This window comes from Bradyrhizobium sp. SZCCHNS2022 (assembly GCF_032377575.1).
In the GTDB taxonomy this organism is placed as follows: domain Bacteria; phylum Pseudomonadota; class Alphaproteobacteria; order Rhizobiales; family Xanthobacteraceae; genus Bradyrhizobium; species Bradyrhizobium aeschynomenes.
Genome location: NZ_JAUHHZ010000001.1, coordinates 5,422,098 through 6,330,067 on the forward strand (window position 1 = coordinate 5,422,098; position 907,970 = coordinate 6,330,067).

Below are 907,970 nucleotides of genomic sequence, written 5' to 3' on the forward strand. Positions count from 1 at the left end.
CGACATCAACGACTACAAGGCCAAGACCGAGCTCACCGCCGACAAGCTGTTCACCTCGCTGACCGCGGCGCTGCGCAGCTATCAGCAGCTCGAGCGCATGGTGCAGACCCGGCGCGGCCTCGAGATCATCATCGACGCGGCCTCGACGCTGTATGACTTCAAGTCGATGCAGCGGCTCGCCGAGGGCGTGCTGACCCAGATCGCCTCCCTGCTCAACGTCGATTGCGCAGGGATCCTGGTGCTGCGCGACGACGGCAGCCAGACCGAGGATTTCTCGGTGCTGGCCGGCTCCGGCTGCTACAGCCGCTTCTCCGGCGCCGTCACCTCGCGATCGCTCGATCCGGATCTGCGCGACATGGTCGAGGCCGCCTTCCGGCAGCGCACGAACGAATTCGCCGACCACAAGACGGTGCTGTATCTGCGGACCGGCTCCGGCCGCGAGGTCGTGGTGCTGCTGCAGGCCGAGCGGCCGCTGTCCGAGACCGACCGCTCGCTGGTGGAGATCTTCTCGAGCCGGCTGTCGATCGCCTTCGACAATGTGATCCTCTATCAGCAGCTGCACGAGGCCAACACCCAGCTCGAGGACCGCGTCGCCCAGCGCACCCGCGCGCTGATGCAGGCCAACAGGCGGCTGTCGGCGCAATGGCTGCGGCTGCAGCGCGCGAACGGCTTCAAGAACGAGATTCTGGGCACCGTCGCCCACGATCTCAAGAACCCGCTCGGGGTGATCCTCGGCCGCACCGAAATGCTGACCGAGCTGATCGCGACCGGGGCTTCCGCTGAGGGCATCACCAGCCAGATCGGCCACATCCGCGACGCCGCCAAGCGGCTGACCTCGATGGTCGACCATCTGATCTCCGATGCGATGGCCGACGCCTTCGACATCACCATCCGCCGAGAGCCGGTCGACGTCGCCGCGCTGATCCATGAGGTCGTGGAGGCCAACCAGCCGCTGGCGCTGAACAAGCAGCAGGTCATCGCCGTGTCGGCGCCGCCGCAGCTCTCCACCATGTGCGACATCGACCGCATCCGCGAGGCGATCGACAATCTCCTGAGCAACGCCATCAAATACAGTCCGATCGGCGGCCGCATCAGCGTGAAGGTCGCCGGCGACGGTGACAACACGATCATCGGCATCACCGACCAGGGCGCCGGGCTGTCCCCGGAGGACCTCGGCCGGCTGTTCGGCCGGTTCCAGCGGCTGTCGGCCAAGCCGACCGCCGGCGAGAGCTCGACCGGGCTCGGCCTGTCGATTGTCAAACGCATCGTCGACATGCATGGTGGCGAGGTGACGGCCAAGAGCGATGGGCCGGGATCGGGGTCAACCTTCACCATCACACTGCCTGCGGCCGAGTTGTCATGAGTCAGAGCCAGCACATCATCATCGTCGACGATGAGGCCCCCGCCCGCGAAATGGTGGGGGATTACCTCAAGATGCACGGCTTCACGGTGACCTTGTGTGACGGCGGCAAGAGCCTGCGCAGCGCCATCGAGACCGGCCCTGCCGATCTCGTCGTGCTCGACCTCAACATGCCCGAAGAGGATGGCCTGTCGATCATCCGTGACCTCAAGGGCCGCACCAACATCCCCGTCATCATGCTCACCGCCACCGCCAGTCCCATCGACCGGGTGGTCGGGCTGGAGCTCGGTGCCGACGATTATGTCGCCAAGCCCTGCGAGCTGCGCGAATTGATGGCCCGGATCCGCTCCGTGCTGCGCCGCAGCGTGCCGGCCAAGGCTGCCGTTGCGGCCGCCCCGGAGCCAGCTCCCGCCAAGGCTCCGGACCCCCAGCTGGTCCGGTTCGGCACGAAATGGCTCGACCTCGATGCCCAGGCGCTGCGGGACGATGAAGGCAACGAGCACCCGCTGACGGCCTCCGAATTCGGCCTTCTGAAAGTCTTCGCCGCCAACCCGAAGCGGGTGCTGTCGCGCGAGCGGCTGCTGGAGCTCGCCAATGCCAGGGATGCCGAAGCGTTCGACCGCGCCGTGGACCTGCGCATCATGCGCATCCGCCGCAAGATCGAGCCTGACCCGACGAAACCGGCCGTGATCCGCACCATTCGCGGCGGCGGCTACCTGTTTTCGCCGTCCGGCGAGAAGGCCTGAATCAGCTTTTCGGCGTGTTTCGCACGAGCGCAGCAGCGGCTTTCGTGCCTGATTCAGTTCCGCATTTTGGAATACGGCACAATTCCGCCATGACTGTTTCGCGATGTGCGGCGCGATGAAACAATTCTGCAGTCGCACGAAACCATTTTCCTGTTTTCGTGCAGACGTCCCGAAACGGGCGCTCATTAACAATCCATCCCGTCGAAACGCCGCAAGGGGGCGGTGGAACGGGAGAGTGTCATGCAGAACGTCGTTGCCATCAATTCCGCAGCCAGCCAGGGCATCATCGCGGCCCAGGCGACCACGGACGACATGCTCCTGGAGAGCATTTCCGATGGCGATCGCACCGCGATGCACACGCTGTATGCGCGTCACAATGTGCGGGTCTATCGCTTCATCCTGCGCATCGTCCGCGACACCACCGTCGCCGAGGACCTCGTCAGCCAGGTGTTCCTGGACGTCTGGCGCACCGCCAAGCAGTTCGAGGGCCGTTCGCAGGTCTCGACCTGGCTGCTGTCGATCGCCCGCTTCAAGGCCCTCACCGCACTGCGCCAGCGCCGCTTCGAGGACATCGACCAGGACGAGGTGCGCGAGATCGCCGATGACTCCGACACGCCGGAGACGTCGCTCGAGCGCTCCACCACCAGCGCCATCCTGCGCGCCTGCGTCGCCAAGCTGTCGCCGGCCCATCGCGAGATCATCACCCTGATCTACTACCACGAGAAGTCGGTGGAGGAGGTCGGCCAGATCATCGGCATCCCGCAGTCGACGGTGAAGACCCGCATGTTCTACGCCCGCAAGCACCTCGCGGAACTGCTGCGCGGCGCCGGCGTTCACAGCCTGGCGGCCTGATCGCCATTCTTCCTCGTCGGGGCCGGCGTCCCGGCGGGTTCCCGTGACACAGAGAAAATCGCCGAATGAAACAATTGAAACATTCGGCGAAATCACCTGGAAAATTTCGGCCACTAGAACGTTATCCATCGACAGAGCGTCAGTCCCCCAGCTGATCTCGGTCTCGAGCGAGCAAATTCCACCTCCAAGGTTGCTCCGAAGGCCCGGCGGATGCCCCCGCCGGGCCTTCGTCGTCTGTGGACCCGCAATGCAGTCCATAGGGCGATTTGACCATTTGATATCGCCTCATCCCGGTGCAATGGTCCGCGCGAGAGGGGCCCAAGCCCCGCAATGACGGACGGTGCGAATGTTCGGTTTGGATGCGGTGGAGCTGGCGCGCGCGCAATTCGCCTTCACGGTCACATTCCACATCATCTTCCCTGCCTTCTCGATCGGGCTCGCTTCCTACCTCGCCGTGCTCGAAGCGCTGTGGCTGTGGACCGGGCGCGACGTCTATCTCAACGTCTTCAATTACTGGCTCAAGATCTTTGCCATCGCGTTTGCGATGGGCGTCGTCTCCGGCATCGTGATGTCCTATCAGTTCGGCACCAACTGGTCGGTCTATTCCGACAAGGTCGGACCGGTGATCGGCCCCCTGATGGCCTATGAGGTGCTGACCGCGTTCTTCCTCGAGGCCGGCTTCCTCGGCGTCATGCTGTTCGGCCTCAAGCGCGTCGGACCGAAGCTGCATTTCCTCGCCACACTGATGGTCGCGATCGGCACCTTGATTTCCGCGTTCTGGATCCTCTCCGCCAACTCCTGGATGCAGACGCCCGCCGGCTATGCCGTGAATGCCGAGGGCCAGTTCGTCTCGGTCGACTGGCTCGCCGTGATCTTCAACCCGTCCTTCCCCTACCGCCTCGTGCACATGGTGCTGGCGGCCTATCTCACCACCTCGCTCGTGGTCGGCGCGGTCGGCGCCTGGCATCTGCTGCGCAATCCGCATCTGCCGGGACCACGCGTGATGTTCTCGATGGCGATGTGGATGGCCGCGCTGGTGGCGCCGCTGCAGATCCTCGTCGGCGATCAGCATGGCCTCAATACCCTCGAACACCAGCCGGTGAAGATCATGGCCATGGAGGGCCATTTCGAGAGCCACAAGGATGGCGCGCCGCTGTATCTGTTCGGCTGGCCCGACCAGGAGAAGGGCGAACTGAAATGGGCGCTCGGCATTCCCAAATTCGGCTCGCTGATCCTCAAGCACCAGATCGACGCGCCGATGGCCGGGCTCGACACCGTGCCCCGCAAGGACTGGCCGCCGGTGCCGATCACCTTCTGGTCGTTCCGCATCATGGTCGGCCTCGGCCTCCTGATGCTCGCGCTCGGCCTGTTCAGCCTCTGGGAGCGCTGGCGCGGCCGGCTGTACATCAATCGCGGCCTGCATCGCTTCGCGATTGCGATGGGTCCCGCCGGCTTCATCGCCGTGATCGCCGGCTGGGTCACCACCGAGACCGGCCGCCAGCCGTTCACCGTGTACGGGCTGCTGCGCACCGCCGATTCCGTGTCGCCGCTGGCGGCGCCGGCGGTCGGTGCGTCGCTGCTCGCCTTCATCATCGTGTATTTCATCATCTTCGCCGCCGGTGTGCTGTACATCCTGCGCCTGATGGCCGAGCCGCCGCATCCCGGAGAGTCCGGCCCGAGCAGTGAGCCGCCGATCCGCACCGCGGGCGTCACGCCGGCCGCCGGCGTCGTGCAGGGAGCCGGATCATGACCGTCGCCGTCGATCTCGCCACGCTCTGGGCGTTCATCATCGCGCTCGCCGTGTTCATCTACGTCGTGATGGACGGCTTCGATCTCGGGCTCGGCATTCTCTTCCCGCTGTTTCCGGGCAAGCAGGACCGCGACGTCATCACCAACACCGTCGCGCCGGTGTGGGACGGCAACGAGACCTGGCTGGTGCTCGGCGGCGGCGGGCTGATGGCGGCGTTTCCGCTCGCTTATTCCATCCTGCTGCCGGCACTGTATGCGCCGCTGATCGCGATGCTGGTCGGGCTGATCTTTCGCGGCGTCGCCTTCGAATTCCGCTGGCGCACCCGTGCCACACGCAATCTCTGGGACATCGCCTTTGCCGGCGGCTCCTGGGTCGCAGCATTGGCGCAGGGCATCGCGCTCGGCGCCATCCTGCAGGGCGTGCACGTCGAAGGCCGGCACTATGCCGGCGGCTGGTGGGACTGGCTGACGCCGTTTTCCATCCTCACCGGCATCTCGCTGGTGGTCGGCTACGCGCTGCTCGGCGCGACCTGGCTGATCCTGAAGACCGAGGGCGACCTGCGCGACAAGGCCTACCGCATCAGCTGGGTTCTGCTGGTCCTGATGCTGCTTGCCATCGCCGCCGTGAGCCTGGCAACGCCGCTGCTCACCATCCAATATGCGCAGCGCTGGTTCAGCTGGCCCGCGATCGTCCTCACCGCGCCGGTGCCGCTCGCGGTGGTCGGCGTCACCGTGCTGCTGATGAAGAACCTCGCGCAGAAGCACGATGGCTGGCCGTTCTTCCTCGCGCTGGCGCTGTTCTTCCTGTCCTATGCCGGCCTCGGCATCAGCATGTATCCCTACATCGTGCCGCAGAGCGTCACGATCTGGCAGGCGGCGGCACCCGAGCGCAGCCAGTTGATCATGCTGCCCGGCGTGCTGGTGCTTGTGCCGCTGATTCTCGGCTACACCGGCTGGGCGTATTGGGTGTTTCGCGGCAAGGTCGGCCACGACGCCGGCTATCATTGATGCCGTCTGAACCGCCCGCGCCGCTCGCGAAGCGCCTCGCCTGGTTCGTCGCGCTATGGTTGGCCGGCGTCGCGGCGGTCGCGACCGTCGCCTTCCTGCTGCGGCTCTGGATGAAGCTCGGATGACGGCGGACGACCCGCGCTCAGCTTGACTTTGCTGCGAATATGCCCCTGAAATTTGGCGGGTGGTTTTGATCGGGCAAGCTTCGCAGGGGTCCGTCGAGGAGAGCTTTGAATGCCGAGTTTCCGTCGCCTGCTGTGTGCCGGCAGCGCCATCATCGCGCTGGCGCTGTCCACATCGCATAGCTTTGCCCAATCCGAGGACCCCGGCGATCAGCCCGGTCTCGTCGCCGATGACGGCTACGAGCTCGATCCGGAATGGCGCAAGCAGGTCGTCTATTTCCGTACCAACGAGCCGCCGGGCACCATCATCGTCTCCACCGCCGAGCGTCACCTCTATCTGGTGCAGCCGGGCGGCCGCGCCATCCGCTACGGCATCGGCGTCGGCCGCGACGGCTTCCAGTGGCAGGGCCTGCTGTCGATCACCAAGAAGGCCGAATGGCCGGACTGGACGCCGCCGCCGGAGATGATCCAGCGCCAGCCCTATCTGCCGCGCTTCATGGCCGGCGGTCCCGGCAATCCGCTCGGCGCGCGCGCGATGTATCTGGGCACCACCGTGTACCGGATCCACGGCACCAACCAGCCCTGGACCATCGGCAGCAAGATTTCCTCCGGCTGCTTCCGCCTGGTGAATGCCGATGTCGCCGATCTCTACGACCGCGTGCCTGTCGGCACCAAGGTCGTGGTGCGGCAGAAGCCGGAACTGTGACGGCGGCCTCTGCCGCCGGACATTCAGCCATCGCTTTGTACTGACATTTTCCGAAAGAGATTGACCATGCGCACTTTCCGAGGCGGCCTGCTGATCGGGCTCGCCGTCGCCGTCCTCGTCGCGGCGCTCGCCGTCACCTATGAGATGTACGACACCCGCACACTGAAGCGCACCGTCCGCCGCGGCGAGGTGCTGTGCGGCGTCAATGCCGGCCTGCCCGGCTTTTCGATTCCCGACGACAAGGGCAACTGGACCGGCTTCGACGTCGACTTCTGCCGCGCGGTAGCGGCGGCGATCTTCGACGATCCGAAGAAGGCGAAGTTCATGCCGCTCGACGCCAATGAGCGCTTCAAGGAGCTGCAGAGCCGCAAGGTCGACATCCTCTCGCGCAACACCACCTGGTCGATGGCGCGCGAGCAGAACTACGACCTGTATTTCCCGGCGGTCGCCTATTACGACGGCCAGGGCTTCATGGTGCCGCGCTCGCGCAAGCTCGAGACCGCGCTCGACCTCACCGGCAGCAAGGTCTGCGTGCAGGATTCGACGACCAACGCGCTCAATCTCGGCGACTATTTCCGCGCCAACAACATGAAGTATGAAGAGGTGAAGTTTCCGAAGCTCGACGACGTCATCAAGGCCTATGACAGCGGCAAGTGCGACACCTTCACCGCCGACGTCTCGCAGCTCTATGCGCTGCGGCTGATCCTGTCGAAGCCTGCCGATCACGACATTCTGCCCGACCTGATTTCGAAGGAGCCGCTCGCGCCCGTGGTGCGCCAGCGCGACGACGACTGGATGATGATCGTGAAGTGGACGCTGTATGCGATGATCAATGCCGAGGAGCTCGGCGTCACCTCCAAGAACATCGACGAGGCGCTGAAGTCGAAGAAGCCGGACGTGATGCGGCTGGTCGGCAACGAGGGCACCTACGGCCAGGATCTCGGCCTGTCGAAGGACTGGGCGGCGCGCATCATCCGCCACGTCGGCAATTACGGCGAGGTCTATGAGCGCAACGTCGGCAGCGAGTCCAAGCTGAAGATCCCGCGCGGCATGAACCAGCTGTGGAACGCGGGTGGGATTCAGTACGCACCGCCGATCAGGTAGGCCTGGGATTTCGATCGCCGACTTCTCCGCCTCGGCAACTCTCGCAACACGCTCGGTGCACCCTCTCCCCTTGCGGGAGAGGGTGGTTTCGATGCGCAGCATCGAAAACGGGTGAGGGTTGCCACGAACCCGGAATTGAATGTGAGGCACCAACCCCTCACCCAGGCGAGTTTGTAGTTGGCTTTTGTGTAGCCCTCTCCCACAAGGGGAGAGGGCGCATTCATGAGCACTGCGCCTGCTGCACCTGCAATATTTCAAGCACACAGCCATCAACCTTCTCGCGACGCCCTCCGCGTCCGAGCTTTGCCAATTGTCCGCCCTTCGGAAGAACGAGGGCGCAGGGAAGGCCAGGTGCCGACTGGCACCTGCGGTCCGCCTGCGTAAAAAATGCAGGCGGCAGAACCACAGGCTCAGCCGGAGCAACCCGGCCTTCCCTGCGCGATGGATTGACGTTTATGGCGCGCTCTCCTCGGTGTCCGGCTTGTTAGCCACCGTCACCGGCAGGATCATCATCACCCGCCGATTTGGCATCAGCATCGCGATGCCGGGACCACACGCTTTCACGTCCGCATCGGCATCGTCCGTCGGCGCGATCACGCGCTGCGATCCGATACGGCCATCGCATCACCGGCCCACGTTTCGTGACGATCGCGAAGCGCCCCTCGTGCAGGCCGTGACGGCAGCGAATGTGCGGCTGATTTGCCCGACGACACAACGCCCGTCGGATTGCGACAAAATGGCACGACGGGCAAAAATACCTGCACGTCCGCGCAATTAGTCCCGCTGAATCAGCTGTCTTCCGCACGTCGTCCTGACCGCGACACTCTGCTCACGAGTTCGTGAACGCGCGCTCAAATCCATCCGAACACAGCGGTCGTAACGACCTCGACCAATCCGGTCGGGGTGATGCGACCCTGCACCACAGGGAGAACGAGGGGCGCAATTGCTTTCTGCGCATCAGCCAACTCATCAGTTCAGTTCACAAGGAAACATTCGAATGACGCTGGGAATCCGTTCGTTCGTCGCCGGCGCGTTGATGCTGGGCGCGCTCTCCATGTCAGCAACCGCGGCACGCGCCGCTGATATCGTCGACACCGCCGTCGGCGCCGGCCAGTTCAAGACGCTGGTCGCCGCCGCCAAGGCTGCGGGCGTCGTCCCGGTGCTGAAGAGCAAGGGCCCCTTCACAGTGTTCGCGCCGACCGATGCGGCCTTCGCTGCGCTGCCGCCGGGCACGGTCGAGGACCTGCTCAAGCCGAAGAACAAGCGCAAGCTCGCCGCGATCCTCAAGTATCACGTCATTCCGGGTGCGGTGAAGGCGGGCGACGTCGCCGGCAAGAAGCTCAGCGTGAAGACGGCGCAGGGCCAGCCGGTGGCCGTCGACGGCACCTTCTTCGGCGTGCAGGTCAACGACGCGCATGTCGTGCAGGCGGACATCATGGCCTCCAACGGCGTCATCCACGTCGTCGACAAGGTGCTGCTGCCGCCGGCCAAGACAGCGATGCATCATTGATCAAGCGAGAGCATTGAAGGACGAGAGCGCGCCGTCGGTGACGGCGCGCTCTTTGTCTTCAGCTATCAAGTTGGACTTCCGAGGGCTCATTGCCGTGTTGGCGGCAAGTCGTGGCCCGGCTCGAGCCACACCCGCCGCCGTCGTCCCGGCGAACGCCGGGACCCATAACCACAGGAGGACGTGGTGACCCGCGGTGACAGCTCCGGCCTTCGCCAAATTCCGGACGGTGGCTATGGGTCCCGGCTCAAGGCCGGGACGACACCATTTTTGTAGGCCTAGATCGGCCCTCAGCCGTAGGGTTAGGCGACCGCATCTTGCAGGCGACCGTCCGGCTCAATTCGGCAATTCAAATCAATATCCCCTCATCTGCGCCAGCTGCGCCGCGTGATAGTTCGTATCCCCGAGCAGTTCCTCGCACACCCGTGCGCGCTTCATGAAGAAGCCGATATCGAATTGGTCGGTCATGCCCATGCCGCCATGCATCTGCACGCCCTCCTGCACCGCGCGCGTCGCGGTGGCACCCGCGCGGGCTTTGGCCACGGCAACGGCGGCCGCCGCACCCGAAGGATCAGCTTCGAGCGCCTGCAAGGCCTTCAGCACGGCGGCGCGGGTGATCTCGATCTCGATATAGAGATGCGCGGCGCGATGCTGCAGCGCCTGGAATTCGCCGATCGCCTTGCCGAACTGCTTGCGCTCCTTGAGGTACGCCACCGTGCGGCCGAACACCTCCTCGCTCAGGCCCACCATCTCGGAGGCGACGGCGCCGCGGCCGAGATCGAGCATGCCGCCCAGCACGGCCATGCCCCCGTCGACCTCGCCCAGCACGTGATCCGCGTTGACCTCGACCTCCTCGAAAGTGATCCGCGCGGCGTTGTGCGCATCGACCATGATGGTGCGCTCGACCGCAACGCCCTTGGCCTTGGGATCGACGAGAAACACCGTCAGGCCGTCACGCTCGCCGGGCGCGCCGGCGCTGCGGGCGACGACCAGCAGGAGGTCGGCGACGTGGCCGTCGACCACCATCGCCTTGGCGCCGTTCAGCTTGAAGCCGTTGCCGGAGCGCACGGCCTGCATGGCGGTGTGCGAGGGACGGTGCTTGGCGCCTTCGTCGAGCGCCAGCGCCGCGAGCAGCGCGCCGCTGGCGATCTTCGGCAGATACTCTGATTTCTGTGCCGCCGAGCCCGCGCGGGTCAGCGCCGACGCCGACAGCACGGCGGTCGCGAGGAACGGCGACGGCATCAAGGTGCGGCCGATCTCTTCCATCACGACGCCGGCCTCGACCGCGCCGAGGCCGGAGCCGCCGTGCTCCTCGGGCACCAGCAGTCCGGCAAAGCCCATCTCGGCGAAGGTGGCCCACAGCTCGCGCGAGAAGCCGGTTGGGTCGCGCGTATCACGCAGCTTGCGCAGATGGGCGACCGGCGCGTGATCGGAGATCAGGCCGCGCGCGCTGTCGCGCAGCATGGATTGTTCTTCGGTGAGGAGGAGAGGCATGGCGGCTGTCCAGTGTCGGTGTTCGTTTGGAAGCGAAGCTTTTTCAGTTCGTCATGGCCGGGCTTGTCCCGGCCATCCACGTCGTCCTTCATGCACGGATGGACGTGGATGCCCGGGTCAAGCCCGGGCATGACGGAGTGTGGGGGCGAACTACGCCCCCGGCAGATCGAGGATGCGCTTGGCGACGATGCCGAGCATGACCTCGGAGGTGCCGCCTTCGATGGAGTTCGCTTTCGTACGCAGCCAGGCGCGCGGACGGGCGCCTTCGTGCGAGCGCTCGCTCTCCCATTCCAGCGCGTCGATGCCGCCTGATGACATCAGCAACTCGTGGCGGCGCTTGTTGAGCTCGGTGCCGTAATACTTCATCGCCGAGGAGAACGCCGGGTGGCCCTGCCCGGCCTTGGCGAGATCGACCATCCGCTCCGCAGCGGCCGCAAGCGCGGCCTCGTCGACGTCGAAGGTGGCGATGTCAGCGCGCAGCAGCGCGTCGTCGAGCCTGCCTTGCGCGTCGCTGCCGACGGAGTCGGCCGCGACCTGGCCGAGCGGCCGGCTGCCGCCACGCTCGCCCATGCCGGAGATCATCGCGCGCTCGTGCTGCAAGAGATATTTTGCGACGTCCCAGCCGCGATTGACGGTGCCGAGCACATTCGCCTTGGGCACGCGGACATTGTCGAAGAAGGTCTCGCAGAACGGCGAGCGGCCGGAGATCAAGAGGATCGGCTTGGTCGTGACGCCCTTCGACGTCATGTCGAACAGGATGAAGCTGATGCCGTCATGCTTCTTCGCCGTGGGATCGGTGCGCACCAGGCAGAAGATCCAGTCGGCGTAGTTGGCGTAGGAGGTCCAGATCTTCTGGCCGTTGATGATGTAGTCGTCGCCGTCGCTCTCGGCGCGCGTCTGCAGCGAGGCGAGATCGGAGCCGGCATTCGGCTCGGAATAGCCCTGGCACCAGCGGATCAAGCCGGCCGTGATCTTCGGCAGATGCTCGCGCTTCTGCGCGTCGGTGCCGTATTTCAGCAGCGCCGGTCCGAGCATCGAGATGCCGAACGAGGTGATCGGCGCGCGCGCCCCGATCGCGGCCATCTCCTGGCGCACGATCTTCGCCTCCTCGCCATCGAGGCCGCCGCCGCCATATTCCCTCGGCCAATGCGGCACCGTCCAGCCCTTGTCGCGCATGCGCTCGAACCAGATGCGCTGCGGCTCGGAGGAGAATTTGGCGTTGCGGCCGCCCCAGAACGTGTCCTCGTCGGAGGTCATCGGCCGGCGCATCTCCGGCGGACAATTCGCCTCGAGCCAGGCGCGCGTTTCGCGGCGGAATGTGTCGAGATCGGCCATGTCTGATCCTCGCGCGTTTCCATGTTTGCTGTCGTTGGAACGACCTAACCTCAGCGCGTCAGGGAATTCAACATCGATGTCGCCGCGACCGCCCTCGCCTTGTCCGGCGATCTATGGTCATGATGCCGTCGCGTGAAAATACGAGGAAACGACCATGCGCCTGAAACTTCTTTCGCCTGGCGAAATGAGCGCCGACCAGCGCCAGACCTATGACGAGTCGATCGCCAGCAAGCGCGGCTCGCCGCCGCCGCCGATGATGGCCTGGCTCAACAGCCCGGAGATGGCGCGGCACGCGACCCGCCTCGGCGCCTTCCTGCGCTACGACACGGTGTTTCCGGCCGCGCTCTCCGAGATTGCAATCCTGGTGACGGCGCGGCACTGGACGGCGCATTACGAATGGTACGCGCATAAGCGCCTGGCGCTGGCGGGCGGGCTCGACCTGGAGATCATCGAGGACATCCGCGACCGCCGCACGCCGACGTTCTCCGATCCCAAGGCGCAGATGATCTACGATGTCGCCAAGTCGCTACACGAGGGGCATGGTCTAACGGAAGCGCTATATGCCGAAGCAATCGCAACGCTCGGCGAGCGCGGCCTGGTCGAGATCATCGGCCTGTGCGGCTACTACACGATGGTGTCGATGACGCTGAATGCGTTCGAGTTCGATTTGCCGGAGGGTGAGGTGTCGGAGTTGAAGTAGTCGGCTCGTGATCTTCAACGCACCGCTGTTGCCACGATACCGGTGCACTCCCCTCCCCCTTGCGGGCAGGGGAATCGCATATGGTCAATCTGAGTGTGTCGCGAAACCGTCTCCACATCGTCATGCCCGGGCTCCGTCCCGGCCATGACGACGCGGAGGGAGATGGGCGCAAAACATCGATCGCCATATGCGATAGCCCTCCCCTTGCGGGGAGGGGAGCGCACCGACGCTGCGGCTTTTACCCCTGCTCCGCCACATCCGCCGCCGCAACCCGCCGCTTCGACGACCAGACCAGCGCCAGCACGCACAGGCCGAGCAGCACCGGCGGGAACACCACCATGTTCACCGCCGACCAGCCGAAATGCGCCAGCAATTGCCCGGATGAGAACGAGCCCAGCGCCATCAGGCCGAAGATCAGGAAATCGTTGAACGCCTGCACCTTGTTGCGCTCGGCCGAGGTGTGCGTCTCCAGCACCAGCGCGGAGGCGCCGACGAAGCCGAAATTCCAGCCGACGCCGAGCGCGACCAGCGTGGCCCAGAAGTGCATCGCGGTCAGGCCGGAGAGCCCGATGATCGCGGCAACCGCTTCCAGCGCCAGCCCGAGCGCGACGATGACGGGAGCGCCGAACCGGGCGATCAGAGAGCCCGTGAAGAAGCTCGGGCCGTACATCGCGACGATGTGCCATTGCAGGCCGAAATTGGAATCCGACACGGTGAGGCCACACATCTGCATCGCCAGCGGGGCCGAGGTCATCACCAGGTTCATCACCGGATAGGCGATGGTGCCGCATAGTGCAGCGGCGATGAAGCGCGGCTGGCGCACGATCTCGAGCAGCGGCCGGCCGCCATGCAGGTCGGCGGCTTCAGGCCTTGGCAGATCGACGCCCGCGACGATGCCCATCGCGATCAGTGCCACCGCGGCCTGGATCAGATAGCTGAAGGCGAACAGATAAGGCTGCCAGACGTCCATGGTCCATTGCACGAGCTGCGGACCGAGCAGGCCGGCGAAGATGCCGCCTGCCATGACCCACGACACCGCCTTGGGCCGGAACGCGGCGCTGGCGCCATCCGCGGCGGCGAAGCGATAGGACTGGGCGACGGCACCGTAGAGGCCGCCGAGGAACGTCGCCAGGCAGAACAGCACGAACGAGCCACGGAGAATGGCAAGGCAGCCGAGCACGCCCGTGACCGCGCCACAGCCGGTGCCGATCAGAAATGCGACACGGCGGCCATAGCGGCGCGAGATCGCGCCGGTCGGCAGGGTGCCGGCGGCAAGCCCGACGACGTACATCGAGATCGGCACGGTCGCGAGCCCGATGCTCGGCGCGATGGTCACGCCGACGATCGCGCCGGTGGCGAAGATCACCGCCGAGTTGGCGCCCGTCAGCGCCTGCGCAGCGGCGAGGCGGGCGACGTTGCGGCGCGCGCGGGCATCGTCGGAGGTATCTTCGGTCACGGTCAGGTCGATCATCTCAATGTGTCCGGATGCGCGAAAATGCGCCCCTGCTGCTCTCTCGGTGCGGCTGCACTATTGCGGGATGGGCGGGCCGGAGGCAACGGGCGCGATCGGGAACAAGCCATGCATCGCAGCTGATTCGACAGCTCCAGCCCACCCGGCTAATCAGGCCCGCGGTATTCTCGCGTCGACGACGCAGCGGAGCTTGAGCCATGTCAATCGATGACCGTCCGACTCTCGCGGCGCCAGACGATGATCCATATTTGTGGCTCGAGGACATCGAAAGCGAGCGTGCGCTGGCCTTCGTCGCGGCGCAGAACCGGCGCACGCTCGCCGCCTACGGCGATGCCGGCTTCGAACGAGATCGCGACATGCTGGCCGCGATCTTCGATCGCCCCGACAACATCCCGATGGTCAGCCGGCGCGGCGGGTTGCTCTACAATCAATGGAAGGACGCGGTGCATCCGCGCGGGCTGTGGCGACGAACCACCCTGGCCGAGTTTCGCAAGGCGGAGCCGCAATGGGAGATCCTGCTCGACCTCGACCGTCTGGCCGCCGACGAAGGTGAGGACTGGGCGCTGAGCTGGGTGCAAACGCTGCCGCCCCGGCACGCGCGTGCGATTCTGGCGCTGTCACGGGGCGGCAGCGACGCGGTGGTGCTGCGCGAGTTCGACCTCGCGGCGAAGAGATTCGTCGACGGCGGCTTTGCGCTGGCCGAGGCCAAGGGCAGCGCGGATTGGCTCGACGGCGATACGCTGCTTCTGGCGAGCGCGCATGGCGAGGGCATGGCGACACCGTCGGGCTATGCCCGCACGGTGCGGCGCTGGCGGCGCGGCCAGCCGGTCGGCGAGGCCGAGGTGATCTTCGCCGCCGAGAGCAGCCAGTCGACATGGGTGCATGTCGGCGTGGACCGCAGTGTGACGCCGGCGCGCGTGTGGTTCACCGAGGGGCTCGACTTCTTCAACCATCATCTGTGGCTCGGCGACGCGGCTGCTGCGCGCACCCGGCTCGATTTGCCGACCGACTGCTGGATGACGGCGGAGGGCGACTGGATGGCGGTCAAGCTGCGCCAGCCATGGACGGTCGGCGAGGTCACGCATCCTGCCGATGTCGTGCTCGGCATCGGGCTGTCGGCCTTCGTCGCAGGGAGCCGGGATGTCGTTCGCCTGTTCGAGCCCGGCCCGCGCCGCGCGCTGCAAGGCCTGTATTGGGCCGGCGGCCGGCTGGTGCTGTCGATCCTTGACGAGCTCCGGCCGCAGTTCGAGCTGTGGACGCCATCGACGAACGGCTGGAGTCATCAGCGGCTGCCGGGATTGCCGGAGATCGCAACGGTGGACGTCTGGCGGCTCGACGTCGAGGACACCGAAAGCCATGGCGACCTGCTCGCCAACATCCAGGATCCGCTGACACCGCCGACGCTGCAGCTGATCGAGGCCTTCGGCGCGCCGGCCATGCTGAAACAGGCGCCGCGCACCTTCACCGCCGAAGGATACGTGGTCACACGCCATGAGGCGATCTCGGTGGACGGCGCGCGCATTCCCTACACCCAGACCGGGCCGGCCGAGCCGACCGGCGACGCACCGGTGTACATGAGCGCCTATGGCGGCTTCGGCCACACCATTCGTCCGGCCTACAATGCGGCGCTCGGCAAGCTGTGGCTGGAGCGTGGCGGCACCATCGTCGAGGCCAATATCCGCGGCGGCGGCGAGTTCGGCACCGCCTGGCACGATGCCGGCCGCTACGCGGGCAAGCGGCTCGCGCATGACGATTTCGCTGCGGTCGCCGCAGACCTGGTCCGCCGCGGCGTCACCGTGCCGAAGCGCATCGCCGCGCAAGGCGGCTCGAATGGCGGCATCCTGATCACCAACATGCTGGTGCGCTATCCCGAGCGGTTCGGCGCGCTGTTCTGCACCATCCCGCTGATCGACATGCGCCGCTACACCCGGCTGCTCGCCGGCGCCAGCTGGATCGCCGAATATGGCGATCCGGACAAGGACGAGGATTGGGGCTGGCTGCAGACCTACTCGGCCTATCACACCGCGAAGCCAGGCCTGCCCTATCCGCCGATCCTGATCGCCACGACGCGGCGCGACGACCGCGTGCATCCGGGACACGCGCGCAAGATGACGGCCAAGCTTCAGGCGATGGGCTACGACAGCTATTTCTACGAGCCCGCCGCCGGCGGCCATGGCTACGGCACCGACAACCGCGAGCGCGCCAGCTTCATCACGCTCGGCACGCGGTTTCTGGCACGGCATGTCGGGCTGGAGATGGAGTAAGCGGCGACGCTTCGTTGCAGACCGCGCTGCCGGCTCCACCCACCGCTGTCGTCCCGGCGAACGCCGGGATCCATGCTCCGCAGCAGGAGTTTGGGGCGATGACAGTTGTCACGCCGATCTCGCATCACAACCCGACCCTGTGGTTATGGGTCCGGGCGTTCGCCGGGACGACAGCGAAATTCGGAGCGGCGCCATCGACAACGCACGCCGGGTCGTCGCGCTTCACGCAGCCCGCGCGAACACCAGGATCATGTTGTTGGCCGGCATCTCCACCGTCTCGCGCAAGGCAAGGCCGTTTCGCGCCCCCAGCGCTTCGAGATCGGTGATGTCGCGCACGCCCCATTCCGGATTGCCCTCGCGCAGCGAGGTGTCGAACACGGCGTTGCTGACCGCGGTGTGCCTGCCGTCGCGCTTGAACGGGCCGTAGAGCATCAGCAAGCCATCCGGCGAGAGCACCTTCCCGGCCCCCGCGAACAATCCTTCCGCCACCGACCAGGGCGCGATGTGAACGACGTTGGCGCAGAAGATCGCCGTCAGCCGCTCGGGCCCGCCGGCGGCACGGAACGCGGCGGCCCAGCCGGCCTGCGACAGGTCGATGCGCTGGGCTTCGCGGATGTTGGGCAGGCCCGTATGCCTGCGCCACGCAGCGATGCTCGCGAGGTGGGTGTCGTTGAGGTCGCTCGGCCACCACGTCAGATCGGGATGCTGGGACGCGAAATGCACGACATGCTGGCCGGTGCCGCTGCCGGCCTCCAGCACGTCGCCCGTCCGCCCCTCCAGCAGCCGCGCCAGCACCGCCGAGATCGGCTGATGGTTGCGGTGGAAGGCGGCGGCATCCAGCCGTCCGTCCGGTTCCACCGGCCGGCCGTCCCGGCCGAACTCCACGACGTATTCCGCCATTGCCATACTCCCGGCCGCAAGCTGAGCAGCCACCGTTAACCGCGTTGCGACGGCCACCATAGCCGCATTGTCAGCCGATGGTCTTTATGCTTTGCAGCGCCTATATTGCCGAGATCACCGAGACGTCGGAACTTCATCTTGATCACACCCGTCATGCGTACCGCCCTGGCGCTGGGGCTCCTGCTCGCCGTGTCGTCCCTTGCCATGTCCTCAGCCGCCCACGCCCAGTCCGGCGCCGCCGAGGGCCAGAAGCTCGCATTCGACCGCGGCAAGGGCAACTGCCTGACCTGCCATGAGATCAAGGGCGGCGACCTGCCGGGCTCGATCGGGCCGAAGCTGGAAAATCTCAAGGGCAAATACGACCGTACCGAGCTGATCGCGATTCTCAACGACGAGACCAAGCGCAATCCGCTGACGGTGATGCCGCCGTTCGGCCGCAACCGCATCCTGACCGAGCAGGAAATCAGCGCCATCGTCGATTTCCTGCAAACGCTGTGATTTTCGTTTGGAGACACCCATGACTGCCTCGTTCGGCCCGTTGGCCCACCGCCGCCTGTTCCTGAAGGGCGCCGGCCTCGTCGCGCTGATCGGCCTCGGCAATGCCGTGCTGCACGCCACGCCGGTGTTTGCCGCGACCAACGACAACAAATATCCGGAGGACGCGTTCAAGCAGAAGAACGCGAGCGAGGCGATCAAGGCGCTGTATGGCCGCGACCACGAGGCCTCCGACAAGATCAAGCTCGATGCCCCGGAGATCGCCGAGAATGGCGGCGTGGTGCCGATCGCGGTGACGACGTCGCTGCCGAACGTCACCTCGATCTCGTTCATCGTCAGCGAGAACCCGTTCGCACTGGCGGCGTCCTATCACATCCCCGAGGGCACGGTGCCCGCGGTGGCGAACCGGCTGAAGATGGCCAAGACCTCCAGCGTGATCGCGCTCGTCGAATCCGGCGGCAAGCTCTACAGCGCGACGAAGGAAGTGAAGGTCACCGTCGGCGGCTGCGGCGGCTAGGGGAGGAGAGCGATCATGGCAGCAAGCATTCGCGTCCGCGCGGTCCTGAACGGCGAGGTCGCCGAGGTCCAGACCCTGATCCAGCATCCGATGGACACGGGGCTGGTCAAGGACGCCAAGGGCGAGGTGATCCCGGCGCACTACATCCAGCAGCTCACCTTCACGCACAAGGAGAGAATTGTGTTCCTGGCCGATTGGGGCACCGCGGTCTCCAAGGATCCCTACGTCAAGTTCGCCTTCAAGGGCGCGGCCAAGGGCGACGAGCTCAAGGTGAGCTGGGTCGACAACAAGGGCGCGACCGACAGCCTGACGGCGACGATCCAATGAGCGCGCTGCGCCTGCTGCTCGCTCTCGCGACGACGCTCGGTCTGAGCGCATCGGCCATGGCGGCGGACAAGCCCGACCCGGCGGCCGACGCCAAGGCGTTCCAGGACTATTTCGTCAAGAAGTTCCCGAAAGTGGCGTTCGACGATTTCGTCAACGGTCCGTATTCGATGAACGCCGACATGCGCAAGCAGTGGGAGGAGAAGGAGCAGTTTCCGCCCTACGAGTTCGCGCTCGACTCCGGCAAGGAGATGTTCGCCAAGCCGTTCAAGAACGGCAAGACCTATGCCGACTGCTTTGCAAACGGCGGCATCGGCATCCGCCAGAACTATCCTTATTTCGACGACAAGGAAGGCAAGGTCATCACCCTCGAGCTGGCGCTGAACCGCTGCCGCGAGGCCAATGGCGAGCAACCCTATTCCTACGTCAAGGACGAGATGGCCTCGCTCACCGCCTACATGGCCTACACCTCGCGCGGCAAGCGCTTCGACATCAAGATCCCGGACGATCCGCGCGCGCTTGAAGCGTTCGAGAAGGGCAAGGAATATTTCTACACCCGCCGCGGCCAGCTGAACTTCTCCTGCGCGAGCTGCCACGTGCAGAGTCCGGGCGAGCGCATCCGCGCCGAGATCCTGGCGCCGGCGCTGGGCATCCTGAACGCAATGCCGATCTACCGCTCGGAATGGAGCGGCATGGGCACGATCAGCCGCCGCATCGTGACGTGCAACAGCCAGACCCGCGCCGTGCCGCTGGAGCCGCAGTCGGACGAGTATCGCAACCTCGAATATTATCTCTCCTACGTGTCGAACGGCCTGCCGGTTTCAGGTCCTGGAGCGCGGCCATGAGATATATCTCGACACCAAGCGTCATGAAAAAGATCGTGTTCGCCATGATGGTGTCGGCGGTCGGCGCCGGCTCCGCGCGGGCCGCGTCGGAAGCCGACTATCTCGCGGCGGTCGCGGCGGCCGAGAGCGCCAACAAGGAAGCCGGACGTCTGCGCAACCAATGGACCGTGACCCAGGCCGCAATCAATGCTGCGAAGAAGGCGGCGGAGTCGGGCAATCTCGACCAGGCGCTGAAATCGGCGCAGGAGGCCGAGGCGCTCGCCAAGGCCTCGATCGTCCAGGCCACCAGCGAGAAGCAACTCTGGAAGGACATGGAGATCCGCTAGCGCGTGATCCGCAAAGTGGAGACCGGTTTTCCAACGGGTCATGGTCGAAGAAGGAGATAGGATCATGATGCGATTCCGTGGAATCTCATCATGATCTAGGACGCGAACGATGATTCGGCGCCGGGATTTTCTCAAAGCATCAGGTGCCGCCGCGCTCGCCGCGCCGGCGCTGCTGCGCAGCGCGTCCGCTGCCGACACGGTGAGCCTGTACGACGTCGAGAAATTCGGCAATGCGCGCATCCTGCACATCACGGATACGCATGCGCAGCTGCGGCCGGTGTTCTTCCGCGAGCCGAGCGTCAATCTCGGCATCGGCGAGATGTGGGGAAAGCCGCCGCATCTGGTCGAGCGCGCCTTTCTGGACCGCTACGGCATCCGTCCCGACAGCGCCGAGGCCTATGCCTTCACCTCGTTCGACTTCGAGAAATATGCCGTGCGCTTCGGCAGGATGGGCGGCTTCGCGCATCTGAAGACCCTGGTCGACAAGCTGCGCGCCGACGCCGGCGATCATCGCTCGCTGCTGCTCGACGGCGGCGATCTCTGGCAGGGCACCGGGCTCGCCAACGCCATGCGTGGCGCCGACATGGTGGGCGCGGCCAATCTGCTCGGCATCGACGCGATGACCGGGCATTGGGAATTCACCTATGGCGAGGAGGCGCTGCGTGCCAACCTCGCGCGTTTCAAGGGCGAGTTCCTGGCGCAGAACGTGTTCCTGACCGAGGAGGCCGCGTTCAACGATGCCAAGGCGTTCGATCGCGGCTCGGGCCGCGTGTTCAAGCCAGCTACGATCAAGGAGATCGGCGGCGCGCGCATCGCCGTGATCGGGCAGGCGTTTCCCTATGTGCCGATCGCCCATCCGCGCCGCTTCACGCCGGACTGGAGCTTCGGCATCCGCGAGGAGGAGTTGCAGAAGCTCGTCAACGCCCTGCGCGGCGCCGACAAGGTCGATGCCGTGATCCTGCTGTCGCACAACGGCATGGATGTCGACCTCAAGCTCGCGAGCCGCGTCACTGGGATCGACGTCATCCTCGGCGGCCACACCCATGACGCCGTGCCGCAACCGGTGGCCGTCAAGAATGCCAAGGGCGCGACCTTGGTGACCAATGCCGGCTCGAACGGGAAATTCCTGGCCGTGCTCGATCTCGACATCGCCAAGGGCCATGTCGCCGACGCGCGCTATCGCCTGCTGCCGATCTATTCGGAGCTGCTCAAGCCGGACCCTGCGATGCAGGCGCTGATCGACCAGACGCAGCAGCCGCAGGTCGCGGCCTGGAGCGAGAAGCTCGCGACGTCGGACCGGCTGCTGTATCGGCGCGGCAATTTCGAAGGCGCGACCGACGATCTGATCTGTGCGGCGCTGCGCCGCGAGCTCGATGCCGAGATCGCGCTGTCGCCGGGGTTCCGCTGGGGCCCGACCGTGCTCGCGGGCCAGTCCATCATGCTGGAGGACGTCCTGGCACAGACCGCGATCAGCTATCCCGAAACCTACGTGCAGCGGATGACCGGTGCTCAGATCAAGGACGTGCTCGAGGACGTCTGCGACAATCTCTTCAACGCCGATCCCTATCTGCAACAGGGCGGCGACATGGTGCGGACCGGCGGTTTCTCCTACCGCTGCACGCCGTCGGAGTCGATCGGCCGCCGCATCTCTGATCTCGCGCTCGACAACGGCCATCCGCTGCACGCCGGCAAGAGCTACAAGGTCGCGGGCTGGGCGTCGATGAACGCCCAGGACGGCAGGCCGGTGTGGGACGTGGTCGCCAGCCATCTGCGCAATGGCCAGCTGGTGCTGACGGGGACCAACAAGGTCACGCTATCAGGCGTCGACGGCAATCCGGGGTTTGCGTCGCAGTCGTGAGCGGGGGGCACCCGGCCGGCGTGACACAGACGGCACGTCCTACTCCGCCATGGTCCCGGGTCGGCACTGATGGGTGAGGCGCCACCGTGCCTGCCCCTGCACAACGGCCGAATGCCTGACCAAAGCGTCGCCGCGCCCTATCCCGCCGGCCAGCGCGCGCAGGTGCCATGCGCCCGCGTTCATGGACAATGAACCGCAATCCGATAGTGTGGCGTTGTGTCGCGCGCCCTCATTGCGGGAGTCTCGGCGGTTTGCCGGCAACGCGCCCTCCAGTTTCATCACTGACGCCGGGAGCCCAACGGATCGAGCATGGCTGACGTTCTCGCCGCATCGCAACACACCACGGCACCGGTCCGGACCGCCTCCTCGCTGCGCACGCTGGCGCTGATCTCCCTGGCGCATTGGGTCAGCCACCTGCACATGCTGGTGCTGCCGATGCTGTTTCCCTACCTGAAGGAGAAGCTCGGCGTCGGCTATGTCGAGCTCGGCTTTCCACTCACGGTGTTCGCCGTGGTCTCGGCGCTGACCCAGGCGCCCGTCGGCTACCTCGTGGACCGTGCCGGCGCCCGCCGCATTCTGCTGCTGGGCCTGACGCTCGGCGGTCTGTCGCTGGCAATCCTCGGCTTCTATCTGACCTATGCCAGCCTCGTGGTCTCCGCGGTGCTGCTCGGCCTCGCCAACGCCGTGTATCACCCCTCCGACTACGCGCTGCTGTCGGCGCATATGGAAGAGAGCCGGATGGGCCGCGCCTTCGGTGTGCACACCTTCGCCGGCTATCTCGGCGGCGCGGTGGCGCCGGCGGTCATGGCGGCGCTGGTCACCACGGTCGGCGGCTCCGGCGCGCTGATCGCCGCCGGCCTGGTCGGTCCGCTGGCCGCGCTGCTGCTGCTCGCCGGCAACGTGCCCGAGGTGCCGCCGCATCCGCATCACACCAAGGCGGACGGCACCAAGATCAAGCAGCCCAGCCTGCTGACGCCGATGCTGATGCTGCTGACCGTGTTCTTCATGCTGCTCAGCCTGTCCAACGCCGGCATCTCCAGCTTCGGCGTGGTCGCTTTCATGAACGGCTACGGGATCTCGTTCTCGACGGCCAACATCGCACTGACCGCCTTCCTCGGCGCCAGCGCGGTCGGCGTGCTCGCCGGCGGCCAACTCGCCGACCGCATCCGCCATCACAACCTGGTCGCCGCCGTTGCCTACGCGATCAATGCGGTGCTGGTGCTGATCATCACCTTCGTCAGCCTGCCCACTGTGCTGCTGGTCGCGATCATGCTGACCGCGGGCTTCATGAGCGGCGTGATAGCGCCCTCGCGCGACATGCTGGTGCGCAACGCCGCCCCTCCCGGCGCCGCCGGCCGCGCCTTCGGCATCGTCTCCACCGGCTTCAACTTCGCCGGCGTCGTCAGCCCACTGCTGTTCGGCTGGATCATGGACATGAACGCGCCGCGCTGGGTGTTCGGCACCTCCGTCGTGTTCATGCTGCTGACCATCGTGCTGGCGTTCTTCACGGAGCCGAAGAAGGCGAAGGCTTAGCTGGCATCGTCAGCAACCCGTCAGCCCATCAACGCAAGATTGACATGAGGAGATGAGCGCAGTGCCCGTGACTGCGCCCTCGCCCCTTGTGGGAGAGGGCATGTAGGACAGAGCGGCAAGCTTGGTCGGGTGAGGGGTCTCTCTCCGCGAGTTGCACGCGTGGAGAGAGACCCCTCACCCAACCGAGCGAGTGGATGGGCCGGCGATGCCCTCTCCCACAAGGGGCGAGGGCGCTGTATTGGGCACCGCGATGGCGGCAGCTTTTTCGCGCAACGCTGTCCTCACCTCCCGCATGTTGACATCATCGTCCACCGGCCGATGATACGGGCAAACAACAACATCCGGGGAAGACACGCCATGACGCAGCCTGATCTCGTGATCCGCGGCGGAACGATTGCCGATGGCTCGGGCGGCGAGCTGTACGAGGCGGATGTCGCGATTGCGGATGGCCGCATCGTCGCCGTCGGCAAGGTCGCGGCGTCCGGCCGCGAGGAGATCGACGCCAGGGGCAGACTGGTCACGCCCGGCTTCGTCGACGTCCACACCCACTATGACGGCCAGGTGACCTGGAGCCATGACATCTCGCCGTCGTCGCAGAACGGCGTCACCACGGCGATCATGGGCAATTGCGGCGTCGGCTTCGCGCCGTGCCGGCCGGCCGATCATCAGCGGCTGATCCAGTTGATGGAAGGCGTCGAGGATATTCCCGAGCCGGTGCTCGAAGCCGGCATTCCCTGGGAATGGGAAAGCTTTCCCGACTACATGGAGTGGCTGGCCAAGCGCAATTTCGATCTCGACATCGGCGCCCAGCTGCCGCACGCGGCGCTGCGCGTCTATGTGATGGGCGAGCGTGGCGCGCGCCGCGATCCCGCCACCGCGGACGACAACCGCGCCATGGCGGCGCTGGCGCGCGATGCAGTCAAGGCCGGCGCGCTTGGCTTCTCGACCTCGCGCACGCTCAACCACCGCACCTCGACCGGCGACTACACGCCGACGCTCAAGGCCGGCGAGGACGAGCTGACGACCATCGCGAGCGCCATGCACGGCGCCGGCCGCAGCGTGCTGCAATTCGTGCTCGACATTTCCACCATCCACGAAGATCTGCCGATGATGCTGCGCATCGCCGAGCAGACCAGCTGCCCGATCTCGTTCTCGGTGACGCAGAACGACCGGGCGCCGCAGCGCTGGCGGCAGACGCTGGCCGAGATCAATGCGGCGGCGGCGCGTGGCCTGTCGGTCACGGCGCAGATCGCAGCACGGCCGGTCGGGCTGCTGCTCGGGCTGGAATTGTCGCGTAACCCGCTGCAGACGCATCCGAGCTATCAGGCGATCGCGCATCTGCCGCTCGCCGAGCGCGTCGCGCGGATGCGCGACCCGCAGCTGCGCGCGGCGATCCTGAGCGAGCAGGCCAGCGCGACCGACGATCCGCTGTTCTTCAAGCCGAACTACGACAAGATGTATCTGCTCGGCGATCCGCCCGATTACGAGCAGCCGCCGGAGCAGTCGCTCGGCGCGCAGGCGCGCGCGCGAGGTTGCCGGCCCGAAGAGCTGGCCTATGACGCGATGCTGACGGACGGCGGGCGCGGCATGCTCTACGTCCCGTTCCTCAATTATTCCGACGGCAATCTCGACGCCACCTACGAGATGCTGCGCGATCCGCGCAGCGTGCCCGGCCTCAGCGACGGCGGCGCGCATTGCGGCATCATCTGCGACGCCAGCTTCCCGACCTATCTGCTGACGCACTGGACGCGCGACCGCAAGCGCGGGGACAAGCTCTCCATTCCGTTCGTCGTCGCCGCGCAGTCGCGCAAGACCGCGCTCTCCGTCGGCCTCGACGATCGCGGCCTGATTGCGCCGGGCTACAAGGCGGACGTGAACGTGATCGACTACGATCGCCTCCATCTGCATCCGCCCAAGGTGCATTACGATCTTCCGGTCGGCGGTCGCCGCCTGATGCAGGAGGTCGACGGCTACGAGGCGACGATCGTGTCGGGTGTGGTGACGCGCCGGCACGGCGAGGCCACCGGCGCGCGGCCGGGGCGGCTGGTCAGGGGGGCGCGCGTCGTCTGAGCTGAGCGATCAGCCGGCCACAGCAGCGGCCGTGTCGACAATTCGCGTAAGCTCGGCTTGCGCAGCCGAATACTCGTTGAACCATGGCGGCATCGAGCGCAGGGCAATCTCGAGCGCCCTGCGGCCTTCGTCCTTGCGGCCGTTCAGCAGGTGCCATTCCCCGACATAGAAATAGGCTTCGGCCTGTTCGGGAGCCGTCGTGGTCGCATGCAGGACCTCCTGCTCCGTCGAACGCGCCATCAGCAAACCGAACACCGGTCCGGGCCACCCCGCCGCCGTCCCGCGCGACGCGAGCGCGGCGAGATCTGGCTTGGCGCGACCGGGCAGCCGGGCGATCGACAGGTAAAGAAACAAGGCCGCATAGGGGTCGAACTGGAGCGCGAGCGACCTTTCCATGTCTGCTGCCGCGGCTTCGAACCTACCGCGACAGAATTGAATATAGCCACGGCCCCGATGCATGACGGGGTCCTTCGGCGCGAGGTCGATCGCTGTCGTGCTTTGGACGATCGCGCGATCCAGATCGCCTTTGATATGATGAAGGAACGCAAGCTCGCCATGAGCCGCGGCGAGCCTGGGATCGAGAGCAAGAGCTCGCGTCTGGTCGTCGACGGCACCGTCAAAGTCGCCAAGGAATTTCCGCGACACGCCGCGGGCGCCGAATGTCTGCGCGTTGGGCTTCAGCTTGAGGACCAGGCCGAAATCATCGATCGAACTTGCGTAGCTTCCCATGCCCTGAAGCGCAACGCCGCGATTGTGGTAAGCGTAATAGTTGCGCGGGTTGAGCTGGATCACCTTGCTGAAGTGGAGGATGGCGCCTGGGAAATCGTCGATCTTCAGGCATCGCGCGCCGCGCCAGAACTGCAGCATATGGGAGAACAGGCGAATCATGCGGGACCTCACGACGAATGCACGCGAGGCCGCCTCCTGATGACCCCGTGCCGCGGTTGTATCACGCAAATTCGGGCGCGACAGCCTGGTGCACCTGCAGGCGGGCGCGTTCGCTGTTCGGCCAGAGTAGCGCCAGACCCAACAGACCGGAGATCCCCATGATCACGGCGTTGATGGTGAACCCGGACATGTAGCCGTCGAGCAGACTGCCCGAGGCCTGGATCATCTTGCCCATCACGACGGGCGCAACGATGCCGGCGAGCGTATACAGCGCACCGTAGATCGCCATGGCCGCGCCGCGCTGGGCGACCGGCGTGAATTCGCCGATCATCGGCGGGCAGACGACGTAGATCGAGCCGCACAATCCCGATCCGACCACGAGCAGCGCGATCTTAGCCGAAGCGCTGTCGACATGCGCCATGCACGCCATCAGGACGCCGCCGATCACCAGCGGCGTTGCGCCGAGCACGCCGCGCGCCATGCGGGTGGACACCCCGCGCGCCATCAGCATTTGCGAGGCAAAGCCGGTGGTCAGCACGACGCACGCGCCGAACACCCAGGGCAGGATCGAGATGAATCCGGCCTGCGCTTGCGAGAAGCCGAGGCCCTTCACCAGGAACGGCGTGAACCAGGTCAGCCCGAGCGACAGCGCCCAATAGGCGCCGAAGGTGGCGGCCACGCAGCCGACGAAGGTGCGGGACGTCAGCAATTGCAGATAGGGCACCCGCTGCTCGCGCAAGTCGGCCGCCTCGAGTTCGGCGAGCGGACCTTCCCGGCCCAGCCACAGCCACGCCGCGCTCCACATCAGACCGACGACGCCGAGCGCGCCGAACGCATAGTGCCAGCCGTGATTCACGATGATCCAGTTCAGTGCCGGCACGGCGAGGATCACACCGAAGGCGGAGCCCTGGGACAGGATCGCCGTCGGCAGCGCCCGCTTCTCGTCGGGGAACCATTTGTAGACGGCGTGAATGGCGACGGACGCGGCCGGCCCTTCGCCCGCACCGAGAATGATGCGGCAGATCAGCAAGGTGGTGAAGCCGACGGTGCCGACCATCGGGAATTGCGCCACCGCCCAGATCAGCGCCAGCACCAGCAGCACCCAGCGCGTCGGCACCTTGTTGACGACGAAGCCGACCACGATCGCCGCGATCGAGAACAGGAAGAAGAAGGAGGAGCCGAGCAGACCGAACTGCTCGGCGCTCAGATTGAGCTCGGTCATGATCGGCACGCCGGCGAGCCCGACCACGATCTTGTCGGCGAAGTTCACCAGCATAAACAGGAACAGCAGGAAGGTGATCTTCCAGGCGCCCTTCGGCGTGGGTGTCGAGCTTGCGCGGGATGTGCCCGTGAGCGTCGTTGGCGCGGCCATCTTCCTTCCCCTCTTTGTTATGATCCGCCCCTGTCGTCCGGGCGTTTCGACGATGCTACCCACGAAGCGGCTCCGCAGGCAACCAGATCGCGAGCTAAGTTGTTGCTGCAACGCGGGAATTCGCCCTTCGAGGCTGCGCAAGGGCGGATCCGCAACCTGCTGACGAGCACGCGGCCGATCACATCACGGCCGCGACGGCGAACGAGCACGTGATGTTCGCGTTGGCCCTTGTTATGTTGTGATGCAACAACCTCGATCATGCTCGTGCTCAACGTCCGTCATCTCACCAAGTCCTATCGATCCGGCGGCGAGCCGATCAACGTCCTGCGTGGCGTGGACCTCGCTGTCGCCTCCGGCGAGCGTGTCGCGCTGACCGGTGAATCCGGCTCGGGCAAGAGCACGCTGCTGCATCTCATCGCCGGGCTCGATGCGGCCGACGGCGGCGAGATCGTGCTCGAGGGAGCATCGGTCGGCGCGCTCGACGATGCCGGCCGCGCGGCAATCCGGCGCGAGCGGCTCGGCCTGGTGTTTCAGCAGTTCAACCTGGTGCCGAGCCTGTCGGTGGCCGACAATCTCAGCTTTCAGGCGCGGCTGGCCGGACGGCATGACCCGGCGTGGCACACCGAGCTGGTCGAGCGACTCGGACTGAAGACATTGCTCAAGCGCTATCCGGAGCAGCTGTCGGGCGGCCAGCAGCAACGCGTCGCGATCGGCCGCGCGCTGGCGATCAAGCCGGCCCTGCTGCTCGCGGACGAGCCGACCGGAAATCTCGACGAGGACACCGCCGACGAGGTGATGGCGCTGACGCGCGACCTCGTCACGCGCACCGGCTGCGGCTTCCTGATGGTAACGCACAGCGCGCGGCTCGCGGCGATGCTCGACCGCCACGTCCATCTGCATGCCGGGCGCGTCGCATGACGCGTGCGCTGTGGATTCTCGCCGTGCTGCTCAGTCACTGGCGGCGGCATCCGATGCAGTTCGCGACCTTGCTGATCGGACTGATCTCGGCCACCGCATTGTGGAGCGGCGTGCAGGCGCTGAACCAGCAGGCGCGCAGCTCCTATGATCGCGCCGCCGCGATCTTCGGCGGCGCGCGCACGCCGATGCTGGTCGCGACCGACGGCAAGATGCTGGCGCAAGGCGTGTTCGCCGAACTGCGCCGCGCCGGCTGGCCGGTGTCGCCGGTGCTGGAAGGCCGCGCACAGATCGATGGCCGCTCGATCCGGCTGCTCGGCATCGAGCCGTTCAGCATCCCCCGCGAGGTCGGCGACGCGCCGATGGTCGGGCGCAGCGAGCTCGAGGCGTTCCTGACGCCGCCGCATCGGACGCTGATCTCGCCGGAGACGCTGGCCGATCTCGGCCTGAAAGAGGGCGCAGCGCCGCGGCTGAGCAACGACGCGCTGTTGCCGCCGCTGATGGCGCAGCAGCAGCTCGCGCCTGGCGTGCTGGTGGTCGACATCGGCGACGCGCAGAGGCTGCTCGGCAGGCCCGGCCAGATCTCGCGCCTGCTGGTCGGCAAGGCGGCGGGGAGACGAGCGCCGTTGCACGAGATCGCAGGCGGCCGGCTGCAACTGGTGCAGCCCGAGGCCGAGACGGATCTGGAGCGGCTGACCGACAGCTTCCATCTCAACCTCACCGCGTTCGGCCTGCTGTCCTTCGTCGTCGGCCTGTTCATCGTCAACTCCGCCATCGGGCTTGCCTTCGAGCAGCGCCTGCCGGTGTTGCGCACCCTGCGCGCCTGCGGCGTGTCAGCGCGGCAACTCAATGCCGTGCTGATCGGCGAGCTCATCGCCTTTGCATTGGTGGCAGGCCTCGTCGGGCTGGTGTGCGGCTATGTCATCGCGGCCGCGCTGCTGCCGAACGTGGCCGCGTCACTGCGCGGCCTGTATGGCGCGCAGGTGCCGGGCGAATTGAGCCTGCAGCCGGAATGGTGGCTCGCCGGCCTCGTGATCAGCATCGCGGGCGCCCTCGCCGCGGCGACGACGAGCCTGATCAAGTCGATGCGGCTGCCGATCCTCGCCACGGCGCAGCCCTACGCCTGGCAGGAGGCGCAGCGGCGCTGGCTGCGGCTGCAGAGCGCCGTCGCGCTTGCCTTCTTCGTTGCGGCGGGACTGCTGCTGTGGCTCGGGCAATCGCTGCTCGCCGGTTTCGGCGTCCTCGCAGCGATGATGCTGGGCGCCGCGCTGCTGCTGCCGGCCATCCTGGAGCTGGTGCTGCGGCTGGGCGAGCGCGGCGCGCGCGCGGCGCTGGCGCAATGGTTCTGGGCGGACAGCCGGCAGCAGATCTCGGGATTGTCGCTGGCGCTCATGGCGCTGCTGCTGGCGCTCGCCGTCAATGTCGGCGTCGCGACCATGGTGGAGACCTTCAACCGCACCTTCCTGGTCTGGCTCGACGGACGACTCGCCGCCGACATCTACATCAGCGCGGCCGACGAGGCGCAGACACGCGACATCCAGGCGTGGCTGCGGACGCGGCCCGACGCGCAGGCGGTCCTGCCCGGCGGCCGCGCCGAGGCGCAGCTGGCCGGCGCGCCGATCGACGTGCTCGGCCTTCCCGATCACGAGACCTATCGCGACCACTGGCCGCTGCTGCAGGCCGGCGGCGCCGCGTGGACGCAGCTGGTGCGCGGCGATGCCGGCTTCGTCAGCGAGCAGCTGGCGCGGCGGCTCGATCTCGCGGTCGGCGATAGCCTGGATATTGCCGCGCCCACCGGCGACTGGCGCATCACCGTCGCCGGCATCTATGCCGACTACGGCAATCCCAAGGGACAGGTCACCGTCAACGTGGCAGCGCTGACGCGCCGCTTCCCGGCCACGCCCATCACCCGGATGGCGGTGCGCGCGGCGCCCGCCGACGTGGCGGGGCTGATCGCGGCGCTCAGCGACAAGTTCGGGCTCGACGGCCGCAACGTCGTCGACCAGGCGACGGTGAAGCAGGAGTCGAAGCAGATCTTCAACCGCACCTTCGCGGTGACCGGGGCGCTCAACACCTTCACGCTCGGCGTCGCCGCGATCGCGCTGCTGACGAGCCTGCTGACGCTGGCCAATTCACGGCTGCCGCAGCTCGCGCCGCTCTGGGCGATCGGACTGACGCGGCGGCGGCTGGCGCAAGTGGAGCTGTTGAAGACGCTGTCGCTGGCCGGGCTCACCGCGCTGCTGGCGCTGCCGCTCGGGCTCGTCGTGGCGTGGTGTCTGATCGCGATCGTCAACGTGAAGGCGTTCGGCTGGCGGCTGCCGTTCGACGTGTTTCCGCTGCAGCTGATCCGGCTGCTCGCCGTCACGCTCGTCGCGGCGCTGATCGCCTCGCTGCTGCCGGTGCTGCGGCTGGCGCGGATGCAGCCGGCACAATTGGTGAGGACCTTCACCATTGAGCGCTAGAACGACCATCACGCGCCGCGGCCTGATCGGCGGCCTTGGCCTGCTGGCGCTGCCGCGGCTTGCCTATGCGCAGGGCTTTGCGGGCCTCAGCGACAGCGCCGACGGCTTTGCGCCGGTGACCCCGGGCCGGGCGTTTTCCTTCCCGGCCGATCACGGTCCGCATGACGATTTCCGCATCGAATGGTGGTACGTGACCGCCAATCTCAGCGACGCCAGCGGCAAGGCTTACGGCCTGCAATGGACGCTGTTCCGCTCGGCGGCGCGGCCGGGGCCGCAAGGCGAAGGCTTCGACAATCAGCAGCTATGGATGGCGCATGTCGCGGTCACCCGCGCCGACAGCCATCGCTCGACGGAAAAATTTGCGCGCGGCGGCGTCGGGCAGGCCGGCGTCGAGGCCAAACCATTCCAGGCCTGGATCGATGACTGGCAACTGCGCGGCACTGCTGCGACCGACGATCAATCGCTGGCACCGCTCGACATGACCGCGAGCGCGAGCGACTTTTCCTATGCGCTGCATCTGGAGGCGGATCGTCCGGTGGTGCTGCAGGGCATCGGCGGCTACAGCCGCAAATCGGAGCGCGGCCAGGCGTCCTATTACTACAGCCAGCCGTTCTATCGCGTCCGCGGCCGCATCAGCTTCGACGGCAGTCCGGTCGAGGTCACAGGCCAGGCCTGGCTCGACCGCGAATGGAGCAGCCAGCCGCTGGCCTCCGACCAGAGCGGCTGGGACTGGTTCGCGCTGCATTTTTCCGGCGGCGAGAAGCTGATGCTGTACCGGATGCGGCAGGGCAACGGCGACTACACGTCCGGCACCTGGATCACGGCGGACGGCGCTTCGTGCCCGCTTGGGCCCGGCGACATCGCGATGAGACCCACGGACATTGTCGGCATCGGTGAGCGCAAGCTGCCGGTCGGCTGGCGCGTGGAGATCGCCTCGCTCGGCATCGCGATCGACAGCACGCCGCTCAATCCCAACGCCTGGATGGGCACGCGCGTGCCCTATTGGGAGGGACCGATCAGCTTCAAGGGCAGCCACACGGGGGTGGGCTATCTCGAGCTGACGGGATATTGAGACGCAGTCATCAGGGGGAATTGCGCATGTATCACTTCACCGCACTGGTCACCGTGCTCGCGCTCATGCTGTATTTCTACATCGCGGTCCGCGTCGCGCAGGCGCGCGCCAGGTACGGCGTCAAGGCGCCGGCCGTCACCGGCAACCTCGATTTCGAGCGCACCTATCGGGTGCAGGTGAACACGCTGGAATGGCTGCCGATCTTCCTGCCGGCGCTGTGGCTGTTCGCGGTCTATGTCAGCGACGCGATTGCCGCGCTGATCGGGCTGGTCTGGATCGCCGGCCGCGCGATGTACATGGTGTCCTATGCCAAGGCCGCGGAGAAGCGCGGCCCCGGCTTCGGCGTGCAGGCGCTCGCCGCGTCCACCCTGCTGGTGGGCGCACTGATCGCGATCCTGTGGCGACTCTTGCACGGCTGACCGCTCCGCGCTCCGCCGTCGTCCCGGCCTCCGAGCCGGGACCCATAGCCACCGGCAGGTGTTGGGTGCACAATTGACGCTACGCAGCGTGCCACAAGATGGATCACGCGGTATGGGTCCCGGCGCGAGGCCGGGACGACACCTGTTGTATGGCGCCGTATCGCGCGATCACTTCGTCAGCGGACAGCCGCTCTCCTTGGGCGTGAAGAACGCCTTGTCGCCCGGCACCGTAGCGAGCTGCTTGTAGTAGTCCCACGGCTTCTTCGATTCCGAGGGCTTCTTGACCTCGAACAGATACATGTCGTGGACCATGCGGCCGTTGGCGAGCACCTTGCCTTGCGCGAAAGCGTCGTCGACCGGCAGCTCCTTCAGCTTGGCCGCGACGGCATCGGAGTCCTTGGTGCCGGCAGCCTTGACCGCCTTCAGATAGGACAGCGTCGCCGAATAGGTGCCGGCGTGGATCATGCTGGGCATGCGCCCGGTGCGCTTCATGAAGCGCTCGCTGAAGGCGCGGGTCTTGTCGTCGTGATCCCAGTAGAACCCCTCGGTCAGCACCAGGCCCTGGGCCGCCTCGAGCCCGAGGCCGTGCACCTCCGACAGGGTCATGAGCAGACCGGCGAGCTTCTGTCCGCCCTTGACGATGCCGAACTCCGCCGCCTGCTTGATCGAGTTGGTGGTGTCGAGGCCGGCATTGGCGAGCCCGATGATCTTGGCCTTCGAGCTCTGCGCCTGCAGCAGGAAGGAGGAGAAATCGGACGAGTTGAGCGGAATGCGCACCGAGCCCAGCACCTTGCCGCCCTTCGATGTCACGATGTCGCTGGTGTCCTTTTCCAGCGCGTAGCCGAAGGCGTAGTCGGCGGTCATGAAGAACCAGGTGTCGCCGCCGGCTTCCACCAGCGCGCCGCCGGTGCCGACCGCCAGCGCGCGGGTGTCGTAGGCCCAGTGGAAGCCATAGGGCGTGCAGGCATCGCCGGTGATGCGCGAGGTCGCCGCGCCGACGACGATGTCGATCTTCTTCTTTTCCTTCGACAGCTCCTGGATCGCGAGCGCGACCGACGAGGTCGTCAGCTCCGTGATCATGTCGACACCCTCGGTGTCGTACCAGCGCCGCGCGATCGTGGAGGCGAGGTCCGGCTTGTTCTGGTGGTCGGCCGTGACCAGCTCGACCTTCTGTCCCAGCACCTCGCCGCCGAAATCCTCCACCGCCATCTTGGCGGCCTCGACCGAATATTTGCCGCCATAATCGGCATAGACGCCGGACTGGTCGTTGAGGATGCCGATCTTGACCTGTGCCGACGCCGGCGCCGCCGTGAGCAGCGCACCAGCAGCAGCAACAGCCAGCAAGCCCGATTTCATGTGGTCTCTCCCAGAGTTTCTTCGTTGTGACGCGTCATTCGGTTGGAATGCCGGGGTCATGTTATGCCAGAACCCCGGCCGCGCCCATCCCTTCCCGCCTCGGCCAATGGGCTGAGAGGCGTGTTGAGAGCACCGGGTTCCTCCGCTACATTCGCGGTCAAGCAACAAAGAGCCGTCCCGCGGGGACGGCGTGCGTGGCAGGAAGCAGCCTGAGGGCGTGACGCGGCAGCATCCGCGGCGCGTCGTCGTGTCGAGGCGCCATCGTCGGCGCCGCTCCGCCATCGCGCGCCCTGCGGCCGGCGCTCGACGGGGAGGACACATGTACACCGGCAAGCACGCAAGGCTGCGCCCATTGCAGCCCGCCTTCATCATGGCCTCCACCGGCGAGGCCGTGACCTATCGCGAGTTGGAGGCGCGCTCGAACCGGCTGGCGCATCTGTTCCGCCGGCACGGCCTGAAGCGGCTCGACCACTATTCGATCTTCATGGAGAACAACAGCCGCTATCTCGAAGCCTGCGGCGCCGGCGAGCGCTCCGGGCTCTATTTCACCTGCGTGAACTCCTATCTGACGCCGGGCGAGCTCGCCTATATCCTCAACAACAGCCAATCCCGGCTGCTGATCACCTCGGTCGCCAAGCTCGACGTCGCGCGCGAGGCGCTGAAGCAGGCGCCCGGCATCGAGCTCTGCATCGTCGCCGATGGTCCGGGCGAGAACGATCATATCGTCGGCCTCGCCGAGCTGACGGCGGGTCTGCCAGTGACCCCGATCGCCGACGAGAGCGTCGGCACGGCGATGCTGTACTCCTCCGGCACCACGGGCCGGCCGAAGGGCATCCTGCGGCCACTGCCCGAGCAGCCGCCGGTGCAGCAACTGCCGATCTTCGACTTCCTCGAGAAGCTGTGGCGCTATCGCGAGGGCATGATCTATCTGTCGCCGGCGCCGCTCTATCACTCGGCACCGCAGGCCGCCGTCAACCTCACCATCCGGACAGGCGGCACGGCGATCATCATGGAGACGTTCGATCCCGAGCGCTATCTCCAGCTCGTCGAGCAATGGGGTATCACTCACACCCAGCTGGTGCCGACGATGTTCTCGCGCATGCTGAAGCTGCCGGAGGACGTTCGCTCCCGCTACGACCTCTCCTCGCTGGAGGTCGCGATCCATGCCGCCGCGCCTTGCCCGGCACAGGTCAAGGAGGACATGATCAAATGGTGGGGGCCGATCATCCACGAATATTACGGCGCCACCGAAGGGCTCGGCTTCACCGCCTGCGACAGTGAGCAGTGGCTCGCGCATCGCGGCACCGTCGGCAAGGTGCTGTTCGGCGACCTGCACATCCTCGATGAGACCATGCAGCCTTGTCCGACCGGCACCGCCGGCACGGTGTGGTTCAAGACCGGTTCGCCATTCGAGTACTTCAACGATCCCGAGCGCACCAGGGAGGCGCGCTCCGCCGACGGCAGCATGAGCACTGTCGGCGACGTCGGCTACGTCGATGCCGACGGCTATCTCTACCTCACCGACCGCGCCACCTTCATGATCATCTCCGGCGGCGTGAACATCTACCCGCAGGAATGCGAGAACCTGCTGATCACCCATCCCAAGGTCGCCGATGCCGCCGTGTTCGGCGTGCCCAATCCGGATCTCGGCGAGGAGGTGAAGGCCGTGATCCAGCCGATGTCGGGCATCATGCCGGGCCCCGAGCTGGAGGAGGAGCTGATCGCATTCTGCCGCCAGTCGTTGTCACGGCAGAAGGTGCCGCGCTCGATCGACTTCGAGAAGGAGCTGCCGCGGCTGCCGACCGGCAAGCTCTACAAGCGGCTGCTGCGCGATCGCTACTGGGGCAACAAGACCTCGCGCATCGTGTAGGCGCCGGGCGCAGGCGCAAAGCGTTGATCCTGGTCAAGCCCGGGGCGAGCGGCAGAGCTATCCTCTGTCGATTGCGACCGCAGCGATTTCGCGAGACCACGCCATGCGCGCTCATCAAATCATGACACGATCGGTGATCACCGTGACGCCCGGAACTCCAGTGGCCGAGGCGGCGCGGATCATGCTGCGCAACCACATCGGCGGGCTGCCGGTGGTCGACGCCTCCGGTCGGCTCGTCGGCATGGTCACCGACGGCGATTTCCTGCGCCGGGCCGAGCTCGGCACCGAGCGCCGGCAAGGCCGCTGGCTCGACCTCCTGGTGGGCCGCGGCCGCATCGCCGCCGACTTCGTCCATTCCCACGGCCGGACTGTCGGCGACATCATGAGCCGGCCACCAATAACTGTTGGCGCCGATGCCAGCCTGACCGAGATCGCCGGGATCATGGAGAAGCACAACATCAAGCGCCTGCCGGTCGTGAGCGGCGATCGGCTGGCCGGCATGGTGACGCACACGGATTTCGTTCAGACGGTGGCCGATCTGGCGACCGCCGTGCCCGGCCCCACCCCCGACGATGACGGGCTGCGTAGCGCCATCCTCGATTCGCTCGATCAGGCTGCCTGCAAGCATTGCCGCTTCAACGTCGTCGTCCGCAACGGTATCGCGCACCTGACCGGCGCGGTGCGCAACGAGAAGGAGCGGGCCACGGCGATCCTGGCCGCCAAGAGCGTGCAGGGCGTCAGGGACGTCCGCGACCACATGTGGGTCTACCCGCCGCCTGAGGAGGAGTTCGGCGGCGGCGACATCGTCTCGCTGCAGGACCAGCCGTCGACCGACGACGACCAGCCGCTGTGAGGAGTGCAGCATTTGCGCCGTGCCATCGCATTTTCGATGTTGCTGCCGCTGCTGATCGCCGCGCCGGCGGCGGCGGAGGATCTCGCCCACGGGCGCCGGCTCGCTGAGCGCTGGTGCGCCGCCTGCCACATAGTGGCCGCCGAGCCGAGCAAGTTCCGCCGCGCCCGTCCGTTCGTTGCCATTGCAGCCAGGGAGAGCGTGACGAAGGACATGCTGGTCCAGTTCCTCCAGCTTCCCCACGCGACGATGGCGAACAACCCGCTGAGCGCAACCGATGCGGCGGACATTGCTTCCTATATCCTCAGCCTGAGGAAGTAGGTGCGCGGAGCATCGAGCGTCGGATCGGGCCGGGACCTCACCGCCAATTCAGCCGGATCCGTTGGAACAAAACTGTCAGGTTCGCGTTGTGTGTACTCGCCGCCGTGGGCTGGAGCACGTCGCGTGACCACGCATGGTCCGCTGATGGCAGGGCCCCCTGTCCTCGTTGCCGGAAAAACCAACAACAAGCAGCGATCGAGATAGCCCTTGCATTCGTACACAAACAAGTTGGTAATCGGGTGCGCGGCGTCTTCTCTGCCGCCCCGTTAGCAAGGAGCCTGCGACGTGCACGGAATGCCCGGCGCCTCCCCCGCCCTACGCCCGGCCGATGACGACACGGCCTATCTGGCCGCGATCGTCGCGTCCGCGGCCGACGCGATCCTGAGCACGACCCCCGACGGCGTGATCCGCAGCTGGAATGCGGCCTGCGAGCGGATGCTGGGTTTCACCGCAGCCGAAATGATCGGCCGGACGGTCTACGACATCATTCCCCCCGAGCTGGCGGAGGATGCACGCACCATTCGCGCCCGAGTCAGCCAGGGAGAATCGCTCGAAAGCTTCGAAACGGTCCGGCTGACCAAGCAGGGCCGGCCGATCGAGGTCTCCATCACCTTCTCGCCGATTCGCGGTGCCCAGGATGCGATCATCGGAATCTCGGCCGTCATCCGCGACGTCACCGTCACCAAGCAGGCCGAGCGTGGCGCCGCAATGCTCGCCGCCATCGTCGCCTCCTCGTCCGACGGCGTTGTCAGCAAGACGCTGGACGGCACGATCACCAGCTGGAACAAGAGCGCCCAGCGCATCTTCGGCTTTTCTGAAGACGAGATGATCAACCGGTCGATCCGCACCATCATTCCGCCGGAGCGTCAGGTCGAGGAGGACCGGATCCTCGCGACCGTGGTCTCCGGCGAGATCATCGACAATTTCGAGACCGTTCGCCTGCGCAAGGATGGCGCGCTGATCGACGTGTCGGTGACGGTCTCGCCGGTCCGCGATTCCACCGGCCGCATCATCGGCGCCTCCAAGATCGTGCGTGACATCACCGACAAGCGCCAGACGAGGGAGCAGTTGCGCACCCTGCTGGCCGAGGTTAACCACCGCAGCAAGAACCTGCTGTCGCTGGTGCAGGCGATCGCGCGGCAGATGACCCGGCATGGCCGGCAGCTCGACCTCGGCCGCTTCCTGGAGCGCCTGCAGGCGATCGCGAGCAATCAGGATCTGCTGATCCAGAACGACTGGCGCTTCATTCCGCTCGATGGCCTCGTCCGCTCGCAGCTCGGCGCGTTCAGCGACCTGATCGGCGACCGCATCACGGTCGATGGTCCACCGATCGAGCTGACGCCCGAGGCGGCGCAATCCATCGGCATGGCGGTGCACGAGCTCGCCACCAACGCTGCCAAATATGGCGCGCTGTCGAACGACGACGGACGGATCGCCATCCGCTGGACACGCATCGACGACAGCTTCGACATGACCTGGAGCGAACGCGGCGGACCGGAGGTCTCGCCCCCCGAGCACATCGGATTCGGCAGCCGCGTCATCTCCGACATGGTGCGTGCCGGCCTGGATGGAACGGTCGAGGTCCAGTTCCTGCCGACCGGACTTTGCTGGCACCTCAGGTGCCCCCTGCAACGTCTCAGCCGCGATCGTACCCATGCACGGCGGTGAACAGACTCACGTCCTGATCGTCGAGGACGATCCGATGATCGGCTTCGATCTCGCGGTCGAGCTGGAGGCCGCAGGCTTCGTCGTCATCGGTGTGGCGCCGACGGTCGACAAGGCGCTGTATCTGTTGGAACGGCACCATTGCGACCTGGCCGTCCTGGACGTCAATCTCGGCCAGGAGACATCGGCGCCGATCGCCCGCGCCCTCATCGCCGCCGACGTGCCCTTCGTCGCCGTCACCGGCTATTCCGTCGATCAGTGCCCGGAAGAATTCGCCGCCGCACCGCTGCTGTCGAAGCCGTTTCAGACCTCGCGGCTGGTGGCGGCGTTGAAGCGGCAATTGCCGCGGTGAGACACGCGATGCCTGAGCGTCGCTGAGAGCATCGGGGCGAGGTGCAGGCCGCAGGATGTGGCGCTCACAGGCGTCGCGAAGGGCCAGATCAATTTTGCTGCAGATCCCGCTGCAACACTCAGCTCGCAATCACCCCCGCGATTTCCACCACGATCCGTCCCGTTGTCACCTGGTCGCCCTCGGCGACCTCGATCGCGGCGACCGTCCCGGCAATCCCGGACGTATGAACGTGCTCCATCTTCATCGCTTCGAGCGTCAGCACCGGCTGTCCCGCCGCGACCTCATCGCCCGGCTTGACCAGCACCGCGACCACGCGACCGTTCAACGCCGCGCGTACCTTGCCGTCGCCTCCGGCCGCCGCCGTGGACTGCGGCCGGGCCAGCGTCAGGTCATGGATTTGCAGCGTCTGGCCGCGGTGCTGCACGAACAGCCGATCGCCGTCGCGAGCGAAGCGCGCGCTCTCCAGGATGCCGGCCAGACGAACGCGAACGGTGTCCGCCGCGAGCGAAACGATCTCGCAGCGATGCTCCGCGCCGTCCTGCGTCACGCGAAAGGTTCCGTCGCGCTCACGCAGGAGCTCGCACTCCCGGATCTCGCCGCCGATCTCGAAACGGAGCGGCGTTGCAAAGGCCGCCGCCAGCGAGCGGCCGCTGCGGACCGGGTGAGCGAGCGGATGGCTCACGGAAAGCAGCAGAGCGGCGAGCGCCACGGTCGACGATTCGACGCCCGGCGCGCGCAACTCGTCGCGATGCGCGGCGATGAAGGCGGTGGTCGCCTTGCCGGCAGCGAAAGCCGGATGGCGCAGACAGGACGTGAGGAAAGACCGGTTGGTCGTCACACCCAGCGCGATGGCCTGCTCCAGTCCCGCGATCAGCCTTGCGCGGGACTCCTCGCGGGTCCTGCCATGGCTGATGAGCTTGGCGATCATCGAATCGTAGTCAGGCGGAATCTCTGCGCCGGATTCCAGCGCATGCTCGACACGGAGCGCTTCCGGCATCTGCCACAGCGCCATTCGTCCCGATTGCGGCATGAAATCGTGGTCGGCATCCTCGGAGCACAGTCGGACTTCGATGGCATGCCCGACGAAGCCGATCTCCTCCTGGCGCAGCGGCAGCGGCTCGCCGGCAGCGACGCGCAATTGCCACTCGACGAGGTCGAGACCGGTGAGCGCCTCGGTCACGGGATGCTCGACCTGCAGCCTGGTGTTCATCTCCATGAAGTAGAACTGGCCGTCGCCGTCGAGCAGGAACTCCAGCGTGCCGGCACCTTCGTAGCCGAGCGCCTTGATCGCCTGAACCGCCACCGCGCCCATGCGCGCGCGCAGCTCCGGACCAACCGCTGGTGACGGCGCCTCCTCGATAAGCTTCTGATGTCGCCGCTGCACCGAGCAGTCGCGCTCGCCGAGATGAACGGCGTTGCCATGGCTGTCGCCGAACACCTGAATCTCGATGTGACGCGGGTTGGCAATCGCCTTCTCCAGGATGACGGTGCCGTCGCCGAACGCCGCAGCAGCCTCCGAGCGCGCACTGCGCAGCAGATCCGGAAACGCCTCCGCATCGCGCACGAGCCGCATGCCGCGGCCACCGCCACCGGCGACCGCCTTGATCATCACGGGAAAGCCGATGCGCCGGGCCTCGCGCAGCATCGCCTCGTCACCCTGGTCCTCGCCCTGATAGCCGGGCACGCAGGGCACGCCGGCACATTGCATGATCGTCTTGGCGCCCGCCTTGTTGCCCATCGCCTGGATCGCCTCGGGCGATGGTCCGATGAAGACGAGACCGGCGTCCGTGCAGGCCCGCGCGAAATCCTCGTTCTCGGCGAGAAAGCCGTAACCGGGATGCACGGCATCCGCGCCCGTGGCCTTGGCTGCGGCAATGATTGCCAGGATGTTCAGATAGGACTGGGCTGGCGGCGGCGCGCCGATGCGGACGGCCTGATCGGCGAGTCGGACATGCGGCGCGTCAGCGTCGGCGTCGGAATAGACCGCCACCACGCCATGACCCAGCCGGCGCGCCGTGCGCATGACGCGCAACGCGATCTCGCCGCGGTTGGCGATCAGCACCTTGTGGAACGGCCTGCGCGACATCGTCTGCTCCCCGCTCATGGCCGGGCCACCGAGAATTGCATGCGCTGCGGCTCGCGCGCTTCCGCCTCGCGGCAGACCGCCAGCACCTCCGAGAGCACGGCCCGGGTGTCGCGCGGATCGATCACGCCGTCGTCGAGCACGCGCGCCGACGTCGCGAACACGTCCATCTGGCTGTCGAACACGCCGATGATCTGCGCCTTCATGGCCTCCAGCTTCTCCCGCTCCACCGGCTTGCCGCGGCGCGCGGCGGCAGCTTCCGTCACGATCGCCATCGTCTCGGCCGCCTGCTCGCCGCCCATCACGGCCGTCTTGGCATTGGGCCATGAGAAGCAGAAGCGCGGATGGAAGCCGCGGCCGCACATGCCGTAATTGCCGGCGCCGAACGATGCTCCGCAGTAGATCGTGATCTGCGGCACGGTCGCCGAGGTCACGGCCTGGATCATCTTGGAGCCGTGCTTGATCATGCCGGCCTCTTCGTAAGCGCGGCCGACCATGTAGCCGGTGGTGTTGTTGAGATACAGGATCGGCGTGCGGCTCTGGCAGCAGGCCTGGATGAAGTGCGTCGCCTTGTTGGCCCCGGCCGGATCGAGCGGGCCGTTGTTGGTGACGATGCCGATCGCCTGGCCTTCGATGCGGGCATGGCCGCACACCGTCGCGGGGCCGTAGTTCGGCGACATCTCGACGAAGTCGCTGTCGTCGACGATGCGGGCGATGATCTGGCGCATGTCGACGGGGCGCTTGTGGTCGAGCGGCATGATGCCGAGCAGCTCCTCCTGGCCGTAGCGCGGCGGCTTTGCCGTTGACGCGTCGTGCGACGGCCGGTCCCAATTCAGCTTGCCCATGATCTCGCGCGCAATGCGCAAGCCATCGCGATCGTCCTCGGCGAGGTAGTCGCCAAGTCCGGAGATCGAAGTGTGCATCTCGGCGCCACCGAGCTCCTCCTCGGTCGCGATCTCGCCGGTCGCGGCCTTGAGCAGCGGCGGTCCGGCCAGGAACGCGCGGGTCCGGCCGCGCACCATGACGATGTAGTCGGACAGGCCGGTCTGATAGGCGCCGCCTGCGGTCGAGGAGCCGTGCGTCACGGTGACGACCGGGAGGCCCGCCGCGGACAACCGCGCCAGATTGCGGAAGATGTTGCCGCCGCGGACGAAATCCTCGACGCGATAGCGCAGGAGATTGGCACCGGCGCTCTCGACCAGCTGTACGTAAGGCAGCCTGTTCTCCAACGCCAGTTCCTGCACGCGCAGGGTCTTGTCCAGGCCATAGGGCTGCAGCGCGCCGGCATCGATGGCCGCATCGTTCGCCGAGACCATGCAGCGCACGCCAGCGACGAAGCCGATGCCGGCGATGACGCCGCCGCCCGGCACGCTCTTGGCCGCATCGGGCGTGTCGAACATGTAGCCTGCGAGCGTCGACAGCTCCAGGAACGGCGCGCCGGGATCGAGCACCAGCGCCACGCGCTCGCGCGGCAGCAGCTGGCCGCGCTGGTGGAAGCGATCCTTGGCGGCCGCCGAGGCATTGCGCGTCCGCGCCTCGAGATCGCGCATCCGCGCGATCAGACCCAGCATGCCGTCACGGTTGGCCTGGAAGGCGGCCCCGGTCGGAGAGATGGTGTTGTCGATGATGGCCACGAAGCGAGTTCTCTCTTTTGCCCGTCATTCCGGGGCGCGCGGCTTGTCCGCCGTAGCTCGAAGAGCGAAGATGGAAGCGCGAGCCCGGAATCCATACTCCCGATGGTGGTTATGGATTCCGGGCCTAGCCCTTCTGGCCATCCCGGAATGACGGCGGAAGTCGTTGATACAGCTCACGCACTCTTCGCGAAGTGCTCGCCATAGGCCTGGCGCAGCTCGACCTTGCGCAGCTTGCCGGTGGCGGTCATCGGCATCTCCTCGAGCACCCGCACCAGCTTCGGCACCTGGAAGCCGCCGAGCGACTTGCGGCAATGCTCCAACAGCTCGCTCTCGCTCGCTTGCGCGCCGGGCTTGAGCTTGACGAAGGCCGACACCGCCTCGCCCCATTGCGGGTGCGGCAGGCCGACGACGGCGGCATTCTGCACCGCCGGATGTGCCAGCAAAGTTTCTTCGATCTTGACCGAGGCGACGTTCTCGCCGCCGGACTTGATCATGTCCTTCTTGCGGTCGAGGAACAGCACCTCGCCCTGGTCGATCATGGCGAGATCGCCGGTGTGGTGCCAGCCGAACTTGCGCGCATCCTCGGTCGATTTCGAGTCCTTGTAGTAGCCCATCATCACGTTGGGCCCGCGATGCACCAGCTCGCCGATCTCGCCCGGCGGCAGCAGGTTGCCGGAATCGTCCATGATGGCGGTCTCGTTGACGAACAGCGACTCGCCCCAGTAATTGCCGAACCGGTTGAGCTGCACCTCGGGCCGCGACATCGTCGTCGCCGGATACATCTCGGTCTGGCCGCTGGTCAGCACGAAGTTCGGGCACAGCTCCCTGATGGCGCGCTCCAGCAGCGGACGGCTCATCGGCGCCATCGTGTAGAGACAGGTGCGCAAGTGGGAGAGATCGAACTCCTTGCGCCGGGGATGATCGAGGATCGCCTGGTACATCAGCGGCAGGCCGACGAACACGGTGAGACGATCGCGCACGATCGCCTCCATGCAGGCGACGGGATCGAAGCCCCGCATCAGCGCCATGCGGCCGCCGACCGAGAGATAGCTCAGGAGCAGCACATGCCCGGCGCAGTGAAACAGCGGGAACTGCCCGGTGATGCCGTCGTCACGCGACAACTGCATCTCGATGCAGTTGCTCATCACGGCCATGACCACGGCGAGATGGCAATGCATCGCGCCTTTCGGCCGCGACGTCGTGCCGGAGGTGTAGATGATCATCGCGAGATCGCGATCGTTGATCTCGATCTCCGGTTCGATGTCTGACTGATTCTGGATCAGATCGTTGAAGCTCGCGAGCCCGGCAGCTTTCGCGTTACCGGTGAGATCGACCGCGATCAGCTCGACGCCACGCTGCTCCAGCGCCGCGCGCCGCTCCGGCTGGGCGTGGAGATTATCGTCGATGAGCGCGAAGCGGACCTCGGCATGACCGAGGATGTAGTCCATATCGGCCGGGCCGAGCATGGTATTGATCGGCACCCAGACGAGGCCGGCGCGGTGGATGCCGAACAGCGCTTTGACGAACTCGATCGAGTTGTTGCAGACCGTGGAGATTGTCTCGCCGGGCTTGAGTCCCTTGGCGACGAGATAATTCGCGAACCGGTTGGCATCGCGCTCCAGCTCGGTGAAGGTCACCTGCCGGCCGCCATCGGTGATCGCGACGCGATCCGGAAAGCGCCGCGCCGCGCGCTTCAAGAGATCGCCGATCGCGACCCGGCCGATCCGTCCTGGCCCGGCTACGCCGCCGGTGGCGTTGAGGTTGGTCATCTTCATCCTCTTGCTCGTCATTCCGGGGCGCGACGCAGTCGCGAACCCGGAATCCAGAGATTGTCTCGCGAGATTCCGGGTTCGCGCGGACGCGCGCCCCGGAATGACGAAGGCTGAACGTTCAGTTCACTGTCCCAAACATCTGCCGCGCCTCGGCCGGGCTCGCGATCTCGCGGCCCGCACGTCTTGCGCACGCTGCGATGGCTTCGATCAACTGGCCGTTCGAGGTCACCTTGGCGCCGTCGCCGAGATAGAACGTGTCCTCGAGACCCGTGCGCAGATGACCGCCGAGCTCGGCGCAGCGCTGGTGCAGCGGCCAGATCTCGGCGCGGCCGATTCCCGTGACCTGCCAATGCGCCTCGGGCAGCTTCAGCTTCAGCAGGATCGGCAGCAGCTCGGGATCGGCCGGCATGCCGGATGCCACGCCCATTACGAAATTGTATTCGAGCGGACCGGAATACATCCCGGTCTGCCGGTACATGCCGACGCAGCGCACGATGCCGACGTCGAAGCACTCGAACTCCGGGATCGTGTTCACGTCCTTCATGACGGCGAGATAATCCCCGATCTTCTCGACCGAGTTGTCGAACATCATCGGCGGCCAGGCCCAGCTGTTGTCGGCCTTGACCTTCAGGTAGTTCAGCGAGCCGGCATTGCAGGCGGCGATCTCCGGTCGCGTCTCCCGGATGCAATCCAGCGCCCCCTGATAGTTCGGCCCTGAGACGCCCGACGTATGATTGATGATCACACCAGGACACGCCTCGCGGATCGCCTGCTGGATCTCGCGCGAGACGTTCACGTCCCAGGACGGCAGGTGCCCCTTGCCCGGCGCCTGCTGGCGCAGATGGATGTGCATGATCGCAGCGCCGGCGTCGTAGGCGCGGCGCGCCTCGCGCGCCATCTCCTCCGGCGTGACCGGCACGTGGTGCTGCCTGGGATCGGTGAGCACGCCGTTCAGCGCGCAGGTGATGACGGCTTTGTCGCTCATGGCACTCGTTCGGTAGGGCTCGCGCGCAGGCGGCGCTGTGCAGATCTGCGTCACTATGATGACGTCACGGCACAATCTGCTTGCGTTGACTCGCTGGTCGAACCGGCGCACTTCCCTTATTGCTTTGCGTCAAGCCCGCAATCGGCGATCGACGCTAAGCGGTTCCTGTCCGCCCTCCTCACCGAGCGTGCAATGCCAATCGACACACAACCCGCGCCGTTCATTGCAGACGGGCTGAACGCAGCAGAAGCGGCCCGGCGTCTCCAGGCCGAGGGTTTCAACGAGCTGCCACAGACCGGCACACGGTCGATCCTGCGACTGATCGCCGACGTGCTGAAGGAGCCGATGCTGCTTCTGCTGCTGACCGGCGCGGGCATCTATCTCGCGCTCGGCGACACGGCCGAGGCGGTTCTGCTCGGGGTCTTCGCTTCCGCCTCGGTGCTCATCACCATCGTGCAGGAGGCGCGCACCGAGCGCGTGCTGGAATCGCTGCGCGATCTGTCCAGCCCGCGCGCGCTCGTGATCCGCGACGGCGAGCGCGTCCGCATCGCCGGCCGCGAGGTGGTGCGCGGCGACCTGATCGTGCTGGCCGAGGGCGACCGCGTCGCCGCCGACGCAATGCTGCGGCAATGCGACGATCTGCTGACGGATGAATCCTTGCTGACGGGAGAATCCGTGCCTGTGCGCAAGCGGCCGGCCGCGGGCGAAGCCATGGACGCGACGGCCGCGGCCGGCGGCGACGACCTGCCCTTCGTGTTCTCCGGCAGCCTGGTGGTGCGCGGCGGCGGCGTCGCCGAGGTGATGGCGACGGGGCCGCGCACAGCGATCGGCAGGATCGGCCAGTCGGTGAGCACGCTGGAGACGGAGACGCCCCGCCTCCGACAGCAGACGCGGCGTCTCGTCATGGCGTCTGCGATTGGCGGCGCCATCGTGGTGGCGATCACGGTTGTGCTCTACGCGCTGTATCGCGGCGGCTGGCTGGAAGGGTTGCTGGCCGGCATTGCGCTGGGCATGTCGATGCTCCCCGAGGAATTCCCGGTCGTGCTGACAGTGTTTCTCGCGATGGGCGCCTGGCGCATCTCGCAGGCGCGCGTGCTGACGCGGCGGGCGGCCGCGATCGAATCGCTCGGCGCCGCCACCGTGCTGTGCACCGACAAGACCGGCACCCTGACGCAGAACCGCATGATGGTGGCGCGGCTGGTGCATCCCGATGGCGCGGTGCTGCGACCTGGGACGGACTCGTCCGATGCGGTGACGGCCGAGTTCCGCGATCTCGTCGCGACCGCCGTGCGGGCCTGCGACCCGCAGTCGCACGACCCGATGGAGAAGGCGCTGCAAGCCCTCGACACGGACGCAACCGCCGGCGCCGCCTTGCAGCGGCGCTACGGGCTGCGGCCCGATCTGCTCGTGATGACCAATGTCTGGTCGCGCGACGGCGTCCCCATGGTCGCGGCCAAGGGCGCGCCGGAAGCGATTGCAGCGCTGTGCGGCCTCGGCGGCACCGAGCTGATCGAGCTGCAGGCGCGCATCGAAACGCTCGCCGCCGAGGGCCTGCGCGTGCTCGGCGTCGCCGAGGCGCGCTGGAGCGGCGGCGCGCTTCCTGAGACTCAGCAGGGCTTCGCCTTCACCTTCTGCGGTCTCGTCGGCTTCGCCGATCCGCTCCGCGCGGAGGTGCCGAGTGCCGTTGCGGAATGCCGCTCGGCCGGCATCCGCGTGCTCATGATCACCGGCGACTATCCGGCGACGGCGGCTGCGATCGCACGGCAGGCGGGGCTTGATCCCGAGCAAATCATCACCGGCGCCGAGCTACTCGATCTCGACGACGACGCGCTGGCGCGGGCGGCCCGCACGCCGACGGCGTTCGCCCGGATCATGCCGGAGCAGAAGCTCCGCATCGTCTCGGCGCTGAAGGCCGATGGCGAGATCGTCGCGATGACCGGCGACGGCGTCAACGATGCGCCGTCGCTGAAGGCGGCGCATATCGGCATCGCGATGGGCGGCCGCGGCACCGACGTCGCGCGCGAGGCGGCCGCAATCGTGCTGCTCGACGATGATTTCGGCTCGATCGTGAAGGCGATCCGGCTGGGCCGGCGCATCTACGACAATCTGCGCAAGGCGATGAGCTTCATCCTCGCGGTCCACTTCCCGATCGCCGGCCTCGCTTTGCTGCCGCTCGTCACCGGCCTGCCGCTGCTGCTGGGCCCGGTGCACATCGCCTTCCTGGAGATGATCATCGATCCCGTCTGCTCGCTGGTGTTCGAGGCGGAGACCGAGGAGGACGACGTGATGCGGCGGCGACCGCGCGATCCCTTGGAGCCGCTGCTGCCGCGCCCGCTGGTGCTGTGGGGCGCGCTGCAGGGTCTTCTCGCGATCATCACCACCGGCGGCGTGCTGCTGCTGGCGCATGGCAACGGCATGCCCGATGACGAATTGCGCGCGCTGGTGTTCTTCACCCTGGTGTCGGTGATCGTCAGCCTGATCTTCGTCAACCGCTCGTTCTCGAGCTCGCTGCGCGACGCGCTGCTGCGGCCGAACCGCGTGCTGCTATCGGTGATCGCGATCGTCGTCGCGGTGCTCGCGACCAGCCTGACCGTGCCGCCGGTCGCGGCGCTGTTCAAGTTCGGGCCGCTGCACGCCGACGATCTCGCGCTGACCGCAGGTGCTGCGATCAGCACGCTGATCGTGCTGGAGCTGTCCAAATTCCCGCTGCGCGCCGCGCTGACACGGCGCCCAGCCGGAGGGACTCAGGTCAACGCCGCCTCGCCGGCGCGATAGATCGCCAGATCGCGCGAACCGGAAAAGATCGCGCGCGGCTTCAGGCCGTAGAAGCGGCGGATCGAATGGCTGAAATGCGTGGAATCGGGATAGCCGATGTCCTGCGCGAGATGCGCCAGGTTGAGATCCTGGTTGGCGTAGTTCAAGAGATGCCGGGCGCGCTTCCAGGCGCGGAACGAGCGGAAGGAGATGTCGGTCTCCTCCTTGAACAGATGCAGGAAGCGCGAGGTCGACAGCCCGACGGCAGCGGCGCAGCTCTCGGCGGTGGCGGGCTCGCCGGAGAAGCGGCTGATCAGGCCGATCGCCTTGACCACCCGCGGATCGAGCGTCCGCTGCGGCAGCACTTCGCCGAAGCAGAGCCGGTCGAACACGGCGCTGGTGACGTCGCCGCTGAGCGGCCGCTGCACCAGTTCCTCATAGGCGGCGCGGATGCGGCAGGCGAAGGCCTCGGCCTCGCGCGTGACCTTGGCCGCGAAGCGATCCAGCGTGCCGATCGGCACGCTCTCCGGCTCCATCGTGACGACGATGACGGTGCGGTAGTCGCTCTCGATCGTGTGCTGCTTGTTCGGCGGCACCACCAGCAGCTCGCCGCACCGCGCCTCGCCGCCCTCGGGCAGCAGCCGCAGGCTCCCGGTCAGCGCGACGTAAATGTGCAGCGCGCCCGAGCAGCGCTGGCGCGGTCGGCCGAGCAGCCCGGCGTAGAACACACGCTCGGGCGTGATCAGCATGAGATGGCCGGAATCCCGGCGGGAAACATCCATGGTCTTCCTCCTGAGGCGCGACTCTGCCGGCCGCTTCTTTGGAGGAGAACCATAGCGCAATTCGCGCCGCTGTCATCGGCGACGACTGCCGATTTTTGTCGCGGTTAATCACGACAGCATAAATGAGTTGTCATTCCGGGATGGTCCGAAGGACCAGACCCGGAATCTCGAGATTCCGGGTTCGATGCTGCGCATCGCCCCGGAATGACGTGCGCAACTCACGGCCTGACGCGCGGCTTGATGCCCTGCTCTTCACCAGCACGCTGCTCGGCCGCGCGTGCCCGCTTGTAGCCGTCGCGCTGCTGCAGACGCGCCCAATAGGCCGCCACATTGGGCCCAAAATCCTTGGCGAGGTGGAGCGTGTCCGCCAGGCGCAACGCGTAGCCGATCACGATGTCCGCCGCGGTGAAACGGCCGCACAGAAACTCGGCATTCCCAGTCGCTGCCTCCACGGCGCGCAGCCGGCCCAGAAACCATTTGGCATAGTCCGTCGCGACCTGGGGTGAGCGCCGTTCCTCAGGCTCGAGCTGCGTGTATCGCAATACCAGCGTCTGCGGGAACGTCAGCGTGGCATCGGAGAAATACATCCAGTTCAGGAACGCGCCGTAATCTTTCTCCTCGGGTCCGACCATCAGCGGCGTCGGGCCGTGCTTGATGCCGAGATAGTGACAGATGCCCGAGGACTCCGTCATCTTGGTCTCGCCATCGACCATGAACGGGATCGTCCCGAGCGGATTGATCGCCAGATATTCCTTCGCCAGCACCCGAGGCGGGAACGGCAGCATCTTCAATTCGTAGTTGGCTTCGAGCTCCTCCAGCATCCACAGCGGGCGGAATGAGCGGGCGCCGTCGCAATGATACAGCGTGATCATCAGGCGTTCCCCGCCTTGGTCATGCCCGGCAAGGTGCCCATCATCTTGCACAGGATGGTCAGCATCACCTCGTCGGCGCCGCCGCCGATCGAGCTCAGCCGCGAGTCACGATAGGCGCGGCTGACCGGCGTCTCGTTCATGAAGCCCATGCCGCCCCAATATTGCAGGCAGGCGTCTGTGAGCTCGCGCCCCAACCGGCCGGTCTTCAGCTTCACCATGGTCGCGAGCCGCGTGACGTCCTCGCCGGCGACCAGCGCCTCGGCGGCCTGATAGGTCAGCGCGCGCAGCAGCTCGACCTCGGTCTGCAGCTCGGCGAGGCGGAAGTGGACGACCTGGTTGTCGAGGATCGAGCGGCCGAACGCCTTGCGATTTCGCGTGTACTCGATGGTCGCGTTGATGATCGCCTCGTGCGCCTTCAGGCAGGCGGCGCCGGCCCACAGCCGCTCCTCCTGGAACTGCATCATCTGATAGGTGAAGCCCATCCCCTCCTCGCCGACGCGGTTGCGCTTGGGCACCCGGACATTGTCGAAGAAGATCTGCGCGGTATCCGACGAGCGCATGCCCATCTTGTCGAGCTTGCGCGCGACCTGCACGCCCTTGCTCTTCATCGGCACGCAGATCAGCGACTTGTTGCGATGAACCGGGCCGTCGCTGGTGTTGGCGAGCAGGCAGATGAAATCCGCCTGCGTGCCGTTGGTGATCCACATCTTGCCGCCATTGATGACGTAGTCGTCGCCATCGGAGCGCGCCTGGGTCTTGATCGAGGCGACGTCGGAGCCGGCGCCGGGCTCGGAGACGCCGATGCAGGCGACGTAGTCGCCGGCAATCGCCGGCGCCAGAAATTCCTTACGCACCTCGTCGGAGCCGAAGCGCGCCAGCGCCGGCGTCGCCATGTCGGTCTGCACGCCGATCGCCATCGGAATGGCGCCGCAATTGATGGCGCCGAGCTCCTCCGCCATCATCAGCGCATAGGAATAGTCCAGCCCCTGGCCGCCGAACTCGACCGGCTTGTTGAGGCCGAGAAAGCCGAGGTCGCCGAGCTTCTTGAACAGCTCATGCGCCGGAAAGATGCCGGCCTCCTCCCACTCGTCGACATGGGGATTGATCTCGGCGGCGATGAACTTCTGCAGGATGCGGCGCGGTTCGTCATGATCGGCGGTGAAGAGCATGTTTCATTCCCTGTCATTCCGGAGCGGTCGCTTGAGCATCCGACCCGGACGTTCGCTGATGCTTGTTGATTGCGGCACGATCGTCATTCCGGGGCAAGGCCGCAGGCCTTGAACCCGGAATCCCGAGCTTGTCTGGCGCTCGTATCCCACAACCTCGAGATTCCGGGTTCAGCCCTGCGGGCTGCCCCGGAATGACGTGCGCTTGAGAGCGCCCATCACAATCCCATCTGTCGGCTGGCCAGATCCTTCATGATCTCCTCGGTGCCGCCGCCGATGGCATTGACCTTGACCTCGCGATAGATGCGTTCCACGCGCACGCCGCGCATGAAGCCTGCACCGCCAAAGATCTGCACCGCCTCGGAGGCACAATACGCCATGGTCTGCGTCGCCTGGTTCTTCATCATGCAGATCTCGGCCACGGGATTATCGCCCTGTTCGAGCCGCCACGCCAGCATCTCCAGCATCGCCTGGGAGGCCGCGACGCGCTGCGCCATATCGACCAGCTTGTGCCGGATGACCTGGTGCTGCGCCAAGGGCTTGCCGAAGGTCTGGCGCTCCCGGGCATAGGCAATGGCATCGTCGAGGCAGACGCGCGCGAACGCCGTGCAGCTCGCCGCCATGCCCATCCGCTCGCTGTTGAAATTATGCATGATCAGCTTGAAGCCCTGCCCCTCCTCGCCGATCAGGTTCTCGACCGGCACACGGCAGTTGTCGAAATGCAGGGTCGCAGTATCCGATGCCCACCAGCCCATCTTGTTGAGCTTGGTGCGCGTCAGCCCCGGCGTGTCGCCGGGAATGAGTAGCAGGCTGACACCCGCCGGCCCTGGTCCGCCGGTCCGCACGGCGACGGTGATGTAATCCGCGCGCATGCCGGAGGTGATGAAGGTCTTCTGGCCGCTGACGACGTAGTGATCGCCGTCGCGGACGGCCTTGGTGCGGAGATTGGCGACATCCGAGCCGCCGCTCGGCTCGGTGATGGCGAGCGCCGAGATCTTTCGCCCGGAGAGAATCTCGGGCAGCACCCGCGCCTTCACCTCCGGCCGTGCCGCGCGGGCGATCGGCGGCGCACCGATGCTGTGGCTCATCAGGCTGGCGCTGACGCCGCCGGCACCGGCCCGCGCCAGCTCCTGCGACGATACGATCTTCATGAACTGATCGGCCGCCACACCACCGAACTCTTCGGGAAAACCCAGCCCGAGCAGGCCGATGTCGGCCGCCTTCGCATACAGCGCGCGGGGAAACTCGCCGGCCTCGTCCCACGCGCTCGCAAACGGCGCGATCTCCTTGTCGACGAAGCGCCTCACGACGTCGCGGAAGGCCTCGTGCTCGGCCGTGTAGAACGGGCTTTTCGTCATGGCGTACCGCGAGAATCCTGCTTCTTGCGCCGACGAAGATGCGCCCGAAACGATGGTATCAACTTGCGTCGAGTGGCTGGCCGGCGAAATCACATGCAGGCGCCGCGGACGGCGTCCGTTGCTTCCCGGACCAGCGTCTGGACGCAAGACAGTGCATTGCACACATCTGCCCACTCGCACCCAATGCGCGGTCATCCAAGTCCGCCGCTGTCACAGCGCCGAGCAAACGGTCGAGGACAGTTCAAGACAAAACGGCAATCACAAGAATCAAACCAGAGGAAGCCCAGGGAATGTTGCCGATGACGACCAGGACTCTGCTGTCTTTCGCGGCCGCCGCCGCATTCTCCGTTTTGGCGAGCCAGAGCGCGCTTGCCCAGAAGAAATACGACACGGGCGCCAGCGATACCGAGATTAGAATCGGCAATGTCGAGGCCTATAGCGGCCCCGCCTCGGCCTACGGCATCATCGGCAAGACCGAGGAGGCCTATTTCAAGATGATCAACGACCAGGGCGGCGTGAACGGCCGCAAGATCAACTTCATCTCCTATGACGACGGCTACAGCCCGCCCAAGACGGTCGAGCAGGTGCGCAAGCTGATCGAGAGCGACGAGGTGTTCCTGGTGTTCAACGCGCTGGGCACGCCGACCCAGACCGCCGTGCAGAAATATCACAATTCCAAGAAGGTGCCGCAGCTGTTCCTCGCCACCGGCGCCAGCAAGTGGAACGACCCGAAGGAATTCCCGTGGACGATGGGCTTCCAGCCCAGCTACCGCGTCGAGGCGCGGATCTTCGCCAAGTACATTCTGAAGGAGAAGCCGAACGCCAAGATCGCGATCTTCTATGCCAATGACGATTTCGGCAAGGACTACGTCATCGGCATCAAGGACGTGCTTGGCGACAAGGCCAAGACCATGATTGTCGCCGAGGAGAGCTACGAGACCACCGAGCCGTCGATCGACTCGCATATCGTCAAGCTCAAGGGCACCGGCGCCGACGTGTTCGTCAACATTTCGACGCCGAAATTCGCGGCCCAGGCGATCAAGAAGATCGCCGAGCTGGAATGGAAGCCGATGCATCTGATGACGGACGTCTCGATCTCGATCGGCGCCGTGATGAAGCCGGCCGGGCTCGAGGCGTCCGAGGGCGTGCTGTCGGCCGGCTATCTCAAGGATCCGTCGGACCCGCAGTGGAAGGACGACGAGGGCATGAAGAAGTTCATGGCCTTCATCGACAAGTACATGCCGGGCGCCAACATCTCCGACGCCAACCTCGCCTATGGCTATGCCGCGGCGCAGACCATGGTGCAGACCCTGAAGCAGTGCGGCGACACTCTCACCCGCGAAAACGTCATGAAGCAGGCCGCCAGCCTGAAGGATTTCGCGCCGGATACCCTGATCCCCGGCATCAAGGTCAACACCGGCCCGAACGACTTCGCCCCGATCGAGCAGCTCAAGATGATGCAGTTCAAGGGCGGCAAGTGGGATCTGTTCGGGGACATCATCAGCGCGGATGTCGGGGGGTAGGCGGGAGGCGGCGCAGCGCCGCCTCTCCCGCATCAAGAGGTGGCCTCGCCAGATCATTCCGCGGCGAGGTCATAAGCTCCAGAGACGGTACGCTCCCTCTCCCCGTTCTTCACGGGGAGAGGGTCGGGGTGAGGGGCAGCCACACGGGAAGTCTTCGTTGTGAGAAGCGAGGATAGATCTGGCTTGCATCCGCAAGATGCCATTCATTTCGAGATGAGACTTTGCATGCACCGCCCGTGCGGCTGCCCCTCACCCCAGCCCTCTCCCCGTGAAGAACGGGGAGAGGGAGCAGACCGCCGGCGCGGCGCAGGCTCGGGCGACACCAGCGATTCTGAAAAACAAAATTTTCTATTGCTATTTTACAGAATTCATGATCATCTCCCCCGCATCCCGCCTCACCGCAGAGGGGCGTTGCGCGCGATCGTCACGACACGCGAGGTGGGGAGGCGATGGCCGCGGTCTGCCGCAGCGTGTCTTCGGACGCGCCGACGAACGGCAGCCTGCGGACGTGAAGTCGCAGCGTCCTGACACCCCGATGCTGGTGTCACCCGCGCAATGCGCAAGCATTGTCGCGGCATGGTGGCCAACAAGCCCGGCGCACCAGGGAGACTGCGTATAAGCGTGAAGACCGTCGCGCAGGGAATGCCGGAATGTCGGCTGCACCTGTGGTACCTGCCGCCTGCATTTTTTTACGCAGGCGGGCCATGGGTGAGGCCTTCACCCGGCATTCCCTGCGCCCTCTGCACTTGAAGAGGGACGGACTGATGAAAACCTCGGGCGAGTTTCGCCGCGAGAATGCGATGACATGTCCTTCATCGATAGTCTGCTGATCGATCCGATCTGCTGTTGAGACGTTCGGCTGTTTGACCGTCGTGCTGTTTGATCCTGTGAATCCGCTCCACCCACCGCCGTCGTCCCGGACAAGCTGCGACGCGCGAAGCGCGGCACGACGCCGGTCCGGGACCACTCTGCGGCGGTGACGTGGCGCGAAAAAGCCAATGACCAGCCGGACTCAAACTGCTCCCTGGGGGTATGGGTCCCGGCGTTCGCCGGGACGACACTGCAAGTGTAGAAGCACGGCGCCAGCTGCAAACTCCGTCATTGCGAGCGAAGCGAAGCAATCCAGGAGCCGCGTGCGCGGCTCTGGATTGCTTCATCGCGGAGCCTGTCATCGGGCCGCGCTTCGCGCGGTCCCGTTGGCTCCTCGCAATGACGGTGGCTATCGCCAAGAATTCAAGGCACGCCCTGCACGAACAGCGCGAACGGCTCGTCCACCGTCTTGCGCAGATGCTCGCGATAAAGCGCATAGTTCGCATCATCCGCCCCGAGCCGGCCAAAGCTCGGCTCCGCCACGTTCCGCAACGGCAGCAACGCGATCGGCGCCGCGATGGGCGTCAGCAGCGAGCCGCGGCCCGCCAGCAAGGTCGTGATGATGCCGTACATCTCGCCGGTGATGGTCGGGCGCGACACCGTGATCAGGCGGTGCTGGCCGTGCCGGTTGGTGACGAGGTAGACGAAGCCGGACTGGTTGGGCACGGCGACCTCGCCGAATTGCGAGAAGGCCGCGTCGAGCCGCGCGCCCTCGCGAAACACCAGCGACGAGGCCGCATCGTCCCAGACGATGTCGGTGCGATAGGCGTAGATCGCCTCGCGATCGCCGAACGACGGCCTCAGGGTGACGTAGGTGCCCTCGATCCACTCCACCGCGCGCCGCGAATAGGAGCCGAGGCTATCCGGCGCGATGCCGCCGCTCGTAGCCGGAGCAGCGACCGGCGCGCTCGGCGCCTTGCGCAGGGTGATGCCGAGCGCCTGCTCCAGCCGGACGATCGTCGCGAGCGTGAACGGGCGGCGGCCGCCGAGCGCCTTCTCCAACGTCGACAGGCTCAGCTTGGCCTGCTCCGCCAGCGTCTGCCGCGACATCCGGCGCCGCGCGATCTCCTCGCGGATGGTCTCGGCCACTTGCCGGCTCTGCTCGTCGGAAAGCTCGTTGTCCGGGTTCGACATCCTGGCCCCATGCTGCGTGCGGATGCTCCTTGTAGCAGACGGACAAATCCGCACAAACCCGGACAGATCAGCCGCCGCCTCGCGCACCACCGGACAAAGCCCGGCGGGCGACGGCCGAACAAGACCGACCATTCCGCTCGCGATGACAGCGCCGCCCGCTCAATCTCGGCCTGCCCCATTCTGTTCGTTGCGGAGCCTCTGATGAGCGACACGATCGACTATGATATCCGCAGCAGCACCCATCCGATCCGATCCTGGATCGTGACCATGCTGCTGTTCCTGTTGCTGCAAGCCGGCGCCGTGGCGCTGGTCGCCTTCACCGCATTATTTCTCAGCGTGACGCCCGGTTGGTCGGCCGAGGGTCCGCTGGCGCCGCTGACCAGGCCGGGCGATGCCCGCTCCGGCGCGCTGCTGTTCAAGTCGGATGGCGGCTACGCCGAGGCGCCGCGGCTCGGCATCGACGTCGACATCGTCGTGTCGGGCCCGACCGCGCGGGCGCGCGTGACGCAGCTGTTCAAGAACACCAGTTCGCAGTGGATGGAGGCCGTCTACGTCTATCCGCTGCCGCCGGACAGCGCGGTCGACAGCTTGAAGATGATCGTCGGCGATCGCGTCGTGGTCGGCGACATCAAGCCGCGCCAGGAAGCCAAGGTGATCTATGAGCAGGCCAAGCGCGAGGGCAAGACCGCGGCCCTGACCGAGCAGGAGCGGCCGAACATCTTCACCAACTCGCTCGCCAATATCGGTCCGGGCGAGACCGTGCTGGTGCAGATCGAATATCAGCAGCCGGTGGCGCAGGCGGCCGGCGAATTCTCGCTGCGGGTGCCGCTGGTGGTCGCGCCGCGCTACAATCCCAAGCCGATCGTGCAGAGCGTCGAGCTTCGCCCGGACAGCAATGGTTGGGGCGCGGCGGCCAACGACCCGGTGCCGGACCGCGATCGCATCTCGCCCGAGGTGCTCGATCCTGCGAAGGATGCTCCGGTCAATCCGACCCGGATCACCGTGCGGCTGCAGGCGGGTTTCGCGCTCGGCGAGGTCAAGAGCCACCATCACCCCGTGACGGTCGAGAGCCCCGATGCGAAGACGCGCATCGTCACATTGGCCGAGGGCGTGGTGCCCGCCGATCGCGACTTCGAGCTGACCTGGAAGCCTGCCTCCGCGGCGGTGCCGTCGGTCGGGCTGTTTCACGAGCAGGTCGGCGATGCCGACTACCTGCTCGCCTTCGTGACGCCTCCCGCGGTGGCCGCGACCACGCAACGCCCGCAGCCGCGCGACGTCATCTTCGTGATCGACAATTCCGGCTCGATGGGCGGCACCTCGATCCGCCAGGCCAAGGCCAGCCTGCTCTATGCGCTCGGACGGCTGCAACCCAATGACCGCTTCAACGTCATCCGCTTCGACGACACGATGACGGTGCTGTTTCCGTCCTCGGTGCCGGCCGATGCCGAGCATGTCGGCAGCGCTACCAGCTTCGTGAGCGCGCTGGAGGCGCGCGGCGGCACCGAGATGGTGCCGGCGATGCGCGCGGCGTTGACCGACGACGGCAGCGATAGCGACCGCGTGCGCCAGGTGGTGTTCTTGACCGACGGCGCCATCGGCAACGAGCAGCAGCTGTTCGAGACCATCACCGCGATGCGCGGCCGCTCGCGCATCTTCATGGTCGGCATCGGCTCGGCGCCGAACACCTACCTGATGAGCCGCGCCGCCGAGCTCGGCCGCGGCGCCTTCACCCATATCGGCTCGGTCGAGCAGGTCGAGGAGCGCATGCGCGATCTGTTCGCCAAGCTGGAGAATCCGGTGGTGACGGGATTGAGTGCCAGCTTCTCGGAGGCCTCCGCCGATCTCACCCCCGCCGTGCTGCCGGACGTCTACCGCAACGAGCCGCTGGTGCTCGCCGCCAGGATCGATCGCCTCGCCGGATCGCTGCAGCTCAAGGGCCGCATCGGCGACCAGCCCTGGACCATCACGCTGCCGCTCTCCGGCGCCGCCGAAGGCAAAGGCCTGTCGAAGCTCTGGGCGCGGCGCAAGATCGGCGACGCCGAGGTCGCCAAGACGATGCGGCAGATGACGCCGGAACAGGCCGACGGTGCCATTCTCAAGCTGGCGCTGGAGCATCAGCTGGTGACCCGCCTGACCAGCCTGGTCGCCGTCGACAAGACCCCGCGCCGCCCCGACGGCGAGCCGCTGCGACTTGCCGAGCTGCCAATCAACCTGCCGGCCGGCTGGGATTTCGAAAAGGTGTTCGGCGAGCGTGGACGTCTGCCTGCGATGCAGAAGGACCGCCGTGCCGAGGGCGATGGTGAGGTGCAACTCGCTGCCCTGAAGCGGCCCGTGGTGCCGGCTGGCCCCGCGACGGTCACGCTGCCGAAGACGGCCACCGATGCCGAGCTCAGCATGCTGCTCGGCCTGGGTCTGCTGATGCTCGAACTGATCTGGCTCGTCGCGATCCGGCGACGAGCTGCCAACTAAGGAGCACCGTCATTGCGAGCGAAGCGAAGCAATCCAGGAGCCGAGGACGCGACTCTAGATTGCTTCGTCGCGGAGCCTGTCATCGGGCCGCGCTTCGCGCGGACCCGTTGGCTCATCGCAATGACGAGAGGAGAGAGAATGGCTCGCTTCGTCATCCCGCTCGCGGTAGCCCTTGTCGGCGTTGCTCTGTTCGGCCACGGCGCCCTCATCCACGCCAAGGCTGTTGTCGCGCAGATGCTGCTCGACCGCGCGTTCAGCCAGACCATCGCCACCGGGCAGCCTATCAAGCCATGGTCCTGGGCCGACACCGTCCCAGTCGCCCGCATCGAGGTGAAGCGGCTCGGCGTCTCCACCATCGCGTTGGCCGGCTCCAGCGGCCAGGCGCTGGCCTTCGGCGCGGGGCATGTCGAGGGCACGGCCGAGCCGGGCGAGCCCGGCATCGCCGTCTATTCCGCGCATCGCGACACGCATTTCCGCTTCCTGCGCGACGTCAAGGTTGGCGACGAGATCGACATCGTCAGGCGCGATGGACGAAGCTTTCGCTACCGCGCCGATGCCTCCCGCGTCGTTCGCTTCGACGAATCCGGCATCGATCCGCAGGCCGACGAGGCCGAGCTGGTGCTTTCGACCTGCTGGCCGTTCGACGCGCTGACGCAGGGGCCCGAGCGCTACCTGCTGTATGCCACGCTGATCGGCGATCGATGAGTGGAGCAAGCGTGGCCGACCTTGGGAACCAAGCGCCGAATGCCCATTTGTCACGGTGCCGCCCTGATGGGATGATCCCGCCCGGACGACACGGCTCAACTGCGCAGCGCTCCCGACATGCATTCCCAAGTTCAGTACCTGCCGATCACGCCCGCCTTCTTCGCCATCCTGGTTCTGGCGTTCGGCGTCGTGATCATCCTGATCCAGCTCGGCATCCTGCGCTATGCCTACATGAAGCTCGGCGTCAGTTCGGGCACGGCGATGCTGCTGCTGTTCGGCTCGCTGGTCGGCAGCTATTTCAACATCCCGATCACGATGCTGCCGGGACAGGTGGCGCGCTCCGGCGAGATCATCGACTTCTTCGGCATGCAATATGTCGTGCCGCTGGTGCATCAATGGCCGGGCACGCTGCTGGCGGTAAATGTCGGCGGCGCTGTGATCCCGACGATCATGTCGACCTATCTCGTGCTGCGCTACCAGCTGTGGCTGCGCGCCACGATTGCGGTGCTGGTGATCGCGGTCATCATCCACGCCATGGCAACGCCGGTGCAGGGTGTCGGCATCGCCGTGCCGGTATTCGCGCCCGTGGTCGTCACTGCCATCCTCGCCTTCCTGCTGTCGCGCGAATATGCCGCGCCGCTGGCCTATATCGGCGGCTCGATGGGGACCTTGGTCGGCGCCGACCTGATGAACCTCGACAAGATCGGCAGCCTCGGCGCCCCCGTCGCCTCGATCGGCGGCGCGGGTACTTTCGATGGCGTGTTTCTCACCGGTATCCTGGCGGTGCTGCTGGCCGGCCTTGCCGCCCCCTCCCGTCCTGGCCTGGCGCGCTGAGCTTTCAACCGGCGGCATTAGCAGCTAAAATCGGGTCAAGGCAGCAGCGGACACCGAATGCGCGCGATCAATCTCATTGTCGGAACCCTGACGATCGCCATCGTCGCGGCCGGGATCAGCGGCGTGCTGATCAAGCAGAAACGCCGCATCACCGAGCAGCGCAGCACCATGCGCGTGGTGTTCGACGGCGGTTCGGCGGCGGGCCTGCGCAAGGGCGGCCCGGTGAATTTCGACGGCGTGCAGGCCGGGCAGATCCTCTCGATCCATCTCGAGAGCCCGCGCAAGATCGTCGCCATGATCACGCTCGACAAATCAGCGCCCATCCGCAAGGACACCACCGCCGGAATCGAGTTCCAGGGCCTGACCGGCATTGCCGCGATCTCGCTGGTCGGCGGCGCGCCGACGGCCCCGCCGGTGCCGCTGGATCACGACGGCGTGCCGGTGCTGACGGCCGATCTCAAGGACCAGGAGACGATGGTCGAGACGGTGCACAACATCGACAAGTACATCGTCAGCAATGCGCCTGCTATCCAGGACGCGCTGCAGACCTTCGAGACCGAGACCGCCTCGCTCCAGGCCAAGACCGCGGCATTCGACTCTGCCGTCGACAAAGCCGAGGACGTCTTCAAGGGCTTCGATACGCTCGTCACCAAGATCGACGGCGCCATTCCCGGCTTTGCGGACGGCAATCCCGGGCAGTTGTTCGATCAGATCAAATCGATGCGCGAGCTCGTCGACGGCTTCAAGCGCAAGTCCGCCAAGGTGATCGACGAGAGCCGCAAGACGCTGGTCGACATCAGCGACAGTGCCAACGCGATGACCGTCAAATTCGGCGGCCAGCCGGGTCCGGGACCGCGCCGCGTGCCTGCGTCACGCTGAGGGGCGGGCGCGCCGCCCCTCGCGTTGGTTCAGTGGCTGATCATCCAGGGGCGCGCGGTCGGAAAGCCCTTGGCGCCGCTCTTGGTCTTGGTCATCAGCCGCGGCGACTTCTTCGGCGAGCAGCAGCCGCAGCCCGGCCCATGCTTCGCCTTGTACTCTGCGAGCGTCTGCGGCGCGTGGCGGCTGCGCTCGTTGGTGGCATGCGCCGTGCGCCGCTCCGCCGGCATGCAGGCGAAGGCGGGCGCGGTGAGGATCACGCGCGGCGCCATGTCCCGGCATTGCGGACAGACCTGCGGATCATCACATTCCGCCATCGGGCGCATGTCCGTGAACGGCCCGCATTCATCACAGAGATATTCATAGACCGGCATTGTCTCGTCTCCTGCGCAACATCGTCTCCAAGGTCCGCGCGGCGGGTGCGGGGCGGCGAAAGACGCTGCCGTCCCGCACCCATCGCGCAGGGAGGAGAATTACTTGTCCGGCGAGATCGGCATCTGGATATCGCCCGTGATGTGCTTGATCGGTCCCGCCGCCGACGGCATCACGTCGAAGTCGAAGATCTCGGTCGGCAGCCACAGGGTGGCGCAGGCATTGGGCACGTCGACGACGCCGGAGATGTGGCCCTGCACCGGCGCGGTGCCGAGGATCGAATAGGCCTGGGCGCCGGAGTAGCCGAACTTCTTCAGGTACTCGATCGCGTTGAGGCAAGCCTGCCGATAGGCGATGTGGACGTCGAGATAGTGCTGCTTGCCGGCCTCGTCGACCGAGATGCCCTCGAAGATCAGGTAGTCGCGATAGTTCGGCGTGATCGGCGACGGCTTGAAGATCGGGTTCTTGATGCCGTACTTGGCGACGCCGTCCTTGATGACGTCGACCTTGATGTGCAGCCAGCCCGCCATCTCGATGGCGCCGCAGAAGGTGATTTCGCCGTCGCCCTGGCTGAAGTGCAAATCGCCCATCGAGAGGCCGCCGCCGGGCACATAGACCGGGAAGTAGATCTTCGAGCCGCGCGACAGGTCCTTGATGTCGCAATTGCCGCCATGCTCGCGCGGCGGCACGGTGCGGGCCCCCTCGGCGCCGATCTTGTCCTTGACGTCGCCCTTGGCCTGGCCGGCATGCGCGGTCGGCGCGAACGGCGGGTTGGCGAGGCCCGGCACGCGGGTCGGATTGGTCGCGATCAGCGCCGTCTCGCGCTCGTTCCAGGTCGCGAGCAGCTTCGGATCGGGCAGACAGCCGATCAGGCCGGGATGAATGAGACCGGCGAAGTTGACGCCGGGCACGTGGCGCGACGAGGTATAGAGGCCCTTGATGTCCCAGATCGACTTCTGCGCCAGCGGGAAATGGTCGGTCAGGAAGCCGCCGCCATTCTGCTTGGAGAAGAAGCCGTTGAAGCCCCACAGGCTCTCCTTCAGGGGACCGACGTCGAGCAGGTCGACGACCAGCAGGTCGCCGGGCTCGGCGCCCTTGACGCCGATCGGGCCGGACAGGAAGTGCACGATCGACAGGTCGATGTCGCGCACGTCGTCGGCCGAGTCGTTGTTCTTGATGAAGCCGCCGGTCCAGTCATAGGTCTCGATGATGAAGTCGTCACCGGGATTGACCCACTCCACCATCGGAATGTCCGGGTGCCAGCGATTGTGCACCTTGTCGTTCTCGTAGGCCGACTTGGTCAGATCGACCTTGATCAGTGTGTCAGGCATCAAGAGCTCCCCTTTACCTTTGCTTGGACGGAGTGGTTAGACGGACAGATATTTCGAAACCTGCGCGGCATCGACTTGGTCGCGCGGATCGTCGCGGACGATCTCGCCGTTCTCGATCACCAGCACGCGGTCGGCGATGTCGAGCGCGAAGCTCAGCACCTGCTCGGAGACGACGATCGAGAGCCCCTTCTCGTCGCGGATGCGCTTCAGGGTACGCGCCATCTCCTTGATGATCGACGGCTGAATGCCCTCGGTCGGCTCATCGAGCAGCAGCACCTTCGGCTTGGTGGCGAGCGCGCGCGCGATCGCGAGCTGCTGCTGCTGGCCGCCGGAGAGATTGCCGCCGCGGCGGCCCTTCATCTCCAGCAGAACCGGAAACAGCTCGTAGATATCGCCGGGCACCTCGGACTCGCCGGAGACGACGAGGCCGGTCTCGATGTTCTCCTTGACCGTCATGGTCGAGAAGATCATGCGGCCCTGCGGGACATAAGCGAGGCCCTTGGCGACGCGCTCGTAGCTCTTCATACCGGCGAGCTCGGCGCCGTCCATCGCGATCGAGCCGCTCTTGGCGGACAGGATGCCCATCAGCGACTTCATCAAGGTGGTCTTGCCCATGCCGTTGCGCCCCATGATCGCAACGATCTCGTTGGGCGCGACCTTGACGTTCAGGCCATGCAGCACCTCGCTCTGGCCATAGGCGACATGGAGATCGGAGATTGCCAACATCGATTCTGCTCCTGCTCAATGTCCGAGATAGACTTCGACGACCTTGGGATCGTTCTTGACCTTGTCCATCGTGCCTTCGGACAGGATCTGCCCCTGGTGCAGCACGGTGACCTTGTGCGCGATGTCCTCGACGAACTTCATGTCGTGCTCGATCACCAGCACCGAGCGATCCTTGATGATGCGGTTGAGCAGCTCGGCGGTCTTGGCACGCTCGCTGACGCTCATGCCGGCGACGGGCTCGTCGAGCATCAGGAGGTCCGGATTCTGGATCAGCAGCATTCCGATCTCGAGCCACTGCTTCTGGCCGTGGCTGAGCTCGGCCGCCGAGGTCTTGAGACGATCCTTCAGGAAGATCATCTCGGCGACCTCCTCGACGCGGTCCTTGACCACCGCGTCGCGCTTGAAGGCCAGCGAGCCGAACACGGTGCGACCGCGCGGGAACGAAATCTCGAGGTTCTCGAACACGCTGAGATCCTCGAACACCGACGGCGTCTGGAATTTGCGCCCCACACCCGCCTTGACGATCTCGTTCTCGCGCAGCTTGGTCAGCTCCTTGCCGCGGAACTGGATCGAGCCGGAGGTCGCTTTGGTCTTGCCGCAGATCAGGTCGAGCACCGTGGTCTTGCCGGCGCCATTCGGGCCGATGATGACGCGGATCTCGTTCTCCTCGACATAGAAGGAGAGGTCGTTGACCGCCTTGAAGCCGTCGAAGGAGACGGTGAGCGCTTCGACCGCGAGCAGGAATTCCTTGGGCTGATGACCGATGAGCATCGCTGTCTCCTCACTCTGCAGGGGCGCCATCGGCGACCAGGCCGCCATTGCCGGATTTCTTGGTGCGGGAGGCCAGCAGTCGGTCGATGCGCGGCTGCACGTAGTCGCCCCAGATGCCGGCAAGACCATTCGGGAAGGCGAGGACGACGGCGATGAACAGCGCACCCAGGCCGAACAGCCAGAGCTGCGGGAAAGTCTCCGACAGGCTGGTCTTGGCGAAGTTCACGAGGAGCGAGCCATAGACCGCGCCGAAGATCGACAGCCGTCCACCGACCGCGGTGTAGATCACCATCTCGATCGACGGCACGATGCCGACGAAGGACGGCGACATGAAGCCGACCTCGAGCGTGAACAGCGCGCCACCGACCGCTGCGAAGACAGCAGCCGCGCAGAAGGCAAAGATCTTGAAGTTGGCGACGCTGTAGCCGGAGAAGCGGACGCGGTCCTCCTGCTCGCGCATCGCCACCAGGATGCGGCCGAGCTTGGTCAGGCGGATGAACTGCGCGACCAGGATCGCGGCGAACAGGAAGAACACCTCGACGAAATAGAGGATGTACTTGGCATGATCGGTGCGGATGTCCCAGCCGTGCAGGGTGCGCAGGTCGGTGATGCCGTTGATGCCGCCGGTGTAGCCCTGCTGACCCACGATCAGGATGGTCATGATCGCCGCGATGGCCTGGGTGATGATCGCGAAGTAGACGCCGCCGACACGGCGCTTGAACATCGCGGCGCCGATGATGAAGGCGAAGATCGCCGGCACCAGGATGATCGCAGCCAGTGCGAACGGGAAACTCTGGAACGGCTTCCAGAAGAACGGCAGCGCGGTCAGCTGATTCCAGTCCATGAAATCGGGAATGCCCGGCGTCGACTGGATCTTGGTGTTCGCGACGCTGGACGCTTCCAGCTTCAGGAACATCGCCATGCAGTAGCCGCCGAGGCCGAAGAACACGCCCTGCCCCAGGCTGAGAATGCCGCCATAGCCCCAGCACAACACCAGGCCGATCGCGACGAAAGAGTACGTCAGATACTTCGCGACCAGGTTGAGGCGGAAGATGTCGAGCGCCAGCGGCAGGATGACGACGAGCAGCAGCAGCAAAGAGACGAAGCCGATGAGCTCCGAGCGATTGAAAAAGCGCGAGTTGATCATGGCCGTGCTTTCTTGTTGGACTGACGAAGCTGGCTCATTTGCGGACCTTGAGGGCGAACAGGCCCTGCGGCCGCAGCATCAGAATGGCAACGATCGCCAGCAGCGTGAGCACCTTGGCCATCGAGCCGGACATGAAGAACTCCATCGTCGACTGCGCCTGGGAGATGGTAAAGGCCGAGGCGATGGTGCCGATCAGGCTGGCGGCGCCGCCGAACACGACGACCAGGAAGGTGTCGACGATGTAGAGCTGGCCGGCGGTCGGACCGGTCGAGCCGATCATCGTGAAGGCCGAGCCGGCGACGCCGGCGATGCCGCAGCCGAGGCCGAACGTGTAGCGGTCGACCTTCTCGGTGTTGATACCGACGGCGCCGGCCATCACGCGGTTCTGCACGACGGCACGAACCTGCTTGCCCCAGCGCGACAGGAACAGCACGTAGGCGACGATGATCGTGATCAGGATGGTCAGGCACATCACGAACATGCCGTTGATCGGGATCTGGATCGCGTCAGTCGCCTGCCACGAGCCCATCATCCATTCGGGCAATTCGACACCGACCTCACGCGCGCCGAACACCGAGCGATACGCCTGCTGCAGGATCAAGCTGAGGCCCCAGGTCGCCAGCAGCGTATCGAGCGGGCGCTTGTAGAGCCGACTGATCATCGCCCATTCGACCAGCATGCCTAGCGAGCCGGACGCAATGAAGGCGAGCGCCATCGCGACGAAGAAGTAGCCGGGAAACAGCGCCGGCAGGAAACTCTGGAAGGCGTTCGACGTCATCCAGGTGACGTAGGCGCCAAGGATCATGAACTCGCCATGGGCCATGTTGATGACCCCCATCTGGCCGAAGATGATGGCAAGCCCGAGCGCCATCAGCACGTAGACCGAAAACAGGATGAGGCCCGCAAACCCCTGCATCGCAAAGATGGCCCCGAGGTCGCCGATGGAGTAGTCGCCGAACATGATCCGTCCTCTTGTGATGCCCTGCTGGAAAATGGATCAGCTCGCGGGCAACGAGCGCCCGCGGCCAAGATCGTCCGCCCAGTTCGGCGGTAGCGGTCGTGAGGACTCAACCCTGCTGGAGTATGCGGACCCCCACCCCCAACCCCTCCCCGCAAGGGGGAGGGGAGTCGCATCGCGATCGCGGCCGCAGCGTCGGTTTCGACGCTGCGATCCGGCCGCTTACTGATAGCCCTTCGGGAACGGATCGGGCTCGACCAGGTCGGCGGTCTCGTAGATCAGCTCGTACTGGCCGTCCGCCTTGGCGCGGCCGACGCGGGTCTTCGACCAGAGATGGTGGTTCTCGTGGATCCGGACATAGCCCTCCGGCGCGCCCTTGAACTCGATGCCGGGCGAGGCGGCTGCGATCTTGTCGATGTCGAAGCTGCCGGCCTTCTCGACGGTCAACTTCCACAGCCACGGGCCGAGATACGCAGCCTGGGTGACGTCGCCGATCACGGTCTTCTCGCCCCACATCTTCTTGAAGGCGGAGACGAAGGCCTTGTTGTTGGCGTTGTCGAGCGACTGGAAGTACTTCATGCAGGCATAAGCGCCCGCGATGTTCTCACCACCGATGCCGTCGATCTCGTCCTCGGTCACGGAGATGGTCAGCAAGGTCTGCTTCGACATGTCGATGCCGGCCGCCTTGAGCTGCTTGTAGAAGGCGACGTTGGAGCCGCCGACGATGATCGCGTAGATCACGTCCGGCTTGGTCAGCTTGATCTTGTTGATGACCGAGTTGAACTGGGTGTGGCCGAGCGGGAAGTACTCCTCGCCGACGACCTTGCAGCCCTGCAGATGGCCTTCGATATGCTTGCGGGCGATCTTGTTCGAGGTGCGCGGCCAGATGTAGTCGGAGCCGAGCAGGTAGAACGTCTTCGCGCCCTTGGTCTTGTTGACCCAGTCGAGGCCGGCAATGATCTGCTGCGTGGCCTCCTGGCCGGTATAGATGACGTTCTTCGACTGCTCGAGGCCTTCGTAGAAGGTCGGATAATACAGCATGCCGTTGTACTGCTCGAACACCGGCAGCACCGCCTTGCGCGAGGCCGAGGTCCAGCAGCCCATCACGGCGGCGCACTTGTCGTTGACCAGCAGCTTCTTGGCCTTCTCGGCGAAAGTCGGCCAATCCGAGGCACCGTCCTCCTGGATGTACTTGATCTTGCGGCCGAGCACGCCGCCGGCGGCGTTGATCTGCTCGATCGCGAGCTTCTCGGCCTGCACCGAGCCGGTCTCGGAGATCGCCATCGTACCGGTGACCGAGTGCAGGATGCCGACGGTCACTTCGCTATCGGTGACTGCAAGGCCGGTGGTATTGACAGCGGAGGTTGCGGGACCGGCGCCGAAGGACGGCCGCGGCATCATGGCGAGTGCCGGGATTGCGGCCATTCCCATCAGCAATTGGCGCCGAAGTGGCGACTTCAGGCCTTTTTCAGTTTCGTCTGACATGAGCACCCCATTCATTTGGTTCGAGGACACGCGTTGGGTCAGGCGAAGGATGGCGCGCTTTGTGCAACGCACGGATACGCAAGATTGCGTATACTGCACCGCAAAAGCGCGACGTAGGCTCTACGCAGGTCTTGCGAGGGGCAGGGAAAGGCGTGCGGACGAACCGCTGCGCGTAAGGAGTTGAAGAGTGGCAGGGCGGCAGCGGATCGACCGCGTCAGGCGCCAGTACAACCAGTGGGTCGCCAACCAGACGTTGGAGGACTATGCGCTCCGCTTCACGGCCAAGAGCGCCCGGCGCTGGTCTGCCGCCCGTGTCGCCAACACCGCGCTGGGCGCGATCTCGTTCCTGGCGCTGGAGGCGATCGGCGGCACCATCACGCTGAACTATGGCGTCACCAACGCCACCGCAGCGATCCTGGTCGCCAGTGTCATCATCTTCTGCTGCGGCCTGCCGATTGCCTATCACGCCGCCAAATGCGGCATCGACATCGACTTGCTGACGCGCGGCGCGGGCTTCGGCTATATCGGCTCGACCGTCACCTCGCTGATCTACGCTTCGTTCACCTTCATCTTCTTCGCGATCGAGGCCGTCATCCTGGCATCCGCGCTGGAGATGTGCTTCGGCATTCCGCGACCGATCGGCTATCTGATCAGCGCCGTCGTCATCATTCCGCTCGTCACCTATGGCATCACGCTGATCAGCCGGTTCCAATTGTGGACGCAACCGCTGTGGGTGGTGCTGCACATCCTGCCCTTCGCAGCGATCGCCTATGCGAGCCCGCATTCCTTCGCGGACTGGCAGCAGTTTCCGGGCGAGCACGGCGATCCCCTGGGGCATCTCGACCTGGCATTGTTCGGCACGGCCGCAGCGGTCGTGTTCTCGCTGGTGGCCCAGATCGGCGAGCAGGTCGACTTCCTGCGCTTCCTGCCGCGCGACCGCCGGACGTCGAAGCTCTCCTGGTGGATCGCGCTGTTGTCCGCGGGGCCCGGCTGGATCGTGCTCGGCGCGCTCAAGCTGCTGGCGGGATCATTCCTCGCCTTCTTCGCCCTCAGCCATGGTGTCTCGGCCGACCACGCGGCCGAGCCCGCGCACATGTATCTGGAGGCGTTCCGCTATGTGCTGGCACGGCCTGACCTGGCGCTTGCGCTGACCGGCACCTTCGTGATCGTCTCTCAGATCAAGATCAACGTCACCAATGCCTATGCCGGGTCGATCGCCTGGTCGAACTTCTTCTCCCGTTTGACGCACAGCCATCCGGGACGGGTCGTATGGCTGGTGTTCAACGTCGTGGTCGCGCTGCTCTTGATGGAGATCGGGGTCTACAAGGCGCTGGAGCAGACGCTGGCGCTGTACTCGAACATCGCGATCTCATGGGTCGGCGCACTGGTTGCGGACCTCGTAATCAACCGCCCGCTCGGTCTGCGGCCGCAGCAGATGGAGTTCAAGCGCGCCCATCTCTACGACATCAATCCGGTCGGCGTCGGCGCGATGACGATCGCGACGATCGTCTCGATCAGCGCGTTCTACGGCCTGTTCGGCCCGACAGGCAAGGCGCTGTCGACCTTCGTCGCACTCGGCGTTGCGCTCGTTACCGCGCCGGCCATCGCCTATCTCACCGATGGAAAATACTATCTGGCACGCAAGCCCAAGCGGAGCTGGCAGAACATCGAGCAGATCCAATGCTGCATCTGTGAGCATCATTTCGAGCCGGAAGATACCGCCTCCTGCCCGGCCTATGCGGGCCCGATCTGCTCGCTGTGCTGCTCGCTCGACGCACGCTGTCACGATCTGTGCAAGCCGCATGCGCGGGCGCAGGCCCAGGTCTCGGCGGCCCTCAGCGGCATGCTGCCGCAATCCGTGCTGGCGAAGATCAACTCGCAGCTCGGGCATTATGTCGGCGTGTTCCTGACTTCGGCCGGATTGGTCGCGCTGACGCTCGGCATGATCTATCTGGAAACGTCGGCGGCCCTGCCGGGCTTCAAGGGCATCATCTCGGACGTGCTGTGGAAGGTGTTCTTCGCGCTGTCCATCATCATCGGCGTGGTGACGTGGCTGTTCGTTCTCGCGCAGCAGAGCCGCCGTGCCGCGGAGGCCGAGACACGGCGGCAGACCCAATTGCTGATCCAGGAGATCGAGGCGCACAAGCGCACGGATGCCGAGCTGCAGCGCGCCAAGGAGGTGGCGGAGTCGGCCAATCTCGCCAAGAGCCGCTACGTGGTCGGCCTCAGCCACGAGCTGCGCTCGCCGCTGAACGCGATCTCCGGCTATGCCCAGTTGCTCGAGCAGGATACCAGCCTGACACCCAAGCCGCGTGATCAGGTGCGCGTCGTCCGCCGCAGCGCCGATCATCTGTCCGGTTTGATCGACGGCATTCTCGACATCTCCAAGATCGAGGCGGGACGGCTGTATCTGTCGCGCGACGAGGTGCGGCTGAGCGAGTTCCTCGATCAACTCGTCGGAATGTTCCGGTTGCAGGCGGCAGCGAAGGGCGTCGACTTCGTGTTCAAGCGGCCGGCTGTGCTGCCGCTGGTCGTCTATGCCGACGAGAAGCGGCTGCGCCAGATCCTGATCAACCTGCTCTCGAACGCGATCAAGTTCACCCAGGTCGGCAGCGTGCAGTTCGTCGTGCACTACCGCAGCCCGGTGGCGGAGTTCGAGGTGATCGACACCGGTCCGGGGATTCAGCCCGATGATCTCGAGCGGATTTTTGCCCCGTTCGAGCGCGGCGCGCTCGGCGTCGCGCAGCCGCAGACCGGCACGGGGCTCGGCCTGACGATCAGCCGTCTGCTCGCCGGCGTCATGGGCGGGGATATCAAGGTGGCGAGCAAGGTCGGCGCGGGCAGCACGTTCAAGGTCAAGATCCTGCTGTCGGAGGTCACCAACCCGACGCGGCATCCACCGGTGAAGGCTCCGGTCGCGGGCTATCTCGGCCCGCGCAAGACGATCCTGATCACCGATGACGATCCGGTGCACCGCGACCTGCTGCGCGAGGTGCTGACGCCGCTCGGTTTCATCCTTCTGAGCGCGCCGGATGGGCCGGCCTGCCTCGGCCTGGCGCAGCACTGCCAGCCGGATCTCTTCATTCTGGACATCTCGATGCCGGGCATGGACGGCTGGACCGTCGCCGAGACCCTGCGCAGCACCGGCCATCATCAGGCGCGCATCCTGATGACGTCGGCAAGCGCGCTCGAAGCGCATGGACGGCCACTGGCCCAGCCCTTCCACGACAGCTATCTGATGAAGCCGATCGACATTCCGCGGCTGCTGGAGGCGATCCGCCAATTGCTGAAGCTCGAATGGAGCTACCAGACCGACATGCCCGTGGCTCAGCCGCACTGGCGGCCGGATACCGGATCGCGGCCGCCGCTCAAATATGTCGAGGAGCTGATGGGCCTCGGCCAGATCGGCTATATCCGGGCTATCCAGCTCAAGCTCGACGAGATCGGCAGCGCGCATCCCGAGCATGCCGAGTTCGTCGCCCAGATGCGCACGCTGATCGACCGCTTCGATCTCGATCAGTACATGGCCACTCTGAAGACCCTGCACGCCTATGAGCATTGACAGCAAGAAGCGCGATGTCGCGCTGGTCGTGGACGACTCTCCCGAGACACTTCGGCTGCTCACCGACGCGCTGGATGGCGCCGGGATGACCGTGATGGTCGCGCTCGACGGCGCAGCTGCGATGCGCATCGTCGACCAGATCACGCCGGATATCATCCTGCTCGACGCGGTCATGCCAGGCATGGACGGCTTCGAGACCTGCCGCAAGCTGAAGCGCGAGGCTGGTCTTTCCAACGTGCCGGTGATCTTCATGACCGGTCTGGCCGACACCGAGCACATCGTACAGGGGCTGGAGGCCGGCGGCGTCGACTACGTCACCAAGCCCATCGCCGTCTCGGAGATGCTGGCGCGCATCCGCGTGCATCTCGCCAATGCCAGGATGACGCAGAGCGCGCGCGCCGCGCTCGACGTCTCCGGACGCTTCCTGCTCGCCGTCAACCGCGAGGGCCGGCTGATGTGGGCTACGCCGCAGGCGCAGAGACTCTTGTCCGACAGTTTCGGCAATGCCGAGGAGCTCGTGCTACCGGACGCGCTGCGGCAATGGCTGGATCAGGCGCAGAAGGGCAAGGCTGCGGCCAAATCCGCAGCTTCGATTCCGGATCATCCCGAGCTACGCCTGTATTACCTAGGCGGCGCGGGACCGAATGAGGTGCTGCTGCGGCTGGCCAAGGAGACGTCGGGCGAACTGCCCAAGCAGTTCTCCAGCGAGTTCGGCCTCACCACGCGCGAAGGCGAGGTGCTGTCCTGGCTCTCCAAGGGCAAGACCAACCGCGACATCGCGCAGATCCTTGGCCTGAGCCCGCGCACCGTCGACAAGCACCTGGAGCAGATCTACGCCAAGCTCGGCGTCGAGAACCGGACGGCAGCCGCGGCGATTGCCACCGGAGTGACGCGGAGAGAGAGTTGAGGCGGGCCAACGCGCGCGCCTGGACCGAGCTGTCGTCCCGGGCAAGCCCACTGACGCAAAGCGGCAGTGGGCGCCGACCCGGGACCCATACCGCGTGATCCCTCTCGAGGCGGGCCGCACGTTGAGCCTTGTGCCCAACACGTCCGCCTGTGGTCATGGATCCCCGCCTTCGCGGGGATGACACCGTCTTTGGAGCAGCGGCTCGGCCGGCCGCCGTCAGCACTCACCCATAAACAAACGCCGGATCATCGAGATCGATCGCAGGAATCTCGTCCTTCTCGCTCCAGTAATCCTGGCTGTGTTGCCATTCCGGCTTGTCGCCGCGCTTCGGCAGGAGATGCATGTTGCGCATCATGTAGCCGGGATTGAAATTCTCCGGATCGATCCAGGGCAGCAACGGCATGTTGTGATCTTCCGGACGCAGCGCCGGCATCACCTTCTGCACGCCCTTCGCCTTCATGTGCGCGAGCAGCCGGCAGACGAACTCCGCGACCAGATCCGTGCGCAATGTCCAGCTGGCGCGGAAATAGCCGAACACCCAGGCGAGATTCGGCACGCCCGAGAACATCATGCCCCGATAGGTCACGGTCTCGGCGAAGTCGAGCGCCTTGCCGTCGATCGAGAACGCGATGTCGCCGAGCACGCAGAGGTCGAATCCGGTGGCGGTGATGATGATGTCGGCCTTGAGCTCATCGCCCGACTTCAGCTTGATGCCGGCTTCCGTGAAGCGCTCGATCTCGTCGGTGACGACGGAGGCCTTGCCGCTCTTGATGCCCTCGAACAGATCGGCATCAGGCACGAAGGCAATGCGCTGCCGCCACGGGCGATAGCTCGGGGTGAAATGCCTGGCCGCCTGTTCGGGGCCGATGATGGCGCTGATCTGACCGATCAACTCCTTCTTGACCTGCTCCGGCTCCGTCAAGCAACGCTTGGTGAACCAGTCCTGCTCGAACAGGATCTTGCGCCGGACGATCTCGTGAATCCATTCTTCCTTGACCTGCAGCCGGCGCAGCTCCTCGGCGAGTTCGATGGCGTTGCGGCCGATCCGGAAGTAGGTCGGCGAGCGCTGCAGCATCGTGACATGCGCGCATTTGCCGGCGATCGACGGCAGGATCGTGGCCGCGGTCGCACCGGAGCCGATGACGACGACCTGCTTGCCAGTGAGATCGAGATCCTCAGGCCACACTTGCGGGTGCACGATACGGCCCTTGAAGGTCGCCATGTCCCGCCACTCGGGCGTGTAGCCTTTCGAGTGGCGATAATAGCCCTGGCACATCCAGAGAAAGTTCGCCGTGATCGTCACCGGCTCCTCCGCCCTGCCCTTGACGGCATGAACGGTCCAGAGATTGGTCACGCTCGACCAACTCGCAGAGAGGATGCGATGGCCATAACGGATGTGACGGCCGAGATCGTTCTCCTCGATCACGTCGCCCATGTATTTGAGAATCTCGTCGGCGGTCGCGATCGGCGGCCCGACCCACGGCTTGAAGCTGTAGCCGAAGGTGTGCAGGTCGCTGTCCGAGCGGATGCCGGGATAGCGATGCGTGCGCCATGTGCCGCCGAAGCTCTCCTGGCTCTCCAGGATGACGAAGCGCGTGTCCGGCAACTGCTTCGTCAACTGATAGGCGCTGCCGATGCCGGAGATGCCGGCACCAACGATGAGCACGTCGAAATGTTCGGTCGCGTGAGAGGACGCGGCCTCCCGGATGGGCGCGATGACGTTCATGGGAGTCCTTGGGCTTTTGATTTGTCGTTTCCTCGCCCGACAGGCTGAACCCGAACACGAGGATGGTCAACCCGCGACGCGCGGCCACAACCCGGCCCTGAACGATCTCAATTTCCGCCGAGCGGCATGCCCCATTGCCGTGCGGTCTGCACGACCCAGCCGCGGTACAGGGTGAGCGGCGTAACTCCGGTCATTCCGCCGCAGCCGTCCGCCAGATTGGGCCCGGTCGACCATGAGATGACACCGATCAACACCTGCACTTGGGCTTGCGCTTGCGCCTGCGTCTCGAAGGCGGGCCCGCCGGAATCGCCGGTGCAGCCGCCGAGTCCCGGCTTGGCACCTTGCGTCATGGGATCGACCAGCCGGATCTGCAAAGTTCCTGGCTTGCCCGTCGCGACCAGCGACGCGGCGCGCACCACGCCGCCGCTCTTGCCGTCACCCGGCAGCGCGACACCGATGCCGGCGACGGTGAAGGCGTTGCCGGCCGCCAATGGCGGCTGCGGCACCCCGAGCGGAGCAGGAACGCGCTCCGTCGCCGGCGCCTCCAACTCCAACAGCGCGACATCGGCCGTGGCGCGATGGGCCTGGATCGATTGGACGCTGAAACCCGGATGCACGGCCACGCGCCGGACCGTCTTCAGCACGGGCTTTCGTCCGCGATCGTATTCCACGATGCGGTAATCGACGCCCGGCTGCACGCAGTGTCCGGCGGTCAGCACCAGCCTCGGGGCGATCAACGCACCGCTGCAGAAATTGCCGCGCGAGCCGACGATGGTGACCACCGAGCGCCCGATGCCGTCATTCAGCGCGGGCGCGTTGCCGACGATGGCAAGGGCCGGCGACGAAAGCAGCAACAGGGCGGCGGTGATCGCGGGAAGCTTCATTGCCGCAGCAATAGCGGTTGCCGGCGATATCGCCAAGTGCGGCGTCCCGTGTTAGCGATCATCGAGGGTATCGAGCGAAGGACGGGGCAGTGATGGTCGAGGCGGTGATCTTTGACTTCGGGGGCGTGATGACCACTTCGCCGTTCGAGGCGTTCGCGCGGTTCGAGCGGGAGCGCGGCTACCCCGTCGACATCATCCGCAACACCAATGCCGCCAACCATCTCGAGAACGCCTGGGCGAAGTTCGAGCGCGCCGAGATCGACCTCGATACGTTCGACCGTCTGTTCGCGCAGGAGTCGCTGGCGCTCGCCGGCGCCGCGGTCAGCGGCCGCGAAGTGCTGCCGCTGCTCGCCGGCGATCTCCGCCCCGACATGGTGGAGGCGCTGCGCCGCATCAAGTCGGAGTGCAAGACCGGCTGCATCACCAACAACCTGCCGGCCAACGCGATCGGCAGCCAGGGCGGACGCTCGTTCTACGTCGCAGAGGTGATGGCCCTGTTCGATCACGTGATCGAATCGGCCAAGATCGGCCTGCGCAAGCCCGATCCGCGGATCTATCGGATGATGACGGACGCGCTCGGCGTCAGCCCCGCGGACTGCGTCTATCTCGACGATCTCGGCGTCAACCTGAAGCCCGCTCGCGAGCTGGGCATGACCACGATCAAGGTGGTCAGCGCATCGCAGGCGATTGCCGAGTTGGAAGCAGCGACCGGGCTTGCCTTGCGCTGACTGTCGTGACGCGGGCTTCGCGATAACGGCTAATAGTTGGTCTGTTTCGCCCGCTCGGGAAACGCGGCCAACAATGCCGCACCATCGGCCTGTAGCACGCCGCGTTCGGTAATCAGTCCGCTCACCAGCCGCGCCGGCGTGACGTCGAATCCATAGTTCGCCACGGGCGATCCCGGCGGCACGACGCGCACGGTCTCGATGCGGCCATCGGCGGTGCGGCCCGTCATCTCCGTGACCTCCTGCGCGCTACGCTGCTCGATCGGAATCTGCCGCCCGTCGGCGACGGCGAAGTCGATGGTCGGCGACGGCAGCGCGACGTAGAACGGCACGCCGTTGTCGTGCGCCGCCAGCGCCTTCAGATAGGTCCCGATCTTGTTGCAGACGTCGCCATTGGCGGCGACGCGATCCGTGCCGACGATGGCGAGATCGACCATGCCGTGCTGCATCAGATGACCGCCGGTGTTGTCCGGAATGACGGTGTGCGACACGCCGTGATGCCCGAGCTCCCAGGCGGTGAGCGAGGCACCCTGGTTGCGCGGCCGAGTTTCGTCGACCCAGACATGGATCGGAATGCCGCGATCATGCGCCAGATAAATCGGCGCCGTCGCGGTCCCCCAGTCGACGGTCGCAAGCCAGCCCGCGTTGCAATGCGTGAGCACGTTGACCGCCTCGCCCGGCTTCTTATGCGCCGCCGCCGCTTCGATCAACGCGAGGCCATGCGCGGCAATGCCCTGATTGATGGTGACGTCCTCGCCGGCGATGTCCACGGCGCGCGCATAGGCCGCATCGCGCCGCTCCGACGGCGCCAGACGACGCAGCATCGCGCTCATCGTATCGAGCGCCCATTTCAGGTTGATCGCGGTCGGCCGCGTCGCGATCAGCATTGCATAGGCGCGGTCGATGCCGGAATCGGAGCGGTCGTCGCGCATCGCCAGCGCCATGCCGAACGCAGCCGTGGCGCCGATGAGGGGCGCGCCGCGGACCAGCATGTTGCGGATCGCATCCGCTGCCTCCTCGCAGGTGGTGATCTTGGCCAGGACGAACTCGTGCGGCAGACGCCGCTGATCGATCGCACAGACCGACCAGCCGTCCGCATCGAGCCAGATGCTGCGATAGTGCTTACCGTCGACCTTCATGTCCGCCCTTCCCTCAGCCGCGCAGGATGCGTCCGGCGACCGCGTCGAGCTTTTTCAGGAGCTCGGGATCGCGCGCCTCGGGCGCGGTGATCAAGGCGGTATCGAGCGCACGGTCGGAGCCGATCGGACACGGCTCGTGCTCGCGCGGAAATTCGCGGGCGAGACGCGCCACGAGCGCCTTCGCCTTGTCGGCATTGGTGGTGAGCACGCGAATGATGTCCTGCACCGTGACCGCGTCATGGTCCGGATGCCAGCAATCGAAGTCGGTCACCATGGCGACGGTCGCGTAGCAGATCTCGGCCTCGCGGGCGAGCTTGGCCTCGGGCATGTTGGTCATGCCGATCACCGAATAGCCTGCGCTCTTGTAGGTCATGCTCTCCGCGTAGGTGGAGAATTGCGGTCCCTCCATGCAGACATAGGTGCCGCCGCGGGCGATCGCGATGTCCTCTGCCTCGGCCGCCGCAGCCAGATGGATGCGCAGCCGCGGCGATACCGGATGGGCCATCGACACATGCGCGACGCATCCCTTGCCGAAGAACGAGCTCTCGCGCTTGTAGGTGCGATCGACGAACTGGTCCACAAGCACGAACGTGCCCGGCGGCAGCTCCTCCTTGAACGAGCCGCAGGCCGACAGCGACACCAGATCGGTGACCCCGGCGCGCTTCAGCACATCGATGTTGGCGCGGTAGTTGATGTCCGACGGCGACAGCCGGTGTCCCTTGTCGTGGCGCGGCAGGAACACGATCGGCAGGCCGGCAATGGTTCCGCGGCGCAGCGGCGCCGACGGCTCACCCCAGGGGCTCGCGATCGCCTCTTCGCGGGCATCCTCCAATCCTGGCAGATCATAGATGCCCGAGCCGCCGATAATGCCAAGCACAGCCTTCGTCATGACGTCCCCATCTCCAAGGGAGACGAGAATGCCAGCTTTGCGCCGGATTGAAAACAGCCGGCCGAAAGACTGCCCCGCGTTGCCTTCGGATCAGGCCGCCTTGGCCGCCGCCAGATGACCGCTCACCAGACGCACCAGTGTCGCGACCGACTGGAAATTTTCCGGCGTGATCAGCTCCTGCGGAATGGTGAAGTCGAACTCCGCTTCGATCCCCAGCATCAGGTTGACCATGTCCATCGAGGTCAACCCGACATCCACCAGCTTCGCATCGGCCGCCACGTCGGCGGATATCGCATTCTGCGCGAGGATGTCGCGCACCAGCGTGACGATCCGGCTGCTCACATCGGCTTCGAAGCTTGGCATGCTCACTCTCTGTTTTTTACAACGCGCGAGGACCTGCGACCTCGCCGCAGATCGTCGGCCTGACATAACGCACGTCTGCCCCCGAAAGCGTTACGTCCAGACCCTGCTGCCAGAATGAATCTGCTTTAACGCTAACGCGGTGGTGAGGATTCTCGCACTCAAAAAAACCAGGAATTAACCCCCAGCCGTCGATTGCACAGCGTTTACCCTGAATTTCGTCGACGTATTTGAATCAAATCCATACCCTGCGTTGTAGCCCAGGGAAGGCGCAGGGCATCGCTGCAACGTGACGGGATGCGCGTTGCCGATCTCTCAACAAGGCAAAATCCGGAGCATTGATCGGTCATGACTCTCCAGGGAACCGCGCTTCGCAACCCGACCGCTGACGACAGCGATAGCCTCCTGCTCGATCGCAGCTCGCTCTTTGTCCAGCGCACCAGCGCCGTTGCCGCGCTGGCTGCCGCGGAGGCCGAGGAGGTCGACCGGGACGGCCGCTTCCCCAAGGCGGCGATCGATGCGGCCCGCGAGCACAAGCTGCTCGGCATGCAGATTCCGGTCGAGTTCGACGGCTTCGGCGCGTCGATCCACGACATTGCCGATGTCTGCTATGCACTCGGCAGCGCCTGCGCGTCCAGCGCCATGATCTTTGCCATGCATCAGACCAAGGTCGCCTGCCTCGTGCGCCACGGACGCGGCAGCCCCTACATGGAATCCCTGATGCGCCGGATCGCGTCCGAGCAGCTGCTGATGGCCTCGTCCACCACCGAGGGCCAGAACGGCGGCAACATCCGCGCCAGCGCTGCGGCGGTCGGCCAAGACGGCAACGGCATCACGCTGCTGCGCGACGCCACCGTGATCTCCTACGGCGCCGAAGCCGATGGTCTCGTCACGATCGCGCGGCGCGCCGACGGCGCAGCGGCGTCGGATCAAGTGCTGCTGGCGCTGACGAAGCACGACTACACGATCAAGCGCACCCAGGGCTGGGAAACGCTCGGCATGCGCGGCACCTGCTCGACGGGCTTCGAGCTCAAGGTCGCTTGTCCGTCGGACCGTATGTTCGCCGAGTCGTATGACCGCATTCACGGCCAGACCATGACGCCGTTCGCCCATCTCTGCTGGTCGTCAGCCTGGGCCGGGATCGCCGCCGCGGCGGTGCAACGGGCGCAGCGCTTCCTGCGCAAGGCGGCACGCGGCGCCGGCGGACAGATGCCGCCGGCTGCTGCCCACTACACCGCGGCGAAGATGGCGCTGGCCCGGCTGCGCGCGATGATCGTCACGAACATGGACGCCTTCGCCGCCCACGAGTTCGACGAGCGCGCGCTGTCATCGCTCGACTTCCAGTCTTCGATCACGCTGCTGAAGGTGCAGGCGTCCGAGCTCGCGGTCGAGACCGTGATGCATGCGATGCGCGCCTGCGGCCTGTCGGGCTACCGCAATGACGGCGACTTCTCGATCGGCCGTCACCTCCGCGACGTGCTGTCGGCGCCCATCATGATCAACAATGATCGCATTCTCACCAACATCGCCACGGCGAACCTCATGAGCGCGGTGCCCTCCTCACTCTACGAATGATCGTATCTCAGCCATTGCCTCCACCCAGGATTTTGCAGAATGACGATTCCCGTTCTCCCGCAGTCGCCCGAGATTGCCCCCCACGCGGCCGACGCTCTGGATCACCTCACCGACGCCCTGTTCCATCGCATGGGCGCCGATGGCGTCTATGCCCGCACCGCGCTGTATGAAGGCGTGGTCGATCGGCTGGCTGCGCTGATCAGCCGGCATCGCGAGCCGGGCACCGAGGTGATGCGCTTCCCGCCGGTGATGAGCCGTGCACAGCTGGAGAAATCCGGCTACCTCAAGAGCTTTCCCAACCTGCTCGGCTGCGTCTGCGGCCTGCATGGCACCGAGCGCGACATTCACGACGCTGTTGCGCGCTTCGACAGAGGCGGCGACTGGACCACGTCGCTGTCGCCCGCCGATCTCGTGCTGTCGCCGGCCGCCTGCTATCCGGTCTATCCGATCGCGGCGAGCCGCGGCGCCCTGCCCGTCGGCGGCCTGCGCTTCGACGTCGCGGCCGACTGCTTCCGCCGTGAGCCGTCGCGTCATCTCGACCGGCTGCAGTCCTTCCGGATGCGGGAATATGTCTGCATCGGCACGCCCGACGACGTCTCGGAATTCCGCGACCGCTGGATGGTGAAGGCGCAGGCGATCGCGCGGGATCTCGGCCTCTCATTCCGCGTCGATCACGCCAGCGATCCGTTCTTTGGCCGCGTCGGCCAGATCAAGGCCGTCAGCCAGAAGCAGCAGTCGCTGAAGTTCGAGCTGCTGGTGCCGCTGCGCTCGGAGGAGCAGCCGACCGCCTGCATGAGCTTCAACTATCACCGCGAGCATTTCGGCACCACCTGGGGCATTTCCGATACCGACGGCGCACCGGCCCACACCGGTTGCGTGGCCTTCGGCATGGACCGCCTCGCCGTCGCCCTGTTCCACACCCACGGCATCGACCTCGGGCGCTGGCCGTCGCGCGTGCGCGAGGCGCTGCAGCTGGAGCGTCAGCCGGACGTCGTCGGCTGACACCGCGCCCGCCTCGACGGGAGATCGGCACAACCATGGCCGCGCTCAAGCCGCTGATCCGATGCCGCGAGATCGGGGACTCCGATATAGATGCGGTCACCGATCTGCTGACGCGCGGCTTCCCACGGCGATCGCGCGACTACTGGGCGCGCGGCCTGCAGCGCCAGGCGGCGCGGACGGTCCCTGAAGGTTACCCCCGCTACGGCTACCTGCTCGAGCATGACGGCGCGGCGGTCGGCGTGCTGCTCCTGGTCTATCACGATCGCGGCACGGCCTCGCAGCCTCGAATCTGGTGCAACCTGTCGAGCTGGTATGTCGAGCCGCCGTTTCGCAACTATGCGACGATGCTGACCAGGATCGCCCAGCGGCGCTCCGAGGTCACCTACGTCAACATCAGCGCCGCGCCCCAGACCTGGCCGATCATCGAGGCACAGGGCTTCCGCTCCTATTGCCGCGGCCTGTACTTTTCGGTTCCGGTGCTTTCGATGGCCGGCCAAGGCACGCGAGTCGATCTGGTCGCGGCGGACGCGCACACCGTGGAGGGCATTTCATCCGACGAAGCGGACCTGCTGATCCGCCACGCGAACTATGGCTGCCTCAGCGTCGTCGTGAGATCGAAGCAGGTCGATATTCCCCTGGTCTTTCAGCAGGTGCGCGCCCGACAGGGGCGTTTCGCATTGCCGGCGATGCAGCTGGTATACTGCCGCGAGATCTCCGACTACGTTGCCTGCGCCGGAGCGATCGGCCGCTTCCTGATGCGGCGCGGGCGGGTGTCGGTGATGATCGATGCCAATGGACCGGTCGCTGGGTTGGTCGGGGTCTACACGGAACGCCGCGGCCGCAAGTATATCAAGGGACCGCAGCCGGCGCGGCTCGGTGATCTCAGCGACACCGAGCTTGCCATTTTTGGCGCCTGACCTAGGCCGCCGCTCTGACCGCATGGGCATAGTCCCAGTACAACCGTCGCGCCCGGCTGAAGACGGGGCCGATCGGCAATGTCCGGTCTTCGATACGAATGACCGGCGCGACCTTGGCGAAATTGCCGGATGAGAAGATCTCATCGGCAGACAGGAAGTCCTCGTAGCGCAGCGTGGTCTCGACCACGCTGACGCCGTCGCTCCGCAGCAGCTCGATGACGCGCTGGCGGGTGATGCCGTTGAGGAAGGTGCCGTTCGGCACCGGGGTGAAGACGACGCCGTCCCTGACCATGAACACATTGGCATTGCCGAACTCGGCGACGTTGCCCAGCAGATCCAGCATCAGGCAGTTGTTGAAGCCGCGCGAGGCCGCCTCGATCAGCGCGCGCGAATTGTTCGGATAGAGACAGGCAGCCTTGGCGTCGACCGGTGCGCATTCTGCGGTCGGCCTGCGGTAGGGCGACAGCGTGATGGCATTACCTGTGGGCTGCGGCATCGGCGCCTCGTAGATGCACAGGCACCAATTGGTGGTTTCGGGATCGAACAAGACCCCGCCGCCGGCGCCGTGCTGCGCCCAGTACATCGGGCGGATGTAGAGCTCGGCCCTCGCGCCGAACCGGGCGATACCCTCCCGCGCCAGCCCCAACCAGGTCTCCACGTCGATCACCGGCTTGAGCCGGAAATTGCTCGCCGACCGGTTGACGCGCTCGCAGTGACGGTCGAGATCGGGCGTCACGCCTTCGAAGGCGCGCGCACCGTCGAACACGGTCGATGCGAGCCACGTCGCGTGCGTCCGCACGCCCATGATCGGCGCATTGCCCTCCCGCCATTCACCCTCGAAGAAGGTCCAGGTCTGCGAGTAGCTGACAGGCTTGACGATGTGGGTCATGGCGACACTCCCGTTCGGCATCGATGATGTCTGCACTTCTGGCGTGAATATTTTAAGGATTTCCCCGTGGCGTCCTGCCGCTCATGATCGATTCATGCCTGTCGGGCACAATGGCGGACGCTTGGTTAACTGGAACCCGTCATGCCGCTCGACCCGCGCGCCCAGCGTCTGCTTTCGATGGTCGCCGCGGTCGCGCCGAGCCGAGCACGCCCCGGTGCCGAGCAGCGCCGGCAATCGCTCGCGAAGCTGATGCAGTTTTCGCGCAACGATCTCGGGGCGGTCATCACGCAGGACGGTCACCTTCCAGGCGCCGCGGGCCCAGTGCGCTACCGCTCGTACGCACCCGCGTCGGACACCAGCGCCTCGCCCCTCCGCCTCCCCGGCTTCATCTACTTCCATGGCGGCGGCCTCGCGGCCGGCAGCATCGATACGCACGACAAGGTCGCCGCGGCGCTGGCTGCGGCCAGCGGATGCCGGCTGCTCTCGGTCGACTATCGCCTCGCGCCGGAGAATAAATTCCCGGCAGCGGTCGAGGACGCCATCGCGGCAACTGATTTCATCACCCGCCACGCTGCGGCCCTCGGCATCGATGCGAGCCAGATCGTTGTCGGCGGCGATTCCGCCGGCGCGACGCTGGCCGCCGCCGTCTGCCAACAGGCCAAGAGCACGACGGCTCCCGCAATCGTGCTTCAATGCCTGATCTGTCCTGTGCTCGATTTCTCCCGGCCGTGGCCGTCGCGCGAGCAATTCGGAGCCGGATTTCTGATCGACAGGACGACGTGGGAGGCCGACCTCGCCGACTACGTGCCCGAAGGGATCGATGTCAGGACCCCACTCATTTCGCCGTTGTGCAGCTCCGATCTCGCGGGATTGCCACCCGCCGTCATCCACACGGCGGAGTTCGATCCGATGCGCGACGAAGGCAACGCCTATGCCGCGCGGCTCGCGGACGCCGGCGTCACGGTCAGCCATGTCTGTCACGACGGCATGGTTCATAATTTCCATGCGCTCGGCGCGCTCCTGCCGCAGGCCAAGTCCGCTCTCGAAATGATCGGACAGCAAATTCGATCGCTCCTCGCGGCTGCGGCTCCAGGTTAATTCGAGGTTTATCCAGCATACATCGTTAGGGTTATTTCGTCGTTCTTGTCGCGAATTATGGACCGCTTTACGCCTGCGCTCCTACAAAGGCACCACTCGCGGAATACGTGCAGCCTGCATCGTCCAACGATGCAGGCGTGGAGATCGCCGATGCGCAACGAGACGATTGCAATCCACGCCGGCTACGAGCCGGAGGCGACCACCAAGGCCGTTGCGGTTCCGATCTATCAGACCGCCGCCTATGCATTCGACAGCGCCGATCACGGCGCCGCGCTGTTCAATCTCGAGGCCGAGGGCTACCGCTACAGCCGCATCTCGAACCCGACGACGGCCGTGCTCGAGAAGCGCGTTGCCGAACTCGAAGGCGGGGTCGGCGGACTTGCGGTCGGCACCGGCCAGGCCGCGCTGCATTTCGCATTCGTCAATCTCGCCGATGGCGGCGGCAACATCGTCTCGGTGCCGCAGCTCTACGGCACCACGCACACGCTGCTCGGTCACATCCTGCCGCGCCAGGGCATCACCGGCCGCTTCGCCGAGAGCGACCAGCCCGATGCGATAGAGCGTCTCATCGACGAGAACACCAAGGCCGTGTTCGCCGAGACCATCGGCAATCCGGCCGGCAATGTCTGCGACATCGAGGCACTGGCAAAGGTCGCGCATCGCAACGGCGTGCCGCTGATCGTCGACAACACCGTCGCAACGCCGATCCTGTTGCGGCCGTTCGACTACGGCGCCGACATCGCCGTCCATTCGCTGACCAAATTCCTCGGCGGCCACGGCACCACGCTCGGCGGCATGCTGGTCGACAGCGGCAACTTCCCCTGGAAGGATCACGCCGACCGCTTCCCCGCCTTCACCCAGCCCGACGCATCCTATCACGGGATGATCTACACCGAGCATTTCGGCCGCAGCGCCTACATCCAGCGCGCCCGCAGCGTCTACCAGCGCACGATGGGCGCCGTGCTGTCGCCGTTCAATGCGTTCCTGCTGCTGCAGGGCATCGAGACGGTGGCGCTGCGCATGGAGCGTCACGTCGAGAATGCCCGCAATGTCGCCGAATTCCTCCGCAACGATCCGCGCGTCGCGTGGGTCAACTACGCCGGCTTCGCCGACAGCCCCTATTATCCGCTCGTTCAGAAATATCTCGACGGCCGTGCCTCGTCGCTGTTCACGTTCGGCATCAACGGCGGCATGGAGGCCGGCAAGGCGTTCTACGATGCCCTGAAGCTCGTCACGCGGCTGGTCAATATCGGCGACGCCAAGTCGCTGGCCTGCCACCCGGCCTCGACGACGCATCGGCAGATGCCGCCCGACGACCAGCGCAAGGCCGGCGTGCTGCCGGAGACGATCCGCCTGTCGATCGGCATCGAGCACATCAGCGACATCATCGCGGATCTCGATCAGGCGCTCGCGCAGGCCTGCCCTCAGCCCCGCCGGCTGGACGCAGCGGAGTAGCGACGTCCGCCCATGACCCTGCTGTTCGACAGACATCGCAGGATCACGAGTCCTGCACTGGCGCCGGCCGATTTCGACGGTCGCGCGCGGCGTCCGATCGAGCTCACGATCGGGCTCGTCAACAACATGCCGGACGGCGCGCTGAAGGCGACGGATGTCCAGATCGCCCGCCTGCTGCAGCAATCGGCGCCACGGCACGTTCGCCTCCGCCTGCACTGCTTCTCGCTGCCATCGATCCCGCGCTCCCACGCGGCCAGGAGCCACCTCGCCCAGGCCTACACCGACATCGACCGCATCGATGGACTTGGCATTGATGGACTGATCGTCACAGGCGCGGAGCCGATCGCGGCGCGACTGCGCGAGGAGCCATACTGGTCGGATCTCAGCTCCATCGTCGACTGGGCCAGGACGAACACACGCAGCACGATCTGGTCCTGCCTCGCCGCCCACGCCGCGGTGCTGCATATCGACGACATCGAGCGCCAGCGTCTCGCCGGCAAATGCTCTGGCGTCTACGAGTGCATCAAGGTGCGGGACGACTGGCTTACCGACGGCATCGAGACGCCGCTCAAGGTGCCGCACTCCCGGCTCAATGCCGTCAACGAGCCGCTGCTGGCGGCGCGCGGCTACGACATCCTGACCCGGTCCGACGAGGTCGGTGTCGACATCTTCGCGCGCTCGATGCCGAGCCGCTTCGTGTTCTTCCAGGGCCATCCGGAGTATGACGCGCTGTCCCTGCAACGCGAATACATGCGCGACATTGCGCGCTTCCTCGCCGGTCAGCGCGACGATTATCCGCACCTGCCGAAGTCCTATTTCAGCCTCGAGACCGAAGCGGTCCTGAACGCGTTCGAGGCGCGCGCCAAAGTCAGGCGTGACCCGACGCTGGCGGCCGAGCTTCCCGGCCTGACGCTTCGCACCGATCTCGCCTCCGGCAGCGCAGCGCAGGCGCTGTTCCGGAACTGGATCGGCTATCTCGGACAGGCCGAATAAGGTCACGACCGCCATTCTCCGCCGGATGGTTCGCGCATCGGCCCGCCATCTGTTAGATTGGCGCGAGATATCTTTTGCTTCAGGTTCCGATGGCCCGACGCACCGGCAGCGCCGATCTTCCGCTCCATTCCGGGCGCGTCCCGGCTTGGCTCGGCACACGCATGGCCTCGCTCGGCGCCATCATCACCCAGGCGATCGTGCATCATTACGGCCGCGACGAATTCCTCGCGCGCATGTCGCATCCGTTCTGGTTCCAGTCGTTCGGCGCCGTGATGGGGATGGACTGGCACTCGTCGGGAATCACCACCAGCGTGATCGGAGCGCTGAAGCGCGGGCTGAAGCCGCTGTCGGGCGAGCTCGGAATCTACGTCTGCGGCGGCCGCGGCGAGCATTCGCGCAAGACGCCCGACGAGCTGCGCCTGCTCAGCGACCGGCTTGGTCTCGACGGCGAGGATCTGGTACGCACCAGCAAGCTGGTGGCCAAGGTCGACAGCGCCGCCGTGCAGGATGGCTTCGACCTCTATCTGCACGGCTTCTTCGTCACCGCCGATGGCAAGTGGACCGTCGTGCAGCAGGGCATGAACGGCGAGGCGCGGCAGGCGCGGCGCTACCACTGGCACTCGCGGGATGTCGCCAGCTTCGTCGACGCCCCGCACAGCGCGATCGATGGTCCGACTCAGGGCGAGATCGTCAACCTCACCGACCGGCGGGCCGCGCCGTCGCGCAACGCCCAGCTCGAGCTCTTGACCGAGCTCGGCCCCGACGGCGTCATCACCGAGTTCGAGCGGCTGAGCACGCCGGAGCCGGCGCAGGGTCTGCTGCCGCATCTGGTCATGCCGGATCATCACAACGTCCGCCCGAAGGACGTATTCGCGCGCCGGCTGCACGGCACCCTGGCGGCTGCGGCCGAGCGCGGCCCGGTCGACTTCCCCGAGCTGCTGCTGACGCCGGGCGTCGGCGCCCGCACCGTGCGCTCGCTGGCGATGGTCGCCGAGGTCGTCCACGGCGCGCCGTTTCGCTTCACCGATCCGGCGCGGTTCTCGCTGGCGCATGGCGGCAAGGATCGTCATCCCTATCCGGTGCCGATCAAGGTCTATGACGAGACCATCCGCGTGCTCAAATCGGCCGTCGGCAACGCGAAGCTCGGTCGTGACGAGACGCTGTCGGCGCTGAAGCGGCTCGACGATCAGGCGCGGCGCCTGGAGCGCAGCGCGACCGGTCCGACGCTCGACGCCTTCATCGCCACCGAGCGCGCCGCCTCGCCCGAGCTCGACGGCCGGTCGGTGTTCGGCTGGGAGCGCGATCTCATCCAGCGCACCGGCGAGGCGTAGCCGCATGCCGGCGCGCAGCGCGGGCGTGCTCGCCTTTCGCCGCACCGCGCGTGGACTCGAGGTGCTCCTGGTGCATCCGGGCGGGCCGTTCTGGCGCAACAGGGATCTCGGCGCCTGGTCGATTCCGAAGGGCGAGTTCGGTCCAGGCGAGCAGGCCGAGGCGGTGGCGCGGCGCGAATTCGCCGAGGAACTCGGCACCGTGCTGACCGTGCCGCTGCGATCACTCGGCGAGATCAGGCAGCGCGGCGGCAAGATCGTCGAAGCCTTCGCCGCCGAGACGGAGCTCGACGCCGATGCCATCGCCAGCAACGAATTCAAGCTCGAATGGCCGCCGCGCAGCGGCCGCATGCAACGCTTTCCGGAAGTGGTCCGCGCCGCGTGGTTCGAGCTTGCCGAGGCGCGCACGCGGATCAATTCCGCACAGGTCCCGCTGCTCGACCGGCTCGCGGAGATCGGCGGAGGGTGAGCCATCACCATCCGCCCGATGGCCTCACGCCGCGCGGACGTTGCCGAGGAAGCGCCCGGTCTGGGTCTTGAGCTGATCCGACTGGCTGCCGAGCTGAGACGCCGCGCTCAGCACCTGCGCCGCCGCGGCCCCGACCTGCCCGGAGGCTTCGCGGACGCCGACGATGTGCTGCATGACGCCCTGAGTGCCCTGCGCCGCCTGCTGGACGCTGCGCGCGATTTCCTTGGTCGCGGCGCCCTGCTCCTCGACCGCGGCTGCGATCGCATCGGTGATCTCGTTCATCTGGCCGATGGTCGCCCCGATCTCGCGGATCGCATTGACCGTCGAGCCGGTGGCGTCGCGGATGGCTTCGATCTGGCTGGTGATCTCCTCGGTCGCCTTGGCGGTCTGGGCCGACAGCGCCTTGACCTCGTTGGCGACGACCGCAAAGCCCTTGCCGGCCTCGCCGGCTCGCGCCGACTCGATCGTGGCGTTCAACGCCAGCAGATTGGTCTGGCCCGCGATGGTCTGGATCAGCGCCATGACCTCGCCGATCTTCTGCGACGCGTGGACCAGCCTGTCGACCATCGCCTCCGTCCGCGTCGCCTGCCCGACCGCGTTCTGCGCGATCGAGGACGACTGCGTCACCTGCTTGGCGATCTCCTGGATCGACGACGACAGCTGCTCGGCCGAGGCCGACACCGTCTGCACGTTCTTGGCGGTCTGCTCCGCGGCCGCGGCCACCTTCGCGCTCTGGTCGCTGGTGCCGGAGACGATGCTCGACATCGACTGCGCCGAGGTCTGCAACTCGCCGGCCGCGCTCGCAGTGGTCTGGATGACGCCGCCGATCGAGCGTTCGAACTCATCGGCGATCCGCGCCAGCACCGTGCGCCGCTCGTCGGCCGCCTGCTGCTTGGACTCCTCCTGCTCGGCTCTGATGCGCTCGCTCTCGGCGAGATGGTCCTTGAAGATCTGCAGGCTGCGCGCCATGCGGCCGATCTCGTTGCGGCGGTCGGTGAACGGCACCTCGAAGTCCAGATTGCCCTTGGTCAGCTCGTCCATCACGGCACAGGTCTGGTCCAGCGGAACCACGACGCTGCGTCCGAGCATGAAGGCGGCGATCGCGGCCACGAGCAGCCCTGCGAGGGCGCCGACGCCGGCCCACAGCGCGCGCTGATAGACGACTGCATCGATGTCGTCGACATAGGCGCCAGCCTGGATCGCCAGCATCTTGTCGCCGCTGCCATAGGCGCCGACATAGGACATCTTCGGCAGCTCGGTGCTTCCGCCGGCCCGCGGCACCTTATATTCGACGAAGCCGCCGCCGGCGCGCGCGGCACGGACGATATCCTGGATCAGCAGCTTGCCGCTGGAATCCTTGAAGTCCCAACGGTTGACGTTGATGTATTTCGGGTTGGCGTGGACATAGGTGACGCCTGCATCCGAGGATCCGGTTCCGTACACGCCGAGATAGTCGTTGTAGGGCCCCCAGCGCATTGCGCCGATCGCGGCGAAGGCCTGCTGACGCGCCTGATCCGCCGGGAGCTTTCCAGCGGCCGCGGCGGCGTCATAGGAGCTGAGCACCTTGACGGCTGCTTCCACGAGGTTGCGGACCATGGTCTGCCGCTCCTCGATGACGGTTCCACGCAGCATCAGGATCTGCATGGCGGAGACGGCGAACAGTGCGATCGACATCACGGCGATGATCGCCGCCAGACGCTGATAGACAGTCAGGTGTCGCATTTTCTGGATTCTCTTGCATGGACTGTATGCACGATACCAAGCGCACATTAATTGTTTGCTATCCCTGCTCGCAGCCGCGCCGCGAACTAATTAGTCTTTGGAATGAGCACCGGGCCTTTTGCGCGAGCTTTGGCCAGACAACAACCAGTGCGACTCCTCGACGGTCCTGCAAATTAACATGTGACATTTCCGCGACGGTCGGATCCCGGCGATCCGCAGGTTGGGATCAGCACGGCGGCCGCGCCTCCACGTCATCGCGACGCGCCAGCGCCCGAGCTTTGTGCAGCAATGTCCCTCATCGGATCGAGGGCGCAGGGAAGACCAGGCATCGGCTGATTCCTGCGGCCCCCGTGCGAAAGAAATGCACGGGGCAGGAACCACAGGTTCAGCCGAGATGACCCGGCCTTCCCTGCGCAACGGTGTTAAGGCTTATACGCGCTCTCCTCGGTGCACCGGGCTTGTTGGCCACCGTGTCGCGACAATGCGCTTGCGCCCATCTCGCTCGATACCAGCGTCGGGGTATCAGGACCACGCGACTTCGCCGTCCATGCCGGTGCCACTCGTCAGTCGGCATCAGCACGTCCATCGCATCCCGCCACAACGCTCCTGACGATGCGCAGCGCCCCTCGTCGATGAGGCGGGACAGCGAGAGAGAACCACGACTTCCGATAAAACGAAAGCCCAAAATTTATGCAGCGGGGCGTGACCGCGCCGATGGGCTTGAACTCGCGAATGAACTTCGTTGCTTGGCGCATGGCCGATACAGCCTGTTGCGGCCTCCCGACGCCGCGCGGTGCGTAGGTCCTGCTCCCGCGGAGCCCGACGGGCGGCTGCTATGAGGACGCCGTCGCGCCGGACGGCCGGCGCTGCCGCAGCAGCAACAGCATGGCCACGGCAGCACAGGAGCACACCAGGCTCAGCGCGAGCGGCGCGTTGCTGCCGTAGCGGGTTAGGAGCTCGACCAGGATCGGGGCCGAGACGGCCGACAGCACGTTCATCGGCAGACCGATCTGCGCCGAGGCGCGGGCGAATGCCGCCTTGTCGTAGAACACCAGCGGCATGGTCGCGCGCGCCACGGCGAGTGCGCCGGTGCCGAGACCATAGATCAGCATGAACATGGCGATCGCGGCGTGCGAGCCGTGGCTCAGCATCAGCAGCAGCATGGCCACCGGGAGCGCCAGCCCGGCCACGATGGCGGTGGTGATGCCGTCCCAGCGGCCGCCGCCCATGAAGTCGATCGCGCGGGCGCTGATCTGGATCACGCCCAGCAGCGAGCCGAAGCCGATCGCCTCCGCCGCCGACAGGCCCTCGGATTTGAGCAGCTCGATCAGCACGGCGCCCATGCCGAAGGCGACAAAGGCGTTGAGGCCGGAGGCGCCGACCAGCAGATAGAACGTGCTGCGCGCGGGCTTTGCCGCCGGCGGCGAAGCCGTCACGTCAGATGCGGGCGGCAGATGATCATGGACGCGCCGCGGCAGCAGGAACACGAACAGCGGCAGCGACACCAGCAGCAGCAGGCCGGCATAGACGAGACACGTGCTGCGCCAGCCGATCAGCCCCGACAGCGCCGAGGTCACCGGCCAGAAGATGCTGCTCGACAGCCCCGTCACCAGCATCAGCGCCCCGATGGCGCTGCGCGCGCGCAGGCCCGCGACCTCGTTGAGCACGATGTAGGAGGCGGTCGACAGCGTCGCGCTGCCGGCGATGCCGAGCAGCAGCCACGCCGCATAATAAGACAGCGGCCCTTGCGCGGCCGACAGCAGCGCATAACCAGGCGCCGCCAGCAAGGTGCCGGCGATCATGACGCGGCGGCCGCCCTGCTTGACGAACGGCCGCGCCAGCAGCGGCGAGCACAGCCCCATCGACATGTACAGCACGGTGGTGCTGGCGAAGATCGCCGTCAGGTCCATCTCCAGATCCGCCGCCATCGCCCGCCCGATCACCGCCGGCAGGCTGAGCGTGCCCCAGGCGATCAGCTGGGTGACGGCGAGCACGATCAGGACGCGCAGAATGGAGGGGTCGGCGATGACGGGGGGCATCTTCGGAGGAGCGAGGGACTTCCAGGGAGGGCGGCACCAGGACGCATCCGCGCGGCACAACGATGCTTGTAAAGCATTCCGGTCCGGGCAGCCCCGCTGTTTCGGAATGCCGCCCCGACGTGAAGGGGGTGCTGCGGAACGCCGAAGCCTTCGCCGCCCTCAACGACAGCTGCTGCGGAATGACCGCGCGCCAGGCACGAGCGGCTCGGTCCGCGGCTGCACTGCCGGAGCATGGCGACCGCCCGCGGCCCTCGCATCACCAGAATTTCGGATCCCAGACCTACAGCCGTATGGATTTCTGGATGTGATGGGCACGCGTCAGCCCACCGCCACGTCGCGCGCAGGCTCCGCCAGCCAGCTCACCTCCGGCAGCGCCATCAGCGCGGGCCTGGCGAAGTAATAGCCTTGGAACAGGTTGATGCCGGCGGAGCGCAGCACCGCGAACTCCGCCTCGTTCTCCACGCCCTCGGCGAGCACCGCAATGTCAAGCTGCCGCGCGATCGCGGCGACGCCCGACACGATCACCTGCTTGGCGGGATGGCGATGGATGTCGCGCAGCAGCTCCATGTCGATCTTGATCAGGTTCGGCTGCAACCGCGCCAAGAGATTGAGACCGGCATAGCCGGCGCCGAAATCGTCCAGTGCGGTCCAGAAGCCGAGCTCCTTGTAGCTCTTGACGATGCGCTCGACATGATCGGGGCTCGCCATGCGCTCGTTCTCGGTGAACTCGAACATCAGGTTCTGCGCCGGGAAGCTGGCCCGCTTCGCCGCGGCCAGCGACTTCTGGATGCAGGCGCGCGGCTCGTAGACCGCGTTGGGCATGAAGTTGATCGACAGCCGGGCGCAAGGGTCGGTGAACAGCCGCCCGGCGGTCTCGATCGCCAGCACCCGCGCCGACTGATCGAAGCGATAGAGCTGCGCCTCGGTGAGTTGCGACAGCACGCTGTGCGCGCCCTCGCCATTGGGCCCGCGCACCAGCGCCTCGTAGCCCCAGACCCGGTGCGCCCCGACATCGACGATCGGCTGAAACGCCATCTTGAAGGCAAAGGGCGGCTCGATCCCGTCCGCGCAGCCTGCGCAAGCTCCGGCCATGATTCCCTCCCCGGTTGTCTCCGGGAGAGTACGGATGCGGCCTTAACAAAGGCGGAAGCATTGTGGCCATACCGACATCAGAAGGTATGGACCGGCCGGCGGAGAGAGCGCCCGCAGAGCCAAGCCAGATTCACGTCCAATTATAGGTGGTTGGTCTTTCCAGACGCTTGTGCTCCCAGGGCGTCACCCTTGCCCTTTTGGCGGATTGGAGCAAACCGCTCCGGACAATTGCGCCGAACGACTGTCGCGGGCAGCCCTTCGGTCGCGTGACATTGCAGGGTGACCGAGCGATCGGGCCCCAGCGCGTCCGGCGGCAGTCGGCTACCGGGCGGGTGAAGAGGACGGATCATCCGCTTGAGCTTTTTGCTGGAGGGCCGGCCTGCTCGTCAGGCTGCCGGACGGCTCATGGGAGCTCGGCCCCGAAACGCCACGTCTCGGATCGACCCATCAGCAATCGCGCGATCTCGAGCAGCACGTAGTGCCGATACTCGAACATCTTGCCGAAGCGACCGAAGAAGGCGCGCCCCTCTATGTTCGCCGCGGCAACGGACGGCTTTGCCCTTAAAGCGCCGACAGTCCGCATCGTCTCGGGCTTCATGTCGTTGCCGGTGAGACAAGGCCCACGGACAAGGGCACGATCGCCGGGTCGCTCCGCAATTGTCAGACGTGGCCGCCACGCCCCGGCTCGGAACCGATCGACCCGCCGGTCTGTACTGTGGGCGCAACGGATCCGCATGTCGGCGATGCCGATGTTCGGCGCGGATTCCAGGACGATTGCGGCTGTTCTCCCCACCCGATTCAGGCTCGAAGCGCATTCCTGATCAGCTCCACCGCTGATCCATCGTGGGAGAAACCCAGCGCCAATTCGGCTCTGACGTCCAACATCGGATAACGACCGAACATGGCCTCGATACCTTCGTCGGGCTCGAATGTCACGAGCCCGGACCGCTCTGCACCGTAGAGCCGCGCCAAGCCGGCGACGACTTCGGCGATCGAAAGACGAAGCGCCGGAAGCTGCAACGTCCCGCAGCAATCGATCCGACCGGCCAGCATCAGATTGTCGACGGCGGCCTGCGCCGACAGCCACCACGCGGTTGCGGCCGGCGAGACCGGACAGACATAGCGCTCGCCCGACGCGAGCGCGTGCAGCAGCTCGCTCATGAAGGCGGAGCCGAAGCCGCTCACGGGTCGCGGTCGCGCAACGATCCCGGGCAGCCGCAGCGCGATTCCCGACAGGTCTCCGCGCCGCGTGTGATCGGCAAGCGCGATCTCCACCATCCGCTTGTGCGCGCCATAGGTGATCGCGGGCCGCGCCTCCGTCCGCGCACCGACTGGCGTCTCGGAGAGCGCACCGTAGACGGCGACGCTGCTGGCGTAGACCACGCGCGGCCGATTTCGGCTCTGCGCCAGCAACTGGAACAGATCGAGCGATGCATCGAGATTGACGCGCCGGCCGAGCGCAGGCTCGGCCTCGGCGCGGCCGCCGGGAACGCTGGCGAGATGAAACACGAGGTCGAACGGCGCGGCGCCGAGCTGCTCGAGCACCGCCCGGTCGTCGAGGCCGCCTCTGATCCAGGACAGGCGACGACCGGACGCCGCGGGCGGCGCATCGCCGAGATCGAGCCCGGTGACGTCGCCACTGTCCACATCACTCAGCAACCGACACAGCAAGGCGCTGCCGATAAAGCCTGCGGCACCGGTCACCAGAATACGCATCGTTCAATCCGGGCGGCCGGGGTGATGCGCGCGAACCACGCGCTGGTCGATGCGTCCAAACGGACCCGGCCGGCCGTCGGCGAAGCTGGCCTGCATCGCCACCTCGTCACCGAAGCGCAGGAACGGCGTCCGTGGCTCGCCGTGAGCGATCATCTCGATCGCTCTGACCTCCGCGAGGCAGCTCGATCCGGCGGCGCGATCGGCATTCGAGACCGTGCCCGAGCCGATGATCGTGCCGGCCGTCAACCGGCGCGTCCGCGCGGCATGGGCGATCAGTTGCGGAAACGAGAATGCCATCTCGCGGCCTGAGGCTGCGCCGATCCGTTCGCCATTGCGCTGGATGTGCAGGGCCATGTCGAAACGGCCGTCGCGCCAGGCGTCTCCAAGCTCGTCGGGCGTCACCGCGATCGGCGCGAAGCTTGTCGACGGCTTTGCCTGCAGGAAGCCGAAGCCGGTGCGAACCTCGCGCGCGCCGACCGCGCGCAGGCTCCAGTCGTTGATCTGCACCAGCAGCCGGATATGCCGTGCGGCGTCCTCGGCGGAGACGGCCATCGGCACGTCGTCGACGATCACGCCAAATTCGCCCTCGAAGTCGATGCCATCCGCCTCCGTCACGAACGGGACGTCGGCGTGCGGCCCGAGGAAATCATCGCTGGCGCCCTGGTACATCACCGGGATGGTGTCGAAATCGGGGATCGGCGGCTTGTTGAAGGCAACGTCCATCAGCCGTCCGTGATTGAGGAAGGCCGAGCCGTCCAACCATTGCGGCGCGCGCGGCAGCGGTGCGAGGCATCGCGCCGGATCGAATGCGACGGCGCTGGCGGCGGATCCGTCGTCGAGGCTCTCGGCGAGCCGTCGCAGCGCCGGCTCGGCCTGCGGCCAGTTCCGCAGTGCCGTCAGAAGATCAGGCGCGACGGCGCTCGCGTCGACCGCACGCGCCTGATCCCGGGAGACGATGACGAGGCCGCCATCGGGGCTGCCGTTCTGATAGGTTGCGAGCTTCATCAGCTGTCCCTGGTCGGATTGGCTTCGGGACCGAATTTTCCGTCGATCAGGATGAACAACATCCGGCACGGTCTGTCGCTGCGATTGGCCCAGGCGTGATTGGTGCCGCGCTGGATCACGACATCGCCGGCCTTGAGATCCGCGGTGCCCTTGTCGAGCACCAGCGTGACCTCGCCGGAGATCACGATGCCGTAGTCGATCGTCTCGGTGCGGTGCATCAGCGGATGCGGCGATTCCGTCGTCACCGTCGAGGCGTGCGGGTCGCCGATCTCGCTGAACGCAGCTTTCATTCGCGTCGCGCCGTTGCGGAGAAAATCCTCGGTGTCCGGCGGGATGTCGACGAACCGGATACGGCTGCCATTCGGCGGTGGCGGCAGCCGCAGCGGTCCGATCGTCGGATCGGAACCATTGTCGATGAGCGCCGGCGTCGCCTGCGTGCTCCAGATCTCATGAAAGAAGGTGCCTGGAATCGCCGCCAGCTCGGAGACGGTCGGCAAGGGCCCGTCGGACGAGATGATGGCGGCGCCCTGCTGATCATGTCCGGTGACGACGCGGCGGATCTGCGGAAGGGTCATATGGGAGGTCTCCTGGTCAGGCGATTTCGAGCGAGGCGGCCGGCGCTGCGCCGCGCGCGACGAACACGCGCGAGAACAACAGGACGGCGATCGAGGAGATGATGACGGCACCGAGCCCGAGCGCGGGATAGCCGGACAGCTGCACCAAGGTGCCGCCGAGAATGGGGCCGATCGCGGCGCCGATCATCAGCATCGCCGGCGTGCCGGCCAGCGCCCGCGCGGTGGGGTCGAGGCGCGACAGCAGACCGAACGCAAAGGTGTGGGTGAAGATCATCACCGCGGCAAACATCGCAGTCGGAATGGCGTAGGTGAGGAAGCCGGAGCCGAAGGTGATCGTCACGGCGATCAGCGCCTGGCAGATCGGGCCCGCCAGCAGCACGTGGCGCGCCGGCAGCCGCTGCTCCAGAAAGGCGGCGAGCGGCGCCGGCAGCAGGTTGACGAAGCCGAGCGCGATCAGCACGCCCGTGACCGCCTCCGCGCCGAAGCCGCGGTCAGCGCCGATGCGCTCGATGAAGCTGAACAGCATCGCCTGGGTCAGCGCCATGCAGCTGATGCCGGCGATGCCGAACCAGACGGCGCGCGGCAGATGGCCGACCTCGGCAATGAGGTCCTCGTCACTGCGTACCACGCCGCTCGGAAACGACAGCGCCGCCACCAGCGCCGCGACTGCCATCACGCCGGCGAACACGACGAACAAGGCATGGCCGCCGAATCCTGCCACGAGATTGGGCGTCAGGCCGAGAAAGAGGATGGCAAACACCCCGAGCGCCATTCCGACGATCGCGAACAGCCGATGCGGGTTGGCACTCCGGGCAATGGTGCCGTGAGTAAAGCTCAGCCCGCAGGCCGCCGTGGCGCCGCCCAGCGCGTGCAGCATCGCAAGCAGCGAGAACTCCGACGTCCGGCTCGCGGCCAGGAACACCAGCGCGGCGGCGGCGTAGCCCGCAGCCGCCGCCAGCCGGGCGTTCATCCGGTTGAAGCGCGGTGCAAAGAACAGGCTGCTGAGCACCGCGCCCAGCAGGAACAACGTGGCCAGCAGCCCCGCCTGCTGCGGGCTGAATTTGTAGCGCTCGATCAGCGCGCCCACCCAGACCGGCAGCGCGACGAGATCGACCATCCCGGCGCAATGCGCGACCATCAGCGCGATGCGTCCGCGCCACGTCTCCGTCGTCACCGTCATTGCTTCCTCCCCGTTGATGATGTTGTTCGTTGATGTCGTCGGCTCAGATCGGCTGCGTCAGCCCGACGATCGACTCGCGCATGATCCTGGCGTGCTCGGCCTTGTCGCCATTCTCCATCTCGATGCGGCAGAGCTGGGCGGAGTTCTCGATCACCATGCGGCAGCGCTCCCAGCGGCGCGCATGAAAGCGGTCGAACGCGTCCTGCAGGGTCGCCGCCCGTTCCAGCTCCTCGGCCAGCACGATGCCGCTCTCGATGCCGATGCCCGCCCCGGAAGCGAGATGCGGCGTCGTCGCGGCCACGGTGTCGCCGATCAGGATGACGCGGCCGCGGTTCCAGGGCGCCGGTACCAGCAGGTTGGCGAGCGGCCGATAGTCGATCGCGGCGTTCGGGGCGTGCAGATACGGCCGCAGCGCCACGAGGACGGGATCGCTGAATGGTGCCAGCATGTCCGCGACCAGTTGCGGCCATGACGCGCGCTCGGCCTGCAGCTTCTCCGGCCGCGCCTCGGTCACGAACATGTACATGTGGCTCGGCGACACCGGGTTGACGCCGGCCTTGACCGCACCGCCCAGCCACATCCGCGGGCGCACGATGTCGGCTGGCCGCGGCAGCACGGCGCGCCAGACCACTTGGCCGATATATTGCGGCGGCTTGACCTCGGGAAACAGCAACGCTCGCGTCTTCGAGTACACGCCATCGGCGACCACCACGAGATCATAGTGGCCGGTCGTGCCATCGGTGAAGGCGACCTCGACATCGCCGTCCTGCTGCGTGATCTGCGTGTAGGTGCAGCCGACACGCACGCCGACGCCCGAGGCGCGCGTCGCCTCGGCGAGGATGCGGCCGAGTTCGGGCCGCATGATGCCGCCGCCGCCGGGCACTTCCGATCCTGCAGCCTTCGGTGTCGGGATCTCGCCGATCCGATGCCCCGATGGGGTGAACAGATCGACACCGTCAGCGGTGTAGCCGCGCTCCGTGAACGCCGCGAACACGCCGATCGTTTCGAGCGCGCGCAAGGTCGGCCCGCTCACCGTGATGCCGGCGCCCTCCGGCCGCCAGTTGGGATCGACCTCGACGAGATCGACGTCGATGCCCGCCTTGCGCATCTGGATCGACGCCGCCATGCCGGAAAACCCGCCGCCGATCGTCAGCACCCTGCTCACCACAGCCATGGTGCCCTCCTCCTTGTTTCGAACCGCCCTTGCCGGCGTGTTATTTCTTCGCGAACAGCTCGCCGTCGGCGTCGACGACGAGCTCGATATCGATCAGCCGCTCGCCGCGGCACGGCCCCTGTACGCACAGCCCGGTGTCGGGCATGAACTCGGCGCCGTGCGCGTGACAGACGATACGCGTGCGCTCGGCGTTGAGATACGCATCCCTGCGCCAGGCCATCGGCGCGCCGCCGATATGCGGACAGGCGTTGCGCCAGCCATGCAGCCGTCCCTGCCATCGCACGACGAACAGGCTGTCCTGCCCCTCATCGTCGGGATCGAAACCGCGCGACTGCGCCTCGCCGATCTCGTCGGCGCGGCACAGCCGGAGCCAGCGCGACGACCGGGCCTCACGCGTAGTCGCCATTCTCGGGGATTCCAGGGCCGGGGTACCATTTCCTACGCATCTTCATCAGGAAGGTCTGCGAATTATCGGCAGAGGCCGTCGCTTCGCGCGGCTGCCAGCTTGCATCGTGCTGGTCCATGTCGGCATCCATCTCGATGTGGCAGCCGAACGGGCTGTTGAAGTACCAGAACCAATTCGAGCCCAGGATGTGACGGCCGGGTCCCCAGAACGCCTGATAGCCCTTCTCGACGAAGCGATAGCCGTTGGTGATCATTTCGGAAGGACCACCGAAATGGAACGTGAAGTGCTCCACGCCGTGCATGTGCGGCGGCGCGCCGATCAGGAAATGGGTGTGATGGTCGAGCGAGCCGCCCGGCTGCAGGAACGGCCCCGTCCCGGTGAAGCGGTCGGTGCAGCGGAAGCCGAGGCGATTGACGTAGAACGCCTCGGCCTTCGCCACGTCGGGCACGAAATAGACCACATGCGACAGTGATCGCGGACGGATGACGCTGCCCGGCGGCGGCACGCCGAGACTGTTGATCGGCCTGAACACCACGCCGCCCGGCGCATTCGAGATCTCGCCAGGCAGCACGAAAGGCCGGCGTGCCGTCAGCTGAAAGCCGATCACGAATCCGGAATCATCGATCGATTCGATCGAGCCGTCGGGTAGCCGCCGCACCTCGCGGTCGCGCCGCAGCTCGGCGGCGATCGCCCCCAGCGTCGCCTCGTCGGCGACGCCCATTACCGTCTTGCGCAGACGGCAGCCGGGTACGGGCCCCGGCGGCAGCGCCGGATCGTCCTGTCGCGCGATCACCACGGCGGTGCCGTCGATCGCCTCGAAGCGGCCGCTGCGATCGGAGACGTCGACGGGCGTCAGCCCGTAATCGACGAGGAAGCGCGCGGCGCCTCTGACGTCGTCGACACCGAATATCAGGCTCTCCAGACCGACAATTTTCATGGCTCTCCTCTCCACCTGCTGCTTCAGGCGACGTGTCCGTTCAACGTCTCTGCGACCCAGTCCGCGATGTAGTGGCCGGCATTGATGCTGTTGTCGAAGCTCGCATGCTGGGCACCGCCTTCACGCGCGGTGAAGATCTTCAGCTCGCGCTTGGGTGAATTGACCAGTTGCTCATAGGTGCGCTCCGCCCAATGCAGCGGGATTTGCGAGTCCTTCTCGCCATGGGTCACCAGGAACGGCACCTTGATGCGATCGAGGATGCCGTCGAGATGAACCTGCTCGGCGATGCGCATGAAGTCGTCCTGGTCGCGTGCGCCCCACACCCAGCGCACATGGGCCCAATAATGCGGGACCGGGAAATCGCCCTCCTTCTGCAGCCGCTTCTTCTGCACGTCGCGCCAGTCGTGATTGGCGCCCCAGGCGACGCCGCAGGCGAAGCGCGGCTCGAAGGCCACGGCGCGCGGGCAGTAGTAGCCACCGAGCGAGACGCCTTCGAGACCGATGCGATTCGGATCGACGTCGCTGCGGGTCTCCAGCCAGTCGACCACACGGGAGGCCCAGTGCTCACTGTCATATCGTGCGGTGAGACCCTGCAGGCGCAGCGCCTCGCCCGATCCCGGTTGGTCGATCACCAGCGACGACACGCCTCGCCTGGCGAGCCACGCGGGCAGGCCGACGCGGTATTTCATCTCCTTGGTCGAATCCAGGCCGTTGACCTGCACCAGCAGCGGTGCCGGCCCGTCACGTCCTTCGGCGCGGACCAGGAGGCCTGCGATGTGAGCGCCTTCATAGGGAATCTCGACGCGCTCGCAGTTCTCCCGCGCCAGCGCGATTCCCTTGGCGAACACGTCGAGGCATTTGCGGTACAGCGCCAGCCGTCCCGGCGCCTCGTGCGCCTGCAGGCGTTCGCAGGTGATCAGATAGCTCGCTGCGCGGCCATATTTCTCGCCCGCCGATAGCAACCGTCCCTTCGCCTCGTCCTCGGCAGCGAGGTCACAGAGCTTGTCCGCCATCCGCGCCCAGGTCTCGCGAAAAGCCTGGGTGCCGCTGGCATCGGGTTGCCGCGCCGCCTCCTGCAGCGGCGCGCACATCTCCTCGATCTCGCCGATCCGCGCTCCCATCTCGATCGCGAGATCGACCGAGAGATTCCAGACATAGTTGCTCGGAAAGTACTTGAACATGATTGCACTCGCGACGCGCGGCCCCGCCACGCGTCTTCCTCGACGTTTCTTCCCTGGGTCTGGCATAGCCCCGTTTGACCATTTCGAAAAATTGATTATCAAGATCGATCGCATTGATCTCCTGAATACCTCGAGCGAGGCCGCCGATGCGCTTCAACAACAAGTTCGACCTCAATCTGCTGGTCGCGCTCGACCATCTGCTGCATCTGCGCAGCGTCAGCGGCGCGGCGGCGCGCATGAACATGACGCAGTCGGCGATGAGCAACGCCTTGCTGCGGCTGCGAACGTATTTCGATGACGAGCTGCTGGTGAAGATCGGCCGCAAGATGGAGCTGACGCCGCGCGCGGAGACGCTGAAGGACTCGATCAGGGACCTGCTGGTGCGGGTCGACTGGACCATCGCCTCGTCTGCCGAGTTCGATCCGGCGCAGTCCGATCGCTGCTTCAAGATCCTGGTATCGGACTACACGCTGGTGACGCTGATCCCGCGGCTGCTGGCGCGCAGCGAGGCCCTTGCGCCCGGGATCCGCTTCGACTTCCTGCAGCAGGTGCAGCGGCCGGAGCGCGCGCTGGAGCGCGGCGACGTCGACCTGCTGATCATCCCGGAGGAATTCAGCTCCAAGCTGCACCCCTCCGAGGTGATCTTCGAGGACGATTTCTGCGTCATCGCGTGGAGCAAGGGAAAGTATGGCAAGGGCAAGCTGTCACGGCAGGATTTCGCGAAGGCGTCCCACGTGGTGATGCGGCCGGCGATCGCAGCGCAATCGCTCGAAACCTATTATCTGGAGCAGCGTAACACCAGCCGCAGGGAGGATGTGTCGGTGTACGCGTTCACCGCCATTCCCCATCTCGTCGCCGGAACGAACCGGCTTGCGACCGTGCACCGGCGTCTCGCCATCGCCGCCCAGCGCAGCCTCCCCATCCGCATCATCGAACTGCCTGTCGCGCTGCCGGTGCTGCGGCAGCGCGTACAATGGCATCGCTATCGCTCGACTGATGCGGGTCTGCTGTGGCTACGCAATCTGATGCGCGAGGTCGTTGCCGAGGTGCCCTGACCGCTGTCGACCAGCACGGGCTGATGGCGAGGGGCCGGCGCGAACGCCAGCCCTTTTTCGCGCGTGTCAGCGCTTGATCTGTCCGGCTCCGGGCGGCGGTGCGGGCACCCAGAGAGGGAACGCCAGGTTGGCCCACACCGTATCGCCGCGGCTGCCGTTCTCGACGTAGAATGTATGCTGGTAGTTCACGTTGATCTGGAAGCGTCCCGCGTTGTAAGTCAGCGACGGGCCTGCATTGATCGAGCGCAACCGGTTGCCGTCCTGCACCCCGGCGAAATTGAAGGCCTTGACGCCGTTGATCTTGTCGTCCTGATACTGATGCGTATAGCCGCCGACGACGCCGAGCTTCCAGTCGCCGATATTGTAGCCCGCGTTGAAGTCGACCACCAGCGCATCGCCACTGCGGTACTGCTGTGTCAGCTGCGTGAAGGCGTTGACCGAGTCGGCATTGGCGTTGTTGAGCAGCAGACGCGGCGAGACGGCGAATTCAAAGCCCTTTGGATCGGCATAACGATAGGCGAGAACGGGCGAGATCGTCGTGTAGTTCGTGCCGACATTGAGCGGCTGCCGCGCCGAATAGGTGCCGGTGTTCGGCATGATGTCGAGACCGACCGTGAAGGTCTGCACGGGCGACAGCGCCCAGCTCAGGATGATCGGCGAGAAGGTGATGTTGGCAAGACCGTTGGCCTGGAACGATCCGCCGGGATTGGTGCTTTCGAGGTGAACGAAGGGCACCACGAGTTGCGAATAGACGTGAGCTCCGAAGAAGTCGCCCGGATAGCTCGCGAGAAACCGCATCGTCTCCGACACGGCGGAGAGCTTGAAGTTGATCGGCAGCTTGTTGCCCCGCCCGTCATACAGGCCGTTGGCGCTGGTGTAGCTGGTCTGGCTGATCGCGAACAGGCCGGGGATCGGCGGGAACGACGCAATGAACACGCCGGGCGAGCCCGCCGGATAATTTGTCGCTCCGTTCTCGGCAGCCCACGCGCCCTGGATCATCCCGGCTAGAATCAACGCTACGGAAGCGGACCGCTTCAGTCCTCTTGTCATAAATCCCCCCTTGGCGGCGCGTTTTCTCCGAAACGAGCTTGCCCCCGACCGACCTTCATGGCGACGCGCCCGCACCCGGCCGATCACGTCATTGATGGGCGATCCCCGAGTATTCGTAAAATTGATCGTTTTGATCTCAGATATTTACACGGTCGATATATCTGTCTGTCAGGACGTTTGACGGCGCGCTTTTTCATCCACTCAAAGAGCCCGCTGGATCGTGCAGGTGAAGCGGGATCATCAACTCGACTGATCCCGACGAATGCGATCTCTGCGGATGTCGGCTCCTCCTGCTGCGCATGCGTTCAAGCTCGCCGATGGCGAGTTTCATCGCAACGCCGCAGACGAAATATGCGGGCCGGCGTTGGCCCAGCGCATCGAACTGCTAACACTCGAGATCTGCCCTGCGAGCAGTCTTCTCGGGAGCCCGTCGTGTACTAGAATGTGCCGCCAAGCGAGCGAGCGGGGCGTTCAGGCGCGAATCGAAGTGATCTTTATTGCCGAGCGGCCTGCCACGCTTGCCACCCGATGCAGCCGCGAGGCCGTTTCCGGCTTCTTCGACCCCCAACGGCTCGATGATTTTCATGACCAGCGCGGTGTCGATGCCGTGAACCGAGAGCGAACCGATCACCGGGTCGGCAGACGTCTTGACCGTCGCGCTCCATTGCGCCGCGTGCTTGGCGTTGCGCCAGCCGGCGCTGTGAGCCGCGATACTGCTTGGTGCACCCCCTGAAGGTCAGGGGAAACTCGCGCGCACGCCTGAGGAGCATCAAACGCTAAAATCGCGGCGGCTTTTTCAAGGGGGCGGCGGACGGCAGCGAGAGCGGGGCTGGCGGAGAGAGTGTCCGCGATTCCACGCAAAATATCTCTTTGTCTTCAAGTGGCTGGATGATTTACGGGCGAGCGCTTCCACAGAATTACCCCCCAGCCCTTGGCGGATTAGAACGGAAAATGACGGACAACCGCGGCCGAGTCTCCCAACCCGCGAAGTGTTACCAAATTTCATACCTCAGGGTTCCGTGGGGTTCATGTCGCGCAGTGCTTGGAGCGAGCTCACGAGCACTCACCGCCGACGTGGTAATGAGATGCCCTGTCCCAATTAACTCGTAAAGCTTGGTGCCCCAAACCCATCTGGCCCGATGGATGCATGGGGCCTTGAAATCGGAGGTTTCTTGAGCGCTCCACAGCGTGCGTCAGATTTATAAGCTAAGACAATTGGTTATGCGGTGACACCGTAGACCTACGGTACCGGGGTTGCACGAATGTTCTACCCCTTCCTGCGAAGGTAGGATGTGGATCCGAGCTGGAGATCAGCCAGCCGGTGGCCAAGGCGGGAAGCCTCCCATGCCCGAGGTCTGGTGATGATGGGGGACGGGGAGACATGTCCCATGGACATGTTTCAGATGACGATCGCCACCCTGGGGGTAGCCGGCACCGGAGTTTTCGAGACCAGCTACGCCCTGGTGGCGACCGTGATAGTCATCATCCTGGTGGTCAAGGGTGGTGTCTTGACGCAGAAATGGATGTGACGGCACGCTGACAACGTCCCGACGCCGAGTGACCTTTGGAACCGCTCAGCGCCGGCAGTTCTATTTGAGCGCTATTTCCCCCGGTAGATCAACCGATCATCTTACGGCTTGCTACCGGAAACGGGCGCGGGCGTTTCGCGCTGACGTTTGGAGATCTAGGGCCGGCGAGCGATATTAGAACACGACCTGCCGCAAGGAATGCCCATGACCGACCTGACTTTGACTCTCGCCGCCGGCTACGCAATCACTGTAGAGGGGACCGTCGACGATCCCGAAGATCGCACCGTTAAGGTCCGCGGCACCAACCCCGAGGAGTGCCTCGGCCTTGTTCTCAAGCACTGGCCGGGCCGCCACGCCTACATCAACTTCAACCTCCCTGACTCGTACCTCACCGGGGTCAAGCCAGGCGACATCGTGGATTTCGATCCGACCGAGCCGCCCGGCTATTTGATCAAGGTCCGAGACCGCGACAGTGACACGCTTACGCGTGTCTTCGTGGTCCGCATTCGCAACCACGTTGAGGCGATGTATGAAATCGCCAGGAGGACACCGGAAGCGAGTGCAGTCCTCGTGCGGCCTGCCACCGATCATGAAGTCGCCGGCATCGCCGTCGGTGACATGCGCCCAGTTTCTATGTGACCGGCGAGCGCTCCGCGCTTCCCTGATCTCAAAGGCCGGCGCGATCTCGGTGATGCCGGCGAGTTGCTCGACCGCAGTGGACGCTGCATCGCCAAGCGCGACGTGGGGCGTCTCGGCGAAAACCCGGTACGCCGTTTGGGCCGCGGTGCGGAGCGCGACCTCCAGGGCCGCCTCTAGTTGCTGGTCGAGCATGTCGTCCTGCTGGGCTAACCAGCCCCCACCCCGGGCGCCGATCGCGCCTAAGCTCTGAATTGCTAAACATGCACGCAGGTGAGAACAATTGACGAAGCAACATGATCAGAGATTGTCATGGCTGATGTGATCAAGCACTGGAATGGCACCGATGTCCGGCTCCGATCGGGATCTTATTGGCATGCCTTTCTGCCGGGTGGCCTACTGAAACACAACGCAAGGGCTGGTAATGGCGTCGTCTCTAGCATCAGCTTCCTCGTCAGTAATGGTTTGGAGAAGGCGGTATCCCCTTTTTACGCGGGTCGATGGAACGACAAGAAGGAGGTATTTTGGGAGGATGTCCGCCTTCGCGCGTTCAATACGTTGCCCGAGCGATTGAGGGCCTTTTATTGCTTCGAAAGCCGTGAGCTTGCGGAACGCGCGATCCGTGAGTGGTTTGCTGGCAAGGAGCTCTTCGCACGCGAGATCCTTGAGCTTCGCATAGCTGAAACGGCTAGGTTGCACAGATGTGACGCGCAGTGGCTGGAGGTGCCGGACGAGCAGTGGCAATCCAGTGCGGAGGCGTATTGGGAAGGCAAAATGACCGCCAATCCCTTCCCAGAGGTGCTCGTGGACGGAGAAGTCTATTTTCCGAGTTGGCAGACTTTTTCTTTCGGTTTTTGATGGGGTCCTTAGAGTAGGACCATTTCTTCTTCGCCGATTTTGGAGACAACCCATGCTGAGCGGAACATTCTGGGAATATGTGAAGAATAGAGAGGTTACGGACGACGCGGCCGGGGATTTTGTGGGAGATGCCAAGAACGACCATCGCATGGCGGATATGAGAACGTGGGATCAGCTGGAGACGTACCTGATCACGCAATCCGCAATTCCCGAGGCCATTTCAGCCGCCAAAGTCGTTTGGCGCGAATACTCTGATCGGTAAGAGCGATCGCGTTTTCCGATCAGCACCGGAGAATCCGCCCAATAAAGCGTGACCTTCATCCCATACTATCTGACGAGCTGCAGCGCTTCCTCCCTGTGATTCTCGGAACTCGAATGATCTCCTAGGACCCACGACGACGATCGTCAGCGCGCCGGTGGGCAACGGTGGCTGCAGTGCCTTTGCTCCGACCTAAGCGCGCGCAGCTAGGCGTTTGTGCCCTCGGCCTCGCGACGATAATGTTGTTCCCGGTCTCCGCCTGCGATGTATCAGTGCCCGATGCGCTTGCCTGCAGAGGCTCGCTGTTGGCATTGTTGCCAGTCACGTCGTCCCGACATTGCCTTGGGCGACCAATATGTGCGAATCCGTGACCTTGCTTGCCAAGTTATAGGTACCTGCTGAGGCAAATGTCAGACATTCACCACCCGCGATACTTGTAAAGCTATTGAACTGAGCCAGCGTCATGCCACGGCTCTCGCAAATGCGCTTCAACCAACGGCAAAAGCAGCGACGCCGAATTCGGCGGCAAGGACTGAAACGAAAAAGCAGGAGCCTGATTAAGTCTCGTGCCGAGATTTGGTGAGATCGAATAGCCGATATGAACTCATAAAGCAGGGCCTTCTGTCGTCACCACTCGAACCAAGGGCGCCATCTGTCATGAGTGTCTACAACATATCCTGCGGCAGGCATGATCCCGATAGCCTAGCTCGCCGGTGTCATATCGGCACGGGTGGCTGCGAGTGCGTCCAAATGTTCAATCTCCGCCTTAAAGTTAGCGATTGAAGCATTCATATCGACATTCATCGGCAAGAAGGCATCGCAACGACCCAGCATCCGATCCTTGTCGCTTTCCCAGATCTCAAGAATTCCATTTTTGAAGTGATCGAACCGAAACCGCGCGACCGTGGCGGCGGCCTTGATCGCTGCCTCGGTTCCGTCATCGAATGAAAGAAGATCGTTCACCGTATCGAATTGCAATCGCTCTTGCGCGAAGTTGAGTCTGAGCAACAAGCGAGTTTGCTCATCTTCAGAGCAGCATTCCACGTAAGCGACGCCTTTGTTGATCTTGACCAGCCGTGCATTCATTTGCTCAAGCGGAGCATAGGGATCGTGAAAAGCAAGACGGACAGTCAGGCGCGGAAGGACCGGCCAATCACCTGGACCGATCGATGCCAGCGTCTTGATTCGTTCGACGCGGGGCGCTCGAATAAGTTGATGAAATCCTTCCAATTCATACAGGTGCTCTCGATATACGGTGGCACGCGACTTGATGCCGAACACAGTTTCAATCGCGAGCTCGGCTAAGGCCTGAATGACGGGCAAGTCTTCTCTCAGTCGACGCAAATCCACCGGGTCTTCAGGGTCGACAGTCGGTGTATCGCCAGCGTGCGCAATGGCGCAACGCCCCGAGGAATAGAGGTACTCACCAACGTCTTGGTGCTGCGCACGGATGTCGGATATTCTCATGGCCGCTTGATGGTCCGCTACAACTCCGGCGTTGGCATTCATCCACTGTTTCTGTCGCCCTCCCGTTGGCAGAAAGATATTCATTACCTTGAAGAAGCTAAGGCACTGGTATGCTACGTTGTTTAGGCTAAGACCCTCTCGATAGAAGGCCAACGCCCATCGGGCCTTTTGGTCCTGCGTGTCCGGCAAATAAGGGCAATAGAATTGCTCGCTGTACATCGGATGTCTGGACCTGCCTCCCATCGGCCGCGGTAAATTGCCTCCGCTCCAGTATTCGACCGTACTGCCCCGCCGCTCCACCCAGCTCAAAGAACTCAGAAAGTGAGAGATGATCTGGACACCTTGGTCCAAATGCTCGCCCGGGTTTAACCGCGCGGCGACGCAGGGATAGGTCTCGTTCGATGATGCGAAGCTGCCCGGAGGCATAGGGGTGCTCGTAGGCGGCAGGAGAAAGAGCGCCCGGCTACGAAAGCGGACCTTGGTGACCTTCGTCGGCCAGGGAATCTGAGTGTCGAGATTCGCGACGGCCCAATTGCCGTTCACGGCAAGCTCACCAGATATCAGTCCATGTATTGTCGGCAATGTGAGGGGCATGGAGTGAATCACTCGTCGATCTGCGCAATGCAAGCAAAACGGCAGCCCTAGAGGGTCCTAGCAAGCCTGATGAAGCCAAGCCGAACGTCGAAACCCATTGCTTCAATGTTGCGGGCCTCTTCCTTCAACGTCAGCTTGCTGAAAAAAGGAATATTATTCGTCCCATCGGGACGAGGGAAGTCCGCAATCTGAAACTCGATTGTCCACCGGTTTGCAAGCGCTTTCGCTAGCTCTCGCGCTCTGGCCTGCCCAAAATGCTTGCTGACGACCTCGATCAAGCCCGCCTTAAAAGGCTCATACTGCCGGAGCATGCGCGCGGAATTCGATCCTTGCTTGAAGAAGTGGCTGAGCACGCTCGATTGACGGGAGCTCTTCTTCACATGGATAAACCGGCATCCCTTGATGTCGAGAAGATCGCAAACCTCAATGCCCGGTCCGGGTACCTCGTCGATCTGAACCAGCTTTTGATCCAGGAGCAGATAGTCTGTTTCCGAGGCGATTTCGGCATTGTAGGACTCTTCGGATTGATAGGCGACTTTTTGCTTTCCAGATTTGCCACCCGACGGATAAAACTTCTTGAGCGTTCGCAGTTTCTTGTCAGGCTTGGCGCAAAGATCGGAAAATTTTCGGTCGGCGGAGTCCTTCAACGTCTTTCCGACGCCGTACCACAGTCCTTCATTAAGTGCGTAGCGCTCGCCACGATGTAGCAGAGATCCGACCAGCGCGTCGTACACGGACCAATGCTGAAACGGCGTGTTCTCGTTTTCTCCATAGGCTGCGACGGTATGCTTCTTCAGATCGCTAAGGGTAAGCCGTGCGAGTCGGTCACCAAGTTCCGTCGAATAGAGTTCGACCGAGAGATCGGGATGGAAACGGCTGAAGCCGGCATGCTCGAAGCGGAACGAACCTATGCCGGTCGGTAGGATCTCCGGTATCGCTATTTCAAATTCGTCGCTTCCGCTTCGAACCGCATTGACCAGCGCATCATCGAGTTCGGCCTCGATCACCGGGTCGAGAACCGGCGAGAGAAAGTCAATGATCCTGAAGGTGGTTTTCCGGTAAGCTTTCGACTTGAACAGCGCGACCGCTTCCACGGCGGCATCAGGCACGTCGCCGAGTGGAATTCTCTTCGAAAAGCGCAGCGATCGCGCTCCAGTCACCAAGTTGGCGAAATCGTTATCCGTCGCGCGGCCGCTCACCTTGCGGATCAGATCGAGAGCATCGTCAAAGCCAAATGAACGAAGATCGCGGAGCCCGGCCGATTGCGCGAAATCGCGTATAGCATCGCCGATGTTCGAGCGCTCGACGCTACGAAGCTTGTTGTCGCTTACGGCATTGACGGCCGCCTTGAGTCCAAAGCTTGCTTCGGTCTTTGCATCGTCGAGATAGACATGCGCGTAGGAAAATGTCAGCGCAAAAATGTTGCCATCTTTCTTGAAGACGACCATGGCGCACGGTGACTGTGAGAACAGTCGATCCGGCACCGCAAACGAAGCCTGAAGGAGCGGCACCCACTTGGGGATCTGGGGAAAGCCCGGAAAAGTATAGAGCGTGGCAGCATCGGCGAATGAGGATGACGACGTCGCTTTGGCTACACCACCTTCCAAAAGGCCATGGGCATTGGCTGTCAAAAGGTCGTCAAAGCTGCCTACGTTGGGCTTGGCCAGATAAAGGCAGAAAGTATTGAGCTTGGGCACCAGATAAGCTCCGGCGAGGCGGGTTGCAAATGCCCAACAATACAGCCGTGGCGCCGGATAAACAAATAGAGTCGGCATGGCGGATATTCTTACCGCTGATGCCGTTCGCTGGTCAGCGCCTCGCCTCCTCCACTCCCACCATATCACCTCGTCCCTTGCACCGTGATCGCCTGCGTGGCTGCAAGCGTTAGCGCGCTCGTTCTCTCCATTTCCGCCCCCAAGAGGGGTGCATCTGCCTCCTCCGTCGCAAGTGGCCTCGACCAGATGGCCGCGATTGGCGCGGTCGAAAAAAACGGAGGAAACGATGAAAGTGCTGACCATCAACGAACTGCAGCGCACGACTCGCGCCGAGCTCTGCAAGCTTTTAAGCCAGATCAATCCTGAGCTTTGGAGTTTGCCCGAAGGCTCGCCCGAGCGGGCGCGACTCTCACCAATCTAGCCAATATCCGTTGGGTCCTCGCGCGGCGCGAGTTCTCGCCTTGATGGCAGGAGTGGCTCCGCTGGAAGCGGGGCCGCTTGGCTCTCTTAGCAGCCGGGTCGACCACTAATGTGTAGGGCGATAGCCCCGAAAATACTATCCGTTCCGCATGAGACAGCGCGCTTCAGTCATTCTCGAACGCCTGCCTCCCCTTCGCGATCCAGAGGGTCCGCGCCCAGTCGCCCTGATCGCTTTGTAGCTTGTCGGCCATCCAGAGTAGCGCGCCGAAGATGGTGGCGCGATCATCGCCAGTCAGATCTACGATACCGGCTTTGACGATAAGCCCACCGAGTTCGATAAGATGCCGCGCGCGCTTGCGGCGCTCGACCTGCCAAGTGCGCATGTCATGCCGCGCCCTTGCGGCTTGACATCGGTTGCGCGCCGCCCGGTTGCGCAGGAGGGCCGTCGGGCTTGCGGTCAGTTGTCGGAGCATTTCGCCGCGCCCGGCTTTGAAAGAAAGCGGCCCCGCGCCTGGCCCAAGCCTCCCTCTTTCCGGCCTCTCTTGTCTCGGCCAGGACAAGCAGCGCGCCGGCCAGTTCTTCAGCGGTGAGAGCGTCGGCTCCAGTCGCGACAACAAGTTCGCCGAGCTGGCGCACCTTGCGAGTTTTCAGCCCGCGCGCTTTGTCTTCGAGTGCCTTCAGGTCCGCATCAAAGTCCCTTGGTTTGCGCATCATCATCTCCATCAGTGTCGATGGAGAAATGATAGCCGGGCACCCTGTACTATGCTGTAGGGTCCTCAGGACGGGCTGAGACGGTGTAATCCCTCCCGAGATTTTTTGAGGGAGGGCGCGCTTATACGTCGTTCCGACGTGCGCTTCGCTGTGCCAGTGATTGGCTCGCGATGGCGATCTATCATCTTCACGTCAAGGTCATTGGCCGGAAGGCCGGGAGCAGCGCGGTGGCTGCGGCGGCCTACCGCTCCGGCTCGCGGCTGCGCGACGAGCGGCACGGCCGCGACCAGGATTTTTCTGGAAAGCGCGGCGTCGTCCATTCCGAGGTGATGCTCCCGGAGAACGCGCCGGAGGTCTGGAGCGATCGCGCACGGCTTTGGAACGATGTCGAGGCGTTCGAAATCCGGAAAGATGCGCAGCTGGCCCGTGAGGTGGAATTCGCTCTTCCGCGCGAAATGAATGAGGCGCAGGGCATCGAGTTGGCCCGCGACTTCGTTCGGGGCGAGTTCGTGGGTCTCGGCATGATTGCCGACCTCAACGTGCATTGGGACAGGGCCGAGGACGGCATGCCGAAACCGCATGCCCATGTCATGCTGACGATGCGCGCGGTGGATGAGAACGGCTTTGGCAAGAAAGTCCGGGACCGGAATCGCACCGAGATGGTCGAGCGCTGGCGCAACCGCTGGGCCGAGCTTGCCAATGAACGGCTGGCCGAACTCGACATCGACGCGCGGATCGACCATCGTAGTCTGGAAGCTCAGGGCATCGCGCTGGAGCCACAAAGCCAGATCGGCGCGCCAGCGAAACGGATTGAGGTTAGGGGCATCGCAGGCGAAGGGTCTGAGGCCGACCGCGCCGAGATGCACCGCGAGATCGCGCGGAACAATGGCGCGCGGATCATCGCCGATTCCTCCCTTGGACTGGACGCCATCACGCAGCAGCAATCGACCTTCACACGGCGCGACCTGGCCAAGTTCGCCCACCGGCACAGTGACGGGCTCGACCAGTTCAACCAGGTGGTGGGCGCGATGCAGGGAGCGCCCGATCTGCTCGAACTCGGCAAGGACGCTCGCGGCGAGGATCGGTTCACCACCCGGGAGATGATCGAGACGGAACGGCGCCTGCACGTCGCCGCTGAACGGATGGCTGAACGGGAGCGCCATGAGGTCCGGGATGCGGACCGCGAAGACGCTTTGGCGCGTGCCGAAGCGCGCGGCCTGGTGCTGTCATCCGAACAGGCCGAGGCGCTGGCGCATGTCACGGATGGACGCGATCTCAGCGTCGTGGTCGGCCATGCCGGGACGGGAAAGAGCGCGATGCTGGGCGTGGCACGCGAGGCCTGGGAAGCCGCAGGCTACGAGGTCCGGGGCGCGGCGCTGTCCGGCATTGCGGCGGAAAGCCTCGAAGGCGGATCGGGCATTGCGTCACGCACGATTGCCAGCCTGGAGCATGGCTGGAAACAGGGCCGTGACGGGCTCACTCCCCGCGATGTGCTTGTCATCGACGAGGCCGGCATGGTCGGCACGCGGCAGCTCGAGCGCGTTCTGTCGCATGCCGCAGATGCCGGTGCCAAGGTTGTGCTGGTCGGCGATCCGCAGCAGCTGCAGGCGATCGAAGCGGGCGCGGCATTCCGGTCGATTTATGAGCGTCACAGCGGTGCCAAGATCGGTGAGGTGAGGCGTCAGCGGGAGGGCTGGCAGCGCGACGCCACGCGCGATCTGGCGACCGGCAAGGTGGGCCATGCGCTCGGAGCTTACCGCACTCACGGCATGGTGCATGAGGCCCAGACCCGCGAGCAGGCGCGGGGCGATCTGATCGAGCGCTGGGACCGCGACCGGCAGGCTTCGCCGGACCGGAGCCGGATCATCCTCACCCACACCAATGACGAGGTCCGCATCCTGAACGAGGCGGCGCGCGAGCGCATGCAGGCCGCCGGCAATCTAGGCGTCGAGGTGTGTGTGACGGTCGAGCGCGGCGCGAGAGCTTTTGCCAGCGGGGATCGCGTCATGTTCCTGCAGAACGAGCGCGGCCTCGGCGTGAAGAACGGCACGCTCGGGACCATTGAGCTGGTCGGTCCGCAAAGCATGACCGTGCAGACCGACGATGGCCGATCCGTGCGCTTCGATCTCAAGGATTACAACCGGATCGACCACGGCTATGCCGCAACGATCCACAAGGCGCAGGGCATGACGGTCGACCGCGTCCATGTGCTGGCGACGCCCGGGATGGATGCACACAGCAGCTATGTCGCCCTGTCGCGCCACCGGGATGGGGTGGAACTGCATTATGGCCGCGACGATTTTGCCAACGACGACCGACTTGTCCGCACCCTGTCGCGCGATCGCGCCAAGGACATGGCCTCGGACTACGACCGTGCCGATCCGGTCCAGAGCTACGCCGAGCGCCGTGGGATCACTTTCCGGGAGCGAGTCGCCGAGATCGTCCGTAAGGTCGTGCCGGAAAAGTTGCGGGACATGTTCGGCGGTGTTCGCTCTCCTGGAGATGCGCCCGGCCCAGATCGCGGACGGGGGCCGGAGCGCGAAACGCCCGAAAGGGAAAGGAGCGATCCACAGGCCGGGCTGCGCGACACCGAGGCGCCGGAACGGCAGGTCGCGGAAGATCCGGAAAGGGAACTGCGTCGCGCGCGGACCCGAGCGCTTGTGCGCCATGCCCGCGCCGTCGACGCGATCTTTGAGGCGCATGAGATGGGGGTACAGGCAAATCCTGAGCAGGTGAAAGAGCTACGGAAGGCCCGGCAGGCCTTCGAGGAGGTGCGGCCCTATGGCTCGCGTGATGCCGAAGCCGCCTACAAGAAGGATTCGGAACTGGCCCGCGAGGCCGCTAGTGGCCAGGTCAATCGCGCCATCCGCGCGCTCCAGCTCGAAACCGAACTGCGCGTTAATCCGAGCCGCTGCGCCGACCGCTTCGTGGAGCGCTGGCAGAAGCTCGACCAAGCCAGCCTGCTCCAGTATCAGGCTGGCGACATCTCCGGCTACAGGGCCACCCGCTCGGCGATGGGTGACTTGGCAAGAAGCCTCGAGCGCGATCCGCAACTGGAATCTCTCCTTGAGAATCGCAAGCACGAGCTTGGCATCGCGTTCGAATCAGGCCGTCGACTCGGCCTCGAACTGGCCTTCAGCCACGGCATCGATCTTGGAAGAGGCCGGGGCCTTGAACGTTAACTCCGCCCACCTTGAACTCCGCCTATCTTGCGTCGCCTGTACGCCCCGCTACTACGACACCAAAAACCTGCTTGCGCGCCTGAACGGACCGTTCTGTCTGGATCAGCAGCCGTCAGAGGCAGCCAGCAGGAGGCAGCGCGACCATGCGCGAACCAGACCGTATCATTCGCTTGAAAACCGTCCTCGCCAGGACCGGGCTGTCGCGGTCCACCATCTACCGCAAGATCACCGAGGGTACGTTCCCGGCTCAGCTCAAGATCAGCAACAACGGGACTGGCTGGCACGAATCGGACGTTAACCGCTGGATTGCAGATCCAGCGGGATGGTGTCCGAAAGACGAGCTAGAAGCGTAACTGCTCGATGATCGAATACTCCTAGCTGACGCCGAAAACGGCGCATTTTTGGGTTATCTTTGCACCTAACTGGAAATCGGAGAGGCGTCTTTCGGCACAGACTGAGAGGCTTCCGCGCCTTCGCAGGCGGCACAACCGGTCCTAGGCCAGGGTCGATCCACGATCTTGCCCCCGGAATCGCCGTCACCGTAATCTGATCGCCAGAGCTCGCTAAAATGCCCGCCAAGCTTGGCGATGCGTTCCCGCGGCGCCACCGATACTCTGCTGAACGAATCCACCGGCGGCTCAAGTAAGCAGTCTAAAGATAGCTCCGCGATCATCGCCGTAACGTAGCCGAGCTCGATCGGACCGTACGGCTGATAGTGGGCGCCGCACGCAGGCTCTTCTTGATTGGCGTCTGCTGCATCAGGCCAATCTACCACCTTAAACGATGGTGCACCTGTTTGGCCTATATGGCATTGTAGGCAACCGCTTCGCTGGGCGATCGCAACACCGTGCCCTGCGCAGGCATGCGCCTCCGTCCAGCCATATACGATCGGTCGATCTCTCCTTTGGCTTACATGCCAGCGATTGAGCGCTGAATCGGCTGCCCAACTACCTGTTGCAGAAACGATTAAGTCAGCCGAGGTCGCGAGATCATGATCGACGACAAGCAGGTGATGCAGGTTACAGGCGCGGTACTCGATTTGAAGATGGGGGAAATCGGCTTGCAGCCGGTCAGCCAGGGCCTCTGCCTTATTGCGGCCCACCGCCGGTGCGCCCAAGGGATGCCGGCCGACATTCGGCCAGCTAAGCGTATCGTAGTCGACCAGAACAATCCGTCCAACGCCAGCTTGCGCCAGGGCGAGTGCGACCGGCGCGCCGACTGACCCACACCCAACCAAGATCACCGTAGCCGCAAGCAACCGCGCAGTCCGAGGGTCGCGATCTCGGCCATGAATCCAATTCGCGTCCGCGCGCTGCACCGAAGTCCTGATGAGCGGACTACCTCCGAAGAAGCGACTAAGAAGGACCTCCTTGGGAGTTTGGCCGCGACGGAAACCTTTGGATAGAGGCTCTGCAGCAGATCTGACATGACCTTTGAGACGCTTCGGGTTCGGAGCTTTGACGCCGATCAAAGCGGACCCGCCCCTGCCTATGGCTCCCAGCACCGCGACGACGTGTTCAGGTTCGTGAACGGCGACGTCCTCGATCACCATGCGCGCGTCATCTCCAGCCGCTGTCGCCAAAGCCAGCAGATCTGAGGATGTCTCGGGATAGTCGGCGGGGAGCGGCGGATCTTCCAGCCAAATGAAGGCGGCGTCTTCAGTCTTGACGCTCACAGTATGGCCGAATCGACGACGTACCCAACGTTCGATCGACGCTCCATCTTCGCCGACCACTTCCAACCCCTTTCCTCGCCACATCCGCACGAGTCTCGACGGTGGCGCAGGCGACACCAGGCTGTAGAAGTGCGAGCCTGTCACGTGCGCCTTGTAGGCCCAATATGTCAGAAATTCCTCGCGGAAATCGCGCTCGATGATCGAACCTTCGAGCAGCTCTTCGACAAGTCGAATCGAGCGATGAAGCAGGTTCGCAGCGACGGCAGAAGGATCATCGGGATCGCACTCGGCCAGATTTGGCAGCAGGCAGAGAACGCCGTCACTTTCGACGTGAGGCCAAGTCATGAAAACCGGATGATCGACGAGCGCGGTTCTGACCGGGACTGCCGGAAACGCCGCCGTTGCGACCACGTCGATGCGGCGTGTCACGCCGTCAGAAAAGACCACGCTGACCCGCCACGCTGCGATCCAGCGACGCGAGGGATAGCAACTTCCGATCGTCGCCCGGTCAAGGCGCTCAGGCGCCTGCCCCGTCAATTCCCGCAGCATCGCTTCGAGGTGAAGCGCTGCCTGCCGCCAACGGAGCGGGAGCGCCGTCTCAGGCATGCCGGCCTCCGCCTGCGCTGCTGACGGCGGCGGCCGCGGCGGCGGTCTGCGAAAGCAGAGCCCCCGACGTGATGATCGCCGGGGCAGCGACGGCGGCGCGCTTTTCTTCTTCCAGCCGCTCGCTGAAGAAGGTCGTGGCAAAGACCTTGTCCCAACACTTGAGCGCACGCTCGCGCGTGCAGTCGGCGTCGAAGAGAGGCTGCAAGTTGTCTATCGCCTCGGTGAGCTTGTCGCGAAAGCAGCGCGCGCGTGCGTCATCGGAACCGCTCGTGATGTAGTCACCGGGCGTGACAGGGTGTTTGACTTGCAGATCCCAGTTAAGCCGGCCCTTGATCTCGACCATCGTATCGTAGAGCGCCCGGTCCTCCCGCTCGTTGCGCCGGAAGCGCTCTACTGTCAGTACCGAGATGCCAAATCCGCTGAGGATGCCACTCCGCCAGCTATCGCGGCTGCGAGCATATTTCTTCAGATCGCGATTGATCCGGCGGAGCTGAACGCCATCGGCCGACTTCGCCCGCTCGTCTTCGTACCAGTCCGAGACGTCCCGCGCATCGGAGCGCTTCCAGCCGCTGCTCGCCGCCAGCTCGTAGTGGACTGCGTCACCGAAAACGGTCGATGTCGTAACACGCCGATAGGCGGGGAGATCGACATGATACCCCTTCTCATAATACACGCGCACGCAATTCGACCGAACCTCGGGCGGCTTCTTGAACTTGCCGTCATCGACAGCGTCGCGGACCATCTGCCGCGCCTGAAGAGAGGTCATCTCCGCCCCACGATCTCCGACCAGGTCTTCCTTCCGAAAGTAGACACCGTCGTCGATATCGTAGTCACTGTCGGGATCACGTGTCATCGTCTTCATGGCGTAGCTGCCCTGCTTGACGAACTCGAGTGGCGCCGGCTTGCCTGCATCGGCGAGCCCTTTGCGCAAGCGGTTGCGGTTTGCGTTGCGTCGGTCGCGCATCGCATCCTGCTCGTTCTTCGGCAGGGTCACTTCCTGATCGTGATATGCACGAACATCTTTGGAGCAATCGAACATCACCTATCCTTTCTGGTAGGAGGTTGCAGCGCGGTTCCAGACCGCCCCGGTTTCCGGCATCGCCGGCAGTTCGCTCATGAGCCGTCGGATCATCCGGCCATCGTCGCTGTTCGGATCGTCACAAGTACTCTTGGTCAGATCGGCATCGTTGTGCGCCTGACCGATCAAGCGATCCATCGCCTCCGGCCGCGTGTCGTCGAGCGCCAGGAAAGGCATCATGCTCGCTGGCACCGGCTTATTCGGAAACCGCACTCTTCGGATGGGACGCCCACAATTGCTGATGGCGTTCGCCAACAGCCGAGCCATGTGGTCGAACGCGAATTCCTGGGCCGATATGCTGAGCGGCGCCACATCGGCGCCAAGCGTCCAGTCCAGCATCGATCGATGGGCGCTCTCCGCGTCGAGATGATCTCCTTCTGGCCGCGGACAGGTTCCCAGCGAGAAGATCTCGATCGCGCGGTCGGGTGCGGCGATCGTAAGCGCATCGACGAGTCCGACCATGATCGGGTTATTGGCCCACAGCCCACCGTCCGCGAACACTTGTTGCGGTCCACCCGGTGTGTTTGGATCGTCAATGGTGGCGAGCGAGCGATAGATCGGCGCTGCGGAGCTCGCCATGCACACATCGACCAGAGGGTAAGAGTCGTCGCGGGGGCCGCTCTTCGGCGTCTTCTTGAACACCCAGGCGCGGTGGTCGCTCATCAACACGGCGGGAATGGATAGGGAGATGCCACGGCGGTCGAAAATTTCGTGCATGGTCGCGTCGCCGAGCACAGCTTGCAGCGCGCCACGAAGCGCCTTGTCGCCCTCGCGGACGAACCGGTTACCTTGCGTGGCCCGATAGATCGCGCTGGCCTTCCCTGCGATTCGATGCGGGAAGATCTTCGGTCCATGGTCACGATAGAGCTGCACCACCTCGGCCATCGGCCGGCCGACCGCAAGAGCGCAACCGACAATCGCTCCGGTGCTGGTGCCGGTGATCAGGTCAAACCCACGACCGAGATCGAGGGCGGCCACTCCCCTGATGCGAGCAAACTGGCCGGTGAGGCGCGCCAAAAAAGCGCCGGTATAAATGCCCCGCATTCCGCCGCCATCGAGACTTAGAACCCGATATGGCCGCGCAACTTGTTGATGTTCTTCAGGTGTTCCCACCTACTCGACCCCGTCCATGGTGGACGCGGTTGCTATATGCCCCGGGTCCGTCCATAAGATATGGTGACAGGATCTTTATCAGTCAAGTAACTAGACGCGTTTTGGCGGCGTGAATCGGCTTTTTGGAGGATAATATGGTGGACAACGGCGATGAATTGCGCTGGGGCGTCCGCCGGCGGCTCGAATTCATCGATTTCCGCCTCTTCTGGGACGGCCGCTTCAATCGGAGCGACCTCGCGAACACATTCGGCATTTCGGCACAGCAGGCATCGGCCGACATCGCCCAGTACGAGAAGTTCGCGCCCAAAAACTTGGGCTATGACCGGGCGGAGAAGGCATACACCCGCTCGGACGCGTTCTCGCCCGTCTTCATCGGCGACACCATTGAGCGCTACCTGCTGCAACTGGTCGCAATCGAGAATCATTGGATGCGGCCAGAGGACACCTGGTTCGACACCATCCCACCTGTGGAAGTACTTACGCTGGGCCGACGATCGACCGATCCGACCGTGCTGCTTCGTGTCCTGGACGCCATCCGCAAAAAATTGGAAATCGATATCGACTACGCGTCGCTGACGGGCTCGATACAACCGGCGCGAACGATCACCCCTCACGCGCTTTCACATAGCGCCGGTCGTTGGTACGTCCGCGCCTGGTCGCGGGATCACAATGATTTTCGCGACTACAACCTCAACAGAATTCTGTCCGTGTCCGCTCGTCGGCCGACTTCGATCGACGCGGCTTTGGATTTCGAGTGGGTTCATATCATCAATCTGATCATAGTTCCGAACCCTGAGCTGCCAGCGGAGCTCCAAGCCCGCGTTGCCGCGGAACATGACATGACAGACGGCCGCCTCGTTCGGCCTTGTCGCCTAAGTCTCAGCTTCTACCTCATGAGCGAATATAATCTGGACGTCGCGCCCGGCGTCTTGATCCCGCAGAAACAACAGATAATTCTGCAAAACAAAGACGAGGTGACGCAAGCTCGGGCACTGGCACGAAAGATGTCGATCGAAGCGCTCGCTAGAAATTCAGCATCGCGGCCTTCGGCATGATCCAAAATAGATCTTGGCACCTCCAATCTTTCGCGCATTGTCGGCCATGGCGGTAGTAGCAACATTGCTTTTCGGAAGCCTCGCACGCGCGGATCACTCTGAAGGATCCGACACCGATCTTCTCATGGTGAGCCTCGATAAGGACACTCGTCACGTTTCTGTGGGCCACCTTTCGCTGTTTTTGTATCCATGGTCTCAACTGCAGCAAGACGCGCGCGAGGGTGACCTGTTTGTCTGCCACCTAGTGCGGGAAGCAAAACCGCTTATCGATCCTGACAAGTATCTCGTCAAGCTTCAGTCGGCCTTCCAATTCCGATCAAGCTATCAGAGTGACATCAATCGAGCCGTTGATCTTGGGATGTATCTCGCCCGATTCGGAGACGAACTGAATCCAACGCTTCTGACCAAGCGAGCACTGTGGTGTATCCGAACGATCCTCATCGCTCGAAGCGCCGAACGTCGCGATCCTGTTTTTGCACCCCAACGCCTTGCCGAGGAAACCGGATCTGCCGCGGCGCGAGAACTTCTTACAAGCCGGCACATCCATCACGAACGCGCGGCGGTCCAACGACGCCTTCGTAGCTTTCTCAAAGAAGAAGCGCACCCTAGCCATTTTCTTGAGACCGCCGATCGCGAAAATTTCAGGGAGAGGTTTGACGCGACCGCGAACAGGGTAGCGTTGCAGACGCTTCAGCAAGACGAAAACAGCCGCTACTGATTTCCGACGGATCGTCGGAGAAGGCAGATATCTCGAGCGGGCCGGCGTGCCGGCAAAATTCAGCGCGACAACTCGAAATGCCCCAAGGTCTGCCGGCTCGTGAAGTAGTTTCCGCTCCACCCGTGACCGCGACTGTTCGAAAGCCTCAGTATCGCGGATCCTTCGTACGAACCGCCGCCGCCCTGTCCAATGTTCTTGGGAATCACTCGATACACGTAATACAGGATGGGCCTTCCCGACTCCGGATCCCGCTTCGGCTGCACGATCAGAGTTTCGGAATCCGAATCGCGGGAGAAGACCTCCATGCTAATTCGCAGCAGATCCTGCTTGATGTAAGCTCTGGCGGGCACGGTCCCGCTCTTTCCTGTGCCTTGCCAATGGATCGTCATCTTCCATTCGCCGTTTAGGTCGGGAAAGACCCATCGATCGAGTACGGGAAACACCGACCATATCCGCTTCCAGCCGACGGTTACCAGGAAGAGAAGCAGGAGGTTCACCCCGGTAGCGCCCGACAGTGCTATTCCAATGCTCGATCGAAGAGTCGTTGTGGCGCCGAATTGCCAATCGAGAGCGACGATGGCGGCCACGCATATCCCGTAGCACACGGCGATCACAGCTATCACCCGAGTTAGAGGGAGAATGCTAATCACTCCAAACCCTCAAAAATCACCTCTCTGGCCGAGCGAAAAACTGCAATCCCGAATCCTTCGCTGGCTATTCCCGACGCAATCACTCCTGGAATCGCCGACCCAAAGAGAGCTGCCAAATAGCGCCCTCCAAACCGTTTGGACCTGTCGATCTGCGCATGTGCAACGATCGGGGGAGAGAAATATTGGGCCACTCTCGTCAATTCCCAGTTCGACGACAGAATATGAAACCCATCGTGATGCACGCTTCTGCGCGATGCAACAGCAATCAATCGTCGCACCAAATCGTTCGCGCCGCGTTGCTCGGGCGTATTCGACAAAGGCATGAGCGGTAATTGCTCCGGCGAGTCGCAGAGAACGAGACCTATACCCGAAAAGTCGGCCGTCCTTTGTCGGACCACCGCCCGGAGTATCTCAAGCAATCCTTCGGCCGAGAGGCGGGGGTCGGGCAGCACCTTCTTATCCGGGCATGATCGCATTGGAATTGCTCCTACCAAAGCAGATTCCTCGGCAGGAGTTAAGTGTAATCCCGACGATCGGCGCTGGCCGATCCGTTCCGCTTGCCGCGAAGGCTACGCGGTCGTCCCTCGCTTAGAGCCCCAAACGGGGTGGCACCCCGACCGAGGCCGAGAATTTCAAGGTCGGCTTCCTGCGGGATTCTTAGGCGTCGTCACGGGCTAGTGGCGTTGCTGCGGCCATATTGCATCGGCAGGAGTGGGGCTAACGGGCGGCTTGAACGACGCATTTTCTCGCACGATGTTGTCCGACAATATCAAGTCCCGGCGCGCGACTGCGACCGCCAAGCCTACTTGCGGCTCAATTTCCTAACCACGTCGACCGGGTCGAACCCCAGGATCTTCCCCAGCTCAATCAGCTCGACGACATCTATCCGGCGTTGACCAGATTCCATGTGGGTCACCCAGGACTGGTAGACACCCATCTTTTCAGCCAGGTCGACCTGTCTCAACCCCGCAGCCTTCCTGTGCTCGACCAGCATGGCGGCAAGCTTCTTCTGCAGCGGTGATGTGACCGTTTTCGGCATCCCGGCCTCCCGAGGGGGCCAGAGACATAAAACGACTTTTCAGATACCGATAAATTCGGTATTCTACGGGATCACCCTATTCGCTTCGCGGGGACTCAATGGGAATGCCGCTCCGTCTCACGCAGCGTGGCTGCAGGCGCGTGCTGGCGCACACCATGACCAATACCTGCAATTTCCCCTGGAATGAATGTCGAGGGGGGGCGAATGGACAACGTACCGTAAGGGGGAGGCGATGAATCCCACTACCTTTCTGAGAGAGGAAGAATCGAATGCTCGGAATGAGCTTTCGCTGGATCGGACGGCCGCAGCTGAGCAGCTTGATCCCGATTTTGCGCTTGTCCAGTTAGACACGACCTTTATCACGCTGTTGTCGGAGATTTCTGCGTTAGAGTCCCATCGCGTTGATGAGCGAGAGCCCCCAGACGCGGAGAACGTCCGCTCGGACGACGCCAGCCGAACGCAGAAAATCGAAACGGTGCTGGCTCGCCTGGCCCCCGTTGAGCGAGCAATTATGGCGATACCAGCGCGGACGATCGTAGGTCTTGGCATTAAGGCTCGCCACGCAGCCTACGTGGTGTCCGAGCATTGGGACGTGCCTATTGAGCAAATGGAATGGGATGTCCGAGCGGTTCGGCTCCTGATTGAAGCGATTTGCAAAATAGCCGACGTGCGGTTGCCGTTTCCGAACGACGCGTACGGCGCCTCTCCTAAATGTCAGCGAACTCCAAACTTGTGACGTCAGTCGCGCGAAAGCGATCCGTCGCCCGTAATCTACGCGCTTCGGCAACGATCGAGACCGCAAGCATCAACCAAACTGATCCCGGTAAATGCGATCTCGGCGGATGTAGGCTCCTAATGCTGAGCACTTGTTCGGGCTCCCGATGGCGAGCTTCATCGCGTCGCTATGCGCAAAATGTGCCGGCCGGCGTTGGCCTAGCGTATTGGACTGCTAAAACTAGAAATCTGCCCTGCGAGCATCCTTCTCGGGAGGCCGTCGAGGGCGAATGCGCAGCCAAGTAAGCGAGCGGGCAGTTCAGGCGCGCATCGAAATGATCTTTTGATCCGCGCCTCCGTCCGACGCGCAGAATGTTGCCCAATCGGACATCAACAATTTCCGCTTCTCGAACAGGTCGCCTCGGCGGTAAGCGGCCTCGACCTTGCTACCGATCGTGTGGGCGAGTGCCATTTCGACCACTTCATTCGGATAATTCGTGCACTCGGCGGCCCAGTCCCGGAAGGTCGAGCGGAAGCCGTGCGCGGTCAGGTCCGAGCGTCCCATCCGGTCCAGCAGCGCCAGCATGGCCATATTGCTGAGCGGTTTGTCACGCTTGCCACCCGGAAACAGATGCGCGCCACCCTGCTCCTTACGTAGCGTCTCGATAATGGCGAGCGCCGAGGCCGACAACGGAACGCGGTGCTCCTTAGAGGCCTTCATGCGTCCGGCCGGCACCGTCCAGACGTTGTCTTTGATTTCTTCGGGTCGCGCGCCGATCACCTCACCCGTGCGCGCGGCCGTGAGGATCAGAAACTCGAGCGCGCGGGCCGCGACGCCTTCCTGCGCCAGCAGGGCAGTCACGAATGCGGGCATCTCGTCGTAGGGCAAGGCAGCATGATGCTTGACCTTGCGTACCTTGCTGCGGGCCGGCAACAGCTTGTCGAGATGGCCACGCCATCGAGCCGGGTTCTCACCTTGGCGAAAGCCGCGCACGGTCGCCCAATCGAGCACCGCTTCAATCCGGCCGCGCAGGCGCGAGGCCGTTTCCGGCTTCTTCGACCACAATGGCTCGATGATTTTCATCACCAGCGCGGTGTCGATGCTGTGAACCGAGAGCGAACCGATCACCGGCTCGGCATAGGCTTTCAGCGTCGAGCTCCATTGCGCCGCGTGCTTGGCGTTGCGCCAACCGGCGCCGTGAGCCGCCAGATAAAGCTTGGTGCACTCCTTGAAGGTGAGCGCGGCGGCTGCCTCGAGGGCAGCCTGAGCGCGGTGTGCTCGGCGCGCCTCGATCGGATCGATGCCTTCGTACACCTGCCGTCGATACTCGGCTGCCTTTGCCCGCGCTTCGGCGAGCCCAAAGATCGAGAAGGAACCAAGGCCCATTTCGCGGGAGCGGCCGCGAAGGGTGAAGCGAAAGATCCAGGATTTCGCAGGCGTAGTTTCGCCGTCGCCTGTAACCTGCAGATAGAGGCCAGCGCCGTCGGCGTACATGCCGGGCTTCTTGACCTTCGCCACCTTCAGTGCCGTCAGGCGGCCCACCAGATGCGCCATCTCTGCCTCGCAGCCATACCCACGATGCTACCCACGTCCTGCACGCGTTTACCCACGTTCTGGGGCGAACCCGCGCGGGCGCCAGAAGGCATCAAAAGCTAAAATTGCGGCTATTTTTCAGGGGGTTGGCGGACGGCAGCGAACAGATGCGAACGCTGGGATGGCGGAGAGAGTGGGATTCGAACCCACGGTACGGTTTCCCGCACACACGCTTTCCAAGCGTGCGCCTTAAGCCACTCGGCCATCTCTCCGGAGGCCCTCTCTTGGCGGGGTCGGCGGCGTTTTGCAAGCCGGGAGGGACCTTTCGGGCCAAATTTCCTCCAAATCGCTGATGAAAATCACCAATCTGCTGCGGCGGGGGACCGATTCGGGGGCGTTTGGGGGCCGGTGAACCGACCCGCGCGATGCCACGACCACTGATTTGCCGCCCGCAGCGCTGCACCGCCAAAATGGATCCGCCGCCATGCCGTCATCCTCCCCTGCCCGCCTCGCCGTCCTGCTGACCGCGGTGCTCAGTGTTGCCGCAGCCGCGCCCGCACGCGCGGACCAATGCACCAAGCAGGGTGTCGACGTGACCTGCGACGACGGCCGCAAGGGGATCTGGCAGGGCGATGCGATCCTGTGGCCGGACGGGACCAAGTCCAGCCTGAAGCCGCATCCGTCGGTGATCGTGGGCAACAAGGCCTCGGTGGTGGTCGGGCCGGGCGTGTTCGTCGGCCAGGGCAGCGGCATGGTGCCGATGGACAATCCGAGCTCGCCGAACAAGCTGCGCTGCGCCGTGCTGGAGGGCGTCTCGTATTGCCATTGACGGCAGGGGGCGCACGAGGCGCCCGCATGGCTGCGACCCGCGTCAGTGGTAACGGGCGCTCGATGAGGCGAGGCGGCTGGTGAGAAAGCCCGCCGGCGCCGCCGGCAGAGGTCCGATCTCGACCGACTCCGCGGCCTCGCTGTCCTGCAAGGAGTCGAGAAAGTCCGCGAACCATTGCTGAATCGAATGGCGGCGCAGCTTGGTCATCAGGATCTCGTAGCGCATCCGGCGCTCGTTGAGCGGCATCGCGAGCGCCATCGCAATGGTGCGGGCCATGCCGTCGATGTCGTGCGGATTGACCAGCAGCGCGGCATCGAGCTCGTTGGCAGCGCCGGCGAACTTCGACAGCACGAGCACGCCGGGATCGACCGGACTCTGGGCGGCGACATATTCCTTGGCGACGAGATTCATGCCGTCATGCAGCGGCGTGACGACACCGACCTGCGCGCTGCGATAGAGGCCGGCCAGCACGCCCTGGCCATAACCCTTGTTGAGATAGCGGATCGGCGTCCAGTCGACCTCGCCATGGCGGCCATTGACCTCGCTGACGAGGCGCGCGACCTCGCTCTGCAGATGGCCATAGGCCTCGATCGATTCGCGCGACGGCGTCGCGATCTGCAGCAGCGACGCGGCGCGCAGCAGGGTCGGATGCATCGTCCACATCCGATCGAACGCGTTGATGCGGTTGACGAGCCCCTTCGAATAATCGAGCCGGTCGACGCCGATCGCGAGCTTCTCGCCATGCAGGCTGCGGCGCAGCCGCGACACGTCGGGATGCGACGCCGCCTTGGCGGCGGATGCAGCGAACTTGTCGGCATCGATGCCGATCGGGAACACCGCCAGTCGCGTATGGCCGTGCCGCGACCTGACCACCCCATCGCGCACTTGCACGCCGAGATCGGCGCGGAGGCAGGCGGTGAAATTGTCGCGATCGTCCTCGGTCTGAAAACCGATGAGGTCATAGGCGAGCATCGCGGTGACGAGCTCGCGGTGATTCGGCACGCTGTCGATGACGCTGCGTGCCGGCCAAGGCGTGTGCAGGAAGAAGCCGATCCGGCTCTTCACCCCGAGCGCGCGCAGCTCCGCACCGAGCGACAGGAAGTGATAGTCCTGAATCCAGAACAACGTGTCGGGCTTCTGGAACCGCAGTAGCGCCCGCGCGACGAACGCATTGACCTCACGATAGGAATGGTAGTCCTCCTGCGAGACGCGGATCAGATCGGTGCGGGAGTGGAGCGCCGGCCATAGCGCCGAATTGGCGAAACCTTCGTAATAGCCGGCATAATGCGCCGCCGGCAGATCCAGCAGTGCCAGCGCGCCTTGGCCGAGCTGCTCGACCTGCGCAATGGGTTCCATCTGCGCACCATCGCGCACACGACCCGAGGAACCGACCCACACTGCCCCAGAATTTTCAACAACGGGCAGCAGAGCTGCCGCAAGTCCGCCGGTCATTGGCTCGTTGGCTTTGCCACGGGCCACCCGATTCGAAACCACGACGAGGTTCACAGCTCCCCTCCTGTTGGTCATGTCGGTTAACAACCGTTCATCAATATGGTTCCGGGCCACCCTTTCAACCAATTGAAACCAAATTCAGGCAAGCCCGCGGTGTAATCACAGCGGGAAGCAAGTCAGAACATTTCTAATCAATGACGATGCATGGAGACGCGAACGCCATGCATGTGGAACTACTCAAGGAACTAACTACGCGACTGACAGTCATCGCGAAGCGAGCGAATTAGTTCCACTCCCTGCGAGCCGGGCGAGGAAGGCGCGCACGTCGTCCGGTGCATCGAAATGTCCGTCGACGCCGAGCGCGCGGCGGCCGACCGAGAACGACAGGCCGGCGAAATCGGGCATGATTGCAAACACGGTTTCATCGGTGACATCGTCACCGATGAAGAACGGCTTGCGGCCCGCGAAGGGCGCGTGCCGCATCAATTCGCGCACGCCGCTCGCCTTGGTGAAGCCGGCGTGCTTGATCTCGCAGACGCATTTGCCGGGCAACACCTCGATCGGCGCACCGGGCAGCTCGGCACGAATGCGCGACACCTCCTCGTAGATCGCCTTCTCCGCCTGCGGCGCGAGACGATAATGCAGCGCCAGCGAATAGCCCTTGTCCTCGAGCAGAATGCCGGGGCTGAGCCGTGCGATTGCTGCCAGCCGGCGCTTGAGCTCCTTGTCGAGCGGCGGCGCCCTGACGGCATCGGCCTCGCTGCCGCCGGCGAGCCGCATCTCCGCGCCATGACCGCCGACGGCGGGATACACCTCGGGCGCAAAGATCAGGTCGATGTCGTTGAGCGAGCGGCCGGAGACCAGCGCCAGTGCTCCAGAGGTTCGCTGCAGCAGGAGGTTCAACGTCTCGGCCAGCCCCGGCGGCACCCACACCTCGCGCGGCGTCGGCGCGAGATCGAGCAGGGTGCCGTCGATGTCGAGCAGGATCGCGACCTCGCGCAGATGCGGCACCAGGCTCGCGGGCGCCGGAACGATCTCCGGGGGCTCGGACGTGACAGGCACGGTGAGGTCGGAATTCTCGGACATCATCAACTACTCCATCACGGCGAGCGGGCGCGCGACCTGCTCGAGCGATTTGCGCTCCGCCGCGACCGCATATCGCCAGGCGACCAGCGCCGCCACCCCCATCAGCGCTGCGCCGAACAGATAGCCGGCAAACACGGCGCCGCGCGCGCCCGAATCAAGCAGCGCGCCGAACAAGGCGGGGCCGGCGACGCCGCCAATCCCGGTGCCGATCGCGTAGAACAGCGCAATCGCGAGCGCCCGCACCTCGAGGGGAAAATTCTCCGACACCGTGAGATAGGCGGCGCTTGCCGCGGGCGAGGCGAAGAAGAAGATCACCATCCAGGCGGCGGTCTGCGTCTGCGCGCTCAACACGCCGATCGAGAACAGATAGCCGGTGAGCGCCAGCAGCAGGCCGGAGATGCCATAGGTGAAGGTGATCATGGCACGCCGGCCGAGCGTGTCGAACAGACGGCCGAGCAGCAGCGGGCCGAGCACGTTGCCAGCCGCAAAGGGGAGGATATACCAGCCGACGTGATCGGACTTGATGCCGTAGAAGTCGGTCAGCACCAGCGCGAAGGTGAAGAAGATCGCGTTGTAGAAGAAGGCCTGGGCGATCATCAGCGTCAGCCCGACGAGCGAGCGCTGGCGGTAGACCGAGAACAGCGTATGCGCGACCTCGCGCAGCGGCGTGTGATCACGCATTCGCAAACGGATCTTCGGCAGGGACTTGGCGCGCTCCTCGCGGTCGTGGCCCGTGACGTCGCGCTCGATCGCGGCGACGATGTCATGCGCCTGCTCGGGATGGCCATGGATCATCAGCCAGCGCGGGCTTTCCGGGATCCACATCCGCATGATCAGCACGAGCAGGCCGAGGCAGGCGCCGATGCCGTAAGCCAGCCGCCAGCCGACATCAGGGCCGGCGAACGCCGGATCGAGCAGCACGATGGCGCCGACCGCGCCGAGCGCGGCACCCAGCCAGAAGCTGCCGTTGATCATGAGGTCGGTCCAGCCGCGGTAGCGGGCCGGCACCAACTCCTGGATCGTCGAGTTGATCGCGGTGTACTCGCCGCCGATGCCGGCGCCGGTCAGGAAGCGAAACAGCGCGTAGGTCGCGACATTCCACGACAGGGCAGTCGCAGCGGTGGCCGACAGATAGAGCGCCAGCGTCATGAAGAACAGTTTGCGGCGACCGATGCGATCGGTCAGCCAGCCGAAGCCGAGCGCGCCGATGACGGCGCCGGCGAGATAGGCGCTGTTGGCGAGACCGATGTCGAGATTGGAGAAGTGCAGCGCCGGGCTCTGCTTGAGCGCCCCCGACAGCGCGCCGGCGAGCGTGACCTCAAGCCCGTCGAGCACCCAGGTGATGCCGAGCGCCAGCACGACCCGGGTGTGAAACGGGCTCCAGCGCAGGTCGTCGAGCCGCGAGGGAATATTGGTCTCGATGATTCGATCGCGGACCGGCGCGGCGCCGCCGGATTGCGGCGCGGGGGTGACGAGGCGGAGATCGGCTGCGGAGGCCTGTCGGGGTGCCATGGAATCCCACTGCGACGGCGCGGGTCGCACCGCATGCTTGACCGGAGAGGGTGGAGCAAATGCGGCAGCGATCTCCTGCCGCTGCGACCCAACGTCTCGGTGAGCGGGGGGTTCCCGACCGCAGGCGAGGGAACTCGGCCAAGGCAGCGATCGGTCTAAGGTGGGCGCGCGATGTCAGCTGTCGTCCCGGGCAAGCGAGCGCGACCCGGGATCCATACCGCGTGATGTGAGATTGGGCCGCGCGACTAATACCACCCGCCCGACGCCCGGCACGGCGCATGGATCCCGGCGTTCGCCGGGATGACAGCGGAGGGTTTGGCCGCGAGCCCGCAAACGCATGTGCCAGCCGCGTGGAGGACAGCGGCCGAGCCGAGGCGCGGCCTCAAGCCGCCCGGATGTTGGCCATGAAGCGGTTGAGCTCCTCGCGCAGGCGGGCGCTTTCCGAGGACAGCGACTGGGCCGAGCGCAGCACCTCCTCCGAGGCCTCGCCGGTCTGGGTCGCGCCGCGATTGACCTGAGTGATGTCGGTGGCTGCGGCCTGCGTGCCGGCCGCGACGCTCTGCACGTTCCTGGCAATCTCCTGGGTCGCTCCGCCCTGCTGCTCGACGGCGGTGGCGATCGAGGAGGCGATGGTGGAGATCTGGCGGATGGTGCCGCCGATCTGCTTGATCGCGGCAACCGATTCCTGGGTCGCAGCCTGCATGCCGGAGATGTGGTTGGAGATGTCGTCGGTCGCCTTGGCGGTCTGCTCGGCCAGCGACTTCACCTCGGAGGCCACGACGGCGAAGCCGCGGCCGGCGTCGCCGGCGCGCGCCGCCTCAATGGTGGCATTGAGCGCGAGCAGGTTGGTCTGCTCGGCGATCGCGGTAATCAGCTTGACGACGTCGCCGATCTCCTGGGCCGCGCGCGACAGCTTGCCGATGCGGCCGTCGGTCTCCTCGGCCTGCATCACCGCGGATTCGGCAATGCGGCTGGACTCGCGCACCTGCCGGCCGATCTCGTTGACCGAGGCGGACAGCTCGTCGGTGGCGCTGGCCACCGAGTGAATCCGGCCGGTCGCCTGATCGGAGGTGCCGCTGACGCGGCTCGCCAGCGACTGCGTCGTCTCGGCGGTGCGGGTCAGGGTCGAGGCGGCGTGCTCCAACTGCTCGGCCGAGGTCGAGACGTTGGAGACGATCGAGCCGACCGCCGTCTCGAATTCGTTGGCGAAGCGGATCAGCTCCGCCCGGCGGGCGGCGCCGGCGGCCTTGTTCTGGGCGTCCTGCGTTGCCGCGTCGCGCTCGGCCTTGGCCACGGCCTGGAGCTTGAACTCCTCGACCGCGGACGCCATCTCGCCGATCTCGTCGGCACGCCCGAGGCCGGGCAGCCTGACGTCGAAATTGCCGGAGGCGAGCTCGCGCATCGCCTTGCACATCGTGATCATCGGCTTGGAGATGCCGTTGCCGAGCATCAGGGCCAGCGCCGCACCGAGCGCCAGGCCGCCGACCGCCAGGATCGCGATCAGCCGTTCGATCTCCGTGATGGTGGTATTGGTTGACGCCTCGATGCGCTGCTGGTCGGCCGCCAGTCCGGACCTCAGCCCGCTGGAGAGCGCGAGGATCTCGGTGGCCGCGCCGCCCATGTCCTGCACCAGCTTCGCCAGTGCCTTGGAATTGTCCGAGAACTTGATGAAGGCGGCGCGGTATTGCTTGATGAGCTCGCCGAGCTCGGTGACGCGCTGCGTGATCTTCTCGTCATTGGCATAGATCGTGACCAGCGACGTTTCCAGGAAGCGCGTCCTGGCAATGGCGCCATCAGCGGTCTTCTGATCCGGCTTGGCCAGGAAGGTGCCGACCAGGGCGGAGGCGGTCAGATATTGCCCGGTCAGGTCCTTGGCCGTGGTCTGCACGGAAGGCAGGCCCGCCAGCGCGGCCGTGTCGGCGAGATCATCGAATTTGAAGCGGATCTTGTTGCCGACGATTCCGATCTGATCGGTCGCCAGCTTGGCGTTGTCGCGGGTCAGGCCGACGATGTCGGAGAAGATCTTGGCAAAGGTCTGAAACTGCGTCTGCAGCTTGCCGAGCTGCGCCCGGCGCTCCGCCGTGCTGGTCGCTGCCATCGACTTGTCGATCGCAGCCTGCAACGATTGTTGGGCTGCCGTGGCCGCCGCCTCGTCCTCGGGCTTTCCGGTCAGCGCAAAATAGCGCGCGAGGGCCTGATAGGAGATGAGCTCGCGGTCGATCGTCCTGGCCACATCCGCCTCGGCGACGCTTCCCCGATAGGATGCGACGGCCGCCGCGACCTGCTCGAACCCGACATAGGCGAAGCCGATGCTGGCGGCGGAGATCGCCAGCACGACCGCAAAGCCGAGGAAGATCTTGGCGCGAAAGCGCAGGGTCAGAAAATTGCCACGCCGCGACCGCGGCGCCAGATGCGCAGACATTCCCACCCCCGAGAGTCCATTCTTAATATGGCCGGAGCCATCCCGCGTGGATGCAGAGCACCCCAGCGTGATCAAAACTACGTCACAATGGCTAAGGGTCAGTAAATGAGCAGCATCGGCATACTGCGCTGGCATCCGGCCTGCCGGGCAGCCGCCACACAGATGCGACCGAATCGCCGATGCCTCGCGCAAGACGTCGCAATGACACCGCGGACGAAAATTCGAGTTGCAAAGTCCTGAGGGCGCTGTTTCTAATCAGAATAAGAATAATTCATCGGGAGGTTACTCGTGTCGACAGTCAAATTGACGGTGAACGGCAAGGCGGTCTCGGCTGAGGTCGAGGATCGCACCCTGCTGGTGCATCTGTTGCGGGATCATCTCAATCTCACCGGCACCCATGTCGGCTGCGACACCAGCCAATGCGGCGCCTGCGTCGTCCATATCGACGGCCGGGCCGTGAAGTCCTGCACCGTGCTGGCCGGCCAGGCTGCCGGCGCCAACGTCACCACCATCGAAGGCATCGCCAAGGGCGACGAGCTGCATCCGATGCAGGCGGCGTTCCGCGACAATCACGGCCTGCAATGCGGCTATTGCACGCCGGGCATGATCATGTCGGCGATCGATATTGTGCACCGCCACGGAGGCCATCTCGACGAGGCCACGGTGCGTGAGGAGCTGGAAGGCAACATCTGCCGCTGCACCGGCTATCACAACATCGTCAAGGCCGTTCTCGACGCCGCGGGCCGGATGAAGGTCGCCCAGGCCGCCGAATAACAAAGGCAGCCGTCGGCTTTCGACGTCTTTCAATCAATACCGAGACCACGACCGCTGCGCGCGCTGGCCGCGGCGGGACAACAAACTCCGGTAGGGGAGAGATTCGCATGGGTATGGAAGGCATTGGCGCAAGCGTCGTCCGCAAGGAGGACAAGCGTTTCATCACCGGCAAGGGCCGGTATGTCGACGACATCAAGCTTCTGGGCATGACCTATGCCCATTTCATCCGCAGCCCGCACGCGCACGCCAAGGTCAAGAGCATCGACTCCTCGGCCGCCGAGGCGATGCCGGGCGTGGTCGCGGTGCTGACCGGCAAGCAGATCGTCGACGACAAGGTCGGCAATCTGATCTGCGGCTGGGCCATCACCTCCAAGGACGGCTCGCCGATGAAGATGGGTGCATGGCCGGCGATGGCGCCGGAGACCGTGCGCTTCGTCGGCCAGGCTGTGGCGGTCGTGATCGCCGACAGCAAGAATCTCGCGCGCGACGCGGCCGAGGCCGTGGTCGTCGAGTATGAGGAGCTGCCGGCCGTCGCCGACATGCCCTCGGCGCTGAAGCCCGGCGCACCGCAGCTGCACCCCGAGGCGCCCGGCAACGTCGTCTATGACTGGCATATCGGCGACGAGGCCGCGGTCGGCGCCGCCTTCTCAAAGGCCGCGCACGTGGTCAGCCTGGAGCTGACCAACAACCGGCTGGCGCCGAACGCGATGGAGCCGCGCGCGGCGATCGCCGACTATGATGCCGCCGAGGAGCACTTCACGCTCTACACGACGTCGCAGAACCCGCACGTCGCCCGCCTCGTGCTGTCGGCGTTCTACAACATCGCCCCGGAGCACAAGCTGCGCGTGATCGCGCCCGACGTCGGCGGCGGCTTCGGCTCCAAGATCTTCATCTATCCGGAAGAGATGGTGGCGCTGTGGGCCTCCAAGAAGGTCGGCCGTCCGGTGAAGTGGACCGGCGATCGCACCGAGGCGTTCCTCACCGACGCGCACGGCCGCGACCACATCTCCAAGGCCGAGATGGCGTTCGACGCCGACCACAAGATGCTCGGCTTGCGGGTCAAGACCCACGCCAATTTCGGCGCCTACATGTCGCTGTTCTCGTCGTCGGTGCCGACCTATCTGTACGCGACCCTGCTGTCGGGCCAGTACAACATCCCGGCGATCTACGCCGAGGTGATGGGCGTCTATACCAACACGACGCCGGTCGATGCCTACAGAGGCGCCGGACGTCCCGAGGCGAGCTATCTGCTGGAGCGGCTGGTCGAAACCGCGGCGCGGCAGTTCAAGATGGACCCGGCCGAGCTGCGGCGGAAGAACTTCATCACCCAGTTCCCGCACCAGACCCCGGTGATCATGGCTTACGACACCGGTGACTTCAACGCCTCGCTCGACGCGGCGATGAAGGCGATCGACTATGCCGGCTTCCCGGCGCGCAAGGCGGCCGCCAAGGCGCAGGGCAAGCTGCGCGGCATCGGCCTGTCCTGCTACATCGAGGCCTGCGGCATCGCACCGTCGAAGGCGGTCGGCAGCCTCGGCGCCGGCGTCGGCCTGTGGGAATCGGCCGAGATCCGCGTCAACCCGGTCGGGACCATCGAGGTCCTCACCGGCTCGCACAGCCACGGCCAGGGCCACGAGACCACCTTCTGCCAGCTGATCGCCGATCGCCTGGGCGTGCCGATCAGCCAGGTCTCGATCGTCCATGGCGACACCGACAAGGTGCAGTTCGGCATGGGCACCTACGGCTCGCGCTCGGCGGCCGTCGGCCTCACCGCGATCCTCAAGGCGATGGAGAAGGTCGAGGCGAAGGCCAAGAAGATCGCGGCGCATGCGCTCGAAGCGTCGGAAGGTGACATCGTGATCGAGAACGGCGAGTTCAAGGTGACCGGCACCGACAAGTCGATCGCGCTGCCGATGGTCGCGCTCGCCGCCTACACCGCGCACAATCTGCCTGACGGGATGGAGCCCGGATTGAAGGAGAGCGCCTTCTACGATCCGACCAACTTCACCTTCCCGGCCGGCACCTATATCTGCGAGCTCGAGGTCGACCAGGCCACCGGCAAGACGTCGTTCGTCAACTTCGTCGCGGCCGACGATTTCGGCCGGCTGATCAACCCGATGATCGTCGAAGGCCAGGTCCATGGCGGTCTCGTCCAGGGCATCGGCCAGGCGCTGCTGGAGCATGCCGTCTATGACGGCAACGGCCAGCCGGTCACCGCGTCCTTCATGGACTACGCGATGCCGCGCGCCGACGACGTGCCGTCGTTCAAGCTGAGCCACACCACGACTCTCTGTCCGGGCAACCCGCTCGGCGTGAAGGGCTGCGGCGAGGCCGGCGCGATCGGCGCCTCGGCGGCCGTGATCAACGCGATCACGGATGCGATCGGCAACAACAAGCTGGAAATGCCGGCGACCCCGGACCGCGTCTGGCACGCGATCCACGGCAACGCCTGATCGAACCGGAGGAGCAACCATGTACGAGACGACCTATCATCGCGCCTCCTCGGTCGACGAGGCCGCGGCGCTGTTCTCCAAGGGCAGCGAGGCCAAGTTCCTCGCCGGCGGTCACACCCTGATCCCGGTCATGAAGCAGCGCCTCGCCTCGCCGTCCGATGTCATCGACATCGGCAAGATCAAGGACCTGATCGGCGTGCAGCTCTCGGGCGACACGCTCGTGATCAAGGCGGCGACGACCTACTACGACATCATGACCAATGCCGATGTGAAGAAGGCCATCCCCGCGATCGCCCATCTCACCTCGGTGCTCGGCGATCCCGCGGTGCGCGCCCGCGGCACGATCGGCGGCTCGATCGCCAACAACGATCCGGCAGCCGATTTCCCCGCAGCGCTCGTCTCGCTCGGCGCCACCGTGAAGACCAACAAGCGGTCGATCTCGGCCGATGATTTCTTCAAGGGCCTGTTCACGACGGCGCTGGAAGACGGCGAGATCATCACCGAGGTGTCGTTCCCGGTGCCGGAGAAGGCGGGCTACGCCAAGATGCGCCACCCGGCGTCGCGCTTCGCGCTGACCGGCGTGTTCGTCACCAAGACCAAGGGCGGCGATGTCCGCGTGGCCGCCACCGGCGCCTCGCAGAGCGGCGTGATGCGGGTCTCCGCGATCGAGGCGGCGCTGAAGTCCAACTGGTCGGCCTCCGCGCTCGACGGCGTGAGCGTCTCCGCGAGCGGCCTGCTCAGCGACATCCACGGCTCGGCCGACTACCGCGCCAATCTGGTGAAGGTGATGGCGCAGCGCGCGGTGCAAGCCGCGGGCTAGCGTGCGCGACGCGGATCATTCCGCATCGCGGCACGACAAATTCCACACGGCGCGCAGTGATGCGCGCCGTTTGCTTTGCGGCATACAGCGCGCTTGCGTTGGTGAGAGGCACGCGGGACAATTGCGGATCAGGAAACGCAAGCGACAAGACGCGCGAAGCCAAGGACACAACGACGTGCTCGACAAGACCGCCCCTCACAACCAGACCCGCGCCACCGGCCCGCTCGCAGGATTCCGCATCGTCGAATTCGCCGGCATCGGACCTGGACCGTTCGCTTGCATGCTGCTGGCCGACATGGGCGCGGAGGTGGTGACGCTGGATCGCGTCGGCGCGCGCAAGAATATGAAGTCGGTTGCCGGCCGCGGCCGCAAGGTGATCGAACTCGATCTCAAGGACAAGGCGGTCATTGCCGACGTGCTCGACCTGCTCGCCGGCGCTGACGCGCTCATCGAAGGTTTCCGTCCCGGCGTGATGGAGCGTCTCGGGCTCGGCCCCGACGTCGTGCTCGCGCGCAACCCCAAGCTGGTCTACGGCCGCATGACCGGCTGGGGCCAGGAGGGCCCGCTCGCGCAGGCCGCCGGCCACGACATCAACTACATCTCGATCACCGGCGCGCTCGCCGCGATCGGACCCAGGGAGCGCCCGGTGCCGCCGCTCAATCTGGTCGGCGATTTCGGCGGCGGTGCGCTCTACCTCGTCGTCGGAGTGCTTGCTGCGCTGTTAGAGGCCTCGAAGTCCAGCAAGGGCCAGGTGGTGGATACCGCGATGTGCGACGGCGCCGCGTCGCTGCTCGCGATGTTCTTCGACCTCACCGCGATGGGCCGCTGGATGGAGGGGCGCGAGCGCAACTTCCTCGATGGCGGCGCGCATTTCTACGGCGTCTACGAATGCGCCTGCGGCAACTTCATCTCGATCGGCTCGATCGAGCCGCAATTCTACGCGCTGCTGCGCCAGCACGCCGACCTCAGCGATCCCGCGTTCGAGGCCCAGATGGATCCGCGCGCCTGGCCGGCGCTGAAGGAGAAGCTGGTCAGCGTGTTCAAGAGCAAGACGCGCGAGGAGTGGTGCGCGATCATGGAAGGCACCGACATCTGCTTCGCCCCGGTGCTGACGATGTCGGAGGCGCCCAAGCACGCCCACATGGCCGCGCGCGGCGTGTTCGTCGAGCGGCACGGCGTCACCCAGCCAGCGCCCGCGCCGCGCTTCTCGCGGACGCCGTCGACCATCCGCGAGCCGGAGGTCGCGGAGATCGGCGCCGTGGTAAATGCGTGGAAGGCGGGGCGGTAAAGCGCAGCGTCGCGGACATGCCGACCATGGCCGTCGCAACCATCCCATCGGAATGAGTTGAGCGCGCTCGCGCCCCAATCTCGTGTCATCCCGGCGCACGCCGGGATCCATAACCACCGTCGGTGGTGAGGCAAAGATCGTCTGCCACCATGCCCTACTGAGACATCACGCGGTATGGGTCCCGGCGTGCGCCGGGACGACACTGCTTGTAGAGCGGCAGTGCGCCTCTTGCGCCCACCCTCATTGCGAGCGAAGCGACTTGTCCGCCGAAGCTCGAAGAGCGAAGGCGGAAGCAATCCAGAGCTGCGCGCGCGTCTCTGGATTGCTTCATCGCTTTACTTCTCGCAATGACGGGCAAACCGACTCGCCCTACTCCGCCGCCTCCACCTTCAGCACGCCGCGGCGGATCTGGTCCTCCTCGATCGATTCGAACAGCGCCTTGAAGTTGCCTTCGCCGAAACCGTCGTCCCCCTTGCGCTGGATGAATTCGAAGAAGATCGGGCCGATCGCGTTGGCGGAGAAGATCTGAAGCAGCACCTTGGTGTGGCCGCCCGCAACGACGCCCTCGCCGTCGATCAGGATGCCGTTGCGCTTGAGCCGCGCGACGTCCTCGCCGTGCTTGGGCAGGCGCGCCTCGATGCGCTCGAAATAGGTCTCTGGCGGCGACGGCATGAACGGCAGACCTGACGCGCGCAGGCCCTCGACGGTGGCGTAGATGTCGCGAGCGCCGCAGGCGATGTGCTGGATGCCCTCGCCGCGGTAGGTCTTCAGATATTCCTCGATCTGCCCGGAATCGCCGGCATCCTCATTGATCGGAATCCGGATCTTGCCGTCCGGGCTGGTCAGCGCGCGCGAGAACAGGCCGGAGGCGCGGCCCTCGATATCGAAGAAGCGGATCTGGCGGAAGTTGAACAGTTTTTCGTAGAAGCCCGCCCACACATTCATGCGGCCGCGGTGCACATTGTGGGTCAGGTGGTCGATATAGTAGAGGCCCGAGCCCGCAGGGCGCGGATCGCGCGCACCTATCCAGTCGAATTCCAAATCATAGGCCGAGCCCTTGGCGCCGTAGCGATCGACCAGATACAGCAGGCTGCCGCCGATGCCCTTGAGCGCGGGGACGTCGAGCGTCTTCCGGGCCGACGGCAGATCGGCGGGCTCCGCGCCGAGGGCGATTGCCCGGGCATAGGCCTTCTTCGCATCGACCACACGGAACGCCATCGACGGCGCGCACGGGCCATGCGCGGCGACGAAGTCGTGGCCGTGGCTGCCGGGCTCTTCATTCACAAGGTAGTTAATGTCGCCCTGGCGATACAGCGTGATCGCCTTGGTCTTGTGCCGTGCGACCGCGGCAAACCCCATCAGCTTGAACAGCGCATGCAGCTCGCCCGCGTCGGGATGGGCATATTCGACGAACTCGAAGCCATCCGTGCCCATCGGGTTGTCGGTGGAGATGGTGGCAGGCGGTGCATCGTGCGGAAACGGACCCATGGGCGGCAGCTCCTTGAGCTTGATCCGGAGATCATCGCCCGGATTCCGCGCATGGAGCGTGCAAACCATTGTCATTTTCGCCTGGATATGCACGATCCGTGCATAATCAGAGGACATGGCGCATGATTTCGATCGACAGCTTCGATATCAAGATCCTGGCCGCGCTGCAGGACGATGGCCGGCTGACAAACCAGGAGCTCGCCGATCTCGCCGGGCTGTCCGCCTCGCAATGCTCACGGCGGCGGATGCGGCTGGAGGAAGACGGCGTCATCGCCGGCTATCGCGCCCAGCTCGCCAGCCAGGCGCTGGGTTTCGAGCTGATCGCCTTCATCCAGATCACCTTGGCGACGCATTCGCCTGACAACGCCGAGAGGTTTCGCGCGCTGGTCAACCGCGTCGACGACATCCAGGAGGCCTATGCGCTGACCGGCGATTCCGACTATCTGCTGAAGGTGGTGCTGCGCGACCTCAAAAGTCTGTCCGACATCGTCAACAACGTGCTGATGCCGCACCAGAGCGTCGCGCATGTGCGCTCCTCGATCGTGCTCGACCGGCTGAAGGAGAGCGCGAAGCTGCCGCTGGGATCGCTGTCGTCAGGCTGACAGCATGGCGCAAATCGAGGGAACTTCGGCATTCACCTCCGTCACGGCTTTTGCGACAGTCGCAATATTCCCGGCATTGCGAGACGATCATGGCGCTACAGCTTCGTCCTAACTGCGAGTATTGCGACAAGGACCTCCCGCCCTCCGCGATGGACGCGCGGATCTGCTCGTACGAGTGCACCTTCTGCGCCGATTGTGCGGAAACGAAACTGTTCAACGTCTGCCCAAACTGCGGCGGCGGCTTTGCGCCGCGGCCGATCCGGCCGACGCGGGAATGGCGCCCTGGCGTCTGCACGGTGAAACAGGTGCCGTCGGACAAGCGCGTGCATCTGAAGTACGCGACCGAAGACGTCGCAGCGTTTGTGGCCGGTGTGAAGGACGTCGTACCGGAGAAGCGCTGACCTCTCTCCTCGTCGTTCCGGGGCGGCCCGCAGGGCCGAGCCCGGAATCCATAATCACGACCCGACGTGTGGATCGAAAGCATAGCCACGAGCAGCTCGCACGACAGGTCCGCCTGTGAGTATGGATTCCGGGCTCGCGCTGCGCGCGCCCCGGAATGACGGCGGTGGGTGGGGTGGCTATTCGGCCGCGACAATCGTGCCTTCAACTTCGCCGAAGCCGACACGATAGCCCTGGCCCTGACACCAGCCGCGCATGATGAGCGAGTCGCCGTCTTCCAAAAACGTGCGCTTCACGCCGCCGGCGAGCTCGACCGGCTCGGTGCCGTTCCAGCTGATCTCGAGCAGGCTGCCGCGCTGGTGCTTGTCGGGGCCGGAAATGGTGCCGCTGCCGAGGAGATCGCCGACGCTCATGGCGCAGCCGCTCGAGGCATGGTGCATCAGTTGCTGGACGCTCGACCAGTACATGTATTTGAAGTTGGTCTGCGAGATATTCTGAGCGGCATTGCCACCTGACGCACGCAAGGCGACGTCGAGCGCGAGATCGTAGTTCTGCGCGCCCTTCTGCTGCAGGTACGGCAGCGGTGTCGGATCCTGGACTGGCCCGGCGACGCGGAACGGCTCCAGCGCCTCCCGCGTGACGACCCACGGGCTGATCGAGGTCGCGAACGCCTTGGCCTGGAACGGGCCGAGCGGGACGTATTCCCATTGCTGGATGTCGCGCGCGCTCCAATCGTTGAGCAGCACGAAGCCGAAGATCATCGCCTCCGCCTGCGCCTCGCTCAGCATCTCCCCGAGCTGCGAGGACTGGCCGATGACGACGCCCATCTCGAGCTCGAAGTCGAGCCGCTTGCACGGGCCGAAGCTCGGCACCTCGGCGCTCGGCGGCTTGAGCTGGCCGCGGGGCCGGCGCACCTTGGTGCCGGAGACGACGACCGTCGAGGCCCGGCCGTTGTAGCCGATCGGCATGTGCAGCCAGTTCGGCTGCAAGGCGTTGTCCTTCCCGCGGAACATCACGCCGACATTGGTCGCGTGCTCCTTCGACGAATAGAAATCGGTGTAGCCGGCGACGTGGAACGGCAGGTGCAGCGTGACGTCCCGGCGCGGCAGCAACGCCCGGCTGCGCAGCGGCTTGTCGTCGCGCAAGCGCGGATTGTCATCGCGCAGCAGCGCGCTGATCGCGGCGCGGGTCTTCGACCACACGGCAGGGCCAAGCGCCATGAAGGCGTTGAGCGAGGGCTGCGCGAACACCTCGTAGGCCGGCGAGAGGTCGAGCAGGCCTTCGTCCTCGAGCACGGCGAGGTCGAGCACGAACTCGCCGATCGCGACGCCGACGCGGGGCTTCGGTGAGTCGACGGCGGAGAATACGCCGTACGGCAAGTTCTGGATCGGGAAGTCGGACGATGGATCGACCGGGATGAAGGAGCGGAGCGAGGGGTCGTTGGGGTGCTTCACGTTGTGTTCCTGAATTCGTGCCACGCCTCCCGCTGTCATTCCGGGGCGGCCCGCAGGGCCGAGCCCGGAATCCATAGCCACAGGACGATGTGTGAGGCGAGTTGGTTGTGGCTCAGCTTTCCATCTACACGACCGATCGTGGTTATGGATTCCGGGCTCGCCGCTTCGCGGCGCCCCGGAATGACGGCGGAGATTGCGACTACCGACGGTTCGGATCGAAGCGCTTCTCCAATCCATTCCAGCAATCGGCATAGTCCGGCTGCAATGTCCCGGACTCCGCGGCATGCTTCGTGATCCGCTGCGGGAAGCGGGTCTCGAACATGAAGGCCATCGTGCCCGTGAGCTTGACCGGCTTCAATTCGCCATTGCTGGCGTGGTCGAAGGCTTCCCGATCCGGGCCATGCGGCAGCATGCAGTTGTGCAGCGACATACCGCCCGGCACGAAGCCTTGCGGCTTGGCGTCGTAGACGCCGTAGATCAGGCCCATGAACTCCGACATGATGTTCATGTGATACCATGGCGGGCGGAAGGTGTTGTCGGCGACCATCCAACGCTCCGGGAAGATCACGAAGTCGATGTTGGCGGTGCCGGCGGTTTCCGACGGCGAGGTCAGCACGGTGAAGATCGACGGGTCGGGATGATCGAAGCCGATGGCGCCGACCGGCGAGAAGGTGCGCAAATCGTATTTGTACGGCGCGTAGTTGCCGTGCCAGGCGACGACGTCGATCGGCGAGTGCTTCAGCTCGGTCTTGAACAGCGCGCCGCCCCACTTCACGTAGAGCTCGGTCGGGGTGTCCTTGTCCTCGTAGGACGCCACCGGGGTCAGGAAGTCGCGGGCGTTGGCGAGGCAATTGGCGCCGATCGGACCGCGCTCCGGCAAGGTGAAGGCGCCGCCATAATTCTCGCAGAGATAGCCGCGCGCCGGCCCCGCCGGAATCTCGACCCGGAATTTCACGCCGCGCGGGATCACGACGATCTCGCCCGGCTCGGCGTCGATGCGGCCGAACTCGGTGACGAACAGCAGGCGACCCTGCTGCAGCACGAACATCAGCTCGCCGTCAGCATCGTAGAAGTGCTGGTCGACCATCGACTTGGTGATCAGATAGACATGCGTCGCCATGCCAGCCTGCGTCGCGGCATCGCCCGCCGTGGTCATGGTCTGCACGCCCTGCAGGAACGTGACCTCACCAGAGGGCATCGGGGTCGGATCCCAGCGCAGTTGCTGCACCGTGATCTCCTGCTCATGGCAGGGCGCCGTGCGCCACAGCCCCGCATCGACCTTCGCGAAACGCCCCGAGTGTTTCACCGAGGGACGGATGCGATACAGCCAGGAGCGCTCGTTGGAGCCGCGCGGCGCGGTGAACGGCGATCCGGACAATTGCTCGGCGTAGAGCCCGTAAGCGCAGCGCTGCGGCGAGTTGCGCCCGACCGGCAGCGCGCCGGGCAGCGCCTCCGTCTCGAACGAATTGCCGAAGCCGGACATGTAGCCCGGCGTGACCTGCCCCGTGGCGCGGTGAAGCCGGTCAGGCGATGTGTTGACGTTCATCATCCTTCTCCTTGCAGGCGGGCCCACATCTCGCGGTCGCGCTCGGCGGTCCAGATCACGGGATCGTCGATGCCGCTGGCTTCGTCATAGGCGCGCGACACGTTGAACGGCAGGCAATGCTCGTAGATGGCGAAGCTTGAGAATTTCGGATCCATGACCTCGCGCGTTGCCGCCATCGATTCCTTGAGGCTGCGCCCCTTGGCGACCGACATCTCGGCGGCGCCATACAGCGAGCTGACGAAGTCGCGGGTCATCGCGATCGCCTCGCGCACGGTCGCCTCGCCCTTCAGCGCATCGCCGCGGCCGGGTGCGATCGCCTTGGGATTGAAGTCGCGGATCTCGTTCAAGGTCGAGGGCCATTCGCGCAAGTAGGCGTCGCCGCAATAGCAGGCTGAGTGGTACTCGATGAGATCGCCGGAGAACATCACCTCGGCGTCCGGCACCCAGGCGACGATGTCGCCCGAGGTGTGGCCGGCGCCGAGCTGGATCAGCTGCACCTCGCGCTTGCCGAGATGGATCGTCATCTCGCCCTCGAAGGTCAGCGTCGGCCAGGTCAGGCCGGGAATGCTCTGCGCGTCCTGGAACAGCCGCGGGAAGCGGCCATATTCCGAATCCCAGTCCTGCTGGCCGCGCTCGACGATCAGCCGGTGCGTCTCCTGGGAGGCGACGATGCCTTGCGCGTGATAGGCCGAGGCGCCGAGCACGCGCACGGCGTGGTAATGCGACAGCACGACATATTTGATCGGCTTGTCGGTGACCGTCTTGACGCGCTCGATCACCTTGCCCGCCATCGCCGGCGTCGCCTGCGCGTCGAACACGATGCAGCCGTCGTCGCCGACGATCACGGCCGAGTTCGGATCGCCCTCCGCCGTGAACGCATAGAGATCGGGGCCGATCTCGGAGAAGGTGACCTTCTTCTCGGCCATATCGGTGGTGGATGCGAAACCCTTCGCCATCAGTTCATTCCTCGTGTCGGCAGCTATTGCTGCTGTTGCTGCTGTTGCTGGCTGGTGTCGATCGTGCGCCGCTTGGCTAGCGTGATCGCCTCGCGCAACACGGTGATGTCGCCGATATGATTGGCGAGGATCAGCACCAGCGCAGCATCGAGATCGGCGCTCTCCTTGTCCGAGAGGCCCCGATGTGCCTCGACGACCGCGCGAAAGGCGTCGTCCGGCCTGACGAAATTGGAAGCGGTCGAGAGTGCCATGATCAGCTCCTCAGCCCAGGCCGGAGGCACGCGCGACGGCGAGCTCGATCGCGGCACGCGTCGGATGCTGGAACCGCGCCGCGACATAACCGTCGGGACGCAGCAGATAGGATGTGCCCGGCTCCGCACCATAGCGCTTGCCGGCAAGCCCTTCGCAATCAACCAACCCGTCGGCATCGCCGATCCTGATGACGCCGAGATCGTCCGGGACGTCGGCTGCTTCGCCATTGGCGAACGACAGCAAGGTGAAGCGGCGGCCCTGTGCATTGAACGCGTCAGTCAGATAAAGGTGCCGACCGTCCGCGGCTCGAAGCGGCGCGTCGAGCATCGAGGTCCCCGGACGTGGCCCGGCTGACCAGGGTTCTGCATCGGCCGTCGACAGCGGGGTCTCATAGATGGACGGCACCGACAGCCGGCCGCCATTGACCATGCGCTTGCCGAACTCGGTCTCCTTGGCGAGCGACAACACCGCCTTGCGCAGCCGCGCCTCCTGCGCGCTGACCGGCGCCATGAAATCGGTGGAGCGCGTCGACTCCCGGATGTTCTCGTCGGCCGCGGCGCTGCGCTCGATGTGATAGGTCTCGAGCAGGTCGGACGGCGACGTGCCGCGCAGCACGCGGTCGAGCTTCCACGACAGGTTCTCAGCGTCCTCCAATCCGGAGTTGGCGCCGCGCGCGCCGAACGGCGACACCTGATGCGCGGAATCGCCGGCGAAGATCACGCGGCCATGGATGAAGCGCTCCATGCGGCGGCACTGGAACTTGTACAGCGAAATCCATTCGAATTCGAACTCATCGTGGCCGAGCATGCGTGCGATGCGCGGGCGCACGTTCTCCGGCTTCTTCTCGACCTGCGGATCGCAGTCCGGCGTCAGCTGCAGGTCGATGCGCCAGACGTCGTCGGGCTGGCGATGCAGCAGCGCCGAGCGTCCGGCATGGAATGGCGGATCGAACCAGAACCAGCGCTCGGTCGGAAACTCCGCCGTCATCTTGACGTCGGCGATCAGGAACTGATCCTCGAACACCTTGCCGGAAAAGCCGGCGCCGACCATCTGCCGCAGCGACGAGCGCGCGCCGTCGCAGGCAATCACATATTGCGCCGACAGGAGATAGGGACCATCAGGCGTCTCAATGGTCAGAACAGCCCGGTCATTGCGCTGTTCAAGCGCGATCACCTTGTTGCGCCAGCGCAGCGATATGTCCGGCAATTGGGTGACGCGATCGACGAGATAGGCTTCTGCGTAGAACTGCTGCAGGTTGATGAAGGCCGGTCGCTTGTGCCCCGGCTCGGGCAGCAGATTGAACTGATACAGCTCGGAAGGCCCGTGAAAGATGCGGCCGACATTCCACACCACGCCCTTGTCGACCATGCGGTCGCCGACGCCGAGCCTGTCCCAATAATCCAGCGAGCGCTTGGAGAAGCAGATTGCCCGCGAGCCCTCGCCGATCCGGTCGGCGTCATCGAGCACCACGACCGCATGGCCGCGCTGCGCGAGATCGATGGCAAACGACAGGCCCACAGGACCGGCGCCCACGACGACGACCGGATGCTCGGCCGGCGCGACCTGGTTCTGGTCGCCGTGCCGATGATAGCCGAACTGAACCTTCGCCTGGCTCGCGCCCTGCCCCGGATTGGCCTGCACCATGGCTTGCTCGCCTTGTGGTTTTCTTGAATTGTCGAAGCGACCGACATTTCCTCGGGTCAGACCTCCAGCCGACTTGCCAGATAGTCTCACCTGCAACTATTCTAAAGCTGACGGCCTCGGCCGCGTCAACTCAAAAATCGGAGCGCGATCGTGGCCGATCCATCAGCAGCGACGTCCCGGCGACAGGCAAAGACCGTCGCTGGCCGGAATGCCGCAGCGCGACATGACGACGAGCGGCTCGACCTGTTCAAGTTTGCGCCGTTTCGGCTGAATCGCCTCGCCGCCGAGGTCAGCGCGGCGCTCGCCAGCGAATACCGCGAGCGTTACGGGCTCGACATTCCGGAATGGCGTGTGCTGGCGACGCTGGGCTTCCGCCGCGAGGCGTGCAGCGCGCAATATGTCGCAGCGTGCACACGTACGCACAAATCGACGATCAGCCGCGCCGTGACGTCGCTGCTGGAGCGGCGACTGATCGAGCGGGTCGAGAACGCCGACGACCGCCGCGAATTCCGGCTGCGCCTCACGCGAAAGGGCAAGACGCTCTACGAGGAGCTGATCCCCCGCCTGCAGCAGCGCGAGCGCGAGATCATGGCCTGTTTGTCCGCCGACGAGCGCAAGACCTTCGACCGGCTGATCGGCAAGATCGAGGCGAGCCTCGATCTGATCCAGACCAGCGAGGAAGCCGACGCCAAGCAGGCCTATTAGTTGCGAAGGTGCAGGGCGGGCAAAGCGCCGCCACAGGCGGGCGCGTGCCCGCCGTTCTTCGTCGAGTCGACAAAGGACACAGTGCAGTCGCCATTGCCTATCCTTCGGATCAGGTCGCAGACGAACGCCGCCGCTCTTCCGGGACGTCGAGCCCTTCACTGCCCTCGCCGCGCCAGCGCAGGATCTCCATCGCCAGCACCGGATGGTTGAAGCCCTTGAGATGCAGATCGTCGATCGGCCGGGCATCGACCGACGCCTCGACCACGCCATACACCCGGCGTGACACGATCACCTGCCCCGCCTTGGCCGCGTCGCACAGCCGCGAGGCGAGATTGGTGACGCTGCCGATCGCGGCGTACTCCAGCCGGTTCTCGAAGCCGACCTGCCCGAGCGTGGCGTAGCCGACCGCGATGCCGACGCCGAAGCCCAGGCTGTGGCCGCGGTTCTTCCAGCGCTCCGTCAAATGGCCGATCTCGTCACGCATCTCCAGCGCCATCTTCACCGCGCGCGTGGTGTGATCGTCGAACGGGATCGGCGCATTGAACAGGATCATCACGCCGTCGCCGGCATAGCGGTCGAGCGTGCCCTCATATTTGAAGATCAGCTTGCCCAACGCGGCGTGATATTCGCGCAGCACGTTCATCGCCTCTTCGGGCTCGGTCGTCTCGGTGAACGAGGTGAAGCCGCGCAGATCGCAGAACACGACGGTGACCTCACGGCGGTGGCTCTCCAGCAGCGCGTCGTGCCCGTCCGACGACGCGATGATCTGCGCCACTTGCGGAGCAAGGAAGCGCTCGAGCCGGCGGATGCGCTCGATCTCCCCGAGCTGCTTCTCGACGCGATCCTCCAGCGATCTGTTCCATTCGCGCAGTTGCTCGGTCTGCTCGGTGAGCTTGGCCGCCTGCTGCTGGACGGTGTCATGCGCCAGCGCCAGCTCGCGGCCCTTCTGATCGACCTCGGTGAACAGTCGCGCATTACGCATCGCCAGCACCGCCTGGTGGGCAAAGGTGCGCATCAGACCGATCAGGCTCGCCGGAAACGCGCCCGCCGCGCGCCGAAGCACCACGAGCGCGCCGAGCACGCCCTGCTGATCGACCAGCGGCGTGAACAGCACGGCGTGGAAGCCGGCCGCCACGGCGACGTCGCGCAGCGGGTGATCCGGCGCGGCTGCGAGTTCGGCGATCGCGATCGGCTCGCCGCTGCGAACGGAATCGGCCAGCAGGCTCGTTTCCTCGTCGAGCATGTTGTATGCGGCGTCCGGCGCGCGCTCCACACCCTTGGCTTCGACGAGCCTGAAGCGGCGGGTCGGAGCCTCGTAGGAATAGATCAGGACAGCGTCCGCATGGGTGATCTCGAGCGCCCGCGCCGCCACCGTCGGCAGCACGGCATTGAGATCGAGCGAGGACGAGACCGCACGCCCAACCTCCTCCAGCACCTTCAGCTCGTTGATCGACTGCGCGAGATCGCGCGTACGCTCCTCGACCTTGGCTTCGAGCACCGCATAGGATTGCGCGAGCTGGCCGGCCATACTGTTGAACTGATCGGCCAGCTCCTCAAGCTCGTCGTGCGTCTTGACCTCGATACGCTGGGCGAAGTCACCGGCGCCAAGCTTGCGCGCGCCGGCGCGCAACGCGGTGATCGGAACGAGCATGCGGCGCGCCAGCAACGAGCCGGCGAGAATCGCAACCGCAAGGCCGAGCGCGATCAGGAGCGCGCCGCGCAACAGCTGATCGCGGATCGGGGCAAGCGCATGCGCGGTCGACTGCTCGAAGAAGACGACCCAGCCGAGCTTGGGCAGCGTCGCGACCGCCGACAGCACGGCATGCCCCTCGCTGTCGGTCCCGGCGGCCAGCGCCTGGCCGTCGGGCGCCAGCATCGCCGCCACCTGGGGCAGCTTGGCGAGGTCCTGGCCGACCGCCGGCCCCTTCGCCGAGCTCGCCAGCACCTGGCCCTTGGGGTCGACGACATAGGCGATCCCGACCTTGCCGACCTGCGCCTCGGTCATGAAGTCGTCGAGAAAGTCGAGATCGATGTCGGCCACGGTCACGCCGGCATTGAAGCCGGAATGCGCGACCGAGATCGACATCGTCGGCTGCGCGCCCTTGAAGGTCACGGCCGAGAAATGGCTGCCATGGGTGACGGTGTCGGTGAAACGCAGGTCGCGCGACAGATCATTGCCCGAGGAGAACGAGATCGAGGTGCGCGAGACCCGGAGCTGCTCGCGGCCCTGGCCGTCGAGCTGATAGAGCTGCCGCACCGCCGGCGCCTGGCTCAGCAGCTGCACGTAATCGGCGCGGCGCAGCTCGAGCGTATTGGCGCTCGCCCGCGTCACCCAGCTGATCTGGCGTTGCAGATCCGAAACCGCCTGGTCGATGCGCCGGGCGCTCACATCGGCCTTCTCGGCCATCGCGGCGGTCAGGCTTGCCTTGGTCGACTGATAGCTGATCCAGGTTTCGGTCGCGCCGTTCACGGCCAGCACGAACACGACGAGTCCGACCAGCGACACGACATATTTGGCGAACAGGCCCTGCCGCAGCGACCAGCCTCTGTTCTCGACCCCGTTCATCCGGACCCCTCACGCGCGGCATGGCCGAGGTTGAAACCCCGGATCGGCGCGTCCGCTGCCATCCTCGCGACAGCGACACATCACAGACGGAACCGCCCGTGGGCCGAGCTGGTCCGTTCACCGGGATGCGTTTAGCACAGAATGAGAGGCAGGACGGCTTCCGATGCAGCCCCTATGGTAGCGATGATTGTCGCCGTCGCATCCTCCATGCAGAGGAGCGGGCCGCTCGTCGCGCGACGGTTCAGTATTACCTATTGAAGATGCGCTTCAAGACGTCGTTCATCGGCTGGCTGTCCTGCGTGCCATCCGGTGTATCGGACGAGCTTCCGGCAGCCGCGGCACCCGAGCCGGAGTCGGTCGGCGGCGGGCTGACTGGCGCCTGCAGCAGCGGCGCCGCGCCTTCGGTCGGATTGAGCGTCCGGCCGCGGCTTCTGACGGGCGGCTGAGTGCCCTGCTGCAATCCCTGCTGGATCAGATTGCCGATGGCGGCGCCAAGCTCGCCTCCGAGCAGACCGGACTGCCCATTTGCCGGCGCCTGCGCATTCGGGGCCGATGGCGCCGCATTGGGGACCGTGCCGCTGCCGGACGTGGAGTTGCCGATCAGGCCGCCGATGCCGTTGATCAGATTGTCCAGCCCGGCGCCGTCCTTGCCGAACAGCCCCTGCCCCATCTGCTTCAGCTTGGCATAGGCGGCGTCGGGATTGTCGAGGATGCCGGCCATGTCGGGATAGAAGCGCGGCTGGCTCCAGGGGCCGTCGATCACGACGGGAATGCCGAGGCCGACCGGATCCGAGGCGCGGCCCTGCCCTTCCGTCGTCATCACGAGCTTGGGCTCGACGCGCATCGCCAGCGCGCGATTGCCGAGATCGATCGTGCCTGCGCCGGTGACCTTCACCAGCGGTCCGACCAGGTTGAGATCGCTCGTCGCCGCCTGGCCGCGTTCGATCTGGAACGAGGCCGAAAGCTGCGTGAGATCGGTGGTGAGCTCCTTGGCATCCTGCCAGCCCGACAGCGGATTGGTCGTCAGCGAGCGGATCATCTGCGCGACGTTGATGCCGCGGATCGCGCCGTCCTGGAACAGCAGGAACGCCGAGCCGCTCAGATTGCTCATGATTGCCTGCTGGCTGGCGCCGTTCGAGCGCAGCGCCAGCTTGCCCTGCATCCGCGCGTCCAGCTTGTCGAAATCAGCGACGTTTTGCAGCAGCGGGAGGGCCCGGACGCCGACGAGATCGCAATGCATCGCGTAGGCCGGATTGCCCGTTGACGCGTCGATCACGACCTCGCCGCTGGCCTGGCCGGTGTAGAGGCCGAGATTGGTGACGGTTGCCTTCAGCACCCCGCCGGCCAGCGACGCTTCCGCGTCCAACGGGCCGAGCCGCGCGCCGGCGATGCTGATGTCCGTCGCGGACAGCTTCACGCGGGCATCGACGTAGTTCAGCCCCCGCAGGTCGATCGCTGCGGTGCTCCACCCAGCCGTGCCGCGAGATGCTGCCGGGCCCGCAACGTCGAGGCGGCGCACGTCGAGGTCGACCTTCACCAGCGGCTTGCTCGCGAGGTCGACCGAGGCCCAGCCGTTGAAATCGCCGTCGCCAAGCGCGCCGCTCAGGCCGTTGATCATGACCAATGAACCATTCAGGCGGACATCGGCGCGGCCGGCGAGAACACCGCGAAACGCGCTCTCCATTCCGATCTTGAAGTCGACCGGCAGGGTCTGCCGATCGATCGGCATAGAAGGCGCCGCCGACGTGACCTCGAACGTCACCGGACGGTCGCCGGCCCGCGCCGCTCCCGCAATCCTGATCTTGCCGTCATCGCTCAGCGAGGCGGTGGCACCAATGCCCTCGATACGGTTCTCGACGCGATCCCGGGCGTTGGAGAGGATGACGGCACCGTCCCTGACCGTAACGCGCTCGACCCGGACCGAAGCTGCGGCGTCCGGCTTCGCCGCCGTACGGTTCCGCGGCGCGTTGTCGCGCAACCGTTCGCGCAGCAACGGCAGGTACAGCGTGGGTTTGTCGATGACGACCTCGCCGATATCGGCCCGGCCGGACCACAGGCTCGACAGCGCCATGTCGGCCTGCAGCCTGCCGATCGTCAGCCGATTGTTGCCGTCCCGCTCCTTCGGATCCTGCAGGGTGATGTCGGTCAGCGTGGCATGCAACGACGGCCACAGGCTGACGCGGGCGGAGCCGGCAATGCTCAAGCGGTAGCCGGTATCGCGTTCGACGCGGTCCTGGATGGCGACCGTGAGGAAGCTCGCCGGAAGTCCAAAGGCAAGCGCCAGGGCGAGCACGACGATGACGACGCCAACCAAACCGCCTGCGATCTTGAATGCTTTCATGTCGATGTCCCAAGCGCGACGCGCGAGCGGTCTCCACCGGTTAGCATGCGGCAACGCCGACCGGGTTCAATTCGAATTTTTCTCAGAACGAGAACCGCCCCGTGAGCGACCAAACTAGGCGCAAGCCCCTGCGCCCTTATGTGACTTATGACACACTTCCGCCCGGGCGGATTCTGTAACTGAGGCGATAAACCCAATGCCGAAGGTATAGTGATGAGCAAGCAGGCCGAATTTGCGGTCATTCTCAAGATGAATCCGATGTTCGCGGACCTTGGTGCCGACGAGCTGCAGCGGATCTCGAACCTCTGCCATACCCAGCATCTCTCCTCCGGCGAGGTCTTGTTCCAGAAGGGCGATCCCGGCAATGCCCTGTTCGGGGTGCGGCGCGGCCAGATCCGAATCGAGACCGGCGCCACCGACGGCAGCCGGCTGACCCTCAACTTCATGGGGGCCGGCGATCTGTTCGGCGAGGTCGCGGTGCTCGACGGACAGGAGCGCACGGCCGACGCCACGGCCGGTGAAGCGACCGAATTGTTCGTGCTCCGGCGCGAGGATTTCCTCAGCTTCCTGGAGCGCGAGCCCAAGGTGGCGATCAGGATCATTCAACTGCTGTGCCAGCGCATCCGATGGCAGAGCGAGCGCATGGAGGAGTCCGTCCTGCAGCCGCTGCCGGTGCGGCTGGCGCGCCGGCTGTGCGCCCTGGCGGAGGATTTCGGTTCGGAGGTGCATATCTCCCAGGAGCAGCTCGGCGTCTTTGTCGGCGCGGCGCGCGAGAGCGTCAACCGTCAGTTGCAGGCCTGGCGCAAGGACAGCATCCTGGACCTGCAACGCGGCCGCATCCTGCTGCACGACCTGACCAAACTCAACACGATCGCCCGCAACGAATGAGGATGGAGCACATCGCGCTCCATCTACAAGGACGATGGTGATAGCGACGTGACGATCTGCCGGGTCATGATCAGCTGATCCTCGTCGCCCCCGCGACGCGCAGCGGACGTCGGGGGCACGCGCCAATTCTGTCCGTTCCAGGCCGAGGCGATGGCGGGAACCGTCCACCGTGCATCGTTTCGTATCGGCCCCGGCCAAACATGATCGCAATTGGGCCATCGCACCTCACAATTTGCGACATGAACCCTTTTTAACAATTCTAACAAGGGGTCGATCCGCCGGCGGCGAGCTCCGTTGGGCTGCGCGCATCGGCGTGTCGGCGAGCGTTGTCGCGTCGGACCAGGTGAGTTGGAAGTGCGGTCATGAGTCTTGCGTTGCCGGCGATTGCGGTCGAGGCGAACGGTTCGGTTGCCCGCTGGCGCAGAGCGCTCAATGTCTGGATCGACGCCGTCGAGGACGGCTGGGCGGTGCCCGCGCTGATCGTGGGGTTCGTCGCGGCCTGGATGGTCTATTTCTCGATCGCCTATGTCGGCGGCGATCTCCACCAGGACGTGATCGAGACCTGGTCGCTCGGGCGCAGCTTCGCGTGGGGCTCGACCAAGCATCCGCCGCTGATGGGCTGGGCCGCGCGGGCCTGGACGCTGGTGTTTCCGCTGACGAACTGGTCCTTCAACCTGCTGGCGCTGACGAACGCGGCGGTCGGATTGTGGGCCGTCGATCTGATTACCCGGCGCTTCGCGCGTGGCGACAAGCGCCTCGTCGTGCTGCTGCTGCTGATGCTGCTGCCGATCTATCAATTCCATGCGCAGCGCTTCAACGCCAATGCCGTGCTGCTGTCGAGCTGGCCGTTGGCGACCTGGTGCTTCCTGCGCTCGTTCGAGACGCGCAAGGCAGGCTGGGCCATCGCGGCCGGGCTGGCCGCCGCGCTCGCCATGCTCGGCAAATACTACTCGATCTTCCTGATCGCCGGCTTTGCCGTGGCCGCGCTGTGCCACCACGACCGGCGCGCCTATTTCAGCTCGGCGGCGCCCTGGGTCGCCGCGCTCTCCGGCCTCGCCGCGCTGGCGCCGCATCTGGTCTGGCTCGCCGCCACCGGTGCGCAGCCGTTCTCGCATGCGATCGCGCATCACGTCGGCAAGACCGGCGCCGCCGCGCTGCTCGAGGGCAGCGGCTTCCTGCTGGCGATGGCCGGCATCGCCGGCATCCCCGGCCTGATCTGGCTCGCGATGACACGGCCGCGCTTGGGCCGGGTGCTGAACGATGCGCTCAGCCTCGGCTCCGGGCTCCGCCTGCTGGCGATGATCGGTCTCGGCAGCGTGGTCTTCCCTGCCCTGATCTCGGTGATCTTCCGCACCGACATGCCGCCGCTGTGGGGCTTGCAAGGCGTCTTCCTGCTCGTGATCGTCATCGTCTGCGGCGCCAGCTATCAGGCTCCCCGCGATTTGACGGCCAACCTTGCCGCAATCGCCATCAGCATCACCGCCATCGCCGCCACCATCGTTGCGCCGCTGCACGCGCTGTATCGGAACTACGCTCCGCTGAGCGAGGGCCGCAACTTCTATGTGCCCGCGGTCGCCGAGCTCGATCGCCTCTGGCGGACCGCAGCGAGCACCGGGCTGCCCGCGGTGGGTGGCGATGACGGGCTGGCCTTCGCCGCGGCCTTCTACGGCACTGATCATCCACGCTATGAGTTGAGCCTCGTGCATCCGCGTGAGCTGCAGCTCCCGAGCGAAGCGCTGACCGCACAGGGCTGGGCCGCGCTGTGCTACGACACCGACATCTCCTGCATCTCCGGAATGAGCGCCGTGGCGGCGCGAGCCAAGCATTCGGTGCAGGCGGGCTTCACGCTTCGCACCAACCTGTTCGGCTGGCAGGGCGCCAGCCAGGGCTTCGTCGCACTGGTCGTACCGCCGGAGACGCCGCCGTCGTCGGCGCCTTCGCAAGGTCCCTACGATCTCAGCGCACGCCGGCGTCTGCCGAGGACGACGAACTGACGCCGGCTCCCTTAACTCATTCCGCCGCCGGAGTGATCGCCGGCGGCGGCTTGTGCTGATGCCCGGCGTCCGGCGCGTGTTCGGACGGCGCCTCCTCAGTGCCGTCCGACACGATGAGCTTGCGGCCGAGACGCGCGAACAATGCGCCGACGTCGTCCATCACCAGGAACATCGCCGGCACGAACAGCAGCGATAGCACGGTCGAGAACACCAGGCCGCCGATCACCGCGAGCGCCATCGGCGAGCGGAATTCGCCGCCCGCGCCGACCGCGAGCGCGCTCGGCATCATGCCGGCGACCATCGCGATCGTGGTCATCACGATCGGGCGCGCCCGCTTCATGCCGGCATCGATGATCGCCTCATCGCGCTTGGTGCCGGCATGGATCGCCTCGACCGCGAACTCGACCAGCATGATCGCGTTCTTGGTGACGATGCCCATCAGCATCATCATGCCGATATAGACGGGGATCGTGAGCTGCTTGCCGGTCAGCATCAGCGCGCCGATGGCGCCGCCGATCGACAGCGGCAGCGAGAACAGGATGGTGATCGGCTGCAGGAAGGTGCCGAACAAGAGCACCAGCACCGCATAGACGATCATCAGGCCCGCCGTGATCGCCGTGATGAAGCCGGAGGCCAGCTCGTTCAGGCTCTCGGCATCGTCAGACGGAATCAGCTTAACGCTCGCCGGCATCGTCTTTCTGACCGGCAGCTCGTCGATCAGCTTGGTCGCATCGCCGAGCGCCGCCAGTCCGACGAGATCGGCCGAGACCGTCGCCTGCCGGCCGCGATCGTAACGGCTGATGCTGGTCGGCCCCTGGTCGAGCTTGATGTCGGCGACGACCGCCAGCGGCACGCCACCCTTCTCGCCATATTGGCCGAGCGGCACGCGGAGCTGCTCGAGGATCTTCACGTCGCTGCGCGCCGCATCCTCCAGCTGCACCCGGATCGGAACGAGGCGGCCGCCCACGTCATATTTCGCCAGCGCGGGCCCGACGTCGCCGATGGTGGCGACGCGGATCGTTTGCGACAGGCTTTCGGTCGACACGCCGAGGCGCGCGGCGAGATCGGCGCGCGGCTGCACGCGCAATTCCGGCCGGTCGAGCGAGGTGTCGGACACCACGTTCGAAATGATCGAGATCCGCTTCATCTGCGAGGCGAGCTCGCTCGCGACATTGTCGACCAGCTTGGGATCGGAGCCGGTCAGCACCAGCTTGATCGGGCGCAGGCCGTTCTCGTCGGTGAACCAGAAGCGAATGTCGGGGATGGTCTCGAGATCCTTGGTGATCTCGAGCTCGAGCTCCTTCTGGGTGATCTTGCGCTCGGTCTTCGGCGTGTAGTTGACGATCATGCCGGCGCGGCGCACCTCCATGGCGCCCTGCAGCCGGCCACCGTCCACGAACACGCTGCGTACCTCGGGCCGCTTGCGCAGGCGCGCCACGATGTCCTCGGTCACCTTCTCGGTATAGGCGAGCTGCGCGCCGGGCGGCAGCTCGATCGCGAGCAGCGATCGCGCCGCGTCCTGCGCGGGCAGGAACCCTTGCGACAGCAGCGTCGTGCTCCAGATCGAGGCTGCGAAGATGCCGATGCCCAGGAGGACCGTGACGAAATAGTGCTTCACCGACCACGTCACGATGCGCTGATAGGCACGCAGGATGAAGCCCGGCGGCGGATCGTCATGGTCGTGGTGCTTGAGGAAATAGGCCGCCAGCATCGGCGTGACGAAACGCGCCGCCAGCAGCGAGAAGAACACCTGGACCGAGACGGTGATGCCGAACTGCTTGAAGAACTGCCCGGCGATGCCGGACATGAAGCTGGCCGGCGCGAAGATCGCGATGATCGTCAAACTGATCGCGATCACCGCGAGCCCGATCTCGTCGGCGGCGTCGAGCGCCGCGCGATAGGGCGACTTGCCCATCCGCATGTGGCGCACGATGTTCTCGATCTCGACGATGGCGTCGTCGACGAGGATGCCGGTCGACAGCGTGATCGCCAGGAACGAGACCATGTTCAGCGAGAAGCCGAGGATGTCCATCGCCCAGAACGCCGGGAAGATCGACAGCGGCAGCGAGATCGCCGCAATGACGGTGGCCCGGAAGTCGCGCAGGAACAGCAGCACGATGATGACGGCGAGGATCGCGCCCTCGAACAGGGTCGAGATCGCGGCATCGTAGTTTCCCTTGGTGAACTCGACGGAGGTATCGATCAGTCGGAGATCGACATCGGGATGTGCCGCCTTGACCTGGTCGATGCGCTTCTGCACCGCCGCGGCAACGACCACGTCGCTGGCGCCCTTGGCACGCTTGATGCCCAGTGCCACCACCGGCTCGCCGTTGAAGCGGGCGAAGGTGCGACGGTCGGCGATGGTGTCGGTGACCGTGCCGAGATCCGCCAAGCGGACCTCGCCGCCGCCGAACAGCGGGATCATCGTGTTCGACAGCTCGTTCAACGTCTTGGCGCCGGCGAGCGTGCGGATCGCCTGGTCGTTCTTGCCGATCTCGGCGCGGCCGCCGGCGACGTCGACATTGGTGCCGCGCAGGCTCTGGCTGACATTGACGGCCGTCAGGCCCATGGCCTGCAGCCGATCGGGATCAAGCGACACCAGGATCTCGCGCTCGACACCGCCGATGCGCTCGACCTGGCTGACGCCGCGGACGCCCTGCAGCTCGCGCTTGACGACGTCGTCGACGAAGAAGGACAGCTGCTCCGGCGTCTTGCCCGGCGAGATCGCGGCGTAGGTCACGATCGGCAGGCCGATCTTGTCGACGCGCGAAATCAGCGGCTCGGTGACGTTCTGCGGGAGATCCGACCGCACCCGCGTCACGGCGTCCTTGACATCGTTGATGGCGCGGTCGGTGTTGGTCTCGAGCGCGAACGTAATCGTCGTCACCGACAGGCCGTCGGTGATCAGCGACTGGATGTGGCGGGCACCCTCGACGCCGGAAACACCGTCCTCGATGATCTTGGTGACCTGGGATTCGAGCTCCGACGGCGCCGCGCCGAACTGCGCCACCGCCACCGAGATCACCGGGATGTCGGCATTCGGCAGCCGGGTGACCGCGAGCTTGGTGAAGCTCATCCATCCCAGCACCAGCAGGATGATGGAGAAGAGGATCGAGGGCAGCGGGTTCCGGATCGACCATGCCGAGATATTCAGTGCCATCAGCGTACCCGCGTGCGATCGATGTCTTCGGCAAACATGGTCTTGATCTGGTCGCCGTCATGCAGCGAGCTGCCGGCATCGGCCACCACGATCTCTCCCTCGGCCAGACCTTCGAGAATTTCGGTCGAGGTGTCGGATACGAGGCCGACCCGGACCCTCCGGGTCTCGATCGTATCGCCCTTCACGACCTGGATGGTGAGATGATCGATCGCCGTATTGGGAACGGCGACACCGCAGCTCCGCCGCGCGTCGATGTTGGCGCGCGCGAACATGCCGGGCTTGAGCGAGGGATTGCTGGTCAGCGCAATGCGGACATGGCCGAGCTGGGTGGTCCGGTCGACCTGCGGCGCCACCACGCGCAGGCGACCGATGATGTCAGGAAGATTGTCGCGGGTGATGCGCACCGGCGCGCCGGCGCTGAGCTTCAGGAGATGAATGCTCGGCACTTCCGCGTCGAGCTCCAGCTCGTTGTTGACGGCGATGCGGAACATCGGGCCGGCCTGGGGCGAAGCCGGCGCCCCGGCAATCGTGCGCACCTCGGTGACGAGCCCCGCGGCCGGCGCGCGCAGCGACACGGGCCGGCCGGCCGCAGCGGCCGGCGCCCCCGGTTGCGGCGGAGGCGGCGTGAGGCGCCCGAGCTCCTGGTTCTCAGTAACCGTGTCGCCTTCCTTCACCAGAACGTCCGTGACGCGCGATCCCTCCTGGTCGGCGCCGACCACCGCCTCGCGGCGTGGCACGACGAAGCCGGTGACGCGCACGAGATCGGAGAAGCAGGCCTTGCCGGCCTTGGTGACGAGCACCTGGGCCTGCATCCGCGGCTCCTCGGCGGCGGGATGCGGACGATGCTCGTACCAATAATAGCCCGCGACCAGGGCCACGAAGACGACCACGCTGGCCGCGGTCTTGAGGGATTTGGGCAGCTTCATCGCAGAGCAGATCCGGTCGGCACGAGATGCGGTTTCACGGTGGGGCGGCTGTTCCGGCCGGCGTGGAGCAGACCGGCCCGACGAGACGATGCGCCCCGCAACGCTGCGAGACGCATCCGGTCACCTCGATGTGCTGCCACGCGGCCCCCGACGGCGTTATGCAGACGTGCTACTTGGCCGCCGTCTTGCTCTGCATGTTGACGACCTGGACGCGGCGGTTCACCTCGGCCAGCGGCCGGCTCGGATCCTTCAGCTTGCTCTTGCCGTAGCCGACGGTGACGAGGTCGGCGCCGGCGATGCCGAACTTCTCGACCAGATAGCGCTTGATCGCATCGGCGCGACGCTCCGACAGATCCTGATTGTAGCCGTCGGCGCCGGCGGCGTCGGTGTGACCGGCGACCACGAAAGTCGATCCCTTCAGGTCGGGGCTGGTCAGCGCCCGGCCGAGCGCCTGCACCGAGGGCATCGACTTCTGGCTGATGTTGGCGGAATTGTAGTCGAAGGTGATCTCGAGATCGATGTTCGGCTTGGTCTTGGCGACGGCCGCGATCTCCTCGCGCTCGGCGATCGACAGCGAGCGGGTCGAGCGGCCGCGGATGCTCTGCAGGAACTTGTCCTGCTCCGGCGCGACGGCCGGCGCGGCCTCCGACGGCGGCGACATCGACAGCCCGCGGGTCAACGGCTTCTTCGGCCCGGCCAGCGCGCGGACGATCTGATCTTCCGTCACGTCCTCGGCGGCGAAGGCCGGCGTGACGCTCAACGCGGCAGCCGCGCTCACCATCGTGGCGACCAGAAGACCGGCCAGGCTGGCGGCTTTGCTCAGGTTCGTTTTCGGTGCGGTCATTGCCAATCCCTCCTCGCGCGCGACTCACGCGAACTCATGTCCCACCTCATCGCGAACGGCCCCGCTCACGATGTCGGCTGTTCGCTCGATATGTCGGTCCGGCGCGCCGCATGGTTCGAGACGGCCGGACGGCGCGCGCAAAAAATCAGCGCACGCCGTAGCCTTCGAACTCGCGGGCGATGTTGGGGTCCATCGCCTTGGCGTTGGCGATGTCGAGCGCGCCCTCCTGCGCGGCGCCGTTGCGCTGCTTGGCCAGACCCCGTCCGTACAAGGACGAGGTCAGCCGCGGATTGATCTTCAGCGCCGCATCGAAATCGGCGATCGCGTTCTTGGCCGCGCCGCTCTTGAGATTGACGAGGCCGCGGCTGTCGAGCGCGTCGACGAAATTCGGCCGCAGCCGCAGCGCCTCGTTGCAGTCGCGCAGCGCGGCCTGCAGCTCGCCGACGACGGTGCGGGCCCAGCAGCGGTTGTTGAGCGCCTCGACGTCCTTCGGATTGATCCGGATCGTATCGTCGAAATCGCGGATCGCCTGCGCATAGGCGCCCTTGCTGGCATAGACCTGACCGCGACGGTACAGCGCGCTGGCGTCCTCGGGATTGGCGGCGATCTTGGCGGTCAGGCTCTTGATGGTCGGGTCCTCGGCGAACGGATCTTGCGCCGGAGCAGCCGGGGCTGCGGGTGCGACCGGAGCCGCGGGTGCGACGTTCGCGACCGGCGGCAGGGGCGCCGGCGTCGGCGCAGGCGGAAGCGGCGCGACCGGGGCAGGCGGCGGCGTATCCACCTTCTGGACCGGTGCGGGCTGAGGCGCTGGCGGAGCCGGCGGCAGCGGGGCCGGCACCGGCGGCGCCACGACCACCTGGGTCGGCGTCGGCGCAGGCGTCGGAACCGGCGCGGGCGCCGCGGTGCTCTCGACCGGCGGGGCCGGGCGGGCGCCGCCCGCGCCCGGCACGAAGGAGAAGTCCTCCGCCAGCGACGACGAGATCCACGGCACCTGCTCGCTGCGCGAGGCCCGCGTCACGCCGACGCGGGTCCGGTTCAGCGTCTCCTCGGCGGTGAGGTCGGGAACGCGGATCTCCTTCAGCAGCTCCTGCACGAACAGGCTGCGGTCGCGGCCGGTATCCGACACCACGGACGACAGAGCGGCCGAGTACATCACCAAGGTACCGCTCGGCGCGATCACCGGCGCGAGGCCGGCCGACGCCGTGCGGAACCGGCGCTCATAGGGATTGCGCCGGGAGGCATCGAGCAGCGCGATCTTCACGCCGGCGCCGCGGCTGTTGATCTCCTGCAGCACCTGCTCGAGGCTGATGCCGTCGCGCCGCACATCGGCCTCCTGCCAGATCTGCGCGTCGATCGGGATCATGTAGCTGGTGCGGCTCGACTGGATGCCGAAGCCGGAGAAGAACACCAGCGCCACCGAGCCCGGCTTGATCTTGCCATAGAGCCGTTCGAGCCCGCGGCGCATCGCATCGCCCGTGGCGTTCTCGAGCGTCTCGACGGCGAAGCCGTCGCGCTTCAGCTCGTCGGTGAGATCGCGCGCATCGTTGAGCGGTTCCTTCAACGGCGCTTCGGCATCCGGATATTTCGCGTTGCCGATCACGAGAGCGAAGCGGTCGCCGGCCGCATCAGCGGGGCCGGACCACATGATCGAGAACATCAAACCGAGCAGCAACAGCAGGCGAAGCGTCATCACGATGGCGGTCCAGCAAACAGGCGCCGTCCAGCTTGCGCCGCGGCGACCTTATCCCACGCGTCAGGCATTATCAAATCGCCGTGACGACACGTCAACCGCTTGCAGCGATTGAGGAATCGTCGAGTGCGACAGCCGCCGATGCTGTGGCTCTTGCGAGCCTGCGCTTCCACGACACCGCCCGACCATGCCGCGATACCGGCGTCATGCAATGTGAGATGCCTCACGCTTTGTCTCGGCCGACCGCGGTCCGGTTCGACGTCCACGGCAATTGACCTTCGGCGCCGGCGGTGGCTCGATGCCGGCAGGCGCGATCACCGACGCGCCCAACAACGAGAACGAGAAGGCCTGATGGGGAACGCCACCGAGATCTACGCGCTGCGCTATGCGACGATGTCGCCGCGCACCTTGCACATGAACTTCCTGCAGCCCGATCCGCACGACACCACGGCGCAGGACCTCGACTATTTCGTCTGGCTGATTCGCACCGGCGGCCGCGACATCCTGGTCGACACCGGCTTCAACGCCGCGGAGGCCGAGGTCCGCCACCGCACCCTGACCCGCGACCCGGTCGATGCGCTCGCTTCCTTCGGCGTCGATGCCGCCGGCATCCGCGACATCATCGTCACACATCTGCATTACGACCACGCCGGCAATCTCGACCGCTTTCCCAATGCGCGCTTCCATCTGCAGGAGCGCGAGATGGCCTATGCCACGGGCCGCTGCATGTGCCTGGGCATGCTGCGCTACCCGTTCACGGTCGAGCACGTCACCACCATGGTGCGGCACGTCTATGGCGAGCGCGTCACCTTCCACAATGGCGACGGCGAGGTCGCGCCCGGCGTGACCGTGCACCGCGTCGGCGGCCATTCCGACGGGCTGCAGGTGGTGCGCGTCGACACCGCGCGCGGTCCCGTCGTGCTCGCCTCCGACGCCGCGCATTACTACGCCAATCTGCAGCGCCGCAGCCCGTTTCCGATCGTCTACAATGTCGGCGACATGGCGCAGGGCTGGGAGACCGTCGAGCGGCTCGCCGGCCATCCGGATCGCTTCATCCCCGGGCATGACCCGCTGGTGACCGAGCTGTATCCGCGCGTCAACGAAGCGGCCGATGCCTATGCGCTGCACGTGGCGCCGTCGCGGTCGTTCGCGACATAGGGGCGAAGAACCTGTTCGTCTGATGTGATTGTCAAACAGCCCACGCGGCTGCAGGTCCGCGCTCTCGCGGCGCGTTTCGCGTCCGAGCTGTGATCGTCGTGAGACCCTCTTCGAGACAGAGGGCGCAGGGAAGGCCAGGCCTCGGCTGAGGCCTGCGGTCCGCGTGCAGCAAACAAGCACGCGGCAGAACCACAGGTCAGCCGGACGACCCGGCCCTCCCTGCACGACGGCTTTACGGATTATACGCAGTCTCCCCGGTGACCGGCTGGTTTGCCACCGTAGCGACAACGCGCGCATCACGCCCGTTGCGCGGACCTCAGCGTCGGGAGGCCAGGACCCTGCGACTTCACCGTCCACGGCATGGCGTACGTCGGCATGCTCTGAGCACGCTGCGCCACGCCGTGGCCATCGCATCCCACCCCAACGCGTCGTGACGTTCGCGAGGCGCCCCTCTTCAATGAGGCGGGACGGGCGGAAATGTCCGCCTGATTTGCCCGACGACACAAGAGATTTCTTTTTTGCCGAAGATCTGGACAAGCCAAATCAGCTTGAATTCACTAGACAAATTCGCCGGACGCGACCAAGGATTGCGGATGCTTTTCTGACGAGTTCATTGAGCCGCGATGGGGGCGTCCAGCAATTTCGACTTTCTCGCCGGCCAGGACGAGCGCCGGCGCGGCTGGGCGCGCTCGCCGAGCGGCTGGAAGCGGCGATCCTGACCAAGGCGTTCAAGGGCGGGCTCGTGCCGCAGGCACCCGAACGCGCCAACGGCGAAAAGCAAGTGTGCTAATAGGCCCATTGCTGCTGCGAGCCCTCCCTCACGCTAAGTCGACCCGTCAACCTTGCGGCTGGCAGCGCTCAAGTGACGAGCCAGCGGAGGATGGATCAGCTTTAGCGCATATAAGAATGACAAACACAACCGGTGCGGGCATGATGCTTATTCCCGCATACGGAGAGTCGATATGACGAGGAAACTGCTCCTAGCAAATGTTGGCCTGGTGAGCCTCTCGCTAGCTTTACTGATAGTTGCAGCGGCCGTTTACCCGAAGTTCGGGGACTTCCTAAAGAACTTCTCAAACCTAATCTTGGCGGTCGCTGCGGCATATTTGACGTATTGCTTCCAGCGGCGACAAGCGTTCTTGGTTTCGCTCCGGGAGATTTGGCACCAATGCATCGAAGCGAAGGCCGAACTAGTTGATTACACCCATGATCCGCAGCCCGATCAAGCGAAATTCGGCAAGGCACATCGCGCGATTTCAACAGCGATCGATATGATGAGAGCCGCGTACCGCAACGTAGAGGAAACAGAGGCGTCCATCGGTTTCTTCCCATTCGAACCCCTACATGACATGAGGAGATCGCTTGAAAAAATTGGATTCGTGAATGTGAGCCATCAATCCCAGCAGTTAGCTCGCAAGGAAATGCTATCAGCTTGGAACGCATTCCGCTGGTCATTCCTCAGGGAGTTTTCCGCAGCTGGACCTACTCATTACATCGTAGAACGGAACAAGAGAGACCCAAGGAGACCTCCTGAGCAGGCGCCGAAAGGAGCGTAGAGGACGCAATCCGCCAGTGGCGTCGCTCAATTGTTTCGAGGTTTCCGGCTTGGTCCGCTGGTCCGCGACCGCCTCGATCGGCCCTGCCTGTCCAGCTCGACCGCGTCGGAATGAGCGCGTGGGCGCGCTCTCGCTCACCAGATCAATGCAGCTCCACCGACACCTTCTTCGCGAGGTGCTCACCGAGGAAGCGTACGTCCCAGTTGGTCAGGCGGACGCAGCCGTGGGATTCCGACTTGCCGACCTTGGAGGGCTCGGCGGTGCCATGGATGCCGTAGCCGTTGCCGACCGAGAGGCCGATCCAATAGGCGCCGACCGGACTGTTCGGGCCGGGCTTGATGGTGAACGGCTTGCGCGCCTTGACGCCCTCGAACGCGTAGTCGGGATTGTAGCGGTAGTTGGGATCGGCATCGCGCGAGGTGACCTTGAAGGTGCCCTCCGGCGTCGGCTTCTCCTCGCTGCCGACGGTGGCGGGAAACACTGCGACCAGCTTGCCGTCCTTGGCGAAGGCCTGCACGTGACCGGCATCCTTGTCGATGTCGAGCCTGGTGATCTCCGGCAGCTTCTCGTCCGGCCTGATCACGTTGGCGACGACGATCTCGCTGCCTTCCTTGTCGAAGGTGCCCTTCGGATTCAACGCCGCGAGCAGCGTCTCGCTCATGTGAAATTTCTCGGCCAGGGCCTCGCGCGGCGAGGTGTAGCCGATTGCCGGCAGGTCCTTCATGTCCTCCATCTTCTGCGGCAGCTTCTTCAGGAACGGCCCTTTCACATCGTCGCGGGTGATGGTGTAGCTGACGATGGCGGGCGCCGGATCGCCGCGCAGCAGCGCATCCCACAGCTCGGGCGTCAGCTTCGCATCGCCGGCGCGGCCCTTGTCGCCCGCAACACCCTTATCGCCGGCGAGCCCCTTGGCCTTGGCGAACGCCGCCAGCGCCTTGCGCGCATTGTCGCCGAACCGGCCGTCGATCTCGCCCGGCGACACATGGGCACGGTCGAGCAGCACCTGGGCGCGGATCGCCACCGGGTCCATCTTCTCCTCGGCCGGCGGCCGCTTGCGCAGCTCGGCGCCGTTGACGGCGTCGGCGGTGAGCTCGGCGGAGATCGCGGGCGTGACGAGGGCGGCGCAGAGCAGAAACGGTATCCAGAGCCGAAGCATGATCGTGATCCCAGGTGACGGACGGCTGACGTTCGGCAGCGTCAACGTGGCGATGACCGGGAAGTTCGGCGCGAACGGGGCGCCGGCTGAACGTCGCGGCCTCCTGGCGCGACTATTGGGGACGCGGGTCGGCTGGCCCGGCGGCGGCGCGTCTGCTATCCCCGGCGACAGCCGTTCGATGATGTGGGTTCGCGAGGATCGGTTTCGCATGGGACATGCCGCAATTGCCGCCACGATGCGCCGGACGCCGCTGCTCGCAGCTCTCGGCCTGCTGGCCCTGATTCAGGCGGCTGCGGCGGCCGAGGATGGCGCGCCGAAGGGCGCCGCGATCAGCGTGCTCAAGGCCACCAAGGCCTGCTTCGACAACACGGTCGAAGTGTCGGGCATGGTGCTGGCCCGCGACGAGACCGCGGTGAGACCCGATCGTCCGGGGCTGAAGGTGGCCGAGGTGATGGTCGATGCCGGCAACACCGTCACCGCCGGGCAGGCCCTGGCGCGACTGACGCCGCCCGAGGGCGGCACGATCACGATCCAGGCGCCGGTTGCCGGCACCGTCCTGTCGTCCAGCGCCACCATCGGCGCCTTCGCCTCGGGCCGCGGCGAGGCGCTCTTCTCGATCCTGGCGCGCAACGAATATGATCTGGTCGGCCTGGTGCCATCGACACAGCTCGCCAAGCTCGCGGTCAACCAGACGGCCAGGATCCGCATCGTCGGCGCCGGCGAGGTCGACGGCAAGATCCGCCGCGTCGCGCCGACCGTCGAGCCGAACAGCCAGCTCGGCCAGGCCTTCATCGGCATCACCGGCAATGCGAAGCTGCTGGTGAACGCGTTCGGCCGCGCGGTGATCAAGATCGGCCAGAGCTGCGGCGTCGCGGTGCCGCTGACGGCGATCCTCTACGATTCCGACGGCACCGTCGTGCAGGTGGTCCGCGCCCAGCGCATCGAGACCAAGCGGGTCGAGATCGGCCTGATGGCCGGCGGCCAGGTCGAGATCAAGGACGGCCTCGCCGAGGGCGAAATCGTCGTCACCCGCGCCGGCGCCCTGCTGCGCGAAGGCGACCCGGTGCGGCCGGTGATGGCGAGCAATTGAGGGCACATCGCAGCGGCAAACGCGCTGCTCACCCTCCCCTGGAGGGCAGGGCAGTCGCATATGGCGACACTGGTCTCTCGCGACGACCAATCCCGGCAGTTGGTTACTCCGTCATGCCCGGGCTTGTCCCGGCCATGACGACGTGGAGAGAGACGAACGCATCATTGCGATCTTCGAATGCGATAGCCCTGCCCCTCCAGGGGAGGGTGAAGACCCGATATGGCGAAGCATCTCGGAGGGAGCGGCCTCAGCTGCCGGCGTTGGCGACGTCCGTGCTGAGGCGGATGTCCTCGACCAGCGAGGACGACACCGACGGCACCTGCTCGCCGTCGGAGCTGCGCGCGATGGCGTTGCGGGTCTTGTTGAAGACGGCCTCGGCGCTCGGGCTCTTGCCGAGCTGGTTGAGCAGCTCCGACACCAGCACGCTGTTGGCCTGATCCTTGGGATCGTCCAGCACCTGGCCCGGCGTCGCCGACGACAGGATCAGCGCGTTGGCGGGCGCCGTGATCGGCGCGAGGCCGTGCGAATAGGAACGGAAGCGGCGCTCATAGGGATTGCGGCGCGAGGCGTCGATCACGACCAGCTTGGCGCGCGCGCCCCGCTCGCGCACGGCATCGAGCACGCGCTCGACGCTGGTGCCCTCGCGGCGCACGTCGGATTCCCGCCAGATCTTGGCATCGACCGGGATCATGTAGCTCTCGCGGCCCGACTGGATGGCAAAGCCGCCGAAGAACAGCATCACCACCGAATCCGGCTTGATCCTGGACTTGAGGCGCTCGATCGCGCGGCTGATGTCGTCCTTGCGCGCATCCTCGACGATGTCGACGTCGAAACCGTCGCGGCGCAGCGCGCCGGTGAGCGCGCGGGCGTCGTTGATCGGCTGGGCGAGCGGGGCGTTGGCGTCGGGGTAGTGACCATTGCCGATGACCAGCGCGAGGCGCGCGCCGGTTCCGGCCGACATGGCGCCCTGCTCGACGGCGTCCGCCTTGCCGCCGTCGATCGACCGCTTGTTCAGGGCAGCATGCGCGCCGAGCGCGAGCGACACCGTGCACAGCAGCGCCGCGGCGATCACGGCCGACCGGCGAGAGAGAGAAGGCTGCCTTGCGGTCATCACGTCAATCCTGGTCCGAGCCGATCCAGTCGTTCCAAAGGGTCGCACCCTTTGGTCGCGCTGGCGCCTCTGAGGTTTGAGGGGTTGCGAGACGATGTGTCGTCACTTTGCGCGCAAATTGCGGCACCGCAACGAAGAAAGGCTTAACCCGAACCCGCCGATCAGGCAACATCGGAACACCATTGACTTTTCAAGCACTTGGAAATTAAGGCGAATTTAACCATGACGCCGATCTCCAAACGGCCGCGGCCGGACCGCCGGAGGGCCACATTGCGGTCAAATCCACAGCCGCCGCAGTGACCCCGCTCACGTTGTCTTTGACCGTCCAGCGTGTCAGTTTGAACCATGTATGCGCGTGACGAGCCGTTGGCCGGGCGCCGTTGCCGTGCATGCCGACCGTCCCGCCCCCGACAACCCGCGAGTCCCGCCGTTGAGTTTGCAATATTTCGCCGGAGCCGCCTGTCGCGCGCTTACGGCCCGGAAGGATGGCCCCTCGCTGTACGAGGTCTGCGATCCCATCCTGCGCCAGCCCGGCAGCGGCGACCCGCATCTGTCGAAATTCTACCGGACCGCGCTCGGCAATCCCGCGCTGCGCACGCTGCTGCGCCGCGCCGGCCTGCCCGAGCTGAACGATTCCGCGCGGCTCAATGCGCTGCGCCAGGCGCTGGTTCTCGCCCGCGACAATCCGACGCCGGACTGGGCGATCGTGGGCGGCCCGATCGCCGAGCTGGTCGACGGCATCAGCTTGCAGCACCCGGCCCCGCCGCGCCGGACCGCGTCGGCGGCGATGCCGCCTGCCGCCGAGATCGACCGCGTGATCCGCGCCTGTGGCGCCGATCTGCTCGGCTCCTACGGCCGTAACGGCTTCATCCCGACCTACGCCGCCTTCAACCTGATCGGCGATCCCGACATCAGGGGGCGCGAGGTCCTGATGGCGCTGCAGGGTCTCGACGCCCGCGGCTACAAGAACTCGACCTTGATGTTCAACCTCGCCCGCGTGTTCATCGCCCGCTCGCCCGCGGCGGCCGTGATCAATCCGCCGTGGCGCGGCATCGCCGAGCCGATGTGGGAGCCGGTGCAGATTCGCCACCGCTCGGCCTATTATGACGCGTTCTTTACCGAGGCGCTGCTGAGCTATCTGGAAACAGGCCTTGCCTCGTCCGCGCAGACCGGCGCGGCGCGCGCCGCCATCGCCGCCATGGTCGAGTTCTGCCTCGAGACCAGCCGGGAGGAGGTGCGCGGCGCCGACGGCAAGAGCTATCATGTCGTCACCGCGCTGGCGCCGCCGCCGCATCCGCGGTTCTCGCGCTTCTTCACCCAGATCAAGCAGGACCTCGGCTTCGGCGTCTACGTGCCGGATTGCGACACCACGGCGTGCTCGTTCTCGGCGGCGACCCAGGCCGGCTCCAACGATCCGATCCTCCACCAGCCGCTGGTCGATTTCTATGCCGGCTATCAGGTCCGCGCCGGCGGCAACGAGCCGCGGGTGACGGTGCCGATCAACGACAACATCGACTACGAGGGCGGCGTCGCCACCTGGATCGACAGCATGGCCGGCGAGCGGCCCTATGGCAACGACCTCGATCCGACCTTGAATCTCGACGTGCTCGAAGTGTCGTTCCGGAATCTGACGCGCTGGCAGATCCTGGAGACCGAGGCGCGACTCGCCTTCATCAGGCGGATCGTGGGCTTCCAGCAGCGGCTGGTCCTGAGCGGCGCCTTCGCCGATCCGCGCGCGCACATCTATTATCTGCCGGAGCTGTACTGCGCCTATTTCGGCCGCTGCTATCACGCCTTCATGGCGCTGCCGCCGGCGGCGCGGCAGGCGATCGATCCCGACGGCGCGTTCGAGCTGATCCGGCTGCGTGTTCTCGCCTATGTCGAGGACGAGCTGGTCGGCCGCGAGATGAACCCGTTCGACGCCGCGCTGGCGCTGATCGCGCTCGGCCATCTCGGCGGCAATGCAGCAAGCTTCGCGCCGGCGGTGCATTGCATCGTGACGTCATTCGGCGAAGGCGGCCGGCGGCACCCGTACCGCGCCTATGAGTGGAACAAGATGAAGACCCCGACGCGGATTCTCGTCGGCGGACCGGAGGTGACCTCGGCCTTCGTGCTGATGGGGCTGGCGCTGGCGCGGCGAGTGACGATGCGGTGAGCCGAGCCATCAGCGGGGGTCGGCTCCCCTCCCCCGTGCGGGGAGGGGAGCGCACCGCTGTCGTGGTTAACGGGCTCGCTTTCTCAACTTATCAACCCTCACCATCGCGCGAAGTTGAGCAAATCAGCCAATCACCGTGCTGGAACGGCCGGGCGATCCGCCGCACAATCGTGGACATTGCCCATCTCAAGGACGACCCGCGCCCGTTCATGCCGATGAAACCCGCTTTGCTCGCGCTGCTCCTGCTGCTGCCCACCGTCGCATCCGCCGCCGACATCACCGGCACGGCCAAGGTCCGCGAGGCCGACAGCGTGATGGTCGGCAACACCCGCATCCGGCTCGGCGGCATCGACGCGCCGTCGGTCGACCAATTGTGCCTCAACAAGGATGGCGAGCGCTGGACCTGTGGCGTGGCGGCGCGCGACGAGCTGATCAAGCATGCCGACGGCAGGAGCTGGACTTGTCATCCGCGTTCGATCGACCGCCGCGGCCGCCAGGTGGCGCGCTGCAACGTCGACGGCGAGGACATCCAGAAATGGCTGGTGCGCAGCGGCTGGGCGCTGGCCTATCGTACCCTGTCGCGCGACTACGAGCCCGACGAAGCCGAGGCGCGTGCCGCCAAGGCCGGCATGTGGCAGGGCGCGTTCATCGCCCCGTGGGACTGGCGGGTGCGCAACAAGAAGACCACCATTCTCGGCGCCACCAAGCCGCCCGAGGGTGCGCGCGCCATCCTGCTCGCCTCGGCCTCGGGCCCGGTGGCGCCGTCCCCGGACTGCACCATCAAGGGCAATGTGAACGGCGCCGGCGAGTGCATCTATCACACGCCGCAGAGCCGCTGGTACGCCCAGATCAAGATGCGGGTCGCCAAGGGCACACGCTGGTTCTGCTCGGTCGAGGACGCCGAGGCCGCCGGCTGCCGCGAGACCCGGCGCTAGGACGGAACACGCCGGCCGGGGCATGCCAGCCCCCCGGCTTCTCCGGCTTTTCTTATGCGGCAGCGCCGCGTAAAAAGGCCCCGGCCCGATCGCGTGCGAGGGCCCCGCCATCACCCCAACGCCAATCGCAAGACCACATCGCCAAGGACAATTGCAATGACCGTTCGCGCGGGCCGGGAGTTTCTGGCCATCCCGGGGCCCACCACGATGCCCGACGAGGTGCTGCAGGCGATGCACCGCCCGGCGCTCGACATCTACTCGAAGCAGATGGTGGAGCTGACCGACGGCATCATGGCCGATCTCGGCCGCCTGTTCGCCACCAAGGGCAAGACCTACATCTACATCGCCAACGGCCACGGCGCCTGGGAGGCCGTGCTGTCGAACGTGCTGGCGCGCGGCGACAAGGTGCTGGTGCTGGAGAGCGGCCGCTTCGCGATCGGCTGGGGCCATGCGGCGCGCGCGATGGGCGCAGAGGTCGAGGTGCTCAAGGGCGACTGGCGCCGCGCGGTGCGGCCGGCCGAGGTCGAGGCCCGGCTGCGCGCCGACAAGGAGCACACGATCAAGGCGATCGTGGTGGCGCAGATCGATACGGCGTCGGGCGTGGTCAACGACATCGAGGCGATCGGCCGCGCGATCAAGGCGTCGGGCCATCCGGCGCTCTACATGGTCGACACGGTCGCTTCGCTCGGCTGCATGCCGTTCGAAATGGACGCCTGGGGCATCGACGTCGCGATGTCCGGCTCGCAGAAGGGTCTGATGACGCCGCCCGGCCTCGGCTTCGTCGCCGCCAATGCGCGCGCCTTGAAGGCGCATGAGCGCGCCGACATGCGCACGCCCTATTGGGACTGGAGCGAGCGCGAGGGTGCCGAGCACTATCGCAAATATGGCGGCACCGCGCCGGTGCATCTGCTGTTCGCGCTGCGCCAGGCGATGGACATGCTGTTCGCCGAAGGCCTGCCGCACGCGTTCCGCCGCCACCAGCTGCTCGGCGAGGCGGTGCGCCGCGCGGTGACGAAATGGAGCGAGGGCCAGGTGATCGGCCTCAACATCGAAGAGCCCGCCGAGCGCTCCAACACGGTGACCACCGTGCTGATCGGCGGCGGCTATGATCCGGCCGTGCTGCAGAATTACTGCAAGGAGCAGTGCGGCGTCGTGCTCGGCACCGGGATCGGCGATCTCAGCGGCAAGGCGTTCCGCATCGCCCATATGGGCCATGTCAACGCCCCGATGGTGCTGGGCACGCTCGGCGTGATCGAAATGGCGCTGGTGGCGTTGAAGATTCCGCACGGCCGCGGCGGCCTCGATGCCGCGATCCAATGGCTCGGCGAGAGCGTGACCCCGTAAAGGACGACATGACCGACTTGAGCACCAAGGCGCCGGCGGCGCCGCGCCGACCCTATACCTTCATCCGTCACGGCATTACCGTGCAGGACGACTATGCCTGGCTGAAGGATGCGCGCTGGCAGGAGGTGCTGCACGATCCGTCGCTGCTGGATGCGGATATCCGCGCCTATCTGGAGGCGGAGAACGGCTATGCCGAGGACGTGCTCGGCCATACAGCGCCGCTGCAGAAAAAGATCGTCGCGGAGATGCGCGGCCGCATCAAGGAGGATGATTCCTCGGTGCCGTCGCCGGACGGCCCCTATGCCTACTTCCGCAAATACCGCGAGGGTGGCCAGCACGAGCTGTTCTGCCGGACGCCGCGCCACGGCGGCGCGGAGACGATCGGGCTCGACGGCGATGCGCTGGCGCGCGGCCACGACTACTTCAAGTTCGGCGGCAGCCGGCATTCGCACGACCACAAGCTCGTGGCGTGGAGCGCCGACACCAAGGGCTCGGAATATTTCACCATCCGCGTCCGCGACTGGGATGGCGGCGATGACCTCGCCGACCTCGTCGAGGAGACCGACGGCGGCGTGGTGTGGTCGCGCGACTGCAAGAGCTTCTTCTACGTCAAGCTCGACGACAATCACCGCCCGATGCAGGTGTGGCGCCACAGGCTTGGCACCAAGCAGGCCGATGACGTGCTGGTGTATGAGGAAAAGGACACCGGCTGGTTCACGCATGTGCACGAATCGACCTCCGGCCGGTTCTGCGTCATCGCCGGCGGCGATCACGAGACCTCCGAGCAGCGGCTGATCGATCTCGATGCGCCCGAGGCACCGCCGCGCCTGGTCGCGGCGCGCGAGACCGGCGTGCAATATTCGATCGCCGATCGCGGCGACGAGCTCTACATCCTCACCAATGCCGATGGCGCCATCGACTTCAAGATCGTCACGGCACCCCTCGCCTCGCCCGAGCGCGCCAACTGGCGCGATCTCATCCCGCATCGCGCCGGCATCTATGTGCTCGACCACGACCTCTATGCCGGCCATCTGGTGCGGCTGGAGCGCGCCAACGCACTGCCGTCGATCGTGATCCGCGATCTCACATCGGGCGAGGAGCATGCGATTGCCTTCGACGAAGGCGCCTATTCGCTCGATGCGATGGGGTCATATGAATTCGACACGACCAATCTGCGCTTCGCCTATTCGTCGATGACGACGCCGTCGGAGGTCTATGACTACGACATGGTGACGCGCGCGAAAACCTTGCGCAAGCGCCAGGAGATTCCGTCGGGTCACAATCCGGCCGACTACGTCACCACGCGCATCATGGCGAAAGCGGATGACGGCGCCGAGGTGCCGGTGTCGCTGCTGCACCGGCGCGACTTCAAGGCCGACGGCTCCGCGCCGCTGCTGCTCTACGGCTACGGCTCCTACGGCCATGCGATGCCGGCATCGTTCAGCGCCAACCGGCTGTCGCTGGTCGATCGCGGCTTCGTCTATGCCATCGCGCATATCCGCGGCGGCACCGACAAGGGCTGGGGCTGGTACCTCCAAGGCAAGCGCGAGAAGAAGACCAACAGCTTCGACGATTTCGCAGCCTGTGCACGCGCGCTGATCGCGGCGAACTACACCAGTGCCAAACGCATCGTCGGCCATGGCGGCAGCGCCGGGGGCATGCTGATGGGCGCGGTCGCCAACCGCTCGGGCGAGCTGTTTGCCGGCATCGTCGCCGAAGTGCCGTTCGTCGACGTGCTCAACACGATGCTCGACGATACGCTGCCGCTGACGCCGCCGGAATGGCCCGAATGGGGCAACCCGATCGAGAGCGAGACAGACTTCCGCACCATCCTGTCCTACTCGCCCTACGACAACGTCGCCGCCAAGCCCTATCCCGCGATCCTCGCGATGGCCGGCCTCACCGACCCGCGCGTCACCTATTGGGAGCCGGCGAAATGGATCGCGCGGCTGCGCGCGACGATGACGTCGGGCGGTCCGGTGATGCTGCGCACCAACATGGGCGCGGGTCACGGCGGCGCCTCCGGGCGCTTCAACCGGCTCGACGAAGTCGCGATCGTCTACGCCTTTGCGCTGTGGGCGGTGGGCCTGGCCGGCGAGGCGACAGGCTGAGGCGCGGCTCCGCGCTATTTCAGTCCGGCGGCCTGCAGCGCGCGGTCGATCACGGCGGCAACGTCGATGACCCGCCGACGCTTCGGCTGGGGTGGCGGGACGACAGCGTCCGGCTTCGGATCGGACGGAGGCCGAGCATCCGCCGGCGTCATGTCGACGGCCTTCCCCACGACCGGCTTCGCCACGAATGGCTTCACCTCGACCGGCGCCTCGGCCGGCGTCGCGGCCTTGACCACCGGGACCATCGGCGCCGCGGCCTGCGGCTCGGATTTCGGCCTTGCAGCTCCGGCGACAGCTGGCCGCGTCCGCTTGGCTCGCACCGGGGCGCGAGACGGCGATGCCTTGGCCGCTGGGACCTTGGCCTCGGCTGGCTCGACGACGGCCGGCGACACCTCCGGACGGCGCAGCATCTTCGTCAAGGTCGGCAGCGCCGAGATCGGCGACACCTCTGGAATGAGCTTCGTGCTCGGCGAGGTCACCGCCGGCTTCGGCTGACGAATCCAGTCGGTGACGCCGAAGAACTTTGCGATCAGATAGGACGAGGAGATGCCGGCCTCGAGCAGGAACGGCCCCGCTTTGCCATAGCGCTTGTCGTTGGCGGCGACGCCGATCGGTGTGCCATGCGCCATGTTGGTGATGGTGAAGGATTCGACGACGGTCTCGCCGTCGGCATTCCACCATTGCTCATGCGGATAGCCGTTGACCTCTCCCGCGGCCATCGGCGCCAGCGGCAGATGATGCAGGTCGAGCCATTGCTTGACGATCTCGCCGGCATTGTCCGGATGCACGGTGTAGTCGGCGGTGCCGTGCCACACCGAGAGCTTCGGCCATCTTCCGCGATGCTGAGAGGCACGGCGGACGAGATCGCCGAGCTCGCCGGCGGGCCGCGCCGGCGGCATCCGCATCTGCAGGATCGCATCCCGCATGTTGCGCGCGGTGCCGAACGGCAGCCCGGCGATGACGGCGCCGGCGGCGAACAGCTCCGGATGCGCCGACAGCATCGCCATGGTCATCGCGCCGCCCGCCGACAGGCCCGTGACGAAGATGCGCCGCTCGTCGATGGCGCAATCGGCGACCATGCGCGCGATCATCTCGCGAATCGAGGCGACCTCGCCCTGGCCACGCGTGATATCCTCGGATTGAAACCAGTTGAAGCAGCGCTGCGGATTGTTGATGCGCTGCTGCTCCGGAAACAACAGCGCAAAGCCGAAATGCTTGGCAAGCGTCGACCAGCCGGCACCGAGATCATACTCGGCCGCCCCCTGCCCGCAGCCATGCAGCACGACGACGAGCGGCAACAGCGGCTGCCGCTGCGCCGGCACATAAGCGAACATCTTCAGCTTGCCGGGATTGCTGCCGAAGCTCTCGACCTCGACCAGCGGGCATTCCGGGGCGGGCCGCAGCTGGCGGTGAAAATCGCCGAATCCGGTGATGCCATTCAGCTCGCGCAGCCGTCGCAAATACTCAACATTTTCAGCGAGGGACAACGGCAGCTCCTTGGCAGTCACATCTTCATGTCGGCGCGGATCAAACCCACCATCACCCAGATGGTTGCTGCAGCGCAAAAGAAAAAGCCCGCGCGAACGCGGACGTCAGCAATTTGATTGCGAATTTCGGTCTTGCTGCGATCAAAATGCCACGCCGCCGCGGCGCTTCACGCTGCAATCACCGAAACGCGAACCAGGCACGGCCGAAATCGCGGGCAGGATGAACGCGGACGATCCCGCAACTGCTTTCAGGCGGTGGCCACAAGTAAGCGCCATCACTTGTCGGTCCGTCGCGAATCGCGATCTCGCGTCGGAGTGTGCGGAGAGATCGCCGATCAGTAAACAACAAATGGCAGGCATGCACGGCTCTCGTATGAGCAGCAAGATGATTGCCTGCCAACGACGCGCCGACTAGCCTGCCCCATAAGCAACAACGACATTCCATTCGGGAGAAAAACACATGGCGCGGCTCAAATTCGGCGCGTTCCTCGCTCCGCATCATCCGATCGGCGAGCATCCGATGCTGCAATTCCGCCGCGACCTCGATCTCGTGTCGCAGCTCGACGAGCTCGGCTATGACGAGTTCTGGTGCGGCGAGCATCATTCGAGCGGATGGGAGACGATCGCCTCGCCCGAGATGTTTCTCGCCGCCGCCGGCGAGCGCACCAAGCGCATCCGGCTCGGCACCGGCGTGATCTCGCTGCCCTATCATCATCCCTACAACGTCGCGCAGCGGATGGTGCAGCTCGATCACATGACCGGCGGCCGCGCGATCTTCGGTTCGGGCCCTGGCGCGCTCGCCTCCGATGCCCACACGCTCGGCATCGATCCGATGACGCAGCGCGATCGCCAGGACGAGGCGATCGCCATCATCCGGCGGCTGTTCAACGGCGAGCGCGTGACCGCGAAGAGCGACTGGTTCACGATGAACGACGCGGCCCTGCAGATCCTGCCGTTGCAGGAGGAGATGCCGTTCGTCGTGGCGTCGCAGATCTCGCCGTCGGGCATGACGCTCGCAGGCAAATACGGCATCGGCATCATCTCGCTCGGCTCGATGTCGACGCAGGGCCTGATGGCGCTGCCGCAGCAATGGGAGTTCGCCGAAGACGCGGCGAAGACACACGGCACCACGGTGAGCCGCGCCAACTGGCGCGTGCTGCTGTCGTGGCACATCGCCGAGACGCGCGAGCAGGCGCGCCGCGAGGCCGGCCCTGGGCTGATGCGCTGGCACAACGAGTACACCGTGGGCACGCTGATGCGGCCCGGACTGAAGCCGTTCGCGTCGCCCGATGAGGCCGTCGACAAGACCGCCTTCGTCGAGGGCGCAGCATCGACGATCGGCACGCCCGACGATCTCGTCAAGACGATCAAGAACCTGATGCAGGTGTCCGGCGGCGTCGGCCACATCATCGGCTTCGTGCACGACTGGGCCAATCCGGAGAACACGCGGCGCAGCTGGGACATGGTCGCGCGCTACGTCGTGCCGGAGATCAACGGCTACATCGACGGCCTGCGCCGCTCGCAGACATTCGTCATCGAGAATCGCGCCATCTTCGAGCGCGCAGGGCAAGCCGTGATGGCCAAGATCATGGACAACGACAAGGCCGCGGCCGCGCTGTCGCAGACCGGCCCGGGCCGCGTGGCGATTCCGGCCGTCAACGCGCCGGACCTGCAGCAGGCGGCAGCGAAGCAGCGGGGGTGAATCAACATCGGTGCGCAGGGCGGATTAGTACTACTGCGTCGGAAACACTGCCCGCTGTCCGTCGTCATTCCGGGGCGCCCGAATGGCGAGCCCGGAATCCATAGCCACAAACAGATGGTTGGCGGCAAAGTGCCTACAACCAGCCTGCCTTACACTATGGCCTGTGGGTATGGGTTCCGGGCTCGCCCTTCGGGCGCACCGGAACGACACCGTCGGTATCACGATCGAGCACGGTATATGCTAAGCGGGCAGGTCACTACGCCGTACCCTGACGGCGGATTACGCTGCGCTAATTCGCCCTACGACCGCCTCACCTCACCGCGGCGACCAGCCTCTCGCAGTCAGCGAGCGTCGCGATCTGCTTCAGCGTCTCACGCAGCGCCGGCAGGTCGACGGGCTTCTGGAATTGCGGATAGACGACCAGCCCGAGCACGGTGGCGAGCCGGACGTGCTCCTCGCGGGTGCCGTCCTCGGCGCCGCTGATGAAGATCACCGGCGTGCGCGATTTCAGCTCGTTGAGCAGCAGCAGGACGTCCGCGCCGCAGCGGTCGCCGAGCGACAGGTCCAGCGTGATGCAGTCGAACGTCCTCTCGCGCAACACCTCGGCGGCGGCCTCGACCGAGCTCACGCAGGTCGCCTCATAGCCGCACTGCGCGGCGATCTTGCGCAGAATCGACAGATGCACCTCGGCATCCTCGATCACCAGCAACTGATTGCTCATGGTGGTGCCCCGTTGCCTGTTGCCCGAGCGAAAGTCTCGCCGTTCGTAGACCCCGCGGATGGCTGCCAAGTAAAGATTCCGGCCCGTAGATCTACGGAACTCCCATCGCGCGCGAGCGAAAGACCCGGAGGCTCCGGGGACCATCGCCACGGCCTCATCGTGTCCCGCCGGCAACACCGCGAGGTTTTCGACCTCCGATGAGACGATGTCATTGTCGCGATGAACGTGAGCAGCGATGGTTGCGCGATTGCGTCGAAACGACGTCGCGCACTGAGGCAAAGCATGGCGAGATCCGGGGTGACAGGCATGGCGGCGGCGCTGGTGGGCGTTGCGCTCACGGCATCCGCCACTGCAGCCGACCTGCCGGTCAAGGCGCCGGCCCCGGTGGCCGCACCGACCTGGAGCGGTGTCTATGCCGGCGTGTCGGCCGGCGCCCGCTGGGCCGACAATGCCTGGCGTACCAGCGACGTCGCCCCGAACTTCGTCGGCGTGTTCGTGCCGACAGCGGGCACCGGCGGGAGCCTCGACAGCGTCGCGGCCAGGATCGGCGGCTATGCCGGCCTCAATTGGCAGTTCGCCCCGACCTGGGTCGCAGGCCTCGAGGGCGATTTCGGATGGGCCGACAACAACAAGACGGCGAATCCCCTGCCGGGAATCGCCGGGCTGTTCTTCGGCGCGCCGCTGGTCGGCCTGCCCGCCGGCTCGGTGAAGGCCACCTGGGACGGCAGCCTACGCGCCCGGCTCGGCTATCTGGTCACGCCATCGACGCTGCTCTATGGCAGCGGCGGCGTCGCGTGGCAGCGCGTTGAGCTCAACGCCAGCTGCGCCGTCGTTCCCGGCAATAGCTTCTGCTTCGGCAATCCGCACAACGAGACCTTCGCCTCGACCCGGGTCGGCTGGACCGTCGGCGGCGGCGTCGAGCACATGATCGGCGGCCATTGGCTGCTGCGCGCCGACTACCGCTATGCGGATTTCGGCACCTGGACCCAGCCGTTCTTCGTCGCCGGCGGCGTGGGCGTCGGCTTCGACGATCGCTTCACTGCGCATGTCACGACGCGAACGCACACGGCAACGGTCGGCCTCGCCTACAAGTTCTGAGACGCAGCTGGTCCTGAGGCGAGTTGTCATAGGCATGGCGACTGGCGGCCGCGCGGCAGGCATCGACGTTCGGGCATCTCCCCGATTTTTCTTAACTCTGGGCTGCTAGGCTGACCTCAGATCGAGCAAGCCTGCAAGGGACGCTCGCTGTGTGGTGCGTCAAGCAGCCCGCCGTCTCGACCCGGCGGGCTTTTCCGTGGAAAGGTCGTCCATGTCACTCTCCTCCGCCAAGAACTACGCGCTGCGCGCCGAGCGGTCGCAGGATCCCAAGGAGGCCGCCGACCTTCTGGCCAAAGCGATCCTGGAGCTCGCGGCCTCGATCGAAGCCACCGACGCCAAGGTGAAGAAGATCAACAAGTCGGCCGGCTGACGGTCCTGATGTCCGCGTCGGAAGGCATGGCGCCGTCGGGCGCCGCGATTGGCAGGACTGCACGCCGCAATTTCGCGTTTTTGCAAGGGCGCCCTCTGCGTGGAGGAGGGCGGAATATTCCATCCCTCGGACGCAGGACCGCGTCGCGAGATTGCCGACGCGTGCGATGCAGCACAACTACACCGAGACGAAATAACGCAGCGTATTGCATGACGGCCGCAACCGCCCTTGAATGATGCGCCGGCGCGTCGCCGCGCCCCGCTGCCGATCAGCTTCCGGAGCCCCCTCATGTCGATGCAAAGTGTGGCCACGCCCTCGTTCCGCCTGACATCGCCGCGACGAAACTCGCTGACGCATATTCCGGGCGACGAAGGCTGGCCGATCATCGGCAAGACGTTCGAGACCCTCGCCGACCCCAAGGGTCACGTCGAGCGCAACGCCAGGAAGTATGGCCCCGTCTACCGCACCCACATGTTCGGCCACGTCAACGTCGTGCTGCTCGGCCCCGAAGCCAATGAGCTGGTGCTGTTCGACCAGGCCAAGCTGTTCTCATCAGCGCATGGCTGGGGCCACATCCTCAACCTGCTGTTCCCGCGCGGCCTGATGCTGCTCGATTTCGACGAGCACCGCATGCACCGCAAGGCGCTGTCGGTGGCCTTCAAGGCCGGGCCGATGAAGTCCTATCTCGCCGGCCTCGACCGCGGCATCGCCGCGCGCATCGCGCAGTGGAAGCAGTCCCCCGGCGAGATGCTGTTCTATCCCGCGATCAAGCAGCTCACGCTCGACCTCGCCGCGACGTCCTTCCTCGGCACGGAGATCGGGCCGGAGGTCGATGCCATCAACCGCGCCTTCGTCGACATGGTCGCTGCCTCCGTGGCGCCGATCCGGAAGCCGCTGCCGGGCACGCAGATGGCGCGGGGCGTCAAGGGCCGCCAGCGCATCGTCGCCTACTTCTCGGAGCAGATTCCGCTGCGCCGCGCCAGGGGCGACGGCGATGATCTGTTCTCACATCTGTGCCGCGCCACCGACGACCAGGGCGCGCTGCTGTCGACGCAGGACATCGTCGATCACATGAGCTTCCTGATGATGGCGGCGCACGACACGCTGACCTCGTCGCTGACCTCCTTCATCGCCCAGCTCGCCGCGCATCCGCAGTGGCAGCAGAAGCTGCGCGAGGAGATCGCGAGCCTCGGCCTCGCTTATGGCGATCCGATGAGCTCGGAGCACCTGGAGAAGATGAAGCTGACCGAGATGGCGTTTCAGGAGACGTTGCGGCTGATGCCGCCGGTGCCGTCGCTGCCGCGCCGTCCGGTCCGGGATTTCACCTTCAAGGGATTTGCCATCCCCGCCGGCACCGGCGTCGGCATCAACCCGATGTACACCCACCACATGCCGGAGATCTGGCCGGAGCCGGAGCGGTTCGACCCGATGCGCTTCACCGACGAGGCGCAGCGCGGCCGTCACCGCTTTGCCTGGGTGCCGTTCGGCGGCGGCGCCCATATGTGCCTCGGCCTGCACTTCGCCTACATGCAGGTGAAGTGCTTCGCGCGGCATTTCCTGTCGAACATCGAGGTCTCGTTTGCGCCGGGCTATCAGCCGAACTGGCAGGTCTGGCCGATCCCGAAGCCGCGCGACGGGCTGAAGGTGCAGTTGAAGGCGGTGTGACCCGGAAGTCGCGCGGTCGGCGAGGCCACGTGAGGCGGCTGACAGATCATCGCCACGCCGACGACCGTCAATTAGTTACTCGTCATGCCCGGGCTTGGCCCGGGCATCCACGTCTTTCTCAGGATGCCGAACGACGTGGATGGCCGGGACAGGCCCGGCCATGACGGTGTGGAGAGAGCGACGTTACAGTCAACAAGCAGACGATGCTCGAAGCGGCAGCGCCCTACTCCACCGCATCCCCCAGCAGCTTGCGCATGGCGGCGTAGCCTTGCTGCTGCTGGCTCCAGTTTCGGCCGCCGGTGATGGCGCCGTCGATGACGAGGTCGTGGCCGTTGATGAAGCTGGACTCGTCGCTGGCGAGAAACACCGCGGCATGAGCGATGTCGTCGGGCAGGCCGGCGCGCGGGATCGGCTGGGCGGTCGCATAGGCGTTGCGGATCGTCTCGGGCGTCTTCTCGGCGGCCTCGGTCGACAGGCCCAGCGCCTTGCCGAAGATCCCGGTGGCGATCAGGCCCGGCGAGATCGAGTTGACGCGCACCCCGGATTCGCCGAGCTCCATCGCCACGCATTTGGTGAGATGGATCACCGCGGCCTTCGCCGTGCTGTAGACCAGCGAGGTGGAGAAGCCGGCGAGCCGGCCGGCGATCGAGCCGTTGTTGATGATGCTGCCGGCGCCCTGCTTCTTCATGTGGGGCGCGGCGTATTTCATGCCCAACATCACGCTGCGCACCAGCACCGCCATGGCCTGGTCGAAGCGTTCCGCATCGAGGCCTTCGATGCCGCCGGTCTGTGCCGGACCACCGGCATTGTTGAACAGGCAGTCGAGCCGGCCGAAGCGCTCGACGGCGACATCGATCAGCGCGCGCATCTGCGCGTCGACGGTGACGTCCGTCTGGCGGAAAATGCAGTTGGCACCAAGCCGGCTTGCCAGCGCCTCACCCTCGGCGCTGCGGCGTCCCGCGGCGATCACCTTCGCGCCTTCGGCGACGAAGATCTCCGCGGTGCGCAAGCCGATGCCACTGGTCGCGCCAGTGATCACCGCCACCTTGCCATCCAGTCGTCCCATCCCGTGATCCTCTTGTTGATTGCTTGCAGATGTTGATTGCTTGCGGATCCATCCCGCAACCGGGAACAGCCCGTTCCCGTCACGGAACCATCATCTTGCCTCCGGAATTACAACACAAGCAAAGCTCCCTCCATCGCCTGGACAAATTACCGCCACGTCGGCCTTAATTTGGTTGCGCGTTTGAGGCTCATGAAAGTCCATGACGCGACTCATCGACGACATCAAGCGGGTCTGGCGGGGCGAGCAGCAGCCGTCGCTGACATGGAGCTGCCTGTTTGCAGCGGTGTGCCTGATCGCGGCCACCGCGGTCCGCTATGGCATGGCGCATTTGCGGCCGGACGTGTTCTTCACGCCCTACATGCCCGCGGTGTTCTTTGCGACCGCCATGGGCGGATCGGGCGTCGGCCTCGCCACCGCGATCATCGGCGCGGCGCTTGGCCTCATGCTCGACTTTGGCGGCGGCCCGGCCGATGGGGCACGGCTGGCCCTGATGGCGATGTACCTGACCGTTGCTGCGCTGGTGATCTGGGGCGTCAACCACTATCGCAGCCTCGCCGCCAAGCAGCGCGAGATTGCACGGCGCCTGACCGAGGAGGAGCAGTATCGCAAGCTGCTGGTCGACGAGCTGCATCACCGGCTCAAGAACAAGACCTCGACCATTCACGCCGTGCTGCATCAGGTGCTGCACGACCAGCCGCAGGTCTGGGGCCGGATCGACCAGCGCATCCGCGCGCTGGCGACCGCCGACGACCTGATCGCGCGGGCGGATGCTCAGGGCTGCGACCTGAAGGACCTCCTGATGTCGGAGCTCGGGCCGTATGGCCATGTCCGCTTCGAGCTCAACGGCGATCCGTTGTTCTTGCCCGCCAAGCTCGCGGTCAGCCTTGCGCTGATCTTTCACGAGCTCGCCACCAATGCCGGCAAATACGGCGCCTTCGCCTCGCCGCGCGGCTTCCTGCAGGTGTCGTGGACGATGCAGGACGACCGGCTCAAGCTGACCTGGGACGAGGCCGAGGGCCCGCCGATCAACCAGGTCGGCAAGCCCGGCTTCGGCACCAAGCTGCTCAAGGCCGCCCTGTCGTCGTTCGACGGCAAGACCGAGACCACCTTCCTGGCAACGGGTATTCACTGCACCATGCAGTGTCGCGTTCCGCCCAGCTAAGGGGCCCGCGGGCGGCCAATCCTGCCTACGACTTTCGCAGCATGCGCGCAGCCGGTCCTCGGGGCGAAATTGAGGATCCATTAATGACGCTGCGGCACAAAACGCCGATCTTTCCAGGACTTGGCTCAGGCGTTCCGTGTTTCTACGTAGCGCTTAACTAAAATGAAGCGGGAACTTCGCACAATCGGCGCATGTATAGCAGCGACCGTTTCAACTTTTCCCCCGATGCACCCAACGGGCAGGACGCGACCGAGGCCGAGCTGCGCTTCCTGCGCAGCATCCTCAGCCAGCTGCCGTCGGGCGTCACGGTTCAGGACGAGCACGGCCGCTTTCTCCTCGTTAACGATACCGCCGCCGTCCAGCTCGGCGCCGCCGCCAACAGCGCCGACGGCGTCTCGGCGCCGCATCTCAACGGCAGGCGTTCGGCCTGCCGCGAGATCATCGGCCGGGGTCGCACCGTGATCGCCGAGGAAAAGATCGCCGGCGAGCGCGGCGCGCAGACGCTGCTCACGGCGCATCGGCCGCTCCGCATCGGCGACCAGAACGTGCTGATCTCGAGCTCGGCCGACATCACCGAGCAGAAGGAGTTCGAGGATCAGCTGTTTCGCGCCGCTTATTATGATGAGCTGACCGGCCTGCCGATGCGGCGCGTGGTCGAGCACCGCGCCGACCATCTGGTCCGCCGCGGCCGCGTCGACGGCCGCTTCGCCCTCGCCTTTCTCGACCTCGACAATTTCAAATACATCAACGACTATTACGGTCACGCCACCGGCGACGCGCTGCTGGTCGAATTCGCCAAGCGCATCAGCCGCGATCTGCGCGAGTCGGACCTGCTGTCGCGCATCAGCGGCGACGAGTTCCTGCTGCTGCTCAATCCGATCGAGCGCGCCGAGGAGGTCGCCGAATTCCTCCAGGCTCTGCTGGACCGCCTGAGCGCGCCGTTCTTCATCGACGGTGCGGAGGTGTTCGCCTCCGCGTCGGTCGGCGTCAGCCTGTTTCCCGAGCACGGCGCCAGCTACGACGTGCTGCGTCAGAACGCCGACCTGGCGATGTATCGCGTCAAGAACAGCGACAAGGGCACGCTGGCCTTCTTCTCGAGCGCGATGGAGCACGAGGCGCTCGCCCGCATGAAGGTCGAGCAGTCGCTGCGGCTCGCCATCCTCGAGAAGCGCTTCTGCTGCGCCTTCCAGGCCAAGGTCGACATCCGCACCGAGGAGATCAAGGGCATCGAGGCGCTGGTGCGCCTGCGGGACAATGAAGGCGTGATCCAGGCCCCCGGCTCCTTCATCAACCTCGCCGTCGAGCTCGGCCTCATCGACGAGCTCGCCCATCTCGTGCTGGACGAGATCGTCAAGTCGATCGACCTGATCAACGACACGTTCGGACCCGAGGCGACGATCAGCATCAACGTCGCGGCCAAGCAGGCATCGAACCCGGACTTCATGCAGCCCTTCGCGCGAGCCATCGCGGCGACCGGCTTTCCCAAGCGGTTCATGATCGAGGTCACCGAGGATGCGTTCGTGACCCGCAGCCATTTTCAGGACGAGATCGTGCCGCTGCTGCGCGAGATCGGCGTCGGCATCTCCATCGACGATTTCGGCATCGGCTATTCGTCGCTGTCGGCGCTCGCCGACATCACCGCCGACGAGATCAAGATCGACCGCTCCTTCATCACCGACATCCATAAGCGGCCGCGCAGCCAGGGCATTCTGCGCGCGATCGAATCCCTGAGCGAAGCCCTCGGCATGACCGTGATCGCTGAAGGCATCGAGTCGTTCGAGGAGCTCGCTTATCTGCAGGCTGCGACCAAGATCCGCTATGCGCAGGGCTACTACTTCTCGCGTCCGATCTTTCTCGAGGAATTGAAGCCTGCCACCCCCCTTGCAAGCGAAGCGCGCATGAGCCTCGCCAGTCGCCCTGTGCAGGAAAATCGCCAGGCTTACGCGCGCAGCAGCCGCTATCGGCGCTGATTGCTGACAGAGCAAGGAGAGGCACCTGGATCAGCACAAAGTATGAGCGATTCCGCGCTGCCTTCGAAAGCGCCTTGACCCAGGCTCAGGCTGCACACTATCAGTTGCAGACAACAGCCGCCGTAGCTGGGAGGAAGGCTCGTGAGAACGTCACATATTTGCAAAGCCATTGTTTCATCACTGACTGCAGCCCTGCTGGCCACCGCCGCCCAGGCCGACGATCTGAAAATCGCTCTCATCTATGGCAAGACCGGCCCGCTCGAGGCCTACGCCAAGCAGACCGAAGCCGGCCTGCGCCTCGGCTTCGAATATGCCACCAAGGGCACCAACATGATCGACGGTCGCAAGATCGTCATCATCACCAAGGACGACCAGGGCAAGCCCGACCTGTCGAAGGCCGCGCTGTCGGAGGCGTATCAGGATGACGGCGCCGACATTGCGATCGGCACCACGTCCTCGGCCGCGGCACTCGCCGACCTGCCGGTCGCCGAGGAGAACAAGAAGATCCTGATCGTCGAGCCGGCGGTGGCCGACCAGATCACCGGCGAGAAGTGGAATCGCTACATCTTCCGCACCGGCCGCAATTCCTCGCAGGACGCGATCTCCAACGCGGTCGCGATCGGCAAGCCGGGTGTCACGGTCGCCACGCTGGCGCAGGACTACGCCTTCGGCCGCGACGGCGTCGCCGCGTTCAAGGAAGCACTGGCCAAGACCGGCGCCACGCTCGGCGCCGAGGAATATGTGCCCACCAACACCACCGACTTCACCGCCGTCGGTCAGCGCCTGTTCGACGCGCTGAAGGACAAGCCGGGCAAGAAGATCATCTGGGTGATCTGGGCCGGCGCCGGCGATCCGCTCACCAAGCTGCAGGACATGGACCCGAAGCGCTACGGCATCGAGCTGTCGACCGGCGGCAACATCCTGCCGGCGCTGGCCGCCTACAAGCGGTTGCCGGGCATGGAAGGCGCCACCTACTACTATTACGACATTCCCAAGAACCCCGTGAACGACTGGCTGGTGGCCGAGCACCAGAAGCGCTTCAATGCGCCGCCGGACTTCTTCACCGCCGGCGGCTTCTCGGCCGCGATGGCCGTCGTCACCGCCGTCACCAAGGCGAAGTCGACCGACACCGAGAAGCTGATCGCGGCGATGGAGGGCATGGAGTTCGATACGCCGAAGGGCAAGATGATCTTCCGGAAAGAGGATCATCAGGCGCTGCAAAGCATGTATCACTTCCGCGTCAAGGTCGATCCGAACCTCGCCTGGGCCGTCAACGAGCCGGTGCGCGAGATCAAGATCGACGAGATGAGCGTCCCGATTCGCAACAAGCGCTGACGATGAAATCCGTGCCCGGCCTTCGCGCCGGGCACGTCCACTTTGGAAGCCACGCTGGCGACAATGACCCTCACTCTCGAAACCCGCGACCTCACCATCCGCTTCGGCGGCCATGTCGCAGTCAACAGCGTCAGCTGCAGCTTCCGCACCGGTGAGCTGACCGCAATCGTCGGCCCCAACGGCGCCGGCAAGACCACCTACTTCAACCTGATCTCCGGCCAGCTCTCCGCCTCCTCCGGCACCATTTGGTTCGATGGCCGTGACATCACCAACCTCTCGGCGCCGCTGCGCACGCGCGCAGGATTGGGCCGCGCGTTCCAGCTCACCAACCTGTTTCCCAACTTGAGCGTCGAGGAGAATGTACGCCTCGCTGTCCAGGCGCGCAGCGGCGTACATTACGATCTGCTCCGCCCGTGGATGGCGCGACGCGATCTGATCGCGCGCGCGGATGCGATCCTCGATCAGGTTGCGCTCGGCAGTCGCCGCGAGATCAGCGCGACGACGCTGTCCCATGGCGACCAGCGCAAGCTCGAGGTCGCGCTGATGATGGCGCTCGAGCCGAAGGTGTTCATGTTCGATGAGCCGACTGCCGGCATGAGCATCGACGAGGTGCCGGTCGTGCTCGACCTGATCGGTCGGCTCAAGCAGGACAAGACCAAGATCATCCTGCTGGTCGAGCACAAGATGGACGTGGTCCGCTCGCTCGCCGACCGCATCATCGTCCTGCATAACGGGCAACTCGTCGCGGACGGCAAGCCTGCCGAGGTGATCGCCTCGCCGATCGTGCAGGAAGCCTATCTCGGCGTCACGCCGCGGAGCGCGGCATGAGCGCATTGCTGAAGCTCACGGGCGTCGAAACCTATATCGGGCGCTATCACATCCTGCAGGGCGTCGACTTCGAGGTTCCGGAAGGCCAGACCACGATGCTGCTCGGGCGCAACGGCGCCGGCAAGACCACGACCTTGCGCACCATCATGGGGCTGTGGCAGGCGAAGAACGGCAGCATCACGCTCGCCGGCGAGCCGATCGAGACGCTCGCGACGCCCGACATTGCCCAGCGCGGCGTCGGCTACGTGCCCGAAAGCATGGCGGTGTTCTCCGACCTCACGGTCAAGGAGAATCTGGTGCTGGCGGCACGTAACGGCCCGCTGGACGATGCCCAGCTCGCCTGGATCTTCGGCTTCTTCCCGGCGCTGAAGAAGTTCTGGCTGTCGCGAGCCGGCAGCCTGTCCGGCGGGCAGAAGCAGATGCTGTCGATCGCCCGCGCCATCGTCGAGCCGCGCAAGCTGCTCCTGATCGACGAGCCGACCAAGGGGCTTGCGCCGGCGATCGTGATGTCGCTGATCGAGTGCCTGAAGGAGATCAAGCGCCGTGGCGCCACGATCCTGCTGGTCGAGCAGAACTTCCACGCCGCGCGCGAGCTCGGCGACCACGTGCTCGTGATGGACAACGGCACCATCGTCCATCGCGGCGAGATGGCCGCACTCGCGGCCGACGTGCCGCTGCAGGAGCGCCTGCTCGGCCTCAGCCTGGAGGCGCATCAATGAGCGAGATCGCGGCAACCGACGCGCTGCCGAAGCCGAAGCGCGACATCGCGCCGCTGCTGCTGCCGGTCGTGCTGGCCATCGTGATGATCCCGCTGGTGGGATCGGCGAGCTCCTGGGTGACGCTGACGGTGGCGAGCCTTGCGATGGGCATGATGATCTTCATCATGGCGTCCGGCCTGACCTTGGTATTCGGCCTGATGGACGTGCTCAATTTCGGCCACGGCGCCTTCATCGCGGTGGGCGCCTACGTCGCAACACTGGTGCTGCTGCCGCTCGCGAGCTGGGCCCAGGCCGATTCGCTGCTGGCCAATCTCGCGGTGCTCGTCCCGGCGGCGCTGCTGTCGATGGGCGTGACCGGGGCGCTCGGCCTCGTCGTCGAGCGCGTGCTGGTGCTGCCGGTCTATGGCCAGCACCTCAAGCAGATCCTCATGACCACCGGCGGCCTCATCGTCGCCGAGCAGACGCTGTATGCGCTGTTCGGACCACAGATCATTCCGATGCCGCTGCCGACGGCGTTGCGCGGCTCATTCATCCTCGGCGACGTCGTGATCTCGAAATACCGGCTGCTGGCGATGCTGCTCGGCTTCGCGATCTTCGTCGCCATCGAGCTGGTGCTGAACCGGACCAAGATCGGGCTGCTGATCCGGGCCGGCGTCGAAAATCGCGAGATGGTGGAGGCGCTCGGCTATCGCATCCGCCGCCTGTTCCTCGGCGTGTTCATGACCGGATCGGCGCTGGCCGGCCTCGGCGGCGTGATGTGGGGTCTCTATCGCGAGCAGGTGCACGCCTCGATCGGCGACGAGCTTACGGTTCTGGTCTTCATCGTCGTCATCATCGGCGGCCTCGGCTCGATCACCGGCTGCTTCATCGGCGCGATCCTGGTCGCCATGGTCGCCAATTACGGCGGCTTCCTGGTGCCGAAGCTCGCCCTCGTTTCCAACATCCTGCTGATGGTCGCCGTGCTGATGTGGCGGCCGCGCGGCCTCTATGCGGTGACCAGCCGATGATGATCCTGTCCGGCGATCCGCCCCGCAGCCGCGCGCTGTCGATCCTGCTCGTCGTCATCATCCTGGCGCTGCTGGCGACGCCCTTCGTCTTCCCAGGCGCCAAGGCGCTCAACGTCGCCGCCAAGATCTGCATCTTCGCGGCGCTGGTCGCGTCCTACGATCTGCTGCTCGGCTACACCGGCTCGGTGTCGTTCGCGCACACGATGTTCTACGGCATCGGCTCCTATGCGATCGCGATCGCGCTCTATGGCCTTGGCCCGAATTGGACCTCAGTGGCGGTCGCCGTCGCCGCGGGACTGCCGCTCGCGCTGCTGCTCGCGCTCGCCATCGGCCTGTTCTCGCTGCGCGTCGAGGCCATCTTCTTTGCCATGATCACGCTCGCGGTCGCCTCCGCCTTCCTGGTGCTGGCCTCGCAATTGTCGTGGCTCACGGGCGGCGAGGACGGCCGCAGCTTCCAGCTGCCCGAACTCTTGCGCCCCGGCACGGTCTTTGTCGGCAAGGAGTGGTTCGGCTTCCCGATCAACGGCCGCATTCTGACCTACTATTTGGTGCTGACGGCCTGCGCGGCAATGATCCTGGCGCTGCTGCGCGTCGTCAACTCGCCGTTCGGTCGCGTGCTGCAGGCGATCCGCGAGAACCGCTTCCGCGCGGAGGCGCTCGGCTACCGCACCGTCTTTCATCTCACTTACGCCAACTGCATCGCAGCTGCCGTCGCGGCCTGCGCGGGCATGCTGAATGCGCTATGGCTGCGCTACGCCGGACCCGACACGTCGCTTGCGTTCTCGATCATGCTCGACATCCTGCTGATGGTCGTGATCGGCGGCATGGGCACGATCTATGGCGCGATCATCGGCGCTGCGATCTTCATCCTGGCGCAGAACTATCTGCAGGCCCTGATGGGCATCGCCTCGACGGCTGCGACCGATGCCGGCCTGCCGCTATTGCCGGGCCTCCTGCACCCCGACCGCTGGCTGCTGTGGCTGGGCCTGCTATTCATCGCCAGCGTCTATTTCTTCCCGACCGGCGTGGTCGGCCGGCTCCGCAACAAGCCTCCCGCCGCTCGTTGAGCTGCGGATACGCTTAAATTTCTACGCAGCTGCGCCGCGAGAGCTGCGGCGGCGCGGTACCCCCATGCTGAAATGATTGTTTTCCACGAAGTTTCGCCGTTGGCTTAAGCCGCGGATAACCGCGTTTCCTAACCGCTCCGGTACCAGTGCCTTGCTATCAATCCTGATTGCAACACGTCGTTTCCTCCCGGGTCGATCAGGGCATGCAAGGCGCAGCAGACACGTCAGAGGCCGGCCGCACCGGGCCGGAGCGGATCGGCACGTCCCGTTGGCGCGGTCCGGTGCCGTGGCTGATCGCATGCGGCGCGCTGCTGATCGCCGCCATCGTCGTCGGCACGATCGTCATGGCCAGCGACTTCCGATCCCGCACGATCGACAACAACGAGCGTGAGCTCGAGAATACCGTGCTGCTGCTGAGCCGGCATTTCGCGCAGCAATTCGAGGACGCCGAGACTGCGGTCTCGCACGCCATCCGCCGCATGTCGCTGGGATCGATCTCTTCGCCGGACGACTTTCGGGCGCGGATGTCGCAGCCCGATATCCGCGAGATGCTGCAGTCGCAAGTCAGCGGCCTGTCCTACATGGGCGACCTCACGGTCGTTGGAGCCGACGGCAGCTTCGTCAACTGGTCCTCGAACGACCCGCTGCCGGCGATCAACGTCGCCGACCGCGCCTACTTCAAGGATCTTCGATCGGCATCGCAGCCGAATGCCTTTGTCATCACGCCGGTCGTCAGCCGCGTGACCAGCGGATGGGCGACGATCGTCGCCCATCGCCTGAGCGCAGCGAATGGTGAATTCCTCGGCCTGCTGACCCGCCGGGTCGATCCGCACACCTATGAGAAATTCCTGGAGTCGATGGCGCTCGGCAAGGGCTCGTCGATCACGCTGTTCCATACCGACGGCGCCATGCTGGCGCGCTACCCTCATGTCGAAGCCCTGATGGGCGCCAGGCTCGGCAATGCCGACTTGCTGAAGGAGATCCCCGGCGATGGCGTGGGGACGAGCCGGATCACCAGCCCCATCGACGATTCGGAGAAGATCGCGGCCGGCGCCAGGGTGGGACGCTTTCCGCTGATCATCGCGGCGAACAGGACGGTCGATGATGCGCTGGCCGATTGGCGATCGCAGATGGTGCTGCTGGTCGCCGCCGCCACGCTCGCCGTCCTCGTCATTGCGGTCACGTTCAGCCTGATGATCCGGCAGATCGTGAGGCAGAACCGGATTGCGAGGCACCAGCTCGAGGACGAGAAGCAGCGCGTCGAGACGGCGCTCGACAACATGACTCAGGGCCTGATCTCGTTCGACGCGGACGCCTGCGTCGTGATGTTCAATCACCGCTTCATCGATCTGCTCGGCCTGTCCCCCGACGTGATCAAGCCTGGCGTGCACCTCGCCGACGTCGTCGCCCATTGCAAGGCGCGAGGCGCCTTCAGCGGCGACGTGGCGGAGTTCTGCGCCGACGTCATCGACAGGGCCGCGTTGGGCGGCACGTCGCAGATGGTCGCGGAGGGAGGCTCTGGCCGCTTCTTCAACGTCATCGACAAGCCGCTGGCGTCCGGCGGGTGGGTAACCACGATCGAGGACATCAGCGCGCAGCGCAGGCTGGAGCAGGAGCGCGACCGCAACCATGCGTTCCTGCGCGAGATCATCGATCACATCCCCTCGCACATCATGGTGAAGGACGTCCGCGACCGCCGCTACGTGCTGGTCAACCGGTCCACCGAGCAGGGCTTCGGGCTGCCGCGCGAGAGCATCGTCGGAAAGACGGCGTTCGACCTGCTGCCGAGATCCACGGCCGAAAAGGTCACCGCCGACGACGACCGCGCCCTGGAGCACGCCGACGGGCTTTTCCTCGGCGAGCATCCCTGGCAGACACCGGCGCTCGGCCTGCGCTACATCACCTCGCGCCGCATCACCGTCGAGGACGAATCGCACCGGCCGCGCTACCTGATCAACGTGATCGAGGACATCACCGAGCGGCGGCTGGCCGACGAGAAGATCGCTCATCTCGCCCATTTCGACGCGCTGACCGAGCTGCCGAACCGCGTGCTGTTCCGCGAGCGCATCGACGAGGAGCTGGAGCGCGCGCGTCACGGCACGTTCTTCGCCCTGCTCTACATCGACGTCGACGAATTCAAGGGCATCAACGATTCCCTCGGCCACCATGTCGGCGACGAGCTGCTGAAAACCATCGCGCGCCGGATCGAAAGCTGTCTCGGGCCCGAGGACATGGTCGCCCGCCTCGGCGGCGACGAGTTTGCGGTGCTGCTGACCACCGTCGCGGACAGAGACGAGGTGATCGTCGCGGCGCGTGAGATCCTCGAGACCATCCGCAAGCCCTATCGGTGCCTCGGCCACCAGCTGTCGACCGATGCCAGCATCGGCATCGCGCTGGCGCCGCAGGACGGCATCGAGCGCGATCTGCTGACCAAGAATGCAGACCTTGCGATGTACGCCGCCAAGGCCAGCGGGCGCCGCACCTTCCGCTTCTTCGAGCCGTCGATGGACGAGACTGCGCGCGCGAGGCTGCAGCTGCAGCAGGATCTGCGTCGCGCGGTCACCGAGGGACAGTTCGAGCTGCACTATCAGCCGCTGCTCGGCTTCACCGAGAACGTCATGACCGGATGCGAGGCGCTGCTGCGCTGGCGCCATCCGGAGCGCGGCATGGTGCCGCCGCTCGACTTCATTCCGCTCGCCGAGGACACCGGACTGATCAACGAGATCGGCGACTGGGTGATGCGCACCGCCTGCCTCGAGGCCGCGAGCTGGCCGGCCGACATCCGCATCGCCGTGAACGTGTCACCGGTGCAGCTGAAATCCGCCACGCTGGCGCTGCGGATCGCCAACGCGCTGTCGGCGTCGGGCCTCGCCCCCGAGCGGCTGGAGATCGAGATCACCGAGGCGGTGCTGATCAGCGACGACGACGTCGCGCTCGGCATCCTGCATCAGCTGCACGACATGGGCGTGCGCATCGCGCTCGACGATTTCGGCACCGGCTATTCCTCGCTCAGCTATCTGAAGCGCTTCCCGTTCGACAAGATCAAGATCGACCGCTGCTTCGTCAACGACCTCGGCGCGAGCGGCTCGTCGGCAATCATCCAGGCGGTGGTGAGCATCGCGGCGGCCAGCAACATGACGACCACGGCCGAGGGCGTCGAGACCGGCGCGCAGCAATCGGCGCTGCGCCAGCTCGGCTGCACCGAGATGCAGGGCTATCTGTTCAGCGCCCCGAAGCCGGCCGCCGAGCTGCGCAAGCTGTTCGCGCCGGACGCCGCCGCGGAGGACCTGCAGGCCGCCGGCTGACGTCGGTCGGCCGCCGCTGGCTGCGTGACCATCCGCCGCGCGGTGCGGCCTGCGCGAAGCGGGCGGTAACGGCCGTGCGCCGTTCGCGACCACGACGATCTCACCGGCGGCCTTGCAGCAATCGTCCCCCCGGCAACGCCCTGCGACGTTGTGGTGCGCCGCCTTTGGCCCCGGCCGATGACCACCTATATGAGCGTCGTCGGAACCAGGAAGGTGGCCCATGCAACCCGTCTCATTGCTCCTCAACGTTCTCTGGATCGTGCTTGGCGGCGCCTATATGGCGTTCGGCTGGCTGGTAGCGGCTGTCGTCATGGCGATCACCATCGTCGGCCTGCCCTGGGCCCGCGCCGCCTTCAACATCGCCGCCTATACGCTGCTGCCGTTCGGCTCGCGCGCCGTTCGCCGCGACGAGGTGACGGGCATGGAGGACATCGGCACCGGCCCGCTCGGCCTGCTCGGCAACATCATCTGGTTCGTGCTGGCCGGCTGGTGGCTCGCGCTCGGCCACCTCGTCACCGCGATCGCCCTGGCCGTGACCATCATCGGCCTGCCCTTCGCCTGGGCCCACCTCAAGCTCGCCGGCCTGGCGCTGTGGCCGATCGGCAAGACCATCGTGCCCGCGTAAGGGCCGCCCGGCCGCCCCCCGAGCAGCCCGACCCGCGTCGGCAACCGGTCAAGGCCGTTGCCGACCACGAGCCAATCGGTTAAACGGTTGGCCGTACGCACCCGTAGCTCAGCTGGATAGAGCGTTGCCCTCCGAAGGCAAAGGTCACACGTTCGAATCGTGTCGGGTGCGCCAGTTGCGCTGGGCTGCTTTTGCCATTGATCGTCAAATGAGCGTGTGCTCGCGTGAAGCCTCCGGCTCGGACCACGTGATGCGCGGGTTGGGGCAGTTCAGCGCGGGTAGGCGACGATAATTCCGTGTCGCGTCGAGAAGCACAGATAGGCTCTCGCAGAACGCCGCGTTCATGGACCCTTCGTCGCACTGCACGGGTTGCGCCGGTCCAAGGGCCTGCCCGCGAGGCGCATTTTGGCAAGACGCCACAAGCGTCGCGCTAACGGCCAGATCGAGTCGGACCTCTCATCTTGAACGGCGAATACCTCCACGATTGCGCGCTATCCGGCAATTTTTGATTGATTTTCGACGTCCTACAACTAATGTGGAGGCTTTGTTAAATCTATTTCGGAGACCTCCGATGAGGGGCGCTCTCTTGCTATCGTTCGCCGTCGCGATTTCGGCACTCTTCAATGCTCCGGCCTTCGCCGCGGACGATGCCGGCGTCCCGCCGCCAAAACCGGCCGCTCCTGCAGAGACAACGGCACCCGACCAGAAGCAAGTTGACGCCAAGCCCGCAAAGCCGAAGACCGCAACATGGTCGCCAGGAGACGATTGCATCGGCGATAACAGATTCATTTACGGTGCTGGCCAGCAACTGATAGCGGCTACGGCTATTGTTCCGGCAGGCACTACGACAGAATTCATCCTGAAGGCAAAGATTCTCGAAGGAGCGACCTATTACGGCAAGGTCGCTACGGCGGACAATATCTTCGGTGGACGTGACTACGTCTCCGCGACAAAGATTCCTGATAAAAGCCGATACATTGCCAGCGGGCTTGCCAGCAGCACCGACACGCTGGTGACGCTGGATGTGCCTACCGATGCTGGTGGACTCTGGAAATCCGCCACGGTCTACATCTATGCGTGTAACACAAACGCGGACAAGCCGCCTGTGCTCATGTCCAAGCTCTCGATTCCGGTGAGCTCTTCATTCTGGAGCACGGCGTCGGTTTTGATCGTCATCGTTCTTATTTATTGGTTTGCCTCTCGGGCGTTCGCAAAGGACGGCCAGTTGGGAATTCGCAATTTTGATCCCGTTTTCCTGACGGCTGGCTCCGACGGAAAAGGCAGCCTTGCGAAGCTGCAGATCCTGTTTTTCTCGATTATCGTATTCGCGCTCTTGCTATACATTCTTCTGCGCACCGGCGCATTGTCCGAGCTTTCCGAGACGATCTTGTTGCTGCTGGGAATCGCCGCGGTCGGCTCGACGGCAGCCAAAGGGACCGACGTCCAACGCAACCGCCTCGACTATGAGAATTGGGCTTGGCTGTCGCGCAGGAATTGGATCGGCCCCGCCGGTCTTTCTGAGGGCAAGACTGCGCGTTGGCGAGATATCGTCACCAGTGATGGCGAATTCGACGTCTATCGGTACCAGAATTGTATTTTCAGCCTTGTCGTAGGCGGAGCGCTTCTCGTCGCCGGAGTCAATCAGCTCGCATCCTTTGCGATTCCTGCGACGCTGCTCGGGGTTCTTGGCCTCAGCCAGGTGGTATATGTGGCCGGAAAGCTCGTTTCTCCGCCTGCATTGGCCGAGCTGAACAAGGCCATAGGCGACTTAAGAGCTCTTGAAGAAAAGCTGCGCGTGGCTGCAAGCAATGCAAACCCGCCCGTGACGACCGTCGCCGACGCAAAGGTGCTGACAAAGGCGGAGTACGATAAATACAAGGCTGCAGCCGACTCGGCACTCTCTCTTTTTAAATCGGCCACTGATCTCTCCGGCCCGGCGAACGTCGAACCGTCGCTTGTTCCATGAATGCAGGAGGGTGCAATGCGTCGGTGGCTCACGGACATGTTAGAAAGGTGGAAGCGCCGAAACGATCCATTGGACTGTCCCGCGTGCCATGAGAGAGCCTCTCCTCAGACCTTTGCAAGGGGCCGCTATCGGACGGCATCGGAGCCGATCGCATGCGACCGTGAATCTTGCAAGCAGATCAACTCAGCGGTGCTTTGGCGCGCCGCGGCGTTCGCCAGAATGCAAGTGGACATCCTCAAGAAGGAGGTCGATAGGCTTTCGCAATAACCAAGTTAGGAGCCCGAGCAGACACGTTCTGCGTTGAGACCAACACGTTAGTTTCCGTCATACGGCAAAGACGAGAATGGCGATCTCCTCGGAAATCGATCGCACTATATTTCACGCACGCACCACCCCCGCTCGCGACTTCAGAAACTCGCGGGCGACGATCAGCTTCTGCACCTCCGTCGCGCCCTCGTAGATGCGCAGGGCGCGGATCTCGCGGTAGAGGCTCTCGACGATCTCGCCCTTGCGGACGCCGCGGCCGCCGAACATCTGCAGGGCGCGGTCGATGACGCGCTGCGCGGTCTCGGTCGCGGTTAGCTTGGCCATGGCGGCCTCGCGTGTGGTCGGCAGCTTCTGGACGTCACGGCGCCAGGCGGCGCGGTAGGTCAGCAGCGCGGCGGCATCGGTGTCGGTCGCCATCTCGCCGAACGCGGCCTGGGTCATCTGCAGGTCGGCCAGCGCGCCGCCGAACATCTGGCGGCTCTGCGCATGCGCCTGCGCCTCGTCGAGGGCGCGGCGGCCGAAGCCGAGGGCGGCGGCCGCGACCGAGGCACGGAAGATGTCCAGCGTCTGCATGGCCAGCTTGAAGCCGCCGCCGGGCGCGCCGAGCCGCCGGCTCGCCGGGATGCGGCAGTGCTGCAGCCGCAAGGTCGCCAGCGGATGCGGCGCGATCACCTCGATGCGCTCGGCGACCGAGAATCCGGGATCGTCGGGGAACACGACGAAGGCGGAGATGCCGCGGGCGCCGGGCGCCTCGCCGGTGCGGGCGAACAGCGTGTAGACGTCGGCGATGCCGCCGTTGGAGATCCAGGTCTTCTCGCCGTCGAGCACGTAGGCATCGCCGTCCAGCCGCGCCGCGCAGGCCATCGCGGCGACGTCGGAGCCCGCCTCCTTCTCGGACAACGCGAAAGCGGCGAGCCATTCGCCGGCGCGTACCTTGGGCAGCACGCTGGCGCGCAGCTCGGGCGAGCCGCCGAGCGCGATGGCGCCGGAGCCAAGGCCCTGCATGGCGAAGGCGAAGTCGGCGAGGCCGTCGGCATAAGCGAGCGTTTCACGCGACAGGCAGATCGCGCGCGAGTCGATCGCGGCGGCATCGGCGTCGGGCGCCACGACGGCGCTGTCGAGCAAGCCCGCCGAACCGAGCGCACGCACGATCTTGCGGCAGGCCTTGTCGACATCGCCATGATCGACGTCGTCGAGAACGCCCGAGCCGACGAAACGGTCGAGCCGTTCGCACAGCGCGCGATGCTTCGGCTCGAAGAACGGCCAGTCCAGCCAGTCGCGCGGGATCACCTTCGCCGTTGCACTCATGATGGACCTGCCCGCCAATTATTTTAAGCATAAAATAATTGGCGGACGATCGCCGTGTCAAGCTGCAGGTCGTCCCACAAGAGCAGGGTCATTGCATCGCGCAAGGGGCCCTCCGCACAGCTGGTGCGTGCGGCGGCCCCTCACCCCAACCCTCTCCCCGTGAAGAACGGGGAGAGGGAGCACACCGACATCGCCGCGCCGACGTTCGTCCAGATCTGCACCAGCAACATGCTCTTGCTATGTGCAGCGTCGACCTGCGCCGCTCACTCCGCCGCCTTGGCGATCTTCCCGAACACGCGGGTCGGCGCCGGGAAGCCGCAGGAGGTGCCGTCGGTGACCTTGACCTGATCCTCCCACGGCAGCCGGTAGGTGCCGGCGACCATGTCGTGCATGAAGGTGTACGGACAATCCATCGCGCCGCCCTTCACCGCGACGTAGCCGCGATGCCAGAGCTGATAGATGTTGTTCTCGACGCCCCAATTGATGCGCGCCTCGCGCACGAGGTCGGGACGCACCTCGGCGGTGATGATCTCGTCGGGGCGGCCGGTGGTGCCGTGCGCGAGAATGCTGCCGTCGAAATTGACGATCATGCCCTCGCCCATGGAATCGAACGAGCCGTCCGAGCCGCACATGCAGACATTGGCCGTCACCATCAGGTTCTGGAATGCATTGGCCTGGTTGGTGAAGCGCCAGCTGTCGCGGATCGGCGCAGTATAGCCCGCGGTGCGGATCATGATCTCGGCACCCTTGTAGGCGCATTCCCGCGCCATCTCCGGGAACATGCCGTCATGGCAGATGATGAGCGCGATCTTGGCGCCGCGCGGTCCCTCGATGACGGGAATGCCGAGGTCGCCCGGCTCCCACGGCTCGACCGGAATCCACGGATGCAGCTTGCGATAATACAGCTTGATATCGCCGTTGTTGTCGATGATCAGGCCGGAATTGTAGGGGTTGCCGTCCGGATTGAACTCCATGATGGAGAAGCAGCCCCAGATCCTGTTGTCGATGCAGGCCTGCTTGAAGGCGGCGACCTCCGGCCCGTCGAGCCGGCACATGATCTCGGGATTGGTGTCCATCGACAGCCCGTGCAGCGAATATTCCGGGAACACCACGAGATCCATGGTGCCGAGATTGCGCCGGGCCTTGCCGACCATCCAGACGATCTTCTCGGTCTGCCGCGCGAGGTCGTCCTTGGTGACGACGACGGGAAGCTGGAGCTGCACCAACCCGATGACCACGCCGTGGTCGGACTTGTTGAGACCGCCTAACCCATTCATGCCGGACCTCCCTGGGAGTCGCCGCTGCTTTTGGCCAAGACAATCATGATTTCACACGGGCCGCGCGCCGATATTTCAGCCCGCCCGCTGCCGCGTGCGCAGGCAACCGGGACGACCGGCTTCGTCAGATCGCAGGCGGCTGCTGCAGGCGCCGCCGGAACCGGGCCAGCGCGCGGCCGAACACGGCCTCGTCCTGGGTCGCGCGCGCCAGCACCAACGCCCCCTGGATGCCGAGCACCACCTCCTCGGCCGCGTCCCCGGCCGCACCGGCATCCCAACCGTCGCGCTGCAGCGCTTCACGCAGAGCCACGATCCAGCGGATGAAGTAGTCGGCGATGGCGGCGGCGAAACGATCGCGCGTCCCGTCGAGCGCGAAGGCGCCGACGAGGCAGACGCGGCGGCCGGAGCGGAAGTAGTCGTCGACGCCATGCCACATCCGCGCAATCGAGGGCTCCGGCGCGCCATCGCGCAGCGGCGCATAGATCTCGCGCTCGAACCAGGCATCGACATGCGCGAGCACGGCGCGCGCCATCTCCTCCTTCCCGCCAGGGAAGAAGTGATACAGGCTGCCCTTGCCGAGCCCGGTCTTCTCGGTGATGCGGCTGAGCGATGTCCCCTCGAAGCCGAACTCGCGGAACACCTCGGCGATCAGCGGGATGACATCGGCGCGCTCGTTGAGCGTCCGCATGGCGCGCCCTGCTTCACAGTCCCAGATCGCTCAGCCCCGGATGATCGTCCGGGCGCCGGCCCAGCGGCCAGTGAAACTTGCGCTCGCTCTCCTTGATCGGCAGGTCGTTGATGCAGGCATAGCGACGCTGCATCAGGCCCTGCGAATCGAACTCCCAGTTCTCGTTGCCGTAGGACCGGAACCAGTTGCCGCTGTCGTCATGCCACTCATAGGCGAAACGCACCGCAATCCGCTCGTCGGTGAACGCCCAGATCTCCTTGATCAGGCGATAGTCGAGCTCCTTGGCCCATTTGCGGGTGAGGAAGGCGACGATCTCGGCGCGGCCGGTGACGAACTCCGCCCGGTTCCGCCAGCGGCTGTCGGGCGTGTAGACCAGCGATACCCGCTCCGGGTTACGGCTGTTCCAGCCATCTTCCGCAAGGCGCACCTTCTGAATGGCGGTCTGCAGGGTGAAGGGCGGGGCGAGAACGGACATCGCAAAGTCTCCTTATGTACCACTTTGACTACTCTGTACCTATCGGTACACTAATCGATACATGGAGTCAAGTTGCGCAGCTTGGAATGCGGTTCCGGTACGCGGCCCGGGCGCCTGGCCATGATGATCCAGCCGGACTATGCAGCACGGTGCAGCACTACCAATCTGCAGCTCGCGAGGGTCAGCACCCTTGTGTGCTCAACGGAAATTCGATGATCTGCTAAGGGAACCAACCGGGGCCGCGGGGGCGACACGGTCCGTGGTCGGCGATACGTTTTGGGGATTTTCGGACATGTCGATGCTCACGCCGCATGGCGAGTGCCTGCTGTGGACGCCTGAACTGATCTGGGTGAACGCGGTCTCCGACGTCCTCATCTCCTTCGCGTTCTTCGCCATCGCCTTCGTGCTCGCCTACATCGTCTATCGCCGCCGCGACTTTCAGTTCAGCTACATTTTCTGGGCGTTCGCACTGTGGGTCTCGGTCTGCGGGTTGACGCGGCTGATCGAGGTTCTCACGATCTGGGTGCCCGCCTACAGCCTCGAGGCCGCCACCAAGGGCTTGCTCGCCTTCATGTCGGTCGGCATCGCGTCGGCGCTGCTGCTGATGCTGCCGCGGGTGCTGACCATGCCGTCCCGCGCCGAGCTCCGGAACGCCTATGCGCAGCTCGAGGAGGAGACGCGGCAGCGCCGCACCGCGGAAGCCATGGTCAGGCGCTTCCAGGAGATCGAGGCCACCGAGGCGCAGGTGCGGCAGGCGCAGAAGATGGAGGCGATCGGCCAGCTCACCGGCGGCGTGGCGCATGACTTCAACAACATCCTGACCGTGATCACCGGCACGATCGAGATCCTGGCCGAGGCGGTGAAGGACCGTCCGCAGCTGGTGCAGATCACCAGCCTGATCAACTCGGCTGCGGCGCGCGGCGCCGACCTGACGAAGCACCTCCTCGCCTTCGCCCGGCGCCAGCCGCTGCAGCCGCGCAGCGTCGACATCAACGGCATGGTGGTCGACACCGCCCGCCTGCTGCGGCGAACGCTGGGCGAGCAGATCGAGATCGAATCCATGCTGGCCCACGATTCCGCGCCGGCGATGATCGACCCCAGCCAGCTGTCGACCGCGATCCTCAATCTCGCCTTGAACGCGCGCGATGCGATGCCCGAGGGCGGCAAGCTGACGCTGGAAACCAAGAACGTGCTGCTCGACGAGGCCTACGCGCGCATGAATCCGGAGGTGATCCCGGGCAACTACGTCATGATCGCGGTCAGCGACACCGGCGAGGGCATTCCCGCCAACCTGCTCGACAAGGTGTTCGAGCCGTTCTTCACCACCAAGGACGTCGGCAAGGGCGTCGGCCTCGGGCTGAGCATGGTCTACGGCTTCGTCAAGCAATCCAACGGGCATATCAAGATCTACAGCGAGCCGGGGCACGGCACCTCGGTCAAGCTGTATCTGCCGCAGGCCAATGCCGATGCCGACGCCGCGCTCTCGGCCATGAGCACGGCCGGGATGGAGCGCGGCGACGAATCGATCCTGATCGTGGAGGACGATTCCCTGGTGCGCGAATACGTCATCGCCCAGATCAAGCGGCTCGGCTACACCACCCTGGCCGCCAGCAAGGCCGACGAGGCGCTGGCGCTGATCGACAGCCCCGCGCGGATCGATCTGCTGTTCACCGACATCATCATGCCCGGCGGCATGAACGGCCGCCAGCTTGCGATCGAGGCCCTGAAGCGGCGCCCGAACCTGAAGGTGCTGTACACGTCCGGCTATACGGAGAACGCCATCGTCCATCACGGCCGGCTCGACGCCGGCGTGCTGCTGCTGACCAAGCCGTACCAGAGCGCCGATCTCGCCCGCATGATCCGGACCGCGCTGAACGCGTGACCCGCAATGCGCAGCGCATGATCCGGTCTGCAGGTGCGCACGTTTCAGACCGGAGACGACGCGGTGGAATGAGTGAGGCAGTGAATGCAGAGGACGCTCGGATGCTGGATGGCCGCCGTCCAGGCCTATGCCTCGGCCGATGATCCGCAGTCCGACATCGCCGCCAAGGTGGCGGTGGTCATCGTCTCCAACCAGCCGTTCTACCCGCTCTACCTCCATGCCATCGCCGGCGCAGCGGCGTGGCCGGCGTGGCTGACCCTGCTCACCACGCCTTTCTTCGCCGCCGTTCCGGTTCTGGCGCGGCGCAATCCGTTCGCCGGCCGTGCCCTGATGGTGCTGACGGGGACGGCCAACACGGTGTTCTCAGTCAAGCTGTTCGGCATGCAGAGCGGCGTCGAGCTGTTCCTGCTGCCCTGCACGCTGCTCGCGGCGCTGTTGTTTCGTCCCGACGAGCGCATCCGGTCTTTGCCGCTGCTGGCGCTGCCGTTCGTGTCTTATCTGCTGATCGATTCCCGGCTTGGTGCGCCGGTGATGAGAGTCGCAGACTCCCAATATGCTTCGCTGGTCGCGATCAATGCGACCAGTGTCGGCGCGCTGACAGCCTTGATCGGCATTCTCGCAGCACGCATGACGGCGCGTTGAGCGCAGCGCACCGCCTCCGCTGCGTCAGCCCCTCCGGTCTCGCTCACGACCTGGACGCCCAGATCGGACCTGCCGCAACGCCGCTGCGGCAGCGCTGCCACATCTGATCGTAGAGGTCCTGCAGCGATCGGGCATAGCCGGCGGCGTCGAACAACGGAGCGACCAGCCGGTTGCGCTGAAGCTTGGCTTTGGCCGCCCGCAGCAGGTCGGGCTCGGCCGCCAGCGTCAGCGCGACCGCGAGATAATCGGCTTCGTCGGCGGCAATCAGTTCGGGCAGTCCCACCGCGTGCAACAGGCTGCCGGCGACCCGGGAGGCAAATGTCTCCCCGGCGCAGCTGACGACCGGCACGCCGGCCCAGAGCGCATCGCTGGCCGTGGTGTGAGCGCCATAGGGAGCCGTGTCCAGCACGAGATCGGCGAGCTGGAGCCGCCGGAGATGCTCGCTCTGAGTCATTTCGGGCGCGAACACCAGGCGGCCCGGCGTCACGCCCCGGCGCAAGGCCTCGCCACGCAGATTGCCCTCAGCCTGGTCGGATGCCAGCAGCCACAACACGCTGTCCGGTATCGCATCGAGCAGACGGCACCACAGATCGAACACCGCCGGCGTCAGCTTGTAGGCCTGATTGAAGCAGCAGAACGCGAAGGCGCCGTCCGGCAGGCCGGCCTCGGCGCGGCTGGGCGGCGGACCGAGCGTCGCCCGGCCATGCGGCTGGTAGGAGTGCGGCATGTAGGCGAAGCTTTCCGAATAATCGGCTGCCGCCGCCGGCGGCGTCATGAACGGATCGGTGATGATGTAGTCGCAGATGCCGCCGCCCAGCGTTCCCGGATAACCGAGAAAGTTCACCTGAACGGGCGCCGGACGCAGCATCAGAATGCCGGTCCGGGCACCGCGCGTGTAACCCTTGAGGTCGACGAGAATGTCGATCTGCGCAGCATGAACCGCAGACGCGGCGGCGCTGTCGCTGAGCGCTGTGACGTCGTGGAAGCCGTCGAAAGCGTCATTGAGCCGGCCCCGCATGAGCCCGTGGTCGTCGGCACCGAACGAGAAGGCATGCAGCTCGCACCGCGCACGGTCATTCGCCTCGAGCGTTTCGATGAGCAGATGCGCGGTGGCGTGGTCGTGGAAGTCGTTTGAAAGGTATCCGACACGAAGCTTGTCGCGGATTGTCAGGTCGAAGCGAAAATCCAGCCGCGTCCTTTCCGCGCGGCTCGCAGCGACGCGATCGCGGGTCCAAAGCTCCGAACAGACGCGATGCTCGCCCGCGCTCAGTCCGGGGACGGACAGCAGCAGAAATGGCGGAATCTGACCTGATCGGGCCTGCTCCAGCGACAGTCGGGCGTCGATCGACGCCTGGGCGAAATCATCCCAGGCGCACATGCTGCGGTCACGGCCGAGCGCTCTCATTCACGTCCATCCATGCCGGAGGCTGCCATCAGGCACAGCAAGTCCCGCGCCAGACTGCGAACGACAGCCGATGTGGAGCGGCGCTGGCGCCCCCCTCGCTGGCCAGCACGACCGTCGCGGAGTGAGTCGCCCGTCGGGCGGGCGCGGGCATCGTCCCAGCCGCAGCGATGGCCGTAACGTGCACGGAATCGCATGCGCCGGAATGCCGATTTCGGACGCCGGTTCAAGCCTATGACCTCTGTCCAGATGGCGACGCGGAAATAATTCGCTTTCGCTTTTACAGAATTTGATGTCTCCTGCGCCCATACCGCCTCGGGCAGAGGGCGTATCGCGGTCGTCACGACACGCGAGGCGGGGAGCGATGGCCGCGACGGGTCGCAGCATGTCCCTTGGACGTGCCGACGAACGGCTCGTTGCGGACGGTGAAGTCGTGTGGTCCTGACACCCCGAAGCTGGTGTCCCGCGCAATGCGCGAAAGCGCGTCGTCGCGATACGGTGGCCAGAAAGCCCGGTGCACCGAGGAGAGCACGTATAAGCCGTAGCCCATCGCGCGGGGAAGGCCGGGATTGCCGGCCGAACCTGTGGTTCCTGCCCCGTGCATTCTTCACGCACGGGGGCCACGGGCACCGGTCGGTGCCTGGTCTTCCCTGCCCCTCTCGCTCGCAGAGGGTCCAGTGTGAACACAACTCGGACGCAGATCGCGCCGCGGGACCGAATGGCCGTTGTGCGGCTAACTACGCGGCGGCCATCTGCCAGGATGACGGCGTATAGGAGGGAACGTGATAGTTCATGTTGGCCGGCGACTGCGAAGGGGCCTGGCGCGCGACGAAATAGGCTTCCAGCTCGGCGACGGCGCGGCTCTCCCACTCCGCCGCCTGCGCCAGCAGCGACTCGCGCTGGTGCGGACGAAATGCCGCAGTCTGCCGGTACAAGGAGGCGACGGTACGATAGCGCCGCACGTTCTCGAGAACCGCTTCCCCATTCATCGTCATGATTGCTCTCCCCTCTCCGTCCCCCTCAGGACACGCTGAAAGTGCACGCGCGCGCTTTGCCAAATCGTTAGCGCGCGAGGCGGCGCATCGGGATGGTTGGCGAATGGTTGACTAATGAGGTGCGTCGAATTGTCCAGATCTCGTGCGCAGGACGGTATCAGTCGACCACACCCTTGCGGGTCCCTGCGAATTTACAAGCACTTAAGGTTAAGCGCACAACCGCTGGAAAGTGACGTGGTCACAGACACTTACGATCGCGAGTGTTGTAGTTGAACTACAGCCGGGCGGCCCAAGATGTGAGAAGAGTATGTCCGAACGTTGCTGATTTTCATTGAGGATTGTGACCATGAAGACGCTTGCCTCCGCCGCCGCTCTGCTCGTCGCGAGCTCGCTCAGTGCCTTCGCCGCCGACATGCCCGCCCGCTACACCAAGGCGCCGCCTCCGGCCGCTATCTACAATTGGACCGGCGGCTATTTCGGCGGCAATATCGGTTACGGCTGGGGCCGCTCGAACCTCGGCACGACGCTGGACCAGACCAGCAGCTGGGCCGTCGAAGGTGCGGCTTTCCAGAATCAGTTCGTGAGCATCAGCAACAACCGTCTCAATCCGGCTGGCGTGATCGGCGGCCTGCAGGCCGGCTATAACTGGCAGACCGGCCCCAGCGTGTTCGGCATCGAGGCCGATTTCAACGGCTCGGGCATGAGCAAGCGGACGATCTATACGGCCGCCAATCCGCCGACGACGCGCACGTTCAACGAGAGCATCCGCAACGACTGGTTCATGACCCTGCGCGGCCGCGCCGGCTACGCGATCGATACCACCCTGCTCTACGTCACCGGCGGTCTCGCCGTCGGCAACGTCAAGGGCAGCTGGGACCTGACCTCGGGGAACGGCTACGCCAAGACCGCCTCGGTCGACCAGACCCGCGTCGGCTGGACGATCGGCGCCGGCGTCGAGCATGCCTTCGCTCCGAACTGGACGGTCAAGTTCGAGTATCTCTACACCGATCTCGGCAGCGTCAACTACACCTCCGCCTATGTCCCGGGCAGCACCTTCGCTCCCCCCGGCTCCAACTACGTCGAGCGCCTGTCGCAGGACTTCACGTTCCACACCGCCCGCGTCGGCGTGAACTACAAGTTCGGCAGCCCGGTCGCCGCCCGCTACTGATCGCGATCGAGATCCATCGCAAAAGCCTCAGCTTCGCTGAGGCTTTTTTGCTTTCGGCGCATGGAGGCCGCGTCCTACGCCCCGGTGGCGCCAACCGCGGCGCGGAAGCGCCACAAGGTCAGCGCCAGGAACAGGGCGCCGATGCCGGCAACGGCGGCGAATTGCGGCCACACTACGTCGATGCCGGCGCCGCGATACAGAATGGCCTGCGCGAACGAGACGAAATGCGTCGACGGCGAGGCCTTCATGATCGTCGAGAGCCACACCGGCTGGCTCTCCACCGGCGTCGCGCCGCCGGAGAGCAGGTTCATCGGCACGGCCACCAGGATGTAGAGGAGGCCGAGCTGCGGCATCGATCGCGCGATCGTACCGAGGAAGAGGCCGACCGCGGTGGCGAAGAACAAATAGAGCACGACCCCTCCCATGAACAGCGGAATCGAGCCCGTGATCGGAACGCGGAGAAATCCCTGCACGACCGCGTAGAGCGCCACCGCGACGGTGACGGCGATGACGAGCGCATTGGCCCAGATCTTCGACATCGCGATCTCGAACGGCGACAGCGGCATCACCAGCAGATGATCCATGGTGCCATGCTCGCGCTCGCGGACCAGCGCTGCGCCGGCCAGGATGATGGCCAGCATCGTCACGTTGTTGATGATGCCCATCACGCTCTCGAACCACGCCGTCGTGATGTTCGGATTGAACGCGATGCGCGTGACCAGCTCGACCGGGGAGGTCTCCGAGGGGTTGGACCGCGCCAGATAGCCCACCACCTCGGCATTGATGATCTGCAGCGCATAGCCGGCCCCGAGGCCGGCCTGGATCATCGCCGTGGCATCGACGTTGACCTGCAGCGCCGGCCGGTGCCCCGCCAGCACGTCGCGCTGGAAGTTCGGCGGAATGTCGAGCACGAACGTGAAGCGGCCGCTGTTCATCAAAGTCTCGATCTGGCTTTCCTTGATGTACACGGGGGTCTGAAAATACGGCAGCATGAACGCGCTGATGATCCGGCGCGACAGCTCGGAATGGTCCTCGTCGACCACGCCGAGCGAGGCGTGATGGAGCTCCTGCGAATTGCTCTGGGCCTCGCTGACCACGGCCACCGTGAACGAATAGATGACGAGGCCGATCAGCACGACGTCGCCGAACAGGCTGCGCAGCTCCTTGGTGCCGAGCCAGAAGATATTGGAGAGCGAATGCCGCATGGCTCAGCTGTCCTGCTTCGGCAGCAGCACGAGGCTGAGCCCGATCAAAACCGGAATGAAGACGACCAGCGTCAGGATGTCGGCGCCGAGATCGGCAAAGCCGAGGCCCTTGGTGAAGGTGCCAACGCTGATCGGACGGAAGTAGGTCATGGGAAATCCCATCCCGATGATCCGGCCGACGCCGGACAGCGACGAGACCGGCACCAGCATCCCGGAGAACTGCGTCGCCGGCAGCACGGTGAGGATCGCGGTGCCGAACAGAGCGGCGATCTGGGTCCGGCAGAAGGTCGAGATCAACATGCCGTAAGCCGTCGTCGTAAAGACGTAGATGATCGTGCCCGTCAGCAGCGGCAGAATCGCTCCCCTGAGCGGAACGTTGAACAGCAGGGTGGCCATGCCGAACATCACGGCGAAATTCACCAGCGCCACGCCGACATAAGGCAGCTGCTTGCCGAGTAGAAACTCCAGGCGCGTCACTGGCGTCACGTAGAGATTGGTGATCGAGCCGAGCTCCTTCTCGCGGACGACCGCGAGCGCCATCAGGATCGCCGGAAACAGCGCCAGTAGCAGCGCGATCGTGGTCGGGACCATCGCATAGATGCTGTTGAAGGCCTGGTTGTACTTGAAGCGAATCTCGGTGTTGACCGGCGACGCGGCGGCGGGCCGGGTGGTCTTGACCGCGGGATCGCCCAGATAGAGCTGATGGGTGCCCTCGAGATAGCCGCGGATGGTCTCGGCGCGGAACGGCATCGAGCCGTCGATCCAGGCCGACACGAAGGCAGTCCGGCCGCGCTTGATGTCGAGGCCGAAATTCGGCGGGATCTCGATCGAGGCCATGATGTCGCCGGCCTTCATCCGGCGCTCGAGATCGGCATAGTCGATGAGCGGCGGCTTCTCGACGAAATAGGCCGAGCCCCTGAGCTCGGCGAGATAGGCGCGGCTCTCCGGCGTCTGGTCGCGATCGAGCGCTGCAAAGGTGAGGTCGTTGACATCGGTGGAAATGCCGACGCCGAACACGATCATCAGGAAGGCGGTGCCGAACAGCGCGAACATCAGCCGGATCGGATCACGCACCAGCTCGAGGCCCTCGCGGATCGTGTAGGCGAACAGCCGGCGCAGGCTGAACCGCGCGGGCTTGCCGCTGATCCTGCGCTCGGGCGCGGGCGGAGAGCTCGTATCGATCAGCATCGTCGGCGGCGCGTCGAGGCCGGCGTCCTGCTCGAGGAACGCGACGAAGGCCTCCTCCAGCGTCTGCGCGCCCTTCGCCCGGATCAGCCCGTCCGGCGTGTCGGTCGCCAGCACGCGCCCGTCATGCATCAGCGACAGCCGGTCGCAGCGCGCCGCCTCGTTCATGAAATGCGTGGAGACGAAGATCGTCATGTCGTCGTTGCGCGACAGCTCGATGAGCAGCCGCCAGAACTGGTTGCGCGCCACGGGATCGACGCCCGAGGTCGGCTCGTCGAGGATCAGCAGATCCGGCGCGTGGACGATCGCCACCGCGAGCGACAGCCGCTGGCGGATGCCGAGCGGCAGCTCGGCGGCGAGACCATCGACATGCTCCGTCAGGTCGCAGCGATCGATCAGTTCGGCGATCCGTTTCTCGGCAAAATCGTGCGGCAGATGGAACAGCCGCGCATGCAGCACCAGGTTCTGCCGCACGGTGAGCTCGCCATAGAGCGAGAACGCCTGCGACATGTAGCCGACACGGCGGCGCGATTCGTGATTGCCGGCCTCCATGGAGCGGCCGAAGATCAGCGCCTCGCCGGCGGTCGGCGGCAGCAACCCGGTCAGCATCTTCATGGTGGTGGTCTTGCCGCAACCATTGGAGCCGACGAAGCCGAAGATCTCGCCCTTGCGGATCTGGAAGTTCACGCGATCGACGGCCGTGAAGTCGCCGAAACGGCAGGTCAGGTCGCGCGCAGCGATGACCGTCTCGTGATCGGGGTCGAGCTCGGCCTTGACCGGCATCTCCGCCTGATGCCGCAACCCGTCCGGCGGCAGCAGCGCAATGAACGCATCCTCGATCGTCTGCGCCGCGGTCTGCGCCTTGAGCTCCGCTGGCGTTCCGGTCGCGAGAATGCGGCCGTCATTCATCGCGATCAGCCAATCGAAACGCTCGGCCTCCTCCATGTAGGCGGTCGCCACCACCACGCTCATGGCCGTGGCGCTACGCGCCCGCAGGCGGTCGATCAGATCCCAGAACTGGCGGCGCGACAGCGGATCGACGCCCGTCGTCGGCTCGTCGAGGATGAGGAGGTCGGGATCGTGGATCAGCGAGCAGCACAGGCCGAGCTTCTGCTTCATGCCGCCGGACAGCTTTTTCGCCGGCCGGTCGGCAAAGTCGGACAGCGCCGTCGCCTCCATCAGCTCGGCGATGCGCCAATCGCGCTCGGCGCGAGACTGGCCGAACAGGCGCGCGAAGAATGCGATGTTTTCGCGCACGCTGAGATCGGGATAGAGATTCTTGCCAAGGCCTTGCGGCATGTAGGCGATGCGGGGGCAGGCTCGCTCGCGCGCACGCCGGTCGGCCATGTCGGCGCCGAGCACGACGGCCTCTCCACGCTGGATCGCGCGTGCGCCGGCCAGGATCGACAGCAGCGAGGATTTTCCGACGCCGTCGGGCCCGATCAGTCCGATCACGCATCCCGACGGAAGCGCGATCGAGACGTCGTCGAGCGCGGCGACGTCACGATAGTGCTGCGACAGATGCCTCACCACCGCGACCGGAGGCGCGGCGATGCTCATGGCGCGGCTTGCAGGCGCGCGGGCCAGGCGACGTCCGGATTCCACCGCACATAAGCGACGCCCGGCAGCCCGCTTCTGACCGCGTCGGCATGCGCCGCCAACCTGTCCGGATCGACGCGCACGCGGATGCGGAACATCAGCTTGTCGCGCTCGCTGCGGGTCTCCACCGTCTTCGGCGTAAACTGCGCCTGGCTCGCGACAAACGCCACCTTCGCAGGAATGGGACGATCAGGATAGGCGTCGAGCACGATGCGGGCGTCGCTCCCGACCTTGATCTTGCCGACCTCCTCGGTCGGCAGGAACACGTCGATATAGACATAGCCGATGTCGAGCATCGTGAAGACCTTGCCGCCGGCGCCCAGGACCTCGCCGACATTGGCGAGCCGGTATTGAATGCGGCCGGCCTTCGGCGCGATCAGCGAGTTGTCGGCAATCTGGACGGTGTAGAGCGCAACGTCGTGACGCGCCGCTTCCAGGCCGCGCTCGGCCTCCGAGATTCGCGCCTGTGCGCCGGCGACGCCCGCGATGGCGGCGTCGAGCGCCTGCTGCCGCTGGTCGGCCAGCTCGCGCGTCGTCCAGCCGTTCTGCAGCAGGCTGCGCGTGCGCTCCATCTCCTGTTCGGCCAGCGTCTTCTGCGCCTGCAATTGCGCGAGATTGGCGCGCGCCTGATCGATGACATGCTGAGCCTGCTCGGCCTGAGCCGTGGCCTTGGACAGTGACTGCTGCAGCTCCTTGCTGTCCATGCGCGCCACGATCTGCCCGGCCTCGACGAGATCGCCGATATCGGCGCGGAGCTCGGCGACGCGGCCGGCATATTTGGTCGCGATATCGATCTCGTCGGCCTCGATCCTGCCATTGCTGACGCTGATGCCGAGCGGCAGCGGGGGATGCAGGCGCTGCCACCAGACGTAGCCACCGCCTCCCGCAGCCCCGGCGAGAAGGACGAGCAGCACAAGAAATGGCCACATGCGTCGCTTCGGCGGCAGCTCATGCGCCACGGCCATCGGCAGCGCCGGCGCGGGAACGAGAGCGACGGCTTCCGCACGCACGTGCTGAACGGGCCGTTCGTCATCCGCGAGCCGAGTGTCCTGTGGATCCATTCCGAGAGGCCTTCTTCGCTGAAGCAGGCGCTTCGTTTGCCACAGGCCCTCGGGAATCCGTTGACACAGCTCAATTGGCGCCGCGTGCGCTACCGACGTTGGAGATCACGTTTGGTTTACGGCGCGGAATCGGATGTCGCGATCGCATGGATCAGCAGCAGGCTGCTGAAGATGATGAACAAGGCGAATGCCTGGAATTCGCGCAGCGACATGTCGAGCAGGGCAAGCATCCACTCGATCGGCAGACCGGCGATGACCAGCAGGAGAAAGCCGGTGGCCGCGATGAAGATGCCATCGAGAATGCTCAGCGCGATCATCTTGGATGTCATGGCCGCCTCCCGTTCAGGACATGCGTCCGATCGGCAACGCACGGCTGCCGCCGCAATCGCCCCGGACCTCCCGCGGTGTCAGTCCATACTGGCGGCGGAACGAGCGGTTGAAGTGCGAGAGATCGCCGAAGCCGACGTCATAGGCGATGCTGGCGATCGCCAGCGGGCCATGGGCGGGATCACACAGCATGCGATGCGCATGCGCCAGTCGCACACCCGAGAGGAACGCGGAGAAGGTGGTGCCGTCGATCTCGAACAGGCGCTGCACGTAACGCGGCGTGACGTTCAGCTTGGCCGCGACCATCGCCACCGACAGGTCGCGGCGCCGGCTGTTGGCGACGAGGAACGATTTGGCGAGCCTCAACCGTGCTGCACGCAATCCTCGCGCGCGCATCGTCTCGGCCAGATCGGCTGCCGGCCCGATCGAGAGCGCGAGCAGATCCATGACGTGACGCACCGACAGATTGAGCAGCTGTGCATCGATCGCGGCGCCGCTCGCCATCAGCCAGCTCGCATAGTGGTCGAGCAATCGCAGCGCGCCCCGATCGACCGGCATCTGCCGCATCACTGCGTCCTCGACGCTGACGTCGGCTGCCTCGATCATGACTCGCGGCATGAGCAGGGTGAACGACCGACCGTTGCTCGCACGATGAAACGCGCATGCATCGGCGCCGCTGAGGATGGCCGCCTCCCCCTCAGGCAGCTCGCGCGTCTGCCCTGCAGCCTCGACGAAGGCGGTGCCCTGGCGGTTGATCGCGAGGATGACGTTGTCGGCGCCGTCGGCGAGATAGCGGCCGGACCGGGAGATCCGCGCCGGAGTAGCCCAGGCATCGAGTAGCTGCAGGCCCGGCAAGGTCAGCGCCCGATTTCGCGCGTTGAATGCGACATCCGGCGCGGGCTCGAAATCGACGCGGAGCATGACCTGACCGTAGTGCTCGCGCCAGAACGCAGCGCGCTCCCCTTCGGGGATGTGGTCGGTCGAGAATTCAACGATGCGAGGGTTGAAGTCTGACATGCGATCACTCGGAACCTTTGAAACTGAGACCTGGGATGACGCTTCGATGCCGAGTCGATAGCGCCATCACCGCGAAGGCGGCGTCCTCTCATCAGGGGATGTGGCGCAGCGCAGGATTGCCGAATGTGAACTGGATCACGCGTGGTCGTGTCAGCCTTGGCGATCGTCGCGGACGGCCAAGACGCCAAGGTCGAGGAGTGATGCCGTCCGCTGGGACCTACAACCAACGAGGACGATGATGACACTTGCTGGACGATGTTTTTGCGGAGCGGTTGAAGTCGAGGTATCTGGAGCACCGGCAGCGATGGGCTATTGTCACTGCCGCTCCTGCCGGTCGTGGTCGGGCGGGCCCGTGAATGCTTTCAGCTTGTGGAAGCCGGACGCGGTCAGGATCACATCAGGCAGCGAGCACGTGGCGATGTTTGCGAAGACGCCGCTGAGCCAGCGGCAGTACTGCGCGAAATGCGGCGGTCATCTGATGACCAATCATCCGCCGCTCGGGCTCGTCGACGTATTCGCAGCGACGCTTCCGGATCTCGACTTCAAGCCGGCCGTGCACGTGAACTATGCCGAAACCGTGCTGCCGATGCGCGACGGCCTGCCGAAGCTGAAGGACTTTCCGCGCGAGTTCGGCGGCTCGGGCGAAGCCGTCGCGGAGTAGCTCGACGCTGCCGAGCCCTGTAGCTCCCGGGCTTCAGGGCCTCGGCGCGCCACCCGTCGCATGGTCGAGTGTCATCGACAGCCGTCACAGCACGACGGGCCCCGGCCCCTCATCACTCGTCTGCAGCGATACGAAGCCTCCCCTGTGCAGCATCTCGCGTCTGATAGTCCTGGCGCGCCCGCCAAACGCGCGGTTTCGCGCCGAAGCTGCGCGATGAACCTCGCGCGCTGGGCGGCGACCCATGAACGGGAATATCGTCCGCGCGTCAGGGTTGACAAGTCAGGCCGGCGCACCTTCTCCCGGTCATGGCAGCGAGGTCATCGTGCAGAGCGAGTTCTATTCACGGGCGCTGGACGCCATCTATCAAGGCTTCGCGGAACCCGACGGCATCGGCGGTGCGCTGAATTGCGTCCGGGAGCTGACAGGCGCCGAAAGCGCCACCTTCGAGGTCATAGACCCTATCGTCCGGCAGCCGGTGACGTTCCGCAGCAGTGGCGTCGCTCCGGCCGAGGGCGACGACTACCTCGCCCATTTCGCGCCACGCAATCCGCGCCTCCCCACGGCGTTGAAGCAGCAACAAGGCGAGCTGTCCTGGGACTATCAGGTCATGGACGAGAGCGCCATGGACCGGGATCCGTTCTATGCAGAGTTTCTGCCGCGTGCCGGCTTGCGCTACTTTCTCTCGGCGGTGCTGGAGCGGTCGCCGCAGCCTATGGTCGCCTTGACCCTGCAACGAACGCCGCGGCACGGACATGTCACCAAGGCAGACATTGCGCTGATGCAGCGCCTCACGCCGCATTTGCAGCGCGCGCATAGAATGCGAGGCAGCCTCGTCACGGCGTATGGTCACGACATCGGCACGCGTGCGCTCGATGTATTGAAGGACGGCGTCGCGCTGCTCGATCCGAAGGGCGAGATCGTCTACCTCAATCCGAGCCTGCAAGCGATCTCGGCGGGCAGCGGGCTGTTCCGGGTCGACAGTCGCGGCATTCTCTTCGGCTCGGCGGACCTGCGCAATCGCTTCGCCCGCGCATTCAGCGCGGCGGTGGGCGCCGACGGCCTGACCGACGCAGATGCCGCGCGCGACTTCCTGGCTCCTCGTCCGGACGGCCTGCCGCCGTGCACGATATCGCTGCGCGCCTTGCGCCATTCCGGGCGCCGGACGGATCGTCCGGCTGCCGCAGTGATGATGCTGGTACGTGATCCGATGCGGGACGGCCCGGCGACGCACCTGCTTCAGGATCTCCATGGTCTGACCAAGGCGGAAGCGCAGCTGGCCTGGGCACTCAGCGCCGGCATGACGGCGGTCGAATATGCCGCGCATCGCGGCATCAAGGTCACGACGGTGTATACGCATCTGAAGCGCACACGGGAAAAGACGGGATGGCGCAGCGTCGCCGAGCTGACGCGGCGCATCCATGAGATATCGGTCGGGCTACTGAATGCCGATCCCTAGCTAGATCGCCGAGAAGGCCGCGACCTGTTGCGCCAACGCGTCGTGGACGCGCGCGACCACCGTCTCGTAGTCGCGGCGCTCATCCTGACGAAACAGCCGCACGCTCGGATACCAGGGACTGTCGGCGCGACCGAGCAGCCAGCGATAGTCCGGCGTGTAGGGGAGCATGACCCAGGTCGGCTTGCCGAGCGCGCCGGCGAGATGCGCGACGCTGGTGTCGACCGTCACGACCAGGTCCAATCTGTCGATCAGCGCCGCTGTATCGACGAAGTCGCGGATGTCAGCGGTGAGATCGAGAATGTCGCGTCGGTCGGCGAGCATGGCCTTGTCCGCCGGCCGCGGGTCCTTCTGCAGGCTGACGAACTGCGCATCCAGGGCGAACAGCGGCGCGAGCCTCGCCAACGCCATCGAGCGGTTGTGGTCGTTGAGATGCATCGGGTTGCCGGACCAGACCAGCCCGACGCGCATCCGATCGTGCGGCCCGAGCCGCTGCTCCCACAGCGCGCAGCGCTCCGCCGGCGGGCGCGGCAGGTAGGACGGCGCATCAGGGATCGTGTCGAGGCGGGTCGCGAAGGCGAGCGGCAGGCTCGACAGCGGACAGTGATAGTCGATGACCGGCAGCGCATCGATGCCGCGGGCCAGACATTGCGCGACACCCCTGATGCCGGACATCAGGGGCTGCAGCACGCCGTCGACCTCGAGCACCACGCGCGCGCCCTCGGCCGCGACCATCGTGGCGTAGCGGGCGAACTGAATCGTGTCGCCCAGTCCCTCGTCGCTGTGGAGCAGAATCGTCTTGCCCGCGAGCGGCGCGTCGGCGAGCCACATCGGCACGTCGAAGCTGCGCTCCACGAAGCCGACGGCGCGACATTTGCGCCCCCATTCACGAGCCGCCCAGCCCCGCGCAAAGTCGCCGGTCAGCAACCGGAATAGCGCCGCGTTCCAATGCGCGTCGGCAAGGTCCGGCTTCAGCGCGACGGCGCGCTCGAAGCTGGCGAAGGCCTCGTCGAAGCGGTGCAATTCAGCCAGCGACGTGCCGCGATGATTGTGAAAGTCCGCGACCTGCGGCCGGATCGCGATCGCCTTGTCGAAGGCGGCGACGGCCTGGTCGTGACGGCCGAGATTCTGCAGGATGCAGCCATAGCTGTTGGCAATGTCGGGATCGGCCGGCAACAATGCGTGCGCGCGCTGGCCGCTCGCATGCGCTTCGTCATAGCGGCGCAGCCGTCGCAGCGAGATGCCCTTGAGGCAGAGAGCGCCAGGCTGATCGGGCCGCGCGGCAAGCGACTGATCGAAACGCGCGATCGCCTCGCCGTAGCGTCCTGCATCGAAATGGACGGCGCCGGCTCTGTTCGCCGCATCGACATGATCGGGTGTCAGCTCGAGCACCTGCTCGAACGCCAGGGCCGCCTCGTCGCGGCGGCCCTGAGCTTCCAGCACTTCGCCGAGGCGGAACCACGTCGCGACGCGATCAGGCGCGAGCTGCAGCAGGCGATCACAGGCCAGCGCCGCTTCGGCATGGCGGCCCGTCAGCTGCAGCAGCTCGCCGAGGGCGTCCCAGCTCTCGATTGCATCTGGCTGCAGCTGCAGGGCGCGATCATAGGCCTTGATGGCTTCGTCGAGGCGGCCGCCGAGCCGCAGCGCCTGCGCGAGGCCAACGAACGAAGGCGACGCGGAGATGTTCTGCCGGATCGCACGGGCGAACCACGCGATGGCGTCATCGGCACGCTTGAGCGCGAGGCAGACCTGCCCCATCGCGTGAAGCGCATCGATCGAAGCTGCATCCAATGTCAGCGCGCGGCGGCAGGCGTCCTCGGCCTGCGTCAGCTGGCCTGCCCGCAGCAGCCGCAACGCCGCGGCACACAGCGCATCGGCGGTATCGCCATGGCGCGACGATCCGGTTTTGCCCGGAGATGTGCCGGCGGGCCGGCGCGGCTTGTGCTTCATCGCGGGATCTCTGCGCTCGTGCTGCCAGCGGTAGATGATTCCCCGATGCGCGGAAAGATTGTGCGGGCCTCAGGAAACCGGTGCGGGCGCCAGCGGCACCGCGTCAAGGCCGCCGAAGCGGCGCTCCCGGCCGCGGAACGAGGCCAGCGCCTGCGCGAGGTCGCCGGCATCGAAGTCGGGCCACATGCGCTGCGTGAAATGCAGCTCGGCATAGGCGCCCTCCCAGAGCAGGAAGTCGGACAGCCGCTGCTCGCCGGAGGTGCGGATGATCAGGTCGACGTCGCGCAGGCCCGCCTCTCCCGTCACGAGGTCGGAGAACGCTTCGCGCGTGAGCCCGCCGGCGTCGCGCGCCTTGGCCGCGGCATTGAGGATCGCATCACGGGCGGAGTAGTCGACGGCGATGCGCAGATGCAGAGTCCGACCGCTCTGCGTTGCCGCTTCGGCGCGGCCGATCGCATCGGCGATGCCGCCCGGGAGACGGTCGCGGCGGCCGATCACGGTGAGACGGACGCCATTGCGAGCGAGTGAGTCCACCTCGCTGGCGAGATAGACCCGCAGCAGCGCCATCAAGGCGGCGACCTCGGCGCGGGGACGCCGCCAGTTGTCGCTGGAAAAGGCATACAGCGTCAGCGTGCCGACCCCCTGGTCGGGGGCGGCCTCGACCACGCGGCGGATCGCCTCGACGCCCGCCTCATGGCCGCGCAGCCGCGACAGGCCCTGGCGTGTCGCCCAGCGGCCGTTGCCATCCATGATGATGCCGACATGCAGACCGTCCACCGGAGCAGGCGATGTAGGTTGCAGACTACTTTGCATTGCAAAGCTCCAGGTCAAAAAAAGCAGTGAGATGTTCAGGCGCGGCCCGGCATGAAGCCGACCGAGGATGGCGCGTGCTCCTTGCCGGCCGCCGCGGCTGCGTCGCGGACCAGACGTTCGAGCACGGCGAGATAGTCCAGGAACCGGCGGCGTCCGGCCTTGGTCAGCCGGCAGGTGGTGTGCGGCCGATTGCCCTCGTAGCCCTTGCTGACCTCCACCAGGCCGGCCTCCTGCAGCACCTGCAGATGACGCGAGAGATTGCCGTCGGTCAGGCCGCAGAGTTGTTTGAGGTCGGCAAAGGCGAGGCCCTTCGGATGCGCCATCAGCGAGGTGAGCAGGCCGAGTCGCGCCTTCTCGTGGATGACACGGTCGAGCCCGTCATAGGAAAACGGCGCACTGCCGTCAGTCTTCGACATCGGAGTCTCCGGTGGCAAAATACAGAATGCCTGCCATCAGCGCCTGACCGACCGCGAAGGGCAGGCCCATGGTCCAAGGCGACAACGAATGAGTGACGCTGCCGAGCAGCAGCACCGCGAACCCGGCCAGGAAGTAGAACGCACCAGCCAGCGCGACCGTCCGGGGCAGCGAGCGCACCGAGGCGAACACGCCGAGCGACGTCAGGATCTGCCACAGGCCGGGCAGCATCCACAGCGCCTCCGGCGCGAACTTCCACAGCAGCACCGCCAGCAGTACGCCGGCGATTCCCGCGGGGAGAAACTGCTCGACCGCTTGATGGATCATGGCGTCGGCGAGACCGGAATGATGCCGGCGCGAGCGCGCCCGCATCTCGATCCAGATCATCGTCAGCGACACGCAGGCCGCGGCCGCCCAGCCGAGCAGGAAGGCCAGCGGCTCCGCCGTGGGGTCGCGCAGCACGATCTGCTGGATCGAGGCGGTCGCAAGCGCGACCGCGGCGGTCGCGGCCATCGTCGCCGGACCATAGCCGCGAAAAGCCGTGCCAGCCGCGAGCTGGCTGCGGATCGCGATGATGTCGGCGAGCGCCTTGTCGAGGTCGCGCATGTCTCACCCGGCGCCGCATGAGGCGCGTTAACTTTGCAATACAAAGTATACACGCTCGCAAAGTCAGCGCAAGCCTCACGCGGCCGCGGGATGCCTCGCGGCCGCAGACGAGGGAGTTTCAGCCACGCTCAGTAGGGATTGTAGCGGTGCACCCGCCGCGGCGGCGGCATGTCGACATAGACGGAGGGCCCGCGACGATCCGAATTGAACGCCACGCGGGGGTTGATGCCGCAACCGGCGTTGCGGCCGGAGGCGCTGGCCCGGCATTGCTCGAAGGTCTGATAGGAGCAGTCGCCGGGGTAGCCGACGCCCCTGCCCTGCACACACCAGGGATAGTCGTAGCCCCCGGCCGCGGCGGGCGTGACGTCGCCGCCGCTGACGAATGCGACGCCGACGAGGCCGGCCGCCATCATCATCTTGCGCATGATCTGTTCCTCTTCTGGCGGGAAGATTGCATCACACTGACATGGTTAAATAACGACGAACTGGCGGAGTGGATCACCAAGCTTGGCGATGACGTGTCGCAGCCAAGGCACGCCATCACCGTTGGGAACAGCCGCAGCCGCGGGTCAATCCAGCTTCAGGCCGGCGAACTCGACGACCTTCTTCCACTTGTCGGTCTCGGCAGCCACCTGGGCGCCGAACTGCTCCGGCGTCTGGATCAACGGATCGCCGCCGAGATCGACCAGGCGCTTCTTGATGTCGGGCTCGGCAAGGATCACGTTGATCTGCTTGTTCAGCTTCTCGACGATCTCCTTCGGCGTGTTCTTCGGCGCTCCGACGCCGAACAGCGCGCTCGCCTCATAGCCCGGCACGGTGTCGGCGATGGCCTGCACGTCGGGCAAGAGCGCCGAGCGCTCCTGGGTGGTGACGCCGAGCGCGCGCAGCGAGCCCGAGCGGATGTGCTGAATGATCGAGGGCATATTGTCGAAGATGACCTGGACCTGGCCGCCCAGCATGTCGGTGATGGCGGGGGCAGCGCCGCGATACGGCACATGCTGCATCTTGGTGCCGGTCATGGCCATGAACATCTCGCCCGATAGATGCACCGAGGTGCCGTTGCCGGACGAGGCCATGTTCACCTTGCCCGGATTTTCCTTCAGATAGGCGATGAACTCGGCCACGTTCTTGGCCTTGATGTCGCTGTTGACGGTCATCACGTTCGGAACGCGATTGAACGAGGCGACCGGCGCGATGTCGCGCACGAAGGTGAACTTGAGGTTGGTATAGAGGCTGGCATTGATGTAGTTCGCCGGATTGACCAGCAGCAGCGTGTAGCCGTCGGCGGTTGCATTCACGACCGATTCGGTTGCGATGTTGTTGCCGGCGCCCGGCTTGTTCTCGACCACGAACTGCTGGCCGAGCGTCTCGGACAGACGCTGGCCGATCAGCCGCGCCAGGATGTCGGTTGCACCGCCCGGAGGATAGCCCACCACGAAACGAACCGGGCGGGCCGGGTAGTCCGCCGCGGATGCAGAACGAATGGCGGCGATGGACGGAACGGTAGAGGCGAGAAGACCAAGCGCGGCACGGCGTGAAATCATACGTTTCCTCGGATATTGTCGTTGAGCGTTCGTTAACGAACCGCCGACCCGCATCATAGCAGAATGCCGCGGTTGCGGCGAGTTCGACGTTTCATCGGACACTCTACCAGGAAAGGAAGAGCCCATGCCGGTCAAGATCGATGCGCTCGATCATCTCGTCATCAATGTCGCCGACGTGGAGCGCACGACCGCTTGGTACCAGAAAGTCCTGGGCATGACGTTGCAGGTGTCGGACCCCGGCATGGGACGAACGAAGCGAACGTCTCTGCTGTTCGGGAACCAGAAGATCAACGTGCGACCGAAGGACGCGGACAAGGTCGACTGGTTCACGGCCGACCATGTGATGGCGGGAAGCGACGACCTCTGCTTCCTGACCACGAGCAGCCCGGACGAGGTCGTGGCGCATCTGCAGGCGCTCGGCGTCGCGATCGAGGAAGGCCCGGTCGCCAAGCAGGGAGCCCGCGGCACCCTGCGCTCGGTGTATTGTCGCGACCCCGACGGCAGCCTGATCGAGATCTCGTCGTACCAGGACTGAGGCCCCGCGAACGACGGCGGTTACTTCGCGAGCGTCTCGCCGCTGCGTGCCATCTTCTCGACGATGTCGCCGCGCGACCAGCCGGTGAGGGACGCGACATTGTCGGCCTCCTTGGCGAAGCGCGCGGTGAGCCCGTCCCGGTAGGCGTTGGCCGCCTCGCACGTCGCCTCGCCGCGCCAGGGATGGTGTTGCACATAGCGGCCCTGGAAATTGGCGCGGTCCTTGGTCTCGACGAAGACGATATCCTCGGGGAAGGACTTGGCGTCATAGCGCACGTGCAGCCGGGTGACGTAAGCGTCAGAGCCGCCGCCGCGCCGGTTCGCACGGAACGCAACGTCGCCGTCGCCGCCGATCCAGCGCGCGCCGAGCTCGACCAGCTCCTTGTTGCTCATCGGATCGGCGGCGCAGGGATCGCACCAGGCCATGTCCCAGGCATATTCGACGAACACCGCCTGCATGTTCTCGCGCGCCACGGCGCGCTCGAACAGCGCCTTGTAGAACGTGCCGAACTCGTTCTTCACATAAAGCGGCACGTCGATGTCGGAGGGGATCTTCACGGTGCGATAGTTGGCAGCCTCGATGCGGCCGCTCCTGGTCAGCGCGAAGATGATCAGGTCCTGTGGTCCCCGGGCGTTGACCGTGCCGAGCCGCAGCGGGACCATGAACTTGGCGCTCTGGTAGCGCACCTGCAGCGGCCGCAGCTGTCCGTTGCCCAGCCCCTTCATGCGCTCGACATTGACCTTGGCGACGAAGAACCGCATGCCCTGCTTGATGTAGCTGCCGAGCACGGCCTCCGCACCTTGCGGAAGGCGATAGTCGTTGTCGGTCAGCCAGCGCGTCAGGCCGTCGCTCTCCTGCGCCGACAGGATCAGCACGTCGTATTCGGCGACGTCATAGCTGGCCTCGATGGTGACGCCGTAATCCCGCCGGGCCATCTCTTGGACCGCTCCCGCCATCATCGGCGCCGTCGGCATCGCCCGCGCCGCAACCATGACCGGCGCGCACGGATCCGCATCGTGATACTCCACCAGCCGCGGCGCGGTGTATCTATCGAGATGGTCGATCGTCTTCGGCTCGACCACGCCGATCTGCTTGCGCTCGATGAAGGTCGGCACGGGAACGACGACCGCGAACTCCTTCACGTCGCCCTCGAAATCGCTGGCCATGGTGATCGCGGTCTGCTGGCCGTCACGCGCCAGCACCACCTTCGAGGACTGGTTGAACAGCTTGGCGTCGGCCTGCGCGACATAGAAGCCGCAGAACGCATGGGCCGGTGCGGTCGCCGCATGGGCGAGGATCGCAGCAGCTGCCACGCCGGTGCGGAAGAGTTTGCTGGTACGCAGGGTCATGTCGACACTCCCTTGGGAACAGACGGACGCCAGGAAAAGCGGGCAGCGGGAATCAGCCGGTCGAGCACCAGCGTCAGCGGCGACAGCGCGATCAAGGCGACATAGAGCGCGGGCCGCATCTGCAGGACGAAGGCGAGGTAATGCGCGGTTACCGCGACCGCCGCCGCGAACAGCAGCCGTCCGGCGTGGGAATCAGGCGTCGTGCGCGGGTCGGAGATCATGAAGAACGTGAAGATGAGCAGCGAGCCGCTCTGCAGCTGATGCAACGGAATGACCAGGGGATCGCCGAGCCAAGTCGCTCGCAGCAACAGCAGCGCGGCATGCGACGCCAGAAAGTAGATCGCGATATCCACCCGGTGGGAAGCACTGAGAACGAGAACGGCAAACAGGCTGGCGAGGCTCGCGAACCAGATCTCGGTGCCCCATTGGCCGGGCGAGATCCACACGCCGCTGGAGCTGAACAGCAGCACCACGATCGCAAGGCCCGCCGGATTGAAGACGTGCTTGCCGTCGATGCGCAGTACGAATTTCGAGCCGATGGCGATGACGGCCGCGGCCGCATGCAGCCACAGCGCATCCGCACGCAACAGCAGGCTGAGCGACAGGCCGGTGATCAAAGGCGACTTCAGGTCGAGCGGCAGACCGGAGAGACGACAGCCGATCAGCTGCGTCAGCAGCGCAGTCGCGATCGCGATGACGCTGGCCGCAGGTCGCGCGCCGAAATCGATCAATGCGAAATTGATCACCAGCAGCGTGGTCAATGCCGCGATCTGGAAATAGCGGGCATCGGGCAGCCGCCGTGGTCGTGCCAGGGCCTGCATGCGAACCTCCGGACAAGTTTTGCCGCGCCATTGGTCGCGCCCGGACGGAGAGCGGTTCAATCCGGATTTGATCGCGACGCCGCCGGATGGCAAAAGGTGGAGCAACATCGGGAGAAAGCGGCCGGGACGGGCCGCGGACAAGAACAGCGGAGCCAAGATGAACGCAACGACGATCGCACCCGGCACTGTAATGCCATTCGACGGCATGGACGTGCCCTGGCTCCTGAAGCTCCGCAGCGAGACGCGGCGCGATCATCCCTTCCTGATCTGGGCTCCGTTCGATGCTCCCGCGCGTCGCTGGACCTATGGCGAATTCCACGACCGGGTCGGCGCGCTCGCCGCGGGCCTCGTCAGGCGCGGCATCAAGCCGGGCGACGCAGTGCTGATCCATCTCGACAATTGCGTCGAGGCCATGCTGGCTTGGTTCGCCTGCGTCGAGCTCGGCGCGCTGGCGGTCACCACCAACACGCGCTCGGCTGCGGCCGAGATGAACTACTTCGCCGGGCACTGCCGCGCGGTGGCCGCGATCACCCAGCCGTCTTATGCCGAGATGATCGCAGCGCATTGCCGTGACATCCGCTGGCTTGCGGTGATCTCGCATGATCCGGGACAGACTGAGGCGACGACGGTCGGCGTGAGCGAGCGCTTCGAGACGCTGTTTGCCGACAGCGCCGAGCGGCCACGGCGTGCGATCGATCCGCTCGCGCCGTGCAGCGTGCAATACACGTCGGGCACGACGTCGCGGCCGAAGGCGGTGCTATGGACGCACGCCAATGCGCTGTGGGGCGCCAAGGTCAATGCGGTTCACGAGGACCTGCATCAGAGCGACGTCCATCAGACCTATCTGCCGCTGTTCCACACCAACGCGCTGGCTTATTCGATGCTCGCGAGCCTGTGGGTCGGCGCCACCTGTGTGATCCAGCCGCGCTTCTCGGCCAGCCGCTTCTGGCCGGTGGCGCTGGAGCATGGCTGCACCTGGACCTCGACCATTCCGTTTTGCATGAAGGCGCTGCTCGAGCAGGAGGTACCGAAGGATCACAAGTTCCGGCTGTGGGGCACCGCCGCATCGGAGCCACCCGCCTTCGCCAAATTCGGCATCAAGATCATCGGCTGGTGGGGCATGACGGAAACCATCACCCACGGCATCGTCGGCGAGATCGATCAGCCGAACACGCCGATGTCGATCGGCCGCGCCGCGCCGGAATACACCATCCGCATCACCGACGACGACGGCCGGCCGACCGGAGTCGGCGACACCGGCAATCTCGCCATCAAGGGCGTGCCCGGCCTGTCGCTGTTCGCCGAATATCTCTACAACGAGGAGGCAACGCGGACGAGCTTCGATGCCGATGGCTTCTTCCTCACCGGCGACCGCGTCACGCGCCTTGCCAACGGCTTCATCAAGTTCGGCGACCGCACCAAGGACATGCTCAAGGTCGGCGGCGAGAACGTCGCGGCGTCCGAGATCGAGCAGGTGATCATCACCGTGCCCGGCGTGCGCGAGACCGCCGTCGTCGCCAAGAAGCACCCGATGCTCGACGAGGTCCCGGTGGCGTTCGTGATCCCGCAGGCTGGCGCCCCGCGCGAGCAATTGCCTGAGAAGGTGCTGGCGGCCTGCCGCGCTGGACTGGCCGACTTCAAGGTGCCGCGCGAGGTGAAGCTGGTCGACGAGATGCCGCGCTCGACCTTGGAAAAGGTCGCGAAGGCCGAGCTGCGCAAGCTGCTGGATTGAGCCGAGGTTGCGGCGCGCGTCCTAATGCGCGCCCATGGCGACCGGGCGGAACGCCTGCAACAGCTGCTGGTCGAGCTTCGGCCCCATGTTCTCCATGATCTGGAACGCGCGCGCATGGGTGAAGGCCGGCCGGTAGGCGCGGTTCTCGATCAGAGCGGCATAGATGTCGACGATCGTGGTGAGCCGCACGATGTCGCTGATCTGCTCGTTATGCAGCGCATCGGGATAGCCGGAGCCGTCGAGGAACTCGTGGTGGTGCAGGATCACGTCGAGCATCTCCGGCGGGAAGCCGCCCTGCCGCCACAGCGCCTCATAGCCGCGGCGCGGGTGCTGGCGCAGCAGCGCGATCTCCTCGGCGGTCAGCTTGCCCTGCTTGTCGAGGATCGCGACCGGAATGAACGCCTTGCCGACATCGTGCAGCAGCGCAGCACGGACCAGCCGGCGCTGGTCGTCGTCGCGCATGCCGAGATGGATCGAGAAGCCGACGGCGAGGCCGGTCACGAACAGGCAATGCCGATAGGTGTCGTTGTGATGGCAGCCGACCACCGTCATCCACTCGCGCAGCGAAGAGTGCTTGATCGCCTTCAGGATCTTGTTCTCGGCCGCGACGATGTCCTCCATCGTCAGATGGGCACCCGTGGGCAGCTTCTCGAAGATCTTGACCATGACGGCCTGGGCCGCCTCGATGCCGCGATTGAGCAGCTTGCCGCGATCGGTCTCGTCATAGCCGTCGTCGGCGGGAAGCGCCGAGCGGATGCGCTGAAGCACGTCCGCCGGGCTGAACGGACGCGCGATCGTGTCGGTGGCGCCGAGCGCCCACGCCTGCATGGTGGCGTGGTGCAGCGCCTCGGCGAGCACGAACAGGCGAGGCACCTCGCTATAGGCGCGCGATGACAGCTTCTTGCGCACCCGCTGCACGCTCTCCGGCGAGCGCAGGTTGATGTCGACGATGACGCCGGAGAAGCGGTTGCCGGGGTTCTCGGGAATTTCGGTGGTCGGCATCAGGTCGACGTCGCCGACCGAGCGCAGGATGCGCGCCAGCTCGCTGCTCTGATCGCCGCGATCGGACGCGAGCAGGAGATGGCGCCTGGTCGCGGTCTGGGTCACGGTCTGCTTGGCTGTCGCGCTCATACGTGCTCGCCCCTGCGGTTTGCTGCCCTTGCAAGTTACCGGGATACGGGTTCGTCGCGGCTTAAGCCGATCATTCAAGCTGTATCGTTTCAGGTGTGCGAAGCGTTAAGAGGAACGCTCAAATTGTGCCGCGCCGCGCCCGATCGCATCGCCAAAAAAGAACCGCCGGAGACGTGCCCCGGCGGTTTCCAGATACTGCGACCGGTCCGGCGACGACGCTACGCCTTCATCGCCGCCTTGACCGCTGCGGCGGTGATCGGCAGCGCGCGCAGCCGCGCGCCGCAGGCGTTGTAGATGGCGTTGCCGAGCGCCGGCGCGACCACCGTCACCGCGGGCTCGCCGACGCCGGTCGCCTTCTCGCCATTGGCGATGACTGCGATCGCGACCTCCGGCACCTGGCTCATCCGCAGCGGCGTGTAGCTGTCGAAGTTGGTCTGCTCGATGCCGCCATCCTTCAACGTCGCCTTCTCATACATCGCCAGCGACAATCCCCACAGCGCCGCGCCCTCGACCTGGGCACGGATGTTGTCGGGATGCACCTGGGTGCCGACGTCGGTCGCCACGGTGAGCTTCTTCACCGTGACCTCGCCGGTGTCGGCAACCGCCACATGGGCCACGCACGCCGTCCAGCTCGCGGTCGCCCGCTCCTGCGACGACACGCAGGACACGCCCATGCCCTCGCCCTTCGGCAGCTTCTTCGCGCCGTAGCCGGACAGGCCCATCGCTGCCAGCAGCGTGTTGCGCAACCGCTGCGCGCCGCCGTCGTTCTTGCCCTTGCCGTCGAGCAGCGCGATGCGGAACTGCGCCGGGTCCTGCCCCGAGGCCACCGCGATCTCGTCGATCATGCTCTCGACCGCCCAGAACGTCCAACCCGGCGCCACCGAGCGGAGCTGCCCGGACGGCGTCGCATTGTGCGCGAGCTCGTTCTTGATCGCGCGCACATGGTGGTTGGGCACGGTGTAGAAGAAGTCGGCGCCGTTGACCGTGAAGGAGTCGAGCGGGCCCTTCTTGTCGACCGAGGGCGACAGGAAGTCGGGAATGCCCCAGCGCGCCGTCGGCCAGGCCGAGACGACGTCATGGCTCAGCGCGATGAGCTTGCCATTGCTGTCGAGTCCCGCCTTGACCTTCTGGTAGGTGAGCGGCCGCGAGTAGTCCATCGTCATGTCGTTCTCGCGGGAGTAGATCACCTTGACCGGCTTGCCGACCGCCTTCGCCGCCTGCACTGCCGGCACCATCATGTCGGCGTCGAGCCTGCGGCCGAAGCCGCCGCCGAGCCAGGCCTGATGCATCACGACGTATTTCGGATCGATCCCGGCGGCACCCGCCGCGATCGCACCGGAGCGGGTCGCGAACTGATTGCCGGAGTAGATGTGCAGGATGTCGCCCTTGAACTCGGCGGTCGCGTTCATTGGCTCCATCGGCGCGTGGATGTTGATGCTGGTAGTGTACTCCGCCTCCAGCACTTTCGCTGCACCCGACAGCGCCGCGACGGGATCGCCGTCCTTGACGAAGAACTGCCCGGAATCGTCCTGCGCCTGCAGCCGCATCGCCTCGGTGAGGATGGTGTCGGTGCTAACATTGGCGTAGGGGCCCTTGTCATAGCTGACCTTGAGCGCATCCGCCGCCTTCTTGGCGTTGGCGAAGGTCGAGGCGACCGCGACCACCCAGCCCGAGGTCGAGCCGGTCTTGTCGTCGAGCACGACCGCCTTGATGAAGCCCGGGACCTTCTTGGCTTCGGAGTCGTCGACCGACTTGACGGTGGCGCCGAAGCGCACCGGCGGGGTCACCACCTTGCCGTACACCATGCCCGGCAGCATCGTGTCGATGCCGTATTTCGCCGTGCCGTTGGTCTTGGAGGGGATGTCGAGCTGCGGCACCGACACACCGATCATGGTGTACTGATCGGGCGTCTTCAGCGTGATCGCCTTCAACTCGTCCGGCGTGAAGCTCTTGGTGATCTTGCCGCTCTTGACGATCTCGGCATAGCTCATCTGCTTCTTCGACTTCGAATGCATCACGACGCCGTCGCGCACGACGAGCTCCTTCGCCGGCACGCCCATCACTGACGCAGCGGCCTCGGTAAGCGCGATGCGCCCCGCCGCGCCGGCGCGGCTCATGGCGTCGAAGTTCATCATCGTGCTCCAGCTGCCGCCGGTGATCTGCGCGCCGAGCACGGGATCGTTGAACTTCGGATCGTTGGAGGCGAGCTGGACGCGCATGTCCTTCCAGGCCGCACCGAGCTCCTCGCACACGATCTGCGCCATCGTGGACGCAATGTGCTGCCCCATGTCGGCCTTGCCGCAGGTCACGGTGACCACACCGTCCGGCGCGACGGAGTACCACACGCTCGGCTCGAAGCTCGCCGGCGCCGTCGCGGCGAGCGCGGCATCGGGAAGGCCCGCATAGCCGAGCACGAGGCCGGTGGCGGCGGTGCCGACCAGGAAGGAGCGGCGGCTGAGATCGGGAGCCATCTCGGGGGCCATGGCGGGCGCTGCTTTCACGTGCTGGTTCATGTCGCCCTCCGGTCGCTGCCGTTCGACGCGGTGCGCATCTCGGATGCGGCGCGCTGGATCGCCTTCTGGATTCGCGAATAGGTCATGCAGCGGCAGAGATTGCCGTCCATATGCGCCGTGATCTCCTCCTTGGTCGGGCTCGTCGTCTTGGCGAGCAGCGAGGCTGCCTGCATGATCTGGCCGGACTGGCAGTAGCCGCATTGCGGCACCTGCTCGGCGATCCATGCCTTCTGCAACGGATGATCGCCCTTCTGCGACAGGCCCTCGATGGTGGTGATCTTTTTCCCCGCGACGTCGCCGACCATGGTCTGGCACGAGCGCACCGCCTCGCCGTTGACGTGCACGGTGCAGGCGCCGCACAGCCCCGCGCCGCAGCCGAACTTGGTGCCGGTCATCTGCAACTGCTCGCGGATGACCCATAGCAGCGGCGTGTCGTTCGCCGCGTCGACGGACATGGTCCGCCCGTTGATGGTGAGATTGGGCATTGGTTTCTTCCCCGCCCGGCGTGTCGACTTCGCTTACGGCGAAGTTCGGATTTATCGATTCGCTGGGACCCACCGGTGAGATGCCAGCCATCATAAGAATGATCGCGTTGCCACGGTGACGCAACGGGATTTGAACATCGGCTTGCGAAATGAAACGGCAATTTGCATTGTGCAGCGCGAACGATGCTGGGCTCGCGACGCCGGGCAAGCTAAGACGGAGACGCCGCCGACGCGGTCTGGCGACAAGCGGTTGGCGACGAGGAGAGTTCAGGCCATGAGAGCATCCGCACGAATGACGTTGTGCGTGGCCGCCGCTGTGCTGGCGAGTGTGGCGCCCGTGGACCGGGCCGCCGCCGGGCAGACGCCCGATGTCGTCCGCCGGCCTTTCACAGCGACGTTATCCAACGTGTCGCCGCTTGCCTTCGGCATGGATGTCGGTGAGACATCGCGCGTGCTGGAGCAGCCGCTGATCTATCTGAACGGCTCGCCCGGCAACGAGACCTATCTCGCCTTCCGCAATCTCGGCGGCAGCGGACTGGTCCCGCATCATCATCGCCTGTTCCTCAAGTTCCGCAAAGGACGATTGACGGGATGGAAGGAAGACTACGGCACCAACTGGATGTGGCGGTAGCTCCGCGCATCGCGACATCATGAAGGACAGAACGTGGGACAGGACATCAAGCTGACGGCATCGGACGGTTTTCAGCTCGGCGCCTACCGAGCCGATCCGGCGGCAGCGGCCAAGGGCGCGCTGGTCGTGATCCAGGAGATTTTCGGCGTCAACCATCACATCCGCAACGTCTGCGACCGACTCGCTGCGGAAGGCTACGTCGCGATCGCTCCCGCGATCTTCGACCGCGTCGAGCCCAATTTCACCTCCGGCTACTCGCCCGATGAAATCGCCGTGGCGCGCAAATTCGTTGCCAATCCGGATTGGCAGGGTTTCCTGCGCGACACCCAGGCTGCGATCGACGCGGTGAAGGATGCGGGGCCGGTCGGCATCATCGGCTTCTGCCTCGGCGGCAGCATCGCCTATGCAGCCGCAACCAAGCTCACCGGACTGAAGGCGGCGGTCGGCTATTACGGCGGCGCCATCGTGCGCTTCGCCGACGACAAGCCGACCGTGCCGACCCAGCTGCATTTCGGCGAGAAGGATGCCGGCATCCCCCTTGCCGATGTCGAGACCATCGAGGCCAAGCGCCCCGACGTCGAGATCTTCGTCTATCCCGGCGCGCAGCACGGCTTCGGCTGCGACGAGCGCGCCAGCTACGACAAGCCGAGTTCCGACCTCGCTTGGACGCGCAGCCTGGATTTCTTCAGGCAGCATCTGAGCTAAGAAAGGCCGTCATTGCGAGGAGCGCAGCGACGAAGCAATCCAAGGCGTCACGCGCGACCCTGGATTGCCCCGCTGCGCTCGCAATGACGGAGGATGGAGCGTTGCCTTGTTGCGCAGCGGTCTCTCTGAGCAGCCGGAAGATCAGAACCAGCGCTCGCCGACCTGGATGGTGTCACCGGGTTTCAGCGACGTGCCGAGCGGCACCTCGTAGCGGGCAGCACCCGAGGGATCGGTGTGCGTCAAGGTGACGATGTCGCGTCTCGCGCGCGGCGAGAAGCCGCCGGCGATGGCGATGGCGCTCTCCACCGTCATGTTGGGCACGTAGGGATATTGGCCGGGCGCCTGCACCTCGCCGAGGATGAAGAACGGACGATAGGCCTCGATCTCGACCGCCACCGACGGCTCGCGGATATAGCCGTTGCGCAGCTTGGCGGTGATCTCCGCGGCAAGACCGGCGGTGGTGCGGCCACGCGCCGGCACGCTGCCGATCAGCGGCATCGTGATCGATCCGGCCGCATCGATCGCGTAGGTGTTGGTGAGCCCCTCCTGGCCGTAAACGACGACGCGCAGCTTGTCGCCGGCGTCGAGATGATAGGCCATGTCGGTCCGCGCCGGCGCGTAGCCGGCGGGCACCACATGAGCGCCGACGCGCGGAGCGGCAGCGAACGCGTTGCGCAGCGCCGGGATCGCTCCGCCCTGCCCGGTGGCGGCAACCGGGCCGGTCGAAGGTGTCCCATAGGCCATGGCATCGAGATCGCTCTGCGGCTGGCCGACGGCGACGGGGGACGCCGTGTGCATGCAGCCCGACAGCAGGACCGTGGAGAAGATGGCAATGACCGGAAGGAAAAACGCGCGCACTCGAACAATCCCTGAAAGAGGATGCACCCTAGTCATGCGCGGTTAAGGTTAACAAACCGTTGGCGCGTGTGGCGCGCGCGGTACGCAAGTGCGCCGCCTGCAGCGCCCACGGCGCAGAAAAAAACCCTCCCCCACCAAGTGGGAGAGGGAGCCGAGCTCGTCGCCGCCGCGCCGGCGGCAAACGCCAGCGTTGCGCCTATGCGTTGACGCCGACACCGATCGGACAGGCGACGCCGGTGCCGCCGAGACCGCAATAGCCGGCCGGGTTCTTGGCCAGATACTGCTGGTGATAGTCCTCCGCGAAGTAGAACGGTCCCGCCGCACCGATCTCGGTGGTGATGGCACCGAGCCCCTTGGCGCGCAGCGCCGCCTCATAGGCCGCCTTCGACGCCTCCGCCGTCTCGCGCTGCGCATCGCTGAACGTGTAGATCGCCGAGCGATATTGCGTGCCGACGTCGTTGCCCTGGCGCATGCCCTGGGTCGGGTCGTGGCTCTCCCAGAACGTCTTCAGCAGACGCTCGTAAGACATGGCCTTTGGATCGAACACGACCAGCACGACCTCGGTATGCGCGGTCAACCCCGAGCACACCTCCTCATAGGTCGGGTTCGGCGTATGACCGCCGGCATAGCCGACGGCGGTGACGTGGATGCCGTCGCCGAGCTGCCAGAACTTGCGCTCCGCCCCCCAGAAGCAGCCGAGGCCGAACACGGCCTGCTCGAGACCTGCGGGATAGGGCGGCAGCAAAGCACGGCCATTGACGAAGTGCTTGGTGGCGGTGGGGATCGGCTGGGCGCGGCCGGGCAGCGCCTCGGCGGCGCTCGGCACGGCAGTCGGTTTGCGCATGAAGAACATCGGGTGTCTCCGGGCATGGCATTCGCCCGCCGGAACGGTCCGGCGGCGCGATGACCTTCGGTCTGTGGGTTATATAGGCTCTACGCCGGAGATCGCAGCGATGTTACGCCGCGCCGGGGCCGGCGCTCAGTCGCGCCCGTAGCCGATCAGCGGTCGGCGCGGCCGGAACAGCAGCATCAGGAGAATTCCGAGCACGCCGAGCACGGCAAACACCGGCTGGTCCAGGAACACCCTGACGATCCACTCCCACAGGAACGGCGCCTTGGCCTCGACCCAGGCCTTGAAGGCCGCCTGGCTCGCCTGGTGGACATCGTTCCAGAGCTGGCCGAACCGGGTGAATTGCAGGGTCTGATCGGCCACCCAGCGCGCGCCGTCATAGACCAGGAAGATGAAGCTTCCGGCCAGCAGCAACAGTCCCACCAGGCGGAAAAAACCGCGGATCATGCCTCACCTGCTCTCTCTCGCTCGCCCCGACCGGCAGCAAGGCCATAGCGGGGCCCCCTTAGAAATTCAACCTCGTCAGGGGCTTAGAAGCGGCTTTTGGCCGGTTCCGGCGATCCCTGCGGCTTCCGAGACCGTTGACGCTCGAACCGCCTGCCCCTATAAGGTCGCCATTGGCGGTGGGCGCAATCCCGCCGCCGCTGTTCTTTGAGCGGCGCCGATCCACCGAGCCCACACGCTCCGGTCATGGCATTCTCAGAGAGGCGTCCGAACAACCCATCGCGTCGATCGGGCCGCAATCGAGCGGACCGCGCGCGTACCCGCTGATTGCGGCGAACGCTCGCCGCCGAAGGATAGTTGAGAGCATGGCCAACACGACCTCCGCGAAGAAGGCGACGCGCAAGATTGCCCGCCGCACCATCGTCAACAAGTCGCGCCGCACCCAGATGCGCGGCGCCGTTCGCTCCGTCGAGGACGCGATCAAGAAGGGCGACCGCGACGCCGCCTTGAAGGCGATGGCCAATGCCGAGCCGCAGCTGATGCGTGCCGCGCAGCGCAACATCATTCACAAGAACAACGCCAGCCGCAAAGTGTCGCGCCTCACGCATCAGATCGCCAAGCTCGCGAAGTGACGCGATCGCGCGACTGACGAACTATCAAGATGCAACAGCCCGGCTCGCGCCGGGCTTTTCTTTTGCGCTTGGCCCGCCGACTGCGCTTGGCCGGCCGTCGCGACTCGTCCCTGCCGCCTCTTCTCTGCCGTTGCGCCGATTTCTCGGCGCATTTTCGCTCTGCGCATTGCACGCGTGACGCGCTCACACTTCTATTTCATGGCGACATCGAAGCAGCGCTGCGATCTTCGCGCGTGTTGGAACAGTTGCGATGTCGTGCCAACCTGACACGCTCCGTACTCCTACGTGGCGTTCCGTAATTTTACGCGGTGACAATTTTGTCTCACCGGAAACAGCAGCGAATCTGCGCGACGCGCTTGCGCATCGATGTCAAGACCGCTCGATGCGCCGCTCACTTCACGCACTGCGCATCGCGGGAGTTACCCGCTTGAAGTAATCGCGAAAAACATCGGCTCGAAAATGACTTAAGCGCATAGCGCAGCCAAGTGTTTGGAAAAGCGGTCACGCTCGGCCGGAACGTAAAAAAATTATGAAGAAATTTTGGGCAGACGATGTTGTTTGTCACATCCGAGATTCCTCGCGATGATTCAAAACCTTGCTTTCTTAACGCGCAACATGGCGTGGCAAGCGGTGCGATGACTCGCGATGCGTGCTCCGATCAAATGGATTGCGAGTCCCAACGCATCGTGTATTTCTTAAATCCACTCGCGGCGCCCACGATCTTGAGACCAGCGCGGTTTTAGAAACGGGGCGGACGTGCAAATCGGCGGCGGTGTGCGCGTTGGCGACGCTTTCAAAAGCGATGGCCGGAACGGTCTCCATAGCAGTATGGGGAACGACCGAACTTTGTCGAAATTTCTCGGGCACAACATCATCGTTGCGCCGTTTTGAACAAGAGAAATACGACAACGCTCGAACCGGCTGGAGCTTGCGACTGCTTCGCTCAGTGAGTGGACAATGGACGGGATATGGCGTTGCGGCTGAATCTTGGGGTTCGGACGCGGATGCCTATGGGACATGTGCGAGATGACAACTTGCCGTGAGCAATCGCGGTGAGGCGGGGAGGTTGCATGCTTTACGGACACATCGCTGCGAGACATCAAGAGCTGGTTCCGGATCACGCACCCTTAGCGGTCAACACCATCAGCACGGCCATCGGACCTCCCCTCCTCGCGCATCCGAGTACGCGCTGACCTCGCGGAGAACTCCCCTCGACCAGCATTGATCTGCCCAACGGCGTGCGCGCCGGACGGCGAAGCCATGGCTGGCGTTGGTCCTCCGCTCGAGGTCTCGCCCGGCAGACCAGTCCCTCGACGGGACATCTGCCCCAGCGATCACTCGACACCACCACTCAATTCGAAAAGTTGCGACTGACATGACAAATTCGGAACAGGAACGCTGGTCTCGCGTGAAGGGTCGGCTGCGCTCGACCGTCGGCGAGGACGTCTATACGAGCTGGTTCGCGCGCATGGACCTCGAGGCCGTCCAGGACGAGAGCGTCCATCTGTCGGTGCCGACGCGTTTCCTGAAGAGCTGGATCCAGGCCCATTATGCCGAGCGCGTGCTGTCGTGCTGGCAGGCCGAGATGCCCGAGGTTCACCGGATCGATCTTTCCGTTCGCACCGCGATGCGTTGTGCGACGCCGGCCAAGGAGGCGCCCGTTGCCGTGGAAGCCCGCCGCGCCGAGCGCAGCGATGCCAAGCCCGTCAGCAACGAGGTGCGCACGTCCGCCGCGGCGTCGCTGGCCACGAGCCATGACGCGCTCGGCGGCTCGCCGCTCGACCCCAGGCTGACCTTCGCCAGCTTCGTCGTCGGCCGGGCCAACACGCTCGCTCATGCGGCGGCGCGCCAGGTCGCCGACGGCCGCCGCGGCGATCCCGTGATGTTCAATCCGCTCTACATCCATGCCGGCGTCGGCCTCGGCAAGACGCATCTGCTGCAGGCCGTGACCTGGGCCGGCAATGCCGGCGGCGAGCGCAAGGTGCTGTATCTGACCGCCGAGAAGTTCATGTACGGCTTCGTCGCGGCGCTGAAATCGCAGACCGCGCTGGCCTTCAAGGAGGCGCTGCGCGGCATCGACGTGCTGGTGATCGACGACCTGCAGTTCCTGCAGGGCAAGTCGACCCAGGCGGAGTTCTGCCACACGTTGAACGCCCTGATCGATGCCGGAAGGCAGGTGGTGATCGCCGCCGACCGGCCGCCGTCCGATCTCGAAAGCCTGGATGATCGCGTCCGCTCGCGGCTCGCCGGCGGGCTCGTCGTCGAGATGGCAACGCTCGGCGAGGACCTGCGTCTCGGCATTCTCAAGTCGCGCGTCGCGGCAGCCCGTGCCCATCATGCGAGCTTCGACGTGCCGGAGCCGGTGCTCGATTATCTCGCCCGCTCGATCACCCATAACGGTCGCGATCTCGAAGGCGCCATCAACCGCCTGCTGGCGCATTCCAAGCTCAACAACCAGCCGGTCACGCTCGACATGGCCGAGCGCGAGGTCCGCGACCTGGTCCGGCCGCAGGAGCCGAAGCGGATCAAGATCGAGGACATCCAGCGCGTGGTGGCCCGGCAGTACAACGTCAGCCGCTCCGACCTGCTCTCCTCCCGCCGCACCGCAAACGTGGTGCGTCCGCGTCAGGTGGCGATGTATCTTGCCAAGACGCTGACCCTGCGCTCCCTGCCCGAGATCGGCCGCCGCTTCGGCGGACGTGACCACACCACCGTGTTGCACGCCGTGCGCAAGATCGAGGCGCTGGTCGGCAAGGACATCACGCTGAACGACGAGGTCGAGTCCCTGAAGCGCCAGCTGCAGGACTAGGCGGCTCGCACGGCCACGGGGGTTTGGACAGAACGTCCGGCCCCAGCCGGCCATCCTCCGCGCCCCTCCAAGCCAGCTTGGGACATCGTGCTCGGGACCGCGCCTCCGGGTCACGGAAGAGCCTGCCGAAACATGGGAAATCGGCGCCGCATCCCTTGCGCTTGAGCCTCATCCGCGCCACTTTACGCCTCCCCCTCACGCTCCTGGACGCTGGCAAAGCGCCGTTCGGGCGCGAGGTGCCATCGGCCGCGGCGCTGCCATAGCCCGCCGGCATTCCAGGACGAGATCAGTTGGGAACGGGCGGGTAAGTGCAATGAAGGTGACCGTCGAACGCGCGCAGTTGCTGAAGTCGCTGGGCCACGTCCATCGCGTGGTCGAGCGCCGCAACACCATCCCGATCCTGGGCAACGTGCTGGTGCGCGCCGAGAATGCCCGGCTGTCGCTGCGCGCGACCGACCTCGATCTCGAGGTCACGGAAACCCTGGCCGCCGAGACCGCCACCGCGGGCTCCACCACGGTTCCCGCGCATATGTTCTACGACATCGTGCGCAAGCTGCCGGACGGCTCGCAGATCGTGCTGGAGAGCGACGGCGAGCGCGCCGTGCTCGCGATCCGCGCCGGGCGCTCCAAGTTCACCCTGCAGACGCTGCCGGAGAGCGACTTCCCGGATCTCGCGGCGGGCGAAATGACGCATGCCTTCGGCGTTCCCGCCAAGGACATCAAGAGCCTGATCGACCGCACCCAGTTCGCGATCTCCACCGAGGAGACGCGGTATTATCTCAACGGCATCTATCTGCACGCCGGCGGCAATGCCAAGCAGCCGACCTTGCGCGCGGTCGCCACCGACGGCCACCGCCTCGCCCAGGTCGATCTGCCGCAGCCGGCCGGGGCTGCCGAGATGCCCGGCGTCATCGTGCCGCGCAAGACCGTGGGCGAGGTGCAGCGGCTGATCGAGGACAATGACAGCGAGATCAGGATCGAGCTGTCGCAGGGCAAGATCCGCTTCACCTTGGGACAGGTGGTGCTGACCTCGAAGCTGATCGACGGCACCTTCCCGGACTATGGTCGCGTCATTCCGCAGAACAACGACAAGGAGCTGGTCGTCGACAAGGCCGATTTCGCCGCCGCCGTCGACCGCGTCTCCACCATCTCCTCGGAGCGCGGCCGCGCCGTGAAGCTGGCGCTGGCGCCGGGCAAGCTGGTGCTGTCGGTGACCAATCCGGATTCCGGCAGCGCGACCGAAGAGCTCGAGGTCGAATACGCCGCCGACGCACTCGATATCGGCTTCAACTCGCGCTATCTGCTCGACATCGCCGCCCAGATCGAGGGTGAGGTCGCGGTGCTGCGATTGGCCGATCCCGGCTCGCCGACGCTGATCCAGGACCGCGACAACAGGAACGCGCTGTACGTGCTGATGCCGATGCGGGTGTGACCCAACGCCCGTTGCGAGCTTTGAAGTTCACTCGTCATGGCCGGGCTTGACCCGGCCATCCATCTCAACAAATGGCCTAGTGGGTGTACATCCTCGCCAGCAAGCCCGGCGGCACGCTCTATATCGGCGTGACCAACGATCTCATTCGGCGCGTGTATGAGCATCGCGAAGGCCTCGCAGAGAGCTTCACCAGACGCTACGGCATCAAGCGGCTCGTCTATTTCGAGGCGCATGAAACGATCGCGGCAGCATTGCAGCGTGAGAAGAACGTCAAACACTGGTCACGCGAATGGAAGATCGACCTGATCGTGGCGAGCAATCCGGATTGGCGCGATCTCTACGATGAAATAGTCCGCTGACGCGGACGATGGATTGCCGGGTCAAGCCCGGCAATGACAGAGCTAGGGCTTCCAGCTACATCCCGATGACCCCCTCCCGCATCAACCGCCTGTCGCTGACGCACTTCCGCAGCTATCGCGCTGCGAGCGTGAGCGTGCAGGCGGACATGGTGGCGCTGGTCGGGGCCAATGGCGCCGGCAAGACCAATTGCCTGGAGGCGATCTCGTTCTTCGCGCCGGGACGCGGCCTGCGCCGCGCCACGCTCGAGGACGTCGCCGATAACCAGGGCGACGGCTCCTGGGCGGTCTCGGCGGAGGTCGAGGGCGCGCTGGGCCTGACGACCTTCGGCACCGGCATCGAGCCGCCGCGCAGCGATGCGAGCACCACCCGCCGCTGCCGCATCGATCGCGAGCCGGTCGGCTCGGCCGCGGCGTTCGGCGATCACATCCGCATGGTGTGGCTGACGCCTGCGATGGACGGCCTGTTCATGGGCTCGGCGTCCGAGCGTCGGCGCTTCTTCGACCGTCTGGTGCTCGCGATCGACAGCGAGCATTCGAGCCGCGTCTCGGCGCTCGAGCGCAGCTTGCGCTCGCGCAACCGGCTGCTCGAGGTGCGCAATTTCGACGATCATTGGTGCGACGCGATCGAGCGCGAGACCGCGGAGCTCGCGGTCGCCGTGGCTGCGAGCCGCGGCCAGACCGCCGTGAAGCTCGCCGCGATGCTGCGCCAGCGCGGCGCCGCCTCCGCCTTTCCCTCGGCCGAGATTGCGCTCGACGGCTGGATGGAGAACGCGCTGCTCACCGAGCCCGCGCTGGCGGTGGAGGACCGCTACCGCGCGATGCTGCGCGACAATCGGGCGCGCGATGCCGCCGCCGGCCGCACGCTCGATGGCCCCCACCTCACCGATCTGCACGTCATCTACGCGCCGAAGAACATGCCGGCGCGCGATGCCTCGACCGGTGAGCAGAAGGCGCTCTTGATCGGCCTCATCCTCGCGCATGCGACGCTCGTCGCCGAGACGACAGGCATCGTGCCGATGTTGCTGCTCGACGAGATCGTCGCGCATCTCGATCCCGGCCGGCGCACCGCACTGTTTGCCGAGCTCGGCACGCTCGGTGCCCAGGTATGGCTGACCGGCGCCGATCCCGCCGCGTTTGCCGAACTACGCGAACTCGGTGAGATCTTCGATGTCGAGGGTGGCCGGATCACCGCGCGGCGGTAACGCATTCCGCCGTTGAACCTATCAGTTCCCAGATTCGACTAGCTGTCGTTGGATCGACGACGAGGTCCTCCGACATCCCGCAGGCCCACGCGCCGCAATCGAAATCCTGGAGATCTGTGATGTCAGAGCTTTGGCCGCAGGCCATCGCCGCGCCGCGGCTGCGGCTGTTTGCCTGCTGCGTTTTGCTGCTCGCGAGCTGCGCCGTCCCTGCGCGCGCCGACGACGCCATCGTCGACGTGCATGCGCTACCGCGCGTCGAGGGTGCTGTCGAAGACACCTCCCGCCCCGATCGCTATCGCGTCGTCTACCGTCTGCCGATGCCGGTCGCCGCGACCAATGCCGCGACGCAGCAGGCGCTGAGCGCCGACGGCTGGGTGCGCTACATCCGGCCGCTGGAAGAGCGCAATCCCACGCTCAACTACAAGAAGGGCAAGCAGGGACTGACCGTGTACTTCACGGGCAGCGGCGGCCGTGCCGACCAGTCGGACGTGACCTATTCGCCGCAGCGGATCTACGCGAACCTGCCGTTCCCCGAGGGTACGACCGACATCGTGTTCGACGAGACGCGCCCCTATCTGTCCTGCGTCGCGCCGATGCCGGTGGATGCGGCACGGGCCTACTTCGCCAAGGAGATGACGTCCCTCGGCTGGCAGCCGTTGACCGCCGAGACCGCCGCGCGCTGGCCCAATGCCGATCTCAGCGAGACCGCGCCGAATGGCGTGCGCGCCTTCTTCGGCCACGACGACAGCGACAATTATCGCCGGCAGAGTCCGGTCATGCTGAGTCTGACTCGCCGCGATGACGGCAAGACGAATGTCGAGATCCGGATCGCGCCTTTCGCGCTGCCGGCTCAGATCGAGGCCGGCGACGACCGCGCCGGCCTGCCGATGCCGAAGCCGACCAAGTGGTCGCAGAGCCTGGGCAGCGCGACCTCGCCGAGCCGCCAGGCCAAAGGCGCCGTGATCGCCGAGCTGCCCGCGGTGCTCGCCTTCTACACCGGCGAGCTGCCGGCGCGCGGCTGGCGGATCGAGGCGGCCGGGGCGGGCACGCCGGACGAGGCCACGTTCAAGGTCGCCTCCGCGGAAGAGACCGGGACCCTGAAGCTGTCCCGCAAATACGATCTCACCATGGTCGAGCTGTCGGTGCGCGCCACGGAAGCTGCGCTGGCCGCACGCGCCAAGGCGAAGAAGGACGCCGACGACAGGTTCATGGCCGACGCCGCGGCGATGGCCAAGCAGGTGATCGCCGCCGACGAGGTCCGCCGCGCAGCCCAAGCCGCAACGCTGTCGGATGCGCCGCTCAAGACGCTTGCCGACAATCCGGCGCCGATCCCGCTGCCCGAGACCGCCGAGGCGGTGCAATTCGACGGCAGCCAGGGCCGGCTGGAGTTCAAATCCGCCTCGACGGTGAAGGCGCTCACCGGCTTCTATCGCGCGGCCTTGAAGCCTGCCGGCTGGCAGGAGGCACCCACCGTGATCGACAATCCGACCATGGCGCGCCTGCAATTCTCCGCCAGGGGCAAGTCGGTCGCGTTCACGATCATGCAGATGGGGCCCAAGGTGAACGTGACGGCGGACGGCACCGGCCTGCTCGCCGCGGCCAAGCCCGCGGCCGGCGCAAAGGCCGTGGCTCAGCCGGCGGCGGACGCGGCGCCGCTCGAGGCCGATCCGAACTCCGCGCTGCCGGTGCCGAAGCAGCGCAGCGCAAGCTCGACGTCGAAATCCAAGGCGCCCGGCATCGACACGCCGCTGCGGCTCGAGCTGGAGGCCAGCGTGCCGGCCGAGCTGAGTGCCGTGATGGCGTTCTACCGCACCGAGCTCACCAAGCTCGGCTGGCGGGAGACATCCGACGGCGCGCAGCAGGGACCCGAGCGGGCCCGGCTCGCCTTCGCGTCTCCGCAAGGACCTGCCGTGCTGACGCTCGGCCGCGCCAAGGGCGAGACCTCGGTCCATCTGGTGCAGAAGAACGCGGACGCCGCGGCCAAGGCGGACATCCTGCCGAAGCCCGGCCAGGCCAAGCTCATGCTCGGCAATGTCGGCGAGACCGACGCCGTGCTGACGATCAACAGGCAGTCGATCAGGATCGCGGCCGGCACCGGCAGTCCCAAGACGCCCAAGGGCCCGCTGCTCGATCTGCCGCCCGGCAAGTACCGCTACGAGGTCAAGATCGCCAGCCGCGCGCCGGTCACCGAAACCATCGAGCTCGGCGCCGGCGACGTCTGGGGCCTGATGCTGGGCCCGACCGGCCAGGCCCTGCCGCTGCCGCTGTATTGACCGCCGCAAGCGCCGCTGCACGCCGTTCGCGGATCTCCAACGCGACAATCTCAGGCGGCCCCAAGGGGCGGCTTGATGCCGTTGGAACGCCGCCTTGACCACGCTTTTCAGGCGCCGTCCGAACCGCCGCCGAAGAGCCCCCGAATCGCGCCTTCGCAGGCCCCGAAAGAGGCGCTCATACGGCTTGAAAAACGGTTAAAAAAACCCATTTCTTCAACATCTTAAGAGCCGCCACTTTGCGCTATGCGCGCACCGTCTTTCATGGCACAAATGGCGCTCTCAGCACCCTAGCGCGACATCGCCCTTCGGGACCCCTTCAAAGGCCTCACATGACCGAACCCGCCCGGCAAACCATCGCCGAAAACGAGCCTGCAACCGCGAACGAGTACGGCGCAGAATCGATCCGGGTGTTGAAGGGCCTGGATGCCGTGCGCAAGCGCCCGGGCATGTATATCGGCGACACCGATGACGGCTCCGGCCTGCACCACATGGTCTACGAAGTCGTCGACAACGCCATCGACGAGGCGCTCGCCGGTCACGCCACCGCGGTCGAGGTCGTTCTCAACCCCGACAACTCGGTCACCGTGCGCGACGACGGCCGCGGCATTCCCGTCGACATCCACAAGGGCGAAGGCGTGTCGGCAGCCGAGGTCATCATGACCCAGCTGCATGCCGGCGGAAAGTTCGACCAGAACTCCTACAAGGTGTCGGGCGGCCTGCACGGCGTCGGCGTCTCCGTGGTCAACGCGCTGTCGAGCAAGCTGCTGCTGCGGGTCTGGCGCGACGACAAGGAGCATCTCATCGAGTTCGCCCATGGCGACGCGGTTGCGCCGCTGAAGGTGGTCGGCGAGGCCAAGGGCAAGCGCGGCACCGAGGTGACGTTCCTGGCCTCGACGGAAACCTTCAAGAACGTCGAATATGACTATGCGACGCTCGAGCATCGTCTGCGCGAGCTTGCCTTCCTCAACTCCGGCGTCAACATCGTGCTCTCCGACATGCGCCATGCGGTCGAGAAGCGCGAGGAGATGCATTACGACGGCGGCGTCGAGGAGTTCGTCAAATATCTCGATCGCAACAAGAAGGCGATCGTCCCCGCCCCGATCATGGTGCGCTCGGAGGCCAACGGCATCACGGTGGAAGCTGCGCTGTGGTGGAATGACAGCTATCATGAGAACGTGCTGTGCTTCACCAACAACATCCCGCAGCGTGACGGCGGCACCCATCTCGCCGGCTTCCGCGGCGCGCTGACGCGCCAGGTCAACGGCTATGCCGAGGCCAATGCGAAGAAGGAAAAGATCGCGCTGACCGGCGACGACTGCCGCGAGGGCCTTACCGCGGTGCTCTCGGTGAAGGTGCCGGATCCGAAGTTCTCGTCGCAGACCAAGGACAAGCTGGTGTCCTCGGAAGTGCGCCCCGTGGTCGAGAACGTGCTCAACGAGGCGCTCGCCGCCTGGTTCGAGGAGCATCCGGGCGAAGCCAAGGTGATCGTCGGCAAGGTGATCCAGGCGGCCGCCGCCCGCGAGGCGGCGCGCAAGGCGCGCGAATTGACGCGCAAGAATCCGCTCAGCGTCTCGTCGCTGCCGGGCAAGCTCGCCGACTGCCAGGAGAAGGATCCGGCCAAGTCCGAGCTGTTCATCGTCGAGGGTGACTCGGCCGGCGGCAGCGCCAAGCAGGGCCGCAACCGCGAGTTCCAGGCAGTGCTGCCGCTGCGCGGCAAGATCCTCAACGTCGAGCGCGTGCGCCCCGACAAGATGCTGTCGAGCGAGCAGATCGGCACCCTGATCACGGCGCTCGGCACCGGCATCAGCGACGACTTCTCGATCGACAAGCTGCGCTACCACAAGATCATCGTGATGACCGACGCCGACGTCGACGGCGCCCACATCCGCACCCTGCTGCTGACCTTCTTCTACCGGCAGATGCGCGAGATCATCGATCGCGGCCACCTCTACATCGCCCAGCCGCCGCTCTACAAAGTCACGCGCGGCAAGTCCGAGCAGTATCTCAAGGACGAACGGGCGCTGGAGGATTATCTGATCGGCACCGGGCTCGACGACTGCGTGTTCAAGACCGCCGAGGGCGAGGAGCGCAAGGGCCGCGACCTGCTGGCGCTGGTCGAGGAGGCACGCCTGGTCCGCAACATCCTGCGCAACCTGCACAGCCGCTACGACCGCAAGGTCGTCGAGCAGGCCGCGATCGCCGGCGTGCTGCGGCCGGACATCACCCGTGACCTGGCCACCGCGGACGCCGCGGCCGAGTACATCGCCAAACGGCTCGACGTGCTCGCCGACGAGGTCGAGCGCGGCTGGATCGGCCATTTCGTCGAGGGCCAGGGTTTCACGTTCGAGCGCACCGTGCGCGGCGTCAAGGATGTCGCCGTGATCGACGACGCGCTGCTCGCCTCCGTCGATGCCCGCAAGCTTGACGACTACGCAGCCCGCTTGCAGGAGGCCTATGCCAAGCCCGGCGTCCTGCGCCGCGGCGACACCCAGACGGTGATTCACGGCCCGATCGATCTGTTCGAATCCGTCGTCGACGCCGGCCGCAAGGGCGTCACCCAGCAGCGCTACAAGGGTCTCGGCGAGATGAACCCGGAGCAGCTGTGGGAAACCACGCTCGACACCGAGGCGCGCACGCTGCTGCAGGTCAGGGTCAAGGAGGTCGACGAGGCCGACGACATCTTCACCAAGCTGATGGGCGACGTCGTCGAGCCGCGCCGCGAGTTCATCCAGGACAACTCGCTGTCGGCGAATGTCGACGTGTAAGGACGGGCGGGTGCTGGTCTAGACCGGCCCGCTGGGCTCGGCTTTGCCGGCAGGGTCCACGGCATTCTTGAATTGCGCGACCGCGTCGCGGATCCTACCGAGAACGTGGCTCGCAGCTTCGACCGAGGGGCCGGCCTTCGACGCATCGAAGTCGCCGTAAACGGCGTTTCTCGCCCGGTGACGCATCCTCATCAGTTCGAGCAGATCGAGGCGAAGCGCAGCGTCGAACATCGCCGGCCGTCCTCTGTCGCCTTGCATCGGTCTTGAGACGCGATCGATGAGATCCTTGTGCCACGCATCTCCGGATGGACTGGTCTCGCCGAGGATATCGAGAACGCGTGTGATCGCCTTCTCCAGCAGGGTGTATCCCGTCTCCATCCCGTGCAGGAACGCATTGGACCGCTCCCATGCGAGATCCGGATCATTGGAATCGAAGCCGCCCCGCTCGAAAGTTCGCAGCGCCATCCCGAGTTGGGTCACGGCAGCGTCCAGATCAGCCTCGACGTCGCTCCAGCGGTCATCGCTCATGAAAGGATCACCGCATGATCAGCGATCCGCGCGAGAAGCCTTTCACTGGCCAGCGATTTGAGATGGATGTCGGCTGGCAATTCATGGTGACGACAGAGGTCCTCGACCAGTTCGACGGCCTCGACCTGGTGCGCGGACGGAACATCGACGATGACGTCGAAATCGCTGTCGAACGACAGCCGCTGCTGCGCAACCGACCCGAACACAATGAAGCGGCCGCCGCACCGTTGCGCGAAGGTTTTCAGCTCGGCCATGACAGCGGCCGCCGCCAGCCGCCGCCGTGCGGTCTCGCGCGCCTTGCGTTCCGATATTGTGACGACACCGGTCATGGCAGCTCCTGAGCCGCAATATCAGCATTCCTGCGGCCCAACACAATGCCTCATCGGACCGGAGCCGCACCGGACAACACCCGGGATCCGTGACTTGACCGCGCCTTCCATGTTATTGGCATTTGCGATCCGGGCCCCACTGTGGCGGGTCGCCCCCTGGCAAACGGTCATCTGAGGACGGGTTTTCGCGCATGGCGCCCATTCAATACATCGTCGAGGGCGGTCACCGGCTCAAGGGCGCGATCGAGCCGTCCGGCAACAAGAACGCCGCGCTGCCGATCATTGCCGCGGCTCTGCTCACCGACCATCCGGTGACGCTCGACAACGTGCCGCGCATCCGCGACACCGAGACGCTGGTCGAGCTGGTGCGCTCGGTCGGTGCCTCCGCCGAATGGCGCGGCCGGAACCGGCTCGCGATCCATGCCAAGGACATTCGCGCCGCCGACCTCGATCCGGATCTATGCGCGCGCATCCGCGCCTCGATCCTGCTCGCCGGCCCCCTGCTCGCCCGCTGCGGCGAAGTGGCGCTGCCGCCGCCGGGCGGCGACGTCATCGGCCGCCGCCGCCTCGATACGCATTTTCTCGCCTTCGAGCAGCTCGGCGCCACCGTCACCGCGACCGACAAGATCGAGCTGCGCGCCAGCGGCCTGAAGGGTGCCGACGTCTTCCTCGACGAGCCCAGCGTCACCGCCACCGAGAACGCGCTGGTGGCGGCGGTGGCCGCGCACGGCACGACGTATTTGCGCAACGCCGCCTCCGAGCCGCATGTCCAGGATCTCGCGCATTTCCTGGTGGCGCTCGGCGCCAACATCGAAGGCATCGGCACCAACACCATGGTGATCCACGGCGCCAGCACGCTCGGCCAGGCCTCCTACGCGATCCAGCCCGACCATATCGAGGTCGGCTCGCTGATCGGGCTCGGCGCGGTGACGCGCTCTCCCTTGCGCATCGTGCGCGCCGGCACCGAGCATCTGCGCTCGATCCGGATGGGCTTCGAGCGACTCGGCATCGTCTGCGAGGTCGCCGGCGACGACCTCATCGTGCCCTCCGACCAGACCATGAAGATCAAGGACGATTTCGGCGGCCACGTGCCGAAGCTGGAGGACCAGCCCTGGCCGGCCTTCCCCGCCGATCTGATGTCGATCGCGATCGTCACCGCCACGCAATGCGAGGGCGTGATCCTGATGTTCGAGAAGATGTTCGAGTCGCGGATGTTCTTCGTCGACAAGCTGATCTCGATGGGCGCCCGCATCGTGCTGTGCGACCCGCACCGCGCCATCGTCGCCGGCCCCAGCCAGCTGCGCGGCGCCCGCGTCGTCTCCCCCGACATCCGCGCCGGCATGGCCATGCTGCTCGCCGCGCTCTGCGCCGAGGGCACGTCTTATATCGACAACGCCGACCAGATCGAACGCGGCTACGAACGCATCGACGAGCGCCTGAACGCGCTGGGCGCGAAGATCACGCGGGTGCCGGAGCGGGGACGGTAGGCCGCTTTCGCTGATCTCTCCTCCGTCATTGCGAGCGGAGCGAAACAATCCAGAGTCCTTGCTCAGCCCTGGATTGCTTCGCTCCGCTCGCAATGACGCGCTGATGGACCGAGGACCAAAGAACGACACGTGAGGCTCAGTTCACATGACGATCAGCGAGATCACTCCCGATGTCGACCGTGACAGATGGCTCGCCGGTGCTGATTTCGCCGATGCCTTCCGCATCACGGTCGACGGCGCGGTCCTCGATGCCCGCACCGCGGCTGAGCGCATGCTCGGTCACGCGCCCTGGTGGATGGCCGCGCTCCTGAAGCTCCGCAATGGACTGGTCCGGCCGTTCGGTCTCAAGACCTCGGGCGCAGACGCTCGCCGTCCGGGTCCCATGATCGGGATGTTTCCGGTGATCGACGAAACGCCAGCGCAACTGGTGCTCGGCTTCGACGACAAGCATCTGGATTTCCGCGTTCTGGTCGACGTTGTCCCGTTGAACTCGACCTCGCAGGTGACGGCGACCACCCTGGTCCAGACCCACAACGCGCTCGGCCGCGTCTATCTCGCCGTCATCACGCCGTTTCATCGCCTCGTGGTGAAGGCCATGCTCCGGCAGATTGCCGCACCCGCTTGACTGGCCTCCGCCAATTTTCACTTTCCCGAATTTTTCGCTTGCGCAAATTCCGCAAATCAGAAACAATGCCGCCATCCCGTCCTCGCTGAGAGGGACGCTTCGCGATCGTCACGAACGTTGGGGGTGGGATGCGATGGATGCGGCGGCTTTCAGCGCGCGCTCGGGGCAACTCGAGTCGGCGCGTGGACGAAGGAGCGGTCGCATACGGCGAAATCGTATGGTCCTGGCCTCCCGACGCTGAGGTCAAGCCGGCGAACGATCTGTCGGTGACGGTGGCCAACAAGCCCGGCGCACCGGGGAGAGTACGTATAAGCCGTTCCAACCATTGCGCAGGGAAGGCCGGTTGTGCGGCCCACCTGTGGTGACTGCCGCCTGCTAATTCTTTTGCAGGCGGGCCATGGGTGTGGTCAAGCACCCGGCCTTCCCTGCGCCCTCTCACTTCCGAGGGCCACTGGTCGAGCAAAGCTCGGGCGCGAAACGTGTCGCGAGATTGCGGAGTCACGCATGCGGCGACAAAGACAAATCAGTGCCGAAGCGCGCCATGCCGCGCCATGACATCGATGGGGGTCGTCCCGACGATCCGAGCGCCCGCACCGCACCGTCCCGCCGCCGAACATGCCGCTGTGATGTGCATGACGCCACGGGGCCTGCTATAGCGCCGTTCATGACCTCGACAACAGGAACCGACCACGCGCCATCAGCGCTGACGCCGCCTCTCGCGCTCGAACTGTGGGACACCATCCGTCTTGCCGCGCCGATGGCGCTGACGCAGCTCTCCCAGATCGCGATGATGTCGACCGACCTCGCCTTCATCGGCCGGCTCGGCGGCGACCCGGTCGCAGCCGCTGCGCTGGCCGGCACGGTCTATTTCGTCGGGTCCACGTTCGGAATGGGCCTGATGTCGGCCGTCGCGCCGCTCGCCGCGCAGGCGTTCGGCGCTGCAGATGCAGGCCTCGTCCGGCGCGCGCTGCGCGTCGGCCTGTGGGCCGGCCTGCTCGTCGCGCTGCCGATCATGCTGATCGCGCTGAACGGCGAGACCATCCTGCTCGCGCTCGGGCAGGCGCCCGGCGTTGCGCGCCTTGCCCAACACTATCTCGCGGGCCTCGCCTGGGGCATCGCGCCGATGCTGTGGTTCATGGCGCTGCGCAGCTTCATGGGCGCGGTCAACCGCCCGGAGCCGGTGCTCTGGATCACGCTGACCGCGATCCCGCTCAATGCCCTGCTGGTCTATCCGCTGCTGTACGGCCATTGGGGTTTTCCGCAGCTCGGCCTGACCGGCGTCGGCCTTGCGACCTCGCTGGTCAATACGGGCACCTTCCTCGCAGGGCTGTGGTTCGCGACGTTCCGTCCGCCGTTTCGCGACTATCGCGTGCTCGCGCATCTGGGGCGGATCGACTGGCGGCTGATGCGGCAGCTCCTCGTCATCGGCGCGCCGATCTCGCTGTCGTTCCTGCTCGAATACGGCCTGTTCTCCGCTGCGGCCATCCTGATGGGATTGATCAGCACGCCGGCGCTCGCCGCACACCAGATCGCGCTGCAGATCACGGCGATCCTGTTCATGGTGCCGTTCGGCATCAGCATGGCCGCGACGGTGCGGGTTGGCCATGCGGCCGGACGCAATGACGAGCGGGGCGTGCGGCGCGCCGGCCTGATGGCGATGCTGCTCGGCCTCGTCCTGGCCGTGCTGTTCACGCTCGGCATCGTCGTCGCACGGTTCGAGATCGTGCAGCTGTTCCTGGGCGCGGGCATCGTCGACGCCGATGCCACCGTGGCGCTGGCGGCGACCCTGCTGCTCGTCGGCACCACCTTCTTCATCACCGACGCGCTGCAGAGCATCGCGGTGGGCGCGCTGCGCGGCATCAAGGATACGCGCGTGCCGCTGCTGCTCGCCGTGCTGGGCTATTGGCTGGTCGGCTTTCCCGCGTCGTATGCGCTGGGATTCCACACCCCGCTCGGCGCCGTCGGGATCTGGATCGGGCTGTCGGCCGGCACCACGCTCTATGCGGCGCTTCTGGTGCTGCGCTTCCTGCGGCTGTCGCGATGAGCAAGCTATGCACCGGCCGTGTCGGACGTCTCCTCCGGCTCCGCCCGGTGCGGCCTTCCGCTCGATGCCCCCGCCCATTCGGCGACGACGCGCTCGAGGTCGATCAGGTTCTGGCGCATCTGGTCGAGCGAGAAGCCGAGCGCGAAAAAGCGTTCGGCGGCATCGCCCGGCAGGCCGCGGGTAAGACCATCGCTGCGGACGGCGGCGACCGCGTCGGCATAGGCCTTGAGCGCGACATGAACCGGCCAGATCGCCGGCGGGCCGGAGCCGTTGCGAATGGCGGCGGCGCAGCCGCGCAGATAGCCGGCGATGGCGTCGCTGACGCGGGTGACCGGGCCCGACAAGCGCGCCTGCAGCTCCGACGGCAGCGGCACCACGCTGGCGCGGCCGATCATCACGACGTCGTGCCGCAGCCGCAGGATGGTCCGCAACAGCGGGCCGGTATCGGCGCCGGAGGACAGCCGCGCCGAGCGCTCGCGCTCGGCCTCGGCGCCGGTGGCGTTCAATTCGCTCAACGCCGTGCCGATGCCGTCCTGGATCCGGTGCAGCGCGTCGTTGTCGCGGCCGCGCGACAGGCCGGCGAGCAATTCGGTCATCGCCGCGGCGATCAGCTCGAGCAGCCGCCCCGCTGCGCTGCGCATCTGCACATGGGCGCGCGAGGGCAGCACGATGAACGAGACGACGAGTCCCGTCAGCGCGCCGACGGCGACCTCGAACACGCGGTCGACGGCCGAGCCGAGCCCATCGAGCTTGCCCATGGTCGGCACCAGCAGCACGATCACGGACGTCACCGTCGCAGCGTTCAGGCTCGGATTGATCGCAGCGATGAAGGCGAGCGGCGTCACCGCCAGGATCAGCATGCCCAACAATTGCAGCTCGCCGGAATGCGGAATGAACACGGTGATGGCGCCGCCATAGATCGCGCCGCCGATGGTGCCGAACATGTAGTCCCGCGTCGCCTTCAGCGAGCGCCCGACGCTGCCTTGCGTGACGATCAGCGACGTCAGAACCGCCCACAGCGGCAGCTTGAGCTGGAAGGCGGTGGCGATGGCGAAGGCGAGCGTCGCCGCCACCGTGCCGCGGACGGCCAGCGCCATATGTGGCTTGCGGGCGCGCACCCGGCCGAGCAGCTCCTTGAACGACGCCATCAGTCAATCACCTCGAAAAGCACCGGCGCGATCCGGACATGGCAGCTTCCCACCGGGCCCGACCCGCTTGAAAGGCGGAATCAGTCTGCCTACGCTGGCCGGCAATAAGAGCGAGGAAACACGATGGCCCAGGAAACTGCAACGCTCGCCGCCTATGTCGCCGAGCTGAAATATGACGATATTCCGCCCGAGGTGCTCGATCGCGCCAAGGTGCTGACGCTCGATTTTCTCGGCAGCGCCATCCGCGCCCGGCGCGAGGCGGAATCGACGCCGTCGGTGGTCAACATGCTGGCGGCCTTGAAGCTGGATGCGGCGGGCGAGGCCACCGTCTTCGGAGATGGCCGGACCTGGACTCCCGCGGTGGCGGCGCTGCTCAACGGTACGATGGGCCATTCGCTCGACTTCGACGACACCCACGCCGATTCGTCGCTGCATCCGAGCGCGCCGGTCGTTCCCGCGGCCTTCGCGGTCGGCGAAATGGTCGGTGCGTCCGGCCGCGAGGTGCTGACCGCCATCGTCGCCGGCTACGAGGTGTGCTGCCGGCTCGGCAACGCGCTCGACCCGACCTCGCATTATGCACGCGGCTTCCATCCGACCGCGACCGCGGGCACCTATGGCGCCGCCGCTGCCGCCGGCAAGCTGTTCGGCCTGTCCGAGCAACAGCTGGTCTACGCCTTCGGCGTCTCCGGCAGCCAGGCGGCGGGCTCACTGCAGTTCCTGGTCAACGGCGCCTGGAACAAGCGCTATCAGGTCGGGGCATCGGCGATGAACGGCGTGATCGCGGCGACCTTGGCCAAGAACGATTTCGTCGGCGCAGTCGAATCCGTCGAGGGCAAGCATGGCCTGCTGGTCGGCTACACCGACGCGCCGCATCACGAAAAGGCGGTGGCAGGGCTCGGCACCACCTATGAGACGATGAAGATCGGCGTGAAGCCGTATCCGAGCTGCCGCTATACTCATGCGGCGATCGACGCCATCGTCGCGCTGCGCCGCGAGCACAATCTGACGCCGGACCAGGTCAAGCGCGTCGAGATCGGCCTGCATCGCAACGGCATCACCTTGACCGGCGATGCCACGACCAAGCGGCACCCGACCTCGATCGTCGGCGGCCAGTTCTCGATGTTCTTCACCGGCGCGCTAGCGCTCGACCAGGGCCGCTTCGGCTGGGACGACTACACCAGGCTCGGCGACACGGCGATCAATGCGCTCGCCGACAAGTTCAATGTCGTTCAGGACGACAGGCTCGAGGTTGGCCGCAGCCATCCGTTCGGCGCGCGTGTCACCATCACCACCGAGGACGGCGTGCACGAGCGGCTGCACGACGATCCCTCGGGCGAGCCGACCTCGTTCCCCTCGGCGCAGGCGATGAGCGACAAGTTCATCACGCTGGCGCGGCCGGTGCTGAGCAGCCGCGCGCAGGACTTTGCCGACGCGATCCTGTCGCTGGAGCGTTTCGACCGCGTCGCGCAGGCGACGGCGCTGGGGAGGGCCTGATCCACGCGTCACTCCCCCCGCGTCGCCGCGATCACGTCGCTCACGAGCTGCGCCACGCCGTCGACTTCCGGCGGCCAGTTCACGGTGCGGCCGAAGCGCGCGATGACGAGGCGCTCGGAGGGGATGACGATGACGTACTGGCCGAGCGTGCCCTTGGCGAAGAAGGCATCGCGCGGCCAGCCATGAGAGATGCGATAGTTGGCGCCGAAGCTGTCACCGCGGTTGGTCCAGAAGCCGGCGCCGATGCCGACGAAGGCGTTGGGCGTTGGCGTGCTGACATGGTCGACCCAGCCCTTCGGCAGGATGCGGCGGCCGCCGACCACGCCGTCGTCGAGATACAGCTGGCCAAGCCGCGTCCAGTCGCGCGCCGAAGCCAGCATCTGGCTCGATCCGTCGGGGGTGCCGGCCGAATCGAATTCGAGCGTGACGCTGGTCATGCCGAGCGGACCGGTCAGCTCGCGATGGGCAAAACGCAACACGTCCGCAGCGCTGCCGCCCGCGGCGTCGCGGATGAGATGAGAGAGGATGACGGTGTTGCCGTCGTGATAGTTGAACGTTGCGCCAGGGGGCGTTTCGAGTGGCATGGATTCGGCGAACGCCGCCCGGTCCGGCTCGACGAACTTCATGCGGTTCACGGGCTCCAGCGCCGACAACAAGGAAGCCTGCAACGAGCTGCCGAGCGCGAGCCCGGCGGTGTGGCGCAGCAGATGATCGACGGTGATGGCATGGCGCGGATCGCTCTCATTCGTCCACGCCGCGACCGGCGCGGGCTGATGCAGCGCGAGCTTGCCCTGGCGGACGAGGATGCCGATCAGGGTTGCGGTCATGGATTTGGTCGCGGAGAAGCCGAGCAGCGGCGTATCCAGCGAGACGCCCGGCGCGTAGCGCTCGGCAATGACCTTGCCGTCCTTCAACACCACGACCGCATGCGTGCGCCGGAACGGCGGCGCCTCCGGCTCGGCAAAGGCGCGATCGAGCGCGGCAGCGAGGGCCGGGTTGGCCGGCGTCACGACACGCGGCGGGGCGATGTCGGACAGCAGCGCGGGCTGCTGCGGGGAGGGCGGCGCGGATGGCCACTCCCGCGCGTCCCCATGATCCATATGGCAGCCGTACCCGTCGCGATACACGGCATGGCTGCGGCCGAGCCCGAGCAGCGTGACGGTGACATCCTTGGCCTTGCGATCGACGCGGATGTCCATCGCCCAGCTCAGCAGGCCGGCGCCGGGCATGGCGGCCTGGGTCTCGTTCAGCACACCGTCCGGATCGAGGCCGGAGACGAACGTCTCCGTGCACAGCACGCCGGCGATGAATCCGGTCGCGACCTGGGGCACGTCGCGGGCCCGGGCAACGCCGATGGCCAGGGTGGTCAGGGTGACGGTCGAAACGAACACGAGCAGCAGGCGGCGGCGGGTCATGGGGAGCTCCGGCAGATGGACCTGCCGGACCCCACCGCAGCGGCGGCCTGGGCGCTCGCCGATTTCGAAACAGGCGCCAGCCGGAACTGCCAGGGACCTCACCGATTTCGAAATTCATTCGTGATTTCAACGCCGCAATCGTCACGCCGCGGACAGCCTCATACGCCGGTACTCCGTGGGCGTCACGCCTGTCTCGGCCTTGAAGGCGCGGTTGAACGGCCCGAGCGACTGGAACCCGGCGTCCATCGCGATGGTGATGACGGGCACCTCGGCCTGGGCCGGGTCGGCGAGCGCGGCCTTTGCCTCCTCGATACGGTGGTTGTTCAGGAAGGTGTTGAAGTTGCGATAGCCGAGCTCGCCATTGATCAGGCGCCGCAGCCGGTATTCGGGGATCGACAGCCGGCGTGCCAACATGCCGATGGTGACGTTCTCCTGGCGGTAGATCCGCTCGTCCGCCATCAGCCGCATCAGCCGGTCGACCAGTCTGCGGCTGATCGCCGCCTCGGCCGCGCTGGCAACGGCGGGCCCCGCTGCCACCCCCGACATCTCGACAGGGGTCGCCTCCGGGGCGAACACGTCGCCCGCACCGACCTTGAGCAGCATCAGCGTGACGGCCGTGACCACGGCCGCGAGCATCGCCGCGTTGATCACATTGCCCAGCTCGGACGGACCGCCACCGGCGGACGCGATCTGCAGCAGCGCGTTGACGCCGCCATAGGCCATCGCCGCGATGACGACGAAGGCCCGGACGCGCCGCCGTCCCTCGACGAGATCCGCAGACCACGAGCGGACAGTCTGCGCCAGGGTCAGCCCGAGGAAGCCGATGGCCAGCGCATTGTTGGCGATGACGACGAGCCGGCCGTGACCCGCAGGCCCCAGCATGAGGCAACTCGCCAGGCTGAAGCCGAACACCGCGAGCCAGATGAGGCCGTGGCGCCAGCGCAATGCGAAACCGTCATCGAACAGCGCGCGGCAGAACAGCCAGAGCACGACGATGTCGGCCGTCGCGAGCGCGATCAGCGGCGCGAGGGCGAGCGACGGCGCCGCCGTGCCGCCAATGTTGAACGTCGTCGCATGCGCGGCCGAGCCGAGCGCCAGCGCGATCGCCAGCCGCCCAGTCAACCGCTGGCCGAGGTCGCGCCACATCGACACCGCCAGCACGGCGAGCAGCGCGATGGCGGCAGCGCGGAGCGCGAGGTCGAGACTTTCGAGCGGCATCAGGGCGGATCCATCATCGGCTGCGGAACTCTAGGCCCGTTCAAATCTCCCCGCAAACGCCGCGACCTCATGCCCTGCCCTCGCCTTCGCGAAACTGCTAAGCTTGCTCCTCCACATCGCAGGAGCGTCCCATGAGCTGGCAGCCATCGATCGATCCCGAATTCGGTGATCCCACCTCCTGCGATGCGCTGGAGCATGTCATCGTGCCGCGCACCCGCGACCTCGGCGACGGCTTTGCCGTGCGCCGCGCACTGCCGCATGGCCGGCGCCAGATGGTCGGCCCGTTCATCTTCTTCGATCATTTCGGCCCGGTGCAGTTCGTCTCCGGCAAGGGCATGGACGTGCGGCCGCATCCGCATATCGGCCTCGCCACCGTCACCTATCTGTTCGACGGCGCCATCATGCATCGCGACAGCGAAGGCAACGTGCAGGAGATCCAGCCCGGCGCGATGAACCTGATGACGGCCGGGCGCGGCATCGCGCATTCCGAGCGCACGCCGGATTTGCAGCGGCAGAACGGGCAGCAGATGCTGGGACTGCAGAGCTGGATCGCACTGCCGGTGGAATCGGAAGAGATCGCCCCGAGCTTCCAGCATTATGCCGCGAACGCGCTGCCGACCGTCAGCGACACCGGCTTCTCCGCGCGCGTGATTGCCGGCAAGGCGTTCGGAAAGTCCTCTCCGGTGACGATGGTCTCGCCGTGGTTCTATGTCGAGGTGACGGCGCAGGCCGGCACGGTCGTGCCGCTCGATCCCGACCACGAGGAGCGCGCGATCTACATCGTCGACGGCGAGATCGAGATTGCGCGCGAGCGCCACGAGGGGCCGCGGCTGCTGATCTTCCGACCCGGCGACGCCATCAGCGTGCGCACCGTCAAGCCGACCCGGATGATGTTCCTCGGCGGCGACGCGCTGGAGGGGCCACGCCATGTCTGGTGGAATTTCGTCTCCTCCAGCAAGGAGCGCATCGAGCAGGCCAAGCAGGACTGGAAAACCGGCCGCTTCGCCGCCGTTCCCCAGGAGCACGAGTTCATTCCGCTGCCGGAATAGGCTATTGGGGACACAACGCTCCCGTTTCGAAAGCCCTATACGATGACCACGCTTCTCGCCAGCAATCTGCCGCTTCCGAAGATCGGCCGCGGCAAGGTCCGCGACATCTATGCCGTCGGCGACGACCGCGTGCTGCTGCTGACCACCGACCGCATCTCCGCCTTCGACGTCGTGATGAACGAGACCATCCCGATGAAAGGCGCGGTTCTGACGCAGATCTCGGCCTACTGGTTCAACGCGCTCGAAGGCGTCGTGCACCATCACATGATCTCGGCCGACACCGACGAGATCATCAGCGCCGTGCCCGAGTTGAAGCCGCATCGCCAGGAGATCCTGGGTCGCGCGATGCTGTGCAAGCGGACCACCGTGTTTCCGATCGAATGCGTGATCCGTGGCTACCTCTCCGGCTCGGCCTGGAAGGAATATGCCGCCAGCGGCACACTGGCTGGCGAGCAACTGCCCGCCGGCCTGGTCGAGAGCCAGAAGCTCGAGCCCGCGATCTTCAGCCCGGCGACCAAGGCCGAGAGCGGCCATGACGAGAACATCACCATCGCCAGGATGCGCGAGGTGGTCGGTGATGAGACGGCGTACACGCTGGAGAGCATGACGCGTGCCGTCTATACGCTCGGCGAGACGCTGGCGCGCGAGCAGGGCATCATCATCGCCGACACCAAGTTCGAGTTCGGCCGCGACAAGGACGGTCACATCATCCTGATCGACGAGGTGATGACGCCTGATAGTTCGCGCTTCTGGGCCGTCGATGCCTATCAGCCGGGGAAGCCGCAGCCGAGCTTCGACAAGCAGCCGCTGCGCGACTATCTCGACGCCGAGCGCCGTGCCGGCCGCTGGAACGGCGACGCCCCGCCGCCGCCTTTGCCGCAGAGCGTGGTGGATGCCACCAGCCAGCGCTATCTCGAGGCGTTCCGCCGTGTGACGGGGAGCGAGCTGAAGGTCTGAGGAACACGGGCTCATACGTTGACGTTTGGGTTGGGATTTGTAGTCGCGCATCATCGGCAGTGTTCATCGGGGACCCCCACCCCCGACCCCTCCCCACAAGGGGGAGGGGCCAATCCTGGGCCGCTTTCTTGGTCCAACCCAAGTCTCTTGGTCCAATCCAAGCTCCCTTGGCTCTTTGCGCGCCATCGCGGCAAGAGGCTCGCTCTCTCTTCTCCCCTCCCCCTTGCGGGGAGGGGTCGGGGGTGGGGGTCCGTTCGGTAAGATCATCATGACGCGCGCACACACACCCACGCCCCCGCAGCGCCATCGCGCCCGAGTTGATCTCGTCAAGCCCTCCGAAAATGCCGAGGGCGCAGGGAAGGCCGGGAGCTGGCTGCTCCCATGGCCCGCGTGCGAAAAAGAATGCACGCGGCGGTCACCACAGGTTCAGCCGAGACATCCGGCCCTCCCTGCGCGATGGGTTTAACGTCTGCTCCGTGCTCTCCCCGGGGACCGGGCTTTGTTGCCCCCGTCACCAGCGCGACACGTCCTGTCAAGGATCACGTCACACCGACTTGGCGCCAGCATCGGGGCGCCAGGACCACACGGCTTGAACGTCCGCGAGCTGTCCATCGTCCAGCGCATCAGCACCTGACAGACCCGCGGCCACCGCTCCCCGCCTCTACGTATCGTGACGACGCGTACGTCCCTCTGCATGAGGACGGGATGCCGCGGAGTAGAGCATGATTTCTGAAAAATAGCAATAGCAATGCTCCAAAAATCCGGCGATACCTCGCCTGTTTCGAAAGTGACTGCTCCAAAGCTGATCGTTGCACCTCGTGGCGGGTTCGGTGATTGCAGGCCAAACCGCGTCCGATCAGGGAGATAGGCCCGCGGACGTCGAAAGCCGATCACCTTCACTCGCAGTGCGATCGATTGGACCGTGCTACATGGAAGCGATGAGCCGAGCTACGAACACCGCCATCATCCTGCTGCCCGGCATGGACGGAACGGGAGAGCTGCTCAAGCCCCTCGCGGAACGTCTGTCGGCGCGTCGCCCGACGCACATCATCGCCTACCCTGGCGATCGGCACCTCGACTACGACCAGCTGGCACAATTCGTCGGCGAGCGCGTGCCTCGGCATCGCTTCGTCATTCTGGGCGAGTCATTCTCCGGACCGATCGCGATCGAGATCGCAGCGACGAACCCGTGGGTCGCCGGGCTCATTCTTGCGTCGAGCTTTGCATGCCATCCGCTGCCACGGTGGATGTCGCCGCTCACCTGCCTCCTCGATGCGTGATGGGTGCCGTCGAAGCTCATGGCGGCGGCCATCATGGGATCGGCGGCAACGCCAGAGCTCGAGCGACGGCTGCGAGACGTCCTGCGTTCGCTGCCGCCGGCGGTGCTTCGCGCGCGTGCCAAAGACGCGCTCCGCGTCGACAGGCGCGATCGATTGCGTGAGACCACCTGCCCGATGCTGTGCCTGCACGGCAGCGCGGACCTGCTCATCGGTCGGAGAGACATCTCGGACATCCTTGCGGCTCGGCCCGATTGCGAGTTGCGCGAGCTCGATGCGCCCCACATGCTGCTGGCGACCCATGCCGACGCAGCGGCCATCGTCATCGATGCATTCTGCGAGCGCGTTGCGCCCGGCTCTTGATAGAACCCGTAGGGTGGGCAAAGGCGGGAGCGAGCTCTATCCCGAGACGAGATAGCGGTGGCGCCGTGCGCACCGTCTCGCGGCGCATGCGCTGAATGACGGTGGGCACGCTGCCGCCTTCGGCGGCTGCTTTGCCCACCCTACGCGGCCGCCCGCACTACTCCTCGAATCCCACGAACACCGTCGCGTCCTTCACCGACTTGCGCTCGGAAACCACGGCATTGGCCGGGAAATCATGATCGGGCCAGCCGAGCGCGATGCTCTTCATGATGACCTGGTCGGCGGCGATGCCGGCGTGCTCGCGGACCACAGGGGATTGCATGATGCCCTGGCTGTTGATGACGGCGCCGAGGCCGCGCGACCAGGCGGCATTGACCAGCGCGGTCGTGACGGCGCCGCAATCGAACGGCGTGTCGTCGCTGCCGGCGAGCACGCGGTCATAGGTGACGATGATGCAGACCGGGGCGTCGAACTGGCGGAAGCCGCGCAGCACCCAGTCCTGGCGCTTGTCCTTGTCGTCGCGCGCGATGCCCATCGCGGAGAACAATTGCTTGGCGACGCCGATCTGACGCTCGCGGTGCGCGCCGTCGAACGGCTGGCCGATGCGAAACTCGCGCGACTGCGGCACGCCGGCGAGCATGCGCTCGGTGTTGCCGGCGCGGATGCGGTCGAGCGGCTCGCCGGTGATGACGTAGAAATTCCACGGCTGGGTGTTCATCGACGATGGCGCGCGCATCGCCAGCGTGAGGATTTCCTCGATCAGCGCCCGCGGCACCGGATCCGGCTTGTAGCCACGGATGCTGCGGCGGCCGAGGATGACGTCGTCGAATTGCATGCGGTATTCCTGCCCTGAGATTACTTATCCGCGATTGTCGCGGCTTTTGGGTTCCCGCGCAAGATTGACGACCGCCGACCGCACCTCGCCGCGGGCTATCGCGTCACCACCGACGCAATCGTGCGCGCCAGATCAAAGGGACTTTCCACGAGGCGGTCTGCACCGGCGGTTTCGAGTTCATCGCGGCTGCCATAGCCCCAGAGCACACCGAGGCTGCGCATTCCCACCGCATGCGCGCCGGCAATGTCGTGGCGGCGATCACCGATCATGATGCCGTCGCGCGCGGAGATATTCCGCATCGAGAGAATATGCGCGAGCAGCTCGGGCTTGTGATCCAATGCACCTGACGGCACCGAGCCATGGATGGCGGTGAACAATGATGCCAGCTCGAGATGCTCCAGGATGCGGCGCGCGAACACCTCACGCTTCGATGTCGCCAGATAGAGCCGCAGGCCGGCGCCGTGCATCTCCAGCAACGCCTCGCGGATGCCCGGATAGAGCGCGCAGTCGAACAGGCCGATCTCACCATAATGCTGGCGATAGACCAGAACGGCTTCGTCGACACGGTCGTCGCCATGGGCCTGCAGCAGCGCATGCAGCATGTCCTGCAAGGGCGGCCCGATGAAGGCGGCGATGTCGAGCGTGTCGTCGGGCGTATGTCCGAGCGATCGTAAAGCGGCCCGCGTGCTGGCAGCGATGCCGGGGCGTGAATCGATCAGAGTGCCGTCGAGATCAAGCAGAACCGAATGAATGGAAGACTGAAGCGAAGACATGGCCGAGCATAGCGCCGAGCGGCCAAAGCGCCAACGTCGATATCGCCCCGTCGCGGGGACGGCTCGTCACGCAGTCCTTTGCGTCAAATCTCTTCTGACGCAGGATGCGCCGGCTGGCCTTCAACGCCCGGCATGACTGGAGGATCACACGAATGGACTTCTCCATCGAATGGCCGGACGACTTCGCCAACTACGAATGGGAAGTGACGGCGAAGGGGTGGTTTACGCTGACAGTTATCGTTTCAGACCGACGATATTGTCTGAACGTCTATGATCCCGCTCGCCTCGGCCAGGAGATTCAATCCGACCTCAAGCGCGGGAAGCCGTTCTTCGAACCGAATCTGGTTGTCGTCGAATCCGTGACGCGCGCCGCAATCGAACAGGCCGTCCAAGAGCTCGTGCGATCGGACCGCGCCGCCGACTTGATCGAAGAATCGACGGAGTCGAAAGCACGGTAGATCAGGGTCAAGTCTTCAATCCGCGCCCCTGCCGAACACCCATTCGAGCGCGGCATTCTGGGCATGCAACAGAAATGCCTTCGCTTGCGTCACGCGACAGGCATGGTGCCGCATCGCATCGTCGGAGACCTCCTGCCCCCGCGTCACCGGCGGACAAGGCAGGAACTCCAGATCCGGCCGCAGACCGTCGAGGAGCGCTGCGGTGATCTGATAGTCCTGCAAGAGGCCGGGTTCCTCATCCCTCGGCCAGCAATCCGTGACGATCACGTCGGCGTCCTGCAAGGCGGCAAGATCAGTCGTCACGTGGAAGCGCGGAGACTCGCCCGGCGCATGCCACCGCGCCGGATAGACCTGAACGACGTCGATGGGAAGCACCTGCGCGGCCTCGATCCAGGAGCCAAGGATGTTGGCGGCCGGCGCCACCACGGCGATCTTCAGTCCGTCGATGGTGCCGCGGCGATGCCACAGGAAGGCGAGGTCGCCGAGCGTCTCGCACGGATGGTTCTGCCGCGTGCGCGCGTTGACCACCGGCGCCTGCGCCCAATGCGACAATGCATAGAGCATCTCGAGCTCCGGCGTGCGGCAGACCACGGCATCGAACCAGTTGTCGAGATAGGCGGCGAGATCCTCGACCGCCTCCGTCGCGTTGAGACGGATCGGCGCGTGCACGCAGAGACCGCCCATCGCCTGCACGCCGAGATCGAAGGCCGTGGTGTTGCGCCAGCCGCCATCATCGACCACGAGCGCGATGCGGCGGCCTGCGAGCGCTTGCGGCATCGCGCGCGCCCGCCAGCAGGCGGCGAGTTCCTGAGCGCGCGTCAGCATGCCGAGGATATCGGAGCCGTCGAGGTCACCCAGGGCCAGGATGTCGCGCTCACCCACCATGCACTCTCATCACATCCTCAAGTGCGGGCCGATCGGTCTGAAGGCCGGTGTCGGTCATGCGCCGTTCGCGATTGCCCTGCCCCCACCACGAGCATAACCTTCCTGAAAAATCCAGGGAAGGAACCGCGCCATGGCACAGATCGCCGCGATCGAGACCGGCCTCTACCGCATCCCGCTCGGCGTCACGCTGACCGACAGCACGCATGGCGAGATGACGGCGTTCGAGCTGATCACCTGCCGCGTGCGCGATGCCGATGGCGCCGAGGGCACAGGCTACACCTACACGGTGGGCCGCAACGGCTATGCCGTTGCCGACATCTGCAGGCGCGAGATCCCTGATCTCGTCGTTGGTCACGAGGCCGACGCCACCGAGGCGATCTGGCACCGCGTGTGGTGGGGCCTGCATTATGGCGGGCGCGGCGGCCCTGTCGTGCTGGCGCTGTCGGCGCTCGACATCGCGCTGTGGGACCTGAAGGCGCGGCGGGCCGGCCTGCCGCTGTTCCGCCTGCTCGGCGGCTTCGACAGCCGCGTGCCCTGTTATGCCGGCGGTATCGACCTCGATCTCACCGTGGACGCGCTGCTGAAGCAGACCGACGACAATCTCACACGCGGCTTTCGCGCCATCAAGATGAAGGTCGGGCGGCCCGATCTCGGCGCCGACGTCGCACGCGTCAAGGCGATGCGTGAGCATCTCGGCAACGGCTTTCCGCTGATGGCGGATGCCAACATGAAGTGGACGGTCGAGGAGGCGATCCGCGCCGCCCGCGCGCTTGTGACGTACGATCTCACCTGGCTGGAGGAGCCGACCATTCCGGACGACGTCGCCGGCCACGCCCGCATTCTCAGCGCGGGTGGCGTGCCGATCGCGGCCGGCGAGAATCTGCGCTCGCTGTGGGATTTCAAGAACTACATCACGGCCGGCGCGGTGTCCTACCCCGAGCCTGACGTGACCAATTGCGGCGGCGTCAGCGCGTTCATGAAGATCGCGCGGCTGGCGGAAGCGTTCAACCTGCCGGTGACCAGCCACGGCGCGCACGACATCACCGTGCACCTGCTCGCGGCGTGTCCTAACCGCTCCTTCCTCGAAGCGCACGGCTTTGGGCTCGACCGCTACATCGAGCATCCGCTGGTGCTCAGGGATGGCTTGGCGCAGGCGCCGGCGCGCCCAGGTCACGGAATCACGTTCGATTGGGAGGGGCTGGCCAAGCTCGCGGCGTGAGGTGAGCCATCAGCGATCGCCGCCCTGCCAGCTCACGCCCTTGCGCTCGGGCGGCTCGACACCTCACCGTACCATCGCTTCAGATGACGGAGGTGATCCGGCGGATCGAGCTTTGCGCGAGACGCGAAGTCGACCGTCACCATGGCGCTGATGTCGGCGATGGTGAAGCCGGCTCCGGCGACGTAGGCATGATCCGCCAGTCGCGCGTCGAGCCATGCGAAGAAATGCGTGGCGCGCAGGCGGCCCCGCTCGGCGAGTGCCGGAATCTGGTCGAGCGGCAGCGGTCCGGGCAGCGCGCGATGCTCCAGCCCCGGCGCGCTGTTGCGAAACGCTTCCTGGATCGCAACGATGCCATCCCACTCGATCCGCCGCACCCAGCATTCGATCAACGCCCGCTCTTCCGCGTCTCGACCCATCAGGGACGGCGCGGGATGCAGCTCCTCGATGTAGCGGCAGATGGCGATGACGTCGGTGATCCCTGCGCCGCTGTCGAGCTGCAGAACCGGGACGGTGCATTGCGGATTGAGCGCGCGAAATTCCGGTTGAAACTGCTCGCCGGCACGCAGGTCGAGCTGAACGGTAGGAATTTTGACGCCCTTCTCGCTGAGGAAGATGCGCACGCGGCGCGGGCTTGGCGCAGTCGCGGAATCGTACAGCTTCATCGGCAATCTCTTTGCATGATCTGGCTGGGAGGTGCGCAACAGGGGCGGGACGGCGCGACTACTCCGCGCCGAAAATGTCGTCCTGATCCATCCGCACCGCGCGCAGAGCGCGCGTCCGGCGCCACTCCTCCTGCTGGACCGAGGTGGCGTAGGTGATCAGCAGCGAGCGGCGGCGCGCGCCGCTGCCGTTGCGGGTCGCACCGTGCAGCACGTTGACGTCGAACAGCAGGATGTCGCCGGCCTCGCCTGTCGTGACGAACGGGGCAGCCTGCGCATCATCCGTGTCTTGGCGATGCGTGCCCGGCGCCACCTGCGTCGCGCCATTGTCGGGGCCGAACGGATCGAGAAAGGCCAGCGCCGAGACCGCGTCGGTGCGCGTGCGCTCGATGCTGTCGCGATGCAGCGGCTGCTGGCCGCCATCGTGCAGCGGCTCGCGGCCTTCGACCTGGCCGAGAAAGAACGGCGCCTTCAGGATGTGATGCACGGCCGCGAGCATCACCGGCAGGCGGCAGACGCGCTGCACGGTCGCATCGAGATCGACCATGGCGTGGCGCCAGTCGCGACCGCGCGGCACCGGCCATTGCTGGGATGGCAGCGTGCCGGCCTCGAACGCATTGCGTAGCGGCGCAAGCCAGTCCGCCGGGATGGCACCGCGCAACAGCAGATAACCGTCCGCATCAAGGCGGCGTGCCTCCGCATCCGGAAGCTGGCCGACGCCGACACGCGTGAGGGCTGCAGACATGGTGAGCTCGCACATTGAGGGGTCGTGGTTCGCCGCGTCATGGTCGACGATCCGGCGCGCCTCGGCAAGCTCGCTTGCGCCCGTGCAGCCGGTGGCGCTTCGCGCCGTCGCATTCATCCGGCCGTGACGTCCATCGCTGCAGACGACGCTGAGGCGATGGGCCGCACTGCGGAACGGCCGGATCGCCGACGCCGGTTCACCGTTCGTTAACCCTCTCGACCTACCTCTCGTTAGCAACACTCTGCAACGATCCGATAAACGGGGTAAACGAGCGATCCGAGCTCCTTGGAAGCACACATGGTAGCCATCCAAAGCACCAACCAAATCTCGCCCGCCAATGAGCGCGTCTATCGCCAGAGCAACCTGCTGGGCGAGTGGAAGGGCAGTTGGACCGCCAACGGCCAGGCCGTGAGCTTCAAGGTCGTCAACATCAGAGGCGCCGCCGCCACGGTGGAATACACCCATAACGGCCGCACCGAGCGCGGCATCGGCGAGGTCAACGGCTCGACCATCGACTTCGGCGCGGTCACGCTCGGCACCAAGAACGGCAAGAACGCGGTGCTGCTGTTCTCGGCCGGCGGCGGCAAGGCCACGGCGATGCTCGAAAAGCAGGCCCCGCCCGCCAATGAGAGCAATCTCGTCGGCAGCTGGGCCGGCTACAACGGCGAAAACGGCCAGAGCGCGAGCTTTCGCGTGCTGTCCGTCAACGGCAAGGAGGCCCAGGTCAGCGTGACGACCAACGGCGTCACGCGCCAGGGCACCGGGATCGTCTACAACAACGTCATCATGTTCGGTCAGTCGCAGATCTCGACGACCGACGGCAAGAGCGGCAAGGTCATCTTCCAGGTCGGCAACAAGTCCTACCTGGTCCCGGTCGACAAGCTGCCCAAGACGGCCTGAGCTCGGCCTGAGCTCAGACGCTCGAAGTCCAGACTCCCGAAGTCTCGACGTTCAGACGCCTGCCATCATCACGTATTTGATCTCGAGATATTCCTCGATGCCATGATGTGAGCCCTCGCGCCCGAGACCGCTTTCCTTGACGCCGCCGAACGGTGCGACCTCGGTGGTGATCAAGCCGGTGTTGACGCCGACCATGCCGGATTCCAGCGCCTCCGCGACGCGCCAGACGCGGCCGAGGTCGCGGGCGTAGAAGTAGGATGCCAGACCGAACGGCGAGGCGTTGCACATCGCGATGATGTCGGCCTCGTCCTTGAAACGAATGACGGGCGCGAGCGGACCGAACGTCTCCTCATGCGCCACCAGCGCGTCGGCCCTCACGTCCCGCAGCACGGTCGGCTCGAAGAAGGTGCGGCCGAGCGCATGACGCTTGCCGCCGGTGACGATCGTCGCACCGCCCTTGACCGCATCAGCGATGTGGCGCTCGACCTTCTCGACCGCCTCCGCATTGATCAGCGGGCCCTGGGTGACGCCGGCTTCCGTGCCCTCGCCGATCTTCATGGCCGCGACCTTGGCGGCGAGCTTCGCGACGAAGGCGTCGTAGATGCCGTCCTGCGCATAGAGGCGATTGGCGCAGACGCAGGTCTGGCCCATGTTGCGATATTTGGAGACGATCGCGCCCTCGACGGCGGCATCGACGTCGGCATCGTCGAACACCACGAAGGGCGCGTTGCCGCCGAGCTCGAGGCCGAGCTTCTTCACCGTGCCGGCGGATTGGCGATACAGGATCTTGCCGACCTCGGTCGAGCCGGTGAAGCCCACGAAGCGCACCGCCGGATGCTCGCACAGCACTTTTCCAATCGGCGGCGCATCGCCGGTGACGATGTTGAGCGCGCCCTTCGGGATGCCGGCGCGCTCGGCCAGCACGGCGAGCGCCAGCGCCGACAACGGCGTCTCGTTGGCCGGCTTCAGCACCACGGTGCAGCCGGCGGCAAGCGCCGGCGATACCTTGCGAGTGATCATCGAGTTCGGGAAATTCCACGGCGTGATCGCGCCGCAGACGCCGATCGGCTGCTTCAGCGCCAGCAGGCGCGCATCGGGCTTCTGCGTCGGAATGGTCTCGCCATAGACGCGGCGCGCTTCCTCGGCGAAGAACTCGATATAGGCGGCGCCGATGTCGACCTCGCCCAGCGCTTCCGCCAGTGGCTTGCCCTGCTCGGAGGTCAGGATCAGCGCGAGATCCTCGCGGTTCGCAATGATCAGCTCGAACCATTTGCGCAGGATGTTCGAGCGCTGCTTGGCGGTCAGCTTGGCCCACAGCGGAAAGGCGCGTGCGGCGGCCTCGACGGCGTGCGTGGTCTCGGCAGCGCCGAGCTGCGCAACCTTCGCAATCTCCACGCCAGTGGCGGGATTGACGACGGGAAGCACCGGCACGCCGACCCAGCCGCCATCGATATAGCTCTGCTCGCGCAGCAGCGACGGATCCTTCAGGCGGTCGCGCAGGCTGAGGGTGGCGTCGGACGCGCGGGCGGCGGCGGGCGGTGTCATTGGGCATCTCCTCGAAGCGGTCGGTATCTCGCTCCGAATATAGCCCCCGCACGGCGCAGGCGCACGGTGTGTGCGCCTCACGAACGGTACATTCGACCGGGCCAACCGTGCCCTGACAGCACCAAATGCGGTGCCGGCAACCGTGTCCGGTCAGCGCGGTCTCAGGCCGCGCCGCTCATATAGGTCTCGCGACGGCCGATCATCCGTTCGGCCGCGGCCTTGGCGTCGGCCTTGGTCGAGGTCGCGCACGTCCTGTATTCGAGGTCCGGCAAGGTGGCGGGATCGCGGCGCCCGAACCAGGATTTCTGCCCGACCGGCAGCAGCGCCAGCGCCTGCGCCACATTGTCGACCGCACCGAACGCATACAGCGCCCCCGTGGCGGCGACGCGCACTTCATAGATCCCCGGGGTGATCGGTGCCTCGATATTGTCACCACGACCCGGGCGGGGATACCGCTTCCACTCGCTCCACTTCGAAATCATATCGCCCCCACTGGCGGAATATGCCGCCATAGCCATACCGTCGGCTCGAAAAAGCCGGTTGTTGAACCCTTTAATGCAAAAATGGTTGCAACTCACAACAGTCCGAGGCCCGTGGTGGGAACATGGCGCCCATGTGACGGACTCGCGGCTCGATGGAACTAATCATGATTCTCTGAGGATTTTGAAGGGCTGTGGCGCCGCCGCCCCGGTTCTCCCGCCTTGTCTTCGTTCGCGCCGCATCATCACGAGATCGCGACCAGCTGCGTCGGCGAGGGTTCTTGCCGCCCCGATCGGGGCAGGGAACAATCCCGTACCGTCAACAAGAACGGAACGGAGGAGACCATGCAGAACAAGACCGACATCGACGGCGTGCTACGACAGAAGGCGGACGCCAAGGAGATTCCGGGCGTCGTCGCCATCGCAGCTGACAGCAACGGCCTCATCTACGAAGGCGCCTTCGGCAAGCGCGATCTCGGCCGCGACGATCCGATGACCACCGACAGCGTGTTCTGGATCGCCTCGATGACCAAGGCGATCACCTGCGCCGCCGGCATGCAGCTGGTCGAGCAGGGCCGGCTGTCGCTGGATGCGCCGATCGGGCAGGTGCTGCCGGACCTCGCGGCGCCCAAGGTGCTCGACGGCTTCGACGCCAATGGCGAGCCGATCCTGCGACCGGCGAAGGCCGCGATCACGCTCCGCCATCTCATGACCCACACCGCGGGCTTCTGCTACGACATGTGGAACGGCGACATGGCGACCTACGTGCAGAAGGCCGGCACGCCGGGCATCATCACCTGCAAGAACGACGCGCTGAAATTGCCGCTCGCGTCCGATCCCGGCACGCGCTGGGAATATGGCATCAACATCGATTTCGTCGGCAAGGCGGTGGAGGCCGCGAGCGGCCAGACGCTCGATGCATATTTGCGCGACCATCTGTTCGCACCGCTCGGCATGGACGATACCGGCTTCAGGCTCGGGCCGTCGCAGCGCGAACGCCTGGTCGGCATGCATGCGCGCGGCGACGACGGCTCGCTGGCGCCGATCCCGTTCGAGATCGAGCAGGAGCCGGAATTCCACATGGGTGGCGGCGGCCTCTACGGAACCGCGGGCGACTACATCCGCTTCACCCGGATGATCCTCAACAACGGCCGGGGCAACGGCAACCAGGTGCTCAAGCCCGAGACCGTCGCCGCGATGCGCGACAATCACATCGGCGAGCTGGAGATGACGAAGATGGCCGCGGCCGTGCCCGGCGTGACCAACGATGTCGATCTCTATCCCGACATCGTCAAGAAATGGGGCCTCAGCTTCATGATCACGACGGCGCAGACAGCGGAGGGCCGCAGCGCCGGCAGCCTCGCCTGGGCGGGCCTTGCCAACACCTACTACTGGATCGATCCGGCGCGCGACGTCACCGGCGTGATCCTGATGCAGCTGCTGCCGTTCGCAGACCGGCTGTGCCTGGAGACGTTCGCGGGCTTCGAGCGCGGGGTGTATGCCGGGCTGGATGCTGCCGGCGGCAAGAAGGCGGCGTGATGGAGTGAGGGCATGCGGAGGCGGGGTGACCGACAGATCAATCCGCCCCCGAAGTGGCCAACTAATAAGTGAGCTGCGTCGGATCAGAGCGCACGATCCTCAGATGTTGGATCTGACCCGTTGCGGCACGAACAGTGCGCTCCCTCTCCCCGTTGTTACGGGGAGAGGGGCAGCCGCGCGGGAAGTTTTCGTGGAGGGACCTGTGCCCCCTCACCCGGATTGCATCTTCGATGCAATCCGACCTCTCCCCGCAAGCGGGGCGAGGTCAAGTGGCACCGAATAAGCCGCCTCAGCGACCCGTTCTAGCAGCTAGACCTTCAGCCCGGTCTGCGCCGCCAGCTCCTTCAGCGACACCTGCGGCCGGGCGCCGATGTGCTGGATCACCTCGGCGGCGGCGAGGCCGCCGAGCTTGCCGGCCATCTCGTAGCCCGACTTGCGCACCAGCCCGAACAGGAAGCCGGCGGCAAACAGGTCGCCGGCGCCGGTCGTATCCACCAGCGTCTCGATCGGGTGCGCCGGCACCGCGATCACGCCGTCGTTCGACACCACGACGCAGCCCTTGTCGCTGCGGGTGACGATGCCGAGCGTGGCATCCTCGCGGAGCTGCTTCAGCGCGCCATCGAAATCTGAGGTCTGGTACAACGAATGCAACTCAGCCTCGTTGGCGAACACCAGATCGACGGTGCCGCCGCGCATCAGCTCGAGGAATTCGTCGCGATAGCGGTCGACGCAGAACGAGTCCGACAGGGTCAGCGCGACCTCGCGGCCGGCATCATGCGCGATCGTCGCCGCCTTCACGAACGCGTCCTTGGCGTCCTTCGGGTCCCACAGATAGCCTTCGAGATAGACGATGCGGGCGGCCGCAATCTGGGCGGGATCGATGTCGGCCGCCGTGAGGTTCTGCGCGGCACCGAGATAGGTGTTCATGGTGCGCTCGCCGTCCGGCGTCACCAGGATGTAGGAGCAGCCGGTGGCCGGCCCGTCGGCCGCGGCCGACGTGTCGAAGGCGACGCCGGCGGCGCGGATGTCGTGCGAATACATCCGGCCGATCTGGTCGTCCTTGATCTTGCCCACATAAGCCGCGCGCGCGCCGAGGCTGGCCAGACCGACGATGGTGTTGGCGGCCGAGCCGCCCGACATCTCGGTCGCCGGTCCCATGTCACGGTAAATCGCCGCCGCGCGGGCCTCGTCGATCAAGGCCATGCCGCCCTTGGTCATGCCGTGCCTGGCGAGAAAGGCTTCATCGGCCTGCACCAACACGTCGAAAATCGCGTTGCCGATGCCGAGAACATCGTATTTCGCGTCAGTCATCCACTGGCCCCGTTTACGGCGTTTGCAAACGCTGCGGCCTATCACAAGCGGCGCTGCTATAGAAGCCTCATGATCCGATCATTCGTGACCGTGTTGTCAGGAACACTCACCTCACGCCTGCTCGGCTTCAGCAGGGACGCGCTGATGGCCGCGCTGCTGGGGGCCGGACCGGTTGCGGACGCGTTTCTCGCGGCGTTTCAGCTCGTCAACGTCGCCAGGCGATTGCTCACGGAAGGCGCACTCAACGCCGCGCTGGTGCCGGCGTGGTTGCGAATATACCAGCAGGCGGGATCGACGCAGGCGGCAGCTTTTGCCGGCCGCGTGCTCGGCACCGTCAGCGCCTGCCTGCTCGCGGCCACGATCGCGCTGGCGCTGCTGATGCCGATCGCGATGATGGTGCTCGCGCCAGGCTTTGCCGGTGACGAGACGCTCACCCTTGCGGTGAACGACGCCCGGCTGATGCTGCCCTATCTCGCCTTCGCCGGCCCCTCAACGGTGCTGCTCGCGCTTTCCAGTGCACGCGGCCGCTTCGCGCTGGCCGCGTTTGCGCCGCTGCTGTTCAACGTTGCGCTGATCACCGTGACGATCGTGCTGCTGACGCAACACGCGGATCCCTCCCGGGCCGCGCTGCTGCTCGCCGCCACGATCGGCATCGCCGGTCTGCTGCAGCTCGCGATGCTGGCGCAGCGCGGCGACAGGAGCAACGTCGCCTCGCCCGTGCGCGTCTCGCTCGATGCGGAGATGCGCGGCTTCTTCGCCAAGGCGCTGCCCGGCATGGTAGCGAGCGCAGCGCCGCAGCTGCTGGTGATCGGCGGCGCGATCATCGCGTCGACCACGCCCTCGGCCGTGTCATGGCTCTATTTCGCCAACCGCCTGATCGAGCTGCCGCTCGGCCTGGTCGGCGTGGCGATGGGCACGGTGCTGGTGCCGGAGCTGACGCGCGCGCTGCACGCCGGCAACAAGGAGGCGCTGTCGCGCGTGCAGTCGCGCGGCGTGGAGCTGACGATGGGCCTCGCGCTGCCCGCGACGCTCGGACTGATGATCCTGAACGAGCCGATCGTTCGTTTGCTGTTCGAACACGGCGCGTTCGGCTCGCAGGATGCCGCCGCGACCGCGCGGGTCTTGACCTGGCTCGCGGCGGCGCTGCCGGCGCAGGTGCTGACCAAGGCGCTGCAGCCGGCCTTCTTCGCACGCGAGGACACACAGACGCCGCTGCGCGCGACGCTGATCGGATGCGGCACGGCGATCGCGCTGGCGTTCCTGCTCGGCCAGATCTTTGCGGTCAGCGGCATCGCCGCCGGACTCGCGCTCGGCGCCTGGGCCAACGCCGCCGTGCTGCTCCGGCGCGGCAGCACGCGCTTCGGCTTCGATCTCCAGCCGGCATCACGGCGCCGGCTGCCGCGGATCGCACTCGCCGCGGCCATCATGGCCGCCATGCTCTGGATCGCGGCGACCCGTGCCGGCGAGGCAGACGGCGGCCATCATCTTGGAGCCGCGCTCCTGCTCACCGCCCTGATCGGCGGCGCGGTCATCCTGTACACGGCGCTCCTGGCCGGGCTCGGCGTCGTCAGCTTGCGTGAGACGATGCTCGCGATCCGGCAGCGGCCCGCCCGCGACCTGCCCGCTGGCGACTTGCACCTTTGAGGCGCCCGTGCCAAACGACGCAGCAAATCCATCATCTGGAACAGCGACCATGGCCTTCGTGGAACGGGTTTTCTCGGGCGTCCAGCCGACCGGCAACCTGCATCTCGGCAACTATCTCGGCGCGATCGTCAACTTCGTGAAGATGCAGGAGACGCACAACTGCATCTATTGCGTGGTCGACATGCACGCCATCACGATGCCGATCGACGTCTGGGGCGGTCCGGCGGAGCTCGCGCGCAACACCCGCGAGGTCACCGCAGCCTTCATCGCAGCCGGCATCGATCCGAAGAAGCATATCGTGTTCAACCAGAGCCAGGTCTCGGGCCATGCCGAGCTCGCCTGGATCTTCAACTGCGTTGCGCGCATCGGCTGGCTGAACCGCATGACGCAGTTCAAGGAGAAAGCCGGCAAGGATCGTGAGAATGCGTCGGTCGGTCTGTACGACTATCCGGTGCTGATGGCTGCCGACATCCTGCTCTATCGCGCCACCCATGTTCCGGTCGGCGAGGACCAGAAGCAGCATCTCGAGCTCTCGCGCGACATCGCGCAGAAGTTCAACAATGATTTCGGCGACGCGATCCGGGCCCAGGGTTTTGGCGACGGCCTGTTCTTCCCGCTGCCGGAACCGTTCATCACCGGGCCTGCGACGCGCGTGATGTCTTTGCGCGACGGCACGAAGAAGATGTCGAAATCCGATGCCTCGGACTACTCGCGCATCAACCTGACCGACGATGCCGATACGATCGCGCAGAAGGTCCGCAAGGCCAAGACCGATCCGGAGCCGCTGCCCAGCGAGGAGAAGGGACTGGACACCCGCCCCGAGGCCGACAACCTCGTCGGCATCTACGCGGCGCTGTCGGACCGCAGCAAGGCCGACGTGCTCAGGGATTTCGGCGGCGGCCAGTTCTCCAGCTTCAAGAACGCGCTGGTCGAGCTGTGCGTCACCAAGCTCGGCCCGATCGCGGCCGAAATGAAGCGGCTGACGGCGGACCCGGGCTATGTGGATTCCGTGCTCGTCGATGGCGGCGAGAGGGCTCAGACCATCGCGGCCGAGACGATGAAGACCGCCAAGGACATCGTTGGATTCATCCGCAAGCCCTGAACGGAGCTGCACGCCGCAAATCCCGCCGCTACGGAACCGACGCCCCTCTCCCCAACGGAGACGGGCTGTGGCAGCATCGCGGCCGGATCGACTCGCAGCAGCAGGCGGGAACGAGGATGGCGGCGCAGCGGCAGAGCTACCAGACCGGCCATGCGCCGAAATGCCTGGTCGTCGTCGACGACAGCGCGGAATGGGACCGCGCCATCCGCTATGCGGGGCGTTGGGCCATGCGCGCCGGCGGCCGGATCGTGACCCTGCACATCATCGAGACCGAGGACCAGAACCAGCAATGGCTGGGGGTCGCCGACCTGATGCGGGCCGAAGCGCAGGACGAGGCCAATGCCGCGCTCGACCAGGCGGCCGCGCTGCTGTCCGCCATCGGCGCGGCCGCGCCGGAACGGGTGATCCGCGAGGGCGAGCCGACGGCCCAGATCCTGGCCACCATCGAGCACGACAGCGACATCGCGCTGCTGGTGCTGGCAGCCAACTCCGGCGTCGATGGCCCTGGACCGCTGGTCACCCATGTCACCAAGACCATCGGCGCCTTCCCGATCCCCCTGGTGATCGTGCCGGGCGACCTCAAGGACGCCGATATCGACGCGCTTTCATAGGCTTAAGGACGAAATCCACGGACCGTCCCCTTGATCGTGCGCGTCTCCTTGCCATCTGCTATGACAACGTCACAGGCCGGCCTTGAACCGGCGCTGCCGGAGAAAACCATGTTCATCCAGACTGAAGCCACTCCCAATCCCGCCACCTTGAAGTTCATCCCGGGCCGCGTCGTGCTGCCGGCCGGAACGATGGAGTTTTCGAGCCGGGACGCCGCCGCCCGCTCTCCGCTCGCCGAGCGCCTGTTCGGCGTCGACGGTGTCACCGGCGTGTTCTACGGCGCCGATTTCATCACGGTGACCAAGAGCGACGGCGAATGGCAGCATTTGAAGCCGGCCATTCTCGGCGCGATCATGGAGCACTACATGTCCGGCGCGCCGCTGCTCGCCGACGGCAGCGCCGCCAATGACGAATCCGCCGACGAGGACGACGAGTTCTATGACGAGGCCGACACCGAGACCGTCGGCATGATCAAGGACCTGATCGAGAGCCGCGTCCGCCCCGCCGTCGCCAATGATGGCGGCGACATCACCTTCCGCGGCTTCAAGGACGGCATCGTCTATCTCAACATGAAGGGTGCCTGCTCCGGCTGCCCGTCATCCACGGCGACTTTGCAGCACGGCATCCAGAACCTCTTGAAGCACTTCGTGCCCGAGGTCGTCGAAGTCCGTCCGATGTAAGACGAGGCGAGAGGCGAGTGGCGAGCAGATTCAATCGCTGCTCCCCATTCGCCATCCTACCTGCCCTGCTCCTACCTGCCCTGCCAATGGAAGCGGACGCTTGTGGCGCATGCGCTCCGACATCTCGACGCTCTGCTCGCCGACCGCATGCGCCGTCGATGACACATCCTCATTCTCATTGACTCATTCTCATCGACGCTCTGTATCGCCTCGTTGATCGTATCGACCTGAGCCATCGCATCCCGCGATGCCGCGCCGGCTCGCCAGAACGACATCGGGACGCCCTCTGCTCCTGACGGTGGGATCAGCGCGGGCGCCTGGGCCCCGGCGCAACGGCCGCGAAATGCGGGGGACAATTCCCACAGGCCCGGAAAGATTTGCTCAAATAGCTGCTAGTTCAGTAGTTTAGCTTTTCGCTGGTTGAGCCTTGATGCGTTTTTTCTTGTCAGGATGTAAGAAGGCGTCAACCGACTTTATCAAAGTACCACAATCGGTATTGGGCGCCCCTTTCAAACGCGAATCTGACGGATGCTGATCCTCGCCATCGATACCGCCCTCGACCATTGCGCCGCCGCCGTCCTGGACACTGATTCGGCCGCGATGCGCGCCCAGGAGACGCTGCCCATGAAGCGCGGCCACGCGGAGGCGCTGATGCCGCTGCTGGCGCGCGTCATGCAGCAATCGGGGGTCGGCTTTTCCGACCTCGACCGGATTGCCGTGACGACCGGCCCCGGGAGTTTCACGGGACTGCGCGTCGGACTCTCCGCTGCGCGCGGGATTGCTCTGGCAGCCCACAAGCCGGTGGTCGGCGTCACCACGCTCTCTGCCTACGCAGCGCCCGTTGTCAGCGAGGACCGCGCAAGCCCGGTGATCTCCGCGATCGATGCCCGGCACGACCATGTCTACTATCAAGTCGTGAGCGGCAGCGGCGAAGAGCTGGTCGCGCCGCAAGTGGCGGCGATCGACGACGTACTGGCCGCTGCACGCTTCGGTGCCCCTCATCTCGTCGGCAACGCCGCGGCGATCCTGGCCGGACGGTGGCCCGGCAATGAGGCGGCGCCCGTCGCGGTCGACACCGAGGCCGGCCCCGACATCACGTGGGTCGCCTGGCTCGGGGCGGCGGCGGACCCCGCTTACGCACCGGCGCGGCCGTTCTACCTGCGCGCGCCCGACGTCAAGCCGCCCGCAAGCGCGCCGCTCGAACCGGTGCGGACGGCCGCTTCGCAATGAACATGTTCTTCCGGTGGCTTGGCCGCACCAAACCCTCCATCGACACCGCCTCGCTGCGCGACGCCCCCCGTCTGGCCCAGATTCACGCCGCCTCGTTTCATCGCGGCTGGGGCGAAGGCGAATTCGAGACGATGCTGGCCGAGCGCAACACAATGATCCATCGTCTGCGGCTCGGGCGGAAGCTGATCGGCTTCATCGTCTCGCGGATCGGCGCAGACGAGGCAGAAATTTTATCGGTCGCCCTTGACCCAAATCAGCGCGGACGAGGGCTTTCTCGTGATCTGCTGCTGCAGCATCTCGGGCATCTTGCAGGCCGCGGGGTCCGGACGGTGTTTCTCGAGGTCGAGGAAAACAACCAGCCGGCCCGCCGACTCTACGAACGTGCCGGATTTGCGACCGTCGGTCGACGGGAACGTTATTACCTTCAGCCCGGCGGGGAACAGCTGAATGCGCTTCTGATGCGCCGGGACTTGTCGTAACCTGCGCTTGGTGGCAGAAAGCGCATCCTTGAGGCGAGACACGATGACCTCCTTGAAACCAACGCCAGCGCTCAACTCCACCGGCATCGAGGCCCGTTGCGCCGCCACCGGCATGCGGATGACCGAGCAACGCCGGGTCATTGCCCGTGTGCTCGCCGAAGCCTGCGACCATCCCGACGTCGAAGAGCTCTACCGGCGCTGCGTCGCCGTCGACGACAAGATCTCGATCTCGACGGTCTACCGCACCGTGAAGCTGTTCGAGGACGCCGGCATCATCGAGCGTCATGACTTCCGTGAGGGCCGCGCCCGCTACGAGCAGATGCGCGACAGCCATCACGATCATCTGATCAACCTGCGGGACGGCAAGGTGATCGAGTTCACCTCCGAGGAAATCGAGAAGCTCCAGGCGGAGATCGCGCGGCGGCTCGGCTACAAGCTCGTCGATCATCGGCTCGAGCTCTATTGCGTACCGCTCGACGAAGAGACGAATGGCTGACGTCACGCCGGCTTCCAACCTCGATCTGGTCATTTTCGATTGCGATGGCGTGCTGGTCGACAGTGAGGTGATCTCCTGTCAGGCCCACGCCGACGTTCTCACGTCGTGTGGCTATCCGATCACGGCCGATCAGGTGTTCGATCGCTTCCTGGGACGCTCTTCCAAGCAGGCGACATTCGAAGTCGAGGCCGAGCTCGGCCGCAGCCTTCCCGACGATTTCAACGCCAGGCTGCAGGACCAGCTGTTCCGCGCCTTCGAGCAGGATCTGCGCGCCGTGGACGGCATCGGCCAGGCGCTCGACGGCATCGACGTGCCGGTCTGCGTCGCCTCCTCCGGCTCCCACCAGCGCATGCGCGTGAGCCTCGGCGCGACCAGGCTGTACGATCGCCTTGCTCCGCACATCTTCTCGTCCTCCCAGGTCGAGCATGGCAAGCCCGCCCCGGACCTATTCCTGTTCGCCGCGGCCCAGATGAAGGCGCGGCCCGCGGCCTGCGTGGTGGTCGAGGACAGCCTCGCCGGAATCCGGGGCGCGCTGGCCGCCGGCATGACCGTGCTCGGGTTTCACGGCGGCAGCCATTGCCGTCCCGGCTATGCCGACAGTCTGCGGGCGGCCGGTGCAACGCTGGTTTTCGACGACATGCGGCAATTGCCACTCATTCTCAGCAGGCTCGGCGAGAAAACCGTCCCCCTCGCTGGATTTTCGGCCGTCTAGCCTATATCTGAGCCCCGCGCCGAAATTGGCGTGCCCCCGACCGCATGCAAGGGTTCATGACGCCGCCGCGCAAGCTGCACATCAAGTCCTATGGCTGCCAGATGAACGTCTACGATGCCCAGCGCATGGTGGACACGCTGGGGGCCGAGGGCTTCGTCGAGACCGCCGATGCCGGCGACGCCGACCTCGTGATCCTCAACACCTGCCATATCCGCGAGAAGGCCTCTGAAAAGGTCTATTCGGAGCTCGGGCGTCTCAGGGTGGCCAAGGAGGAGGCTGCAAAGTCGGGGCGCGCGATGCAGATCGCCGTGGCCGGTTGCGTGGCCCAGGCCGAGGGCGCCGAAATCATCGCGCGCGCCCCGACGGTCGACGTCGTGGTCGGGCCGCAAAGCTACCACCATCTGCCGGAGCTGCTGGCACGTGCTGGCCGGGGCGAACCGGCGATCGAGACTGAATTCCCGGCGGAGGACAAGTTCGGCCTGCTGCCCCGGCCGAGCCGCGAGGCCATCCGCGCCCGCGGCATCTCGGCCTTCGTGACCGTGCAGGAAGGCTGCGACAAGTTCTGCACCTTCTGCGTGGTGCCATATACCCGCGGCAGCGAGATGTCGCGCCCGGTGGCGCGGATCGTCGATGACGTCATTCAACTGACCGAGAACGGCGTCCGCGAGATCACGCTGATCGGCCAGAACGTCAACGCCTATCACGGTGAAGGTCCCGACGGCCGCGCCTGGACGCTCGGGCGGTTGCTCTATCGCATCGCTGAGATTCCCGGCGTGGCGCGGATCCGCTACTCGACGAGCCATCCCAACGATGTCGACGACGACCTGATTGCGGCGCATCGCGACCTCCGATCGGTGATGCCGTTCGTGCACCTGCCGGTGCAGTCCGGTTCCGACCGGATCCTCGGCCTCATGAATCGGAAACATAACGCGTCCGACTATCGCAAAGTCGTCGACCGTTTTCGCGCGGCCCGCCAGGACATTGCATTCTCTTCGGACTTCATCGTCGGGTTCCCCGGCGAGACCGAGGAAGATTTTCGTGCCACCCTCGCGCTGATCGACCAAATCGGCTACGCTGCAGCCTATTCATTCAAGTATTCGCCGCGTCCGGGAACCCCGGCCGCGGACATGCAGGAGATGGTGTCAGCGACCGAGATGGACGAGCGATTGGAGCGCCTCCAGAGCTTGATCGACAGCCAGCAGGCGGCCTTCAACAGGGCTGCAATTGGCGCGGTTGTCGACGTGCTGTTCGAACGCGCGGCCCGCAAGCCCGGTCAATTGGTCGGACGGACCGCCTATCTGCAGCCGGCCCATGTGATGGCGTCCGACGACATCATCGGTCAGGTCCTCCCCGTGCGGATCGACAGCCTCGAGCGCTACAGCCTGCTCGGCGAACTCGTCACGACGACAACGGCTCCGATTCCGGACGCCGCCCTGCCCCTTGTGTCCATCGGAGGCTGAGCACTTGCCCAAGAGCGCATCGGATTCCTCTTCGCTCGCTCCCAGCCGCAAGTTCGACCGCGACATGTCCATGCCCCCCGAGACTCAGGTCGTCATCGATTTCGACGACAACCGCGCCGCTTCAGCCCTCGTCGGGCCCTACGGCCAAAACCTCGCTTTGCTCGAGCGCAGGCTCGGCGTCGTCGTCGACTCGCGCGGCAACCACATCACGATCGGCGGCTCGCGTGACGGCTGCGATGCCGCGCGCCGGGTGCTGGAGTCGCTCTATGCCCAGGCCGTCAAGGGACAGGATCTGGCGCAGGGCGATGTCGAAGGCGCAATTCGCGCCGTGGTCGCGCAGGGATCGCTGTTCGAGTTCGACGCCAAGGGCGCCAAGAGCGGGTTCGAGAGCATCAACCTGCGCAAGCGGCCCGTGCGCGCCCGCACGGCCGCGCAGGATTCCTACATCCGCGCGCTGAAGCGCCATGAGCTGGTGTTCGGGATCGGTCCGGCCGGCACCGGCAAGACCTGGCTCGCGGTCGCGCATGCCGCGCAGCTGTTCGAGCGCAAGGAAGTCGATCGCATCATCCTGTCGCGGCCTGCCGTCGAAGCCGGTGAGCGGCTCGGCTTCCTGCCCGGCGACCTGCGCGAGAAGGTCGATCCATATTTGCGCCCGATCTACGACGCGCTCTACGATCTGATGGATGCGCGCGTGGTCGAGCGCGCGCTGCAGGCCGGCGAGATCGAGATCGCGCCGCTCGCCTTCATGCGCGGACGCACCTTGACCAATGCCGCAATCATCCTCGACGAGGCGCAGAACACGACATCGATGCAGATGAAGATGTTCCTCACGCGTCTCGGCGAAAACAGTCGCATGATCATCACCGGCGATCCCTCGCAGGTCGACCTGCCCAACGGCCAGACGTCGGGCCTCGCGGAAGCTGCGCGGCTACTCGACGGCGTCGAAGGGATCGCGCAGGTGAGGTTCACCGGCGAGGACGTCATTCGCCACGAGCTGGTCGCGCGCATCGTTGCAGCCTATGAAGGCCCGAAGGCCCGCTGACCTCAGAGCAAGCACGCCGATCGGCGCGTGATATCAGCGCCATCCGCACAGAACTCGATCAGGATGCCACAAAGTCCCATTCCAACCACCGAGGTGATCGTCGCAGCCGAGTGCTGGCAGGACCAGCCTGACGCCGAGGACGTCATACATCGCGCCATCATCGCCGCAGCGGAGACGGTGGACGCCGACGTCGGCGAAGCCGAGGTCGCAGTGATGCTGACGGACGATGCCGGCATCCGCACCCTGAACAACAATTGGCGCGGCATCGACAAGCCGACCAACGTATTGTCGTTTCCGGCGCTGCAGCCGACCGGACCGCGGAGCGATGACGATGCGCCGCGGATGCTCGGCGACATCGCGATCGCCTATGAGACGATGCGACGCGAGGCCGAGGAGGAGCAGAAGCCGTTCGACCAGCATCTCAGCCATCTCACGGTGCACGGCTTCCTGCACCTGATCGGCTATGATCACGAGACCGACGAAGAGGCCGAGGAGATGGAGGCGCTGGAGCGCGAGATCCTGGCCCATCTCGGCATCCCCGATCCCTACGCCGACCGGGAACGGACGAATTGACCATGGCCGATTCCGAGCCCATCCACGACAACCCGCGCAACACGCGCAATCTTCCGGCCGTGGTGCCGCCCTCCGAGCTCGGCCGCTCGCCGAGCGAAAACTGGCTACTGCGCGCGCTGCGCAATTTGTTCGGCTGGAAGGGCGGCGGCTCGGTCCGCGACGACCTGCAGGTCGTGCTCGATGCCTCGACACCCGACGACATCGGCTTCTCCGCAGTCGAGCGCACGCTGCTGCGCAACATCCTCGATCTGCATGAGCGTCGCATCGCCGACGTGATGGTGCATCGTGCCGACATCGTCGCGGTCCGGCGCGACATCACGCTCGGCGAACTGATGAGCCTGTTCGAGAGCGCGTCGCATTCGCGCCTCGTCGTGTACAACGACACGCTCGACGACCCCGAAGGCATGGTGCACATCCGCGATCTGCTCGCCTACACCACCGCGCAGGCGCGCGTTCCGGATGACGTGAAGGCGCGGCGCAAAAAGCCGCTGCCGGCCGGTCTCGATCTCAAGGCCGTCGACCTGTCGATGCCGCTGTTCGAGGCCAACATCATCCGCAAGCTGCTCTACGTGCCGCCGTCGATGCGCGCGATCGATCTGCTGGCGCAGATGCAGGCCTCGCGCATCCACCTGGCGCTGGTGGTCGACGAATACGGCGGCACCGACGGGCTGGTTTCGATCGAGGACATCGTCGAGCAGATCGTCGGCGAGATCGACGACGAGCACGACAGCGACGAGCCGCCGGCGATCATGCGCCAGGCCGACAACGCCTTCATCGCCGATGCCCGCGCGAGCCTCGACGACGTCCGCCGCGTCATCGGCGAGGAGTTCGTCACCGGTGAAGCCGGCGAGGGCGTGGAGACGCTGGGCGGCTATCTCGTCAACCATGTCGGCCGGCTGCCCGTACGCGGCGAGTTGATCTCCGGCCCCGGAAATTTCGAGGTCGAGGTGCTCGACGCCGATCCGCGCCGCGTCAAGCGCCTGCGGATCGCGCCGCGCAAGGAGCGGCCCGTGCCAAGGCCGCCACGCGAGAGCCGCCGCCGCGAGGCCGCGCCGGACGTGACTGCACCGGACACGGGCGCACCGGCTGAGCCGCCGCGGCCGGCAGAGGCCGGCCCGGTGCCGCATGGTGACGGCAGCAGCCCAGCCCAAGGCGGCGACGGAGCGAACTCACAGTGATCCGTCCCTCGATGATCCGCGGCCTCGCCCTTGGCGTCGTGCTGGCCTGGGGCTGGAAGCGCGCCGGCATCGCGATCGCCGCCGGCGCCCTCTCCGCACTAGCGATGGCGCCATTCAACGCCTGGCCCGTGCTTGCACTCACCTTCCCGGTGCTGGTCTGGCTGATCGACGGCGCGGCAGCGGGGCGGCGCCGCGGCATCCCGGCTGCAGCCCTCACCGGATTCTGCTTCGGCATGGGCTATTTCGTGCCGGGCCTGTACTGGATCGGCAACGCGTTCCTGGTCGATGCGCAGACCTTCGCCTGGCTGATGCCGTTCGCCGTCCTCGGCCTGCCGGCCTATCTGGCGCTATTCCCGGCATTGGGCTTTGCCCTGGCGCGGCTGATCTGGACGCGCGACTCCAGCCGCATCCTCGCGCTGGCGGCCTGCCTGACCGCGAGCGAGTGGCTGCGCGGCCACGCGCTGACCGGCTTTCCCTGGAACGCGTTCGGCTATGCGCTGTCGCAGCCGCTGGCCCTGGCGCAATCCACCTCACTGATCGGCCTCTGGGGCATGACGTTCCTGACGGTCGCGATCTTCGCCAGCCCGGCCGTGCTGATCGACGGCAAGACCTGGCGCGCCCGCTTGCGGGTGCCGGCCGCTGCCGCCGCCCTCCTCGTCCTGATGGGCGTGTTCGGCGCCGTCCGGCTCGGCCTGAACCCGACCGCCTTCGTTCCCGACTTCAGGCTGCGGATCATGCAGCCCAACCTGCAGCAGGACGTCAAATTCAACTACGGCGCCAAGGCCGAGGTGATGCGGCGCTATCTGGCGCTGTCGGACCGCGCCGCGGGGCCGAAGGCGACCGGCGTGCGCGACACCAACGTCCTGATCTGGCCGGAATCTGCGTTTCCCTTCTTCCTGACCCGTGAGGCGGACGCGATGGGGCAGATCGCCGATCTGCTGTCGCCGGGCACGGTGCTGATCACCGGTTCGGTCCGCGCCCCGGACGGGCCCCGCAACACGCCGATCACCCGGGCCTACAATTCGATCTATGTGATCGATCACGACGGCACCGTGCTCTCGGTCTACGACAAGCTCCATCTGGTGCCGTTCGGCGAGTTCCTGCCGTTCCAGAACCTGCTGGAGCGGATCGGCCTGGAGCAGCTGACGCGGGTGCAGGGTGGCTTCATTGCAGGCACCGTGCGGCGCAACCTGGACGTGCCACACGCACCGCGTGTTCTTCCTTTGATCTGCTACGAGGCGATCTTTCCGAGCGACGGCGTGCCCCACGAGGAACGTCCGGGTTGGATCGTCAACCTGACCAATGATGGCTGGTTCGGTATCTCGACCGGTCCTCATCAGCATCTGCAGCAGGCGCAGTGGCGCGCCATCGAACAGGGCCTTCCATTAGTTCGATCAGCGAACACGGGTATCTCAGCGGTGATCGATCCTGTCGGCCGCATCACGTCGCAACTATCTCTCGGCGCCGAAGGCGTGCTCGATTCCGCGCTGCCTCTTGCGCTGCAGCCCACAGTTTACGCGCGATTAGGCGACATTCCGGCCGCAATCCTGTTAGTGCTCGCCCTGGGCACTGTCGTTCGCAGACGTGTTGCTCAAAAGCTTCCCTGACGACAGCAAGATCTGAATTCTTTCCGGCTGCGTAAGATTTTTTTTGACAAGCAAAACCCCAAGTGTTGACAGATAGCTGCTGCAATTCGCATTCTCGCGCGGCAGCATGAGCCGTCCAGTCCGTTGCTCAGCCCGTCTTCGTTAGTACGATCTGCGCGCAGAAATTGACGGTGTGAGCGCCTGAGGCATACTGCGACCGCCTCGTTCCGAGGCCTGATTCTAAGGAGTTGAGAGATGTCGACGAAAGCGCCCAACCCTGTTGACAAGCATGTCGGCAGCCGGGTGCGGATGCGCCGTATCATGTTGGGCATGAGCCAGGAAAAACTTGGTGAGGCTCTCGGACTCACGTTCCAGCAGATACAGAAGTACGAAAAAGGCACCAATCGAGTCGGCGCCAGCCGGATCCAGCAGATCTCAGAAGTCCTGCAGGTCCCTGTCTCGTTCCTGTTCGAAGGCGTCCCCAGTGGCGGGACCAACGGTGAGGCTTTCGGCGAGGGCGCTTCTCCCGCCTATGTATCTGATTTTCTGGCAACCTCCGAAGGACTGGCGTTGACCCGCGCATTCACGCGGATCCACGATTCCAAGCTTCGGCGCAGCATCGTCGACCTGGTCGAGCAGATTGCTGATCGCGAGGCTCCGGAGGAAGGCTAGCTGATGCGCCGGCGCTGACATTCCTATTGCGGACACTCTCATATGAATGTCAGCGCCTCGGGGGGCCATTAGCAGACCACGTTTGGCGAACGACGCACTGGGCACGCGCCGTTCCGCCGGACGAATGAGCCGATAGACAGACCAGATCACGACCAATAGAGCGCGATGGCTATCCCTCGGGAAATGCTGTCGCGCTCTAAATCATTTTGTGCGCATGTGGCGCGGGAGCTGGCGGCACGCCGGCTCGCCCGGGCGAAAACCGGCACTCAGCGCCATCCTCCCCGACTACCATTTGCTAACCATAGAGAACTGCTCGCAAAACTCATGATCGCCAACAGCAATCCGTTCGATAGTCGCACAATTCTTGAAGGCATCCGCCGCTGGGTGGAGATCGAGACCCCAACCGAGGCGCCCGATCGCGTCAACGAGCTGGCTTCGCTGGTCGCCGAGGGCTATCGCGGGCTCGACGCCTCGGTCGAACGGATCGCCGGCCGCGATGGCTGCGGCGACCATCTGCTGGTGCGCTCGGCGTGGGGACAGAACGAGCCGGGCATCCTCGTGCTCAGCCATCTCGACACGGTGCATCCGCTCGGCTTCATCGAGCGCCTGCCGTTCGCGATCGACGGCGACGTCGCGTTCGGCCCCGGCATCTACGACATGAAGGGCGGCGCCTATCTCGCTTATCATGCCTTCCGTCAGCTCTGCGCCAACGGAGAGCGACCGCCGCTCGGCATTACTCATTTGCTCGTGTCGGATGAAGAGATCGGCAGCCCCACCTCCCGCGCGCTGATCGAGGAGGAAGGCCGCAGGGCCAAATACGTGCTGGTGACCGAGCCGGCGCGCGACGGCGGCAAGATCGTCACCGGACGCAAGGGCGTCGCGCGCTTCGACGTCGCGATCCGCGGCGTCCCCGCCCACGCCGGCGCGCGTCCACAGGATGGACGCAGTGCGATCCGCGAACTCGCCAACGTGATCCATGCGCTCGAAGCACTGAACGATCCCGCGCGCGGCGTGACGGTGAATGTCGGCGTGGTCCGGGGCGGTACGCGCCCGAACGTGATCGCAGAGGAAGCCTATGCGGAGGTCGACGCGCGGCTGCCGACGCCTGCGGATGCCGACGAGATCGTGCCCAAGATTCTTGGTCTCACATCCCGCAGCGAGGGCGTCACCGTCCAAGTGAAGGGCGAGGTCAACCGGCCTCCCTATGTCAAAGGCAACGCGGGCGCAGCCTTGTTCGAGCACGCCAGATCGCTGGCGGAAGAGATCGGCTTCGAGCTCGCCGACACCTACACGGGCGGCGGCTCCGACGGCAATTTCACCGCGCCCTTCACCGCAACGCTCGATGGGCTCGGCGTCGACGGCAAAGGCGCGCATACGCATTACGAGCAGATGTACATCTCCTCGATCGAGCCGCGGACGCGGCTTCTCCATCGTCTCTTCCAGACCCTGCGATGAGCGCCGCAACCACCATGCCCGTCGATGACGATGACACTGGCAATGAGGCTCTGCATGGCCAGGGCTCGTTCTTCGGCCGGCGCAAGGGCCACAAGCTCCGCGCGCACCAGGCCGACCTGGTCGAGAACCTGCTGCCGCACCTCGCGCTCGATCTTTCCGCCTCTGCCGAATTCGTGCTGCCGGCGCTATATGATCCCCCCGTCGAAGCGCTGCGGCTCGAGATCGGCTTCGGCGGCGGCGAGCATCTGGCTGCAGAAGCCAAGGCGCATCCGACCACCGGCTTCATCGGCTGCGAGCCCTATGTCAACGGCATGGCCAAGATCCTGTCCGCGATCGAGGCCGACAACATCGGCAATGTCAGGCTGCTGGCGGGCGACGCCGCCGACCTGCTCGCCTGGCTGCCGCCGCAGTCGCTGCAGCGGATCGACCTGATCCACCCCGATCCCTGGCCGAAGCGACGGCACTGGAAACGGCGCTTCGTGCAGGACGCAACCATCGCCGCGATGGCGCGCGCGCTGAAGCCTGGCGGCGAATTCCGCTTCGTCAGCGACATCGCCGACTATTGCGCCTGGACCTTGTGGCACCTGCTGCGCTCGCCCGACTTCGTCTGGACGGCGGAGCGAGCCGATGATTGGCGACTGCCCTGGGCGGGCTACACGATGACGCGCTACGGCCGGAAAGCGACGCGCGAAGGCCGCGTCGCCAACTACCTGATCTTCCGGCGGCGCTAGTTCCAGCGCGTCAGTGCCGCGTTCTCCAGAATGCAACGACGCGCTCGGCGGTCGATGACAGCAGACGCGCGTAGTTGAGCTTGATCGCATCGATGTCGCGCTGTGCCGGCACGCGCTTGCGCCCGAGCCGGAGCACGATCAGCGCCTGCACGGTGCCCCAGTCGAGCCCGATCTTGCGCCCGAGAATGAGCAGCGGGTCATGGCGGTCGCCGGAGACGAGACGATCGAGCGTTGCGAGCTTGAGCCCGGTCATCGCAGCTAGCGCAGCGATGACCTCCTCATATTTGTGCGCGCGCGCAAATCCGAGCAGTGCGGCCTCGTCGAGCGCGTTCGCTTCGTAGAGCGCCAGAATGATCCGCTGCGCGGGAACGAAATTGCGCTTGCCGTCGCTCCGGCCGGCCGCATCGCCGGGCTTCGCCACGGCCAGCCTGATCTTCGCCTGCCGCTCCGGTCCGACCACATCGAACAACCGCCGCTTGACGACGTCGAGCGCGCCATCGAGCAGTCTCTTAAGATGATCGTCGGAGAGATCCTCGCGCTTGCCGACCGTGAGCGTCAGCACGCCGTCGAAGCTCGCGCGATTGATCAGCTCGGTATAGCCGGGCGCGGAGAACGCCGCACCGGCATTGGCTGCGGTCCGCCGCACCACATCCCTGTCACCACGCCGCACCAGCACGTCGGTCATGTCGGCCGACAGACGTGGACGCTCGGCTATGGCCAGCAGATGGCCTTGGCCCTTGTCGCGCGCCACGTCGATGAGCACGTCGTCGTCGAGCACGGGAGAACGACGCAGCAGCGGACCGGCCACCGCAACCTCGTCGTCACGGGCGAGCTGGCCGACGACGGCACGCGGCGCCCGGGCAAGCCGCGACAGCCGCTCGGCCAGATCGATCCGCGTTTGCTGATCCGCGAGCGGGACCAGATCGATCAGCAACCCATCGAACAGATTGATGTGCTCGGGACGCAGCCTGCCGGCATCTTCGAAAAACAGGTCGGCGATGCGGCGTGTCGCCTCGAGGCCGCGCTCGGCGTCACGATGCCTCACGATCCCGTCGAGTCCGGGGATCAATGCGGTGGCGGGGGTCATGATGTCTACCCGATACGCAACACAACAGACGTCCGCGCGCTCCGCCCCCCTCATGCTCCAGAGCAAAAGCGCCCGAATTCATTCTGTTTTTACCGGATCTTGGTGAATGAAGGGTTAGACACCTGATGTCGAGCCGTTGCGTGCGTCCCCGGCCGGATCGCCGACGCGACGGGCTTTCTGCAGTTCCGGGCCTGTTTGGCGGAGACGACCCTTTTGGCCGAGACAACCCTTGCCGTCAGGCGCCAAAGCGGCTATATGAGCGCCATCAAACATCATCTCATATACGATCGCGTAGTGAGGGTGGGCCCTTCCGGACCCGCTCTTTTTTGTTACCTGGATCGCCCCGCCATCGGCGCGATCGATCCGGTGAGCGCGATCGGCCAGGCCTGACGGCCGCAAGCAGCAAGACACGCGATCGACGCCTCGATGACGGAACCGACCCTCGCAACCGCTGAGACCGACCTTCTGACCGAGCCCCGGCTCGTCGTCGAGCCGGGCGTGGCGGCGCGCGTGGCTGCCGTGGCCGACCCGGTGTTGCAGGCAATGGGCTACCGGCTGGTGCGGATCCGCATCTCCGGCGAGTCCGGTTGCACGGTGCAGGTGATGGCCGAACGCCCCGACGGCTCGATGCAGATCGAGGATTGCGAGGCGGTATCTCGGGCGCTATCGCCCGTGCTCGACATCGCCGATCCGATCGATCGCGCCTACCGGCTCGAGATCTCCTCGCCGGGCATCGACCGGCCGCTGGTCCGCCGCTCCGATTTCGAGCGTCACATCGGTCATCTCGTCAAGATCGAGATGGCCGTGGCCTACCAGAACCGCAAGCGCTTCCGCGGCATCATCAAAGGCGTCGAAGGCGATGGCGTGCGCATCACCCGCGACGACGTGGCGAAGGACCAGGACCCGGACGTCGTGCTACCGATGGCGGACATTGGCGACGCCAAGATGGTGCTGACCGACGAGCTGATCGCCGAGTCCATGCGCCGCGGCAAGGCCGCCGAGCGCGAGAAGAAGCGCGACCTCGGATTGGCGCCACCGCTGGCGCCCCACGCCAAGCCGGCGGCCCAGGCCAAGCCGAAACCGAAGTTGAAGGACAAGCAGCCGGTCAAGAAGCCGCTGCCGACCAACACCAAGAAACATCGCCTCGCCGCCGACCGCGCGCGCAGAGGCGAGATCGATCCTGATTAGAGGAGACTAGACCCATGGCCGTCAGCGCCAACCGGTTGGAACTGCTGCAGATCGCCGACGCCGTCGCGCGCGAGAAGTCGATCGACCGCGGCATCGTGATCGCCGCCATGGAAGACGCGATCGCCAAGGCCGCCCGCGCCCGCTATGGCAGCGAGACCGACGTGCATGCCGAGATCGATCCGCGCAAGGGTGAGCTGCGGCTGTCGCGCCACATGCTGGTGGTCGAGAAGGTCGAGAACCCCTCCAACCAGATCTCGCTCGATGATGCCCGCCGCGCCAATCCGGGCGCGCAGATCGGCGACACCATCGCCGACACCTTGCCGCCGCTCGAGTATGGCCGCATCGCCGCGCAGTCGGCCAAGCAGGTCATCGTGCAGAAGGTGCGCGAGGCCGAGCGCGACCGGCAGTACCAGGAGTTCAAGGACCGCATCGGCGACATCGTCAACGGCGTCGTCAAGCGCGTCGAATATGGCAGCGTGATCCTCGACCTCGGCCGTGGCGAGGCGATCATCCGCCGCGACGAGATGCTGCCGCGCGAAGTGTTCCGCAACGGCGACCGCGTCCGCGCCTATGTGTTCGACGTGCGCCGCGAGACCCGCGGCCCGCAGATTTTCCTGTCGCGCACCCATCCGCAGTTCATGGCCAAGCTGTTCGCGCAGGAGGTGCCGGAAATCTATGACGGCATCGTCGAGATCAAGGCGGTCGCCCGCGACCCCGGCTCGCGCGCCAAGATCGGCGTCGTGTCGCGCGACTCCTCGGTTGATCCCGTCGGCGCCTGCGTCGGCATGCGCGGCTCGCGCGTGCAGGCCGTGGTGAACGAGCTGCAGGGCGAGAAGATCGACATCATCCCGTGGTCTCCGGACATCGCGACCTTCGTGGTCAACGCGTTGGCGCCGGCCGAAGTCGCCAAGGTCGTCATCGACGAGGACCGCGAGCGCATCGAGGTCGTGGTGCCCGACACCAACAACCAGCTGTCGCTGGCGATCGGCCGCCGCGGCCAGAACGTCCGCCTGGCCTCGCAGCTGACCGGCTGGGACATCGACATCCTGACCGAGCAGGAGGAGTCCGAGCGCCGCCAGGCCGACTTCGAGAACTCCACCCGCGTGTTCATGGAATCGCTGAACGTCGACGAGGTCGTCGGCCAGCTGCTGGCGTCCGAAGGCTTCACCTCGGTCGAGGAGCTCGCTTTGGTCGATCTCAAGGATCTCGCCGGCATCGAGGGCTTCGACGAGGAGACCGCGACCGAGCTGCAGACCCGCGCCCGCGAATTCCTGGAGCAGCAGGAGGCCGAGCTCGAGGCCAAGCGCAAGGAGCTCGGCGTCGAGGACGCCGTGAAGGCGGTGCCCGGCGTGACCACCAAGATGCTGGTCAAGTTCGGCGAGAACGACATCAAGACGGTCGACGATCTCGCCGGCTGCGCCACCGACGATCTGGTCGGCTGGACCGAGCGCAAGGACGGCGGGGAAGCCACCAAATTCCCCGGCATTCTCGACGGCCTCGACGTATCCCGCGACGACGCCGAAGCCATGGTGATGCAGGCCCGCGTCAAGGCGGGCTGGATCAGCGAGGCCGATCTCGCCAAGGCCGAGGCCGATGCCGAGGATGAATCCGAAGAACAGACCGCCTGAGCCATGGACGCCGTGATGACAGCCGCCATGACCATGATCGCTTGAGATGAGGAGCCGCATCACCGCATGCTCGCTTTGGCCGACCCCGAGCTCGACAATGGACCGCGGACCGACAAGTCCGCGACCATGCGCATGTGCGCGGTCAGCCGCGAGGTGCGGCCGATCGGCGAGCTGATCCGCTTCGTCGTCGGCCCGTCGGGCGAGGTCGTGCCCGACATCAAGCGCAAGCTGCCCGGGCGGGGGTTGTGGATCACCGCATCACGACAGGCGGTTGCGGAAGCGGTGCGGCGTCACCATTTCAGCCGCGGGTTCAAGGCGAACGTCCGCGTCCATCCGACACTTGCCGAGGATCTCGAGGCCTTGCTGGCCCGCAGCGCGATCGAGGCGCTGGGCATCGCCGCCAAGGCGGGCCAGGTCGTCTCGGGTTTCTCCAAGGTGGAAGCGGCGCTGTCGCAGCGCCAGTCCCGGACCACATTGGCGGCCCTGATCCACGCAGCGGACGGCGCAGCCGACGGGATCCGCAAGCTCGACGCCCTGGTCCGGACGCATGACGGGGACCAAGGCCAAGCCCTGCCATTTCCGATCATCTGCTGCCTCACTTCGGCAGAATTGGATTTGGCACTTGGGCGCTCAAATGTGATACATGCTGCCGTGCTCGCAGGCCCGGCGAGCAGGACATTCCTGTCGCGCAGCCAGACACTGGTCCGATACCGGTCGGCCGACGCTGACAAGATTGCCGGAACCGCGGCCACGAAATCTGCTTCGACTTCGACGACATAGCTACGAATACGCGACGATTGCACGAATGGGACGGTGCGGCAGACCCGCACGCTGGTAAACGAGATTAGGACGACTGAATGGCCGATCAAAACACTCCGGGCGACAAGAAACTCGGTGTCCCGAGCAAGACCTTGACGCTCAAGCCGCGCGTCGAGACTGGCACGGTGCGTCAGAGCTTCCCACACGGCCGGAGCAAGCAGGTGGTGGTCGAGAAGCGCGGCACCAAGCGCCGCGTCGGCGATGGGGCGCCCGATGCGCCGCATGCGCCGGAGCCGACCGTCGCCAAGGCGCCACCGCCGCCGCCTCCGAGCAACCGCCCGTCCGGGCCGCGTTCGTCCGGACCTCAACGCAGCGGATCCGGCGTCGTGCTGCGGACCCTGACCGAGGATGAGCGCTCGGCCCGCGCCAGCGCGCTGGCCGATGCCCGCGTCCGCGACATCGAGGAACGCCGTCAGGCCGAGGAGGAAGCCCGCCGCCGCGCCGAGCGCGAAGCCGCCGAACGCGCCGAGCGCGAGGCTGCCGAGGCGCGCCGCAAGGCCGAGGAAGAACGTCATCGCCATGAAGAGGAAGCCAAGCGCAAGGCCGAGCTCGAGGCCAAGAAGCGCTTCGGCGAAGGCGAGGCGCCCCGCCCGACGACATCGTCAGCGCCGCAGACCACGGTGACCGCGCCGGCCCGGCCCGCGCAGGCTCCGGGTCGCCCGCAAGGCGCGCCGGGCAGCCGGCCGCAGCAGATCGGCACCAGCTCGCGCCCCGGTGGCGCGCAGCCCGCCGGCGCACGTCCTGCCGGAGCCCGCCCGGCCGGCGGTGGCCCGCTCGGCCGCGCACCGGGTGTCGCCGCAGGTCCCGACGAGGATGAGGGTCCGCGGCAGATCCGCCGGGGTCCCGGCGGCGCCGCGCGTCCGGCCCCGCCGCCGAAGACCACGCACAAGCCAGGCCCGCAGAAGCAGCGCGGCCGCTTGACCGTTGTCACGGCGCTCACGGCCGATGACGTGCGCGAGCGCTCGATCGCCTCGTTCCGCCGCCGCACCCAGCGCCTGAAGGGCCATGCCGCCAATGAGCAGAAGGAAAAGCTGATCCGCGAGGTCACGATTCCGGAAGCGATCACGATCCAGGAGCTCGCGAACCGCATGTCGGAGCGCGCGGTCGACGTGATCCGTCTGCTGATGCGCCAGGGGGCGATGCACAAGATCACCGACGTGATCGATGCCGACACCGCGCAGCTGATCGCCGAAGAGCTCGGCCACACCGTCAAGCGCGTCGCCGCATCGGACGTGGAAGAGGGCCTGTTCGACGTCGTCGACGATTCGACCGACACCGAGCCGCGTTCGCCGGTCGTGACCGTCATGGGCCACGTCGACCACGGCAAGACCTCGCTGCTCGACGCGCTGCGCCACGCGAACGTGGTCTCGGGCGAGGCCGGCGGCATCACCCAGCACATCGGCGCCTATCAGGTGACGGCGCCGGACAGCGGCAAGAAGATCACCTTCATCGACACGCCCGGCCACGCCGCGTTCACCGCGATGCGCGCCCGCGGCGCCAAGGTCACCGACATCGTCGTGCTGGTGGTCGCGGCCGACGACGGCGTCATGCCGCAGACGATCGAGGCCATCAACCACGCCAAGGCGGCGAAGGTGCCGATGATCGTGGCGATCAACAAGATCGACAAGCCCGATGCCCGCCCCGAGCGCGTCCGCACCGAGCTGCTGCAGCACGAGGTGCAGGTCGAATCGCTGGGCGGCGAGGTCGTCGACGTCGAGGTGTCCGCCAAGAACAAGACCAATCTCGATCGTCTGCTCGAGATGATCGCGCTGCAGGCCGACATCCTCGACCTGAAGACCAATTCGGATCGTCCGGCCGAGGGCACCGTGATCGAAGCCAAGCTCGATCGCGGCCGTGGTCCGGTCGCCACCGTGCTGGTCCAGCGCGGCACCCTTCGTGTCGGCGACATCATCGTCGCCGGCGCCGAGATGGGCCGCGTCCGCGCGCTGATCTCCGATCAGGGCGAGACCCTGCAGGAGGCGGGTCCGTCAGTGCCGGTCGAGGTGCTCGGCTTCAACGGTCCGCCGGAAGCCGGCGATCGTCTCGCCGTGGTCGAGAACGAAGCCCGCGCCCGCCAGGTCACCAGCTATCGTGCGCACCAGAAGCGCGAGAACGCCGCTGCCTCGATCTCCGGCATGCGCGGCTCGCTCGAGCAGATGATGTCGCAATTGAAGACCGCGGGCCGCAAGGAATTCCCGCTGGTCATCAAGGCCGACGTGCAGGGCTCGCTGGAAGCCATTCTCGGCTCACTGGAGAAGCTCGGCACTGAAGAGGTCGCCGCCCGGATCCTGCATGCCGGCGTCGGCGGCATCAGCGAGTCGGACGTGACGCTGGCCGAAGGCTTCAACGCCGCGATCATCGGCTTCTCGGTGCGAGCCAACAAGGAAGCCGCCGCGCTCGCCAAGCGCAACGGCATCGAGATCCGCTACTACAACATCATCTACGACCTCGTGGACGACGTGAAGAAGGCGATGAGCGGTCTGCTTGCGCCGACGCTCCGCGAGACCATGCTCGGCAATGCGCAGATCCTCGAGGTGTTCAACATCTCCAAGGTCGGCAAGGTCGCCGGCTGCCGCGTCACCGACGGCACCGTCGAGCGCGGCGCCAATGTCCGCCTGATCCGCGACAACGTCGTGGTTCACGAGGGCAAGCTGTCGACCCTGAAGCGCTTCAAGGACGAAGTGAAGGAAGTGCAGGCCGGCCAGGAATGCGGCATGGCTTTCGAGAGCTACGGCGACATGCGTGTCGGCGACGTCATCGAGTGTTATCGCGTGGAGACCATTCAGCGCTCGCTGTAAGTCCGAATCCTACAGAGCGCGCTGCGATCAAGTGAGCAGCGATTCCGCGCATCTGCGGAATCGCTGCGCATCTTGAACTTAACCAAGCGTCGTTGAACTCAATCAGAATGATCCTCTCGCCCGCGCTCACGCCGGGCGATGATCCGTTGGATTTTTGAAAAATGCCTCGCCATCACCAGAGAGGGAGCGCAGCTTCCGGCGGCTCGCAGCGTCAGCTGCGCGTGGCCGAGACCGTGCGTCACGCTGTCGCCGACATTCTCAGCCAGGGTCACGCGCATGATCCGGACCTGGAGGGACACATCATTACGGTGCCCGAAGTCCGCATGTCCCCAGACCTGAAGCTCGCCACGATCTACATCATGCCGCTCGGCGGACGCGACACCGACGTCGTGCTCGCCGCGCTCGAGCGCAACAAGAAGTTCCTGCGCGGCGAAGTCGCGCGCCGCGTTAACCTGAAATTTGCACCTGACATCCGCTTCCGCGTCGACGAGCGATTCGACGAAGCAGAACGGATCGAGAAATTACTGCGAACACCTGCGGTGCAGAGAGACCTCCATTCGGATTCGGAAGAGAGCTGATGACCATTCCCCCCGAAACCGGCACTGTCGATGCGCTGAGCGCCGAGCCGACCGTTGTCAAAACCAGCAATTTTTCCGACGGGCGCACGCCGCGCGACAACAACGACCCGCGCAGCAGACAGAAGCAGGGTAACCAGCCTCGCCGCGACCGCCGCGACGTCCACGGCTGGGTCGTGCTCGACAAGCCGATCGGCATGACGTCGACGCAGGCGGTGGCCATCCTGAAGCGCCTGTTCCAGGCCAAGCGCGCCGGCCACGCCGGAACGCTGGATCCGCTCGCCTCCGGAGGTCTGCCGATCGCGCTGGGCGAAGCCACCAAGACCGTTCCGTTCGTGATGGACGGCCGCAAGCGCTACCGCTTCACGGTGTGCTGGGGCGAGGAGCGCGATACCGACGACACCGAGGGCCGCGTGGTCCACACCAGCGAGCAGAGGCCGGACGCGGAGGCCATTCGCGCGCTGCTGCCGCAATTTACCGGCCGGATCGAGCAGACGCCGCCGCGCTATTCCGCCATCAAGATCCAGGGCGAGCGCGCCTATGACCTCGCCCGGGATGGCGAGGTCGTCGAGTTGCAGCCGCGCCCGGTCGAGATCCACGAATTGACCCTCGTCGACCAGCCCGACCCCGATCACGCGGTGTTCGAGGCGGAATGCGGCAAGGGAACCTATGTCCGGGCGCTGGCCCGCGACATGGGCCGAATCCTCGGCTGCTACGGCCATATCAGCGCGCTCCGGCGGACCCTGGTCGGGCCGTTTACCGAGAACGACATGATTCCGCTGGAACAGTTGGAGGCTTTGTGCAATAGAGCCGCGTCCGGTGAGGGAAGCCTCGCCGACGCACTGCTGCCCGTTGAGACCGCGCTGGACGACATCCCGGCACTGGCCGTCACTCGGGCTGATGCGGCAAGGCTCCATCGGGGCCAGGCCGTCTTGTTGCGCGGACGGGATGCGCCCCAAAGTAGCGGCACAGTCTATGTCACGGTCGCAGGCCGCCTTCTGGCGCTTGCCGAAATTGGCAATGGCGAACTCATCCCCAAGCGCGTGTTCAACCTGACCGGACTGACTGCCAGCTCCGGTCGCAACGAAAGAGACTGACGATGTCGGTGACCGCAGAGCGCAAGGCGGAAATCATCAAGGCGAATGCCACCAAGGCCGGTGACACCGGTTCTCCCGAGGTGCAGGTTGCGATCCTGTCTGAACGCATCAACAACCTGACCAGCCATTTCAAGACCCACGGCAAGGACAACCACTCCCGCCGCGGCCTCCTGAAGCTGGTGTCGACCCGCCGTTCGCTGCTGGACTATCTGAAGAAGAACGACGAGGCGCGCTACAAGGCGCTGCTCGAGAAGCACAACATCCGTCGTTGAGCTTCGCTATGGAATGAGCGCGCGCGAGTTCGCGCGCGTGATGGCATGGTCCCGAGAACCCCGCAGATCGCGGCGTTCGCTAAGTCCGGGATCATGCGGTCTGGCCGGAATCCGGAAAGAAGCGATACGCTGACCCGCCGATTCCGCCCAGGCCGTGCAGTACGCCTCAGCAGCAATCCGGCCGCTGGGCGTGACGGGCAAGGTGCCCGTTATTTACGAGAAGGATGGACGCCATCCGAAATAAGAAAACCATGGCAGGATCGCAGGGCGCTGACCGTATTCCAGCGTCCTGCAATCTTGCGCATGGTTTTTTTGTTTCCGGGGGGGCCGCCTTCGATCATCTCATGAAAGAAGATACCCATGTTTACCAAGCATTCCGTCGAGATCGACTGGGGTGGGCGTCCGCTCAAGCTGGAAACCGGCAAGATCGCCCGCCAGGCTGACGGCGCCGTCGTCGCCACCTATGGCGAGACCGTCGTGCTCGCGACCGTCGTCGCCGCCAAGGCGCCGCGCGAAGGCGTCGACTTCCTGCCGCTGACCGTCGACTATCAGGAAAAGACCTACGCTGCCGGCCGCATTCCCGGCGGCTATTTCAAGCGCGAGGGCCGTCCGACCGAGAAGGAGACGCTGGTCTCCCGCCTGATCGATCGTCCGATACGCCCGCTGTTCGTCGACTCCTGGCGCAACGAGACGCAGGTCATCGTGACCGTGCTGTCGCACGACATGGAGAACGATCCGGACATCGTTGCGCTGGTCGCCGCATCCGCTGCGCTGACCCTCTCGGGCGTGCCGTTCAAGGGCCCGATCGGCGCCGCCCGCGTCGGCTTCGCCAATGACGAATACATCCTCAATCCGACGCTCGACGAGATGGCCGACACCCAGCTCGACCTGGTCGTCGCCGGCACCTCCGACGCGGTGCTCATGGTGGAATCGGAGGCCAAGGAGCTCAACGAGGACATCATGCTCGGCGCGGTGATGTTCGGTCACCGTCACTTCCAGCCGGTGATCAACGCGATCATCGAACTCGCCGAGAAGGCCGCCAAGGATCCGCGCGACGTCGCAATCATCGACAACAGCGCGATCGAGAAGGAGATGCTCGGCATCGCCGAGCAGGACCTGCGCACCGCCTACGCGATTCCGATCAAGCAGCAGCGCTATGCTGCCGTCGGCGCCGTCAAGGAAAAGGTGATGGCCTACTTCTTCCCCGAGGGGCAGGAGCCGAAATACGACAAGCTCCGGGTCGCCGCCGTGTTCAAGGAGCTCGAGGCCAAGATCGTCCGCTGGAACATCCTGGACACCGGCAAGCGCATCGACGGTCGCGACGCCAAGACGGTCCGCAACATCGTCTGCGAGGTCGGCGTGCTGCCGCGTGCGCACGGCTCGGCGCTGTTCACCCGCGGCGAGACCCAGGCGCTGGTCGTGACCACGCTCGGCACCGGCGAGGACGAGCAGTACATCGACGCGCTGTCGGGAACGTACAAAGAGACGTTCCTGCTGCACTACAACTTCCCTCCCTACTCGGTCGGTGAGACCGGCCGCCTCGGCGGTACCAAGCGCCGCGAGATCGGCCACGGCAAGCTCGCCTGGCGCGCCATCCACCCGGTGCTGCCGCCGCACCACGAGTTCCCCTACACGACGCGCGTGGTGTCCGAGGTGACCGAGTCCAACGGCTCGTCGTCGATGGCCACCGTCTGCGGCTCCTCGCTGGCGCTGATGGATGCCGGCGTGCCGCTGAAGCGGCCGACCGCAGGCATCGCGATGGGCCTGATCCTGGAGGGCAGCCGCTTCGCCGTGCTGTCCGACATTCTCGGCGACGAGGATCATCTCGGCGACATGGACTTCAAGGTCGCGGGCACCGAGAGCGGCATCACCTCGCTGCAGATGGACATCAAGATCGAGGGCATCACCGAGGAGATCATGCGCGTGGCCCTCGGCCAGGCGCGTGATGGCCGCATCCACATCCTGGGCGAGATGTCCAAGGCGCTGACCGCAGCCCGCGCCGAGCTCGGCGAATACGCGCCGCGCATCGAGACCTTCAAGATCCCGACCGACAAGATCCGCGAAGTGATCGGCACCGGCGGCAAGGTGATCCGCGAGATCGTCGAGAAGACCGGCGCCAAGGTCAACATCGAGGACGACGGCACCGTGAAGGTCGCCTCCAGCGACGGCGAGGCGATGAAGGCCGCCATCAAGTGGATCAAGTCGATCGCCTCCGATCCGGAGGTCGGCCAGATCTACGACGGCACCGTCGTCAAGGTGATGGAGTTCGGCGCCTTCGTGAACTTCTTCGGCACCCGCGACGGCCTCGTGCACATCTCGCAGCTGGCCGACAAGCGCGTGCAGAAGACCTCCGACGTCGTCAAGGAAGGCGACAAGGTCAAGGTCAAGCTGCTCGGCTTCGACGACCGCGGCAAGACCCGGCTGTCGATGAAGGCGGTCGACCAGACCACCGGCGAGGACCTCGAAGCCAAGCAGAAGGACGCGCCCGCCGAGGCGCGCGAAGCCGCCGGCGAGTAGAGCCGCGCGGGCTTGGATGAGACACATTGGATGAGACACAAAGGGCGGCTTTCGAGCCGCCCTTTTTGTTTGCCGGTCGATCCGCGTCATTTCGAGCGCAAGCGAAGCAATCCAGGGACGCGCCCGAACCAGGGATGCGCCCGGGAGGACTCTGGCGTGCTTCGTCGCCGAGCCCGGCATCGGGCCGCGCGTTGCGATCCGCTGGCTCCTCGCAATGACGATGAAGAGGGCTTACCTTCCCTCGACGCCCCGCTGGAGGCCTACGTCCGATGTCCGAGCCGATCATCCGTCCCGCGAGGCCGGACGAATATGACGCCATCGCAAGTCTCTGGATGGAGAGCTGGTGCTCGACCGGACTGGAGCGCCCGAGCGATACGCTGCTGGGCCTGCTGAAAATGCGCGTGCCGCGCGAGGTGGCCGGCGGCTGGAGTCTCTATGTCGTCGATGACGGCGGCGCGCTCGCGGCGATGCTCGCGATCGACATGCCCAAGCTCTATCTCGACCAGCTGATGATCGCTCCCTCTCATCAGGGCCGCTCGCTCGGCCGCCGTCTGCTCGGCTTCACCCGCGAGCTGCTGCCCGACGAGGTATGGTTGCGCTGCGCCGAGGGCAACGAGAAGGCGTGGCGCTGGTACGAACGCGAAGGCTTCGTGCTGGAGAAGGCCGAAGCCGATCCGGTGCATGGCCGGATGATGAAGTACTATCGCTGGAAGCGTTGAAGCCGGCCAACGTCCGATCGCGTCGCGTGCATTTGCGACACGGCGGGGCCTGTGCTGCCATGATGCGGCTGCACCTCGCCGGTCACAATCTGAGCTTCAGCACGGCATGGCCGGATTGCTGCACGAGACCGGATGAGGTCGCACTGACGCCATAGCGCATGCTCAACTCCAGGCGATCGGTGCCTGCGGTCGCGACTCCGAGGCCTGCCGAGTAGGTCCAGGGCGACAGGCCGAGGCCGCTGGTGACGAAGCCGTCGCCACCGCCCGAGAAGGCGGCACCGATCTGCAGCCGCTGGTTCAGAGCATTGTAGCCGGCACCGACATCGGCCGTCAGCCGGACCTGGCGTGCGACCTGATAGACGGCCTTCAGGCCGGCGGTGGCCGTCAGCTCCTGATAGGTCTGGGGATCGACATTCAGGCTGAAGCCGCCGGCGCCGCTCTCGCGATAGGCGTTGCTGCGGACCATGCCATAGTCGAGGCGCAGCGACGGAATGAGCGCGAAACTGTCTGCCAGCGAGATGCGCGTCTTGAGGCCGGCGCCTCCATGGCCCGAAGAGGAGCGATAGCTTCCGCCGGCCGACATGTTCGCGAAGCTGAGCGAACGGCTTTCGCCATTGTCGCTCCATCCGCCGTCGAGCTGATAGTCCAGCATCAGGTCGGGCCGGATCGCGTAAGCTCCGTACAGTCCGAGCTGATAGGATGACAGGCCGAGACGGTTCGGCACGGCATCATCGCTTCCGGTGATCGTCTGCCGTGAATAGCCGAACACACCGCCGACCATCGCCCGCGGCGAAAGCGCGGCATCGGCGCCAAAAGCCAGGCCGCCACCAGAGGCACCGTAGCCCGCAATGCCATCGCGGTCCGCCTGCCGCGCGGTGCCGCCGAGCGGCTGCATCCAGACATGCCGGCCGGTACGGCCGATATCGTCGAGCCGGTTGATCATCGTCTGCCGAAACGCCTGCTGCGTTACGTAGGTCGCCTGCGACGCCGCGCCGGTGAGCACAGGCAACGTCTGCTTGACGGCATTGCTGAGCGAAGGGCCGCTGAGATTGTCGAGCGCGGCAAATCCCGACGCCATCGATCCGCTCCAGCCCGCCGCCGTCGTCGACAGCCGGTACAGCACATCCGCAGCTTCCAGGCCGACGCGGCCGCCGGCCGACCGAAGCGCCGTGCCATAGGGCTGGATCAGCGCCATCGTCGCCAGATCGCCGGTCATGCTTCCCGTGAGATCATAGGTCGAGGTGACCATCTGCGCATTCGACGCGTTGCCGCTCATCGCACCGTAGAGGCTGGTCAGGCTGCCACGGGACAGCGTATTGAACAGGACGCTTCCCTCCGGGGTGACCGAGCCGAGCAAGGTGAAGCCACCCGCCATACTGCCGGCCGGCGCAATCCCGGCACCCCAGAAATAGCCGTTCTGATAGCTGGTGATGACGAACCGGCCGGGCGCCTGGGTGCCGAACAAGGCCGGGCTGACGATCCGCCACGGCGTTCCCTCCGTCCAGGCCCATTGCGGCGCCGAATTGGCCGGCACCGGGGCTGATGGCGGTGGCGTGAAAGTCGCGGGATCGTAGGGCAGCATGTAGGCCCAATGCGTCACCAGCAGGCTGTCGCCGGTGATCATCTGCATCTCCATGCTGGTCACACCGTTGACCGCGCGCATATATCCCAGCCCGACCGTCGCCGTGCCGCCTCCGGTCGGCGTGAACAGCATCGTGATCTGGCCGCTGGTGGTGACGAAGCCCTGGATGGTCGAGGTATCGGTCAGCAGCGCCGGACCGATCCTGAGCTGGGCGACGCTGGTCCCGGTGAAGGCGCCATTTGTTGCGGTGCCCAGAGTCCACAGCGTCTGATCACCGATGGGAACAGGGTTCGTGAAGCCGGTCTTCGGCGAGATGTAAGCCAGCAGCTGCGCCGTCGGCACGTACCAGTTCGTATTGGAGATCGTGGAGTCCCATACGGTCGATTGCGCCTGCGCCGGGAGGGCGCAGCCTGCGACACCTGTAGCGCCCATCATCGCGGACATCACGATGACGGAGGTTCTCCAACGCAGCATCGCATCGCCCCCACGACTTGTCTTGCTGCCGGCGCAACCGGCTTTCTGACAGCCGAGGCTGACGCATCGAAGATGCTGCAGTCTCGCATCGAGCGAAAACGTCGCTGCCGGAGTAGCGCCAAATAACGCCTGATTATCCGCGCGGACGGATCGTCTTCAACTGGGAAAAATCGAGCGGATCATCCAAGGCTGCCTTCGGGCAGCAGCCGGGAGCGGCGAAGGCAGGGGCTATTCGCCCTTGAGGTCCTCCGGCCGCGGCATCGAGATGACGTTGTAGCCGGAATCGACGTAGTGGATTTCGCCCGTCACGCCGCCGGACAGCTCCGACAGCAGATACAGCGCGGAGCCACCGAGTTCCTCCAGGGTGACGCCGCGACCGAGCGGCGAGTGCTTCTGCTGGAACGCGAACATGAAACGCGCATCGCCGATGCCGGAGCCGGCGAGCGTACGTACGGGCCCGGCCGAGATCGCGTTGACGCGGATGCCGCGGCGGCCGTAGTCGGCGGCGAGATAGCGCACCGACGCCTCCAGCGCCGCCTTGGCGACGCCCATCACGTTGTAGTTCGGCATCACCCGGTTCGAGCCGTCGAAGGTCAGCGTGATCATGCTGCCGCCGCTCTCCGGCATCAGCTCCGCGGCGCGCTTGGCGATCTCGGTGAACGAGAAGCAGGAGATCAGCATCGTGCGCGAGAAGTTTTCGCGCGAGGTGTCGGCGTAGCGGCCCTTCAGCTCGTTCTTGTCGGAGAAGGCCACGGCATGGACGACGAAGTCGAGCCCGCCCCAGGCCTCGCGCAGCGCAGAGAAAACGCCGTCGACACTGGCGATGTCCTCGACGTCGCAGGGCAGCACGTGCTTGACGCCGAGTTCGTCGGCAAGCGGACGCACGCGCTTGCCGAGCGCGTCGCCCTGATAGGTGAAGGCCATCTCGGCGCCGTGCGCAGCCAGCGTCTTGGCGATGCCCCAGGCGATCGAATGGTCGTTGGCGATGCCCATGACCAGACCGCGCTTGCCTGCCATCAGACCCTGCATGCTCACTCTCCTTCGTCATGCCGGGGCCGACCCAGCCAGGATGATCGTCAGGCTCCGAAGACGCCGATAGCCGGACAGCGGTGCGAAAGAGCTTCGCGCTGTTGTCCGGCCGGTGCCGAGGACCCAGTACCGTTCAAGATTCTAAGCGTCGAGGTGCTTGAAGACCAGCGTCGCGTTGGTGCCGCCGAAGCCGAACGAGTTCGACAGCACGGTGCCGAGCTTGGCGTTGTCGATGCGCTTGCGAACGATCGGCATGTCGGCGAACACCGGATCGAGCTCGGTGATGTTGGCGCTCTCGCAGATGAAGCCGTTCTTCATCATCAACAGCGAGTAGATCGCCTCCTGGACGCCGGTGGCGCCGAGCGAATGACCGGTCAGCGCCTTGGTCGCGGCTATCGGGGGGCATTTCTCACCGACGCCGAATACCTTCCGGATCGCCTCCATCTCAGGCGGATCGCCGGCCGGTGTCGAGGTCGCGTGCGGATTGATGTAGTCGATCCTGGTCCTCACCGTCGACAGCGCCATCTGCATGCAGCGCTCGGCGCCCTCGCCCGACGGCGCGACCATGTCGTAGCCGTCCGAGGTCGCGCCATAGCCGACGATCTCGCCATAGATCTTGGCGCCGCGTGCCTTGGCGCGCTCGAGCTCTTCCAGCACGAGGACGCCGGCGCCGCCGGCGATCACGAAGCCATCGCGGCTCACATCATACGGACGCGACGCGGTCGCGGGCGTGTCGTTGTGCTTGGACGACATCGCGCCCATGGCGTCGAACAGCACCGACAGCGTCCAGTCGAGCTCCTCGCAGCCGCCGGCGAACATCACGTCCTGCTTGCCGTACTGGATCATCTCATAGGCATTGCCGATGCAATGGTTCGAGGTCGCGCAGGCCGACGAGATCGAGTAGTTGACGCCCTTGATCTTGAACCAGGTCGCGAGCGTCGCCGACGCTGTCGAGGACATCGCTTTCGGCACTGCGAAGGGGCCGACCCGCTTCGGACCCTTGGTGCGGGTGATGTCGGCGGCTTCGACCAGCGTGCGCGTCGACGGCCCGCCGGATCCCATGATGATGCCGGTGCGGATGTTGGACACGTCGGAGGATTCGAGTCCGGAATCCTGAATTGCCTGCTCCATCGCGACGTGATTCCACGCCGCGCCTTCACCGAGGAAACGCATCGCGCGACGGTCGACCACCTCGGCCGGATTCAGCGTCGGCGCACCTTGCACCTGCGAACGAAAACCAAGCTCGGCATATTTCTCAGCACGGGAGATGCCGGACTTCGCCTCGTAAAGGCTCGCCAACACCTCCTGGGTGTTGTTGCCGATCGACGAGACGATGCCCATGCCCGTGATGACGACCCGCCTCATGATGTCCGCCTCGCCTTGCTCGTGTGTTCTGTTGCAGTCACGCCTGCTGCACTGTCTGTCGTCGCAGCCCGTCGGTTCAAGACGGCGCGGCGCCCTGCTTGAACAGGCCGACCTTCAGGTCCTTGGCGCGATAGATAATCTCGCCATCCATCGAAAGCCACCCGTCGGCAATGCCGAGCACCAGCTTTGAGCGCATCACCCGCTTGATGTCGACGTTGTACACAACCTTGCTGGCGGTCGGCAGAACCTGGCCGGAGAATTTGAGATCCCCGAGGCCGAGCGCGCGGCCGCGTCCTGCGCCGCCGGTCCAGCCGAGGAAGAAGCCGACCATCTGCCACATCGCGTCGAGGCCGAGACAGCCCGGCATGACGGGATCGTTCTTGAAATGGCAGCCGAAGAACCAGAGATCCGGCTTCACGTCGAGCTCGGCGCGGACCAGGCCCTTGCCGTACTCGCCGCCGGTCTCGGTGATCTCGACGATCCGATCGAACATCAGCATCGGCGGCAGCGGCAGCTGCGCATTTCCGGGGCCGAACAGCTCCCCGCGGCCGCAGGCCAGCAGGTCTTCGTATTCATAACTGCCGCGCCGATCCAGCATGCTTGATGCGCCTTTCTCAACGATCCCCGTCGAACGATCCCAGGTGGAAAATGTGCCGCGCGAGATGCTCCTTCGCGCGCCGACCCGTCCATGCCCCCCGCCTGCCTTGCGGCCATTCCCCCGGCGCGAACGTTCCACGATCGCGCCGGACGACGATGACCTCTGCCGGCTGGCGGCCCCGCGCCGGATGATCGAAATGGCAATGGCTGCCATGTCGTCCGGCCGCGCCCGCCAAGGCAGGTCAAATCGGGTCCGCGCGCTCTCTAACATAGGGGATTACGGCGTCAATGCGCGTGTCCGGGTAATTTGACGGCGGACCGGGACACGCAACCGGGCCGCGTACGAATTGCAGTTTAGGGGCGTTCTAGATAGGTTAGTTGCGATAAGCTTGCATCTGACAGGGTTTCTTCCTATATCGGGATGGGTCAGTGTGAATTTTTTGGTGCTTGAAGTGGACGCCAGCAACAACGCTTCGATGAGTGGTCACGACCGGGCCAGTCCGGAAGGGCTGGGGACTGGGCGGCAGCCTGCGCTCAATGGCTGCCCGTGGCATGACGTCAACGAAATGCTGCAGACTGCGGGGCTGCGTCCGACGCGCCAGCGCATGGCTTTGGGCTGGCTGCTGTTCGGCAAGGGTGCGCGGCATCTGACCGCCGAAATGCTGTACGAGGAAGCGACGCTGGCCAAGGTTCCGGTGTCGCTGGCCACCGTCTACAACACGTTGAACCAGCTGACGGATGCTGGATTGTTGCGTCAGGTCAGTGTCGACGGCACCAAGACCTACTTCGATACCAACGTCACGGCGCACCACCACTTCTATCTCGAGAACAACCACGAGCTGGTCGACATTCCTGACCAGCATCTGGCGCTGTCGAAGCTGCCGGAGGCTCCGGAGGGTTACGAGATCGCGCGCATCGACATGGTGGTCCGGCTGCGCAAGAAGCGCTGAGGCGCGGCAACGATCTCAGACAATCATCTCAGTCGAACCGATGCCCGCGCCCGGCGCGGGCATTTTGATGTCGAGAGTGCATCGGCATCGTGGCCAACGGCGCCCGTGGGCGACGCGTCAGTTCACCTGCTCGTCGGCATAGACGCCCCACAGCCGCTGCTGCTGGATCCAGCCCTCGAAGCCGTTGCCGAGCACGCGGCACCAGCCATTGCCGCACTTCTTCACCTGCGCCACGACCCCTGCCTGCAGCCGCGCCGTGACCGCGCTGGTCGCGTCGGCGCTCTCATAGATCGGCGCGAGCTCGTCCTTGTTCTTCATCGTGACCACAGCGGTGCGGCGTCCGGACAGCAGCGAGTGGTAGACCCAGCCTTCCGAGCCCTCGGAATCGCGCACACGGCGCCAGTTCTCATATTCCGCGGTGATCTCCACCGGCAGTCCGGAGCGGGTGTAGACCCAGGCCACGTCGTTGTCCTTGGTCGGACCGGCGCGGACGTTCACATGGTCGGATTTCAGGCTGACATAGCGCGGCACCGGAAGTCCGCTGGCGCTGAGAGCCGAATCCTTGGCCAACGCACCGCCGACCCCATCGAGCAGACAGACAACGAGAACTGCGACCGCACCGAAACGCCACAACGCCATTGAACTCAACTCGCTCTCCCTCGCAAGGAACGCGCACTCGTCGCGTGCGATCCTTCGCCCGATCCCCATTGAACCGCCCGGCTGCCCCCCTTCGTGCACAGAGAGGGCTTGCCGAAAGCGCCAGTCCCGACCCGCCGTTGGCTTCTTGTCTTGGCCCGGCCTTCTGCTAGACAGGACCGAACACAAGCGGCCAGGAAGCGCCTGAGAATCGCTCGCGAAACCCTGTCAGGGACGGATCGGCCCACCCGCGAGATCCGACACGACCAGTCCAGGGAAGCGCTCTTCTCAAGCGACGACGGTAGTTTCGGCGAACCCGGTTAATGAGGTCTGAAGGATCTCATGAGAGCAGCACATGTCAGGTAGGAAAAAGCCCCTCGTCGTGGTGACACGCAAGCTGCCGGACTCCGTCGAGACCCGCATGCGCGAGCTGTTCGACGCGCGGCTCAATCTCGACGACGAGCCGATGAGCCAGGAGCAGCTCGCGGACGCTGTGCGGACCGCCGAGGTGCTGGTTCCGACCGTGACCGATCACATCACCGCGGACATTCTCAATCAGCCCGAATGCAAGCTGCGCATGATCGCCAATTTCGGCAATGGCGTCGACAATATCGATGTCGCGGCGGCGGTGGCGCGCGGCATCACCGTGACCAATACGCCGAAGGTCCTCACCGAGGACACCGCCGACATGACCATGGCGCTGATCCTGGCGGTGCCACGGCGGCTGATCGAGGGTGCCTCGATCCTGACCGAGGGCAAGAATTGGGCGGGCTGGTCGCCGACCTGGATGCTCGGCCACCGCATCGGCGGCAAGCGCCTGGGCATCATCGGCATGGGCCGCATCGGCCAGGCGGTGGCGCGACGCGCCCGCGCCTTCGGCCTGCAGATCCATTATCACAACCGCCGCCCGGTCGCCCCCGTGATCGCCGACGAGCTCGGCGCCACCTATTGGGAAAGCCTCGACCAGATGCTGGCGCGGATGGACATCATCTCGGTGAACTGTCCGCACACCCCGGCGACGTTCCATCTGCTGTCGGCGCGAAGGCTGAAGCTGATCCGCAAGGATGCCTACATCGTCAACACCGCGCGCGGCGAGGTGATCGACGAGGAGACGATGACGCGGCTGATCGAAGCCGGCGACATCGCCGGGGCCGGCCTCGACGTGTTCGAGCACGAGCCCGCCGTCAATCCTCGCCTGGTGCGGCTGGCGAAAGCCGGCAAGGTGACCCTGCTGCCGCATATGGGCTCGGCGACCATCGAAGGCCGCGTCGAGATGGGCGAGAAGGTGATCATCAACATCAAGACCTTCCTCGACAACCACCGCCCGCCGGATCGCGTGCTGCCGAGCATGCTGTAGGCCCGCCAGCCGGCCTCACACACGGTGTCGTCCCGGCCTTGAGCCGGGACCCATACCGCGTGATGTCTGTAACGGGCATGCCGCCCGTCCCCGCGCCTCATGGCCTTCACGGATTATGGGTCCCGGATCGGCGCTCACCGACGCGTTGCGTCGATGAGCTTGTCCGGGACGACGGCGGATGTACGGCGAGCCACTCGGCCCGCGCCACGCATCACTTCCGATGCGCGCTCAAATCCGCAATCACCAGCCCATCGCCATTGAGCGGATTGGCCGGATCACGCCCATAACGCAGCGTCTCGAAGCGCATGGTGCGCGCGTCCAGCATCAAGAGCCGGCCCACCAGGCCCTCGCCGAAGCCGACGATCTCGCGAATCGCCTCCAGCGCCATCATCGATCCGAGCATGCCGGCAAGCGCGCCCATCACGCCGGCTTCGGCGCAGGCCGGCACGGTGCCGGGCGGCGGCGGCTCCGGGAACAGGCAGCGATAGGTCGGATTGAATGCGCCCTTGTCATTGCGCTCATGCGCGCGGATCGTCGTCAGCGACGCATCGAAGGTCCCGAGCGCGCCTGTGATCAATGGCTTCTTCGCCAGGAAACAGGCGTCGGATGCGAGATAGCGGGTGTCGAAATTGTCCGAGCCGTCGAGCACGAGATCGTAGCCGCCGATCAGCTCGAGCGCGTTGTCGGCGTTGAGCCATCCACGATGCGCCACGACATCGACATGGGGATTGAGCGCGTTGATGCGCTCCGCGGCGCTGTCGACCTTCGGCCTGCCGATGTCAGGCGTCGCGTGGATGACCTGGCGCTGCAGATTCGACAGCGACACCACGTCGTCATCGACCACGCCGATCGTGCCGACACCGGCGGCGGCGAGATACATCAGTGCCGGCGCGCCGAGCCCGCCGGCGCCGATCACCAGCACCGACGCACGCTTCAGCGCCGCCTGACCGGGACCGCCGACATCGCGCAGCACGATGTGACGGGCATAGCGCTCCAATTCCTCGTCGCTCAGCATCGTACAGGTGTCCTTCCGCTGTCGCATCGCGATCAGCCGACCATGGAGACGGGAGATCTCCCCACTGAACCCCCGCCGGATTGTGACCGACCAAGCAGATGTGCTTATTTACGTCAGCGGCAAGAGCAGCGGGATTTGTCATGAGACGGCTGGCCACGGCAACCTTCATCTGCGCGATCGCCGCGTGCGCGTCAGCGCAAGCGCAGACCACGCCCGCACCCGCACAAGGCCAGCAGCCCGGCATCAAGCCCAAGCCCGTCGCGGCCCAGGCGATCCGGCCGGGCGTGCAGGCCCCCGCCGACACCGCCAGTGCGATGGGTCAGGCCGAGCGCCTTGCGCTGCAATCCGATCTCGCCTGGGTCGGCCAGTACAATGGCGCCATCACCGGCGACGTCAGCGAGCGCATGGTCAATGCGATCAAGGAGTACCAGAAGCTCAAGGGCGGCAAGCCGACGGGCGTGCTCAACCCGCAGGAGCGCGCCGTGCTCGCCGATACCGCCCGCCGCAAGCAGGAGGGCGTGGGCTGGAAGCTGGTGACCGAGCCGACCAGTGGCGCGCGCCTGGGCATTCCGACCAAGCTGGTGCCACAGCAGACCAGCGACGGCAACGGTTCGAGATGGACCTCGCCCACCGGCACCGTGCAGGTGGTGCTGTCGCGCCGCAAGGAGGCCAACCCGACCACGGCGGCACTGGCCGACCGCGAGAAGAAGGAGCCGGGCCGCACCGTCGACTACAGCGTCGTGAAGCCGGACTTCTTCGTGCTCTCCGGACTGCAGAACCTGAAGAAGTTCTACATCCGCGGCACCTTCAGGGGCGATGAGGTGCGCATCCTGACCATCCTCTACGACCAGGCCACCGAGAACACGGTCGAGCCGGTCGTGATCGCGATGTCGAGCGCCTTCAACGCCTTCCCGCCGGCGGCGCTGGCCGCTCAGCCGGCGCCGCGACGCAAGGTCGATTACGGCACCGGCCTCGTCGCCAGCCAGGACGGTGCCATCATCGCGGACCGCGAGGTCACCGATGGCTGCGTCGCGATCACCATTCCCGGCTTTGGACATGCCGAGCGCGTCGCAGAGGACAAGGAGCGCGGGCTGGCGCTGCTGCGCATCTATGGCGCGCGCGGTCTCAAGCCCTTGATGCTGTCCGGCGGCAACGCGAAATCGACCCTCGACATCGTCGGCATCGCCGATCCGCAGAGCCAGGGCGGTGGTGCCGGAATCAGCAACGTGAAGGCGCAGCTCACCGGCAATGGTTCGGGCGACACCTCGCTGGCGCCGGCGCCAGGCCTTGGCTTCTCGGGCGCGGCTGCGCTCGACGGCGACGGCAAGTTCGCGGGCGTCGTGCTGCTCAAACCCGCCATGGTGGCGGGAGCTGCCGCGGTGCCGGCAGCTCAGGCCGCGCTGGTCAGCGTCGATGCGACCCGCGCCTTTTTGGCGTCGCATGGCGTCAAGCCCGATGGCAGCTCACTCGACGCGAAGGCTGCAACGGTCCGGGTGATCTGCGTTCGCAAATAGCGCACGCCCCCGAGAGTCTGCCGCCTCCCCGGCGAAGCGCGCATCGCAGCGCGAGCAGGCGTTTACGCAAAATTAAGCATGTCATTTTACAAAAAATTAAGGGCCCAACGGCGGCCGGCGGGGATCTGACGTGCAGCATCGCGACTGCATCGGATGATGCTCGTCGATGCCGAGCGCTCCTGCGCGGCGCGATCGCTCAACTTCCTAGCACCTTGCTATCAACTCGGAACGGCTCCCGCCGTAATCAACCGGTCTGTCCAATCGCAGGCCGAGCGTGAGATAGTTCGAACAGTTTCTGTCGGCGTGCTGATTCGGACCACCGCGATCCTCTCATGTTGGATCGGGCCGGGACTGTCCTGAGCGAGAATAGCTCCGCATAGCGCAATCGCGATGCAACTCAGCTTTGGCGTTCTCATTAGTTCCGTCAACATCCGAAGGACTGTCTCCCGATGTACACGATCGTTTTGGCCACGCAGAAGGGCGGCAGCGGCAAGAGCACGCTGGCCATCGGTCTCGCCGTGGCGGCCCAGCAGGCCGGCCACAAGGTGCGCGTGATCGAGACCGACCGCCAGGGCACGCTCACCAAATGGCAGGCGCGCCGCAACGCCGGCGAGCCGATCGTCGAGGCCGTGTACGATGCGAAGATGATCGAGCCCCGCCTGGAGGCATTGGCCCGCGACGGCGTGACCGTGTGCGTGATCGACACAGGCGCCGGCATCACCGCCTCGACGACAGCGGCGATCCGCTATTGCGATCTCTGCCTGATCCCGGCCCGTCCCAGCGTCGCGGACATCGAAGCCACGGCGCCGACGCTCAGCGTCGTCCGCGCGTGGCGCAAGCCGTTCGCCTTCGTGCTCAACCAGGCGCCCATCCGCGGTGGCCACCGCATCAGCGACGCGACGTCAGCGCTCGATGCCGATGCGCCGCGCGACATCGCCGAGGTGCTGGCCCAACCTTTCATCATGATGCGCAACGACCATCAGGATGCGCTTGCCGCCGGCCTGGGCGTCAGCGAGTTCGACACCGAGGGCAAGTCGGCGCAAGAGATCAGGAGCCTGTGGCGCTGGACCGCCGGCAAGCTCGCCGGCGACCACGTCATGCACGAGGCGGGCGAGCTGAAGGACGCCAGCGAGCACGCCGAGCTCGAATTTCCGATCATGCTGACGCCGCAGCCGGAAGAACCGAAGCTGCCGGTGGCTCGCGTGTACCCGACCTGGGCCGACAACGGCATCAACTGGAAGGCGGGCCTTTAATTAGATCGAAGCCTTCGCCGCAAACTCGGTATGCTCCCTCGCCCCGCTCTTGCGGGGAGAGGTTGGGGTGAGGGGGCAGCACGGGCGGTGCCAATCGTTAGACCTGTACAACCTCACCCGGATTGCACGATGCCAGTCTCATTGGCGGTGCGTCTCTTACCTGCAGGCGAAGTGTCGCTCTACCTTGCCCCGCCCTCCCGCATCTCCAGCATCTTGATGCGCGCGTCCGCGCGACGCAGGCGGCGGCACAGCTCGCGATTGATGTTCTGCATCACGATGACATAGGCCTGGATATCGGCCTTGTAGAACGCATAGAGCTCGCGTGCCGTCAGCTCGTACAGCACCGTCGGCGTCTCCGCCACGACCGTGGCCGACCTGTTCTGCATCTCCAGCAAGGTCATCTCGCCGAAGAAGTCGCCAGGCTCCAGATTCGACATGTGAATCACACCGCCTGTCGGCAGACGCTCGCTGACCTCCAGTGTGCCGCCGTGGACCACGAACATCGAGCGTCCCGGCTCGCCCTCGGCGACGACGGTGGCGCCTGCCTCAAAGCGACGTTCGACCAGCATGGACATGAGCCGCTCGAGACTCGCGTCCGACAGTCCGCCGAAGAACGGCGTGGCGAGCAGGAATGCCTTCAGGTCGGGCGAGCTGACAGCCATGGCGCGAGTATACGCCCGCACCGGGCCCCTACAAGCGCACCGCGGGGGAAGCGCCGCACCTCAGCGCTGGCACTTCGGGCACCAGAAGGTCGAGCGGCCGTTCTGCACGAACCGCTTGACCACGCCGCCGCAGCCGTCCGTCCGGCACGGCTCGCCCTCGCGGTCATAGACCTGGAACGAATGCTGGAAATAGCCGAGCTCGCCGGTGGTCTGGCGATGGTCGCGCAGCGACGAGCCGCCGGCACGGATCGCCTCGTTGAGCACGGTGTGGATGGCCTCGACCAGCCGCCTGGCGTGATCCGTCGGCTCGCCCTTTTTTGTGGCCAACGTCGCGGCCAGCCGCCGCGGCGAGAGGTGCGAACGGAACAGCGCCTCGCAGACATAGATGTTGCCGAGCCCGGCGACGACGCGCTGGTCGAGCAGCGCCGCCTTGAGGCTGGTCTTCTTGCCGGCGCAGGCGCGCGCCAGCATCGCGGCGTCGAACGCATTGCCGAGCGGCTCCGGCCCCAGATCCTTCAGATGCGGCTCGGTCTCGATCTCGCCGCGGCCGATGATCTTCATGAAGCCGAAGCGGCGCGGGTCGTTGAAGACGATGTCGGCGCCGGAGGACATGTGAAACACGACGTGGTCGTGCACGCTGTCCTTGCCGCGCGGAGTGTGAAACTCGCCCGGCGTCTCCTCGTCATCCTGCTTGATCACCCGGAACGAGCCGGACATGCCCAGATGCATCAGCAGCACGTCGCCGGAGCCGAGATCCGCGAGGAGATACTTCGCGCGACGGCCGAGTCCCCTGACGGTCTGGCCCTGCAGGCGCTTCGCAAAATCGGGCTGAAACGGAAACCTCAAATCGCCGCGCCGGGCCTCGGCGGTGACGATGACGGCCCCTTCCATGACCGGCTGCAGCCCGCGCCGGACGGTCTCGACTTCGGGCAGCTCGGGCATCCCTGTTCATTTCACCTTTTGCAACGGCGACCATTCACCTTGTCCGGCTGACGTGATAGCGCCTTGGCCGCACCGGCGCTATGGTGCCGTATCGGAGTAAGGGTGATGGATCAGACGGACCAGACCACTCATTTCGGCTTCAGGGACGTGCCGCTGGGCGAGAAGCAGACGCTGGTGAACGACGTGTTTCACAGCGTGGCCTCCCGCTATGACCTGATGAACGACCTGATGTCCGGCGGGCTGCACCGCGTCTGGAAGGACATCATGATCAACACGCTGAACCCGCCGAAGAGCGACGCGCCGTTCGCGCTGCTCGACGTCGCCGGCGGCACCGGCGACATCTCCTTCCGCGCCGCCAAGAAGGCCGGCGCAGGATTCCATGCGACCGTGTGCGACATCAATGGCGACATGCTCGAGGTCGGCCGCCAGCGCGCACTCAAGCAGTATCTCGAGGACAAGGTGTCGTTCGTCGAGGGCAATGCCGAGAAGCTCGCCTTCCCCGACCGCTCCTTCGACGCCTATACGATCGCCTTCGGCATCCGCAACGTGCCGCAGATCGAGTTGGCGCTCGCCGAGGCGTATCGCGTGCTCAAGCATGGCGGCCGCTTCCTGTGCCTGGAATTCTCCACCGTCGAGGTGCCCGGGCTCGACAAGCTCTACGACCTGTTCTCCTTCAACGTGATCCCGCAGCTCGGCCGCGCCGTCACCGGCGATGCCGAATCCTACCGCTACCTCGTCGAATCGATCCGCCAGTTTCCGCGCCCCAACGCGTTCGCCGAGATGATCTCGGCCGCGGGATTCTCGCGCGTGTCCTGGCAGACCCTCTCCGGCGGCATCGTCGCGCTTCATTCCGGCTGGCGTTTGTGATCTCTGCACTCACTCATATTACGCGGCTCGCCCGGGCCGCCCTGGTGTTCGCGCGCGAGGGCGTGTTCGGCGCCGTCGATCCCAGCCTGGCGCCACCGCCCGGCCAGCTCGCACTGAAGCTGGCGCGCCTGGTCGAGCGACCCGGCGCCAAGTCCGGGCCAAGATTGTCGCGGGCGCTGGAGCGGATGGGGCCGGCCTATCTCAAGCTTGGCCAGTTCCTGGCGACGCGGCCCGACGTCGTCGGCGTCATCATGGCGCGCGATCTCGAATCGCTGCAGGACCGGCTACCGCCATTCCCGCAGGCCGAGGCCGAGGCGGTCATCGCCACCGCGCTCGAACGTCCCATCAGCCAGCTGTTCACCTCGCTCGGCCCTCCGGTCGCGGCCGCGTCGATCGCGCAGGTGCATCGTGGAGAGGTCGAGCGCGACGGCATCCGCCACGCGGTCGCAGTCAAGGTGCTCAGGCCGAACGTCGCAGCGCGGTTCCGCCGCGACCTCGCGGACTTCTTCTTCGTCGCCGAGAAGGCCGAGGCGCATTCGTCGGAAGCGCGCCGTTTGCGCCTGGTCGAGGTCATCAACACGATGTCGCGCTCGGTCGCGATGGAGATGGACCTTCGCTTGGAGGCGGCCGCGCTGTCCGAGATGGCGGAGAACATCAAGGACGATCCGGACTTCCGCGTGCCCGCGGTCGACTGGGACCGCACCGCCAACACCGTGCTGACCATGGAGTGGATCGACGGCATCGCGCTGAACGACCACGTCCGGCTCGCCCAGGCCAATGTCGATCTGCCCGATGTCGGCCGCAAGGTGATCCAGAGCTTTCTGCGCCACGCGCTGCGCGACGGCTTCTTCCACGCCGACATGCATCCGGGCAACCTGTTCCTGGACAAGCAGGGCCGCCTGGTCGCGGTCGATTTCGGCATCATGGGCCGGCTCGGCATGAAGGAGCGGCGCTTCCTGGCCGAAATCCTGCTCGGCTTCATCACCCGCGACTATCGCCGCGTCGCCGAGGTGCATTTCGAGGCGGGCTACGTGCCGCCGCATCATTCGGTGGAGAATTTCGCGCAAGCCATCCGCGCCATCGGCGAACCGATCCACAACCGCACGGCCGAAGAGATCTCGATGGCCAAGCTGCTCACGCTGCTGCTCGAGGTCACCGGCCTGTTCGACATGCGTACCCGCCCCGAGCTGATCCTGCTGCAGAAGACCATGGTGGTGGTCGAGGGCGTGGCGCGCGGCTTCGATCCCAAGCTCGACATCTGGAAGGTCGCCGACCCCGTGGTCCGCGAGTGGATCGAGCGCAATCTCGGGCCCATCGGCCGCATCGAGGGCGCCGTCACCGGCATCGGCGAGTTGGCGCGACTGACCGCCACCGTGCCGGTGCTCGCCGCCCGCGCCGCCGCCGTGCTCGAGAACCTGGAGACGATGACCCGCGACGGCCTCCGTTTGTCACCGGAAACCATCGCCGCGATGGGCCGCACCGAAGGCAAGAAGAGCCGCTGGCGCGCCATCGCGCTGTGGGTCATCGCGCTGACGTTCATCGGCATCCTGTTCGCGGTGCTCAGGCTTTGATGCGACGAGAGCGCCGCCCTCTCCACGGGGTCATGCCGGGGCGCCCGCAAGGGCGAGCCCGGAATCCATATCCCCGAGCCGTCGTTTGACGAAGACGGGCGCCACTGCGATCTCGCGACCCACAGCCTTTCGTGGTTATGGATTCCGGGCTCACGCTGCGCGCGCCCCGGAATGACGGCAGCTGAGAGCTGGGCTCCATGGGCCGCCTTCTGATTGCACTGCAATCAATTTATGCTAGCATTGCTTTCACAACGACAATGCTGGGAGGCGGTCATGGCGAGCCTGACCATCCGCAAGCTCGACGATTCGCTGAAAACCTACCTGCGCCTGCGCTCCGCGCAGAACGGCCGCTCCGTCGAAGAGGAAGTCCGCGTCATCCTGCGCGCCCTGATCGAGCCGGTCGATCCCTCCGAGCCGCCTTCGGCTCCCGCTCCGGCCGAGCCGCTCGTGCCGCAGCCCGGCCTCGCGCGCGAGGCCCGCGTCACCCTGATCATCGGCGGCGGCATCGCCGCGTACAAGTCGCTCGACCTGATCCGGCGCCTCCGGGAGCGCCACATCCAGGTCCGCTGCGTCATGACGAAAGCGGCCACGCAGTTCGTCACCGAGCTCGCGGCGTCGGCGCTGTCCGGCGACCGCGTCTTCACCGACCTGTTCGACGCGCGCAGCGAGTTCGACGTCGGCCACATCCGGCTGGCGCGCGACTGCGATCTGATCGTGGTGGCGCCCGCGACCGCCGACCTCATGTCGAAGATGGCGCAGGGCGCGGCCGATGATCTCGCCAGCGCCATCCTGCTCGCCGCGAGCCGGCCGATCCTGCTGGCGCCGGCGATGAACCCGATGATGTGGAGCAATCCCGCAACGCGGCGCAACGCCGCGACGCTGCAGCGCGACGGCATCCACATGATCGGGCCGAACGCCGGCGAGATGGCCGAGAAGGGCGAGGCCGGTGTCGGCCGCATGGCCGAGCCGACCGAGATCGCCGACGCGGTGGTCGCGATGCTGAAGCCGCCTGTGCCGCGCCCGCTCGCCGGCCGTCGCGTGCTGATCACGGCGGGACCAACCCATGAGCCGATCGACCCGGTGCGCTATATCGCCAACCGCTCCTCCGGCAAGCAGGGCTTTGCCATCGCCGCCGCCGCGCAGGCCGCGGGCGCCGACGTGCGGCTGATTTCGGGACCCGTCGAACTCACCGATCCCAAGGGCGTCAGGGTCACGCATGTCGAATCGGCGCGGCAGATGCTCGACGCGGTCGAGGCGGAATTGCCGGCGGATGTCGCGATCTTCGCCGCGGCAGTGGCCGACTGGCGCGTGGCCAATGAAGGTGGGCAGAAGCTGAAGAAGACCGAGAAGGCGATCCCGCCGCTGCAGCTGGTCGAGAACCCCGACATCCTCGCCACCATCTCGAAGCTCAAGGAGAAGCGTCCCGGCCTGGTCATCGGCTTCGCGGCCGAGACGGAACATCTGATCGACAACGCCAAGGCCAAGTTCGCGCGCAAGGGCTGCGACTGGATCGTCGCCAACGACGTTTCGCCGGCAACCGGCGTGATGGGCGGCGACCGCAACACCGTGCATCTCTTGACGAAGGACGCCGACGGCGTCCATGTCGCGTCGTGGCCGATCATGACCAAGGACGAGGTTGCGACCGCCTTGGTCGCCGAGATCGCCAGAACCGTGGGGCCTTCTGCGTGAGCCAGACCATCGCGATCGACGTACAGATCCTGCCGCATGGCCAGGGGCTGCCGCTGCCGGCCTACCAGACCGCGCATGCCGCCGGCATGGATCTGCTCGCGGCCGTTCCGGCCGATGCGCCTGTCGTGCTCGGCCCCGGCAGCCACGTCATGGTGCCGACGGGACTCTCGCTTGCACTGCCCGACGGTTACGAGGCGCAGGTGCGGCCGCGCTCGGGGCTCGCGGCAAGGCACGGCGTCACCGTGCTGAACTCACCCGGTACGGTCGACGCGGACTATCGCGGCGAGGTCTGCGTGCTGCTGATCAATCACGGCCAGGACGCGTTTACGATCAAGCGCGGCGAGCGCATCGCGCAGATGGTGATCGCGTCGGTCGTGCGCGCCGAGCTCACGATCACTACGACGTTGTCGGAGACGGCGCGTGGCAGCGGCGGCTTCGGCTCGACGGGCCGTTGAACTACGGGGACTTCGCCACAGTTCCGACTCGGCTATGCCCATCGATGAACGCATTTTCATCCCGTGCAACCACCGTTCACGGTCTGGACTCTTACCGCTGGAGTCCCGAAGCGGTTATTGTTGATTGATTCGTGAAACGGCGCGGTCGACGCGATATCGGCGCCGCGCGGAACTTCGTGCGGTTTGGGGCAAATATGTCGGGCGTGATCGTGGTGATGCGTCAGACGCTGCTGTCGTGCACGTCACTCGCGCGCAAAGGCCTGATGGGTCTCGCTGCGACTGCGCTTGCGCCGGCAACACCGGTCCTCGCAGGCGATGGCGTGCCGGCGGATACCATCTCTACGCTGTTCGAGCTGAGCCGGTCTGATGTCGCCGAGGTCACGGCGATGCTGGCGCTGCTCGGCTTCTCCGTGGTCGCGGCCATCGCGCTGGTGCGCACGCGCCTGGCTGCTGCGCGAAAGGAGGCGCGGCTGCGCGCGGATGTCGCCGAGCTGCAGTTGCAGGCCGACCGCTACCGCGCGCTGCTGTTCGCCGAGCCGCAGATCCTGATCGCCTGGCCGGCCGGCGGCCATCGTCCGCAGATCTCCGGCGACACCTCGATGCTGGTGCCATCCGATCAGCCGCAGCGCATTCTCGCCTTCGGAACCTGGCTGCCGCCGGAGCCCGCATTGCAGCTCGACCGCGCGGTCGAGGCGCTGCGCGAGGCGGGTGAAGGGTTCATGCTCAATCTCACCACCTCGCACGGCCATGCGATCGAGGTGATGGGACGTGCCATCGGCGGCCAAGCCATCGTACGGATGCGCGAGCTCTCGGGCCTGCGCCGCGAGCTGGCCGAGACCCAGCTCAGATTGAAGGCGCTCGGCGAGGAGACGGAATCTCTGCGCGCGCTGGCCTCCGCCCTGCCCTGGCCGATCTGGGCACGGCAGGCCAACGGCGCGCTGTCTTACGTCAACGCCGCCTATGCCCGCGCCGCCGACGCGCGCGACATCCCCGATGCGATCAGCCGCAATCTCGAGCTGCTCGATTCCGCCGACCGGACCGACCTGCAGCGTGCGCTCGGCGCCGGCGGACATTTCGAAGGCCGGCTGCCGATCGTCATGGGCGGCGAGCGCCGCATCCACGACGTGCGCGCCTTCACGCTCGGCGGCGGCAGTGCCGGGGTCGCCATCGACGCCAGCGAGGTCGCGGCGCTGACCGACGCGCTGGTGCGCATGCACGAGGCGCACCGCCGGACGCTCGACCAGTTGTCGTCAGGCGTTGCCGTATTCGACGGCCAGCGTCGCCTCGCCTTCTATAACGACTCCTATCGCCGGCTCTGGGATCTCGATCCGACGTTCCTCGACGGCCAGCCGGATGATTCCTCGGTGCTCGACCGCCTGCGCGCCGCGCGCAAGCTGCCCGAGCAGGCCGACTTCCGCGCCTGGAAGGCCAAGCTGCACGAGGCCTATCGCGCGGTTGAGGCCGCCAAGGACACCTGGTTCCTGCCGGACGGACGCGCGCTGTCGGTCGTCACCACGCCCAACCCGGAAGGCGGGGTCACCTACCTGTTCGACGACGTCACCGAGAGCTTTGCGCTGGCCCGCCGCTATGACGGCCTGATCCGGGTCCAGCGCGAGACGCTGGACAGCCTCGCCGAGGGCGTTGCGGTGTTCGGCAGCAACGGCCGGGTCGAGCTGTTCAATCCGGCCTTCGCCAAGATGTGGCGGCTGTCGCCGGACTCCCTGCGCGAGCATCCGCACATCGACACCGTCGAATCCTGGTGCCGCTCGCTCTATGACGACAGCGTCGCCTGGCGCACCATCCGCGAGGCCATCACCTCGATCGAGAACCGCCTCGACGTCGCGCTCAAGCTCGAGCGCAAGGATGGCAGCGTGCTCGACTGCATGAGCCGGCCGCTGCCGGACGGCGCGACCATGCTGACGTTCCAGGACATCACCGACACCGAGAACGTCGAGCGTGCGCTGCGCGAGAGCAACGAGGCGCTCGAAGCCGCCGGCCAGATGAAGATCGACTTCGTCCACCACGTCTCCTACGAGCTGCGCGCGCCGCTGACCACGATCATCGGCTTCGCGCATTTCCTGTCGGATCCGTCGACCGGCCCGCTGACGCCGAAGCAGGCGGAGTATCTCGACTACGTCACCAAATCGACCAATGCGCTGCTGGCGCTGACCAACAACATTCTCGACCTCGCCACCATCGATGCCGGCGCGATGAAGCTCGAGCTCGGGCCGGTCGACGCCGCCAAGGCGATCGAGGCTGCCGCCGAGGGCGTGCAGGACCGTCTCGCGACCGACCGCATCCGCCTCGAGGTCGCGGTCGCCGCCGACGTCGGCAGCTTCGTTGGCGACGAGCGCCGCGTCGTGCAGGTGCTGTACAATCTGCTCGCCAATGCCGTCGGCTTCTCGCCGCAGGATTCGACCGTGATCGTGTCGGCCCGCCGCACCGACCACAGCGTCGCCTTTGCGGTCACGGATTCCGGGCCGGGCATTCCGGCCGATATCAAGGACCAGATGTTCGACTGGTTCGTCAGCCGCTCGCAGGGCTCGCGCCATCGCGGCGCCGGGCTCGGCCTGTCGCTGGTGCGCTCCTTCGTCGAGCTGCACGGCGGCAAGGTGCGGATGGATTCGGTGGTCGGCAAGGGCACCACGGTCACCTGTGACTTCCCGACCGACCACATCGCGCAACGCAACGCTGCGGAATGACCGACCGACAGACATTCACGACCGCGCTGGCGGACGAGACCGCAACCGCCGCCCTGATGGCCGACCTCGCTTTGCTGATCGGCCCGGGCGTGCTGATCACGCTCACGGGCGATCTCGGCGCCGGCAAGACCGCTGCGGCGCGGGCGATGATCCGCTATCTCGCCTCCGACGACGAATTGGAGGTGCCCAGCCCGACCTTCACCCTGGCGCAGAGCTACGACCTGCCGAGCTTCCCTCTGGTCCATGCCGATCTCTATCGGATCAGCGACGCCTCCGAGCTGGAGGAGATCGGACTGTCGCCATTGCCCGAAGCGACGGTGGTGCTGATCGAGTGGCCCGAGCGCGCCGGCGATGCACTGCCGCAGGATCGCATCGACATCGCGCTGCGCCACGATCCGTCCCAGGGTGACAGCGCGCGCAGCGTCGAGATCGCCGGCACCGGCAAGGCAGCTGCGATCGTTGCGCGGCTGAAGGCGCTGCGCGACTTCCTCACCGAGGCCGGTCACGCCAAGTCGCGCCGCGAGCGCATGGCCGGCGATGCCTCGACCCGCTCCTATGCAAGGCTCTACAAGGGCGAGCGCGTCTTCATTTTGATGAACTCGCCTAAGCGCCCCGACGGCCCGGCGATCTACAACGGCAAGCCTTATAGCGGCGCCGTGCATCTCGCCGAGGACGTCCGTCCCTTCGTGGCGATCGCAGGCGCGCTGCGCAGCCGCGGCATCTCAGCGCCGAAGATCAACGACGCCGATCTTGACCACGGCTTCCTGATCACCGAGGACCTCGGCCGCGAGGGCGTCATCGAAGGCGAACCGCCACGGCCGATCGTCGACCGCTATGAGGCCGCGACCGATCTCCTGGCCGCGCTACACGCGCAGGACGTGCCCTCGGTGCTGCCGCTGGCGCCGCAGGTGACCTACGAGGTCCCAACCTTCGACGTCGACGCGATGCTGATCGAGATCAGTCTGATGCTCGAATGGTACCTGCCGGATCGCGGGGTGGAGCCGTCGCAGGTGCTGCGCGCCGAATTCCTGGAGATGTGGCGCGACCTGCTGGAAGCACCGCTCGCCGGCAAACAGACCTGGGTGATCCGCGACTATCACTCGCCCAACCTGCTGTGGCTCCCGGCTCGCGAGGGCATCGCGCGGGTCGGCGTGATCGACTTCCAGGACGCGGTGATGGGTCCGCCGGCCTACGACGTGGTCTCGCTGACGCAGGACGCCCGCATCGATGTGTCGGTCGATATCGAGCAGGCCCTGCTCGCCCGCTACGTCGCCGCCCGGGCCGCCGCATCCACCGACTTCGACGCCGACGCCTTCCATGCCGACTACGCCATCCTCTCCGCCCAGCGCAACACCCGCCTGCTCGGCACCTTCGCCCGCCTCAACCGCCGCGACGGCAAGCCGCACTACCTCAAGCACCAGCCCCGCATCTGGGACTATCTGCACCGCTCGCTGGCGCACACCGCGCTCGACCCGGTGCGGGCGTGGTACGCCGCAAACGTGCCGCCGCCGGCGGGCGTGAGCTGAGGCACGATCGCGCCTACAGAAAGGCCGTCGTCCCGGCGAACGCCGGGACCCCATACCGCGGACGCTATCGAGGGACGGGACTGGCAGTTGACCGCCTCACCACGGCCGGTGGCTATGGGTCCCGGCTCGAGGCCGGGACGACGGGGGTGTGGGCGGCGGCTCCGCGTCAAACCACACCCCCCGTAGCTTTACCGGTTCTTAGCCATCCCCCTTTACCTTGCCCCTCGCGGCGCTTGGCGCCGTGCGGAATGGAGGTTGCGATGGCAGAGCGGATGAAGGGCGAGCGCGTCGTCTTCGAGCGCGGCATTCCGGCTTTCATGATGGGCATCGACGGCACCTGGCGGCGCAACTGCACCATCGAGGACGTCTCCGAGACCGGCGCCAAGCTGACGGTCGAGGGCTCCGTCGAGGGCCTGCATCTGAAGGAATTCTTCCTGCTGCTGTCGTCGACCGGCCTCGCCTATCGGCGCTGCGAGCTGGCCTGGGTCAATGGCGACCAGATCGGCGTCACCTTCCTGAAGCAGGGCAAGAAGAAGAGCAACAAGCGGGCCACCGCCGAGGCCTGATCAGACCGCCGCCTGCGTCATCTTGCGTCGGGGACGGCCAGCGCCGCCGTCGCATATTCGTCATCGGGCCGGGCTATCGCAGCCGATCGAGACGTTGCACTTTTTCACGTGCTATGATTCGCTCGCGCCACTTCTGATCGAGATTGTCCGAAAATGCCCGTCAAGCCGCACAAAGCCATGGTCCTCGCCGCCGGTCTCGGATTGCGCATGCGACCGCTGACGGAGACGATGCCCAAGCCGCTGGTGCGCGTCGCCGGCCGTCCGCTGCTCGACCACGTGCTCGACCGCCTGGCCGATGCCGGCGTCACCGAGGCCGTCGTCAATGTGCATTACCTTGCCGACCAGATCATCGAACACACGGCGACGCGCAGCTCACCGCGCGTGACCATCTCCGACGAGCGCGACCAGGTGCTCGGCACCGGCGGCGGCGTCGTCAAGGCGCTGCCGCTGCTCGGCCGCGCGCCGTTCTTCCACGTCAACTCCGACACGATGTGGATCGAGGGCGTGCGCCAGAACCTGGCGCGCCTCGCCGATGCGTTCGACCCCGAGCGCATGGATATCATGCTGCTGATGGCGCCGACTGCGACCTCGATCGGCTATTCCGGCCTCGGCGACTACGCCATGCTCGCCGACGGCAGCCTGCGCAAACGCAGGGAGCACCAGGTGGTGCCGTTCGTCTACGCCGGTGCGGCGATCATCTCCCCCGCGATCTTCGACGGCGCGCCGAAGGGCGAGTTCTCGCTGACGAAGATGTTCGACAAGGCCAATGAGCAGGACCGCCTGTATGGCCTGCGCCTCGAAGGCGTCTGGATGCATGTCGGCACGCCGGCTGCGGTGATCGAGGCGGAAGAGGCGCTGCTGGAGAGCGCGGCTTAGGACTTAAGCGAAGCATCCTCCTTACATTCGATGTCGTCCCGGCTCTGCGCGCTGACGTCGCGCAGCGAGGCCAGCGCGCAGAGCCGGGATGCATAGCCACCGGCCGGCGTGTTGCGACGACCCGTCGTGACCATCCCGCAACAAACCCAAGCCTGTGGTTATGGATCCCGGGTCGACGCCTCCGACCGCGCTGCGCGCCGTCGAAGGCTTGCCCGGGACGACACCGAATGTAAGGACGCCGCCTGATCAACTCACTGACGCCGGTGGGGGACACGCTGACCGGAAGGTACGCCTCGCGCCAGGAAGAACTGCCGCGCCTGACCGGGCAATCACGGCGACCGTGCACCGTTACGCGCCGCCCGCCCCCTATCAACACCCATCCACACCCCCGATATGACCTTGCGCGCCGCGCTCCCTATATAGACGCCCAGAGACAACCCGCGAATCGCAGGCCATGCGCGTCTTCACCGTTCCCATCTCGGCGCCGTTCCTGCGCAGCGTGATCGCGGCGCTGGTGGACGGCCGGCTGGTCGACGGGTTCGAGGCGCGCAGTGATCCGGCGCGGCTGGCGACCGCGACGCTGTATCTGCCGACACGCCGCTCGCTCCGCGTCGCGCGCGAAATGTTCCTGGATGAGCTGAAGACCGATGCCGCGGTGCTGCCGCGTCTGGTCGCACTCGGCGACATCGACGAAGACGAGCTCGCCTTCGCGGAGGATCGCGACGCGTTCCTCGGGCCAGCACCGCTGGAGATCCCGGAGCGGCTCGACGATCTGCAGCGGCGGCTCACGCTCGCGCGGCTGGTCGCGGCCTGGGCCAAGACGCCGGTTTCAGCGCCTTTGGTGATCGGCGGTCCCGCCTCGACGCTCGCGTTGGCCGGAGACCTCGCGCGTCTGATCGACGACATGGTGACGCGCGGCGTGTCGTGGGACGCGCTCGACGCGCTGGTGCCCGATCAGCTCGACAAATACTGGCAATATTCGCTGGAGTTCCTGCGCATCGCGCGCACGGCGTGGCCGGCTTATCTTCAGGAGATCGAGCGGATCGAGCCGGCCGCGCGGCGCGATCTCCTGATCGCCGCCGAGGCCGCGCGGCTCTCGGCGCATCCGGACGGCCCGGTGATTGCTGCGGGCTCCACCGGCTCGATGCCGGCGACTGCAAAATTCCTGCTCGCGGTGGCCAAGCTGCCACATGGCGCCGTGGTGCTGCCCGGGCTCGACACTGATCTCGACGACGCCGCGTGGAATTCGATCGGTGGCGCCCGGGATCGCGCGGGCCGCGTGTTGACGCCGCCCGCGGTCAACCATCCGCAATATGCAATGCACCTGCTGCTCAAGCGCTTCGGCCTGGAGCGGCGCGATGTCATTCGACTCGTGCCTCCCGGTCGCGGCGGCCGCGAGGTGCTGATTTCGGAAGCGATGCGGCCGTCGGAGGCGACCGCGGTGTGGCACGAGCGGCTGCGCCAGTTCGACATCGCCGCCAACATCGCCGAAGCGATGGACAATCTGTCCGTGGTCGCTGCACCCAATCCGGAAATGGAGGCGCTGGCGATCGCCACCGCCATGCGCGAGGCGCGCCATCTCGGCAGATCCGCCGCGCTGGTGACGCCGGACCGCGCGCTGGCGCGCCGCGTGATGGCGGCGCTGACGCGCTGGCACCTGACCTTCGACGATTCCGGCGGTGACGCGCTGCTGGAAACGCCGGCCGGCATCTTCGCGCGCCTTGCCGCCGAAGCCGCCGCGCGCGGCCTCGAGCCGCCGACGCTGCTCGCGCTGCTCAAGCATCCGCTGTGCCGGCTCGGCCGCGCCGCGACTGGCTGGAAGACTGCGATCGAGAACTTGGAGCTCGCTCTGCTCCGCGGGACACGACCTCAAGCGGGGTCCAGCGGTCTGGCGCGCGACTTCGCGCGTTTCCGTGACGACCACACCAAGCTGCACCAGGGCGAAGCATCGTCGCTGCACCGGGCCGAGCCGCGCGCGCGGCTCCGGCCAGAGCAGCTCGACCAGGCCGGTGCGCTGATCGCGCAATTGCAGGCAGCGCTCGCACCACTGGAAAATCTCGCTTCTCCGCGCCCGCAGGACTTCGCCGAGCTCGCTGCCCGCCATCGCGAGGTGCTGATCGCGCTGTCGACCGATGATGTCGGTCTCACCACCGCCTTCACCGACCGCGACGGCGCGGCGCTGGCGCGCTGCTTCGACGATCTCCTCGCCTCCGGCGAGCGCTGCGGCCTGATGGCGCCGCTGTCGGATTATCCGGACCTGTTCCACACCGCCTTCTCCGATCGCGCGGTACGCCGCCCCGAGCGCCACGGCGCGCAGCTTCAGATCTACGGCCCGCTCGAAGCGCGGCTGATGCAGGCCGATCGCATGATCATCGGAGGCCTCGTCGAGGGCATCTGGCCGCCGGCGCCGCGCATCGATCCCTGGCTCAGCCGCCCGATGCGGCATCAGCTCGGCCTCGATCTGCCCGAGCGCCGCATCGGCCTCTCCGCGCACGATTTCGCGCAGCTGCTGGGTGCACCCGAGGTGATCCTGACGCATGCGGCAAAATCCGGCGGCGCGCCGGCGGTGGCCTCGCGCTTCCTGCATCGCCTCGAAGCCGTCGCCGGCGCCGAGCGCTGGAAGGCGGCGGAGGCGCGCGGCGAGACCTATGTCCGCTATGCCGAGGTGCTGGACCAGCCGCGCGAGGTGAAGCCGGTCGAACAGCCGGCGCCGAAGCCGCCGCTGGAGGCCCGGCCGCTGCGCATGTCGGTGACCGCGATCGAAGACTGGCTGCGCGATCCCTACACGATCTTCGCGCGCTACATTCTCAGGCTCGATCCGCTCGATCCCGTCGACATGCCGCTGTCGGCCGCCGATCGCGGCTCGGCGATCCACGAAGCGATCGGCGAGTTCACGCAGACCTATGCGAAGGAGCTGCCGCTACACCCGGCGCATGCGCTGCGCGTGATCGGCGAGAAGCACTTTGCGCCGCTGATGGAGCGGCCCGAGGCGCGCGCGCTATGGTGGCCGCGCTTCCAGCGCATCGCCGGCTGGTTCGCGGCCTGGGAGACCGCACGCCGCGAGCAGATCGGCGCGATCACCGCGGAGATCCGCGGCGAGATCGGCATTCCCTTGAGCAAGGACCGCACCTTCATGCTGTCCGCGCGCGCCGACCGTATCGAACAGCGCGCCGAGGGTACCTACGCCATCCTCGACTACAAGACGGGACAGCCGCCGACGGCGAAGCAGGTGCGCATGGGCCTGTCGCCTCAGCTGACACTGGAAGCCGCAATCCTTCGCGAGGGCGGCTTCGACGGCATTCCGGCCGGCAGCCTGATCAGTCAGTTGGTCTATGTGAGATTGTCCGGCAACAATCCGCCCGGCGAGGAGCGCATTCTCGAACTCAAGATCAACAAGAGCGACACGCCGCAGCATCCGGACCAGGCCGCGCAGGAGGCGCGCAACAAGCTGGAAGAGCTGATCCGCAGCTTCGAGGATCCCAACCAGGGCTACACCTCGCTGAACCTGTCGATGTGGGCGAACCGCTACGGCAGCTATGACGACCTCGCCCGGATCAAGGAATGGTCGGCCGCCGGCGGCCTGGGAGTGGAGGAATGGTGAAGGCGCCCCGCCCCATTCCGCAGGCCGTACGTGACGCGCAGACCCGCGCCTCGAACCCGGCGGCGTCGGCCTTCGTGTCGGCCAATGCCGGCTCGGGCAAGACCCATGTGCTGGTGCAGCGCGTGATCCGGCTGCTGCTCGACGGCGTGCCGCCGGAGAAGATCCTCTGCATCACCTTCACCAAGGCCGCCGCCGCCAACATGGCCGAGCGCGTGTTCTCGACGCTCGGCCATTGGGTGACGCTCGACGACGACGCGCTCGACAGCGCGATCAAATCGACCGGCATTGTTGCATCCGACAAGAAGCTCCGCGCAGCAGCGCGAAAGCTGTTCGCCAGCGCGCTGGAGACGCCGGGCGGATTGAAGGTGCAGACCATCCACGCGCTGTGCACGCGGCTGCTGCAGCAGTTTCCTTTCGAGGCCAACGTGCCGGCGCGGTTCTCGGTGCTCGACGACCGCGACCAGACCGAGATGATGGAGCGCGCCAATCTCAAGGTACTGCTCGATGCCTCCAGGGCGCCGGACAGCGCGGTCGGCCGGGCGCTGCAGGTCGCGATGGCCAATGCCGCCGACTCGACTTTCAAGGAAGTCGTGCGCGAGGCCTGCCTGAGCCGCGATCATTTCATGGCCTGGACCGACGGTGCCGGCCGTGTCGAGGTCGCCGCGCAACATCTCGGCGAGGTCCTCGGCATCGGCGCTGATGAGACGCTGGAGGCGATCGAGTACGACATTCTCGACGGACCCAATCTGCCACGCGCGGATTGGACCGAGATTGCCGCGCGTCTCGATGGCGGGGCCAAGACCGATCAGAAGCAGGCCGATCAACTGCGTGCGGCGCTGGCGTTCTCGGGCAGCGATCAGGTCGACGAATATCTCCGCGTGTTCCTCACCGATGACAAGGAACCGCGCAAATCGGTGCTGACCAAGAAGTTCGCCGAGAGCAATCCCGGCCTTGCCGGGCTGTTCGAGTCGGAAGCGCGCCGGCTCGATCGCCTGATCGAGAAGCGCCGCGCCGCCGTCGTGCGTGACCGCACCGAGGCGCTGCTGCAGATCGCGACCGCCGCCGCGGCGAACTATCGCCGCGAGAAGGAAGAGCGCGGGCTGCTCGACTATGACGACCTGATCGACAAGACGCTCGCGATGCTCAACCGCGTCTCCGCTGGCTGGGTGCACTACAAGCTCGACCGCGGCGTCGATCACGTGCTGATCGACGAGGCGCAGGATACGAGCCCCAGGCAATGGGACATCGTCGCCCACATCATCGAAGAGTTCACGTCGGGCGCAGGCGCACGCGACGGGCTGACGCGGACGATCTTCGCGGTCGGCGACGAGAAGCAGTCGATCTTCTCGTTCCAGGGCGCCGATCCGCACGAGTTCGATGCGCGACGGCGGCAGTTGCAGAAGCGATTCACCGACGCAGGGCTGCTGTTCGATCCGGTGTCCTTCACCTATTCGTTCCGCTCCGGGCCGACCGTGCTGCACGCGGTCGACCACGTGTTCAGGGAGCGCGAGGTCTACAGCAGCATCCATTCGCCCGATATCGGCTACCCCATCCACAATGCGCTCACCGATGCCGGGCCGAGCCTCGTCGAGTTGTGGTCGTTGTGCGAGCGCGACGACCGCAAGGAGATCGAGGGCTGGCGCGCGCCGTTCGACGGCGTCTCGGTGACGAGCCCGGAAGTGAAGCTGTCGCGGCGCATCCAGGCCGAGATCAAGCGGCTGATCCGCGTCGGCACCATGACCGGCCATGACGGCGCGCGGCGGCGGCTGAGCTATGGCGACATGCTGATCCTGGTGCGCCGGCGCGGCAATGCGTTCGATGCCGTGATCCAGGCGCTGAAGCACGCCGGCATTCCCGTCGCGGGTGCCGACCGCCTCAAGCTCACCGAGCACATTGCGATCATCGACCTGATGAACCTCGCCGACGCGCTGCTGCTGCCGCAGGATGATCTGGCGCTGGCGACGGCGCTGAAGAGCCCGCTGTTCGGCCTCGATGATGACGATCTCTTCAAGCTGGCCTGGCAGCGCCGCGGCAGCTTGCGCGAGGCGCTGAGTGCGCAGGCCGCTGACGACCCGCGGCTGCAAGCGGTCGTGCGACGCTTGCAGCAATGCGAGCGCCGAGCGGCCGAGGACACGCCGTTCGCCTTCTATGCCTGGCTGCTCGGCGGCGATGGCGGGCGGCTTCGCATCCTGGCGCGGCTCGGCCATGAGGCCAATGACGCGCTCGACGAATTCCTCGAGCTCGCGCTGTCCTACGAGCGCAAGGCGCCGGCTTCGCTGCAGGGTTTTGTCGCCTGGCTGCGCGCCGCCGATACCGAGGTGAAGCGCGACATGGAGATCTCGCGCGACGAGGTGCGCGTCATGACCGTGCATGGTGCCAAGGGCCTCGAAGCCTCCGTGGTGTTCCTGGTCGATACGACCTCGTCGCCGGCGGATTCGCAGCGGCTGCGGCTGATTCATGTCCCGCATGGCGAGCAGAAGATCGTGGTCTGGGCCGGCCGCAAGGCGGACGATCCGCAAGCCGTCGCGGCGGCGCGCGTGGCGATGCTCAAGGAGACCGAGGACGAGTATCGCCGGCTGCTCTATGTCGCGATGACCCGCGCCGCGGACCGCCTCGTCATCGGCGGGTGCATGCCGGGCAACATGAACAACGTCCGCGGCGGCAGCTGGTACGACCTGATGGCGCGCGGCCTCGACGCGGCGGGCCTGCAGGTCGAGGTGATCGAGACCGAGGACGGACCGGTGAAGCGCTACGCGCGGGCCGAGGACATCGTCGAGACCGCCAGGGACGAGGCGCGGCAGATCGTCGAGACAGCCGTCGAGTTGCCGGCCTGGTTGCGCACGGCCGCGATCGAGACGCCCGGCGAGGTGGCCGTGCTCCGGCCGTCCGATCCCTCGGCCGACGAGCGGCCGGTCCGCTCGGGCGAATCGCTGGCTGCTCGCAGTCTTGCGATGCAGCGCGGCACGCTGGTGCATCGCTTGCTGCAGTCACTGCCCGACGTGGCGCCAGAGCGGCGGCGCGATGCCGCGTTGCGTTATCTGTTGCGCAATGCACCGGACTGGCCGGAGGACGAGCGCGAAAAGCTGACCGAGCGCGTGCTGACGGTGATCGCCGAACCGCGCTTTGCCGCGGTGTTCGCGCCCGGCAGCCGGGCCGAGGTGTCGATCGTCGGCCGTCTGGCGCTCCCCGGTCAGCCGCGCGCGCTGGTGTCCGGCCAGATCGACCGTCTGGTGGTGGCCGAGGCTGAGGTGCTGATCGTCGACTTCAAGACCAACCAGCAGCCGCCCTCGGACCTCGCAGAGGTGCCGCAAGCCTATGTCCGCCAGCTCGCGCTGTACCGCGCCGTGCTCGGCCAATTGTACCCGGGACGGGCCGTACGGGCCGCCCTGCTCTGGACCGAAGCCCCTGAATTCATGGAGCTTCCAGCCTCCGCGCTGGACGCCATGCTGCCATCCCAGCACGACTGAGTGAGCGTGCTTGACCCGGCATCAGGCCATTCATACTTTGACACCCACGCAGAGGCGGCGCATCCGTGCCGCTCCCTCCAACCCAATGAGGTAAATTCCATGGCCGCCGTAGCCAAGGTTTCCGACGCCGATTTCGAAAGCGAAGTGCTCAAGGCCGACGGTCCGGTCGTGGTCGATTTCTGGGCCGAGTGGTGCGGTCCGTGCCGCATGATCGCGCCGGCCCTCGACGAGATCGCGAGCGCGATGGGCGACAAGGTCAAGATCGTCAAGCTGAACGTCGACGAGAGCCCGAAGACGGCCTCGAAGTATGGCGTGATGTCGATCCCGACCCTGATGGTGTTCAAGGGCGGCGAGATGGCCTCCCGCCAGGTCGGCGCTGCGCCGAAGGCCAAGCTGCAGCAGTGGATCTCGTCGTCGATGTGACGACTAGGAACCAGGATTTTTCTCGAACGGCCGGCGGATTCGCCGGCCGTTTGCGTTGAGGGGTATGTTTTCGCGTTTTCGGATGTCGCCATGCCCGCCCGTGCTCATCGCTCGCCCTCCCGCAAGTCAGGCCTTCTGGCCATGGAGGCGCGCTCGGTGGATGCGATCCCGCGCGGCGAGGAATGGCAGTACGAGCCGAAATGGGACGGCTTCCGCTGCCTGCTGTCGCGCGACGGCGCTCATGTGACGATGCAGTCCAAGGCCGGCGAGGACCTCGCGCGCTACTTCCCGGAGATCGTCGCCGCCGCGCGCGAGCTCAACGCGATCAGCTTCACGCTCGATGGCGAGCTGGTGGTGCCGCAGGCGACATCGTTCTCGTTCGACGCGCTGCTGCAGCGAATCCATCCCGCCGCCAGCCGGGTGAAGAAACTATCCGTGGAGACGCCGGCGCTGTTCCTCGCCTTCGACCTGCTGGCGACGGCGAAGGACAAAGAGCTGGTCGCGCAGACGCTGCACGAGCGGCGCCCGGCGCTGGAAGCGTTCGCCAAGGCGAATTTCACTGCTCATCCGACCTTCCGGCTCTCGCCCGCGACCACACGCTTCGCGACGGCGCAGGACTGGCTGGCGCAGTCCGGCGGCGGGTCCGACGGCGTGATCGCCAAGCGGATCGACCTTCCCTACCAGGCGGGAAATCGCGACGGCATGCAGAAGATCAAGCGGTATCGCTCCGCCGATTGCGTGATCGGCGGCTTCCGCTACGCAACCAACAAGGGCGCGAACGGCCGCAAGCTGGTCGGCTCGCTTTTGCTAGGCCTCTACGACGACAGCGGCCTGCTGCACCATGTCGGCTTCACCTCGGCGCTGAAGGCAGCGGACAAGCCCGCGCTGACCGACAGGCTCGAGCCGCTGATCGCGCCGCCCGGCTTCACCGGCAACGCGCCGGGCGGACCGAGCCGCTGGTCCACCGAGCGCTCAGCAGAATGGTGCCCGCTCAAGCCGAAGCTGGTGATCGAGGTCTGCTACGACCATTTCTCCGGCGAGCGTTTCCGCCACGGCACCTCGATCCTGCGCTGGCGTCCGGACAAGCCGCCGAAGCAATGCACCTTCGATCAGCTCGCGCAGAAGGTCGCGGATCCCCTGAAGCTGCTCGCCTGATCAGCGGATCCAGCCGGTCGCCAGCGCCGAGGCGAACTCTGCGTCGCCGTTGGAGCGCGCCAGCTCGGCCATCGCGCGATGGTCGTAAGGGACATGGCGGAAGCTGACGCTCCAACCGGCCGGCGTCAGCTCCAGGATCGCGTAGCGCGCGTCGGGGCTGCCGGCCTGCACCACATGCGGATGCGGCACGTTGTAGGAATAGCCGGGGCTACCGACGCTGCCCGGATTGACGATCAGTCGGCCGTCACGCAGGCGGACGGCGCGTGCCGTGTGGGTATGGCCGCACAGGATCAGCGACTGCGAAATGCCGACGGCCCGTTTCTCGATCTCATCGAGCGTCGCACACGTGATCGCGCCGTCCGGCGCCACGCTCTCCAGCCAGTAGACATTGTCGTCCTCAGGCGTCGCATGGCACAGAAACACCTGATCGCGATAGACCGCCGTCGCCGGGATCGTGCGCAGCCAGTCGAGATGCCCAGCGTCGAGCTGCGGATAGGCCGGGCGCTCCCACGCGCCCATTGTCTCGAACGGGCGGTCGATCAGCCAGCGATCATGATTGCCGCGCACATGCACGGCATCGAGCGCCATCAGCCTGTCGAGCGACTTTCGCGCATCGAGCGGGCCGCTCGCCATGTCGCCGAGATCGACAATCTCGGTCACGCCCTGCGCACGGATATCGGCGAGCACGGCTTCGAGTGCGAGATGATTGCCGTGGACGTCGGCGATCGCGGCGAAGCGCATATGGTGTTGTCCTCAGGTCGGCGGCGTGCCGTTGAGGTCGAGCACGTGGCCTGCGAGATAAAGCGACCCCGTGATCAGAATACGCGGCGGCACCTCATAGGCAAGCCGCGCGATGCCGGCGAGCGCGGACGCCACGCCGTCCGCGATCTCGACGCGCATGCCGAGCGTGCGCGCAGCCGCCGCGAGATCAGTGGGCGCCATCGCCTTGCTCTCGTTCGGGATCGGCACGACGATGATGTGGCGCGTCAGCCCGGCGAAATTGGCGAGGAAGGCCGCGGCATCCTTGTTGCCCATCATGCCGACGATGACGACGAGCTGCCGCGAGATACGCTCTTCGAGGTCGCCGATCGCGGCCGCGACGACGCGGCCGCCTTCGGCATTGTGGCCGCCGTCGAGCCAGATCTCCGCACCCTGCGGCGCGATCGCGGTGAGCGCACCGTTCGACAACCGCTGCATCCGCGCCGGCCACTCGGCATTGACGATACCTTCCTCGAACGCCTTCGTCGTCAGCTTGAACTGATCGAGCGCGCGCAGGGTCGCGATCGCGAGCCCCGCATTGTCGAACTGATGCCGGCCGAACAGTTTGGGCGCCGGAAGATCAAGGAGACCGCGATCGTCCTGATAGACGAGACGGTTGCGCTCGACGCTGACGTGCCAGCTCTCGCCGGCGGCAAACAGCGGCGCGCGCTGGCGCCTGGCCTCCCGCTCGATCACCGCCATCGCATCCGGCTCCTGCGCCGCCGAGATCACCGGGCAGCCGCGCTTGATGATGGCCGCCTTCTCGGCTGCGATCAGCGCGCGGGTGTCGCCGAGGAATTCCATGTGGTCCATGCTGATCGGCGTCAGCACGGACGCCGCGACCTGATCGACAACGTTGGTCGAATCGAGCCGGCCGCCGAGTCCGACTTCCAGGAGCACGACATCTGCCGGATGTCTCGCGAACAATACGAACGCCGCGACGGTCTTCACCTCGAAGAAGGTGATTGGCTCCCCCGCGTTGACACGCTCGCACTCCAAGAACGCGTCGATCAGCTCATCATCCTCGACGAGGACGCCGCCGCCGACCTTGCCCAGCCGATAGCTCTCATTGATTCGCACCAGCCACGGAGAGGTGAAGACGTGGACGCGCAGCCCCGCCGCTTCGAGGATCGCGCGGAGATAGGCGACCGTGGAGCCCTTGCCGTTGGTTCCGGCGACATGGATCACCGCCGGCAGCTTGCGCTCGGGATGATCCAGCTGCGCGAGCAGCCGTTGCATGCGTTCCAGCCCGAGCGAGATCTTGCTCGGATGCAGCGCGGAGAGGCGCGTGATCAGCTCGTCGAGCGAAGGCTTTGCGGCGGAAGCGTTCACGCGCTCGTTGCGACCGCCGGCGCTTCCGCCGCTTCGGCGGGCTTGGCCGGCGGCGGCAGCTGCGGCGCGGGTTTTGGCTGTTCGACGGCCGGCGCCTTGGTCAGCAGCCGGCACAGCCGCGCCAGGGTCGGGCGCAGGTCATGACGGTGCACGACCATGTCGACCATGCCGTGGTCGAGCAGATATTCGGCACGCTGGAAGCCTTCGGGCAGCTTCTCGCGAATGGTCTGCTCGATGACGCGGGCGCCGGCGAAGCCGATCAGCGCGCCGGGCTCGGCGATGTGGACGTCGCCCAGCATCGCATAGGACGCGGTGACGCCGCCGGTGGTCGGATTGGTCTGCACGACGATGTAGGGCAGTTTGGCTTCGCGCAGCATCTGCACGGCGACCGTGGTGCGCGGCATCTGCATCAGCGACAGGATGCCTTCCTGCATGCGGGCGCCGCCGGAGGCCGCGAACACGATGAACGGCGACTTCTTCTCGAGCGCGAGCTCCAGCCCGCGCACGATGGCTTCGCCCGCGGCCATGCCGAGCGAGCCGCCCATGAAGTCGAAATCCTGCACCGCGATGACGACGCCCATGCCTTCGAGCTTGCCGAAACCGACCTTCACGGCATCGTTCATGCCGGTGCGCGCCCGCGCATCCTTGATGCGATCGGCATAGCGGCGCTCGTCACGGAATTTCAGCGGGTCGGGCGTCACCTCGGGCAACGCGACGTCGAACCAGGTCTCGTTGTCGAACATCGACTTCAGCCGCGCGCCCGCGCCCATGCGCATGTGGTAGTTGGAGCCGGGAATGACGAACTGGTTCGCCTCGACGTCCTTGTAGAACACAAGCTGTCCGGAATCCGGGCACTTGATCCAGAGGTTCTCCGGCGTCTCGCGGCGCAGGATGTTGCGGATCTTCGGCCGGACCACGTTGGTAAGCCAGTTCATGAAAAGCTCCGTTTGGCGGTCGCCCGGATATATGGCGGGACGGCAGCGCCACGGCAAGCCATGCCGCGGCGCTCCCTACACGAGTGGTTGATGGCTATTCCGCGGCCTGCTGGGCGCCCCGGACGCCCCGGGCCAGGGCGGCTGCGAGGTCGGCGACCGCGCTGACGGTCTTGGGCGTGGCGCGGCCTTCGGCGTCCAGGCTCGCCTTCAGCGCGTCGACCAGGGCGGTGCCGACCACGGCGCCGTCGGCATTGGCAGCGATGGCGCGGGCGGTCTCCGGTGTCCGGATGCCGAAACCGACGCAGACGGGCAGCGCCGTGTGACGCTTGATTCGCGCCACGGCGGCGCCCACGGCGGAGGAATCCGCGGCAGCCGCGCCGGTGATACCGGTGATCGAGACGTAGTAGACGAAGCCGGAGGTGTTCGCGAGCACGGCCGGCAGCCGCTTGTCATCGGTGGTCGGTGTCGCCAGGCGGATGAAGTTGAGCCCGGCCTTGAGAGCCGGAATGCACAGCTCGGTGTCCTCCTCCGGCGGCAGGTCGACAATGATCAGGCCGTCGACGCCGGCGCTCTTGGCGTCATCGAGGAACTTGTCGACGCCGTAGATGTAAATCGGATTGTAGTAGCCCATCAGCACGATTGGCGTGTCAGCGTCGCTCTCGCGGAAGCTGCGCACGAGACCAAGCGTCTTCTTCAACGTCATGCCTGCCTTCAGCGCGCGCAGGCCAGCCGCCTGGATCGACGGTCCATCAGCCATCGGATCGGTGAACGGCATGCCGATCTCGATGATATCAGCGCCCGCCTGCGGCAGCGCCTTCACGATCGCGAGCGAGGTCTCCGGATCGGGGTCGCCCCCCATCACGAAGGTGACGAACGCCGAGCGGCCTTCCTTCTTCAACTGCGCGAAGCGCGCATCCATTCTTGTTGTCATTGGGCGGCCCGGAGGGTGCTATACCTCTCCCCTGTGGGGAGAGGTCGGCTGCGCAGCAGCCGGGTGAGGGGGATGGAAGACAGATTCAAGAAGCGATCCCGCGCCCTTCGGGCGTCACAAACCAGCGCGGAAGACAAGCTCTGGCAGGCGCTGCGTAACCGCAGGTTGGCGCGATGGAAGTTCCGGCGCCAGCACGCGATCGACCGGTATGTCGTCGATTTCGTCACGCTGGCCGGCAAGCTCGTTATTGAGGTGGACGGAGCAACGCATTCGACCGCTTCGGAAGTAGCAAGGGACGACGCAAGAACGGCAGTTCTCGAGGCCTGTGGCTTTTTCGTCCTTCGAGTCACGAACGTCGACATATACGAGAATCTTGACGGCGTGCTTGAGGCCATCGCGAGTACACTTCGATCTGACTGAGCGGAGCCAAGCCCCCTCACCCGGCTGCTACGCAGCCGACCTCTCCCCGATGGGGAGAGGTGAAGAGGCACCGAGCGATCGGCCATCACTGTGCTCTGGCCCTTCCTCGCAGGATGTCGCCGACCTGCGGCACGTCCTTGTCGCCGCGGCCGGACATGTTCACCACCATCAGGTGGTCCTTCGGCTTCTTCGGCGCGAGCTCCATCACCTTGGCGATGGCATGCGCCGGCTCGAGCGCCGGGATGATGCCCTCGAGCCGCGACAGCAGCTGGAACGCGGCCAGCGCTTCCTCGTCCGTCGCCGAGAGATAGTTCACGCGGCCGACGTCGTGCAGCCAGGAGTGCTCCGGTCCGATGCCGGGATAGTCGAGGCCGGCCGAGATCGAATGCGCCTCATCGATCTGGCCGTCCTCGTTCATCAGCAGATAGGTGCGGTTGCCGTGCAGGACGCCGGGACGGCCGCCGGCGATCGAGGCGGCATGCAGCTGCGTCAGGCCATGGCCCGCGGCTTCGACGCCGTAGATCTCCACCGAGGGATCGTCGAGGAACGGGTGAAACAGGCCCATTGCGTTGGAGCCGCCGCCGATACAGGCAATCAGCGAGTCCGGCAGGCGGCCTTCGGCCTCCTGCATCTGCGTGCGGGTCTCGGCGCCGATCACCGACTGGAAGTCGCGCACCATCATCGGATAGGGGTGCGGGCCGGCGACCGTGCCGATGCAGTAGAACGTGTTGTGGACGTTGGTGACCCAGTCACGCAGCGCCTCGTTCATCGCGTCCTTCAGCGTCTTGGCGCCGGACTGCACCGGCACCACCTTGGCGCCCAGCATCTCCATGCGGATCACGTTGGGCTGCTGCCGCTCGACGTCGACGGCGCCCATGTAGACCACGCAGTCGAGCCCGAAGCGCGCGCACAGCGTCGCCGTCGCCACGCCATGCTGGCCGGCGCCGGTCTCGGCGATGATTCGCTTCTTGCCCATGCGGCGCGCGACCATGATCTGGCCGAGCACGTTGTTGACCTTGTGCGAGCCCGTGTGATTGAGCTCCTCGCGCTTGAAGTAGATCTTGGCGCCACCGAGATGCTCGGTCAGGCGCTCCGCGAAATACAGCGGCGAGGGACGGCCGACATAGTGCTTGAGATAGCCGGTCATCTCGGCATGGAACGCCGGGTCGGCCTTGGCCTCGGCATAGGCCTTTTCCAGATCGAGGATCAGCGGCATCAGGGTTTCGGCGACGAAGCGGCCGCCGAAAATGCCGAAATGACCGCGGTCATCCGGACCGCTGCGGTAGGAATTGGGAATGGCTGTCGTCATTGAACGCTCAACTCTTCAGCGGCCCGCGCCGCGCGAATGAAATCCCGGATCAAGTCGCAATCCTTCACGCCCGGCGTCCGCTCGACGCCGGACGACACGTCGACGCCGCCAGCGCGCGTGGTCCGCACAGCCTCGGCGACGTTATCGGCGCTCAGGCCACCCGAGACCATGAAGGGTCGATCGAGCGTCAGCCCTTGAAGCACATGCCAGTCGAACGTGGCCCCCAGTCCGCCCGGGCGCGTCGCATCCTTCGGCGCCCGCGCGTCGAACAGGATGCGGTCGCAGACGTCGGCATAGCCGGCCAGCGGCGCGAGGTCGGCGGCCGTCTCGACGGGAATGGCCTTCATGACCGGCAGGCCGAAGCGCTGCTTGAGGTCGCGAATCCGCGCGATGCTCTCGCGGCCATGCAGCTGAAGGAGATCCGGGCGCAGGGTCTCGACGATGTTCTCGAACGTCGCATCATCGGCATCCACCGTGAGCGCAACCTTGAGCGCGCGTCCCCTGGCCTGCTGGCCGAGCTCGCGCGCGGCGGTCAAACCGACATGGCGAGGCGACGGCGGAAAGAACACGAACCCCACCATGTCGGCACCGGCGTCGAGCGCCGCGCCGAGCGTGTCGGGCGTGGTCAGGCCGCAGATTTTGACGAGCAGGGACATCACTGAACAACGCACGTCCGGGCGGAAAGGATCACCAGCGCCCGACAGCTTCCGAAGGCCGGCCGGGCATTGCGCGCCTTCTACAACGCGGCGCCCTGCTTGTCTCGCCCATAAGGGGCGAACAGCCGGGCCGGAGCAACCGGAACCAGGGATTGTGCCGAGCCTTGGTTGGCACGTGCCGCTGCGCTCAGTTGCGCGATCTGGGCCCGGGCCGCATCAGCCTCGGCCTGATGGCGGCGTGCGGCCCGTCGCCAGCGGCGCTGGCCGATCCAGGTCGCGCAGCCGCCGGCGATCACGCCCAGGATCGCAACCGCGAGGATCAAGGCGAACAGCGGGACCGAGGCCGCAAGCGCCGGATCCGTCGCGTTGAACGGATCGAACGATACGGTAACGAAATGCCGATTGGCGACGGCAAAGACGACGAACAACACCAGAAGCGGAAGGACGATCACAACCGTGAGGAATTTTCGCATGCGCTCGCTCGTATCAGTCTGGCCGGACTCGCCTCGAAATCAGCCGCGAACGACCGGCACGTTCGGCGCGAAACGCGTCACTCGTCGGTATCGTCGGACTCGGCGCCAGCGCCACCGGGATGGTCCCGATTCAGCCGCTCGCGCATTTCCTTGCCCGTCTTGAAGAACGGGACGCTCTTCTGGTCGACCGGAACATGGGCGCCCGTCCGTGGATTGCGCCCGGCGCGGGCCGGCCGGTGCTTGACCGAGAACGCACCGAAGCCACGCAGCTCGACACGATCACCGCGGGCGAGCGCCGCGACGATCTCATCGAGGATCGCATTGACGATGTTCTCGACATCCCGCTGGTAGAGGTGCGGGTTGTGCTCGGCGATACGCTGAACAAGCTCGGATTTGATCATCGAGAAAATGTACCCGGGGAGACAGTCCCATTTCCGTGAAAATATGCAGGACTGTCAAGACGCTAAATCATTCATCGGGCCCGTGAATCGGCTTTCGTGGCCCAATCTCGGGCACGCCGCGGCACACGCTCCACGTGTCAATCGTCATGACCATGGTCTTGGCGGGTTTCAATTCCCCGGCGCGGGCGTCCACAGCGCCAGCATGCCGTCGAGGCCGATCCGATCGACGGCCTGGACGACGCCGGTGCGCTCGATCTGCCGCGCGATGCCGGACAGACCGACGGCGTCGAGCGCCACCGAGGTCGCGGTCCGCAGGAAGGTGAGGTCGCCGAAGCGCGGCACCAGCTTGTAGTCGCGGACCGGCAGATCTTTCTTCACGTTCTTGTTGGCCACCAGCCAGGCGACCGCGGTCTTCTCGTCGCCGAGTTCGTCGATCAACTTGAGCTCGATCGCCTGCCGTCCGGTGAAGACGCGGCCATCGGCCACCTTCTCCAACTGCTCATCGTTCATGGCGCGGCGATCCTTCACCAGCCCACGGAACCAGGCATAGGAATCCTTGACCAGGGCGTCGAGCGCGGCGCGCGCTTCCGGGCTGGTCGGCTCATAGCCGTTCGGCGCGGCCTTCAGCGGCGAGGATTTCACCTCCTCGATCTTCACACCGACCGTCTTCAGCAGCTCGCTGACATTGGGATACTGGAACAACACGCCGATCGATCCGACCAGCGAACTCTGCTGCGCGACGATGTGATCGGCGGCGATCGCGCCGATGTAACCGCCGGAGGCGGCGAGCCCCTCGACCACGACGACGAGCGGCTTCTTCGCCTTCAGTCGCACCAGCGAATCGTAGAGCTGCTCGGAGCCCGCGGTGGTGCCCCCCGGCGAGTTGATGTGAACGACGACGGCCTCGGCCGACGAGTTCTCGAGCCGCTCGAGCGCCTCGACGCGCTCATGGTCGCTGCGGATCAGGCCCTCGATGTTGACGCGGGCAATCGAGCCGGAGGTGGACAGCGCGGTGCGCCCGCGCGGCGACATCGCGAGGCCGACGGCGGAAAGAGCAGCAACCGCAATCAGCACCGCGACCACGCGCCAGAACGTCAGCTTGCGGCGCAGCCTGCGGCGATCGACGATCACATCGGAATCTAGCGACATGGACAGCTCCTGGAAGTCTCGGCGCGTTTTGCATCCGCAGCCTGAATATCTCGTTATCCGATTACATCAATCGCGGCGCAATTTGAAGAAAGGAAGGCTCGCCCCGGGGCCACCGAAGGGTCGGGGGGCTCGGCGCAGGCTTGCCGTTTTCGACCATCGAATTTTGCGCTCATCTTTCTCCACGTCGTCATGGCCGGGCTTGTCCCGGCCATCCACGTCGTTCGGCTTCTTGGGAGCCACGTGGATGCCCGGGACAAGCCCGGGCATGACGGAGTAACTAAGCTCCAGGTTCGTTCGCCGCGACATATGAGCATAGGCGATAGGTGGGACGCGGTCTGGACGACATGTCTCGGCGCCACAAAAAAAGCCCCGGCGCGAGCCGGGGCTTTGATCTGATCACGCGGTCCGAAGCCTTACTTCGAATCGCGGTTCTTGAGGGCGGTGCCGAGAATGTCGCCCAGCGTCGCGCCCGAATCGGACGAGCCGTACTGCGCGATCGCTTCCTTCTCTTCCGCGACTTCCAGCGCCTTGATCGACACCTGGACCTTGCGGGCCTTCTTGTCGAACTGGATCACGCGGGCATCGACCTTCTCACCGACGGCGAACCGCTCGGTGCGCTGATCGTTGCGATCGCGCGCAAGCTCGGAACGCTTGATGAAGGTGGTGAAGTCGGTGCCGGTGATCTTGACGTCGATGCCGCCATCCTTGACGTCCAGCACTTCGCAAGTCACGACCGCACCCTTCTTGACATCGCCCGGCTCGGCGAAGGGGTCGCCTTCGAGCTGCTTGATGCCGAGCGAGATGCGCTCCTTCTCCACGTCGACGTCGAGCACCACGGCCTTGACCATGTCGCCCTTCTTGTAGTTGTCGATGACCTGCTCGCCCGGCAGCTTCCAGTCGAGGTCCGACAGATGGACCATGCCGTCGACGTCGCCTTCGAGACCCAGGAACAGGCCGAACTCGGTCTTGTTCTTGACCTCGCCCTCGACGACCGAACCCGTCGGATGCTTCTCGACGAAGACCTCCCACGGATTGCGCATGGTCTGCTTGAGACCGAGCGAGATGCGGCGCTTGACGCTGTCGACCTCGAGCACCTGCACTTCGACCTCCTGCGAGGTCGACACGATCTTGCCGGGGTGCATGTTCTTCTTGGTCCACGACATCTCGGAGACGTGGATCAGGCCTTCGATGCCCGGCTCGAGCTCGACGAACGCGCCGTAGTCGGTGATGTTGGTGACGCGGCCGTGGAAGCGGGCCTGCAGCGGGTACTTGGCCTCGATGCCCTGCCACGGATCGTCCAGCAGCTGCTTCATGCCGAGCGAGATGCGGTGCGTCTCGTGGTTGATCTTGATGATCTTGACCTTGACCGTCTGACCGATGGAGAGCACCTCGGTCGGATGGTTGACGCGGCGCCACGCGATGTCGGTGACGTGCAGCAGGCCGTCGATGCCGCCGAGGTCGACGAACGCACCGTAATCGGTGATGTTCTTGACGACGCCGTCGATGACCTGACCCTCTTCGAGGTTCTGCACCAGCTCCTGGCGCTGCTCGGCGCGGGTCTCTTCCAGCACGGTGCGGCGCGACACGACGATGTTGCCGCGGCGACGATCCATCTTGAGGATCTGGAACGGCTGCGAATTGTTCATCAGCGGCGCAACGTCGCGGATCGGACGGATGTCGACCTGCGAGCGCGGCAGGAAGGCGACGGCGCCATCCAGATCGACGGTGAAGCCGCCCTTGACCTGGTTGAAGATGACGCCGTTGACCTTTTCGTTGTTCTGGAACGCCTTCTCGAGCTTGCCCCAGCTCTCCTCGCGGCGCGCCTTGTCGCGCGACAGCACGGCTTCGCCGAGCGCGTTCTCGATGCGGTCGAGGAACACTTCGACCTCGTCACCGACCTTCAGCTCGCTGTCGCGGCCGGGACCGGAAAATTCACGCAGCGCCACGCGGCCTTCGGTCTTCAGGCCGACGTCGATGACGGCCATGTCCTTCTCGATCGCGACGACCTTGCCCTTGACGACGGAGCTTTCCTGAAGGTTGCCCTTCGTGAAGGACTCGTCCAGCATCGCGGCAAAATCATCGCGGCTGGGATTGTAGGAATTAGCAGAGATACTCGAAGCCATTGGTTCTCCAGATGCGGACATTCTCGCCAGCTTGGGGTTGATCGGCGCATCGGATGGGCAGTGCCTGGAGGTCCACAAATCCCCAGACGTCCGCGGGTGCGCAAGAAGCGCAACGACGCGGGCCGGCAATGCCTGCACATGCGATACGTATGAAGTTCGTCCGGCTGATCGGACCCGATTGAACCGCAATCGAGCTATCGACGGTCAAGGGCGGGAGCGGGCAGTTCCTCCAATGACATCAGCGGAAATCAAACCCGCTGACGGCCCGCTCGAACGGCCTCGACGATGTCGATGGCGGCCCGGACGCCGCCCTCTATATCCAAATGGGAGTTATCAAGCAAGTAAGCATCCGGGGCTTGTTTCAAAGGGGCCACGGGGCGGTTCTGGTCGCGTTCGTCGCGCGCCAGGATGTCGGCCAGGATGGCCGTCTCGTCGGCCGGCTCGCCCCGGGAGCGCGCCTCGAGGGTGCGGCGATGTGCCCGGATCTTGGGGTCGGCCACGACGTAGATCTTCACCTCAGCGTCCGGACAGATCACGGTTCCGATGTCGCGGCCGTCGAGCACGGCCCCCGGCGGCTGGCTGGCGAACTGGCGCTGGAACGCCAGCAGCGCCTCGCGCACTTTGGGGAGTGCCGAGACCACCGAGGCCGCCGAGCCGACCTCATGCGAGCGGAACGCCGGATTGTCGAAGGTCGAGGGATCCAGGGTCATGGCGACCTCAGCCGCCCGCGCTTCGTCCTTGAGGTCGATGCCGGCCGTCAGCAGCGCATGCGCGACCGCCCGGTAGATCACGCCCGTATCCAGATGCCTGAGGCCATAATGCGCCGCGAGGCGCTTGGCCATGGTGCCCTTGCCCGAGGCAGCCGGTCCGTCGATGGCGATGATCATGCGAAATCCGCGCCCGCCTTGCGCATCAGCGGGATGAAATCGGGGAAGCTGGTGGCGATGAAGGCGGTGTCGTCGACCGTGACCGGCTTGTCGGAGGCGAGGCCCATCACCAGCGCGGACATCGCGATGCGGTGATCCATGTGGGTGGCGACGAGGCCGCCGCCAGGGACGTGGCCGCGGCCCTCGACGATCAGATCGTCGCCGGTGATCTCGACCTTGACGCCGTTGACGCGCAGCATCGCCGCGGTGGCTTCCAGCCGGTCGGATTCCTTGACCCGCAGCTCGTGCAGGCCGCGCATCACGGTCGTGCCCTCCGCATAGGCCGCGGCGACGGCAAGGACGAGGTATTCGTCGATCATCGACGGCGCGCGCTCCGGCGGCACCACGACGCCCTTGAGCTTCGAGGCGCGCACACGCAGCCGGGCCATCGGCTCGCCGGCATCGCCGCGGACGTCGTCCTCCTCGATCGAGGCACCCATCTCGCGCAAGGTCGTGAACAGGCCGGTGCGCAGCGGGTTGGTCATGACGTCCGACAGCACGAGATCCGAGCCGTCGACGATCAGGGCGGCGACCAGCGGGAACGCGGCCGAGGACGGGTCGGCCGGCACGATGACCGGCGCGCCGCGCAGCTCAGGCTGGCCGGTCAGCGCGATCCGCCGGCCATGCGATCCTTCCGGCGTGGTGACGATCTCGGCGCCGAAATGCTTCAGCATCAGCTCGGTATGGTCGCGGCTCGCCTCCTGCTCGATCACCGTGGTGACGCCGGGGGCGGAAAGGCCGGCCAGCAGCACGGCCGACTTGATCTGCGCCGAGGCGACCGGCGTGCGGTACTCGATCGGAATGGGATTGCTGGCGCCCTGCAGGGTTAACGGAAGCTTGCCGCCCTCGGCGCTGGCGGTCACCTTGGCGCCCATCAGCGCCAGCGGATCGAGGATGCGGCGCATCGGCCGGCTGCGCAGCGAGGCGTCGCCGTCGAACACCGCCGTGATCGGGCAGCCGGCGACCGCGCCCATGACCAGCCGGCAGCCCGTGCCGGAGTTGCCGAAATCGAGCGTCGCGGCGGGCTGGGCGAAGCCGCCGACGCCGACGCCATGCACGGTCCAGGCGAATTCGCCCGTGCGTTCGACCTTGGCGCCGAGCGCCCGCATCGATTTTGCGGTGTTGAGGACGTCCTCGCCCTCCAACAGGCCGGAAATCCGGGTTTCACCGACCGACAGGGCGCCCAGGATCAGCGCCCGGTGCGAGATCGACTTGTCGCCGGGCACGCGAATCGTGCCCGCAAGAGGGCCGGACGCGCGGGATTCGAGTGGGGTCGGGGCGGCTGACGTGCTCACGGCGGGATCCTCGTGTTTCCGAGCGGCAGGTATCACAGGGTCCCGCGCCCGTCACGGGCCGTGATTTCCGGTTGAAAGCGCTATTGACAGCGGCGCGGCAACTAGCCAAGTGAGACACCGCTTTTCAGACATTGCCAGGACGCCTGCACGTGGCCAAATCCGAGCTCGGAACCAAACGCATTTGCCCGACCACGGGCAAAAAGTTCTATGACCTCAACAAGAATCCGGTGATTTCGCCCTACACCGGCGAGGTGGTGCCGATCGCGCCCGTGGCTCCGACCCGCGCCATGCGCGGCGAGGCGGCTCGGGCCGCGGCGACGGCAGACGTGGCGCCGGAGGCCGCGGAGGCCGAAGAGCTGGTGTCGCTCGAGGAGGCCGATGCCGAGGAGAACACCGGCAAGGTCAAGGCGGTCGTTCCCGAGTCGGAAGACGACATCGAGATCGACGAGACGCTCGACGACGACGAGGATGACGACTCGACCTTCATCGCCGACGAGGAAGAAGGCGACGAGGATGTCACGGACATCATCGGCGATGTCGGCGGCGACGAAGAATAATCGTCGAAGGTACTTGAGATCAGCCGCGAACTGTGGTTCACGGTGCTCCCCGGCGGTCACCCAGACCGCCGGTTCGGTTCAGGGGCCATAGCTCAGCTGGGAGAGCGCTTGCATGGCATGCAAGAGGTCGGCGGTTCGATCCCGCCTGGCTCCACCACGCTTCGCCCTTCGGGCTACGCGTGGCGCAGCCACGACGGAGCCCGAAGGGCGAAGCGTGGTGCCCGGCGAAGCCACTTGGCGAAGCCGGGCTTAGAATGGCTGACAAACTCCTTTTTTCACCACAGACTGCGCGCCAGCGGCCCATTGCAGCGAGCGCCTCTCCATGTGGTACGTCTACATCATCCGGAGCCTCGCCTTTCCCGAGCAGGAATACATTGGCGCGAGCGCGGACATCAAACAGCGCCTGAAGGATCACAACGCTGGGCGCTCGGCCCATACCTCCAAATTCGCGCCTTGGATGCTCGTCTGGTATTGCGCCTTTCCTGACAAGCACCGCGCGTTGGCGTTTGAAGCCTATTTGAAGTCGCATTCAGGCCGCGCCTTTTCGAGGAAGCGCCTGCTCGGTCCGGCTTGAGCCCTCACTCCACCGCCGCCTCCAGCCGCTCCCTTAGCTTCACCAACTTGCCGTGCAGGTCGGCCAGCTCCGCGATCGAGCAGCCTGTCGCGTCCAGGATCGCCGGGGGCACGATGGCCCGCGCCTTCTCCCGCAACGCCGACCCCTGCCCTGTCAGCGTCACCAGCACCTGGCGCTCGTCCTCGGCCGATCGCGTCCGTGTCAGCAGATGCAGCGCCTCCATGCGCTTGAGCAGCGGGGTCAGCGTGCCGGAATCCAGGAACAGCCGCGCGCCGATCTCCTTCACGGTAAGACCATCGCCCTCCCACAGCACCAGCATCACCAGATACTGCGGATAGGTCAGGCCAAGGCGGTCGAGCAGCGGCTTGTAGACGCGGTTGAACGCGTGGGCCGTCGAATAGACCGCGAAGCAGAGCTGGCTGCCGAGCTGGAGGGGCACGTCGGCTGTCGTCTTCTTGGGCATGGTCACACCAGGGATGGATCGTCGGGCACATCTTGGGCGTTGCGCGAGGGCGGCGGCAACGACCGGGACGCACCGATCACGAATTTTCTACCGAACAATTATATTGTTCGCAATCTAATTGTGTGCAATACACGCCTCACTGAATTTCACTCCATCCAACCCCGGAGACCCCCCATGTCCGTGAACGTGCTCTACAAGACCAGCGCCAAGGCCACCGGCGGCCGCGACGGCGAGGCCGCAACCCTCGACGGCTCGCTGAGCGTCAAGCTCTCCACCCCGAAGGAGCTCGGCGGTGGCGGCGGCCCCGGCAACAATCCGGAGCAGCTGTTCGCTGCCGGCTACGCCGCCTGCTTCATCGGCGCGATGAAGTTCGTCGCGTCCCAGGGCGGCCCGAAGGTTCCGTCCGATGCGTCGGTGACGTCCACGGTCGGCATCGGCCCGCGCTCCGAGGGCGGCTTCGGCATCACCGTCGAGCTCGCGGTCTCGCTGCCCGGCCTTGCCAAGGCGGATGCCGAGGCGCTGGTCGAGAAGGCCCATCAGGTGTGCCCTTACTCGAACGCCACCCGCAACAACGTCGACGTCAAGCTGTCCGTCGTCTGAGGTTGAATTCCGCCCTGCGGCAGGGGTTGCGTCGCGCTCCTGCCGCAGGCCGGCCCTCCGTTTTCGCCAGGGCGGCATTCGCGCAAGCTCGTTTGCGCGAGCGCTGCGGCAATGCTTAATGACCGCGAGTTGAAACCAACCTCGCGATCGTCCTGATGACCCCTCAATTTGCTCCCGGCGCCATGGCCGGCCTGCGCGTGATCGATCTCACGCGCGTGCTCGGCGGCCCCTATTGCACGCAGATCCTGGCCGACCACGGCGCCGACGTGATCAAGGTCGAGCCGCCGGCCGGCGACGAGGTGCGCGACTGGGGCCCTCCGTTCCACGACGAGGACGCGGCCTACTTCGTCGGCATCAACCGCAACAAGCGCTCGATCGGCCTCGACCTCGCTTCCGAGGGCGGACGCGTCGTGCTGATGCGGATGCTCGAGACGGCCGACGTGCTGATCGAGAACTTCAAGCCCGGCACGCTCGAGAAATGGGGCATCGGCAGCGACGTGCTGCGCGAGAAATTTCCCAAGCTCGTGCACTGCCGCATCTGCGGCTTCGGCGCCGACGGGCCGCGCGGCGGCAATCCCGGCTATGACGCGATCATCCAGGCGATGACCGGCATGATCGCGGCGACCGGCTCGCCCGAGAGCGGCCCGATGCGAATCGGCGTGCCCTTGGTCGACATCACCACGGGCCTCTATGCCGCGATCGGCATCCTGATGGCGCTGTCGGAACGGCAGCGTTCGGGACAAGGCCAGTTCCTCGAAGTCACGCTATACGAAACTGGCCTGGCGATCATGCATCCGCACACCGCCAACTACTTCATGCACGGCAAGCCACCGTCGCTGACCGGCAACGAGCATCCGAACCTCGTTCCCTACGCGATCTTCCCGACCAAGACCGACGACATCTTCATCGGCGTCGGCAATGACGGCACGTTCCGCAAGCTCGCCAAGGAGATCGGCCGCCCCGAGTTCGGCACCGATCCGCGCTTCGCGCGCAACCGCGACCGGGTCGCCAATCGCGAGGCGCTGCGCGCCGAGCTCGCCGCCGTGTTCCGCCAGTTCGAGGCCGAGCCGCTGTGCGACCGCCTGCTCGCCGCTGGCCTGCCCGCCGGCCCGGTGCAGAAGATCGACCAGGCACTGACCAATCCGCACACGCTGTACCGCGGCGATGTCATCGAGAAGGACTGGTACAAGGGGGTGGCCTCGCCGATCCGGCTCGAACGCACCAAGCCGAGCCTGCGCTCCACGCCGCCGAAATACAGCGAGCACGCCGAGGAGGTGCTGAGCGAATTCGGCTACTCGCCGAGCGAGATCGAATCGCTGCGTGCCGCTGGAACCGTCTGCACGGAACGCAAACGCTGACCGCATCGCACGCGCTCCCGTCGCCGCGTCGCACCACGGCGCGATAACGGAGAGATGCGATTTACCGCTTTTCGCGGACGCACTGCGCGTGGCTTTCCCGCGTCAGGTCATACGTCTATACATTCACATAACTGTCATCTGGCGCTGTTAACGGCCGCCACGACCGATGACGTTCATGGGAGGATCTTTTTGATGTCATTTCGACAATTCGCTGCTGCGACTGCCGTTGCAGCCACCTTTGGTTTTGCGGCGTCACCCGCACTCGCGGTGACTGAAATCCAGTGGTGGCACGCCATGACCGGCGGCAACAACGACATCGTCAACAAGCTCGCCGAGGAATTCAACGCCTCGCAGAGCGACTACAAGGTCGTGCCGACCTTCAAGGGCGCCTATCCCGACACGATGAATGCCGGCATCGCCGCGTTCCGCGCCGGCAATGCGCCTCACATCATGCAGGTGTTCGAGGTCGGCACCGCGACGATGATGAGCGCCAAGGGCGCGATCAAGCCGGTCTACGAGCTGATGAAGGAGGCCGGCGAGCCGTTCGACCCGAAGGCCTATCTGCCGGCGATTACCGGCTACTATTCGACCTCCAAGGGCGACATGCTGTCGTTCCCGTTCAACTCGTCCTCGATGGTGATGTGGATCAACAAGGACGAGCTGAAGAAGGCCGGCGTTGCCGAGATCCCGAAGACCTGGCCGGAAGTGTTCGACGCCGCCAAGAAGCTGAAGGCGGCCGGTCACGAGACCTGCGGCTTCTCCAATGCCTGGGCGTCCTGGGCCCATATCGAGCAGTTCTCGGCCTGGCACAACGTGCCGATCGGCACCAAGGCCAACGGCCTCGACGGCTTCGACACCGTGCTCGAGTTCAACAGCCCGCTGCACGTCAAGCACCTGCAGAACCTCGTCGAGCTGCAGAAGGACAAGACCTACGACTATTCCGGCCGCGGCTCGGCCTCCGAGAGCCGGTTCGGCTCCGGCGAATGCGCGATCTTCATGACCTCGTCGGGCTACTACGCCACCGCCAAGAGCACCGCGAAGTTCGACTTCACCTCGGCGCCGATGCCATATTATCCGGACGTGCAGGGCGCACCGCAGAACTCGATCATCGGCGGCGCCTCGCTGTGGGTGATGGGCGGCAAGACGGCGAACGAGTACAAGGGCGTCGCCAAGTTCTTCACCTTCCTGTCGGACACCAACCGCCAGGCCAAGCTGCATCAGGAGTCCGGCTATCTGCCGATCACCACCGCGGCCTATGAGAAGACCAAGACGGACGGCTTCTACGACAAGAACCCCGTGCCGCAGACGCCGCTGAAGGAGCTCACCAACAAGCCGCCGACCGAGAATTCGCGCGGCCTGCGCTTCGGCAACATGGTGCAGATGCGTGACGTCTGGGCCGAGGAGATCGAGGCCGCACTCGCCGGCAAGAAGACCGCCAAGGAGGCGCTCGATTCCGCCGTTGCCCGCGGCAATGCGATGTTGCGCACCTTCGAGAAAACGGCCAAGTAAGGAAACGGCAAAGTCAGGCCGTCCCAGAGGCTTCCTCTCCCACCGGAGGGGAAGCCTCACTTCTATCCCTCACGCGGCGCGCTCAATGGAAAAGTCGGTCGTCTTCAACGGCAAGCTCCTGCCCTACCTGCTGCTGGCGCCGCAGCTCGCGATCACGCTGATCTTCTTCTACTGGCCGGCCAGCCAGGCGATCTGGCAGTCGTTCCTGCGCGAGGACGCCTTCGGCCTCAATTCCGAATTCGTCGGGCTCGAGAACTACGAGGCGCTGTTCGCCCAGCCGGAGTATTACACCGCCATCGGCACGACCGTGGTGTTCTCCTCGCTGGTGACCGTGTTGTCGCTGGGCGTCGCGCTCTTGTTCGCCACCCAGGCCGACAAGAATCTCAAGGGCGCCTCGGTGTACAAGACGCTGATGATCTGGCCCTATGCGGTGGCGCCTGCGATCGCCGGCGTGCTGTGGTTCTTCATCTTCCATCCGACCTTGGGCACCCTTGCCCGGCCGCTGCGCGTCATGGGCTTCGACTGGAATCCGATGCTCAACGGCACGCACGCGATGATGCTCGTCGTGATGGCGGCGGTCTGGAAGCAGGTCGCCTATAATTTCCTGTTCTTCCTGGCCGGCCTGCAGGCGATCCCCAAGAGCGTGATCGAGGCGGGTGCGATCGACGGCGCCGGTCCGCTGCGCCGGTTCTGGACCATCATCTTCCCGCTGCTGTCGCCGACCACCTTCTTCCTGCTCGTCGTCAACATCGTCTACGTGTTCTTCGAGACGTTCGGCATCATCGATGCGGTGACCTCCGGCGGACCGGCCGGCTCGACCACCACGATGGTCTACAAGGTGTTCGCCGACGGACGGCTCGGCGGCGACCTCGGTGGCTCGGCGGCGCAGTCCGTGGTGCTGATGGTGATCGTGATCGCGCTGACCGCGATCCAGTTCCGCTATGTCGAGCGCAAGGTGCAGTACTGATGGTCGAGCATCGCCCGCTCCGGGACCTCGTCGCCTACATCGTGCTCTCGCTGGGCGTGCTGATCTTCGCCTTCCCGGTCTACGTCGCCTTCATCGCCTCGACCTATGACGCTGCGACCGTCGTCAGCGGCAATTTGCCGCTCACGCCGGGCGGCCGGATGCTCGAGAACTACTATCGCGCGGTCTTCGTCGGCGGCTCGCGCTTCATGAACCAGCCGGTCGGCGTGCTGCTCCTGAACTCGTTCATCACCGCGATCGGCATCGCGGTCGGCAAGATCCTGATTTCGATCCTGTCGGCGTTCGCGATCGTCTACTTCCGCTTCCCGTTCCGCAAGACGGCGTTCTGGATCATCTTCATCACCCTGATGCTGCCGGTCGAGGTCCGCATCTACCCGACCTACAAGGTCGTCGCCGACCTGCGCATGCTCGACACCTATGCCGGGCTGATCCTGCCGCTGATCGCGTCCGCGACCGGCACGCTGCTGTTTCGGCAGTTCTTCATGACCATTCCGGACGAGCTGCTGGAGGCCTCGCGCATCGACGGCGCCGGACCGCTGCGGTTCTTCTGGGACACGCTGCTGCCGCTGTCGATGACGACGGTGGCGGCGCTGTTCGTGATCCAGTTCATCTACGGCTGGAACCAGTATCTCTGGCCGTTGCTGATCACCACCAAGGACTCGATGCAGACCATCGTGATCGGCATCAAGAAGATGCTGACCACGACCGACGAGCTCGCCGAATGGCAGCTCGCGATGGCGACCGCCGTGCTGGCGATGCTGCCGCCGGTCGCCGTCGTCGTCTTCATGCAGCGTCTGTTCGTGAAGGGTCTGGTGGAGACGGAAAAATGAGAGAGGCGAAGTGCGAATGGCGAGGAGCGAATGGCGGCATTCGAACATGAAGATCCGTTCGCCTTATCTATTCGCGACTCCCTATTCGCCATTCGCCAGCAATCGCTCGCCGTTCAGGAATCACCGGTAATTACCAATGGCCAACGTCACGCTCCGCAACGTCCGCAAGATCTATCCCGGCGGCTTCGAGGCCATCAAAGGCATCGATTTCGAGGTCGGTGACGGCCAGTTCTGCGTGCTCGTCGGCCCCTCCGGCTGCGGCAAATCCACGCTGCTGCGGATGGTCGCCGGACTGGAGACGGTCTCGTCGGGCGAGATCGACATCGGCGGCCGCGTCGTCAATGCGATCGAGCCGGCCGAGCGCGACATCGCGATGGTGTTCCAGAACTACGCGCTCTACCCGCATATGACCGTCTACAACAACATGGCGTATGGGCTGCGCAATCGCGGCATGGCGGAGACCGAGATCAAGACACGCGTCGACGACGCCGCACGGATCCTCGAACTCGGCACCATGCTGGAACGGAAGCCGCGACAGCTGTCCGGAGGCCAGCGCCAGCGTGTCGCGATGGGCCGCGCGATCGTGCGCCAGCCGAAAGTGTTCCTGTTCGACGAGCCGCTGTCGAACCTCGACGCCAAGCTGCGCATCGCGATGCGGGTCGAGATTCGCAAGCTGCAGCGCCGGCTCGCGACGACGGCCATCTACGTCACCCACGATCAGCTCGAAGCGATGACGCTGGCCGACATCCTGGTCGTGATGAATGGCGGCAAGGTCGAGCAGATCGGGAATCCGCTCGAGATCTACCAGAAGCCGGCGACGACCTTCGTGGCGTCCTTCATCGGCGCGCCGCCGATGAACCTGATGCCTGTCGATGGCGTCCGCGCCCAGCTGCTCGGCGCCGACGCGGTTCCCGCAGACGCCGGACAGCTTGGAATCCGGCCCGAGGATTTCGAGCTGGGAGACGCCGTACCGGCGGGCGGGATCGGCCTCGACCTTCGGGTCGACGCCATCGAGCATGTCGGGGCGGAGACCTATCTCTACGGCGCGCGCCAGGACTCCGGCGGTGATGACAGGCTCGTCGCCACCGCAAACGACGTCATCGTGCGGCTGCCGGGCACCGCGGCTCCCGATGTCGGCACCCGGATTCGGGCGGTTGCGCCCCGGGCCAAGCTGCATCTGTTCTCGGCCGACGGCCGGCAAAGGCTGTCAGTCTAGCTCTTCCACAGCCACGTGGTTCCGGCCCTCGGGGGTGCTTGAACGCCCCGGGGATCGTGACCATATTGCTGCTCAAGGGATGCCATCAGGGTCCCGAAACGTCAAAGTCGCTTCGAGAGGACTTTGTAAACCATGTCTCGTGTTCCTTCGCTCTCCAGCCCGTTCCTTCTGGGCTTCGACGAGATCGAGCGTGTGCTCGACCGCGTCGTCAAAGGTGCCGACGGCTATCCGCCCTACAATATCGAGCGGTTCGAACGCACCAATGGCCAGCCCGAGCGTCTGCGGATCACGCTGGCGGTGGCGGGTTTCACCCGCGACCAACTCGATGTCACCATTGAGGAAAACCAGCTCGTCATCCGCGGCCGGCAGCAGGACGACAAGACCCGGCAATACATTCATCGCGGCATCGCCGCGCGCCACTTCCAGCGCACCTTCGTGCTGGCGGAGGGAATGCATGTGCTCGGTGCGGACCTGAAGAACGGGTTGTTGTCGGTCGATCTGGCCAGGCCGGAGCCTGAGCGGATCGTTAAGACAATAGCGATCAATGAACACGAATAATGGTTCGATGGAACGAGTAGCGGACTCGACCGCTTGAGTCTCAGAAGGAGTCGAGACCATGACTGAAGGTTATGTTGCGTCTGAATCCCCCGTCTCCCTGGAGTCACTGGCCACCTTGGGCGAGGGTCACATTGCCTATGTGAAGCAGATCCGCTCCGAAGACGTGCCGGGACTGTTTCCGCAGGCTCCGCATATCGCGCCGGGACTGAAGCTGTTCGCCTTGCATGCCGCTGACGGCACGCCGATCATGCTCACCGACAGCCGCGAAGCCGCGATTGCCAACGCTTGGAGCCACGAGCTGCAGGCCGTAAGCGTGCACTAGGCCAGACCGGGAGGTCATGCGCGACGGCGTCTTGCGAGACGCCGTTGTTGTGAGACTCAAGCGGCTCATGCACCCTCGACGAGGGCGGTCCCCAGCCAGGGGACGGCCCTTTTTTCTTGCCAGTTTTTCTTGCCAGTTTCTTGCCATGACGATCGTCGAGATGAGTCCGTTGATCACATCGGTGAGCGCGGCCGAGCTACGAAGCGACGCTGCGCTATCGACGGGTCTGCTCGCGCTCAACAATGCGCATGCATCCGAGCTGTCCTGGCTGACGCCCGAGGCGCTCGCACGTCTGATCGGGCAGGCGTGGCGCGCTTGGCGGATCGGCGACGCCGATGCACTGATCATCGCGCTGGACCAGAACGTCGACTACGACAGTCCGAACTATCGCTGGTTCCACGCCCGCTATGATCGCTTCATCTATGTCGATCGGATCGTGGTGGCGCAGAGTGCGCGCGGCCAGGGACTCGCGCGCCTGCTCTACGACAGCTTGATTCGCGACGCGCAAACAGCGGCGCACCAGCGCATCGTCTGCGAGGTCAATCTCGACCCGCCCAATCCGCAGTCCGATGCCTTCCACGCCGCGCTCGGCTTCGAGCCGCTGGCGACAGCCGGCATCCACGGCGGCACCAAGACGGTGCGCTATCTGATCAAGCCGTTGACCTAGCGCGCAATGCGTTTGGACGGACTCGCATGATGCTCCGGACTCCCGCAATCACCGCTCTCCCCGTTCCCTCCCCCCTTGTGGGGGAGGGTCAGGGAGGGGGGTAGCCGCGGGCGCAATCGACGACGCATTGGCGGATGGCTTCAACAACGCGTCCGGCGTTCGGCCTCGGATGCGCATCGGTGACGCGAAGAGCTGAGATCCTTATTTGAGGAACGACTCGCTCGGCATTTTCCCTTGCCGCTGGCGCGATCCGTTGTGCTGGCGGTCGCTCACCAACTGCGTGCGGCATCCTGGGCCACCCCCCTCCCTGACCCTCCCCCACAAGGGGGGAGGGAACGGAGAGACTGGTGATTGTCGAAGTCTCAGCACGAGGCTATTGCGCGGGAACGCAACACGCGCTGGAAGCAGGCAGAAGCGGGCAACCAGGCGCGGAAGCAGTCGTCAGGCCGCCGAGGCCGGCGGCAGGGCCAGTACCGAATAGATCGCCTGGGCATCGCGCGAGGCGCGGAGCTTCTTGGCGACGTCCTGGTCGCGCAGCAGGCGCGCGATGCGCGCCAGGGCCTTCAGATGGTCGGCGCCGGCACCTTCCGGCGCCAGCAGCAGGAACACCAGATCGACCGGCTGGCCGTCCATGGCCTCGAAGTCGATCGGCCGCTCGAGGCGGGCGAACAGGCCGAACAGCTTTTCCAGCTTCGGCAGCTTGCCGTGGGGGATCGCGACGCCATAGCCGACGGCGGTGGTGCCGAGCTTCTCCCGCTGCAGCAGCACCTCGAACACGTTGCGTTCGTTCTGCCCGGTCAGCGCAGCGGCACGCGCCGCAAGCTCCTGCAGCGCCTGCTTCTTACTGATGACCTTCAAAGCCGGCAGGATCGCCTCGGGTGCGACCAGATCGGTAATCGGCATAGGGCGTTCCGAGGTGATTGAACCGTCAGTGTGCGAAATAGGTCGGGACAGACCGGCGTCAAGAAGCTGAGGCGGCAGGCGGGCTTAACCCGTGTCCGATGCGAGGGGCTTCTACCCCAACGCAACGGCCGTGCCAACACCCGCAAGCATGTTCCCGCTGCCTATCCTTAAAGATCGCCGGAGCGTGGCAGCCTGAAGGCACCAACGTTCCGACCGCCTCATTGCACCCGTTCACGACCGTGGCGTGACGTCGCAATCGGCCCGCCAACCACCTGATCAGGAACCGATTTTCCCCTTGCCGCGCGGCCTTCGGACCGCGTCCGTACGTCTACGGCTTCACGGCGGGAGGATCGACCCAGCCGATGTTGCCGTCGGCGCGGCGGTAGATGATGTTCACCCGGCCGCTGGAGCCATGCTGAAAAACCATGCAGGGCGCGCCCGAAAGATCGAGCTCCATGACCGCTTCCGACACCGACAGCCGTTTCAGCGCGGTGGTGTTCTCGGCGATGATCACGGGACTGTAGCCGGTGATCTCCTCGTCGCCCTCGGCCGGCGCCTCGATCACGTAGCTCGGCGCATCGAGCACCGCGCCATCCAGACTGGCCAGAGCCGCGCTGGCTGCATGGGATTTGCGTGCCGAGCGGTCCTTCAGCCGGCTCTTGTAGCGGCGCAGCCGCTTCTCGATCATCAAGAGCGCCTGGTCGGCGCTAGCATAGGCGTCCGGCGCGTTGGATTCGGCCTCGAGCGTGATGCCCGAATCAAGGTGCAGTGCGCAATCGGTCCTGAACCCGAAACCATCCTTGGAGAGCGTGACGTGACCGGAATAGTTGCCGTCGAAATATTTGCGCAGCACCTCGTCGGTGCGCTCGCTGACGCGCCCACGCAGCGCTTCGCTGACGCTGATGCTCTTTCCGGAAATCCGCAGGGTCATGTGTCGCCTCGATTCATGTGAACCGAGTATGACACTAAGCCTATTTGGTTAAGGCGCAATCTTGAGCTGCGGTCAAACTGACGCGGTATCCCGGGTGCGATCGGCGCTGGCCGGCGACGACAGGGCATGGGCCAGCATGCTCTGCTTGTCGCGGCGGCGCTGCACCGAGGACGGGATTCGCATCGCCTCCCGGTATTTCGCGACCGTGCGGCGCGCAATATCGATGCCCGCGGCGCGCAGCTTCTCGACGATCGTGTCATCCGAGAGAATTGCGGAGGGATCTTCCGCATCGATCAGCTGCTTGATGTGGTGGCGCACCGCTTCCGCCGAATGCGCTTCGCCGCCATCGGCCGACGCAATCGAGGCCGTGAAGAAATACTTCAGCTCGAAAGTGCCGCGATTGGTCGCCATGTATTTGTTGGCGGTGACACGCGACACCGTCGATTCGTGCATCTGGATCGCATCCGCGACGGCCTTGAGGTTCAAGGGCCGCAGATGCGCGACGCCGTGCGTGAAGAAGCCGTCCTGCTGGCGTACGATCTCGGTCGCCACTTTCAGGATCGTGCGCGCGCGCTGATCGAGTGCACGCACCAGCCACGTCGCATTCTGCAGGCAATCGGTGAAGTAGGACTTGTCGCCGTCCTTGCGGATCGTCTTCGACAGCTCGGAGTAATACACCTGATTCACCAGGACGCGCGGCAGCGTGTCGCTGTTGAGCTCGACCAGCCAGCCACCATCGGGACCGGGGCGCACATAGACGTCGGGCACCATGGTCTGCGTGCGCGTCGTGCCGAATTTGAGACCCGGCTTCGGGTCGAGCCGTCGGATCTCGCCGATCATGTCGACGAGGTCCTCGTCATCGACGCCGCACAGCTTGCGCAAGGCGGCAAAGTCGCGCTTCGCCAGCAGGTCGAGATGCTCGACCAGCGCCTGCATCGCCGGATCGTAGCGATCGAGCTCGCGCAGCTGGATCGCGAGGCATTCGCTTAAGTTGCGTGCGCAGATGCCGGGCGGATCGAAGGTCTGCAACACGCCAAGCACGGCATCGACATCGGCCTGCTCGGCACCGAGACGATCGGCGGCCTGGCCGAGATCGGCCGGCAGATAGCCCGCCTCATCGACGAGATCGATCAGATACTGGCCGATCATGCGGTCGGCCGGCGAGACGAACGCCACCGCGGCCTGCTCGGCGAGATGATCGGACAGCGTCGTTTCCGCCGCCACGAAGGCTTCGAGATTGTAGTCCTCGTCACCGGAAGCGCCGCCGCCCCATTCGGTATAGGTCGTGGGCGCGGCGTCCTGCGCGGTGCGTGCCGCCGCTTCCGCAGGCTCCTCGGAAAACACGTTTTCGAGCCCGGAATCGAGCGTTTGTTCGATCTCCGTACGGGTGCCGAGATCGCGGCTCATCCAGTCCTCGGGCGCGCTCTCGTAACTTTCGCCGCCGCTGCCGCCACCCTCGGCGAAATCTTCGCCGCCGCCTTCGCCGCCCTCGGAGAACTCGCCGCGCTCGGACATCTGCTGCTCGCCGGCGACCGGCGCCTCGGGACCGTCGCTCGCGCGCTCCAGCAGCGGGTTACGCTCCAGCTCCTCTTCGACGAACGTGGAGAGGTCGAGATTGGACAGCTGCAGCAGCTTGATCGCCTGCATCAGCTGGGGCGTCATCACCAGCGACTGCGACTGGCGGAATTCTAGTCTCTGCGTCAACGCCATGGGAGCAAGAACATTCCCTTACTGGTCCAATTCTTGCTTATCCTAATCTGCGCGCGATGTACACGGCTTGACGAATAAGAAAAACGGAGTATGGCGCGGCGAGAGGACGAGGTTACCGGTCCTCGCAAATCCCTTCGAAACAGCGTTAAGCGCAGTATTTTCCTCGCCTGTCGCAGGGGCGACAAAGCCGACAAACAGCGCGTCCGGTATCCTACAGCCTGAACTCCTCGCCCAGGTAGAGCCTGCGCACGTCGGGATCGGCGACGATCTCCTCGGGGCTGCCTTCGGTGAGAATCTGCCCGGCATAGACGATGTAGGCGCGGTCGGTGAGCCCCAGCGTCTCGCGGACATTGTGGTCGGTGATCAAGACGCCGATGCCGCGATTGGTGAGATGGCGCACCAGCTGCTGAATGTCGCCGACCGCGATCGGATCGATGCCGGCGAAAGGCTCGTCGAGCAGCATGTAGTTCGGGCGCGTCGCCAGCGCGCGCGCGATCTCGACACGGCGGCGCTCGCCGCCGGACAAAGCGATCGACGGTGATTTGCGCAAGCGCGTGATGGTGAATTCTTCCAGCAGCGCATCGAGCTCGCGCTCGCGCTTCTTGCGTGACGGCTCCACCACCTCGAGGACGGCGCGGATGTTCTGCTCCACGGTGAGGCCGCGGAAGATCGAGGCTTCCTGCGGCAGATAGCCGATGCCGAGTCGCGCACGCTGGTACATCGGCAGCCGCGTGACGTCGTGACCGTCGAGCTCGATGGCGCCGCGATCGGCCTTGATCAGCCCGGTGATCATGTAGAACACGGTGGTCTTGCCGGCGCCGTTCGGGCCGAGCAGGCCGACGGCCTCGCCGCGCCGGACATAGATCGAGACGCCGCGCACGACCTGACGGCTGCCAAAACTCTTCTCGATCGAATGCACCGCGAGGAAGCCGGGACGGCGCAACAGCTGCACACCGCCGCCCGCACCGTTGCTGCGCGGCTTGGCGGGCATCGGCTGCGAGGCCGGACGCTTGCGCTGGATCTGCTCGGTATTCTGCGGCGAGCGCGGATTGATGCGCATCGCGGGCTGCGGCTCGCCGCGAGCGGACTCATTGCGGACGGAGTCGGCGAGCACAGCCAGGGGATCGTCGACCTGCGACGGATTGAACGGATCATCCATGGCCGTGATGTCGTCGCGCCGCCGCGCCGAGCCACGCTGGCCGCGCTTGGCGGGACGCCCACGAAACATGCCCAGTAGATCCACCATCCCTGCTTCGCTTACGCCCTTCGAGGCTGCCCGTCACCGGCCGCAGCGCTGGCTCGCCCGCTCACCGCGAGCGAACGCATGTCACCTCACTCGCGGATCACAGGAGCCGCGAGGCCGGCCAAAGCGCGAGCAACGCCCGCGCTCCGGAGTTCATCGTTTGACGGCGAAGTCGCGGTCGCGAGAGCAGGCGACCGCTCGCAAGATCGCAATCGTGTCCGGCATCACCCGCCGCGGTCCAGGCAGCGGCGTTGAGATACGCCAACTGTACCGTCCTGCAACAGAATCCGCCGACCGCTAAATAGAGGCGCTTGCGGCAGGGTTCAACTGCAGCCGCGAGCGTTCCGTTAAATAATTGAGATCACTCAGTTTGTGATCACTTGGCTTTAAGATCACTTGGGTTTGCCTGGACCGAGCTGGAGCGGCGGGGCAGACCCGGCGCCCGAGGCTGTCGACGGACCGCATCCGCCGCCGGTGCCCGAGCCTGAGCCCGCATTCGGCAGCAGCACCTGCACGCCCCTGCCGCTGTCGGATTCGACCCGCGACACGCCGGTCGTCATGTCGACCGTGAGACGGTCGCCGCGCATCACGTTCTTGCATTGGGTCAGCACCACGCCGCCCTGCATCGTGATCATGTTGGTCTTGGTGTCGTAGACTGCGGTCTCGCCGGTCACGACCTGGTCCTTCTGCGTCACCTTGACGTCGCCGCGCGCCTCCAGCCGGCGGATCGCCGAGCTGCCGTCCGGACCCGGCGTCGCAGCCGGCGTGGCCTTCGTCGACTTGGCGCCGCCCGCCTGGGCACCGCCGTCATAGAACACCACCAGCGACTTCGAGGTCATGGTGGTGTCGCCCTGCACGACCTTGACGTTGCCGGTGAAGGTCGCCTCCTTCTTCTTGTCGCGCATCTCCAGCGAAGCCGCCTCGATCTGGATCGGCTGGTCGCGGTTCTGCGAGAACCCCTGCAGCGCGTTCGGCACGCCGGTGGTGGCGCTCTGCGCCTGCAGCGAATCGGCGAGCGCGATCAGCACCAGCGCGGCGACGCCGGCACCGCGCAACGCTGCGGGAATCAAACGGCACGTCGTCATGGGATCACTTCACGTTGCGGGCCGTACGGCCAGGATCGGCGCTCGCCGTCGTGGCCGGCGGCGGAGTCATGTTCTCGAGGTTCATCACCACATTGCCTTCGAAGCGGATCACCTCGCCATTCTCGGTGATGCGCAGCCGGTCCGCCGACAGCGTGCCATTGGTGAGCTTGACGTCGACGCGCTCGTCCGAGCTCACGGTGCCCTTGGCCATGTCGACCGAGGCGCGGCTCAGCCGCGCCTCATAGCCGGTCGACGTCGTCAGCAGGATGTCCTTCTTCAGCTCGAGCTGTTGCTGCTTGGTATCGAACACGCCGGTGTTGGCCTTCAAGGTCACCGTCGACTGGTCCTCCATGAGCACCTTGGCGCGGAGGATGTTGAGCTCGACGTGATCGGGGTCGGTGAGGTCCTGCACCGCGCTCTTGGCGACGAGGTCGTAGGGCCGCTGGTCCGGCGTGAAGCCGGTCAGATGCGGCGTCTCCATCGTGATCTTGCGGCCGGAGATCACCACGTTGCCGGAGAGATTGCCGGTATCGACGGTGACGCGGAAATCGTTGAACAAGGCGACGTAGAGAATGACGGTCATCGCCACGCCCACCGCCGCCGGCACCGCGATTCGCATCGCGCGCACGAGGCGGCTGTGGCGCGCCGCGACGGCGAAGCGCGCCTGCAGAGTGGGGTCATAGGCGGGGTTATGGACCGAGTTCACCAGGGCTCCGACGGGCACAAGACGCGCGCAACAGCGAGCATTCTACCATGGCCATGCCCGCCATTGCAGCCTGGAACTGGCGCGAAATCGCGACGCAGGGCCCCTCTCGATCATTAAGAGAGATTAATGATCGTGAACGGGGCAAGGGCCTCAGGAATGCGCGAAGATGTCCTCGGCCTCGAAACCGCCGAGATCGAGCGTCGCCCGGTGCGGCAGGAACGCGAAACAGGCCTGGGCCAGCGCCAGCCGCCCTTCCCGCGCCAGCATCACGTCCAGCTTCTCGCGCAGCGCATGCAGATGCAGCACGTCGGAGGCGGCGTAGGCGAGCTGCGGCTCGCTCAATGTATCGGCGCCCCAGTCGCTCGACTGCTGCTGCTTCGACAGATCGACATTGAGCAGCTCGCGCACCAGATCCTTGAGGCCGTGGCGGTCGGTATAGGTGCGCGCCAGCCGCGAGGCGATCTTGGTGCAATACACCGGCTGCGGCATCACGCCGAAGGTATGATACAGCGTCGCCACGTCGAAGCGCGCGAAGTGGAAGAGTTTCGTGATGTCGGGATTGCCGAGCAGCGCCTTCAGGTTCGGCGCGTCGGTGTGCCCCTTGGGGATCTGCACCACGTCGGCCGAGCCGTCGCCGGGCGACAGCTGCACCACGCAGAGCCGGTCGCGGTGCGGATTGAGCCCCATCGTCTCGGTGTCGATCGCGACCGAGGTCGTATAGCGGGACAGATCGGGCAGGTCGCCACGGTGCAGGCGGACGGTCATGGATGTCAAAACCTCGGTCGAATCGTGTCGGACGCGGCGGGCCGAAGCGACGCCGCAGGAAGCGCTCAGGAGCCGGCTGTAGCCCGGCGCCGGTAACCAACCTGCAAACGCGCGGGCGCCGGCCCGGGATCTGCCGAGGGAATGCCAGCCCGGCCGCCCCGACGCAAGGGCCGGAGCAGAGGTCGAAGACCGCCGTCGGAGACCAGCCGGCCGCGTCTCGGCGGTTGTGCTGCGGGACGATCACCTCCCGCAAGAGCGGGCTCATCCGCCCGTTTGCATCGCAGCAAGAACGCCGCCCGTCGATCGATGCAAGTCTTGCATTGATCGATGCTGCCTTTGGCTTGGACAGAAAATGCCGGCCCCCCTAGGCACGACGATGGCGCTTGACTTCGGATCTGGAGTGGAGCGACCCAAGGCGGCCGACAGCACCTGCCCAACGACGGCACAATCACATGAGGAGGAAACCGAGATGAAGACACTGACAGGGATCATTGCGGCCGCCGTGCTGGCGGTCTCATCGCCCTTGGCGAGCGCCCGCGATTTCCGCTCCGCCGACGTGCATCCCGCCGACTATCCGACCGTCGAAGCCGTCAAGTTCATGGGCAAGCAGCTCGCGGCGGCGAGCGGCGGCAAGCTCGGCGTCAAGGTGTTTCCGAACGGGGCGCTGGGCTCCGAGAAGGACACGATCGAGCAGCTCAAGATCGGCGCGCTCGACATGATGCGCATCAACTCCTCGCCGCTCAACAATTTCGTGCCCGAGACCGTGGCGCTGTGCCTGCCCTTCGTGTTCCGCGATACGCAGCACATGCGCAACGTGCTGGACGGCCCGATCGGCGACGAGATCCTCGCCGCCATGGAGCCCGCCGGCCTGATCGGCCTCGCCTATTACGACAGCGGCGCGCGCTCGATCTACACGGTCAAGGCGCCGGTCAAGTCGCTCGCCGACCTCAAGGGCCTGAAGATCCGCGTCCAGCAGTCCGACCTCTGGGTCGGCATGATCCAGAGCCTCGGCGCCAACCCGACCCCGATGCCATATGGCGAGGTCTACACCGCGCTCAAGACTGGCCTCGTCGACGCCGCCGAGAACAACTGGCCGTCCTACGAATCCTCGCGCCATTTCGAGGCCGCCAAGTACTACAACATCACCGAGCACTCGCTGGCGCCCGAAGTCCTCGTGATGTCGAAGAAGGTCTGGGACACGCTGAGCAAGGAAGACCAGGCGATGGTCCGCAAGGCCGCGAAGGAATCCGTGCCGGTCATGCGCAAGCTGTGGGACGAGCGCGAGCAGGCTTCCCGCAAGATCGTCGAAGCCGCCGGCGTCCAGGTCGTGACGGTCGCCAACAAGCAGGAATTCGTCGACGCGATGAAGCCGGTCTACCAGAAGTTCGCCGGCGACGAGAAGCTCTCGAGCCTCGTCAAGCGCATCCAGGACACGAAGTAAGCGACCTCGACGTCTCGACGTCAAAGTCGCGACGTTAACGACATCGACCAAGAACAACAAACAGACGTCCGGCGTCGCCATCAGGCGGCGCCGGAGCAAAGCCAGGGGAGGGACGGGGAATGACGGACCCACATGTCGGAGACCACGAGCACGGGGAAGGACGGCCGTCGCGCGGTCCGCTGTCGCGGATCAACGCGATCATCGCGCGGCTCGGCATGTATCTGTCCGTCGCGGGCCTGCTGGTCATCGTCACCATCGTCTTCTACCAGGTGTTCGGCCGCTACGTTCTGAACTCCAGCCCGACCTGGACCGAGAATCTGGCACTCGTCCTGATCCTCTATGTCACCCTGATCGGCGCCGCCGTCGGCGTCCGCGACGCCGGCCATATCGGCATGGACAGCCTTCTCGTGATGCTGCCGGACTCGACGCGCGAGAAGATCGAGCTGGTGATCCACGTGCTGGTCGCCCTGTTCGGCATCGCCATGGCCTATAATGGCTGGATCCTCGGCGCCTCCGTCGGCACCGTGAAGATCGCCAATCTCGGCCTGCCCGAGCTCGTCCGCTACATCCCGCTGGTCGTGTCCGGACTGCTGATCGTCTCCTTCTCCATCGAGCACATCATCGCCCTGCTGCGCGGTGAAGAGGTCGTCCCGTCATGGAACTGATCATTCTCGGCGCCACCTTCTTCGGCTTCCTGATCCTCGGCGTCCCCGTGGCGTTCGCGATCGGCCTCTCCGCCATCTGCACCATTCTCTACGAAGGCCTGCCGGTCGCCGTCATCTTCCAGCAGATGATGTCGGGGATGAACATCTTCTCGTTCCTCGCCATCCCGTTCTTCGTGTTCAGCGGCGAGCTGATGCTGCATGGCGGCGTCGCCGACAAGATCGTGCAGCTCGCCAAGAACCTCGTGGGGCACATCCGCGGCGGGCTCGGCATGTCCAACGTCGTCGCCTGCACCTTGTTCGGCGGCGTCTCCGGCTCGCCGGTCGCCGACGTCTCGGCGATGGGTGCGGTGATGATCCCGATGATGAAGAAGGAAGGGTTCGACACCGACTACGCCGTCAATGTCACCACCCACGCCTCCCTCGTTGGCGCGCTGATGCCGACCAGCCACAACATGATCATCTATGCGCTCGCCGCCGGCGGCAAGGTCTCGATCGGCGCGCTGATCGCGGCGGGCCTCCTGCCCGCGCTGGTGCTGATGGTCTGCATGCTGGTCGCGGCCTACGCCGTCGCCGTGAAGCGCGGCTATCCCGCCGGCAAGTTTCCCGGCTGGTCGGAGGTGGCCCGCTCGTTGGCCGCGGCGCTGCCCGGCCTGCTGATCGTCGGCATCATCCTGGCGGGCATCCTGTCCGGGGTGTTCACAGCGACCGAGTCCGCCGCCGTCGCGGTCATCTACACGATCCTGCTGACCTTCTTCATCTACCGCACCATGACCCTGCAGAACTTCCTCCGGGCCGCCGCCAAGGCGGTGAAGACCACCGGCGTGGTGCTGCTGCTGATCGGCGTCTCCACCATGTTCCAGTACCTGATGGGACTTTACGAAGTCGCCGATTTCGCCGGCGACCTGATGAACAAGGTCTCGTCGCAGCCCTGGGTCATCTTCCTGCTGATCAACGTCATCCTGTTCCTGCTCGGCACCTTCATGGACATGGCGGCGACGATCCTGATCTGCACCCCCATCTTCCTGCCGATCGCGATGAAGGCGGGCATGGACCCCGTGCAGTTCGGCATGCTGATGCTGATCAACTGCGCGCTCGGCCTCAACACCCCGCCGGTCGGCACCACCCAGTTCGTCGGCTGCGCCATCGGCGGCATCTCGGTCGGCGCCGTCATGCGCACCATCCTGCCGTTCTACGGCGCGCTGATCGCAGCACTGATGTTCGTGACCTACGTTCCCGGCTTCTCGCTGTGGCTGCCGCGGCTGCTGATGGGGTATAAGGGGTAGCTGTGCCGAGGTTCGCCGGCTTCGGCCGGCGAACCTCGGGCGCATCCCCTGCTGCGTTCGTTCTCGACTTGCCGCCACTGCCTGCCAAGCACTCGACATCTGTCGTCGGTAGCAATACGGGTGAACGAGCATGGCCGCACTGTCACACTTCTTGAATCTCGATCTCGTGCTGACGTCGCGCGCCGACCTCACACCGCTGATCACGCATCTGGACCAGAGCATCTACGTTCTGCATCATCAGGAACACGAGCAACAATTTTTGCTGGTGCTGGAGATCAACGATGCAGGATCCCGGCATCCGACCGCATGCACGGAGCAGTTCCTGACCGTGATCGAAGCGCTGCCCGAGCCCGCAAAGGCGCTGTGGGACAGCTGCACGTCGCGCACGTTCTCCTATGGCTTCGAAGGCGGCCGCGACTTCCCCGCGCTCGACGTGACGATCCCCGCCGATCTCCTGCTCCGGATCGCCGGGCTGGGTGCGGACGTCGGCATCACCGTGTATCCCTGTCAGATCGGCGACGAAGATGGCCCCGAACGGAAGAACGCCCGAGATGCACTACCCTGACGGTCAGATCGCGAGACTCGGCGACGAGGTGAGCGTCGCCGGCATGAGCGGCAGGGTCGTCTGCTCGATCGACACCAGCGAGTACTCCGACGACTATCCGGAACAGGCCTGGGCCTATCTGCAACGGGGTGTCATGATCGTTTGGGACCGGCAGGGCCTGACACATTATGACGAACCGGAGGCCGGCATGATCCTGGTCCGGCGTCACCGAGAGGTTTAGTTGGGACGAGCGCCATGAAATTTTTGCCACGCGCCGAGACGCGTGCGCTAGAGCAGAGGCTCGGGCGAGAGGTCGCCTCCCACGGCGAGCCCAAATCCATTCTCTACTACAAGAGCGGCAGGCGCGACTATTCCGCAGCTGCAAATGCGATCGCGCACGCGGCCGGAGCCATGTCCGAGGCGACGCTGCTGTTCCTGTTCAGTCTGAGCGGCGACGGCTACGGCGAGCACGACGCCCATGACGAGCGATGGCGCGATTACCGGCGATGGCGGACCGCGCATGGCGAGACCCGCCGGCTGTACGACGCGCCGGGTCACCGGTTCGAGGCAGGCGAAGCGGCGCTGCTGTCCGAACTGATCGGCTTCGCGCTCGATCTCGGCTGGGATGCGGTGTTGACCGCGACGCCTGGACGCCAGCTACTCGTCCTCTCTCATGACGACCGGCTGGAGATCTATCGCGGCTTCGGCGGCGGCGCGCTCGTCAGACAGCTGATCGCGATCGACGGCTGGCAACGCGCCGAACGATCATGAAGACAGGGGTGACCATGGCTGGCCGGCGACCTCTGTGCATCGTGATCCGCATCCCCAGCACCACGCTGTCGCGCGACGAGTTGGAGGCGGCGTTGAGAGGCCGGCTCAGCCGCTACGAGCCATCCGGGGATGGCACCTCGGCCTACGCCCAGATCGACATCGCGGATGAACCCGATGCATGGGCCGCGGCACTCGATTGCCTGCAATCGGCGGGAGACGCCTTGCGACGCCTGAACGCCGACGGCCGCATTAAATCGCCGGTCCTCGACATCGCCGTGCCCTTTCCGTCGTCGCTGGCGGCGACCTCCTTGAAGGTCCCTGCCGCCTGGCAGCGGTCGCCGGTCAGGCCGGCATAGGCATCGAGATTTCGATCTATTGCACATGTGACAATTGACGTTCGGCACCATCGATGGGCCGCCCGTCGGGACGGCATGCCGCGCCAGCAGTGGATGGCGCCATGGGTCCGCTGCGTCGAACCGCCTTGCAACGACGGACACAAATGAAGAAGGCAGGCCGGAGCGGGCGAGGTGTCCGGGACGCCGGCGACGAGGAGCCCGTCATGAAGCCGTTGCTGGAACAGGTCGACCGCGAGCTGATGCAGGACGACCTGCTCATCCGTGTCGCCTCCGGCCTGTGCGGCGGCGTGGTGACGCTGGTCGGTGTGCTGCTGCTGGTTGGCTTCACGGCCCGCGGCGTCGACCGGTTTCCCGGCGGCTGGCCGCTGGCGATGACGGTCGTCATCCTGGCCTTTGTCTTTGGCGTCCCGCTGGTGCTGCGCAGCGTGACCTCGCGCCGCACCGCCCTCGGACGCTTCCTCGCCCGTCACGCCACGCTGGGCGCGCTGCGCCAGCCGGATGATGTCACGCTGTGGATCATGCTGCCGGCGATCGCGCTGACGGTGATGCTGCGCCGGCTGGGCGTCAGCGGCGAGGCGGAGACCGAGTAGTCGGCCGTTGCCCTGATCGCGGCAGATTCATGGGTTTGCCACCCGCGTCGGTTCGGGTCACGGTCCGGCGCGCGGCGCCCTGCTCTCGATCCATCCGCATCGCCGACATCACCGGCAGGTCGTTTGCGCGATCGACACCGGCGAATATTCAGACGACTATTCCGAGCGTGCCTCCGCCAACCGGCAGCGCTGGCGACCATCGTCGAGATGGTCAGGGCCCAATGAAGAGGAACTTGCAATGGGCGCAATCGGATTCATCGGTTTGGGCGTCATGGGCGAGCCGATGTGCCGCAATCTCGCTCTCAAGTCCGGCGCCACGGTGCTCGGCTTTGATCGCGCGGATGCACCGCTGCAGCGACTCGCCGCGGTCGGCGTCGTCAGGGCCACATCGCTCGCGGAGCTGGCGCGCGAGGCGGAATTGATCTTCATGGCGTTGCCGAGCGGCAAGCATGTCCAGGCCGTGTGCGACGGCGACGACGGCCTGCTCCGTCACGCCGAGGCGCGTCACACCATTGTGGACCTCGGCACCTCGCCGGTGCAGGCCACCCGCGAGCTCGCGGCGCGTTTCGCGGCCAAGGGCGCCGCCTACGCCGATGCACCGATCGCCCGCACCCGGCAGGCGGCCGAGGACGGCACCTTGAGCGTGATGGTGGGGGCCGATTCGGCGACGTTTGAAAGAGTGCGACCGCTGATCGCGATGTTCGCCACCGACATCACCCATTGCGGCGGCGTCGGCGCCGGCCAGGTCGTGAAGATCCTCAACAACATGGTGCTGATGCAGACCGTGGTGGCGCTCGGCGAAGCGCTGGAGACCGCCAAGCGCGCCGGCCTCGATCCCACGCTGCTGTTCGAGACCCTGGCCAAAGGCTCGGCCGACAGCTTCGCGCTACGCAACCACGGCATGAAGGCGATGCTGCCCGACACATTTCCCGAGCGCGCGTTCTCGACCGAATATGCGCGCAAGGACATCGGCTACGCCCTCGATCTCGCCAAGTCCGTGCAGATCGATCTGCCGGGCGCGGAGCTCGCCGAGCGACGGCTCGGAGAGGCGATCGCGGCGGGGTATGGCGATCTGTATTGGCCGGTGCTGGCGCGCGTGATCGCGGCGTCGCGCAAGGAGTGACTCATCGAGCCTTCGTTGGCCGCTCTCGACCGCGGAGAGCGTCTGTGACGGCGAGCTGATAGGGGCATCCTCTTGCGTCTATAAGCCCGAAGCCTCGCCGCATCGCTGGAGCCGATCCAGGGCTCCCTTTTGCCGGCTTCGATGAGACAAGCGGAACGGGCGGCCTGCCCCTTGCGGATATGACACGGTATGGGTCCCCCGCCTCGCGCTAGGGTTTCTACACGATTTGGAGGGCTTTGCCGGCAACGAGGATTTGGAAGCGGGTCATTCCGTTGTGAAAGGTGATTGGCCCGGGAGGCCGGTGCGAGGCGTAGCCGGTCCATCCCCCAAGCTTTGCGATAATCCATGCCGCCCACTCGAGGGTGTTGGGTCGATGCGGGTTCTCCTGAAGCTTGGTCCTGCCTTTCATGGTTTTGTTGATGGCGGCCAGCACTTCGATTTCTTCGGGTGTGAAGGCGCATTTGATCGGCAGTTGTTGACCACCGTTGCGGGCCTGAACGAGCTGAATGACGATACACGCCGCTTTGGTAGCGATCGCCACCAGCTTGATCAGGGCCTGGGCGCTTTCGAGCTGGCTGTCCTCGATACCCAGACCCTGGCTCTTCAGCGAGCGAAAGAGCTGTTCGATGATCCAGCGCAGCTTGTACCAGGAGACGATCTGCCAGGCATCGGCCGCCTTGGCGATCGAATGAGTGGTCAAGAGCAGCCAATGAACGGGCTCGGCGCCCTTCGGAGGATGCAGCTCGACGACTTCCGCGAAGCCGATCTTCACGGACTCAGGCAGCCCCTTCATGCCGGGTCGCGCGGGCCGTTTGAGCTCGACGGTTCCGAAGCGCAGCGAGAGATGGGCTTGGCGAGCGCGGCGATCCATGCGCTGCGGAAGGTCGATCACCGCCTTGTCGCAGAAGCGCGCTCGCTCTACGGCTTGATAGAGCGTGCTGCCGTCAGCCAGCGCATGATCGTGCATGGCTCGCGTCAGCAGGTGGACGTTGTCGCCAGGCGTCAACGCCCAATGCGCAAAGAACTCCCCTTCGCGATCATTGACAACGGTGATCATGCGCGCTGCAGCAAGAACCTCGCAGCCCTGCTCGGCCGTCGTTACCCAGCGCGCCGATTCCTTGTTGGCCAACTCCCGCTGGTCGTGAGGGACCTTAACCTTGCCCCGGCGCGTCCACACCTCGCCACCGGTGAGACCGAGGCAAGCTCCGCTGTCGGCATCAACCGCCATCATGGCATGCAGCAGCACACCGCGGGCATTGCCTTTGCCGACCTTGCCCAGTCCGCGCCGGCGTCCCCGCTGCGTTTGGAACTTGACCTCGCTGGTGTCCTGGATCGCCAGCACATGCCGTCCACCGACGACGGCCGCCGTCTGCCTGCTCCAGCCCTCAATCAGCCGATCGATCGTGACTTGCGGATTGTTCACGAACCGCCAGTACGCCATGTACGCGGCCCAGTCACCCCGCGCCATCTGGCGCAGGCAGACGCTGCGCGCACAAAGCATAGCCTGGACGAACGCCGCCCCCTTTTATCGAGGCGCACGTCGCCAAACTCGCCCAATGACAAATCCGGCTCTCGCTGCATCTCCAACGCTCCTTCAAATCAAAGCGTCGGATACAGAATCATACAACAGGCATAGACGGCGCAACATCATGACAACCCGAGTCAATCTGTCGCGCAAGACGTGTAGAAACCCTAGCCGCCTCGCGGGGAGGACACAGGCGGTTGATCCTCGCGGGACATCTTCTTCGACAATCCCGTACACAACCAGCGCCCGCCTTACATGAAAGACCTAAAGTGTTGTAATAACACAGATAATTTACACAATGATCCCCGAGACATTTCCGCAAGCTCGATCTCTCAGACCTGGGTGCGTTGCGGCTCGGAGGCAACTCGCCATCGTGCGTCGCATCGCCGGCAGAGACAGGAGGTCGAGTTGTCGGAAAACAATGCGAAGTATTCAGCCCTGGTCGAGATCGCTAAGTGCAGCGGCGATCTTAAGCGTAACTATGGCGCCAATCGGGGCGCGCTGCTGACGTTGCTGCTTGCATATATGATCACACGGCCCGTCCGCGTGATGGGATTGGCATCAGCCATCGTTCTAAGCAGCCCCCTTTGGGCCGCTAAACTCAGCTGGTTCGGTTGGGCCGCCCGCTTGCTGCACAACTGATTCCATAGAAAGACAAGCTACTGACAACTTAGATGGTAGAAAAACTAGAACGGCCCATGCGAGATGCGCGCCCAATTCCCACCTGAGATGATCAAGGATCTTGTCCGGCTTCTGGCATCAGCAACTGCTGAGACCAAGGCCTACGATGTACCCGCACTATGCCGCCGAACGAGTCTTCGTGATGGAAGCGAAGACGAAGCATACTCTAGCAGATTCCGGTATGCGCAAAGCCGCCTCCGTCACCTCCCCTGGTTGGCGGCCGTCGTTACTGATGATCCGGGAGCTGCGGCGTTGCGCAACGCATCGATAGGAGCTGGGTGCGCGCGCATGGCCGCCGGCGGGCGGCTGCCGAGAAGCAACAACCCGGCATTAACCGCGGCGTCAATTTGAAGGATGACGCGCTCCGCATGCCGTATGATCAGTCCCAGCCGGAGCCGGGTCGCAGTGCCGCGCTGAACTTCACGCAAGGGGGCTAAAGGCTGCACGACGCGGGAGGCTCATGCGCGGCGCGCGAGGATCACAAGGAAGCGCAAGATATGCTCGATGACGTGTTGAGCGGCTTGATCGGTGGCCTTCTCGCGAAGAGCATGTCGAAGGTGTTTCCACCGCAGGAGGAACACGAGTTGGCTCACGTTCCCTTTGATGCCATCCGGCAGCGGAACAAATGGCTTTATCGCGGTGCAGGAGGCGCCTTCTTGCTTGGTTTTCTCCTGCCGCTGCTGGCTCTCGCGACGGGGAGCGCGAACGCGCCCTGGCGCAACGAATGGCTGTGTGGCGTCATCTTCGGTCTTCCATTCCTGACCTTCTACGTCCTCTTGGGGGCGATCTGGGCGTTTCGTGGAAGACCACGGCTGCGAGAATTCGTGTTCTATGCCGAGAGACAGATGGAGACGAACATATTTGTATGCCACACGATGGGCGTACCTATTGCGGTGCTGGGCGTAGCGTCGCTTGTGTTGACGCTCAGCTAGCCGAGAGCAGAACTCCTGCTAATCGGCCAACCTGCGCTTTCCATAGACGTCACATAGCACGACAGCCATCGACCGATGCCCCGGTCTGGCATCGACAAACATCTCGTCCGCGAGTTGCAGCCGGTTCATGAACTTGACCTGAAAGTCGCTCCAGCCGCCATCGCACCAGGCGCGAAGCAGCAAGGGCCCATTGGTCTGCTCGTCTCTCAGCTCGTAACCGAGGGAGTGAGGTTCTACGAGATGGCGTCTGCCTTGATAGACGAAGGCCAATAGTGCTCGCGTCGCGATCGCATCACAGATGATCCTGGTGCTCATGGGCCCTCACGACGAACTAAACGCTCCCTCATCCTGGCATTGCTTTTAGTCCGCATAGCAGCCATCTCCAAACTGCCCGTCGTGCCAGTCTGTCGCAACATCTGGGCTTGCACCGTCGGGCAAATCAGCTGCACATTTCCGCGCGTCCCTGCTGCCGCATGAGGGGCGTGTCGCGACCGTCACGAGACGTTGGCAGTGGGATGCGATGGGCGTGTGTCGTTGCAGCGTGAGCTAATCGCGCGGACGAACGGCGATGCACGCACGGTCAAGTCGCGTGGTCCTGATATCCCGATGCTGATATCAACTCATGTCGAGGCCTTCGCTTCGCGTGAGGATGGTGGCCAACAAGCCCGGCGCACCAGGGAGAACGCGAAGCAGCCGTTAAAACCGTTGCGCAGGGAGGGCCGGATGATCCGGCGCGTACCTGTGGTTCCTGCCGCCAGCATTTTTTCTCGCTGGCGGGCCATGGGTGCAGTCGGCACCCGGCTCTCCCTGCGCCCTCAGAATTTCGAGGGCGAGACCATCAGCACAGCTCGGGCGCGGATGCGTCGCGAGGCTGACAGATCTTGCCTGAACGAGAAAGACCACGGCGGTCATGGTGATCATTCAACACGAAGGCGGTGCCCACCCTCCCCTGGAGGGGGAGGGTCGCCTCACGGAGAGCGAAGCGAAACGTGAGGCGGGGTGGGGTGATCTCTCCTCTGGCGCTGGCGTGCGTGGAGAGATCACCCCACCCCGCTCGCCCGCTTCGCGGGCGATCGACCCTCCCCCTCCAGGGGAGGGTGGGAGCTCGCGGCCGCCCCGACATCCCAAAATCGAAACCGAGCTCAAAGCGTCAGCCGCAATGCGCGACAATGCCTGCTCGCATGAGCGACATATCATGCGCCGTCAGCATCTTCGGGATGTCAGGGGAAATTCTAGAAGCCGAGCCTCAGCTCGGCGGCGCCACGCGGAGCTCGAAGAGCGAAGCGTGGTGCCCAGGAAAGGACTCGAACCTTCACGGCCGTTAAGCCACTGGCACCTGAAGCCAGCGCGTCTACCAATTCCGCCACCTGGGCATGTGGAGGCGGTGTGTACGGATCGAACGGCGGCTTGTCAAACCGCTCGGAGCCCAAGATGACAATTTTTCTCACGCCAGGCGCAAAAACACGGCTCCCTTTTCCGCGGTGCGGGCGATGGGCTATACAACGGCGCAAGATGGCGGGCCGCGGGGTGCGAATCGCCGCTGACAGGCTTCTCGTCCGGGGCGGATCGACCGCCCGGCTATCCCAGGAATGATCCCAATGGCATCGAATCTGGACACCCTCGTCACCGTGTTCGGCGGCTCCGGCTTCGTCGGCCGCAACGTCGTCCGGGCGCTGGCCAAGCGCGACTACCGCATCCGCGTCGCGGTGCGCCGGCCGGAGCTCGCCGGCCATCTGCAGCCGCTCGGCCGCGTCGGCCAGATCCACACCGTGCAGGCCAATCTGCGCTATCCCGACTCGGTCGCGGCGGCGCTGCGCGACAGCCATGTCGCGATCAACCTCGTCGGCATCCTGACCGAAAGCGGCGCGCAGACCTTCGACGCCGTGCAGGCCGAGGGCGCCGCCACCGTCGCCAAGGCCGCGGCCGCCGCGGGCGCCCGGCTGGTGCACGTCTCGGCGATCGGCGCGGACGCTGAATCGACTTCCTCTTACGCGCGCGCCAAGGCGGCCGGCGAAGCCGCCGCGCTGGCCGCGGTGCCGGAGGCCGTGATCATGCGCCCCTCGGTCGTGTTCGGCCCCGAGGACCAGTTCACCAACCGCTTCGCGGGCCTCGCCCGCATCGCGCCGTTCCTGCCGCTGGTCGGCGGCGGCGAGACCAGGATGCAGCCGGTCTATGTCGGCGATGTCGCGAATGCCGTGGCCGACGCCGTGGACGGCAAGGCGCAGCCAGGGGCGACCTATGAGCTGGGCGGGCCGGAGGTGCTGAGCTTCCGCGAGATCATCAAGATCATCCTGGAGATCACCGACCGCGACCGCATGCTGCTGCCGCTGCCGTTCGGTCTGGCGAAGCTGCAGGCCGCGTTCCTGCAGTTCGCGCCGGGCCCGCTGAAGCTGACGCCGGACCAGGTCGAGCTGCTGCGCCATGACAACGTCGTGTCGGAGGCTGCGAAGGCGGCGGGGCTCACGTTGCAGGGCCTCGGCATCACGCCGGATTCGCTGGAGGCCGTCGGCCCGCAATATCTCTGGCGCTTCCGCCCGGCGGGGCAGTTTCAGCGCAAGAATGCGTGAGGGGCACAGCTGTTAACCGCCGTCATTGCGAGGAGCCAACGGGTCCGCGCAAAGCGCGGCCCGATGACAGGCTCCGCGACGAAGCAATCCAGAGCCGCGCGGCGTAGCCCTGGATTGCTTCGCTTCGCTCGCAATGACGAGCGGATAGAGCGGCGAGACTACTTCCCCAGCGCCAGCGCGATCAGGCCCAGCGTGCCGACGATGACGCGCCACCAGGCGAACAGCACGAAGCCGTGGCGGGTGACATAGCCGAGGAAGGCCTTCACCACGATCATCGCGGTGATGAAGGAGACGACGAAGCCGATCGCGATGAGGCCGAGGTGATCCGACGTCATCTCGGCGCGGCTCTTGTAGAAGTCGTAGACGAAGGCGCCGACCATGGTCGGGATCGCCAGGAAGAAGGAGAACTCCGCGGCCGAGCGCTTGTCGCCGCCGAGCAGCATCGCCGCCACGATGGTGGCGCCGGAGCGCGACACGCCGGGGATCATCGCCATGCACTGCGCGACGCCGATCCACAGATACATCATCAGCGGATAGCGCGTGGCGTCGTGCTCCCGCGGCTTGAGATCGATCTGATCGACCCACAGCAGGATGGCGCCGCCAACGATCAGCGAGAAGCACACGACCCAGGGATCGAACAGCAGCGCCTTGATGTATTTGCCGGCGATCAGGCCGACGATGACGGCGGGCAGGAACGCGATCAGCACGCCGATGATGAAGCGGCGGTCGTCAGGGTTCGTCAGCGCGCCGATGGCGACGCGGGACAGCTTGAAGAAGTACAGCGCGACGATGGCAAGGATGGCGCCGAGCTGGATCAGGATCGCAAAGCTCTTCCAGAAGCCTTCATCGCCGAGCCCGAAGAAGCGTTCCGCGAGCAGGAGATGGCCGGTCGAGGACACGGGAAGAAACTCGGTGACGCCCTCGATGATGCCGAGAAGCACCGCCCGCAGCGTATCTGACATCATTGATCCGATCCATGATTGCCGGCAAAACGCCGCCCTTCTCGCCTATTCGGCTGCCGCCCGCAATTGCAAAAAGCGCTGCGAGCGGCCACATCGGATGAATGAACCGGCGCGCCGTCGGCGTTACGAATCAGCAAGAGGTGACGCCGGAACGCGGATCCGGCGGGGTGATTCGCGGTCCCGGACACGCCGTTTCCCGCATGCCGGCCCGTCGCCCTACTGCTTACACTTTCGCCGACCATGCGCTAATGGTCCGATTCGCAAAGCCGCCGTGCGCCGGTATCGGGACCAGGACTCGGTGCGAACCGATGCTTGATTGTTCGTTAAGCGCCAGTCACCGCGGAATCGTCGAAAGGCTCCATGTACACGCTCTACCACCATCCCTTCTGTCCGCATTCGCGTTTCGTCCGGCTGGTGCTCGGCGAGTACGGGCTCGACCTGCGCCTGGTGGAGGAACGCGCCTGGGAGCGCCGCGAGGCGTTTCTCGTGCTCAATCCGGCCGGCACGACGCCGGTGCTCTCGGTCGACGGCATGCCGGCGGTGCCCGGCGTTGGCGTGATCGCCGAGTTCATGGATGAGACCTGCGGGCCGGATGCGGGCGACCGCCGGCTGATGCCGACCTCGCCGGCCGAGCGCATCGAGGTGCGCCGGCTGATGGACTGGTTCAACACCAAGTTCTTCGAGGAGGCTTCGAACCTGCTCGTCACCGAGCGCATCTACAAGCGTTTCATGAACGAGGAGGACGGCGGCGGACCGCCGTCGACCGACGTGATTCGCGCCGCCAAGACCAATGTGCGCTATCACCTCGCCTATATCGGCTGGCTGGCGCAACGGCGCAATTTCCTGGCCGGCGACCGCCTGACCTATGCCGACCTCGCCGCCGCCGCGCATCTCTCCGCGATCGATTATCTCGGCGACGTGCCATGGATCGAGGACGACGCCGCGAAGGCATGGTACGCGCGGGTGAAGTCGCGGCCCTCGTTCCGGCCGCTGCTGTCCGACTGGCTGGCCGGCGTGCCGGCGTCGCGGACCTACGTGGATCTCGACTTCTGAGCGGCGCCGCGCCAGACGCCCTGAGGGCGGCGCTGGCGGCCGAGGCGCTTAAGCTCGGCTTCGATTGCGTCGGCATCACCGCGCCGGTCGTGAGCCCCGAGCGCACCGCCGCCTTCGAGCGCTTCCTCGCATCGGGCCAGCACGGCGACATGGACTGGCTGGCGCGAGAGCCCGCGCGCCGCACCGATCCGAGGACGCTGTGGCGCGAGGTTCGCTCGGTGATCATGCTGGGCGTCAATTACGGTCCGGACGAGGACCCGCGTGCGATCCTCGCCCAGCGCAGCCGCGCCGCGATCTCGGTCTATGCCCGCGGCGACGACTATCACGACGTCATCAAGAAGAACCTCAAGACCTTGGCGCGCTGGCTGGTCGCGCAGGCCGGCTGCGACGTGAAGGTGTTCGTCGACACCGCCGCCGTGATGGAGAAGCCGCTGGCGGAAGCAGCGGGGCTCGGCTGGCAGGGCAAGCACACCAACCTGGTGTCATCAGGCTTCGGCTCGTGGCTGTTCCTGGGCGCGATCTACACCACGCTGGAGTTGCCGGCCGACGCGGCGGAGAAGGATCATTGCGGCTCATGCCGGGCCTGCCTCGACAGCTGCCCGACGGCGGCGTTCCCGGCGCCCTACAGCCTCGATGCGCGGCGCTGCATCTCGTATCTGACCATCGAGAACAGGGGGCCGATCCCGCGCGAGTTCCGCCGAGCGCTGGGCAACCGCATCTATGGCTGCGACGACTGCCTCGCCGCCTGCCCGTGGAACAAGTTCGCCCAGGCAGGACGTGAGGCGAAGCTGGCCGCGCGCGAACAGCTGCGGGCGCCTGATCTGGCCGAGCTGGCGTCGCTCGACGACGCCGCGTTTCGCGCGCTGTTCACGAAGTCACCGGTTAAGCGCATCGGCCGCGACCGCTTCCTGCGCAACGTCCTGATCGCGATCGGCAACTCCGGTGACGTGGCGCTGCTGCCGGCCGCCGAGCGGCTGACCGCCGATCCGAATCCGCTGGTTCGCGGCGCCGCTGTCTGGGCGCTCGGTCAGCTGCTCGACCCGACCTCATTTGCCCAACGTGCGACCGGCGCACTGGCAACGGAGGCCGACGACAGTGTCCGTGCGGAGTGGCAAGTGCGATGCTGACGACGGTTGCCTCAGCCCATCTCGCCGACGGCCGCCAGCATGCGCGCAATGTCCTGCGGCCGCGACAGCCGGTGGTCGCCATCCTGGATCATGGTCAGCACCACATCCTCTGCCGGCAGGCGGTGGGTCAGCGCAAAGGCATGCTGCCAGGGCACGTCCGGGTCCTGCGCACCCTGCAGGATGCGCACCGGGCAGCCGACATTGATGGCGCTGCCGAGCAACAGGTGGTTGCGGCCGTCCTCGATCAGCGCCCGCGTGATCGGATAGGGCTCGCCATACTCGGACGGGCGCATCCAGACGCCATGGGTCTCGATCTCGGTCCGGATCTCCTGAGAGAAGCCCTTCCACATCAGCTCCTCGGTGAAGTCGGGCGCCGGGGCGATCAGGACCAGGCCGGCCAGCGTCGCGTCGCCCGGGGCCTTCAGCAACTCGCGGGCGAGCAGCAGCGCCATCCAGCCCCCCATCGACGAGCCGATCACCACCTGCGGCCCGCGACAGAACTGCCGGAACACGGCTACGCTCTCCTCCAGCCAGCGGCCGATGGTGCCGTCGACGAAGCGCCCGCCGGATTCGCCATGGCCGGAATAGTCGAATCGGACGCAGGCGCGGCCGCGCTCGGCCGCCCAGGCGTCGAGCGCGAGCGCCTTGGTGCCCTTCATGTCGGAATTGAAGCCGCCAAGCCAGAACAGCCCCGGTGGCGTCCCCGGGCGCGCCCGCACCGCGATCTGGCGCGACTGCTCACCGGCGCCGACAGCGATGAAGGTAGGGAGATCGGTCGATTCGATAGCTTGGTTCATGGATCGTTACCCCCTGGCGGACGTTGTGTGGGCGAACCGGCCGTTTCCGTCAATCGGGTCGCGGGGATACCGTGCGGCTTGCGAAAGCGATGCGCGCACTCTATGTCCCCGGGCGGAACCACAAGGCTCGGCCCGCGCAGTGAGCGCCCGTCCTGGCCGGCTGGTCCCTTTTGGGGGAATAAGCCGTCACGCTGACTGCGCGTGCGACGCAAGTGCCGCGAGGACGGGGCGGAATTTCGACGCACCGAGCACGCGCGACCTTGCCCGCAAAGGCATCTTCCTTCAAACTAGCCGCCTTCTTCCACAACCTTGGAGAACTACCCATTCGCCGCCCCAATCGAGCCCCGCCCGCTGCCGTCAAAGACGGGCCGCGCACCAATGATGAGATTCGCAATGCGCAGATCCAGCTGATCGACGCCGAAGGCACCAACCGTGGTGTCGTCGAGACCGTTGTCGCGATCAAGATGGCGGCCGAGGCCGGCATGGACCTGGTCGAGATTTCGCCGAACAATTCGCCTCCCGTCTGCAAGATCATGGACTACGGGAAGTACAAATATTCGGCGCAGAAGAAGGCCGCCGAGGCCCGCAAGAAGCAGAAGGTCGTCGAGATCAAGGAGATCAAGCTCCGTCCGATGATCGATGACCACGACTACGACGTGAAGATGCGGGCGATGCAGCGCTTCTTCGAAGAGGGCGACAAGGTCAAGATCACCCTGCGCTACCGCGGCCGCGAAATGGCGCACCAGGAGATCGGCACCAAGCTGCTCGACAAGGTGAAGTCCGACGTGGCGGCGTTCGCCAAGGTCGAGCAGGACGCCAGGTTCGAGGGCCGTCAGGTCGTCATGGTACTGGCCCCGCGCTAGCCCCACGGGATACCGACGCGCCAAACCGGGCCCGCCACGCGATTGGCGGGCTTTTCTCTTGGAGCGGCCCGGTCAGGACCGCGTCGCCTGCCACCGCCCGCTGCAGGTCCCGGCCGAGCCTTTTCCGCTCCAGCGGCCGAAGCCCGAGGTCGCGCCCAGCCGCCCGTTACCGCTGGCCGAGGAGCCGCCCTGCGAGACCCGCACCGTGACGGCGCCGCCGCGGCCGACCGTGCCGGTGATGTTGGCGGAGCCCGCCGAGGTCACCCGCCCGCCGCTGATCTGTACCGGGAAGCTGTAGCCCTGGTCGCAACTGCCGGCCTCGGTGATGATCAGGACGGTCCAGGGACCGTCGAAGCCGGCGGCGCGAGCCGGAGCGGACGACACGATTGCGGCCGCGGCCAGGACGGCGGCGGCAGTGGAGGGGACGATGCGGACCATGAGCGGACCTCGGCTTGGTTAATGGAAGCTGATCATGGGTCGGAATAGCTGATTCCGTGGTTCGACGTTGCCAAGCGCCATTGTCTCTGGCATAAGCGCGGCCTTCGTCGCCCGGCTGATCAAGGGCTGCCGTGGCGATGACCTGTGCGGGTGGATCCTGGTTTGGATCCGAAACCTGAGCACAACCAACGCTCTAACGAGCAATTTCGCCGGACGGCGCCGCTCTCGCGGGCGGCTTGCCGTTGGCATGAAGGAGAGCCAAATGCCCAAGCTGAAGACCAAATCCGGCGCCAAAAAGCGCTTCAAGGTGACTGCCACCGGCAAAGTGATGCACGCCCAGCGCGGCAAGCGCCACGGCATGATCAAGCGGACGAAGAAGCAGATCCGGCAGCTGCGCGGCACCCGCGTGCTGTTCAAGACCGACGGCGACAACGTCAAGAAGTACTTCTTGCCGAACGCCTGACCGGCCTCTCGCTTCCGAAACCCTGGCCGCCTCAAAGCCGCGGCTGATCGTCATCTCTGAATCCAAGGATTTCCGTCATGTCTCGCGTCAAACGCGGTGTGACCGCTCACGCCAAGCACAAGAAAGTCTTCAAGGCCGCCAAAGGCTATTACGGCCGCCGCAAGAATACGATCCGCACCGCCAAGCAGGCCGTCGAGAAGGCCGGCCAGTATGCGTTCCGCGATCGCAAGCGCAAGAAGCGCACCTTCCGCGCGCTCTGGATCCAGCGCCTGAACGCAGCCGTGCGTCCGTTCGAGCTGACCTACAGCCGATTTATCGACGGCCTGTCCAAGTCCGGCATCACCGTCGACCGCAAGGTGCTGTCGGATCTCGCGATCAACGAGCCCGCCGCGTTCGAGGCGATCGTTGTGAAGGCCAAGGCGGCGCTCGCCGCCTGATCGCCTTCCGCATCGTGAGGACTTCAAAAGCGGCCGACGCTCTCGGCCGCTTTTTGCTGTCCGGTGCCATCACTGCTTTCGCTTGACCCCTGTCGCCGTCGCGGCGACAACCCAGCCGCCTTTGTCCCGCGGAGATTTTGACCGTGTCCGACCTCGCCTCGCTCGAAACCTCGATCCTCGACCAGATCGCCGCCGCCGGCGATGAAGCCGCGCTGGAGGCGGTGCGCGTCGCAGCCCTCGGCAAGAAGGGCTCGATCTCGGCGCTGCTCGCCACGCTCGGCAAGATGTCGCCGGACGAGCGCAAGACGCAGGGCGCGGCCATCAACCTCGCCAAGGACAAGGTCACGCAGGCGCTGACCGCGCGCCGCGACGTGCTCAAGGCCGCCGCGCTCGACGCGAGGCTCGCGGCCGAGACCATCGACGTCACTCTGCCGCTGCAGGACACGCCGGCCGATACGGGGCGCATCCATCCGCTCAGCCAGGTGATGGACGAGCTGACCACGATCTTCGCCGACATGGGCTTCTCGATCGCGGAAGGTCCTGATGTCGAGACCGACGACTACAACTTCACCAAGCTGAACTTCCCGGAAGGCCACCCCGCACGCGAGATGCACGACACGTTCTTCTTCAATCCGAAGGAGGACGGCTCGCGCATGCTGCTGCGGACCCACACCTCGCCGGTGCAGGTGCGGACGATGCTGAGCCAGAAGCCGCCGATCCGCGTGATCTGCCCGGGCCGCACCTATCGCATCGATTCGGACGCGACCCACACGCCGCAATTCCACCAGGTCGAGGGCCTGGTCATCGACAAGGGCTCGCATCTCGGCCACCTCAAATGGATCCTGCACGAGTTCTGCAAGGCCTTCTTCGAGGTCGACCACATCAACATGAAATTCCGGCCGTCGTTCTTCCCGTTCACCGAGCCGTCGCTCGAGGTCGACATCCAGTGCCGCCGCGACAAGGGCGAGATCCGCTTCGGCGAGGGCGAGGACTGGCTGGAGATTCTCGGCTGCGGCATGGTGCACCCGAACGTCTTGCGCGCCTGCGGCATCGATCCAGACGAATATCAAGGCTTCGCCTGGGGCATGGGCATCGACCGCATCGCGATGCTGAAATACGGCATGAGCGACCTGCGTCAGCTGTTCGAAGGCGACGTCCGCTGGCTGTCGCATTACGGCTTCAAGCCGCTGGAGGTGCCGACCCTGGCGGGGGGATTGAGCACGTGAGCGAACGGGTGCCCATAAATCCATGGAACGCAGAGAAGCTCTCTGCTCTCGATCTCGCCAGGGTGAAGATCATCCGAGATAACGCCCAACGCAAAGGAGCTATAGAGCTAGTTGCGATGTGCGACGCTCAAATAGCGGAGCGCCAACCGGTTAGACCCCCTCGCGCGCGAAATGCGGCAGAAGCCGAAACTGGCGATTTGGTGATCGAATATCATTTCGTTTGTCGAAACGATCGCGGCGTGACTTTCAACCCGGACGGCACTTTCTGGAGCACGTCGTGGGTTGTTGGGGAAGATGTCCTCAGAAAGAGCTTGCGTTATGGGCCGAAGCTCGCACTTCACACTTCGAAGACCGAGCCATCTTACCGGCAAGGCAAGATTACCGACTATCGGCGCGTCGATGATTTTGCTGACGGCAAAGTTGAGTCGAGAATCGACTTTCTTGTGGTCCCCGACAATACACCGCTCGACTGGGCCGGAGCCGGAACTGGCGAGAAGGGCTACAAGCGCGTCAAATCATCTGGAAATGCGATAACAACTAACTTGATCGATGGCGAGTAATCATGAAATTCACGCTGTCCTGGCTGAAGGACCATCTCGACACCGATGAGACGGTGGAGAAGCTCGCCGACAAGCTCACGATGATCGGCCTCGAGGTCGAGCATCTCGAGGATAAGGCGAAGCTGCTCGCGCCATATAGGATTGCGCGTGTCGTCTCCGCCGAGCAGCACCCGAACGCCGATCGCCTGCGCGTCTGCATGGTCGACACCGGTGATGGCGGCGCGCCGGTGCAAGTCGTCTGCGGCGCGCCGAATGCGCGCGCGGGGCTGGTGTCGGTGTTCTCGCCGCCGGGCACCTACATTCCGGGCAAAAACATCACGCTGTCGGTCGGCACCATCCGCGGCGTCGAGAGCCGCGGCATGCTGTGCTCGGCGGCCGAGCTGCAGATCTCGGACGATCACGACGGGATCATGGAGCTGCCGGCGGATGCACCGATCGGCAAACCTTATGCGGAGTGGGCTGGCCTCGGCGATCCGCAAATCGAGATCAATTTGACGCCCAACCGCCAGGACTGCACCGGCGTGCACGGCATCGCGCGTGATCTCGCCGCGGCCGACATGGGCAAGCTCAAGGACCCCGGCATCAAGCCGATCAAGGGCGAATTCCCCTGCCCCGTGACCGTCGCGGTCGAGGACGAGAAGCTGTGTCCGGGCTTCGCGCTGCGGCTGGTGCGCGGCGTCAAGAACGGCCCGTCTCCGACATGGCTGCAGCAGCGCCTGACCTCGATCGGCCTGCGCCCGATCAACGCGCTGGTCGACATCACCAACTACATGACCTTCGACCGCGCGCGTCCGCTGCACGTGTTCGACGCCAAGAAGGTCAAGGGCAATCTGGTCGTCCGCCGCGCCCGCGACGGCGAGACCCTGCTCGCGCTCGACGGCCGCACCTACACGCTCGACAAGTCGATGTGCGTGATCGCCGACGATGCCGGCGTCGAATCGCTGGCCGGTATCATGGGCGGCGAGGCCTCGGGCTGCGACGCTGATACCACCGACGTGCTGATCGAATCGGCGCTGTGGAACGAGATCAGCATCGCCCAGACCGGCCGCAAGCTCGGCATCAATTCGGACGCGCGCTATCGCTTCGAGCGCGGCGTCGACCCGGCCTTCATGGTGCCGGGCCTGGAGATGGCGACCAAGCTCGTGCTCGATCTGTGCGGCGGCACGCCGTCCGAGACCGTCGTCGTCGGCAACGCCTATGGCGATGACCGCATCATCGACTTCCCCGTCACCGAAGTGAAGCGTCTCGCCGGCATCGAGGTGCCCTTCCCGGAGATGCGGCGGATCCTGACCCATCTCGGCTTCACGCTGGCCGGCACCGGCCCGGTCGTGAAGGTCGCGGTGCCCTCGTGGCGCAGCGATGTGCACGGCAAGGCCGATATCGTCGAGGAAATCGTCCGCATCGTCGGCGTCGACAAGGTGCCGATGACGCCGTTCGAGCGCGGCGACGCGCCACGCAAGCCGGTGCTGACGCCGCTGCAGCTGCGCACCCGCCGCGCCAAGCGCGCGCTCGCCGCGCGCGGCATGGTCGAGGCGGTGACGTGGTCGTTCATCTCCAAGCCTGCGGCCGAACTGTTCGGCGGAGGGAAGGCCGAGCTCGCGCTCGCCAATCCGATCGCGTCCGATCTTTCCGACATGCGCCCGAGCCTGCTGCCGGGCCTGATCGCCACCGTGCAGGCCAATGCCGACCGCGGCTTCGGTGACGTCGCGATCTTCGAGGTCGGGCAGATCTTCAAGGGCGATCGCCCGGAGGATCAGTTCGTGGCCGCCAGCGGCATTCGCCGCGGCATCGCATCGTCCAAGGGACTCGGCCGCCACTGGAGCGGCTCCCAGGCGGCGAATGCCTATGACGCCAAGGCCGATGCGCTCGCGGTCCTCGCCGCGGCCGGCGCACCGATGGCCTCGCTCCAGATCGTTGCCGGCGGCCCGGCCTGGATGCATCCGGGACGGTCCGGCACCATCCAGATGGGACCGCAAAACGTGCTCGGGCATTTCGGCGAGCTGCATCCGCGCACGCTGGAAGCGCTGAAGGCCGACGGTCCGCTGGTCGCCTTCGAGGTCATCCTGGATCGCATCCCCGCGGCCAAGGCGAAGCCGACGCGCGCAAAGCCGGTGCTGGAGCTCTCGGCGTTCCAGCCGGTGTCGCGCGACTTCGCCTTCATCGTCGATCGCAAGGTCAAGGCCGGCGACATCGTGCGTGCGGCGCAGGGCGTCGACAAGAAGCTGATCACGGACGTCACCGTGTTCGACGTCTACGAGGGCAAGGGCATCGACGACGGCAAGAAGTCCGTCGCGATCGCCGTGACCTTGCAGCCGCGCGACAAGACGATGACGGACGAGGAGATCGACGCCGTCGCGGCGAAGATCACCGCCGACGTGGCCAAGAAGACCGGCGGCACGTTGCGCGGATGAGCCTGTCCGGGCTCATTCCGTCCGACCTCAGCCCGTTTGCGACGGTCGCATTGGCGATCACGGCCTTGATCGCAGCGACCGCGCGCGGCTTCTCCGGATTCGGCTCGGCGCTGATCTTCATGCCGCTCGCGAGCAGCTTTGCTGCGCCCCGGCTCGTCGCGCCGTTGCTGCTGGTGATCGACTTCGTCTCGATGGCACCGACCGTGCCGGCCGCATGGCGCGAGGCCGATCGCAAGGCGACCGCCGTGATCGTCGCCGGCGCCCTGGTCGGCGTGCCACTCGGCACCTGGTTCCTCACCCGGCTCGATCCGGTGACGGTGCGCTGGATCATCACGGGCTTCGTGATCGCGCTTCTCGCGCTGCTGCTCTCCGGCTGGCGCTATCGCGGCAAGGAGTACACGGCGCTGTCGGTCGCCGTGGGCGCCGTCTCCGGCTTCTGCAGCGGCGTGGCGCAGACCGGCGGCCCGCCGATCGTCGGCTATTGGCTGGGACGGCCGGTCCCCTCCAAGATCGCGCGGGCGAACATCGTCCTGTTCTTCGGCGCCTCGGATCTCTTCGCCATGATCAGCTATGCGAGCAGCGGCCTGATCACCTGGGACTCGCTCAAGCTCTCGCTCCTGATCGGCCCGGTCTATGCGCTCGGCGTCGCGTTCGGCGCCTCGCTGTTCGGTCGCGCCAGCGAGCACGTGTTCCGCGCCATCTGCTATGCGCTGATTGCGATTGCCGTGATCGCGGGCCTGCCCGCTCTCGACGGCGTGCTCGGTCGGGGCTAGCTTCCCCCACAACGAGACCGACCGGGAGGACGCCATGATCGATCGCCGCACAATGCTCTCGCTTGCGTTGGGCACGGCCGGAGCCGTGGCAGCACGATCCGTGTTTGCGCAAGGCACGAAGACCGGCACACGCATCGTATTCCTCGGCACCAAAGGCGGACCTCGGGTCGGTGAGGGCGCATCCAATCCGGCCAGCCTGGTCGTCGTCAACGGCACGCCCTTCGTGATCGATTGCGGCATGGGCGTCAGCCGCCAGCTCGTCAGAGCCGGCGTGCCGATCCCGTCGGTGAAATACATTCTGATCAGTCACCATCATTCGGATCACAATCTCGAATACGGCAACCTGGTCTACAATGCCTGGGCCGCGGGATTGTCGACACCCATCCAGTCGTTCGGGCCGAAGGGGCTGGAAGCAATGACCAGGAGTTTTTGGACAACCAACAAGTTCGATGTCGATACCCGCATCGAGGACGAGGGCCGCCCCGATCCGCGACCGCTGCTGATTGCGAAGGACATCGATGACGATGGCGTCGTCCTGAAAACGGCGGACGTCACGGTGACCGCGTTCCGCACGCCGCATCCGCCGATCACCGACAATTTCGCCTACAAATTCGAGACGGCAGACGGCACGATCGTGTTCTCGAGCGACACCGCCTACAATCCGAAGCTCGCAGACTTCGCAAAGGGCGCCGACGTGCTCGTGCACGAATGCCTGTACGTGCCGGCCGTCGACCGGCTGGTGCTGAAGACGAAGAACGGATCGACGCTGAAGAAGCATCTGCTCGAAAGCCACACCACCACCGAGGATGTCGGCCGCATCGCTGCGGCGGCCGGTGTGAAGGTGCTGGTGATGAGCCACTTCGTTCCGGGTGACGATCCCGAGGTGACCGACGAGGATTGGACGCGCGACGTCAAGAAGAACTACGCAGGCCGCATCATCGTAGCGAAGGACCTGATGGAGCTGAAGCTGCCGGTGTAGGGTAGGCAAAGCAGCTGCCGTCAGGCGGCAGCGTGCCCACCGTCGAACCGCAAACTCATCAGCAGGATGGTGGGCCCGGCGCCACAACGATCTCGAACGCGGACACAGCACGGCTGCGCCTTTGCCCATCCTACAGTCGTCAAGATAAAATCGTGCGGCTCAATCCTCCGGGGAAGCCGCCCGCCCCTTGCGGCGGCGGTTGCGCGGCCGCTCGTTCTGTTCCGCCTCGGGATCCTTCAACGCTCCGATCCGGCGCAGCGCAGCTTCGGCGGCGCGCTCGCCGGAATCCCAGGCGCCGTCGACGGTGCCCCACAATGTTTCATGCGTGGCTTCGCCGGCGAGAAACAGTGGCCCCAGGGGCTCGCTGAGGATCTTGCGGGCGCCCTGACTGCCGGGCGCCGCCGCCGACATCGCACCGAGCACGCCCGGCACCTGGCTCCAACGCGTTGCCGCGGAGGACTTCACGGCAGCGGCAGCTTCACTGCCGAACAGCTTGCCGATCCACTCTTTGGCGAAAGCGGTCATGGCCGCCTCGCCCTGGGCCGAGAGGTCGCGACCGAACGAACCGGCGACATCGACGGTGCACAGCGACGAGCCGCCGATATTGGCGAGCAACAAGCCCGTCCGGTTCGAGTTGCTCTGCTCGACGATCACCTCGTCGCGCGACAGGCCGAGCGGATTGCCCGACAGCATCAATGCGATGTGATCATAGCTGCCCAGGCTGAGCTTCGCCGCGGCCTCGAGCTGACGCTTCGGCAACTCCGGCGTGAACTTGATCGCGCCCGACGCCAGCACGTTCGTCGATACCGTGAGAATGACGGCGCGCGCTGCGATCCGTCCCGCTGGCGTCTCCACGGCGACCTCGCGGTTGCTCCACACGATGCGCGTTGCCGGCGTCGACAGCGAGACCGGCAACGACTCGCCGAGCTTGCCGACCAGCGTGCCCAAACCCTGGCGGCAGGCGAGCGGGGCGCTGCGGTCCTGGGCACGCGCCTTGTCCATGGCCGAAAGATCAGCGAGATCCTTGCCGGTCGCGCCGGCGCCGAGCACGAAGGCTGTGGTGTTCCCCCAGTCGCCGAGGTCCTTGGGCAGCGCCGCCGCGCAGGACGTATCGAGCTTGCCGCGCGCGGCCTCGTCGATGGCGCGGTTGGCGCGCACCAGGCCGGCGAGGAACTGCTCGGTCTCTCCGGGCCGCGCGTTGCGGCGGCCGACGCGGATCTTCTGGCCGATGGGCGCTGCCACCACGTCGACGCCAACACCGCGGGCGAGCTTGCCGATCGGATTGCTGTCGGCATTGAACAGCCAGCGTGCACCGCGATCGAACGGCAGGCCGAACGTCGCGACATCCGTGCTGCAGCGGCCGCCGATCTGCGGCGATGCTTCGATCAGGATCACCTTGCGGTTGGCGGCGACAACACGGCGGGCCGCAGCGATGCCCGCAGCTCCCGCCCCGATCACGACGATGTCAGCTTCGCGTGGAACGGCCGCCTGCGCGCTGCGGAGGACGGGCATGGCGGCGAGCCCCGCGGACGCAGAGAGAAAGCCGCGGCGCGTGAAGTTCATGTCATGGTTTCCGAAAGCTTTTGAAGGCAACGAATTCGTCGAATTTGCCGCATCTATCGCGCTGCGGCAACCGGGATGGTAAACGTGATACCGTCTGCGACGCTTCGACTATGAACCAAATTGCAACCGCAATCGACCATCATGGAAGAAGGGAAAAGCAGGCGGCCGGCAAGGACCGCCCGGGGAGCGTTATGGGTATCGTGCTCGATCAGATCGGCAGGCTGATTGCCGCCTATCTCCAGAAGGAGATCCCGGGCTATGAGCCGTTCACGCCCAGCGATCCCGACTATCTGCGCAAGGACGTTCAGCCCGGCGACGTGCTGCTGGTCGAAGGCAACAGCCGCATTTCCGGCATCATCAAATACCTGACACAGTCGACCTGGTCGCATGCCGCGCTCTATGTCGGCCCGATCGACGGCGCTGTCGAGCCTGACGGCGAGCCACATGTGCTGGTCGAGGCCTATGTCGGCGACGGCGTGATCTCGGCGCCGTTGTCTAAATACTTCGCCTATCATACACGCGTCTGCCGGCCCGTCGGCCTCACCTACGAGGATCGCCACACGGTCTGCCGCTACGCCATCAACCGCATCGGCTTCGGCTACGACACCAAGAACATCGTCGACCTGATGCGCTATCTGATTCCCATGCCGATCCCGCAACGCTGGCGTCGGCGCATGATTGCGCTGGGCTCGGGCGATCCGACCAAGATGATCTGCTCGGCCCTGATCGCGCAGGCATTCGACGCCGTCCGCTATCCGATCCTGCCGAAGATTACGCGCGCGCCGTCGCGGCGGGCCAAGCGCGAGATCCTGCACATCCGCGATTCATCGCTATACATGCCGCGCGACTTCGACATCTCGCCGTATTTCGAGATCGTCAAACCGACCATCGTCAACGGCTTCGACTACACCACGCTCCACTGGGCCGACAAGCAGAAGCCGCTCGCGGAGGTAGCGGGCGAGTTCGCCGTGTTTCCAGGGGCCGTCACATCGCCGCCGCTCGTTCCTGAAGCGGCTGACGAAGAAGCGGCGCAGCCGGTTGAGGTTGAGGAAGTGATGATCGAGAAGGTGAGCGAGCGGCTGGTTGTCAGCGAGCATTTCCTCGTCGCCGAGCCCGTGCGGAAGGTCGCGCCGCGCCGAGTTGCACCGCGGCGCGAGTACAGTCCGAGGACTGACACAAGGGTCTCACATCGAGCGTAGCGCGTTGCGTCTCCCCGTTCTCCAGGGGGAGAGGATTGCATCGCGATCGCGGCTAACAGCCCGCTTCCGAACGACGGACCTTACCGGTCCGACCGGCTGATCACATCCATCAGTTCCGCGATCTTCTGGCGCTGGTCGGCCTTGTCACCGGAGGCGATCGCGTGCTCGACGCAATGCCCGACATGGTCGCGCAGGATCTCCTCCTCGACACGACGCAGGGCGGCGCGCACTGCCGAGATCTGTGTCACGATGTCGATGCAGTAGCGGTTGTCCTCGACCATCTTGGAGAGGCCCCTGACCTGCCCTTCGATCCGGCTCAAACGTTTCTGACAGGAAGTCTTGATGTCGTCGCGCATGGGCTCTATATACCCCTACAGGGTATAGGTTTCAAGAGGCGAGGCTGGCAATGTCGGAAACCGAACGCGGGCATGGTGTCGCATCGAAGCAATCCGGCGAATGCGGCTGTGGATCCGGGACAGACACGGCTGAAACCAGACAACGCCCGACGGCTGCAGAGGCGTGTTGCAGTGATCGTGCCGAACCCGCCTCGACGGACGCCGGTGGTTGCTGTGGCGGACACGACGATGCGCCGCCTGCTCCGGTGAAGGCCAAAGACCCGGTCTGCGGCATGTCCGTCGACCCGCTGACGTCCAAGCACCGCTTCGAGCACGCTGGGCAAACGTTCCATTTCTGCTCTGCGGGCTGCCGCACCAAGTTCGCCGCCGACCCCGCAAAGTATCTCGCGCCCGCTGCGGCTCCAGCGTCCTGCTGTGGCAGCCACGATCACCATGCGCATCCGCAAGATGACACGAAGGTCATCGACCCCGTCTGCGGCATGAGCGTCGATCCCGCCACGTCGAAGCATCGCTTCGACCACGACGGCCACACCTTCCATTTCTGCTCTGCGGGCTGCCGCACCAAGTTCGCCGCCGAGCCTGCAAAATATCTCGGCGAGCGCGAGCCACCGCCGGAGATGCCGGCGGGGACCATCTACACCTGCCCGATGCATCCGGAGATCCGGCAGGAAGGCCCGGGCACCTGCCCGATCTGCGGCATGGCGCTGGAGCCGGATGTGATCAGCCTGGACGACGCGCCCAATCCCGAGCTCGCCGACATGACCCGACGGTTCTGGATCGGCGCGGTGCTGGCAGCACCTGTGGTCGTGCTGGAGATGGGCGGGCACCTCGTGGGCGGTCATGGCCTGATCGATCCCATGTTGTCGAACTGGATCCAGTTCGCGCTGGCGACGCCGGTGGTGCTGTGGGCCGGATGGCCGTTCTTCGTGCGCGGCTGGCAATCGGTCCAGACCCGCAATCTCAACATGTTCACGTTGATCGCGATGGGCACAGGGGTGGCCTATGTCTACAGCGTGATCGCGACCTTGATGCCGCAGGCGTTTCCACCGGCATTCCGCGGCCATGGCGGCACTGTCGCGGTGTATTTCGAGGCGGCTTCCGTCATCACCATCCTGGTGCTGCTCGGCCAGGTGCTGGAGCTGCGCGCGCGCGAGGCGACCTCTGGCGCGATCAAGGCGCTACTGCAGCTCGCGCCGAAGACGGCGCGGCGGCTCGACGCCGACGGCAACGACCACGAGGTCGAGATCGCCGAGCTCGCGGTCGGCGATCGCCTGCGTGTGCGGCCCGGCGAGAAGGTGCCAGTCGACGGCGTCATTCTCGAAGGCCGTTCCTCGCTCGACGAGTCGCTGGTGACGGGCGAGTCGATGCCGGTGACCAAGGATGAAGGCGAGCGCGTCATCGCCGGCACCCTGAACCAGACCGGCAGCTTCGTGATGCGCGCCGACAAGGTCGGCCGCGAAACCCTGCTGTCGCAGATCGTGCAGATGGTCGCCGACGCGCAGCGCTCGCGCGCGCCGATCCAGCGGCTCGCCGATCAGGTCGCGGGCTGGTTCGTGCCGACGGTGATTGCCGCGGCCATCACCGCCTTCGTCGCGTGGTACGCATTCGGCCCCGAGCCGCGCTTCGCCTTCGGGCTGGTCGCGGCCGTCAGCGTGCTGATCATCGCCTGCCCCTGCGCGCTCGGCTTGGCCACACCGATGTCGATCATGGTCGGCGTCGGCCGCGGCGCGCAGGCGGGCGTGCTGATCAAGAGCGCCGAGGCGCTGGAGCGGCTGGAGAAGGTCGACACGCTGGTCGTCGACAAGACCGGCACGCTCACCGAAGGCAAGCCGAAAGTCACCGCGATCGTCACCGCTGATGGCATCGACGAGGCCGACGCGCTGCGGCTCGCCGCCAGCGTCGAGCGCGCGAGCGAGCATCCGCTCGCCGAGGCGATCGTCCGTCACGCCAGCGAGCGCAAGCTCAAGCTGGCCGAGGTCAAGAACTTCGACGCCCCGACCGGCAAGGGCGCGCGTGGCGAGGTCGATGGCAAGGCGGTGGTGCTCGGCAACCCGACCTATCTCGCCTCGCTCGGCATCATGACCGATGCGCTCGGCGTCGAGAGCAAGCGTCTGCGCGAGGACGGCGCCACCGTGATCACGATGGCCGTCGACGGCAAGCCGGCGGCACTGTTCGCGATCGCCGATCCGGTCAAGGCGTCGACGCCCGAGGCGCTGAAGGCGCTGGCGGCCGACGGCATCAAGGTGATCATGCTGACCGGCGACAACCGCACCACGGCGACCGCGGTCGCGCGAAGAATCGGGATCACCGAGGTCGAGGCCGAGGTGCTGCCGGAGCAGAAGAGCGCAGTGGTCGCGCGTCTCCGCGCCAGCGGCAAGGTGGTGGCGATGGCCGGCGACGGCGTCAACGACGCGCCGGCGCTGGCGGCGGCCGATGTGGGCATCGCCATGGGCACCGGCACCGACGTCGCGATGGAGAGCGCCGGCGTCACCTTGCTGCAGGGCGATCTCGGCGGCATCGCGCGGGCGCGCAAGCTGTCGGCGGCTGTCATGAGCAACATCCGCCAGAACCTGTTCTTCGCGTTCATCTACAACGCCGCCGGCATCCCGATCGCGGCGGGCATCCTCTATCCCGTGTTCGGCATCCTGCTGTCGCCGATCATCGCGGCCGCCGCGATGTCGCTGTCGTCGGTGAGCGTCGTCGGCAACGCGCTGCGGCTGCGAGCGACGCGGCTGTGAGGAGGCGTACAGCCTATCCTTCGTCATTGCGAGGAGCCAACGGGTCCGCGCGAAGCGCGGCCCGATGACAGGCTCCGCGACGAAGCAATCCAGAGTCCCGCCCACCACCCTGGATTGCTTCGCTGCGCTCGCAATGACGGACGAAGCAGTCTGGGCGCATCGTCTTGCGGTGGGGAGGATGGACTTGCCGAAGCCCTCGGCCATGTCTACCTCCTGACGCGGGGTTCGCAGAGAGGGTCCACGACCATGATCGATGCCGCCATCAAGGCGCTTTCGCAGATTCTGTCGCCGCCGATGCGCTCGATCCTGTGGCGCTCGATCGGGCTGGCATTGGTGCTGGTCACGGTGCTGGCCATCGGCCTGCAGCGGCTGCTGACCTGGCTCGCCACCGCTGGCGAGGGCTGGGCCGAGACGATGCTCGGGCCGAATTCGCACGGCACGCTGGAGGTGCTGACCTGGATCATCTCGATCGCGGCCGGCTTCGGCGTCGTGTTCGGCGGCATCATGCTGATGCCGGCGATCACCTCGGTGATCGCGAGCCTGTTCGTCGATGACGTCGCCGACCTGGTCGAGCGCGAGCACTACCCGGCCGAGCGGCCCGGCGTCGCGCTGCCGTTCGGCATCGCCATGATGGAAGGCCTGAAGGCCGCCGGCCTCACCATCCTGATCTATCTGGTCGCCCTGCCCTTCGTGTTCCTGGCCGGCGCCGGCTTCGTGATCTTCTTCGTCGCCACCGCCTGGCTGCTCGGCCGGGAATATTTCGAACTGGCCGCGATGCGATTCCGGCCGCCGGCGGAAGCCAAGGCCATGCGGCGCGACAATGCGGTGACCGTGTTCACGGCCGGACTGGTCATCGCCGCGTTCGTCACCATTCCGATCGTGAACCTGGCGACGCCGCTGTTCGGCATGGCCTTCATGGTCCATCTGCACAAGCGGCTATCGGGGCCGCGGCCCGAGCTGATCGAGCCGTCGCCGGAGCGCCGGCTGCGCAGCCTCTAGCGCCATCATCCGCGGCGACAGGCTGGCGGGCTTGTTGCGGGCGAAGGGAATGAGAACGAAGCCGAGCAGCGCCACGCCGGCGAGCATCGCCCAGGCCTCGTTGACGCAGAGCGCCAGCGAGGCCTTCTCCACCAGCGGCCGCACATAGGCGATCGCCTGCTCCTCCGTGACGCCACGCGGCCGGTTGCGCAAAAGCTCCGGCGCGAGCCCGATCGCCTTGGCGGTCGCGGTGTCGCCGGCCATCAGGCGATCACGGAACGCCTGCGCATGCTGGGTGACGCGGCCATAGATGACGGTGTCGATCAGCGCAATGCCGATCGCGCCGCCGAGATTGCGCATCAGGTTGAACAGGCCGCTGGCATCGGCGACCTCGGCCGGCGGCAGATCGCCGAGCGCGATCCGCGTCGGCGGCAGCAGGCAGAACATGATGCCGACACCGCGCACCACCTGCGGCCAGAACATCTCTTGATAGTCGGCGGTCGGCGGCTGGAAGGCGCTGGCGGCGAGACCGATGCTGAACAGTGCGAAGCCGAACGCGGTCAGGACCCGCGCGTCGACCTTGCCGTCGAGCGCCGTCACCAGCGGGGCCGCGACCAGTTGCGCGACACCGGTCACCAGCATGATCTTGCCGATCTCGAACGCGTCATGGCCGCGCGTGAAGGCGAGGAACACCGGCATCAGATACACCGAGCCGAACAGGCCGATGCCGAGGCAGAAGCTCGACAGGCAGCCGAGCGTGAACGAGCGGCGCTGGAAGCTGCCGATGCGCAGGATCGGATCGCCTGACGCCAGCAGGCGCTGGATCAGCAAGGTGAGACAGGACGCGCTGAGCACCAGCAGCGCAATGCAGTTCGACGACAGCCAGCCGCCCTTCGGCGCCTCCTTCAGCCCGAGCTCGAGACTCCCCAGGGAGACCGCGAGCAGCATCAGCGCGAACAGATCGAGCTTCTCCAGCTCGCCCAGATCCATCCGCTGCTTCGGCAGCAGGCTCGGCGTCATCAGCGCGGCGATGATGCCGGGCACGATGTTGATCAGGAACAGCCAGGGCCACGACCAGGTGTTGGTGATGAAGCCGCCGACCACCGGGCCGATGGTCGGCGCGAGCACCGCGACCACGCCGCCGATCGTCGTCGCCACCGCATGCAGCCGCGACGGAAACAGCAGGAACACCGCGGAGAACACCACGGGGATCAGCAGGCCGCCGAAGAAGCCTTGCAGCACGCGGAACGCCAGCAGCATGTGAAAGCTGCCGCTGAACGCGCAGCCGAGCGACGCCAGTGTGAACACGCTGACGGCGCCCGTGAACAGCCAGCGCAGGGTGAACACGCGCGTCAGCAGGCCGGTCAGCGGAATCGCGATGATCTCGGCGATCAGATACGCCGTCTGGATCCAGCTCATCGCGTCCGGCGTGATGCCGAGCGCCTCCTGGATGGTCGGCAGCGACGTCGCCACCACCTGGATGTCCAGGATCGCCATGAACATGCCGACGCACATCAGGACGAAGCCGAGCCAGGTGGCGAGGCTCGGCGTCTCCTCCGGCGCGGCCGCAGCACTCATGCGGTCTGGCCGCCACCGATGCCGCCGCCGGAAACGCCGGAGAGCGCCTCGGATTCGGCGCGGATGCGGATGAACAGCACGGCGGCGTTGAGGCCGGAGAAGATCAGCGCGATCAGCGGCAGATGCAGCGCCAGCGGCAGCAGCGCGATCTCCGCCGTCACGACCATGTAGTTCGGATGCGAGATGTAGCGGTACGGTCCGTCGCTGACCAGCGGCGCGCCGGGCAGGATGATGATCCGCGTGGTCCAGCGCGGGCCCAGGGTCGCCAGCACCCACCAGCGCAGGCCCTGCAGCAGCACGAAGGCTGTAAGCAGCCAGGAATCGACCTCCTGGTCGACGCCGAGCAGCCACAGCGACACCAGCCAGGCGGCGTGCATCGAGATCATCAGCGGATAATGATCCGCACCGACCTCGACCGCGCCCATGGCGCGGAGGCGGCGGGTGTTGTGGCGGGCGAGCACGAGCTCGCCGAGCCGTTGCATGGTGACGAGGGCGAGAACGAAGGCGGCGAAGGTCATGCGGCGTGCCTCAGTGAAACGCAGCTTGCGGTGAATCCGGGACCGAGTGCCGTCAGCACCGAGCGCGGCGGCAAACCTTTCGCACGCGCGCGCTCCAGCACGAACAGCACCGTCGGTGCTGACATGTTGCCGTAGTCGGCGATGATCTCGCGCTCATGATCGAGCGTGCCCTGCCCGATCGACAGCGCACGCTCCAGCGCGGTGATCACCTTGGCGCCGCCGGGATGGCAGACGAAGCGATCGACGTCGGCGGCGGACAGCTTCATGTTGCCGAGGATCTCGTTGACGGCCGGACCCATGTTCTCGGTGACGAAGTCCGGAATGGTGCGCTGGAAGATCACGCCGAAGCCTTCGGGATCGACGCTCCAGCCCATGATGTCCAGCGTATCCGGCCACAGCTTCTCGCCGGTCGCCTCGACACGCGTCGCGCCACCGTCGCCGGCGCGCAGGATCGCGGCCGCGGCGCCATCGCCGAACAGGCTGAGCGCAACGATGTTGGCCTTGCTCAGCTCGTCGTGACGCACGGCCAGCGTGCACAGCTCGAACGTCACGAACAGCACGTTGGTGCCGGGCCGCGCCTGCGCCAGCCGCGCGGCGATCGACAGGCCGGAGACGCCGCCGGCGCAGCCGAGCCCGAACACCGGCACGCGCGAGACGTCGGAGCGAAAGCCCATGCGGCCGGCGACGCGCGCTTCCAGGGTCGGCGTCGCGATGCCGGTCGAACTCACGCTGACGATGGTGTCGATCTCATCAGCTTTGAGATCGGCTTGCGCCAGCGCCTTGTTGGTGGCCTCGACAAACAGCGCCTCGGCGCCGTCGAGATAGGCCTCGGTGCGCTCCGGCCAGCCGCGCCGCTCCATGTACCACTCGATCGGCTTGACGCCGTAGCGGGCGCGGATGCCGGTGTTGGCGAACAGGCTGGCCATCGTGTCGAACTGCGGAAAGCGCGGCGACAGCACCACGCGCGCGGCTTCCATCACCTCGTTCTGACGGAACTGATGCGGAGGCACAGCGGTCGCGAGCGACACGAGGGCGGCAGTGTGGTCCATGCAAATAATCCTTCCCCGTCCCGGCGCAGAAAGTCCGAGAACGCGGAAGTTGTCACGCGCCGCTCACATCGCCCGGATTACGCCTGTCATCTTATGACCAATGCGGGCGGCGATGTGGCCCGGCCATGGTGAGAGCGCGTCAGCGCGTGACGCTAAAGTGACTGTCAAATGCGATTTGGAGCTGCAACCTGAAAGGGAGATTCACGTAGGCCCCGCTGTCATCGTCCGCGAAAGCGGACGATCCAGTACGCCGCGGCCCCTCGGTTCAATCACGACTGCCGCGGCGTACTGGATGCCCCGCCTTCGCGGGGCATGACAGTTGTGGATACGGCAAGAACGCACCCCGGAGAAAACAGCTGCGGACGCAGCGAGACCTTCGTCTTCCTCAGGCGGTCTTCTCCGGCCAGCGGCAGAGGTCCTTGATCAGACACAGCTCGCAGCGCGGCTTGCGGGCGAGGCAGGTGTAGCGGCCGTGCAGGATCAGCCAGTGGTGAGCGTGCAGCATGAACTCAGCCGGGATCACCTTCTCCAGCCCGAGCTCGACCTCCAGCGGCGTCTTGCCGGGCGCCAGGCCCGTGCGGTTGCCGACGCGGAACACATGGGTGTCGACCGCCATCGTGTGCTCGCCGAACGCCATGTTGAGCACGACATTCGCGGTCTTGCGTCCCGCCCCCGGCAGCGATTCCAGCTCCGCGCGCGTGCGCGGCACCTCGCCGCCGAACTCGGCGATCAGCTTCTGCGACAGCGCGATCACGTTCTTGGCCTTGGTGCGGAACAGGCCAACGGTCTTGATGTAGTCGCGGACGGTGTCCTCGCCGAGCGCGAGCATCTTCTGCGGCGTGTCGGCAATGGCGAACAGCGGCCGCGTGGCCTTGTTGACGCCGGCGTCGGTCGCCTGCGCCGACAGCACCACGGCCACCAGCAGCGTGTAGGGGTTGAGATGCTCGAGCTCGCCCTTCGGCTCCGGATTGGCCTGCGCGAACCGGCTGAAGGCCTCGCGGATCTCGGCGGGCGTCCAGGGTTTCGCCGCCTTCAACGCTTTCTTAACCGCGCGCGCAGGCGCTTTCTTCGCGCCCGTGCTCGCTGACTTGCTCGGGCTCTTGGCAGCCGGTTTCACGGCCGTCTTGGCCGCCTTTTTGGCGGGCGTGCGAACCGGCGCCGGCTTGGCGCGTTGGGGGCGGGTGATTTTGGCCATGATCCGGGTATACTGAGGCCCCATGACGCCAGGCAATGCTTTTGCGTATCAGGAGACCGGCACCGACGCCGCTGATCCCGAGCTGTTCTCGGCCCGGCTGACGCCGCATCGCTCGCTCGGCCGCACCGGCTTCCTGGTGCTGATGGCCGTGGTCTGCGCCATCAGCTTCATCGGCGGCATCGCCTCGGTGATGATGGGCGCCTGGCCTGTGCTCGGCTTCTTCGGCCTCGACGCGCTGGCGATCTACTGGGCCTTCCGCGTCAACTTCCGCCGCGCCAACGCCTACGAGGACGTGACCATCACCCTGACCGAGCTGCGCCTGCGCCGCGTCAGCCACAAGGGCCACGTCATGGAATGGCGCTTCAACCCGCTCTGGGTCCGCCTCGACCAGGAAACCCACGAGGAGTTCGGCATCGAGCGGCTGTATATCGTCGCCCGCGGCCAGCGCGTGTCGATCGCGAGCTTCCTGGGGCCGGAGGAAAAGGCGAGCTTTGCGAAGGCGCTGACGGCCGGCTTGCAGGCCGCGAAGCGCGGCCCGGTGCTGAATCCGCTGTAGCCCGAACCGCCACACCCACCGTCATTCCGGGGCAAGGCCGCAGGCCTTGAACCCGGAATCCCGAGCTTGCCTTGCGTTCTTTTCCATCAACCTCGGGATTCCGGGTTCAATCGGCAATGCGCGTCGCGCATTGCCGATTGCCCCGGAATGACGACGAGGATGTTGGCCCTAGCGCTCGCTCAGGCGGCGCTGCGCTCCCTCTCCCCGTCCTTCACGGGGAGAGGGTCGGGGTGAGGGGCGCCACAACCACCGACCGCGCCGAAAGCCCCTCACCTCGCCGCCCGGCGGCAGCACCGCCGTCATCTCCGCTGTCGTTCCGGGGCGCGCGCAGCGCGAGCCCGGAACCCATACCCACAGGACGTGGTGTGGGGCACGCCGGTCATGGGCATCTCGCCTCACACATTATCCTGTGGTTATGGATTCCGGGCTCATTCGCGCTTGCGCGCGAATGCCCCGGAATGACGGAGCAAACCAAGAAAGGACACGGGCCCAGGCCACTCACATCCCCCCTAGCTCCCCAATCAGAAATCGGGTGGAGTGCCCTCCCCGGCCGCCCTACATCCGGACTCATGATGACCCTCGCCATTCACGATTCCGCCCTGGCCAAGCCGGGCCCGCAACAATCCGCCGCGCTGCGTGACTACGACGCGGTGCGCCGCGCGATCGCGTTCATCTCCGAGCACTGGCGCCGACAGCCGACCATCGAGGACATGGCCGACGCCGCCAGCCTGACGCCGGACGAGCTGCACCATCTGTTCCGGCGCTGGGCCGGGCTGACGCCGAAGGCGTTCATGCAGGCGCTGACGCTCGACCACGCCAAGGGCCTGCTGAAGGGCTCGGCCTCCGTGCTCGACGCCGCGCTCGACTCCGGCCTGTCAGGCCCCGGCCGCCTGCACGACCTGTTCGTCACCCACGAGGCGATGTCGCCCGGCGAATGGAAGACCGGCGGCGCCGGCACGACCCTGCGCTACGGCTTCCACCCCTGCCCGTTCGGCATGGCGCTGGTGATGGCCACCTCGCGCGGCCTCGCCGGCCTCGCCTTCGCTGACCCCGGCGAGGAGGCGTCAGCGCTCGCCGACATGAAGAGCCGCTGGCCCCGCGCCGACTATATCGAGGACGTCCCCGGCACCGCCGGCCTCGCGCAGCGCATCTTCGACAAGGCCCTGTGGCGCCCCGAGCAACCGCTGCGCGTCGTCCTGATCGGCACCGACTTCGAGGTCCGCGTCTGGGAAGCCCTGCTCAAGATCCCCATGGGCCGCGCCGTCTGCTACTCGGACATTGCGACAAGGCTGGAGTCGCCGAAGGCCTCGCGCGCGGTCGGCGCGGCCGTCGGCAAGAACCCGATCTCGTTCGTGGTGCCGTGCCATCGCGCGCTCGGGAAGACCGGCGCCCTGACGGGCTATCATTGGGGGCTGACGCGCAAGCAGGCGATGATTGGGTGGGAGGCTGGGCAGGTGGGGATGGGGTAGGACGGCGAGTATACCGTACCTCCTTATTCCCCCATGGCTGCCCGAGTGCCCGGCCCGGCGGATGTTCGCCAGCTATACTATTACCCGGTCGGCCGCGATCGGAGCCAACTGACGGGACCAGCGACCGCGATGCTTGCAAATCGCAGGCCTAAGCCAGCCGTTTAGTCAGCCGCCAGAATAGAGTCTAGAATCAACAACTTAGTAAGGTATTGATTTTTAATAAGGATTTGCTACATATTGTTTGCCCGCAGCGCCTTGAACGCCCTGTGCGTCTCGGAGTGCGTGGGACTTTAAAGAAGCCGCCCTTGGGAGACTGGGGGCGGCTTTTTTTACGTCGGAACGATTGCGTCACGCCGTTTCATAGTCGCTGCCGTATTGAGCTGAGTACGTGGAATTGAGTCGTAGACTAGATGATGGCCCCTTCCCACTCGCTTAGCTGCGAGAGCTTTTCGCTCCTCCTCTAACTTCAATCTAACAGCATAACTCACCAAATCGGCGATCTGTATGAAGTAAGAAAGGCTCGATATCTTTAGATTTGCATCCTTTGGAAACATGCTCAGAGGCAAGTTCTTAGTTTTCTGACTTCCCCAACCGCCTAGCATTGATCCTGTCGGCAGATACTTCTGGGCCATACGATACAGACGTATGTACGACGGATGACCGTCATCAAAGAAAATCATGCCATTCACCGATCTATAATGGCAATCATTTCTTATGCGCTGGAACAAACCGAATAGGCAAGCATCGATGCCTTTGTGACCCATCAGAGAAGACTTGTCGGTTGAGAAAGTTGACATAATCGAACCCGGAGGCAACCAAGTTAATGTCGCAAGTGCTCCCTGGTATAGTGCGACAGCTTCAGTGGGATTTAGATTGCGCCACTGCTTATGGTAGAGCCCCTGGTGCTTGAGAATTTTGTATCCATGGAGCTCTTCGCGGAAGCGAATGGAATGCTGAGCCGATAGCGCTCGACGCCAAGACTCAGCACTTCCGTTATACTGATCGAAGACAAACTCCCACGCTCCTTCCTTTGTCGGCCTGAGGAAGGGAATGCGAACCGAACTAGCAACCGACAGAGGCAATCTTTCCGACTCGTCAATATAGAAGATGTCCATTCCGCCAGGGCTCAAAATCATGATCTGCGAACCTGCTAGGGCTTTCTAAATGGAGGTCTTGCAACAAGTCAGTTAGTCAACCGACGGTCTAGAGCGATTCGATTAGGTACTTGACTAACAATAGAGCGAGACCAAGACAGCCTTCCCAGAGAACAGCTAAGTCCGCCACGACCAGATATTGATTTCCTTATTACAAGGTCGATAACTGGCTTTATGCCGCGGACGATATTTCTCCTCGACTCGAAGCAAATAGAGACTAGCCGGTCTTGAGTTTATCGAGAAGTGCAACCGATGCGCCTACTTGCGACCCTTTTGCAAAATAGCAATAATTTAATTACCGAAACTCCTTGCTAACTTTCCGAACTCATGTTTACATACCGTCATCCCGCCTCAACGAGAGGGGCGTTGCGCGCGATCGTCACGACACGCGAGGTGGGGAGGCGATGGCCGCGGTCTGCCGCAGCGTGTCTTCGGGCGCGCCGACGAACGGTGGGACCGTGGACGTGAAGTCGCAGCGTCCTGACACCCCGATGCTGGTGTCCCGCGCAATGCGCAAGCATTGTCGCGCATGGTGGCCAACAAGCCCGGCGCACCAGGGAGACTGCGTATAAGCGTGAAGACCATCGCGCAGGGAATGCCGGTTGTTCTCGGCTGAACCTGTGGTGACTGCCGCCTGCTATTTTTTCTGCAGGCGGGCCATGGGTGCGGCCAGCATCCGGCATTCCCTGCGCCCTCTCGATTGTCGGAGGGACATGGTTGCAGCACGGCTCGGGCGGATGCGCCGCGAGGCCGTGGAGCCATGGACGGGGCTGTTTGAGATGTGAATCGGGGAGATGATCGGCGTGGCCGGGAAACGATGCGGGCCGATCCGGGGCGGCGCTGTCGCGGGCCTCATGGTTCGAGACGGCGCGCGGATGTTCGTCCGTCGCTCTCATGAGCAGAAGGGCGCGCGCCTCCTCACCATGAGGGTTGGCAGAAGAGTATGGCGCAGCCAATAACGAGCAGCATGCTCCATGAAGAGGATAGCTCCGGAACGACTTTCGCCCCTCACCCTGAGGAGCCCACCGGAGGTGGGCGTCTCGAAGGGCGAGGCCTCTGCCTAGGCCGCGCAGACGGGACCGGCCCGGCACGACGAGCAACTCATGAGTTGTGTCATTGGGGGGGCTTTTGAGAGGCACTGCCCGTGGGGCGGCCCCTCATCCCAACCCTCTCCCCGTAAGAACGGGGCGAGGGGGCGCAGCGGCGGCGGAGCCGGGAGTGGGGCTTCAACTCACAAGGGGCGCCATGACCGACGAAGGCGCCCGTCAACGGCCGCGACTGGTCGCGCGCGCTCGGCTAGCCCGCCAGGTCCAGCTTCGACTCCACCGTCGAATCCGCTTTCAGGCGGTAGATGATCGGCACGCCGGTGGCGAGTTCGCGCTTCAGAATGCCTTCCGGAGTCAGCTTCTCCAGCACCATGATCAGCGCGCGGAGCGAGTTGCCGTGCGCGGCGACCAGGGTGCGCTGGCCGCGGAGGACGCCGGGGAGAATCTCCTGGACGTAGTAGGGCAGCGCGCGGGCGAGGGTGTCCTTGAGGCTTTCGCCGCCGGGCGGGGGGACGTCGTAGGAGCGGCGCCAGACGTGGACCTGCTCCTCGCCCCATTTGGCGCGGGCGTCGTCCTTGTTGAGGCCGGAGAGGTCGCCATAGTCGCGCTCGTTGAGCGCGAGGTTCTTGGATGTCGGCAGGCCGGGCTGGCCGAGCTCGTCGAGGATCAGCTTCAGGGTGTGCTGGGCGCGGGTCAGCTCGGAGGTGAAGGCGACATCGAAGGAGAGGCCATGCGCCTTCAGCTTGCGGCCGGCGTCCTTGGCTTCGCTGACGCCCTGCGCGGTCAGGTCAGGATCCTTCCAGCCGGTGAACAGGTTCTTCAGATTCCACTCGCTCTGGCCGTGGCGCACCAGCACCAGGAGACGTTCGCTCATCAGTTCGCTTCCATCGACGTTGAACTAGAAAAGATCCTTGAGGCCGAGCACGTCGTCCATCGTGTAGTAGCCCGGCGGCTTGCCATGCGCCCACAGCGCCGCCTTCAGCGCGCCATGGGCGAAGATCATGCGGTCCTCGGCCTGGTGCGACAGCACGAGGCGCTCGGACGGACCGGCGAAGATGACGCTGTGATCGCCGGCCGCGGTGCCGCCGCGCAGCGAGGCGAAGCCGATATCGCCGCTGCGGCGCTCGCCGGTGATGCCGTCGCGGCCGCGGGCGGAGTGATCCTCCAGCGCGATGCCGCGGCCGTCGGCGGCGGCGCGTCCGAGCATCAAGGCGGTGCCCGAGGGCGCGTCGACCTTGTGCTTGTGGTGCATCTCGAGGATCTCGATGTCGAAATTCGCGTCGAGCGACTTCGCCACCTGCTTGACCAGCGCCGACAGCAGGTTGACGCCGAGGCTCATATTGCCGGACTGCACCACGATGGCGCGCTTGGTGACGCTCTTGATCACGGCGTCGTCCGACGCCGACAGGCCGGTGGTGCCGATGATGTGCGCGATGCCGCGCTCGGCGGCGATGGCGACATTGGCGATGGTCGCGGCCGGCACGGTGAAATCGAGGATGCCGTCGGCCTCGGCCGACATCGCCCAGAGATCGGCCGACAGCTTGATGTTGTTGGCGGGGAGACCTGCGAGCAGGCCGGAATCCTTGCCGATCAGCTCGGAGCCGGGAGCTTCGAGGGCGCCAGCAAGCTCGGCGCCGTCGCTGTCGGCAATGGCGCGCACCAGCGCCCGGCCCATGCGGCCGCCGGCTCCTGCAACGATCAAGCGCATCTTGGACATCTCTGCTCCTCCGCCCCGTCAGGGGCTATAGCCGGGGGCGCTGGTGGCGGCAACCGAGGCTGCAGCGGGGCCGGCCTGCGCGTCACGGCTGCGGGCCGTCATAGCCCTCGATGATGACCAGGTCGCCTTCCGAATGCGGCGACCGCATCGCGACCAGGCGCTGGTATTCCGCGGAATTGTAGCATGCGAGCGCGGTGGCGTAGTCCTTGAACTCGATCACGACGTTGCGCGAGCGCGAGGTGCCTTCGCGGGTCTCGTACTGGCCGCCGCGGACCAGGAACTTGGCACCGTACTGATGGAACACCGCGCCGTTCTGCGCGACGTATTCCTTGTAGCCGTCCATGTTGTGCACGTCGATGCGGGCGATCCAATAGGCCTTGGGCATCCCTGGGGTCTCCTTGTTGTCGGGCGTTTCTGCTTACGAGCGATTGGTTTTGCCGACCAGCGCGACGGCGGTGGCGATGTCGGCGACGATGGCCTCCGCAGCGGCGGCGGGATCGGCGGCGCCGGTGACGGGACGGCCGACGACGAGGCGGTCGGCACCGCCGGCGATCGCCAGCGCCGGCGTCATGATGCGCTTCTGGTCGCCGACGTCCGAGCCCGCGGGGCGGATCCCCGGCGTCACCAGCTGCATGTCAGGGCCGACCAGCGGACGGACCAGCTGGGTCTCCTCCGGCGACAGGATCAGGCCGTGGATGCCGATGTCGCGGGCCTGCACGGCGCGGTGGGCCACGAGCTCCTTGACGGTCATCGCGTAGCCGGCGGCGGCGAGGTCGGTGTCGTCGTAGGAGGTCATCACGGTGACGGCGAGCAGCTCGAGGCTCGAGCCAGCAGCGCCGGCGAGCGCGGCTGTCATGCTCTGCGAGAAGCCGTGCACGGTGAGGAAGCGGGCGCCGAGCCTGGCGATCTGGCGCGTGGCGCGCTCGACAGTGTTCGGGATGTCGTGCAGCTTGAGGTCCATGAAGACGTGCTTGCCGGAGGCCGCGAGGCGCTCGGCGAGGCCAAGGCCGCCGGCATAGGTCAGCTCCATGCCGATCTTGTAGAACGTCACGCTGTCGCCGAGCGTAGCGATCATCGCCTCGGCCTCGGCCACGCCGGGCAAGTCGAGGGCGACGATCAGGCGGTCGCGTGGAGCAATCTCGGTCGGCATGTCACCTCACGGGGTCTGTTGCGCTGTCTCGATCAGCTGCCGCACCAGCGCATCGAGCGCGTTGACGTCGGCCGGCAGCCTGAGCCGATCCATGTCGTTGAACGCCTTGTCGGCGAAGGCAAGCGCGAGCTGGCTCGGGATGACCAGGGCGTTGCAGGCCGTCAGCATCAGGCGCAGCGCCGCGAGCGCACGCTCTCCGCCGAAACGGTTTTCGGAGGCGGCCGCGATCGCGAACGGCCGGCCGCGGAACACGGCGCCGCGGCCCTCCGGCGGCTCGTCGACGCGCGACAGCCAGGCGATGGCGTTGCTGAGCAGCGGCGGCACCGAGCCGTTGTATTCGGGCGTCACCAGCAGCACGCCATCATGCGCGTCGATCATCCGTTTCAGATCGATGGCCGCGCGCGGCACGCCGGAGCCAGCCTCGAGATCGGCCTCGTAGATCGGCAGCGGAAAATCGGCCAGTGAGATGCGGGTGACGTCGGCGTCGGCCTGCACGAACCGATAGGCGGCAGCTGCGGCCAGCCTCGCATTGTGCGAGCCGGCGCGGGTCGAGCCGGGAATGACGAGGATTTTCAGCGCGGACATCGTGCGGCCGGGAAGCGACCCGCCGCGCAAAACCGCGGCTGCCGGTCAGGGCTTGCGATACACCCAGACGCGCGCCGGCGGAAGGTTCATCCAGATGCGCTCGGACGCCTGGGTGGTGACGCCGGGCAGCGACTTCGGAATCGGCGGCACGACGGAATAGGTGAACTGCACGAACGGCGCGTTCGGCGACATCGCTGCGAACGCATCGCGGACCAGCTTCATGCGCGTCAGCATCGGCTTGGTCACCAGCGGCAGGCCGGAGACGACGGCCGAGGCCGGCGCGCCCAGCACGTTCCACAGCGTGTCACGGAGGCGATAGGCGTCGCCCTGCACCACCTTGGCCTGCGGGTAGCGGTCGCGCAGCAGCGCGCAGAAACTCGGATTGTATTCGACCAGGACGAGCCGCTTCTGATCGATGCCGTGCTCGACCAGCGCGGCCGTAATCGCGCCCGTGCCGGGCCCGAGCTCGATCACCGGACCGGTGCCATGAGGATCGACATACTGCGCCATGGTCCGGGCCAGCAGCCGTCCCGACGGCATGACGGCGCCCATGTGCAGCGGCTTCTCGATCCATGAGCGGAGGAAGCGCACTTCGTCGTCCAGACGGAGAGGCTTTTTCGACGCACGCACGGACGTTTGCAGGGGCATCTCAGTACCAGACGGGACCGTTTTCACGGCGATGTCAGAAAAGAGTCACAAAGACGTATAGGTCGCAGGCGGGGCGGTCAAGCCGAACCGTAACTCACGATTAAGGCTGCTGGGTCCGCAGTCTTGCGGATGCATCTGGTCTTTTTTTGCTGTGCAGAGCAGCAGACGCCGTGAAATCCCGCGACTGAGATCATTCGGCAACATCCCGGCCGACCGCCGCGCTCAGGCTCAGCTCGCCGCCTTGCCGAAGAAATCCTTGACCTTGGTAAAGAAGCCGGCGGCTTCCGGCTGGGTGGCACCGGACGACAGCTTCTCGAACTCGGCCAGCAGCTCCTGCTGCTTCTTCGTCAGGTTCTGCGGCGTCTCGACGACGACCTGGACATACATGTCGCCGGTCTGGCGCGAGCGCAGCACCGGCATGCCCTTGGCGGCGATCCGGAAGCGGCGGCCGGACTGGGCGCCAGCGGGAATCTTCACCTTGGTCTTGCCGTTGTCGATGGTCGGCACCTCGAACTCGCCGCCCAGCGCGGCCGTCACCATCGAGATCGGCACGCGGCAATGCAGGTCGGCGCCGTCGCGCTGGAAGAACTCGTGCTGAGACAGCGACAGGAAGATGTAGAGGTCGCCGGGCGGCCCGCCGCGCAGGCCCGCCTCGCCCTCGCCGGCAAGACGGATGCGGGTGCCGTCCTCGACGCCCTGGGGAATGTTGACCGACAGCGTACGGTCGCGCGTGACGCGGCCGGAGCCGGAGCATGACGGGCAGGGATCCTCGATCATCTGGCCGCGGCCGTGGCAGCCCGGACAGGTGCGCTCCAGGGTGAAGAAGCCCTGCGCCTGGCGGACGCGGCCGGCGCCGCCGCACATCGCGCAGGTCTTCGGCTTGGTGCCGGCCTTGGCGCCGGTGCCCGAGCAGGAGTCGCAGGTGACCGAGACCGGAATCTCGATCTGCGCGGTCTTGCCGAGGAACGCCTCCTCCAGCGTGATCTCCATGTTGTAGCGCAGGTCCGCGCCGCGCTCGCGGCCGGTGCCGCCGCGCCGCTGTCCGGCCATGCCGAACAGGTCCTCGAAGATGTCGGAGAACGACGACGCGAAGCCGGCGCCGAAGCCATGCGGACCGCCGCCCGCGCCCTGCTCGAACGCGGCGTGGCCATAGCGGTCATAGGCGGCGCGCTTGTCGGCGTCGCGCAGCACCTCATAGGCCTCGTTGATCTCCTTGAACTTCACCTCACTGGAGGCATCGCCCGGATTCTTGTCCGGGTGCCATTTCATGGCGAGCTTGCGGAACGCCGTCTTCAGCTTGCCCTCGTCGGCATCGCGTTCGACTTCCAGGGTCTCGTAATAGCAGCGCTTGGTGGACATCAATCAAACCCGCCCGAACATCGTCAGACCTGAACGGCTCGCGCGCATCCGCGCGCCGGTTCAATGAAAATGACCCCCATCCAACGAGACGCTGGCTGCGCTCTTTGGCATGGGGGTCATGGCTATCAGCCTCTACCGTCGTTTAAGCAGATTTCTTCTTGTCGTCGTCGACCTCGGTGAACTCCGCGTCGACGACGTCATCCTTGGCAGCATCGCGGGCCGCGTCGCTCTCGGCCTGCTGCTTGTACATGGCCTCGCCGAGCTTCATCGACGCCTGGGCCAGGGTGTTGGTCTTGGCCTTGATCGCCTCGGCGTCGTCGCCCTTCAGCGCTTCCTTCAGATCGCTGACGGCGTCTTCGATGGCGCGGCGCTCGCTCTCGGCGACCTTCGAGCCATGCTCGGCCAGCGCCTTCTCGGTGGAATGCACCAGCGCGTCGGCATGGTTCTTGGCGTCGACCGCCTCGCGGCGCTTCTTGTCCGCGGCGGCATTGGCCTCGGCGTCCTTGACCATCTTGTCGATGTCGGCTTCCGACAGGCCACCCGAGGCCTGGATGCGGATCTGCTGCTCCTTGCCGGTCGCCTTGTCCTTGGCCGAGACGTTGACGATGCCGTTGGCGTCGATGTCGAACGTCACCTCGATCTGCGGCATGCCGCGCGGCGACGGCGGAATGCCCATCAGGTCGAACTGGCCGAGCATCTTGTTGTCGGCCGCCATTTCGCGCTCACCCTGGAAGACCCGGATGGTGACCGCGTTCTGATTGTCCTCGGCGGTCGAGAACACCTGGCTCTTCTTGGTCGGGATCGTGGTGTTGCGGTCGATGATGCGGGTGAACACGCCGCCCAGCGTCTCGATGCCCAGCGAGAGCGGGGTCACGTCGAGCAGCAGCACGTCCTTGACGTCGCCCTGCAGCACGCCGGCCTGAATCGCAGCACCGATCGCCACCACCTCGTCGGGGTTGACGCCCTTGTGCGGCTCCTTGCCGAAGAACTGCTTCACCATCTCCTGGATCTTCGGCATGCGGGTCATGCCGCCGACCAGCACCACTTCGCCGATCTCGCCGGCGGTCAGGCCGGCATCCTTCAGCGCCTTGCGGCACGGCTCGATGGTCTTCTCGACGAGGTCGGCCACCAGCGCCTCGAACTTGGCGCGGGTCAGCTTCATCGTCAGATGCTTCGGACCGGACTGGTCCGCGGTGATGAAGGGCAGGTTGATCTCGGTCTGCGTGGTCGACGACAGCTCGATCTTGGCCTTCTCGGCAGCTTCCTTGAGGCGCTGCAGAGCGAGCTTGTCGTTGCGCAGGTTGATGCCCTGCTCCTTCTGGAATTCGTCGGCGAGGTAGCTGACCAGACGCATGTCGAAGTCTTCGCCGCCGAGGAAGGTGTCGCCGTTGGTCGACTTCACCTCGAACACGCCGTCGCCGATCTCCAGGATCGAGACGTCGAAGGTGCCGCCGCCGAGGTCGTACACGGCGATGGTGCCGGCCTTGGTCTTGTCGAGGCCGTAGGCGAGCGCAGCCGCAGTCGGCTCATTGATGATGCGCAGCACCTCGAGACCGGCGATCTTGCCGGCGTCCTTGGTGGCCTGACGCTGGGCGTCGTTGAAATAAGCGGGGACGGTGATGACGGCCTGGTCGACCTTCTGGCCGAGATGGGCCTCCGCGGTCTCCTTCATCTTCTGCAGGATGAAGGCGGAGACCTGCGAGGGCGAATAGGTCTTGCCGTCGGCCTCGACCCAGGCGTCGCCGTTGCCGGCCTTGACGATCTTGTAGGGGACGAGCTTCTTGTCCTTCTCGACCATCGGGTCGTCGTAGCGGCGGCCGATCAGGCGCTTCACTGCGAAGAAGGTCCGCTCGGGGTTGGTCACCGCCTGGCGCTTGGCCGGCTGACCGACCAGACGCTCGCCATCGTCACTGAAGGCGACGATCGACGGCGTGGTCCGCATGCCCTCGGCGTTCTCGATGACTTTCGACGATTTGCCGTCCATGACGGCCACGCACGAATTCGTGGTGCCGAGATCGATCCCGATGACCTTTCCCATGGTCTCATATCCTTCTTTTTGCGGCAGGTTGGGTGGGGCCCTGACGGCGCCCCCATCCAAAACCCCCTCAGATCAAATGCTCGCGATATTGCGACGATGAGCGTCATATAGGAGGGGGGGAGGCACCCGCAAGGACCGGAGGAGACCCGCGAGCGCGGAAAAGCCGCGGATTTTTCGGCGCTCCGTGAAAGCCCCGACGGGGAGGCGGAGTGCCCGCCCGGCGTCGCGGGCGTTGCGGACAGATGCCCGGCTCCGTGACTGCGCCCGACCCGCCATCAGTGCTTCCTCAGGCCGCAAAGTCGCCCTCATTCGGGCACGGCCGGCAACCTCGATCATGCTTAGCGAAACCATAAAGCTCCGTGGCCAAGAACCTGAACGCGTCCCTGCCGGCGGAACTTCTGGTCGCACCCATCGACCTGTTGCGGCCGCGGTAAACCCGCTACAAGGCACCCATCCGAGGACGGCCACCGCGGGGACGATCACGGCCGTCGAACTGGTTTGTGAAACGAGGCAGCTTCCTCATGATGTTCTCCCGACTTCTCGCCGCGGCGCTGGTCTCGATCTCCCTGCTGCGACCGGCGCTGGCGGCGGATGCCATTTTCCCGCCCGGCGTCCGCATCGGGCTCGCACCGCTGGTCGGGCTCAGCAAAGCCAAGACCTTCTCCGGCTTCGAGACCGAGGATCAGAGCGTCAAGGTCCTGCTGACCGAATTGCCGGCCGGGGCCTATGGCGAGGTCAAGAATGCGTTCACCGCCAATCCGGCCGGCACCGGCGGCATCAAGCCGGAAAGCATCGAGACATCAGCGGGCACTGCCTACTACACCGTGGAGAACGGCCGTGACGGCGCCACCCCCGTGCGGCGCTACTCGATGATCCTGCCCGGCACCGGCTTCTCCGGCTATGTGGCCGTGCAGATTCCGGAGACCGCTAGCAAGATCTACACCGACGACGCCGTGCGCCAGATGTTCGCCTCCGCGGTGGTCCGCAAGGACGTGCCGATCGACGAGCAGTTGTCGATCATGCCCTTCAAGGTCACCGAGCTCTCCAATTTCAAGACCGTCCGCACCCTGGGACCGGGCGCGCTGATCCTGGCGGACGGCGACGAGGACAAGGGCTTCGAGGCGGCCCCGTTCGTGGTGATCGGGCTGATCGCCGGCGTGGCGCCCGAGGCGGGCGACCGGGCGCGCGTGGCGCAGCAGGCGGTCACGACCATTCCCGGCGTACGCGACGCCCGCATCACGATGTCCGAGCCGATCCGCATCGACGGCCTGCCGGCCTATGAAACGCGGATCGACGCCACCAGCGGCAAGGACAATACGCCGGTCACCGTCGTGCAGTGGTTGCGCTTCGGCGGCCCGAACACGCTGCGGATCATCGGCAGCGCGCCGCGCGACCAGTGGTCGGCGGCCTTCCCGCGCTTCCGCGCGGTCCGGGACGGGATCCAGCCAAGGGGCTAGCCCACGGCCGAGGTTCACTCAGGCTCGCGGACATAGACGTCGATGTCCTGCACCGTCTCGGTGCGGCGATAGCTCTGCATCAGGCGATCGAGCTCGGGGCTGGCGTGAAGCCATTGGCCCCAGTCGCCGGTCAGATTGTCGACCAGGACGATCGACGGCCGCGAGCGCCTGATGTCTTCGGCGAGCCAGTGGCGTTCCCGTTCCGTGTACGGATCGAGCCGCGCCAGGACTTGCGCGTCGGCTCCGCTGTCCCGGGCGAATTCCTCATAGCTCGACGCCAGCAGGCACTGCTCGCGCGAGGCCCACACGCCGCCGACGGCGCGCGTCAGCGGATGGGGAATGCCGGGATCGCCGGACACCACCATGATGGTCGGATGCGCGATGCCGAGACGGGCGATCGCCGGCTGCAGAAAGCGCGCGTCGAGGGCGCGGTTGAACCAGACCAGCGCCGGCACCAGCAGCGCTGCGCCGACCACCCATGTCGCCAGGCGCCGCTGCGCCGGGGCGCCAGCTTGGACCGAAGGGGCGGCGGTGACGGCGTAGAAGAAGCCGAGCAAGGCAAAGGCCAGCATCGGATAGGAATGGTAGGGCCAGCCCTTGCGCTGCAGAAGATAGACCATGAGGAACGCGGCCGAGGCGCTCAGCAGCAACATCAAGGTCGGCGTCACGCCGCTGCTCCGCTTCAGCAGCAGCGTCGCGACCAGGGTGAGCGCAGAGAGCGGGATCGCCGGCTTCGTGAGCATCGTCGGCAGCGGCATGCCGATCGAATAGACGTCGCGGAGCACCGGCCACATGTCGCTGAAGAATTCCGAAAACAGCAGCACGGTGCAGAGGCTGTAGACGGACACCAGCAGCGCCGCGATGAGGTTCTCCGGGGCGAGCAGCAGGCGCGCCGACCTCAGATGCACCGCCACGACGCCGAGCACGCACAACATGGCCAGCGCGAAATGCGGCTTGAAGCAGAGCGCCAGTCCCAGCCCGATGCCGGCAACCGCGCTCGCCCAGAGCGGCGGCGTCTCGCGGTTGATCCGCAGCGCCAGCACCGCAAGCGCCGGCACGAGCTCGATCACCGCGATGTGCTCGCGCTGCCCGAAGCACTGGGCGGGCAGCACGGCAAGAACGGCGAGCGTGATCAGCGCCAGCGGCCACCGCTGGCGGGGCGCCAACGCCGCGGAGTCGCGCAGGATGAGCATGCTCACGGCGAGCGACGACGCGATGGCCACGAACAGCAGGACGTCGAGCACCAGCTCCGCGGGCACGCCAATGCCACGCGCGATCAGGATCGCCGGGACATAGACCAGCACCGCCATCGGCGGATTGGTCTCCATGATCTCCGAATACAGCCGCTGGCCGTCGAGCCAGCGCTCGCCTGCGATCAGCAGCCAGCTCACATCCGTGTTCGCGGCCACCAGATGCCGCATTAGGATGCCGGCAGCGAACAGCAGCAGCAGGGGGACCCAGACCGGCAACGCCGGCCATCGCAGCGTGGCGTTGCGCAGCGGCTGCAGTTGACCGCCGTCCGCATCGAGATTCGTGGTCATGGTACCGGTCCCCACCCGTAGATTTACGGACCGTACCCATGCACCTTTAACGAATTGCTGCTTTCACTCGTGACAATCTTGGGTTTAAGATTGGTAACGCAGTGCGGTTGCCTGCGGCGGCGGAAGAGATCCGGCAGGCCAGATCGACACGTCCGTTCGAGCTGCCTCGACCCCGGGAGGATGAGAATGAACCGACGGCAGATTCTCCGGCTGCTCGGCAGCTCGGCCTTTGCGGCGTCGATCGCCGGGCAGGCTGGCGCAGCCGCGTCGATCAAGCCCGACGACACCTCAGCGCTGCTCGTGATCGACGTGCAGAACTGCTTCCTTCCGGGCGGCAGCCTCGCGGTGAAAGACGGCGAGCAGGTCGTGCCCGTCGTCAACAGGATCGCGAAGGCGTTCAGCCATGTGGTGCTGACGCAGGACTGGCACACGCCGGCGCATGTCTCATTCGCCTCCAGCCACCCCGGCAAGAAGCCGTTCGAGCTGATCGACCTGGCCTATGGCAAGCAGGTGCTGTGGCCGGATCATTGCGTGCAGGGCACCGACGGCGCGGCGCTGTCCAAGGATCTCGCGATCCCGCAGGCCGAGCTGATTCTGCGCAAGGGCTTCCACAAGGACGTCGACAGCTACTCGGCGTTCACCGAGGCGGACGGGAAGACCAGCACGGGGCTCGCGGCCTATCTCAAGGCGCGCGGCATCAGCAAAGTGTTCGTGGCCGGACTGGCGACCGATTTCTGCGTCGCCTGGACCGCGCTCGACGCGCGCAAGGCGGGGCTCGACACCTACGTGATCGAGGACGCCTGCCGCGGCATCGACACCCAGGGCTCGCTGGCCAAGGCCTGGACCGACATGGCGGCGGCCGGCGTGAAGCGGATCACCTCCGGGGACATTGCCGCATGAACGGCAGCAGCGCTGGAGATCAGGATTTGCGCGCCAGCGCGGCGTATTGAGCCCCGAGCGGCAGCCAGCCGAGCATGTCCTCGAGCGGCCGCAGCCGCGCCAGCGCCCGCGGGAAGAACAGGCTGTACTGGATCTGCGGCGAGCTCCAGCCCGCGGCCTGCAACGATCTCGACAGCTGGCGCGCGAAGATCAGCTTGGCGTTCTCGTCGAACGGGCAGGTGTTGACGGCGTGGACCGTCAGCGGATTGAGCGGGTTATGCTCGAACACGGCGATCAGGCCGCCCGGACGCGTGATCCGGTGCAGCTCGCGCAGCCAGGCCACGTGCTCCTCGTGAGGGATGTGGTGGAACACGCAGGCCGAGAACACCACGTCGAAACGATCGGACTTGCAGGGGATGCGGTTGTTCTCGATCAGCAGGGTTTCGCCGCTGCCGGGATGACGCTGCCGCGCGAGCGCGAGGCTTCGCTCCGAAACGTCCGACGAAGTCAGCGTCGCCTCCGGAAAGTACCGCCGGAAGAACGGAATCGAATTGCCGATGCCCGCGCCGAAATCGTAGATCTGCGACACGTCGATCCGGCTGCGGCCAACGATCGTCCGCAGCCGCCTGATCTTGTATTCGGCGAAATATTCCGGGCCTTCTCCGGTGACCGCGATGTTCGCGCGGTGCTGCGCGTCATAGGCGTCGGCGAAGCGGTCGAACTCGGCCTTGTCCATCGTCCTCGGTTCCGTCTTGAAACGACGCCCGGCGCAGGGGCCGGCGTCAGCCGCCGGCCGTCATGCTCTCAATAGCCGGCAATGCTTAACCGGAGGTCTGCACGGCGGGGACGGAGCGGTCGGCGTTGGCAAGGAGCCCGCGAATTACGCCCGGGCGGCGTTGATATTGGTGAACAATTAACTGGCCGTGACCGACACTCGGCGCACTCGGCCGCCCCCCGTCGCGGCCGCACGAGGCCTTCAGATTTGACAGACCCGCAGGACGAGATGCCGCGCCCCGGCAAGATGTTCGTCTCGATCGTTGTGCCCTGCTACAACGAGGAGGAGGGCCTGCGCGAGTTTCACCGCCAGATGACCGCGGCCGCGCGGGCGCTGTGCGGCAACCGGTTCGAACTGATCCTGGTCGACGACGGCTCCACCGACAAGACCTGGCAGGTGATCAACGCGCTGCTCGCCGAGGATCGCAACGTCGTCGCCGTCAAGCTGGCGCGCAACCACGGCCACCAATTGGCGCTGACCGCAGGGCTCTCCACCGTGCGCGGCGACCTGGTGCTGGTGATCGACGCCGACCTGCAGGATCCGCCCGAGCTGCTGACTCCGATGTACGAGATGATGGCGCGCGAAGGCGCCGACGTCGTCTATGGCCAGCGCCGCAGCCGCGCCGGCGAGACCCGTTTCAAGAAATGGTCGGCCGAGGCCTTCTACCGCCTGCTCGCGAAGATCACCCGCGTCCACATTCCCGTCGACACCGGCGATTTCCGGCTGATGAGCCGGCGCATCTCGGACCAGCTCGTGCAGATGCCGGAGCACGATCGCTTCATCCGCGGCATGGTGGCCTGGCTCGGCTACAAGCAGGTGGCCTACGAATATGACCGCAAGCCGCGCTTCGCCGGCAGCACCAAATATCCACTGCTGAAGATGATCAGCTTCGCCGCCGATGCGCTGGTCAGCTTCTCGATGGTGCCGTTGCGGATCGCCACCTATGTCGGCGCGCTGCTGACGACCGGGCTGACCTTCGTCGGCATTGCCGCAATCATCAGCTGGATCTTCTCAGGCACCGTGCCCGGTTGGACCAGCTTGACTCTGCTCGTCGTCATGATCTCCTCGGTGCAGCTACTGGTACTCGGCCTCATCGGCGAATATGTCGGGCGGATCTACATCCAGTCCAAGAACAGGCCGCTGTTCCTGATCTCGCAGATTCATCGGCGCGGCCGCGTGCCACAGCTGTCGACCGATGCGCTGGAGACGATCGAGAGCCCGCCGCTCAACACCTTGCTGGCGCATTCCGGGCCGGAGCTGCGCCGCTCGGTCTATGACGAGGCCTCCTCGTGAAGGAGCTATTGAAGCATCCGGCGCTGTACCAGGCCTATCAGAACGCCGGCGGCTTCTTCGGCGCGCGGCTGAAGGCGATCCGGGATTATCTGACCCTGCGTCCGGGCATGCGTGTCATCGATATCGGCTGCGGCCCCGGCTATATCCTGCGCCATCTTCCCGACGGAATCGACTATACGGGCTTCGACGTCGACGAGGCCTATATCGCGCATGCGCGGCGGTCGTTCGGCCATCTCGGCACGTTCCATTGCCGGCATTTCGATGCGGCCGCGGCCCAGGAGTTTGCCGGCGCCGATGTCGTGATGATGAACGGCGTGCTGCATCACATCGCCGATGACGAGCTCAAGACAACGCTCGCCAACATCCGCGACGTCCTCGCCGCCGATGGCGTGCTGTTCACGCTCGACGGCTGCTATCGCGACGGGCAATCGCGGATCGCGAAATGGCTGCTCGACAACGATCGCGGCCACTTCGTCCGCGATCGTGACGGCTATTACGACCTGCTGCGCAGCGCCTTCGCCCGCGTGAAACTCGAGATCAGGGACAACTACTCGCGCGTGCCCTACACCTTCGCGATCGGCGTCGCGCAGAAATAGTCACTCCGCCCGTTCGAGGATGTCGACACCCTCGACCGTTCCGACCAGCCGATACGACTTGAGCAGCTCGGGCAGTTCGGCATCGGCGCGCGCCCAATCACCCCAGCCGCCCCTGAGATTGTCGACCAGCACCAGGTCGGGATTGCCGTTCCTGAAGTCCTCGACCAGCCAGTTTCGCTCCAGCGCCAGATACGCGTTGAGCCGGGCGTCGGTCGCCGCGTCCACCGACGTCCGCTCGCGCGTCAGCCGGACGAACTCGCGAATCCACAGATTCTCCTGACGCGACACCCAGACGCCGCCGATGTCCCGCACCAGCGGATGACCGATCGCCGCCTCGCCGCTCAGCACCAGCAGGCGCGGATGCGGCTTGAGCTTGGCCAAAGCCTCCGGCAGTGGACCGACGCCAATTCTCGTGTTGAACCATTGCAGGCCGAGGGCAAAGGCCGCGATCAGAATCAAGGCCGTCGCTACGCCGAAGCGGCGCGGCTGCGAGGTGGCGTCAGTGTCCGTCAGCACGGCGTAGCCCATCGTGAGCATGGCGACCGCGACCATCGGATAGGAATGATACGGCCAGCCGCGGCGCTGCAGAAAGAACGAGATCGCAAATCCGAGGGAGGCAAGAATCAAGGCGAGCAACGGCCCATCGAGCCTGCGGCTCCGCCGCGTCAACGCGACGGTCGCGAGCGCGACGACGAGGAGAAGCGTCGCCAGGTTCAGGAAGATGACGGACGGCGACATCGACCAAGACAGATAGGTGTCGCGCACCAGCGGATAGGTGACGGTGAAGTACTCGGGATAAAGCAGGTAGGTGCCGAGACTGACGGCCGACACGATCATGCCGGCGATGATGTTCTCGGGGGCAAACGTCTGAAGCCATGCGCGGGAACGGACGACACCCGCCAGAATGCAGAACAGGGCGGGGAACGTGAAGAATGGTTTGAAGGCGAGCGTGATACCGACCCCGATTCCGGCAACGATGACCGCCCAGGCCGGCACGGGCTCGCGCTCGCTGCGCAACGCATACACCGCGAGCCCCGGCAGGAAGGTAAGCGTGGCGATATGCTCACGCTGGCCGAACACGTGCATCGGCAGGATCGTCACGACGGCCGCAGCCCAGATCGCAAACGGCCCCCAGCTCAGGGCGGCCGATGATTGCGACAGCCGGATGATGCGTGAGGTGACGTAGAGCGAGCCGGCCGCCAGCAACAGCAGCTGCGCGTCGATGACATGACGCGGATCGACATGCAGCAGGCGCCCCAGCGCGACGCCCGGCAGATAGGCGAACGCCGCCATCGGCGGATTGATCTCGATGATGTCGCGATAAAGCTTCTGGCCGTCCAGCATGCGCTCGCCGACCACCAGCAGCCAGCTGACGTCGGTATTCAACGGAACGACCTGGCGCAGCAGGATGGCGATGATGAACACGGCGCCGATCATCAGCCACGGCGTCATGGCCAGCCGCTCACGCGCCGGCGGAGCCAGCGACTGGCGCGTCACAGCTTCGAACTGGGAGCTCATGGAACGGTCCTCTGCGAGAGTCGGCCTGACGCTAGCGGAGGTTGGTTAAGGCGCAATTTGCCGGTGCCGGGGATCTGTCTGGTGGCGGCGGCAACGCCGACACATGCCAAGTCAGACGGCATTGAGGCGCCGCATCCGATTCCGGATCGGCGCCTCTCGTCTTCAAATGAAGCTTGGCGTCAAAACCGCAGCAGCGGCCGCGTCAGGCCGCGCTGTTCGACTGGTCGTTGCCGGCCGCCGGCGCCGCCTTGGCGCCGCCCTTGGAGACGCCGACCAGCGCCGGGCGCAGGATACGCTCGCCGATCATGAAGCCGGCCTGGACGACTTGCACCACGGTGCCCGACGGCACCGACGCATCCGGGACCTCGTACATCGCCTGCTGGAAGTTGGGATCGAACTTCTGCCCTGTCGGATCGAACTTCTTGACGCCGTTCTTCTCCAGCGTGTTGAGCAGCGAGCGCTCGGTGAGCTCGACGCCCTCGATCAACGACTTCAGGCCGGGATCGGCATTGTCCCGCGTTTCCGCCGGCACGGCATCGAGCGCGCGCTGCAGATTGTCGGCGATGTCGAGCACGTCGCGCGCGAAACCGGTGATGCCGTACATCCGCGCGTCCGCGACCTCGCGGGCGGTCCGCTTGCGCAGGTTCTCCATCTCGGCCAGCGTGCGCAGCATCCTGTCGCGTGCTTCGGCGGCCTCCTTGGCGAGAGCCTCCGCTGAGCCGGTCTCGGGGTCGTCAGGCATGATGTAAGGTTTGGAGACCACGGGTTCGCTGGCCTGCGCCGGGTTTTCCGGATCGTTCTTGTGCAGGTCGGGATCGGTCATTGACAGACTCGCAAGTTCGGCTGACGGGTTTGTGATATGGGCGGGATATCGTGCTTTGGGCGCGGAAAATCAAGCACGGCCTGACGGCGGCGCCCTTTGCGGGTTAACCATGTCGAATGTCAGCCGCCCAACAGACGGCTGACCAGACGTGCCGCGTAATCGACGGTCGGAATCACGCGGGCATAGTTCAGGCGGGTCGGGCCGATGACGCCGAGCACGCCGACGATGCGTCCGGTGGCGTCCGAATAAGGCGAGACGATCGTCGACGAGCCGGACAGCGAGAACAGCTTGTTCTCCGAGCCGATGAAGATGCGAACACCTTCCGCGCTCTCCGCACGCCCGAGCAGATCGACGACGCCGCGCTTGGTCTCGAGATCGTCGAACAACCGGCGGACGCGTTCGAGATCTTCGAGTGCATGCAGATCCTCGAGCAGATTGGCGTGACCACGCACGATGAGCTGACGGTCGTCGCTGTCACCGCCCGACCAGCTGGCGACTCCTGCGGCGATCACCTTTTGCGTCAGCTGATCGAGCTCGGCCCGGTCGCGCGCCAGCGCCGTCTCGAGCTCGAGCCGGGCTTCCGCCAGGGTCCGTCCGCGAATCCGCGAATTGAGGAAATTGGCGGCCTCGGTGAGCGCCGAGGACGGCACGCCGGGCGGCAGCGTCAGCACGCGGTTTTCGACCTGACCGTCCTCGCCGACCAGCACGACCAGCGCGCGCTCCGGCTCCAGGCGGACGAATTCGATGTGCTTCAGCCGCGTGTTGGACTTGGCGGTGAGAACCACGGCGGCGGCACGGGTGAGGCCGGACAGCCGCGTCAGCGCCTCGTCGAGCGCTGCTTCCACCGACTGGGCGCGGCCGACGGAGGCAAGCTGGCTCTGGATCGCCTGCCGCTCGGCCTCGGTCATGTCGCCGACCTGCATCAGGGCGTCGACGAAGAAGCGCAAGCCCGCTTCGGTCGGCAGCCGGCCGGCCGAGGTATGCGGCGCATAGATCAGGCCGAGCTGCTCCAGATCGGCCATCACGTTGCGCACGGAGGCCGGCGACAAGGGAACCGCGATCAGCCGCGAAATGTTGCGCGAGCCGACGGGCTCGCCGGTCGCGAGGTAGCTCTCGACGATCTGGCGAAAGATCTCGCGCGACCGCTCATTGAGCTGCGCGAGCCCCGCGGGCGGTGTCATCAGGTTGATCGGATCGTGGTGGGCCACCAGATATCCTCCTCACCCATCTGCATGTAATTTGGCCATGCGGCGGCTCGGTGGCAAGCCGATCTTGAGCGGGTGCTCCGGCGCTGATTCGCGCCCGATTATGCCCTTGCCGCTGCGGGTCCCGGCTCCTACAAGGCCGATCAGATGGGCCTTCTGCCTTTTTACGGAGAGAATCATGCGGCCGAGCCGCCGTGCACCGGATGAATTGCGGGCCGTGAGCCTGGAACGCGGCGTCGTCAAATATGCCGAGGGCTCCTGCCTGGTGAAGTTCGGCGACACCCATGTCCTGGTCACCGCCACGCTCGAGGACAGGCTGCCGCCCTGGCTCAAGGGCCAGGGGCGCGGCTGGATTACCGCCGAATACGGCATGTTGCCGCGCGCCACGCTGGAGCGGACCCGGCGCGAGGCCTCGGCCGGCAAGCAGACCGGGCGCACCGTCGAGATCCAGCGCCTGATCGGCCGCTCGCTGCGCACCGCGATCGACCTGGAAGCGCTCGGCGAGCGCCAGATCACGGTCGATTGCGACGTGCTGCAGGCCGATGGCGGCACCCGCACCGCCTCGATCACCGGCGCCTGGGTCGCGCTGGCCGACTGCATCCGCTGGATGAAGTCGCGCAACATGATCAAGACCGAGGTGCTGCGCGCCAACGTCGCCGCGATCTCCTGCGGCATCTACAACGGCACGCCGGTGCTCGATCTCGACTATGCCGAGGATTCCGAGGCCGAGACGGACGCCAATTTCGTCATGACCGGCGACGGCCGCATCATCGAGGTGCAGGGCACGGCGGAGAAGACCCCGTTCACCGAGGCCGAGTTCCTGGCGCTGATGGCGCTGGCACGCAAGGGCGTCGCCCGGCTGGTCGATTTGCAGAAGATGGCGGTCGCGTGAGCAGCAGCCACCGCAAGCTCACCGGCCGCATCGTCATTGCGACCCATAATCCCGGCAAGCTCGCCGAGATGCGCGAGCTGCTGGCGCCCTACGGCATCGAGGCGGTTTCGGCCGGCGAGCTCGGGCTCGGCGAGCCCGACGAGACCGGCGAGACGTTCGAAGCCAATGCCCGCATCAAGGCGGTGGCCGCGGCAGAGGCTGCGCAACTGCCGGCCTTCGCCGACGATTCGGGCATCGTGGTGCATGGGCTCGACGGCGCGCCGGGCATCTACTCGGCGCGCTGGGCCGGCCCGGGCAAGGACTTCACTGCGGCGATGACGCGGATCGAGCGGCTGCTGCAGGAGCGTGGCGCTGTCAGCGCCGACCGGCGCGGCGCCCACTTCGTGTCCGCGCTGTGCGTCGCCTGGCCTGACGGCCACATCGAGGAGGTCGAGGCGCGGGTCGACGGCACCCTGGTCTGGCCGCCGCGCGGCACGGCCGGGTTCGGCTACGACCCGATGTTCCTGCCCGACGGGCACGATCGCACCTTCGGCGAGATGACCAGCATCGAGAAGCACGGATTGCCGCCGCTTGGCCTCGGCCTGTCGCACCGGGCCCGCGCCTTCGTGAAGCTCGCGGAGATCTGCCTTGACCAGCGCTGACAGCGAAGCGTTCGGCGTCTATGTGCACTGGCCGTTCTGCCTGTCGAAATGTCCGTATTGCGACTTCAACAGTCACGTCCGCCACGCCGCCATCGACCAGGAGCGTTTCGCCCGCGCCTTCGCGCAGGAGATCGCGACCACCGCCGCCCGCATTGGACCGCGCACCGTCACCTCGATCTTCCTCGGCGGCGGCACGCCGTCGCTGATGCAGCCGCAGACCGTCGGCGCGATTCTGGATGCGATCGGCAAGCACTGGCGCGTCGCCGGTGACGTCGAGGTGTCGCTGGAAGCCAATCCGACCAGCGTCGAGGCGACGCGCTTTGCCGGCTATCGCGCCGCCGGCGTCAACCGCGTCTCGCTCGGCGTCCAGGCGATGGACGATGCCTCGCTGAAGATGCTGGGACGTCTGCACACGGCGGAGGAAGCGATGCAGGCGGTGGCGATCGCGCGCGGCGCGTTCGACCGCTATTCCTTCGACCTGATCTATGCCCGGCCCGACCAGACGCCGGCGATGTGGACCGAGGAGCTGGAGCGCGCGATCGGCGAGGCGGCCGAGCATCTGTCGCTGTATCAGCTCACGATCGAGGAGGGCACGCCGTTCTTCGGGCTGCATGCCGCCGGCAAGCTGAAGACGCCCGACGAGGGCCTGGCGCGCACGCTGTACGATGTGACGCAGGAGATCTGCGCCCGTCACGGCCTGCCGGCTTATGAGATCTCCAACCATGCCCGTCCCGGCGCGGAGTGCCGGCACAATCTCGTCTATTGGCGCGGCCAGGAATATGCCGGCATCGGTCCCGGCGCCCATGGCCGACTCGACATTGACGGCATCCGGCACGCCACCGCGACCGACAAGCGGCCCGAGGCCTGGGTGATGCGGGTCGAATCCACTGGACACGGCGTCATGACGGACGACCTGCTCAATCGCGAGGAGCGCGCCGACGAGTTTCTGCTGATGGGGCTCCGGCTCGCCGAAGGCATCGACCCACGGCGTTATGCCGCGATCTCGGGGCGAGCACTCGATCCGCGCCGCATCGCGCTGCTGCGCGAGGAGGGCGCGATCGCGGTCGACGCCGACGGACGGCTGCGCGTCACGCAGGAGGGTTTTCCGGTGCTGGACGCCGTCGTCGCCGATCTCGCCGCCTGAGGCGGTCGGCGCACTCGTCTTCGTTTGCGTCGCGCTGAAGCTAGGTCGCGCTGAAGCTCTTGGGCGCACCGGCCACGGCCTGTGCGCCGCCGCTGCCGACGCGCATGACCGCGAGCCCGCGCTCATTGGTGCCGTCACTGCGGAACCGAAACAGCCCGTCGATCCCGGCAAAGCCGGATGAGTTGGTCAGCACGTCCGGCGCGAAGCGTTGTGCGCCTTGCGTGCGCGCCAGCGCGGCAACCAGCGCCACGGCATCATAGGCCAGCGTTGCCGTGCGCACGGGATCGCCGCCAAAACGCGTGCGGTAGCGGCCGGCGAAAGCACGGAAGCCCGAAGGATCGGGCGCGGCATAGACACCGCCTTGCATGCTGGCGCTGTTGTAGACGCGCGGATGGTCCCACAACCCGGTGCCCAGCAGCTGGATGTTGCGCAGGTTCGCACCGGCCGCCGTGAGCGCATCGGCGGTTGCCACGACCGAATCGCCGTCGTCGGCCAGCAGCAGCGCATCGGCGCCGCCGAGCGCCTGCGCCACGGCCCGTGCGGGCATCGTGCGGTCGCCGGAATATTTCTCGAATGCCACGATTCGTCCGCCGCGGCGGGTGACGGCCGTCTTGAAGGCGCCCTCGACGACGGTGCCATAGGCATTGTCCGGGAGCAGCGCGGCAAAGGAACGTTTTCCCACGCTCGCGGAATAGTCGACGATGCGGGTGGCATCGGACTCCGGCAGGAAGCTCAGCAGATAGACGCCCCGTCCGGCGACGCTCGAATCGGTCGAGAAGGCGATCACCGAGACGTTGCGCGTCCGCGCCACCTGCGCGGTCGCCGGCACCGAGCCGGCGAACAACGGCCCGAGGATGATCTCCGCGCCTTCGTCGCACGCCTGTTGCGCGCTTTGCTGCGCGCCTTGCGGACTACCGGCGTCGTCCTTGATCAGGAGCTGGATGTTGGGGTTCTGAAACTCGGCCAACGCCATCTCGGCCGCGCTCTTCATCGATTGCGCGGCGACGCCGGCATTGCCCGATGCCGACAGCGGCAGGATCAGCCCGACCTTGACCTGGCCGTTACCGGCCACCGCCGGCTGCTGCGGCGGTCCGGCGGGCGCCGTGGGCTGCTCGAATGGATTCGAAAGCTGGCCGAAGCCCTGCTGGACGTTGGAACATGCCGACAGCAGCGGCGCGCCAAGGATCAGGCCAAGCGCCGTTCGCCGGGCAACCCCCTGGGGTCCCGGACCGTGAGAACTGGGATGACGCGGGCCCACCATGGCATCTCTTCGCTCGGCCGAGACCGGCCACAAGTTCCCCAACCGCACGTCCCCCAGGCCGTGCTGATTCACTCATATTGTCGACGAATAGTTAAGCAAAACAAAAGGCTGTCAGAGCCACACAGAATATCAAATCGACGTTTTGCACGGCCTATCCCCTGCTCGAAGCAATGCCCTTTGAAGTGCATTTTCGAACTTGAAGCTCTGATGAACGGCGCGGCCGGTCATGCTGGTTGGACCTTCACATTCATAGAACCACTGTTCCACGGTGGCATTCCCAGCCCCGGCCCTTTAAATTACCCCGATGGGCGCCAAGGCAATCCCGAACATCTCGCCGGACGACGGCAAATCTTCCACCTCATGGACATATCTGGTGGCGGGGCAGCGCGTGATGGCGCAACGGGCGCGGCCGGGCCTGTACCTCGTGGCAACACCGATCGGCAATCTCGGCGACATCACGCTGCGCGCACTGGAGACGCTGGCCGGCGCTGACATCATCTTCTGCGAGGACACGCGAATCACGCGGCGGCTGGCCGAGCGCTACGGCCTAGGCGCCGAGCTTGCCGCCTACCACGAGCACAATGCCGAAGCGGTCAGGCCGAAGATTCTGCAGCGCCTGTCCGAGGGCGCGGCCATTGCGCTGGTGTCGGACGCCGGCACGCCGCTGATCTCAGACCCCGGCTACAAGCTGGTTCGCGCCGCCTGCGAGGCTGGACACGGCGTCACGGCCCTGCCGGGCCCCTCCGCGGTGCTCGCCGCGCTGAGTGTCGCGGCGCTGCCGACCGACCGGTTCTTCTTCGAAGGCTTCCTTCCCGCCAAGCAGCAGGCGCGGCGCACGCGGCTGGCGGAGCTGGCGCGCGTCGAGGCCACGCTCGTGATGTTCGAGGCGGGAAGCCGCGTGCAGGAGACGCTCGCCGATCTCGCCGACGTCATGGCGGGGCGGCAGGCCGCGATCTGTCGCGAGCTCACCAAGCTGCATGAGGAAGTTCTGCGCGGCCCCGTGCGCGCGCTCGCCGCCCAGGCCGACGAGCTCGAAACGCGCGGCGAGTTCGTGCTGGTGATCGGGCCGCCGCCGCGCGATGCCGCGGTGCTGACGCAGGATGCGCTGGACGCGCTGCTCAAGGATCTCCTGCCGCGGTCGAGCGTCAAGGACGCGGTCATGCATGCCGTCGAGTTGTCGGGCCGGCCGCGCCGCGAGGTCTATGCGCGCGCGCTCGAGCTTGCCAGGGACGCGCGGTCGGGAGAGGCCGATGGCGAAGACTGAGCGTGCGTCCCCCGACAAGCCCGTCAAGACCGCTGCGCCGGAGCGCGTCGCCGCCTTCCGCACCGGCCTCTCGGCCGAAGCCCGCGCCGCCGCACTGCTGATGGCCAAGGGCTATCGCATTCTCGCCAAGCGCTTCCGCACGCCACATGGCGAGATCGACATCATCGCGCGCAAACGCAACCTCGTCGCCTTCGTCGAGGTCAAGGCGCGCGCCTCGCTCGACGACGCCGCCTATGCGGTGACGCCGCGCCAGCAGCAGCGCATCATCAATGCCGCGCAGGCCTGGCTGATGGCGCATTCCGATCATGCCGAATTGGAGCTGCGCTTCGACGCGATTCTGGTTGCGCCGCGCAGCCTGCCGCGCCATCTGGTGGCGGCCTTCGACGCCAGCACCTGACATGAACTGATCGCAGAGAGCAGGGACCTGCCCATGAAACTGAACGTCGCCGTCCAGATGGACCCCATCGCGCGCATCAACATCCGCGGCGACTCGACATTTGCCATGCTGCTCGAAGCACAGCGGCGCGGCCATGGCCTGTGCTACTACACGCCGGACAAGCTGTCGCTGCGGGGCGAGGAGCTGTACGCACCGGTGCAGGCGCTGACGGTGCGCGACCAGGTCGGCGATCACTTCACGCTCGGCGAGCCGAAGCCGACGGCGCTGACATCGTTCGACGTCGTGCTGCTGCGGCAGGATCCGCCGTTCGATCTCGCCTACATCACCTCGACGCATTTCCTCGAGCGCATCCATCCGAAGACGCTGGTGGTGAATGACCCCGCCAGTGTGCGCAATGCGCCGGAAAAGCTGTTCGTGATGAACTTTCCGCAGCTGATGCCGCCGACCTTGATCTCGCGCGATCTCGACGAGATCAACGCCTTCCGCGATCAGCACGGCGCCGTGGTGATGAAGCCGCTGCACGGCCATGGCGGTGCGGCGGTGTTCCGCGTGATGCCGCAGGACATGAATTTCGGCTCGCTGTTCGACATGTTCTCGGTGACGTTCAGGGAGCCCTGGGTGATCCAGCGCTTCCTCCCCGAGGTGAAGCATGGCGACAAGCGCATCATCCTGGTCGACGGCGAGTTCGCCGGCGCCGTCAACCGCGTGCCCGCCGCTGACGATCTGCGCTCCAACATGGTGCGCGGCGGCGCCGCGCAGGCGACCGATCTCAGCGCGCGCGAGCGCGAGATCTGCGACACGCTGGGTCCGGAGCTGCGCGCGCGCGGCCTGCTGCTGGTCGGCATCGACGTCATCGACGGCAATCTCACCGAGATCAACGTGACCTCGCCGACCGGCATCCGCGCGATCTCGCGGCTTGGCGGCCCGGACATCGCCGCGCGCGTGTGGGACGTGATCGAGGCCAAACGGCGCTGATGTCCTCACGCATCATGGCTGGGGATAAGCTCGCGGATATCACGGCCTGCGCTGTCTCCGGCCCGTTTCGTCGTCAGCCCGAGCGCTGACGACGGCTCAATTCATGCTATCGCAGATCCCATGCGTCTCGTCCTGACCACCTGGAACATCAACTCGGTGCGCCTGCGCATCGACCTCGTCGCCAAGCTCATCAAGCAGGTCAGGCCCGATGTGCTGTGCCTGCAGGAGACCAAGTGCATCGACGATGCCTTCCCGCTGAAACGGTTCAAGCGGCTCGGCTATGAGCACATCGCGCTGAACGGGCAGAAGGGCTATCACGGCGTCGCCGTGATCTCGAAATGGCCGTTCGAGGATACGAACGTCCGCACGTTCTGCGACAAGGTAGACTCACGCCACATTACGGTGGCGTTCGGCGAGAAGGCGCGGCTGGCGCAGCCGCTGGTGTTGCATAATTTCTACGTGCCCGCCGGCGGCGACATTCCCGATCCCGCGCTCAATCCGAAGTTCGAGCACAAGCTGCAATTCCTCGACGAGATGAAGTCGTGCGAGCCGCTGCATCCACGCGGCGACGACCGCCACATCCTGGTCGGCGATCTCAACGTCGCGCCGCATGAGCACGACGTCTGGTCGCACAAGCAGCTGTTGAAGGTGGTCTCGCACACGCCGATCGAATGCGAGAAGCTCTTGGCGGCTCAGACCCAGGGCGAATGGGTCGACGTCGCGCGCGAGCGCATCGCGATGTCGGAGAAGGTCTATACATGGTGGAGCTATCGCGCCGCCGACTGGACCATCGGCAATCGCGGCCGCCGGCTCGACCACATCTGGGTGTCGCGCGCGCTGAAGGACCGTGTCAGCGATTTCAGCATCCTGCGCGACGCCCGCAGCTGGGAGCGTCCGTCGGACCACGTGCCGGTGACGGTGACCTTGGACGTTTAACAGCGTCCGAATTCTTGCACGGGCTCGCTGCGATCTCCGTTCACCTCTCCCCGCCGGGGAGAGGTCGGCGCGCAGCGCCGGGTGAGGGGGCTTGCGTGCGCGATCGACCTGAATCCCTCACCCGGATTGCATCAGACGATGCAATCCGACCTCTCCCGTCGGGAGAGGTGAAGATCTCACGACGTCAGCTTGGCGCCGGCCATCAGGATGTCGTTGGCGATTCGGCTGGCGCGGTGGGCGAATTCGTCGCGCAGGCGGCGCGCGGCCACGGCGTCGCTCTCCAGCACGCGCTGAAACAGGCTGCGAGAGATGCGCACCACGGTGGAATATTCCAGAGCGGTGGCCGTCGCCGGGCGGCGCATCTCGACCAGCAGCGCCAGCTCGCCGATCAGCATGCTGGGCCTGGCGACGATCTCGGCGCCGCCTTCGTCGCTGACACTCAGCGCGCCGCGCTGGACGACATAGCCGCAATCGGCCGTGTCGCCCTCGCGAAACAGGGTCTCGCCGCTCTGGATGTTACGCTGCTCGGAGCCGATCGCGATCATGCGCAGTGAATCGCTTCCCAACAGACGCAGGGTCGGGACGCGCTCCAGCAGCGCAATATCGTCTTCGATCGACATCGAGGGCCCGGGGAAGGCGAAATGGAACCAATATCATAGACGGCAAACCGCCAATCCCCGAACGTATCACGGCACCAGCTTGTAGCCACCGGCCTCCGTCACCAGAATCTCTGGATTCGCGGCATCTTTCTCGATTTTCTGCCGCAGACGGTAAATGTGGGTCTCCAGCGTATGGGTGGTGACGCCGGAATTGTAGCCCCAGACCTCCTGGAGCAGGGTCTCGCGCGACACCGGCTGCTGGCCGGCGCGGTAGAGGAAACGCAGGATCGCCGTCTCCTTCTCGGTGAGGCGGACCTTGCGGGCATTGGCGCCGGTCAGCATCTTCGAGCCCGGCCGGAAACTGTAGGGGCCGACCGAGAACACCGCGTCCTCGCTCGCCTCGTGCTGGCGCAGCTGGGCGCGGATGCGCGCCAACAGGACGGCGAAGCGGAAGGGCTTGGCGACGTAGTCGTTGGCGCCGGATTCGAGGCCGAGGATCGTGTCCGAATCGGTGTCATGTCCGGTCAGCATGATGATCGGCGCCTTGAAGCCGCCCTTGCGCAGCGACCGCACCACCTCGCGGCCATCGGTATCGGGCAGGCCGACATCCATCAGCACCAGATCGGGGGAATTGGCCTTTGCCGCGCTGGCGCCTTTGGCGCCGGTGTCCACCGCCTGGGCCTCGAACTCGTCATGCAGCGAGAGCTGCTCCATCAGGGTGTCGCGCAGATCGGTGTCGTCGTCCACGATCAGGATCTTGCGGGCATTGGCCATTGGTACAATCCTCTTGGTGGCGCCGGCGGGAATCCGGGAGGTGGCGCCGTCAACGGTGGGCAAACAGGCTCATCAGCCCTGTTTCGTCTTGAAGTAGGGGGCTGTTACCGATTCACAAGCGCCGGCTACTCTACTCCAGAATTGGGCAGGGAATGCGATGAATGTCCTGGTCGACCCTCGCGGCGGACCATTCGCCGACATTAAGGCAATTGCCGGGCAATGCATGGCAATGAAAAGGCACGTTGTTTCATATCTTTATCGACGCGAGTTGGTGGCATGCCAGCATCGCTGATCGCGATCAGCACCAAGGCCGGGTGCCGACAGCGCGGCTGGCTCAAGGTCTGGGGCCACGTCATCCCGGTCGCTCTCGGCCGCGGCGGCATCCTGGCCAACAAGCGGGAGGGCGACGGCGGCACTCCGCGCGGCACCTTCTACCCGCGCCGGCTGTGGTGGCGCGCCGACCGGCACCCGCGCCCGCGCACCTCGCTGCCGGTCCGGCTGATCGGCCCCGAGGACGCCTGGTGCGAGGATCCCGCCGACCGGCACTACAACCAGCCGATCCGGCTGCGCGGCGACCAGCCCGGCGACCGGCTGGCTCGCCCGGACCATCTCTACGACTTCATTATCGAGATCGACCACAACACGCGGCCGCGGATCGCGGGCCGCGGCAGTGCCGTGTTCCTGCATCTGGCGCGGCCGCATTTCGGTCCGACGGCCGGCTGCGTGGCGATGACCCGCCCGGCGATGCTGCGGCTGTTGCAAAGGATCGGGCCGCGCACCAGGATCGTCATCGCATAAAAAGAGACGGGGAGGACACCATGCGCGCGACCGATCAGCCTGCCGGCGCCTCGGCCATCCTGCGCTCGCATTGGCAGCAGGGGAGCAAGCTCGCCGAACTGCCGCCGGAGCTGCGTCCCCATGGCCGCGCCGCAGGCTATGCGATCCAGGCTGCGCTCGAGAACCACTCGGACAAGCCGTTGTTCGGCTGGAAGATCGCGGCCACCAGCGAGGCGGGGCAACGCCATATCAATGTCGCCGGCCCGATGGCCGGGCGGATCCTCGCCGAGACCGTGCTGCCGGTGGGCGGCCGCGCTTCCATGGCCGGCAACGCCATGCGCGTGGCCGAGCCGGAATTCGCCTTCCGCCTCGGTGTCGACCTGCTGCCGCGGCCCACACCTTATGATGTCGCCGAGGTGCTCGCCGCCGTCGCCACGCTGCACCCCGCAATCGAAATCCCGGATTCGCGCTTCGCCGATTTCGTCAGCGCCGGCGAGGCGCAGCTGATCGCCGACAATGCCTGCGCGCATCTGTTCGTGCTGGGCGAGCCGACCACGGCGGATTGGCGCAGCCGCGACCTGGTCGAGGAGCGCCCGCGAATCAGCCTGCGCGGCGAGACCTTCATCGGCCATGGCCGCAACGTGCTCGGCGATCCCCGCGTGGCTCTGGCCTGGTTGGTCAACGAGCTGCGGCAGCTCGGCATCCCGGTTCGAGCGGGGCAGGTGGTCACCACCGGCACCTGCCATCCGCCGCTGCCGATCGACAGCGGCGACGTGATGGAGGCCGACTTCGGCGATCTCGGACGGGTGTCGGTCCAATTCGAATGAGAGGCAGGAAGGTGAGGCAAGCGCCTCAGCGATGCCCGAAGATCGCCGAGCCGACCCGCACATGGGTCGCACCAAACTGGATCGCGGTGGCGAAGTCCGCGCTCATGCCCATCGAGAGATTCGCAAGACCATTGCGCGCCGCGATCTTGGCCGTCAGGGCGAAATGCGGGCCCGGCGCCTCATCGACCGGTGGAATGCACATCAGGCCTGAAATCTGAAGGCCGTAATCCTTGCGGCAGGCCGCAAGGAAGGCGTCGGCGTCGCCGGGCGCGATGCCCGCCTTCTGCGGTTCCTCGCCGGTGTTGATCTGGACGAACAGCTGCGGATGCCGACCCTGGGCCGCAATCTCCTTGGCGAGCGCCGCGCACAGGCTCGGGCGGTCGACCGAGTGGATCGCGTCGAACAGCGCGACCGCCTCCTTCGCCTTGTTGGACTGCAGCGGTCCGATCAGGTGCAGCACCAGACCCGGATGCGCCGCCATCAGCGCCGGCCACTTGCCCTTGGCCTCCTGGACGCGGTTTTCACCGAAATCCCGTTGTCCGGCCACGATCACCGGCTCGATCGCATCGGCTGCGAAGGTCTTGGAGACGGCAATCAATGTCACCGAGGCGCGTTCACGCTTCGCATCGCGGCAGGCGCGCAGGATCTCCTGCTCGACGGCGGCGAGGGCGGGAGGGGCAGACGAGGTTGAGGCATTCGAGGCATCGGGCACGATGGAGGTCCGTGGATCGGTAGATTTACGGGTTTGGGTGCAATTTTACAGAGTTCGAGAAAGGGTTCTTGAACCCTTCTCCTTACCCTTCACGGCCGGGGTAGGGGAAAGAAATGCCAAGCATCCGCTTCAATCGCAATAGAGTGAAGCTGAACCGGCTGATGGGGATCCGCGCACGCCTGGCGTTGCTCGCCCTGATCCTGGTGGCGCCGCTGATGTTGGAGCGCGCCCGGTCGCTGGAAAGCGCCAGGACCCGGCAGATCGCGCTCGCATCCGAGGAATTCTTTGCTCTCGCGCGGCAGAGTGCCGACATGCAGCGCGAGGTCATCATGTCGGTCGAGACGGTGCTGAAGTCGACCGCCTACGTTCGGGCGTCGGCCACCGGCGTCAGCCGCAGCTGCGACATGATGCGGGCCAGCCTGCCGGCGACGCTGCCCTGGATCCGCACCCTGATGATCGCCGGCCGCGACGGCCGCATTCAGTGCTCCACCAACAATCAATATGTCGGGCTCGACTTCAGCGACCGGCCGTATTTCCGCGGCGCGCAGGAATCGCGCGACTTCGTCTTCAGCGATTATCTGCTGTCGAAGCCGACGCACATGCCGATCGTGATGGCCGCCTATCCGGTCGGTGCGATCACCGGTGAGCCGGATGCGGTGATGCTCGCCAGCGTGAACCTGGAATGGATGTCCAAGATCATGAGCAATCTTGGCAATCGCCCGGGCATCACGGCGGTGCTGATCGACAGCGAGGGAACCGTGCTGGCGGCGCCGGCCGACCGGACCGAGCTGATCGGCCGGCCGCTCGACAGCGTGCCGCTGCTGTCGGCCGTCGCCGAGACGGCGATGAGCTCGAGCAAGCCGACGGAGACGATGAGCTTCACCGCCGCTGACGGCTCCAAGCGCGCTATCACCTTCACCCGCATCGCCGACACCGGCTCGCGCCTGATCGTCAGCATCGACGAGACCCGCGTGACCGCTGCGATCGACCGCGAGATCCGCAACGCCTACCTGCAGGCGGGCCTGGTCTGCCTGATCGTGCTATTGGGTGCGCTGATCGCCGCCGAGAAGCTGATCGTTCGTCCCGTCAGCATGCTCGCCGCCACCGCCAAGCGCTTCGGCCATGGCCACTGGTCGGCGCGGGTCGCGACCAAGCATCTGCCCTCCGAGTTCGTGCCGCTGGCGAAATCCTTCAATGCGATGGCCGCCAAGCTGGGCCAGCGTGAGCGCGAGCTGATCGCGGCCAACGACCGGCTGACGGTGATGGCGTCGATCGACATGCTCTCGGGCCTCGCCAACCGCCGCGGCTTCCAGAACCGCATCGACATCGAGTGGGCGCGCGCCGAGCAGAACGGCAGCGAGCTGTCGCTGCTGATGATCGATGTCGATCATTTCAAGCTCTACAACGACACCTATGGGCATCCCGAGGGCGACGCCTGCCTGTCACGCCTCGGCGAGACGCTGTCGCAGATCGCAGGCTCCACGACCGCCTTTGCAGGCCGCTATGGCGGCGAGGAATTCTGCCTGCTGCTGCCGGGCATGAATGCGAGGCAGGCGCTCGAGATCGGCGAGCAGGTCCGCGCCGCCGTGCTGGACCTGGAGCTGCCGCATGCGACCTCGGCGCATCGGTGCGTCACCGTCAGCGTCGGAGTCGCCTCGACGCGCGCGCACGCATCGCTGACGTCCGCCGATCTGATCGAAGCCGCCGATGCCGCGCTCTATGCCGCCAAGCATCGTGGCCGCAACACGGTGGCTGCGCATGGCTTCGGCGATGTCGACGACGACGACAGCAGAGACGTCGCGCGCGCCGGCTGATCCGGCGGGACGCCCCTGCGAGGATCAGCCGACCGCCAGCTTGCGGTCGAGCTCGAGCTCGGTGACGACGCGATTGCGGCCGAGCTTCTTGGCCAGGTAGAGCGCACGGTCACAGCGATCGATCAGATCGGCCATCGACTCGCCGAACTGGAACTGGCCGACGCCGATCGACACCGTGATCTGCGGCAATACCTCGCCGGTCGAGCGCCGGGTGAACTGGCAATCGGCGATGGTGCGGCGGATACGCTCGGCGATCGCCGTGCAGCCTTCGAGGTCGGTCTGCGGCAGCACCGCAATCAGCTCCTCGCCGCCGTAGCGGGCCGGCAGATCCTTCTCACGCACGCGCTCACGCAGTGCCTTGGCCACCAGACGCAGCACCTGGTCGCCGACGCCGTGGCCGTAATTGTCGTTGAACTTCTTGAAGTGGTCGACGTCGATCAGGAGAATGCTGAGCGGCTCGTCGCGCTCCATGGCCTCGATCTGGACGAGACGGAAGAATTCTTCGAGCGCGCGCCGGTTCGGCAGGCCCGTCAGCGTATCGGTGCGCGCGCGCTGCTCCGATTTGTTGAGCGAGTCCCTGATGGTGTCGAGCTCGCGCGACTTCTCGGCGAAGCTCGCCTCGAGCTTCGCGGCGCGCGCGGTCGCCTGGGCGAGCTCGCTGACGAGGCTCTCGATCAGGATCTTCGGATCGACGCCCTGCTCGCTGCGTTCGGCGACGCCGTCGATCGCCTCCATATGCGTGCGGTTGTCGGCGATCGCGGCGGTCAGATAACTTTTGGCGGAGTCCATCACGCCATGCAACTGCTGCGAGACTTTATGGACGACGGCCGCTTCCGTGCCCTGCTGGCCGATATAGGTGTCGAACAGCGCCTGATTGGTGGTCTTGTCGAACTTGCGCTTGTTGCTGACGAGGATGTCGACCGCGCGCTTGAGGTCGGACGCCGAGCCCAGAGAGTATTTGAACCACAGATGGAAGTTGTTAGGCGTCGGTGGCACGCGCTGTTGAGCCATGGATTTCATGGCCTTTTCCGCGACAGTCGTCGCGTACTCGAAGTCAAGCTCGTCGAACGTAGCGCCGGACACGATGAGGAGTGATCCCAGATGCGGGCTTGAAGCCTGGATGTATGCACTCAGTCTCCCATTCAAGTCTTAACCGCGCCTCAACCCGACCTCCGACACCCCCGGCGAGGCCCGCAAAAAACGCGCGATTACCGTCGCTTAGCAGCTGCACGAAATGGTATCATCATCTGCCGCCCCATTGACCGAGGTGCCGCTTTTGTGGCCTAGTCCGCCGTCGAAAAACTGACGCGAATCCTCGAAAATTATAAGCGATTCCATGACATCCGAACGCTACAACGCCCGTGAAGCCGAGCCGCGCTGGCAGCGCGAGTGGGACGACAAGGCGATCTTCGCCACCAAGAACGACGATCCGCGTCCGAAATACTACGTACTCGAGATGTTTCCCTATCCGTCGGGTCGCATCCATATCGGCCATGTCCGTAATTATACGCTCGGTGACGTACTGGCGCGGTTCATGCGCGCCAAGGGCTTCAACGTGCTGCATCCGATGGGCTGGGACGCGTTCGGCCTGCCGGCGGAGAACGCCGCGATCGAGCGCAAGGTGGCGCCGAAGGCGTGGACCTACGACAACATCGCGGCGATGAAGAAGCAGCTGCGCTCGATCGGCCTGTCGCTCGACTGGGCCCGCGAGTTCGCGACCTGCGACCCGTCCTACTACAAGCACCAGCAGAAGATGTTCCTCGACTTCATGCAGGCGGGGCTGGTGGAGCGCGAGAAGCGCAAGGTGAACTGGGATCCGGTCGACATGACCGTGCTCGCCAACGAGCAGGTCATCGACGGCCGCGGCTGGCGCTCCGGTGCGGTGGTCGAACAGCGTGAGATGAACCAGTGGGTGTTCAAGATCACGAAGTACTCGCAGGAGCTGCTGGACGCGCTGGACGGCCTGGACCGCTGGCCGGATAAGGTGCGCCTGATGCAGCGGAACTGGATCGGCCGCTCCGAGGGTCTGCTGATCCGCTTCGCACTTGATCAGGCGACGACGCCGGCCGGCGAGACCGAGCTGAAGATTTTCACCACCCGTCCCGACACGCTGTTCGGCGCCAAGTTCATGGCGATCTCGGCGGACCATCCGCTGGCGCAGGCAGCGGCCGCCAAGAACCCCGAGCTCGCCGCGTTCATCGCCGAGATCAAGCGCATCGGCACCGCGCAGGAGGCGATCGACACCGCCGAGAAGCAGGGCTTCGACACCGGCATCCGCGCCGTGCATCCGTTCGACCCGAGCTGGACCTTGCCGGTCTATGTCGCGAACTTCGTGCTGATGGAGTACGGCACCGGCGCCATCTTCGGCTGCCCGGCACATGACCAACGCGACCTCGACTTCGTCAACAAATACAGCCTCGGCAACACGCCGGTGGTCTGCCCGGAAGGACAGGACCCCGCGAGCTTCGTCATCACCGACACCGCCTTCGACGGTGACGGGCGGCTGATCAATTCGCGCTTCCTCGACGGCATGACCATCGCGCAGGCCAAGGACGAAGTCGCCAAGCGGCTGGAGAGTGAGCAGCGCGGCGGCGCTGCCGTCGGCGAGCGCCAAGTCAATTTCCGCCTGCGCGACTGGGGCATCTCGCGGCAGCGCTATTGGGGCTGTCCGATCCCGGTGATCCACTGCGCCAAATGCGATGTCGTCCCTGTGCCGGCCAAGGACCTGCCCGTGGTGCTGCCGGATGACGTCACCTTCGACAAGCCGGGCAACGCGCTGGATCATCATCCGACCTGGAAGCACGTCACCTGTCCGACATGCGGCGGCAAGGCCACGCGCGAAACCGACACCATGGACACCTTCGTGGATTCGTCCTGGTACTTCGCGCGCTTCACCGATCCGTGGAACGAGAGCGCGCCGACGACGCCTGAGGTCGCCAACCGGATGATGCCGGTCGACCAGTATATCGGCGGCGTCGAGCATGCGATCCTGCATCTGCTGTACAGCCGCTTCTTCACCCGCGCGATGAAGGCGACCGGGCATGTCGCGATGGACGAGCCGTTCGCCGGCATGTTCACGCAGGGCATGGTGGTGCACGAGACCTACCAGAAGGCCGACGGCACCTTCGTCAATCCGGCCGAGGTCAAGATCGAGATCGGCGGCAATGGCCGCCGCGCGGTGCTGACCGCGACCGGCGAAGACATCACGATCGGCCCGATCGAGAAGATGTCGAAGTCGAAGAAGAACACCGTCGACCCCGACGACATCATCGAGAGCTACGGCGCCGACGTTGCGCGCTGGTTCATGCTGTCGGACTCGCCGCCGGATCGCGACGTGATCTGGAGCGACGAGCGGGTGCAGGGCGCGGCGCGCTTCGTCCAGCGTCTCTGGCGGCTGGTCAACGAATCGGTCGCGGCAACGGCGGAGGCCCCCTCCTCCCGTCCCGCCACGTTCAGCCCGGACGCGCTGGCGCTGCGCAAGGCCGCCCATGGGGCGCTGGACAAGGTGACCGGCGGCATCGAGCGGCTGCACTTCAACGTCTGCCTGGCGCATATCCGCGAATTCGCCAATGCGCTGGCCGACGTGCTCGCCCGTCCGGCCAAGCCGGCGCCGGACCTGGCGTTCGCGATCCGCGAGGCGGCGGGCATCCTGGTGCAGCTGTTCTCGCCGATGATGCCGCATCTGGCCGAGGAATGCTGGCAGGTGCTGGGTCACTCCGGCCTGATCTCGGAGGCCTCCTGGCCGCAAATCGAACGAGATTTGCTGGTTGAGGACAGCATGACCCTGGTCGTGCAGGTCAACGGCAAGAAGCGCGGAGAAGTCACAGTCGCCAGCAACGCGCAGAATCCGGAAATTGAGTCTGCCGTTTTGGCCCTCGATGCAGTAAAACTGACGCTGGACGGCAAGCCCGTCCGCAAGGTGATCATTGTTCCCAAGAGGATCGTGAATGTCGTCGGCTAGGTTTCGGATCGCTGCACGCCTGGTTGCCGTGGCCGCATTGGCCGGGCTGACGGCCGGCTGCTTCCAGCCGATGTATGCCGAGCATGCCGACGGCACGCCGGGCCTGCGCGAAAAGCTGATGGGTATCGAGCTGCCGCCGGTCGACAAGCCGAACGCCTCGCCGGAGGCGCGCATCGGCGTCGACATCCGCAACGCGCTTGCGTTCAAGCTCTATGGCACCGCGACCGGCACCGCTCCGACCCACAAGCTGGTGCTGAGGTTCCAGACCAGCCGGTCCTCCCTGATCGTCTCGCAGACGACCGGCCTGCCGACCACCGAAAACGTCGGCCTCGACGTGCAGTACAATCTGGTCGATCTGGCCACGAACAAGTCGGTGATGACCGGAACGACGTTCGCTCGGACGTCCTACGACATCCCCGGCTCGTACCAGCGCTTCGCCCGTCAGCGCGCGTTCCGCGATGCCGAGGATCGCGCCTCCGAGGAGGTGGCCGAGAAGATCAAGACGCGGCTCGCGGCCTATTTCACCGCGGGCACCTGATCCACGGCTGACAACGCCGTGGTCGCGCTGCGCGGACGAGACATCGATGCCTTCCTGGCCAGACCGGACGCTGCGCGTCCGCTGATCCTGCTGTATGGCCCGGATGCCGGTCTGGTCCGTGAACGGGCCGAAGCGCTGATCGCCTCCGCGGTCGATCATCCCGACGATCCGTTTTCCGTGGTCAGGCTCGATGGGGACGAGCTCGCCGCCGAGCCGTCGCGGCTCGTCGACGAAGCCATGACGGTCCCGCTGTTCGGCGGCCGCCGCGCCATTCGCGTCCGTGCCGGATCGCGCAATTTTGCCAGCGGCGTCGAGACGCTCAGCCAGATGAATGTGCGCGACTGTCGCATCGTGATCGAGGCCGGCGACGTCAGGCCCGATTCGCCGCTGCGCAAGATTTGCGAGAAGGCAGCGTCCGCGGTCGCGATCGCCTGCTACCCGGACACCGAGCGCGATCTCGCCAAGCTGATCGACGACGAATTGCGCATCGCCAGCCTGCGCATCTCGCAAGATGCGCGCGCCTATCTGATGGCCCTGCTCGGCGGCGACCGGCAGGCGTCACGCAACGAAGTGCGCAAGCTGACGCTGTTCGCGCATGGCGAGGGAGAGGTGACGCTCGACCATGTGATGGCCGTGGTCGCGGACGCCTCGGAGATGAAGCTCGACCCGATCGTCGACGGCGCCTTCGGCGGCAAGCCTGACGTGGTCGAGACCGAGTTCGGCAAGGCGATGATCGCCGGCACCTATCCTGGCGTGATCATTTCTGCTGCGCAGCGACATGCAGCATGGCTGCACAAATCGGCGCTCGCCGTCGCCTCGGGCACGCCGGTCTCATCCATCCTCGAAGGCGGCTTTCCGCGCTTGCACTTCTCGCGCAAGCCCAGCGCCGAGACCGCGCTACGCAACCTCTCCCCTGCCCGGCTGCTGCCGATCATCGACCAGCTCGCGACCGCTGCGCTCGACATGCGCAAGCAGCCCGGGCTCGCGGCGGCGATCGCGCAGCGGACGCTGCTGTCGATCGCCGTGAACGCGCGGCGCAAGGGATGACGGGGTTCGGGACGCTGACTCACTGAAGCGGCGCCGACAATGGCAGTCCCAGTGGACACCAGAGATCGCCCTACAATCTCCGCCGTCATTCCGGGGCGCCCGAAGGGCGAGCCCGGAATCCATCGGGCCACTGCATCCGCCGAGAGATGGATTCCGGGTTCGCGCTGCGCGCGCCCCGGAATGACGGCGGGAAGCGGGAGCCGCGTTGGGCAATCGCGATCAGGACAGAAGGTCGTATGCGATGGCGTCGGCCGAACAGCTCTTCCCAGTCAGTAGCTCGTCATGGCCGGGCTTGACCCGGCCATCCATCCTCTTCGCGTCGGTCGCGTCAAAAGATGGATGGCCGGGTCAAGCCCGGCCATGACGAAGGTGAGGGCTGAGCAACAAACTAACAGGAAGCGGCGCAGTCCTGGGACGCCGTCGCGGCGACGCGAGCGACGTCAAAGAGCTCACATCTAACCCTGCTCCAGCCGGCGCATCACCTCGTCGAGCTGCTCCAGGCTGCGGTAGGTGATCTGCACGGTGCCGCCAGGATCGCGGTGGCTGATCGAGAGGGTGAGGCCGAGCGCGTCGCCGACCCGCTTCTCCAGCGCGAGGGTGTCGGCATCCTTCTTTTCCGGCGTAGCGCTGCCAGTGCTGCGCGGCTTTTGCGGCTTGCGCTCGGGGACGCCCTCCTCATGGGCGAGCGCCTCGGTCTGCCGCACGTTCAGCCCTTCGGCGATGATCTTCTTCGCCGCCGACATCGGATCCGGCAGGTTGATCAGCGCACGCGCATGACCGGCCGAAATCTGCCCCGTCGCGATGAAGCCCTGCACCTCGGCCGGCAGCTTGGTCAGCCGCATCATGTTGGCGACGTGACTGCGGCTCTTGCCGACGATCTTGGCGATGTCTTCCTGGTTGCGTTTGAACTCGTTGGCGAGGGCGTGATAGCCCTGCGCCTCCTCCATCGGATTGAGATCCTCGCGCTGCACGTTCTCGATGATTGCGAGCTCGAGCGCGTCGCTGTCGCTGACGTCGACTGGAACGATCGGCACCTCGTGCAGGCCCGCCGCCTGCGACGCCCGCCAGCGCCGCTCGCCGGCGATGATCTCGAAGCGATCCTGCTGGCCCTTGATCGGACGCACCACGATCGGCTGGATCACGCCGTGCTGCTTGATCGAGGCGGAGAGCTCCGCAAGCTCACCGTCGGAAAACGTCTTGCGCGGATTGCGCGGATTCGGCTTGAGAAACTCGATCGGCACCTTGCGCTGATTGCGCGGCCGCTCCGGCGGCGCGCCGGCTTCACGGTTCACGTCACCAATCAGACTTGCAAGACCCCGGCCCAATCGCGATCGCGACTCGTCCGCCATCGCCTTCTCCTTTGGATTCACGTCACGCTCCGCTTGCGTCTGCTGCCGAACCGCAGCGTCGGCGCAATGAAAAGGGATCGCGAATCCCGCAGCCGGGATCCGCCGTCATCCTGCAATGAGACCCGAGTGACGCGGGGCCACCCGGAGCAAAGGCATTGATCAGTTGGTGCGCAGGTCGCGCTCGCGCTGGATCACCTCGGTCGCGAGCTTGAGATAGGCCTCGCTGCCGACGCACTTCAGGTCATAGACCAGCACCGGCTTGCCGTAGGACGGCGCCTCCGAGATGCGCACGTTGCGCGGGATCATCGTGTTGTAGACTTTCGACCCCATGAACTGGCGTACGTCGGCGACCACCTGGTTGGACAGGTTGTTGCGCGAGTCGAACATCGTCAGCACGATGCCGTGGATCGACAGGTTCGGGTTCAAGGTCGAGCGCACCTGCTCCACGGTCTGCAGCAGCTGTGACAGACCTTCCAGCGCGAAGAACTCACACTGCAGCGGCACCAGGATCGCATCCGATGCGGCCATGGCGTTGACGGTCAGCAGGTTCAGCGACGGCGGGCAATCGACCAGCACGTATGTGTAGTCGTTCTCCGGCGAGACGTTGTTGTTGAGTCCGGCGATCGCATCGCGCAGACGGAAGGCGCGGTTGGCGCTGGTGCCGAGCTCGAGCTCGAGACCCGACAAATCCATGGTCGACGACGCGATGTGCAGCCGCGGCACCGCGGTCGCGACGACGGCGTCGCGCAGCGAGGCCTCGCCGATCAGGACGTCATAGGTCGAGCAGTTGCGGCTACCGCGGTCGATGCCAAGCCCGGTCGAGGCGTTGCCCTGAGGATCCAGGTCGACGATCAGCACACGCTCGCCGATGGCAGCCAGCGCCGTGCCGAGGTTGATCGCAGTCGTGGTCTTACCGACCCCGCCCTTTTGATTGGCGAGCGCCAGGATGCGCGGATGCCCGTCCGGATGAGGGGCTCTATCTTCTTGATAAATCTGATCAATTACGGCCATGCGCGATCGCCATTGGTTGTCTTCGCGGAATTCAGCTCTGTCGCTCGATGCAATCGATTGCGACGATCCAGCCCTGCCCGCCCGTCCGGCTGGAATGAAGTTTCGGCTCAATTTTCCAATACTTAGTAGATTCGGTCAATTCCGCTTCTACATCTTGACCCTTGAGAAACAGCGCTTTGGCGCCTTTTTTCACCAAGGGCTCCGCAAAGCCGATGAGTTGATGTAGCGGAGCCAGCGCGCGTGCGGTCACGCAATCGACTCGCCCGCTCCACTTCTCCACGATATCCCCGATCTCAGACAAATGCACCACTCCTGGGGAGCCGGTGACGCGAATTGCTTCGCGCAGGAAGGCCGCCTTCTTCGCGATGCGCTCGACGAGATGGACCTGTGCGCCGGGCCGCCCGGCCAGGGCGCACGCCAGGACGACGCCGGGAAAGCCACCGCCGCTGCCGAGGTCGACCCAGATCTTGGCGTCGGGCGCGAGATCGAGCAGTTGCAGCGAATCCGAAATGTGCCGCGTCCAGAGGTGCGACAAGGTTGAGGGTGCGACAAGGTTGGTCTTGGCCTGCCACTCGAGCAGCAGCGCGACATAGCGGTCCAAGCGCTGCTCCGTTTCACGTGAAACAGGAGTCAGCGCGAGCGCCGCGGCCTTGTCCGCCTCGTGCACCTTGTTGGCCATCGCTGAGCCGGAGTGTTTCACGTGAAACGTGCCTCAGCCGCGGATTTGCCGCGCGCTTCACGCCGCAGATACGCCGCGAGGATTCCCAGTGCCGCCGGCGTCATACCGTCGATCCGGCCCGCCTGCCCGATCGTCCAGGGTTTGGCCGCTGTCAGCTTCGCCCTCGCCTCGTTCGAAAGCCCGGGCACGAGGGCGTAGTCGATGTCGCCAAGCACCAAGCCTTCGTCGCGGCGAAAGGCGCACACATCCTCGCTCTGTCGGCGGACATAGACATCATATTTGGCGTCGATCTCGAGATGGGTCGCGATAACAGGGTCGATCGTTCCGAGCTCTGGCCAGACGGCTTGAACCTGGGCGAAGCCGACCTCGGGATAGGCCATCAGCTCGAAGGCCGATCGTCGCTGTCCATCGCGGTTCAAAGTCAGCCCATGCCTGGCCGCTTCGTTCGGCGTGATCGTCAACGACCTCGCATGCGCGCGGGCCGCTTCGAGCGCATCCATCTTGGCGCGATGGAGGCGCGCCCGATCGCTGCCGACGCAGCCGAGCGCGATGCCCTTGTCGGTGAGGCGCTGATCGGCGTTGTCGGCACGCAGGGTCAGACGATACTCGGCGCGTGAGGTGAACATCCGATAGGGCTCGCTGACTCCCCGCGTCACGAGGTCATCGATCATGACGCCGAGATAGCCGTCAGCGCGATCGAACACGATCGGCTCCCCGGCTGCCGCCTCGAGCGCGGCGTTGAGACCGGCCACGAGGCCCTGGGCTGCCGCCTCTTCATAGCCCGTCGTGCCATTGATCTGACCGGCGAGGAACAATCCCTTCATCCGCTTGGTCTGCAACGTCGGCTCCAGCTCACGCGGATCGACGTGGTCGTACTCGATCGCGTAGCCTGGCCGGATCATCCGAACGCGCTCCAGCCCTGGAATGGTCGGCAGCAGCGCCAGCTGCACCTCCTCGGGAAGCGACGTCGAAATGCCGTTGGGATAGACCGTCGTATCGTCGAGTCCCTCTGGCTCCAGGAAGATCTGGTGGCCGTCGCGGTCTCCAAAGCGGACGATCTTGTCTTCGACCGACGGGCAATAGCGTGGTCCCGTCGACTTGATCTGTCCCGAGTACATCGGCGAGCGATGGACATTGGCCCGGATGACATCGTGGGTCGATGGTGTGGTCCGGGTGATGCCGCATTGGATCTGAGGAGTCGTGATCTTGGCGGTCAGCACGGAGAACGGCTCCGGCGGATCGTCGCCCGGCTGCATCTCCACCGCAGACCAATCGATCGTGGTCCCATCCAGCCGTGGTGGCGTCCCTGTTTTCAGACGGCCGAGACGAAAGCCAAACGCCTCGAGCGACCGCGACAGACCCAGCGCCGGCGCCTCGCCGACACGACCGGCCGGCCAGGTCTTGTCACCGAGATGGATGAGGCCGCGGAGGAAGGTGCCCGTGGTGATCACCACGGCACCGCAGGCAAAGGCGCGGCCATCCGCCAGACGAAGTCCAACCACGCGTCCGTCGGTGACGACCAGTTCGTCCGCTTCGCCTTCGATCACGACGAGGTTCGCCGTCGCCCGGATCGCCTCCTGCATCGCCATGGCGTAGAGCTTCCGGTCGGCCTGAGCCCGCGGACCACGGACGGCGGGGCCCTTCCGGCGATTGAGAACGCGAAACTGAATGCCTCCGGCATCGGCGACCCGCCCCATCAGACCATCCAGCGCATCGACTTCCCGAACCAGATGGCCCTTGCCCAATCCACCGATGGCGGGATTGCAGGACATGGCGCCGATGGTCGCAAACTGGTGGGTGACCAGCGCGGTGCGGGCGCCCATGCGTGCGGAAGCCGCGGCGGCCTCAGAGCCGGCGTGGCCGCCGCCGATGACGACGACGTCGTAGGATGTTTGATGCTCGCTCATGACCGGATATCTAGCGCTTGCCGGCAACGCCCGGAAGACGTTTCACGTGAAACACAGGAGAGCGAGGGCCACGTGGTGTTTCACGTGAAACAACCTCATGCCCCGGCAACCCTGCTTTGTTTCACGTGAAACAACAGCTGAGGTTCCACGGCCCTGTTTCACGTGAAACAATTGACGGTCCGTTAACCAAACAACGCTTCGTTAAGTATATCTCTCCCGACCGCGTACGAGCTGCCTACTTCCCGACGCAGAACTCGCGGAAGATGACGTCGAGCAGATCCTCGACATCGACCCGGCCCAAAAGGCGTCCGAGCGCGAGCGCCGCGATCCTCAATTCCTCCGCAACAAGCTCCTCGCCGAGGTTGACGGCGGCGATGCTGCGGCGAAGAGCTGCGGCTGTCTCGCTGAGCAACGTACGCTGCCGCTCTCGCGTGATCAGCCCACTCTCGGTCGATCCAAAATAGTCGCGAGCAAAGCCGACCAACGCCTTGAGCAATGCCGGCAGTCCCTCTCCGCTTCGCGCTGAGATCGCAAACAACGGACTTCCACTCCGAGCCGAGACCGTGCCGACGCTTTCAAACGTCGGCAGATCGATCTTATTCCGGACAAGCCAGACCGGAACGTCCTCCTGGGGCTCGGCCACCTGATCATCTTCAGCCAGCCAAAGCACCAGATCGGCCTGGGCGGCACGATCCCGGGCGCGCCTGACACCCTCCCGCTCGACCGGATCGTCCGTGTCCCGGATTCCAGCCGTGTCGATCACCGTCACCGGATATCCCTCGAGGTCGAGCTGCACCTCGATGAGATCCCGCGTCGTGCCGGCATGCGGCGAGACGATCGCCACCTCGCGCTGGGCGAGCTGATTCATCAAAGTCGACTTGCCGGCATTCGGTGGTCCCGCGATCACCACGGTCAGACCGTCGCGCAGCCGCTCGGCCCGGCCCTGCGCCGACAACACGGATTCGATCTCCGTCAGCAGCTGCTCGATCCGCGACAGCGCCGGCGCCATCAGCTCGGTCGGCACGTCACCTTCGTCGGCGAAGTCGATTCCCGCCTCGATCAGCGCCGCGGCCTCGATGATCTGCTCGCGCCAGCTCCGCGCTCTGTCACCGAGCAGACCCTTCAGCTGCCGCAGCGCCTGGCGGCGCTGGCGATCAGTATCGGCATGTATGAGGTCGTCGAGACCTTCCGCCTCGGTCAGGTCGATCTTGCCGTTCTCGAATGCGCGCCGCGTAAACTCGCCAGGTTCTGCAGCGCGCAGCTGCGGCATCACAGCGAACACCGAGAACAGTGTCGCGATGACCGCGCGACTGCCATGGACATGCAGCTCGGCGACATCTTCACCGGTCGCACTCGCCGGACCCGGAAACCACAGCACGACGGCATCATCGATCGGCTCGCCCTGGACCTCCCGAAGCATGACTCGCGTCGCCATCCGCGCCGTCGGGATCTTTCCGGCAAGCGTCTGAAGAGCTGCGCCGGCATGCGGGCCGGACAGTCTGACAATCGCAATCGCGCTGGGCAGGCGTCCGGAGGACAGTGCGAAGATGGTCTGGTCGCGAGGATGCATGATCCTCAGTTGGGCTCAGCTGCGCAGAAAGACAATCGGTTTACCGCGGCATGCTTTACGCCGACTGCCGATGCGGGGGCGACCTCAATCCGCTCATCTCTGGCGACTTCTGCAGCTGTGTCCGGAAGGATAGGACCAGCACGCCGGCCTCAGCGTCGCGACTGATCTCAGCGGCATGAGCGGAGAGCGATGATTTCGGACGCCGGCATAGACGTAGATGTCTTTGCTGATCGACCCTCACCGCTGGTGACATTCTCGCTCTCTCATTCCCCCGAGCGCCAGCGGGGGTACCGGAGCAGGACGAGCAGTGCCGGCGGCCGCTTGGTCTACAAACAGATGAGTCCAGAAACAGAAAGGGCGCCCCGAGGAGCGCCCTTTCCAAAGTCTCGAGGTCCGGTCCCGATCAGGTGTTCATCGACTCGAAGAACTCGGCATTGCTCTTGGTGCTGCGGAGCTTGTCGAGCAGGAAGTCGATCGCGTCCATGGTGCCCATCGGATTGAGGATGCGGCGGAGGACGTACATCTTCTTGAGGTTCTGCGGCTCGGTGATGAGCTCTTCCTTGCGGGTGCCGGAGCGGGCGATGTCGATCGCCGGGAAGGTCCGCTTGTCCGCGACCTTGCGGTCGAGAATGAGCTCGGAGTTGCCGGTGCCCTTGAACTCTTCGAAGATGACCTCGTCCATGCGGCTGCCGGTATCGACCAGCGCGGTCGCGATGATCGTCAGCGAGCCGCCTTCCTCGATGTTGCGGGCGGCACCGAAGAAGCGCTTCGGGCGCTGCAGCGCGTTGGCGTCGACACCGCCGGTCAGCACCTTGCCGGAGGACGGCACGACGGTGTTGTAGGCGCGGCCGAGACGGGTGATCGAGTCCAGGAGAATGACGACGTCGCGGCCGTGCTCGACCAGGCGCTTGGCCTTCTCGATCACCATCTCCGCGACCTGGACGTGACGGGCTGCCGGCTCGTCGAAGGTCGACGACACGACCTCGCCCTTCACCGAGCGTTGCATGTCGGTGACTTCCTCGGGGCGCTCGTCGATCAGCAGCACGATCAGATAGCACTCCGGATGATTGGCCGTGATCGAGTGCGCGATGTTCTGCATCAGCACGGTCTTGCCGGTGCGCGGCGGCGCCACGATCAGCGCGCGCTGGCCCTTGCCGATCGGAGCGACGATGTCGATGACGCGCGGCGACAGGTCCTTGCGGGTCGGATCTTCCAGCTCGAGGCGGAAGCGCTCATCCGGAAACAGCGGCGTGAGGTTGTCGAAATTGACCTTGTGCTTGGACTTCTCGGGATCCTCGAAGTTCAGCGTGTTGACCTTCAGCAGCGCGAAATAGCGTTCGCCCTCTTTCGGGCTGCGGATGTGACCCTCGATGGTGTCGCCGGTGCGCAGGCCGAAGCGGCGGATTTGCGAGGGCGAGACATAGATGTCGTCGGGGCCGGGCAGGTAGTTGGCATCCGGCGAACGCAGGAAGCCGAAGCCGTCGGAGAGAACCTCGACGACGCCCTCACCGATGATGTCGGTTTCCTGGATCGCGAGCTGTTTGAGGATGGCGAACATCAGCTCCTGCTTGCGCATCGTGCTGGCGTTCTCGACCCCGTTTTCCTCCGCAAAGGAGACGAGCTCGGCCGGCGTCTTTGACTTGAGGTCCTGTAGTTTGATTTCCCGCATTGGGGTGGTCCTGTGGAAGCGACTTGGGAGGGATGCGAGGTGGCTGTGGGAAGGCGGACGAAATGAGGTCCGCAGGTCTGAGCAAGGTTGGCGCCGATGAGGCACCAGACCTGATGCGGCGGCCGGTCAAGCCGGGACGCAACCACATCCGCCTGCGTGGGGTGGGATATTCTTAATATAGAAAATTGCGCCGCTGTCCGCAAGGCATCTCGGGCGCAGCGGTATTCCGAGAGATCCGATCAGAATGGCTTGACGATCACGAGAATCACGATTCCGATCATCAGTACCGTCGGTACCTCATTGACATAGCGATAGAATTTCTGGCTGCGGGTATTCTTGTCGGCGCCGAATTCCCGCACCCAGCGGGTGAACAATCCATGCACGCCGGACATGATCAGGACCAGCAGGAATTTCGCATGGAACCAACCGCTGGTATACCAGTGACCCGCCCAGGCCAGATACAGTCCGGCCAACCATGTCACGGTGATCGCCGGATTGATGATGGCCTTGAGCAGCCGCCGCTCCATGACCTTGAACGTCTCGGACTGCTTCGAGCCGATCTCGGCGTCGCAATGATAGACGAACAGCCGAGGCAGATAGAGCATGCCGGCCATCCAGGCGATGACGGCAATGACGTGCAGGGCCTTGATCCACTCATACATCGGAAACGGGTGACCCTCTCGGCTCGTGATCAGCTTGCGTGCCGAGACATATCCGCTCGCTCAGTCCCCTCCAAACCAAATAATTTTAGAATCTTAAGGTTTGAGTCTAGGTAGCGGTGGATTGGACTCATGCAATGTCATCCGCGAGCTGCCCGCAGCTTGTTCACATCCTTCAACAGGCCGGGCTCGAGCCCCGACGCCTTGGTGAGTCCAATGTGATTCAAATGCTTGCCGAAAACGTTCGACAGCTTATCCCAAGACAAATACAGCCTGTCCCGATATCATCGGCTCGTCGCCTCGCGTTTTCCCGGACGGCGTCCATGTGCAGAAGATTCGGGGTTATCCAGAGGGGCCGGCCGCCGGCTGCTTTTTGGCCCCATCCTTCACAGGGATTCACAGATCGTTAAGGATTTGATGCCCACCACCGGAAATTACTTTCACCTGCATTTGGTTTCCGACTCGACGGGCGAAACCCTGATCACGGTCGCGCGAGCGGTTGCCGCGCAATACGCCAATGTGACGCCGGTGGAGCATGTCTATCCGCTGGTGCGCAGCCAGAAGCAGCTCGACCGCGTGCTCGACGAGATCGAGGAAGCGCCGGGCATCGTGCTGTTCACGCTGCTGGAGAAAGACTTGGTCAGCCGGCTCGAAGCCAAGTGCCAGCAGATCAATATTCCGAGCCTGTCGATCATCGGTCCGGTGATGCAGCTGTTCGAGGCCTATCTCGGCGCATCCACCGCCGGGCGTGTCGGCGCGCAGCACGTGCTCAACGCCGAATATTTCGCGCGTATCGATGCGCTCAACTACACGATGCTCCACGACGACGGCCAGATGGTCGACGGTCTCGAGGAGGCCGACGTGGTCCTGGTCGGCGTCAGCCGCACCTCCAAGACGCCGACCTCGATCTATCTCGCCAACCGCGGCGTCCGCACCGCCAACGTGCCGCTGGTGCCGGGCATTCCGATTCCGCACCAGCTGGAGACGCTGAAGAAGCCGCTGGTGGTCAGCCTGCACGCGACGCCCGAGCGTCTGATCCAGGTGCGACAAAATCGGCTGCTCAGCATGGGTGCCGAGACCGGCAATGAGAACTATGTCGACAAGCAGTCGGTGACCGATGAGGTCGCCTACGCGCGCAAGCTCAGCGCAAAGTTCAACTGGGTGATGCTCGACGTGACGCGCCGCTCGATCGAAGAGACGGCGGCTGCGATCCTGAAACTCTATACCGACCGGCAGCGGCAGCGCCTGCCGGAATGAGTTGACGACGATGACCCTATGGTGTGGTGACGAGCCGCTCGTTCTGGCCTCGCAGAGTCGCGCGCGGCGCCTGTTGCTCGAGAATGCCGGCCTCGCTTGCGAGGCCGTGCCGGCGGATGTGGACGAGCGGGCCATTCAGACCGAGGCCGGGCTGGTCGCGCCCTATGAGGTTGCGCTCCACCTGGCGACCGCCAAGGCTCGCGCCGTCGCGGCGACCAGGCCTGGCTCCTATGTCCTCGGCGCTGATCAGACCCTGGCTCTCGGCGAGCGCATGTTCAACAAGCCCGCCGGCCGGCAGCAGGCGATGCACCAGCTGCTGGCGCTGGCCGGACGCACCCATGCGCTGCATTCGGCGATCGCGGTCGTGCGCAATGGCGAGGTGCTGTTCTCCCATGTCGCCGTCGCCTGGATGACGATGCGGACCCTGAGCGAGAGCGACGTCGCCGCCTATCTCGACACCGCCGGCCAGGCGGTGATGTCGAGCGTCGGCGCCTATCAGCTCGAAGGTCTCGGCGTGCATCTGTTCGATCGCATCGACGGTGATCACTTCACCATTCTCGGCCTGCCGCTGCTGCCGTTGTTGGCGTATTTCCGCGACGCTAGGCTGCTCAGGTTCTGACGACGGCGCCGACACGGCCACGGGAGCGAATGGGGATGAGAGTGCTCGGGCTGACCGGCTCGATGGGGATGGGCAAGTCGACGACGGCGAAGCTGTTCGCGGAAGCCGGTGTTCCCGTCTACGACGCCGACGCCACCGTCCATAAGGTCTATGAGAGCGAGGCGGCTCCCGCGGTCGAAGCCGCGTTTCCCGGGACGACCGTCGACGGCAAGGTCGACCGGCCGAAATTGTCGGCGAAGGTGGTCGGCGACCCCGAAGCCATCCGCCGTCTCGAAGCCATCGTTCACCCGATGCTGCGGTCCTATCACCAGCGGTTCTTGGATGACGCCGAGCGATCCGGTGTACCGGTCGCGGTCGTCGATGTGCCGCTGCTGTTCGAGACCGGCGGCGACAAGCGCGTCGATGCCGTGGTCGTGGTCTCGACGTCGCCGGAGATCCAGCGCCAGCGTATCCTGGCGCGCGGTACGATGACAGAAGAGGCGCTCGATGCGCTGTTGGCGCGGCAGATGCCGGATGCCGAGAAGCGCGCGCGCGCCGATTTCGTCGTGGATACGTCCAATGGAATAGAGCCGGTGCGGGCGCAGATCCGCGACATCCTGGCCGAGGTCGTTAAGATGCCGCAGCGGCGCGCCTGATTCGCCAGCGCTGCTGGATCGATGGACTGACCGATGCGTGAGATCGTGCTCGACACCGAAACCACCGGCCTCGACGCCTTGCGCGGCGACCGCCTGGTCGAGATCGGTTGCGTCGAGATCATCAACCGGATGCCGACCGGCCAGGTCTTTCACCGCTACATCAATCCCGAGCGGGACATGCCGGCGGAGGCCTTCGCCGTCCATGGTCTGTCGAGCGAGTTCCTGGCCGACAAGCCGCTGTTCCACGAGGTGGTCGAGGACTTCCTGGCGTTCATCGGCGATGCGCCGCTGGTGATCCACAACGCGTCCTTCGACATCGGCTTCATCAATGCCGAGCTCGACCGGGTGAAGCGGGCGGCCATTCCGCGTGACCGACTGGTCGATACGCTGCTGCTGGCCCGGCGCAAGCATCCGGGCGTGTCGAACCGGCTCGACGATCTCTGCTCGCGCTATGCGATCGACAATTCACGGCGCACCAAGCACGGCGCGTTGCTCGATGCGGAGTTGCTGGCCGAGGTCTATGTCGATCTGGTCGGAGCGCGGCAGTCGCAGCTGATCCTGACCCAGGATACGCAGGAGATCCGCGTGGGCACGGCCGGCGATACGCCGCGTCGTCAGCGTGACGTTCCGCTGGCTCCCCGGGTCACAGACGCCGAGCGGGAGGCGCATCGCGCCTTCATCGCAACCCTCGGCGACAAGCCGATCTGGATGGAATTTTGGCCGGCGTCGTGATCCCCGGCCATCTGCCGCGGATCACGCCCGTCAATCATCTTTCAATCAAGTTTCGACGGATCAGCTGGGCCGGCCCTGCGCGGCCTCAGCCGCGGCCTGGCGCTCCATGTTTTGACGGTACAGGCCTACGAAATCGACCGGGTCGAGCATCAAGGGCGGGAAGCCGCCGTCGCGCACCGAGTTGGCGACGATCTCGCGGGCGAACGGGAACAGCAGCCGCGGGCATTCGATCAGCAGCATCGGCGACAGGTTCTCGCGGGGAATGTTCACCAGCCGGAACACACCGCCATAGACCAGCTCGAAGCTGAACATGACCTGGCTGCCGCTCTCGGCCTTGCCCTCGATCGTCAGCGTCACCTCGTATTCGGTCTCATTCAGGGCGTTGGCGCCGACATTGATCTGGATGTTGATCTGCGGCGCCTGGCCCTGCGGCGCCAGCGATTGCGGCGCGTTGGGGTTCTCGAACGAGAGGTCCTTGATGTATTGCGCCAGCACGTTGAGTTGAGGAGGAGGGGCCGCCTCGGACGTGGCGCCGTTACCGTTGGTCATCGAAGTGTTCTCCTGGCACAAAAAGGCGGTTCGTTGCGGCGCGTGGCTACCATAGGGCCGGCTTGTTCCACAAGGACGAGCCTTCCGAAGCTGCCGCAACGGTCAATTATGGTTGTTCCGGAACGGTCTGCCTCCATTTGTCGCACGTTACGGCTGCAGCCGCGTCGCCAGCGTTGACCCGGGCCTGGGACGCGGTGATCCGATTTCCCCTTGGCCGTGAAACGGGTTAGGATCGCCGTGCCACAATGTGCCATTGGCCCGGCCCAATTCGATGACTACATCCTCCGGAGACGGACCGTTTCATGGGTCTTTACCCGGTTCTTGGTAAACGGGCTCCAGTGGCCAGACCCCGCGTCCGGCCCGACAAGTCAGTCAGAAAGCGAACACGACGTGGACATTTATACCATCATCTTCCTGGCGTTGGCGGTCTTCATCTTCGTGCGCCTGCGCGCCGTGCTCGGCCAGCGCACCGGCAACGAGCGAACCCCATTCGATCGCGCGGCCCGGAACGCCGTGCAGGGCGCGCCCGACAATCATGTGATGCCGGTTCCCGGCGCGCCGATCGATCCGGCAGGCCCCGCCACGGGCGCTGATTTCGGTGCGCCGAGCGATCGCTGGCGCGGGGTGGCCGAGCCGGGCACGCCGCTCGCGCGCGGCCTCGATGCGATCGTCGCCAGCGACTCTTCGTTCGATCCCCGCCATTTCCTCACCGGTGCGCGCAGCGCCTATGAGATGATCGTGCTGGCCTTCGCCAATGGCGACCGCCGCGCGTTGCGCGACCTGCTGTCGTCCGAGGTCTATGACAGCTTCGACTCCGTCATCAAGGAGCGCGAGAGGCAGGAGCAGAAGACCGAGACCCGCTTCGTCTCGATTGACACCGCCGAGCTCGTCGGCGCCGAGGCGCGCGACCGCACCGCTCAGCTGACGGTGCGGTTCGTGTCGCAGATGATCTCCGTGACCCGCGACAAGATGGGCAACATCGTCGACGGCAATCCGGAGAAGGTCGCCGACATCACCGACATCTGGACCTTCGCCCGCGACACCGGTTCGCGTGATCCGAACTGGAAGCTGGTCGGCACCGGCAGTCATTGACGAGGACCGTGTGGCCCGGGCCTTGTGCGGTCCGGTTTCGGAAAGTTCGCACCTGCAGTCGACACCGGCCACGGCCGCGAATGGAGCAAGACGACGGGCGGCGCTGATTTCTTGATCCTGTTTTTCAGAATTTCGCGTTGAGTGGTACTTTGACGGTGCAAGCATGGTTCGCGAAATTTGGAAGCGGGGCTTTTCCGCCCGTAGCCTCAGATATTGGACGCCGGCGCTCGCCTTGAGCGTCGCCGCTCTGGCGCTCGCGCCTTATGCGGCCGAGGCCGTGCGCGCCCGCCACCGGTCGGCCGCGCCTGTTGCGCCGGTACGCCACCTGCCCTACCCCACGCTCGACTGGCCGCTCGAGATTACCAACAGCCAGTATCTGCCGCTGGGATGGAGCGAGGTGCCCGGCTGGAACGATGACGATCAGCTCGCGGCCTACCGGACCTTCCGCGCCAGCTGCAAGCCGATTGCGGCGAGGCCCAACGGCGCAGCGACGGAAGACAAGGCACTCGGCGATTCCCTGCGTGATCCCTGTCGTGAGGCGCGTTCGTCCGACCTCGCCGACAACGCCGCGGCGAAAGCCTTCTTCGAACGCCACTTCGAGCCGCTGAAGATCTCCAAGCTCGGCGACGCCGACGGGTTCGTCACCGGCTACTACGAGCCGGTCATCGAGGGCTCGCGGACACAGAACGAGGTCTACAACGTTCCGGTCTATCGCCGTCCGTCGAACCTGTTCGTCCGCGGCTTCAAGCAGGATGCGACGAGCCTGCCCAACAAGGGTCCGGTCTATCGCAAGATCGGGCGGCGCAAGCTGGTCCCCTATTATGACCGGGCGGAGATCGAGGACGGCGCCATCGAGGGCCGCGGCCTGGAGATCGCCTGGCTCAGGAACCAGACGGACTTGTTGTTTGCACAGATCCAGGGATCTGCGCGCATCAGCCTCGACGACGGCTCGACCGTGCGCATCAACTACGACGCCTATAATGGCCATCCCTATACGCCGGTCGGACGCGTCCTGATCGAGCGCGGCATCATCCCGCGCGAGCAGATGTCGATGCAGCGCATCCGCGACTGGATGGAGCAGAATCCGGAAGGCGCCAACGAGCTGCGCCGGACCAACCGCTCCTACATCTTCTTCCGCGAGGTGCAACTGTCGGACAAGGATGAGGCCGTCGGCGCGCAGGGCATTCCGCTGACGCCGGGCCGCTCGATCGCGGTCGACAAGTCGCTGCACGTCTATGGCACGCCGTTCTTCATCACCGGCGAGCTGCCGATCGAGTCCGAGAAATCCAAGACCGCCTTTCATCGGCTGATGATCGCGCAGGATACGGGATCGGCGATCATAGGCCCTGCCCGCGCCGATCTCTATTTCGGCGCCGGACAGGAGGCCGGCAAGGTCTCGGGCCGGCTCAAGCACAACATGCAGTTCGTGATGCTGGTGCCGCGCAGCCTCGATCCGGTCGCGCGCGGCCGCAAGATGCCGCTGCCGGATGCGCGGCCGTCGGAGAAGATCGCAAAACTGTTTCCGCAGGTGCTGCCGAAGGAGCCGGCCAAAGATATGGCCAAGGATACGGGACAGGATCAAGCGAAGGGTCGGGACCAGGCCAGCGCGACCGCCTCTCCTTCCAAGGATGCCAAGGCCCCTGCCCCGGCCGCCAACGCAAGCGCGGCGACCACCGTCGCGCAGAACGTGGCGGCCCCGCAGCCCGTGCCACTGCCTGAGGCCCGGCCGCGACTGGAAAGTGATCGCAATATCCGCCGATTGCGTTATGGCAGGCGCCACCGCAACCATCGATGAACCGCCGTTGCCATGTCACATGATCCCGAGCCGCCGCGCGGCCGTCGCAAGCGCGGCCTCTCCGAGGACGAGCGGGCGCTGTGGGAGACGGTCGCCCGCCAGGTCAAGCCGCTGCGCAAGACGCCGCGTCCGCTGCGGCTCCACCCGCCAATGGCAACGGCCGAGCCGCAGGCCGACAAAGCGATGACGACGCCGCGACCGGTCGCGCCCGTTGTCATCCCCAAGCCGGTCAGGCCGGCGATCCCGCCGCTGGTGTCGCTCGGGCGGAAGGAGCGCTCGAAACTGTCGCGCGGGCGCAGCGAGATCGATGCGCGGCTCGACCTGCACGGCATGACCCAAAGCCGAGCGCACCAGGCGCTGCATCACTTCCTGCATCGTGCCCAGCATGACGGTCTCACCTTCGTGCTCGTCATCACCGGCAAGGGCACCATCGGCGCCGATCCCGAGCGTGGCGTGCTCCGGCGCCAAGTGCCGCATTGGCTCAGCCTGCCCGAATTCCGCACGCTGATCGTTGGTTTCGAGGAAGCCCATGTCGGCCACGGCGGCGCCGGTGCGCTCTATGTGCGCATTCGCCGTCCGCGCGGTTGAGGCTCAGAACGGCCGGATGATGCCGACGCGCGGGATAGCGGTGACGATCCAGCCGAGGATCGTGGTCTTGCGATCGTCACCATCAATCAGGGCCACCGGCTTCGCGGCCGGCAGCGTCTTCACCGCATGCAGCACCAGGATCATGCAGACCACCCAGCTCGAGATCCAGCGCGAATAGTCGAACACCATCGCGAACATCACGAGATAGGCGAGGCTGATGACGATCAGCGCGGCGACGACGATCCGGCGATGGTGCCGCTCTTCGAGCGCGCCGATGAGATCTCTGAAAGTGCGCCACAGCGGCAGATGCAGCCAGAGCAGCAGCGCATAGACGGGCATGCCGAGCAGGTTCGACGGCATCCGGGCCCAGGTGTCCTGCACCTCCTTGGCGAGCGGCTGGTACCAGACATAAGCGAACTGCAGCAGCTCGGTGCGCGACGAATCGACCATGCGCGTCTGCAGGTAGCGTACGAAGTCGGCCTCGGCCATCGGCATGGTACCGGCGAACTGCGCTGCCAGGAACAACGCGCCCAGACCTATCAGTGCGGCCGTACCGACCGCGAGGTCGAGCCGCGTGACGGTGCGCGGCAAGTAGTAGCGCAACACGACGATGGCGGCGATGGTCGGTACATACATCAAAAGATGGATGTGGTGGATCAGCACCAGCACCGCGGAGATGATTGCCGCAAGCAGAACGTAACTCAGTGAGCTCGCCGGCACCAGCAGCAGGATGATCGCGCCAAGGCAGCCATAGATGTCGAAATGACCGAGCGCGAACAGGAAATTCTTGAACACGAACGGCGAGCCGGCGGTGAGCACGAACAATGGCAGCTGCGCGTGGTCGAAGCCGAAGGCGCGTCGGAACAGCTGCACGAACAGAGCGAACGTGATCAACCAGACGAGGCCGGCCAGCGCGAACACCAGCCAGACCGGCACCTTCGCGGTGAACAGGCCGACGACGGCGCCGATCAGCGCGCGCTTGATGAAGCCGTGGTGATAGTCGACCAGCAGGTGGATGTAGGGGATGTAGGGCGGCAGCGTGAGCTTGTGCAGGAGCACGCCGAGCATCACGGCGGCGTTGACGGCGAGCATCAGCCGCCAGTGTCTCGCATATGCGCCGATCATGCCGCGGCCGATCGAATGACGATGTTGCCACGGCTGCTGCCACACCCACCAGTGTCGTCCCGGCCTTGAGCCGGGACCGATAGCCACCGCTGTCTGTGGTGAGGCAGGGCTGGAGCCGCCATCTTCAGCTACTATCAGCTTCGGTGTTTCTGGGTCCCGGCTCAAGGCCGGGACGACGGCGGAGTCTGAGGCGAGGTCGAGGCTAACACTGACGACCGCTTACAAGATGAACCGGCTCAGATCCGCATTCTTGGCGAGGTCGCCGATATGCTGCTGCACATAGGCGGCGTCGACGCGCATGGTTTCGCCGGTGCGGTCGGAGGCGGTGAAGGAGATGTCGTCGAGCACGCGCTCCATCACGGTCTGCAGGCGGCGGGCGCCGATGTTCTCGACCGTCGAGTTCACCGCCACCGCGATGTCGGCGAGCGCATCGATCGCATCGTCGGTGATGTCGAGCGTCACGCCTTCGGTCTTCATCAGCGCGACATATTGCTTGATCAGCGACGCCTCCGGCTCGGTCAGGATGCGGCGCATGTCGTCGCGCGTCAGCGCCTGCAGCTCGACACGGATCGGCAGGCGACCCTGCAATTCCGGCAAGAGGTCCGACGGCTTGGCAATGTGGAAGGCGCCGGATGCAATGAACAGGATGTGGTCGGTCTTCACCGCGCCGTGCTTGGTCGAGACGGTGGTGCCTTCGATCAGCGGCAGCAGGTCGCGCTGCACGCCCTCGCGGGAGACGTCGCCGCCATGGCGGTTCTCGCGCACGCAGATCTTGTCGATCTCGTCGAGGAACACGATGCCGTTGTTCTCGACCACGCTGATCGCCTCCTGCACCAGCTGGTCGCTGTCGAGCAGCTTGTCCGATTCCTCCGCGATCAGGAGGTCGTGCGAAGCCTCGACCGTGACCCGCCGCGTCTTGGTGCGGCCGCCGAGCTTGCCGAAAATGTCGCCGATCGAGATCGCGCCCATCTGCGCGCCCGGCATGCCCGGGATTTCGAACATCGGCATGCCGCCGCCGGACGACTGCGTCTCGATCTCGATTTCCTTGTCGTTCAGCTCGCCGGCGCGCAGCTTGCGGCGGAACGAGTCGCGGGTCGCAGCGCTCGAATTGGCGCCGACGAGCGCATCGAGCACGCGCTCCTCGGCGGCCAACTGTGCGCGGGCGGCGACGTCCTTGCGCTTGCGCTCGCGCACCTGGTGGATCGCGACCTCGACGAGATCGCGGATGATCTGCTCGACGTCGCGGCCGACATAGCCGACCTCGGTGAATTTCGTGGCTTCCACCTTGAGGAACGGCGCGCCCGCGAGCTTGGCCAGCCGCCGCGCGATCTCCGTCTTGCCGACGCCGGTCGGGCCGATCATCAGGATGTTCTTCGGCAGCACCTCCTCGCGCAGGCCCGTATCGAGCTGCAGCCGCCGCCAGCGGTTGCGAAGGGCGATGGAGACCGCGCGCTTGGCGTCGGCCTGGCCGACGATGAAGCGGTCGAGTTCGGAGACGATTTCGCGAGGGGAAAAGTCGGTCATGGGGCTCTAGCTAGGCTCGGATGGGCGGCGAGGCAAGTCGGCGGGATCGCAGGACATCAGCAGCGCGGGACCATCGGGCGTGTCGACCAGACGCTCGCGCCGGAATCCCGCCTTTTCATAGGCGCGAATGGCGCGCGCATGGGTCGGCGACGGGTCGGTCACCACGCGCGGGACGCCGCGCTGAAACATCAGGCCACAAAAGGTCCTGAGGGCGAGCGGACCATGACCGCGCCCGATGCGCTCGTGGCCGGCGATGAACAGATCGATGCCACGGGTGCCGTCCGGCTGGGGCCCGAAGCCGTCGTTCCACGCGGTGAGGGCGTAGCACTGCAGGTAGCCGGCCGCTTCCCCTTCCATCAGTATGATGTACTGACCCATGGCCGGCTCGGCGCGGTCGCCATCGATCAAAGCATACTGCTCGTCCGGATCGCCCCACCATTCCCGGATATGAGGCTGCTGCAGCCAGTCGCGGATGGCGGGCAGGTCGCCTTCGGTCATCGGACGAAAGCCAAGGTTCATGACGCCCTGCCCTCACAGCAGCGGCGGTCCGGCCTGCCATTGCCGGATCGCCTCGGTCGGATAGACCAGCATCAGGATGTTGAGCGTCAGGTTGTCGCGAATGTGCAACCCGACGCCGATCTCGAACACGATCGCGATCAGCACGGTCAGCCAGACCGGCAGCACCCGCGCCAGCAAAAAGCCGGTCATCATGGCCAGCGTGTCGCCGACGGAGTTCACGATGCTGTCGCCGAAATAGTCCAGCGAGATCGTGGCGGCGCGATAGCGCTCGATGATGAGACTGGAGTTCTCGACCAGCTCCCAGGCGCCCTCGATCAGCATAGAAATGATCAGCCGGCCCTGCCACGGCAGCCGCGGCACGAGCAGCGCCGTCAGCGCGTAGAACAGGAAGCCATGGATGACGTGCGAGAACGTGTACCAGTCGGCGAGATGCTGGGAGTTCTCTGAGCTCTGCACCACGCCATGCCACAGCTTGACGGTGCCGCAGGCGCAGATCGGCAGCCGCCCCATCGCGAACAGGATCGCGGCCTGTAAAGCCAGCAACGTAAGCACCAGCCCGAGCCACAGCCCGGGCGACCGGCGGGACGCGATGCTGATCCCGTCCGCGGTCATCGTCTACTCGGCCGACAGCGCTTCGATGGTGATGTTGCGGTTGGTGTAGACGCAGATGTCGGCGGCGATGTCGAGCGACTTGCGCACGATGCTCTCGGCGTCCTTGTCGGTGTCGATCAGCGCCCGCGCCGCCGCCAGCGCATAATTGCCGCCTGAGCCGATCGCCATCACGCCCGCCTCCGGCTCCAGCACGTCGCCGGTCCCTGTCAGAACCAGCGAGACCTCCTTGTCGGCGACGATCATCATCGCCTCCAGCCGGCGCAGATAGCGGTCGGTCCGCCAGTCCTTGGCGAGCTCGACGGCCGCCCGGGTCAGCTGCCCCGGATATTGCTCCAGCTTGCTCTCCAGCCGCTCGAACAGGGTAAACGCATCCGCCGTGGCACCGGCAAAGCCGCCGATCACGTCGCCCTTGCCGAGCTTGCGCACCTTGCGGGCGTTGGACTTGATCACGGTCTGGCCGATCGAGACCTGGCCGTCGCCACCCACGACCACCCTGCCCCCCTTGCGGACGGTCAGGATCGTAGTGCCGTGCCAGACGGTGGGCTCATGGGAAGATGCGTGCATGGAAAGTCCCTGGGGTTGATGGCCTGATTTAGGCGCTCAGGGCCCGGGATACAATTACCGCGTCCCTGCCCTGCCCGCGCCGGGCCTTGAAATCCGCTCACCATGGTCCGAGATCAGGCTCAGGGAGCGCCATCCCGCAGTAGCTAAGGTGTCATCCGCCTGATAAAAGGGCCGCGTTTTCAAGGGAAAGCTGACCCCATGCGTAGCGCGACCATCAAGCGCAAGACCAAAGAGACCAACATCGAGGTGTCCGTGAACCTCGACGGCACCGGCGCCGTGAACATTGCGACCGGTATCGGCTTCTTCGATCACATGCTGGATCTGCTCGCCCGCCATTCCCGCATCGACATGACCGTCAAGGCGGTCGGCGACCTGCATATCGATTTCCACCACACCACCGAGGATGTCGGCATCGCCCTCGGCCAGGCCGTGCGCCAGGCGCTCGGCGACATGGCCGGCATCACCCGCTACGCCTCGATCCACATGCCGATGGACGAGACGCTGACCCGTGTCGTCATCGACGTCTCGGGCCGGCCGATGCTGGTGTTCCGCACGACCTTCGCCCGCGACAAGATCGGCGAGTTCGACACCGAGCTGGTGCGCGAATGGTTCAATGCGTTCGCGATGAACGCCGGCATCACCCTGCATGTCGAGACGCTGTACGGCGAGAACGCCCATCATATCGCCGAATCCTGCTTCAAGGGTCTGGCGCGGGCGTTGCGCGCAGCGCTCGCGATCGACCCGCGCAACAAGGGCGAAGTGCCATCCACCAAGGGTCAGCTCGGCGGCTGACCGCCTCCCCCAAGGGATTATCGACATGCCCGTCTATACGATCCACGCTCCCCTCGCCGCCGGGGCCGATCTGCGTTCGACGGATCGCTTCGTGTTCATCCGCGACGGCTTCCATTTCTGGGCCGCCGTGCTCGGCGCCGTCTGGCTGGCTTGGCACCGTCTGTGGCTCGCGATGCTCGGCTGGATCGCGCTGATGATCGTCGTCGACGTTCTGCTGGTCCGGATCGGGATCGGCGGCGGCACGATTACGCTGGTCGATCTGCTGCTCGCGGTCCTGCTCGGGCTCGAAGCCTCCAGCCTCAAGCGCTGGAGCTACTCGCGCGGCAAATGGCGCCAGCTCGATGTCGTCGTGGCCGACGATCTCGACGCCGCCGAGCGCCGCTTCTTCGAGCGCTGGGCCGCAAGGCGCAGCGATCTCGGTTACGACAACTACACCGTTGATCGCGGCGCCGCACCGCCGACGCGTGACAATGGCAATGGACAGCATCCGCCGCCGCTGCCCCATGCTAGCATCATTGGCTTGTTCCCCGAACCCGGAGGTGGACGATGAGCGTCGCAATCATCGATTACGGCTCCGGCAATCTGCATTCCGCCGCGAAAGCGTTCGAGCGCGCCGCGCGCAGCATGGAAGATCCGCAGAAGGTCGTGGTGACCCGTGATCCCGACACGGTGTATCGCGCCGACCGCATCGTGCTGCCCGGCGTCGGCGCCTTCGCCGATTGTCGCCGCGGCCTCGACGCCGTCGACGGCATGCTGGAGGCGATGACTGAGGCCGTGCGCCACAAGGCGCGGCCGTTCTTCGGTATCTGCGTCGGCATGCAGCTGATGGCGACGCGCGGCAAGGAGCACGTCACCACCGACGGCTTCGATTGGGTCTCCGGCGACGTCGAGAAGATCACGCCGCGCGACGAGAGCCTGAAGATCCCGCACATGGGCTGGAACACGCTCGACGTGTTGCAGGAACATCCGGTGCTGGAGAAGCTGCCGCTCGGGCCGAACGGGCTGCACGCTTATTTCGTGCACTCCTATCACCTCAATGCCGTCAACGAGAACGAGGTGTTGGCGCGCGCCGATTACGGTGGGCCGATCACCGCCATCGTGGGCAAGGACACTGCCATCGGTACGCAATTCCATCCCGAGAAGAGCCAGCGGTTCGGTCTCGCCTTGATTTCCAACTTCCTGAAATGGAAGCCGTGAGCGCCGTCTCCTGTTCGCCTGAAGAGGCGGGCAGGGCGCACTCTTGAGAGACACCAGATATGATTCTGTTTCCTGCCATCGATCTGAAGAACGGCCAGTGCGTGCGCCTGGAGCAAGGCGACATGGCGCGCGCCACCGTGTTCAACCTCGATCCCGCCGCCCAGGCCAAGAGCTTCGCCGCCCAGGGCTTTGAATATCTCCACGTCGTCGATCTCGACGGCGCCTTCGCCGGCAAGCCGATGAATGCGCAGGCGGTCGAGGCGATGCTGAAAGTCGTGAAGATGCCGGTGCAGCTCGGCGGCGGCATCCGCGATTTCAAGACGGTCGAGGCCTGGCTCGGCAAGGGCATCACCCGTGTCATCATCGGCACTGCCGCGGTGCGCGACCCCGAGCTGGTGAAGACGGCCGCGAAGGCTTTTCCCGGTCGCGTCGCCGTCGGCCTCGATGCGCGCGACGGCAAGGTCGCGGTGGAAGGCTGGGCCGAGACGTCCGAAGTTACTGCACTCGATATCGCCAAGCGGTTCGAGGACGCCGGCGTCGCGGCGATCATCTTCACCGACATCGCGCGCGATGGTTTGCTGAAGGGTTTGAATCTCGACGCCACGATCGCGCTCGGCGACGCCATCTCGATCCCCGTGATCGCCTCCGGCGGCCTCGCCTCGATCGACGACGTCAAGGCGATGCTCACATCACGCGCCAAGAAGCTCGAAGGCGCCATCGCCGGCCGCGCGCTGTATGACGGGCGGCTCGATCCGGCTGAGGCGCTGGCGCTGATCCGCGCGGCGCGCGGGTAGGGGAGAACAGCATGTTCAAGGTCCGCGTCATTCCCTGCCTCGACGTCAAGGACGGACGGGTCGTCAAGGGCGTCAACTTCGTCAATCTGCGCGACGCCGGTGATCCGGTGGAGGCGGCGATCGCCTACGACGCCGCCGGCGCCGACGAGCTCTGCTTCCTCGACATCACCGCGACCCATGAGAACCGCGGCATCATGCTCGACGTCGTCCGGCGGACCGCGGAAGCCTGCTTCATGCCGGTCACGGTCGGCGGCGGCGTGCGCACCATCGACGATATCAAGACATTGCTGCGCTCCGGCGCCGACAAGGTCTCGATCAACTCGGCCGCGGTGGCGCGGCGCGAGTTCGTCAAGGAGGCGGCCGAGAAGTTCGGCGAGCAGTGCATCGTGGTGGCGATCGACGCCAAGTCGGTGCCACGGGCGGGGGGCGGGTCGCGCTGGGAGATCTTCACCCATGGCGGCCGCAAGACGACCGGCATCGATGCGATCGAATATGCCCAGGAAGTGGTTTCTCTCGGCGCCGGCGAAATCCTGCTGACCTCGATGGACCGCGACGGCACAAGGCAGGGGTTCGACCTGCCGCTGACGCGGGCGGTGGCCGACAGCGTGCCCGTCCCGGTGATTGCCTCCGGCGGCGTCGGCAATCTCGATCATCTGGTCGACGGCATCCGGCAGGGCAGGGCGACCGCGGTGCTCGCCGCCTCGATCTTCCATTTCGGGGAATTTACCATCCGGCAGGCCAAGGAGCACATGGTGCGCCAGGGCCTGCCGATGCGGCTCGATCCCTGACGACATTGCGCCGCAAAAATGTTAGATGAACGCGGATCCGGCCGCATTGGGCGGATCCTGCGTTCCGAGTCCTGGCTGATGTCCCGCTTCACGCTTCACGATCTGGCTGCCATCATCGACGCGCGCGCCGCGGCCGATGGTGAGACGTCCTATACGCGCAAGCTGCTCGACAAGGGTCCGGCGCAATGCGCCAAGAAGATGGGCGAGGAGGCGGTCGAGACGGTCATCGCCGCCGTCGGCACCGACCGCGAGCATCTGATCTCCGAAAGCGCCGATCTGCTGTTTCATTTGTTGGTGCTTTTGAAGTCGCGCGACGTCCGGCTCGAGGAGGTCGAGGCGGCGCTCGGCAAGCGGACCGGTCAATCGGGGCTGGAAGAAAAGGCGTCGCGCAAGACGGAGTAGGGCGCGACGGCGGGGGAAACGAAGGGCAGCGTCATGGATATGCGCACCACCGAACAACAATATAATCCGTACCGCGTCTTCACCCGCCAGCAATGGGCCGAGTTGCGCAACGATACGCCGATGACCTTGGAGCCCGGCGAGTTCTCGAAACTGCGCTCGATGCACGACCGCCTCGATCTGCAGGAGGTCGAGGACATCTACCTGCCGCTGTCGCGCTTGCTGTCGATGTATGTCGATGCGGCGCAGCGGCTGTACTACGCGCAACGCCAGTTCCTCGGCATCCGCGACCGCAAGATGCCCTACATCATCGGCGTCGCCGGCTCGGTGTCGGTCGGCAAGTCCACCACCGCGCGCGTGCTGCAGGCGCTGCTGACGCGCTGGTCGCCGCGGCCCAAGGTCGACCTCATCACCACCGACGGTTTTCTGTTTCCGAACGCAGTGCTCGAACGGCAGGGCCTGATGCAGAAGAAGGGCTTTCCGGAGAGCTACGACAAGGCACGGCTGCTCGCCTTCCTCTCCGACATCAAGGCCGGCCGCCATCCCGTGCGTGCGCCGGTCTATTCGCATCTCAGCTACGACATCGTGCCCAATCAGTGGACCGAGATCGATCAGCCGGACATCCTGATCGTCGAGGGCGTCAACGTGCTGCAGACCGGGCCGCTGCCGCGTGACGGCAAGGCGGTGCCCGTGGTGTCGGACTTCTTCGATTTCTCGGTCTACATCGACGCCGACGAGGCGGTGCTGCGCAAATGGTACGTGAAGCGCTTCCTGTCCTTGCGCGACACCGCATTCCACGATCCGCGTTCCTACTTCAACCGCTACGCGCTGTTGTCGGACGAAGAGGCCATCGCGACGGCGATCGCGATCTGGGAGCGCACCAACCTCGCCAATCTCGAAGACAACATCCTGCCGACACGCCCCCGCGCGACCTTGATCCTGAAGAAGGGCGCGGACCACGAGATCGAGACGGTGGCGCTGCGGCGGTTGTGAGTTCGCCGTGTAGCTGCACAAATTTCGCGACTTGTCGCGGGCCGAATAGTCTCTCCGTCATTCCGGGGCGCGCGAAGCGCTAGCCCGGAATCCATAACCACAATCGGTCATGTGAACCGAGCTGCTCGTGGCCAAGGTCTTCAACAAAGAGCGGCCTGTGGCTATGGATTCCGAGCTCATTCGCGCTGCTTCAAAATGGCTGCGCCATTTTGCGCGCGAATGCCCCGGAATGACCCGGGGAGAGAGCTTGCCTTGCGTATGCCCACTTACTGCCCGGCTTATTAGGCTTGCGCGGTGCAACCTCTCCCCGCCCTTTTGCGGGGAGAGGTCGGATTGCGCAGCAATCCGGGTGAGGGGCATGGCACATACGCTGCCTAGTTCGCGGTCTCTCGGACGAGCAGGGCGGCTCTGAGCGGCAGATAATTGGCACCACCCGTGTGGTTGCCCCTCACCCCGACCCTCTCCCCGTGAAGGACGGGGAGAGGGAGCCCAGGCACCGCCCGTGCTACAAACTCATCACTACGCCGCCACCTGCCGCGCCGCGGCCAGATTGGCCAGTGCCTCGTCCAGCTTGTCGCGGTCGATCGGCTTGACCAGGAAGCCGTCCATGCCCGCCTCGAAGCAGGCATAGCGATCCTCGACCAGCGTGTTCGCCGTGAGCGCCAGGATCGGCGTGCGGCGGCCGGGCTCACTGGCCTCGAGCGCCCGAATGCGCTTGGCGGCAGCGATACCGTCGAGCTTGGGCATCTGCACATCCATCAGGATCAGGTCGTAAGGCGTGCCGGCCGAACGTGCCGCGAGCCAGGAATCGAGCGCGGCCTCGCCATGCACGGCGATGTCGGCATGATGCCCGAGCTTGGTCAGCAGCGAGCGCATCAGCAGCGCATTGATGTCGTTGTCCTCGGCCACGAGAATCGACAGGCCCGCGCCGGCGCGCGCCGCAATCGGCGGCGCGATCATCGGAACGGGATCGTCGATCAGCGCCGAGGCGGCGCCATCGGCGTCAAATCCGACACGCGCCGCAAGCGATGCGGCGCGCAGCGGTTTCACCAGATAGAAGTTGAACGGCGCAGTCGGCGCCAGCTCGTGGCGGCTCACCGGCGTCACCAGGACGATCAGTCGCGTCGTATGACGCTGCGCCGTCATGCCGAGGCCGCGCGCCGTCTCGCTGCCGATGGCATCATCCACCAGCACGGCGTGCCAGGCCCGCTCGGGCAGCAGCGCCTCGGCGACCTCGGTCTCGGCGACGAGACAGGTCTGCGCGCCCCAGTTCTGCAGGCGCCGCTCGATCAGCTCGGCCTGCAGGCCGGGCGGCGCGATCAGCATGATCGACTGTCCGGTCAGGTCGGGCCCGCGAAAACTGTTCTGCTCGCCGCGCTCCAGCGCCGCCGGCAGCGGCACGGAAACCTCGAAGGTCGAGCCGGCGCCGAGCTCGCTCTGCAGGCTGATCCGGCCCCCCATCCGCTTGACGATGCGGTCGGAGATCGCCAGCCCAAGGCCAGTGCCGCCGAAGCTGCGCGCGACGCTGTCGTCGGCCTGCTCGAACTCGCGGAAGATGCGCTCCTGTGCCTCGGCGGCGATGCCGATGCCGGTGTCGCGCACCTGGAAGCTGATCTCGTTCGGCCAGATGCCGGGCTCGGCGATGACAGCGACGCCGCCATTGCTCGTGAACTTGATCGCATTGCCGGCCAGATTGAGCAGCACCTGGCGCAGCCGCGCGGCATCGCCGGTCACCCAGGTCGGCAGCCGCTCATCCATGTAGGCCGCGATTTCCAGCTGCTTGGCCTGCGCGCGCGGCGCCAACAGCTCGGTGATCTCCTCGATCAGCGCGGCAAGCGAGAACGGCTGCGCCTCCAGCGCCAGCTTGCCGGCCTCGATCTTGGAATAGTCGAGCAGCTCGTCGATCAGCGACATCAGCGCTTCGCCTGATGTGCGCACCGCCTTGGCGTAGGTCGTCTGCTCCGGCGTCAGCTGCGTCTCCAGCAGCAGCCCGCTCATGCCGAGGATGCCGTTGAGAGGCGTGCGGATCTCGTGGCTCGCCATCGCCAGGAAACGCGACTTGGCGCGGTTGGCCGCATTGGCCTGATCGCGGGCGTCGGCGAGCGCGCGCTCGGTCTCCGTGCGGTCGGTGACGTCACGGCCGACACATTGCAGCACGGCGGGGTGTCCGGCGTCGGAGCGCACCAGCGCCTCGCGCCAGGCGATCCAGCGCGGCCCGATCGCGCTCTCGATGCGCTGGTCGTGCACGCGCGTTCCGCTGGGCTCCAGCGCGCTGTCGCCCTGCTCGATCAGCGCGAAGGCGAAGCGGCTGCCGACCAGGTTCTCGCGATCGAGACCGGCCATCTGGCAATAGGCGTCGTTGACGAAGATGATGCTGCCGTCCTGCTCGCGCATCACGATGAGGTCACCCTGCTGCTCGAACAGATTGCGCGCGCGCTGCTCGGCCTCCTGCAGCTCCCAGTTCCGGTCGGCCAGCACCTCGTTGTGGAGCGCGATCTTCTGAAGCTTCTTCGCGACGAAGCGCAGCCGCATGCTCAGCGTGGCCAGGCCGACGCAGGCAAGCGCGAACAGGAAGCTGGCGCCGATCGCAAAGGTGTGCGGATTGTAGCCGGAATTCTCGGAGATGCTGGCCTTGATGAAGCCGTAGGCGCCGCCGAAGCCGGCGGAGAAGATCATCAGGGAGCGCAGGATCGCGACGATGGTGCGATGACGGCGCATGAACCGGCGCAGGCGCAGCCTGATGCGAAAAAACGGTCCCATGTCCATCTCCCCCGGTGCCGTCGATCCCATGTCGTGGCCGACCCGCACCATGCGGCGTCGGTATTGCCGAGACTTTGAAAGGTCATGCAGGCCCGACCTGGCGCTGCAGAGATGGTGAACCGGGCGTTAGCCCGGCTCACAGAACCGGGTTGGCCGGCGACGATGCGTGGCCACGGGCCGCGACGATCAGCGCGGCGGCCTCTCTTGCCGTGGTGCGGCTGGAGCGGACGTAGATGCGATAGTCGAAATCGCCGTCGGCCGCGGCGTCGACGCTGAGATAGATGCGCGGCGCACCCGCAAGCGGATCGGCGGCGATCGCCACGAGCTGCGTTGCGGCGCTGATGCGGCAGCCCCGATCCTCCCGCGCGGGAGCATCGTCGACCACGACGAAATCCGCCGTCTCCGGACGCTCTGCCAGCGCCACGCGGACGGTCGCCAGCGCGGGATCGTCGGTGAAGTCGACATGGAGATCGGCGGGATAGGGCGCGGAGCCGAGCGAGACGGTGTCGGCACCGACGGCAATGCAGGGCTGCGGGGAGGGCGCCAATTCGAGCTTGGCAACAACCGCTGCCGCGATCAGCGGCACGGCCGACACGAAGACATTGAAACGCAACATGACACGCACCGACGCGGAAGGCCTGATGACGAAACGCGGGCCTTATGGTTGTCGGAGCGTAAAGAGAAGTCGTTACCAGAGTGTTGAAAAAGACGAGGCGTTCACGCCGCATGGCGATTGTCTTCCGCCAGCGCGCGATACGACAGCGCCTCCGCCAGATGCAGCCGGCCGATGGTGTCGACATGGTCCAGATCGGCCAAGGTGCGGGCGACACGCAGCACGCGGTGATATCCGCGCGCCGACAGGCGCATCGTCTCGGCGGCCTCGCGCAGCAGCTTCTGGCCCGGCGCATCGAGCTTGGCGATCTCGTCGAGCACGGCGGCGGGCGCCTCGGCGTTGGTCCTGATCTGCGGCAGGCCCGCTTTGACATAGCGGGCGCGCTGCAGGTCGCGCGCGGCGGCGACGCGGGCGGCGACCTCGGCGGAGCCTTCCTTCGACGGCGGCAGGATCAGGTCCGCGGCCGTGACGGCCGGCACCTCGATGCGCAGATCGATGCGGTCCATCAGCGGGCCGGAGATGCGCATCTGATAGTCCGACGTGCAGCGGTCGATGCGGCCGCGCTTGCAGGCATAGCCGGGCTCGAACGCCTTGCCGCAGCGGCACGGATTCATCGCGGCGACCAGCATGAAGCGGGCCGGGTAGGTGACGCGGTGGTTGGCGCGCGAGATCGAGACCTCGCCATTCTCCAGCGGCTGGCGCAGCGAATCCAATACGCGCGGATCGAACTCCGGCAGCTCGTCGAGAAACAGCACGCCCTGATGCGCCAGCGAGATCTCGCCGGGACGGGCGCGCAGGCCGCCGCCGGTCAGCGCCGCCATGCTGGCGGAATGATGCGGGCTGCGGAACGGCCGCCGGTTGGTCAGCGCGCCGCCTTCGATCTCGCCGGCGACCGAGGCGATCATCGACACTTCCAGCAGCTCGGCCGGCGACAGCGGCGGCAGGATCGACGGCAGCCGCGCCGCCAGCATCGACTTGCCGGCGCCGGGCGAGCCGATCATCAGCAGATGATGCCCGCCGGCGGCGGCGATCTCGAGCGCGCGCTTGCCGCTCTCCTGGCCCTTGATGTCGCGCAGGTCGAGCAGGCTGGCGGGTGCCTCCTGGATTTTCGGCTGCGGCCGCGACAGCACCTGCGTGCCCTTGAAGTGATTGGCGATCTGGATCAGTGACGTCGCCGCGATGATCTGCAGGTCGGGACTCGCCCACGCTGCCTCGGCGCCGCAGGCCGCCGGGCAGATCAGGCCTTCCTCGCGCGCATTGGCGCCGATGGCCGCCGGCAGCACGCCTGCCACCGGCGCGATCGAGCCGTCGAGCCCGAGCTCGCCGAGCACGGTGAAGCCACTGAGCGCATCCGGCGGAATCGCCCCGATCGCAGCCATCAGCCCGAGCGCGATCGGCAAATCGTAATGGCTGCCTTCCTTGGGCACGTCGGCCGGCGCCAGATTGACGGTGATCCGCCGCGCCGGCAGCGCGAGCCCCGAGGCGATCAGCGCCGAGCGCACCCGCTCGCGCGCCTCCGACACCGCCTTGTCCGGCAGCCCGACGATCGCGAATGCCGGCAGGCCGGGTGCAACCTGGACCTGCACGTCGACCGCGCGGGCCTCGATCCCCTCGAAGGCAACGGTGGAAACGCGCTGGACCATGATGCCCCTCCCGGCCGAGAGGCTAGCGGAAGCGGGCGATATCCGCAAGAACAATACGGGAACATAGGGGCCGCCTGGCGAGGCAATCCATTAACGACGGCCCCGTGCAGCCTCCTGCGGCCGCACTGAGCTTAACGCCCCTTTAGTCCGGCCTTCGCATTCTTTCGCAAAATGCTGATCGACCTGCGCCCGATCACAGCGACGGGTGCCGACAAGAAGAGATGTGTGATGCCCCCAGCGCCTTCGGCCGCTCCGGCCGCCAAGTCGCCCGCCGCCAAGTCGCCCGCCGTCGAGGCGCGGACGGTGTCCGAGCTCGCCACCGACATTCTGCGACGCACGACGAGCCTGTTCCTGGCCGGGCCGCGGCCGGCGCCCGCCGAGCAGCTCGATCTCTACGACCAGATGTTCGCCCGCCTGATGCCCCAGGTGGCGACCGACGTGCTGGCCGAGCTGAGCATGGCGCTGGCCGGCGTCGAGCGCGCGCCTTACGGCACCGCGCGGCTGCTGGCGGTTCATCCGGAGCTGCGTGTCGCCGGGCCGATGCTGGCGAAGGCCCAGGTGCTGACCGAGCGCGACCTTGCCGAGTTCATCAGGAGCTCGAGCCCGGCGCATCTCGTTGCGATCGCCGCCCGCCGGGGCATCGGCGACAGCCTCACGACGCAGCTGATCGCGCGCGGCTTTCCGCCGGTGCGCATGGCGCTGGCGCAAAACCTGACCGCGAAACTGTCCGAGGACGGCTATCGCAGCCTGTTCAAGATCGCCGAGCGCGACGAGGATCTCGCCGAGAAGCTGGCGCTGCGCAACGATCTGCCGGCCAAGCTGTCGCGCGCCTTTGTCGCCGCCGCGAGCGAGGGCGCCCGCACCCGCTTCATCAAGGCGGCGCCGCCCGCCACCCGCGCCACGCTGCAGGCTGCTCCGACACGCTCGGCCGGCGCGGCGATGCGCGCGATCTGGGATTACGAGCAGGTGAAGGCCGAGGTCGCCACGCTCAACCGCAGCGGCAAGCTCGGCGACTCCGCCGTCAACCGCTTCTGCGTGACCGGCGATTTCCCCGCGGTGATCGCGGCGCTGGCGCTGCTCTGCGTGGTCTCGATCGAGACGATCGAATCGCTGTTGCAGGAGGATCGCCTCACCGATCTGCTGCTCGCCTGCAAGGCGGCGCGGCTCAGCTGGGCGACCACGGCCATGATCCTGCGCGCCCGACCGAGCTGCGACGCGATCGCGGCCGACGATCTCGACGAGGCGCGCAAGCGCTTCGAGAAGCTCGCGCTGTCGGAAGCGCAGTGGAAGGTGCGCGGGCTCGAAGCCGGCTGAGCACGAAGCGGCTGCGTCAGCCCGGCGGCGTCGACGGGTAGGTCGTGAAGTCGATCTTGAACATCGCCGGATCGAGCTTCTTGGTGGTGTCGAGATTGTAGACGGCGACCGTCGTGTCGTAGCCCTGCGGATCGGTCACGGTCCACTGCTTGAGCTGGCCGTCCTTGGCGCCGAGCATCAGCATCAGCCGGCTGGTGCCGATCAGCGCCTGCTTCTCCTCGATCGTGATCGTGACGTAGAGATCGTCGGCGGCGACGGCGATCACGTTGGTGTCCTTCAGCAGGTCGATGCGGTCCGACAGCAGATAGCGCAACGGTGTCTGCGAGAGCGGATAGACGTCCTGGGTCGCCAGCTTGCGGTCGCGGACGACCAGCGACGAGCCGTCGGCCACGATGTCGATCGGCGTCGGCGGATCATATTCGAAGCGCACCTTGCCCGGCTTCTGGATGTAGAAATCGCCCTTGGTCTTGCTGCCGTCGGGGCCGACCTGGACGAAGTTCCCGACCAGCGTCTGCAGCGACGACAGATAGGCACTGACCTTGGCGGCCTGCGCCTTCTGGTTGGCGTCGAACGAGGTGAAGATGCTGGCCGGCACGTTGCGCCGCGGATCGGGAATGACCGGGTTGGGCGGCACGGTCTGGGTGGTCGTCTGACCGCCGCGCTGCTGCTCGGAGGCGCTGAGCTGGGAGCCGCTCTTCGCCGCGGATTTCGGGGCCGGCGTGGTCTGGGCGGTCGCGTGGCCGGCGACGCCGGTCAGGGCGCTGGCCGCAACGGCGCAGGCCATCAGCCGGGCGGACAGGCGGCGTCCGGGCGGAAGCGAAAAGGGGTTGTTCAACAAGGGGCTTTTCAAAACGACGTCCTGATTCTTACGCGTTTCTATCGTGGTTCGGTCGGTCAGCGTGATCGTAATTGCGTGAAGTTACGACCTGGAAACGGCAGATCTGGGACCAAAGGGCGCCGTCAGAACCCGCCTTCCTCCTCGGGCACCAGGATCTCGCGCTTGCCGGCGTGGTTGGCCTGGCCGACGATGCCTTCCTGTTCCATGCGCTCCATCAGCGAAGCGGCCTTGTTATAGCCGATCTGCAGCCGGCGCTGAATGTAGCTGGTGGAGGCCTTGCGGTCGCGTTTGACCACGGCGACCGCCTGGGAGAACAGGTCGTCGCCCCCGCCGCCGCCGCCCATGCCGGTGGCGTCGAACACCGCGCCGTCCTCCTCGCTCGGTTCCTCGGCGGTGACCGCCTCGAGATATTCCGGCGAGCCCTGCGCCTTGAGATGGCGCACCACCTTCTCGACCTCCTCGTCGGAGCAGAACGGGCCGTGCACGCGGCTGATGCGGCCGCCGCCGGCCATGTAGAGCATGTCGCCCTGGCCGAGCAGCTGCTCGGCGCCCATCTCGCCGAGAATGGTGCGGCTGTCGATCTTCGACGTCACCTGGAAGGAGATGCGGGTCGGGAAGTTCGCCTTGATGGTGCCGGTGATGACGTCGACCGACGGACGCTGCGTCGCCAGGATGACGTGCAGGCCGGCGGCGCGCGCCATCTGCGCGAGGCGCTGCACCGTGCCCTCGATGTCCTTGCCGGCGACCATCATCAGGTCGGCCATCTCGTCGACGATGATGACGATGTAGGGCAGGGGATCGAGGTCGAGCTTCTCCTCCTCGTAGATCGCCTTGCCGGTCTCCTTGTCGAAGCCGGTATGGACGGTGCGCGTCAGCTCCTCGCCCTTGTTGCGGGCTTCCGCGAGGCGCGCATTGTAGCCGTCGATGTTGCGCACGCCGAGCTTGGCCATCTTCTTGTAGCGCTCCTCCATCTCGCGCACCGCCCATTTCAGCGCGACGACGGCCTTCTTCGGGTCGGTCACGACGGGCGTCAGCAGATGGGGAATGCCGTCATAGACGGAGAGTTCGAGCATCTTCGGGTCGACCATGATCAGCCGGCACTGGTCGGGCCGCAGGCGATAGACCAGGCTGAGGATCATGGTGTTGATGGCGACCGACTTGCCCGAGCCGGTGGTGCCGGCGATCAGCATGTGCGGGGTGCGGGCGAGGTCGATGATGATGGATTCGCCGCCGATGTTCTTGCCGAGGCACAGCGGCAGCTTGGCGACGCTCTCGGTCGCCTCCTTGGCCACCAAGAGCTCGCGCAGATAGACCTTCTCGCGATGGACGTTGGGCAGCTCGATGCCGATGGCGTTGCGGCCGGGCACGACGGCGACGCGCGCCGACAGCGCGCTCATCGAGCGCGCGATGTCGTCGGCGAGGCCGATCACGCGCGACGACTTGATGCCGGGCGCCGGCTCCAGCTCGTACAGCGTGACGACCGGACCGGGATGCGCCTTGACGATCTCGCCGCGCACGCCGAAATCCTGCAGCACGCCTTCCAGCGCGCGCGAATTGGCCTCCAGCTCGCTCTTCGACAGCGGCTGGCGATCGGAGGATTTCGGCGCCGCCAGCATCGAGACCGACGGCAGGTCGTATTTGTCGTTGGACTTTTTGGCAGGAGTCTTCGGCGCCGGCTTCTTGCGCGACTTCGGAGCAGGCTCCTCCTCCTCTTCCTCCTCGTCTTCGCCGGCCTCTTCTTCCTCGCCCTCGTCTCCGTCCATCTCGGGCGCGAGCGTCGGCTTCTTCTGGCCGCGCGCCAGGCTCGGCTCCTGCCGGCCGGCCGCGGCCGTGCGCGGCTGCGGGCCGGAGGAGACCAGCGCGCGATAGGCCGTCGAGAGGAACCAGCCGATCTGCGCCTTGGCGCTCATGATGGCGTGGAACACCCAGCCCAGCCGGATGGCCTTGCGATCGTCGTCATCCTCGGGGTCGGACAGCGGCGTATCATCCTCCTCGTCGGCAAGCAGGCTCGGATCGGCGTCCTTCGCGCCCATGCCGCCCGCCACCAGCAGGCAGCCGATCATCGCGACGAGCAGGAGCGTGCCGAGCACCAGGCGGTAGATCAGGCCGGGCGGTCCGAACACCACGGCCGGCGCGCGTACCAGGGCATCGCCGACGACGCCGCCCAAACCGGTCGGCAGCGGCCAGGCATGCGAGCGCGGCCAGCAGCTGGCGAGGCCCGCGGCGATGACCGCGCCGAGCACCCAGGCGCCGAAGCGCAGCGCCTCGCGGTCGAACGGCCGGTGCGTCATCATCCGCCAGCCGCGGATCGCCAGCGGCAGGATCGCCATGATCGAGCCGAGGCCCAGGATCTGCATCAGCAGGTCGGCACTGATCGCGCCGGGATAGCCGACGATGTTGCGGATCGCGCGCGAGGTGGCGTGGGACAGGCTCGGGTCCTGCACCGACCAGGTCATCAGTGCCGCGGCGGCAACGCCGCACAGCGCGATCAGACAGAGGCCGGCGAGCTCGCGCAGCCGCCGCACCAGCGCCTCGCGCAGCGAGGTCGGCAGATGGTTGACCAGGGGAATGACTCGTTCGATCGCCGGCATCCGCATCAGCCCCGCGATTACCCCAACGTCTCGACCAGCCGGTGCAGCGCCTCGCCGGTCGAGGCGGCGTCAGCGACCAGCGCCAGCCGGATATAGCCGACGCCCGGATTGAAGCCGTTGGGTTGCAACCGCGCCAGATAGCTGCCGGGCACCACGCGCACGCCAGCGTCGCGATACAGCCTGACCGTCACCTCCGCGTCACCGCCGCGATCGGCGACGTCGAGCCAGACGCAGAAGCCGCCATCGGGTCTCCTGTAGCCGTAGCGGTTGCCGATGATCTGGTCGGCGAGATCGAACTTGGCGCGGTACAGCCGCCGGTTCTCCTCGACGTGATCCTCGTCCGCATAGGCGGCAACCGCGACGTGCTGCAGCGGCACCGGCACCTGCGGCGCGGCGACGTTGCGCAGCTCATGGAAGGCGGCGAGAAACTTGCGGTCGCCGGCGGCGAAGCCGATCCGCATGCCCGGCACGTTGGAGCGCTTCGACAGCGACTGGAACGCGACGACGTTGCTGTAGTCGGGCCCGGCATGCTCGAGCATGCTGCCGGGCGCCGCCTTCGTGTAGATCTCCGAATAGCATTCGTCGCTGAAGATCAGGAAGCCAAAGCGGTTGGCGAGCCGGACCAGCTTGCGCATGTAGTCCGCTGATGCCACGGATCCCTGCGGGTTCGCCGGCGTGGCGATGTAGAACGCGACCGTGCGCGCCAAGGTCGCCTCGTCGATCGCGTCGAGGTCCGGCAGGAAGCCGTTGTCGCGCGTCGTCGGCAGATAGACGGAGTCGCAGCCGGCGGTGCGGGCGCCGACGCCATACACCGGATAGAACGGGTTCGGCATCAGGATCGCGGGCTTGCCGCGGCGCGGGCCGACATGACGAAGCGCGGCATGCGCGGCGAAGAACAGGCCCTCGCGGCTGCCGTTCAGCACCAGGATTTCATGCTCGGGATCGACCGCGCGCGGCAGCGCGAAGCGGCGCGCCAGCCAGCCGGCCGCCGCCTTGCGAAACGGCTCGATGCCCTTGGCCGCCGGATAGCGGCCGAAGTCGGCGATGTGCTGCGCCAGCACCGGGCCGACGAAATCCGGCACCGGATGCTGCGGCTCGCCGACGGCGAGCGTGATCATCGGCTTGCCCGGCTGGTAGGGGGCGAGCAGCTCGTTCAGCCGCGCAAACGGCGAGCGTTCGCTCTCCGAATGGCTGGCGCCAGCGGGCGCGGGGGATGAAGCGGTCATTGCCATACGTAAAACGCGCGCCAAACCAGTGGAAGCCGCCGATCGCCCATGAACCGGTGCCGTTGCGGTCACCATAGGTGGGGCGAGGTTAAGACGCGATTAACCATCGGCGCTGCCGCCCGTTTTGATCGCTTTTCCTCGCCCGATCCAGAGGCAATTTCGCAACAGCGGCGGACATTGTGGTGATTCGGGCGCCGGCGGAGGGAACCGGTCGGGCGTCGGATAGGCCGGCAGCCGCGAGCGCGCTCTCCGATACAGCGCCCTCTCCCCTTGTGGGAGAGGGCATCAACGGCTTTTCCGCGCACGCGCTTGGGTGAGGGGTCTCTCTCCGCGCGCGCCACTCGTGGAGAGAAACCCCTCACCTAACCGAGCCTGCCGCACCCTCGTACATGCCCTCTCCCACACGGGGAGAGGGCGCATCTGCTGGCATCGCGTCAACTCGAAAAACGGGCGGCCCGGTGCGCCGGAATAAGCATGGGAATCTGCGCGCACCGGGCCTTGGCCGAACTACTTGGGGGCTTAGTTCGGATGCTCACCAGTTAGCACGATCGTTTTTCCGGCGTATTGCCGGTGTTCGTCATTTTGTAGAATTTGATGTCGGAAGACGTCCCGTGCTGCGCGGCCCGGCCGATTTCTTAACGGAGATGTCCACGCCGGCTGTGGCTTCCCGGTGCCAGTGAGAATGCCGCACTTCAGTATGGGCGGATAGCTGCGGGCCCCTCGCTGCGCTGTTAGTTTGTCTGACCGGAAATACTTCGTCACACCCGGCATCAATCGACATTTCGCGAAACGAGATTGGCGCATCTCGACCATCTTTGACGGGCATCACCGATTCCCGTGGGCGTGCCGACAGGTGCGGCGCGCCGGAGACTTCCATTTCGAAAGAGCGTCGATGATGCGTCTGAGACTGCCGGGCGTGCTTGCCCTGATGTTGCTGGCCATGCCCGTTTCGTCGCTGCCCGATAGGGCGGTGGCGGCGCCCGCCGTGGCTGCGAGCTCGATCACCGTCGAGGGCAACAGGCGCATCGAGGCCGACACCATCCGCTCCTACTTCAAGCCGGGAGCTGCCGGCACGCTCGACGCCGGCCAGGTCGATGACGGGCTCAAGGCGCTGGTCGGGACCGGGCTGTTCGCAGACGTGAAGATCGAGCAGCAGGGCGGCCGGCTGATCGTCCGCGTGGTCGAGAACCCCGTGATCGGCCGCGTCGCCTTCGAGGGCAACAAGAAGGTCAAGGACGAGCAGCTCACGGCCGAAGTGCAGTCGAAGCCGCGCGGCACGCTGTCGCGCCCGATGGTGCAGTCCGATGCGCAGCGCATCGCCGAGATCTACCGCCGCTCCGGCCGCTACGACGTGCGCGTCACGCCCGAGATCATCGAGCAGCCCAACAACCGTGTCGACCTCGTCTTCACCGTGGAAGAGGGCGCCAAGACCGGCGTCAAGTCGATCACCTTCGTCGGCAACAACGCCTATTCGGCGGCGCGGCTGCGCGACGTGATCAAGACGCACGAATCGAACTGGCTGAGCTTCCTCGGCAACAACGACATCTATGATCCCGATCGCGTCGAGGCCGATCGCGACCTGATCCGCCGCTTCTACCTGAAGAACGGCTATGCCGACGTCCAGGTCGTGGCCGCGCTGACCGAGTACGATCCGGAGAAGAAGGGTTTCCTGGTCACGTTCCAGATCGAGGAAGGCCAGCAATATCGCGTCGGCTCGGTGCAGTTCCAGTCCAGCGTCGCGGCCCTCGACGGCAACACGCTGCGGGGCTATTCGCGCGTCAGTGTCGGTGCGCTGTACAACGTCGAGCAGCTCGAGAAATCGGTCGAGGAGATGCAGATCGAGGCCTCGCGCCGCGGCTTCGCCTTCGCGGTCGTGCGTCCGCGCGGCGATCGCAACATGGACGCGCACACCGTGGCGATCGTGTTCTCCGTCGACGAGGGGCCGCGCAGCTATATCGAGCGCATCGTGATCCGCGGCAACACCCGTACCCGCGACTACGTCATCCGCCGCGAGTTCGATCTCTCCGAGGGCGATGCCTATAATCGGGCGCTGGTCGACCGCGCCGAGCGGCGGCTGAAGAACCTCGACTTCTTCAAGGACGTGAAGATCTCGGCGGAGCCGGGCTCGTCCAGCGACCGCGTCATCCTGGTGGTCAACCTCGAGGAAAAATCCACCGGCGACTTCTCGATCTCCGGCGGCTATTCGACCACCGACGGTGCACTCGCCGAGGTGTCGATCTCCGAGCGCAATTTCCTCGGCCGCGGTCTCTATGCCAAGGCGGCCGTCACCTACGGGCAATATACCCGCGGCGTGTCGCTGTCCTTCGTCGAACCCTATCTGCTCGATTACCGCATCGCGCTCGGTCTCGACGTCTCCTATCGCCAGCAACTCGCCAACAGCTACACCAGCTACGGCACGCGCACCGTCGGCTTCAGCCCGCGGCTCGGCTTCCAGCTGCGCGAGGACCTGTCGTTGCAGCTGCGCTACTCGCTGTACCGGCAGGAGATCACGCTGCCGTCCTACCTCGCGAACTGCAACAACAACTCGGCCAACGGGCTGCTCGCCTTCAACCCGACGCCGGCCTATATCCAGAGCGTGCTCGGCGGCGTGGATCCGACCAATTCGACCAGCTCCGGTGTCTACGGCTATGGCTGCTACGGCGACGGCGAGTCGAGCCTGGCGGTCCGCAAGGAGCTGAACGACGGCGCGGCGCTCACCTCGGCGCTCGGCTACACCTTGACCTACAACACGCTCGACAACACCAAGAACCCGACCGACGGTCTCTTGATCGACTGGCGCCAGGACTTTGCCGGCGTCGGCGGCAATGTCAGCTATCTGAAGTCGGCGGTGGACGCGAAGTACTTCACGCCGCTGGTGGCCGATATCGTCAGCGTCATCCATCTCCAGGGTGGCGTGCTGAACAAGATCGGCGACAAGGACCTGCGCATGCTCGACCACTACCAGATGGGTCCGACCTTGGTGCGCGGCTTCGCCTCCAACGGCATCGGCCCGCGCGACATCACCTATCGCAGCTTCGGCGTCACCGGCGACGCGCTCGGCGGCACCAAATATTGGGGCGCCTCGGCCGAGCTGCAGATGCCGTTCTGGTTCCTGCCCAAGGAAGTCGGCCTGAAGGGCTCGGTCTACGCCGATGCCGGCTCGCTGTGGGGCTACCAGGGCCCGACCTCCTGGGCCGCGACTGGCGAGGTCAATACGTCGACCTGCAAATGCGCGATGCAGTATGACGACAGCAAGGTCGTCCGCTCCTCCGTCGGCGTCGGCCTGATCTGGGCCTCCCCGTTCGGCCCGCTCCGCTTCGACTACGCGGTGCCGCTGTCCAAGGGCAAATACGACGTCGTGCAGGAGTTCCGGTTCGGCGGCGGCACGTCGTTCTGAGGCGAGGTGCACGCGGGATCGTCGAGTTCGCTCCAGCCAGGCTCTCTGCCGTCATCCCCGGGCGCGCGCAGCGCGAGCCCGGGATCCATGACCACAGGCCGTGGTGAGACGGCAGGTGGTCGACATCGTGCGACCGACAGCGGACACGGCGTATGGATTCCGGGCTCGTGCTGCGCACGCCCCGGAATGACAGCGGTGAACGTCGTTTTCAGCATCCCCCTCACGCGCAAACTGCCCGTCGTGTTAGTTTGTCGCAGCATCGAGCCTTGTGCCGTCGGGCAAATCACCTGCACATTTCCGCGCGTCCCTGCTGCCGCATGAGGGGCGTGTCGCGACCGTCACGAGACGTTGGCAGTGGGATGCGATGGGCGTGTGTCGACGCAGCGTGACTTGGTTGCGCGGACGAACGGCGAGGCACGCACGGTCAAGTCGCGCGGTCCTGACATCCCGACGCTGATGTCAAGCGGGTGCCGGCACCTCTGCGTGTCGCGCTCGTGATGGTGGCCAGCAAGCCGGCGCACCAGGGAGAACGCGAAGCAGCCGTTAAAACCGTTGCGCGGGGAGGGCCGGGCGTTTTCGGCCAGACCTGTGGTACCTGCCGCCTGCATTTTTTTCCGCAGGCGGGCCACGGGCGCGGCCAGCGCCCGGCCTTCCCCGCGCCCTCTGTTTTGAAGAGGGCGGTGACTTTCAGCACAACTCGGGCGCATCGTGTCGCGAGGACTTTTCCGCATATCCCACCGTCATGCCCCGCGAAGGCGGGGCATCCAGTACGCCGCGGCCTCTCAATTCAGTCACAGGCGTCTCGGAGTACTGGATCGCCCGGTCAAGCCGGGCGATGACGCCGAGGGTGGCGATCGATCCATCTCACTCCCTGTTCGCCGGCGTCTGGATGAAACCCCGATTCCACGTCGGGCTGATCAGGATCTCGTTGACGCACACCCGCGGCGGCATGTTCGCGACGAACGCAATCGTCCGGCCGAGGTCCTCCGGCTGCAGCATGCGCGCCTGCTCCTCGGCGCTCGGCACCACCGGGCGCTGCTCCAGGATCGGGGTCGCGACCTCGCCCGGCATCAGGCAACAGGCGCGCAGGCCGTTCGCACATTCCTCCATGTTGAAGGAGTGCGTCAGCGCCAGCACCGCGTGCTTGGTCGCGGTGTAGGCCGGGCCCGGCATCTTCGAGACATGGCGGCCGGCCCAGGACGAGACGTTGATGATGGTGCCGTCCTGCTGCTTGCGCATCGCCGGCAGCACCGCCTTCATGCCATACAGCACGCCGTTGAGATTGATCTCGACCAGCTGGTTCCAGCCCTCGAGCGTCATGTCGTCCCAGCGCCGCCGCGGCACGTTCACGCCGGCCGAGTTGACCAGCAGATCGATGCGGCCGTGACGCATCAGGATCGCGTCGGCTGCGGCCTGCACGTCGGCCGCCCTGGCGACATCGAGCACGACGGCCTCGGCCGTGCCGCCATCGCCTGCGATCCGCGCCACCACGGCATCGAGCGCCGCCTTGCGCCGGCCCGACACCACGACGGTCCAGCCATCCGCGGCCAGCGCCAGCGCGCCGGCCTCACCGATCCCGGTGCCGCCACCGGTGATCCACGCGACCCGTTTCCCCTTGGTCATTTCCTTGCGTCTCCCGTTGCCTTCGAAAGGGCGTTTTTGCTAAGGCAGCCTCGATCAGAGACGGCAATCCAGGCGACGCCGCCGCTGCCATCCGCCGTCCCGGCCCTTTTCGTCTTCGTCGAGCGCGTTGTTCCGCCGGCTGATACAGCCGGCCCAGCCGCGCTCTTGAGGGGAATGTTTGCATGAACCACGCCGCCAACGCCAATCTGTTTGCCCGCCTGTTCGACGGCCTCGACGATCCGAGCCGCCTGGCGATCGAGACCCATGACGGCCAGCGCATCTCCTATGGCGACCTGGTCGCGCGCGCCGGGCAGATGGCGAACGTGCTGGTGGCGCGTGGCGTCAAGCCGGGTGACCGGGTCGCGGCGCAGACCGAGAAGTCGGTCTCCGGTCTGGTGCTTTATCTGGCCACGGTCAGGGCCGGCGGCGTCTATCTGCCGCTCAACACGGCCTATACGCTCAACGAACTCGACTATTTCATCGGCGACGCCGAGCCGACGGTCGTGGTGTGCGATCCGGCCAAGGCCGAGGGCATCGGCGCGCTCGCGGCCAAGGTCGGCGCCAAGGTGGAAACGCTGGATGCGTCGGGCAAGGGCTCGCTGACCGAGGCGGCCGACAAGGCCGACAGCGCGTTCACCACCGTGCCGCGCACATCGGACGATCTCGCCGCGATCCTCTACACGTCCGGCACCACCGGCCGCTCCAAGGGCGCGATGCTGTCTCACGACAACCTCGCCTCGAACTCGCTGACCCTGATCGACTACTGGCGCTTCACCAGGGACGACGTGCTGATCCACGCGCTGCCGATCTATCATACCCACGGCCTGTTCGTGGCCAGCAACGTCACGCTGTTCGCGCGGGCGTCGATGATCTTCCTGCCGAAGCTCGACCCAGACCTGATCATCAATTTGATGGCGCGCGCGACCGTGCTGATGGGTGTGCCCACCTTCTACACGCGGCTGTTGCAGAACCCGCGGCTGTCGAAGGAGACGACCAGCCACATGCGGCTCTTCATCTCCGGCTCGGCGCCGTTGCTCGCCGACACCCATCGCGAGTGGTTCGCGCGCACCGGCCACGCCGTGCTCGAGCGCTACGGCATGACCGAGACCAACATGAACACGTCGAATCCCTATGAAGGCGAGCGCGTCCCCGGCGCGGTCGGCTTCCCGCTGCCCGGCGTGTCCGTGCGTGTCACCGATCCCGAGACCGCCAAGGAGCTCGCGCGCGATGACATCGGCATGATCGAGGTGAAGGGCCCGAACGTGTTCAAGGGCTACTGGCGGATGCCGGAGAAGACCAAGTCGGAATTCCGCGACGACGGCTTCTTCATCACCGGCGACCTCGGCAAGATCGACAGCCAGGGCTACGTCCACATCGTCGGACGCGGCAAGGATCTCGTCATCTCCGGCGGCTTCAACGTCTATCCGAAGGAGATCGAGAGCGAGATCGACGCCATGCCGGGCGTGGTGGAATCCGCCGTCATCGGCGTGCCGCATGCCGATTTCGGCGAGGGCGTCACCGCCGTCGTCGTGAAGCATCCCGGCGCCGATGTCAGCGAGGCCGGCGTGCTCAAGGGTCTCGACGGCCGACTCGCCAAGTTCAAGATGCCCAAGCGCGTGTTCGTGGTCGACGAGCTGCCGCGCAACACCATGGGCAAGGTGCAGAAGAACGTGCTGCGTGACCAGTACAAGGACATCTATACGAAGTGACGACGGCTTAGCGCCGTCGCGCGATCGCGAGACCTGCGAGTGCGGCCAGCGGCGGCGCGGCGCAGATCAGCACGAGTTCGAGCACGGCGAGCGATGCGATCTCGTGCTGGATGGCGAGCGCGGCACAGGCCGCGAACAGGCCGGCGGCGGTGAAGCCGAGCACGCAGGTCAGCGGCTCCTCGGCGGGCTCATGCGAGGACGCCTTGCGCGCCGGCAGCGCAGCCGGGCGTTCGGTCGTCGTGGGCCGTACCGTGGGAACGGGCATCGGACCTCCCTCGCATGCGCCGTTTTCCCGGCGTTCCCGCGCAGCCTAGGCCGCTTCGTCGAACGCCGACATGCGACAAAATGGACCGGCCGAGAGGCCTGTGCGGGACGGAGGAACGCCCGCGGGCGGGTGGCGATTGGCCTCGGCGGCGCGTGGTCGGGAGGTCGGAGGCCTCGCTCGGGTCCCGCGAATCCATCCGATCAGGTTTGCAGATTCAGCGGCCCCGACGGCCGCGCCTCGGCGAAACCGGGGAGGCCACGACCGTAGTTAAGCGGTGAATCAACGCTCTACGATCTACGTTATTTTATCGTCCGGGAATGCAGAGCACAGCGGAAGCGAGGGAATAGAGATGAATCTTTGTTCGCTTTATCGGGAGGCGCTCCCTTCTGGTATGCCACGGTGGCGATTGATCCTTTCTTCACGTGTCCCGTAGTATTGAATCGCCGTTCGGTTTTGAGGCATTTGTCCGTTGCAACACCTGTTCCTTCTCCGTAAATAAAGGCCGCCTTGCCGATCCACACGGCCGCAAGCCCCTTCCGTTCACGGCCCACAAGAAATCATCAAAGCAACCAATGACAGCCAGGATCGAACGACCGCTTTCGCCGCATCTGCAAACCTACCGCTGGACGCTGACGATGATCCTGTCGATCGTCCATCGCGCCACCGGGGTTGCACTATATTTCGGGACGCTGCTGCTGGCCTGGTGGCTGATCGCCGCCGCGTCTGGCCCCAGCGCCTATTCCTACGTCCAGGGCTTCATGGGCAGCTTCCTCGGCCGTCTGATCGTGTTCGGCTACACCTGGGCGCTGCTGCACCACCTGTTGTCCGGCATCCGCCACTTCGTCTGGGACCTCGGCTACGGCTTCAAGGCCAACGAGCGCGAGGCGCTCACCTGGGGCGCCCTGATCGGCGGCATCTTCCTGACCGTTCTGGTGTGGATCGTGGCCTACGCAGTGGGAGGCGGCCGATGAGCAACGCACGCGCGAAATCGATGCGGACCCCGCTCGGCCGCGTCCGCAATCTGGGGGCAGCCCATTCCGGCACCGGTGATTTCTGGCGCCAGCGCATCACAGCGGTGGCGATGACCCTGCTGATCGTGCCGGTCGTGGTGGTTGTGATCATGCTGCTCGGCCGCAACCAGGCCGGTGCGGCGCAGATCCTCGGCTCGATTCCGATCGCCGTGATCATGCTGCTGTTCGTGATCGCGAGCTGCTGGCACATGAAGATCGGCATGCAGGTGGTGATCGAGGACTACGTCCACAACGAGCCGCTCAAGCTCGTTGCGATCATGGCCAACAACTTCTTTGCGGTGACCGTGGCGCTCGCCTCGATCTACGCCCTCATCAAACTGTCCACTGGAGTCTAGCCCATGGCCGGCGGAGCAAATGGCAGCGCGAACAGCGCGCCCGCGACGAACGGAAAAGCCTATCCGATCGAGGACCACACCTACGACGTCGTCGTGGTCGGCGCCGGTGGCGCGGGCCTGCGCGCCGTGGTCGGCTGCAGCGAGGCGGGCCTGCGCACGGCCTGCATCACCAAGGTGTTTCCGACCCGCTCGCACACCGTGGCAGCGCAAGGCGGCATCTCGGCCTCGCTCGGCAACATGCATCAGGACGACTGGCGCTGGCACATGTACGACACCGTCAAGGGGTCGGACTGGCTCGGCGACCAGGACGCGATCGAATACATGGTGCGCAACGCGCCGGACGCCGTCTACGAGCTCGAACATTGGGGCGTGCCGTTCTCGCGCACCGAGGATGGCAAGATCTACCAGCGCCCGTTCGGCGGCATGACAATGGACTACGGCAAGGGCCAGGCGCAGCGCACCTGCGCCGCCGCCGACCGCACCGGTCACGCGATGCTGCACACGATGTATGGCCAGTCGCTGCGCCATGCCGCGGAGTTCTTCATCGAGTTCTTCGCCATCGACCTGATCATGGACGACCAGGGCGTCTGCCGCGGCGTGATCGCGCTGAAGCTCGATGATGGCACGCTGCATCGCTTCCGCGCCCAGACCACCATTCTCGCCACCGGCGGCTATGGCCGCGCCTACGCCTCCTGCACCTCGGCGCACACCTGCACCGGGGACGGCGGCGGCATGGCGCTGCGCGCCGGCCTGCCGTTGCAGGACATGGAGTTCGTGCAGTTCCACCCGACCGGCATCTACGGCTCGGGCTGTCTCGTGACCGAGGGCGCGCGCGGCGAGGGCGGCTATCTCGTCAACTCCGAGGGCGAGCGCTTCATGGAGCGCTATGCGCCGTCCGCGAAGGACCTCGCCTCGCGCGACGTCGTCTCGCGCGCGATGACCATTGAGATCCGCGAAGGCCGCGGCGTCGGCAAGAAGAAGGACCACATCTTCCTGCATCTCGACCATCTCGATCCGAAGGTGCTGGCCGAGCGTCTGCCGGGCATCTCCGAGTCGGCCAAGATCTTCGCCAATGTCGACGTCACCCGCGAGCCGATCCCGATCGTGCCGACGGTGCACTACAACATGGGCGGCATCCCGACCAACTATCACGCCGAGGTGCTGACCAAGAAGGACGGCGACGACAATGCGATCGTCCCCGGCCTGATGGCGGTGGGCGAGGCGGCCTGCGTCTCCGTGCACGGCGCCAACCGTCTCGGCTCCAACTCGCTGATCGACCTCGTGGTGTTCGGCCGCGCCGCGGCGCTCCGGTTGGCCGAGAAGCTGACGCCGAACGGCAAGCAGCCCGATCTGCCGAAGGATTCCGCGGACCTCGCGCTCGGCCGTCTCGATCACTACCGCCATTCGTCCGGCGGTACGCCGACGGCGAAGCTGCGCGAGAGCATGCAGCACGTGATGCAGACCAATTGCGCCGTGTTCCGCACCGGCGAGGTGCTGCAGGAAGGTCACAACCTCATTCACAAGGTGTATGGCGGCATCGGCGACATCGCCGTGTCCGACCGCTCGCTGGTGTGGAATTCCGACCTGATCGAGACGCTCGAGTTCGACAATCTCATCGCGCAGGCGGTGGTGACGATGGACTCCGCGGTCAATCGCACCGAGAGCCGCGGCGCGCATGCGCGCGAGGACTTCCCGGATCGCGACGACAAGAGCTGGATGAAGCATACGCTGGCGTGGATCGACAACAAGGACGGCAAGACCACGATCGATTACCGCCCGGTGCACAACTACACCATGACCAACGACGTCCAGTACATTCCGCCCAAGGCGCGGGTGTACTGAGCCCGTCCGTCATAACCTGAGAAGGCCTATCGAAATGGCTGAGTTCGCACTTCCGAAGAATTCGCAGATCACCGGCGGCAAGACGTGGCCGAAGCCGGCGGGCGCCACCGAGGTCCGCGAGTTCAAGGTCTATCGCTGGAATCCGGACGACGGCAAGAATCCGAGCGTCGACACCTACTACGTCGACGTCAACGATTGCGGCCCGATGGTGCTCGACGGCCTGATCTGGATCAAGAACCACATCGACCCGTCGCTGACCTTCCGCCGCTCCTGCCGCGAAGGTGTGTGCGGTTCCTGCGCGATGAACATCGACGGCCAGAACACGCTCGCCTGCACCCGCTCGATGCACGACGTGAAGGACGGAGCGGTCAAGATCAATCCGCTGCCGCACCAGCCGGTGGTCAAGGATCTGGTGCCGGACCTCACCAACTTCTACGCCCAGTACGCCTCGATCGAGCCGTGGCTGAAGACGACCTCGCCGACGCCGCAGAAGGAATGGCGGCAGAGCCACGAGGATCGCGAGAAGCTCGACGGCCTCTACGAGTGTATCCTGTGCGCCTGCTGCTCGACCTCGTGCCCGAGCTACTGGTGGAACAGCGAGCGCTATCTCGGTCCGGCCGCGCTGCTGCAGGCGACGCGCTGGGTCAAGGACAGCCGCGACGAGGCGACCGGCGAGCGGCTCGACAATCTCGAGGATCCGTTCCGGCTGTACCGCTGCCACACCATTATGAACTGCGCCAAGGCCTGCCCGAAGGGGTTGAACCCGGCCGAGGCGATCGCCGAGCTCAAGCTCAAGCTGGTCGAGCGGCAGATCTAGCCGCCCGGCAGGGTTCGCCCTTGTACCTTCGCGCCCGGGAACGTCATAAGTTCCGGGCGTAGCTGGTTTGTCGCCAGCAACGATTGCGTTAAGCTCGTGGCCTTCTGGGGCCGGAGCGACCGTGCAGACCGCACAACGCAAATCGCTGACGATGCTGCGCTGGATGATGGTCGCATCGCTGGCGTTGCCAGTCGCGCTGTTCCTCATCGCGGGCTATGTATCCTACGGCACGACCTACGAGGAGGCCGACCGCGAGATCCGCCGTTCGCGGGACGTCGTCCACGAGCACGCGCTGAAGGTGTTCGAGACCATCGACCGCAGCCTGTCGGAGATCGACGAGATCGTCCGCGACCTCACCGATGCGGATATCAAGGCGCGCGAGCAGGTGCTGCATGCGCGGCTGCGTCAACTGTCGGACGCGCTGCCGCAGCTGAAGTCGGCCTGGGTGTTCGACGCCCACGGCCGGCCGCTGGTCAACAGCATGCTCTACCCGGCCCCGGACACGTCGTTCCTGGACCGCGACTACTTCGATGCCCATGTCAAGGAGAGCGTCGGCACCTTCATCGGCGCGACCTTGACGCCGCGCTCGCCCTACCAGGGCGCAGCCTTCTTCAGCATCAGCCGCCGCCGCCAGTCCGACGACGGCAGCTTCATCGGAATCATCCAGATCTCCGTGCTGCCCGATTATTTCGAGCACTTCTATGCCCGCATCGGACGTGCCCCCGGCAGCTACTTCGCGCTGCGGCGGTTTGACGGTCTCGTCCACGCCCGCTTTCCGGTGACGGAGCGAAGCGCGGGCCCGGCGCCGCACGACATCCCGGCCATGGCGGCCGACACCGGCCAGCTGGTGACGGAGACCTCGCCGCTCGATGGGGTCGAGCGCCGCGTCGGCTACCAGCGTCTGGCCGGCTATCCTGTCTACGTCTCCGCCGGATTGGACACGGCGACGATCCGCAACCGCTGGCTTGGCACCATGAGCCGGCACCTGATCTTCGGCATTCCTGCGACGGTCCTGCTGATCATCTTCCTCACCCTCGCACGGCGGCGGACAGAGCACTTCTATGTCGAGGCCGCCCGGCGCCTGGAGGCCGAGGATGCACTCAGGCATGGCCAGCGCATGGAGGCGCTGGGTCAGCTCACCGGCGGCGTCGCGCACGACTTCAACAACCTGCTCACGGTGATACGCGCCTCGGCCGACCTGCTGCGCCGCCCCAACCTGCCGGACGAGCGGCGGCAGCGCTATATCGACGCGATCTCGGACACCGTCGCGCGGGCGTCCAAGCTGACCTCGCAGCTGCTGGCCTTTGCCCGCCGCCAGACCCTGAAACCCGAGGTGTTCGACATCGGCCGCAGCGTCGTCACCCTGCGCGACATGACCAAGACCCTGGTCGGCTCGCGCATCGAGGTCGTGACCTCGGTGCCGCCCGAGCCCTGCTACGTCAATGCCGATGCCGGCCAGTTCGAGACGGCCCTGATCAACATGGCCGTCAATGCCCGCGACGCCATGGCCGGCCAGGGAGTTCTGAGCATCGCCGTTGCCCCCGCGTCTGATCTGCCAACTCCCGTCGCGCCGCACGACCGCCCGCCGCTCGGCTATGTCGCCATTGCGGTGCAGGACACCGGCATCGGGATCCCGCAGGACCAGTTCAGCCGCATCTTCGAGCCGTTCTTCACCACCAAGACCATCGGCCACGGCACCGGTCTTGGTCTGTCGCAGGTGTTCGGCTTCGCCAAGCAGTCCGGCGGTGAAATCGGGGTGACCAGCGAGGTCGGCCGCGGCGCCACCTTCACGCTCTATCTGCCGCGGGTGGCGCCTTCGCATGAGCCGCGGAGCGAAGCGGCAGGCCACGCGGTGCCGATCGGCGGGCGGGGCATGTCGGTGCTGGTGGTCGAGGACAACATCGATGTCGGGAGATCGGCGACCGAGGCGCTGGCCGAGCTCGGCTATCTCACCACGCTGGTCGACAATGCCAGGGACGCCCTGGAAGAGCTGGTCGGCGGCGCCAGCCGGTTCGACGTGGTGTTCACGGATGTCGTCATGCCGGGAATGACGGGACTCGAGCTCGCGGAGGAGATTCGCCGGCTCGATCTGAACATTCCCGTCGTGCTCGCGAGCGGCTACAGCCACGTCCTGGCCCAACAGGGCACCAATGGCTTCGAGCTGCTGCGCAAGCCCTACTCCATCGAGGAATTGTCGCGCGTGCTTCACAAGGTCGTCCCGGTGCCGCACCATCGCGCGCCGCCGGTGGCGCCGAATTCGGAGGTGGGTTGACCGGTTGCAAACTGGGAACCCCGACAGGGAACCTTCTACTCAGGCTGCTGTTATTGCGCCATGGGACAGGTCCAGGACACTGAGCGGCCCGCTGTTTCGGAGCCTGCGCCGGCGCCGATCATCGAGATCGCCGCCGAGAATGGCGATCACGTCGAGCCGCCGCCACCGGAGGTCGTCGAGCCCGATCCGGAGCTGACGCCGGAAGCGGCCGAGCAGGTTCGCAAACGCTATCTGCTCACTCGGTTCTGGATCAGCGCACGCGGCTATTGGGGAAAAGCGGGCGATCGCCTGGCTTGGCCGTTCACGATCGGTCTCCTCGTCCTGATCGTCGGCACGGTCGCGTTCCAATACGGCATTAATGTCTGGAACAGGTCGATCTTCGACGCGATCGAGAAGCGCGATTCCGCGACCGTCTTTCATCTGACCGCAATCTTCTTCCCGCTGGCGATCGGCAGCGTCATCCTCGGCGTCGCGCAGGTCTATGCGCGCATGGCGATCCAGCGGCGCTGGCGCGCCTGGCTGACCAATAGCGTGGTGACGCGCTGGCTGACCAACGGACGCTACTATCAGCTCAACCTCGTCAGCGGCGATCATAAGAACCCGGAATACCGGATCGCCGAGGATCTGCGGATCGCGACGGACTCGCCCGTCGACTTCGTGGCGGGCGTGAGCTCGGCGCTGCTATCGGCCGTGACGTTCATCGTCGTGCTCTGGACCATCGGCGGCGCGCTGACGCTGCACCTCGGCGGCACCGAGCTGACCATCCCGGGCTTTCTGGTGATCGCGGCGATCGTTTACGCTGCCATCGCCTCCGGCTCGATCATGACGATCGGCCGCCGCTTCGTGCAGACATCCGAGGACAAGAACCAGGCCGAGGCCGACTTTCGCTACACCCTGACGCGCGTGCGCGAGAATGGCGAAAGCATCGCGCTGCTCGGCGGCGAGACCGAGGAGCGCGCCGGCATCGACAGGACCTTCGGCAACGTGCTGCAGCAATGGGCGCGGCTCGCCGGCCAGCATATGCGCACCACCCTGGTCTCGCAGGGGTCGAGCCTCATCGCGCCCGTGGTGCCGCTGCTGCTGTGCGCGCCGAAATTCCTCGACGGCAGCATGACGCTCGGGCAGGTGATGCAGGCGGCGAGCGCGTTCACGATCGTGCAGACGGCCTTCGGCTGGCTCGTCGACAACTATCCGCGGCTCGCCGATTGGAACGCATGCGCTCGCCGTATCGCCTCGCTGATGATGTCGCTGGACGCGCTGGAGCGCGCCGAGCGCGGCGATGGTCTCGGCCGCATCAAGCGTGGCGAGACCACGGGCGAGGCGATGCTGACCCTGAATGATCTTTCGGTGACGCTCGACGACGGCACCGCGGTCGTCGGCGAGACCGAGGTCGTGGTCGATCCCGGCGAGCGACTGCTCGTCGCCGGTGAATCGGGGACGGGCAAGAGCACGCTGGTGCGTGCGATCGCCGGCCTCTGGCCGTGGGGCGGCGGCAGCATCAACTTCCACCCCGACCGCCAGCTGTTCATGCTGCCGCAGCGGCCTTACGTCCCCTCGGGCAGTCTCCGCCGTGCCGTCGCCTATCCGGGCGCCGCCGAGGACTGGAGCGTGGACCAGGTTGGAGAAGCGCTCCACAAGGTCGGCCTCGATCATCTCAGGGATCGGATCGAGGAGGAGGCGCCATGGGACCAGACTCTGTCCGGCGGCGAGAAGCAGCGTCTTGCCTTCGCACGCCTGCTGCTGCACATGCCCGACATCGTCGTTCTCGACGAGGCGACGTCCGCGCTCGACGAAAAGAGTCAGGACCAGATGATGCAGATGGTGACGGGCGAGTTGCCCAAGGCGACGATCGTCAGCGTCGCGCATCGCGCCGAGCTCGAGGCTTTCCACAGCCGCAAGATCGTGCTGGAGCGGCGCAAGGGCGGCGCCAAGCTCGTGAGCGACATCGATCTCATTCCCCGCAAGGGCAAGCGCCGCCTCATCGGACGCTTCCTGCGCCAGCGCAAGGCGGTCTGACCGGCACGGAGACGTCGGCGGGCCCGGCGCGAGCCGGAGCGCCGTCGCGGTGACACCACAATGCGGCCATCTCGGCTGCATTGGAGTCGGCGGCAAAACCGGCTATCACTCGGCGCCCTCATTCCAGGACCCGACCTTGACGCCCGACAACGATCCTTCTCCGGCCCCTTTCGGAGCCTTCGCACCCAATGCCGCGCAGGCCCTGGTGATCCGGCTGGCGCATGGTTCGGGGCTGAAGCGCGGTGCATTCCGACCGATGCTGACGCGGCTCGTCAACCTGCTGCGGGCCGGACCGCTCGACGTCGACTATCAGGGCGCCAATTTCCGCTTCCACCATCAGGTCAGCGCGACCGAGCGCGGTGCGCTGTTCAATCCCGACTACAACCGCGAGGAGCTCGACTTTCTGCGCAGCCACCTTCCGGAGGGAGGCGTCGCCGTGGACGTCGGCGCCAATGTCGGGACATTCGCCTTGCCGCTTGCGCGTCACGTCGGGCCGCGCGGTCGCGTGATCGCGATCGAGCCGCATCCGGTGACCCATGCGCGGCTCAGCTTCAACCGCGATGCATCCGCGCTGGCCCAAGTCACGCTCGTTGCCGCTGCGGCGGGTGACAGCGACGGCGAGGTCATGATCGAAACCGACGGTGACAATCTCGGCGCCAGCCACGTCGTGACCGGCACCGCCGGCGGCGAGGCCTTCAGGGTCCCGTCGCTGCGGCTGCAGGCCATCCTCGAACGAGCCGGTGCAACACAGCTTGACGCGCTGAAGATCGATGTCGAGGGCTTCGAGGACCGCGTGCTGACCTGCTTCTTCCGCGACGCGCCCTCCGCGCTGTGGCCGCGGGCCATCGTGATCGAGCACTTGTCGCGCGACGAGTGGCAGAACGATTGTCTCGCCGACATGATCAGCCGCGGCTATCGCGAGGTCGGCCGCACACGCAGCAACACTCTCCTCCTCCGCGACTGAGTCAGAGGGGATTCACGTCAGTTCCGCGGCACATGCCGGAACATCGCGGGGCTGCGCGGCGTTGACGTTCCTGATCATTCAGGAGCGAATCATGAGCACCGACGACATGCGCGATCAGGATCGCGCCTGGGACCTGATGAAGAAGATCGGCTTTGCCATGCTGGTCACCCGCGACGGTGACAGGCTGCGGTCGCGACCGATGAGCGCCTATCTCGCCCGCGACGAAGGCATGATCTACTTCCTCACCGATGCGCGGCATCACAAGGATGAGGAGATCGCGCGTTCGCCACAGGTGAATCTGGCCTTCGCCGATGCCGGCAGCCAGAAATACGTCTCGCTGACCGGCACCGCGGCCATTTCCAACGATCGGGCCAAGATCCGCGAGCTGTTCACGACGACGGCCAAGGCGTGGTGGGACAGCGCCGAGGATCCGAACATTCGCCTGCTGCGAATCACGCCTGATGACGCCGAGTTCTGGGATTCGCCCGGCACGGTCGTGAGCTACGTCAAGATGGCCGCCGCTGCCGTGACCGGCACGCGGCCCGATGTCGGCGACAATCGCAAGGTCGCGATGTGATGCCGATCGAGCCGCCAGAAATCCCGCCTGCAACGCCCGGGCACCCCGTCGAGCCGCCGCCCGAGGACCCGGTCGGCAACCCCAGCCCGGAAGTGCCGCCGCCGGTGCATGAGCCGGATACGCCGGCGCCGCCGCGTGAGCTGCCGGGACAGGCACCCGACGAAATACCCGGCCGTGGCCCGCTCAGTCCGACCACGCCCAATCCGGTCACGGATTGACCGCGATTGAACCGTGATCATGATGGACAAGGGGGAAGGCCGGCAGCGCGCCGGCTTTCTTCGCGTGGTGTTCCGCCAAGCCTTTGAAAATCAAGACTGAATGAAACATGAATGGCAGCGGTCCGGCGACCGGTTCGCGTCGAAATAAATCCCCTCGCGGGTTTGAACTGCGCCACAATCCAGCCTAACGCATAAACGTTGATCACTCCGTGCTTCAAAAAGAACGTTTCGGGAAACCAGGACACATGAGCAAACTTCGCGTTCTGCTGCTTGCGACGACCGCGCTGTCGGCGATGCAACTGACGAACTCCGCATCCTACGCGCAGAGCGCGCCCATGATCATGGCCCAAGGTCCGGGCGGGCCTGGCGGCGAGGTCGGTCCCGACGGTCGACCGAAGCAGCCGCAGCAGGGCCAGCCGCAACGTCAGGGGCCTGGCGCTGCGCCGCCGGCTGCACCTCCGCATCAGGCGCCTCCGCCGCCCGCTGCCGCGCCGCGCCCGGCGCCGCCTCCGCCGCCCCCACCGCCCGCTGCTGCACCGCGCCCAGCCCCGCCTCCGCCGCCCCCGCCGCCGGCGGCCGCTCCGCGTCCGGCTCCTGCGCCGCCCCCGCCGCCTCCACCGCGCGCTGAACCGCCGCGTCCGGCTCCTCCGCCTCCGCCGCGTGCGGAGCCGCCGTCACGTCCCACACCGCCGCCGCCTCCGGCCGCCGCTCCGCCGGCACATTCGCCGGCACCGCCGCCCGTGGTGCCGCGTGAGCCTGCGCGTCCGACGCCACCACCGCCTGCCGCCGCGCCGGTCACGCCGCCTGCTCCCGCACGGCCGACCCCACCGGTGCCGCCGGCTGCGACTCCGGCGCCGCCGCCTGCCCCCAACGCGGCTCCAGGTCCGCGGCCGGGTTCGCCTCCGCCGCCCCCTCCGGCCGCGACCGCGCCGCCGCATTCGCCGCCTCCGGGCGCCGCACCCTCGCCGCAGCCGTCCCCGGGCCAGACTCCGCCGCCCCCCGGCGCCGAGCCGCGTCCGGGCCGGCCGGGTGCCGGCGGACCGCCTCCGGGCGCCCAGCCGGGTGGCCCACCGCCGCGCGGCGCGCCGACGCCGCCGGCTGGAACGGTGGCGCCTGCACCGGGAACGCCGCCGTCACCATCCCCGGCAACGCCTCCGGCAGCCCAGACGCCTGCGCCGGGCACGCCTCCGGTCGCCGGCAATCCGCCACCGGGCGGACGTCCCGGCACGCCTCCGGGCGGTCCTGGCGCACCCCCGCCGGTGGCAGGACCTGGCGCGGCCGGCCCCGGTGGACCGGGCGCTGGACCCGGTGCGGGCCCTGGCGCGCCGCAGGCCGGGCCAGGCGCTGTTCCTCCGGCCGGACCGCCGGCGATGTCGAATCGCCCGCCACCGCAAGTGGCTGCGCCGATCCCGGCACCGCCACCGCCGACACCGCAGCAGCTGACCCCCATCGCGCCGGGCGCGCCCATGCAGGGTCCGCAGCGGCTCGAGGACTTCCGTGGCCAGCGCCGCGAGGTTCAGGAGGGCGGTCGTACGCTGATCTACGAGCCGGGCCGCGTCATCGTGCGCGATCCGAGCGGCCAGGCCTTCGTGCGTCACGACGAGCTCGAGCGCTTCCGCTACGGCGCGCGTGACATCCGCGTCCAGCAGGAGCGGGGCGAGACGCGCACCGTCGTGATCCGTCCCGACGGCAGCCAGATCGTCACGATCACCGCTCCGGACGGCCGGCTCTTGCGCCGTATCCGCCGTGACATCGGCGGTCGCGAGATCATCATCATCGACAACACCTACCGCGATCCGCAAGCGGTCGGCGGCTTCTACGTCGATCTGCCGCCGCCGGAGATCCGCATCCCCTATAACCGCTACATCGTCGACGCCGAGGAGGCGCCGCCGGATGTCATCTACGACACGCTGGTCGCGCCGCCGGTGGAGCGCGTGCAGCGCCGCTACTCGCTCGACGAAGTCCGCTACTCGCCCTCGGTGCGTCAGCTGATGCCGTCGATCGATCTCAATACGATCACCTTCGAGACGGGATCGTGGGAGATCGGCCCCGACCAGGTGGCGAAGCTGCAGGTCATCGCCGACGGCCTCAACCAGGCGATCCAGCGCAACCCGCGCGAGGTCTTCCTGATCGAGGGCCACACCGACGCGGTCGGCAACGAGACCGACAATCTCTCGCTGTCGGACCGCCGTGCCGAATCGGTCGCCACGCTGATGACGCAGCAGTTCGGCGTGCCCGCCGAGAACCTGACCTCTCAGGGCTATGGCGAGCAGTACCTGAAGGAGCAGACCCAGGGCCCGAGCCGCATCAACCGCCGCGTCACGGTCCGCCGCATCACCCCGCTGCTGAATGGCGGCCAAGCCGCGCTACCGCCGCCGCCCCCGGGCACCGCGCCGCCGCGCTGAGGCGATGGAGAAAAGAAAATGGCCGGGAGCGATCCCGGCCATTTTTTATTAGTGGCAACCCGTCGCGTCTAACTCGGTGTCGTCCCGGCCTCGAGCCGGGACCCATAGCCACCGAGTCAAGTTTTGCGATGGCTGGAGCTACAGCCAGCTTTCACCAATCCAAGCGGTGGTTATAGGTCCCGGCGTTCGCCGGGACGACGTCGGTAGTTGTTGTGCGAGTCTCGCTCCGAGGCAATCCGCTCAGCTCTTGTCGCCCTTGTCGTGGCCGAGCTGGAAGATCTGCGCGCCTTCCGCGCCCGACAGCAGGCCGGTGTCCGAATAGAGCTTCAGCTTGGTGCGGGTGTCGGTGATGTCGAGGTTGCGCATGGTCAGCTGGCCGATGCGGTCGGCCGGGGTGAAGGCGGCGTCCTCGACCTTCTCCATGCTCAGCCGCTCCGGCTGATAGGTCAGGTTCGGGCTCTCGGTGTTGAGGATCGAATAGTCGTTGCCGCGGCGCAGCTCCAGCGTCACTTCGCCGGTGATGGCGCGTGCGACCCAGCGCTGGGCGGTTTCGCGCAGCATCAAAGCCTGCGAGTCGAACCAGCGGCCTTGATAGAGCAGGCGGCCAAGACGCATGCCGCTGATGCGGTACTGCTCGATCGTATCCTCGTTGTGGATGCCGGTCAGCAGCCGCTCATAGGCGATGTGCAGCAGCGCCATGCCCGGCGCTTCGTAGATGCCGCGGCTCTTCGCCTCGATGATGCGGTTCTCGATCTGGTCGCACATCCCAAGGCCATGGCGGCCGCCGACCGTATTGGCCTCCAGGAACAGCGCGACGGGATCGGTGAAGGTCTGGCCATTGAGCGCGACCGGCTGTCCCTCCTCGAACCGTACCACGACGGTCTCCGGCTTGACTGCGCAGTCCTCGCGCCAGAACGGCACGCCCATGATCGGGTTGACGATGCGGATGCCGCTGTTGAGGTTCTCGAGATCCTTGGCCTCATGGGTGGCGCCGAGCAGGTTGCTGTCGGTCGAATACGCCTTCTCGGCGCTCATCTTGTAGTCGTAGCCGTTGGCGGTCAGGAATGCCGACATCTCGGCGCGGCCACCGAGCTCGTCGATGAACTGTTGGTCGAGCCAGGGCTTGTAGATCTTCAGGTTGGGATTGGTGAGCAGGCCATAGCGATAGAATCGCTCGATGTCGTTGCCCTTGTAGGTCGAGCCGTCGCCCCAGATGTTGACGCCGTCCTCCTTCATCGCGGCGACCAGCATGGTGCCGGTCACGGCGCGGCCGAGCGGCGTGGTGTTGAAGTAGGTCGCGCCGCCGGTCGAGATGTGGAAGGCACCGGACTGGATCGCGGCGATGCCCTCATGCACCAGCTGGGTGCGGCAGTCGACCAGGCGCGCCTTCTCGGCGCCGAAGCTCATCGCCTTGCGCGGGATCTCGTCATAGTCGGACTCGTCCGGCTGGCCGAGATTGGCGGTATAGGCGAAGCAGCGCGCGCCCTTCTGCTTCATCCAGAGCAGCGCCGCGCTGGTGTCGAGGCCGCCGGAAAAGGCAATGCCGACTTTCTCGCCCTTGGGAAGGCCTTTGAGGATCGTGGTCATGGGGAGTCCAACCGGTGTTGAGGGCTGCGCCGTTCAGAAATTCGGGCGCGGATAGCAGATTTCGACCCGCTGGGCACGCGATTAATGTCGCAGGAGCCGCGCTCAGGCCGCGGGGCTGGCGTCCGGCTGGCGGCGGCCGAACAGGCGGCGCATCAGGCGGAAGCCCGGCATGGCAAAACGAGTCAGCGCGGCATCGACGCCGGCATCGGTCAGGCGCGTGGACGGCCAGCGGTAGATATAGCCGTGCAGCAACCAGATCACGAGGAAGGTGACGAGCCCGGCGGCGGCAATGTCGGTGAAGAAGTGGCCGCCGAACGCCATCCGCAGCACCGAGGTGGCGAGGCCGAACAGCACGGCGGCGCCGTAGGCGACCGGCCGGATGGCAGGCGGGGTGAGCGCGGCCGGCGCCAGCGTCCAGAATGCGGTGGCGCCTTCGCCGGAGAAGAACGAGCAGTTGCGGCCGCAGCCGCCGCGCGGATCCCAATATGGCACGAACTGCATGTCGCCGCCGAACTCGGTCACGACCACCGGGCGCGGCCGGCCCCAATAGGATTTGAAGGTGAAGTTGGTGAGCACGCCGGCCGATAGCGACAGGGTCAGCAGCAGGAAGGCGATGGTGCGGCCCTTCACCAGCAGCGGCCGGTCGGGACGGATCAGCTTCACGGCCAGCGCGACGATGGAAGGCAGGGCAATGCCCCAGGCAATCCACATCGCGGCGTCGCGCGCGAACGAGGCGGTGCCGTCGAGCTTCACGGGAAAGCTGCGGGTATGGGGATCGTAGAACAGCGCGGCAAGCTTGAGGTCGAGCTCGGGATAGACGCCGAACAGCACGCCGATGACGAGCGCGAGCGACAATGCGATGAAGAGGCCGTTGCGGTTCATGACGCGCGGTTTAGCGAAAGCGGGTGGCGATGGGAAGGCTCAGCGCGGCGATCCCGACGGGAGGGGGGGCGGCGGAAGCGGCGACGAATCGCGCCAGCGGCCGGCATTGCGGCCGGCGATCAGCCAATAGATCAGGCCACCGAGGATGCCCGCGCCGGTCAGGATCTCGAGCTGGCGGCGGACGATGCCGTCGAAGTGGAACGTCTCGGGATCGAACGGGATCAGGCCGAGATAGCAGGCGGCGCCGACCAGGCCGCCGCCGATGGCGTAAGCGAGCACGCTGCGGATGGAGAACGCCTCGGTGATCAGGGCGATCAGCAGCGCCGGGATCAGCGCGAAGCCGGATACGAAAATGAAGCCGAAGCCGATGATGACCTGGAGCGCGCTCTGGTCGATCGGACCGATGCCGATGTCGGAGAATTCCGGAATCAGGATCGCGGTCACCACGACAAGGCCCGCGACGAAGCTCGCGAGCAGAAAGGCAAACGCGATCACGATGAGCCGGCCGATCAGCGCCATGGCGTCAATCTCATGTCAGACATGAAAGGTGCTGCTCCCGCATTCGTCATGGCCGGGCTTGACCCGGCCATCCATCTCCGACGACTTTTGCAGAGGGAGATGGATGCCCGGGTCAAGCCCGGGCATGACGAGGTGTGGCGTGGCGATGAAGGCGAACGACAACTAATCCGTCATCGCCATCGCGCGCAGCGCCTGGCGCTCCCGGGCCGACAGCTTCTCGGTCTCCGACTTCAATTGGCCGCAGGCGGCGAGGATGTCGCGGCCGCGCGGGGTGCGCACCGGCGAGGAGTAGCCGGCGTTGAAGACGTATTCGGAGAATTTTTCGATCTGCTCCCAGTCCGAGCATTCATAGGCCGAGCCCGGCCACGGATTGAACGGGATCAGATTGATCTTGGCCGGAATGCCCTTGAGCAGCTTGACCAGCAGCCGGGCATCGTCGAGCGAATCATTGACGCCCTTGAGCATCACATATTCGAAGGTGATGCGGCGTGCATTCGACGCGCCGGGATAGTCCCGGCAGGCCTGCAGCAGCTCGGCGATCGGATATTTGCGGTTGAGGGGCACCAGCTCGTTGCGCAACTCGTCGCGGACGGCATGCAGCGAGATGGCCAGCATCACGCCGATCTCCTCGCCGGCGCGCTTGATGTTCGGCACTACGCCGGAGGTCGACAGCGTGACGCGGCGGCGGGAGATGCCGATGCCTTCATTGTCGGAAACGATCAGCAGCGCGTCGCGCACCGCGTCGAAATTGTAGAGCGGCTCGCCCATGCCCATCATCACGATGTTGGTGACGAGGCGGTTGCCGAGCGGCGTCTCGCGGTCGGCCCAGTCGTTGAGCCGGTCGCGCGCCACCATGATCTGGCCGACGATCTCGCCGGCCGTCAGATTGCGCACCAGCCGCTGCGTGCCGGTATGACAGAACGAGCAGTTGAGGGTGCAGCCGACCTGGGAGGAGACGCACAAGGTGCCGCGGTCGGTCTCGGGAATGTAGACGCATTCGACCTCGTGCGCCTTCTGCAGGTCGTCGCCGCTCGGCAGCCGCAGCAGCCATTTGCGGGTGCCGTCGTTGGAAATCTGCTCAGCCACCACCTCGGGACGGTCGACCGTGAAGCGCGCGGCCAGCGCGGTGCGCGTGTTCTTGGAGACCGAACTCATCTCGTCGAACGATTGGGCGCCGCGGAAATAGATCCAGTGCCACAGCTGCTGCACGCGCATCTTCTGCTGCCGTTCCGGCACCCCGAGTTCACCGAGTCTCGCGGCCAGCTCCGCGCGCGACAATCCGATCAGCGACGGCTTGGCCGGCGGCACGTAGGTTTCGAGCGGAATCTTCTCGAGGGGCGCGGCGGCGTCGCGCAGCCCGGCAGTCGTTGCCATGTCGATGGGCCCAAAATGCTGCCCGGCCGCTGCGGCCGAAGGCGTTCACCGGGGTTATATAACGATCCGGCCGGCAAATGCGACCCGTACGACCGGCGGTATCAGCGGCGGCAGTCCTGGGCGATGCGGTCGAGCGCCTGAGCGAGGCCCTTCAGCGAAAAGACGTCGGTGGTCTCGGTGCCCTTGGCGGAGACGCCCTTCACCACGGCCTCGGATCCTTTGCGCATGGCTTCGACCATGCGCTCCTCCTCGGCGGCGTTCTTGATCCAGAGCCCGTCGCCCTGGGTGTACATCGCATAGGAGGCGCCGCCGACGTCGAGCGAGGCGTCGGAGCCCGGCTTCAACGCATAGCCGATCATGATCGACACCTCGTTGAACACCTTCTCGGACGGCCGGGTCGAGACGAAGGCATAGGCCGGATCACGCGGGCGATTGGCCGGATTGGTCTTGGAGGAGGAGGGCTTGGCCAGTGCGAAGCACACCTTCTTGCCGGCCGGCATCGCCGTGTAGGCGCCCCAGCCCCCGAACTGCCCGATCAGCGTCGGTTCCGCGCCGCCGATGCTGGGCACCGCCGGCTTGGTGTCGGCCTTGGGTGCGGCCTTCGGCTGCGGGGCGGGCGCGGCCTTGGGCTGCGCCTTCGGTGCAGCCGTCTGGGCTGCAGCCAGGCCTGGAACTCCGAGCACGAGCGCGCTGGCCGCCAGCGCTATCGACAATCGCAAAAACAACATGATTAAGCTAAGTCCCCCGCGATCTCGTTCCACCAACATTGTGACTGGAAAATGGCCCGGATTCGCAGACGGCCTGTGGCGAGGGATAGCGGCTTCGGGCGTTGCTTGCAAAGCCGGATCGATCGGGCGGCCCGGCGCAGCTTCGAGCATGTTGTCGACATCGCGCGCGACCGCGGCTGGGAGTGCATCGTCTTGAGCGCCATGTCGTTCCGAGAGACGGTATTTGGTCGGCGGACGAAGCGGCTGCCTCGCCTTGCCGATTGTCGCGCGATCGCAAATCCGGCATGACGTTCCAAAAGCCGGACACGATCCGGACAACAGCTGAAGGAGCGCCCATGAAAGCCATTCTCTGCTCGCAATTCTGCCAGCCCGACGATCTCGTGCTTGCCGACGTTCCTGATCCGGTGGCCGGCCCAGGCGAGGCGGTGATTGCGATCAAGGCTGCGGCGCTGAACTTCTTCGACATCCTGATGATCCAGGGCAAGTACCAGATCAAGCCGCCGTTCCCGTTCTCGCCTGGCGCCGAGGTCGCAGGCGTCATCGAGAGCGTCGGCGACGGCATCACGGACCTCAAGGTCGGTGATCGCGTGGTCGCCTCCTGCGGGCACAACGGCGCAAGGCAGAAGATCGCGCTGCCGGCCGCGTCCATCGTCAAGATTCCCGACAATCTGGATTTCGACCGCGCGGCCGGCATCATCATCATCTACGGCACGGCGCTGCATGCGCTCGAGGACCGCGCCAGCCCGAAGCCGGGCGAGACGCTGGCGGTGCTCGGTGCTGCCGGCGGAACGGGACTTGCCGCCTGCGAGCTCGGCAAGCTGATGGGCCTCAAGGTCATTGCCTGCGCGTCGTCCGACGAGAAGCTCGAATTCGCCAGGCAGCATGGCGCGACGCTGACCTTGAACTACGCCAAGGAGGATCTGAAGGAAGGCCTGCGCCGGCTGACCGACGGCAAGGGCGCCGACATCATCTTCGACCCCGTGGGGGGCACCTACGCCGAAGCGGCGCTGCGCTCGATCGCCTGGGAGGGCCGCTTCCTGGTGATCGGCTTTGCCGCCGGCGACATACCGAAAATGCCGCTCAATCTCGCGCTGCTGAAGGGCTGCGATATCCGCGGCGTGTTCTGGGGCGCCTGGACCCGGCTCAATCCGGCCAAGAACCGCGCCAATCTCGAGAAGCTGGTGCAGTGGACCGCGGAGGGCAAGCTGTCGTCTCATGTCGACCGCACCTTCCCGCTGGCGCAGACCGCCGACGCGCTCAAGGTGCTTGCCGGCCGCCAAGCCATGGGCAAGGTGATCCTGCATCCCTGAGCCTATGGGATCGAATAAGGGGGCGGCGCGACGCCGTCGCCCGGTTCGAGAGCTCGTGCAAGGGATCGAACCGAATGCGGGCCCGCAGTCGGGCGGGATGCTCCGCGTGCCTGCCGGGATGATCGCGGCCGATTGAGGCGCGCACAGCCCGGCAGTTGTGCGCAGGCCGCCCGTCCGTTCTCCCGAATCTGCAACCTGAAGCCGAAAATCCGAAAACGAGCGTTTCTTGGTTAACGCAACCCGGATCGATTGTGGCAGGGTTAATTCACCATGTTATCCCTTGTTATCTCGCCATTTCTCGATTTGTTGCCGTGCGACGTCGCACGTGCGTCGTCACAATCAGATCAAAATGTTTCCAGAATCATGCCGGGTCTCGTCCACTTTTAGTCGGATTCAATTAGTCAATTAGTTGTCGGCAGTGGGGTGCCTCTAGCAATCGTGACGTGTCTCGAGCTTCTGACGGGCTTGGGACCAAAAGTATGTTGCGTGAAGTTGAGATGGGGAAGAAGGCCATGGCTGAGCGGATGACGCGCGGGCGGTTCAACGACAGATCTTCAACCAGTCCTGATTTCAGGCCGTTCCCAGAAGATCCTCCTCAGGAGCGCCCGCCGAATTATCGGTTTGGCCGGTCCGTTCAGGATCATTATCCGGCCGACGAATCGATGCCGATGTTCCTCTCCGAATATGACGGCGGCAACCAGATCGAGAGCACCGAGTTCGAAGATCAATGGCCGACGCGGGCGCGTCGCACCTCGATCTCCTCGCGCATTCTTCTCGCCGTGGTCGCCGCCGCGGGCGTCGCCGTGCTGTTTGCACTGGTCACCTCCGACGCAACGCGCGACCTGATCGCCAGCGCCAAGGCATCGATCGTCGGCTCCGCGCCGGATCCGACCGCGCCGCCCCAGGCGAGCGGCACGGAGCTGACCGCCCGCGACATGCAGCTCAACGAGCCCGCGCGGCTGGCGCCCGAGCCTCCGGCCGCGGCAGTAGCGCCGACGCAGATGGCCGCGGTTGCGCCGACCCGCGATGACATCGCCAACGCCTACCAGACCGCCCTGCAGAACCGGGTTCCGACGCCGCCCGCGCCAGCCCCGGCGCCAAGCGCCGCCGCTGTGCCTCCGGCCATGGCGCCGTCGTCCATCACCTCACCCGGTGCCGGAGCTGCGATCGTGGCGCCGGGTCTCGGCGCGGTGACGGCCGCGCCGCCGCCGTCCCAGGCTCGGCGGCTGGAGCCCGATGAGCTGTCGGGCATCATGAAGCGCGCCAAGGGGTTGCTCGCCGCCGGCGATATCCCGTCGGCCCGCCTGTTGCTCGAGCGTGCGGCCGAGGCCCAGGAACCTGCCGCCGCGCTGATGCTGGCGCAGACCTACGATCCTCACGTTCTCGGAACCAAGGACATCCGCAACATCAATGCTGATCCCGCCGCGGCGCGCAATTGGTACCGCCGTGCCGCCCAGCTCGGCTCGTCCGAAGCCCAGCGCCGGCTCGATCAGCTGCAGAATTGAAGCCACGTGACGGCAGCGCTGCCGCCGCGTTTCATTTTTTTCGTTTCACGCATGATCGTCGCGTCGTTCATGGGCAAGTCCGGGCGTGTCCCGGCGCTGCACGCGTTCCGGCCCGCAATCATGTACCAGCTTTGATCGAGGGGACACATGCGACGTCTTGTTGGAGCGGCGGTGGCCGCAATGATGATAGCGTGCGGCTTTTCCGCTCACGCCGAGGAGGGCGAGTTCGATCCCGCCAAGGTCAGCGACAGCCTGAAGGCGATCTTCCAGTTCGGGTCGGTCCAGACCAAGCAGGCGCTCAACGCCAATACGGTGACGCTGATCACCGGCACGATCGGCGGCACCTATGTGCAGTTCGGCGCCGACCTGGCTTCGCTGCTCGATGACGGCAACAACCTGCGGGTCCTGCCGATCGTCGGACGCGGCTCGGTGCAGAGCGTCGCCGACATCCTGTTCCTGCAGGGCGTCGATCTCGGCGTGGTCCGCGCCGATACGCTGGACTATCTGGAGCGCAAGGGCTTCGCCAAGGACATCAAGCGTCAGTTCACCTACGTCACCAAGCTCTACAATGAGGAGATGCAGGTCATCGCGCCGCGTGCCGTGCGCAATCTCCGCGACCTCGAAGGCCGCCGCGTCAGCGTCGACCTGCCGAATGGTGGCACCTTCGTCACGGCCCTGACCGTGTTCGAGCGGCTCGGCCTGCGCGCCAACTTCGCCTATATCGAGCAGCGCATCGCCATGGAGAAGCTGAAGCGGGGCGAGCTCGACGCGGTCATCGTCGTCGGCGGCAAGCCCTACAAGTCGGTCAGCACCTTCGTGAATGATGGCCGCTTCCATCTCGTCAATGTCGACTACGACCGGCCGCTGCAGACCGATTATCTGCCGGCGACGCTGACGGCGAAGGACTACCCGAACCTGATCGCAGAAGGCGAGAAGGTCGATACGATCGCGGTTCCGGCCGTGCTTGCCGCCTATAACTGGGCGCCCAACACCGATCGCTATCGCAAGCTGGCGACCTTCGTCGACGCGTTCTTCACCAAGTTCCCGGCGTTCCAGAACCCGCCCTTCCATCCGAAGTGGAAAGAGGTCTCGCTCTCGGCGCCGCTCGCCGGCTGGCAGCGCCTGCCCTCCGCCAGCAAATGGCTGGAGAGCCACGCGATGGAAGGCGCGCAGCGCGATCGCTTCGATGACTTCCTGAAGCAGAGCAGCACCGGCAGGGCGCTGCCCAGCGAAGCCGACCGGGAAGCGCTGTTCAAGCAGTACCAGGCGTGGGAGGCCGAGAAGACCGGCAACGCCCGCGCGCAGGCGCGGCCGCAGCGCTGAGCCGCTGCCTCGCGCCTGTTCCCGGTCTATATTGAAGCAAGAGAAAAGCCCTGCTCGCGCAGGGCTTTTTGTTGTCCGAGCATCGTCCGGCGCCTACGGACGCGCTGACGCAATCGGCGACGGTCGCTTCAGCCGCCCGTCGCGCCTTCCTGTTCCAGATCGACGTCCTTGTCCGCCTCGAGCCGTGCGAGCGCCGCACGGGCTGCCGCGCGATGGTCGGGCGTGATGTGCGAGGCCACCATGCGGATGGCCGTGGCGAGCACTGCGGCATCGTCGGTGAAGCCGAGCACCGGCATGACATCGGGCAGAAAGTCGAACGGCAGGATGAAATAAGCGAGCGCGCCGAGCAGCGCGACCTGCACATGCCGCGGCGTCTCCTTGTCGAAGGCGCAGTAATAGGCGGCGAGCAGATCCGCAGCGAACGGGATCTTGGCCACGACCTGCTTGAACTTGATCCAGAACCGCCGGCGCACACTGTCGCGATCCCGCGCCAGCCGGTCGGCCGGCTCGAAGCCAACGCTGTAATCGGTCGAATCCGACGCCATTTGCGCAATCTCCCGAGGCCTCCACGACACGCCATTGGCGCGGGCCCTACCCGTCATGTGGGGACCAGGTGCGGTGCTGCAAGATGATCCGGCAGCGGTGCCGCCGCAAATGGGACAGGCAGGGCACATTGACGGCGAGCGCAACCCGGCAGGCGCTGCGCTCGCCGCCATGTCATTTCGGCACGGCCTTGTAGGCCAGATAGGCCGCGTGGCTCAGGCCAAGCAGCGAGACGAAGCCGCCGTCGACCGGCGGAAACGTCGAGACCGGCGTCATGGTCTTGAGCACATTGAAGATCGAGCTGCCATAGACGATCAGCAGCAAGGCCGTGAAGGTGAGCTGCTGGACCTTGCTGATGTCGACATAGTCGGCATCGTTGGTATCCCCCCGGATGATATCGAGCCAGCGGGCGTCCCCAGGCGTCGCCTTCGTCACGACCTGGCCGCGCGAATCCGGCGGGGCCGTGAGCGTGTCGGACTTCTGGAGGTTGGCGCTGATCGTCTGCAGCCGACTCGGATCCGCCCCCTTCTGCTTCTCGCCGAGGATCGACGACGATGCGACGAAGCTGAAGCTGCCGATCCCGAGCAGCGCCCACACGCTGGCAGGAATCTGGATCTCGAGCGGGTTGGCCACGCCGATGCTGACATTCGAAAGCCCCGCCGTGAACAGTGCGCTGACCAGGAGGACGGTCCAGAGCACGATCTGGACGCGCGACAGGCTGACCTTGTTGCGTTCGTCGATCAGGACGCCGTCCCAGCGCCGCTTCTGCGCCACGCCAATGATGACGAACACCACGATCAACATGAGCAGCGTCAGCAGCCAGGTGACTGGACGTCCAAGTCCGACCAGGCTCGCGATGCCTCCGGTGTCGCCGCGCACCAGATTGGCCGCGACGAGAAAGATCAAAACGACGATCGTTGCAGACATGATGAATCTCCCCTCGTTCGATTGCCTCGTTGTCCCAGGCCGGCCGACGAGCCGGCCTGGGACAAGCTCATTGCTCCGATGCCTCGAACACCCAGCCGTTCGGCTTGCCGGAATTGCTGTCGGTGCCGGCAGCGTAGAGTCGCAGGCGGTCTCCGATGCGGGATACGACCGCGCGGCCCTGGGCCTTGAAGAAGGTCGCGTCCTTCACACCTTCCGGAAGCTCGGCGAGGATCTTGAACTCGGTGCTGTAGCCTCGCCGTCCGATCTTCCTGGCGTAGATCGTGTGCGGCGCCGGGCCCTGGTCCGCGATCGTCAGCACGTCGCCATTCAGCCTGACCGTGAGCGTCTCGAAACCCTTGTCCTGGCTCGGAATGGTGGGCGTAGCTGGATTGGAGAAGCTCAGATGATTGCTCATCTGCACCGAGAACGCGTCGAGATCGGGCGCGGTGCTGCCGGCCAGGATCCCGTAGACGCCCTGAGCGATCGTCCGGCCCAGCGGGACGCCGCCGACGGCGTCCGACTGCGTCAGCAAGCCGTCCGCGTCCGTCGCCGTCGTGCCGTCGAACCGCCAATGTACGCCGAGATAGACGCGGCTGACCGCGTTCTCGTACATCGCGTCGATGAGACGCTTGTAACGCCGGGCGTGTCGCGTTCGCCGCGTTCCGTCGGCATCGTGGCTCAGTCCGTTCAACTCGTCGGACACGAAGCTGAAGCCGATCGTGTCGGCCTGGTGGCACGGCACCTTCAGGAACAGCCGCACCATCTCGAACACGGCGCCGCCGAAGGTCGCATGCCCCGACGGATAGGCCGGGAAGTTCGGCGTGAAATTGCGCTTCTGAGTGTTGGTGCTCGGCGCGCCGACCGGCTCCCAGAACGGATCGGCGTCGGCGTCGATCGATACGACCGGCCCGGCATCGGGGCCGAGACCATCGCCCCTCTCACGGATGCCGATCACCGGACGCCACAGGTCGTAGACGTATTTGTAGTGCCACGCATCGATCGCCGCCTCGGCCATCGCGACGTTGACGAGCATGAGCAGCCGAAGATTGTTGACCAGCGCGGCATCCGCGGTCTGCTCCTTGTTGATGTCGGCAAGAATGGCGGTCACGATCTGGTTGTAGAGCCGTGGCGGCGTACCGATCTGGGCAGCACCGTCATAGGCCCAGAACGTCCCGATCGCGCTCTCGTCGGCGGTCCGCGCGGAGCCGTTGCGGGGGCCCTTGCTCATCACTTCCTTGTAGTGCCGGAGGTACAGCGGATCCTGCTCGTTGAGCGCGTTGCCGTTGTAGCCGGGCGGGGGCGAAAGCGGCTGATGTGCCGGCATCACGAAATGCCGCGTCTCGCCGTAGCTTTGACCGAGCAGGCCCTGCTCCTCGTTGAACGGGTCCGGACGATGGTGCCCGCGCTTCCACGAGAACATCGCCGCCTTCGAGACCTCGGAGCCGTCTTTGAAGCGGTCGGCGATCACGTTGCGTCCGACGCGATGCCGAATTCGCCGGCTGCCTCGACATTGCTGCTGATGGCGGCAAGCGCGCCGGGCAGCGCGACGTCGAGGCGATCGCGTTGCGACGGATAGAGCTCGGTGAGCACGACGAAGGCGGCTTGCGAGATCGCCGCGACGACGTCGTCGCGGGAAGCCGGGCTCGGCAGAATGATCTGGTTGGAGGGAAGGATCGGATCGCAGTTCTCCGGATTCAACGGCGCCCCGCGGGGCACCAGGCCGAAATAGGCGTCGTGCATCGCGACATGAACCATCGCAAGAGCGCGCGAGCTCAAGGTCGGGCCGCGCTGGTTGCGCGCCGCCATGGCGCCGGTGTGATCGATACGGTTTGCCTCGAGGGCTATCGTGTTCCAATAAAGGGCAGGATCGCTCATCTGTTTCTCCGTTCGTAGACGTTTGACGATTCCCACCGTGGCCCAGCACAGGACGTGCCTCGGAATCGATCCGCGGCGGGCAGCTGTCTCCGATGAAAGGTGCCGTCCCTGTCGAGGCACGGCAGTTTCAGGGAGGATTGCGACGATGAGCCTATGGTCGATGGTCAGGCGCAGCAGCGCCGGCAAACGTCTCGTGTCCTCATGCAGAGCAAGTCGAGATGTGCCATGGACGAAGTGGTCGCCATTCCGTCTGACAGCGTCGGCGATCGGCTCGTCTTCAACTAATCACGTCGATCGAGCGCGTCGTGAGTGAATTAAGCGTGAGAAAATCCGACTCGCGGCAACGCCGTCGGTCCTACTACGAGTAGCAGGTCGTATGTCATGACGGCGTGCCGTCCGATGCCGGTGGTTTCCGATCGAGCGGTCCGAGATCGTTCTCTCCGACGCGATCGGCGAGCAGGATCAGCCAATTCAAGGTCGTTTTCTGAAGAGGCGAGAGGTCGGCCCGTCCTGCCAATCCCGTGGCTACGTCGCGGAAATCCGACCAGCGTCGATAGAAATCGATCAGGTCGCGCGGCGGATTCCTGCGGCGGCGACGTGGGCCGCCTTCGCGGCCTGGGCGTTTGTTCGGCGCACTCATTGCGAGCGCAGGCTAGCGCGTCGCGCGCTCTGGAGCCGCGTGAAAAAAGCGTGAAACGGCTTGGAAGCGCAAAATCACAATGTTAAGTTGCGAGCAGTTCATTGGCGGGGCAATGCAGATGGACGGCAAGCGGATCGAGATCAGCCTGTTCGGAGCCTGCGTCGTGCGCGCAGCGGGCCGCTCAGGCTTCGAGATCAGCGGCGCCAAGCACAAGGCTCTGTTTGCTCTTCTCGCGACAGCCCCGTTGGGGCGCCGGACGCGCAGTTTCCTGCAGACCATGTTGTGGGGAACGGCGTGCTACGACACGGGTCGCCAGAGCCTTCGGCGTGCCTTGTCGGATATTCGGCACGTCATGGGTGACACCTTCGACGACGTTCTTCTCTGCACCAATTCGGACGTCACTCTCAATCTCGGGCGGGTCCGCTTCATCGGCCGTCCCGGAGCCGGCGAGGTTCTCGAGGGCCTTGCCATCCGCGAGGACGGCTTCAGCCGCTGGCTGAGCGCTCAGCGTCAGAGTCCGGAGCAGCTCTACGCGCTCTACAGTCTGTCCGCACAGCCTCCGCCGGCCCCGATGCTGCCGGCCGTGACGGTGCTGCCGTTCCGAACCATCGCCGGCGGCGCCGATCACGCGATCCTCGGCGACTGGCTGGCTGAGGAAGCCTGCCGCTCGCTGTCGCGCTCGAACCTCCTCTCGGTCATATCCCACCTGTCGGCGCGCGCACTCGATCGGACCATCGTCGACGTGGCGATGATCAGGACGCAACTGGCCGTCGATTATTGCGTCGCCGGGACGCTGCGCGTCAGTGGCGGCGAGATTGCGCTCGATGCGGATCTTCTCGACGCCGAGTCGGGACGCATTCTCTGGACGCGGCACTTTTCGGGCTCGCATGACGATTTCCTCGGCCGGTCAGCCGACGGGGTGTCGGAGATCGTGACGTCGGTGGGCCGCGCCATTGCCGACGATGCGATCACTCACGTCAGCGGCCGTCACCTCGCCAACATCGAGGACCATCGGCTTCTGCTTGCCGGCGTCGACCTCATGCATCGGCCGTCGTTGCGCGAATTTGCCCGGTCACGCGAGTTGATCGAGGAGGCGCTCCGGCGCGCGCCGCATTCTGCCGAGACCCATGCCTGGTTCGGCAAGTGGCACGTGCTGTGCGTCTTCAACGGCTGGAGCACCGACCCGCCCAAGGACACGCAGCGCGCGATCGATTGCACGGCGCGTGCCCTCGACATCAGTCCCGACAGCTCTTTCGCGCTCAGCATCGACGGCTTCGCCCAGAACAACCTGTTGCGCCGCATCGACACGGCCAGGAGCCGTTACGATGCCGCGCTTCGGCTCAATCCCAACGAGTCGATCGCGTGGCTGCTCAGCGGCGCGCTTCATGCCTTCACCGACGAGCCTGATGCCGCGGTGTTTGCTGCGACGAAAGCGCGTCGCCTCTCGCCCATCGACCCCTTCCGATACTTCTACGACTCGCTCAGCGCGAGCGCGCTGTTCGCAGCCGGCCGCTATGAAGAGTCGCTGGCGCTCTCAGACAATTCGTTACGGCTTCACGATCGGCATATTTCCACGCTGCGAACGAAGATCGCGGCACTTCATTATCTCGACCGCGACGACGAGGCCCGCATCGTCGCCGCGGAGATCATCAGGCGGCATCCCGATTTCACGGTCGCTGGCTATCTGCGCGGCCACCCCGCGGGAGAGCACGAAAGCGGACGTCGCGTCGCCGCGGCATTGCAAGCAGCCGGCATTCCATGAAGTCGTTTGAAGGGAAGCTCATATGTCACAAGCGGGCGGGTTTGGTGGTTTCGGAGGATTTGGCGGGTTCGGCGGTTTTGGTGGCTTCGGAGGATTCGGTGGTTTCGGCGGCTTTGGCAGCGCCAATTTCAGCGGGCTCGGCCCGTTCCTCGGTGCCGGAGCGGACCCCGTCTACGATCCGGCTCTCGTGCAGGGCCTCCAGATTGCGGAGCAGGCCATCGCGCACGTTACCCACGGCCGCCCCGATCCGAAGGGGCGGCAGGCGCCGTTCTCCGAGGCCGCCAACATGCGGTTCTGGGCCGATTGGGTCCGTTCTTCGGTCTATCTCACCGATTTCCTGAAAGATCTCGACTGGCACATCGACAGGCAATCCGAAGCGGTCACTCTGCACTATGGGAGTCCAAGTTTCCTGAAGCTGGTGCGCCCGGCCGTTGAGACCTTCAAGCAGCAGCTCGGGATCATGCGGCAATATCTCGATCAGCGGCCTGATCGCTCATCCGAGGTGATGACGCAGCTGAGCTTCCCGACGCCGTATTTCGCGATGGTTCTCGGGCTGCAGACCAATCACCGCCACGTCTCGGAGCTGATTGCCGTCGTGCAGTTGTTGGCATCTCACGTGGCGATGGTCGCCAAGCATCATCTCGCATGCCGCCGGCCGGTGCATCTTGGTGCAACCGTGATGCCGATGATCCCCACGCCCGCACATGGCAGCTTTCCGAGCGCTCACGCGGCGGAAGCCTATGCCGTCGCTGAGATCATGGGGCACTTTGCCGCCGCCCACCCGAAGCACTTTGCCGATGTCGAGCGGCGTCGGGCGCTGCTCGCCAAACTGGCTGAACGTATCGCGGTGACGCGAACCGTTGCAGGCATGCATTTCCCGATCGACAGCTGGGCAGGCGCTCTGCTGGGCAAGGCCGTCGGCCAGATCGTTGCCGGCAAATGCGGATTGGAAGTCCAGGTCGGGTCGTTCGCATACGATGCGATCGGAAGCAGCGACTTCTTCAACAGCGATTTCGAGAAGCACGACCGTAAGCCCTTCGGCATCGAGCGGCAGAACAACAATTTCAAGGTGCGATCGAGTCCGGTGTTCGAATGGTTGTGGGAGCAGGCGGGCGAGGAGCTGGCGCGATGAAGCGGCCCGCAAAGAAGCACGCGCGCTTCGTGACGCCTATCCCAGAAGGTCTCGGGCCGTACGAAACCTGGCTGTTCGGCGCCGGCATGGACTACGGGCCTGCAAGTGTCGGCATGTACTCGCGTCGCTATTTGACCGCGATTTCAGAGGTCGAGCCGTCGATTGAATTCAGCTTCATCCATCAGCTGGCGGCTCGTCATTCCCGACGGTTCCGGATCCCGACCCTGTGGAAACGCAACGAAGGCGACAACGACCAATACGGGTTGCGGCATATCCCGTTCGTGATCGGCAGACCGAAATACAAGGCCAACATCGCGGAGCGGGCCGAAGCGCTCGATAGGCGCCTGCGCGAAGGAGTGAGTCCCGCGAAAGCCAAGCGACATCTCAAATCCGGCGGGGCGTTCTGTGGGCGGTTTCGGGTCGGTCTTCCCGTCGGCACCGAGGCGATGAAGGACACCCTGGAGAAGCCGACTGCGCCGTCCTGGCGTCCCGATGGCGAACTCCGAGCGCGTATCGGGCAAGAGAAGCGGATCACGGTCGTGGCCGTGATCGACGATGGCCTGCCGTTCGCGCATCGGAACTTCCGCGATGCGACCGGCAGCCGGACCCGCGTGGAATTCTGCTGGCTGCAATCGGCCAAGGCGGCTTGCGATCAGACCAGTGTCCTGTTTGGCCGCGAATTCACCCGCCGCGATATCGACGCTTGCATCTCGAAGTCCGGCGGCGACGAGGACGAGCTCTACCGTCACGCCGGTGCCACTGACGATACGGAGGGGCTGGCGAGTCTACTGTCGCGGCATGCGACGCATGGCGCCCATGTGATGGATCTTGCCACGGGCTACGCGCCGGAGCGGCAAGAGACGGCCGCGGAAGGGATTCGCATCATCGGAGTGCAGCTGCCGAACCTGCTCACGATCGACACGTCCGGCATCGGCAAGGACATGTACGTTCTGTCGGCACTGCACTACATTTTCGATCGGGCAGACCTGATCGCCGAGGGTTACGGGCAGGACCGGCTCCGCCTCGTGATCAATTTCAGCTATGGCTATTTCGGCGGCCCCCACGACGGAATGTTTGATATCGAGGGCGCGATCACCGATCTCGTTCGCGCTCGTCGCAGCCAGGGCAAGCCGACGGCGGTGGTGCTGCCGACGGGAAACAGTTTCCTCGACCGCCTGCATGTCAGCGTGCCGGACGACAGGTTCGTTCGGAGGAGTGTCGTGATTCCCTGGCGTCTGCAACCCAATGATCGCACCCCGAACTATCTCGAAATCTGGTTTCCCAAACAGTTCAAGCCACTCGGCTACACCGTGAGCGTGACGGATCCTTCGGGCGTCGAATTCCGGGCACTCCGCGTCGGTCTCGCGCGAGGCGACGAGAACAGGGTCGTTGCACTTTACGACCAGCACCGCCGCCAGGTCGGCCAGATGAGCGTTGATGAACGGAACGGCCGCTGGCGCGTGCTCATCGTGACCGCGCCCTCGGAGCCGCACCCTGGCAAACTTCCGGCGGCCCGGGCCGGGCTGTGGCAGATCACGATCAGTCGCGAGCCGCGCGCCGCGCGGCTTGAATGGCCCATCCACTGCTGGATCCAACGCGATACGGATCCGATCAGCGTCCGGTCTGGTGCGCGCCAGAGCTATTTCGATGATCCCGGCAATGTTCAATTCGACGAGCGGGGAGCTCTCATGGAGCGTGATACGCCGACGGCGCTCGTGAGACGCTTTGGCTCGCTCAACGGGCTGGCAACCTCAGAGATCGCACTGGCGGTCGCCGGATTCCGTCGCAGCTCGGCTGCTGAGGAGAAGGGGATGGTACCCTCCCGCTACAGCTGCGCAGGAACGCAAGACCTGGGACGCGTATCCTGCTCCTCTCTGTCCGACCGAACGGCAGCGCTCCCCGGCACTGTGGCCGCCGGGGTGCGGAGCGGGTCGCGCTCAATCCTGCAGGGAACGAGCGTCGCCGCGCCACTCGTCGCGCGGCGTCTGGCAGAGGCCTTCCTGACGGCCAGCAACAAGCGGGTCGATCGGGCTGAAGCCGACAATTACGTCAGTCTGCTGCCTGGGCCGCGGCTGACCGAGAACGATGACCAGCTCGTCCGGCTCGGCAAGGTTGCTATGCCGCCGCATGGACAGGTCGCCACGTCATGATTCGCCCACGCGGTGCTTTCAATCACCGGCCAGGACATGCGCAGCCGCAATCGCGTTCATCGCCTTTGCCAGCTCGATGTCGCGCGCGGTGACGCCGCCGGCATCGTGGGTGGCGAGCACGACCTCGACGGTGCGGTAGACGTTGCGCCACTCGGGATGATGGTCGCGCTTCTCGGCGAGCAGGGCGACGCGGGTCATGAAGCCGAAGGCTTCGTTGAAGTCGCGAAAGGTGAAGGTGCGGGCAATGGCCTCGCGGCCATCGACCTCGGACCAGCCGGGAAGGTCCCGCAAGGCGCTCGCGCGCGCCTCGGCTGACATTCTCTCCACCATGTCGAACCTCCCGTTCATCTCGTCGGTGCATCGGGGCGGCGCGGCAGATCCGGAGCTCTACGGGCATCGGCCTGCGCCGCGTCACCCGGACCGGCGCGCCAGAGTAGCAGAAACGGCATCCGGATCAGAGCCTTGCGACAAAACCGACGCGGACCCGTCATGCAACCGCCGGGATCGTCGCGCACTCGGGCTCCGGTAACCATGACGCAGATGTCACCCCGGACGGAAAAGAAATTTGCTACAGTTTCGGCCTAGCGAGGACGAGGCCCTGCGGAGCTGCGCATCGCGCGGCCCCCAAGCGATCGGATCACCGGAGGACTGGACCTGGCAGACCCCCAGACCACGCCAGCGCAGCGCTCGCAGATGCGCCCTGCCGTGTTCGTCGTCATCGCCGGCATCCTCGCGGTCGTCGGCGCGCTGGCGGGCGCCTATTATTTTGCCATGCGTCCGGTGGTGCTGAAGATCGCCGTGGGTCCGCCCAACAGCGACGATCTCAAGGTCGTCCAGGCCTTGACCCAGGCGTTCTCGCAGTCCCATGCCTCCGTCCGGCTGCGGCCGGTCCCGACCGAGGGCGCCGGCGAGAGCGCGCAGGCGCTGGCCGCGGGCAAGGTCGATCTCGCCATCGTGCGCGGCGACCTCGAGGTGCCGAAGAACGCGCAGGCGGTGGCGACCCTGCGCAAGAACGTGGCCGTGCTGTGGGTGCCGCCCGCAGGCAAGGGAAAGGGCCGCAAGGGCGCGGCCAAGATCACCAAGATCTCGCAGCTTCCCGGCCACAAGGTCGGCATCATCGGCCGCACGCCGGCCAATGCCAATCTGCTGAAGGTGATCCTGCACCAATACGGCGTCGACGCCGGCAAGGTCGAGATCATCCAGTTTCCGATCACCGAGGCGGCCGAGGCCGTCCGCAACCAGCGGGCCGACGTCTATCTCGCCGCCGGCCCGATCAACAGCAAGATCACGGCCGATGCGATTGCGGCTGCCACCAAGGATGGTGGCGTGCCGACATTCCTGGCGATCGATTTGGCCGGAGCCATCGCGCAGAACCATCCCGAATATGAGGCGGCAGAAATTCCGGCCGGCGCCTTCGGCGGCTCGCCCGACCGGCCGGAGGATGAGGTCAAGACGATCAGCTTCAGCCACCATATCGTCGCGCGTAGAGGGCTCGCCGAGTCGACCGTCTCCACCTTCACCCACCAGCTGTTCTCGGTGCGCCAGCAACTGCTGTCGGAATTCCCGCTCGCCGCCAAGATCGAGACGCCGGACACCGACAAGGATGCCGCGATCCCGGCCCATCCCGGTGCTGCGGCCTTCGTCGATGGCGAGGAGAAGACCTTCCTCGATCGCTACAGCGACTACATCTGGTGGGGCTTGATGGCGCTGTCGGCGATGGGCTCGGCCGGCGCCTGGTTCGCCGGATACCTCAAGCGCGACGAGCGGACGATCAACACCACGCTGCGCGACCGGCTGCTGGAGATGATCACCATCGCACGCAAGAGCGACTCGACCGAGGAGCTCGACCAGCTCCAGGCGGAAGCCGACGAGATCCTGCGCAACACGCTGACCTGCTTCGAGGACGGCGCCATCGAGCATGCGGCCCTGACCGCCTTCAACATCGCGCTCGAGCAGTTCCACAACGCGGTCGCCGATCGCAAGCTGATCCTGATGAGCATGCCCGCCAACCTGCAACGCACCGGCGCGCAGTTGCGCGCCGCCGGCACCTGAGCCGGTCTCGGTCATCTTCGTGCTGCATCTGGCATTGGCCCGTGTGCTGGGGCGAGCGGCCTTGTAATTTCAACGTCATCAATCTTTTCTAGGTCTGCGGCGTCCTGGCAGCGCGGTTCCGCGCGCCATCCGACGAGGAGATCGTATGACCATTCACATTCCCCGCCCGCAGCTCCACAAGCTCTCCCGCCGCCGCTTCCTGTCGACGGCTGCCGCCGGCGTCGCGACGCTCGCGATGCCCGGTCTGAGCCGCGCCGCCGACCGGCCGCAGATCACGCATGGGGTGCAATCCGGCGACGTCGGCATGGATGGCGGCGTCGTCTGGGCCCGCGCCGACCGGCCGTCGCAGATGATGGTCGAGGTCGCGACCACCGAATCGTTCAAGAACGCGCGCCGCCTGCCGCCCATTGCGGCGCTTCCCGAAAGCGATTTCACCGCCAAGATGCTGGTCGATGGCCTGCCGAGCGGTCAGGACATCTTCTATCGCGTCAAATTCCGTGATCTCTCGCACCCCGCGGTCGAGAGCGAGGCGGTCGTCGGCCGCTTCCGCACGGCGCCAGGCAACACGCGTGACGTGTCGTTCGTCTGGGGCGGCGACGTCGCTGGCCAGGGCTGGGGCATCAATCCCGACGATGGCGGCATGTTCACCTTTGCCACGATGAAGAAGCATCGCCCCGACTTCTTCCTGCACTCCGGCGACACCATCTACGCCGACGGCCCCATCAAGCCGGAGGTGAAGCTGCCGGACAACAAGGTCTGGAAGAACCTCACGATCGAGGACAAGGCCAAGGTCGCCGAAACGCTCGACGAATTCCGCGCCGCTCACAAATACAATTTCCTCGACGAGAATGTCCGCGCCTTCAATGCCGAGGTGCCGATCTTCGTGCAGTGGGACGACCACGAGGTCACCAACAACTGGTCGGCCTCCAAGGAATTGCCGGCCGCCTACAAGGAGCGCAACATCCAGCTGCTCGCCGCACGGGCGGCGCGCGCCTTCCACGAGATGTATCCGATGCGCGAGAGCATCAACGAGCCCGGCCGAATCTACCGGACCATCAACTACGGCCCGCATCTCGACGTCTTCGTGCTGGATGAGCGCAGCTATCGCGGCGCCAACGGCGCCAATCTCGAGGACAAGTATGGTCCGGCGTCCTACTTCATCGGGCCGGAGCAGCTGCGCTGGCTGAAGCAGGCGCTGCTGAACTCGCGGGCGACCTGGAAGGTGATCGCCTCCGACATGCCGCTCAGCATCATCGTCTATGACGATGCGGCCAACAAGAAGGGCTCCGAAGCGATCGCGCAGGGCGATGGTCCTGCGCGTGGACGAGAGCTGGAGATTGCCGAGATCCTGCGCTTCATCAAGACCGCGCCGATCCAGAACACCGTCTGGCTCACCGCCGACGTCCATTACGCGGCGGCGCACTATTACGATCCCAACAAGGCGCAATTCCAGGACTTCGAGCCGTTCTGGGAGTTCGTCTCGGGTCCGCTGCATGCCGGCACGTTCGGTCCGAACGAGCTCGACAACACGTTCGGCCCCGAGGTTCGCTTCATCAAGGCCCCCGGCCTCGATAAGCAGAACCTGCCGCCGTCCGCAGGCATGCAGTTCTTCGGTCACGTCAAGATCGACGGCGAGTCCGGTCAGATGACGGTAACGCTGCGCGATCGCGCCGACGTCGCATTGTGGTCGACGACGCTCGACCCGAAACTGGGCTGACGGCGTCTCGCTGCGGCGACGACTAGTCGCGCCGCCGCAGCACGGCCTCCAGGGCATCGGTCGGGCAGGGCTTCGGCAGGCGCGGCCGGTCGGAAAACGCCGCCGGCACGCCGTCGGCGCCATAGCCGGTCGAGAATGCGAAGGGGATGCCAAGCGTGCTCAGCCGCTCGGCGATCGCAAAGCTCTTTTCGCGGACCAGGCCGACATCGAGCAGAGCGAACTGCGGCGCGCGCTCCTCGATCATGGCGAGCGCCGTGGCGACATTGGCGGCGATCCTGACCTCGGCAACACCGAGGTCATTGATGGTGTCTTCCAAGCCAAGCGCAATGATCGGGTCGTCCTCGACGACCAGCACATGCTGATAGAGCTCGGGCACGCTGGGTTGCGAGCTGGTCATGTGATCTGCGGGTTCCAAGGTGAGGTTGGCTCCCGCAGCCGGCGCCTCATCACAAGCACGCTGGCGGGTTCCTGGAACCGAAGCCATCATATCGGAGTTCCTGTGTCTGTGCACTTGTGAACACAAGAAGCACAGATCACGCACATGCGTAGCGCGGGGGATTTCGATGCCGACCCAGACTGTGACGACACTTGCGCGTGAGCGACCCTATAACAATCTGCTGCGCCGGTTGAGTCCACCGGATTATGCTCTGATCGCGCCCTATCTGGTCGAGGACCAGGCGATGCCGAGCGAACTGCTGTATCGCCCCGGCGACGACGTGCAGATCGTGCATTTTCCCTGCGGCCCGGCGCTGACATCCTACCTGGTTCCCAACGAGGACGGTCGCGACGTTGAGACCATTCTGGTCGGTCGGGAGGGCGCGGTCGGCGGCATCGTCAGCGAGGGTTTCCTGCCGGCCTATACGCGGATCGTCGTCAAGTTCGGCGGCCCGTTCGTCCGCTTGCCCCTATCACGCCTCGCCGCGGCCAAGCTGCAATCGAAGACGCTGCGCAACGTATTCGCGCGCTATGCCGATTGCATGCTGGCGCAGATGTTCCAGTCGACCGCCTGCAACGCCATCCACTCGATCGAGCAGCGCACGGCGAAATGGATCGTGGCGGCGATGGACCGCACCGATGGCGAGCCGATCGTGCCGCTGACGCATGAGCAACTCGCGACCCTGCTCGGCGTCGGCCGCTCCTATGTCAGCCGTGTCGTCCAGACCTTCCGCGCTGAGGGCATTCTCGAAACCAGGCGCGGCGCCTTCATGGTGCGGGATTTCGATGCTTTGAAGCAGCGCTCCTGCCTGTGCAACGAGGCGGTGAAGACCCATTTCGAGGAAGTTCTGCGCGGCGTCTATCCGACGGAGCAGGCGGCCACGGCCTGACGAACACGTCATTGCCTTTGATCCCGGGAACTTGCCATAGTCCGGATGCAACCGGACGATGGGAGTCATGGACGGCGCCGTTCTTCATGCGATCTTCGACGTCGCCGCCTGGCTCAGCGCGGCCGCTGCCGGCTGGTGGCTCACGCGCGGGGCGCGCGTCAGCTTCCCGAAGCAGTCGACCGAATGGCCCTATGTCGCCGCGCTCGTGTTCGGCGCCGGGCTGGGCGCCTATCTGTTCGGGACCTTGAACCTGTGGCTGTCCGGCATGACCGGGCTGGCGCGCTCGGTCGAAGGCGCGCTCGCCGGCGGCATCGTGGCGGTCGAGCTCTACAAATGGCGGCACGGCATCGCCCTCCGCACCGGCGCACGCTTCGCGCTGCCGCTGGCGGTCGGCATCGCGGTCGGCCGTATCGGCTGCTACGTGGCAGGGCTCGATGATTTCACCTATGGCACGCCGACGTCCCTGCCGTGGGGCCACGATTTTGGCGACGGCGTTCTGCGTCATCCGGTGCAGCTCTATGAGAGTCTGGCGATGGTGGTCTTCGCGGTGCTCTACATCATCGCGGTCTTGAGGCGGAGCGACTCCATCATCGCCAATGGCTTCTATCTCGCGCTGCTGGTCTATGGCCTGCAGCGGTTCGCCTGGGAATTCCTCAAGCCCTACGGGCCGGTGATCGGCCCGCTCACCCTGTTTCATCTGCTGTCGCTCGCGATCGCCGCCTACGCCGCGGTCATGCTGGCGACCGCGCCGCAACCGAAGGCCCTGCATGAACGCGCCGCTGCGTAAGTCCCGCCCCTATGTGTTCTGGGGGCAGACGCAATCCCTGTGCGAGACCTGCCTCGAACTGGTGCCGACCAAGATCCAGATCCTCGACAACGAGGTCTGGTACGAGAAGCGCTGCAAGCAGCACGGCGTGCAGTCGACCCTGGTTTCCGACGATGCCGCCTATTGGCGGCGCTGCAAGTCCTTCATCAAGCCGGGTGACACGCCGCTCAGCTTCCAGCGCCGCACCGAATATGGCTGCCCCTATGATTGCGGCCTGTGTCCCGATCACGAGCAGCATTCCTGCCTGGCGCTGATCGAGATCACCGATCACTGCAACCTGACCTGCCCGGTGTGCTTCGCCGAGTCCTCGCCGCAGCGCGCGCATTTCACCCCGCTCGCGACCGTCGAGCGCATGCTGGATGCGCTGGTGAAAAGCGAGGGCGAGCCGGACCTGGTGCAGATCTCCGGTGGCGAGCCGACCTTGCATCCTGAGTTCTTCGACATCCTCGCCGCGGTGCGCGCGCGCCCGATCCGCCACGTCATGATCAATACCAACGGGCTGCGCATCGCGCGCGAGCCGGAGTTCGTGGCGAAGCTTGCGGAGACCAAGCGCGGGCTCGAGATCTATCTGCAGTTCGATTCGCTGTCGCGCGCCGGCCTCACCAACATCCGCGGCGCCGATCTGCGCCGCATCCGCCAGCAGGCGCTGGACAATCTGGAGCGTGCGGGCATTTCGACGACATTGGTCGCGACCATCAAGCGCGGCGTCAACGACGATGAGATCGGCGACATCGTCCGCCACGCGCTGCAATGGTCCTGCGTCCGTGGCGTGACGTTGCAGCCGGTACAGGACGCAGGGCGCAACGCCGATTTCAACAAGGACACCGACCGCATCATGCTATCGGAGATCCGCCGCCGCGTGATCGAGACCGGCGTGTTCGGTGAGAACGACATGATCCCGCTGCCCTGCAATCCCGAGAGCATCTCGATCGGCTACGGCCTGCGCAACGGCACGACCGTGCTGCCGCTGACCTCGATGGTGCCGCAGGAGGAGCTGTTGTCGGTGATGCCGAACACGATCAGCCCCGAGAAATACCCGGTGCTGCGTGAAAAATTCGTCGAGCTGTTCTCGCTGTCGTCGGGACCGCTCAACACCGGCGAACGCGTTGCCGAATTCCTCTGCTGCCTGCCGTCCGTGCAGGTGCCCGATAATCTCGGCTATGAGCACGTGTTTCGGGTGACCATCGTGCAGTTTCTCGACCGCTTCAATTTCTGCGTCGGCAACGTCAAGCGCTCCTGCATCCATTTCGTCACCGAGCGCGGCGAGATCATCCCGTTCGACACCTACAACCTGTTCTACCGCAGCGGGGCCATCGATGGCATCCGCGCACGAATCGGGGAGGGGCGGATATGAGCAAAGCACTCATCCGTGTTGTTCGACCGATTCAAGGGTGATGACCATGACTGAACGCCCGATTCTTCCCCCCGAGCTCCCGCCACGACAGCAACGCTCCGGCTGTCTGACCGCGCTCGGCGTCGTGGCCGGCCTGATCCTGCTGTTTCCCATGGCCTGCGTCCTCGTCGTCTTCCCCAATCAGATCACGCGAAATGATCTGGTCGATCCGATCGGACTGCTGTTCATCGGCGCTGCGCTCGCCGGCGTCGTGCTGATCGTGCTCGCCGTCAGGCGCGGGCGGGGGCCGGCATGACATCGCCTGCGCAGCCGTCGGCTGCGCGTGGCTGCCTCACGGCGGTGGCGTCGATCCTGATGCTGCTGATCGGGCTGGTGCTGCTCGCGCCGGGCTTGCTATGCTTGATCACTGAGCGGAATCTCCCGGGCCTGTTCGCCGCGCTTGCGCTCGGTGCCGTGGTGCTCGGCTTGTTTCTGGTCCTTGCCGCGATTCGCCTGATGATGCCGCGCCGCCATGGATGATGACCCGTTCCACCGCCGTCCGCCGCTGTCGCCCTTCCTGGAGGAGGTGCGTCGGGTACGCGAGCCGGCAAGCCTTGTGGCGACGGTGGGTGCGATTCTCGGCGGCCTTGCGCTGGCGTTTCCGTTCGGCTGTGTGATGGCGTTCATGCGGCGCGAATGGAACGAGTTCGGCGGCCTGTTCGGTCCGGGAGCGATCCTGGCCGGCATGGCCGTCGCGGGCCTCGTAGTGATCGTGCTGGCCGCTCACCGCCGCTGGGGCTGAGCGAGCGCTCCACGCAGGGGCTTAATCAAGTGCCCGGATCCGCTCCTCATTCCTGAAAGCAGTCATTGTTTTTTGGCATTTTCCGCCTATATTGCGCCGCAACGCGCGAGGTCTGCCCGGTCGATTGGCCGGGTTTCCTATTTGGGGCTGCCGGCCCCTTCCGCCGAACGAGTTTCGCGAGCGCGCGTCGCAAAGCTAACAGCTTGATTCGACTATCATAAAGCGCGCGCCCCGCCGGGGACAGAGCACGGGCTCTTGAGAAAGCTTAGAAGACACCGACCATGAACCTCCGTAACATCGCCATCATCGCCCACGTCGACCACGGCAAGACCACCCTGGTGGACAAGCTCCTGCAGCAGTCCGGTACCTATCGCGAGAACCAGCGCACGGTTGAGCGCGCGATGGATTCCAACGACCTGGAGCGCGAGCGCGGCATCACCATTCTGGCCAAGTGCACCTCGGTGCAGTGGCAGGACACCCAGATCAACATCGTCGACACCCCCGGCCACGCCGATTTCGGCGGTGAGGTCGAGCGCATCCTGTCGATGGTCGACGGCGTGATCGTGCTGGTCGACGCCGCCGAAGGCCCGATGCCGCAGACCAAATTCGTGGTCGGCAAGGCGCTCAAGCTCGGCCTGAAGCCGATCGTCGCCATCAACAAGGTCGACCGCCCGGACGCCCGCATCACCGAGGTTGTCAACGAGGTGTTCGACCTGTTCGCGGCGCTCGACGCCACCGACGAGCAGCTCGATTTCCCGATCCTGTACGGGTCGGGCAAGAACGGCTGGATGGCGACGTCGCCCGACGGCTCGCATGAGGACGGCATGAAGCCGCTGTTCGACCTCGTGCTCAAGCATGTGGCGCCGCCGGTGGTCGAGGAAGGCCCGTTCCGGCTGCTCGGCACCATCATCGAGGCCAACAACTATCTCGGCCGCATCATCACCGGCCGCATCGCGTCGGGCTCGGTGAAGCCGAACCAGGCCGTGAAGGTGCTGTCGCGCGACGGCAAGCTGATCGAGACCGGCCGCATCACCAAGATCCTGGCGTTCCGCGGCCTCGAGCGCCAGCCGCTCGACTACGCCGAAGCCGGCGACATCGTCGCCATCGCGGGCCTCACCAAGGGCACCGTGGCCGACACCTTCTGCGATCCCTCGGTCGAGACCCCGCTGCAGGCGCAGCCGATCGATCCGCCGACCGTGTCGATGTCGTTCATCGTCAACAACTCGCCGCTGGCCGGCACCGAGGGCGACAAGGTCACCAGCCGCCTGATCCGCGACCGCCTGATGCGCGAGGCCGAGGGCAACGTCGCGCTGCGCGTGGTCGAGTCCCAGGACAAGGACGCGATGGAAGTCTCCGGCCGCGGCGAATTGCAGCTCGCGATCCTGATCGAGACCATGCGCCGCGAGGGCTTCGAGCTTTCGGTGTCGCGTCCGCGCGTCGTGTTCGAGAAGGACCCGGCCACCGGCCAGACGCTGGAGCCGATCGAGGAGGTCGTGATCGACGTCGACGAGGAGCATTCCGGCGTCGTCGTGCAGAAGATGAGCGAGCGCAAGGCCGAGCTGATCGAGATGCGCCCCTCCGGCGGCAACCGCCTGCGCCTGGTGTTCTACGCGCCGACCCGCGGCCTGATCGGCTATCAGGGCGAGCTGATGACCGACACCAAGGGCACGGCGATCATGAACCGCCTGTTCCATAACTACATGCCCTACAAGGGCGCGATCCAGGGTCGCCGTAACGGCGTCCTGATCTCCAACGACCAGGGCGAGGCCGTGGCCTACGCCATGTTCAAGCTGGAGGACCGCGGCCCGATGATGATCGAGCCCGGCTGGAAGGTCTACAAGGGCATGATCGTCGGCGAGCACACCCGCGACAACGATCTCGAGATCAACGTGTTGAAGGGCAAGCAGCTCACCAACATCCGCACCACGTCGAAGGACGAGGCCGTCCGCCTCACCCCGCCGATCCGGATGACCCTGGAAAAGGCGCTGGCCTATATCGAGGACGACGAGCTGGTGGAGATCACGCCGAAGTCGATCCGGCTGCGCAAGAAGCACCTCGACCCGAACGAGCGCAAGCGCGCCGAGAAGCAGAAGGAAGCGGTGGCGTAAGCCGCTCGACCGCTTCAGTGGGGCAGGGCGAGCTGGCGCAACATCCACTCTCGTCATGCCTCGCTTGTCGAGCGCAGTGTCTCGACACCCTCCGCCGTCATGCCCCGCGCAGGCGGGGCATCCAGTACGCCGCGGCCCCTCGGGGTCACATGCCCGTCTCGGCGTACTGGATCACCCGCTTTCGCGGGTGATGACAGTCGTGGTGAGGCGATAGCCGGGCCTCCATCATAGGAGCCGCAGCCGCCTCATGAGCAGTTTCCCATCCTCCATCGACATCGCCATCATCGGCGCCGGCGCGGCCGGCCTAGGCGCCACGCATGCGCTGAAGAGTGCGGGTGTCTCCTTCGTCGTGCTCGAAGCGCGCGATCGCATCGGGGGCCGGGCGCACACGATCATGGCGTCGCCCGACGTCGCCTTTGATCTCGGCTGCGGCTGGCTGCATTCGGCCGACCGCAACTCCTTCGTCGCCATCGCCGAGCGGCTCGCTTTCACCATCGACAAATCCCGTCCGCCCTGGCGCGACCAGGCCTATGAGGCGGCGTTCCCGCGTGCCGAGCGCGACGATTTCCTCGGCGCGCTGGAGTCGTTCTTCACCCGCACGGCAGAGGCCGCCGCGCGTGGCCCTGACGCGCCGGCCAGCATCTGCCTCGAGCCCGGCAACCGCTGGAACGGCATGATCGATGCGATCTGCACCTATCTCAACGGCTGCGAGCTCGACCAGATGTCGCTGATCGACTTCGAGGCCTATGAGGACACCGAGCTGAACTGGCGCGTCCGCCGCGGCTATGGCGCACTGGTCGCCGCCTATGGCGCGGGGCTGCCGATCGCGTTGAGCTGCAATGTGAGCCTGATCGATCACGGCGACAAGCGCATCCGCCTGACGACTTCGCGGGGCACGCTGACCGCCGACAAGGTGATCGTCACCGTACCGACCAATCTCATTGCCGGCGAAGCGCTCCGTTTCACGCCGGCACTTCCCGCCAAGGTCGACGCTGCTGGCGGCCTGCCGCTCGGCCTCGACAACAAGGTGACGCTGGCGCTCGACGGCTGGGAGCACCTGCCGAAAGATTCCGGGATGCGCGGGCGCAGCAGCAGCGCGCGCGTCGGCAGCTTCCAGCTGCGTCCGTTCGGCCAGCCCTGCATCGAGGGTTTCTACGGCGGCAGTTTCGCCCGCGAGATCGAGGCGGCGGGCGAGGGGGCGCTTGCGGCACAGGCGATCGACGACGTCGTCGCATTGCTCGGCAACGACATCCGCAGCAGCCTGCGCCCGCTCGCCGAGTCCCGCTGGGGCGCCGATCCCTTCGCGCGCGGCGCCTATTCGCACGCGCTGCCGGGTCATGCCGACAAGCGTGCTGTGCTGGCCGCGCCGGTCGACGATCGCCTGTTCTTCGCCGGCGAGGCCACGCCGCCGGATTTCTTCTCCACCGCCCACGGCGCGCGCGACTCGGGCGAGCGGGCGGCCAAGCAAGTGCTTGCGTCGTTAGGCAGGCACTGACCTCTCTGCCGTCATTGCGAGCGCAGCGAAGCAATCCAGGACCGCACGGGTGGTGAGAGTCTGGATCGCGTCGCTACGCTCGCGATGACGTTGCCTCAAACAGCGACCACCTCTCCCACGATCCGCAGGAACTCCCGCGCCGCCTGGGTCTGGTGATGCTCCCGATGCCGCAAGCTGTAGAAGTGCCGCTTCGGCAGTTCGAGATTGGCGACCGCCAGCAGCCCCGCCTTCACCGCCCGCATCACCACCAGCCGCGACAGCACCGTGACGCCGGCGCCGGCTTCGACCGCGCCGCGCACGGCCTCGTTGGACGGCAGGTCGAACACCACATCGAGCTCGGCTGGCGCAATGCCAATCCGGCCGACCGCCGCTTCGAGCACGGCGCGCGTGCCGGAGCCCTGCTCGCGCAACACCCAGCGCGCCGCCTTGAGATCCTGGACCGCGACCGGCGTTCCCCGGCACAGCGGATGATCGATCGGCCCGACCAGCACCATCTCGTCCTCCGCCACGGGCTGGGCTGCGAGAATGGGATCGTCGACGTCGCCCTCGACGAAGCCGAGATCGGCAGAGCCCTCCCGCACCCGCTCCGCAACCTGCTCGGTATTGCCGATCGACAGTTGCAGGGTGATGGCCGGATGCGCGGCGTTGAAGCGGTGGATGAAGGCCGGCAGCCAGTAGCCGGCAATGGTCTGGCTGGCCGCGAGCGCGAGCTGCCCGCGTTTTAGCCCGGCGAGGTCGTCCAGCACGGTCTCGGCTGCGGCGGCCCGCGCGAGCACCGCCCTGGCCTCGACCAGAAACGCCTTGCCGGCCGCCGTGAGCACGATGCGGCGGCCGACGCGATCGAACAGCTTGGTCTGGTAGCGCGCCTCGAGCGCAGCGACGGCCGCTGACGTCGCCGACTGGGTCAGATTGAGCTCGCGTGCCGCCTGGGTGACGTGCTCGCGCGTGGCGACGGCAACGAAGATCCGGAGCTGCTCGAGCGTCACATGGTCTCCTCAAGCATGATCCGGAAAAGTGCGCAGCGGTTTTCCGAAAAGATCATGCGCAAACGACAACCGAAACCGCGATGAGGATTCATCCTGATCTCATCGCGCTTTAGGTCGTCAGCTTCACCAACGCCAGGCTGAAGCCGGCGATGAACAGAAAGGCTGCAAAGCCCAGCGCCAGCGGCCGCAAGCCCTTCGCCTTCAGCTTGGCGAAATCGGTCTCCAATCCCATGGCCGCGAGCGCCATCGAGAGCAGGAAGGTCGTCGCGGTCACGATCACCGTCTTCGCCTCGGCCGGCACCGTGACGATGCTGTTGAGGCCGACCAGCACGATGAAGCCGAACACGAACCACGGCAGCGGCGGCTGCGCGCCGGTCTGGCCGTGCCCACCCTGGCGCGCCCGGCGCGTCGCCAGCAGGCCGAGCGTCAGCACAACCGGCGCCAGCAGCATCACCCGCGCCAGCTTGGCGATGGTGCCGAACTCTCCTGCCTGCTGTCCTTCTTGGAACGCGGCCGCGACCACCTGCGCGATCTCGTGGATCGAGGCCCCGCTCCACAGTCCGAAGGCGTGGGCGTCGAGATGCAGGAGGCCGGGCAGCAGCGGGTAGGCGACCATCGCGACCGAGCCGAACACGGTCACGCAGGCCACCGCATAGGCGACGTCCTCGTCATGCGCGCGCGTCACCGTGTTGGTGGCGATCACCGCCGAGGCGCCGCAGATCGAGGTTCCCGCGGCGATCAGCTCGGCGAGCTTGCGGTCGACGCCGAGCAGCCGTCCCATCCACACCGTGAACAGGAAGGTGCCGGTCAGGCTCAGCGCGATCACGAACAGCCCGCGCGCGCCGACCTCGACGATCTGTGCCGCCGTCAGCTGCATGCCGAGCAGGATGATGGCGAACCTCAGGACCCGGCGCATCGCGAATGCGACACCCGGCTTGGCGCGCGTCGGCGTGCCGACGACGTTATGCAGCGCCATGCCCGCCACGATCGCCAGGATCATCGGGCTGAACATCCCGAGGCCGGGCAGCAGGCGGAGCCCGAAGGCGCCGGCCGCGATCGCGGCCGAGAGTGCCAGTCCCGGAAGCAACCCGGGCCGACCCGGCGTCGCCGACGCGCGGGCATGTCCAGAATGAGCGGCAATTGGTGCATCGGCAGTCAGATCGTGCGAAGGGGCAGTCATGAAAAACTCTCCCAAACCAGAGGTTTGAAAGAGAATTTCATGCTCCTAATGATCGATCCAACGAATTATATCGGATATATCGTTCGATTCAATCGATTATTCGGCGTTTCATTGCTCCAGCACCCGCCGGCGGAGCTCGGCATCCGGCACGAAGCACGAATCATATTTGCCGAAGATGCGGTAGCGATTGCGGGCGACAACGCCATAGAGGGCGTCGCGCAACGGCTTCGGCACGGTGAACAGCGCGCGCGTCCAGCCCCAGCCCTCCAGGTTCGAGAGCACGGTCAGGGCCGCATCTGATTTCAGATGAGCGCGGCCGCCATGCACGACCGCGTTGGTATCGGGCTCCTCGGGATCGATGCCGAAAGCCTGCGCCAGCCTGACGCCGTAGGGCGACTGGATCGGCGTGAAGCGGAAGCGCTTCGCCGTGTCGCGCGCGATCACGAACCGGACCCAGCGCGAGCAGAACACGCAGACGCCGTCATAGAGGATCACATCATCGTCGGGCCAGTCCGTCGCCGTGTTCGTCATCATCGATTGTCCATCGTCAGCAGCGCGACCAGCATCAGCACGATCGCGGGAGCCGTCTTCACCAGCGCGCCGAGCGGCTCGAGCCAGAGGTCAGGGGTGAACAGCGCACACCCGATCATGTAGCCGAGTGAGACGAAGATGCCCGCAACGAGCCCGAGCATCGCGGTTCGCCGAAACGCGATCAGCAGCCCCACCGAGATGTCCATCATGCTGGTGATCGCCGCGAACGGAACGGCGAACCAGTCAGGCCAGCCGCGTGTGGTCAGGATCGCGGTCGTCGCCGGGAATGACACGAACAATGCAATGCTGCCCGACGCGACCCAGAACAGCACGAGGCTCACGAGGATCAGCGCCTTGACCAGGAACAGCCGTGCGAACCACTTGTCCTGGATGGTGGCGCCATGCGCGCCGACGGTCCCGGCCAGCGTTGCCGGCGCGATGCCGGTCGCTGCGGTCCAGGGCGCGGGATCGCCGCGGACGCCGCGCCGGAGCTCGGTGATGGCGGTGGTGCGCATCGGCGGCATCCAGCCGAGCCGGCTCGAGATGTCACCGGCGAAAGCGCCGAGATCGATCAGCAGCGCGGGCACCGCGATGCGTGGCCAATCCGTTGTGCCGTAGCTGCGCCGAAACGCGCCGATGACGTCGCCAAGCGTCACCGCTTCGGGCTGCATCAGATCCCAGCTCACCGCACGCACGGCCTCGTCGTCGATCGGCCGCGCGGCGAGCCAGGCGATGGTCGCGGCGATGTCGGCGACCGCCACCGGCTGGAACGGCGTCGCCGCATCCTTGGCCGGCAGATCGACCGGGAGCGCCGCGAGCGCCCGCACCATTGCGCTGCCGCCATAGGCCGACGGCGCGATCACGAAGCCAGGGCGCAGGATCGCATGCGGAATTCCGGACTCTGCGATCAGCCGCTCCGCCGCGCGCTTGGTGGTCGCGAACGACGTGTGGTCCTCGTCGGCGATGCCCGGAATCGAGATGTGAACGAGACGGGCACTGCGACCGCATGTCGAGATCGCCTGCAGCAGCCGGGCGACGAAATCGCGATGCACGGCATTGGTGTCGCTGCCCGGGCCGTCCTGCAGCACGCCGAGGCAATTAACGACGACGTCGATCTGGTGCGCGCGAATGAGCCCCGCCAATGCCGTCGCATCCAGCGCCATGATCGGCAGCTCGATGTCGAGCGGCGATGCCTGCTGCGAAGCGGAAAACGTGCGCGCGATACCGAGCGCCGTGAAGCCGCGCCGGCGCAGATCGTCGGTGACGAAGCGGCCGATCAGGCCGGAGGCGCCGAGCACGAGCACGCGCTGAGTGGCGATGGATGTCATGCGTGCCTCGTCAGAACGGCTTTGCGACCATCAGCCAGAGAATGGCCATGACCGAGCCGAAGCCGGGAATGCCGCACAGGAACCAGCGGCGGAAGACGATGAAATAGCGTGCGGGCAGCGGCTGCGCGGACATCTCCGCAGCACGCGCGAGATCGCGCAATTCGATCTGCATGAAGATGACGGGCACCCAGAACAGGCCGGCCATCGCATAGAGCGCGAGCGAGGTGAGCAGCCAGCGTTCCGACAGCGAGGTCGACGACAGCCACATCAGCACGCCGCCGGTCACCGGCTGCAGCAGCACCGCCGACAGCGTGAACAGCATGTCCGCGATCACGACGACGCCGGCGGTGCGCGCGATGAACGCGGCCTCGCCGCTCAGATGCGCCATCAGCATGAAGAATGCGATCCCCGTGCCGGTGCCGAGGATCACGATGGCGCCGAGCACGTGGAGATATTTGACGAGGAAATACAGCGTCATCGTGTCCTTGTTAGTGGCGCCTCATCGGACGCGGTGGCAGCCGCGCGAGCGCTTCCGACACAGCCGTGATACCGCCTTGCTGCTCGGCAAGCCAATGACCCTCCTGAGAGAACGGCGGCAACAGCCTGAACTCCGCGGTTCCGCCGGCGGACGTGAATGCGTCGGCCAATTGCCGCGACAATGACGGTGGGAAGTAGCTGTCATTGGCCGCAACGAGCCAGGTGACATGTATGCCCGCCTCGCGCCCGAACATGCGCACTGCTTCGCGGAGTCGCTGCTCCGCGCACACGCGCCCCTCGACGTCATCGGCGTGCCCACCGCGTCCGGGCGCGAACACGATGATTCCCGAAACGAGATCCCGCGACTGTGTCGCCAATGCCAGCGCGCCCCAGCCGCCGGCGGAGTGCCCGACGACGAGCGCGCCGCCTGTCGCGACGAATGGCTGCTCGCGCATGTAGCCGAGCGCCCGGAGGATCTGCGCGGCGGTGGCGCGTCCCGCCTTTTCGTAGTTCGCTTCCTCGCAGCCGCCTTGATCTTCGACATAGGGGCCGCCGGTGCGGCCATGACCGAGACGCTCCGGCACCAGCACCGCATAGCCGCGCGCGACCAGTTGAGTAGCAAGTGCCGTGTAGCTCGGCTGCGGCATCTGCGCCCGCCGCAGCGCGTTCTGCGTCGAGGCGTGCGCGATCAAGGCCAGCGGAAACGGTCCCTCACCGGCGGGCCGATACAGCAATGCATGCGCCGGAATCCCCGGCTCGGTTGACGGCACCAGCCATTGCTGCTGCCGCGCCGGTCCGCCCTCTGAAGAGACCGGGCCGAAAGCCTGCGCCCAGGCGTTCGGTCCTGTCACGACCATGAAGGCGAGCAACCATGAGACGCAGCGAAGCAGTGCCATTCAGCCGGACGGGAGGATGTTGAAGCTGGGCCACACTAGCCGACCCCCGGGCGGACCAGATGCAGTTTTTAGTTCGCCTTATGAACATGCGGTGACAGGACACCGCCGCCACCCGACAATGTTGCGAAATTGTCCCTTTTCGGCACAGGTTTCCGCCACGGTGATGCCGAAAGTCCACAGGTTAACCGATCTTTAACGTGGCACCTTGAAGGCGGACCGCCGACTTGCTTTGATCTCGTCATGAGCACAACCCTGATCGAAGTCCGTCCGGCCAAGGCTGCAGATGCGGCTGCGGTGGCGTCAGCCCATGATGAAGCTTGGCGTTCTGCCTACCAGGGGATCATCCCCGGCGCAGAGCTGGAGAAGCTGATCAACCGTCGCGGCCCGCAATGGTGGGACAGCGCGATCCGCAAAGGCAGCCGCGTCAGCGTGCTGGTGTTCAACGACAAGGTCGCAGGCTATGCGAATTACGGCCGCAACCGCGCCCGCAGCCTGCACTTCGACGGCGAAGTCTACGAGCTTTATCTGCGACCGGAATTTCAGGGGCTGGGGTTCGGTCGCCGGCTCTTTCAGTCCGCCAAGCGCGATCTCGCGCAGAGCGGCCTGAAGAGCATGGTGGTGTGGGCGTTGTCCGACAACGATCCCGCCACCGAGTTTTACCGCGCGTTGGGCGGCCGCATGGTCGCGCGCTCGTCGGAGCGCTTCGGGCCGAAGTCGCTCGACAAGGTCGCCTTCGCCTGGACCAACTGAGTCCGGCGGAGTTGAGCTCTCGCCGCGTTAAGCGTTAACGCGGCGGTGAATTGAACTGAAGGTCAGGGATTGAGGTAGCTGTTGCGCAGCCGCGATTTTTTTGCGACTGCGAATGCGAGCGCTCGTCTTGCGGGCGTCCGACCCCTCAAACGTTCAAGTCCTCAAACGTTCAAGTTCTACGGAGCATCCATGCGCATCGACGCCATCCCGATCGGGAAAGATCCGCCGCGCGAGGTCAACGTCGTCATCGAAGTGCCTGTCGGCGGTGAGCCGATCAAGTACGAGCTCGACAAGGAAGCCGGCACGCTGATCGTCGACCGGTTCCTCTATACGGCGATGCGCTATCCCGGCAATTACGGCTTCATCCCGCATACGCTGTCGAACGATGGCGACCCGTGCGACGTGCTGGTCGCCAACACCCGCGCCATCGTTCCCGGTGCGGTGATGAGCATTCGACCCGTCGGCGTGCTGCTGATGGAGGACGAGGCCGGTGGCGACGAGAAGATCATCGCGGTGCCGTCCTCGAAGCTCACCCAGCGCTACGACAAGGTCCGCAGCTATTCGGACCTTCCGGACATCACGCTGCAGCAGATCCAGCATTTCTTCGAGCACTACAAGGATCTCGAGCCCGGCAAATGGGTCAAGGTGCTGCGCTGGGGCAATGCCGACGATGCCCATCAGCTGATCAGCGAGGGCATCGCCCGCGCCAAGGCGGCGAAGAAGTGACCTTGAGAGCGTTGGCAACAACGCTCGACAGGTCATTCCGGGATGCGCGAAGCGCAAGCCCGGACTCTCGAAATTCCGGGTTCAGCCGCTGCGCGGCTGCCCCGGAATGACTCTGCCTCCTACACCGCGGGCTTGGGCAGCCCGGCGATTGCGCAGGCGGCGCGCAGGGTGTTCACCAGCAGGCAGGCCACCGTCATCTGCCCGACGCCGCCCGGCACCGGCGTGATCGCCCCGGCAACGTCCGCGACCTCCGCATAGGCGACATCGCCGACCAGCTTCGTCTTGCCCTCGGCGGTCGGGATGCGGTTGATGCCGACATCGATCACGGTCGCGCCCGGCTTGATCCAGTCGCGCTTCACCATTTCCGGACGACCCACCGCCGCATAGACCAGATCGGCGCGCGCCGTGAGTGCCGGCAGGTCCCGCGAGCGCGAATGCGCGATCGTGACCGTGGCGTTCTCGTTCAGCAGCAGCTGCACCAGCGGGCGTCCGACCAGGTTGGAGCGGCCGATCACGATCGCATTCATGCCTTCCAGCGAGCCGTGCACGGTCTTGCTGAGGATGATGCAGCCGAGCGGGGTGCACGGCGCCAGCGCGGGCTGGCCGCCGGCGAGCCGGCCGGCATTGTGCGGATGCAGGCCGTCGACGTCCTTGGCCGGATCGATCGCGTTGATCACGACCTCGGTCTCCAGCCCCTTCGGCAGCGGCAGTTGCACCAGGATGCCATGCACCGACGGATCCTGGTTGAGCTTGCCGATCAGCGCCAGCAGCTCCGCCTGCGAAACGTCAGCGGGCAGCTTGTGCTCGAACGAGGCCATGCCGGCGGCCTGGGTCTGCGTGTGCTTGCTGCGGACATAGACCTCGGAAGCGGGATCGTTGCCGACCAGCACGACGGCAAGGCCCGGCGTCAGGCCGTGGTCGCACTTGACCCGCTCCACCTCGCTGGCGACCTGCGCCCGCAGATCGGCTGCGATGACTTTTCCGTCGATGATGCGTGCGGTCATTGCTCTACCTCGTCGTTCAACACAGTCTCTTGAGCGCACGACGCCAGCCGCAAGCACCCACCCTCCCCTGGAGGGGGAGGGTCGCTCGCACGCGAAGCGGGCGAGCGGGGTGGGGTGATCTCTCCACTCGCGCCGGTGCCATCGGAGAGATCACCCCACCCCGCCTCACACGCGCTTCGCGCCTGTGAGACGACCCTCCCCCTCCAGGGGAGGGTGAAGACCGCCGCTTGCAGCCGGAAGCGTCGATACGCTCGTCTTGCGTCTGCTCTGACTATTTGCCGGTGGGCTTATGGGCTACGATGGCATCGCGCAAGGCCTGATCGAGCGTCGACGGATCGCCGTCGATCGCCGCCTGCTTCAGCCGCGATGTCGTGCCCGAGGTGATTCGCACCGACTTCTTGGTGACGCCGATCGCCTTGGCCAGGAGCTCGGTCACGGCGCGATTCGCCTCGCCGCCGTCGGCGATCGCGCGCACCCGCACCTTGAGCACGCTGCGGCCGTCGGACAGGGTCTCGACGCCGTCAATCGCGTCGCGGCCGCCGCGCGGCGTCACCCGCAGCGCGACCGTCAGGCCGCCGGCCGCTGCGCGCCAGGGGTCCATCGCGGCGCGCGCGATCAGAAGACGTTGGGATAGATGTAGTAGGTGATGACCCGCTGGATCAGCATGATGATCAGGATCAGCACGATCGGCGAGATGTCGAGGCCGCCGAGATTGGGCAGCATGCGGCGGATCGGCGCCAGCACCGGCTCGGTGATTCGGTACAGGAATTCGGCGACGTTGGACACGAACTGATTGCGCGTGTTGACGACGTTGAAGGCGATCAGCCACGACAGAATCGCCGAGGCGATGAGCAGCCAGACATAGAGGTCGAGAACGATCAGAACGATGTCGAGAACGGCACGCATGCGGGTCCACTCGTGGGCGAGGTCGCGAATTCGACCTGCGACGCCCGGTAGATATCGGTTCCCCCCCGCCCAAACAAGGGACGCCGCCCGTCAAGGCTAACGGGCGATGTGAGCGTTCTTGACTTGACCGCTGCGCCCACTGTAAATGGCGCCCGATCTGCCGGCCGCCTTTTCCCACCATCGAAGCGGTCGTGTCACGGGGCCATAGCTCAGCTGGGAGAGCGCGTCGTTCGCAATGACGAGGTCGGCGGTTCGATCCCGCCTGGCTCCACCACGCTTCGCCCTTCGGGCTACGCGTGGCGCAGCCACGCAACAGCCCGAGGGGCGAAGCGTGGTGCCCGGCGAAGCCCCTTGGCGAAGCCGGGCTGACTCAGCCCTCAAAAGCCAATCGTCCGGAAAGCGCGCCCGCTACTCTGCAGCCTCCGCCATCACCGCAACCGGTTCGCGCGCCAGCCATCCGTCCAGGAAGTGCTTCAGCCACACCCGCTCGGCGGCATCGTGCACCGCGCGACCTTCGAAATGGTGATGGCGCGGACGGGCACCGGGCGTGTCCAGCCGGGCATGGCCGCGCGTCGTCCAGCGGCACATCATCGCGTAGGTGACGTCGGGGTGGAATTGCAGCCCGGTGGCGTTGTCGTATTGATAGGCCTGGACGGGAAAGTCGCCGCCCTCGGCCAGCAGGTCGGCGCCGGCGGGCAGGTCGAAGCCCTCGCGATGCCAGTGATAGACGTTGTCGGGCCAATGCGGGCACAGCTTCTGCCCGGCCCGCGTCGGGCGGATCGGATAATAGCCGATCTCGGCGCGGCCCTGGGGATGCGGGGCGACCTGCGCGCCGAGCTGGACGGCCAGCATCTGCGCGCCCAGGCAGATCCCCAGGAACGGCCGCTGCTCGCGCAACGGCACCTCGATCCAGTCGATCTCGCGACGGACGAAATCATCCGGATCATTCGCGCTCATCGGACCGCCGAAAATAACGGCACCTGCGTGCTCATCGAGCGTTTCGGGCAACGGGTCGCCGAAACGCGGCCGGCGGATATCGAGCGGATAGCCACGGGCGCGCAGCGCGTTGCCGATGCGTCCCGGGCTCGACGTCTCCTGGTGCAGGATGATGAGGACGGGCCGGCGCGGCGCAGCCGCCGGGGCTGGCTTCGGGTGGAGATGCCGAACGTCCGCCTTGGCGGTCCCGTTCGGTTGCAGCGAAGGGTATGGCCTGAGCATCACCTGGCGATCATAGCTAAGCGAAGGTTAACGGTGCGTGAGCAAGTCGACATCGCCGAAGCAAGCGCCGGGCCAGCGTCCGTCAACTCCGTTTCAGCTGCAGCCGACCGACCGCGTCGAGGATGAAGCCGCGCGGGAACCAGCGCAGCAGGAACGGCACGATCTTGATGCCGATCCCAGGCAGCACCACCCGCTTGTCGGCCATCAGGCCGCGATAGCCGGCTTCGGCCACAGCCTTCGGGGGCACGTTGAGAATCACCGAGTCGACTCCCGGCTTGAAGCCGGCGCGGTCCTGGAATTCCGACGGCACCGGACCGGGGCACAACACGGTGACCCGCACGCCATGCGGCGCCAGCTCCTTGCGCAGCGCCTCGGTGAACGAGATCACATAGGCCTTGGAGGCGTAATACACCGCCATGCCCGGTCCGGGCAGGAAGCCGGCGACCGAGCCCAGGTTGAGGATGCCGCCCTTGTTGCGGATCAGCTGGTCGGAAAAGCGCAGCGACAGTTCGGTCAGAGCCCGGACGTTGACCGCGATCATGTCGAGCTGCTCGGTGCGGTCGAGCTGCACGGCCTTGCCGAACAGGCCGAAGCCGGCATTGTTGACGAGATAGTCCAGTTCGACTCCGGCCGCCGACAGGGCGGCCTCGATCGTCGCGCCGGCGTCGGGCGAGGTGAGATCGCAGGGAATGACGAGCGGCGCCGGGCCGCCCTTGGCGGCGATCTCCTGCGCCAGCGCCGCAAGACGGTCCTCGCGCCGCGCCGTGAGCGCCAGACGGTGTCCATTGGCGGCAAACACACGGGCCAACTCGGTCCCGATCCCCGCCGATGCCCCCGTTACGAGCGTGACACGTTCACCCACAATCCCTGCTCTTCGATCACATTCCAAACATCATCCGATTGCGGCGGACGAGAGCATAGGCAGGCGGGAACATGCAAGCCGCCGCAAAATGCGGGCGAGCGTCCAATCGCCGCAATAGTTACGGATTCACATAGGTTTACATGAACAAGGAATGCCCGGAACAAAATTAAAGTTTGTTCATCTGGAGTTCCGGGAGCCCGACGGCATCAGCCCGGATCGGTGGCGCGGCGCGCCGCCACCCGGTGCTTCAGGTCGACGCGGTCGCGTGCGGAGATGCCGAGCAGCTCCGAGGCGCGCCAGACCACGTTGTCCTCGAACTCGGTCACCTTGCCGTCGGCATAGACCAGCTGCCACATCATCTCGACGATGCGCAGGCGGCCGGCCTCGTCGACCTCACGCATGATGACGCTGGTGAAACGATAGAGATCGACCGCGTCGCCCTCCGCCAGCATGGCCTGGGCGATCAGCCGGTCGGCGCTGCCGGGATCGAGCCCGAAGCGCAGCTCGATCAGGCTGTGCAGCTTGCGCCGCTCGGCCGCGCTCGGCTCGCCGTCCAGCGAGATCACGTGGATCAGCAGCGCGGTCGCCGCCAGCTGATAGCCGTTGTCGTCGAACGCCGGCGTCTGCTGCGGCGAAACGACGTCGGCGATGAATTGGCGCAATCCCTCGAGCATGGCGTCCTTCGGCTATCGCATTCGCGGGCGGGCGGTTCGGCCGTCCTGCTGACGACTATCATATGCGACCGCGAGCGGCGCTCGGCAATGCGTCGCGGCTCGGCCGGCGCATGACATTTCGGTAAGCGTTACGGTATTTCGTAGACCATCATCCGGTCGGCGATGCCGCGCAGCGCGGCCTGCTTCTGGATCGGTGCGATCCTTGCCGCGCTCAGGATGTCCGCCACCCCCGGGCTCTGGATCACCGGTGCGGTGAGATGAATCTCCTGCGCGGTCGACAGGCTTTGCACGCGGGCGGCGATGTTCACGGTCTGGCCGAAATAATCCTGGCGGTCGTTGAGCATCACCGCAAGGCACGGCCCTTCATGAATCCCGATCTTGACCACGAGGTCCTCGGTGCCGCGCTCGGCGTTGAGCCGCTGCATCGCCGCGCGCATGCGCAGGCCTGCTGACAGCGCATGCTCGGGCTTGATGAACGTCGCCATCACGGCATCGCCGATCGTCTTCACGACCGCGCCTTTCTCGGCATTGATGATCTCGAGCAGCACGCGGAAATGCGCGCGCACCAGATCGAACGCCGCGAGATCGCCGACGCGCTCGTACAGTGCGGTCGAGCTCTTGAGATCGGTGAACAGGAAGGTCAGCGAGGTGATCTTCAGCCGCTGGTCGATGTTGAGATTGTCGGCCTTGAACACGTCGCGGAAGGTCTGGTTGGACAGCATCCGCTTGGCGGTCAGGAACGGCTTGCGCCGGCCGATCAGGTGATGCAGCGCATCCGCCGCCACCATCACGGTCGGCAGCGTGCGCACGCGCGCCTTGTTGTCGAGCGCGAGCTGCAACGGTCCGGGACGGAGCACCGTGGTCTCGACCGCGGCGCGCCCGCCGTCATATTTGAGGACGAGCTGCTGCACCTCGTCGGTCGGCGCGCCCTGCACGTCGATGAAATGCGCGGCATGGGTGACCGGCTCGAACACGATGATGAACTGCGGCGGCAAGGTCAGCGATATCGTCGTATGATCGCCGGCGGCAAGTTCGCGGGTGTCGATCACGACCTCGTTCGACAGCGCAGCCATCGACGTTTCGTCGAACTCGACGCCGGAGCTCCAGAACACCTGCTTGAAATAGTCCCACACCGGAAGCGAATGCGGGTCGTGGGCGGCGATGCGCCGGACCCGCGGGCTTACCGTGAATGCCGCCTCGACCTGCTGGTCGACGGTCGCCTCGTAGCCGCAGGCGCACAGCCCGCATTGATACTCGTCAGACCGCAGCGATTTTAGCGTGCCATGCGCGTCGAGCACGCCGCCGCAACCGGGGCACAGCACGTTCCAGGTCAGGTCGAACAGGCCGGCGCGCGAGGCATGGATGAAGCCGGAGATCACGCGCTCCTCGTCGAGGCCGGTGCGACCCGCGAAATCCAGCACGTTGATGCGGTTCAGCTCGTGATCGGCGCCTTCGGCGATTAGCCGCGCGATGGCGTCCGACACGGCCGGATCGGCCGCGTCGCCGGAAGCAGAAAACTTCACGGCCGCCGCGCTCAAGGACATCCGGATCAAATAAGGCGCGACCGGTCGGAATGCCAGACGCAACCGCTCAACGGGGCGTGATCCTGAACGGCGGCGAGCGGTTCGGCTGCGTCGTCACCACCCCCACAGGCATGACCGGCTCGCGATCGACGAGCTCGATCCTGAACGCGCCGACCAGCCGCGCCAGCGCGAGCACCGCCTCGACCAATGCGAAATGCGCGCCGATGCAGACGCGCGCGCCGGCGCCGAACGGCAGGTAGGCGAAGCGCTCCGGCGGCGGCGCGCCGGGCAAGAAGCGCTCGGGCATGAAGGCGTTGGGCGCCTGCCACAGCCGCTCGTGCCGGTGCAGCAGCCATGGCGAGATCAGCACCACGTCGCCACGCTTGACCTGGAACTCGGCGATCTGGTCCGGACCGCTCGCGGCGCGCGCAATCAGGAAAGCCGGCGGATAGAGCCGCAATGTCTCGTCGATCACCGCGCGCGTGAACGGCAGCTGATCGGGATTGCCGAGATCCGCAGCGCCGCGAGCCTCCTGCGCCAGCCGCTCCTGATTGGCCGGATCGAGCGCGATCAGATACAGCGCCCAGAACAGCGCCGTCGCGGTGGTCTCGTGTCCGGCGAGGATCATGGTCGCGACCTCGTCGGCGAGCTGCGCATCGGTGAATGCAGCCCCGGTCTCGGGATCGCGCGCTGCCCCCATCAGGTCGAACAGGTCGCGCGGCGGAGCATCCTCCAGCTTGCCGGCGGCACGGCGCTCGGCCATCAGCGTGGCAATGAAATCGGTCCAGCGCTTGCGGAACCGCCGGCGCGCGAAGTCGCGCGGCGTCGGCCAGGACAGCGGCAGCACGATATCGAGCAGGTGCGGAGCCGCCAGCCGCTCGCCATATTCGTAGACGAAGTCGCGCAAGGTCGCGCCGTGGCGGCCCATCTCGAACGAGAACATCGTCCGTCCCGCGATGTCGAGCGTCATCCGCTGCATGATCTCGCGCAGATCGAGCGGCTGGCCGCATTGCTGCTGCAGCCGGGCGACCGTCTCGTCGGTCACCGCGATCATGTGCGGAACGAGGCCCGAGACGGCGCGCGGCGTGAACGCCGGCGCCAGCGTGCGGCGCTGGTGCTTCCAGGCCCGGCCCTCGGCGATCAGCAGGCCCTCGCCGAGCACGGGACGCAGCACGCGGATGGCGCCGACGGTGCGGGCGTAGTTCTCCCAATTGTCGACCAGCACGTGCTTGATGGTCTCGGGCGTATTGAGGATGTAGCTGGAGTTGCCCAGGAAGCGGCCGCGGATGATCTCATCCTCATAGGCGCGCTGGCTCCAGGTCGCGATCGCGTTGTCGCCCATCATCAGCACGCGACGCAAGGCGCCCATGCTGTCGGGCGCGCGTGGCGGCGCCGGAGGAATCAGTGGTGACCGGGCCTGCGACAGATAGTGGATCTCGGCGGCGCTCATCGGCGGCCTCGCGCGGCTGTGATGCGCCGTGAGCAGCCGAACGGCGCCGTGACGTCGGGGCTCGCGAGCGCGCCGACGCGAGGCGAGCCGCAGCGCGGTGGACCGGCAAGGCCGGCCCTAAGCGTCCCGGAGGCAATCGCGTCGCCAGCGTTGCGGTTCGAAAGGGGAAGCGCGATGTCGCGCTTCCCGATGCCGTGATGTATCATCCTACTCCGGTAACTAATTAGTCAGCTCGATCATCGCAATCCTACTTTCCGATGCTGGCCAAAGACGGGCGGCGATGCGTTCCTCATTGAACAGTCCGATGACGGTTCGTCCGATGTCGCCCGCCGGCAGCCGCAATGTCGTTGCCGCATCCGTAGGTACTCCCTTCTGTACGTCGGCAGGTTCCTTGCCGTCGAGCAGCACGATGTCGCGCGGCAGGCCAAAATAGCCGCGCGGCCTGACCATGATGACGATGGCGCCCGCGCCGGCGTCGGCCTGGCCCAGCGGTCGCGCCGCGCGCAGATGCACGACATCGGACGAGCGCGGGAACGGCGAGCGGTAAAAATGCGTGATCGGCGCGCCGGGCGAGGTCAGCACGATCTCGATATGGGAGGTGGGATCGATCTCCGCAGGACCCCAGCGTCCGTCGGCGCCGGTCTGGCCGCGGTACACCGCCTCGCCATTGCGCGCGCCGGTCTCGCCCGAGACGCGATAGACCTCCACGGTGGCGCCGGTCACGGGACGGTTGGTCGGCGCACCGCCCGGCGTGCCCGTGACGAGGCCGCTGATGCGCACCTCGCGCTCGGGCTGCACCGCGATGAACGCCGGCTCACGGCCGGCGATGAATTTGTAGATCTCGCGGAACGCGCGCGGATGGAATGCGACCTCGCGATGATCGAGCGCACCGATCACGAGGTTGGTCGCGCCCTTCAGGGCCGGGCCCTCGGCGGTGATGCCGGTGGGCACGCCGGGCTTGCCGACCAGCCGGCCATCGGCCTGCGCATATTTGTCGAGCCCGTCGCTGCGCAGGGTCAGGAAGGCGGTGCCCGCCGTCACCTCGCTGTCGCCGGAATTCAGAGAGCGCAAGAACGGGCCGCGGCCGTTGAACTCGCTGCCGGGGCTGTCGTCCCAATCGAACACGCCGTGATTGGGCGTGCCGCACAGCACGGCATGGCTGACGTCGGCGCCGCCGCCATTCTTCACGACGTTGCGGATTGCGTTGCCGCCGCGCGAGCTGCCGACCAGCGCCACGCGCGCAGCTCCCGTGCGCTCCTTGAGCGCCTTGATGGCTTCAGCCAGCTCGCGGCGCTGGTCGTCGGTCGAGGAGCGGTTCGGCTGCGCCACGGCGTCGTCGTTGCGCGCCAGCGGATCGGTGAAGTTGAGCGCGGCGAGCCGCGTGCGCGGCACGCCGTTGGATTCCATCCGCCACAGCGCCGTCAGCCACAGCGCGGCATGATCGCCATTGCCATGCACGAACAGAACGGGGGGAATATCGCCCGATGCCGCGGCCGCGGTCTGCGCGGCGGCTGGTAAGGCCAGACCGCTCGTGAGCAAGGGCAGGGTTCCAATGCTCTGCAGCATGGTGCGGCGCGTCAACGTCATCGGCGGTCTCCCTCGGGTCGTTTTTTGGGTCGCGTTGATTTGTGTTCGTTGTCCGCCGTCGGGATGCAAAGCCGGGGGTGAGCACTGGACAGCGGCGGACATTCGCAGGCATCACATACGTCCGGCCGGAATCAAGCGATAGTTCAATGCGACAGAGTCCGATGCGACGTTCAAGCCGAGCTGCCGACGTGGAGCGACCTGCATGAATGCACCGCAGAAACGGGAGCTGTTCGCGCCCGAGAGCATTGCCGCGCCGCTGCGACACGCCGTGTTCCGCCGCATCTGGCTGGCGAGCCTGCTGTCGAATCTGGGCCTCTTGATCCAGGCGGTCGGCGCCGCCTGGGCGATGACGCAGATGACGTCGTCGGCCGACAAGGTCGCCCTGGTGCAGACCGCCTTGATGCTGCCGATCATGTTGATCTCCATGCCCGCCGGCGCCATCGCCGACATGTATGACCGGCGCATCGTCGCGCTGGCGGCGCTGGCCCTGGCGCTCGCGGGCGCCGTGACGCTGACGGTGCTGGCCTGGCTCGGTCTCGTGACGCCTGAGCGCCTGCTGGCGCTCTGCTTCGTGGTCGGCAGCGGCATGGCGTTGATGGGCCCGGCCTGGCAGTCCTCCGTCAGCGAGCAGGTGCCGCCGGAGACGCTGCCCGCCGCCGTCGCCCTCAACGGCATCAGCTACAACATCGCGCGCAGCTTCGGCCCGGCCATCGGCGGTGTCGTCGTCGCTGCCGCGGGGGCGGTCGCAGCCTTTGCCGCCAATGCGCTGCTGTATCTGCCGCTGCTGGCGGCGCTGTTCCTGTGGCGGCGCGTGGTCGAGCCGAGCCGACTGCCGCGCGAGCCGCTCAACCGCGCCATGGTGTCCGGCGTCCGCTACATCCTCCATTCGCCGTCGATCCGCATCGTGCTGATCCGCACGCTCGTCACCGGCCTCATCGGCGGCTCGATCTCGGCGCTGATGCCGCTGGTCGCCCGCGACCTGCTGCATGGCGGCGCGCAGACCTACGGCATCATGCTCGGCGCCTTCGGCATGGGCGCCGTGATCGGCGCACTCAACATCGGGGAGATCAGGAAGCGGCTGTCCGGCGAGGCGGCGATCCGCAGCTGTGCACTCACGCTCGGCGCCGCGACGGCCGCCGTGGCGCTGAGCACCGAGCCGGTGCTGACGGCGGCGGCGCTCGTGATTGCCGGCGCGGTGTGGATGCTCGCCGTCGCGCTGTTCAACATCGGCGTGCAGCTGTCGGCGCCGCGCTGGGTCGCCGGCCGCGCGCTGGCCGCGTTCCAGGCGGCGATCTCCGGCGGCATCGCCATCGGCAGCTGGGGCTGGGGCCGTCTCACCGACGCGGCCGGCGTCGAGGTCGCCCTGCTGGTGTCCGGCGCGCTGATGATGGTGTCGCCGCTGCTCGGCCTGTGGCTGCGGATGCCGCCGGTGGGCGCCCGCAACGAGGACGGCGAGACCCTGGCCGATCCGGAGGTGCAGCTCGAGCTGACGCCGCGCTCGGGGCCGCTGGTGGTGGAGATCGAGTACCGCGTCGCCGAGGACAACGCCCGCGCCTTCCACGATCTGATGCAGGAGGTGCAGCTCAGCCGCCAGCGCAACGGCGCCTATGGCTGGTCGATCGCGCGCGACATCGCCGATCCGGAATTGTGGACCGAGCGCTATCACTGCCCGACCTGGATCGACTATCTGCGCCAGCGCAACCGCTCGACCCGCGCCGAACGCGAGCTGCACAAGCGCGCGATCGATTTCCACATCGGCGCCGATCCGGTGCGCATCCGCCGCATGCTGGAACGCCCGTTCGGATCGGTGCGCAGCCGCGACGACATCGACCGCACCGCCGAGCAGGCGCCGGCGGTGGCTGCCCGCAGCGGGCCGTAGCCGACGCATCGGCGGAACGGACGTTACTGCCCGTGATCGGTGAGCACCTTCTCGCACGCCTTGGACAGCTTGGCGCGGTGCTCCTTCAAGCAGGCCAGGACGGCCTGGTCGCCGTTGTTCATCACCGCCCGGCAATGTCGCGAGACGTCGCGCGCGCAGGCATCCTGGCCGGGCTGCTGCTGGGCCGATGCCGCCGACGCCAGCAGGACGAGGGGCAGCACAAGGGGAATGACCACCGCAAATTTGCTCATGACTGACGCCTCGCTCCCGGCATTTGAAGGTTCGCGGCGCTTTTAGTGGTCACAACCGGGCCTCGCAAGCGCCTCGGTCGCAGCCGGGGCGCGCAAGGGGGAGAGCAAGGAAGCCCTGCACGCCGGCCTCAGTCGGCGGCGCCGGCCTCGGCGACCTTGCCGCCCCGCCGGGACACCTCCTTGTCGAGCACCGTGCGGCAGCCGCTGCTGAGCGAGGAGCGGTTCTTGATCATGCAGGCGGTGATCGCCGGAATGTTCGGGATCTCGCTGCTGCAGAGACGGAAGGCGTCGCCGGTGCACATCTGCTGCGCCTCGGCGCTGAAGGCGAAGCTGGCGCTCGACGCGAAGGTCGAGAGGGCGGCGGCGCCGACGACCGTCAGAACGGCGTTGCGCAGAAGATTGGCGGACTTCGTCATGGCTGGCTCCCATCGGCTCCGCATCAGCGCGGGCCCCGTGTTCAATGCGTCCATCATGGCCTGAGCGCTCTCTAGCAACAGTGACGCGGGTCACGCCAGATCGGGCCATTCAACCCCGGCCGTCGCGTGGCGCAGGCCGATGGCCGCGGCGACATGTCGCTCCGGTGAACCCCCGATGTCAGCCCCGCATGATCCTGGAAATCTTGGCCGATCCTGGCCGTGTTGGCACCGCGTTAAGGATTCGTTGGCACTAATGGAAGCTAATCGAAGGTACCGGACGGCGTCGAAGTCCGGCATCCGTATCTCGCGTTCGGGAAGAGTAACCATGCGTAATGCGTTAGGCTTGCTGCTGGCCACCGTCGTCGGGGCGCTGGCGATCACCGGTGTCTGGTATTGGGTTTCGAAGCCGAACGCCGCCAAGGCCACAGCGCAAAGCGCGGCCGCAAAACCCTCCGAGCTCGCACCGCCGCCCGCCGCGAAGGTCGCCGCCAAGGGCGCCAAGGACGATGTCGAATACACCGGCACCGTGCCGACGCGCATGGCCGCAGCCGCCCAGGCGCCGGTGCAGCCGAAATCGACCTGCGCCAACCCGGACGCGCTCGGCGTCTCGCGCACCGTCGTTGTCGACACCACCGGCGGTCCCGGTTTCGGCCTCGATCACTTCAAGCAGTTCGACTTCCTCGCCGACCGCGAGGTGGTGCTGACCTTCGATGACGGCCCGTGGCCGGTCAACACGCCCGCGGTGCTCAAGGCGCTGGCCGACGAGTGCACCACCGGCATCTTCTTCACCATCGGCAAGCACGCGACCTATCATCCGGAGATTCTGCGCCAGGTCGCGGCCGCCGGTCATGTCGTCGGCGTGCACACCTGGTCGCACGTCAATCTCAACGGCAAGAAGATGACCGACCAGACCGCGAAGGACGAGCTGGAGAAGGGGATCAGCGCGGTCAAGTTCGCGCTTGGCGGCACCAGCCCCGCGCCGTTCTTCCGCTTCCCGCAGCTGCAGCACCGTCCCTCGGCCGTGGCCTATCTCGGCAGCCGCAACGTGGCGATGTTCTCCTGCGACGTCGACAGCTTCGACTTCCGCTCCAAGGATGCCGACCAGGTCGTCAACACGGTGATGACCGGGCTCGACAAGAAGGGCAAGGGCATCATCCTGATGCACGACTTCCAGAAGAACACGGCGCTGGCGCTGCCGGCGCTGCTGCGGCGGCTGAAGGCCGGCGGCTACAAGGTCGTCGCGATGAAGCCGAAGGGCACGCTCGACACCTTGCCTGAATACGACGCGATGGTCGGGCAGGATCCGAAGCTGCCGACCACGATGACCAATGCGCGGCCGATCTCGAGCGTGATCCAGACCGTCTCGCAGTGATGCCCCGCTGCACGGTGGCGACGCGCGAAGGCCGGGCATTGCCCGGCCTTTCTCGTTTCGTGGCGAGAGCATGATCCGGAAAAGTGGTAACCGGTTTTCCGAAAAGATCATGCTCGGACAAAGTGATCGACGGCTCACCAATAGATGCCGTGGCGATGCAGCTCGCGGACGATGCGGGCTTCGGTCCAGCTCTTGCGAGGCTTGCTCGCGCGCGCCGATTTCGACCGCCGCGAGGATGTCTGCACCGCACGGGCCGGCTCGGCTGCCGCCGCCGCAGCGACGGCGGGCTGCGGAGCGGTTGGCGCCGCTGCCGCCGCCGGCGCCGCCGGCGCAGCCGGTTGCACGGCGGGCTGGACCGGCGCTGGCGCAGCCGGCACCGGCGCCGGGGTGACGGAGATATCGCCGGCCTGCTGCACATAGACCGGGCGCGGCGCGGGTGCGGCGGTGTCGCTCGATGACAGCGACAGGCTGCGCGTCCCGTCGGCCTGCGCGACGGTGGCGGATGCGAGCACCAGGGCTCCGACCAGGATGATCTGACGCATTGTGAAAGCTCCCCTCGTTGACTGCGGAGAGGTTTAGACGCCGGCGCGCGGCATGAATGTGATTCCGGTCACGCTCCGCGCTGCAAGCCTGAATTGAACCTCAGCCGCCGGCACGTCATCGCGGCACCGGGCACCACTTTTTTCAGAACCTTTTTTCAGCTGCTGCGACTTCCGATGAGGACGAGCAGGAGCGCAGGGACGCGTTCGTCGACATCCGGACCACCGATCATCACGGCACGGGCGCGCGGGGCGCACGGCATGCGGTCACCCAGGCTGGCTACTAAAATACCGTCACGGCGAGATGTTCCATGGTCACGGAACTATCCCGAGCCAGGGGTATCTTGTCTGCATACGTCCTGTTCGTTGGTGCTGTTCAGCACGTTCGCCGAATCCGATATGTCAGTCCTGTTGCGGGAAGGGATAGGCGCATGCGCCGGATCATGATTGCAGTTCTGTGGTCGGCCGTCGGCCTGTTGGCCAGCCATGGCCAGGGGGCGGCGCAAGGCGGCGAGAACGAGGTCGAGGAGATCTACATCGCTCGCACCGTGCGCCACGGCCGCGTGGTGCCGTCCGATTTCTGCGCGCCGACCAAGACCGGCTTTGCCCCGGCGCTGGAGGACCAGCTCTCGGTCCATGCCGTCAACGTGCAGCCGGGCGACGGCCGGATGACCGGCAGCCCCGACAAGAGCATCGGCGAGATGCGGGTGTGCATCGGCCAGGCGATGGACCCGACCTTGCTCGGCACCTACACCGAAGGCCAGTTCAACGGCATCGCCTTCACCGGAATCGGCGATTGCCGGCTGGTGCGCGGCAACCAGCCGGAGGAGGGCCTGCTCACCCACCGCTGTTTCATGTCGCTGTCGGGATTGCCGGCGCCCTATGTCGGCGGCTTCCTGATCTCGAGCTCGCTGTACTCGAAGACGCCGTTCGGAACCGAGAGCTCGCCGCCGGGCTATGCCCAGGCCGGCATCCTGGTCATCAGGCTCTGGAAGAAGCGGCTGCCCTGAGGCAGCCGTTCGAACCTCTGGCTCAGGCCGGCGAGAACGTCTGCACGAACGCGCGCACCGTGGCCGACACCTTGTCCTCGGAGACGTGCCAGGCGGCGCCGTCATCGGCGGCGAAGAAGCTGGAGGCGTTGGAGCCGCCCCAGCGGAACACCTCGAACGACGGCCAGTACCAGATGTCCTCGAGGTTGGAATTGTTGACGATCTCGTGGGCGACCAGCCGCATCGTGCTCTTCGACAGGCAGTCGGCCTGCACCACGGACTCGTATTCGAACGACGTCAGCAGCGGCACCGGCGACACCGTGACGATCACCTTGATGCCCGGCCGGATGCTGCGGACGAAGTCGATCAGGTAGCGCACGTTGTCGACGTTCTCCTGCACGCTGGCGGTGCGGAACTTGTACTTCTCGGCCAGCGCCCGCGAGTTCAGCGCGGTCGGCCTGGGGAGCACGAAGGCGCCGGTCTCGCGGTCGAAGAACGCCGCGGCGACGCCGAGCGTCAGGATGAAGACGTCGGCCTGCTTGATGACGGCCAGCGTGTTCTCCTGGCTCGATCCCGGCGGCAGCAGCTCGACGATGCGCTCGCGAATCTCCGGATCGATCTTGGCGCCGCGCAGCCAGTCGACGAACACGCGGTTGGCGAAGGTCGTGTTGATGTATTCCGAGATCTCCATGTGGTGGCTGTTGTAGCCGCTGTCATTGAGGCTCTTGGAGAGGTTGCGCGCGAAGCACGAGCCCATGGTGAAGAAGCGCGTGCTCTTGTCGAGGAATTTGGGCGCGGCGGCGAGGTTGACCGCGATGTGCTTGGTGATCAGCGTCTGCAGGTCGCCGAGGAAGTCCTTGGTCTCCGGATAGCGGCCGACCTTGGCGCGGCCGGCCTTGGCGTCCTTCGCCGTATTGCCCTTCTTGGCGTTGGTGCGCGCCAGCTCCAGCGTCTCGCGGTTGAGCGGGTTGTCGTAGGCCGGGTTGAGCTTGATGGCCTTCTCGAGCGCGCCGACCGCCTCCTCGAACTCGTTGTTCTGGGTCAGGATCTCGCTGAGCGAGAAATAGTCGGCGGCGTCGTTGGAGGCGGCCGCGAGCTTGCGGAACAGCTCCATCGACCGCGTGAACGGGCCGACATGGCTGCAGCGCACCGCCGCGCTGCGGATCAAATGCAGATTGCCTTCCGTGGCCTGCTCGAAGATTTCGGGGTTCTCGTCGAGGATCGCCAGCATCATGTCGCGCGCCTCGGCGCGCTTCTTGTGCGAGCCGTCGTCGATCAGCTGCGCATAGATGAAGCGCGCGTTGATGTCCTTGGGCTCGAGCTCGAGCAGCTTCTGGAAGGCGAGCTGCGCGCTGACGAAGTCCTTGTCCTCGATATATTTGTAGGCGAGCGTCCGGATCTGGCCGACGATCGCTTGAAACTGGGTGTGGCTGTCGAGGGCAGTGGTGCTCATGTCGAGGCTCGCCTTTGTGTCTCGCTCGTCGCGCGTTGCGTTCCGGCCGTCGATCCGGCGTGCGGCGGCCAACAGAGCCGCCATCGCCAGGCGTCGGGTCGAATCGTCACGCGCGCAAGCGTTGCGGCGCCGCGAGTGGGACGTCCCGACCATGGCCTTTCGGATACTGATCGCCACCGGCAGGGCCGCTGGCGTACGCCCGAGCGCGACCGGCACCTGGGGGATTCGAACGTGACGGATGGTTTCGTCCGGATCGCCGCCTGCTGCCAGTGCGGGTATCTGCCCCGCGGCTCGCGCCGAACGATGGGGCGATTTGGGTTAAGCAATTCTTAACCGGTGAACGAAGCGGGGGGGAGCGCGGAGGAGGCAGACGAAACCGGCTGGTGCGCAAGAGGGCGCCCCGCTGTGGGCACATCGTTCTGACGTGCCTCGCGAATCTCTGCGCGATTTTGGAGAAGTCCGATCGCAGTGGAGCTACTGCGCGCGACCATGAAAGTCGTACAGTGCCGTTTCGCCATAGGTGTCGCGGAGCCAGACACCACGGTCTTTCTGCAGGAAGCCGATGGCGTTGAGAGGTCCAGGCCACGGCAGACGGGTGCGTTGCACGATCGTCCCGTCGCTCATGGAAACCAGGGCCACGCGCGCGTGCGGATCAGACGCGTCGTCGGGAAGTCCGACGAGTGCATGGCGGCCGTCCTCGCTGATGGCGGGATTGGGAAAATGCTGGGGGTAGGAGCTGGGAGCCGCGCGAAGCGCCCAGAGCTGCCGCCCCGTGGCGAGATCATACAGCGCCGCGATCTCTCTTTCGGCCGGCTTGCAGGTCCAACTGTACGGCACTCTTCGCAGACTGCCGTCGGATTCGGCCCTGACGATGGGGTCACAGGGGTTCCGGACGATCAGCAGGCGCGAGCCGTCGCGCGAGATGATCATCTTGTTGTGGCGCTCCTGTGGGTCGGAATAGGGATTGGGCAGCGTCCGTGGCGACTCGCCCTGCGTCCACACGACCCATTTGTCGAGCGCGCTCACCACCGCGCGGAGCTTGCCGCTCGGCAGCCGCGTGGCCGCCGCGTTATGGACGTTGGCGATATCGTAGGCGTCCTTGAGGCCGGCGACGACGTTGAACGGCATCGTATCCAGAACGACGCCCCGCTTGGCATCGATGATGGCGAAGGTCGGACGTTTGTCGTGGCGCTGCGGTTGATAGGACGCGCCTCTTGCTCCGAAATAGGCCAGCGCCAGGCCGTCACCATCCGCCCAGAGTAGACCGTCCAACGGGCCCGCCTCATGCCGCGGGACCTCGAACAGGCGAATGCTGCGATCTGCGAGGGAAATGAACATCGGTTGCAGCCCGGTGCCGGCGATGCCGTTCTCGCCGATTTTTTCCCGCGTCGCAGTCCAGATGCCCGCCGAGTCCGACGACCATCCATAGGCCGGAATCGAGCCGAGAGCCTGGCCAAATTGCCACAACGGACCCATGGCCAGGGTGTGGCTGCTCCAGCCATCATGCGCATCGAGCCGCGCGACGTGCAGCACCTTGCGCTCTGCCGCATAGTGAGTGCCGCCCTGAAGGTACATGACCGCGCTGCCATCCGGCGACACCATGGCCATCTCTTGAGAGTTGCACTCGATGCGCTGGCAAAAGACCTTTGCCAGCTCGAGCGGACCTTGGCCGTCCGTCGTTGGGTCCAGCGCGCGGACCCAACGATCGTCGCAGTTGATCCACTCGACAGCTTGGGCCGGCTCCGGCCGGTTGCAGCAGGCGACCGCGATCAGCAGAACCGAAACGACAACCAGGAGCTTCTTCATGGTCCTCGCAAAGCCAGGCGGCAGTCACGTCACGCTAGCCAGCCCGGCAAGCGGAAACCAGATCGAAGATGAAGCCGATCGCCCCCGGCGGCGTGCGATGCGCCCTCCGCCACAAACAGCGCGGTTGCTCGACTTTGCGCCCTTTCTGCGACGATCAATTTACCTGAAGTTGCAACAATGGCGCGGGAATCGTCAGCGGGACTCGTGATACCAATGAGCATCGTTTTTCTGCGCAAGCCTGCCGCCGGCAGGACGAGAGTTCAGTCGTCGGTCATCCTGCGACGGCAGGTACCGATCCGGTTCGACGAGCCCGCACGGTCGTGGCTCGGCGGGCTGCCGCAGATGCCGGACAACATTGCCTGGCCGCGAACCCGCAGCGGACCAATGCATTTTCTCGCCCAGATCGCCTGCGCCGATTTGCCAGCGCAGATCTGGCATGGACGAGGGCCGCGTGACGGCTGGCTGCTGCTGTTCGTCGATGTCCTGCAGATGGAGGACGAGGACGACGAGGAGAACCGTCTCTCCCGCGTGCTGCATATCGATCAGCTCGGGCCCGAACGGCAGCCGCCGGCCGACATGCCGACCGTGCGCCACGCCCTCGCCGACCATATCGGTCAGTTCGCGCCAGAGATGCGCGCCGGCGTACCGAAGCTCTGGCGGCGCTGGCCCATCGACCTCGTCGTCCAGCCCGTTCCTGCGCCGCCCGCGGAAGACGACGAATCTGACTGGGAGCCGGTGCAGGTCACCGGCGCCGAGCTCTATGGCGCGCCGGAGGACGAGGAGAGGATCGACCGGATCGCACAGGACGAGCCGAGGCCGCTGACCCGGCGCGGCGCGCTCTATCTTGTCGAACGAGTGATGCACCGCCTGTCCGCAGAGAACGATCGCAGGCGTCCGGCCAAGGTCTTGCAGCCAGGCTGGCTGGCCCAGTCCATCGCCGCGCTGCAAGCATCCGTCGAGACGCATGAAGCCGGCGTAGCGCAAGCCGCCGCACAGCTGCAGGAGTGCCCGCCGCACGAGCTGAGCAGCCGCCAGCAATATCTCGACTATCAGCGTGATCTGCATGCGGCAGCCAAGCGGAAGCTTGCGGATCTCGTTGCGCTGACGCAGCCGATGACGGAAGACGCGCTGGCCGCGGAGATCGCCCGGGCCGGCCAGGCGCATGTGTGCTGGTTGGAGCGGCAGCTGGCCGAGCTGGAGGATCTCAAGCGGCAGATCCTGACGCAGGATCTCGATGCCATGCTCGATGACGACGGCTGGGCCGCCATGAAGGCCGCAATGACCGCTGCACGGTCCGAGTACTGGATGTGGTGGTCGGATCCTCCGACCGACCTGCGCAAGGTCTGCAACAGCCTGCTCGATTATGCGCAGGACGGCCTGCAATTCGCGCTGCGCGAGGATCTCCTGGATCTCTACACGCGCAGCGCAGCCGCACGGGACGCGATCCCTGAGGTCCTGCGCGCCCGGCTGGAGCCGAAGCTGCGGAGCATCTCGCGGTCGACCACGCCGCACCGGATGGGCGGCCCGCGCGACGTGCTGCAGAACTCAGCCGATGCGGCCGACGACGATCTGCTGTTCCAGCTCGGCTCGGACGATGCGATGGGATGGATGTGGGGCGACGTGGGCGTACTGCTGATCTATCTGCATCCATCGTCTCTGAAGATGGGGCGGCTCAAGCGAGCCTATGCCGAGATCGACAGCCATTGATCTCGGCGCGAGGGGGCGGGCGCCTTCCGCTTTCCGTGACAGGCAAAACGCCTTCGCCTCGCTCGTTTGTAAGCCGTCGGAAACCGACGGGTCTTCCCTCTTGCTGCCACAGGTCATCCTTGGAATGCCTGTCACTGAGATTGTCGTGTCTCACTTGAGGGGTGCGGTCCAGTGCTGTCACCGTAATCCTCCATCTGCCTATGTCGACTTCATATTCATCGACAACGAAACAGTCTGGATACGCATAGGACCACGCCGTGAATTGAATTTAAAGAACAGCACAGCCCGCCTTGCGGGCTGTGCTGCGTTGATGGTGCTCTCTTGTGTTGCGGGTCGTCACTTTGAATGCGATCCTCTCAGCTAGAGCAGACGGGACTTGGGCCATGAAGGTTAGAGAAAGAAATCGGAGCCTCGCTGGCCGCTGTTTGCTGGCCCTTGTCGTAGCATCTTCTCTGGTTGAGAGCTTGGCGCGAACGGCCAATGGAGGGGTGTTGACATCCAGCAGCGGACCTGACTCGAAACGTCTTGCCGGATGGGCCAAGATGCCAGTTCCTGCAAGCGCAGAGCTCGTGATGAACATTGCTGAGACTGAGACGGCAGTTACGTACTTTCCCGATCGTGTTCCGGACAATATCGCCGTACTTCGGCTTCCGCAAGACGCAAAGGACATCATCGTCGCGCGTGTGCGTCTCATACAACAGCCCGTCTACATGGTTGGAAGAGACGACTCCGGTGGACCATCAGCGACACCGCTTCCGAAAGACAACTACTTCGCGCAGCTGAAAATCCTTGCGGTAGAAAGCGGAGTTAGCCCAGCAAGTGGATCAATTGATGTACGCTTCGGCTCGCGAGCCGAAGTCCGGCCCATCATGGTTCCGTACACGCCCGATCAACTTCGGCGCGATTACATTGTAGTCATTTACGTTGATCCAGAAGACGGTGAACGGCGCTTGGCACCAGTCCCGGTTAGTCAAGATCAATACGCGCAGTGGTTGGCCGAGCAGTCGGCTTACGATGTTCTGCGTTTCAACCCGAAATCCAAGACTAAAAAATAGAGTTGCGGTGACGCTGATCCATCGACGGCCGCCGACAGAATTCCGAAGATCAGAAATTTTGTTGACAGGATCCCCAAATCAGTGATCTTATCCGGCCATCCCGCCCGCACTGAGAGGGGCGCATCGCGATCGTCACGGGACGTTGCGGCGGGGAGCGGTGGCCGCGGGGCGACGCAGCATCTCGATGGAGGTGCGGACGAACGTCGTTTCGCGGACGGTCAAGCCGTGTGGTCCCGACACCCCGACGCTGGTGTCTTGGTCGGCGACGATGTCGATGACGGGGGCAAGCAAGCCGGTCCCCTGGGAGAGCACGGAGCAGCCGTAAACCCATTGCGCAGGGAAGGCCGGGTTGTTTCCGGCTGAGCCTGTGGTTCCTGCCCCGTGCATTTCTTTCGCACGGGGGCTGTTTGACAGAGTTGATCGGATATCGGAGAGCGCGGCTCAAGCGAGACTTGGGGGGGCTCAAACGCCCGGCTTCGCCAAGAGGCTTCGCCGAGCACGCTTCGCCCTACGGGCTACGGCCTGGCTGCGCCACGCGTAGCCCGAAGGGCGAAGCGTGGTGCCGCAAGAGGGCGCCTCGCTATAGGCGCATCCTACTGACTTAGCTTATGTATTTTTGTGCGATTTCAACGAAAGCCAACGAAAAGGCCAACATTTTTCGCGGCCACGGCCGAACGATCCCGACCGCCGCGCAGATTTGTCGCTGCGCGTGCGTGTGGCGGATTGAACACCGATGCCGGGTGCGCTCCGAAGGCGAAGGCCAGACGTTCGAATCGTGTCGCGTGCGCCACTTCGGTACCAAACTGGGCCGTCTTTGCGCCCGAGGCACCGACCAGCGTGCGCAGGAGCGCGCTTTCGATCCCATGATGCGAAGCTCTTTCGCGTCCACTTCCACGCGTTGGGCGAGCGCGCGGAGGTAGTCGCGCCGGTAGCTCTTCGAGTCAGTCCTCATGCGTTTGCGGGCCTGGCTGGCGAGGTTTTGATTGCCTGGGGTGTGATGCTCGGCCCAGCCCGATCCAGCGCACCCTCAGCCTGCTCTGCGCCAGCGCGGGCTCTTGTTGCGCTGCGCCTTCAGCGCCGCCCGCACATGCTGGGTCTCCAGGCAGATCGCCGGCAGGCGAAGCTTGAGCAACTCGGGATGCAGCCACGGCAACAGCGCCCCGGCCTCGTGGCCGACCCGCCTTAAGCGGCCGAGATATGGCGCCAGTGCTCCCCTGACCGCATTCGGGTCGGTCATCACCGCGACCTCCAGCAGCACTTCGCCCTTGTCGTCGACCACGCAAATCGTGGTTCGATCCATGCCGACATCCAGCCCGCAGAAGAACTCCATTGCGCGCCTCCTGTGTGGTCGAGAGCGCTCATTCTGCATGGCCGCCGCTGTCGCGTCAGCTGACGGACGGTCAGGCCGATAACGGACGGCAGTCCTAATCGGTCGAGATCCACACCTACTCGGTCGGTAAGGTTGGGTATTGTCGATAGCGGACCAGGAGGCGGACATGGCAATGCCGACGCGAATGACCCTAAGCTGACCTCGCCGGCGGGACCACGGCCTTACGCCCAAGGAGCACAACCATCGCAGCCAAAAGCTGGATGCAAGCGACAATCCCGAACGCCGTTCCATAACCCGAAGTCGCATCGCGGAGAGCACCAACAATGGCTGGCGCGAACGCAAATACTGCCTGATTGATGGCAACGATCAGCGCAACCACCGCCACCACATCCTTACGATCGAACTCCTTCTGCGCGATCAATGGCGGCAAAGTCGTAAGATTCCCGATGCCAAATCCGAAGATGACGCAGCCAAATGTCAGTACGATCCATCCGTTGCCGAAGATGAGCAGCAGAACTCCTACGGTCTGAACCGCGAAGTTAATGGCTGCGGCGATCCGCCGGTCGTGATCTCCGATCCACCATCCCGTCAGAGTCCGTCCGATTACTGCACATGCCGTCGCTAGGCTGAGAAGCAGGCCCGCAGTTGTCGCACCAACATCGGGAGTGAGGCGGGAGACCAAGTGTGACAGAAGGCCGATCTGCGCAAACAAGCCAAGCGCAAACGCCGCCGAAAGCGTAAGGAATCCCGGCATACGAATAATGCTAGAGCGAGATAGTCTCGTTGTCGGTTTCGCGACAACCGTAGGCACTCCGTTGCCATCGGGAGAGAGACCAAGGCTGGTGGGGGACAGCCTGAAGTATCGAATAGAAATCCAACCCATAACGCCGAGGGCAACAATGGACACGGCCAGCGCCGCGGTTTGAAAGCCGAGCCAATCGATCAAGAAGAGCCACAAAGGCACGAACAGAACCCCCCCGACACTTGCGCCATTGAACGCCAGACTCATCGCCTTCGGGCGATCGCGCTCGAACCATCTGGCGACAATGGCGTTTAGGGCAGCACCACTTGTAGCGGCCCAACCTCCCGCACTCGGAATGGCCGCTAAGAAGAGTTGCCACGGCTCCCACGATCTGGACCATCCGATCAACCCGATGGCCATCAGAAGAGCACCGCCCAGTGTCGTCCCGGCAATCCCAATTCTGCGATGAATGTCGGGCAAATACGCGACCAGGAGCGCACTCAGCACGAAATGAAAGGTAATGGCAGCCGAGATTTCCGAGATGGACCATCCGCGCGAGGAGTGCAGAGTCGGAAGAAAGACCGAAGGACCATAGAAGCCGATGCCCCAGGCGAGCACCGCCAAGGTAAAGGCAGCCCATGCCACCGACCAACCAACGAAATGCTGCTCGTCACCCATTGTCTCGCTCACTCATGCTGATAGGTTGATGGCGTCGTAGCAATTGGAGCGTGTTGTGGCTCGCCGGAATCGGACTCCGTCGTCGGCTTTAACGGACATCGGGAGGCTTGATCCCGTTGTATGCGAACGTGCCCGAGTGAGTCGCGACAAGAGCTATGACGGCCTGTTCTTCTCAGGCGTCCGAACCACGAGGATCTATTGCAGGCCGGTGTGCCCGGTGCGCCCCGCCAAGGCCGAAAACGTGACGTTTTATCTTTCGGCAGCTGCAGCTGAGCAGGAGGGATTTCGACCATGCCTCAGATGCCGCCCCGAAACGGCACCGTTCTCTCCAGCTTGGAAGGGCTCACGGACGACAGTTGAGCGCGCCCTACGTCTGATTAGCAGTGGTGCACTAGACGATGCGAACATCGAAACACTCGCAGAACGTCTCGGCATCGGACCGCGGCATCTATCACGCCTATTCAAAAAATATGTCGGCGCAAGTCCCGCCCAAGTCGCGCGAACGGGGCGTGTTCAACGAGCAAAGCGTCTCTTGGACGAGACGAAGCTTCCGATGACCGAGGTCGCACTTAGATCAGGATTCTGCAGCCTACGGCGTTTCAACAGTGTGTTTGCTGAGGTATACAAGCGTCCACCGACTTCGATCCGGCGGGCGAAGGCTTGATCCGCTAATACGAACCCGCCCGACGTCTGATGTTGTCCCATCTGGGACCTTCGGGCCGGCGCCTGGAACGCCTACTGCTGGATACAACCGGACGTAAGTTACTGGCCGACCGGAAGGTGGCTTTTGACCGATTCCGTTGAAAAAGTCGGCAGTAGTTTCGTCGTGAACGCCATCTGTTTCGAGGACGAATTGGCGCGTTGTGGTTCACGCGGGCGTCAGCGCGGGCATCGGGATCAGCTTGGCCATCTTACGAAGGTTCTGAGCGGCTGCAGCGAGGGTGAACTCGTCGCGTGCGCCGTTCGGCCCTCTTAGTCGCAGCCGATCTAGCTTGAGGATGCGCTTGAGATGCGCGAACAACATCTCAATCTTCTTGCGGAGCCGGCGTGAAGTGCGGCCTTCCCATGAGCTTGCGATCTCGCGTGCCATGTCGCGAGCGCCCTCGTAGATCGAGCGCGGCACTTTTCGGGCCGGGGTGTTGGGGCAACACCTGCTTCTTAGAGAGCATGCTTGACAATCGCGCTTGCTCGCACGGTAGAGGACCGTCGTGTCGTTGTTCACCAGCGTCCCTGTAGTGGTGAGGGGGTTGCCAGCGGGGCAGCGATAGACGTCCCTGGTATGGTCGTAGGTGAAGGCCTCACGCGAGAAGGTCCCGTCGGTGCGGGCCGACTTGTCGAAGACGGTCACGTGCGGCTCGATCCCGTGCTCGTAGACCAGCCACCCGAGCATCTCAGCGGAGCCATAGGCGCTGTCGCCGAGAAGCCGGCTTGGATAAAGATCGAACCTTTCGATTGAACGCTCAATCATGCGCTTGGCGGCCAATACTTCTGCCTGGCGGATCGCCGTGGTCGCTTCGACATCGACGATGATCGCATTCTCGACGTCGACCAGATAGTTCGTCGAGTAGGCGAAGAAGGCTTGGCCGCCGTGCGCTCCCGTCCAGCGCGCCGCCGGGTCGGAGGGCGATACAAACTTGGGCGTGACCTCCGTCGCGGCACCGAACGCGGCATCATCAAGAACGGCAAGATACTCGTCGATCGCTCGACCCGCAGCCTCCGGCGGAAGCCTCTTATCGCCTTCGATTCCCTTCTGCCGATTGGCATCCGCCTTGATCAGGCTCGCGTCGACTGCGAACCCTTCGCCGCCGATCAGGCGCTCCCGGATGCAGCGGCGCAAGACGGTCTCGAACACGCGACGGAAGAGATCGCTCTCACGGAAGCGGCCGTGCCTGTTCTTCGAGAACGTCGAGTGATCGGGGACAGCTCCATCCAGACCCAGCCGGCAAAACCAGCGGTATGCCAGATTGAGATAGACTTCATCGCAGAGGCGCCGTTCCGATCGGATGCCGAAGCAATAGCCGATCAAGAGCATCCTGATCATCAGCTCCGGATCGATCGAGGGCCGCCCGATGTTGCTGTAGAACGGCGCCAGCTCCCGCCGTAAGTCCTCAAGGTCGACGAACCTATCGATCGACCGCACGAGGTGGTCGGCTGGGATGTGCCTTTCCAGCGAGAACTCATAGAACAACGCAGCCTGTTCGACTTGCCGATGCCCCATCATGACCTTCAGTCCTGCCCACTAGACAGACTGAATCACCGATATCTCTGCGTCGCAACTGCTGACTTTTTCAACAGAATCGACCCTGAGCAGACATCCCGGTCAGATGCGGACTGATAGCACTCAATGGACCTTTGCATCAGCCTCAATATGCTCGACGGATCGCATCGTATTTTTGAGGTGTTCGGCGCGTTCGCGGACCAGCCAATAGATCAAGCCTCCGATCGCGCCAGAAATCAGAACTGGGAGTCCGTTTGCCTCTAGGGCCAGCGCGAAGCCTTCCGTGAAGCTTGGATGGCCGCGCGCGGGGAATAGGCCTCCCAAGCAACCCCAAGCGAGGATCGCTGCGAGAGCCGAACCGCTGGCGCTGTAGACTGGTCCTCCAAAAGGCAACCATCGCGACATCCCCGTGATCAAGCACCAAGGCAAGAACATCAGCAAAAGCGCCAACGCAAAGACATAGGGCCAAACCTGCAAGGTCTCGCTCCCAACTTCAATGAGGTTCAGCCCTTTTCCTGCCGGATCGCGGGAGTCGCGACAGGCCATCCAAACGGTGAAGACCGCTGATGACGTTGCGCTCGCGGCAAAATAGGCCGCCAAGCGGGCCACTATCCTCATGCCATCGTTCCCCTCTGATGCCCGGATCATCTGGATGATTGCACGGCTCCCTTTGAAGGCCCAGGTCGGCTTGTGGCCCGTTCCGGACCTTCCCGAGGGCGCCGATGATGTCCCCTCTCGGGGTAGGGCCGGAAATCTGCATCCGAGGACCGATAGGCTGCTTGTGACCCTGGCTGTGTGAAAACGCTGCGCGGCTGTTATGATTCTCCAGTGATTCTTTTGGGGGAATCGATGAGGCGCTTCGTTGAAGAGGCGGATCGTGGGCAATGGACGCTGTTGCCTGAATGCCTCGATGATTTCATTGACGAGAGCAACCCCGTTCGCGTGATCGACGCATTTGTCGAAGCGCTCGATTTGTCTGAGATGGGTTTTGAAGGGGTGGAGCCGGCAGCCACCGGTCGGCCGTCGTACCACCCCTCGGTTCTCCTGAAGCTTTACATCTACGGCTATCTGAACCGGGTGCAGTCGAGCCGGCGGCTCGAACGGGAGGCCGGCCGCAATCTCGAGGTGATGTGGCTGCTGGGTCGGCTCGCGCCTGATCACAAGACCATCGCCGACTTCCGTAAAGACAACGGCCTGGCGCTTCGCATGGTCTGTGCGCGCTTTGTCGAACTCTGCCGTGGGATGGGCCTTCTGGCGACGGCGAGCGTCGCCATCGATGGCAGCAAGTTCAAAGCCGTGAACAACCGAGACAAGAACTTCACACGGGCAAAGGTCCAACGGCGGCGTGCTCAGCTGGAGGAGAGCGTCGCGCGTTATCTGAGCCAACTTGACACGGCCGACCGCCAGGAGCCGACAGAGGCGCTGGCTGCGAAGGTGACGAGACTTGCCGAGAAGCTCACGAAGCTGAAGGAGGAAATGGGCAAGCTTGCCGCGTATGAGAAGCAGATGCTTGCGTCGTCCGATCAGCAAATCTCTCTGACCGATCCCGACAGCCGCTCGATGGCAACGAGCGGCCGCGGCTCCGGCGTTGTCGGCTACAATGTACAGGTCGCCGTGGACACCGAGCACCATCTGATTGTGACGCACGAGGTCACGAACAGCGGTTCAGATCGCGCCCAACTTGCTAACATGGCCAAACAGGCAAAGGCCGTTCTCAAGAGCGAGACGCTCGACGCTGTAGCCGATCGCGGCTACTTCAATAGCCCAGAGATCCTCGCGTGCCACGAGGCCGGAATCACGGTGACGCTGCCCAAGCCGCAGACGTCAAATGCTAAGTCGGAGGGACGCTTCGGTAAGCAGGACTTTGTCTATTTGCCAGAACAGGATGCCTATCGCTGCCCAGCTGGAGAGCGATTACCGTATCGCTATACAAACGAAGAAGACGGCAAGGTGTTGCGGCGCTACTGGACCACAGCCTGTCAAACCTGTTCGCTCAAATCCCAGTGCACGCCGGGGCCGGAGCGGCGGATTACACGGTGGGAGCACGAGCATCTGCTTGAGGCAGTGCAGCAGCGCCTTGACGCAAACCCGGAAGCGATGCGCCAGCGGCGCGAGACGGTCGAACATCCGTTCGGCACGATGAAGGCCCGTATGGGAGCGACGCACTTCCTCACTAAATCGCTCCCAAAAGTAGCCGCCGAGATGGCCCTATCGGTTCTGGCGTACAACCTCACACGGGTCATGAACATCGTCGGGGTCAAGCCGTTGATCGCGGCAATCACAGCCTGAGAAACGCCCGCGTCCTCGTGGTCAGGACGGACGTCCGCAAGGCCGTTTTTACACGACCAAGACCCGAAGCCGACTTAATCAGAATTGAGCCGAACGCTTAATCGGGCAGCAACTTTAGCACACTAATCAGTGTCCGTATGACCCTGGTAACCGCACATGCCTCATGAATTGCTGAGCGGCATTCTCGGAAGCCTCGCAGCAGAGGTCGCTTCTAAGATTGCTCCTGCGCGACAGGGTGGCGAATTTGCCGAAGTTCCGGCTGAAACACTCCAGCGGCAGAACCGCCGGCTTTATCGTTACCTGTTGGCTAGTGGCTGCTTGGGGTTTGCCACTCCCTTGTTGGCTCTTGCCATAGGGAGTGAGGACGCGCCGTGGCGCAACGCCTGGTTAACCGGGGTTATTTTCGGCCTGCCATTTCTGATCATGTTGATCTTCTTGGCGCTCGTCTGGGCGACACGAGGCAGCAAAAGGGCAACGGAGCTTTTGTTCTACTTCGAGAGACAACAGCGGACTCACATCTACGTTTTCTACCTGTACGCCGTGCCGCTAGCGGTGCTGGGACTCACATCCTCGGTGCTGGTGTGGCTCTAAGCACCGCTAACGAGATTACATTGAAGCAGAAGCATCTCGTTGCTGAAGTACTTTGCTGGCGTAGAATGTGACCACTTTCCCGGGTCAAATGTCCGTCTAGCCAAAAAGGTCGGCAATCGGCATGTCGCCTATTGGCCCCTCGCGGACCTTTCCAGTCGGGACGGTGACGTCTGCTCCCGGAGGTCGACCGGAAGCAAGCCGTCCAGGGGGCAAAAGGACCGGCTTTGACCTAAACCGGACCTTCGTTCGCACCGCTGTCATTTTGGGGTTGCAAAGCTTCAGTCAACGTATGCTGGTACGTTGAGGGAGAGTACCGAGGCATCGTGGCCTCCTGGAGTACAAGCAATTTGGCACTTTGCGGCGACCAGTGAGTCAAACGACGGCCGATCTGCCCGACATCTCGTATCCCGTGCTTTGTTGGCGAGAGGGCTACATCTATCTGGCTGCGACGCCACTCGAACTCTGTGCACATCCCCGCTCGATGTTTGAGGAGACGGCCCAACGCGCCCGCGCTGGCGAATGGCACTTAGTAGACGCCGACGGCCGGTCGTTCGATGTTCTAGACTTTATTCGTGTTCGCCCGTTCGGCGGCATCAGAGCCATCGGACCATGGTTGCTGCGTTCGATTTTTGCGATTCCGGTGCTGGCCAATGAAGCGAGGCTGCCGCTGTCCGAGTTTAAGAAAACGCTGATCGGCGCGATCAGGATTCGCTATCAATATGACTCCGATAAGGCACCGGCGGCACGGGCCATCAGGCTTCTGCAATCTGCTGATTCGTATGCAGCGGCTATCGACGCGCTGCCAAAGAGGTGACGGCGACAAGTAGCCCTTCGCTTTTGTCGCGTTTACTTCCGCTGCTGGCCCGTCCCGGACCTTCGGTCCCGCCGGTGATGTCGGCTTCCGGGCCTCGACCGGAATAAGGGAGCCGGGCACCGACCGCCGGCTTTTTGACCCGAAGCGGAAGTGGGCTGTTGGACGGGCAGACGCCGCTCAGGTTATGTTCCCTAACCGCCAAAAGGGGGCAAACGATGGAGCAGCGTTTCACATTCGATCAGGTCGCGAACGTATACAGGGCCTCACGACCCGATTACCCTGAGGCTCTGATTGACGATGTCATGTCATTTGCAAACCTAGAGCCAACCGATGCCGTTCTTGAAATTGGCTGTGGAACGGGTCAAGCAACAAAAAGCTTTGCGAAGCGGGGTTTGCAGATCGTCGCCATTGATCCCGGATCGGAAATGATCCGCTACGCGCGCGAGACTTTGGCGAGTTTTGCCAACGTGAAACTAGCCGAGGCTACTTTCGAGGCGTGGCCAGTTGGAAATTCAGTGTTCGCTCTAATCTTTGCGGCACAGGCGTGGCACTGGGTATCCCCGGAAGTGCGGTTCGTAAAAGCCGCCCAACTGCTTTCGACTAACGGAACACTGGCCGTCTTCGGGCACGTGCCTGTCGGACTACCCTCACATTTACTGGAACGGTTTAAGCAAATTTGGCTACGTCACACGGGCTCGTGGGGGGCGCCGCCCGAAGCTTGGTACCTACCGAACGGCCCGTTTAAGGACTGGTTTGACCAGTCGCAGTTGTTCGGGCCCGTTGAACACAAGTGCTATCTGTGGAAATGGCAGCACACGGCGTCCAGCTACACCGAGTTTCTGAGCACGCGGTCGGACGTTCGGTTACTCGCGGCAGAGACGCGTGAAGACCTGCTCGATGAAATTGCAAAAGCAATCGACGATCAAGGAGGCGGCCTCGACATCGATTATGAAACGCATCTTTACATTGCTCACCGTATTGATGGCGACAAATAGCCCTTCGCGTTAGCCCATTTGTCGCGTTCACTTCCGGTTCTGGCCCCCTACGGACGATCCAGAGCGGCATTGAGAATGTCCGCTTTCGCGGTTTAACCGGAAGCGAGCCGTCAGACGATCAGAAGGCAGCTTTTCGAATCGGACATCGTTAGTTTTTAGTAACGGCCGCACAAAAGATGCTCTCCTTCGATTTCCGCTTCCTTGTCCAAGAGCGGTATTGAGTGCGGCGTGGGCAATGTCGGCAAGCGACCAGGAAGATGAGAACAAAGCTCGCAATTGCAATGCTTCTGAGCTTCGGTGTGATCGTTCTAGGCCACGCGTACCTTCGCGGCTACGCACCCTTCACCGCTCAATTTGTGCAGACATGTGATAGAGCAATCAAGGAGCGGTTGGTTGCTCCGTCCACCTATGAGCGGATCAGCGTAGACGAGTCTCGGAAGACAATCACGTTCGACGAGTTCTTCAAAGACCCGATACGGCGAGTGTCCGAGGCAGCCAAGAAAGCCATTGCCCAAGTCGAGCGAGCTTCGCCGGTTCAGTATATCGCGCTCATCGATTACCAAGCTCAGGATCGTATCGGTGCCATCATTCGCGAAAGCGCAACATGCACTTTCAACTCACTTGATGGGAGTGACATGCCTGAACGTACAGGTTTTGTGCAGGTCGACGGCGAACATAATATTACGTGGGCTGCGAGGCAGCCGAACGCGGCCGCGCTCCTATCGCGCCTGGGACGGTGACTGGTGGTCGGCTATTGGCCCATCACGTCGATCCTGCGATTGATCGAAATGGCCGCTATCGAGGGGTAACCGGACCACCAGCGGAATCGGGAAGACAGTCGCCCATGAGGCGTAGCGGAAGATCGTAGTCCGTCGCTGGTTATCCGGCCGGATCGCTTTGGCGGCCGCTGCATCATAGAGGTATAGCGAAGCAGTAGTGCCCATCTTCATCGGCCGTGGTGCGCCATTTCGATTGGGTACACCGTAGTTGCGGAGCAATTCAGAGGTCTGCGTTCTGCGCATCGTGTTCAAGCCGAGGGGCAGTTTGCCGTAACCAATGTTTCTCGAGAAAGCCAATTGACTAAAGTCCGGATAGCTCGATCACCGGTGAGTTCTGGACGCCAACGTGCCACATGGACTTTGCTCGAAGACACGTGAGGCGTCGCCAACAACGCCGGTACGAGGCGGCCATCGGCGACTGCGTCGGCGATCAGAAGCGAGCGTCCAAGCGCGACCCCGCCGCCTTCGACGGCAGAGGTGAGGCAAAGCCCGATATCACGCAGAACCGGCCCGCGGGAGACGGCCTGGTTCACGCCAAGTGTCTTGAACCAGAATTCCCAACTCCACTCACCGGCGGGATCGCTCCCCTTGCGAATCAGCGGAAGCTCAATCAGACCGGCCGGATTCGCCAGCGGCTTGCCTTCAGGCAGCACACGTGGCGCGCACACCGGAACCACCCGTTCCTGAAACAATGGCGCTTGAGTCGAACTGGGCCGTGCTTCGGCAAGCGACGTCCAGACGATACGAAGATCGACTGAACTCGTCGCGTCCTGCTCCGCTTGGATTGGCTCGAACTCGACATCGATGTCGGGATGCTCCGACTGAAACGATGGAAGTCGCCTGACGAGCCACCACGCGGCGAACGCCGGGCCTGAACCCAATCTGACGGTTTGGCGGCTGGCGCGGCGGCGCAGACGAGGCTCCAGTCCGGCCATGGTGTCGAGCAACATCGCAAGTTCGGCTCGCAGCAAACTTCCTTCGGCGCTCAGCTCGACCCCGGGATTGAGTCTGCGGAGCAGAGTCGTCCCGTAAAATGTCTCGAGCTGCCGAATTCGATGACTGACCGCGCTCTGGGTCACACCAAGTTCTTCAGCCGCGCGAGTGAATGAGCGGTGGCGCGCGACGGCGTCGAACGCGACCAATGGAGCAAAAGGTGGAAGGCGACGGACCATCGGAGCAAGAAGTGATCAATGAGAACCACATGATACAGTTTCATGAGATTTTGAGAATGCTTCATTCGCTGCCAAGCCGTTTTTCCGCCAGCCTAAGGCGATGGCAGAACATCTCGAAATTGCGCTGGTTGAGGATCCGACAATCGCGGATAACGGTTCTTCTTCACGATTGCCGCGGTTTGCGCTTCTTGCGGCGAGTGTCAGCGGATTCCTGTTCCAGGTCGATCTCACGGGCCTGGCCGCAGCGCTACCGGACATCGCCAGCAGCTTAGGGGTCCCGGTGCAAGACCAGGCCTGGATTATCGACATCTACAGCCTCGCTCTCATCTTCGCGCTTCCGGTTGCCGGTCCGTTTGCAGACCGACACGGGCGGCGAAGAGTGTTCATTGGCGGCGGCGTCTTGTTTGCTCTCTCCTCGGCACTGTCTGCGGCGTCGACCACGTTCGAGAGCCTGCTGGCGTGGCGCGTGCTGCAAGGCGTCGCAGGCGCTGCGATCACGTCGGCGGCTGCGGCGCTACTCGCGGCCGCTTATCCGGGTAAGCGACGCGCCTGGGCCTTCGGCATCTGGGGTACGGTCATCGGTGGCTCAATGGTCGTCGGACCACCGCTCGGAGCAATCATTGCCTCCTATGCTGGCTGGCCGTGGATCTTCTGGATCAATCTTCCGCTCTGTATGGCGCTCGTGGTCTTCGCCTCGCCGCTGGCGGAATCGGAACGTGTCGGCTCTCAACCGCCAATGGATTGGCTCGGGCCGAACCTGCTAGCGCTAGTCGTCGGTTCCTCAGCGTACGCGCTCCTCTCATCAGGCGGATTTCGTGGGATAGCATTGGCTACAACCGTGCTCGCTTCTTGTGCGTTCTGGGTCGTAGAGCGCAGGCACCCGCGGCCGGCCTTTGATTTCGGACTGTTTGCGTCGGTTCCGTTCCTTGCCCTTTGTATCACCGCTATTGCAAGTTCGATCGGTTACTGGTCCTTGCTCGTCCATCTGCCGCAGATGATGCGCGGGCCGATGGGGCTCGATGCAAGTCGCTCCGGATTGCTGCTAACCGCGCTCACCATACCAATGCTCCTGCTGCCTAGTCTGGGCGCGCGCTTGTCGCAGTGTATGCCGGCACGGTTCTACTTCGGCGGAGGACTGACGGTGGTTGGCGTCGCGGCATTGTTCCTGGGAGCCATTTCAAGGGATCTATCCAGCTCGGCAGCGACGTGGGCCGTGGGCGCGATGCTGCTCCTGGGCGGAGCGGGGTGCGCACTGTTCAACGCTCAGATCACGGCCTTCTCGGTTTCCTCGGTTCCAGCCGATCGAGCGGCGACGGCTGCCGCCATGTGTGTCACAATGCGTCAGGTGGGCTTTGCTTTCGGCATCGCGCTGATAGGAGCCGTCCTGAATCTGGGCGGTAGCGGCCTGTATCCACCCGCTTTTCTTCTCGTCGGTGCGATCACGCTTGTGCTTGGTGCAATTGTGTTTGCCTTGCTCTCAATTCCTGTCGCAAGGGAGCTGCAGTAAAGCGGCAAACCAACTTTGCAGTTGATATTAGGATCGTGCAATTCACCAAGCGGGCTGCTGCGGAAGCGTTAGTCGGCCAACGTGCGATTGTCGCGCATTCTACGAACTGTGCGCGTTTCCATTGCAGGGTCCGTTTCGAACGCTTGTTTTCCCTTCGCGGCCCAAAGCTCACGTGCCCGTTCGCCCTCACCGCTTTTAAGCTTGTCAGCCATCCAAAGCAGCGCGCCCAAGATCGTGGAACGGTCGTCACCGGTCAGGTCCACGATGCCGGCTTTGACCACGAGGCCGCCGAGTTCGATGAGGTGCCGGGTGCGCTTGCGGCGTTCGACCTGCCACGCGCGCATGTCATGTCGCGCTTTTGCGGCTTGATGCCGGTTGCGCGCCGTCCGGTTGCCCAGGAGCGCCGTCCGTGTTGCGGTCAGTTGCTGGCGCATTTCAGCGCGTCCGTCCTTGAAAAAACGCGGCGCCGCGCTTGGCCCATGCCTCCCTCTTCCCGGCCTCCTTCGTCTCGGCCAGCACGATCAGCGCGCCTGCCAGTTCTTCAGCCGTCAGTGTGTCAGCTCCGGTCGCGATGACCAATTCGCCGAGCTGGCGCACCTTTCGAGTTTTCAGCCCGCGCGCTTTGTCTTCGAGTGCCTTCAGATCCGCATCAAAGTCTCGTGGCTTGCGCATCATCGTCTCCATGAGCTCGATGGAGAAATAATAGGCGAGCACACCGCAGAATGCTGTAAGGTCATCAGGACGAGCTGAGACGGGGTAGTCCCTCCCGAGATTTTTTCGAGGAGGGCGCGCTTATACGTCGTTCCGACGTGCGCTTCGCTGTGCCAGTGATCTGGTCGCGATGGCGATCTATCATCTTCACGTCAAGGTCATTGGCCGAAAGGCCGGGAGCAGCGCGGTAGCATCGGCGGCCTACCGCTCCGGCTCGCGGCTGCGTGACGAGCGGCTCGGCCGCGATCAGGATTTCTCCGCCAAGCGCGGCGTCGTTCATTCCGAGGTCATGCTGCCGGAGAACGTGCCGGAAGCATGGAGCGACCGCGAGCGGCTTTGGAATGACGTCGAAGCGCACGAAATCCGGAAAGATGCCCAGCTGGCCCGCGAGGTGGAGTTTGCGCTTCCGCGCGAGATGAGTGAGGCGCAGGGCATCGAGCTAGCCCGCGATTTCGTTCGGAGCGAGTTCGTGGGTCTCGGTATGATCGCCGATCTCAATGTGCATTGGGACAGGGCGGAGGACGGACTGCCGAAACCTCATGCCCATGTCATGGTGACCATGCGCTCGGTCGACGAGAGCGGCTTTGGCAATAAGGTACGGGACTGGAACCGTACGGAGATGGTCGAGCGCTGGCGCAGACGCTGGGCCGAGCTTGTCAACGAGCGGCTGGCCCAGCTCGACATCGACGCGCGGATCGACCATCGCAGCCTGGAAGCCCAGGGCATTGCGCTGGAGCCGCAAAGCCAGATCGGCGCGCCCGCCAAACGGATTGAGATCCGAGGCATTGCGGGCGACGAGTCTGAGGCCGACCGGGCCGAGATGCACCGCGAGATCGCGCGCAACAATGGCGCGCGGATCATCGCTGATCCCTCCCTTGGACTGGACGCGATCACCCAGCAGCAATCGACCTTCACGCGCCGCGACCTGGCAAAATTCGCGCACCGGCACAGTGACGGGCTCGACCAGTTCGATGCGGTCATGGGCGCGATACAGGGAACGCCCGATCTGATCGAACTCGGTAAGGACGCCCGCGGCGAGGATCGGTTCACAACCCGCGGAATGATCGAGACGGAACAGCGCCTGCACCGTGCCGCTGAATTGTTGGCGGGAGGGGAGCGCCTCGAGGTGCGAGATGCGGAGCGCAGGGCGGCTTTGGCGCGTGCGGAAGCGCGCGGCCTGGTGCTGTCATCCGAGCAGGTTGACGCCTTGGCGCACGTCACGGGTGGACGCGATCTCAGCGTCGTGGTCGGCCATGCCGGGACGGGAAAGAGCGCGATGCTGGGGGTGGCACGGGAGGCGTGGGAAGCGGCTGGCTTCGAGGTCCGGGGCGTGGCGCTGTCCGGCATTGCCGCGGAAAACCTTCAAAGCGGATCGGGCATTGCGTCGCGCACGATTGCCAGCCTGGAGCACGGCTGGGGACAGAGCCGTGATCTGCTCAAATCGAGCAATGTGCTTGTCATCGACGAGGCGGGGATGGTCGGCACGCGGCAGCTCGAGCGCGTGCTGTCCCATGCCGCCGAGGCTGGCGCAAAGGTGGTGCTCGTCGGCGATCCGCAACAGCTGCAGGCGATCGAAGCGGGAGCGGCCTTCCGGTCGATTTATGAGCGTCACGGCGGCGCCGAGATCGGCGAAGTGCGCCGTCAGCGGGAGGACTGGCAGCGCGGTGCCACGCGCGATCTAGCGACCGGCAAGGTGGATCATGCGCTCGGAGCTTACCGCGCCCATGGCTTGGTGCACGAGGCCCAGACCCGCGAGCAGGCTCGAGGGGATCTGATCGAGCGTTGGGACCGCGACCGGCTGGCCTCGCCGGATCGGAGCCGGATCATCCTCACCCATACCAACGAAGAGGTCCATGCGCTGAACGAGACGGCGCGCGAGCGGATGCGGGCAGCGGGCAATCTCGGCGACGAGGTGGAGGTGACGGTCGAGCGCGGCACGAGAGACTTTGCGGGCGGCGATCGGGTCATGTTCCTGCAGAACGAGCGCGGGCTCGGCGTCAAGAACGGCACGCTCGGAACCATCGAGCAGGTCAGCGCAAAATCCATGACCGTGCAGACCGACGATGGCCGATCCGTGCGCTTCGACCTCAAAGATTACAATCGGCTCGACCATGGCTATGCGGCGACGATCCACAAGGCGCAGGGCATGACGGTGGACCGCGTCCATGTGCTGGCGACGCCCGGCATGGACGCCCACAGCAGCTATGTCTCCCTGTCGCGGCATCGCGACAGCGTCGACCTGCATTATGGCCGTGACGACTTTGCCAATGAGGTTCGGCTGGTCCGCGCCCTGTCGCGCGATCGCGCCAAGGACATGGCTTCCGACTACGACCGTGCCGATCCGATCCAAAGCTACGCCGAGCGGCGTGGGATCACGTTTCGCGAGCGCGTGGCCGAGATCGTACGCAAGGTCATGCCGGAGAAGCTGCGCGACATGTTCGACGGCCTTCGCGTTCCTGGGGAGGTGTCCGACCGATATGGCGGACAACGGCCCGAGCCCGGGTCGCCGGAAAGGGAAAGGAGTGGTACGGCAACCGACCGGCGTGAACCCGAAGTGCCGGCAAGGAACGTGGCGCAAGATCCCGAGGTGGAAGCACGTCGCGTCCGGACCCGGGCGCTCGTGCGCCATGCCCGCGCCGTGGATGCGATCTTCGCGGAGCGGAAGATAGGCAGGCAGGCAAGTCCGGAGCAGGTGAAAGAACTACAGACGGCCCGCCATGCCTTCGAGGCGGTGCGGCCTTATGGCTCGCATGACGCCGAAGCCGCCTACCGAAACAACCCGGAGCTCGCCCGTAAGGCGGCGGCCGGTCAGGTCAGCCCCGCCATCCGTGCGCTCCAGATCGAGACCGAACTTCGCACCGATCCAAGCCGGCGCGCCGATCGCTTTGTGGAGCGCTGGCACAAGCTTGGCCACACCAGTCAGCGCCTATACCAAGCTGGCGACATGTCCGGCTACAAGGCTGCGCGCTCGGCAATGGGCGACATGGCCAAAAGCCTCGAACGCGATCCGCAATTGGAATCCATCCTCGCCGGCCGCAAGAACGACCTCGGCATCGCGTTCGAATCCGGCCGCCGGCTCGGCCAGGAGCTAGCCCTTGCCCACGGTATCGGCCTTGGAAAAGACCGAGGCCTCGAACGCTGACTAGGCCTATCTGCCGCCGCTTGGGCGCCACGCCCCGACAAGTCGAAAACCCAATTGCACGCCCGCCAGGCGGTGGCCTCTCTTCTCTCAGCAGCCGTCAGAACCAGCCAGCAGGAGGCAGCCCGGCCATGCGCGAAGCGGACCGCATCATCCGTTTGAAAACCGTTCTCGCGAGGACCGGGCTGTCGCGGTCCACGATCTACCGCAAGATCGCCGAGGGCACATTCCCGGTTCAGATCAAGATCAGCACCAATGGCAGCGGTTGGCATGAATCCGAAATCAACCGGTGGATCGCAGATCCTGTCTCGTGGCGACCGAGGGGCGCGCTCGGTGAAGTCCGGTGACGAGAAGATGAACGTCAATCGTCGTTGTCCTCGAAACGCATGATCAACAACGCGCGCGTCCGCCGTGGCGGCAGCTTGCCCTATTCCTTAGAGAGGCGCGTCTTCGGCCCGTTGCTGATTGGACCGTCAATCGGTCCTAGTTCTGCGCTGATAGCAACAGGCTTGTCCTGCGCTGACAGAGGGGCTTCTCCACGCAGCCAACTCCGCGTTTTCTGATCCGTTCTTGGTGAAATGCCGGCGTCCCATTGTTCACCAAAAGGGCCGCCGCCATAAGCTCACTCGTGTCGTACCCCAATCGATGTGTACCCGGAGGTGCTGACCGGATTATCGGATAGCCTTCCTATCCCCGCACACGATCTTAACGTACTAGGCCCACCACTGCTCACGCTGACGCTTCCTTGAATTGCAATATGCGCGCACCCTGGCGCAGCGCATCGAGATAGTCGGCCCACCACGTCATCAGTTTCACACGCTCATCCCAATAGTCGCCGCGGGCGTAGGCCCGGCGCACAGCATTCGGCTCAACATGCGCCAGCGCAGCCTCGATGGCGTTGATGCTCCACTTTCCGCTTTCGTTGGCCAGGGTCGAAAAGGTCGAGCGGAAACCGTGAGCGACCATCTCGTCGTTCGAATAGCCGAGACGGCGCAGCGCCGCACACAGCGTGTTTTCGCTGATCGGCCGCGTCACCGAACGCAGGCCCGGGAAGACAAGCCCGGCCACGCCTCGCCCTGTGATCGGATGCAGATCCCGCAAAATGGCGGTAGCCTGCGCTGGAAGCGGGACGCGGTGAGGTCTGCGCATCTTCGTCCGCTCGGCGGGGATGTTCCACACGGCAGCGTCCAGATCAAACTCAGCCCATGTCGCGTGGCGCAGCTCGCCCGGCCGCGGCGCTAGCAGGGCGATCAGTTGCAGCGCGGCCTTCGTCGTTGGCTGGCCCTGAAAGCCGTCAATCGCCCGCAGCAAGCCGCCGAACGCGACAGGCTCGATAATCGCCGCCCGGTGCTTCGGTTTTGGAGCTGCGATTGCGCCGCGCAGCGCTTGGGTCGGGTCCGCATTGGCACGGGCGGTCGTGACAGCATATCGAAATACGGCACCAATGACCGCCCGCAGGCGCTTTGCCGTTTCGAGCTTGCCGGCCGCTTCCAGTGGTTGCAGCACCCGCAAGACTTCGCCAGCGGAGACGTCGCCGATCGGCAGCGGTCCCAGATCGGCCTTGGCCAGGCCGAGCAGCCATTCCAGCTTGCCAGCGGTCGCAGTCGCAACGCCCTCCCGCTTCTTCTTGGCAAGCAGCTCATCGGCCAGAACACTGAACGTGTTGGCCTGAGCCTCGGCGCGCGCCGCCTTCACCTGGCGCTTCCGGATGGCGGGATCGATGCCGTCCCGCAAGAGGCCCGCAGCTTCGTCCCTTAGCCTTCTGGCAGCTTCCAGTGGCACACCGGCCGGGGCCTTGCCGTATTCGCCAAGGGCGAGCTTCTTCTGCTTGCTGCCGAACCGATACGCGAAATTCCAGAGTTTGCCACCGCTTGGCGTAAGCCACAGTTGCAGGCCGCCCCCGTCCGAGAGCTTCACTAGCCGCCCACTAGCCTTGGCGTTCCTAACGGCAGCGTCCGTAAGTTTTCCACTCGCCATGCCACGCACCAACTGTTGGCCTTTTCAAAGCTACATCGCCCGAAAGGCCAACAAGGAGGCCAACAATTTCATCGGCTGTCAACGAACGAGAACAAACCGTGACGGCCACGAATGACCGAAAATGTTTTGTTTTCAGTACCTTGTCGGCGAGAAACGAACGAGGGAGGACGGCTGCGGAAGGGGGGTGGTGCCGCAAGAGGGACTCGAACCCCCGACCCCGTCATTACGAATGACGTGCTCTACCAGCTGAGCTATTGCGGCGAACCATAGCGGCGGTCGTCCGGCACGAGGCAGGACGGCGCGAACGCGCTCCTGATATCGGGCGAACGGGCGGTTGGCAAGGACCACGCGCGCCACCCGGGCCTGGAATCGAGCCGGTGTGACCGGAAAGGGCGGTCGGGAGTGCTCCCCGCCGGTGTCAGCTGCCGAACCGCGACCAGAACCCACGCCAGCCGCCGGCCTGGGCCTTGGGCGCGATCTGCTCGGCGAACTCGTCGCGCGGCTGGTCCTCGTCGTCGACGCCGGGATCGTCCGGCGGGCGCATGATCGGGACGATCGCCTGGATCGGCGTCTCCGGCGGCTTGGCCAGATCGCTGCGGTTGCGGAACAAGGGCGTCGGCGCGACGGCCGCGGTTTCCACCGGCTTGACCGGCTCGGCCGGCGTCTCGGCCTCCTCGGCGGGCTCTGCCTCAGCCTCGCTTTCGCTGGGCGCGGCGGCCTGCAGCGGCGGCGCCGGCTCGGCGCTCACGGGGGCGGGGGCCTGGGGGGCGGGGACCTGGGGGGCCTGGGCGGTCACCGCCTCCACAGGGCTGTCCTCAGCCTTTTCAACAGGGATATCCACCGGCTTGTCGACAGGCTTGTCCGCTGTCTCCTCGACCGCGTCCTCGGTGCTGGGCTCCGGTGCTGCGGCTTCGGCGGGGCGCGGCGGCTCGTTGTCCTGCAGCGTGGTCGGGACGATCACCACCGGCGCGGCGGCGGCGCCGCGCGGCGGCTCGACCAGGCCTTCCGGAATCGCCGGCCGGCTCGGCGGCGCCAGCACCGCCTCGGCGAATTCCGAGCTCTCGATGACGCTGTTGCGCTCCGACGGCAGGCTCGCCACCGGGGTCTGCCACTGGAACGCGTCGAGGCGGCCGGTGACCGGCGAGATCGGCCGCCACTGGTCGCTGACATAGCCGTCGGCGGTCCAGGCCGGGTCGTGGCGGGCGCGCACGGCGCGCAGGGTCCATTCGCGCGCCTTGCCGGCGTCGCCATGCTCGGTGCGCTCCAGCTCGGCCATCAGCATCGCCACGCGCTGGGTCGGATCGTCGGTGAACGGCGCCAGCGCGGTACGGGCGCGGCCGAACTCGGCGGCGTCGATCGCGGCGCGGGCCACCGCCAGCGCGCCCTCGACATGGTCCCGCGTGCGCGCGGCGAGGTTCTCGATCCGCGTCAGTCGCTGCACGGCCGAATCGCCGAGCCGGACATGGGCATAGGCGTCGGCGAGGTCGGGATGCGGGCAGGCGGCCCAGGCCGCCTCGATGATCTTCATCGCGCGCCGCACCTGATGCGCCTCGCTCTCGAACTTCGCGGCCAGCACCGCGGCCGGCACCAGGGTCGGCGCGAGCTTCACCGCCTCCATCGCGCTGGCGCGCGCGAGGTCGCGATTCTCGGTCTCGAGTGCCATGGCGCGCGCCGTCAGCAGCACGCCGCGCTGGCGGCGATAGGTCGGCTTGTCGATCATGCCGGCGGTGTAGTTGCCGTCGAGGATCGCCAGCGCGCCGTTCCAGTCGGCCTGGGCGCAGCGGAAGCCGAGCACGGCGTGCGAGGCCCAGCTGGCATTCGGCGCCAGCTTCAGCGCCTCGTCGGCGATCACCACCGCAGCCATCGCGTCGTCGGCGCGCTGCGCCTCGATGAACAGGCCGCGCAGGCCGAGCAGGCGGGTGTCGGGGCGCTCGGCCATGGCGCGGAACGCGCGCCTTGCGCCGTCGCGGTCGCCCTCGAGCTGCGCCGCCTGGGCGTGCAGCAGAAGCGTCAGCGGATCGTCGCCGGCGAGCCGCTTGGCGGTGTCGGCGTGCTGGCGCGCCGCGGTCGAATCGCCGTGGCCGATGGCCAGCAGTCCGTGGGTGATGGCGTGCCGGCCGCGCTGGTGGCGGCGGGCACGGTGGGCCTTGCGGATCCGGCTCGGCGCCCGCAGCAGCGCGCTGATCAGGTTCCACAGCAGCACGCAGGCGGCGATGGTGAGGCCGAGCGCCAGCACGAACACCGGCAGGGTCATCGCGATCCGCCAGGGACCCCAGTTCAAGACGACGTCGCCGGTCTGCTCGGCGACCCAGGCGGAGCCGGCAGCGGCGAGCCCGACCAGGAGAAGGAAAACAACGATCCGGAGCATGGGCGTCCTATTGCGCAGGTTTGGCGAGCGCGGTCATGGATTCGTCGGCGAATTTGCGGGCGGCTGAAAGGGCCGCGTCGCGGGCATCGGCGCGTGCGAGCCAGTCGTTGGCGGGAGCGCGCTGCTCCGCCGGAAGGCCCTTCAGCTCGCGCCGCGCCTCGGCGAAATCGTTGCGCAGCGCGGCCGCGGTGATCCGCGCCACCACGGCGCCACGGTCGGTGCCGGCGCCGTCGGTGCGCTCGACCTTGACCAGGCCCTGCGCGCCGGCCGACAGCTTGCTGAGGATCGAGGTCCCGGTGGTGCCTTCGGGCGCGGGCGGCGTCAACTTCGGCACGATGGTCAGGAGGTCGCGGCTGAGCGCGGCCGGGCTCGGCACGCCGCTCGCGGCAAACACCTCCAGCGGCTTCAGCGCCGCGGCGTCGGGCGCCAGCGATTTCGCCGTCGACAGCGCCGCCGCATAGGGATCGCCGTGGCGCACGGCGACGTCGAGCAGCGTGGCGGCGACGACGCGGCGCAGCGGCGCATCGTCGGCCGGCTTGGCGGCCTCGGCCGCGGCCGCCGCCTCGGTGAGCTTGCGGCTCTCCTGCGCCAGCGCCGCGCTCTGGCTCTTACTGGCGCGCTCCAGCGCGTCGATGCGGGCGGTCAGACCGGACAGATCGACCGGGGCCGGCGCGGGCGCCGCGCCGTCGCGCGGCTGGGCTCGGACATCGTTGAGCGCCGCCACCGTCTTGTCGGTCTGGCTGCGCAACGCGGCGACATCGCCGCGCACCGCCGCAATCGCCTTGTCGACCGCGTCGAGGCGTCCGGTGACGGCGGCATCCGGCTTGCCGATGCGCTGCTCCAACGTCGCGACGCGGGTGGTCAAATCGGTGACCGCAGCGTCCTGGCGAGACGCCTCCGATGGCGGCGCGACCTGCGGCCAGCCCAGCATCCAGCCGACGCCGATCACCAGCGCCGCGGCGGCGGCGCCGGAGAACGGCGCGATGATCCAGGGTGACACGGGGCGGGGCGGGGGCGGAGTCGTGCGCGGCGGCTCGGTCGCGGCCGCTGTCGCCTCCGGCGTCGCGTCGGCGGCCGACACCGGCTCCGAGTTCGGCTCTGGGTCCGACGCCGCATGCGGGTGCGTCTCGCTGGCGGCGTCGGACGAGCCTTCCGCGACCGCCTCGGCCGGAGCGGACCATGGCGATGCGGTCGGCCGCTCCGCTGCGCTCTCGGACGCGGCGGGACGCTCCTCGCGCGAGGTCGGCTCCAGGTCGATGGTCGGCGGCGGCCGTTTCGGCCGCCCGGTATCGGAGCCCGGTGCAGCGGTGTCGGTATCATCGACCATGGTGGAGGTTCCCTGGCTGAGGCAAGATTGGGCAGGCCGTCTTACGCCATTCACGATCGCAACGCACGAGCCAGCCCGTCCAGCATGTCGTTTTCATCCGGATGCGCCGCGATTGTGACCTGGGTCGCGCCGGCGTCGCGCAGCACGTCGGCGACATTGGCCGACATGCAGCAATGCGGCACCGCCAGCGCCGAGATTTCGACGCCATCGGCCCGGACCGCCGCGACGAACGCCGCGGCGCTGCGCCGCGAATAGTGCAGCACCGCGTCGATCGCATTCGCCGCGAACGCCTCGCAGACGCCGCGCGGCAGCGCCGTCACCGGCGCCATCCGATAGACCGTCTGCGTGGTGACGTCGAAGCCGCGCCCGGCGAGTTCGGCGGCAAGGTCGCGCGAAACGTCGGCACCGGCCAGATAGAGGAGCGTCGCCTTGGCCTCGATCGCAGCGCTGCTCGCGATGGTGTCGCGCAGCGCCGTCGCATCGCCCGAGGCCGAGATCACCCGGGTGAAGCCGGCATCGCGCGCGGCCGCTGCGGTCTGGTCGCCGACCGCGAACAGCGGCAGGTCGAGCAAGGCGGAACCGGAGAGCTGCGGCGCGGCCGCGCGCAGCGCATTCGACGAGGTGACGACGACGGCGGCGACGTCGTGGCCGACGTCCGCCGGCAGCGCCACGGGCTCGAAGCGCAGCATCGGCGCCAGCAGCACGTCGAAGCCGCGCGCGCGAAGCGCGGCAGCGGTCCGTTCATTGTCGGGGGCGGGACGGGTCACCAGCACGGCCATGTGCTATGCTCCCGTCGAATCCGGATAGGCCGGGCTGCAACGGACTGGTGATTGCACCTGGCGACCTCGTGGTGTTAGGCGGTTCTGCGCACTCATAATGACCAAAAGGGTTGAGATTGGGTAACGATACGACAACGCTCGTGCTCGGCATCGAAACCACCTGCGACGAGACCGCCGCGGCCGTGGTTGCGCGTGATTCGGACGGCAAGGGGACAATCCTCTCCAACGTCGTGCGTTCGCAGACCGATGAACACGCCCTCTATGGCGGCGTGGTTCCCGAGATCGCGGCGCGCGCCCATGTCGACATGCTCGATCACCTCATCGACGCGGCGATGCGCGAAGCCGGCATCGACTATGCCGCGCTCGGCGGCGTCGCCGCAGCCGCCGGTCCCGGCCTGATCGGCGGCGTCATCGTCGGGCTCACCACCGCAAAAGCCATTGCGCTGGTGCACGACACGCCGCTGATCGCGGTCAACCATCTCGAGGCGCACGCGCTGACGCCGCGTCTCACCGATGCAATCGACTTCCCCTATTGCCTGTTCCTGGCGTCGGGCGGTCATACCCAGATCGTTGCCGTCGCCGGCGTCGGCGATTACATCCGGCTCGGCACCACCGTCGACGACGCCATGGGCGAGGCGTTCGACAAGGTCGCCAAGATGCTGGGTCTGCCCTATCCCGGCGGACCCCAGGTCGAGCAGGCCGCGCGCAACGGCGACGCCGCGCGCTTCGCGTTTCCGCGCCCGATGCAGCGCCGCAGCGATGCCAATTTCTCGCTGTCCGGCCTGAAGACCGCCGTGCGCAACGAAATCGGCCGGATGGAGTCCGTCGGCGAGCAGGACACCGCCGATCTCTGCGCCAGCTTCCAGGCCGCGGTGCTGGAGTCGACCGCCGACCGTCTGCGCGTCGGCCTCGATCTGTTCAAGCAGCGCTTCGGCGCCCCGACCGCCCTGGTCGCCGCCGGCGGCGTCGCCGCCAACCAGGCGATTCGTGGCGCGCTCGACGACGTCGCGCAAGCTGCCGGCACCCGCCTGATCATGCCGCCGCCGGCCCTGTGCACCGACAACGGCGCGATGATCGCCTGGGCCGGACTGGAGCGCCTCGCGCTCGGCCTCGTCGACGGCATGGATGCCGCGCCCCGCGCGCGCTGGCTGCTGGATGCCAATGCCAGCGTGCCCGGCAAGTTCGCCAACACCCGCGCGGGGTTTTGAGACGTGCGCACATCGCCTCTCCACGCCTCGCCCGCAAGCGGGGCACGCGTCAACCTCGCCCCGCCTGCGGGGAGAGGTCGGATCGCATCGGGAGATGCGATCCGGGTGAGGGGATGAGCGTGGGGCGATGACTCGCTTCCAAACCCTCTCCATCATCGGTGCTGGCGCGTGGGGCACCGCGCTTGCCGCCGTTGCCGCGCGCGCGGGCCGTGACGTCACGCTCTACGCCCGCGATGCCGACCACGCCGCGCGCATCGCCGCTGCGCGTGAGAATCCGCGCCTGCCCGGCATTCCGCTGGCCGCGGGCATCGCCATCACCGCCGACCTCGCGCGCGCCGCGCGCGCCGATGCCGTCCTCATCGTCGTCCCTGCGCAGCACCTGCGCGGCGCCGTCATGCATCTCGCGCCACTGCTCCGTCCGCGCACGCCGCTGATCGCCTGCGCCAAGGGCATCGAGCACGGCACCCACAAGTTCATGACCGAAATTATCGCGGAGGCCGCGCCGAGCGCGATCCCCGCCATCCTGTCAGGCCCGAGCTTCGCCGACGACGTCGCGCGCGGCCTGCCGACCGCGGTGACGCTCGCCGCGCCTGACGAGGTGCAGGCGGCCGATCTCGTGCAGGCGCTGGGCTCGCCGACCTTCCGGCCCTATCACTCGACCGATGTGCGCGGCGTCGAGATCGGCGGCGCCGCCAAGAACGTGCTGGCGATCGCCGCCGGCATCGTCTCGGGGCGCAATCTCGGCGCCTCCGCGCTGGCGGCGCTGACCACGCGCGGCTTTGCCGAGCTGGTCCGGCTCGGCCGCGCCTATGGCGCGCGCAGCGAGACGCTGACCGGCCTGTCCGGCCTCGGCGATCTCATCCTCACCTGCGCCGGCCCGCAATCGCGCAATTTCGCCGCCGGTCTCGCGCTCGGCCGCGGCGCGCCGCTGCCCGCCGGCAAGCTGGCGGAGGGTCAGTACACCGCACCGGTGCTGGTCGAGCTCGCGGCCTCGCGCGGGGTGGAGATGCCGGTCGCGCAGGCCGTCGCCGCGATCCTGTCGGGCGCGGTCACGATCGACGCTGCGATCGAAGGACTGATGATGCGGCCGTTCAAGGCCGAGCAGTGAGCCGGATCGCTGGGCAAAAGCGCGATCCCCTTGCTCTAAACTGTTGACCCGGCGATGGCCGTCTTCTTTGATCCGCCCGCCGATCCATGCTGCAATCCGCGTGAGACCGGCGCTGCCGTGATCTGAGGACGATGAGCATATGAGCTACTGGCTGGTGAAATCCGAACCCTCGGTGTGGTCCTGGGACCAGCAGGTGGAGAAGGGCGCGAAGGGCGAGGCCTGGACCGGCGTGCGCAACTACACGGCGCGGCAGAATTTGGTGGCGATGAAGAAGGGCGAGCTCGCCTTCTACTACCATTCCAACGAGGGCAAGGAAATCGTCGGCATCGCCGAGATCATCAAGGAAGCCTATCCCGATCCGACCGACAAGACCGGCAAATTCGTCTGCGTCGACATCAAGGCGCACAAGGCCTTCAAGACTCCGGTCACGCTGGCCGCGATCAAGGCAGATCCGAAGCTGTCGGAGATGGCGCTCGTCAAACAGTCACGTTTGTCAGTGCAGCCGGTGACGTCGGAGGAATGGAAGCACATCTGCAAGCTGGGCGGAGTGTAGGGGACGACTGCGCTGTCCTAGCGTCAGTGACTCCCAATGCGAGCCTGGCGCGCGACACCGATTGTTGCGCGCCAGTGCGGCTCCCAGCGACCTCCAAAAAAAGAAAGGGGCCCCAGCTTGCGCTGGAGCCCCTCAACGGTCAGGGCATTGCCGGGTATTTGCCCGAACCGAAGTTGCGGACTTGGCCCGGTGGGGCCAAGTCCCGGGAGAACTCAGTAGTTGTAGGCGCGCTCGCCGTGGTCGGTGATGTCCAGGCCCTCGCGCTCCTGCTCGACGGTCGGGCGCAGGCCGATGATCACGTCGACGACCTTGTAGAGGATCGCCGAACCGATACCCGACCACAGCAGCGTGGCGACGACAGCCTTGATCTGCGCCAGCATCTGCGTGGCGAAGTCGTAGGTGCCGGCGTTGTTGCCGGTGATGTTGGTGTAGTCGGTGATGCCGACGCCACCCAGAGCCGGGTTGACCAGGATGCCGGTGGCCAGAGCGCCGATGATGCCGCCGATGCAGTGCACGCCGAACACGTCGAGTGCGTCGTCATAGCCGAGCGCGTTCTTCACGGTCGAGACGAAGAACAGGCAGACCGGAGAGACGATCAGGCCGAGCACCAGCGCACCGATCGGACCGGCATAACCGGAGGCCGGGGTGACGGCGACGAGACCGGCGACGGCGCCCGAGCAGATGCCGAGCAGCGACGGCTTGCCCTTGACCGCCCATTCGCACAGAAGCCAGGACAGCGCCGCACCGGCGGTCGCAACCATGGTGTTGACGAAGGCCAGCGCGGTGACGCCGTTCGATTCCAGGTTGGAGCCGGCATTGAAGCCGAACCAGCCGACCCACAGCAGGGCGGCGCCGATCATGGTCATGGTCAGCGAGTGCGGAGCCATCAGCTCCTTGCCGTAGCCGGTGCGCTTGCCGATCAGGACGGCGCCGACGAGGCCCGCGATGCCAGCGTTGATGTGCACCACGGTGCCGCCAGCGAAGTCGAGAGCGCCCGCCTGGAACAGCCAGCCGGCGTTGCTGGTGACTTCGTCGAGCTTGGCCTGGGCGGCAGTCTTGGCAGCTGCGTCGGTGGCGGCAGCGAGAGCCTTGGCCGCGGCAGCAACGTCATCCGGCGCGGGCACGTACCAGACCCAATGCGCGATCGGGAAGTAGATGAAGGTCACCCACAGCAGCACGAACAGCATCACTGCCGAGAACTTGATGCGCTCGGCGAAGGCGCCGACGATCAGGGCCGGGGTGATCATCGCGAACGTCATCTGGAACACGAAGTAGGCGAGCTCCGGAATCACCACGCCGTTCGAGAAGGTCGCGGCGGTGGAGTTGGCATCGACCCCGTGCAGGAAGGCCTTGGCGAAGCCGCCGACATATTTGGTCATGCTGCCGCCGTCGGTGAAGGCGAGCGAGTAGCCGTAGAGCGTCCAGACCACGCCGACCATGGCGACGATCGCGAACACCTGGGTCAGGACGGAGGCCATGTTCTTGGTGCGGACGAGGCCGCCGTAGAACAGCGCGAGGCCGGGGACGGACATCATCAGGACGAGGGCGCTGGAGATCAGCATCCAGGCGACGTCGCCCTTGTTGGGAACGGGGGCGGCTGCGGCAGCGGCGGCCGGCGCGTCTTCAGCGAACGCCACATCGGCGAGGCCTGCGACGCAGAGCCCTGCGACTGCGAGCGTAACCCATCCCGCGCTGGTTGGACGTTTGAACGTCATTTTCTTCTACTCCGTAAGTGTTCTGGTTTGAGCGCGAAATCAGAGAGCCGCAGCGTCCGCTTCGCCGGTGCGGATGCGCACGGCGTGGTCGAGGCTGATGACGAAGATCTTGCCGTCGCCGATCTGGCCGGTCTTGGCGGCCGAAGAGATCGCATCGATGGTCTTGTCGACCTGGTCCGACGGAATCGCGACCTCGATCTTGATCTTGGGCAGGAAGCTCACCGCATATTCGGCCCCGCGGTAGATTTCCGTATGGCCCTTCTGGCGGCCGTATCCCTTCACTTCGGTCACCGTGAGACCATGAACGCCGATGGCGGTCAGGGCGTCCCGGACTTCTTCGAGCTTGAATGGCTTAATGATCGCCATAACAATTTTCATGGGTCCTATCCCCGCTTGGGCCCGGCACGGACGTCACCGAGCGCTTCTTGTCGACTGAGGTTCACCACGCGAGCTTCACGACGCGGGCACAGCCGGGGGGCTAGAATCAAATGCCGTGCCAGACGGCTGGTCAGGGCTAACGAGCCGTGAATCCTGACCTTTTCAGCGTTGAGGGGGGTGGGATGGACCTGTGCCATTCCGTCGCGCCCAATCAATGGGCAGACATGCGCAATAAATGCGCATGTCAGGCTCAGGACACAAAGCTGCTCACTGAGCGGGCAGAATCCACAGACTCAGGACTGATCAATTGGCGCCGAATCCTGCAATTATTGCAGCGCCTCGCCATGCTGGGAGATGTCGAGCCCCTCCAGCTCGTGCTCGCGCGACACCCGCAACGGCACGAAGGCGCTGACCAGCTTCAGCAGTCCCCAGGTCACCCCGCCGGACCACACCAGGGTCACGGCGACACCATAGAGCTGGGCCGCGAGCTGCTTCGGGTTGCCCTCGATCAGCCCGGCGGTGCCGCCGATCGCCGCGGTGGCGAACACGCCGGCCAGCACGGTCCCGGTCAGGCCGCCGATGCCGTGGACGCCGAACACGTCGAGCGAATCGTCATAGTTGAAGCGGTGCTTCAGCGAAGTGCAGGCCCAGTAGCAGATGATGCCGGCCAGCGCGCCGATCACCAGGCCATGCCAGGGCGCGACGAAGCCGGAGGCCGGGGTGATGGTGCCGAGGCCGGCGACCGCGCCGGAGATCATGCCGAGCACCGACGGCTTGCGGCGGGTCGACCATTCCAGCGCGCCCCAGGTCACCGCGCCGGCACAGGCCGCCAGGTGCGTGGTGAGGATGGCCATCACGGCATGCGCGTTGGCACCCAGCGCCGAGCCGCCATTGAAGCCGAACCAGCCGACCCAGAGCAGGCCGGTGCCGACCACGGCGAGCGACAGGTCGAATGGCGACAGGTTCTCGCTGCCGTAGCCCTGCCGCCGTCCCATCACCAGCGCGGCGACCAGGCCGGCAGTGCCGGCGGAGAGATGCACCACGAGGCCGCCGGCGAAGTCGACGGTGCCGGCCTGGGCGAGGAAGCCGCCGCCCCAGATCCAATGCGCCAGCGGGACGTAGACGAAGACGAACCAGGCGACGCTGAACAGCAGGTAGGCCGAGAAGCGCATGCGGTCGGCCACCGAGCCCGCCACCAGCGCCACCGTGATGATCGCGAATGTCATCTGGTAGAGCATGAACAGCGCTTCCGGGATGGTCTTGGCGCCGGGATGAACGCTGTCCATGCCCATGCCGGCCAGGAAGGCGCGGTCGAGCGTGCCGATCCAGTTGCCGTCGCCGACGAAGGCCAGCGAATAGCCGAACGCGACCCACAGGATCGAGATCAGCATCACGGCCGCGAGGCTCTGCGCCATCGTCGCGAGCACGTTCTTCTTGCGGACCATGCCCGAGTAGAACAACGCCAGCCCCGGGATCGTCATCATCAGCACCAGCGCGGTGGCGACGATCATCCAGGCGGTATCGGCCGGCTCGATCGTGGACGGCGCTGCCGCCCGGACGGGTGTGGTGAAGATCGCAACGCCTGCTGCAGCCAAAGCTGCAGTCGCGCGCAGGCAACGAGACGCGCAGGCCCCCATGACAGTCCCCCCCCGGCATGTCAGATCAGATTGAAAGTTTCTCGTTCCGCCGCGCCGTTGCGGCGGGCGTGCAGCCGTTGCGGCTGCCTACAGCGCGTCGGTGTCGGTCTCGCCGGTGCGGATGCGGCGGGCGTGGTCGATCGGCGTGACGAAGATCTTGCCGTCGCCGATCTGTCCGGTGCGCGCATGCGTGGTGATGACTTCGACCGCCTTCTCGGCGATATCCGAGTTGACCGCGATCTCGATGCGCAGCTTGGGCAGGAAGTTCACGATGTATTCGGCGCCCCGGTAGATCTCGGTGTGGCCCTTCTGGCGGCCGTAACCCTTGACCTCGGTCACGGTCATGCCGTGGACGCCGATCGCTGTGAGGGCCTGACGCACCTCGTCGAGCTTGAAGGGTTTGATGATCGCGACGACGAGCTTCATGGTCGGGCCTTGGTTTCCTCGGGTCTTGGATAGCCTGTTTTTGGAGCAGGCTTCTTTTGGAGCAGGCTTCGGACGGCCAATGTGGCCTGTTCCTAGGCAAATGGCACAAATTCAGCGCAGCGTTAAGTGAAAACGTCAGGAGTGACCGATATCACTGAACGAAAGTCGACATCGCCCGACAGATTGAAGACGTTTTCCTGCGGCCTCCATTCAAGGACCACCCATGTCGAATCGTTCCTGGTATTACGCAGAGCAAGGTCAGCAACAGGGTCCCATTTCGGAAGACGAGTTGCGCGACCTGATTGCCCGGAGCGTCGTGACTGCGGAAACGTTGCTGTGGAGCGACGGCATGGCCGGCTGGGAGAAGGCCGGACGCATTCCCGGGCTGATGTCGGGTGGGCCGAGCATCGCGCCCGGTGGTCCGCCGGCCTTCGACCGCGGCGCCCCCGCCCCGGCGGGCGCGGTCTCGATCAAGCTCGGCACGTGGTCCTATCTGGGCTGGACGCTGCTGTACGTGATCGGCCAGTTCCTGATCGTGATCACGCCCTGGACCGCGGTCTATCTCTACCGCTATGTGGTGGAGCGGATCAGCGTGCCCGGCCGGCCGAACCTGTCCTTCATCGGGCAGCCGCTGGAAATCTGGTACGTTTTCGTCGGCATGGGCGTGCTGACCTATGTCGGCATGAGCGATCAGCCGATCATCAAGCTCGCCGCCGTCATTGCCCAGGCGTTCCTCGGCTGGATGGTGATGCGCTGGGTGCTGAGCCGGATCGCATCCAATGGCGAGCCGCTGCCGATCCATTTCGAAGGCAGCCCCGTCGTCTATTTCGCCTGGTATCTGGCGCTGATCGTGTCGGTCGTGACCATCGTCGGCTGGGCCTGGGTTGCGGCTGCCTGGATGCGCTGGATCTGCCGCAACATCCAGGGCACGCGGCGCGAGGTGGTGTTCAACGGCACCGGCCTGCAGGTGCTGTGGCGCACCCTGGTGTTCGTGCTCGGCTCGTCGGTGATCATCCCGATCCCGTGGCTGCTGCGCTGGTACAGCGCCTGGTACATCTCCCAGTTCGCGCTGGTGCCGCGGACCACGCAGCCGATGTAGGTCGGCTACGCCCGCCGCTCGCGAATCGATCCCTCCTGCGCGACGGAGGCGACCAGCGTGCCGTCGGGCTTGAAGATCGAGCCGCGGGTCAGCCCGCGGCCGCCCTGCGCGCTCGGCGAATCCTGCGCATAAAGCAGCCATTCGTCGGCGCGGAACGGCCGGTGAAACCACATCGCGTGATCCAGCGAGGCCGGCATCATGCGCTTGTCGAACAGAGTGCGGCCATAGCGTGCCATGACCGCGTCGAGCAGCGAAAAGTCCGAGGCATAGGCCAGCGCGCACATGTGCAGCGCCGGATCGTCGGGCAGCGTGGCCGCCGTCTTGATCCAGACGTGAATGCGACCGTCGTCGATCTTCTGGCCGAAATAGCGGCTGAGCTCGACCGGGCGCAATTCGATGGGCCGGTCGGATTCGTAATAGCGCCGGATGAAGTCCGGCATCCGCTGGAAGACCTCCTGGAACATCGGCTGCTTGGAGATCTCCTCCGCCGTCAGCTTCTCCGGCGGCGGCACGTCCGGCATCTTGTCCTGGTGGTTGAACGCGCTCTCTTCGTCGCTGTGGAACGACACCATGATCGAGAAGATCGCGTTGCCGTGCTGGATCGCGGTGACGCGGCGCGTCGCATAGCTCTTGCCGTCCCGCAGCCGCTCGACCTGGTAGATGATCGGTACCTGCGGGTCGCCGGGCAGGATGAAGTAGCAATGCAGCGAATGCGGCAGCCGGCCCTCGACGGTGCGGCACGCCGCCATCATCGCCTGGCCGATCACCTGGCCGCCGAACACGCGCTGCCAGCTGGTCTTCGGGCTGTTGCCGCGGAACAGGTTCACCTCGATCGGCTCGAGGTCGAGGATCGAGATCAGGTCGATCAGTCCCTTGGACATGGCGTCGTGCTTTCGCTGGCTCGGGCGGCCGCACCTGCCCCATCGAGGCTGGATCAGGCATCCGGAATTGACGGCCTCGGGTGGCAGCCCTTGGTTCACGCCCCTGTTTCGCCTAGCTATACTCCACCCGCAAGAGTAACCGTGAGCAGGGCGGCATGACGACACAGCGAAGCATTGTCATTTGTGGCGGGGCCTTTGCGGGCCTGGCGCTGGCCCTCGCGCTGCGACAGGGGCTCGGGCCCGAGGTGCCGGTCATCGTCGCCGATCCGGCGCTCGCCAACCGGCCGAGCCGCGATCCGCGCGCCAGCGCCATCGTCGCGGCCTGCCGGAAGCTGTTCGACGCGATCGGGGTGTGGGTCGACGTGGCGCCGGAAGCGCAGCCGATCCTCGACATGGTGATCACCGATTCCAGGCTGGAGGATGCGACCCGTCCGGCCTTTCTGACGTTCGCAGGCCAGGTCGAGGCCGGCGAGCCGTTCGCGCACATGGTCGAGAACCGGCTGCTGATCGATGCATTGGTGAAGCATGCCGAGGCCGCGGGCGTCGAGCTCAAGGCAATGCCGGTGACCGGCTTTGCGACCCGCTCCAACGGTGTTGCGGTGACGCTGGGGGACGGTAGCCAGCTCGAGGCCAGCCTGCTGGTGGCGGCCGACGGCGCGCGCTCCAAGCTGCGCGAGCGTGCCGGGATTCAGACTCATGGCTGGGATTACGACCAGTCCGGCATCGTCGTGACCGTCGGTCACGAGCGCGACCATGGCGGCCGCGCCGAGGAGCATTTCCTGCCGCCGGGGCCGTTCGCGATCCTGCCGCTGACTGGCAAACGCTCGTCGCTGGTGTGGACCGAGCGGCGCAGGGAGGCGCAGCGCCTGGTCGGGCTGAGCGCAGACGAATTCCACGCCGAGCTGGAGAAGCGCGCCGGCCTGCATCTCGGCGAGCTCAAGGTGCTCGACCAGCCCAAGGCGTTTCCGCTGTCCTATTTCGTCGCCCGCTCGTTCATCGCGCCGCGGCTGGCGCTGGTCGGCGACGCCGCGCATGTGATCCATCCGATCGCGGGCCAGGGGCTCAACATGGGGCTGAAGGATGTCGCGGCGCTGGCCGAGGTGGTGGTCGATGCGGCGCGGATGGGGATCGATCCCGGGCAGGTCGACGTGCTCGAAAGCTACCAGCGCTGGCGACGATTCGACACGATGGCGATGGGCCTCGCCACCAACTCGCTGAACTTCCTGTTCTCCAACAAATCGACCTTGCTGCGCACGGTGCGCGACATCGGGCTCGGCATCGTCGATCGCGCGCCGCCGCTGAAGGAGTTGTTCATCAAGCAGGCCGCAGGCCTCACCGGCGAGATGCCGCGGCTGTTGAAGGGCGAGGCGTTGTAAGACCTAGCGCGGGCCGGCGGCCGCGATGAAGCCGGCGACGGCTTCGACCAGGTCGGGATCGAGCGGGCGGTCCGGGTCGTTGTAGGAGGCGAGGTTCTCGTCCTCATTGGCGACGTCGACCAGCACGTGGTTCATCTCTGGCAGCCATAGCGTCTTGGCGGCCGGGGCCGCAGCGGCGAGCGCGACCATGTCGAGGCGGGCGACTTGGTGGTCGCGGGCGCCGCCGACGATCAGGATCGGGATCGTGATCTGCTTCAGCGGATCGATCGGGTCCTCGGCAAACGCAGAGCCGATGCCGGGCTGCATGCTGGGCGCGATCGGCAGCTCGGGCGGGGTGGGATCGACGATCTGCCCGGCCATGATGGCCTCGATCGCCTTGGCGACCGGCTCCATCTTGGCTGCCGGCAACTTCCGCTCGAGCTGCGCCTTGAGCAGGTCGCCCTGCCGCCGCGCCGCCGCCGCCAGCAGGACGAGGCGGTCGACCGGGGTGCGGCGGGCGGTGAGGATGGCGACCAGGCCGCCCTCGCTGTGGCCGACCAGCACGATGCGGGCGAACTTGCCGCGCAGGAAGTCGACGAGGGCGGCGGCGTCGCCGACATAGTCCTTGAAGCGGAAGTCCTCCGGCCGGCCGAACTCCGCCTTCCAGCCGCGCGCGCCCCGTTTGTCATAGCGCAGGCTGGCAATGCCGCGGGCAGCCAGCTGCTCGGCGAGCTTCTTCAAGGTCGCGGGCTTCAACTGCGGCCCATTGCCATCCCGGTCCGTCGACCCGGACCCGGCGATCAGCAGCGCCGCCGGCGGCCGTTCGACCCCTGCCGGGGTCGTCAGCACCGCGTCGAGCGCGCCGACGCGGATCGCGCTCTCCTCCGCCCGGGCCAGCGAGGGAAGCAGAGCCAAGGCCAGCATAAGCGCACAGCGGATCGCGGCGGAACGCATCGTCAGTCGATCTTCCGCGCTTCCTCGGGCAGCATGATCGGAATGCCGTCGCGGATCGGATAAGCGAGCTTCGCCGACCGCGAGACCAGCTCCTGCTTCGCCGAATCATACTCCAGCGGCCCCTTGGTCATCGGGCACACCAGGATTTCGAGCAGCTTGGGATCGACCGAATTGGCGGGGCGTTCGAGCGGGGCGTTCATGGCAAGGATCTCCGGCGGGCGTCTCTCTAGCACATCAGCGGCGCCGTCGTCACTCAAGGCGCGTGCAGGGCGATCCGGATCAACTCGGCGATCACGGCCTGCTGCTGCGCCGACGGCAACTGACGGTCCGACAGCGCGTTGCCGAGAAAGGCCCAGTACAGCACTTGCGACCGCGCCTGCGCGACGGGTTGGGGCAGGCCGTTGGCGGTGAGGAGGCTCTCGACATAGTTGAGCCGCCGCCTGTCGATCGCCTGCACGGCGTGGCGCGCAATCGGATCGGCGGCGGCCCAGCTGCGCACCGCCCGCTCCAACGTCAGCCTGATCGAGAAGGTGCGACGAAGCAGAACGGCGATGGCCGGTTCATCACCCGCGCTCGCCTCGATGCCGGTGATGATCTGCTCGGCGGCGATCTCACGCCAATGCTTGAGCAACGCGGCATGAAACGCCGAGACGTCGGCGAAGTGCCAATAGAAGCTCCCGCGCGACACGCCCATGGCCTTGGCCATCGGCTCGGCCTTGAGCGCGGTGAAGCCGCGGCTGGCCAGCACCTTGAGACCCTGGTCCAGCCAGTCCTTCGTCGAGAGCTGCTCGTTCATGTCGCCACCATTTTCGGCACCATACACAAGTGTATTGACGATCGCCAGCGCAAGGCGCATGCTCCATACACAACTGTATGGAGTCGATCATGCGTGACATGCTGCTGCAATGCGCCGGAGCCGGCGCGATCATCGTGGCCGTGATCCACGGCATCCTCGGCGAGACCGTCGTGTTCGCGCGCGCCACCATCTCGCCGGGGCGGCTGCGCATTCTGCTGCGACTGGTCTGGCAGGCCGGCACGGTGGCGTGGATCGGCTGCGGCGGGCTCCTGATCGCGGCGCCCTGGATGGGCTCCGAACCGGCCCGGCATTGGACCGTCGCCACGGCTGTCGTGGTGTTCGGCTTTGCAGCAGGCGCGAATGCGCTGGCAACGCGTGCGCGCCATGTCGGCTGGGTCATGCTCGCCGGCGTCGTCGTTCTCGCCGCCGCAGGCTATTGAGGCGCGCCTCATCTTTGCTGCAGGCCTGCTGCGCGACGGCAATCATTTCGCCGCGTTTTGCCCACGGACAGCGATGCGCGGCGACGATATGGCATGCAGGGGAAGTTCGTAACCAAACGATGCCGCTCGGCCTCCGGCGGCCCGGTGCTCGCCACTGCCGCGACACATTCGCAAAGAATGGTTCCAGCTTAGAAGGAGTCTCTTTGCAGACCTGGCGGCGGGCCGATTAGCTGTTCGTCGTCGCGAACGGGTACCGCGCCATCGATGCGGCCGCGGGCCAGTTCTCCGATTTGCTTGTCTTGATACGAGAGGACTGATCGATGTTGGTCGACGTGGTGCGGAAGTTGATCGTTGTGGGCGGAAGCGTCGGGATGCTGCTGCTGTCGACGGAGGCGCAGGCTGGCGGACCGAACGAGATCTGCCTGACCTATGCGAACGGGCAGTTCGAGCCGAACGAGCCGACGGTGCCGGCCGATGCGCCGCTCACCATTCGCGTCAAGAACATGGACGCCAAGGCGATGGAGTTCGAGAGCGAGACGCTCAAGATCGAGAAGGTGGTCGCCGCCAACAGCGAGGCGGTGCTCAACGTCCGCGCGGTGAAGTCGGGACGCTACGAGTTCCACAACGACTTCAACGAAAAGGCGCGCGGCTTCATCAACGTTCAATAGGACGGTCGTGCCATGCTCGCCGCACTGATCATCGTCTTTCGTGAAGTCTTCGAGGCCGGCCTGATCGTCGGCATCGTGCTCGCGGTCACCAACGGTGTGTCGCATCGGCTGCGCTGGATTGGCGGCGGCCTGCTTGCGGGGCTCGCCGGCGCCTGCGTCGTTGCGGCGTTCGCGGGCGCGTTGACGCAATTGTTCGAGGGCATGGGGCAGGAGATCTTCAACGCGGCCATCCTCGCAACCGCCGTGATCATGCTGACCTGGCACAATGTCTGGATGGCCCGGCACGGCCGTGAATTGGCGAGCGAGCTGCGGAGCATGGGGCGGGCTGTATCCGACGGCTCCAAACCGCTGATCGCGCTGGCGATCGTGATTGCGATCGCAGTGCTGCGCGAGGGCAGCGAGGTCGCGCTGTTCCTCTACGGTGTTGCTGCCTCGGGCGACGGCTCGGCTGGTGCATTGCTGGGCGGAGGACTCCTCGGCCTGCTGCTCGGTATCACCGTCGGCCTTGCAACCTATTTCGGGCTGATGCGGATTCCACCGCGCGCCCTGTTTAAGACCACGACCGTGCTGATCACGCTGCTGTCGGCCGGGATGGCCGCCCAGGCCGTGGTCTTCCTCGCGCGCGCCAATTGGCTGACGTCGCTCGATCGCGTGGTCTGGGATTCGAGTGCGCTCCTGCCGGAGCGCGGCGTCGCCGGCCGCACGCTCAAGGCATTGATCGGGTACACCGACCAGCCCACGGCGATGCAGCTGATGGTTTATGTCGGTGTGATCCTGGCCACCATTGGCCTCATGCGCCTCACGGCGATGCCGCCGGCGCCGCGCATCGCTGCGGCCGAATGATCACTGGAGCGGCGGATCGCCCGAGGTCCGCTTCTTGGCGAGGTCCATCTCGGTGACGGCGACCAGAATCTCGGCCCGGGTCTTCAGATCCGGAGCCTCGAGCATCGCCTGCTTTTCCGCCGGACCGTAAGGCGACATCATCGCCAGTGCATTGACCAGCGCCTCGTTCGGTGCCGCTTCGATGCCCGCCCAGTCCACTTTCAGATTGTTGGCCTTGAGGAAGTCGGTGAGCACCGCGAGCAGCGCCTCGCGGTCGACGGCGCTCTCGCCCTTGCGGGCGGTGAAATCGTCCAGGAACGGGAAGTAGTCGACCTTGCACTGACGGTAGGGCGTCAGCACCGTCATCTCCTCGACCACCTTGAAGCGCGATACGCCGGTGAGCTCGAGGATATAGCGCCCGTCGCCGGACTCGGCGAGCTGGGTGATTCGGCCGACGCAGCCGACCTTGAACAGGACCGGCCGTTCCTCGTTCGCCGAATGCGTAACGTCGGGCTGGATCATGCCGATCAGCCGATGACCGTCGCGAAACGCGTCATCGACCATCGCGAGGTAGCGCGGCTCGAAGATGTTGAGCGGCATTTGGCCGCGCGGCAGCAGCAGCGCACCGGCCAGCGGGAAAACCGGAATGATCTCCGGCAGCTCGGCGGGACCGCGATATTCGGCATTGATCGGCATGCGATACCTCGTGTCCGCTAAACCCGTGTCCGCTCGAAGTGCCCGCCCGGCTGCGATTAGGAGAACAGGATCGTCGACAACCGCTTGCGGCCGTCGACGGTCGCCTCGTCAGCGCCGCCCCAGGCTTCGAAGAACTGCACGAGCTGCTTGCGCGCGCCGTCTTCGTTCCATTTGCGGTCGCGCTTCACGATCTCGAGCAGGTGGGCGGTGGCTTCCGTCCGCTTGCCCGCGGCGTTGAGCGCGATGGCCAGATCGAAACGCGCCTGATGGTCGGCTGGATTGGCGGCGACCTTCTGTTCGAGCTCGCCGATGGGCCCGAGCGACTGGGCCTGCTCGGCGAGGTCGATCGCGGCCTGCACCGCCGAGACGGCCGAATCGTTGCGCTTGGCCTCGGGAACCTGGGCCAGCGTCTCCTTGGCCTGCTCGATCGCGCCGGTTTCGAGGTAGCATTTGGCGAGGCCGGCGAGGGCCGGGATGTTGGCGGCATCGAACGACAGCACCTCGGCGTAGATCTGGGCGGCGCCCGCCGCGTCGCCTTCGGCCATCACCGCCTCGGCCTCCTTGAGGATCTCCGCGATGTCGGGCTCACCGATGCCGGGTACGCCCTTGGTGATCTTCTCGATGAAGGCGTTGATCTGGCTTTCGGGAACCGCGCCCATGAAGCCATCGGCTGGACGGCCGCCGATGAAGGCGATCACGGCCGGGATCGACTGGATGCCCATCTGGCCGGGAATCGCGGGATGCTCGTCGATGTTCATCTTGACCAGCTTGACCTTGCCATTGGCGGCCTTGACGGCTTTTTCCAGGATCGGGGTCAGCTGCTTGCACGGGCCGCACCAGGGCGCCCAGAAGTCGATGAGGACAGGCTGACGCTTCGATTCCTCGATCACGTCCTTCACGAAGCTCTGGGTCGTGGTGTCCTTGATCAGATCCGGCACCTGCGGCGCCGCTCCGCTGCCCTGCTCAACAATGGTCACGGGGTCCTCGTCCGAAAAAGCTGGGGTGGACAGCGAGCCGGGAACCAGCCGCCGCCGCGCCTCAATACACGGTTTCCGTCACTTTAAGTGGCGGTCGCCGGTGAAATTTCAATCCATTCATGCAAGGGCCCGTCAATCGGCCGCCTCGGGCCGTTTCGAGGCGTCCGACACCCAAATTTGAAGGCCGCCGGCGTACGAAACCTGTCGCAGACCTGTTGCATTCGTCCACGGCATTTGGCATAGGTCTGCCCGTCGCTGGCGGCCACGCCGCCCAGTCGTCACGGATGCGGGTGTAGCTCAGTGGTAGAGCACGACCTTGCCAAGGTCGGGGTCGAGGGTTCGAACCCCTTCGCCCGCTCCAAAAGCCTCGCTCCGTCGCTGCCCCCTTCAGCGGCTTTTTCCCGAACGCTCGGTTATCGGATCGGCTAGGATTTTTCCCAGGCCGCGAGGACGTCGGTGAACACCCGGTCCCCGCTCGGACCTTTGCCGATGGCAAGGATCCCCCGGCGCTGGCTCGCATAGACGACCGGAATGTCGAACCATTCGCGGCTCGCGAGGAGCTGCTGGTTGCGCGTGCGGTCGGCTTCGACGTTGGAAAGGCCGACCAGGAACGAACCTTCCGTGATCTTGACGGCGAGCCCCGCGATCGGCGTACCGCGGGCCTTCTCCTCCGTCTTCATCAGGATACCCGGTACGTTGCTGATGCCGCCACCGACGAAATCGGCGGCGGGCCGGAATGTGAGCTCGGCGACGTGGCTGGCCGGCAAGGCCGGATCGTCGTTGCGCCGCAGTTGCAGGCTGACCTTCAGCTTGCGGTCGGGAATGTCGATCTCGGCACGGATCACCGGCACGGGCCGGCCCGATTGCGGGCTCTTGATCGTCTCGGTCCGCCACGTCACGGAGCCGGAATACCGCCTGCCCTGGGGATCGGAGGGATCTTCGTCATACAGCACGGCCAGGCCGGGCGTCCGCGCGTCCTGCGCCGCGGATGAGGCCACCGGGCTCGCAGGTGGAGGGGCGGACTGGCTGACGACCGGGCCACCAGCCTGCGCAGGCTTCGGTGCCGCGGGGGTCAGCGGAGCACCGCCGTCGACCAGCGTGAACATCACGAGAGGCTGCTGTGCCCCGTTGGTCGTACGCTCGACCGCGGCGTTGGTCTGGTTGAAAACCTCGATCAGGCGACGGCCGGGCTGCTGCAGCGATTCGGCGAGTGCGGCGGCGAAGGCGCCGTGACCGTCCCCGCCACGCTGTCCGATCGTGCCGGCCTGCGCGGCAAAGGACATCACGGTGCGCGCGGGCACGCCGACCGGAACGAGGCCGGCGGCGAGACCGGCGATGCCGCGCGCCGCGAAGGGATTGGAGCGGAAGGCGTCGAGGATGACCACGTTCTGGCGGCGCGCCGATCCGTTCAGCTCGCGCAGGATTCCGTTCAGATCACGCAGTTCCGTATCGAGGTCGGCGGCTTTCGTCGGCGCCGCGTCGACCGGCACGAGATAGTTGGTGCCGTTGAGATTGAGTCCATAACCGGCATAGTAGATCAGCGCGAGGTCGGCGTCGGCGATCCGGCCCTTGAACTCGGCCAGTGCGCGATCGAAGCCCTTCTTGTCGAGGTCGATCTGCGCGGCGCCGCCGCTCAAGGCGAAGCCAAGTTGGGCGAGCCGATCGGCGACGAGCCGTGCATCGGCGGCCGGCTCGTCCAGCAGCGGCGCACGCTCATGGATGGAGTTGCCGATCACCAGCGCCACGCGCTTGTCGGCCGCAGCGGGGCCTGCCGCGGTCAGCATCGACATGGTAACCATGATGACCACGAGAATGGCGGCTGACCATCGTCGCCCGACCCGGCGGATCCCCCGACGCATGCCCATGATCTCCCGTCACCCGATCTGCGTGTTCGTGGGCGAGTTTTACCTCACTTCGAACAAAACCGGAACAAGAAACATGGCAAAAGGGAGAAAATACCGTCGGTTTTAGACCACCACCGGCGTGCGGACGCGACCGGCATCGCCGAACACGCGCAGGTAGCGCGCGATCTCGGCCGGGTCGCCGGTCGACTTCTCCGGATTGTCGGACAGTTTCACGGCGGGACGGCCGTCGACCGAGGTCACCTTGCAGACCAGCGAGATCGGATCGAGATCCACCGAGCCGTCCGGCGTGCAGCCGACGAAATCGTTGGTCAGGTTGGTGCCCCAGCCGAACGACAGCCGCACCTGGTCGGAGAAGCGGTGGTGGATCTGCTCGATCGATTCGACGTCCATCGCATCGGAGAACACCAGCAGCTTCTGCCGGGGATCACGCCCCTTCGACTTCCACCAGGCGATGATCTCCTCGCCGGCCTGGATCGGCGGCGCGCTGTCCGGGCGGAAGCCGGTCCAGTCCGCCACCCAGTCCGGCGCATCGCGCAGGAAGGCCTTGGTGCCGAATGCGTCGGGCAGCGCGATCAGGAGGTTGCCGGCATAGGTCTGCCGCCACTGGTCGAGAATGCGGTATGGCGCGAAGCGCAGCTCGTCATCATCCTTGGCAAGCGCGGCCGCGACCATCGGCAGCTCATGGGCATTGGTGCCGATCGCTTCGAGATCATTGTCCATCGCCAGCAGCACGTTCGAGGTGCCGGTGAAGGAGGAGCCGAGACCTTCCTTGACCGCCTCGACGCACCAGCGCTGCCACAGGAAGCCGTGACGTCGCCTTGTGCCGAAATCCGATAGCCGCAGCCCCTCCAGCTTGCGCAGCCGCTCGACCTTGGCCCACAGCTTGGCCTTGGCGCGGGCGAACAGCACATCGAGCGCGAACCGGCCCTGGCCTTTCATCGCCTGCCGCGAGCGCAGCTCGTTGACGATGGCGAGCGCCGGGATTTCCCACATCGTGGTGTGCGTCCACGGCCCATGGAAGTGCAACTCGTACTGGCCATCGGACTTGCGCAGCTCGTATTCGGGCAGGCGGAAATTGGCGAGCCAGTCCATGAAGTCCGGCGAGAACATGTGGGTCTTGCCGTAGAACGTATTGCCGGCGAGCCAGATCAGCTCCTTCTTGGTGAAGCGGATGGTGCGGGCATGGTCGAGCTGCGCCCGCAGCTCGCCCTCGTCGATGACGTCGCCGAGCCGCACCCGCCGGGTCCGGTTGATGACCGAGAAGGTCACGTTCCGATTCGGGTAAAACTCCCGAATCATTTGCAGCATCAACAGCTTGTAGAAATCGGTATCGAGCAGGCTGCGCACGATCGGATCGAGGCGCCAGCCGTGATTATAGGTTCTGCTCGCGATGTCTGTGACTGTCATGAGATGGTTTTACAGCGCCGCTGGCGAACCCGCCACTGGGCTTTGTCGCAGGTGACCTTTGCGGCCGCTCGCGGTGTCCTCCGACGTCGTGAGCACTACTGGGCCAGCGGCGGCACGCCTGGATCGAAGCCAAGCGCCTGCTCGGCCCATTTGGCAACGCGAAGAACGTGGAGGTCGTTGCGATAGCGGCCGGCGATCTGCACGCCGAGCGGCAGGCCATTCTTGCCGAACCCGGCCGGCAGCGACACCGCCGGCGCGCCGACAAAGGTCCACGGTGCGCAATATTCGGCATCGCCGGTCCAGTCGAGGCCGCGCGGGGCTTCGCCGAAGGCGGGCAAAGTCAACACGGCGTCGAAGCCGTCGAGCTCTGCGGCGAGGGCCTTCTGCCGCTCGGTCTGTGCCGCCTTTGCCGTGAGATACTCCATCGCGGTCTTGGTCCGCCCGCTCTCGACGTGCCCCTTCATGACGTCGCTGACCCGGTCCGGGTAGCGCGCGATCAGATCGGAGAAGATCGTGGTCGCCTCGCTCAGCATGATCGTGGTGATCGCATCCCAATGCACGGCGTCGAGCATCGGAAGCTCGATCTCCTCGATCACGGCGCCAGCGCCGCGCAGCTTCGCGACGACGGACTCGAACACGGCCTTCTGCTCAGGCTCGGCGCGCTCCCATTTGGCGAAGCGCACGATCGCGAGCCGCGGTCCGGCGAGCGGCGCAAGTCCGTGCGCACTGTCTACGCTGAAGCCCGGCAGGGGGCGGCCGTGCACATCATCGGAGCTGGTCCCCGCCAGCAGCGCGAGCGCGAACGCGACGTCGTCGACGCGGCGTGCGAAGAAGCCGACATGATCGAGCGAGGGGCTGAGCGGATGCACGCCGACGCGCGGGATCGCGCCGAAGCTCGGCTTGAAGCCGACGACGCCGTTGAAGGCGGCCGGCCGGATCACCGAGCCGAGCGTCTGCGTGCCCAGCGCGAGCGGGACCAGCCCGGCGGCGACCGCTGCGGCCGAGCCGGACGACGAGCCGCCCGGCGTGTGCGCGGGGTTCCAGGGATTGACGGTGGGTCCGGGATGCCGCCAGGCGAATTCGGTCGACACCGTCTTGCCGAAGATCGTCGCGCCGAGCGCGCGCAGCCGCTCCACCACCCAGGCATCCGCCGCCGGCACGTGATCGCGATAGATCGGCGAGCCGTTGGTGGTCGGCATGTCCGCGGTCGCGATGATGTCCTTGATGGCGACGGGAATTCCGCCCAGCGGCCCGGTCCTCGGTGCGACGTCGTGCGGCAGATATTCGAAGGCCTTGAGCTCCGGCTCGATCGCCTGCGCCCTGTTCAGGCATTCTTGACCATGGCTCGCCGCGGCCGCCGGGTCAGCCGCGAATCGTCGCAGCAAATCGAGAACGCCTGCGCCGGCCTTCGGCAGGGGGGCATCGAACGGCTCAGTCATTGGCATCCTGCTCGGCATGAGTCTTGAAGGCACTGAATACGCACAGCGCCATGTCGCCCGCTCACCCTAGCGACTGCGGATCGGTGAGCCAATCGTGCGCAGTCGATGAGTGCGCATGAATACAGCGCATGGCAACCGCCGCCGCTCCGGCAACGACCGGTGCGCTGCAAACGCGCGCACATCGATCGTGCATGTCGGCACGCGAGACATGCAAGCCGCGATCAAGCAAGCTTGGCAGCAATGCGCTTCTCACTCGCTCAGGATGTGCTACCATTTTCACGCCTGACCTTGGATCTGGTCGGCCAAAGAACGTCTCCAAACACGTTCCGATAAGTAGACGCGGCCAAACGAGCTGCCTCATGGGAGTGAAGCGATGACATCGGCTTTTCACCGAAGCGTTCTTGCGCTTGCAACGATCAGTCTTCTCGCCGGCACCAGCATTGCCGGCGCGCAGCAGAAATCCGACGCGGGTAAGCCGCTCAAGAAATACGAATCCGGCACCAAGGAATTCTGGACACATCCACCGGACGACTGGTTCCTCGGGGACGAGACCGAGGCGCAGAAGGGCTTGGCGCCGCCGTCAGGACCGCCGACCGGCGCATCGGATGCCGAGCTTGCCGACCTCGTCAAGAAGGTGAAGCTCCCGCCGGGCTTCAAGATGGAGGTCTGGGCGTCCGGCGTGCTCGCCGCGCGGCAGATGGCCTGGGGCGACAAGGGCACGCTGTTCGTCGGCTCGTTCGGTCTCGGCAACGTCTATGCGATCAGCGACAAGGGCGGCAAGCGCGAGGTCAAGACGGTCCTCAAGGGCCTGAACATGCCGACCGGCCTCGCCTTCCAGGACGGCAATCTCTACGTGATCGCAGTCGACAAGCTGATCAAGTACGAGAACGCCGAGGCCAATGTCGACAATCTCGGCCAGGGCAAGGTCGTCTATGACGACATGCCGTCCTACGCCGCGCATGGCTGGAAATACATCGCGGTCGACAAGGAGGGCTGGTTCTATCTGCCGTTCGGCCCGCCCTTCAACATCGGCATTCCGCCGACGTCCGTGTCGCAGATCCGCCGCGTCGATCCGCGGACCGGCAATGCGGAGATCTGGGCGCTCGGCGTGCGCAACAGCGTCGGTGGCGATGTCGATCCGCGCACCGGCAAATACTGGTTCACGGAAAATGCGCGCGACTGGGTCAGCGACGATCTGCCGAGCGACAAGCTCAACATGATCTCGCGGATCGGCGAGCATTTCGGCTATCCCTATTGTCACCAGGGTGACATGCCGGATCCGAAGTTCGCGATGGGCCACAAGTGCTCCGAGTTCACGCCTCCGGTGCTGAACCTCGGAGCGCACGTCGCGCCGCTCGGCATGAAGTTCTACACCGGCGACCAGTTCCCCGCCGAGTACAAGAACAACATCCTGATCGCCGAGCACGGCTCCTGGAACCGCCACAAGTACCAGGGCGCACGGATCATGCGGGTGATCGTCGGTCCGGACGGCAAGGATGCCAAGCAGGAGGTGTTCGCCTCCGGCTTCCTCGAGGGCGACCAAGGCTATCTCGGCCGTCCCAACGATATCGTCCTCGCCAAGGACGGCTCGATCCTGGTGGCGGACGACTGGGCCGGTGCGATCTATCGCATCAGCTACGAGAAGAAGTGAGCCTCTGACAATAAGCGGGGCTGCGCGCTGCCATCCAGGCGGCCGCAGCCCCAACTATTTTGGCTGTCGCGCGTTGATGACAGGCGCGGCGCCGCGAGCAGGACTGCTCGCGTGACAACAATGATGGGAGCTCGAACCCCCGCGATGAATCCAGGGAAACGTAGAATGCGCCGGGCGATGGCGGCCGCGTCGATGGTCGTTGTTCTGGGGCTGCCGGCCCATGCGGCCGATGTTGCCGCGGGCAAGGCGAAGGCCGAGCTCTGCGTCGGCTGCCACGGCGAGAACGGCATCTCGCAGACCGAGAACATTCCTTCGCTCGCCGGCCAGCAGGATCAGTTCATCCAGTGGCAGCTGGTGTTCTTCCGCGCCGGCACGCGCAAGAACGAGGCGATGAAGCCGATCGTCGAGCAGCTCACGAACGAGGATATCCGCAATCTCGGCGCCTATTTCGCCTCGCTGCAGCCGGCCAAGTCGCCGCCGGACGATGATCCCGATCTGTCGAAGAAGGGCGCCGAGGCCGCCGCGGGCCGCCGCTGCGCCTCATGTCATCTCGACAGCTACGCCGGCACCAAGGGTGTCGCGCGGCTCGCGGGCCAGCGCGAGGAATATCTCGTCAAGGCCCTGCACGACTACAAGAGCGGCCAGCGCGTCGGCGGCAGCCAGGCCGCGATGACGGATGTGGCGTATCCGCTCTCGGCGGAGGAGATCACCGCGCTCGCGCATTATCTCGCGCATTTGTAGCTCAATCTCGGCCAAGCAAAAGGCGTCGTCCCGGCGAACGCCGGGACCCATACGCTGCGGCGGTCGTGATCGGCAGGATGCCTATGACCAGCCCGCCTCAAATCGCTCCCTGGGGGTATGGGTTCCGGCTCAAGGCCGGGACGACAGCGGTGGGCGTGGCGGCATCGTGGTTCACAGATACACTTTACGCGCTTGTCGCGCGTGGGAGTAACTACTTTCCCCGTTGCGCCTCGTACACCTTCAGCTGCGTATAAGAAATCCGGAGCCGCGGCACCGGCACCTTTGCAGCGTCGGCACGTGCTACCAGATCGCCGATGACGTGATCGGCTTCGACCGGCAGGCCGGCGCGGAGGTCACGGAACATCGAGGCGGTCATCGGCGAGCCCTCGGCGGTGATCATGCCGGAGACGCGCTGGAAGAAGGCACCGGCCGGAGGATATCCGGCCGCTGCTGCCACCGCGCTGCATTCGTCGAGCATGCCGAGCAGGAAGTCCTTGCCGCCGGGTGCGGTCAGGATCACGCCGACCGGCGCGCGCATCAGGGTGGTGGACGCAGCGAGCGAAGCGAGGAACACCCACTTCTCCCACATGTCCTGCATGATGTGGTCGCTGGCCGAGGCATTGAAATTGCCGCGCTGGAAGATCTCGAAGATGGCGCGGACGCGATCGGACGAACCGCCGTCGCGTTCGCCGAAGCTCAGCGACTGCATCGGCTGCAGCTGCACCACCTCGCGGCTGTCGTTCAACGTCGCGGCGATGGCGCACAGACCGCCGAGCACCCTCGCGCGTCCAAATTTGGCATCGAGCACGTCGAGATGCTTCATGCCGTTGAGCAGCGGAATGATCGCGGTGTCGGGACCGACGGCCGGCGCGAACGACGCAATCGCGTCGTCGAGGTCGAACGCCTTGCAGCTCAGCAGCACGACATCGAAATGCTGTTTCAGACTGTCGGCCTGGACGGTCGGCGGATTGGGCAGGGTGACGTCGCCGGCCGGGCTGCGGATGATCAGGCCGGCACTGGCCAGCTCGGATGCGCGCCGGGGGCGGACCAGGAACGTAACATCAGCGCCGGACTGCAGCAGCCGGCCGCCAAAATAGCCGCCGATCGCGCCGGCGCCGACGACGAGAATTCGCATGGTGGATCCCTCTGTGAGCGGTCCGCATCATGCAGAAGCGAATGGCGAATGGCGAGTCGCGAATGGGGATGGGCTCCATTCGCTATTCGCTACTCCCTATTCGCCCCTTACCATTTTTCGCCGAACGGCCGAATCTCCATCTCGAAGGTCCAGGCGCTCTTCGGCTGCTGGTAGAGCTGCCAATACGCACCGGCGACGGAGGCGGGCGGCATCAGGAGGTCGGGGTTGTCGAGGGCCTCCTTGCCCCACAACTGCGCGCGCCGCTCCCGCACCCAGGCGGTGTCGACGCCGGAATCGATGATGAGGTGGGCGACATGGATGTTCTGCGGCATCAGCTCGCGCGCCATCGACTGCGCCACCGCGCGCAGGCCGAACTTGGCGGAGGCGAACGCCGCAAAGCCCGGGCCGCCGCGCAGCGACGCGGTCGCGCCGGTGAAGAAGATCTTGCCGCCGCCCCGCGGCAGCATCAGCCTGGCCGCCTCGCGGCCGGTGACGAAGCCCGCCCAGCACGCCATCTCCCAGACCTTGCGGAACACCCGGTCGGTGGTCTCCAGGATCGGGAAGTTGACGTTGGCCCCGACGTTGAAGATCACGACCTCGAGCGGCGCATGCCTGTCGGCATCGTTGAGGAAGGCGGTGGTCTCCTCCTCCTTCCGCGCATCGAGCGAGCGTGCGACGATGCGGCCGCCGGCGGCTTCGACCTCGGCCACCAAGGGAGCCAGCTTCTCGCCGTTGCGCCGGCCGGCGAACACGGTGAAGCCTTCGGAGGCGAACTTCTTGACGATCTCGGCGCCGATATAATCGCCGGCGCCGATCACCGCGACGGTGGCGTTGCGCTGTTGCATGCTGGGGGTCTCCGTTCTCACCACGTCGTCATTGCGAGCGCAGCGAAGCCATCCAGAGTCGTGAGGGTCGCCCCGGATGGCTTCGCTGCGCTCGCAATGACAGAGTCACCTGCCGAGGATGAATTCTTCGACGTCGCGCAGCTGCTCCTTGCCGAAGAACATCTCGTTGCCCACGAAGAAGGTCGGCGAGCCGAACGCGCCGCGCTCGACGGCGCGCTGCGTGTTCTCGACCAGCTTCGCCTTCACCTCCGGCTCCTGGGCGCGGGCGAACAGTCTGGCGCCGTCGAGCCCGGACGATGTGACGGCAGCGATCGCGATTTCGGGATCGTCCATCTTCTTCGGCTCGCGCCACATGTGGTGGAACGCCGCGTCGACATATTGCTCGAACACACCCTCGAGCTGCGCGGCGATCGCGGCGCGCATCAGGTTCAGCGTGTTGACCGGGAAGTTCGGGTTCCAGACCCAGGGCTGCACATGGTAGCGCTTGAGGAAGCGCTGGGTCTCGATCTCGTGAAACTCGCGCTTGTTCTTGATGCCGGCGAGCGACTCGGCCGGCGACCTGTTGTTGGTCGCCTTGAAGATGCCGCCGAGCAGCACCGGCACATAGTAGAACTGGACGCCGATGCGCTTGACGATGGCCGGGATCGCCTCATGGCTCAGAAAGGCGTTCGGACTGCCGAAGTCGAACAGGAACTCTGGCGCGGGTCGGCTCATGGACGGTCTCCTCGAAGCTTTTTCACATTGTGGTCCAGCGCCGCGGCGGCGTCCAGGATTTTATGATGACCGTCATATTGCAGCCGGCGGCATGCAGCCGCCGGCGCCTCAGATCATCCGCTCCACCGTCCGCTTACGCCAGACCAGCAGATAATAGCTCATCTGCAGCAGCATCATGGTTGCAAACGTGATGGGATAGGCGAGCCAGACCCCGTCGAGGCCGATGCTGCGGCTGAGCCACGTCGCGACCGGCACCTCGATGGCGATGATGGAGAAGGCCGAGATCGCCAGCGGCATCCACACCGTGCCGCCCGCGCGCATCGCCGCGGAGAACGTGGTCGACAGCCCGAACAGCACCGAGCTCCATAGGACGATGTGCAGCGAGCGCTGCGCCACCTCGATCACGGCGGGGTCGGTGATGAACAGCCCCATCAGGCTGCGCGAGAACAGATAGCCGAGTGCGACCAGGCCGCCGGTCAGCACCACGTTCATCTCGACCCCGGTGCGCACGATGCGGCCGATCTGCGCCGCGTTGCCACGGCCGATCGCCTGGGCGCCGAAGATCGAGACCGAGATCGCGATCGACAGCGCCGGAAACTGCACATAGCCGAGAACCTGGTTGACCGCGCCATAGGCCGCCGTGGCGTCCGAGCCGAAGCCGTTGACGAGCCCGATCAGAACCATCTCCGCCAGCGACATCACGATCATGCCGATGGCCGCGGGAATGCCGAGCCGCAGCACGATGCGCAGCAGCCTGGGATCGGGCCGCATCCCCCTGAGAAACGCCGCATCGATCGCCAGCGGATGCTTGCGCCGGCGCAGATGGAGATGGAGCAGGGTGAGCGTCAGCAGCGTCGAGATCGCCGAGGCCCAGGCCGCACTGGCGACGCCGAGTTGAGGCGCGCCGAACCAGCCGCGGATGAACACCGGCGTCAGCACCAGCCCGAGCAGGGTCGAGGCGGCCAGCGCGGCGAGCGGGGTCACGGTATCGCCGACCGCGCGCAGCTGCGACGACAGCATGATGTAGGCAAATGTCAGCGGCATCGTGATCATCATGATGCGGGCGTAGCTCGTGGCGGCATCGAGAATGTTGGCGGGCGTGGCGAGCGCGGTCAGCAGCTCGCGGCTGTAGAGGCCGCCGAGCGCGATCAGGCCGGCGAGCAGCAGCGTGACGGTCAACGTCGTGCCGGCAATCGCCTTCACCTTCAGGATCTCCTTGGCGCCCCAGGCCTGGCCGATCAAGACGCTGGCGCCGGAGCCGAGACCCATGACGAAGGCGACGAAGAAGAACATCGCCGGGAAGAACACGGACACCGCGGCGAGTGCGTCGACGCCGATCATCTGGCCGAGATAGACGTTGTTGATGGTGCCGAACAGCGATTGCAGGATGTTGCTCAGCATCATCGGCGCGAGAAACGTCAGGAACGGCTTGCGGAGAGGCGCGGGAGTTGACACGGCATGGGTCCGTCGGCCGACCTGCGATCGAGGCGCAGCCGCGTTGAAGGAATTGAAGCGAGAGCGGGCCGCGGACGGCCGCTCTCGCTGGCGCTCTTGGTCAGCGGCACTCAGTCCGCGCGGTGGCGATGGGCGAGCGCCACGACATGGTCGCGGATGTCGGTCGGCCAGTCCGCGATCAGGGCGGCGAGGCGGCCGAGATCCTCGGCGAAGAGCGCCCGCGACGCCTCCTCGAACCCCGGCAGGTCGCTGCCGATCGCCGACATCACATGATAGGCGGCATCGCGGGCCTCGCGGGCACGATCCTTGTCGCCGCTGGCGCGGCGGGCCTCGTGCACCAGCTTGCGCAGCGCCACCGAGGCGCCGCCCGGCTGGGCGCTCAGCCATTCCCAGTGCTGCGGCAGCAGCGTGACCTCGCGGGCGACGACGCCGAGCTTCGGCCGGCCGCGACCGCGCGGCTCGCTCGGCGGCTCGTCGGCGGCGGCCCGCGTGTCCGCGGGGAGGCGCGCCAGGATCTCCCGATCGCTGCCTCGCAGATCGAGGTCGATCGGACGTCCGGTGCGGTCGCTGAGGATCGTCACCGCCGCGGTCGTCGCAGGGCCGTGCTTCAGCGCCAGCGCGACCTTGGGGAGCGGCCCGGCCGCAATGCGGGTGTGGCCGGCAAAGGCGGTGTAGGTATCCATGTTCGTCAATCCCTTCGGAAGAGCTCAATTAAACCCGGATAAAAATATTTGTCAATATTACCCGGGTAAATAGACGGACATTCTGGGACGCATCCCACGCCTCGCCGAAGCCGTTCCGTCCTGCTACGGAACACCGCCTGCCACTCGATCTCTCCCTGGGGCCTCTATGCTGACCGTTCATCATCTCAACAACTCCCGCTCGCAACGTGTGCTCTGGCTGCTCGAGGAACTCGGCGTGCCCTATGAGATCATCCGCTACGAGCGCCAGCCTGACATGCGCGCGCCAAAGGAGCTGCGCGCGATTCATCCGCTCGGCAAGTCACCCGTGATCACGGACAACGGCAACACGGTCGCGGAATCCGGCGCCATCGTCGAATACCTGATCGAGACCTACGGCAATGGGCGGCTGATCCCGCCGCCGAAGACGCCGGAGCGGCTGCGCTATTCATACTGGCTGCACTATGCCGAGGGCTCGGCGATGCCGCTGCTGCTGCTCAAGCTGCTGTTCAACATCATGCCCAAGCGGGCCCCCGCCCTGCTGCGTCCGCTGGTGCGCAAGGTCTCCAACCAGGCGCTGACGACCCTGGTCAATCCGCAGCTCAAGCAGCATATGGCGTTCTGGGAGAGCGAGCTGCGGACCAGCGACTGGTTCGCCGGCAACGACTTCACCGCCGCCGACATCCAGATGAGCTTTCCGCTGCAGGCGGCCGCGGCGCGCGGCGGGCTGGAGCAGGGCCATCCGCGCGCGATGGACTGGCTCGCCCGGATCGAGGCGCGGCCGGCTTACAAGATCGCGCTGGAAAAAGGCGGGCCCTACGAAGTGGGTCGCTGAACACTACTTCGCGGCGGTCGCAGGCGATTCGGTCGCGGCGATCACCTCGCGCACCAGCCGCGCGACCCCCTTGATGTCGCCGTCAGGATCGACGGAATCGCCGAGCCGGACCACGACCATGTGCTGGCTCGGCATGATCACCAGGCGCTGGCCGAGCAGGCCGAAGGCGAAGAAGGCGTCTGCGGGAATGCCGGCGCGGGCGCGGCCCAGCGCGTTGGCGTGCTGGCTGCGATTGGTCCACAGCCCGGCGCCATAGTCGGTGTCGAGGGTTGCGGTCGCCGACATCGCCACCCACCCCTCGGGCAGGATCCGCATCTTGCCGGCGACGCCATCGCCAAGATACAGCAGCCCAAGTCTCGCCCAGTCGCGCGCGCTCGCCAGCATGTTGGCGTGACCCTGCAACGTTCCGGTGCCGTCATATTGCAGCGTCGCGCTGCGCATGCCGAGCGGGTTGAACAGCTCGCGCCAGGCGAGCTCGATGGCCTGCTCGGGCCCGCCGGCGACATCCCGGACGATGCGGGCCAGGATCTGCGTGCTCGCGCTCGAATAGGCCCAGCGCTGACCGGGCGGCGCGATCAACGGCGCATGGACGGCAAAGGCCGCCATGTCACGATGGATCTCCATCTGGCTCGACGGATCGAAGCCCGAATTGGTCTCGTCCAGCGCCAGCCCTGATGTCATGCGCATCAGCTGCTCGATCGTGATCGCGTGCCGGCCATTCCCGGAATCGCGCCATTCCGCGACCGGCGCCGGCATCGACGGGCTGAGCTTGCCCTGCCGCGTGAGAATCCCGAGCAAGGCGTTGGTGACCGTCTTGGTCATCGAGAAGCCGATCAGCGGCGTATCGACGCCGATGTTGGGGGCATAGCGTTCCGCGATCAGCCGGCCGTCCTTGATGACGACGACGGCCTTGGTGCGCCGGAACGGCGGATTGGCCGGCTCCTCGAAGGCGTGATCGAGCGCGGCCTTGAGGGCGGGCTCGGTGGGCTCCACCGCGCTTGGCTGCGCAAAATCAGGCAGCGCCGGCGCCGGACCGGCGGCGCGCAATGCGCCGACGTCGCTGTGCGGCACGTAAGGCGGCTTCTGACCTTGCGGCGAGACGCAGCCGAGCCCGTCATGAAACGTCGCGCGGGTGGCGTGCAGGCCGAGCAGCGAGGCTTCCACCATCCGCATGTCGGTTTCGATGCGGTAGCGCATCACGGCGCGCAAGCGGCGCAGGCCCGGGCGCTCCATCGTTTCCGCGAATACGGTGTGCGGATCGAGGCCCGAGACGAACGTCTTGGCGCAGATCATCTGTGCCACCGCCGTCGTCGCCGCGCGCAGCGCCCGGTCGGGCCGATAGGTCAGCCAGCCCGCCACCAGCAGACCCGCAAACACCAGGAGACCGACCGAAAATCTTCGCAAGTTCACCAGAACGCCTGAATCGTTTCTGCGAGCGAGCCACGCTGCGCCCTGGCATTCTTCTAACCCGGCTTCGGCACCTCGCCAACGGAAGGACACGGTGGAACGCCCCAACGGGGCGGCGGCAAATCGTCATCCGGGGCAACGACATCCGGCATGGCGCGGAACCGCGACGCCGCTATCCGCACTGGCATCAACGCCCGGCGGCGGTCGCGCCCTTGCTGCGCGGATCGGGCGCGCCGACCGGCCCGGCCGGCGTCACCAGGATCGAGTTGGCCGACGTTCGCCCCATCGGCTCCTCGATCTTGTGACCCCGCGCCCGTAGCTCAGCCAGCACATTGTCGGCAAAACCCTTCTCGATCCGCACCTCGTCCGGCATCCATTGATGATGCAGGCGCGGCGCGTTGACCGCCTCGCGAACGTCCATCTGATAGTCGAGCACGTTGACGATCACCTGCAGCACGGTCGAGATGATCCGGCTGCCGCCGGGCGAGCCCGTCACCAGCACCGGCTTGCCGTCCTTCAGCACGATCGTCGGTGACATCGACGACAGCGGCCGCTTGCCCGGCCCCGGCAGATTCGCCTCGAAGCCGACCAGGCCGAAAGCGTTGGAGGCGCCGGGCGCGGCGGTGAAATCGTCGAGCTCGTTGTTGAGCAGCACGCCGGTGCCTTCGGCGACCAGGCCGACGCCATAGGGGAAGTTCAGCGTGTAGGTGTTGCTGACGGCGTTGCCGTCATTGTCGACCACCGAGAAATGCGTCGTGTTGCTGCCCTCGCGGAGCGGCTTGATGTTCAGCACATCACCGGCGCTGGTCGCGCGTGCCGGATCGATGCTGGCGCGCTGCTGCGCCGCATAGTCCTTCGACAGCATCGCGCGCACCGGCGCATCGACGAAAGCGGGATCGCCGAGATAGCGCGCGCGGTCGGCATAAGCGCGCTTCATCGCCTCGACCAGGAGATGCAGCGAGGCCGGCGAGCCCTGCTTCAGCTCGGCGAGCGGAAAGCCCTCGAGGATGTTCAGCATCTCGATCAGCACGGTGCCGCCGGAGGAGGGCAGCGGCATCGAGACGATGTCATGGCCGCGATAGCTGCCGCGCACCGGCGCCCGCAACGCGGGCCGGTAGGACTTCAGATCGGTCGATGTCATGATGCCGCCGGCATCCTGGATGGCCTTGGCGAGCTTGTCGGCGACCGGCCCTTCGTAGAAGCCGCGCGGTCCCTGCTCGGCGACGGCGGTGAGCGTCGCGGCGAGGTCGCGCTGGATCAGCCGGTCGCCTTCCTTGAGCACCGTCCCATCGGGACGCATGAAGATCGCCGCGGAGGATTTCCACTTCGCCAGTCGCGGCGCCATCATCGGCAGCGTGACCGCGACGTCGTCGGCAACGGGGATGCCGTCGCGCGCCAGCACGATCGCCGGATGCACCAGTTGCGCCAGCGTGAACTTTCCCGAGCCGTATTTCTCCAGCGCCAAAGCCAGCCCGGCGACCGATCCGGGCACGCCGATCGACAGCGCCGAATCGCGCGACTTGCCGATGTCGGGCTTGCCGTCGGCGCCGAGGAAGATGTCGCGCGTGATGGCGGCAGGGCCGGTCTCGCGATAGTCGATCGCGATGTCCTCATTGGACTTGGCAAGGTGAATGACCATGAAGCCGCCGCCGCCGATGTTGCCGGCGACCGGATAGGTCACCGCCATCGCGAAGCCGGTGGCGACTGCGGCATCGACCGCGTTGCCGCCGAGTGCGAGGATGCGCTGGCCGACCTCGGCCGCAATCCGCTCCTGCGCCACCACCATGCCATGCGCAGGCGGATCGGCCGGCAACGCAACGTTCGGCGGCAGCGGGATGTCGATGCCCTGCGCATCCAGCGCGCGTGCCGGCGGGCCACCGGCCAGCAACAGCATGAAACCTGCCGACGCCATCAGGCCCGAAAGGAGTCGTCGTCGATCAAACGTGAACGTGGACATGGAGATTCTGCCGCTGCTGACATCCGCCTGGGACGATCGGATGTTATAGGGCCGCGTCGCCGGCGTAAAACGCGACACCGTGATCCCAGGGGATTTTCGCATGGCCGTCACCACGATCGAGACCACCGATGCGGCTGACGGCCGAACCTATCCGGGACGGGCGGCCGTCGTCAGCTGGATCTTCTTCGATTGGGCCACGCAGCCCTACTTCACGCTGATCACGACCTTCGTCTTCGCGCCCTATTTCGCCGCCCACGTCGCGCCCGATGCGGCGAGCGGTCAGGCGCTGTGGGGCTTTGCCACGGCCGCGGCCGGCATCGTCATCGCGCTGCTGTCACCGCTGCTCGGCGCCATCGCCGATGCGACCGGACGGCGCAAGCCGTGGATTGCCGCGTTCGGGGCGATGCTGGTGATCGGCTCCGGCCTGATGTGGATCGGGCGGCCCGGCGCACCCGAACTGATTCCGCCGCTGCTCGCGGCCTACGTGATCGCCACCATCGGCGTCGAGTTCGCGACCGTGTTCAACAATGCGATGATGCCGACCCTGGTGCCGCCGGAGCGCATCGGCCGCCTGTCCGGCACCGGCTGGGCCACCGGCTATGTCGGCGGCATTCTCTCGCTGATCATCGTGCTCGGCTTTCTCGCGGCGAATCCGGACAGCGGCCGCACCTTGTTCGGACTCACGCCGCTGTTCGGGCTCGATCCGGCGACGCATGAGGGCGACCGCATCTCCGGGCCGCTCACCGGCCTCTGGCTCATCGTCTTCGTACTGCCGATGTTTCTGTTCACGCCGGATTTTCCGGCGCGGCACCGGCTCGGCGCGGCCGTGCGCGAAGGCCTCGATCAATTGACGAAGACGTTGCGCAGCCTGCCGCAGCAGCGCGACATCGCGCTGTTCCTGCTCGCGAACATGATCTACACCGACGGCCTGGTGTCGCTGTTCGCATTCGGCGGCATCTATGCCGCGGGGACGTTCGGCTGGAACACGATCCAGATCGGCACTTTCGGCATCATCCTCGCCGCCGCCGGCACGTTCGGCGGCTGGCTCGGCGGCAAGCTCGATGATCGGCTCGGGCCGAAGCGGGTGATCGCCGGCAGCATGAGCCTGCTGCTGCTCGCGATCATCGCGATTCTCCTGGTCAGCCGGGATTCGATCCTGTTCATTCCGGTGGCGCCGGCCTCGCCCGGAGGCCCGCTGTTCGGCTCGTGGCCCGAGCGCGCCTACCTGCTGCTCGGCTGCATCATCGGGGCCTGCGGCGCGCCGCTGCAGGCGGCCTCGCGCTCGCTGCTGATCCGGATGGTGCCGCGCGACCGTGTCGCGCAGTATTTCGGCCTGTTCGCGCTGACGGGCAAGGTCACGTCATTCATCGGCCCGCTGCTGATCGGCATCATCACCGCGGCGACCGCGAGCCAGAAGGCCGGCATGGCCGCGCTGGTGCTGTTCTTCGCGACGGGGTTGATCCTGCTGGCGCGCGTCAACGTAGATCGACGTGCAGGGCAGGGCGCGTGACACTTGCCCCGCCGTCATTCCGGGGCGCCCGGAGGGCGAGCCCGGAATCCATACTCACGATCGTGGTTATGGATTCCGGTCCTGCGCCTTGCGGCGCATCCCGGAACGACGGCGAAGAGTATGGTCGCAATCAGTGCCGGAAATGCCGGACGCCGGTCAGCACCATCGCGATGCCGTGCTCGTCGGCGGCCTTGATGACCTCGTCGTCGCGCACCGATCCACCCGGCTGGATGACGGCGGTGGCGCCGGCCTCGATGCAGGCCAGCATGCCGTCGGCGAATGGGAAGAATGCGTCGGAGGCGACCACCGAGCCCTTGGTCAGCGGCTCGGCGAGCTTCAGCTCCGTCGCGGCATCGAGCGCCTTGCGGGCGGCGATGCGCGCCGAATCGACCCGGCTCATTTGTCCGGCACCGATGCCGACGGTCGCCGAGTCCTTGGCATAGACGATGGTGTTGGACTTCACATGCTTGGCGACGCGGAAGGCGAAGCGCAGGTCGCGCAACTCGGCGTCGGTCGGCGCGCGCTTGGTCACGACCTTCAGCGTCATGTCGTCGACCACGGCGTTGTCACGGCTCTGCACCAGCATCCCGCCGGCGACGGTCTTGGCCGTGAGGCCGGCCTCGCGCGGATCGGGCAGCGCGCCGGCCAGCAGCAGCCGCAGGTTCTTGCGGCCGGCGATGATCGCGATGGCCTCCTCGGTCGCATCGGGCGCGATGATCACCTCGGTGAAGATACCGGTAATGGCGCGCGCAGTGGCTGCGTCGAGCTTGCGGTTCATCGCGATGATGCCGCCGAACGCCGAGGTCGAATCGCAGGCCAGCGCCTTCTGGTAGGCGGTGACGAGGTCCGAGCCTTCGGCCACGCCGCACGGATTGGCGTGCTTGACGATGACGCAGGCCGCGGTGCGCGCCGGGTCGAACTCGGCGATGCACTCATAGGCCGCATCGGTGTCGTTGATGTTGTTGTAGGACAGCTCCTTGCCCTGCAGCTGGCGCGCGGTGGCGACGCCGGGGCGCCGTCCGGGCAGCGCGTAGAACGCCGCGTGCTGATGCGGGTTCTCGCCATAGCGCAGCGACTGGATCAGCTTGCCGCCGAAGGCACGATAGTCCGGCGCATCGTTCTGGATGGTGTCGGCGAACCAGTTCGAGATCGCCGCGTCATAGGCGGCGGTGCGCGCATAGGCCTTGGCGGCGAGCCGGCGGCGCAGCAGCAGCGTGGTCGAGCCATCGTGGCGCGCGAGGTCCTCGAGCACGGCCTCGTAGTCGTTGACGTCGACGACGACGGCGACGTCCTCGTGGTTCTTCGACGCCGCCCGGATCATCGCCGGGCCGCCGATGTCGATGTTCTCGATGCAGTCGCTGAACGGGGCGCCGCGCTCGACCGTGGCCTCGAACGGGTAGAGATTGACGACGAGCAGGTCGATCGGCGCGATGCCGTGGGTCTTCATCGCCTCGGTGTGCTCGTCATTGCCGCGGATCGCGAGCAGACCGCCATGGACCTTCGGATGCAGCGTCTTGACGCGGCCGTCCATCATCTCGGGAAAGCCGGTGAGGTCGGAGACGTCCTTCACCTTCAGGCCGGCGTCGGCGATGGCCTTGGCGGTGCCGCCGGTGGAGATCAATTCCACGCCGCGCGCGGCGAGTGCGCGCGCGAAGTCGGCGAGGCGCGTCTTGTCGGAAACGGACAGGAGAGCACGACGAACGGGACGAAGCTGATTGGTCATGGCGGGCAGAATCCTTGTGCAGGAGGTTCAGTTGCCCAGGCGCACGGCGGTCGATCCCGCGCTCCCCGATGGTGCTCCATCCAAAGTCGCCAGTCGCGCGAGAGCCGGGCTCATACCAGCTTTTGCCGGCGGCGACAACGGGGCGCTCCTGCCGCTGCGCCGTCATCGAGATTCCGGGTTCAAGGCCTGCGGCCTTGCCCCGGAATGACGGTGTTTGTCGCAGGCTCAGTGAACCCGCCGATGCTGCGGTCTACAGCGGCAGCTCCGGCTCGCGCCGTGCGTTCCTCCGCGCGTTGGTCTCGCTCGGCGAGGTCGACGAGCGGACGAAGCTCCAGCGGATGGAGGGGGCCTGCTGGGCGTCCTGGCGGATCACGAGCTGGGTGGTGCGGCGCGGGCCGTCATTGCCGGCGAGGAACACGCTGTCCTCGAGGTCGACGCGGTCCTCGAAGGTCTCGAAGGTCCAGACCTCGCGATTGGGCAGCACCAGCATGGCGCCGCGGCCGTCGCTGAGCCGGCTGGCTTTCACCGCGGGATGCAGATGAAAGCGCAGCGTGTAGTCCGAGCCGCCGCCGCGCAGCCGCGCACCTTGCGCCGGCGTCACGGTGTCCTCGCCGTCGAGCCGCGCGCCGTCCTCGGCGGCGACCAGCACCCGGCGATGGATCAGGCCGAACTTGGCGGCGTAGCCGTTGTGCGAGGTCGACAGCACCGTGCCGTCGGGCACGACCTCGCGGAAATTCTCCACCCGCGTCGGGCCCGACACGATCGGCGCGCCGTGCAGCAGGCGCTTCATCGCCGACATCTCGACGAAGGTGCAGGACGAGGTGTTGTGATAGGTGAGCGTCGAATGCGCCACCGTTGAGCGCGCGAAGGTGCGCCAGTTGTCACGCCCGGTGGACGGCATGCCGCAATTGATGATGATGCGGCTCGTCCCCGACGACAGCTCGAAGGCGAGGCAGCCGGCATGCGCCTCGTGGCTGAGATGCGGCGGCGGCGGGGGGCCGGTGTCGACGATGACCGTCATCTGCCCGGCATCGAGGCGCTGGAAGCCGGAATGCGGCATGCTGGCCATCGGCGTGCCGTGCGTGTCGTCATAGGCGAGCAGGGTCGCCAGCAGGTCGGACGGCGTACCGCCCATGCCGTTGAACAGCGCCATGTTGCCGTCGCCATGCCGGAAGAAGCGCAGCATCGGCATCATCCGGTCGATGGCGTTGAGCAGCGCCGGGGGCGGGGCGATGTTGCGCGCGGCGAAGGTCTGGCGCAGCGGCAGCAGGTCGATCAGGAGCTCGATCAACGCGCCGGGGTTGCGCGAGACGTGCCCGCCATCGGGCAGGATCTGCCGCTGCAATTCGTCGGAGAGTTTTCGGCTGGCGCTGCGGATGTGCTTGGCCTGGTTGGCGAGGCACAGCGCGGCGTAACACAGTGCGATCAACACCTGCAGCCGTGGCGCTCCGTCCGGGATGTCGATGGTCGAATAGCGCAGATAGCGGATCTCGCGGGTCAGCCCGCGCAGATAGCGGCGGTAGAACTTGCCGTCGGAATCGGCGAGCACCAGCGGCGCCTGTGACAGCAGCGAGATCACCCGGCGCGCCAGCACGTCGGCCCGGCGGCTCAGCGGATGACGTCCGATCTGGTTGGTGATCCAGTCGTCGACCAGGGCCCGGGCATTGGCGCGGGTGAGAGCCGTATCGGCTGCGCGAAGATGCCGCAGCCAGCCGAAGCCGAGCAGGGCGACCTCCCAGTCCTCGGACGGCGGCTCCAGGTCGAAGATCGAGCGGCCATGGCAGGTCACGATCTTGCCGGCGAACACGAATCGTCCGGCATAGATCTCGGCCGCCCGGGTGGCGTCGGAGGTGCGCAGGTCATGCGGCGCAATGATGAGCCGATCGGCCCGGCCCGGCCATAATCCGGATACCGATACCGATACGCCGCTGACATTGGACATCAGGCTGCGCGCAAAGCGGCCCAGAACCAACGTCGATATGCGTCTGCGTTGAGCGGCGGACACGCCAAGCCTTAGGTCGAGAGGGGGATTCGGTTGCGGACCCTTAGTAGATCGCAAATGCCGCCGATACACCATTTTTGGCCCCGATGCAGCATCATCGCGGGACCAGAATCTGGTGCAAAATCAGGATTTAACGACTAACGCAACGCCGACGCCCTCAACCTGCTACCGCAAATGAGGCGGTGCACGGCGCGCACGATGACACGCTCAAGGCCGCCGCTCCAGTCTCGCCGCATAAAAACCGTCGAGGCCGCCGAGCCGCGGGTCGGCGTGGGGCAAATGGCACGGCAGGGTGCGCAGGTCGCCGGCCGGCGTCACCAGCTCGGCCAGTCCGGCCACCTCGGCCGGGTCGATCGGAACGCGGCGAAGCTCGGCGCCGCCGGCGAGAACGTGGTCGACCACTTGCTCGCCCTCCTCGGGCTCGAGCGAGCAGGTGCAATAGACCAGGGTTCCGCCCGGCTTGAGCAGGCCTGCCGCCCGGGTCAGCAGCCGGCTCTGGGTGCCGGCCAGCGCGGCGATGTCGGCTTCGCTGCGTAGCCAGCCCACGTCGGGATGGCGGCGGATGGTGCCGGTCGAGGTGCAGGGCGCATCGAGCAGGATGCCGTCGAACCCGCCGCCGTCGGCCGGCTGCCATTCGGCGGCGTCGGCCACGACCGTGTCGGCCGCAAGCTGCAACCGGGTCATGTTGTCCTTCAGCCGGCTCATCCGGGCCGGCGAGCGGTCGACGGCGGTGACCCGGGCGCCGCCATGGGCGAGCTGGGCGGTCTTGCCACCCGGAGCGGCACAGAGGTCGGCCATCGTCTTGCCGGCGACATCGCCGAACAAGCGGGCCGGCAGCGCGGCGGCTGCATCCTGCACCCACCACTGGCCCTCGGCGAAGCCCGGCAGCACCGTCACCGAGCCATGCAGCACGGTGCGCACGGTTCCGGTCGGCAGCACCTCGCCATGTAGCCGGGACGCCCATTGCGCCGGGTCCGACTTGACGGTGAGGTCGAGCGATGGCTCCTGGCCGAGCGCCGCGGCAATGTCCTTGGCGGTCGCCTCGCCGTAATGGTCGGTCCAGCGCTTCAGCAGCCAGGGCGCAATGTCGAGCGGCTGGCCCTTGGCATCGTCGAGCAGGCCCGCGCCCTCGCGGGCGCAGCGCCGCAGCACGGCGTTGACCAGCCCGGCATATTTCGCGGCTCGGCGGTCGGCCTGCACCAGCCGGACCGACAGGTCGACGGCCGCGTGGTCCGGCACGTCCATCCACAGGATCTGGGCGGCGCCGATCAGCAGCGCGCTCTGCGCGCGCGGCGCATCGGTCGGAACGCCGCGGTCGAGCAGCCGCGACAGCACGTGGCCGAGCGTGCCGAGACGGCGCAGCGTGGTGGCGACGAGACGGCGCATCAGCGCGCGGTCACGGTCGGCGAGCTGCTTCAGGCCGGGATGGGCTCCGGCGCCATCGAGCTGGTCGTCGAGCGTGCGGTGCTTGTGCAGAACCCCATCAACGACGTCGGCGGCGATTCGCCGCGCCGCGAGGCCCGGGACTTCGGAAGGAGTCGCAAAACGCGGCGGGGGCATGCCTGGGAATTACTCGCGAAAAGAAGAAAGGCAGTTCCGCGACGATCGGGTGCATGCCATCAGCTTGCGGGTCCTCTGCCACCGGAATATGCCAAATGTAAGAATCGGCTCTGCTTTTATTAGCCCTGTTTTTTCATGGGTGGGCACACGATCTGATGAGGTCGGGAACGAACCGGTTCAATGGTGGAATGGTACGATGAGCAACGAGCCCGAGAACGAGCCCGAGAACGAGCCCAAGAGTGAGCCGAAGCGCAAGCCCGCATTGGCCGTGGTCGCCAGCAACGAGTCGCCACGCAAGCCGTTGACGCCGGCTGCGCAACGCGCACTCGCCGAAGCCGAGGAACGCCGTCGGCTCGCGGCCGAGCAGGCCCAGCCGCGACCGAAGGAGTTGCAGGGTCCCAAGGGGCCGGAGCCGACCCGCTACGGCGACTGGGAACGAAAGGGCATCATCTCGGACTTCTAAAGCCCGATGAGATCAGGATGAATCCCTCATCACGCTTTAGGTTGTGGTTTGCGCATGATCTTCTCGGAAAACCGCTGCGCACTTTTCCGGATCACGCTTTAGCGGGCCGATGCATCGGCAATGGATCGGCGCTCAGACGTAATGATGCTCGCGCAGATGGCGGACGATCAGCTCGGCTGCAGCCTCTGCCGACAGCGCCCCGCCATCGACGGTGATGTCGGGCTTCTCGGGCACCTCGTAGGGCTGGTCGATTCCCGTGAAGTTCGACAATTCGCCGGCGCGCGCCCGCTTGTAGAGGCCCTTGGGATCGCGCGCCTCGCACGTCGAAAGCGGAGTCGCGACATGGATCTCGATGAACTCACCATCGTCGAAGCGCCGGCGCGCCATGTCGCGGTCGGCGCGGAAAGGTGAGATCAGCGACACCAGCGTGATCAGGCCGGCGTCGACGAACAGTGCGGCGATCTCGGTCACCCGGCGAATGTTCTCGACCCTCGCCTCCGACGTGAAGCCGAGATCGCGATTGATGCCGTGGCGAAGATTGTCGCCGTCGAGCAGCATCGTGTGACGGCCGAGCTCGCACAGTCGCCTGTCGACCAGATTGGCGATGGTGGATTTGCCGGCGCCGCTCAATCCGGTGAGCCAGAGCACGCAGGGCTTCTGCTGCTTCAGCCGCGCGCGCATCGATTTGTCGACGTCGAGCGTGTGCCACCTGACGTTCGCCGGCCGCCGCAGCGGCGCATCGACCAGGCCAGCCGCGACCGTCCGACGGCTGAACGGGTCGATCAGGATGAAGCTGCCGAGATCGCGATTGTCGCGATAGGCATCGCAGACCAGCGGCCGATCGAGAACCAGTTCCACACAGCCGATCTCGTTGGCCTCCAGGGTCAGCGCGGATTCCCTTGCCATCGTCTCGATGCAGACGCGATGCTTCATCGTCGAGATCACGGCGCCGATCGACGACGTCCCGGACTTGAGCACATAGCGGCGGCCGCGCCGCATCGCCTCGTCGTCGAACCAGATCAGGTGCGCCGCGATGTGGTCGGTCACCATCGGCGGCGTGCCGGAGGTGAGCACGTCGCCGCGGCTCGCATCGACCTCGTCGGCGAGCAGCAGCGTCACCGACTGTCCCGACACGGCCTGCCGCAGCCGGCCGTCGGCGGTGACGATGCCGGAGACGCGGCTGCGTCGGCCCGAGGGCTGCACGACCACGGGATCACCACAATGGACCGTACCGCCGGCGACGCGGCCGCTGAAGCCGCGAAACTCGGGATTTGGCCGGTTGACCCATTGGACCGGAAAGCGGAATGGCCGGCTCTCGATGCCGTCGGACACGTCGACCGCCTCGAGATGCTCCATCACGCTCGGTCCGTCGTACCACGGCATGCGCGCGCTGTTGCCAAAGACGTTGTCGCCGTCGCACGCCACCACGGGAATGCATTGCACGTCGGCAATTCCGAGCTGCTCGGCCATGGCGCGGAAGGCCACCGAGATTGCAGTGAAGCGGTCGGCGTCGAAGCCGACCAGATCCATCTTGTTGACGGCCACCAGCACGTGACGCACGCCGAGCAGAGCGAGGATATGGCTGTGGCGGCGGGTCTGGCTGACGACGCCCTTGCGGGCGTCGACCAGCACCACGGCGAGCTCGGCATGTGACGCGCCGGTCGCCATGTTGCGGGTGTATTGGACGTGGCCCGGCGTATCGGCGACGACGAAGCGGCGGCGCCGGGTGGCGAAGAAGCGGTAGGCGACGTCGATCGTGATGCCCTGCTCGCGCTCGGCCTGCAGGCCGTCCACCAGCAACGCGAAATCGAGCGCCGGCCCGGCGGTGCCGGCCACCCTGCTGTCGGCGGCGAGGGCGTCGAGCTGGTCGTCGAGCAGCATCTTGGAATCGAACAGCAGCCGTCCCACCAGCGTGCTCTTGCCATCGTCGACGCTGCCGCAGGTGACGAGGCGGAGGGTCGGCTTGTCGTCGGTGTGCGTCCACGCCGACTCGCGCGTCCGGTCCAGGATTGCGGAGTGAGCAGCCATCAGAAATAGCCCTCCACCTTCTTGCGCTCCATCGAGGCGGCGCTGTCGCGATCGATCACGCGGCCCTGCCGCTCGGAGGTGCGCGATGCCGCCATTTCCCGCACGATCGCCGCGAGATCGGACGCCGTCGACGCCGTTGCGCCGGTCAGCGGATAGCAGCCGAGCGTCCGGAACCGGATCGACCGCCATTGCGGGGTCTCACCGGGTTGCAGCGGCATGCGATCGTCGTCGACCATGATCAGCGCGCCGTCGCGTTCGACCACCGGCCGGAGGCTGGCGAAATACAGCGGAACGATGGGAATGGCTTCGAGCTGGATGTAGTTCCAGACGTCGAGCTCGGTCCAGTTCGACAACGGAAACACGCGCATGCTTTCGCCGGGGGCGAGCAGAGTGTTGTACAGATTCCACAGCTCGGGCCGCTGGTTCTTCGGATCCCAGCGATGGGTGACACTGCGATGGGAGAAGATGCGCTCCTTGGCGCGCGATTTTTCCTCGTCGCGGCGCGCGCCGCCGATGGCGGCGTCGAAGCCGTGCATCTCCAGCGCCTGGCGCAAGGCCTGGGTCTTCATCACGTCCGTGTAGAGCGCCGAGCCGTGGACGAAGGGGCTGATCTCCTGGGAAAGGCCCTCCGGGTTGACGTGCACGAGAAGCTCGAGCCCGAGCTCGCGGACGCGCTGGTCGCGGAATGCGATCATCTCGCGGAACTTCCAGGTCGTGTCGATGTGCAGCAGCGGAAATGGCGGCTTGGCCGGATGGAATGCCTTCATGGCGAGGTGCAGAAGCACCGAGGAATCCTTGCCGATCGAATACAGCATCACCGGCTTGCGGAATTCGGCCGCGACCTCGCGCAGGATGGCGATGCTCTCGGCTTCCAGCCGGCGCAGATGGCTGAGCGCCGAAGGTTGCGTCCCAGCCGCCGACGGCCGGAGGGCGGATGCGCCTCCGGCGGAGTAGTGACTTGGACCGTTCATGCAGCCACTCCCGCACGATCGCCGAACAGGCGCGCCGACGTCGCCGCGTTCAGGCCGAGGTCGCGAATGCAGGCAGCGACCGAGTCGCGATAGACGGCATTGACGCCGCAGCGCTCCAGCACGCCGAGCTGTGCATCGGTCAGCGTGCTGGTCGGGCGAGACTGATAGCGGTAGGCGCTGTCGGAGGTGTGGAGGTTGGGCACCTTGTAGATCGCCGCCTCGGTCGGGAAAATGACGCGTGCGTTGGTCCCGTGCCCTTGCTCCGGCTGCTGCCAGGAGGTGACGGCGTCCTCGGCAAAGCAGCCCGACAGAGCGAGGCGGTCGAACAGCACGCGGATCGATGAGATCGGCTCCTTGCTGACCTCGTAGACATAGTGCGTGACTGCGACGTCCTGCTCGCTGGCGTAGCTGCAAACCCGCGCTGCGCTGAGCGCCGCGATGACGTAGTGCGCCAGCAAGGTGGCTTCCGAAGCGCGCGAGATCAGCTTGTCGAGCCAGGACGCCAGCGCGCTGGCCGGCTCGCGGTCGAGCGCGATGAGATGCAGCCGGTCCGGCGGATAGCCGGCGTCGATCAGCAGCTTCAGAGGATTGAACAGGCTCTCCGCAAGAACGTAGGGCCCGATCGTTTCCTTGCTGAAGATGCGCGGCGTGTCGCTCGCCGAGGGCACGATCCAGGGCGACAGGGGTTGGCCCACCTGCGCATCGCGCAACATCGCTTTCAGCGGCTGGTAGTATGACGGCATGCCTGTCATGCCGAACAGGTTGCTCAGCGCTGTCGATCCGACCCGCGCCTTGCCGCAGGCGAAGTAGAGCATTGGGAAGTCCCCGGCCGCGCGAGTCCGGAAGCTCTCGGCGAGGCAGTCCGTCACCTCGCGCATCAGGGTTTCGAGCGTCGTGGTCCGGGTCTGGAACGCGCCGACCGGCGACAGGGTCATGGTGTCGAGCGATCGATGATCGTGCCGGATCAGGTCGGCCATCAGTTCGATCGAGCCGGCAGTGGTCATGTCGAAAATCATGAGCTTGCTCCTGGGTGAGCTTGAAAAAGGATTAAAAGAAACGGCCTCGGAAATTGATTGGCGCCCACCTGGCGAGTCGGTGCAGCCGTCGTCCGGCTGCACCGAGCCGGTCAGGCTGCGCGTACGGTCTCTAGAAACTTCTCCACCTCCACTTTGAGATTGCTGCTCTGGAACGTCAGCGACCGTGCCGAATCCAGCACCTGCCCCGAGGCCCTTCCGGTGGCGCTGGCGCCACGGTTGACCTCCGTGATCCTTTCGGCGACCTCGGCCGTGCCCTTGGCCGCTTCGCCGACATTGCGCGCGATCTCGCGCGTCGCCGCGCCCTGCTGCTCGACCGTGGCAGCGATGGTCGTTGCGATGTCAGAGATCTGGGTGATGGTGGCGCCGATCTCCTTGATGGCGGCGACGGACTCCTGCGTCGCGGCCTGCATGCCGGCGATCTGCGTGCCGATGTCCTCGGTCGCCTTGGCGGTCTGAGCCGCCAGCGCCTTGACCTCGCTGGCGACGACGGCGAAGCCGCGTCCGGATTCGCCGGCGCGCGCCGCCTCGATGGTGGCGTTCAGCGCCAGCAGGTTGGTCTGCTCGGCGATCGCCGTGATCAGCTTGACGACGTCGCCGATGCGGCCGGCGGCGGCTTGCAGCTCGTTGATGCGGGCATCGGTCCGTTCGGCCTGCTTGACCGCCTCGTCGGCAATGCGGCTGGAATCGTGGACCTGACGGCTGATCTCGGTGACGGAGGCGCTCATTTCCTCGGTGGCGGAGGCAACGGCCCCGACGTTCGTCGACGCCTCCTCCGACGCCGCGGCCACCATTCCGGACAGCGACTGCGTCTGGTTGGCCGTGCCCGTCAACGTGTCGGCCGCGCCCTCGAGCTGATGCGCCGCCGACGAAACCGTCGTGACGATGCCTCCCACCGCCGCCTGGAACGCATCGGCCAGCTTGATCATCTCCACCCTGCGCTGCTGCGCGGCGATCTTCTCCTGGTTCTTCTGGTCGAGCTCCATCTGCTCGATGCGGATCAGGTTGTCTCTGAAGGTGCGAGCCGCGCGCGCATTGTCGCCGACCTCGTCGCCACGCTCGGTGTAGGGAATCTTGACCGCCTTGTTGCCATTGGCGAGTTCGAGCAGGACTTCGCCGACGCGCCGGATGGGGCGGGCGATGGTGAGCGACGAGAACACGGCCGAGCCGATCAGGATCAGCACCACCAGCGCGCCGACGACGATCGCGACGTTGCCGACGCGCTCCATCTCGGCCGACAACTGGCTCTGCCGCAGCGACAGCATGTCCGTGGCGATCTTCACACCTTCGCCCAGCCGCTTCCTGATCTCCTGATCGGTGGTGACGACCGTCTCCTCGAAGATCCGCCGGCTGGCCTCGTCGGCCTTGAAGTAGTCCAGCGCCGCCGCCTTGAACGCGGTCGCGGTGGTGATCAGCTCGTCGATCCCGGCCTGGATGTCCTTGTTGTTGGTGAGCTCGCGGGACTTCTGCAGGTCGGTGAGCAGTCCGTCCAACCCGGCGGTCACGATGTCGCGTTGCGCCGGATCCGAGGTCGCGCCGAAGCGCCAGCTCGCAGCGCTGACCGAGGCCATGGTGGCATCGGCCGTGCGCAGTTCGGATTCGATGCTGAAATGCACGGGGGATGCGAGCAGGCTTGGCAGGCTCGTCAGCTTGGGAAAGCTGCGCTTCCAGGCGTCGAAGGCCTGGTTGCGGGCCGCGATCTTGGCGAGAACCTCGCCGCGCGCGCGCGCGAAATCGGCGCCGGCTGCGGCGGACTTGTCGATGAACTGGCGAATCTCCGCATACAGCTGCTGCGCCACGGCGCGGGTCGCGCGCTGACGTGCGGCCTCGACTTCACTGCCGGCGGCGGCGAGGTTGCCTTGGAGCGCCTGCAGGCTGGCCTGGAGCCGGTCAGGCGTCGTCGCCCGGGCGATTTCCTGCTGGTTGAGCTGAGCGCGCAGCAGCGCCGCGTCGGCGCCCTGCGCATTGGACTTGTTGGCCATGTTGATGACGGCCAGGCGAGTCAGTTCGGCGATCGACTGGTTGCCGACGATCTGGTTGGCCAGCATGCCCGCGACCAGGAGCACACCGATCCCCGCCGTAGTCCCGAGCTTCGTTCCTATCTTGAAATTAAACCCGAACATCCCACTCCCCAGAGTTGTATCTGGGTAGTAGGCTCAACCAAGATTAAGGAAGTTATAAATACCGCAGACCGTACAACTACAGGTAAAAAGTTCCGTTCTGGAACCGCTCGGAGGGAGTCTATTCCAGAAGCCCTGGCTCCCCGATGTGCGGGCGTCGTCGTTCAGCGCGTCACCACCACGGTCGTGCCGATCGACACGCGCTCGTAGAGGTCAGTGATGTCCTGGTTGAGCATGCGGATGCAGCCATACGAGACGTAGCCGCCCACCGAATTCGGCACGTTGGTGCCGTGGATCGCATATTCACCGCCGGCGAGCGTCAAGGCGGCGACGCCCATTGGATTGCGCGGCGAGCCGCCGGGAATGACGTCCGGCAGTTCCGGCTTGTCGCGCTTGACGGCGGCGGGTGGAGCCCAGGCCGGATTCTTGTACTTGCCGTCGATCTTGGTGGTGCCGGCCCATTGCCGGCCCACCTTGCCGACTCCGACCGGGTAGCGCATGGCGTGGCTGCCATCGAGCACGAGGTAGAGCTTGCGCTCGCCTGTCCTGACCACGATCGTGCCGGGCGAATAGTCGCCGGCAATGCCGACCAGCTCGGGCCGGGCTGAAGCCGTGCCGGCCGTCGCCAGTGTGGCGCCGATCGCCGATGCCGCCACCATCACCGCCTTTGCCAAGGCCAGCCTGATCGCTGCCATCCGCATCGCATCCCCCTTGCCCGGTGACACCGGTGCCACTCCCCGCCGGGAGCACTCGGATCACTTGAGGAAAGGAAAACTTCGTCCGCAAGTAAATGACCTGAAAACAACACTCCCGCGGAATCATCCGCGGGAGTGCCGGGGTCCTTGACGGATCCGACGACGGCGCGCCGGACAGGCTCAGGCCTGCTTCTCCTTGCGGTTCTGCCGGTGCTGCACGAGATCGTCGACCACGCCGGGATCGGCGAGCGTCGAGGTGTCGCCGAGCGCGCCCGGCTCATCCTCGGCGATCTTGCGCAGGATACGGCGCATGATCTTGCCGGAGCGAGTCTTGGGCAGTCCTTGCGAGAACTGGATCTGGTCCGGCGAGGCGATCGGGCCGATCTCCTTGCGCACCCAGGCGACGAGCTCCTTGCGCAGCTCCTCGCTCGGCGTTTCCCCGGCCATCAGGGTGACATAGGCGTAGATGCCCTGGCCCTTGATGTCGTGCGGGTAGCCGACCACGGCGGCTTCCGAGACCTTCGGATGCGCCACCAGCGCGCTCTCGACCTCGGCGGTGCCCATGCGGTGGCCGGAGACGTTGATGACGTCGTCGACCCGGCCGGTGATCCAGTAATAGCCGTCGGCATCGCGGCGGCAGCCGTCGCCGGTGAAGTACTTGCCCTTGTAGGTCGAGAAGTAGGTCATCTCGAACCGGGCGTGGTCGCCATAGACCGTGCGCATCTGGCCAGGCCAGGAGCGGGTGAGGCAGAGATTGCCTTCGGTCGCGCCCTCGAGCGTGACGCCGTCGGCATCGACGATCTCCGGCACCACGCCGAAGAACGGCCGCGTCGCCGAGCCCGGCTTCAATTTGGTCGCGCCCGGCAATGGCGTGATCAGGATGCCGCCGGTCTCGGTCTGCCACCAGGTGTCGACGATCGGGCAGCGGCTGTCGCCGACGACGCGGTGATACCACTCCCAGGCTTCCGGATTGATCGGCTCGCCGACCGAGCCGAGCAGGCGCAGCGACGCGCGCGAGGTCTTCTTCACCGGCTCGTCGCCGCCCTGCATCAGCGCGCGGATGGCGGTCGGCGCGGTGTAGAAGATGTTGACCTTGTGCTTGTCGATGACGTTCCAGAACCGCGAATTGTCCGGATAGTTCGGCACGCCTTCGAACATCAGGGTAACAGCGCCGTTGGCGAGCGGCCCATAGAGAATGTAGCTGTGGCCGGTGACCCAACCGACGTCGGCGGTGCACCAATAGACATCGCCCTCGTGATAGTCGAACACGTAGTGATGCGTCATCGCGGCGTAGACGAGATAGCCGCCGGTGGTGTGCAGCACGCCCTTGGGCTGGCCGGTCGAGCCCGAGGTGTAGAGGATGAACAGCGGATCCTCCGCGTTCATGTGCTCGACCGGGCAGTCGGTCGTCACCATCTCGGCGGCCTCGTGGTACCAGAAGTCGCGGCTCGGGTTCATCTCGACCTTGCCGCCGGTGCGCTTGACCACGACGACCCAGTCGACATTGTCGACCTTGTTCAGCGCCGCGTCGACATTGGCCTTCAGCGGCACCTTGCGGCCGCCGCGCAGGCCCTCGTCGGCGGTGATGACGACCTTGGAGTCGCAATCCTTGATGCGCTGGGCGAGCGAATCCGGCGAGAAGCCGGCGAACACCACGGAATGGATGGCGCCGATGCGGGCGCAGGCCAGCATCGCGTAAGCCGCCTCCGGAATCATCGGCAGGTAGATGGTGACGCGGTCGCCCTTCTTGACGTTGCGGTTGCGCAGGATGTTGGCCATCTTGCACACTTCGTCATGCAGCTCGCGATAGGTGATGTGCTTGGACTGCGAGGGATCGTCGCCCTCCCAGATGATCGCGGTCTGGTCGCCGCGGGTGGCGAGGTGGCGGTCGATGCAGTTGTAGGCGGCGTTGAGAACGCCGTCCTCGAACCATTTGATCGAGATGTTGCCGGGGGCGTAGGAGACGTTCTCGATTTTCGTCGGCGCATGGATCCAGTCGACGCGCTTGGCCTGCTCGGCCCAGAAACCGTTCGGATCCTTGATCGAGCGCGCGTACATCTCCTGGTACTTCGCGTCGTCGACAAAGGCGCGTTTCGTCCACTCGGCCGGAACGTCGTAGATCTTCTCGGACATTTCACACCCTCCGCATGCGGCCCGCCGTGGTCCATCGCAGGCCGTCGTTGTTCCCACTATGCGTCCGCGTAACCGGCGGCGACAAGGCAAGACAAGTAGAACCTTCGGCGGGGAGGCGGTCTGCGCAGGATCAAAGAATTGTGCGCAGAGGTTGCGGCAGTCGCGATTTTGGTGAGGCCACCCCGCGTCCAGCGGACGTCAAGGTTACCCCGGATCAGCTCGCGTAACGGTATGATGGGGCCGTTTTGCCCAAATTTAAGGACTCGCCATCCGGGCGATCACACCCTAAATCGCCTTGAAGCTGTGGATAACCCCGCCGGAACCAAACCGGACTCCGGGGCATTGAGCGGATGAGCACGACGGCAGGGCGTCTAAAGCAATGATGGACCAGCAGAATTTCGAGAGCCCCCGGGTCGGTCCGGCCGATCCCGAGGTCGCGCTCGCGAAGGCGCTGGGCCAATGGCCGGCCAAGCCGCCCCGCCGCAAGCTGACGCTGAAGGATCTCGCCCACGCCAAGACCGCCGATGCGCAAGGCCATGCCAAGACCACGGTCGAGGAACTGGCCAAGCGCATCGGGTTGAAGCTCGGCGACCAGACCGAGCTGACCATCCGCCGCATCAAGCGCGGCAAGAGCTATACCTTCATTCGCGCCAACGGCACCCAGATCCGCCATGCCGGCACCATCCGCCGCCTTCATGCGATGGCGGTGCCGCCGGCCTATCGCGAGGTGCGCTACGCGCCCGATCCCAGCCTGCACCTGCAGGCGGTCGGCATCGACGCCGCCGGCCGGCTGCAATACCGCTATCACGCCGATTGGGAGAAGGTGCGCGAGCATCGCAAGGCGCATCGCCTCGCCAAGCTGGTCGGCGCGCTGCCGCGCATCCGCCGCGCGGTGTCGAAACATCTCGCCGGCGACGAGCCGACGCGGGAGTTCGCGCTGGCGGCCGTGATCGAGCTGATTGCGCGCACCGCGATCCGCCCCGGCAGCGAGTCCTATGCGCGCCTCAACGGCACCCGTGGCGCCGCGACGCTGTTGAAGTCGAACGTTCTCCTCGAGGACGACTGCCTCGTGCTGACCTTCAAGGCCAAGGGCGGCAAGGCGGTGCGCAAGGAATGCGACGCCGCCAAGCTGGTGCGCGCCGCCGGCATTCTGCGCGGCCTGCCCGGCCGGCGCATGTTCCAGTATCGCGACGCGCAGGGCGTGGTGCGCGCGGTCTCGACCACCCAGGTCAACGCCTTCCTGCGCGAGATCGCCGGCATCAAGATCTCGCTGAAGGATTTTCGCACGCTGATGGCGTCGGCCGTCGCGCTGGAAACGCTGTCGCGGATCACGCCGGCGGCGAGCGCGCGCGGCCGCAAGAAGCAGATTCTGGAAGCGATCCGCGCCGCCGCCGACGAGCTCACCAACACGCCGGCGATCTGCCGCAAGAGCTACGTGCACGACACCATCGTGACCGCGTTCGAGGACGGCATCCTCGAACGCTTCGCCGCCACCATGAAGGGCCAGCGCTCGCAGACGAAGCGCGAGCAACTGCTGGCCCAGGTGGTGACGGCCGTCTCGGCCTGAGGCAACAATCAGTCATGCCTGGCAGCGCGGTCCGATCTTGGCCGAGGCCAGGAAACGCGCGATCGGATCGAGCTGCTTGCACGGCGCCGCCGCGCTCCTCAGCGGCTCGGCGTTGCGCGTGGCCGGACGCATCACGGTCTTCTTGCTGGTCACCTTGGCACGGCGAGCGACCGATGCGCCACGGCTCTCCGCGCGCACGGCCTTCGAGATCAGCGGCAGGCGCGCGCCCTCGGTGAGGTCCACCGGCGGCGTCTCGAAGCTGCGATCGCTCTCGCTCAACGTATCAACGCCGGGGATCGGCTCGCGGATCAGCGACGACGTCGTCTCGCCGGCGGTATCGGCCGGCGTCACCGCCGCCAGCACCATCTTCGTTGCAAACAAGCAGCAGATTATCACGAGGCAGAACCCCGCAATCCAGATCGTTCTGTTCACTGTTGGAAACCCCCGCCGATCGCGCCGGAGCGTGCAGGACATCCCCTTCCCACAGCCGGCGCCGTGCCCACCAATCAACCTTAAGAAAGTCTTACTCGCAATGTCTTCGGCAGGTTCGGCCGGCCTCGGCTGGCATTGTAGTTAATGCGAAGCCGCGTCGGCCAATGACCGACCCGCAGCGATGAGTTCGCAACGGCTGCGACATTGCGGCGCGCGACCTCTGGGCCAATGAGTCGGCGAGACGATCTCAGTCGCAGTTGGTTTCACGGATCACGTTAAATTATGACGCGAAACTCGCATCCCGAAGCTCGCGTAGCTCGGCCCGACACGACGCAAGAGCAAGCCGCTCATTCCAGCATCGGTGTCGCAGTCGAACTCATCACGCGGCTCTGCCGCCGTCGTTCATAGGGAGCTATCCATGTCCAAGCGCATTGCCTATCTCGCTGCCGCCGCCTTCAGCGCGCTGTCGCTGACCTCGACCTTCGTGGCGCCCGCCAGCGCCGAGGAGAAGACCGTGATGGTCGGAGGTGCGGCGATGTATCCGTCGAAGAACATCATCCAGAACGCGGTCAATTCGAAGGATCATACGACGCTGGTCGCAGCCGTGAAGGCCGCCGGTCTCGTGCAGACGCTGGAAGGCAAGGGCCCGTTCACGGTGTTCGCGCCGACCAACACCGCCTTCGGCAAGCTGCCGGCCGGCACCGTCGACACGCTCGTCAAGCCGGAGAACAAGGCGACGCTGACCAAGATCCTCACCTATCACGTCGTGCCCGGCAAGCTCGAGGCCGCCGACCTGAAGGACGGCCAGATGCTGAAGACCGTCGAGGGCGAGCAGCTCACCGTCAAGCGCGAGGGCAAGAACGTGATGATCGTCGACGCCAAGGGCGGCACCTCGATGGTTACGGTGCCGAACGTCAACCAGTCGAACGGCGTGATCCACGTGGTCGACACCGTGCTGATGCCGGCGTCGTAAGACCCGGCGAAACACCGGACGCATCCGTTTCTTCCTCCTCCTCGCGGATGCGATCCCGAGCGAGCCGGGCCCACCCCGGCTCGCTTTTTTGTGAGAGCCATCGCTCCGAAAGCATCGATTTGCCGGTTTGAGCCCGTAACGACAGGCCGCCGTTTCGCGTATATCTGTCGGAACCTTGAAGACCACCCGGAACCACCGAGCCCGTCATGTCCAGCATCGCTGCCACCGAGACGACGATCGCGACCCCGCAGACCAAGGTGATCCAGCCCGCCTGGGTCCGCGTCATGCACTGGATCAACGCCGTGGCGATGATCCTGATGATCATGTCCGGCTGGCAGATCTACAACGCCTCGCCGCTGTTCGACTTCCGCTTCGACCGCAGCATCACGCTCGGCGGCTGGCTCGGCGGCGCGCTGCTGTGGCACTTCGCCGCGATGTGGCTGCTGATGCTGAACGGCCTCGCTTATCTCGTCACGGGTCTTGCCACCGGCCGGTTCCGCCGCAAGCTGCTGCCGGTCTCGCCGGCTGCTGTCATCGCCGACGTCAAGGCCGCGCTGACCTTCAAGCTCTCGCATGCCGATCTCACCGTCTACAACGCGGTGCAGAAGCTGCTCTATCTCGGCATCATCCTGGTCGGCATCCTCGTGGTGCTCTCGGGCCTGTCGATCTGGAAGCCGGTGCAGCTGCACTGGCTGGTCATGCTGTTCGGCGACTACCCGGCCGCGCGCTACGTCCATTTCGTCTGCATGGCGCTGATCTGCGCCTTCCTGGTCATCCACATCCTGCTCGCGCTGCTGGTGCCGAAGAGCCTGCGCGCGATGATCATCGGCCGCTGAGGGGAGACTGCATCATGGCCAAGCGTCCGTTCCTCATTCCCGGCGTCGACAAGCGGCTGCTGATCAAGGATTCGATCAAGGCGATGCCCGATCTCTCGCGGCGCCGTTTCATCACCGGCGGCGCCAGCCTGGGCGCGCTGACCCTGCTCACCGGATGCGACGTCGTCGACGGCGACACTGCCGAGGAGCTGCTCAAGAAGGTGTCGAAGTTCAACGACGCCGTGCAGTCCTGGATGTTCAATCCGGATGCGCTGGCGCCGACCTTCCCGGAGAGCGCAATTACAAAGCCGTTCCCGTTCAACGCCTACTACACGCTCGACGAGGCGCCGGAGATCGACGCCGCCGACTGGAAGCTCGAGGTCCGCGGCCTCGTCGACAACAAGAAGTCTTGGACGCTCGACGAACTGCACGCGCTGCCGCAGGTGACGCAGATCACGCGCCATATCTGCGTCGAGGGCTGGAGCGCGATCGGCTCTTGGACCGGCACGCCGCTGCGCGACTTCCTCAAGCTGATCGGCGCCGACACCCGTGCCAAATACGTCTGGTTCAACTGCGCCGACTCTCAGGGCTACAATTCGCCGCTGGACATGCGTACCGCGCTGCATCCGCAGACCCAGATGACCTTCAAGTTCGCCGACCAGATCCTGCCGCGCGCCTACGGCTACCCGATGAAGATCCGCGTCCCCACCAAGCTCGGCTTCAAGAACCCGAAATACGTCGTCGCGATGGAAGTCACCAACGACTACAAGGGCGGCTATTGGGAGGACCAGGGGTACAATTCGTTCAGCGGGAGTTGAGCGCGAGAGCTGATGAAGCCCCGGATCGCCGCCACCCCCTCACATCCGCCGCGGCGTGGATCCCGGCGTTCGCCGGGATGACACCGGTTGTGAAGCGAGAGATCGCCACGCACTCCGCTGTCGTCCCGGCCTTGAGCCGGGACCCATACCCACAGAGAATGGTTTGAGGCAGGCGGGTCATTGGCATTTGGCCCATCACATCCGCCGCGGCGCATGGATCCCGGGTCAAGCCCGGGACGACACCGTGGGTTAGGCGCGGTCTGTGGCTTTCAGCGCTCCGTGGCCTTCAGCTTGTGTTGGAAGGCCGCCATCACGGCTCCCAGCAGCAGCAGCGCGGCCGAGACGTTCAGCGCATAGGTCAGACTGCCCATCGCATCCGTGATCGCGCCGACGGCGAACGGGCCCAAGGTCTGGCCGACGCCGAATGAAATGGTCAGCGCGGCGATCGCGCGCGGCCAGGCGGCCTGCGGCAGGTTGAAGCGGACGAACGCGGTCGTCGCCGTCGTGACCGTCGAGAACGCGATGCCGAACACCGCAGCAGACAGCGTCAGCATGACCGGCGTATGGCTGAGCGCGGGCAGGCCGGCGCCAATGGCGTTGATCGTAAGGATCAGCGCGGTCGGCCAGCCGCCGCGGTCGAGCGCCAGCACGCGGCGCCACACCCAGGGCGTGGTGAATCCGGCGAGCCCGATCAGGCACCAGAACCCGGATTGCGCGGCGGCGCCGCCGCCGAGATCGCGGACATAGGCGATCATGAAGGTGAGATAGGCGATGTAGCCGGCACCGTAGAGGAAGTAGGCGAACAGATAGATCGTCATCGGCCGCAGCGACACGCGATCCGCGCGGCTCTCCGTCGCCGTCGCGTTCGCCGGGATCGGCATCAGCAGCAGCGGCACGATCAGCGCCGCGCCGACGCCTGCGAGCACCGCCCACACGATCCACCAGGAGCCCGGCCCGAACGCCTGCAGCACGAACGGCGCGATCAGGCCGGAGATGACGATGCCAAGCGGCGGACCGGCATAGAACAGGCTGAGCACGAAGCTGGCCTGCGCCGGCCGCGCCAAGGCGACCCGCGCCGCCACGGCACCGCCGGCGACGAGGGCCACGCCGGCGCCGATCCCCGTCACCAGCCGGGCCAGACTGAGGGCTGTGAAGTCGCCGGTCATGGCGCACACCACGAGCGAGGCCAGCGCAGCCAGCGTTCCCCCGCGCACAGCCGCCAGCCCGCCGAAGCGTCTGGCCAGCGGCGCCGCGATCAGGGCGCCGATCAGATAGCCGGCGGCATTGACCGTGTTCATGAAGCCCGCCGCCGAATATGACCAGTGCAGGCTGTCCCGCATGTCCGGCAGCACCAGCGCATAGGCGAAGCGGCCGATGCCGAGACCGATGATGGGCCCGAGCGACAGTGTGAGATTGGTCAGCGCCGGACGGGCCGGAAGCGGGGCGGATGGGGGGATCGGCAAGAAATGCTCCGGCGCCACGAAGGTCGGGCCATTCATGCTGTCCGGCCGCGGATTTCGAGCACATTACAGCCCGGTCTGCCGGTACAGAAGACGTGCTGCGGCAATGGTGGCTTGCCAAGGGCGCAGGAGCGCTTTAGCACTCCGCGCGGATTTTAAAGCCGCTCTTCGTCAGCCCGGACTTGCACCGGGCATCCTCGTCCTGTCCGCTCGCCAGAGCACGGGCGCGGATGGCCGGACGAGACCGGTCATGACAACGACCCACGCGAGGATAACGACCATGGCGACCCAGAAGCTCCTGCTGCTGCCCGGCGACGGCATCGGCCCCGAAGTGATGGCCGAGGTGAAGCGTCTCATCGGCTGGCTCAACGGCAAGGGACTTGCTTCGTTCGAGACCGAAGAGGGCCTGGTCGGCGGCGCCGCATACGACGCGCATGGCGCGTCGATCTCGGAAGCCGACATGGACAAGGCCAAAGCGGCCGACGCCATCATCTTCGGCGCCGTCGGTGGTCCGAAGTGGGACGGCGTTCCCTATGAGGTGCGCCCCGAGGCCGGCCTGTTGCGCCTGCGCAAGGATCTCGGCCTGTTCGCGAATCTGCGTCCTGCCGTGTGCTATCCGGCGCTGGCCGATGCTTCCAGCCTGAAGCGCGAGATCGTCGAGGGGCTCGACATCATGATCGTGCGCGAGCTCACCGGCGGCGTGTATTTCGGCGAGCCCAAGACCATCACCGATCTCGGCAACGGCCAGAAGCGCGCCGTCGATACCCAGGTCTACGACACCTATGAGATCGAGCGCATCGCCCGCGTCGCCTTCGACCTCGCGCGCAAGCGCCGCAACAAGGTGACGTCGATGGAGAAGCGCAACGTCATGAAGTCGGGCGTGCTCTGGAACGAGGTCGTCACGGCCGTCCACGCGCGCGAGTACAAGGACGTCACGCTCGAGCACCAGCTCGCCGATTCCGGCGGCATGAACCTCGTGAAGTATCCGAAGATGTTCGACGTCATCGTCACCGACAATCTGTTCGGCGACATGCTGTCCGACATCGCGGCGATGCTGACGGGGTCGCTCGGCATGCTGCCCTCGGCCTCGCTCGGCGAGGTCGACGCCAAGACTCACAAGCGCCGCGCGCTCTATGAGCCGGTGCACGGCTCGGCGCCCGACATCGCCGGCAAGGGCCTGGCGAATCCGATCGCGATGCTGACCTCGTTCGGCATGGCGCTGCGCTACTCCTTCGACATGGGCGCGCTCGCCGACAAGCTCGACAACGCGATTGCCGCCGTGCTCGCCTCGGGCCTGCGCACCGCCGACATCAAGGCCGAGGGCTCGACCCCGGCGTCGACCACACAGATGGGCGAGGCGATCATCAAGGAGCTGGAGAAGCTCACGGCGTAAGAAGCTCACGGTGTGATTGGAGCGATGCTCATTTGAGCCGAGCTGTCACCGCACGGGCGCTCTGCTCCCCTCCCCCTTGCGGGGAGGGGTCGGGGGTGGGGGTCCCCACCCAGTGAGCGAGCTTGGGGCAATGGCGTCTTTCCAGATTAGCCATGGTTTATCATCACCATCGATGCGCTCCTCCTGAAGCGCATCGGCCATTCGTTTGTACGTGGACTCATCGACGGCATCGCCCGGAGACCCCCACCCCCAACCCCTCCCCGCAAGGGGGAGGGGAGCCTACCGTCGCTGGGGATGCAGCTCGATCAACTCATTAGCACGGGCTCGAACGCGCCTTCTTGCGAGACGCAATGTGGGCCGCCCGCCGGGCAAATCAGGTCGTTGTTTTGCGCGATTGGCGTCGGCAAGCGCGCCCGATCGCCCATCTTCCAGCTGAAAATCCGCTGCGCCGAAAAACTCATTTCGCCCGTGCGATCAACCCGATCAGTTGATCCAGCCCGCTGACGCCAAAAATTGCACTTTCGCCTTTCCAGAATCCATGCTTCCCTCCCCTCATCCCGCTTCGCCGGCAAGGGGCGTTTCGCGATCGTCACGAGGCGTGAGGCGGGGATGCGGTGGCCGCGAGGGCTCGCAGCACGTCCTTCAACGGCGTGCGGACGAACGAGGCTCTTGCGGACGTGAAGCTGCGTGGTCCTGGCGCCCCGATGCTGGCGCCAAGTCGGAAGGGCGATGATCCCGAAGACGACGGTGGCTACAAGCCGGACACCGGGGAGAGCGCAGAGTAAGCGTGAAAACCATCGTGCAGGGAAGGCCGGGTCGTGCCGGCTGTACCTGTGGTTCCTGCCCCGTGCATTCTTTTCGCACGGGGGCCACGGGCCTCAGCCGAGGCTCGGCCTTCCCTGCGCCCTTGCTTCCGATGAGGGCGAATGTACCGGATCACTCGGACGCCAGAGCGCCGCGAGAACGAGATTGCATGTCGGCGTCTTTGGTCGCTGCGTTCCTCGCAATGCCGGGAGGCAAGAGCGATGTCGATGGCCTGCTCACAAACGAAAAAGCCGGGCGGAGCCCGGCCTTAAATCATCGGATTGGGTGTTCGAATGACGCCACAGCCCTCAGTAGGGGATCGGAATCCGGGTCGGGTAGCCGCCGAGATCGGACGGCGCCATCAGCGGCTGGCGGTCGATCGGGCGGTTCAGGTTTTCGCGGGCAAAGGACGGATAGCCAACCGCGGGCGGGAAGGCGTAGTCGCTGAACTTGCGGTCGCCCGGCAGCACCTCGGTGCCGCCGTCCAGCCAGGAGCGCTTGCTCACATAGATGCGGGTGCGCGGGCCGGACTGGTAGGAATAGTTCGGTCCGTTGGAGTAGACCACCGTCGAGCGACGCTTGGCGGGGGCGGCATCGGCGGAGGTGACGGCAAGAGTCGTGATGGCAAGACCGGTCGCGGCGATCACCGCCAAGGTCATGACCCGGGTCGCAGAAGAAAATTCAATCATCACGTCCTCTTCCTGGCGCCAAACGGGGCGGGCGCTCGCCATGCGCATGATTTGGCCCGCACAATATCTGGGTCGGCTGTGGCATCACAAGGTCATTCCCGCGACGCCGCCGAAGATAAATTCCGGCTGTGGCGGGAAAGTTGCATCAAAATCCGTCACTTGCCGGGGGCGGATGATGTCCGATCGTGGCCTCGCAGTCGCCGGCAACATGCGGACGCAAATCGCCGCTCAGAAGGTGCCGCGCAGCCGGGGATTGTCGAGGGCCGTGATCCAGTCGTTGAGCGTCTTGGCTACCCCCGTCGCGTCGCAATCGGCGCGCCGCGGCTCGGCCTGGGCGAACAGCTCGGTCAGGGCGGCATCATGGCCGGACGGCGACAGCAGGGTCAGGCGGTTGAGCATGCAGCCGACGGCGGCGCGCCGGGTCTGCAGGGCGACGCCCTGGCAGGACCAGCCGGAGATTCGCAGCGCCGGCACGGCGATGGTCTTCAGAAAGCCCAGGCAGGCGCCCGGGCCGTCCGGAGCGCCGGCCTGACGCAACAGGCTGATCGGGCCAAACCGGCTGTCGATGATGCCGGCCGCCTCGAGCTCGGGCGCAGGACGCCCCATGCGCGCCGCCAGATCGCCGATCGGGTTGCGCATGCCGTCGCGCTCCGGTCCGATCCGGTAAATCTCGATCTCGGCCGCCGACCGGTCCGCCGGCTCGCCCCAGCGCAGCACGTCCTTGCGGCCGCCGGCGGGGTGGGCCAGCATGGTGTAGGTTGCGGATCTGTCGGGCTGGTCGGTGAGGCGCAGCGAAAACGCCGGCACCGCGCCGTCGGCAAGCATCCAGCCTGCCCTGGACGACGGCGTGTCGTCGCCGGCGTCGAGCCGGTTCCAGGCGGCGACGCCGAGCATGGCGATCAACGCCAGCGCTCCCACATAGGCAAACAGGCGCGCAAAGGTGCCGCAGACCTCGTCCGCCACGGCCTTGAGCGCCGGCGAGATGCGAGGATTGCGGGGCGTCGCGGCTGTTCTGGCCGAATCGGGATGCATCGAATGCGATACGTCGTGGTAACGTTGTGTCAGGGACGTTTCTCGCATAGAAGCGCTGCCGCTTCCGTTTCCGCTTGTACGCGCGATCGGCCAAATTTCTTCGGAGAGTGAACGATGGGTTACAAAGTCGCAGTGGTCGGCGCGACCGGCAATGTCGGACGGGAAATGCTCAATATTCTCGATGAGCGCCAATTCCCCGTGGACGAGGTCGTGGCGCTGGCGTCACGCCGCAGCGTCGGTGTGGAGGTGTCGTATGGCGACCGCACCCTGAAGGTCAAAGCGCTCGAGCACTACGATTTTGCCGACGTCGACATCTGCCTGATGTCCGCGGGCGGCTCGGTCTCGAAGGAATGGTCGCCGAAGATCGGCGCCGCCGGGTGTGTCGTGATCGACAATTCCTCGGCCTGGCGCATGGACCCGGACGTGCCGCTGATCGTGCCGGAGGTGAATGCCGATGCGGCCGCGGGCTTCAACAAGAAGAACATCATCGCCAACCCGAACTGCTCGACTGCGCAGCTCGTGGTCGCGCTGAAGCCGCTGCACGACAAGGCCACGATCAAGCGCGTTGTGGTCTCGACCTATCAGTCGGTGTCCGGCGCCGGCAAGGATGCGATGGACGAATTGTTCTCGCAGACCAAGGCCGTCTACACCAACGACGAACTCGTCAACAACAAGTTCCCCAAGCGCATCGCCTTCAACGTCATTCCGCAGATCGACGTCTTCATGGAAGACGGCTTCACCAAGGAAGAGTGGAAGATGATGGCGGAGACCAAGAAGATCCTCGATCCGAAGATCAAGCTGACCGCGACCTGCGTGCGCGTGCCGGTGTTCGTCGGCCACTCCGAGGCGGTTAATGTCGAGTTCGAGAATCCGATCACCGCTGACGAGGCGCGCAACATCCTGCGCAACGCGCCGGGCTGTCTCGTGATCGACAAGCATGAGCCGGGCGGCTACGTGACGCCCTACGAGGCCGCCGGCGAGGACGCCACCTACATCAGCCGCATCCGCGAGGATGGCACCGTCGAGAACGGCCTCGCCTTCTGGTGCGTGTCCGACAATTTGCGCAAGGGCGCCGCGCTGAACGCGATCCAGATCGCCGAAGTGCTGATCTACCGCAAACTGATCACCGCCAAGAAGAAGGCGGCCTGAGAGACTGACGGTGCGCCGTCGCCCGGGTAAGCATCATGGCCGTCGCATATGACAATGGAAGTTTGGGGATCGTCTGTCTCTAAGTCGTCATGGCCGGGACAAGCCCGGGCATGACGGCGTAACTGATCAGAAGGGTCGTTTGCGGGCGAGTCCCGGTGGAATGACCGAGCGGATTCGGGTGGGGTCGAAATTGGCTGAAAGCAGTAAGACCGAGTCGACGGAAGCGCCGGTGCCGGCCAAGCACGCGCCCGGTCCGCTCGAGCGCGGGCTCGAAGGCTTCCTGTTCAAGAGCCGCTGGCTGATGGCGCCGTTCTATGTCGGCCTCGTTGTCAGCCTCGTGGTGCTGCTGTTCAAATTCGCGCTGCTGCTGTGGGAGAGCGTCGTCCATCTGCCCACCGCCAAGGAGAGCGACATCATCCTCGGCGTGCTCAGCCTGATCGACGTCTGCCTCACCGGCAATCTCGTGCTGATCGTGGTGTTCTCGGGCTACGAGAATTTCGTCTCGCGCATCGATCCCGGCGGCCATCCGGACTGGCCGGAATGGATGACCAAGGTCGACTTCGCCGGGCTGAAGCAGAAGCTGCTGGCCTCGATCGTCGCGATTTCGGCCATTCAGTTGCTGAAGGCCTTCATGAATCTCGACGCCGGCTACGACTCGGTCAAGCTCGGCTGGCTGGTCGGCGTGCACATGACCTTCGTGGTGTCGACGGTGATGCTGGCGCTGTCCGACCGGTGGTCGGGCGGACATTGACGAGGGGCGAATGGCGAGTAGCCAATGGCGAATGGGGTAATCGAACCACTCGCTACTCCCTATTCGCTACTCGCCGGCGCGTGCGCTCTTGAATTCCTTGCTCGCCTTGTCGAGCACGAACAGCGAGCCCTCGGACACCCCGAAATAGGCGCCGTGCAGTTGCAGGTCGCCCGCCTCGACCCGGCTGCGCACGAACGGGAACGTCATGAGGTTCTCGAGGCTGCGGAACACCGCGGCCTTCTCGATCCGGGTGACGAAGTCCTGAAAGCTCTCATGGTCGCGCTGCTCGACGACCTCGCCGGGCTTGATGAACATCGACATCCAGCGGCCGATGAAGTCGCCCGGCGACAGCGGCGCCGCCTTGTCGACGAAGGCGCGGATGCCGCCGCACTGGGCATGGCCAAGGATCACGATGTGCTTCACCTTCAGCACCGTGACGGCATATTCCAGCGCCGCCGAGACGCCGTGGGCGTTGGCGTCGGGCTGATAGATCGGCACCAGATTGGCGATGTTCCGAAGCACGAACAGTTCGCCCGGCCCGACGTCGAAGATCACCTCGGGCGAGACGCGGGAATCGCAGCAGCCGATCACCATGACTTCGGGCGACTGGCCGCGCTCGGACAGCTCCAGATAGCGGCTCTGTTCGGTGGGGAGGCGCTGGGTGGTGAAGGCGCGATAGCCTTCGAGCAGACGTTGCGGAAACGAGATCATGGGCCTTGCCTAAACACATGCGGCCAGCGGGAACAAGCCTTTCGGCCCGGCGGGCGAAATGGTATCGCGGGCCGCCGCCATAAACCAAGGGAAACGCCGACATGATCCGCCCGCGCCGCAGCCTCCTGTTCATGCCCGGCTCCAATGCGCGGGCGCTCGAGAAGGGGCGGAACCTGCCGGCCGACGGCCTGATCCTCGATCTCGAGGATTCGGTGGCGCCGGACGCCAAGGCTGCGGCGCGCGAGCAGATCGCCAAGGCGGTGGCCGCCGATGGCTACGGCAAGCGCGAGCTCCTGATTCGTATCAACAGCCTGGACACGTCCTGGTGGAGCGACGACGTCGCGATGGCCGGCCAGACCGCGACCGACGGCATCCTGGTTCCCAAGGTCTCGACCGTCGAGGATCTGCGCATGGTGACCAGCCGCCTTGCCGAGGTCGGCGCCGATCCGGCGCTGAAAGTGTGGGCGATGATCGAGACCGCGCGCGCCGTGCTCGATGCGGACCGCCTCGCGGCCACCGTGCATGAGGAAGGCTCACGGCTTGCCGGCTTCGTGTTCGGACCGAACGACATTTCGCGCGAGACGCGCATCCGGATGCTGCCGGGCCGCGCGACGATGCTGCCGATGATCAGCCATTGCATCCTGGCGACGCGCGCGCACGGGCTGGAAATTCTCGATGGTCCCTACAGCGATTTCGCCAATGCCGATGGCTTCTCGCAGGAATGCATCCAGGCCCGCGATCTCGGCTTTGACGGCAAGACACTGATCCACCCGGGACAGATCGACGCCTGCAACGCGATCTTCACGCCGCCGGCGGCCGAGGTCGCCGAGGCCCGCAAGATCATCGCGGCGTTCGAGTTGCCCGAGAATGCCTCGCGCGGCGCGATCCAGATCGACGGCCGCATGGTCGAGCGGCTGCACGCCGAGATGGCCCGGCGGACGATCGCGATTGCGGACGCCATCGCGGCGGCGGGGAAGTGAAGTGATCGTCAGCTGCGCTTGAGGCTGAGGATGTAGTTGACGAGGTCGCCGCGCTGCTCGGCCGTCAGGATGACGTTGGGCATCGTCGGGTGGCTGCTCTGCAGGAAGACCTTGAGCGCCAGCTCGGTGGTCGAGGGCATGTTGGCGACGGCGACGAAATCCGGCGCCGTGGTGGTCTGGTTGCGCGCGCCGTTCGCGTCGATGGCGTGGCAGGGGCTGCACCAGGCCTCGGCCAGCCTGCGACCCGCCTGCACGCTGTCCGCGGCCGGCGTGGCGCCGTTGGCATAGTGCAGCCGGATCAGCAGCATCGCGACGAGCGCGAGCAGCAGCGCGGCGCCGATGTGGAGCCAGGTGTTGCGGTGCAGATTCGGCAGGCTCATCGCGTCGCTCCGCTGACGTAGGATGGGGAGGAGGCGATCAGTGCTTGACCGCGCCGGCACCCAGGCGGTCGATGGTCGGCGCGTTGAGGCAGTACTCCTCGTAGTGCGCGCCGCTGGTGCCCGCCGCGAGATCGCGGTGGCAGCGCGGCTTGTCCTTGCACATGGCGCAGACCCGCTCCATGTCGCGCAACACCAGCGGCTCGGCACGCCCCAGCGCGGCCTCGTCGATGCCGAGCGCCTTCAGCATCAAGGGCAGCTCATCGGCGGCGTGCTCGCCGTGGCGGACCAGCTCGTCGAGATCCGAAGGCGTGACCTGCAGGTCCATCGCGATGCGCTCGAAATCGTCGCGGTCGAGCTGCCGCAGCTCGCTGAGCTCGCGACGGTGCCGCAGCCATTGCGCGAACGTGTCGATCAGGAATTGAACGCGGGGATAGGGCTTGGCTTGGGCAGGCATGGCTCGTCTCCGATGATTGCCCGCAATCAATCACCGGGTGGCCGCGTGGACGTTGCGTTAGATCAAGCTGCGGAACAGCCCTGCCACGGCCGCAGACCGTCAGGTGCCGAACCGTTCCGTCGCCCAGGCATAGAGACTGCCCGGAATGGGCGCCTCGCCGCCGCGGCCCTTGGGCGAGATGTGCAGGCCGATGATGCCGGGATCGCTGATCAAACCGGAGAAATCCGACGGGTCGAAGAACGCCTTGGGCTCGGCATGCACGGCATAGAAGCTGCGCTTCGGCAGCGCATGGCGCAGCGAGCCGTGACGGCGGGCCAGCGCCGTCAGCGCGGCCGGGCCGAAGATGGCGACGCGGATGTCGGACAGCCGGTCGGAGTGGCCGCGCAGACGGCGGAGCGCGAAGGTGATCTGGTGGCGGAGCGAGAGCCAGTTCGGCGTCAGCACCTGCTGCGCCATCAGCGCGGTGAATTCGCCGACGATCGGGTCGTCCGGCGGCAGATACAGCACGGAATTGCCGAGCTGCCGCGGCCGCTCCCAGGCGAAAGTGGGCCGTGCGGGATCGATCTCGACCGGCCGCAGCAGCAGGACGTCGGCGTCGAGCCACAGGCCGGCGCGCTGCGCCATCAGCCGCATGCGGAAGAAGTCACTGAACTGCAAGGTGGTCCAGTCGCGCCAGCTGCCATCCGGTTGCGGCGGCCTCAGACGTTCGGAGAACGCATAAGGCAGGATCGCCTCGGCCTCGGCATTGCCGACGCCGTCGGGCAATCCGGGCAGGGGATCGAAGCTGTAGACCGTGACCTTGTGGCCGGCCGCGAGTTGCGAACGCAGGCAGGTCTGCCGCAGCCGATCGAGCGGTCCGCGCCAGAACGTCACGACCTCGGGCAAGACGCGCGTCAATGGCAGACCTGTGCTGGGCGGGGGACTCGAAACAAGGCCCCGGACGCCTGGTCCGGGGGCCCGCGAACTCTGGCGTTGAGCGCGGGATCAGGCCCAGGCGCGCTCGGTGAGCTTGGCCTCGTAGCTGTCGATCGAGGCCTTCTTCTCCAGCGTCAGGCCGATGTCGTCGAGCCCGTTGAGCAGGCAGTGCTTGCGGAACGGGTCGATCTCGAACTTGACCGTGCCGCCGTCGGGACCGCGGATTTCCTGGGCGGCGAGGTCGACCGTCAAGGTCGCGTTGGCGCCGCGCTCGGCGTCGTCGAACAGCTTGTCGAGATCGGCTTGGGACACGCGGATCGGAAGAATGCCGTTCTTGAAGCAGTTATTGTAGAAAATGTCGCCGAACGAGGTCGAGATCACGCAGCGGATGCCGAAGTCGAGCAGCGCCCAGGGGGCGTGCTCGCGGCTCGAACCGCAGCCGAAATTGTCGCCGGCGACCAGGATCTTGGAATTGCGGTAGGCCGGCTGGTTGAGCACGAAATCCGGATTCTCGCTGCCGTCGTCCTTGTAGCGCTGCTCCGAGAACAGGCCCTTGCCGAGGCCGGTGCGCTTGATGGTCTTCAGGTACTGCTTGGGGATGATCATGTCGGTGTCGACATTGATGATCTTCAGCGGCGCGGCGACGCCTTCCAGCGTGGTGAACTTGTCCATCGGGGAGCACCTTCGAGAATTCAAGCAGGCCGCTGTTTAGCCCGATTGGCCGGGCGGATAAAGTCAAAATCCCCGGGACGCCCAGTCCGGCGGCTCAGTCGGCGGCCGCCTCGATGGCTTCCATGTCGTCGTCTGACATTCCGAAATGGTGGCCGATCTCGTGAATCAGCACGTGGCGGACGATGTGGCCGAGGCTCTCGTCGTGCTCGGCCCAGTAGTCGAGGATCGGCCGGCGGTAGAGCCAGATCATGTTGGGCAGGCGCGGCAGGTCGTCATTGCTGCGGAACGGCAGCCCGGTGCCCTGGAACAGGCCGAGCAGGTCGAACTCGCTCTCGGCGTCCATCTCGTCGAGCACCTCCTCGGTGGGGAAGTCGTCGATCCGGATGATGACGCCCTCGCACATCCTGCGGAAATGCGCGGGCAGCCGCTCGAACACCTCATGTGCCATGGCTTCCATGTCGGCGAGCGAGGGGGCTTTCAGATCTGTCCACATTGCCGCCTTCTAGCCCGGCTTTGATCATCTTGCACCTTGGTTCTATGACATGTGTGGCGGCAACCGTTGACGCGAGGGGTGAAAACGGCGCACCGTCGCGGCGCGATTTGGGTTTGGGGGACGCATGAGACAGATGTCGATGATGCTGGCCGGAACGGCGCTGGCCGCGGCGGTCGTGATCTCGATTTCGGCCGGAGCGCAGGCCGGACAGGCGGCCGGCGCGCAGGTCCAGGCGACTCGGAGCGATCAGGTGACAGATCTCTCTGCGCAGCGACGGTCGCGCCGCATTCCCATCTATCCGCGTGACGAGGGGCATTGGCAGCCCGACGTGGTGCCGCGGTACAATCCGGGGCCGAACGCGGTGCGGGTTTGTGACGCGACCTATGTGCAGGAGCGCCGGCCCAGCGGCACCGTGATCGTCCCGCAAATGAGCTGCGTCTGGCGGCGTGGGTGAGGCGTCGCTTCGTGCACCGGCTCGCGCGAGTGGCCTTGCCAGTTCCAGCGTGACGATGCCGACACAGTGCCGATATGTCGCGCGGTGCGGCGGAACCGCGCGCGGCGTTTCGGCATTCTGCTCCGGCGCAGGTCTTCATGTCCCATTCACGTCGCTCGTTCGAGACTGATCTGCGTCGTGCCGCGGCGACCGTCATGAGTAGGCGGAGCTCGGTGCCCGACGTGATGTCAGGCGATCGAAGGAGAAGTTCATGACTGTGATGAAGCTGTTGGGCATCGCGGCGGTTGGCGCCGTGCTGGCGTTCGCCGCGCCTGCGCACCGCGCAGAGGCGCTGTCGCTGATCAATCCGGGCGCCGCGACGGCAGTGCAGCAGGGCACGGCGCAGGAGACGACCCAGGCACACTGGCATGGCCGGCGCCATTGGCATCCCCGGCGCCATTACTATCCCCGCTATCACTACTATCCGCGCCACCATTGGCGTGGCCACCATTACGGTCGCCGCCACCACCACGGCCGCTGGTGAACTGCGCTTCCCCGCAGGATCGATGGGATGATAGAAGTCAGCAGGCCCGCGATGCGGGCCTGTCTGCTGACAGGGGGCTGGCAAGAGGGTGCCAAGGGGGTGCCATGACAGCGTCAGTCACCAACGCGTCGATCGGGACACCGTCGTCGACCAAGAACGTGTCGACCAAAAAGGTCCCGATCAACAAGGTTTCGATCAACAAGGCTTGGCTCGGCATCGTCACGGCGGCGATTCTGCTCGCAAGCTCAGCGGCAACGTCTCCCGTCGCAGCGGCCAGCGACGGATGGCCATCCGGTCGTCGGGCGATCGCTGCGCATGTCCTCGCGGAACGGCAATTCGGTGCGCGGAGATCTGCCAAGGCAGCAACGGTCACGCCTCGATATCACGGCCGTCCGACGGATTACGCACCGGCCTATCGGCCGGGGGCGTTCATTCTGGTCACTCCATTCTTCGACTAGAAGCACAAGCTGCGACACACATGTCGTTCGCGGCGCGGCCGCGTGACGAAACGCTTCCGAAAGGCGTCGACGCTCATCCGTCATCTCCTTTGCCGCGACGCCACGCCGCAGATGCGCGCGCTGCGTGCATCATTCATGCCGCATTCACGTCGCTATCTCTACGTTCATGTCGGGGGTGCGCCAATCCACCGATCGGACGACCAGCATCGGCGCTGCATGGGTCCATCGTTGCACACAGCATTCAGGGAGAAGGGACCATGATGAGGATGAAGGACCAGCGCGCTGGTCTTGCTCGTCGCCTCAGTCTTGCGGCGGCAGCGTTGTTTGTCTTGGCGGGTGCGTCCGGTCGTCCCGCGTCAGCCATGTCTCCAATAGCGCCAGGCGCCGGACCTGCGACACAGGCGCCGTCTGACGCTCTGACCGTTCAGGTGCGTGGCCCCGGCCCTGGTGGTCATGGCGGCGGTGGCGGACATCATGGCGGCGGCTTCCATGGCGGTGGAGGTGGCGGCTTCCATGGTGGCGGCGGTGGCGGCTTCCGCGCAGGCCCGGCCTTTCACGGCGGCGGCGGTGGACCGGCCTTCCACGGTGGCGGCGCCATGTTCAGAGGCGGCGGCGCTCCGGCGTTCCATGGCGGAGGTGGTCACGCGTTCGGGGGCGGTCCACGTCCCGTGTTCCACGGTGGCGGCCCGGCGTTTCACGGCGGAGGCCCGCGACCGGTGTTCTACGGCGGCGGCTATCATCATCGCCCGCATTACGGCTATCGGCCGTACTTCCACCATCACCGCCGGCACTTCTACGGCTATCGCAGCTACTACACTCCGACCTACACGACGGCCTATTACTATCCCTATCGCCGCTGCCGTATCGTCTACACCTATTACGGCCCGCGCCGCATCTGCCACCACAGGCACTGGAACCGTCATCACTGGCGCCCGCATCACCGGTGGCATCATCGTCACCACCGGCATCACTGGCGCTACTACTGACGAACCGAGCGCCTGACGGAGACATCGAAGGACGCCGACCGGCGTCCTTCTCTCGTTTGGGCAACGGCTTCTACGTTGCGGTTAGAGCCAGTCCTTGAGCTGCCAGTTCTTCACCGACAATTTCCACGGCACCAACGTTTCCAGGCGCCATCTGGCGAAGCGGCCCGGAGGCCAATTCGACAGCCGTCGCTCCTCCTTTGGTGGTTCGGGCTTGGCGATGATCTTGGCGGGTGGAGTCTTGCGGCGCTGGCGCGTTGCGTCGCGGATGAGGTCGACGTATTCCGGCTTATTGGCCATGTCAGGCTCCCTCGGCACGTCCCTGCAGACGCGGTGCGTCCGACGGTAGGATTGTGCGTGAGGACATTTAAGAAGCCCTTGCGGAGCTATTTCGACGTTGAGTCAAAATGAACAACGCGGCGGCTTCTTTCGAAACCGTCGCGCTTGTTCGGAGATTGGTTGGTGCAGGATGGCCGCGTACACCAACGAGGGGGCGGATCAGCGCCAGTCGCGCACGTCGACAAAGTGGCCGGCGATCGCGGCGGCCGCGGCCATCGCGGGCGACACCAGATGGGTGCGGCCCTTGAAACCCTGACGGCCCTCGAAGTTGCGGTTCGAGGTCGAGGCGCAGCGCTCCTCCGGCGCCAGCTTGTCCGGGTTCATGGCGAGGCACATCGAGCAGCCCGGCTCGCGCCATTCGAAGCCGGCCTTGATGAAGATCTTGTCCAGACCCTCCGCCTCGGCCTGCTCCTTCACGATGCCCGAGCCCGGCACGACCATCGCGTTGACGTGGCCCGACACGGTCTTGCCCTCGGCGATCTTGGCGGCGGCGCGCAGATCCTCGATGCGGCCATTGGTGCAGGAGCCGATGAAGACCCGGTCGAGCTTGATGTCGGTGATCTTCGTGCCCGCGGTCAGGCCCATGTATTTCAGCGCGCGATGCTTGGATATGCGCTTGGCCTCATCAGTGATCTTGTCCGGATCCGGCACCACGCCGGTGATCGAGATCACGTCCTCGGGCGAGGTGCCCCAGGTCACGATCGGCGGCAGCTTGGCGGCGTCGAGGCGCAGCTCGTGGTCGAAATGCGCGCCCTCGTCGGAGCGCAGCGTTTCCCAGTAGCGCATCGCCGCATCCCAGGCTGCGCCCTGCGGCGCCTTGGGACGGCCGCGCAGGAAGTCGTAGGCCTTCTCGTCCGGCGCGACCAGGCCGGCGCGGGCGCCGCCCTCGATCGACATGTTGCAGACGGTCATGCGGCCTTCCATCGACAGCGCGCGGATCGCCTCGCCGGCGTATTCGAGCACGTAGCCGGTGCCGCCGGCGGTGCCGATCTCGCCGATGATGGCGAGGATGATGTCCTTGCCCGTCACGCCGTCCGGCAGCTTGCCGTCGACGGTGACGCGCATGTTCTTCGCCTTCTTCTGGATCAGCGTCTGCGTCGCCAGCACGTGCTCGACCTCCGAGGTGCCGATGCCGTGCGCCAGCGCGCCGAACGCGCCATGCGTCGAGGTGTGGCTGTCACCGCAGACGATCGTGGTGCCCGGCAGGGTGAAGCCCTGCTCCGGGCCGATCACGTGGACGATGCCCTGGCGGCGGTCGAACTCGTTGTAATATTCGATGCCGAAGTCCTTGGCGTTCTCGGCCAGCGTCTTGATCTGCTCGATGCTCTCTGGATCCGGGTTCGGCTTGGAGCGGTCGGTGGTCGGCACGTTGTGATCGACCACGGCCAGCGTCTTTTCCGGCGCGTGCACCTTGCGACCGGTCATGCGCAGGCCCTCGAACGCCTGAGGCGAGGTCACCTCGTGGACCAGGTGGCGGTCGATGTAGAGCAGGCAGGTGCCGTCCTCGGCTTCGTGCACCAGATGGTCGTTCCAGATCTTGTCGTACAGGGTGGTCGGCTTCGACATGAGCGAATGCTCCAGGGAATGAAGGTTTGAAACACGGCGCGTGACCGGCACGCGCGAACAGTCAGGACGAAGGCGCTGCGGCTTACAGCGCGCGCCTAAGCTCGGAGGTCGCTGACGTCGCGAACCGTCCGAAGAACCGCCCGGGCAGCCGGCTATGATCGTCGATGACGACGCGGCGGCAGGCCATGCTGGTGCGATCTAGAACCATTTCAGGGAGATATATAGCACGCACCGGACGGAGTGCGAGATGCGTTTGTCGCGGTGAGGCGTGCGCGTATCTCACCGCCGTCATTCCGGGGCGATGCGCAGCATCGAACCCGGAATCTCGAGCTGATCGTCCCATCTCGAGATTCCGGGTTCAGCCCCTTTGGGGCTGCCCCGGATGACGGTGTGGCGAAAACAAAAAAGCGCGGGCCCGGCCCGCGCTTTTCGTCAATCCCAGTGCTGCAACGATTACTCGTTGACCGCGGTCTGCTGGCGGTCCTGCTTCTCGACGATGCGGGCCGACTTGCCGCGCAGCTGGCGCAGGTAATACAGCTTGGCGCGACGCACCTTGCCGCGGCGCACGACCTTGATCGAGTCGATCATCGGGGAGAGGATCGGGAACACGCGCTCCACGCCCTCGCCGTAGGAGATCTTGCGGACGGTGAAGCTCTCGTTGATGCCGCCGCCGGAACGGCCGATGCACACGCCCTCATAGGCCTGCACGCGGGTGCGCTCGCCTTCGACCACCTTCACGTTGACGATCACGGTGTCGCCCGGGCCGAACTCCGGAATGGTCTTATTGGCGGACAGCTTGTCGAACTGCTCTTTTTCGAGCTGCTGAATCAGGTTCACGGGTAAATCTCCATCGGCGGCGCGCCCAGCCGGGTCACGCGGGCTGCGCTTGTTCCTGCCGTCACTTGCGGAATTGGGCGCTCCTATAAGGCAAAGCGCGAGGCTTGTCACCCGTCTGTCGTGCTTTTTGGCGCTTTTTGGCTGGTCCTGCTTTGTTCCCGCGGCTGACGCGCCTGCCATTCGGCCCACAAATCCGGCCTGCGCGCCTCAGTAAGAGCCTGGGATTGCGCATGGCGCCATGCGGCGACCTTGGCGTGATCCCCTGACGTCAGCACATCCGGAATGGCACGGCCTTCGAACAATTGGGGGCGGGTATATTGCGGGTATTCAAGTAGGCCGTCGGAGAAGCTCTCGTCGGTCCCCGATTCGAGCTTGCCCATCACGCCCGGCAGCAGCCGCACACAGGCATCGATCAGCACCAGCGCCGCAATCTCGCCGCCCGACAGCACGTAGTCGCCGATCGACACCTCGATCAGCTCGCGGGCGTCGATGACGCGCTGGTCGATGCCCTCGAAGCGGCCGCAGACGATCAGCGGCCCCGGACCGTCGGCGAGCTCGCGGACGAAGGCCTGGGTCAATGGCCGACCGCGCGGACTCATCAGCAGCTTCGGCCGCTCCGGCGCGACAGCCGCCGCGTCGATCGCGGCGGCGAGGACGTCGGCGCGCAGCACCATGCCGGGACCGCCGCCAGCGGGCGTGTCATCGACGCTGCGGTGCTTGTCGGTGGCCGACGCGCGGATGTCGCGTGCTTCGAGCGACCAAATTCCGCCAGCCAGCGCCCGGCCAGCGAGGCTCACGCCCAGCGGTCCGGGAAACATCTCCGGAAACAGCGTCAAGACAGTCGCGCGCCATGGCGCGGTGGGAGAGGGCGAAGCGGTCATGATGCTTTGTTACGGTACAGGCGCGACGAGATCGAGCCCCGGATCAATGCTGCGTCCACGGCTCGTGCGGTCCCACCACCGGTGTCGTCCCGGACAAGCCGTGACGCGCAAAGCGCGTCGCGGCGCCGATCCGGGATCCATACCGCGTGATCGTGGAAAGGGGCACGCGGTCAGTCCCGCGCAAGCCAATCAGCTGCGGTGGCTATGGATCCCCGCTTTCGCGGGGATGACGAGCTGAGTTTGGGGCGGCCACCTCGTCCTCATCGGACGCCGCTTCGTCCTCACCGTCGATCTCGCTCGGCAGCTCGATGATCACCCGGCCGCCTGCAAGATCGACCGTCGGCACCACGGCATTGGTGAACGGCAGCATCAAGGTGCTGCCGGAGGGCGGGGCGATCTCGATGATGTCGCCGGCGCCGAAATTATGGATGGCGAGCACGCGGCCGAGCGGGGCGCCCGCGGTGGTTTCCGCGGCGAGGCCGATCAGGTCGGCGTGATAGTACTCATTTTCATCAGTCTCGGGCAGGCGGTCGCGCGGGACGTACAGCTCGAGCCCGTTGAGGCGTTCGGCGGCGTTGCGATCGGTGACGCCTTTGAAGCTCGCGACGAGATGATCCTTGGCCTCGCGCGCCTTTGCGACTTCGAACGAGCGGCTGCCGTCCTTGGTCGTCAGCGGGCCATAGTGCAGCACGGCCAGCGGATCCTCGGTGAAGGTCCACAAGCGAACCTCGCCGCGCACGCCGTGCGCGGCGCCGATCCTGGCGACGCAGATCAGCTTGGACATCATGAGGCCTCGTCCTTCGAGACGCGCGCAAGGGCGCGCTCCTCAGGACGAGGAGCCAGATCCTCATGCTGAGGAGCACGGCTGAAGCCGTGCGTCTCGAAGCATGAGGCCACGATCGTCAAAGGACGACTAGCCCTTGGCGGCGGCTTCGGCCTGCGCCTTGCGCTCCTTGCGCGGCACGGCCTTGATCGGGTTCTGGCGGGCTTCGCGCTTCTTGACGCCGGCGGCATCGAGGAAGCGGGCGACGCGGTCGGACGGCTGTGCGCCCTTGGCGAGCCAGGCCTTCACCTTCTCCATGTCGAGCTTGAGGCGGGCCTCGTTGTCCTTCGGCATCAGCGGATTGAAGTGGCCGAGGCGCTCGATGAAGCGGCCGTCGCGGGGAAAGCGCGAGTCGGCGACGACGACGTGATAGACCGGGCGCTTCTTGGTGCCGGCACGGGCGAGACGAATGACGACGGACATGAAAGTTCTCCTGAGTGTCTTCTGATGAGGTGTTAGCTAAGCCGTCATTCCGGGGCACCGCGAAGCGGTGAGCCCGGAATCCATACGCACGATCGTGGTTATGGATTCCGGGCTCGCGCTTCGCGCGCCCCGGAATGACGTGGTGAGAGACGGACGAAACGTCCTCATTTCTTCTTCCCCGGCGGGAGGCCAAGGCCCGGCAGCGTTGGCTTGCCGCTGAGGCCGGTGAGGCCCGGCAGATTGGGCAAGCCACCACGCAGGCCGGCGGGAAGATCCTTCGGCAAATTCGGCAGACCGCCGGGCATGCCGCCCGGCATCTTCTCGGCCATCGCCTTGAGCTGATCCGGCGAGGGCATGCCGCCACCGCCGCCGAAACCCATCGCCTGGGCGATGCCGGCGAGCGGGCCGCGCTTGCCGGAGCCCATGGCCTTCATCACGTCGGCCATGTTCCGGTGCATCTTGAGCAGCTTGTTGACGTGCTCGACGCTCTGGCCCGAGCCGGCGGCGATGCGCTTCTTGCGGCTCGCCTTGAGCAGGTCGGGATGCTTGCGCTCCTCGCGCGTCATCGAATCGATGATCGCGACCTGGCGCTTGAGGATCTTGTCGTCGATCCCGGCGGCCGCGATCTGGTTCTTCATCTTGGAGATGCCGGGCATCATGCCCATGAGACCGCTGATGCCGCCCATCTGCGACATCTGCAACAGCTGCTCGCGCATGTCGTTGAGGTCGAACTGACCCTTGCGCATCTTCTCGGCGGCGCGCGCGGCCTTCTCGGCGTCGATGTTCGCCGCGGCCTTCTCGACCAGCGAGACGATGTCGCCCATGCCGAGGATGCGGCCGGCGATACGCGAGGGATAGAAGTCTTCCAGCGCGTCGGTCTTTTCGCCGGTGCCGAGCAGCTTGATCGGCTTGCCGGTGACCGCGCGCATCGAAAGCGCCGCGCCGCCGCGGCCGTCGCCGTCGATCCGGGTCAGCGCGATGCCGGTGAGGCCGACGCGCTGGTCGAACGAGCGGGCGAGATTGACGGCGTCCTGGCCGGTCAGGGAGTCCGCGACCAGCAGCACCTCATGCGGATTGGCGACCGCCTTGATCTCGGCGGCCTCCTTCATCATGTCCTCGTCCAGCGTGGTACGGCCGGCGGTGTCGAGCAGCACCACGTCATAGCCGCCGAGCTTGGCGGCCTCGATGGCGCGGCGCGCGATCTGCGGCGGCATCTGGCCGGCGACGATCGGCAGGGTCGGAATATCGAGATCGCGGCCGAGCACCGCGAGCTGCTCCATGGCGGCCGGACGGTAGACGTCGAGCGAGGCCATCAGCACCTTGCGCTTGTCGCGCTGAACCATGCGGCGCGCGAGCTTGGCGGTGGTGGTGGTCTTGCCGGAGCCCTGCAGGCCGACCATCATGATCGGCACCGGCGGCACGGCATTGAGGTCGATGGTCTGGCCGTCGTCGCCGAGCGTCTTGACCAGCTCGTCATGGACGATCTTCACGACCATCTGGCCGGGGGTGACCGACTTGACGACGGTGGCGCCGATCGCCTGCTCGCGCACGCGCTCGGTGAAGCTGCGGACAACCTCCAGCGCGACGTCGGCCTCGAGCAGCGCCCGGCGGACCTCGCGCATCGCGGCGTCGACATCGGCTTCCGAGAGCGAACCGCGCCCCGTCAGCCGATCGAGAATGCCGCCAAGCCTTTCCGACAGATTGTCGAACACTTGCTTCGTCCTTTCCTGCGCTGAGCAGGCAGTTGAATTCTCCGCAGTCATCACCCGCGAAGGCGGGTGATCCAGTACTCCGAGGCAGCGCGGCTCCATCCGAGCCGCCGCGGCGTACTGGATGCCCCGCCTGCGCGGGGCATGACGACCATTTATGTCGCGGCAGCCCGTGCCGAAACCGTCAGTCCAAACACGTTTGCGCCCGAGGGCGCACAGCGCTGTCGGGCGGTGACCTCCGGCCTCCAGGGCCGGGCGGTGGCTCGAAAAGATGAAACTTTCCGAAATTCGGCCGGGTTAAACCCCCCGCAGCCGCAAAAGTCAAGGAAACTTGCTTCCTGGGGTCCCGTTGCCGGACCCGGTGGGGCGGCTTACCTCTTGCGCCAGTTCAGCTTTCCCTTGTCAGCTTTCCCTCGCGAGGACCCCTTGCTGCGCCGTTCCAGGACCTATTCCGGCCCCGTCACCGACCATTTCGACGGCAAGCGCTTCTACGATCCCGACGGCGTTCCGCCCAAATCCCTCGCCCAGGTGTTGCGCTGGCAGTTCGACCGCAACGGCAAGCGCTCGCGCTGGCCGGCATGGGCGCCGAGCCCGCACGCCGATACCCCGCCGCACCGGATCGACGGCGAGACGGTGCGGCTGTCCTTCATCGGCCATGCCAGCTGGCTGGTCCAGACCGGCGGGCTCAACATCCTGATCGACCCCGTCTGGTCGGAGCGGGTGTCGCCGTTCTCCTTTGCCGGTCCCCGCCGGCACAACGATCCCGGCATCGCCTTCGAGACGCTGCCGCACATCGACGTCGTGCTGGTGTCGCATGGGCACTACGATCATCTCGATATCCGCACCTTGTCGAAGCTGACGGCGCGGTTCGCGCCGCGGGTGGTCACGCCGCTCGGCAACGATCTGACGATGACCGATGCCGACGCCAAGATCCGCGCCGAAGCCTATGACTGGCACGATCGCGTGCAGCTCAACGACGAGGTCGCGGTGACGCTGGTGCCGACGCGGCACTGGTCGGCGCGCGGAGTCTTCGATCGCAACAAGGCGCTGTGGGCAAGCTTCGTGCTGGAGACGCCGCGCGGCAAGCTCTACATCGTCTGCGATTCCGGCTACGGCACCGGCAAGCACTTCCGCCGCGTCGCCGAGCTGCACGCGCCGCTGCGGCTCGCGATCCTGCCGATCGGCGCCTACGAGCCGCGCTGGTTCATGCGCGACCAGCACATGAACCCCGAGGATGCCGTGCAGGCGCTGCAGGATTGCGGCGCCGAGACCGCGCTGGCGCATCACCACGGCACGTTTCAGCTGACGGACGAAGCCATCGACGCGCCAGTCCACGCCCTGCACGCCGCGCTCGATTCCGCCGGCATCCCACGCGAGCGCTTCGGCGTGCTGAAGCCCGGGCAGGTGGTGGAGATTTAGCCAAGCTGCCGCCAAATCAACGGTGTCGTCCCGGCCTTGAGCCGGGACCCACAACCACCGAATGGAATTTTGCGAAGGCTGGCAGCTCCATCTCGCGCCATAACATCCGCTGCGACGTATGGGTCCCGGCTCAAGGCCGGGACGACATCGAGTTTGTATGTGCGCCGTCGGCTCACATTCGCTTGCGAATGCGCCGAGCTCACGTAAGAGCGCCTTACTGCCCCGCCTTGATCGCCCAGGTCACGCTCACCGTCACCGACAGCGTCTCCTCGCCCTGCGCGACCGGGGTCGGCGTGGCAGCCATCGGTGCAGCAAACGTCTTGGCGCGGAACACCGGGGCGGGGGCGCCGTCCTCGGCGATGTTGAGCGGCTGGCCGAGCGTGACGCCGGCGGCCTTGGCGTAGATCTCGGCCTTGCGGCGGGCGTCGGCGACGGCCTTCTCGCGCGCCTGGTCGAGCAGCTTCGAGGGCTCGGCCACGGTGAAATAGATGTTGCCGACATCATTGGCGCCGGCGCCGACCAGCGTGTCGATCACGCTGGCGACATTGCTGACGTCATGCACCTTGATCGTGACGCGGTTCGAGGCGCGATAGCCGGTCACGGCTGGCTGGTTCGGCCGGTTCTGCTGATATTGCGGCTGCAGCGACAGCCGCGAGGTCTGCACATCCTTGTCGGCAATCCCGGCCGCCTTGAGCGCCTGCAGCACCTTCGCCATGGCGGAATTGTTGGCCTCGGCGGCCTCGCGCGCGGTCTTGGCGTCCGACGCCACACCGGCATCGATCTGCGCCAGATCCGGCGGTGCCGACACGCTGGCCTCGCCGCTGACGGTGATCGCCGGCGTATCCTGCCGGGCAATGTCTTCCGCCAAGACCGGCATTGCAGTGCTGGTCGCGATCGCGGCCGCGAGGATCGGTCTCATCATGATGGCGCTCACTTCAGCGGCACGTAGACGTTGATGACGAGCTTGTCCTCGGCGGTCTTCAGCGGATCGGTCATGTACTCCTCGATGAAGGTGTCCTTGGCCTCTAGCCGGCGCTCGTCGAGATGGTTGGTGATCGCCTCGTAGGTGTTGTCCATGTTGTCGTAGGAGCCGCGATGCACGAACTTCAGCGCCTTGCCTTCGGGCGACTGGCCGATGCTCATGCCCTTGCCGAGCGTCTTCGGCTCCTGCTCGACCGGGATCTCGGCGAAGAAGGTGAAGCCGGTGTCGTCGGTCGAGGTGTAGACGATCATGCCGTTGCCGGCCGGCTTGACGCCCTGCTTATCCAAGGTGGTCGACAGCGCCTTGAACGAGTCGATCAGGGTGTCGAAAGCGTTGTCCCAATTGGCGGTGCCCTTCACGAGCACGACTTTCTTGGCCTCGAGCTTGATCTCGTCGCCGAAGGCGTCGGCCGTCTGGGCGGGCGCCGCCGCCGGCGGTGTGGCGGCTGGCGCCTGCGCGGCAGCCGGCGACGATGAGGGCGAAGGGCTGGCGCTGGCGGCCGGCGTCGGGCTGGTCGTGGGCGCCGGACTGGCCGAGGCGGCCGGTGCGGGGGACGCCGTGGGCGCGGGGATCGCGCTCGGGGCCGGCGCGGGCGAGGCTGAGGCCGCCGGAGCCGGGGAGCCCGACGGCGCCTGCGCCCGGGCGATCGGACCGCCCAGCGCCAGCGCGACCGAGCTCACGGCCAGAACGAGGCGGAAAGTGCTGAGATTCATTCGACTATTCTCCAGTGGCCGTGCTGGTTTGCCCGGTTCGTGCCGGCGAATGGACCGGTTCCTAACATGCCGGGCGGCGTGGCGTCCCATGACAGATGCGTCATGTCCCCCTGCGGACTGGTCAAGGCCACGCCTGTGGCCATATAAGACGGACACAATTTGGATATTTTGATGAGCGCGCTCGCCAACCACAGCTTCGTCAAGATGAACGGGATCGGCAACGAGATCGTCGTGCTCGATCTGCGCGACGTGAAGCATGTCGTGACGCCGGACGAGGCGCGCGCGGTTGCATCCCGCGTGCCCTACGACCAGCTGATGGTGCTGCAGCCGCCGCGGCTCGGCGGGACCGAAGCCTTCATCCGCATCTACAACAATGACGGCTCCGAATCCGGCGCCTGCGGCAACGGCATGCGCTGCGTGGTGAGCCAAGTGTTCGGCAAGACCGGCCAGACCAGCGCGACGTTCGAGACGCGTGCCGGGCTGCTGAACTGCTGGCAGGGGCCTGCGCCCGGTCTCTACACGGTCGACATGGGCGTGCCGAAGTTCGGCTGGCAGGACATTCCGCTGGCCGAGGAATTCCGCGACACCCGCTACATCGAGCTGCAGATCGGTCCGATCGATGCGCCGATCCTGCATTCGCCCTCGGTCGTCAACATGGGCAATCCCCATGCCGTGTTCTGGGTCGACAACGACGTCAACTCCTATGACCTCGAGCGCTTCGGGCCGCTCTTGGAAAATCACCCGATTTTCCCGGAGCGCGCCAACATCACGCTCGCGCAGATCGTCGATCGCGACCACATCACGATGCGCACCTGGGAGCGCGGTGCGGGGCTGACCAGGGCTTGCGGCTCGGCGGCCTGCGCCACGGCAGTCGCCGCGGCGCGGCTGAAGCGCGCCAACCGCGTCGTGCAGATGACGCTGCCTGGCGGCGAGCTGACGATCGAGTGGCGCGAGCGCGACGATCACGTGCTGATGACGGGCACGGCGACGTTCGAATTCGAGGGGCGGTTCGAGCCAGACCTGTTCGCCAGCGTCGCATGAGCGTCGACGTCGTCACCTTCGGCTGCCGGCTCAACGCGTTCGAATCCGAGCTGATTGCGCGGCATGCCGAGACGGCGGGCGCGGACGACACCATCGTCATCAACAGCTGCGCCGTCACCAACGAGGCCGTTGCACAGGCACGCCAGTCGATCCGCAAGCTCAAACGCGAGCGCCCCGATGCGCGCATCGTCGTGACCGGGTGCGCGGCGCAGACGCAGGCTGCCATGTTCGCCGCCATGCCCGAGGTCGACCGCGTCATCGGCAATGACGACAAGCTGCAGCCTGCTGCGTGGCGCACCATCACCCAGGCCCTGGCGGCGCCGCGGTTCGGCATCGATGCGTCCGAGAAGATTGCCGTCTCCGACATCATGGCCGTCAAGGAGATGGCGCCGCATCTGGTCGACGGCTTCCAGCACGGCCTGCCGCGCGTGTTCGTGCAGGTGCAGAACGGCTGCGACCACCGCTGCACCTTCTGCATCATCCCGTTCGGCCGCGGCAATTCGCGCTCGGTGCCGATGGGCGCCGTCGTCGATCAGGTGCGGACACTTGCCGAGCGCGGCCATGCCGAGATCGTTCTGACCGGCGTCGATCTGACGAGCTATGGCGCTGACCTGCCGGGCGCGCCCAGGCTCGGTCGGCTGGTGCAACAGATCCTGCGTCACGTGCCGGAGCTGAATAGGTTGCGCATCTCCTCCATCGATTCGATCGAGGCCGATGCCGATCTGCTCGATGCGCTCGCCGACGATGCCCGGCTGATGCCGCATCTGCATCTGTCGCTGCAGGCCGGCGATGACCTGATCCTGAAGCGGATGAAGCGGCGGCATTCCCGCGCCGATGCGATTGCGTTCTGCGACCAGGTGCGGCGGCTGCGGCCGGACATCGCGCTGGGCGCCGATCTGATTGCGGGCTTTCCGACCGAGACCGAGGAGATGTTTTCCCGCTCGCTCGACCTGGTCGAGGAATGCGGTCTGACATTTCTCCACGTGTTTCCCTATTCGCCGCGCCCCGGCACGCCGGCCGCGCGCATGCCGCAGGTGGACGGAGCTATGATCCGGGATCGCGCGCGGCGGCTGCGGGCCGCGGGTGAGGCGGCGTTGCGGCGGCGGCTCGAGGCCGAGATTGGCTGCGCGCGCGAGGTGCTGATCGAGAGCGAGACGCAAGGGCGGACCGAGCATTATCTGCCGGTGGCAGTCAGCGGCGCGGTGCCGGGCACGGTGCAGCGGCTCGCGATCATCGGACATGATGATACGAAGCTGTTAGTCCCACCCTCGGTGTCATCGCGCGGCTTGACCGGGCGATCCAGTACGCCGCGGCCTCTCGGTTGACAACGACTGCCTCTGGAATACTGGATCGCCCGGTCAAGCCGGGCGATGACGGCTAAGGGTGTGGCACGAGCGCTAGGTCTCACTTGCGTTGATGGCGTCTCTCTTGGGTCGATGCGGGACTTACTCCCCATTCCACCCACACAACCGCAGCCGCTCGTGCATGTGCAGCGGCGCCGGCGCGACCACCTGCACCGGCGGCTTGTTCTTCGACAGCGGAATCGAAATCTCCCGCGCATGCAGGTGCAGCCGCGGCTCGCCGAAGCGCGGGCCGTTGCCGTAGATGTTGTCGCCGACGATCGGCCAGCCGGAGGCTGCCGAGTGCACGCGGAGCTGGTGGGTGCGGCCGGTGATGGGTTCCATGGCGAGCCAGGTGAACTTGGTCGCCTTGGCTGAAGCCCCGCTCTCGCCAGCCTCGCGGTCTGCTCCCTCCCGCCTTGTGGGGGAGGGTTGGGGAGGGGGGTGGCTCCGGGCGAGACTGTCTGTGGAGACCCCCACCCCCGACCCCTCAGAGCGAGCTCCGCTCGTCTCGCCCCCGCAAGGCGGAGGGGAGTCGGTGCCGCAAGGAAGAACGGAGTGAGGAGAGAGAGCGGCAGGCGCATACGACCGCCCCAGCACGCGCCATTTCGTCACCGCCGGCTGCCCGTTCGGATCCGGCTTCTGCCACCAGCCGCGTTCCGCATTCAGCTTGCCGAGTGGCAGCTCGATCACGCCTTCGTCAGCCTCCGGGCCGCCCTCGACCACCGCCCAATACGTCTTTGAAATTTTGCCGTGCTTGAACAAAAGCCCGAGAGAGGCCGTTGCCTTGCGATGACGGCCGAGCACCAGACAGCCCGAGGTTTCCTTGTCGAGCCGATGCGCCAGCACCGGGGGACGCGGCAGGCCGAAGCGCAGCGCGTCGAACGAGGCTTCGAGGTTGGGTCCGCCTTTCGGCCCCTTGTGCACGGGAATGCCGGCCGGCTTGTCGATCACCAGCATCAGTCCGTCGCGGTGGAGCACGCGGGCCAGCATCTCCTCGTCGGTCGGTTGGTTAATGTCCATGGAAACCGTAACGCGGCTGTGAGCTTTCGTTTGGAGTTGGAAAGGGCTAACACCACGCCATGAACGATACCACCTCCGAAACACCCAAGCTGTCGTGGTGGCGGCGGCTGTCGGCTGGCCTGAAGCGCACTTCGGGCGCGCTCGGCACGGCCGTGGCCGATCTCGTCACCAAACGCAAGCTCGACCGCGCGATGCTCGATGACATCGAGGACGTGCTGCTGCGGGCCGATCTCGGCACCAGCGTGGCAGCGCGGATTGCGGACGCCGTAGGGACCGGCCGTTACGACAAGGCGATCAGCGCCGACGAGGTCAAGGCGGTGGTCGCGACCGAGGTCGAGAAGGTGCTGTCGCCGGTGGCGAAGCCGCTGGTGGTCGAGGCCGGCCACAAGCCGTTCGTCATCCTCGTGGTCGGCGTCAACGGCTCCGGCAAGACCACCACCATCGGCAAGCTCGCGCAGAAATTCGCCTCCGAAGGCAGGCAGGTGATGCTGGCTGCGGGGGACACGTTTCGCGCCGCCGCTATCGAGCAGCTCAAGGTCTGGGGCGAGCGCACCAGGGCGCCTGTCATTGCGGGCGCCCAAGGCTCCGACTCGGCAAGCCTCGCCTTCACCGCCATCACGGCGGCCAAGGAGCAGGGCCGCGACATCCTGCTGATCGACACCGCCGGCCGGCTGCAGAACAAGGCCGAGCTGATGAACGAGCTCGAGAAGGTGGTGCGTGTCATTCGCAAAGTGGACGAAACGGCTCCGCATGCGGTGCTGCTGGTGCTGGATGCCACCGTGGGACAAAATGCGCTGTCGCAGGTCGAGGCGTTTCATCGTACGGCTGGCGTCACCGGCCTGGTGATGACCAAGCTCGACGGCACGGCGCGCGGCGGCATCCTGGTGGCGCTGTCGGAGAAGTTCAAGCTGCCGGTGCACTTCATCGGCGTCGGCGAAGGCGTCGAGGATCTGCAGCCGTTCGCCGCCAAGGATTTCGCGCGGGCGATTGCCGGCATTGAGGATTGAACTCGCCGCGCGGCTCCGGTTTGCGCTTCCCTCGAAGACGACTGGATCAGCTCCGGCTGATGACAGCCAACAGGACATGGAATGGACAAGACCCAGCCGCATCCGCTGTTCAAGCTGGCCACCGAACTCGGCCCGCTCATCGTCTTCTTCGTCGTCAACGCCAAGTTCAATCTGTTCGCGGCCACCGGCGCCTTCATGGTTGCGATCATCGCGGCGCTGATCGCCTCCTATGTCGTGACGCGGCACGTGCCGCTGATGGCGCTGGTCACCGCCGTCGTCGTGCTCGTGTTCGGCACGCTGACCCTGGTGCTGCACGACGAGACCTTCATCAAGGTCAAGCCGACCATCATCTACGGCCTGTTCGCAGCCGTGCTCGGCGGCGGGCTGCTGTTCAATCGCTCCTTCATCGCGATCATGTTCGATCAGATGTTCAATCTGACATCAGCGGGCTGGCGCATTCTCACCTTCCGCTGGGCGCTGTTCTTCGCCGCCATGGCGGTGCTGAACGAGATCGTCTGGCGCACCCAGACCACCGATTTCTGGGTCGGCTTCAAGGCCTTCGGCGTGCTGCCGCTGACCATGATCTTCGCCATCGCCCAGATGCCGCTGATCAAGCGCTACCACCAGGACCCGGCCTCGCTGGCCGCCAGCGATGCGGCTGAAGGTGATGTGAGCAAGGGGTAGCTGCCCCGAACGCCGTCATTGCGAGGAGCGAAGCGACGAAGCAATCCAGGGCCGCGCGCGAAGCCCCTGGATTGCTTCGCTTCGCTCGCAATGACGAGCAACTAACGGCTTGCCTTGAGCAAACCAGCTCGTGAGAAGTTCCGCTCGCGCCTCATCCTCGCTGTCATCATCCGCGAAAGCGGATGATCCAGTACGCCGCGGCGGTCGTGAGTCTCTCGGACGTCACGGCGTACTGGATCGCCCGGTCAAGCCGGGCGATGACAGCGGGGGGTGGAACGGACAGCTTGCTCGAAATGACGAGCGATTTAGTGGCTCGCAGCCCGCAAACTAACCCCCCGCCTTCAGCGCCTTCTCGATCTCCGGCTTCAGCACCGCATCGATGTTCTGCGCCGTGATCGGGCCGACCAGCTTGTAGACGATGGTGCCCTCGCGCCCCACCACGAAGGTCTCGGGCACGCCGTAGACGCCCCATTCGATGCCGGCGCGGCCGTTGCCGTCGACGCCGACGACGTCATAGGGGTTGCCGTAACGGCCGAGGAAACGGCGGGCGTTGTCGGCGCCGTCCTTGTAGTTGATGCCGATGATCTGGAAGCGCTTGTCTCGGCCGAGATCGACCAGCAGCGGCGCCTCGTCGTGACACGGTACGCACCACGACGCCCAAACGTTGACGATGCTGACCTTGCCCTTGAGCACGGCCGGGTCGAGCCCGGGCACCGGGGAGCCGTCCTTGGCCAGTTCGGGCAGAGCCGGAAGCGGGGTGCTCGGTGCGGGTCGTCCAATCAGTGCGGAGGGAATCCGCGAGGGATCGCCATTGCCGAGCCGGAACCAGAACAGCGCCGCCAGCCCGAGAAACACCGCGAGCGGCAGCAGCATCAACAGCGAGCGCCGACGTGGCGCGGCCTCGGGGGCGGTCTGATCGGTCATGGCATGTCCGTGGCGGCGCGGCCGGAGCGCCGGCTGATGCCGCTGTCCTCGAGCGCGCGCAGTCGCGCCTTCTGGGTGCGGTAGTCGATCGCGATCCAGGCGATCAGCAGCACCACGACCAGGGCCGCGGCGAGATAGGAGGTGGCGATGAAGGAGGTGTAGGGGCCGAGGTCCATCTCAGGCGGCTCCCGCGATCTGGCCGGTCGCGCCGCCGGCCGGCGCGCTGCCGCTGTAGGCCCGCGCCTGCAGCATCTGCAGGCTGCGCACGCGGCGGCGCAGGATCTCGTTGCGCATCGCCGCGACATGCAAGGTGATGAACAGGAACGAGAAGCCGATCGCCATCACCAGCAGCGGAATCAGGAACGACTTGTCGAGCGCCGGCCCGCCCATGCGCATCACCGAAGCCGGCTGGTGCAGCGTGTTCCACCAGTCGACGGAGAACTTGATGATCGGCAGGTTGATGGCGCCGACCAGCGTCAGCACCGCCGCGGCGCGCGCGGCGCGGGTCGGGTCTTCAACGGAGCGCCACAGCGCCATCAGGCCGAGATACATCAGGAACAGGATCAGCACCGAGGTCAGCCGCGCATCCCACTCCCAATAGGTGCCCCACATCGGCCGGCCCCACAGCGAGCCGGTGAGGAGGGCCAGGAAGGTGAAGCTGGCGCCGATCGGGGCGGCAGCCTTCGCCGCGACGTCGGCGAGCGGGTGCCGCCACACCAGCGTGCCCAGCGAGGCGATGCTCATGACGCCCCAGACGAACATCGACAGCCACGCATTGGGCACGTGGATGAACATGATCTTGACGGTCGCGCCCTGCTGGTAGTCGTCCGGCGCCAACGCCGACAGGTACAGGCCGGCGGCCAGCAGCACGACGGTGACCACGGCCAGCCACGGCAAGAGGCGCGCGGCCAGCGCGAGGAATCTGGTGGGATTGGCGAGGTCGATCAGCGACATGAGACCCTTGTTAAAGGCGGAAACGGTTGCAGTCCATCAGCACGGCGCGGCTCGGCAAGAGTTGATCATGGTCAAACCCCGCCGATGTTCCGTTAGTCCAGGCCGTTCCGCAGGCTGGTTGCAGCCGCGAACGGGCCGATCACGAAGCTGACCAGCGAGAGCGCGCAGAGGATCGAGAACGGCGCGCCGAACGGCAGCGGGCCGACGATGGCCGCCTGCGACGCCGCGACGCCGAAGATCAGCACCGGGATCGATAGCGGCAGCACCAGGACGGCGAGCAGCAGGCCGCCGCGGTGCATGGTCACCGCCAGCGCCGCCCCGATCATGCCGATGAAGGTCAGCGCCGGTGTGCCAGCCAATAGTGTCAGCGCAACGGCGCCAGTCGCGGTCGCGTCGAGGTTCAGCAGCAGGCCGAGCACGGGCGTCGCGATCACCAGCGGCAGGCCGGCGGCGAGCCAGTGCGCCAGCGCCTTGGCAGCGCAGGCGAGTTCCAGCGGTGTCCGGCTCATGACGATCAGGTCGAGCGAGCCGTCGTCGTGGTCGGCGGTGAAGAGACGGTCGAGCGTGAGCAGGCTGGACAGCAGGGCGCCGAGCCAGAGAATGGCCGGGCCGAGCCGGGTGAGCAGGGCGAGGTCGGGGCCGACCGCGAACGGCATCAGCACGACCACGGTGAGGAAGAACAGCACGCCGATCAGCGCGCCGCCGCCGATGCGCAGCGCGATCTTGATGTCGCGGCGGATGAGGGCACCGAGGGCGGTCATGCGGGTTGGCTCTGGGATGTCGACGCTGCCCTGCCTAGGTGTGAGGCGCGCTCTCTCCCTGCGCACACCGCTTTCCCTCCCCCCTTGTGGGGGAGGGCTAGGGAGGGGGGTGGCTCCGGGTGAGACTGCCCGTGTGGACCCCCACCCCCGACCCCTCCCCGCAAGGGGGAGGGGAGCCGAGGGGCCGGTGTTTGTCGCAGTTGGTTCTTTGCGAACAAATCAGAGCGCGTCGTGGGGCACCCCCCTCCCTGACCCTCCCCCACAAGGGGGGAGGGAACGGAGAGGGCGGCGGGTGGGATGGTGACGCAGCGAGGGAGGGTCATTGAGCGCCTCCAATCCGCAGCTCAAGCGTATCGATGCCCAGCGGCCCGTGCGTGGCGGCGACGATCAGCCCGCCCCCGGCGAGATGCTCGCGCATCAGCCCCGCGAACATGGTCTGGCCCGCGACGTCGAGCGCGGCGGTCGGCTCGTCGAGCAGCCACAGCAGGCGCGGCACCGCGAGCAGGCGCGCGAGCGACAGCCGGCGGCGCTGGCCGGCGGAGAGGTAGCCGGCCGGCAGGTCGATCGCGTGCGCGATGCCGACGGCGGCGAGGCAATCGGGGATCGGCCTGATCATTCCGCCGCCGAGGAAGTCGGCCCAGAACGTGAGATTCTCGCGCACGCTGAGCGCCGGCTTCAGCGCGTCGCGGTGGCCGAGATAATGCGCCTGCTCCGGCACCGTCAGCTCGCCCTCACCGCCCTCGATGACGATGGTGCCGCCGGCCGGCAGCAGCAGCCCCGCGATCAGCCGCAGCAGCGAGGTCTTGCCCGCGCCGTTGTGCCCGGTCACGGCCAGCGCCTCGCCCGCGCGCGCCTCGAAGGCAAGGCTGGAGAACACCTCGCGGCCGCCGCGCACGCATCTGACGTCTTGTCCGAACAGCCTCGGAGACGGTGGTGAAGACAGCTGCATGGCTCGTCGTGACAGCCCTTACGAAATTGATGGCTAGCGTGTGAGAATTTGTGGGTGATGCCACGCCGGGACTTGATTGTCTCTGTAGCGACGCAGTTAGAAAGCTTCTATAAGCCCGACCTTGATGCAGCACACAATCGCCCGCTGCAAGCCATCCGGCGCCTCGCGCTGACGGTTCGAAAATACCCCCTCGGGGTATACAGATCAATTGGGATTCCCACGCATGACCTCGCTCGACAGCTTCAAGTGTCGCAAGACCCTCAAGGTCGGAACGAAGAGCTACATCTATTACAGCTTGCCCACAGCCGAGAAGAACGGTCTCAAGGACATCTCGAAGCTGCCGTACTCGATGAAGGTGCTGCTCGAGAACCTCTTGCGCAACGAGGACGGCCGCACCGTCACCAAGGACGACATCGTCGCGGTGTCGAAGTGGCTGCGCAAGAAGTCGCTGGAGCATGAGATCGCCTTCCGCCCGGCGCGCGTGCTGATGCAGGATTTCACCGGCGTGCCCGCCGTGGTCGACCTCGCGGCGATGCGCAACGCCATGCAGGCGCTCGGCGGCGATGCCGAGAAGATCAACCCGCTGGTCCCGGTCGACCTCGTCATCGACCACTCGGTGATCGTGAACTACTTCGGTGACAACAAGGCGTTCGGCAAGAACGTCGCCGAGGAGTACAAGCAGAACCAGGAGCGCTACGAATTCCTGAAGTGGGGCCAGAAGGCGTTCTCGAACTTCTCCGTCGTGCCGCCCGGCACCGGCATCTGCCACCAGGTCAACCTCGAATATCTGGCGCAGACGGTCTGGACCAAGAAGGAGAAGATGACGGTCGGCCGCACCAAGGGCACCTTCGAGGTCGCCTATCCGGATTCGCTGGTCGGCACCGATTCGCACACCACCATGGTCAACGGTCTCGCCGTGCTCGGCTGGGGCGTCGGCGGCATCGAGGCCGAGGCCTGCATGCTCGGCCAGCCACTGTCGATGCTGCTGCCTGACGTCGTCGGCTTCAAGCTGACCGGTGCGCTCAAGGAAGGCGTCACCGCGACCGACCTCGTGCTGACCGTCACCCAGATGCTGCGCAAGCTCGGCGTCGTCGGCAAGTTCGTCGAGTTCTTCGGCCCCGGCCTCGACCATCTCTCGGTCGCCGACAAGTCGACCATCGCCAACATGGCCCCGGAATACGGCGCGACCTGCGGCTTCTTCCCCGTGGACACCGCGACCATCGACTATCTCAAGACGTCCGGCCGCAAGGGTCCGCGCGTCGCGCTGGTCGAAGCCTATGCCAAGGCGCAGGGCCTGTTCCGCACCGCCAAGTCGCCGGATCCGGTGTTCACGGAGACGCTGAACCTCGATCTCGGCGATGTCGTGCCGTCGATGGCCGGTCCGAAGCGTCCCGAGGGCCGCATCGCGCTCCCCGCGGTGGCCGAAGGTTTCGCGACCGCGCTGGCCGGCGAATACAAGAAGCCGGACGCCGCGGAGCAGCGCTTCCCGGTCGAGGGCAAGGATTTCGACATCGGCCATGGCGACGTCGTCATCGCCGCGATCACCTCATGCACCAACACCTCGAACCCGAGCGTGCTGATCGGCGCCGGCCTGTTGGCCCGCAACGCCGCGGCCAAGGGCCTCAAGGCCAAGCCGTGGGTGAAGACATCGCTGGCTCCGGGTAGCCAGGTGGTTGCCGAATACCTCGCGAACTCCGGCCTGCAGAAGGACCTCGACAAGGTCGGCTTCAACCTGGTCGGCTTCGGCTGCACCACCTGCATCGGCAATTCGGGTCCGCTGCCGGAGGAGATCTCGAAGTCGATCAACGACAATGGCGTCGTCGCAGCGGCGGTGCTGTCGGGCAACCGCAACTTCGAAGGCCGCGTCTCGCCGGACGTGCAGGCCAACTACCTGGCCTCGCCGCCGCTGGTCGTCGCCTACGCGCTGGCGGGCACCGTGACCAAGGACCTCGCTGTCGAGCCGATCGGGATCGGCAAGGACAAGAAGCCGGTCTACCTGAAGGACATCTGGCCGACGACCAAGGAAGTCAATGACTTCGTCAAGAAGTTCGTGAAGGCCTCGATCTTCAAGAAGCGCTACGCCGACGTGTTCAAGGGCGACACCAACTGGCGCAAGATCAAGACCGTCGAGAGCGAGACCTATCGCTGGAACATGTCGTCGACCTACGTGCAGAACCCGCCGTATTTCGAGGGCATGAAGAAGGAGCCTGAGCCGATCAAGGACATCGTCGAGGCTCGCGTGCTGGCGCTGTTCGGCGACAAGATCACCACCGACCACATCTCGCCGGCCGGTTCGATCAAGCTGACCTCGCCCGCCGGCAAGTTCCTCAGCGAGCATCAGGTCCGGCCGGCCGATTTCAACCAGTACGGCACCCGCCGCGGCAATCACGAGATCATGATGCGCGGCACCTTCGCCAACATCCGCATCAAGAACTTCATGCTCAAGGGCGCCGACGGCAACATCCCCGAGGGCGGCCTGACCAAGCACTGGCCCGACGGCGAGCAGATGTCGATCTACGACGCCGCCATGAAGTACCAGGAAGAGGGCGTGCCGCTGGTGGTGTTCGCCGGCGCCGAATACGGCAACGGCTCGTCGCGCGACTGGGCCGCCAAAGGTACCCGGCTGCTCGGCGTTCGCGCCGTGATCTGCCAGAGCTTCGAGCGCATCCACCGCTCGAACCTGGTCGGCATGGGCGTGCTGCCGCTCACTTTCCAGGAGGGCACGTCGTGGTCCTCGCTCGGCCTGAAGGGTGACGAGAAGGTCACCATCAAGGGTCTCCAAGGTGATCTCAAGCCGCGCCAGACCCTGACCGCCGAGATCATCTCGGCCAACGGTGCGGCGCAGCAGGTGCCGCTGCTCTGCCGGATCGATACGCTGGACGAGCTGGACTACTACCGGAACGGCGGTATCCTGCACTACGTGCTGCGCAAGCTGGCTGCTTAACCAAAGCGCGATGCGACAGTTTGGCTCACTCTGAAGTGAGTAGCGGGTGATGAAGGAGGCGGCCTATGACAAAGGCCGCCTCCTTTGCATTTTCGGTTTGTTAACTACGAGGACGGCATCGCGGATATGGTGATGCGCTAGGGCGCAGCGGACGGTGGTCCAGACGGGACAGTGGCGATGAGTGGACAGATGACGTGGTGGTCGCGCGCGGCGCTGGGTGTCTGTGCGGTCATCGCTTTCGTCCGGCCGGCGGCTGCTGATCCGCGTGCGGTGATCGAACTATTCACGTCGCAGGGCTGCTCATCCTGCCCGCCCGCCGACAAGTTGCTCGGCGACCTCGCCCGCGACCCCTCCGTCATCGCCCTGTCCCTGCCGATCGATTATTGGGATTATCTGGGCTGGAAGGACACCCTGGCAGACTCGCGGTTTACGGCGCGGCAGCGGGCCTATTCGCGAGCTCGCGGGGATCGTGAGGTCTACACCCCGCAGGCCGTGGTGAATGGCTCGCTGCATGTGATCGGCAGCGATCGCGACGCGATCGAAGGCGCCATCGAGGAGACTGCTCGGGGCGGTGCCGTGATGTCGGTCCCGGTCAGCCTGTCGATCGAAGGCCAGGAGCTGACGGTGTCGGTGGCCGCGGCGGACCAGCATGCGGCGCGCAAGCACGGCGAGGTCTGGGTGTGCTCGATCGCGCGCGTCGTTCCGATCCAGGTCGCGCGCGGCGAGAACGGCGGCCGGGAGCTGACCTATTACAACGTCGTTCGCGGTGTGATGAAGCTGGGCGACTGGAATGGCTCGTCGGCGAGCTGGAGCGTGCCGCTGGAGAAGATCGTCCGCGAGGGCGTCGACGGTGCCGTCGTCTATGTGCAGGATGGCAGCCGCGACCGGCCAGGCCTGATGCTCGGCGCGGCCCATTCAGACCTGCCATTGGTCAGCCGAGCCGCCGCAACGGTGCGCGCTCCCGAGCGCTGAGCCCGCTCGCCGCTCCTCTCATCTCCCGCTGCTCTGCGGCTCGTCCGCGGCGTCGTCCCGATGGGCGCGTCGCAAGATCCCTGCGCAAGCTCTCGCCCAAAAAGCAAAAGGACCAACTTGCGTTGGCCCTTTGCCTTACTTGTGAATAGACCCGATCCTGACGACCCCGGGGGGCTGGGGGCTGAGGAATCCGGAACCGAAAGGACCGGGCCAACGCACACGAATCTTATGCCTAACGTCGGGGGCAGTCCCTGGGCGGAAACGCGGCGCGATTATGATTCCGCTAACGATCCCGTGACGCTTGCGTGTTCGGGGAACTCGCGTGCGAGCCGGATGCTGCCAAGTTCGATAATGAAAACCGCCCCTTGCGGCTTCCGCCGGTTGGCGCGATCATGTCACACAGATGACAGGAGGACGCTCATGAACCTCACCCCGGAGGACGCCGATCCCAGCGAGAACCGCGCGGCGGCGCGCAATGCGGCCGCAGCGCCTAACCGGGTGACGTTCGATCGTCTCGAGCTGAACCGCATCCTCAATCTCTACGGCCGGATGGTCGCCGACGGCGAGTGGCGCGACTACTCGATCGATTTCCTGCGCGACCGCGCCGTGTTCTCGGTCTTCCGCCGCGCCTCCGAGGTGCCGCTGTACCGAATCGAGAAGGATCCGCGGCTGGCGCGCAAGCAGGGCATGTACAGCGTGATCTCGGCCACCGGCCTGATCCTGCGCCGCGGCCACGAGCTGGAGCGCGTGCTGCTGGTGATCGCGCCGAAGCCGGCGCTGGTCTGAGCCGGCGCCCACGCTAGCCGCGCCGTTTATGCCGGGATGTTGCTGCTGCCCGGTCCAAGCGCTCGCTGCATCATGACGGTATCCAGCCAACGGCCGAATTTCAGGCCGACGCTCGGATGGGTGCCGATCATCTCGAAGCCGCAGGCGGTATGCAGCCCGACCGAGCCGGCATTGGCGGAGTCGCCGATGACCGCGATCATCTGCCGAAATCCTCGCTCCTCGCAGGCTGCGATCAGCGTCCGCATCAGCCGCATCCCGATGCCGCGGCGCTGGCTGGCGGGGGCGAGATACACAGAGTTCTCGACCGTGAAGCGATAGGCGGGCCGCGGCCGGTAAGGGCCAGCATAGGCGTAGCCCACGATCTGCCCATCCAGCAGGGCAGCGAAGTAAGGGAAGCCGCCGTCGCTGAGCGTCCGGAAGCGGCGGGTCATCTCCGCAAGGTCGGGCGCGTCGAGCTCGAAGGTGGCCGTGCCCTCGCGGACGGCCTGGCCGTAGATGGCGGTGATGGCGGGAAGGTCGGCCTCCTGGGTGGGCCGGATCTCGATGTCGGACATGGGTGGAACAATACCAGGGCGAAGCGGCCGATCAACATCGTCGCGGCATGGCTGCCGTTCCCGGCGCGCGGCATGCTCTCAGCCGCCTCGACAAACGAAAAGCCCCGGCGCTGAGGCCGGGGCTTTGGTTGATCGCTCGTCTTGCGAGCAATCGGATCAGTCGCGCTGTCCGAGCAGCTGCAGCAGCAGCGTGAACAGGTTGATGAAGTTCAGGTACAGCGACAGGGCTCCGGTGATCGCTGCGCGCTCGGCGACGTCGCCGCCCGCGGAGGCGTAGCCGTAGATGTACTCGTTCTTCAGGCGCTGCGTGTCCCAGGCGGTCAGGCCGGCGAACACGAACACGCCGATCACCGACACGATGAACTGCAGCATCGAGCTCGCCAGGAAAAGGTTCACGAGGCTCGCCAGCACGATGCCGATCAGGCCCATGAACAGGAACGAACCCATGCCCGTCATGTCACGCTTGGTCGTGTAGCCGTACAGGCTGAGCGCACCGAACGTCGCCGCGGTGATGAAGAACACCCGCACGATCGAGGTGTGGGTGTACACCAGGAAGATCGACGACAGCGAGATGCCCATCAAGGCCGAGAACACCCAGAACAGGATCTGTGCGGTCGACGGCGCGAGGCGGTTGATGCCAGCGGAGATGGCGAACACCATGACCAGGGGGGCCAGGATGAACAGCCACTTCAGCGGGCTCACGAACATCGCGTAGCCGAACTGCGTCAGATAGGCGTTGCCGATCTTGGATACGCCGGCCGCCGGATCGCCGGTCACCGACGCCATGTAGACGCCGAGCGCCGCGAGGCCGGTGATGGCCAGGCCGATGCTCATGTAATTGTAGATGCGCAGCATGTAGGCGCGCAGACCGGCGTCGACGGTCGCGGCATCGGCGCGCCCGGCCACCCGGCCAAAGGGTGAAGCATAGTTGCGGTCTAGGTCCGACATGGTCGAATTCCCGTTGGTTGCCCGGCAGTCCGATCCTGGCAGGACCTTTAGCCGGTTCTCGAAAAACCCTATCTCATACCCGCTACCATCGATATTAAATTTGCGTCATCGGCAAATTCGCCATCTTTAGGCGGGTCTCTTGGCGGCTCTCTGAGCCCGATACTTAAATGGGAAACTAGCATAATCGCTGCAAGCTTCCACGCGCGGCTGAATGTCGCTCCGCACGCGTTTGCGCCGTGAAAAACCCGTTAACCGTGCGGCATGAGCGCGCAATTCCCCGCGCGCAATTCCTCAAAGGTTCCTAAGAACCGTTGCCGGCTTCTGGTTGAGCGCCAACAGCGTCCCGGCGAGACCGAGGCCCACGGTCACCACCAGCGCCGCGAGCACGACCAGCGCGGCGCTGCCGGCCTGCCAGGCGAAGCTCAAGGTCATCAGCCGGGTCACGATCAGCCAGGCGGAGATGGAGCCCGCGATCACGCCGAACGCCGCGGTGGCAAAACCGATCATCAGATATTCGAGCGCGTAGGCGCCGAGCAGCCGCAGCCGGGTGGCGCCCAGCGTCTTCAGGATGACCGCATCGTAGACCCGGTGGCGGTGGCCGGCAGCCAGCGCCCCGCCCAGCACCAGGATGGCCGAGATCAGCGTCACCGCGCTGGCGCCGCGGATCGCGAGCGCGAGGTTGGACACGACCGAGCCGACCGTCTCCATCACCTCGCGGACGCGCACGCTCGTCACCATCGGGAAGGCGTCGGCCACCTTGCGAATGACGCGGGCGTCCTCCACGGCGTCGGAGTGCGCCTCGGTCAGGGTGGCGACGTGGGTGTGGGGCGCGCCCTTGAAGGCGTTCGGGGAGAACACCAGCACGAAATTGATGCCCAGCCCCTGCCAGTCGATCGTGCGCATGTTGCCGATCCGCGCCGCGATGTCGCGTCCGAGCACGTTGACGACGATGTCGTCGCCGAGCTTGAGGCCCAGACCATCGGCGATCCGCTTCTCGATCGAGACCAGCGGCGGGCCGCTGTAATTCTCGCCCCACCATTCGCCCTCGACCACCTTGGAGCCCTTCGGGATCTCGCCGGTGTAGGTCAAGCCGCGGTCGCTCTGCAGTACCCATTCGGTGTCGTGTGTCGCGTTGAGATCCTCGGCGCGAACGCCGCGGGCGGAGACGATGCGCCCGCGCAGCATCGGTACGTTGTCGACCGTAGATTGCGGCGCCAGACCTTTGAGGAAGTCGCGGAAGCGGTCGGCCTCGCCTGAGGGCACGTCGATGAAGAAGAATGACGGCGCCTGCTCCGGCAGCTGCGCCAGGAATTGCCGCCGCAGATTGCCGTCGATCTGGGTGATCGTGACCAGCACCGCCAGTCCCAATCCCAGCGACAGCACCACTGACGGCGTCAGCGCGCCCGGGCGATAGATGTTGCTGACCGCGAGCCGGAGCATCGGGAAACGGCTGCGCGGCAGCCCGCGCGCCATCGCCATCACCCCGGCGGCAATGCCCCGCAGCAGCACGAACACCAAAGCGGCCGCGACCACGAACACGGCGGCGATGCGCTTGTCGTAGGACAGGCCGATGACGACGGCGATCAGCAGCACCACGGTGGCCGAAATCAAAGCCAGATAGCTCCAGCGCGGCCGGTGCCATTCGGCAATCACCGCCTCGCGGAACAGCGCGGCCACAGGCACGTCACGCACCCGCCCGAGCGGCCACAGACCGAACGCCAGGGCGGTCAGCAGGCCGTAGAGGAAGGACAGCGCCAGCTCGTCCGGGTGCACCGCCGGGATCACCGGCAGCGGCAGGATCTTGCCGAACAGCCCGACGATGGCGAAGGGCAGGGCGGCGCCGGCGCAGAGTCCGATGATCGAACCGATCGTGGCGAGCACCATCACCTGCACCAGATAGATGCCGAACACATCGCGGCTGGTGGCGCCGAGCGCCTTGAACGCCGCGATGACTTCAGTGCGGCGGTCGACATGGCTCTTGACCGCATTGGCGACGCCGACACCGCCGACCAGCAGCGCGGCAAGGCCGACCAGGGTCAGGAACTGGGTGAAGCGGCCGATCGTCCGCTCCAGCTGTGGCGAGGCATTGCTGCGGCTGCGGATCTCCCAGCCGGCCGAGGGCAGCGTCAGGCGCGTATCGGCGATGAAGGAGGCCGCGGCGCGATCGTCGGTGGCATTGTCGGGCAGCCGGACCCGGTAGGTCCAGCGCACCAGGCTGCCGGGCTGCAGCAGCGGCGTGGCTCGCAGGCCCGCTTCGCTGACCAGGAAGCGCGGCCCGAGGCCGATGCCGCCGGACAGCTTGTCCGGCTCGGCAGCAAGCGCGCTGCGGATCTGGAAACGCACGGTGTCGATGCTGACGATGTCGCCGATCTTCAGGTCCAGCCGTGCCAGCAGCGCCGGGTCGGCGGCCGCGCCGAACGCGCCGTCGCGCTCGGCCAGGATGTCGCCGAGCGGCAGGTCGGGCTGGAGCTCGGCCTTGCCGAGCAGCGGGTAGGCGTTGTCGACGGCCTTGAGCTCGACCAGCGCCAGCTTGGCGTCGCTGGCGCGCACCATGGCCCGCAAGGTGGCCGCAACCGAGACTTGGCCGCGCGAGCGGAGGAATGCGACCTCCTCGGGCTTGGCCTCGCGCTGAAACAGCGAGAACGCCACGTCGCCCCCGAGCAGGGTACGGCCCTCGCGCACCAATCCGTCATTGAGGCTTGCCGCCACCGAGCCGACGCCGGCGATGGCCAGCACGCCGAGCGCGATGCAGGCGATGAAGACGTAGAAGCCGCGCAGTCCGCCGCGCAGCTCGCGCAAGGCGTAGCGCACCGGCAGAGCCGCCATGCGCCGGCCGGAGATCGGTTCCGCCATCGTGCTCATGCGTCGGCAGGCTCGTGCGTGCCGCCGTCGGCCTCGATCCGCCCCGAGCGCAGCCGCACGACGCGATCGCAGCGATGCGCAAGGCCGCTGTCGTGGGTCACCAGCACCAGCGTCATGCCGCGTTCGGCATGCTTGGTGAACAGCAGGTCGACGATCTGCCGCCCGGTGGTCTCGTCGAGATTGCCGGTCGGCTCGTCCGCGACCAGGATCGCCGGATCTGGCGCGAGGGCGCGGGCCAGTGCCACCCGCTGCTGCTCGCCGCCGGACAGCTGGGTCGGATAGTGGTTCAGCCGGTGGCCGAGGCCGACCTGCTCGAGCTCGCGGGCGGCACGCTCGGCGGCGCCGGAATGGCCGGCCAATTCCAGCGGCACCGCCACGTTCTCCAGCGCGGTCATGGTCGGGATCAGATGAAAGGACTGGAAGACGATGCCGACTTGGCGGCCGCGGAACCGGGCCAGGGCGTCCTCGTCCAGGGCATTGAAAGCGGTGCCGCCGACCACCACCTCACCGCTGTCAGGACGTTCCAACCCCGCCATCACCATCAGCAGCGTGGACTTCCCCGATCCAGAGGGGCCGATCAGGCCGATCGTCTCGCCCTGTCCCACCCGCAGGCTGATGTCCTTGAGGATGTGAACCCGCGCCGCGCCGGTGCCGAGCGAGAGGTTGACGTTGGAGATGGTAATGGTGTCCGGCGCTGTGCCGGCCAAACGCGAGGTTTCGATGAGACTGTCCATGGCTCGGTCATATGGCAACTCCGCAAGCCGGGTCGAGGGGCGCGGACGCATCTTCGTGCACATACTCGTGTTGATGCTCGCCTTGATGACAGTCGGACCCGCCTTCGCCGGCTCTGACCCCGCCAAGCCGATCAAGCTCGTCGTGCTCGGCGACTCCTTGAGCGCCGGGCTCGGCCTGTCCGCGTCGGATGCGTTTCCGGCCAAGCTGCAAAAGGCATTGAATGACAAGGGGCTGAAGGTCGACATGACCAATGCCGGGGTGTCCGGCGACACCTCCTCCGGCGGCCGCGACCGGCTCGACTGGTCAGTGGCCGACGGCACCGAGGCGGTCATCGTCGAGCTCGGCGCCAATGATGCGCTGCGCGGCATCGACCCTGCCGTCACCCGCAAGGCGCTGACCGAGATCGTGACCAAGCTGAAGGCGCGCGGCATCGCCGTGATGTTGTGCGGCATGCTGGCGCCGCCGAATTACGGCAGCGACTATGCCGCCAAGTTCAATGCGATCTATCCCGATCTCGCCAAGGAATTCGGCGTGCCGCTGTACCCTTTCTTCCTGGACGGCGTCGCCGCCGACGCCAAGCTCAATCAAGCGGACGGCATCCATCCCACCGCTGCGGGCGTCGACATCATCGTCGCCCGGATGCTGCCTATGGTCGAAGCATTCCTGCGTCCGCTTCGTGGGCAATGACGGAACGAAGCCGTCGGCCGGACATTTGCGATAACCTTAAGGACCGGGTTTTCCGCAGGTTTTCACGGCGTTAACGCTGCGTCCGTCGCGGAGTCATATAAGTTCGGTAGGAATGTTGCATTGGCGATTCGTCGTCGATCATCTCGTCAAGGCATGATCTCGTCACCTTTCGAGATCAGCCTCCAGCATCGGGAGTCCTGAAACGATGCCGCGTCTGTTTACTGGACTGGAGATCCCGGCCGAAGTCGGCCAGACCCTCTCCACTCTGCGGGGTGGCCTTCCCGGCGCCCGCTGGATCGATCCTGAAAATTATCACGTGACCTTGCGCTTCATCGGCGACATCGACGGCGCCTCCGCCAACGAGATCGCCGCGATGCTGTGGCGGGTGAACCGCAAGCCGTTCGAGGTCACGGTGCAGGGCCTCTCCAGCTTCGGCGGCCGCAAGCCGCGCGCTGTGGTCGCCAATATCGCGCCGTGCCGGCCGCTGATCGAGCTGCAGGCCGAGCTGGAGCGGATGATGCAGCGGATCGGGCTCGACCCGGAGGGCCGCAAGTTCGTCCCCCATGTGACGTTGGCGCGGCTGCACGATGCCTCGAGCCAGGACGTGGCCGATTATCTCTCGGTCCGCGGCTATTTCCCGAGCCGGGTGTTCATGGCTGAGCGCTTCGTCCTGTTCTCGTCCCGTGCTTCCACGGGAGGCGGACCCTATGTGGTGGAGGACGCCTACGATCTGTGCGCCGCCTGAGGTTGCGGCTGACGCGAGCCAGATTGACGCAAGCCAGACGTCGTTAGCCGCGGACTAACTCCCGCGGCAGCGTTTGCGTGCCATATACCACGATCCCACCGTCCGGCTGCATGGCGGCTTCCACCATTTGCGGATTGCATTTTCCGTTAGTCTCATGACCTAGAGTGGGCTCATGTTGTCCACTCCCTCAGACGCGTTCCGCGCGCAATATCAGTCGCTGGTCGACGCCGGCGCGATCGAAGCCGATCCGGCCCAGGCCGAGGTCGCCGATGCCCTCGCGGCCCTGGAGCGGCGCCTCTCCACCTACAAGCCGGCGCGCAAGCAGAGCCTGTTCGGCCGCCTCTTTTCCGACAAGAGCGAGCCGCCGAGCGGCCTCTATGTCCATGGCGAGGTCGGTCGCGGCAAGACCATGCTGATGGACCTGTTCTTCCAGAATTGTCCGGTCGAGCACAAGCGCCGCGCCCATTTCCACGAGTTCATGGCCGAGGTGCATGAGCGCATCTACGGCTATCGACAGAACATCGCGCGCGGCGAGCTTGCCGACGCCGACGTCATCGGGCTCACCGCGCAGGCGATCTTCGATCAGGCCTGGCTGCTCTGCTTCGACGAATTCCACGTCACTGACATCGCCGACGCGATGATCCTCGGCCGTCTCTTCGCAAAACTGTTCGAGCTCGGCACGGTTGTGGTGGCGACGTCCAACGTCGCGCCGGAGGACCTCTACAAAGGCGGCCTCAACCGCGCGCTGTTCCTGCCCTTCATCAAGCAGATCGCCGACCACATGGATGTGGTGCGGCTGGATGCGCGCACGGATTTCCGGCTCGAGAAGCTGGCGGGCGTGAAGATGTGGCTGATGCCGGCCGACGCCGATGCGCGGGCTGCGCTCGACAAGGCGTGGGGCCGGCTGACCGGCAACGCCCGCTGCAAGTCGCGCGACATGACGATCAAGGGCCGCATCCTGCACGTTCCGTGCTCGGCCAACGGCGTCGCCCGCTTCGGCTTTGCCGATCTGTGCGAGAAGCCTCTCGCCGCTTCGGACTATCTGCGGCTGGCGCACGACTATCATACGATCCTGATCGACCACGTCCCGGTGATGGATCTGGCCGAGCGCAATGCCGCCAAGCGCTTCATTACCCTGATCGACACGCTGTACGACAATGCCGTCAAGCTGATCGCCTCGGCCGAGGCCGATCCGATCTCGCTCTACGTCGCCGCCGACGGCATCGAGGCCATGGAGTTCAAGCGCACGTCGTCGCGCCTGATCGAGATGGGCTCGGAGTCCTATCTGGCCCTGCCGCACGGCCGGAAGGACTCGGCTGCCTCCGGGACTTCTACGGGACTGGTCGAAACCTGACAAACACCGGAGTTCGGCAGCGCCCGGCTTCGGGCACACAGCCGCGAAAAGGCCACGTCAATCATGCTGAAAGGATCATCAGCAGCCGCCGCCCGGTCCTGATCGAAATCAAGGCACGCCCGTCAATTGGCCATAGCGTGACTTGAACGGCCCGGGCGAAAGGGATAACCACCCACTCGACTTTTCAACCTCCCTCACCCCTTCGGGTTCAAAGGAAAATTTGCCATGGCGCGCGACAAGATTGCTTTGATTGGCTCCGGTCAGATCGGCGGAACGCTGGCTCACCTCGTCGGCCTCAAGGAGCTCGGCGACGTCGTGATGTTCGACATTGCCGAAGGCGTTCCGCAGGGCAAGGCGCTCGACATCGCGCAGTCGTCGCCGGTCGACGGCTTCGACGCCCACTACACCGGCGCCAACTCCTACGAAGCGCTCGACAACGCCAAGGTGTGCATCGTCACCGCGGGCGTGCCGCGCAAGCCCGGCATGAGCCGCGACGATCTGCTGTCGATCAACCTGAAGGTGATGGAGCAGGTCGGCGCCGGCATCAAGAAGTACGCCCCCGACGCGTTCGTCATCTGCATCACCAACCCGCTCGATGCGATGGTCTGGGCGCTGCAGAAGGCCTCGGGCCTTCCGGCCAAGAAGGTCGTCGGCATGGCCGGCGTGCTCGACTCCGCCCGCTTCCGCTACTTCCTGGCCGATGAGTTCAACGTGTCGGTGGAAGACGTCACTGCCTTCGTGCTCGGCGGCCACGGCGACACCATGGTGCCGCTGACCAAGTACTCGACCGTCGCCGGCATTCCGCTGCCCGACCTCGTCAAGATGGGCTGGACCTCGCAGGCCCGCATCGACGAGATCGTCGACCGCACCCGCAATGGCGGCGCCGAGATCGTCAACCTGCTCAAGACCGGCTCGGCCTACTACGCTCCGGCGGCGTCGGCGATCGCGATGGCAGAGAGCTATCTGCGCGACAAGAAGCGCGTGCTGCCCTGCGCCGCCTACCTCAACGGCGAGTTCGGTGTGAAGGACATGTATGTCGGCGTGCCCGTCGTCATCGGCTCGAAGGGTGTCGAGCGTATCGTCGAGATCGAGCTGGCCGGCAAGGATCGCGAGGCGTTCGACAAGTCGGTCGGCGCTGTCCAGGGCCTGGTCGACGCCTGCAAGAAGATCGCGCCCGACCTGCTCGGCCGCTGAAGGTAGCAGAGCGGGCGATTAGCCCGTTCCGATGAGTTGCAGGATGCTTGGTATATGGTATACCAAGCATCCGCAAAACACTTATAGACGTCACCACCCCAGCGGGGGTTCGGGGAGCAAGCGCTTATGAACATTCACGAATATCAGGCCAAGGCACTGCTGCACGAGTTCGGCGTGCCGATTTCCAAGGGCGTGCCGGTTCTCCGTCCGGAGGATGCGGATGCAGCGGCGAAGACGCTCGGCGGTCCGGTCTGGGTCGTGAAGAGCCAGATCCACGCCGGTGGCCGTGGCAAGGGCAAGTTCAAGGAGGCCTCGGCCGGCGACAAGGGCGGCGTCCGCCTTGCCAAGTCGATCGACGAGGTCAACACCTTCGCCAAGCAGATGCTCGGCGCCACGCTGGTGACGGTGCAGACCGGTCCCGACGGCAAGCAGGTCAACCGCCTCTACATCGAGGACGGCTCCGACATCGACAAGGAATTCTATCTGTCGCTGCTGGTCGATCGCGAGACCTCGAAGGTCGCGTTCGTGGTGTCGACCGAAGGCGGCGTCAACATCGAGGACGTCGCGCACAGCACGCCTGAGAAGATCATCACCTTCTCGGTCGATCCGGCCACCGGCGTCATGGGCCATCACGGCCGTGCCGTCGCCAAGGCGCTGAAGCTCTCCGGCGACCTCGCCAAGCAGGCCGAGAAGCTGACGACGCAGCTCTACAATGCGTTCGTCGCCAAGGACATGGCGATGCTCGAGATCAACCCGCTGGTCGTCACCAAGCAGGGCCAGCTGCGCGTGCTCGACGCCAAGGTGTCGTTCGACTCCAACGCGCTGTTCAAGCACCCCGAGGTCGTCGCGCTGCGCGACGAGACCGAGGAGGATGCCAAGGAAATCGAGGCGTCGAAGTACGACCTCAACTACGTCGCGCTCGACGGCACCATCGGCTGCATGGTCAACGGTGCGGGCCTTGCCATGGCGACGATGGACATCATCAAGCTCTATGGCATGGAGCCCGCCAACTTCCTCGACGTCGGCGGCGGCGCCAGCAAGGAGAAGGTCGCGGCGGCCTTCAAGATCATCACCGCCGACCCGAACGTGAAGGGCATCCTGGTCAACATCTTCGGCGGCATCATGAAGTGCGATGTCATCGCCGAGGGCGTCGTGGCCGCGGTGAAGGAAGTCGGTCTGAAGGTGCCGCTGGTGGTGCGCCTCGAAGGCACCAATGTCGATCTCGGCAAGAAGATCATCAGCGAGTCCGGTCTGAACGTGCTGCCCGCCGACAATCTCGACGACGCTGCGCAGAAGATCGTCAAGGCCGTCAAGGGAGGCTGAGCGCCGGTTCAGGCGCTCGCTTCACCCTCACCGCAACGCTTTTAGAGAAAGCACGATGTCCATCCTCATCGACAAGAACACCAAGGTCATCTGCCAGGGCTTCACTGGCAAGAACGGCACCTTCCACTCCGAGGCGGCGATCGCCTACGGCACCAAGATGGTCGGCGGCACCTCGCCGGGCAAAGGCGGCTCGACCCATCTCGGCCTGCCCGTCTTCGACACCGTCAAGGAGGCCCGCGAAGCCACCGGCGCCGACGCGTCGGTGATCTACGTGCCGCCGCCGGGCGCAGCCGACGCGATCTGCGAAGCGATCGACGCCGAGGTCCCGCTGATCGTCTGCATCACCGAGGGCATCCCGGTGCTGGACATGGTCCGCGTCAAGCGCTCGCTTGTGGGCTCCAAGTCGCGCCTGATCGGGCCGAACTGCCCGGGCGTCATGACCGCCGGCGAGTGCAAGATCGGCATCATGCCGGCCAACATCTTCAAGCCCGGCTCGGTCGGCATCGTGTCGCGCTCCGGCACGCTGACCTATGAGGCGGTGTTCCAGACCACCTCCGAAGGCCTCGGCCAGACCACCGCGGTCGGCATCGGCGGCGACCCGGTCAAGGGCACCGAGTTCATCGACATGCTGGAGATGTTCCTGGCCGACCCCAAGACCACCTCGATCATCATGATCGGCGAGATCGGCGGCTCGGCTGAGGAGGACGCGGCGCAGTTCATCAAGGACGAAGCCAAGCGCGGCCGCAAGAAACCGATGGTCGGATTCATTGCCGGCGTCACGGCCCCTCCCGGCCGGCGCATGGGTCATGCCGGAGCCATCATCTCGGGCGGCAAGGGCGATGCCGGCTCGAAGACCGCGGCGATGGAAGCTGCAGGTATTACAGTCTCTCCGTCGCCCGCGCGCCTCGGCAAGACGCTTGTCGAAAAGTTGAAATCCTGATTCAGGACTTAGTGCTTTTCGGCGCGAATATTTACAAAGAATAAGGTAAACCGTCCTAACCCGAGCCTGACCCGCGTCTCACGTGGGTCAGGCATTGCGCCGTTTTCATTGGGCGCATCGAAATTACCAGGACGCTACCATGTCTCGCCAAGATGCGAACGCTGCCTTCGCCCTGTCGTCTTTTCTGCAGGGCACCAATGCCACCTACATCGATGAGATCTACGCCCGCTACGAGAAGGACCCCGCTTCGGTCGATCCGGAGTGGCAGGAGTTCTTCAAGAGCCTGAAGGACGCGCCGGCCGACGTGCAGAAGAATGCGTCGGGCCCCTCCTGGGCGCGCAGCAACTGGCCGGTCTCCCCCCGCGACGAATTGACCTCCGCGCTCGACGGCAACTGGGCCGTGGTCGAGAAGAAGGTCGGCGAGAAGATCGCCGCCAAGGCCCAGACCAAGGGCGTCGAACTGTCGGTCGCCGACGTCAACCAGGCCACCCGTGACTCGGTCCGCGCGTTGATGCTGATCCGCGCCTACCGCATGCGCGGCCACTTCCACGCCAAGCTCGATCCCCTGGGCATCGAGGCGCCGAAGAACCGCGAGGAGCTCGACCCGCGCTCCTACGGCTTCACGGAAGCCGACTACGACCGCAAGATCTTCCTCGATCACGTCCTCGGCCTCGAATACGGCTCGCTGCGCGAGATCGTCGCGATTTGCGAGCGCACCTACTGCCAGACGCTCGGCGTCGAGTTCATGCACATCAGCAATGCGGCGCAGAAGGCCTGGATTCAGGAGCGAATCGAGGGTCCGGACAAGGAAATCTCGTTCACCCGCGAGGGACGCCGCGCCATCCTGCAGAAGCTCGTCGAGTCCGAGGGCTTCGAGAAGTTCTGCGACGTCAAGTTCACGGGCACCAAGCGCTTCGGCCTCGACGGCGGCGAGTCGCTGATCCCGGCGCTGGAGCAGATCATCAAGCGCGGCGGCAATCTCGGCGTGAAGGAGATCGTGCTGGGCATGCCGCATCGCGGCCGCCTGAACGTGCTGACCCAGGTGATGGGCAAGCCGCACCGGGCGCTGTTCCATGAGTTCAAGGGCGGCTCGGCCAACCCGGACGCGGTCGAAGGTTCCGGCGACGTCAAGTATCACCTCGGCGCCTCCTCGGACCGCGAGTTCGACGGCAACCGCATCCATCTGTCGCTGACCGCCAACCCCTCGCATCTCGAGATCGTCGACCCCGTGGTGCTCGGCAAGGTCCGCGCCAAGCAGGACCAGCACGGCGATCCGCCGGACATGCGCATCTCGGTGCTGCCGCTGCTGATGCATGGCGACGCGGCGTTTGCCGGCCAGGGCGTCGTCGCGGAATGCTTCGCGCTGTCGGACCTCAAGGGTTACCGCACTGGTGGCTCGATTCATTTCATCGTGAACAACCAGATCGGCTTCACGACCTATCCGCGCTATTCGCGCTCGTCGCCGTATCCGTCCGACGTCGCCAAGATGATCGATGCGCCGATCTTCCACGTGAACGGCGATGACCCGGAGGCCGTGGTGTTCGCGGCCAAGGTCGCAATCGAGTTCCGGCAGAAATTCCACAAGCCTGTCGTCATCGACATGTTCTGCTACCGCAGGCATGGCCACAACGAAGGTGACGAGCCCGCGTTCACCCAGCCGGTGATGTACAAGAAGATCGCCGGCCACCCGTCGACCCTGGAGATCTATTCCAAGCGTCTGGTCGCCGAGGGCGTGATGACCGAGGGCGAGGTCGACAAGGCCAAGGCCGACTGGCGCGCCCGTCTCGACGCCGAGTTCGAGGCCGGCACCTCCTATCGTCCGAACAAGGCCGACTGGCTCGACGGCAAGTGGGCGGGCCTGAAGTCCGCCGACCAGGAAGAGGAAGCGCGTCGCGGCGTCACCGGCGTCGAGATCGACCGCCTCAAGGAGATCGGCCGCAAGATCACCAAGGTGCCGGACGGCTTCCGCCTGCACCGCACGATCCAGCGCTTCCTGGAAAACCGTGCCAAGGCGATCGACAGCGGCATCGGGCTGGACTGGGCGACCGGCGAGGCGCTGGCGTTCTGTTCGCTGCTGCTCGAAGGCCACAAGGTGCGTCTGTCCGGCCAGGACTGCGAGCGCGGCACCTTCTCGCAGCGCCACTCGGTGCTGATCGACCAGGAGGACGAGAGCCGCTACACGCCGTTCAACCATCTGGCGGGCGAGCAGGGCCACTTCGAGGTCATCAACTCGCTGCTGTCGGAAGAGGCCGTGCTCGGCTTCGAATACGGCTACTCGCTGGCCGAGCCGAGCGCTCTGACCTTGTGGGAGGCGCAGTTCGGCGACTTCGCCAACGGCGCGCAGGTGCTGTTCGACCAGTTCATCTCCTCGGGCGAGCGCAAATGGCTGCGCATGTCCGGCCTGGTCTGCCTGCTGCCGCACGGCTATGAAGGACAGGGTCCGGAGCATTCGTCGGCCCGCCTCGAACGCTATCTGCAGATGTGCGCCGAGGACAACATGCAGGTGGTCTACCCGACCACCCCGGCGAACTATTTCCACGTCATGCGCCGCCAGCTGCATCGCGAGATCCGCAAGCCGCTGATCGTGATGACGCCGAAGTCGCTGCTGCGCCACAAGCGCGCGGTGTCGCGGCTGGAAGAGCTGGCCAAGGGCACGACCTTCCACCGCATCCTGTATGATGACGCCCAGATGCAGGCGGACGACAAGACCAAGCTGGTGCCGGACGATCAGATCCGCCGCATCGTGCTGTGCTCGGGCAAGGTCTATTACGACCTCTACGACGAGCGCGAGAAGCGCGGGCTGAACGACGTCTATCTGATGCGCATCGAGCAGCTCTATCCGGTGCCGCTCAAGGCGCTGGTCGCCGAGCTTGGCCGCTTCAAGAACGCCGAGGTGGTGTGGTGCCAGGAAGAGCCGCGCAACATGGGCGCCTGGCACTTCATCGAGCCGTATATCGAGTGGGTGCTGAACCAGACCGGGGCTAAGAGCAAGCGTCCGCGCTATGCCGGCCGCGCCGCGTCGGCGGCAACCGCCACGGGCCTGATGTCCAAGCATCTCGCCCAGCTCAAGGCGTTGCTCGACGAAGCCTTGAACTGAACCTGCCTTTGAAGGGCGCCCCGCGGTCTGCGGGGCGCAAGTACAAGTCCATCGCGTTGATTGTCCGTCCCGCATCGCTTGCTCGCCGCAAGGCGATGGCGGACGGACTTTATGACCGCACGGGTTATTGAGGATAGAGACCATGACTGAAATTCGCGTTCCGACGCTGGGTGAATCCGTCACCGAAGCCACCATCGGCCGCTGGTTCAAGAAGGCCGGCGACGCCGTTGCGGTCGACGAGCCGCTCGTCGAGCTCGAGACCGACAAGGTGACGATCGAGGTGCCCGCGCCGTCAGCCGGCACTCTGGGCGAGATCATCGCCAAGGATGGTGAGACCGTTGCCGTCGGTGCGCTGCTCGGCCAGATCACCGATGGCGCTGCCGCTGCAAAGCCGGCGGCTGCTGCATCCGCCGCGGCTCCGGCGAAGCCTGCTGCTGCTCCGGCTGCCGCTCCCGCCCCGGCCAAGGCGCTGCCCGCCGACACCCCGCAGGCGCCGTCAGTGCGCAAGCTCTCGGCCGAGAGCGGCGTCGACGCCACCACCGTGCCCGGCTCCGGCAAGGACGGTCGCGTCACCAAGGGCGACATGCTGGCCGCGATCGAGCGCGCCGCATCGGCGCCGACCCCGGTCAATCAGCCCGCCGCCTCGGTGCAGGTCCGTGCGCCGTCGCCGGCCGATGATGCCGCGCGCGAGGAGCGCGTGAAGATGACCCGGCTGCGCCAGACCATCGCGCGCCGCCTCAAGGACGTGCAGAACACCGCGGCGATGCTGACGACCTTCAACGAGGTCGACATGACCAACGTCATGGCGCTGCGCAGCCAGTACAAGGACGTGTTCGAGAAGAAGCACGGCTCGAAGCTCGGCTTCATGGGCTTCTTCACCAAGGCCGTCGTGCAGGCGCTGAAGGACATCCCGGCCGTCAACGCCGAGATCGACGGCAGCGACCTCATCTACAAGAACTACTACCACATCGGCGTCGCTGTCGGCACCGACAAGGGTCTCGTGGTGCCGGTGGTGCGCGACTGCGACCACAAGTCGATCGCCGACATCGAGAAGGGCATCGCCGATTTCGGCCGCCGCGCCCGTGACGGCCAGCTCAAGATCGACGAGATGCAGGGCGGCACCTTCACGATCACCAATGGCGGCATCTACGGCTCGCTGATGTCGACCCCGATCCTGAACGCGCCGCAGTCCGGCATCCTCGGCATGCACAAGATCCAGGAGCGGCCGGTCGTGGTCGGCGGCAAGATCGAGGTCCGCCCGATGATGTATCTGGCGCTGTCCTATGACCACCGCGTCATCGACGGCAAGGAAGCGGTGACCTTCCTGGTGCGCGTCAAGGAAAGCCTGGAAGATCCGGCGCGCCTCGTGCTGGATCTCTGATCGACCTGATAGTTGATGCTCGGGAGGCGCGCTGAGAGGCGCGCCTCAAACCTAACGGGGGCCATCATGACCGACAGGGTTGCAGTGATCACCGGCGGCAGCCGCGGCATCGGCCGCGCCACCGCGATTGCCGCCGCGTCGCGCGGCTTCAAGATCGTGGTCGGCTATGCGTCAAACGAAGCCGCGGCGCAGAGCACGGTGGCCGCGATCGAGGCCAAGAACGGCAAGGCGATCGCGGTGAAATGCGACGTCGGCCGCGAGCACGACATCCTCGCTCTGTTCAAGGCGGCGGATAAATTCGGGACGCTCGGCGCCCTCATCAACAATGCCGGCATCGTCGGCCCCACGACGCGCGTCGACGAGATGAGCGCCGAACGCATCGAGCGCTTGATGGCGGTCAATGTCACCGGCAGCATTCTCTGCGCAAGAGAGGCCGTGAAGCGGATGTCGACGCGGCATGGCGGGCAGGGTGGTGTTATCATCAACCTGTCGTCGGTCGCCGCCAAGCTCGGCTCGCCCAACACCTATGTCGACTACGCCGCCTCGAAGGGGGCGATCGATTCCTTCACCGTCGGCCTCGGCCACGAGGTCGCCAATGAAGGCATCCGCGTCGCCGCCATTCGTCCCGGCCTGATCGACACTGAGATTCACGCCTCCGGCGGTGAGCCCGATCGCGCCCATCGCCTCGCCCCGCTGGTGCCGATGAAGCGCGTCGGCACCTCCGAGGAAATCGCCAATGCCATCGTCTGGCTGTTGTCGGACGAAGCTTCTTACGTCACTTCGGCCATTCTCGACGTGTCGGGCGGACGCTGACGACCGTCATCATCTCTGACTACAAGCTTACGGAACATTCGATCATGGCTAACTACGATCTCGTCGTCATCGGCACCGGCCCCGGTGGTTATGTCTGCGCCATCCGCGCAGCGCAGCTCGGCATGAAGGTGGCGGTGGTCGAGAAGAACGCGACCCTCGGCGGCACCTGTCTCAATGTCGGCTGCATGCCCTCGAAGGCGCTGCTGCACGCCTCGGAGCTGTTCGAGGAGGCCGGGCATTCTTTCGCCAAGATGGGCATCAAGGTCCCCGCCCCGGAAATCGATCTGCCGGCGATGATGAACTTCAAGCAGCAGGGCATCGACGGCAATACCAAGGGCGTCGAGTTCCTGATGAAGAAGAACAAGATCGACGTCCTCCAGGGCAAGGGCAAGATCCTCGACACCGGCAAGGTTCAGGTCACCGCCAATGACGGCGCGGTGCAGACCGTCGAGACCAAGAACATCGTCATCGCCACCGGCTCGGACATCGCGCGGCTCAAGGGCATCGAGATCGACGAGAAGCGCATCGTCTCCTCGACCGGCGCGCTGGCGCTGGACAAGGTGCCGTCGAGCCTGCTCGTGGTCGGCGCTGGCGTCATCGGCCTCGAGCTCGGCTCGGTGTGGCGCCGCCTCGGCGCCAAGGTCACGGTGGTCGAATTCCTCGACCGGATTCTTCCGGGCATGGACGGCGAGATCGCCAAGCAGTTCCAGCGCATCCTCGAGAAGCAGGGTTTTGCGTTCAAGCTCGGCGCCAAGGTCACCGGCGTCGACACCTCCGGCGCGACTCTCTCCGCGACAATCGAGCCGGCAGCCGGCGGCGCGCCTGAGAAGATCGAGGCCGATGTCGTGCTCGTCGCCATCGGCCGCGTGCCCTACACCGACGGCCTCGGTTTGCAAGAAGCCGGCGTCGTGCTCGACAATCGCGGCCGCGTCCAGATCGATCATCATTTCGCGACCAGCGTGCCCGGCGTCTATGCCATCGGCGACGTCGTCGCCGGCCCGATGCTCGCGCACAAGGCCGAGGATGAAGGCGTCGCGTGCGCCGAGATCCTCGCCGGCCAGGCCGGCCACGTGAACTACGACGTCATTCCGGGCGTGGTCTACACCACGCCGGAAGTCGCTTCCGTCGGCAAGACCGAGGACGAGTTGAAGCAGGCCGGAGTTGCTTATACCGTCGGCAAGTTTCCGTTTACCGCGAACGGCCGTTCCAAGGTCAACCAGACCACTGACGGCTTCGTGAAGATCCTCGCGGATGCGAAGACCGACCGCGTGCTCGGCGCCCACATCATCGGCCGCGAGGCCGGCGAGATGATCCACGAAGCCGCCGTATTGATGGAGTTCGGTGGCTCGGCCGAGGATCTGGCACGCACCTGCCACGCGCATCCGACCCGTTCGGAGGCCGTCAAGGAAGCCGCCCTTGCAGTGGGCAAGCGTGCCATCCACATGTGATCGGCGCCCGGTGGGCGTGATCGGCAGGTGCGACAAAACGCCTGCCTGACACGTTGAACCAATTGGCAAGACGCGAGGTCGCAATGTCATGGCGGCCTCGATGCTGAGGCCGGGGCCGAGATGGAGTGCCATGCTGCGCCGCCTGCTTCAGCCGTTCTGGGTCCTGCTCGCGATCATCTTCCTGATCGAAGCGTGGCTGTGGGACCATCTCGAGCCGATCGTGGCGCGGATCGTCGCCGCCCTTCCGCTGCGCAGCCTCAAGCACTGGCTCGCCGCGCGCATCGAGACGCTGTCTCCGATGCTGACCCTGGTCGTCTTCCTCGTGCCGGTGGTGCTGCTGTTTCCGCTCAAGCTGCTCGGCATGTGGCTGTTGATGCACCACCAGTGGAAGCTGGCGCTGGTGACGATCGTGTTCGGCAAGATGGCCGGCGTCGGCATCACCGCGTTCATCTTTGATGTCACGCGAGCCAAGCTGCTGCAGATGGGCTGGTTCGCCTGGCTCTATGAATCCGTGCTGACGCTGCGCCGGAAGGCGGCCGAGCTGGTCGATCCGATCAAGCAGCGCATCCGGGGTGTCATCAGCGATCTGTTTCGCGGCAACACCAGCGGCTGGTCGTCCCGCGTCGTTCGCCAGATCCTCCGCTTCCGCCGCAGTGTGCAGGCGCGCTGAGGTCGGTCGCCGTCACGAGGTTCGACGGCCTTCACCACCTTGGTCATTCCGGGGCAATCGTCGGTGCGCGCAGCGCGCTGGCGGTTGAACCCGGAATCTCGATATTGTTGAAAAAGAAGGCCACGCCACATCGTCATTCCGGGTTCAAGGCCTTTCGGCCTTGCCCCGGAATGACGGTGCTAGCGGCTCTGGGAAAGCAACTGCCTGCCGACCTCAGTGCAGATGCAGCAGATGCGGCTGGAACAGCCCAAGCATCGTCATGGCGATGCCGACAAGCGCGAGCGCGCCCGAGGCCCAGGCAAGCACCAACATACCGGTGATGATCGTCGCCGACGCCAGCACGATGCCGATCTGGAAGGCCGCCGAGGCCAGCTCGTAGTGGTGATATTTCGCCGTGGCGAGGTCGCGCTCCTCCTCGGCATGCTTGGCGCGGGCGGCGAGCTGCTCGCTGCCTTCGCCGGTCTCCGGCTCCGAGCGATAGCGCGCCGCGTTCTTCTGCCAGTCGTCGATCTGCTTCTGCAAGCTGGCCTTCGTGGCCTCGTCGGGCAGAGCGGGCAGGTTGAGCTTGCCCTGCTCGGCCGCGGTCTGCACCACCGTGCGGCGCACCGTCTTGGCCTGGAAGAACGCCCAGAGATTGGACGCCTCGACGTTCTTGCTGATCGATTCGGTCTGCGCGCCCTTGCCGAGCGTCTCGGACAACGCCAGGAACAGCGCGATCACCGAGATCAGCAGCGCGATCTTCTTGTTCGAGCCCGACGCGTGCTCGGCATGCTCGGCATGCTCCATGCTCTCATGTGCGCCCATCTGTTCCCCTCCGGATCAAGCGACGGAACGATTGCCGGAACGGCGGAGGCGGCGCAAGGGAAACGATGTGACGAAACCGTGTCACCGCCGCGGATGCGCCGACGCGTAGACCTGAAGCAGCCGTTCAGAATCGATGCCGGTATAGACCTGCGTCGTCGACAGCGAGGCGTGGCCGAGCAGCTCCTGGATCGCCCGCAGGTCGCCGCCGCGCGACAAGAGGTGAGTCGCGAAGGAATGGCGTAGCGCGTGCGGCGTCGCGCTGTCGGGCAGGCCCAGCGCGCCGCGCAGCCGCTCCATCGCGAGCTGGATGATGCGTGGGCTCAAGGGGCCGCCCTTGGCGCCGAGGAACATCGGGCCTTCGGCGGGCAGCGGGTAGGGGCACAGCCGGGCGTAGTCGTCGATCAGCTGCAGCACGTTCTGCAGCACCGGCACCATGCGGGTCTTGTTGCCCTTGCCGGTCACGATCAGCACGTCGCCTTCGCCGGGGCGTGGCACCTCGCGTCGCTTCAGGCCGAGCGCCTCGGAGATGCGCAGGCCCGAGCCGTAGAGCAGGGCCATCACGGCGGCGTCGCGCGCCAGCACCCAGGTCTCCCGCGTTTCGCCGGCGCGCTCGTCGGCGTCAGTGAGCCGCTTGGCGGCATCCATCGGCAGCGGCTTCGGCAGGCTCTTGGCGATTTTTGGCGCACGCACCCCGGAGAGTGCGCCGACCTTGCCCTGGCCCTCGCGCTCCAGGAAGCGGCCGAACGAGCGCAGGCCGGCCAAGGTCCGCATCAGCGAGCGCCCGGCGATGTCGTCGGCGCGGCGCATCGCCAGGAAGGCTCTGACGTCGGCGGCCTCCAGCGCGGCGAAGCGCGCCAGCGTGACCGGCTCGCCCCAATGGGTGCAGAGGAATTGCAGGCATTGCCGGAGGTCGCGGGCGTAAGCCTCCACCGTCTTCGGCGACAGCCGCCGCTCACTGCGCAGATGCGCCAGCCATTGCATCATGGCGCGCACGACGCCGTCGTCGGCGCCGATGAGGTCGGGGAGCTCGGGCGCGTTGTCAGTCGCTTTTGCCGTCTTTGCCATTGATCGCGCACACCTGCCGACTCATCGTCCCTGATGATGTCGATCGAACGGGCGGCGGCATGCGCGGTGTACCCTCTCCCCTTGTGGGAGAGGGTGGCTTCGATGCGGAAGCATCGAAGCAGGGTGAGGGGTCTCTATCCGCGGAGACAGACCCCTCACCCGGCGCGAATTTCGCTCCGCTCATTCGCGCCACCCTCTCCCACAAGGGGAGAGGGTGCACCGCCGGCGCCGAAAGTGCTCGACCTCATCTGGTGACCATCCCATATATCCCACCCTCGCCTTTACCGTTCGCTAACTTTGCCGGGCGGCTTTCGCTTCAGCCCGAGCAAGGCTATCTCCGCCGCATGGACCGACCGACCGATCTCTTCCCAGGTGCAGCCAGCGCGGCCGGCGTGGTCGACGTGCTGGTTCCGGTCGCGCTCGATCACACTTATTCCTATCGCGTGCCGCGCGGCATGGCGCTGAAGCCGGGCGATGTCGTCGGCGTGCCGCTGGGCCCACGCGAGGTGCTGGCGGTGGTGTGGGCGGAGAACGCCAATCCCGATCCGCGGCTGCACAACCGGCTCAAGGATGTCAGCGAGAAGCTCGACGTGCCGCCGCTCAAGCCGGAGCTGCGGTCGCTGGTCGACTGGGTCGCCAATTACACGCTGTCGCCGCGCGGCATGGTGCTGCGGATGTGTCTGCGCATGGGCGAGCATCTTGGCCCGGAGCGGGTCCGTCTCGGCGTCCGCCTGGTCGGCGAGCCGCCGAAGCGGCTGACGCCGGCGCGCAAGAGGGTCATTGAGGCGGTGTCGGATGGGCTGCTGCACGGCAAGTCCGACCTCGTTCGAGAGATCGGCGTGTCCAGCAGCGTGATCGACGGCCTGGTCGACGAGGGCACCCTGACGGTCGAGGCGATGCCGCGCGCGCTGCCGCCGCCGGCGCCGGACCCGTTGTTCGCGCAGCCCGAGTTCTTCGACGCGCAGCTGGCCGGCGTGAGGGCGATGCGTGAGCTGGCTGCCGATGGCGGCTTCCAGGTCGCGCTGCTCGACGGCGTCACCGGCTCCGGCAAGACCGAGGTGTATTTCGAGGCGATTGCCGAGACGGTGCGCCGTGGCCGGCAGTCGCTGATCCTGATGCCTGAGATTTCACTCACCGGCCAGTTTCTCGACCGCTTCTCGCGCCGCTTCGGCGTCCGCCCGCTGGAATGGCATTCCGAGCTGACGCCGCGCACGCGCCAACGCAATTGGGCGGCGATCGCGGCCGGCGAGGCGCCGGTCGTGGTCGGCGCGCGCTCGGCGCTGTTTCTGCCCTATGCCGATCTTGGCCTCGTCGTCGTCGATGAGGAGCACGACCAGGCCTACAAGCAGGATGAGGGCGCGCATTACCACGCCCGCGACATGGCGGTGGTGCGCGGCCACATCGCCAAATTCCCGGTGGTTTTGGCCTCCGCGACGCCGTCGGTCGAGACCGAGGTCAATGCGCGCAAGGGCCGCTACCAGCGCGTGGCGCTGCCATCGCGCTTCGGCGGCCAGCACATGCCGCATATCGAGGCGATCGACCTCCGCCGTGAGCCGCCGCCGCGCGGCCGCTATGTCTCGCCGCGGCTGGCGGGCGAGATCCGCACCGCGATCGAACGCGGCGAGCAGGCGCTGCTGTTCCTGAACCGCCGCGGCTATGCGCCGCTGACCTTGTGCCGTGCCTGCGGCCACCGCTTCGCCTGCACGATCTGCGACGCCTGGCTGGTCGACCACCGCTTCCGCCAGCGGCTGGTCTGTCACCATTGCGGGTTCTCGATGGCGAGGCCGCCGGCCTGTCCGCATTGCGCGGCGGAGGAATCGCTGGTCGCCGTCGGTCCCGGCGTCGAGCGGCTGCAGGAGGAGGCGGCGGCGCTGTTTCCGGACGCGCGCAGCATGGTGCTGTCGAGCGATCTCATCACCTCGATCGAGACCATGCGCGCCGAGCTGACCGAGATCGCGGAAGGCCGCGTCGATCTCATCATCGGCACCCAGCTGGTCGCCAAGGGCCACAACTTTCCGCGCCTCAATCTCGTCGGCGTGGTCGATGCCGATCTCGGCCTCGGCAATGGCGATCCGCGCGCCGCCGAGCGCACCTGGCAGCTCCTGAATCAGGTGATCGGCCGCGCCGGCCGCGAGCAGGGCCGCGGTCGCGGCTATCTGCAGACCCATCAGCCCGAGCATCCCGTGATGAAGGCGCTGATCGCCTGCGACCGCGAGGCCTTCTACAGCAGCGAGATCGAGGCGCGCGAGCGCACCGGCTATCCGCCGTTCGGGCGGCTGGCGAGCTTGATCATTTCGGCCGGCGACCGGCCGACCGCGGAGGGCTTCGCCCGCCGGCTGGTGGCGTCAGCGCCGCGGGAGGAGGGCGTGCTGCTGCTCGGCCCGGCCGAGGCGCCGCTGGCCGTCATCAAGGGCCGCTACCGCTTCCGGCTGCTGCTCAAGTCGGCACGCAATTTCGATCTGTCGGATTATCTGCGCCACTGGCTGGCGCATGCGGAGAAGCCCAAGGGCAATCTCAAGCTCGAGGTCGACGTCGACCCGCAGAGCTTTTTGTAGCTGACGTTGTTCCGGGGCAGGCGAAGCTGAACCCGGAACCTCGAGATTCCGGGTGCGCTCGCTGACGCGAGCGCCCCGGAATGACGGTGGGGCCGAAGCGCGTCTTACGACACGACCTCGGCGGTCACGCGGCCGACGCCCGAGCGGGTCAGGCCGATGGCGCGGGCGGCGCCGGTCGAGAGGTCGAGCACGCGGCCCCGGATGAACGGGCCGCGATCATTGACCGTGACGATGACACTGTTGCCGCCATGGGTGACGCGCAGCTTGGTGCCGAACGGCAGCGAGCGGTGGGCGCAGGTCATGGCGTTGGCGTTCATGCGCTGGCCGGAGGCGGTGCGGCTGCCGGACTCGTTGCCGTAATACGATGCCATGCCCGAGAAGGTGCGGCCGGTGCCGGACGTCGGCGCCACCGAGGCGTTGGAATTCATCCAGGACGAGTTGTTGGACCAGCCGGTCGAAAAGGAGTCTGCCGCGGGCTGAGCAGCCTGGCGCGCGCTGTGGTGATGATGGTGGCGCGCATGATGGTGGTGATGCCTGGACCGAGCCGAGGCTTCGGTGGCGGAGCCGCCGACGATCAGCGTGACGGCGACGGCGAGCGCGGTACGCGAGCCGGCGATCTTGCCAGCCGAGAGGTTCTTCAATTTCAGCATCTAGATCAGTCCCTCGAAACAGTATTGCTGCGTTCTGCAGCCAGTGGACCCCCGTCAGGTGTTGAGGCGGCCGCCGTTTGCTGGCGCAATGAGGCACGAATGGGGCAGTAGAAATTGTTCCGCTCGTCTCGCAATATCTTCAGGCTGATGTCGTTCATCACGGAAAATTCCGTAATCCGACAGTTTAACATTCTATTAACTACTCAATACTTTCGATTACTGTTGAGTTAAGTCCTCATTGAGCTTGATGTCCTCTTGACAAGTAATCCTGGCTAAAGCGGGCTGGTTGCGTTCAACCCTACTCCAACACCAGGCAAGCCCAAACGGGCATAGCGGCCATGCAGCAACAGCTGGAACAAGATTGACGGGGAGCGGTATCTGGGGCGGGCGCAGCAGGCCGCGCGACGGCGGACTCGAATTGACTGCTGGCGCCATCGCATCGCGCCGCGGCAACAAGGTGCCGAATAGCGGGCCGCCGCTTGTTGCGGCTGCGCGTACGCTATGTTAGCAAAGCGCCGCTTTTCGTGATCAAGCTGCTTCCGCGGCGATCGAAAATCAAAGTCCTGCTTGAATTCCAAGGGCTTAATCGGTTTGCGCTGCAGCGGCGCACCGGTTTCCCTCTTGTGGGTTGGGCACTTATAAAAAGAGCACGTCTGTGGCTGCTGAAGATCCCTCCGTATCCGGTGTGTCCGGTCGTTACGCGACGGCCCTGTTTGAACTGGCCCGTGACGAAAAGTCCGTCGATGCGGTCAAGGCCGATCTCGACAAGTTCAAAGCCCTTCTGGATGAGAGTGCCGACCTCAAGCGCCTCGTTCGCAGCCCGGTGTTCGGCGCGGACGTGCAGCTCAAGGCGCTCAATGCCGTGCTCGACAAGGCCGGCATCACCGGTGTCGCCGCCAACGTCCTTCGGGTGCTGACCACCAACCGCCGCCTGTTCGCGGTGGCCGACGTGATCCGTGCCTTCAACGCGCTGGTCGCCAAGTACAAGGGTGAGGCCACGGCCGACGTCGTCGTCGCCGAGCCGCTCTCGGACAAGAATCTCGACGCCCTCAAGGCCTCACTGAAGACGGTGACCGGCAAGGACGTTGCGCTCAACGTGAAAGTGGATCCAGCGATCATCGGCGGGCTCGTCGTCAAGCTCGGCAGCCGGATGATCGACAGTTCGCTTCGCACCAAACTCAACTCGATCAAGCACGCGATGAAAGAGGCAGGCTGATGGACATCCGCGCCGCGGAAATTTCCGCGATCCTCAAGGACCAGATCAAGAATTTCGGGCAGGAAGCCGAAGTCACCGAAGTCGGACAGGTGCTGTCCGTCGGTGACGGTATCGCCCGCGTCTACGGTCTCGACAACGTCCAGGCCGGCGAAATGGTCGAGTTCGAGAACGGCACCCGCGGCATGGCGCTGAACCTCGAGACCGACAACGTCGGCGTCGTCATCTTCGGCGCCGACCGCGAGATCAAGGAAGGCCAGACCGTCAAGCGCACCCGCGCCATCGTCGACGCTCCGGTCGGCAAGGGCCTGCTCGGCCGCGTCGTCGACGCGCTCGGCAACCCGATCGACGGCAAGGGTCCGATCCAGTTCACCGAGCGCAAGCGCGTGGACGTCAAGGCGCCGGGCATCATTCCGCGCAAGTCGGTCAACGAGCCGATGGCCACGGGCCTGAAGGCGATCGACGCGCTGATCCCGGTCGGCCGCGGCCAGCGCGAGCTGATCATCGGCGACCGTCAGACCGGCAAGACCGCGATCGCGCTCGACACCATCCTGAACCAGAAGCCGCTGAACGTCGCTGGCGCTCCCGAGAGCCAGAAGCTGTACTGCGTCTATGTCGCCGTCGGCCAGAAGCGTTCGACCGTCGCCCAGTTCGTCAAGGTGCTCGAAGAGCAGGGCGCGCTGGAATACTCGATCGTCGTCGCCGCGACCGCGTCCGATCCGGCTCCCATGCAGTATCTCGCCCCGTTCACGGGTTGCACCATGGGCGAGTACTTCCGCGACAACGGCATGCACGCCGTCATCATCTATGACGACCTCTCCAAGCAGGCCGTCGCCTATCGTCAGATGTCGCTGCTGCTGCGACGCCCGCCGGGCCGCGAAGCCTATCCGGGCGACGTGTTCTATCTGCACTCCCGCCTGCTCGAGCGCGCCGCGAAGCTCGGCAAGGATCACGGTCTGGGCTCGCTGACCGCGCTGCCGGTCATCGAGACGCAGGCCAACGACGTGTCGGCCTACATCCCGACCAACGTCATCTCGATCACCGACGGCCAGATCTTCCTGGAGACGGACCTGTTCTTCCAGGGCATCCGTCCCGCGGTGAACGTCGGTCTGTCGGTGTCGCGCGTCGGCTCCTCGGCGCAGACCAAGGCGATGAAGAAGGTCGCCGGCAAGATCAAGGGCGAGCTGGCGCAGTACCGCGAGATGGCGGCGTTCGCGCAGTTCGGCTCGGACTTGGACGCCTCGACCCAGCGCCTCTTGAACCGCGGCTCGCGCCTGACCGAGCTCCTGAAGCAGCCGCAGTTCTCGCCGCTGAAGATGGAAGAGCAGGTCTGCGTGATCTGGGCCGGTACCAACGGCTATCTCGACGCGTTGCCGCTCGGCAAGGTGCGCGCTTTCGAGGACGGCCTGCTGTCGCTGCTGCGCGGCAAGAACGCCGACCTGCTGAACGCCATCCGCGACAGCAAGGACCTGTCCGACGACAGCGCCGCCAAGCTCAAGGCGGTGGTCGAAGGCTTCGCCAAGACCTTCGCCTGATCGCGAAGGCGTGGCCGGCTCCAGCCGGCCATCCACGCCTTCGGGGTGGGACAACGTGACATCTCATGCCCGGCGCCAGGCCGGGCATGACCAATCTCAGGGTTGAGCGGTCGGATCCTCCAGGGATCGGCCGCCGGGGTGAGCTAGACGAACAATGGCGTCACTGAAAGACATGCGGGTCCGCATCGCCTCGACCAAGGCGACGCAGAAGATCACCAAGGCGATGCAGATGGTCGCCGCCTCCAAGCTGCGCCGCGCGCAGCAGGCGGCCGAGGCGGCGCGTCCCTATGCCGAGAAGATGGACGCCGTGATCTCCAACATCGCGAGCGCCACCATCGCCACCGCCGGTGGGCCGACGCTGCTCGCGGGCACCGGGCGCGATCAGGTGCATCTGCTGCTGGTCTGCACCGGTGAGCGCGGCCTGTCCGGCGCGTTCAACTCCTCGATCGTGCGCCTGGCGCGCGAGCGGGCGCTGGCCCTGATGAACCAGGGCAAGGAAGTGAAGTTCTTCTGCGTCGGCCGCAAGGGCTACGAGCAGCTCCGCCGCCAGTTCGACAAGCAGATCGTCGAGCACATGGACCTGCGCTCGGTGCGCCAGATCGGCTTCGCCAATGCGGACGACATCGCCAAGAAGGTGATCGCACGCTTCGAGGCCGGCGAGTTCGACGTCTGCACGCTGTTCTATTCGCGCTTCCGCTCGGTGATCGCGCAGATCCCGACGGCGCAGCAGATCATTCCCCTGGTGGTCGAGGCGCGCCCTGCCAATGCAGCGCCGCTCGCTCCTTACGAATACGAGCCGGAGGAGGACGAGATCCTCGCTTCGCTGCTGCCGCGCAATCTCGCCGTGCAGATCTTCCGCGCTTTGCTGGAGAACAACGCCTCGTTCTACGGTGCGCAGATGTCGGCGATGGACAACGCCACGCGCAACGCCGGCGAGATGATCCGCAAGCAGACGCTGATCTACAACCGCACGCGTCAGGCGATGATCACCAAGGAACTGATCGAAATCATTTCGGGCGCCGAGGCGGTCTAACCGGATCGCGCAGCGCCCGTTGAAGCGCAACTTTAGGAACACATCCCGGTCGAGCCGACCGTGGTTTCGTATACGGATCGTAAGGAGAGACACTCAATGGCTACCGCAGCCAACCAGATCGGTCGCATCACCCAGGTCATCGGCGCCGTCGTCGACGTGCAGTTCGAAGGTCACCTGCCGGCCATTCTCAATTCGTTGGAAACCAAGAACGCCGGCAACCGCCTGGTGCTCGAGGTCGCCCAGCATCTCGGCGAATCCACCGTGCGCACGATCGCGATGGACACCACCGAAGGTCTGGTGCGCGGCCAGGAGGTGACCGACACCGGTTCGCCGATCCGGGTGCCGGTCGGCGAGGGCACGCTCGGCCGCATCATGAACGTGATCGGCGAGCCGATCGACGAAGCCGGCCCGGTCAAGGCCGAAGGCCTGCGCCCGATCCACGCGGACGCGCCGAGCTACACCGACCAGTCGACCGAGGCTGAAATTCTCGTCACCGGCATCAAGGTCGTCGACCTCCTGGCGCCGTACGCCAAGGGCGGCAAGATCGGCCTGTTCGGCGGCGCCGGCGTCGGCAAGACGGTGCTGATTCAGGAGCTGATCAACAACGTCGCCAAGGCGCATGGTGGTTACTCGGTGTTCGCCGGCGTCGGCGAGCGCACCCGCGAGGGCAACGACCTCTATCACGAGTTCATCGAGTCCAAGGTCAATGCCGATCCGCACAATCCGGATCCGGCCGTGAAGTCGAAGTGCGCGCTGGTGTTCGGCCAGATGAACGAGCCGCCCGGCGCCCGCGCCCGCGTCGGCCTCACCGGCCTGACCGTCGCCGAGCACTTCCGCGACCAGGGCCAGGACGTGCTGTTCTTCGTCGACAACATCTTCCGCTTCACCCAGGCGGGTTCGGAAGTGTCGGCGCTGCTCGGCCGCATTCCGTCGGCGGTGGGCTATCAGCCGACCCTCGCCACCGACATGGGCGCGCTGCAGGAGCGCATCACCACCACCAACAAGGGCTCGATCACCTCGGTGCAGGCGATCTACGTGCCGGCCGACGACTTGACCGACCCGGCGCCGGCGACGTCGTTCGCGCACTTGGACGCCACCACCGTGCTCAACCGCGCGATCTCGGAAAAGGGCATCTATCCGGCGGTGGACCCGCTCGACTCGACCTCGCGCATGCTGTCGCCGCTGGTCGTCGGCGAGGAGCACTACACCACCGCGCGCATGGTCCAGCAGATCCTCCAGCGCTACAAGTCGCTGCAGGACATCATCGCCATCCTGGGCATGGACGAGCTCTCGGAAGAGGACAAGCTGACGGTGGCCCGCGCCCGCAAGATCGAGCGCTTCCTGTCTCAGCCGTTCCACGTCGCCGAAATCTTCACCGGCTCGCCCGGCAAGTTCGTCGACCTCGCCGACACCATCAAGGGCTTCCGCGGCCTGTGTGAAGGCAAGTACGACCACCTGCCGGAGGCCGCCTTCTACATGGTCGGCAACATCGACGAGGCGGTCGAGAAGGGCAAGAAGCTGGCCGCTGAGGCGGCGTAAGAGGCGAATAGCGAATAGGGAGTAGCGAATAGTCGTTCGCTGCTCCCTTCTTCCCTACTCGCCATTCGCCATTCGCTACTCGCAGGTTTTCTCATGGCAACTTTCCATTTCGATCTCGTCTCGCCGGAAAAGATCGCCTTCTCGGGCGAGGTCGACCAGGTCGACGTCCCCGGCCAGGAGGGTGATTTCGGCGTGCTCGCAGGCCATGCGCCGTTCGTCGCCACGCTGCGGCCGGGCATCCTGACCGTGACAACGGGCGGATCGCAGCAGAAGATCATCGTGCTCGGCGGTCTCGCCGAGATCTCGGACAAGGGTCTGACGATCCTCGCCGACGTCGCGACGTCGCTGAAGGATCTGGACCACACCGCCTTCGCCGCCGAGATCTCCGGCATGGAAGCCAAGCTGAACGAGAAGCAGGGCAACGAGCTCGATCGCGCGATCGAGCGGCTCGATCACTTCAAGACGATCCAGCAGCAACTCAACACGACGGCGCTGCACTGATCGAACAGCTGTCTCTGAATGAACGTTCATGGCCGGGCTCTGCCCGGCCATTTTCGTTGGCAGGCTCGAACGTTGCGCGCGTCGTAGTGACTACTTCATGGGATGCGGGTTGCGTGCTCACGGATCTGATTGCATGCTCCCGGCCGTTCGAGCGGACGTGGTGACATGGCAGAGCAGATCGTCCTGAAGCGCAAGATCGCGGCGATTTTCGCAGCCGACATCGCCGGCTATTCGCGCCTCGTCGCCGAGGACGAGGAAGAGACCTTGCGGCGCCTCGCGGCGTATCGCGAGGTCGTCGACGACTTCATCGCACGTGCCGGCGGCCGCATCTTCAACACCGCCGGTGACGCCGTGCTCGCGGAGTTTCCGAGCGCGGTCGAAGCCGTCCGCTGCGCCATCGACATCCAGGAGAGCCTGCGGACGCGCAACATGGCGTTTCCGCCGAACCGGCAGATGAGCTATCGCATCGGCATCACCATCGGCGACGTCGTCGAGCGCAACGGCGATCTACTCGGCGATGGCGTCAACATCGCTGCACGTCTCGAGGGTCTCGCCGATGTCGGCGGCATCTGCATCTCGCGCGCGGTGCATGAGCAGGTCGCCAACAAGCTGTCGGTGCAGTTCGCCGACATGGGCGCGCGCGAGGTCAAGAACATCCCGACGCCGGTGCACGCCTATCGCGTGGCAATGCGCCGTGAGGACGGAACCTACGCAACGCCGAACGAGAAGAGCGCGCCCAAGTCTGTCGGCAGGCGCGTGCTCCAGGCCGGCGTCGCCATCGTGGCGCTGATGGTCGCCGTCGGTGTCGGCACGGCGCTCTACCTCGATCATCGCGACCCTCCTCATCCGGTGCAGCGCGATGCGGCGAAGGCCGCGGCCGAGGCGCTGTCGCGGCTGTCGGCGACGCCGAAGTCATCCGGGCAACCGTCAACTTCCGCGTCGCCATCGCCGGAGCCGTCGGCCTCGCCGAGCAGCGCGCAGGCCACCCCTTCGCTCCAGCCGCAACAATCTCCTCAGCCCGGCCCCGTCGTAGCGGCCGAGAAGTTCGCTCCCGATGCCGTGCCGTTCGTCAGCGAGCGCACGCGCATCGCTCTCGCACGCGACTACGCGCCGGCTCAGGGCTACAAGGCGTTCGCGACCACGATCAACGGCGTCAGCGCTTACGTCACAGCACAGTCCAGCGAGGATGCCGCGAAGACGGCGGCGCTCGATCAGTGCCACCAGCGCGCCGAGACGTCGAACGGCCCGCGTAAATGCGAGCTCTATGCGGTCGGCGACACGGTCGTCTATCCGCACAGCAAACCGCCTTTGCCGCCGTTGCCGTGGGTGCGGCACGATCCCACGACGGAGCGTGCGTTCAGCGCGGCCGAGATGCCGCTGGTGCGCGACACCGGACGCGCCCGGCTGGAGGCGAACTACGGCGGCGCGCGGCGCACCAAGGCGATCGCGCTCGGCCCGGGCGGCCAGTTCTTCTACAGCGTCGGCGGTGACCTCGTGGATGACGTGGTCCGGCGCAACCTCGAGGCCTGTGGTGCCCAGGCCGGCACGGCGTGCCTGATCGTTGCCCTGGATGATGCCTTCGTGGTGCCGGTGCCGACGGTCATGAAGGCGACCGGCTTCTTCCACGCGGCCAGTCACACCGCGATCGCCGCAGAGGCCCGCGACGAGGTCCCGCGGCGCCTCGCCGGCGCGGCGTCCGGCTGGAATGCGATCGCCGTCGGGACGGCCGGCCGTCCCGGCTACGGCCTGAACGGCGACCGCGAGGAGACCGCGATCGGCGGCGCCCTGGCCGATTGCTCAACGCGCGACAGCGACTGCCGCGTCATCGCGATCGGCCCATTCACGGTCGAGGATAATTAGCCGGACTCTCGCCGCCGTCATTCCGGGGCATCGCGCAGCGATGAGCCCGGAATCCATAGCCACGAGCGGAAGTTGTCTCGACGACAAGCGCCACGTCCGTCTCGCGCCTCATAACATTCTGTAGGTGATGGATTCCGGGCTCGCGCTACGCGCGCCCCGGAATGACGAGAGGAGAGAGCCCCGTTCACGGCCGTCGAAGCACCAATTGCGGGCGGCAATGGATATTGGCCGATCAATCGTCCGCCTTGGCGAGATGCGCGAACGCCTGGGCCACCGCGCGGTAAACCTCGCGACGGAACGGCACCACCAACTCCGGCACGCGCGCCAGACGCTCCCAGCGCCAGGCATCGAACTCGGCGGGCTGTCCGTTGCGCGGCGTCACCGGATCAATGTCGGCCTCGCGCCCGGTGAAACGCATCGCGAACCATTTCTGGCGCTGGCCGCGGAAGCCGGCGAGCCGGTGGTTGGGATCCTCGAACGGCGGAAATTCGTAGGTCAGCCAGTCCGTCTCGGCGAGAATGTCGGCGTCGCGAATGCCGGTCTCCTCCCACAACTCGCGCCGTGCGGCCGCCTGCAGGTCTTCGCCCGGATCGACGCCGCCCTGCGGCATCTGCCATTCCAGGCCGGGCAGCACGATTTCCGGACCGTCGTCGCGGAAGCGGCGCCCGAGGAAGACGAGGCCGTCGGCATTGAGCAGCGCGATGCCGACATTGGGACGATAGGGTCTGGTTTCGGTCATGGCTCGCATCCGGGGCGCGTCGTCGCGGATAGCAACGCAACGTGACGGCGTTGTCGCGACGGTTCTGCAGAGATTTTCTGCAGTGCAAGCGTATGACACGGTTTCACCGCCCGCGTCGTGGATGATCTGCGGGGCTGGCTCAGCTGCCCGCCAGCGTCGCGAATTCCTTGACCACGCGCTCATAAACCGGCCGCTTGAACGGCACGATCAGCGTGGGCAGGTTCTGCATCGGCTCCCAGCGCCAGGTGATGAACTCGGCCTTGTGGTGGCCGCCACCGGGACGCTCGACGTCGATCTCGGCGTCCTTGCCGGTGAAGCGCAGCGCGAACCATTTCTGGCGCTGGCCGCGATAGCGGCCTTTCCAGGCCCGCCCCGCCACCGTGCGCGGGATGTCGTAGGTCAGCCAGTCGTCGATCTCGGCGAGCTTCTCGACCGAGCGGACGCTGGTCTCCTCATACAACTCGCGCTTGGCGGCTTCCCAGGCATCCTCGCCGGGATCGACGCCGCCCTGCGGCATCTGCCAGACATGGGTGTCGTCGACATGCTCGATGCCGCCGGCGCGGCGGCCGATGAACACCAGCCCTTCCGCGTTGATCAGCGTGATGCCGACGCAGGTGCGGTAGGGCAGGTCCTCGTAGCGCGTCATTCCGTCTCGGCCTTCCTGCGTTGTGCTCTGCGCCTCGTCGCGCCGACCCCGCATTGCGTCGCCGCTGAGCGGCGTACGCCCGTTCAATTCGATTTTGATTTCAGCATCGCGGTTGTCAATGGCACCAGCAGAATGCCCTTGCGGTCGAGGCCCTTGATCCAGGTACCGATGCGGTCGATCGAGACCGGCAGCGCCGATGCCGTGCCGACCGCGACGCCGCGCTCCTTGGCGAGGCTCTCGAGCTTGGTCAGCGCGTTGTCGATCTCGACCGGCGTCGGCACCGCATCGATGGCAACGTCGCCCTTGGCGAACGGCATCGCGCGACCGGTCGCCAGCGACGCCGCCACGCTGCGCGGCGCAGCGCCATCGTCGAACAGCGCAAGGCCGCGCTTGGCGGCCTCGTTCACGATCGGCTGCATCGCCGCCTCGGTCGCGACGAAGCGCGCGCCCATGAAATTGCCGATGCCGACATAACCCTGCAGCCGGCTCATGTGCCAGAACAGCCGGTCGATGTTCTGGTCCGGCCCCAACGTCGCGAGCAAGGTCTGCGGGCCAGGATCGTTGTCCGGATAGTCGTAGGGCTCCATCGGCACCTGCAGCAGGATCTCGTGACGCTGCGCCCGGGCGCGCTCGGCGAGCTTGGTCGGATCGGCGCCATAGGGCGTGAAGGCCAGGGTCACTGCGGGCGGCAGCTTCATGATGGCGTCCACGGTCTTGGCCGCGCCGACGCCGAGGCCGCCGATGACGATCGCGACCGCCGGCATGCGCGCAGCCTTGGCGCGGTCGGCGTCGGCCGCGTAGGCGGTGAACGGCTTCACGCCGTCGGCCATCACCGGGATCATGCCGTAGCGCGATTTCTCCAGCAGGCGCGCGTCGACGCCCGGCATCTGGCTTGTCGGAGCGGCAGCGCCCGGCTCGGCGGTGTCGCTTCCGGCCGGGCCGATCGCGACCTCCTGGCGGGCGCCGCTGGAGCCGTCGATGATGGTGACCGTCTTGCGCTCGCCACCCTCGGACTTGGCGGCGGGCGCCGCGCCGTGGTCCGGCTTGGCCTCGGGCTTGGTCGCGGCCGGCTTGTCGTCGGGCTTGGCGCCCTCGTTGATCGCGACTCTGGCGACCGGCTCGCCGCCGAGCGGATTGTCGCTGAACATGGCAAAGCCTGCGAACACGACCAGGAACAGGCCGAGCAGCATGGCGAGGGCCTGCAACGCCGTGAAGGGAAGCCGAATGCGGCGTCTGCGACGCTTTTCCGTCTGTCCGAGCGGGGCGCTCAGCTCGTCGGCCGTCTCTGTCATCGAAATTCCCGAATCAATCGGGTCGACGATACCACGGCAGGGATTCGGGTGCAGGCGCAGTGTCCGCGAGCCCGTAGATCGGCGGAGCCTGACCCGGGAAACCCGCGGAAACAAAAAGGGCGGCCCGGAGGCCGCCCTTCAAACCCGATCTTGAGATCAGCCGGCTGCTTAGTTGGCAGCCTTAGCCGGCTTGTCGGCCGCGGCCTTCTCGGTCGGCGCCGGCGTATTGGCGCTGTTCTTGATGCCGTGGAGCAGGTCGGCGGCGAGCTTGAGCGCCTTGTCGTCCTTGGCATCCGGCGGCACGTAGGACTGCGAGCCGGTCTTCTCGTCGCCGTCATTCTTGAGGTGGCCGCGCAGCGAGGCCTCGCCCTTGGTGTCGGTGCGCGACTTCAGCTCTTCCGGCACGTCCTGCAGGACCTCGATGTCGGGCACGATGCCCTTGGCCTGGATCGACTTGCCGGACGGCGTGTAGTAGCGCGCGGTGGTCAGGCGCAGCGCGCCATTGCCGGCGCCGAGTGGAATGATGGTCTGCACCGAGCCCTTGCCGAACGAGCGCGTGCCGACCAGCGTGGCGCGCTTGTGGTCCTGCAGCGCGCCGGCCACGATCTCCGACGCCGAAGCCGAGCCGCCATTGACCAGCACGATGACCGGCTTGCCCTTGGTGAGGTCGCCGGCATGCGCGGAGCGGCGCTGCGTCTCCTCGGCATTGCGGCCGCGGGTCGAAACGATCTCACCGCGCTCCAGGAACGCGTCCGACACGGTGACGGCCTCTTCGAGCAGGCCGCCCGGGTTGTTGCGCAGGTCGATGATGTAGCCCTTCAGCTTGTCGCCGATCGAGCCTTGCAGATCGGCGATGCTCTTCTTCAGGCCTTCGGTGGTCTGCTCGTTGAACGTCGTGATCCGGATGTAGGCGATGTCGTCGCTCTCGGTCCGCGAACGCACCGAACGGACGCGGATGTTGTCGCGGGTCAGCGTCACGTCGAGCGGATTGTCGGCGCCCTTGCGCATGACCTTCAGCTTGATCTTGGTGCCGACCGGGCCGCGCATCTTCTCGACCGCCTGGTTGAGGGTCAGGCCCTGCACGGCTTCGTCGTCGAGATTGGTGATGATGTCGTTGGCCTGGATGCCTGCTTTGGAGGCCGGCGTATCGTCGATCGGCGAGACGACCTTGATCAGGCCGTCCTCCATCGTCACCTCGATGCCGAGGCCGCCGAACTCGCCGCGGGTCTGCACCTGCATGTCGCGGAAGCTCTTCGCATCCATGTAGCTCGAATGCGGATCGAGGCCCGACAGCATGCCGCTGATCGCGGACTCGACGAGCTTGGAATCGTCGGGCTTCTCGACGTAGTCGCTGCGCACCCGCTCGAACACGTCGCCGAACAAATTGAGCTGGCGATAGGTATCGGAGGTCGCGGCGCGCGCGGTCGATCCCATCAACACCGCGCGCGGTTGCGACACGAACAACGTCAGTGCCGCACCGGTGGCCGCGCTCAGGAGAATTACCGAAGTCTTACGCATCATCCGCGTACCTTTTCGCCTTCATTTGCGGCCCACCATGGGCCTGGATCGATTGGAGTGCCATCCTTGCGGAACTCGACATAGAGCACTGGTTGACTCGCAGTGGTGGCGAGAATGGAGGCGACCTGGGAGGTAATACCCATTGTCGCGACCGGCTCTCCCGTCTGAACAAACTGCCCGATATTGACGGAAATGCGCTCCATCCCGGCGATCAGGACATGATACCCGCCACCGGCGTTGAGGATCAAGAGTTGTCCGTAGCTGCGGAAGGGGCCGGCATACACAACCCAGCCATCACACGGGGTTGTGACCTGGGCGCCCGGACGGGCTGCCAAAGAAATGCCTTTATCGGAGCCGCCGGCGCCGTCGGATGCGCCGAATTCGCGAATCTTGCTGCCATTGACCGGATAGGTCAGCATGCCCTTGGTCGAGGCGAACGCAATCGCCGGCGCCTTGCGGGCGGGATTGCGGAGCGCATTCGCGTCAGGCTTCGCATTCACCGGAACGCCCTGCAGGCTTGCCGTCGATGCGGCCTTGGCCGCGCTCTTCAGGTCCAGCTCCATCGTCGTGATCAGGCTTTGCAGCGAGTCGATCTGCTGCGCCAGCGCGGTGGCGCGCAGGCTCTCCGCTTCCATGTCCTTCTCGGCCGAGGCCTGCTTGCGCTGCCGCTCCTCGACGAGGGCGGCGAGACGGGTTTGATCGGTCCGCAGCCTGTCGCGGTCGGCGGCGACCTTGTCTCGCTCCGACGCGATGGTCTTGCGGATGGCGACGAGCTCGCCGAGATCGGTCGAGAGCTTCTCGGCACGAACGCGCATTTCCGGAATGACCGAGCCCAGCAGCATGGCGGTGCGCAGCGATTGGAGCGCGTCCTCGGGCCGGACCAGCAGGGCAGGCGGCGTGCGGCGGCCTGCGCGCTGCAGTGCGGCCAGCACCTCGATGATCTCGGTCCGCCGCGCCTCCAGCGAGTTGCGCAGATCCTGCTCACGGCCGTCGAGTCCGCGCAGCCGTGTTTCGGCCTCGCCGACGCGGATCTCGACGCCGCGGACCTGGGCCGCGACGTCGATCAGCTGCTGATTGAGCTTGCCGCGGTCCTCGCCGAGCGCGGCGATATCGGCCTTCAGGCGCTCCTGGGCTTCGGCGGCCGCCTTCTGGGCCGCGCGGGCAGCCTCCAGCTCCTGTTCGCGCTGCTTCAGCTGCTCGGGTGTCGCCGGCGTTGGCGAGGCGGTCGTCGGTGAGGCAGTACCGGGGATCGACGGACGAAGTCCTGTCTGCGGCATCGCGGGTCCGGTGGGAAGGACGATCAGCAGCGCGATCAGCGACGCGTGGCGCGCCCGGCGGCGGCGGACGGGAACAGGGGAGGGAGAAAGGGGCCGCGCGGCAAACATCGAGGTCCTTATTGTGCTCCCATCGTCCGTGTTTCAAGCGCGGTGATAGGGGTGACCAGCGAGGATCGTAGCAGTACGGTAAATCTGCTCGAGCAAAAGGACGCGGACGATCTGGTGCGGCCAGGTCGCAGCTCCGAACGCGATCCCAAGCTTGGCTCTGCGCCGGAATTCGGGCGAAAGTCCGTCTGCGCCGCCGATCACGAACGCGGCGGTCGGAATGCCCTCGTCACGCCAGCGTCCGAGGTGACCCGCAAAGGTTGTGCTGTCGATGTTCTGGCCACGCTCGTCGAGGCAGACCAGGACGGACTTGTCGGGGATGGCAGCGGAGATCGCCGCGGCCTCCTCGGCCATGCGCGTCGCGGCATCGCGGGCGCGGCTTTCCGGAAGCTCATGGATGTCGAGGCCGCGAAAGCCAAGCTTGCGGCCGATGTCGTCGAAACGCTCGCGGTAACGCTCCGCGAGCTCTCGCTCGGGACCCTGCTTCAACCGGCCGATGGCGACCACGATCAGGCGCATGCACACGGCCTAGCACGTGCGCGTTGCGATTCGCACCGCTCGCCGCGGCCGGCCGGCTAGACCGTCTTCGCCGGGTTCGGCCCCTGCGTCCACAACCGCTCGAGGTTGTAGAACTCGCGGACCTCAGGCCTGAACACGTGCACGATCACGTCGCCGGAATCGATCAGGACCCAATCGCAATTGGGCAGGCCCTCGATATGGAGCTTCTTGGTCCCGGCTTCCTTCAGGCCCTTGGCGACGTTTTCCGCGATCGATCCGACGTGCCGGTTCGAGCGGCCCGTGGTGACGACCATGTAGTCGGAATACGCCGATTTGCCGTGAAGATCGATGGTGACCGTCTCCTCCGCCTTCATGTCCTCGAGGCGGGAGAGGATCGTGCGCAGAGTCTTATCCGCGTCAGGCTTGTCGGCGTCGGGTTGCGCCTGCAAGGCCGCATCTTGGGTCGAAGCGTTACGCGCAGACTTGGCAACAGATTTGGCAGAAGCCGATTTCGAACTCGTTGCCTTCGTCTTGGGTAAGGCCGACTTGGACAATACAGATGTGGTCAGGGACCATTCCTTTCACTGTATCGCAGGCCGAATCCATCACGGCCTGCTGACCATACTAGGCATGTGGGGTGCATGGTTTCAACAATCCAGTCCCCCGCCACCCCGGTCCGGCGTCTTGCCTGCCGCCCCGCCTCGGACCCCCGACGGGACGGTAAGTTCCATGCACATCCGATGCCGCGGGTGCATGCGTCGATCTCAGAACGACTTCCAGCTGCCGTCCGGGTTCCTCAGCCCGGTCGACGACAGGCTCATTTTCAGCCCGGTGAGGTAGACCCAGGCTGGCGCCGCCCGCCCCGCCAGCCGGCTGGCCTCCGCTTCAGGAATGCGATACCGCGCCAGCGCGCGCGCGGCGGGGGCGTTCAGAGCGCGAAAGCTGCGGGGCGGACGGTCGACCACGGCAATCGGAACCTGAGCCGCGATGTGCTGCCACTTCTGCCAGCGATGGAACTGCGCGAGGTTGTCGGCGCCCATGATCCACACGAAGCGCAGGCGGGAGGCGCGCCGGCGCAGATAATCGATCGTGTCCGCAGTGTAGCGGGTACCGATGACGGATTCGAGACAGCTGATTTCGATGCGCGGATCGGCGGCGACCTTGCGTGCCGCAGCCGCGCGCTCGGCAAGCGCATGCAGCCCGCCATTGTCCTTGAGCGGATTGCCGGGCGTGACCAGCCACCAGACACGGTCGAGCTGCAGCCGCTTCAGCGCAAACAGGCTGATCGCGCGATGCGCCTGGTGCGGCGGATTGAAGGAGCCGCCGAGCAGGCCGATGCGCATGCCGTCGCTGGAGGGCGGCAGCGCCTGGCGGATCGCAGGGCGCACCGCGTCGTCGTCCGTCACGGTTGCCCCCGCTCGCTGGCCGTCCAACTCAACCACAGGCTGCGACGGTCATGGCCGCGTCTGCCCAGTGCCGTGGATCCGGTACTTGAAGCTGGTCAGCTGTTCGACGCCGACGGGCCCACGTGCATGGAACTTGCCGGTCGCAATGCCGATTTCGGCGCCGAAACCGAACTCGCCGCCATCCGCGAATTGCGTCGAGGCATTGTGCAGCACGATCGCCGAGTCAACCTCGTTGAGGAATCTGTCGGCCGCGGCATTGTCCGCGGTGACGATCGCATCGGTGTGGTGCGAGCCATGCTCGTGAATGTGCGCGATCGCGCCATCCACGCCATCGACGACCTTGGCGGCGATGATGGCGTCGAGATATTCGGTGTCCCAATCCTCGTCGCCGGCGGGCTTCACGCGGGCATCGGCGGCGCGGACGGCTGCATCGCCGCGCACCTCGCAGCCGGCGCCGATCAGCATGTCGACCAGCGGCTCGATCTTGTCCTGCGCCGCCCGGTCGATCAGCAGCGTCTCGGCCGCGCCGCACACACCGGTGCGCCGCATCTTGGCGTTCAGCACGATCGATTTCGCCATCTCCAGATCGGCGGCGCCGTCGACATAGACGTGGTTGACGCCTTCGAGATGCGCGAACACCGGCACCCGTGCCTCGGCCTCGACACGCGCGACGAGGCTTTTTCCCCCGCGCGGCACGATCACGTCGACGCCGCCGTTCAGGCCGGACAGCAGCAGGCCCACGGCCGCGCGGTCGCGCGTCGGCACCAGCGTGATCGCCGCCTCCGGCAGCCCGGCCTCGCGCAAGCCGTCGACCAGGCATTGATGGATGGCACGGCAGGAGCGGAACGAATCCGAACCGCCGCGCAGGATCACCGCATTGCCGGACTTCAGGCACAGCACCCCGGCATCGGCCGCGACGTTGGGGCGGCTCTCGAAGATCACGCCGATGACGCCGAGCGGCACCCGAACCCGCTCGATGGTCATGCCGTTGGGCCGCTGCCAGCTCTCGGTGACCACGCCGACGGGATCGGCGACGCCGCGCACCACGGCAATGCCATCGGCCATGCCGGCGACGCGCGCCGGCGTCAAGGTCAGACGGTCGACGAACGACGCCGCCATGCCGCCGGCCTTGGCCTCGGCGACATCCTCCGCATTGGCGGCGATGATCGTCTCAGCGCGGGCGCGGATCAGGCGTTCCATCGCCTCCAGCGCCCGGTTCTTCTGCTCGGCCGGCGCCAGCGCCAGCACCCGCGCGGCGGCGCGCGCCTGCTGGGCGAGGGCGTTCATCAGCGCGGGCAGGTCGGCGCTGCCGTCGATGGCTTTGAGAGGCGCGGTCATGGGCGGTTCAACCTTGAATTAAGGTCATGGTGTAGCACGGAAAACGGCCGGATGCGAAGTGCAGGTGACGCTGTTCGAAGCGGTCAGAGAGAGCCTCAAATCCAAGCGTTGGCTATGCTATGGTGCCGTGAGAACGAGGGCGGGACGCCATGCCAAGCAAAGCATTTCAGGTCGAGCTGAGCGCGAAACAGCAGGATATGCTGAAGCGCCAGCTGGAAAATGGCCATTACGAGAACGTTAACGATGTTTTCGCTGACGCGCTGCGTGCCTTGGACGAGCGCGGGGCCGTCTACGACGACTTTCTTCGCAGCAAGGTGAAGGCCTCCCTCGCCAACAAGAAGCCCAGTATCCCGGCGGAGACCGTGTTCGAGCGTCTGGAGGCGCGGCACGCCCGTCGTGTGAAAGCCAACAAGCGTGGCGCGTAAGGTCGTCTTCCGGGACGAAGCCAATGCCGAGTTGACGGCCCTTTACGACTACATCGCGGATCACAGCAGCCCGGCCATCGCGATCGCTTATGTGCGGCGGATACGCGACACGTGCTTGGCGCTGGGGTATTATCCCGAGCGGGGCACCAGGCGAGACGACATCCTCAAAGGACTGCGGACCATCGGCTTCGAGCGCCGCGTCACGATCGCCTTTCGTGTTCTCAAGACGCGCGTGGAGATCATCACGATCGCCTATGGCGGCCGCGATTTCGAGCGCGAGCTGAAACGCAAGCGCTAGCCTATCCGGCGGATGCCACCCCCGCCGGCCCGATGACCAGGTCGTCGCGATGGATCATCTCGGCCCGGCCGGATATTCCCAGGATGACGGCGACGTCAGGTGAGGAGCGCCCCTTGATGCGCTCGGCGTCGTCGGCCTCGTAGGCGACGTGGCTGCGGCCGATCTCGTCGGTGTCCGGGCCGCGCACGACCACGGCATCGCCGCGGGCGAACTGGCCGTCGACCCGGATCACGCCGGCCGGCAGCAGGCTCTTGCCGGCGCGGAGCGCACTGACGGCGCCGGCGTCGATCGTCAGTGTGCCCTTGGGCTCCAGCAATCCGGCGATCCAGCGCTTTCGTGAGGTGACCGGATTGGCCGGGATCCCGGGTCGGCGCCGCCCGGAGCACTGACGCGCTGCGGACGTGCCCGGCCCGACACCCATTACGTCGAAGTTGCGTTGTCGCACTCAGTGTCCCGTGGAAGAGCCCTGGCTTAGCGAGGCCGGGCAAGCGCCGGGACTCATGGCCTCGTCTCCGATGCACGCGTAGCGTGCAGGCGCTGCCGACAGTCGCGCAACAAACAAAAACCACGGCTGATCGGCAGGATCATAATTTCGATCTAAAATTGTATGTTCAATGATCACTCTTTTTGATTGACAAAACTTAAAATTGTTTTAGCTTTAGTATGTTACCTTTTAGTTGTTTGCTGCTAAAGCGCTTCGTCACCGCAATTGCGGAGGTGGCAAATGAACAAATGCGCACTCGCGCCTCGCCTCGTTCTCATATGGCTCTCTTCCATCCTCGCCATCACAAGCCTGAGCAGCGAGCCTTCATCGGCGCAAGCGGCGAGCGCCGCGCTCCCATCCGGCATGCTGTTCTTCATGCCGGGCAATACCTGCCCTGCTGGCAGCAGTCGGGCAACCAACACGAACGGACGCCTGTTACTGGTTGCCAACGATGCTGGTGCGATAGGGCGTACCTACGGCGGTCCTCTCAAGGACCAAGATGATCGCAAGCATCAGCATGATGCCAGTCTCACAGTCACGCTCGATAGTCACCACGTTGCGGGCTCCGGCAACTGCGGCAATGGGCAAGCGACCAGTCGCGGCGATCACGTATTCGGCGGCAAGACCAAGGGGGCCACATTGGGGCTTCCCGTGGCGTATTTTTCAAAGGCCTGCCCCATCGGGTGGATCGATCTGGCTCAGGCCCTAGCGCGTCCAATGTACGGCCCTGGACGTGGCGAGAACCACTTCACTATGCCGATCGAGCTTCCAGCGGGAATAGACCCCAACTCGCTCATGGCGTGGGAGGTGCGTTTGCGTGAAGAGCAGACAAGCGGGTCCGCTCAGGTTGCTGGCTTGCTGCCGGAGGGCCGGGAGCCGGTCACGAAACGGCGTCTAGCAGAGGCCGGACCGCACTGAGGCATACCCCGAAAAGTGCGAGCCGGTTTGAGATCACCCAATTTCGTCGGGCTCTTTGCGGCGTCTCGCCCGGTCGGGGCGGCAGCTGCTTCGATCACAGGATCGAAAGCAACCTCATCTTCAACAGCAAGGAGGACTAGTTCGATGCGCATACTTCTTTCGTCAATGACGATCACGGTACTCTTGTCGGTCGTTCCAACCGCCGTCGCCACGGCCGGGACCGTCACGGCGACGGCGAAACTCGTCAACCCCGGCGGGAAATGTCCGGTTGGGGATCACAACAAGACGGCGAAATTCACTGGACAAGGTTGCACCAAAGGAGCCTGCACGAGCGCCAAACAGACCGCGATGGCCCATCTCAAGGCCGAGGTGGATGCCGCCTGCGACACCTTCATACGCGCCCCCGGTGATTGCGTCAGGAGCGGATGCGCCGTCAAGAAATAGCATTGAACTGAACCCGAGCTTCTCGAGCGCAGCGATGCTTGAATCATCGCCGCGCTTGGGATTGTTGTCCGAGCACGACCTGCGCCGAAGGGCAGCTTCCCATTGAGATCACGGTCTAGACCGCGGCACCGGCAGGCCCGATCACCAGGTCGTCGCGATGAATCATCTCGGCACGGCCGGAGATCCCCAGGATCAAGGCAACATCCGGCGACGACCGGCCCTTGATGCGCTCGGCGTCATCGGCATCGTAGGCGACGAGGCCGCGGCCGATCTCGTGGGTGTCGGGGCCGCGCACGACCACCGCATCGCCGCGGGCGAACTGGCCGTCGACCCGGATCACGCCGGCCGGCAGCAGGCTCTTGCCGGCGCGCAGCGCGGTGACGGCACCGGCGTCGATCGTCAGCGTGCCCTTCGGCTCCAGCGAGCCTGCGATCCAGCGCTTGCGCGCCGTGACGGGGTTGGCGGGCGTGAGAAACCAGGTGCAGCGGCCGCCATTGGCGATCGCGGCCAGCGGGTGCTCGATCTTGCCGGAGGCGATCAGCATGTGAGTGCCGCCGGTCGTGGCGATCTTGGCGGCCTCGATCTTGGTTTTCATGCCGCCGCGGGAGAATTCCGAAGCGGCGCTTCCGGCCATGCCCTCGATGTCGGCGGTGATGCTCTCGACCACCGGGATCAGGCGGGCGTTCGGATCCTGGGCGGGCGGAGCGGTGTAGAGACCGTCGATGTCCGACAGCAGCACCAAGAGGTCCGCGCTCGCCATGGTCGCGACCCGCGCGGCGAGGCGGTCATTGTCGCCGTACCGAATTTCAGCGGTCGCCACCGTGTCGTTCTCGTTGATCACAGGCACCGCGCGCCAATCCAGCAGCTTGGCGATGGTCGAGCGCGCATTGAGATAGCGCCGGCGCTCCTCGGTGTCCTGCAGGGTCACCAGGATCTGGCCGGCGCCGATGCCGTGCGCGCCGAGCACCTCGGACCAGATCCGCGCCAGGGCGATCTGGCCGACCGCGGCGGCGGCCTGGCTCTCTTCGAGCTTCAGCGGTCCGCGCGGCAGCTTCAGCCGGCTTCGCCCGAGCGCGATCGAGCCCGACGACACCACCAAGAGCTCGCAGCCGCGGCCATGCAGCCGCGCGATGTCGGCCGCCAGCGCCGTCAGCCAGGAGGCGCGGACCTCGCCGGCCTCGGAATCGACCAGCAGCGACGAGCCGACCTTGACGACGATGCGGTGGAAATTTTCGAGACGGGGTGCCATGGCGTGAACGGGGTCGGTTCGAGCTCTCGTCGCGTGTCGAGCGGTTGCGTGACTGGCACGCGGGCCGCGCGGGACGGAGCAAGGAGTGATTGATCGCGGCGGAGTGTCGCAAGCCAGGGCCCGCGAGGCAAGGTTGAGCTTCAGCTCAACCTTGTGGTGGCGAGGGCGCCGCCCATGGCTCTTCGGTTGCCGCGCTCTCGGCCGTGCTCTTGGCCTTGTTGGATACCGGCTGCTCGCTGATCACATCGGCGAGCTTGCGAAGGGCGTCCTTGACGCCTTCGCCGGTCGCACCGGAGATCAGCAGCGGCGTCTTCTTGGCCGCGCGCTTGAGCCGGTCCTTCTGCTTCTTCAGCTCATCCGGATCGACGGCGTCGATCTTGTTGAGTGCGACGATCTCGACCTTGTCGGTGAGCTCGCCGCCATAGGCCTCGAGCTCATGCCGCACCGTCTTGTAGGCCTTGCCGGCATGCTCGCAGGTGGCATCGACCAGATGCAGCAGCACGCGGCAGCGCTCGACATGGCCGAGGAAGCGGTCGCCGAGCCCGGCGCCCTCATGCGCGCCCTCGATCAGGCCGGGAATGTCCGCCAGCACGAATTCGCGGCCGTCGGCGTTCACGACGCCGAGCTGCGGGTGCAGCGTGGTGAAAGGATAGTCGGCGATCTTCGGCTTGGCGGCCGACACCTTCGACAGGAAGGTCGACTTGCCGGCGTTGGGCAGCCCGACCAGGCCGGCATCGGCGATCAGCTTCATGCGCAGCCAGATCCAGCGCTCCTCGCCGGGCTGGCCGGGATTGGCGTGGCGTGGTGCGCGGTTGGTCGGCGATTTGAAATGCGCATTGCCGAAGCCGCCATTGCCGCCCTCAGCCAGAACGAAGCGTTCGCCGACGGCGGTAAAGTCGTGAATCAGCGTCTCGCGGTCCTCGTCGAAGATCTGGGTGCCGACGGGAACCTTGAGCACCACGGACTTGCCGCCAGCCCCGTGGCAGTCCTTGCCGGAGCCGTTTCCACCCCGCTGCGCCTTGAAATGCTGCTGGTAGCGATAGTCGATCAGGGTGTTGAGTCCGTCGACGGCCTCGATCACGACGTCGCCGCCGCGGCCGCCATTGCCGCCGTTCGGGCCGCCGAACTCGATGAACTTCTCGCGCCGGAACGCAACGCAACCGTTGCCGCCGTCGCCGGAGCGCACATAGACCTTGGCTTCATCGAGGAATTTCATGATGCGCCTTACGTAGGCGAGGCGGGCCGCCGCGGCAACCGTGGAATGGGTTTAATTCGGCCGGAAGCCTTAATTTCGGGCGGTATCTCAGCGTTGCGCAAGGGGTGTGCGAGCGTTGCGCCGGGGTTGCGGCAGGGCTGCGTCACGCTTTCCGCGGAAGGGCTGGAGCCGGTCAGGCCTGCCTGATAAGGCAGCACCATCATGAGCGTGCTCTCCCGAATCTCCACCGCCACCGACGAGCGTTCGGCGCGACTGGCCGGCATCGGCCTGATGCTGCTGTCGATCGCGATGTTCTCGTTCGGCGACGCGCTGGGCAAGTTCCTGGTGTCGACCTACTCCGTCGGCCAGCTGCTGTGGCTGCGCGCCTGCGCCGCGCTGCTGCTGCTCGCGCCGTTCATCTGGCGCAACCGCAGTGCCTTCCTGCAGCTCGAACGCCCCTGGCTGCAGCTCGTGCGCGTGGTTCTGTCGACCCTGGAGGTCGCGGCGTTCTTCCTCGCCACCGTGTATCTGCCGCTCGCCGACGTCATCACCTATTATCTCGCCGGGCCGATCTTCGTCACCGCGCTGTCGGCGCTGGTGCTGCGCGAGCATGTCGGCTGGCGGCGCTGGACCGCGATCCTGATCGGCTTTTGCGGCGTGCTGATCGCGCTGCGTCCGTCGGCGCAGACCTTCAGCCTGCCGGCGCTGATCGCGCTCGGCGGCAGCCTGTCCTTCGCGGTGCTGATGCTGATCACGCGCTCGTTGCGCTCGACGCCCGACATCGTGATGGCCTCATCGCAGTTCGTCGGCACCTTCCTGCTCGGCGCCGCGATGTCCGCATTCGGCTGGGTCACGCCGACGCCCGGCAGCCTGGTGCTGTTCGCCGCCGCCGGCCTGATCTCGGTAACCGCGCTGTTCTGCGTCAACCGCTCGCTGAAGCTCGCGCCGGCCTCGGTGGTCGTGCCCTATCAGTACACGATGATCGTCTGGGCCGTGCTGTTCGGCTTCGTCGTGTTCGGCGACGTGCCGCATCCGGCGACGATCGTCGGCGCCATCATCATCATCGGCGCGGGGCTGTACATCTACCTGCGCGAGCGCAGCCTGGGGCAGGGCCAGGGTGCGGTGAATCCGCCGGTGTAGCGGCACCCCCCGCCGTCGTCCCGGCCTCGAGCCGGGACCCAGACTCCGTGCAGCCCACGTCGGAGAAGGCTGTGGCTCCAGCGTGATCCCACCACCGATTTCGGTGGCTATGGGTCCCGGCTCGAGGCCGGGACGACCGTGAGTTTGGAGCGGTCGCCCGGCTAACTCCGCCGCCCCGTCTTGGCCCACGCCTTCAGCGAGGCCCACACCCCGCGCGTCAGCCGGAACGCATCGACCGGGGCCGACGAGCCGAGCACCTCGAAGCGGTGCAGCTCGACGCCGGTCCATTGGAAGCCGCACTTTTCGAGGATGTTGCGCGAGGCCGGGTTGCTGACCCGCGCATGCCCGATCAGGACATTGTCCTCGCTCGTCTCGAAGAAGTCGTCGATTGCGGCGCGCGCAGCCTCGGTGCCGAAGCCGCGGCCCCAATGCTCGACGCCAAGCCAGTAGCCGAGCTCCGCGCGGCCGGATGCCGGCCGGTTGATGCCGACCATGCCGATCGGCGCATCCAGATGCTCGATCACGAACGCGGTCTCGCCGCTGTGCTCCAGCGCACGCACGAAGCGGGCGGCATCGACTTCGGAATAGGGATGCGGCAGGCGGCGGGTGTTTTCGGCAATCCGCCGGTCATTGGCGAGCCGGGCGATGGCGGTCACGTCCGCGAGCACGGGCGGACGCAGGGTCAGCCGTTGTGTCTCGAGGACGCAAGGTCTCGCCTCGCGCAAGGTGGGAGTGGTGATGTCCTGCAGCATGTCGGGCTCCATCGACGCTTCGGGATCAATCGATCAGCGAAAATGAAAAGGGGAGGCCGGTTGTCCCGCCTCCCCTGGAGCCATCTGGCGCTCCGCCGGTTCGTCAGGACCCGGCGGACGCGAATTGTTCCACCGTATGTTACTCAGCAGCTTGGGCGGCTACCGGGCGTACCGAGATGAACGTGCGGTTGGCACGGTCATGGAACTCGACGACACCCTCGATTTTCGCGAAGATCGTGTGGTCCGTGCCCATGCCGACGTTCATGCCGGGGTGCCAGGTCGTGCCGCGCTGACGCGCAATGATGTTGCCGGGAATCACGCGCTCGCCGCCGAACGCCTTGATGCCGAGGCGCTTGCCCTTGGAGTCGCGTCCGTTGCGGGATGAACCGCCTGCCTTTTTATGAGCCATCGCTCGTCTCCGATCTCTCAGATCACCAATAGCGCGATTCCGCTAAGGGATCATTCACATTTGCTGGGCGCGGACGAAAAATCCGCGCGATGAAGGTTTGAAGCCGATGCGGCGCGCCACGCGCGCCAGCATTTACTCGGCGGCGTCGGCCGCCGGGGCTTCCGCCTTGGCCTTCTTCGGGCGCGGGCCCTTGGTCGGCTTGGCGTTGTCGGTCAGGATCTCCGAGACGCGGATCAAGGTCAGCTCGTCCCGGTAGCCGCGCTTGCGGCGCGAATTCTTGCGGCGGCGCTTCTTGAACGCGATGACCTTGGGGCCACGCTTGTGGTCCAGCACCTCGACGGCCACGGACGCGCCGGCCACGGCCGGAATGCCCAGCACCGGGGTGTCGCCACCGACCACCAGCACCTCGTTCAGCTGCACGATCGTGCCGGGTTCACCGTCGATCTTGCCAATCTCGAGCACATCATCCGGGGCGACGCGGTATTGCTTGCCGCCGGTTTTGATGACTGCGAACATCGTTCTCATCCTTCGTGTTCGATCCCGGCCTCGGAGCGCGATGGCCCCGGGTCGGCTTCTTGTTCAGTCGTTATGGTTCATGAGATCCGGCCCAATCGGGGCCGGCGTCGGCGTGTCCCTGGCATCGAGGCCAGTCCGATACGCGCAACGACAATCGGCGCGAGAAGCTCGCGCCGGTCGATCGGGGGCTTATAGCCGCTCGGGGCGACGAGTCAAGGAAAAGGGCGAATGGCGAATAGGGAGTAGCGAGTAGGGAAGGGCGCCGGCCGATCCCTATTCGCCCTTCGCTACTCGCTATTCGCTGCCTCCCCCGAACCATCTGTTCCGTCCGCCGTTATCGCCGCACACACGGAGCAAGACATGGCCGACGACGTCATGACCACCACGGGCATCGCCCGCCACGGCGCCGCCCGGCTGCCGTCGGTCGAGATCGACAGCTTCAACATCGAGCTGAAGGATGAGGACGGTTTCCTCGGCGACCGCGCCTCCAAGGGCGCCTTCCGCAAGATCCTGGAGCGCTGGCGCAAGCCGTTGCGCAAATCCGGCAAGGATCCGTTCGGCGACGAGGACAGCGAGACCATCAGCAAGAAGGCGCTGGATGAGATCCTGGTCGGCGACGACACCGAGGCCTCGGCGGTCGTCCATTCCGCGACCGAGGAGTTCGCCCAGGAGCTCGCCCATGTCACCCGCCGATTCCTGCGCACCAAGGCTTGGGCCAAGACCGAATGCATCGTGGTCGGCGGCGGTTTTCGCGATTCCCGGCTCGGCGAGCTGGCGATCGCGCGCACCGAGATCATCCTCAAGGACGAGGGCTTTGGCGTCGAGCTCGAGCCGATCCGCTACCACCCCGACGATGCCGGCCTGATCGGCGCGCTGCATCTGGCGCCGTCCTGGATCTTCGAGGCCCACGACAGCATCCTCGCCGTCGACATCGGCGGCACCAACATCCGCTGCGGCGTGGTCGAGACTGCCTGGAAGAAGTCGCCGGACCTGTCGAAGGCGTCGGTGTGGAAGTCCGATCTGTGGCGCCATGCCGATGACGAGCCCACGCGGGAAGGTGCGGTCAAGCGGCTCGCCAAGATGCTGAAGGGGCTGATCGAGGAGGCCGACACCGAAGGGCTCAAGCTCGCGCCCTTCATCGGCATCGCCTGTCCCGGCGTCATCAACGAGGATGGCTCGATCGAAAAAGGCGCGCAGAACCTGCCGGGCAATTGGGAGAGCAGCAAGTTCAATCTGCCGGCCAGCCTGGTCGAGGCGATCCCGATGATCGGCGATCACGACACCGCGGTGCTGATGCACAATGACGGCGTCGTGCAGGGCCTCTCAGAGGTGCCGTTCATGCAGGAGTTCGAGCGCTGGGGCGTGCTGACCATCGGCACCGGCCTCGGCAATGCCCGCTTCACCAACCGGCGCAAGGAGAACGGCCGCAAGGACAAGGACGACAAGGCCAGGGAGGACAAGTCCGACGACAAGAAGGCGGCCAAGAAGAAGAAGGATTGAACGGGCATCTGCCCGTGGCCCGTCCGCATCCGGTGCAATATGTTGCGCAGCATGGATGCCGCGGCAGGCGCCGCCGCGATTCATCGCGTGCGAAAAAGTACCGTGCCACCAATCGGATAGATCGGCAGCCCCGGTAACCTTGACCGGTTAGGTTAAGGACCGGTTTGCGTTGCGGTGCACGCAAGGATGGCCCAGGGTCGGCCGTGTCGCTCAGGCCGGCCGGATTGACCCCCGTCTCTTCCGTCGGTTTCCCCAAGATGTAGCGGCACGGGACCGCCGGCATGTGTCAGCGTACGGCGGTCCCACCTGTCTGGGCCGCCCCCGCCGGCCCGCCTCGCAGCGCAGGCGCAGCCCGCGCTGCCGATTTCGGTTGGAATATCGCAAACCCCGCCTTGTCACCCCCGCCGCCGTGCCCTAGAACGGCGCCCGACCCGGGGGCGCCGCCCCTGATTTGCGCCTGGAGAGGTGGCAGAGTGGTTGAATGCACCGCACTCGAAATGCGGCATAGGTGCAAGCCTATCGGGGGTTCGAATCCCTCCCTCTCCGCCAGCTTTACCCGTCCGCTGCGTGCCGGCCGGGCCTCCTTGGGCCGAGACCGGTGAGCCAGACGTTCGATTCCCTCGCCTCCGATCCTGCCGCGCTCGACAAGCTGAAATCCCGCATCCAGGCGTTGCGCGCGAAAACCATCGCCAATGGCTGCACCGAGGACGAGGCGCTGTCGGCGGCCGCCAAGGTCGCCGAGCTGCTCGACCGTCATGATCTGTCGCTGTCGGATCTCGAGCTGAAGGCGTCGGCGTGCGTGCGCAAGGTCTACGAGACCCATCGCAAGAAGCGCATCCCGCTCGACGACTGCATCGGCGCGATCGCGCTGTTCTGCGATTGCCGGGTCTGGCGCGAGAAGACTGCGAGCGGCGACAACGGCTACGTGTTCTTCGGCCTCTCCGCCGATGTCGAGGTGGCGCATTATCTGGCCGAGCTGATCGACGGCGCGGTGCGCGCCGAGCTCGGCCGGTTCAAGACCTCGGCCGACTACCGCCGTTTCCGCCACCAGGACCGCCACCTCGCCAATGCCTCCTTCGCCCTCGGCATGGTCGCCTCGATCGGAGACCGCCTGGCGGCGATGAAGAAGAGCCGCGATCAGGTCAACGAAAGCACCGGCCGCGGCCTGGTCGTGCTCAAGACGTCGGTCGTGGATGCGGAGTTCGAAAAGCTCGATCTCAATCTGCGGACGGCGCGCTCGACCAGCCGGATGGTATCGATGGCGGCCTACGAAGCCGGCGGCGCCGCCGGCGCGACGCTCGCCATCAACACCGGCATCAGCGGCGCGCAGCGGACAGATTCGAAGGGCGGTGGGTAGGAACTCCGCTTGGGCCGATCTTCGTATTGGTCTGGTGCGCGAGCGGCGCCTTGCGTTACTTTTGGCGGGCAAGGTGTAGCTAGAGCAAAGTCCGCCGCGAAAGTGCAGAATCGCGCTGGTCTGTAGTGCGCGAGGTGCCGATCCGCTAAGCTGGCTGCATGAGCTACTGCGTCTTCATGCATCGGACTGATTCGATCTACGACGACAGTCCGGCGGAGCAGTACCAATTCCCTAGGCAATATCTCGGTCGAGCCCAGGGGAGTATCGGGGATTGGATCGTCTATCTCGAACCCACGAAGGTTCCGGGCACGCGCGGCTATTTCGCAATCGCGCGGGTAGAGCGGATCATCCCCGATCCCAAGGCGCGCGACATGTATCTGGCGCTCATTCAGCCCGGCTCGTATCTGGAGTTCGTCAGTCCGGTTCCGTTCAGCGAGTTGAACAGTCCGATCGAGCGAGGCCTTCTCAATGAGGAAGGCAAGCTCTCAGGAAGAGCGCAGGCGGCCGTTCGCCCGATTTCGCCGGCAGATTTCCAGCGCATCATCGAGCGCGGTTTGGATGAGCGAGACGCGGTGCTGCCGCGTCTCCCCGAGACGGCTCATCCCGCTGCCGGGCTTGAAGAAGGCCAGACACCCTTTGTGTCGGAACAGCTCCGCGATCGCATACAGCATCTCACGTCACGGATCGTGCGCGATCGCCTGTTTCGGAAGATCGTGCTGCGGGCCTATCGCGAGCGCTGCGCCATCACAGGGCTGAAGCTGATTAACGGCGGCGGGCGCGCCGAAGTAAATGCTGCCCATATCCGTCCCGTCGAGGCGAATGGACCCGATCTGGTGACTAACGGCCTGGCGCTCTCAGGGACGGTCCACTGGATGTTCGACCGCGGATTGATCAGTCTGGGTGATGATCTCGCCATCCTGATCTCGCGGCACGTCAATGACGTCGATCGGATCCGCGGTTTCATCAATTCCTCTGGGTTTGCCCTTGCTCCGGATCGTGCGGGTGATCGGCCGCATCCGCACTTTCTTCAGTGGCACCGCGAGCATTGTTTCAAAAAATGAGCTGAGCCGCCGGCTCAGCCAAAGCGAGGCCGTCAGTTCACCCGAAGGCCGTCTCGGCGTTGAGCTTGTCGGGCCCCTCCTTCGGAATCGCATCATGACGGCATGACGCACCTTTTCGATCCCGCAGCGCGCAGGTTCGAGGTCAGCCCTGCTCTCACCCTCCCCTGGAGGGCAGGGCTATCGCATGTGACGGTCGCAGCTTTGTGCTCATCTCTTTCCACGTCGTCATGGCCGGGCCTGTCCCGGCCATCCACGCCGGCCGGCATGCTGAGAACGACGTGGATGCCCGGGACAAGCCCGGGCATGACGGAGTAACTAACTTGCAGGATCGTTCGTCGCTATAGCCCGGAGTTTCCACATGCGACTGCCCTCCCCCTCCAGGGGAGGGTGAAACTGAATTCGCGGGCCTTCCGTCGCCCCTATCAGCACGTTGGCGATGAGAGCATGATGCGTTTCCACATCATCGCATCATGCTCTAGGGGCGTCTCTGACAAATGGTCTCGGCGTCGGCTCAGCTCTTCGGGCCGGCCCCCTTCAACGCATTCCAGGCGGCCTGATTGGCCGCGTCGAAGGCCTTGCGGGATTCGCTCAAGGCGGCGCTGAACACGGACCAGGACTGAGAGCCGGTCTGTTTCAGCGTCTCGAGATGAGCCCCGGCCTGGGCCGCATCGGATTTGAGCTGCGTGAGCACGGCGTCGAGATCGGTGCTGCCGGCGGTCGTCACCTTGGTCGCCGCCTCGCGAAACCTGTCGGCGGACTCGCGCCACGCCTTGGCCTGCGCTGCCGCGATGTCCTTGAAGGTCGCCTGCTGCTGCTCGGCCTGCTTGCCGGCGGTGTCGAAGAAGCTCTTCATCTGGGTTTCGAAGCCGGCCCAATGCTGGTCCAGCTCGATCTTCGCGCTGGCCAGCGCGGCCTCGCCGGCTTCGACTTGCGTCTTGAGCAGGGCCTCGAGATCGCTGCGGCGCTTCTTCAGGTCCGCGATGATCTCTTGCGCCTTGACCTTGGATGCCGCCTCGGCCTCGGCGGCCTTGACGTCAAGCGAGGCGAGCGCGGCATCCATCTCCTGGATGCGCTCCCTGGCCCAGTTCAAATAGACGCTCATGCTGCTCTGCTCTGACATCGTCGATCTCCCTTGATCTGCCCGGAAGTGAGCATATGAAAACAACACCGTATAGTTTTGACCTGCATCAAGCCGGGCGCTCCGGTGAGTTCACGTTCCGGTGCGCGGCTCCCGGCAAGTCGGCCGCGGAGCGATCCGCACCGCGTGCGTCGCCGAAAGATGCTAACCGTGTCGCCGAGCATACGGGAGCGTTTTGAATGACCGGTGACGAATTCCGCGCCCTCGCCCTGTCGTTCGCGGGAACGACGCAAGCGCCGCATTTCGACCGCACGGCGTTCAAGGCCAAGCGCATCTTCGCGACCCTGGCGGCGGATGGACGATCCGCCAACCTGCTGCTCACGCCGGAGGAGCAGGAGTTCTACAGCCGCGTCGATCCGGCCGGCTTCCGCCGGCTGCCCAACAAATGGGGCGACCAGGGCTGGACCTGCGCCACCCTCGCGGATGTCGATCCCGGCCTGATGCGCGACGTGCTCGCCAAGGCCTGGCGGCTGGCAAGCCCGTCGAAGCCGGCGCGATCCCGCCGCAAATGAGCTCGGCTGCCGATCCGTCGCGGCCGCCGGCGCTTGCCGGGCGCTGACGCCCTCACACCCGCCGTCCCACCATCAGCAGGATGCCACCGATCTGCGGCAGCAGCGCCAGCAGGATCAAACGCAGCATGACGAAATCGTCGGCCGACGGCTTCACCGCGCCGCGCGACACCCATGCCACGAGCTTGATCGCGGCCTCGGTCTGCGGATCGGCGGTCTGGCTCACCGTGGCCATCGCCGCGTCCAGCGCCTGCCGCCGCTCGGCGACCGCCGCCTCGCGCTCCCGACAGAACTTGCCGACGCCGCCCTTGCACTCGCGGTCGCGCGCGATCATCGCGTCGGACAGCGCGGTCTGTGCCGCCTGCACCGCCGGCGTCACCCGCGAGGCGCGCGCCAGCGTGACGTCGCTGATGTTGGTCGAGGCGAAGCCGATGCCGGCGGTCACCGCGAACACGAAGGTCATCAGCCACACCAGCCATCCCGTCAGCGCCGAGGCGCGGTGCCGTCCCTGCCACAGCCGGGCCGCGCAGGTCGGCATGACCAGCGCGACCAGGTCGGCGGTGACGCCGACCGCGAGAAACATCCAGCCCGCGGTGCTGTTCGAGCCCAGCGAATGCGCGAACCAGCCGTTCATGGCCATGCCGACGGCAGCGAGCGCCAGCGCGGCCAGCTGCAGCAGGACCGAGGAGGCGGTGATGCCGGCGCGCGCAGACTTCGCCGGCGTGACCGGCGCGGTGGCCGGGACGACCTCGCCCGCGATCGCGACCGGCACTTCGCGCGGCGGTATCGTGGCCGGCGGCGCTGCGGCCGGAATCGCCGCGGCCGCCGCGCTGGCAGCCGCCTCCGTGCGCGACGCCTCGGCAACGGCCGGAGCTTTCGCCGGCTCGTTCACATAGTCCAGGAAGTCCGGCATGATCAGCGTCTCGGACGCCAGCATCTCGTCGTCGAGTGCCGCCGCCTTGGTCTTCTCCGACCGCTCGGATTTGGGCCGCGGGCGCGGCTTGACGACCTTGGGCCGTTTCGGACGCGGCTTGGCCGTCTTCGGCTGCTGCCAGGGAATGATCGAGGCGACTACGGACTCATCAGCCATCGGGGCTGCTCCAATCGGTGGTGATGGGCGCGCGGCTGCGTTTGCACGCAGCGCTGATCGCGCCGGCATCGGGGTGCACGTCTGATCGGGAGGTGAGCAGCGGCCCGCATCGAGGGCGGGCTTGAGGTGTCTTGCGGCCTGGCTGGCGTCGCGCGAAGAAATCGTTGGCATCTCACGCGCCCTGAACCGCCGATGATGCGGTGGGCTGCGGTCACAGACGCCGCGTAATGAGGCGGCGCCCGGAAGGTTCTGGTCCGCGCGGGGCCGGGCCGGTCAGCAATCTGCCCAACACCCTTGTTCTTAACCAATGGTTAACACGGATTCGCCGGTTTCGAAACCGCGCGGCGCGTGTAGCGGGACGGTGCGAGCTGAAGAGTGGCGAGCTGCGGCTTTGGAGTCACAACTCGCGCGTGAGCGGAGGCGCGACGCGTGGGCCGTCGCGCAAGCCGTTCGGATGATGTGCGATAGTCGAACGATGTTCGCCGAGCCGCAGGCGAGACGGATGCACGCCGTGCAAGACGAACGGTCGACCTAGCGCTGCACCAGCAGCGGCGTGCTGCCACTCAGAGAGGAGCGCCGGTTCGCGCTCGTCAGCAACAGCACCAGGTGGGGGAGGTCGAAGCTGACCGCGACGTCACCTATGTCCTTGAAGGACGGGAGTGGGATTTGCTGGACCGCATCGCCACGGCTGATTCTGTACAGGCCGTCATGGCCCGCGGCGAGCAGATCGTCGCCCGTCCGCATAAGTCCGAAGAATGCGGTCGTATGCTCCGGAATCCATCCAGTCCGCCCGTCCGCATGCCTGACGATTTCCTCGGGCACGCGACGCTCGTACAAGACGCGAACCGAGCGGTCACAGACTTCCATGATCCGTCCCGACGCGACCATGTGAATGAGGCCGACAGCAATGGCGACGCAGTCCGGCTTCCACGGGATGCTCACGATGCCATGGATCGGTTCGTCGTCGCCGATATCGGAGACGACGCCCGTTGCCCGGTCGATCCGCTGCAGGCCGCCACCGAACTCGCCGGCGTTGTAGCCAATGAAGATGTGCCGTGACGTCATCAGCGCGGCTTTGACCGGCCAACTCTTCGTCCGCGTCGAATTCAACCGCGTCGACGACATCGATCTGGTCCCGTACAAATAGGTGAGCGGAAACGGGAAGGATGTGGCGGCCTGCTGCTGCTCCAGAGGTTTTGACGGATCGAACATGTCGTGTGACGGCTGGGCAAGAGCCGTCTCGGTGTGCCGGCCGCCGAGGTCAATGATCCGGTGCGTCGTCAAAAGCGTGATCGTCCCCTCAGCCGCGATGGTGGCGATCAGACTTTCGCCGCGACTGGCAATTTCGCCTATTGTCATCCATTCCTGGCCAACTCGCCGACGCACCGTCCATCGCCCATAGGGCATCTCTGGCGGACACGATGTGAGCGGACACGTCACGATCGCAATACGCCCATCCGCAACGAAGAGCTCGAGCACCTGATCTGGCGTCGCCACGTCGATCCGTTCGCCGCTGTCCGCAAGGCGCGACAGCCGGCCGCCACCGTCGAGCAGCCAGAGCTGTTCTTCGGCAAAGACGGCCCTCTGGATCAACGGATCCTGATCGGCGAGGGCTTGCTGGGTTCGCGGCGCGAGACCAGCCAGCAGCGCAAGCGCCATCAAAACGCATCTCCTCACGCGCATGATCACGTCGCAATCCCTCGGCGGTTGGGTGTGGTAGCGTCAGATCGATACGATCAATTCGCGGCAGCGGGAAGCCGCTTTGGCATCTCGGCGCGAGCTGGCGCGGGATGCCGGACCGTCCACCTGCGATTTCCTCGGGTCCGCATCGATGCTAGAGCATGATCCGGAAAAGTGGAAACCGGCTTACCGAAAAGATCATGCTCAAACAAAGGGATAGGATCATGATGCGATTCCGTGGAATCGCATCATGATCTAGACGTCACCTCATGCCATGTCCCTGCGGCTCAGGCCTTCCCTTCGACCGCTGCTGCGGTCCCTATCTCAGTGGCGATGCGCTGCCGCCGACCGCCGAGGCTTTGATGCGCTCGCGCTACACAGCCTATACGCGCGGCGACATCGGCTACATCGCAGCGACGCTCGCGGCCGACCAGCGTCGCGCGTTCGATGCCGTCGCGGCAAAGAACTGGGCGACGCGTGCGACCTGGCTTTCCCTGCGCATCGTCTCGACGACGCACGGCGGGGCTGACGACGCCGACGGCGTCGTCAGCTTCGTCGCCACCTATCGCGAGGGCGGCAGGACGATCGAGCACCACGAGGTCTCGCAGTTCCGCCGCGACGATGACGGCGCCTGGCGCTTCGTCTCGGGCGACACGCGCGCCGCGGTCACGGAGCAGAAGCGGGCGGCCGGCACGGCCAAGATCGGACGCAATGATCCCTGCCCCTGCGGCAGCGGCAAGAAATTCAAGTTCTGCTGCGGGCGGTGAGCCATTCGGAATGAACGAAATTTCTGTTGCTATTTTTCAGAAATCATGGTTTGATCCGCGCATCCCGTCCTCATGCAGAGGGACGTACGCGTCGTCACGATACGTAGAGGCGGGGAGCGGTGGCCGCGGGCCTGTCAGGTGCTTTTGGCGCTGGACGATTGGCAGCTCGCGGACGTTCAAGCCGTGTGGTCCTGGCGCCCCGACGCTGGCGCCAAGTCGGTGTGACATGACGTGTCGTACTGACGACGGGGGCAAACAAGCCGGTCCCCGGGGAGAGCTCGGAGCAGACGTTAAACCCATCGCGCAGGGAGGGCCGGGTCTGTCCGGCTGAACCTGTGGTACCTGCCGCCTGCATTTTTTTGAGCAGGCGGGCCACGGGCCTCAGTCGAGGTCCGGCCTTCCCTGCGCCCTCGCATTTGAGAGCGCGAACGACTCGCAAAGCTCGGGCGCGAATGCGCCGCGTGGACGATTGCGGCCGCCTGTTTCGCTTCGTGGCTGGATGGATCATGCCGTCGCATGCGCCGGGCGCAGCGCGTCTTGGCCTAGCCTTGACTCCGCCCAACCCGGCTGGCCTTAGAGAGGCGGGAAAAATCACGAGGACGGTATCAGGTGGCGGAGTTGGACGGTCAGGTCTTGCAGGACGAGCACGAGCAGCCCCCGGCCGCGGCAATCGCGACGCCTGCGCCGCAGGCGCTCTCTCCGCGGAAGGCGGCGATCCTCGATCACGTCAACCGCTTTGCCGCCGAACGCGCCGGCTGGCGCGACAAGGCCTCCTTCTTCCACGGCGAGGACGAGTGCTATCTGCGCTTCCTGATTCCGCCCGGCAGCCGCGTGCTGGAGATCGGCTGCGGCCTCGGCGACACCTTGGCGTCGCTCCAGCCCTCCTATGGCGTCGGCATCGATTTCAGCGAGGCCCAGATTGCGCTCGCCCGCACCCGCCATCCGAACCTCACCTTCGTCGCCGGCGATGCCGAGGACCCGGCGACGCTGGCCGCCGTCACCGGCCCGTTCGACGTCATCCTGGTGCTCGACACGATCGGTTCGCTCGACGATTGCCAGCAGTTCATCGAGCAGTTGCACCCCTTGTGCACGCGCGAGACCCGGCTCGTGATCGGCTATTTCTCGCATCTCTGGTATCCGCTGCTGAAGGCGGCCGAGGCGATGGGCCTGCGCATGCCGCAGCCCGAGCAGAACGTGCTGTCGCCGGCCGACCTGCGCAACCTCGCGCAGCTTGCGGATTTCGATCCGGTGAAATCCGAGCAGCGCGTGCTGTCGCCGCTGCGGCTCTATGGCCTGGGCCGCTTCGCCAACCGCTTCCTCAGCGTGTTGCCGGGCCTGCGCGCGTTGTCGCTGCGGCATTACCTTGTGGCGCGGTCGATGCGCTGCGTCTCCGACGACGTCCGCTCGGCCACGGTCGTCATCCCCGCCCGCAACGAGCGCGGCAACATCGAGCCGGCGGTGCAGCGCATCGCCGAGTTCTGCAACGACATCGAGATCATCTTCATCGAGGGCCACAGCAAGGACGGCACCTATGAGGAGATGGAGCGGGTCCGTGCGGCCTTCCCGGATCACGACATCAAGCTGATGCGCCAGCCCGGCAAGGGCAAGGCCGACGCGGTGTTCACCGCCTTCGACGCCGCCCGCGGCGACGTGCTGATGATCCTCGACGCCGACCTCACCATGCCGCCGGAGCAGCTGCCGAAGTTTTTCGAGGCGCTGCGCTCGGGCAAGGGCGAGTTCATCAATGGCTCGCGCCTGGTCTATCCGATGGACGAGGGCGCGATGCGCTTCCTCAATCTGATCGCCAACAAGACCTTCTCCTACCTGTTCTCCTGGCTGCTCAACCAGCGCTATACGGATACGCTGTGCGGCACCAAGGTGCTCCGCCGCAGCGACTATCTCAGGCTGAAGGCGGGCAAGGCCTATTTCGGCGATTTCGATCCGTTCGGCGATTTCGACCTGATCTTCGGCGCCTCCAAATTGAACCTGAAGACCATCGACCTGCCGATCCGCTACGCCGCGCGCAGCTATGGCGAGACCCAGATCTCCCGCTTCCGCCACGGCTGGATGCTGCTGAAGATGGTCGTGTTCGCGTTCTTCAAGATCAAGGCGATCTGAGGATGGTGGATGCTGACCGGACGGGACCATCGAAGTTGAGCGCGCGATGGCCTCTGACGAATGGCGCCATCGCGGTACGAGCGTCTGCGAGTGCCTTGCTCCGTCATGCCCGGGCTTGTCCCGGGCATCCACGTCGTTCCGCGGGCGCAGGACAACGTGGATGGCCGGGACAAGCCCGGCCATGACGACGTGGAAACGGGTGGCCACGATACGTAAAGCGCTCTGTGCGGTCGCGCCGCAAGCGGGGCGAGAGGGCAGCCGCACAGTTGGCGGGACTCAGGTGTGACCAGGGATGGCGACCCGCTCGATCGTCTGACGCCGTTCGGCTGGCGCGGCGGCATTCTGGTGACGCTGCTGCTCTCGCTCGTCTCGTTCGTCGCCGCCGGCTATTTCACCGTCTATTGGCGCAACGCCGACATGGACTTCATGGTGATCTACAGCGCGCTTGCCATGAATGACGGCGGCGCGCAGGCGTTCTTCGATCATCCGGCCTATCTCACCATCCTTTCGGTCAAGGCCTGGTTTGCGCAGCTGCACCGCGCAGGCCTGCTCGACGCCTGGACGCTCTCGGCGATTCCGCAGGCCTCGGATCGCGCCGCGTTCGACGCCGCGATGACGTCAGCGGTTCATGCCGGGCGTGTCGCCGCGCTGCTCACCGCATCCGGCGTCATCCTCGCTTTCGCCTTGCTGGCGCGCCGGCTGGTGTCCGACTGGCGGATCGCCATGCTGGCGGTCACCGCCTTCGCGTTCTCCGGCGGCGTGCAGATGCATCTGCGCATCCTGCGCAGCGAGATGATCGCGGCGTCGTTCTGCATCCTCGCCTTGATGCTTCTGATCGTCGCGGTACGCCGCGCCAGCCTCGCGCGTCCGCTCGCCGTCGGCGCCGCCGCGCTGCTCTGCATGCTCGGGCTCACGAACAAGGTCCACGCCATCCTGCTGATCGCCGCGATCCCGGTGCTGGTGCTGCCATTCGGAACGGAGGCGAGCGCAAGCGTGGCGTTCTGGCGAGGCTCGCGTGCGTGGGCGGCCGTCCTGGTGGCAGCCATCGCTGCGCTGGTTGCGGCGATCGCCGCCTGGCCGCTGCTCGCCGCCGGCTTCGACCCGGCCAATGCGACGGCCGCCGGCCTCAAGCCGCTGCTGTTCGGACGCTTCGGGGTCTATCAGCTCACGCTGCTCGGCGTCATCGCCGCCTGCATGGTCGCCTTCGCGCGGTTGTGGCGGGTCAGCGCGGTCGAGACGGTCGCTGCGCTGCTGGCCGCCATCGCCGGCGCTGCCCTGGGCCTGCTCGCCCTCGATCTGAGCTACGACATCAACGACGTCGTGGTCGTGCTCAATCCGCTGGAGAAGATGATCACCTATGTCGACGCGCCGCAGGAGGCCGGCAGTCTCGGGGGCGCCGTCGGCCTGCTGCTGTCGGGCGTCGTCGGGGTGATCAGGCGCTACACGTTCATCCTGCAATCGTCGGCACGGCCGACTGTGTTCCTGACCTGGCTGATCATCCCCGGCATCGTCGTCGCCGTCAGGCGCGGCGAGCGGCAAGCCGCCGTTCAGGCCACGCTGCTGCTGCTGGCCGCCATCGGCATCGACGCGCTCGGCGTCCGCCGCGGCCTGAAGGTCGAGTACTTCGTCTTCACCGATCCGCTGATCATCCTCGCCGGCATCGTCCTGCTCGACCGGCTCGCCGATCTCAGCGCCTCTCGCTTCGCCTATCCGATCGGTGTCACGCTGCTGGTGCTGCATGTCGGCATCAGCCAGGCCGAGCCGGTCAAGATGGCGCTCAAGCGCAAGGGGCCCGAGGAGATCTGCGAGTGGAACGGCTACTACATGCCGCGGCTGGCGCTGCCCTGGTGCGCGCCGCCGAACAGCCCGCCGAGGACGTAATCGAGCGACAGCCTGCCACCGCCATGGGCGATCAGCGTCAGCGCCATCGCCGCCCAGGTCAGATGGATCGGCCAGCCATCGGGCACGGTGAGCTCGACGATGCAGGTCATGACCAACAGACCGAGCGCCGCGAAGCGGGTGCCGAGGCCGAGAATGAGGAGGACCGGCAAGGCGACCTCGCCGCAGCCCGACAGGAACGCCATGACCGTCGGCATGGGGAAGTGATACGGCCCGCCGGGCAGATGCAGCATGAACTCGTCGCTGAACAGCGTCACCGCGGTGTCGCTCAGCTTGAGAAAGCCATCCCACTTGAGGATGCCGGAGCGCCAGAACGGCACCGCGAGCGCGACCCGCGTGACGAACTGGACGAAGGTCAGTGGCGTCGCCGCCTGCAGCAGGCGCACCGCCCTGTCGGCCAGGGCAGGCAGCGACAGCGTCGGGCTCGGCGCCATGGAGTGATCCGTCGTCATCATGCGTCCTCGAAACTGATGTTCGTGAAGGCGCCGGCCTCGATCAGCCCGGCAATGTTGATCGCGAGATCGAACTCCGGCGCCGCCTCGAACGCGGCTTCCGCCGCCGCGCCGAGCGGCTGCTGCGCGATCAGCAGACTTGTGAAGATCGCGCCGCCCGGCGGCAGATGGCGCACGGCGACGTCGAGCGCGGGCCGCGTGATCAGCGCATCCTCCGGAACCGACCCATCGATGCGCGGCACCGGGGCATCGCTGCGGTTGGCCGAGAAGATCGTCACTGCCGCGAAATCAGAGCGCACGAGGCGGGTGGCGGGATGAGCGGCGAAGCGCAGCTCCGGCAGCCGCTCGGGCGGCACCGCCGCCAGCGCGGCACCGTCGAGCGGCACGGCGTCCGCCGCGTGATAGGCGTCGAGCCAGGCCCGCTCGATCCGCGCCACGTCCGGGAGAAACGGCATCGCCTCGGCGTGCTCGTAGCGCCCGATGAAGCAGGGGAAATCGCGACCATAGTCGAACAGCAGCGGCGATGTCGGCGGCGTCTCGCGCACATGCGCCCGCGCCATCGCGCGGAAGAAGTCGGGCCCGGTGATGCGCTGCACCGCGGGATAGATCGCAATCAGCGCCTCGATCAGGCTGACCGTGACGTTGTTGCGGTAGACATCGAACCGCCGCCCGGCGGCCTTGGCCCCGGGGCCCATGACGGCAACGGGCGTCGCGCCATCCGGCGCCAGCAGCGCCGCAGCGAACTGGGCTGCGTAGCCGGAGGCCTGCTCAGGCTGCAGCATCGCGCACCTCCTGCGGGCAGTCCGGTGCGTGGTCATCGAGGATCGTCTGCGCGGCCGCGGCCTCTGCCTTCAGCACCGGCCAGTCCGGAATGTTGCCGTCCCATTCGATCAGCGTCGGCACCGGACCGTTGCGCGCGATCACGCTGGCGAACAGAGCCCACACATCATAGGCGACGGGGCCGTCATGGCTGTCGATCAGCAGCGGCGTGCCTTCATCGTCGGCCTGCACGGCGTGACCGGCGAGATGAATCTCGCCGACGGCGGCCAGCGGGAAGTCCGCCAGATAGTCCTGCGGTGAGAAGCCATGATTGATCGCGGACACGAACACGTTGTTGACGTCGAGCAAAAGCCCGCAGCCGCTGCGGCGGACGATGGCGCGGATGAAATCGGTCTCGCTCATCGTCGACTCGTGAAAGGCCACGTAGGTCGACGGGTTTTCCAGCAGGATCGGCCGGCGGATCGCGCTCTGGACCTGGTCGATATGGTCGCAGACCCGTGCCAGCGTGGCGGCCGTGTAGGGCACTGGCAGCAGGTCGTTGAAGAACGTCGTCTCGTGCGTCGACCAGGCCAGATGCTCGGACACCAGGCTCGGCTGATAGCGGGCGACGAGCTTGCGGAAGCGCGCGAGGTGCTCGCGATCGAGCGGCTGCGGGCCGCCGATCGACATGCAGACGCCGTGGATCGACAGCGGATGATCCCTGCGGATCGCCTCCAGCTGATGGTGCGGCGGTCCGCCGGCGCCCATGTAGTTCTCGGCATGCACCTCGAAGAAGCCGCGCTGCGGCGCCTCGGCGAGGATCGCCGTCAGGTGCGACGGCTTGAAGCTGGTGCCGGCGACGCCGCCGAGGGGCGGCGGAAAGCGAAGCGGCAGGGTGTGGCACGGTGCAGGGGGGGCATCGTTGCGCATGCTGCGTCTCCGCTTTCCGCTTGGGGTGAACGAGGTCGATCAGATCGGCTTCAGCGAGCCCTTCTTGCCGCCGGGCACGTCGATGCTGGTGCAGGTGCCGCCGGCAACGAACTTCCAGGCGTTGCCCTGATAGTCGGTGGTCGAGGTGCCCTGGCAGGTGGTGCCGGGGCCGGCCGCGCAGTCGTTCTGGCCCTTCAGCGCAACGCCGAAGCACTTCTCCTTCTTGGCGGCCATGGCGGCATCGACCTGCTCCTTGGTCAGCGGGCCGGCCATGGCCAGGCTGGCGAGCGCGGTCGTGACGGCACCGGCGAGCGCCAGCGTGGTGACGGTTTTCTTGGCGGACATGACATTCCCTCTCGTGTTCTGCATCGCTCGCTTAGCGACGCGCTTCTCTCTTTCGCCCACGGCCACGAGAACGTTACGTGGCGGCTCCGCTCACGAGTCCGTGAGCGGTATTGCGTGCTCCAGAGCCGTCTCCATTCGAGCGCAGGCCTGCTCGGCGAGCCAATGCTTTGCAGGCATCGTCGGCTTAGCCAGCCGGCATTTGCCGCTGATGCGGTTGGGGCGCAGCCTGCCGATGTTGTGGTGCAGACCTCGGCACCCCGGTCCGACGGAGATCGACCTGCGATGATGGGCAGCCCAGACGGCTCGATACCGCGCGGTGCAGGCGCCGGCGAACGGCTGACCGTCAGCATTCGCTTTGCGGTCTCGGCGCTGGTGCTGACCGCGATTTTGTTGACCGCCCTTGCATCGAGCCTGCTGTGGTGGCGGACGTCCGAGGCGATCAGCCGTCAGCTCGCCAGCACCATCAATGCGCAGATCGCGGGCGCGGTGCGCAAGGAGGTGACCGCCATCGTCGGCGAGGCGCGCGCCGCGCACACCGCCATCCGCACGCTGTTCCTGCAGAACGTGCTCGACACCCGCGAAGCCGACAAGCGCGAGTTCGTGTTCCTGTCGCAGCTGCAGTCGCAGGCGACGATCTCATGGGCGGCGTTCGGCTGGCCGGACGGCTCGTTCTTTGCGGCGCATAAGCTCGGTGACCAGCGTCTGGAGATGATGGAGATCTCGCTCACCGATCACCCCGGCCAGCGCCGCGTTGACGACTACGACGTCGTGCCCGGCGACATCGAGTTCGCGGCTCGTCGCTTCGAGCCGACCCACTTCAAGGTTGCCGACCAGCCCTGGTTCAAGGAGAGCCTTGCCGCCGACGAGCCGCGCTGGTTCAGCGTCGATGTGCATCCCGGCGGTGACCGCCCTGCCATCGCGCTGGCCGGGCCGATCGACGTCTATCAGGAGCGGCAGGGCGTGCTCGCCATCATCATCGAGCACGCGCGCATCGCCCGTTTCCTCGCGCAGCTCCATGTCGGCAGCACCGGCAGCGCCTTCATTCTCGAGCGCGACGGCCGCGTCGTTGCTGCGCCGGACGAGCGCGCGGACGAGGTCAATGCCGGGCAGGTCCGCCAGCCGCTGCTGCCGGTGGCGCAGCAGGCGATGCGGCTCTCGCCGGGAGGTGACGAGGCCTGGCGCGGGCGCGTGCAATCGGGCGATGACGCCTTCGAAGTGGCGCGCACGGCGCTGCCGTTTCCCGGCTGGTCGCTCGTCACGGTGATTCCGGAAGCGGAGTTTCTCGGCCCGGTCGACGCGGCGCTCAGGCGCGTCATCATCGGTCTCGGCATCGGCGCCGTGCTCGCGGCCCTGGTCTCCGCCGCGCTGGCGCGCGCGGTGATCGCAGCGCCGCTCGGGCGCGTGGTGGCCGAGCTGCGTCACGTCGAGGCCTTCGCGCTCGAGCAGGTGCGCCGTCATCCTTCACGGCTGCGCGAGATCGCCAGCCTGTCCGGCGCCATTCACGACATGGCCGGCGGCCTGTCGTCATTCGGAAAATTCATCCCGGCGGATCTCGTTCGGCAATTGCTGCGGCAGGGCGTCGATGCCAAGCCGGGCGGCCATGTCCAGGAGCTCAGCGTGATGTTCATCGACATCGCCGGCTTCACCGGTCTGTCGGAGCGCATGGGCGACCGCGTCGTGCCGTTGCTGTCGCGCTATCTCGATGTGATCTCGACCGTGATCGTCGATCATGGCGGCACCATCGACAAGTTCATCGGCGATGCCGTGATGGCGTTCTGGGGTGCGCCGGCGGTGCAGCCGGATCATGCCGCGCTGTGCTGCCGCGCCGCGCTGGCCTGCCGTGCCGCCGTCGTGGCCAGCGGCCTGTGCGACGATGACGGCCGGCCGCTGGCGATCCGCATCGGCATCAACTCCGGCGCCATGCTGGTCGGCAACATCGGCTCGGAGCTGCGCCTCAACTATACGGTGATCGGCGACGCCGTGAACGTGGCGAGCCGGCTGGAGGGCGCCAACAAGACCTACGGCACCGCGATTCTGATCGGCGAGGGCACCGCGCGACTCGCAGGCGCGGGGTTTCTCACCCGCGAGATCGACCGCATCGCCGTCTATGGCCGCGAGGAGGGGCTGCGGGTCCATGAGCTGATCGGGCTTGCGCCGGATGCATCAGCAGACATTCGCTGGATCGCGCATTATGCGCGCGGATTGCAAGACTACCGCGCGCAGGACTTCGCGGCGGCCATTGCGGCCTTCGAGGCCGTTCTTGCCCTCAGGCCAGGCGATCGCGCCGCACAGCTCATGATCGCGCGCTGCCGGACGCTGTCGCAGACGAGGCCGGGTCAGGGTTGGCGGGCGGTGACGGCACTCACGACCAAATGAGACCCTCCGTCATGATCCGGCCGACCGCACCTTGCCGCGCAGCCGCCGCTCCGCAAACACGGCGGCGAGATCCTCGGTCGGCGTCGATCCCTCCGCATCGAGCCGCAGCCGGCCTTCGACATGCAGGAAGTGCTCGCGTGACACCGCGATGGCGCGCAGCAGGTCGCGATCGCGCAGCGCCGCGACGATCGCGCCGTGCTCGTCGACCGCGCAGATCGACTGCGCCGCCGGCTCGTAGACCGAGACCATCACCGAGGAGCGGCTCAGCAGGTCGCCGAGCATGCGCGACAATTCGGGATTGCCGAGCGCTTCGACGAGATGGACGTGGAAGGCGCCGGACAATCTGACAGAGGCGGCGCGATCGCCGCGCTGGGCGGCCGCGCGCTCTTCCGCGAGATGCGCATCGAGCCGGGCGAGCAGGAGATCATCGACCCGCAGCACCAGCTGGCTGAGCACACCGGCCTCGAGCACGCGATGCGCCTCATAGACCCGCCTGACGTCATCGAGCGTCGGCCGCGGCACCCGGGCGCCGCGGTTCGGGATCATCTCCAGCCGTCGCTCCGCGCCGAGGCGGTGAAGAACTTTCCGGATGCGCTCGCGCGAGACGCCGAAGATCGCGGCGAGCGGCGTCTCCGCCAGCTTGGTGCCGGCCTTGAGCTTGCCCTCCAGCAGCGCGCGCAAGACCGCCTGATACACCGCCTCGTCCTCGGCGGGATTGGCCTTCCCGATTCGCTGCGCTCGCATCGCCATGGCGAACTGCTAGGCCCAAAGGCGCGGCACGTCACCTCCAAAAAATGTGCACATTCTGCCTGTCACCGGGGCCGGCATGTCGGGCACGACTGCCCCAAGAGACTGAGATATCTCATCAAAGTAAAAATGTGCACATTTGGCACGGCGCTTGCTGATCCCTGTTGCCTGCCCTCGACAGCACACACGGGATCTCCTCATGAATGCCTTCTCCCGACGCAGCCTTCTGAAGACTGGTGCGGCCTTCGCCGCCACCTTCGCCGCACCCTCCCTGGTGCGCGCCGCCCCGAAAGAGATCGTGATTGGCGGCCCCGCCGGCGCCGCCAAATATTTCAACACCGACCTGTTCCCGGTGCTGGAGAAGAAGCTCGACTGCAAGGTGCTGTACGAGGGCACGAACTCGCTGACCAATTTGCAGAAGATGCAGGCCGACAAGGCGAGCCCGAAAATCTCGGTCGTGATCATGGACGATCCGGTGATGCTGCCGGCGGCGGCCGAAGGGCTGATCACCAAGATGTCGTCCTCCAGCATTCCCAATCTCGGCAAACTGGTCGGCGACGCTGTGCACCAGGACGGCATGTGGGCCAACTACCAGAAGCCGTGGGCCGGCATTGCCTATTCCACCAAGCGCGTGAAAACGCCGCCGGTGAGCTGGGCAGAGCTTTGGGACGCGAAGTACGACTCCAAGATCGTCGTGCCGTCGCTGTCCAACACCGAAGGGTTCTGGACGCTCCTGGCGGCCGCGCATCTCGAGACCGGCAAGCCCTACAAGGAGGCGCAATACGACATCGACGCCGGCTTCAAGAAGATGAAGAGCCTGAAGGCCAATCTGCTGAACGTCTATACCAACGCGCCGCAGGCCATCAACTTGCTGGAGCAGGGCGAGGCCTGGATGATCGGCGGTCAGTTCTCGGCCTACACCTTGATCCGGAAGGCGGATGGCTCGCCAGTCGATCTCGCCATTCCGAAGGACGGCGGCTTCTCGATGCCGTCGGGCATCGCCAAGGTGACGGGCGCTCCGGCCGGCGATCTCGCCGACGCCGTGATCGACTTCTATCTCAGCCCGGAGGCGCAGAGCATCCTCGCCAAGACGGCCTTCATCGCCCCGACCAACCAGGCAACGCCGCTTCCCGCCGGCTATCCCGATCCCGCATCCTTGTTCGCGCCGGACTGGGCGTTCATCGCCAAGAACCGCGCCAGCTGGGTCGACCGCTGGAGCAAGGAGATGACATGAGCGCCGCGCCGCATCTCGTCATCAGCGGTGTCTCCAAGCGCTTCGGCGCGGTGACCGTGCTCGATCGCGTCGATCTCACGATCGGACGCGGCGAGCTGGTCACGCTGCTCGGGCCGTCGGGCTGCGGCAAGACTACGCTGCTGCGCGCGATCGCCGGCCTCGCGCCGCCGGACACCGGCACGATCGCGCTCGCCGGGCGCGACGTCACCCATATGCCGCCGCACCGGCGAAATGTCGGCGTCGTGTTCCAGAGCTACGCGCTGTTTCCGCATCTCACCGTCGCCGGCAACGTCGCGTTCGGCCTGAAGGTGCGCGGCACGCCGAAGGCCGAGATCGAGCGCGCGGTCGAGCGGGCGCTTTCGCTGGTCAAGCTCGGCCACCTCGGCGGCCGCCGCATCTCGGCGCTGTCGGGCGGCCAGCAGCAGCGCGTCGCGCTGGCGCGCGCCATTGCGGTCGAGCCGGACGTGCTGCTGTTCGACGAGGCGCTGTCGGCGCTCGATCGCAAGCTGCGCGAGGAGATGCAGGTCGAGCTGCGCCGCCTGCTGCAGGAGGTCAAGGCGACCGCGATCTTCGTGACGCATGACCAGGACGAGGCGCTGACGATGTCGGATCGCGTCGCGGTCATGAACAAGGGCCGCATCGAGCAGCTGGCCGCGCCGCGCGAGCTGTATGCCCGCCCGGCCAGCCTGTTCGCGCTCAACTTCGTCGGCCTGTCGACGCGTATCGCGGGACAGGTCGTCGGCGGTCAGGACGGCATGGTCGAGGTCGTGACGCCGGTCGGCCGCCTGTCGGCGCGCGGCGCATTCCAGCTTGGCGCGTCGGTGATCGTGGCGACACGGCCGGAGCAACTGCGTCTCGGTGCTGTCGATGGCGTGAACTCCGCGGCCGGCCGCGTGCGCTCGGTGGTGTTCCAGGGCTCGCGGACGCTGGTCGATGTCGATGCCGGTGCCGGCGCGAGCCTGCTGGCCGAACTGTCCGGGCGCGAGGCGGAGCTGCCGCGCGTGCATGACGAGGTTCGCTTCGCCTGGCCGGCGGCCGAGACCTTCGCCTTCGCCGCGGAGGCAGCGCCATGACCGACGCCGTGCTGCCGGTGCCCGTCGTCAAGCCCGCGCCAGATCGCGAGCGGCTCGCCGCGTTCGGCTTCGTCACGCCCTCGTTGCTGATCATCGCGCTGGTCTTCGTGCTGCCGCTGGCGCTGCTGCTCGGCGTCAGCGTGCTCGACCCGAAGGGCGGCCTCACTGTCGCACATTATGTTCGGCTGCTCGGCACGCCCTATTATCTCGGCGTGATCTGGAACTCGCTGCGGCTCGGCCTGCTGACGACATTGATCGCCTTCCTCGTCTCCTATCCTGCGGCCTTCGCGCTGGCCCGCGCCCGCGGCGCCTTGCGCTCGATCCTGCTGGCGACGCTGTTCCTGCCGCTCGCCGCCTCGGTCATCGTCAAGGCCTTCGCCTGGACCATCCTGCTGCGCAGCGACGGCCTGATCAACACGATGCTGATCGCGCTGGGGATCATCGAGGATCCGATCCGGATGATCTTCACCCAGACGGCGCTGATCGTCGGCGCCGTCAACATCTTCCTGCCGTTCATGGTGCTGCCGATCTACGCCGTCGTGGCGCAGCTCGACGGCCGCTATGCGGAGGCCGCGGCGACGCTCGGCGCCTCGCCGCTCGTCGTGTTTTTCCGCGTCATCCTGCCGCTGACGCTGCCCGGCATCATCGCCGGCGTGGCGCTGGTGTTCTCGCTGTCTGTCTCCGCCTATGTCGTGCCGACGCTCTTGATCGGCGAGAAATATCCGACGCTCGCCACCACCATTGCGAAGGCCTATCTGCTGGCGCGCGAGCCGGGCTTCGGCGCCGCCGCCGGCGTCGTGCTGCTCGCGATCGCGGTGATCGTCGTCGCGCTCAGCGCCATGCTGTCGCGGGAGCCGAAATGATGACGCGCACAGCCATCATCATCTGCTGGGTGCTCGCGATCGGGCTCGCGCTGTTTCTGCTGTTGCCGCTGGTCGTGATCGCCGCCGCCTCGTTCTCGCCGACGCCGGTGTTCGACCTGCCGCTGTCAGGCGCATCGACGCGCTGGTATGGCCGCATCGGACGGCTCGACGGCTTCTGGCCGTCGCTGTGGCTGTCGCTCCAGATCGCCGTGCTGTCCACCGCGCTGTCGCTGATCGCCGGCACGCTCGCCGCCATCGCCATCGCCCGCGGCAGGCTGCCGGGCGCGGCCGCGCTCGGCACGCTGCTGGTCTCGCCGCTGATGATGCCCGGCCTCGTGCTCGGCATTGCGCTGCTGCAATATTTCCGCATGATCGGCTTCACCGCGACCTGGAGCGCGCTGCTCGTCGCGCATCTCGTGGTGACCCTCCCTTACGTCGCACGCACCATGATCGCCGGCCTGTCGCGGTTCGACTTTACGCTGATCGAGGCCGCGCGCACGCTCGGCTGCACCTATGCCGGCAGCGTGCTGCGCGTGATGGTGCCGGCGCTGGCGCCGTCGTTCCTGATATCAGGCCTGTTCAGCCTGCTGGCGTCGTTCGACAACTATCCGGTCTCGATCTTCCTCACCGATGTCCGCTCCAAGACGCTGCCGATCCGCATGCTGCAATATATCGAGGAGGCGCCCGATCCGACGCTCGCCGCGCTCTCCACCCTCATTCTCGCCGGCACGCTCCTGCTGCTGCTGATCAGTGATCGTCTGGTCGGCCTGCACCGCATGGCCGGAACCGCGGATTGATCCGATGAGCTCGCAACCTGCCTTCCGTCGCGATTTTTCCGGCTATGCCGGCCATCCGCCGCACCCGCGCTGGCCGAACTCCGCGCGCGTCGCGGTGTCGCTGGTGGTGAATTTCGAGGAGGGCTCGGAATTTTCCATGGCCGACGGTGATGCCAGCAACGAGGCGATCTACGAGGTCGTGCACCGGCTTGACGGTCCCGATCCCTGCATCGACAGCCATTTCGAATACGGCACGCGCGCCGCGTGGTGGCGGATCATGGACCTGTTCGACGCCCATGGCGCCAAGGTCACCGTCAGCGCCTGCGGCCGCGCCGTGGAGCGTTCGCCGGATCTGGCGCGCGATGCGGTCGCCCGCGGCCACGAAGTGTCGGCGCATGGCTGGCGCTGGCAGAGCCACGCCGACATGGGTGAGGCCGAGGAGCGGCGCGTGATCGCGCGCACGGTCGAGACCATCCAGCGCGTCACCGGACAGCGGCCGCTCGGCTGGCACACGCGCTCGGCAAGCTCGCCGAACACGCGCCGTCTGCTGGTGGAGCAGGGCGGCTTCCTCTACGACAGCGATGCCTATAACGACGATCTGCCCTACTACCTCGATGTCGCCGGCCGGACGCATCTCGTGCTGCCTTACGCCTTCGACAGCAACGACATGCAGTTCTTCAACGGCTCGCGCTTCCGTGGCGCCGATTTCGCCGACTACGTCATCGACGCCTTCGACTGGCTCGCGCGCGAGGGCGCGAGCGCGCCGAAGATGCTGTCGGTCGGGCTGCATCTGCGCATGATCGGACGCCCCGGCCGCATCGGCGCGCTCGACCGCATTCTCGCGCACATCACCGGCAGCGGGGCTGCCTGGGTCGCCCCGCGCGCCGACATCGCGCGGCACTGGCTCGCGAACGTGCCGCCGGCGCGCTGAGGCTCAGTCGTCCTCGGCGAGGTCGTCCGGCGTCAGCGGCAGCTCGATGTCGCCGCCTTCGCCGGTGGCGAGATCGCGCCCGTCCTCCGCCGGCAGCTCGCCCTCGGCTTCGTCGAGCGGCCAAAGGCCGCGGTCGTGTCCGTTGCGTGGCGTCATGGCAGGTCCTCCCGGCGGGATAAGACCTGCGGCGCGCATTGGTTCAGGGCCGGCGCGTCCGTGCTGCGACGGTCTGGCGCAGCCCGGTTCCCGCGACTACATGTGCGAGGCCATGGTCGATCCATCAGCCCTGAAATCCTTCCTCGACAGCCACAGCCGCATCGTCGTGCTCACCGGCGCCGGCTGCAGCACCAATTCCGGCATTCCCGATTATCGCGACACCGATGGCCAGTGGAAGCGCACGCCGCCGGTGACCTATCAGGCCTTCATGGGCGCGGAGGAAACGCGCCAGCGCTATTGGGCGCGCAGCATGGTCGGCTGGCGCCGCTTCGGCCGCGCCCAGCCCAACGGCGCGCATCGCGCGCTGGCGCGGCTGGAGGCGCAGGGCAGGAGCTCGCTCTTGGTGACGCAGAACGTCGACCGGCTGCACCAGGCCGCCGGCGCCAGCAACGTCATCGACCTGCACGGCCGGCTCGACCGCGTGCGCTGCATGGGCTGTGGCGCGACCCTGTCGCGCGCCGAATTCCAGGACGAACTCGCGCACGCCAATCCGCTCTGGCTCGCGCACGACGCGGCGGATGCGCCGGATGGCGATGCCGATCTCGACGGCGTCGATTTCGCTGATTTCACCGTGCCGGCCTGCCGCGCCTGCGGCGGAATTCTCAAGCCGGATGTCGTGTTCTTCGGCGAGACCGTGCCGCGCGACGTGGTTGCCACCGCGCGCGATCACGTCGACCAGGCCGACGCGATGCTCGTCGTCGGCACCTCGCTGATGGGTCTATTCCGGCTTCCGCTTCGTCCGCGCCGCCGCCGACCGCGCCATTCCCATCGCCGCCGTCAATCTCGGCCGCACGCGGGCGGATGATCTGCTGTCGCTGAAGGTCGAGGCGCCGTGCGACGAGGCGCTGGCGTTTTTGTTGGAGGGGTAGAGGTCCGTTTCACTTCCAGGTGAGCCAAAAGCCTCTCACCGCTTGCGCGGTGTAACCTCGCCCCGCTTGCGGGGAGAGGTCGGATTGCATCGTCAGATGCAATCCGGGTGAGGGGGCTTTCCGCACGGTCGGTGGGCGTGGCTGCCCCTCACCCCAACCCTCTCCCCGTGAAGGACGGGGAGAGGGAGCGCACCGTCGCTGCGGCGAGAGATCGGCTCACATGAGCCAAAATCCCTCACCGCGACTGCGGCTCCTCGCGCTGCTCGATGCGGTCCTTGTTGTTGACCTGCTCGCCTTCCGGCTTGCCGACCTCGACCGTCTTTCCGGCCTGGTTGCCCGGATTGTAGTGGAATTTGCCTTCTTGATGCTCGCCCGGCTGCTTCTGATCGGGATTGACGTTGTCGGCCATGAGACTCTCCTGTTGTCCCGGCGACAACGGGCCGAGGCCGGCCCGGTTCCGCTACGATCCCGTGACCCGCCAGATGCAGTTGCCGACGTCGTCGGCGACCAGCAACGATCCGTCCGACCCGAGCGTCACGCCGACCGGCCGGCCATAGGAGAAGCTCTCGTCGGGCGCGAGGAAGCCGGACAGAATGTCGCGCGCCGGGCCGGAAGGCTTGCCGTTCTCGAACGGAATGAACACCACCTTGTAGCCCGACAGCTTGCTGCGATTCCACGAGCCGTGCTGGCCGATCACCATGCCATCGGGGAAGCCAGGCAGCGTGCCCGCGGGCAGCCAGCACAGGCCGAGCGAGGCGGTGTGGCCGCCGAGCGCGTAGTCCGGCGTCAGCGCGGTCGCGACCAGCGCCGGATCCTGCGGCACGCGGTCGTCGACCGTCTTGCCCCAGTAGCAATAGGGCCAGCCATAGAAGCCGCCCTCGCGCACCGATGTGAGATAGTCCGGCGGCGTCTCGTCGCCGAGCCCGTCGCGCTCGTTGACCACGGTCCACAGCACCTTCGTATTCGGCTCGAACGCCAGCCCCACCGCATTGCGCAGGCCGCCTGCGAAGATGCGCGCCGCGCCGCTGGCGATGTCCAGCTCATAGATGCAGGCGCGGCCTTCCTCGACCTCGAACCCCTGCTCGGCGATGTTGCTGAGCGAGCCGACGCCGGCATAGATCTTGGTGCCATCAGGGCTGACCAGCAGGCTGCGCGTCCAGTGCCCGCCCGGCTTGAAGGTGGTGAGTCGCTTGCCCTGTGCGGTGATGCGCTCGGCGCCATCAGTATAGGGAAACGCGACGATGCCGTCGGTGTTGCCGACATAGAAGGTGTCGCCGACCAGGGCCATGCCGAACGGCTGGCTGAGATTCTCCATGAACGCGTTGCGTCGCTCCGCGGTGCCGTCACCGTCGGCATCGACCAGCCGCGTGATGCGGTTGGCGCTGACGCCGAGCGCGGCGGCGCGGCGCATCGTCGCCTGCATCGCATAGCCGAACATGTTGCGCACCGGGCTCGGCACCTGCGTCGCCTCGGCGATCAGCACCGACTTGTCCGGCATCGCATAGATCCAGCGCGGATGATCGAGCCCGGTCGCGAACGCATTCACCTTCAGGCCCGGCGCCGCCACCGGCTTCTCGCCGTCCTTCCAACCGCGCGCCGTCGGCATCTTCAAGGTCGGCAGCATCCCCTGCGGCTTGGCCTGCGGAATCTGCGGTGCCGCCCCCCACGCCGGCGCCGGCGTGTCCCCCTGCAATTTGCGCCACTGCAGCGCCGCATTGCCAACCAGCGCGACACCGCGCGCGACGATGGAGGAAAGCGTGGTCATGGGAGTCCTGTCAGGCTTGGGCGACGGATGTGGTGAGTGGCCATCGGGCGATGGCGGAAAAGACCATGCTGTTTATGGTCTACCACGGCCAACGTGACAACTGCATGCGCTGCGGATGGGGGCTGCGGAGTCGCGGGCACGCCGGCCTCAACCGTTCTGCGGTCACCGTGGCGCAGTCACTGAATTGCGCTAAAGTGCCGACGGATGCGAAGCGCGCGGGTGCAAGGGGAGGTGAGATCGGCATGACAGGGGTGATCGTTCCAAGCGCGGCCTTGCCCGTGAGGCGCGTTGCGGCTGCAGGCGCGTCGTTGACGCAGGTGGCTGCCTCGACACTTCGACCCCGCGCACGCGGAGCCCGCCGATGACCGCGCTCGACATGTCTGCGTTCACCCAGCATGCCCTGCGCGAGAGCGTGCTCAACGAGGTGCATGCGCGGCCGTTCACGCCGCTGATGCAGCCGGTCTCTGTCGTTCGCTTCGCGGTCATGGCGAAAGGCGACAGCGCGGATGCCGATCGCGACAGCCTTGCGGCGTTCTGCGCCCGGCATGGCGCGCCGGCGCCGGAGCCCGGCATCAAGCACCACCAGGTCGCCGTCGGACCGGCGCGGCTGCGCTGGGAGCAGCATTCGGAGTTCGCGACCTTCACCTGGATCTGGAGCCCGCCGGCCGATGCGCCGAAGCTCGCTTTCGGCGAGATCGCGCCGGAGCTGCAGGCGTTGATCGCATCGCTCAAGCTGTCCGGCGAGCTGCTGGTCGCGGTCAAGCTCGGCGTCGAAAGCGTCACCGATCCGGTCAAGCGCGCGGAAGCGCTGTTCGACAAGAGCAGTTTGGCGCTGGTTGCGGTGAAGGGCTCGATCGGCGCGCTTGCCTCCGACTTCCGACTCGACGAGGAGGGCTTCACCCGCATCCTCGTGTGCATCGAGGGGCCGACGCCCGAACGTCTCGGCGCGCTGGTGCAGCGCGTGCTGGAGCTCGAGACCTATCGCACGCTGGCGCTGCTCGGTTTGCCCGCCGCGCTGGAGCTGGCGCCGCAGGTCGATCGCATCGAGCGGCGGCTCGGCGAGGTCTTGGTGGAGATGCAGGGCGCCGAGACGCTCAAGCTCAACAATCATCTGCTCACCGAGCTGACCGAGCTCGCGGCGTCGCTGGAGCGCGGCGCCACCGGCACGCTGTTCCGCTTCGGCGCCAGCCGCGCCTATTGGGACCTGGTGCAGGCGCGGCTCACCGTCATCGAGGGCGAGCCGATCACGCCGTATTCGAGCTGGTCGTCGTTCCTGTCGCGGCGCATCGCGCCGGCGATGCGCACGCTCAACACGCTGGAGCGACGGCAGGACAATCTGTCGCGCAAGCTGTCGCGCGCCGCCGACCTGTTGCGCACGCGTGTCGACGTCGAGCTCGAGGAGCAGAACCGCGATCTCCTGCGCTCGATGAACGAGCGCACCAAGCTGCAGCTGCGCCTGCAGAGCACGGTCGAAGGCCTGTCGGTGGCCGCGATCGGCTACTACGTCGTCAGCCTGTTCGGCTACCTGGCCAAGGGCGCGCACGACGCCGGCCTGCACGTCGAGCCGACCTTCGCTACCGCCGTCTTCGTGCCGGTCGCGATCGCGCTGATCTGGTTCACCACGCACCAGATCCGCAAGCGGCATCTGAAGGAGGACCACGAGGCCGAGAAGGCGGGCAAGGAGTGAGCGGACCGCGCTTGCCAGCATGCCCAGGGGCGGCTAAGCGGCAGGCTGGTTTTCAAGGGGCAATGCGACGATGAGCGGTACTCGAATCGAATTTCTGGTTCACGCTGACGGAACGGCGGCGCGGCAGCCGGTCACGCTGAACCGTCTCGTCATCGCCGGCTGGACCGGGCGCGATCCGGTCGCGCGCGACAAGCACATCGCCGAGCTGGAAGAGCTCGGCATTCCCCGCCCGGCGACGACGCCGATCTATTACGAGGTCGCGGCCAGGCGGCTGACGACGGCCGACGGCATCGAGGTCTCCGGCGGCGACTCCTCCGGCGAGGTGGAATTCGTGCTGGTGAAATCCGGCGGCAAGATGTTCGTCGGCGTCGGCTCCGATCATACCGACCGCAAGGTCGAGACCTACAACATCACCGTCTCCAAGCAGATGTGCGACAAGCCGATCGCGCCCGAGCTGTGGCTGGTCGACGACGTCGCCGCGCATTGGGACCGGTTGATGTTGCGTGCTTACGCGACCATCGGCGGCGAGCGCGTGCTGTACCAGGAGGGCGCGCTGAGCGGCATGCTGGCGCCGGCCGATCTGGTCGCGCGCCGCTATGGCGAGGCCGGGCTGCCCGAGGGCACCGCGATGTTCGGCGGCACCTTCGCAGCCCTGGGCGGCATCCGCCCGGCCGACCGTTTCGCGTTCGAGCTGGTCGATCCCGTGCTCAACCGCGTCATCCGTCACGGCTACGCGGTTCAGCAGCTCATCATCGCCGGCTGAGATCGACCCGCGATCACGATCGCGTGCGGCGGGAGCGTGTTGAAGGAGTCCGCGGCGCGTCGTCGCGGTCGTCGCTGCGCATGGCGTCATGCGCGCAGGCGTTGCGGGCGGCAAGGGCCTGTTAAGCAAGGCGGCCTATGGTGCCGAGTGTGCCGAAGCGAGACCATAGCCTTGTTGTTCGTTCTGGTCCGGCACACCTGTCGCAAATCGAGACGCGGCGAGGCTGACATATCCTTAACCGATCCTTACCTGATAGCAGCGGATTCGACGGGTCGGAGGACAAGGGCGATTAACTAGAAGTTTAGGATTGGTTTTGTGCGCGTGAACGCCTCCCTTAAGGGTTTGTTCAAATACCCAGGGACTTGGGAGAGCGGGATGCGCGTCGCGATCGTCCACGATTGGCTTTACGTTCTCGGCGGCGCCGAGAAGGTGCTGCAGGAGATCCTGCGCTGCTACCCCGGTGCGGATGTCTTCGCGCTGTTCGACCTGCTCCGTCCCGAGGACCGCGCCAAGCTGGGCTTCGAGACGTCGCAGACCAGCTTCCTGCAGAAGATGCCGGGCTTGCGGAAGTATCACCGCTCCTATCTGCCGCTGATGCCGCTGGCGATCGAGCAGCTCGATCTGTCGAGCTACGACCTCGTGATCTCCTCGAGCTGCGCGGTGGCCAAGGGCGTGCTGACCGGGCCGGAGCAGCTGCACATCGCCTATGTGCATTCGCCGATGCGCTACGCCTGGGACCTGCAGCACCAGTACCTGGAGGAGAGCGGCTACGCGACGGGCATCAAGGGCCTCATCGCCCGCGCCTTGCTGCACAAGATGCGGATCTGGGACGCGCGCACCGCGCACGGCCCCGACGCCATCTTCACCAACTCGCAATTCGTCGCCCGCCGCATCAAGAAGATCTATGGCCGCGAGGCCAAGGTGATCTATCCGCCGGTGACGATCGGCCAGCGCGATGCGATCCTCCCGGTCGGCAACCACTTCCTGGCCGCGAGCCGTCTCGTTCCCTACAAGCGAATCGAGCCGATCGTCCGCGCCTTCAACACCATGCCGGACCTCGAGCTGGTCGTCGCCGGCGACGGCCCGGAAGCGGCGCGGTTGAAGTCGATCGCGGGCCCCAACGTGACCTTCGCCGGCTTCGTGCCCGACAAGCAGTTGCGCGATCTCATGACCACCGCCCGCGCCTTCGTGTTCGCGGCGGAGGAGGATTTCGGCATCATCCCTGTCGAGGCACAGTCCGAGGGCGCGCCGGTCCTGGCCTTGGGCCGCGGCGGTGCGCGCGAGTCGATCCTGACCACGGGGCCTCGTCCGACCGGCATGTTCTTCGAGACGCCCGAGCCCGCGGCGATCGCCGAATGCGTCCGCGCGTTCGTGGCCAGGGAGAAATCGATCTCGCGTCTCGATTGCCGCCAGCGGGCCGGCTTCTTCTCGGCCGATCGCTTCCGCAGCCAGTTCGTCGCGGCGGTCAACGAGGAGATCGAGAGCTTCCGTGCGGGACATCAGAGCCGCGCGACGCGGCTGATTGCGTAAGTTGGCATGTGGTGTGAGTGCAGATCATGAGGCAGGCGGCTCTCTCGGAGGCCTTGTCGGGCTTTGACGCCGTCGCCCGGATCTGGCGCCGCCGCGGCGTATTCGCCATTGTCGCGGGCGCGGTGCTCGGTCTTGCGATCGCCGCGCTGGTCCTGCTGCCCGTGCGTTATCTGGCCACCGCGTCCGTGATCATCGCGGAGCAGGAACCTGGCGCCAACACCTCGGCGGCCTGGGCGCAGAAGATCGGCGATCCCGCCGACATGGAGAGCCAGCTGCTGGTGATCCGCTCGCCCCGCTTGCTGCGTCAGATCATGTCCTCGCCCGGCGTCGTCGACGCGGTGGTCGGCGAATGCGAGCGTGGTCGTCTGATGGGCTCGACGGATGCGTGCCAGCGTCTCAGGACCGACTCCGGTGCCTTCATCGATCACGTCGACGGCCGTTTCAGCGTCGCCTCGGCCGGCCGCTCGCGCGTCATCAACATCTCTTATCAGTCGGGCAGCCCCGAGGTGGCGAAGACGCTCGCCAATGCGCTGACGCAGACCTTCCTCGAAGACCAGCGCACCGAAGGCGCCAACAGCCGCGAGGTCGCGACCTCCTGGCTCTGGCAGGAGCTGAAGCAGCTCGATCAGCAGCTGCGCGAGTCCGACGAGAAGATCCAGAAATTCCGTCGCACCAAGGGCCTGATGCGCGGCGCCAATGCGCCGATCTCGTCGGAGCGGCTGACCAGCATCGGCCAGCAGCTGTCGCAGGCGGAGGCCGCGCGGGCCGAGGCGGCCGCGCGGCTGCAGGAGATCAAGTCGGAGCAGGAGCGCGGGCCGACCGACGCCCCGTCGGTGCTGCAGAGCCGCACCATCGCCGACCTCAAGCAGCAGCTGACCACGGTCAGCGCCCAGCTCGCGAGCGCCGCCGGCGTGCTCGGCCCGAAGCATCCCTCGATCCTGGCGCTGACGCGCGAGCAGGCGATCATTCAGCAGCGGCTCGTCGAAGAGATGCAGTCGATCGCAGCGAGCGCGCAGAAAACCTTCGACGCCAACAACGCGCTGGTGAACTCGCTGAAGAAGCAGATGGACACGGCCAAGGCCGAGGCCGGCTCGGCGACGTTGGACGAAGCGTCGATCGAGAGCATGGTGCGCGACACCGAGATCAAGCGCCAGCAATATGCCGAGCTGTACAAGAAAGCGAGCGAGCTCGAGACCGAGCGTCGCGTCCTGCGCGGCAGCACGCGCCTCGTCAGTCTCGCCGAGCTGCCGAGCAAGCCGTTCTTCCCGAAGAAGATCCCGTTCCTCGCCGCCGGCCTGACGCTGGCGCTGATCTTCGGCGCCGGCGCCGCGCTGCTCGCCGACCAGCTCGGCTCGCGCGTCATCGAGTCGCCGGTGCCCGCGGCCCCGGACGCATCTGCGCAGCCGACCGACGCCCCCGACGTCGCCGAAGCTCCGACGATCGTCCCGGTCCTGCCCGAGTCCGACGTTGCGCCGCCGGAGATGACGACGACGACGTCTGCCGCATCGCCGGAGCGAAGATCTCATCTCCCGAGCGTCGCCGACGTATCCATCCTGGCCTGCCTGCCGCGCCTGAAGAGCTTGCGGCAGATGTCCGCCCTTGGCGCCATCCTCCAGGGGCATCAGCCGCTCGCGATCCCGCACGTGCTGCGCCTCGCTTCCGAGGACACGGACTTTCAGCACACGCTGCACGACCTCGTCCACGAGCTCGGACTGCAGCAGTCGGCGCGGCCGCACCGCATCGTCGTGACTTCCCCGGACGCCGGCGATGGCAAGACGACCACGGCCTGCGCGCTCGCGGAGCATCTGGCGGCCGCGGGCCGGCGCGTTCTCCTGGTCGAATGCGACATCGCGCATGCACGGTTCGCCGAGGTCATGGCCCTGCCGCCGAGCCAGGGATGGCTGGGCGCGCTGGAGCATGGCACGGCGTTGCACGAGGCGGTGCTGCGCACCGAGCATCCCTGCCTCGATGTGCTTCCCGCGGGCGCGGCCAACGGGCCGGTCGGAGACATCCTCGATGCGATCAGCCTCGACGTTCTGCTCTCCGGCCTCGATGGCTATGACGCCGTCATCGTCGATACGCCCCTGCCGTCGCAACGGGACGACTTCCTGGCGGGCACGGACTGGGTGATCGTCTGCGTGCGCAGCGACCGTTCGCTGATCGAGCCGGCGGTCGCTACGGTGAACAAGAGCAGGGCGCTCGGAGCGATCGACGTCGGCATCGTCGTCACCATGACCGAAGCCGAGCAACACGCCACGACCGCGCCTCAGACCACCCCAGCGCCAGCCTTCGCCGGAGTCGGCTGATGTCGGCCGAGCGCGTCCTGTTCGTCGACCACACCGGACAGATCGGCGGCGCCGAGCTGATCCTGCTCGACGTGGTCCAGGGCCGTCGGGACTCGTCGGCCTTTCTGTTCGAATCGGGGCCGCTCGCCAGGGCATTGTCAGACCGCGGACTGCCCGTGATCGCGTCGCGCTGGGGCCGTGGCCTGTCGCAATTCAGGCGCGACAGCTCGTGGCTCAGGGCGTTGCCGCTGTTCGGCCGTCTTGCTGCGATCACTGCCGAGCTCGCACGCGTCGCCCGCCGCCATGACGTGGTCTACGCGAATTCGCAGAAGGCGTTCGTGCTGGCGGCGATCGCCAACATCGTGGCGCGCCGGCCGCTGATCTGGCATCTGCACGACATCATCAGCCCGGCCCATTTCGGCAAGCTACAGCGGCGTATGCAGGTGTTCCTCGCCAATCGCTTCGCCGCGAAGGTGATCGTTCCGTCCGAGGCGGCCGCCGCCGCGTTCATCGATGCGGGCGGCCGGCGCTCGCTGGTCGAGGTCGTGCCCAACGGCCTGGCCATCGAGCCCTTGCCGGTGTCGCAGCAGGAGCTGAGGCAGCGCCTCGGCCTGCCGTCCGGACCGCTGGTCGGCGTCTTCAGTCGGCTCGCACAATGGAAGGGCCAGCACGTCCTGATCGAGGCGCTGGCCAAGCTGCCCTGCGTTCATGGCATCGTCGTCGGCGACGCTCTGTTCGGCGAGCAGGACTATGCGACCGAGCTGAAGCGGCTTGTCGCCGAGCTCGGCCTCGGTGATCGCGTTCACTTCCTCGGCCATCGCAGCGATGTGCCGCTGTTGATGCAGGCCGTCGATGCGATGGTGCACCCGTCGATCGATCCCGAGCCATTCGGTCGTACCCTGGTCGAAGCCATGCTCGCGGGTGTTCCGGTCATTGCGACCGATGCCGGCGCTGCGCCCGACATTCTGGAGCATGGTCGCGCCGGCATGCTCGTTCCGCCCGGCGACGCGCGGGCGCTGGCCGAGGCCTTGGATGCCGTGCTCGTCGAGCCGGAGATCCTCAAGCCGCAGCTCGACTACGCTGCGCGCCGCGCGCGCACGCACTACGGTCTCGCGCGCATGCTCGACTCCATCGGACTTCTGATCCGCAGCGTCGGTGCTGGAGCGGCGGTGTGAGCGCCTCCGGTCACTCGCTCAAGCGCTTCAGTGCGCTGCTGATCAGCGGTGCGCTGGCGAGCAAGCTGCTCGGCTTCGCCCGCGAGGTGCTGATGGCGCATGTGCTGGGCGCCTCGCTGATCGCGGACGGGTTCCGTGCCGCCATGGCCGCCGTGCTCATCCCGCTCGCTTTCCTGCAGAACGAGAGCGTGCCGGCGATCATGATCCCGATGCATCGCGAGGCGCTGCAGCGGCCGAATGCCGCGCGCAGCCTGGGTGCGCTGACGATCGTCATCGCCGTCGTCTCGAGCGCGGTGACCGCGATCATCCTGCTGCTCGGCGAGCTCTGGGTGAGCGCGGTCGTCGGCGGCTTCTCGGCGGAGGGGCGCGAGCTCACCTTGCATTTCGTGCGCATGATGGCGTTCGGCATGCCGGCCTCGGCGGTCCTCAACGTGCTCGCGGCCGGCGAGATCGCGCTTGGCCGCACCCGGCTGACCAATGTCCGAGCCAGCCTGCTGAACGTCGCAGTGATCGGCGGCATCGGCCTGCTCGCGCTGACCGGCGATGCCTATATGCTCGCCTGCGCCTTCACCGTCGCCTTCAATGGCCTTGCGGCGTGGGGGCTGTTCTCGCTGTGGCGCGAGGGCGAGTTGAGCTTCTCCGGACTGACCGTCCGCATGGTCGCCGACAAGGGCATCGAGTTCTTCAAACGGCTGCGCGTGCTGCTCGCGCTGCCGCTCGCCGAGCAGGGCAATGTCTGGATCGAACGTCTCACCGCGTCGCGCCTGACCACGGGGGCCGTCGCGTCGCTGGACTACGCCCGCTCCCTGACCGAAAGCGCACTGCTCCTGATCAGCCAGCCGCTCGGCATGGCCGTGCTGTCGCAGCATGCGCCGGGCGATCCGCGGGCCCAGACCGAGGCGCTGCTCCGGCCGCTGCTCGCGCTGACCCTGCCGGCATCCGCGTTCCTCCTGGTGTTCTCGACCGATATCGTGCGCCTGATCTATTTCCGCGGTGCGTTCGGTGACGAAGCGCTGCTGCTGACCTCGCACGCTCTGAAGGGCATTGCCTGCGGCGTGTGGGCCGCGACGCTTGGCTGGATCCTGATCCGGCTGCTCAACGGTGCCGGCCGCAACGGCGTCGCCGCGCTGATCATCGTCTCGGCCTATCTGTCCAACATCAGCTTCAATCTGCTGACTCATCTGTTCGACCCGTCACCGGCCGCCGGCATGCAGCTGCTTGGCATCGGGGAGGCGATCCGCAGCCTGGTGCTGCTGGGTGGCGTCGTCTTCGTGCTCGGCGATGCGCGAAAGCTCCTGCTCGTGATCGGCCTGGCGCTGCTGCCGACGGCGTTGATGGTCGTCCTCGGCATGATGATCCAGGACGCAGTCCCGACCCTGCTGCCGCGTCTGTTCCTCGGCGGTTTGGCGTATCTGCTCTGCCTTGCTTTCGCGATCGGAATTCTGCTGCCGTCCAATGTGGCCGCTGCGTTCAGGCATGTTCGTCGCACGTTCAAGATGAAGGGAGAGCTGAGTTGACGATTTTGGCCCTCGCCGCCGCCAAGGCCATGATGGCGTCCAGCGCATTCGTTCTTCCGCTCGCCAAGGCCGCCGACCGCGTGCTCGGTCCGCGCGGCTGCTGCTTGACCTTCCACCGTGCGGCGCCGTCGCAGCAATGGGAGCGTCTGCCCAACCGTGACTTCTACGTCGATGCCGATTTTCTCGACCGCTTCCTCGGCTATGTCCGCGATCAGGGCTGGGATGTCGTGACCATCAGCGAGGCGTTGCGTCGGGCGGCGGGCGCCGAGTCGACCGGCCGCTACGTCAATTTCTCGATCGATGATTGCTACCGCGACACGTTCGAGCTGCTGGTGCCGGTGTTTCGTCGGCACAATGTGCCGGTGACGCTGTTCGTCACCACGGGGATTCCCGACGGCACCTTGCCGCTGTGGGCGGCCGGCCTCGAGGATGCGCTGCTGAGCGAGGATTGCGTGACGGTCGATGGTGAGGAGATGACGCTCTCGAGCCCCGAGCGGCGCCGCGCGGCGTTCGCCCAGATTGCGGCAAGCTGGGACGGCCCGCAGGCGGCTGATCGTTACGCCGCGTTCTGTGCCACCAACGGCATCGACATCGATGCAATGCATTGGAAGCATGCGATCTCCTGGGAGATGCTCGAGACGCTGGCACGCGATCCGTTGGTCGAGATCGGCGCGCACACGGTGTCGCATGCGCGGATCGCCTCACTGTCCCCTCGGGACGCGATGCACGAGCTGGCAGACGCGCGGCTGCGTCTGAACGCGCGGCTCGGACTCGAGGTGGAGCACTTCGCGTTTCCCTACGGGCGCGCGGCCGATTGCGGTCCGCGCGATTTCGTGCTCGCGCAGCAGGCGGGATTTGCCAGCGCTGCGACCACGCGCAAGGGGCTGGTCCATGCCGGCCAGGATCCGTTCTCGATCCCGCGCAACACCATGAATGGATCGCATCGCTCCGTCGCGGCGATGGAAATGCATCTGACGGGTCTCAGCGGTGCCGCAGCAAAGGTGATGGGCCGTGTCTAGCAGGGGGCGTTTGCGGATCGTCTCGATTGCGCATCCGGCCACCAGCAGCGAAGCCGGCCGGCTGCGTTATCGTCATCTCGCGTCCCGGCCGGACGTCGATCTGCACCTCGTCATGCCGGAGGTGTGGAAGGAGTTCGGCCGCACGATCACCGCTGCGCCCTTTGACGACCGTTATCCGGTCCATCGCCTGCCGATCCGGCTGCCGGACGTCGGCCCGATGAAATGGTATCTGCATTTCTATCCGGCCTTGCGCCGGCTGTTGCGCGAGCTCGATCCCGACGTGATTCACCTTTGGGAGGAGCCGTGGAGCATCGTGGCATTGCAGGCGCAGATGCTGCGCGGCCGTGCAGCGCTGGTGCTGGAGGTCGACCAGAACATCCTGAAGCGGCTGCCGCCGCCGTTCGAGGCGATCCGCAGGTTCGTCCTTGGCCGCACCGACCACATTCTATCGCGCAGTCCCGCGGCAACCGATGTCGTCCAGGCGCGCGGCTATGCGGGTCCGGTGACGCCCATCGGCTATGGTGTCGATCTCGCGACCTTTGCTCCGGCCGGCGAGCGGCCGACCCGGACTGCGGATGTGCCGCTGCGGCTTGGCTATGTCGGCCGGCTCGTGGCCGAGAAAGGCCTCGATGACGCCCTCGAGGCGCTCGCGCGCACGAGGTCTGCCGCCACGCTGAGCATCATGGGCGAAGGCCCGCACGAGGCGCATCTGCGCCAGCGGGTGAAGGAACTCGGCCTGGGCGATCGCGTCGATCTGCAAGGATGGGCCTCGCCAGCCGAAGTGGCGTCGTTCCTGCGCGGGCTGGATGCGCTGCTGCTGCTGACACGGACGACCGGTGCGGTGCGCGAGCAGTTCGGCCGGGTCATCATCGAGGCGCAGGCCTGCGCCGTTCCGGTGATCGGATCGACCTGCGGTGCCATTCCGGACGTGGTCGGCGAAGGCGGCTGGATCGTGCCGGAGCGTGATCCGCACCGCCTGTGTCGACTGATCGACGATCTCACGGCCGATCGGCTGGAGCTGGCGACGTGCGCACGGGCCGCGCGCGCCAATGTGCTGGCGCGTTTCACCTACGAGGCCGTCGCAAGCGCGATCGAGACGGCGTGTCGTGCTGCAGACATGTCGAGGAATGCGTCCCGCATGGTGCAGCGGCAGCCGCTCCAGGCGAGCCGTTAGCGCGCTATGCTTTGGCCGACACCGTCATCGCGGACTGGCTCGGCGCCCGCTTCGCTGCATCGATCTGCCTGAGCAGCTCGATATATCTCAGCCCGACCTCATCCCAGCCATAGCGCTGCGCCGTCGCGCGCGCGCCGTCCCGGAGCCGCTGCAGCAGCGCGGGATCATCGAGCACCGCAGCGATCCTGGTCGCGATGTCCTCCGCGTCCATCCGGACACGAAAGCCGTTGATGCCATCGCGGAGGTAGTCCTCGATGCCGCCGGCCGGCGTTGCGAACACCGGGACCCCGCAGGCCATCGCCTCCATGCAGACCAGCGAAAACGTCTCGTAGCTCGTCGGCAGGACGAACGCGTCGGCGGCGGAGTAGAGCGCGGGCATGTCGGATCGCGAGCCGGCAAAGATGAGCCGATCCTGCGCCTTGCGCGTCAGCTTGCGATAGGGTGCCGGATTGTCCGAGCCGACCACCAGCAGCCGGACCTCGTCGCCGAGCCGGTCGAGCGCGCCGACGACATGGGCCAATCCCTTGCGATGGAATTCGTGCCCGACGAACAGCAGCACGCGCGCATGCGTCGGAATGCCGAACTCGTGCCGGATCGCTTGCCCCGCCTGCTCATTCCGGCTGAAGCGATGGAGATCGATTCCATTGGAGATGACATGAACGCGTGAGGATGGAACGCGATAGAAGCGCTGCAGCTCCGCGGTCACGCGCTCCGACACTGCGACGAAGGCGCGATAGCGAAGCCCGCCGATCATGAACCGGTCGCGCAAGGCCACCCAGAGATGCATGGGATTGAGCAGCCAGCGCCAGCTGCCGGCGGCACGCTTCTCGGCAAGGCTCTGCGCATTGACTGCGTGAACGATCAGCAGGTCGCCTTTGAGACTGTCACCGTGGCTGATGACGAGGGCGTCAGGATGATGCGCAAGCGCCCGGGTCGCTGCGAGCGTGAACAGCGGCACGACGACGGCGCGACCGATGTACCGGAAGAGCCCGCGGGTCGGAATCCGCGCAAGCCATGGCGCAACCCGCTCCACCCGGATCGACTGTTCGAGATTTTCAGCCACCGTGCTGGCCAGAACGACATTCGATAAACCATTCCGGCCGAAAACACGTGCAAGCTCGATGGCAACGGTTTCCACGCCGCCGGCATTGCTTATCTCTTGAACGACCTGGACGATCTCAAACGTCATTACGGACATCTACGGGACTAGACATTGCGACTTCGTTCCAATCTGCTGGTCATTAGCATAGTGCTATTAACGATTGGCTCGGCAACTCCAGGCGTTGCCGACGTTGTGAACGGTGCTGCGATCCGGTCTCTCATGGGCGGCGGCAATCTCGTCACGCATCTCGCCGGCAAGAGCACCCAGCTGTACCAGGCGCTGCATGGCGTCGGCGCCAGGATGGGCCGGATGGATTCCTATGGCTGGCGTACGCTCGCGCGTGTTCCGACGCCGCGGGATTTCGATGCGGCCATGCTCGAGGCGCACAGGAACGGCATCACGCCGCTGATCCTGCTCGAATATGAAGGCAGCTATCAAACCCTGAACCCGCCGCAGCCGATCGGGTCCTATCAGGACTGGTTTGCTGCGGGGCAGGCGATGGCGAAGCGGTTTCGCCCGGGAGGCGATTGGGGCCAGGAAAACGGCATTCCCGACTGGGGCGCAACCATCTTCACGGCAATCAACGAGCCCGACGTGCAGGCCTCGATTCCGCGCAAGGACTACCACGATGCGTTGGCGGGGCTGGCCGACGGTGTCCATAGCGTCGATCCGAAGCTGCGGGTCGTTCCCGGCGGCTTCGCGACCTGCAACTCGCATGGCGACGCGACGCTGCGCGGCTATGGGCCGGCGATTGCCGATCTGCTCGCGGACGGGCGGCTCGACGGGATCGATCTTCACACCTACTACAATGATCGATGGTATCCAATGACCAGGGGACGCGAGTTCTCGGTGCAGACCTGCTTCGATCGCGTCAAGCAGGCGATGGGCCTTCGTCGGGATGTCAACTTCTACACCACCGAGTTCAACGTCGCGCGCGCTGGCGCATGGGATAACGAGCAGGTGGCGGCCAGATTGTTTCTGAGTGCGATCTGGGATCAGCTCGCCGTGGTTGGGCAGGATGGTCGTTCGCCGGTCTCGGTGGTGGCTTTTCCCTGGAATCTCGGCGACACGCCGCGTGTCGATGGCCTCGCTTATGCGATGGCCAGCGGTGAGGATCCGTGGGTGCCCGAGGCGCGCAGCCTGGTCTTGAAGACGGTGCTGCAGCTCGCCGGCCACATGAGCATCGTGTCGATCGACCGGCAGCTCGCGCTTTATCGGTTGAGCGGCGCCGATGCCGAGCTGATCGTCTGGCAGAACATCGCCGGGTGGACCGAGCGGCCAGGCCGCGCGGTCGAGATCGAATTGCCCGATTGGGCGCGCAGCCTCGAAGTGTGGGGATGGGACGGGCTGCAGCGTCGCATCGACGTCAGGCCCGGCCGCTTCTTCGTCGACGGGCTCAACGCCAACGAGACCTACATGTTTCGCGTGCCGCGGCCGTGACCGGCCGCTACGCCGCTGACGATGGCGGACGGCGGAATCCATGTCGCGCGTTAACGCGATGGTAATGACAGCCCGATGTGGTTCACTGCGGCACGCCGATTTTAGGCTAATTGCAGCGGTATCATCGCTTGCTGCGGCGAGCGCGCACAACGTTCTTGGTCGAGTCAATCCGGAATGCTGCCGATCAGAAAGACCGGTCTTGCGAGCGAGGGGGCTGCGCCGGCCCAGCCGGTCATTGGCGTGCGCATCCGCGAGATTGGAATGGCCGATCTTGCTGCAGTTGCTGCGTTGCTGACGCGCGGCTTCCCGTTCCGCCGTGAGGATTATTGGTTGCGCGGGCTCGAGCGCCACGCCGCCCGTCCACGGCCCGCGGGCTATCCGGCATTCGGCTATTGTCTCGACCATGGCGGCACGCCGGTCGGCGTCATCCTGCTGCTGTTTTCCGAAGTGCAGTGCGACGGCGCATCGATCGTCAGGGCCAATGTCTCCAGCTGGTATGTCGAGGCCGCTTTCCGTGCCTTCAGCTCGATGCTGGTTCGCGCGGCCACGCGCGACAAGACCGTGACATACTTCAATATCACGCCGGCGCCGCACACCTGGCCGCAGGTCGAGGCGCAGGGCTTTTCGGTCTATTGCCGCGGCCAGATCTACGCGGCCCTGGCATTGTCACCGCCGAAGGCCGGAGTGACGATCGGCGAGTTCGCGGAGAGCGATTCAGCGGGGCTCTCCGCCTATGAGGCCGACCTGTTGCGGCAGCATGCGGACTGGGGCTGCCTCAGCATGGTCGTGCGTGAGGCGGGCATCGCTTATCCGTTCGTGTTTCAGAAACACCGGGTCAAGAACTGGCTGCCGGTCCACAGGCTGCTCTATGTTCGGGATATGGCCGATGTCGCCCGCTTTGCCGGCGCGATCGGACGGTTTCTGCTCCGTCGGGGCGGCCTCCTGGTGCGGCTCGATGCCAACGCGCCGATGACCGGGCTCGTCGGCTGGTACTCCGACCGGCGCGGCCGGAAATACGCCAAAGGACCACATCCGCCTGATCTCGGCGATCTTGCTTTCACCGAGGCTGCGCTGTTCGACGCATAGAGCAGTGACGCGGCAGAAACGTCACCAGGGAGCTCCGGCCGCCGATGTCCGCGCCCGTTACTCGTGGCGCGTGAAATAGCGGAAGCCATGCTGCTTGATCAGCTCGTCGCGCTTGGCCGATTCGAGATCTTCCCGCATCATCTCGCGGACCAGCTCCGCAAACGTCGTCCGCGGCACCCAGCCGAGCTTCTGCTTGGCCTTCGATGCGTCGCCGAGCAGGGTCGCCACCTCGGTCGGCCGGAAATAGCGCGGGTCGACCGAAACGAGGCACTTGCCGGTGGCGGCGTCATAGCCCTTCTCGTCGGCGCCGCTGCCTCTCCATTCCAGTGCGAGGCCGATCTCGTCAGCCGCCAGATTGACGAAGTCGCGCACCGAGTGCTGCACGCCGGTGGCGATGACGTAGTCTTCTGCCTCGTTCTGCTGCAGCATCATCCACTGCATCTCGACATAGTCGCGGGCGTGCCCCCAGTCGCGCAGCGCATCGAGGTTGCCGAGATAGAGATGGTCCTGCAGATCGAGGTGGATGCGGGCGAGCGCACGGGTGATCTTGCGGGTGACGAACGTCTCGCCCCTGACCGGCGACTCGTGATTGAAGAGGATGCCGTTGCAGGCATACATGCCGTAGGCCTCGCGGTAATTCACCGTGATCCAGTAGGCGTAGAGCTTCGCGACGGCATAGGGGGACCGCGGGTAGAAAGGCGTCGTCTCCCGCTGCGGGACCTCCTGCACCAGTCCATAGAGCTCCGACGTCGAGGCCTGATAGAATCGCGTTTCCTTCTCGAGACCGACGATGCGAATGGCTTCGAGCAGCCGCAGCGTGCCGAGCGCGTCGGAATTGGCCGTGTACTCCGGCTCCTCGAAGGAGACGGCCACATGGCTCTGCGCCGCCAGATTGTAGATCTCGTGCGGGCGGACCTCGCCGACGATGCGGATGAGGCTGGAGGAATCCGTCAGGTCGCCATAATGCAGCCGGAACGGCGGATCCGACTCATGCGGATCCAGATAGAGATGGTCGATCCGATCGGTATTGAACAGGGATGAGCGGCGCTTGATGCCGTGGACCTCGTAGCCCTTGCTGAGCAGCAATTCGGCGAGATAGGCGCCGTCCTGACCCGTGACCCCGGTGATGAGCGCTCGCTTCTTGGTCATGAAAGGTCAGAACCCCGCTTGAATTTTCCCGGCAGTGTACCGTCTCGGCGATGGTCAATCCAGCTTGTAGCCACCTTGTGGGGTCGGTATCGACCGCGCGTTTTGCGCGCCGAATGCGGCGGCGGCGCTCCGTGACGGCGGACACAGTGCGAAAAGCCCCCATGGCCCATGGTCGCCGGCAACGGAGGAGGCGATCCATGTCCTACATGCTCGATCTGGTGCTGGCAGCGGCGCTGCTGTTCTTTCTGTTTCTGCCGATCACCGATCGCAGGACGGTCATGCTGAAGCTCGGCATGATGACTGCGGCTGTGATCCTGTTCGCGGCGGTGCTGGTCGCGCCGCATGCTGCCGCGCCGGCTGCCCCGTCGGCCCAGGCCCAGCTGGTCACGCGAAACTAGCGGCTCGTGATGTGGCGGCGAGCGTGTGGTGGAGGCGTCGGCAGAGGTTGAACGGCGGCGTGATTGGCAGCGCATCCCTGATCGTGTAGCACCGGCCGAACGCCACGCACACCCCGGAGGATCCGGATGCCCGCTCTGTCCCATGCGCTGCTTGCCGCTCTGAAGGATCACGGCGCGCGCGAGATCTTCGGAATACCCGGCGATTTCGTGCTGCCGCTGTTCAAGGTCATCGAGGAAAGCAGCATTCTGCCGAGCGTGACGCTCAGTCATGAACCGGCGGTCGGCTTCGCGGCCGATGCTGCGGCCCGCTATCATGGCGGGCTCGGCGTCGCCGTGGTGACCTATGGCGCAGGCGCCTTCAATGTCGTCAATGCCGTGGCGGGCGCCTATGCCGAGCGTTCGCCGGTCGTGGTCATCGCCGGCGCACCGGGTGCGCGTGAGCGCGTCTCCGGATTCCTGCTGCACCACCAGGCGCGCACCGTCGACACCCAGCTTTCGGTGTTCAAGGAGGTCACCTGCGATCAGGCGGTGCTCAGCGATCCCGCCACCGCGCCGGCCCAGATTGCGCGCGTGCTGCGCAGCGCGAAGGAAATGTCGCTGCCGGTCTATATCGAATTCCCGCGCGACATGGTCGATGCGGAGGTCGACCCGGTGCGGCCGTTGCCCCCGCGCGCGGCCAACCGCGAGGCGCTGGACGAATGCGTCGACGAGATTCTGTCGCGCATCGCCAGCGCCCAGCGTCCGGTGATCGTCGTCGATGTCGAAATCCGCCGCTATGGCGTCGAGGACCGGATCGCGGCGCTCGCGCGCAAGCTCGGCCTGCCGTTGGTCACCACCTTCATGGGGCGCGGCCTGCTCGACAACGCCGACGACGTCGTCGCCGGCACCTATCTCGGCGCGGCCGGCAATCCGGCCATCACCCAGCTCGTCGAGGATGCCGATCTCGTGCTGATGCTCGGCGTCATTCTGTCGGATACCAATTTCGCGTTGTCGAACCGGGCACCTGATCCCCGCCGCACGATCCTGGCCGCCAGCCGCGAGGTGCAGATCGGGCATCACGCCTATCGCGACATGCCGCTTGGTGATCTCATCGACGCGCTGGAGGCGCGCGCCACGCCGCGGGCGACCGCTGCGGGCCTCCTCCGGCAACGCTCGACCTATCCTCGCGGTCTTGCGGCGGACGATCTGCCCATCGCGCCGTCGGACATCGCAACCGCGATCAACGACATGTTCGACCGGCATGGCCGGATGCCGATGACCTCGGATATCGGTGACTGCCTGTTCACGGCCATGGAGATCGACAACACGGCGCTGGCGGCGCCGGGCTACTATGCCGGAATGGGCTTCGGCGTGCCCGCCGGAATCGGCGTCGCCTCCACCGGCCTGCGGCCGCTGATCCTGGTCGGCGACGGCGCATTCCAGATGACCGGCTGGGAGCTCGGCAACTGCCGCCGCTATGGCCTCGATCCCATCGTCGTGCTGTTCAACAACTGCAGCTGGGAGATGCTGCGCGTGTTCCAGCCGGAGTCGCGCTTCAACGATCTCGACGACTGGCACTATGCCGAGATCGCCAACTCCATCGGCGGCACCGGCGAGCGTGTCACCACCCGCGCCGAGCTCGTGGCCGCGCTCGAGCGCGCCGTGCATCGGCGCGGGCGCTTCTCGCTGATCGAAGTGATGCTGCCGCGCGGCAAGACCTCGGACACGCTGGCGCGCTTCGTCGCCGGCTTCAAATCGGCTCGCGAACGGATGGCCAAGGGGTAAGTCAATCAGCCGGTTGCCGAGCGCAGCGCCGTCTTGATGGCGTCGCGGCCTTTCCAGGCGATGTAGGTCAGGCGGTCGCCGAACGAGCGGTGGCTGCGCAGCCGGTTGGAGCCGAGCACGTGTCCGACCTCGTCCGGGAAGCGCTTGACCTCGTCCTGGACCATCTTGGCCGTGTTGCTCATGATCGCGCTCAGACGATTGCCCCAGTCCGACTCCTCGATCCTGTCGATGCGAACCTGGATGGCATATTCGATATCATAGATGTTGGTCAGAATTTCCTTGGCCGTCACGACGCGGTTGTTCTTCAGGGCAACGCGTAGCGCGAGGCGCTTGTCCTCGAGCTGGTCGAGCACCATCGGCACGGTCATGGCGTAGGGCGCCGTGATCACATCGGCGACGTTCTTGGAGCGCGCCGCCTTGGTCGCCAGACGCATCACCTGCCAGGGCTCCTTCAGGCGCTTGGCAACCAGCGTCAGCGCAAAGGGCACGGCCTCAGGCTCTTTCTTGCGTAGGCCGTCGAGCAGCAGCGCCATCTTCTTGACCTGCGGGTCGTCGAATTCCGCGATCCTGTCCGGCAGCGAGTCGGCAAATTTCGCCAGCTCCTCGCGGGCGCGCAGCGCCTTCATCAGCTTGACGACGTCGTCGAACACAGACGGAGAGGCCGTGTAGGCCTTGAGCTTGTCGCGAACCTGCTCGATGCCGTCGGCTCGCCCCAGCGTACCTTCCAGGGACTTCGTCACCTTCGTCTGAAACGCGCTCGCGGTCTTGAGGATCTCGCGCTGCTTGTCGGCCGCGATCAGGTCCCTCATCTGCGCATTGTAGTCGCGGGCCATGGTCGGGAGCAGGTCGCGCGAAATCCATTCCCAGATCGGCGTCAGCGAACCGCGGGCAATGCGGCCTTCGTTGGCATGCTCCGGCGAGCCGTCGATGAGAAGCTGCTCGACCGGCATGAAGAAATAGCGCGACGGATTGATGGTGCGATGACCGCCGGCGCCGTTGTTGCGGATCTCGGCGCGCAACCGGGCCTGGAGATCGGCCGACCCGGGCATGTCGACGCCGCTCAGCTCCAGTCGTTCGAGCTCGCTGAGCAGACAGCTCCGCGTCAACGGCGACAACCGCTGCAGGAATTCCCAGATCCGGTCGACCGGTCCCATGGTGTATCCGGCTGTCTGCTCGAGGTCTCGACGGCTCGTCTCAACGGACGAGAACGGGCGCATCGAACCACGAAACAGTTGGTGCCAAATTAATATCCGTAAATAATGGTCGGAATGCACGATGGAGTTGATAGCCCGCGAAGGCGGGACATTCACGGAGCCGAACAAGCCCCCTGACGCTCTGGGTTAACTTTCTCGAACTGCAACTCTTGAGAGAAATATCGACGATCGCGCGAGTTGGCCGAAATATCCCGTATTGTTACGGCTTCGAATGTTAACCATGTCAAAGCCGCGGTTGCGCCAGAATGGGGCATGCCACAGCTCAGCAACAGCCTTTCTGACGATCGCGCCGTCCCGGTTCCGGCCACGAAAGTTAACGACCATGGCGTCGCGGTGGCCCGTGAGGGTGCGCTCGCGGTGGAGCCCTGCGATGATCAGGACTCAATCGCGCTGGCGCGCCAGCTCAACGGCTCGCTCACGGCCCTGATGCTCTACATGGGCGAGATCAAGCAGCGCAGCGACGAGATTGCCCGTAGTCCCGGTGAGCGCCGGCACGTGCAGATCGTGGTCGACAACGCGCTGCTGCAGACCGAGCGTGTGTGCGCCCTCGTGAACAAGATTTCCGGTGCGCAGGGCCAGTTCGGTCCGCTGTCGCGCACGGGCTCTGCGCGTGACCAGGAGCCGGCGGCGGCTGCAGCGTCCATGCGCTCGGGCCGTGCCAGCAGATCGCTGACCCCGCGCGAGCGCGAGGTTTTGAAGCTGATCAGCGATGGCCATTCGAACAAGGAAGGAGCCTTGCGGATGGGCATCAGCCCTCGCACCTTCGAGAGCCACCGGGCCGAGGCCATGCGCAAGCTCGGCGCACGCAACACCGCCGAACTGGTCCGCGCGGCGCTTCTCAACCAGATCGGATGATCGTCGGCGCGGGGGCGTGGCCCGCCCGTGCAGCGGGTTGAGCTCGTCGTCATGTGCTGACGTACTCCGCCGAGAGCCCGATCAGGTCCGTTGCACGAACGGATCGGGGGCCGGCTCGCAGTACGATCAGAAATAGTCCTCTGCGAAAGGACGAACGCGGGAGGTCGGCCGCAGCGGCGCCTGGGCCTTTGGCGGCGTCGGGACGATGGTAATGGTCCAACGCGGCGGTACGCTTGCTTCCTTTTCCATCACGGAACGGACGTGGCCGGTGATCGTCGCGCCACCGGATTTCACGGTCGCGGTCCGGCCGTTGAACTGCGCAATTCGGAAACGCCTGACTTCCTTCTGGTCGGCGGTTTCAAAAGTAAACATGGGACACATCTCCTATGTGACCGCAGTCTCGCAGCTCATGATTAGTTGATTGTGAAAATCGTGAGCCGTAGAAGTACGGCGTCAACCCATTGGTAGGGAATATGAAGATCGCGTTCTGCGAATCTCGCCCATGAACGCCCTGTTCGTCATCTCGGCCCCGTCTCGGCGACGACGAACGCTCGATATGCGCGGGCGCGATGCCGTGGCTGAGCGTGCGTTCAGTACTGCAGCTCCTGGGCCTTCGCGGCGGAGTAGGCGGCGTCGATGTTGTCGAGCAGCTCGGAGTATTCCTTGGGAGAGAGGCGCGGTGCACTCTTCTCCAGCGCGAGCGCAAAGGTCGCCAGACGCCGGTAGCCGAAGGTCCCGGCGGCGCTCTTCAGCGAATGCGCCTCGCGGCCGATCTTGATGCGGTCGCCATCCAGCGACAGCTTGCGGAACAGCTTCAGCCGCGCGTCCGTCTCGCTGAAGAACACATCGCGGATCTCCTGCGCGGCATCGTCTCCGATCTCTCCGACCAGCTCCGCATAGGCCTCGCGATCGAGCGCAGGCTCGGGAGCAACCTCCGTGTCGGCAGAGAGGTCGGCCGGCCTGGCGTCCTGCTCGGCCGGCACCAGCGGAGCTGTGTCGGACGCCGCCATCTCCACGACCGGCGTGGGGGCCGGCAGCACGCGCAGGATGGCCTCCACGAGCGCCTTCTTGCGCGCCGGCTTGACGACGAAGTCGTTCATCCCGGCTTCGCGACAGGCGCGGATATCCTCCATGAATGCATTCGCGGTGAAGGCGATGATCGGCACGTTGGAGCGGCGCTCGCCCCGCGCACGAATGGTCCGGGTCGCCTGGAAGCCGTCCATCTCCGGCATGCGGACGTCCATCAGGATCAGGTCGTAGTTGAAGCGGCTGGCGGCGGTGACGGCCTCGGCGCCGTCGCAGGCCGTGTCGGTCTGGATGTCGAAATCCTTGAGCATCTTGGTGGCGACGAGCCGATTGGTCGGATTGTCGTCGACCACCAGCACGCGCAACGGCCTTCCGAACGCCGCGATGCGGTTCTGCAGCGAGGCGTAGATGCTGTCGTCGTTCTGCTCGGGCACCGCCACGGCCTCGGCGATCGGCAGCGTCAGGCGGAACGAGAAGGTGGAGCCGCTGCCCAGCGTCGAGGTCACCTTGATCTCGCCGCCCATCTGCTCGGTGAGGCGCTTGCAAATCGCGAGCCCCAGCCCGGAGCCGCCGAACCGCCGGCTGATCGAGTTGTCGGCCTGCACGAAGTTCGCAAATAGCGAGCCGATCTTGTCGGCCGGGATGCCGATGCCCGTGTCGGTCACGGTCCACTCGACCGTCGCCTTCTCGTCATCCTTTTCGATGCAGCGCGTGGTGATGGCGACTTCGCCCGACGATGTGAACTTGACCGCGTTGGACACGAGGTTGAGCAGAATTTGACGAATGCGGCCGGCATCGCCCACCAGCGCCGGCGGCACGGTGGGATCGCTGACGTTCCTGAGCTTCAGATCCTTGGCGGAGGCGCGCGGACCGATGATGCTCAGCGTGTTGTGGACCAGGGCTTCCGCGGAGAATGCGATGTCCTCGAGCGACAGCTGGCCGGACTCGAGCTTGGAGAAGTCGAGGATGTCGTTGAGGATCTCGAGAAGATTGTCGCCGGCATTGTGGATCGCGACCACCGAGCGGCGCTGCTCCGGGTCGAGGTTGGTTTCCAGCAGCGTGGTGGCGAGGCCGAGCACCGCATTCATCGGCGTGCGGATCTCGTGGCTCATCATGGCGACGAAGGTGGATTTCGCGGCATTGGCAGCCTCGGCCGCTTCGATCAGGTGCTCGTGGCGTTCCCACCAGCGCGAGATGAGGACCGCCGCGGCGAGCACGGCCATTGCGCTCACCAGCGACACGAGGACCAGCAGCGTGGCCATGGCGCGCCAGGCCTTCAGGACGTCGTGCTCGAACACCGACACCACGATCATCGCGGGATAGTTGGGCAGCATCCTCGCCGCCCGCAGGCGCATCTCGCCCGTCCTGGCGGAGGGCTCGCGCAGCACGCCGCCGGCCGACAGCGCGCGCTGCCCGAAGCCGGAGGTCGGCTTGCCGATCTCGCTCGTGGGCGGGAAATGGGCGAGCAGCGTGCCATCCTCGCGGACCAGCGACACGGCGGCTTCGAGACCGAGCGCGGTGGAGCCGAAGAAGTTCTCCAGGTAGGGCACGGACATGGCGCCGAGCATCATGCCCATGAACTCGCCCTTCGAATCGTCCAGACGTCGGGCGAAATAGATGTTCCAGGTGCCGTCGCCGCGATTTTGCACCGGCGTGCTGACGAAGGTCTGCAGCGCCGGATCGCCCTTCAGCGCCTTGAAGTAGTCGCGATCGGCGATGTTGACGTCGGGGATCGGCCAATAGCGGGAGAAGTTCAGGAGCTTGCCTTGTGCGTCGATCAAGGTGACCGCATCGATCTGCGGCAATCCGGCGATCTTCTCCTTGAGCAGGAGATGCGTCTGGTGATCGGAGGCGACCTTGCGGTACGCCGCGGCGTCGATGGCGCCGCCGCGTGCGAGATAGTCGCGCACGCTGGTGAGCACGAGGTCGACCGACTTCACCGAGCGGTCGGCATTCTCGGCGAGAGTAAGACTGTGTCGGCTGAGGTCTTCCTCGGCGTGCTGAAGCGCGTTCTCGCGCAGATTGGTCAGGAAGAACAGGTTGCTGCCGGCAATGACGCAGATGAGGATGAGCGCGATCGCGGCAGGCGCCCCCAGAAAACGTTTCTTGTTGCTCATTGTCAGCTACCAGCCCGCCGCTCTGACCAGCCTCTGGCGGTCGGTGTCGTGTGCGATCTGCTTCAGCGTCTGTCGGAGCAGCGTCAGATTGATCGGCTTGGAGAAGGGGGGATAGACGTTCAGTTCGAGAAAGTTCGCGATACGGACAGAGGCGTAGAGCGCGTCTTCCTCGGACGCGCTGATGATCAGCACCGGACCACGAAATTTCAGCTCCGCGAGGCGATCCAGAACCTCGGTGCCGGATCGCTCGCCAAGCGAGAGATCGAGCGTCACGCAGTCGAAATGTCTCTTCTGCAACACGGCGGACGCAGCGTCGACCGAGTTGACGCCGGTCGTGTTGAAGCCGGCCTGAGCCGCGATCTTCCGCAGAATGGACAGATGCACTTCGGCATCTTCGATCACGAGGAGTTCGTTGCGCATGAATTCCCTGTCCCGTTGCCGGCTTGGCGCGTTATCGGCAAGCACCGTTTTGTCTAACGGCCGGCTCTGACCCCCTCGTAAATTTTGGTTTCCGTACAACTACGGAGCAGGAGCGCACGAGCACGCGATAGGCGCAGGGGCCTCGGAGATCCCGAGGCCTGGTCGCTCAAACAAACGGCCGGACTCCCGGTCCGGCCGCTGGACATCGCATTCCGGAACGCTCGTGCTATTCGGCCGGCCCGAACACGGCTTCCATCTTGGTCTTGAGCGTCGCGGCGTTGAACGGCTTGACGATGTAGTTGCTCACGCCGGCCTTCTTGGCGGCAATGACGTTCTCGGTCTTGGATTCGGCCGTGATCATGATGAACGGCGTCTTCGACAGCTCCGGACTGGCGCGCACCTCGCGCAGCAGGTCGTAGCCGGTCATCGGTTCCATGTTCCAGTCGGAGATCACCAGGCCGTACTTCTTCGCCTGCATCTTGGCAAGCGCGGCCGATCCATCGCTGGCGTCGTCGACGTTCTCGAATCCGAGCTGCTTCAGCAGGTTGCGGATGATCCGAATCATAGTGGCGTAGTCATCGACCACCAGGATCGGCATCGACAGATCAAAGGCCATGTCATTACTCCGCGCGTTTGGTCAAAAGCCGAACACGGGCGAGATATATCAGCACGAACATTATTCGACGCTTCTTGGAACTCGCGCTCGTCAGCACGTCGACAATTATCAGCGCCCGTTGAACAGCGCGTTAATTCCGTCGGGGCGAACGGGGGCGATCATACCATGAGCCGTAGTTGTACGGATTCCTCCGCGAGGCGGTCCGGCCACAACCGGCAGGCGAGCGAGGCTGCCCGAAGAGGCAAGGCTGCTCAGGGCAGACAGCGCGGGCGGACCAGCTTCTCGTACTGGCCTTTGACGGCGCCGTAGCATTCGCAGGCCGTCTTCTTCAGGCCCTCCAGGTCGATGATCTCGATATGGCCGCGGCTATAGTGGATGAAGTCCGCCTGCTGCAGCGTGCTCGCCACCAGCGACACGCTGTTGCGTCGCGCGCCGATCATCTGGGCCAGCGATTCCTGGGTGATGTAGAGCTTGTTGCCGCCCGAAAGATCATGCGTCTGCAGCAGGCAGCGCGCCAGCCGCGACTCGACCGTGTGGGCGGCATTGCAACCGGCTGTCTGCTGGCTCTGCACGTAGATGGCAAGCGCATGCCGCAGCATCTGCGAGCGGAAGGTTGCGCTTTGCTCGGCCGCGGTCCGCACCCGATCGATGTCGACGACGGAGGCGATGCCGGGCACGAGAACGGCCGCAGTGTTGAGCACCACCGGATCACCTCCAGCTAGCAGCGACATGCTACCGAAGAAGCTGTCGCGTCCGATCATGGCGACCTGAACGCGCTCGCCGCGCGCGAGGTTGACGACGAGCGAGATGACGCCGCGATGGGGGAAGTAGATGCGCGAAAGCTTCTCGCCGACCTCGGCGAGCACCGAGTCCTGCACGAGATCGACGGTCCGCAGATAAGGGCGGATCAGCTCGAAATCGTCGTCAGCCAATGACGACAGGAAGCCGTTCGGAGAACGCAAGCTGGGGTCCAAAGCCATCTCCTGCATTGCAGTCACAGAGCCTCTCGGATCTCAATGCACTCATGGTTCCATAAAGCCGCGTCCAGGCCGCTGACAAGAAAAATTACCAGGTAAGATTCCCAGTAACAGTGGTTGGTTCCTGCTGTGCTCGTTGTTGTGCAGACACCTTGAGGATGCATCGACGTTCTTACCTCCGGACCCTCGCGTTGAGGTGATTTGATGGAGCGCAGCCTGTATACAAGCGGGAGCCAGGCTCGGCGCCCACGCCGCCGGCCCCCGGGGCCCGTGCTGCCAGGCGGCGATGACCGAAGAGGCTTGTCCCCGTCTGGATCTCGTCGCTCCGAGCGCGGGAGACGCTGCCGGCTCCAGCCCTGATTGACAGCCGACATCTTGAGGCCAAAATCGCTAACAAGCGCGCTGATTCGTTGACGGATCTTTTTCTGTCGGATGCAACTCTCGTCCTGAATGGCTGGCATCGGCCCGGCTCCCATGTCCCGTGATGACGATCGCTCGTCGTGACGGGAGCGAGGTTCTCAGGCTCATGAGGTTCTCAGGCTCATGGTGCGTCCAGCCGGAGCGCGATCGATGGTCAGCAACGACAGTGAAATCCCATGGCGAAGCCGCGCACGGCAGCGGAGCCGGCCCGTGTGCGTTCTGTCGGCAGCCCGCCATCTTCCCCAACAGGTAGCTTAGGACTCATGGCGCTTTCCCATCATCAAGTAGCCGGCCAGCCTTCGTCGAACACAAACGTGGAAGCCGCTGAGCCGGCGATGCACGACGTCAATCCGGGACTGGCGATCGTTGGTCAGGTCGCCGGCGGCCTTCTGCACGACTTCAACAACATTCTCACCGTGATCACGGGTACCATCGACATTCTCGCCGAGGCCGTCGAGGACAGGCCTGAGCTTGCAGCCGTTGCGCGCCTGATCGACGAGGCGGCGACGCGTGGCGCACGATTGACCTCGCAGCTTCTGTCGTTTGCAAGAGGGCGCCCGCCGCGTCCATGTATCGTCGAGCTGACCGAGCTGCTGACCGACGTCGGACGGCTGCTTCGGCCGACGCTCGGGACCGAGGTCGAAGTCACCACGTCCGTAGCCGCGGATGTCCCGGCCGTGTTCGTCGATCCCGGCCAGCTGATGGCCGCGTTGCTGTGTCTCGGAATCACGGCGCGCAACGGCATGGATGGCGGGGGCAAGATCGACATCGCGGCGATGAGGGCGGGCCCGCATGCATCGGACGGCGGCTCCGATCGCGACGCAGTGATCGTGCTGCGCGCGTCGGCCGTTGGCGAAGGCGCCACGCGGCCCGAGGCGATGTTCCACGACATCCGGATGGTCGAGGATTTCGTCAGGCGGTCCAACGGACGCCTGGAGCTCAAGGAGCCTCACGGCGAAGTCGCCAGCGTCGAGATCAGTCTTCCGCGCGCGGATCGAGAGCCATCCTCGTCGGCTCTCCTGTCCAGTTCATAGTTACCGTCGTCCTAACGACGGGGTGCGTCGCTGGCAAACGCCGCGAGCGAGCGCGCCAGTTTCGCGGGAATTTGCCGATTTCACCCGCAATTGACGGAATTGATTAGCAGCCAATTAGGATTAACCGCGGTCGCCAGGCGCGCTCGCCGCCGTTCCCGGCTCAATTTAACGAACGGGTAGGATTCCGGGGACCAGTCTGCCCCGTCGCCGACAGAACGGTTCGGCGAACACTACTCATGTTCATCCAGAAGGGAATGACAATGTCAGGTATCGTACTCTCTGCGTCGGTTCGCCAGAACCTGCTCTCGCTGCAGTCGACGGCTCAGCTCCTCGCCACCACGCAGAACAACCTCTCCACGGGCAAGAAGGTCAACTCGGCTCTCGACAATCCGACCAACTTCTTCACCGCCCAGGGTCTCGACAACCGCGCTTCCGACATCTCCAATCTGCTCGACGGCATCGGCAACGGCGTGCAGGTGCTGCAGGCCGCCAACACCGGCATCACCTCGCTGCAGAAGCTCGTCGACAGCGCCAAGTCGATCGCCAACCAGGTTCTGCAGAGCGCGGTGGGCTACTCCACCAAGTCGAGCGTGACCTCGACGGCTCTGACCGGCGCGACTGCCACCGACCTGCTTGGCTCCAGCTCGACGGCTGTGACCGGCTCGGTCGTGCAGAACGACAACACGACTCCGGCCGCCATCACCGGCTCGACCAAGCTGTCGGGCACGTCGGGCACCGCGTCGAACAACCTCGCCACCGGCATCACCTCCGGTGAGACGCTGGTCGTCAACGGCACCACCTTCACCTTCGTCACCGGCACGTCCTCGACGGGCACCAGCATCGGCATCGGCGACAGCGTCACCAACCTGCTGTCGGCGATCCAGTCCCAGACCGGCGTGACCTCGTCGATCACCGCAGGTGCGATCACCCTGACGCCGCCGGCGGCGGGATTGACGCTCTCGGGCAGCAGCGGCACCTTGGCCAAGCTCGGGCTGACTGCTGTCGGCGACGGCTTGGCAGGACAGACGCTGACGGTCGGCGCCACAGGAGGTGGCACGGCGACCAGCATCACGTTCGGCCTGGGGACAGGACAGGTCAAGTCGTTGAACGATCTCAACGCCGCCCTTGCAGCCAACAACCTGCAGGCGACGGTCGACTCGTCCACCGGCAAGATCACGCTCACCACCACGAACGACGCGGCCTCGGCCACGATCGGCACGATCGGTGGTACGTCGGCAGCCTCGAGCCAGGCCTTCAACGGTCTGACGGCGGCGGCTCCGGTGGCTGATACCACCGCGCAGACGCAGCGGGCGAGCCTGGTCTCCCAGTACAACAACGTGCTGGCGCAGATCAACACGACCGCGGCTGACGCTTCGTTCAACGGCATCAACCTGCTGAACGGCGACACGCTGAAGCTGACCTTCAACGAAACCGGCAAGTCGACGCTGTCGATCACCGGTGTCACGTTCAACTCGGCGGGCCTCGGCCTCTCGACGTTGACCTCGGGCACCGACTTCCTCGACAACAACTCGGCGAACAAGGTCATCGGCGTGCTCAACTCGGCGAGCTCCACGCTGCGCAACGAGGCCTCCACGCTGGGTTCGAACCTGTCGGTCGTGCAGGTCCGTCAGGACTTCAACAAGAACCTGATCAACGTGCTGCAGACCGGTTCGTCGAACCTGACGCTGGCCGACACCAACGAGGAAGCGGCCAACAGCCAGGCGCTGTCGACCCGCCAGTCGATCGCGGTGTCCGCCCTGTCGCTGGCCAACCAGTCGCAGGCGAGCGTGCTGCAGCTGCTGCGCTAAGGCGCGGACGGCACTCATCATCGGAGGCGGCGGGGCTGGTCCCCGCCGCTTTCGGCTAGACGATCCGGGATTCACGCCGGGCTCGATCGAAGTCGAAGGATGCTGCAGGCAAGCGCGGCGAGCGAGTGCAACGGCAGTCTCTTGTCGACGGGAGCGCAGCCTGCCGGCGATGCCGCTCCCGAAAGGAGACTCCCGAGAGGAGACTTGGGCCATGCCCTTGCGGGTCGAGCTGAAGCCTTTCGAACGAATCGTGATCGGCGACAGCGTGATCGTGAATTCGAACACGCGCGCGCGCTTCATTGTCGAAGGCGATGCGCCGATCCTTCGCGAACGTGACACCGTCACCGCGGAAACGGCCGATACACCGGCCAAGCGCCTCTATCTCTGCGTCCAGACGATGTATTTGAAGAACGACGCGATCCGCTATCGCGCGTCCTATCTCGCCTGCATGAACGAGTTGCGCAGAGCGCTTCCGGAAGCCGCCGGCCAGGCCGAGGCCGTGGACCGCCATGTCACCGAAGGCGCGCTTTACAAGGCCTTGAAAGAGATCAGGACGCTGATCGAGCGCGAGAGCTTTGCCGTCGTTCAGGCCGAAGCGGTGACCTGAGTCCGGCCGCAGCCGGAGCGAAGGCGCGAGGTCTTCGGCATCGGTCTCGTCCGTATTAGCACGGACATTAAAATTAACGGGACGGATAAAGGCCCCGCCTAACGATGGCAGCGAGGAAAGTCCGTTGAGCCGAGCGACGGGCGGTTTGATCCGCACGCCTTGGCGAAAGCACTGGACGGACCGTCGCTCTGACAGGATCAGCGATCGAGCCGCGATCGCAGCGCCAATTCTTGGAAGGCCAGTTTCATGGATGATCTGTTGCGTGAGTTCCTGACGGAGACCAGCGAGAGCCTGGATACCGTCGACAATCAGTTGGTGCGGTTCGAGCAGGAGCCGAACAACGCCAAGATCCTGGATAACATCTTCCGGCTGGTGCACACGATCAAGGGGACCTGTGGCTTCCTCGGCCTGCCGCGGCTTGAAGCGCTGGCGCACGCCGCCGAAACCCTGATGGGCAAATTCCGCGACGGCATGCCGGTGACCGGCGAGGCCGTCACGCTGATCCTGACTACGATCGACAGAATCAAGGACCTGCTCGGACAGCTCGAGGCCAACGAGGCAGAGCCCGAAGGCGAGGACCGCGACCTCATCAGCGAGCTCGAGGCGATGGTCGAGCGCGGCATGGCCGCGATGGCCGCCGGCGAAGCCGCGCCGCCGGTCGCGCCCGCGGCTCCGGCCGCGCCGCCGGCACCTGCGGTGACGCAGGGCTCGCTGATCGACCAGACCCTGGAGCGTCCGCTGCGTCCGGGCGAGGTCTCGCTCGACGAGCTGGAGCGCGCCTTCCGCGAGACCGCGATCGAGACGCCGCCGGCGCATGAGACCGCGCCCGCGCCGAAGGCGTCCGCCCCGCAGGCCGCTGCGCCCAAGCCTGAGCCGGCGAAGGCGGAAGCAAAGGTCGAAGCGCCGAAGAAGGTGGCGCGGGCCAAGGCCAATGCCGACGGCGAGGTGCACGAGAACGACAAGGTCGCCAACCAGTCGATCCGCGTCAACGTCGACACGCTCGAACATCTGATGACGATGGTCTCTGAGCTGGTGCTGACGCGCAACCAGCTGCTCGAGATCGCCCGCCGCAACGAGGACACCGAGTTCAAGGTGCCGTTGCAGCGCCTGTCGAACGTCACCGCCGAGCTGCAGGAAGGCGTCATGAAGACGCGCATGCAGCCGATCGGCAATGCCTGGCAGAAGCTGCCGCGCATCGTCCGCGACCTCGCGACCGAACTCGGCAAGCAGATCGAGCTCGAGATGCACGGTGCCGACACCGAGCTCGACCGCCAGGTGCTCGATCTGATCAAGGATCCGCTCACCCACATGGTGCGCAACTCGGCGGACCACGGTCTCGAAACCCCCGCTGAGCGCGCGGCGGCCAACAAGCCGGACCAGGGCACGATCCGCCTCTCCGCCTATCATGAAGGCGGCCACATCATCATCTGCATCGCCGACAACGGCCGCGGCCTCAACACCGAGCGCATCAAGGCCAAGGCCCTCGCGAACGGCCTCGTCACCGAGGCCGAGCTCGAGAAGATGACGGAAGCGCAGATCCACAAGTTCATCTTCGAGCCGGGCTTCTCGACCGCCGCTGCCATCACCTCGGTCTCCGGCCGCGGCGTCGGCATGGACGTGGTGCGCACCAACATCGACCAGATCGGCGGCACCATCGACATCAAGTCGGTCGCCGGAGAGGGGTCGTCCGTCACCATCAAGATCCCGCTGACGCTGGCGATCGTCTCGGCGCTGATCGTCGAGGCCGGCGGCGATCGCTTCGCGATTCCGCAACTGGCCGTGGTCGAGCTGGTGCGTGCACGCGCCAACTCCGAGCATCGCATCGAGCGCATCAAGGACACGGCGGTCTTGCGCCTGCGCAACAAACTGCTGCCGCTGATGCATCTGAAGAAGCTCTTGAAGATCGATGACGGCTCGTCGTCGGATCCGGAGAACGGCTTCATCGTGGTGACGCAGGTCGGCAACCAGACCTTCGGCATCGTGGTGGACTGCGTGTTCCACACCGAGGAAATCGTGGTCAAGCCGATGTCGACCAAGCTGCGGCACATCGACATGTTCTCGGGCAACACCATCCTGGGCGACGGCGCGGTCATCATGATCATCGATCCGAATGGCATTGCGAAGGCGCTCGGCGCTGCCGGCTCGGCCTCGCAGGCGGTCGCCGACGAGCATTCCTCGCATCACATCATCGGCGGCGAGCAGCTCACGTCGCTGCTGGTGTTCCGCGCCGGCACGGCGCAGCCCAAGGCAGTGCCGCTGGCGCTGGTCACGCGTCTCGAGGAGATCGCGGCCGACAAGATCGAGATCTCCAACGGCCGTTACATGGTGCAGTACCGCGATCAGCTGATGCCGCTGGTGCAGATGGAGGGCGTGTCGGTGCAGACCACGGGATCGCAGCCGATCCTGGTGTTCGCCGACGAGACCCGCGCGATGGGTCTCGTCGTCGACGAGATCATCGACATCGTCGAGGAGCGGCTCAACATCCAGGTCTCCGGCGCCAAGGACGGCATCCTCGGCTCGGCCGTGATCAAGGGCCAGGCGACCGAGGTCATCGACGTCGGCCACTTCCTGCCGATGGCCTTCGCCGACTGGTTCATCCGCAAGGAGATGGCCACTGAGGCGCAGACGCAGTCGGTTCTCCTGGTCGACGACTCGCCGTTCTTCCGCAACATGCTGGCGCCGGTGTTGAAGTCGGCCGGCTACAAGGTGCGCACGGCGGCCTCTGCGCTGGAGGGGCTCGCCACGCTGCGCTCCGGGCACACCTTCGACATCGTCGTCACCGACATCGAGATGCCGGAGATGAATGGCTTCGAGTTCGCCGAGGCAATCCGCTCCGATCAGAACCTGCACCAGCTGCCGGTCATCGCGGTGTCGTCGCTGGTCTCGCCGGCGGCGATCGAGCGCGGCCGCCAGGCCGGCCTATATGACTACATCGCCAAGTTCGACCGGCCCGGCCTGATCGCGGCGCTGAAAGAACAGATCGAGGAACGGGCGCGCGCCGAAGCCAATCGGCGGGCCGCGTGACAGGAACGGGCAGGAGTAGCGTGCGATGAGCACCAAGATCGAAACCACCGAGGGCGCCGCCTCCGAATTCGTCACTGCCGTGATCGGCGGCCAGCTGTTCGGCCTGCCGATCTCGCGGGTGCAGGACGTGTTCATGCCGGAGCGGGTGACGCGGGTGCCGCTGTCGTCGGCCGAAATTGCCGGCGTCTTGAACCTGCGCGGCCGCATCGTGACCGTGATCGACATGCGGGCGCGGCTCGGCCTCGCCCGGGCCGACGATGGCAAGCCGCCGATGGCGGTCGGCGTCGATCTGCGCGGCGAGTCCTATGGCCTGCTGATCGATCAGATCGGCGAAGTGCTGCGGCTGCCCGAGGCCAGCCGGGAGGAGAACCCGGTGAACCTCGATCCGCGGATGGCGAAATTCGCAGGCGGCGTGCACCGCCTCGATGGCCAGCTGATGGTCGTCCTCGATGTCGATCGCGTGCTCGAAATCCTGCCGAAGGCAGCAATTGCCGCTTAGCCCGTCAACCATCCCATAGGGGAGACAAACATGAAGAGCTGTCTGGTCGTGGACGATTCCAGCGTGGTGCGCAAGATCGCGCGCCGCATCCTGGAGGAGCTGGGTTTCTCCGTGGTCGAGGCGGAGGATGGTGAGCGGGCGCTCGAGCTCTGCACCAAGGCCCTGCCCGATGCCATCCTGCTCGACTGGAACATGCCGGTCATGGACGGCTACGACTTCCTCGGACGCCTGCGCCGGCTGCCCGGCGGCGAAGGTCCGAAGGTCGTGTTCTGCACCACCGAGAACGACATCGACCACATCTCGCGCGCGCTGAATGCCGGCGCCAACGAGTACATCATGAAGCCGTTCGACAAAGAAATTGTCGCCGCGAAGTTCCAGGAAGTCGGTCTCATCCAGGCCCTGTCAGCCGAATCCGCCTGATCCCCTTCGTCTGCCCAGAAGAGGCCGTCCGTGAACCAGCCAGATTATGAATTCCTGCGCAAGCTGCTTCGAGACAAATCAGGTCTCGACCTGTCTGCCGACAAGCAATATCTGATCGAGAGCCGCCTGCTTCCTCTCGCGCGCAAGGCCGGCCTCGCCAGCATCAGCGACCTCGTCCAGAAGCTGAAGGACGGATCGAGTACGCTCATCAGTCAGGTCGTCGAAGCGATGACGACCAACGAGACGTTCTTCTTCCGCGACAAGGTTCCGTTTGATCACTTCCGCGACGTGATCATGCCGGAGCTCCTGAAGGCGCGCGCCAATCGCAAATCGATACGGATCTGGTGCGCCGCGTGCTCGACCGGCCAGGAGCCCTATTCATTGGCGATGTCGCTCAAGGAGATGAGCGGTGCGCTCGCCGGATGGCGTGTCGAGATCGTCGCCACCGATCTGTCCCAGGAGGTGCTGGAGAAATCCAAGGCCGGCCTCTACAGCCAGTTCGAGGTGCAGCGCGGGCTGCCGATCCAGCTTCTGGTGAAATACTTCAAGCAGGCCGGCGAGCTCTGGCAGATCAACTCCGACGTTCGCGGCATGGTCCAGCATCGTCAGCTCAACCTGCTGCACGATTTCTCGCAGCTCGGGACGTTCGACGTCGTCTTTTGCCGCAACGTGCTGATCTATTTCGATCAGGATACGAAGATCAACATCTTCGGCCGCCTTGCCAAGCTGATGGAGCCGGATGGTTTCCTGGTCCTTGGTGCAGCGGAAACCGTGGTCGGTCTCACCGACGTGTTCAAGCCGCTCGCGGATCGTCGCGGCCTTTACCGTCCGAGCGGCGTGGCCTCCACGGCGAAGCCGCCGCTTCCGGGCACGCCCAGGGTCGCGGCCGCCAGCCACTGATTGAGCGGGCGCCGTACGAGAGCAGGACACAAAGATGTCTGAAGAGAACAAAGGCACCGAGCGCGTCACCTTCAGCCGGGGCTATGATGTCTGCATCATGGGCATCGACGGGACTTGGCGGCGGGATTGTCAGCTCAATGCCATCTCGGACAACGACGCGGTCCTGACCGTCGAGGGGTCCATCCAGGGATTGAACCTCAAGGAGTTCTTTCTGCTGCTGTCCTCGACGGGACTGGCCTATCGGCGCTGCGAACTCGTCCGGGTCAATGGTTCCGAGATGGACATCCAGTTCATCAAGGGAAAGAACAAGAAGAAGCGGGGAGGCGTGTCCTCCGGCCAGGAAGCGACCGTCAACTAGCTCTCGTGCCTGCAGCTCCCCGGTTCGACCGCCTGCTGTTTGTGAGCTCCCGAGCGTGGAGCCCGCGCAGGACTCGAACCTCCTGCGCAAATCCTAAGCGCGGGGGCCGTTTTTCTTGACGGCGCTTTACGTCGCTGCAGGATCGGGTGTGTACGACAATGAAGTCAGTCAACTTTCCCAGGAACGGCCAATGTCGGTCATGAGTTCTCAGCCTTCAGCCAGCCGGCCCGCGGCTGTTGACGATGGCGATCGGCGCGCGCTGCAGCTTCTCGTCGTCGATGACGATGCGTCCCAGAGGACGCTGATCTCGCTGGCGGCCAAGCAGGCCGGCCATGCGGTGACGGTTGTTGCGACCTGCAGCGATGCGATCCGCGAGGTGCGCAACAAGCGCTTCGATTGCGTGACCCTCGATCTCATGCTCGAGGATGGGGACGGCACCGAGGTTCTCAAGGCGATTGCCGACAGCCGTTTTGCCGGCTCGGTCATCGTCATCAGCGGCATGGATGCGGCGCGGCGGATCGCGGCGCGGCTCTATGCCCGCTCACTCGGAATCGATCTGCAGAGTCTGCCCAAGCCGGTCGACCTTGCCGCATTGCGAATCTATCTCGCCAATCTCGGCAAGACGGCGCTCGGCCTGCCGGTGGTGCACACCTGGGGCGGCGTCGCGGCCGACAGTGTTGCTGCGAAGCATCGGTCGTGAGAGAGCTGCATCGGCTCGACGCCTGATCGATGAATCTCGACGGTATGCAACGTTCCCGTCCCACCTCCGCCTGATCAAAACACGGGCAATGCTGGCCGGTGCCCAGCCAATTTGTGTCGAATGCCGTGCAGAAATCCCATCGATGAAACCGTGTCGGTCCCGCGCGAACCGAGCGCTGCCCGACGCGCATGCCGTATGAGTTTGACTTCGATCATGATCGTGTCGGGGCCGATGTGTTTTGCAAGGCAGCATGTGATCCGCAACGACCGTCTTGAGATCGTGTCCATATCGTGTTCTCGTGATGACGGTCACCGGTCCGCAGCTACTACTTGTGGGTTTGGACCATAAGCCGTACAAATACGGGTGCCCAAACCACCTGACGAGTATGGTATCATAAGACGCGCTTTCATTGTTTCTTCTCCCTTTGCAAGAGCAATCGCCCATGGCCGAACAAACAACTTCCCGCGGTGAGATTTTTGTCGTCGATGACGACCCAGCCGTGCGCGACACCCTTTCGATGGTTTTGTCGGCTGGCGGGTATGAGGTGATCTGCTTCGCGGATGGCGCCGCGCTTTTGGCGGTGGCGCGAAGCCGGACTCCGTCCTGCATTCTTCTCGACGTGCACATCCCCGGGAAATCGGGGCTCGACATTCTGAGGGAACTTCACGGCGAGGATTATCCGGCGCCGATCTTCATGATCTCGGGTCAGGGCGACATCCCGATGGCGGTGAACGCCATCAAGAACGGCGCGCTCGACTTCATCGAGAAACCGTTCCGCGGCAGTGAGATCGTGGCCCGTCTGAATGAGGCGATCGGCGCGTTCGCGCGCCGCCAGAAGGAGAACGCCTCGCCAAAGATCGGATCATTGCATTTCCCCGGCCGGGAGCCGCTGACGCGGCGCGAGCGTGAGGTCCTGGAGCAGTTCACGGCGGGCGCCTCGAACAAGGAGGCCGGGCGAACGCTCGGCATCAGCCCGCGGACGATCGAGGATCATCGCGCCAACATCATGAAGAAGCTAGGTGCCCGCAACGCCGCCGACCTGATCCGTATCGTGATGACGGCGTCGCGCGCCAATTGAGGCTGTTGGCAAGGCCTCCCGAAGGCGGCTCTGTCGATGGCTCGCCGCGTGGCAGCCTCAGGCGTCCTGGTCGGCGAGCGCCTTGCGCACCATCTTGGCGAGCTCGGATTTGCGGTACGGCTTCGGCAGCAGCAGGATCCCCTCATCGAGCCGGCCGTGATGCACGACTGCATTCTCGGTGTAGCCGGAGGTGAACAGCACGCGCTGGCCCGGACGAAGCCGCTGGATCTCGGACGCGAGCTGACGTCCGTTCATCGTCCCGGGCATGATGATGTCGGTGAACAGCAGATCGAAATGCTCGCCGGCAGTGACGATCCCGAGCGCTTCGGCGGCGTTGCCGGCTTCGAGGGTCGCGTAGCCCAGCGCATGGAGCTGGGCGAGCACGTAGCCGCGCACCAGCCGATCGTCCTCCACCACCAGGATCGTTTCGTGGCCGCCTTCCACGGCCGGTGCGGTTCCCGACGACGGAGCAGACGCGCCCTCGCTGCCCGGCGGCAGGTACATGCGGATCGTGGTCCCGTGACCTTCCTCGCTGTAGATCCTGATGTGACCGGCCGACTGCTTTACGAAGCCGTACACCATCGACAGTCCGAGCCCGGTGCCCTTGCCGGGGCCTTTCGAGGTGAAGAACGGATTGAAGACCTTGTCGATGATGCCAGCCGGAATGCCGCTGCCGCTGTCGCTGACCGCAATCATCGCATAGCGGCCGGGCCTGACGTCGTCGTAGAGGCTCGCGTAGTTCTCGTCGAGTTCGGCCCAGCCGGTTTCCAGGATCAGCTTGCCGCCATTGGGCATGGCGTCGCGGGCGTTGAGCGCAAGATTGATGATCGCCGTGGCGAGCTGGTTGGGATCGACATGCGCCGCGCAGGTTTCGTCCTGGAACACGGATTCGATCTCGACCTGCTCGCCGAGCGTCGGCCGCAGCAGCTTGGCGGTGTCGATCATCAGCGTGTTGACGTCGACCTCGCGCGGCTGCAGCGGCTGGCGGCGTGCGAAGGCCAGCAGGTGCTGGGTGAGATCCGCGCCGCGCGCCGCAGCCTCGTCGATCATCCTGGTGATCGCGGCCAGCTGCGGCTCCTTGGCGACGGCCGCCGCGAGGATCTCGATCGTGCCGGTGATCACGGTGAGAATGTTGTTGAAGTCATGCGCGATGCCGCCGGTGAGCTGGCCGATCGCCTCCATCTTCTCGGACTGGCGGATCCGCTCCTCGGTCGCGATCTTGTCGGTGAGGTCGCGGAAGAAGCCGTTGAGCACGAAGCCGTTGCGCGTCTTCAACGCAGTGACGCTCAGCTCGGCCTTGAACTCGCGGCCGTCGCGCCGCTTCACCATGACCTCGCGCCGCCGGCCGACGCCCAGCGCGGAGGCCTGCCCGGTCATCACGATGCGGCCGAGCGCCGTACGCAATTCCTCGCCCTCGCCTTGGACCGTGATCACGTCGAACACGTCCTTGCCGAGGATCTCGGCGCGCGACCAGCCGAAGATCTTCTCGGCTTGCGAGTTCCAGTTGAGGATGGCGCCCTTGTCGTCGATCTGGACGAAGGCGTCCAGCGCGGTCTCGACGATGTTGCGGGCGAGCTGCTCGCTTTCGCGCAGCGTCTCCTGCGCCAGCCGGCTCTCCGTCATGTCGCGCCCGATGAAGAAGTGGCGTTGCACCGGCTCCGACCAGTTCGAGGTCCACGACAACGTCACGACGCGGCCGTCCTTGTGGATGTAGCGCGCGTCGGAGGTGCGGCTGCGCAGGCCCTGGCGTGAGGCGCGAAGCTCTTCGCGAGACTTGGCCAGATCGTCCGGATGGATGAAGTCGGCGCCGCTGCGGCCGATCATCTCGTCGGGCGTATAGCCGAGCGCCGCCTCGACGCTGGGCGAGACCTGCACAAGGACGCCGCTGCGATCGGTGATCAGGATCAGATCCTGCGACGTCTCGAAAATGCGTCGGCGCTCTTCGGTCTGTTGTTGCAGCGCCTGCTCGGTCCTGCGGCTCGCGGTGATGTCGCGTGCGATCTTTGATGCGCCGATGATCTGCCCGGATGGAGACTTGATCGGAGAGACGCTGAGCGAGACCAGGATGTGCTCGCCGTCCTTGCGGATGCGAACCGTCTCGAAGGCCTGGATCCGTTCGCCGCGCGCAACGCGCAGCAGGATGTCCTGCGCTTCGGTCATCCGGTCCGGCGGGACGACGAAATCGGCCTGGCGGCCCACGGACTCTTCGGCAGAGTAGCCCAGCATGGCCTCTGCCGCCGGATTCCAGCCGGTGATGGTGCCGTCGAGCGCCAGTGTGACGATCGCATCGTTCGACGATTCGACCGCGGCGCTATAGAGACGCTCGCGCGCGGCGAAATGATCGCGGGCCGCTTCGGTCAGATAGTGCTCCTGGACCTCACGCTCCAGCTCGGCGGTCTTGCTCCGGACCTCGTCGAGCACGCGGGCGAAGGCGCGCGCCAGCACGCCGGTCTCGCCCACCGCCTCGAGCGGGATCTTCACCGTCTCGCCGCGTCCGACCCCCTCGACCGCCTGGGTCAGTTGGTTGATCGGCCGCGTCAGGGATCGCGCGACCACGAAGGCCAGCGCCGCCGCGCACAGCATCGCGATCAGGCCGACCTCGATGGCCGTCTTGCGGATGGCGAGCGCGGGCGCCATGAAGGCGGTGTTCGGGATCGTCTCGATCACCGCCACCCATTCCTGCCCGGCGAGCAGGGCCGGCGCGAAGGCAACGCCGCCGGGACGATCGGCATCGTCGTGCAGGATCCGGGCAAAGCCTTCCGTCGTGCCGGTCGCACCGGCGAGCGTCGGGAAGTCGTCCTGCCAGCGCGTCGAGCCGCCGCGTTTCGACGCGAACTCGCGGTCGGATTCGGGATGGAAGAGATAGTCGCCGCGGGCGTTCACGACATAGAGCTGAGCGCCCGGACGCGCGGCGTTGCGCAGATGCGCGAACACCGGGCGCATGTCGAGATCGACCATCAGGATGGCGAAGGGCTTGCCGTCCGGCGCGAACACCGGGGTGCCGACGCACAGCATCGGGACCCCGGTTCTGGGATCCGTGGTGTTGCCGTCGAGAACGACCGGGGAAATTCGAATGCCCCCTGGCGGCAGACTCAGCGTCTCCTTGATGTAGTTGCGCTCGCCGCGTGTGATCAGCTCGTTCTCGGGGACAATGCGAACGGTGCCGCCCGGTCCGAGCCGGTCGACGCGGATCAGTTCGCGATAATCGTTTTCGATCCCGACCAAGCGGATCATCGCATAGGTCTGCTTGGCCTGCAGCTCGGCGAAATAGCGCATCGCGACCCGCTCGCGCCACGACTGTGCCGGCAATCCCTCGCGCGGATCGGGAGCGCCGGTCTTCAGCGTGCGCACCAGTGTCGCGAGGTTGGGCGAGGCGCGATAGCCGTTGATGTCGTTGCGGGCGCCGCCGACATAGTTCTCGAGCTCGTTCGCCATCAGGCGGGAATGCGATTCGATACGGTCCAGCGCCCGCGGCAGCAGCGCCCGTTCGAGGCTGCGGTAGCCCAGCCAGCCGACGGCGAACACTGCAATGGCCACCAGCAGGATCATTGCGATCGCCAGCCGCGTCGTCAGGGTCATGCGGCCGAAGCCGCGGGCCTTGCTCGTGCCGCGGGTGTTGCTCAGCGCAGGCTCGCCGGCTCTGCTCTCAGGAGTTCGGAACAGCATCGTTGCCTGGCCGGGGTGGAGCAGATGGCTTCCCTGCCGGCGCCAGGCAATCGGAGACCATCGCCAGGAGGGTGGCCGGTTTGAACGGCTTGGGCAACGCGGAAACGGCTCCCAGCTTGGTGGCCATGGTAAGATAGTCAGGCTCCGAAACCGAGTTCGGAGCGTGCGAGCGGCCCGAGGTCATGATGATCGGAACGCCCGGCGTCTGCTTGAGGATCATCCGCATCGCCTCGAGCCCGTCCATGCCCGGCATGAAGATGTCCAGGATCACCAGATCGAACCGCTCGTTGCCGAACCGGGCGAGGGCCTTCTGGCCGTCGCTCGCGATCCCAACGGCATGGCCCGCGTGCTCGAGCACGCGCTGAATCGTCAGCTGCATGACCGGATCGTCGTCCACGACCAGTATCTTCGCCACGCTTTGCGCCTCCCGAACGGCCGGCAGCAAGACCACCAACGGTCAGTTGTAAAGGTTTTGCCCAATTTGCGGCGCGCCGCAAGCGCTTCGCGGCTCAAGTCACATGCGGGATCGGCGGATTTGAGCGGCACGTGCACGCAATGCAGGCGGCCCGTTGGCGGCCGGGGTTCACCGCGCGGTGCTGCTCGAACGAGGTCTCTGCCTCACAATGAGGCACTCGCGCCGTAGTTGTACGGCTGGAACGCTTCACATTCGCTTAATTCGACCAGGAGAAAAGTCATCGAGGCTCGCGCTCTGCTTGTATTGGGGGCGTAGGCTTGGCTGCACAACCTTTGGGCACATCGTATCGATCTTGCGATCATGGATGGTCGGTTGAAGCCGTGTTGGGAGTGTTTGGGGGATTGAAATGTTTGGCTTCGTTTCCAACGTCAAAATTCAGAGCCGGCTGCTTGCCGGCTTCGGTCTGATTTGCACATTGCTCGCCTGCGCCGTCGGCTATTCCGCCTATGCCGTTTCCGACGTCGCGCAGAAATTTCGCAAGATCGTCGAGCTGAGATCGCCGGTGGCGATCGGCAGCACCCAGCTGGTCGGCGACCTCCATGCCACGCTCGCGGCGCTGCGGGGCTATCTGCTCACGGGCGATGCCGAGATGAAGCAGCGGCGGGCGTCGATGTGGGTGGAGTTCGACAAGTCGATCCAGGATTTCGACCGCCTTGCGGACAAGCTCAGGGTCCCTGCCAACCGCGCCTTGTGGGCGGAAGCCAAGCCGCTGCTGGCTGAGTTCAGAGCGGCCCAGGACAAGGCCGAGGCGGTCGCCTTCACTCCCGATGCCTATCCGGCGACGAAGCTGCTCGGGACCGAGGCGTCGCCGCTGATCGCGACCATGTTCGCCGAAGTCACCAAGATGATCGACGAGGAGAGCTCCCTGGAGGCGACGCCAGAGCGGAAGCGTCTGCTCAAGACCATGGCCGACCTGCGCGGCAACCTCGCCGCGGCGGGCTCGCAGCTCAGGCTCTACGTCGCCTCGGGGGATGTCTCGGACCGCGACAAGTTCGCCGGTCCCTATAGCAACTACAAGAACGCGGTTGCGATCATCACGTCCCAGGCGGGCCTGCTGACACCGTCGCAGAAGGCCGCGTTCGACAAGGTGACCAAGGCGAGCGAAGCGTTTGCGGCACTTCCCGACAAGATATTCGCGCTGCGCCAGTCGCCGCAATGGAATGCCTCCGTGTTTCTGCTGGCGACCGAAGCGGCGCCGCGTGCGAACAAGCTGCTGGAGATTCTGGACGGCAAGCCGCGGCCGGACGGAACCTTCGGCGACGGCATGAAAACCAATCAGCAGGACGTGTTGGTCAAGGAGTCCGCCGACGTGGCGGCGTTGATCGAGCGCCTTCTGGCGGCGGAATGGACGCTGCTCGCGATCGGGCTGGTGCTCGGCGTCCTCGTCGCCGTCCTGGTGGCGCGCTCGATCACGAAGCCGATCCGGGAATTGGTTGCCGACTCGGCTCGCCTGTCGGAAGGGGATACGACGGTGGCGTTCGACACGGCCGAGCGTGCCGACGAGATCGGCGATGTGTCGAAGGCGGTGGCGAAGTTCCGCGACAACGTGATCGCGCAGCAGCAGGCCTCGTCCAACTACGTCCGCGAGGCCGAGGCGCGCGACGCCATGAACCGCAACATGGAAGCCGCGGTCGAAGCATTCCGCGTCAAGTCGACGGAGCTATTGTCTGAGGTCGATGACAACGTCAGCGTGATGAAGAACACTGCGGAGTCGCTGACGGGGATTGCGGGCCATGCCACCGAGCAGGCTGCTTCTGCGGCCGGCGCTTCCGAGAAGACAGCCGTCAACGTGCAGACGGTCGCAGCCGCCGCGGAGCAGCTGACGAGCTCCATCGTCGAGATCGGCCGTCAGATCGAGCTGTCCAACTCCACGGTGCGCAACGCCAATGCAACGACGGCCCGGTCGGAGGCCGAGATCGAGGGGCTGGCGCAGGCGGCGCAGAGCATCTCGACGGTCGTCGATCTGATCCAGGCGATCGCGGCCCAGACCAATCTTCTTGCGCTCAACGCGACCATCGAAGCCGCCCGCGCCGGCGAGGCCGGGCGCGGCTTTGCCGTCGTCGCACAGGAGGTGAAGTCGCTGGCCGAGCAGACCGCCAAGGCGACGCAGGAGATCGGCCAGCACGTGCAGGGCATCCAGAACTCGACCAGCAACGCCGTCGCCTCGGTGAAGGAAGTCTCGACCGCGATGCGTCAGATGGCGGATGTCACGACCGCCATCGCCAGCGCCGTCGAGCAGCAGGGCGCGGCGACCCGCGAGATCTCGCACAATGTCCAGATGGCGGCCTCCGGCAGCAAGACGCTTGCAGCGAACATCTCGACCGTCAGCGGTGCGATCGAGGAGACCAGCGAGTCCGCCGCAAGCGTCCGCAATGCGTCGACCAACGTCTCGCGCGTGGCCGAGAGTCTGTCCGCCGAGGTGCAGGAGTTCTTCAAGCGGCTGCGCAGCGGTGCGCTCGATCGCCGTGTCGCTGATGATCCGAACTATCGCGGGCCGGAGCGACGCGCCAATCATGTCGCGGGGCAGCAGCGCCGGCGGGCGGGGTGACGTCGCGGCGCCCTCGCCCGACGATCCCAGCTAACCGCTGAGATAATCCGGCCAGAGAGCGCGGATCGTGGCGAGATCGCTGAGCGTGCCCGTGAGGTGTTCGCGCAGGTGGGCCTGCGCTTCGTCCGGCTGGCCGGCTGCGATCGCGTCGACGATCTGCTTGTGATGGCGCAGGATGGTCTGCGCCTTGCCGGGCGAGGGCAGATGCAGCCGCCGCAGGCGGTCGATGTGGCCGCTGCGGCTGCGCACCAGGGTCCATAGCTCGTGCTTGTCGGCGGCGGTATAGAGCCGCTCGTGAAAGGCGTTGTCGGCGATCGTAAACGACGCGAAGTCGCCGTCCTTGGCGAACCGTCGCTGCTGAGCGATCAGCCCGAGCAATTCGTCGACGGGCGCAACGGCAGGCGTCAGCGCCAGCAGCCGGACGATCTCGAGCTCGAGCGCCTGGCGCAGAAACTGCGCCAGTTGGGCGCGGGCCACGTCGATGCGGCTGACCAGCGTCGCATGCTGCGGGAAAATCTCGACCAGCCCTTCCTCCGCCAGCCGCATCAGCGCGTCCCTTATCGGGGTCGAGCTCAGTCCGAACTCCGCCTGCAGCGCGACGCGCGACAACGGCGCGCCCGGGGGCAGCGCCAGGGCGAGGATCTGGTCCCGCAGCCGCTCGAACACCTGCGGCGCTGCGCGCCGGCTCGGATCGAGCCGTTCGGGAAGAGCTGCGTGAGGCGTCGCGGGCTGGGCCATGAGGATCGAACGTCCGGCTCGAATGTCGCAGGGCGCAAAACGGCGCTTGTCAGAGATGCACTAATGCATTAGTGCATCTCCCGGCCGGCCGTCAAGAAGGAGCCGGGCACGCGAGGAGGGATGTCCCATGTTCGATAGATTCGGGCGCTCGGCCCTACGAGCCGCAGGCTTGCTGGCCGCCATGCTGGTGACGGCGTCCTGGAGCGCCGTGGCGCAGGCGCAGCAGAAGACCGAAGTCTCGCTGTCGCGGCAGCCCGGCATCTTCTATATGCCGAGCCACATCATCGAGAAGAACAAGCTGATCGAGAAGCACGCCGCCGCCCTCGGCCTGCCCGGCGTCACGACCAAGTGGCTGACCTTCTCCGGCGGCGGGGCTCAGACGGATGCGCTGCTGTCGGGCAGTGTCGACATCCTCAACACCGGCACCGGCAATCTGCTCTTGCTGTGGGACCGTACCCGCGGCGGCGTGAAGGGCATCGTCGCGACCTCGGCGCAGCCGATGACCTTGATCAGCCGTGATCCCAACATCAAGTCGATCAAGGATTTCGGCCCCAGCGACAAGATCGCGGTGCCGACCGTGAAGGTCTCCACCCAGGCCATTGTGCTGCAGATCGCCGCAGCCGAGGCGTTCGGCGCCGATCAGTGGAACAAGCTCGACGCCAACACCGTGCAGCTCGGCCATCCCGACGCCTACACGGCGCTCAGCAATCCGCAGCACGAGGTCCATAACCATTTCTCGATCCCGCCCTATACGTTCCTCGAACTGAAGAACGTCCCCGGCGCGCATGTCGTGATGAATTCGCCCGACGTCATGGGCGGCCCACTGAGCCAGGCGCAGTTCTTCACCACCACCAAGTTCGCCGACGCCAATCCGAAGATCATCCAGGCCGTGCGAGACGCCACCAAGGAAGCGCAGGATCTGATCCGTAGCGACACCAAGACGGCGGTCGAGATCTACAAGGAGATTACCGGCGACAAGACCTCGGTCGAGGACCTGCTGGCCTGGCTCAAGGAGCCCGGCATGATGGAGTGGAATCTGGAGCCGCAGGGCACGATGAAGTTCGCCGCCCACCTCGCCAAGATCGGTACCATCAAGACCCAGCCGAAGGCGTGGACCGACTATTACCTGCCCGTCGCGCACGACCTGAAGGGCAACTGATGTCCGCGCTTCTCGATGTCGACGGCGTCACGCTACGCTACAAGACCTCCAGCGCCGTGATCACGGCGACGGAGCGGGTCGGCTTCTCGGTCGACCGCTCCGACCGCTTCGTGCTGCTCGGTCCTTCGGGCTGCGGCAAGTCGACTCTGCTCAAGGCCGTCGGAGGCTACATCAAGCCGAGCGAAGGCCGCATGCGCATCAACGGCCGCGAGATTACAGGGCCCGGCGCCGACCGCATGATGATCTTCCAGGAGTTCGATCAACTGCTGCCGTGGAAGACGGTGCTCGCGAACGTGATGTTCCCGCTGCTGACGGCGCGGCGCATGCCGCGCAAGGAGGCCGAGAGCCGTGCCCGCGCCTACATCGAGAAGGTCGGCCTGACGCGCGTCGTCGATGCCTATCCGCACACGCTGTCCGGCGGCATGAAGCAGCGCGTCGCGATCGCACGCGGCATGGCGATGGAGCCGGACATCTTGCTGATGGACGAGCCATTCGCGGCGCTCGACGCGCTGACGCGGCGGACCTGCCAGGACGAACTGCTCCAGCTCTGGAATGAAACGAAGTTCACCGTAATGTTCGTGACGCATTCGATCGCGGAAGCGATCAAGATCGGCAATCGCATCCTGCTGCTGTCGCCGCATCCTGGCCGGGTCAAGGCCGAGGTGATCGACGTCGACAAGATCTCGGCCGACGACGGCAGCGCTGCGCGACTGGAAAAGCAGATTCATGATCTCCTGTTCTCCGAACCCGCCGCGGCGCATTGAGGGCATCTCCCATGGCTGACGCCAAGATCATCCTGCGCGATACGTCGGCGGCCAGTGCAACGCCGGCCGACGTCGAGCGCAAACTAAGCGTGTTCGAGCTGTTGTGGAACGACGGCTTCGTGCGCAAGAGCCTGATCATCGTCGTGCTCGCGGCGATCTGGCAGGCCTATGGCAGCTATCTGGACAATCCCCTGCTGTTCCCGACCTTCTCCGACACCATCGCGGCGCTGTGGGAGAAGGTGCGCGACGGCACCATTCCGATGCGCGCCTGGACCTCTCTGAAGGTGCTCTTCATGGGTTATGCGGCCGGCATCGTGCTCGCCGCGATCCTGACCGTGCTCGCGATCTCGACCCGCATCGGCACTGATTTCCTCGAGACCGTCACCGCGATGTTCAACCCGCTGCCGGCGATCGCGCTGTTGCCGCTCGCTTTGATCTGGTTCGGACTCGGCAGCGGCAGTCTCGTGTTCGTGCTGATTCATTCGGTCCTGTGGCCGGTCGCGCTCAATACCCATTCCGGCTTCAAGAGCGTGTCGAACACGCTGCGCATGGTCGGTCGCAATTACGGCCTCAGCGGATTTTCCTATGTGATCCGGATCCTGATCCCGGCGGCGTTCGGCGCCATCCTCACCGGCCTGAAGATCGGCTGGGCCTTTGCCTGGCGTACCCTGATTGCCGCGGAGCTGGTATTCGGCGTGTCCTCTGGGCAGGGCGGCCTCGGCTGGTTCATCTTCGAGAACCGCAATCTGCTCGAGATCCCTGCGGTGTTCGCCGGCCTCCTGACGGTCATCCTGATCGGCCTCGTGGTCGAGAACCTGATCTTCCGCACCATCGAGCGCAAGACAGTGCTGACCTGGGGCACCCAATCATGACCGAACGCAAGCAACCCGACCAGCTGCGCAGCGCGCGCTGGTTCGCGCCCGACGATCTCCGCTCCTTTGGTCATCGCTCGCGGGCGATGCAGATGGGCTATGCCCAGGAGGAGTGGAATGGCCGCCCGGTCATCGCCATCGTCAACACCTGGTCCGATGCCCAGCCCTGCCACATGCATTTCAAGCAGCGCGTCGATGACGTGAAGCGCGGCGTGCTGATGGCTGGCGGCTTCCCGATCGAGCTGCCGGCGCTGTCGCTGTCGGAGTCGCTGCTGAAGCCGACCACGATGCTCTATCGCAACATGCTGGCGATGGACGTCGAGGAGCTCCTGCGCGGCCACCCCGTCGACGGTGTCGTGCTGATGGGCGGCTGCGACAAGACCACGCCGGCGCTGCTGCTCGGCGCCACGAGCATGAACCTGCCGGCGATCTATCTGCCCGCCGGGCCGATGCTGCGCGGCAATTGGAAGGGCAAGACGCTCGGCTCCGGCTCCGACGCCTGGAAGTACTGGGACGAGCGCCGCGCCGGCAAGCTGTCGGAGGCCGATTGGAGCGCGATGGAGGCCGGCATCGCCCGCAGCCACGGCACCTGCATGACCATGGGCACGGCCTCGACCATGACCGCGATTGCGGAAGCGATCGGCATGACCCTGCCGGGCGCATCGTCGATCCCCGCCGCTGATGCCGAGCACATCCGCATGAGCTCGGAATGCGGCCGCCGTGTCGTCGAGATGGTCTGGGAGGATCTGACGCCTGCGAAGATCCAGACGCGCGAAGCGTTCGAGAACGCGATCGCGGTGGCGATGGCGATGGGCTGCTCGACCAACGCCATCATCCATGTGATCGCGCAGGCGCGCCGCGCCGGCGCCGATATCGGCCTCGACGATTTCGAGGCCGCCAGCCGCAAGGTGCCGGTGCTCGCCAATGTCCGGCCGAGCGGCGACACTTATCTGATGGAGGATTTCTACTATGCCGGCGGTCTGCCCGGACTGATGAGCCGGATGACCGAGCACCTCCATCTCGACTGCCTCACCGCCAACGGCCGCACGCTCGGCGACAACATCAAGGACGCCGGCGTCTACAATGACGACGTGATCCGCCCGCAATCGAACCCGATCTATCGCGAGGGCGCGCTCGCCGTGCTCAAGGGCAATCTCGCCCCCGACGGCTGCGTCATCAAGCCCTCGGCGTGCGATCCGCGCTTTCTCAAGCATACCGGCCCGGCGCTGGTGTTCGACGACTATCCCTCGATGAAGAAGGCGATCGACGATCCCGATCTCGAGGTGACGGCCGACCACGTGCTGATCCTGCGCAATGCCGGGCCGCAGGGCGGACCGGGGATGCCGGAATGGGGCATGCTGCCGATCCCGACCAGGCTGGTAAAGCAGGGCGTGCGGGACATGGTGCGGCTGTCGGATGCGCGCATGAGCGGCACCAGCTACGGCGCCTGCATCCTGCACGTCGCGCCCGAGTCCTACATCGGCGGTCCGCTCGCGCTGGTCCGCAACGGCGATCGGATCACGCTCGACGTCGCCGCGCGCACGATCAATCTCGATGTCGCCGCGGATGAGCTGGCGCGCCGCCGCGCTGCCTGGACGCCGCCAACACCGCGCTTCGAGCGCGGCTATGGCTGGATGTTCGCCCGCCACATCAGGCAGGCCAATGACGGCTGCGACTTCGACTTCCTCGAGACCGGCTTCGGCGCGCCCGTGGGCGAGCCGGCGATCTATTAGTTCAATTGTCATTCCGGGGTGCCGCGGAGCGGCGAGCCCGGAATCCATGACCACGATCGGGAGTATGGATTCCGGGCTCGCGTTGCGCGCGCCCCGGAATGACGACCGGAGAGAGCATCACATGACCAAACTCAGCACCGCCACCCGCAACAAGCTCAAGACCGTCTCGACGGCCACCGTCGCCACCGCGCTGTTCAAGCGCGGCCTGCGCATCCAATGCATCCAGAACGTTCATCCGCTGAGCTCAGAGCAGCCGACCATGGTCGGCGAGGCCTTCACGCTGCGCTACATCCCGGCGCGCGAGGACCTCAACACCATCGAGGTGTTTCGCGATCGCGGCCATCCGCAGCGCAAGGCGGTGGAGGATTGTCCGCCCGGCGCGGTGCTGGTGATGGACAGCCGCAAGGACGCGCGCGCCGCCTCGGCCGGCGCGATCCTGGTGAGCCGCCTGCAGCAGCGCGGCGTCGCCGGCGTCGTCACCGATGGCGGCTTCCGTGACGCGGCCGACATCGCCCGGCTCGGCATCCCCGCCTTCCATCAGCGGCCGAGCGCGCCGACCAATCTCACCTTGCACCATGCGATCGAGATCAACGGCCCGATCGCCTGCGGCGACGCGCCGGTGTTTCCCGGCGACGTGATCCTCGGCGATTCCGACGGCGTCATCGTCATCCCCGCGCATCTCGCCGACGAGATCGCGGAGGAGACCTTCGAGATGACCGCGTTCGAGGACTTCGTCGCCGAGCAGGTCGCGAACGGCCGCTCCATCCTCGGCCTCTATCCGGCCACCGACCCGCAGACGCCGCAGGACTTCGCCGCCTGGCGCGCGAAGAACGGCCGGTAGCGGTCCTGACATTCCGCTGTCGGCCTGGCGAGCATGGGCGTCGATGAGCTGCGATGCGCGATCACGATTGTGCAGCGATCTCATCGCCCATTCGCTGTGCAGCGCCTGCCTTGCAAATGACTCCGAACAAACCCCGTAAATTCACGGTCCCTTAAAGGCGGTCATCTACAGCTTCGAAAGTCCCGGGGCGGTCGACGCACATGACGGTGCGGCGGCGTGGGATGGATGGGGGCTGGCGTGGCGGAGGCTACGCATCCCGCATGGGGTGATCGACGATGAGCGGAATGAAGATCAAGACCCGGCTGTATTTCGGGTTCGGAGTCCTGGTGGCGCTGGCGCTGCTGTTGGCCGGATTTGGCTTGTGGCAGTCGGGAGTCGTGTCCGGGCGTGTCGAGCAACTCGGCGCAGAGGCGCAGAACGCGCTTCGGGTCGGCAAGATATCGAGCGAGATGCAGGCGATTCGGCGTGCTCTGCTGCGCTATCAATTCGATCAGGATGCGGCCGCCTTCGCCGAAGCCGAGCAGCGGCTGAACGCCACCGAGACGCTGCTGCAGGCCGCGCTCAAGGAGACCGAAGCGGCAGATCGCAGCGGTGCCTATCGACAGTTGCAGAAGAGCGTTGCCGCCATTCTCGACGCCCGGACCGCGCTCGGTGGCGCGGTACAGGCCTATGCGGCCGGCAGAGAGGCGCTGTTCGCCGAAGGCGATCGCATGACGGGGGACGTCCAGCGGTTCCTGGAGGCGATGCAGGCAAGCGATTTCGCCGATGCCGCGCGCACGTTGGAAAGCCGCGTGCTGCTGGTGCGGGTTGCCAATTGGCGCTTCCTGGCCACCCGGGAGCTGAAGGGACGAGACACCTTCAAGGCCAATCTCCGCAGCGCGCTGACGCAGGTCGCCGAGCTCGAGCAGCGCGAACTCGCGCCAGCCCAGACGAAGCTGCTGGAGCTGGTCAAGCAGGGCTTGTCACGTTACGCCGATGCCTTCGACAAGACCGCCGTCAGCATGCTGCGCGGCGACGAGGTGTACTACAAGGACGTGGCCCCTCTGACCGCGTCGGCGGTCGAGATCATCGATCGCGCCGAGCGCGACATCCGCGCTGCTTTTACCGGGGCGGTCAAGGAGACCAACCAGCAGATCGGCCACGCGACCACGCTGCAGCAGGTGGCGGCGGTTGCCGCCGGGCTTCTCGGTCTGTTGATCGCGTTCCTGATCGCGCGGGGCATCAGCAATCCCCTGATGTCGCTGGTCCGCGATGCGCACAGGCTGTCGGGCGGCGATACCAGCGTCGAATTCCTCGACGCCCGCCGTGGCGACGAGATCGGCGACGTCGCCAAGGCGGTCGCCAACTTCCGCGACAACGTCATTGCGCAGCAGGAGACCGCGCGAGAGGTGACGCAGGCTGCCGCTCAGCGCGATGCCGCGAACCGCAACATGGAGGCCGCCGTCGAGCAGTTCCGCCGCGCCTCCGAGCAACTGTTAGGCACGGTCGGCGACAACGCCGGCAAAATGCGGCAGACGGCCGAAGCGCTGACCGCCGTCGCCGGGGAGGCGACACAGCAGGCCTCCGCCGCGGCGCAGGCCTCAGAGCAGACCGCCAGCAACGTCCAGACCGTGGCCTCGGCCGCCGAGGAGCTGGCCGGCTCGATCCAGGAGATCGGTCGCCAGATCGAGCGTGCCAATTCGACGGTGCGCGCCGCCGGCACTGTGACCGCACGCTCAGAGGGCGAAATCGAAGGGCTGGCGCAGGCCGCCCAGAGCATCTCCTCCGTCATCGATCTGATCCAGGCGATCGCCGCGCAGACCAATCTGCTCGCGCTCAATGCCACGATCGAGGCAGCTCGTGCCGGCGACGCCGGCCGCGGCTTTGCCGTGGTGGCTCAAGAAGTGAAGTCGTTGGCCGAGCAGACCGCCAAGGCCACCCAGGAGATCGCGCACCACGTCCAGGGTATCCAGACCTCGACCGGCACCGCGGTGGCCTCGGTCAAGGAGGTCGGGCAGGCGATGCGCCAGATCGACGAGGTCACCTCGGCGATTGCGACCGCCGTCGAGCAGCAGGGCGCCGCAACCCGCGAGATCTCGCAGAACGTCCAGATGGCCGCTGCCGGCACGCAGACCCTCGCCGGCAACATTGCCACGGTGGGTCAAGCCATCCTCGAAACCAACCGCTCCGCCGACCACGTGCTCGGCGCGTCCGGAAATGTCTCCCATGCCGCGGATGCGCTGGCGTCGGAGGTCCAGGCGTTCTTCGCCCGCCTGCGCGACGGCAGCGCGAGTCGGGTCCGAAACGTGGCGTGACGACCTGAGTCAGTCGTCCGCCGCGTGTCCTTGTCGCATGGCTGATCGCTCAGCCTCAGGCGATCCCGGTCAGGAACGGGTTGGTCATCCGCTCCTGACCGAAACTCGAGCCGGCGCCGTGGCCGCAAATGAAGCCCACGTCGTCGCCGAGCGGCAGCAGCTTGTCCTTGATCGAGCGGATCAGCGTGTCATGGCTGCCGCCGGGCAGATCGGTGCGGCCGACCGAGCCGTTGAACAGCACGTCCCCGACATGGGCGAAGCGCATCGCCTTGTTGAAGAATACGACGCTGCCGGGCGAATGGCCGGGGCAATGCAGGATGTCGAACGTGAGCTCGCCGATCTCGACCGTGTCGCCTTCCTCCAGCCAGCGGTCGGGCGTGACGTCGCGCACGCCCGTGATGCCGAAACGCGCGCCGCTGGCGACGACGTTGTCCAGCAGGAACTTGTCGGCGATGTGTGGGCCCTCGATCGGCACCTTCAGCGCATCGCGCAGATCGGCTGCGCCCCCGACGTGATCGATATGGCCATGCGTCAGCCAGATCTTCTCCACCGTGACCTTGGCCTGCGCGATCGCCGCCTGGATGTTCGGCACGTCGCCGCCGGGATCGATCACGATCGCCTTCTTGGTCGCCTCGCACCACAGGATGGTGCAGTTCTGCTCGAATGGCGTGACGGGCACGATCATCGCGCCGGCCTTCGCCTTGGTCTGGTTCTGCTCGCTCATGGCGTCAGCATGCCGATTTTTCGCAATGCGCCAAGCGAAAAACGTCGGCTCGGGGTCGTCAGAAAGGCGGCGCGGACGGTTGTGTGAACCCGCCGCCGGTTCCTGCGTTGGGCCGCACGGTTGCGAGCAGAAAGCGGTTCGAAATGGCGGAGCACGGCGCCTGGTGGCGCGAGGGGATTTTCTACCAGATCTATCCGCGCTCGTTCCAGGATAGTGACGGCGACGGGGTCGGTGACATCACCGGCATCGTTCACCGTCTGCCTTATCTGATGACACTCGGCGTCGACGCGATCTGGCTGTCGCCGATCTTTACCTCGCCAATGGCCGATTTCGGTTACGACATTGCCGATTACACCGGCATCGATCCGCTGTTCGGGACGATGGAGGATTTCGATGCGCTGGTGAAGGCGGCGCATGATGGCGGACTCAAGGTGATCCTCGATCTCGTGCCGAACCACACCTCGGATCAGCATCCGTGGTTCCTGCAGGCGCGTCAGTCGCGCGACGACCCGCATCGCGACTGGTACATCTGGCGAGATCCCGCTCCGGACGGCGGCCCGCCGAACAACTGGCTGTCGGAATTCGGCGGCAGCGCGTGGCAGTTCGATGAGGCGACGGGGCAGTATTACTATCACGCCTTCCTGGCGCAGCAGCCCGACCTCAACTGGCGCAATCCGGCGGTACGCGCGGCAATGTATAACGTCATGCGGTTCTGGCTGCGCAAGGGAGTCGACGGCTTTCGCGTCGACGTGATCTGGCACCTGATCAAGGACGCCGAGTTTCGCGACAATCCGGCCAATCCCGACTATCACGGCGGCCGGCCGCCGCATGTGCAGATCATCTCGCGTTATTCCGCCGATCAGCCGGAGGTGCACGAGGTGGTCGCGGAATTGCGCGCGGTGGTCGACGAATTCGATGACCGCGTGCTGGTCGGCGAGATCTATCTGCCGGTCGAGCGGCTCATGAGCTACTACGGCAAGGACCTTGGTGGTGCGCATCTGCCGTTCAATTTTGCACTGCTGTCGGCACCGTGGCATGCCCGCGAGATCGAGCGCATCATCGCGGACTACGAGGCCGCCTTGCCGCAAGGCGCCTGGCCGAACTGGGTGCTCGGCAATCACGACCGGCCGCGGGTGGCGAGCCGGGTCGGTGCGGAGCAGGCGCGCGTCGCGGCGATGTTGCTGCTGACCCTGCGCGGCACGCCGACGCTGTATTATGGCGACGAGATCGGCATGCATCAGGTCGCGATCAGCCCGGAGCAGGTGCGCGATCCCTTTGAGAGGAACGTGCCCGGCATCGGCGTCGGTCGCGACGGCTGCCGCACCCCGATGCAGTGGAGCGCGCTGCCTGGGGCCGGCTTCAGCCACGCCGAGCCATGGCTGCCGGTGGCGGACGATTTCACGCACGAGAACGTCGTCAATCTCACGGCCGACCGGCGCTCCATCCTGAACCTGTACCGCGCGTTGATGCGGCTGCGAAAGCAGCACCGCGTGCTCGTCACCGGCGTCTATCGGTCGGTCGCCGCGCAAGGCGATCTCCTGCTGTACCGCCGCGAAGGCAACGGAGAGGTCGTCACGGTGGCGCTCAATCTGAGCGACGAGCCGGTGGCGATCGCGACCGAAGGCAGCGGCCTCGACGGCGAGATCCTGCTCTCCACCTGGCTCGACCGCGACGGCGAGCGCATCGACGGCACGCTGGATCTGCGCGGCAATGAGGGCGTGGTGATCGGACGTAGCGCTTAGCTATGTGTTGCGCGACCGCGTCAAACTCAGTGTCGTACCGGGCTTGACCCGGGACCCACTCCCAGGAAGATGTTTGAGGCGGGCTGGCAACTCCGAGTCGTCGCCACATGACGGCCTGTGGCTATGGGTCCCGGGTCAAGCCCGGTACGACACCGGGTTTGATGAGGTCGTGTGGTCAACTGATACGTTGTGTCGTGTGCTTGCGGCGCTCATCGCCGTCGCAGCTTCCTTACCTTCTTCCCCGGGCTCTCCGTCTCGATGTCGCTCCGCCGCAGCAGATAGTCCAGCCCGCCGACGCGGTACCAGCGGTAGCCGTAGGGCTCCAGCACCAGGGTATGACGACCGCGCTCGTCGGCGTGGCTGTGGTCCTCGGCGAGCAGGTTGATCAGCAGCTTGCCGGTGTCGTCGGGCAGACCGGCGTCGAACGTGATCTCGCGCGGCTTCTCGTCGAGATTGTGCACGAACAGCACCGAGTTGTTGCGCCAGTCATAGCGCATGATCAGGACGGCCGGATCCTTGGTCGCGATCACCTGGAAGTCGCCCCAGCCGATTTCGGGCACTTCCTTGCGCATGCGGATGATGCGCTCGGTCCAATTCAGCATCGAGTTCGGATCCCGGCGCTGCTTTGCCGCATTGATGTGCTCATAACCGTAGGGGCCGTGGCCGATCACGGGGCACGCCGACGTTTCGCTCTTGGTGAAGCCGCCATGCGGCTCGGTCGACCATTGCATCGGCGTGCGCGCGCAATTGCGCTCGGGCAGGCTGAGGTCGTCGCCCATCGCGAGCTCGTCGCCATAGCGGATGACCGGCGTGCCGGGCAAAGTGAACATCAGGCTGTAGGCAAGCTCGATGCGGCGGTGGTCGCCGCCGAGCATCGGCGCCAGCCGCCGCCGGATGCCGCGATCGTACAGCTGCATGCTCTTGTCCGGACCGAACGCCGCGAACACCGTCTCGCGCTGTTGTTTCGTCAGCCGCCCGAGATCGAGCTCGTCGTGATTGCGCAGGAACAGGCCCCATTGCGCCGAGGCCGGCCGCGGCTTGGTGGCTTCCAACGCCTTCGCCAGGGGGCGCGTATCGGAGGCCGCCAGCGCATAGAACAGATGCTGATTGACGTGGAAGTTGAACATCATGTGCATGCGGTCGCCGTCGTCGCCGAAATACTCCATGTCGGTTTCCGGCAGCACGTTGGCTTCGGCGAGGATGATCGCCTCGCCCTGGCGCCATTGCAGGAACTCTCTGAAAGTCCGGAGCATGTCGTACTGCTCGACCGGCTTCTTGACGCCGGAGCCCTTGGTTGCGATCACGAACGGCACCGCGTCCATGCGGAAGCCGGAGACGCCGAGCTGGATCCAGAATCCCATGATCTTCAGGATCTCGGCCTGCACCTCCGGGTTCGAGGTGTTGAGGTCGGGCTGGAAGTCGTAGAAGCGGTGGAAGTAGAAGGCGCTCGACTGCTTGTCGCGCGTCCAGGTCGTCTTCTGCACGCCGGGAAACACCATGCCCGTGTCGGCATTGGCGGGTTTCTTGTCCGACCAGACATACCAGTTCCGGTGACGCGAGCTCTTCGAGCTGCGCGCGTCGATGAACCAGGGATGCTGGTCGGAGGTGTGGTTGACGACGAGGTCGATGATGACGCGGATGCCACGCTGCTTGCAGCCATGGGTGAACTGCACGAAATCGCCGAGCGTGCCGTAGCGCGGGTCGACGCCGTAATAGTCGGCAACGTCGTAGCCGTCGTCGCGCTGCGGCGAGGGCTGGAACGGCATCAGCCAGATCGCAGTAATGCCGAGGCCGTGCAGGTAATCGAGCCGGCGCGTCAGCCCCTTGAAATCACCAATCCCGTCTCCGTCGGCGTCCATGTAGGTGCCGACCGACAGGCAGTAGAATACCGCATTCTTGTACCAGAGATCGTCGATCATGGACGGCGCCTCGTTGCGCCGCCCGGCCGGCGGCCGCTTGTTAAGCGGAAGGCCGGCGTCAGGTTCCGGTTCCCGTGATCAGCGCGCTTGGGAGACGCCTGGAATCGGCTATGCTGCGGCAATGGAATCGTCCGCCGCCAGGATCAGCCTCGTTCCCATCGACCGCCGCCAATCGGAGACGGCGCTGGCAATCGCGCGCGGCACCTCGCGCCTGCTGCGCTCGCTCGGCTTTGCCACCATCAGCGAGCTGCCGCTGCCGTCGGGCCGTCGCGCCGACCTGGTGGCGCTGAACGAGCGCGGCGAGATCTGGATCGTCGAGATCAAGTCGTCGGTCGAGGATCTGCGCGCGGATCACAAATGGGAGGACTACCGTGCCCATTGCGACCGGCTGTTCTTCGCCTTCACGCAGGATCTGCCTTGCGAGATCTTTCTGCGGGACACCGGCCTGATCGTCGCCGATGCCTATGGCGCCCACCTGCATTGCGAGGCGCCCGAACACAGATTGCCGGCGGCGACACGCAAGCTGATGACGGTGCGCTTCGGGCTCGCGGCGGCGCAGCGGATCAACCGGCTGGTCGACCCGCAGGGCCACGCGGACCTCTAGAGAATCCTCAACTAGGCTCTCCTGGACGGTGGTTCCCCGCCCGGGGAGGTGATGCAGGCTCCGTCAGGTCACGACTCTCGAGATGAGAGACATCAGCATCGCTGAGAGCCTATCCGCATCACGCCGGCCTTGCGGATTGGGCGCCAGCCGGCATCGCCGTCAGAAATTGGCGGCGACGAGATCGTAGGAGCCCCGGCTGCCGCGGACATAGAGCCGGGCGGCGGCGGCGCAGATCCGCTCGCGGTTGGAATCGAATGCGGTCAGAAAGCCCGACTCGTCGGGACGGGTGTCGGGTTGAAGGCGTCTCAACGCACCCTCGTCGACGAAGAACGACGCTTCCATCGCGCTGTCATAGCCCCAGAACCGTACGGCACGTCGCGTGCGATCATAGGAGCGGCTGTGATTTGGAAACTCAATCATGTGTGTGACCGATCAGGTTCGGAGGACACCGCGGTGACGGCGGACGTCATCCAAGGGGCGTCGTTCGGCAATGGTCGCCGGCGACAAAGGGGTTGCGCGCATCTCAATCGAAGGCCGACGGCAACTCGCCGTGGCGGAAGAAGACCGTCGGCTCATCGTCATAGTCACCCATGTCGGGATCTCCCGAGGATGAGAAGGCGACGACGCCTGCCTTGCTGGACACCAGCCGTTCCGCAGTCCGGAGCGCGCCTGCTTTCGTCTTGCAGGCGATCGGCGTCTCGGCTTTCGCGCGTCCGCCCCGGCCGGCGCTGAACGCCTGAACGACATAGATCGTTTCGCGCGCCATGTTCTGTCCTTTGGACTATCGAGTACGGTCCGCCGCATCGGCATTGCATTGAGCGCGGACTTGCGTGCGGGAGACGATCCAGACTGATGAGACCGGAAATCCCCTAGCGCTTCTTCTTATCGCTGGAAAAATCCGACTGCCATGCTCCGGCCTTTTGGCTCGGCGCTGCAGCAATGCTCTTGGGCTTTTCCTTCTTGGGCTTCTTGGCTTCGCGATTGCCTTTTTGCTGACCTTTGGCCATGTCGGTCTCCTCGACTCGGGTTGGATCTGGTTCAACGTATCGGACGAGCACCCCGTCGATCCTGCGTGCGCGGCGCCACTGCCGGTCGTCGTCCACCGGTTGCCGATGCGGGAGTCGTGGTGGTCGGATCTACGAATGCAGCGCGGCAACTGTGAGCGCGAGAAGGATCAGCAGAAGCGGCACGACAATGGGTGGAACGATCCACTCGCTCAGACGAAACTGCGGCATTGGCTACCCCTCGCGTGGTTTGCGGCGGGAGCGCTCGTGACCCTCAGTCACCGGTGAATGCCGTCGGAATGGCGGTGATCACCATTGATACACCCTGGCTTCTGCAATAGCGAGCACCAAAGCGCAGCGGCACGGTCCGATGACGCCAGGCCGCTCATCACGTCGTGCTGATGAGAAAGCGGTGGCTATTGCCGGCCGCAAGGCGCATGCTTTGAAGAACCTCAAAGTCGCGACAGCGACGGCGAAGCCGTTGCGAAAGGTAGGCGCAGATGAGCATCCGCTCGCGGCGCGAATTCGTCACCTTCAAACACCCGTTCCGGATCAGGAGCATCGAGCGTCTCTTGCCCGAGGGCACCTACGAGGTGGTCACGGACGAGGAGCTGATCGAGGGATTGTCCTTTGCTGCCTACCGCCGTGTTGCGACGATGATGATGGTCCCGGTCGCCGGTTCGCGCTCTGCTGCCGTCGAGATGCTGTCCATAAGCTCGGTCGATCTCGCAGACGCGCAACGTGTCGACGCGAGTGCGTCGGATGACTGACGAGCCGCTCGATCTCGACAGGCACCGCGGGATGAGCGCGCAGAAGGCCGTGGACCTCCGTCGCGCGTTGGCAGAGGCCGAAAGTCATGCGCGGGAGCTGCGCGAGCGGCAGGCTGTTCTCGAGCAGCACCTGCTCGCCAACGCGGCCACGTCGTGGCCGGAAGCCGCTGCGAAGGCGCGCTATCTCCTGAACATCTACGCCGCAAGCCTTGCGGAACAGGATACCAGGCATCGGGAGCTGATCGCTGCCGTCCTGGCCGACTTCTCCAGGCTGACGGGGGAGAGCTGACGTCGGGCCGGCGCATCGTGGTGCCTTCCAGATCCAACTGTGAACCTGCCCGCGCCCGATTCAGGACTGTTGCCGGCGCGCGACAGCATCCGCTCGTTCCGGCCTCCTGGCAATTTCCCCGGCTCTGCCCGACAATTGCCCCGCATGGGGCGCAACATGCCGGGACATTTTTAAGGCTCGAGCGGTATCCAGCCCAGGGGTGCGGACAGGGACGACAGATGCGACGGGTGGTCTTGGCGCTGACACTGCTCTTCGCGACCGGAGTCCGCGCGGAGGAGGTGGCGTTCTACGTTCTCGGCGTCGGCGCCGATTCCTGCGAGCGCTTCATTGCCGCCGCCGAGGAGCAGCCGCCCGGCACCTACAAGGCCATCGGCAATCCCGACGGCCCCTATGTCAACAGCATCTCGAAATATCAGCAATGGATGATGGGCTATGTCTCGGCCGTCAACGCCGGGCGCGGCGACGAGGGCCGGCAGATCAAGCTCGATTTGACCGAGATGGACAGCTGGATGCGAAACTGGTGCAGTCGCAACCAGCGGCGCACGGTGTTCCATGCGCTGCAGGCGTTCGTGAAATCGCACTAAGGGGTACGCCGTCCGCCTACTTCGGCGCGCGCTTCGCCAGGATGCGCTGCAGGGTGCGGCGGTGCATGTTGAGGCGGCGCGCGGTCTCGGAGACGTTGCGGTTGCACATCTCGTAGATGCGCTGGATGTGCTCCCAGCGCACGCGATCGGCCGACATCGGGTTCGACGGTAGTTCGGACTTCTCGCTGGTGGTCGCCAGCAGCGCGGCCACGACGTCATCCGCGTCGGCGGGCTTCGCCAGATAGTCGACGGCGCCCATCTTCACCGCGGTCACCGCGGTGGCGATGTTGCCGTAGCCGGTCAGCACGATGGCGCGGGCTTCGGGCCGCTTGCGCTTCAGCGCCGACACCACGTCCAGGCCATTGCCGTCGCCCAGCCGGAGGTCGACCACTGCGAACGCCGGCGCCGACTTGCCGATCTGCGAGATGCCTTCCGCGACGCTCTCGCAGGAGGTGACGGTAAAGCCGCGAGTCTCCATGGCGCGCGATAGCCGCTCCAGGAACGGCTTGTCGTCCTCGACGATCAGGAGAGAGCGGTCCGGGTGGTTCGTCAGTTCGGCGATGGCGCCCACGGTCATATCCTTGAGAAGAAGGCTCGATGTTGCGAGACGATCTGTCATAGGTGACATATGGGCCCTGCATGGCTCGCTGCCAAGATCGCGGGATGCCGCAGTCTGCGGCGTGACGCCGCGCGTTCCGGCGGCTCTCCCGGTGTTCCGTATGCCAGCCGTCAGCCCCGATGGTTCAGCTACTCCGGCCCGGCCTCCTCGCCATCCTCGCTGGCCTCGAAACGCCGCCGCGGCCAGACGATCTGGACCACGGCGCCATGGTCCGGAAAGGTACGGTTGGTAAACGAGACCTTGGCGCCGGTCCGCTCCAGCAAGGTGCGGGCGATGAACACGCCGAGCCCGAGGCCGCCGCCCTGGTTGCCGCCCTGGCCGTCCTCGGCGCTGCGCCGCCGGGACAGATACGGCTCGCCGATGCGCTTGAGGATGTCGGGCGCGAAACCCGGGCCGTCGTCGGAGATCACCAGTTCCACGGTCTCGTTGTTCCACCAGGCGTTCACCTCGACGGCATTGCGGGCGAAGTCGACCGCATTCTCCAGGATGTTGCCGACGCCATAGAGGATGGCCGGATTGCGCGAGCCGACCGGCTCCTTGGACGCCGCGACGGCCACGCGCACCTTGATGTCGACGCCGAAGTCGCGATGCGGAGCGACCGTCTCCTCGATCAGGGTCGACAGCTTCATGCGGTCGTACATCGAGCCGATCGACGACAGCTGGGTGATCTTGCCGAGAATGTCGCGGCAGCGCTGCGCCTGCTCGCGCAGGGTCTTGATGTCGGAGGTGACCTGGCTGTTGTCGTGCAAGGCGCGCTCCAGCTCGCGCGAGATCAGCACGATGGTCGCGAGCGGCGTGCCGAGCTCGTGCGCGGCCGCGGCGGCGAGGCCGTCGAGCTGGGTGAGATGCTGCTCGCGCGCCAGCACCAGCTCGGTGGCGGCCAGCGCGTCCGACAGCTTGCGCGCCTCCTCGGTGACCTGGAACGCATAGAGGCTGGTGACACCGATCGCGAGCGCGATCGAAAGCCAGACGCCGAACAGGTAGATCGGCGGGAAGATCAGCGGCTCCTCGCCCTCCCAGGGCAGCGGTAGATGCATGAAGAACAGCGCGGTGGCGCAGGCGACCGCGAGCAGTCCGAGCATGATCGTCATGCGCACGGGCAGGGCGGTCGCCGCGATCAGCACCGGCGCCAGGAACATGTAGGAGAACGGGTTCTCCAGCCCGCCGGTGAGATAGAGCAGCACGGTCAGCTCAACGATGTTGAGCGCGAGCAGGCCGCCGGCATGGTGCGGCTCGAGCAGCTGCATCGGGTTGAAGGCGATCTGCAGGCCGAGATTGAGCAGCGCGGAGATGCTGATCACGGCAAGGCAGGGCACGACCGGCAGATCGAACTCCAGTCCCTGCACGACGATGAAGATCGCGCTGAGCTGTCCGAGCGCCGCCAGCCAGCGTAGTCGCAGGATGGTGTCGAGCCGGACGCGCTGGCGCGGATGGCGATAGTCGGTGTCGGGCGTGTCGATGATCAGGGCGTCGGTCATGGCTCGGAACTTAATGCCGTCGGGGCGCGGCGACAAATCGGGCCGACCTTTGGTGGCCTGTTGCGGTTTGCGGCACAATGCCTCAATGACGTGACCCATGACGCATGATGACGCAGCGCCGAGCGCATCCCCCGACGCTGGCTCAGCCTCGGCTGCAATCGCCGTGGCGCGCTTGACCAAGATCTACAAGACGGCAACCGCCGTCGACGGCATCTCGTTCGCGATCCGCCGTGGCAGCATCACCGGGCTGCTCGGCGGCAACGGCGCCGGCAAGACCACGACGATCGCGATGATCATGGGCCTGGTGGAGCCGACCTCGGGCACCGTCGAGGTGCTCGGCCACACCATGCCGGACGAGGCTGCCACCGTGCTCGGACGGATGAATTTCGAGAGCCCCTATGTCGACATGCCGATGCGGCTCACGGTGCGGCAGAACCTCACCATCTTCGGCCGGCTCTATGCGGTGGACCATCTGAAGGAGCGGATTGCCGAGCTCGCCGCGCAACTCGACCTGACCGATTTCATCGATCGCGCCAGCGGCAAGCTGTCAGCCGGCCAGAAGACACGCGTGGCGCTGGCCAAGGCGCTGATCAACGATCCGGAGCTGCTGCTGCTCGACGAGCCGACGGCCTCGCTCGATCCCGACACCGCCGACTGGGTGCGCGGCCACCTCGAGCGCTATCGCCGGCGCCGCGGCGCCACCATCCTGCTCGCCTCGCACAACATGCTCGAGGTCGAGCGCCTGTGCGACCGCGTCATCATCATGAAGCGCGGCCGGATCGAGGACGACGACAGCCCCGCGCAGATCATGGCGCGCTACAACCGTGCGACCCTGGAGGAGGTGTTCCTCGATGTCGCCCGCGGCCGCGACCGGGAGGCGGCACAATGAACGACCTGTCTCTGCGCATCGCCCCGCATCGGATCGGCGCGATGGTCCTGCGCTACTGGTATCTCCTGCTCTCGTCCTGGCCGCGGCTGCTGGAGCTGATGTACTGGCCGACCTTGCAGATCATCACCTGGGGCTTCCTGCAGACCTACATCGCCTCCAATGCCGGGTTCTTCGCCCGCGCCGGCGGCACGCTGATCGGCGCCGTGATCCTGTGGGACATCCTGTTCCGCGGCCAGCTCGGCTTCTCGATCTCGTTCCTGGAGGAGATGTGGGCGCGCAACATCGGCAATCTGATGATGAGCCCGCTGACCCCGATCGAATTCCTGCTGGCGCTGATGACGATGAGCCTGGTCCGGCTCGCCATCGGCATCATCCCGATGACCCTGATCGCGGTGTGGTTCTTCGACTTCAACTTTTACAGCCTCGGCCTGCCGCTGATCGCGTTCTTCTGCAACCTGATCTTCACCTCCTGGGCGGTCGGCATCTTCGTGTCGGGGCTGGTGCTGCGCAACGGGCTGGGTGCCGAGAGCATCGTCTGGACCCTGATGTTCGCGCTGATGCCGCTGGCCTGCGTGTATTATCCGGTGCAGGTGCTGCCGCACTGGCTGCAGCTGATCGCCTGGTCGCTGCCGCCGACTTACGTGTTCGAGGGCATGCGCGCGCTCTTGACCGATCACGTCTTTCGGACCGACCTGATGCTGACCGCGCTCGGGCTCAATGCCGCCCTGCTATTGGCGTCGTTTGCGGCATTCATTGCCCTGTTGCGCAGCGCGCGCCGTGCCGGCTCGCTGCTGTCATCGGGTGAATAATTGCGTTTTCCCGTGGATTTTCGGGCTCATTTCGTAGCTTTGAGGCACCAACTCGTAACACACCGCATTGACGCTTAATTGCGCATTCGGCAGTATGCTGCGTTGCAGAGAGGGTTGAACGAGAATGCCGATAGGTGAGTTTGGCGGTGCACCGCCCCTGGCGTCGGAAGGCAGTCCGGTCCTGACGACACCGATGTACTGGATGTACGAAATGGCGCATGCCTCGCTCAATCCGGCGCGCGCTGTCACCGACGCCACCAAGATCCTGTTTCAGAACCCGCTCAATCCGTGGGCGCACACCGAGATGGGCAAGTCGATCGCGGCAGCCTGCGAGCTGTTCGAGCGCACCACGCGCCGCTACGGCAAGCCCGAATGGGGTCTCGACGAAACCGAGGTCAACGGCATCAGGACCCCGGTCGAGGTCCGCGCGATCTGGGAAAAGCCGTTCTGCCGCCTGCTGTATTTCGACCGCAAGCTGACCCGCCCGCTGCGTGCGCCGCAGCCGCGGCTGCTGATCGTGGCGCCGATGTCCGGCCACTACGCGACCTTGCTTCGCGGCACGGTCGAGGCGTTCCTGCCGACCCACGAGGTCTACATCACCGACTGGGCCGATGCCCGCATGGTGCCGCTGGCCGAAGGCCGCTTCGATCTGGATGATTATATCGACTACGTCATCGAGATGCTGCGCTTCCTCGGCACCAACATGCACGTGATGGCGGTGTGCCAGCCGGCGGTGCCGGTGCTGGCCGCAGTGTCGGTGATGGAGGCCGAGCGCGATCCGTTCGCACCGATTTCGATGACCCTGATGGGCGGTCCGATCGATACGCGGCGTAACCCGACCGGCGTGAACAACCTTGCCCAGGAGCGCGGCATCGACTGGTTCCGCAACCACGTCATCACCAAGGTGCCGTTCCCGCATCCCGGCGTGATGCGCGACGTCTATCCGGGCTTCCTGCAGCTGAACGGCTTCATCAGCATGAACCTCGATCGCCATGTCGACGCGCACAAGGCGCTGTTCGCCAACCTGGTGAAGGGCGACGGCGATCAGGTCGACAAGCATCGCGACTTCTACGACGAGTATCTCGCGGTCATGGATTTGGCTGCGGAATATTATTTGCAGACGGTCGAGACGGTGTTCATCCGTCACGCGCTTCCGAAGGGAGAGATGACCCATCGCGGCGTGCTGGTCGATCCGTCGAAGGTCACGCGCGTTGCGCTCATGACAGTCGAAGGCGAGAAGGACGACATCTCCGGTCTTGGCCAGACCGAAGCGACGCATGGTTTGTGCTCGTCGATCCCGGATCATCGCCGGGTTCACTACGTGCAACCGGGTGTCGGACATTACGGCGTGTTCAACGGCTCGCGATTCAAGTCGGAGATCGTGCCGCGCATCAACGACTTCATGTTGTCCGCGGCCGATCCGAAGTCGCTGCTCGCGATTGCTGCTGAATAGCGTCGAGGGAGGAATTTCGCGCAGTCGAATCCGACTGCGCGTTAACTCTTTGAAGAGACTTCGAAAACCTGAAATCCGGAGTGGCTCAAGCAGTGAATGTGGCGTCGCTTCTTGAGCGACGCTTCTGAATCTGAATTCACTCTATGGGCGACCTTAGAGGCCCAATCTCTGGGGTGCGGAACCCGCCGAGCCCCTGTATGTTGGGCAAATGATTTGTTTTTGCGCCGAGCGCTTTCCCTGGCGGTGGATATGGCAAAATCCGGGCGAGTTCTTCCCTCCCGGACTGACAGAAATGGCCACTCGCGCGCTACTCTATCGGCGGCCCGCCGAACCCTCGCGTCTTCTCGTCAAGCACGGCTCGCAAATCTACTCCATTAGATTGCGGCGTCACCGTCGTGCGCGACGTTATACCCTGAGAATTCATCCGTCGGATCGCGAAGCGATCCTCACGATGCCTCCGCGCGGCACGATCATCGAGGCGAAGGACTTCGCGCAGCGTCACGGCGCGTGGATCGCGGCGCGTCTCGGCCGTCTGCCGAAGGCAGCACCTTTCCTGCCGGGCACCTTGGTGCCGCTGCGCGGGGTGCCGCACAAGATCGTGCACCGCGCCGGCGAGCGCGGCACGGTGTGGACCGAGACGCGAGACAGTGGCGAGAAGATCCTCTGCGTGGCCGGCGGGATCGAGCACACCGAGCGTCGCGTGCTCGACTTCCTCAAGCGCGAAGCGCGGCGCGACCTGCAGAAGGCGTCGGACGCCTATGCCGATCAGCTCGGCGTCAAGGTGAAGCGGCTGTCGATCCGCGACCAGTCGAGCCGCTGGGGCTCGTGCACCTCGGCTGGCTCGCTGTCGTTCTCGTGGCGCCTGATCCTGGCGCCGCCTTTCGTGCTCGACTATCTCGCGGCGCACGAGGTCGCGCATCTGATCGAGATGAACCACTCGCCGCGGTTCTGGAAGGTGTGCGGCAAGATCTGCTCCTCGGTCGAGCGCGCCAAGAAGTGGCTCGACACCTGCGGCAATGATCTGCATCGCTACGGCGTCGAGGACTGAGCTAACGGACGATCGGCGGTCGAAGACGACAATGGCCCGGCCTCCTGGTCCCGGGCCATTGTTTTGAGTTCCGCGATCGTCGCAGAAGCAGTCCGCCAGCTATCGATTTCTTAAGCCTCCTCGCTTGCAACCGGAGGATATCGCCCGATTCGGCAGCGCTTTAACGTGGCTGTAACGACGACGTCGCCAGATTCGACCTTGATCAACCCCCAAGGTGACGTCCCAGCAGCAGCCGGGTCGTTCGCTGCAACCCAGCGCTGATCGTTTCTCTCGAAACGTGCAGTGCGCCTTGAATCGAACGATGCTTGCAAGCGAGTTCCAACCGGCCGCGTCTGTGCCACTGCTCTCGGCCGCGCTCGATCGTGCCTCCGAAGCGATGCTCTTTCTCGACATGCACGGCCGTGTCCACCGCGCCAACAAGGCTGCCGCCGCGCTGCTGCGGCGCGACCTCGCCGGCCTGGTCGGTGCTGAGTTCACGAATCTCGGCTTGCCCGAGCAGGTCATGCCCGCACCGTCGCCGGACGACGCGACGGGCGATGCAGCGGCGGAGATCCAGGCCGCACACGACGAGCCCGATTTTGCCTGCGAGCTGACGATCCGCCATCCGGACGGCTCGCGCAGCCGCATCCAGCTGCACCGCTACGACCTCTCGTCCGATCTCGCGCCGGCGCGCGCGCTGCTGCTGATGCGTGATGTCACCACCGAGCTCCGATTGCGCGAACGCGACGCGCTGATGTCGTCGGTGGCCGACCGCAGCAACCGTGCCGTGGTCGTGGCCGACCACAACCTGAATATCCTCTACACCAACGCCGCCTTCGCCGGCATCTTCGGCTATTCCGCCGAGGAGGCGCTGGGGCAGGAGGTCGAAAAGCTCCTGGTCGGCCCTTGCACCGACCCCGCGATCGTCGAGCGTCTGAAACAGTGCATTCTCGACGACCAGGGCGTCGAGGAAGACCTACTGATCTACGACAAGGCCGGCCACGAGATCTGGACGACGGCCCATGTCAAGGCGCACCGGAACCGTCAGGGCAAGGTCAAATATCTGGTCGGCCTGCTCAGCGATATCCGGGAGACCAAGCAGCTCCGCTCGCTGCAGCAGCTGATCATGTCGTCGCTGGCGTCCGACGTGTCGATCACAACCATCGCCGACGAGCTGTGCCGCCAGGTCGAGAAGCTCGCCCCCGATGTGGTCTGCTCGATCCTGCATGTCGATTCCGACGGCCGCGTGCATCCGCTCGGCGGCCCCAGCCTGCCGCCGGCCTATTCCGCCAGTCTCGACGGCGTTGCGATCGGCCCCGAGGTCGGCTCCTGCGGCACCGCCGCCTATCTGTGTCAGCCGGTGCTGGCGCGTGACATCGACGCCGACCCGCGCTGGCAGCCCTACAAGGCCGGCCCGCTCGGTGCCGGCCTGCATGCGTGCTGGTCGACCCCGATCCAGGGCAAGGATGGCCGCGTCATCGGCACCTTCGCGTTCTATTTCCGCGAATGCCGCGGTCCGAGCCCATGGCACGAGCAGATCGTGCAGGCCTGCGTCCAGCTGGGCTCGCTCGCCATCGAGCGCCAGGAGGTCCGCTCGACGATCTCGCAGGTCGCCTATCACGACATGCTGACGGGCCTGCCCAACCGTGCCCGGATTCCCTCGATGATCGCCGAGGCGATCAAGGCCTGCCCGGAGGGCAGCCATCTCGCGGTCGCGTTCCTCGACGCCGACAATTTCAAGGACGTCAACGACACGCTGGGCCATGCCGCCGGCGACGAGTTCCTGGTGGGCTTTGCCAACCGGCTGCGGGCGCAGATCCGCCCCGGCGACATGCTGGGCCGCCTCGGCGGCGACGAGTTCGTCATCGTGCTCCAGAACCGCGATCCCCTCGAAGCATCGCTGGCGGCGGCGCGCATCACGGCCGCGCTGGCGATGCCACTCACGATCGGCAAGCGGCAGGTGCCGATGTCGGCGAGCATGGGGCTCAGCCTCTATCCTGACAATGCCAAGGACATCGAGACCCTGATCAAGCAGGCCGATCAGGCGATGTACAAGGCCAAGCGCGGCGGTCGCGCCACCTATCGCTTCTTCAGCGCCGATATCGACAAGCTTGCCGAAGAGCGGCTGATGCATTCGACCGCGCTGCGCGAGGCGATCGCCAGCGAAGCCCTGACCCTGCACTATCAGCCGCAGATCCGTACCCGCGATGGCGCGATCCACGGCGTGGAGGCGCTGGCGCGCTGGCACGATCCGGTGCTGGGCGAGGTCTCGCCCGCCAAGTTCATCCCGCTCGCCGAGGAATGCGGCCTGATCGAGCAGATCGGCGTGTGGTCGATCAAGACGGCCTGCCAGCAGATGGCGTCGTGGCGCCGCGCCGGTCTCGACATCCCCTGCATCTCGGTGAACCTGTCGCCGATCAACTTCCAGAACGTCAACCTGGCGGCGATGGTGGCGCAGATCCTGGCCGCCAACGATCTGCCGGCAAAGATGCTGATGCTGGAGATCACCGAGGGCGTCATCCTCAACGAGCGCGCCACCGTCATCGCCACCATGAACGAGCTGCGCAACATGGGCGTCGGGCTGTCGCTCGACGATTTCGGCACCGGCTATTCCAGCCTCAGCCGGCTGGCGCAGCTGCCGATCGACGAGCTCAAGATCGACCGCAGCTTCATGCGCGATTTCGAAAACGACAGCGGCACCCGGGCGATCGTGACCGCGGTGGTGCGGGTCGGCCAGAGCCTCGACGTCGCCGTCGTCGCCGAGGGCGTCGAAACCGAGCCGCAGCGCAAGCTGCTCGCCGAGCTCGGCTGCGACGCGATGCAGGGTTTCCTGTTCGCGCGCCCGATGGCCGCCAGCGCCTTCAGCCGCTGGCTTCTGGACTACAGCGCCCACCGGGCGAGCCTGATGTTGCGGCAGGTCGGACGGGCGCTTGCGCAGGCCGCGGGGACCGCTGCGGCTGAAACCGCGAAGCGGCCGGCTGCCGCGGCGGGCTGATCGGCCCGGTTTCATTCTGTCCGCGGGCGCGCAACCCGCGTTGCGTTCGAAGCGCCAGACATCCCGCCTCGACCGTCATTCCGGGGCAATCGGCAACGCGCGCGAGCGCGTTGGCGATTGAGTCCGGAATCCCGAGCTTGTTAAAAAAGAACGCCAGCCAATCTCGAGATTTCGGGTTCAAGGCCTGCGGCCTTGCCCCGGAATGACGGTGTGGCGCGGTCAGCTCCGCTCAACTCGCTCGGCTGAGCTCAAGTCCGATCAGCTCACCGCTGCCCGCCAAACAGGCGATCCACCAGCCAGCCGTCGAGCCCGGCGGCAGGCTCCGGGCGCACATTGCTGCGGGCCGGGCTCGGCGCCGCCGTTCGCGGTGCATAGGCGGCATTGGGGGCAGGGGCGGTCGGCGCCGTAATCTGCGAGGCGATCTGCGCCAGGGTCGGGACCAGGCCCGAGCCCTGTGCGTTCGGCAGCGACGCGACGGGCACGCCCTGGTGTGCTGCGCGCATGAACCGGGTCCAGACCTCGACCGGCAGGCCGCCGCCGGTGGCCTTCTTGGTCGGCGAGTTGTCGTCATTGCCGAGCCAGACGCCGGTGACGAGATGCGCCGTGTAGCCGATGAACCAGGCGTCGCGGAAATCCTGGCTGGTGCCGGTCTTGCCGGCGGCGACCCAGCCCGGGATCTCCGCCTTCTTGGCGGTGCCCGAGATCAGCGTCTCCTGCATCATCTGGTTCATCATCGCCGCGTTGCGCGGCTCGATCACCTGCGCCGGCTGCTCGGTCTGGCGCATGTAGAGCAGCTTGCCGTCGAGCGTCCTGATCCGCGTCACCACATGCGGCGACACGCTCAATCCGCCATTGGAGAAGGGGGCATAGGCGCCGACCAGCTCGATCATCGACACCTCGGAGGTGCCGAGCGCGATCGACGGGTTCGGATCGAGCTTGGATGCGATGCCCAGGCGATGCGCGGTGCGCACCACGTTTTTCGGCCCGACCTCGAGACCGACCCTGACAGCGACCGTGTTGAGCGACATCGCCAGCGCCTGGGTCAGGGTCACCGGGCCGAAATATTCGCGCGTGTAGTTCTCCGGCCGCCAGCCCTTGAGGTCGAGCGGCGCGTCCTGCCGGATCGTATCCGGAGTCAGGCCCTGCTCGATCCCAGTCAGATAGACGAACGGTTTGAACGCCGAGCCGGGTTGGCGCCTCGCGGTCACGGCGCGGTTGAATTGGCTGTCTGAGTAGTTCCGCCCGCCGACCATGGCGCGCACCGCTCCGTCGGGCGTCATCGCCACCAGCGCGCCCTGGCTGACGTTGAACTTCACGCTCTTGGCGGCGAGCTCGTCGATGATGGCGGCCTCCGCCACGCTCTGCAGCTTCGGATCGATCGTGGTCTCCACCACGATCGACTCCTCGACCTGGCCGACGAGATCGTCGAGCACCTCGCCGATCCAGTCGGCTACGTAGTTGACGGTGCCGGCGCCAGCGGGCTTCACCGCAACGGAGGGATGTGCGATCTGGGCCTGCGCCTGGGCCTCCGTGATGAACCTGGCCTCGGCCATCGCCGCGAGCACCGTCTGGGCACGCTTGGCGGCCCCCTCCGGATTGCGGTTCGGCGCCAGCCGCGACGGCGACTTGACGAGGCCTGCCAACATCGCGGCTTCGCCGACCGTTACCTGTCGCGCCGACTTGCCGAAATAGCGCTGCGCCGCGGCTTCGACGCCATAGGCGCCGGACCCGAAATAGACCCGGTTGAGATACAGCTCCAGGATCTCGCGCTTGGAATATTTGCGCTCGAGCCACAGCGCCAGCTCCGCCTCCTGCAGCTTGCGGGCGAGCGTGCGCTCCTGGGTCAGGAACAGGTTCTTGGCGAGCTGCTGCGTCAGGGTCGAGCCGCCCTGCGACACGCCGCGATGCAGGATGTTGGCGACCAGGGCGCGGGCGATGCCGATCGGATCGATGCCGAAATGCTGGTAGAAGCGGCGGTCCTCGATGGCGATGAACGCCTTGGGCAGATAGGGCGGCAGGTCCTTCAGCGCGACATTGGCGCCGGCCATCTCGCCGCGCTGCGCCAGCATGGTGCCGTCATAGCCCACGATCTCGATGGTCGGCGGGCGCTTCGGAATCTCCAGCGACTGGATCGGCGGCAGATGCGCGCCCGCCCAGATCACGACGCCGATCAGCGCGATCACGCCCCACAAGCCGCAGACCACGCTCCAATACGCCAGACGTCCGATCGAGAAACCCCAGCGCGACTTGCCGCCGCTCGCCTTCGGCTTGGCCGGCGCAGCCTTGGCCGAGCGGGCCTTCGGCTCGCGCACCGGCTCGTCGTCATCCGGCTCGACCGGCTTCTTCTTCGCAGCGGATTTCTTCGGGGCGTCCGCGCTGGCTGGAATACGGTCCTTGGGGTCGAGGCGCAGATCGGCCATCGCCGCCGCAAGGCCGAATCGCGGCTCCTTGCGTCCGCCGCCGCCCTGTTTCCGTCCCCGCGCCATACGCAACCCGAGCCCGCGACCCTGCCGTCCATCCACGGTAATGTCCGGAGTTTAAGGGGCGGTTAGGAAAAGCTTAACGCGCGATTAGGAGTTCCGCGCCGTCAACGCCGCGTTATGGTTAAGCCGAGGTAAACAGCGACAAGCGAGGAAGCTGATGGGCCATATCGATCCCACCAAGGAGGTGTTCGCGCAGTTTCGCGACAACGATCGGCCGGGGCCGATCCACATGCTGAATCTGGTGCGGCTGCGCAAGGAGGCGGCCTATCCGGACGGTCGCAAGCTCAGCGGCGCGGAAGCCTATGCCGCCTATGGCCGCGAAAGCGGCCCGGTGTTCGAGCGCCTCGGCGGCCGCATCGTCTGGCAGGGCCGCTTCGAGCTGATGCTGATCGGCCCGCAAACGGAGCGCTGGGACCACTGCTTCATCGCGGAATATCCGAGCGTGCAGGCCTTCGTCGAGATGATCCGCGATCCGGTCTACCGCGAGGCGGTGAAGCATAGGCAGGCGGCGGTGGAGGATTCGCGGCTGATCCGTCACGCGGTGCTGCCGATCGGGAAGAACTTTGGCGAGGTGCCGGTGTAGTTCGTTGTCGTCGTGTAGACCGCCGATGCTGGCCGCCCGAACGGTACGTTCCCTCCCCCCTTGTGGGGGAGGGCTAGGGAGGGGGGTAGCCACGAAGACGGTCGCCCGGAGTACCCCCCTCCCCAACCCTCCCCGACAAGGGGGGAGGGAGCGCAGCGGTGCTCCCGGAGAGAGAGCGGCAGACAAAGGCAATCGTAGCCGCTTGCGCATCACATAAGTCTATGCTTATGTCTTGCCATGATCGAGAATGACATCTTCAAAGCCCTGGCCGATCCGACGCGCTACGTGATCTTCGAGAAGCTCGCGGATGGCCGCATGAATGCGAGCGCGCTGCGCGAGGGCATGACGATCAGCCAGCCGGCGATGTCGCAGCATCTGGCTGTGCTGCGCAACGCCGGCCTGGTGCGCGAACAGCGCCAGGGCCGCTTCGTCAACTACGAGGTCGATCCCGACGGCCTGGCGCTGATCGCGCGCTGGCTGGCGAAGTATCGCGCCTACTGGCCGTCACGCGTCGATGCGCTGAAAACCTTGCTGAAGGACATGGACCAATGACCCAGACCAAGGCTGATCCGCAGGGCGACGAACTCGTTCTCGACTACGATCTCGACGCGCCGCCGGAGAAGGTCTGGCGCGCCATCAGCATCCCGGCGCTGCGCGATAGCTGGTTGCCGTCAGGCGACCTGGCCGACGCCGCGCCGATCTCCTCGACGCCGGGCGAAGAGGTCCGCTACCGCATGCGCGACGACGAGCCGCCCTTCCTGGAAAGCATCGTGACGTTCCAGGTCATGCCCAGGGACGACGGCGGCACGCGGCTCCGGATCATCCACGGGCTGCCCGCGACGATGCTGCTGCTGCGGATGCCTCCGGCGGCCAACAGCAATGCGCGCTGCCTGATGCGCGCGGCCTGACGCTTCACTCCACCACTCACCGAACGGGAGCTCGCGCATGCGCGACACGATGCAACTCGTCCCCATGGTCATCGAGCAGTCGAGCAGGGGAGAGCGATCCTTCGACATCTATTCGCGGCTGCTCCGCGAACGGATCGTGTTCCTCAACGGCGAGGTCAACGACACCGTGTCCGCGCTGGTCTGCGCGCAGCTCCTGTTTCTCGAAGCGGAGAACCCCAAGCGGCCGATCCATCTCTACATCAATTCGCCCGGTGGCGTGGTCACCAGCGGGCTCGCGATGTACGACACGATGCAGTTCGTCAGGGCGCCGGTGCACACGCTGTGCATGGGAACGGCGCGGTCGATGGGCTCGTTCCTGCTGATGGCCGGCGAGCCGGGCGAGCGGACGGCGCTGCCCAATGCCAGCCTTCACGTCCACCAGCCGCTCGGCGGCTTTCAGGGCCAGGCCTCCGACATCATGATCCACGCCAGGGAGATGGAGCAGACCAAGCGCCGTATGATCCGGCTCTATGCCGAGCATTGCGGACGCAGCTATGAGGATGTCGAGCGCACGCTCGACCGCGATCACTTCATGACGGCGGACGAGGGGCTGGACTGGGGGCTGATCGACCGGGTCGTGAAACAGCGAGATCTGACGAGCCTCGGCAGCGACTGATACGCCCGTGCGAGGCGATGGCGATTGCCATCGCAACAGGTGTCGTCACCCGCGAAGGCGGGTGACCAGTATTCCAGCGGCGGTTGTGATCACCCGAGAGGCCGCGGCGTACTGGATGCCCCGCCTGCGCGGGGCATGACAGTGTGGATGCGGAAGCAGAGTGGCCTACCCAGCCGCCCCCGTATCCTCGATGATCGGGCCGAACAGCTCCCAGCGCTCGCCGTTGAAGCGCATCATCTGCATCTGCTTGTTGATGCGGAAGTCGGTCGGCGAGGTGTTGATCGACAGTCCGGGCAGAGCGAGGCTCGGGACGTAGCCCTTGATGCTGGCGGCTTGCCGCATCACGTTTTCCCGCGTGAGGTCGTCGCCGCACTGGCGCAGGATCTGCACCAGCAGCTCCGCCGTCGAATAGCCGTAGGTGTTGACCGTGTTGAGCTTGTCGCCTTCCGGATAATACTTGTCCATGAACTCGAAATAGGCCTTCACGCCCGGGTCGTCCTTCCACTGCGGGTCGGCCGGATCCTTGCCGTAATTGGTGCTGATGATGTCCTTGGAGATGTCGAGCCCAGCCGGCTTCAAGGTCGCCGACACCGGGCTCGCATTGATGTCGAGGATGTGCACCGGCTTCCAGGCGAGATCGGCCAGCTTCTTGATCGCCTGCGCCGCGAATTTCGGCGTCGAGGCGTTGTAGAGCAGGTCGGCGCCGGATGCCTTCAGCTTGACGATCTGCGAGTCCACGGTCGGGTCGGACAACTCGTAGGACGCTTCCGAGACGATCATCGTGTCGGCCTTGGCGCCGAGACCGCTTCTGAGCCCGGCGATGTAGTCGCGGCCGAGATCGTCGTTCTGGTAGAGGACGCCGATCTTGGCGTTGGGATGGTTGGCGAGAATGTACTTCGCGTAGATCCGCCCCTCCGACTGGTAGTTCGGATTGTAGGCGATGGTCCACGGGAAGTTCTGCGGATCGGTGAAGCGCGAGGCGCCGGTCGAGGCCAGCAGCTGCGGCACCTTCTTGGCGTTGAGATATTTCTGCACGGCCGCGTTCGACGGCGTGCCGATGATCTGGAAGGTGAACAGCACCTCGTCGCCTTCGACCAGCTTGCGCACCTGCTCGACCGCCTTGGGCGGCGAATAGGCGTCGTCATACTGGATGAGATTGAGCTTGCGGCCGTTGATGCCGCCCTTCTCGTTGATCATCCGGAGGTAGGCGGCCTGGGTCTTGCCGATGCCGGCATAGGCCGAGGCGGGACCGGAGAACGGCACGGTCTGGCCGATCTTGATCTCGGCGTCGGTGGCGCCGGTGTCGTATTTCTTCTGGGCGTAGGCCGCCGTGGGAAGCGCGATGGCAAGCGACGCAGTGAATGCGATGGCGCGCGCTTTGGCGCCGACGAGACCGAGCAGTGACGTTCTCATGAAGTCCTCCCTCCCGTGATGTCTGCGATGATCCTTGTTGGTTGTTGTCTCGCCATCGCTGCACGCGAGTGTGAAGGAAGCAAGTCGACAAGGCAACGCCTGTTGGAGCGACCAACCGGCGCAAGCTGTGTCGCAACGCAAAAGGGCTGCGCGGTTGCGCAGCCCTTTACCGGTGATGTTGTTGCCGCGTCATTCCGGGGCGCTGCGCAGCAGCGAACCCGGAATCTCGAGGCTCCGGGTTCGTCGCTGGCGCGACGCCCCGGTGCGACGAGGAGTGGTGCTAACCCGCCGCGCCCTTGTCCTCCAGGATCGGGCCGAACAGCTCCCAGCGCTCGCCGTTGAACTTCATCATCTGCAGCTGCTTGTTGACGCGGTAGTCGGTCGGCGAGGTGTTGATCTTCATGCCCGGCAGCGACAGGTCGCCGACGACGTCCTTCAGCGACGTCGCCTGCTTCATGACGTTCTCGCGGGTGAGGTTGTCGCCGCACATCCGCAGGATGGTCACCAGCAGCTCCGCATTGCCGTAGCCATAGGTGTTGAAGTTCGAGTTCTTGTCGCCTTCAGGGTAATACTTGGCCATGAACTCGAAATAGCGCTTCATGCCCGGATCGTCCTTCCACTGCGGGTCGAGCGGATCCTTGCCGTAATTGACCGAGATCACGCCCTTGGACGCCTCCAGCCCGGCGGGCTGCAGCACCGCGCCTACCGACGTCGCGTTGATGTCGACGATGTGCACGGGGTGCCAGTCGAGCTCGTGCAGCTTCTTGATCGCCTGCGCCGCCTGCTTCGGCGTTGCGGCCGAGAACAGCAGGTCGGCGCCGGCCGCCTTCAGCTTGAGAAGCTGGGAGTCGATGGTGGGATCGGAGACTTCGTAGGAGGCTTCTGACACGATCATCGTCGAGGCCTTGTCGGCCAGGCCCGCCTTGATGCCGTTGAGATAGTCCTTGCCGAGATCGTCGTTCTGATAGAGCACGCCGATCTTGGCGTTGGGATGCTCCTTCAGAATGTACTGGCCGTAGATGCGCCCTTCCGTGAAGTAGTTGGGATTGTATCCCATGGTCCAGGGGAAGTTCTTCGGATCGGTGAACTTCGTCGCGCCGGTCGCCGCGAACAGCTGCGGCACCTTCTTGGCGTTGAGGTATTTCTGGACGGCGGCATTGGACGGCGTGCCGATGATCTGGAAGGTCAGCAGCACCTCGTCGTCCTCGACCAGCTTGCGCACCTGCTCGACGGCCTTGGGCGGCGAATAGGCGTCGTCATACTGGATGAGCTTGATCTTGCGGCCGTTGATGCCGCCCTGCTCGTTGATCATGTTGAAATAGGCGGCCTGCGTCTTGCCGATCGAGGCATAGGCCGAGGCGGGACCCGAGAACGGCACGGTCTGGCCGATCTTGATCTCGGAGTCGGAGGCGCCGGGATCGTATTTCTTCTGGGCCTGGGCTGACGTGACGGAGAGGGTGACGGCCAGAGCGGCCGCACCGGCAAAACGGAAAATTCCCTGTCGCATGGGGTCTATCGTTCCTCCTGATTGTTATGCGGCTGGTCTGCCCGAGGGGCGCCATCGCTGGGCGGGAGTGTGGAGGAACGGGATGGCCAGCGCAAGGCGAGGGGAGGGGGCAGGTGCGGCTGTTCCGCCGAGACGCGCTGTTGCGGGCCCAGCCGGCTGAACAACCCCGGTGTCGTCCCGGCCCAGCCCTGGCGTCGCGCAGCGACGGCTGGGCGCCGAGCCGGGATCCATAGCCACAGGCGGTCGTGAGGCGAGGACTCGGAGTGGCGATCGTGCCTCGAACGCTGACCGGGGTTATGGGTCCCGGATCGGCGCCGCGACGCGCGGATGCGCGTCACGGCTTGTCCGGGACGACACCGGTTATTGAGATGCGGCCCGCCTCAGCCTGCGAGCCAGACCAGGATGAGGCCGATCGTGGCAGGCACGCTCTGGATGAACAGGATCTTGCGGCTCGCGGTCGCCGCGCCATAGAGCCCCGCGACCAGCACGCAGAGCAGGAAGAACACCTTGATCTGGAAGCCGAACGCCGGTGTCGGGTGCGCCAGGCCCCAGAACAGACCGGCGGCAAGGAAGCCGTTATACAGGCCCTGATTGGCGCCGAGCACCTTGGTGGCCTCGGCGCGCTCCGGCGTGTTGTTGAAGGCTCTCAAGCCCGCCGGCTTGGTCCAGAGAAACATCTCGAGCACGAGAATGTAGACGTGCAGCAGGCCGATCAGCCCGACGACAATGTTTGCAATCAGTCCCATGGTTCGGCTCCCCCAAGCCTGCAGGGACCAGCGGCGGTGCCGGTCCCTCGATCATCTCCGAGCGGCTGAATGCCGCTCGACATCCCCTCACGCCGCCGGCTGCGCCGCAGTGTCTTCGCCCGCCAACAAATGCAGCAGGGCGCTCTTGATCGCCGCCTGCCGGGTCGGCGCGTTGATCTGCGCGCCCAAGAGATCGGTGACGTAGAACACGTCGCGGGCGCGCTCGCCGAAGGTGGCGACATGGGCCGAGGCGATGTTCAGGTTCAGCTTCGAGATCGCCGTGGTCAACTCATAGAGCAGGCCGGGGCGGTCGAGGCCGGAGACCTCGATGACGGTGTAGAGCTCGGACCATTGATTGTTGATGGAGACCTCCGGCTCGACCGAGAACGCCTTGTGCTGCTTGCCCCTGGTCGTGCGCCGCGCCACGGCGTCCGGCAGCCGCAGCTTGCCCTCCAGCACCTGCTCGATGGTCTCGCCGATGCGGGTGGCGCGGCGGCCCTCGTCCTCGTCGCGCTCATATTCCCTTGATATCGCGATGGTGTCGAGCGCACGGCCATCGGTGGTGGTGTAGATCTGGGCGTCGACGATGTTGGCGCCGGCCGACGCACAGGCCCCGGCGATGATCGACAGCAGCCAGGGATGGTCCATGGCGAAGATGGTGAGCTCGGTGACGCCGCGCGCCGGATCGAAGCCGACATTGATCGCGAGCTTGTGGCCGGCATCCTCGCTCGATCGCACGAAGCGGGCGTGGCGGATCTTGCGCGGCAGCTCGACCTTGAGCCAGTAGGCCGGATAGTGCCGGCCGATATAGGTATTGAGCTCGTCCTCGGGCCAGTCGGTGAAGGCGTTGCGGAATTCGGCCTGCGCCGCGGTGATGCGCTTGGCGCGGTTGACCTCGGAGAAGCCGCCGGTCAGCACCGGCTCGGTCTCGTAGTACAGCGTGCGCAGCAGCTGCGCCTTCCAGCCGTTCCAGACGCCCGGGCCGACGCCGCGGATGTCGGCGGTGGTCAGGATGGTCAGCAGCTTCATCTGCTCGACCGATTGCACCACGGCGGCGAAGTTCTCGATCGTCTTGCGATCCGACAGGTCGCGCGACTGCGCCACCGTCGACATCGTCAGATGCTCCTCGATCAGCCAGGCGATCAGCTCGGTGTCGGCATTGTTGAAGCCGAGCCGCGGGCATAGCCGGCGCGCGATCCTGGCGCCGGCGACCGAATGATCCTCGGGGCGGCCCTTGGCGACGTCGTGCAGCAGCACGGTGATGTAGATGACGGCGCGGTGCTCCGGCCTGATCTTGCGCATCAGGTCGGAGGCCAGCGTGAACTCGTCGATGCCGCCGCGCTCGATCTCCTGCAGGAAGCCGATGCAGCGGATCAGGTGCTCGTCGACCGTGTAGTGATGATACATGTTGAACTGCATCATGGAGACGATGCGGCCGAAGGCGCTGATGAAGTGGCCGAGCACGCCGGTCTCGTTCATCCGCCGCAGCACGGTCTCGGCGTCGTTGGAGGTCAGGATCTCCATGAACAGCCGGTTGGCCTCGGGATCGTCGCGCAGCTCGGTGTTGATCAGGTTCAGCGAGCGCGTCACCGCGCGCATCGCATCCGGGTGGAAGGCGAGGTTGTTCTTCTGCGCGAGGCGGAAGATGCGGATCAGGTTGACCGGATCGTGCTTGAAGACGTCGGGCGCGGCGAGGTTGATGCGGTTGTTGTCGACGATGAAGTCGTCGCTCTCCGGCACGCGCCGCCAGGTCGAGCCGGTGGTCAGGCGCGAGATCATCCGGCTCAGCACCGGCGCCGCCTTGGCCTGCTGATCCTCCAGCTTGGCGCACAGGATCGCGGTCAGGTTGCCGACCTGCTTGGCGACCAGGAAGTAGTGCTTCATGAAGCGCTCGACGTCCTGCATGCCCGGATGGCTGGTGTAGCCGAGCCGGACCGCGATCTCGCGCTGCAGGTCGAACGACAGCCGCTCCTCGGGACGGCCGCTGACGAAATGCAGGTTGCAGCGCACCGACCACAGGAAGTCCGAGCAGCGCCGGAAGGTGCGGTACTCATGGGCGTCGAACACGCCGCGCTCGACCAGCTCGGCGGTCTCGCGCACGCGGTAGACGTATTTGGCGATCCAGAACAGGGTGTGCAGGTCGCGCAGGCCGCCCTTGCCGTCCTTGACGTTGGGCTCGACCAGATAGCGCGACTGGCCGCCGCGGCGATGCCGCTCCTCGCGTTCGGCGAGCTTGGCGGCGACGAATTCGGCCGCGGTGCCCTGGACAACCTCGCTGTCGAAGCGCTGCACCAGCTCGTCATAGAGCGGCCGGTTGCCGGCGAGATAGCGCGTCTCCAGGATCGCGGTGCGGATGGTCATGTCGCCGCGCGCCTGGCGGATCGATTCATCCACCGAGCGGGTGGCGTGGCCGACCTTCAGGCCCATATCCCACAGCGAATAGAGAATGGCTTCGGCGACCTGCTCGCCCCAGGCGGTCTGCTTGTAGGGCAGGATGAACAGCAGGTCGATGTCGGACTCCGGCGCCATCAGGCCGCGGCCATAACCGCCGGTCGCGACGACCGCCATGCGCTCGGCGCCGCTCGGCACGTCCGAGCGGTAAAGATGCTCGGTCGCCGCCGCATAGAGGATGCGGATGATCTCGTCCTGCACGAAGCACAGCCGCTCGGCGCAGCGTCGGCCGTGGCGGTCCTTCAATAATTCTGCCTGGGCTGCGGCGCGCGCCTTGACCAGCTCCGCTTTCAGGAACTGCACCACGGCGGCGCGGAACATGTCCTCGCGGCCGGAGTGCTGCTTGGCCAGCGCATCAACGGCGGCCGCGATACCGGCGCTGTCGAAATCGTCTGACGTGAAGGCTTTGGAATCTGTGGCGACGCTGTCCATGGATGCAACCGGATATCGAACAAGGCCCGTGCTGTCACGAAACTTCCAATGCAGCAATCGATCCATGCTGTCACCGGTTCGGCGTGGATGATGATCGTGCTTCGGCGCGCCCTGCAAAGGAAAAACAATTCTCGTTGAGCCCTGGCATAACACCTTGAAACAACACCAATGTTTTTAGGCTTCAGGAGGTTGACGATGGGTGGATGGACGAGGCGGGGACTGGCCGGGCTCGCGGCCGTGTTTCTACTGGGATGCGGCGTTGCAGCAGCCGCGGAGCAGCCCAAGGAAATCCGCATCGACTGGGCGACCTACAATCCGGTGTCGCTGGTCCTGAAGCAGAAGGGCCTGCTGGAGAAGGAATTCGCCAAGGACGGCATCACGGTCACCTGGGTGCAGTCGGCCGGCTCCAACAAGGCGCTCGAGTTCCTCAATGCCGGCTCGCTGGATTTCGGCTCGACCGCTGGCTCTGCCGCGCTGGTCGCCAAGATCAACGGCAATCCGATCAAGTCGATCTATGTCTATTCCCGCCCCGAATGGACGGCGCTGGTGACGGCCAAGGACTCCAAGATCGCCTCCGTCGCCGACCTCAAGGGCAAGCGCGTCGCGGTGACGCGCGGCACCGATCCGCACATCTTCCTGGTGCGCGCGCTGCTCGGCGCCGGGCTCACCGACAAGGACATCACCCCGGTGCTGCTGCAGCACGCCGACGGCAAGGCCGCGCTGCTCCGCGGCGACGTCGACGCCTGGGCCGGGCTCGATCCGATGATGGCGCAGGCCGAGGTCGAGGAGGGCGCAAAACTATTTTACCGCAAGGCCGACGCCAATACCTGGGGCATCCTCAATGTCCGCGAGCAGTTCTTGAAGGACAATCCGGAGATCGTCCGCCGTGTGCTGGCCACCTATGAGGTCGCCCGCAAGGACGCGCTCGCCAATTACGACGACCTGAAGAAGACATTCATTGCGGTCACCAAGCTCCCGGAGACGGTCGTCGACAAGCAGCTCAAAGAGCGCACCGAGCTGACCCACAGCCGCATCGGCGCGCCGCAGCGGGAGTCGATTCTGGCGGCCGGACTGGCGCTGCAGCAGGCCGGCGTGGTGGATGCCAAGGTCGACGTGAAGGCGACGCTGGACGCGCTGATCGACGACCAGGTCCCGCTGCCGACGAACTAGGGCCTACCCAAGCTCGCTCTTGCCGCAAAGTGAGCGCGACAAAAGCCGGTGGCGCGACGAACCGGTGTCGTCCCGGACAAGCTCGACAACGCGACAGCGTTGTCGAGCGCCGATCCGGGACCCATACTCCGTGAAGGTGTTTGAGGCACGCTGGAGCGGCATCTCGCCTCCCCACGACGGCCGCGGAGTATGGGTCCCGGCTCAAGGCCGGGACGACACCGAAATTGGGGCGCCGCCGTTGGCTCATCCCTGACAGGCGCGCGCTCACATCCGCAAGCGACAAGCGCCCCCCATCCCGCCTTGCATTCCCATCCGAGACGCTGTTCTCACTATGACCATGACCGTCGAACTCCAGGCCCCCGCCGCGGCGGCCCCACCGCAGACCGCCAGTCAGCCCTGGGCCGCCCGGCTGGCGCGGCCGCTGCTCGGGCTGCTGTTGCCGCTGTGCCTCGCGCTCGCCTGGGAGCTCGCGGTCTGGGCCGGCTGGTCCAACGGCCGGCTGGTGCCGCCGCCGTCAAAAGTCTTCACCACCATCGCCGAGCTCGCCCGCTCCGGCGAGCTGACCCGCCACATCACCATGACGCTCACCCGCGTCGGCATCGGCTTTGGCCTCGGCGTTGCCGTCGGCACCCTGCTCGGCGGCATCTGCGGTTATTGGAGCCTCGCCCGCCGGCTGGTCGATCCGACCATCCAGGCGCTGCGCGCGATTCCGTCGATCGCCTGGGTGCCGCTGTTCATCCTCTGGCTCGGCATCTTCGAGACCTCGAAGGTGGCGCTGATCGCGGTCGGCGTGTTCTTCCCGGTCTATCTCGGCGTCACCGGCGCGATCCTGTCGGTCGACCGCAAGATCGTCGAGGTCGGCCGCGTCTTCCGCCTCTCCGGCCCGGCGATGATCCGCCGCATCCTCTTGCCGGCCGTGCTGCCGGCCTATGTCGTGGCGCTGCGCGTCGGATTGGGCCTTGGGTGGATGTTCGTCGTCGCCGCCGAGTTCATGGGCGCCTCCGAGGGCCTCGGCTACCTCCTGATCGACGGCCAGCAGCTCGGCAAGCCCGCGCAGATCGTCGCCGCCATCGTCATCTTCGCCATCATCGGCAAGGCGACCGATTGGCTCTTGGAGATCGCGACCGCGCCGCTGCTGCGCTGGCAGGACAGTTTTGCGCGCCAGAGCGGAGCCGCCTGATGCTGCAGCTTGCCTCCGTCACCAAGGTCTATCCCAACGGCGTTCATGCGCTGGAGCGGTTCTCGTCGGAGATCCAGCTCGGCGAGATCATCGCCATCATCGGCGGCTCCGGCTGCGGCAAGTCGACCTTGCTGCGCGCCATCGCCGGCCTCGACCGCGCCAGCGCCGGCACCGTGACGCTCGACGGCGAGGCGATCACGGCGCCGCATGCCAAGGTCGGCATCATCTTCCAGGAGCCGCGGCTGCTGCCCTGGCTCAGCGTCGCCGACAATATCGGCTTCGGCCTGTCGGAGCTGCCGGCCGCCGAACGCCGTGAGCGTGTGGCGAAGGCGTTGGCGCGCGTCGGCCTGGCCGACAAGGCCAAGGTCTGGCCGCGCGAACTCTCCGGCGGCCAGGCGCAGCGCGTCGCGATCGCCCGCGCGCTGGTGGCGCAGCCGGAGGTGCTCTTGCTCGACGAGCCGTTCTCGGCGCTCGACGCCTTCACGCGAAAAGACCTGCAGGATCATCTGCTCGACCTCTGGGCCGACACCCGACCCACGCTCGTGCTGGTCACGCACGACGTCGAGGAGGCGGTGGTGCTGGCGGACCGCGTGCTGGTGATGCGGCCGCATCCCGGCCGGCTGTTCGAGGAGATCACCATCAATTTGTCGCGGCCGCGCGACCGCAACGCGCCGCTGTTCGAGCAGTTCAAGCGCCATGTTCTGACGGCGCTGGACCGCTCGCTCGACCGGACGGTGCCTGACACGCAGGGCAGGCGTGACGCTGGCGGCGGGCTGTGGTGGTGACAGCCGCGGCGCGGCCCGGTACATCTGTCCCGAAATGAATCCGGGAGAGAACGACAATGGATGCTGCCGAGCTGCGCGCCATGCAGGCGCCGATCAAGGAACGCTACAAGGCTGACCCCTCCGCCGCCGTGATCACGCTGAAGGCGAAGGGCGAGGTCGGCGGCGACGGCCTGACCTGCAAGCTCGAGACCGGGCGCGCCATGGCCGTGGCAGGTCTGCATCCGGGGACCGGCGGCTCCGGCCTCGAGCTGTGCTCCGGCGACATGCTGCTGGAGGCGCTGGTCGCCTGCGCCGGTGTCACGCTGAAATCGGTCGCGACCGCGGTCGAGGTCCCGCTCAGAAGCGGCCTCGTGCTGGCCGAAGGCGATCTCGATTTCCGCGGCACGCTCGGCGTCGACAAGGAGGCCCCGGTCGGCTTCCAGGAAATCCGTCTGCGCTTCGAGGTCGACACCGACGCCCCGCAGGACAAGCTCGACCTCCTGCTCAAGCTCACCGAGCGCTATTGCGTGGTCTATCAGACCATCAAGAACGGCCCGAAGGTGTCGGTCAGCTTGAAGCGGGTGGCTTAGCCGCTACCTTGCCCCTTGATGAGCGCGAGCCAGCGCGGCTCGCTCGGTCAGCGCCTCCCCCGCGCTTGTCCGCCGTAGCTCGAAGAGCGAAGGCGGATGCGGCAGGGAGGTCGTCTCGCATCGCAGATGCGAGGCGGGTGGGGGCTCTCTCACCACGACGCGCTCAACGATCACCACCCGAGACGCGCCCCCACCCCAGCCCTCCCCCGCAAGTGCGGGAGAGGGAGCCCACCGCCCCTGCGGCATGAGCTGATGTCCCTCGATCCGTCCTTCCTGCTCATTCTCGGCCTGCGCATGGCGATCGCGGCGTCGTTCGTCGTATCGGCCTCGATGATCGCCGAGCGCACCGGCCCCGTAATCGGCGCGCTGGTCGCGACGCTTCCCATCTCGGCCGGGCCGACCTACGTCTTCCTGGCGCTCGATCATGATGCGTCGTTCATCGCCCAAGGAGCCCTGACCAGCCTGCCGATCAACGCCGCGACCATCTTCCTCAGCCTCGCTTATGCCGTGCTGGCGCAGCGCCACAGCGTGTGGGTCGCGAGCGCTACCGCAGTCGCCGTGTGGCTCGGGCTCGCATCGCTGATCAAGAGCGTGCAGTGGACGCTGACGATGGGCATTGTCGCCAACATCATCACCTTCGCGATCTGCCTGCCGCTGCTGCAGCGCTATCGCCACGCCAAGATGCCGCTGATCACCCGACGCTGGTACGACGTGCCCTTGCGCGCCTCGCTGGTCGCAACGCTGGTCGCCACCGTCACCTCGGTCTCCGGCTGGGCCGGCCCGAGCGTGTCCGGCATCCTCGCCTTGTTTCCGATCGTCTTCACCTCGATGATGCTGATCCTGCAGCCGCGCATCGGCGGCCCCGCAACCGCCGCGGTGATGGCCAATGGCGCCTGGGGCCTGATCGGATTTTCGCTCGCGGTCATCGTGCTGCATCTCGGCAGCCTGCATCTGGGCGCGGTGGCGGGTCTTAGCGGCGCGCTGGCGACGTGCGTCGGGTGGAATCTCGGCCTGTGGTGGCTGGGACGAAGAAAAGCGGCCGTAGCCCGTTAGCTCTCTCCACGTCATTGCGAGCGCAGCGACGCAATCCAGGGGCTCGGGTGGGATTCTGGATTGCTTCGGCGCAAGGGCGCCTCGCAATGACGGCAAGTGTGAGCCGAGCTGCCTCCCCAACCCCGCTGTCATTCCGGGGCGCGCGAAGCGCGAGCCCGGAATCCATCGGGCCGCATGTTCCGGCGAGGGATGGATTCCGGGCTCGCGCTGACGCGCGCCCCGGAATGACAGCCGACTATTTGGTCGGCAGCTTTGCCTTCAGCCGATACAACGCATCCAGCGCCTCGCGCGGCGTCATCTCGTCGGGATGCAGCGCCGTCACCGCGGCGATCAGCTCCTCCGTCTCCTTCGACATCGTGGGCTCCACCGCCGCGCGCGAGGGCACCGCGAACAGCGGGAGATCATCGACCAAGGCGCGGGCGTTCTGACCGCGGTCGGCGGCCTCCAGCTTTGCCAGCACCGACTTCGCGCGGCTGATCACCGCCGGCGGCAGGCCGGCGAGCTTCGCCACCTGGATGCCGTAGGAGCGGTCGGCGGAGCCGGGCAGCACCTCGTGCAGGAACACCACGTCGCCCTGCCATTCCTTGACGCGCACCGTGGCGTTGAACAGCCGCGGCAGCTTGGCGGCGAGCGCGGTGAGCTCGTGATAGTGCGTCGCGAACAGCGTGCGGCAGCGGTTGCTCTCGTGCAGATGCTCGATCGCCGCCCAGGCGATCGACAGGCCGTCGAAGGTCGCGGTGCCCCTGCCGATCTCGTCCAGGATCACCAGCGCGCGCTCGCCGGCCTGGTTGAGGATCGCCGCGGTCTCGACCATCTCGACCATGAAGGTCGAGCGTCCGCGCGCGAGATCGTCGGCGGCGCCGACGCGCGAGAACAGCCGGTCGACGATGCCGATGCGGGCGCGGCTCGCCGGCACGAACGAGCCGATCTGCGCCAATAAGGCAATCAGCGCGTTCTGCCGCAGGAAGGTCGACTTACCCGCCATGTTCGGACCGGTCAGCAGCCACAGCTGGCCGCTCTTGTGCCCCGGTGTCGGCGACAGATCGCAGGAATTGGCGATGAACGGTTGGCCCTCGCACTTCAGCGATTGCTCCACGACCGGATGGCGGCCGCCCTCGATCGCGAAGCCGAGCGAGCCGTCGACCTCGGGGCGGACGTAGTTGTCGTCCACCGCGAGCTTGGCGAGCGCAGTTGCGACATCCAGCATCGCAAAGCCATGCGCCGCGGCGCGCAGGTCGTCGCCGATCGCGAGCGCCTGCGCGCAGAGACGGTCGAAGATCTCGAGTTCGAGATTGAGCGCGCGCTCGCCGGCATTCGCGATCTTCGCCTCGATCTCGCCGAGCTCGGAGGTGGTGAAGCGCACCTGGCCCGCCAGCGTCTGGCGATGGATGAAGGTCGCATTCAACGGCGCCGACATCAGCTTGTCGCCGTGCTGTGCGGTGACCTCGACGAAATAGCCGAGCACATTGTTGTGCCGGATCTTGAGCGCCTTGATTCCGGTCTGGTCGGCGTAGCGCGCCTGCATCGAGGCGACGACGAGGCGGGAGGCGTCGCGCAGATTGCGCGTCTCGTCGAGCGTCGCGTCGTAGCCTGACCGGACGAAGCCGCCGTCGCGCTTGATCAGCGGCAGCTGCTCGTCGAGCGCGCGGGCGAATTCGTCGGCGAGCGCGCGCGCCGGCCGCGTCAGCGCAGACATGATTGCCGCGACCTCCTGCGGCGGCTGGTCGAGCACGGACAGCCGCGCCAGCGCCTGGTCGGCGGCGAGGATGCCGTCGCGGAGCGCCGCGAGATCCCGCGGCCCGCCGCGGCCGACCGACAGCCGCGCCATCGCGCGCGTCATGTCCGGCGCGCCGCGCAGGATCGAGCGGATGTCCTCGCGTGCCGCACTGTCGGCGACGAACACGTTCACCGCATCGAGCCGCCGCCCGATCTGCGCCGGCTCCGTCAGCGGCGCGGCGAGGCGCTGCGCCAGGAGCCGCGAGCCGGCCGAGGTCACCGTGCAGTCGATCGCGTCGAGCAGCGAGCCCCGGCGCTCGCCGGCGAGCGTGCGCGTCAATTCGAGATTGGCGCGCGTCGCCGGATCAATCGCCATGGTGCTGCCGGTCGCCTCGCGCGCCGGCGGCGCCAGCGGCGGACGCTGGCCGACCTGGGTGCGCTCGACATAGGTGACGCAGGCGGCCGCTGCGGTGGCTTCCAGGCGCGACAGCACCGCGAGGCCGTCCATGGTGGCCACGGCAAAATAGTCGCACAGCCGCCGCTCGGCGGTGGCGCCATCGAACACGTCCCGCGTCAGCGGCGTCACCGCAGCGAGCTCGCGCAGCACCGGCTCGAACGCTTCGTCCGAGTAGAGAGCGTCCGAGACGATGACTTCGTTCGGATTGATGCGCGCGAGCGTCGCAGTGAGCTCGGCGAAGGCGCATTCGGTGACGATGAAATCCGAGGTCGAGATGTCGATCCAGGCAAGCCCGAGCCGGTCGCCGCCGGACGAGCCGCGGCTGCGCGCGATCGACAGCAGATAGTTGTTGGCGCGCGCGTCGAGCAGATTGTCTTCGGTCAAGGTGCCCGGCGTCACCACGCGCACCACGCCGCGCTTGACCACGCTCTTGTTGCCGCGCGCCCGCGCTGCCGCCGGATCCTCCATCTGCTCGCAGACCGCGACGCGGATGCCCTGCGCGATCAGCCGGTGCAGATAGTCTTCGGAGCGCTCCACCGGCACGCCGCACATCGGGATGTCCTGGCCCTGATGCTTGCCGCGCTTGGTCAGCACGATGCCGAGCGCCTTCGACGCCACCTCGGCGTCCTCGAAGAACAGCTCGTAGAAATCGCCCATCCGGTAGAACAGCATCAACCCGGGATGCGCGGCCTTGATGTCGAGATACTGCTCCATCATCGGCGTGAGCTTGGCCGGCGCCTCGGCGGGCACGGCCGAGGACACCGACTCTTGCGGAACCGGGGCGGAGATGGGCTGCTGGATGGTCATGGCGCGGAAACTAGCCAATTTGCCCGGACGGTCCTACCGCTTTGCAGGCGATGTCCCGGTTTTCCACGATGGCAATTTTTGCCTCGCGCGAGCGCCAGAGCGAAAGCGCCGGAGAGCACCACCGGCGTCATTCCGGGGCGTGCGCAGCACGAACCCGGAATCCATCGTGCGGCGGGTCGTGCAGCCATCGATTCCGGGCTCGCCGCGCTGCGCGCGCCGCCCCGGAATGACGGCGAGGGTGGAGCGGCGGTGTGCGCCTTGCTTGCAGTTCTGGCGGCGGCGGTAGTGCAACCTCTCCCCGCAAGCGCTAGGGTTTCTACACGTCTTGCGCGACAGATTGACTCGGGTTGTCATGATGTTGCGCCGTCTATGCCTGTTGTATGATTCTGTATCCGACGCTTTGATTTGAAGGAGCGTTGGAGATGCAGCGAGAGCCGGATTTGTCATTGGGCGAGTTTGGCGACGTGCGCCTCGATAAAAGGGGGCGGCGTTCGTCCAGGCTATGCTTTGTGCGCGCAGCGTCTGCCTGCGCCAGATGGCGCGGGGTGACTGGGCCGCGTACATGGCGTACTGGCGGTTCGTGAACAATCCGCAAGTCACGATCGATCGGCTGATTGAGGGCTGGAGCAGGCAGACGGCGGCCGTCGTCGGTGGACGGCATGTGCTGGCGATCCAGGACACCAGCGAGGTCAAGTTCCAAACGCAGCGGGGACGCCGGCGCGGACTGGGCAAGGTCGGCAAAGGCAATGCCCGCGGTGTGCTGCTGCATGCCATGATGGCGGTTGATGCCGACAGCGGAGCTTGCCTCGGTCTCACCGGTGGCGAGGTGTGGACGCGCCGGGGCAAGGTTAAGGTCCCTCACGACCAGCGGGAGTTGGCCAACAAGGAATCGGCGCGCTGGGTAACGACGGCCGAGCAGGGCTGCGAGGTTCTTGCTGCAGCGCGCATGATCACCGTTGTCAATGATCGCGAAGGGGAGTTCTTTGCGCATTGGGCGTTGACGCCTGGCGACAACGTCCACCTGCTGACGCGAGCCATGCACGATCATGCGCTGGCTGACGGCAGCACGCTCTATCAAGCCGTAGAGCGAGCGCGCTTCTGCGACAAGGCGGTGATCGACCTTCCGCAGCGCATGGATCGCCGCGCTCGCCAAGCCCATCTCTCGCTGCGCTTCGGAACCGTCGAGCTCAAACGGCCCGCGCGACCCGGCATGAAGGGGCTGCCTGAGTCCGTGAAGATCGGCTTCGCGGAAGTCGTCGAGCTGCATCCTCCGAAGGGCGCCGAGCCCGTTCATTGGCTGCTCTTGACCACTCATTCGATCGCCAAGGCGGCCGATGCCTGGCAGATCGTCTCCTGGTACAAGCTGCGCTGGATCATCGAACAGCTCTTTCGCTCGCTGAAGAGCCAGGGTCTGGGTATCGAGGACAGCCAGCTCGAAAGCGCCCAGGCCCTGATCAAGCTGGTGGCGATCGCTACCAAAGCGGCGTGTATCGTCATTCAGCTCGTTCAGGCCCGCAACGGTGGTCAACAACTGCCGATCAAATGCGCCTTCACACCCGAAGAAATCGAAGTGCTGGCCGCCATCAACAAAACCATGAAAGGCAGGACCAAGCTTCAGGAGAACCCGCATCGACCCAACACCCTCGAGTGGGCGGCATGGATTATCGCAAAGCTTGGGGGATGGACCGGCTACGCCTCGCACCGGCCTCCCGGGCCAATCACCTTTCACAACGGAATGACCCGCTTCCAAATCCTCGTTGCCGGCAAAGCCCTCCAAATCGTGTAGAAACCCTAGCGCTCTTGCGGGGAGAGGTCGGATTGCGCAGCAATCCGGGTGAGGGGCATGGCACATACGCGGCCCAGGCGAGAGTCTGTCGGACGGGCACGGCGGTTCGAGGTGACATGATCACTGCAAACAAGCGGCACTTCCCGTGCGGCGGCCCCTCACCCCAGCCCTCTCCCAGCAAAGGACGGGGAGAGGGAGCAGACCGCGCGTGCGGCTGCATCGTGCGCAAGCCAAGTCTCCACGCATGCCACCCCGCGTTCCCGTCATTTGACCTGCCTCCACCGCACTCCTAAAACCGCCGTCAATTGTGACCAGAAACACCCCCCGGGAGAGAGCGATGCGAGACGTGTTCATTTGTGATGCGGTGCGGACCCCGATCGGGCGCTTCGGCGGCGCGCTGGCGAAGGTGCGGACCGACGATCTCGCGGCGACGCCGCTGAAGGCGCTGAAGGCCAAGCATCCCAATCTCGACTGGGCGGCGGTCGACGAGGTGTTCTTCGGCTGCGCCAACCAGGCCGGCGAGGACAACCGCAACGTCGCGCGCATGGCGCTGCTGCTCGCGGGGCTCCCCGACTCCATTCCCGGCCAGACGCTCAACCGTCTCTGCGCCTCCGGCCTCGATGCGGTCGGCGCAGCGGGCCGCGCGATCCGCGCGGGCGAGGTCGATCTCGCGATCGCGGGCGGCGTGGAATCGATGACGCGCGCGCCGTTCGTGCAGGGCAAGGCCACCGAGGCGTTCTCGCGCTCGGCCGAGATCTTCGACACCACGATCGGCTGGCGCTTCATCAATCCGCTGATGAAGCAGCAATATGGAGTCGACTCGATGCCGGAGACCGGCGAGAACGTCGCCGAGGAATTCCAGGTGTCGCGCGCCGACCAGGATGCGTTCGCGATCCGCTCTCAGCAGCGCGCCGGTCAGGCGATCGCCTCGGGCTATTTTGCCGCCGAGATCACGCCGGTATCCGTGCCCGGCGGCAAGGCCGGCCCCGTCACCGTCGACAAGGACGAGCATCCGCGCCCCGAGACCACGCTCGAAGGTCTCGCCAAGCTGAAGCCGATCGTGCGCAATCCCGGCACGGTCACTGCCGGCAACGCCTCGGGCGTCAATGACGGCGCCGCGGCGATGATCCTCGCCTCGGAAGCCGCGGTGAAGAAGCACGGTCTCGCACCGCGCGCGCGTGTGCTGGGGCTTGCCTCGGCCGGCGTGCCGCCGCGCATCATGGGCATCGGCCCGGTGCCGGCCGTGCGCAAGCTGCTGGAGCGGCTCGGCCTGAAGATCACCGATTTCGATCTGATCGAGCTGAACGAGGCATTCGCGTCACAGGGCATCGCCTGCCTGCGGCAGCTCGGCGTCGCCGAGGACGCCGATTTCGTCAATCCGCACGGCGGCGCCATCGCGCTCGGTCATCCCCTCGGCATGAGCGGCGCGCGCATCGCGATGACCGCCGTGCACGGCCTCGAAGTCCGCGGCGGCAAGCGCGCGCTCGCCACGATGTGCGTCGGCGTCGGCCAGGGCGTCGCGCTGGCGGTCGAGACGATCAACTGACGAAGCGCAACGCGCTTCGTCATTCCGGGGCAGCCCGCAGGGCTGAACCCGGAATCTTGAGATGAGTCCGCCAACGTCGAGATTCCGGGTTCGACCCTGACGCGTCGCCCCGGAATGACGGAAAGCCATCGCATATGACGATCGCAGTTTTGCGCTCGTCTCTATCGACCTCGTCATGGCCGGGCTTGTCCCGGGCATGACAGAGTAACTAACGGACAGGGATGGTTCGCCGTGACAGCTCTGCATCTCCATGCGCGATAATCCTGCGGAATGACGGAGACCTGACTATGACCATCTCCCGCGAACAGGACGTCACCCCCGCCGTTTTGGCGGTGATGGAGCAGACCTCGAACCCGCGGCTGCGCGAGATCATGGTGTCGCTGATCAAGCACCTGCACGGCTTCGTCCGCGACGTCCGCCTCACCGAGGCCGAATTCCGCGAGGCCGCCGCGCTCATCGCCGAACTCGGCCAGCGCACCAACGACACGCACAACGAAGTCGTGCTGATGGCAGGCTCGCTCGGCGTCTCGCCGTTGGTCTGCCTGCTCAACAATGGCGATGGCGGCAACACCGAGACGGCGCAGTCGCTGCTCGGCCCGTTCTGGCGGCTGAACTCGCCGCGCACAGAGAACGGCGGCTCGATCCTGCGCTCGCCGACGCCTGGGCCGGCGCTGTTCGTGAATGGGCGTGTGGTCGATCCCCGGGGCGAGCCGGTCGCCGGCGCCGAAGTCGACGTCTGGCACGCCTCGCCCATCGGCTATTACGAGAACCAGGATCCCGAGCAGGCCGACATGAACCTGCGCGGCAAGCTCTCCACCGATGAAGACGGCCGCTTCTGGTTTCGCTCCGTCATGATGGTCGGCTATCCCATTCCGACCGACGGCGTCGTCGGCCGGCTCCTGAAGGCGCAGGGCCGCCATCCCTACCGCCCAGCGCATCTGCATGCGCTGATCGTCAAGCAGGGCTTCAAGGTGCTGATCTCGCAGGTCTACGATCCCAACGACCCGCATATCGACAGCGACGTCCAGTTCGGCGTCACACGCGCGCTGCTCGGCAATTTCATCCGCCACGACGAGCCGCATCCGACCGAGCCCGACGTCACCGCGCCCTGGTACTCGCTCGATCACGTCTACCGCATGGAGATCGGCGACACCGTGCTGCCGCGCGCGCCGATCAAGTAGCCGGCCCCAGCCTATCAGGGGCTCGGTGGTCGAGACCTTGTAGATTGATGCAGGAATGCTGCTGATCAGCCGATGGCTGGCGCTCGATCAAGTGAAGACCCTTACTTCGAACTCGGTGTCGTCCCGGGCAAGCACGGCGGCGCGAAGCGCTGGCGTGCGCCGACCCGGGACCCATAATCCCGGGAGAGGTTTGAGGCAGGATCGCAACTCCGAGTCTTCGCCTCACGACGGCCTGTGGTTATGGATCCCGGCTCTGCGCCCCGACGTCGCTGCGCGACATCCGGGCTTGGCCGGGACGACACCGGACGTGGAGACGCGGCTTCGCGACAATCGAAGCGATCGGAGTGGTTATCCCACATCGCTTTCGAGCATTTTGCCGTTCACCACGCTGCACCCTCTTCACAATCACCAGAGATTGTTCGCTCGGCATCAAACCCCCCGCCAGGGTCGGCGCGACATATCGGCATGTGCATGGCGTTCGGTATGGTCACGCAAAGGTGCGGCGTCGTCGGACCAGTGGACGGCTTGCGAAAGCACAATATTCGTGCTTTATTGTTTCTCATGGCCGCAAGCCCCTACGATCAGGCTGTTCGCTACCGTCTCCTGCTCTCGCCCGAGGCGCGAGACGCCATCGAGGCGACGTTCGCCGATTATGCCCGGATGATGGACATGCTCGACGAGATCGCGAGCGCGAAGGGCATCGGCGCCAATCTCGTTGCGTTGCATGGCCATGCCTATGACCCGATCCGCAAGGCCACCCGGCTGCCGTCGCGGCTCGTCACGCTCGGCCTGCGCGACCGTGCGGCGTATCGGGCCGCATCGAACCCGCGGCTGCCGCTCGACGACCGATTGGTGAATGTCAGGGATGCCGGCACGCTGTCGCTCGGCACCGCGCTCGGCCGTGTCACGATTCCGTTCGAGGTGACCGGCTATGCCGCGGGCTGGACGCACGCGACGCCGGCCCAGCTCGTTCGCACTGATCACGGTGACTTCGAGATTCATTTCGGCGTCACCGCAGCTTCACAATCCCATCTCAGCCCACGAAAGGACCACGTCATGCTCGCCGAACACGCGCCGGCTCCCGACACGCTCCTGTCACGCGCCGGGCGCCTCATTGCCGGGATCGCCTATGGAGCGATTGAGAAGGCCGAGGACAACAACAAGGTCGCGCTGGTCAAGCAGGCGATCCGCGAGATCGAGCAGGCCGAGCGGGAGTCTCGCGAGAGCCTCGCCGCCGCGCGGGCCGAGGAGTACCGGCTCAATGCGCGCCGCGCAGAGATCGAGCGCGAAACAACACAGCTGGCCGAGCAGATCCGCGTCGCCATCGGCGAGAACCGCGACGATCTCGCCCGCGCCGGCATTGCCCGGCAGATGGACCTCGAAGCGCAGTTCGAGGTGCTGTCGAAGGCGATCGACGAGAATGCCGAGCGCGTCGATGCGGTGCTGACGAGCCTGCGCGCAATCCTCTCCAGCCTGCAGGATGCGCAGGCGCGCCTCGCCGAGCTCGAACGCAGCGAAGCGATGGCTCAGCAGCCGAAGTCCGCCGCGCGCAAGACCGAGGATGCCGGCCTTGCCAAGGCCACGCGCGCGTCACGCGCGATGGCCCGCGCCACCGGCGTGCCGGAGGGCATTCCGCCGTCACCCGACATCGACGAATTGTCGAAGCTGAAGCGCGACAAGGACATTGCCGAGCGGCTGGCGCGTTTGAAGTCTCAGAATTGAGCGGGCAGGGGCGCACCGTCCCATGACCATCATCGACCATTTCATGCAGCCCGAGGTGCGGCCGTTCGCGGTCGCCGCCGTGATGATCGTGCTGGTCGGCGGCGTCGAGATCGGCTCGATGCTGATCGGCCTGTCGATCAGCGAGCTGCTCGGCCAGACCGTCGATCTCGGGCACGACGGCAACAGCACCAGCATCGGCCAGGTGCTGTCCTGGATCAATGTTGGTGGCGTGCCGCTGATGATCTGCATCCTGCTCGGGCTCGGCATCTTCTCGATCACCGGCTTCCTCATCCAGGATGTCGCCCGGCTGCTCGCGCTGCCGCTGCCGGCCTCGGCCGCAGGCGTGCTAGCCGCTGTTGCCACCGTACCGATGCTGCGCAGCTCGACGCGTTACGCCTCCAGGCTGATCCCGCAGGATGAGAGCTACGCGGTCGGCCTGTCCGATCTCGTCGGCCGCACCGGCGAGGTCGCGGTCGGCCCGCTCGATGGCGGGCTGCCCGGCCGCGTCCGCGTCAAGGATGTCCACGGCAATTGGCACGCGGTGACGGCCTCGGCCGCGCCGGGCTCGCCGCCGCTGCCGGTGGGCGCATCGGTTCTTCTCGTCGACCGCAAGGACGGCCGCTTCATCGCGATCGCAGCCGTCGACGAACTCGTCCCGTCACAACCGGACTCCTCGTCCAGAAAGTGATCTCTGCCATGTTCGATCTGATTGTCCCCGCCTCGATCGGCGTCGTGCTGCTGGTCGTCCTCGGCACGGTGTTCGCCGTGCTCTATCACCGCTCCACCCGCGACGAGGCGTTCGTGCGCACCGGCCTCGGCGGCAAGAAGGTCGTGCTCGACGGTGGCGCCGTGGTGCTGCCGATCTTCCACTCGATCGCGCGCGTGAATCTCAAGACGCTGCGGCTGCGCGTGGAGCGTTCGAAGAAGGATTCGCTGATCACCAAGGACCGCATGCGGGTCGACATCGACGCCGAGTTCTATGTGCGCGTGAAGCCCGATGTGGATTCGATCGCGCTTGCCGCGCAGACGCTGGGTGCGGTGACCAACAATGCCGAATTGCTGCGTGACCAGGTCGAGGCGAAGTTCGTCGACGGCCTGCGCTCGGTCGCGGCGACGATGGAGCTGTTGGACTTGCAGGAGAAGCGCTCGGATTTCGTCAAGCACGTCCAGGCCGCGGTCGAGGCCGACGTGCAGTCGAACGGCCTGGAGCTGGAATCGGTGTCGCTGACCAAGCTCGACCAGACCGACATCTCGTTCTTCAATGCTGAGAACTTCTTCGACGCCGAGGGCCTGACGCGGCTGAAGACCGTCACCGAGACGCGGCGCCGCGACCGCAACGCCATCGTACGCGACAACGAGGTGGCGATCGCCCAGAAGGACCTCGAGGCGCGCCAGCTCACGCTGACGATCGAGCGGACGAAGAAGGAAGCCGAGCTCAGCCAGGAGCGCGACATCGCCAACAAGACCGCGAGCACGCGCGCCGAGGTGGCGAGCGCGACGCAGACGGCGTGGCAGACCGAGGAGAACGCCCGCATCGAGGCCCAGCAGAAGATCGCCCAGCGCGAAGCCGAAGCGTTGAAGGTGCGTGAGACCGCGACCATCGAATCCAACCTCGCGATCAACCGCCGCAAGACCGACGCCGACCGCGAGATCCAGATCGCGACCCAGGACAACGATATCCAGATCGCGACCAAGAGCAAGGAAACCTCTGAGGCGCGCGCGGTCGCCAAGGCGGCCGAGGCGCTCGCGGTGTCCGCGGAGGAAAAGGTGACGACGGCGCGCGCGATCGAGATCGCCGACCGCGAACGCCAGACCGCGGTCATGGCGGCGCGAAAGGAGGCCGAGCAACGCTCGACCGGCATCACGGTGGCGGCGGAGGCCGAGAAGCGCGCGGCGGTCGATCGCGGCGAGGCGGCCAAGACGCTCGCCGAAGCGGAGGCTGAGGCCAACAAGATCAAGGCCGTGGGCGTGCGCGAGATCGGCGAGGCCGAAGCCGCCGTGATCCTGATGAAGAACGAGGCTCAGAACAAGCTGGGCAGCAACGTGATCGATTTCGAGCTCGCCAAGCAGCGCATCGCGACGATGCCCGCCGCGCTGGGCGAGATGGTCAAGCCGATCGCCAATCTGAAGGACGTCCGCATCCTGCACACCGGCGGCGCCTTCGGCGGCAACGGCAACGGCGGTGGCAATGTCGGCTTCGGCGAAGGCCTTGCCGGCGAGCTGCTGCGCGTGCATGCGCTCAAGCCGCTGATCGACGAGATCCTGGTGCAGTCGGGCTTCAAGCCCGGCGACGATCCGGTGCAGGCGCTGGCGGGCGTTGTCATGCCGACGACCGAGGCCAAGACCGCTGCCGGGCCGGCGAAGATCGAGCCGCTGCAGAAGCCGTGAGACAAAATGTGAAAAGCAACCCCGGGGCTGGGGGCGGCGCTGGAGGAGCCACCGCCCCCGCCCGGCACATCACGAGTGGGGCGCTCATGAGGTGCAGTCCCTGCGCGCAACTCATACGCAGAGAACCGAGTGGGGTGATGAGAAGATAGCCGGAAACGCGCCGGATTGAAGTTACAAATCCATCACGTGGCGGTCACCTTTTTGCTATCCCGCGCACACTGCGTCCGAACAGCGCACGCAATTTCCGTCGCGGGGAACGTTCACTCCATCACGGCATGATCGGCCGGTGCGGACTGCTGACGCAGCGCCGTGCGAGTCGAGCCGATCATGATCGCGAGAGGGATGGACACCAGGATGAACGTCATCACCAGCTGATAGTCGTGCGAGAAGGCGAGGATCTGCGCCTGGACCATGACCATCGCATCGGCCATCGCGCGCCCGGCATCCGTGGACAGGTTCAGCATGCCGGCCACGTTGGGCATCTGCAAAGCGTGATTGAACGGGTTGATGTGCTCGACCAGGATGGCGTGATTGCGTCGTGTTCCCTCGGTGAGCTGCGCGATCGCGATGGAGATGCCGATCGAGCTTGCGACATTCCTCACCAAAGTCAGCATCGAGGTTCCATCCGTCCGCAGCTCGCCGGGCAGTGTCAAGAATGCCACCGTCGAGAGCGGCACGAACACGAGGCCGAAGCCGAAGCCCTGCATGATGCTGATGGTGATGATCTCCGGCACACCGGTCTGGTCCGTCCACGCCGTCATCTGGAACAGCGACAGCGCCGTGAGCGCCAGCCCGACCACGATCAGGGTCCGCGCCTCGATATAGCGCAGCAGTCGCCCGACCAGCATCATCGCGACGAAGGTGCCACAGCCGCGGGTCGCCAGCAGCACGCCGGCGGTGATGATGGGGTAGCCGATGACGTTCTGCAGGTAGGGCGAGGACAGCGCCATGGTCGAGAACAGCACCAGGCCCATCACCGTCATGAACACGCAGCCGCCGACGAAATTGCGGTCCTTGAACAGCGCGAACTGGATGAACGGCCGCTTCGTCGTCAGCGAATGCGCCAGGAAATAATAGAAGCCGACGGCCGCGACGATGAACTCGATGATGATCTCGTTGCTCTCGAGCCAGCCTTGATCCTCGCCGCGGTCGAGCGCAATCTGCAGCGCGCCGATGCCGATGGCGAGCGCGGCGAAGCCGAACCAGTCGAAGGTCAGCTCCGCATTCGGCTTGGTCTCCTCCATGAAGGCGATCAGCCCGAGCACGGTCACGGCGCCGAACGGCAGATTGACGAAGAACACCCAGTGCCAGGAATAGGTTTCCGTCAGCCAGGCGCCGAGCGACGGTCCCATGATCGGGCCGAGCATCACGCCCATGCCCCAGATCGCCATCGCCTTGGCGCGCTCATGCAGCGCGTAGGAGTCGAGCATCACGGCCTGCGACAGCGGCACCAGCGCGGCGCCGAACACGCCCTGCAAGAGGCGGAACAGCACCATCTGGGTGATGTCCTGGGCGAGGCCGCACATGACGGACGCAATGGTGAAGCCGGCCGAGCAGACGATGAAGGTGCGCTTGCGACCGAAGCGGTTGGCGATCCAGCCGACCGGCGCGGTCATGATCGCTGCCGCCACGATGTACGACGTCAGCACCCAGTTGATCTGGTCCTGAGACGCCGACAGGGTGCCCTGCATGTAGGGCAGCGCGACGTTGGCGATCGTGGTGTCGAGCGCCTGCATGATCGTCGCCGTCATGGCGCAGATCGTCACCATGTTGCGGCGAAATCCTGGAACCGCGGATGAGGCTGCCGGCGCGTTCATCGTGCGCTACTCGTCCTTGTCGGCGGCATGCGCCGAGCCGAGCAGGCCCGCCAGCGTACGTTCATGTCCGGTATCGATCGACACGTTGACGCTCATGCCGGCCTTGAGCTTGCCGACGAACTTGTCGTTCTTGTCGAAATAGATGCGGACGGGCACGCGCTGCACCACCTTGACGAAATTGCCGGTGGCGTTCTGCGGCGGCAGGATCGCGAATTGCGCGCCGGTGCCCGGCGACAGCGAGCCGACCGTGCCCTTGAAGCGGTGGTTCGGGAACGCGTCGACGTCGAGCTCGACCGGCTGGCCCACGGCGACATAGGTGAAGTCGCTCTCCTTGGGATTGGCGTCGACCCAGGGATTGCCGATGTCGATCACCGAGAACACCGGCGTGCCCGCGGTGACGAAGCGGCCGAGCTGGATCTGGTCCACCTGCGTGGCGATGCCCGGCATCGGCGCGCGCAACGTGGTGTGGTCGAGATCGCGCTGCGCGTCGTCGAGCTTGGCCTTCGCCTGGACATAGGGCGGGAACTGCTCCATCGGCAGGTCGGGATTGCCGAGCAGCTGCGTCTTCGCGTTCGACAGCTGCTGTTTGATGTACTGCGCCTGCGCGCCGGCCGTCACCAGGGCGTTCGCCGCGTTGTCGAGGTCGAGCTGCGAGCCGAAATTGTTCTTGGCGAGCGTCTGCTTGCGCTCGACATCCTTCTGCTTGAGGTCGATGCCCTGCTGCGCGAGGTCGAGCATCTGGCCGTAGATCTTGATGTTGGCCGTGAGGTTGTCATAGGTGGTGCGTGCCTGTGCCAGCGCCGCCTTGGCCTGGTCGACCGCCAGGCGATAGGGCACGGGATCGATCTCGAACAGCTCGTCGCCCTTCTGGACCTGCTGGCCTTCCTTGACGACGACCTTGATGATCTTGCCGGAGATGTCCGGGGTGATGAGCACCTTCTGCGCGCCGACATAGGCGTCGTCGGTGGTCACGTAGCGGCCGCCATTGAGATAGAGCACGAGGCCGCCGATCGCGGCCAGCAGCGGCAGCACGACGAGCAGTAGAGTGCGGCGATAGCGGCGCAGGAACCCCGGACCGGCCGGTTTCTCGGCAGCAGCGGCCGGCGGTGCGGCCTCCGGACTGGCCTTCTGTTCGGGAGCGATTTTGAGGGCGGGCTCAGCCATAACGCTGCTCCTTTCGCTGCTCGTCGCAGAGCGACTGCAGGGCGTTTCTCACGTTTTCTTTGATGGCTTCGAGCTGGGCCGTCAGTCGCTCGGCATCGGCGGGACTGATGCCGTCCAGCGCAGTCTCGGTGATCTCGCCGCGCAGCACCGCGAGCTTGGCGAGCAGCGGACGGGCGGCCTTCTTCAGATACAGCCGGTTGACCCGGCGGTCGGTGTCGTCGCCGCGGCGTTCGATCAGCCCGGCATCCGCGATCTTGTCGATCAGCCGGGTCAGCGTGATCGGCTGCATCTCCAGCTGCTCGGCGAGCTCGGACTGCTTCATCCCCTCGTTGCGCTCGACCTTGGCGAGCACGGCCCATTGTGCCCGGGTCATGCCGAACCGCGCGGCCTCCTTGTCGGCATAGGCGCGCATCAGGCGCTGCAGCTCGCCGAGCGTAAACAGGAAATTCACGTCCGCGGACGTGCGGGTCATGGCCGGTCTCGATTCTGGACGGAGGGAACTAAGCTTTGGCTCTAATGAGCCTGGAATATAATAAGCAAGCTTATGAATATGTCATGGCGTCGTCGAGCACATCCGTTCCCCTGAAGATGCATGGCTCCGCCGCGGCCTTTGGCGAGCGGGCTGTGAAATGCTAGATTGTCGCCAATGACCCTCGCAAAGCCCACCTTCCCGCCGCCCGACCACGACCATGGCCGCTGCGCGGCCGATGCCCTCGACCATGCCGAGCGCGTCTGCGCCCAGCGTGGCCAGAAGTTCACGCCGCAGCGCCGCCAAGTGCTGGAGGCGCTGCTGTCGAGCCACCGGCCACTCGGCGCCTATGAGATCATCGAGGAACTGGCCAAGGTGGCCGCGCGACCGGCACCGATCACGGTGTATCGCGCCCTCGAGTTCCTGATGGCCAACGGCTTGGTGCACCGCATCGAAAGCCGCAATGCCTTCCTCGCCTGCGCGCACGATCATGAGCACACCGCGCTGGTGGCGTTCCTGATCTGTGAAAAATGCGGTGCCGTCGGTGAGGTTCCCGCCGCGCCGCTCGCGGAAAGCCTGAAGAGCGCGGCCGCCGCGTCCGGCTTCCTGCCGAAGATGTCGGTGGTCGAGATCACCGGCCTCTGCGCGCACTGCCAGAAGGCCGCGTGAGATCCGTCACTGCGCCGCAAGGTGTACAGCGCTCACTGATCATCGTATTCGAGCTATTGCCACAGCGACGGTGCGCTCCCTCTCCCCGTTCTTCACGGAGAGAAGGCTGGGGTGAGGGGCAGCCACGAGCACCAGACGTGTGCGGAGAGCCCCCCTCACCCGGATTGCATCTGAGGATGCAATCCGGCCTCTCCCCGCGCGCGGGGAGAGGCGCGGACCGCCGCTGCCGGCCGAGTTGTTCGTCCGATCCTCGCGCACGAATCCGACCGCGTGTGCGCTGGGGGTCCAAGAAAACCAAACCCTTTCGGGAGCCCACGCCCTCGTGTCCGCATCGCCCCCTTCATCCGCCGCGACCCGGCCGCTCGGCCCGGGCGCGATCGCCGTCACGCTCGTGCTCTGCCTGTCCTGGGCCTTCAACCAGATCGCCATCAAGCTGGCATTGCCGGAGGTGCCGCCGATGCTCCAGGCCACCTTCCGCTCGGCCGGCGCGCTGCCGGTGCTGCTGATCTTTGCTCACGTGCGCGGCGTGAAGATGTTCGAGCGCGACGGCACGTTGTGGCTCGGCATCGCGGCCGGCGCGCTTTTCGGTCTCGAATTCGTGCTGATCTACCAGGGTCTTCTGCTGACCTCGGCGTCGCGGGCCGTCGTCTTCCTGTACACAGCGCCGTTCTTCGTCGCGCTCGGCTCGTTCCGCTTCCTGGGTGAGCGTCTGGGACCGGCGCAATGGGGCGGGCTGGCGTTGAGCTTCACCGGCGTTGCGCTGGCGATCGGCATCCCCCAGGCCAATGTCGACGGCAAGGTTCTGCTCGGCGACCTTCTGGTGGTCGGCGGCGGGCTGCTGTGGGGCGTCACGACGGTCTTCATCAAGGGCAGCCGGCTGCGCTTCATCGCGCCGGAGCGCGCATTGGGATACCAGGTGGCCGTTTCCGTCCCCATCATGGCCTTGGCCGCCCTGATCGCCGGCGAGCGCCTCACCCAGGTTCCCAGCCCTTTCGTGCTCGGGCTGCTCGCCTATCAGGCGATCTGGGTGGTCGGCACCACCTTCACGATCTGGTTCGCCCTGATCAAAGCCTATTCGGCCAGCAAATTGTCGGCATTTACCTTCATCACCCCTTTATTCGGGGTGGTGGCGAGCTATTTCATCCTGCATGACGCCCTGACGCTCGCCTTTGGCCTGGCCGCCGTGCTTGTGATCATTGGGCTTTTTCTGGTCAATCGCCCGAACCGCGTGCTCCTGGCCGCGACTGATCCATTGCTGAATGTCACCAAAACCTGATATCCGAGGCCCCATGAACAAGCCCGAGATCCTGCCTCAAACCGATATCGCCGGCCCTGCTCCCCGGCACCAGACCACGCAAGTCATGGTCGGCAATGTCGCCGTCGGCGGCGGCGCGCCGATCGTGGTGCAGTCGATGACCAACACCGACACCGCCGACGTCGACTCGACGGTGGCCCAGGTCGCAGCGCTGGCGCGCGCCGGGTCCGAGATGGTGCGCATCACGGTCGACCGCGACGAGGCGGCCGCGGCCGTCCCGCACATCCGCGAGCAGCTCGACAAGCGCGGCATCACCACGCCCCTGATCGGCGACTTCCACTATATCGGTCACAAGCTCTTGACCGAGTACCCCGCCTGCGCCGAGGCGCTGGCGAAGTACCGCATCAATCCCGGCAATGTCGGCTTCAAGGACAAGCGCGACACCCAGTTCTCGACCATCATCGAGCTCGCCAACAAATACGGCAAGCCGGTGCGCATCGGCGCCAATTGGGGCTCGCTCGACCAGGAGCTGCTGTCGAAGCTGATGGACGAGAACGCGGCGTCCGCGAACCCGCGCGATGCGCGTGCGGTGATGCGCGAGGCCATGGTGCGGTCGGCGCTGCACTCGGCAGAGCGCGCCCAAGAGCTCGGCATGCCGAAGAACCGCATCATCCTGTCGGCCAAGGTCTCGGCCGTGCAGGACCTGATCGCGGTGTATCAGGATCTCGCCGCGCGCTCCGACTACGCCATTCATCTCGGCCTGACCGAGGCCGGCATGGGCTCCAAGGGCATCGTCGCCTCCTCGGCCGCGCTCGGTATTCTCTTGCAGCAGGGCATCGGCGACACCATCCGCATCTCGCTGACCCCCGAGCCCGGCGGCGATCGCACCCTCGAGGTGCAGGTCGCACAGGAGCTGCTGCAGACCATGGGCTTCCGCACCTTCGTGCCGCTGGTCGCGGCGTGCCCGGGCTGCGGCCGCACCACCTCGACCACCTTCCAGGAGCTGGCGCGCTCGATCCAGGATTTCATCCGCGACGAGATGCCGACCTGGAAGACGAGATATCCCGGCGTCGAGGCGCTCAACGTCGCCGTCATGGGCTGCATCGTCAACGGCCCCGGCGAATCCAAGCACGCCAATATCGGCATCTCGCTGCCCGGCACCGGCGAGGCCCCGGCCGCGCCGGTGTTCGTCGACGGCAAGAAGTTCCGCACCCTGCGCGGCCCGACCATTGCCGCCGACTTCAAGGCCCTGGTCATCGACTACATCGACCAGCGCTATGGCGCGGGCGCCAAGGCGCCGGAGAGCGTGACGGCCGCGGAGTAGGGCCGGCGCCCTGTTTGAGTGCGGCGCCTCACGCGCTGCATATGCTCCTGTGATGATCTGAGATCGAGCCACCGCCACGACGACGGTGCGCTCCCTCTCCCCGTTCTTCACGGGGAGAGGGGTGGGGTGAGGGGCAGCCGCACGGCGGTGCCGATTCCCTGCAACGAACTGTTTGAAGATATCTCTGGCATTCCAATCGGCGCCTGGCGGTCGTGCCCGTCCGATAGACCTTTGACCTGGCCGCACTCGTGCCATGCCCCCCACCCGGATTGCTGCGCAATCCGACCTCTCAGCGCGAGCGAAGCTCGTCGCGCCCCCGCAAAGAGCGGGGAGAGGTAAGAGGGCCGCAACACCCGGTGCGACAACTCGCACCTGTTGCCGGGCGAGGCTGTCGCATCCTCACAACTCACAGCTGCTTGTCCCTCTCGCCTCATTCTGAAACTTTCCCGCAGGCCGCGCTGCCCCACTGCTGCCCGCATGATCAGCACCTTGATGCCAGCTGAACAGGATGCTGCAATGAACCTCGACGTCAGGGAAATGGAGCTCGCCGAGACCTCGCTGGTCATCGACTACTTCTATTCATCCAGCATCGAGCAGCTCGACCTCATGGGCATCGACCCCACACGCATGCCGACCAGGCCGGTGTGGGCCGGCCTGTTCAAGACGCTCTACGAACTGCCGCTCCCTGAGCGCGCCGCGCTGCTGGTGATCTGGCGCCTCGACGGCCGCCCGATCGGCTTCTCCAGCTGCGACCGCATCGTGTTCGGCAGCCGCGCCCACATGCATCTCCACGTCACCGAGCCGGAGCTGCGCGGCCGTGGCCTCGGCACCGAATGTGTCCGCCGCAGCATCGACCTCTATTTCGAACGCCTGCGGCTCAAGCAGCTGTTCTGCGAGCCGCACGCCTACAACATCGCCCCCAACCGCGCGCTGCAGAAGGCGGGCTTTCGCTATTTGAAGACGTACAAGACGGTGCCCGGCCCGATGAACTATCACCAGGCCGTGACGCGCTGGATGATCGAGCGGTGAGAGCTGCGGATTGTTCTGCATCATCTCGTCACACTAACAGTGTCGTCCCGGCCTTGAGCCGGGACCCATAGCCAACGTCGTTAGTTGTTGAGCAAGCTGGAGCGGCTTTCTTTATCTCACGCCGGCCTGTGAATATCGGTCCCGGCTCAAGGCCGGGACGACGGCGGAGCAAGATCGGGCGGCCGGCTCTTCCTAACGCCAAACCGCAAGCCATCGCGAAAGTCCCCAAATCTTGCCCGTCGCGTTACCATGTCGCAGCCATCGGGCCTTGTGCCGTCGGGCAAATCAGAACGATCTTTCCGCCCGTCCCGCCTCACTGAAGAGGGACGCTTCGCGGTCGTCACGAACGTGGAGGCGGGATGCGGTGGACGCGACGTGGCGCAGCGGGCCCTGGTGCCCGCGGACGAACGTCATGGCGCGGACGGTCAAGTCGCATGGTCCTGACATCCCGATGCTGATGCCAAGCTGGCCGATGATCGCCAGTGACGGGGGCAAGACAGCCCGGTCCCCGGGGAGAGTGCGAAGCAGCCGTTAAAACCATTGCGCAGGGAGGGCCGGGTCTTGTCCGGCTGAACCTGTGGTACCTGCCGCCTGCATTTTTTTCCGCAGGCGGGCCACGGGCCTCAGTCGGGGCCCGGCCTTCCCTGCGCCCTCTGATAGGAGAGGGCGAGAAAGAAGATCAATGCTCGGACGCGAAACGCGGGCGCGAGGATGATGAACTGTGTCTATGAGGATGACCGGCTGCGCCGACAAACTCCGCCGTCGTCCCGGCCAAGCCACACCAACGCGCATGCGTTGGTGTGGCGCCGACCCGGGACCCATACTCCCAGGAGCAAATGTGAGGCAGGCTGGAGCGACCGGATGTGCCAACCACGACGTGCGGTGGCTATGGATCCCGGCGTCCGCCGGGATGACACTGAATGCGAGGCGGCGCTGTCCCAACTCATTCCTACAACGGCGCCTGCCCATATTCGCGGTTGGCGAGGCTGGCCTCCTCCAGATCCAGGTCGCGTTCGATGCGGCGGCGGGTTTCGTCGGTGATCTTGCCGTCGCGGAGCATGACGTGAATGGTCTTGCGTTCGACGCCGATCAGCTCCCGCGTCAGCTCGATGCCGAGCGCGGAGGCGTCGTAGTCGTCAGGGTTCAGGGTTTCCGGCAACTGGTTGGCGCGCACCTCGTGGCGCGCGCGCAGCAGCCGCACCACCTCCTCGGACAGCTCGCGGTCATTGGTCATCGTCTCCAGCGAATTCAGCGCCCGATCGAGCACCTCGCGCCGGGCCGCGATCTCCTGCTCGTGCTCGCGCACATGCTCGGCGCGGCCTTCCTGGCCGAGCCCGAGCCCGCGCACGACCAGCGGCAGGGTCAGGCCGAGTCCGATCAGCGTGAAGAAGATCACGCCGAACGCGACGAACAGGATCTCGTCGCGATAGGGAAACGCATCGCCGGTCGACAATGTCAGCGGCAGCGCCAGCGCGGTCGCGAGCGAGACCGTGCCGCGCACGCCGGTGAAGCCGATGATGAAGGTCTGCTGCCAGGGCGGCAGCGGATCGCGGGCCCGCAACGAAGGACTCAGCACGCGCGGCAGGATGGTCGCGGGAAAGGTCCAGGCGAAGCGCGCGATCACGACGATGGCGACCACCAGCGCGGTGGCGATCATGATCTCGTCGAGCGGGAATGCCTTCGACTTCTCGTAGATCAGCCGCATCTGGAAGCCGGTCAGCAGGAACAGCATGCCCTCGATCAGGTAGACCACGAGGTCCCAGAAGAACACGCCCTGCAGCCGGGTCGCGGAGGAGATCCACAGCGGGCCGTTCCAACTCATGTAGAGGCCGCAGGCCACCGTCGCGATCACGCCGGAGCCGCCGACATGCTCGGGAATCCAATAAGCGAGATAGGGCGTCAGCAGCGACAGCGTGATCTCGACCTGCGGATCCCGGGAATAATGCCGGGCGCGCAGCATCAGCCAGCCGACGCCGATGCCGAACGCGATCTCTCCGACGACGATCGCGGCGAATTCGCCGGCGGCGACGGGAAAGGAAAACGTGCCGGTCATGATCGCCGCCACCGCGAAGCGGTACAGGATCAGCGCCGTGGCGTCATTGGCGAGGCCCTCGCCTTCGAGGATCACCATCACCCGGCGCGGCAGATGCAGCCGGCGGGCGATGGCGAGCGGCGCCACCACATCCGGCGGCGCGACGATGGCGCCGAGCAGGAAGCCGAGGCTCCAGGGCAGGCCGAGCAGGACGTGAGTTGCCGTCGCCACCAGCGTTGCGGTGAAGATCACGCAGCCCACGGCCAGCAGCACGATCGGCCGCAGATTGCGCTTGAACTCGCGCCAGCTCATCGCGACGCTGGACGAGTAGATCAGCGGCGGCAGCACCACGAGCAGAACGAGTTCCGGCGGCAGCGCGAAGGCCGGCATCGTCGGCACGAAGGCCAGCGCGATGCCGGCCAGCATCAGCAGGATCGCCGGCGCCAGGTTGGCGCGCCGCGCGATCAGGGCGGTTCCCGCCAGCACGGCCAGCAGGATCAGGAATATTTGAAAATGCTCTTCCATTGCGGACAGCCTGGCGCCGGTGCGCCGGGCTCAGTCCCGGAGGTCGTAGCGATAGGATTTCGACACGATCTGCCAGCCGTCCTTCAGCTTCATCGCCACGAGATAATCGGTAAAATAGCGCGGCGGCAGCTGGCAGCGCACCTTGATGAAGGCGGTCTTGTCGTCGGACCGGTCGATGGTGACGATGAAGTCCTCGCGCGGCTTGCCCTCGCCCTTGGCAGAGGGACGCTTGCGCACCCAGGCGAGCCAGTCCGGCACCGTCAGGACCTTGAGCTCGCCGTTCTCGACCCAGCGCAGGTCGGCGGTGGGATGGAACACCGCGCCGAGCTTGTCGGCGTCGCCCTCATAGAGCGCATCGAAATAGCCCTGCACCACGGCTTCGACGCTCGAACGATCTGTGCTCACGGCCATCTCCCTGGAACCCGGACAAACAAGCATCGCATTCTCGATGCAAATCCGGGCTTGGCAAGCCATGAACTGCGGCCGATGCTCCCTCGACAGAAATATCGTGGCCGACGCGGGTTCTCCGGGAACAACGGCTGCGTGATCCCGATCACAAGGCGAGCGGGCTTTCATCTGGTAGGCAGAGCCGGCAGATTTCCCAGGGCTATGGGGTAAGACGATGTCGTGGTCAGTTCGATTGGGCGGTTTCCTCCTGGCGGCAGCGCTATTGCTCGCCGGCCACCCCGCGCTCGCCGAGAAGCGGGTGGCGCTCGTCATCGGTAATTCCGCCTATCAGAACGTGCCGCAGCTGACGAACCCGGCCAGTGACGGCGCGGTGATGACCCAGACGTTCAAGAATGCCGGGTTCGATGTGGTCGACTACCGCCGCGACCTCACCGCGCGGGAGACGCGCAGGGCGTTGCGCGATTTCGCCGACGCGGCCCGCGATGCCGACATTGCCGTGGTCTATTATGCCGGCCACGGCATGGAGGTCGAAGGCTCCAACTATCTGATCCCGATCGATGCCCGGCTCGAGCGCGACACCGACGTCTATGACGAGACCTTGTCGCTCGACCGCATCCTGGTCGCCGTCGAGCCCGCCAAGAAGCTGCGGCTGGTCATTCTCGATGCCTGCCGCGACAATCCCTTCACCCGCAACATGCAGCGGACGGTGGCGACCCGCAGCCTCGGCCGCGGCCTTGCCAAGGTCGAGCCGACCAGCCCGAACACGCTGATTGCCTATTCGGCCAAGGCCGGCTCCACCGCGCAGGACGGCGACGGCAGGAACTCGCCCTTTACGCTGGCGCTGTCGCGGCACATCGCGACCCCCGGTCTCGATGTCCGCAAGGCGTTCGGCTTCGTGCGCGACGAGGTGCTGAAGTCCACGAGCAACCGCCAGGAGCCGTTCGTGTACGGCTCGCTCGGCGGCGAGGACGTGCCGCTGGTGCCCGGCGTGCCGCGCGTGGTCACGCAGATGCCGGTCGCGCCCGCCCCGAGCCCGCAGGCCGACATCCGCCGCGACTACGAGCTGGCGATGCAGGTCGGCAACAAGGGCGCGCTGAATGCTTTCCTGGCGCAGTATCCCGACGGCTTCTATGCGAGCCTCGCCAAGTTGCAGCTCGAAAAGCTGACCGCGGAGGAAAATCGCGCTGCCGCCGCCGAGAAGGCCCGCGTGACCGAGGCCGAACGGGCCCGTCTAGCGGCGGAGGGGGCCCGCAAGGACACGCTCGCCAAGGCGGAGGCCGAGGCCAAGGCGGCCGAGCAGGCGCGGCTCGCAGCCGAAAAGGCCAATCAGCTGGCGCAGCAGCAGGCCGCCGAGGCCGAGAAGAAACGCCAGGAGCAGCCGCTCGCAGCGGCTGACAATCCGCGCGCCGCGACCTCGCCGGCCGCAGCTCCGCCGCAGGGGCCGCAGGTGGCCTCGCTGACGCCGGCGTCGCAGCCCGCCGATTTGACCAAGTCTGTCCAGCTCGAGCTGCGCCGCGTCGGCTGTCTCACCGAGGAGGCCGACGGCGATTGGGGCTCGGCCTCGCGCCGCTCGCTGTCGCAGTTCAACCGCTATGCCGGCACCAAGCTCGACACCCAGTCTGCGTCGGCCGATGCGCTCGAGGCGATCAAGCTCAAGCAGGCGCGCGTCTGCCCGTTGGTCTGCCAGCACGGCTTCAAATCGGACGGCGACCGCTGCACCCGCATCGTCTGCGCCGAGGGCTCGTTCGTGAACGACGACAACGAGTGCGAGAAGCGGCGCGACAAGAAGCCGGTCGCCAAGCGCGGTCAGGACGACGAGGACATGCCGTCGCGCCGCCGCGCCCGAGCCGCGCCGGAGCCCGGCATGCCGTTGTCCGCTCCCGGGGCGGGGGTTGGCGTTGGCATCGGTGTCGGTGGCGGTGGTCTCGGCGTCGGCATCGGCGCAACTCCCGGCTACGCCAAGCCGCAGACCCAGGCCACTCGGCCGTCGAAGTCCTCCGGCCAGATCTATTGCGATGCCTATCTCTGCCGCGCGGTCAGGCCCGGCTGCCGGCTCGAATATCGCGGCGGCGGCGGCCCCGCCAACAATGCCAGCGTCGAGGTGTGCAATTGATCAGGACGAGATCGCGCTCGCGGCGATGTTGACCATCAGGGCGACCAGGGCGGTGTTGTAGACGAACGAGATGATGCCGTGAACGGTCGCGGTGCGGCGGATGATCTTGTCGGTGATGCCGACGTCGGAGACCTGCGCGGTCATGCCGATGATGAAGGAGAAGTAGACGAAGTCCCAATAGTCGGCGGGCTGCTGTTCGTCGCCGCTTGGGAATTGCAGGCCGCCGGGCTTGGCGCCGCGGTAATAGTCATGGGCATAGTGCAGGGCGAAGGTGGTATGCACCGCGGCCCAGGACAGCGAGACCGTGAGCAGCGCCAGGGTCAGCGCCGGCGCGTCGCGCTTGGAGGCGCCGAGCTCGAACACGATGGCGGCGATGCTGGCGAAGGCGCCGAGCGCGGTGACCATCAGGATCACGAAGCGGCCGTCGTCCTGCATGATCGCCTTGCGGCGGATGTGATGATGCTCGCTGCGCAACATCATCACCGCGACCAGCACCAGGTAGAGCGCGGCGAACACGTCCCAGCTGATCAGAAGCCGCGTGATCAGCCGCAGCGCGGAGGGCAGCAGGAAGAAAGCGGCGACCGCGAGGCCCAGCGACGCGAAGGTGCGGGGCCTCGCATAGACGATCCGCAAGGCCGTCGGTAGCCGTGTGAAACGGGCGAGGGCCGGATCGTCAGGATGGACGCCGGCCAATGCCTCGCCTCAGCTCTTGCGCTCGGCGACGAAGTGGGCGGCGGCACGCAGCACGTCGCCCTTGGCGCCGAAGATCGACAGCGCGGCGTCGCCGCGGGCGAGGAGGTCGCGGACGCGCTGCTTGGCGCCCTCGATGCCGAGCTGGGTGACGAAGGTGGTCTTGCCGAGCTCGGCGTCGGCGCCAGCGGGCTTGCCGAGCGTGGCGGCATCGCCCTCGACGTCGAGCAGGTCGTCGGCGATCTGGAAGGCTTCGCCGAGGGCGCGGCCGTAGTCGTCGAGCGCCTGGTACTCGGCCGCCGAGGCCTGGCCGAGCAGGGCGCCCGCGATGCAGCCGAAGCGGAGCAGCGCACCGGTCTTCATCTGCTGGACGCGGGCGACGTCGACCGGGCCGCTGTCGCCGAACCGGCCCTCGCCGGCGAGATCGAGGATCTGGCCGCCGGCCATGCCGCCGACCCCGGCGCAGCGCGCCAGCGCCCGGGTCAAAGCGAGGCGAACCCCGGCGTCGGGATGGATCTCGTCGCGGGTGATGATGTCGAAGGCGATGGTCAAGAGCGCGTCGCCGGCCAGGATCGCGGTGGCGTCGTCATAGGCCTTGTGCAGGGTCGGACGTCCCCGGCGGAGGTCCGAATTGTCCATCGCCGGCAGATCGTCGTGGATGAGGGAGTAGCAGTGGATGCATTCCAGCGCGGCGCCCGCCATCAGCGCACCCCGGCGCGGCACGCCGAACACGGCGGCGCTCTCGACCACCAGGAAGGGACGCAGCCGCTTGCCGCCGTTCAGGCTCGAATAGCGCATCGACTCGATCAGCCGCTTCGGCCGGATGATCTCGTCGGCCATCGGCGCATCGGACAGGAGCTCCCCGAGCAGCGCTTCGGTCTCCTCCGCGGTCTTGTCCAGGCGTTGGGTGAAGTCGGTGGCCGTCGCAGTCATTTAAGAAGAGCTCCAGGGGGGCGAAATTCGCCGGACAATCGTTGATGGCGGCGACTTCGTCAATTGCCGGGACCGTGGCGGCTTTCGGCCGCAACGGTAGCAAAAAGCGTCAAAAAAGCAGGAAACCTCACGGAGATGTCGGATACTCCCGCCCACTTGCCCGCCGATGCGGCGGTCCCAACCGAGCGGCGCCTGCCCTTGCGTACCGTCAGAACCATCCTGCTGATCGTCGTGCTGGTGCTGCTCGTGCCCTACGCGCTGACGCCGTTCTATGCCGTGGGTCACCCGGTCTCGACCCTGATGCTGTGGCGGACGGTCACCGGCCAGCCGGTCACGCGACACTGGATCGACCTGTCGGCGATGTCGCCCTCGCTGCCGCGTTCGGTGGTGGCGGCGGAGGATGCCAAATTCTGCAGCCATCACGGCATCGATTGGGGCGCGCTGCGCGAGGTCATGGACGATGCCGAGGATGGCGAAGTCAGCCGCGGCGGCTCGACCATCACCCAGCAGGTCGCCAAGAACCTGTTCCTGTGGCAGGGCCGCAGCTACGTCCGCAAGGCGTTGGAGCTGCCGCTGGCGCTGTGGATCGACCTCGTCCTCAGCAAGCGGCGCATTCTGGAGATCTATCTCAACATCGCCGAGTTCGGCCCCTCCGGCCAGTTCGGGGTCGAGGCCGGGGCGAATTATGCGTTCAACCGCTCCGCGGCCGGCCTGGGCCCGCGCGAGGCGGCGCTGATGGCCTCTATCCTGCCCAATCCCGTCCGGCGCAGCGCCCGGACGCCCGGGTCCGGCGTGCGGCGGCTATCGGCGACCTACATGGTACGGGCTCAGGCCGCCAGCCTGCAGACCTGCTGGGGAGACCGACGTTGAGGCTCGGCGGGCGCGAATTTTGGCCAAAAATGCCTCGGAGAGCCCTAGCCATCGCGGACCCCTTCCTCTATAAGCGCGGCCTTGATCGGCATCCCGGCTCGCCAGCTTCTTGGCTGCAGCCGTCCCTTTGCGGACGATGCCTTCCGAATACCCCTAGAGGATACCGATATGGCCGTCCCCAGAAGAAAAACTTCGCCGTCGCGCCGCGGCATGCGCCGCTCGGCCGACGCGATCAAGAAGCCGACCTATGTCGAGGACAAGGACTCCGGCGAGCTGCGTCGTCCGCACCACCTGGACCTGAAGACCGGCATGTACAAGGGCCGCCAGGTTCTGAAGAAGAAAGACGCCTGATCGTCCGCGGGCAGCGTTTGAGGCTGCCCGAATTCGGCCATTGATGAGGTTGAAATCGGTCCCGTGCGATTGATTCGCCGGGACCGATGCGCATGGATCATGCGCGACGCTCTTTCGTTGATTCGTCGGACACCATCGATTTCGCGCCGAGCCTCGACCGGCGCCATCCAAGGCTTCAACCGATGTCCATGGTCGGTTTCCCGCTGCTGCTGATCCCGCTGGCGATCTACAACATGATCGTCTTCCTGATGCCGGGGGTCGCGTTCAGCGAGACGCTGCTGCGCCTGCAGCTCCCGTCAGGGGAGGTCTGGACGATCTCGCTTGGCGACATGCTGCTTTCGCTCGGCGTGCTGCTGCTGCTGCTCGAAATCATCAAGGCGGCCAAGCCGAACGGCAAGTATCTGACCGACCACCTGCTGTCGCTGCTGGTGTTCGGCGGCGCCGCGGCTGAGTTCGTGATGTGGCAGAAGTTCGGGAACTCGACCTTCCTGCTGCTGACCCTGCTGGCAATGGTGGATTTCTTCGGCGGCATTGCCCTGCGCACCAAGCGCGCCGCCCGCGCCGCCGTGGCAGCACCTGCTCCGATGCCGGCGCCGGCCGATGAACACGTCCCCGAGCCTGAGCTGATCGAAGAGCCGGCCAAGGAGCCTGCTCCCGTGGAGGTTCAGCCGACGGACGCTGCCGTCGCTCCCGCCCCCCTGGTCGAGGAGCCCACCGATGCCGTGCCGGCGGCGGCCTCGGTCGCCGAATCGGTGCTGCTCGATCGATCGGTGCCCCCGCCGGCTCCTGCCATCGAGCCGAAAGTGGCCGCCCCCGAGCTGCACGCCGAGGTCGCAGGCGCAAATGGCCGGGATCCCCTCAAGACAGACCCGCCGAAGGCCTGACAGGTCGCAAGCGCCGGATCAGATGACCTGCCGTGTCCGGGGGCTGGCACTCGTGACCGGATGAAGCCTCGCCGCATAGGCATTGTGGACGTCGGCCGGCGCGGCGCGGCGCAGCATGCGCGTCTGCGGCAGCTGCTCGGCGGTGGCAATCAGATGAGCGATGAAGCCGGCGTCGGGGCGGGCGGCGCGGCCGACATGCCCTCGGCGGTCGCGGCTCGTTGCCGCCGACAGCGGCACCAGCGAGCAGGACAACTGCTCGGCGCCGTCCCGGCCGTCCTCGTGATCGATCGTTAACATCGTCCCACCACATCCGGCGCGCTCGTCTCGTTATGGGACGCCGGAGCCTTTCACCCTTCGACCTCGCAAGGGCAATGCCGCGCCCGGCCGGCCAGGTCCCTTCCGATCGAAAGATGGTTGATGCGCTTCTGACGCACGCCCGTGACCTCGGCATGCTCTCCGTTAACCAGAGATGCGTAGTCTGATTCGCGAAGTCCGCTGCCGCCGCTCGCACGGGTAGGCGTCGGCTGTCCTTGACATCGACGCCGGTCCACGCCGGCTTGTTCCGAAACGAGGCGATCTTGACATCCGATTTGCCGCAGACCTCGATGATCCTGGCGTCCCTGGGCCAAGCAGCCTTCGTCTGGGATCTCGCGAGCGACGTGATCGTCTGGAGCGATCATGTCGGCGCCGTGTTTGCCGACGTGCCGCTGCCGCAGCTCTGCAACGGCACCGAGTTCGGCAAGCTGATCGAGCCCGACCGCAGCATCCGCCTGGAGGTCATGCGTCAGGCGACGCCGCTTCATGGTGCCGCCGGCACGCCCTACCGGATCGAATATGGCGTGCGGACCCACGCCGGCGCGCCGTTGATCTGGGTCGAGGAGACCGGTTGCTGGTTCGCAGGCTCCGACGGCCGGCCCTCGCGCGCCCAGGGCATCGTGCGGATCAACAACGAGCGGCATGCCCGCGAGGAGCAGCTGCTCAAGCTGTCGCGCCACGATCCGCTGACCGGCGAACTGAACCGCACCCATCTGCTGGCCACGTTGGCCGAGGTCATCGAGGAGTCGCAGCGCTTCCGCTTCGCCTGCGCCTTCATGCTGGTGGGCATCGATCACCTCGCGCGCATCAACGACGCGTTCGGTTTCGATGTCGCCGACGGCGTGGTGCTGGAAATTGCCCAGCGCATCCGCTCACGGCTGCGTGGCGGCGACTCGTTGGGGCGCTTCTCGGGCAACAAATTCGGGCTGATCCTCAAGAACTGCACGATGGACGACATGAACGTCGCCGCCGAGCGCTTCCTGGCGACCGTTCGCGATGAGGTGGTGCCGACCAAATCCGGGCCGGTGGCCGTGACTGCGACGATCGGCGCGGTCAGCGTGCCGCGTCATGCCCGCTCGGTCGAGGAAGCGGTCAACCGCGCCCATGAGACGCTCGATGCGGCCAAGCGGCGTCGCATCGGCTCGTTCTCGATCTGGCGGCCGAATGTCGAACGCGACGCGCAGCGTAAGGTCAACATCCGCGTCACCGACGAGATCGTCACCGCGCTCAACGAGCGGCGCATCGTCACGGCGTTCGAGCCGGTGGTGAACGCCCACACGCTGGCGCCCGCCTTCTACGAATGCCTGGTGCGGATGCGGCAGGATGACGGCCGCGCGTTGCTGGCGCCGGACGTCGTGCCGGTCGCCGAGCGCCTCGGCCTGATTCGGCTGGTCGATCACCGCATCCTCGAGCTCGTCGTCGCCGAGCTCGCGAGCACCCCGAACGTGACCTTGAGCCTGAACATTTCGCCGGAGACCACCATGGATCCGGACTGGTGGGCCTCGATCGAATCCATGATGCGCGCCCATTCGGGCGTTGCCGAGCGCCTGATCGTGGAGATCACCGAGACGGTCGAGATCCAGGACATCGACGATCTCCGCGGCTTTGTGACGCGGCTGAAGGATCTCGGCAGCAGGATCGCGATCGACGATTTCGGCGCCGGGCACACCTCGTTCCGCAACCTGCGCAAGCTGGGCGTCGACATCGTCAAGATCGACGGCGCGTTCGTGCAGAATCTCGTCCGCTCGGCCGATGATCGCGCTTTTGTGCAGACGCTGGTCGAGCTGGCGCGGCGGCTGCAGATCAAGACGGTGGCCGAATGGGTGCAGGATGAGGCGTCGGTCGCGCTGCTGCGGGACTGGGGCTGCGACTACATCCAGGGCCGGGTGATCGGCCTTGCGTCCGTCGAGCGGCCCTGGATCGAGAGCAGCAGAGTGGAGCTGCCGGCGGCGAGCTGATCGGCCGCCGGCTTGGCGCCGAACGCCTCAGCCTTGCTGGTCGTCCTTCTTCGGCTCCGACATGCGGTCGAGCCGGTCCTGCATGTCCTTCATCTGGCGGCGCAGGTCGTCGATGTTGTCATCGGGCGCGGCGGCGGCACCCGGCTCCGCGGCCTTCTCATCGGTGCGGACCGCTGCAGGTGCGAACGGCTTGAACATCGAGAAGGTCTGCTGAAACAGCTCCATGTTGCGGCGCACCTGCTCCTCGAGCGGCGCGAACGGCGTTCCGCTGAAGGTGTCCGCGATCTGCTTGCGGAACTTCTCCTGCTCGCGGGTCAGGGTATCGATCGACTGTTCGAGGTATTTGGGAACCACCATCTGCATGCTGTCGCCATAGAAGCGGATCAGCTGGCGCAGGAACGTGGTCGGCAGCAGGTTCTGGCCCGCTTTGTTCTCCTGCTCGAAGATGATCTGGGCGAGCACTGAGCGGGTGATGTCGTCACCGGTCTTGGCGTCGTAGACCAGGAAGTCCTCCCCGTTCTTAACCATGGAGGCCAGATCCTCGAGGGTCACGTAGGTACTCGTCCCGGTATTGTAGAGCCGCCGGTTCGCGTATTTCTTGATGGTGGTGGGTTGGTCAGATTTCGCCATGAGCTCACACATGCAAACCGAGAACAGGGGAACCCGGCGGCGTCGCCGCAGGGCGAAGAGCTACGCAATGCAATAAGGTAATCACTTTCGAGCGAGTTCGGCTACGGTTTTGTGCGGAACGGTTAATTGGGCAGCAGAAATCTTGCTCAGGAAACGGCCAGACATCCCATTTTGAATGCGCCGCAACAGGAATTGCGGCTGCCGCCGATTGACATGTCGCAACGACGTTAACAGGATGACGGGCGAAGGTTGCGCACCGCCAATCCGGGGCTTGCGGACGGCCGGCACGACCGTGAACTGAAAAATTCGTTTTGATTTCAAATACGCCCAATCTCTCAAGCCTCGCTCTCACGTCCAAGATCAAGAACCCCAGGAGATGCCCATGTCAGACGATGTCGTCATCGTCAGCGCCGCTCGCACCGCGGTTGGAAGTTTCAACGGTGCCTTCGCCAGTGTCCCGGCCCACGAGTTGGGTGCGGTCGCCATCAAGGCTGCGCTGGAGCGCGCCGGCGTCGAGCCGGGTCGGGTCTCCGAGGTCATCATGGGTCAGATCCTGACCGCGGCGCAGGGCCAGAATCCGGCGCGGCAGGCCTCGATCGCCGCCGGCATTCCGGTGGATAGCCCGGCCTGGGGCATCAACCAGCTGTGCGGCTCCGGCCTGCGCTCCGTCGCGCTGGGATACCAGGCGCTGAAGAACGGAGACTCCGACATCGTCGTCGCCGGCGGGCAGGAGTCGATGAGCATGGCGGCGCACGCACAGTACCTGCGCGCCGGCGTCAAGATGGGCTCGCTCGAGCTCGTCGACACCATGATCAAGGACGGCCTCTGGGATGCCTTCAACGGCTACCACATGGGCAACACCGCCGAGAACGTTGCCAAGCAATATCAGATCACGCGCGCGCAGCAGGACGAGTTCGCAGTTGCGTCGCAGAACAAGGCCGAGGCCGCGCAGAAGGCCGGCAAGTTCAAGGATGAGATCGCGGCGGTGACGATCAAGGGCCGCAAGGGCGATACCGTGGTCGACACCGACGAATATCCGCGTCACGGCGCGACGATCGAGGCGATGACCAAGCTGCGCGCGGCCTTCGAGAAGGACGGCACCGTCACGGCCGGCAACGCGTCGGGCATCAATGACGGCGCTGCGGCCGTCGTTCTGATGACGGCCAAGCAGGCCGCGAAGGAAGGCAAGACGCCGCTGGCGCGGATCGTGTCGTGGGGGCAGGCCGGCGTCGATCCGAAGATCATGGGCACGGGACCGATCCCGGCCTCGCGCTCCGCGCTGAAGAAGGCCGGCTGGAACATCGCCGACCTCGATCTGATCGAGGCCAACGAGGCGTTCGCCGCGCAGGCCTGCGCGGTCAACAAGGATCTCGGCTGGGATCCGGCCAAGGTCAACGTCAATGGCGGCGCGATCGCGATCGGCCATCCGATCGGTGCATCCGGCGCGCGCGTTCTCGTGACTCTGCTGCATGAGATGCAGAAGCGCGACGCCAAGAAGGGCCTGGCCACGCTGTGCATCGGCGGCGGCATGGGCATCGCGCTGTGCGTCGCACGCGACTAAAAACGCGGCAGCGACTGCGAACCGTTCGGTCTTCGCAATCGCTTCCAGCTCAACTAAAGATCAACGCCCGGCGATTTCGCCGGGCGTTTTGTTCTTGATGTCCGTCAAACACGTCGCATAATCGACCACTAAAAAATGGACGTGAGCGAGCATGAGCGTCGCGGCGACGAGGCGATTGTCGCAACGGCGGTCATGGTCCAATAACAACGGGTCGGCACGTCGGCATCCAGAGGTTGTCGTGGTGCGCATAGTCATCGAGGGAAGGAATCGACATGGCACGTGTAGCGTTGGTGACGGGGGGAACGCGCGGTATCGGCGCTGCGATCAGCAAGGCGCTGAAAGCGGCGGGGTACAAGGTCGCTGCGAATTACGGTGGCAACGATGCCGCTGCGGAGAAGTTCAAGAGCGAGACCGACATTCCCGTCTACAAATGGGACGTCAGCTCCTTCGAGGCCTGCTCGGAGGGCATCAAGAAGGTCGAAGCCGAGCTCGGCCCGATCGACGTGCTCATCAACAATGCCGGCATCACCCGTGACACGGCCTTCCACAAGATGACGCTCGAGCAGTGGAGCGCGGTCATCAACACCAATCTCGGCTCGCTGTTCAACATGACCCGTCCGATCATCGAGGGCATGCGCGCGCGCAAGTTCGGCCGCATCATCAACATCTCCTCGATCAACGGCCAGAAGGGCCAGTTCGGCCAGGTCAACTACTCCGCGGCGAAGGCCGGCGACATCGGCTTCACCAAGGCGCTGGCGCTGGAGACGGCCAAGGCGGGCATCACCGTCAACGTGATCTGTCCCGGCTACATCAACACCGAGATGGTGCAGGCGGTGCCGAAGGACGTGCTTGAGAAGTCCATCCTGCCGCTGATCCCCGTCGGGCGCCTCGGCGAGCCCGAGGAGATCGCGCGCACCGTCGTGTTCCTCGCGGCCGATGAGGCCGGCGCCATCACCGGCTCGACGCTGTCCGTCAACGGCGGCCAGTACATGGCGTGATGTCAGCGGTGGCGTTGCCACCGGGTGCGATCTACGGTTAAGACACGGAATGCCCGCGCTCGCCGCGGGCATTCACGTCTTGGGTGTTGCCCGGCACGGGCACAGGCGTGAATGGCCGTCGGATCGGCCGTGATGGAGCCTGCCGTCCGATGTCCCAGCGCACCGCGACCTTGATCGGCCTGACCGCGATTCTGATGTGGTCGCTGCTGGCCTTGCTGACGGTGGCAACCGGCGCGATCCCCGCATTTCAGCTCGCCGCGATGACCTTCGCCGTCGGCGGCGTCGTCGGCATGCTCACCGTCTTGCAGCGGGGCAATGTGCTGCAGGTGCTCCAGCAGCCGGTGACGGCGTGGGCCGTCGGCGTCGGCGGCCTGTTCGGCTATCACGCGCTGTACTTCCTGGCACTGCGCTTTGCGCCTCCGGCGGAAGCCGGCTTGCTCAACTATCTCTGGCCGCTCCTGATCGTGCTGTTCTCGGCCTTTCTGCCCGGCGAGCGGCTCGCGATTCATCACGTGATCGGCGCCGCGCTCGGGCTCGTCGGTACGGCGCTGTTGTTGGTCGGCAATGGTGCGAGCTTCGCAGCCAGCCAGCTGCCGGGTCTCGTGGCCGCGTTCGTCGCGGCCTTCGTATGGGCGATCTACTCCGTGCTGTCGCGCCGTCTGAAGGCGGTGCCCACTGATGCCGTCGCGGGGTTCTGTCTCGCCACATCCGGGCTCGCCGCCCTGGTCCACCTGGCCGTCGAGCGTACGGTCTGGCCCGACAACGCGATGCAATGGCTGGCCGTTGCCGGGCTCGGCCTCGGCCCGGTCGGGGCTGCCTTCTACGCCTGGGACATCGGCATGAAGCGTGGCGACATTCGTGTGCTCGGAGCGGCGTCCTATGCGACGCCGCTGCTTTCGACCGCGTTCCTGATCGTCGCCGGCTATGCCCAGCCGAGCGCCGCCATCGCGGTCGCGGCCTTGCTGATCGCGGGCGGGGGGCTCGTCGCGGCCAAGGACATGTTCCTGCTGCGCCGCCGCTGACGGCACTCCTGCGCACGCCGCGTCGAATGTCGGCGCCTGTCGCGAATACGCAAGTTATCCTTGATGCACGCTTAACCCCGGGAACCAGCGGCATCGTTTGCTGGTAGCTTGCAACCGGCGATCGTGGTTTGGCGTGGTCTGCACCTAACCCAGCCTTTACCGGTGATGCGCGACACTCTGCCCGCAATGGTGCTGACAACGGGGCGGCGGATGCCGGACGTGAAACGTTACATGGCCCGGGCGGGGGATTTGTTTCGCGTTCCCGCCGAGAATCCCGAGCTGACGCGCGCGCAATTCCAGGCCTTCTCCAAGCAGGTGCCGCTGCTCTATTTCATCCTGATCACCAACAGCCTCGCGCTCGCCTACACGTTCCTGCCGTTGGCACCGGCATGGCTGACGGTCTCGGTGCCGGCGCTGCTGTCGACGATCACCGGCGTTCGCATGCTCTGGTGGCTGCGTCAGGGCGAGGTGACGAGCAGCGACGCCGAGGTCTTGCACAATCTGCGCGTCACCAACAGGATCGCCGGGCCGATCGGTGCGCTGTTCGTGGTCTGGTCGTTCGCGCTGTTTCCCTATGGCGATCCGTTCGCCAAGGGACAGGTCGCGTTCTACATGGCCGTCACCGTCATCGGCATCATCTTCTGCCTGATGCATCTGCGCTCGGCAGCGCTGATCGTGACGCTGGTGGTGATCGTCCCTTACGTGATCTTCTTCATGTCAACGGGCGTTCACGCGCTGCGGGCGATCGCCGTCAATCAGCTGCTCGTCTCGGGCGCGATGGTGACGGTGCTGTTCATCTATTATCGCGACTTCGCCGCTTTGGTCGCGAGCCGCAAGTCGCTGTTGGCCGAGCAGGCTGCAACCCAGGCACTCTCGGACGAGAACTTCCGGCTTGCCAATCTGGATTCGTTGACCGACCTTCCCAACCGGCGTCGGTTCTTCTCCGAGCTCACCCATGCCTTCGCCGAGGCCGAGCGCGACGGCACGTGCCTCGCCGTCGGCATCATCGATCTCGACGGCTTCAAGCCGATCAACGACACCTATGGGCACACGGTGGGCGACCGCGTCCTGATCGAAGCTGCGCGCCGCATTCGCGACGTCTGCGACACCCGTGGATCCCAAGTTCACTTGGCGCGGCTCGGCGGCGATGAGTTCGGCCTGATCGTGGTCGGCAATCCGACGGATGCTGATCTTCTGACGATCGGTCGCGAGATCACCGATCTCATCAAGCTGCCCTATCAGTTTGATACCACGCATACCGGCCTGTCCTGCTCGACCGGCTTTGCGATGTATCCGCGCTCGGCGATGGCCGCGGATGCGCTCTATGAATGTGCTGACTATGCGCTGTACCACGCCAAGCGCCGCGCGCGCGGCCAGGCGATCATCTTCTCGACCGAGCTCGAGGCCGAGATCCGCAGCCGCAGCGTGATCGAGCATCTGCTGCGCACGGCGGATTTCGAGACTGAAATGGAATTGGTGTTCCAGCCGATCATGGATGCCGCGAACGCGCGCACCACCGGCTTCGAAGTCCTGGCGCGCTGGCACAGTCCCAAGCTGGGCGTGGTGACGCCCTCGAGCTTCATCCCCGCGGCCGAGCGCATCGGCGTCATCCGCAGCCTCACCCGCGTTCTCCTGGTGAAGGCCTTGGCCGCAGCTCGGATGTGGCCGGACGGCATCCAGATGTCGTTCAACCTCTCGGCGCATGACATCTGCTCGCCCGAGGGCATCCTGCCGCTGATTTCCATCATTCAGGCCAGCGGCGTCCCGCCACGCCGCATCGAGTTCGAGATCACCGAGACGGCCGTCACCTACGATTTCGCCCGTGCCGAGGAGTCGATCGCGGCGTTGAAGGCCATCGGCTGCGGCATCTCGCTGGATGATTTCGGCACCGGCTATTCATCGCTGAGCCACGTCCACCGGCTGCCGCTCGACAAGCTCAAGGTCGACCGCAGCTTCGTCCGCGACGTCAATGCCAATCCGGTCAGCCACAAGATCATCAAGTCGCTGACCGGCCTATGCGCCGACATGGAGATATCCTGCGTCGTCGAGGGTGTGGAGACCAAGGAGCAGCTCGACAGCCTCAAGCGCCTGGGCGCCGACTACATCCAGGGCTACTACTTTGCCGAACCGATGCCGGCCGAGGCGATCTACGGCTTTCTCACCAAGGAGCGTCAGCGCTTCGCCGAGCCGCCCGGCGCCAAGGTCGCCGGTGTGAGCGCCTGAGTCAGACTGCGGGCTCCCAGCCTGCGGGCGCCAGCTCGAAGCCCTCGAACCTGAATCCCGGCGCGACCGTGCAGCCGACCAGGGTCCAGTCGCCGGTGCTCTCGGCCGCTTGCCAGGCATGGGCGGGGACCACCGCCTGCGGGTGCTGGTCCGCCGCAAGATCGATGCCGAGCGTGGTCGTCTCCGGCGGCTCGCCTTCGCAGGCAATTCGCAGCGCCAGCGGAGCGCCGGCATAGAAATGCCAGGTCTCCACCGCGTCGACCCTGTGCCAATGCGAGCGCTCGCCGCGCGCGAGCAGGAAATAGATCAAGGTCGAGGCGGCGCGCCCGGATGCGTCGACGGCGGTGTCGCGAAAGGTCTCGCGAAAATGTCCGCCTTCGGGGTGCGGCAGCAGACCGAGACGGGCGATGATATCGGCTGCGGACAGCGCGGTCATGGCCGTGCTCCGTCTTACGACTTGTTCTTGCGTTCGCGCAGCTCGCCGAACACCTCCTCCGGGCTGGCGCCCTTCATGCGCAGCCGGATCGCGACCGCCGGATCATCGGCGCGCAGAAACACGTTGGCCTGCTTCTCCTCGCCGAGCAGCGTCGGGATGGTTGGCCGGTTGGCGGCGCGGAGCCGCGTCACCTCGTCGGCGCGCGCCTTCAGCGCTTCGTTGTCCGGATCGACGGTCAGCGCGAACTTGACGTTGGAGACGGTGTATTCGTGACCGCAATAGAGCCTGAAATCGTCCGGCAGCGTGCGCAGCTTCAGCAGCGAATCCCACATCATCGGATAGTTGCCTTCGAACACGCGGCCGCAGCCGATCGAGAACAGCGTATCGGCTGCGAACACGGCCTTGTCGGCATCGAATACGTAAGCGACGTGGTCGAGCGTATGGCCCGGCGTCTCCAGCACGCGCGCAAGCAGTTCGCCGATCTTGACCACGTCGCCATGGGCCACGCGCAGATCGACATTGCCGATCGCCGTCGTCTTGTCGTGGGGGGCCACGACACGGCAACCATATTTCTGCTTCAGCTCGGTGACCCCGCCGACATGGTCGTGATGATGATGCGTGATCAGGATGTCGGTCAGGGTCCAGCCCGCAGCCTCGAGCTGGCGTATGATCGGACCGGCCTCCGGTGCATCGATCGAGGCAGTGGCGCCGGTCGCGGGGTCGTGGATCAGATAGCCGAAATTGTCCGACAGACAGGTGAAGACGCGGATGTCAGCGGCCATGATGTCTCCGTTCGGCGATACAGGCGGCAGAGATATGGCGTTAACGGTGCAGGCGCAACGCAATATTGGACGCGCGGCAGGCCGCATCCGCATGGTACATTGACGCCATGGACGTGATCGATCTGCGGAATTTCTATTCGGGTCGCCTCGGGATCGTCGCGCGGCTCCTGATCAACCGCGGCATCCGCGCGCGCTGGCCGAGCGCGGCCGGACAGCGCGTGCTCGGCATCGGCTACCCGACGCCCTATCTCGGACTGTTCCGTGAAGATTCGGAGCGCTGCATCGCCTTCATGCCGGCGGCGCAGGGGGTGCTGAAATGGCCGACGGCGCGGCCGACCCTGGCCTCACTGGTGGACGAGTTCTCGCTGCCGCTGCCGGATTCGGCTGTCGACCGCATCCTGATCGTTCACGCCCTGGAAATGTCGGACGATCCGGCCGGGTTGCTGCGCGAAGTCTGGCGCGTGCTGGCGCCGACCGGGCGCGTGATCATCGTGATTCCGAACCGGCGCGGTGTCTGGACCAGGACCGACAACACCCCGTTCGGCCATGGCCGGCCCTATTCCCGCTCGCAGATCACGCAGCTGCTGCGCCAGACCTGGTTCACGCCGAGCGCCTGGGGCGAGGCGCTGTTCATGCCGCCGGTCGGCGGCTGGTTCCTGAAATCGGCGATGGCCTGGGAGCGGGTCGGCGCGGCGCTGTCGCTGCCGTTCGCCGGCGTCCACATCGTCGAGGCGACCAAGCAGGTCTATCGTGTCATTCCCGCCCGGCGCGAGCGCATCCGGCTGATCCCGCGGCTCGAACCGGTGCTGGCGCCGGCGCCGTCGACCCAAGGATCTGGTCTCGAGTCCAATCTTGGCTCCAATCGCGGCGCCAATGCCGCCTCGGATGATTGATCGCGCCGGCCTCGTCGAGGGAACGGCTGAACAAAAAAGCGGGCGGACAAATTGCCCGCCCGCCTTCTTCAATCTGTCAGCAACGATCATTCGCCGGGATTGAGGTCCTCGCTCGGCGCTGGCGCCGCAGCGGCTTCCGGGCGCGGGCCGTGCGGACGGCGGCGGCGGCGCGGGTAGCGCTCGGCAGCGCCTTCGAAGGCCGCCGGGGCGTTGGCGATTTGCGGCTGGGGACCGGTGATGAAGGACGGCAGGCGATCGACGCCGCTGTCGGCAATCACGGGCTGCGGCTGTGGCTGATACTGGGCAGGCTGCGGGCGTTCGCGATGCTCGCGCTGCTCCTGGGGGTCGCGCTGCTCACGAGGCTCGCGATGCTCCCGCGGCTCCCGGGGTTCTCTCGGCTCCCGATGCTCTCGGGGCTGGCGATGCTCACGCGCCTCGCGGTGCTCACGCGGCTGCTGCTGGTCGCGCTGATAGGGCTGGTTGTCACCGCGCTCGCGCTGGCCGCCTTCACGCATGAAGGGCTGGGGCTGCGGCTGGGCGGGAACGAAGCCGGGCTCCTGGCCGAAATTCGAGAAGCTCTCGCCGTCATCGTCGAGGTCGTCGACGGTCAGGTCCTCGGTCGAGCGCGGCTGCGGCTGGTTCTGCCGGAACTGCTCCTGGGCGGCGGCGATCAGGCGAAAATAGTGCTCGGCATGCTGATAGTAGTTCTCGGCGGCAACGGGATCGCCCGAGGAGCGGGCGTCGCGGGCAAGCTGGACGTATTTCTCGGCCACATGGGAGGCAGTGCCGCGGATCTTGATGTCCGGCCCGTTGGACTCGAACACTCTGGTCAGCGGATTCTGGCCGCGCCGGTTGTTGTTATTATTGTTACCGCTATTCCGGTTGCGCATCCGCTTGTTGTTTTGACCGTTTCTCATGTCCTGCCTTTATTCCAACCCTGCGTTAGGAGCACTGATTGTCATCGGAATACCGATACCGTGTTGAAATACCGCCTCGCCGCCCGGCGCCCGCGCGCGGTCCAAAGGGACGATCTGGCCCCGCCGGTTCCGAGATGCCGGTTCCGACCCATGCCTTCGACCCAAGCCGATGTGATCGACAGCCGATTCTCTCGACAAAAGCGCGTTCAAAACGCGTTCCCCACCCACCAGCCGTCTCGGCCGGCGAACCACGTCATTCAGCCAGCCCGGGCGATGCGCGCCACGACCGACCCAGTTTGCTTAGCGTAAGACCTCAAGTGCAAAGTCAGGCTTTCGTTCGCTTTGCAGTCGTCGGCTGCGCAGCCATCCGGCTCTCGCGCTCAACAGATCTGCGTTCTGGAACCAATCGCCCGGCGCGGCTCTCTGGCATCCGTCCGCGGCGGTATTCCGTGAATACCACTCAGCGGGCCTGCGCCGATGCTATGGAGGGAACGTAGTCGCTCCCCGGGGATATTCCAAGACCTTTTTCCATTTCGGCCGGCCTTTAGCGGAGCTTTTTTAGGGCCATGACGGCCCTCGAAATGCCGCCCAGATCGGCCCTCACGCCGGCCGAATCGATCGCCAGCCCGGCTTCCGTCATCAGCGTTGCGACGTCGCCACTCTGTCCGACGCCTACCTCGACGATCAGGGCGCCGCCAGGTCGAAGCAGGCCAGCGGCCTGCGGGATCAGCGCGCGATAGGCATCGAGTCCGTCGCCGCCGCCATCGAGCGCGCGGCGCGGGTCGTGGGCGCGGACCTCGATGGCGAGATCCTCGATGTCCGTCGAGGGGATGTAAGGCGGGTTCGAGACGATCAGATCGAACGGCGCCTGCAGAGCGGCGGCAAAGGAGCAGGCGACGAAGCCGGCACGGTCGGCAAGGCCGAGCGCCTGCGCGTTGTCGCGGGCAGTCTCGAGCGCGGCGATGCTGATGTCGGTGCCGACGCCATAGGCCCGCGGCAGCTCGGACAGCAGCGCCAGCAGGATGGCGCCCGAGCCGGTGCCGAGATCGGCGATGCGCAGCCGCCGCTTGAGGTCGCCGCCGGCCGCGAGATGCTCAAGCGCCAGCTCGACGACGGTCTCGGTGTCCGGGCGCGGCACCAGCGTATCGGCTGATAATTGCAGCTCGAGGCCCCAGAACTCTCTGGTCCCGAGGATGCGCGCCACCGGTTCGCCGGCCAGTCGGCGCACGGCCAGCACGTCGAGGCGCTGTGCGTCCTCTTGCGACAGATGTCGCTGCCCGTGCATCACCAGTCCGGTGAGGTCGAGCTGCATCGCGTGCCCCACCAACAGCCGCGCGTCGAGTTCGGGCGAATCGAGCCCCGCGGCTGCGAGGCGCGCCGCCAACGTGCGGCGGGCCGCATCGATGGTTGCCCCGGCGACGATCTCCGTCATCGCGCCGTCTCTCTCCACGGGTCATCCCCGCGAATGCGGGGATCCATACGCCGTGCAGGCGCGGGACGGGCAGTCGGAGTGGCCGTCTGTGCCAGCCACTGCAGCCGGCGGCTATGGGTCCCGGCGTTCGCCGGGACGACACGGAGTGTGTCGCGGCAGCGTCGCATCGCCTCTCGCAATGCGCGCGCGATCATCACGCCGCAGCACCTTGCGCGGCGAGCTGCGCGGCCTGGTGCTCCGTCGTCAGCGCGTCGATCAGCTCGCCCAGAGCCTCGCCGGCGATCACCTGCGGCAGCTTGTACAGCGTCAGATTGATGCGGTGGTCGGTGACGCGCCCTTGCGGGAAATTATAGGTCCGGATGCGCTCGGAGCGGTCGCCGGAGCCGACCTTCTCCTTGCGCTCGGCCGAGCGTGCGGCATCCACCTTCTGCCGCTCGGCATCATAGATGCGCGAGCGCAGGATGTTCATCGCCGACGCCCGGTTCTTATGCTGCGAGCGGCTGTCCTGCATCATCACCACGATGCCCGTGGGAATATGCGTGATGCGGATCGCCGATTCCGTCTTGTTGACGTGCTGGCCGCCGGCGCCCTGCGCGCGCATGGTCTCGATGCGCAGATCGTCCTGCTTGATGTCGACGTCGACGTCCTCGACCTCCGGCAGCACGGCGACCGTCGCCGCCGAGGTGTGGATGCGGCCCTGCGTCTCGGTGTCGGGTACGCGCTGCACGCGGTGAACGCCGGATTCGAACTTCAGCTTGGCGAAGGCGCCGCGGCCCTGCACCTCGGCGATGATTTCCTTGTAGCCGCCGACGGTGCCCTCGGACGCCGAGATCACCTCGACCTTCCAGCCCTGCAGGCTCGCGAAGCGCTCATACATCCTGAACAGGTCGCCGGCGAACAAAGAGGCCTCGTCGCCGCCGGTGCCGGCGCGGATTTCGAGCACCACGTTGCGATCGTCCATCGCATCCTTCGGCAAGAGCGCGACGCGGATCTTCTGCTCCAGCTCGCCGCGGCGCGCGATCAGCTCGTCGCGCTCGGCCTCGGCCATCGTGCGCATCTCGGCATCCGTCTCGGGATCTGCGATCAACGCCTCGGTGTCGGCGAGTTCTCTGACTCCTGCACGATAAGCCTTCACCGCCTCGATCAGCGGATTGAGCTCGGCGAGCTCGCGGGTGATCTGCACGTAGCGGTCGGAATTGACCTGGCCGAGCAGCTCCGCCTCGAGCGAGGCGTGGTGCGCGAGCAGAACGTCCAGTTTGGCTTCGGGAAGCGACGACATGATGCAATCTGATCTAGGAGCAAACAATACGAAGGGAAGACGCGCGGTGCGACAGGCCCGCTACAGCGCCAGGCCTTCGCTCTCGGCGAATTCGGTCAGCTTCTGCCGCATCGAGAAGCTGCCCGCCGGTGCCGCCAGCCACTCGGCCATCTTCGCCTCGGCCTTGGCGGCGTCGAGCTCGAGGATCATCGCCTTGACCGGGCCGTGCGCGGTCGCCGACAGCGACAGCGAGCGGTAGCCGAGCGCGATCAGCGCCAGCGCGCCGATCGGCTTCGACGCCATCTCACCGCATAGCGACACCGAGCGCTTGGCCGCCTTGGCCTTACGCACGATCTCCTGCAGGGCCCGCAGGATCGGCGTCGACAACGTGTCGAACCGTTCCGAGACCTTGGCATTGCCGCGGTCGACCGCGAACAGGAACTGGAACAGATCGTTGGATCCGACCGAGATGAAGTCGACCTTCGAAAGCAGCTCGTCGAGCTGATACAGCAGCGCCGGGACCTCGAGCATGGTGCCGACGTCGACGCGCTCCGGCAGCGTGTGGCCATGCTGGCGCAGATAGGTCAGCTCGCGCTCGACGATCGCCTTGGCGGTGTCAAACTCGGCGACCTCCGAGATCATCGGGAACATGATGCGCAGCGAGCGGCCGCCGCCGGCGCGCAGCAGCGCGCGGATCTGTCCCCGGAGCAGGCCGGGACGATCGAGCCCGAGGCGGATCGCGCGCCAGCCGAGCGCCGGATTTTCCTCGATCACGGTCTCCATGTAGGGCAGCGCCTTGTCGCCGCCGATGTCGAGTGTCCGGAACGTGACAGGCTTGTTGCCCGCGGCGTCGAGCACCGTGCGGTATAGCGCGAGCTGATCGCTGGAGCGCGGCAGGCTGGCCGAGACCATGAACTGCAGCTCGGTGCGGAACAGGCCGATGCCGGCGCTGCCGGTGTCCTCGATATGCGGCAGGTCGATGACCAGACCGGCGTTGATCATCAGTTCGATCGGCTGGCCGTCCTTGGTCACGCAGGGCTTGTTGCGCAGCTCGCCATATTGCGCCTGACGGCGGGCGCGGAAGCGCACCCGCTCGGCATAGGCGGATTCGATCTCCGACGACGGCCGCACATAGATCGAGCCGGAGGTGCCGTCGACGATGATGGCATCGCCGGGATCGGCGATGCCCGGCGCGTTCGGCACCTCGCCGACGGCGGGAATGCCGAGCGCGCGCGCCACGATCGCGACGTGCGAATTGGCGGTACCTTCCTCCAGCACGAGGCCGCGCAGCCGCTTGCGGTCGTAATCGAGCAGCGCCGCTGGACCCATCGCGCGTGCGATCAGGATGGCGTTGTCGGGCAGGTGCTCGCGCCGCGGCGCGTGGTCCTGGCCGACCAGCTGGCGCAGCAGCCGATAGCCGAGATCCTCGAGGTCGTGCAGCCGCTCGCGCAAGTAAGGATCGGTCGAGCGCAGCATGCGGGCGCGGGTGTCGGACTGCACGCGCTCGACGGCGGCCTCGGCCGTGAGGCCGGTGGCCACGGCCTCGTGCAGCTTGTGCGACCAGCCCTGATCGTTGGCGAACATGCGATAGGCTTCGAGCACCTCGCGATGCTCGCCGCCATCGGCGACGTCGCCGCGCTCCAGCATGCGGTCGAGATCGGCGCGCAGCTTCACCAAGGCCGCATCGAGCCGCTTGATCTCCTTGGGCAGATCCTCGGCGATGTAGTTGTTGACGACGACGCGCGGCTCGTGAAGCACGACATGGCCGAGTGCGATGCCGTCCGACAGCACCGCGCCGGTCTTGTGAATCGAATGCCGGACCGCAGGCTCCGCGCCGGGCTGCGCCAGCGCTGCGAGCTCGCCGGAGGCGATCATCTCGGCGAGCACCATCGCGGTGGTCTGCAGCGCCTCGACCTCTTCCTCGACATAGGTGCGCTTGGCGCGGTTCTGCACCACCAGAACGCCGAGCGTGTTGCCGGCGCGCAGGATCGGCACGCCCAGGAAGGAATGGTAGATCTCTTCGCCGGTCTCCGGGCGATAGGAGAAGGCCGGGTGGCTGTGTGCGTCGCTCAGATTGAGCGGGGTGGCCTCGCTGGCGACGAGGCCGACCAGGCCCTCATGCGCGCTCATCACCGTGATGTGCACGGCGTCGCGGTTCAGACCTTCGGTGGCGTAGAGTTCGAGCGTGTTGTCGACGCGCAGCACATAGACCGAGCAGACCTCCGCGACCATGTTGGCCGCGATCAGCACCACGATCTTGTCGAGCCGCTCCTGTGCCGAGACCTGCTCCGCCATGGTCTCGCGAAGCCGTCTGAGCAGGACGCGGGGGCCTCCCGACGTGCTTCGCATGTGGCACAATCCCCCTTCCTGGGACCACTCCGGCGGTTGACCGGACTGGCGCTAAACTCGCGAAATCGAACAGCTTTCTTGATTCGACCTCGTTACACGCCGAAGCTGCCGGGTCGAATCAGGACAACCATCACTGGAGCACAGTTCGCGGCAGCCATCCTGCGAGGCGTATAGCGAATTAGGGCTTGTTTTGCCAAGCAAAACGCCTGCCACCGGCGGCGGCGTCAACGGCTTTCGCGCACGTCTGCGCGATGTCCCGCTGTTACAGAACGGGACATCGGGCGTGACGGAGGAGGATTTTCTAGGCCTGATCGAGCCCGTAGAGCGTATGCAGCGTGCGGACGGCCAGTTCGGTATAGGCGGCGTCGATCAGCACCGAGAACTTGATCTCGGAGGTCGTGATCGCGCGGATGTTGATGTTGCGGGCGGCGAGTGCGGCAAAGCCCTTGGCGGCGACGCCGGCATGGCTGCGCATGCCCGAGCCGATCACCGACACCTTGGCGACGTCGGTCGCGGTATCCAGGCGCTGGTAGCCGATCTTGTCCTTGGCCGCCGTGATGGTCTCGCGGGCCCGGTTATAGTCGGTCGCCGGCACGGTGAACGTCAGGTCGGTGGTCTTGCCGTCCTCGGAGACGTTCTGAACGATCATGTCGACGTTGATGTTGGCGTCCGCCAGCGGCCCGAAGATCGAGGCGGCGATTCCCGGCTTGTCCTCGATCTGGCGCACCGAGATCTGGGCCTCGTCCTTGGAGAAGGCGATGCCGGTCACGACGTGATTTTCCATGATTTGTTCCTCGCTGCAGATCAGCGTCCCCGGCGGCTGGTTGGCGTGCGGGTCGATATCCTCGGGCTTGTCGAATGAGGAGCGGACGAAGATCGGCATGTTGTGGACCATGCCCAGTTCCACCGAGCGGACCTGCAGCACCTTGGCGCCCTGGGACGCCAGCTCCAGCATGTCCTCGAAGGCGATCTTGTCGAGCCGCTTGGCCTTCGGCACCACGCGCGGATCGGTGGTGTAGACGCCGTCGACGTCGGTATAGATGTCGCAGCGGTCGGCCTTGATGGCGGCCGCGATCGCCACCGCAGAGGTATCCGAGCCGCCGCGGCCGAGCGTGGTGATTCGATTCGTATCCGGATTGATGCCCTGGAAGCCGGCGATGACAGCCACTTCCTTGCGCTCCTGGAAGCGCTGGATCAGTTCGGAGCCGTCGATACCGACGATGCGGGCCGAGGCGTGGGCGTCGCTGGTGCGAATCGGGATCTGCCAGCCCTGCCAGGAGCGGGCCTGGATGCCCATGCTCTGCAGCACGATCGCCAGCAGGCCCGACGTGACCTGCTCGCCCGAGGCCACCACGGCATCGTATTCGCGCGCGTCGTGCATCGGCGAGGCTTCGGTGCACCAGGCCACCAGCTCGTTGGTCTTGCCGGACATCGCCGAGACCACCACGGCGACCTCATGACCGGCATCGACCTCGCGCTTGACGTGGCGCGCGACGTTGCGGATGCGGTCGATGTTGGCGACGGATGTGCCGCCGAATTTCAGCACGAGGCGACCCATGACGACGCGCTCATTCCCATCAGGAGGATAAGTTGACCGGCTCGCGCGGAAACCGGAGGCGCGCCAGCCGAAACGCGCGTATACATAGCGGCGCGGCTGGGGGCAAGACGGTTCCTTGCGGTGACGGAGTGGGGTAGAGGACTGGTATGGCGCGTTACATCGACGAAATCCTGCAACCCGGCGAGAAGGTGCTGTATTCGACCAATGCGCACTGGATGTTCTACCTTCCGGCGATCGGGGCCTGGATCGTCGTGTTTGGATTGCTCCTCCTCTCCCGCACGACCGTGAATGACAATCTCGTCATGCTCTGCCTGGCCACCTCCGCCGTGATCGCCGTCGTGGGCCTGTATTGGACGGTCAGGGCCTGGTTCCACCGCCTGACGACCGAGACCGACGTCACCAATCGCCGGGTCGTCCACAAAACCGGTTTCATCCGCCGCCGTACCTTCGAGATGGCGCTCGACAAGGTCGAGAGCGTCGACGTCAACCAGACCATCATGGGACGACTTCTCAATTATGGCGACGTCACCATCTTGGGTGTGGGCGAGGGCAAGGAAACCATTTCGACCATCGCGGAGCCGCTGGCGTTCCGGAACGCCATCACGGCGCGTTAGCGCCCCGCCGCGTCCAGCTTCGATCATTGAGTAATCACCGATGACAATGCCTCAGGATTCCCGCAGCAGCCCTGTTTCTCCAGGCTCGACCGTCGACCCTGCCGAGATCGCAAAATTCTCGAAATTGTCCGAGACCTGGTGGGACCCCAAGGGCAAGATGGCGCCCCTGCACAAGATCAATCCGCTGCGCCTGACCTACATTCGCGATGCCGCCTGCCGGAAGTTCGAGCGCAACGCCAAGAGCCTCAACTGCCTGTCGGGCCTGCGCATGCTCGACATCGGCTGCGGCGCCGGCCTGCTGTGCGAGCCGTTCACGCGGCTCGGCGCCCAGGTCGTCGGCGTCGATCCCTCGGCGAGCAACATCGCTGCCGCCAAGCTGCATGCCGAGAAGGGGCACCTCTCCATCGACTATCGCTGCACCACCATCGAGGAGATGGACCCGCGCGAGCGCTTCGACATCGTGCTGGCGATGGAGGTCGTCGAGCACGTCACCGACGTCGGCGCCTTCCTCGGCCGCTGTGCGGCGGTGCTGAAGCCGGGCGGCCTGATGGTCGTCTCGACCCTCAACCGCAACTGGAAGAGTTTTGCGCTCGCCATCGTCGGCGCCGAATACGTCCTGCGCTGGCTGCCGCGCGGCACCCATGAATGGAGCAAGTTCGTCACGCCGGACGAACTGACGAAATACCTGCTCGACAACCGCCTGGTCATCACCGAGCAGAGCGGCGTCGTCTACAGCCCCTTCGCCGACCGCTGGAGCCTGTCGGCCGACATGGACGTGAACTACATGATGGTCGCGGAGCAGATGGTGTAGCGGAGCGCCGGTCCTTCGCGTCGCTGGTTCAGCCCGACTGCCACTCCACCGCCGGTGTCGTCCCTGCGAACGCACAACAAAACCATGAAAGGCAGGACCAGGCTTCAGGAGAACCCGCATCGACCCAACGCCCTCGAGTGGGCGGCATGGATTATCGCAAAGCTTGGGGGATGGACCGGCTACGCCTCGCACCGGCCTCCCGGGCCAATCACCTTTCACAACGGAATGACCCGCTTCCAAATCCTCGTTGCCGGCAAGGCCCTCCAAATCGTGTAGAAACCCTAGTGCGTTGGCAGGGACGACACCGGTTGCGTGGCGCGAACTTAGCATGAGTCGCTGGGACTTGCTTTTTCCCCCGAGGTCGAGAGGCGATCTTGCGACTTGCAATCCTGACATGCGGCTGAACTGCCGCCTGCGCTGTTGACCCTGCGCTTCGCGCTGGTCACGGTGGCCGGCCCTCACAGACGCCGTGTCCCCCATGCTCTCCATCACCTCGCTCTGGATCCCCTTCACCCTCGTCGCCGCCGCCGGCCAGGTCGCGCGCAACGCGATGCAGCGGTCGTTGACGGCCAGGCTCGGCACCTGGGGCGCGACCAATATCCGTTTCCTGTTCGGCTTTCCGTTCTCGCTGGTGTTCCTGACGGCGGTGCTGCTGGCGACCGGCGACCGTCTGCCATGGCCCTCCGCAAGCTTCTGGCCGTGGCTGCTGCTCGGCGCGCTCAGCCAGATCATCGCCACCGGCCTGATGCTGCTGGCGATGACCGATCGGTCCTTCGTGGTCACGACCGCCTATCTCAAGACAGAGGCAATCCAGACCGCGATCTTCGGCTTCATCTTCCTCGGTGATCCGCTCTCGCTTCCAAAGGTGATCGCGATCCTGATCGCCACCATCGGCGTCGTCATCACCGCGCTCCGGCCGGGTGGCGAAAAGAGCTTTGCCGAGTTGAAGCCGACTGTGACGGGGTTGGTCGCCGCCGCGGCGTTCGCGTTGTCGGCCGTCGGTTTTCGCGGCGCCATCATCACCGTCGACGGCGTGTCCTTCGTCACGGCGGCGTCCACCACGCTGGTCTGGGGCCTGTTCGTGCAGACGGCGATCCTGACCGTCTATCTGCTGGCGCGCGCGCCGGACATCCTGCGCGGCATCCTGTCGCTGTGGCGACCGTCGATGATGGCGGGCTTCGTCGGCGCCTTCGCCTCGCAGTTCTGGTTCCTGGCGTTTGCACTGACGGCCGCGGCGAACGTCCGCACGCTGGCGCTGGTCGAGGTGCTGTTCGCGCAAGGGGTGTCGTACTACTCGTTCAAGCAGCCGGTCTCGCTGCGCGAGATCGTCGGCATCGCGCTGATCGTGGCCGGCGTGGCGCTGCTGATTGCGGTGTAATCAGCCTTTGATCGCAATCAGCACGGCGCCCGATGCGATCAGCGCGATGCCGATCCAGCCCTGCAGGCTCGGCCGCTCGCCGAGAAAGACGACGCCGAACAGCGCCACCAGAACGACGCTGAGCTTGTCGATCGGCGCGACCAGGGTCGCGGGCCCGAGCTTCAGGGCGCGGAAATAGCACAGCCAGGACGCGCCGGTGCCAAGCGCCGACAGCGTCAGGAAGATCCAGCTCTTGGCCGAGATCGGGCCTGGGCTGGTGAGCTGGCCTGTCGCAAACAGGATCAGCGCCAAGGTCACCAGCACGATCGCGGTGCGGATCAGCGTGGCGAGGTCGGAGTTCAGCCCCTCGACGCCGACCTTGGCGAAGATGGCGGTGAGCGCGGCGAAGAATGCGGAGAGCAGCGCCCAGAGCTGCCAGGAGGAGGAGAGGGGGGACATCCTTGCTCCGTCATTCCGGGGCGGACGCAACGCGTCCGAACCCGGAATCTCGAGATTTGATGCGGCGCTCGTTTCGCGAGATTCCGGGTTCACCTGCTTGCGCAGGTGCCCCGGAATGACGGACTTCGCCCGTCAATTCCGATCGTCCGGCAGCACCGGGATCGGTGCGACCTCGATGCCTTCCTCGATCAACTCGCGGGCCTCATCGAGCGAGGCCTCGCCGTAGATCGGCCGGTGCTCGGTCTCACCATAATGCATCTTGCGCGCTTCGGTGGGGAAGCGCTCGCCGACGTCGTCGGCGTTCTTGACGATGTGGTCGCGCAGCTCCTTGAGCTTGGCGCGCAGCTCGCGCTCCTGCGCCATCATCAGCGATGTCGATCCCGGCGGAATCACCTCCTGCGCCGGCACCGGCGCGGGAGCCGAGGGGACAGGGACTGCCTCGCGGCCCTTGTTGCTGACGATGCGCGGCGCCATGATCGCCTTCTCGATCCTCGTCGAGCCGCAGGTCGGGCATTCCACCAGCTTGCGCTTCACCTGCGACTCGTAAGCCGAGGAGGTCTGAAACCAGCTTTCGAACGTGTGATCACGCTCGCAGCGCAGCGCGTAGCGGATCATGCCGAGCCCCGCACCAGGTGCAGATAATCGGGGCCGCCCTTGGGATCGGCGATGCCGAAGCGGCGGCCGTGCTGCAGCGAGGGGATGGTCTGGCGCACGCTCTCGACACGCGACGGATCGATGCGCGCCAGGATCACGCCGGGCTCGACGCCGCCCTCGGCGAGGATTTCGCCCCAGGGATCGATGATCAGCGAATGGCCGAAGGTCTCGCGCTTGTTCTCGTGCAGGCCGCATTGCGCGGCGGCGAACACGAAGCAGCCGGTCTCGATGGCGCGGGCGCGCAGCAGGGTGTGCCAATGCGCCTCGCCGGTCTTGCGGGTGAACGCCGAGGGCACGCTGATGAACGAGGCGCCGCTCTCGGCCAGCGCGCGGTACAGCGCCGGGAAGCGGACGTCGTAGCAGATGGTGAGACCCAGTCGGCCCCACGGCAGATCGCTGATGACCGCCGTCTCGCCCGGCTGGTAGTTCGCCGACTCGCGATAGCTCTCACCGCCCGGCAGGTCGATGTCGAACATGTGGATCTTGTCATAGCTCGCCAACACGTTGCCGTCGGGCCCGATCAGGAAGGAGCGGTTCACCGCCTTCTCTGCCGAGAAGCGCAGCGCCAGCGATCCGATGTGCAGATGGATGTTCAGCTCCTTGGCCAGCGCGCGATAGGCCTTCAGCGAGGGATCGTCGTCCTCGCTCTTGAGCTGCTCGAACAGCGCCGTCCGGTTGAGCTGCATCATGTTGCTCACTTCGGGCGTCTGGACGTATTGCGCGCCCTGCGCGACCGCTTCCCGGATCAGCCTGGTGCCCTGCTCGAGGCTCGGCTCGGGCAGCAGCGAGGTGCGCATCTGCACCATGGCGGCGGTAAAGCTGCGGTCGTTGCTCATGACGTCGCCTTGTCTCCGGCCAGCATGGCGTCGAGCCTGCCCTCGCGATCGAGCGCATAGAGATCGTCGCAACCGCCGACATGGGTCTTGCCGATGAAGATCTGCGGAAAGGTCGAGCCCGGGCCGACGCGGTCATACATCTGCTGCCGGACGTTCGGATCCTTGCCCGCGTCGTGCTCGGTGAAAGAAACGTTCTTGCGGGTCAGGAGCGATTTGGCGGCCGTGCAGTAGCCGCATCCCGGACGGGTATAGATTTCGATCGCAGCGGTCATGTCGCGCTCAGCTGTTACGGAACGTCAGATTATATGGGAGCGCGGGGCGCATCGACAACCCGGGCGAAGACCAGCACGCTGACCTCCGCCGCCTTGGCGCGGAGCAGGGCGCGGGCGCAGGCATCGACGGTCGCTCCGGTGGTCAGGACGTCGTCGACGATGACGATGCGTCGACCCTGCACGTCATGCAGGCGGTCTGGAGATACCTGGAATGCGCCCTGCACATTGCTGGCGCGCTGGGGGCGCGACAGCCCGACCTGCTGCTCCGTCGCGCGCACGCGGCGGAGCGCGTCGCCCTGCAGGCGGACGCCGCTGGATCGGGCGATCACACGGGCGAGCGCGCCGGACTGGTTGTAGCGGCGGGAAAAGCCACGCCGCCAGTGCAAGGGTACGGGGACCACGAGATCGGCCTCGGCAAGCAGCTCGCGGCCGGCCCGGGCCATCCAGCGGCCCATGATCGGCGCCAGATCGGTGCGGTCCTGATATTTCAGCTGATGCACCAGGGTGCGGGCGACCTCGTCGTAGCGCACGGCGGCGCGGGCGCGGGCGTAGGCCGGCGGCGCCGCGATCGCCTCCATCGACAACAGTTCGGGGCCGGGGTCGTAGACGAAGGGAATGCCGAGCTTCGGGCAATAGGGCCGCTCGATGAACGACAATTTGCCCCAGCAGGCGGCGCAGACACCCTCGCCATCGACCGGCTCGCGGCAGGAGATGCACAGCGTCGGCAAGGCGATGTCGAGCGCGAGCTTGGCGACATGAGCGAGGCCCCCATGCAGCGCGTTGGCGGCTGCACGGATTCGCCCCGCGCTGATTGGAGCAAAGGTCACACCCATCTGTTGACGCTAGCGCCGCGACCGGCCCGGCTCAAGCGGCGCATTGCTCGCCCCGAAGGATCGGCGTAACCAGCCCCCATGACCCAGCCTGCCACAGCCCCCGTCCTGTTCGATCGACACCTGCTTGCGCGCAGGCAACGGCGGGCTGCGCACGGGCCGGAGACATTCCTGCTGGAGCGCGTTGCCGAGGATCTCGGCGATCGTCTGGCCGCGGTGAACCGGACCTTCACGGATGTCGCCGACGTCTGGACCCCTGGTGCAGGACTGAAGCCATATCTGCCTGGGTCCATCTCGCAGTTGGCGCATATTGCTCCACCCGACACGGCCGATGAGCGGTTGCCGCTGACGCCGCAATCGCTCGACCTGGCGCTGTCGGCGCTGGCCTTCCAGTTCGTCAACGACTTGCCCGGGCTGCTGGTGCAGATCCGCCGCGCCCTGCGCCCGGATGGGCTGCTGCTCGCGGCGATGATCGGCGGCGATACGCTGACCGAGCTCAGGCAGAGTTTTGCGGCGGCCGAGGCCGAATGCGAAGGCGGCGTGTCGCCGCGGGTTGCGCCGTTTGCCGATCTGCGCGACATCGGCGGCCTGTTGCAGCGGGCGGGCTTCGCGCTGCCTGTGACCGATGTCGACCGGGTCGTGGTTCGCTATGGCAGCGCCTTCGGTCTGATGCAGGATCTCCGCCGCATGGGCGCGGCCAACAGCCTGGTCGAGCGCCGCCGCACGCCGCTGCGGCGCGCGACCCTGCTGCGCATGGCCGAGATCTATGCCGAGCGCTTCGCCGACCCCGACGGCCGTATCCGCGCTACCTTCGACATCATCTGGATCTCCGGCTGGTCGCCGCATGACAGCCAGCAGAAGCCGCTGAAGCCGGGCTCGGCGACGGCGAGTTTGGAGGCGGCGGTGAAGCGTGTGCCGCACTCCAATGAGGGCGACTAGCTACACTCGTCATCGCCGGGCTTGACCCGGCGATCCATCCTCTTTTTCGCAGGATGATGGATGCGCGGGCCTTCGCCGCGCCGAAGGGCTTCGGCCCCGCAGGCGGGTCAAGCCCGCGCATGACGAGTGAGGGTGGGGACGGGCGCAGCGGCTCACATCAGCAAATCGATCAGATGCGGCAGCAGCGGAATGTCCGCAGGCGGCATCGGATAGTCGCGCAGCTTGTTCGGCCGCACCCAGGCCAGTTGCTGGCCCTCGCGCGCGGTCACCACGCCTTCCCAGCGCCGGCAGATGTACAGCGGCATCAGCAGGTGGAACGTCTCATAGGCGTGGCTCGCGAACGTCAGCGGCGCAAGGCAGGCCTCGCGCACGGTGATGCCGAGTTCCTCGTCGAGTTCGCGGATCAGGCTGGCCTCGGGGCGCTCGCCCGGCTCCAGCTTGCCGCCGGGAAACTCCCAGAGGTCCGCGAGCGTCTTGCCGGGCGGCCGCTGCGCCAGCAGCACGCGATTGTCGGCATCGACGAGGGCGCAGGCGACCACGAGGGTGAGTTTCAAGTCGGGCATGATCCGGTCGGGTGGCTGGGAGCGCACGCCACCGCTGGTTCAGACTGAACGAGCCGGCTGCGCTGGTGAGGATTTCTTAACCTAAGCCGTTTCGAGCCGTCTTTCCACGATTGAAATAAGCCAACCTTAATTGGCTCACGCGTATTTTCACGGGTGTCAGTCGTGGCTTCCTCATGGTTCGTTAGGCATCTTTCATGCGATTTTTAACTGACCTGCTCGCCCGCTTGCGCCGCGACGTCAGCGGCAATGTTGCCGTGACCTTCGCCATCGTCTGCGTGCCGGTGATCACGGCGGTCGGCTGTGGCATCGACTACAGCCGGAACAACCAGATGCGGGCCAAGCTGCAGGCGGCGGTGGACGCCGCGTCCGTCGGCGCGGTGTCGAGGACCGCGCCGGCCTTCATCGCGGCGGGTTCCATGACCGGCGACGGCCCGATCGCGGTCGGAAACGACGATGCGCGCAAGATCTTCAACGGCAACATGTCCGGGACGTCCGGCTATACGCTGAACAGTCTCACGCCGGACGTGAAGAAGTCGGGCTCGGTCGTGAGCGCCACGGTGTCGTTCTCGGCCACGGTGCCGACGCTGTTCATGAGCATCGTCGGGTTCAAGACCATGACGCTGCAGGGCTCGTCGACGGCGAAGGCCTCGATGCCGAAATACATCGACTTCTACCTGCTGCTCGACAATTCGCCCTCGATGGGCGTCGCGGCCACGCCCGACGATGTGACCAAGATGGTCAACAACACGTCCGACAAGTGTGCCTTCGCCTGCCACGACTACAATGATTCCAACAACTACTATAATCTTGCGAAGAAGCTTGGCGTCACCACGCGCATCGACGTGCTGCGCAGCGCCACCCAGCAGCTGATGGACAAGGCGGCGGCCACGCAGACCTATCCCAATCAGTTCCGCATGGCGCTGTACGATTTCGGCGCGGCGTCGAAGACGATCGGCCTGCGCTCCTTGTTCGCGCTGTCGTCCAATTTGTCGAGCGCCAAGAGCGCCGCCGGGAATATCGACCTGATGGGTGTCTACGGCAACAACGATGCCTATACCGCCGACAAAGACACGCCGTTCTCGACTGTGTTCCCGGCGATCAACAACGAGATCTCGACGCCCGGTGACGGCACCACGGGCTCGCCGCTGAAATACCTGTTCTTCGTCTCCGACGGCGTTGCCGACGAAAGCAATGCGGCCTGCCTGAAGGCGAAGGCGAGCGGTAACCGATGCCAGTCGCCGCTCAATCCGGCGCTGTGCACCGCGCTGAAGAACCGCGGCATCAAGATCGCCGTGCTCTACACGACCTATCTGCAGCTGCCGACCAACAGCTGGTACATGAGCTGGATCGATCCCTTCAACAAGGGTCCGTTCGGGCCGTCGCCGAACAGCGAGATTGCGCAGAACATGCAAGCTTGCGCGTCTGACGGATACTACACCGAGGTGTCTCCTACCCAGGGCATCGCCGAAGCGCTGAGGAAGCTGTTCGACAGAGCGGTCGCCGACGCCCGGATCGCGAGTTGAGCGATTGCAGGGCGCCTCCGAGGGGGCGCTCCTCAGTTGCAGCCAGTTCAGTTGCAGCCAGTCGGCTCAGGAGCGGTAGTCGCCGTTGATCGCGACATACTCCTTGGTGAGGTCGCAGGTCAGCACGCGGTCGCGGCCCTTGCCGAGGCCGAGCGCGACCTTGATCTGAACTTTCTGCGCCTTCATGGCCTTGGAGACCTCCGCCTCGTCATAGGACGGATCGCGCGCGCCCTTCGACGCCACGCGGATGCCGTTGAACGAGATCGACAGTCTGTCGCGATCGGCCGGCTCGCCGGCCTTGCCGACGGCCATCACGACGCGGCCCCAATTGGCGTCCTCGCCGGCGATCGCGGTCTTCACCAGCGGCGAGTTGGCAATGGACATGGCGATCTTGCGCGCCGACGGCTTGCTCTTGGCGCCCTCGACGATGATCTCGACCAGCTTGCGCGCGCCCTCGCCGTCGCGGGCGACCTGCTCGGCGAGGTCGGCCAGCACGGCGTTGAACGCCTTCACGAACGCCTTCGCGCGCGGGTCGCTGGCGCGGCTGATCTTCGGCGCGCCCTTCGCCGCGGCGGCACCGGTGGCGAAGGCGAGCAGGGTGTCGGAGGTCGAGGTGTCGCCGTCGATCGTCACCGCATTGAACGTGTCCTCGACACCGGCCTTGAGCAGCGCCTGCAGCGCCGGCGCCGTGATCGGCGCGTCGGTGAAGACGAACGACAGCATCGTCGCCATGTCGGGCGCGATCATGCCGGCGCCCTTGGCCATGCCGTTGATCGTCACCTTGGCCTTGCCGAGCTTCACGGTGGCGGTCGCGACCTTCGGGAAGGTGTCGGTGGTCATGATGGCGCGCGCGGCGCCCATCCAGTCGTCAGGCGCGGCGGTGCCGGCGAGGCCCTCGAGCACGCCGTCGAACTTGGTGGCGTCAAGCGGCTCGCCGATGACGCCGGTGGAGGCGAGGAAGATCTCGTCCTGCTTGCAGCCGACCGCCTTGGCGGCGATCGCGGCCGTCAGCGCCGTCGATTGCTTGCCGGTCTTGCCGGTGAAGGCGTTGGCGTTGCCGGAATTGACCACCAGCGCGCGCGCCTTGCCGCCCTTCAATTTGGCGCGGCACCATTCGACCGGGGCCGACGGGCATTTCGACAGCGTGAACACGCCGGCGACCGTGGTGCCGGGATCGAGCAGCGCCAGCAGCACGTCGGTGCGATTCTTGTAGCGGATGCCCGCCGCGGCGGTCGCGAGCCTGACGCCGGCGAGCGCCGGCATCTCGGGGACTTCGGTCGGGGCGAGCGGGGAGACGGCTGAGGACATCGGAGAGGCTTCCGGCAGGATTGGCGGGAAGCGCTCTGTATCATCTCGGTCAATGATACGGGAGAGGCTTGCAACACCCACGGTGTCATCCCCGCGAACGCGGGGATCCATAACCACAGGATTTCGTCGTGATCCGCGGTATGAGCCGCGTGCCCATTCCCAACATCACGCGGTATGGGTCCCGGCTCAAGGCCGGGACGACACCTGTTGTGACGCGGCGGTGACGGCTCTCTGACGACTGTCTTACGAGCTGACGCCGGCGCGCCTCAAGCGGAGCAAACCGCTTACTTCTTCGCCGGCTCGGCCGGCTTCGCGTCCGCCGGCTTGGCGGCATCGGCGGCCGGCTTGTCCATGCGCTCGATCTTCGCCGCCTCGCGCAGCTTGCTGACATAGTCGGCCTGGGCCTTGCGGGTCACGTAGGTCTCGATCTGGCTCTTGACCTGGTCGAACTCCGGCGGCTTGCGGTTGCGCTTCTCTTCCACCTTGATGATGTGCCAGCCGAACTGCGTCTTCACCGGGTCGGAGATCTTGCCCGGCTCCATCGCGAAGGCGACGTTGGCGAATTCCGGCACCATCTGCTCCTTGGTGAAGAAGCCGAGGTCGCCGCCATCCGACGCGCCCGGATCCTTCGACTTTTTCTTGGCGAGCTCGGCGAAGTCGGCGCCCTTGGCGAGCTCGGCCTTGACGGCCTTGGCCTCGTCCTCGGTCTCGACCAGGATGTGGCGCGCATGCACCTCCTGCTCGCCGCCGATCTGCTTGGAAGCCTCCTCATAGACCTTCTTCATCGAGTCCGGCGTGGTCGCGGCCTTGCCCTCGCTGGCGAGCAGGCTGTCCATCAGCAGGCGGTTGCGGGTGAAGGCGAGGCGCTTCTTGAAGTCTTCGCTGTCACCGACCTTCTTGTCCTCGGCCGCCTTGGCGACGAGCTTCATGTCGATCAGGAACGACAGCACGTTCTCGTCCTTGGTCGCCGGATCCATCTGGGCGAGGCTCGGCCCGAGCTCCTCCTCCGCGAGCGTGACGTCGCTCTTGCGGATTTCGGCGCCGTTCACCTTGGCCAGCACCGGGTTGGCATCGTCGGCGGCGCGCGCGGGGGCGACCAGCAGGGACAATGCGAGACTGCCGGCGAGAGCGGTGGCTAGGCCGAAGCGCAGGCCGGTTTTCGTAACCGGGAACGACGTGGTCATGGAAAATCCTTGTTCTGAAGAGGGGCTCGAGGGGCGTTACCTCTGGGCGGCGGGGACACTCGCCCAATCGTCGTGCCTTGGCAACGCGAAAAGTCTGTCAATTTCGTGAAATCGGCGACAGGTTCGGGGCGGATGTCCTGGTGTCGGGCGCCGTTGACAACGTTCCCCCCCAGCCATATCTCTGCCCGATCGCTTCAAGGGCGATAGCGCTTATTTTGCTGCGTTTTTGGCCGTTGAACCCTGGTTTGCTCGTCTCCCACTCATCTGACGGCCGCCTGATGGCGCCGACGTTCGAGCCTGGCGCGGCTGCTGCGGTGCATCACGCCGGGAACAGCAAACCCAAACCATGAGTTACGGCTGCAACGCAGACCCATTAGAGGCAGGATTTCAGCAATGATCGGCGCGCTCGCCCGTAAGCTTTTCGGCTCCGCCAATGACCGCCGCGTCAAGGGCTACCAGTCCCGCGTCAACGCCATCAACGCGCTGGAGCCGGAGCTCGCCAAGCTGTCGGACGAGGCCCTGAAGGCGCGCACCGAGGAGTTCAAGAAGCAGCTCGCCGACGGCAAGACGCTCGACGACATCCTGGTCCCGGCCTTCGCCACCGTCCGCGAGGCCTCCAAGCGCACCCTCGGCCAGCGCCATTTCGACGTCCAGCTGATCGGCGGCATGGTGCTGCACGAAGGCGACATCGCCGAGATGAAGACCGGCGAAGGCAAGACGCTGGTCGCGACCTTGGCGGTCTACCTCAACGCGCTGGCCGGCAACGGCGTCCATGTCGTGACGGTGAATGATTACCTCGCCCGCCGCGACGCCGGCTGGATGAGCCAGATCTACGGCTTCCTCGGCCTCACCACCGGCGTGATCGTGCATGGCCTCGACGATGCCGAGCGCAAGGCGGCCTATGCCTGCGACATCACCTACGGCACCAACAACGAATACGGCTTCGACTATCTGCGCGACAACATGAAGTACCGTCTGGAGGACATGGTCCAGCGCGGGCACTTCTTCGCGATCGTCGACGAGGTGGACTCGATCCTGATCGACGAGGCGCGCACGCCGCTGATCATCTCCGGTCCGCTCGACGACCGTTCCGAGTTCTACAACACCATCGACACCTTCGTGCCCAAGCTCGACAAGACCGACTACGAGGTCGACGAGAAGCAGCGCACGGTCACGTTGACCGAGGCCGGCATGGAGAAGATCGAGACCCTGCTGCGCGATGCCGGCCAGCTCAAGGGCGAGTCGCTGTACGACGTCGAGAACGTCTCCGTCGTGCACCACATCAACCAGGCGCTGCGTGCCCACACCCTGTTCACCCGCGACAAGGACTACATCGTCCGCGACGGCGAGGTGGTGATCATCGACGAGTTCACCGGCCGCATGATGCCGGGCCGCCGCTATTCGGAAGGCCTGCATCAGGCGCTCGAGGCCAAGGAGCACCAGCCGGTGCAGCCCGAGAACCAGACGCTGGCCTCGATCACCTTCCAGAACTACTTCCGCATGTATTCCAAGCTCGCCGGCATGACCGGCACGGCCGCCACCGAGGCCGACGAGCTGTTCGACATCTACAAGCTGGAAGTGCTGGAGATCCCGACCAATCTGCCGGTCGCCCGTCTCGACGAGGACGACGAGGTCTATCGCACCCAGCAGGAGAAATACGCCGCCATCCTCGCCGAGATCGAGCGCGCGAATTCACGCCTGCAGCCGGTGCTGGTCGGCACGGCGTCGATCGAGAAGTCCGAGGTTCTGGCCGCCTATCTGAAGCAGCACGGCTACAAGCAGATCGATTTCGGCAGCGAGCGCGCGCTCGACAAGCTCTACGCGGCGGCCCGCGCCGGCAAGCCGGCCAAACTGTTCGCGGTGCTGAACGCGCGCTTCCACGAGCAGGAAGCCTACATCGTCGCCGAGGCCGGTGTGCCCGGCGCGATCACGATCGCAACCAACATGGCCGGCCGCGGCACCGACATCAAGCTGGGTGGTTCGCTCGAGATGCGCATCCAGCAGGAGGCCGCTGGCATCACCGACGAGGCCGAGAAGGCCGCCAAGATCGAGCAGATCAAGGCCGACATCGCCCGCTTCCGCGAGATCGTGCTGAAGGCCGAGGAGACCGTCGAGATCGAGCCGGCCAAGGGCTCCAAGGCGGCCAAGACCGTGACGAAGCCGGGCGGCCTCTACATCATCGGCTCCGAGCGCCACGAATCCCGCCGCATCGACAACCAGCTGCGCGGCCGCTCCGGCCGCCAGGGCGATCCCGGCCGCTCGAAATTCTTCCTGTCGCTGGAAGACGATCTGATGCGGATCTTCGGCTCCGACCGGCTCGACAGCATGCTGACCCGCCTCGGCCTGAAGGAAGGCGAGGCCATCATCCACCCCTGGATCAACAAGGCGCTGGAGAAGGCACAGCAGAAGGTCGAGGCGCGCAACTTCGACATCCGCAAGAACCTGCTCAAATTCGACAACGTTCAGAACGACCAGCGCAAGGTGATCTTCGACCAGCGCGTCGAGCTGATGCAGGACGAGAGCGTGGTCGAGACCATCACCGACATGCGCCACGCCTTCATCGACGATCTCGTCAGCAAGCACGTGCCCGAGCATGCCTATGCCGAGCAGTGGGATGTCGCCGGCCTGAAGGAGGAGCTGAAGCGCGTGCTCGACCTCGACCTGCCGGTCGAGGACTGGGCCAAGGAAGAGGGCATCGCCGACGAGGAGCTGCTCAAGCGCATCGAGACCCATGCCGACGAGCGCATGGCCGCCAAGGTCGCGCAATGGGGTCCCGACGTGATGCGCTACGTCGAGAAGACCATCCTGCTGCAGACGCTGGACCATCTCTGGCGCGAGCACCTCGTGATGCTCGACCATCTGCGCCAGGTCATCGGCCTGCGCGGCTACGGCCAGCGCGATCCGCTGCAGGAGTACAAGTCGGAAGCCTTCACGCTGTTCGAGGCGATGATCGCGCATCTGCGCGAGGCCGTCACCGCGCAGCTGATGCGCGTCGAGATCGTGCCGCCGGAGGAGCAGCAGCCGGTGTTGCCGCCGATGCAGGCGCATCATGCGGATCCGAACACGGGTGAGGACGAGATGGCCTTCGCCAACGTGTCGCTCGTGCCCTCATCGGGCGCCGCCCCGGTCCCAGCCGAAGCGCGCAACCCGAACGACCCCACGACCTGGGGCAAGATCGGCCGCAACGAGGACTGCCCCTGCGGCAGCGGCAAGAAGTACAAGCACTGCCACGGGCGGTACGCGTAAGCGCGGCCGCCCCCTCACCATCGTCATCGCGAGCGTCGGCGAAGCGATCCAGAGTCCCGCCAACGACTCTGGATTGCTTCGCTTCGCTCGCAATGACGCTGTTGCGCGAGCTGCGCGCCAAATCACCGCTGTCATCCCGGCGAACGCCGGGATCCATAACCACAGGATGATGTGGTGACGCAGGCTGGTCGCTCCAGCGTGCCTGTTACGTCAAACTGGGAGTATCGATCTCGAGTGTCGGCGCACATCGGCGCGATGCGCCGACGTGCTTGCCCGGGACGACACCGAGAGTGGATCACACAGCTTCCGAGGAGGGATCAGGCCGCCTTGGCGGCGTCGACCTGCGCGCCTTCCGCGATCGTCCTTGGCGCCGTGTTGAGCTGCTCGATCGCAAAGCCCGCGGCCTTCTTGTAGTTGGCCATGAAAGCCTCGCGCTCGGCCGGCGGCACAACCTCGTCAATGTTGGTGAACTTGCCGCCGCAGCGCTCGTCGACCAGGTTGAGCAGGCCGAACGGGCCCGCGCCACGGTTGCGCAGGATGACCGCCGAAATCGGGCCGCAAAGCTTCTCGTCATACGCTGCGAGCGCCGCCGGGGTGACGCCGTGCGCCAGCAGCATGGTGCCGAGCACGCGGGCGTCGACGATCGCCTGGCTCGCGCCGTTGCTGCCGGTCGGATACATCGCATGGGCGGCGTCGCCCATCAGCGCGACCGGGCCGTCGACCCAGGTCGAGACCGGATCGCGGTCGATCATCGGGTTCTCATAGGCGCCGTCGGCGCCCGCAATCAGCGCGGGGACGTCGAGCCAGTCGTAGGTCCAGCCCGCGAAATGACGCGCGAACTCGGCTGTCGGCACCTGCCGGAACCAGCCGGTCTGCTTCCAGCCCTCGGTGTTGTCCATCGTCACTTCCGCGATCCAGTTGATCAGCGCCAGCCCCGTCTTGGGATCGGGATGCGAGATCGGATACACCACGACGCGATGCCGGTGGGTGCCCAGCCCCACGAAGGACGAACCGGTGCGCATCGGCTTCGCCCAGGTGACGCCGCGCCACATCACCGCACCGCCCCAATGGATCGGCGGCTGCGTGGGATGCATCTGCGCGCGCACCGCCGAATGAATGCCGTCGGCGCCGATCAGCAGGCGTCCGCGCTGCTCCGAGCGCGAGCCATCGGCATGCTCGATGCGCGCCGTCACGGTGCCATCCGCATTCTTCTCGTAGCCCGCGACGCGGCTGCCGAGCCGCACGGTGGCGGCGCCCGCACGTTGCACCAGCCGGCTGTACAGCAGCATGTGCAGCTTGCCGCGATGCACGGCATATTGCGGCCAGTTGTAGCCGGCGAGCAGCCCGCGCGGCTCGGAGTAGATGTCGTTGCCGTTCAGCCCGACCAGCGCCCATTCCTTCGCGGGCACGCCGACCTGGTCGAGATCATCAGGCCCGATGCCGAGGTCATACAGCTCCCGCACGGCGTTGGGCTGCAAATTGATGCCGACCCCCAGCGGCCGCATCTCGCGCACGCTCTCATAGACGACGCAGGGCACGCCGATCTGCTGCAAGGTCAGCGCGGTTGCAAGGCCGCCGATGCCGCCGCCGGCGATGAGGACAGGAAGGTCGGTCATGGGGCTAGTCCTAGGCATGGTGCGTCGCGCGTGAACTCGAAAGCGGAACAGGTCGGGAGGGCGTCAGAAGGGATAGAGGCGCGGCCCTGTGGCGCGCAGATCGCTCCCCCCTTGATCCCATTCATGGCCAGCGCTGACCGCCGGTCTGATGGTTAAGGCCTAGTTCAGAAGGCCAGCGGAGACAAGGGGAATGGGCAATCCGCGTGGCCGTGGTAGGCTGATGCCCATGCGACATATCCCTGTTTCTCTCTTCGCGGCGCTTTTTCTCGCGGCCGTCAGCAGCCCGGTGACCGCCTTCGATATCGAGGCGCATCGCGGCGGGCGTGCGCTGTATCCGGAGAACACGCTGCAGGCCTTTGCGGCCGCGCTGGCGCTTGGCGTCGGCACGCTCGAGCTCGACGTCGGTGTCACCCGCGATGGCGTGCTGGTCGTCTCGCATGAGCGGCGGCTCAATCCCGATCTCGCAAGGGATGCAGCCGGCAACTACGTCGCGCCGCCCGGGCCGCTACTGATCGATCTGCCGCTGTCTGAAGTGCAGTCCTACGATGTCGGCCAGATCCGTCCCGCTAGCGACTATGCCAAGCAGTTTCCGTTTCAGCAGGTGCTCACCGGCGGCGTGCCGCCGCCGCGGATTCCGACCCTGAAGCAGGTCATCGATCTCGTCCGGCGTTCGGGCGTGGACCACGCGCGCTTGAATATCGAGACCAAGCTCGATCCTGCGCTTACCGGAGAAGCTCCGGAGCCTGATCGGTTCGTCGCCTTGCTGCTCGACCTGATCGAGGCTGAGAACTTCACCGGCCGCGTCATGATCCAGTCGTTCGACTGGCGCACCTTGCAATTGGTGCAGCGGCGCGCACCAAACATCCCGACCGTCTATCTGTCCCGGCAGGGTGGCAAGACGCCGACGGTCTCGCTGACGGGAGCCACGCGCTGGACGGCCGGCTTCAATCCCGCGGATTACGGTGGCTCGCTGCCACGCACAATCAAGGCCGCGGGCGGTAAGGTCTGGTCGCCGTACTACACCGAGGTCTCGCCGGAGCTGGTCGATGAGGCGCATGCGCTCGGTCTGCAGGTCGTGGTGTGGACCGTCAACAAGCCGGAGGACATGGCGCAACTGATGGATGTCGGTGTCGACGGTATCATCTCCGATTGGCCGAACCTGTTGCGTCGTGTTGCGGTCGACAAAGGATTGGCAAAGCCGCTCATATTGGATGTCGAGCGGCTGGAGCCGGGCATTCCGATCAAATAAATGGCGCTCTCACTCTCCACGTCGTCATGGCCGGGCTGTCCCGGCCATCCACGTCGTTCGGCACGCTGAGCACGGCGTGGATGCCCGGGCCTTCGCCGCGCCGAAGCGGCTTCGGCCGCGCAGGCGGGACAAGCCCGGGCATGACGGAGCAACGAACTGACTTGATCGTTTGTTGCGACGGCTCTCCATCTTCACATGAGACGCCGCACGCCAGGAGCCTGGACGGAGGATGACGCGTCCGCCGCTCACCCCATCACCACCTCATGCCGGATCACGAACGGCGCCAGCAAGGTGTGCACCTCGTTCTCGATCGCCTCGCGTTGCTCCGCCGGCACGTTGCGCAGGGTCACCGTGGCGAGGCTGCCGTGGCTGCCATGGGCAGCGACCTTGACGCTGCAATCGATGCCGCGGTCGGTCAGTTGCGACAGCACCTTGGCGAACACCCGCGTCGCGGCGTCCCAGCGCAGCTGCGGCTTGAACACCTTGCCGACGCCGGTCACCGGCATCGGATCGATCGGGATGATCTGCACCGGCACCGCGGCGCGCTCGGGCGTGCGCGCACGCACCCAGTCCTCCAGCTCACCCGGCTGCACGCTCGCGCCAGGCTTGAGCTGGACGTAGCCGATCGGCAGCTCGCCGGCGTAGGCGTCGGGCTGGCCGACCACCGCGGCGAAGCCGACCGAGGGATGCTGGAACAGGATCTCCTCGATCGGCGCCGGATCGATGTTGTGGCCGCCGCGGATCACGAGGTCCTTGGCGCGGCCGGTGATCCACAGGAAGCCGTCGGCATCGAGCCGGCCGAGATCGCCGGAGTTGACCCAATGGCCGTCGACGAAGGCGCCCTTGTTGTGGCCGTCGTCGAGATAGCCGGAGAACACGCCGGGGCCGGCCATGATGACGACGCCGATCTCGTCCGCCGCGCAGTCGCGCTCATAACGGCCGTCGGCGTCGAGCTTGACGATGCGCACTTTTGCGTAGGGCACGGGGAGGCCGACCGAGCCGAGCCGGATCGGCTGGTCCGGATAGGCCATGGTGTGCACGCTCGCCGTCTCGGTCATGCCGTAGACCTCGATCACCGGCAGCTTCAGCTTGTCCATGATCGCCTGGCCCACCGCGACCGGAATCGCGGATCCGCCGCCGGCGGCATAGCGCAGGCTGGAAACGTCGGCGCTACCCTGCGGCACCGCCAGCGTCGCCGCGAGCACGGTCGGCACGCTCGACAGCGTCTCCGGCTTGAAGCGCTCGACCAGACCCCAGATGTTGCGCACCGCATTCGGATTGCGCCAGCCGGCGCCGGAGAGCACGACGAGGCTGCCGCCGGCGGAGAGCGTCTGCAGCGCCTGCGTCAGCGAGCCGCCGACATGGAACAGCGGCATGCCGAACAGCAAGGTGCCGCCGGGCTTGGCCTTCAGGATCAGGTTGATCGCCCAGGCCTGGTAGACCTGGTTGCCGTGGCTGTGACGCACCAGCTTGGGCGTGCCGGTGGTGCCGCCGGTGTGGAAATAGGCTGCGGTGTCGCTGGCCTTGATCTGCCGGCCGCTGACGAGATGATCGTCCGGCTGCGGCTTGATCAGGTCGTTGAAGGCGTGGATGCCGTTGGCCGGATCGCCGCCACCGCCATAGACCTGCACGATCGCCTTGAGGTGTTTCAGGCCGCCGCGGACCTTCTCGACCTTCTGCCAGATGTCGGTGCCGGGCAGGGGGCCGAGCGCCACCAGCACCTTGGTCTTGGCAGCGTCGAGAATCTCGGCGATCTGGTGCGGCTCGAGCAGCGGATTGACGGGATTGGCGATCCCCGCGGCCTCCGCGCCGAACAGCGTGATGAACGCTTCCGGCACCAGCGGCAGCATGAAGCTGACGACATCGTCGGGGCCGACGCCGAGCGCGTGAAACATGTTGGCCGCCTGCGTCACCTTCGCGATCAAGTCGCGATAGGTGATCACGACCGGCGTATCGGCCGGATCGGCATTCTGCAGAAACTGGATCGCCGGCGCGTCCGGATTCGCCGTCGCTCCGCACTTCAGCGCCTCATACGTGCTCTCAGCGGCGATGCGGTCGCCGTAAGGCGTCTGCTCGAAGGCGCGGATGTCAGCCGTGCTGGCGAATGTCGGATAGTCGCTGCCGATGGCGCGATCGAGCAGATGAATGCCCATAGGAATGCCCATGGCCTGTCCTCCCTGTGTCGTGTCCTCGTCCGGCCATGCGAGGCCGGTGATCGCGCGCGGGCTCTGTGGCCCGTTCGTCGCGATCGTCAGATGACAAGATGAGGGAGGATTCGTCTTGCGTCTATCCCGGCGTTGCCGGACGGCCCGACACATTTGCCGCAGTCGAGGGGGCGAGGCGCGGTCAAGTCCTCATGATGCGGCGCGAAGATTACTCCGGCCTCCGCGTCATTGCGAGCGCAGCGAAGCAATCCAGGGTGGTGGGCGGACTCTGGATTGCTTCGCGGAGCCTGTCATCGGGCCGCGGCTTCGCGCGAACCCATTGGCTCGCAATGACGGAAAATAGAGCAGCGCAGCGTCGGCTCAGCTCGCCGCGTCGATCAAATTCTCCAGCAGCCGCTTCAGCTCACCCGTGGCCTTGTCGCCGTAGTTCTCCAGGATGTGCGCCTCCTGGCTGGCGGCCAGCGAGTTCAGCCGCTTGCACAGCGCCTTGCCGCGGTCGCTGATGAACATCAGCACCTTGCGGCGGTCATTCGCATCCTGGCGGCGGTAGACCAGCGAGTCCGACACCATGCGGTCGATCATCTTGGTCAAGGTCGGGTGGTTCAGCAGCACGGCTTCGGCGAGGTCGCCCATCGAATGCCCCTCGCCGTCCGACAGCACCTTGAGGATGCGCCATTGCTCGACGGGCACGCCCTCCGTGCTCAGGCGCGATTCCAACTGCCGGTTGATCTCCCGGTTGGCCTGCGCGAGCAGATAGGCGAGATGTTCGGTGAGGGGGGTGTTGGGATGGGGCGGTTTGGCCACGGTGAATTTCGCTTGCGGTCCCGATTTGAATGAATGTCCGGCAGTTGCTGCCCGATCTATATGCATCCCAATTCTTGAACATTCAACATTTTCGAATAGGATATTTGTCGAACGCGTGCTGATTTTGACGGCGTATGACCGCCGGCCCACAGTGTCGGGCCAACCATGGTTGCGGGCCAAGGAGTGGGTGTGCTCTCGACAGGATCCGTCACGGCCGGGCGCGTCAGCCTGCCGCCATCCCTGCTGTTCAGGAGCCCGCCCCAACGGAGCGGACTGCCGTCGCTGGCCCCGTTCGATCCCGACAGCATCACGCGCCGCGGCTCCCGCAGCAAATTGCGCATCGGCAATTTCATCACCTTCTCCGGCTCGCCCGGCATCTGGGGTCCCGCCGCGACCAACAGCGCGCTGCTGGCCGTGTCCGAGCTCAACCGGCGCGGCGGCATCCTCGGACGCGAGATCGAATTGTCGTTCTACGATTCCGGCGGCCCGGTCGAGGACGTCGTCACGCGCGCCCGTGACGCGCTCGAGTTCGACGGCATCGACATCGTGATGGGCTCGCATATCAGCGCGGTGAGGCTGGCGCTGCGCCGGCTGACACGCGGTCGCATTCCTTATGTCTACACGCCGGTCTACGAAGGCGGCGAGCGCACGTCCGGCGTGATGGCGATCGGCGAGACGCCGCACAGCCAGACGCGGCCGGCGATCCATTGGCTGGCGGAGAACAAGGGCGCCAAGCGCTGGTACCTGATCGGCAGCGATTATGTCTGGCCGTGGCAGTCGCACCGCTCCACCAAGACCTACATCACCGAAGCCGGCGGCCAGGTCGTCGGCGAGGAATTCGTTCCCGTCGGTGAGGACGACCACGAGGCGCATCTGGCGCGCATCCGTGCCGCCAGGCCCGACGTCGTGCTGATCTCGCTGATCGGCACCGACAGCATCACCTTCAACCGGGCGTTCGGCGAATCCGGCCTCGCCGCGACCACCTTGCGTCTCGCCGGCGCCGTCGACGAAACGGTCCTGCTCGGCATCGGCGCCGACAACACCGAGAATCTCTACTCCGCCTCCGGCTATTTCAATTGCATCGGCTCCAAGGCCAATGACGACTTCATGGGCGGTTACACTGCGATGTTCGGCGCGGAGGCGCCGCCGGTCGGCTCCGTCGGCCAGTCCAACTACGAAGGTCTGCGCTTCCTGAAAGCCGCCGCGGAGCGCGCCGGCTCATTGTCCCTGCACCCGCTCGCCGAAGCCGGCCGCAACATCGTCTACTCCGGCCCCCGCGGCGATGTCACCCTCCGTCACGGCCGCGCCGCCATGGCCATGCACCTCGCCGCTGCCGACGGCCTGGATTTCAGGATCATCCGTACGTTCTGAGCGCCGCCCGCGCAGGCGGCTCGCGAGACGTTCCTCTCTCTCCACGTCGTCATGGCCGGGCTTGTCCCGGCCATCCACGTCGGCCGGCAAGCTGAGAACGACGTGGATACCCGGGACAAGCCCGGGCATGACGGAGTAACTGATCGGCAGGATCGCTCGTCAGGGAAGCTCCGCATCTTCACATGTGATAGCCCTGCCCTCCAGGGGAGGGTGGCACCTGCTCACGCAGCTGCGGCGCTCTTGGCCGGCGCTTCCGCGATGAGGGACGGCGCGACCTCCACCTCCCGGATCATCTTGCTGATCGCCTCCTGCGGCATCGGCTTGCCGAACAGAAATCCCTGCACGCTGGTGCAGCCTTCCTCGCGCAGGAAGGCGAGGTGCTGCTCGGTCTCGACGCCTTCGGCCAGCACGGGAATGTTCAGGCTGCGGCCCAAGAGCAGCGTCGCCTTGACGATCGCCGCCGCATGCACGCTGGTCTCGACCGACTGGATGAAGCTCTTGTCGACCTTGATCTTGTCGAACGGAAACACCTGCAGGGTCGACAGCGACGAATAGCCGGTGCCGAAATCGTCCATCGCCACGGTGACGCCGATTGCCTTCAGCGCCTGCATCACCTGCAGCGTGTGCTGACGGTCGGCGATGATGCCGGTCTCCGTCAGCTCGATCTCCAGCCGTTCCGGCGCCAAGCCCGTCTCGCGCAGCACTTCGGCGACACGCTTCGGCAGGTCGTGGTTGAGCTGCATGGGCGCGACGTTGACGGCGACCTTGAACGGCTGGCTCCAGCTCGCCGCGGTGGCGCAGGCGGTGCGCAGCACCCAGTCGCCGATGTCGACGATCAGTCCGGTTTGCTCGGCCATCGGGATGAAATCGTTCGGCGGCACGCGGCCCTTCACCGGATGATTCCAGCGCAGCAGCGCCTCGAAGCCGATGATCCCGCCGCTCTGCGTGTCGTTCTGCACCTGGTAATGCAGCTCGAACTCGTCGCGGATAAGCGCGCGCTTCAGGTCGATCGCGAGCTCGGCACGGCGCCGGCTGGCCTCGTCCATCGACGGCTCGTAGGTGCAGATCTTCCCCTGGCCGAGGCTCTTGGCGCGATACATCGCAAGATCGGCGCGGGTGAGCAGCTCGTCGGCGGTCAGGCCGTGCTCGGGATAGAGCGCGATGCCGATGCTGCAGCCGACCGAGAGGCTGCGCTCCTCCCATTCGACCGGCGTCAGCACCAGCGTGCGGATGCGTTCGGCGAATTTCGCCGCTTCTGTGCGCGCGAAGATCTCGCTCTTGACCGCGACGAACTCGTCGCCGCCGATCCGCGCCAGGAATTCGCCGGGCTGCAACGTCGCCGCGATGCGCCGGGCGATCGTGGTGAGCACGGCGTCGCCGGCGGCATGGCCATGCGCGTCGTTGATGTCCTTGAACCGGTCGAGGTCGATCGCGAGCACCACCAGATGCGCGGTCTCGTCGCCTTCCGCCAGCAGCGGCGTCAGCCGCTGTCCGAGGCCGTTGCGGTTGGGCAGGCCGGTGAGCGGGTCCTGCAGCGCCAGCTGCCGATAACCTTCGACCGCCTCCTGCGCCGCCTGCATGTCGATCATGTAGGCCGAGGCCGCCATCGCCATGATCAGGCCGATGCCGGTGACGATGCTGATCAGCATCACGCCGTCGGACAGCGCCTGCGCGGGCGCATCGGCTCCGGCCATCGGCGCCAAGGTAAGGGCCGCCATGCCGGTGAAATGCAGGCTGAGGATCGCCAGCACCATCGCCAGCGAGCTGCCATATTTGCAGAAGCGCGTGACCGGGCGCGCGATCCGGTTGGCGGCGACGGCGCCGAAGCCCATTGCCAGCACGATCGAGAGCCAGATCGCCGGCGCGTGCCACGTCCTGATGCCCTGGAGATTGAGTGCGCCCATGCCGGTGTAATGCATCGCGGCGATGCCGAAGCCGAACACCGCGCCGCCGATCTCGATCAGCGGGCCACGCTGCGTGCGGGTGGTGATGAAGAAGCCGAGCCAGGAAAACGCGACGGCGAGGCCGAGCGAAGCAAAGGTGAGGCCCGCTTCGAACGAGCGGTTGCCGGGCGCGTCATAGCCGAGGATGGCGGCGAAATGCGTCGTCCACACCGTGCCGCCGGCGACCAGCCCGGCCAGAAACAGCAGATGAAGCCGGCGCAGGCCGGCGTTGCGGCGAACGCGCGCGAGCAGGCGCATCGACAGGATGGAGCCGAGCACACAGACCAGCAGCGCGGCGGTGACATAGCGCAGATCATGGTTGGCAGGCAGGCAGGACAGGATCGTCAACATCGGCAATGAACCCTCACGCAGGCCAGCTACGAACCAAGGCGCGCCGCGTTTTGGCGCACGGGATTCGCGGTTAGCAAAGCGTCAACGCGAGGCAGCACATCTGCCCGCGCCAAATCACGCATCCAAGTCATGCCTGAGGTCTGCAAGCCGATGATTAAGGGCGGCGCGATGGTCTTCTGGTTCCCAGAAGGAACCGGGGACATCGTGACGAAAAGACCAACGACGCGTGTCACTCTGTGCCGAGCTGGAACCGGCCGCCTGTTCGCTGGCCACATCGCGCGGCAACGGCCTTGTCGGTGACGACCGGCGGCGAGGTGCCCCGTAGCAGCCGATGGCGGTGATCTCGTTGTCGCGAACGACGCCAGCGCGCGGCGCGTCTCCGGACGAGGCTTCGCCTCGCCGGGACCATGCGGCCCGTGAGCGCCCGGCACGCTCCGTTGGGTTGCTCCGTTGCCCCGCCCCCCTCGGCCGCAGCCGCCCGCGCCACACGCGCTTTTGTGAAACCCCCGGGCCGGAACGGGTTGCCGCTCCATGACGGAATTAATACGATCCGATGTCAGTCACATGAAAATTGGAGTGCCGGATGCGTGCGCAGTCGCGAGCCCTGTCGAACCCCGTCGCCCTGTGGTGGGCGATGCTGACCCTCGTCAGCCTCGCCAACATCGTGTTCTGGTTCATCCTGTATCGCCAGCTGCATGGCGGCAGCGTCGCCGTCAGCCAGTCGCCGGAGACCGGCCAGATGCTGGCGCTGTCGGCGGCCTATGTGTTCGGCTGCGCCTTCCGCTCGGTGCTGCCGCGCGCCGACGTGCAGCGCATCTGCCTGGTCGACAGCTGGCTGTCGAGCGTGTTCGTCGGCCGCACCGTCGCGACCATCGCCGAGATCGCCTTTGCGGCGCAGTGGGCGATCATCCTGGCGCAGCTCGGCGCCATCGCGGATGCGGAGACCGCCGTCAACATGGCGCGCCTGATCGTGCCGATCATCGTCGTCGCCGAGATCTGCTCCTGGTACGCCGTCGTCACCAAGAACTTCCTCTACAACGCGATCGAGAATTCGCTGTGGGCGGTGGCCTTCCTGTTCGTCGGCATCGGCCTCGGCCGTCTGCTGCCGGAGTTCGACGGACTGGTGCGCGGGCTCTTGATCGCAGGCCTGATCGGCATCGCCTGCTATCTCGCCTTCCTCGTCGTGATCGACGTGCCGATGTATGTGAAGCGCTGGCGCATCGAGCGCGCCGCCGGCAAGCCGCTGCTGCATCCGCTGGTCGGATTGCGCGATTCCGCGACGCAGTGGACGGTCACCCACGAATTCGAGCACTGGAAGGAAGAGATCGCCTGGATGTCGCTGTATTTCAGCGCCGCGGTCTGGGGCTCCCTGGCGCTGTGCGCGCTGTCGGCGATGAATGGTCCCACGCCGCAGGTTCGCGCCCAGGCCGCGGCGCCGTCCGCCATCGTCCAGCCGGCGGCGCTGCGCTGAGCTTGAGAACCGCGACGAACGACCCGCGGTGATCCGCACCGCGGGTCGTCGTGCCGGCGGCCTCAGCCATGCATCGCGAAGTGATGCGAATCGTCCATCTGGACGACGTGGCTGTAGTCGACATGCGGGGCGTCGTGTCCGCCACCGGCGTGACCGATGTCGAAGTTCGGCGGAACGATGCCGGTGTTGCCGCTGTGGCCGTGGTCGCCGAAATTGTCGACGATGATCGGACCGTGCGACGAACCTTCGCCATGCAGCGGTCCGGCGAGTCCGAGCCCGGAGCCTTCGCCGCTGTGGCTGTCGCTCGACTGCTGGATCGCCGAGGCGATCGAGTCCCAGAACCCGCCATGGCTGCCGCCATCCCCCGCGCCGATCACGATGCTGCCGTCGCTGCGCAGGCCGTCCTGCGCCAGCTTGAAGATGTCGCCGATCGCGGCGCCGAGATCGCCATGGCTGAGATCGTTGACCAGCGCGCCGAGGTCGTGGCCGATCGCTTCGAGCTGATGGCCGACGGAATGGGCCAGGTCGCCCGCGGTCTCGGCCAGTCCATTGACGCCCTCGCCGACGAAGTGGCCGACGCCGTCCACCACTGCCGTGCCGACCGCATCGGCGCCATGCGCGATGCCCGAAATCGCTTCGCCGATCGGACCGCCGATGATGTGGCCCGCTGCCGAGGCTGCGTCGGTGGCGACGCCGATGGCGCCATCCGCCACCGCCACGCCGGCCTCGAAGCCACCCTTGACGACCGCACCTGCCGCGTCGAGCGCCTGCTCGCCGACGTCGGCAGCCGTGCCGACGATGGTGCCGGCCATGTCGAGTGCGCCCTGACCGATCGCTCCTGCCGCCTCCACGCCGGCTTCGCCGACGCCGACCGCGGTGTGCACGACGTCGCCGGCAACATCGATCGCGCCATGCGCCACGTCGCCGACAACCGCCAGCCCGCCATCGACGATGTGGCCGCCGATATGCTGCACGTCGTTGATCACGCCGTTGAGGTCGCCATGCACGAGATGGCCGAGGCCGGACGCGACGTCGCTGACGACGTTGACGCCGGTGTGAACGATGTCGCCGCCGACATGCACCACGGTCGACGCGACGTCTTCGACGGTGTGAAGCAGGCCGCCACCGACCGCTTCCACGCCATGCCCGACTGCGCCGAGCACACCTCCCACGGTGTGAATCGCCTCGCCGCCGAGCTCGCCGAGCCCGTGCACGACGCTGCCCACCGCATGCACCGCATCGCCGGCCACATGCTCCACCGTGTCGACCACGGCCGAGGCCGCACCGCCCACGGCACCCGCCACATCGCTCGCCACATCCTTCACGTCGTCCACGACCGAACTGACGGCGTCGGTCACATCATCCCAAAATCCCATGGTCCTGCTCCTCGGTTGCGCCACCTCGCCTCGGGTGACGGCGCCGTTGTCGCAGATGCTGGCCGCGTCCTCCGTGCGCGGCATCACGCAAGGGTCTCGCTCCCGGCGTGACCGACCCAGCCATGCCAGGTCAGCGCAGAAAAGAACGGGCGGCTGTCGCGGAAGCCGCCGTCGCGCAGGACCGCGCCATCCTCGTCGGGGCTGAGCATGTTGGTGCTGGCCTCGATGGTCGCGCGCATCGAGATGGCCTGCTCGGCGGCGACGCCGGAGGCAACGGCATAGGCCGCATAGCGATCGAGCCAAAGCGCCCTCTCGATCGGCTCCCTGGGCAGGCAGCCATGGGCAACCACGAACGACGCGCCGGGGCGGAGCCGGTCGTGCACGGCGCGCACCGTCCGCAAACGCTCCGGCGCCGGAAGAAAGTGGAGCGTCAGCAGGCAGGTCGCCGCGTCAAACGGGCCGGCCGGCGCATCGTCGATGGTGCCTTCGATCAAGTCGACCCGGCTCATCCGCGCGCCAAGCGTGCGTTCGGCGAGTTGCAGCATCTGCGGCGACGGATCGACGCCGACGAATGTCCAGGACGGGTGGGCATCGGCCAACGCACTGAGCTCGAGCCCGCCACCCGCGCCCAGCACGAGCACCTTCGCATGTTCGGGCGCCCGTTCAGCAAGCAGGATGGCCGTCATCCGATGCAGCCCATCGAGCCCGGGCACGAAGCGCCGTGGTCCGTCGGTGTAGCGTGCGACGAATTCGGGATCGGAAAACGCGCGGATGAATTGCCGGGCGCCGTCGGTGATGTCAGCCGTCATGACAAACGTCTCCTTTGCGAGGCCGCTTTCGGCGTTCGAGGCGGGCGTGGAAATCAGCGCTCAGGGCCGCGAGCGTGATGGCGCCGAGACGGGCCAGCAGCAGCGCCTCCGCAGCCTGGATGGAGGTGTCGAGCGCCGCGTTGACGGCCTGTTCGACGAGGCAGTCCGGATGCTCGGTTCGATTGCCGATCGCGAACAGCGATGGCCGTCCGAGGGAATCGTAGATGTCGCGCAGGCTGACGGTGGCCAGATCGCAGGCGAGTGTCCATCCGCCGCCATGGCCCTTGTCGGAGCGCACATAGCCGCTGTCCCGGAGTCCGGCCATGGTTCTGCGGATCACGACCGGATTGGTCTGCATCATCAGGGCGAGGGCCTCGGAGGTCACCGGGCCGTCCTGCTCCGCCATGTGGAGCAGGACGTGAAGGATGCCGGACAGCTGGCTGTTGGGTCTCATGTAACTTTCGGTATTACATGATGTGCCTGCCGTCAACCGTCCGGCCGCGGGGCGTCGCGGCTGCGACGCTCGGTCCGCGACCCGTCGGGCGACTCGGTGCGTCCTCTCGCGTTCGGCAGGCGCAGCCCCGCATCGATCCCGCCGAAAAATGTCTGCGCGCAGAAAATGATTTCGGCTGCGCGTTCAAGCTGATTTGGGCTGTCCAGTCCCGTCAGCGAAAATATTCAGCTTCGCGTTTTCGGAAGTTTATGATCTTCTCGCGTTGTCCCGCCTCATCGACGAGGGGCGCTGCGCGGTCGTCACGAAGCGTGGAGTGCGGGATGTGGTGGGCGGGCCGGTTTGCAGCGTGAGCAGTCGCGCGGACGAACAACATCGGCCCGTACGGTCAAGTCGCGTGGTCCTGGCCTCCCGATGCTGAGGTCAAGCCGGCCGATGATGCCTCGTGCATCTCGCCGGTGATGGGGGCAAGAAAGCCCGGTCCCCAGGGAGATCGCGAAGCAGCCGTTCAAACCATCGCGCAGGGAGGGCCGGGTCGTTCCGGCTGGACCTGTGGTACCTGCCGCCTGCATTTTTTTCGCAGGCGGGCCACGGGCCTCAGTCGAGGCCCGGCCTTCCCTGCACCCTCGGTTTGGAAGAGGGTGAGATCGATGCATCACTCGGACGCCATGGGGCGCCGCGAGGACAGAAACGCATGTCCGAGAATGCAGTCTGAGACCGTTGTCCACGCCAGCGCCGCCGATGCGCTGCTCACCCTCCCCCCTCCAGGGCAGGGCTATCGCATATGGTCAATCTGAGTGTGTCGCGAAACCGTCTCCACATCGTCATGCCCGGGACAAGCCCGGCCATGACGACGCGGAGGGAGATGGGCGCAAAACATCGATCGCCATATGCGATAGCCCTGCCCCTCCAGGGGAGGGTGGCAGCGAGCATGCGGCGTCATTGTCGTCAAACATCAGCCCTGCGAGGCAGCGCGCCGCCCGCAGGTCCCGCGATTGCCGGCCTACTTGAACCCGGCGAACCGGCTGTCGAACGAGTTCGACTGCAGCACCGGAACGGCGCCGGAGACCAGCGCGGTCTGGGTCTGCACTGGCGCGGAGGCGGTCGCCGCCGGCGCGCTGGCTGCGGCGGGCTTGAACGGCGGCCGCGCGGCGGCCTGCTTTGTCTCGGCCGGCTTGGTCTCGGCCGGCTTGGCGACGGCGACCGGCTTCGGCGCGGGCTTGGCCTCCGCGGTCTTGCTCTCGGTCGGCTTCGTCGTCGCCGTGGTCTCGTTGGCGCCGCCGATCCCGACCTTGCGGGCGAGGCTCGACATGAAGCTCGGCTTCTCCGGGGCGGCCACGGCCGCGACGCGGGTGGCGGGCGCTGCGACCGGCGCCGGGGCGGCGCTGGCCGGGATCGCGGCGACCTCATCGGCGCCCGGTGCGCGCGGCGGATTGACGTGACCCGGGATCGTGCCCGGCGCGGGCGAGAAGTTGGCGAGCGACAGGCCCGGCGCTTCGCCGGAATCGGACAGGCCGGTGGAGGCGCCCGGCACGCGGTTGGCGAACACGGGATTCATGCCGCCGTCGATGCCGGTGTTCAGCTTGGCGACCGGCGTCCCCTTGGCGACGAGCTTGGCGTATTCGGCCTCGTCCGCCTGCTGCTTCTCGCGCACGGCCGTCGTGATCTCGTCGGGCACCACATAGGCCGGGCACTTGGCGGCGGCGTCGAACACCAGATCGCGGGTCGCGCCCGGCGGCTTCTGGGCGTTGAAGACGTACTTCTTCTCGCAGAAGTCGACCTTCGGCTCCTGCCGGGTGACCTCGAAGGCGTCATAGCCTTCCTTGATCATGCGCCAGAACGGCATGTTCGGATTGTTGCGGTGTCGCGCCATGTTCACCGGCGTCATCCGGAACGGATACGCCTGGAACTGGAAGGCGCGCTGGCCGCCGAAGAACGACTCGCGGCCGAGCGCATAGATCTCGGCGATCTGCTCGTCGGTCATCGCGAAGCAGCCGCGCGACGAGCAGTCGCCGTGCACCATCAGCTGCGATCCGGTGCGGCCGAGCGCCTTGTCGAACGCGTTGGGATAGCCGGTGTTGAACGACAGATAATACGCCGATTGCGGATTCATCTGGCTCGGATTGATCGAGTAGAAGCCCTCCGGCGCCTGACGGTCGCCCTCGCGCACCTTCGGTCCGAGATCGCCCGACCAGCGGCAGATCGGATAGGTCTTGAGGAGCGCGAACTTGCCGGAGCGGTCCTGCTTCCAGACCTCGAGCTCGGCCTCCTGCTTGAACACGCGCACCAGGATCGGCGACTGCGTGTCCATGTCCTTCTCATTGATCGTGGCGACGAGCTTGGGCGGCACCGGCTGATTGGCTTTGGCGCTGGTGGCGAGCGCGACCTGATCGCTGTTGCAACCGGTCAGCAGCGCGCCGGCGGCCAACGCCGCCGAGGTCATCAGAACCCGGACGAAAGCGCGGTTGATCAAGGCAAAGCTCCCCGCAAACCCAGCATGTCGCGACACCCCACTCTCGTCTTACCAGATCGGCCGGGAAGCTGGACGGGTCCCGGGCCGACTGCGCGCCATGCCGTCAAACCATTGATTAAAATTGTAGCCTTTGGCCCCGAGCGCCGCAACCCGCGGTCCGGCGGTGTCGCGAGCCCCTGGCCCGTTTGGTCAACAAGTCCTAAACAGCAGACCCCCTTGGCGGGGCCGAAATACGGCCAAACGGCTGGAAAGACTCACAAAACCGCGAGCGGCCAAGGCCGTGCGCAGGCCCGTTCAGCCCAGCTTGCGGCCGATCTCGATGAACTTCTGCCGCCGCTGCTTGCGGATGGCGTCGGCATCGAGCCCCTTCAGCTCCTCGAAGGCCTGGGCGATGGCCTCGCCGGTCGCCGCGATCATCGCGGCGGGATCGCGGTGAGCGCCGCCGACGGGCTCCTTGAGGATGGTGTCGACCACGCCGAAGCGGAGCATGTCCTGCGCCGTGATCTTCATGCTGTTGGCGGCTTCCTGGGCCTTGGTGCCGTCGCGCCAGAGGATCGAGGAGGCGGCTTCCGGCGAGATCACGCTGTAGATCGCGTGCTCCAGCATCAGGACCTTGTTGGCGGTGGTCAGCGCGATGGCGCCGCCCGACATGCCCTCGCCGGTGATGATGGCGACGTTCGGCACGCCCAGCGCCAGGCAGGCATCGGTGGAGCGCGCGATGGCCTCGGCCTGACCGCGCTCCTCGGCGCCGATGCCGGGATAGGCGCCGGCCGAATCGACCAGCGACAGCACGGGGATGCCGAAGCGCTCGGCCATCTCCATCAGCCGGACCGCCTTGCGGTAGCCTTCGGGACGGGCCATGCCGAAATTGTGCTTGAGGCGGGACTCGGTGGTGGCGCCCTTTTCCTGGCCCATCACGCAGATCGGCTCGCCGCGGAAGCGGCCGAAGCCGCCGAGCAGGGCGGCGTCCTCGCCGAACTTGCGGTCGCCGGCGAGCGGCGTGAACTCGGTGATCAGCCCGCCCACGAAATCGGTGAAGTGCGGCCGCTGCGGGTGGCGCGCGACCATCGTCTTCTGCCACGGCGTCAGATTGGCATAGAGGTCGGCCAGCGCCTGACCGGCCTTCTCCTCGATCCGGCCGACCTCCTCGCCGATGTCGGTGCCGGAGGCGGCCATCGCCCGGAGTTCGTCGACCTTGGAATCGAGCTCGGCAACGGGCTTTTCGAAATCGAGGTAGCTGCGCATGGGATCCGGCATGGAAGAGCTGAAGGAAGAGCGCTGGGAAACGAAATCGGTTCGGCCTTCGGACCTGAAGGTGAAGGACTTCAGGAGCTTAAGGGTCGATCGGTGCGCCGCTTCCAGGCGTCGTGCCGGGAGAACGGGCAGGATGGCGCTCTTTCGGGGCAGACGGGCCCGAAGTCAAGCGGGCGGCGCGTCACGCCCAAGGATTTGGTATCGGATTTGGTTTCGCGAAGGTGTGAGGCGGAGTCAGGTCTCGGCGAGCGGGTGCAGGTCGCGCACCAGGCTCTTGAGCCGCTCCTCGACCACATGGGTGTAGATCTGGGTGGTCGAGATGTCGGTGTGGCCGAGCAGGGTCTGGACGATGCGCAGGTCGGCGCCGTTGTGCAGCAGGTGGCTGGCGAAGGCGTGGCGCAGCACGTGCGGCGACACCAGCCGGGCCGGCAGGCCGCTCGCCACCGCGAGCTCCTTGAGATCGCGGGCGAAGTGCTGCCGGGTCAGATGACCGCTCTCGCCGAACGAGGGAAACAGCCATTTGCCGAACGCGGCGCTGGCCTTCTTCTCCGGCTTCTGCTTGTCCAGCATCGCCAGATAGTCCGCCATTGCCTGGCGCGAGGCCTGGTTGAGCGGCACCAGCCGCTCCTTGTTGCCCTTGCCGCGGACGACAATCATGCGGGCGTCGTTGCGCGCCGCCGTGCGCGGCAGCGCCACCAGCTCCGAGACGCGCAGGCCGGTCGCGTAGAGCACTTCGAGCAGGCAATACAGCCGCAGAGCCCGCAGCCGCTGCGACGGCGATGCGTCGGCGGCCTCGGACAGCTCCTTGGCGCGGGTCAGCATGCGGTCGACGTCGCCGATCGACAGCACCTTGGGCAAGGAGCGGCCCCGCTTCGGGCCGGACAGGATGGCGGCGGGATCGTCGCTGCGGATGCGCTCGCTCAGCAGGAAGCGAAACAAATGCCGCATCGCCGACAGCCGCCGCGCCACGCTGGAGGATTTGAAGCCCCTGGTGTCGAGATCGGCGAGATAGTCGCGCAGCGCCTGGGTGTCGGCCGCAGCGAAGCTGTTGGCCTTGCGGATGAGAAACTCGGAGAGATCGGTGAGGTCGCGGCGGTAGGCGTCCAGCGTGTTCTGGCCGGCGCCCTGTTCCGCGGCCATCATGTCGAGGAACAGGCTCATCAGCCTGGCATCCGAGGCCTTGACCTTCATGTCGTGAAATCCGCTGCGTCCGGGGCGATCGAATCACTACGAGTTAGTCGCGCCGGCACGTCGAGCGGTGACTGCAAATCTGGCCGATATCGCGGCGCCGGGCCGCCTCAGAGAAGCGTAAAAATCTTAATCAATGCCCTGTGGCTTTTCGGTTGGCCGCAGCCTCCTCGCTCACTTCTTCTGGAACTTGTCCGGCGGGATCGACACCGTCATCTCGCGTGGCTTCGGAGTGACGAAGTTCGCCAGCGCGTAGATCGCGCCATAGACCACGGCGACGATCACGGCGATCACGGTCAGGAAGCGGAACAGGCTGGGCATCAGGCTCGCGCGGGCCACCGGAATGGAACGGTTTCATCCAACATGTTCGCACCCGGCTGGCAAGCCCGGCGGGGCGGGCCGGTCGTCCGATCGCCAGTTGTTTTGCTCCGTCATTCCGGGGCGGCGCGCGCAGCGCGGCGAGCCCGGAATCCATACCCACAGGACGATGTCGTGGACCGAGATGCCCAGTCCCAGCCTGCCTCACACAGCTTCCTGTGGGTATGGGTTCCGGGCTCGCGCTTCGCGCGCCCCGGAACGACGTCCGGCGGTGGGCTCCAGCGGAACAGGATGCCTTTGAAAGCAGCAGGGGCTGGGTTAGAAGCGGAGAGATGACCGACACGACCCAACCAGCACCTGGCCAAGCCGCTCCGGAGGCCGCGATTCTCGCGGGCCTCGGCAAGCGGCTGATCGTGCTGGTCGGCATGATGGGGGTTGGCAAGTCGACCGTGGGACGGCGGCTCGCCGCGCGATTGCGATTGCCCTTCGTGGATGCGGACACTGAAATCGAGACCGCCGCCGGCATGACCATACCGGAGATCTTCGAATCGCGCGGCGAGGACTATTTCCGCAATGGCGAGGCGCGGGTGATCGCCCGCCTGCTCGAAAACGGGCCCGGTGTGCTGGCGACCGGCGGTGGCGCCTTCATGCGCGAGGAGACGCGGCGCCGCATCCAGGAGAAGGCCGTCTCGGTGTGGCTGAAGGCCGATGCCGACGTGATCATGCGGCGCGTCCGCCGGCGGGCGGACCGGCCGCTGCTGCAGACAGCCGATCCCGAAGGCACGGTCGCGCGCCTGCTCGTCGAGCGCGAGCCGGTCTATCAGCTTGCCGACCTGACGATCTGCTCGCGCGATGTGCCGCATGATCGCGTCGTCGAGGACTGCATGGAGGCGCTACAGGCGTTCTTCTCGCCACCGGAGACCGAGGCGGGGCCAGCCAGACCCCAATCCGACCCAGTTCAACCCGATCCTCCGCAGGCGATGGGCGCGCTCCGATGACGGCACCTCTCAAACACTCCGATCCGATCATCGTCGACGTCGCACTCGGCGAGCGCGCCTATGACATCGTCATCGGCCGCGGCGTGCTGGCCTCGCTCGGCCAGCGCATCGCTTCGTTGCGGCCGGGCGTACGCACGGCCATCGTCACGGATCGCACCGTTGCCGCGCACTGGCTGAAGCCGACCGAGGCGATCCTGGCGGAGGCGGGCATCCCGTCGTCACCCATCGTGGTCGAGGAGGGCGAGGGCTCCAAGACCTATGCCGGCCTTGAAAAGGTCAGCGAGGCGCTGATCGCTGCCAAGATCGAGCGCAATGACCTCGTCATCGCGCTCGGCGGCGGCGTGGTCGGCGACCTCGCCGGCTTCGCGGCCGCCATCCTGCGGCGCGGCGTCGATTTCGTGCAGGTGCCGACCTCGCTGCTGGCGCAGGTGGATTCCTCCGTCGGCGGCAAGACGGGGATCAACTCGCCGCAGGGCAAGAACCTGCTCGGCGCCTTCCACCAGCCGGTGCTGGTAATTGCGGATACCGCCGTGCTCGACACGCTGTCGCCGCGCCAGTTCCGGGCCGGCTATGCCGAGGTCGCCAAATATGGCCTGCTCGGCGACGCCAGCTTCTTCGCCTGGCTGGAGGCCAACCATGCCGACATCGTGAAGGGCGGCGCGGCGCGCGAGCATGCGGTCGCAACCTCCTGCCGCGCCAAGGCGGCGGTCGTCGCCCGCGACGAGCGCGAGACCGGCGACCGCGCGCTGCTCAATCTCGGCCATACCTTCGGCCATGCGCTGGAGGCGATCACCGGCTTCTCCGACCGCTTGTTCCATGGCGAGGGCGTGTCGGTCGGCATGGTCTTGGCGGCGCAGTTCTCGGCGGAGCTCGGCATGCTGCCGCCCGACGACGTCACGAGGATCGAGCGTCACCTTGCCGCGGTCGGCCTGCCGACCCATCTGCAGGATATCGCCGGCTTCGCCCAGGAGGGGATCGGCGACGCCGACCGGCTTTTGGCCTTGATGGCGCAGGACAAGAAGGTCAAGCGCGGCAAGCTCACCTTCATTCTGATGGAGGCGATCGGCAGCGCGGTCATCGCCAAGGACGTCGATCCCGTGCGGGTGCGCGACTTTCTGCAGGCCAAATTGCAGAGCCGCAGTTGATCCCAGGCTTTACGCCGCGTTGAGCAGCGCAGGCGCATCATCGGCGGCCTCCCTCGAGAGCGACATCGGCGTCATGGACTGGTTCACCCTCACCATCGTCATCCTCCTCCTGGCTGCCTCAGCCTTCTTTGCGCTCAGCGAGACCGCGCTGACCGGCGCCTCCCGCGCCTCGATGCTGCGGCTGTCGAAGCAGGGCAATCGCGATGCCGACGTGGTGTCGAGCCTGTTCGACATGCGCGAGCGCCTGATCGGCGCGCTCCTGCTCGGCAACAACATCGCCAATATCGGCGCTTCGGCCCTGGCGACCGGGATCTTCACCGCCTGGTTCGGCGAGGTCGGCGTGCTCTACGCGACCGGCGTGATGACCGCGCTGGTCGTGATCTTCGCCGAGGTGCTGCCGAAGACGATTGCCATCAACGCGCCGGATCGCGTGTCGCTGGCGGTGGCGCGGCCGATGCGCGGCACGGTCATCGTGCTTGGTCCGGTGCTTGCCGTCATCGAGGCGATCGTGCGTGTTCTGATGCGGCTGATCGGCTTCAAGGTCGGCGCCAATCAGCCGATCCTGTCGCCGACCGAACGCCTGCGCGGCGCCGTCGATCTCTTGCATCATGAAGGCAAGGTCGAGAAGCAGGACCGCGACATGCTCGGCGGCCTGCTCGACCTGCGCGAATTGCAGGTATCAGACGTGATGGTTCACCGCACCGAGATGGTGATGGTGAACGCGGATCTGCCGCAGGAGGAGCTGGTGCGCGAGGTGCTCGCCACCGAGTACACACGCATTCCGCTGTGGCGCGGCACGCCGGAGAACATCATCGGCGTGCTGCATGCGAAGGATCTGCTGCGTGCGATCCGCGCCGCCGAGGGCGATGTGTCGCACATCGATGTCGCCTCGCTGGCGCTGCCGCCGTGGTTCGTTCCGGAGATGCGCTCGGTGTCGGAGCAGCTCAAGGCGTTCCGCCGCCGCAAGACGCACTTTGCATTGGTGGTCGACGAGTATGGCGAGGTCGAAGGCATCGTCACGCTGGAGGATATTCTCGAGGAGATCGTCGGCGACATCTCCGATGAGCAGGACGTGCAAGTCGCTGGCGTGCGCGTGCAGCCGGACGGATCGGTCGTCGTCGACGGCTCGGTGCCGATCCGCGATCTCAATCGCGCGATGGACTGGACGTTGCCCGATGAGGAGGCAACGACCGTCGCCGGCCTCGTGATCCACGAGGCCCGTTCGATCCCGGAGCGTGGCCAGAGCTTCACGTTCCACGGCTTCCGCTTTCGCGTGCTGCGCCGGGAGCGCAATCGCATCACCGCGCTGCGCATCGTGCCGGTGCCGCGCGGCGAAACCGAGGAGACGCGGCCGCGCCGTGCGGGCACGGCGTTCTAATCCGGGATCAGATCAGGCTTCGCCCGGCGCCTTCGCATGCAGCGCCAGCGCGTGCACTGATCCTGCAAGTTCCGCCGCCAATGCGGCGTTGATCAGGCGGTGGCGATCGACGCGGCTCTTGCCGGCGAAGGCCTGCGACACAATATACACGCGGAAATGGGTCTCGCCGCTGGGGCGGTGTCCCATGTGGCCAGCATGCAGATGTGATTCGTCCTGCACGTCGAGGCTTTCCGGCGAGAAAGCTTCGCGCAACTTTTCAATGATAGCATCCTGGGTCCGCATGGTCTTTGCAAATACGCATCAAATTATTTTTCGTCAATCGGCCGGCCCCGCCTGAGGTATTCGTAATGTCAAGACTTGAAGCTTTTCGCGGAGCGTAGTCAAAGTCCGCCATGCCGATCGATTCAAACAAATTCTTCGACTCCATCCGCATCAAGCCCAAAAAGGCGGCTTCGCGGCAGCCGGTGCGCGAGGAGGCTCAGCCATGCCAGTGGCCGGACTGCACGAACCGCGGCTCGCACCGCGCGCCCAAGGGGCGCGAGAACCAGCGCGAGTATTGGCACTTCTGTCTCGACCATGTGCGCGAGTACAACCAATCCTATAATTTCTTTTCCGGCATGAATGCCGATGCGGTCGCGCGCTATCAGAAGGATGCGCTGACCGGACATCGCCCGACCTGGAAGATGGGCGCCAATACCGCGGGCAAGCGTGGCACGGGCAATGCCGAGAGCGATCTCGGCGATGCGTCGGATCCGTTCAGCGTGTTCGCGGAGATCAACGGCCGCGCCGGCTGGCGCCCCGGCCCGCAGTCCGCACCGAAGGCGGAGACGCGCAAGGTCTTCAATGCCGAGCGCAAGGCGCTTCAAGTAATGGGTCTCGGTGCGGACGCCACGCTGGACGACGTCAAGGCCAAGTACAAGGCGCTGGTGAAGCAGCATCACCCCGACGCCAATGGCGGCGACCGCTCCACCGAGGACCGCCTGATCGAGATCATCAAGGCCTATAACTATCTGAAGACGGTCGTGAAGGGCTGACGCGCGGCAGCCTGGCTGCCGCGCGCGTGGCCCGGGGTCAGGGCTTCGGCCCGATATAGGCCGAGCTCGGCCGGATCAGTCGTCCCGTCCGCTGCTGCTCGCGGGCATGCGCGGTCCAGCCGGCGGCCCGCGCCACCGCGAAGATCGGCGTGAACGCCTGGCGTGGAATCTTCAGCGCATCGAGCAGGATGGCGGTGAAGAACTCGACATTGGTGTCGAGCACGCGCTCCGGATTCTTCCGCCGCAGCGCTTGGCGGATGTAGGCCTCCACCTCGCTCGCGAACGGCAGATCCGCCCCGCTGCCCGCCAGCCGCTCGATCGCGCCCTTCAGGACGTCGGCCCTGGGATCGCGCACCCGATAGATGCGGTGGCCGAACCCCATCAGACGCTCGCCCCGCGCCAGCGCCGCATCGACCCAGGGCTTGATGTTCTCCCGCGTGCCGATCGCATTCAGCATCTCCAGCACCGGCTCCGGCGCACCGCCGTGCAGCGGGCCGGTCAGCGCGCAATAGCCGGCGGTGATGGACGCGAACAGATCGGCCTGTGTCGAGGCGACGACACGTGCGGCGAAGGTCGAGGCGTTCATGCCGTGGTCGCTGACCGTGACCAGATAGGTGTCGAGCGCGGCCACCTCGCCATCGGCTGGCGTGTCGCCGCGGACCATGCGGAGGGTGTCGGCGGCATGGCCGAGATCCGGCCTGGGCGGGATCGGCTGCGCCCCCCGGGCGCGCTGCACCAGGGCGCCGGCGATGACCGGACAGGCGCCGACGAGGGTGGCCTCGTCGTCGAGACCAGCCTCGGGACGCAGCGCGGCGACGGCGGCGCGAAAGCCATCGATGATCGACAGGCCGGCGGTGGCGGCGAGCAGCTCGGGCAGGCGGGCGAAGGCGCGCTGGCGGGCCAGGCCGAGGCTGGCGCGGACGTCGGCTTCGCTGACGCTGCGCTTCGTCCCGGCGCTCCAAAGCCGGGCCGTCACGCCCTCGAAACCGCCGGCGGCGGCGAGGTCGGCCACCCGGTGGCCTGCGATGATCAGCTCGCCCTGCTGGCCGTCGACATGGCTGAGCACGGTCTCGGCGGCGGCGACGCCATCGAGACCGACGGGGGATTTCGAGAGCTGGATGGTCATGGCGCGATCTCCTGCGTGATTGGTCACGCCCATAGGATTCGCCCCGTCGACAGATTGATCAATCTTGATTAAGCTGATCAATATGAAAAAAGACAGCAGCCTTTACCTATCGGCCCGCGAGGCCTCTGCCGAGCTGGCGATCTCGCCGGCGACGCTCTACGCCTATGTCAGCCGTGGCCTGGTGCGTTCGGAGCCGTCGCCGAACTCCCGCAGCAACCGCTATCGCGCCGAGGACATCCGAGCGCTGAAGGAGCGGCGGGCGCCGGCGCCCGAGCCGCGCGCGTTCCGCAGCTTCGATGCCGATCTGCCGGTGTTCGATTCGGCGGTGTCGACGATCACCGAGGCTGGTCCGATTTATCGGGGCGTCAATTGCGTCGAGCTCGCCGAGCGCGATTCGCTGGAGCACGCTGCCACTCTGCTGTGGGACGTCACCGCGATCGATCCCTTCGCTGCCGACAATCTTCCGGCGGTGTCGGAGGAGATGAAGATCATCGCCGAGGCCGCCCGCCGCGCGGCCCCGATCGACCGTTCCATCTCCGTCCTCGCACTGGCAACCAATGCCGATCCCTCGGCCTTCAACCGCTCGCCGGATGGTCGCGCCCTGATCGGCGCCCGCATCGTTCGCCTCGTCGTCGCGACCATGCTGAACGCGCCGCCCTCGGCAGAGCCTCTCCACATCCAGGTCGCCAAGGCCTGGGCGCCCGAGCACGAGCATGCTGCGGATCTCATCCGCCGCACCTTGGTGCTGCTGGCCGACCACGAGCTGAACGCGTCGACCTTCACCGTGCGCTGTGCGGCGTCGACCGGCCTCAGTCTCTACGACGCGGTCATCGCCGGCCTCGCTGCCCTGAAAGGCCCGCAACATGGCGGCGCCGGCGTGCTGGCGTCGCAACTGGTGAAGACCCTGATCGACCGCGATGTCGCGCCGCTGATCCGCGAGCGCGTCGCGCTCGGCGAGCGCTTCGCCGGCTTCGGGCACGGTGTCTACAAGCGCGGTGACCCGCGCGCGATCTCGCTGCTGGAGGCGCTGACGCGGGCCGGCGCGCCGCGCAAATTCACCCGCGAGGTGCCCGAGCGGATCGCGGAAGCGACCGGCGAGTTCGTCAACATCGATTATGCGCTGGCCGTGCTGGTGCACAGCCTGCGGCTGCCTCCGGGCAGCGAGCTGGCGCTGTTCGCGATGGCCCGCTGTGTCGGCTGGATCGCGCATGCCTGCGAGCAGCTGCAGTTCGGCCGCCTGATCCGGCCAAGGGCGCGCTATACCGGACCGATCCCTGGACGTGGCGCCACCCTGACCACGCTTTAGCGGACGCAGCCGGGGCCTATTCGGCCGTGCCCGCTGCGAGCCGGGTTTCGCGTCGCTTCCGCAGCATTCGCAGCCCAAGCCAGACCACGAGCGTGCCCGCCACCGCCGCAAGGATCCACGTCGACTTGGCGACGTGACTGTGATGGGGGATACCGCCGTAGCGGTGCAGCAGCTGCACGGCGAAGACGCCCGGCAGAACATGGGCGCAGGCCCACAGCACGATGGCAGGAATGTTCACGGCGTAAAAGCGGGCTGGCGGAATATCCAGGGCGCCGGCCGTGATGGGGACGACGGCGCGGATCGGCGCCACGAACCGGGCAAAGAAGATCGCGAGCGTGCCGAAGCGATGGAAGAACGCCTCGCTCTGCGCCACCAGGCGGGGATAGTTCGAGAACGGCCACGTCGTCAGGATCTCGCGCTGCCGGCGATGACCGACCCAGAAGGCCCCGCCGTCGCCGATCACGGCACCAAGGATCGCCGCAGCCAGCACCCATTGCAGCGTCAGCTCGCCGCCTGGAATGAGCGCGCTCAGTGCCAGGATGATGGTCGTTCCCGGCACCACCGAGCCGATGATCGGGACCGCCTCGAGCAGTGCGGCCAGGAACAAGGTCAGATAGGCCAGTCCCGCATGGGCGGAGACGAAGGCAATCAGGGGGTCGAGCAGATGGGCCACGCGGTTCCTGCTGGTGAGGGGCGACGACACGTCGATAAGTAGGACGTCCGCCCGGGAGTGCCACGTCGCAAGCCCGAGCGCCGGCTCGCGGCCAAAAGGTGGCGCTTTCCGCAGGGCAGCCTTCCAAAAACGTCGTCCCATGCCTATCTCGATGATATAACGACGGAACTTTGATCAAGGCTTAGGCTTCTGCCCGCGCGTGCTCTCTGCTAGGCTGGCGTCTGAAGCCCTTCAACCGCAGCCAAACATGAAATCTGGTTTCGGGAATGCCCGGGACCTCGGAGGATGAATGACGACCGCCGCTACGACCAATGCGCAGGAGATGACCGGTGTGCCCGACATGAAGGTGTCGGTGCGGCAGGTGTTCGGGATCGACAGCGACCTTGAGGTGCCGGCCTTTTCCGCAACCGACCCGCACGTCCCCGAGGTCGATGCCGACTACCGTTTCGACCGCGCGACCACGCTTGCGATCCTGGCCGGCTTCGCCAAGAACCGTCGTGTGATGGTCACGGGTTACCATGGAACGGGCAAGTCGACCCATATCGAGCAGGTCGCCGCGCGACTCAACTGGCCGTGCGTGCGCGTCAATCTCGACAGCCACATCAGCCGTATCGACCTCGTCGGCAAGGATGCGATCGTGGTCAAGGACGGCAAGCAGGTCACCGAGTTCCGCGACGGCATCCTGCCCTGGGCGCTGCAGCACAACGTGGCCTTGGTGTTCGACGAATACGACGCGGGTCGCCCCGACGTGATGTTCGTGATCCAGCGCGTGCTCGAAGTGTCGGGCCGTCTGACCTTGCTCGACCAGAACAAGGTGATCAAGCCGCACCCGGCCTTCCGCCTGTTCGCCACCGCCAACA

Annotated in this window: 810 protein-coding genes, 8 tRNA genes, 4 pseudogenes and 1 riboswitch (2 of these 823 cut by a window edge); of the genes and pseudogenes, 432 read left to right on the forward strand and 390 right to left on the reverse strand. The window is 65.9% G+C overall.

What is annotated here, in order from left to right; genetic code table 11:
• The 8 genes from QXZ94_RS24235 to QXZ94_RS24270 all read left to right on the forward strand — a co-directional run.
• Positions 1-1,363, forward strand: the 3' portion of a protein-coding gene (locus QXZ94_RS24235) for a DUF3369 domain-containing protein (RefSeq protein ID WP_315722567.1). It extends 383 nt beyond the left edge of the window; 1,363 of the gene's 1,746 nt are visible here — the last part of the coding sequence; the start codon falls outside the window, past its left edge; its stop codon occupies positions 1,361-1,363.
• On the forward strand, positions 1,360-2,106 hold the full coding sequence (locus QXZ94_RS24240; RefSeq protein WP_315722569.1) for a response regulator: 747 nt from the start codon (positions 1,360-1,362) through the stop codon (positions 2,104-2,106). The genes QXZ94_RS24235 and QXZ94_RS24240 overlap by 4 nt, the downstream gene beginning before the upstream one ends.
• 240 nt (positions 2,107-2,346) lie before the next feature.
• The gene (locus tag QXZ94_RS24245; RefSeq protein ID WP_315722571.1) at positions 2,347-2,958 is read left to right on the forward strand and encodes a sigma-70 family RNA polymerase sigma factor; all 612 of its coding nucleotides are present in this window, start codon (positions 2,347-2,349) and stop codon (positions 2,956-2,958) included.
• A gap of 346 nt (positions 2,959-3,304) precedes the next feature.
• Positions 3,305-4,708, forward strand: a complete 1,404-nt coding sequence (locus tag QXZ94_RS24250) for a cytochrome ubiquinol oxidase subunit I (RefSeq protein WP_315722573.1) — start codon at positions 3,305-3,307, stop codon at positions 4,706-4,708.
• On the forward strand, positions 4,705-5,715 hold the full coding sequence (gene cydB / locus QXZ94_RS24255; protein ID WP_315722575.1) for a cytochrome d ubiquinol oxidase subunit II: 1,011 nt from the start codon (positions 4,705-4,707) through the stop codon (positions 5,713-5,715). Before QXZ94_RS24250 ends, cydB begins: the two co-directional genes overlap by 4 nt.
• Complete coding sequence (locus tag QXZ94_RS24260) at positions 5,715-5,840, forward strand: DUF2474 family protein (protein ID WP_315722577.1); 126 nt, start codon at positions 5,715-5,717, stop codon at positions 5,838-5,840. The genes cydB and QXZ94_RS24260 overlap by 1 nt, the downstream gene beginning before the upstream one ends.
• 109 nt (positions 5,841-5,949) lie before the next feature.
• A complete protein-coding gene (locus QXZ94_RS24265) occupies positions 5,950-6,543 on the forward strand; it encodes a L,D-transpeptidase (protein ID WP_172110343.1) in 594 nt (197 codons plus the stop codon).
• Positions 6,544-6,609: 66 nt separating this feature from the next.
• Positions 6,610-7,647, forward strand: coding sequence for an amino acid ABC transporter substrate-binding protein (locus QXZ94_RS24270; RefSeq protein ID WP_315722581.1), 1,038 nt, complete (start codon positions 6,610-6,612; stop codon positions 7,645-7,647).
• A gap of 453 nt (positions 7,648-8,100) precedes the next feature.
• On the opposite strand, the gene QXZ94_RS24275 is transcribed toward QXZ94_RS24270, so the two are convergent.
• A complete protein-coding gene (locus QXZ94_RS24275; protein WP_315722583.1) occupies positions 8,101-8,244 on the reverse strand; it encodes a hypothetical protein in 144 nt (47 codons plus the stop codon).
• A gap of 457 nt (positions 8,245-8,701) precedes the next feature.
• On the opposite strand from QXZ94_RS24275, the gene QXZ94_RS24280 reads away from it, so the two are divergent.
• The gene (locus QXZ94_RS24280; RefSeq protein ID WP_315726504.1) at positions 8,702-9,157 is read left to right on the forward strand and encodes a fasciclin domain-containing protein; all 456 of its coding nucleotides are present in this window, start codon (positions 8,702-8,704) and stop codon (positions 9,155-9,157) included.
• A 351-nt stretch (positions 9,158-9,508) separates the two neighbouring features.
• On the opposite strand, the gene QXZ94_RS24285 is transcribed toward QXZ94_RS24280, so the two are convergent.
• Both QXZ94_RS24285 and QXZ94_RS24290 read right to left on the reverse strand, forming a co-directional pair.
• Entirely contained in the window at positions 9,509-10,648 is a 1,140-nt protein-coding gene (locus tag QXZ94_RS24285) for an acyl-CoA dehydrogenase family protein (protein WP_315722585.1), read from the reverse strand.
• A 150-nt stretch (positions 10,649-10,798) separates the two neighbouring features.
• Positions 10,799-11,983: an acyl-CoA dehydrogenase family protein gene (locus QXZ94_RS24290; protein WP_315722587.1), complete on the reverse strand. Its 1,185-nt coding sequence runs from the start codon at positions 11,981-11,983 to the stop codon at positions 10,799-10,801.
• 154 nt (positions 11,984-12,137) lie between these two features.
• Between QXZ94_RS24290 and QXZ94_RS24295 the strand changes: the two genes are divergently transcribed.
• The gene (locus tag QXZ94_RS24295; protein WP_315722589.1) at positions 12,138-12,683 is read left to right on the forward strand and encodes a carboxymuconolactone decarboxylase family protein; all 546 of its coding nucleotides are present in this window, start codon (positions 12,138-12,140) and stop codon (positions 12,681-12,683) included.
• Between the two features lie 238 nt (positions 12,684-12,921).
• Here QXZ94_RS24295 and QXZ94_RS24300 read toward each other — a convergent pair whose 3' ends face one another.
• Entirely contained in the window at positions 12,922-14,154 is a 1,233-nt protein-coding gene (locus QXZ94_RS24300; protein WP_315722591.1) for an MFS transporter, read from the reverse strand.
• 197 nt (positions 14,155-14,351) lie between these two features.
• Here QXZ94_RS24300 and QXZ94_RS24305 point away from each other — a divergent pair, with 197 nt between their 5' ends.
• Entirely contained in the window at positions 14,352-16,418 is a 2,067-nt protein-coding gene (locus QXZ94_RS24305) for a prolyl oligopeptidase family serine peptidase (protein WP_315722593.1), read from the forward strand.
• 222 nt (positions 16,419-16,640) lie between these two features.
• On the opposite strand, the gene QXZ94_RS24310 is transcribed toward QXZ94_RS24305, so the two are convergent.
• Positions 16,641-17,318, reverse strand: coding sequence for a DUF938 domain-containing protein (locus QXZ94_RS24310; RefSeq protein WP_315722595.1), 678 nt, complete (start codon positions 17,316-17,318; stop codon positions 16,641-16,643).
• 153 nt (positions 17,319-17,471) lie between these two features.
• On the opposite strand from QXZ94_RS24310, the gene soxX reads away from it, so the two are divergent.
• From soxX to QXZ94_RS24350, 8 genes are all read left to right on the forward strand, one after another.
• Complete coding sequence (gene soxX / locus QXZ94_RS24315) at positions 17,472-17,816, forward strand: sulfur oxidation c-type cytochrome SoxX (protein ID WP_409998543.1); 345 nt, start codon at positions 17,472-17,474, stop codon at positions 17,814-17,816.
• 19 nt (positions 17,817-17,835) lie between these two features.
• Positions 17,836-18,330 carry a thiosulfate oxidation carrier protein SoxY gene (gene soxY, locus QXZ94_RS24320; protein ID WP_315722597.1) on the forward strand — a complete coding sequence of 165 codons (495 nt, stop codon included), beginning with the start codon at positions 17,836-17,838 and terminating at the stop codon, positions 18,328-18,330.
• 15 nt (positions 18,331-18,345) lie between these two features.
• Positions 18,346-18,657 carry a thiosulfate oxidation carrier complex protein SoxZ gene (gene soxZ, locus QXZ94_RS24325; RefSeq protein WP_315722599.1) on the forward strand — a complete coding sequence of 104 codons (312 nt, stop codon included), beginning with the start codon at positions 18,346-18,348 and terminating at the stop codon, positions 18,655-18,657.
• On the forward strand, positions 18,654-19,499 hold the full coding sequence (gene soxA / locus QXZ94_RS24330; protein WP_315722602.1) for a sulfur oxidation c-type cytochrome SoxA: 846 nt from the start codon (positions 18,654-18,656) through the stop codon (positions 19,497-19,499). The genes soxZ and soxA overlap by 4 nt, the downstream gene beginning before the upstream one ends.
• Complete coding sequence (locus tag QXZ94_RS24335) at positions 19,496-19,825, forward strand: hypothetical protein (protein WP_315722604.1); 330 nt, start codon at positions 19,496-19,498, stop codon at positions 19,823-19,825. Before soxA ends, QXZ94_RS24335 begins: the two co-directional genes overlap by 4 nt.
• A 109-nt stretch (positions 19,826-19,934) precedes the next feature.
• Positions 19,935-21,683 carry a thiosulfohydrolase SoxB gene (soxB, locus tag QXZ94_RS24340; protein WP_315722606.1) on the forward strand — a complete coding sequence of 583 codons (1,749 nt, stop codon included), beginning with the start codon at positions 19,935-19,937 and terminating at the stop codon, positions 21,681-21,683.
• 309 nt (positions 21,684-21,992) lie between these two features.
• A complete protein-coding gene (locus QXZ94_RS24345) occupies positions 21,993-23,216 on the forward strand; it encodes an MFS transporter (RefSeq protein ID WP_315722608.1) in 1,224 nt (407 codons plus the stop codon).
• Positions 23,217-23,573: 357 nt separating this feature from the next.
• Positions 23,574-25,286 carry an N-acyl-D-amino-acid deacylase family protein gene (locus QXZ94_RS24350; RefSeq protein ID WP_315722610.1) on the forward strand — a complete coding sequence of 571 codons (1,713 nt, stop codon included), beginning with the start codon at positions 23,574-23,576 and terminating at the stop codon, positions 25,284-25,286.
• Positions 25,287-25,295: 9 nt separating this feature from the next.
• On the opposite strand, the gene QXZ94_RS24355 is transcribed toward QXZ94_RS24350, so the two are convergent.
• Positions 25,296-26,078, reverse strand: coding sequence for a tetratricopeptide repeat protein (locus QXZ94_RS24355; RefSeq protein ID WP_315722612.1), 783 nt, complete (start codon positions 26,076-26,078; stop codon positions 25,296-25,298).
• 157 nt (positions 26,079-26,235) lie between these two features.
• Complete coding sequence (locus tag QXZ94_RS24360) at positions 26,236-27,546, reverse strand: MFS transporter (RefSeq protein ID WP_315722614.1); 1,311 nt, start codon at positions 27,544-27,546, stop codon at positions 26,236-26,238.
• 258 nt (positions 27,547-27,804) lie between these two features.
• Here QXZ94_RS24360 and QXZ94_RS24365 point away from each other — a divergent pair, with 258 nt between their 5' ends.
• The 4 genes from QXZ94_RS24365 to QXZ94_RS24380 are packed head-to-tail and all read left to right on the forward strand — an operon-like array spanning position 27,805 to position 32,414.
• Entirely contained in the window at positions 27,805-28,464 is a 660-nt protein-coding gene (locus QXZ94_RS24365) for an ABC transporter ATP-binding protein (RefSeq protein WP_315722616.1), read from the forward strand.
• Entirely contained in the window at positions 28,461-30,923 is a 2,463-nt protein-coding gene (locus QXZ94_RS24370) for an ABC transporter permease (RefSeq protein WP_315722618.1), read from the forward strand. Before QXZ94_RS24365 ends, QXZ94_RS24370 begins: the two co-directional genes overlap by 4 nt.
• Complete coding sequence (locus tag QXZ94_RS24375) at positions 30,913-31,995, forward strand: lipocalin-like domain-containing protein (RefSeq protein WP_315722620.1); 1,083 nt, start codon at positions 30,913-30,915, stop codon at positions 31,993-31,995. Before QXZ94_RS24370 ends, QXZ94_RS24375 begins: the two co-directional genes overlap by 11 nt.
• A 26-nt stretch (positions 31,996-32,021) precedes the next feature.
• Complete coding sequence (locus QXZ94_RS24380; RefSeq protein WP_315722622.1) at positions 32,022-32,414, forward strand: MAPEG family protein; 393 nt, start codon at positions 32,022-32,024, stop codon at positions 32,412-32,414.
• A gap of 168 nt (positions 32,415-32,582) precedes the next feature.
• Here the strand turns inward: QXZ94_RS24380 and QXZ94_RS24385 are convergent, their stop codons facing one another.
• Positions 32,583-33,770 carry an ABC transporter substrate-binding protein gene (locus tag QXZ94_RS24385; protein WP_315722625.1) on the reverse strand — a complete coding sequence of 396 codons (1,188 nt, stop codon included), beginning with the start codon at positions 33,768-33,770 and terminating at the stop codon, positions 32,583-32,585.
• Positions 33,771-34,089: 319 nt separating this feature from the next.
• Here QXZ94_RS24385 and QXZ94_RS24390 point away from each other — a divergent pair, with 319 nt between their 5' ends.
• The 5 genes from QXZ94_RS24390 to QXZ94_RS24410 all read left to right on the forward strand — a co-directional run bounded on the left by QXZ94_RS24390 (position 34,090) and on the right by QXZ94_RS24410 (position 38,828).
• On the forward strand, positions 34,090-35,640 hold the full coding sequence (locus tag QXZ94_RS24390; RefSeq protein WP_315722627.1) for an AMP-binding protein: 1,551 nt from the start codon (positions 34,090-34,092) through the stop codon (positions 35,638-35,640).
• Positions 35,641-35,743: 103 nt separating this feature from the next.
• A complete protein-coding gene (locus tag QXZ94_RS24395) occupies positions 35,744-36,493 on the forward strand; it encodes a CBS domain-containing protein (RefSeq protein ID WP_315722629.1) in 750 nt (249 codons plus the stop codon).
• Between the two features lie 12 nt (positions 36,494-36,505).
• Positions 36,506-36,811: a cytochrome c gene (locus QXZ94_RS24400; protein WP_315722631.1), complete on the forward strand. Its 306-nt coding sequence runs from the start codon at positions 36,506-36,508 to the stop codon at positions 36,809-36,811.
• Positions 36,812-37,096: 285 nt separating this feature from the next.
• On the forward strand, positions 37,097-38,479 hold the full coding sequence (locus QXZ94_RS24405) for a PAS domain S-box protein (RefSeq protein ID WP_315722633.1): 1,383 nt from the start codon (positions 37,097-37,099) through the stop codon (positions 38,477-38,479).
• Positions 38,466-38,828, forward strand: coding sequence for a response regulator (locus QXZ94_RS24410; protein ID WP_315722635.1), 363 nt, complete (start codon positions 38,466-38,468; stop codon positions 38,826-38,828). The genes QXZ94_RS24405 and QXZ94_RS24410 overlap by 14 nt, the downstream gene beginning before the upstream one ends.
• Positions 38,829-38,946: 118 nt before the next feature.
• Here QXZ94_RS24410 and QXZ94_RS24415 read toward each other — a convergent pair whose 3' ends face one another.
• The 4 genes from QXZ94_RS24415 to QXZ94_RS24430 all read right to left on the reverse strand — a co-directional run bounded on the left by QXZ94_RS24415 (position 38,947) and on the right by QXZ94_RS24430 (position 45,302).
• Positions 38,947-40,914, reverse strand: a complete 1,968-nt coding sequence (locus QXZ94_RS24415; RefSeq protein WP_315722637.1) for an acetyl-CoA carboxylase biotin carboxylase subunit — start codon at positions 40,912-40,914, stop codon at positions 38,947-38,949.
• Between the two features lie 14 nt (positions 40,915-40,928).
• The gene (locus QXZ94_RS24420; RefSeq protein WP_315722639.1) at positions 40,929-42,545 is read right to left on the reverse strand and encodes an acyl-CoA carboxylase subunit beta; all 1,617 of its coding nucleotides are present in this window, start codon (positions 42,543-42,545) and stop codon (positions 40,929-40,931) included.
• A 173-nt stretch (positions 42,546-42,718) separates the two neighbouring features.
• Complete coding sequence (locus QXZ94_RS24425; protein WP_315726508.1) at positions 42,719-44,314, reverse strand: AMP-binding protein; 1,596 nt, start codon at positions 44,312-44,314, stop codon at positions 42,719-42,721.
• 121 nt (positions 44,315-44,435) lie between these two features.
• On the reverse strand, positions 44,436-45,302 hold the full coding sequence (locus tag QXZ94_RS24430) for a 3-keto-5-aminohexanoate cleavage protein (protein WP_315722641.1): 867 nt from the start codon (positions 45,300-45,302) through the stop codon (positions 44,436-44,438).
• Between the two features lie 192 nt (positions 45,303-45,494).
• On the opposite strand from QXZ94_RS24430, the gene QXZ94_RS24435 reads away from it, so the two are divergent.
• Positions 45,495-48,077 carry a cation-translocating P-type ATPase gene (locus tag QXZ94_RS24435; protein WP_315722644.1) on the forward strand — a complete coding sequence of 861 codons (2,583 nt, stop codon included), beginning with the start codon at positions 45,495-45,497 and terminating at the stop codon, positions 48,075-48,077.
• Here QXZ94_RS24435 and QXZ94_RS24440 read toward each other — a convergent pair.
• The 4 genes from QXZ94_RS24440 to QXZ94_RS24455 all read right to left on the reverse strand — a co-directional run bounded on the left by QXZ94_RS24440 (position 48,047) and on the right by QXZ94_RS24455 (position 52,234).
• Positions 48,047-48,838 (reverse strand): helix-turn-helix domain-containing protein, encoded by a 792-nt coding sequence (locus QXZ94_RS24440; protein ID WP_315722646.1) that lies wholly within the window; start codon positions 48,836-48,838, stop codon positions 48,047-48,049. The two genes, QXZ94_RS24435 and QXZ94_RS24440, sit on opposite strands and share 31 nt — an antisense overlap.
• Positions 48,839-49,056: 218 nt before the next feature.
• Positions 49,057-49,710, reverse strand: a complete 654-nt coding sequence (locus QXZ94_RS24445) for a glutathione S-transferase family protein (RefSeq protein WP_315722648.1) — start codon at positions 49,708-49,710, stop codon at positions 49,057-49,059.
• Positions 49,710-50,879: an acyl-CoA dehydrogenase family protein gene (locus tag QXZ94_RS24450; protein WP_315722650.1), complete on the reverse strand. Its 1,170-nt coding sequence runs from the start codon at positions 50,877-50,879 to the stop codon at positions 49,710-49,712. The genes QXZ94_RS24445 and QXZ94_RS24450 overlap by 1 nt, the downstream gene beginning before the upstream one ends.
• Before the next feature lie 215 nt (positions 50,880-51,094).
• Positions 51,095-52,234, reverse strand: a complete 1,140-nt coding sequence (locus QXZ94_RS24455) for an acyl-CoA dehydrogenase family protein (RefSeq protein ID WP_315722652.1) — start codon at positions 52,232-52,234, stop codon at positions 51,095-51,097.
• A gap of 290 nt (positions 52,235-52,524) precedes the next feature.
• Between QXZ94_RS24455 and QXZ94_RS24460 the strand changes: the two genes are divergently transcribed.
• On the forward strand, positions 52,525-53,757 hold the full coding sequence (locus tag QXZ94_RS24460; RefSeq protein WP_315722654.1) for an ABC transporter substrate-binding protein: 1,233 nt from the start codon (positions 52,525-52,527) through the stop codon (positions 53,755-53,757).
• Positions 53,758-54,990: 1,233 nt separating this feature from the next.
• Here QXZ94_RS24460 and QXZ94_RS24465 read toward each other — a convergent pair.
• Positions 54,991-55,761 (reverse strand): helix-turn-helix transcriptional regulator, encoded by a 771-nt coding sequence (locus tag QXZ94_RS24465; protein WP_315722657.1) that lies wholly within the window; start codon positions 55,759-55,761, stop codon positions 54,991-54,993.
• Positions 55,762-55,962: 201 nt separating this feature from the next.
• Between QXZ94_RS24465 and QXZ94_RS24470 the strand changes: the two genes are divergently transcribed.
• The 4 genes from QXZ94_RS24470 to QXZ94_RS24485 all read left to right on the forward strand — a co-directional run bounded on the left by QXZ94_RS24470 (position 55,963) and on the right by QXZ94_RS24485 (position 60,648).
• Entirely contained in the window at positions 55,963-58,230 is a 2,268-nt protein-coding gene (locus tag QXZ94_RS24470; protein ID WP_315722658.1) for a marine proteobacterial sortase target protein, read from the forward strand.
• A 138-nt stretch (positions 58,231-58,368) separates the two neighbouring features.
• Positions 58,369-58,935 (forward strand): class GN sortase, encoded by a 567-nt coding sequence (locus tag QXZ94_RS24475; RefSeq protein ID WP_315722660.1) that lies wholly within the window; start codon positions 58,369-58,371, stop codon positions 58,933-58,935.
• 117 nt (positions 58,936-59,052) lie between these two features.
• Complete coding sequence (locus tag QXZ94_RS24480; protein ID WP_315722663.1) at positions 59,053-59,769, forward strand: DUF1614 domain-containing protein; 717 nt, start codon at positions 59,053-59,055, stop codon at positions 59,767-59,769.
• 57 nt (positions 59,770-59,826) lie between these two features.
• Positions 59,827-60,648 (forward strand): MlaD family protein, encoded by an 822-nt coding sequence (locus tag QXZ94_RS24485; protein WP_315722665.1) that lies wholly within the window; start codon positions 59,827-59,829, stop codon positions 60,646-60,648.
• Between the two features lie 29 nt (positions 60,649-60,677).
• Here QXZ94_RS24485 and QXZ94_RS24490 read toward each other — a convergent pair whose 3' ends face one another.
• From QXZ94_RS24490 to urtA, 7 genes are all read right to left on the reverse strand, one after another.
• Positions 60,678-61,019 carry a zinc ribbon domain-containing protein gene (locus QXZ94_RS24490; protein ID WP_315722667.1) on the reverse strand — a complete coding sequence of 114 codons (342 nt, stop codon included), beginning with the start codon at positions 61,017-61,019 and terminating at the stop codon, positions 60,678-60,680.
• Between the two features lie 99 nt (positions 61,020-61,118).
• Positions 61,119-62,348, reverse strand: a complete 1,230-nt coding sequence (fmdA, locus tag QXZ94_RS24495) for a formamidase (protein ID WP_315722669.1) — start codon at positions 62,346-62,348, stop codon at positions 61,119-61,121.
• A 36-nt stretch (positions 62,349-62,384) separates the two neighbouring features.
• The gene (gene urtE, locus QXZ94_RS24500) at positions 62,385-63,074 is read right to left on the reverse strand and encodes an urea ABC transporter ATP-binding subunit UrtE (RefSeq protein ID WP_315722671.1); all 690 of its coding nucleotides are present in this window, start codon (positions 63,072-63,074) and stop codon (positions 62,385-62,387) included.
• Positions 63,075-63,089: 15 nt separating this feature from the next.
• Positions 63,090-63,845 (reverse strand): urea ABC transporter ATP-binding protein UrtD, encoded by a 756-nt coding sequence (urtD, locus tag QXZ94_RS24505; protein ID WP_008965643.1) that lies wholly within the window; start codon positions 63,843-63,845, stop codon positions 63,090-63,092.
• Between the two features lie 10 nt (positions 63,846-63,855).
• Positions 63,856-64,992, reverse strand: coding sequence for an urea ABC transporter permease subunit UrtC (gene urtC, locus QXZ94_RS24510; RefSeq protein ID WP_315722674.1), 1,137 nt, complete (start codon positions 64,990-64,992; stop codon positions 63,856-63,858).
• 34 nt (positions 64,993-65,026) lie between these two features.
• Positions 65,027-65,953: an urea ABC transporter permease subunit UrtB gene (urtB, locus tag QXZ94_RS24515; RefSeq protein WP_315722676.1), complete on the reverse strand. Its 927-nt coding sequence runs from the start codon at positions 65,951-65,953 to the stop codon at positions 65,027-65,029.
• Between the two features lie 219 nt (positions 65,954-66,172).
• Entirely contained in the window at positions 66,173-67,435 is a 1,263-nt protein-coding gene (gene urtA, locus QXZ94_RS24520; protein ID WP_041757909.1) for an urea ABC transporter substrate-binding protein, read from the reverse strand.
• A 187-nt stretch (positions 67,436-67,622) separates the two neighbouring features.
• Here urtA and QXZ94_RS24525 point away from each other — a divergent pair, with 187 nt between their 5' ends.
• Positions 67,623-70,997, forward strand: a complete 3,375-nt coding sequence (locus QXZ94_RS24525; protein ID WP_315722682.1) for an ATP-binding protein — start codon at positions 67,623-67,625, stop codon at positions 70,995-70,997.
• Positions 70,987-71,904: a response regulator transcription factor gene (locus QXZ94_RS24530; RefSeq protein ID WP_315722684.1), complete on the forward strand. Its 918-nt coding sequence runs from the start codon at positions 70,987-70,989 to the stop codon at positions 71,902-71,904. The genes QXZ94_RS24525 and QXZ94_RS24530 overlap by 11 nt, the downstream gene beginning before the upstream one ends.
• A 223-nt stretch (positions 71,905-72,127) precedes the next feature.
• On the opposite strand, the gene QXZ94_RS24535 is transcribed toward QXZ94_RS24530, so the two are convergent.
• Both QXZ94_RS24535 and QXZ94_RS24540 read right to left on the reverse strand, forming a co-directional pair.
• Positions 72,128-73,630: an NAD(P)/FAD-dependent oxidoreductase gene (locus QXZ94_RS24535; protein ID WP_315722687.1), complete on the reverse strand. Its 1,503-nt coding sequence runs from the start codon at positions 73,628-73,630 to the stop codon at positions 72,128-72,130.
• 107 nt (positions 73,631-73,737) lie between these two features.
• Complete coding sequence (locus QXZ94_RS24540; RefSeq protein ID WP_315722689.1) at positions 73,738-74,514, reverse strand: S1 family peptidase; 777 nt, start codon at positions 74,512-74,514, stop codon at positions 73,738-73,740.
• A gap of 89 nt (positions 74,515-74,603) precedes the next feature.
• On the opposite strand from QXZ94_RS24540, the gene QXZ94_RS24545 reads away from it, so the two are divergent.
• A complete protein-coding gene (locus QXZ94_RS24545) occupies positions 74,604-75,242 on the forward strand; it encodes an HAD-IA family hydrolase (RefSeq protein ID WP_315722691.1) in 639 nt (212 codons plus the stop codon).
• 29 nt (positions 75,243-75,271) lie between these two features.
• Here the strand turns inward: QXZ94_RS24545 and mtnA are convergent, their stop codons facing one another.
• The 3 genes from mtnA to QXZ94_RS24560 all read right to left on the reverse strand — a co-directional run bounded on the left by mtnA (position 75,272) and on the right by QXZ94_RS24560 (position 77,630).
• Positions 75,272-76,378: an S-methyl-5-thioribose-1-phosphate isomerase gene (gene mtnA / locus QXZ94_RS24550; RefSeq protein WP_315722693.1), complete on the reverse strand. Its 1,107-nt coding sequence runs from the start codon at positions 76,376-76,378 to the stop codon at positions 75,272-75,274.
• Positions 76,379-76,391: 13 nt separating this feature from the next.
• Positions 76,392-77,267 (reverse strand): S-methyl-5'-thioadenosine phosphorylase, encoded by an 876-nt coding sequence (locus tag QXZ94_RS24555; RefSeq protein WP_315722695.1) that lies wholly within the window; start codon positions 77,265-77,267, stop codon positions 76,392-76,394.
• A gap of 90 nt (positions 77,268-77,357) precedes the next feature.
• Positions 77,358-77,630, reverse strand: coding sequence for a phosphopantetheine-binding protein (locus QXZ94_RS24560; RefSeq protein ID WP_172110394.1), 273 nt, complete (start codon positions 77,628-77,630; stop codon positions 77,358-77,360).
• Positions 77,631-77,975: 345 nt separating this feature from the next.
• On the opposite strand from QXZ94_RS24560, the gene QXZ94_RS24565 reads away from it, so the two are divergent.
• From QXZ94_RS24565 to QXZ94_RS24575, 3 genes are read left to right on the forward strand one after another with little or no spacing between them, the layout of a single operon-like run.
• Positions 77,976-79,202: an acyl-CoA dehydrogenase family protein gene (locus QXZ94_RS24565; RefSeq protein ID WP_315722697.1), complete on the forward strand. Its 1,227-nt coding sequence runs from the start codon at positions 77,976-77,978 to the stop codon at positions 79,200-79,202.
• Between the two features lie 39 nt (positions 79,203-79,241).
• Complete coding sequence (locus QXZ94_RS24570; protein ID WP_315722699.1) at positions 79,242-80,204, forward strand: amino acid--[acyl-carrier-protein] ligase; 963 nt, start codon at positions 79,242-79,244, stop codon at positions 80,202-80,204.
• A 35-nt stretch (positions 80,205-80,239) separates the two neighbouring features.
• Positions 80,240-81,121, forward strand: coding sequence for an acyl-CoA acyltransferase (locus QXZ94_RS24575; protein ID WP_315722701.1), 882 nt, complete (start codon positions 80,240-80,242; stop codon positions 81,119-81,121).
• Between the two features lies 1 nt (position 81,122).
• Here the strand turns inward: QXZ94_RS24575 and QXZ94_RS24580 are convergent, their stop codons facing one another.
• A complete protein-coding gene (locus QXZ94_RS24580; protein ID WP_315722703.1) occupies positions 81,123-82,010 on the reverse strand; it encodes a branched-chain amino acid aminotransferase in 888 nt (295 codons plus the stop codon).
• A 141-nt stretch (positions 82,011-82,151) separates the two neighbouring features.
• On the opposite strand from QXZ94_RS24580, the gene QXZ94_RS24585 reads away from it, so the two are divergent.
• The 5 genes from QXZ94_RS24585 (at position 82,152) to QXZ94_RS24605 (ending at position 87,353) form a co-directional block, all read left to right on the forward strand.
• Positions 82,152-83,108: an alpha/beta hydrolase gene (locus QXZ94_RS24585; RefSeq protein ID WP_315722705.1), complete on the forward strand. Its 957-nt coding sequence runs from the start codon at positions 82,152-82,154 to the stop codon at positions 83,106-83,108.
• A 150-nt stretch (positions 83,109-83,258) separates the two neighbouring features.
• Positions 83,259-84,563: an O-acetylhomoserine aminocarboxypropyltransferase/cysteine synthase family protein gene (locus tag QXZ94_RS24590; protein WP_315722707.1), complete on the forward strand. Its 1,305-nt coding sequence runs from the start codon at positions 83,259-83,261 to the stop codon at positions 84,561-84,563.
• A gap of 12 nt (positions 84,564-84,575) precedes the next feature.
• A complete protein-coding gene (locus QXZ94_RS24595) occupies positions 84,576-85,556 on the forward strand; it encodes a homoserine O-succinyltransferase (protein ID WP_315722708.1) in 981 nt (326 codons plus the stop codon).
• An 89-nt stretch (positions 85,557-85,645) separates the two neighbouring features.
• The gene (locus QXZ94_RS24600) at positions 85,646-86,887 is read left to right on the forward strand and encodes a DUF763 domain-containing protein (RefSeq protein WP_315722711.1); all 1,242 of its coding nucleotides are present in this window, start codon (positions 85,646-85,648) and stop codon (positions 86,885-86,887) included.
• Positions 86,888-86,891: 4 nt separating this feature from the next.
• Positions 86,892-87,353 (forward strand): NUDIX domain-containing protein, encoded by a 462-nt coding sequence (locus tag QXZ94_RS24605; protein ID WP_315722713.1) that lies wholly within the window; start codon positions 86,892-86,894, stop codon positions 87,351-87,353.
• 24 nt (positions 87,354-87,377) lie between these two features.
• On the opposite strand, the gene QXZ94_RS24610 is transcribed toward QXZ94_RS24605, so the two are convergent.
• From QXZ94_RS24610 to QXZ94_RS24665, 12 genes are all read right to left on the reverse strand, one after another.
• Positions 87,378-89,075: a methyl-accepting chemotaxis protein gene (locus QXZ94_RS24610; protein WP_315722715.1), complete on the reverse strand. Its 1,698-nt coding sequence runs from the start codon at positions 89,073-89,075 to the stop codon at positions 87,378-87,380.
• An 833-nt stretch (positions 89,076-89,908) separates the two neighbouring features.
• On the reverse strand, positions 89,909-91,114 hold the full coding sequence (locus QXZ94_RS24615) for an MFS transporter (RefSeq protein WP_315722717.1): 1,206 nt from the start codon (positions 91,112-91,114) through the stop codon (positions 89,909-89,911).
• Positions 91,115-91,432: 318 nt separating this feature from the next.
• Positions 91,433-92,206 (reverse strand): EAL domain-containing protein, encoded by a 774-nt coding sequence (locus QXZ94_RS24620; protein WP_315722719.1) that lies wholly within the window; start codon positions 92,204-92,206, stop codon positions 91,433-91,435.
• Between the two features lie 403 nt (positions 92,207-92,609).
• Complete coding sequence (locus tag QXZ94_RS24625; protein ID WP_315722721.1) at positions 92,610-92,804, reverse strand: hypothetical protein; 195 nt, start codon at positions 92,802-92,804, stop codon at positions 92,610-92,612.
• A 200-nt stretch (positions 92,805-93,004) separates the two neighbouring features.
• Entirely contained in the window at positions 93,005-93,922 is a 918-nt protein-coding gene (locus QXZ94_RS24630) for an NAD-dependent epimerase/dehydratase family protein (RefSeq protein WP_315722723.1), read from the reverse strand.
• Positions 93,923-93,925: 3 nt separating this feature from the next.
• Positions 93,926-94,927 (reverse strand): fumarylacetoacetate hydrolase family protein, encoded by a 1,002-nt coding sequence (locus QXZ94_RS24635; RefSeq protein ID WP_315722725.1) that lies wholly within the window; start codon positions 94,925-94,927, stop codon positions 93,926-93,928.
• The gene (locus QXZ94_RS24640) at positions 94,927-95,502 is read right to left on the reverse strand and encodes a cupin domain-containing protein (protein ID WP_315722727.1); all 576 of its coding nucleotides are present in this window, start codon (positions 95,500-95,502) and stop codon (positions 94,927-94,929) included. The genes QXZ94_RS24635 and QXZ94_RS24640 overlap by 1 nt, the downstream gene beginning before the upstream one ends.
• A 16-nt stretch (positions 95,503-95,518) precedes the next feature.
• Positions 95,519-96,676 (reverse strand): MFS transporter, encoded by a 1,158-nt coding sequence (locus QXZ94_RS24645; RefSeq protein ID WP_315726510.1) that lies wholly within the window; start codon positions 96,674-96,676, stop codon positions 95,519-95,521.
• Between the two features lie 49 nt (positions 96,677-96,725).
• Complete coding sequence (locus tag QXZ94_RS24650; RefSeq protein WP_315722729.1) at positions 96,726-97,856, reverse strand: FAD-dependent oxidoreductase; 1,131 nt, start codon at positions 97,854-97,856, stop codon at positions 96,726-96,728.
• A gap of 40 nt (positions 97,857-97,896) precedes the next feature.
• Positions 97,897-98,262, reverse strand: a complete 366-nt coding sequence (locus QXZ94_RS24655; protein WP_315722731.1) for a Rieske (2Fe-2S) protein — start codon at positions 98,260-98,262, stop codon at positions 97,897-97,899.
• Positions 98,246-99,199 (reverse strand): VOC family protein, encoded by a 954-nt coding sequence (locus tag QXZ94_RS24660; protein ID WP_315722734.1) that lies wholly within the window; start codon positions 99,197-99,199, stop codon positions 98,246-98,248. The genes QXZ94_RS24655 and QXZ94_RS24660 overlap by 17 nt, the downstream gene beginning before the upstream one ends.
• 23 nt (positions 99,200-99,222) lie before the next feature.
• Positions 99,223-100,380 (reverse strand): alpha/beta hydrolase family protein, encoded by a 1,158-nt coding sequence (locus QXZ94_RS24665; RefSeq protein ID WP_315722735.1) that lies wholly within the window; start codon positions 100,378-100,380, stop codon positions 99,223-99,225.
• Positions 100,381-100,526: 146 nt separating this feature from the next.
• On the opposite strand from QXZ94_RS24665, the gene QXZ94_RS24670 reads away from it, so the two are divergent.
• On the forward strand, positions 100,527-101,435 hold the full coding sequence (locus tag QXZ94_RS24670; RefSeq protein ID WP_315722736.1) for a LysR family transcriptional regulator: 909 nt from the start codon (positions 100,527-100,529) through the stop codon (positions 101,433-101,435).
• Between the two features lie 66 nt (positions 101,436-101,501).
• Here the strand turns inward: QXZ94_RS24670 and QXZ94_RS24675 are convergent, their stop codons facing one another.
• Both QXZ94_RS24675 and QXZ94_RS34450 read right to left on the reverse strand, forming a co-directional pair.
• Positions 101,502-102,485, reverse strand: coding sequence for a transporter (locus QXZ94_RS24675; protein ID WP_315722738.1), 984 nt, complete (start codon positions 102,483-102,485; stop codon positions 101,502-101,504).
• Between the two features lie 385 nt (positions 102,486-102,870).
• Positions 102,871-103,197 (reverse strand): phage integrase central domain-containing protein, encoded by a 327-nt coding sequence (locus QXZ94_RS34450; protein WP_409998809.1) that lies wholly within the window; start codon positions 103,195-103,197, stop codon positions 102,871-102,873.
• Positions 103,198-103,873: 676 nt separating this feature from the next.
• Here QXZ94_RS34450 and QXZ94_RS24680 point away from each other — a divergent pair.
• The 4 genes from QXZ94_RS24680 to QXZ94_RS24695 all read left to right on the forward strand — a co-directional run bounded on the left by QXZ94_RS24680 (position 103,874) and on the right by QXZ94_RS24695 (position 105,770).
• Positions 103,874-104,014, forward strand: a complete 141-nt coding sequence (locus QXZ94_RS24680) for a hypothetical protein (protein WP_315722740.1) — start codon at positions 103,874-103,876, stop codon at positions 104,012-104,014.
• A 204-nt stretch (positions 104,015-104,218) separates the two neighbouring features.
• The gene (locus tag QXZ94_RS24685; protein ID WP_315722742.1) at positions 104,219-104,653 is read left to right on the forward strand and encodes a hypothetical protein; all 435 of its coding nucleotides are present in this window, start codon (positions 104,219-104,221) and stop codon (positions 104,651-104,653) included.
• Positions 104,654-104,962: 309 nt separating this feature from the next.
• Positions 104,963-105,508, forward strand: a complete 546-nt coding sequence (locus QXZ94_RS24690) for a hypothetical protein (protein ID WP_315722744.1) — start codon at positions 104,963-104,965, stop codon at positions 105,506-105,508.
• 52 nt (positions 105,509-105,560) lie between these two features.
• On the forward strand, positions 105,561-105,770 hold the full coding sequence (locus QXZ94_RS24695; RefSeq protein WP_315722746.1) for a hypothetical protein: 210 nt from the start codon (positions 105,561-105,563) through the stop codon (positions 105,768-105,770).
• 699 nt (positions 105,771-106,469) lie between these two features.
• Here the strand turns inward: QXZ94_RS24695 and mauJ are convergent.
• Positions 106,470-107,828, reverse strand: coding sequence for a methylamine utilization protein MauJ (gene mauJ / locus QXZ94_RS24700; RefSeq protein ID WP_315722748.1), 1,359 nt, complete (start codon positions 107,826-107,828; stop codon positions 106,470-106,472).
• 47 nt (positions 107,829-107,875) lie between these two features.
• Positions 107,876-109,603, reverse strand: a complete 1,728-nt coding sequence (locus tag QXZ94_RS24705) for a TIGR04141 family sporadically distributed protein (RefSeq protein WP_315722750.1) — start codon at positions 109,601-109,603, stop codon at positions 107,876-107,878.
• 226 nt (positions 109,604-109,829) lie between these two features.
• Between QXZ94_RS24705 and QXZ94_RS24710 the strand changes: the two genes are divergently transcribed.
• The gene (locus tag QXZ94_RS24710; protein ID WP_315722752.1) at positions 109,830-109,964 is read left to right on the forward strand and encodes a hypothetical protein; all 135 of its coding nucleotides are present in this window, start codon (positions 109,830-109,832) and stop codon (positions 109,962-109,964) included.
• A 163-nt stretch (positions 109,965-110,127) separates the two neighbouring features.
• On the opposite strand, the gene QXZ94_RS24715 is transcribed toward QXZ94_RS24710, so the two are convergent.
• Positions 110,128-110,346 (reverse strand): conjugal transfer protein TraD, encoded by a 219-nt coding sequence (locus QXZ94_RS24715; RefSeq protein ID WP_315722754.1) that lies wholly within the window; start codon positions 110,344-110,346, stop codon positions 110,128-110,130.
• A 1-nt stretch (position 110,347) separates the two neighbouring features.
• Positions 110,348-110,674, reverse strand: coding sequence for a conjugal transfer protein TraD (locus QXZ94_RS24720; protein WP_315726512.1), 327 nt, complete (start codon positions 110,672-110,674; stop codon positions 110,348-110,350).
• A gap of 170 nt (positions 110,675-110,844) precedes the next feature.
• On the opposite strand from QXZ94_RS24720, the gene traA (QXZ94_RS24725) reads away from it, so the two are divergent.
• Together traA (QXZ94_RS24725) and QXZ94_RS24730 are read left to right on the forward strand one after the other, a co-directional pair.
• Entirely contained in the window at positions 110,845-113,856 is a 3,012-nt protein-coding gene (traA, locus tag QXZ94_RS24725; protein WP_315722756.1) for a Ti-type conjugative transfer relaxase TraA, read from the forward strand.
• Between the two features lie 143 nt (positions 113,857-113,999).
• Positions 114,000-114,209, forward strand: a complete 210-nt coding sequence (locus QXZ94_RS24730) for an AlpA family transcriptional regulator (protein ID WP_315722758.1) — start codon at positions 114,000-114,002, stop codon at positions 114,207-114,209.
• A gap of 65 nt (positions 114,210-114,274) precedes the next feature.
• Here the strand turns inward: QXZ94_RS24730 and QXZ94_RS24735 are convergent, their stop codons facing one another.
• Genes QXZ94_RS24735 through QXZ94_RS24745 form a run of 3 tightly spaced genes read right to left on the reverse strand, consistent with a single transcriptional unit; the run spans position 114,275 to position 118,328 of the window.
• The gene (locus QXZ94_RS24735) at positions 114,275-116,137 is read right to left on the reverse strand and encodes a ThiF family adenylyltransferase (RefSeq protein WP_315722760.1); all 1,863 of its coding nucleotides are present in this window, start codon (positions 116,135-116,137) and stop codon (positions 114,275-114,277) included.
• Positions 116,130-117,176 carry a cyclic GMP-AMP synthase DncV-like nucleotidyltransferase gene (locus QXZ94_RS24740; RefSeq protein ID WP_315722762.1) on the reverse strand — a complete coding sequence of 349 codons (1,047 nt, stop codon included), beginning with the start codon at positions 117,174-117,176 and terminating at the stop codon, positions 116,130-116,132. Before QXZ94_RS24740 ends, QXZ94_RS24735 begins: the two co-directional genes overlap by 8 nt.
• Positions 117,177-117,179: 3 nt before the next feature.
• Positions 117,180-118,328, reverse strand: coding sequence for a patatin-like phospholipase family protein (locus tag QXZ94_RS24745; protein WP_315722765.1), 1,149 nt, complete (start codon positions 118,326-118,328; stop codon positions 117,180-117,182).
• A gap of 134 nt (positions 118,329-118,462) precedes the next feature.
• Between QXZ94_RS24745 and QXZ94_RS24750 the strand changes: the two genes are divergently transcribed.
• Both QXZ94_RS24750 and QXZ94_RS24755 read left to right on the forward strand, forming a co-directional pair.
• Positions 118,463-119,383, forward strand: a complete 921-nt coding sequence (locus QXZ94_RS24750; RefSeq protein ID WP_315722767.1) for a WYL domain-containing protein — start codon at positions 118,463-118,465, stop codon at positions 119,381-119,383.
• Positions 119,384-119,507: 124 nt separating this feature from the next.
• Complete coding sequence (locus QXZ94_RS24755) at positions 119,508-120,101, forward strand: hypothetical protein (protein ID WP_315722769.1); 594 nt, start codon at positions 119,508-119,510, stop codon at positions 120,099-120,101.
• A gap of 59 nt (positions 120,102-120,160) precedes the next feature.
• On the opposite strand, the gene QXZ94_RS24760 is transcribed toward QXZ94_RS24755, so the two are convergent.
• The 3 genes from QXZ94_RS24760 to QXZ94_RS24770 all read right to left on the reverse strand — a co-directional run bounded on the left by QXZ94_RS24760 (position 120,161) and on the right by QXZ94_RS24770 (position 121,790).
• Entirely contained in the window at positions 120,161-120,688 is a 528-nt protein-coding gene (locus QXZ94_RS24760; RefSeq protein ID WP_315722770.1) for a hypothetical protein, read from the reverse strand.
• A 59-nt stretch (positions 120,689-120,747) separates the two neighbouring features.
• Positions 120,748-121,203, reverse strand: a complete 456-nt coding sequence (locus QXZ94_RS24765; RefSeq protein ID WP_315722772.1) for a hypothetical protein — start codon at positions 121,201-121,203, stop codon at positions 120,748-120,750.
• A gap of 350 nt (positions 121,204-121,553) precedes the next feature.
• Positions 121,554-121,790 (reverse strand): helix-turn-helix domain-containing protein, encoded by a 237-nt coding sequence (locus tag QXZ94_RS24770; protein ID WP_172182118.1) that lies wholly within the window; start codon positions 121,788-121,790, stop codon positions 121,554-121,556.
• Between the two features lie 232 nt (positions 121,791-122,022).
• On the opposite strand from QXZ94_RS24770, the gene QXZ94_RS24775 reads away from it, so the two are divergent.
• Positions 122,023-122,526: a hypothetical protein gene (locus QXZ94_RS24775; protein ID WP_315722775.1), complete on the forward strand. Its 504-nt coding sequence runs from the start codon at positions 122,023-122,025 to the stop codon at positions 122,524-122,526.
• Positions 122,527-122,823: 297 nt separating this feature from the next.
• On the opposite strand, the gene QXZ94_RS24780 is transcribed toward QXZ94_RS24775, so the two are convergent.
• Complete coding sequence (locus tag QXZ94_RS24780) at positions 122,824-124,059, reverse strand: tyrosine-type recombinase/integrase (protein WP_315722777.1); 1,236 nt, start codon at positions 124,057-124,059, stop codon at positions 122,824-122,826.
• A gap of 161 nt (positions 124,060-124,220) precedes the next feature.
• Positions 124,221-124,310 (reverse strand) — tRNA-Ser (locus QXZ94_RS24785).
• A gap of 212 nt (positions 124,311-124,522) precedes the next feature.
• On the opposite strand from QXZ94_RS24785, the gene QXZ94_RS24790 reads away from it, so the two are divergent.
• Entirely contained in the window at positions 124,523-124,867 is a 345-nt protein-coding gene (locus tag QXZ94_RS24790; RefSeq protein ID WP_315722779.1) for a hypothetical protein, read from the forward strand.
• Between the two features lie 42 nt (positions 124,868-124,909).
• On the opposite strand, the gene QXZ94_RS24795 is transcribed toward QXZ94_RS24790, so the two are convergent.
• The 4 genes from QXZ94_RS24795 to QXZ94_RS24810 all read right to left on the reverse strand — a co-directional run bounded on the left by QXZ94_RS24795 (position 124,910) and on the right by QXZ94_RS24810 (position 131,339).
• Entirely contained in the window at positions 124,910-126,373 is a 1,464-nt protein-coding gene (locus tag QXZ94_RS24795; RefSeq protein ID WP_315722781.1) for a trehalose-6-phosphate synthase, read from the reverse strand.
• Between the two features lie 210 nt (positions 126,374-126,583).
• Positions 126,584-127,408 carry a trehalose-phosphatase gene (gene otsB, locus QXZ94_RS24800; RefSeq protein WP_315722783.1) on the reverse strand — a complete coding sequence of 275 codons (825 nt, stop codon included), beginning with the start codon at positions 127,406-127,408 and terminating at the stop codon, positions 126,584-126,586.
• 3 nt (positions 127,409-127,411) lie between these two features.
• Positions 127,412-128,917 (reverse strand): MFS transporter, encoded by a 1,506-nt coding sequence (locus QXZ94_RS24805; RefSeq protein WP_315722785.1) that lies wholly within the window; start codon positions 128,915-128,917, stop codon positions 127,412-127,414.
• Between the two features lie 382 nt (positions 128,918-129,299).
• Positions 129,300-131,339, reverse strand: a complete 2,040-nt coding sequence (locus QXZ94_RS24810; RefSeq protein ID WP_315722787.1) for a HAMP domain-containing methyl-accepting chemotaxis protein — start codon at positions 131,337-131,339, stop codon at positions 129,300-129,302.
• A gap of 288 nt (positions 131,340-131,627) precedes the next feature.
• Between QXZ94_RS24810 and QXZ94_RS24815 the strand changes: the two genes are divergently transcribed.
• The 4 genes from QXZ94_RS24815 (at position 131,628) to QXZ94_RS24830 (ending at position 136,674) form a co-directional block, all read left to right on the forward strand.
• Complete coding sequence (locus QXZ94_RS24815; protein ID WP_012030407.1) at positions 131,628-132,113, forward strand: (2Fe-2S)-binding protein; 486 nt, start codon at positions 131,628-131,630, stop codon at positions 132,111-132,113.
• Between the two features lie 107 nt (positions 132,114-132,220).
• Positions 132,221-134,566 (forward strand): xanthine dehydrogenase family protein molybdopterin-binding subunit, encoded by a 2,346-nt coding sequence (locus QXZ94_RS24820; protein WP_315722793.1) that lies wholly within the window; start codon positions 132,221-132,223, stop codon positions 134,564-134,566.
• A gap of 19 nt (positions 134,567-134,585) precedes the next feature.
• The gene (locus QXZ94_RS24825; protein WP_315722795.1) at positions 134,586-135,386 is read left to right on the forward strand and encodes a xanthine dehydrogenase family protein subunit M; all 801 of its coding nucleotides are present in this window, start codon (positions 134,586-134,588) and stop codon (positions 135,384-135,386) included.
• Between the two features lie 175 nt (positions 135,387-135,561).
• A complete protein-coding gene (locus QXZ94_RS24830) occupies positions 135,562-136,674 on the forward strand; it encodes a CaiB/BaiF CoA-transferase family protein (RefSeq protein ID WP_315722797.1) in 1,113 nt (370 codons plus the stop codon).
• A gap of 369 nt (positions 136,675-137,043) precedes the next feature.
• Here the strand turns inward: QXZ94_RS24830 and hppD are convergent, their stop codons facing one another.
• Positions 137,044-138,162 carry a 4-hydroxyphenylpyruvate dioxygenase gene (gene hppD, locus QXZ94_RS24835; RefSeq protein WP_315726514.1) on the reverse strand — a complete coding sequence of 373 codons (1,119 nt, stop codon included), beginning with the start codon at positions 138,160-138,162 and terminating at the stop codon, positions 137,044-137,046.
• A gap of 122 nt (positions 138,163-138,284) precedes the next feature.
• Between hppD and QXZ94_RS24840 the strand changes: the two genes are divergently transcribed.
• The gene (locus tag QXZ94_RS24840; RefSeq protein ID WP_315722799.1) at positions 138,285-138,764 is read left to right on the forward strand and encodes an Lrp/AsnC family transcriptional regulator; all 480 of its coding nucleotides are present in this window, start codon (positions 138,285-138,287) and stop codon (positions 138,762-138,764) included.
• Between the two features lie 89 nt (positions 138,765-138,853).
• Positions 138,854-139,165, forward strand: coding sequence for a DUF1272 domain-containing protein (locus tag QXZ94_RS24845; protein ID WP_315722801.1), 312 nt, complete (start codon positions 138,854-138,856; stop codon positions 139,163-139,165).
• 177 nt (positions 139,166-139,342) lie between these two features.
• Here the strand turns inward: QXZ94_RS24845 and fahA are convergent, their stop codons facing one another.
• The 5 genes from fahA to QXZ94_RS24870 form a co-directional block, all read right to left on the reverse strand.
• Positions 139,343-140,617, reverse strand: a complete 1,275-nt coding sequence (gene fahA / locus QXZ94_RS24850; RefSeq protein WP_315722803.1) for a fumarylacetoacetase — start codon at positions 140,615-140,617, stop codon at positions 139,343-139,345.
• 199 nt (positions 140,618-140,816) lie between these two features.
• The gene (gene hmgA, locus QXZ94_RS24855; protein ID WP_315722805.1) at positions 140,817-142,163 is read right to left on the reverse strand and encodes a homogentisate 1,2-dioxygenase; all 1,347 of its coding nucleotides are present in this window, start codon (positions 142,161-142,163) and stop codon (positions 140,817-140,819) included.
• On the reverse strand, positions 142,163-143,119 hold the full coding sequence (locus QXZ94_RS24860) for an MBL fold metallo-hydrolase (RefSeq protein WP_315722807.1): 957 nt from the start codon (positions 143,117-143,119) through the stop codon (positions 142,163-142,165). Before QXZ94_RS24860 ends, hmgA begins: the two co-directional genes overlap by 1 nt.
• Before the next feature lie 23 nt (positions 143,120-143,142).
• Positions 143,143-143,370 (reverse strand): DUF2783 domain-containing protein, encoded by a 228-nt coding sequence (locus QXZ94_RS24865; protein ID WP_315722809.1) that lies wholly within the window; start codon positions 143,368-143,370, stop codon positions 143,143-143,145.
• Positions 143,371-143,380: 10 nt separating this feature from the next.
• Entirely contained in the window at positions 143,381-145,015 is a 1,635-nt protein-coding gene (locus QXZ94_RS24870; protein WP_315722811.1) for an FAD-dependent oxidoreductase, read from the reverse strand.
• A 150-nt stretch (positions 145,016-145,165) separates the two neighbouring features.
• On the opposite strand from QXZ94_RS24870, the gene QXZ94_RS24875 reads away from it, so the two are divergent.
• A complete protein-coding gene (locus tag QXZ94_RS24875) occupies positions 145,166-145,720 on the forward strand; it encodes a MarR family winged helix-turn-helix transcriptional regulator (RefSeq protein WP_315722813.1) in 555 nt (184 codons plus the stop codon).
• A gap of 109 nt (positions 145,721-145,829) precedes the next feature.
• On the opposite strand, the gene QXZ94_RS24880 is transcribed toward QXZ94_RS24875, so the two are convergent.
• Both QXZ94_RS24880 and QXZ94_RS24885 read right to left on the reverse strand, forming a co-directional pair.
• Complete coding sequence (locus QXZ94_RS24880) at positions 145,830-148,286, reverse strand: adenylate/guanylate cyclase domain-containing protein (protein ID WP_315722815.1); 2,457 nt, start codon at positions 148,284-148,286, stop codon at positions 145,830-145,832.
• 247 nt (positions 148,287-148,533) lie between these two features.
• Positions 148,534-150,627: an AsmA family protein gene (locus QXZ94_RS24885; protein ID WP_315722817.1), complete on the reverse strand. Its 2,094-nt coding sequence runs from the start codon at positions 150,625-150,627 to the stop codon at positions 148,534-148,536.
• A gap of 213 nt (positions 150,628-150,840) precedes the next feature.
• On the opposite strand from QXZ94_RS24885, the gene QXZ94_RS24890 reads away from it, so the two are divergent.
• On the forward strand, positions 150,841-151,515 hold the full coding sequence (locus QXZ94_RS24890) for a Crp/Fnr family transcriptional regulator (protein WP_315722819.1): 675 nt from the start codon (positions 150,841-150,843) through the stop codon (positions 151,513-151,515).
• A 362-nt stretch (positions 151,516-151,877) separates the two neighbouring features.
• On the forward strand, positions 151,878-153,509 hold the full coding sequence (locus QXZ94_RS24895) for a glycosyltransferase family 39 protein (RefSeq protein WP_315722821.1): 1,632 nt from the start codon (positions 151,878-151,880) through the stop codon (positions 153,507-153,509).
• A 16-nt stretch (positions 153,510-153,525) separates the two neighbouring features.
• Here the strand turns inward: QXZ94_RS24895 and QXZ94_RS24900 are convergent, their stop codons facing one another.
• The 4 genes from QXZ94_RS24900 to QXZ94_RS24915 all read right to left on the reverse strand — a co-directional run bounded on the left by QXZ94_RS24900 (position 153,526) and on the right by QXZ94_RS24915 (position 160,129).
• The gene (locus QXZ94_RS24900) at positions 153,526-156,669 is read right to left on the reverse strand and encodes an efflux RND transporter permease subunit (protein WP_315722823.1); all 3,144 of its coding nucleotides are present in this window, start codon (positions 156,667-156,669) and stop codon (positions 153,526-153,528) included.
• Positions 156,669-157,595, reverse strand: a complete 927-nt coding sequence (locus QXZ94_RS24905; RefSeq protein WP_315722826.1) for an efflux RND transporter periplasmic adaptor subunit — start codon at positions 157,593-157,595, stop codon at positions 156,669-156,671. Before QXZ94_RS24905 ends, QXZ94_RS24900 begins: the two co-directional genes overlap by 1 nt.
• 169 nt (positions 157,596-157,764) lie before the next feature.
• Positions 157,765-158,439, reverse strand: coding sequence for an OmpA family protein (locus QXZ94_RS24910; RefSeq protein WP_315722828.1), 675 nt, complete (start codon positions 158,437-158,439; stop codon positions 157,765-157,767).
• Positions 158,440-158,584: 145 nt separating this feature from the next.
• Positions 158,585-160,129, reverse strand: a complete 1,545-nt coding sequence (locus QXZ94_RS24915; RefSeq protein WP_315726516.1) for a caspase family protein — start codon at positions 160,127-160,129, stop codon at positions 158,585-158,587.
• Between the two features lie 351 nt (positions 160,130-160,480).
• Between QXZ94_RS24915 and QXZ94_RS24920 the strand changes: the two genes are divergently transcribed.
• The 3 genes from QXZ94_RS24920 to QXZ94_RS24930 all read left to right on the forward strand — a co-directional run bounded on the left by QXZ94_RS24920 (position 160,481) and on the right by QXZ94_RS24930 (position 162,843).
• Positions 160,481-161,287 carry an N-acyl homoserine lactonase family protein gene (locus tag QXZ94_RS24920; RefSeq protein WP_315722830.1) on the forward strand — a complete coding sequence of 269 codons (807 nt, stop codon included), beginning with the start codon at positions 160,481-160,483 and terminating at the stop codon, positions 161,285-161,287.
• A gap of 490 nt (positions 161,288-161,777) precedes the next feature.
• Entirely contained in the window at positions 161,778-162,077 is a 300-nt protein-coding gene (locus QXZ94_RS24925; protein ID WP_315722832.1) for a hypothetical protein, read from the forward strand.
• A gap of 172 nt (positions 162,078-162,249) precedes the next feature.
• Positions 162,250-162,843 (forward strand): hypothetical protein, encoded by a 594-nt coding sequence (locus QXZ94_RS24930; protein ID WP_315722834.1) that lies wholly within the window; start codon positions 162,250-162,252, stop codon positions 162,841-162,843.
• A gap of 142 nt (positions 162,844-162,985) precedes the next feature.
• On the opposite strand, the gene QXZ94_RS24935 is transcribed toward QXZ94_RS24930, so the two are convergent.
• Positions 162,986-163,999: a L,D-transpeptidase gene (locus QXZ94_RS24935; RefSeq protein ID WP_315722837.1), complete on the reverse strand. Its 1,014-nt coding sequence runs from the start codon at positions 163,997-163,999 to the stop codon at positions 162,986-162,988.
• A gap of 235 nt (positions 164,000-164,234) precedes the next feature.
• Between QXZ94_RS24935 and QXZ94_RS24940 the strand changes: the two genes are divergently transcribed.
• Positions 164,235-165,089: an efflux RND transporter periplasmic adaptor subunit gene (locus QXZ94_RS24940; RefSeq protein WP_315726518.1), complete on the forward strand. Its 855-nt coding sequence runs from the start codon at positions 164,235-164,237 to the stop codon at positions 165,087-165,089.
• A gap of 247 nt (positions 165,090-165,336) precedes the next feature.
• On the opposite strand, the gene QXZ94_RS24945 is transcribed toward QXZ94_RS24940, so the two are convergent.
• Entirely contained in the window at positions 165,337-166,200 is an 864-nt protein-coding gene (locus tag QXZ94_RS24945; RefSeq protein WP_315722839.1) for a caspase family protein, read from the reverse strand.
• A gap of 430 nt (positions 166,201-166,630) precedes the next feature.
• Between QXZ94_RS24945 and QXZ94_RS24950 the strand changes: the two genes are divergently transcribed.
• The 4 genes from QXZ94_RS24950 (at position 166,631) to QXZ94_RS24965 (ending at position 172,745) form a co-directional block, all read left to right on the forward strand.
• Positions 166,631-168,355, forward strand: a complete 1,725-nt coding sequence (locus tag QXZ94_RS24950) for a hypothetical protein (RefSeq protein ID WP_315726520.1) — start codon at positions 166,631-166,633, stop codon at positions 168,353-168,355.
• Positions 168,356-168,564: 209 nt separating this feature from the next.
• Positions 168,565-169,290: a thermonuclease family protein gene (locus QXZ94_RS24955; RefSeq protein ID WP_315722841.1), complete on the forward strand. Its 726-nt coding sequence runs from the start codon at positions 168,565-168,567 to the stop codon at positions 169,288-169,290.
• 156 nt (positions 169,291-169,446) lie between these two features.
• Positions 169,447-170,634 carry a pyridoxal-phosphate-dependent aminotransferase family protein gene (locus tag QXZ94_RS24960; protein WP_315722843.1) on the forward strand — a complete coding sequence of 396 codons (1,188 nt, stop codon included), beginning with the start codon at positions 169,447-169,449 and terminating at the stop codon, positions 170,632-170,634.
• Between the two features lie 8 nt (positions 170,635-170,642).
• On the forward strand, positions 170,643-172,745 hold the full coding sequence (locus QXZ94_RS24965) for a S9 family peptidase (protein WP_315722845.1): 2,103 nt from the start codon (positions 170,643-170,645) through the stop codon (positions 172,743-172,745).
• Between the two features lie 14 nt (positions 172,746-172,759).
• Here QXZ94_RS24965 and QXZ94_RS24970 read toward each other — a convergent pair whose 3' ends face one another.
• Entirely contained in the window at positions 172,760-174,232 is a 1,473-nt protein-coding gene (locus QXZ94_RS24970; RefSeq protein ID WP_315722847.1) for a PHB depolymerase family esterase, read from the reverse strand.
• 460 nt (positions 174,233-174,692) lie between these two features.
• On the opposite strand from QXZ94_RS24970, the gene QXZ94_RS24975 reads away from it, so the two are divergent.
• Positions 174,693-175,934 (forward strand): LLM class flavin-dependent oxidoreductase, encoded by a 1,242-nt coding sequence (locus QXZ94_RS24975; protein WP_315722849.1) that lies wholly within the window; start codon positions 174,693-174,695, stop codon positions 175,932-175,934.
• 310 nt (positions 175,935-176,244) lie between these two features.
• Here the strand turns inward: QXZ94_RS24975 and QXZ94_RS24980 are convergent, their stop codons facing one another.
• Positions 176,245-176,655 (reverse strand): response regulator, encoded by a 411-nt coding sequence (locus tag QXZ94_RS24980; RefSeq protein ID WP_172132441.1) that lies wholly within the window; start codon positions 176,653-176,655, stop codon positions 176,245-176,247.
• 282 nt (positions 176,656-176,937) lie between these two features.
• Here QXZ94_RS24980 and QXZ94_RS24985 point away from each other — a divergent pair, with 282 nt between their 5' ends.
• The 3 genes from QXZ94_RS24985 (at position 176,938) to QXZ94_RS24995 (ending at position 179,788) form a co-directional block, all read left to right on the forward strand.
• Positions 176,938-177,753, forward strand: coding sequence for an outer membrane protein (locus QXZ94_RS24985; protein WP_315722852.1), 816 nt, complete (start codon positions 176,938-176,940; stop codon positions 177,751-177,753).
• Positions 177,754-177,964: 211 nt separating this feature from the next.
• On the forward strand, positions 177,965-178,123 hold the full coding sequence (locus QXZ94_RS24990) for a hypothetical protein (protein ID WP_011923716.1): 159 nt from the start codon (positions 177,965-177,967) through the stop codon (positions 178,121-178,123).
• 288 nt (positions 178,124-178,411) lie between these two features.
• Positions 178,412-179,788, forward strand: coding sequence for a cytochrome P450 (locus QXZ94_RS24995; RefSeq protein WP_315722856.1), 1,377 nt, complete (start codon positions 178,412-178,414; stop codon positions 179,786-179,788).
• A gap of 223 nt (positions 179,789-180,011) precedes the next feature.
• Here QXZ94_RS24995 and QXZ94_RS25000 read toward each other — a convergent pair whose 3' ends face one another.
• Entirely contained in the window at positions 180,012-180,854 is an 843-nt protein-coding gene (locus QXZ94_RS25000; protein WP_315722858.1) for a glucose 1-dehydrogenase, read from the reverse strand.
• A gap of 199 nt (positions 180,855-181,053) precedes the next feature.
• Between QXZ94_RS25000 and QXZ94_RS25005 the strand changes: the two genes are divergently transcribed.
• From QXZ94_RS25005 to QXZ94_RS25055, 11 genes are all read left to right on the forward strand, one after another.
• Positions 181,054-182,016 carry a sensor histidine kinase gene (locus QXZ94_RS25005; protein ID WP_172132443.1) on the forward strand — a complete coding sequence of 321 codons (963 nt, stop codon included), beginning with the start codon at positions 181,054-181,056 and terminating at the stop codon, positions 182,014-182,016.
• 191 nt (positions 182,017-182,207) lie between these two features.
• Positions 182,208-183,986 carry a putative bifunctional diguanylate cyclase/phosphodiesterase gene (locus QXZ94_RS25010; RefSeq protein ID WP_172132444.1) on the forward strand — a complete coding sequence of 593 codons (1,779 nt, stop codon included), beginning with the start codon at positions 182,208-182,210 and terminating at the stop codon, positions 183,984-183,986.
• 141 nt (positions 183,987-184,127) lie between these two features.
• The gene (locus QXZ94_RS25015) at positions 184,128-185,321 is read left to right on the forward strand and encodes a substrate-binding domain-containing protein (RefSeq protein ID WP_172132445.1); all 1,194 of its coding nucleotides are present in this window, start codon (positions 184,128-184,130) and stop codon (positions 185,319-185,321) included.
• A 63-nt stretch (positions 185,322-185,384) separates the two neighbouring features.
• Positions 185,385-186,149, forward strand: a complete 765-nt coding sequence (locus QXZ94_RS25020; RefSeq protein ID WP_315722863.1) for an ABC transporter ATP-binding protein — start codon at positions 185,385-185,387, stop codon at positions 186,147-186,149.
• The gene (locus QXZ94_RS25025) at positions 186,146-186,868 is read left to right on the forward strand and encodes an ABC transporter ATP-binding protein (RefSeq protein ID WP_315722865.1); all 723 of its coding nucleotides are present in this window, start codon (positions 186,146-186,148) and stop codon (positions 186,866-186,868) included. Before QXZ94_RS25020 ends, QXZ94_RS25025 begins: the two co-directional genes overlap by 4 nt.
• Positions 186,865-187,875: a branched-chain amino acid ABC transporter permease gene (locus QXZ94_RS25030; RefSeq protein ID WP_172132448.1), complete on the forward strand. Its 1,011-nt coding sequence runs from the start codon at positions 186,865-186,867 to the stop codon at positions 187,873-187,875. Before QXZ94_RS25025 ends, QXZ94_RS25030 begins: the two co-directional genes overlap by 4 nt.
• Complete coding sequence (locus tag QXZ94_RS25035) at positions 187,872-188,942, forward strand: branched-chain amino acid ABC transporter permease (RefSeq protein ID WP_315722868.1); 1,071 nt, start codon at positions 187,872-187,874, stop codon at positions 188,940-188,942. The genes QXZ94_RS25030 and QXZ94_RS25035 overlap by 4 nt, the downstream gene beginning before the upstream one ends.
• A gap of 203 nt (positions 188,943-189,145) precedes the next feature.
• A complete protein-coding gene (locus tag QXZ94_RS25040) occupies positions 189,146-192,247 on the forward strand; it encodes an EAL domain-containing protein (RefSeq protein WP_315722870.1) in 3,102 nt (1,033 codons plus the stop codon).
• 220 nt (positions 192,248-192,467) lie between these two features.
• Entirely contained in the window at positions 192,468-192,872 is a 405-nt protein-coding gene (locus QXZ94_RS25045; RefSeq protein ID WP_172182070.1) for a YccF domain-containing protein, read from the forward strand.
• Between the two features lie 97 nt (positions 192,873-192,969).
• Positions 192,970-193,046, forward strand: a tRNA-Arg gene (locus tag QXZ94_RS25050).
• Positions 193,047-193,443: 397 nt separating this feature from the next.
• A complete protein-coding gene (locus QXZ94_RS25055; protein ID WP_315722873.1) occupies positions 193,444-194,838 on the forward strand; it encodes a hypothetical protein in 1,395 nt (464 codons plus the stop codon).
• A 378-nt stretch (positions 194,839-195,216) separates the two neighbouring features.
• On the opposite strand, the gene QXZ94_RS25060 is transcribed toward QXZ94_RS25055, so the two are convergent.
• The 4 genes from QXZ94_RS25060 to QXZ94_RS25075 form a co-directional block, all read right to left on the reverse strand.
• Positions 195,217-196,413 (reverse strand): acyl-CoA dehydrogenase family protein, encoded by a 1,197-nt coding sequence (locus tag QXZ94_RS25060; protein ID WP_315722875.1) that lies wholly within the window; start codon positions 196,411-196,413, stop codon positions 195,217-195,219.
• A gap of 263 nt (positions 196,414-196,676) precedes the next feature.
• Positions 196,677-197,690, reverse strand: coding sequence for a formamidase (locus tag QXZ94_RS25065; RefSeq protein WP_315722877.1), 1,014 nt, complete (start codon positions 197,688-197,690; stop codon positions 196,677-196,679).
• Positions 197,691-197,814: 124 nt separating this feature from the next.
• Entirely contained in the window at positions 197,815-198,378 is a 564-nt protein-coding gene (locus QXZ94_RS25070) for a TetR/AcrR family transcriptional regulator (protein WP_315722879.1), read from the reverse strand.
• A 13-nt stretch (positions 198,379-198,391) separates the two neighbouring features.
• Positions 198,392-198,853, reverse strand: a complete 462-nt coding sequence (locus tag QXZ94_RS25075; protein WP_315722881.1) for a nuclear transport factor 2 family protein — start codon at positions 198,851-198,853, stop codon at positions 198,392-198,394.
• Between the two features lie 292 nt (positions 198,854-199,145).
• On the opposite strand from QXZ94_RS25075, the gene QXZ94_RS25080 reads away from it, so the two are divergent.
• Positions 199,146-200,735, forward strand: a complete 1,590-nt coding sequence (locus QXZ94_RS25080) for an ATP-binding protein (RefSeq protein WP_172110493.1) — start codon at positions 199,146-199,148, stop codon at positions 200,733-200,735.
• A gap of 84 nt (positions 200,736-200,819) precedes the next feature.
• A complete protein-coding gene (locus QXZ94_RS25085) occupies positions 200,820-201,377 on the forward strand; it encodes a hypothetical protein (protein WP_315722885.1) in 558 nt (185 codons plus the stop codon).
• A 43-nt stretch (positions 201,378-201,420) separates the two neighbouring features.
• On the opposite strand, the gene QXZ94_RS25090 is transcribed toward QXZ94_RS25085, so the two are convergent.
• Together QXZ94_RS25090 and QXZ94_RS25095 are read right to left on the reverse strand one after the other, a co-directional pair.
• Positions 201,421-202,782, reverse strand: a complete 1,362-nt coding sequence (locus tag QXZ94_RS25090) for a UDP-N-acetylglucosamine-peptide N-acetylglucosaminyltransferase (protein ID WP_315722887.1) — start codon at positions 202,780-202,782, stop codon at positions 201,421-201,423.
• A gap of 734 nt (positions 202,783-203,516) precedes the next feature.
• A complete protein-coding gene (locus QXZ94_RS25095) occupies positions 203,517-203,774 on the reverse strand; it encodes a hypothetical protein (RefSeq protein WP_315722889.1) in 258 nt (85 codons plus the stop codon).
• Positions 203,775-204,120: 346 nt separating this feature from the next.
• Here QXZ94_RS25095 and QXZ94_RS25100 point away from each other — a divergent pair, with 346 nt between their 5' ends.
• Positions 204,121-204,942: a porin family protein gene (locus tag QXZ94_RS25100; RefSeq protein WP_315722891.1), complete on the forward strand. Its 822-nt coding sequence runs from the start codon at positions 204,121-204,123 to the stop codon at positions 204,940-204,942.
• Between the two features lie 74 nt (positions 204,943-205,016).
• On the opposite strand, the gene QXZ94_RS25105 is transcribed toward QXZ94_RS25100, so the two are convergent.
• The 5 genes from QXZ94_RS25105 to QXZ94_RS25125 all read right to left on the reverse strand — a co-directional run bounded on the left by QXZ94_RS25105 (position 205,017) and on the right by QXZ94_RS25125 (position 211,336).
• Positions 205,017-206,147: an ABC transporter permease gene (locus QXZ94_RS25105; protein WP_315722893.1), complete on the reverse strand. Its 1,131-nt coding sequence runs from the start codon at positions 206,145-206,147 to the stop codon at positions 205,017-205,019.
• Positions 206,148-206,150: 3 nt separating this feature from the next.
• On the reverse strand, positions 206,151-208,892 hold the full coding sequence (gene rbbA, locus QXZ94_RS25110; RefSeq protein ID WP_315722896.1) for a ribosome-associated ATPase/putative transporter RbbA: 2,742 nt from the start codon (positions 208,890-208,892) through the stop codon (positions 206,151-206,153).
• The gene (locus tag QXZ94_RS25115; RefSeq protein ID WP_315722898.1) at positions 208,889-209,992 is read right to left on the reverse strand and encodes an HlyD family secretion protein; all 1,104 of its coding nucleotides are present in this window, start codon (positions 209,990-209,992) and stop codon (positions 208,889-208,891) included. The genes rbbA and QXZ94_RS25115 overlap by 4 nt, the downstream gene beginning before the upstream one ends.
• A 116-nt stretch (positions 209,993-210,108) precedes the next feature.
• Positions 210,109-210,321 carry a hypothetical protein gene (locus QXZ94_RS25120; protein ID WP_315722899.1) on the reverse strand — a complete coding sequence of 71 codons (213 nt, stop codon included), beginning with the start codon at positions 210,319-210,321 and terminating at the stop codon, positions 210,109-210,111.
• A gap of 13 nt (positions 210,322-210,334) precedes the next feature.
• Entirely contained in the window at positions 210,335-211,336 is a 1,002-nt protein-coding gene (locus QXZ94_RS25125) for an AraC family transcriptional regulator (RefSeq protein ID WP_315722901.1), read from the reverse strand.
• A 238-nt stretch (positions 211,337-211,574) separates the two neighbouring features.
• On the opposite strand from QXZ94_RS25125, the gene QXZ94_RS25130 reads away from it, so the two are divergent.
• On the forward strand, positions 211,575-211,997 hold the full coding sequence (locus QXZ94_RS25130) for a GFA family protein (protein WP_315722903.1): 423 nt from the start codon (positions 211,575-211,577) through the stop codon (positions 211,995-211,997).
• Between the two features lie 241 nt (positions 211,998-212,238).
• Complete coding sequence (locus QXZ94_RS25135; protein ID WP_315722905.1) at positions 212,239-213,453, forward strand: LuxR family transcriptional regulator; 1,215 nt, start codon at positions 212,239-212,241, stop codon at positions 213,451-213,453.
• Here QXZ94_RS25135 and QXZ94_RS25140 read toward each other — a convergent pair whose 3' ends face one another.
• The 6 genes from QXZ94_RS25140 to QXZ94_RS25165 all read right to left on the reverse strand — a co-directional run bounded on the left by QXZ94_RS25140 (position 213,454) and on the right by QXZ94_RS25165 (position 218,777).
• Positions 213,454-215,400, reverse strand: a complete 1,947-nt coding sequence (locus QXZ94_RS25140; protein WP_315722907.1) for a tetratricopeptide repeat protein — start codon at positions 215,398-215,400, stop codon at positions 213,454-213,456.
• A gap of 69 nt (positions 215,401-215,469) precedes the next feature.
• Entirely contained in the window at positions 215,470-216,213 is a 744-nt protein-coding gene (locus QXZ94_RS25145; protein ID WP_315722909.1) for a di-trans,poly-cis-decaprenylcistransferase, read from the reverse strand.
• 35 nt (positions 216,214-216,248) lie between these two features.
• Positions 216,249-216,629 carry a winged helix-turn-helix domain-containing protein gene (locus QXZ94_RS25150; RefSeq protein ID WP_172110506.1) on the reverse strand — a complete coding sequence of 127 codons (381 nt, stop codon included), beginning with the start codon at positions 216,627-216,629 and terminating at the stop codon, positions 216,249-216,251.
• The gene (locus QXZ94_RS25155) at positions 216,616-217,233 is read right to left on the reverse strand and encodes a hypothetical protein (protein WP_315722912.1); all 618 of its coding nucleotides are present in this window, start codon (positions 217,231-217,233) and stop codon (positions 216,616-216,618) included. The genes QXZ94_RS25150 and QXZ94_RS25155 overlap by 14 nt, the downstream gene beginning before the upstream one ends.
• Before the next feature lie 128 nt (positions 217,234-217,361).
• The gene (locus QXZ94_RS25160) at positions 217,362-217,658 is read right to left on the reverse strand and encodes a DUF3551 domain-containing protein (protein WP_315722914.1); all 297 of its coding nucleotides are present in this window, start codon (positions 217,656-217,658) and stop codon (positions 217,362-217,364) included.
• Between the two features lie 144 nt (positions 217,659-217,802).
• Positions 217,803-218,777 carry a tripartite tricarboxylate transporter substrate binding protein gene (locus tag QXZ94_RS25165; protein ID WP_315722916.1) on the reverse strand — a complete coding sequence of 325 codons (975 nt, stop codon included), beginning with the start codon at positions 218,775-218,777 and terminating at the stop codon, positions 217,803-217,805.
• Between the two features lie 124 nt (positions 218,778-218,901).
• Between QXZ94_RS25165 and QXZ94_RS25170 the strand changes: the two genes are divergently transcribed.
• Positions 218,902-219,312 carry a VOC family protein gene (locus QXZ94_RS25170; RefSeq protein WP_315722918.1) on the forward strand — a complete coding sequence of 137 codons (411 nt, stop codon included), beginning with the start codon at positions 218,902-218,904 and terminating at the stop codon, positions 219,310-219,312.
• Between the two features lie 20 nt (positions 219,313-219,332).
• Here the strand turns inward: QXZ94_RS25170 and QXZ94_RS25175 are convergent, their stop codons facing one another.
• Both QXZ94_RS25175 and QXZ94_RS25180 read right to left on the reverse strand, forming a co-directional pair.
• A complete protein-coding gene (locus QXZ94_RS25175) occupies positions 219,333-220,661 on the reverse strand; it encodes a DUF2330 domain-containing protein (protein WP_315722920.1) in 1,329 nt (442 codons plus the stop codon).
• Positions 220,658-221,482, reverse strand: coding sequence for an RnfABCDGE type electron transport complex subunit D (locus QXZ94_RS25180; protein WP_315722922.1), 825 nt, complete (start codon positions 221,480-221,482; stop codon positions 220,658-220,660). Before QXZ94_RS25180 ends, QXZ94_RS25175 begins: the two co-directional genes overlap by 4 nt.
• Before the next feature lie 157 nt (positions 221,483-221,639).
• On the opposite strand from QXZ94_RS25180, the gene QXZ94_RS25185 reads away from it, so the two are divergent.
• Positions 221,640-223,214 (forward strand): AMP-binding protein, encoded by a 1,575-nt coding sequence (locus tag QXZ94_RS25185; protein ID WP_315722924.1) that lies wholly within the window; start codon positions 221,640-221,642, stop codon positions 223,212-223,214.
• A 21-nt stretch (positions 223,215-223,235) separates the two neighbouring features.
• On the opposite strand, the gene QXZ94_RS25190 is transcribed toward QXZ94_RS25185, so the two are convergent.
• The 3 genes from QXZ94_RS25190 to QXZ94_RS25200 all read right to left on the reverse strand — a co-directional run bounded on the left by QXZ94_RS25190 (position 223,236) and on the right by QXZ94_RS25200 (position 227,343).
• On the reverse strand, positions 223,236-224,345 hold the full coding sequence (locus tag QXZ94_RS25190) for an HD-GYP domain-containing protein (protein WP_315722926.1): 1,110 nt from the start codon (positions 224,343-224,345) through the stop codon (positions 223,236-223,238).
• Between the two features lie 218 nt (positions 224,346-224,563).
• Entirely contained in the window at positions 224,564-226,858 is a 2,295-nt protein-coding gene (locus QXZ94_RS25195; RefSeq protein ID WP_315722928.1) for a xanthine dehydrogenase family protein molybdopterin-binding subunit, read from the reverse strand.
• Complete coding sequence (locus QXZ94_RS25200) at positions 226,855-227,343, reverse strand: (2Fe-2S)-binding protein (RefSeq protein ID WP_315722930.1); 489 nt, start codon at positions 227,341-227,343, stop codon at positions 226,855-226,857. Before QXZ94_RS25200 ends, QXZ94_RS25195 begins: the two co-directional genes overlap by 4 nt.
• Positions 227,344-227,617: 274 nt before the next feature.
• Between QXZ94_RS25200 and QXZ94_RS25205 the strand changes: the two genes are divergently transcribed.
• On the forward strand, positions 227,618-227,974 hold the full coding sequence (locus tag QXZ94_RS25205) for a hypothetical protein (protein WP_315722933.1): 357 nt from the start codon (positions 227,618-227,620) through the stop codon (positions 227,972-227,974).
• A 33-nt stretch (positions 227,975-228,007) separates the two neighbouring features.
• Positions 228,008-228,679, forward strand: a complete 672-nt coding sequence (locus tag QXZ94_RS25210; RefSeq protein WP_315722935.1) for a dienelactone hydrolase family protein — start codon at positions 228,008-228,010, stop codon at positions 228,677-228,679.
• Positions 228,680-228,820: 141 nt separating this feature from the next.
• Here QXZ94_RS25210 and QXZ94_RS25215 read toward each other — a convergent pair whose 3' ends face one another.
• From QXZ94_RS25215 to QXZ94_RS25225, 3 genes are all read right to left on the reverse strand, one after another.
• A complete protein-coding gene (locus QXZ94_RS25215) occupies positions 228,821-229,537 on the reverse strand; it encodes a polysaccharide biosynthesis/export family protein (RefSeq protein WP_315722937.1) in 717 nt (238 codons plus the stop codon).
• Positions 229,538-229,733: 196 nt separating this feature from the next.
• Entirely contained in the window at positions 229,734-230,390 is a 657-nt protein-coding gene (msrA, locus tag QXZ94_RS25220) for a peptide-methionine (S)-S-oxide reductase MsrA (protein WP_172110520.1), read from the reverse strand.
• 126 nt (positions 230,391-230,516) lie between these two features.
• Positions 230,517-230,834, reverse strand: coding sequence for a hypothetical protein (locus QXZ94_RS25225; RefSeq protein ID WP_315722940.1), 318 nt, complete (start codon positions 230,832-230,834; stop codon positions 230,517-230,519).
• 362 nt (positions 230,835-231,196) lie between these two features.
• Here QXZ94_RS25225 and rpsT point away from each other — a divergent pair, with 362 nt between their 5' ends.
• The 7 genes from rpsT (at position 231,197) to gyrB (ending at position 242,303) form a co-directional block, all read left to right on the forward strand.
• Entirely contained in the window at positions 231,197-231,463 is a 267-nt protein-coding gene (gene rpsT, locus QXZ94_RS25230) for a 30S ribosomal protein S20 (RefSeq protein ID WP_015670320.1), read from the forward strand.
• A 1,375-nt stretch (positions 231,464-232,838) separates the two neighbouring features.
• Positions 232,839-234,272, forward strand: coding sequence for a chromosomal replication initiator protein DnaA (gene dnaA / locus QXZ94_RS25235; RefSeq protein ID WP_172110522.1), 1,434 nt, complete (start codon positions 232,839-232,841; stop codon positions 234,270-234,272).
• 313 nt (positions 234,273-234,585) lie between these two features.
• On the forward strand, positions 234,586-235,704 hold the full coding sequence (dnaN, locus tag QXZ94_RS25240; RefSeq protein WP_042338453.1) for a DNA polymerase III subunit beta: 1,119 nt from the start codon (positions 234,586-234,588) through the stop codon (positions 235,702-235,704).
• 83 nt (positions 235,705-235,787) lie between these two features.
• On the forward strand, positions 235,788-236,063 hold the full coding sequence (locus QXZ94_RS25245; protein WP_315722948.1) for a GIY-YIG nuclease family protein: 276 nt from the start codon (positions 235,788-235,790) through the stop codon (positions 236,061-236,063).
• Between the two features lie 65 nt (positions 236,064-236,128).
• Complete coding sequence (recF, locus tag QXZ94_RS25250) at positions 236,129-237,265, forward strand: DNA replication/repair protein RecF (RefSeq protein WP_315722952.1); 1,137 nt, start codon at positions 236,129-236,131, stop codon at positions 237,263-237,265.
• A gap of 119 nt (positions 237,266-237,384) precedes the next feature.
• Entirely contained in the window at positions 237,385-239,538 is a 2,154-nt protein-coding gene (locus tag QXZ94_RS25255; protein ID WP_315722954.1) for a hypothetical protein, read from the forward strand.
• Between the two features lie 329 nt (positions 239,539-239,867).
• The gene (gene gyrB / locus QXZ94_RS25260) at positions 239,868-242,303 is read left to right on the forward strand and encodes a DNA topoisomerase (ATP-hydrolyzing) subunit B (protein WP_315722956.1); all 2,436 of its coding nucleotides are present in this window, start codon (positions 239,868-239,870) and stop codon (positions 242,301-242,303) included.
• An 18-nt stretch (positions 242,304-242,321) separates the two neighbouring features.
• Here the strand turns inward: gyrB and QXZ94_RS25265 are convergent, their stop codons facing one another.
• Complete coding sequence (locus tag QXZ94_RS25265) at positions 242,322-242,831, reverse strand: hypothetical protein (protein WP_172110528.1); 510 nt, start codon at positions 242,829-242,831, stop codon at positions 242,322-242,324.
• Positions 242,828-243,160, reverse strand: a complete 333-nt coding sequence (locus QXZ94_RS25270) for a nucleotidyltransferase domain-containing protein (RefSeq protein ID WP_315722959.1) — start codon at positions 243,158-243,160, stop codon at positions 242,828-242,830. Before QXZ94_RS25270 ends, QXZ94_RS25265 begins: the two co-directional genes overlap by 4 nt.
• A 191-nt stretch (positions 243,161-243,351) precedes the next feature.
• Between QXZ94_RS25270 and murA the strand changes: the two genes are divergently transcribed.
• From murA to QXZ94_RS25285, 3 genes are all read left to right on the forward strand, one after another.
• Positions 243,352-244,647 (forward strand): UDP-N-acetylglucosamine 1-carboxyvinyltransferase, encoded by a 1,296-nt coding sequence (murA, locus tag QXZ94_RS25275; RefSeq protein WP_315722961.1) that lies wholly within the window; start codon positions 243,352-243,354, stop codon positions 244,645-244,647.
• A gap of 145 nt (positions 244,648-244,792) precedes the next feature.
• Entirely contained in the window at positions 244,793-245,272 is a 480-nt protein-coding gene (locus QXZ94_RS25280) for a DUF2867 domain-containing protein (RefSeq protein ID WP_315722964.1), read from the forward strand.
• Between the two features lie 664 nt (positions 245,273-245,936).
• Entirely contained in the window at positions 245,937-247,316 is a 1,380-nt protein-coding gene (locus QXZ94_RS25285) for an MATE family efflux transporter (protein ID WP_315722966.1), read from the forward strand.
• Between the two features lie 5 nt (positions 247,317-247,321).
• On the opposite strand, the gene QXZ94_RS25290 is transcribed toward QXZ94_RS25285, so the two are convergent.
• Positions 247,322-248,464 (reverse strand): FUSC family protein, encoded by a 1,143-nt coding sequence (locus QXZ94_RS25290; protein ID WP_315722969.1) that lies wholly within the window; start codon positions 248,462-248,464, stop codon positions 247,322-247,324.
• A gap of 123 nt (positions 248,465-248,587) precedes the next feature.
• Between QXZ94_RS25290 and QXZ94_RS25295 the strand changes: the two genes are divergently transcribed.
• Complete coding sequence (locus QXZ94_RS25295; protein ID WP_315722971.1) at positions 248,588-249,958, forward strand: MmgE/PrpD family protein; 1,371 nt, start codon at positions 248,588-248,590, stop codon at positions 249,956-249,958.
• A gap of 8 nt (positions 249,959-249,966) precedes the next feature.
• Here QXZ94_RS25295 and QXZ94_RS25300 read toward each other — a convergent pair whose 3' ends face one another.
• Together QXZ94_RS25300 and QXZ94_RS25305 are read right to left on the reverse strand one after the other, a co-directional pair.
• The gene (locus QXZ94_RS25300) at positions 249,967-251,373 is read right to left on the reverse strand and encodes a serine hydrolase (RefSeq protein WP_315722973.1); all 1,407 of its coding nucleotides are present in this window, start codon (positions 251,371-251,373) and stop codon (positions 249,967-249,969) included.
• Between the two features lie 141 nt (positions 251,374-251,514).
• On the reverse strand, positions 251,515-252,591 hold the full coding sequence (locus tag QXZ94_RS25305; protein WP_315722975.1) for a helix-turn-helix domain-containing protein: 1,077 nt from the start codon (positions 252,589-252,591) through the stop codon (positions 251,515-251,517).
• A 131-nt stretch (positions 252,592-252,722) separates the two neighbouring features.
• Here QXZ94_RS25305 and QXZ94_RS25310 point away from each other — a divergent pair, with 131 nt between their 5' ends.
• From QXZ94_RS25310 to QXZ94_RS25325, 4 genes are all read left to right on the forward strand, one after another.
• Positions 252,723-253,640, forward strand: coding sequence for a pirin family protein (locus QXZ94_RS25310; protein WP_315722977.1), 918 nt, complete (start codon positions 252,723-252,725; stop codon positions 253,638-253,640).
• A gap of 42 nt (positions 253,641-253,682) precedes the next feature.
• Positions 253,683-254,597, forward strand: coding sequence for a phosphoribosylaminoimidazolesuccinocarboxamide synthase (locus tag QXZ94_RS25315; RefSeq protein ID WP_315722979.1), 915 nt, complete (start codon positions 253,683-253,685; stop codon positions 254,595-254,597).
• A 929-nt stretch (positions 254,598-255,526) separates the two neighbouring features.
• Positions 255,527-255,877, forward strand: a complete 351-nt coding sequence (locus QXZ94_RS25320) for an alpha/beta hydrolase (protein ID WP_315722981.1) — start codon at positions 255,527-255,529, stop codon at positions 255,875-255,877.
• Positions 255,878-255,880: 3 nt separating this feature from the next.
• Complete coding sequence (locus tag QXZ94_RS25325) at positions 255,881-256,237, forward strand: hypothetical protein (RefSeq protein ID WP_315722983.1); 357 nt, start codon at positions 255,881-255,883, stop codon at positions 256,235-256,237.
• Positions 256,238-256,394: 157 nt separating this feature from the next.
• Here QXZ94_RS25325 and QXZ94_RS25330 read toward each other — a convergent pair whose 3' ends face one another.
• Both QXZ94_RS25330 and QXZ94_RS25335 read right to left on the reverse strand, forming a co-directional pair.
• Entirely contained in the window at positions 256,395-257,072 is a 678-nt protein-coding gene (locus QXZ94_RS25330) for a nitroreductase (protein ID WP_315722985.1), read from the reverse strand.
• A gap of 95 nt (positions 257,073-257,167) precedes the next feature.
• Positions 257,168-257,845: an HAD hydrolase-like protein gene (locus QXZ94_RS25335; RefSeq protein WP_315722987.1), complete on the reverse strand. Its 678-nt coding sequence runs from the start codon at positions 257,843-257,845 to the stop codon at positions 257,168-257,170.
• A 152-nt stretch (positions 257,846-257,997) separates the two neighbouring features.
• Between QXZ94_RS25335 and QXZ94_RS25340 the strand changes: the two genes are divergently transcribed.
• A complete protein-coding gene (locus tag QXZ94_RS25340) occupies positions 257,998-258,303 on the forward strand; it encodes a hypothetical protein (RefSeq protein ID WP_315722989.1) in 306 nt (101 codons plus the stop codon).
• Positions 258,304-258,318: 15 nt separating this feature from the next.
• Here QXZ94_RS25340 and QXZ94_RS25345 read toward each other — a convergent pair whose 3' ends face one another.
• Positions 258,319-259,188, reverse strand: coding sequence for an ornithine carbamoyltransferase (locus QXZ94_RS25345; protein WP_315722991.1), 870 nt, complete (start codon positions 259,186-259,188; stop codon positions 258,319-258,321).
• A 130-nt stretch (positions 259,189-259,318) separates the two neighbouring features.
• On the opposite strand from QXZ94_RS25345, the gene QXZ94_RS25350 reads away from it, so the two are divergent.
• Positions 259,319-260,407, forward strand: coding sequence for a mandelate racemase/muconate lactonizing enzyme family protein (locus tag QXZ94_RS25350; RefSeq protein ID WP_315722993.1), 1,089 nt, complete (start codon positions 259,319-259,321; stop codon positions 260,405-260,407).
• Between the two features lie 32 nt (positions 260,408-260,439).
• Here QXZ94_RS25350 and QXZ94_RS25355 read toward each other — a convergent pair whose 3' ends face one another.
• Positions 260,440-261,069 (reverse strand): glutathione S-transferase, encoded by a 630-nt coding sequence (locus tag QXZ94_RS25355; protein ID WP_315722995.1) that lies wholly within the window; start codon positions 261,067-261,069, stop codon positions 260,440-260,442.
• Positions 261,070-261,127: 58 nt separating this feature from the next.
• Complete coding sequence (locus tag QXZ94_RS25360; protein ID WP_315722997.1) at positions 261,128-261,811, reverse strand: phytanoyl-CoA dioxygenase family protein; 684 nt, start codon at positions 261,809-261,811, stop codon at positions 261,128-261,130.
• A 297-nt stretch (positions 261,812-262,108) separates the two neighbouring features.
• Here QXZ94_RS25360 and QXZ94_RS25365 point away from each other — a divergent pair, with 297 nt between their 5' ends.
• Complete coding sequence (locus QXZ94_RS25365) at positions 262,109-262,711, forward strand: hypothetical protein (protein WP_172113515.1); 603 nt, start codon at positions 262,109-262,111, stop codon at positions 262,709-262,711.
• Between the two features lie 51 nt (positions 262,712-262,762).
• Here QXZ94_RS25365 and QXZ94_RS25370 read toward each other — a convergent pair whose 3' ends face one another.
• Together QXZ94_RS25370 and QXZ94_RS25375 are read right to left on the reverse strand one after the other, a co-directional pair.
• Positions 262,763-264,256 (reverse strand): NAD-dependent succinate-semialdehyde dehydrogenase, encoded by a 1,494-nt coding sequence (locus QXZ94_RS25370; RefSeq protein ID WP_315723000.1) that lies wholly within the window; start codon positions 264,254-264,256, stop codon positions 262,763-262,765.
• A 161-nt stretch (positions 264,257-264,417) separates the two neighbouring features.
• Entirely contained in the window at positions 264,418-264,738 is a 321-nt protein-coding gene (locus QXZ94_RS25375) for a hypothetical protein (protein ID WP_172113517.1), read from the reverse strand.
• Between the two features lie 342 nt (positions 264,739-265,080).
• Between QXZ94_RS25375 and QXZ94_RS25380 the strand changes: the two genes are divergently transcribed.
• Entirely contained in the window at positions 265,081-266,274 is a 1,194-nt protein-coding gene (locus QXZ94_RS25380; RefSeq protein ID WP_315723003.1) for a serine hydrolase domain-containing protein, read from the forward strand.
• 309 nt (positions 266,275-266,583) lie between these two features.
• Here the strand turns inward: QXZ94_RS25380 and QXZ94_RS25385 are convergent, their stop codons facing one another.
• Complete coding sequence (locus QXZ94_RS25385; protein WP_315723005.1) at positions 266,584-267,585, reverse strand: adenosine kinase; 1,002 nt, start codon at positions 267,583-267,585, stop codon at positions 266,584-266,586.
• Positions 267,586-267,654: 69 nt separating this feature from the next.
• Here QXZ94_RS25385 and murJ point away from each other — a divergent pair, with 69 nt between their 5' ends.
• The 16 genes from murJ (at position 267,655) to QXZ94_RS25465 (ending at position 283,234) form a co-directional block, all read left to right on the forward strand.
• Positions 267,655-269,229 carry a murein biosynthesis integral membrane protein MurJ gene (gene murJ / locus QXZ94_RS25390; RefSeq protein ID WP_315723007.1) on the forward strand — a complete coding sequence of 525 codons (1,575 nt, stop codon included), beginning with the start codon at positions 267,655-267,657 and terminating at the stop codon, positions 269,227-269,229.
• A gap of 49 nt (positions 269,230-269,278) precedes the next feature.
• Positions 269,279-270,331, forward strand: coding sequence for a tryptophan--tRNA ligase (trpS, locus tag QXZ94_RS25395; RefSeq protein WP_172113521.1), 1,053 nt, complete (start codon positions 269,279-269,281; stop codon positions 270,329-270,331).
• Positions 270,332-270,447: 116 nt separating this feature from the next.
• Positions 270,448-270,942 (forward strand): universal stress protein, encoded by a 495-nt coding sequence (locus QXZ94_RS25400; RefSeq protein WP_172113522.1) that lies wholly within the window; start codon positions 270,448-270,450, stop codon positions 270,940-270,942.
• A 108-nt stretch (positions 270,943-271,050) separates the two neighbouring features.
• The gene (locus QXZ94_RS25405; RefSeq protein WP_172113523.1) at positions 271,051-271,620 is read left to right on the forward strand and encodes a NifU family protein; all 570 of its coding nucleotides are present in this window, start codon (positions 271,051-271,053) and stop codon (positions 271,618-271,620) included.
• A gap of 528 nt (positions 271,621-272,148) precedes the next feature.
• Positions 272,149-272,850 (forward strand): tRNA (adenosine(37)-N6)-threonylcarbamoyltransferase complex dimerization subunit type 1 TsaB, encoded by a 702-nt coding sequence (gene tsaB, locus QXZ94_RS25410; protein ID WP_315723011.1) that lies wholly within the window; start codon positions 272,149-272,151, stop codon positions 272,848-272,850.
• Positions 272,847-273,329: a ribosomal protein S18-alanine N-acetyltransferase gene (gene rimI / locus QXZ94_RS25415; RefSeq protein WP_315723012.1), complete on the forward strand. Its 483-nt coding sequence runs from the start codon at positions 272,847-272,849 to the stop codon at positions 273,327-273,329. Before tsaB ends, rimI begins: the two co-directional genes overlap by 4 nt.
• Before the next feature lie 43 nt (positions 273,330-273,372).
• The gene (locus tag QXZ94_RS25420) at positions 273,373-273,825 is read left to right on the forward strand and encodes a Fur family transcriptional regulator (RefSeq protein ID WP_172113526.1); all 453 of its coding nucleotides are present in this window, start codon (positions 273,373-273,375) and stop codon (positions 273,823-273,825) included.
• On the forward strand, positions 273,818-274,537 hold the full coding sequence (locus tag QXZ94_RS25425) for an HAD family hydrolase (protein ID WP_315723013.1): 720 nt from the start codon (positions 273,818-273,820) through the stop codon (positions 274,535-274,537). The genes QXZ94_RS25420 and QXZ94_RS25425 overlap by 8 nt, the downstream gene beginning before the upstream one ends.
• A gap of 56 nt (positions 274,538-274,593) precedes the next feature.
• Positions 274,594-275,997 (forward strand): tRNA (N6-isopentenyl adenosine(37)-C2)-methylthiotransferase MiaB, encoded by a 1,404-nt coding sequence (miaB, locus tag QXZ94_RS25430; protein WP_315723015.1) that lies wholly within the window; start codon positions 274,594-274,596, stop codon positions 275,995-275,997.
• Between the two features lie 4 nt (positions 275,998-276,001).
• Positions 276,002-277,039 carry a PhoH family protein gene (locus QXZ94_RS25435; protein ID WP_172113529.1) on the forward strand — a complete coding sequence of 346 codons (1,038 nt, stop codon included), beginning with the start codon at positions 276,002-276,004 and terminating at the stop codon, positions 277,037-277,039.
• Positions 277,040-277,102: 63 nt separating this feature from the next.
• On the forward strand, positions 277,103-277,612 hold the full coding sequence (ybeY, locus tag QXZ94_RS25440) for an rRNA maturation RNase YbeY (protein WP_315723019.1): 510 nt from the start codon (positions 277,103-277,105) through the stop codon (positions 277,610-277,612).
• Between the two features lie 2 nt (positions 277,613-277,614).
• Positions 277,615-278,790 (forward strand): hemolysin family protein, encoded by a 1,176-nt coding sequence (locus QXZ94_RS25445; RefSeq protein ID WP_315723021.1) that lies wholly within the window; start codon positions 277,615-277,617, stop codon positions 278,788-278,790.
• A gap of 11 nt (positions 278,791-278,801) precedes the next feature.
• A complete protein-coding gene (lnt, locus tag QXZ94_RS25450) occupies positions 278,802-280,397 on the forward strand; it encodes an apolipoprotein N-acyltransferase (RefSeq protein ID WP_315726522.1) in 1,596 nt (531 codons plus the stop codon).
• 234 nt (positions 280,398-280,631) lie between these two features.
• Positions 280,632-281,048, forward strand: a complete 417-nt coding sequence (locus QXZ94_RS25455; protein WP_006615449.1) for a helix-turn-helix domain-containing protein — start codon at positions 280,632-280,634, stop codon at positions 281,046-281,048.
• A gap of 324 nt (positions 281,049-281,372) precedes the next feature.
• Positions 281,373-282,503, forward strand: coding sequence for a M20 family metallopeptidase (locus tag QXZ94_RS25460; RefSeq protein ID WP_315723023.1), 1,131 nt, complete (start codon positions 281,373-281,375; stop codon positions 282,501-282,503).
• Positions 282,500-283,234 (forward strand): tRNA (guanine(46)-N(7))-methyltransferase TrmB, encoded by a 735-nt coding sequence (locus tag QXZ94_RS25465; RefSeq protein WP_315723025.1) that lies wholly within the window; start codon positions 282,500-282,502, stop codon positions 283,232-283,234. The genes QXZ94_RS25460 and QXZ94_RS25465 overlap by 4 nt, the downstream gene beginning before the upstream one ends.
• 10 nt (positions 283,235-283,244) lie before the next feature.
• Here the strand turns inward: QXZ94_RS25465 and QXZ94_RS25470 are convergent, their stop codons facing one another.
• Entirely contained in the window at positions 283,245-284,321 is a 1,077-nt protein-coding gene (locus QXZ94_RS25470) for a DUF2336 domain-containing protein (RefSeq protein ID WP_315723027.1), read from the reverse strand.
• 426 nt (positions 284,322-284,747) lie between these two features.
• On the opposite strand from QXZ94_RS25470, the gene rimP reads away from it, so the two are divergent.
• The 9 genes from rimP (at position 284,748) to QXZ94_RS25515 (ending at position 295,934) form a co-directional block, all read left to right on the forward strand.
• Positions 284,748-285,509, forward strand: a complete 762-nt coding sequence (gene rimP, locus QXZ94_RS25475) for a ribosome maturation factor RimP (RefSeq protein ID WP_315723029.1) — start codon at positions 284,748-284,750, stop codon at positions 285,507-285,509.
• 14 nt (positions 285,510-285,523) lie between these two features.
• Positions 285,524-287,137: a transcription termination factor NusA gene (gene nusA, locus QXZ94_RS25480; RefSeq protein WP_315723031.1), complete on the forward strand. Its 1,614-nt coding sequence runs from the start codon at positions 285,524-285,526 to the stop codon at positions 287,135-287,137.
• Positions 287,138-287,203: 66 nt separating this feature from the next.
• The gene (locus QXZ94_RS25485) at positions 287,204-287,917 is read left to right on the forward strand and encodes an RNA-binding protein (protein ID WP_315723033.1); all 714 of its coding nucleotides are present in this window, start codon (positions 287,204-287,206) and stop codon (positions 287,915-287,917) included.
• Between the two features lie 77 nt (positions 287,918-287,994).
• On the forward strand, positions 287,995-290,754 hold the full coding sequence (infB, locus tag QXZ94_RS25490) for a translation initiation factor IF-2 (protein ID WP_315723035.1): 2,760 nt from the start codon (positions 287,995-287,997) through the stop codon (positions 290,752-290,754).
• Between the two features lie 161 nt (positions 290,755-290,915).
• The gene (gene rbfA / locus QXZ94_RS25495) at positions 290,916-291,332 is read left to right on the forward strand and encodes a 30S ribosome-binding factor RbfA (RefSeq protein WP_172113685.1); all 417 of its coding nucleotides are present in this window, start codon (positions 290,916-290,918) and stop codon (positions 291,330-291,332) included.
• The gene (gene truB / locus QXZ94_RS25500) at positions 291,332-292,426 is read left to right on the forward strand and encodes a tRNA pseudouridine(55) synthase TruB (protein WP_315723037.1); all 1,095 of its coding nucleotides are present in this window, start codon (positions 291,332-291,334) and stop codon (positions 292,424-292,426) included. The genes rbfA and truB overlap by 1 nt, the downstream gene beginning before the upstream one ends.
• A gap of 2 nt (positions 292,427-292,428) precedes the next feature.
• Positions 292,429-292,698, forward strand: a complete 270-nt coding sequence (rpsO, locus tag QXZ94_RS25505) for a 30S ribosomal protein S15 (RefSeq protein WP_009025947.1) — start codon at positions 292,429-292,431, stop codon at positions 292,696-292,698.
• A gap of 360 nt (positions 292,699-293,058) precedes the next feature.
• Positions 293,059-295,215, forward strand: coding sequence for a polyribonucleotide nucleotidyltransferase (gene pnp, locus QXZ94_RS25510; protein WP_315723040.1), 2,157 nt, complete (start codon positions 293,059-293,061; stop codon positions 295,213-295,215).
• A gap of 269 nt (positions 295,216-295,484) precedes the next feature.
• Positions 295,485-295,934, forward strand: a complete 450-nt coding sequence (locus tag QXZ94_RS25515; RefSeq protein WP_315723042.1) for a GNAT family N-acetyltransferase — start codon at positions 295,485-295,487, stop codon at positions 295,932-295,934.
• A gap of 82 nt (positions 295,935-296,016) precedes the next feature.
• On the opposite strand, the gene QXZ94_RS25520 is transcribed toward QXZ94_RS25515, so the two are convergent.
• From QXZ94_RS25520 to fabA, 4 genes are all read right to left on the reverse strand, one after another.
• Complete coding sequence (locus QXZ94_RS25520) at positions 296,017-297,990, reverse strand: autotransporter outer membrane beta-barrel domain-containing protein (RefSeq protein WP_315723045.1); 1,974 nt, start codon at positions 297,988-297,990, stop codon at positions 296,017-296,019.
• Positions 297,991-298,218: 228 nt separating this feature from the next.
• Positions 298,219-299,019 carry an enoyl-ACP reductase FabI gene (gene fabI, locus QXZ94_RS25525; RefSeq protein ID WP_315723047.1) on the reverse strand — a complete coding sequence of 267 codons (801 nt, stop codon included), beginning with the start codon at positions 299,017-299,019 and terminating at the stop codon, positions 298,219-298,221.
• Between the two features lie 141 nt (positions 299,020-299,160).
• Positions 299,161-300,384 carry a beta-ketoacyl-ACP synthase I gene (fabB, locus tag QXZ94_RS25530; protein ID WP_315723049.1) on the reverse strand — a complete coding sequence of 408 codons (1,224 nt, stop codon included), beginning with the start codon at positions 300,382-300,384 and terminating at the stop codon, positions 299,161-299,163.
• Between the two features lie 76 nt (positions 300,385-300,460).
• Positions 300,461-300,982, reverse strand: a complete 522-nt coding sequence (fabA, locus tag QXZ94_RS25535) for a 3-hydroxyacyl-[acyl-carrier-protein] dehydratase FabA (RefSeq protein WP_172113547.1) — start codon at positions 300,980-300,982, stop codon at positions 300,461-300,463.
• Positions 300,983-301,457: 475 nt separating this feature from the next.
• Here fabA and irrA point away from each other — a divergent pair, with 475 nt between their 5' ends.
• On the forward strand, positions 301,458-301,931 hold the full coding sequence (gene irrA / locus QXZ94_RS25540) for an iron response transcriptional regulator IrrA (RefSeq protein ID WP_042340464.1): 474 nt from the start codon (positions 301,458-301,460) through the stop codon (positions 301,929-301,931).
• 117 nt (positions 301,932-302,048) lie between these two features.
• On the opposite strand, the gene QXZ94_RS25545 is transcribed toward irrA, so the two are convergent.
• Entirely contained in the window at positions 302,049-302,570 is a 522-nt protein-coding gene (locus tag QXZ94_RS25545) for an SH3 domain-containing protein (RefSeq protein WP_315726524.1), read from the reverse strand.
• Positions 302,571-302,922: 352 nt separating this feature from the next.
• On the opposite strand from QXZ94_RS25545, the gene QXZ94_RS25550 reads away from it, so the two are divergent.
• Positions 302,923-303,924: a 2-hydroxyacid dehydrogenase gene (locus QXZ94_RS25550; RefSeq protein WP_172113548.1), complete on the forward strand. Its 1,002-nt coding sequence runs from the start codon at positions 302,923-302,925 to the stop codon at positions 303,922-303,924.
• Between the two features lie 211 nt (positions 303,925-304,135).
• Here the strand turns inward: QXZ94_RS25550 and QXZ94_RS25555 are convergent, their stop codons facing one another.
• A complete protein-coding gene (locus QXZ94_RS25555; RefSeq protein WP_315723052.1) occupies positions 304,136-304,939 on the reverse strand; it encodes a molybdopterin-synthase adenylyltransferase MoeB in 804 nt (267 codons plus the stop codon).
• Between the two features lie 140 nt (positions 304,940-305,079).
• Between QXZ94_RS25555 and QXZ94_RS25560 the strand changes: the two genes are divergently transcribed.
• Together QXZ94_RS25560 and QXZ94_RS25565 are read left to right on the forward strand one after the other, a co-directional pair.
• Positions 305,080-306,453 carry a peptidoglycan-binding protein gene (locus QXZ94_RS25560; RefSeq protein ID WP_315723054.1) on the forward strand — a complete coding sequence of 458 codons (1,374 nt, stop codon included), beginning with the start codon at positions 305,080-305,082 and terminating at the stop codon, positions 306,451-306,453.
• 449 nt (positions 306,454-306,902) lie between these two features.
• Positions 306,903-307,706 carry a ParA family protein gene (locus QXZ94_RS25565; RefSeq protein ID WP_315723056.1) on the forward strand — a complete coding sequence of 268 codons (804 nt, stop codon included), beginning with the start codon at positions 306,903-306,905 and terminating at the stop codon, positions 307,704-307,706.
• 179 nt (positions 307,707-307,885) lie between these two features.
• On the opposite strand, the gene QXZ94_RS25570 is transcribed toward QXZ94_RS25565, so the two are convergent.
• Both QXZ94_RS25570 and mutM read right to left on the reverse strand, forming a co-directional pair.
• The gene (locus QXZ94_RS25570) at positions 307,886-308,368 is read right to left on the reverse strand and encodes a cyclic nucleotide-binding domain-containing protein (protein ID WP_315723058.1); all 483 of its coding nucleotides are present in this window, start codon (positions 308,366-308,368) and stop codon (positions 307,886-307,888) included.
• A 60-nt stretch (positions 308,369-308,428) separates the two neighbouring features.
• Positions 308,429-309,310, reverse strand: a complete 882-nt coding sequence (gene mutM, locus QXZ94_RS25575) for a bifunctional DNA-formamidopyrimidine glycosylase/DNA-(apurinic or apyrimidinic site) lyase (RefSeq protein WP_315723060.1) — start codon at positions 309,308-309,310, stop codon at positions 308,429-308,431.
• A gap of 105 nt (positions 309,311-309,415) precedes the next feature.
• On the opposite strand from mutM, the gene ubiE reads away from it, so the two are divergent.
• The 12 genes from ubiE (at position 309,416) to QXZ94_RS25635 (ending at position 328,208) form a co-directional block, all read left to right on the forward strand.
• Positions 309,416-310,177 carry a bifunctional demethylmenaquinone methyltransferase/2-methoxy-6-polyprenyl-1,4-benzoquinol methylase UbiE gene (gene ubiE, locus QXZ94_RS25580; RefSeq protein WP_315723063.1) on the forward strand — a complete coding sequence of 254 codons (762 nt, stop codon included), beginning with the start codon at positions 309,416-309,418 and terminating at the stop codon, positions 310,175-310,177.
• Positions 310,174-311,748 (forward strand): 2-polyprenylphenol 6-hydroxylase, encoded by a 1,575-nt coding sequence (ubiB, locus tag QXZ94_RS25585; protein WP_315723065.1) that lies wholly within the window; start codon positions 310,174-310,176, stop codon positions 311,746-311,748. The genes ubiE and ubiB overlap by 4 nt, the downstream gene beginning before the upstream one ends.
• A gap of 273 nt (positions 311,749-312,021) precedes the next feature.
• Positions 312,022-313,437: a bifunctional phosphopantothenoylcysteine decarboxylase/phosphopantothenate--cysteine ligase CoaBC gene (coaBC, locus tag QXZ94_RS25590; RefSeq protein WP_315723067.1), complete on the forward strand. Its 1,416-nt coding sequence runs from the start codon at positions 312,022-312,024 to the stop codon at positions 313,435-313,437.
• Positions 313,434-313,892 (forward strand): dUTP diphosphatase, encoded by a 459-nt coding sequence (dut, locus tag QXZ94_RS25595; protein ID WP_315723069.1) that lies wholly within the window; start codon positions 313,434-313,436, stop codon positions 313,890-313,892. The genes coaBC and dut overlap by 4 nt, the downstream gene beginning before the upstream one ends.
• A gap of 194 nt (positions 313,893-314,086) precedes the next feature.
• Positions 314,087-316,594 carry a sensor histidine kinase gene (locus QXZ94_RS25600; RefSeq protein WP_315723071.1) on the forward strand — a complete coding sequence of 836 codons (2,508 nt, stop codon included), beginning with the start codon at positions 314,087-314,089 and terminating at the stop codon, positions 316,592-316,594.
• Positions 316,591-318,120, forward strand: coding sequence for a tRNA (adenosine(37)-N6)-threonylcarbamoyltransferase complex ATPase subunit type 1 TsaE (tsaE, locus tag QXZ94_RS25605; protein ID WP_315723073.1), 1,530 nt, complete (start codon positions 316,591-316,593; stop codon positions 318,118-318,120). Before QXZ94_RS25600 ends, tsaE begins: the two co-directional genes overlap by 4 nt.
• Before the next feature lie 260 nt (positions 318,121-318,380).
• Entirely contained in the window at positions 318,381-318,686 is a 306-nt protein-coding gene (locus QXZ94_RS25610; RefSeq protein ID WP_172113558.1) for a PilZ domain-containing protein, read from the forward strand.
• A 153-nt stretch (positions 318,687-318,839) separates the two neighbouring features.
• Complete coding sequence (locus QXZ94_RS25615) at positions 318,840-319,562, forward strand: nucleotidyltransferase family protein (protein WP_315723075.1); 723 nt, start codon at positions 318,840-318,842, stop codon at positions 319,560-319,562.
• Between the two features lie 454 nt (positions 319,563-320,016).
• Positions 320,017-323,163, forward strand: coding sequence for a double-strand break repair protein AddB (gene addB, locus QXZ94_RS25620; RefSeq protein ID WP_315723077.1), 3,147 nt, complete (start codon positions 320,017-320,019; stop codon positions 323,161-323,163).
• Positions 323,157-326,630, forward strand: a complete 3,474-nt coding sequence (gene addA / locus QXZ94_RS25625) for a double-strand break repair helicase AddA (RefSeq protein ID WP_315723079.1) — start codon at positions 323,157-323,159, stop codon at positions 326,628-326,630. Before addB ends, addA begins: the two co-directional genes overlap by 7 nt.
• Before the next feature lie 99 nt (positions 326,631-326,729).
• On the forward strand, positions 326,730-327,053 hold the full coding sequence (gene trxA, locus QXZ94_RS25630; RefSeq protein WP_006611141.1) for a thioredoxin: 324 nt from the start codon (positions 326,730-326,732) through the stop codon (positions 327,051-327,053).
• Positions 327,054-327,194: 141 nt separating this feature from the next.
• Complete coding sequence (locus tag QXZ94_RS25635; RefSeq protein ID WP_315726526.1) at positions 327,195-328,208, forward strand: ATP-dependent DNA ligase; 1,014 nt, start codon at positions 327,195-327,197, stop codon at positions 328,206-328,208.
• Here the strand turns inward: QXZ94_RS25635 and QXZ94_RS25640 are convergent, their stop codons facing one another.
• The 4 genes from QXZ94_RS25640 to trpA all read right to left on the reverse strand — a co-directional run bounded on the left by QXZ94_RS25640 (position 328,209) and on the right by trpA (position 332,165).
• Positions 328,209-328,949, reverse strand: a complete 741-nt coding sequence (locus tag QXZ94_RS25640) for a metallophosphoesterase family protein (RefSeq protein ID WP_315723082.1) — start codon at positions 328,947-328,949, stop codon at positions 328,209-328,211. It lies immediately after the preceding gene.
• Between the two features lie 12 nt (positions 328,950-328,961).
• Positions 328,962-330,299, reverse strand: a complete 1,338-nt coding sequence (locus QXZ94_RS25645) for a folylpolyglutamate synthase/dihydrofolate synthase family protein (RefSeq protein ID WP_315723084.1) — start codon at positions 330,297-330,299, stop codon at positions 328,962-328,964.
• Positions 330,296-331,234: an acetyl-CoA carboxylase, carboxyltransferase subunit beta gene (gene accD / locus QXZ94_RS25650; protein ID WP_315723086.1), complete on the reverse strand. Its 939-nt coding sequence runs from the start codon at positions 331,232-331,234 to the stop codon at positions 330,296-330,298. The genes QXZ94_RS25645 and accD overlap by 4 nt, the downstream gene beginning before the upstream one ends.
• Positions 331,235-331,328: 94 nt before the next feature.
• On the reverse strand, positions 331,329-332,165 hold the full coding sequence (trpA, locus tag QXZ94_RS25655) for a tryptophan synthase subunit alpha (RefSeq protein ID WP_315723088.1): 837 nt from the start codon (positions 332,163-332,165) through the stop codon (positions 331,329-331,331).
• A 72-nt stretch (positions 332,166-332,237) separates the two neighbouring features.
• On the opposite strand from trpA, the gene QXZ94_RS25660 reads away from it, so the two are divergent.
• A complete protein-coding gene (locus tag QXZ94_RS25660; protein ID WP_315723090.1) occupies positions 332,238-332,585 on the forward strand; it encodes an endonuclease domain-containing protein in 348 nt (115 codons plus the stop codon).
• A gap of 85 nt (positions 332,586-332,670) precedes the next feature.
• Here the strand turns inward: QXZ94_RS25660 and trpB are convergent, their stop codons facing one another.
• The 8 genes from trpB to aroA form a co-directional block, all read right to left on the reverse strand.
• Entirely contained in the window at positions 332,671-333,894 is a 1,224-nt protein-coding gene (trpB, locus tag QXZ94_RS25665; RefSeq protein ID WP_172181919.1) for a tryptophan synthase subunit beta, read from the reverse strand.
• Positions 333,891-334,550, reverse strand: coding sequence for a phosphoribosylanthranilate isomerase (locus QXZ94_RS25670; protein ID WP_315723094.1), 660 nt, complete (start codon positions 334,548-334,550; stop codon positions 333,891-333,893). The genes trpB and QXZ94_RS25670 overlap by 4 nt, the downstream gene beginning before the upstream one ends.
• An 80-nt stretch (positions 334,551-334,630) precedes the next feature.
• Entirely contained in the window at positions 334,631-335,023 is a 393-nt protein-coding gene (locus QXZ94_RS25675; RefSeq protein ID WP_315723096.1) for a lipopolysaccharide assembly protein LapA domain-containing protein, read from the reverse strand.
• Between the two features lie 77 nt (positions 335,024-335,100).
• On the reverse strand, positions 335,101-335,424 hold the full coding sequence (locus QXZ94_RS25680; RefSeq protein WP_172113569.1) for an integration host factor subunit beta: 324 nt from the start codon (positions 335,422-335,424) through the stop codon (positions 335,101-335,103).
• Between the two features lie 168 nt (positions 335,425-335,592).
• Positions 335,593-336,573, reverse strand: a complete 981-nt coding sequence (sppA, locus tag QXZ94_RS25685) for a signal peptide peptidase SppA (RefSeq protein WP_315723098.1) — start codon at positions 336,571-336,573, stop codon at positions 335,593-335,595.
• A gap of 413 nt (positions 336,574-336,986) precedes the next feature.
• Positions 336,987-338,696, reverse strand: a complete 1,710-nt coding sequence (gene rpsA, locus QXZ94_RS25690; RefSeq protein WP_011923367.1) for a 30S ribosomal protein S1 — start codon at positions 338,694-338,696, stop codon at positions 336,987-336,989.
• A 248-nt stretch (positions 338,697-338,944) separates the two neighbouring features.
• The gene (cmk, locus tag QXZ94_RS25695) at positions 338,945-339,583 is read right to left on the reverse strand and encodes a (d)CMP kinase (protein WP_315723100.1); all 639 of its coding nucleotides are present in this window, start codon (positions 339,581-339,583) and stop codon (positions 338,945-338,947) included.
• Positions 339,580-340,917, reverse strand: coding sequence for a 3-phosphoshikimate 1-carboxyvinyltransferase (gene aroA, locus QXZ94_RS25700; protein ID WP_315723102.1), 1,338 nt, complete (start codon positions 340,915-340,917; stop codon positions 339,580-339,582). The genes cmk and aroA overlap by 4 nt, the downstream gene beginning before the upstream one ends.
• Before the next feature lie 149 nt (positions 340,918-341,066).
• Here aroA and QXZ94_RS25705 point away from each other — a divergent pair, with 149 nt between their 5' ends.
• The 3 genes from QXZ94_RS25705 to QXZ94_RS25715 all read left to right on the forward strand — a co-directional run bounded on the left by QXZ94_RS25705 (position 341,067) and on the right by QXZ94_RS25715 (position 342,048).
• The gene (locus QXZ94_RS25705; protein ID WP_172113573.1) at positions 341,067-341,474 is read left to right on the forward strand and encodes a TIGR02300 family protein; all 408 of its coding nucleotides are present in this window, start codon (positions 341,067-341,069) and stop codon (positions 341,472-341,474) included.
• An 81-nt stretch (positions 341,475-341,555) separates the two neighbouring features.
• Positions 341,556-341,631 (forward strand) — tRNA-Ala (locus QXZ94_RS25710).
• Between the two features lie 165 nt (positions 341,632-341,796).
• Positions 341,797-342,048, forward strand: coding sequence for a GIY-YIG nuclease family protein (locus QXZ94_RS25715; protein WP_315723105.1), 252 nt, complete (start codon positions 341,797-341,799; stop codon positions 342,046-342,048).
• Positions 342,049-342,052: 4 nt separating this feature from the next.
• Here QXZ94_RS25715 and QXZ94_RS25720 read toward each other — a convergent pair whose 3' ends face one another.
• Positions 342,053-342,511 carry a MarR family transcriptional regulator gene (locus QXZ94_RS25720; RefSeq protein ID WP_315723107.1) on the reverse strand — a complete coding sequence of 153 codons (459 nt, stop codon included), beginning with the start codon at positions 342,509-342,511 and terminating at the stop codon, positions 342,053-342,055.
• 174 nt (positions 342,512-342,685) lie between these two features.
• Here QXZ94_RS25720 and QXZ94_RS25725 point away from each other — a divergent pair, with 174 nt between their 5' ends.
• The 9 genes from QXZ94_RS25725 to QXZ94_RS25765 all read left to right on the forward strand — a co-directional run bounded on the left by QXZ94_RS25725 (position 342,686) and on the right by QXZ94_RS25765 (position 350,556).
• Positions 342,686-343,111 (forward strand): organic hydroperoxide resistance protein, encoded by a 426-nt coding sequence (locus tag QXZ94_RS25725; protein ID WP_172181901.1) that lies wholly within the window; start codon positions 342,686-342,688, stop codon positions 343,109-343,111.
• Between the two features lie 155 nt (positions 343,112-343,266).
• A complete protein-coding gene (locus QXZ94_RS25730) occupies positions 343,267-344,469 on the forward strand; it encodes a CaiB/BaiF CoA-transferase family protein (RefSeq protein ID WP_315723110.1) in 1,203 nt (400 codons plus the stop codon).
• Between the two features lie 192 nt (positions 344,470-344,661).
• Positions 344,662-345,978 (forward strand): sn-glycerol-3-phosphate ABC transporter substrate-binding protein UgpB, encoded by a 1,317-nt coding sequence (gene ugpB / locus QXZ94_RS25735; protein ID WP_315723112.1) that lies wholly within the window; start codon positions 344,662-344,664, stop codon positions 345,976-345,978.
• Between the two features lie 85 nt (positions 345,979-346,063).
• On the forward strand, positions 346,064-346,945 hold the full coding sequence (gene ugpA / locus QXZ94_RS25740) for a sn-glycerol-3-phosphate ABC transporter permease UgpA (protein WP_315723114.1): 882 nt from the start codon (positions 346,064-346,066) through the stop codon (positions 346,943-346,945).
• Complete coding sequence (ugpE, locus tag QXZ94_RS25745; protein WP_315723116.1) at positions 346,945-347,793, forward strand: sn-glycerol-3-phosphate ABC transporter permease UgpE; 849 nt, start codon at positions 346,945-346,947, stop codon at positions 347,791-347,793. The genes ugpA and ugpE overlap by 1 nt, the downstream gene beginning before the upstream one ends.
• Positions 347,794-347,929: 136 nt before the next feature.
• On the forward strand, positions 347,930-349,009 hold the full coding sequence (locus tag QXZ94_RS25750; protein WP_315723119.1) for a sn-glycerol-3-phosphate import ATP-binding protein UgpC: 1,080 nt from the start codon (positions 347,930-347,932) through the stop codon (positions 349,007-349,009).
• Positions 349,010-349,141: 132 nt separating this feature from the next.
• Positions 349,142-349,567, forward strand: a complete 426-nt coding sequence (locus QXZ94_RS25755; RefSeq protein WP_006613108.1) for an Hsp20 family protein — start codon at positions 349,142-349,144, stop codon at positions 349,565-349,567.
• 58 nt (positions 349,568-349,625) lie between these two features.
• On the forward strand, positions 349,626-349,889 hold the full coding sequence (locus QXZ94_RS25760; RefSeq protein WP_315723120.1) for a DUF1150 domain-containing protein: 264 nt from the start codon (positions 349,626-349,628) through the stop codon (positions 349,887-349,889).
• 160 nt (positions 349,890-350,049) lie between these two features.
• Positions 350,050-350,556, forward strand: coding sequence for a GNAT family N-acetyltransferase (locus QXZ94_RS25765; protein ID WP_315723122.1), 507 nt, complete (start codon positions 350,050-350,052; stop codon positions 350,554-350,556).
• Positions 350,557-350,997: 441 nt separating this feature from the next.
• Here QXZ94_RS25765 and ptsN read toward each other — a convergent pair whose 3' ends face one another.
• From ptsN to QXZ94_RS25800, 7 genes are all read right to left on the reverse strand, one after another.
• Entirely contained in the window at positions 350,998-351,459 is a 462-nt protein-coding gene (ptsN, locus tag QXZ94_RS25770) for a PTS IIA-like nitrogen regulatory protein PtsN (protein ID WP_008962742.1), read from the reverse strand.
• A 328-nt stretch (positions 351,460-351,787) separates the two neighbouring features.
• Positions 351,788-352,390 (reverse strand): ribosome hibernation-promoting factor, HPF/YfiA family, encoded by a 603-nt coding sequence (gene hpf / locus QXZ94_RS25775; protein ID WP_315723125.1) that lies wholly within the window; start codon positions 352,388-352,390, stop codon positions 351,788-351,790.
• Between the two features lie 72 nt (positions 352,391-352,462).
• The gene (gene rpoN, locus QXZ94_RS25780) at positions 352,463-354,100 is read right to left on the reverse strand and encodes an RNA polymerase factor sigma-54 (protein ID WP_172132553.1); all 1,638 of its coding nucleotides are present in this window, start codon (positions 354,098-354,100) and stop codon (positions 352,463-352,465) included.
• A 211-nt stretch (positions 354,101-354,311) separates the two neighbouring features.
• The gene (gene lptB / locus QXZ94_RS25785) at positions 354,312-355,346 is read right to left on the reverse strand and encodes an LPS export ABC transporter ATP-binding protein (protein WP_315723127.1); all 1,035 of its coding nucleotides are present in this window, start codon (positions 355,344-355,346) and stop codon (positions 354,312-354,314) included.
• A 389-nt stretch (positions 355,347-355,735) separates the two neighbouring features.
• On the reverse strand, positions 355,736-356,428 hold the full coding sequence (locus tag QXZ94_RS25790; RefSeq protein ID WP_315723129.1) for an LptA/OstA family protein: 693 nt from the start codon (positions 356,426-356,428) through the stop codon (positions 355,736-355,738).
• A 4-nt stretch (positions 356,429-356,432) separates the two neighbouring features.
• Entirely contained in the window at positions 356,433-357,134 is a 702-nt protein-coding gene (gene lptC / locus QXZ94_RS25795) for an LPS export ABC transporter periplasmic protein LptC (protein WP_172113588.1), read from the reverse strand.
• A 150-nt stretch (positions 357,135-357,284) separates the two neighbouring features.
• Positions 357,285-357,899, reverse strand: coding sequence for a ribonuclease D (locus tag QXZ94_RS25800; RefSeq protein ID WP_315723132.1), 615 nt, complete (start codon positions 357,897-357,899; stop codon positions 357,285-357,287).
• Positions 357,900-358,368: 469 nt separating this feature from the next.
• Here QXZ94_RS25800 and QXZ94_RS25805 point away from each other — a divergent pair, with 469 nt between their 5' ends.
• The 9 genes from QXZ94_RS25805 (at position 358,369) to QXZ94_RS25845 (ending at position 364,672) form a co-directional block, all read left to right on the forward strand.
• Complete coding sequence (locus QXZ94_RS25805; RefSeq protein WP_172113590.1) at positions 358,369-359,340, forward strand: TRAP transporter substrate-binding protein; 972 nt, start codon at positions 358,369-358,371, stop codon at positions 359,338-359,340.
• 119 nt (positions 359,341-359,459) lie between these two features.
• Positions 359,460-360,005 (forward strand): TRAP transporter small permease, encoded by a 546-nt coding sequence (locus QXZ94_RS25810; RefSeq protein ID WP_315723134.1) that lies wholly within the window; start codon positions 359,460-359,462, stop codon positions 360,003-360,005.
• A complete protein-coding gene (locus QXZ94_RS25815) occupies positions 359,996-361,288 on the forward strand; it encodes a TRAP transporter large permease (RefSeq protein WP_315723136.1) in 1,293 nt (430 codons plus the stop codon). The genes QXZ94_RS25810 and QXZ94_RS25815 overlap by 10 nt, the downstream gene beginning before the upstream one ends.
• A 130-nt stretch (positions 361,289-361,418) precedes the next feature.
• Positions 361,419-361,853, forward strand: coding sequence for a hypothetical protein (locus QXZ94_RS25820; protein ID WP_315723138.1), 435 nt, complete (start codon positions 361,419-361,421; stop codon positions 361,851-361,853).
• On the forward strand, positions 361,840-362,073 hold the full coding sequence (locus tag QXZ94_RS25825) for a hypothetical protein (RefSeq protein WP_315723140.1): 234 nt from the start codon (positions 361,840-361,842) through the stop codon (positions 362,071-362,073). Before QXZ94_RS25820 ends, QXZ94_RS25825 begins: the two co-directional genes overlap by 14 nt.
• 14 nt (positions 362,074-362,087) lie before the next feature.
• On the forward strand, positions 362,088-362,603 hold the full coding sequence (locus QXZ94_RS25830) for a hypothetical protein (RefSeq protein ID WP_315723142.1): 516 nt from the start codon (positions 362,088-362,090) through the stop codon (positions 362,601-362,603).
• A gap of 8 nt (positions 362,604-362,611) precedes the next feature.
• On the forward strand, positions 362,612-362,959 hold the full coding sequence (locus QXZ94_RS25835; RefSeq protein ID WP_315723144.1) for a hypothetical protein: 348 nt from the start codon (positions 362,612-362,614) through the stop codon (positions 362,957-362,959).
• A 203-nt stretch (positions 362,960-363,162) separates the two neighbouring features.
• The gene (locus tag QXZ94_RS25840) at positions 363,163-363,549 is read left to right on the forward strand and encodes a hypothetical protein (protein WP_315723146.1); all 387 of its coding nucleotides are present in this window, start codon (positions 363,163-363,165) and stop codon (positions 363,547-363,549) included.
• A 130-nt stretch (positions 363,550-363,679) separates the two neighbouring features.
• Positions 363,680-364,672, forward strand: a complete 993-nt coding sequence (locus tag QXZ94_RS25845) for an NAD(P)-dependent oxidoreductase (protein WP_315726528.1) — start codon at positions 363,680-363,682, stop codon at positions 364,670-364,672.
• 217 nt (positions 364,673-364,889) lie between these two features.
• Here QXZ94_RS25845 and QXZ94_RS25850 read toward each other — a convergent pair whose 3' ends face one another.
• Positions 364,890-366,113, reverse strand: a complete 1,224-nt coding sequence (locus QXZ94_RS25850; protein ID WP_315722016.1) for an IS4 family transposase — start codon at positions 366,111-366,113, stop codon at positions 364,890-364,892.
• Between the two features lie 492 nt (positions 366,114-366,605).
• Here QXZ94_RS25850 and QXZ94_RS25855 point away from each other — a divergent pair, with 492 nt between their 5' ends.
• Positions 366,606-366,839 carry a hypothetical protein gene (locus tag QXZ94_RS25855; RefSeq protein ID WP_315723148.1) on the forward strand — a complete coding sequence of 78 codons (234 nt, stop codon included), beginning with the start codon at positions 366,606-366,608 and terminating at the stop codon, positions 366,837-366,839.
• Between the two features lie 536 nt (positions 366,840-367,375).
• Positions 367,376-367,810, forward strand: a complete 435-nt coding sequence (locus tag QXZ94_RS25860; RefSeq protein WP_315723150.1) for a hypothetical protein — start codon at positions 367,376-367,378, stop codon at positions 367,808-367,810.
• A gap of 18 nt (positions 367,811-367,828) precedes the next feature.
• Here the strand turns inward: QXZ94_RS25860 and QXZ94_RS25865 are convergent, their stop codons facing one another.
• Complete coding sequence (locus tag QXZ94_RS25865; RefSeq protein WP_315723152.1) at positions 367,829-368,125, reverse strand: hypothetical protein; 297 nt, start codon at positions 368,123-368,125, stop codon at positions 367,829-367,831.
• A 971-nt stretch (positions 368,126-369,096) separates the two neighbouring features.
• Positions 369,097-369,183, reverse strand: a tRNA-Leu gene (locus tag QXZ94_RS25870).
• A 225-nt stretch (positions 369,184-369,408) separates the two neighbouring features.
• Between QXZ94_RS25870 and QXZ94_RS25875 the strand changes: the two genes are divergently transcribed.
• On the forward strand, positions 369,409-370,377 hold the full coding sequence (locus QXZ94_RS25875; protein WP_315723154.1) for a complex I NDUFA9 subunit family protein: 969 nt from the start codon (positions 369,409-369,411) through the stop codon (positions 370,375-370,377).
• A gap of 158 nt (positions 370,378-370,535) precedes the next feature.
• Here the strand turns inward: QXZ94_RS25875 and QXZ94_RS25880 are convergent, their stop codons facing one another.
• Positions 370,536-371,342 (reverse strand): undecaprenyl-diphosphate phosphatase, encoded by an 807-nt coding sequence (locus tag QXZ94_RS25880; RefSeq protein WP_315723156.1) that lies wholly within the window; start codon positions 371,340-371,342, stop codon positions 370,536-370,538.
• Between the two features lie 357 nt (positions 371,343-371,699).
• Here QXZ94_RS25880 and QXZ94_RS25885 point away from each other — a divergent pair, with 357 nt between their 5' ends.
• Entirely contained in the window at positions 371,700-372,392 is a 693-nt protein-coding gene (locus QXZ94_RS25885; RefSeq protein WP_315723158.1) for a glutathione S-transferase family protein, read from the forward strand.
• Complete coding sequence (gene queG, locus QXZ94_RS25890; RefSeq protein ID WP_315726530.1) at positions 372,341-373,519, forward strand: tRNA epoxyqueuosine(34) reductase QueG; 1,179 nt, start codon at positions 372,341-372,343, stop codon at positions 373,517-373,519. Before QXZ94_RS25885 ends, queG begins: the two co-directional genes overlap by 52 nt.
• Positions 373,520-373,530: 11 nt before the next feature.
• On the opposite strand, the gene QXZ94_RS25895 is transcribed toward queG, so the two are convergent.
• Positions 373,531-374,316 carry an alpha/beta hydrolase gene (locus QXZ94_RS25895; protein ID WP_315723160.1) on the reverse strand — a complete coding sequence of 262 codons (786 nt, stop codon included), beginning with the start codon at positions 374,314-374,316 and terminating at the stop codon, positions 373,531-373,533.
• A gap of 323 nt (positions 374,317-374,639) precedes the next feature.
• Here QXZ94_RS25895 and infC point away from each other — a divergent pair, with 323 nt between their 5' ends.
• On the forward strand, positions 374,640-375,179 hold the full coding sequence (gene infC, locus QXZ94_RS25900; RefSeq protein WP_172113690.1) for a translation initiation factor IF-3: 540 nt from the start codon (positions 374,640-374,642) through the stop codon (positions 375,177-375,179).
• Between the two features lie 72 nt (positions 375,180-375,251).
• Here the strand turns inward: infC and QXZ94_RS25905 are convergent, their stop codons facing one another.
• Positions 375,252-375,617 carry a hypothetical protein gene (locus QXZ94_RS25905; protein ID WP_315723162.1) on the reverse strand — a complete coding sequence of 122 codons (366 nt, stop codon included), beginning with the start codon at positions 375,615-375,617 and terminating at the stop codon, positions 375,252-375,254.
• A gap of 262 nt (positions 375,618-375,879) precedes the next feature.
• On the opposite strand from QXZ94_RS25905, the gene rpmI reads away from it, so the two are divergent.
• From rpmI to QXZ94_RS25940, 7 genes are all read left to right on the forward strand, one after another.
• The gene (gene rpmI / locus QXZ94_RS25910; RefSeq protein WP_008539890.1) at positions 375,880-376,080 is read left to right on the forward strand and encodes a 50S ribosomal protein L35; all 201 of its coding nucleotides are present in this window, start codon (positions 375,880-375,882) and stop codon (positions 376,078-376,080) included.
• 77 nt (positions 376,081-376,157) lie between these two features.
• A complete protein-coding gene (gene rplT / locus QXZ94_RS25915) occupies positions 376,158-376,517 on the forward strand; it encodes a 50S ribosomal protein L20 (protein WP_172113603.1) in 360 nt (119 codons plus the stop codon).
• A gap of 143 nt (positions 376,518-376,660) precedes the next feature.
• Positions 376,661-377,743 (forward strand): phenylalanine--tRNA ligase subunit alpha, encoded by a 1,083-nt coding sequence (gene pheS, locus QXZ94_RS25920; protein ID WP_315723164.1) that lies wholly within the window; start codon positions 376,661-376,663, stop codon positions 377,741-377,743.
• Positions 377,740-378,303, forward strand: a complete 564-nt coding sequence (locus tag QXZ94_RS25925) for a hypothetical protein (protein ID WP_315723166.1) — start codon at positions 377,740-377,742, stop codon at positions 378,301-378,303. The genes pheS and QXZ94_RS25925 overlap by 4 nt, the downstream gene beginning before the upstream one ends.
• A gap of 2 nt (positions 378,304-378,305) precedes the next feature.
• Positions 378,306-380,714: a phenylalanine--tRNA ligase subunit beta gene (gene pheT / locus QXZ94_RS25930; protein ID WP_315723168.1), complete on the forward strand. Its 2,409-nt coding sequence runs from the start codon at positions 378,306-378,308 to the stop codon at positions 380,712-380,714.
• On the forward strand, positions 380,711-381,487 hold the full coding sequence (locus tag QXZ94_RS25935) for a sulfite exporter TauE/SafE family protein (protein ID WP_315723170.1): 777 nt from the start codon (positions 380,711-380,713) through the stop codon (positions 381,485-381,487). The genes pheT and QXZ94_RS25935 overlap by 4 nt, the downstream gene beginning before the upstream one ends.
• A gap of 34 nt (positions 381,488-381,521) precedes the next feature.
• Entirely contained in the window at positions 381,522-382,466 is a 945-nt protein-coding gene (locus tag QXZ94_RS25940; RefSeq protein ID WP_315723172.1) for an MBL fold metallo-hydrolase, read from the forward strand.
• Between the two features lie 159 nt (positions 382,467-382,625).
• Here the strand turns inward: QXZ94_RS25940 and QXZ94_RS25945 are convergent, their stop codons facing one another.
• Complete coding sequence (locus tag QXZ94_RS25945; RefSeq protein WP_315723174.1) at positions 382,626-384,029, reverse strand: flavin monoamine oxidase family protein; 1,404 nt, start codon at positions 384,027-384,029, stop codon at positions 382,626-382,628.
• Between the two features lie 191 nt (positions 384,030-384,220).
• Between QXZ94_RS25945 and QXZ94_RS25950 the strand changes: the two genes are divergently transcribed.
• Positions 384,221-385,228, forward strand: a complete 1,008-nt coding sequence (locus QXZ94_RS25950; RefSeq protein ID WP_315723176.1) for a YiiX/YebB-like N1pC/P60 family cysteine hydrolase — start codon at positions 384,221-384,223, stop codon at positions 385,226-385,228.
• An 80-nt stretch (positions 385,229-385,308) separates the two neighbouring features.
• Here the strand turns inward: QXZ94_RS25950 and QXZ94_RS25955 are convergent, their stop codons facing one another.
• The gene (locus tag QXZ94_RS25955; protein WP_315723178.1) at positions 385,309-385,584 is read right to left on the reverse strand and encodes a metal-sensitive transcriptional regulator; all 276 of its coding nucleotides are present in this window, start codon (positions 385,582-385,584) and stop codon (positions 385,309-385,311) included.
• Between the two features lie 272 nt (positions 385,585-385,856).
• Here QXZ94_RS25955 and QXZ94_RS25960 point away from each other — a divergent pair, with 272 nt between their 5' ends.
• Together QXZ94_RS25960 and QXZ94_RS25965 are read left to right on the forward strand one after the other, a co-directional pair.
• On the forward strand, positions 385,857-388,322 hold the full coding sequence (locus tag QXZ94_RS25960; protein ID WP_409998768.1) for a heavy metal translocating P-type ATPase: 2,466 nt from the start codon (positions 385,857-385,859) through the stop codon (positions 388,320-388,322).
• Positions 388,323-388,568: 246 nt separating this feature from the next.
• Positions 388,569-389,321: a sulfate transporter family protein gene (locus QXZ94_RS25965; RefSeq protein WP_172132571.1), complete on the forward strand. Its 753-nt coding sequence runs from the start codon at positions 388,569-388,571 to the stop codon at positions 389,319-389,321.
• Here the strand turns inward: QXZ94_RS25965 and QXZ94_RS25970 are convergent.
• From QXZ94_RS25970 to nth, 4 genes are all read right to left on the reverse strand, one after another.
• On the reverse strand, positions 389,259-390,878 hold the full coding sequence (locus tag QXZ94_RS25970) for a DHA2 family efflux MFS transporter permease subunit (RefSeq protein ID WP_315723183.1): 1,620 nt from the start codon (positions 390,876-390,878) through the stop codon (positions 389,259-389,261). The genes QXZ94_RS25965 and QXZ94_RS25970 overlap by 63 nt on opposite strands.
• Complete coding sequence (locus tag QXZ94_RS25975) at positions 390,875-391,396, reverse strand: isoprenylcysteine carboxyl methyltransferase family protein (protein WP_315723185.1); 522 nt, start codon at positions 391,394-391,396, stop codon at positions 390,875-390,877. The genes QXZ94_RS25970 and QXZ94_RS25975 overlap by 4 nt, the downstream gene beginning before the upstream one ends.
• Positions 391,393-392,445 (reverse strand): type III polyketide synthase, encoded by a 1,053-nt coding sequence (locus tag QXZ94_RS25980; RefSeq protein WP_315723187.1) that lies wholly within the window; start codon positions 392,443-392,445, stop codon positions 391,393-391,395. Before QXZ94_RS25980 ends, QXZ94_RS25975 begins: the two co-directional genes overlap by 4 nt.
• A gap of 385 nt (positions 392,446-392,830) precedes the next feature.
• Positions 392,831-393,640, reverse strand: a complete 810-nt coding sequence (gene nth / locus QXZ94_RS25985; protein ID WP_315723189.1) for an endonuclease III — start codon at positions 393,638-393,640, stop codon at positions 392,831-392,833.
• Between the two features lie 22 nt (positions 393,641-393,662).
• On the opposite strand from nth, the gene QXZ94_RS25990 reads away from it, so the two are divergent.
• Both QXZ94_RS25990 and QXZ94_RS25995 read left to right on the forward strand, forming a co-directional pair.
• Entirely contained in the window at positions 393,663-394,196 is a 534-nt protein-coding gene (locus QXZ94_RS25990) for a DUF2244 domain-containing protein (RefSeq protein WP_315723191.1), read from the forward strand.
• 569 nt (positions 394,197-394,765) lie between these two features.
• Positions 394,766-395,665 carry a bifunctional helix-turn-helix domain-containing protein/methylated-DNA--[protein]-cysteine S-methyltransferase gene (locus QXZ94_RS25995; RefSeq protein WP_315723193.1) on the forward strand — a complete coding sequence of 300 codons (900 nt, stop codon included), beginning with the start codon at positions 394,766-394,768 and terminating at the stop codon, positions 395,663-395,665.
• Between the two features lie 329 nt (positions 395,666-395,994).
• Here the strand turns inward: QXZ94_RS25995 and QXZ94_RS26000 are convergent, their stop codons facing one another.
• From QXZ94_RS26000 to dnaK, 9 genes are all read right to left on the reverse strand, one after another.
• Positions 395,995-396,780 carry a DUF3800 domain-containing protein gene (locus QXZ94_RS26000; protein ID WP_315723195.1) on the reverse strand — a complete coding sequence of 262 codons (786 nt, stop codon included), beginning with the start codon at positions 396,778-396,780 and terminating at the stop codon, positions 395,995-395,997.
• A gap of 1,335 nt (positions 396,781-398,115) precedes the next feature.
• Positions 398,116-398,739 carry a 2,3-bisphosphoglycerate-dependent phosphoglycerate mutase gene (locus QXZ94_RS26005; protein ID WP_315723198.1) on the reverse strand — a complete coding sequence of 208 codons (624 nt, stop codon included), beginning with the start codon at positions 398,737-398,739 and terminating at the stop codon, positions 398,116-398,118.
• A 24-nt stretch (positions 398,740-398,763) separates the two neighbouring features.
• The gene (dapB, locus tag QXZ94_RS26010; protein ID WP_315723200.1) at positions 398,764-399,582 is read right to left on the reverse strand and encodes a 4-hydroxy-tetrahydrodipicolinate reductase; all 819 of its coding nucleotides are present in this window, start codon (positions 399,580-399,582) and stop codon (positions 398,764-398,766) included.
• Positions 399,583-399,664: 82 nt separating this feature from the next.
• Positions 399,665-399,967 carry a DUF1330 domain-containing protein gene (locus tag QXZ94_RS26015; RefSeq protein WP_315723202.1) on the reverse strand — a complete coding sequence of 101 codons (303 nt, stop codon included), beginning with the start codon at positions 399,965-399,967 and terminating at the stop codon, positions 399,665-399,667.
• A gap of 33 nt (positions 399,968-400,000) precedes the next feature.
• Positions 400,001-400,732: an orotidine-5'-phosphate decarboxylase gene (gene pyrF / locus QXZ94_RS26020; protein WP_315723204.1), complete on the reverse strand. Its 732-nt coding sequence runs from the start codon at positions 400,730-400,732 to the stop codon at positions 400,001-400,003.
• Positions 400,733-400,738: 6 nt separating this feature from the next.
• Positions 400,739-401,317, reverse strand: coding sequence for an NAD(P)H-dependent oxidoreductase (locus QXZ94_RS26025; protein WP_315723206.1), 579 nt, complete (start codon positions 401,315-401,317; stop codon positions 400,739-400,741).
• A gap of 45 nt (positions 401,318-401,362) precedes the next feature.
• Positions 401,363-401,965, reverse strand: coding sequence for a class I SAM-dependent methyltransferase (locus QXZ94_RS26030; RefSeq protein WP_315723208.1), 603 nt, complete (start codon positions 401,963-401,965; stop codon positions 401,363-401,365).
• Positions 401,966-402,193: 228 nt separating this feature from the next.
• Positions 402,194-403,324 carry a molecular chaperone DnaJ gene (dnaJ, locus tag QXZ94_RS26035; RefSeq protein ID WP_315723210.1) on the reverse strand — a complete coding sequence of 377 codons (1,131 nt, stop codon included), beginning with the start codon at positions 403,322-403,324 and terminating at the stop codon, positions 402,194-402,196.
• A 142-nt stretch (positions 403,325-403,466) separates the two neighbouring features.
• Complete coding sequence (gene dnaK, locus QXZ94_RS26040) at positions 403,467-405,362, reverse strand: molecular chaperone DnaK (RefSeq protein ID WP_172113627.1); 1,896 nt, start codon at positions 405,360-405,362, stop codon at positions 403,467-403,469.
• Between the two features lie 521 nt (positions 405,363-405,883).
• Between dnaK and QXZ94_RS26045 the strand changes: the two genes are divergently transcribed.
• Entirely contained in the window at positions 405,884-406,819 is a 936-nt protein-coding gene (locus QXZ94_RS26045; protein WP_315723213.1) for a hypothetical protein, read from the forward strand.
• 14 nt (positions 406,820-406,833) lie between these two features.
• Here the strand turns inward: QXZ94_RS26045 and QXZ94_RS26050 are convergent, their stop codons facing one another.
• Positions 406,834-408,360 (reverse strand): hypothetical protein, encoded by a 1,527-nt coding sequence (locus tag QXZ94_RS26050; protein ID WP_315723215.1) that lies wholly within the window; start codon positions 408,358-408,360, stop codon positions 406,834-406,836.
• 180 nt (positions 408,361-408,540) lie between these two features.
• Between QXZ94_RS26050 and pncA the strand changes: the two genes are divergently transcribed.
• On the forward strand, positions 408,541-409,260 hold the full coding sequence (gene pncA / locus QXZ94_RS26055; RefSeq protein ID WP_315723217.1) for a bifunctional nicotinamidase/pyrazinamidase: 720 nt from the start codon (positions 408,541-408,543) through the stop codon (positions 409,258-409,260).
• Between the two features lie 19 nt (positions 409,261-409,279).
• Here pncA and QXZ94_RS26060 read toward each other — a convergent pair whose 3' ends face one another.
• On the reverse strand, positions 409,280-409,975 hold the full coding sequence (locus QXZ94_RS26060; RefSeq protein WP_315723219.1) for a class I SAM-dependent methyltransferase: 696 nt from the start codon (positions 409,973-409,975) through the stop codon (positions 409,280-409,282).
• Positions 409,976-410,260: 285 nt separating this feature from the next.
• Here QXZ94_RS26060 and QXZ94_RS26065 point away from each other — a divergent pair, with 285 nt between their 5' ends.
• Both QXZ94_RS26065 and QXZ94_RS26070 read left to right on the forward strand, forming a co-directional pair.
• A complete protein-coding gene (locus QXZ94_RS26065) occupies positions 410,261-411,307 on the forward strand; it encodes a glycosyltransferase family 2 protein (RefSeq protein ID WP_409998810.1) in 1,047 nt (348 codons plus the stop codon).
• Entirely contained in the window at positions 411,304-411,903 is a 600-nt protein-coding gene (locus QXZ94_RS26070) for a class I SAM-dependent methyltransferase (protein WP_315723223.1), read from the forward strand. The genes QXZ94_RS26065 and QXZ94_RS26070 overlap by 4 nt, the downstream gene beginning before the upstream one ends.
• Here the strand turns inward: QXZ94_RS26070 and QXZ94_RS26075 are convergent, their stop codons facing one another.
• From QXZ94_RS26075 to hrcA, 3 genes are all read right to left on the reverse strand, one after another.
• The gene (locus QXZ94_RS26075; RefSeq protein WP_315723225.1) at positions 411,904-413,421 is read right to left on the reverse strand and encodes a hypothetical protein; all 1,518 of its coding nucleotides are present in this window, start codon (positions 413,419-413,421) and stop codon (positions 411,904-411,906) included.
• Positions 413,422-413,623: 202 nt separating this feature from the next.
• Positions 413,624-414,244, reverse strand: coding sequence for a nucleotide exchange factor GrpE (gene grpE, locus QXZ94_RS26080; RefSeq protein WP_315723227.1), 621 nt, complete (start codon positions 414,242-414,244; stop codon positions 413,624-413,626).
• Between the two features lie 119 nt (positions 414,245-414,363).
• Positions 414,364-415,452 carry a heat-inducible transcriptional repressor HrcA gene (gene hrcA / locus QXZ94_RS26085; RefSeq protein ID WP_172113635.1) on the reverse strand — a complete coding sequence of 363 codons (1,089 nt, stop codon included), beginning with the start codon at positions 415,450-415,452 and terminating at the stop codon, positions 414,364-414,366.
• Between the two features lie 175 nt (positions 415,453-415,627).
• Here hrcA and rph point away from each other — a divergent pair, with 175 nt between their 5' ends.
• Genes rph through hemW form a run of 3 tightly spaced genes read left to right on the forward strand, consistent with a single transcriptional unit; the run spans position 415,628 to position 418,126 of the window.
• Positions 415,628-416,341: a ribonuclease PH gene (gene rph / locus QXZ94_RS26090; RefSeq protein WP_172113636.1), complete on the forward strand. Its 714-nt coding sequence runs from the start codon at positions 415,628-415,630 to the stop codon at positions 416,339-416,341.
• Positions 416,338-416,982, forward strand: a complete 645-nt coding sequence (gene rdgB / locus QXZ94_RS26095) for an RdgB/HAM1 family non-canonical purine NTP pyrophosphatase (protein WP_315723230.1) — start codon at positions 416,338-416,340, stop codon at positions 416,980-416,982. Before rph ends, rdgB begins: the two co-directional genes overlap by 4 nt.
• On the forward strand, positions 416,969-418,126 hold the full coding sequence (gene hemW / locus QXZ94_RS26100; protein ID WP_315723232.1) for a radical SAM family heme chaperone HemW: 1,158 nt from the start codon (positions 416,969-416,971) through the stop codon (positions 418,124-418,126). Before rdgB ends, hemW begins: the two co-directional genes overlap by 14 nt.
• Positions 418,127-418,166: 40 nt before the next feature.
• Here hemW and QXZ94_RS26105 read toward each other — a convergent pair whose 3' ends face one another.
• Complete coding sequence (locus QXZ94_RS26105; RefSeq protein ID WP_315723234.1) at positions 418,167-419,387, reverse strand: penicillin-binding protein activator; 1,221 nt, start codon at positions 419,385-419,387, stop codon at positions 418,167-418,169.
• A 304-nt stretch (positions 419,388-419,691) separates the two neighbouring features.
• On the opposite strand from QXZ94_RS26105, the gene rsmI reads away from it, so the two are divergent.
• The 4 genes from rsmI (at position 419,692) to QXZ94_RS26125 (ending at position 422,959) form a co-directional block, all read left to right on the forward strand.
• Entirely contained in the window at positions 419,692-420,651 is a 960-nt protein-coding gene (gene rsmI, locus QXZ94_RS26110; RefSeq protein WP_315723237.1) for a 16S rRNA (cytidine(1402)-2'-O)-methyltransferase, read from the forward strand.
• Positions 420,638-421,048, forward strand: a complete 411-nt coding sequence (locus QXZ94_RS26115; RefSeq protein ID WP_315723239.1) for a YraN family protein — start codon at positions 420,638-420,640, stop codon at positions 421,046-421,048. Before rsmI ends, QXZ94_RS26115 begins: the two co-directional genes overlap by 14 nt.
• Before the next feature lie 33 nt (positions 421,049-421,081).
• Positions 421,082-422,023, forward strand: a complete 942-nt coding sequence (gene gshB / locus QXZ94_RS26120; RefSeq protein WP_172113642.1) for a glutathione synthase — start codon at positions 421,082-421,084, stop codon at positions 422,021-422,023.
• A gap of 120 nt (positions 422,024-422,143) precedes the next feature.
• Entirely contained in the window at positions 422,144-422,959 is an 816-nt protein-coding gene (locus QXZ94_RS26125; RefSeq protein WP_315723242.1) for an exodeoxyribonuclease III, read from the forward strand.
• Positions 422,960-423,135: 176 nt separating this feature from the next.
• Here QXZ94_RS26125 and QXZ94_RS26130 read toward each other — a convergent pair whose 3' ends face one another.
• A complete protein-coding gene (locus tag QXZ94_RS26130; RefSeq protein ID WP_172113644.1) occupies positions 423,136-423,579 on the reverse strand; it encodes a cyclic nucleotide-binding domain-containing protein in 444 nt (147 codons plus the stop codon).
• Positions 423,580-423,645: 66 nt separating this feature from the next.
• Positions 423,646-424,332, reverse strand: coding sequence for a response regulator transcription factor (locus QXZ94_RS26135; protein WP_006612692.1), 687 nt, complete (start codon positions 424,330-424,332; stop codon positions 423,646-423,648).
• Between the two features lie 276 nt (positions 424,333-424,608).
• Here QXZ94_RS26135 and QXZ94_RS26140 point away from each other — a divergent pair, with 276 nt between their 5' ends.
• Positions 424,609-425,130 carry a L,D-transpeptidase gene (locus QXZ94_RS26140; protein ID WP_315723246.1) on the forward strand — a complete coding sequence of 174 codons (522 nt, stop codon included), beginning with the start codon at positions 424,609-424,611 and terminating at the stop codon, positions 425,128-425,130.
• A 20-nt stretch (positions 425,131-425,150) separates the two neighbouring features.
• A complete protein-coding gene (locus QXZ94_RS26145) occupies positions 425,151-425,936 on the forward strand; it encodes a hydratase (RefSeq protein WP_315723248.1) in 786 nt (261 codons plus the stop codon).
• Between the two features lie 25 nt (positions 425,937-425,961).
• Here the strand turns inward: QXZ94_RS26145 and QXZ94_RS26150 are convergent, their stop codons facing one another.
• Entirely contained in the window at positions 425,962-426,648 is a 687-nt protein-coding gene (locus tag QXZ94_RS26150; RefSeq protein WP_315723250.1) for a YggS family pyridoxal phosphate-dependent enzyme, read from the reverse strand.
• Positions 426,649-426,761: 113 nt separating this feature from the next.
• Between QXZ94_RS26150 and QXZ94_RS26155 the strand changes: the two genes are divergently transcribed.
• Positions 426,762-428,462, forward strand: a complete 1,701-nt coding sequence (locus QXZ94_RS26155; protein ID WP_315723252.1) for a diguanylate cyclase domain-containing protein — start codon at positions 426,762-426,764, stop codon at positions 428,460-428,462.
• Positions 428,463-428,486: 24 nt separating this feature from the next.
• On the opposite strand, the gene QXZ94_RS26160 is transcribed toward QXZ94_RS26155, so the two are convergent.
• Positions 428,487-429,473, reverse strand: coding sequence for a GGDEF domain-containing protein (locus tag QXZ94_RS26160; RefSeq protein ID WP_315726533.1), 987 nt, complete (start codon positions 429,471-429,473; stop codon positions 428,487-428,489).
• A gap of 325 nt (positions 429,474-429,798) precedes the next feature.
• Between QXZ94_RS26160 and leuS the strand changes: the two genes are divergently transcribed.
• Genes leuS through holA form a run of 3 tightly spaced genes read left to right on the forward strand, consistent with a single transcriptional unit; the run spans position 429,799 to position 434,008 of the window.
• Complete coding sequence (leuS, locus tag QXZ94_RS26165; RefSeq protein ID WP_315723254.1) at positions 429,799-432,423, forward strand: leucine--tRNA ligase; 2,625 nt, start codon at positions 429,799-429,801, stop codon at positions 432,421-432,423.
• Complete coding sequence (gene lptE / locus QXZ94_RS26170; RefSeq protein WP_172113650.1) at positions 432,410-432,961, forward strand: LPS assembly lipoprotein LptE; 552 nt, start codon at positions 432,410-432,412, stop codon at positions 432,959-432,961. The genes leuS and lptE overlap by 14 nt, the downstream gene beginning before the upstream one ends.
• A gap of 18 nt (positions 432,962-432,979) precedes the next feature.
• Positions 432,980-434,008 (forward strand): DNA polymerase III subunit delta, encoded by a 1,029-nt coding sequence (gene holA / locus QXZ94_RS26175; protein ID WP_315723257.1) that lies wholly within the window; start codon positions 432,980-432,982, stop codon positions 434,006-434,008.
• A gap of 455 nt (positions 434,009-434,463) precedes the next feature.
• Here the strand turns inward: holA and QXZ94_RS26180 are convergent, their stop codons facing one another.
• The 7 genes from QXZ94_RS26180 to hemJ form a co-directional block, all read right to left on the reverse strand.
• Entirely contained in the window at positions 434,464-435,357 is an 894-nt protein-coding gene (locus tag QXZ94_RS26180; protein WP_315723259.1) for a ParB/RepB/Spo0J family partition protein, read from the reverse strand.
• Between the two features lie 159 nt (positions 435,358-435,516).
• Positions 435,517-436,368 (reverse strand): ParA family protein, encoded by an 852-nt coding sequence (locus tag QXZ94_RS26185; RefSeq protein WP_172113653.1) that lies wholly within the window; start codon positions 436,366-436,368, stop codon positions 435,517-435,519.
• A 31-nt stretch (positions 436,369-436,399) separates the two neighbouring features.
• Positions 436,400-437,068, reverse strand: a complete 669-nt coding sequence (gene rsmG / locus QXZ94_RS26190) for a 16S rRNA (guanine(527)-N(7))-methyltransferase RsmG (RefSeq protein ID WP_409998769.1) — start codon at positions 437,066-437,068, stop codon at positions 436,400-436,402.
• Positions 437,065-438,954: a tRNA uridine-5-carboxymethylaminomethyl(34) synthesis enzyme MnmG gene (gene mnmG / locus QXZ94_RS26195; protein WP_315723265.1), complete on the reverse strand. Its 1,890-nt coding sequence runs from the start codon at positions 438,952-438,954 to the stop codon at positions 437,065-437,067. Before mnmG ends, rsmG begins: the two co-directional genes overlap by 4 nt.
• A 235-nt stretch (positions 438,955-439,189) precedes the next feature.
• Entirely contained in the window at positions 439,190-440,524 is a 1,335-nt protein-coding gene (mnmE, locus tag QXZ94_RS26200; protein ID WP_315723267.1) for a tRNA uridine-5-carboxymethylaminomethyl(34) synthesis GTPase MnmE, read from the reverse strand.
• A 403-nt stretch (positions 440,525-440,927) separates the two neighbouring features.
• Complete coding sequence (gene rho, locus QXZ94_RS26205; protein ID WP_008965552.1) at positions 440,928-442,193, reverse strand: transcription termination factor Rho; 1,266 nt, start codon at positions 442,191-442,193, stop codon at positions 440,928-440,930.
• 239 nt (positions 442,194-442,432) lie between these two features.
• The gene (hemJ, locus tag QXZ94_RS26210; protein ID WP_315723269.1) at positions 442,433-442,855 is read right to left on the reverse strand and encodes a protoporphyrinogen oxidase HemJ; all 423 of its coding nucleotides are present in this window, start codon (positions 442,853-442,855) and stop codon (positions 442,433-442,435) included.
• Positions 442,856-443,269: 414 nt separating this feature from the next.
• Here hemJ and QXZ94_RS26215 point away from each other — a divergent pair, with 414 nt between their 5' ends.
• The 4 genes from QXZ94_RS26215 to dnaQ are packed head-to-tail and all read left to right on the forward strand — an operon-like array spanning position 443,270 to position 446,095.
• Positions 443,270-444,109 (forward strand): pyruvate, water dikinase regulatory protein, encoded by an 840-nt coding sequence (locus tag QXZ94_RS26215; protein ID WP_172113658.1) that lies wholly within the window; start codon positions 443,270-443,272, stop codon positions 444,107-444,109.
• A gap of 10 nt (positions 444,110-444,119) precedes the next feature.
• On the forward strand, positions 444,120-444,728 hold the full coding sequence (locus QXZ94_RS26220) for a Maf family protein (RefSeq protein WP_315723272.1): 609 nt from the start codon (positions 444,120-444,122) through the stop codon (positions 444,726-444,728).
• 35 nt (positions 444,729-444,763) lie between these two features.
• Entirely contained in the window at positions 444,764-445,363 is a 600-nt protein-coding gene (coaE, locus tag QXZ94_RS26225; RefSeq protein WP_315723274.1) for a dephospho-CoA kinase, read from the forward strand.
• A 33-nt stretch (positions 445,364-445,396) separates the two neighbouring features.
• Entirely contained in the window at positions 445,397-446,095 is a 699-nt protein-coding gene (gene dnaQ / locus QXZ94_RS26230) for a DNA polymerase III subunit epsilon (protein ID WP_315723276.1), read from the forward strand.
• A gap of 60 nt (positions 446,096-446,155) precedes the next feature.
• Here dnaQ and secB read toward each other — a convergent pair whose 3' ends face one another.
• The gene (secB, locus tag QXZ94_RS26235) at positions 446,156-446,644 is read right to left on the reverse strand and encodes a protein-export chaperone SecB (protein ID WP_172113662.1); all 489 of its coding nucleotides are present in this window, start codon (positions 446,642-446,644) and stop codon (positions 446,156-446,158) included.
• 390 nt (positions 446,645-447,034) lie between these two features.
• Here secB and QXZ94_RS26240 point away from each other — a divergent pair, with 390 nt between their 5' ends.
• The 3 genes from QXZ94_RS26240 (at position 447,035) to QXZ94_RS26250 (ending at position 450,119) form a co-directional block, all read left to right on the forward strand.
• Positions 447,035-447,736, forward strand: coding sequence for a Tim44/TimA family putative adaptor protein (locus QXZ94_RS26240; RefSeq protein WP_315723280.1), 702 nt, complete (start codon positions 447,035-447,037; stop codon positions 447,734-447,736).
• Positions 447,737-447,899: 163 nt separating this feature from the next.
• On the forward strand, positions 447,900-449,531 hold the full coding sequence (locus QXZ94_RS26245; RefSeq protein ID WP_315723282.1) for a murein transglycosylase A: 1,632 nt from the start codon (positions 447,900-447,902) through the stop codon (positions 449,529-449,531).
• Between the two features lie 12 nt (positions 449,532-449,543).
• The gene (locus tag QXZ94_RS26250) at positions 449,544-450,119 is read left to right on the forward strand and encodes a Smr/MutS family protein (protein WP_315723284.1); all 576 of its coding nucleotides are present in this window, start codon (positions 449,544-449,546) and stop codon (positions 450,117-450,119) included.
• 3 nt (positions 450,120-450,122) lie between these two features.
• Here QXZ94_RS26250 and QXZ94_RS26255 read toward each other — a convergent pair whose 3' ends face one another.
• The 5 genes from QXZ94_RS26255 to hslV all read right to left on the reverse strand — a co-directional run bounded on the left by QXZ94_RS26255 (position 450,123) and on the right by hslV (position 454,463).
• Positions 450,123-451,244 carry a hypothetical protein gene (locus tag QXZ94_RS26255; protein WP_315723286.1) on the reverse strand — a complete coding sequence of 374 codons (1,122 nt, stop codon included), beginning with the start codon at positions 451,242-451,244 and terminating at the stop codon, positions 450,123-450,125.
• A gap of 219 nt (positions 451,245-451,463) precedes the next feature.
• Complete coding sequence (gene hslU, locus QXZ94_RS26260; RefSeq protein WP_315723288.1) at positions 451,464-452,768, reverse strand: ATP-dependent protease ATPase subunit HslU; 1,305 nt, start codon at positions 452,766-452,768, stop codon at positions 451,464-451,466.
• 6 nt (positions 452,769-452,774) lie between these two features.
• Positions 452,775-453,287, reverse strand: coding sequence for a GNAT family N-acetyltransferase (locus QXZ94_RS26265; RefSeq protein ID WP_315723290.1), 513 nt, complete (start codon positions 453,285-453,287; stop codon positions 452,775-452,777).
• A 12-nt stretch (positions 453,288-453,299) separates the two neighbouring features.
• Positions 453,300-453,899: a DUF2585 domain-containing protein gene (locus QXZ94_RS26270; RefSeq protein WP_315723293.1), complete on the reverse strand. Its 600-nt coding sequence runs from the start codon at positions 453,897-453,899 to the stop codon at positions 453,300-453,302.
• A 3-nt stretch (positions 453,900-453,902) separates the two neighbouring features.
• Complete coding sequence (hslV, locus tag QXZ94_RS26275) at positions 453,903-454,463, reverse strand: ATP-dependent protease subunit HslV (RefSeq protein WP_006612664.1); 561 nt, start codon at positions 454,461-454,463, stop codon at positions 453,903-453,905.
• Between the two features lie 198 nt (positions 454,464-454,661).
• Here hslV and hisB point away from each other — a divergent pair, with 198 nt between their 5' ends.
• The 7 genes from hisB to coaA all read left to right on the forward strand — a co-directional run bounded on the left by hisB (position 454,662) and on the right by coaA (position 459,426).
• Entirely contained in the window at positions 454,662-455,255 is a 594-nt protein-coding gene (hisB, locus tag QXZ94_RS26280; protein WP_315723295.1) for an imidazoleglycerol-phosphate dehydratase HisB, read from the forward strand.
• A 25-nt stretch (positions 455,256-455,280) separates the two neighbouring features.
• Positions 455,281-455,805, forward strand: a complete 525-nt coding sequence (locus QXZ94_RS26285; RefSeq protein WP_315723297.1) for a DUF2628 domain-containing protein — start codon at positions 455,281-455,283, stop codon at positions 455,803-455,805.
• Entirely contained in the window at positions 455,802-456,452 is a 651-nt protein-coding gene (gene hisH, locus QXZ94_RS26290; protein ID WP_009031378.1) for an imidazole glycerol phosphate synthase subunit HisH, read from the forward strand. The genes QXZ94_RS26285 and hisH overlap by 4 nt, the downstream gene beginning before the upstream one ends.
• A 59-nt stretch (positions 456,453-456,511) precedes the next feature.
• Positions 456,512-457,246: a 1-(5-phosphoribosyl)-5-[(5-phosphoribosylamino)methylideneamino]imidazole-4-carboxamide isomerase gene (hisA, locus tag QXZ94_RS26295; protein WP_315723302.1), complete on the forward strand. Its 735-nt coding sequence runs from the start codon at positions 456,512-456,514 to the stop codon at positions 457,244-457,246.
• Positions 457,247-457,257: 11 nt separating this feature from the next.
• Positions 457,258-458,034, forward strand: a complete 777-nt coding sequence (gene hisF / locus QXZ94_RS26300) for an imidazole glycerol phosphate synthase subunit HisF (protein ID WP_315723304.1) — start codon at positions 457,258-457,260, stop codon at positions 458,032-458,034.
• A 78-nt stretch (positions 458,035-458,112) separates the two neighbouring features.
• Positions 458,113-458,436 (forward strand): phosphoribosyl-ATP diphosphatase, encoded by a 324-nt coding sequence (locus QXZ94_RS26305; protein WP_315723306.1) that lies wholly within the window; start codon positions 458,113-458,115, stop codon positions 458,434-458,436.
• A 33-nt stretch (positions 458,437-458,469) separates the two neighbouring features.
• Positions 458,470-459,426 (forward strand): type I pantothenate kinase, encoded by a 957-nt coding sequence (gene coaA / locus QXZ94_RS26310; protein WP_315723308.1) that lies wholly within the window; start codon positions 458,470-458,472, stop codon positions 459,424-459,426.
• A gap of 519 nt (positions 459,427-459,945) precedes the next feature.
• Here the strand turns inward: coaA and QXZ94_RS26315 are convergent.
• From QXZ94_RS26315 to QXZ94_RS26325, 3 genes are all read right to left on the reverse strand, one after another.
• The gene (locus tag QXZ94_RS26315; RefSeq protein ID WP_315723310.1) at positions 459,946-462,186 is read right to left on the reverse strand and encodes a PAS domain-containing hybrid sensor histidine kinase/response regulator; all 2,241 of its coding nucleotides are present in this window, start codon (positions 462,184-462,186) and stop codon (positions 459,946-459,948) included.
• A gap of 136 nt (positions 462,187-462,322) precedes the next feature.
• Complete coding sequence (locus QXZ94_RS26320) at positions 462,323-462,802, reverse strand: hypothetical protein (RefSeq protein WP_315723312.1); 480 nt, start codon at positions 462,800-462,802, stop codon at positions 462,323-462,325.
• Positions 462,803-462,903: 101 nt separating this feature from the next.
• A complete protein-coding gene (locus QXZ94_RS26325; protein ID WP_315723314.1) occupies positions 462,904-464,442 on the reverse strand; it encodes a YifB family Mg chelatase-like AAA ATPase in 1,539 nt (512 codons plus the stop codon).
• A gap of 228 nt (positions 464,443-464,670) precedes the next feature.
• On the opposite strand from QXZ94_RS26325, the gene QXZ94_RS26330 reads away from it, so the two are divergent.
• Positions 464,671-465,756, forward strand: a complete 1,086-nt coding sequence (locus QXZ94_RS26330) for a DUF2336 domain-containing protein (protein WP_172132611.1) — start codon at positions 464,671-464,673, stop codon at positions 465,754-465,756.
• Positions 465,757-465,772: 16 nt separating this feature from the next.
• Here the strand turns inward: QXZ94_RS26330 and QXZ94_RS26335 are convergent, their stop codons facing one another.
• From QXZ94_RS26335 to QXZ94_RS26345, 3 genes are all read right to left on the reverse strand, one after another.
• On the reverse strand, positions 465,773-466,540 hold the full coding sequence (locus tag QXZ94_RS26335; RefSeq protein WP_315726535.1) for an outer membrane lipoprotein carrier protein LolA: 768 nt from the start codon (positions 466,538-466,540) through the stop codon (positions 465,773-465,775).
• A 176-nt stretch (positions 466,541-466,716) separates the two neighbouring features.
• Positions 466,717-469,191 (reverse strand): DNA translocase FtsK, encoded by a 2,475-nt coding sequence (locus QXZ94_RS26340; RefSeq protein WP_315723317.1) that lies wholly within the window; start codon positions 469,189-469,191, stop codon positions 466,717-466,719.
• 11 nt (positions 469,192-469,202) lie between these two features.
• Positions 469,203-470,417, reverse strand: coding sequence for an aminotransferase class I/II-fold pyridoxal phosphate-dependent enzyme (locus tag QXZ94_RS26345; RefSeq protein ID WP_315723319.1), 1,215 nt, complete (start codon positions 470,415-470,417; stop codon positions 469,203-469,205).
• 886 nt (positions 470,418-471,303) lie between these two features.
• Between QXZ94_RS26345 and bamA the strand changes: the two genes are divergently transcribed.
• Positions 471,304-473,808 carry an outer membrane protein assembly factor BamA gene (bamA, locus tag QXZ94_RS26350; protein WP_315723321.1) on the forward strand — a complete coding sequence of 835 codons (2,505 nt, stop codon included), beginning with the start codon at positions 471,304-471,306 and terminating at the stop codon, positions 473,806-473,808.
• 864 nt (positions 473,809-474,672) lie between these two features.
• Here the strand turns inward: bamA and QXZ94_RS26355 are convergent.
• A complete protein-coding gene (locus QXZ94_RS26355; RefSeq protein WP_315723323.1) occupies positions 474,673-475,431 on the reverse strand; it encodes an SDR family oxidoreductase in 759 nt (252 codons plus the stop codon).
• Between the two features lie 182 nt (positions 475,432-475,613).
• Between QXZ94_RS26355 and QXZ94_RS26360 the strand changes: the two genes are divergently transcribed.
• Complete coding sequence (locus tag QXZ94_RS26360; protein ID WP_315723325.1) at positions 475,614-477,140, forward strand: malonyl-CoA synthase; 1,527 nt, start codon at positions 475,614-475,616, stop codon at positions 477,138-477,140.
• Positions 477,141-477,147: 7 nt separating this feature from the next.
• Here the strand turns inward: QXZ94_RS26360 and QXZ94_RS26365 are convergent, their stop codons facing one another.
• Positions 477,148-477,405: a hypothetical protein gene (locus tag QXZ94_RS26365; RefSeq protein ID WP_315723327.1), complete on the reverse strand. Its 258-nt coding sequence runs from the start codon at positions 477,403-477,405 to the stop codon at positions 477,148-477,150.
• Positions 477,406-477,977: 572 nt separating this feature from the next.
• Between QXZ94_RS26365 and sdhC the strand changes: the two genes are divergently transcribed.
• The 10 genes from sdhC (at position 477,978) to QXZ94_RS26415 (ending at position 489,882) form a co-directional block, all read left to right on the forward strand.
• Positions 477,978-478,376: a succinate dehydrogenase, cytochrome b556 subunit gene (gene sdhC / locus QXZ94_RS26370; RefSeq protein WP_015663402.1), complete on the forward strand. Its 399-nt coding sequence runs from the start codon at positions 477,978-477,980 to the stop codon at positions 478,374-478,376.
• A 20-nt stretch (positions 478,377-478,396) separates the two neighbouring features.
• Positions 478,397-478,771 carry a succinate dehydrogenase, hydrophobic membrane anchor protein gene (gene sdhD / locus QXZ94_RS26375; protein ID WP_172113083.1) on the forward strand — a complete coding sequence of 125 codons (375 nt, stop codon included), beginning with the start codon at positions 478,397-478,399 and terminating at the stop codon, positions 478,769-478,771.
• Positions 478,772-478,774: 3 nt separating this feature from the next.
• The gene (gene sdhA, locus QXZ94_RS26380) at positions 478,775-480,613 is read left to right on the forward strand and encodes a succinate dehydrogenase flavoprotein subunit (RefSeq protein WP_315723329.1); all 1,839 of its coding nucleotides are present in this window, start codon (positions 478,775-478,777) and stop codon (positions 480,611-480,613) included.
• 34 nt (positions 480,614-480,647) lie between these two features.
• Positions 480,648-481,430: a succinate dehydrogenase iron-sulfur subunit gene (locus QXZ94_RS26385; RefSeq protein ID WP_172113059.1), complete on the forward strand. Its 783-nt coding sequence runs from the start codon at positions 480,648-480,650 to the stop codon at positions 481,428-481,430.
• Between the two features lie 121 nt (positions 481,431-481,551).
• Entirely contained in the window at positions 481,552-483,702 is a 2,151-nt protein-coding gene (locus QXZ94_RS26390) for an ATP-binding protein (protein WP_315723331.1), read from the forward strand.
• A 60-nt stretch (positions 483,703-483,762) separates the two neighbouring features.
• The gene (locus QXZ94_RS26395) at positions 483,763-485,718 is read left to right on the forward strand and encodes an ABC transporter ATP-binding protein/permease (protein WP_315723333.1); all 1,956 of its coding nucleotides are present in this window, start codon (positions 483,763-483,765) and stop codon (positions 485,716-485,718) included.
• Positions 485,719-485,854: 136 nt separating this feature from the next.
• Positions 485,855-486,682: an FkbM family methyltransferase gene (locus QXZ94_RS26400; protein WP_315723335.1), complete on the forward strand. Its 828-nt coding sequence runs from the start codon at positions 485,855-485,857 to the stop codon at positions 486,680-486,682.
• Between the two features lie 91 nt (positions 486,683-486,773).
• Entirely contained in the window at positions 486,774-487,259 is a 486-nt protein-coding gene (locus QXZ94_RS26405; protein WP_315723337.1) for a pyridoxamine 5'-phosphate oxidase family protein, read from the forward strand.
• Positions 487,259-487,477, forward strand: coding sequence for a hypothetical protein (locus QXZ94_RS26410; RefSeq protein WP_315723339.1), 219 nt, complete (start codon positions 487,259-487,261; stop codon positions 487,475-487,477). The genes QXZ94_RS26405 and QXZ94_RS26410 overlap by 1 nt, the downstream gene beginning before the upstream one ends.
• 245 nt (positions 487,478-487,722) lie before the next feature.
• The gene (locus QXZ94_RS26415) at positions 487,723-489,882 is read left to right on the forward strand and encodes an OmpA family protein (protein WP_315723341.1); all 2,160 of its coding nucleotides are present in this window, start codon (positions 487,723-487,725) and stop codon (positions 489,880-489,882) included.
• Positions 489,883-490,122: 240 nt separating this feature from the next.
• On the opposite strand, the gene argG is transcribed toward QXZ94_RS26415, so the two are convergent.
• From argG to QXZ94_RS26440, 5 genes are all read right to left on the reverse strand, one after another.
• Positions 490,123-491,469 (reverse strand): argininosuccinate synthase, encoded by a 1,347-nt coding sequence (gene argG / locus QXZ94_RS26420; RefSeq protein WP_315723343.1) that lies wholly within the window; start codon positions 491,467-491,469, stop codon positions 490,123-490,125.
• 102 nt (positions 491,470-491,571) lie between these two features.
• Positions 491,572-492,351 carry a phosphatase PAP2 family protein gene (locus tag QXZ94_RS26425; protein ID WP_315723345.1) on the reverse strand — a complete coding sequence of 260 codons (780 nt, stop codon included), beginning with the start codon at positions 492,349-492,351 and terminating at the stop codon, positions 491,572-491,574.
• 39 nt (positions 492,352-492,390) lie between these two features.
• Positions 492,391-492,870, reverse strand: coding sequence for a hypothetical protein (locus QXZ94_RS26430; protein ID WP_315723347.1), 480 nt, complete (start codon positions 492,868-492,870; stop codon positions 492,391-492,393).
• Positions 492,871-493,032: 162 nt separating this feature from the next.
• The gene (rlmN, locus tag QXZ94_RS26435) at positions 493,033-494,244 is read right to left on the reverse strand and encodes a 23S rRNA (adenine(2503)-C(2))-methyltransferase RlmN (RefSeq protein WP_315723349.1); all 1,212 of its coding nucleotides are present in this window, start codon (positions 494,242-494,244) and stop codon (positions 493,033-493,035) included.
• A 101-nt stretch (positions 494,245-494,345) separates the two neighbouring features.
• On the reverse strand, positions 494,346-494,972 hold the full coding sequence (locus QXZ94_RS26440; protein ID WP_172113049.1) for an invasion associated locus B family protein: 627 nt from the start codon (positions 494,970-494,972) through the stop codon (positions 494,346-494,348).
• Between the two features lie 335 nt (positions 494,973-495,307).
• Between QXZ94_RS26440 and QXZ94_RS26445 the strand changes: the two genes are divergently transcribed.
• The 4 genes from QXZ94_RS26445 to QXZ94_RS26460 all read left to right on the forward strand — a co-directional run bounded on the left by QXZ94_RS26445 (position 495,308) and on the right by QXZ94_RS26460 (position 499,110).
• The gene (locus QXZ94_RS26445) at positions 495,308-496,282 is read left to right on the forward strand and encodes an NADPH:quinone oxidoreductase family protein (RefSeq protein ID WP_315723352.1); all 975 of its coding nucleotides are present in this window, start codon (positions 495,308-495,310) and stop codon (positions 496,280-496,282) included.
• A 512-nt stretch (positions 496,283-496,794) separates the two neighbouring features.
• Complete coding sequence (locus QXZ94_RS26450; protein ID WP_315723354.1) at positions 496,795-497,787, forward strand: hypothetical protein; 993 nt, start codon at positions 496,795-496,797, stop codon at positions 497,785-497,787.
• Between the two features lie 6 nt (positions 497,788-497,793).
• Entirely contained in the window at positions 497,794-497,922 is a 129-nt protein-coding gene (locus QXZ94_RS26455; RefSeq protein WP_315723356.1) for a hypothetical protein, read from the forward strand.
• Between the two features lie 12 nt (positions 497,923-497,934).
• Positions 497,935-499,110 carry a TAXI family TRAP transporter solute-binding subunit gene (locus tag QXZ94_RS26460; protein ID WP_315723358.1) on the forward strand — a complete coding sequence of 392 codons (1,176 nt, stop codon included), beginning with the start codon at positions 497,935-497,937 and terminating at the stop codon, positions 499,108-499,110.
• A gap of 128 nt (positions 499,111-499,238) precedes the next feature.
• Here the strand turns inward: QXZ94_RS26460 and QXZ94_RS26465 are convergent, their stop codons facing one another.
• From QXZ94_RS26465 to QXZ94_RS26485, 5 genes are all read right to left on the reverse strand, one after another.
• On the reverse strand, positions 499,239-499,655 hold the full coding sequence (locus QXZ94_RS26465; RefSeq protein WP_315723360.1) for a YkvA family protein: 417 nt from the start codon (positions 499,653-499,655) through the stop codon (positions 499,239-499,241).
• Positions 499,656-499,827: 172 nt separating this feature from the next.
• On the reverse strand, positions 499,828-500,580 hold the full coding sequence (locus QXZ94_RS26470; RefSeq protein ID WP_172133714.1) for a hypothetical protein: 753 nt from the start codon (positions 500,578-500,580) through the stop codon (positions 499,828-499,830).
• 67 nt (positions 500,581-500,647) lie between these two features.
• On the reverse strand, positions 500,648-502,048 hold the full coding sequence (locus tag QXZ94_RS26475; protein ID WP_315723364.1) for a vanadium-dependent haloperoxidase: 1,401 nt from the start codon (positions 502,046-502,048) through the stop codon (positions 500,648-500,650).
• Positions 502,045-502,641 carry a hypothetical protein gene (locus QXZ94_RS26480; RefSeq protein ID WP_315723366.1) on the reverse strand — a complete coding sequence of 199 codons (597 nt, stop codon included), beginning with the start codon at positions 502,639-502,641 and terminating at the stop codon, positions 502,045-502,047. Before QXZ94_RS26480 ends, QXZ94_RS26475 begins: the two co-directional genes overlap by 4 nt.
• A gap of 193 nt (positions 502,642-502,834) precedes the next feature.
• A complete protein-coding gene (locus QXZ94_RS26485; RefSeq protein WP_315723368.1) occupies positions 502,835-503,095 on the reverse strand; it encodes a hypothetical protein in 261 nt (86 codons plus the stop codon).
• Positions 503,096-503,174: 79 nt separating this feature from the next.
• Here QXZ94_RS26485 and QXZ94_RS26490 point away from each other — a divergent pair, with 79 nt between their 5' ends.
• From QXZ94_RS26490 to QXZ94_RS26500, 3 genes are read left to right on the forward strand one after another with little or no spacing between them, the layout of a single operon-like run.
• A complete protein-coding gene (locus QXZ94_RS26490) occupies positions 503,175-504,857 on the forward strand; it encodes a hypothetical protein (protein WP_315723370.1) in 1,683 nt (560 codons plus the stop codon).
• A 22-nt stretch (positions 504,858-504,879) separates the two neighbouring features.
• Complete coding sequence (locus tag QXZ94_RS26495; protein ID WP_315723373.1) at positions 504,880-505,989, forward strand: phosphatase PAP2 family protein; 1,110 nt, start codon at positions 504,880-504,882, stop codon at positions 505,987-505,989.
• Positions 505,986-508,139, forward strand: a complete 2,154-nt coding sequence (locus tag QXZ94_RS26500) for a hypothetical protein (RefSeq protein WP_315723375.1) — start codon at positions 505,986-505,988, stop codon at positions 508,137-508,139. The genes QXZ94_RS26495 and QXZ94_RS26500 overlap by 4 nt, the downstream gene beginning before the upstream one ends.
• An 18-nt stretch (positions 508,140-508,157) precedes the next feature.
• On the opposite strand, the gene QXZ94_RS26505 is transcribed toward QXZ94_RS26500, so the two are convergent.
• Positions 508,158-508,487: a 4a-hydroxytetrahydrobiopterin dehydratase gene (locus QXZ94_RS26505; RefSeq protein ID WP_315723377.1), complete on the reverse strand. Its 330-nt coding sequence runs from the start codon at positions 508,485-508,487 to the stop codon at positions 508,158-508,160.
• Positions 508,488-508,844: 357 nt separating this feature from the next.
• Between QXZ94_RS26505 and QXZ94_RS26510 the strand changes: the two genes are divergently transcribed.
• Positions 508,845-510,191, forward strand: coding sequence for a TAXI family TRAP transporter solute-binding subunit (locus QXZ94_RS26510; protein ID WP_315726538.1), 1,347 nt, complete (start codon positions 508,845-508,847; stop codon positions 510,189-510,191).
• Between the two features lie 145 nt (positions 510,192-510,336).
• Positions 510,337-511,908 (forward strand): alkaline phosphatase D family protein, encoded by a 1,572-nt coding sequence (locus QXZ94_RS26515; RefSeq protein ID WP_315723379.1) that lies wholly within the window; start codon positions 510,337-510,339, stop codon positions 511,906-511,908.
• A gap of 22 nt (positions 511,909-511,930) precedes the next feature.
• Here QXZ94_RS26515 and QXZ94_RS26520 read toward each other — a convergent pair whose 3' ends face one another.
• Entirely contained in the window at positions 511,931-512,305 is a 375-nt protein-coding gene (locus tag QXZ94_RS26520) for a response regulator (RefSeq protein ID WP_315723381.1), read from the reverse strand.
• A gap of 166 nt (positions 512,306-512,471) precedes the next feature.
• On the opposite strand from QXZ94_RS26520, the gene QXZ94_RS26525 reads away from it, so the two are divergent.
• The 8 genes from QXZ94_RS26525 to QXZ94_RS26560 all read left to right on the forward strand — a co-directional run bounded on the left by QXZ94_RS26525 (position 512,472) and on the right by QXZ94_RS26560 (position 519,797).
• On the forward strand, positions 512,472-513,233 hold the full coding sequence (locus QXZ94_RS26525; protein WP_315723383.1) for a Crp/Fnr family transcriptional regulator: 762 nt from the start codon (positions 512,472-512,474) through the stop codon (positions 513,231-513,233).
• A gap of 67 nt (positions 513,234-513,300) precedes the next feature.
• Positions 513,301-514,020 carry a prolipoprotein diacylglyceryl transferase gene (locus QXZ94_RS26530; protein ID WP_315723386.1) on the forward strand — a complete coding sequence of 240 codons (720 nt, stop codon included), beginning with the start codon at positions 513,301-513,303 and terminating at the stop codon, positions 514,018-514,020.
• Positions 514,001-515,413: a radical SAM protein gene (locus tag QXZ94_RS26535; RefSeq protein WP_315723388.1), complete on the forward strand. Its 1,413-nt coding sequence runs from the start codon at positions 514,001-514,003 to the stop codon at positions 515,411-515,413. Before QXZ94_RS26530 ends, QXZ94_RS26535 begins: the two co-directional genes overlap by 20 nt.
• Before the next feature lie 46 nt (positions 515,414-515,459).
• Complete coding sequence (locus QXZ94_RS26540; RefSeq protein ID WP_315723390.1) at positions 515,460-515,708, forward strand: hypothetical protein; 249 nt, start codon at positions 515,460-515,462, stop codon at positions 515,706-515,708.
• A complete protein-coding gene (locus QXZ94_RS26545; protein ID WP_172112831.1) occupies positions 515,705-515,932 on the forward strand; it encodes a hypothetical protein in 228 nt (75 codons plus the stop codon). Before QXZ94_RS26540 ends, QXZ94_RS26545 begins: the two co-directional genes overlap by 4 nt.
• Positions 515,925-516,194 (forward strand): hypothetical protein, encoded by a 270-nt coding sequence (locus QXZ94_RS26550; protein ID WP_315723393.1) that lies wholly within the window; start codon positions 515,925-515,927, stop codon positions 516,192-516,194. Before QXZ94_RS26545 ends, QXZ94_RS26550 begins: the two co-directional genes overlap by 8 nt.
• Before the next feature lie 281 nt (positions 516,195-516,475).
• Positions 516,476-518,302: a translational GTPase TypA gene (typA, locus tag QXZ94_RS26555; RefSeq protein ID WP_315723396.1), complete on the forward strand. Its 1,827-nt coding sequence runs from the start codon at positions 516,476-516,478 to the stop codon at positions 518,300-518,302.
• A gap of 247 nt (positions 518,303-518,549) precedes the next feature.
• A complete protein-coding gene (locus tag QXZ94_RS26560; RefSeq protein ID WP_315723398.1) occupies positions 518,550-519,797 on the forward strand; it encodes an NAD(P)/FAD-dependent oxidoreductase in 1,248 nt (415 codons plus the stop codon).
• A 95-nt stretch (positions 519,798-519,892) separates the two neighbouring features.
• Here QXZ94_RS26560 and QXZ94_RS26565 read toward each other — a convergent pair whose 3' ends face one another.
• The 6 genes from QXZ94_RS26565 to QXZ94_RS26590 all read right to left on the reverse strand — a co-directional run bounded on the left by QXZ94_RS26565 (position 519,893) and on the right by QXZ94_RS26590 (position 525,195).
• A complete protein-coding gene (locus tag QXZ94_RS26565; RefSeq protein ID WP_315723400.1) occupies positions 519,893-520,783 on the reverse strand; it encodes a LysR family transcriptional regulator in 891 nt (296 codons plus the stop codon).
• A 109-nt stretch (positions 520,784-520,892) separates the two neighbouring features.
• Positions 520,893-521,963 carry a YeiH family protein gene (locus QXZ94_RS26570; protein WP_315723402.1) on the reverse strand — a complete coding sequence of 357 codons (1,071 nt, stop codon included), beginning with the start codon at positions 521,961-521,963 and terminating at the stop codon, positions 520,893-520,895.
• Positions 521,964-522,071: 108 nt separating this feature from the next.
• Positions 522,072-522,497 (reverse strand): thiol-disulfide oxidoreductase DCC family protein, encoded by a 426-nt coding sequence (locus QXZ94_RS26575; RefSeq protein ID WP_246739278.1) that lies wholly within the window; start codon positions 522,495-522,497, stop codon positions 522,072-522,074.
• On the reverse strand, positions 522,494-523,822 hold the full coding sequence (locus QXZ94_RS26580) for an SDR family oxidoreductase (RefSeq protein WP_315723405.1): 1,329 nt from the start codon (positions 523,820-523,822) through the stop codon (positions 522,494-522,496). Before QXZ94_RS26580 ends, QXZ94_RS26575 begins: the two co-directional genes overlap by 4 nt.
• Before the next feature lie 10 nt (positions 523,823-523,832).
• On the reverse strand, positions 523,833-524,300 hold the full coding sequence (locus QXZ94_RS26585) for a DUF2269 domain-containing protein (protein ID WP_315723407.1): 468 nt from the start codon (positions 524,298-524,300) through the stop codon (positions 523,833-523,835).
• A 10-nt stretch (positions 524,301-524,310) separates the two neighbouring features.
• The gene (locus tag QXZ94_RS26590) at positions 524,311-525,195 is read right to left on the reverse strand and encodes an alpha/beta hydrolase family protein (RefSeq protein ID WP_315723409.1); all 885 of its coding nucleotides are present in this window, start codon (positions 525,193-525,195) and stop codon (positions 524,311-524,313) included.
• Between the two features lie 240 nt (positions 525,196-525,435).
• On the opposite strand from QXZ94_RS26590, the gene QXZ94_RS26595 reads away from it, so the two are divergent.
• Both QXZ94_RS26595 and ppa read left to right on the forward strand, forming a co-directional pair.
• The gene (locus tag QXZ94_RS26595) at positions 525,436-525,945 is read left to right on the forward strand and encodes a GNAT family N-acetyltransferase (protein ID WP_006611902.1); all 510 of its coding nucleotides are present in this window, start codon (positions 525,436-525,438) and stop codon (positions 525,943-525,945) included.
• Between the two features lie 189 nt (positions 525,946-526,134).
• Positions 526,135-526,671 carry an inorganic diphosphatase gene (gene ppa, locus QXZ94_RS26600; protein ID WP_315723411.1) on the forward strand — a complete coding sequence of 179 codons (537 nt, stop codon included), beginning with the start codon at positions 526,135-526,137 and terminating at the stop codon, positions 526,669-526,671.
• Between the two features lie 119 nt (positions 526,672-526,790).
• On the opposite strand, the gene folD is transcribed toward ppa, so the two are convergent.
• The 3 genes from folD to QXZ94_RS26615 all read right to left on the reverse strand — a co-directional run bounded on the left by folD (position 526,791) and on the right by QXZ94_RS26615 (position 528,581).
• Complete coding sequence (gene folD / locus QXZ94_RS26605; protein WP_315723413.1) at positions 526,791-527,675, reverse strand: bifunctional methylenetetrahydrofolate dehydrogenase/methenyltetrahydrofolate cyclohydrolase FolD; 885 nt, start codon at positions 527,673-527,675, stop codon at positions 526,791-526,793.
• 271 nt (positions 527,676-527,946) lie between these two features.
• Positions 527,947-528,276, reverse strand: a complete 330-nt coding sequence (locus tag QXZ94_RS26610; RefSeq protein ID WP_315723415.1) for a DUF167 domain-containing protein — start codon at positions 528,274-528,276, stop codon at positions 527,947-527,949.
• Positions 528,277-528,290: 14 nt separating this feature from the next.
• Complete coding sequence (locus QXZ94_RS26615; RefSeq protein ID WP_172113021.1) at positions 528,291-528,581, reverse strand: YggT family protein; 291 nt, start codon at positions 528,579-528,581, stop codon at positions 528,291-528,293.
• A 198-nt stretch (positions 528,582-528,779) separates the two neighbouring features.
• Between QXZ94_RS26615 and QXZ94_RS26620 the strand changes: the two genes are divergently transcribed.
• Positions 528,780-528,855, forward strand: a tRNA-Ala gene (locus tag QXZ94_RS26620).
• Between the two features lie 134 nt (positions 528,856-528,989).
• On the opposite strand, the gene QXZ94_RS26625 is transcribed toward QXZ94_RS26620, so the two are convergent.
• From QXZ94_RS26625 to QXZ94_RS26650, 6 genes are all read right to left on the reverse strand, one after another.
• Positions 528,990-529,799, reverse strand: a complete 810-nt coding sequence (locus QXZ94_RS26625; protein WP_315726540.1) for a glutamine amidotransferase — start codon at positions 529,797-529,799, stop codon at positions 528,990-528,992.
• Between the two features lie 82 nt (positions 529,800-529,881).
• Positions 529,882-530,661, reverse strand: coding sequence for an SDR family oxidoreductase (locus tag QXZ94_RS26630; protein ID WP_315723418.1), 780 nt, complete (start codon positions 530,659-530,661; stop codon positions 529,882-529,884).
• Positions 530,662-530,867: 206 nt separating this feature from the next.
• A complete protein-coding gene (locus QXZ94_RS26635; RefSeq protein WP_315723420.1) occupies positions 530,868-531,335 on the reverse strand; it encodes a TerB family tellurite resistance protein in 468 nt (155 codons plus the stop codon).
• A gap of 128 nt (positions 531,336-531,463) precedes the next feature.
• The gene (locus tag QXZ94_RS26640) at positions 531,464-532,879 is read right to left on the reverse strand and encodes an adenylate/guanylate cyclase domain-containing protein (RefSeq protein WP_315723422.1); all 1,416 of its coding nucleotides are present in this window, start codon (positions 532,877-532,879) and stop codon (positions 531,464-531,466) included.
• 46 nt (positions 532,880-532,925) lie between these two features.
• Positions 532,926-534,308: a cytochrome P450 gene (locus QXZ94_RS26645; RefSeq protein WP_315723424.1), complete on the reverse strand. Its 1,383-nt coding sequence runs from the start codon at positions 534,306-534,308 to the stop codon at positions 532,926-532,928.
• A 219-nt stretch (positions 534,309-534,527) separates the two neighbouring features.
• Positions 534,528-535,895 (reverse strand): hydrolase, encoded by a 1,368-nt coding sequence (locus tag QXZ94_RS26650; protein ID WP_315723425.1) that lies wholly within the window; start codon positions 535,893-535,895, stop codon positions 534,528-534,530.
• A 202-nt stretch (positions 535,896-536,097) separates the two neighbouring features.
• On the opposite strand from QXZ94_RS26650, the gene QXZ94_RS26655 reads away from it, so the two are divergent.
• Positions 536,098-537,774, forward strand: coding sequence for an MFS transporter (locus tag QXZ94_RS26655; RefSeq protein ID WP_315723427.1), 1,677 nt, complete (start codon positions 536,098-536,100; stop codon positions 537,772-537,774).
• Positions 537,775-537,797: 23 nt separating this feature from the next.
• Here QXZ94_RS26655 and QXZ94_RS26660 read toward each other — a convergent pair whose 3' ends face one another.
• Both QXZ94_RS26660 and QXZ94_RS26665 read right to left on the reverse strand, forming a co-directional pair.
• Positions 537,798-538,025, reverse strand: coding sequence for a hypothetical protein (locus QXZ94_RS26660; protein ID WP_315723429.1), 228 nt, complete (start codon positions 538,023-538,025; stop codon positions 537,798-537,800).
• A gap of 128 nt (positions 538,026-538,153) precedes the next feature.
• Positions 538,154-538,441, reverse strand: coding sequence for a hypothetical protein (locus QXZ94_RS26665; protein ID WP_172113012.1), 288 nt, complete (start codon positions 538,439-538,441; stop codon positions 538,154-538,156).
• A 325-nt stretch (positions 538,442-538,766) separates the two neighbouring features.
• On the opposite strand from QXZ94_RS26665, the gene QXZ94_RS26670 reads away from it, so the two are divergent.
• The gene (locus QXZ94_RS26670) at positions 538,767-539,813 is read left to right on the forward strand and encodes a polysaccharide deacetylase family protein (RefSeq protein WP_315723431.1); all 1,047 of its coding nucleotides are present in this window, start codon (positions 538,767-538,769) and stop codon (positions 539,811-539,813) included.
• 134 nt (positions 539,814-539,947) lie between these two features.
• On the opposite strand, the gene QXZ94_RS26675 is transcribed toward QXZ94_RS26670, so the two are convergent.
• Positions 539,948-540,355, reverse strand: a complete 408-nt coding sequence (locus QXZ94_RS26675; protein ID WP_315723433.1) for a hypothetical protein — start codon at positions 540,353-540,355, stop codon at positions 539,948-539,950.
• Positions 540,356-540,783: 428 nt separating this feature from the next.
• On the opposite strand from QXZ94_RS26675, the gene QXZ94_RS26680 reads away from it, so the two are divergent.
• Positions 540,784-541,362: a hypothetical protein gene (locus tag QXZ94_RS26680; protein WP_315723435.1), complete on the forward strand. Its 579-nt coding sequence runs from the start codon at positions 540,784-540,786 to the stop codon at positions 541,360-541,362.
• Positions 541,363-541,384: 22 nt separating this feature from the next.
• On the opposite strand, the gene QXZ94_RS26685 is transcribed toward QXZ94_RS26680, so the two are convergent.
• Both QXZ94_RS26685 and QXZ94_RS26690 read right to left on the reverse strand, forming a co-directional pair.
• Positions 541,385-542,794 carry a GSCFA domain-containing protein gene (locus QXZ94_RS26685; protein WP_315723436.1) on the reverse strand — a complete coding sequence of 470 codons (1,410 nt, stop codon included), beginning with the start codon at positions 542,792-542,794 and terminating at the stop codon, positions 541,385-541,387.
• Between the two features lie 474 nt (positions 542,795-543,268).
• Positions 543,269-544,600, reverse strand: coding sequence for a hypothetical protein (locus QXZ94_RS26690; protein WP_315723438.1), 1,332 nt, complete (start codon positions 544,598-544,600; stop codon positions 543,269-543,271).
• Between the two features lie 213 nt (positions 544,601-544,813).
• Here QXZ94_RS26690 and QXZ94_RS26695 point away from each other — a divergent pair, with 213 nt between their 5' ends.
• Together QXZ94_RS26695 and QXZ94_RS26700 are read left to right on the forward strand one after the other, a co-directional pair.
• Positions 544,814-546,307: a DUF1963 domain-containing protein gene (locus tag QXZ94_RS26695; RefSeq protein ID WP_315723440.1), complete on the forward strand. Its 1,494-nt coding sequence runs from the start codon at positions 544,814-544,816 to the stop codon at positions 546,305-546,307.
• A gap of 572 nt (positions 546,308-546,879) precedes the next feature.
• The gene (locus QXZ94_RS26700) at positions 546,880-547,362 is read left to right on the forward strand and encodes a hypothetical protein (protein ID WP_315723442.1); all 483 of its coding nucleotides are present in this window, start codon (positions 546,880-546,882) and stop codon (positions 547,360-547,362) included.
• A gap of 132 nt (positions 547,363-547,494) precedes the next feature.
• Here the strand turns inward: QXZ94_RS26700 and QXZ94_RS26705 are convergent, their stop codons facing one another.
• From QXZ94_RS26705 to QXZ94_RS26715, 3 genes and pseudogenes are all read right to left on the reverse strand, one after another.
• Entirely contained in the window at positions 547,495-547,653 is a 159-nt protein-coding gene (locus QXZ94_RS26705) for a hypothetical protein (protein ID WP_172113004.1), read from the reverse strand.
• Between the two features lie 754 nt (positions 547,654-548,407).
• A pseudogene (locus QXZ94_RS26710) lies at positions 548,408-548,692 on the reverse strand (IS110 family transposase); the annotation flags it as partial.
• Positions 548,693-548,882: 190 nt separating this feature from the next.
• Entirely contained in the window at positions 548,883-550,112 is a 1,230-nt protein-coding gene (locus QXZ94_RS26715; RefSeq protein WP_315718668.1) for an MFS transporter, read from the reverse strand.
• A 136-nt stretch (positions 550,113-550,248) separates the two neighbouring features.
• On the opposite strand from QXZ94_RS26715, the gene QXZ94_RS26720 reads away from it, so the two are divergent.
• Complete coding sequence (locus tag QXZ94_RS26720; RefSeq protein ID WP_409977906.1) at positions 550,249-550,776, forward strand: bifunctional transcriptional activator/DNA repair enzyme AdaA; 528 nt, start codon at positions 550,249-550,251, stop codon at positions 550,774-550,776.
• Between the two features lie 204 nt (positions 550,777-550,980).
• On the opposite strand, the gene QXZ94_RS26725 is transcribed toward QXZ94_RS26720, so the two are convergent.
• A complete protein-coding gene (locus QXZ94_RS26725; RefSeq protein WP_315723445.1) occupies positions 550,981-552,333 on the reverse strand; it encodes an IS1182 family transposase in 1,353 nt (450 codons plus the stop codon).
• 120 nt (positions 552,334-552,453) lie between these two features.
• On the reverse strand, positions 552,454-552,930 hold the full coding sequence (locus tag QXZ94_RS26730) for a hypothetical protein (RefSeq protein ID WP_315723447.1): 477 nt from the start codon (positions 552,928-552,930) through the stop codon (positions 552,454-552,456).
• Between the two features lie 249 nt (positions 552,931-553,179).
• Between QXZ94_RS26730 and QXZ94_RS26735 the strand changes: the two genes are divergently transcribed.
• The 5 genes from QXZ94_RS26735 (at position 553,180) to QXZ94_RS26755 (ending at position 557,759) form a co-directional block, all read left to right on the forward strand.
• Positions 553,180-554,619 carry an IS1182 family transposase gene (locus QXZ94_RS26735; RefSeq protein WP_315716201.1) on the forward strand — a complete coding sequence of 480 codons (1,440 nt, stop codon included), beginning with the start codon at positions 553,180-553,182 and terminating at the stop codon, positions 554,617-554,619.
• 156 nt (positions 554,620-554,775) lie between these two features.
• A complete protein-coding gene (locus QXZ94_RS26740) occupies positions 554,776-555,210 on the forward strand; it encodes a hypothetical protein (RefSeq protein ID WP_315715829.1) in 435 nt (144 codons plus the stop codon).
• A 367-nt stretch (positions 555,211-555,577) separates the two neighbouring features.
• Positions 555,578-556,024: a hypothetical protein gene (locus QXZ94_RS26745; RefSeq protein WP_315715830.1), complete on the forward strand. Its 447-nt coding sequence runs from the start codon at positions 555,578-555,580 to the stop codon at positions 556,022-556,024.
• 215 nt (positions 556,025-556,239) lie between these two features.
• Positions 556,240-557,019 carry a class I SAM-dependent methyltransferase gene (locus QXZ94_RS26750; RefSeq protein WP_315715831.1) on the forward strand — a complete coding sequence of 260 codons (780 nt, stop codon included), beginning with the start codon at positions 556,240-556,242 and terminating at the stop codon, positions 557,017-557,019.
• Between the two features lie 257 nt (positions 557,020-557,276).
• Positions 557,277-557,759, forward strand: coding sequence for a hypothetical protein (locus QXZ94_RS26755; RefSeq protein WP_315715832.1), 483 nt, complete (start codon positions 557,277-557,279; stop codon positions 557,757-557,759).
• 287 nt (positions 557,760-558,046) lie between these two features.
• Here QXZ94_RS26755 and QXZ94_RS26760 read toward each other — a convergent pair whose 3' ends face one another.
• Entirely contained in the window at positions 558,047-558,970 is a 924-nt protein-coding gene (locus tag QXZ94_RS26760) for a LysR substrate-binding domain-containing protein (protein ID WP_315715833.1), read from the reverse strand.
• 100 nt (positions 558,971-559,070) lie between these two features.
• On the opposite strand from QXZ94_RS26760, the gene QXZ94_RS26765 reads away from it, so the two are divergent.
• Positions 559,071-560,477 (forward strand): MFS transporter, encoded by a 1,407-nt coding sequence (locus QXZ94_RS26765; protein WP_315715834.1) that lies wholly within the window; start codon positions 559,071-559,073, stop codon positions 560,475-560,477.
• A gap of 68 nt (positions 560,478-560,545) precedes the next feature.
• On the opposite strand, the gene QXZ94_RS26770 is transcribed toward QXZ94_RS26765, so the two are convergent.
• Both QXZ94_RS26770 and QXZ94_RS26775 read right to left on the reverse strand, forming a co-directional pair.
• On the reverse strand, positions 560,546-560,821 hold the full coding sequence (locus QXZ94_RS26770) for a conjugal transfer protein TraD (protein ID WP_315715835.1): 276 nt from the start codon (positions 560,819-560,821) through the stop codon (positions 560,546-560,548).
• Position 560,822: 1 nt separating this feature from the next.
• Positions 560,823-561,149: pseudogene (locus QXZ94_RS26775) on the reverse strand (conjugal transfer protein TraD).
• A 169-nt stretch (positions 561,150-561,318) separates the two neighbouring features.
• Between QXZ94_RS26775 and traA (QXZ94_RS26780) the strand changes: the two are divergent.
• Both traA (QXZ94_RS26780) and QXZ94_RS26785 read left to right on the forward strand, forming a co-directional pair.
• Positions 561,319-564,330: a Ti-type conjugative transfer relaxase TraA gene (traA, locus tag QXZ94_RS26780; protein WP_315715836.1), complete on the forward strand. Its 3,012-nt coding sequence runs from the start codon at positions 561,319-561,321 to the stop codon at positions 564,328-564,330.
• Between the two features lie 128 nt (positions 564,331-564,458).
• Complete coding sequence (locus QXZ94_RS26785; protein WP_315715837.1) at positions 564,459-564,674, forward strand: AlpA family transcriptional regulator; 216 nt, start codon at positions 564,459-564,461, stop codon at positions 564,672-564,674.
• A gap of 382 nt (positions 564,675-565,056) precedes the next feature.
• On the opposite strand, the gene QXZ94_RS26790 is transcribed toward QXZ94_RS26785, so the two are convergent.
• From QXZ94_RS26790 to QXZ94_RS26810, 5 genes are all read right to left on the reverse strand, one after another.
• Positions 565,057-566,304 carry a tyrosine-type recombinase/integrase gene (locus tag QXZ94_RS26790; protein WP_315715838.1) on the reverse strand — a complete coding sequence of 416 codons (1,248 nt, stop codon included), beginning with the start codon at positions 566,302-566,304 and terminating at the stop codon, positions 565,057-565,059.
• 185 nt (positions 566,305-566,489) lie between these two features.
• Positions 566,490-566,565, reverse strand: a tRNA-Thr gene (locus tag QXZ94_RS26795).
• Positions 566,566-566,722: 157 nt separating this feature from the next.
• Positions 566,723-568,672: a heme biosynthesis HemY N-terminal domain-containing protein gene (locus QXZ94_RS26800; protein WP_315723449.1), complete on the reverse strand. Its 1,950-nt coding sequence runs from the start codon at positions 568,670-568,672 to the stop codon at positions 566,723-566,725.
• A 7-nt stretch (positions 568,673-568,679) separates the two neighbouring features.
• A complete protein-coding gene (locus QXZ94_RS26805; protein ID WP_315723451.1) occupies positions 568,680-569,999 on the reverse strand; it encodes a hypothetical protein in 1,320 nt (439 codons plus the stop codon).
• A 50-nt stretch (positions 570,000-570,049) separates the two neighbouring features.
• Positions 570,050-570,778: a uroporphyrinogen-III synthase gene (locus QXZ94_RS26810; RefSeq protein WP_315723453.1), complete on the reverse strand. Its 729-nt coding sequence runs from the start codon at positions 570,776-570,778 to the stop codon at positions 570,050-570,052.
• A 140-nt stretch (positions 570,779-570,918) separates the two neighbouring features.
• On the opposite strand from QXZ94_RS26810, the gene tsaD reads away from it, so the two are divergent.
• From tsaD to QXZ94_RS26825, 3 genes are all read left to right on the forward strand, one after another.
• A complete protein-coding gene (gene tsaD, locus QXZ94_RS26815) occupies positions 570,919-571,986 on the forward strand; it encodes a tRNA (adenosine(37)-N6)-threonylcarbamoyltransferase complex transferase subunit TsaD (protein ID WP_315723455.1) in 1,068 nt (355 codons plus the stop codon).
• 127 nt (positions 571,987-572,113) lie between these two features.
• Positions 572,114-573,094 (forward strand): NAD(P)H-dependent glycerol-3-phosphate dehydrogenase, encoded by a 981-nt coding sequence (locus QXZ94_RS26820; RefSeq protein ID WP_315723457.1) that lies wholly within the window; start codon positions 572,114-572,116, stop codon positions 573,092-573,094.
• A 139-nt stretch (positions 573,095-573,233) separates the two neighbouring features.
• Positions 573,234-573,647, forward strand: coding sequence for an EVE domain-containing protein (locus QXZ94_RS26825; protein ID WP_172112999.1), 414 nt, complete (start codon positions 573,234-573,236; stop codon positions 573,645-573,647).
• A gap of 212 nt (positions 573,648-573,859) precedes the next feature.
• Here QXZ94_RS26825 and QXZ94_RS26830 read toward each other — a convergent pair whose 3' ends face one another.
• The 4 genes from QXZ94_RS26830 to QXZ94_RS26845 form a co-directional block, all read right to left on the reverse strand.
• Positions 573,860-575,362: an ammonium transporter gene (locus QXZ94_RS26830; protein WP_315723460.1), complete on the reverse strand. Its 1,503-nt coding sequence runs from the start codon at positions 575,360-575,362 to the stop codon at positions 573,860-573,862.
• Positions 575,363-575,401: 39 nt separating this feature from the next.
• The gene (locus QXZ94_RS26835) at positions 575,402-575,740 is read right to left on the reverse strand and encodes a P-II family nitrogen regulator (protein ID WP_006611147.1); all 339 of its coding nucleotides are present in this window, start codon (positions 575,738-575,740) and stop codon (positions 575,402-575,404) included.
• Between the two features lie 326 nt (positions 575,741-576,066).
• The gene (locus QXZ94_RS26840; protein ID WP_315723462.1) at positions 576,067-577,377 is read right to left on the reverse strand and encodes an ammonium transporter; all 1,311 of its coding nucleotides are present in this window, start codon (positions 577,375-577,377) and stop codon (positions 576,067-576,069) included.
• A gap of 87 nt (positions 577,378-577,464) precedes the next feature.
• On the reverse strand, positions 577,465-577,803 hold the full coding sequence (locus QXZ94_RS26845; protein ID WP_172112996.1) for a P-II family nitrogen regulator: 339 nt from the start codon (positions 577,801-577,803) through the stop codon (positions 577,465-577,467).
• A 223-nt stretch (positions 577,804-578,026) separates the two neighbouring features.
• On the opposite strand from QXZ94_RS26845, the gene QXZ94_RS26850 reads away from it, so the two are divergent.
• Positions 578,027-578,902 (forward strand): DUF4339 domain-containing protein, encoded by an 876-nt coding sequence (locus tag QXZ94_RS26850; RefSeq protein ID WP_315723464.1) that lies wholly within the window; start codon positions 578,027-578,029, stop codon positions 578,900-578,902.
• A 5-nt stretch (positions 578,903-578,907) separates the two neighbouring features.
• On the opposite strand, the gene tesB is transcribed toward QXZ94_RS26850, so the two are convergent.
• Entirely contained in the window at positions 578,908-579,783 is an 876-nt protein-coding gene (gene tesB / locus QXZ94_RS26855) for an acyl-CoA thioesterase II (RefSeq protein WP_172112994.1), read from the reverse strand.
• Positions 579,784-579,938: 155 nt separating this feature from the next.
• Here tesB and QXZ94_RS26860 point away from each other — a divergent pair, with 155 nt between their 5' ends.
• Positions 579,939-581,159 (forward strand): ubiquinone biosynthesis hydroxylase, encoded by a 1,221-nt coding sequence (locus tag QXZ94_RS26860; protein WP_315723466.1) that lies wholly within the window; start codon positions 579,939-579,941, stop codon positions 581,157-581,159.
• A gap of 3 nt (positions 581,160-581,162) precedes the next feature.
• Here the strand turns inward: QXZ94_RS26860 and QXZ94_RS26865 are convergent, their stop codons facing one another.
• Genes QXZ94_RS26865 through QXZ94_RS26875 form a run of 3 tightly spaced genes read right to left on the reverse strand, consistent with a single transcriptional unit; the run spans position 581,163 to position 582,888 of the window.
• Positions 581,163-582,092: an alpha/beta hydrolase gene (locus QXZ94_RS26865; RefSeq protein WP_315723468.1), complete on the reverse strand. Its 930-nt coding sequence runs from the start codon at positions 582,090-582,092 to the stop codon at positions 581,163-581,165.
• 2 nt (positions 582,093-582,094) lie between these two features.
• Entirely contained in the window at positions 582,095-582,292 is a 198-nt protein-coding gene (locus QXZ94_RS26870) for a Trm112 family protein (RefSeq protein ID WP_172112991.1), read from the reverse strand.
• Positions 582,293-582,345: 53 nt separating this feature from the next.
• Positions 582,346-582,888, reverse strand: a complete 543-nt coding sequence (locus QXZ94_RS26875) for a TetR/AcrR family transcriptional regulator (protein WP_315723471.1) — start codon at positions 582,886-582,888, stop codon at positions 582,346-582,348.
• Between the two features lie 89 nt (positions 582,889-582,977).
• Between QXZ94_RS26875 and QXZ94_RS26880 the strand changes: the two genes are divergently transcribed.
• The 3 genes from QXZ94_RS26880 (at position 582,978) to QXZ94_RS26890 (ending at position 584,839) form a co-directional block, all read left to right on the forward strand.
• On the forward strand, positions 582,978-583,328 hold the full coding sequence (locus QXZ94_RS26880) for a hypothetical protein (protein WP_315723474.1): 351 nt from the start codon (positions 582,978-582,980) through the stop codon (positions 583,326-583,328).
• A 320-nt stretch (positions 583,329-583,648) separates the two neighbouring features.
• Positions 583,649-583,996: a cupredoxin domain-containing protein gene (locus tag QXZ94_RS26885; RefSeq protein WP_246739276.1), complete on the forward strand. Its 348-nt coding sequence runs from the start codon at positions 583,649-583,651 to the stop codon at positions 583,994-583,996.
• 12 nt (positions 583,997-584,008) lie between these two features.
• Positions 584,009-584,839, forward strand: coding sequence for an FTR1 family protein (locus QXZ94_RS26890; RefSeq protein ID WP_315723477.1), 831 nt, complete (start codon positions 584,009-584,011; stop codon positions 584,837-584,839).
• Here the strand turns inward: QXZ94_RS26890 and QXZ94_RS26895 are convergent, their stop codons facing one another.
• Together QXZ94_RS26895 and trxA (QXZ94_RS26900) are read right to left on the reverse strand one after the other, a co-directional pair.
• On the reverse strand, positions 584,840-585,514 hold the full coding sequence (locus QXZ94_RS26895; RefSeq protein WP_172112986.1) for an LON peptidase substrate-binding domain-containing protein: 675 nt from the start codon (positions 585,512-585,514) through the stop codon (positions 584,840-584,842).
• A 56-nt stretch (positions 585,515-585,570) separates the two neighbouring features.
• Complete coding sequence (gene trxA, locus QXZ94_RS26900; protein ID WP_315723479.1) at positions 585,571-586,491, reverse strand: thioredoxin; 921 nt, start codon at positions 586,489-586,491, stop codon at positions 585,571-585,573.
• 286 nt (positions 586,492-586,777) lie between these two features.
• Between trxA (QXZ94_RS26900) and QXZ94_RS26905 the strand changes: the two genes are divergently transcribed.
• Positions 586,778-586,852, forward strand: a tRNA-Gly gene (locus QXZ94_RS26905).
• A 64-nt stretch (positions 586,853-586,916) separates the two neighbouring features.
• On the opposite strand, the gene QXZ94_RS26910 is transcribed toward QXZ94_RS26905, so the two are convergent.
• From QXZ94_RS26910 to QXZ94_RS26920, 3 genes are all read right to left on the reverse strand, one after another.
• Entirely contained in the window at positions 586,917-588,350 is a 1,434-nt protein-coding gene (locus tag QXZ94_RS26910) for a caspase family protein (RefSeq protein ID WP_409998770.1), read from the reverse strand.
• A 108-nt stretch (positions 588,351-588,458) separates the two neighbouring features.
• Positions 588,459-589,763, reverse strand: coding sequence for a nicotinate phosphoribosyltransferase (gene pncB / locus QXZ94_RS26915; RefSeq protein WP_172133677.1), 1,305 nt, complete (start codon positions 589,761-589,763; stop codon positions 588,459-588,461).
• A 95-nt stretch (positions 589,764-589,858) separates the two neighbouring features.
• Positions 589,859-591,202: an amidase gene (locus QXZ94_RS26920; protein ID WP_315723484.1), complete on the reverse strand. Its 1,344-nt coding sequence runs from the start codon at positions 591,200-591,202 to the stop codon at positions 589,859-589,861.
• Positions 591,203-591,575: 373 nt separating this feature from the next.
• Between QXZ94_RS26920 and QXZ94_RS26925 the strand changes: the two genes are divergently transcribed.
• Both QXZ94_RS26925 and QXZ94_RS26930 read left to right on the forward strand, forming a co-directional pair.
• The gene (locus tag QXZ94_RS26925) at positions 591,576-592,853 is read left to right on the forward strand and encodes a PQQ-dependent sugar dehydrogenase (protein ID WP_315723486.1); all 1,278 of its coding nucleotides are present in this window, start codon (positions 591,576-591,578) and stop codon (positions 592,851-592,853) included.
• A gap of 165 nt (positions 592,854-593,018) precedes the next feature.
• The gene (locus QXZ94_RS26930) at positions 593,019-593,594 is read left to right on the forward strand and encodes a c-type cytochrome (protein WP_315723488.1); all 576 of its coding nucleotides are present in this window, start codon (positions 593,019-593,021) and stop codon (positions 593,592-593,594) included.
• A gap of 211 nt (positions 593,595-593,805) precedes the next feature.
• Here the strand turns inward: QXZ94_RS26930 and panE are convergent, their stop codons facing one another.
• The 5 genes from panE to QXZ94_RS26955 form a co-directional block, all read right to left on the reverse strand.
• The gene (gene panE / locus QXZ94_RS26935; protein ID WP_315723490.1) at positions 593,806-594,729 is read right to left on the reverse strand and encodes a 2-dehydropantoate 2-reductase; all 924 of its coding nucleotides are present in this window, start codon (positions 594,727-594,729) and stop codon (positions 593,806-593,808) included.
• A 107-nt stretch (positions 594,730-594,836) separates the two neighbouring features.
• Positions 594,837-595,574 carry an SDR family oxidoreductase gene (locus QXZ94_RS26940; protein ID WP_315723493.1) on the reverse strand — a complete coding sequence of 246 codons (738 nt, stop codon included), beginning with the start codon at positions 595,572-595,574 and terminating at the stop codon, positions 594,837-594,839.
• Between the two features lie 105 nt (positions 595,575-595,679).
• Positions 595,680-596,288 (reverse strand): 2-hydroxychromene-2-carboxylate isomerase, encoded by a 609-nt coding sequence (locus tag QXZ94_RS26945; RefSeq protein WP_315723495.1) that lies wholly within the window; start codon positions 596,286-596,288, stop codon positions 595,680-595,682.
• Positions 596,289-596,396: 108 nt separating this feature from the next.
• Positions 596,397-597,743 (reverse strand): MATE family efflux transporter, encoded by a 1,347-nt coding sequence (locus QXZ94_RS26950; RefSeq protein WP_315723497.1) that lies wholly within the window; start codon positions 597,741-597,743, stop codon positions 596,397-596,399.
• Between the two features lie 110 nt (positions 597,744-597,853).
• Complete coding sequence (locus tag QXZ94_RS26955; RefSeq protein ID WP_315723499.1) at positions 597,854-598,426, reverse strand: DUF2239 family protein; 573 nt, start codon at positions 598,424-598,426, stop codon at positions 597,854-597,856.
• A gap of 166 nt (positions 598,427-598,592) precedes the next feature.
• Between QXZ94_RS26955 and QXZ94_RS26960 the strand changes: the two genes are divergently transcribed.
• Positions 598,593-599,258 (forward strand): glutathione S-transferase, encoded by a 666-nt coding sequence (locus tag QXZ94_RS26960; RefSeq protein ID WP_315723501.1) that lies wholly within the window; start codon positions 598,593-598,595, stop codon positions 599,256-599,258.
• A gap of 3 nt (positions 599,259-599,261) precedes the next feature.
• Here QXZ94_RS26960 and QXZ94_RS26965 read toward each other — a convergent pair whose 3' ends face one another.
• Both QXZ94_RS26965 and ggt read right to left on the reverse strand, forming a co-directional pair.
• Entirely contained in the window at positions 599,262-600,758 is a 1,497-nt protein-coding gene (locus QXZ94_RS26965; RefSeq protein ID WP_315723503.1) for a serine hydrolase, read from the reverse strand.
• A gap of 94 nt (positions 600,759-600,852) precedes the next feature.
• Positions 600,853-602,559, reverse strand: coding sequence for a gamma-glutamyltransferase (ggt, locus tag QXZ94_RS26970; protein ID WP_315723505.1), 1,707 nt, complete (start codon positions 602,557-602,559; stop codon positions 600,853-600,855).
• Between the two features lie 163 nt (positions 602,560-602,722).
• Between ggt and QXZ94_RS26975 the strand changes: the two genes are divergently transcribed.
• Positions 602,723-604,132: an MFS transporter gene (locus tag QXZ94_RS26975; protein ID WP_315723507.1), complete on the forward strand. Its 1,410-nt coding sequence runs from the start codon at positions 602,723-602,725 to the stop codon at positions 604,130-604,132.
• Between the two features lie 130 nt (positions 604,133-604,262).
• Here the strand turns inward: QXZ94_RS26975 and purH are convergent, their stop codons facing one another.
• The 3 genes from purH to QXZ94_RS26990 form a co-directional block, all read right to left on the reverse strand.
• Positions 604,263-605,855, reverse strand: coding sequence for a bifunctional phosphoribosylaminoimidazolecarboxamide formyltransferase/IMP cyclohydrolase (purH, locus tag QXZ94_RS26980; RefSeq protein WP_315723509.1), 1,593 nt, complete (start codon positions 605,853-605,855; stop codon positions 604,263-604,265).
• A gap of 26 nt (positions 605,856-605,881) precedes the next feature.
• Positions 605,882-605,962, reverse strand: a riboswitch (ZMP/ZTP riboswitch).
• A 143-nt stretch (positions 605,963-606,105) separates the two neighbouring features.
• Positions 606,106-607,797, reverse strand: a complete 1,692-nt coding sequence (locus tag QXZ94_RS26985; protein WP_315723511.1) for a heparinase II/III family protein — start codon at positions 607,795-607,797, stop codon at positions 606,106-606,108.
• Positions 607,798-608,064: 267 nt separating this feature from the next.
• A complete protein-coding gene (locus tag QXZ94_RS26990; RefSeq protein ID WP_315723513.1) occupies positions 608,065-609,417 on the reverse strand; it encodes an RsmB/NOP family class I SAM-dependent RNA methyltransferase in 1,353 nt (450 codons plus the stop codon).
• A 196-nt stretch (positions 609,418-609,613) separates the two neighbouring features.
• On the opposite strand from QXZ94_RS26990, the gene QXZ94_RS26995 reads away from it, so the two are divergent.
• A complete protein-coding gene (locus tag QXZ94_RS26995) occupies positions 609,614-609,880 on the forward strand; it encodes a DUF1674 domain-containing protein (RefSeq protein WP_315723515.1) in 267 nt (88 codons plus the stop codon).
• 132 nt (positions 609,881-610,012) lie between these two features.
• Here QXZ94_RS26995 and cysC read toward each other — a convergent pair whose 3' ends face one another.
• The 6 genes from cysC to acs all read right to left on the reverse strand — a co-directional run bounded on the left by cysC (position 610,013) and on the right by acs (position 618,861).
• The gene (gene cysC, locus QXZ94_RS27000; RefSeq protein ID WP_315723517.1) at positions 610,013-611,908 is read right to left on the reverse strand and encodes an adenylyl-sulfate kinase; all 1,896 of its coding nucleotides are present in this window, start codon (positions 611,906-611,908) and stop codon (positions 610,013-610,015) included.
• The gene (cysD, locus tag QXZ94_RS27005) at positions 611,908-612,879 is read right to left on the reverse strand and encodes a sulfate adenylyltransferase subunit CysD (protein ID WP_315723519.1); all 972 of its coding nucleotides are present in this window, start codon (positions 612,877-612,879) and stop codon (positions 611,908-611,910) included. Before cysD ends, cysC begins: the two co-directional genes overlap by 1 nt.
• A complete protein-coding gene (locus QXZ94_RS27010; protein ID WP_315723521.1) occupies positions 612,876-613,895 on the reverse strand; it encodes a sulfotransferase family protein in 1,020 nt (339 codons plus the stop codon). The genes cysD and QXZ94_RS27010 overlap by 4 nt, the downstream gene beginning before the upstream one ends.
• Before the next feature lie 110 nt (positions 613,896-614,005).
• A complete protein-coding gene (locus QXZ94_RS27015; protein ID WP_315723523.1) occupies positions 614,006-616,036 on the reverse strand; it encodes a methyl-accepting chemotaxis protein in 2,031 nt (676 codons plus the stop codon).
• A gap of 161 nt (positions 616,037-616,197) precedes the next feature.
• Positions 616,198-616,692 (reverse strand): L,D-transpeptidase, encoded by a 495-nt coding sequence (locus QXZ94_RS27020; RefSeq protein WP_172113076.1) that lies wholly within the window; start codon positions 616,690-616,692, stop codon positions 616,198-616,200.
• A 216-nt stretch (positions 616,693-616,908) separates the two neighbouring features.
• Positions 616,909-618,861, reverse strand: coding sequence for an acetate--CoA ligase (acs, locus tag QXZ94_RS27025; RefSeq protein ID WP_315723526.1), 1,953 nt, complete (start codon positions 618,859-618,861; stop codon positions 616,909-616,911).
• A 379-nt stretch (positions 618,862-619,240) separates the two neighbouring features.
• Here acs and QXZ94_RS27030 point away from each other — a divergent pair, with 379 nt between their 5' ends.
• Positions 619,241-620,428 (forward strand): DNA topoisomerase IB, encoded by a 1,188-nt coding sequence (locus QXZ94_RS27030; RefSeq protein WP_172133666.1) that lies wholly within the window; start codon positions 619,241-619,243, stop codon positions 620,426-620,428.
• 12 nt (positions 620,429-620,440) lie between these two features.
• On the opposite strand, the gene QXZ94_RS27035 is transcribed toward QXZ94_RS27030, so the two are convergent.
• Positions 620,441-620,809, reverse strand: a complete 369-nt coding sequence (locus tag QXZ94_RS27035) for a hypothetical protein (RefSeq protein WP_315723529.1) — start codon at positions 620,807-620,809, stop codon at positions 620,441-620,443.
• 469 nt (positions 620,810-621,278) lie between these two features.
• On the opposite strand from QXZ94_RS27035, the gene QXZ94_RS27040 reads away from it, so the two are divergent.
• From QXZ94_RS27040 to QXZ94_RS27050, 3 genes are all read left to right on the forward strand, one after another.
• On the forward strand, positions 621,279-621,833 hold the full coding sequence (locus QXZ94_RS27040) for a fasciclin domain-containing protein (RefSeq protein WP_172112961.1): 555 nt from the start codon (positions 621,279-621,281) through the stop codon (positions 621,831-621,833).
• A 206-nt stretch (positions 621,834-622,039) separates the two neighbouring features.
• Positions 622,040-622,669, forward strand: a complete 630-nt coding sequence (locus QXZ94_RS27045; protein WP_315723531.1) for a cytochrome b/b6 domain-containing protein — start codon at positions 622,040-622,042, stop codon at positions 622,667-622,669.
• A gap of 14 nt (positions 622,670-622,683) precedes the next feature.
• Positions 622,684-623,466, forward strand: a complete 783-nt coding sequence (locus QXZ94_RS27050; RefSeq protein ID WP_315723533.1) for a molybdopterin-dependent oxidoreductase — start codon at positions 622,684-622,686, stop codon at positions 623,464-623,466.
• Positions 623,467-623,735: 269 nt separating this feature from the next.
• On the opposite strand, the gene QXZ94_RS27055 is transcribed toward QXZ94_RS27050, so the two are convergent.
• The gene (locus tag QXZ94_RS27055; RefSeq protein WP_315723535.1) at positions 623,736-624,929 is read right to left on the reverse strand and encodes a YbfB/YjiJ family MFS transporter; all 1,194 of its coding nucleotides are present in this window, start codon (positions 624,927-624,929) and stop codon (positions 623,736-623,738) included.
• Positions 624,930-625,206: 277 nt separating this feature from the next.
• Between QXZ94_RS27055 and leuB the strand changes: the two genes are divergently transcribed.
• Positions 625,207-626,319, forward strand: a complete 1,113-nt coding sequence (gene leuB, locus QXZ94_RS27060; protein ID WP_315723537.1) for a 3-isopropylmalate dehydrogenase — start codon at positions 625,207-625,209, stop codon at positions 626,317-626,319.
• A gap of 1,112 nt (positions 626,320-627,431) precedes the next feature.
• On the opposite strand, the gene QXZ94_RS27065 is transcribed toward leuB, so the two are convergent.
• The gene (locus QXZ94_RS27065; protein ID WP_315723539.1) at positions 627,432-627,812 is read right to left on the reverse strand and encodes a hypothetical protein; all 381 of its coding nucleotides are present in this window, start codon (positions 627,810-627,812) and stop codon (positions 627,432-627,434) included.
• Between the two features lie 228 nt (positions 627,813-628,040).
• Positions 628,041-628,844, reverse strand: a complete 804-nt coding sequence (locus QXZ94_RS27070; protein WP_315723541.1) for a hypothetical protein — start codon at positions 628,842-628,844, stop codon at positions 628,041-628,043.
• 114 nt (positions 628,845-628,958) lie between these two features.
• Here QXZ94_RS27070 and QXZ94_RS27075 point away from each other — a divergent pair, with 114 nt between their 5' ends.
• Together QXZ94_RS27075 and QXZ94_RS27080 are read left to right on the forward strand one after the other, a co-directional pair.
• The gene (locus tag QXZ94_RS27075) at positions 628,959-629,993 is read left to right on the forward strand and encodes an aspartate-semialdehyde dehydrogenase (protein ID WP_315723543.1); all 1,035 of its coding nucleotides are present in this window, start codon (positions 628,959-628,961) and stop codon (positions 629,991-629,993) included.
• Positions 629,994-630,183: 190 nt separating this feature from the next.
• The gene (locus tag QXZ94_RS27080; protein ID WP_315723545.1) at positions 630,184-630,744 is read left to right on the forward strand and encodes a TIGR00645 family protein; all 561 of its coding nucleotides are present in this window, start codon (positions 630,184-630,186) and stop codon (positions 630,742-630,744) included.
• 66 nt (positions 630,745-630,810) lie between these two features.
• On the opposite strand, the gene QXZ94_RS27085 is transcribed toward QXZ94_RS27080, so the two are convergent.
• Complete coding sequence (locus tag QXZ94_RS27085) at positions 630,811-631,455, reverse strand: carbonic anhydrase (protein ID WP_315723546.1); 645 nt, start codon at positions 631,453-631,455, stop codon at positions 630,811-630,813.
• 101 nt (positions 631,456-631,556) lie between these two features.
• Between QXZ94_RS27085 and QXZ94_RS27090 the strand changes: the two genes are divergently transcribed.
• Positions 631,557-632,435 (forward strand): CoA ester lyase, encoded by an 879-nt coding sequence (locus QXZ94_RS27090; protein ID WP_315723548.1) that lies wholly within the window; start codon positions 631,557-631,559, stop codon positions 632,433-632,435.
• A gap of 8 nt (positions 632,436-632,443) precedes the next feature.
• Here the strand turns inward: QXZ94_RS27090 and QXZ94_RS27095 are convergent, their stop codons facing one another.
• The 5 genes from QXZ94_RS27095 to QXZ94_RS27115 all read right to left on the reverse strand — a co-directional run bounded on the left by QXZ94_RS27095 (position 632,444) and on the right by QXZ94_RS27115 (position 635,349).
• Positions 632,444-632,815, reverse strand: a complete 372-nt coding sequence (locus tag QXZ94_RS27095; protein ID WP_315723550.1) for a cytochrome c — start codon at positions 632,813-632,815, stop codon at positions 632,444-632,446.
• Between the two features lie 37 nt (positions 632,816-632,852).
• Entirely contained in the window at positions 632,853-633,269 is a 417-nt protein-coding gene (locus tag QXZ94_RS27100) for a hypothetical protein (RefSeq protein ID WP_315723552.1), read from the reverse strand.
• Between the two features lie 99 nt (positions 633,270-633,368).
• Positions 633,369-634,166 carry a hypothetical protein gene (locus tag QXZ94_RS27105; RefSeq protein ID WP_315723554.1) on the reverse strand — a complete coding sequence of 266 codons (798 nt, stop codon included), beginning with the start codon at positions 634,164-634,166 and terminating at the stop codon, positions 633,369-633,371.
• Between the two features lie 87 nt (positions 634,167-634,253).
• A complete protein-coding gene (gene leuD / locus QXZ94_RS27110) occupies positions 634,254-634,856 on the reverse strand; it encodes a 3-isopropylmalate dehydratase small subunit (protein WP_315723556.1) in 603 nt (200 codons plus the stop codon).
• A 94-nt stretch (positions 634,857-634,950) separates the two neighbouring features.
• Positions 634,951-635,349, reverse strand: coding sequence for a metallopeptidase family protein (locus tag QXZ94_RS27115; RefSeq protein WP_315723558.1), 399 nt, complete (start codon positions 635,347-635,349; stop codon positions 634,951-634,953).
• A gap of 142 nt (positions 635,350-635,491) precedes the next feature.
• Between QXZ94_RS27115 and QXZ94_RS27120 the strand changes: the two genes are divergently transcribed.
• The 4 genes from QXZ94_RS27120 (at position 635,492) to QXZ94_RS27135 (ending at position 637,770) form a co-directional block, all read left to right on the forward strand.
• The gene (locus QXZ94_RS27120) at positions 635,492-635,803 is read left to right on the forward strand and encodes a hypothetical protein (RefSeq protein WP_315726542.1); all 312 of its coding nucleotides are present in this window, start codon (positions 635,492-635,494) and stop codon (positions 635,801-635,803) included.
• 250 nt (positions 635,804-636,053) lie between these two features.
• Entirely contained in the window at positions 636,054-636,326 is a 273-nt protein-coding gene (locus QXZ94_RS27125) for a hypothetical protein (protein WP_315723560.1), read from the forward strand.
• Between the two features lie 104 nt (positions 636,327-636,430).
• Entirely contained in the window at positions 636,431-636,784 is a 354-nt protein-coding gene (locus QXZ94_RS27130) for a hypothetical protein (RefSeq protein ID WP_315723562.1), read from the forward strand.
• A gap of 257 nt (positions 636,785-637,041) precedes the next feature.
• On the forward strand, positions 637,042-637,770 hold the full coding sequence (locus QXZ94_RS27135) for a hypothetical protein (protein WP_315723564.1): 729 nt from the start codon (positions 637,042-637,044) through the stop codon (positions 637,768-637,770).
• Positions 637,771-637,851: 81 nt separating this feature from the next.
• Here the strand turns inward: QXZ94_RS27135 and QXZ94_RS27140 are convergent, their stop codons facing one another.
• From QXZ94_RS27140 to ffh, 7 genes are all read right to left on the reverse strand, one after another.
• Positions 637,852-638,067 carry a hypothetical protein gene (locus QXZ94_RS27140; protein WP_315723566.1) on the reverse strand — a complete coding sequence of 72 codons (216 nt, stop codon included), beginning with the start codon at positions 638,065-638,067 and terminating at the stop codon, positions 637,852-637,854.
• A gap of 198 nt (positions 638,068-638,265) precedes the next feature.
• Positions 638,266-639,672: a 3-isopropylmalate dehydratase large subunit gene (gene leuC / locus QXZ94_RS27145; protein WP_009025886.1), complete on the reverse strand. Its 1,407-nt coding sequence runs from the start codon at positions 639,670-639,672 to the stop codon at positions 638,266-638,268.
• Between the two features lie 453 nt (positions 639,673-640,125).
• Positions 640,126-640,509, reverse strand: a complete 384-nt coding sequence (rplS, locus tag QXZ94_RS27150) for a 50S ribosomal protein L19 (protein WP_015663536.1) — start codon at positions 640,507-640,509, stop codon at positions 640,126-640,128.
• A gap of 107 nt (positions 640,510-640,616) precedes the next feature.
• Positions 640,617-641,390, reverse strand: a complete 774-nt coding sequence (trmD, locus tag QXZ94_RS27155; RefSeq protein ID WP_172184287.1) for a tRNA (guanosine(37)-N1)-methyltransferase TrmD — start codon at positions 641,388-641,390, stop codon at positions 640,617-640,619.
• Positions 641,391-641,592: 202 nt separating this feature from the next.
• Positions 641,593-642,174, reverse strand: coding sequence for a ribosome maturation factor RimM (rimM, locus tag QXZ94_RS27160; protein ID WP_315726544.1), 582 nt, complete (start codon positions 642,172-642,174; stop codon positions 641,593-641,595).
• A 129-nt stretch (positions 642,175-642,303) separates the two neighbouring features.
• Complete coding sequence (rpsP, locus tag QXZ94_RS27165) at positions 642,304-642,636, reverse strand: 30S ribosomal protein S16 (protein ID WP_015663540.1); 333 nt, start codon at positions 642,634-642,636, stop codon at positions 642,304-642,306.
• Between the two features lie 164 nt (positions 642,637-642,800).
• Positions 642,801-644,348, reverse strand: coding sequence for a signal recognition particle protein (gene ffh, locus QXZ94_RS27170; protein ID WP_315723567.1), 1,548 nt, complete (start codon positions 644,346-644,348; stop codon positions 642,801-642,803).
• Between the two features lie 423 nt (positions 644,349-644,771).
• Between ffh and QXZ94_RS27175 the strand changes: the two genes are divergently transcribed.
• Positions 644,772-645,764, forward strand: a complete 993-nt coding sequence (locus QXZ94_RS27175) for an MBL fold metallo-hydrolase (RefSeq protein ID WP_315723568.1) — start codon at positions 644,772-644,774, stop codon at positions 645,762-645,764.
• Positions 645,765-645,978: 214 nt separating this feature from the next.
• On the opposite strand, the gene QXZ94_RS27180 is transcribed toward QXZ94_RS27175, so the two are convergent.
• Together QXZ94_RS27180 and QXZ94_RS27185 are read right to left on the reverse strand one after the other, a co-directional pair.
• Positions 645,979-646,686, reverse strand: a complete 708-nt coding sequence (locus QXZ94_RS27180; protein ID WP_409998771.1) for an SIMPL domain-containing protein — start codon at positions 646,684-646,686, stop codon at positions 645,979-645,981.
• Between the two features lie 8 nt (positions 646,687-646,694).
• A complete protein-coding gene (locus QXZ94_RS27185; RefSeq protein ID WP_315723569.1) occupies positions 646,695-647,459 on the reverse strand; it encodes a GyrI-like domain-containing protein in 765 nt (254 codons plus the stop codon).
• A 171-nt stretch (positions 647,460-647,630) separates the two neighbouring features.
• Here QXZ94_RS27185 and dapF point away from each other — a divergent pair, with 171 nt between their 5' ends.
• Together dapF and mtaB are read left to right on the forward strand one after the other, a co-directional pair.
• Positions 647,631-648,500, forward strand: a complete 870-nt coding sequence (gene dapF / locus QXZ94_RS27190; RefSeq protein WP_315723570.1) for a diaminopimelate epimerase — start codon at positions 647,631-647,633, stop codon at positions 648,498-648,500.
• A complete protein-coding gene (gene mtaB / locus QXZ94_RS27195; protein ID WP_315723572.1) occupies positions 648,497-649,825 on the forward strand; it encodes a tRNA (N(6)-L-threonylcarbamoyladenosine(37)-C(2))-methylthiotransferase MtaB in 1,329 nt (442 codons plus the stop codon). Before dapF ends, mtaB begins: the two co-directional genes overlap by 4 nt.
• A 120-nt stretch (positions 649,826-649,945) precedes the next feature.
• Here the strand turns inward: mtaB and QXZ94_RS27200 are convergent, their stop codons facing one another.
• Entirely contained in the window at positions 649,946-650,863 is a 918-nt protein-coding gene (locus tag QXZ94_RS27200) for an RNA pseudouridine synthase (RefSeq protein WP_315723574.1), read from the reverse strand.
• A gap of 59 nt (positions 650,864-650,922) precedes the next feature.
• On the opposite strand from QXZ94_RS27200, the gene ftsY reads away from it, so the two are divergent.
• Positions 650,923-651,870, forward strand: coding sequence for a signal recognition particle-docking protein FtsY (gene ftsY / locus QXZ94_RS27205; RefSeq protein WP_315723576.1), 948 nt, complete (start codon positions 650,923-650,925; stop codon positions 651,868-651,870).
• Positions 651,871-651,951: 81 nt separating this feature from the next.
• Positions 651,952-652,554, forward strand: a complete 603-nt coding sequence (locus tag QXZ94_RS27210; protein ID WP_315723578.1) for a septation protein A — start codon at positions 651,952-651,954, stop codon at positions 652,552-652,554.
• Between the two features lie 327 nt (positions 652,555-652,881).
• On the opposite strand, the gene QXZ94_RS27215 is transcribed toward QXZ94_RS27210, so the two are convergent.
• The 5 genes from QXZ94_RS27215 to ccmA all read right to left on the reverse strand — a co-directional run bounded on the left by QXZ94_RS27215 (position 652,882) and on the right by ccmA (position 656,142).
• Positions 652,882-653,478: a DsbE family thiol:disulfide interchange protein gene (locus tag QXZ94_RS27215; protein ID WP_315723580.1), complete on the reverse strand. Its 597-nt coding sequence runs from the start codon at positions 653,476-653,478 to the stop codon at positions 652,882-652,884.
• A complete protein-coding gene (gene ccmD, locus QXZ94_RS27220; RefSeq protein WP_315723582.1) occupies positions 653,475-653,654 on the reverse strand; it encodes a heme exporter protein CcmD in 180 nt (59 codons plus the stop codon). Before ccmD ends, QXZ94_RS27215 begins: the two co-directional genes overlap by 4 nt.
• Position 653,655: 1 nt before the next feature.
• Complete coding sequence (locus tag QXZ94_RS27225; protein WP_315723585.1) at positions 653,656-654,432, reverse strand: heme ABC transporter permease; 777 nt, start codon at positions 654,430-654,432, stop codon at positions 653,656-653,658.
• 92 nt (positions 654,433-654,524) lie between these two features.
• A complete protein-coding gene (gene ccmB, locus QXZ94_RS27230) occupies positions 654,525-655,193 on the reverse strand; it encodes a heme exporter protein CcmB (protein WP_315723587.1) in 669 nt (222 codons plus the stop codon).
• A 319-nt stretch (positions 655,194-655,512) separates the two neighbouring features.
• Positions 655,513-656,142, reverse strand: coding sequence for a heme ABC exporter ATP-binding protein CcmA (gene ccmA, locus QXZ94_RS27235; RefSeq protein ID WP_315723589.1), 630 nt, complete (start codon positions 656,140-656,142; stop codon positions 655,513-655,515).
• 223 nt (positions 656,143-656,365) lie between these two features.
• Between ccmA and acnA the strand changes: the two genes are divergently transcribed.
• The 3 genes from acnA to QXZ94_RS27250 all read left to right on the forward strand — a co-directional run bounded on the left by acnA (position 656,366) and on the right by QXZ94_RS27250 (position 660,844).
• The gene (gene acnA, locus QXZ94_RS27240; protein ID WP_315723591.1) at positions 656,366-659,086 is read left to right on the forward strand and encodes an aconitate hydratase AcnA; all 2,721 of its coding nucleotides are present in this window, start codon (positions 656,366-656,368) and stop codon (positions 659,084-659,086) included.
• Between the two features lie 189 nt (positions 659,087-659,275).
• Entirely contained in the window at positions 659,276-660,058 is a 783-nt protein-coding gene (locus tag QXZ94_RS27245; protein ID WP_315726548.1) for a DUF1223 domain-containing protein, read from the forward strand.
• 420 nt (positions 660,059-660,478) lie between these two features.
• Positions 660,479-660,844 (forward strand): DUF2794 domain-containing protein, encoded by a 366-nt coding sequence (locus tag QXZ94_RS27250; RefSeq protein WP_315723593.1) that lies wholly within the window; start codon positions 660,479-660,481, stop codon positions 660,842-660,844.
• 26 nt (positions 660,845-660,870) lie between these two features.
• On the opposite strand, the gene QXZ94_RS27255 is transcribed toward QXZ94_RS27250, so the two are convergent.
• The 4 genes from QXZ94_RS27255 to QXZ94_RS27270 form a co-directional block, all read right to left on the reverse strand.
• A complete protein-coding gene (locus tag QXZ94_RS27255) occupies positions 660,871-661,398 on the reverse strand; it encodes a GNAT family N-acetyltransferase (protein ID WP_315723595.1) in 528 nt (175 codons plus the stop codon).
• Between the two features lie 156 nt (positions 661,399-661,554).
• On the reverse strand, positions 661,555-662,346 hold the full coding sequence (locus QXZ94_RS27260; protein WP_172133649.1) for a Bax inhibitor-1/YccA family protein: 792 nt from the start codon (positions 662,344-662,346) through the stop codon (positions 661,555-661,557).
• A gap of 291 nt (positions 662,347-662,637) precedes the next feature.
• Entirely contained in the window at positions 662,638-665,208 is a 2,571-nt protein-coding gene (locus QXZ94_RS27265) for an ABC transporter permease (protein ID WP_315723597.1), read from the reverse strand.
• Positions 665,205-665,942: an ABC transporter ATP-binding protein gene (locus QXZ94_RS27270; protein WP_315723599.1), complete on the reverse strand. Its 738-nt coding sequence runs from the start codon at positions 665,940-665,942 to the stop codon at positions 665,205-665,207. The genes QXZ94_RS27265 and QXZ94_RS27270 overlap by 4 nt, the downstream gene beginning before the upstream one ends.
• A 55-nt stretch (positions 665,943-665,997) precedes the next feature.
• Between QXZ94_RS27270 and QXZ94_RS27275 the strand changes: the two genes are divergently transcribed.
• The 11 genes from QXZ94_RS27275 (at position 665,998) to QXZ94_RS27325 (ending at position 679,595) form a co-directional block, all read left to right on the forward strand.
• Positions 665,998-666,630, forward strand: coding sequence for an arylesterase (locus QXZ94_RS27275; RefSeq protein WP_315726550.1), 633 nt, complete (start codon positions 665,998-666,000; stop codon positions 666,628-666,630).
• Between the two features lie 205 nt (positions 666,631-666,835).
• A complete protein-coding gene (gene thpR, locus QXZ94_RS27280; RefSeq protein WP_315723601.1) occupies positions 666,836-667,375 on the forward strand; it encodes an RNA 2',3'-cyclic phosphodiesterase in 540 nt (179 codons plus the stop codon).
• 172 nt (positions 667,376-667,547) lie between these two features.
• A complete protein-coding gene (zapE, locus tag QXZ94_RS27285) occupies positions 667,548-668,729 on the forward strand; it encodes a cell division protein ZapE (protein ID WP_315723603.1) in 1,182 nt (393 codons plus the stop codon).
• 225 nt (positions 668,730-668,954) lie between these two features.
• Positions 668,955-669,923, forward strand: coding sequence for a malate dehydrogenase (gene mdh, locus QXZ94_RS27290; RefSeq protein WP_172112917.1), 969 nt, complete (start codon positions 668,955-668,957; stop codon positions 669,921-669,923).
• Positions 669,924-670,049: 126 nt separating this feature from the next.
• On the forward strand, positions 670,050-671,246 hold the full coding sequence (gene sucC, locus QXZ94_RS27295) for an ADP-forming succinate--CoA ligase subunit beta (protein WP_172112916.1): 1,197 nt from the start codon (positions 670,050-670,052) through the stop codon (positions 671,244-671,246).
• 55 nt (positions 671,247-671,301) lie between these two features.
• Entirely contained in the window at positions 671,302-672,186 is an 885-nt protein-coding gene (gene sucD / locus QXZ94_RS27300) for a succinate--CoA ligase subunit alpha (protein WP_172112915.1), read from the forward strand.
• 139 nt (positions 672,187-672,325) lie between these two features.
• Positions 672,326-675,283: a 2-oxoglutarate dehydrogenase E1 component gene (locus tag QXZ94_RS27305; protein WP_315723606.1), complete on the forward strand. Its 2,958-nt coding sequence runs from the start codon at positions 672,326-672,328 to the stop codon at positions 675,281-675,283.
• Between the two features lie 142 nt (positions 675,284-675,425).
• Positions 675,426-676,664 (forward strand): 2-oxoglutarate dehydrogenase complex dihydrolipoyllysine-residue succinyltransferase, encoded by a 1,239-nt coding sequence (odhB, locus tag QXZ94_RS27310; protein WP_315723608.1) that lies wholly within the window; start codon positions 675,426-675,428, stop codon positions 676,662-676,664.
• A gap of 66 nt (positions 676,665-676,730) precedes the next feature.
• A complete protein-coding gene (locus QXZ94_RS27315; protein ID WP_006609290.1) occupies positions 676,731-677,477 on the forward strand; it encodes an SDR family oxidoreductase in 747 nt (248 codons plus the stop codon).
• Between the two features lie 44 nt (positions 677,478-677,521).
• On the forward strand, positions 677,522-678,925 hold the full coding sequence (gene lpdA / locus QXZ94_RS27320) for a dihydrolipoyl dehydrogenase (protein WP_315723611.1): 1,404 nt from the start codon (positions 677,522-677,524) through the stop codon (positions 678,923-678,925).
• A gap of 130 nt (positions 678,926-679,055) precedes the next feature.
• Positions 679,056-679,595: a hypothetical protein gene (locus QXZ94_RS27325; RefSeq protein ID WP_315723613.1), complete on the forward strand. Its 540-nt coding sequence runs from the start codon at positions 679,056-679,058 to the stop codon at positions 679,593-679,595.
• 213 nt (positions 679,596-679,808) lie between these two features.
• On the opposite strand, the gene QXZ94_RS27330 is transcribed toward QXZ94_RS27325, so the two are convergent.
• Together QXZ94_RS27330 and QXZ94_RS27335 are read right to left on the reverse strand one after the other, a co-directional pair.
• Positions 679,809-680,399: a DUF4337 domain-containing protein gene (locus tag QXZ94_RS27330; RefSeq protein WP_172184327.1), complete on the reverse strand. Its 591-nt coding sequence runs from the start codon at positions 680,397-680,399 to the stop codon at positions 679,809-679,811.
• Positions 680,400-680,480: 81 nt separating this feature from the next.
• Positions 680,481-681,464: a tyrosine recombinase XerC gene (locus tag QXZ94_RS27335; RefSeq protein WP_315723616.1), complete on the reverse strand. Its 984-nt coding sequence runs from the start codon at positions 681,462-681,464 to the stop codon at positions 680,481-680,483.
• A 344-nt stretch (positions 681,465-681,808) separates the two neighbouring features.
• Between QXZ94_RS27335 and QXZ94_RS27340 the strand changes: the two genes are divergently transcribed.
• Positions 681,809-684,019, forward strand: coding sequence for a primosomal protein N' (locus tag QXZ94_RS27340; RefSeq protein ID WP_315723618.1), 2,211 nt, complete (start codon positions 681,809-681,811; stop codon positions 684,017-684,019).
• 104 nt (positions 684,020-684,123) lie between these two features.
• On the opposite strand, the gene QXZ94_RS27345 is transcribed toward QXZ94_RS27340, so the two are convergent.
• The gene (locus tag QXZ94_RS27345; RefSeq protein WP_315723620.1) at positions 684,124-684,669 is read right to left on the reverse strand and encodes a septal ring lytic transglycosylase RlpA family protein; all 546 of its coding nucleotides are present in this window, start codon (positions 684,667-684,669) and stop codon (positions 684,124-684,126) included.
• Between the two features lie 655 nt (positions 684,670-685,324).
• Here QXZ94_RS27345 and QXZ94_RS27350 point away from each other — a divergent pair.
• From QXZ94_RS27350 to QXZ94_RS27375, 6 genes are all read left to right on the forward strand, one after another.
• Complete coding sequence (locus QXZ94_RS27350; protein WP_315723622.1) at positions 685,325-685,885, forward strand: F0F1 ATP synthase subunit delta; 561 nt, start codon at positions 685,325-685,327, stop codon at positions 685,883-685,885.
• Positions 685,885-687,417: a F0F1 ATP synthase subunit alpha gene (gene atpA, locus QXZ94_RS27355; protein ID WP_172112905.1), complete on the forward strand. Its 1,533-nt coding sequence runs from the start codon at positions 685,885-685,887 to the stop codon at positions 687,415-687,417. Before QXZ94_RS27350 ends, atpA begins: the two co-directional genes overlap by 1 nt.
• A gap of 154 nt (positions 687,418-687,571) precedes the next feature.
• Positions 687,572-688,450 carry a F0F1 ATP synthase subunit gamma gene (locus QXZ94_RS27360; RefSeq protein ID WP_172112904.1) on the forward strand — a complete coding sequence of 293 codons (879 nt, stop codon included), beginning with the start codon at positions 687,572-687,574 and terminating at the stop codon, positions 688,448-688,450.
• A gap of 96 nt (positions 688,451-688,546) precedes the next feature.
• Positions 688,547-689,989 (forward strand): F0F1 ATP synthase subunit beta, encoded by a 1,443-nt coding sequence (gene atpD / locus QXZ94_RS27365; protein WP_315723625.1) that lies wholly within the window; start codon positions 688,547-688,549, stop codon positions 689,987-689,989.
• A gap of 93 nt (positions 689,990-690,082) precedes the next feature.
• Positions 690,083-690,490, forward strand: coding sequence for a F0F1 ATP synthase subunit epsilon (locus QXZ94_RS27370; RefSeq protein WP_315723627.1), 408 nt, complete (start codon positions 690,083-690,085; stop codon positions 690,488-690,490).
• Positions 690,491-690,655: 165 nt separating this feature from the next.
• Positions 690,656-692,350, forward strand: coding sequence for an adenylate/guanylate cyclase domain-containing protein (locus QXZ94_RS27375; RefSeq protein ID WP_315723628.1), 1,695 nt, complete (start codon positions 690,656-690,658; stop codon positions 692,348-692,350).
• 232 nt (positions 692,351-692,582) lie between these two features.
• On the opposite strand, the gene QXZ94_RS27380 is transcribed toward QXZ94_RS27375, so the two are convergent.
• The 9 genes from QXZ94_RS27380 to QXZ94_RS27420 form a co-directional block, all read right to left on the reverse strand.
• A complete protein-coding gene (locus QXZ94_RS27380; protein ID WP_315723630.1) occupies positions 692,583-693,089 on the reverse strand; it encodes an RNA pyrophosphohydrolase in 507 nt (168 codons plus the stop codon).
• A gap of 139 nt (positions 693,090-693,228) precedes the next feature.
• A complete protein-coding gene (locus tag QXZ94_RS27385; protein WP_315723632.1) occupies positions 693,229-693,735 on the reverse strand; it encodes an RNA pyrophosphohydrolase in 507 nt (168 codons plus the stop codon).
• 83 nt (positions 693,736-693,818) lie between these two features.
• A complete protein-coding gene (locus QXZ94_RS27390) occupies positions 693,819-695,027 on the reverse strand; it encodes a divergent polysaccharide deacetylase family protein (RefSeq protein ID WP_315723634.1) in 1,209 nt (402 codons plus the stop codon).
• Positions 695,028-695,195: 168 nt separating this feature from the next.
• Entirely contained in the window at positions 695,196-696,548 is a 1,353-nt protein-coding gene (locus tag QXZ94_RS27395; protein ID WP_315723636.1) for a S41 family peptidase, read from the reverse strand.
• Positions 696,545-697,930 carry a murein hydrolase activator EnvC family protein gene (locus QXZ94_RS27400; protein ID WP_315723638.1) on the reverse strand — a complete coding sequence of 462 codons (1,386 nt, stop codon included), beginning with the start codon at positions 697,928-697,930 and terminating at the stop codon, positions 696,545-696,547. Before QXZ94_RS27400 ends, QXZ94_RS27395 begins: the two co-directional genes overlap by 4 nt.
• A gap of 33 nt (positions 697,931-697,963) precedes the next feature.
• A complete protein-coding gene (gene rlmH, locus QXZ94_RS27405) occupies positions 697,964-698,446 on the reverse strand; it encodes a 23S rRNA (pseudouridine(1915)-N(3))-methyltransferase RlmH (protein ID WP_315723640.1) in 483 nt (160 codons plus the stop codon).
• 56 nt (positions 698,447-698,502) lie between these two features.
• Positions 698,503-698,829 (reverse strand): ribosome silencing factor, encoded by a 327-nt coding sequence (gene rsfS / locus QXZ94_RS27410; protein WP_315726552.1) that lies wholly within the window; start codon positions 698,827-698,829, stop codon positions 698,503-698,505.
• Positions 698,830-699,189: 360 nt separating this feature from the next.
• A complete protein-coding gene (locus QXZ94_RS27415) occupies positions 699,190-699,801 on the reverse strand; it encodes a nicotinate-nucleotide adenylyltransferase (protein ID WP_311976384.1) in 612 nt (203 codons plus the stop codon).
• 78 nt (positions 699,802-699,879) lie between these two features.
• Complete coding sequence (locus QXZ94_RS27420; RefSeq protein WP_315723642.1) at positions 699,880-701,169, reverse strand: glutamate-5-semialdehyde dehydrogenase; 1,290 nt, start codon at positions 701,167-701,169, stop codon at positions 699,880-699,882.
• A gap of 149 nt (positions 701,170-701,318) precedes the next feature.
• On the opposite strand from QXZ94_RS27420, the gene QXZ94_RS27425 reads away from it, so the two are divergent.
• Positions 701,319-701,594: a type II toxin-antitoxin system ParD family antitoxin gene (locus tag QXZ94_RS27425; protein ID WP_006615118.1), complete on the forward strand. Its 276-nt coding sequence runs from the start codon at positions 701,319-701,321 to the stop codon at positions 701,592-701,594.
• Entirely contained in the window at positions 701,584-701,892 is a 309-nt protein-coding gene (locus QXZ94_RS27430) for a type II toxin-antitoxin system RelE/ParE family toxin (protein ID WP_315723646.1), read from the forward strand. Before QXZ94_RS27425 ends, QXZ94_RS27430 begins: the two co-directional genes overlap by 11 nt.
• A gap of 1 nt (position 701,893) precedes the next feature.
• Here the strand turns inward: QXZ94_RS27430 and QXZ94_RS27435 are convergent.
• A pseudogene (locus tag QXZ94_RS27435) lies at positions 701,894-702,250 on the reverse strand (PUA domain-containing protein); the annotation flags it as partial.
• Between the two features lie 366 nt (positions 702,251-702,616).
• On the opposite strand from QXZ94_RS27435, the gene QXZ94_RS27440 reads away from it, so the two are divergent.
• Together QXZ94_RS27440 and QXZ94_RS27445 are read left to right on the forward strand one after the other, a co-directional pair.
• A complete protein-coding gene (locus QXZ94_RS27440; protein WP_315723648.1) occupies positions 702,617-703,294 on the forward strand; it encodes a hypothetical protein in 678 nt (225 codons plus the stop codon).
• 144 nt (positions 703,295-703,438) lie between these two features.
• The gene (locus tag QXZ94_RS27445; RefSeq protein WP_315723650.1) at positions 703,439-703,738 is read left to right on the forward strand and encodes a hypothetical protein; all 300 of its coding nucleotides are present in this window, start codon (positions 703,439-703,441) and stop codon (positions 703,736-703,738) included.
• A 115-nt stretch (positions 703,739-703,853) separates the two neighbouring features.
• Here QXZ94_RS27445 and proB read toward each other — a convergent pair whose 3' ends face one another.
• Entirely contained in the window at positions 703,854-704,987 is a 1,134-nt protein-coding gene (proB, locus tag QXZ94_RS27450; RefSeq protein WP_315723652.1) for a glutamate 5-kinase, read from the reverse strand.
• A 145-nt stretch (positions 704,988-705,132) separates the two neighbouring features.
• Complete coding sequence (obgE, locus tag QXZ94_RS27455; RefSeq protein ID WP_315723655.1) at positions 705,133-706,203, reverse strand: GTPase ObgE; 1,071 nt, start codon at positions 706,201-706,203, stop codon at positions 705,133-705,135.
• Positions 706,204-706,404: 201 nt separating this feature from the next.
• Here obgE and QXZ94_RS27460 point away from each other — a divergent pair, with 201 nt between their 5' ends.
• Positions 706,405-707,322, forward strand: a complete 918-nt coding sequence (locus tag QXZ94_RS27460) for a DMT family transporter (RefSeq protein ID WP_315723656.1) — start codon at positions 706,405-706,407, stop codon at positions 707,320-707,322.
• A gap of 161 nt (positions 707,323-707,483) precedes the next feature.
• On the opposite strand, the gene QXZ94_RS27465 is transcribed toward QXZ94_RS27460, so the two are convergent.
• The 3 genes from QXZ94_RS27465 to rplU all read right to left on the reverse strand — a co-directional run bounded on the left by QXZ94_RS27465 (position 707,484) and on the right by rplU (position 708,999).
• The gene (locus QXZ94_RS27465) at positions 707,484-708,074 is read right to left on the reverse strand and encodes a GNAT family N-acetyltransferase (RefSeq protein ID WP_315723658.1); all 591 of its coding nucleotides are present in this window, start codon (positions 708,072-708,074) and stop codon (positions 707,484-707,486) included.
• Between the two features lie 139 nt (positions 708,075-708,213).
• Positions 708,214-708,483 carry a 50S ribosomal protein L27 gene (rpmA, locus tag QXZ94_RS27470; RefSeq protein ID WP_315723661.1) on the reverse strand — a complete coding sequence of 90 codons (270 nt, stop codon included), beginning with the start codon at positions 708,481-708,483 and terminating at the stop codon, positions 708,214-708,216.
• A gap of 132 nt (positions 708,484-708,615) precedes the next feature.
• Positions 708,616-708,999 (reverse strand): 50S ribosomal protein L21, encoded by a 384-nt coding sequence (rplU, locus tag QXZ94_RS27475; protein WP_035648644.1) that lies wholly within the window; start codon positions 708,997-708,999, stop codon positions 708,616-708,618.
• Positions 709,000-709,359: 360 nt separating this feature from the next.
• On the opposite strand from rplU, the gene QXZ94_RS27480 reads away from it, so the two are divergent.
• The 4 genes from QXZ94_RS27480 (at position 709,360) to QXZ94_RS27495 (ending at position 712,917) form a co-directional block, all read left to right on the forward strand.
• Complete coding sequence (locus QXZ94_RS27480) at positions 709,360-710,499, forward strand: ROK family protein (RefSeq protein WP_315723664.1); 1,140 nt, start codon at positions 709,360-709,362, stop codon at positions 710,497-710,499.
• A gap of 459 nt (positions 710,500-710,958) precedes the next feature.
• Positions 710,959-711,048, forward strand: a tRNA-Ser gene (locus QXZ94_RS27485).
• 49 nt (positions 711,049-711,097) lie between these two features.
• Positions 711,098-711,856 (forward strand): DUF2786 domain-containing protein, encoded by a 759-nt coding sequence (locus QXZ94_RS27490; RefSeq protein WP_315723666.1) that lies wholly within the window; start codon positions 711,098-711,100, stop codon positions 711,854-711,856.
• Between the two features lie 158 nt (positions 711,857-712,014).
• Positions 712,015-712,917: an HNH endonuclease gene (locus QXZ94_RS27495; protein WP_315723668.1), complete on the forward strand. Its 903-nt coding sequence runs from the start codon at positions 712,015-712,017 to the stop codon at positions 712,915-712,917.
• A gap of 511 nt (positions 712,918-713,428) precedes the next feature.
• Here QXZ94_RS27495 and QXZ94_RS27500 read toward each other — a convergent pair.
• Complete coding sequence (locus tag QXZ94_RS27500; protein WP_315723670.1) at positions 713,429-714,037, reverse strand: hypothetical protein; 609 nt, start codon at positions 714,035-714,037, stop codon at positions 713,429-713,431.
• 197 nt (positions 714,038-714,234) lie between these two features.
• Here QXZ94_RS27500 and QXZ94_RS27505 point away from each other — a divergent pair, with 197 nt between their 5' ends.
• On the forward strand, positions 714,235-714,567 hold the full coding sequence (locus QXZ94_RS27505) for an MmcQ/YjbR family DNA-binding protein (RefSeq protein WP_315723672.1): 333 nt from the start codon (positions 714,235-714,237) through the stop codon (positions 714,565-714,567).
• Between the two features lie 52 nt (positions 714,568-714,619).
• Here the strand turns inward: QXZ94_RS27505 and QXZ94_RS27510 are convergent, their stop codons facing one another.
• Both QXZ94_RS27510 and QXZ94_RS27515 read right to left on the reverse strand, forming a co-directional pair.
• Positions 714,620-715,654: a hypothetical protein gene (locus QXZ94_RS27510; protein ID WP_315723674.1), complete on the reverse strand. Its 1,035-nt coding sequence runs from the start codon at positions 715,652-715,654 to the stop codon at positions 714,620-714,622.
• A gap of 531 nt (positions 715,655-716,185) precedes the next feature.
• Positions 716,186-717,313 carry a hypothetical protein gene (locus QXZ94_RS27515; RefSeq protein ID WP_315723676.1) on the reverse strand — a complete coding sequence of 376 codons (1,128 nt, stop codon included), beginning with the start codon at positions 717,311-717,313 and terminating at the stop codon, positions 716,186-716,188.
• Positions 717,314-717,603: 290 nt separating this feature from the next.
• On the opposite strand from QXZ94_RS27515, the gene QXZ94_RS27520 reads away from it, so the two are divergent.
• The 3 genes from QXZ94_RS27520 (at position 717,604) to QXZ94_RS27530 (ending at position 722,100) form a co-directional block, all read left to right on the forward strand.
• Complete coding sequence (locus tag QXZ94_RS27520; protein ID WP_315723678.1) at positions 717,604-718,101, forward strand: YchJ family protein; 498 nt, start codon at positions 717,604-717,606, stop codon at positions 718,099-718,101.
• A gap of 609 nt (positions 718,102-718,710) precedes the next feature.
• Complete coding sequence (locus QXZ94_RS27525; RefSeq protein WP_315723680.1) at positions 718,711-720,219, forward strand: bifunctional class I SAM-dependent methyltransferase/glycosyltransferase family 2 protein; 1,509 nt, start codon at positions 718,711-718,713, stop codon at positions 720,217-720,219.
• Between the two features lie 282 nt (positions 720,220-720,501).
• On the forward strand, positions 720,502-722,100 hold the full coding sequence (locus QXZ94_RS27530) for a hypothetical protein (protein ID WP_315723682.1): 1,599 nt from the start codon (positions 720,502-720,504) through the stop codon (positions 722,098-722,100).
• Here the strand turns inward: QXZ94_RS27530 and QXZ94_RS27535 are convergent.
• From QXZ94_RS27535 to QXZ94_RS27550, 4 genes are read right to left on the reverse strand one after another with little or no spacing between them, the layout of a single operon-like run.
• Complete coding sequence (locus QXZ94_RS27535; protein ID WP_409998532.1) at positions 722,040-722,570, reverse strand: DoxX family protein; 531 nt, start codon at positions 722,568-722,570, stop codon at positions 722,040-722,042. The genes QXZ94_RS27530 and QXZ94_RS27535 overlap by 61 nt on opposite strands.
• Complete coding sequence (locus tag QXZ94_RS27540) at positions 722,570-723,352, reverse strand: DNA-binding domain-containing protein (protein ID WP_315723685.1); 783 nt, start codon at positions 723,350-723,352, stop codon at positions 722,570-722,572. Before QXZ94_RS27540 ends, QXZ94_RS27535 begins: the two co-directional genes overlap by 1 nt.
• Positions 723,339-724,259, reverse strand: coding sequence for a DUF692 domain-containing protein (locus QXZ94_RS27545; protein WP_315723687.1), 921 nt, complete (start codon positions 724,257-724,259; stop codon positions 723,339-723,341). The genes QXZ94_RS27540 and QXZ94_RS27545 overlap by 14 nt, the downstream gene beginning before the upstream one ends.
• A gap of 39 nt (positions 724,260-724,298) precedes the next feature.
• Positions 724,299-724,604 carry a DUF2282 domain-containing protein gene (locus QXZ94_RS27550; protein ID WP_315723689.1) on the reverse strand — a complete coding sequence of 102 codons (306 nt, stop codon included), beginning with the start codon at positions 724,602-724,604 and terminating at the stop codon, positions 724,299-724,301.
• A gap of 285 nt (positions 724,605-724,889) precedes the next feature.
• On the opposite strand from QXZ94_RS27550, the gene QXZ94_RS27555 reads away from it, so the two are divergent.
• A complete protein-coding gene (locus QXZ94_RS27555; RefSeq protein WP_315726555.1) occupies positions 724,890-726,980 on the forward strand; it encodes an adenylate/guanylate cyclase domain-containing protein in 2,091 nt (696 codons plus the stop codon).
• 9 nt (positions 726,981-726,989) lie between these two features.
• Here QXZ94_RS27555 and QXZ94_RS27560 read toward each other — a convergent pair whose 3' ends face one another.
• Positions 726,990-727,730, reverse strand: coding sequence for a GntR family transcriptional regulator (locus tag QXZ94_RS27560; protein WP_315723690.1), 741 nt, complete (start codon positions 727,728-727,730; stop codon positions 726,990-726,992).
• 196 nt (positions 727,731-727,926) lie between these two features.
• Between QXZ94_RS27560 and QXZ94_RS27565 the strand changes: the two genes are divergently transcribed.
• From QXZ94_RS27565 to QXZ94_RS27585, 5 genes are read left to right on the forward strand one after another with little or no spacing between them, the layout of a single operon-like run.
• Positions 727,927-728,961, forward strand: a complete 1,035-nt coding sequence (locus tag QXZ94_RS27565; RefSeq protein ID WP_315723691.1) for an extracellular solute-binding protein — start codon at positions 727,927-727,929, stop codon at positions 728,959-728,961.
• On the forward strand, positions 728,958-730,034 hold the full coding sequence (locus QXZ94_RS27570; protein ID WP_315723693.1) for an ABC transporter ATP-binding protein: 1,077 nt from the start codon (positions 728,958-728,960) through the stop codon (positions 730,032-730,034). The genes QXZ94_RS27565 and QXZ94_RS27570 overlap by 4 nt, the downstream gene beginning before the upstream one ends.
• Entirely contained in the window at positions 730,031-730,897 is an 867-nt protein-coding gene (locus QXZ94_RS27575; protein ID WP_315723695.1) for an ABC transporter permease, read from the forward strand. Before QXZ94_RS27570 ends, QXZ94_RS27575 begins: the two co-directional genes overlap by 4 nt.
• Entirely contained in the window at positions 730,897-731,694 is a 798-nt protein-coding gene (locus QXZ94_RS27580) for an ABC transporter permease (RefSeq protein ID WP_315723697.1), read from the forward strand. The genes QXZ94_RS27575 and QXZ94_RS27580 overlap by 1 nt, the downstream gene beginning before the upstream one ends.
• Positions 731,695-731,698: 4 nt before the next feature.
• Positions 731,699-732,604, forward strand: coding sequence for a polysaccharide deacetylase family protein (locus tag QXZ94_RS27585; RefSeq protein ID WP_315723699.1), 906 nt, complete (start codon positions 731,699-731,701; stop codon positions 732,602-732,604).
• Positions 732,605-732,607: 3 nt separating this feature from the next.
• On the opposite strand, the gene QXZ94_RS27590 is transcribed toward QXZ94_RS27585, so the two are convergent.
• Positions 732,608-732,760 (reverse strand): hypothetical protein, encoded by a 153-nt coding sequence (locus QXZ94_RS27590; protein WP_315723701.1) that lies wholly within the window; start codon positions 732,758-732,760, stop codon positions 732,608-732,610.
• A gap of 100 nt (positions 732,761-732,860) precedes the next feature.
• Here QXZ94_RS27590 and QXZ94_RS27595 point away from each other — a divergent pair.
• Positions 732,861-733,689 (forward strand): annotated as a pseudogene (locus QXZ94_RS27595) (NAD-dependent protein deacetylase).
• A gap of 235 nt (positions 733,690-733,924) precedes the next feature.
• On the opposite strand, the gene QXZ94_RS27600 reads toward QXZ94_RS27595, so the two are convergent.
• Both QXZ94_RS27600 and QXZ94_RS27605 read right to left on the reverse strand, forming a co-directional pair.
• Positions 733,925-734,098 (reverse strand): hypothetical protein, encoded by a 174-nt coding sequence (locus tag QXZ94_RS27600; protein ID WP_172184378.1) that lies wholly within the window; start codon positions 734,096-734,098, stop codon positions 733,925-733,927.
• Between the two features lie 51 nt (positions 734,099-734,149).
• Positions 734,150-735,454: a sorbosone dehydrogenase family protein gene (locus QXZ94_RS27605; protein WP_315723704.1), complete on the reverse strand. Its 1,305-nt coding sequence runs from the start codon at positions 735,452-735,454 to the stop codon at positions 734,150-734,152.
• A 361-nt stretch (positions 735,455-735,815) separates the two neighbouring features.
• Here QXZ94_RS27605 and QXZ94_RS27610 point away from each other — a divergent pair, with 361 nt between their 5' ends.
• The 8 genes from QXZ94_RS27610 (at position 735,816) to QXZ94_RS27645 (ending at position 746,604) form a co-directional block, all read left to right on the forward strand.
• The gene (locus QXZ94_RS27610; protein WP_315723706.1) at positions 735,816-737,141 is read left to right on the forward strand and encodes a DUF3422 domain-containing protein; all 1,326 of its coding nucleotides are present in this window, start codon (positions 735,816-735,818) and stop codon (positions 737,139-737,141) included.
• 70 nt (positions 737,142-737,211) lie between these two features.
• A complete protein-coding gene (locus QXZ94_RS27615; protein ID WP_315723708.1) occupies positions 737,212-737,904 on the forward strand; it encodes a DUF2848 domain-containing protein in 693 nt (230 codons plus the stop codon).
• 375 nt (positions 737,905-738,279) lie between these two features.
• Positions 738,280-739,434 carry a glycosyltransferase gene (locus tag QXZ94_RS27620; protein WP_315723710.1) on the forward strand — a complete coding sequence of 385 codons (1,155 nt, stop codon included), beginning with the start codon at positions 738,280-738,282 and terminating at the stop codon, positions 739,432-739,434.
• Positions 739,435-739,460: 26 nt separating this feature from the next.
• On the forward strand, positions 739,461-741,740 hold the full coding sequence (locus QXZ94_RS27625; protein ID WP_315723712.1) for an exopolysaccharide transport family protein: 2,280 nt from the start codon (positions 739,461-739,463) through the stop codon (positions 741,738-741,740).
• Positions 741,737-742,894 (forward strand): glycosyltransferase family 4 protein, encoded by a 1,158-nt coding sequence (locus tag QXZ94_RS27630; RefSeq protein ID WP_315726556.1) that lies wholly within the window; start codon positions 741,737-741,739, stop codon positions 742,892-742,894. The genes QXZ94_RS27625 and QXZ94_RS27630 overlap by 4 nt, the downstream gene beginning before the upstream one ends.
• Positions 742,891-744,411, forward strand: a complete 1,521-nt coding sequence (locus QXZ94_RS27635; RefSeq protein ID WP_315723714.1) for a lipid II flippase MurJ — start codon at positions 742,891-742,893, stop codon at positions 744,409-744,411. Before QXZ94_RS27630 ends, QXZ94_RS27635 begins: the two co-directional genes overlap by 4 nt.
• Positions 744,408-745,430, forward strand: coding sequence for a polysaccharide deacetylase family protein (locus QXZ94_RS27640; protein WP_315723716.1), 1,023 nt, complete (start codon positions 744,408-744,410; stop codon positions 745,428-745,430). Before QXZ94_RS27635 ends, QXZ94_RS27640 begins: the two co-directional genes overlap by 4 nt.
• Positions 745,423-746,604 carry a glycosyltransferase gene (locus QXZ94_RS27645; RefSeq protein ID WP_315723718.1) on the forward strand — a complete coding sequence of 394 codons (1,182 nt, stop codon included), beginning with the start codon at positions 745,423-745,425 and terminating at the stop codon, positions 746,602-746,604. The genes QXZ94_RS27640 and QXZ94_RS27645 overlap by 8 nt, the downstream gene beginning before the upstream one ends.
• 4 nt (positions 746,605-746,608) lie before the next feature.
• Here the strand turns inward: QXZ94_RS27645 and QXZ94_RS27650 are convergent, their stop codons facing one another.
• On the reverse strand, positions 746,609-747,793 hold the full coding sequence (locus QXZ94_RS27650; protein ID WP_315723720.1) for a glycosyltransferase family 4 protein: 1,185 nt from the start codon (positions 747,791-747,793) through the stop codon (positions 746,609-746,611).
• A 132-nt stretch (positions 747,794-747,925) separates the two neighbouring features.
• On the opposite strand from QXZ94_RS27650, the gene QXZ94_RS27655 reads away from it, so the two are divergent.
• Complete coding sequence (locus QXZ94_RS27655; protein ID WP_315726558.1) at positions 747,926-749,146, forward strand: hypothetical protein; 1,221 nt, start codon at positions 747,926-747,928, stop codon at positions 749,144-749,146.
• 174 nt (positions 749,147-749,320) lie between these two features.
• Positions 749,321-750,232 carry an acyl-CoA acyltransferase gene (locus tag QXZ94_RS27660; protein WP_315723722.1) on the forward strand — a complete coding sequence of 304 codons (912 nt, stop codon included), beginning with the start codon at positions 749,321-749,323 and terminating at the stop codon, positions 750,230-750,232.
• 57 nt (positions 750,233-750,289) lie between these two features.
• Here the strand turns inward: QXZ94_RS27660 and gmd are convergent, their stop codons facing one another.
• Complete coding sequence (gmd, locus tag QXZ94_RS27665) at positions 750,290-751,381, reverse strand: GDP-mannose 4,6-dehydratase (RefSeq protein WP_315723723.1); 1,092 nt, start codon at positions 751,379-751,381, stop codon at positions 750,290-750,292.
• Positions 751,382-751,578: 197 nt separating this feature from the next.
• Between gmd and QXZ94_RS27670 the strand changes: the two genes are divergently transcribed.
• Together QXZ94_RS27670 and ipdC are read left to right on the forward strand one after the other, a co-directional pair.
• Positions 751,579-751,779, forward strand: coding sequence for a hypothetical protein (locus tag QXZ94_RS27670; protein ID WP_315723724.1), 201 nt, complete (start codon positions 751,579-751,581; stop codon positions 751,777-751,779).
• 126 nt (positions 751,780-751,905) lie between these two features.
• The gene (ipdC, locus tag QXZ94_RS27675) at positions 751,906-753,543 is read left to right on the forward strand and encodes an indolepyruvate/phenylpyruvate decarboxylase (RefSeq protein ID WP_315723726.1); all 1,638 of its coding nucleotides are present in this window, start codon (positions 751,906-751,908) and stop codon (positions 753,541-753,543) included.
• A gap of 5 nt (positions 753,544-753,548) precedes the next feature.
• Here the strand turns inward: ipdC and QXZ94_RS27680 are convergent, their stop codons facing one another.
• A complete protein-coding gene (locus QXZ94_RS27680) occupies positions 753,549-754,697 on the reverse strand; it encodes a hypothetical protein (protein ID WP_315723728.1) in 1,149 nt (382 codons plus the stop codon).
• A gap of 312 nt (positions 754,698-755,009) precedes the next feature.
• On the opposite strand from QXZ94_RS27680, the gene QXZ94_RS27685 reads away from it, so the two are divergent.
• Positions 755,010-755,612: a helix-turn-helix transcriptional regulator gene (locus QXZ94_RS27685; RefSeq protein ID WP_315726560.1), complete on the forward strand. Its 603-nt coding sequence runs from the start codon at positions 755,010-755,012 to the stop codon at positions 755,610-755,612.
• Between the two features lie 126 nt (positions 755,613-755,738).
• On the opposite strand, the gene QXZ94_RS27690 is transcribed toward QXZ94_RS27685, so the two are convergent.
• From QXZ94_RS27690 to QXZ94_RS27710, 5 genes are all read right to left on the reverse strand, one after another.
• Complete coding sequence (locus QXZ94_RS27690; RefSeq protein WP_172112836.1) at positions 755,739-755,984, reverse strand: hypothetical protein; 246 nt, start codon at positions 755,982-755,984, stop codon at positions 755,739-755,741.
• Positions 755,985-756,202: 218 nt separating this feature from the next.
• A complete protein-coding gene (locus QXZ94_RS27695; RefSeq protein WP_315723730.1) occupies positions 756,203-758,755 on the reverse strand; it encodes a hybrid sensor histidine kinase/response regulator in 2,553 nt (850 codons plus the stop codon).
• A gap of 6 nt (positions 758,756-758,761) precedes the next feature.
• On the reverse strand, positions 758,762-759,175 hold the full coding sequence (locus QXZ94_RS27700; protein WP_172112834.1) for a response regulator: 414 nt from the start codon (positions 759,173-759,175) through the stop codon (positions 758,762-758,764).
• A 226-nt stretch (positions 759,176-759,401) separates the two neighbouring features.
• Positions 759,402-759,791 (reverse strand): response regulator, encoded by a 390-nt coding sequence (locus QXZ94_RS27705; protein WP_006614400.1) that lies wholly within the window; start codon positions 759,789-759,791, stop codon positions 759,402-759,404.
• A gap of 251 nt (positions 759,792-760,042) precedes the next feature.
• A complete protein-coding gene (locus QXZ94_RS27710) occupies positions 760,043-760,765 on the reverse strand; it encodes a Crp/Fnr family transcriptional regulator (protein ID WP_315723744.1) in 723 nt (240 codons plus the stop codon).
• Positions 760,766-761,451: 686 nt separating this feature from the next.
• Here QXZ94_RS27710 and QXZ94_RS27715 point away from each other — a divergent pair.
• The 10 genes from QXZ94_RS27715 (at position 761,452) to QXZ94_RS27760 (ending at position 771,616) form a co-directional block, all read left to right on the forward strand.
• Entirely contained in the window at positions 761,452-762,222 is a 771-nt protein-coding gene (locus QXZ94_RS27715) for a histidine kinase dimerization/phospho-acceptor domain-containing protein (RefSeq protein WP_315726562.1), read from the forward strand.
• Between the two features lie 260 nt (positions 762,223-762,482).
• Complete coding sequence (locus QXZ94_RS27720) at positions 762,483-764,030, forward strand: flagellin (protein WP_315723745.1); 1,548 nt, start codon at positions 762,483-762,485, stop codon at positions 764,028-764,030.
• Positions 764,031-764,241: 211 nt separating this feature from the next.
• Entirely contained in the window at positions 764,242-764,637 is a 396-nt protein-coding gene (gene flbT / locus QXZ94_RS27725; RefSeq protein WP_315723746.1) for a flagellar biosynthesis repressor FlbT, read from the forward strand.
• A 246-nt stretch (positions 764,638-764,883) separates the two neighbouring features.
• Positions 764,884-767,661, forward strand: coding sequence for a hybrid sensor histidine kinase/response regulator (locus QXZ94_RS27730; RefSeq protein ID WP_315723766.1), 2,778 nt, complete (start codon positions 764,884-764,886; stop codon positions 767,659-767,661).
• 25 nt (positions 767,662-767,686) lie between these two features.
• Positions 767,687-768,160: a chemotaxis protein CheW gene (locus QXZ94_RS27735; protein WP_315723768.1), complete on the forward strand. Its 474-nt coding sequence runs from the start codon at positions 767,687-767,689 to the stop codon at positions 768,158-768,160.
• 30 nt (positions 768,161-768,190) lie between these two features.
• On the forward strand, positions 768,191-768,580 hold the full coding sequence (locus tag QXZ94_RS27740; protein ID WP_315723770.1) for a response regulator: 390 nt from the start codon (positions 768,191-768,193) through the stop codon (positions 768,578-768,580).
• A 30-nt stretch (positions 768,581-768,610) separates the two neighbouring features.
• Positions 768,611-769,480, forward strand: coding sequence for a protein-glutamate O-methyltransferase CheR (locus QXZ94_RS27745; protein ID WP_315723772.1), 870 nt, complete (start codon positions 768,611-768,613; stop codon positions 769,478-769,480).
• A 34-nt stretch (positions 769,481-769,514) separates the two neighbouring features.
• The gene (locus QXZ94_RS27750; RefSeq protein ID WP_172115192.1) at positions 769,515-769,838 is read left to right on the forward strand and encodes a PilZ domain-containing protein; all 324 of its coding nucleotides are present in this window, start codon (positions 769,515-769,517) and stop codon (positions 769,836-769,838) included.
• A gap of 190 nt (positions 769,839-770,028) precedes the next feature.
• Complete coding sequence (locus QXZ94_RS27755; RefSeq protein WP_172115190.1) at positions 770,029-770,538, forward strand: response regulator; 510 nt, start codon at positions 770,029-770,031, stop codon at positions 770,536-770,538.
• A gap of 442 nt (positions 770,539-770,980) precedes the next feature.
• On the forward strand, positions 770,981-771,616 hold the full coding sequence (locus tag QXZ94_RS27760) for a response regulator transcription factor (RefSeq protein ID WP_006612093.1): 636 nt from the start codon (positions 770,981-770,983) through the stop codon (positions 771,614-771,616).
• Positions 771,617-771,673: 57 nt separating this feature from the next.
• Here the strand turns inward: QXZ94_RS27760 and QXZ94_RS27765 are convergent, their stop codons facing one another.
• Together QXZ94_RS27765 and QXZ94_RS27770 are read right to left on the reverse strand one after the other, a co-directional pair.
• Positions 771,674-775,282, reverse strand: coding sequence for a PAS domain S-box protein (locus QXZ94_RS27765; protein WP_315723777.1), 3,609 nt, complete (start codon positions 775,280-775,282; stop codon positions 771,674-771,676).
• Positions 775,263-775,697 (reverse strand): response regulator, encoded by a 435-nt coding sequence (locus tag QXZ94_RS27770; protein ID WP_315726564.1) that lies wholly within the window; start codon positions 775,695-775,697, stop codon positions 775,263-775,265. Before QXZ94_RS27770 ends, QXZ94_RS27765 begins: the two co-directional genes overlap by 20 nt.
• A gap of 406 nt (positions 775,698-776,103) precedes the next feature.
• On the opposite strand from QXZ94_RS27770, the gene QXZ94_RS27775 reads away from it, so the two are divergent.
• A complete protein-coding gene (locus tag QXZ94_RS27775) occupies positions 776,104-778,305 on the forward strand; it encodes a methyl-accepting chemotaxis protein (protein ID WP_315723779.1) in 2,202 nt (733 codons plus the stop codon).
• 30 nt (positions 778,306-778,335) lie between these two features.
• Here the strand turns inward: QXZ94_RS27775 and QXZ94_RS27780 are convergent, their stop codons facing one another.
• Complete coding sequence (locus QXZ94_RS27780; RefSeq protein WP_315723781.1) at positions 778,336-779,043, reverse strand: GntR family transcriptional regulator; 708 nt, start codon at positions 779,041-779,043, stop codon at positions 778,336-778,338.
• 127 nt (positions 779,044-779,170) lie between these two features.
• Between QXZ94_RS27780 and QXZ94_RS27785 the strand changes: the two genes are divergently transcribed.
• From QXZ94_RS27785 to QXZ94_RS27810, 6 genes are all read left to right on the forward strand, one after another.
• On the forward strand, positions 779,171-780,202 hold the full coding sequence (locus QXZ94_RS27785) for an ABC transporter substrate-binding protein (protein WP_315723783.1): 1,032 nt from the start codon (positions 779,171-779,173) through the stop codon (positions 780,200-780,202).
• On the forward strand, positions 780,202-780,966 hold the full coding sequence (locus QXZ94_RS27790; RefSeq protein WP_315723785.1) for an ABC transporter ATP-binding protein: 765 nt from the start codon (positions 780,202-780,204) through the stop codon (positions 780,964-780,966). Before QXZ94_RS27785 ends, QXZ94_RS27790 begins: the two co-directional genes overlap by 1 nt.
• 11 nt (positions 780,967-780,977) lie before the next feature.
• Positions 780,978-781,838, forward strand: coding sequence for an ABC transporter permease (locus QXZ94_RS27795; RefSeq protein ID WP_315723787.1), 861 nt, complete (start codon positions 780,978-780,980; stop codon positions 781,836-781,838).
• Positions 781,835-783,571, forward strand: a complete 1,737-nt coding sequence (gene araD, locus QXZ94_RS27800) for an L-arabinonate dehydratase (RefSeq protein ID WP_315723789.1) — start codon at positions 781,835-781,837, stop codon at positions 783,569-783,571. Before QXZ94_RS27795 ends, araD begins: the two co-directional genes overlap by 4 nt.
• A gap of 121 nt (positions 783,572-783,692) precedes the next feature.
• Positions 783,693-784,412 (forward strand): ribonuclease activity regulator RraA, encoded by a 720-nt coding sequence (locus tag QXZ94_RS27805; protein ID WP_315723791.1) that lies wholly within the window; start codon positions 783,693-783,695, stop codon positions 784,410-784,412.
• Between the two features lie 284 nt (positions 784,413-784,696).
• Entirely contained in the window at positions 784,697-786,706 is a 2,010-nt protein-coding gene (locus QXZ94_RS27810; protein ID WP_315723793.1) for a methyl-accepting chemotaxis protein, read from the forward strand.
• A 55-nt stretch (positions 786,707-786,761) separates the two neighbouring features.
• On the opposite strand, the gene QXZ94_RS27815 is transcribed toward QXZ94_RS27810, so the two are convergent.
• Positions 786,762-787,430, reverse strand: a complete 669-nt coding sequence (locus tag QXZ94_RS27815) for an MBL fold metallo-hydrolase (RefSeq protein WP_315723795.1) — start codon at positions 787,428-787,430, stop codon at positions 786,762-786,764.
• Between the two features lie 143 nt (positions 787,431-787,573).
• Here QXZ94_RS27815 and QXZ94_RS27820 point away from each other — a divergent pair, with 143 nt between their 5' ends.
• Positions 787,574-789,172, forward strand: coding sequence for an alpha-amylase family glycosyl hydrolase (locus tag QXZ94_RS27820; protein WP_315723797.1), 1,599 nt, complete (start codon positions 787,574-787,576; stop codon positions 789,170-789,172).
• Between the two features lie 209 nt (positions 789,173-789,381).
• Here the strand turns inward: QXZ94_RS27820 and QXZ94_RS27825 are convergent, their stop codons facing one another.
• Positions 789,382-791,091 (reverse strand): alpha-amylase family protein, encoded by a 1,710-nt coding sequence (locus QXZ94_RS27825; protein ID WP_315723799.1) that lies wholly within the window; start codon positions 791,089-791,091, stop codon positions 789,382-789,384.
• Positions 791,092-791,212: 121 nt separating this feature from the next.
• Between QXZ94_RS27825 and QXZ94_RS27830 the strand changes: the two genes are divergently transcribed.
• Positions 791,213-791,695: an MmcB family DNA repair protein gene (locus tag QXZ94_RS27830; protein ID WP_315723801.1), complete on the forward strand. Its 483-nt coding sequence runs from the start codon at positions 791,213-791,215 to the stop codon at positions 791,693-791,695.
• A gap of 159 nt (positions 791,696-791,854) precedes the next feature.
• On the opposite strand, the gene QXZ94_RS27835 is transcribed toward QXZ94_RS27830, so the two are convergent.
• From QXZ94_RS27835 to QXZ94_RS27845, 3 genes are all read right to left on the reverse strand, one after another.
• Positions 791,855-792,115 (reverse strand): DUF1488 domain-containing protein, encoded by a 261-nt coding sequence (locus QXZ94_RS27835; RefSeq protein ID WP_172115162.1) that lies wholly within the window; start codon positions 792,113-792,115, stop codon positions 791,855-791,857.
• Positions 792,116-792,218: 103 nt separating this feature from the next.
• Positions 792,219-792,461: a hypothetical protein gene (locus tag QXZ94_RS27840; RefSeq protein WP_315723803.1), complete on the reverse strand. Its 243-nt coding sequence runs from the start codon at positions 792,459-792,461 to the stop codon at positions 792,219-792,221.
• 103 nt (positions 792,462-792,564) lie between these two features.
• Entirely contained in the window at positions 792,565-792,702 is a 138-nt protein-coding gene (locus QXZ94_RS27845; RefSeq protein ID WP_315723805.1) for a hypothetical protein, read from the reverse strand.
• A 497-nt stretch (positions 792,703-793,199) separates the two neighbouring features.
• Between QXZ94_RS27845 and QXZ94_RS27850 the strand changes: the two genes are divergently transcribed.
• From QXZ94_RS27850 to QXZ94_RS27860, 3 genes are all read left to right on the forward strand, one after another.
• Positions 793,200-793,469, forward strand: coding sequence for a hypothetical protein (locus QXZ94_RS27850; protein WP_172115156.1), 270 nt, complete (start codon positions 793,200-793,202; stop codon positions 793,467-793,469).
• Positions 793,462-793,758: a hypothetical protein gene (locus tag QXZ94_RS27855; protein WP_315723807.1), complete on the forward strand. Its 297-nt coding sequence runs from the start codon at positions 793,462-793,464 to the stop codon at positions 793,756-793,758. The genes QXZ94_RS27850 and QXZ94_RS27855 overlap by 8 nt, the downstream gene beginning before the upstream one ends.
• A gap of 218 nt (positions 793,759-793,976) precedes the next feature.
• Positions 793,977-794,342, forward strand: a complete 366-nt coding sequence (locus QXZ94_RS27860) for a hypothetical protein (protein WP_315723809.1) — start codon at positions 793,977-793,979, stop codon at positions 794,340-794,342.
• A 16-nt stretch (positions 794,343-794,358) separates the two neighbouring features.
• Here the strand turns inward: QXZ94_RS27860 and QXZ94_RS27865 are convergent, their stop codons facing one another.
• Positions 794,359-794,913 carry an ActR/PrrA/RegA family redox response regulator transcription factor gene (locus tag QXZ94_RS27865; RefSeq protein WP_009025614.1) on the reverse strand — a complete coding sequence of 185 codons (555 nt, stop codon included), beginning with the start codon at positions 794,911-794,913 and terminating at the stop codon, positions 794,359-794,361.
• 176 nt (positions 794,914-795,089) lie between these two features.
• On the reverse strand, positions 795,090-796,439 hold the full coding sequence (locus QXZ94_RS27870) for an ActS/PrrB/RegB family redox-sensitive histidine kinase (protein ID WP_315723811.1): 1,350 nt from the start codon (positions 796,437-796,439) through the stop codon (positions 795,090-795,092).
• Between the two features lie 97 nt (positions 796,440-796,536).
• On the opposite strand from QXZ94_RS27870, the gene QXZ94_RS27875 reads away from it, so the two are divergent.
• The 5 genes from QXZ94_RS27875 to QXZ94_RS27895 all read left to right on the forward strand — a co-directional run bounded on the left by QXZ94_RS27875 (position 796,537) and on the right by QXZ94_RS27895 (position 803,612).
• Positions 796,537-797,328 (forward strand): ABC transporter ATP-binding protein, encoded by a 792-nt coding sequence (locus QXZ94_RS27875; protein WP_315723813.1) that lies wholly within the window; start codon positions 796,537-796,539, stop codon positions 797,326-797,328.
• Entirely contained in the window at positions 797,325-798,137 is an 813-nt protein-coding gene (locus QXZ94_RS27880; protein WP_315723815.1) for an ABC transporter permease, read from the forward strand. The genes QXZ94_RS27875 and QXZ94_RS27880 overlap by 4 nt, the downstream gene beginning before the upstream one ends.
• 124 nt (positions 798,138-798,261) lie before the next feature.
• Positions 798,262-799,590, forward strand: a complete 1,329-nt coding sequence (locus tag QXZ94_RS27885; protein ID WP_172115142.1) for a polyhydroxyalkanoate depolymerase — start codon at positions 798,262-798,264, stop codon at positions 799,588-799,590.
• 208 nt (positions 799,591-799,798) lie between these two features.
• Entirely contained in the window at positions 799,799-800,638 is an 840-nt protein-coding gene (locus QXZ94_RS27890) for a M48 family metallopeptidase (RefSeq protein ID WP_172134679.1), read from the forward strand.
• Between the two features lie 301 nt (positions 800,639-800,939).
• On the forward strand, positions 800,940-803,612 hold the full coding sequence (locus QXZ94_RS27895; protein ID WP_315723818.1) for an EAL domain-containing protein: 2,673 nt from the start codon (positions 800,940-800,942) through the stop codon (positions 803,610-803,612).
• A 263-nt stretch (positions 803,613-803,875) separates the two neighbouring features.
• On the opposite strand, the gene QXZ94_RS27900 is transcribed toward QXZ94_RS27895, so the two are convergent.
• The gene (locus tag QXZ94_RS27900) at positions 803,876-806,098 is read right to left on the reverse strand and encodes a penicillin-binding protein 1A (RefSeq protein ID WP_315726566.1); all 2,223 of its coding nucleotides are present in this window, start codon (positions 806,096-806,098) and stop codon (positions 803,876-803,878) included.
• A gap of 154 nt (positions 806,099-806,252) precedes the next feature.
• On the opposite strand from QXZ94_RS27900, the gene QXZ94_RS27905 reads away from it, so the two are divergent.
• From QXZ94_RS27905 to QXZ94_RS27920, 4 genes are all read left to right on the forward strand, one after another.
• Positions 806,253-806,678, forward strand: coding sequence for a DUF1330 domain-containing protein (locus tag QXZ94_RS27905; RefSeq protein ID WP_315723820.1), 426 nt, complete (start codon positions 806,253-806,255; stop codon positions 806,676-806,678).
• A gap of 237 nt (positions 806,679-806,915) precedes the next feature.
• Entirely contained in the window at positions 806,916-807,230 is a 315-nt protein-coding gene (locus QXZ94_RS27910; RefSeq protein WP_315723822.1) for a metalloregulator ArsR/SmtB family transcription factor, read from the forward strand.
• Complete coding sequence (locus QXZ94_RS27915) at positions 807,227-807,586, forward strand: SRPBCC domain-containing protein (RefSeq protein ID WP_315723824.1); 360 nt, start codon at positions 807,227-807,229, stop codon at positions 807,584-807,586. Before QXZ94_RS27910 ends, QXZ94_RS27915 begins: the two co-directional genes overlap by 4 nt.
• A 37-nt stretch (positions 807,587-807,623) precedes the next feature.
• Positions 807,624-808,241: an ATP-dependent Clp protease proteolytic subunit gene (locus QXZ94_RS27920; protein ID WP_315723826.1), complete on the forward strand. Its 618-nt coding sequence runs from the start codon at positions 807,624-807,626 to the stop codon at positions 808,239-808,241.
• Between the two features lie 165 nt (positions 808,242-808,406).
• On the opposite strand, the gene QXZ94_RS27925 is transcribed toward QXZ94_RS27920, so the two are convergent.
• From QXZ94_RS27925 to QXZ94_RS27940, 4 genes are all read right to left on the reverse strand, one after another.
• Positions 808,407-809,654: an ABC transporter substrate-binding protein gene (locus QXZ94_RS27925; protein ID WP_315723828.1), complete on the reverse strand. Its 1,248-nt coding sequence runs from the start codon at positions 809,652-809,654 to the stop codon at positions 808,407-808,409.
• 280 nt (positions 809,655-809,934) lie between these two features.
• Positions 809,935-811,161, reverse strand: a complete 1,227-nt coding sequence (locus tag QXZ94_RS27930) for an ABC transporter substrate-binding protein (protein WP_315723830.1) — start codon at positions 811,159-811,161, stop codon at positions 809,935-809,937.
• A gap of 380 nt (positions 811,162-811,541) precedes the next feature.
• Positions 811,542-811,907 (reverse strand): DUF1304 domain-containing protein, encoded by a 366-nt coding sequence (locus QXZ94_RS27935; RefSeq protein ID WP_172134673.1) that lies wholly within the window; start codon positions 811,905-811,907, stop codon positions 811,542-811,544.
• Positions 811,908-811,994: 87 nt separating this feature from the next.
• Positions 811,995-814,790, reverse strand: a complete 2,796-nt coding sequence (locus QXZ94_RS27940) for a [protein-PII] uridylyltransferase (protein ID WP_315723832.1) — start codon at positions 814,788-814,790, stop codon at positions 811,995-811,997.
• Positions 814,791-814,985: 195 nt separating this feature from the next.
• On the opposite strand from QXZ94_RS27940, the gene QXZ94_RS27945 reads away from it, so the two are divergent.
• The 5 genes from QXZ94_RS27945 to QXZ94_RS27965 all read left to right on the forward strand — a co-directional run bounded on the left by QXZ94_RS27945 (position 814,986) and on the right by QXZ94_RS27965 (position 819,547).
• Positions 814,986-815,960, forward strand: a complete 975-nt coding sequence (locus QXZ94_RS27945) for an aliphatic sulfonate ABC transporter substrate-binding protein (protein ID WP_315723834.1) — start codon at positions 814,986-814,988, stop codon at positions 815,958-815,960.
• Positions 815,961-816,291: 331 nt separating this feature from the next.
• The gene (locus QXZ94_RS27950) at positions 816,292-817,140 is read left to right on the forward strand and encodes an ABC transporter permease (protein ID WP_315723836.1); all 849 of its coding nucleotides are present in this window, start codon (positions 816,292-816,294) and stop codon (positions 817,138-817,140) included.
• Complete coding sequence (locus tag QXZ94_RS27955) at positions 817,140-817,925, forward strand: ABC transporter ATP-binding protein (RefSeq protein WP_315723838.1); 786 nt, start codon at positions 817,140-817,142, stop codon at positions 817,923-817,925. Before QXZ94_RS27950 ends, QXZ94_RS27955 begins: the two co-directional genes overlap by 1 nt.
• A gap of 56 nt (positions 817,926-817,981) precedes the next feature.
• Positions 817,982-818,494: an OsmC family protein gene (locus QXZ94_RS27960; protein WP_315723840.1), complete on the forward strand. Its 513-nt coding sequence runs from the start codon at positions 817,982-817,984 to the stop codon at positions 818,492-818,494.
• 252 nt (positions 818,495-818,746) lie between these two features.
• Positions 818,747-819,547 carry a hypothetical protein gene (locus tag QXZ94_RS27965; RefSeq protein WP_315723842.1) on the forward strand — a complete coding sequence of 267 codons (801 nt, stop codon included), beginning with the start codon at positions 818,747-818,749 and terminating at the stop codon, positions 819,545-819,547.
• A gap of 235 nt (positions 819,548-819,782) precedes the next feature.
• On the opposite strand, the gene mutS is transcribed toward QXZ94_RS27965, so the two are convergent.
• Positions 819,783-822,527, reverse strand: coding sequence for a DNA mismatch repair protein MutS (mutS, locus tag QXZ94_RS27970; protein ID WP_315723844.1), 2,745 nt, complete (start codon positions 822,525-822,527; stop codon positions 819,783-819,785).
• A gap of 562 nt (positions 822,528-823,089) precedes the next feature.
• Here mutS and QXZ94_RS27975 point away from each other — a divergent pair.
• The 6 genes from QXZ94_RS27975 to QXZ94_RS28000 all read left to right on the forward strand — a co-directional run bounded on the left by QXZ94_RS27975 (position 823,090) and on the right by QXZ94_RS28000 (position 831,150).
• Positions 823,090-824,313, forward strand: coding sequence for an IS4 family transposase (locus QXZ94_RS27975; RefSeq protein WP_315722016.1), 1,224 nt, complete (start codon positions 823,090-823,092; stop codon positions 824,311-824,313).
• A 337-nt stretch (positions 824,314-824,650) separates the two neighbouring features.
• Positions 824,651-825,859, forward strand: a complete 1,209-nt coding sequence (gene pcaF / locus QXZ94_RS27980; RefSeq protein ID WP_315723846.1) for a 3-oxoadipyl-CoA thiolase — start codon at positions 824,651-824,653, stop codon at positions 825,857-825,859.
• 287 nt (positions 825,860-826,146) lie between these two features.
• Complete coding sequence (locus QXZ94_RS27985) at positions 826,147-827,040, forward strand: dioxygenase (RefSeq protein WP_315723848.1); 894 nt, start codon at positions 826,147-826,149, stop codon at positions 827,038-827,040.
• A gap of 552 nt (positions 827,041-827,592) precedes the next feature.
• Positions 827,593-828,762: a PspA/IM30 family protein gene (locus tag QXZ94_RS27990; RefSeq protein WP_315726568.1), complete on the forward strand. Its 1,170-nt coding sequence runs from the start codon at positions 827,593-827,595 to the stop codon at positions 828,760-828,762.
• 22 nt (positions 828,763-828,784) lie between these two features.
• Positions 828,785-829,450, forward strand: a complete 666-nt coding sequence (locus QXZ94_RS27995) for an OB-fold-containig protein (RefSeq protein WP_315723850.1) — start codon at positions 828,785-828,787, stop codon at positions 829,448-829,450.
• 8 nt (positions 829,451-829,458) lie between these two features.
• Positions 829,459-831,150: a flotillin family protein gene (locus QXZ94_RS28000; protein WP_315723852.1), complete on the forward strand. Its 1,692-nt coding sequence runs from the start codon at positions 829,459-829,461 to the stop codon at positions 831,148-831,150.
• 260 nt (positions 831,151-831,410) lie between these two features.
• On the opposite strand, the gene QXZ94_RS28005 is transcribed toward QXZ94_RS28000, so the two are convergent.
• From QXZ94_RS28005 to QXZ94_RS28015, 3 genes are read right to left on the reverse strand one after another with little or no spacing between them, the layout of a single operon-like run.
• Entirely contained in the window at positions 831,411-832,967 is a 1,557-nt protein-coding gene (locus tag QXZ94_RS28005) for a DHA2 family efflux MFS transporter permease subunit (protein ID WP_315723854.1), read from the reverse strand.
• Positions 832,968-832,973: 6 nt separating this feature from the next.
• Positions 832,974-834,131: an HlyD family secretion protein gene (locus QXZ94_RS28010; protein WP_315723856.1), complete on the reverse strand. Its 1,158-nt coding sequence runs from the start codon at positions 834,129-834,131 to the stop codon at positions 832,974-832,976.
• Positions 834,124-834,603, reverse strand: coding sequence for a MarR family winged helix-turn-helix transcriptional regulator (locus tag QXZ94_RS28015; RefSeq protein WP_172114439.1), 480 nt, complete (start codon positions 834,601-834,603; stop codon positions 834,124-834,126). The genes QXZ94_RS28010 and QXZ94_RS28015 overlap by 8 nt, the downstream gene beginning before the upstream one ends.
• A 174-nt stretch (positions 834,604-834,777) precedes the next feature.
• Between QXZ94_RS28015 and QXZ94_RS28020 the strand changes: the two genes are divergently transcribed.
• The 4 genes from QXZ94_RS28020 (at position 834,778) to QXZ94_RS28035 (ending at position 838,877) form a co-directional block, all read left to right on the forward strand.
• Entirely contained in the window at positions 834,778-835,269 is a 492-nt protein-coding gene (locus QXZ94_RS28020) for a Fur family transcriptional regulator (protein WP_315723859.1), read from the forward strand.
• 322 nt (positions 835,270-835,591) lie between these two features.
• Positions 835,592-836,545, forward strand: a complete 954-nt coding sequence (locus QXZ94_RS28025) for a DMT family transporter (protein ID WP_315726570.1) — start codon at positions 835,592-835,594, stop codon at positions 836,543-836,545.
• Between the two features lie 13 nt (positions 836,546-836,558).
• The gene (ispG, locus tag QXZ94_RS28030) at positions 836,559-837,848 is read left to right on the forward strand and encodes a flavodoxin-dependent (E)-4-hydroxy-3-methylbut-2-enyl-diphosphate synthase (protein WP_315723861.1); all 1,290 of its coding nucleotides are present in this window, start codon (positions 836,559-836,561) and stop codon (positions 837,846-837,848) included.
• Positions 837,849-838,364: 516 nt separating this feature from the next.
• Entirely contained in the window at positions 838,365-838,877 is a 513-nt protein-coding gene (locus QXZ94_RS28035; protein WP_315723863.1) for a GNAT family protein, read from the forward strand.
• Positions 838,878-839,826: 949 nt separating this feature from the next.
• Here QXZ94_RS28035 and QXZ94_RS28040 read toward each other — a convergent pair.
• Together QXZ94_RS28040 and QXZ94_RS28045 are read right to left on the reverse strand one after the other, a co-directional pair.
• Positions 839,827-841,434, reverse strand: a complete 1,608-nt coding sequence (locus QXZ94_RS28040) for a Na+/H+ antiporter (RefSeq protein WP_315723865.1) — start codon at positions 841,432-841,434, stop codon at positions 839,827-839,829.
• 30 nt (positions 841,435-841,464) lie between these two features.
• Positions 841,465-841,839, reverse strand: coding sequence for a nuclear transport factor 2 family protein (locus QXZ94_RS28045; protein ID WP_315723868.1), 375 nt, complete (start codon positions 841,837-841,839; stop codon positions 841,465-841,467).
• Between the two features lie 217 nt (positions 841,840-842,056).
• On the opposite strand from QXZ94_RS28045, the gene QXZ94_RS28050 reads away from it, so the two are divergent.
• Entirely contained in the window at positions 842,057-843,955 is a 1,899-nt protein-coding gene (locus QXZ94_RS28050; RefSeq protein ID WP_315723870.1) for a caspase domain-containing protein, read from the forward strand.
• Here QXZ94_RS28050 and QXZ94_RS28055 read toward each other — a convergent pair whose 3' ends face one another.
• Positions 843,956-844,648, reverse strand: a complete 693-nt coding sequence (locus QXZ94_RS28055; RefSeq protein ID WP_315723872.1) for a DUF1345 domain-containing protein — start codon at positions 844,646-844,648, stop codon at positions 843,956-843,958.
• A 9-nt stretch (positions 844,649-844,657) separates the two neighbouring features.
• On the reverse strand, positions 844,658-845,578 hold the full coding sequence (locus tag QXZ94_RS28060) for a farnesyl diphosphate synthase (RefSeq protein ID WP_315723873.1): 921 nt from the start codon (positions 845,576-845,578) through the stop codon (positions 844,658-844,660).
• 198 nt (positions 845,579-845,776) lie between these two features.
• Between QXZ94_RS28060 and mtgA the strand changes: the two genes are divergently transcribed.
• The 3 genes from mtgA to QXZ94_RS28075 all read left to right on the forward strand — a co-directional run bounded on the left by mtgA (position 845,777) and on the right by QXZ94_RS28075 (position 847,683).
• Positions 845,777-846,448 (forward strand): monofunctional biosynthetic peptidoglycan transglycosylase, encoded by a 672-nt coding sequence (gene mtgA / locus QXZ94_RS28065; protein WP_315723875.1) that lies wholly within the window; start codon positions 845,777-845,779, stop codon positions 846,446-846,448.
• Between the two features lie 168 nt (positions 846,449-846,616).
• Positions 846,617-846,799, forward strand: a complete 183-nt coding sequence (rpmF, locus tag QXZ94_RS28070) for a 50S ribosomal protein L32 (protein ID WP_006610266.1) — start codon at positions 846,617-846,619, stop codon at positions 846,797-846,799.
• A 182-nt stretch (positions 846,800-846,981) separates the two neighbouring features.
• Positions 846,982-847,683: a hypothetical protein gene (locus tag QXZ94_RS28075; protein WP_315723877.1), complete on the forward strand. Its 702-nt coding sequence runs from the start codon at positions 846,982-846,984 to the stop codon at positions 847,681-847,683.
• Positions 847,684-847,701: 18 nt separating this feature from the next.
• On the opposite strand, the gene QXZ94_RS28080 is transcribed toward QXZ94_RS28075, so the two are convergent.
• Positions 847,702-847,980: a hypothetical protein gene (locus QXZ94_RS28080; RefSeq protein ID WP_315723879.1), complete on the reverse strand. Its 279-nt coding sequence runs from the start codon at positions 847,978-847,980 to the stop codon at positions 847,702-847,704.
• Between the two features lie 308 nt (positions 847,981-848,288).
• Between QXZ94_RS28080 and QXZ94_RS28085 the strand changes: the two genes are divergently transcribed.
• Positions 848,289-849,956: a bifunctional diguanylate cyclase/phosphodiesterase gene (locus tag QXZ94_RS28085; protein ID WP_315726572.1), complete on the forward strand. Its 1,668-nt coding sequence runs from the start codon at positions 848,289-848,291 to the stop codon at positions 849,954-849,956.
• A gap of 27 nt (positions 849,957-849,983) precedes the next feature.
• Here QXZ94_RS28085 and phaR read toward each other — a convergent pair whose 3' ends face one another.
• The gene (gene phaR / locus QXZ94_RS28090; RefSeq protein WP_315723881.1) at positions 849,984-850,586 is read right to left on the reverse strand and encodes a polyhydroxyalkanoate synthesis repressor PhaR; all 603 of its coding nucleotides are present in this window, start codon (positions 850,584-850,586) and stop codon (positions 849,984-849,986) included.
• 382 nt (positions 850,587-850,968) lie between these two features.
• Between phaR and QXZ94_RS28095 the strand changes: the two genes are divergently transcribed.
• The 4 genes from QXZ94_RS28095 (at position 850,969) to QXZ94_RS28110 (ending at position 856,390) form a co-directional block, all read left to right on the forward strand.
• Positions 850,969-852,147 carry an acetyl-CoA C-acetyltransferase gene (locus tag QXZ94_RS28095; protein WP_315723883.1) on the forward strand — a complete coding sequence of 393 codons (1,179 nt, stop codon included), beginning with the start codon at positions 850,969-850,971 and terminating at the stop codon, positions 852,145-852,147.
• A 272-nt stretch (positions 852,148-852,419) separates the two neighbouring features.
• Complete coding sequence (locus QXZ94_RS28100; RefSeq protein ID WP_315723886.1) at positions 852,420-853,145, forward strand: beta-ketoacyl-ACP reductase; 726 nt, start codon at positions 852,420-852,422, stop codon at positions 853,143-853,145.
• Between the two features lie 149 nt (positions 853,146-853,294).
• Positions 853,295-854,167: a DMT family transporter gene (locus QXZ94_RS28105; RefSeq protein ID WP_315723888.1), complete on the forward strand. Its 873-nt coding sequence runs from the start codon at positions 853,295-853,297 to the stop codon at positions 854,165-854,167.
• Positions 854,168-854,377: 210 nt separating this feature from the next.
• Positions 854,378-856,390, forward strand: a complete 2,013-nt coding sequence (locus tag QXZ94_RS28110) for a putative bifunctional diguanylate cyclase/phosphodiesterase (protein ID WP_315723889.1) — start codon at positions 854,378-854,380, stop codon at positions 856,388-856,390.
• 1 nt (position 856,391) lies between these two features.
• On the opposite strand, the gene QXZ94_RS28115 is transcribed toward QXZ94_RS28110, so the two are convergent.
• Together QXZ94_RS28115 and gloB are read right to left on the reverse strand one after the other, a co-directional pair.
• The gene (locus QXZ94_RS28115) at positions 856,392-856,826 is read right to left on the reverse strand and encodes a cupin domain-containing protein (RefSeq protein ID WP_315723891.1); all 435 of its coding nucleotides are present in this window, start codon (positions 856,824-856,826) and stop codon (positions 856,392-856,394) included.
• Between the two features lie 14 nt (positions 856,827-856,840).
• The gene (gene gloB, locus QXZ94_RS28120) at positions 856,841-857,608 is read right to left on the reverse strand and encodes a hydroxyacylglutathione hydrolase (RefSeq protein ID WP_315723893.1); all 768 of its coding nucleotides are present in this window, start codon (positions 857,606-857,608) and stop codon (positions 856,841-856,843) included.
• Between the two features lie 107 nt (positions 857,609-857,715).
• On the opposite strand from gloB, the gene QXZ94_RS28125 reads away from it, so the two are divergent.
• Positions 857,716-858,501, forward strand: coding sequence for a class I SAM-dependent methyltransferase (locus QXZ94_RS28125; RefSeq protein WP_315723895.1), 786 nt, complete (start codon positions 857,716-857,718; stop codon positions 858,499-858,501).
• 86 nt (positions 858,502-858,587) lie between these two features.
• Here the strand turns inward: QXZ94_RS28125 and QXZ94_RS28130 are convergent, their stop codons facing one another.
• The 5 genes from QXZ94_RS28130 to QXZ94_RS28150 all read right to left on the reverse strand — a co-directional run bounded on the left by QXZ94_RS28130 (position 858,588) and on the right by QXZ94_RS28150 (position 866,015).
• Positions 858,588-859,418, reverse strand: coding sequence for a DUF4167 domain-containing protein (locus QXZ94_RS28130; RefSeq protein ID WP_315723897.1), 831 nt, complete (start codon positions 859,416-859,418; stop codon positions 858,588-858,590).
• A gap of 544 nt (positions 859,419-859,962) precedes the next feature.
• Positions 859,963-860,850 (reverse strand): peptide chain release factor N(5)-glutamine methyltransferase, encoded by an 888-nt coding sequence (gene prmC / locus QXZ94_RS28135; protein WP_315723899.1) that lies wholly within the window; start codon positions 860,848-860,850, stop codon positions 859,963-859,965.
• A 193-nt stretch (positions 860,851-861,043) separates the two neighbouring features.
• On the reverse strand, positions 861,044-862,129 hold the full coding sequence (prfA, locus tag QXZ94_RS28140; protein WP_315723901.1) for a peptide chain release factor 1: 1,086 nt from the start codon (positions 862,127-862,129) through the stop codon (positions 861,044-861,046).
• A gap of 60 nt (positions 862,130-862,189) precedes the next feature.
• Entirely contained in the window at positions 862,190-864,457 is a 2,268-nt protein-coding gene (ptsP, locus tag QXZ94_RS28145) for a phosphoenolpyruvate--protein phosphotransferase (protein WP_315723903.1), read from the reverse strand.
• A 301-nt stretch (positions 864,458-864,758) separates the two neighbouring features.
• Positions 864,759-866,015, reverse strand: coding sequence for an aspartate kinase (locus tag QXZ94_RS28150; RefSeq protein WP_172114461.1), 1,257 nt, complete (start codon positions 866,013-866,015; stop codon positions 864,759-864,761).
• Between the two features lie 146 nt (positions 866,016-866,161).
• Here QXZ94_RS28150 and QXZ94_RS28155 point away from each other — a divergent pair, with 146 nt between their 5' ends.
• The 3 genes from QXZ94_RS28155 to QXZ94_RS28165 all read left to right on the forward strand — a co-directional run bounded on the left by QXZ94_RS28155 (position 866,162) and on the right by QXZ94_RS28165 (position 868,818).
• Positions 866,162-866,629: a PH domain-containing protein gene (locus QXZ94_RS28155; protein WP_315723905.1), complete on the forward strand. Its 468-nt coding sequence runs from the start codon at positions 866,162-866,164 to the stop codon at positions 866,627-866,629.
• Between the two features lie 46 nt (positions 866,630-866,675).
• A complete protein-coding gene (gene ubiG, locus QXZ94_RS28160; RefSeq protein ID WP_409998571.1) occupies positions 866,676-867,440 on the forward strand; it encodes a bifunctional 2-polyprenyl-6-hydroxyphenol methylase/3-demethylubiquinol 3-O-methyltransferase UbiG in 765 nt (254 codons plus the stop codon).
• Positions 867,441-867,918: 478 nt separating this feature from the next.
• A complete protein-coding gene (locus tag QXZ94_RS28165) occupies positions 867,919-868,818 on the forward strand; it encodes a DMT family transporter (protein WP_315723909.1) in 900 nt (299 codons plus the stop codon).
• On the opposite strand, the gene QXZ94_RS28170 is transcribed toward QXZ94_RS28165, so the two are convergent.
• The 5 genes from QXZ94_RS28170 to QXZ94_RS28190 form a co-directional block, all read right to left on the reverse strand.
• Positions 868,819-869,256, reverse strand: coding sequence for an EamA family transporter (locus QXZ94_RS28170; protein WP_315723911.1), 438 nt, complete (start codon positions 869,254-869,256; stop codon positions 868,819-868,821).
• A gap of 132 nt (positions 869,257-869,388) precedes the next feature.
• Positions 869,389-869,871 carry a DUF1178 family protein gene (locus tag QXZ94_RS28175; protein WP_315723913.1) on the reverse strand — a complete coding sequence of 161 codons (483 nt, stop codon included), beginning with the start codon at positions 869,869-869,871 and terminating at the stop codon, positions 869,389-869,391.
• A complete protein-coding gene (locus QXZ94_RS28180; RefSeq protein ID WP_315723915.1) occupies positions 869,868-870,746 on the reverse strand; it encodes a carbon-nitrogen hydrolase family protein in 879 nt (292 codons plus the stop codon). The genes QXZ94_RS28175 and QXZ94_RS28180 overlap by 4 nt, the downstream gene beginning before the upstream one ends.
• Positions 870,743-871,018, reverse strand: a complete 276-nt coding sequence (gene grxC / locus QXZ94_RS28185) for a glutaredoxin 3 (RefSeq protein WP_315723917.1) — start codon at positions 871,016-871,018, stop codon at positions 870,743-870,745. The genes QXZ94_RS28180 and grxC overlap by 4 nt, the downstream gene beginning before the upstream one ends.
• 29 nt (positions 871,019-871,047) lie before the next feature.
• Positions 871,048-871,851, reverse strand: a complete 804-nt coding sequence (locus QXZ94_RS28190) for a ComF family protein (protein ID WP_315723919.1) — start codon at positions 871,849-871,851, stop codon at positions 871,048-871,050.
• Positions 871,852-871,929: 78 nt separating this feature from the next.
• Here QXZ94_RS28190 and QXZ94_RS28195 point away from each other — a divergent pair, with 78 nt between their 5' ends.
• Entirely contained in the window at positions 871,930-872,787 is an 858-nt protein-coding gene (locus tag QXZ94_RS28195) for a methyltransferase domain-containing protein (RefSeq protein WP_315723921.1), read from the forward strand.
• Between the two features lie 152 nt (positions 872,788-872,939).
• Here the strand turns inward: QXZ94_RS28195 and QXZ94_RS28200 are convergent, their stop codons facing one another.
• The gene (locus QXZ94_RS28200) at positions 872,940-873,350 is read right to left on the reverse strand and encodes a (deoxy)nucleoside triphosphate pyrophosphohydrolase (RefSeq protein WP_315723923.1); all 411 of its coding nucleotides are present in this window, start codon (positions 873,348-873,350) and stop codon (positions 872,940-872,942) included.
• 194 nt (positions 873,351-873,544) lie between these two features.
• Here QXZ94_RS28200 and QXZ94_RS28205 point away from each other — a divergent pair, with 194 nt between their 5' ends.
• Complete coding sequence (locus tag QXZ94_RS28205) at positions 873,545-874,873, forward strand: TadE/TadG family type IV pilus assembly protein (RefSeq protein WP_315723925.1); 1,329 nt, start codon at positions 873,545-873,547, stop codon at positions 874,871-874,873.
• A 66-nt stretch (positions 874,874-874,939) separates the two neighbouring features.
• Here QXZ94_RS28205 and argJ read toward each other — a convergent pair whose 3' ends face one another.
• Positions 874,940-876,181, reverse strand: coding sequence for a bifunctional glutamate N-acetyltransferase/amino-acid acetyltransferase ArgJ (gene argJ / locus QXZ94_RS28210; protein ID WP_315723927.1), 1,242 nt, complete (start codon positions 876,179-876,181; stop codon positions 874,940-874,942).
• A 284-nt stretch (positions 876,182-876,465) separates the two neighbouring features.
• Positions 876,466-877,365, reverse strand: a complete 900-nt coding sequence (locus QXZ94_RS28215) for a peptidylprolyl isomerase (protein ID WP_315723928.1) — start codon at positions 877,363-877,365, stop codon at positions 876,466-876,468.
• A gap of 393 nt (positions 877,366-877,758) precedes the next feature.
• Between QXZ94_RS28215 and secA the strand changes: the two genes are divergently transcribed.
• Entirely contained in the window at positions 877,759-880,611 is a 2,853-nt protein-coding gene (gene secA / locus QXZ94_RS28220; protein WP_315723930.1) for a preprotein translocase subunit SecA, read from the forward strand.
• A gap of 317 nt (positions 880,612-880,928) precedes the next feature.
• Here the strand turns inward: secA and QXZ94_RS28225 are convergent, their stop codons facing one another.
• Complete coding sequence (locus tag QXZ94_RS28225) at positions 880,929-882,227, reverse strand: flavin-dependent oxidoreductase (RefSeq protein WP_315723932.1); 1,299 nt, start codon at positions 882,225-882,227, stop codon at positions 880,929-880,931.
• Positions 882,228-882,447: 220 nt separating this feature from the next.
• On the opposite strand from QXZ94_RS28225, the gene QXZ94_RS28230 reads away from it, so the two are divergent.
• Positions 882,448-883,476 (forward strand): glycerophosphodiester phosphodiesterase, encoded by a 1,029-nt coding sequence (locus QXZ94_RS28230; RefSeq protein ID WP_409998772.1) that lies wholly within the window; start codon positions 882,448-882,450, stop codon positions 883,474-883,476.
• Between the two features lie 245 nt (positions 883,477-883,721).
• Here QXZ94_RS28230 and QXZ94_RS28235 read toward each other — a convergent pair whose 3' ends face one another.
• A complete protein-coding gene (locus QXZ94_RS28235) occupies positions 883,722-885,641 on the reverse strand; it encodes an acyl-CoA synthetase (protein WP_315723936.1) in 1,920 nt (639 codons plus the stop codon).
• Positions 885,642-886,001: 360 nt separating this feature from the next.
• Positions 886,002-886,445, reverse strand: a complete 444-nt coding sequence (locus QXZ94_RS28240) for a MarR family transcriptional regulator (RefSeq protein WP_315723938.1) — start codon at positions 886,443-886,445, stop codon at positions 886,002-886,004.
• Positions 886,446-886,634: 189 nt separating this feature from the next.
• Here QXZ94_RS28240 and QXZ94_RS28245 point away from each other — a divergent pair, with 189 nt between their 5' ends.
• Complete coding sequence (locus tag QXZ94_RS28245) at positions 886,635-887,816, forward strand: substrate-binding domain-containing protein (RefSeq protein ID WP_315723940.1); 1,182 nt, start codon at positions 886,635-886,637, stop codon at positions 887,814-887,816.
• 221 nt (positions 887,817-888,037) lie between these two features.
• On the opposite strand, the gene QXZ94_RS28250 is transcribed toward QXZ94_RS28245, so the two are convergent.
• On the reverse strand, positions 888,038-890,110 hold the full coding sequence (locus QXZ94_RS28250; protein WP_315726574.1) for a putative bifunctional diguanylate cyclase/phosphodiesterase: 2,073 nt from the start codon (positions 890,108-890,110) through the stop codon (positions 888,038-888,040).
• Between the two features lie 583 nt (positions 890,111-890,693).
• Between QXZ94_RS28250 and QXZ94_RS28255 the strand changes: the two genes are divergently transcribed.
• A complete protein-coding gene (locus QXZ94_RS28255) occupies positions 890,694-891,581 on the forward strand; it encodes a hypothetical protein (protein WP_315723942.1) in 888 nt (295 codons plus the stop codon).
• Positions 891,582-891,643: 62 nt separating this feature from the next.
• Here QXZ94_RS28255 and QXZ94_RS28260 read toward each other — a convergent pair whose 3' ends face one another.
• The 7 genes from QXZ94_RS28260 to QXZ94_RS28290 all read right to left on the reverse strand — a co-directional run bounded on the left by QXZ94_RS28260 (position 891,644) and on the right by QXZ94_RS28290 (position 899,453).
• Positions 891,644-892,957: a hypothetical protein gene (locus tag QXZ94_RS28260; protein ID WP_315723944.1), complete on the reverse strand. Its 1,314-nt coding sequence runs from the start codon at positions 892,955-892,957 to the stop codon at positions 891,644-891,646.
• Positions 892,958-893,040: 83 nt separating this feature from the next.
• Positions 893,041-893,766 carry a class I SAM-dependent methyltransferase gene (locus QXZ94_RS28265; protein ID WP_315723946.1) on the reverse strand — a complete coding sequence of 242 codons (726 nt, stop codon included), beginning with the start codon at positions 893,764-893,766 and terminating at the stop codon, positions 893,041-893,043.
• Positions 893,756-894,220, reverse strand: coding sequence for an Rrf2 family transcriptional regulator (locus tag QXZ94_RS28270; RefSeq protein ID WP_315723948.1), 465 nt, complete (start codon positions 894,218-894,220; stop codon positions 893,756-893,758). Before QXZ94_RS28270 ends, QXZ94_RS28265 begins: the two co-directional genes overlap by 11 nt.
• Before the next feature lie 1,000 nt (positions 894,221-895,220).
• Positions 895,221-896,690, reverse strand: coding sequence for a L,D-transpeptidase family protein (locus QXZ94_RS28275; RefSeq protein WP_315723950.1), 1,470 nt, complete (start codon positions 896,688-896,690; stop codon positions 895,221-895,223).
• A gap of 294 nt (positions 896,691-896,984) precedes the next feature.
• Positions 896,985-897,947, reverse strand: a complete 963-nt coding sequence (locus QXZ94_RS28280) for an acetyl-CoA carboxylase carboxyltransferase subunit alpha (protein ID WP_315723952.1) — start codon at positions 897,945-897,947, stop codon at positions 896,985-896,987.
• Positions 897,948-898,178: 231 nt separating this feature from the next.
• Positions 898,179-899,135 (reverse strand): site-specific tyrosine recombinase XerD, encoded by a 957-nt coding sequence (xerD, locus tag QXZ94_RS28285; protein ID WP_315723954.1) that lies wholly within the window; start codon positions 899,133-899,135, stop codon positions 898,179-898,181.
• Between the two features lie 171 nt (positions 899,136-899,306).
• Positions 899,307-899,453, reverse strand: a complete 147-nt coding sequence (locus tag QXZ94_RS28290) for a histidine kinase (RefSeq protein WP_172114488.1) — start codon at positions 899,451-899,453, stop codon at positions 899,307-899,309.
• Positions 899,454-899,782: 329 nt separating this feature from the next.
• On the opposite strand from QXZ94_RS28290, the gene QXZ94_RS28295 reads away from it, so the two are divergent.
• From QXZ94_RS28295 to QXZ94_RS28305, 3 genes are all read left to right on the forward strand, one after another.
• Entirely contained in the window at positions 899,783-900,448 is a 666-nt protein-coding gene (locus tag QXZ94_RS28295) for a shikimate kinase (protein ID WP_315723956.1), read from the forward strand.
• Positions 900,445-901,593, forward strand: a complete 1,149-nt coding sequence (gene aroB, locus QXZ94_RS28300; RefSeq protein ID WP_315723958.1) for a 3-dehydroquinate synthase — start codon at positions 900,445-900,447, stop codon at positions 901,591-901,593. Before QXZ94_RS28295 ends, aroB begins: the two co-directional genes overlap by 4 nt.
• 73 nt (positions 901,594-901,666) lie before the next feature.
• Positions 901,667-902,971, forward strand: a complete 1,305-nt coding sequence (locus tag QXZ94_RS28305) for an HlyC/CorC family transporter (protein ID WP_172114491.1) — start codon at positions 901,667-901,669, stop codon at positions 902,969-902,971.
• A gap of 12 nt (positions 902,972-902,983) precedes the next feature.
• Here QXZ94_RS28305 and QXZ94_RS28310 read toward each other — a convergent pair whose 3' ends face one another.
• The gene (locus tag QXZ94_RS28310; RefSeq protein ID WP_041751115.1) at positions 902,984-903,253 is read right to left on the reverse strand and encodes a BolA family protein; all 270 of its coding nucleotides are present in this window, start codon (positions 903,251-903,253) and stop codon (positions 902,984-902,986) included.
• A 110-nt stretch (positions 903,254-903,363) separates the two neighbouring features.
• Between QXZ94_RS28310 and QXZ94_RS28315 the strand changes: the two genes are divergently transcribed.
• Positions 903,364-904,005 (forward strand): J domain-containing protein, encoded by a 642-nt coding sequence (locus QXZ94_RS28315; RefSeq protein ID WP_315723963.1) that lies wholly within the window; start codon positions 903,364-903,366, stop codon positions 904,003-904,005.
• A 37-nt stretch (positions 904,006-904,042) separates the two neighbouring features.
• Here QXZ94_RS28315 and QXZ94_RS28320 read toward each other — a convergent pair whose 3' ends face one another.
• Positions 904,043-905,131, reverse strand: coding sequence for a citrate synthase/methylcitrate synthase (locus QXZ94_RS28320; RefSeq protein WP_315723965.1), 1,089 nt, complete (start codon positions 905,129-905,131; stop codon positions 904,043-904,045).
• Positions 905,132-905,213: 82 nt separating this feature from the next.
• On the opposite strand from QXZ94_RS28320, the gene QXZ94_RS28325 reads away from it, so the two are divergent.
• The gene (locus QXZ94_RS28325) at positions 905,214-906,437 is read left to right on the forward strand and encodes a citrate synthase family protein (protein ID WP_315723966.1); all 1,224 of its coding nucleotides are present in this window, start codon (positions 905,214-905,216) and stop codon (positions 906,435-906,437) included.
• Positions 906,438-906,453: 16 nt separating this feature from the next.
• On the opposite strand, the gene QXZ94_RS28330 is transcribed toward QXZ94_RS28325, so the two are convergent.
• Complete coding sequence (locus QXZ94_RS28330) at positions 906,454-907,110, reverse strand: DedA family protein (protein WP_315726576.1); 657 nt, start codon at positions 907,108-907,110, stop codon at positions 906,454-906,456.
• Positions 907,111-907,399: 289 nt separating this feature from the next.
• Here QXZ94_RS28330 and cobS point away from each other — a divergent pair, with 289 nt between their 5' ends.
• Positions 907,400-907,970: the 5' portion of a cobaltochelatase subunit CobS gene (gene cobS, locus QXZ94_RS28335; protein WP_172114496.1), read on the forward strand. 428 nt of this gene lie beyond the right edge of the window; the window shows 571 of its 999 coding nt (coding positions 1-571); its start codon is at positions 907,400-907,402; the stop codon falls past the right edge of the window.

Excerpts from the sequence above, each read along its gene's own strand:
- mutS (WP_315723844.1), bottom strand. The coding sequence starts at position 822,527 with ATGACCATCCAGCAGCCCATCTCCGCCCCGGTTCCGCAAGAGTCGGTG.
- QXZ94_RS24660 (WP_315722734.1), bottom strand. The coding sequence starts at position 99,199 with ATGAAAATTGTCGGTCTGGAGAGCCTGATATTCGGTGTCGACGACGTC.
- addB (WP_315723077.1), top strand. The coding sequence starts at position 320,017 with ATGCGCGTCTTCACCGTTCCCATCTCGGCGCCGTTCCTGCGCAGCGTG.
- QXZ94_RS25400 (WP_172113522.1), top strand. The coding sequence starts at position 270,448 with ATGGCGGCGCAGCGGCAGAGCTACCAGACCGGCCATGCGCCGAAATGC.
- QXZ94_RS26865 (WP_315723468.1), bottom strand. The coding sequence starts at position 582,092 with ATGCGTTCCGCCGCGATCCGCTGTGCGCTTATGCTGGCCTTGGCTCTG.
- QXZ94_RS26670 (WP_315723431.1), top strand. The coding sequence starts at position 538,767 with ATGCGTAATGCGTTAGGCTTGCTGCTGGCCACCGTCGTCGGGGCGCTG.
- QXZ94_RS25105 (WP_315722893.1), bottom strand. The coding sequence starts at position 206,147 with ATGCGGCATTCGCTCTCCAATATCTTCTGGCTCGGCACCAAGGAGCTG.
- QXZ94_RS26825 (WP_172112999.1), top strand. The coding sequence starts at position 573,234 with ATGAGCTACTGGCTGGTGAAATCCGAACCCTCGGTGTGGTCCTGGGAC.
- QXZ94_RS25060 (WP_315722875.1), bottom strand. The coding sequence starts at position 196,413 with ATGAGTGCAACGGCGAAGGTGATCCCGCGCGACTGGCTGGACTGGCCG.
- QXZ94_RS27540 (WP_315723685.1), bottom strand. The coding sequence starts at position 723,352 with ATGCTGCAGCCTGAGCAGGCCTCCGGCTACGCAGCCCAGTTCGCTGCG.
- QXZ94_RS28000 (WP_315723852.1), top strand. The coding sequence starts at position 829,459 with ATGTTCGATCTGATTGTCCCCGCCTCGATCGGCGTCGTGCTGCTGGTC.
- phaR (WP_315723881.1), bottom strand. The coding sequence starts at position 850,586 with ATGGCGAAATCTGACCAACCCACCACCATCAAGAAATACGCGAACCGG.
- QXZ94_RS26385 (WP_172113059.1), top strand. The coding sequence starts at position 480,648 with ATGGCTGAGTTCGCACTTCCGAAGAATTCGCAGATCACCGGCGGCAAG.
- tsaE (WP_315723073.1), top strand. The coding sequence starts at position 316,591 with ATGACCGACCGACAGACATTCACGACCGCGCTGGCGGACGAGACCGCA.
- fabI (WP_315723047.1), bottom strand. The coding sequence starts at position 299,019 with ATGCAGGGTCTGATGGCAGGCAAGCGCGGTCTGGTCATGGGCATCGCC.
- QXZ94_RS25365 (WP_172113515.1), top strand. The coding sequence starts at position 262,109 with ATGGTAGCCATCCAAAGCACCAACCAAATCTCGCCCGCCAATGAGCGC.
- QXZ94_RS24345 (WP_315722608.1), top strand. The coding sequence starts at position 21,993 with ATGGCTGACGTTCTCGCCGCATCGCAACACACCACGGCACCGGTCCGG.
- QXZ94_RS26220 (WP_315723272.1), top strand. The coding sequence starts at position 444,120 with ATGACCCTATGGTGTGGTGACGAGCCGCTCGTTCTGGCCTCGCAGAGT.
- QXZ94_RS28040 (WP_315723865.1), bottom strand. The coding sequence starts at position 841,434 with ATGGAAGAGCATTTTCAAATATTCCTGATCCTGCTGGCCGTGCTGGCG.
- QXZ94_RS27135 (WP_315723564.1), top strand. The coding sequence starts at position 637,042 with ATGATGAGGATGAAGGACCAGCGCGCTGGTCTTGCTCGTCGCCTCAGT.
- QXZ94_RS25565 (WP_315723056.1), top strand. The coding sequence starts at position 306,903 with ATGTACACGATCGTTTTGGCCACGCAGAAGGGCGGCAGCGGCAAGAGC.
- QXZ94_RS25720 (WP_315723107.1), bottom strand. The coding sequence starts at position 342,511 with ATGCCCAAGAAGACGACAGCCGACGTGCCCCTCCAGCTCGGCAGCCAG.
- QXZ94_RS25175 (WP_315722920.1), bottom strand. The coding sequence starts at position 220,661 with ATGACCCTGCGTACCAGCAAACTCTTCCGCACCGGCGTGGCAGCTGCT.
- hpf (WP_315723125.1), bottom strand. The coding sequence starts at position 352,390 with ATGACCCTGCGGATTTCCGGAAAGAGCATCAGCGTCAGCGAAGCGCTG.
- QXZ94_RS27705 (WP_006614400.1), bottom strand. The coding sequence starts at position 759,791 with ATGGCCTTTGATCTGTCGATGCCGATCCTGGTGGTCGATGACTACGCC.
- QXZ94_RS27960 (WP_315723840.1), top strand. The coding sequence starts at position 817,982 with ATGGATGCTGCCGAGCTGCGCGCCATGCAGGCGCCGATCAAGGAACGC.
- QXZ94_RS27545 (WP_315723687.1), bottom strand. The coding sequence starts at position 724,259 with ATGCGCAACGATGCCCCCCCTGCACCGTGCCACACCCTGCCGCTTCGC.
- QXZ94_RS27255 (WP_315723595.1), bottom strand. The coding sequence starts at position 661,398 with ATGTCCGACATCGAGATCCGGCCCACCCAGGAGGCCGACCTTCCCGCC.
- QXZ94_RS26265 (WP_315723290.1), bottom strand. The coding sequence starts at position 453,287 with ATGAACCTTGGCTTTCGTCCGATGACCGAAGGCGACCTGCCCGCCATC.
- QXZ94_RS27070 (WP_315723541.1), bottom strand. The coding sequence starts at position 628,844 with ATGCATCCCGATTCGGCCAGAACAGCCGCGACGCCCCGCAATCCTCGC.
- sdhC (WP_015663402.1), top strand. The coding sequence starts at position 477,978 with ATGACAGCCAGGATCGAACGACCGCTTTCGCCGCATCTGCAAACCTAC.
- QXZ94_RS28310 (WP_041751115.1), bottom strand. The coding sequence starts at position 903,253 with ATGCGGACCCAGGATGCTATCATTGAAAAGTTGCGCGAAGCTTTCTCG.
- QXZ94_RS24585 (WP_315722705.1), top strand. The coding sequence starts at position 82,152 with ATGCCGCTCGACCCGCGCGCCCAGCGTCTGCTTTCGATGGTCGCCGCG.
- QXZ94_RS27580 (WP_315723697.1), top strand. The coding sequence starts at position 730,897 with ATGACGCGCACAGCCATCATCATCTGCTGGGTGCTCGCGATCGGGCTC.
- QXZ94_RS26945 (WP_315723495.1), bottom strand. The coding sequence starts at position 596,288 with ATGAGCCGACCCGCGCCAGAGTTCCTGTTCGACTTCGGCAGTCCGAAC.
- QXZ94_RS28290 (WP_172114488.1), bottom strand. The coding sequence starts at position 899,453 with ATGCCCAGCCTGTTCCGCTTCCTGACCGTGATCGCCGTGATCGTCGCC.
- QXZ94_RS28075 (WP_315723877.1), top strand. The coding sequence starts at position 846,982 with ATGTCCATGGTCGGTTTCCCGCTGCTGCTGATCCCGCTGGCGATCTAC.
- QXZ94_RS25150 (WP_172110506.1), bottom strand. The coding sequence starts at position 216,629 with ATGTCGAAGACTGACGGCAGTGCGCCGTTTTCCTATGACGGGCTCGAC.
- QXZ94_RS27030 (WP_172133666.1), top strand. The coding sequence starts at position 619,241 with ATGATGGACCAGCAGAATTTCGAGAGCCCCCGGGTCGGTCCGGCCGAT.
- traA (WP_315715836.1), top strand. The coding sequence starts at position 561,319 with ATGGCGATCTATCATCTTCACGTCAAGGTCATTGGCCGAAAGGCCGGG.
- QXZ94_RS27930 (WP_315723830.1), bottom strand. The coding sequence starts at position 811,161 with ATGCGACAGGGAATTTTCCGTTTTGCCGGTGCGGCCGCTCTGGCCGTC.
- QXZ94_RS27625 (WP_315723712.1), top strand. The coding sequence starts at position 739,461 with ATGAGGCAGGCGGCTCTCTCGGAGGCCTTGTCGGGCTTTGACGCCGTC.
- rpsT (WP_015670320.1), top strand. The coding sequence starts at position 231,197 with ATGGCCAACACGACCTCCGCGAAGAAGGCGACGCGCAAGATTGCCCGC.
- QXZ94_RS27955 (WP_315723838.1), top strand. The coding sequence starts at position 817,140 with ATGCTGCAGCTTGCCTCCGTCACCAAGGTCTATCCCAACGGCGTTCAT.
- QXZ94_RS24720 (WP_315726512.1), bottom strand. The coding sequence starts at position 110,674 with ATGCGCAAACCAAGGGACTTTGATGCGGACCTGAAGGCACTCGAAGAC.
- QXZ94_RS26870 (WP_172112991.1), bottom strand. The coding sequence starts at position 582,292 with ATGAACGCCCCGCTCGAACGCCCCGCCAATTCGGTCGATCCCAAGCTG.
- sucD (WP_172112915.1), top strand. The coding sequence starts at position 671,302 with ATGTCCATCCTCATCGACAAGAACACCAAGGTCATCTGCCAGGGCTTC.
- rlmN (WP_315723349.1), bottom strand. The coding sequence starts at position 494,244 with ATGGCAACGACTGCCGGGCTGCGCGACGCCGCCGCGCCCCTCGAGAAG.
- QXZ94_RS24960 (WP_315722843.1), top strand. The coding sequence starts at position 169,447 with ATGACCGTTCGCGCGGGCCGGGAGTTTCTGGCCATCCCGGGGCCCACC.
- QXZ94_RS27830 (WP_315723801.1), top strand. The coding sequence starts at position 791,213 with ATGGAATCGTCCGCCGCCAGGATCAGCCTCGTTCCCATCGACCGCCGC.
- pnp (WP_315723040.1), top strand. The coding sequence starts at position 293,059 with ATGTTTACCAAGCATTCCGTCGAGATCGACTGGGGTGGGCGTCCGCTC.
- rpsA (WP_011923367.1), bottom strand. The coding sequence starts at position 338,696 with ATGGCTTCGAGTATCTCTGCTAATTCCTACAATCCCAGCCGCGATGAT.
- QXZ94_RS28170 (WP_315723911.1), bottom strand. The coding sequence starts at position 869,256 with ATGTCCCCCCTCTCCTCCTCCTGGCAGCTCTGGGCGCTGCTCTCCGCA.
- QXZ94_RS24905 (WP_315722826.1), bottom strand. The coding sequence starts at position 157,595 with ATGAAGCTGCCCAAATCCCTCAAGACCGCGGCCAGCGTGGTCGTCTTC.
- QXZ94_RS24560 (WP_172110394.1), bottom strand. The coding sequence starts at position 77,630 with ATGCCAAGCTTCGAAGCCGATGTGAGCAGCCGGATCGTCACGCTGGTG.
- sdhA (WP_315723329.1), top strand. The coding sequence starts at position 478,775 with ATGGCCGGCGGAGCAAATGGCAGCGCGAACAGCGCGCCCGCGACGAAC.
- QXZ94_RS27685 (WP_315726560.1), top strand. The coding sequence starts at position 755,010 with ATGCCACAGCTCAGCAACAGCCTTTCTGACGATCGCGCCGTCCCGGTT.
- QXZ94_RS25955 (WP_315723178.1), bottom strand. The coding sequence starts at position 385,584 with ATGCGCGACGACATCAAGACTTCCTGTCAGAAACGTTTGAGCCGGATC.
- QXZ94_RS26850 (WP_315723464.1), top strand. The coding sequence starts at position 578,027 with ATGTCGAATCGTTCCTGGTATTACGCAGAGCAAGGTCAGCAACAGGGT.
- QXZ94_RS25815 (WP_315723136.1), top strand. The coding sequence starts at position 359,996 with ATGGAACTGATCATTCTCGGCGCCACCTTCTTCGGCTTCCTGATCCTC.
- QXZ94_RS27995 (WP_315723850.1), top strand. The coding sequence starts at position 828,785 with ATGACCATCATCGACCATTTCATGCAGCCCGAGGTGCGGCCGTTCGCG.
- QXZ94_RS27245 (WP_315726548.1), top strand. The coding sequence starts at position 659,276 with ATGACGTGGTGGTCGCGCGCGGCGCTGGGTGTCTGTGCGGTCATCGCT.
- QXZ94_RS27095 (WP_315723550.1), bottom strand. The coding sequence starts at position 632,815 with ATGAGCCTGCCGAATCTGCACCGCAACACCTGGCTCCACATCGGCGCC.
- fabB (WP_315723049.1), bottom strand. The coding sequence starts at position 300,384 with ATGAGGCGGGTCGTCATCACGGGCATGGGCATCGTCTCGTCGATCGGC.
- QXZ94_RS27360 (WP_172112904.1), top strand. The coding sequence starts at position 687,572 with ATGGCGTCACTGAAAGACATGCGGGTCCGCATCGCCTCGACCAAGGCG.
- QXZ94_RS27715 (WP_315726562.1), top strand. The coding sequence starts at position 761,452 with ATGGCGCTTTCCCATCATCAAGTAGCCGGCCAGCCTTCGTCGAACACA.
- QXZ94_RS26500 (WP_315723375.1), top strand. The coding sequence starts at position 505,986 with ATGAAGCGGCCCGCAAAGAAGCACGCGCGCTTCGTGACGCCTATCCCA.
- QXZ94_RS26835 (WP_006611147.1), bottom strand. The coding sequence starts at position 575,740 with ATGAAAATTGTTATGGCGATCATTAAGCCATTCAAGCTCGAAGAAGTC.
- QXZ94_RS25805 (WP_172113590.1), top strand. The coding sequence starts at position 358,369 with ATGAAGACACTGACAGGGATCATTGCGGCCGCCGTGCTGGCGGTCTCA.
- QXZ94_RS28060 (WP_315723873.1), bottom strand. The coding sequence starts at position 845,578 with ATGACTGCGACGGCCACCGACTTCACCCAACGCCTGGACAAGACCGCG.
- leuB (WP_315723537.1), top strand. The coding sequence starts at position 625,207 with ATGGCGACCCAGAAGCTCCTGCTGCTGCCCGGCGACGGCATCGGCCCC.
- QXZ94_RS27515 (WP_315723676.1), bottom strand. The coding sequence starts at position 717,313 with ATGGCGCTTGCGCTGCTGGCTGGTCTCGCGCCGCGAACCCAGCAAGCC.
- QXZ94_RS24295 (WP_315722589.1), top strand. The coding sequence starts at position 12,138 with ATGCGCCTGAAACTTCTTTCGCCTGGCGAAATGAGCGCCGACCAGCGC.
- QXZ94_RS26075 (WP_315723225.1), bottom strand. The coding sequence starts at position 413,421 with ATGAGCTCCCAGTTCGAAGCTGTGACGCGCCAGTCGCTGGCTCCGCCG.
- soxA (WP_315722602.1), top strand. The coding sequence starts at position 18,654 with ATGAGCGCGCTGCGCCTGCTGCTCGCTCTCGCGACGACGCTCGGTCTG.
- QXZ94_RS26130 (WP_172113644.1), bottom strand. The coding sequence starts at position 423,579 with ATGTCGATCGAAGACGATATTGCGCTGCTGGAGCGCGTCCCGACCCTG.
- QXZ94_RS26520 (WP_315723381.1), bottom strand. The coding sequence starts at position 512,305 with ATGACCAGCTCGCAACCCAGCGTGCCCGAGCTCTATCAGCATGTGCTG.
- QXZ94_RS26405 (WP_315723337.1), top strand. The coding sequence starts at position 486,774 with ATGAGCACCGACGACATGCGCGATCAGGATCGCGCCTGGGACCTGATG.
- QXZ94_RS25610 (WP_172113558.1), top strand. The coding sequence starts at position 318,381 with ATGGCAGAGCGGATGAAGGGCGAGCGCGTCGTCTTCGAGCGCGGCATT.
- QXZ94_RS26340 (WP_315723317.1), bottom strand. The coding sequence starts at position 469,191 with ATGCGGATGCCGGCGATCGAACGAGTCATTCCCCTGGTCAACCATCTG.
- trmD (WP_172184287.1), bottom strand. The coding sequence starts at position 641,390 with ATGACCGCTTCGCCCTCTCCCACCGCGCCATGGCGCGCGACTGTCTTG.
- coaE (WP_315723274.1), top strand. The coding sequence starts at position 444,764 with ATGAGAGTGCTCGGGCTGACCGGCTCGATGGGGATGGGCAAGTCGACG.
- QXZ94_RS25300 (WP_315722973.1), bottom strand. The coding sequence starts at position 251,373 with ATGACCCGCCGCCGCCTGCTGCTCGTGTTCGTTTCGACCGTCACCCTG.
- QXZ94_RS27040 (WP_172112961.1), top strand. The coding sequence starts at position 621,279 with ATGTCCAAGCGCATTGCCTATCTCGCTGCCGCCGCCTTCAGCGCGCTG.
- QXZ94_RS25860 (WP_315723150.1), top strand. The coding sequence starts at position 367,376 with ATGCTCGATGACGTGTTGAGCGGCTTGATCGGTGGCCTTCTCGCGAAG.
- QXZ94_RS27655 (WP_315726558.1), top strand. The coding sequence starts at position 747,926 with ATGGGCGGCGGCAATCTCGTCACGCATCTCGCCGGCAAGAGCACCCAG.
- QXZ94_RS27735 (WP_315723768.1), top strand. The coding sequence starts at position 767,687 with ATGAGCACCAAGATCGAAACCACCGAGGGCGCCGCCTCCGAATTCGTC.
- typA (WP_315723396.1), top strand. The coding sequence starts at position 516,476 with ATGAACCTCCGTAACATCGCCATCATCGCCCACGTCGACCACGGCAAG.
- QXZ94_RS26140 (WP_315723246.1), top strand. The coding sequence starts at position 424,609 with ATGCCAGCATCGCTGATCGCGATCAGCACCAAGGCCGGGTGCCGACAG.
- QXZ94_RS27850 (WP_172115156.1), top strand. The coding sequence starts at position 793,200 with ATGAGCATCCGCTCGCGGCGCGAATTCGTCACCTTCAAACACCCGTTC.
- QXZ94_RS24885 (WP_315722817.1), bottom strand. The coding sequence starts at position 150,627 with ATGAAAGCATTCAAGATCGCAGGCGGTTTGGTTGGCGTCGTCATCGTC.
- araD (WP_315723789.1), top strand. The coding sequence starts at position 781,835 with ATGACCGAACGCAAGCAACCCGACCAGCTGCGCAGCGCGCGCTGGTTC.
- QXZ94_RS25070 (WP_315722879.1), bottom strand. The coding sequence starts at position 198,378 with ATGCGGACGCTCAACGAGCGCGCCGATGTCATCCCGCTGATCGCCGAG.
- QXZ94_RS24610 (WP_315722715.1), bottom strand. The coding sequence starts at position 89,075 with ATGCGACACCTGACTGTCTATCAGCGTCTGGCGGCGATCATCGCCGTG.
- QXZ94_RS26060 (WP_315723219.1), bottom strand. The coding sequence starts at position 409,975 with ATGGACAAGGCCGAGTTCGACCGCTTCGCCGACGCCTATGACGCGCAG.
- QXZ94_RS26920 (WP_315723484.1), bottom strand. The coding sequence starts at position 591,202 with ATGACTGAGCCGTTCGATGCCCCCCTGCCGAAGGCCGGCGCAGGCGTT.
- QXZ94_RS25975 (WP_315723185.1), bottom strand. The coding sequence starts at position 391,396 with ATGACCTTCGCCGCCTTCGTTCTCGCCCTCGTCACCATGCAACGGCTC.
- QXZ94_RS28280 (WP_315723952.1), bottom strand. The coding sequence starts at position 897,947 with ATGCCGGATCCCATGCGCAGCTACCTCGATTTCGAAAAGCCCGTTGCC.
- QXZ94_RS24430 (WP_315722641.1), bottom strand. The coding sequence starts at position 45,302 with ATGAGCGACAAAGCCGTCATCACCTGCGCGCTGAACGGCGTGCTCACC.
- QXZ94_RS26430 (WP_315723347.1), bottom strand. The coding sequence starts at position 492,870 with ATGGCGCTGATCGGCCGGCTCATCGTGATCGCGTTTGCCTTTCTGCTC.
- QXZ94_RS24980 (WP_172132441.1), bottom strand. The coding sequence starts at position 176,655 with ATGAGCAATCAGTTGCTGGTGATCGAGGATGCCGAGGTGCATCTGTCG.
- QXZ94_RS26065 (WP_409998810.1), top strand. The coding sequence starts at position 410,261 with ATGTTCGTCTCGATCGTTGTGCCCTGCTACAACGAGGAGGAGGGCCTG.
- QXZ94_RS25080 (WP_172110493.1), top strand. The coding sequence starts at position 199,146 with ATGTCGATGCTCACGCCGCATGGCGAGTGCCTGCTGTGGACGCCTGAA.
- QXZ94_RS24880 (WP_315722815.1), bottom strand. The coding sequence starts at position 148,286 with ATGAACGGGGTCGAGAACAGAGGCTGGTCGCTGCGGCAGGGCCTGTTC.
- QXZ94_RS24670 (WP_315722736.1), top strand. The coding sequence starts at position 100,527 with ATGCGCTTCAACAACAAGTTCGACCTCAATCTGCTGGTCGCGCTCGAC.
- QXZ94_RS26895 (WP_172112986.1), bottom strand. The coding sequence starts at position 585,514 with ATGCCGATCAATGCCGAATATCGCGGTCCCGCCGAGCTGCCGGAGATC.
- QXZ94_RS27425 (WP_006615118.1), top strand. The coding sequence starts at position 701,319 with ATGCCAAGCAAAGCATTTCAGGTCGAGCTGAGCGCGAAACAGCAGGAT.
- QXZ94_RS25280 (WP_315722964.1), top strand. The coding sequence starts at position 244,793 with ATGACGATCAGCGAGATCACTCCCGATGTCGACCGTGACAGATGGCTC.
- QXZ94_RS24825 (WP_315722795.1), top strand. The coding sequence starts at position 134,586 with ATGTACGAGACGACCTATCATCGCGCCTCCTCGGTCGACGAGGCCGCG.
- QXZ94_RS26930 (WP_315723488.1), top strand. The coding sequence starts at position 593,019 with ATGCGCCGGGCGATGGCGGCCGCGTCGATGGTCGTTGTTCTGGGGCTG.
- QXZ94_RS24910 (WP_315722828.1), bottom strand. The coding sequence starts at position 158,439 with ATGACCGCACCGAAAACGAACCTGAGCAAAGCCGCCAGCCTGGCCGGT.
- rbfA (WP_172113685.1), top strand. The coding sequence starts at position 290,916 with ATGCCTCGCCATCACCAGAGAGGGAGCGCAGCTTCCGGCGGCTCGCAG.
- QXZ94_RS27495 (WP_315723668.1), top strand. The coding sequence starts at position 712,015 with ATGAGCTACTGCGTCTTCATGCATCGGACTGATTCGATCTACGACGAC.
- QXZ94_RS26960 (WP_315723501.1), top strand. The coding sequence starts at position 598,593 with ATGCTGACCGTTCATCATCTCAACAACTCCCGCTCGCAACGTGTGCTC.
- QXZ94_RS27460 (WP_315723656.1), top strand. The coding sequence starts at position 706,405 with ATGAGCGTGCTCTCCCGAATCTCCACCGCCACCGACGAGCGTTCGGCG.
- rlmH (WP_315723640.1), bottom strand. The coding sequence starts at position 698,446 with ATGCGCCTGATCGTGGTCGCCATCGGCCGGTTGAAGCAGGGTCCCGAG.
- QXZ94_RS27555 (WP_315726555.1), top strand. The coding sequence starts at position 724,890 with ATGGGCAGCCCAGACGGCTCGATACCGCGCGGTGCAGGCGCCGGCGAA.
- QXZ94_RS27510 (WP_315723674.1), bottom strand. The coding sequence starts at position 715,654 with ATGGCTGATGAGTCCGTAGTCGCCTCGATCATTCCCTGGCAGCAGCCG.
- QXZ94_RS27825 (WP_315723799.1), bottom strand. The coding sequence starts at position 791,091 with ATGATCGACGATCTCTGGTACAAGAATGCGGTATTCTACTGCCTGTCG.
- acnA (WP_315723591.1), top strand. The coding sequence starts at position 656,366 with ATGACCTCGCTCGACAGCTTCAAGTGTCGCAAGACCCTCAAGGTCGGA.
- QXZ94_RS27445 (WP_315723650.1), top strand. The coding sequence starts at position 703,439 with ATGCGCATACTTCTTTCGTCAATGACGATCACGGTACTCTTGTCGGTC.
- rimP (WP_315723029.1), top strand. The coding sequence starts at position 284,748 with ATGACGGAACCGACCCTCGCAACCGCTGAGACCGACCTTCTGACCGAG.
- pheT (WP_315723168.1), top strand. The coding sequence starts at position 378,306 with ATGAAATTCACGCTGTCCTGGCTGAAGGACCATCTCGACACCGATGAG.
- ugpB (WP_315723112.1), top strand. The coding sequence starts at position 344,662 with ATGTCATTTCGACAATTCGCTGCTGCGACTGCCGTTGCAGCCACCTTT.
- QXZ94_RS26675 (WP_315723433.1), bottom strand. The coding sequence starts at position 540,355 with ATGCGTCAGATCATCCTGGTCGGAGCCCTGGTGCTCGCATCCGCCACC.
- QXZ94_RS26585 (WP_315723407.1), bottom strand. The coding sequence starts at position 524,300 with ATGACGCTGTATTTCCTCGTCAAATATCTCCACGTGCTCGGCGCCATC.
- rplT (WP_172113603.1), top strand. The coding sequence starts at position 376,158 with ATGTCTCGCGTCAAACGCGGTGTGACCGCTCACGCCAAGCACAAGAAA.
- QXZ94_RS24630 (WP_315722723.1), bottom strand. The coding sequence starts at position 93,922 with ATGCGTATTCTGGTGACCGGTGCCGCAGGCTTTATCGGCAGCGCCTTG.
- QXZ94_RS24465 (WP_315722657.1), bottom strand. The coding sequence starts at position 55,761 with ATGTCGAACCCGGACAACGAGCTTTCCGACGAGCAGAGCCGGCAAGTG.
- gmd (WP_315723723.1), bottom strand. The coding sequence starts at position 751,381 with ATGACCAAGAAGCGAGCGCTCATCACCGGGGTCACGGGTCAGGACGGC.
- QXZ94_RS25075 (WP_315722881.1), bottom strand. The coding sequence starts at position 198,853 with ATGTCCGTTCTCGCCCCGCCCTTCACCCTGCAGACCGCCATTCAGAAG.
- QXZ94_RS26695 (WP_315723440.1), top strand. The coding sequence starts at position 544,814 with ATGAGCATCGTTTTTCTGCGCAAGCCTGCCGCCGGCAGGACGAGAGTT.
- QXZ94_RS25025 (WP_315722865.1), top strand. The coding sequence starts at position 186,146 with ATGAGCGCATTGCTGAAGCTCACGGGCGTCGAAACCTATATCGGGCGC.
- QXZ94_RS28005 (WP_315723854.1), bottom strand. The coding sequence starts at position 832,967 with ATGAACGCGCCGGCAGCCTCATCCGCGGTTCCAGGATTTCGCCGCAAC.
- QXZ94_RS28295 (WP_315723956.1), top strand. The coding sequence starts at position 899,783 with ATGACCGACACGACCCAACCAGCACCTGGCCAAGCCGCTCCGGAGGCC.
- QXZ94_RS24705 (WP_315722750.1), bottom strand. The coding sequence starts at position 109,603 with ATGCCGACTCTATTTGTTTATCCGGCGCCACGGCTGTATTGTTGGGCA.
- QXZ94_RS27065 (WP_315723539.1), bottom strand. The coding sequence starts at position 627,812 with ATGATTGAATTTTCTTCTGCGACCCGGGTCATGACCTTGGCGGTGATC.
- QXZ94_RS25755 (WP_006613108.1), top strand. The coding sequence starts at position 349,142 with ATGTCTCGTGTTCCTTCGCTCTCCAGCCCGTTCCTTCTGGGCTTCGAC.
- QXZ94_RS25675 (WP_315723096.1), bottom strand. The coding sequence starts at position 335,023 with ATGCGAAAATTCCTCACGGTTGTGATCGTCCTTCCGCTTCTGGTGTTG.
- QXZ94_RS27860 (WP_315723809.1), top strand. The coding sequence starts at position 793,977 with ATGCGACGGGTGGTCTTGGCGCTGACACTGCTCTTCGCGACCGGAGTC.
- QXZ94_RS26860 (WP_315723466.1), top strand. The coding sequence starts at position 579,939 with ATGACGACACAGCGAAGCATTGTCATTTGTGGCGGGGCCTTTGCGGGC.
- QXZ94_RS28180 (WP_315723915.1), bottom strand. The coding sequence starts at position 870,746 with ATGAGCAACGACCGCAGCTTTACCGCCGCCATGGTGCAGATGCGCACC.
- QXZ94_RS28305 (WP_172114491.1), top strand. The coding sequence starts at position 901,667 with ATGGACTGGTTCACCCTCACCATCGTCATCCTCCTCCTGGCTGCCTCA.
- QXZ94_RS25760 (WP_315723120.1), top strand. The coding sequence starts at position 349,626 with ATGACTGAAGGTTATGTTGCGTCTGAATCCCCCGTCTCCCTGGAGTCA.
- QXZ94_RS27695 (WP_315723730.1), bottom strand. The coding sequence starts at position 758,755 with ATGAGCAACAAGAAACGTTTTCTGGGGGCGCCTGCCGCGATCGCGCTC.
- QXZ94_RS26000 (WP_315723195.1), bottom strand. The coding sequence starts at position 396,780 with ATGGACATCTTCTATATTGACGAGTCGGAAAGATTGCCTCTGTCGGTT.
- QXZ94_RS27250 (WP_315723593.1), top strand. The coding sequence starts at position 660,479 with ATGAACCTCACCCCGGAGGACGCCGATCCCAGCGAGAACCGCGCGGCG.
- QXZ94_RS25360 (WP_315722997.1), bottom strand. The coding sequence starts at position 261,811 with ATGTCTGCAGCCCTCACGCGTGTCGGCGTCGGCCAGCTTCCGGATGCG.
- QXZ94_RS24895 (WP_315722821.1), top strand. The coding sequence starts at position 151,878 with ATGAGTCTTGCGTTGCCGGCGATTGCGGTCGAGGCGAACGGTTCGGTT.
- QXZ94_RS28080 (WP_315723879.1), bottom strand. The coding sequence starts at position 847,980 with ATGTTAACGATCGATCACGAGGACGGCCGGGACGGCGCCGAGCAGTTG.
- QXZ94_RS25085 (WP_315722885.1), top strand. The coding sequence starts at position 200,820 with ATGCAGAGGACGCTCGGATGCTGGATGGCCGCCGTCCAGGCCTATGCC.
- QXZ94_RS26440 (WP_172113049.1), bottom strand. The coding sequence starts at position 494,972 with ATGTTGTTTTTGCGATTGTCGATAGCGCTGGCGGCCAGCGCGCTCGTG.
- QXZ94_RS24730 (WP_315722758.1), top strand. The coding sequence starts at position 114,000 with ATGCGCGAACCAGACCGTATCATTCGCTTGAAAACCGTCCTCGCCAGG.
- QXZ94_RS27315 (WP_006609290.1), top strand. The coding sequence starts at position 676,731 with ATGACCGACAGGGTTGCAGTGATCACCGGCGGCAGCCGCGGCATCGGC.
- obgE (WP_315723655.1), bottom strand. The coding sequence starts at position 706,203 with ATGAAATTCCTCGATGAAGCCAAGGTCTATGTGCGCTCCGGCGACGGC.
- atpD (WP_315723625.1), top strand. The coding sequence starts at position 688,547 with ATGGCTACCGCAGCCAACCAGATCGGTCGCATCACCCAGGTCATCGGC.
- QXZ94_RS25120 (WP_315722899.1), bottom strand. The coding sequence starts at position 210,321 with ATGACATCCAAGATGATCGCGCTGAGCATTCTCGATGGCATCTTCATC.
- QXZ94_RS25350 (WP_315722993.1), top strand. The coding sequence starts at position 259,319 with ATGGCACAGATCGCCGCGATCGAGACCGGCCTCTACCGCATCCCGCTC.
- QXZ94_RS26180 (WP_315723259.1), bottom strand. The coding sequence starts at position 435,357 with ATGGCGGACGAGTCGCGATCGCGATTGGGCCGGGGTCTTGCAAGTCTG.
- QXZ94_RS24685 (WP_315722742.1), top strand. The coding sequence starts at position 104,219 with ATGACCGACCTGACTTTGACTCTCGCCGCCGGCTACGCAATCACTGTA.
- QXZ94_RS25345 (WP_315722991.1), bottom strand. The coding sequence starts at position 259,188 with ATGGTGGGTGAGCGCGACATCCTGGCCCTGGGTGACCTCGACGGCTCC.
- argJ (WP_315723927.1), bottom strand. The coding sequence starts at position 876,181 with ATGTCCTCAGCCGTCTCCCCGCTCGCCCCGACCGAAGTCCCCGAGATG.
- QXZ94_RS26640 (WP_315723422.1), bottom strand. The coding sequence starts at position 532,879 with ATGTCCTTGAGCGCGGCGGCCGTGAAGTTTTCTGCTTCCGGCGACGCG.
- QXZ94_RS26560 (WP_315723398.1), top strand. The coding sequence starts at position 518,550 with ATGAGCAGTTTCCCATCCTCCATCGACATCGCCATCATCGGCGCCGGC.
- argG (WP_315723343.1), bottom strand. The coding sequence starts at position 491,469 with ATGACCACGATCCTCAAAGGCCTTCCCAAGGGCGAGAAAGTCGGCATT.
- QXZ94_RS27890 (WP_172134679.1), top strand. The coding sequence starts at position 799,799 with ATGATTTGTTTTTGCGCCGAGCGCTTTCCCTGGCGGTGGATATGGCAA.
- QXZ94_RS26575 (WP_246739278.1), bottom strand. The coding sequence starts at position 522,497 with ATGATGACGAACACGGCGACGGACTGGCCCGACGATGATGTGATCCTC.
- QXZ94_RS24425 (WP_315726508.1), bottom strand. The coding sequence starts at position 44,314 with ATGACCAACCTCAACGCCACCGGCGGCGTAGCCGGGCCAGGACGGATC.
- rimI (WP_315723012.1), top strand. The coding sequence starts at position 272,847 with ATGAACATGTTCTTCCGGTGGCTTGGCCGCACCAAACCCTCCATCGAC.
- QXZ94_RS24410 (WP_315722635.1), top strand. The coding sequence starts at position 38,466 with ATGCACGGCGGTGAACAGACTCACGTCCTGATCGTCGAGGACGATCCG.
- QXZ94_RS27270 (WP_315723599.1), bottom strand. The coding sequence starts at position 665,942 with ATGGACAGTCTCATCGAAACCTCGCGTTTGGCCGGCACAGCGCCGGAC.
- QXZ94_RS26805 (WP_315723451.1), bottom strand. The coding sequence starts at position 569,999 with ATGGTCGATGATACCGACACCGCTGCACCGGGCTCCGATACCGGGCGG.
- dnaN (WP_042338453.1), top strand. The coding sequence starts at position 234,586 with ATGAAGGTGACCGTCGAACGCGCGCAGTTGCTGAAGTCGCTGGGCCAC.
- QXZ94_RS25765 (WP_315723122.1), top strand. The coding sequence starts at position 350,050 with ATGAGTCCGTTGATCACATCGGTGAGCGCGGCCGAGCTACGAAGCGAC.
- QXZ94_RS27880 (WP_315723815.1), top strand. The coding sequence starts at position 797,325 with ATGAACGACCTGTCTCTGCGCATCGCCCCGCATCGGATCGGCGCGATG.
- QXZ94_RS24350 (WP_315722610.1), top strand. The coding sequence starts at position 23,574 with ATGACGCAGCCTGATCTCGTGATCCGCGGCGGAACGATTGCCGATGGC.
- bamA (WP_315723321.1), top strand. The coding sequence starts at position 471,304 with ATGATGCGTCTGAGACTGCCGGGCGTGCTTGCCCTGATGTTGCTGGCC.
- QXZ94_RS25865 (WP_315723152.1), bottom strand. The coding sequence starts at position 368,125 with ATGAGCACCAGGATCATCTGTGATGCGATCGCGACGCGAGCACTATTG.
- QXZ94_RS24250 (WP_315722573.1), top strand. The coding sequence starts at position 3,305 with ATGTTCGGTTTGGATGCGGTGGAGCTGGCGCGCGCGCAATTCGCCTTC.
- QXZ94_RS26490 (WP_315723370.1), top strand. The coding sequence starts at position 503,175 with ATGTTAAGTTGCGAGCAGTTCATTGGCGGGGCAATGCAGATGGACGGC.
- QXZ94_RS26840 (WP_315723462.1), bottom strand. The coding sequence starts at position 577,377 with ATGGGGGCCTGCGCGTCTCGTTGCCTGCGCGCGACTGCAGCTTTGGCT.
- rpmA (WP_315723661.1), bottom strand. The coding sequence starts at position 708,483 with ATGGCTCATAAAAAGGCAGGCGGTTCATCCCGCAACGGACGCGACTCC.
- QXZ94_RS24755 (WP_315722769.1), top strand. The coding sequence starts at position 119,508 with ATGGTGAGCCTCGATAAGGACACTCGTCACGTTTCTGTGGGCCACCTT.
- QXZ94_RS25445 (WP_315723021.1), top strand. The coding sequence starts at position 277,615 with ATGGCCGATTCCGAGCCCATCCACGACAACCCGCGCAACACGCGCAAT.
- ccmD (WP_315723582.1), bottom strand. The coding sequence starts at position 653,654 with ATGGACCTCGGCCCCTACACCTCCTTCATCGCCACCTCCTATCTCGCC.
- QXZ94_RS27975 (WP_315722016.1), top strand. The coding sequence starts at position 823,090 with ATGGCGTACTGGCGGTTCGTGAACAATCCGCAAGTCACGATCGATCGG.
- QXZ94_RS27755 (WP_172115190.1), top strand. The coding sequence starts at position 770,029 with ATGTCGGTCATGAGTTCTCAGCCTTCAGCCAGCCGGCCCGCGGCTGTT.
- QXZ94_RS28190 (WP_315723919.1), bottom strand. The coding sequence starts at position 871,851 with ATGGGTGTGACCTTTGCTCCAATCAGCGCGGGGCGAATCCGTGCAGCC.
- purH (WP_315723509.1), bottom strand. The coding sequence starts at position 605,855 with ATGACCAATCAGCTTCGTCCCGTTCGTCGTGCTCTCCTGTCCGTTTCC.
- QXZ94_RS27020 (WP_172113076.1), bottom strand. The coding sequence starts at position 616,692 with ATGGTGGCGGCATCGGCGATCGGCGCCACACTGGCGACGGCCGGCACG.
- sdhD (WP_172113083.1), top strand. The coding sequence starts at position 478,397 with ATGCGGACCCCGCTCGGCCGCGTCCGCAATCTGGGGGCAGCCCATTCC.
- dapB (WP_315723200.1), bottom strand. The coding sequence starts at position 399,582 with ATGTCCAAGATGCGCTTGATCGTTGCAGGAGCCGGCGGCCGCATGGGC.
- QXZ94_RS26115 (WP_315723239.1), top strand. The coding sequence starts at position 420,638 with ATGGCGAAGACTGAGCGTGCGTCCCCCGACAAGCCCGTCAAGACCGCT.
- QXZ94_RS27130 (WP_315723562.1), top strand. The coding sequence starts at position 636,431 with ATGACAGCGTCAGTCACCAACGCGTCGATCGGGACACCGTCGTCGACC.
- ubiG (WP_409998571.1), top strand. The coding sequence starts at position 866,676 with ATGCCTCAGGATTCCCGCAGCAGCCCTGTTTCTCCAGGCTCGACCGTC.
- QXZ94_RS27140 (WP_315723566.1), bottom strand. The coding sequence starts at position 638,067 with ATGGCCAATAAGCCGGAATACGTCGACCTCATCCGCGACGCAACGCGC.
- ptsN (WP_008962742.1), bottom strand. The coding sequence starts at position 351,459 with ATGCCGATTACCGATCTGGTCGCACCCGAGGCGATCCTGCCGGCTTTG.
- QXZ94_RS26595 (WP_006611902.1), top strand. The coding sequence starts at position 525,436 with ATGAGCACAACCCTGATCGAAGTCCGTCCGGCCAAGGCTGCAGATGCG.
- QXZ94_RS28265 (WP_315723946.1), bottom strand. The coding sequence starts at position 893,766 with ATGACGGCTGACATCACCGACGGCGCCCGGCAATTCATCCGCGCGTTT.
- QXZ94_RS24385 (WP_315722625.1), bottom strand. The coding sequence starts at position 33,770 with ATGAAATCGGGCTTGCTGGCTGTTGCTGCTGCTGGTGCGCTGCTCACG.
- QXZ94_RS27845 (WP_315723805.1), bottom strand. The coding sequence starts at position 792,702 with ATGGCCAAAGGTCAGCAAAAAGGCAATCGCGAAGCCAAGAAGCCCAAG.
- QXZ94_RS28325 (WP_315723966.1), top strand. The coding sequence starts at position 905,214 with ATGAAAAAAGACAGCAGCCTTTACCTATCGGCCCGCGAGGCCTCTGCC.
- urtA (WP_041757909.1), bottom strand. The coding sequence starts at position 67,435 with ATGTCAGACGAAACTGAAAAAGGCCTGAAGTCGCCACTTCGGCGCCAA.
- QXZ94_RS26700 (WP_315723442.1), top strand. The coding sequence starts at position 546,880 with ATGAACATTGCTGAGACTGAGACGGCAGTTACGTACTTTCCCGATCGT.
- QXZ94_RS25340 (WP_315722989.1), top strand. The coding sequence starts at position 257,998 with ATGGACTTCTCCATCGAATGGCCGGACGACTTCGCCAACTACGAATGG.
- QXZ94_RS26025 (WP_315723206.1), bottom strand. The coding sequence starts at position 401,317 with ATGTCCGCGCTGAAAATCCTCGTCATTCCCGGCTCGACCCGCGCCGGC.
- urtE (WP_315722671.1), bottom strand. The coding sequence starts at position 63,074 with ATGTTGGCAATCTCCGATCTCCATGTCGCCTATGGCCAGAGCGAGGTG.
- QXZ94_RS24260 (WP_315722577.1), top strand. The coding sequence starts at position 5,715 with ATGCCGTCTGAACCGCCCGCGCCGCTCGCGAAGCGCCTCGCCTGGTTC.
- mtaB (WP_315723572.1), top strand. The coding sequence starts at position 648,497 with ATGAGCGTCGACGTCGTCACCTTCGGCTGCCGGCTCAACGCGTTCGAA.
- QXZ94_RS24985 (WP_315722852.1), top strand. The coding sequence starts at position 176,938 with ATGGCGAGATCCGGGGTGACAGGCATGGCGGCGGCGCTGGTGGGCGTT.
- QXZ94_RS26925 (WP_315723486.1), top strand. The coding sequence starts at position 591,576 with ATGACATCGGCTTTTCACCGAAGCGTTCTTGCGCTTGCAACGATCAGT.
- soxX (WP_409998543.1), top strand. The coding sequence starts at position 17,472 with ATGCGTACCGCCCTGGCGCTGGGGCTCCTGCTCGCCGTGTCGTCCCTT.
- QXZ94_RS24570 (WP_315722699.1), top strand. The coding sequence starts at position 79,242 with ATGACGATTCCCGTTCTCCCGCAGTCGCCCGAGATTGCCCCCCACGCG.
- QXZ94_RS28250 (WP_315726574.1), bottom strand. The coding sequence starts at position 890,110 with ATGTTGACGATCCTGTCCTGCCTGCCTGCCAACCATGATCTGCGCTAT.
- mutM (WP_315723060.1), bottom strand. The coding sequence starts at position 309,310 with ATGCCCGAGCTGCCCGAAGTCGAGACCGTCCGGCGCGGGCTGCAGCCG.
- QXZ94_RS25460 (WP_315723023.1), top strand. The coding sequence starts at position 281,373 with ATGATCGCCAACAGCAATCCGTTCGATAGTCGCACAATTCTTGAAGGC.
- irrA (WP_042340464.1), top strand. The coding sequence starts at position 301,458 with ATGAGTGGTCACGACCGGGCCAGTCCGGAAGGGCTGGGGACTGGGCGG.
- QXZ94_RS25465 (WP_315723025.1), top strand. The coding sequence starts at position 282,500 with ATGAGCGCCGCAACCACCATGCCCGTCGATGACGATGACACTGGCAAT.
- QXZ94_RS25205 (WP_315722933.1), top strand. The coding sequence starts at position 227,618 with ATGAGAGCATCCGCACGAATGACGTTGTGCGTGGCCGCCGCTGTGCTG.
- QXZ94_RS25045 (WP_172182070.1), top strand. The coding sequence starts at position 192,468 with ATGCAACCCGTCTCATTGCTCCTCAACGTTCTCTGGATCGTGCTTGGC.
- QXZ94_RS25195 (WP_315722928.1), bottom strand. The coding sequence starts at position 226,858 with ATGAACCAGCACGTGAAAGCAGCGCCCGCCATGGCCCCCGAGATGGCT.
- leuD (WP_315723556.1), bottom strand. The coding sequence starts at position 634,856 with ATGGACAAGTTCACCACGCTGGAAGGCGTCGCCGCGCCGCTGAAGATC.
- QXZ94_RS28175 (WP_315723913.1), bottom strand. The coding sequence starts at position 869,871 with ATGATCCGCTACGCGCTGCGCTGCGAGCGTGATCACACGTTCGAAAGC.
- QXZ94_RS25040 (WP_315722870.1), top strand. The coding sequence starts at position 189,146 with ATGCAAGGCGCAGCAGACACGTCAGAGGCCGGCCGCACCGGGCCGGAG.
- QXZ94_RS24555 (WP_315722695.1), bottom strand. The coding sequence starts at position 77,267 with ATGACGAAGGCTGTGCTTGGCATTATCGGCGGCTCGGGCATCTATGAT.
- QXZ94_RS26740 (WP_315715829.1), top strand. The coding sequence starts at position 554,776 with ATGCCTCATGAATTGCTGAGCGGCATTCTCGGAAGCCTCGCAGCAGAG.
- lptE (WP_172113650.1), top strand. The coding sequence starts at position 432,410 with ATGTCGTCGGCTAGGTTTCGGATCGCTGCACGCCTGGTTGCCGTGGCC.
- hemJ (WP_315723269.1), bottom strand. The coding sequence starts at position 442,855 with ATGTATGAGTGGATCAAGGCCCTGCACGTCATTGCCGTCATCGCCTGG.
- QXZ94_RS26790 (WP_315715838.1), bottom strand. The coding sequence starts at position 566,304 with ATGGCGAGTGGAAAACTTACGGACGCTGCCGTTAGGAACGCCAAGGCT.
- QXZ94_RS25035 (WP_315722868.1), top strand. The coding sequence starts at position 187,872 with ATGATGATCCTGTCCGGCGATCCGCCCCGCAGCCGCGCGCTGTCGATC.
- QXZ94_RS26255 (WP_315723286.1), bottom strand. The coding sequence starts at position 451,244 with ATGATCGGCGCATATGCGAGACACTGGCGGCTGATGCTCGCCGTCAAC.
- QXZ94_RS27945 (WP_315723834.1), top strand. The coding sequence starts at position 814,986 with ATGGGTGGATGGACGAGGCGGGGACTGGCCGGGCTCGCGGCCGTGTTT.
- QXZ94_RS26345 (WP_315723319.1), bottom strand. The coding sequence starts at position 470,417 with ATGGCAATGACCGCTTCATCCCCCGCGCCCGCTGGCGCCAGCCATTCG.
- QXZ94_RS25960 (WP_409998768.1), top strand. The coding sequence starts at position 385,857 with ATGTCCGTCGACCCGCTGACGTCCAAGCACCGCTTCGAGCACGCTGGG.
- QXZ94_RS26215 (WP_172113658.1), top strand. The coding sequence starts at position 443,270 with ATGCCCACCACCGGAAATTACTTTCACCTGCATTTGGTTTCCGACTCG.
- odhB (WP_315723608.1), top strand. The coding sequence starts at position 675,426 with ATGACTGAAATTCGCGTTCCGACGCTGGGTGAATCCGTCACCGAAGCC.
- QXZ94_RS25810 (WP_315723134.1), top strand. The coding sequence starts at position 359,460 with ATGACGGACCCACATGTCGGAGACCACGAGCACGGGGAAGGACGGCCG.
- QXZ94_RS24770 (WP_172182118.1), bottom strand. The coding sequence starts at position 121,790 with ATGCCGAAAACGGTCACATCACCGCTGCAGAAGAAGCTTGCCGCCATG.
- QXZ94_RS25295 (WP_315722971.1), top strand. The coding sequence starts at position 248,588 with ATGGCCCAGGAAACTGCAACGCTCGCCGCCTATGTCGCCGAGCTGAAA.
- aroB (WP_315723958.1), top strand. The coding sequence starts at position 900,445 with ATGACGGCACCTCTCAAACACTCCGATCCGATCATCGTCGACGTCGCA.
- QXZ94_RS27900 (WP_315726566.1), bottom strand. The coding sequence starts at position 806,098 with ATGGCGCGGGGACGGAAACAGGGCGGCGGCGGACGCAAGGAGCCGCGA.
- addA (WP_315723079.1), top strand. The coding sequence starts at position 323,157 with ATGGTGAAGGCGCCCCGCCCCATTCCGCAGGCCGTACGTGACGCGCAG.
- QXZ94_RS28095 (WP_315723883.1), top strand. The coding sequence starts at position 850,969 with ATGTCAGACGATGTCGTCATCGTCAGCGCCGCTCGCACCGCGGTTGGA.
- QXZ94_RS26315 (WP_315723310.1), bottom strand. The coding sequence starts at position 462,186 with ATGGGACCGTTTTTTCGCATCAGGCTGCGCCTGCGCCGGTTCATGCGC.
- soxB (WP_315722606.1), top strand. The coding sequence starts at position 19,935 with ATGATTCGGCGCCGGGATTTTCTCAAAGCATCAGGTGCCGCCGCGCTC.
- QXZ94_RS27465 (WP_315723658.1), bottom strand. The coding sequence starts at position 708,074 with ATGCTGCAGGACATCACCACTCCCACCTTGCGCGAGGCGAGACCTTGC.
- QXZ94_RS27670 (WP_315723724.1), top strand. The coding sequence starts at position 751,579 with ATGTCCTACATGCTCGATCTGGTGCTGGCAGCGGCGCTGCTGTTCTTT.
- QXZ94_RS26940 (WP_315723493.1), bottom strand. The coding sequence starts at position 595,574 with ATGCAACAGCGCAACGCCACCGTCGCGGTGATCGGCGCCGGCGATTAT.
- QXZ94_RS24995 (WP_315722856.1), top strand. The coding sequence starts at position 178,412 with ATGTCGATGCAAAGTGTGGCCACGCCCTCGTTCCGCCTGACATCGCCG.
- QXZ94_RS26125 (WP_315723242.1), top strand. The coding sequence starts at position 422,144 with ATGCGTCTCGTCCTGACCACCTGGAACATCAACTCGGTGCGCCTGCGC.
- QXZ94_RS26365 (WP_315723327.1), bottom strand. The coding sequence starts at position 477,405 with ATGCCCGTTCCCACGGTACGGCCCACGACGACCGAACGCCCGGCTGCG.
- QXZ94_RS27200 (WP_315723574.1), bottom strand. The coding sequence starts at position 650,863 with ATGGACATTAACCAACCGACCGACGAGGAGATGCTGGCCCGCGTGCTC.
- QXZ94_RS26550 (WP_315723393.1), top strand. The coding sequence starts at position 515,925 with ATGGATGATGACCCGTTCCACCGCCGTCCGCCGCTGTCGCCCTTCCTG.
- QXZ94_RS26050 (WP_315723215.1), bottom strand. The coding sequence starts at position 408,360 with ATGACCACGAATCTCGATGCGGACGGCGGTCAACTGCAGCCGCTGCGC.
- QXZ94_RS27615 (WP_315723708.1), top strand. The coding sequence starts at position 737,212 with ATGAGCGGTACTCGAATCGAATTTCTGGTTCACGCTGACGGAACGGCG.
- QXZ94_RS24305 (WP_315722593.1), top strand. The coding sequence starts at position 14,352 with ATGTCAATCGATGACCGTCCGACTCTCGCGGCGCCAGACGATGATCCA.
- QXZ94_RS24655 (WP_315722731.1), bottom strand. The coding sequence starts at position 98,262 with ATGGCGACTACGCGTGAGGCCCGGTCGTCGCGCTGGCTCCGGCTGTGC.
- QXZ94_RS27090 (WP_315723548.1), top strand. The coding sequence starts at position 631,557 with ATGATCCGCCCGCGCCGCAGCCTCCTGTTCATGCCCGGCTCCAATGCG.
- QXZ94_RS26680 (WP_315723435.1), top strand. The coding sequence starts at position 540,784 with ATGCGCCGGATCATGATTGCAGTTCTGTGGTCGGCCGTCGGCCTGTTG.
- QXZ94_RS25255 (WP_315722954.1), top strand. The coding sequence starts at position 237,385 with ATGTCAGAGCTTTGGCCGCAGGCCATCGCCGCGCCGCGGCTGCGGCTG.
- cysC (WP_315723517.1), bottom strand. The coding sequence starts at position 611,908 with ATGGCTGCTCACTCCGCAATCCTGGACCGGACGCGCGAGTCGGCGTGG.
- QXZ94_RS24455 (WP_315722652.1), bottom strand. The coding sequence starts at position 52,234 with ATGACGAAAAGCCCGTTCTACACGGCCGAGCACGAGGCCTTCCGCGAC.
- QXZ94_RS26610 (WP_315723415.1), bottom strand. The coding sequence starts at position 528,276 with ATGGACCCCTGGCGCGCAGCGGCCGGCGGCCTGACGGTCGCGCTGCGG.
- QXZ94_RS24640 (WP_315722727.1), bottom strand. The coding sequence starts at position 95,502 with ATGACCCTTCCGCAGATCCGCCGCGTCGTCACCGGACATGATCAGCAG.
- QXZ94_RS24270 (WP_315722581.1), top strand. The coding sequence starts at position 6,610 with ATGCGCACTTTCCGAGGCGGCCTGCTGATCGGGCTCGCCGTCGCCGTC.
- QXZ94_RS24615 (WP_315722717.1), bottom strand. The coding sequence starts at position 91,114 with ATGCCCCCCGTCATCGCCGACCCCTCCATTCTGCGCGTCCTGATCGTG.
- QXZ94_RS26355 (WP_315723323.1), bottom strand. The coding sequence starts at position 475,431 with ATGACCAAGGGGAAACGGGTCGCGTGGATCACCGGTGGCGGCACCGGG.
- QXZ94_RS25185 (WP_315722924.1), top strand. The coding sequence starts at position 221,640 with ATGAACGCAACGACGATCGCACCCGGCACTGTAATGCCATTCGACGGC.
- QXZ94_RS25790 (WP_315723129.1), bottom strand. The coding sequence starts at position 356,428 with ATGACGACGTGCCGTTTGATTCCCGCAGCGTTGCGCGGTGCCGGCGTC.
- QXZ94_RS26820 (WP_315723457.1), top strand. The coding sequence starts at position 572,114 with ATGACTCGCTTCCAAACCCTCTCCATCATCGGTGCTGGCGCGTGGGGC.
- QXZ94_RS26540 (WP_315723390.1), top strand. The coding sequence starts at position 515,460 with ATGACTGAACGCCCGATTCTTCCCCCCGAGCTCCCGCCACGACAGCAA.
- ispG (WP_315723861.1), top strand. The coding sequence starts at position 836,559 with ATGAACAAGCCCGAGATCCTGCCTCAAACCGATATCGCCGGCCCTGCT.
- QXZ94_RS25115 (WP_315722898.1), bottom strand. The coding sequence starts at position 209,992 with ATGGATCCACAGGACACTCGGCTCGCGGATGACGAACGGCCCGTTCAG.
- flbT (WP_315723746.1), top strand. The coding sequence starts at position 764,242 with ATGCCCTTGCGGGTCGAGCTGAAGCCTTTCGAACGAATCGTGATCGGC.
- QXZ94_RS26770 (WP_315715835.1), bottom strand. The coding sequence starts at position 560,821 with ATGCGCGCGTGGCAGGTCGAACGCCGCAAGCGCACCCGGCACCTCATC.
- ugpA (WP_315723114.1), top strand. The coding sequence starts at position 346,064 with ATGGAAAAGTCGGTCGTCTTCAACGGCAAGCTCCTGCCCTACCTGCTG.
- QXZ94_RS24360 (WP_315722614.1), bottom strand. The coding sequence starts at position 27,546 with ATGGCCGCGCCAACGACGCTCACGGGCACATCCCGCGCAAGCTCGACA.
- QXZ94_RS24780 (WP_315722777.1), bottom strand. The coding sequence starts at position 124,059 with ATGGCGCATCTGGTGGGCCGCCTGACGGCACTGAAGGTGGCGAAGGTC.
- QXZ94_RS28270 (WP_315723948.1), bottom strand. The coding sequence starts at position 894,220 with ATGAGACCCAACAGCCAGCTGTCCGGCATCCTTCACGTCCTGCTCCAC.
- QXZ94_RS26160 (WP_315726533.1), bottom strand. The coding sequence starts at position 429,473 with ATGGCTCAACAGCGCGTGCCACCGACGCCTAACAACTTCCATCTGTGG.
- QXZ94_RS26715 (WP_315718668.1), bottom strand. The coding sequence starts at position 550,112 with ATGGGTGACGAGCAGCATTTCGTTGGTTGGTCGGTGGCATGGGCTGCC.
- rho (WP_008965552.1), bottom strand. The coding sequence starts at position 442,193 with ATGCGGGAAATCAAACTACAGGACCTCAAGTCAAAGACGCCGGCCGAG.
- QXZ94_RS26890 (WP_315723477.1), top strand. The coding sequence starts at position 584,009 with ATGCTCGCCGCACTGATCATCGTCTTTCGTGAAGTCTTCGAGGCCGGC.
- QXZ94_RS27125 (WP_315723560.1), top strand. The coding sequence starts at position 636,054 with ATGACTGTGATGAAGCTGTTGGGCATCGCGGCGGTTGGCGCCGTGCTG.
- hisH (WP_009031378.1), top strand. The coding sequence starts at position 455,802 with ATGAGCGTCGCAATCATCGATTACGGCTCCGGCAATCTGCATTCCGCC.
- QXZ94_RS24810 (WP_315722787.1), bottom strand. The coding sequence starts at position 131,339 with ATGTCTGCGCATCTGGCGCCGCGGTCGCGGCGTGGCAATTTTCTGACC.
- QXZ94_RS24920 (WP_315722830.1), top strand. The coding sequence starts at position 160,481 with ATGGGGAACGCCACCGAGATCTACGCGCTGCGCTATGCGACGATGTCG.
- QXZ94_RS24265 (WP_172110343.1), top strand. The coding sequence starts at position 5,950 with ATGCCGAGTTTCCGTCGCCTGCTGTGTGCCGGCAGCGCCATCATCGCG.
- QXZ94_RS26305 (WP_315723306.1), top strand. The coding sequence starts at position 458,113 with ATGTCCCGCTTCACGCTTCACGATCTGGCTGCCATCATCGACGCGCGC.
- QXZ94_RS27965 (WP_315723842.1), top strand. The coding sequence starts at position 818,747 with ATGTCCCTCGATCCGTCCTTCCTGCTCATTCTCGGCCTGCGCATGGCG.
- QXZ94_RS26395 (WP_315723333.1), top strand. The coding sequence starts at position 483,763 with ATGGGACAGGTCCAGGACACTGAGCGGCCCGCTGTTTCGGAGCCTGCG.
- hmgA (WP_315722805.1), bottom strand. The coding sequence starts at position 142,163 with ATGAACGTCAACACATCGCCTGACCGGCTTCACCGCGCCACGGGGCAG.
- QXZ94_RS27100 (WP_315723552.1), bottom strand. The coding sequence starts at position 633,269 with ATGCCTGCCCAAGCCAAGCCCTATCCCCGCGTTCAATTCCTGATCGAC.
- pncA (WP_315723217.1), top strand. The coding sequence starts at position 408,541 with ATGAGAATGAACCGACGGCAGATTCTCCGGCTGCTCGGCAGCTCGGCC.
- QXZ94_RS27570 (WP_315723693.1), top strand. The coding sequence starts at position 728,958 with ATGAGCGCCGCGCCGCATCTCGTCATCAGCGGTGTCTCCAAGCGCTTC.
- QXZ94_RS25545 (WP_315726524.1), bottom strand. The coding sequence starts at position 302,570 with ATGGCGTTGTGGCGTTTCGGTGCGGTCGCAGTTCTCGTTGTCTGTCTG.
- QXZ94_RS26875 (WP_315723471.1), bottom strand. The coding sequence starts at position 582,888 with ATGAACGAGCAGCTCTCGACGAAGGACTGGCTGGACCAGGGTCTCAAG.
- QXZ94_RS24580 (WP_315722703.1), bottom strand. The coding sequence starts at position 82,010 with ATGACCCACATCGTCAAGCCTGTCAGCTACTCGCAGACCTGGACCTTC.
- rbbA (WP_315722896.1), bottom strand. The coding sequence starts at position 208,892 with ATGAGCATCGCCGCGCCTCCGGTCGCGGTGGTGAGGCATCTGTCGCAG.
- QXZ94_RS26910 (WP_409998770.1), bottom strand. The coding sequence starts at position 588,350 with ATGCGTCGGGGGATCCGCCGGGTCGGGCGACGATGGTCAGCCGCCATT.
- msrA (WP_172110520.1), bottom strand. The coding sequence starts at position 230,390 with ATGTTCTTCATGCGCAAACCGACTGCCGTGCCGAGCGCCGCCGAGGCG.
- QXZ94_RS24790 (WP_315722779.1), top strand. The coding sequence starts at position 124,523 with ATGCCGTCATCCTCCCCTGCCCGCCTCGCCGTCCTGCTGACCGCGGTG.
- QXZ94_RS25750 (WP_315723119.1), top strand. The coding sequence starts at position 347,930 with ATGGCCAACGTCACGCTCCGCAACGTCCGCAAGATCTATCCCGGCGGC.
- QXZ94_RS27370 (WP_315723627.1), top strand. The coding sequence starts at position 690,083 with ATGGCAACTTTCCATTTCGATCTCGTCTCGCCGGAAAAGATCGCCTTC.
- QXZ94_RS25190 (WP_315722926.1), bottom strand. The coding sequence starts at position 224,345 with ATGAGCGCGACAGCCAAGCAGACCGTGACCCAGACCGCGACCAGGCGC.
- QXZ94_RS27835 (WP_172115162.1), bottom strand. The coding sequence starts at position 792,115 with ATGATTGAGTTTCCAAATCACAGCCGCTCCTATGATCGCACGCGACGT.
- QXZ94_RS25095 (WP_315722889.1), bottom strand. The coding sequence starts at position 203,774 with ATGACGATGAATGGGGAAGCGGTTCTCGAGAACGTGCGGCGCTATCGT.
- QXZ94_RS26845 (WP_172112996.1), bottom strand. The coding sequence starts at position 577,803 with ATGAAGCTCGTCGTCGCGATCATCAAACCCTTCAAGCTCGACGAGGTG.
- QXZ94_RS26515 (WP_315723379.1), top strand. The coding sequence starts at position 510,337 with ATGACCATTCACATTCCCCGCCCGCAGCTCCACAAGCTCTCCCGCCGC.
- QXZ94_RS27810 (WP_315723793.1), top strand. The coding sequence starts at position 784,697 with ATGAAGATCAAGACCCGGCTGTATTTCGGGTTCGGAGTCCTGGTGGCG.
- mnmE (WP_315723267.1), bottom strand. The coding sequence starts at position 440,524 with ATGCATCCTCGCGACCAGACCATCTTCGCACTGTCCTCCGGACGCCTG.
- QXZ94_RS28130 (WP_315723897.1), bottom strand. The coding sequence starts at position 859,418 with ATGAGAAACGGTCAAAACAACAAGCGGATGCGCAACCGGAATAGCGGT.
- QXZ94_RS27600 (WP_172184378.1), bottom strand. The coding sequence starts at position 734,098 with ATGGCCGACAACGTCAATCCCGATCAGAAGCAGCCGGGCGAGCATCAA.
- QXZ94_RS26470 (WP_172133714.1), bottom strand. The coding sequence starts at position 500,580 with ATGTCTGCAACGATCGTCGTTTTGATCTTTCTCGTCGCGGCCAATCTG.
- QXZ94_RS24395 (WP_315722629.1), top strand. The coding sequence starts at position 35,744 with ATGCGCGCTCATCAAATCATGACACGATCGGTGATCACCGTGACGCCC.
- QXZ94_RS26985 (WP_315723511.1), bottom strand. The coding sequence starts at position 607,797 with ATGTCCAATGTCAGCGGCGTATCGGTATCGGTATCCGGATTATGGCCG.
- QXZ94_RS25165 (WP_315722916.1), bottom strand. The coding sequence starts at position 218,777 with ATGATTTCACGCCGTGCCGCGCTTGGTCTTCTCGCCTCTACCGTTCCG.
- QXZ94_RS27720 (WP_315723745.1), top strand. The coding sequence starts at position 762,483 with ATGTCAGGTATCGTACTCTCTGCGTCGGTTCGCCAGAACCTGCTCTCG.
- QXZ94_RS25065 (WP_315722877.1), bottom strand. The coding sequence starts at position 197,690 with ATGAATGGGTTAGGCGGTCTCAACAAGTCCGACCACGGCGTGGTCATC.
- QXZ94_RS26995 (WP_315723515.1), top strand. The coding sequence starts at position 609,614 with ATGAGCAACGAGCCCGAGAACGAGCCCGAGAACGAGCCCAAGAGTGAG.
- QXZ94_RS24300 (WP_315722591.1), bottom strand. The coding sequence starts at position 14,154 with ATGATCGACCTGACCGTGACCGAAGATACCTCCGACGATGCCCGCGCG.
- pncB (WP_172133677.1), bottom strand. The coding sequence starts at position 589,763 with ATGACAGTCACAGACATCGCGAGCAGAACCTATAATCACGGCTGGCGC.
- QXZ94_RS27050 (WP_315723533.1), top strand. The coding sequence starts at position 622,684 with ATGGCCAAGCGTCCGTTCCTCATTCCCGGCGTCGACAAGCGGCTGCTG.
- QXZ94_RS27885 (WP_172115142.1), top strand. The coding sequence starts at position 798,262 with ATGCCGATAGGTGAGTTTGGCGGTGCACCGCCCCTGGCGTCGGAAGGC.
- QXZ94_RS25850 (WP_315722016.1), bottom strand. The coding sequence starts at position 366,113 with ATGGCGTACTGGCGGTTCGTGAACAATCCGCAAGTCACGATCGATCGG.
- folD (WP_315723413.1), bottom strand. The coding sequence starts at position 527,675 with ATGACCGCACGCATCATCGACGGAAAAGTCATCGCAGCCGATCTGCGG.
- QXZ94_RS26955 (WP_315723499.1), bottom strand. The coding sequence starts at position 598,426 with ATGGATACCTACACCGCCTTTGCCGGCCACACCCGCATTGCGGCCGGG.
- murA (WP_315722961.1), top strand. The coding sequence starts at position 243,352 with ATGGCGCCCATTCAATACATCGTCGAGGGCGGTCACCGGCTCAAGGGC.
- QXZ94_RS26660 (WP_315723429.1), bottom strand. The coding sequence starts at position 538,025 with ATGAGCAAATTTGCGGTGGTCATTCCCCTTGTGCTGCCCCTCGTCCTG.
- QXZ94_RS26330 (WP_172132611.1), top strand. The coding sequence starts at position 464,671 with ATGCCCCCAGCGCCTTCGGCCGCTCCGGCCGCCAAGTCGCCCGCCGCC.
- QXZ94_RS26530 (WP_315723386.1), top strand. The coding sequence starts at position 513,301 with ATGGACGGCGCCGTTCTTCATGCGATCTTCGACGTCGCCGCCTGGCTC.
- QXZ94_RS25420 (WP_172113526.1), top strand. The coding sequence starts at position 273,373 with ATGACCTCCTTGAAACCAACGCCAGCGCTCAACTCCACCGGCATCGAG.
- QXZ94_RS28195 (WP_315723921.1), top strand. The coding sequence starts at position 871,930 with ATGACCCAGCCTGCCACAGCCCCCGTCCTGTTCGATCGACACCTGCTT.
- QXZ94_RS25940 (WP_315723172.1), top strand. The coding sequence starts at position 381,522 with ATGATCGATCGCCGCACAATGCTCTCGCTTGCGTTGGGCACGGCCGGA.
- QXZ94_RS24245 (WP_315722571.1), top strand. The coding sequence starts at position 2,347 with ATGCAGAACGTCGTTGCCATCAATTCCGCAGCCAGCCAGGGCATCATC.
- QXZ94_RS27390 (WP_315723634.1), bottom strand. The coding sequence starts at position 695,027 with ATGACAGAGACGGCCGACGAGCTGAGCGCCCCGCTCGGACAGACGGAA.
- QXZ94_RS24650 (WP_315722729.1), bottom strand. The coding sequence starts at position 97,856 with ATGGCTGTGGTGAGCAGGGTGCTGACGATCGGCGGCGGGTTTTCCGGC.
- QXZ94_RS24575 (WP_315722701.1), top strand. The coding sequence starts at position 80,240 with ATGGCCGCGCTCAAGCCGCTGATCCGATGCCGCGAGATCGGGGACTCC.
- QXZ94_RS27345 (WP_315723620.1), bottom strand. The coding sequence starts at position 684,669 with ATGCTGAAATTGAAGAACCTCTCGGCTGGCAAGATCGCCGGCTCGCGT.
- prmC (WP_315723899.1), bottom strand. The coding sequence starts at position 860,850 with ATGACGGAGATCGTCGCCGGGGCAACCATCGATGCGGCCCGCCGCACG.
- QXZ94_RS24915 (WP_315726516.1), bottom strand. The coding sequence starts at position 160,129 with ATGACGCTTCGCCTGCTGTTGCTGCTCGGTTTGATGTTCTCGATCATG.
- QXZ94_RS25180 (WP_315722922.1), bottom strand. The coding sequence starts at position 221,482 with ATGCAGGCCCTGGCACGACCACGGCGGCTGCCCGATGCCCGCTATTTC.
- QXZ94_RS25010 (WP_172132444.1), top strand. The coding sequence starts at position 182,208 with ATGTATAGCAGCGACCGTTTCAACTTTTCCCCCGATGCACCCAACGGG.
- QXZ94_RS24890 (WP_315722819.1), top strand. The coding sequence starts at position 150,841 with ATGAGCAAGCAGGCCGAATTTGCGGTCATTCTCAAGATGAATCCGATG.
- QXZ94_RS25515 (WP_315723042.1), top strand. The coding sequence starts at position 295,485 with ATGTCCGAGCCGATCATCCGTCCCGCGAGGCCGGACGAATATGACGCC.
- QXZ94_RS24460 (WP_315722654.1), top strand. The coding sequence starts at position 52,525 with ATGTTGCCGATGACGACCAGGACTCTGCTGTCTTTCGCGGCCGCCGCC.
- QXZ94_RS27915 (WP_315723824.1), top strand. The coding sequence starts at position 807,227 with ATGACCCAGACCAAGGCTGATCCGCAGGGCGACGAACTCGTTCTCGAC.
- rpsO (WP_009025947.1), top strand. The coding sequence starts at position 292,429 with ATGTCGGTGACCGCAGAGCGCAAGGCGGAAATCATCAAGGCGAATGCC.
- urtD (WP_008965643.1), bottom strand. The coding sequence starts at position 63,845 with ATGCTCATCGGTCATCAGCCCAAGGAATTCCTGCTCGCGGTCGAAGCG.
- QXZ94_RS27620 (WP_315723710.1), top strand. The coding sequence starts at position 738,280 with ATGCGCGTCGCGATCGTCCACGATTGGCTTTACGTTCTCGGCGGCGCC.
- QXZ94_RS25375 (WP_172113517.1), bottom strand. The coding sequence starts at position 264,738 with ATGATTTCGAAGTGGAGCGAGTGGAAGCGGTATCCCCGCCCGGGTCGT.
- QXZ94_RS28215 (WP_315723928.1), bottom strand. The coding sequence starts at position 877,365 with ATGACCACGTCGTTCCCGGTTACGAAAACCGGCCTGCGCTTCGGCCTA.
- trpA (WP_315723088.1), bottom strand. The coding sequence starts at position 332,165 with ATGACAACAAGAATGGATGCGCGCTTCGCGCAGTTGAAGAAGGAAGGC.
- QXZ94_RS27480 (WP_315723664.1), top strand. The coding sequence starts at position 709,360 with ATGGCCGACGACGTCATGACCACCACGGGCATCGCCCGCCACGGCGCC.
- QXZ94_RS27760 (WP_006612093.1), top strand. The coding sequence starts at position 770,981 with ATGGCCGAACAAACAACTTCCCGCGGTGAGATTTTTGTCGTCGATGAC.
- QXZ94_RS27260 (WP_172133649.1), bottom strand. The coding sequence starts at position 662,346 with ATGTCGGACCTAGACCGCAACTATGCTTCACCCTTTGGCCGGGTGGCC.
- QXZ94_RS27730 (WP_315723766.1), top strand. The coding sequence starts at position 764,884 with ATGGATGATCTGTTGCGTGAGTTCCTGACGGAGACCAGCGAGAGCCTG.
- QXZ94_RS27910 (WP_315723822.1), top strand. The coding sequence starts at position 806,916 with ATGATCGAGAATGACATCTTCAAAGCCCTGGCCGATCCGACGCGCTAC.
- QXZ94_RS25315 (WP_315722979.1), top strand. The coding sequence starts at position 253,683 with ATGACCACGCTTCTCGCCAGCAATCTGCCGCTTCCGAAGATCGGCCGC.
- QXZ94_RS26880 (WP_315723474.1), top strand. The coding sequence starts at position 582,978 with ATGCGTGACATGCTGCTGCAATGCGCCGGAGCCGGCGCGATCATCGTG.
- QXZ94_RS25290 (WP_315722969.1), bottom strand. The coding sequence starts at position 248,464 with ATGGCGTCGTTCAAGGAGCTGCTCGGCCGGGTGCGCGCCCGCAAGCCA.
- QXZ94_RS24540 (WP_315722689.1), bottom strand. The coding sequence starts at position 74,514 with ATGAAGCTTCCCGCGATCACCGCCGCCCTGTTGCTGCTTTCGTCGCCG.
- QXZ94_RS25945 (WP_315723174.1), bottom strand. The coding sequence starts at position 384,029 with ATGAACTTCACGCGCCGCGGCTTTCTCTCTGCGTCCGCGGGGCTCGCC.
- QXZ94_RS25730 (WP_315723110.1), top strand. The coding sequence starts at position 343,267 with ATGACCCCTCAATTTGCTCCCGGCGCCATGGCCGGCCTGCGCGTGATC.
- QXZ94_RS27575 (WP_315723695.1), top strand. The coding sequence starts at position 730,031 with ATGACCGACGCCGTGCTGCCGGTGCCCGTCGTCAAGCCCGCGCCAGAT.
- QXZ94_RS26015 (WP_315723202.1), bottom strand. The coding sequence starts at position 399,967 with ATGCCCAAGGCCTATTGGATCGCCCGCATCGACGTGCACAACATGGAC.
- QXZ94_RS25005 (WP_172132443.1), top strand. The coding sequence starts at position 181,054 with ATGACGCGACTCATCGACGACATCAAGCGGGTCTGGCGGGGCGAGCAG.
- proB (WP_315723652.1), bottom strand. The coding sequence starts at position 704,987 with ATGGCACCCCGTCTCGAAAATTTCCACCGCATCGTCGTCAAGGTCGGC.
- ugpE (WP_315723116.1), top strand. The coding sequence starts at position 346,945 with ATGGTCGAGCATCGCCCGCTCCGGGACCTCGTCGCCTACATCGTGCTC.
- rpmF (WP_006610266.1), top strand. The coding sequence starts at position 846,617 with ATGGCCGTCCCCAGAAGAAAAACTTCGCCGTCGCGCCGCGGCATGCGC.
- QXZ94_RS25670 (WP_315723094.1), bottom strand. The coding sequence starts at position 334,550 with ATGTCCCTGCTCGTCAAAATCTGCGGCCTGACCACGCCCGACACGCTC.
- QXZ94_RS26590 (WP_315723409.1), bottom strand. The coding sequence starts at position 525,195 with ATGGCACTGCTTCGCTGCGTCTCATGGTTGCTCGCCTTCATGGTCGTG.
- QXZ94_RS27920 (WP_315723826.1), top strand. The coding sequence starts at position 807,624 with ATGCGCGACACGATGCAACTCGTCCCCATGGTCATCGAGCAGTCGAGC.
- hisA (WP_315723302.1), top strand. The coding sequence starts at position 456,512 with ATGATTCTGTTTCCTGCCATCGATCTGAAGAACGGCCAGTGCGTGCGC.
- QXZ94_RS27185 (WP_315723569.1), bottom strand. The coding sequence starts at position 647,459 with ATGAATCTCAGCACTTTCCGCCTCGTTCTGGCCGTGAGCTCGGTCGCG.
- acs (WP_315723526.1), bottom strand. The coding sequence starts at position 618,861 with ATGTCCGAGAAGATCTACGACGTTCCGGCCGAGTGGACGAAACGCGCC.
- tesB (WP_172112994.1), bottom strand. The coding sequence starts at position 579,783 with ATGTCCAAGGGACTGATCGACCTGATCTCGATCCTCGACCTCGAGCCG.
- sppA (WP_315723098.1), bottom strand. The coding sequence starts at position 336,573 with ATGTCGCTAGATTCCGATGTGATCGTCGATCGCCGCAGGCTGCGCCGC.
- dnaA (WP_172110522.1), top strand. The coding sequence starts at position 232,839 with ATGACAAATTCGGAACAGGAACGCTGGTCTCGCGTGAAGGGTCGGCTG.
- QXZ94_RS24370 (WP_315722618.1), top strand. The coding sequence starts at position 28,461 with ATGACGCGTGCGCTGTGGATTCTCGCCGTGCTGCTCAGTCACTGGCGG.
- QXZ94_RS25385 (WP_315723005.1), bottom strand. The coding sequence starts at position 267,585 with ATGACTGACGCGAAATACGATGTTCTCGGCATCGGCAACGCGATTTTC.
- QXZ94_RS25485 (WP_315723033.1), top strand. The coding sequence starts at position 287,204 with ATGCTCGCTTTGGCCGACCCCGAGCTCGACAATGGACCGCGGACCGAC.
- ccmB (WP_315723587.1), bottom strand. The coding sequence starts at position 655,193 with ATGACCGCCCTCGGTGCCCTCATCCGCCGCGACATCAAGATCGCGCTG.
- otsB (WP_315722783.1), bottom strand. The coding sequence starts at position 127,408 with ATGATGTCCGAGAATTCCGACCTCACCGTGCCTGTCACGTCCGAGCCC.
- QXZ94_RS25990 (WP_315723191.1), top strand. The coding sequence starts at position 393,663 with ATGACGCCAGGCAATGCTTTTGCGTATCAGGAGACCGGCACCGACGCC.
- QXZ94_RS25550 (WP_172113548.1), top strand. The coding sequence starts at position 302,923 with ATGTCAGGTAGGAAAAAGCCCCTCGTCGTGGTGACACGCAAGCTGCCG.
- QXZ94_RS24690 (WP_315722744.1), top strand. The coding sequence starts at position 104,963 with ATGGCTGATGTGATCAAGCACTGGAATGGCACCGATGTCCGGCTCCGA.
- dnaQ (WP_315723276.1), top strand. The coding sequence starts at position 445,397 with ATGCGTGAGATCGTGCTCGACACCGAAACCACCGGCCTCGACGCCTTG.
- ptsP (WP_315723903.1), bottom strand. The coding sequence starts at position 864,457 with ATGCGAAGCACGTCGGGAGGCCCCCGCGTCCTGCTCAGACGGCTTCGC.
- QXZ94_RS26735 (WP_315716201.1), top strand. The coding sequence starts at position 553,180 with ATGAGGCGCTTCGTTGAAGAGGCGGATCGTGGGCAATGGACGCTGTTG.
- QXZ94_RS26495 (WP_315723373.1), top strand. The coding sequence starts at position 504,880 with ATGTCACAAGCGGGCGGGTTTGGTGGTTTCGGAGGATTTGGCGGGTTC.
- QXZ94_RS26245 (WP_315723282.1), top strand. The coding sequence starts at position 447,900 with ATGGTTCGCGAAATTTGGAAGCGGGGCTTTTCCGCCCGTAGCCTCAGA.
- QXZ94_RS25305 (WP_315722975.1), bottom strand. The coding sequence starts at position 252,591 with ATGCCGCTCGAAAGTCTCGACCTCGCGCTCCGCGCTGCCGCCATCGCG.
- QXZ94_RS24710 (WP_315722752.1), top strand. The coding sequence starts at position 109,830 with ATGAAAGTGCTGACCATCAACGAACTGCAGCGCACGACTCGCGCCGAG.
- lnt (WP_315726522.1), top strand. The coding sequence starts at position 278,802 with ATGATCCGCGGCCTCGCCCTTGGCGTCGTGCTGGCCTGGGGCTGGAAG.
- QXZ94_RS25935 (WP_315723170.1), top strand. The coding sequence starts at position 380,711 with ATGAGCCTGTCCGGGCTCATTCCGTCCGACCTCAGCCCGTTTGCGACG.
- QXZ94_RS25140 (WP_315722907.1), bottom strand. The coding sequence starts at position 215,400 with ATGAAGCACAAGCCGCGCCGGCCCGCCGGCACATCTCCGGGCAAAACC.
- QXZ94_RS25820 (WP_315723138.1), top strand. The coding sequence starts at position 361,419 with ATGGCCGCACTGTCACACTTCTTGAATCTCGATCTCGTGCTGACGTCG.
- QXZ94_RS26570 (WP_315723402.1), bottom strand. The coding sequence starts at position 521,963 with ATGACTGCCCCTTCGCACGATCTGACTGCCGATGCACCAATTGCCGCT.
- QXZ94_RS27870 (WP_315723811.1), bottom strand. The coding sequence starts at position 796,439 with ATGACCGACGCCCTGATCATCGACACGCCCGACACCGACTATCGCCAT.
- QXZ94_RS27985 (WP_315723848.1), top strand. The coding sequence starts at position 826,147 with ATGACCATCTCCCGCGAACAGGACGTCACCCCCGCCGTTTTGGCGGTG.
- QXZ94_RS26580 (WP_315723405.1), bottom strand. The coding sequence starts at position 523,822 with ATGACATCCATCGCCACTCAGCGCGTGCTCGTGCTCGGCGCCTCCGGC.
- QXZ94_RS25660 (WP_315723090.1), top strand. The coding sequence starts at position 332,238 with ATGGAAGACAGATTCAAGAAGCGATCCCGCGCCCTTCGGGCGTCACAA.
- QXZ94_RS27180 (WP_409998771.1), bottom strand. The coding sequence starts at position 646,686 with ATGATGAGACCGATCCTCGCGGCCGCGATCGCGACCAGCACTGCAATG.
- ggt (WP_315723505.1), bottom strand. The coding sequence starts at position 602,559 with ATGCTGTTGCTGGCCGGTGGCCCGCCGGCACGCGCGCTGGATGCGCAG.
- QXZ94_RS26445 (WP_315723352.1), top strand. The coding sequence starts at position 495,308 with ATGAAAGCCATTCTCTGCTCGCAATTCTGCCAGCCCGACGATCTCGTG.
- QXZ94_RS24390 (WP_315722627.1), top strand. The coding sequence starts at position 34,090 with ATGTACACCGGCAAGCACGCAAGGCTGCGCCCATTGCAGCCCGCCTTC.
- QXZ94_RS24530 (WP_315722684.1), top strand. The coding sequence starts at position 70,987 with ATGAGCATTGACAGCAAGAAGCGCGATGTCGCGCTGGTCGTGGACGAC.
- QXZ94_RS26765 (WP_315715834.1), top strand. The coding sequence starts at position 559,071 with ATGGCAGAACATCTCGAAATTGCGCTGGTTGAGGATCCGACAATCGCG.
- QXZ94_RS26425 (WP_315723345.1), bottom strand. The coding sequence starts at position 492,351 with ATGAACCGCAACGGCCTCTTCATCGCATTGTCGCTCGCGCTCGTCATC.
- QXZ94_RS27765 (WP_315723777.1), bottom strand. The coding sequence starts at position 775,282 with ATGCTGTTCCGAACTCCTGAGAGCAGAGCCGGCGAGCCTGCGCTGAGC.
- QXZ94_RS25800 (WP_315723132.1), bottom strand. The coding sequence starts at position 357,899 with ATGACCGTCCGCCTGCACCGTGGCGACCTGCCCGATCTGTCCCGCTAT.
- QXZ94_RS27780 (WP_315723781.1), bottom strand. The coding sequence starts at position 779,043 with ATGGCCCAGCCCGCGACGCCTCACGCAGCTCTTCCCGAACGGCTCGAT.
- QXZ94_RS27895 (WP_315723818.1), top strand. The coding sequence starts at position 800,940 with ATGCTTGCAAGCGAGTTCCAACCGGCCGCGTCTGTGCCACTGCTCTCG.
- xerD (WP_315723954.1), bottom strand. The coding sequence starts at position 899,135 with ATGAAGGTCAAGGCCTCGGATGCCAGGCTGATGAGCCTGTTCCTCGAC.
- QXZ94_RS26810 (WP_315723453.1), bottom strand. The coding sequence starts at position 570,778 with ATGGCCGTGCTGGTGACCCGTCCCGCCCCCGACAATGAACGGACCGCT.
- QXZ94_RS26155 (WP_315723252.1), top strand. The coding sequence starts at position 426,762 with ATGCCAAGCATCCGCTTCAATCGCAATAGAGTGAAGCTGAACCGGCTG.
- QXZ94_RS26990 (WP_315723513.1), bottom strand. The coding sequence starts at position 609,417 with ATGCCCCCGCCGCGTTTTGCGACTCCTTCCGAAGTCCCGGGCCTCGCG.
- QXZ94_RS24735 (WP_315722760.1), bottom strand. The coding sequence starts at position 116,137 with ATGCCTGAGACGGCGCTCCCGCTCCGTTGGCGGCAGGCAGCGCTTCAC.
- QXZ94_RS27420 (WP_315723642.1), bottom strand. The coding sequence starts at position 701,169 with ATGACCGCGCCTCTCAAAGCCATCGACGGCAGCGCCGACCTGCCCGCG.
- QXZ94_RS27010 (WP_315723521.1), bottom strand. The coding sequence starts at position 613,895 with ATGATTTTCGACATGACCACTGCCGGCTCGATCGAACTGATGGCCGAC.
- trxA (WP_006611141.1), top strand. The coding sequence starts at position 326,730 with ATGGCCGCCGTAGCCAAGGTTTCCGACGCCGATTTCGAAAGCGAAGTG.
- QXZ94_RS25200 (WP_315722930.1), bottom strand. The coding sequence starts at position 227,343 with ATGCCCAATCTCACCATCAACGGGCGGACCATGTCCGTCGACGCGGCG.
- QXZ94_RS24600 (WP_315722711.1), top strand. The coding sequence starts at position 85,646 with ATGGCCCGACGCACCGGCAGCGCCGATCTTCCGCTCCATTCCGGGCGC.
- QXZ94_RS25965 (WP_172132571.1), top strand. The coding sequence starts at position 388,569 with ATGATCGATGCCGCCATCAAGGCGCTTTCGCAGATTCTGTCGCCGCCG.
- QXZ94_RS27440 (WP_315723648.1), top strand. The coding sequence starts at position 702,617 with ATGAACAAATGCGCACTCGCGCCTCGCCTCGTTCTCATATGGCTCTCT.
- QXZ94_RS25825 (WP_315723140.1), top strand. The coding sequence starts at position 361,840 with ATGCACTACCCTGACGGTCAGATCGCGAGACTCGGCGACGAGGTGAGC.
- QXZ94_RS25840 (WP_315723146.1), top strand. The coding sequence starts at position 363,163 with ATGAAGCCGTTGCTGGAACAGGTCGACCGCGAGCTGATGCAGGACGAC.
- rpoN (WP_172132553.1), bottom strand. The coding sequence starts at position 354,100 with ATGGCGTTGACGCAGAGACTAGAATTCCGCCAGTCGCAGTCGCTGGTG.
- leuS (WP_315723254.1), top strand. The coding sequence starts at position 429,799 with ATGACATCCGAACGCTACAACGCCCGTGAAGCCGAGCCGCGCTGGCAG.
- QXZ94_RS25950 (WP_315723176.1), top strand. The coding sequence starts at position 384,221 with ATGGGTATCGTGCTCGATCAGATCGGCAGGCTGATTGCCGCCTATCTC.
- rsmI (WP_315723237.1), top strand. The coding sequence starts at position 419,692 with ATGGGCGCCAAGGCAATCCCGAACATCTCGCCGGACGACGGCAAATCT.
- QXZ94_RS27505 (WP_315723672.1), top strand. The coding sequence starts at position 714,235 with ATGACCGGTGACGAATTCCGCGCCCTCGCCCTGTCGTTCGCGGGAACG.
- QXZ94_RS24635 (WP_315722725.1), bottom strand. The coding sequence starts at position 94,927 with ATGAAGCTCGCAACCTATCAGAACGGCAGCCCCGATGGCGGCCTCGTC.
- QXZ94_RS27610 (WP_315723706.1), top strand. The coding sequence starts at position 735,816 with ATGACCGCGCTCGACATGTCTGCGTTCACCCAGCATGCCCTGCGCGAG.
- ybeY (WP_315723019.1), top strand. The coding sequence starts at position 277,103 with ATGCCACAAAGTCCCATTCCAACCACCGAGGTGATCGTCGCAGCCGAG.
- QXZ94_RS25265 (WP_172110528.1), bottom strand. The coding sequence starts at position 242,831 with ATGAGCGATGACCGCTGGAGCGACGTCGAGGCTGATCTGGACGCTGCC.
- atpA (WP_172112905.1), top strand. The coding sequence starts at position 685,885 with ATGGACATCCGCGCCGCGGAAATTTCCGCGATCCTCAAGGACCAGATC.
- QXZ94_RS24900 (WP_315722823.1), bottom strand. The coding sequence starts at position 156,669 with ATGGCACTGAATATCTCGGCATGGTCGATCCGGAACCCGCTGCCCTCG.
- QXZ94_RS24435 (WP_315722644.1), top strand. The coding sequence starts at position 45,495 with ATGCCAATCGACACACAACCCGCGCCGTTCATTGCAGACGGGCTGAAC.
- QXZ94_RS27560 (WP_315723690.1), bottom strand. The coding sequence starts at position 727,730 with ATGGCGATGCGAGCGCAGCGAATCGGGAAGGCCAATCCCGCCGAGGAC.
- gshB (WP_172113642.1), top strand. The coding sequence starts at position 421,082 with ATGAAACTGAACGTCGCCGTCCAGATGGACCCCATCGCGCGCATCAAC.
- coaBC (WP_315723067.1), top strand. The coding sequence starts at position 312,022 with ATGGCGAGCCTGACCATCCGCAAGCTCGACGATTCGCTGAAAACCTAC.
- QXZ94_RS25160 (WP_315722914.1), bottom strand. The coding sequence starts at position 217,658 with ATGCGCAAGATGATGATGGCGGCCGGCCTCGTCGGCGTCGCATTCGTC.
- sucC (WP_172112916.1), top strand. The coding sequence starts at position 670,050 with ATGAACATTCACGAATATCAGGCCAAGGCACTGCTGCACGAGTTCGGC.
- QXZ94_RS25355 (WP_315722995.1), bottom strand. The coding sequence starts at position 261,069 with ATGAAGCTGTACGATTCCGCGACTGCGCCAAGCCCGCGCCGCGTGCGC.
- QXZ94_RS26250 (WP_315723284.1), top strand. The coding sequence starts at position 449,544 with ATGTCACATGATCCCGAGCCGCCGCGCGGCCGTCGCAAGCGCGGCCTC.
- miaB (WP_315723015.1), top strand. The coding sequence starts at position 274,594 with ATGACGCCGCCGCGCAAGCTGCACATCAAGTCCTATGGCTGCCAGATG.
- QXZ94_RS28020 (WP_315723859.1), top strand. The coding sequence starts at position 834,778 with ATGACCCTCGCAAAGCCCACCTTCCCGCCGCCCGACCACGACCATGGC.
- traA (WP_315722756.1), top strand. The coding sequence starts at position 110,845 with ATGGCGATCTATCATCTTCACGTCAAGGTCATTGGCCGGAAGGCCGGG.
- QXZ94_RS27550 (WP_315723689.1), bottom strand. The coding sequence starts at position 724,604 with ATGTCCGCCAAGAAAACCGTCACCACGCTGGCGCTCGCCGGTGCCGTC.
- QXZ94_RS25330 (WP_315722985.1), bottom strand. The coding sequence starts at position 257,072 with ATGCAATTCGACGACGTCATCCTCGGCCGCCGCAGCATCCGTGGCTAC.
- QXZ94_RS24715 (WP_315722754.1), bottom strand. The coding sequence starts at position 110,346 with ATGCGCACTTGGCAGGTCGAGCGCCGCAAGCGCGCGCGGCATCTTATC.
- QXZ94_RS25470 (WP_315723027.1), bottom strand. The coding sequence starts at position 284,321 with ATGACCCCCGCCACCGCATTGATCCCCGGACTCGACGGGATCGTGAGG.
- ubiE (WP_315723063.1), top strand. The coding sequence starts at position 309,416 with ATGGATCAGACGGACCAGACCACTCATTTCGGCTTCAGGGACGTGCCG.
- gloB (WP_315723893.1), bottom strand. The coding sequence starts at position 857,608 with ATGGCCGCTGACATCCGCGTCTTCACCTGTCTGTCGGACAATTTCGGC.
- QXZ94_RS24750 (WP_315722767.1), top strand. The coding sequence starts at position 118,463 with ATGGTGGACAACGGCGATGAATTGCGCTGGGGCGTCCGCCGGCGGCTC.
- QXZ94_RS27400 (WP_315723638.1), bottom strand. The coding sequence starts at position 697,930 with ATGTTTGCCGCGCGGCCCCTTTCTCCCTCCCCTGTTCCCGTCCGCCGC.
- QXZ94_RS26690 (WP_315723438.1), bottom strand. The coding sequence starts at position 544,600 with ATGAAGAAGCTCCTGGTTGTCGTTTCGGTTCTGCTGATCGCGGTCGCC.
- QXZ94_RS27520 (WP_315723678.1), top strand. The coding sequence starts at position 717,604 with ATGCCATGTCCCTGCGGCTCAGGCCTTCCCTTCGACCGCTGCTGCGGT.
- QXZ94_RS24595 (WP_315722708.1), top strand. The coding sequence starts at position 84,576 with ATGACCCTGCTGTTCGACAGACATCGCAGGATCACGAGTCCTGCACTG.
- QXZ94_RS26460 (WP_315723358.1), top strand. The coding sequence starts at position 497,935 with ATGCGACGTCTTGTTGGAGCGGCGGTGGCCGCAATGATGATAGCGTGC.
- QXZ94_RS26045 (WP_315723213.1), top strand. The coding sequence starts at position 405,884 with ATGATGTTCTCCCGACTTCTCGCCGCGGCGCTGGTCTCGATCTCCCTG.
- QXZ94_RS25970 (WP_315723183.1), bottom strand. The coding sequence starts at position 390,878 with ATGAGTGCTGCGGCCGCGCCGGAGGAGACGCCGAGCCTCGCCACCTGG.
- hisB (WP_315723295.1), top strand. The coding sequence starts at position 454,662 with ATGCGTAGCGCGACCATCAAGCGCAAGACCAAAGAGACCAACATCGAG.
- cysD (WP_315723519.1), bottom strand. The coding sequence starts at position 612,879 with ATGAACGGTCCAAGTCACTACTCCGCCGGAGGCGCATCCGCCCTCCGG.
- QXZ94_RS28255 (WP_315723942.1), top strand. The coding sequence starts at position 890,694 with ATGCGTGCGCAGTCGCGAGCCCTGTCGAACCCCGTCGCCCTGTGGTGG.
- QXZ94_RS27265 (WP_315723597.1), bottom strand. The coding sequence starts at position 665,208 with ATGAGCACGATGGCGGAACCGATCTCCGGCCGGCGCATGGCGGCTCTG.
- QXZ94_RS28200 (WP_315723923.1), bottom strand. The coding sequence starts at position 873,350 with ATGCCCGACTTGAAACTCACCCTCGTGGTCGCCTGCGCCCTCGTCGAT.
- QXZ94_RS26635 (WP_315723420.1), bottom strand. The coding sequence starts at position 531,335 with ATGCTCGAGGGATTGCGCCAATTCATCGCCGACGTCGTTTCGCCGCAG.
- QXZ94_RS25895 (WP_315723160.1), bottom strand. The coding sequence starts at position 374,316 with ATGAACCAAGCTATCGAATCGACCGATCTCCCTACCTTCATCGCTGTC.
- dnaJ (WP_315723210.1), bottom strand. The coding sequence starts at position 403,324 with ATGTCCACCAAGCGCTGCTATTACGAGACCCTGGAAGTCGAACGCGAT.
- QXZ94_RS25885 (WP_315723158.1), top strand. The coding sequence starts at position 371,700 with ATGTACACGCTCTACCACCATCCCTTCTGTCCGCATTCGCGTTTCGTC.
- hisF (WP_315723304.1), top strand. The coding sequence starts at position 457,258 with ATGTTCAAGGTCCGCGTCATTCCCTGCCTCGACGTCAAGGACGGACGG.
- QXZ94_RS24535 (WP_315722687.1), bottom strand. The coding sequence starts at position 73,630 with ATGAACGTCATCGCGCCCATCCGGGAGGCCGCGTCCTCTCACGCGACC.
- mtnA (WP_315722693.1), bottom strand. The coding sequence starts at position 76,378 with ATGAAGGTCGACGGTAAGCACTATCGCAGCATCTGGCTCGATGCGGAC.
- QXZ94_RS24935 (WP_315722837.1), bottom strand. The coding sequence starts at position 163,999 with ATGCTTCGGCTCTGGATACCGTTTCTGCTCTGCGCCGCCCTCGTCACG.
- panE (WP_315723490.1), bottom strand. The coding sequence starts at position 594,729 with ATGCGAATTCTCGTCGTCGGCGCCGGCGCGATCGGCGGCTATTTTGGC.
- QXZ94_RS28035 (WP_315723863.1), top strand. The coding sequence starts at position 838,365 with ATGAACCTCGACGTCAGGGAAATGGAGCTCGCCGAGACCTCGCTGGTC.
- trpS (WP_172113521.1), top strand. The coding sequence starts at position 269,279 with ATGGCCTTCGTGGAACGGGTTTTCTCGGGCGTCCAGCCGACCGGCAAC.
- QXZ94_RS27660 (WP_315723722.1), top strand. The coding sequence starts at position 749,321 with ATGCTGCCGATCAGAAAGACCGGTCTTGCGAGCGAGGGGGCTGCGCCG.
- QXZ94_RS26615 (WP_172113021.1), bottom strand. The coding sequence starts at position 528,581 with ATGCGTGCCGTTCTCGACATCGTTCTGATCGTTCTCGACCTCTATGTC.
- QXZ94_RS28315 (WP_315723963.1), top strand. The coding sequence starts at position 903,364 with ATGCCGATCGATTCAAACAAATTCTTCGACTCCATCCGCATCAAGCCC.
- QXZ94_RS25635 (WP_315726526.1), top strand. The coding sequence starts at position 327,195 with ATGGAGGCGCGCTCGGTGGATGCGATCCCGCGCGGCGAGGAATGGCAG.
- QXZ94_RS24860 (WP_315722807.1), bottom strand. The coding sequence starts at position 143,119 with ATGGCGAAGGGTTTCGCATCCACCACCGATATGGCCGAGAAGAAGGTC.
- QXZ94_RS27840 (WP_315723803.1), bottom strand. The coding sequence starts at position 792,461 with ATGGCGCGCGAAACGATCTATGTCGTTCAGGCGTTCAGCGCCGGCCGG.
- QXZ94_RS26030 (WP_315723208.1), bottom strand. The coding sequence starts at position 401,965 with ATGCCCCTGCAAACGTCCGTGCGTGCGTCGAAAAAGCCTCTCCGTCTG.
- QXZ94_RS28115 (WP_315723891.1), bottom strand. The coding sequence starts at position 856,826 with ATGACCGCGCTGTCCGCAGCCGATATCATCGCCCGTCTCGGTCTGCTG.
- QXZ94_RS24620 (WP_315722719.1), bottom strand. The coding sequence starts at position 92,206 with ATGGCCGGAGCTTGCGCAGGCTGCGCGGACGGGATCGAGCCGCCCTTT.
- QXZ94_RS26105 (WP_315723234.1), bottom strand. The coding sequence starts at position 419,387 with ATGGTGGGCCCGCGTCATCCCAGTTCTCACGGTCCGGGACCCCAGGGG.
- QXZ94_RS24290 (WP_315722587.1), bottom strand. The coding sequence starts at position 11,983 with ATGGCCGATCTCGACACATTCCGCCGCGAAACGCGCGCCTGGCTCGAG.
- QXZ94_RS24955 (WP_315722841.1), top strand. The coding sequence starts at position 168,565 with ATGCCGATGAAACCCGCTTTGCTCGCGCTGCTCCTGCTGCTGCCCACC.
- QXZ94_RS24450 (WP_315722650.1), bottom strand. The coding sequence starts at position 50,879 with ATGCTCTTCACCGCCGATCATGACGAACCGCGCCGCATCCTGCAGAAG.
- QXZ94_RS28260 (WP_315723944.1), bottom strand. The coding sequence starts at position 892,957 with ATGGGATTTTGGGATGATGTGACCGACGCCGTCAGTTCGGTCGTGGAC.
- ipdC (WP_315723726.1), top strand. The coding sequence starts at position 751,906 with ATGCCCGCTCTGTCCCATGCGCTGCTTGCCGCTCTGAAGGATCACGGC.
- QXZ94_RS24440 (WP_315722646.1), bottom strand. The coding sequence starts at position 48,838 with ATGGATGTTTCCCGCCGGGATTCCGGCCATCTCATGCTGATCACGCCC.
- QXZ94_RS24480 (WP_315722663.1), top strand. The coding sequence starts at position 59,053 with ATGCATTCCCAAGTTCAGTACCTGCCGATCACGCCCGCCTTCTTCGCC.
- QXZ94_RS24335 (WP_315722604.1), top strand. The coding sequence starts at position 19,496 with ATGAGATATATCTCGACACCAAGCGTCATGAAAAAGATCGTGTTCGCC.
- QXZ94_RS24740 (WP_315722762.1), bottom strand. The coding sequence starts at position 117,176 with ATGTTCGATTGCTCCAAAGATGTTCGTGCATATCACGATCAGGAAGTG.
- QXZ94_RS25615 (WP_315723075.1), top strand. The coding sequence starts at position 318,840 with ATGCCCGTCAAGCCGCACAAAGCCATGGTCCTCGCCGCCGGTCTCGGA.
- QXZ94_RS26360 (WP_315723325.1), top strand. The coding sequence starts at position 475,614 with ATGAACCACGCCGCCAACGCCAATCTGTTTGCCCGCCTGTTCGACGGC.
- QXZ94_RS25455 (WP_006615449.1), top strand. The coding sequence starts at position 280,632 with ATGTCGACGAAAGCGCCCAACCCTGTTGACAAGCATGTCGGCAGCCGG.
- QXZ94_RS24695 (WP_315722746.1), top strand. The coding sequence starts at position 105,561 with ATGCTGAGCGGAACATTCTGGGAATATGTGAAGAATAGAGAGGTTACG.
- QXZ94_RS24805 (WP_315722785.1), bottom strand. The coding sequence starts at position 128,917 with ATGGCACCCCGACAGGCCTCCGCAGCCGATCTCCGCCTCGTCACCCCC.
- QXZ94_RS26485 (WP_315723368.1), bottom strand. The coding sequence starts at position 503,095 with ATGAGTGCGCCGAACAAACGCCCAGGCCGCGAAGGCGGCCCACGTCGC.
- QXZ94_RS28150 (WP_172114461.1), bottom strand. The coding sequence starts at position 866,015 with ATGGGTCGCCTCGTGCTGAAATTCGGCGGCACATCCGTCGCCAACATC.
- dapF (WP_315723570.1), top strand. The coding sequence starts at position 647,631 with ATGAGCGCGCTCGCCAACCACAGCTTCGTCAAGATGAACGGGATCGGC.
- QXZ94_RS27680 (WP_315723728.1), bottom strand. The coding sequence starts at position 754,697 with ATGGGACCGGTCGACCGGATCTGGGAATTCCTGCAGCGGTTGTCGCCG.
- QXZ94_RS27085 (WP_315723546.1), bottom strand. The coding sequence starts at position 631,455 with ATGATCTCGTTTCCGCAACGTCTGCTCGAAGGCTATCGCGCCTTCACC.
- hslU (WP_315723288.1), bottom strand. The coding sequence starts at position 452,768 with ATGACCGACTTTTCCCCTCGCGAAATCGTCTCCGAACTCGACCGCTTC.
- QXZ94_RS27325 (WP_315723613.1), top strand. The coding sequence starts at position 679,056 with ATGCTGCGCCGCCTGCTTCAGCCGTTCTGGGTCCTGCTCGCGATCATC.
- QXZ94_RS26650 (WP_315723425.1), bottom strand. The coding sequence starts at position 535,895 with ATGACGTTGACGCGCCGCACCATGCTGCAGAGCATTGGAACCCTGCCC.
- QXZ94_RS27740 (WP_315723770.1), top strand. The coding sequence starts at position 768,191 with ATGAAGAGCTGTCTGGTCGTGGACGATTCCAGCGTGGTGCGCAAGATC.
- QXZ94_RS26975 (WP_315723507.1), top strand. The coding sequence starts at position 602,723 with ATGGCCGTCACCACGATCGAGACCACCGATGCGGCTGACGGCCGAACC.
- QXZ94_RS25425 (WP_315723013.1), top strand. The coding sequence starts at position 273,818 with ATGGCTGACGTCACGCCGGCTTCCAACCTCGATCTGGTCATTTTCGAT.
- cmk (WP_315723100.1), bottom strand. The coding sequence starts at position 339,583 with ATGATCATCGCCATCGACGGACCGGCTGCCTCGGGCAAGGGCACCATG.
- QXZ94_RS25055 (WP_315722873.1), top strand. The coding sequence starts at position 193,444 with ATGAGGGGCGCTCTCTTGCTATCGTTCGCCGTCGCGATTTCGGCACTC.
- secB (WP_172113662.1), bottom strand. The coding sequence starts at position 446,644 with ATGACCAACGGTAACGGCGCCACGTCCGAGGCGGCCCCTCCTCCTCAA.
- QXZ94_RS25715 (WP_315723105.1), top strand. The coding sequence starts at position 341,797 with ATGTGGTACGTCTACATCATCCGGAGCCTCGCCTTTCCCGAGCAGGAA.
- QXZ94_RS25880 (WP_315723156.1), bottom strand. The coding sequence starts at position 371,342 with ATGATGTCAGATACGCTGCGGGCGGTGCTTCTCGGCATCATCGAGGGC.
- QXZ94_RS24945 (WP_315722839.1), bottom strand. The coding sequence starts at position 166,200 with ATGACCGCAAGGCAGCCTTCTCTCTCTCGCCGGTCGGCCGTGATCGCC.
- QXZ94_RS24470 (WP_315722658.1), top strand. The coding sequence starts at position 55,963 with ATGAGCGACACGATCGACTATGATATCCGCAGCAGCACCCATCCGATC.
- QXZ94_RS24870 (WP_315722811.1), bottom strand. The coding sequence starts at position 145,015 with ATGGTGCAGGCCAATCCGGGGCAGGGCGCGAGCCAGGCGAAGGTTCAG.
- QXZ94_RS28015 (WP_172114439.1), bottom strand. The coding sequence starts at position 834,603 with ATGACCCGCACGTCCGCGGACGTGAATTTCCTGTTTACGCTCGGCGAG.
- lptB (WP_315723127.1), bottom strand. The coding sequence starts at position 355,346 with ATGGTGGATCTACTGGGCATGTTTCGTGGGCGTCCCGCCAAGCGCGGC.
- urtB (WP_315722676.1), bottom strand. The coding sequence starts at position 65,953 with ATGTTCGGCGACTACTCCATCGGCGACCTCGGGGCCATCTTTGCGATG.
- ccmA (WP_315723589.1), bottom strand. The coding sequence starts at position 656,142 with ATGCAGCTGTCTTCACCACCGTCTCCGAGGCTGTTCGGACAAGACGTC.
- QXZ94_RS25980 (WP_315723187.1), bottom strand. The coding sequence starts at position 392,445 with ATGGACCACACTGCCGCCCTCGTGTCGCTCGCGACCGCTGTGCCTCCG.
- QXZ94_RS25995 (WP_315723193.1), top strand. The coding sequence starts at position 394,766 with ATGATGACCCTCGCCATTCACGATTCCGCCCTGGCCAAGCCGGGCCCG.
- QXZ94_RS25285 (WP_315722966.1), top strand. The coding sequence starts at position 245,937 with ATGACCTCGACAACAGGAACCGACCACGCGCCATCAGCGCTGACGCCG.
- QXZ94_RS24590 (WP_315722707.1), top strand. The coding sequence starts at position 83,259 with ATGCGCAACGAGACGATTGCAATCCACGCCGGCTACGAGCCGGAGGCG.
- rimM (WP_315726544.1), bottom strand. The coding sequence starts at position 642,174 with ATGTCCAAGCTGATCTGCGTCGCCAGGATCGGCGCCGCGCACGGCGTG.
- soxZ (WP_315722599.1), top strand. The coding sequence starts at position 18,346 with ATGGCAGCAAGCATTCGCGTCCGCGCGGTCCTGAACGGCGAGGTCGCC.
- QXZ94_RS25310 (WP_315722977.1), top strand. The coding sequence starts at position 252,723 with ATGAGCTGGCAGCCATCGATCGATCCCGAATTCGGTGATCCCACCTCC.
- accD (WP_315723086.1), bottom strand. The coding sequence starts at position 331,234 with ATGAACTGGCTTACCAACGTGGTCCGGCCGAAGATCCGCAACATCCTG.
- QXZ94_RS24415 (WP_315722637.1), bottom strand. The coding sequence starts at position 40,914 with ATGTCGCGCAGGCCGTTCCACAAGGTGCTGATCGCCAACCGCGGCGAG.
- lpdA (WP_315723611.1), top strand. The coding sequence starts at position 677,522 with ATGGCTAACTACGATCTCGTCGTCATCGGCACCGGCCCCGGTGGTTAT.
- QXZ94_RS26465 (WP_315723360.1), bottom strand. The coding sequence starts at position 499,655 with ATGGCGTCGGATTCGACCGATTACAGCGTTGGCTTCGAGCCGGCCGAC.
- ftsY (WP_315723576.1), top strand. The coding sequence starts at position 650,923 with ATGAACGATACCACCTCCGAAACACCCAAGCTGTCGTGGTGGCGGCGG.
- QXZ94_RS25135 (WP_315722905.1), top strand. The coding sequence starts at position 212,239 with ATGAACGGGAATATCGTCCGCGCGTCAGGGTTGACAAGTCAGGCCGGC.
- QXZ94_RS28105 (WP_315723888.1), top strand. The coding sequence starts at position 853,295 with ATGTCCCAGCGCACCGCGACCTTGATCGGCCTGACCGCGATTCTGATG.
- QXZ94_RS28165 (WP_315723909.1), top strand. The coding sequence starts at position 867,919 with ATGCTCTCCATCACCTCGCTCTGGATCCCCTTCACCCTCGTCGCCGCC.
- grxC (WP_315723917.1), bottom strand. The coding sequence starts at position 871,018 with ATGACCGCTGCGATCGAAATCTATACCCGTCCGGGATGCGGCTACTGC.
- QXZ94_RS26505 (WP_315723377.1), bottom strand. The coding sequence starts at position 508,487 with ATGAACGGGAGGTTCGACATGGTGGAGAGAATGTCAGCCGAGGCGCGC.
- QXZ94_RS26185 (WP_172113653.1), bottom strand. The coding sequence starts at position 436,368 with ATGGCCGTAATTGATCAGATTTATCAAGAAGATAGAGCCCCTCATCCG.
- QXZ94_RS24280 (WP_315726504.1), top strand. The coding sequence starts at position 8,702 with ATGTCAGCAACCGCGGCACGCGCCGCTGATATCGTCGACACCGCCGTC.
- QXZ94_RS27380 (WP_315723630.1), bottom strand. The coding sequence starts at position 693,089 with ATGACCGAAACCAGACCCTATCGTCCCAATGTCGGCATCGCGCTGCTC.
- ppa (WP_315723411.1), top strand. The coding sequence starts at position 526,135 with ATGCGCATCGACGCCATCCCGATCGGGAAAGATCCGCCGCGCGAGGTC.
- QXZ94_RS27045 (WP_315723531.1), top strand. The coding sequence starts at position 622,040 with ATGTCCAGCATCGCTGCCACCGAGACGACGATCGCGACCCCGCAGACC.
- QXZ94_RS24665 (WP_315722735.1), bottom strand. The coding sequence starts at position 100,380 with ATGTTCAAGTACTTTCCGAGCAACTATGTCTGGAATCTCTCGGTCGAT.
- fmdA (WP_315722669.1), bottom strand. The coding sequence starts at position 62,348 with ATGCCTGACACACTGATCAAGGTCGATCTGACCAAGTCGGCCTACGAG.
- QXZ94_RS25320 (WP_315722981.1), top strand. The coding sequence starts at position 255,527 with ATGGAAGCGATGAGCCGAGCTACGAACACCGCCATCATCCTGCTGCCC.
- QXZ94_RS28050 (WP_315723870.1), top strand. The coding sequence starts at position 842,057 with ATGTCGTGGTCAGTTCGATTGGGCGGTTTCCTCCTGGCGGCAGCGCTA.
- QXZ94_RS25090 (WP_315722887.1), bottom strand. The coding sequence starts at position 202,782 with ATGAGAGCGCTCGGCCGTGACCGCAGCATGTGCGCCTGGGATGATTTC.
- QXZ94_RS24680 (WP_315722740.1), top strand. The coding sequence starts at position 103,874 with ATGGACATGTTTCAGATGACGATCGCCACCCTGGGGGTAGCCGGCACC.
- nusA (WP_315723031.1), top strand. The coding sequence starts at position 285,524 with ATGGCCGTCAGCGCCAACCGGTTGGAACTGCTGCAGATCGCCGACGCC.
- QXZ94_RS25830 (WP_315723142.1), top strand. The coding sequence starts at position 362,088 with ATGAAATTTTTGCCACGCGCCGAGACGCGTGCGCTAGAGCAGAGGCTC.
- QXZ94_RS27535 (WP_409998532.1), bottom strand. The coding sequence starts at position 722,570 with ATGACGACGGATCACTCCATGGCGCCGAGCCCGACGCTGTCGCTGCCT.
- QXZ94_RS27225 (WP_315723585.1), bottom strand. The coding sequence starts at position 654,432 with ATGTCGCTGATCGACCTCGCCAATCCCACCAGATTCCTCGCGCTGGCC.
- QXZ94_RS26685 (WP_315723436.1), bottom strand. The coding sequence starts at position 542,794 with ATGAGCACCACTGCCCTCGACAGCCACACCCAGTTTCAAGCGATCGTC.
- QXZ94_RS27605 (WP_315723704.1), bottom strand. The coding sequence starts at position 735,454 with ATGACCACGCTTTCCTCCATCGTCGCGCGCGGTGTCGCGCTGGTTGGC.
- QXZ94_RS25555 (WP_315723052.1), bottom strand. The coding sequence starts at position 304,939 with ATGCTGAGCGACGAGGAATTGGAGCGCTATGCCCGTCACATCGTGCTG.
- QXZ94_RS27585 (WP_315723699.1), top strand. The coding sequence starts at position 731,699 with ATGAGCTCGCAACCTGCCTTCCGTCGCGATTTTTCCGGCTATGCCGGC.
- QXZ94_RS26450 (WP_315723354.1), top strand. The coding sequence starts at position 496,795 with ATGGCTGAGCGGATGACGCGCGGGCGGTTCAACGACAGATCTTCAACC.
- QXZ94_RS26785 (WP_315715837.1), top strand. The coding sequence starts at position 564,459 with ATGCGCGAAGCGGACCGCATCATCCGTTTGAAAACCGTTCTCGCGAGG.
- QXZ94_RS24625 (WP_315722721.1), bottom strand. The coding sequence starts at position 92,804 with ATGAAGCCCGAGACGATGCGGACTGTCGGCGCTTTAAGGGCAAAGCCG.
- QXZ94_RS25170 (WP_315722918.1), top strand. The coding sequence starts at position 218,902 with ATGCCGGTCAAGATCGATGCGCTCGATCATCTCGTCATCAATGTCGCC.
- QXZ94_RS27375 (WP_315723628.1), top strand. The coding sequence starts at position 690,656 with ATGGCAGAGCAGATCGTCCTGAAGCGCAAGATCGCGGCGATTTTCGCA.
- QXZ94_RS25570 (WP_315723058.1), bottom strand. The coding sequence starts at position 308,368 with ATGGCTGTCAGCTCGCCCGACCTGAAGGCATTCCTGCTCGCCACGCCG.
- QXZ94_RS27775 (WP_315723779.1), top strand. The coding sequence starts at position 776,104 with ATGTTTGGCTTCGTTTCCAACGTCAAAATTCAGAGCCGGCTGCTTGCC.
- mnmG (WP_315723265.1), bottom strand. The coding sequence starts at position 438,954 with ATGAGCGAGCATCAAACATCCTACGACGTCGTCGTCATCGGCGGCGGC.
- QXZ94_RS25125 (WP_315722901.1), bottom strand. The coding sequence starts at position 211,336 with ATGTCAGACTTCAACCCTCGCATCGTTGAATTCTCGACCGACCACATC.
- QXZ94_RS25155 (WP_315722912.1), bottom strand. The coding sequence starts at position 217,233 with ATGCGCGACCTCGACAAGGCGCTCGCCGACATCATCGCGATCCGCAGC.
- QXZ94_RS24605 (WP_315722713.1), top strand. The coding sequence starts at position 86,892 with ATGCCGGCGCGCAGCGCGGGCGTGCTCGCCTTTCGCCGCACCGCGCGT.
- cydB (WP_315722575.1), top strand. The coding sequence starts at position 4,705 with ATGACCGTCGCCGTCGATCTCGCCACGCTCTGGGCGTTCATCATCGCG.
- QXZ94_RS27500 (WP_315723670.1), bottom strand. The coding sequence starts at position 714,037 with ATGTCAGAGCAGAGCAGCATGAGCGTCTATTTGAACTGGGCCAGGGAG.
- QXZ94_RS27210 (WP_315723578.1), top strand. The coding sequence starts at position 651,952 with ATGGACAAGACCCAGCCGCATCCGCTGTTCAAGCTGGCCACCGAACTC.
- QXZ94_RS26725 (WP_315723445.1), bottom strand. The coding sequence starts at position 552,333 with ATGATGGGGCATCGGCAAGTCGAACAGGCTGCGTTGTTCTATGAGTTC.
- QXZ94_RS25600 (WP_315723071.1), top strand. The coding sequence starts at position 314,087 with ATGTCGGGCGTGATCGTGGTGATGCGTCAGACGCTGCTGTCGTGCACG.
- QXZ94_RS26800 (WP_315723449.1), bottom strand. The coding sequence starts at position 568,672 with ATGCTCCGGATCGTTGTTTTCCTTCTCCTGGTCGGGCTCGCCGCTGCC.
- QXZ94_RS27815 (WP_315723795.1), bottom strand. The coding sequence starts at position 787,430 with ATGAGCGAGCAGAACCAGACCAAGGCGAAGGCCGGCGCGATGATCGTG.
- QXZ94_RS26755 (WP_315715832.1), top strand. The coding sequence starts at position 557,277 with ATGAGAACAAAGCTCGCAATTGCAATGCTTCTGAGCTTCGGTGTGATC.
- recF (WP_315722952.1), top strand. The coding sequence starts at position 236,129 with ATGACCCCCTCCCGCATCAACCGCCTGTCGCTGACGCACTTCCGCAGC.
- QXZ94_RS27565 (WP_315723691.1), top strand. The coding sequence starts at position 727,927 with ATGAATGCCTTCTCCCGACGCAGCCTTCTGAAGACTGGTGCGGCCTTC.
- hslV (WP_006612664.1), bottom strand. The coding sequence starts at position 454,463 with ATGCACGCATCTTCCCATGAGCCCACCGTCTGGCACGGCACTACGATC.
- QXZ94_RS28320 (WP_315723965.1), bottom strand. The coding sequence starts at position 905,131 with ATGACCATCCAGCTCTCGAAATCCCCCGTCGGTCTCGATGGCGTCGCC.
- QXZ94_RS28100 (WP_315723886.1), top strand. The coding sequence starts at position 852,420 with ATGGCACGTGTAGCGTTGGTGACGGGGGGAACGCGCGGTATCGGCGCT.
- QXZ94_RS26525 (WP_315723383.1), top strand. The coding sequence starts at position 512,472 with ATGCCGACCCAGACTGTGACGACACTTGCGCGTGAGCGACCCTATAAC.
- QXZ94_RS27115 (WP_315723558.1), bottom strand. The coding sequence starts at position 635,349 with ATGTGGACAGATCTGAAAGCCCCCTCGCTCGCCGACATGGAAGCCATG.
- gyrB (WP_315722956.1), top strand. The coding sequence starts at position 239,868 with ATGACCGAACCCGCCCGGCAAACCATCGCCGAAAACGAGCCTGCAACC.
- QXZ94_RS27590 (WP_315723701.1), bottom strand. The coding sequence starts at position 732,760 with ATGACGCCACGCAACGGACACGACCGCGGCCTTTGGCCGCTCGACGAA.
- QXZ94_RS28225 (WP_315723932.1), bottom strand. The coding sequence starts at position 882,227 with ATGACCGACCTTCCTGTCCTCATCGCCGGCGGCGGCATCGGCGGCCTT.
- QXZ94_RS27935 (WP_172134673.1), bottom strand. The coding sequence starts at position 811,907 with ATGGGACTGATTGCAAACATTGTCGTCGGGCTGATCGGCCTGCTGCAC.
- QXZ94_RS24775 (WP_315722775.1), top strand. The coding sequence starts at position 122,023 with ATGAATCCCACTACCTTTCTGAGAGAGGAAGAATCGAATGCTCGGAAT.
- QXZ94_RS24975 (WP_315722849.1), top strand. The coding sequence starts at position 174,693 with ATGGCGCGGCTCAAATTCGGCGCGTTCCTCGCTCCGCATCATCCGATC.
- QXZ94_RS24940 (WP_315726518.1), top strand. The coding sequence starts at position 164,235 with ATGCGCCGGACGCCGCTGCTCGCAGCTCTCGGCCTGCTGGCCCTGATT.
- QXZ94_RS24965 (WP_315722845.1), top strand. The coding sequence starts at position 170,643 with ATGACCGACTTGAGCACCAAGGCGCCGGCGGCGCCGCGCCGACCCTAT.
- QXZ94_RS27395 (WP_315723636.1), bottom strand. The coding sequence starts at position 696,548 with ATGATGCGTAAGACTTCGGTAATTCTCCTGAGCGCGGCCACCGGTGCG.
- QXZ94_RS25875 (WP_315723154.1), top strand. The coding sequence starts at position 369,409 with ATGGCATCGAATCTGGACACCCTCGTCACCGTGTTCGGCGGCTCCGGC.
- QXZ94_RS26885 (WP_246739276.1), top strand. The coding sequence starts at position 583,649 with ATGTTGGTCGACGTGGTGCGGAAGTTGATCGTTGTGGGCGGAAGCGTC.
- prfA (WP_315723901.1), bottom strand. The coding sequence starts at position 862,129 with ATGTCGTCGCTTCCCGAAGCCAAACTGGACGTTCTGCTCGCGCACCAC.
- QXZ94_RS26320 (WP_315723312.1), bottom strand. The coding sequence starts at position 462,802 with ATGTTGCGTTTCAATGTCTTCGTGTCGGCCGTGCCGCTGATCGCGGCA.
- QXZ94_RS24475 (WP_315722660.1), top strand. The coding sequence starts at position 58,369 with ATGGCTCGCTTCGTCATCCCGCTCGCGGTAGCCCTTGTCGGCGTTGCT.
- QXZ94_RS25905 (WP_315723162.1), bottom strand. The coding sequence starts at position 375,617 with ATGGTCCGCATCGTCCCCTCCACTGCCGCCGCCGTCCTGGCCGCGGCC.
- QXZ94_RS26325 (WP_315723314.1), bottom strand. The coding sequence starts at position 464,442 with ATGGTCCAGCGCGTTTCCACCGTTGCCTTCGAGGGGATCGAGGCCCGC.
- QXZ94_RS24485 (WP_315722665.1), top strand. The coding sequence starts at position 59,827 with ATGCGCGCGATCAATCTCATTGTCGGAACCCTGACGATCGCCATCGTC.
- QXZ94_RS26830 (WP_315723460.1), bottom strand. The coding sequence starts at position 575,362 with ATGACGTTCAAACGTCCAACCAGCGCGGGATGGGTTACGCTCGCAGTC.
- trpB (WP_172181919.1), bottom strand. The coding sequence starts at position 333,894 with ATGACGACAGCCATTCCCAATTCCTACCGCAGCGGTCCGGATGACCGC.
- nth (WP_315723189.1), bottom strand. The coding sequence starts at position 393,640 with ATGGCCAAAATCACCCGCCCCCAACGCGCCAAGCCGGCGCCGGTTCGC.
- QXZ94_RS26655 (WP_315723427.1), top strand. The coding sequence starts at position 536,098 with ATGAATGCACCGCAGAAACGGGAGCTGTTCGCGCCCGAGAGCATTGCC.
- rph (WP_172113636.1), top strand. The coding sequence starts at position 415,628 with ATGCGGCCGAGCCGCCGTGCACCGGATGAATTGCGGGCCGTGAGCCTG.
- QXZ94_RS24865 (WP_315722809.1), bottom strand. The coding sequence starts at position 143,370 with ATGGCACTCTCGACCGCTTCCAATTTCGTCAGGCCGGACGACGCCTTT.
- QXZ94_RS24565 (WP_315722697.1), top strand. The coding sequence starts at position 77,976 with ATGACTCTCCAGGGAACCGCGCTTCGCAACCCGACCGCTGACGACAGC.
- QXZ94_RS24240 (WP_315722569.1), top strand. The coding sequence starts at position 1,360 with ATGAGTCAGAGCCAGCACATCATCATCGTCGACGATGAGGCCCCCGCC.
- murJ (WP_315723007.1), top strand. The coding sequence starts at position 267,655 with ATGATCCGATCATTCGTGACCGTGTTGTCAGGAACACTCACCTCACGC.
- QXZ94_RS25380 (WP_315723003.1), top strand. The coding sequence starts at position 265,081 with ATGCAGAACAAGACCGACATCGACGGCGTGCTACGACAGAAGGCGGAC.
- QXZ94_RS25270 (WP_315722959.1), bottom strand. The coding sequence starts at position 243,160 with ATGACCGGTGTCGTCACAATATCGGAACGCAAGGCGCGCGAGACCGCA.
- QXZ94_RS24380 (WP_315722622.1), top strand. The coding sequence starts at position 32,022 with ATGTATCACTTCACCGCACTGGTCACCGTGCTCGCGCTCATGCTGTAT.
- QXZ94_RS27950 (WP_315723836.1), top strand. The coding sequence starts at position 816,292 with ATGACCATGACCGTCGAACTCCAGGCCCCCGCCGCGGCGGCCCCACCG.
- QXZ94_RS27790 (WP_315723785.1), top strand. The coding sequence starts at position 780,202 with ATGTCCGCGCTTCTCGATGTCGACGGCGTCACGCTACGCTACAAGACC.
- zapE (WP_315723603.1), top strand. The coding sequence starts at position 667,548 with ATGTTGTCCACTCCCTCAGACGCGTTCCGCGCGCAATATCAGTCGCTG.
- QXZ94_RS28110 (WP_315723889.1), top strand. The coding sequence starts at position 854,378 with ATGCCGGACGTGAAACGTTACATGGCCCGGGCGGGGGATTTGTTTCGC.
- QXZ94_RS24310 (WP_315722595.1), bottom strand. The coding sequence starts at position 17,318 with ATGGCGGAATACGTCGTGGAGTTCGGCCGGGACGGCCGGCCGGTGGAA.
- QXZ94_RS25020 (WP_315722863.1), top strand. The coding sequence starts at position 185,385 with ATGACCCTCACTCTCGAAACCCGCGACCTCACCATCCGCTTCGGCGGC.
- QXZ94_RS25640 (WP_315723082.1), bottom strand. The coding sequence starts at position 328,949 with ATGCGCTTCGCCGCGATCGCCGACGTCCACGGCAATCATCTCGCACTC.
- QXZ94_RS27795 (WP_315723787.1), top strand. The coding sequence starts at position 780,978 with ATGGCTGACGCCAAGATCATCCTGCGCGATACGTCGGCGGCCAGTGCA.
- QXZ94_RS26145 (WP_315723248.1), top strand. The coding sequence starts at position 425,151 with ATGCGCGCGACCGATCAGCCTGCCGGCGCCTCGGCCATCCTGCGCTCG.
- QXZ94_RS27785 (WP_315723783.1), top strand. The coding sequence starts at position 779,171 with ATGTTCGATAGATTCGGGCGCTCGGCCCTACGAGCCGCAGGCTTGCTG.
- QXZ94_RS26335 (WP_315726535.1), bottom strand. The coding sequence starts at position 466,540 with ATGGCCTGCGCCGTTGCGGCCAGCGCCCTGACCGGCGTCGCCGGCCAC.
- QXZ94_RS24445 (WP_315722648.1), bottom strand. The coding sequence starts at position 49,710 with ATGATCACGCTGTATCATTGCGACGGCGCCCGCTCATTCCGCCCGCTG.
- thpR (WP_315723601.1), top strand. The coding sequence starts at position 666,836 with ATGCCGCGTCTGTTTACTGGACTGGAGATCCCGGCCGAAGTCGGCCAG.
- QXZ94_RS27215 (WP_315723580.1), bottom strand. The coding sequence starts at position 653,478 with ATGACCGATCAGACCGCCCCCGAGGCCGCGCCACGTCGGCGCTCGCTG.
- QXZ94_RS27700 (WP_172112834.1), bottom strand. The coding sequence starts at position 759,175 with ATGCGCAACGAACTCCTCGTGATCGAAGATGCCGAAGTGCATCTGTCC.
- QXZ94_RS24490 (WP_315722667.1), bottom strand. The coding sequence starts at position 61,019 with ATGCCGGTCTATGAATATCTCTGTGATGAATGCGGGCCGTTCACGGAC.
- urtC (WP_315722674.1), bottom strand. The coding sequence starts at position 64,992 with ATGATCAACTCGCGCTTTTTCAATCGCTCGGAGCTCATCGGCTTCGTC.
- QXZ94_RS27750 (WP_172115192.1), top strand. The coding sequence starts at position 769,515 with ATGTCTGAAGAGAACAAAGGCACCGAGCGCGTCACCTTCAGCCGGGGC.
- QXZ94_RS28205 (WP_315723925.1), top strand. The coding sequence starts at position 873,545 with ATGCGATTTTTAACTGACCTGCTCGCCCGCTTGCGCCGCGACGTCAGC.
- QXZ94_RS26270 (WP_315723293.1), bottom strand. The coding sequence starts at position 453,899 with ATGACCGCGGACGGGATCAGCATCGCGTCCCGCCGGTCGCCCGGGCTG.
- QXZ94_RS28155 (WP_315723905.1), top strand. The coding sequence starts at position 866,162 with ATGGCGCGTTACATCGACGAAATCCTGCAACCCGGCGAGAAGGTGCTG.
- QXZ94_RS25520 (WP_315723045.1), bottom strand. The coding sequence starts at position 297,990 with ATGCTGCGTTGGAGAACCTCCGTCATCGTGATGTCCGCGATGATGGGC.
- QXZ94_RS24930 (WP_315722834.1), top strand. The coding sequence starts at position 162,250 with ATGACGAGGAAACTGCTCCTAGCAAATGTTGGCCTGGTGAGCCTCTCG.
- soxY (WP_315722597.1), top strand. The coding sequence starts at position 17,836 with ATGACTGCCTCGTTCGGCCCGTTGGCCCACCGCCGCCTGTTCCTGAAG.
- QXZ94_RS27690 (WP_172112836.1), bottom strand. The coding sequence starts at position 755,984 with ATGTTTACTTTTGAAACCGCCGACCAGAAGGAAGTCAGGCGTTTCCGA.
- infB (WP_315723035.1), top strand. The coding sequence starts at position 287,995 with ATGGCCGATCAAAACACTCCGGGCGACAAGAAACTCGGTGTCCCGAGC.
- QXZ94_RS26535 (WP_315723388.1), top strand. The coding sequence starts at position 514,001 with ATGAACGCGCCGCTGCGTAAGTCCCGCCCCTATGTGTTCTGGGGGCAG.
- QXZ94_RS25405 (WP_172113523.1), top strand. The coding sequence starts at position 271,051 with ATGTTCATCCAGACTGAAGCCACTCCCAATCCCGCCACCTTGAAGTTC.
- rpsP (WP_015663540.1), bottom strand. The coding sequence starts at position 642,636 with ATGTCCGTCGTCATTCGTCTCGCCCGTGCCGGCACCAAGAAGCGCCCG.
- mdh (WP_172112917.1), top strand. The coding sequence starts at position 668,955 with ATGGCGCGCGACAAGATTGCTTTGATTGGCTCCGGTCAGATCGGCGGA.
- secA (WP_315723930.1), top strand. The coding sequence starts at position 877,759 with ATGATCGGCGCGCTCGCCCGTAAGCTTTTCGGCTCCGCCAATGACCGC.
- QXZ94_RS26415 (WP_315723341.1), top strand. The coding sequence starts at position 487,723 with ATGAGCAAACTTCGCGTTCTGCTGCTTGCGACGACCGCGCTGTCGGCG.
- QXZ94_RS27340 (WP_315723618.1), top strand. The coding sequence starts at position 681,809 with ATGGACCGACCGACCGATCTCTTCCCAGGTGCAGCCAGCGCGGCCGGC.
- QXZ94_RS25370 (WP_315723000.1), bottom strand. The coding sequence starts at position 264,256 with ATGACACCGCCCGCCGCCGCCCGCGCGTCCGACGCCACCCTCAGCCTG.
- pyrF (WP_315723204.1), bottom strand. The coding sequence starts at position 400,732 with ATGCCGACCGAGATTGCTCCACGCGACCGCCTGATCGTCGCCCTCGAC.
- QXZ94_RS26750 (WP_315715831.1), top strand. The coding sequence starts at position 556,240 with ATGGAGCAGCGTTTCACATTCGATCAGGTCGCGAACGTATACAGGGCC.
- QXZ94_RS26645 (WP_315723424.1), bottom strand. The coding sequence starts at position 534,308 with ATGAGCGCCGCCGAGATCCACTATCTGTCGCAGGCCCGGTCACCACTG.
- QXZ94_RS24990 (WP_011923716.1), top strand. The coding sequence starts at position 177,965 with ATGTCACTCTCCTCCGCCAAGAACTACGCGCTGCGCGCCGAGCGGTCG.
- grpE (WP_315723227.1), bottom strand. The coding sequence starts at position 414,244 with ATGACCGATCCCGACCTGCACAAGAACGATCCGGAAAACCCGGCGCAG.
- QXZ94_RS24365 (WP_315722616.1), top strand. The coding sequence starts at position 27,805 with ATGCTCGTGCTCAACGTCCGTCATCTCACCAAGTCCTATCGATCCGGC.
- fabA (WP_172113547.1), bottom strand. The coding sequence starts at position 300,982 with ATGCTGGATCGGCGCGGCAGTTATGAATACGAAGACCTGCTGGCCTGC.
- QXZ94_RS25030 (WP_172132448.1), top strand. The coding sequence starts at position 186,865 with ATGAGCGAGATCGCGGCAACCGACGCGCTGCCGAAGCCGAAGCGCGAC.
- rpmI (WP_008539890.1), top strand. The coding sequence starts at position 375,880 with ATGCCCAAGCTGAAGACCAAATCCGGCGCCAAAAAGCGCTTCAAGGTG.
- QXZ94_RS27855 (WP_315723807.1), top strand. The coding sequence starts at position 793,462 with ATGACTGACGAGCCGCTCGATCTCGACAGGCACCGCGGGATGAGCGCG.
- QXZ94_RS24820 (WP_315722793.1), top strand. The coding sequence starts at position 132,221 with ATGGGTATGGAAGGCATTGGCGCAAGCGTCGTCCGCAAGGAGGACAAG.
- QXZ94_RS27385 (WP_315723632.1), bottom strand. The coding sequence starts at position 693,735 with ATGACGCGCTACGAGGACCTGCCCTACCGCACCTGCGTCGGCATCACG.
- QXZ94_RS27905 (WP_315723820.1), top strand. The coding sequence starts at position 806,253 with ATGGGCCATATCGATCCCACCAAGGAGGTGTTCGCGCAGTTTCGCGAC.
- QXZ94_RS27330 (WP_172184327.1), bottom strand. The coding sequence starts at position 680,399 with ATGGGCGCACATGAGAGCATGGAGCATGCCGAGCATGCCGAGCACGCG.
- QXZ94_RS27075 (WP_315723543.1), top strand. The coding sequence starts at position 628,959 with ATGGGTTACAAAGTCGCAGTGGTCGGCGCGACCGGCAATGTCGGACGG.
- QXZ94_RS28010 (WP_315723856.1), bottom strand. The coding sequence starts at position 834,131 with ATGGCTGAGCCCGCCCTCAAAATCGCTCCCGAACAGAAGGCCAGTCCG.
- QXZ94_RS26005 (WP_315723198.1), bottom strand. The coding sequence starts at position 398,739 with ATGAGCGAACGTCTCCTGGTGCTGGTGCGCCACGGCCAGAGCGAGTGG.
- QXZ94_RS25560 (WP_315723054.1), top strand. The coding sequence starts at position 305,080 with ATGAGACGGCTGGCCACGGCAACCTTCATCTGCGCGATCGCCGCGTGC.
- QXZ94_RS25680 (WP_172113569.1), bottom strand. The coding sequence starts at position 335,424 with ATGATCAAATCCGAGCTTGTTCAGCGTATCGCCGAGCACAACCCGCAC.
- coaA (WP_315723308.1), top strand. The coding sequence starts at position 458,470 with ATGGATATGCGCACCACCGAACAACAATATAATCCGTACCGCGTCTTC.
- QXZ94_RS25145 (WP_315722909.1), bottom strand. The coding sequence starts at position 216,213 with ATGCAAAGTAGTCTGCAACCTACATCGCCTGCTCCGGTGGACGGTCTG.
- QXZ94_RS27015 (WP_315723523.1), bottom strand. The coding sequence starts at position 616,036 with ATGTTCGGGTTTAATTTCAAGATAGGAACGAAGCTCGGGACTACGGCG.
- truB (WP_315723037.1), top strand. The coding sequence starts at position 291,332 with ATGACCATTCCCCCCGAAACCGGCACTGTCGATGCGCTGAGCGCCGAG.
- QXZ94_RS24840 (WP_315722799.1), top strand. The coding sequence starts at position 138,285 with ATGATTTCGATCGACAGCTTCGATATCAAGATCCTGGCCGCGCTGCAG.
- QXZ94_RS26410 (WP_315723339.1), top strand. The coding sequence starts at position 487,259 with ATGCCGATCGAGCCGCCAGAAATCCCGCCTGCAACGCCCGGGCACCCC.
- QXZ94_RS24845 (WP_315722801.1), top strand. The coding sequence starts at position 138,854 with ATGGCGCTACAGCTTCGTCCTAACTGCGAGTATTGCGACAAGGACCTC.
- QXZ94_RS27335 (WP_315723616.1), bottom strand. The coding sequence starts at position 681,464 with ATGGCAAAGACGGCAAAAGCGACTGACAACGCGCCCGAGCTCCCCGAC.
- mauJ (WP_315722748.1), bottom strand. The coding sequence starts at position 107,828 with ATGCCCCTCACATTGCCGACAATACATGGACTGATATCTGGTGAGCTT.
- QXZ94_RS25000 (WP_315722858.1), bottom strand. The coding sequence starts at position 180,854 with ATGGGACGACTGGATGGCAAGGTGGCGGTGATCACTGGCGCGACCAGT.
- QXZ94_RS25130 (WP_315722903.1), top strand. The coding sequence starts at position 211,575 with ATGACACTTGCTGGACGATGTTTTTGCGGAGCGGTTGAAGTCGAGGTA.
- leuC (WP_009025886.1), bottom strand. The coding sequence starts at position 639,672 with ATGTCGAAGCCGACCACCCTGTACGACAAGATCTGGAACGACCATCTG.
- dnaK (WP_172113627.1), bottom strand. The coding sequence starts at position 405,362 with ATGGGAAAGGTCATCGGGATCGATCTCGGCACCACGAATTCGTGCGTG.
- QXZ94_RS26760 (WP_315715833.1), bottom strand. The coding sequence starts at position 558,970 with ATGGTCCGTCGCCTTCCACCTTTTGCTCCATTGGTCGCGTTCGACGCC.
- rplU (WP_035648644.1), bottom strand. The coding sequence starts at position 708,999 with ATGTTCGCAGTCATCAAAACCGGCGGCAAGCAATACCGCGTCGCCCCG.
- QXZ94_RS27120 (WP_315726542.1), top strand. The coding sequence starts at position 635,492 with ATGCTGGCCGGAACGGCGCTGGCCGCGGCGGTCGTGATCTCGATTTCG.
- QXZ94_RS27875 (WP_315723813.1), top strand. The coding sequence starts at position 796,537 with ATGACGCATGATGACGCAGCGCCGAGCGCATCCCCCGACGCTGGCTCA.
- QXZ94_RS27805 (WP_315723791.1), top strand. The coding sequence starts at position 783,693 with ATGACCAAACTCAGCACCGCCACCCGCAACAAGCTCAAGACCGTCTCG.
- QXZ94_RS26135 (WP_006612692.1), bottom strand. The coding sequence starts at position 424,332 with ATGGCCAATGCCCGCAAGATCCTGATCGTGGACGACGACACCGATCTG.
- QXZ94_RS28085 (WP_315726572.1), top strand. The coding sequence starts at position 848,289 with ATGATCCTGGCGTCCCTGGGCCAAGCAGCCTTCGTCTGGGATCTCGCG.
- QXZ94_RS25225 (WP_315722940.1), bottom strand. The coding sequence starts at position 230,834 with ATGATCCGCGGTTTTTTCCGCCTGGTGGGACTGTTGCTGCTGGCCGGA.
- QXZ94_RS27925 (WP_315723828.1), bottom strand. The coding sequence starts at position 809,654 with ATGAGAACGTCACTGCTCGGTCTCGTCGGCGCCAAAGCGCGCGCCATC.
- QXZ94_RS27305 (WP_315723606.1), top strand. The coding sequence starts at position 672,326 with ATGTCTCGCCAAGATGCGAACGCTGCCTTCGCCCTGTCGTCTTTTCTG.
- QXZ94_RS27940 (WP_315723832.1), bottom strand. The coding sequence starts at position 814,790 with ATGGACAGCGTCGCCACAGATTCCAAAGCCTTCACGTCAGACGATTTC.
- QXZ94_RS26665 (WP_172113012.1), bottom strand. The coding sequence starts at position 538,441 with ATGACGAAGTCCGCCAATCTTCTGCGCAACGCCGTTCTGACGGTCGTC.
- QXZ94_RS26285 (WP_315723297.1), top strand. The coding sequence starts at position 455,281 with ATGCCCGTCTATACGATCCACGCTCCCCTCGCCGCCGGGGCCGATCTG.
- QXZ94_RS26545 (WP_172112831.1), top strand. The coding sequence starts at position 515,705 with ATGACATCGCCTGCGCAGCCGTCGGCTGCGCGTGGCTGCCTCACGGCG.
- QXZ94_RS26625 (WP_315726540.1), bottom strand. The coding sequence starts at position 529,799 with ATGCTCAGGCCATACCCTTCGCTGCAACCGAACGGGACCGCCAAGGCG.
- pcaF (WP_315723846.1), top strand. The coding sequence starts at position 824,651 with ATGCGAGACGTGTTCATTTGTGATGCGGTGCGGACCCCGATCGGGCGC.
- QXZ94_RS27650 (WP_315723720.1), bottom strand. The coding sequence starts at position 747,793 with ATGACGTTTGAGATCGTCCAGGTCGTTCAAGAGATAAGCAATGCCGGC.
- hppD (WP_315726514.1), bottom strand. The coding sequence starts at position 138,162 with ATGGGTCCGTTTCCGCACGATGCACCGCCTGCCACCATCTCCACCGAC.
- QXZ94_RS28230 (WP_409998772.1), top strand. The coding sequence starts at position 882,448 with ATGCCCATGCGACATATCCCTGTTTCTCTCTTCGCGGCGCTTTTTCTC.
- tsaB (WP_315723011.1), top strand. The coding sequence starts at position 272,149 with ATGCTGATCCTCGCCATCGATACCGCCCTCGACCATTGCGCCGCCGCC.
- QXZ94_RS27820 (WP_315723797.1), top strand. The coding sequence starts at position 787,574 with ATGGCGGAGCACGGCGCCTGGTGGCGCGAGGGGATTTTCTACCAGATC.
- QXZ94_RS24285 (WP_315722585.1), bottom strand. The coding sequence starts at position 10,648 with ATGCCTCTCCTCCTCACCGAAGAACAATCCATGCTGCGCGACAGCGCG.
- QXZ94_RS28125 (WP_315723895.1), top strand. The coding sequence starts at position 857,716 with ATGGACGTGATCGATCTGCGGAATTTCTATTCGGGTCGCCTCGGGATC.
- QXZ94_RS25335 (WP_315722987.1), bottom strand. The coding sequence starts at position 257,845 with ATGTCTTCGCTTCAGTCTTCCATTCATTCGGTTCTGCTTGATCTCGAC.
- QXZ94_RS25100 (WP_315722891.1), top strand. The coding sequence starts at position 204,121 with ATGAAGACGCTTGCCTCCGCCGCCGCTCTGCTCGTCGCGAGCTCGCTC.
- QXZ94_RS28235 (WP_315723936.1), bottom strand. The coding sequence starts at position 885,641 with ATGGGCATTCCTATGGGCATTCATCTGCTCGATCGCGCCATCGGCAGC.
- QXZ94_RS25725 (WP_172181901.1), top strand. The coding sequence starts at position 342,686 with ATGTCCGTGAACGTGCTCTACAAGACCAGCGCCAAGGCCACCGGCGGC.
- QXZ94_RS24675 (WP_315722738.1), bottom strand. The coding sequence starts at position 102,485 with ATGACAAGAGGACTGAAGCGGTCCGCTTCCGTAGCGTTGATTCTAGCC.